Annotated in this window: 888 protein-coding genes, 10 tRNA genes, 2 pseudogenes and 3 riboswitches (1 of these 903 cut by a window edge); of the genes and pseudogenes, 437 read left to right on the top strand and 463 right to left on the bottom strand. The window is 67.4% G+C overall.

The genetic code is table 11. From position 1 onward, the window contains the following. A protein-coding gene (rnd, locus tag AC1DW4_RS04500; protein ID WP_477016027.1) for a ribonuclease D crosses the window boundary here: on the bottom strand, positions 1-212 show its 5' portion. It extends 937 nt beyond the left edge of the window; the window shows 212 of its 1149 coding nt (coding positions 1-212); the start codon lies at positions 210-212; the stop codon falls past the left edge of the window. 79 nt (positions 213-291) lie between these two features. Between rnd and purM the strand changes: the two genes are divergently transcribed. The 4 genes from purM to AC1DW4_RS04480 all read left to right on the top strand — a co-directional run bounded on the left by purM (position 292) and on the right by AC1DW4_RS04480 (position 5665). Beyond that, complete coding sequence (purM, locus tag AC1DW4_RS04495; protein WP_477016026.1) at positions 292-1323, top strand: phosphoribosylformylglycinamidine cyclo-ligase; 1032 nt, start codon at positions 292-294, stop codon at positions 1321-1323. 223 nt (positions 1324-1546) lie between these two features. Continuing rightward, positions 1547-2920, top strand: a complete 1374-nt coding sequence (locus tag AC1DW4_RS04490; RefSeq protein WP_477016025.1) for a M28 family peptidase — start codon at positions 1547-1549, stop codon at positions 2918-2920. Positions 2921-2922: 2 nt separating this feature from the next. Further along, positions 2923-3516, top strand: a complete 594-nt coding sequence (gene purN, locus AC1DW4_RS04485; RefSeq protein WP_477016024.1) for a phosphoribosylglycinamide formyltransferase — start codon at positions 2923-2925, stop codon at positions 3514-3516. Between the two features lie 88 nt (positions 3517-3604). Further along, complete coding sequence (locus AC1DW4_RS04480) at positions 3605-5665, top strand: M13 family metallopeptidase (RefSeq protein ID WP_477016023.1); 2061 nt, start codon at positions 3605-3607, stop codon at positions 5663-5665. Positions 5666-5763: 98 nt separating this feature from the next. Here the strand turns inward: AC1DW4_RS04480 and AC1DW4_RS04475 are convergent, their stop codons facing one another. Next, a complete protein-coding gene (locus AC1DW4_RS04475) occupies positions 5764-5970 on the bottom strand; it encodes a glycine zipper 2TM domain-containing protein (protein ID WP_477016022.1) in 207 nt (68 codons plus the stop codon). A 147-nt stretch (positions 5971-6117) separates the two neighbouring features. Beyond that, a complete protein-coding gene (gene ndk, locus AC1DW4_RS04470) occupies positions 6118-6537 on the bottom strand; it encodes a nucleoside-diphosphate kinase (protein ID WP_477016021.1) in 420 nt (139 codons plus the stop codon). Positions 6538-6677: 140 nt separating this feature from the next. Between ndk and AC1DW4_RS04465 the strand changes: the two genes are divergently transcribed. From AC1DW4_RS04465 to AC1DW4_RS04445, 5 genes are all read left to right on the top strand, one after another. Continuing rightward, positions 6678-8561 (top strand): ABC-F family ATP-binding cassette domain-containing protein, encoded by a 1884-nt coding sequence (locus AC1DW4_RS04465; RefSeq protein WP_477016020.1) that lies wholly within the window; start codon positions 6678-6680, stop codon positions 8559-8561. Further along, positions 8558-8809 (top strand): DUF2164 domain-containing protein, encoded by a 252-nt coding sequence (locus AC1DW4_RS04460; protein ID WP_477016019.1) that lies wholly within the window; start codon positions 8558-8560, stop codon positions 8807-8809. Before AC1DW4_RS04465 ends, AC1DW4_RS04460 begins: the two co-directional genes overlap by 4 nt. Positions 8810-8841: 32 nt before the next feature. After that, entirely contained in the window at positions 8842-9036 is a 195-nt protein-coding gene (locus tag AC1DW4_RS04455) for a DUF2093 domain-containing protein (RefSeq protein ID WP_477016018.1), read from the top strand. Beyond that, positions 9033-9896 carry a M23 family metallopeptidase gene (locus tag AC1DW4_RS04450; protein WP_477016017.1) on the top strand — a complete coding sequence of 288 codons (864 nt, stop codon included), beginning with the start codon at positions 9033-9035 and terminating at the stop codon, positions 9894-9896. The genes AC1DW4_RS04455 and AC1DW4_RS04450 overlap by 4 nt, the downstream gene beginning before the upstream one ends. An 86-nt stretch (positions 9897-9982) precedes the next feature. After that, positions 9983-10510 carry a response regulator gene (locus AC1DW4_RS04445; RefSeq protein WP_477016016.1) on the top strand — a complete coding sequence of 176 codons (528 nt, stop codon included), beginning with the start codon at positions 9983-9985 and terminating at the stop codon, positions 10508-10510. Here AC1DW4_RS04445 and AC1DW4_RS04440 read toward each other — a convergent pair. Together AC1DW4_RS04440 and AC1DW4_RS04435 are read right to left on the bottom strand one after the other, a co-directional pair. Further along, on the bottom strand, positions 10465-11415 hold the full coding sequence (locus AC1DW4_RS04440) for a lysophospholipid acyltransferase family protein (RefSeq protein WP_477016015.1): 951 nt from the start codon (positions 11413-11415) through the stop codon (positions 10465-10467). The two genes, AC1DW4_RS04445 and AC1DW4_RS04440, sit on opposite strands and share 46 nt — an antisense overlap. After that, complete coding sequence (locus tag AC1DW4_RS04435; protein ID WP_477016014.1) at positions 11405-12175, bottom strand: SDR family NAD(P)-dependent oxidoreductase; 771 nt, start codon at positions 12173-12175, stop codon at positions 11405-11407. Before AC1DW4_RS04435 ends, AC1DW4_RS04440 begins: the two co-directional genes overlap by 11 nt. 166 nt (positions 12176-12341) lie before the next feature. On the opposite strand from AC1DW4_RS04435, the gene tipF reads away from it, so the two are divergent. Next, positions 12342-13616: a flagella assembly cyclic-di-GMP phosphodiesterase TipF gene (tipF, locus tag AC1DW4_RS04430; RefSeq protein WP_477016013.1), complete on the top strand. Its 1275-nt coding sequence runs from the start codon at positions 12342-12344 to the stop codon at positions 13614-13616. Between the two features lie 177 nt (positions 13617-13793). On the opposite strand, the gene AC1DW4_RS04425 is transcribed toward tipF, so the two are convergent. The 3 genes from AC1DW4_RS04425 to lspA form a co-directional block, all read right to left on the bottom strand. Then, positions 13794-14243 (bottom strand): PaaI family thioesterase, encoded by a 450-nt coding sequence (locus tag AC1DW4_RS04425; protein WP_477016012.1) that lies wholly within the window; start codon positions 14241-14243, stop codon positions 13794-13796. Between the two features lie 67 nt (positions 14244-14310). Further along, complete coding sequence (locus AC1DW4_RS04420; RefSeq protein WP_477016011.1) at positions 14311-14877, bottom strand: DUF3035 domain-containing protein; 567 nt, start codon at positions 14875-14877, stop codon at positions 14311-14313. Positions 14878-14946: 69 nt separating this feature from the next. Next, a complete protein-coding gene (gene lspA / locus AC1DW4_RS04415; RefSeq protein WP_477016010.1) occupies positions 14947-15453 on the bottom strand; it encodes a signal peptidase II in 507 nt (168 codons plus the stop codon). A gap of 78 nt (positions 15454-15531) precedes the next feature. Between lspA and AC1DW4_RS04410 the strand changes: the two genes are divergently transcribed. The 3 genes from AC1DW4_RS04410 to AC1DW4_RS04400 are packed head-to-tail and all read left to right on the top strand — an operon-like array spanning position 15532 to position 17860. Continuing rightward, entirely contained in the window at positions 15532-16401 is an 870-nt protein-coding gene (locus tag AC1DW4_RS04410; protein WP_477016009.1) for a TIGR01459 family HAD-type hydrolase, read from the top strand. A gap of 38 nt (positions 16402-16439) precedes the next feature. Beyond that, complete coding sequence (locus AC1DW4_RS04405) at positions 16440-16895, top strand: MaoC family dehydratase (RefSeq protein ID WP_477016008.1); 456 nt, start codon at positions 16440-16442, stop codon at positions 16893-16895. A gap of 11 nt (positions 16896-16906) precedes the next feature. Beyond that, positions 16907-17860 (top strand): bifunctional riboflavin kinase/FAD synthetase, encoded by a 954-nt coding sequence (locus tag AC1DW4_RS04400; protein WP_477016007.1) that lies wholly within the window; start codon positions 16907-16909, stop codon positions 17858-17860. On the opposite strand, the gene AC1DW4_RS04395 is transcribed toward AC1DW4_RS04400, so the two are convergent. Together AC1DW4_RS04395 and AC1DW4_RS04390 are read right to left on the bottom strand one after the other, a co-directional pair. After that, positions 17832-18389 carry a DUF3828 domain-containing protein gene (locus AC1DW4_RS04395; RefSeq protein WP_477016006.1) on the bottom strand — a complete coding sequence of 186 codons (558 nt, stop codon included), beginning with the start codon at positions 18387-18389 and terminating at the stop codon, positions 17832-17834. The genes AC1DW4_RS04400 and AC1DW4_RS04395 overlap by 29 nt on opposite strands. After that, positions 18386-18949, bottom strand: a complete 564-nt coding sequence (locus AC1DW4_RS04390; RefSeq protein ID WP_477016005.1) for a DUF3828 domain-containing protein — start codon at positions 18947-18949, stop codon at positions 18386-18388. The genes AC1DW4_RS04395 and AC1DW4_RS04390 overlap by 4 nt, the downstream gene beginning before the upstream one ends. A 230-nt stretch (positions 18950-19179) precedes the next feature. On the opposite strand from AC1DW4_RS04390, the gene ileS reads away from it, so the two are divergent. Continuing rightward, complete coding sequence (ileS, locus tag AC1DW4_RS04385) at positions 19180-22104, top strand: isoleucine--tRNA ligase (RefSeq protein ID WP_477016004.1); 2925 nt, start codon at positions 19180-19182, stop codon at positions 22102-22104. A 201-nt stretch (positions 22105-22305) separates the two neighbouring features. Here the strand turns inward: ileS and AC1DW4_RS04380 are convergent, their stop codons facing one another. Continuing rightward, a complete protein-coding gene (locus tag AC1DW4_RS04380) occupies positions 22306-22968 on the bottom strand; it encodes a COQ9 family protein (RefSeq protein ID WP_477016003.1) in 663 nt (220 codons plus the stop codon). A gap of 186 nt (positions 22969-23154) precedes the next feature. On the opposite strand from AC1DW4_RS04380, the gene rpsU reads away from it, so the two are divergent. Beyond that, positions 23155-23394: a 30S ribosomal protein S21 gene (gene rpsU / locus AC1DW4_RS04375; RefSeq protein ID WP_298161710.1), complete on the top strand. Its 240-nt coding sequence runs from the start codon at positions 23155-23157 to the stop codon at positions 23392-23394. A gap of 236 nt (positions 23395-23630) precedes the next feature. Here the strand turns inward: rpsU and AC1DW4_RS04370 are convergent, their stop codons facing one another. The 6 genes from AC1DW4_RS04370 to murA form a co-directional block, all read right to left on the bottom strand. Further along, positions 23631-25016 (bottom strand): ABC transporter permease, encoded by a 1386-nt coding sequence (locus tag AC1DW4_RS04370; RefSeq protein WP_477016002.1) that lies wholly within the window; start codon positions 25014-25016, stop codon positions 23631-23633. Continuing rightward, positions 25013-25978 carry an ABC transporter ATP-binding protein gene (locus tag AC1DW4_RS04365; protein WP_477016001.1) on the bottom strand — a complete coding sequence of 322 codons (966 nt, stop codon included), beginning with the start codon at positions 25976-25978 and terminating at the stop codon, positions 25013-25015. The genes AC1DW4_RS04370 and AC1DW4_RS04365 overlap by 4 nt, the downstream gene beginning before the upstream one ends. 75 nt (positions 25979-26053) lie before the next feature. After that, entirely contained in the window at positions 26054-26683 is a 630-nt protein-coding gene (locus AC1DW4_RS04360) for a M23 family metallopeptidase (protein ID WP_477016000.1), read from the bottom strand. Positions 26684-26841: 158 nt separating this feature from the next. Beyond that, positions 26842-27306 (bottom strand): UPF0262 family protein, encoded by a 465-nt coding sequence (locus tag AC1DW4_RS04355; protein WP_477015999.1) that lies wholly within the window; start codon positions 27304-27306, stop codon positions 26842-26844. Beyond that, entirely contained in the window at positions 27303-27785 is a 483-nt protein-coding gene (locus AC1DW4_RS04350) for a DUF2948 family protein (RefSeq protein WP_477015998.1), read from the bottom strand. The genes AC1DW4_RS04355 and AC1DW4_RS04350 overlap by 4 nt, the downstream gene beginning before the upstream one ends. Next, on the bottom strand, positions 27775-29079 hold the full coding sequence (gene murA / locus AC1DW4_RS04345; RefSeq protein ID WP_477016218.1) for a UDP-N-acetylglucosamine 1-carboxyvinyltransferase: 1305 nt from the start codon (positions 29077-29079) through the stop codon (positions 27775-27777). Before murA ends, AC1DW4_RS04350 begins: the two co-directional genes overlap by 11 nt. 369 nt (positions 29080-29448) lie before the next feature. Between murA and AC1DW4_RS04340 the strand changes: the two genes are divergently transcribed. Then, positions 29449-29523, top strand: a tRNA-Thr gene (locus tag AC1DW4_RS04340). A gap of 50 nt (positions 29524-29573) precedes the next feature. On the opposite strand, the gene AC1DW4_RS04335 is transcribed toward AC1DW4_RS04340, so the two are convergent. The 5 genes from AC1DW4_RS04335 to AC1DW4_RS04315 all read right to left on the bottom strand — a co-directional run bounded on the left by AC1DW4_RS04335 (position 29574) and on the right by AC1DW4_RS04315 (position 34400). Next, positions 29574-30143, bottom strand: a complete 570-nt coding sequence (locus AC1DW4_RS04335; RefSeq protein WP_477015997.1) for a hypothetical protein — start codon at positions 30141-30143, stop codon at positions 29574-29576. A 57-nt stretch (positions 30144-30200) separates the two neighbouring features. After that, positions 30201-30686, bottom strand: a complete 486-nt coding sequence (gene msrB / locus AC1DW4_RS04330; RefSeq protein ID WP_477015996.1) for a peptide-methionine (R)-S-oxide reductase MsrB — start codon at positions 30684-30686, stop codon at positions 30201-30203. 87 nt (positions 30687-30773) lie between these two features. After that, complete coding sequence (locus tag AC1DW4_RS04325) at positions 30774-32261, bottom strand: hypothetical protein (protein ID WP_477015995.1); 1488 nt, start codon at positions 32259-32261, stop codon at positions 30774-30776. 126 nt (positions 32262-32387) lie between these two features. After that, positions 32388-33401 (bottom strand): threonine aldolase family protein, encoded by a 1014-nt coding sequence (locus AC1DW4_RS04320; RefSeq protein WP_477015994.1) that lies wholly within the window; start codon positions 33399-33401, stop codon positions 32388-32390. Between the two features lie 6 nt (positions 33402-33407). Continuing rightward, positions 33408-34400, bottom strand: a complete 993-nt coding sequence (locus tag AC1DW4_RS04315) for a mechanosensitive ion channel family protein (RefSeq protein WP_477015993.1) — start codon at positions 34398-34400, stop codon at positions 33408-33410. A gap of 114 nt (positions 34401-34514) precedes the next feature. On the opposite strand from AC1DW4_RS04315, the gene AC1DW4_RS04310 reads away from it, so the two are divergent. Further along, positions 34515-35135: a hypothetical protein gene (locus tag AC1DW4_RS04310; RefSeq protein WP_477015992.1), complete on the top strand. Its 621-nt coding sequence runs from the start codon at positions 34515-34517 to the stop codon at positions 35133-35135. Here AC1DW4_RS04310 and AC1DW4_RS04305 read toward each other — a convergent pair. From AC1DW4_RS04305 to AC1DW4_RS04290, 4 genes are all read right to left on the bottom strand, one after another. Then, positions 35132-36823, bottom strand: a complete 1692-nt coding sequence (locus AC1DW4_RS04305; protein WP_477015991.1) for a cisplatin damage response ATP-dependent DNA ligase — start codon at positions 36821-36823, stop codon at positions 35132-35134. The genes AC1DW4_RS04310 and AC1DW4_RS04305 overlap by 4 nt on opposite strands. Before the next feature lie 121 nt (positions 36824-36944). Continuing rightward, positions 36945-37424, bottom strand: a complete 480-nt coding sequence (locus tag AC1DW4_RS04300; protein ID WP_477015990.1) for an RcnB family protein — start codon at positions 37422-37424, stop codon at positions 36945-36947. Between the two features lie 95 nt (positions 37425-37519). Next, complete coding sequence (locus tag AC1DW4_RS04295; protein WP_477015989.1) at positions 37520-39337, bottom strand: ATP-binding protein; 1818 nt, start codon at positions 39335-39337, stop codon at positions 37520-37522. Positions 39338-39419: 82 nt separating this feature from the next. Continuing rightward, positions 39420-39719 carry a BolA family protein gene (locus AC1DW4_RS04290; RefSeq protein ID WP_477015988.1) on the bottom strand — a complete coding sequence of 100 codons (300 nt, stop codon included), beginning with the start codon at positions 39717-39719 and terminating at the stop codon, positions 39420-39422. A gap of 45 nt (positions 39720-39764) precedes the next feature. Here AC1DW4_RS04290 and AC1DW4_RS04285 point away from each other — a divergent pair, with 45 nt between their 5' ends. From AC1DW4_RS04285 to cobS, 4 genes are all read left to right on the top strand, one after another. Further along, positions 39765-40433, top strand: coding sequence for a J domain-containing protein (locus AC1DW4_RS04285; protein WP_477015987.1), 669 nt, complete (start codon positions 39765-39767; stop codon positions 40431-40433). 57 nt (positions 40434-40490) lie between these two features. After that, on the top strand, positions 40491-40919 hold the full coding sequence (locus tag AC1DW4_RS04280) for an organic hydroperoxide resistance protein (protein ID WP_477015986.1): 429 nt from the start codon (positions 40491-40493) through the stop codon (positions 40917-40919). A gap of 355 nt (positions 40920-41274) precedes the next feature. Further along, positions 41275-42387 (top strand): FAD-dependent oxidoreductase, encoded by a 1113-nt coding sequence (locus tag AC1DW4_RS04275; RefSeq protein WP_477015985.1) that lies wholly within the window; start codon positions 41275-41277, stop codon positions 42385-42387. A gap of 10 nt (positions 42388-42397) precedes the next feature. After that, positions 42398-43411 carry a cobaltochelatase subunit CobS gene (cobS, locus tag AC1DW4_RS04270; RefSeq protein ID WP_477015984.1) on the top strand — a complete coding sequence of 338 codons (1014 nt, stop codon included), beginning with the start codon at positions 42398-42400 and terminating at the stop codon, positions 43409-43411. A gap of 571 nt (positions 43412-43982) precedes the next feature. Here the strand turns inward: cobS and AC1DW4_RS04265 are convergent. The 9 genes from AC1DW4_RS04265 to AC1DW4_RS04225 form a co-directional block, all read right to left on the bottom strand. Further along, on the bottom strand, positions 43983-44420 hold the full coding sequence (locus AC1DW4_RS04265) for a hypothetical protein (RefSeq protein ID WP_477015983.1): 438 nt from the start codon (positions 44418-44420) through the stop codon (positions 43983-43985). A gap of 38 nt (positions 44421-44458) precedes the next feature. Then, positions 44459-47668, bottom strand: a complete 3210-nt coding sequence (locus tag AC1DW4_RS04260) for a discoidin domain-containing protein (protein WP_477015982.1) — start codon at positions 47666-47668, stop codon at positions 44459-44461. A gap of 2 nt (positions 47669-47670) precedes the next feature. Further along, complete coding sequence (locus tag AC1DW4_RS04255) at positions 47671-48486, bottom strand: carbohydrate ABC transporter permease (protein ID WP_477015981.1); 816 nt, start codon at positions 48484-48486, stop codon at positions 47671-47673. Beyond that, on the bottom strand, positions 48483-49373 hold the full coding sequence (locus tag AC1DW4_RS04250) for a carbohydrate ABC transporter permease (protein ID WP_477015980.1): 891 nt from the start codon (positions 49371-49373) through the stop codon (positions 48483-48485). The genes AC1DW4_RS04255 and AC1DW4_RS04250 overlap by 4 nt, the downstream gene beginning before the upstream one ends. Continuing rightward, on the bottom strand, positions 49370-50632 hold the full coding sequence (locus AC1DW4_RS04245) for a sugar ABC transporter substrate-binding protein (protein WP_477015979.1): 1263 nt from the start codon (positions 50630-50632) through the stop codon (positions 49370-49372). Before AC1DW4_RS04245 ends, AC1DW4_RS04250 begins: the two co-directional genes overlap by 4 nt. After that, positions 50629-52077 (bottom strand): glucoamylase family protein, encoded by a 1449-nt coding sequence (locus AC1DW4_RS04240; protein ID WP_477015978.1) that lies wholly within the window; start codon positions 52075-52077, stop codon positions 50629-50631. The genes AC1DW4_RS04245 and AC1DW4_RS04240 overlap by 4 nt, the downstream gene beginning before the upstream one ends. A gap of 99 nt (positions 52078-52176) precedes the next feature. Then, the gene (locus AC1DW4_RS04235) at positions 52177-55194 is read right to left on the bottom strand and encodes a TonB-dependent receptor (RefSeq protein ID WP_477015977.1); all 3018 of its coding nucleotides are present in this window, start codon (positions 55192-55194) and stop codon (positions 52177-52179) included. A gap of 2 nt (positions 55195-55196) precedes the next feature. Continuing rightward, on the bottom strand, positions 55197-56276 hold the full coding sequence (locus AC1DW4_RS04230) for a LacI family DNA-binding transcriptional regulator (RefSeq protein ID WP_477015976.1): 1080 nt from the start codon (positions 56274-56276) through the stop codon (positions 55197-55199). A gap of 320 nt (positions 56277-56596) precedes the next feature. After that, a complete protein-coding gene (locus AC1DW4_RS04225) occupies positions 56597-58111 on the bottom strand; it encodes a carboxylesterase/lipase family protein (protein ID WP_477015975.1) in 1515 nt (504 codons plus the stop codon). A gap of 165 nt (positions 58112-58276) precedes the next feature. On the opposite strand from AC1DW4_RS04225, the gene AC1DW4_RS04220 reads away from it, so the two are divergent. Beyond that, entirely contained in the window at positions 58277-58654 is a 378-nt protein-coding gene (locus AC1DW4_RS04220) for a response regulator (RefSeq protein WP_477016217.1), read from the top strand. Here AC1DW4_RS04220 and AC1DW4_RS04215 read toward each other — a convergent pair. The 3 genes from AC1DW4_RS04215 to fni all read right to left on the bottom strand — a co-directional run bounded on the left by AC1DW4_RS04215 (position 58626) and on the right by fni (position 64224). Next, positions 58626-60242, bottom strand: a complete 1617-nt coding sequence (locus AC1DW4_RS04215; protein WP_477015974.1) for a phytoene desaturase family protein — start codon at positions 60240-60242, stop codon at positions 58626-58628. The two genes, AC1DW4_RS04220 and AC1DW4_RS04215, sit on opposite strands and share 29 nt — an antisense overlap. A gap of 45 nt (positions 60243-60287) precedes the next feature. Then, positions 60288-62990, bottom strand: a complete 2703-nt coding sequence (locus AC1DW4_RS04210; RefSeq protein ID WP_477015973.1) for a DNA methyltransferase — start codon at positions 62988-62990, stop codon at positions 60288-60290. A gap of 205 nt (positions 62991-63195) precedes the next feature. Further along, positions 63196-64224 (bottom strand): type 2 isopentenyl-diphosphate Delta-isomerase, encoded by a 1029-nt coding sequence (fni, locus tag AC1DW4_RS04205; RefSeq protein ID WP_477015972.1) that lies wholly within the window; start codon positions 64222-64224, stop codon positions 63196-63198. A gap of 92 nt (positions 64225-64316) precedes the next feature. Here fni and AC1DW4_RS04200 point away from each other — a divergent pair, with 92 nt between their 5' ends. Together AC1DW4_RS04200 and AC1DW4_RS04195 are read left to right on the top strand one after the other, a co-directional pair. Then, the gene (locus tag AC1DW4_RS04200) at positions 64317-64814 is read left to right on the top strand and encodes a sterol desaturase family protein (protein ID WP_477016216.1); all 498 of its coding nucleotides are present in this window, start codon (positions 64317-64319) and stop codon (positions 64812-64814) included. After that, positions 64811-65560 carry a fatty acid desaturase gene (locus tag AC1DW4_RS04195; RefSeq protein ID WP_477015971.1) on the top strand — a complete coding sequence of 250 codons (750 nt, stop codon included), beginning with the start codon at positions 64811-64813 and terminating at the stop codon, positions 65558-65560. The genes AC1DW4_RS04200 and AC1DW4_RS04195 overlap by 4 nt, the downstream gene beginning before the upstream one ends. On the opposite strand, the gene AC1DW4_RS04190 is transcribed toward AC1DW4_RS04195, so the two are convergent. The 4 genes from AC1DW4_RS04190 to AC1DW4_RS04175 form a co-directional block, all read right to left on the bottom strand. Further along, on the bottom strand, positions 65532-66473 hold the full coding sequence (locus AC1DW4_RS04190) for a phytoene/squalene synthase family protein (protein WP_477015970.1): 942 nt from the start codon (positions 66471-66473) through the stop codon (positions 65532-65534). The two genes, AC1DW4_RS04195 and AC1DW4_RS04190, sit on opposite strands and share 29 nt — an antisense overlap. Next, positions 66470-67972, bottom strand: coding sequence for a phytoene desaturase (locus AC1DW4_RS04185; RefSeq protein ID WP_477015969.1), 1503 nt, complete (start codon positions 67970-67972; stop codon positions 66470-66472). Before AC1DW4_RS04185 ends, AC1DW4_RS04190 begins: the two co-directional genes overlap by 4 nt. Continuing rightward, positions 67969-69135 (bottom strand): lycopene beta-cyclase CrtY, encoded by a 1167-nt coding sequence (crtY, locus tag AC1DW4_RS04180; RefSeq protein WP_477015968.1) that lies wholly within the window; start codon positions 69133-69135, stop codon positions 67969-67971. The genes AC1DW4_RS04185 and crtY overlap by 4 nt, the downstream gene beginning before the upstream one ends. 69 nt (positions 69136-69204) lie before the next feature. Then, complete coding sequence (locus tag AC1DW4_RS04175; protein WP_477015967.1) at positions 69205-71055, bottom strand: PPC domain-containing protein; 1851 nt, start codon at positions 71053-71055, stop codon at positions 69205-69207. A gap of 102 nt (positions 71056-71157) precedes the next feature. Between AC1DW4_RS04175 and AC1DW4_RS04170 the strand changes: the two genes are divergently transcribed. The 5 genes from AC1DW4_RS04170 (at position 71158) to AC1DW4_RS04150 (ending at position 75122) form a co-directional block, all read left to right on the top strand. Then, a complete protein-coding gene (locus AC1DW4_RS04170; RefSeq protein ID WP_477015966.1) occupies positions 71158-72081 on the top strand; it encodes a bifunctional methylenetetrahydrofolate dehydrogenase/methenyltetrahydrofolate cyclohydrolase in 924 nt (307 codons plus the stop codon). A 71-nt stretch (positions 72082-72152) separates the two neighbouring features. Next, positions 72153-72830, top strand: a complete 678-nt coding sequence (locus AC1DW4_RS04165) for a LemA family protein (protein ID WP_477015965.1) — start codon at positions 72153-72155, stop codon at positions 72828-72830. Continuing rightward, positions 72827-73648: a TPM domain-containing protein gene (locus AC1DW4_RS04160; RefSeq protein WP_477015964.1), complete on the top strand. Its 822-nt coding sequence runs from the start codon at positions 72827-72829 to the stop codon at positions 73646-73648. Before AC1DW4_RS04165 ends, AC1DW4_RS04160 begins: the two co-directional genes overlap by 4 nt. Beyond that, positions 73648-74334, top strand: coding sequence for a TPM domain-containing protein (locus AC1DW4_RS04155; RefSeq protein ID WP_477015963.1), 687 nt, complete (start codon positions 73648-73650; stop codon positions 74332-74334). The genes AC1DW4_RS04160 and AC1DW4_RS04155 overlap by 1 nt, the downstream gene beginning before the upstream one ends. A 50-nt stretch (positions 74335-74384) precedes the next feature. Then, positions 74385-75122: an endonuclease/exonuclease/phosphatase family protein gene (locus AC1DW4_RS04150; RefSeq protein ID WP_477015962.1), complete on the top strand. Its 738-nt coding sequence runs from the start codon at positions 74385-74387 to the stop codon at positions 75120-75122. On the opposite strand, the gene AC1DW4_RS04145 is transcribed toward AC1DW4_RS04150, so the two are convergent. Further along, positions 75110-76579 carry a phospholipase D-like domain-containing protein gene (locus AC1DW4_RS04145; protein WP_477015961.1) on the bottom strand — a complete coding sequence of 490 codons (1470 nt, stop codon included), beginning with the start codon at positions 76577-76579 and terminating at the stop codon, positions 75110-75112. The genes AC1DW4_RS04150 and AC1DW4_RS04145 overlap by 13 nt on opposite strands. A gap of 161 nt (positions 76580-76740) precedes the next feature. On the opposite strand from AC1DW4_RS04145, the gene AC1DW4_RS04140 reads away from it, so the two are divergent. From AC1DW4_RS04140 to AC1DW4_RS04130, 3 genes are all read left to right on the top strand, one after another. After that, positions 76741-76923 carry a hypothetical protein gene (locus AC1DW4_RS04140; RefSeq protein ID WP_477015960.1) on the top strand — a complete coding sequence of 61 codons (183 nt, stop codon included), beginning with the start codon at positions 76741-76743 and terminating at the stop codon, positions 76921-76923. A 134-nt stretch (positions 76924-77057) separates the two neighbouring features. Further along, a complete protein-coding gene (locus AC1DW4_RS04135) occupies positions 77058-79625 on the top strand; it encodes a coiled-coil domain-containing protein (protein ID WP_477015959.1) in 2568 nt (855 codons plus the stop codon). A 115-nt stretch (positions 79626-79740) separates the two neighbouring features. Then, complete coding sequence (locus AC1DW4_RS04130; RefSeq protein WP_477015958.1) at positions 79741-80340, top strand: hypothetical protein; 600 nt, start codon at positions 79741-79743, stop codon at positions 80338-80340. Here AC1DW4_RS04130 and AC1DW4_RS04125 read toward each other — a convergent pair. Further along, a complete protein-coding gene (locus AC1DW4_RS04125; RefSeq protein WP_477015957.1) occupies positions 80333-81493 on the bottom strand; it encodes an MFS transporter in 1161 nt (386 codons plus the stop codon). The genes AC1DW4_RS04130 and AC1DW4_RS04125 overlap by 8 nt on opposite strands. A 49-nt stretch (positions 81494-81542) precedes the next feature. On the opposite strand from AC1DW4_RS04125, the gene AC1DW4_RS04120 reads away from it, so the two are divergent. From AC1DW4_RS04120 to AC1DW4_RS04110, 3 genes are read left to right on the top strand one after another with little or no spacing between them, the layout of a single operon-like run. Next, positions 81543-81911, top strand: a complete 369-nt coding sequence (locus AC1DW4_RS04120; protein WP_477015956.1) for a DUF423 domain-containing protein — start codon at positions 81543-81545, stop codon at positions 81909-81911. 27 nt (positions 81912-81938) lie between these two features. Beyond that, positions 81939-82913: a prolyl aminopeptidase gene (gene pip, locus AC1DW4_RS04115; protein ID WP_477015955.1), complete on the top strand. Its 975-nt coding sequence runs from the start codon at positions 81939-81941 to the stop codon at positions 82911-82913. Positions 82914-82949: 36 nt separating this feature from the next. Continuing rightward, the gene (locus tag AC1DW4_RS04110; RefSeq protein ID WP_477015954.1) at positions 82950-83405 is read left to right on the top strand and encodes a hypothetical protein; all 456 of its coding nucleotides are present in this window, start codon (positions 82950-82952) and stop codon (positions 83403-83405) included. Here AC1DW4_RS04110 and rodA read toward each other — a convergent pair whose 3' ends face one another. The 8 genes from rodA to AC1DW4_RS04070 all read right to left on the bottom strand — a co-directional run bounded on the left by rodA (position 83406) and on the right by AC1DW4_RS04070 (position 91640). Continuing rightward, positions 83406-84563, bottom strand: coding sequence for a rod shape-determining protein RodA (gene rodA, locus AC1DW4_RS04105; RefSeq protein WP_477015953.1), 1158 nt, complete (start codon positions 84561-84563; stop codon positions 83406-83408). Continuing rightward, entirely contained in the window at positions 84560-86623 is a 2064-nt protein-coding gene (gene mrdA, locus AC1DW4_RS04100) for a penicillin-binding protein 2 (RefSeq protein WP_477015952.1), read from the bottom strand. The genes rodA and mrdA overlap by 4 nt, the downstream gene beginning before the upstream one ends. Next, positions 86620-87138 (bottom strand): hypothetical protein, encoded by a 519-nt coding sequence (locus AC1DW4_RS04095; RefSeq protein ID WP_477015951.1) that lies wholly within the window; start codon positions 87136-87138, stop codon positions 86620-86622. Before AC1DW4_RS04095 ends, mrdA begins: the two co-directional genes overlap by 4 nt. Further along, on the bottom strand, positions 87135-88286 hold the full coding sequence (mreC, locus tag AC1DW4_RS04090) for a rod shape-determining protein MreC (RefSeq protein WP_477015950.1): 1152 nt from the start codon (positions 88284-88286) through the stop codon (positions 87135-87137). Before mreC ends, AC1DW4_RS04095 begins: the two co-directional genes overlap by 4 nt. A gap of 140 nt (positions 88287-88426) precedes the next feature. After that, positions 88427-89467: a rod shape-determining protein gene (locus tag AC1DW4_RS04085; RefSeq protein ID WP_013269710.1), complete on the bottom strand. Its 1041-nt coding sequence runs from the start codon at positions 89465-89467 to the stop codon at positions 88427-88429. Positions 89468-89723: 256 nt separating this feature from the next. Next, positions 89724-90170, bottom strand: coding sequence for a hemerythrin domain-containing protein (locus AC1DW4_RS04080; protein ID WP_477015949.1), 447 nt, complete (start codon positions 90168-90170; stop codon positions 89724-89726). A 74-nt stretch (positions 90171-90244) separates the two neighbouring features. Further along, positions 90245-90856, bottom strand: coding sequence for a glutathione S-transferase family protein (locus AC1DW4_RS04075; RefSeq protein ID WP_477015948.1), 612 nt, complete (start codon positions 90854-90856; stop codon positions 90245-90247). A 55-nt stretch (positions 90857-90911) separates the two neighbouring features. Further along, complete coding sequence (locus AC1DW4_RS04070) at positions 90912-91640, bottom strand: TVP38/TMEM64 family protein (RefSeq protein ID WP_477015947.1); 729 nt, start codon at positions 91638-91640, stop codon at positions 90912-90914. A 100-nt stretch (positions 91641-91740) separates the two neighbouring features. On the opposite strand from AC1DW4_RS04070, the gene AC1DW4_RS04065 reads away from it, so the two are divergent. Further along, positions 91741-92946, top strand: coding sequence for a pyridoxal phosphate-dependent aminotransferase (locus AC1DW4_RS04065; protein ID WP_477015946.1), 1206 nt, complete (start codon positions 91741-91743; stop codon positions 92944-92946). Positions 92947-93009: 63 nt separating this feature from the next. Here AC1DW4_RS04065 and AC1DW4_RS04060 read toward each other — a convergent pair whose 3' ends face one another. Further along, on the bottom strand, positions 93010-94050 hold the full coding sequence (locus tag AC1DW4_RS04060; RefSeq protein ID WP_477015945.1) for a polyprenyl synthetase family protein: 1041 nt from the start codon (positions 94048-94050) through the stop codon (positions 93010-93012). A 160-nt stretch (positions 94051-94210) separates the two neighbouring features. Here AC1DW4_RS04060 and AC1DW4_RS04055 point away from each other — a divergent pair, with 160 nt between their 5' ends. The 3 genes from AC1DW4_RS04055 to AC1DW4_RS04045 all read left to right on the top strand — a co-directional run bounded on the left by AC1DW4_RS04055 (position 94211) and on the right by AC1DW4_RS04045 (position 96994). Next, positions 94211-94939 carry a tRNA1(Val) (adenine(37)-N6)-methyltransferase gene (locus AC1DW4_RS04055; RefSeq protein ID WP_477016215.1) on the top strand — a complete coding sequence of 243 codons (729 nt, stop codon included), beginning with the start codon at positions 94211-94213 and terminating at the stop codon, positions 94937-94939. A gap of 167 nt (positions 94940-95106) precedes the next feature. Beyond that, on the top strand, positions 95107-96372 hold the full coding sequence (locus AC1DW4_RS04050; RefSeq protein ID WP_477015944.1) for a metal-dependent hydrolase family protein: 1266 nt from the start codon (positions 95107-95109) through the stop codon (positions 96370-96372). A 10-nt stretch (positions 96373-96382) separates the two neighbouring features. Then, positions 96383-96994, top strand: coding sequence for a TIGR02466 family protein (locus tag AC1DW4_RS04045; RefSeq protein WP_477015943.1), 612 nt, complete (start codon positions 96383-96385; stop codon positions 96992-96994). Between the two features lie 6 nt (positions 96995-97000). On the opposite strand, the gene AC1DW4_RS04040 is transcribed toward AC1DW4_RS04045, so the two are convergent. Genes AC1DW4_RS04040 through AC1DW4_RS04025 form a run of 4 tightly spaced genes read right to left on the bottom strand, consistent with a single transcriptional unit; the run spans position 97001 to position 99424 of the window. Next, positions 97001-97447 (bottom strand): DoxX family protein, encoded by a 447-nt coding sequence (locus tag AC1DW4_RS04040; RefSeq protein WP_477016214.1) that lies wholly within the window; start codon positions 97445-97447, stop codon positions 97001-97003. Positions 97448-97472: 25 nt separating this feature from the next. Further along, positions 97473-98231, bottom strand: a complete 759-nt coding sequence (locus tag AC1DW4_RS04035; protein ID WP_477015942.1) for an HvfC/BufC N-terminal domain-containing protein — start codon at positions 98229-98231, stop codon at positions 97473-97475. After that, positions 98224-99108 (bottom strand): MNIO family bufferin maturase, encoded by an 885-nt coding sequence (bufB, locus tag AC1DW4_RS04030; protein ID WP_477015941.1) that lies wholly within the window; start codon positions 99106-99108, stop codon positions 98224-98226. Before bufB ends, AC1DW4_RS04035 begins: the two co-directional genes overlap by 8 nt. 22 nt (positions 99109-99130) lie before the next feature. Beyond that, the gene (locus tag AC1DW4_RS04025; protein WP_477015940.1) at positions 99131-99424 is read right to left on the bottom strand and encodes a BufA1 family periplasmic bufferin-type metallophore; all 294 of its coding nucleotides are present in this window, start codon (positions 99422-99424) and stop codon (positions 99131-99133) included. Positions 99425-99582: 158 nt separating this feature from the next. Between AC1DW4_RS04025 and AC1DW4_RS04020 the strand changes: the two genes are divergently transcribed. The 3 genes from AC1DW4_RS04020 to ettA all read left to right on the top strand — a co-directional run bounded on the left by AC1DW4_RS04020 (position 99583) and on the right by ettA (position 102565). Next, on the top strand, positions 99583-100146 hold the full coding sequence (locus AC1DW4_RS04020; protein ID WP_477015939.1) for a sigma-70 family RNA polymerase sigma factor: 564 nt from the start codon (positions 99583-99585) through the stop codon (positions 100144-100146). After that, positions 100136-100777 carry an NrsF family protein gene (locus AC1DW4_RS04015; RefSeq protein ID WP_477015938.1) on the top strand — a complete coding sequence of 214 codons (642 nt, stop codon included), beginning with the start codon at positions 100136-100138 and terminating at the stop codon, positions 100775-100777. Before AC1DW4_RS04020 ends, AC1DW4_RS04015 begins: the two co-directional genes overlap by 11 nt. Positions 100778-100897: 120 nt before the next feature. Then, positions 100898-102565: an energy-dependent translational throttle protein EttA gene (ettA, locus tag AC1DW4_RS04010; protein ID WP_477015937.1), complete on the top strand. Its 1668-nt coding sequence runs from the start codon at positions 100898-100900 to the stop codon at positions 102563-102565. A gap of 69 nt (positions 102566-102634) precedes the next feature. On the opposite strand, the gene mdoH is transcribed toward ettA, so the two are convergent. From mdoH to AC1DW4_RS03990, 4 genes are all read right to left on the bottom strand, one after another. After that, on the bottom strand, positions 102635-104560 hold the full coding sequence (gene mdoH, locus AC1DW4_RS04005; RefSeq protein WP_477015936.1) for a glucans biosynthesis glucosyltransferase MdoH: 1926 nt from the start codon (positions 104558-104560) through the stop codon (positions 102635-102637). A 129-nt stretch (positions 104561-104689) separates the two neighbouring features. Then, positions 104690-105343: a DUF998 domain-containing protein gene (locus AC1DW4_RS04000; protein WP_477015935.1), complete on the bottom strand. Its 654-nt coding sequence runs from the start codon at positions 105341-105343 to the stop codon at positions 104690-104692. After that, a complete protein-coding gene (locus AC1DW4_RS03995; protein ID WP_477015934.1) occupies positions 105340-106518 on the bottom strand; it encodes an acyltransferase family protein in 1179 nt (392 codons plus the stop codon). The genes AC1DW4_RS04000 and AC1DW4_RS03995 overlap by 4 nt, the downstream gene beginning before the upstream one ends. Positions 106519-106584: 66 nt before the next feature. Next, positions 106585-107010: a protease inhibitor I42 family protein gene (locus tag AC1DW4_RS03990; protein WP_477015933.1), complete on the bottom strand. Its 426-nt coding sequence runs from the start codon at positions 107008-107010 to the stop codon at positions 106585-106587. Between the two features lie 125 nt (positions 107011-107135). Between AC1DW4_RS03990 and AC1DW4_RS03985 the strand changes: the two genes are divergently transcribed. The 6 genes from AC1DW4_RS03985 to metH all read left to right on the top strand — a co-directional run bounded on the left by AC1DW4_RS03985 (position 107136) and on the right by metH (position 114892). Next, positions 107136-108071 carry a 2-hydroxyacid dehydrogenase gene (locus AC1DW4_RS03985; RefSeq protein WP_477015932.1) on the top strand — a complete coding sequence of 312 codons (936 nt, stop codon included), beginning with the start codon at positions 107136-107138 and terminating at the stop codon, positions 108069-108071. 124 nt (positions 108072-108195) lie between these two features. After that, the gene (locus AC1DW4_RS03980; protein WP_477016213.1) at positions 108196-109008 is read left to right on the top strand and encodes a DUF6065 family protein; all 813 of its coding nucleotides are present in this window, start codon (positions 108196-108198) and stop codon (positions 109006-109008) included. A gap of 56 nt (positions 109009-109064) precedes the next feature. Continuing rightward, positions 109065-110027 carry an ArsR/SmtB family transcription factor gene (locus AC1DW4_RS03975; protein WP_477015931.1) on the top strand — a complete coding sequence of 321 codons (963 nt, stop codon included), beginning with the start codon at positions 109065-109067 and terminating at the stop codon, positions 110025-110027. After that, positions 110027-110995, top strand: a complete 969-nt coding sequence (gene metF / locus AC1DW4_RS03970) for a methylenetetrahydrofolate reductase [NAD(P)H] (protein WP_477015930.1) — start codon at positions 110027-110029, stop codon at positions 110993-110995. The genes AC1DW4_RS03975 and metF overlap by 1 nt, the downstream gene beginning before the upstream one ends. Then, positions 110992-112074, top strand: coding sequence for a homocysteine S-methyltransferase family protein (locus AC1DW4_RS03965; RefSeq protein ID WP_477015929.1), 1083 nt, complete (start codon positions 110992-110994; stop codon positions 112072-112074). The genes metF and AC1DW4_RS03965 overlap by 4 nt, the downstream gene beginning before the upstream one ends. A gap of 151 nt (positions 112075-112225) precedes the next feature. Beyond that, the gene (gene metH, locus AC1DW4_RS03960; protein WP_477015928.1) at positions 112226-114892 is read left to right on the top strand and encodes a methionine synthase; all 2667 of its coding nucleotides are present in this window, start codon (positions 112226-112228) and stop codon (positions 114890-114892) included. Here the strand turns inward: metH and AC1DW4_RS03955 are convergent. Further along, complete coding sequence (locus AC1DW4_RS03955; RefSeq protein ID WP_477015927.1) at positions 114889-115470, bottom strand: hypothetical protein; 582 nt, start codon at positions 115468-115470, stop codon at positions 114889-114891. The two genes, metH and AC1DW4_RS03955, sit on opposite strands and share 4 nt — an antisense overlap. Positions 115471-115644: 174 nt before the next feature. Next, positions 115645-118680, bottom strand: coding sequence for an outer membrane beta-barrel protein (locus AC1DW4_RS03950; protein ID WP_477015926.1), 3036 nt, complete (start codon positions 118678-118680; stop codon positions 115645-115647). A 212-nt stretch (positions 118681-118892) separates the two neighbouring features. Here AC1DW4_RS03950 and AC1DW4_RS03945 point away from each other — a divergent pair, with 212 nt between their 5' ends. After that, positions 118893-119300 (top strand): protein tyrosine phosphatase family protein, encoded by a 408-nt coding sequence (locus AC1DW4_RS03945; RefSeq protein ID WP_477015925.1) that lies wholly within the window; start codon positions 118893-118895, stop codon positions 119298-119300. Here AC1DW4_RS03945 and AC1DW4_RS03940 read toward each other — a convergent pair. After that, on the bottom strand, positions 119297-119446 hold the full coding sequence (locus AC1DW4_RS03940) for a hypothetical protein (RefSeq protein ID WP_477015924.1): 150 nt from the start codon (positions 119444-119446) through the stop codon (positions 119297-119299). The two genes, AC1DW4_RS03945 and AC1DW4_RS03940, sit on opposite strands and share 4 nt — an antisense overlap. An 81-nt stretch (positions 119447-119527) precedes the next feature. Between AC1DW4_RS03940 and AC1DW4_RS03935 the strand changes: the two genes are divergently transcribed. After that, on the top strand, positions 119528-120448 hold the full coding sequence (locus AC1DW4_RS03935; RefSeq protein ID WP_477015923.1) for an MBL fold metallo-hydrolase: 921 nt from the start codon (positions 119528-119530) through the stop codon (positions 120446-120448). On the opposite strand, the gene AC1DW4_RS03930 is transcribed toward AC1DW4_RS03935, so the two are convergent. Continuing rightward, positions 120433-121095 (bottom strand): DUF1499 domain-containing protein, encoded by a 663-nt coding sequence (locus AC1DW4_RS03930; protein WP_477015922.1) that lies wholly within the window; start codon positions 121093-121095, stop codon positions 120433-120435. The genes AC1DW4_RS03935 and AC1DW4_RS03930 overlap by 16 nt on opposite strands. 4 nt (positions 121096-121099) lie before the next feature. Continuing rightward, positions 121100-122746 (bottom strand): long-chain-fatty-acid--CoA ligase, encoded by a 1647-nt coding sequence (locus AC1DW4_RS03925; protein ID WP_477015921.1) that lies wholly within the window; start codon positions 122744-122746, stop codon positions 121100-121102. Between the two features lie 171 nt (positions 122747-122917). On the opposite strand from AC1DW4_RS03925, the gene AC1DW4_RS03920 reads away from it, so the two are divergent. From AC1DW4_RS03920 to AC1DW4_RS03910, 3 genes are read left to right on the top strand one after another with little or no spacing between them, the layout of a single operon-like run. Then, positions 122918-123505, top strand: coding sequence for a hypothetical protein (locus AC1DW4_RS03920; RefSeq protein WP_477015920.1), 588 nt, complete (start codon positions 122918-122920; stop codon positions 123503-123505). A gap of 26 nt (positions 123506-123531) precedes the next feature. Further along, positions 123532-124185, top strand: coding sequence for a uridine kinase (gene udk / locus AC1DW4_RS03915; protein ID WP_477015919.1), 654 nt, complete (start codon positions 123532-123534; stop codon positions 124183-124185). A 51-nt stretch (positions 124186-124236) separates the two neighbouring features. Further along, positions 124237-124863, top strand: coding sequence for a TetR/AcrR family transcriptional regulator C-terminal domain-containing protein (locus AC1DW4_RS03910; protein WP_477015918.1), 627 nt, complete (start codon positions 124237-124239; stop codon positions 124861-124863). 3 nt (positions 124864-124866) lie between these two features. On the opposite strand, the gene pdxH is transcribed toward AC1DW4_RS03910, so the two are convergent. Beyond that, the gene (gene pdxH, locus AC1DW4_RS03905; protein ID WP_477015917.1) at positions 124867-125541 is read right to left on the bottom strand and encodes a pyridoxamine 5'-phosphate oxidase; all 675 of its coding nucleotides are present in this window, start codon (positions 125539-125541) and stop codon (positions 124867-124869) included. A gap of 76 nt (positions 125542-125617) precedes the next feature. On the opposite strand from pdxH, the gene AC1DW4_RS03900 reads away from it, so the two are divergent. Genes AC1DW4_RS03900 through AC1DW4_RS03890 form a run of 3 tightly spaced genes read left to right on the top strand, consistent with a single transcriptional unit; the run spans position 125618 to position 127744 of the window. After that, a complete protein-coding gene (locus AC1DW4_RS03900; RefSeq protein WP_477015916.1) occupies positions 125618-126337 on the top strand; it encodes a DnaJ C-terminal domain-containing protein in 720 nt (239 codons plus the stop codon). Between the two features lie 10 nt (positions 126338-126347). Continuing rightward, a complete protein-coding gene (gene aroC / locus AC1DW4_RS03895; protein ID WP_477015915.1) occupies positions 126348-127433 on the top strand; it encodes a chorismate synthase in 1086 nt (361 codons plus the stop codon). Positions 127434-127471: 38 nt separating this feature from the next. Continuing rightward, positions 127472-127744: a hypothetical protein gene (locus tag AC1DW4_RS03890; RefSeq protein ID WP_477015914.1), complete on the top strand. Its 273-nt coding sequence runs from the start codon at positions 127472-127474 to the stop codon at positions 127742-127744. A 1-nt stretch (position 127745) separates the two neighbouring features. On the opposite strand, the gene queE is transcribed toward AC1DW4_RS03890, so the two are convergent. Further along, a complete protein-coding gene (queE, locus tag AC1DW4_RS03885; protein ID WP_477015913.1) occupies positions 127746-128381 on the bottom strand; it encodes a 7-carboxy-7-deazaguanine synthase in 636 nt (211 codons plus the stop codon). Next, entirely contained in the window at positions 128378-129094 is a 717-nt protein-coding gene (gene queC / locus AC1DW4_RS03880; RefSeq protein WP_477015912.1) for a 7-cyano-7-deazaguanine synthase QueC, read from the bottom strand. Before queC ends, queE begins: the two co-directional genes overlap by 4 nt. 201 nt (positions 129095-129295) lie before the next feature. Here queC and AC1DW4_RS03875 point away from each other — a divergent pair, with 201 nt between their 5' ends. Beyond that, positions 129296-130912 (top strand): response regulator, encoded by a 1617-nt coding sequence (locus tag AC1DW4_RS03875; protein WP_477015911.1) that lies wholly within the window; start codon positions 129296-129298, stop codon positions 130910-130912. Positions 130913-130962: 50 nt separating this feature from the next. Here AC1DW4_RS03875 and AC1DW4_RS03870 read toward each other — a convergent pair whose 3' ends face one another. Beyond that, positions 130963-131622 (bottom strand): winged helix-turn-helix transcriptional regulator, encoded by a 660-nt coding sequence (locus AC1DW4_RS03870; RefSeq protein WP_477016212.1) that lies wholly within the window; start codon positions 131620-131622, stop codon positions 130963-130965. 209 nt (positions 131623-131831) lie between these two features. On the opposite strand from AC1DW4_RS03870, the gene AC1DW4_RS03865 reads away from it, so the two are divergent. Further along, on the top strand, positions 131832-132683 hold the full coding sequence (locus tag AC1DW4_RS03865; protein WP_477015910.1) for a class I SAM-dependent methyltransferase: 852 nt from the start codon (positions 131832-131834) through the stop codon (positions 132681-132683). 34 nt (positions 132684-132717) lie between these two features. Here the strand turns inward: AC1DW4_RS03865 and AC1DW4_RS03860 are convergent, their stop codons facing one another. Further along, the gene (locus AC1DW4_RS03860; RefSeq protein ID WP_477016211.1) at positions 132718-133752 is read right to left on the bottom strand and encodes a ligase-associated DNA damage response exonuclease; all 1035 of its coding nucleotides are present in this window, start codon (positions 133750-133752) and stop codon (positions 132718-132720) included. A 62-nt stretch (positions 133753-133814) separates the two neighbouring features. On the opposite strand from AC1DW4_RS03860, the gene AC1DW4_RS03855 reads away from it, so the two are divergent. The 6 genes from AC1DW4_RS03855 (at position 133815) to AC1DW4_RS03830 (ending at position 136732) form a co-directional block, all read left to right on the top strand. Continuing rightward, the gene (locus AC1DW4_RS03855; protein WP_477015909.1) at positions 133815-134285 is read left to right on the top strand and encodes a PaaI family thioesterase; all 471 of its coding nucleotides are present in this window, start codon (positions 133815-133817) and stop codon (positions 134283-134285) included. Then, positions 134282-134689: a PaaI family thioesterase gene (locus tag AC1DW4_RS03850; RefSeq protein ID WP_477015908.1), complete on the top strand. Its 408-nt coding sequence runs from the start codon at positions 134282-134284 to the stop codon at positions 134687-134689. The genes AC1DW4_RS03855 and AC1DW4_RS03850 overlap by 4 nt, the downstream gene beginning before the upstream one ends. Before the next feature lie 51 nt (positions 134690-134740). Next, entirely contained in the window at positions 134741-135130 is a 390-nt protein-coding gene (locus AC1DW4_RS03845; protein WP_477015907.1) for a hypothetical protein, read from the top strand. 45 nt (positions 135131-135175) lie between these two features. After that, positions 135176-135526 carry a hypothetical protein gene (locus tag AC1DW4_RS03840; RefSeq protein WP_477015906.1) on the top strand — a complete coding sequence of 117 codons (351 nt, stop codon included), beginning with the start codon at positions 135176-135178 and terminating at the stop codon, positions 135524-135526. Between the two features lie 89 nt (positions 135527-135615). After that, positions 135616-136047, top strand: a complete 432-nt coding sequence (locus AC1DW4_RS03835; RefSeq protein WP_477015905.1) for a hypothetical protein — start codon at positions 135616-135618, stop codon at positions 136045-136047. Between the two features lie 49 nt (positions 136048-136096). After that, entirely contained in the window at positions 136097-136732 is a 636-nt protein-coding gene (locus tag AC1DW4_RS03830) for a S24 family peptidase (RefSeq protein WP_477015904.1), read from the top strand. A gap of 97 nt (positions 136733-136829) precedes the next feature. Here AC1DW4_RS03830 and AC1DW4_RS03825 read toward each other — a convergent pair whose 3' ends face one another. The 3 genes from AC1DW4_RS03825 to AC1DW4_RS03815 all read right to left on the bottom strand — a co-directional run bounded on the left by AC1DW4_RS03825 (position 136830) and on the right by AC1DW4_RS03815 (position 139654). Continuing rightward, complete coding sequence (locus AC1DW4_RS03825) at positions 136830-137309, bottom strand: SH3 domain-containing protein (RefSeq protein ID WP_477015903.1); 480 nt, start codon at positions 137307-137309, stop codon at positions 136830-136832. Between the two features lie 159 nt (positions 137310-137468). Continuing rightward, a complete protein-coding gene (locus tag AC1DW4_RS03820) occupies positions 137469-139139 on the bottom strand; it encodes a lysine--tRNA ligase (RefSeq protein ID WP_477015902.1) in 1671 nt (556 codons plus the stop codon). A gap of 47 nt (positions 139140-139186) precedes the next feature. Continuing rightward, a complete protein-coding gene (locus tag AC1DW4_RS03815; RefSeq protein WP_477015901.1) occupies positions 139187-139654 on the bottom strand; it encodes a hypothetical protein in 468 nt (155 codons plus the stop codon). 82 nt (positions 139655-139736) lie between these two features. Between AC1DW4_RS03815 and queA the strand changes: the two genes are divergently transcribed. From queA to AC1DW4_RS03785, 6 genes are all read left to right on the top strand, one after another. After that, complete coding sequence (queA, locus tag AC1DW4_RS03810) at positions 139737-140822, top strand: tRNA preQ1(34) S-adenosylmethionine ribosyltransferase-isomerase QueA (protein WP_477015900.1); 1086 nt, start codon at positions 139737-139739, stop codon at positions 140820-140822. A 91-nt stretch (positions 140823-140913) separates the two neighbouring features. Continuing rightward, positions 140914-142278: a DNA repair protein RadA gene (gene radA / locus AC1DW4_RS03805; RefSeq protein ID WP_477015899.1), complete on the top strand. Its 1365-nt coding sequence runs from the start codon at positions 140914-140916 to the stop codon at positions 142276-142278. A gap of 6 nt (positions 142279-142284) precedes the next feature. After that, the gene (locus AC1DW4_RS03800) at positions 142285-142878 is read left to right on the top strand and encodes a CvpA family protein (protein ID WP_477015898.1); all 594 of its coding nucleotides are present in this window, start codon (positions 142285-142287) and stop codon (positions 142876-142878) included. Between the two features lie 32 nt (positions 142879-142910). Further along, a complete protein-coding gene (purF, locus tag AC1DW4_RS03795; protein WP_477015897.1) occupies positions 142911-144425 on the top strand; it encodes an amidophosphoribosyltransferase in 1515 nt (504 codons plus the stop codon). Next, on the top strand, positions 144422-144784 hold the full coding sequence (locus tag AC1DW4_RS03790; RefSeq protein WP_477015896.1) for a VOC family protein: 363 nt from the start codon (positions 144422-144424) through the stop codon (positions 144782-144784). The genes purF and AC1DW4_RS03790 overlap by 4 nt, the downstream gene beginning before the upstream one ends. Before the next feature lie 39 nt (positions 144785-144823). Beyond that, a complete protein-coding gene (locus AC1DW4_RS03785) occupies positions 144824-145582 on the top strand; it encodes an SDR family NAD(P)-dependent oxidoreductase (protein WP_477015895.1) in 759 nt (252 codons plus the stop codon). Here the strand turns inward: AC1DW4_RS03785 and AC1DW4_RS03780 are convergent. The 3 genes from AC1DW4_RS03780 to lipA are packed head-to-tail and all read right to left on the bottom strand — an operon-like array spanning position 145579 to position 148113. Further along, the gene (locus AC1DW4_RS03780; protein WP_477015894.1) at positions 145579-146691 is read right to left on the bottom strand and encodes an NAD(P)/FAD-dependent oxidoreductase; all 1113 of its coding nucleotides are present in this window, start codon (positions 146689-146691) and stop codon (positions 145579-145581) included. The genes AC1DW4_RS03785 and AC1DW4_RS03780 overlap by 4 nt on opposite strands. Continuing rightward, positions 146688-147143, bottom strand: coding sequence for a type II toxin-antitoxin system RatA family toxin (locus AC1DW4_RS03775; RefSeq protein ID WP_477015893.1), 456 nt, complete (start codon positions 147141-147143; stop codon positions 146688-146690). The genes AC1DW4_RS03780 and AC1DW4_RS03775 overlap by 4 nt, the downstream gene beginning before the upstream one ends. Before the next feature lie 7 nt (positions 147144-147150). After that, positions 147151-148113: a lipoyl synthase gene (lipA, locus tag AC1DW4_RS03770; protein WP_477015892.1), complete on the bottom strand. Its 963-nt coding sequence runs from the start codon at positions 148111-148113 to the stop codon at positions 147151-147153. A gap of 188 nt (positions 148114-148301) precedes the next feature. Between lipA and AC1DW4_RS03765 the strand changes: the two genes are divergently transcribed. Further along, entirely contained in the window at positions 148302-149858 is a 1557-nt protein-coding gene (locus AC1DW4_RS03765; RefSeq protein WP_477015891.1) for an AMP-binding protein, read from the top strand. On the opposite strand, the gene ygiD is transcribed toward AC1DW4_RS03765, so the two are convergent. From ygiD to AC1DW4_RS03745, 4 genes are all read right to left on the bottom strand, one after another. Continuing rightward, a complete protein-coding gene (gene ygiD, locus AC1DW4_RS03760) occupies positions 149855-150610 on the bottom strand; it encodes a 4,5-DOPA-extradiol-dioxygenase (protein WP_477015890.1) in 756 nt (251 codons plus the stop codon). The genes AC1DW4_RS03765 and ygiD overlap by 4 nt on opposite strands. A 3-nt stretch (positions 150611-150613) precedes the next feature. Further along, positions 150614-151216 carry an NAD(P)H:quinone oxidoreductase gene (gene wrbA, locus AC1DW4_RS03755; RefSeq protein ID WP_477015889.1) on the bottom strand — a complete coding sequence of 201 codons (603 nt, stop codon included), beginning with the start codon at positions 151214-151216 and terminating at the stop codon, positions 150614-150616. Positions 151217-151299: 83 nt separating this feature from the next. Next, positions 151300-151761, bottom strand: coding sequence for a hypothetical protein (locus AC1DW4_RS03750; RefSeq protein ID WP_477015888.1), 462 nt, complete (start codon positions 151759-151761; stop codon positions 151300-151302). Beyond that, a complete protein-coding gene (locus tag AC1DW4_RS03745; RefSeq protein WP_477015887.1) occupies positions 151758-152663 on the bottom strand; it encodes a D-alanyl-D-alanine carboxypeptidase family protein in 906 nt (301 codons plus the stop codon). The genes AC1DW4_RS03750 and AC1DW4_RS03745 overlap by 4 nt, the downstream gene beginning before the upstream one ends. Before the next feature lie 78 nt (positions 152664-152741). Between AC1DW4_RS03745 and AC1DW4_RS03740 the strand changes: the two genes are divergently transcribed. From AC1DW4_RS03740 to AC1DW4_RS03730, 3 genes are read left to right on the top strand one after another with little or no spacing between them, the layout of a single operon-like run. Beyond that, positions 152742-154088 (top strand): MFS transporter, encoded by a 1347-nt coding sequence (locus AC1DW4_RS03740; protein ID WP_477015886.1) that lies wholly within the window; start codon positions 152742-152744, stop codon positions 154086-154088. Then, complete coding sequence (mazG, locus tag AC1DW4_RS03735) at positions 154085-154873, top strand: nucleoside triphosphate pyrophosphohydrolase (protein ID WP_477015885.1); 789 nt, start codon at positions 154085-154087, stop codon at positions 154871-154873. The genes AC1DW4_RS03740 and mazG overlap by 4 nt, the downstream gene beginning before the upstream one ends. 2 nt (positions 154874-154875) lie before the next feature. Continuing rightward, entirely contained in the window at positions 154876-155529 is a 654-nt protein-coding gene (locus AC1DW4_RS03730) for a DUF2306 domain-containing protein (RefSeq protein WP_477015884.1), read from the top strand. A gap of 4 nt (positions 155530-155533) precedes the next feature. Here AC1DW4_RS03730 and AC1DW4_RS03725 read toward each other — a convergent pair whose 3' ends face one another. Together AC1DW4_RS03725 and AC1DW4_RS03720 are read right to left on the bottom strand one after the other, a co-directional pair. Next, on the bottom strand, positions 155534-156898 hold the full coding sequence (locus AC1DW4_RS03725) for a PleD family two-component system response regulator (RefSeq protein WP_477015883.1): 1365 nt from the start codon (positions 156896-156898) through the stop codon (positions 155534-155536). Between the two features lie 4 nt (positions 156899-156902). Beyond that, positions 156903-157286, bottom strand: coding sequence for a response regulator (locus AC1DW4_RS03720; RefSeq protein ID WP_477015882.1), 384 nt, complete (start codon positions 157284-157286; stop codon positions 156903-156905). 117 nt (positions 157287-157403) lie between these two features. Here AC1DW4_RS03720 and AC1DW4_RS03715 point away from each other — a divergent pair, with 117 nt between their 5' ends. Next, positions 157404-158663, top strand: a complete 1260-nt coding sequence (locus AC1DW4_RS03715; protein ID WP_477015881.1) for a DNA polymerase IV — start codon at positions 157404-157406, stop codon at positions 158661-158663. A 23-nt stretch (positions 158664-158686) separates the two neighbouring features. Beyond that, positions 158687-159424: a polysaccharide deacetylase family protein gene (locus AC1DW4_RS03710; RefSeq protein WP_477015880.1), complete on the top strand. Its 738-nt coding sequence runs from the start codon at positions 158687-158689 to the stop codon at positions 159422-159424. A gap of 28 nt (positions 159425-159452) precedes the next feature. On the opposite strand, the gene AC1DW4_RS03705 is transcribed toward AC1DW4_RS03710, so the two are convergent. Next, entirely contained in the window at positions 159453-160379 is a 927-nt protein-coding gene (locus tag AC1DW4_RS03705; RefSeq protein ID WP_477015879.1) for a hypothetical protein, read from the bottom strand. A 99-nt stretch (positions 160380-160478) separates the two neighbouring features. Here AC1DW4_RS03705 and AC1DW4_RS03700 point away from each other — a divergent pair, with 99 nt between their 5' ends. The 4 genes from AC1DW4_RS03700 to mutL all read left to right on the top strand — a co-directional run bounded on the left by AC1DW4_RS03700 (position 160479) and on the right by mutL (position 164815). Then, positions 160479-160937 carry a RidA family protein gene (locus AC1DW4_RS03700; protein WP_477015878.1) on the top strand — a complete coding sequence of 153 codons (459 nt, stop codon included), beginning with the start codon at positions 160479-160481 and terminating at the stop codon, positions 160935-160937. Continuing rightward, on the top strand, positions 160934-162088 hold the full coding sequence (locus AC1DW4_RS03695) for a GNAT family N-acetyltransferase (protein ID WP_477015877.1): 1155 nt from the start codon (positions 160934-160936) through the stop codon (positions 162086-162088). Before AC1DW4_RS03700 ends, AC1DW4_RS03695 begins: the two co-directional genes overlap by 4 nt. A 123-nt stretch (positions 162089-162211) precedes the next feature. Next, the gene (locus AC1DW4_RS03690) at positions 162212-162916 is read left to right on the top strand and encodes a ZIP family metal transporter (protein ID WP_477015876.1); all 705 of its coding nucleotides are present in this window, start codon (positions 162212-162214) and stop codon (positions 162914-162916) included. Positions 162917-162958: 42 nt separating this feature from the next. Beyond that, positions 162959-164815, top strand: a complete 1857-nt coding sequence (gene mutL / locus AC1DW4_RS03685; protein ID WP_477015875.1) for a DNA mismatch repair endonuclease MutL — start codon at positions 162959-162961, stop codon at positions 164813-164815. Here the strand turns inward: mutL and rsmD are convergent. From rsmD to AC1DW4_RS03665, 4 genes are read right to left on the bottom strand one after another with little or no spacing between them, the layout of a single operon-like run. Next, positions 164812-165375: a 16S rRNA (guanine(966)-N(2))-methyltransferase RsmD gene (rsmD, locus tag AC1DW4_RS03680; RefSeq protein ID WP_477015874.1), complete on the bottom strand. Its 564-nt coding sequence runs from the start codon at positions 165373-165375 to the stop codon at positions 164812-164814. The two genes, mutL and rsmD, sit on opposite strands and share 4 nt — an antisense overlap. Further along, positions 165372-166004: a TMEM175 family protein gene (locus AC1DW4_RS03675; RefSeq protein WP_477015873.1), complete on the bottom strand. Its 633-nt coding sequence runs from the start codon at positions 166002-166004 to the stop codon at positions 165372-165374. Before AC1DW4_RS03675 ends, rsmD begins: the two co-directional genes overlap by 4 nt. A gap of 7 nt (positions 166005-166011) precedes the next feature. Next, entirely contained in the window at positions 166012-166665 is a 654-nt protein-coding gene (locus AC1DW4_RS03670) for a TMEM175 family protein (protein ID WP_477015872.1), read from the bottom strand. A gap of 53 nt (positions 166666-166718) precedes the next feature. After that, on the bottom strand, positions 166719-168233 hold the full coding sequence (locus tag AC1DW4_RS03665; protein WP_477015871.1) for a pseudouridine synthase: 1515 nt from the start codon (positions 168231-168233) through the stop codon (positions 166719-166721). A gap of 12 nt (positions 168234-168245) precedes the next feature. Between AC1DW4_RS03665 and tadA the strand changes: the two genes are divergently transcribed. Both tadA and AC1DW4_RS03655 read left to right on the top strand, forming a co-directional pair. Next, entirely contained in the window at positions 168246-168698 is a 453-nt protein-coding gene (gene tadA, locus AC1DW4_RS03660; protein ID WP_477015870.1) for a tRNA adenosine(34) deaminase TadA, read from the top strand. 44 nt (positions 168699-168742) lie between these two features. Beyond that, the gene (locus AC1DW4_RS03655) at positions 168743-169147 is read left to right on the top strand and encodes an MliC family protein (protein WP_477015869.1); all 405 of its coding nucleotides are present in this window, start codon (positions 168743-168745) and stop codon (positions 169145-169147) included. A gap of 3 nt (positions 169148-169150) precedes the next feature. Here the strand turns inward: AC1DW4_RS03655 and AC1DW4_RS03650 are convergent, their stop codons facing one another. From AC1DW4_RS03650 to AC1DW4_RS03640, 3 genes are read right to left on the bottom strand one after another with little or no spacing between them, the layout of a single operon-like run. Next, positions 169151-169738, bottom strand: a complete 588-nt coding sequence (locus AC1DW4_RS03650; RefSeq protein ID WP_477015868.1) for a GNAT family N-acetyltransferase — start codon at positions 169736-169738, stop codon at positions 169151-169153. After that, the gene (aroB, locus tag AC1DW4_RS03645; protein ID WP_477015867.1) at positions 169735-170841 is read right to left on the bottom strand and encodes a 3-dehydroquinate synthase; all 1107 of its coding nucleotides are present in this window, start codon (positions 170839-170841) and stop codon (positions 169735-169737) included. Before aroB ends, AC1DW4_RS03650 begins: the two co-directional genes overlap by 4 nt. Beyond that, entirely contained in the window at positions 170838-171422 is a 585-nt protein-coding gene (locus tag AC1DW4_RS03640; protein WP_477015866.1) for a shikimate kinase, read from the bottom strand. The genes aroB and AC1DW4_RS03640 overlap by 4 nt, the downstream gene beginning before the upstream one ends. Positions 171423-171505: 83 nt before the next feature. Here AC1DW4_RS03640 and AC1DW4_RS03635 point away from each other — a divergent pair, with 83 nt between their 5' ends. Both AC1DW4_RS03635 and AC1DW4_RS03630 read left to right on the top strand, forming a co-directional pair. Next, the gene (locus AC1DW4_RS03635) at positions 171506-172408 is read left to right on the top strand and encodes a tyrosine recombinase (RefSeq protein WP_477015865.1); all 903 of its coding nucleotides are present in this window, start codon (positions 171506-171508) and stop codon (positions 172406-172408) included. Positions 172409-172492: 84 nt separating this feature from the next. Further along, positions 172493-173440 (top strand): acetyl-CoA carboxylase carboxyltransferase subunit alpha, encoded by a 948-nt coding sequence (locus AC1DW4_RS03630; RefSeq protein ID WP_477015864.1) that lies wholly within the window; start codon positions 172493-172495, stop codon positions 173438-173440. Here AC1DW4_RS03630 and AC1DW4_RS03625 read toward each other — a convergent pair. Both AC1DW4_RS03625 and lipB read right to left on the bottom strand, forming a co-directional pair. Beyond that, the gene (locus AC1DW4_RS03625; RefSeq protein ID WP_477015863.1) at positions 173437-175293 is read right to left on the bottom strand and encodes an ABCB family ABC transporter ATP-binding protein/permease; all 1857 of its coding nucleotides are present in this window, start codon (positions 175291-175293) and stop codon (positions 173437-173439) included. The two genes, AC1DW4_RS03630 and AC1DW4_RS03625, sit on opposite strands and share 4 nt — an antisense overlap. 82 nt (positions 175294-175375) lie before the next feature. Next, positions 175376-176074, bottom strand: a complete 699-nt coding sequence (gene lipB, locus AC1DW4_RS03620; RefSeq protein WP_477015862.1) for a lipoyl(octanoyl) transferase LipB — start codon at positions 176072-176074, stop codon at positions 175376-175378. A 76-nt stretch (positions 176075-176150) separates the two neighbouring features. Here lipB and AC1DW4_RS03615 point away from each other — a divergent pair, with 76 nt between their 5' ends. The 9 genes from AC1DW4_RS03615 (at position 176151) to AC1DW4_RS03575 (ending at position 183115) form a co-directional block, all read left to right on the top strand. Beyond that, positions 176151-176402 carry a FliM/FliN family flagellar motor switch protein gene (locus AC1DW4_RS03615; RefSeq protein ID WP_477015861.1) on the top strand — a complete coding sequence of 84 codons (252 nt, stop codon included), beginning with the start codon at positions 176151-176153 and terminating at the stop codon, positions 176400-176402. Positions 176403-176453: 51 nt separating this feature from the next. Next, positions 176454-176538 (top strand) — tRNA-Leu (locus tag AC1DW4_RS03610). Positions 176539-176605: 67 nt separating this feature from the next. Beyond that, positions 176606-178009: a magnesium transporter gene (gene mgtE, locus AC1DW4_RS03605; protein ID WP_477015860.1), complete on the top strand. Its 1404-nt coding sequence runs from the start codon at positions 176606-176608 to the stop codon at positions 178007-178009. A 101-nt stretch (positions 178010-178110) separates the two neighbouring features. Continuing rightward, entirely contained in the window at positions 178111-179598 is a 1488-nt protein-coding gene (locus AC1DW4_RS03600) for a lysozyme (RefSeq protein ID WP_477015859.1), read from the top strand. Positions 179599-179638: 40 nt separating this feature from the next. Next, positions 179639-180808 (top strand): isovaleryl-CoA dehydrogenase, encoded by a 1170-nt coding sequence (locus AC1DW4_RS03595; protein WP_477015858.1) that lies wholly within the window; start codon positions 179639-179641, stop codon positions 180806-180808. Between the two features lie 48 nt (positions 180809-180856). Next, a complete protein-coding gene (locus AC1DW4_RS03590; protein ID WP_477015857.1) occupies positions 180857-181045 on the top strand; it encodes a DUF3008 family protein in 189 nt (62 codons plus the stop codon). 40 nt (positions 181046-181085) lie between these two features. Continuing rightward, complete coding sequence (locus tag AC1DW4_RS03585; protein WP_477015856.1) at positions 181086-181721, top strand: exopolysaccharide biosynthesis protein; 636 nt, start codon at positions 181086-181088, stop codon at positions 181719-181721. A gap of 75 nt (positions 181722-181796) precedes the next feature. Beyond that, a complete protein-coding gene (locus AC1DW4_RS03580; RefSeq protein WP_477015855.1) occupies positions 181797-182432 on the top strand; it encodes an exopolysaccharide biosynthesis protein in 636 nt (211 codons plus the stop codon). Between the two features lie 59 nt (positions 182433-182491). Continuing rightward, entirely contained in the window at positions 182492-183115 is a 624-nt protein-coding gene (locus AC1DW4_RS03575) for an exopolysaccharide biosynthesis protein (protein ID WP_477015854.1), read from the top strand. Positions 183116-183470: 355 nt separating this feature from the next. Here AC1DW4_RS03575 and AC1DW4_RS03570 read toward each other — a convergent pair whose 3' ends face one another. The 3 genes from AC1DW4_RS03570 to flbT form a co-directional block, all read right to left on the bottom strand. Next, positions 183471-184301 (bottom strand): flagellin, encoded by an 831-nt coding sequence (locus AC1DW4_RS03570; RefSeq protein ID WP_477015853.1) that lies wholly within the window; start codon positions 184299-184301, stop codon positions 183471-183473. Between the two features lie 192 nt (positions 184302-184493). Next, complete coding sequence (gene flaF / locus AC1DW4_RS03565; protein WP_477016210.1) at positions 184494-184859, bottom strand: flagellar biosynthesis regulator FlaF; 366 nt, start codon at positions 184857-184859, stop codon at positions 184494-184496. Further along, the gene (flbT, locus tag AC1DW4_RS03560) at positions 184856-185239 is read right to left on the bottom strand and encodes a flagellar biosynthesis repressor FlbT (RefSeq protein ID WP_477015852.1); all 384 of its coding nucleotides are present in this window, start codon (positions 185237-185239) and stop codon (positions 184856-184858) included. Before flbT ends, flaF begins: the two co-directional genes overlap by 4 nt. A gap of 132 nt (positions 185240-185371) precedes the next feature. Here flbT and AC1DW4_RS03555 point away from each other — a divergent pair, with 132 nt between their 5' ends. The 8 genes from AC1DW4_RS03555 (at position 185372) to AC1DW4_RS03520 (ending at position 191699) form a co-directional block, all read left to right on the top strand. Then, on the top strand, positions 185372-187180 hold the full coding sequence (locus AC1DW4_RS03555; RefSeq protein WP_477015851.1) for a tetratricopeptide repeat protein: 1809 nt from the start codon (positions 185372-185374) through the stop codon (positions 187178-187180). 35 nt (positions 187181-187215) lie between these two features. Beyond that, positions 187216-187659: a hypothetical protein gene (locus tag AC1DW4_RS03550; protein ID WP_477015850.1), complete on the top strand. Its 444-nt coding sequence runs from the start codon at positions 187216-187218 to the stop codon at positions 187657-187659. After that, positions 187656-187895, top strand: coding sequence for a hypothetical protein (locus tag AC1DW4_RS03545; protein ID WP_477015849.1), 240 nt, complete (start codon positions 187656-187658; stop codon positions 187893-187895). Before AC1DW4_RS03550 ends, AC1DW4_RS03545 begins: the two co-directional genes overlap by 4 nt. Positions 187896-187962: 67 nt before the next feature. Beyond that, positions 187963-188835, top strand: coding sequence for an AAA family ATPase (locus AC1DW4_RS03540; RefSeq protein ID WP_477015848.1), 873 nt, complete (start codon positions 187963-187965; stop codon positions 188833-188835). 110 nt (positions 188836-188945) lie between these two features. Beyond that, positions 188946-189827: a methyltransferase type 11 gene (locus tag AC1DW4_RS03535; RefSeq protein ID WP_477015847.1), complete on the top strand. Its 882-nt coding sequence runs from the start codon at positions 188946-188948 to the stop codon at positions 189825-189827. 162 nt (positions 189828-189989) lie between these two features. Further along, positions 189990-190583, top strand: a complete 594-nt coding sequence (locus tag AC1DW4_RS03530) for a YfbR-like 5'-deoxynucleotidase (RefSeq protein ID WP_477016209.1) — start codon at positions 189990-189992, stop codon at positions 190581-190583. A 3-nt stretch (positions 190584-190586) separates the two neighbouring features. Continuing rightward, positions 190587-191522: an NUDIX hydrolase gene (locus AC1DW4_RS03525; RefSeq protein ID WP_477015846.1), complete on the top strand. Its 936-nt coding sequence runs from the start codon at positions 190587-190589 to the stop codon at positions 191520-191522. An 87-nt stretch (positions 191523-191609) separates the two neighbouring features. Further along, positions 191610-191699 (top strand) — tRNA-Ser (locus AC1DW4_RS03520). A gap of 558 nt (positions 191700-192257) precedes the next feature. Here AC1DW4_RS03520 and AC1DW4_RS03515 read toward each other — a convergent pair. Then, the gene (locus tag AC1DW4_RS03515; protein WP_477015845.1) at positions 192258-194537 is read right to left on the bottom strand and encodes a TonB-dependent receptor; all 2280 of its coding nucleotides are present in this window, start codon (positions 194535-194537) and stop codon (positions 192258-192260) included. 123 nt (positions 194538-194660) lie between these two features. Here AC1DW4_RS03515 and AC1DW4_RS03510 point away from each other — a divergent pair, with 123 nt between their 5' ends. The 9 genes from AC1DW4_RS03510 (at position 194661) to AC1DW4_RS03470 (ending at position 203184) form a co-directional block, all read left to right on the top strand. Further along, entirely contained in the window at positions 194661-195569 is a 909-nt protein-coding gene (locus AC1DW4_RS03510; RefSeq protein WP_477015844.1) for a LysR family transcriptional regulator, read from the top strand. A 117-nt stretch (positions 195570-195686) separates the two neighbouring features. Further along, positions 195687-196805 (top strand): FAD-dependent oxidoreductase, encoded by a 1119-nt coding sequence (locus tag AC1DW4_RS03505; protein ID WP_477015843.1) that lies wholly within the window; start codon positions 195687-195689, stop codon positions 196803-196805. 28 nt (positions 196806-196833) lie between these two features. Beyond that, entirely contained in the window at positions 196834-197736 is a 903-nt protein-coding gene (locus AC1DW4_RS03500; protein ID WP_477015842.1) for a VOC family protein, read from the top strand. 3 nt (positions 197737-197739) lie between these two features. Beyond that, positions 197740-198900 carry an alpha/beta hydrolase family protein gene (locus AC1DW4_RS03495; RefSeq protein ID WP_477015841.1) on the top strand — a complete coding sequence of 387 codons (1161 nt, stop codon included), beginning with the start codon at positions 197740-197742 and terminating at the stop codon, positions 198898-198900. Positions 198901-198902: 2 nt separating this feature from the next. Beyond that, entirely contained in the window at positions 198903-199391 is a 489-nt protein-coding gene (locus AC1DW4_RS03490; protein ID WP_477015840.1) for a hypothetical protein, read from the top strand. An 11-nt stretch (positions 199392-199402) separates the two neighbouring features. Beyond that, entirely contained in the window at positions 199403-200182 is a 780-nt protein-coding gene (locus AC1DW4_RS03485; protein WP_477015839.1) for a cyclase family protein, read from the top strand. Between the two features lie 4 nt (positions 200183-200186). Then, on the top strand, positions 200187-201155 hold the full coding sequence (locus AC1DW4_RS03480; protein WP_477015838.1) for a fumarylacetoacetate hydrolase family protein: 969 nt from the start codon (positions 200187-200189) through the stop codon (positions 201153-201155). Between the two features lie 95 nt (positions 201156-201250). Beyond that, entirely contained in the window at positions 201251-202339 is a 1089-nt protein-coding gene (locus AC1DW4_RS03475; RefSeq protein WP_477016208.1) for a protein-glutamate methylesterase/protein-glutamine glutaminase, read from the top strand. Beyond that, positions 202336-203184: a CheR family methyltransferase gene (locus AC1DW4_RS03470; protein WP_477015837.1), complete on the top strand. Its 849-nt coding sequence runs from the start codon at positions 202336-202338 to the stop codon at positions 203182-203184. The genes AC1DW4_RS03475 and AC1DW4_RS03470 overlap by 4 nt, the downstream gene beginning before the upstream one ends. A gap of 78 nt (positions 203185-203262) precedes the next feature. On the opposite strand, the gene AC1DW4_RS03465 is transcribed toward AC1DW4_RS03470, so the two are convergent. From AC1DW4_RS03465 to AC1DW4_RS03455, 3 genes are read right to left on the bottom strand one after another with little or no spacing between them, the layout of a single operon-like run. Further along, complete coding sequence (locus tag AC1DW4_RS03465; protein ID WP_477015836.1) at positions 203263-205215, bottom strand: methyl-accepting chemotaxis protein; 1953 nt, start codon at positions 205213-205215, stop codon at positions 203263-203265. A 32-nt stretch (positions 205216-205247) separates the two neighbouring features. Continuing rightward, positions 205248-205712 (bottom strand): chemotaxis protein CheW, encoded by a 465-nt coding sequence (locus AC1DW4_RS03460; RefSeq protein ID WP_477015835.1) that lies wholly within the window; start codon positions 205710-205712, stop codon positions 205248-205250. Next, positions 205712-208606, bottom strand: a complete 2895-nt coding sequence (locus tag AC1DW4_RS03455; RefSeq protein ID WP_477015834.1) for a chemotaxis protein CheW — start codon at positions 208604-208606, stop codon at positions 205712-205714. The genes AC1DW4_RS03460 and AC1DW4_RS03455 overlap by 1 nt, the downstream gene beginning before the upstream one ends. A gap of 238 nt (positions 208607-208844) precedes the next feature. Between AC1DW4_RS03455 and AC1DW4_RS03450 the strand changes: the two genes are divergently transcribed. The 4 genes from AC1DW4_RS03450 to AC1DW4_RS03435 are packed head-to-tail and all read left to right on the top strand — an operon-like array spanning position 208845 to position 210620. Further along, on the top strand, positions 208845-209213 hold the full coding sequence (locus AC1DW4_RS03450) for a response regulator (RefSeq protein WP_477015833.1): 369 nt from the start codon (positions 208845-208847) through the stop codon (positions 209211-209213). A 1-nt stretch (position 209214) separates the two neighbouring features. Continuing rightward, positions 209215-209541, top strand: a complete 327-nt coding sequence (locus AC1DW4_RS03445; protein ID WP_477015832.1) for a hypothetical protein — start codon at positions 209215-209217, stop codon at positions 209539-209541. 30 nt (positions 209542-209571) lie between these two features. Beyond that, positions 209572-210141 (top strand): response regulator, encoded by a 570-nt coding sequence (locus tag AC1DW4_RS03440; protein WP_477015831.1) that lies wholly within the window; start codon positions 209572-209574, stop codon positions 210139-210141. Next, the gene (locus AC1DW4_RS03435; RefSeq protein ID WP_477015830.1) at positions 210138-210620 is read left to right on the top strand and encodes a hypothetical protein; all 483 of its coding nucleotides are present in this window, start codon (positions 210138-210140) and stop codon (positions 210618-210620) included. The genes AC1DW4_RS03440 and AC1DW4_RS03435 overlap by 4 nt, the downstream gene beginning before the upstream one ends. Before the next feature lie 32 nt (positions 210621-210652). Here AC1DW4_RS03435 and AC1DW4_RS03430 read toward each other — a convergent pair whose 3' ends face one another. Further along, positions 210653-211060, bottom strand: coding sequence for a BLUF domain-containing protein (locus AC1DW4_RS03430; protein WP_477015829.1), 408 nt, complete (start codon positions 211058-211060; stop codon positions 210653-210655). 457 nt (positions 211061-211517) lie between these two features. Here AC1DW4_RS03430 and AC1DW4_RS03425 point away from each other — a divergent pair, with 457 nt between their 5' ends. Beyond that, a complete protein-coding gene (locus AC1DW4_RS03425; RefSeq protein ID WP_477015828.1) occupies positions 211518-212618 on the top strand; it encodes a two-component system sensor histidine kinase NtrB in 1101 nt (366 codons plus the stop codon). Beyond that, on the top strand, positions 212615-213244 hold the full coding sequence (locus AC1DW4_RS03420; RefSeq protein ID WP_477015827.1) for a response regulator transcription factor: 630 nt from the start codon (positions 212615-212617) through the stop codon (positions 213242-213244). Before AC1DW4_RS03425 ends, AC1DW4_RS03420 begins: the two co-directional genes overlap by 4 nt. Before the next feature lie 21 nt (positions 213245-213265). Here the strand turns inward: AC1DW4_RS03420 and AC1DW4_RS03415 are convergent, their stop codons facing one another. The 6 genes from AC1DW4_RS03415 to AC1DW4_RS03390 all read right to left on the bottom strand — a co-directional run bounded on the left by AC1DW4_RS03415 (position 213266) and on the right by AC1DW4_RS03390 (position 224459). Further along, complete coding sequence (locus AC1DW4_RS03415; protein WP_477015826.1) at positions 213266-214552, bottom strand: sugar MFS transporter; 1287 nt, start codon at positions 214550-214552, stop codon at positions 213266-213268. Positions 214553-214630: 78 nt separating this feature from the next. Continuing rightward, entirely contained in the window at positions 214631-216118 is a 1488-nt protein-coding gene (locus AC1DW4_RS03410; RefSeq protein ID WP_477015825.1) for a tryptophan halogenase family protein, read from the bottom strand. Positions 216119-216180: 62 nt separating this feature from the next. After that, positions 216181-219114: a TonB-dependent receptor gene (locus AC1DW4_RS03405; RefSeq protein ID WP_477015824.1), complete on the bottom strand. Its 2934-nt coding sequence runs from the start codon at positions 219112-219114 to the stop codon at positions 216181-216183. A gap of 189 nt (positions 219115-219303) precedes the next feature. Then, positions 219304-220566, bottom strand: coding sequence for an MFS transporter (locus AC1DW4_RS03400; RefSeq protein WP_477015823.1), 1263 nt, complete (start codon positions 220564-220566; stop codon positions 219304-219306). Positions 220567-220614: 48 nt separating this feature from the next. Then, a complete protein-coding gene (locus AC1DW4_RS03395) occupies positions 220615-223107 on the bottom strand; it encodes a glycoside hydrolase family 3 protein (RefSeq protein WP_477016207.1) in 2493 nt (830 codons plus the stop codon). A gap of 290 nt (positions 223108-223397) precedes the next feature. Next, positions 223398-224459 carry a LacI family DNA-binding transcriptional regulator gene (locus AC1DW4_RS03390; protein ID WP_477015822.1) on the bottom strand — a complete coding sequence of 354 codons (1062 nt, stop codon included), beginning with the start codon at positions 224457-224459 and terminating at the stop codon, positions 223398-223400. A 389-nt stretch (positions 224460-224848) separates the two neighbouring features. On the opposite strand from AC1DW4_RS03390, the gene AC1DW4_RS03385 reads away from it, so the two are divergent. From AC1DW4_RS03385 to AC1DW4_RS03350, 8 genes are read left to right on the top strand one after another with little or no spacing between them, the layout of a single operon-like run. Further along, a complete protein-coding gene (locus tag AC1DW4_RS03385) occupies positions 224849-226483 on the top strand; it encodes a TldD/PmbA family protein (RefSeq protein ID WP_477015821.1) in 1635 nt (544 codons plus the stop codon). Between the two features lie 22 nt (positions 226484-226505). After that, on the top strand, positions 226506-227837 hold the full coding sequence (locus tag AC1DW4_RS03380; protein WP_477015820.1) for a TldD/PmbA family protein: 1332 nt from the start codon (positions 226506-226508) through the stop codon (positions 227835-227837). A 14-nt stretch (positions 227838-227851) separates the two neighbouring features. Beyond that, positions 227852-228574, top strand: a complete 723-nt coding sequence (locus AC1DW4_RS03375) for a DUF4159 domain-containing protein (RefSeq protein WP_477015819.1) — start codon at positions 227852-227854, stop codon at positions 228572-228574. A gap of 28 nt (positions 228575-228602) precedes the next feature. After that, positions 228603-229601: an AAA family ATPase gene (locus AC1DW4_RS03370; protein WP_477015818.1), complete on the top strand. Its 999-nt coding sequence runs from the start codon at positions 228603-228605 to the stop codon at positions 229599-229601. Positions 229602-229609: 8 nt separating this feature from the next. After that, positions 229610-230497, top strand: a complete 888-nt coding sequence (locus AC1DW4_RS03365; protein ID WP_477015817.1) for a DUF58 domain-containing protein — start codon at positions 229610-229612, stop codon at positions 230495-230497. Continuing rightward, positions 230494-231648, top strand: coding sequence for a BatA domain-containing protein (locus AC1DW4_RS03360; RefSeq protein ID WP_477015816.1), 1155 nt, complete (start codon positions 230494-230496; stop codon positions 231646-231648). The genes AC1DW4_RS03365 and AC1DW4_RS03360 overlap by 4 nt, the downstream gene beginning before the upstream one ends. Next, a complete protein-coding gene (locus AC1DW4_RS03355) occupies positions 231645-233816 on the top strand; it encodes a DUF4175 family protein (RefSeq protein ID WP_477015815.1) in 2172 nt (723 codons plus the stop codon). Before AC1DW4_RS03360 ends, AC1DW4_RS03355 begins: the two co-directional genes overlap by 4 nt. After that, positions 233813-235636, top strand: a complete 1824-nt coding sequence (locus AC1DW4_RS03350) for a hypothetical protein (RefSeq protein ID WP_477015814.1) — start codon at positions 233813-233815, stop codon at positions 235634-235636. Before AC1DW4_RS03355 ends, AC1DW4_RS03350 begins: the two co-directional genes overlap by 4 nt. Before the next feature lie 9 nt (positions 235637-235645). Here AC1DW4_RS03350 and AC1DW4_RS03345 read toward each other — a convergent pair whose 3' ends face one another. Further along, entirely contained in the window at positions 235646-237091 is a 1446-nt protein-coding gene (locus AC1DW4_RS03345; protein WP_477015813.1) for an amidase, read from the bottom strand. Positions 237092-237223: 132 nt separating this feature from the next. Between AC1DW4_RS03345 and AC1DW4_RS03340 the strand changes: the two genes are divergently transcribed. Together AC1DW4_RS03340 and AC1DW4_RS03335 are read left to right on the top strand one after the other, a co-directional pair. Continuing rightward, complete coding sequence (locus tag AC1DW4_RS03340; protein ID WP_477015812.1) at positions 237224-237703, top strand: hypothetical protein; 480 nt, start codon at positions 237224-237226, stop codon at positions 237701-237703. Further along, a complete protein-coding gene (locus AC1DW4_RS03335; RefSeq protein WP_477015811.1) occupies positions 237700-237978 on the top strand; it encodes a DUF7957 family protein in 279 nt (92 codons plus the stop codon). The genes AC1DW4_RS03340 and AC1DW4_RS03335 overlap by 4 nt, the downstream gene beginning before the upstream one ends. Here AC1DW4_RS03335 and AC1DW4_RS03330 read toward each other — a convergent pair. Both AC1DW4_RS03330 and mntR read right to left on the bottom strand, forming a co-directional pair. Next, positions 237971-239362 (bottom strand): Nramp family divalent metal transporter, encoded by a 1392-nt coding sequence (locus tag AC1DW4_RS03330; RefSeq protein WP_477015810.1) that lies wholly within the window; start codon positions 239360-239362, stop codon positions 237971-237973. The genes AC1DW4_RS03335 and AC1DW4_RS03330 overlap by 8 nt on opposite strands. A 73-nt stretch (positions 239363-239435) precedes the next feature. Beyond that, a complete protein-coding gene (gene mntR / locus AC1DW4_RS03325) occupies positions 239436-239870 on the bottom strand; it encodes a manganese-binding transcriptional regulator MntR (protein WP_477015809.1) in 435 nt (144 codons plus the stop codon). A gap of 319 nt (positions 239871-240189) precedes the next feature. On the opposite strand from mntR, the gene AC1DW4_RS03320 reads away from it, so the two are divergent. After that, positions 240190-241557, top strand: coding sequence for a pectate lyase family protein (locus AC1DW4_RS03320; protein WP_477015808.1), 1368 nt, complete (start codon positions 240190-240192; stop codon positions 241555-241557). Here the strand turns inward: AC1DW4_RS03320 and AC1DW4_RS03315 are convergent. The 4 genes from AC1DW4_RS03315 to AC1DW4_RS03300 are packed head-to-tail and all read right to left on the bottom strand — an operon-like array spanning position 241554 to position 246117. Next, entirely contained in the window at positions 241554-241841 is a 288-nt protein-coding gene (locus tag AC1DW4_RS03315) for a SemiSWEET family sugar transporter (RefSeq protein ID WP_477015807.1), read from the bottom strand. The two genes, AC1DW4_RS03320 and AC1DW4_RS03315, sit on opposite strands and share 4 nt — an antisense overlap. Then, positions 241838-242332, bottom strand: coding sequence for a low affinity iron permease family protein (locus AC1DW4_RS03310; protein WP_477015806.1), 495 nt, complete (start codon positions 242330-242332; stop codon positions 241838-241840). Before AC1DW4_RS03310 ends, AC1DW4_RS03315 begins: the two co-directional genes overlap by 4 nt. Positions 242333-242383: 51 nt before the next feature. After that, positions 242384-243850, bottom strand: coding sequence for an amidase (locus tag AC1DW4_RS03305; protein ID WP_477016206.1), 1467 nt, complete (start codon positions 243848-243850; stop codon positions 242384-242386). Positions 243851-243870: 20 nt separating this feature from the next. Then, positions 243871-246117 (bottom strand): S9 family peptidase, encoded by a 2247-nt coding sequence (locus AC1DW4_RS03300; protein ID WP_477015805.1) that lies wholly within the window; start codon positions 246115-246117, stop codon positions 243871-243873. Positions 246118-246384: 267 nt separating this feature from the next. Here AC1DW4_RS03300 and AC1DW4_RS03295 point away from each other — a divergent pair, with 267 nt between their 5' ends. Next, on the top strand, positions 246385-247200 hold the full coding sequence (locus AC1DW4_RS03295; RefSeq protein ID WP_477015804.1) for a ferredoxin--NADP reductase: 816 nt from the start codon (positions 246385-246387) through the stop codon (positions 247198-247200). Then, the gene (locus AC1DW4_RS03290) at positions 247190-247531 is read left to right on the top strand and encodes a chorismate mutase (RefSeq protein WP_477015803.1); all 342 of its coding nucleotides are present in this window, start codon (positions 247190-247192) and stop codon (positions 247529-247531) included. The genes AC1DW4_RS03295 and AC1DW4_RS03290 overlap by 11 nt, the downstream gene beginning before the upstream one ends. Here AC1DW4_RS03290 and AC1DW4_RS03285 read toward each other — a convergent pair. Both AC1DW4_RS03285 and AC1DW4_RS03280 read right to left on the bottom strand, forming a co-directional pair. Next, positions 247528-247881: an Hpt domain-containing protein gene (locus AC1DW4_RS03285; protein WP_477015802.1), complete on the bottom strand. Its 354-nt coding sequence runs from the start codon at positions 247879-247881 to the stop codon at positions 247528-247530. The genes AC1DW4_RS03290 and AC1DW4_RS03285 overlap by 4 nt on opposite strands. Next, positions 247881-249332, bottom strand: a complete 1452-nt coding sequence (locus AC1DW4_RS03280; RefSeq protein ID WP_477015801.1) for an amino acid permease — start codon at positions 249330-249332, stop codon at positions 247881-247883. The genes AC1DW4_RS03285 and AC1DW4_RS03280 overlap by 1 nt, the downstream gene beginning before the upstream one ends. Before the next feature lie 194 nt (positions 249333-249526). Between AC1DW4_RS03280 and AC1DW4_RS03275 the strand changes: the two genes are divergently transcribed. From AC1DW4_RS03275 to AC1DW4_RS03260, 4 genes are all read left to right on the top strand, one after another. Continuing rightward, a tRNA-Lys gene (locus AC1DW4_RS03275) sits at positions 249527-249602 on the top strand. An 87-nt stretch (positions 249603-249689) separates the two neighbouring features. Next, positions 249690-249971 (top strand): hypothetical protein, encoded by a 282-nt coding sequence (locus AC1DW4_RS03270; protein WP_477015800.1) that lies wholly within the window; start codon positions 249690-249692, stop codon positions 249969-249971. A 142-nt stretch (positions 249972-250113) separates the two neighbouring features. Further along, a complete protein-coding gene (locus AC1DW4_RS03265; protein WP_477015799.1) occupies positions 250114-251850 on the top strand; it encodes a DUF1800 domain-containing protein in 1737 nt (578 codons plus the stop codon). A gap of 10 nt (positions 251851-251860) precedes the next feature. Continuing rightward, a complete protein-coding gene (locus tag AC1DW4_RS03260; protein WP_477015798.1) occupies positions 251861-253414 on the top strand; it encodes a DUF1501 domain-containing protein in 1554 nt (517 codons plus the stop codon). 9 nt (positions 253415-253423) lie between these two features. Here the strand turns inward: AC1DW4_RS03260 and AC1DW4_RS03255 are convergent, their stop codons facing one another. The 7 genes from AC1DW4_RS03255 to AC1DW4_RS03225 all read right to left on the bottom strand — a co-directional run bounded on the left by AC1DW4_RS03255 (position 253424) and on the right by AC1DW4_RS03225 (position 259935). Next, a complete protein-coding gene (locus AC1DW4_RS03255; RefSeq protein ID WP_477015797.1) occupies positions 253424-253930 on the bottom strand; it encodes a hypothetical protein in 507 nt (168 codons plus the stop codon). Between the two features lie 13 nt (positions 253931-253943). Beyond that, complete coding sequence (locus AC1DW4_RS03250; protein ID WP_477015796.1) at positions 253944-255341, bottom strand: MBOAT family O-acyltransferase; 1398 nt, start codon at positions 255339-255341, stop codon at positions 253944-253946. A gap of 1 nt (position 255342) precedes the next feature. Then, positions 255343-256119, bottom strand: a complete 777-nt coding sequence (locus AC1DW4_RS03245; protein WP_477015795.1) for a GDSL-type esterase/lipase family protein — start codon at positions 256117-256119, stop codon at positions 255343-255345. 175 nt (positions 256120-256294) lie between these two features. Further along, a complete protein-coding gene (locus AC1DW4_RS03240; protein ID WP_477015794.1) occupies positions 256295-257176 on the bottom strand; it encodes an SGNH/GDSL hydrolase family protein in 882 nt (293 codons plus the stop codon). Positions 257177-257269: 93 nt separating this feature from the next. After that, the gene (locus AC1DW4_RS03235) at positions 257270-258385 is read right to left on the bottom strand and encodes a peptidase (protein WP_477015793.1); all 1116 of its coding nucleotides are present in this window, start codon (positions 258383-258385) and stop codon (positions 257270-257272) included. A gap of 90 nt (positions 258386-258475) precedes the next feature. Continuing rightward, complete coding sequence (locus tag AC1DW4_RS03230) at positions 258476-258886, bottom strand: DUF2177 family protein (RefSeq protein ID WP_477015792.1); 411 nt, start codon at positions 258884-258886, stop codon at positions 258476-258478. A gap of 14 nt (positions 258887-258900) precedes the next feature. Further along, positions 258901-259935: an SAM-dependent methyltransferase gene (locus AC1DW4_RS03225; RefSeq protein WP_477015791.1), complete on the bottom strand. Its 1035-nt coding sequence runs from the start codon at positions 259933-259935 to the stop codon at positions 258901-258903. A gap of 178 nt (positions 259936-260113) precedes the next feature. On the opposite strand from AC1DW4_RS03225, the gene AC1DW4_RS03220 reads away from it, so the two are divergent. From AC1DW4_RS03220 to AC1DW4_RS03195, 6 genes are all read left to right on the top strand, one after another. Beyond that, positions 260114-261475, top strand: coding sequence for an NAD(P)/FAD-dependent oxidoreductase (locus AC1DW4_RS03220; protein ID WP_477015790.1), 1362 nt, complete (start codon positions 260114-260116; stop codon positions 261473-261475). Continuing rightward, positions 261472-262293, top strand: coding sequence for a DUF1365 domain-containing protein (locus AC1DW4_RS03215; RefSeq protein WP_477015789.1), 822 nt, complete (start codon positions 261472-261474; stop codon positions 262291-262293). The genes AC1DW4_RS03220 and AC1DW4_RS03215 overlap by 4 nt, the downstream gene beginning before the upstream one ends. 88 nt (positions 262294-262381) lie before the next feature. Then, a complete protein-coding gene (locus AC1DW4_RS03210; protein WP_477015788.1) occupies positions 262382-263086 on the top strand; it encodes a CoA transferase subunit A in 705 nt (234 codons plus the stop codon). Continuing rightward, positions 263073-263486, top strand: coding sequence for a carboxymuconolactone decarboxylase family protein (locus AC1DW4_RS03205; protein WP_477015787.1), 414 nt, complete (start codon positions 263073-263075; stop codon positions 263484-263486). The genes AC1DW4_RS03210 and AC1DW4_RS03205 overlap by 14 nt, the downstream gene beginning before the upstream one ends. Then, positions 263486-264145, top strand: coding sequence for a 3-oxoacid CoA-transferase subunit B (locus AC1DW4_RS03200; protein ID WP_477015786.1), 660 nt, complete (start codon positions 263486-263488; stop codon positions 264143-264145). The genes AC1DW4_RS03205 and AC1DW4_RS03200 overlap by 1 nt, the downstream gene beginning before the upstream one ends. 48 nt (positions 264146-264193) lie before the next feature. After that, positions 264194-265195: a hypothetical protein gene (locus AC1DW4_RS03195; RefSeq protein ID WP_477015785.1), complete on the top strand. Its 1002-nt coding sequence runs from the start codon at positions 264194-264196 to the stop codon at positions 265193-265195. Here the strand turns inward: AC1DW4_RS03195 and AC1DW4_RS03190 are convergent. The 12 genes from AC1DW4_RS03190 to AC1DW4_RS03135 all read right to left on the bottom strand — a co-directional run bounded on the left by AC1DW4_RS03190 (position 265174) and on the right by AC1DW4_RS03135 (position 275495). Further along, positions 265174-265250, bottom strand: a tRNA-His gene (locus AC1DW4_RS03190). The two genes, AC1DW4_RS03195 and AC1DW4_RS03190, sit on opposite strands and share 22 nt — an antisense overlap. A 190-nt stretch (positions 265251-265440) precedes the next feature. Next, positions 265441-266148 (bottom strand): TonB family protein, encoded by a 708-nt coding sequence (locus AC1DW4_RS03185; RefSeq protein WP_477015784.1) that lies wholly within the window; start codon positions 266146-266148, stop codon positions 265441-265443. A gap of 14 nt (positions 266149-266162) precedes the next feature. Further along, on the bottom strand, positions 266163-266600 hold the full coding sequence (locus AC1DW4_RS03180) for an ExbD/TolR family protein (RefSeq protein WP_477015783.1): 438 nt from the start codon (positions 266598-266600) through the stop codon (positions 266163-266165). A 5-nt stretch (positions 266601-266605) separates the two neighbouring features. Continuing rightward, positions 266606-267493: a MotA/TolQ/ExbB proton channel family protein gene (locus tag AC1DW4_RS03175; RefSeq protein ID WP_477015782.1), complete on the bottom strand. Its 888-nt coding sequence runs from the start codon at positions 267491-267493 to the stop codon at positions 266606-266608. Between the two features lie 406 nt (positions 267494-267899). Beyond that, positions 267900-267975, bottom strand: a tRNA-Phe gene (locus tag AC1DW4_RS03170). Between the two features lie 61 nt (positions 267976-268036). Continuing rightward, positions 268037-268204 carry a DNA gyrase inhibitor YacG gene (locus AC1DW4_RS03165; protein WP_477015781.1) on the bottom strand — a complete coding sequence of 56 codons (168 nt, stop codon included), beginning with the start codon at positions 268202-268204 and terminating at the stop codon, positions 268037-268039. A gap of 5 nt (positions 268205-268209) precedes the next feature. After that, positions 268210-269238 carry a ribonuclease E/G gene (locus AC1DW4_RS03160; protein ID WP_477015780.1) on the bottom strand — a complete coding sequence of 343 codons (1029 nt, stop codon included), beginning with the start codon at positions 269236-269238 and terminating at the stop codon, positions 268210-268212. Continuing rightward, positions 269235-269858 (bottom strand): Maf family protein, encoded by a 624-nt coding sequence (locus AC1DW4_RS03155; RefSeq protein WP_477015779.1) that lies wholly within the window; start codon positions 269856-269858, stop codon positions 269235-269237. Before AC1DW4_RS03155 ends, AC1DW4_RS03160 begins: the two co-directional genes overlap by 4 nt. Beyond that, on the bottom strand, positions 269818-270039 hold the full coding sequence (gene infA, locus AC1DW4_RS03150; protein ID WP_013269122.1) for a translation initiation factor IF-1: 222 nt from the start codon (positions 270037-270039) through the stop codon (positions 269818-269820). The genes AC1DW4_RS03155 and infA overlap by 41 nt, the downstream gene beginning before the upstream one ends. Before the next feature lie 148 nt (positions 270040-270187). Then, entirely contained in the window at positions 270188-272020 is a 1833-nt protein-coding gene (locus tag AC1DW4_RS03145; RefSeq protein ID WP_477015778.1) for an autotransporter domain-containing protein, read from the bottom strand. Between the two features lie 89 nt (positions 272021-272109). Further along, on the bottom strand, positions 272110-273999 hold the full coding sequence (serA, locus tag AC1DW4_RS03140) for a phosphoglycerate dehydrogenase (protein ID WP_477015777.1): 1890 nt from the start codon (positions 273997-273999) through the stop codon (positions 272110-272112). 50 nt (positions 274000-274049) lie between these two features. After that, entirely contained in the window at positions 274050-275495 is a 1446-nt protein-coding gene (locus AC1DW4_RS03135) for an SDR family oxidoreductase (RefSeq protein ID WP_477015776.1), read from the bottom strand. 149 nt (positions 275496-275644) lie between these two features. On the opposite strand from AC1DW4_RS03135, the gene AC1DW4_RS03130 reads away from it, so the two are divergent. Further along, complete coding sequence (locus AC1DW4_RS03130; RefSeq protein WP_477015775.1) at positions 275645-276586, top strand: Hsp33 family molecular chaperone; 942 nt, start codon at positions 275645-275647, stop codon at positions 276584-276586. Here the strand turns inward: AC1DW4_RS03130 and phoB are convergent. From phoB to AC1DW4_RS03100, 6 genes are all read right to left on the bottom strand, one after another. After that, positions 276583-277272, bottom strand: coding sequence for a phosphate regulon transcriptional regulator PhoB (gene phoB, locus AC1DW4_RS03125; RefSeq protein ID WP_077355882.1), 690 nt, complete (start codon positions 277270-277272; stop codon positions 276583-276585). The two genes, AC1DW4_RS03130 and phoB, sit on opposite strands and share 4 nt — an antisense overlap. A 24-nt stretch (positions 277273-277296) precedes the next feature. Next, complete coding sequence (gene phoU / locus AC1DW4_RS03120) at positions 277297-278037, bottom strand: phosphate signaling complex protein PhoU (RefSeq protein WP_477015774.1); 741 nt, start codon at positions 278035-278037, stop codon at positions 277297-277299. Continuing rightward, positions 278037-279011, bottom strand: coding sequence for a phosphate ABC transporter ATP-binding protein PstB (gene pstB / locus AC1DW4_RS03115; protein ID WP_477015773.1), 975 nt, complete (start codon positions 279009-279011; stop codon positions 278037-278039). Before pstB ends, phoU begins: the two co-directional genes overlap by 1 nt. Positions 279012-279015: 4 nt before the next feature. Beyond that, on the bottom strand, positions 279016-280311 hold the full coding sequence (pstA, locus tag AC1DW4_RS03110) for a phosphate ABC transporter permease PstA (RefSeq protein WP_477015772.1): 1296 nt from the start codon (positions 280309-280311) through the stop codon (positions 279016-279018). Continuing rightward, positions 280304-281746, bottom strand: coding sequence for a phosphate ABC transporter permease subunit PstC (pstC, locus tag AC1DW4_RS03105; RefSeq protein WP_477015771.1), 1443 nt, complete (start codon positions 281744-281746; stop codon positions 280304-280306). The genes pstA and pstC overlap by 8 nt, the downstream gene beginning before the upstream one ends. 161 nt (positions 281747-281907) lie before the next feature. Continuing rightward, positions 281908-283287, bottom strand: coding sequence for a sensor histidine kinase (locus tag AC1DW4_RS03100; protein WP_477015770.1), 1380 nt, complete (start codon positions 283285-283287; stop codon positions 281908-281910). Positions 283288-283474: 187 nt separating this feature from the next. Here AC1DW4_RS03100 and AC1DW4_RS03095 point away from each other — a divergent pair, with 187 nt between their 5' ends. After that, complete coding sequence (locus tag AC1DW4_RS03095; RefSeq protein WP_477015769.1) at positions 283475-285748, top strand: ATP-binding protein; 2274 nt, start codon at positions 283475-283477, stop codon at positions 285746-285748. A 7-nt stretch (positions 285749-285755) separates the two neighbouring features. On the opposite strand, the gene AC1DW4_RS03090 is transcribed toward AC1DW4_RS03095, so the two are convergent. Continuing rightward, positions 285756-285965 (bottom strand): hypothetical protein, encoded by a 210-nt coding sequence (locus AC1DW4_RS03090; protein WP_477015768.1) that lies wholly within the window; start codon positions 285963-285965, stop codon positions 285756-285758. A gap of 11 nt (positions 285966-285976) precedes the next feature. Then, entirely contained in the window at positions 285977-287257 is a 1281-nt protein-coding gene (aceA, locus tag AC1DW4_RS03085) for an isocitrate lyase (protein WP_477015767.1), read from the bottom strand. A 161-nt stretch (positions 287258-287418) separates the two neighbouring features. Between aceA and AC1DW4_RS03080 the strand changes: the two genes are divergently transcribed. From AC1DW4_RS03080 to AC1DW4_RS03070, 3 genes are read left to right on the top strand one after another with little or no spacing between them, the layout of a single operon-like run. After that, entirely contained in the window at positions 287419-288846 is a 1428-nt protein-coding gene (locus AC1DW4_RS03080; protein WP_477015766.1) for a helix-turn-helix domain-containing protein, read from the top strand. A gap of 49 nt (positions 288847-288895) precedes the next feature. Continuing rightward, positions 288896-289165, top strand: a complete 270-nt coding sequence (locus AC1DW4_RS03075) for a hypothetical protein (protein ID WP_477015765.1) — start codon at positions 288896-288898, stop codon at positions 289163-289165. Continuing rightward, entirely contained in the window at positions 289162-289443 is a 282-nt protein-coding gene (locus tag AC1DW4_RS03070; RefSeq protein ID WP_477015764.1) for a type II toxin-antitoxin system RelE/ParE family toxin, read from the top strand. The genes AC1DW4_RS03075 and AC1DW4_RS03070 overlap by 4 nt, the downstream gene beginning before the upstream one ends. A gap of 56 nt (positions 289444-289499) precedes the next feature. Here the strand turns inward: AC1DW4_RS03070 and AC1DW4_RS03065 are convergent, their stop codons facing one another. Together AC1DW4_RS03065 and AC1DW4_RS03060 are read right to left on the bottom strand one after the other, a co-directional pair. Continuing rightward, positions 289500-289973 carry a hypothetical protein gene (locus AC1DW4_RS03065; protein WP_477015763.1) on the bottom strand — a complete coding sequence of 158 codons (474 nt, stop codon included), beginning with the start codon at positions 289971-289973 and terminating at the stop codon, positions 289500-289502. Positions 289974-290018: 45 nt separating this feature from the next. Next, a complete protein-coding gene (locus tag AC1DW4_RS03060; RefSeq protein WP_477015762.1) occupies positions 290019-290999 on the bottom strand; it encodes a helix-turn-helix transcriptional regulator in 981 nt (326 codons plus the stop codon). Between the two features lie 89 nt (positions 291000-291088). Between AC1DW4_RS03060 and AC1DW4_RS03055 the strand changes: the two genes are divergently transcribed. Beyond that, a complete protein-coding gene (locus AC1DW4_RS03055; RefSeq protein ID WP_477015761.1) occupies positions 291089-291325 on the top strand; it encodes a hypothetical protein in 237 nt (78 codons plus the stop codon). Between the two features lies 1 nt (position 291326). On the opposite strand, the gene AC1DW4_RS03050 is transcribed toward AC1DW4_RS03055, so the two are convergent. Beyond that, positions 291327-292427: an acyltransferase family protein gene (locus AC1DW4_RS03050; protein WP_477015760.1), complete on the bottom strand. Its 1101-nt coding sequence runs from the start codon at positions 292425-292427 to the stop codon at positions 291327-291329. A 337-nt stretch (positions 292428-292764) separates the two neighbouring features. Here AC1DW4_RS03050 and AC1DW4_RS03045 point away from each other — a divergent pair, with 337 nt between their 5' ends. Then, positions 292765-294042, top strand: a complete 1278-nt coding sequence (locus AC1DW4_RS03045) for a lytic murein transglycosylase (RefSeq protein ID WP_477015759.1) — start codon at positions 292765-292767, stop codon at positions 294040-294042. Positions 294043-294076: 34 nt separating this feature from the next. On the opposite strand, the gene cysS is transcribed toward AC1DW4_RS03045, so the two are convergent. Continuing rightward, entirely contained in the window at positions 294077-295486 is a 1410-nt protein-coding gene (gene cysS, locus AC1DW4_RS03040; protein WP_477015758.1) for a cysteine--tRNA ligase, read from the bottom strand. Positions 295487-295639: 153 nt separating this feature from the next. On the opposite strand from cysS, the gene folE reads away from it, so the two are divergent. Further along, positions 295640-296254, top strand: coding sequence for a GTP cyclohydrolase I FolE (gene folE, locus AC1DW4_RS03035; protein WP_477015757.1), 615 nt, complete (start codon positions 295640-295642; stop codon positions 296252-296254). Positions 296255-296401: 147 nt separating this feature from the next. Continuing rightward, positions 296402-296845 (top strand): biopolymer transporter ExbD, encoded by a 444-nt coding sequence (locus tag AC1DW4_RS03030; RefSeq protein WP_477015756.1) that lies wholly within the window; start codon positions 296402-296404, stop codon positions 296843-296845. Between the two features lie 64 nt (positions 296846-296909). Here the strand turns inward: AC1DW4_RS03030 and AC1DW4_RS03025 are convergent, their stop codons facing one another. The 10 genes from AC1DW4_RS03025 to guaB form a co-directional block, all read right to left on the bottom strand. Further along, a complete protein-coding gene (locus tag AC1DW4_RS03025) occupies positions 296910-298364 on the bottom strand; it encodes a mannitol dehydrogenase family protein (RefSeq protein ID WP_477015755.1) in 1455 nt (484 codons plus the stop codon). Beyond that, positions 298364-299779: a glucuronate isomerase gene (gene uxaC, locus AC1DW4_RS03020; protein WP_477015754.1), complete on the bottom strand. Its 1416-nt coding sequence runs from the start codon at positions 299777-299779 to the stop codon at positions 298364-298366. Before uxaC ends, AC1DW4_RS03025 begins: the two co-directional genes overlap by 1 nt. A gap of 41 nt (positions 299780-299820) precedes the next feature. After that, the gene (locus tag AC1DW4_RS03015; protein ID WP_477015753.1) at positions 299821-300915 is read right to left on the bottom strand and encodes a CaiB/BaiF CoA transferase family protein; all 1095 of its coding nucleotides are present in this window, start codon (positions 300913-300915) and stop codon (positions 299821-299823) included. Between the two features lie 336 nt (positions 300916-301251). Beyond that, entirely contained in the window at positions 301252-302046 is a 795-nt protein-coding gene (locus AC1DW4_RS03010; protein WP_477015752.1) for a phytanoyl-CoA dioxygenase family protein, read from the bottom strand. 231 nt (positions 302047-302277) lie between these two features. Beyond that, positions 302278-303837, bottom strand: coding sequence for a glutamine-hydrolyzing GMP synthase (gene guaA, locus AC1DW4_RS03005; protein WP_477015751.1), 1560 nt, complete (start codon positions 303835-303837; stop codon positions 302278-302280). 2 nt (positions 303838-303839) lie between these two features. Then, positions 303840-304223: a lysozyme inhibitor LprI family protein gene (locus tag AC1DW4_RS03000; protein WP_477015750.1), complete on the bottom strand. Its 384-nt coding sequence runs from the start codon at positions 304221-304223 to the stop codon at positions 303840-303842. Next, positions 304220-304879 (bottom strand): 5'-methylthioadenosine/S-adenosylhomocysteine nucleosidase, encoded by a 660-nt coding sequence (locus tag AC1DW4_RS02995; protein WP_477015749.1) that lies wholly within the window; start codon positions 304877-304879, stop codon positions 304220-304222. The genes AC1DW4_RS03000 and AC1DW4_RS02995 overlap by 4 nt, the downstream gene beginning before the upstream one ends. Beyond that, the gene (locus AC1DW4_RS02990) at positions 304876-306291 is read right to left on the bottom strand and encodes an RsmB/NOP family class I SAM-dependent RNA methyltransferase (RefSeq protein ID WP_477015748.1); all 1416 of its coding nucleotides are present in this window, start codon (positions 306289-306291) and stop codon (positions 304876-304878) included. Before AC1DW4_RS02990 ends, AC1DW4_RS02995 begins: the two co-directional genes overlap by 4 nt. Before the next feature lie 23 nt (positions 306292-306314). After that, positions 306315-306734, bottom strand: a complete 420-nt coding sequence (locus tag AC1DW4_RS02985; RefSeq protein WP_477015747.1) for an MAPEG family protein — start codon at positions 306732-306734, stop codon at positions 306315-306317. 1 nt (position 306735) lies between these two features. Beyond that, positions 306736-308193, bottom strand: a complete 1458-nt coding sequence (guaB, locus tag AC1DW4_RS02980; RefSeq protein WP_477015746.1) for an IMP dehydrogenase — start codon at positions 308191-308193, stop codon at positions 306736-306738. A 138-nt stretch (positions 308194-308331) separates the two neighbouring features. On the opposite strand from guaB, the gene AC1DW4_RS02975 reads away from it, so the two are divergent. Together AC1DW4_RS02975 and AC1DW4_RS02970 are read left to right on the top strand one after the other, a co-directional pair. Continuing rightward, complete coding sequence (locus tag AC1DW4_RS02975; RefSeq protein ID WP_477015745.1) at positions 308332-308862, top strand: DUF2061 domain-containing protein; 531 nt, start codon at positions 308332-308334, stop codon at positions 308860-308862. A 44-nt stretch (positions 308863-308906) separates the two neighbouring features. After that, entirely contained in the window at positions 308907-310457 is a 1551-nt protein-coding gene (locus tag AC1DW4_RS02970; protein ID WP_477015744.1) for a cation:proton antiporter, read from the top strand. Here the strand turns inward: AC1DW4_RS02970 and AC1DW4_RS02965 are convergent. Both AC1DW4_RS02965 and AC1DW4_RS02960 read right to left on the bottom strand, forming a co-directional pair. Further along, positions 310454-311512, bottom strand: coding sequence for a DUF2332 domain-containing protein (locus AC1DW4_RS02965; RefSeq protein WP_477015743.1), 1059 nt, complete (start codon positions 311510-311512; stop codon positions 310454-310456). The genes AC1DW4_RS02970 and AC1DW4_RS02965 overlap by 4 nt on opposite strands. Then, positions 311509-312231 carry an RlmE family RNA methyltransferase gene (locus AC1DW4_RS02960; protein ID WP_477015742.1) on the bottom strand — a complete coding sequence of 241 codons (723 nt, stop codon included), beginning with the start codon at positions 312229-312231 and terminating at the stop codon, positions 311509-311511. The genes AC1DW4_RS02965 and AC1DW4_RS02960 overlap by 4 nt, the downstream gene beginning before the upstream one ends. A 70-nt stretch (positions 312232-312301) precedes the next feature. Between AC1DW4_RS02960 and AC1DW4_RS02955 the strand changes: the two genes are divergently transcribed. After that, positions 312302-312766: a peptidylprolyl isomerase gene (locus tag AC1DW4_RS02955; RefSeq protein ID WP_477015741.1), complete on the top strand. Its 465-nt coding sequence runs from the start codon at positions 312302-312304 to the stop codon at positions 312764-312766. Positions 312767-312817: 51 nt separating this feature from the next. On the opposite strand, the gene AC1DW4_RS02950 is transcribed toward AC1DW4_RS02955, so the two are convergent. The 3 genes from AC1DW4_RS02950 to AC1DW4_RS02940 form a co-directional block, all read right to left on the bottom strand. Beyond that, positions 312818-313360 (bottom strand): hypothetical protein, encoded by a 543-nt coding sequence (locus tag AC1DW4_RS02950; RefSeq protein WP_477015740.1) that lies wholly within the window; start codon positions 313358-313360, stop codon positions 312818-312820. Positions 313361-313418: 58 nt separating this feature from the next. Next, positions 313419-314048 (bottom strand): methyltransferase family protein, encoded by a 630-nt coding sequence (locus AC1DW4_RS02945; protein WP_477015739.1) that lies wholly within the window; start codon positions 314046-314048, stop codon positions 313419-313421. An 85-nt stretch (positions 314049-314133) separates the two neighbouring features. Next, positions 314134-315096, bottom strand: a complete 963-nt coding sequence (locus tag AC1DW4_RS02940; protein WP_477015738.1) for a M20/M25/M40 family metallo-hydrolase — start codon at positions 315094-315096, stop codon at positions 314134-314136. Positions 315097-315209: 113 nt separating this feature from the next. On the opposite strand from AC1DW4_RS02940, the gene ligA reads away from it, so the two are divergent. Continuing rightward, positions 315210-317528 (top strand): NAD-dependent DNA ligase LigA, encoded by a 2319-nt coding sequence (gene ligA / locus AC1DW4_RS02935; protein ID WP_477015737.1) that lies wholly within the window; start codon positions 315210-315212, stop codon positions 317526-317528. Here ligA and AC1DW4_RS02930 read toward each other — a convergent pair. Then, entirely contained in the window at positions 317525-318652 is a 1128-nt protein-coding gene (locus tag AC1DW4_RS02930; protein ID WP_477015736.1) for a serine hydrolase, read from the bottom strand. The two genes, ligA and AC1DW4_RS02930, sit on opposite strands and share 4 nt — an antisense overlap. A 143-nt stretch (positions 318653-318795) precedes the next feature. Between AC1DW4_RS02930 and AC1DW4_RS02925 the strand changes: the two genes are divergently transcribed. Next, positions 318796-319221, top strand: coding sequence for a DUF2147 domain-containing protein (locus tag AC1DW4_RS02925; protein WP_477015735.1), 426 nt, complete (start codon positions 318796-318798; stop codon positions 319219-319221). Between the two features lie 19 nt (positions 319222-319240). Here AC1DW4_RS02925 and AC1DW4_RS02920 read toward each other — a convergent pair whose 3' ends face one another. The 6 genes from AC1DW4_RS02920 to AC1DW4_RS02895 all read right to left on the bottom strand — a co-directional run bounded on the left by AC1DW4_RS02920 (position 319241) and on the right by AC1DW4_RS02895 (position 324251). Continuing rightward, the gene (locus AC1DW4_RS02920; protein ID WP_477015734.1) at positions 319241-320230 is read right to left on the bottom strand and encodes an aldo/keto reductase; all 990 of its coding nucleotides are present in this window, start codon (positions 320228-320230) and stop codon (positions 319241-319243) included. A 63-nt stretch (positions 320231-320293) separates the two neighbouring features. Continuing rightward, a complete protein-coding gene (locus tag AC1DW4_RS02915) occupies positions 320294-320683 on the bottom strand; it encodes a type II toxin-antitoxin system VapC family toxin (RefSeq protein WP_477015733.1) in 390 nt (129 codons plus the stop codon). Beyond that, positions 320680-320934, bottom strand: a complete 255-nt coding sequence (locus AC1DW4_RS02910; protein ID WP_477015732.1) for a type II toxin-antitoxin system VapB family antitoxin — start codon at positions 320932-320934, stop codon at positions 320680-320682. Before AC1DW4_RS02910 ends, AC1DW4_RS02915 begins: the two co-directional genes overlap by 4 nt. Before the next feature lie 34 nt (positions 320935-320968). Then, the gene (locus AC1DW4_RS02905; RefSeq protein ID WP_477015731.1) at positions 320969-322780 is read right to left on the bottom strand and encodes an aminopeptidase P family protein; all 1812 of its coding nucleotides are present in this window, start codon (positions 322778-322780) and stop codon (positions 320969-320971) included. 53 nt (positions 322781-322833) lie between these two features. After that, positions 322834-323328 (bottom strand): hypothetical protein, encoded by a 495-nt coding sequence (locus AC1DW4_RS02900; RefSeq protein ID WP_477015730.1) that lies wholly within the window; start codon positions 323326-323328, stop codon positions 322834-322836. A gap of 53 nt (positions 323329-323381) precedes the next feature. Beyond that, the gene (locus tag AC1DW4_RS02895) at positions 323382-324251 is read right to left on the bottom strand and encodes a 50S ribosomal protein L11 methyltransferase (RefSeq protein ID WP_477015729.1); all 870 of its coding nucleotides are present in this window, start codon (positions 324249-324251) and stop codon (positions 323382-323384) included. 101 nt (positions 324252-324352) lie between these two features. Here AC1DW4_RS02895 and AC1DW4_RS02890 point away from each other — a divergent pair, with 101 nt between their 5' ends. Continuing rightward, positions 324353-324988, top strand: coding sequence for a hypothetical protein (locus AC1DW4_RS02890; RefSeq protein WP_477015728.1), 636 nt, complete (start codon positions 324353-324355; stop codon positions 324986-324988). Between the two features lie 72 nt (positions 324989-325060). Here AC1DW4_RS02890 and AC1DW4_RS02885 read toward each other — a convergent pair whose 3' ends face one another. The 3 genes from AC1DW4_RS02885 to AC1DW4_RS02875 form a co-directional block, all read right to left on the bottom strand. Beyond that, positions 325061-325273: a DUF3126 family protein gene (locus AC1DW4_RS02885; protein ID WP_269514203.1), complete on the bottom strand. Its 213-nt coding sequence runs from the start codon at positions 325271-325273 to the stop codon at positions 325061-325063. Between the two features lie 71 nt (positions 325274-325344). After that, the gene (cysE, locus tag AC1DW4_RS02880; RefSeq protein ID WP_477015727.1) at positions 325345-326166 is read right to left on the bottom strand and encodes a serine O-acetyltransferase; all 822 of its coding nucleotides are present in this window, start codon (positions 326164-326166) and stop codon (positions 325345-325347) included. Positions 326167-326185: 19 nt separating this feature from the next. Continuing rightward, the gene (locus AC1DW4_RS02875; RefSeq protein ID WP_477015726.1) at positions 326186-326833 is read right to left on the bottom strand and encodes an NUDIX domain-containing protein; all 648 of its coding nucleotides are present in this window, start codon (positions 326831-326833) and stop codon (positions 326186-326188) included. 46 nt (positions 326834-326879) lie between these two features. Between AC1DW4_RS02875 and AC1DW4_RS02870 the strand changes: the two genes are divergently transcribed. After that, positions 326880-327494 (top strand): nitroreductase family protein, encoded by a 615-nt coding sequence (locus tag AC1DW4_RS02870; protein WP_477015725.1) that lies wholly within the window; start codon positions 326880-326882, stop codon positions 327492-327494. Here the strand turns inward: AC1DW4_RS02870 and AC1DW4_RS02865 are convergent. Genes AC1DW4_RS02865 through queF form a run of 3 tightly spaced genes read right to left on the bottom strand, consistent with a single transcriptional unit; the run spans position 327491 to position 329519 of the window. Next, a complete protein-coding gene (locus AC1DW4_RS02865) occupies positions 327491-328207 on the bottom strand; it encodes a class I SAM-dependent methyltransferase (protein WP_477015724.1) in 717 nt (238 codons plus the stop codon). The two genes, AC1DW4_RS02870 and AC1DW4_RS02865, sit on opposite strands and share 4 nt — an antisense overlap. Next, entirely contained in the window at positions 328204-329004 is an 801-nt protein-coding gene (locus AC1DW4_RS02860; protein WP_477016205.1) for a DUF817 domain-containing protein, read from the bottom strand. The genes AC1DW4_RS02865 and AC1DW4_RS02860 overlap by 4 nt, the downstream gene beginning before the upstream one ends. Positions 329005-329057: 53 nt before the next feature. Continuing rightward, positions 329058-329519 (bottom strand): preQ(1) synthase, encoded by a 462-nt coding sequence (queF, locus tag AC1DW4_RS02855; protein WP_477015723.1) that lies wholly within the window; start codon positions 329517-329519, stop codon positions 329058-329060. 146 nt (positions 329520-329665) lie between these two features. Here queF and AC1DW4_RS02850 point away from each other — a divergent pair, with 146 nt between their 5' ends. The 4 genes from AC1DW4_RS02850 (at position 329666) to AC1DW4_RS02835 (ending at position 332652) form a co-directional block, all read left to right on the top strand. Next, on the top strand, positions 329666-330847 hold the full coding sequence (locus AC1DW4_RS02850; RefSeq protein ID WP_477015722.1) for a thiolase family protein: 1182 nt from the start codon (positions 329666-329668) through the stop codon (positions 330845-330847). Between the two features lie 4 nt (positions 330848-330851). Next, complete coding sequence (locus AC1DW4_RS02845; RefSeq protein ID WP_477015721.1) at positions 330852-331841, top strand: alpha/beta hydrolase; 990 nt, start codon at positions 330852-330854, stop codon at positions 331839-331841. Between the two features lie 65 nt (positions 331842-331906). Continuing rightward, entirely contained in the window at positions 331907-332251 is a 345-nt protein-coding gene (locus tag AC1DW4_RS02840; protein ID WP_477016204.1) for a VOC family protein, read from the top strand. Next, positions 332248-332652 carry a YkgJ family cysteine cluster protein gene (locus tag AC1DW4_RS02835; RefSeq protein WP_477015720.1) on the top strand — a complete coding sequence of 135 codons (405 nt, stop codon included), beginning with the start codon at positions 332248-332250 and terminating at the stop codon, positions 332650-332652. Before AC1DW4_RS02840 ends, AC1DW4_RS02835 begins: the two co-directional genes overlap by 4 nt. A 4-nt stretch (positions 332653-332656) precedes the next feature. On the opposite strand, the gene AC1DW4_RS02830 is transcribed toward AC1DW4_RS02835, so the two are convergent. Beyond that, on the bottom strand, positions 332657-333055 hold the full coding sequence (locus AC1DW4_RS02830) for a hypothetical protein (RefSeq protein WP_477015719.1): 399 nt from the start codon (positions 333053-333055) through the stop codon (positions 332657-332659). Between the two features lie 52 nt (positions 333056-333107). On the opposite strand from AC1DW4_RS02830, the gene AC1DW4_RS02825 reads away from it, so the two are divergent. Beyond that, complete coding sequence (locus AC1DW4_RS02825) at positions 333108-333476, top strand: hypothetical protein (protein WP_477015718.1); 369 nt, start codon at positions 333108-333110, stop codon at positions 333474-333476. A 108-nt stretch (positions 333477-333584) separates the two neighbouring features. Here the strand turns inward: AC1DW4_RS02825 and cydB are convergent, their stop codons facing one another. The 4 genes from cydB to thiE all read right to left on the bottom strand — a co-directional run bounded on the left by cydB (position 333585) and on the right by thiE (position 338616). Continuing rightward, on the bottom strand, positions 333585-334622 hold the full coding sequence (cydB, locus tag AC1DW4_RS02820; protein WP_477015717.1) for a cytochrome d ubiquinol oxidase subunit II: 1038 nt from the start codon (positions 334620-334622) through the stop codon (positions 333585-333587). Next, positions 334619-336094, bottom strand: coding sequence for a cytochrome ubiquinol oxidase subunit I (locus AC1DW4_RS02815; RefSeq protein WP_477015716.1), 1476 nt, complete (start codon positions 336092-336094; stop codon positions 334619-334621). Before AC1DW4_RS02815 ends, cydB begins: the two co-directional genes overlap by 4 nt. 132 nt (positions 336095-336226) lie before the next feature. Further along, positions 336227-337912 (bottom strand): sensor histidine kinase, encoded by a 1686-nt coding sequence (locus AC1DW4_RS02810; RefSeq protein WP_477015715.1) that lies wholly within the window; start codon positions 337910-337912, stop codon positions 336227-336229. A gap of 65 nt (positions 337913-337977) precedes the next feature. Beyond that, the gene (gene thiE / locus AC1DW4_RS02805) at positions 337978-338616 is read right to left on the bottom strand and encodes a thiamine phosphate synthase (protein ID WP_477015714.1); all 639 of its coding nucleotides are present in this window, start codon (positions 338614-338616) and stop codon (positions 337978-337980) included. Between the two features lie 120 nt (positions 338617-338736). Between thiE and AC1DW4_RS02800 the strand changes: the two genes are divergently transcribed. After that, positions 338737-338922: a (2Fe-2S)-binding protein gene (locus AC1DW4_RS02800; RefSeq protein WP_477015713.1), complete on the top strand. Its 186-nt coding sequence runs from the start codon at positions 338737-338739 to the stop codon at positions 338920-338922. 28 nt (positions 338923-338950) lie between these two features. Beyond that, a complete protein-coding gene (gene bfr, locus AC1DW4_RS02795; protein ID WP_477015712.1) occupies positions 338951-339451 on the top strand; it encodes a bacterioferritin in 501 nt (166 codons plus the stop codon). Here the strand turns inward: bfr and AC1DW4_RS02790 are convergent. Together AC1DW4_RS02790 and AC1DW4_RS02785 are read right to left on the bottom strand one after the other, a co-directional pair. Next, positions 339448-339909 carry a CPBP family glutamic-type intramembrane protease gene (locus AC1DW4_RS02790; protein WP_477015711.1) on the bottom strand — a complete coding sequence of 154 codons (462 nt, stop codon included), beginning with the start codon at positions 339907-339909 and terminating at the stop codon, positions 339448-339450. The genes bfr and AC1DW4_RS02790 overlap by 4 nt on opposite strands. A gap of 47 nt (positions 339910-339956) precedes the next feature. Continuing rightward, positions 339957-340343 carry a hypothetical protein gene (locus AC1DW4_RS02785; RefSeq protein WP_477015710.1) on the bottom strand — a complete coding sequence of 129 codons (387 nt, stop codon included), beginning with the start codon at positions 340341-340343 and terminating at the stop codon, positions 339957-339959. Positions 340344-340562: 219 nt separating this feature from the next. Here AC1DW4_RS02785 and AC1DW4_RS02780 point away from each other — a divergent pair, with 219 nt between their 5' ends. The 4 genes from AC1DW4_RS02780 to AC1DW4_RS02765 all read left to right on the top strand — a co-directional run bounded on the left by AC1DW4_RS02780 (position 340563) and on the right by AC1DW4_RS02765 (position 343752). Beyond that, positions 340563-341123 carry a tryptophan-rich sensory protein gene (locus AC1DW4_RS02780; protein ID WP_477015709.1) on the top strand — a complete coding sequence of 187 codons (561 nt, stop codon included), beginning with the start codon at positions 340563-340565 and terminating at the stop codon, positions 341121-341123. A 101-nt stretch (positions 341124-341224) separates the two neighbouring features. After that, on the top strand, positions 341225-341794 hold the full coding sequence (efp, locus tag AC1DW4_RS02775) for an elongation factor P (protein ID WP_477015708.1): 570 nt from the start codon (positions 341225-341227) through the stop codon (positions 341792-341794). A 104-nt stretch (positions 341795-341898) separates the two neighbouring features. Then, a complete protein-coding gene (locus AC1DW4_RS02770) occupies positions 341899-342702 on the top strand; it encodes an inositol monophosphatase family protein (RefSeq protein WP_477015707.1) in 804 nt (267 codons plus the stop codon). Between the two features lie 39 nt (positions 342703-342741). Then, entirely contained in the window at positions 342742-343752 is a 1011-nt protein-coding gene (locus AC1DW4_RS02765; RefSeq protein WP_477015706.1) for a glycerophosphodiester phosphodiesterase, read from the top strand. Between the two features lie 3 nt (positions 343753-343755). On the opposite strand, the gene AC1DW4_RS02760 is transcribed toward AC1DW4_RS02765, so the two are convergent. Then, a complete protein-coding gene (locus tag AC1DW4_RS02760) occupies positions 343756-345618 on the bottom strand; it encodes an ABC transporter transmembrane domain-containing protein (RefSeq protein WP_477015705.1) in 1863 nt (620 codons plus the stop codon). A 137-nt stretch (positions 345619-345755) separates the two neighbouring features. Between AC1DW4_RS02760 and rpmE the strand changes: the two genes are divergently transcribed. Both rpmE and AC1DW4_RS02750 read left to right on the top strand, forming a co-directional pair. Then, entirely contained in the window at positions 345756-345980 is a 225-nt protein-coding gene (gene rpmE / locus AC1DW4_RS02755) for a 50S ribosomal protein L31 (protein ID WP_477015704.1), read from the top strand. A 148-nt stretch (positions 345981-346128) separates the two neighbouring features. After that, the gene (locus AC1DW4_RS02750) at positions 346129-347694 is read left to right on the top strand and encodes a L,D-transpeptidase family protein (protein ID WP_477015703.1); all 1566 of its coding nucleotides are present in this window, start codon (positions 346129-346131) and stop codon (positions 347692-347694) included. A gap of 159 nt (positions 347695-347853) precedes the next feature. Here AC1DW4_RS02750 and rcdA read toward each other — a convergent pair whose 3' ends face one another. Both rcdA and AC1DW4_RS02740 read right to left on the bottom strand, forming a co-directional pair. Continuing rightward, positions 347854-348381, bottom strand: a complete 528-nt coding sequence (gene rcdA / locus AC1DW4_RS02745; RefSeq protein WP_477015702.1) for a protease adaptor protein RcdA — start codon at positions 348379-348381, stop codon at positions 347854-347856. Positions 348382-348480: 99 nt separating this feature from the next. Continuing rightward, on the bottom strand, positions 348481-348687 hold the full coding sequence (locus tag AC1DW4_RS02740; protein ID WP_477015701.1) for a DUF1192 domain-containing protein: 207 nt from the start codon (positions 348685-348687) through the stop codon (positions 348481-348483). 79 nt (positions 348688-348766) lie between these two features. Here AC1DW4_RS02740 and AC1DW4_RS02735 point away from each other — a divergent pair, with 79 nt between their 5' ends. After that, positions 348767-349753 (top strand): NAD(P)H-quinone oxidoreductase, encoded by a 987-nt coding sequence (locus AC1DW4_RS02735; protein ID WP_477015700.1) that lies wholly within the window; start codon positions 348767-348769, stop codon positions 349751-349753. Positions 349754-349784: 31 nt separating this feature from the next. Here the strand turns inward: AC1DW4_RS02735 and AC1DW4_RS02730 are convergent, their stop codons facing one another. Further along, a complete protein-coding gene (locus AC1DW4_RS02730; RefSeq protein ID WP_477015699.1) occupies positions 349785-350444 on the bottom strand; it encodes a beta/gamma crystallin-related protein in 660 nt (219 codons plus the stop codon). A 216-nt stretch (positions 350445-350660) separates the two neighbouring features. On the opposite strand from AC1DW4_RS02730, the gene AC1DW4_RS02725 reads away from it, so the two are divergent. Then, on the top strand, positions 350661-351326 hold the full coding sequence (locus AC1DW4_RS02725; RefSeq protein WP_477015698.1) for a DUF1013 domain-containing protein: 666 nt from the start codon (positions 350661-350663) through the stop codon (positions 351324-351326). A gap of 3 nt (positions 351327-351329) precedes the next feature. On the opposite strand, the gene AC1DW4_RS02720 is transcribed toward AC1DW4_RS02725, so the two are convergent. From AC1DW4_RS02720 to AC1DW4_RS02710, 3 genes are all read right to left on the bottom strand, one after another. Then, positions 351330-351866, bottom strand: a complete 537-nt coding sequence (locus AC1DW4_RS02720; protein WP_477016203.1) for a hypothetical protein — start codon at positions 351864-351866, stop codon at positions 351330-351332. Between the two features lie 183 nt (positions 351867-352049). Continuing rightward, positions 352050-352126 (bottom strand) — tRNA-Lys (locus AC1DW4_RS02715). Between the two features lie 90 nt (positions 352127-352216). Continuing rightward, positions 352217-353962, bottom strand: a complete 1746-nt coding sequence (locus AC1DW4_RS02710) for an ATP-binding protein (RefSeq protein ID WP_477015697.1) — start codon at positions 353960-353962, stop codon at positions 352217-352219. A gap of 147 nt (positions 353963-354109) precedes the next feature. Between AC1DW4_RS02710 and AC1DW4_RS02705 the strand changes: the two genes are divergently transcribed. The 3 genes from AC1DW4_RS02705 (at position 354110) to AC1DW4_RS02695 (ending at position 360500) form a co-directional block, all read left to right on the top strand. Further along, the gene (locus AC1DW4_RS02705; RefSeq protein WP_477015696.1) at positions 354110-354367 is read left to right on the top strand and encodes a hypothetical protein; all 258 of its coding nucleotides are present in this window, start codon (positions 354110-354112) and stop codon (positions 354365-354367) included. An 86-nt stretch (positions 354368-354453) separates the two neighbouring features. Further along, the gene (locus AC1DW4_RS02700; RefSeq protein WP_477015695.1) at positions 354454-356259 is read left to right on the top strand and encodes an autotransporter assembly complex protein TamA; all 1806 of its coding nucleotides are present in this window, start codon (positions 354454-354456) and stop codon (positions 356257-356259) included. After that, positions 356256-360500, top strand: coding sequence for a translocation/assembly module TamB domain-containing protein (locus tag AC1DW4_RS02695; RefSeq protein WP_477015694.1), 4245 nt, complete (start codon positions 356256-356258; stop codon positions 360498-360500). The genes AC1DW4_RS02700 and AC1DW4_RS02695 overlap by 4 nt, the downstream gene beginning before the upstream one ends. On the opposite strand, the gene AC1DW4_RS02690 is transcribed toward AC1DW4_RS02695, so the two are convergent. Then, entirely contained in the window at positions 360497-361015 is a 519-nt protein-coding gene (locus tag AC1DW4_RS02690) for a hypothetical protein (RefSeq protein WP_477015693.1), read from the bottom strand. The genes AC1DW4_RS02695 and AC1DW4_RS02690 overlap by 4 nt on opposite strands. 94 nt (positions 361016-361109) lie before the next feature. Between AC1DW4_RS02690 and AC1DW4_RS02685 the strand changes: the two genes are divergently transcribed. The 6 genes from AC1DW4_RS02685 to AC1DW4_RS02660 all read left to right on the top strand — a co-directional run bounded on the left by AC1DW4_RS02685 (position 361110) and on the right by AC1DW4_RS02660 (position 368230). Further along, complete coding sequence (locus tag AC1DW4_RS02685; RefSeq protein WP_477015692.1) at positions 361110-362360, top strand: hydrolase; 1251 nt, start codon at positions 361110-361112, stop codon at positions 362358-362360. Continuing rightward, positions 362360-363367 (top strand): arginine N-succinyltransferase, encoded by a 1008-nt coding sequence (locus AC1DW4_RS02680; protein ID WP_477015691.1) that lies wholly within the window; start codon positions 362360-362362, stop codon positions 363365-363367. Before AC1DW4_RS02685 ends, AC1DW4_RS02680 begins: the two co-directional genes overlap by 1 nt. A 7-nt stretch (positions 363368-363374) precedes the next feature. Continuing rightward, positions 363375-364841, top strand: a complete 1467-nt coding sequence (astD, locus tag AC1DW4_RS02675) for a succinylglutamate-semialdehyde dehydrogenase (protein WP_477015690.1) — start codon at positions 363375-363377, stop codon at positions 364839-364841. Between the two features lie 199 nt (positions 364842-365040). After that, complete coding sequence (gene astB, locus AC1DW4_RS02670; RefSeq protein WP_477015689.1) at positions 365041-366372, top strand: N-succinylarginine dihydrolase; 1332 nt, start codon at positions 365041-365043, stop codon at positions 366370-366372. A 4-nt stretch (positions 366373-366376) separates the two neighbouring features. After that, positions 366377-366913, top strand: coding sequence for a GNAT family N-acetyltransferase (locus AC1DW4_RS02665; RefSeq protein ID WP_477015688.1), 537 nt, complete (start codon positions 366377-366379; stop codon positions 366911-366913). A 12-nt stretch (positions 366914-366925) separates the two neighbouring features. Then, on the top strand, positions 366926-368230 hold the full coding sequence (locus AC1DW4_RS02660) for an MFS transporter (RefSeq protein ID WP_477015687.1): 1305 nt from the start codon (positions 366926-366928) through the stop codon (positions 368228-368230). A 119-nt stretch (positions 368231-368349) separates the two neighbouring features. Here the strand turns inward: AC1DW4_RS02660 and AC1DW4_RS02655 are convergent, their stop codons facing one another. From AC1DW4_RS02655 to hspQ, 3 genes are read right to left on the bottom strand one after another with little or no spacing between them, the layout of a single operon-like run. Beyond that, on the bottom strand, positions 368350-368676 hold the full coding sequence (locus AC1DW4_RS02655) for a hypothetical protein (protein WP_477015686.1): 327 nt from the start codon (positions 368674-368676) through the stop codon (positions 368350-368352). Next, positions 368673-369548 (bottom strand): phenylalanine 4-monooxygenase, encoded by an 876-nt coding sequence (phhA, locus tag AC1DW4_RS02650; RefSeq protein ID WP_477015685.1) that lies wholly within the window; start codon positions 369546-369548, stop codon positions 368673-368675. Before phhA ends, AC1DW4_RS02655 begins: the two co-directional genes overlap by 4 nt. Positions 369549-369600: 52 nt before the next feature. After that, positions 369601-369915, bottom strand: coding sequence for a heat shock protein HspQ (hspQ, locus tag AC1DW4_RS02645; RefSeq protein WP_477015684.1), 315 nt, complete (start codon positions 369913-369915; stop codon positions 369601-369603). A 148-nt stretch (positions 369916-370063) separates the two neighbouring features. Between hspQ and AC1DW4_RS02640 the strand changes: the two genes are divergently transcribed. After that, complete coding sequence (locus AC1DW4_RS02640) at positions 370064-371185, top strand: Ppx/GppA phosphatase family protein (protein ID WP_477015683.1); 1122 nt, start codon at positions 370064-370066, stop codon at positions 371183-371185. Here the strand turns inward: AC1DW4_RS02640 and AC1DW4_RS02635 are convergent. The 5 genes from AC1DW4_RS02635 to purE form a co-directional block, all read right to left on the bottom strand. Further along, positions 371152-372039 carry a peptidylprolyl isomerase gene (locus AC1DW4_RS02635; protein WP_477015682.1) on the bottom strand — a complete coding sequence of 296 codons (888 nt, stop codon included), beginning with the start codon at positions 372037-372039 and terminating at the stop codon, positions 371152-371154. The genes AC1DW4_RS02640 and AC1DW4_RS02635 overlap by 34 nt on opposite strands. Beyond that, positions 372036-372917 (bottom strand): peptidylprolyl isomerase, encoded by an 882-nt coding sequence (locus AC1DW4_RS02630; protein ID WP_477015681.1) that lies wholly within the window; start codon positions 372915-372917, stop codon positions 372036-372038. Before AC1DW4_RS02630 ends, AC1DW4_RS02635 begins: the two co-directional genes overlap by 4 nt. Before the next feature lie 9 nt (positions 372918-372926). After that, positions 372927-373409: a pantetheine-phosphate adenylyltransferase gene (gene coaD / locus AC1DW4_RS02625; protein ID WP_477015680.1), complete on the bottom strand. Its 483-nt coding sequence runs from the start codon at positions 373407-373409 to the stop codon at positions 372927-372929. Between the two features lie 68 nt (positions 373410-373477). Further along, positions 373478-374572: a 5-(carboxyamino)imidazole ribonucleotide synthase gene (locus AC1DW4_RS02620; protein WP_477015679.1), complete on the bottom strand. Its 1095-nt coding sequence runs from the start codon at positions 374570-374572 to the stop codon at positions 373478-373480. Continuing rightward, positions 374573-375064 carry a 5-(carboxyamino)imidazole ribonucleotide mutase gene (purE, locus tag AC1DW4_RS02615; RefSeq protein WP_477015678.1) on the bottom strand — a complete coding sequence of 164 codons (492 nt, stop codon included), beginning with the start codon at positions 375062-375064 and terminating at the stop codon, positions 374573-374575. A 126-nt stretch (positions 375065-375190) separates the two neighbouring features. Between purE and AC1DW4_RS02610 the strand changes: the two genes are divergently transcribed. Then, positions 375191-375766, top strand: coding sequence for a GGDEF domain-containing protein (locus tag AC1DW4_RS02610; RefSeq protein WP_477015677.1), 576 nt, complete (start codon positions 375191-375193; stop codon positions 375764-375766). Between the two features lie 168 nt (positions 375767-375934). Here AC1DW4_RS02610 and AC1DW4_RS02605 read toward each other — a convergent pair whose 3' ends face one another. Genes AC1DW4_RS02605 through AC1DW4_RS02595 form a run of 3 tightly spaced genes read right to left on the bottom strand, consistent with a single transcriptional unit; the run spans position 375935 to position 377283 of the window. After that, positions 375935-376159, bottom strand: coding sequence for a YdcH family protein (locus AC1DW4_RS02605; RefSeq protein WP_477015676.1), 225 nt, complete (start codon positions 376157-376159; stop codon positions 375935-375937). Positions 376160-376198: 39 nt separating this feature from the next. Continuing rightward, a complete protein-coding gene (locus AC1DW4_RS02600; RefSeq protein WP_477015675.1) occupies positions 376199-376666 on the bottom strand; it encodes a TIGR02444 family protein in 468 nt (155 codons plus the stop codon). After that, positions 376663-377283: a UbiX family flavin prenyltransferase gene (locus AC1DW4_RS02595; protein WP_477015674.1), complete on the bottom strand. Its 621-nt coding sequence runs from the start codon at positions 377281-377283 to the stop codon at positions 376663-376665. The genes AC1DW4_RS02600 and AC1DW4_RS02595 overlap by 4 nt, the downstream gene beginning before the upstream one ends. A gap of 126 nt (positions 377284-377409) precedes the next feature. On the opposite strand from AC1DW4_RS02595, the gene AC1DW4_RS02590 reads away from it, so the two are divergent. After that, the gene (locus tag AC1DW4_RS02590) at positions 377410-377583 is read left to right on the top strand and encodes a YdcH family protein (protein WP_013268741.1); all 174 of its coding nucleotides are present in this window, start codon (positions 377410-377412) and stop codon (positions 377581-377583) included. A 71-nt stretch (positions 377584-377654) separates the two neighbouring features. On the opposite strand, the gene tgt is transcribed toward AC1DW4_RS02590, so the two are convergent. Beyond that, positions 377655-378767 carry a tRNA guanosine(34) transglycosylase Tgt gene (gene tgt / locus AC1DW4_RS02585; RefSeq protein ID WP_477015673.1) on the bottom strand — a complete coding sequence of 371 codons (1113 nt, stop codon included), beginning with the start codon at positions 378765-378767 and terminating at the stop codon, positions 377655-377657. A gap of 224 nt (positions 378768-378991) precedes the next feature. Between tgt and AC1DW4_RS02580 the strand changes: the two genes are divergently transcribed. The 6 genes from AC1DW4_RS02580 to AC1DW4_RS02555 all read left to right on the top strand — a co-directional run bounded on the left by AC1DW4_RS02580 (position 378992) and on the right by AC1DW4_RS02555 (position 382893). After that, positions 378992-379354: an AtpZ/AtpI family protein gene (locus tag AC1DW4_RS02580; RefSeq protein WP_477015672.1), complete on the top strand. Its 363-nt coding sequence runs from the start codon at positions 378992-378994 to the stop codon at positions 379352-379354. An 8-nt stretch (positions 379355-379362) separates the two neighbouring features. Then, positions 379363-380136: a F0F1 ATP synthase subunit A gene (locus AC1DW4_RS02575; protein ID WP_477015671.1), complete on the top strand. Its 774-nt coding sequence runs from the start codon at positions 379363-379365 to the stop codon at positions 380134-380136. 57 nt (positions 380137-380193) lie between these two features. After that, positions 380194-380418, top strand: a complete 225-nt coding sequence (locus tag AC1DW4_RS02570; RefSeq protein ID WP_477015670.1) for a F0F1 ATP synthase subunit C — start codon at positions 380194-380196, stop codon at positions 380416-380418. A 77-nt stretch (positions 380419-380495) separates the two neighbouring features. Further along, the gene (locus AC1DW4_RS02565; RefSeq protein ID WP_477015669.1) at positions 380496-381095 is read left to right on the top strand and encodes a F0F1 ATP synthase subunit B family protein; all 600 of its coding nucleotides are present in this window, start codon (positions 380496-380498) and stop codon (positions 381093-381095) included. Between the two features lies 1 nt (position 381096). Continuing rightward, positions 381097-381612 carry a F0F1 ATP synthase subunit B gene (locus AC1DW4_RS02560; protein ID WP_477015668.1) on the top strand — a complete coding sequence of 172 codons (516 nt, stop codon included), beginning with the start codon at positions 381097-381099 and terminating at the stop codon, positions 381610-381612. A gap of 693 nt (positions 381613-382305) precedes the next feature. Beyond that, positions 382306-382893, top strand: a complete 588-nt coding sequence (locus AC1DW4_RS02555; protein WP_477015667.1) for a hypothetical protein — start codon at positions 382306-382308, stop codon at positions 382891-382893. Positions 382894-382921: 28 nt separating this feature from the next. Here AC1DW4_RS02555 and AC1DW4_RS02550 read toward each other — a convergent pair whose 3' ends face one another. Continuing rightward, complete coding sequence (locus tag AC1DW4_RS02550) at positions 382922-383857, bottom strand: SDR family oxidoreductase (RefSeq protein ID WP_477015666.1); 936 nt, start codon at positions 383855-383857, stop codon at positions 382922-382924. Positions 383858-383925: 68 nt separating this feature from the next. On the opposite strand from AC1DW4_RS02550, the gene AC1DW4_RS02545 reads away from it, so the two are divergent. After that, positions 383926-384534, top strand: a complete 609-nt coding sequence (locus AC1DW4_RS02545; protein ID WP_477015665.1) for a TetR/AcrR family transcriptional regulator — start codon at positions 383926-383928, stop codon at positions 384532-384534. 1 nt (position 384535) lies between these two features. On the opposite strand, the gene gcvPB is transcribed toward AC1DW4_RS02545, so the two are convergent. From gcvPB to AC1DW4_RS02510, 7 genes are all read right to left on the bottom strand, one after another. Further along, positions 384536-386119, bottom strand: a complete 1584-nt coding sequence (gene gcvPB, locus AC1DW4_RS02540) for an aminomethyl-transferring glycine dehydrogenase subunit GcvPB (RefSeq protein ID WP_477015664.1) — start codon at positions 386117-386119, stop codon at positions 384536-384538. Positions 386120-386121: 2 nt separating this feature from the next. Then, positions 386122-387468: an aminomethyl-transferring glycine dehydrogenase subunit GcvPA gene (gene gcvPA, locus AC1DW4_RS02535; protein WP_477015663.1), complete on the bottom strand. Its 1347-nt coding sequence runs from the start codon at positions 387466-387468 to the stop codon at positions 386122-386124. Positions 387469-387593: 125 nt separating this feature from the next. Next, complete coding sequence (gene gcvH, locus AC1DW4_RS02530; RefSeq protein ID WP_477015662.1) at positions 387594-387959, bottom strand: glycine cleavage system protein GcvH; 366 nt, start codon at positions 387957-387959, stop codon at positions 387594-387596. Positions 387960-387968: 9 nt separating this feature from the next. After that, a complete protein-coding gene (gene gcvT / locus AC1DW4_RS02525; RefSeq protein WP_477015661.1) occupies positions 387969-389084 on the bottom strand; it encodes a glycine cleavage system aminomethyltransferase GcvT in 1116 nt (371 codons plus the stop codon). 59 nt (positions 389085-389143) lie between these two features. Next, positions 389144-389233, bottom strand: a riboswitch (glycine riboswitch). A 4-nt stretch (positions 389234-389237) separates the two neighbouring features. Then, a riboswitch (glycine riboswitch) is annotated at positions 389238-389349 on the bottom strand. A gap of 29 nt (positions 389350-389378) precedes the next feature. Beyond that, positions 389379-390395 (bottom strand): adenosine deaminase, encoded by a 1017-nt coding sequence (locus AC1DW4_RS02520; RefSeq protein ID WP_477015660.1) that lies wholly within the window; start codon positions 390393-390395, stop codon positions 389379-389381. Between the two features lie 26 nt (positions 390396-390421). After that, entirely contained in the window at positions 390422-392224 is a 1803-nt protein-coding gene (gene argS / locus AC1DW4_RS02515; RefSeq protein WP_477015659.1) for an arginine--tRNA ligase, read from the bottom strand. Continuing rightward, positions 392221-392880, bottom strand: coding sequence for a Tat pathway signal sequence domain protein (locus AC1DW4_RS02510; protein WP_477015658.1), 660 nt, complete (start codon positions 392878-392880; stop codon positions 392221-392223). The genes argS and AC1DW4_RS02510 overlap by 4 nt, the downstream gene beginning before the upstream one ends. Positions 392881-393018: 138 nt before the next feature. Between AC1DW4_RS02510 and ispH the strand changes: the two genes are divergently transcribed. Continuing rightward, positions 393019-394002, top strand: a complete 984-nt coding sequence (ispH, locus tag AC1DW4_RS02505; protein ID WP_477015657.1) for a 4-hydroxy-3-methylbut-2-enyl diphosphate reductase — start codon at positions 393019-393021, stop codon at positions 394000-394002. A 6-nt stretch (positions 394003-394008) separates the two neighbouring features. On the opposite strand, the gene AC1DW4_RS02500 is transcribed toward ispH, so the two are convergent. The 13 genes from AC1DW4_RS02500 to murC all read right to left on the bottom strand — a co-directional run bounded on the left by AC1DW4_RS02500 (position 394009) and on the right by murC (position 412107). Beyond that, positions 394009-395991, bottom strand: coding sequence for an ATP-binding protein (locus AC1DW4_RS02500; RefSeq protein WP_477015656.1), 1983 nt, complete (start codon positions 395989-395991; stop codon positions 394009-394011). After that, on the bottom strand, positions 395991-396392 hold the full coding sequence (locus tag AC1DW4_RS02495) for a hypothetical protein (RefSeq protein ID WP_477015655.1): 402 nt from the start codon (positions 396390-396392) through the stop codon (positions 395991-395993). The genes AC1DW4_RS02500 and AC1DW4_RS02495 overlap by 1 nt, the downstream gene beginning before the upstream one ends. Further along, positions 396392-397924 (bottom strand): acyl-CoA carboxylase subunit beta, encoded by a 1533-nt coding sequence (locus AC1DW4_RS02490; protein WP_477015654.1) that lies wholly within the window; start codon positions 397922-397924, stop codon positions 396392-396394. Before AC1DW4_RS02490 ends, AC1DW4_RS02495 begins: the two co-directional genes overlap by 1 nt. A 77-nt stretch (positions 397925-398001) precedes the next feature. After that, positions 398002-398086: transfer RNA gene (locus tag AC1DW4_RS02485), tRNA-Leu, on the bottom strand. A gap of 14 nt (positions 398087-398100) precedes the next feature. Beyond that, positions 398101-399543, bottom strand: coding sequence for a M28 family peptidase (locus AC1DW4_RS02480; RefSeq protein ID WP_477015653.1), 1443 nt, complete (start codon positions 399541-399543; stop codon positions 398101-398103). 60 nt (positions 399544-399603) lie between these two features. Continuing rightward, on the bottom strand, positions 399604-400503 hold the full coding sequence (gene lpxC / locus AC1DW4_RS02475; protein WP_477015652.1) for a UDP-3-O-acyl-N-acetylglucosamine deacetylase: 900 nt from the start codon (positions 400501-400503) through the stop codon (positions 399604-399606). Between the two features lie 250 nt (positions 400504-400753). Beyond that, positions 400754-402313, bottom strand: a complete 1560-nt coding sequence (gene ftsZ, locus AC1DW4_RS02470) for a cell division protein FtsZ (protein WP_477016202.1) — start codon at positions 402311-402313, stop codon at positions 400754-400756. 263 nt (positions 402314-402576) lie between these two features. Beyond that, on the bottom strand, positions 402577-406398 hold the full coding sequence (locus AC1DW4_RS02465; protein WP_477015651.1) for a TonB-dependent receptor: 3822 nt from the start codon (positions 406396-406398) through the stop codon (positions 402577-402579). Positions 406399-406569: 171 nt separating this feature from the next. Then, positions 406570-407895 carry a cell division protein FtsA gene (gene ftsA, locus AC1DW4_RS02460; RefSeq protein WP_477015650.1) on the bottom strand — a complete coding sequence of 442 codons (1326 nt, stop codon included), beginning with the start codon at positions 407893-407895 and terminating at the stop codon, positions 406570-406572. Positions 407896-407922: 27 nt separating this feature from the next. Further along, on the bottom strand, positions 407923-408807 hold the full coding sequence (locus AC1DW4_RS02455; RefSeq protein ID WP_477015649.1) for a cell division protein FtsQ/DivIB: 885 nt from the start codon (positions 408805-408807) through the stop codon (positions 407923-407925). Beyond that, positions 408795-409745: a D-alanine--D-alanine ligase gene (locus AC1DW4_RS02450; protein ID WP_477015648.1), complete on the bottom strand. Its 951-nt coding sequence runs from the start codon at positions 409743-409745 to the stop codon at positions 408795-408797. Before AC1DW4_RS02450 ends, AC1DW4_RS02455 begins: the two co-directional genes overlap by 13 nt. Positions 409746-409762: 17 nt before the next feature. Next, positions 409763-410671 (bottom strand): UDP-N-acetylmuramate dehydrogenase, encoded by a 909-nt coding sequence (murB, locus tag AC1DW4_RS02445; RefSeq protein ID WP_477015647.1) that lies wholly within the window; start codon positions 410669-410671, stop codon positions 409763-409765. After that, positions 410668-412107, bottom strand: a complete 1440-nt coding sequence (murC, locus tag AC1DW4_RS02440; protein WP_477015646.1) for a UDP-N-acetylmuramate--L-alanine ligase — start codon at positions 412105-412107, stop codon at positions 410668-410670. Before murC ends, murB begins: the two co-directional genes overlap by 4 nt. Before the next feature lie 108 nt (positions 412108-412215). Between murC and AC1DW4_RS02435 the strand changes: the two genes are divergently transcribed. The 3 genes from AC1DW4_RS02435 (at position 412216) to AC1DW4_RS02425 (ending at position 416805) form a co-directional block, all read left to right on the top strand. Then, a complete protein-coding gene (locus AC1DW4_RS02435) occupies positions 412216-413295 on the top strand; it encodes a DNA methyltransferase (RefSeq protein WP_477015645.1) in 1080 nt (359 codons plus the stop codon). A gap of 177 nt (positions 413296-413472) precedes the next feature. After that, the gene (locus AC1DW4_RS02430) at positions 413473-414579 is read left to right on the top strand and encodes a glycosyltransferase family 4 protein (RefSeq protein WP_477015644.1); all 1107 of its coding nucleotides are present in this window, start codon (positions 413473-413475) and stop codon (positions 414577-414579) included. Positions 414580-414657: 78 nt separating this feature from the next. Next, the gene (locus AC1DW4_RS02425) at positions 414658-416805 is read left to right on the top strand and encodes an amylo-alpha-1,6-glucosidase (RefSeq protein WP_477015643.1); all 2148 of its coding nucleotides are present in this window, start codon (positions 414658-414660) and stop codon (positions 416803-416805) included. On the opposite strand, the gene mutY is transcribed toward AC1DW4_RS02425, so the two are convergent. After that, positions 416783-417817 carry an A/G-specific adenine glycosylase gene (mutY, locus tag AC1DW4_RS02420; RefSeq protein ID WP_477015642.1) on the bottom strand — a complete coding sequence of 345 codons (1035 nt, stop codon included), beginning with the start codon at positions 417815-417817 and terminating at the stop codon, positions 416783-416785. The genes AC1DW4_RS02425 and mutY overlap by 23 nt on opposite strands. Before the next feature lie 21 nt (positions 417818-417838). On the opposite strand from mutY, the gene AC1DW4_RS02415 reads away from it, so the two are divergent. The 6 genes from AC1DW4_RS02415 (at position 417839) to AC1DW4_RS02390 (ending at position 424349) form a co-directional block, all read left to right on the top strand. Continuing rightward, on the top strand, positions 417839-418396 hold the full coding sequence (locus AC1DW4_RS02415) for a DUF721 domain-containing protein (protein WP_477015641.1): 558 nt from the start codon (positions 417839-417841) through the stop codon (positions 418394-418396). A 243-nt stretch (positions 418397-418639) separates the two neighbouring features. Beyond that, complete coding sequence (locus tag AC1DW4_RS02410; protein ID WP_477015640.1) at positions 418640-419251, top strand: DsbA family protein; 612 nt, start codon at positions 418640-418642, stop codon at positions 419249-419251. A gap of 13 nt (positions 419252-419264) precedes the next feature. Next, positions 419265-419867 (top strand): thioredoxin domain-containing protein, encoded by a 603-nt coding sequence (locus AC1DW4_RS02405; RefSeq protein WP_477015639.1) that lies wholly within the window; start codon positions 419265-419267, stop codon positions 419865-419867. 4 nt (positions 419868-419871) lie between these two features. Beyond that, entirely contained in the window at positions 419872-420489 is a 618-nt protein-coding gene (locus AC1DW4_RS02400; RefSeq protein ID WP_477015638.1) for a thioredoxin domain-containing protein, read from the top strand. A gap of 9 nt (positions 420490-420498) precedes the next feature. Next, positions 420499-423936 (top strand): AAA family ATPase, encoded by a 3438-nt coding sequence (locus AC1DW4_RS02395; protein ID WP_477015637.1) that lies wholly within the window; start codon positions 420499-420501, stop codon positions 423934-423936. Beyond that, positions 423933-424349, top strand: coding sequence for a hypothetical protein (locus AC1DW4_RS02390; RefSeq protein WP_477015636.1), 417 nt, complete (start codon positions 423933-423935; stop codon positions 424347-424349). The genes AC1DW4_RS02395 and AC1DW4_RS02390 overlap by 4 nt, the downstream gene beginning before the upstream one ends. Before the next feature lie 101 nt (positions 424350-424450). Here the strand turns inward: AC1DW4_RS02390 and AC1DW4_RS02385 are convergent, their stop codons facing one another. After that, positions 424451-425596, bottom strand: a complete 1146-nt coding sequence (locus AC1DW4_RS02385; RefSeq protein WP_477015635.1) for a mechanosensitive ion channel family protein — start codon at positions 425594-425596, stop codon at positions 424451-424453. A 50-nt stretch (positions 425597-425646) separates the two neighbouring features. Then, positions 425647-427314 carry an electron transfer flavoprotein-ubiquinone oxidoreductase gene (locus AC1DW4_RS02380; protein WP_477016201.1) on the bottom strand — a complete coding sequence of 556 codons (1668 nt, stop codon included), beginning with the start codon at positions 427312-427314 and terminating at the stop codon, positions 425647-425649. Between the two features lie 195 nt (positions 427315-427509). Here AC1DW4_RS02380 and AC1DW4_RS02375 point away from each other — a divergent pair, with 195 nt between their 5' ends. After that, positions 427510-428319: a uracil-DNA glycosylase gene (locus AC1DW4_RS02375; RefSeq protein ID WP_477015634.1), complete on the top strand. Its 810-nt coding sequence runs from the start codon at positions 427510-427512 to the stop codon at positions 428317-428319. A 132-nt stretch (positions 428320-428451) separates the two neighbouring features. Continuing rightward, a complete protein-coding gene (locus AC1DW4_RS02370; protein WP_477015633.1) occupies positions 428452-430197 on the top strand; it encodes a lytic transglycosylase domain-containing protein in 1746 nt (581 codons plus the stop codon). Here AC1DW4_RS02370 and AC1DW4_RS02365 read toward each other — a convergent pair whose 3' ends face one another. Continuing rightward, complete coding sequence (locus tag AC1DW4_RS02365; protein ID WP_477015632.1) at positions 430198-430335, bottom strand: hypothetical protein; 138 nt, start codon at positions 430333-430335, stop codon at positions 430198-430200. Positions 430336-430416: 81 nt separating this feature from the next. Further along, positions 430417-431085 carry a glutathione S-transferase gene (locus tag AC1DW4_RS02360; protein WP_477015631.1) on the bottom strand — a complete coding sequence of 223 codons (669 nt, stop codon included), beginning with the start codon at positions 431083-431085 and terminating at the stop codon, positions 430417-430419. A 70-nt stretch (positions 431086-431155) separates the two neighbouring features. On the opposite strand from AC1DW4_RS02360, the gene purB reads away from it, so the two are divergent. The 3 genes from purB to AC1DW4_RS02345 all read left to right on the top strand — a co-directional run bounded on the left by purB (position 431156) and on the right by AC1DW4_RS02345 (position 433682). Continuing rightward, entirely contained in the window at positions 431156-432463 is a 1308-nt protein-coding gene (gene purB, locus AC1DW4_RS02355) for an adenylosuccinate lyase (protein WP_477015630.1), read from the top strand. Positions 432464-432482: 19 nt separating this feature from the next. Further along, entirely contained in the window at positions 432483-432956 is a 474-nt protein-coding gene (locus AC1DW4_RS02350; protein ID WP_477015629.1) for a DNA-deoxyinosine glycosylase, read from the top strand. A 105-nt stretch (positions 432957-433061) separates the two neighbouring features. After that, the gene (locus AC1DW4_RS02345; protein WP_477015628.1) at positions 433062-433682 is read left to right on the top strand and encodes a fasciclin domain-containing protein; all 621 of its coding nucleotides are present in this window, start codon (positions 433062-433064) and stop codon (positions 433680-433682) included. Positions 433683-433834: 152 nt separating this feature from the next. Here AC1DW4_RS02345 and AC1DW4_RS02340 read toward each other — a convergent pair whose 3' ends face one another. After that, entirely contained in the window at positions 433835-434158 is a 324-nt protein-coding gene (locus tag AC1DW4_RS02340) for a DUF1476 domain-containing protein (protein ID WP_477015627.1), read from the bottom strand. A 301-nt stretch (positions 434159-434459) separates the two neighbouring features. Between AC1DW4_RS02340 and purC the strand changes: the two genes are divergently transcribed. After that, on the top strand, positions 434460-435218 hold the full coding sequence (gene purC, locus AC1DW4_RS02335; RefSeq protein ID WP_041762193.1) for a phosphoribosylaminoimidazolesuccinocarboxamide synthase: 759 nt from the start codon (positions 434460-434462) through the stop codon (positions 435216-435218). Beyond that, entirely contained in the window at positions 435218-435454 is a 237-nt protein-coding gene (gene purS, locus AC1DW4_RS02330; protein WP_013268728.1) for a phosphoribosylformylglycinamidine synthase subunit PurS, read from the top strand. The genes purC and purS overlap by 1 nt, the downstream gene beginning before the upstream one ends. 4 nt (positions 435455-435458) lie before the next feature. On the opposite strand, the gene AC1DW4_RS02325 is transcribed toward purS, so the two are convergent. Further along, on the bottom strand, positions 435459-435863 hold the full coding sequence (locus AC1DW4_RS02325; RefSeq protein ID WP_477015626.1) for a hypothetical protein: 405 nt from the start codon (positions 435861-435863) through the stop codon (positions 435459-435461). 68 nt (positions 435864-435931) lie between these two features. Here AC1DW4_RS02325 and AC1DW4_RS02320 point away from each other — a divergent pair, with 68 nt between their 5' ends. Then, positions 435932-436396: a YbhB/YbcL family Raf kinase inhibitor-like protein gene (locus tag AC1DW4_RS02320; RefSeq protein ID WP_477015625.1), complete on the top strand. Its 465-nt coding sequence runs from the start codon at positions 435932-435934 to the stop codon at positions 436394-436396. Here the strand turns inward: AC1DW4_RS02320 and AC1DW4_RS02315 are convergent. Beyond that, positions 436378-437598, bottom strand: a complete 1221-nt coding sequence (locus tag AC1DW4_RS02315) for a class I SAM-dependent methyltransferase (protein ID WP_477015624.1) — start codon at positions 437596-437598, stop codon at positions 436378-436380. The two genes, AC1DW4_RS02320 and AC1DW4_RS02315, sit on opposite strands and share 19 nt — an antisense overlap. 151 nt (positions 437599-437749) lie before the next feature. Here AC1DW4_RS02315 and AC1DW4_RS02310 point away from each other — a divergent pair, with 151 nt between their 5' ends. After that, positions 437750-438337 carry a YbhB/YbcL family Raf kinase inhibitor-like protein gene (locus AC1DW4_RS02310; protein WP_477015623.1) on the top strand — a complete coding sequence of 196 codons (588 nt, stop codon included), beginning with the start codon at positions 437750-437752 and terminating at the stop codon, positions 438335-438337. 52 nt (positions 438338-438389) lie between these two features. After that, the gene (purQ, locus tag AC1DW4_RS02305) at positions 438390-439052 is read left to right on the top strand and encodes a phosphoribosylformylglycinamidine synthase subunit PurQ (protein ID WP_477015622.1); all 663 of its coding nucleotides are present in this window, start codon (positions 438390-438392) and stop codon (positions 439050-439052) included. Here purQ and AC1DW4_RS02300 read toward each other — a convergent pair. Next, positions 439049-439273, bottom strand: coding sequence for a hypothetical protein (locus AC1DW4_RS02300; protein ID WP_477015621.1), 225 nt, complete (start codon positions 439271-439273; stop codon positions 439049-439051). The two genes, purQ and AC1DW4_RS02300, sit on opposite strands and share 4 nt — an antisense overlap. A 146-nt stretch (positions 439274-439419) precedes the next feature. Between AC1DW4_RS02300 and AC1DW4_RS02295 the strand changes: the two genes are divergently transcribed. Next, positions 439420-440229, top strand: coding sequence for a hypothetical protein (locus tag AC1DW4_RS02295; RefSeq protein ID WP_477015620.1), 810 nt, complete (start codon positions 439420-439422; stop codon positions 440227-440229). A gap of 48 nt (positions 440230-440277) precedes the next feature. Then, on the top strand, positions 440278-442476 hold the full coding sequence (gene purL / locus AC1DW4_RS02290; RefSeq protein ID WP_477015619.1) for a phosphoribosylformylglycinamidine synthase subunit PurL: 2199 nt from the start codon (positions 440278-440280) through the stop codon (positions 442474-442476). 8 nt (positions 442477-442484) lie between these two features. On the opposite strand, the gene AC1DW4_RS02285 is transcribed toward purL, so the two are convergent. Further along, a complete protein-coding gene (locus AC1DW4_RS02285) occupies positions 442485-442937 on the bottom strand; it encodes a peptidase S1 (protein ID WP_477015618.1) in 453 nt (150 codons plus the stop codon). A gap of 300 nt (positions 442938-443237) precedes the next feature. On the opposite strand from AC1DW4_RS02285, the gene AC1DW4_RS02280 reads away from it, so the two are divergent. Continuing rightward, the gene (locus AC1DW4_RS02280; protein ID WP_477015617.1) at positions 443238-444800 is read left to right on the top strand and encodes an alkaline phosphatase D family protein; all 1563 of its coding nucleotides are present in this window, start codon (positions 443238-443240) and stop codon (positions 444798-444800) included. Here the strand turns inward: AC1DW4_RS02280 and AC1DW4_RS02275 are convergent. The 4 genes from AC1DW4_RS02275 to AC1DW4_RS02260 all read right to left on the bottom strand — a co-directional run bounded on the left by AC1DW4_RS02275 (position 444797) and on the right by AC1DW4_RS02260 (position 447052). Continuing rightward, on the bottom strand, positions 444797-445621 hold the full coding sequence (locus AC1DW4_RS02275) for a TIGR00282 family metallophosphoesterase (RefSeq protein ID WP_477015616.1): 825 nt from the start codon (positions 445619-445621) through the stop codon (positions 444797-444799). The genes AC1DW4_RS02280 and AC1DW4_RS02275 overlap by 4 nt on opposite strands. A 6-nt stretch (positions 445622-445627) precedes the next feature. Then, the gene (locus AC1DW4_RS02270) at positions 445628-446197 is read right to left on the bottom strand and encodes a 5-formyltetrahydrofolate cyclo-ligase (protein ID WP_477015615.1); all 570 of its coding nucleotides are present in this window, start codon (positions 446195-446197) and stop codon (positions 445628-445630) included. Positions 446198-446483: 286 nt separating this feature from the next. After that, entirely contained in the window at positions 446484-446801 is a 318-nt protein-coding gene (locus AC1DW4_RS02265; RefSeq protein ID WP_477015614.1) for a cell division protein ZapA, read from the bottom strand. Further along, positions 446801-447052, bottom strand: a complete 252-nt coding sequence (locus AC1DW4_RS02260) for a hypothetical protein (protein WP_477015613.1) — start codon at positions 447050-447052, stop codon at positions 446801-446803. The genes AC1DW4_RS02265 and AC1DW4_RS02260 overlap by 1 nt, the downstream gene beginning before the upstream one ends. A gap of 94 nt (positions 447053-447146) precedes the next feature. On the opposite strand from AC1DW4_RS02260, the gene tkt reads away from it, so the two are divergent. From tkt to AC1DW4_RS02240, 4 genes are all read left to right on the top strand, one after another. Next, the gene (tkt, locus tag AC1DW4_RS02255; protein ID WP_477015612.1) at positions 447147-449141 is read left to right on the top strand and encodes a transketolase; all 1995 of its coding nucleotides are present in this window, start codon (positions 447147-447149) and stop codon (positions 449139-449141) included. A 3-nt stretch (positions 449142-449144) separates the two neighbouring features. Then, positions 449145-449621, top strand: coding sequence for a group II truncated hemoglobin (locus AC1DW4_RS02250; RefSeq protein ID WP_477015611.1), 477 nt, complete (start codon positions 449145-449147; stop codon positions 449619-449621). After that, positions 449618-450004, top strand: a complete 387-nt coding sequence (locus AC1DW4_RS02245; RefSeq protein WP_477015610.1) for a VOC family protein — start codon at positions 449618-449620, stop codon at positions 450002-450004. Before AC1DW4_RS02250 ends, AC1DW4_RS02245 begins: the two co-directional genes overlap by 4 nt. 83 nt (positions 450005-450087) lie before the next feature. Continuing rightward, the gene (locus tag AC1DW4_RS02240) at positions 450088-450903 is read left to right on the top strand and encodes a hypothetical protein (RefSeq protein ID WP_477015609.1); all 816 of its coding nucleotides are present in this window, start codon (positions 450088-450090) and stop codon (positions 450901-450903) included. A 16-nt stretch (positions 450904-450919) separates the two neighbouring features. On the opposite strand, the gene AC1DW4_RS02235 is transcribed toward AC1DW4_RS02240, so the two are convergent. Beyond that, on the bottom strand, positions 450920-452215 hold the full coding sequence (locus AC1DW4_RS02235; protein WP_477015608.1) for a S41 family peptidase: 1296 nt from the start codon (positions 452213-452215) through the stop codon (positions 450920-450922). Between the two features lie 55 nt (positions 452216-452270). Further along, positions 452271-452933, bottom strand: a complete 663-nt coding sequence (locus tag AC1DW4_RS02230) for an EF-hand domain-containing protein (RefSeq protein WP_477015607.1) — start codon at positions 452931-452933, stop codon at positions 452271-452273. Positions 452934-453059: 126 nt separating this feature from the next. On the opposite strand from AC1DW4_RS02230, the gene AC1DW4_RS02225 reads away from it, so the two are divergent. From AC1DW4_RS02225 to rpoH, 8 genes are all read left to right on the top strand, one after another. Beyond that, positions 453060-453779 carry a response regulator gene (locus AC1DW4_RS02225; RefSeq protein WP_477015606.1) on the top strand — a complete coding sequence of 240 codons (720 nt, stop codon included), beginning with the start codon at positions 453060-453062 and terminating at the stop codon, positions 453777-453779. Beyond that, positions 453776-455347, top strand: a complete 1572-nt coding sequence (locus AC1DW4_RS02220) for an ATP-binding protein (RefSeq protein ID WP_477015605.1) — start codon at positions 453776-453778, stop codon at positions 455345-455347. The genes AC1DW4_RS02225 and AC1DW4_RS02220 overlap by 4 nt, the downstream gene beginning before the upstream one ends. Positions 455348-455425: 78 nt before the next feature. Beyond that, entirely contained in the window at positions 455426-456433 is a 1008-nt protein-coding gene (gene gap / locus AC1DW4_RS02215; protein ID WP_477015604.1) for a type I glyceraldehyde-3-phosphate dehydrogenase, read from the top strand. 189 nt (positions 456434-456622) lie between these two features. Next, positions 456623-457834, top strand: a complete 1212-nt coding sequence (locus tag AC1DW4_RS02210; protein WP_477015603.1) for a phosphoglycerate kinase — start codon at positions 456623-456625, stop codon at positions 457832-457834. Between the two features lie 78 nt (positions 457835-457912). After that, the gene (fba, locus tag AC1DW4_RS02205) at positions 457913-458998 is read left to right on the top strand and encodes a class II fructose-bisphosphate aldolase (protein WP_477015602.1); all 1086 of its coding nucleotides are present in this window, start codon (positions 457913-457915) and stop codon (positions 458996-458998) included. Beyond that, positions 458995-459774 carry a hypothetical protein gene (locus tag AC1DW4_RS02200; protein ID WP_477015601.1) on the top strand — a complete coding sequence of 260 codons (780 nt, stop codon included), beginning with the start codon at positions 458995-458997 and terminating at the stop codon, positions 459772-459774. Before fba ends, AC1DW4_RS02200 begins: the two co-directional genes overlap by 4 nt. Then, complete coding sequence (locus AC1DW4_RS02195) at positions 459771-460769, top strand: RluA family pseudouridine synthase (protein ID WP_477015600.1); 999 nt, start codon at positions 459771-459773, stop codon at positions 460767-460769. Before AC1DW4_RS02200 ends, AC1DW4_RS02195 begins: the two co-directional genes overlap by 4 nt. Before the next feature lie 290 nt (positions 460770-461059). Then, positions 461060-461947 carry an RNA polymerase sigma factor RpoH gene (rpoH, locus tag AC1DW4_RS02190; protein ID WP_477015599.1) on the top strand — a complete coding sequence of 296 codons (888 nt, stop codon included), beginning with the start codon at positions 461060-461062 and terminating at the stop codon, positions 461945-461947. Between the two features lie 53 nt (positions 461948-462000). Here rpoH and AC1DW4_RS02185 read toward each other — a convergent pair whose 3' ends face one another. From AC1DW4_RS02185 to AC1DW4_RS02150, 8 genes are all read right to left on the bottom strand, one after another. After that, complete coding sequence (locus AC1DW4_RS02185) at positions 462001-462807, bottom strand: response regulator (RefSeq protein WP_477015598.1); 807 nt, start codon at positions 462805-462807, stop codon at positions 462001-462003. A gap of 71 nt (positions 462808-462878) precedes the next feature. Beyond that, a complete protein-coding gene (locus AC1DW4_RS02180; protein WP_477015597.1) occupies positions 462879-464174 on the bottom strand; it encodes an adenylosuccinate synthase in 1296 nt (431 codons plus the stop codon). 80 nt (positions 464175-464254) lie between these two features. Next, positions 464255-465409 (bottom strand): phosphoserine transaminase, encoded by a 1155-nt coding sequence (locus tag AC1DW4_RS02175; protein WP_477015596.1) that lies wholly within the window; start codon positions 465407-465409, stop codon positions 464255-464257. Positions 465410-465411: 2 nt separating this feature from the next. After that, positions 465412-466329: a DnaJ C-terminal domain-containing protein gene (locus tag AC1DW4_RS02170; RefSeq protein WP_477015595.1), complete on the bottom strand. Its 918-nt coding sequence runs from the start codon at positions 466327-466329 to the stop codon at positions 465412-465414. A gap of 100 nt (positions 466330-466429) precedes the next feature. After that, positions 466430-470119 (bottom strand): baseplate multidomain protein megatron, encoded by a 3690-nt coding sequence (locus tag AC1DW4_RS02165; RefSeq protein ID WP_477015594.1) that lies wholly within the window; start codon positions 470117-470119, stop codon positions 466430-466432. Next, a complete protein-coding gene (locus AC1DW4_RS02160; RefSeq protein ID WP_477016200.1) occupies positions 470119-470529 on the bottom strand; it encodes an NlpC/P60 family protein in 411 nt (136 codons plus the stop codon). The genes AC1DW4_RS02165 and AC1DW4_RS02160 overlap by 1 nt, the downstream gene beginning before the upstream one ends. Positions 470530-470630: 101 nt before the next feature. Further along, the gene (locus AC1DW4_RS02155) at positions 470631-471272 is read right to left on the bottom strand and encodes a baseplate hub domain-containing protein (RefSeq protein ID WP_477015593.1); all 642 of its coding nucleotides are present in this window, start codon (positions 471270-471272) and stop codon (positions 470631-470633) included. Between the two features lies 1 nt (position 471273). Further along, complete coding sequence (locus AC1DW4_RS02150) at positions 471274-471891, bottom strand: phage distal tail protein, Rcc01695 family (RefSeq protein ID WP_477015592.1); 618 nt, start codon at positions 471889-471891, stop codon at positions 471274-471276. A gap of 89 nt (positions 471892-471980) precedes the next feature. On the opposite strand from AC1DW4_RS02150, the gene AC1DW4_RS02145 reads away from it, so the two are divergent. Beyond that, entirely contained in the window at positions 471981-472667 is a 687-nt protein-coding gene (locus AC1DW4_RS02145) for a DUF805 domain-containing protein (RefSeq protein WP_477015591.1), read from the top strand. 5 nt (positions 472668-472672) lie between these two features. On the opposite strand, the gene AC1DW4_RS02140 is transcribed toward AC1DW4_RS02145, so the two are convergent. From AC1DW4_RS02140 to AC1DW4_RS02130, 3 genes are read right to left on the bottom strand one after another with little or no spacing between them, the layout of a single operon-like run. Next, a complete protein-coding gene (locus tag AC1DW4_RS02140) occupies positions 472673-473197 on the bottom strand; it encodes a phage tail tape measure protein (RefSeq protein ID WP_477015590.1) in 525 nt (174 codons plus the stop codon). Further along, complete coding sequence (locus AC1DW4_RS02135; protein ID WP_477015589.1) at positions 473194-473382, bottom strand: phage tail assembly chaperone; 189 nt, start codon at positions 473380-473382, stop codon at positions 473194-473196. Before AC1DW4_RS02135 ends, AC1DW4_RS02140 begins: the two co-directional genes overlap by 4 nt. After that, positions 473375-473737 carry a GTA-gp10 family protein gene (locus tag AC1DW4_RS02130; RefSeq protein WP_477015588.1) on the bottom strand — a complete coding sequence of 121 codons (363 nt, stop codon included), beginning with the start codon at positions 473735-473737 and terminating at the stop codon, positions 473375-473377. The genes AC1DW4_RS02135 and AC1DW4_RS02130 overlap by 8 nt, the downstream gene beginning before the upstream one ends. A 10-nt stretch (positions 473738-473747) precedes the next feature. Here AC1DW4_RS02130 and AC1DW4_RS02125 point away from each other — a divergent pair, with 10 nt between their 5' ends. Beyond that, positions 473748-474110: a hypothetical protein gene (locus AC1DW4_RS02125; RefSeq protein WP_477015587.1), complete on the top strand. Its 363-nt coding sequence runs from the start codon at positions 473748-473750 to the stop codon at positions 474108-474110. Here the strand turns inward: AC1DW4_RS02125 and AC1DW4_RS02120 are convergent. The 5 genes from AC1DW4_RS02120 to AC1DW4_RS02100 all read right to left on the bottom strand — a co-directional run bounded on the left by AC1DW4_RS02120 (position 474107) and on the right by AC1DW4_RS02100 (position 477090). Continuing rightward, on the bottom strand, positions 474107-474517 hold the full coding sequence (locus AC1DW4_RS02120) for a phage major tail protein, TP901-1 family (RefSeq protein WP_477015586.1): 411 nt from the start codon (positions 474515-474517) through the stop codon (positions 474107-474109). The genes AC1DW4_RS02125 and AC1DW4_RS02120 overlap by 4 nt on opposite strands. Positions 474518-474672: 155 nt before the next feature. Next, positions 474673-475080, bottom strand: a complete 408-nt coding sequence (locus AC1DW4_RS02115) for a DUF3168 domain-containing protein (RefSeq protein ID WP_477015585.1) — start codon at positions 475078-475080, stop codon at positions 474673-474675. After that, the gene (locus tag AC1DW4_RS02110) at positions 475077-475379 is read right to left on the bottom strand and encodes a phage head completion protein (RefSeq protein ID WP_477015584.1); all 303 of its coding nucleotides are present in this window, start codon (positions 475377-475379) and stop codon (positions 475077-475079) included. The genes AC1DW4_RS02115 and AC1DW4_RS02110 overlap by 4 nt, the downstream gene beginning before the upstream one ends. A gap of 5 nt (positions 475380-475384) precedes the next feature. Beyond that, complete coding sequence (locus tag AC1DW4_RS02105; RefSeq protein ID WP_477015583.1) at positions 475385-475651, bottom strand: head-tail connector protein; 267 nt, start codon at positions 475649-475651, stop codon at positions 475385-475387. Between the two features lie 212 nt (positions 475652-475863). After that, the gene (locus AC1DW4_RS02100) at positions 475864-477090 is read right to left on the bottom strand and encodes a phage major capsid protein (protein WP_477015582.1); all 1227 of its coding nucleotides are present in this window, start codon (positions 477088-477090) and stop codon (positions 475864-475866) included. A gap of 179 nt (positions 477091-477269) precedes the next feature. Here AC1DW4_RS02100 and AC1DW4_RS02095 point away from each other — a divergent pair, with 179 nt between their 5' ends. Beyond that, entirely contained in the window at positions 477270-477797 is a 528-nt protein-coding gene (locus AC1DW4_RS02095; RefSeq protein WP_477015581.1) for a hypothetical protein, read from the top strand. Here the strand turns inward: AC1DW4_RS02095 and AC1DW4_RS02090 are convergent. The 3 genes and pseudogenes from AC1DW4_RS02090 to AC1DW4_RS02080 all read right to left on the bottom strand — a co-directional run bounded on the left by AC1DW4_RS02090 (position 477730) and on the right by AC1DW4_RS02080 (position 479624). Next, a pseudogene (locus AC1DW4_RS02090) lies at positions 477730-478171 on the bottom strand (HK97 family phage prohead protease). The gene AC1DW4_RS02095 and the pseudogene AC1DW4_RS02090 overlap by 68 nt on opposite strands. A 71-nt stretch (positions 478172-478242) precedes the next feature. Beyond that, positions 478243-478470 carry a hypothetical protein gene (locus tag AC1DW4_RS02085; RefSeq protein ID WP_477016199.1) on the bottom strand — a complete coding sequence of 76 codons (228 nt, stop codon included), beginning with the start codon at positions 478468-478470 and terminating at the stop codon, positions 478243-478245. Next, positions 478470-479624, bottom strand: a complete 1155-nt coding sequence (locus tag AC1DW4_RS02080; protein WP_477015580.1) for a phage portal protein — start codon at positions 479622-479624, stop codon at positions 478470-478472. The genes AC1DW4_RS02085 and AC1DW4_RS02080 overlap by 1 nt, the downstream gene beginning before the upstream one ends. 101 nt (positions 479625-479725) lie before the next feature. Here AC1DW4_RS02080 and AC1DW4_RS02075 point away from each other — a divergent pair, with 101 nt between their 5' ends. Further along, on the top strand, positions 479726-480874 hold the full coding sequence (locus AC1DW4_RS02075) for an acyltransferase family protein (protein ID WP_477015579.1): 1149 nt from the start codon (positions 479726-479728) through the stop codon (positions 480872-480874). A 22-nt stretch (positions 480875-480896) separates the two neighbouring features. Here the strand turns inward: AC1DW4_RS02075 and AC1DW4_RS02070 are convergent, their stop codons facing one another. The 7 genes from AC1DW4_RS02070 to AC1DW4_RS02040 all read right to left on the bottom strand — a co-directional run bounded on the left by AC1DW4_RS02070 (position 480897) and on the right by AC1DW4_RS02040 (position 488197). Then, the gene (locus AC1DW4_RS02070) at positions 480897-482087 is read right to left on the bottom strand and encodes a hypothetical protein (protein WP_477015578.1); all 1191 of its coding nucleotides are present in this window, start codon (positions 482085-482087) and stop codon (positions 480897-480899) included. 25 nt (positions 482088-482112) lie between these two features. Further along, a complete protein-coding gene (locus AC1DW4_RS02065; RefSeq protein ID WP_477015577.1) occupies positions 482113-482394 on the bottom strand; it encodes a spike base protein, RCAP_Rcc01079 family in 282 nt (93 codons plus the stop codon). A 22-nt stretch (positions 482395-482416) separates the two neighbouring features. Then, the gene (locus AC1DW4_RS02060; RefSeq protein ID WP_477016198.1) at positions 482417-483538 is read right to left on the bottom strand and encodes a DNA-packaging protein; all 1122 of its coding nucleotides are present in this window, start codon (positions 483536-483538) and stop codon (positions 482417-482419) included. Further along, the gene (locus AC1DW4_RS02055) at positions 483483-484010 is read right to left on the bottom strand and encodes a hypothetical protein (protein WP_477015576.1); all 528 of its coding nucleotides are present in this window, start codon (positions 484008-484010) and stop codon (positions 483483-483485) included. The genes AC1DW4_RS02060 and AC1DW4_RS02055 overlap by 56 nt, the downstream gene beginning before the upstream one ends. A gap of 125 nt (positions 484011-484135) precedes the next feature. Further along, positions 484136-484519, bottom strand: a complete 384-nt coding sequence (locus AC1DW4_RS02050) for a response regulator transcription factor (protein ID WP_477015575.1) — start codon at positions 484517-484519, stop codon at positions 484136-484138. Beyond that, positions 484516-487680, bottom strand: a complete 3165-nt coding sequence (locus AC1DW4_RS02045) for a PAS domain S-box protein (RefSeq protein WP_477015574.1) — start codon at positions 487678-487680, stop codon at positions 484516-484518. The genes AC1DW4_RS02050 and AC1DW4_RS02045 overlap by 4 nt, the downstream gene beginning before the upstream one ends. A gap of 67 nt (positions 487681-487747) precedes the next feature. Next, on the bottom strand, positions 487748-488197 hold the full coding sequence (locus tag AC1DW4_RS02040; protein WP_477015573.1) for a YcgN family cysteine cluster protein: 450 nt from the start codon (positions 488195-488197) through the stop codon (positions 487748-487750). A 78-nt stretch (positions 488198-488275) separates the two neighbouring features. Here AC1DW4_RS02040 and AC1DW4_RS02035 point away from each other — a divergent pair, with 78 nt between their 5' ends. The 10 genes from AC1DW4_RS02035 to AC1DW4_RS01990 all read left to right on the top strand — a co-directional run bounded on the left by AC1DW4_RS02035 (position 488276) and on the right by AC1DW4_RS01990 (position 497145). After that, on the top strand, positions 488276-488653 hold the full coding sequence (locus AC1DW4_RS02035; RefSeq protein WP_477015572.1) for an endonuclease domain-containing protein: 378 nt from the start codon (positions 488276-488278) through the stop codon (positions 488651-488653). An 80-nt stretch (positions 488654-488733) separates the two neighbouring features. Further along, a complete protein-coding gene (locus tag AC1DW4_RS02030; protein ID WP_477015571.1) occupies positions 488734-490557 on the top strand; it encodes an ABC-F family ATP-binding cassette domain-containing protein in 1824 nt (607 codons plus the stop codon). Between the two features lie 76 nt (positions 490558-490633). Continuing rightward, positions 490634-491200 carry a hypothetical protein gene (locus tag AC1DW4_RS02025; protein ID WP_477015570.1) on the top strand — a complete coding sequence of 189 codons (567 nt, stop codon included), beginning with the start codon at positions 490634-490636 and terminating at the stop codon, positions 491198-491200. Positions 491201-491870: 670 nt separating this feature from the next. Further along, positions 491871-492059: a type II toxin-antitoxin system HicA family toxin gene (locus AC1DW4_RS02020; protein WP_477015569.1), complete on the top strand. Its 189-nt coding sequence runs from the start codon at positions 491871-491873 to the stop codon at positions 492057-492059. Between the two features lie 4 nt (positions 492060-492063). Then, a complete protein-coding gene (locus AC1DW4_RS02015) occupies positions 492064-492456 on the top strand; it encodes a type II toxin-antitoxin system HicB family antitoxin (protein WP_477015568.1) in 393 nt (130 codons plus the stop codon). A 54-nt stretch (positions 492457-492510) separates the two neighbouring features. Beyond that, positions 492511-493545: an ABC transporter substrate-binding protein gene (locus AC1DW4_RS02010; protein ID WP_477015567.1), complete on the top strand. Its 1035-nt coding sequence runs from the start codon at positions 492511-492513 to the stop codon at positions 493543-493545. Between the two features lie 53 nt (positions 493546-493598). Beyond that, positions 493599-494357 (top strand): ABC transporter ATP-binding protein, encoded by a 759-nt coding sequence (locus tag AC1DW4_RS02005; RefSeq protein WP_477015566.1) that lies wholly within the window; start codon positions 493599-493601, stop codon positions 494355-494357. Then, complete coding sequence (locus tag AC1DW4_RS02000; RefSeq protein ID WP_477015565.1) at positions 494354-495115, top strand: ABC transporter permease; 762 nt, start codon at positions 494354-494356, stop codon at positions 495113-495115. Before AC1DW4_RS02005 ends, AC1DW4_RS02000 begins: the two co-directional genes overlap by 4 nt. Positions 495116-495190: 75 nt before the next feature. Beyond that, positions 495191-496030 carry a hypothetical protein gene (locus tag AC1DW4_RS01995; protein ID WP_477015564.1) on the top strand — a complete coding sequence of 280 codons (840 nt, stop codon included), beginning with the start codon at positions 495191-495193 and terminating at the stop codon, positions 496028-496030. Then, positions 496027-497145: a DUF2336 domain-containing protein gene (locus AC1DW4_RS01990; protein ID WP_477015563.1), complete on the top strand. Its 1119-nt coding sequence runs from the start codon at positions 496027-496029 to the stop codon at positions 497143-497145. Before AC1DW4_RS01995 ends, AC1DW4_RS01990 begins: the two co-directional genes overlap by 4 nt. Before the next feature lie 474 nt (positions 497146-497619). Here AC1DW4_RS01990 and AC1DW4_RS01985 read toward each other — a convergent pair whose 3' ends face one another. The 3 genes from AC1DW4_RS01985 to AC1DW4_RS01975 all read right to left on the bottom strand — a co-directional run bounded on the left by AC1DW4_RS01985 (position 497620) and on the right by AC1DW4_RS01975 (position 500842). Then, positions 497620-497883, bottom strand: a complete 264-nt coding sequence (locus AC1DW4_RS01985; protein WP_477015562.1) for a hypothetical protein — start codon at positions 497881-497883, stop codon at positions 497620-497622. 1805 nt (positions 497884-499688) lie between these two features. Continuing rightward, a complete protein-coding gene (locus AC1DW4_RS01980) occupies positions 499689-500456 on the bottom strand; it encodes a DUF6456 domain-containing protein (RefSeq protein ID WP_477015561.1) in 768 nt (255 codons plus the stop codon). Next, complete coding sequence (locus AC1DW4_RS01975) at positions 500453-500842, bottom strand: helix-turn-helix domain-containing protein (protein WP_477015560.1); 390 nt, start codon at positions 500840-500842, stop codon at positions 500453-500455. Before AC1DW4_RS01975 ends, AC1DW4_RS01980 begins: the two co-directional genes overlap by 4 nt. 267 nt (positions 500843-501109) lie before the next feature. Here AC1DW4_RS01975 and ctrA point away from each other — a divergent pair, with 267 nt between their 5' ends. Beyond that, positions 501110-501823 (top strand): response regulator transcription factor CtrA, encoded by a 714-nt coding sequence (gene ctrA, locus AC1DW4_RS01970; protein ID WP_477015559.1) that lies wholly within the window; start codon positions 501110-501112, stop codon positions 501821-501823. A gap of 22 nt (positions 501824-501845) precedes the next feature. On the opposite strand, the gene AC1DW4_RS01965 is transcribed toward ctrA, so the two are convergent. After that, entirely contained in the window at positions 501846-502079 is a 234-nt protein-coding gene (locus AC1DW4_RS01965; RefSeq protein ID WP_477015558.1) for a hypothetical protein, read from the bottom strand. Between the two features lie 183 nt (positions 502080-502262). Between AC1DW4_RS01965 and AC1DW4_RS01960 the strand changes: the two genes are divergently transcribed. Next, entirely contained in the window at positions 502263-503276 is a 1014-nt protein-coding gene (locus AC1DW4_RS01960; protein ID WP_477015557.1) for a hypothetical protein, read from the top strand. Positions 503277-503296: 20 nt separating this feature from the next. On the opposite strand, the gene AC1DW4_RS01955 is transcribed toward AC1DW4_RS01960, so the two are convergent. Beyond that, a complete protein-coding gene (locus tag AC1DW4_RS01955; protein WP_477015556.1) occupies positions 503297-503482 on the bottom strand; it encodes a hypothetical protein in 186 nt (61 codons plus the stop codon). Positions 503483-503718: 236 nt separating this feature from the next. On the opposite strand from AC1DW4_RS01955, the gene AC1DW4_RS01950 reads away from it, so the two are divergent. Next, entirely contained in the window at positions 503719-504159 is a 441-nt protein-coding gene (locus AC1DW4_RS01950) for an ATP-dependent Clp protease proteolytic subunit (RefSeq protein ID WP_477015555.1), read from the top strand. Here the strand turns inward: AC1DW4_RS01950 and AC1DW4_RS01945 are convergent. From AC1DW4_RS01945 to AC1DW4_RS01930, 4 genes are all read right to left on the bottom strand, one after another. Beyond that, positions 504156-505202 (bottom strand): endo-1,4-beta-xylanase, encoded by a 1047-nt coding sequence (locus AC1DW4_RS01945; RefSeq protein ID WP_477015554.1) that lies wholly within the window; start codon positions 505200-505202, stop codon positions 504156-504158. The two genes, AC1DW4_RS01950 and AC1DW4_RS01945, sit on opposite strands and share 4 nt — an antisense overlap. Before the next feature lie 161 nt (positions 505203-505363). After that, on the bottom strand, positions 505364-505774 hold the full coding sequence (locus AC1DW4_RS01940) for a flagellar export protein FliJ (RefSeq protein ID WP_477015553.1): 411 nt from the start codon (positions 505772-505774) through the stop codon (positions 505364-505366). 13 nt (positions 505775-505787) lie between these two features. Then, entirely contained in the window at positions 505788-507128 is a 1341-nt protein-coding gene (gene fliI, locus AC1DW4_RS01935) for a flagellar protein export ATPase FliI (protein WP_477015552.1), read from the bottom strand. A 50-nt stretch (positions 507129-507178) separates the two neighbouring features. After that, positions 507179-510832: a PAS domain-containing protein gene (locus AC1DW4_RS01930; protein ID WP_477015551.1), complete on the bottom strand. Its 3654-nt coding sequence runs from the start codon at positions 510830-510832 to the stop codon at positions 507179-507181. Between the two features lie 323 nt (positions 510833-511155). Between AC1DW4_RS01930 and cysK the strand changes: the two genes are divergently transcribed. The 3 genes from cysK to AC1DW4_RS01915 all read left to right on the top strand — a co-directional run bounded on the left by cysK (position 511156) and on the right by AC1DW4_RS01915 (position 514003). Continuing rightward, positions 511156-512142, top strand: a complete 987-nt coding sequence (cysK, locus tag AC1DW4_RS01925; RefSeq protein ID WP_477015550.1) for a cysteine synthase A — start codon at positions 511156-511158, stop codon at positions 512140-512142. Between the two features lie 39 nt (positions 512143-512181). Beyond that, positions 512182-513399 (top strand): DUF2336 domain-containing protein, encoded by a 1218-nt coding sequence (locus tag AC1DW4_RS01920; RefSeq protein WP_477015549.1) that lies wholly within the window; start codon positions 512182-512184, stop codon positions 513397-513399. A gap of 172 nt (positions 513400-513571) precedes the next feature. Then, positions 513572-514003, top strand: coding sequence for a Ros/MucR family transcriptional regulator (locus tag AC1DW4_RS01915; RefSeq protein WP_209323135.1), 432 nt, complete (start codon positions 513572-513574; stop codon positions 514001-514003). Between the two features lie 54 nt (positions 514004-514057). Here the strand turns inward: AC1DW4_RS01915 and AC1DW4_RS01910 are convergent, their stop codons facing one another. After that, a complete protein-coding gene (locus tag AC1DW4_RS01910; RefSeq protein ID WP_477015548.1) occupies positions 514058-514483 on the bottom strand; it encodes a SufE family protein in 426 nt (141 codons plus the stop codon). A gap of 190 nt (positions 514484-514673) precedes the next feature. Here AC1DW4_RS01910 and AC1DW4_RS01905 point away from each other — a divergent pair, with 190 nt between their 5' ends. The 3 genes from AC1DW4_RS01905 to AC1DW4_RS01895 all read left to right on the top strand — a co-directional run bounded on the left by AC1DW4_RS01905 (position 514674) and on the right by AC1DW4_RS01895 (position 518419). Then, positions 514674-516392, top strand: coding sequence for a sensor histidine kinase (locus tag AC1DW4_RS01905; RefSeq protein WP_477015547.1), 1719 nt, complete (start codon positions 514674-514676; stop codon positions 516390-516392). Positions 516393-516526: 134 nt separating this feature from the next. Then, positions 516527-516943, top strand: a complete 417-nt coding sequence (gene arr / locus AC1DW4_RS01900) for an NAD(+)--rifampin ADP-ribosyltransferase (protein ID WP_477015546.1) — start codon at positions 516527-516529, stop codon at positions 516941-516943. A 333-nt stretch (positions 516944-517276) separates the two neighbouring features. Further along, a complete protein-coding gene (locus AC1DW4_RS01895; protein WP_477015545.1) occupies positions 517277-518419 on the top strand; it encodes a glycosyltransferase in 1143 nt (380 codons plus the stop codon). Positions 518420-518445: 26 nt separating this feature from the next. Here the strand turns inward: AC1DW4_RS01895 and AC1DW4_RS01890 are convergent, their stop codons facing one another. Continuing rightward, positions 518446-518991: a polysaccharide biosynthesis/export family protein gene (locus tag AC1DW4_RS01890; protein ID WP_477015544.1), complete on the bottom strand. Its 546-nt coding sequence runs from the start codon at positions 518989-518991 to the stop codon at positions 518446-518448. Between the two features lie 223 nt (positions 518992-519214). Between AC1DW4_RS01890 and AC1DW4_RS01885 the strand changes: the two genes are divergently transcribed. From AC1DW4_RS01885 to AC1DW4_RS01845, 9 genes are all read left to right on the top strand, one after another. Next, positions 519215-520381 (top strand): transglutaminase-like cysteine peptidase, encoded by a 1167-nt coding sequence (locus AC1DW4_RS01885; protein ID WP_477015543.1) that lies wholly within the window; start codon positions 519215-519217, stop codon positions 520379-520381. Positions 520382-520504: 123 nt separating this feature from the next. Next, positions 520505-521107, top strand: a complete 603-nt coding sequence (locus AC1DW4_RS01880; RefSeq protein WP_477015542.1) for a hypothetical protein — start codon at positions 520505-520507, stop codon at positions 521105-521107. A gap of 115 nt (positions 521108-521222) precedes the next feature. Beyond that, positions 521223-521687 (top strand): hypothetical protein, encoded by a 465-nt coding sequence (locus tag AC1DW4_RS01875; RefSeq protein WP_477015541.1) that lies wholly within the window; start codon positions 521223-521225, stop codon positions 521685-521687. A gap of 4 nt (positions 521688-521691) precedes the next feature. Continuing rightward, the gene (locus AC1DW4_RS01870) at positions 521692-522987 is read left to right on the top strand and encodes an outer membrane beta-barrel protein (protein ID WP_477015540.1); all 1296 of its coding nucleotides are present in this window, start codon (positions 521692-521694) and stop codon (positions 522985-522987) included. Positions 522988-523029: 42 nt separating this feature from the next. Further along, on the top strand, positions 523030-525276 hold the full coding sequence (locus tag AC1DW4_RS01865) for a GumC family protein (protein WP_477015539.1): 2247 nt from the start codon (positions 523030-523032) through the stop codon (positions 525274-525276). Between the two features lie 84 nt (positions 525277-525360). Continuing rightward, positions 525361-526638: an O-antigen ligase family protein gene (locus AC1DW4_RS01860; protein WP_477015538.1), complete on the top strand. Its 1278-nt coding sequence runs from the start codon at positions 525361-525363 to the stop codon at positions 526636-526638. Positions 526639-526720: 82 nt separating this feature from the next. Continuing rightward, a complete protein-coding gene (locus AC1DW4_RS01855) occupies positions 526721-527902 on the top strand; it encodes a cell wall hydrolase (RefSeq protein ID WP_477015537.1) in 1182 nt (393 codons plus the stop codon). Between the two features lie 57 nt (positions 527903-527959). Beyond that, entirely contained in the window at positions 527960-528766 is an 807-nt protein-coding gene (locus tag AC1DW4_RS01850) for a metallophosphoesterase family protein (RefSeq protein ID WP_477015536.1), read from the top strand. A 49-nt stretch (positions 528767-528815) separates the two neighbouring features. Further along, on the top strand, positions 528816-529862 hold the full coding sequence (locus tag AC1DW4_RS01845; RefSeq protein ID WP_477015535.1) for an acyltransferase family protein: 1047 nt from the start codon (positions 528816-528818) through the stop codon (positions 529860-529862). Positions 529863-529901: 39 nt separating this feature from the next. On the opposite strand, the gene AC1DW4_RS01840 is transcribed toward AC1DW4_RS01845, so the two are convergent. From AC1DW4_RS01840 to AC1DW4_RS01830, 3 genes are read right to left on the bottom strand one after another with little or no spacing between them, the layout of a single operon-like run. Continuing rightward, a complete protein-coding gene (locus tag AC1DW4_RS01840; RefSeq protein ID WP_477015534.1) occupies positions 529902-530573 on the bottom strand; it encodes a hypothetical protein in 672 nt (223 codons plus the stop codon). A gap of 53 nt (positions 530574-530626) precedes the next feature. Then, positions 530627-532273 carry a peptide chain release factor 3 gene (locus AC1DW4_RS01835; RefSeq protein ID WP_477015533.1) on the bottom strand — a complete coding sequence of 549 codons (1647 nt, stop codon included), beginning with the start codon at positions 532271-532273 and terminating at the stop codon, positions 530627-530629. Between the two features lie 50 nt (positions 532274-532323). After that, positions 532324-533895 (bottom strand): tetratricopeptide repeat protein, encoded by a 1572-nt coding sequence (locus tag AC1DW4_RS01830; protein ID WP_477015532.1) that lies wholly within the window; start codon positions 533893-533895, stop codon positions 532324-532326. A 175-nt stretch (positions 533896-534070) separates the two neighbouring features. Between AC1DW4_RS01830 and AC1DW4_RS01825 the strand changes: the two genes are divergently transcribed. After that, positions 534071-534229: a hypothetical protein gene (locus tag AC1DW4_RS01825; protein ID WP_477015531.1), complete on the top strand. Its 159-nt coding sequence runs from the start codon at positions 534071-534073 to the stop codon at positions 534227-534229. 43 nt (positions 534230-534272) lie between these two features. On the opposite strand, the gene AC1DW4_RS01820 is transcribed toward AC1DW4_RS01825, so the two are convergent. Continuing rightward, entirely contained in the window at positions 534273-534653 is a 381-nt protein-coding gene (locus AC1DW4_RS01820) for a hypothetical protein (RefSeq protein WP_477015530.1), read from the bottom strand. Positions 534654-534761: 108 nt separating this feature from the next. After that, positions 534762-535094: a DUF1491 family protein gene (locus tag AC1DW4_RS01815; protein WP_477015529.1), complete on the bottom strand. Its 333-nt coding sequence runs from the start codon at positions 535092-535094 to the stop codon at positions 534762-534764. Between the two features lie 56 nt (positions 535095-535150). Here AC1DW4_RS01815 and AC1DW4_RS01810 point away from each other — a divergent pair, with 56 nt between their 5' ends. From AC1DW4_RS01810 to AC1DW4_RS01795, 4 genes are all read left to right on the top strand, one after another. Beyond that, a complete protein-coding gene (locus tag AC1DW4_RS01810; protein WP_477015528.1) occupies positions 535151-536053 on the top strand; it encodes a hypothetical protein in 903 nt (300 codons plus the stop codon). A 301-nt stretch (positions 536054-536354) separates the two neighbouring features. Further along, positions 536355-537647, top strand: coding sequence for an O-antigen ligase family protein (locus tag AC1DW4_RS01805; RefSeq protein ID WP_477015527.1), 1293 nt, complete (start codon positions 536355-536357; stop codon positions 537645-537647). A 189-nt stretch (positions 537648-537836) separates the two neighbouring features. After that, positions 537837-538790, top strand: a complete 954-nt coding sequence (locus AC1DW4_RS01800) for a glycosyltransferase (protein ID WP_477016197.1) — start codon at positions 537837-537839, stop codon at positions 538788-538790. A gap of 64 nt (positions 538791-538854) precedes the next feature. After that, positions 538855-540738, top strand: a complete 1884-nt coding sequence (locus AC1DW4_RS01795) for an acyltransferase family protein (RefSeq protein WP_477015526.1) — start codon at positions 538855-538857, stop codon at positions 540736-540738. Between the two features lie 21 nt (positions 540739-540759). Here AC1DW4_RS01795 and AC1DW4_RS01790 read toward each other — a convergent pair whose 3' ends face one another. Continuing rightward, positions 540760-541911 carry a glycosyltransferase gene (locus tag AC1DW4_RS01790; protein ID WP_477015525.1) on the bottom strand — a complete coding sequence of 384 codons (1152 nt, stop codon included), beginning with the start codon at positions 541909-541911 and terminating at the stop codon, positions 540760-540762. Positions 541912-541952: 41 nt separating this feature from the next. Here AC1DW4_RS01790 and AC1DW4_RS01785 point away from each other — a divergent pair, with 41 nt between their 5' ends. Next, positions 541953-543179: a glycosyltransferase gene (locus AC1DW4_RS01785; RefSeq protein WP_477015524.1), complete on the top strand. Its 1227-nt coding sequence runs from the start codon at positions 541953-541955 to the stop codon at positions 543177-543179. Then, complete coding sequence (locus tag AC1DW4_RS01780; protein ID WP_477015523.1) at positions 543176-544084, top strand: glycosyltransferase family protein; 909 nt, start codon at positions 543176-543178, stop codon at positions 544082-544084. The genes AC1DW4_RS01785 and AC1DW4_RS01780 overlap by 4 nt, the downstream gene beginning before the upstream one ends. Here AC1DW4_RS01780 and AC1DW4_RS01775 read toward each other — a convergent pair. Continuing rightward, complete coding sequence (locus AC1DW4_RS01775) at positions 544081-544929, bottom strand: acyltransferase (RefSeq protein ID WP_477015522.1); 849 nt, start codon at positions 544927-544929, stop codon at positions 544081-544083. The genes AC1DW4_RS01780 and AC1DW4_RS01775 overlap by 4 nt on opposite strands. A gap of 160 nt (positions 544930-545089) precedes the next feature. On the opposite strand from AC1DW4_RS01775, the gene AC1DW4_RS01770 reads away from it, so the two are divergent. From AC1DW4_RS01770 to AC1DW4_RS01755, 4 genes are read left to right on the top strand one after another with little or no spacing between them, the layout of a single operon-like run. Beyond that, complete coding sequence (locus AC1DW4_RS01770) at positions 545090-546061, top strand: hypothetical protein (protein WP_477015521.1); 972 nt, start codon at positions 545090-545092, stop codon at positions 546059-546061. A gap of 10 nt (positions 546062-546071) precedes the next feature. Continuing rightward, positions 546072-547562, top strand: coding sequence for a lipopolysaccharide biosynthesis protein (locus AC1DW4_RS01765; protein ID WP_477015520.1), 1491 nt, complete (start codon positions 546072-546074; stop codon positions 547560-547562). A gap of 5 nt (positions 547563-547567) precedes the next feature. Continuing rightward, the gene (locus tag AC1DW4_RS01760; RefSeq protein ID WP_477015519.1) at positions 547568-548752 is read left to right on the top strand and encodes a glycosyltransferase family protein; all 1185 of its coding nucleotides are present in this window, start codon (positions 547568-547570) and stop codon (positions 548750-548752) included. After that, the gene (locus tag AC1DW4_RS01755; protein ID WP_477015518.1) at positions 548749-549747 is read left to right on the top strand and encodes a glycosyltransferase family 2 protein; all 999 of its coding nucleotides are present in this window, start codon (positions 548749-548751) and stop codon (positions 549745-549747) included. Before AC1DW4_RS01760 ends, AC1DW4_RS01755 begins: the two co-directional genes overlap by 4 nt. A 3-nt stretch (positions 549748-549750) precedes the next feature. Here AC1DW4_RS01755 and AC1DW4_RS01750 read toward each other — a convergent pair whose 3' ends face one another. Together AC1DW4_RS01750 and AC1DW4_RS01745 are read right to left on the bottom strand one after the other, a co-directional pair. Beyond that, entirely contained in the window at positions 549751-550731 is a 981-nt protein-coding gene (locus AC1DW4_RS01750) for an NAD-dependent epimerase/dehydratase family protein (RefSeq protein ID WP_477015517.1), read from the bottom strand. 91 nt (positions 550732-550822) lie between these two features. Continuing rightward, entirely contained in the window at positions 550823-551458 is a 636-nt protein-coding gene (locus AC1DW4_RS01745; RefSeq protein WP_477015516.1) for a sugar transferase, read from the bottom strand. A 288-nt stretch (positions 551459-551746) separates the two neighbouring features. On the opposite strand from AC1DW4_RS01745, the gene AC1DW4_RS01740 reads away from it, so the two are divergent. The 5 genes from AC1DW4_RS01740 (at position 551747) to AC1DW4_RS01720 (ending at position 554437) form a co-directional block, all read left to right on the top strand. Beyond that, complete coding sequence (locus AC1DW4_RS01740; RefSeq protein WP_477015515.1) at positions 551747-551941, top strand: hypothetical protein; 195 nt, start codon at positions 551747-551749, stop codon at positions 551939-551941. Positions 551942-552039: 98 nt separating this feature from the next. After that, entirely contained in the window at positions 552040-552180 is a 141-nt protein-coding gene (locus AC1DW4_RS01735) for a hypothetical protein (RefSeq protein ID WP_477015514.1), read from the top strand. After that, positions 552177-552389 carry a hypervirulence associated TUDOR domain-containing protein gene (locus AC1DW4_RS01730; RefSeq protein ID WP_477015513.1) on the top strand — a complete coding sequence of 71 codons (213 nt, stop codon included), beginning with the start codon at positions 552177-552179 and terminating at the stop codon, positions 552387-552389. Before AC1DW4_RS01735 ends, AC1DW4_RS01730 begins: the two co-directional genes overlap by 4 nt. A 30-nt stretch (positions 552390-552419) precedes the next feature. After that, on the top strand, positions 552420-553523 hold the full coding sequence (locus AC1DW4_RS01725) for a DUF1176 domain-containing protein (protein ID WP_477015512.1): 1104 nt from the start codon (positions 552420-552422) through the stop codon (positions 553521-553523). Further along, positions 553520-554437 (top strand): NAD(P)/FAD-dependent oxidoreductase, encoded by a 918-nt coding sequence (locus tag AC1DW4_RS01720; protein ID WP_477015511.1) that lies wholly within the window; start codon positions 553520-553522, stop codon positions 554435-554437. Before AC1DW4_RS01725 ends, AC1DW4_RS01720 begins: the two co-directional genes overlap by 4 nt. Here the strand turns inward: AC1DW4_RS01720 and AC1DW4_RS01715 are convergent. Next, positions 554434-556263, bottom strand: a complete 1830-nt coding sequence (locus tag AC1DW4_RS01715) for a DUF885 domain-containing protein (protein ID WP_477015510.1) — start codon at positions 556261-556263, stop codon at positions 554434-554436. The two genes, AC1DW4_RS01720 and AC1DW4_RS01715, sit on opposite strands and share 4 nt — an antisense overlap. A gap of 64 nt (positions 556264-556327) precedes the next feature. After that, on the bottom strand, positions 556328-556786 hold the full coding sequence (locus AC1DW4_RS01710) for a DUF3617 domain-containing protein (RefSeq protein ID WP_477015509.1): 459 nt from the start codon (positions 556784-556786) through the stop codon (positions 556328-556330). A 250-nt stretch (positions 556787-557036) separates the two neighbouring features. Here AC1DW4_RS01710 and rpmB point away from each other — a divergent pair, with 250 nt between their 5' ends. Continuing rightward, complete coding sequence (rpmB, locus tag AC1DW4_RS01705; RefSeq protein WP_013268545.1) at positions 557037-557333, top strand: 50S ribosomal protein L28; 297 nt, start codon at positions 557037-557039, stop codon at positions 557331-557333. Positions 557334-557433: 100 nt separating this feature from the next. Beyond that, positions 557434-559122, top strand: coding sequence for a M1 family metallopeptidase (locus tag AC1DW4_RS01700; RefSeq protein WP_477015508.1), 1689 nt, complete (start codon positions 557434-557436; stop codon positions 559120-559122). 3 nt (positions 559123-559125) lie between these two features. Here AC1DW4_RS01700 and AC1DW4_RS01695 read toward each other — a convergent pair whose 3' ends face one another. The 9 genes from AC1DW4_RS01695 to AC1DW4_RS01655 form a co-directional block, all read right to left on the bottom strand. Then, the gene (locus tag AC1DW4_RS01695) at positions 559126-559926 is read right to left on the bottom strand and encodes a transglutaminase-like domain-containing protein (RefSeq protein ID WP_477015507.1); all 801 of its coding nucleotides are present in this window, start codon (positions 559924-559926) and stop codon (positions 559126-559128) included. A gap of 109 nt (positions 559927-560035) precedes the next feature. Then, the gene (locus tag AC1DW4_RS01690; protein ID WP_477015506.1) at positions 560036-561379 is read right to left on the bottom strand and encodes a sulfite reductase subunit alpha; all 1344 of its coding nucleotides are present in this window, start codon (positions 561377-561379) and stop codon (positions 560036-560038) included. Then, entirely contained in the window at positions 561376-562359 is a 984-nt protein-coding gene (locus AC1DW4_RS01685; protein ID WP_477015505.1) for an FAD:protein FMN transferase, read from the bottom strand. The genes AC1DW4_RS01690 and AC1DW4_RS01685 overlap by 4 nt, the downstream gene beginning before the upstream one ends. A gap of 86 nt (positions 562360-562445) precedes the next feature. After that, positions 562446-563282, bottom strand: a complete 837-nt coding sequence (locus tag AC1DW4_RS01680) for a DUF4198 domain-containing protein (RefSeq protein WP_477015504.1) — start codon at positions 563280-563282, stop codon at positions 562446-562448. Between the two features lie 12 nt (positions 563283-563294). Next, positions 563295-563813, bottom strand: a complete 519-nt coding sequence (locus AC1DW4_RS01675) for a DUF2271 domain-containing protein (protein ID WP_477015503.1) — start codon at positions 563811-563813, stop codon at positions 563295-563297. A gap of 12 nt (positions 563814-563825) precedes the next feature. Continuing rightward, the gene (locus tag AC1DW4_RS01670) at positions 563826-564491 is read right to left on the bottom strand and encodes a PepSY-associated TM helix domain-containing protein (protein ID WP_477015502.1); all 666 of its coding nucleotides are present in this window, start codon (positions 564489-564491) and stop codon (positions 563826-563828) included. An 81-nt stretch (positions 564492-564572) separates the two neighbouring features. Beyond that, positions 564573-565133 (bottom strand): HNH endonuclease, encoded by a 561-nt coding sequence (locus AC1DW4_RS01665; protein ID WP_477015501.1) that lies wholly within the window; start codon positions 565131-565133, stop codon positions 564573-564575. 129 nt (positions 565134-565262) lie between these two features. Next, positions 565263-565931, bottom strand: a complete 669-nt coding sequence (locus AC1DW4_RS01660) for a trimeric intracellular cation channel family protein (RefSeq protein ID WP_477015500.1) — start codon at positions 565929-565931, stop codon at positions 565263-565265. Continuing rightward, positions 565928-566617 carry a DNA-3-methyladenine glycosylase family protein gene (locus tag AC1DW4_RS01655; RefSeq protein WP_477015499.1) on the bottom strand — a complete coding sequence of 230 codons (690 nt, stop codon included), beginning with the start codon at positions 566615-566617 and terminating at the stop codon, positions 565928-565930. The genes AC1DW4_RS01660 and AC1DW4_RS01655 overlap by 4 nt, the downstream gene beginning before the upstream one ends. Positions 566618-566758: 141 nt before the next feature. Here AC1DW4_RS01655 and gluQRS point away from each other — a divergent pair, with 141 nt between their 5' ends. Further along, a complete protein-coding gene (gene gluQRS, locus AC1DW4_RS01650) occupies positions 566759-567637 on the top strand; it encodes a tRNA glutamyl-Q(34) synthetase GluQRS (protein WP_477015498.1) in 879 nt (292 codons plus the stop codon). A gap of 162 nt (positions 567638-567799) precedes the next feature. Continuing rightward, the gene (locus AC1DW4_RS01645) at positions 567800-568717 is read left to right on the top strand and encodes a DMT family transporter (RefSeq protein WP_477015497.1); all 918 of its coding nucleotides are present in this window, start codon (positions 567800-567802) and stop codon (positions 568715-568717) included. Positions 568718-568747: 30 nt separating this feature from the next. Here the strand turns inward: AC1DW4_RS01645 and AC1DW4_RS01640 are convergent, their stop codons facing one another. Next, entirely contained in the window at positions 568748-568951 is a 204-nt protein-coding gene (locus AC1DW4_RS01640; protein WP_077356590.1) for a cold-shock protein, read from the bottom strand. Between the two features lie 196 nt (positions 568952-569147). Continuing rightward, a complete protein-coding gene (locus AC1DW4_RS01635) occupies positions 569148-569921 on the bottom strand; it encodes an extensin-like domain-containing protein (protein WP_477015496.1) in 774 nt (257 codons plus the stop codon). A gap of 42 nt (positions 569922-569963) precedes the next feature. Here AC1DW4_RS01635 and ppk2 point away from each other — a divergent pair, with 42 nt between their 5' ends. The 7 genes from ppk2 to pgsA are packed head-to-tail and all read left to right on the top strand — an operon-like array spanning position 569964 to position 575033. After that, positions 569964-570710 carry a polyphosphate kinase 2 gene (gene ppk2, locus AC1DW4_RS01630; RefSeq protein WP_477015495.1) on the top strand — a complete coding sequence of 249 codons (747 nt, stop codon included), beginning with the start codon at positions 569964-569966 and terminating at the stop codon, positions 570708-570710. A gap of 32 nt (positions 570711-570742) precedes the next feature. Beyond that, a complete protein-coding gene (uvrC, locus tag AC1DW4_RS01625) occupies positions 570743-572647 on the top strand; it encodes an excinuclease ABC subunit UvrC (protein ID WP_477015494.1) in 1905 nt (634 codons plus the stop codon). 27 nt (positions 572648-572674) lie between these two features. Next, positions 572675-572983, top strand: coding sequence for a YdeI/OmpD-associated family protein (locus AC1DW4_RS01620; RefSeq protein WP_477015493.1), 309 nt, complete (start codon positions 572675-572677; stop codon positions 572981-572983). 47 nt (positions 572984-573030) lie between these two features. Further along, a complete protein-coding gene (locus AC1DW4_RS01615) occupies positions 573031-573657 on the top strand; it encodes a carbonic anhydrase (protein ID WP_477015492.1) in 627 nt (208 codons plus the stop codon). A gap of 35 nt (positions 573658-573692) precedes the next feature. Further along, complete coding sequence (locus AC1DW4_RS01610) at positions 573693-573938, top strand: type II toxin-antitoxin system Phd/YefM family antitoxin (protein ID WP_477015491.1); 246 nt, start codon at positions 573693-573695, stop codon at positions 573936-573938. After that, positions 573935-574387 (top strand): PIN domain-containing protein, encoded by a 453-nt coding sequence (locus AC1DW4_RS01605; RefSeq protein ID WP_477015490.1) that lies wholly within the window; start codon positions 573935-573937, stop codon positions 574385-574387. Before AC1DW4_RS01610 ends, AC1DW4_RS01605 begins: the two co-directional genes overlap by 4 nt. 10 nt (positions 574388-574397) lie before the next feature. Continuing rightward, positions 574398-575033, top strand: a complete 636-nt coding sequence (gene pgsA, locus AC1DW4_RS01600) for a CDP-diacylglycerol--glycerol-3-phosphate 3-phosphatidyltransferase (RefSeq protein ID WP_477015489.1) — start codon at positions 574398-574400, stop codon at positions 575031-575033. Between the two features lie 352 nt (positions 575034-575385). Here pgsA and AC1DW4_RS01595 read toward each other — a convergent pair whose 3' ends face one another. From AC1DW4_RS01595 to AC1DW4_RS01585, 3 genes are all read right to left on the bottom strand, one after another. Next, positions 575386-575925, bottom strand: coding sequence for a GNAT family N-acetyltransferase (locus AC1DW4_RS01595; RefSeq protein WP_477015488.1), 540 nt, complete (start codon positions 575923-575925; stop codon positions 575386-575388). Then, positions 575922-578045: a S46 family peptidase gene (locus AC1DW4_RS01590; RefSeq protein ID WP_477015487.1), complete on the bottom strand. Its 2124-nt coding sequence runs from the start codon at positions 578043-578045 to the stop codon at positions 575922-575924. Before AC1DW4_RS01590 ends, AC1DW4_RS01595 begins: the two co-directional genes overlap by 4 nt. A 187-nt stretch (positions 578046-578232) precedes the next feature. Beyond that, positions 578233-580317: a S46 family peptidase gene (locus AC1DW4_RS01585; protein WP_477015486.1), complete on the bottom strand. Its 2085-nt coding sequence runs from the start codon at positions 580315-580317 to the stop codon at positions 578233-578235. A gap of 179 nt (positions 580318-580496) precedes the next feature. On the opposite strand from AC1DW4_RS01585, the gene AC1DW4_RS01580 reads away from it, so the two are divergent. Genes AC1DW4_RS01580 through AC1DW4_RS01570 form a run of 3 tightly spaced genes read left to right on the top strand, consistent with a single transcriptional unit; the run spans position 580497 to position 583462 of the window. After that, on the top strand, positions 580497-581669 hold the full coding sequence (locus tag AC1DW4_RS01580) for an ABC transporter permease (protein WP_477015485.1): 1173 nt from the start codon (positions 580497-580499) through the stop codon (positions 581667-581669). Further along, positions 581666-582421: an ABC transporter ATP-binding protein gene (locus AC1DW4_RS01575; protein ID WP_477015484.1), complete on the top strand. Its 756-nt coding sequence runs from the start codon at positions 581666-581668 to the stop codon at positions 582419-582421. Before AC1DW4_RS01580 ends, AC1DW4_RS01575 begins: the two co-directional genes overlap by 4 nt. Before the next feature lie 24 nt (positions 582422-582445). Further along, positions 582446-583462, top strand: a complete 1017-nt coding sequence (locus tag AC1DW4_RS01570; protein ID WP_477015483.1) for an HlyD family secretion protein — start codon at positions 582446-582448, stop codon at positions 583460-583462. Between the two features lie 68 nt (positions 583463-583530). On the opposite strand, the gene AC1DW4_RS01565 is transcribed toward AC1DW4_RS01570, so the two are convergent. Further along, positions 583531-583683: a hypothetical protein gene (locus tag AC1DW4_RS01565; protein WP_477015482.1), complete on the bottom strand. Its 153-nt coding sequence runs from the start codon at positions 583681-583683 to the stop codon at positions 583531-583533. Between the two features lie 150 nt (positions 583684-583833). On the opposite strand from AC1DW4_RS01565, the gene AC1DW4_RS01560 reads away from it, so the two are divergent. Next, positions 583834-584049, top strand: a complete 216-nt coding sequence (locus tag AC1DW4_RS01560) for a DUF1289 domain-containing protein (protein ID WP_477015481.1) — start codon at positions 583834-583836, stop codon at positions 584047-584049. Between the two features lie 105 nt (positions 584050-584154). Then, on the top strand, positions 584155-584679 hold the full coding sequence (locus AC1DW4_RS01555) for a TIGR02281 family clan AA aspartic protease (protein WP_477015480.1): 525 nt from the start codon (positions 584155-584157) through the stop codon (positions 584677-584679). Here AC1DW4_RS01555 and AC1DW4_RS01550 read toward each other — a convergent pair. Continuing rightward, positions 584676-585356 carry a hypothetical protein gene (locus AC1DW4_RS01550; protein WP_477015479.1) on the bottom strand — a complete coding sequence of 227 codons (681 nt, stop codon included), beginning with the start codon at positions 585354-585356 and terminating at the stop codon, positions 584676-584678. The two genes, AC1DW4_RS01555 and AC1DW4_RS01550, sit on opposite strands and share 4 nt — an antisense overlap. A gap of 50 nt (positions 585357-585406) precedes the next feature. After that, a complete protein-coding gene (dusA, locus tag AC1DW4_RS01545; protein WP_477015478.1) occupies positions 585407-586429 on the bottom strand; it encodes a tRNA dihydrouridine(20/20a) synthase DusA in 1023 nt (340 codons plus the stop codon). Between the two features lie 221 nt (positions 586430-586650). Between dusA and thrC the strand changes: the two genes are divergently transcribed. Then, positions 586651-588066 (top strand): threonine synthase, encoded by a 1416-nt coding sequence (thrC, locus tag AC1DW4_RS01540; protein ID WP_477015477.1) that lies wholly within the window; start codon positions 586651-586653, stop codon positions 588064-588066. Here the strand turns inward: thrC and AC1DW4_RS01535 are convergent. The 3 genes from AC1DW4_RS01535 to AC1DW4_RS01525 form a co-directional block, all read right to left on the bottom strand. Next, positions 588055-588678 (bottom strand): hypothetical protein, encoded by a 624-nt coding sequence (locus AC1DW4_RS01535; protein WP_477015476.1) that lies wholly within the window; start codon positions 588676-588678, stop codon positions 588055-588057. The genes thrC and AC1DW4_RS01535 overlap by 12 nt on opposite strands. 299 nt (positions 588679-588977) lie before the next feature. After that, positions 588978-589928: a homoserine kinase gene (gene thrB / locus AC1DW4_RS01530; RefSeq protein ID WP_477015475.1), complete on the bottom strand. Its 951-nt coding sequence runs from the start codon at positions 589926-589928 to the stop codon at positions 588978-588980. 65 nt (positions 589929-589993) lie between these two features. After that, positions 589994-591742: an amino acid kinase family protein gene (locus AC1DW4_RS01525; RefSeq protein ID WP_477015474.1), complete on the bottom strand. Its 1749-nt coding sequence runs from the start codon at positions 591740-591742 to the stop codon at positions 589994-589996. 434 nt (positions 591743-592176) lie between these two features. Next, positions 592177-592294: riboswitch (SAM riboswitch) on the top strand. A gap of 78 nt (positions 592295-592372) precedes the next feature. Here AC1DW4_RS01525 and metX point away from each other — a divergent pair. Together metX and metB are read left to right on the top strand one after the other, a co-directional pair. Beyond that, complete coding sequence (metX, locus tag AC1DW4_RS01520) at positions 592373-593410, top strand: homoserine O-succinyltransferase MetX (protein WP_477015473.1); 1038 nt, start codon at positions 592373-592375, stop codon at positions 593408-593410. Then, a complete protein-coding gene (gene metB / locus AC1DW4_RS01515; RefSeq protein WP_477015472.1) occupies positions 593407-594600 on the top strand; it encodes a cystathionine gamma-synthase in 1194 nt (397 codons plus the stop codon). Before metX ends, metB begins: the two co-directional genes overlap by 4 nt. On the opposite strand, the gene AC1DW4_RS01510 is transcribed toward metB, so the two are convergent. The 7 genes from AC1DW4_RS01510 to AC1DW4_RS01480 form a co-directional block, all read right to left on the bottom strand. Beyond that, positions 594597-595058 (bottom strand): hypothetical protein, encoded by a 462-nt coding sequence (locus AC1DW4_RS01510; RefSeq protein WP_477015471.1) that lies wholly within the window; start codon positions 595056-595058, stop codon positions 594597-594599. The two genes, metB and AC1DW4_RS01510, sit on opposite strands and share 4 nt — an antisense overlap. Before the next feature lie 61 nt (positions 595059-595119). Further along, positions 595120-595338 carry a DUF5961 family protein gene (locus AC1DW4_RS01505; protein ID WP_477015470.1) on the bottom strand — a complete coding sequence of 73 codons (219 nt, stop codon included), beginning with the start codon at positions 595336-595338 and terminating at the stop codon, positions 595120-595122. A gap of 65 nt (positions 595339-595403) precedes the next feature. Beyond that, positions 595404-596390 carry a protein-L-isoaspartate O-methyltransferase family protein gene (locus AC1DW4_RS01500; RefSeq protein ID WP_477015469.1) on the bottom strand — a complete coding sequence of 329 codons (987 nt, stop codon included), beginning with the start codon at positions 596388-596390 and terminating at the stop codon, positions 595404-595406. After that, entirely contained in the window at positions 596387-598951 is a 2565-nt protein-coding gene (locus tag AC1DW4_RS01495; protein WP_477015468.1) for a hypothetical protein, read from the bottom strand. Before AC1DW4_RS01495 ends, AC1DW4_RS01500 begins: the two co-directional genes overlap by 4 nt. Then, the gene (locus tag AC1DW4_RS01490) at positions 598948-599823 is read right to left on the bottom strand and encodes an alpha/beta fold hydrolase (RefSeq protein WP_477015467.1); all 876 of its coding nucleotides are present in this window, start codon (positions 599821-599823) and stop codon (positions 598948-598950) included. Before AC1DW4_RS01490 ends, AC1DW4_RS01495 begins: the two co-directional genes overlap by 4 nt. A gap of 133 nt (positions 599824-599956) precedes the next feature. Continuing rightward, complete coding sequence (locus tag AC1DW4_RS01485; RefSeq protein ID WP_477015466.1) at positions 599957-600781, bottom strand: LD-carboxypeptidase; 825 nt, start codon at positions 600779-600781, stop codon at positions 599957-599959. Further along, a complete protein-coding gene (locus AC1DW4_RS01480; protein WP_477015465.1) occupies positions 600778-601098 on the bottom strand; it encodes a hypothetical protein in 321 nt (106 codons plus the stop codon). Before AC1DW4_RS01480 ends, AC1DW4_RS01485 begins: the two co-directional genes overlap by 4 nt. 85 nt (positions 601099-601183) lie before the next feature. Between AC1DW4_RS01480 and AC1DW4_RS01475 the strand changes: the two genes are divergently transcribed. Next, positions 601184-602596, top strand: a complete 1413-nt coding sequence (locus AC1DW4_RS01475) for a UDP-N-acetylmuramate--L-alanine ligase (protein ID WP_477015464.1) — start codon at positions 601184-601186, stop codon at positions 602594-602596. 5 nt (positions 602597-602601) lie between these two features. Continuing rightward, positions 602602-604635, top strand: a complete 2034-nt coding sequence (locus tag AC1DW4_RS01470) for a TonB-dependent receptor (RefSeq protein ID WP_477015463.1) — start codon at positions 602602-602604, stop codon at positions 604633-604635. A gap of 46 nt (positions 604636-604681) precedes the next feature. Here the strand turns inward: AC1DW4_RS01470 and AC1DW4_RS01465 are convergent, their stop codons facing one another. From AC1DW4_RS01465 to AC1DW4_RS01450, 4 genes are all read right to left on the bottom strand, one after another. Further along, the gene (locus tag AC1DW4_RS01465) at positions 604682-605362 is read right to left on the bottom strand and encodes a Fe2+-dependent dioxygenase (protein WP_477015462.1); all 681 of its coding nucleotides are present in this window, start codon (positions 605360-605362) and stop codon (positions 604682-604684) included. A gap of 1 nt (position 605363) precedes the next feature. Continuing rightward, complete coding sequence (locus AC1DW4_RS01460; protein WP_477015461.1) at positions 605364-607718, bottom strand: TonB-dependent receptor; 2355 nt, start codon at positions 607716-607718, stop codon at positions 605364-605366. Positions 607719-607814: 96 nt separating this feature from the next. Continuing rightward, on the bottom strand, positions 607815-610139 hold the full coding sequence (locus tag AC1DW4_RS01455; RefSeq protein ID WP_477015460.1) for a putative bifunctional diguanylate cyclase/phosphodiesterase: 2325 nt from the start codon (positions 610137-610139) through the stop codon (positions 607815-607817). Next, a complete protein-coding gene (locus AC1DW4_RS01450; RefSeq protein ID WP_477015459.1) occupies positions 610123-610743 on the bottom strand; it encodes a cupredoxin domain-containing protein in 621 nt (206 codons plus the stop codon). Before AC1DW4_RS01450 ends, AC1DW4_RS01455 begins: the two co-directional genes overlap by 17 nt. A gap of 200 nt (positions 610744-610943) precedes the next feature. Between AC1DW4_RS01450 and AC1DW4_RS01445 the strand changes: the two genes are divergently transcribed. The 22 genes from AC1DW4_RS01445 to AC1DW4_RS01340 all read left to right on the top strand — a co-directional run bounded on the left by AC1DW4_RS01445 (position 610944) and on the right by AC1DW4_RS01340 (position 633438). Further along, positions 610944-611849, top strand: coding sequence for a DUF3034 family protein (locus AC1DW4_RS01445; protein WP_477015458.1), 906 nt, complete (start codon positions 610944-610946; stop codon positions 611847-611849). Between the two features lie 3 nt (positions 611850-611852). Then, positions 611853-612401 (top strand): group I truncated hemoglobin, encoded by a 549-nt coding sequence (locus tag AC1DW4_RS01440; RefSeq protein WP_477015457.1) that lies wholly within the window; start codon positions 611853-611855, stop codon positions 612399-612401. A gap of 56 nt (positions 612402-612457) precedes the next feature. Then, complete coding sequence (locus AC1DW4_RS01435) at positions 612458-614854, top strand: FtsK/SpoIIIE family DNA translocase (RefSeq protein WP_477015456.1); 2397 nt, start codon at positions 612458-612460, stop codon at positions 614852-614854. Between the two features lie 208 nt (positions 614855-615062). Further along, on the top strand, positions 615063-615698 hold the full coding sequence (locus tag AC1DW4_RS01430) for a LolA family protein (protein WP_477015455.1): 636 nt from the start codon (positions 615063-615065) through the stop codon (positions 615696-615698). A gap of 227 nt (positions 615699-615925) precedes the next feature. Then, positions 615926-616720, top strand: coding sequence for an exodeoxyribonuclease III (gene xth / locus AC1DW4_RS01425; protein ID WP_477015454.1), 795 nt, complete (start codon positions 615926-615928; stop codon positions 616718-616720). A 176-nt stretch (positions 616721-616896) separates the two neighbouring features. Further along, positions 616897-618300 carry a circularly permuted type 2 ATP-grasp protein gene (locus tag AC1DW4_RS01420; protein WP_477015453.1) on the top strand — a complete coding sequence of 468 codons (1404 nt, stop codon included), beginning with the start codon at positions 616897-616899 and terminating at the stop codon, positions 618298-618300. Continuing rightward, entirely contained in the window at positions 618300-619238 is a 939-nt protein-coding gene (locus tag AC1DW4_RS01415; protein ID WP_477015452.1) for an alpha-E domain-containing protein, read from the top strand. Before AC1DW4_RS01420 ends, AC1DW4_RS01415 begins: the two co-directional genes overlap by 1 nt. Position 619239: 1 nt before the next feature. Next, positions 619240-620082: a transglutaminase family protein gene (locus tag AC1DW4_RS01410; protein ID WP_477015451.1), complete on the top strand. Its 843-nt coding sequence runs from the start codon at positions 619240-619242 to the stop codon at positions 620080-620082. A gap of 87 nt (positions 620083-620169) precedes the next feature. Continuing rightward, positions 620170-620946, top strand: a complete 777-nt coding sequence (locus AC1DW4_RS01405; RefSeq protein ID WP_477015450.1) for a proteasome-type protease — start codon at positions 620170-620172, stop codon at positions 620944-620946. Between the two features lie 61 nt (positions 620947-621007). Next, the gene (locus AC1DW4_RS01400) at positions 621008-621328 is read left to right on the top strand and encodes a YerC/YecD family TrpR-related protein (protein WP_477015449.1); all 321 of its coding nucleotides are present in this window, start codon (positions 621008-621010) and stop codon (positions 621326-621328) included. Between the two features lie 9 nt (positions 621329-621337). Continuing rightward, positions 621338-622219 carry an ATP phosphoribosyltransferase gene (hisG, locus tag AC1DW4_RS01395; protein WP_477015448.1) on the top strand — a complete coding sequence of 294 codons (882 nt, stop codon included), beginning with the start codon at positions 621338-621340 and terminating at the stop codon, positions 622217-622219. After that, positions 622219-623541 (top strand): histidinol dehydrogenase, encoded by a 1323-nt coding sequence (gene hisD, locus AC1DW4_RS01390; RefSeq protein WP_477015447.1) that lies wholly within the window; start codon positions 622219-622221, stop codon positions 623539-623541. The genes hisG and hisD overlap by 1 nt, the downstream gene beginning before the upstream one ends. Positions 623542-623701: 160 nt before the next feature. Then, on the top strand, positions 623702-625132 hold the full coding sequence (gene hisB / locus AC1DW4_RS01385) for an imidazoleglycerol-phosphate dehydratase HisB (protein ID WP_477015446.1): 1431 nt from the start codon (positions 623702-623704) through the stop codon (positions 625130-625132). Next, positions 625129-625731, top strand: coding sequence for an imidazole glycerol phosphate synthase subunit HisH (gene hisH, locus AC1DW4_RS01380; protein WP_477015445.1), 603 nt, complete (start codon positions 625129-625131; stop codon positions 625729-625731). Before hisB ends, hisH begins: the two co-directional genes overlap by 4 nt. Then, positions 625728-626462 (top strand): 1-(5-phosphoribosyl)-5-[(5-phosphoribosylamino)methylideneamino]imidazole-4-carboxamide isomerase, encoded by a 735-nt coding sequence (locus tag AC1DW4_RS01375; protein ID WP_477015444.1) that lies wholly within the window; start codon positions 625728-625730, stop codon positions 626460-626462. The genes hisH and AC1DW4_RS01375 overlap by 4 nt, the downstream gene beginning before the upstream one ends. Next, on the top strand, positions 626459-627226 hold the full coding sequence (hisF, locus tag AC1DW4_RS01370; RefSeq protein ID WP_477015443.1) for an imidazole glycerol phosphate synthase subunit HisF: 768 nt from the start codon (positions 626459-626461) through the stop codon (positions 627224-627226). The genes AC1DW4_RS01375 and hisF overlap by 4 nt, the downstream gene beginning before the upstream one ends. Before the next feature lie 175 nt (positions 627227-627401). Then, the gene (hisIE, locus tag AC1DW4_RS01365) at positions 627402-628028 is read left to right on the top strand and encodes a bifunctional phosphoribosyl-AMP cyclohydrolase/phosphoribosyl-ATP diphosphatase HisIE (protein ID WP_477015442.1); all 627 of its coding nucleotides are present in this window, start codon (positions 627402-627404) and stop codon (positions 628026-628028) included. Between the two features lie 38 nt (positions 628029-628066). Further along, positions 628067-629521: a glucose-6-phosphate dehydrogenase gene (gene zwf / locus AC1DW4_RS01360; protein ID WP_477015441.1), complete on the top strand. Its 1455-nt coding sequence runs from the start codon at positions 628067-628069 to the stop codon at positions 629519-629521. Further along, a complete protein-coding gene (pgl, locus tag AC1DW4_RS01355) occupies positions 629514-630215 on the top strand; it encodes a 6-phosphogluconolactonase (protein WP_477015440.1) in 702 nt (233 codons plus the stop codon). Before zwf ends, pgl begins: the two co-directional genes overlap by 8 nt. Beyond that, positions 630215-632089, top strand: a complete 1875-nt coding sequence (gene edd / locus AC1DW4_RS01350; RefSeq protein ID WP_477015439.1) for a phosphogluconate dehydratase — start codon at positions 630215-630217, stop codon at positions 632087-632089. The genes pgl and edd overlap by 1 nt, the downstream gene beginning before the upstream one ends. Further along, positions 632086-633057 carry a glucokinase gene (glk, locus tag AC1DW4_RS01345; RefSeq protein WP_477015438.1) on the top strand — a complete coding sequence of 324 codons (972 nt, stop codon included), beginning with the start codon at positions 632086-632088 and terminating at the stop codon, positions 633055-633057. Before edd ends, glk begins: the two co-directional genes overlap by 4 nt. Before the next feature lie 90 nt (positions 633058-633147). Continuing rightward, positions 633148-633438: a hypothetical protein gene (locus AC1DW4_RS01340; RefSeq protein ID WP_477015437.1), complete on the top strand. Its 291-nt coding sequence runs from the start codon at positions 633148-633150 to the stop codon at positions 633436-633438. A 61-nt stretch (positions 633439-633499) separates the two neighbouring features. Here the strand turns inward: AC1DW4_RS01340 and AC1DW4_RS01335 are convergent, their stop codons facing one another. Together AC1DW4_RS01335 and AC1DW4_RS01330 are read right to left on the bottom strand one after the other, a co-directional pair. Continuing rightward, positions 633500-634171, bottom strand: a complete 672-nt coding sequence (locus tag AC1DW4_RS01335) for a glutathione S-transferase family protein (protein ID WP_477015436.1) — start codon at positions 634169-634171, stop codon at positions 633500-633502. A 5-nt stretch (positions 634172-634176) separates the two neighbouring features. After that, a complete protein-coding gene (locus AC1DW4_RS01330) occupies positions 634177-634740 on the bottom strand; it encodes an ester cyclase (protein ID WP_477015435.1) in 564 nt (187 codons plus the stop codon). A gap of 122 nt (positions 634741-634862) precedes the next feature. Here AC1DW4_RS01330 and AC1DW4_RS01325 point away from each other — a divergent pair, with 122 nt between their 5' ends. Beyond that, the gene (locus tag AC1DW4_RS01325) at positions 634863-635438 is read left to right on the top strand and encodes a TetR/AcrR family transcriptional regulator (protein ID WP_477015434.1); all 576 of its coding nucleotides are present in this window, start codon (positions 634863-634865) and stop codon (positions 635436-635438) included. A gap of 4 nt (positions 635439-635442) precedes the next feature. On the opposite strand, the gene AC1DW4_RS01320 is transcribed toward AC1DW4_RS01325, so the two are convergent. Then, positions 635443-636249, bottom strand: a complete 807-nt coding sequence (locus AC1DW4_RS01320; protein ID WP_477015433.1) for a DUF1295 domain-containing protein — start codon at positions 636247-636249, stop codon at positions 635443-635445. A 282-nt stretch (positions 636250-636531) separates the two neighbouring features. On the opposite strand from AC1DW4_RS01320, the gene AC1DW4_RS01315 reads away from it, so the two are divergent. The 10 genes from AC1DW4_RS01315 (at position 636532) to AC1DW4_RS01270 (ending at position 643586) form a co-directional block, all read left to right on the top strand. Next, on the top strand, positions 636532-637623 hold the full coding sequence (locus tag AC1DW4_RS01315; protein ID WP_477015432.1) for a CobW family GTP-binding protein: 1092 nt from the start codon (positions 636532-636534) through the stop codon (positions 637621-637623). A 43-nt stretch (positions 637624-637666) separates the two neighbouring features. Next, the gene (locus tag AC1DW4_RS01310) at positions 637667-637936 is read left to right on the top strand and encodes an AbrB/MazE/SpoVT family DNA-binding domain-containing protein (RefSeq protein ID WP_477015431.1); all 270 of its coding nucleotides are present in this window, start codon (positions 637667-637669) and stop codon (positions 637934-637936) included. After that, positions 637906-638331, top strand: a complete 426-nt coding sequence (locus tag AC1DW4_RS01305; RefSeq protein ID WP_477015430.1) for a type II toxin-antitoxin system VapC family toxin — start codon at positions 637906-637908, stop codon at positions 638329-638331. The genes AC1DW4_RS01310 and AC1DW4_RS01305 overlap by 31 nt, the downstream gene beginning before the upstream one ends. 17 nt (positions 638332-638348) lie before the next feature. After that, complete coding sequence (locus AC1DW4_RS01300; protein WP_477015429.1) at positions 638349-639029, top strand: SDR family NAD(P)-dependent oxidoreductase; 681 nt, start codon at positions 638349-638351, stop codon at positions 639027-639029. Positions 639030-639039: 10 nt separating this feature from the next. Continuing rightward, positions 639040-640014 (top strand): WD40 repeat domain-containing protein, encoded by a 975-nt coding sequence (locus AC1DW4_RS01295; RefSeq protein WP_477015428.1) that lies wholly within the window; start codon positions 639040-639042, stop codon positions 640012-640014. Between the two features lie 55 nt (positions 640015-640069). Next, the gene (locus tag AC1DW4_RS01290) at positions 640070-640201 is read left to right on the top strand and encodes a hypothetical protein (RefSeq protein ID WP_477015427.1); all 132 of its coding nucleotides are present in this window, start codon (positions 640070-640072) and stop codon (positions 640199-640201) included. Further along, the gene (gene mtgA, locus AC1DW4_RS01285; RefSeq protein ID WP_477015426.1) at positions 640198-640902 is read left to right on the top strand and encodes a monofunctional biosynthetic peptidoglycan transglycosylase; all 705 of its coding nucleotides are present in this window, start codon (positions 640198-640200) and stop codon (positions 640900-640902) included. Before AC1DW4_RS01290 ends, mtgA begins: the two co-directional genes overlap by 4 nt. Positions 640903-641021: 119 nt before the next feature. Further along, positions 641022-642890: a TadE/TadG family type IV pilus assembly protein gene (locus AC1DW4_RS01280; protein ID WP_477015425.1), complete on the top strand. Its 1869-nt coding sequence runs from the start codon at positions 641022-641024 to the stop codon at positions 642888-642890. Then, on the top strand, positions 642887-643096 hold the full coding sequence (locus tag AC1DW4_RS01275; protein WP_477015424.1) for a flagellar hook protein FlgE: 210 nt from the start codon (positions 642887-642889) through the stop codon (positions 643094-643096). The genes AC1DW4_RS01280 and AC1DW4_RS01275 overlap by 4 nt, the downstream gene beginning before the upstream one ends. Before the next feature lie 139 nt (positions 643097-643235). Continuing rightward, positions 643236-643586 (top strand): DUF1428 domain-containing protein, encoded by a 351-nt coding sequence (locus AC1DW4_RS01270; protein WP_477015423.1) that lies wholly within the window; start codon positions 643236-643238, stop codon positions 643584-643586. A gap of 41 nt (positions 643587-643627) precedes the next feature. On the opposite strand, the gene rpoD is transcribed toward AC1DW4_RS01270, so the two are convergent. Then, positions 643628-645586, bottom strand: a complete 1959-nt coding sequence (gene rpoD, locus AC1DW4_RS01265; RefSeq protein WP_477015422.1) for an RNA polymerase sigma factor RpoD — start codon at positions 645584-645586, stop codon at positions 643628-643630. 91 nt (positions 645587-645677) lie between these two features. Further along, positions 645678-647549, bottom strand: a complete 1872-nt coding sequence (gene dnaG / locus AC1DW4_RS01260) for a DNA primase (protein WP_477015421.1) — start codon at positions 647547-647549, stop codon at positions 645678-645680. 103 nt (positions 647550-647652) lie between these two features. Here dnaG and AC1DW4_RS01255 point away from each other — a divergent pair, with 103 nt between their 5' ends. Together AC1DW4_RS01255 and AC1DW4_RS01250 are read left to right on the top strand one after the other, a co-directional pair. Then, the gene (locus AC1DW4_RS01255; RefSeq protein ID WP_477015420.1) at positions 647653-648786 is read left to right on the top strand and encodes a patatin-like phospholipase family protein; all 1134 of its coding nucleotides are present in this window, start codon (positions 647653-647655) and stop codon (positions 648784-648786) included. A 186-nt stretch (positions 648787-648972) separates the two neighbouring features. Next, positions 648973-649239 carry a hypothetical protein gene (locus AC1DW4_RS01250; protein WP_477015419.1) on the top strand — a complete coding sequence of 89 codons (267 nt, stop codon included), beginning with the start codon at positions 648973-648975 and terminating at the stop codon, positions 649237-649239. Positions 649240-649247: 8 nt separating this feature from the next. Here AC1DW4_RS01250 and AC1DW4_RS01245 read toward each other — a convergent pair whose 3' ends face one another. Genes AC1DW4_RS01245 through AC1DW4_RS01230 form a run of 4 tightly spaced genes read right to left on the bottom strand, consistent with a single transcriptional unit; the run spans position 649248 to position 653479 of the window. After that, positions 649248-650204: a hypothetical protein gene (locus AC1DW4_RS01245; RefSeq protein WP_477015418.1), complete on the bottom strand. Its 957-nt coding sequence runs from the start codon at positions 650202-650204 to the stop codon at positions 649248-649250. Between the two features lies 1 nt (position 650205). Further along, positions 650206-651363 carry a glutamine-hydrolyzing carbamoyl-phosphate synthase small subunit gene (gene carA, locus AC1DW4_RS01240; protein ID WP_477015417.1) on the bottom strand — a complete coding sequence of 386 codons (1158 nt, stop codon included), beginning with the start codon at positions 651361-651363 and terminating at the stop codon, positions 650206-650208. A 46-nt stretch (positions 651364-651409) separates the two neighbouring features. Further along, entirely contained in the window at positions 651410-652747 is a 1338-nt protein-coding gene (locus tag AC1DW4_RS01235; RefSeq protein WP_477015416.1) for an amino acid permease, read from the bottom strand. A gap of 9 nt (positions 652748-652756) precedes the next feature. Continuing rightward, entirely contained in the window at positions 652757-653479 is a 723-nt protein-coding gene (locus tag AC1DW4_RS01230) for an SDR family NAD(P)-dependent oxidoreductase (RefSeq protein WP_477015415.1), read from the bottom strand. A gap of 86 nt (positions 653480-653565) precedes the next feature. Here AC1DW4_RS01230 and AC1DW4_RS01225 point away from each other — a divergent pair, with 86 nt between their 5' ends. Further along, entirely contained in the window at positions 653566-654261 is a 696-nt protein-coding gene (locus AC1DW4_RS01225; protein WP_477015414.1) for an HAD family hydrolase, read from the top strand. Between the two features lie 64 nt (positions 654262-654325). On the opposite strand, the gene AC1DW4_RS01220 is transcribed toward AC1DW4_RS01225, so the two are convergent. Continuing rightward, positions 654326-657394 (bottom strand): TonB-dependent receptor domain-containing protein, encoded by a 3069-nt coding sequence (locus tag AC1DW4_RS01220; RefSeq protein ID WP_477015413.1) that lies wholly within the window; start codon positions 657392-657394, stop codon positions 654326-654328. Between the two features lie 458 nt (positions 657395-657852). Here AC1DW4_RS01220 and AC1DW4_RS01215 point away from each other — a divergent pair, with 458 nt between their 5' ends. The 5 genes from AC1DW4_RS01215 to AC1DW4_RS01195 all read left to right on the top strand — a co-directional run bounded on the left by AC1DW4_RS01215 (position 657853) and on the right by AC1DW4_RS01195 (position 663170). Further along, on the top strand, positions 657853-658128 hold the full coding sequence (locus AC1DW4_RS01215) for a hypothetical protein (protein WP_477015412.1): 276 nt from the start codon (positions 657853-657855) through the stop codon (positions 658126-658128). 11 nt (positions 658129-658139) lie between these two features. After that, the gene (gene carB, locus AC1DW4_RS01210) at positions 658140-661442 is read left to right on the top strand and encodes a carbamoyl-phosphate synthase large subunit (RefSeq protein WP_477015411.1); all 3303 of its coding nucleotides are present in this window, start codon (positions 658140-658142) and stop codon (positions 661440-661442) included. Between the two features lies 1 nt (position 661443). Continuing rightward, positions 661444-661743, top strand: coding sequence for a DUF1294 domain-containing protein (locus AC1DW4_RS01205; RefSeq protein WP_477015410.1), 300 nt, complete (start codon positions 661444-661446; stop codon positions 661741-661743). A 79-nt stretch (positions 661744-661822) separates the two neighbouring features. Continuing rightward, positions 661823-662302 carry a hypothetical protein gene (locus AC1DW4_RS01200; protein ID WP_477015409.1) on the top strand — a complete coding sequence of 160 codons (480 nt, stop codon included), beginning with the start codon at positions 661823-661825 and terminating at the stop codon, positions 662300-662302. A gap of 73 nt (positions 662303-662375) precedes the next feature. Beyond that, complete coding sequence (locus AC1DW4_RS01195) at positions 662376-663170, top strand: hypothetical protein (protein ID WP_477015408.1); 795 nt, start codon at positions 662376-662378, stop codon at positions 663168-663170. Positions 663171-663172: 2 nt separating this feature from the next. On the opposite strand, the gene AC1DW4_RS01190 is transcribed toward AC1DW4_RS01195, so the two are convergent. From AC1DW4_RS01190 to selD, 3 genes are read right to left on the bottom strand one after another with little or no spacing between them, the layout of a single operon-like run. Further along, on the bottom strand, positions 663173-664465 hold the full coding sequence (locus tag AC1DW4_RS01190; RefSeq protein WP_477015407.1) for a dicarboxylate/amino acid:cation symporter: 1293 nt from the start codon (positions 664463-664465) through the stop codon (positions 663173-663175). A 27-nt stretch (positions 664466-664492) separates the two neighbouring features. Then, the gene (mnmH, locus tag AC1DW4_RS01185) at positions 664493-665545 is read right to left on the bottom strand and encodes a tRNA 2-selenouridine(34) synthase MnmH (protein WP_477015406.1); all 1053 of its coding nucleotides are present in this window, start codon (positions 665543-665545) and stop codon (positions 664493-664495) included. Continuing rightward, positions 665542-666585: a selenide, water dikinase SelD gene (gene selD, locus AC1DW4_RS01180; RefSeq protein ID WP_477015405.1), complete on the bottom strand. Its 1044-nt coding sequence runs from the start codon at positions 666583-666585 to the stop codon at positions 665542-665544. The genes mnmH and selD overlap by 4 nt, the downstream gene beginning before the upstream one ends. A gap of 93 nt (positions 666586-666678) precedes the next feature. On the opposite strand from selD, the gene AC1DW4_RS01175 reads away from it, so the two are divergent. From AC1DW4_RS01175 to AC1DW4_RS01155, 5 genes are all read left to right on the top strand, one after another. Continuing rightward, positions 666679-666900, top strand: a complete 222-nt coding sequence (locus AC1DW4_RS01175) for a cysteine protease (protein ID WP_477015404.1) — start codon at positions 666679-666681, stop codon at positions 666898-666900. Positions 666901-666965: 65 nt separating this feature from the next. Then, the gene (locus tag AC1DW4_RS01170) at positions 666966-667631 is read left to right on the top strand and encodes a glutathione S-transferase family protein (RefSeq protein ID WP_477015403.1); all 666 of its coding nucleotides are present in this window, start codon (positions 666966-666968) and stop codon (positions 667629-667631) included. A gap of 53 nt (positions 667632-667684) precedes the next feature. Then, positions 667685-667903 carry a hypothetical protein gene (locus tag AC1DW4_RS01165; RefSeq protein ID WP_477015402.1) on the top strand — a complete coding sequence of 73 codons (219 nt, stop codon included), beginning with the start codon at positions 667685-667687 and terminating at the stop codon, positions 667901-667903. A 141-nt stretch (positions 667904-668044) separates the two neighbouring features. Next, the gene (gene greA / locus AC1DW4_RS01160; RefSeq protein ID WP_477015401.1) at positions 668045-668518 is read left to right on the top strand and encodes a transcription elongation factor GreA; all 474 of its coding nucleotides are present in this window, start codon (positions 668045-668047) and stop codon (positions 668516-668518) included. Beyond that, positions 668509-669501 carry a mitochondrial fission ELM1 family protein gene (locus AC1DW4_RS01155; RefSeq protein WP_477015400.1) on the top strand — a complete coding sequence of 331 codons (993 nt, stop codon included), beginning with the start codon at positions 668509-668511 and terminating at the stop codon, positions 669499-669501. The genes greA and AC1DW4_RS01155 overlap by 10 nt, the downstream gene beginning before the upstream one ends. On the opposite strand, the gene AC1DW4_RS01150 is transcribed toward AC1DW4_RS01155, so the two are convergent. Further along, on the bottom strand, positions 669498-669809 hold the full coding sequence (locus tag AC1DW4_RS01150) for a hypothetical protein (RefSeq protein ID WP_477015399.1): 312 nt from the start codon (positions 669807-669809) through the stop codon (positions 669498-669500). The genes AC1DW4_RS01155 and AC1DW4_RS01150 overlap by 4 nt on opposite strands. A gap of 64 nt (positions 669810-669873) precedes the next feature. Between AC1DW4_RS01150 and trxB the strand changes: the two genes are divergently transcribed. Then, the gene (gene trxB / locus AC1DW4_RS01145; RefSeq protein WP_477015398.1) at positions 669874-670893 is read left to right on the top strand and encodes a thioredoxin-disulfide reductase; all 1020 of its coding nucleotides are present in this window, start codon (positions 669874-669876) and stop codon (positions 670891-670893) included. Between the two features lie 4 nt (positions 670894-670897). On the opposite strand, the gene AC1DW4_RS01140 is transcribed toward trxB, so the two are convergent. The 5 genes from AC1DW4_RS01140 to AC1DW4_RS01120 all read right to left on the bottom strand — a co-directional run bounded on the left by AC1DW4_RS01140 (position 670898) and on the right by AC1DW4_RS01120 (position 675724). Next, positions 670898-671401 (bottom strand): BLUF domain-containing protein, encoded by a 504-nt coding sequence (locus AC1DW4_RS01140; RefSeq protein WP_477016196.1) that lies wholly within the window; start codon positions 671399-671401, stop codon positions 670898-670900. Positions 671402-671424: 23 nt separating this feature from the next. After that, positions 671425-671832: a response regulator gene (locus AC1DW4_RS01135; RefSeq protein WP_477015397.1), complete on the bottom strand. Its 408-nt coding sequence runs from the start codon at positions 671830-671832 to the stop codon at positions 671425-671427. Positions 671833-671904: 72 nt separating this feature from the next. Continuing rightward, a complete protein-coding gene (locus AC1DW4_RS01130; protein ID WP_477015396.1) occupies positions 671905-673848 on the bottom strand; it encodes a PAS domain-containing protein in 1944 nt (647 codons plus the stop codon). Between the two features lie 77 nt (positions 673849-673925). After that, positions 673926-675143, bottom strand: coding sequence for a cell wall hydrolase (locus AC1DW4_RS01125; protein WP_477015395.1), 1218 nt, complete (start codon positions 675141-675143; stop codon positions 673926-673928). Between the two features lie 98 nt (positions 675144-675241). Next, positions 675242-675724 (bottom strand): Dps family protein, encoded by a 483-nt coding sequence (locus tag AC1DW4_RS01120; protein WP_477015394.1) that lies wholly within the window; start codon positions 675722-675724, stop codon positions 675242-675244. Positions 675725-675899: 175 nt separating this feature from the next. On the opposite strand from AC1DW4_RS01120, the gene AC1DW4_RS01115 reads away from it, so the two are divergent. Further along, a complete protein-coding gene (locus AC1DW4_RS01115) occupies positions 675900-679178 on the top strand; it encodes a PAS domain S-box protein (protein ID WP_477015393.1) in 3279 nt (1092 codons plus the stop codon). 60 nt (positions 679179-679238) lie between these two features. Here the strand turns inward: AC1DW4_RS01115 and AC1DW4_RS01110 are convergent, their stop codons facing one another. Beyond that, positions 679239-679598, bottom strand: coding sequence for a DUF6481 family protein (locus AC1DW4_RS01110; protein WP_477015392.1), 360 nt, complete (start codon positions 679596-679598; stop codon positions 679239-679241). Between the two features lie 245 nt (positions 679599-679843). Further along, positions 679844-680026, bottom strand: a complete 183-nt coding sequence (locus AC1DW4_RS01105) for a hypothetical protein (RefSeq protein WP_477015391.1) — start codon at positions 680024-680026, stop codon at positions 679844-679846. A 515-nt stretch (positions 680027-680541) separates the two neighbouring features. Between AC1DW4_RS01105 and AC1DW4_RS01100 the strand changes: the two genes are divergently transcribed. Continuing rightward, positions 680542-681594 carry a cell wall hydrolase gene (locus tag AC1DW4_RS01100; protein WP_477015390.1) on the top strand — a complete coding sequence of 351 codons (1053 nt, stop codon included), beginning with the start codon at positions 680542-680544 and terminating at the stop codon, positions 681592-681594. Between the two features lie 12 nt (positions 681595-681606). Here the strand turns inward: AC1DW4_RS01100 and AC1DW4_RS01095 are convergent, their stop codons facing one another. Further along, on the bottom strand, positions 681607-681822 hold the full coding sequence (locus AC1DW4_RS01095) for a hypothetical protein (protein WP_477015389.1): 216 nt from the start codon (positions 681820-681822) through the stop codon (positions 681607-681609). Between the two features lie 121 nt (positions 681823-681943). Between AC1DW4_RS01095 and AC1DW4_RS01090 the strand changes: the two genes are divergently transcribed. Continuing rightward, positions 681944-683116: an acyltransferase family protein gene (locus AC1DW4_RS01090; RefSeq protein ID WP_477015388.1), complete on the top strand. Its 1173-nt coding sequence runs from the start codon at positions 681944-681946 to the stop codon at positions 683114-683116. On the opposite strand, the gene nadC is transcribed toward AC1DW4_RS01090, so the two are convergent. From nadC to nadA, 4 genes are read right to left on the bottom strand one after another with little or no spacing between them, the layout of a single operon-like run. Continuing rightward, the gene (nadC, locus tag AC1DW4_RS01085; RefSeq protein WP_477015387.1) at positions 683070-683939 is read right to left on the bottom strand and encodes a carboxylating nicotinate-nucleotide diphosphorylase; all 870 of its coding nucleotides are present in this window, start codon (positions 683937-683939) and stop codon (positions 683070-683072) included. The genes AC1DW4_RS01090 and nadC overlap by 47 nt on opposite strands. Next, positions 683936-685447, bottom strand: coding sequence for an L-aspartate oxidase (locus AC1DW4_RS01080; RefSeq protein WP_477015386.1), 1512 nt, complete (start codon positions 685445-685447; stop codon positions 683936-683938). The genes nadC and AC1DW4_RS01080 overlap by 4 nt, the downstream gene beginning before the upstream one ends. Then, positions 685444-686301, bottom strand: a complete 858-nt coding sequence (locus tag AC1DW4_RS01075) for a metalloprotease (RefSeq protein WP_477015385.1) — start codon at positions 686299-686301, stop codon at positions 685444-685446. The genes AC1DW4_RS01080 and AC1DW4_RS01075 overlap by 4 nt, the downstream gene beginning before the upstream one ends. Then, the gene (nadA, locus tag AC1DW4_RS01070; protein ID WP_477015384.1) at positions 686298-687374 is read right to left on the bottom strand and encodes a quinolinate synthase NadA; all 1077 of its coding nucleotides are present in this window, start codon (positions 687372-687374) and stop codon (positions 686298-686300) included. The genes AC1DW4_RS01075 and nadA overlap by 4 nt, the downstream gene beginning before the upstream one ends. Before the next feature lie 211 nt (positions 687375-687585). Between nadA and ilvA the strand changes: the two genes are divergently transcribed. Further along, positions 687586-689154, top strand: a complete 1569-nt coding sequence (ilvA, locus tag AC1DW4_RS01065) for a threonine ammonia-lyase, biosynthetic (protein ID WP_477015383.1) — start codon at positions 687586-687588, stop codon at positions 689152-689154. A 133-nt stretch (positions 689155-689287) separates the two neighbouring features. Here ilvA and AC1DW4_RS01060 read toward each other — a convergent pair whose 3' ends face one another. The 4 genes from AC1DW4_RS01060 to AC1DW4_RS01045 form a co-directional block, all read right to left on the bottom strand. Beyond that, positions 689288-689812, bottom strand: a complete 525-nt coding sequence (locus tag AC1DW4_RS01060; protein WP_477015382.1) for a methylated-DNA--[protein]-cysteine S-methyltransferase — start codon at positions 689810-689812, stop codon at positions 689288-689290. Continuing rightward, positions 689793-690899: a bifunctional transcriptional activator/DNA repair enzyme AdaA gene (locus tag AC1DW4_RS01055; protein ID WP_477015381.1), complete on the bottom strand. Its 1107-nt coding sequence runs from the start codon at positions 690897-690899 to the stop codon at positions 689793-689795. Before AC1DW4_RS01055 ends, AC1DW4_RS01060 begins: the two co-directional genes overlap by 20 nt. Before the next feature lie 64 nt (positions 690900-690963). Then, entirely contained in the window at positions 690964-692067 is a 1104-nt protein-coding gene (locus AC1DW4_RS01050; RefSeq protein WP_477015380.1) for a hypothetical protein, read from the bottom strand. Positions 692068-692093: 26 nt separating this feature from the next. Further along, entirely contained in the window at positions 692094-692393 is a 300-nt protein-coding gene (locus AC1DW4_RS01045) for a PadR family transcriptional regulator (RefSeq protein ID WP_477016195.1), read from the bottom strand. 156 nt (positions 692394-692549) lie between these two features. On the opposite strand from AC1DW4_RS01045, the gene AC1DW4_RS01040 reads away from it, so the two are divergent. Together AC1DW4_RS01040 and AC1DW4_RS01035 are read left to right on the top strand one after the other, a co-directional pair. Further along, a complete protein-coding gene (locus tag AC1DW4_RS01040) occupies positions 692550-692807 on the top strand; it encodes a type II toxin-antitoxin system prevent-host-death family antitoxin (RefSeq protein WP_477015379.1) in 258 nt (85 codons plus the stop codon). 3 nt (positions 692808-692810) lie between these two features. After that, positions 692811-693245 (top strand): growth inhibitor PemK, encoded by a 435-nt coding sequence (locus tag AC1DW4_RS01035; RefSeq protein WP_477015378.1) that lies wholly within the window; start codon positions 692811-692813, stop codon positions 693243-693245. Between the two features lie 9 nt (positions 693246-693254). Here AC1DW4_RS01035 and AC1DW4_RS01030 read toward each other — a convergent pair whose 3' ends face one another. Both AC1DW4_RS01030 and AC1DW4_RS01025 read right to left on the bottom strand, forming a co-directional pair. Beyond that, positions 693255-693464, bottom strand: a complete 210-nt coding sequence (locus AC1DW4_RS01030) for a helix-turn-helix transcriptional regulator (RefSeq protein WP_477015377.1) — start codon at positions 693462-693464, stop codon at positions 693255-693257. Continuing rightward, the gene (locus AC1DW4_RS01025) at positions 693457-694140 is read right to left on the bottom strand and encodes a hypothetical protein (protein ID WP_477015376.1); all 684 of its coding nucleotides are present in this window, start codon (positions 694138-694140) and stop codon (positions 693457-693459) included. The genes AC1DW4_RS01030 and AC1DW4_RS01025 overlap by 8 nt, the downstream gene beginning before the upstream one ends. 133 nt (positions 694141-694273) lie before the next feature. Between AC1DW4_RS01025 and AC1DW4_RS01020 the strand changes: the two genes are divergently transcribed. Next, positions 694274-696949 (top strand): M14 family metallopeptidase, encoded by a 2676-nt coding sequence (locus tag AC1DW4_RS01020; RefSeq protein ID WP_477015375.1) that lies wholly within the window; start codon positions 694274-694276, stop codon positions 696947-696949. A 4-nt stretch (positions 696950-696953) separates the two neighbouring features. Here AC1DW4_RS01020 and AC1DW4_RS01015 read toward each other — a convergent pair whose 3' ends face one another. After that, positions 696954-697112, bottom strand: a complete 159-nt coding sequence (locus AC1DW4_RS01015) for a hypothetical protein (protein WP_477015374.1) — start codon at positions 697110-697112, stop codon at positions 696954-696956. A gap of 96 nt (positions 697113-697208) precedes the next feature. Here AC1DW4_RS01015 and AC1DW4_RS01010 point away from each other — a divergent pair, with 96 nt between their 5' ends. From AC1DW4_RS01010 to AC1DW4_RS00995, 4 genes are all read left to right on the top strand, one after another. Next, positions 697209-698111: a hypothetical protein gene (locus AC1DW4_RS01010; RefSeq protein WP_477015373.1), complete on the top strand. Its 903-nt coding sequence runs from the start codon at positions 697209-697211 to the stop codon at positions 698109-698111. 120 nt (positions 698112-698231) lie between these two features. Further along, positions 698232-701018, top strand: coding sequence for a DNA methyltransferase (locus AC1DW4_RS01005; protein WP_477015372.1), 2787 nt, complete (start codon positions 698232-698234; stop codon positions 701016-701018). Further along, entirely contained in the window at positions 701018-701389 is a 372-nt protein-coding gene (locus AC1DW4_RS01000) for a hypothetical protein (RefSeq protein ID WP_477015371.1), read from the top strand. Before AC1DW4_RS01005 ends, AC1DW4_RS01000 begins: the two co-directional genes overlap by 1 nt. Continuing rightward, complete coding sequence (locus AC1DW4_RS00995; RefSeq protein WP_477015370.1) at positions 701386-701580, top strand: hypothetical protein; 195 nt, start codon at positions 701386-701388, stop codon at positions 701578-701580. Before AC1DW4_RS01000 ends, AC1DW4_RS00995 begins: the two co-directional genes overlap by 4 nt. 62 nt (positions 701581-701642) lie before the next feature. Here the strand turns inward: AC1DW4_RS00995 and AC1DW4_RS00990 are convergent, their stop codons facing one another. Beyond that, a complete protein-coding gene (locus AC1DW4_RS00990) occupies positions 701643-702383 on the bottom strand; it encodes an extensin-like domain-containing protein (RefSeq protein ID WP_477015369.1) in 741 nt (246 codons plus the stop codon). 116 nt (positions 702384-702499) lie between these two features. Here AC1DW4_RS00990 and uvrB point away from each other — a divergent pair, with 116 nt between their 5' ends. Further along, complete coding sequence (gene uvrB, locus AC1DW4_RS00985; protein WP_477015368.1) at positions 702500-704875, top strand: excinuclease ABC subunit UvrB; 2376 nt, start codon at positions 702500-702502, stop codon at positions 704873-704875. 51 nt (positions 704876-704926) lie between these two features. On the opposite strand, the gene AC1DW4_RS00980 is transcribed toward uvrB, so the two are convergent. The 4 genes from AC1DW4_RS00980 to AC1DW4_RS00965 all read right to left on the bottom strand — a co-directional run bounded on the left by AC1DW4_RS00980 (position 704927) and on the right by AC1DW4_RS00965 (position 708627). After that, the gene (locus AC1DW4_RS00980) at positions 704927-707401 is read right to left on the bottom strand and encodes an AAA family ATPase (protein ID WP_477015367.1); all 2475 of its coding nucleotides are present in this window, start codon (positions 707399-707401) and stop codon (positions 704927-704929) included. Beyond that, positions 707394-707618 (bottom strand): hypothetical protein, encoded by a 225-nt coding sequence (locus AC1DW4_RS00975; protein ID WP_477015366.1) that lies wholly within the window; start codon positions 707616-707618, stop codon positions 707394-707396. Before AC1DW4_RS00975 ends, AC1DW4_RS00980 begins: the two co-directional genes overlap by 8 nt. A gap of 119 nt (positions 707619-707737) precedes the next feature. Then, a complete protein-coding gene (locus AC1DW4_RS00970; RefSeq protein ID WP_477015365.1) occupies positions 707738-708013 on the bottom strand; it encodes a helix-turn-helix domain-containing protein in 276 nt (91 codons plus the stop codon). Next, positions 708010-708627: a hypothetical protein gene (locus AC1DW4_RS00965; protein ID WP_477015364.1), complete on the bottom strand. Its 618-nt coding sequence runs from the start codon at positions 708625-708627 to the stop codon at positions 708010-708012. Before AC1DW4_RS00965 ends, AC1DW4_RS00970 begins: the two co-directional genes overlap by 4 nt. Positions 708628-708844: 217 nt before the next feature. Between AC1DW4_RS00965 and AC1DW4_RS00960 the strand changes: the two genes are divergently transcribed. Beyond that, a complete protein-coding gene (locus AC1DW4_RS00960; RefSeq protein ID WP_477015363.1) occupies positions 708845-709549 on the top strand; it encodes a hypothetical protein in 705 nt (234 codons plus the stop codon). 21 nt (positions 709550-709570) lie between these two features. Here AC1DW4_RS00960 and AC1DW4_RS00955 read toward each other — a convergent pair whose 3' ends face one another. Both AC1DW4_RS00955 and AC1DW4_RS00950 read right to left on the bottom strand, forming a co-directional pair. Further along, positions 709571-710098, bottom strand: coding sequence for an FKBP-type peptidyl-prolyl cis-trans isomerase (locus tag AC1DW4_RS00955; protein ID WP_477015362.1), 528 nt, complete (start codon positions 710096-710098; stop codon positions 709571-709573). Beyond that, positions 710079-711281, bottom strand: coding sequence for a threonine ammonia-lyase (locus tag AC1DW4_RS00950; protein WP_477015361.1), 1203 nt, complete (start codon positions 711279-711281; stop codon positions 710079-710081). Before AC1DW4_RS00950 ends, AC1DW4_RS00955 begins: the two co-directional genes overlap by 20 nt. Positions 711282-711398: 117 nt before the next feature. Between AC1DW4_RS00950 and AC1DW4_RS00945 the strand changes: the two genes are divergently transcribed. From AC1DW4_RS00945 to AC1DW4_RS00935, 3 genes are all read left to right on the top strand, one after another. Then, the gene (locus AC1DW4_RS00945; protein WP_477015360.1) at positions 711399-711914 is read left to right on the top strand and encodes a hypothetical protein; all 516 of its coding nucleotides are present in this window, start codon (positions 711399-711401) and stop codon (positions 711912-711914) included. Positions 711915-711965: 51 nt separating this feature from the next. Continuing rightward, positions 711966-712514 carry a BA14K family protein gene (locus tag AC1DW4_RS00940; RefSeq protein ID WP_477015359.1) on the top strand — a complete coding sequence of 183 codons (549 nt, stop codon included), beginning with the start codon at positions 711966-711968 and terminating at the stop codon, positions 712512-712514. Between the two features lie 125 nt (positions 712515-712639). Beyond that, the gene (locus AC1DW4_RS00935; protein ID WP_477015358.1) at positions 712640-712837 is read left to right on the top strand and encodes a hypothetical protein; all 198 of its coding nucleotides are present in this window, start codon (positions 712640-712642) and stop codon (positions 712835-712837) included. Between the two features lie 49 nt (positions 712838-712886). Here AC1DW4_RS00935 and AC1DW4_RS00930 read toward each other — a convergent pair whose 3' ends face one another. From AC1DW4_RS00930 to rplU, 3 genes are all read right to left on the bottom strand, one after another. Continuing rightward, positions 712887-713420, bottom strand: coding sequence for a GNAT family N-acetyltransferase (locus AC1DW4_RS00930; RefSeq protein WP_477015357.1), 534 nt, complete (start codon positions 713418-713420; stop codon positions 712887-712889). A 165-nt stretch (positions 713421-713585) separates the two neighbouring features. Beyond that, positions 713586-713870 carry a 50S ribosomal protein L27 gene (rpmA, locus tag AC1DW4_RS00925; RefSeq protein ID WP_349312912.1) on the bottom strand — a complete coding sequence of 95 codons (285 nt, stop codon included), beginning with the start codon at positions 713868-713870 and terminating at the stop codon, positions 713586-713588. 63 nt (positions 713871-713933) lie between these two features. Continuing rightward, positions 713934-714461 carry a 50S ribosomal protein L21 gene (rplU, locus tag AC1DW4_RS00920; protein ID WP_477015356.1) on the bottom strand — a complete coding sequence of 176 codons (528 nt, stop codon included), beginning with the start codon at positions 714459-714461 and terminating at the stop codon, positions 713934-713936. Positions 714462-714664: 203 nt separating this feature from the next. Here rplU and AC1DW4_RS00915 point away from each other — a divergent pair, with 203 nt between their 5' ends. The 4 genes from AC1DW4_RS00915 to AC1DW4_RS00900 all read left to right on the top strand — a co-directional run bounded on the left by AC1DW4_RS00915 (position 714665) and on the right by AC1DW4_RS00900 (position 719300). Continuing rightward, on the top strand, positions 714665-715990 hold the full coding sequence (locus AC1DW4_RS00915; protein ID WP_477015355.1) for a class I SAM-dependent methyltransferase: 1326 nt from the start codon (positions 714665-714667) through the stop codon (positions 715988-715990). A gap of 26 nt (positions 715991-716016) precedes the next feature. Next, the gene (locus tag AC1DW4_RS00910; RefSeq protein WP_477015354.1) at positions 716017-717477 is read left to right on the top strand and encodes an alpha/beta hydrolase; all 1461 of its coding nucleotides are present in this window, start codon (positions 716017-716019) and stop codon (positions 717475-717477) included. A gap of 205 nt (positions 717478-717682) precedes the next feature. Further along, entirely contained in the window at positions 717683-718345 is a 663-nt protein-coding gene (locus AC1DW4_RS00905; protein WP_477015353.1) for a hypothetical protein, read from the top strand. 10 nt (positions 718346-718355) lie between these two features. Further along, positions 718356-719300 (top strand): cation diffusion facilitator family transporter, encoded by a 945-nt coding sequence (locus AC1DW4_RS00900; protein WP_477015352.1) that lies wholly within the window; start codon positions 718356-718358, stop codon positions 719298-719300. Positions 719301-719310: 10 nt separating this feature from the next. Here the strand turns inward: AC1DW4_RS00900 and AC1DW4_RS00895 are convergent, their stop codons facing one another. The 5 genes from AC1DW4_RS00895 to AC1DW4_RS00875 form a co-directional block, all read right to left on the bottom strand. Then, positions 719311-719670 (bottom strand): hypothetical protein, encoded by a 360-nt coding sequence (locus AC1DW4_RS00895; protein ID WP_477015351.1) that lies wholly within the window; start codon positions 719668-719670, stop codon positions 719311-719313. Positions 719671-719684: 14 nt separating this feature from the next. Then, positions 719685-720980, bottom strand: coding sequence for a homogentisate 1,2-dioxygenase (gene hmgA, locus AC1DW4_RS00890; protein WP_477015350.1), 1296 nt, complete (start codon positions 720978-720980; stop codon positions 719685-719687). Positions 720981-721178: 198 nt separating this feature from the next. Beyond that, a complete protein-coding gene (locus AC1DW4_RS00885) occupies positions 721179-722300 on the bottom strand; it encodes an acyl-CoA dehydrogenase family protein (protein WP_477015349.1) in 1122 nt (373 codons plus the stop codon). Positions 722301-722436: 136 nt separating this feature from the next. Beyond that, positions 722437-723615 carry an acyl-CoA dehydrogenase family protein gene (locus AC1DW4_RS00880; RefSeq protein ID WP_477015348.1) on the bottom strand — a complete coding sequence of 393 codons (1179 nt, stop codon included), beginning with the start codon at positions 723613-723615 and terminating at the stop codon, positions 722437-722439. Between the two features lie 71 nt (positions 723616-723686). After that, positions 723687-723941: an Lrp/AsnC family transcriptional regulator gene (locus AC1DW4_RS00875; protein ID WP_013268338.1), complete on the bottom strand. Its 255-nt coding sequence runs from the start codon at positions 723939-723941 to the stop codon at positions 723687-723689. A gap of 80 nt (positions 723942-724021) precedes the next feature. Between AC1DW4_RS00875 and AC1DW4_RS00870 the strand changes: the two genes are divergently transcribed. The 3 genes from AC1DW4_RS00870 (at position 724022) to AC1DW4_RS00860 (ending at position 727203) form a co-directional block, all read left to right on the top strand. Next, positions 724022-724855 carry an alpha/beta hydrolase gene (locus AC1DW4_RS00870; RefSeq protein ID WP_477015347.1) on the top strand — a complete coding sequence of 278 codons (834 nt, stop codon included), beginning with the start codon at positions 724022-724024 and terminating at the stop codon, positions 724853-724855. A 59-nt stretch (positions 724856-724914) separates the two neighbouring features. Further along, complete coding sequence (locus AC1DW4_RS00865; protein ID WP_477015346.1) at positions 724915-726771, top strand: monovalent cation:proton antiporter-2 (CPA2) family protein; 1857 nt, start codon at positions 724915-724917, stop codon at positions 726769-726771. A 114-nt stretch (positions 726772-726885) separates the two neighbouring features. Next, the gene (locus tag AC1DW4_RS00860) at positions 726886-727203 is read left to right on the top strand and encodes a hypothetical protein (protein WP_477015345.1); all 318 of its coding nucleotides are present in this window, start codon (positions 726886-726888) and stop codon (positions 727201-727203) included. 330 nt (positions 727204-727533) lie between these two features. Here AC1DW4_RS00860 and AC1DW4_RS00855 read toward each other — a convergent pair whose 3' ends face one another. Beyond that, positions 727534-728163, bottom strand: coding sequence for a DUF4126 domain-containing protein (locus AC1DW4_RS00855; RefSeq protein ID WP_477015344.1), 630 nt, complete (start codon positions 728161-728163; stop codon positions 727534-727536). Positions 728164-728260: 97 nt separating this feature from the next. Here AC1DW4_RS00855 and AC1DW4_RS00850 point away from each other — a divergent pair, with 97 nt between their 5' ends. After that, positions 728261-729250, top strand: coding sequence for an SDR family oxidoreductase (locus AC1DW4_RS00850; protein ID WP_477015343.1), 990 nt, complete (start codon positions 728261-728263; stop codon positions 729248-729250). A 56-nt stretch (positions 729251-729306) separates the two neighbouring features. Here AC1DW4_RS00850 and AC1DW4_RS00845 read toward each other — a convergent pair whose 3' ends face one another. The 8 genes from AC1DW4_RS00845 to AC1DW4_RS00810 form a co-directional block, all read right to left on the bottom strand. Then, entirely contained in the window at positions 729307-729579 is a 273-nt protein-coding gene (locus tag AC1DW4_RS00845; protein WP_477015342.1) for a GNAT family N-acetyltransferase, read from the bottom strand. Positions 729580-729631: 52 nt separating this feature from the next. Next, positions 729632-730024, bottom strand: a complete 393-nt coding sequence (locus tag AC1DW4_RS00840; protein ID WP_477015341.1) for a hypothetical protein — start codon at positions 730022-730024, stop codon at positions 729632-729634. Positions 730025-730034: 10 nt separating this feature from the next. Then, positions 730035-730772 (bottom strand): DUF4870 family protein, encoded by a 738-nt coding sequence (locus AC1DW4_RS00835; protein WP_477015340.1) that lies wholly within the window; start codon positions 730770-730772, stop codon positions 730035-730037. An 83-nt stretch (positions 730773-730855) separates the two neighbouring features. Continuing rightward, on the bottom strand, positions 730856-731374 hold the full coding sequence (locus AC1DW4_RS00830; protein WP_477015339.1) for a 6-pyruvoyl trahydropterin synthase family protein: 519 nt from the start codon (positions 731372-731374) through the stop codon (positions 730856-730858). Positions 731375-731447: 73 nt separating this feature from the next. Then, entirely contained in the window at positions 731448-731819 is a 372-nt protein-coding gene (gene folB / locus AC1DW4_RS00825; protein WP_477015338.1) for a dihydroneopterin aldolase, read from the bottom strand. Between the two features lie 4 nt (positions 731820-731823). Then, positions 731824-732582, bottom strand: a complete 759-nt coding sequence (locus AC1DW4_RS00820) for an SDR family oxidoreductase (protein WP_477015337.1) — start codon at positions 732580-732582, stop codon at positions 731824-731826. Then, positions 732575-732706: a hypothetical protein gene (locus AC1DW4_RS00815; RefSeq protein ID WP_477015336.1), complete on the bottom strand. Its 132-nt coding sequence runs from the start codon at positions 732704-732706 to the stop codon at positions 732575-732577. The genes AC1DW4_RS00820 and AC1DW4_RS00815 overlap by 8 nt, the downstream gene beginning before the upstream one ends. A gap of 9 nt (positions 732707-732715) precedes the next feature. Further along, positions 732716-733513: a COG4705 family protein gene (locus AC1DW4_RS00810; RefSeq protein WP_477015335.1), complete on the bottom strand. Its 798-nt coding sequence runs from the start codon at positions 733511-733513 to the stop codon at positions 732716-732718. Positions 733514-733638: 125 nt separating this feature from the next. On the opposite strand from AC1DW4_RS00810, the gene AC1DW4_RS00805 reads away from it, so the two are divergent. The 5 genes from AC1DW4_RS00805 to AC1DW4_RS00785 are packed head-to-tail and all read left to right on the top strand — an operon-like array spanning position 733639 to position 736980. Then, positions 733639-734109, top strand: a complete 471-nt coding sequence (locus AC1DW4_RS00805; RefSeq protein WP_477016194.1) for an NUDIX domain-containing protein — start codon at positions 733639-733641, stop codon at positions 734107-734109. Between the two features lie 9 nt (positions 734110-734118). After that, positions 734119-734568 (top strand): DMT family transporter, encoded by a 450-nt coding sequence (locus tag AC1DW4_RS00800; RefSeq protein ID WP_477015334.1) that lies wholly within the window; start codon positions 734119-734121, stop codon positions 734566-734568. A gap of 57 nt (positions 734569-734625) precedes the next feature. Continuing rightward, entirely contained in the window at positions 734626-735099 is a 474-nt protein-coding gene (locus AC1DW4_RS00795; RefSeq protein ID WP_477015333.1) for a YkgB family protein, read from the top strand. Between the two features lie 32 nt (positions 735100-735131). Continuing rightward, positions 735132-736151, top strand: a complete 1020-nt coding sequence (locus AC1DW4_RS00790; RefSeq protein ID WP_477015332.1) for a UbiA family prenyltransferase — start codon at positions 735132-735134, stop codon at positions 736149-736151. A 13-nt stretch (positions 736152-736164) separates the two neighbouring features. After that, a complete protein-coding gene (locus AC1DW4_RS00785) occupies positions 736165-736980 on the top strand; it encodes an RsiV family protein (protein ID WP_477015331.1) in 816 nt (271 codons plus the stop codon). 1 nt (position 736981) lies between these two features. Here the strand turns inward: AC1DW4_RS00785 and AC1DW4_RS00780 are convergent, their stop codons facing one another. The 4 genes from AC1DW4_RS00780 to AC1DW4_RS00765 all read right to left on the bottom strand — a co-directional run bounded on the left by AC1DW4_RS00780 (position 736982) and on the right by AC1DW4_RS00765 (position 739002). Next, on the bottom strand, positions 736982-737920 hold the full coding sequence (locus AC1DW4_RS00780; protein ID WP_477015330.1) for an alpha/beta fold hydrolase: 939 nt from the start codon (positions 737918-737920) through the stop codon (positions 736982-736984). 36 nt (positions 737921-737956) lie between these two features. Then, a complete protein-coding gene (locus AC1DW4_RS00775) occupies positions 737957-738154 on the bottom strand; it encodes a helix-turn-helix transcriptional regulator (protein ID WP_477015329.1) in 198 nt (65 codons plus the stop codon). Next, complete coding sequence (locus tag AC1DW4_RS00770; protein WP_477015328.1) at positions 738154-738555, bottom strand: hypothetical protein; 402 nt, start codon at positions 738553-738555, stop codon at positions 738154-738156. The genes AC1DW4_RS00775 and AC1DW4_RS00770 overlap by 1 nt, the downstream gene beginning before the upstream one ends. A 78-nt stretch (positions 738556-738633) precedes the next feature. Next, on the bottom strand, positions 738634-739002 hold the full coding sequence (locus tag AC1DW4_RS00765; protein WP_477015327.1) for a lysozyme inhibitor LprI family protein: 369 nt from the start codon (positions 739000-739002) through the stop codon (positions 738634-738636). Between the two features lie 83 nt (positions 739003-739085). Between AC1DW4_RS00765 and AC1DW4_RS00760 the strand changes: the two genes are divergently transcribed. The 8 genes from AC1DW4_RS00760 to AC1DW4_RS00725 all read left to right on the top strand — a co-directional run bounded on the left by AC1DW4_RS00760 (position 739086) and on the right by AC1DW4_RS00725 (position 746231). Then, positions 739086-740036 carry a fatty acid desaturase family protein gene (locus AC1DW4_RS00760; RefSeq protein WP_477015326.1) on the top strand — a complete coding sequence of 317 codons (951 nt, stop codon included), beginning with the start codon at positions 739086-739088 and terminating at the stop codon, positions 740034-740036. Continuing rightward, the gene (locus tag AC1DW4_RS00755) at positions 740033-740377 is read left to right on the top strand and encodes a hypothetical protein (protein ID WP_477015325.1); all 345 of its coding nucleotides are present in this window, start codon (positions 740033-740035) and stop codon (positions 740375-740377) included. Before AC1DW4_RS00760 ends, AC1DW4_RS00755 begins: the two co-directional genes overlap by 4 nt. A gap of 96 nt (positions 740378-740473) precedes the next feature. Continuing rightward, a complete protein-coding gene (locus tag AC1DW4_RS00750) occupies positions 740474-741766 on the top strand; it encodes an ABC1 kinase family protein (protein WP_477015324.1) in 1293 nt (430 codons plus the stop codon). A 32-nt stretch (positions 741767-741798) separates the two neighbouring features. Beyond that, on the top strand, positions 741799-742449 hold the full coding sequence (locus AC1DW4_RS00745; RefSeq protein WP_477015323.1) for a class I SAM-dependent methyltransferase: 651 nt from the start codon (positions 741799-741801) through the stop codon (positions 742447-742449). Positions 742450-742571: 122 nt separating this feature from the next. Further along, positions 742572-742865 carry a hypothetical protein gene (locus AC1DW4_RS00740; RefSeq protein ID WP_477015322.1) on the top strand — a complete coding sequence of 98 codons (294 nt, stop codon included), beginning with the start codon at positions 742572-742574 and terminating at the stop codon, positions 742863-742865. A gap of 67 nt (positions 742866-742932) precedes the next feature. Then, entirely contained in the window at positions 742933-743787 is an 855-nt protein-coding gene (gene ypfJ, locus AC1DW4_RS00735; RefSeq protein WP_477015321.1) for a KPN_02809 family neutral zinc metallopeptidase, read from the top strand. A 42-nt stretch (positions 743788-743829) separates the two neighbouring features. Further along, positions 743830-744969 carry a glutamate 5-kinase gene (proB, locus tag AC1DW4_RS00730; protein ID WP_477015320.1) on the top strand — a complete coding sequence of 380 codons (1140 nt, stop codon included), beginning with the start codon at positions 743830-743832 and terminating at the stop codon, positions 744967-744969. Then, positions 744969-746231 (top strand): glutamate-5-semialdehyde dehydrogenase, encoded by a 1263-nt coding sequence (locus tag AC1DW4_RS00725; protein WP_477015319.1) that lies wholly within the window; start codon positions 744969-744971, stop codon positions 746229-746231. The genes proB and AC1DW4_RS00725 overlap by 1 nt, the downstream gene beginning before the upstream one ends. A 9-nt stretch (positions 746232-746240) precedes the next feature. Here AC1DW4_RS00725 and AC1DW4_RS00720 read toward each other — a convergent pair whose 3' ends face one another. The 3 genes from AC1DW4_RS00720 to AC1DW4_RS00710 all read right to left on the bottom strand — a co-directional run bounded on the left by AC1DW4_RS00720 (position 746241) and on the right by AC1DW4_RS00710 (position 749244). Next, positions 746241-747185 carry an aspartyl protease family protein gene (locus AC1DW4_RS00720; RefSeq protein ID WP_477015318.1) on the bottom strand — a complete coding sequence of 315 codons (945 nt, stop codon included), beginning with the start codon at positions 747183-747185 and terminating at the stop codon, positions 746241-746243. A 59-nt stretch (positions 747186-747244) separates the two neighbouring features. Continuing rightward, the gene (gene amaB, locus AC1DW4_RS00715; RefSeq protein WP_477015317.1) at positions 747245-748741 is read right to left on the bottom strand and encodes an L-piperidine-6-carboxylate dehydrogenase; all 1497 of its coding nucleotides are present in this window, start codon (positions 748739-748741) and stop codon (positions 747245-747247) included. Positions 748742-748839: 98 nt separating this feature from the next. Beyond that, positions 748840-749244, bottom strand: coding sequence for a hypothetical protein (locus tag AC1DW4_RS00710; RefSeq protein ID WP_477015316.1), 405 nt, complete (start codon positions 749242-749244; stop codon positions 748840-748842). A gap of 199 nt (positions 749245-749443) precedes the next feature. Here AC1DW4_RS00710 and AC1DW4_RS00705 point away from each other — a divergent pair, with 199 nt between their 5' ends. The 3 genes from AC1DW4_RS00705 (at position 749444) to AC1DW4_RS00695 (ending at position 753075) form a co-directional block, all read left to right on the top strand. Continuing rightward, complete coding sequence (locus AC1DW4_RS00705) at positions 749444-749857, top strand: CBS domain-containing protein (RefSeq protein ID WP_477015315.1); 414 nt, start codon at positions 749444-749446, stop codon at positions 749855-749857. Between the two features lie 89 nt (positions 749858-749946). Then, a complete protein-coding gene (locus AC1DW4_RS00700) occupies positions 749947-750531 on the top strand; it encodes a hypothetical protein (protein ID WP_477015314.1) in 585 nt (194 codons plus the stop codon). Positions 750532-750696: 165 nt separating this feature from the next. Beyond that, the gene (locus AC1DW4_RS00695; protein ID WP_477015313.1) at positions 750697-753075 is read left to right on the top strand and encodes a PAS domain-containing sensor histidine kinase; all 2379 of its coding nucleotides are present in this window, start codon (positions 750697-750699) and stop codon (positions 753073-753075) included. On the opposite strand, the gene AC1DW4_RS00690 is transcribed toward AC1DW4_RS00695, so the two are convergent. From AC1DW4_RS00690 to AC1DW4_RS00610, 17 genes and pseudogenes are all read right to left on the bottom strand, one after another. Beyond that, positions 753072-753581 (bottom strand): periplasmic heavy metal sensor, encoded by a 510-nt coding sequence (locus tag AC1DW4_RS00690; RefSeq protein WP_477015312.1) that lies wholly within the window; start codon positions 753579-753581, stop codon positions 753072-753074. The two genes, AC1DW4_RS00695 and AC1DW4_RS00690, sit on opposite strands and share 4 nt — an antisense overlap. Beyond that, the gene (locus AC1DW4_RS00685) at positions 753578-754021 is read right to left on the bottom strand and encodes a hypothetical protein (protein ID WP_477015311.1); all 444 of its coding nucleotides are present in this window, start codon (positions 754019-754021) and stop codon (positions 753578-753580) included. The genes AC1DW4_RS00690 and AC1DW4_RS00685 overlap by 4 nt, the downstream gene beginning before the upstream one ends. 5 nt (positions 754022-754026) lie before the next feature. Next, positions 754027-754587 carry an RNA polymerase sigma factor gene (locus tag AC1DW4_RS00680; protein ID WP_477015310.1) on the bottom strand — a complete coding sequence of 187 codons (561 nt, stop codon included), beginning with the start codon at positions 754585-754587 and terminating at the stop codon, positions 754027-754029. Positions 754588-754647: 60 nt separating this feature from the next. Beyond that, on the bottom strand, positions 754648-755292 hold the full coding sequence (locus tag AC1DW4_RS00675) for an EF-hand domain-containing protein (protein ID WP_477015309.1): 645 nt from the start codon (positions 755290-755292) through the stop codon (positions 754648-754650). A 99-nt stretch (positions 755293-755391) separates the two neighbouring features. Beyond that, a pseudogene (gene arsC / locus AC1DW4_RS00670) lies at positions 755392-755818 on the bottom strand (arsenate reductase (glutaredoxin)). Further along, a complete protein-coding gene (locus tag AC1DW4_RS00665; RefSeq protein ID WP_477015308.1) occupies positions 755818-758709 on the bottom strand; it encodes a bifunctional [glutamine synthetase] adenylyltransferase/[glutamine synthetase]-adenylyl-L-tyrosine phosphorylase in 2892 nt (963 codons plus the stop codon). Before AC1DW4_RS00665 ends, arsC begins: the two are co-directional and overlap by 1 nt. After that, the gene (locus tag AC1DW4_RS00660) at positions 758706-760118 is read right to left on the bottom strand and encodes a sensor histidine kinase (RefSeq protein ID WP_477015307.1); all 1413 of its coding nucleotides are present in this window, start codon (positions 760116-760118) and stop codon (positions 758706-758708) included. Before AC1DW4_RS00660 ends, AC1DW4_RS00665 begins: the two co-directional genes overlap by 4 nt. A gap of 136 nt (positions 760119-760254) precedes the next feature. Next, a complete protein-coding gene (locus AC1DW4_RS00655; RefSeq protein ID WP_477015306.1) occupies positions 760255-760926 on the bottom strand; it encodes a response regulator transcription factor in 672 nt (223 codons plus the stop codon). A gap of 88 nt (positions 760927-761014) precedes the next feature. Next, on the bottom strand, positions 761015-762568 hold the full coding sequence (locus AC1DW4_RS00650; RefSeq protein ID WP_477015305.1) for a Do family serine endopeptidase: 1554 nt from the start codon (positions 762566-762568) through the stop codon (positions 761015-761017). Positions 762569-762676: 108 nt separating this feature from the next. Beyond that, entirely contained in the window at positions 762677-763186 is a 510-nt protein-coding gene (locus AC1DW4_RS00645; protein ID WP_477015304.1) for a cytochrome c-type biogenesis protein, read from the bottom strand. After that, entirely contained in the window at positions 763183-765177 is a 1995-nt protein-coding gene (locus AC1DW4_RS00640) for a heme lyase CcmF/NrfE family subunit (RefSeq protein ID WP_477015303.1), read from the bottom strand. Before AC1DW4_RS00640 ends, AC1DW4_RS00645 begins: the two co-directional genes overlap by 4 nt. Next, entirely contained in the window at positions 765174-765680 is a 507-nt protein-coding gene (gene ccmE, locus AC1DW4_RS00635) for a cytochrome c maturation protein CcmE (RefSeq protein ID WP_477015302.1), read from the bottom strand. The genes AC1DW4_RS00640 and ccmE overlap by 4 nt, the downstream gene beginning before the upstream one ends. Before the next feature lie 71 nt (positions 765681-765751). Then, positions 765752-766564, bottom strand: a complete 813-nt coding sequence (ccmI, locus tag AC1DW4_RS00630; RefSeq protein WP_477015301.1) for a c-type cytochrome biogenesis protein CcmI — start codon at positions 766562-766564, stop codon at positions 765752-765754. A 17-nt stretch (positions 766565-766581) separates the two neighbouring features. Further along, positions 766582-767970, bottom strand: coding sequence for a hypothetical protein (locus AC1DW4_RS00625; protein WP_477015300.1), 1389 nt, complete (start codon positions 767968-767970; stop codon positions 766582-766584). A gap of 80 nt (positions 767971-768050) precedes the next feature. Continuing rightward, positions 768051-769481, bottom strand: a complete 1431-nt coding sequence (locus AC1DW4_RS00620; RefSeq protein ID WP_477015299.1) for a sensor histidine kinase — start codon at positions 769479-769481, stop codon at positions 768051-768053. Beyond that, positions 769478-770158: a response regulator transcription factor gene (locus tag AC1DW4_RS00615; RefSeq protein WP_477015298.1), complete on the bottom strand. Its 681-nt coding sequence runs from the start codon at positions 770156-770158 to the stop codon at positions 769478-769480. Before AC1DW4_RS00615 ends, AC1DW4_RS00620 begins: the two co-directional genes overlap by 4 nt. A 17-nt stretch (positions 770159-770175) precedes the next feature. Next, positions 770176-770460, bottom strand: coding sequence for a hypothetical protein (locus tag AC1DW4_RS00610; protein WP_477015297.1), 285 nt, complete (start codon positions 770458-770460; stop codon positions 770176-770178). A gap of 200 nt (positions 770461-770660) precedes the next feature. On the opposite strand from AC1DW4_RS00610, the gene AC1DW4_RS00605 reads away from it, so the two are divergent. Continuing rightward, the gene (locus AC1DW4_RS00605) at positions 770661-771026 is read left to right on the top strand and encodes a hypothetical protein (RefSeq protein WP_477015296.1); all 366 of its coding nucleotides are present in this window, start codon (positions 770661-770663) and stop codon (positions 771024-771026) included. 93 nt (positions 771027-771119) lie between these two features. On the opposite strand, the gene AC1DW4_RS00600 is transcribed toward AC1DW4_RS00605, so the two are convergent. The 11 genes from AC1DW4_RS00600 to tolB form a co-directional block, all read right to left on the bottom strand. After that, positions 771120-771926, bottom strand: coding sequence for a PhzF family phenazine biosynthesis protein (locus tag AC1DW4_RS00600; protein ID WP_477015295.1), 807 nt, complete (start codon positions 771924-771926; stop codon positions 771120-771122). An 84-nt stretch (positions 771927-772010) separates the two neighbouring features. Beyond that, positions 772011-772457 carry an RcnB family protein gene (locus AC1DW4_RS00595; RefSeq protein WP_477015294.1) on the bottom strand — a complete coding sequence of 149 codons (447 nt, stop codon included), beginning with the start codon at positions 772455-772457 and terminating at the stop codon, positions 772011-772013. Positions 772458-772599: 142 nt separating this feature from the next. Next, complete coding sequence (locus AC1DW4_RS00590) at positions 772600-773172, bottom strand: nucleotidyltransferase family protein (RefSeq protein ID WP_477015293.1); 573 nt, start codon at positions 773170-773172, stop codon at positions 772600-772602. Then, on the bottom strand, positions 773169-773963 hold the full coding sequence (thiD, locus tag AC1DW4_RS00585; RefSeq protein WP_477015292.1) for a bifunctional hydroxymethylpyrimidine kinase/phosphomethylpyrimidine kinase: 795 nt from the start codon (positions 773961-773963) through the stop codon (positions 773169-773171). The genes AC1DW4_RS00590 and thiD overlap by 4 nt, the downstream gene beginning before the upstream one ends. Further along, positions 773960-774766, bottom strand: a complete 807-nt coding sequence (gene folP, locus AC1DW4_RS00580; RefSeq protein WP_477015291.1) for a dihydropteroate synthase — start codon at positions 774764-774766, stop codon at positions 773960-773962. Before folP ends, thiD begins: the two co-directional genes overlap by 4 nt. Positions 774767-774836: 70 nt before the next feature. Next, positions 774837-776780, bottom strand: a complete 1944-nt coding sequence (gene ftsH / locus AC1DW4_RS00575; protein ID WP_477015290.1) for an ATP-dependent zinc metalloprotease FtsH — start codon at positions 776778-776780, stop codon at positions 774837-774839. Between the two features lie 56 nt (positions 776781-776836). After that, entirely contained in the window at positions 776837-778147 is a 1311-nt protein-coding gene (tilS, locus tag AC1DW4_RS00570) for a tRNA lysidine(34) synthetase TilS (RefSeq protein WP_477015289.1), read from the bottom strand. Positions 778148-778167: 20 nt separating this feature from the next. Then, complete coding sequence (locus AC1DW4_RS00565) at positions 778168-779025, bottom strand: tetratricopeptide repeat protein (protein ID WP_477015288.1); 858 nt, start codon at positions 779023-779025, stop codon at positions 778168-778170. Positions 779026-779070: 45 nt separating this feature from the next. Then, positions 779071-780180: a DUF3667 domain-containing protein gene (locus AC1DW4_RS00560; RefSeq protein WP_477015287.1), complete on the bottom strand. Its 1110-nt coding sequence runs from the start codon at positions 780178-780180 to the stop codon at positions 779071-779073. Positions 780181-780433: 253 nt separating this feature from the next. Next, positions 780434-780988 (bottom strand): peptidoglycan-associated lipoprotein Pal, encoded by a 555-nt coding sequence (pal, locus tag AC1DW4_RS00555; protein ID WP_477015286.1) that lies wholly within the window; start codon positions 780986-780988, stop codon positions 780434-780436. Between the two features lie 69 nt (positions 780989-781057). Further along, positions 781058-782458, bottom strand: coding sequence for a Tol-Pal system beta propeller repeat protein TolB (gene tolB / locus AC1DW4_RS00550; RefSeq protein ID WP_477015285.1), 1401 nt, complete (start codon positions 782456-782458; stop codon positions 781058-781060). Between the two features lie 156 nt (positions 782459-782614). Between tolB and AC1DW4_RS00545 the strand changes: the two genes are divergently transcribed. Then, positions 782615-782857: a type II toxin-antitoxin system VapB family antitoxin gene (locus AC1DW4_RS00545; RefSeq protein WP_477016193.1), complete on the top strand. Its 243-nt coding sequence runs from the start codon at positions 782615-782617 to the stop codon at positions 782855-782857. After that, positions 782854-783294, top strand: coding sequence for a TA system VapC family ribonuclease toxin (locus AC1DW4_RS00540; RefSeq protein WP_477015284.1), 441 nt, complete (start codon positions 782854-782856; stop codon positions 783292-783294). Before AC1DW4_RS00545 ends, AC1DW4_RS00540 begins: the two co-directional genes overlap by 4 nt. On the opposite strand, the gene AC1DW4_RS00535 is transcribed toward AC1DW4_RS00540, so the two are convergent. The 5 genes from AC1DW4_RS00535 to ybgC form a co-directional block, all read right to left on the bottom strand. Beyond that, entirely contained in the window at positions 783291-784118 is an 828-nt protein-coding gene (locus AC1DW4_RS00535; RefSeq protein WP_477015283.1) for a hypothetical protein, read from the bottom strand. The two genes, AC1DW4_RS00540 and AC1DW4_RS00535, sit on opposite strands and share 4 nt — an antisense overlap. Before the next feature lie 2 nt (positions 784119-784120). Then, positions 784121-784576 (bottom strand): ExbD/TolR family protein, encoded by a 456-nt coding sequence (locus AC1DW4_RS00530; RefSeq protein ID WP_477015282.1) that lies wholly within the window; start codon positions 784574-784576, stop codon positions 784121-784123. A gap of 1 nt (position 784577) precedes the next feature. Beyond that, the gene (gene tolQ / locus AC1DW4_RS00525; protein ID WP_477015281.1) at positions 784578-785342 is read right to left on the bottom strand and encodes a protein TolQ; all 765 of its coding nucleotides are present in this window, start codon (positions 785340-785342) and stop codon (positions 784578-784580) included. A 92-nt stretch (positions 785343-785434) separates the two neighbouring features. Next, on the bottom strand, positions 785435-785845 hold the full coding sequence (locus AC1DW4_RS00520; protein ID WP_477015280.1) for a hypothetical protein: 411 nt from the start codon (positions 785843-785845) through the stop codon (positions 785435-785437). 88 nt (positions 785846-785933) lie between these two features. After that, positions 785934-786380: a tol-pal system-associated acyl-CoA thioesterase gene (ybgC, locus tag AC1DW4_RS00515; RefSeq protein WP_477015279.1), complete on the bottom strand. Its 447-nt coding sequence runs from the start codon at positions 786378-786380 to the stop codon at positions 785934-785936. Between the two features lie 98 nt (positions 786381-786478). Here ybgC and def point away from each other — a divergent pair, with 98 nt between their 5' ends. Then, positions 786479-787054, top strand: coding sequence for a peptide deformylase (gene def / locus AC1DW4_RS00510; protein ID WP_477015278.1), 576 nt, complete (start codon positions 786479-786481; stop codon positions 787052-787054). Continuing rightward, positions 787054-787287: a hypothetical protein gene (locus AC1DW4_RS00505; RefSeq protein WP_477015277.1), complete on the top strand. Its 234-nt coding sequence runs from the start codon at positions 787054-787056 to the stop codon at positions 787285-787287. Before def ends, AC1DW4_RS00505 begins: the two co-directional genes overlap by 1 nt. On the opposite strand, the gene AC1DW4_RS00500 is transcribed toward AC1DW4_RS00505, so the two are convergent. Further along, positions 787288-787980 (bottom strand): hypothetical protein, encoded by a 693-nt coding sequence (locus tag AC1DW4_RS00500; protein WP_477015276.1) that lies wholly within the window; start codon positions 787978-787980, stop codon positions 787288-787290. 125 nt (positions 787981-788105) lie between these two features. Between AC1DW4_RS00500 and AC1DW4_RS00495 the strand changes: the two genes are divergently transcribed. Further along, positions 788106-788777, top strand: a complete 672-nt coding sequence (locus AC1DW4_RS00495; protein ID WP_477015275.1) for a bifunctional 4-hydroxy-2-oxoglutarate aldolase/2-dehydro-3-deoxy-phosphogluconate aldolase — start codon at positions 788106-788108, stop codon at positions 788775-788777. A gap of 165 nt (positions 788778-788942) precedes the next feature. On the opposite strand, the gene AC1DW4_RS00490 is transcribed toward AC1DW4_RS00495, so the two are convergent. Both AC1DW4_RS00490 and AC1DW4_RS00485 read right to left on the bottom strand, forming a co-directional pair. Then, complete coding sequence (locus AC1DW4_RS00490; RefSeq protein ID WP_477015274.1) at positions 788943-791798, bottom strand: M16 family metallopeptidase; 2856 nt, start codon at positions 791796-791798, stop codon at positions 788943-788945. A gap of 85 nt (positions 791799-791883) precedes the next feature. Beyond that, entirely contained in the window at positions 791884-792447 is a 564-nt protein-coding gene (locus AC1DW4_RS00485) for an OmpA family protein (RefSeq protein WP_477016192.1), read from the bottom strand. Between the two features lie 264 nt (positions 792448-792711). On the opposite strand from AC1DW4_RS00485, the gene AC1DW4_RS00480 reads away from it, so the two are divergent. Then, a complete protein-coding gene (locus tag AC1DW4_RS00480) occupies positions 792712-793590 on the top strand; it encodes a hypothetical protein (protein ID WP_477015273.1) in 879 nt (292 codons plus the stop codon). Between the two features lie 3 nt (positions 793591-793593). Here AC1DW4_RS00480 and AC1DW4_RS00475 read toward each other — a convergent pair whose 3' ends face one another. Further along, positions 793594-796953, bottom strand: a complete 3360-nt coding sequence (locus AC1DW4_RS00475; RefSeq protein WP_477015272.1) for a S41 family peptidase — start codon at positions 796951-796953, stop codon at positions 793594-793596. Between the two features lie 155 nt (positions 796954-797108). Here AC1DW4_RS00475 and AC1DW4_RS00470 point away from each other — a divergent pair, with 155 nt between their 5' ends. The 3 genes from AC1DW4_RS00470 to AC1DW4_RS00460 are packed head-to-tail and all read left to right on the top strand — an operon-like array spanning position 797109 to position 800469. Continuing rightward, positions 797109-797648: a TetR/AcrR family transcriptional regulator gene (locus AC1DW4_RS00470; protein ID WP_477015271.1), complete on the top strand. Its 540-nt coding sequence runs from the start codon at positions 797109-797111 to the stop codon at positions 797646-797648. Next, a complete protein-coding gene (locus AC1DW4_RS00465) occupies positions 797645-799339 on the top strand; it encodes an MFS transporter (RefSeq protein ID WP_477015270.1) in 1695 nt (564 codons plus the stop codon). Before AC1DW4_RS00470 ends, AC1DW4_RS00465 begins: the two co-directional genes overlap by 4 nt. Before the next feature lie 17 nt (positions 799340-799356). Beyond that, on the top strand, positions 799357-800469 hold the full coding sequence (locus tag AC1DW4_RS00460; protein ID WP_477015269.1) for an HlyD family secretion protein: 1113 nt from the start codon (positions 799357-799359) through the stop codon (positions 800467-800469). A gap of 39 nt (positions 800470-800508) precedes the next feature. Here the strand turns inward: AC1DW4_RS00460 and AC1DW4_RS00455 are convergent, their stop codons facing one another. The 3 genes from AC1DW4_RS00455 to AC1DW4_RS00445 form a co-directional block, all read right to left on the bottom strand. Beyond that, complete coding sequence (locus AC1DW4_RS00455) at positions 800509-801057, bottom strand: fasciclin domain-containing protein (RefSeq protein ID WP_477015268.1); 549 nt, start codon at positions 801055-801057, stop codon at positions 800509-800511. Positions 801058-801071: 14 nt separating this feature from the next. Beyond that, positions 801072-802028 carry a hypothetical protein gene (locus AC1DW4_RS00450; protein WP_477015267.1) on the bottom strand — a complete coding sequence of 319 codons (957 nt, stop codon included), beginning with the start codon at positions 802026-802028 and terminating at the stop codon, positions 801072-801074. 71 nt (positions 802029-802099) lie between these two features. Then, positions 802100-802813 carry a hypothetical protein gene (locus AC1DW4_RS00445; RefSeq protein WP_477015266.1) on the bottom strand — a complete coding sequence of 238 codons (714 nt, stop codon included), beginning with the start codon at positions 802811-802813 and terminating at the stop codon, positions 802100-802102. 124 nt (positions 802814-802937) lie between these two features. On the opposite strand from AC1DW4_RS00445, the gene AC1DW4_RS00440 reads away from it, so the two are divergent. Both AC1DW4_RS00440 and AC1DW4_RS00435 read left to right on the top strand, forming a co-directional pair. After that, the gene (locus AC1DW4_RS00440) at positions 802938-805508 is read left to right on the top strand and encodes a TonB-dependent receptor (RefSeq protein ID WP_477015265.1); all 2571 of its coding nucleotides are present in this window, start codon (positions 802938-802940) and stop codon (positions 805506-805508) included. Positions 805509-805534: 26 nt separating this feature from the next. After that, positions 805535-807232 (top strand): alkaline phosphatase D family protein, encoded by a 1698-nt coding sequence (locus tag AC1DW4_RS00435; protein WP_477015264.1) that lies wholly within the window; start codon positions 805535-805537, stop codon positions 807230-807232. Here AC1DW4_RS00435 and AC1DW4_RS00430 read toward each other — a convergent pair. Continuing rightward, entirely contained in the window at positions 807189-807716 is a 528-nt protein-coding gene (locus AC1DW4_RS00430; RefSeq protein ID WP_477015263.1) for a hypothetical protein, read from the bottom strand. The two genes, AC1DW4_RS00435 and AC1DW4_RS00430, sit on opposite strands and share 44 nt — an antisense overlap. Positions 807717-807994: 278 nt before the next feature. Here AC1DW4_RS00430 and AC1DW4_RS00425 point away from each other — a divergent pair, with 278 nt between their 5' ends. After that, positions 807995-808927: a protein NO VEIN domain-containing protein gene (locus AC1DW4_RS00425; protein ID WP_477015262.1), complete on the top strand. Its 933-nt coding sequence runs from the start codon at positions 807995-807997 to the stop codon at positions 808925-808927. A 239-nt stretch (positions 808928-809166) separates the two neighbouring features. Here the strand turns inward: AC1DW4_RS00425 and AC1DW4_RS00420 are convergent, their stop codons facing one another. The 3 genes from AC1DW4_RS00420 to lepA are packed head-to-tail and all read right to left on the bottom strand — an operon-like array spanning position 809167 to position 812656. After that, the gene (locus AC1DW4_RS00420) at positions 809167-810018 is read right to left on the bottom strand and encodes a DUF3037 domain-containing protein (RefSeq protein ID WP_477015261.1); all 852 of its coding nucleotides are present in this window, start codon (positions 810016-810018) and stop codon (positions 809167-809169) included. Continuing rightward, the gene (locus tag AC1DW4_RS00415; RefSeq protein WP_477015260.1) at positions 810015-810806 is read right to left on the bottom strand and encodes a HipA family kinase; all 792 of its coding nucleotides are present in this window, start codon (positions 810804-810806) and stop codon (positions 810015-810017) included. The genes AC1DW4_RS00420 and AC1DW4_RS00415 overlap by 4 nt, the downstream gene beginning before the upstream one ends. A 41-nt stretch (positions 810807-810847) precedes the next feature. Next, complete coding sequence (lepA, locus tag AC1DW4_RS00410; protein WP_477015259.1) at positions 810848-812656, bottom strand: translation elongation factor 4; 1809 nt, start codon at positions 812654-812656, stop codon at positions 810848-810850. Positions 812657-812876: 220 nt separating this feature from the next. On the opposite strand from lepA, the gene AC1DW4_RS00405 reads away from it, so the two are divergent. Together AC1DW4_RS00405 and AC1DW4_RS00400 are read left to right on the top strand one after the other, a co-directional pair. Beyond that, the gene (locus AC1DW4_RS00405) at positions 812877-814028 is read left to right on the top strand and encodes an efflux RND transporter periplasmic adaptor subunit (protein ID WP_477015258.1); all 1152 of its coding nucleotides are present in this window, start codon (positions 812877-812879) and stop codon (positions 814026-814028) included. Next, positions 814025-817240, top strand: a complete 3216-nt coding sequence (locus tag AC1DW4_RS00400) for an efflux RND transporter permease subunit (protein ID WP_477015257.1) — start codon at positions 814025-814027, stop codon at positions 817238-817240. The genes AC1DW4_RS00405 and AC1DW4_RS00400 overlap by 4 nt, the downstream gene beginning before the upstream one ends. A gap of 381 nt (positions 817241-817621) precedes the next feature. On the opposite strand, the gene AC1DW4_RS00395 is transcribed toward AC1DW4_RS00400, so the two are convergent. Next, on the bottom strand, positions 817622-820249 hold the full coding sequence (locus tag AC1DW4_RS00395; protein ID WP_477015256.1) for a TonB-dependent receptor: 2628 nt from the start codon (positions 820247-820249) through the stop codon (positions 817622-817624). Positions 820250-820464: 215 nt separating this feature from the next. Continuing rightward, entirely contained in the window at positions 820465-821694 is a 1230-nt protein-coding gene (nhaA, locus tag AC1DW4_RS00390; RefSeq protein WP_477015255.1) for a Na+/H+ antiporter NhaA, read from the bottom strand. Between the two features lie 208 nt (positions 821695-821902). Between nhaA and AC1DW4_RS00385 the strand changes: the two genes are divergently transcribed. The 4 genes from AC1DW4_RS00385 (at position 821903) to AC1DW4_RS00370 (ending at position 825022) form a co-directional block, all read left to right on the top strand. Beyond that, positions 821903-823354: a protein adenylyltransferase SelO gene (locus AC1DW4_RS00385; protein WP_477015254.1), complete on the top strand. Its 1452-nt coding sequence runs from the start codon at positions 821903-821905 to the stop codon at positions 823352-823354. Between the two features lie 109 nt (positions 823355-823463). Then, positions 823464-823991 carry a DUF2975 domain-containing protein gene (locus AC1DW4_RS00380; protein WP_477015253.1) on the top strand — a complete coding sequence of 176 codons (528 nt, stop codon included), beginning with the start codon at positions 823464-823466 and terminating at the stop codon, positions 823989-823991. A gap of 14 nt (positions 823992-824005) precedes the next feature. Continuing rightward, entirely contained in the window at positions 824006-824242 is a 237-nt protein-coding gene (locus AC1DW4_RS00375) for a helix-turn-helix domain-containing protein (RefSeq protein ID WP_477015252.1), read from the top strand. 333 nt (positions 824243-824575) lie between these two features. Continuing rightward, positions 824576-825022, top strand: a complete 447-nt coding sequence (locus AC1DW4_RS00370) for a DoxX family protein (RefSeq protein ID WP_477015251.1) — start codon at positions 824576-824578, stop codon at positions 825020-825022. Here the strand turns inward: AC1DW4_RS00370 and AC1DW4_RS00365 are convergent. After that, entirely contained in the window at positions 824982-825197 is a 216-nt protein-coding gene (locus tag AC1DW4_RS00365; RefSeq protein WP_477015250.1) for a DUF2256 domain-containing protein, read from the bottom strand. The genes AC1DW4_RS00370 and AC1DW4_RS00365 overlap by 41 nt on opposite strands. Positions 825198-825278: 81 nt before the next feature. On the opposite strand from AC1DW4_RS00365, the gene AC1DW4_RS00360 reads away from it, so the two are divergent. From AC1DW4_RS00360 to AC1DW4_RS00295, 14 genes are all read left to right on the top strand, one after another. Beyond that, on the top strand, positions 825279-825761 hold the full coding sequence (locus AC1DW4_RS00360) for a MerR family transcriptional regulator (protein WP_477015249.1): 483 nt from the start codon (positions 825279-825281) through the stop codon (positions 825759-825761). A 4-nt stretch (positions 825762-825765) separates the two neighbouring features. After that, a complete protein-coding gene (locus AC1DW4_RS00355) occupies positions 825766-827547 on the top strand; it encodes an acyl-CoA dehydrogenase C-terminal domain-containing protein (RefSeq protein WP_477015248.1) in 1782 nt (593 codons plus the stop codon). Between the two features lie 3 nt (positions 827548-827550). Then, complete coding sequence (locus AC1DW4_RS00350; protein WP_477015247.1) at positions 827551-827895, top strand: hypothetical protein; 345 nt, start codon at positions 827551-827553, stop codon at positions 827893-827895. A gap of 26 nt (positions 827896-827921) precedes the next feature. After that, positions 827922-829085: an acyl-CoA dehydrogenase family protein gene (locus AC1DW4_RS00345; RefSeq protein WP_477015246.1), complete on the top strand. Its 1164-nt coding sequence runs from the start codon at positions 827922-827924 to the stop codon at positions 829083-829085. 41 nt (positions 829086-829126) lie between these two features. Beyond that, positions 829127-829354, top strand: coding sequence for a DUF433 domain-containing protein (locus AC1DW4_RS00340; RefSeq protein WP_477015245.1), 228 nt, complete (start codon positions 829127-829129; stop codon positions 829352-829354). Next, positions 829351-829683, top strand: a complete 333-nt coding sequence (locus AC1DW4_RS00335) for a DUF5615 family PIN-like protein (RefSeq protein WP_477015244.1) — start codon at positions 829351-829353, stop codon at positions 829681-829683. Before AC1DW4_RS00340 ends, AC1DW4_RS00335 begins: the two co-directional genes overlap by 4 nt. Before the next feature lie 3 nt (positions 829684-829686). Continuing rightward, positions 829687-830400, top strand: a complete 714-nt coding sequence (locus AC1DW4_RS00330) for a 16S rRNA (uracil(1498)-N(3))-methyltransferase (RefSeq protein ID WP_477015243.1) — start codon at positions 829687-829689, stop codon at positions 830398-830400. A gap of 115 nt (positions 830401-830515) precedes the next feature. Next, complete coding sequence (locus AC1DW4_RS00325; protein ID WP_477015242.1) at positions 830516-831877, top strand: glutamate--cysteine ligase; 1362 nt, start codon at positions 830516-830518, stop codon at positions 831875-831877. Between the two features lie 6 nt (positions 831878-831883). Continuing rightward, positions 831884-832162, top strand: coding sequence for a type II toxin-antitoxin system ParD family antitoxin (locus AC1DW4_RS00320; RefSeq protein ID WP_477015241.1), 279 nt, complete (start codon positions 831884-831886; stop codon positions 832160-832162). After that, a complete protein-coding gene (locus AC1DW4_RS00315; protein ID WP_477015240.1) occupies positions 832159-832461 on the top strand; it encodes a type II toxin-antitoxin system RelE/ParE family toxin in 303 nt (100 codons plus the stop codon). Before AC1DW4_RS00320 ends, AC1DW4_RS00315 begins: the two co-directional genes overlap by 4 nt. Further along, positions 832458-833207 (top strand): DUF72 domain-containing protein, encoded by a 750-nt coding sequence (locus tag AC1DW4_RS00310; protein WP_477015239.1) that lies wholly within the window; start codon positions 832458-832460, stop codon positions 833205-833207. Before AC1DW4_RS00315 ends, AC1DW4_RS00310 begins: the two co-directional genes overlap by 4 nt. 59 nt (positions 833208-833266) lie before the next feature. Further along, positions 833267-834325, top strand: coding sequence for an NAD(P)-dependent alcohol dehydrogenase (locus AC1DW4_RS00305; RefSeq protein ID WP_477015238.1), 1059 nt, complete (start codon positions 833267-833269; stop codon positions 834323-834325). Between the two features lie 88 nt (positions 834326-834413). Further along, complete coding sequence (gene phbB, locus AC1DW4_RS00300; protein WP_209321578.1) at positions 834414-835139, top strand: acetoacetyl-CoA reductase; 726 nt, start codon at positions 834414-834416, stop codon at positions 835137-835139. A gap of 54 nt (positions 835140-835193) precedes the next feature. Continuing rightward, on the top strand, positions 835194-835970 hold the full coding sequence (locus tag AC1DW4_RS00295) for a DUF4908 domain-containing protein (RefSeq protein ID WP_477015237.1): 777 nt from the start codon (positions 835194-835196) through the stop codon (positions 835968-835970). Here AC1DW4_RS00295 and gloB read toward each other — a convergent pair whose 3' ends face one another. Then, entirely contained in the window at positions 835971-836699 is a 729-nt protein-coding gene (gloB, locus tag AC1DW4_RS00290; protein ID WP_477015236.1) for a hydroxyacylglutathione hydrolase, read from the bottom strand. Positions 836700-836746: 47 nt separating this feature from the next. Here gloB and AC1DW4_RS00285 point away from each other — a divergent pair, with 47 nt between their 5' ends. The 5 genes from AC1DW4_RS00285 (at position 836747) to AC1DW4_RS00265 (ending at position 841413) form a co-directional block, all read left to right on the top strand. Next, positions 836747-837511: a methyltransferase domain-containing protein gene (locus AC1DW4_RS00285; RefSeq protein ID WP_477015235.1), complete on the top strand. Its 765-nt coding sequence runs from the start codon at positions 836747-836749 to the stop codon at positions 837509-837511. Positions 837512-837523: 12 nt separating this feature from the next. Then, on the top strand, positions 837524-838036 hold the full coding sequence (locus AC1DW4_RS00280; protein ID WP_477015234.1) for a SixA phosphatase family protein: 513 nt from the start codon (positions 837524-837526) through the stop codon (positions 838034-838036). Continuing rightward, positions 838033-838383, top strand: coding sequence for a DUF952 domain-containing protein (locus AC1DW4_RS00275; RefSeq protein ID WP_477015233.1), 351 nt, complete (start codon positions 838033-838035; stop codon positions 838381-838383). The genes AC1DW4_RS00280 and AC1DW4_RS00275 overlap by 4 nt, the downstream gene beginning before the upstream one ends. Then, positions 838380-839411, top strand: coding sequence for a quinone-dependent dihydroorotate dehydrogenase (locus AC1DW4_RS00270; protein ID WP_477015232.1), 1032 nt, complete (start codon positions 838380-838382; stop codon positions 839409-839411). Before AC1DW4_RS00275 ends, AC1DW4_RS00270 begins: the two co-directional genes overlap by 4 nt. A gap of 70 nt (positions 839412-839481) precedes the next feature. Beyond that, positions 839482-841413, top strand: coding sequence for an ATP-binding protein (locus AC1DW4_RS00265; protein ID WP_477015231.1), 1932 nt, complete (start codon positions 839482-839484; stop codon positions 841411-841413). Between the two features lie 40 nt (positions 841414-841453). Here the strand turns inward: AC1DW4_RS00265 and AC1DW4_RS00260 are convergent, their stop codons facing one another. Beyond that, complete coding sequence (locus AC1DW4_RS00260; RefSeq protein ID WP_477015230.1) at positions 841454-841939, bottom strand: redoxin family protein; 486 nt, start codon at positions 841937-841939, stop codon at positions 841454-841456. 138 nt (positions 841940-842077) lie between these two features. Between AC1DW4_RS00260 and AC1DW4_RS00255 the strand changes: the two genes are divergently transcribed. Then, entirely contained in the window at positions 842078-842647 is a 570-nt protein-coding gene (locus AC1DW4_RS00255; RefSeq protein WP_477015229.1) for a YqgE/AlgH family protein, read from the top strand. On the opposite strand, the gene AC1DW4_RS00250 is transcribed toward AC1DW4_RS00255, so the two are convergent. From AC1DW4_RS00250 to coxB, 11 genes are all read right to left on the bottom strand, one after another. Continuing rightward, entirely contained in the window at positions 842644-844290 is a 1647-nt protein-coding gene (locus tag AC1DW4_RS00250; protein ID WP_477015228.1) for a putative bifunctional diguanylate cyclase/phosphodiesterase, read from the bottom strand. The genes AC1DW4_RS00255 and AC1DW4_RS00250 overlap by 4 nt on opposite strands. A gap of 37 nt (positions 844291-844327) precedes the next feature. Next, positions 844328-844924 (bottom strand): GNAT family N-acetyltransferase, encoded by a 597-nt coding sequence (locus AC1DW4_RS00245; RefSeq protein ID WP_477015227.1) that lies wholly within the window; start codon positions 844922-844924, stop codon positions 844328-844330. A gap of 50 nt (positions 844925-844974) precedes the next feature. Continuing rightward, positions 844975-846186, bottom strand: coding sequence for a M16 family metallopeptidase (locus AC1DW4_RS00240; protein ID WP_477015226.1), 1212 nt, complete (start codon positions 846184-846186; stop codon positions 844975-844977). Positions 846187-846257: 71 nt separating this feature from the next. After that, on the bottom strand, positions 846258-847004 hold the full coding sequence (locus AC1DW4_RS00235) for an SURF1 family protein (protein WP_477015225.1): 747 nt from the start codon (positions 847002-847004) through the stop codon (positions 846258-846260). Next, on the bottom strand, positions 846997-847392 hold the full coding sequence (locus AC1DW4_RS00230) for a DUF983 domain-containing protein (protein ID WP_477015224.1): 396 nt from the start codon (positions 847390-847392) through the stop codon (positions 846997-846999). Before AC1DW4_RS00230 ends, AC1DW4_RS00235 begins: the two co-directional genes overlap by 8 nt. 8 nt (positions 847393-847400) lie before the next feature. Continuing rightward, the gene (locus AC1DW4_RS00225; protein WP_477015223.1) at positions 847401-848273 is read right to left on the bottom strand and encodes a cytochrome c oxidase subunit 3; all 873 of its coding nucleotides are present in this window, start codon (positions 848271-848273) and stop codon (positions 847401-847403) included. 60 nt (positions 848274-848333) lie between these two features. After that, a complete protein-coding gene (locus AC1DW4_RS00220) occupies positions 848334-848909 on the bottom strand; it encodes a cytochrome c oxidase assembly protein (RefSeq protein ID WP_477015222.1) in 576 nt (191 codons plus the stop codon). Further along, the gene (locus tag AC1DW4_RS00215) at positions 848909-849088 is read right to left on the bottom strand and encodes a hypothetical protein (protein WP_477015221.1); all 180 of its coding nucleotides are present in this window, start codon (positions 849086-849088) and stop codon (positions 848909-848911) included. The genes AC1DW4_RS00220 and AC1DW4_RS00215 overlap by 1 nt, the downstream gene beginning before the upstream one ends. Next, positions 849070-850056 carry a heme o synthase gene (gene cyoE, locus AC1DW4_RS00210; protein ID WP_477015220.1) on the bottom strand — a complete coding sequence of 329 codons (987 nt, stop codon included), beginning with the start codon at positions 850054-850056 and terminating at the stop codon, positions 849070-849072. Before cyoE ends, AC1DW4_RS00215 begins: the two co-directional genes overlap by 19 nt. A gap of 68 nt (positions 850057-850124) precedes the next feature. Then, the gene (gene ctaD / locus AC1DW4_RS00205; RefSeq protein WP_477015219.1) at positions 850125-851807 is read right to left on the bottom strand and encodes a cytochrome c oxidase subunit I; all 1683 of its coding nucleotides are present in this window, start codon (positions 851805-851807) and stop codon (positions 850125-850127) included. An 18-nt stretch (positions 851808-851825) separates the two neighbouring features. Beyond that, positions 851826-852812 carry a cytochrome c oxidase subunit II gene (gene coxB / locus AC1DW4_RS00200; RefSeq protein WP_477015218.1) on the bottom strand — a complete coding sequence of 329 codons (987 nt, stop codon included), beginning with the start codon at positions 852810-852812 and terminating at the stop codon, positions 851826-851828. A 260-nt stretch (positions 852813-853072) separates the two neighbouring features. Between coxB and AC1DW4_RS00195 the strand changes: the two genes are divergently transcribed. From AC1DW4_RS00195 to tldD, 4 genes are all read left to right on the top strand, one after another. Next, positions 853073-853429 carry a PadR family transcriptional regulator gene (locus AC1DW4_RS00195; RefSeq protein ID WP_477015217.1) on the top strand — a complete coding sequence of 119 codons (357 nt, stop codon included), beginning with the start codon at positions 853073-853075 and terminating at the stop codon, positions 853427-853429. Beyond that, positions 853426-854016 carry a DUF1700 domain-containing protein gene (locus AC1DW4_RS00190; protein ID WP_477015216.1) on the top strand — a complete coding sequence of 197 codons (591 nt, stop codon included), beginning with the start codon at positions 853426-853428 and terminating at the stop codon, positions 854014-854016. Before AC1DW4_RS00195 ends, AC1DW4_RS00190 begins: the two co-directional genes overlap by 4 nt. Further along, positions 854013-854801, top strand: a complete 789-nt coding sequence (locus AC1DW4_RS00185) for a GIN domain-containing protein (RefSeq protein ID WP_477015215.1) — start codon at positions 854013-854015, stop codon at positions 854799-854801. Before AC1DW4_RS00190 ends, AC1DW4_RS00185 begins: the two co-directional genes overlap by 4 nt. A 72-nt stretch (positions 854802-854873) precedes the next feature. Beyond that, on the top strand, positions 854874-856304 hold the full coding sequence (tldD, locus tag AC1DW4_RS00180; RefSeq protein ID WP_477015214.1) for a metalloprotease TldD: 1431 nt from the start codon (positions 854874-854876) through the stop codon (positions 856302-856304). A 154-nt stretch (positions 856305-856458) separates the two neighbouring features. Here tldD and AC1DW4_RS00175 read toward each other — a convergent pair whose 3' ends face one another. Further along, positions 856459-857394 (bottom strand): TraB/GumN family protein, encoded by a 936-nt coding sequence (locus tag AC1DW4_RS00175; protein WP_477015213.1) that lies wholly within the window; start codon positions 857392-857394, stop codon positions 856459-856461. Positions 857395-857516: 122 nt separating this feature from the next. Here AC1DW4_RS00175 and AC1DW4_RS00170 point away from each other — a divergent pair, with 122 nt between their 5' ends. The 3 genes from AC1DW4_RS00170 to AC1DW4_RS00160 all read left to right on the top strand — a co-directional run bounded on the left by AC1DW4_RS00170 (position 857517) and on the right by AC1DW4_RS00160 (position 862409). Beyond that, positions 857517-858041 carry a hypothetical protein gene (locus AC1DW4_RS00170; protein ID WP_477015212.1) on the top strand — a complete coding sequence of 175 codons (525 nt, stop codon included), beginning with the start codon at positions 857517-857519 and terminating at the stop codon, positions 858039-858041. 138 nt (positions 858042-858179) lie between these two features. Beyond that, complete coding sequence (locus tag AC1DW4_RS00165) at positions 858180-860234, top strand: TonB-dependent receptor plug domain-containing protein (RefSeq protein WP_477015211.1); 2055 nt, start codon at positions 858180-858182, stop codon at positions 860232-860234. Positions 860235-860357: 123 nt separating this feature from the next. Further along, a complete protein-coding gene (locus AC1DW4_RS00160) occupies positions 860358-862409 on the top strand; it encodes a TonB-dependent receptor plug domain-containing protein (protein ID WP_477015210.1) in 2052 nt (683 codons plus the stop codon). A gap of 52 nt (positions 862410-862461) precedes the next feature. On the opposite strand, the gene AC1DW4_RS00155 is transcribed toward AC1DW4_RS00160, so the two are convergent. Then, positions 862462-864402, bottom strand: a complete 1941-nt coding sequence (locus AC1DW4_RS00155) for a peptide MFS transporter (RefSeq protein ID WP_477015209.1) — start codon at positions 864400-864402, stop codon at positions 862462-862464. Between the two features lie 389 nt (positions 864403-864791). Between AC1DW4_RS00155 and AC1DW4_RS00150 the strand changes: the two genes are divergently transcribed. Then, complete coding sequence (locus tag AC1DW4_RS00150) at positions 864792-865916, top strand: N-acetyltransferase (protein ID WP_477015208.1); 1125 nt, start codon at positions 864792-864794, stop codon at positions 865914-865916. Positions 865917-865937: 21 nt separating this feature from the next. Here the strand turns inward: AC1DW4_RS00150 and mscL are convergent, their stop codons facing one another. From mscL to aroA, 7 genes are all read right to left on the bottom strand, one after another. After that, a complete protein-coding gene (mscL, locus tag AC1DW4_RS00145; protein WP_477015207.1) occupies positions 865938-866354 on the bottom strand; it encodes a large-conductance mechanosensitive channel protein MscL in 417 nt (138 codons plus the stop codon). A 16-nt stretch (positions 866355-866370) separates the two neighbouring features. Continuing rightward, entirely contained in the window at positions 866371-866661 is a 291-nt protein-coding gene (locus AC1DW4_RS00140) for an integration host factor subunit beta (RefSeq protein WP_477015206.1), read from the bottom strand. A gap of 294 nt (positions 866662-866955) precedes the next feature. After that, on the bottom strand, positions 866956-868659 hold the full coding sequence (rpsA, locus tag AC1DW4_RS00135; protein ID WP_477015205.1) for a 30S ribosomal protein S1: 1704 nt from the start codon (positions 868657-868659) through the stop codon (positions 866956-866958). Between the two features lie 157 nt (positions 868660-868816). Next, on the bottom strand, positions 868817-869467 hold the full coding sequence (gene cmk / locus AC1DW4_RS00130) for a (d)CMP kinase (protein ID WP_477015204.1): 651 nt from the start codon (positions 869465-869467) through the stop codon (positions 868817-868819). Further along, complete coding sequence (locus tag AC1DW4_RS00125) at positions 869464-869772, bottom strand: addiction module antidote protein (protein WP_477015203.1); 309 nt, start codon at positions 869770-869772, stop codon at positions 869464-869466. Before AC1DW4_RS00125 ends, cmk begins: the two co-directional genes overlap by 4 nt. Further along, a complete protein-coding gene (locus AC1DW4_RS00120; protein WP_477015202.1) occupies positions 869762-870088 on the bottom strand; it encodes a type II toxin-antitoxin system RelE/ParE family toxin in 327 nt (108 codons plus the stop codon). The genes AC1DW4_RS00125 and AC1DW4_RS00120 overlap by 11 nt, the downstream gene beginning before the upstream one ends. Positions 870089-870092: 4 nt before the next feature. Further along, complete coding sequence (aroA, locus tag AC1DW4_RS00115) at positions 870093-871424, bottom strand: 3-phosphoshikimate 1-carboxyvinyltransferase (RefSeq protein WP_477015201.1); 1332 nt, start codon at positions 871422-871424, stop codon at positions 870093-870095. 135 nt (positions 871425-871559) lie between these two features. Between aroA and AC1DW4_RS00110 the strand changes: the two genes are divergently transcribed. The 4 genes from AC1DW4_RS00110 (at position 871560) to AC1DW4_RS00095 (ending at position 873230) form a co-directional block, all read left to right on the top strand. Further along, a complete protein-coding gene (locus AC1DW4_RS00110; RefSeq protein ID WP_477015200.1) occupies positions 871560-872030 on the top strand; it encodes a TIGR02300 family protein in 471 nt (156 codons plus the stop codon). Positions 872031-872251: 221 nt separating this feature from the next. Then, positions 872252-872327: transfer RNA gene (locus AC1DW4_RS00105), tRNA-Ala, on the top strand. Positions 872328-872473: 146 nt separating this feature from the next. Further along, the gene (locus AC1DW4_RS00100; RefSeq protein WP_269514764.1) at positions 872474-872887 is read left to right on the top strand and encodes an Hsp20 family protein; all 414 of its coding nucleotides are present in this window, start codon (positions 872474-872476) and stop codon (positions 872885-872887) included. A gap of 88 nt (positions 872888-872975) precedes the next feature. Beyond that, entirely contained in the window at positions 872976-873230 is a 255-nt protein-coding gene (locus AC1DW4_RS00095) for a DUF1150 family protein (RefSeq protein WP_477015199.1), read from the top strand. 12 nt (positions 873231-873242) lie between these two features. Here the strand turns inward: AC1DW4_RS00095 and AC1DW4_RS00090 are convergent, their stop codons facing one another. The 3 genes from AC1DW4_RS00090 to rpoN all read right to left on the bottom strand — a co-directional run bounded on the left by AC1DW4_RS00090 (position 873243) and on the right by rpoN (position 876089). Continuing rightward, positions 873243-873713: a PTS sugar transporter subunit IIA gene (locus tag AC1DW4_RS00090; RefSeq protein WP_477015198.1), complete on the bottom strand. Its 471-nt coding sequence runs from the start codon at positions 873711-873713 to the stop codon at positions 873243-873245. A gap of 96 nt (positions 873714-873809) precedes the next feature. Further along, entirely contained in the window at positions 873810-874469 is a 660-nt protein-coding gene (gene hpf / locus AC1DW4_RS00085) for a ribosome hibernation-promoting factor, HPF/YfiA family (RefSeq protein ID WP_477016191.1), read from the bottom strand. Positions 874470-874586: 117 nt separating this feature from the next. Beyond that, on the bottom strand, positions 874587-876089 hold the full coding sequence (rpoN, locus tag AC1DW4_RS00080) for an RNA polymerase factor sigma-54 (protein ID WP_477015197.1): 1503 nt from the start codon (positions 876087-876089) through the stop codon (positions 874587-874589). 166 nt (positions 876090-876255) lie between these two features. Here rpoN and AC1DW4_RS00075 point away from each other — a divergent pair, with 166 nt between their 5' ends. Together AC1DW4_RS00075 and AC1DW4_RS00070 are read left to right on the top strand one after the other, a co-directional pair. Then, complete coding sequence (locus tag AC1DW4_RS00075; RefSeq protein ID WP_477015196.1) at positions 876256-876975, top strand: DUF805 domain-containing protein; 720 nt, start codon at positions 876256-876258, stop codon at positions 876973-876975. A gap of 73 nt (positions 876976-877048) precedes the next feature. Further along, entirely contained in the window at positions 877049-877624 is a 576-nt protein-coding gene (locus AC1DW4_RS00070; protein WP_477015195.1) for a manganese efflux pump MntP, read from the top strand. 62 nt (positions 877625-877686) lie between these two features. Here the strand turns inward: AC1DW4_RS00070 and AC1DW4_RS00065 are convergent, their stop codons facing one another. The 7 genes from AC1DW4_RS00065 to AC1DW4_RS00035 all read right to left on the bottom strand — a co-directional run bounded on the left by AC1DW4_RS00065 (position 877687) and on the right by AC1DW4_RS00035 (position 882542). Continuing rightward, positions 877687-879147 (bottom strand): M56 family metallopeptidase, encoded by a 1461-nt coding sequence (locus AC1DW4_RS00065; protein ID WP_477015194.1) that lies wholly within the window; start codon positions 879145-879147, stop codon positions 877687-877689. Beyond that, a complete protein-coding gene (locus AC1DW4_RS00060; protein ID WP_477015193.1) occupies positions 879128-879529 on the bottom strand; it encodes a BlaI/MecI/CopY family transcriptional regulator in 402 nt (133 codons plus the stop codon). The genes AC1DW4_RS00065 and AC1DW4_RS00060 overlap by 20 nt, the downstream gene beginning before the upstream one ends. 80 nt (positions 879530-879609) lie before the next feature. After that, positions 879610-880401 (bottom strand): LPS export ABC transporter ATP-binding protein, encoded by a 792-nt coding sequence (gene lptB / locus AC1DW4_RS00055; RefSeq protein ID WP_477015192.1) that lies wholly within the window; start codon positions 880399-880401, stop codon positions 879610-879612. Positions 880402-880425: 24 nt separating this feature from the next. Then, positions 880426-880920, bottom strand: a complete 495-nt coding sequence (locus AC1DW4_RS00050; RefSeq protein ID WP_477015191.1) for an LptA/OstA family protein — start codon at positions 880918-880920, stop codon at positions 880426-880428. Between the two features lies 1 nt (position 880921). Continuing rightward, the gene (gene lptC / locus AC1DW4_RS00045; protein ID WP_477015190.1) at positions 880922-881581 is read right to left on the bottom strand and encodes an LPS export ABC transporter periplasmic protein LptC; all 660 of its coding nucleotides are present in this window, start codon (positions 881579-881581) and stop codon (positions 880922-880924) included. Beyond that, positions 881578-882192, bottom strand: coding sequence for a ribonuclease D (locus AC1DW4_RS00040; protein WP_477015189.1), 615 nt, complete (start codon positions 882190-882192; stop codon positions 881578-881580). Before AC1DW4_RS00040 ends, lptC begins: the two co-directional genes overlap by 4 nt. Before the next feature lie 263 nt (positions 882193-882455). After that, positions 882456-882542: transfer RNA gene (locus AC1DW4_RS00035), tRNA-Leu, on the bottom strand. A gap of 201 nt (positions 882543-882743) precedes the next feature. Here AC1DW4_RS00035 and AC1DW4_RS00030 point away from each other — a divergent pair. Beyond that, positions 882744-883742: a complex I NDUFA9 subunit family protein gene (locus AC1DW4_RS00030; RefSeq protein WP_477015188.1), complete on the top strand. Its 999-nt coding sequence runs from the start codon at positions 882744-882746 to the stop codon at positions 883740-883742. Here the strand turns inward: AC1DW4_RS00030 and AC1DW4_RS00025 are convergent. Further along, entirely contained in the window at positions 883739-884680 is a 942-nt protein-coding gene (locus AC1DW4_RS00025) for an isopenicillin N synthase family dioxygenase (protein WP_477016190.1), read from the bottom strand. The genes AC1DW4_RS00030 and AC1DW4_RS00025 overlap by 4 nt on opposite strands. A 231-nt stretch (positions 884681-884911) precedes the next feature. On the opposite strand from AC1DW4_RS00025, the gene AC1DW4_RS00020 reads away from it, so the two are divergent. The 3 genes from AC1DW4_RS00020 to AC1DW4_RS00010 all read left to right on the top strand — a co-directional run bounded on the left by AC1DW4_RS00020 (position 884912) and on the right by AC1DW4_RS00010 (position 887013). Beyond that, complete coding sequence (locus tag AC1DW4_RS00020) at positions 884912-885586, top strand: YiaD family glycine zipper/OmpA-like lipoprotein (RefSeq protein ID WP_477015187.1); 675 nt, start codon at positions 884912-884914, stop codon at positions 885584-885586. A 92-nt stretch (positions 885587-885678) separates the two neighbouring features. Continuing rightward, positions 885679-885846 carry a hypothetical protein gene (locus tag AC1DW4_RS00015; RefSeq protein ID WP_477015186.1) on the top strand — a complete coding sequence of 56 codons (168 nt, stop codon included), beginning with the start codon at positions 885679-885681 and terminating at the stop codon, positions 885844-885846. A gap of 39 nt (positions 885847-885885) precedes the next feature. Beyond that, positions 885886-887013 carry a DegT/DnrJ/EryC1/StrS family aminotransferase gene (locus AC1DW4_RS00010; protein ID WP_477015185.1) on the top strand — a complete coding sequence of 376 codons (1128 nt, stop codon included), beginning with the start codon at positions 885886-885888 and terminating at the stop codon, positions 887011-887013. A gap of 6 nt (positions 887014-887019) precedes the next feature. Here the strand turns inward: AC1DW4_RS00010 and AC1DW4_RS00005 are convergent. Continuing rightward, positions 887020-887353, bottom strand: a 334-nt coding sequence (locus tag AC1DW4_RS00005; protein ID WP_477015184.1) for a capsular polysaccharide export protein, LipB/KpsS family, incomplete at its 5' end; no start/stop codon positions are given.

Here is an 887353-nt window from a genome sequence, read left to right as displayed (position 1 = left end):
TCGCGCAGGATGTCCAGGAAGGGCGTCAGATCCAGCCCCTCGGCCTGGGGATCGATGATCGCCTCGTGCGTCGGCGTCGCGGCCTGGATCAGGCACAGCTTTGGCCAGTAGGTCGTCTCTCGCATGAACTCGGTGTCGACCGCGATGAACGGGGCGTTCGCGACATCGGCACAGAACTGGACCAGCGCGTCATTGGTGGTGATCGGCGTCATTGAGATGCTATAGCGCGGCGCGACACGGTCGTGGCAAGAGCTGCGACACATTTCAGCACCCATTTCAGGTCCGTGAGCGATGAGCGACCCTAAAGACCCGCTGCCGAACGGCCTGACCTATGCCGACGCCGGCGTGGATATCGACGCCGGTGACATGCTGGTCGAACACATAAAGCCGTTGGCCAAATCAACCCGCCGACCCGGCGCGGAGGCCGCGCTGGGCGGGTTCGGAGCCTTGTTCGACCTGAAGGCGGCGGGCTTCGTCGATCCCCTGATCGTCGCCACGACCGACGGTGTCGGCACCAAACTTAAGATCGCCATCGAGACCGGCCGTCATGACGGCGTCGGCATCGATCTGGTGGCCATGTGCGTCAACGACCTGCTGGCCCAGGGTGCCGAGCCGCTGGTGTTCCTGGACTACTACGCCACCGGCAAACTGGAGATCGACGCGGCCCGTCGCGTGGTGTCGGGCATCGCCGAGGGGTGCCGCCAGGCCGGTTGCGCCCTGGTCGGCGGCGAGACGGCCGAGATGCCGGGCATGTATTCGGGCGGCGACTACGACCTGGCGGGCTTCTCCCTGGGCGGGCTGGAACGCGGCCACGCCCTGCCACGGCTGGACCTGCAGAATACCGGTGACCTGATCATCGGCCTGGCCTCGTCCGGCCCGCACTCCAACGGCTATTCGCTGATCCGCAAGGTGGTGGAACGATCCGGCCTGTCCTGGGGCGATGATGCGCCCTTTGCCAAGGACCGGTCCCTGGCCCAGGCCCTGATGGAGCCCACGCGGATCTATGTGAAGTCGGTCCTGCCGCTGATGAAGGCCGGGCTGATCAAGGGCGCGGCCCACATCACCGGCGGCGGCCTGATCGAGAACCCGCCGCGCTGCCTGCCCGAACACCTGACCGCATCGTTCGACTGGAACGCCTGGCCCGTGCCGCCGGTGTTCCAGTGGCTGGCCGAGGTCGGCGGCATCAGCGATCACGAGATGCGCCGCACCTTCAACTGCGGCGTCGGCTTCATCCTGATCGTCGCACCCGAACACGCCGAGGACGTGCTGGCCGGATTGCTGGAGGCGGGCGAGGTCGCCTTCGTCTGCGGGCAACTGGTTTAGCGGTCCGTCGACATCCGGCACGCCCTGCGACCGATCCTGACGCACCGATGTGCTAGGCGTTCCTGATTGGGTTTCGCGCCGATTCTTCGATCATCCGACTTGGAGAAGTGAGAGTCACTTTTTACGACTCCAGGACTCCCATGAAAGTTGAAATGCGCCGCTCGACCCTTCCCGCCCCCGGCAGGATACCGCTAGGTTGAGGGTGAACGACGGAGTCTACCTTATGCGCCTGATCGCCCTCGCCGCCTTGCTCGCCCTGCCCGCCGTGGCCCATGCCCAGACGCCCGCCGCGCAGGAGCAGCCGCTGCTGCATGAGGTCGTCGGTCAGGTCGATCCGGAACGCCTGCGCGCCGACATCACCGCCCTGGTCGGTTTCGGCACCCGTCACACGATGTCCGACACGGTCTCCGAAACGCGCGGTATCGGGGCCGCGCGCCGCTGGACGGAACGCCAGTTCCGGGCCATGGGCGAGGCCTGCGGCGGCTGTCTGGAAATCGCCCTGCCCGCCGACACCGTCACCGGGGCCCGCGTTCCCACCCCGACCGAGGTCGTCGACGTCCTGGCCATCCAGCGCGGCACCGGCGATCCCAACCGGGTCATCGTCATCTCCGGCCATATCGACAGCCGCGTCACCGACGTGATGAACGCCACCGCCGATGCCCCCGGCGCCAATGACGACGCATCCGGCGTCGCCGCCGTCCTGGAGGCCGCGCGGGTCCTGTCGAAACACCGTTTCGACGCCACCCTGGTCTATGCCGTCCTGTCGGGCGAGGAGCAGGGCCTGCTGGGCGGCAAGATCCTGGCCGACTACGCCAAAGCCCAGGGATGGGTGGTCGAGGCCAATCTGAACAACGACATCGTCGGCAACTCGCAAGGCCAGTCGGGTATCCGCGACACGACCCGTGTCCGCGTCTTCTCGGAGGGCACCAAGACGGTCGAGACGGCGCTCCAGACCGACCGGCGGCGCTACAACGGCGGCGAGCTCGATTCCTCGTCGCGCAACCTGGGCCGTTATGTCGATGGCATCGCCGACCGCTACCTGACCAACTTCGATGTTGAGATGGTCTATCGCACCGATCGCTTCGGTCGCGGCGGCGATCAGGTCGAGATGCTGCGCGCCGGCTTCCCCGCCGTCCGCATTTCCGAAGGCGCCGAGAACTACGACCGACAGCATCAGGACCTGCGCACCGAAAACGGTGTCGTCTATGGCGATACCCTCGAAGGCGTCGATTTCAGCTATCTGGGCCAGGTCGCGCGCCTGAACATCGCCACCATGGCGGCTTTGGCTTCTGCCCCCATGGTGCCGTCGGGCGTCACGATCGAGGGCGCTGTCAAGCCGGACACGACTCTCAGCTGGACCGCCGTGCCGGGCGCGGCGGGCTATCGCGTCTGGTGGCGGTCGACCACGGCTCCGCAATGGACCAACAGCCGCTGGGCCGGCGATGCGACCCGACTAGTCCTGCCCGGCGTGCCGATCGACGACTATTTCTTCGGCGTCTCGGCCGTGTCCGACGACGGCTATGAAAGCCCGGTCGTCTTCCCGGGACCGGCCGGTGCCTTCGTTTCCGTCGGCGATCCGCCCGCTCCGGCGAACTGATCGTGGTGCTATCGGCCGGCCGCACCCGCGTGGCCATCCTGATCTCCGGCGGCGGGTCCAACATGGCCGCCCTGATCGACGCGGCCGCTTCAGGCGATGCACCGCACGAGATCGTGCTGGTCCTGTCCAACGATCCAGAGGCCGGCGGCCTGGCGGTCGCCCGGTCCAAGGGCATCGCCGCCGTCGCCGTCGATCACCGCCTTTTCGGCAAGGACCGCACGGCCCACGAAATGGCCATCCAGGCGGAACTGGACCGCGCAAACGTCAAGGTCATCGCCCTGGCCGGATACATGCGAATCCTGACCCCCTGGCTGGTCGGGCGCTGGGCTGGCCGGATGCTGAACATCCACCCCAGCCTTCTACCCAAATACCCCGGCCTCGACACCCATGCCCGCGCCATCGCGGCGGGCGACGCCGAGGCGGGCTGCACGATCCACATCGTCACCGACGGCGTGGACGAGGGGCCGATCCTGGCCCAGAGCGCCGTCCCCATCGTGCCCGGCGACACGCCCGCCAGTCTGGCCCAGCGCGTTCTGCAGGCCGAGCATGCCCTCTACCCCCGCGCCCTGGCCGACTTCTGCCGTTCGCTGGATTAGAAGTTCGTAATCTGAGCGCTTTCGACGCGACAGATGCCAAAACCCGCGACAGTGTCCGTCCCGCCATTTCATCCGTCGGGACGATCTTATGCTGAAACTCCGCCTTCTCGCCTGCGCCGCCTCGGCCGCGCTGTTCGTCGCCCTGCCCGCCCTGGCCCAGACCGCGCCCATGGCCGTCGAAATCCCTTCCCAGGACCAGGCCGAGATCGGTGTCTTCGGTTTCGACCTGAACGGCATGGACACGTCGGTCTCGCCGGGTGCGGACTTCAACCGCTATGCAAGCGGCACCTATCTGGCCAACACCCCGATCCCGGACGACAAGACCTCATACGGCGTGTTCGACATGCTGTACGACCGGTCGCAGGCCAATCTTCGTGCCCTGGTCGATGAAAGCGCCGCCAACCCCTCGGCCAGCCCGGACGCCCAGCGCATCGGCACCCTGTACGGCGACTTCATGGACGAGGCGAAGGTCAACCAGCTCGGCGCCACGCCGCTTCAGGCAGACCTGGCCGAAGTCCGCGCTGCCGACACCCGCGAGAAGATGGCCGCCCTGATGGGCCGCACCCAGTATGGATTTGGAGCCAGCCTGTTCGGTGTGCAGACGTTCGAAGACCTGAAGAATCCCGACAAGGTCTCCGCCTACATCAATCAGGGTGGTCTCGGGATGCCCGATCGCGACTACTATCTGGAAGACAGCTTCGCGCCTCAGAAAGCCGCCTATCTGGCCTATGTCACAAAGGCGCTGGAGCTAGCGGGCTGGGACGATCCGGCGGGCAATGCCGACCGCATTCTGGCATTTGAGACCGCCATCGCCCACGAACACTGGACGCAGGTGGAAAATCGTCAAATCGACAAGCTCTACAATCCCACGACCGTGGCCGACCTTGCCACATCCGCGCCGGGTTTCGACTGGGCTGCGTGGGCGCAAGGGGCCGGGATCGCCGACATCCCCGTCGTCATCGCCTCGAACAACACCGCCTTCCCCGGGATGGCGAAGATTTTCTCAGAGACGCCGATCGAAACACTGCAAGCTTGGGAAGCATTCCATGTGATCGATCAGGCCTCGCCGTATCTGTCCCAGGCCTTCGTCGACAATCGTTTCGACTTCTATGGCAAGGCGCTGAGCGGCCAGCCCGAGAACCGCCCCCGATGGAAACGCGGTGTCACCCTGGTCGATGGCTCGCTGGGTGAATCGCTGGGTCGCGAATACGTCTCGCGCCACTTCGCAGCCGAGTCCAAGGCCCAGATGGAGGCGCTGGTCGCCAACCTGCTGGTCGCCATGCGCGGCCGCATCGAGCGTATCGACTGGATGACCCCGGCAACCAAGGAGCAGGCGCTCTACAAGCTCGACCACTTCGGCGTGAAGATCGGCTATCCCGAACAGTGGCGCAGCTATGAGGGGCTGAACCTCGTCCCCGGCGACCTGTACGGCAATGTCGAGCGGACCGCCGCCTTCGAGTGGGAATGGAATCTCGGAAAGCTCAAACGCCCCGTCGATCCGCTGGAATGGGGCATGACGCCTCAGACGGTGAACGCCTACTACAACCCGCCCCGGAACGAGATCGTGTTCCCGGCCGCCATCCTTCAGGCACCCTTCTTCGATCCACGCGCCGATTCGGCGGTGAACTACGGCGGCATCGGCGCCGTCATCGGTCATGAGATCACCCACGGCTTCGACGACCAGGGTCGCAAGACAGACGGCGACGGTGTGCTGCGCGACTGGTGGACCGCCGAGGACGCCGCCAAGTTCGAGGAACGCGCGGCGGTGCTGGGGGCTCAGTATTCGGCGCTCAGCCCCGTGGCCGGCTCCAATGTCAACGGCGACCTGACCATGGGCGAGAACATCGCTGACATGGGTGGCCTGCTGCTGGCGCTGGATGCCTATCACCTGTCGCTGAACGGCCAGCCGGCTCCGGTGCTGAACGGCCTGACGGGGGACCAGCGCGTCTTCCTGGGCTGGGCCCAGGTGTGGCGCGAGAACGCCCGCGAAGAGTCGCTACGCCAGCAGGTCACGGTTGATCCCCACTCGCCGGCCGAGTTCCGCGCCGGGGCGACGGTGCGCAACATCGACGCCTGGTACGATGCCTTCGGCGTGAAGCCCGGCGACGAACAGTACCTCGCCCCCGAGGCCCGCGCTCGCATCTGGTAGGCGGATATGAAGAAGGCCCCGGATCGCTCCGGGGCCTTCTTTATTCTATGGCGCTATCGCTCGGCTCTCAGAGCCTTGCTGCGTGAGGGCCCTCGGTATTACGGGCGGCGCGGGGTCGTAGCGGCACCGGCCACGCCACCGATCGCAGCGCCGGCGACCGTCGAGTTCGTGTTGCCACCGACCGCCTGGCCGACCACGGCACCGCCGATGGCACCGGTCGCGGCGCGTTGTTCCATGGTCGTGCCACACGCGGCCAGCAGGGCCATCGCGCCGACCAGCGGGGTCATTTTCAGGATCGTCTTCATGGGAAATCTCCGGGTTCAGGGGCGAAACGTCGCTTTACTGTGGAGCCGAAACGAAACGGCCCGCCTCCGGTTCCGGAGACGGGCCGCATATCGAAGGTCGCCAACGCTCGCGACGCTGCCGCTCGCTACCTGAGCGAACCAGGTGACTCAGCCGACGATCTGGTCGTCCGTGAAGAACTGGGTGATCTCGATGCCGGCGTTCTCGACCGAGTCAGAGCCGTGGACCGAGTTCTCGCCGATCGACAGGGCGAATTGCTTGCGGATGGTGCCGTCGGCGGCGTCCTTGGGGTTCGTCGCGCCCATGACTTCGCGGTATTTGGCGACCGCGCCGTCGGCTTCCAGAACCTGGACCACGACCGGCTCGGCGGTCATCTGGCCGACCAGTTCGCCGTAGAAGGGACGCTCGGCGTGGACTTCGTAGAATTTCTTGGCCTGGGCCTCGGTCAGGTGCACGCGGCGCTGGGCGACGATGCGCAGGCCGGCGGCCTCGATCACGGCGTTGATGGCGCCCGTAAGGTTGCGACGCGTGGCGTCGGGCTTGATGATCGAGAAGGTACGTTCGGTCATGGATAGACTTCTTGTTGGGAGATTGAAGGTCGCGGGCTTATAGACGCGGCCTCCCAGGTTTCCAACCACTCCTTCTTTGTGTCCCTAACGCTCGGCACGCGGTGCCTCGCTGCTTGAGGGACGAGGTTCTCGTCGCTGCCATGCTCCAGATCACCAACCTGACGTTCAACGCCTGGGGTCGCCAGTTTCTGGACGACGCCTCGGTCAGCCTGCCGCCGGGGTCCAAAGTGGGGCTCGTGGGACGCAACGGCATCGGCAAGTCGACCCTGTTCAAGATCATACTGGGCGAGCTGGCCGGCAATGGCGACGAGGTCTCCCTGCCCAAGACCGCCCGCATCGGCTCGGTCGATCAGGAACACCCGGCCACCCCCGTCAGCGTCATCGAGACGATCCTGGAGGCCGACACCGAACGGCACGACCTGCTCGCGCGCCTGGAAACCGCAGAGCCCGAGGAAATGGGCGAGATCTGGACCCGGCTGATCGAGATCGACGCCGACGGCGCCCCCAGCCGCGCGGCCGAAATCCTGGCCGGCCTCGGCTTCGATCACGAGAACCAGCAGCGGCCGATGTCGGAGTTCTCCGGCGGCTGGCGCATGCGCGTGGCCCTCGCTGCCGCCCTGTTCGCTCAGCCGGACATGCTGCTGCTGGACGAACCGACCAACTATCTCGACCTGGAAGGCGCGCTGTGGCTGGAGGCGCGGCTCAAGAAATACCCGGCGACAGCCCTGATCATCTCCCACGACCGCGAGATGCTGAACGAGGTCTGCACCCACATCCTTCACCTGGCGAACCGCAAGCTCGAGATCTACACCGGCAACTACGACCAGTTCGAACAGGCCCGCGCCGAGAAGGCCCGCCTGCAGCTGTCCGCCAAGGCCAAGCAGGACGCCGAACGCGCCCACCTTCAGGCCTTCGTCGACCGGTTCAAGGCCAAGGCGTCGAAAGCCGCCCAGGCGCAGTCCCGCATGAAGCGGCTGGCCAAGATGCAGCCCGTCTCGACCACGATCGAGGAACGTGTCGCCCCCTTCACCCTGCCCTCGCCGCCGCGCCCCCTGGCCCCGCCCCTGATCCGTCTGGAGCGCGCCAATGTCGGCTATGAGACGGGCCGGTCGATCCTGAAGAACCTGAACCTGCGCATGGACCTGGACGACCGTATCGGCCTGCTGGGCGTCAACGGCGCGGGCAAGTCCACCTTCGCCAAGATGATCGCCGGTGCCCTCAACGTCTCGGACGGCGAACTGCACCGCGACCGCAAGATGCGCGTGGGCTGGTTCCACCAGCATCAGATCGAGGCCATGGACCCGACCGACACGCCGCTAGAGATCATCCGCCGCGCCATGCCGGACGCGCCAGAGAGCGCCCGCCGCTCCAAGCTGGCGCAATTCGGCCTGAACTACGAGAAGCAAGAGACCACGGTCGCCAGCCTATCCGGCGGCGAGCGCGCGCGGCTGCTGTTGAACATGGTCGCCATGGAGGCCCCCCACGTCCTGATCCTGGACGAACCGACCAACCACCTGGACATCGACAGCCGCCGGGCGTTGCTCGACGCGCTGAACGACTACAACGGCGCCGTCATCCTGATCACCCACGACCGCTCCCTGATGGAGATGGTCGCGGACCGTCTGTGGCTGGCCGCCGACGGCACGGTGAAGCCGTTCGACGGCGACATGGACGACTATGCGAAGTTCGTCCTCGATCGCGCCAAGCGCGATGCCGTGAAGCCGAGCCAGGTCAAGAAGGAAGAGGTCGCCGTCGCAGCGCCCGCCGCCAAACCGCAGCAGAAGCAGAAAGGGGGTCCGTCGCCCTCAACCCTGCGCCATGCCGTGAAGAAAGCCGAGGAACGCGTCGCCGCCCTGACCGCCGAGATCGCCCGCATCGACGACGACCTGGCCAATGCCGCCGTCTCCAACCCCAAGGCGCTTGAAGGCCTGACCCGCGCCCGCGCCAAGACGCAGTCCGACCTGGACGCCGCCGAGGCCGCCTGGATGGCGGCAGAGGAGACCCTGGCCGAGTTGACCGCATGACGCCGATCGCATTTTCCAGAGAAGAGACCGCCGACCTCGCCCCGCGCCTTCAGGCGTTCCTGCGCGACGAACTGGACGTCGAGATCGGCACGCTGCAGGCCTCGATGCTGCTGGACTTCATGGCCCGCGACCTGGGCCACGCCATCTACAATCGCGGTCTCTATGACGCCCAGGCGCTGATCGCGGGCAAGGTCGAGGAACTCGCCGACGCCGTCTTCGCCCTGGAACAGCGGCGGCCAGCCCGATAGCCAGACGCCGTCCAGATCGCTAGGCTGACGTCATGAACGCTGCCCCGATCCCCGCGACCCTTCACTATGGCGATGGCGAGTTCGCCGTACTGAAGCCCGGCCCCTTCGTCCAGTGCGCGGTGTCGGGCCGTGCCATTCCGCTGGAGACCCTCCGCTATTGGTCCGCGGAACTGCAGGAGGCCTATTACGGCCCGGCCGAAGCGCTCAGCCGGTTCGTCGGCGAATGATCCCGTCGCGGCGCGGCCTGATCCTGGGCGGCGGCGCATCGATCCTCGCCACACCGGTCCTGGCCCGTCAGCAACCGTCCGACCTCGTCCTTTCCGGCAGGCTGATCCAGGGCGGCTTCGTCATGGGCCGGACCTGGCCGCGGGCCGTGATCTTCGTCAACGGCGAGGCGCTGACCACGGCGTCGACGTCCGGTGCCTTCGTCGTGGGATTCGACCGGGACGCCCCGACCTCGGTCCAGCTGGAAGCGCGGTCGCGGACCCGGTCGGCCCGACGCGCCCTGACCATCACCACGGGCACCTTCCCGACATCGCGGATCAACGGCCTGCCGCCCTCGACGGTCGAGCCGAGCGACCCGGCCCTGCTGGACCGCATCCAGCGTGAAATCGCGCTCAAGACCGAGGGGTTCGCCAGTCGGGCCGACACGGACGATTTCCGCGACGGCTTCGCCTGGCCCCTGAACAGCTATCGCGTCACCAGCCTGTGGGGATCGCAGCGCGTTCTGAACGGCACCCCGGCCCGACCTCACTATGGCATCGACCTCGCCGCGCCCGCCGGGACGCCCATTCACGCACCGGCCGACGGCCTGGTCACCTTTGCCCGATCCGGCATGCATTTCGAGGGCGGTCTCACGCTGATCGATCATGGCCAGGGGCTGATCACGGCCTACCTGCATCAATCGCGCATCGACGTGCTGCCGACCCAGCGAATCAGGCGCGGCGACGTCATCGGCGCGGTGGGGATGACGGGTCGCGCGACGGGTCCGCATCTATGCTGGCGCATGAAATGGCGTGACCGGAACTGCGATCCATCCTTGATGGTCGGACAATCCGCTCCCGAAACCGGTTACCCTGTCGCCTGACCGGCGAGCGCCATGGACCGTTACGCACTTTGGTCCTAGAGTTTGCGGTCTGATCCCCGCCGCGACGGCGTGTTCACCCCGGTCCCATGTCCGCCCTGCAATCCCTCAACATCCTGCTGGTCGATGATAACCAGCACATGCGCGCGATCACGTCGGCGATCCTGCAGTCGGCCGGCATCCGCAACATCCGCGAGGTTTCGGATGGAGCCATGGCGCTGGAAGCCCTGCGGTCGCATGCCATCGATCTGGCGATCGTTGACTTCAACATGTTCCCGCTGGACGGGGTGGAGTTCACCCGTCTGGTCCGCAACAGCGCCGACAGCCCCAACCCCTATCTGCCCATCATCATGATGACCGGGCATTCCGAGAAGTCCCGCGTCTATGAAGCGCGCGACGCCGGCGTGACCGAGTTCGTGGTCAAGCCGATCACGGCCAAGGCCGTGTTCGACCGCATCCAGGCGGTCATCATGCGTCCCCGGTCGTTCGTGAAGACCGAGGACTATTTCGGTCCCGACCGACGGCGGACCACGTCGGCGACCTACAAGGGACCCATGCGGCGATCGACCGATCAGATCGTCGAGGACTTCACCAAGTCGGGCTCCAGCGTGGCATAGACCCGGTCCGGCCATCGGCGGTGAACCCAGAACCAGTCAACCGGATTCTCGCGCACGCGATCCTCGATGAAGGTCGTGATGGCTTGCACCCCGCGCGCGATGTCGGCCTGTCGGTCGCCGGTCGAGGTCACCGCGATCGGCTCGTGCGCCGTCACCCGAAACCGCACGCCCGGCAGACGCACGACCGACATCGGCTGGATCACCGTGCCGAACCGCAGCGCCAGTCGCGTCGGACCCGGCGCGGCGTTCACCGGCTGTCCAAAGAAGGTCACCTCCGGCCCCTCGGAAAACTTCTGGTCGTTCATCAGCGCCACGCTCTCGCCGCGCCCCATGCCGGCCAGCAGTTCGCGGGCACCGTCCCCGCCCTTGGGCGCGAACAGTTTTACGCCATATCGCGCCCGCGCCGCCCGTATCTGGGCATCGACGTAGGGGTTGTTGGCGGCGCGATAGGTCACCTGCACCGGCACACCACTGGCCACCAGCACCGCCGCCATGGTCTCGATATTGGCCATGTGGCCGGACACGAAGACGACCGGCCTGCCGCTCTGCCGGATCGCCTCCAGCCGCTCGGCCCCGACGATGTCGATCCGGCCGGATGCGGGCGTCAGCTGGTCCATCACCGCCGTCTCGGCAAAGGTGCGTCCCGTCTGTTCCCACTGCTCGACGGCCAATCGCTGACGCTCGTCGGGGGCCATGTGGGGAAAGGCGATGCGCAGGTTGCGCATCACGATCCGGTGGGTGCTGACGCGCGGCCCCAGCGTCCGCAGCAGCCAGCCGCCCAGATTCGACGCGGACTCCAGCCCGATCAGCCGCATCAGGCCGATGAACCCCGCGAACGCAACGGCCTCCAGCCGCCAGCTCAGATCCTGCCCAAACCCAACCTTCTGATGGCCGTCACCAGGCAATGGTGATCCCGCCGTCCACGACCAGCGTCTGGCCCGTCATATAGGTGGAGGCCGGCGACGACAGATAGACGGCCGCGCCCGCGATCTCGTCAGGCTGGCCGATGCGCCGCAGGGGCGCCGGGTCGGTCGCGACCTTCAGGATCTCCGGGTTCTCCCACAGGTATTTTGCGAAATCGGTCTGGACCAGGCCCGGCGCTATGCAGTTGACCCGCACGTTCGACGGTCCCCACTCCACCGCCAGGTTCCGCACCAGCTGCATGTCGGCGGCCTTGGAGATGTTGTAGGCCCCGATCAGGGCGTTGCCGCGCAGACCGCCGATCGACGACACGACGGTGATGGCCCCGTCCTTGCGCGCCAGCATCTGCGGCGCGACCATCTGGATCAGCCAGTGGTTGGACACCACGTTGTTCTGCAGGATCTTGTTGAACTGATCGTCCGAGATGCCCGCCATCGGCCCGGCATAGGGATTGGACGCCGCGTTGCAGATCAGGATGTCGATCTGGCCCCAGGCCGTGTTGGTCTCGTCCACCAGCCGCTGCAGGTCTTCCTTGGACGCGATGTTGGCCGGAATGGCCATGGCGCGCCCCTCGCCGTGCTTCGCGTTGATCGCCGCCGCCACCTCGTCGCACGGCCCGGCCTTGCGCGACGAGATCACGACCCTGGCGCCGTGTTCGGCCAGTCGCTCGGCGATCGCCTTGCCGATGCCCTTGGACGAGCCGGTGATGATGGCGACCTTGCCGGTCAGATCGAACAGTTCCATGCGTATCCCCTGATATCGGCACGCTTTCTCGCGGCGAGCCTGTCTACTGGGGTCTCATCTTATCGGAAAACCGCGTCGCACTTTTCCGGATGAGTCCCTAGCTGTTTTGTCCTGATACCCTGATACTCGACCGATTCCATCCGGGAAGTCGGACAACCCCGTTCCCATGCGCGCACTGACCAACGGTTTCCTGTTCTTCGGCTACGTCTTCCTGGCGATGACGGTCGGTGCCTTCCTGTGGCGGGCGGGGCTGGGCATCGGCGCGGGCGCGGGCGGGACCCTAGGCATGCTGGGCGTGCTCGGCTCGGCCCACGCCATCTTCACCGGCATCGCCGAACGCAAGGCCCTGCGCGCCGAGATCGGCACGGTGCGTGAAGCCCACCGCCTGCTGGCCGACGCCATGGAGCAGACCCAGAGCGCGCTGGGCGACCTGGCCACCGCCATCGAGGCCGGGGCCCTGACCCGTACCGAGGAGCTGACCGGCGAAGTCCGTATGCTGGAGGACCTGATCCAGCAGATGAGCGTCTCCATCGACCAGCGCCTGAAGGTCGCCCCGATGGTCGCGCCCGACAGCCAGGAAGCGCGCCGCCACCAGCAGTCGAACCTGCTGCTGAAGACCGTCCACGACGCGCTCAGCGAAAACCGCGTCGACCTGTATCTGCAGCCCGTCGTCACCCTGCCCCAGCGCCGGACCGTCTTCTACGAGAGCTTCACCCGCCTGCGCGACCAGACCGACCGGGTCATGATGCCGGCCGAATATCTGTCCATTGCAGAAGGGGAAGGTCTGGTCCCCGCCATCGACAATCTGCTGCTGTTCCGCTGCGCCCAGATCGTGCGGCGGCTGGCGCGTCAGGACAGGAAGGTCGGCGTCTTCTGCAACGTCGCCCTGTCGTCCCTCGGCGACGAGACCTTCTTCCCGCAGTTCCTGGAGTTCCTCAGCGAGAACCGCGACCTCAAGGAAGCCCTGATCTTCGAACTGGGCCAGGCCACCTTCGACGCGCGCGGCGCGGTCGAGGCCCGCAACATGGCCAAGCTGGCCGACCTCGGCTTCCGCTTCTCGATCGACAAGGTCCAGACGCTGGACCTGGACTTCAACGACCTGCAGCGGTCGGACGTGAAGTTCGTCAAGGTCGCCGCCGACCTGCTGATCGAGCAACTGCTGGACCTGGACGGCGGTTCGCCCATCCCGTCGCTGCGCGACATCCAGGCCGCCGACTTCGCCCAGCTGACCCGCCGCTACGGCATCGAGGTCATCGCCGAGAAATGTGAGAACGAACGCCAGATCGTCGATATCCTCGAGCTCGACATCTCCATGGGCCAGGGCCACCTGTTTGGGGAGCCGAGGGCGATCAAGGAAGCCGTCCTGGCCGAGACCGACCCACCGGCGGACTTCGTGCGCTCGACGCTGATCAGCGCGGAGAAGCGGCGGCGGTTCGCTTAAGCCCTTCCCCCGCTTGTGGGGGAAAGCGGTCCGTCTTCGAGCGAAGCGAGAACAGGACCGATGGGGGAACATCCCTGTCGATGCTCGGGCGGTTCATCGAAAGCAAGACTTCCCCCATCGGCCCTGGATCGCTGCGCGATCGACGGGCCGCTTTCCCCCGGGAAGGATGGGGGAGGGCTATTTCAACTCCATCACCAGACAGGTCGACGTCGCCGTCGCATAGAGCTTGCCGTCCAGGCCCCTCAGGTCGGCCTCCGCGAACCCGGCCCGACGGCCGATCTGCACGATCCGCCCTTCGGCCTTCACCGGCACGCCCTCGGTCAGGGCGTGGTGGAAGACGGTCTTGATCTCCAGGGTCGTATAGGCCTGCCCTGCCTTCAGCATGGAATGCACCGCGCAGGCGCAGGCCGAGTCCAGCAGGGTTGCCATCCAGCCGCCGTGCACCGTGCCGATGGGGTTATAGACCGCCCGCGTCGGCGTGCCCTCGAACACCACCCGCCCCTCCTCGATCTCGATCAGGGCATAGTCGAGCGTCCTGGCGATCGGTGCCGCGTTCTCTTCGCCCTGGAACGCAAGGCGCAACTGCTCGACGCCGGACAGGTGGGTGAGCGACAGGATGCTGGTCATGGCGAACGGTCCGCTGGATGGGTCCGTTCACATTAAGGACCGACGGTGGGCTGGCAAGCCCGCCGCGTCAGAGCCCCGGCAGCTTGAACCCGCCGCTGCGGCGCGGCGCGATCACGATCTGGGACTGGGTCCCGGTCAGGGCCTGCAGGCGGGCGTTCTCGCTGGCGGCATCGATCGTCACGGCACCACTGGCAGTCTCGCTCTGCGTCGGGGCCTGGGTCGAGGCGTCGTCGCGACGCCAGAACAGGATGCGGTTGGCGAAGCTGGTTTCCTTGTGCGCCAGATCGCCGAACTCGTCATCGACGACATAGCGCGCCAGAGGATCGGCCCGGTCGGCACCGGCGGCGGTCACCAGCGCCTGCTCGCCCGGCGTGCGGGTGATGGCCTGACGCTGACCCAGCAGAATCTGGCGGGCGGCGCTTTCGGGTGCCAGTTCCTGCGGCCGGGGTTGGCCGGGCGCGGGCGGACGCAGGCCGTATTCCGGCGGCACGGTCAGGGGAGCCGAGGCCACCGTCAGGAACTCGTCCGGAACGACCTTGGTCAGGCCGATGGACTGGCGCACCGTCCCGCAGGCGGTCAGGGCGACGGCCGAAACGGCGATCAGGGACACGGTCGAAAGGCGGACGATTCTCATGGTTCGATTCGGCTCCGGCGCGACGGACGCGCCCAGGTCACACATTTGCAGGCACGAAAGAGCCGCTGATTACGCCTTTTCGTTGGCCACGCCAACGGCGACCTTCCGTTCCGAACGGATGCTGTCCAGAATCAGCAGGGCCACGCCGATGGTGATGGCGCTGTCGGCGATGTTGAAGACCCACGGAAAAACGCCCGTCCCCGAAAAATCGATGAAGTCCACGACATAGCCGAACCGGATCCTGTCGATGACATTGCCGACGGCTCCGCCGATGACCAGTCCGATGGCCGCGACCAGGGTCCGACGCTGGGCCTGCAGCGCCCACCAGGCCAGGCCCCCCGCCACGATCAGCGAGAAGATCGACAGCGCCCAACGTGCCGCTCCGCCACCGAACAGGCCGAAGCTGACACCAGTATTCTCGACGTAGGAAAAGTTCAGGATCGGCGGCGCGATCGGGACCTGGCCAACTTCCCGCAGGCTAAGGCCCGAAAGGATCCAGGCCTTCGACAGCTGGTCCAGCACGATGACGACGAGCGCAAAGCCGTAGGCGGCCCAGGCGATACGAGGGATTTTCATGCGCGTCCGGTTAGCAGGCCAAAGCGCCGCCGCCAAACCCTCCCTTCACGCATTTGCCGCGAACGGCTAGTCAGCCCTATGACCCTGCCCCACGCCCTGCCCGCCCTGTCCGCCGTCGCCGCCGATTACGACATCCTGCTGTGCGACGTCTGGGGCGTGATCCACAATGGCCGCGAGAGCTGGCCCGAGGCCTGCGAGGCCCTGACCCGGTTCAATGCCCAGGGCGGGCATGTCGTCCTGATCTCCAACTCGCCCCGTCCCGCGAGCGACGTGATCGCCCAGCTCGACGCCCTGGGCGTGCCGCGAGACAGCTGGCGAGCCTTCGTGACGTCCGGCGACGCCACGCGGATGGAGTTGTCGAAACGCGCGCCCGGCCCGGCCTGGATCATAGGTCCGGCGCGCGACGACATTCTCTACGAAGGGCTCGACCTCGTCCGCGCCCAAGGCGCGGCGGACGCCGCATTCCTGTCGGTCACCGGGATGATCGACGACGAGACCGAGACCCCGGAAGATTACCGCGTCCCGCTGAACGAAGCCGCCGCCCGCGATCTGGAACTGATCTGCGCCAATCCTGACCGCATCGTCCAGCGAGGTGACAAGATCATATACTGCGGCGGATCGCTGGCTGATCTCTATGAGTCCATGGGTGGCCGGGTGACGATGGCGGGCAAGCCCTATGGGCCCATCTATGCCCTTGCCCTGACCGAGGCGGAGCGGCTGTTGGGCCGCCCCGTCGACCGGTCGCGCGTGCTGTGCATCGGCGACGGCGTCGTCACCGACGTGCTGGGTGCCAACCGTCAGGCGCTGGATTGCCTGTTCATCGCTCAGGGGATCCACGGCGATGCCGCGCGCGGGCCCGACGGCACCCTGGATCCGACCCGTGCCGCCGCCCTGCTGACGGCCGAAACGGCCTATGCCCGCTACGCGGCCCTGGATCTGAAATGGTAGTCCTCGCCAAACCTGCAAACGCCCGCTAACACCGCCCCATGAACACCGGACCACACCCCTCGGGCGGCTATATCCTTGAAGAGCTGTCGCCGGGGATGGTGGCGATCAAGGACGTCACGGTCACCGAGGACCGCATCCTTCAGTTCGCCGAGGCGTCCGACGACTTCAACCCGGTGCATATGGACGAGGCCTTCGCCGCGAAGACCGCCTATCGTGGCCGCATCGCCCACGGCCTTCTCAGCGCCTCGTTCGGGTCGGCCGTGGTCGGCACCATCCTACCCGGTGCCGGAGCCATCTACCTCAGCCAGACCCTGTCGTTCCACAAGCCTGTGCGGATCGGCGACGTCGTCCGCGCCCAGATCACGGTCGCGGCCGTCGATCCGGAGTCGGCCCGCGTGACGCTGCGCACCGAGGGCTATGTCGGCGAGGACTGCATCATGGAGGGCGAGGCCACCGTCCGCGTCCCCCGCCGTCGCCGCCCCGCCAAGGCCTGACCGGGCCCGTCGTGTCGACACGGATCGTCACCGGCTGGCGCGACCTGTTCCCCGCCTATCGGGGGGCTGCCGCCGCGCTTGGAGCCTTCGACGGCGTCCACCGTGGCCATCAGGCGGTCATCGCCTCGGCACGCCAGGCAGCCGACCGTCTGGGCGCACCCCTCGCCGTCGTCAGTTTCGAGCCTCATCCGCGCCGCTGGTTCCAGCCCGATGCCGCGCCCTTTCGCCTGATGACCCCCGCCCAGATGGCCCGTGCGCTGGAGCCGCTGGGCGTCGAACGTCTGCATCTATTGCCCTTTGACGCAGAGATGGCCGCCATGTCCGACGCCACCTTTGCCCAGCGGGTGCTCAGTGACGGCCTGGGCCTGACCCACGCGGCCGTCGGCTTCGACTTCACCTATGGCAAGGGCCGGACGGGCTCGCCCGACGCGCTGGCCCGGGCCGGGGCGGATCTGGGCTTCAGCGTCTCGGTCACCCAGCGGATCGACGACACCGGCGGCCTCAAACTGTCGTCCAGCGCGGTGCGAGAGGCCCTGCATGCCGGGGACATGCCACGCGCCGCCGTCATCCTGGGCCGGCCCTTCGCCATCGAGGGCGAGGTGGTCCACGGCGACAAGCGCGGCCGCACCATCGGCGTGCCGACGGCCAATATCCGCCTCGGCGACTACATGCGTCCGGCCTACGGGGTCTACGCGACCCGCACCCACCTGCCCGACGGACGCATCGTCGACGGTGTCGCCAACCTGGGCATCCGCCCGATGTTCGAGATCGCCGAGCCCATGCTGGAGGTCTGGCTGCTCGACTTCGCGGGCGACCTCTATGGCCAGACGGTCGAGACGGAACTGGTCGCCCTGCTGCGCGGCGAAATGAAGTTCGACGGCCTCGACGCGTTGAAGACCCAGATCGACCTGGACGCCGCTGCCGCCAGGGCCGTGCTCAACCGCCCGCCGCCTCGATCAGTTTGATCGTGTCCTGCTTGACCGAGGCCCCTTCGGACCCGATCACGTCGTCGACCTTCCAGTTCACGCCTTCGCGAACCAGGTTCAACGTCTGGGACGTCGTCTCGCCCGCGTTGGTGAACACCACCGCCGCGGTCGCCGTGTTCGGATCGGTCTGACCGACGACGACGTTGTCCAGCGTGAAGACGCCCTGATCCTGACAGGCGCAGATCAGGTCGTAGTTCAGCGAAGGCACCTCGCCGTTCGCGATGCGGACGTCGGCTCCGATCGTGGCGTTCAACGTGCGCGAGAACAGAGGTTCGCGCCCGGGCGCGGGCGTCTCGCCTTTCGGACCCCCCGCCACATACTGGGCATAGAGCGCCCGAACGAACGCCTCCGGCCCTTCGCTTTGCGCAGCATAGACCGCCTCGCGCGTGCCTGCGACGGGGGCGGCCTCGGTCGCCGCAGCCTTGCCCTCTGCCGGAGCCTTGTCGCCGGGCGAGCAGGCCGCCAGCGTCACGCCCAGAGCGGTAAGAGAGATTAGTCCCCGCATCATTCGCCCCCGGTGCCTTCCGCCCGCAGCGCGGCGGTCGACGCGGCGACGCCCTGCTTCAACGGTGGTTCGCCGGCCAGCGAATGACCTTCGCCATAGACGATGTCGTCGACCTTCCACGTCCCGCCTTCGCGCACCAGTTTCAGCGTCTCGTTGGTCGTCTTTGCGCCATCGCCCATCGTGAAGGCCACGGCGGCGTCGGCGCTGTCGGCCCCCGTCGGAGTGACGGCCAGCGAAGTCACACGCAGCTTCTCCCAGTCCTGGCAGTCGCAGATCGGATCGGCCCCCAGATAGCCGACGCCCTGGGCTGCCTCGCCGTCCGCATCCAGCAGGGCCTGGGTGCCCGTCGACCACTGGTTCTCGGGGCCCGTCGATCCGGGCGTGTCGCTGTAGGCGGCGAACAGCGTGCGCACGAAGGCTTCGGCTCCGGCTGCGTCCTGGCCCTGCGCCGGCGCGGTCGCCGCCACATCCGTCTTTGCCGTCTCGGCCGCGCCTCGATCACAGGCCGCAACGGACAGACCCAGGACGGTCAGGGCCACCAGGGCCGACGATTGAAAACGCATGATCCACTCCCCTCGGCGCTGATCGCGCCGTTGATGGGGAGGTTAGCCGAACGCGCCGCTTTTCCCAGCCCAAAGGCCCTGATAGAACCCGACGATGGACGCGCGCCGGATCATTCCGATCGAGATTAGCCGCCCGGCGTAGCGCCGATGGGGCCATTCGCCCCCGCGCCCGCCGGGATTGCCAGCCGACCTCACCCGACGCCCCAATCAGATTGCCCGAGACCAGACGCATGGCCGACGACGCCCACACCCCCGATTCCCCGACCGGCCGCGACTATCGCGAGACCGTCTTCCTGCCCGAGACGCCCTTCCCGATGCGCGGCGGCCTGCCCCAGAAGGAACCGCTGATCCTGGAGCAGTGGGGAGACCTGTATTCGACCCTGCGCGCGCAGCGTCAGGCGCAGGGTGCCCCCCTCTACGTCCTCCACGACGGCCCGCCCTATGCCAACGGCGACATCCACATCGGCCATGCGCTGAACAAGACGCTGAAGGACTTCGTGGTCCGCAGCCGCTTCCTGCTGGGTTACGACGTCGACTTCGTACCCGGCTGGGACTGTCACGGCCTGCCGATCGAGTGGAAGATCGAGGAACAGTACCGCGCCAAGGGCCGCCGCAAGGACGAGGTCTCCAAGGCCGAGTTCCGCGCCGCCTGCCGCGAATACGCCGCCGGCTGGATCGAGGTTCAGAAGGCTCAATTCCTGCGCCTGGGCATCACCGGCGACTTCGAGAACCGCTACGCCACGATGGACTACGGCTCCGAAGCCGCCATCGTGAAGGAATTCCACAAGTTCAAGAACACGGGCCAGCTCTATCGCGGCTCCAAACCCGTCATGTGGTCCCCGGTCGAGCGCACCGCCCTGGCCGACGCCGAGATCGAGTACCACGACCACGTCTCGCCCACGATCTGGGTCAAGTTTCCGGTCATCGCCGCCACCGACGACCACCCCGACGACCTGCTGGCCTTCCGCCACCAGACGCCGTCGATCGTCATCTGGACGACCACGCCCTGGACCATCCCGGCCAACCGCGCGATCAGCTTTGGCCCCGAGATCGCCTATGGCCTGTACGAGGTCCAGTCGATGGAACAGGGGCTGGAGTTCGAGCCCTGGGCCAGACAGGGCGACCGGCTGATCCTCGCCGACAAGCTGGCCGAGGAGGTCTTCAAGGCCGCGAAGATCGCGACCTGGACGCGTCTCGATGACATCAACCCGTCGGGCCTCGTCGCCGCCCACCCGCTGGCGGAGCTCGACGACGGCTATCGGTTCAACGTGCCCCTGCTGGACGGCGACCACGTCACCGACGACGCCGGCACGGGCTTCGTCCACACCGCCCCCGGCCACGGCGCGGACGACTTCGACGTCTGGAAGGCCCACGGTCATCACGAGGTGCCCGACACCGTCGATCCCGACGGGGCCTACTACCCCTCCGTCCCCCTGTTCGCAGGCCTGAAGGTGCTGGAGACTGAGGGCAAGAAGACCGGCAAATTCGGCTCAGCCAACCCCGCCGTCATGGACAAGCTGATCGAGGCTGGCACCCTGCTGGCGCGCGGTCGCCTCGAACACTCGTACCCCCACTCGTGGCGCTCCAAGGCCCCGATCATCTTCCGCAACACGCCCCAGTGGTTCATCCGCATGGATCAGCCGCTCAAGTCGGGCGAGACGCTGCGCGAGACGGCGCTGGGCGCGATCGACCGGACCGACTTCCACCCCGCCGCCGGCAAGAACCGCATCCGTTCGATGGTCGAGGGCCGCCCCGACTGGCTGATCAGCCGCCAGCGCGCCTGGGGCACGCCGCTCGCCATGTACGTCGACAAACACACCGGCCAGCCCCTGCACGACCCCGAGGTCGACGCCCGCATCGTCGCCGCGATCGAGGAAGGCGGCGCCGACGCCTGGTACACCCGTCCCGACAGCGATTTCCTCGGCCTGCACGACCCGGCCAACTACGAGAAGATCGACGACATTCTCGACGTCTGGTTCGATTCCGGCTGCACCCACGCCTTCACGCTGGAGACCCGCGATCCGGCCCACGGCTACACCGGCGACCGCCCGTCGCACTGGCCGGCGAACCTGTATCTCGAAGGCTCGGACCAGCATCGTGGCTGGTTCCAGTCCAACCTGCTCGAAGGCTCCGGCACGCGCGGCCGCGCCCCCTATGACGCCGTCCTGACCCACGGCTTCACCCAGGACGAGAACGGGGAGAAGATGTCCAAGTCGCGGGGCAATACGACCGACCCCGCCGTCGTCATCAAGGAATCCGGCGCCGACATCCTGCGCCTGTGGGTCGCCCTGGTGGACTATGCCGAGGATCAGCGGATCGGGAAACAGATCCTCCAGACCACGGTCGATGCCTATCGCAAGCTGCGCAACACCGTCCGCTATCTGCTGGGGGCCCTGGCCGATTTCGACGAGGCCGAACGCGTCACCTACGCCGACATGCCGCCGCTGGAACGGTTCATCCTGCACCGCCTGTGGGAACTCGATCTGCAGGTGCGCGGCGCCTACGAGACCTACCGCTTCCAGGACGTCGTCCGCCCGGTGCTGGAGTTCTGCGCCGGCGACCTCTCGGCCCTCTATTTCGACATCCGCAAGGACAGCCTCTACTGCGACCGCCCCGACGCAGTGCGTCGTCGCGCGGCGCGGACGGTGATGCACGAGGTCTTCCTGCGGCTGACGGCGTGGCTCGCCCCGCTGACCCCCTTCACGATGGAGGAGGCCTGGACGACGCGGTATCCGGACGGCGGGACGAACTGCGCGCGGGTGATCCCGGAGACGCCGGCAGAGTGGCGCAACGCGGATGAGGCGGCGCGGTGGGCGAAGGTCAACACGGTGCTGGACGTCGTCACGGTCGGCCTCGAGGAAAGCCGTCGGGCCAAGGTGATCGGCGGCGCGCTCGACGCCTGGCCGACCGTCACCTTGCCGACCGATGCGTTCGCCGCCTTCGACGGCCTCGATCCCGCTGAGGTATTCCGCACCAGTGGTGCCGAGATGATCGTCTCCGGCGAAGCGATTTCGGCGACCATCAAGCCAGCCGACTTCGCCAAATGCGCCCGCTCCTGGCGCCGCGTCCCCGACGTCGGCTCCGACCCCACTTACCCCGACCTCAGCGCCCGCGATGCGGATGCCGTGCGGTGGTGGGATCGCCAGCACGGCTGATGCTCACCCTCTCCCGGCGGGAGAGGGCTTGAGCGCCTGAGAGCGTAGCGATCAGACTTGCGCGAAAGGGTGAGGGGTGGAGGAGAGACGCATCGCGTCGTGACGACGGGTGCGTACCGGCGAGAGCAACACCCCTCACCCTTTCGGCTTTGCGCATCGCTGCGCTCTGCGAGCCTCAAGCCCTCTCCCGCGGGGAGAGGGTTAGACCCTGCCGTACCGCATCCGGCTGAGGAACTCAGTCGCCCGTTTCACAGGCGCGTCCAGATCCATCCCCGCCTTCCACTTCTCGAAGGCCATGACGTTCTCGATCCGCGCACGAACGAACGCCTCCGCCCGTTCCCGCCCCTCGAACCAGCGCATGGTCAGGGCCGGGATCAATATCCCCGACAGGATCGTCCGCTTCGAATAGTGGTTCCAGTCCGTCGCCGTGTCGCCTGCCCAGCGCCACAGGTGGTCCGCGCTTTCCCACGCCAGGCTCAGCCCCAGGTCGGCATTGGTCGGCAGGGCCAGGAAGCCCGCGCATTTCTTCGTCGCCTCCAGATCGGCCGCCCCCGCCTCCATCCGCGCCGAGACGGCGGCGAAGATGCGGTCGCGGATCTTCATCGTACCGGGCTCGCCCAGCGCCTCCAGCGCCCGCGCGTCATGCCGCCGCGACAACAGGGCCGCCAGATCGCGCGGGCCGTTGGGCAGCAGCAGGTCCTGATCGCCCTGCGACAGGCCGTTCTCGGCGCAGGCGGCGCGGACCATCCGGCCGCTCCAGCCATGCGTCGGGGCCAGGCGGATTGCGGCATCCAGCACGGCCTGTTCCATCCGGTCGCCCCAGTCGCCGGGGGCTTGGTTCGAGAGGTGTGGCGCATCGGTCATGGGGGCATTGTATCCTCGTCCTGATCAACGCGCGACGGGGCGATCCGGACCGCGACGATCTGGACAGGGCACCTGCCTTGGTGTATCCGCACGCCTTCGCTCGCCGGGCTGTCGCCCGCGGGAACAGATTTTATTTGTCTGCTCGCTTCTTCATCGATGCGGCGGGCAGCCAAAGGAGAGTTCAACCTGGTACAGATTTTCGTTCGCGATAATAACGTCGATCAAGCGCTCAAAGCCCTCAAGAAGAAGATGCAACGCGAAGGCAGCTTCCGCGAAATGAAGCGCCACGTGCACTACGAGAAGCCCTCGGAGAAGCGCGCCCGCCAGAAGGCCGAGGCCGTTCGTCGCGCCCGCAAGCTGGCCCGCAAGCGCATGCAGCGCGAAGGCCTGCTGCCGCCGCCCAAGCCCCGCGTCCCGCGCGCCTAACCCGCCGCGAAGATCAGAGATTTCAAAGGCCGCTCCCGATGGGGCGGCCTTTTTCGTTGTCTCCTCCACGTCCGCCTCTTGGCGGATCGGGAGGTGGATGCGAGCCCTTGCGAGCAGACGGAGGGTTTATGCGTGCACCAAGAACACCTCCCGTCGTCGGATGACGACGTCATCCTTCCTCCATTTCGCTTTGCTGCGTGCCCCTCCCCATCCTTCGGACGGGGAGGAGAAGCCTATCAACGCTCCCCGCCGCCCATGGCCGTGGCGAAGCTCTTCCAGCTCAGCTTCACGTCCGACAGCGCTCCGGCGCGGAACGCGCGCCCCGCCAGCCAGACCATCAGCAGGGCGACGGCGAACATACCGGTCATGGTGCCGATCACCTCGATCAACGGCGGCTCCGACGGTGCCCGCGCGCTCATCAGGAAGGGCGTGAAGAACGGCACCCAAGACAGGAAGCGAATCGCGGGCGCATCGGGGTTCACCAGCGACATCTGGACGACCAGGATCGGGATCACCAGGATCATCATGATCGGTCCCATCAGGGTCTGGGCGTCGCGCGGGGTCTCGCAGAAGGCCCCGATGGCGGCGAACAGCACCGCATACATCAGGTATCCGCCGACGATATAGGCCGCGAAATAGAACAGCAGCCCGTTCGTCATCAGCACCGAGCCGACATCGGCCGCCACCCCGGGGGCCGCCGAAATCAGGCCGAAGGCACCTATTCCGCCCCACACGACCAGCACCGTCAGCGTCAGCATCGCCACGCCCAGGACCTTGCCGGTCAGGATTTCGGTCGCCGAGGCGGAGGACAGCAGGACCTCCAGGATCTTGTTGGATTTCTCCTCCATCACGCTGTTCAGCAGGATCGACGCTCCCGTGATGATCAGCGACCACAGGATGAAGCACATGGCCAGGCCGATGACGCCGGGCAGCCGGTCGCGCAGCGAGACCTCCCCCGCCCCCGCCGACTTCGGCGAGAAGACGCCGATCTCCGGCTTGAACTCGTCGGTCTGATCGACCACGGCCGCATCGATGCCCGCCGCTTCCAGAACCGCCTTGCGGTTGGCGTCTTTCAGGGCGTCGCGAACGAAGTCCTCGACCGTGTCGTCCGATGCCCGCGCCGCCCAGACCCTGGCCCCTGGCCCCTCGGCTCCCCGTGTCAGAAACACCACCGCATCGAGCCGGTCGGCCTTGGGCGTCTCGTCGGTCAGATATCGCCGCACGACCCTGTCGCGCTCCGCGCCTGGAGCTGCATTGGCCAACTCCGCCGGTACGTCGACGAACCGAAGCCTGGGCTGGCTTATCGACGCCAGGGCCCCCTGTGCCGCGCCGGGAGGCGCTCCGGCCGAGGCCGCCGCCTTTTCAGCCGCTTCCCGTGTGCGCTCGGCCCGGCGATCGGTGTCGTCCGCCAGAGCCTTTCTCACGGCATCGGCCAGCCCTGTCGCTCCGGGACCATCCTCGATCAGGGCGACGGCGCGAACCGTCTCCGCGCCCTTCAGCAAAAGCGGCAAGCCCCCGCCCAGCACCGCGAACAATGGCAGGGCCAGCAGCGACAGCCAGAAGCCCACGGTGCGGGCATAGGCCAGGTATTCCCGGCGGGCGATCAGCAGGACGCGGCTCATCGTACGATCTCCGGAGAGGTGACAGGGCGCGCGACGCTCTGATCCTGGTCCGGGTGATCCCCGGTCAGGTCGATGAAGGCGTCATGCAGCGTCGGCTCCTTCAGTTCGAAACGCCGAACGTCGAGCCCGGTCACGAACGCGGCCTTCAGCGCCTCCTGGCCATTGGCACCCGGCGCCAGCGCCGCCTTCAGCAGCCGCACGCCACCCTGCTCCGATTTCACCTCGACGCCCGTCACACCGGGCAGCCCGGCGACCGCCGCCTCGGCGATTTCGCCTTCCAGCTCCAGAAAACGGCGCGAAGTCGCCCTCGCCTCCCCCACCGTGCCGTCAAAGGCCTTGCGACCCCGCGCGACAAGCACGACCTGATCGCACAGCCGTTCGGCATGCTGCATGACATGGGTGGAGAACAGAACCGTGGCGCCGTTGGCCGCCAGATCGCGGATGACGGTCTCCAGCCCCTGCTGATTGACCGGGTCCAGCCCGCTGAACGGCTCATCCAGGATCACGAACTCAGGCCGGTGCACGACCGAGGCGATCAGCTGGACCTTCTGCGCCATCCCCTTGGACAGCTCCTTCATCTTCTTGTTGCGTGAGGCCCCCAGCCCCTGCGCCTCCAGCATCTCCCTGGCGCGCCTGCGCCCTTCTGACGCCGGCAGGCCTTTCAGCGATCCAAAGAAGGCGATCGCGTCGACGGGGGTCATCTTCTTGTAAAGACCACGCTCTTCGGGAAGGAACCCGATCCGATCCCGCACCTTGCGCCCGTCCGACGCGCCCAGAATCGAGATGGTGCCGTTGGTGGCCGACTGCAGGCCCAGGATCATCCGGATCGTGGAGGTCTTGCCCGCGCCGTTGGGGCCAAGGAAGCCGCAGATCGCGCCCTTGCGAACTTCGAAGCTCAGGTCGCGAACCGCCTGGAACTCGCCATAGCGCTTGTTGACGCCATCCAGAACCAACGCCGCCATACGCACCCCCGAGCCTGACACAGAGCAAGGGGTAGCAAAGGCGCGCGGAGCCTCAAACTGTATTCGACGTAAGGATCAGGATGCGTCGGAAACGTGCGTCGGCATGTCGGCGGCCACCTCGAAGACCTGACCCATCACCCGGGCCGGATTGACCTGCGCCCCAGCCCTGCGCACTTCGAAATGCAGATGAGGTCCGGTGGAATAGCCGGTCGATCCGACCAGACCGATCCGTTCGCGCTCGCCGATCCGATCGCCCGACGCGACGTCGATACGGCTCAGGTGGCCATAAAGGGTGGTCATACCGTTAGGATGGCGCATCTCGATGAAGTTGCCGTACCCCGCGGGATCGTGCCCGATGCGGATCACCTCGCCCTCGGCGGCCGCGAAGACGGTCGTTCCGGTCGGAGCCGCGATATCGACACCCTTGTGCATTCGCGCCCCCGGTTCGCCGCCAAGCCGCCGCATGCCGAAGCGGGAGTTGATCGCGAAGCCAGGCACCGGTTCATCGAAGGCCATCTCGCGCATGATCGGTCCGGCCGGTGCGGCGACGGCCAGGACTGGCACGGCTTCCGGAACCTCGACGTTCCCGGAGGGCGGCGCGGCCGCAGGGGCCATGGCCATCGCCAGAACGGCAACGCCGATCAGAGCGCCGGTCTGGCCGGAGTGGGTGATCAGGGAACGGACGGCGGGCGGCAGTCGACGCATGAATTCTTCAGCTCGGGCGGCGCTTTTCGAAAGCGGTGGAGCAGCGACCGGTCAAAGCCCAGACGGGCGAACGACGCTGGCGAGCCGCCGTTCTAAGACTCCGTTGGGCGACTTTTGGGCACCGGCCGTGACAGGACGCCGCACCCTGGAACCGGGCGTCAGCCGCGCCGGTAGAGCGCGCACACCAGCGTGAACAACCGCCGCGCGGTCTCGTGATCGATCTCGATCTTGCCGTCCAGCCGCGCTTTCAGCAGTTCGGCCCCTTCGTTGTGCAGACCTCGACGCCCCATGTCGACCGCCTCGATCTGGCTCGCCGACGATCCTCGCAGGGCCTCGTAGTAGCTGTCGCAGATCATTAGGTAATCCTTGAGTACGCTCTTCAGCGGCGTCAGGGACAGGGCATAGGTGCGGACGAAATCGATCCCCGCGATGTCAAAGACCAGCCGGTTGTCCTGTAGCGAAAGCTTCAGCCCATAGGGTCCGGCGTCGACCCCGTCCGGTGCGAACACGTTCTTTTCGACCAGATCGAAGATCGCCACGCGCCGTTCGTGCTCGATCTCGGCCGTGGCGGAGGGCAGGGTCGCCTCGTCCAGTTCGACGGAGGCCAGGCGCTGTTCGGTCATTTGCCGCTTCCGTCCAGATGGGTGGGCATGACCTTGGCCTGCCAGCGTTCGGACAGGTCCGCCACCACCGCGTCCAGGCATTCCACATCGACCCGCAGGTCTCCACCGCCCGCGAACATCAGGATGACCTTTCCGCTGGGTGCCTCCCCCTCAATGAAGTGGATCGCCAACAGTTCCAGCGGCGCATCGGGCAGGCGCGGCAGGCCGCGGCTCTTGACCGCTTGCACATCCCCGAACTGCATGGCCGCCCGCACCCAGGTGCCGCCGCATTCCCAGCAGAAGCGGCTAAGTTCGATCGTCAGGCGACGCGCGCCCTTCTCCCATACGATGTCAGCGGGGCGCAGGATCGAGTCCTGCAGCGCGGCGGAGATTATCGCCAGATCCTGATCGTCCTCGGCCAGAAGGCGCAGTGGGGCGTTATTGCCGCCGGCCGCCCGGATCGCCTCGCCTTCCTCCGCCGTCAAAGGTTCAGTGGTCATCACCCGGTCCTTCCACGGGCGGGCCCTTCACCCGCCGGATATCGGCCCCGCAGGCCCCGAGCTTCTCCTCGAGCCGTTCGAACCCGCGATCCAGATGATAGACGCGCCCGATGCTGGTTTCACCCTCTGCCACCAGGCCGGCGATCACCAGACTGACCGATGCGCGGAGATCGGTCGCCATGACGGGCGCGCCCTTCAGCCGCTCCACCCCGGTCACATGGGCCTCGCCCGCGTGCACCGAAATCTCTGCCCCCAGTCGCATCAGCTCGGGCGCATGCATGAACCGGTTCTCGAAGATGTTCTCGTGGATCACGCTGACGCCGTGCGCCGTCGTCATCAGGGCCATGAACTGGGCCTGCAGATCGGTGGCGAAGCCTGGATAGACTTCGGTCGCCACGTCCACCGCCTTCAGTCGGATCGCGGGATCACGCTTGACGACCACTCCATCGGCGGTCGGCGTGATCTGGACTCCGGCCTCGACGAGGCGATCCGTCAAGCTCTGGATCAGTTCGGCCCGGCCCTTGGTCAAGCGCACTTCGCCCCCCGCCATCGCCGCCGCGCAGACATAGGACCCCATCTCGATCCGGTCGGGGATGACCGACCATTCGCCGCCGTTCAGCGACGTCACGCCATCGATCACAAGGGTGTCGGTGTCGATCCCCTCGATCCGGGCCCCCATCATGACCAGGCATCGCGCCAGATCGCCGATCTCCGGCTCTCGCGCCGCCCGCTTCAGAACCGTCGTGCCGCGCGCCAGCGTCGCCGCCATCAATGTGTGCTCGGTGGCCCCGACGGAGACGAACGGAAACTCGATCTCGGCTCCTCTCAGGCCGTTCGGCGCGGTGGCCGAGACGTAGCCCTCCTCCAGCTCGATCAAGGCACCGAGGCGGGTCAGGGCGTCGATGTGCAGATCGACCGGCCGGGCCCCGATCGTGCATCCGCCGGGCAGAGAGACCTTGGCATGGCCGGTTCGCGCCAGCAGCGGCCCCAGCACATTGAAACTGGCCCGCATCTGCCGAACCAGATCATAGGGCGCGAAGGTCGATGTGATCTGTCGTGCATCGAACAGGGTCTCCTGCCCGTCGGCACCGTCGCGCTCCGTCACCGTCATGCCGAACTGCTGCAACAATCGGCCCAGGAACTTGGTATCGGCCAGGCGCGGCATATTGGTCAGCAGCAGCGGCTGTTCCGTCAGGATCGAGGCCGCCATCAGCTTGATGGCCGAGTTCTTGGCCCCGCTGACGGGAATCGAACCGTGGAGGCTGTGGCCCCCGTGAACCGTGATGCTGTCCATGACGTCCTTGAGACCGCAAGGATCAAGCATCCCGGCGAGCCGGTTATCTAGCCCGGCGCGGGCCTGTCACGAAAGGGCCGACGCTCGCTGTCGTGAAAAGTGTTCAGCTGTCCTTGCGGTCGGGGCGGGCCGTCTTTCGTCGACGCAGATTATCCCGCAGGGCTTTGGCCAGGCGATTGGCACGTTCGGTCTTGGCAGCCTGCTCCGGCGCTCTGACCAGAGCAGGGGACGAGGGAGCCGCGGTGGCGGGGGGCGTGTCGGACGGCTCGGTCATCCACACAGTCAGCACCGGGAAAACTTGCCGGGCAAGCAGAAAGAGGGCTTCCCCCCGATCCATCCAGTGGCTATACGGCCGCTTCTTCAGAACAGGCCGCCGTAGCTCAGTGGTAGAGCGCATCCTTGGTAAGGCTGAGGTCGTGGGTTCGATTCCCCCCGGCGGCACCATCTGAACGACAAAGGCCCGGTCTCTCGACCGGGCCTTTTTTCTTGCCGTTCTAAGGATTACGGCGGTCCTCGCGCGGCTCTCGGCGCTCGGTATCGCTCCCGGCGACCCTGACGCGCTCTTCGAAGAAGGGGTCGTAGGCGGTCGGGCGATGTCCGTGAAAGTCGGTCGGCCGGTAGTCACGATAGCCGAGCCCATCATAGGGGTAGCCCCCGTAGCCCCCGTAGCCCCCGTAGCCGTATCCGTTCCGGCTTTGCGAAAACCTCAGATCAAGTCGGCCATTTTCGCCGATCGGCAGCGACACGCCAACGGCGACGGCGTTGAAGTCGCCTGTACCGACCGCGCCGCTGACGAAGCCGCGCATCTTTCGATCGTCCAGAGGTCCGCGATCCGATGCGAACGGTGCGTCCGATGGCGACCTCGCGCTGATCCAGCGATCGATCTGTTGTGCGGTCGTCAGGGACTGGGTCGTCGGCGTGATCATCGATGCGTCGGGGCGCGCGTCCGTGGTGGGTGCGATCGCGCCGACCACCACCGAGTCCGCGCCGCGCGGAGCCGTCGAAACCACGCCGTCGGGATCCGATGCCAAGGCGAAGCTTGTCAGAACAAGAAGGGTCAGCATGCCGTCAACTCCGCTACTGTCGCCATCCTAACCCGGATTGAGGCGGAAGGGTGAAGATCACGCGATCCCGTCGCCACGCCCCAGGGGGTCAGGCAAGGGCCGTCCCTCTTCGACGAATTGCAGCGCGACCGAGTTGATGCAGTAGCGCAACCCCGTCGGGGGTGGCCCATCGGGGAAGACATGGCCCTGATGGCTGCCGCAGCGTGCACAGGTCGTCTCGGTTCGCGTCATGCCGTAGGAACGATCCACGATCGCCGTGACATGCGCCTCGTCGACCGGCTGGGTGAAACTGGGCCAACCGGTTCCACTCTCGAACTTGGTCGTGGCCCTGAACAGCGGCAGGCCGCATTCGCGGCAGCAGAACACGCCCGGTCGCTTTTCGCCCAGCAGCACGCCGCAGAATGGAGCCTCGGTGCCGTGTGACAGCAGCACCCGCTTCTCTTCGGCGTTGAGATCGGCCTCGAGCGCGACGCGCTGGCTTTCGCTCGGTGGTGTCAGATCGAATCCAGCGGCGGATCGTACGGGTGTCGTTGTGTCTGTCATGACGCCAAAATAGGAAGGGCCGGACAGGGGTTCCACCCCGTCCGGCCCAACTTCTGCAGGCAACCGCCGCGAGCGGTGCCATTTCGCTTACTGGAACAGAGTTCCGACCCAGGTGCGTACGGCCGTCTCGTCCGCCGGATTGCCGACATAGACCAGCCCTTGCGCCGGAATGAACGGCTGATTGTTCGGGCGCTCGCGGCTGGTCCAGGCCTTGTGGCCATAGCTCAGGTCCGAATAGTTGGACGGCAGACGGGCCACGGTGGGCTCGATGAAGATGGTGTCGGTCGCCGTCGTCGATCCGGCGATGCGGACGTTCGGCAGTTTGGACAGCAGGTCCAGCGTGTCCAGACAGCCGCCCGAGCAACCCGCATCGACCAGAACCACGACCGGACCCTGAACGGGGTTGGCGGCGCCGGTGTCGGCCACGGCGGCACGACCCGGTAGGGTGAAGGTCTGTTGGCCGGCGGCGATGGCCGCGTCGAAGGCCGCGACGATCGCCTGGGTCTGTTCGATCACCGGGCCTGCTTCCTGCACGAAGCGCGGATCGGCCTGCATCCGACCGAGGGTGTCGGCATACCACGTCCGATTACCCGCCGTGGCGCGATAGGTGATGGCACCCGCGGCCGGCTGTCGGCTGACGGTGAACTCGGGCGTCCAGATGCGATTGGCCAATCCGTAGCCTCGCGCGGTCGATGTATAGGCCGAGGCGCCCGAGGCGGCGCGCAGGTCCAGCACGAAGCCTTGCGTTCCGCGCAGGGCGGCCGCCTGGGCTTCGACCTGGGCGTTGAAGGCGTCCCACCCCGCGCTGTCGGCGAAGGAATGGACATTGAGCCACGGACGACCATTGACGGTCTCGATGCTCAGCGGCGTCGCCGTGGGCATGTAAACGGTGGCCCGATAGGCGGCCTCCAGGTCTCCGGCAGCCAGAGGGACGGGCCGCAGTTCGGTCGCGCGCGGACGACCACGCTCGCCGCGCTGGAACTCGCAGGTCGATGGGACCCCGGCGGCGAAGGGATTGTTTCGGTTCCACAACAGATACGGGGCCGAGGTCACCCGCCCGGCTTCGCTTTCCAGATTGCCCTCCCACTTGTCGAGCTTGCCGCGCGCATATTCGTCGATAGGGATAAGGTTGCAGCTGACGACGATGTCACCGATGCGTGGGGCGTTGCGCACGCCCGGTTTGACGTAGGTGACCTCATAGTGGCCGTTGCGCCAGCCCGTCGCGATGCCCGGCCAGCTGGTGCCGAAATAGGGGCCCATGCCTTCGAAAGACGGCGTGATCGCGATGTTGGAGTCACGAAAACCGGCGGCGTAGTACCGCATCAGATAAGCGTGGGCGTCGCCCGAGTTGACCTGGCCGATCCGGCCGTTCGCGTCGGTCAGGCCGGCGTCGAGCCACGCGCGGAAGCTGTCACCGGCGGCACCAGGAATGACGGCGGCCGGGTGGTTGTCGCGCAGCGCATCGTGTGCCGCTTGCAGGTCCGTCCGTGCCAGGGCGCGGAAGTCCTGCGCGGACGCGGCGCTCGCGCTCAAGGCAAGGGTGGCCGCCGCGACGGCGGTCAGAAAACGGATCATCGACAAACTCCAGGCCAGTAATCGAGGGTTCGGCTAAGGGTTAAAGCCGATCCGATGCGACCTTGCCAACCCACTACGGCGATCAGATGACGGTTCGCGTGCCGCGCGAATGGCCTGAAATCTGGATCAGAGCCCGGCGATCACCTCGAGGACTTCGTCAACGGCCTCTTGCGTCGTGGCCCAGGAGCAGACGAACCGGACCGAGCCGTCGTCGAAGCGGTAGCAGGCCCAGCCCGCATCGTTCAGTGCGGCGTGCGCCTTGACCGGCATCCGGACAAACACCGCATTGGCCTCGACCGGGTGGGCCAGGATGAAGGGCGAGCGTGTGGCGATCCCGGCCGCCAGCCGCTGGGCCATCAGGTTGGCGTGGGCGGCCCCGTCCTCCCAGGCGTTCGACTCCAGCATCCCGAGGAAGGGCGCGGCCAGGAACCGGCCCTTTGACGCCGTCTGCCCCGCCTGTTTCAGCCGATTGTCCACCCGGCGCGCCAGGGACTTGTCGAACATCACGATCGCCTCGGTGCACAGGCCGCCGGCCTTGGCCCCGCCGAACACCAGCACATCGACGCCCAGCCGCGCGATCTGGGTCAGGTCGAAGCCCGCCGCCGCCGCGTTGGCCAGCCGCGCGCCGTCCAGATGGACGCCGTATCCGCGCTCCTTAACCGGCTCGATCAGATGTCGAAGCTCCTCTTCGGTGTAGACGGTGCCGTATTCGGTGGACTGGGTCAGGCTGAGGGCCGCGGGCGGCTGTCGGTGGCCGACCTCAGCCTCGTCCAGCGCCCCTTCCAGCGCGCGCGTGTCGATCTTGCCCGACAGGCCCGGCAGGCCGATCAGGCCGACGCCCTGCCCGAAGAACCCGGGGGCACCCGTCTCGTCGGTGCAGACGTGGGCCGCATGGTGCGCCAGCACGGCCTCGTGCGGATAGGCCAGCATCGACAGGGCGATGGCGTTCGCCGCCGTGCCGGAAAAGACGAACCGGATTTCAGGATCCGCATCCAGCCGACGCCGAATCTGGTCGGCGGCGCGCGCGGTGATGTCGTCGGCCCCGTAGGCCTTGGCATAGTCTGCGTTCGCCTCGATCAGGCCACGCAGCGCGGCCGGGGCCATGCCGGCAGTATTGTCGGACCCGAAGTCGTACCGCATCTCAGCTCAGCCCTCGTCCTGGTCGGAATCGTGTCTTGATCCATCGAAGCCCGCGCTTCTGGGATCATCTCTGGAGCGGCGCAATACCGCGCCCTCCGCCACCACCGGCATCACCAGGTCGTCGTGGCCATAGGGAACCGCGACCTGATGGGGGAAGGGAATTTCGATGTCGGCGGCGTCCAGCGCCTCCTTGGCCGCTTGCAGGACGTCGGCCCGCGTCTGCCAGTAGTCGGTGGACTTGACCCAAGCATGCAGACTGATCTCCACGGCGCTGTCCAGCATGTTGGTGACGCCGGCCCACGGCGCGGGATCGGGCAGCACGGCCGCCTGCGCCGTCGCGGCCGCGACCAGCGCCTCTCGCGCCTTGTTCAGGTTCTCGCCATAGCCCACCCCGATCTGCAGCTCTATACGTCGGGTCTGCTGGCCGGACAGGTTCAGGATGACGTCGCCGAACACCTTCGAATTCGGAGCCATGATCTTCACATTATTGGCGTCCGACAGCTGGGTGAAGAACAGGTCCAGCCGCTGAACCTTGCCGACGTTGCCGCCGATATTGACCAGGTCGCCGACACGGTAGGGTCTAAGGATCAACAGCATCACGCCCGCCGCCACGTTCGACAACGTCCCCTGCAACGCCAGGCCCACGGCCAGCGAGGCCGCGCCCAGCACCGCGATGATCGAGGTCGTCTGGACACCCAGACGCTGAAGCACCGCGACGAAACCGATCAGGAAGACGACAACCCGCACCACCTGCACGGCGAAGCTGAGGACGGTCGGGTCGTGCCGGAATCCCCTAACCTTCCCCAGCGCCTTGCGCGTCGCGGAGGCGGCCCAGCGCGCCGCGAAGATCGTCGCGGCCAGGATCGCCAGGGCGATGGCCAGATTGACGGCGAAGTCCCCGATCACCTGGGTCAGCTTGGCCATCATGGCCACGTCCAGCGTCGTCACCTGCTGGCCTGCGGAAATCAGGCCGTTCAAGGGGTTGTCGGTCGAAAGCATCCGGGCGGTCTAACGCCTTGACCACGGATTGGAACCCGTCGCAGTCGAAAAACGGGCTCTCGACGCCGGGCGCGGGCCGCCTCAGACTGTCGGGATGTCGCGGAGTTCGTCGCTTTGAAGAAGTCGTCCCTGAGCGTGGGCGTGGATGTGCCCTGGGTGACCAGCTGGACTGCGGAGCCGATCCAGGGCGTACGCCCCTGCGCCTCCATCGGCGGCCGTCTGGCCCTGACACAGGCGGAGCAGGCCGGCTATGGGCGGCCCGAATATTCGAAGAACCACCTGCTGCGCCAGCGCCTATCGGTCTCCAGGATGCTGTGCCCCATGTGCGGCGAACCCACCGGACCGGACGATCGCGTGACCCAGGTCGCTCGGCGGATCCCCGCCGGTCGGCTGCGGGCCTCGGGCCGAGGGGCCGACCTGTCGTTCCGGATCGCCGACGAGCAGGTGTTGATCGATGCCGGAGCGATCGCCCCCCTGCACCGGCGATGCTCGGACCTGTCGCTGCAGCACTGCCCGCACCTGCGCGCCGAGCCGAACATCGACGTGCAGCCCTTCCCCGCCCGCTGGACCATCCTGCCGCTGCTGATCGAGGCGACGGCGCCCGCGCCCGCCGGGCACGCCCTGATCCCGGGCATGGCTGCACCCGTATCCGTGCCGGTCGTCACCTTCCTGCAGCTGTGCGGTGTGTCCGACGACGTGGACCGCGCCTGGCGCACTCGCAGAAAGGCCGCCTAGCCAACCTTCGCCAGCCGTCCGCCCCCGCCCTCGATCGCGTCCAGCAGATCCATCACCTCGGCGATCGTCGCGGCCTCTCGCGCCGGCTTGTCCCAGCGGATGCGGCCGATGCGGGGAAAACGCATCGCCACGCCGGACTTGTGCCGAGGCGACCGGTTCAGGCCTTCGAAGGCGATTTCCAGCACAAGACCGAAATCCCGTTCGGCCCGCACCGATCGAACCGGCCCGAAGCGGTCGATGGTGTGGTCGCGCACGAACTTGTCGAGCTGTTTCAGCTCCTCGTCGGTGAATCCGAAATAGGCCTTGCCCACAGGTGTCAGCGCACCCTCGGGCGTCCAGACGCCGAAGGTGAAGTCGGAATAGAAGCTGGAGCGTTTGCCGTGCCCGCGCTGAGCGTACATCAACACGCAGTCGATCGAATGCGGATCGCGCTTCCACTTGAACCACGGCCCCTTGGGCCGCCCGGCGACATAGGCGCTGTCCCAGCGTTTCAGCATTAGCCCTTCAGCCGCCGCGCCAACGGGCGGATCGGCACGCAGCAAGCCCAACGCCTCCCAGCTGTCGTAGTCGACCAGCGGTGACAGATGCAGGCGGTCACCGGTGTGCGCGGCCACCATGGCCTCCAGCCGCGCGCGCCGTTCGCGAAGGGGCAGCGAGCGCAGGTCCTCGCCGTCCAGCGCCAGCGCGTCATAGGCCACGATCGCCGCCGGATAGGCCGCCATCGTCTTGGCATCCACCGTCTTCCGGTTCAGCCGCTGCTGCAAATCTCCGAACGGCGCGACCTGCCCGTCGCGCCAGACCAGCAGTTCGCCGTCGATCGCGCCCTCGAACTTGAGCCCAGCCGTGACGTCGCCGAAACTGCCGGAAATCTCGTCGCCGGTCCTGGAATACAGCTTCACCACCCCCTGCTCACGCACGGCCTGGACCCGGATGCCGTCCCATTTCCACTCGGCGGCATAGTCGGCGGGGGCCAGACGGGCGAAGTCCACCGCCTCGTCGATCGCGACGGCCAGCATCACGGGACGGAATCGGCCGGGCGCATCAGGACTGGGTCGCTCCGCCCTGCCCTCCAGCCAGGCGAACAGATCGGCGTAGGGCGGCTCCAGCCCGTGCCAGACTTCCTCGATCTCTGAAACATCCACAGGCTCCAGCGGAATGACCGCCTCGTCGCTCTCGGGGTTGGGAGCATCCGTCACCGCCTCCGGCCGCACCATGGCGGTCGCGGTCTTGGCCAGGCGCGCCGACAGACCGACCCGCAAAGCCCCGGTGACGAGTTTCAGCAGCGCCCATCGCCCCTTGGGTGCCAGGGCATCCAGCCAGCCTTCGATCAGCCCCTGAACCTCGCTGCGCTTGGCGGTCGCCAGAGCATCGACGATCTCGCCCAGCTCGGGTTCGCGGTTGGGTCGGTGATCGGGATTGCCGGGCCAGATCAGGGCGACGGTCTCGGCCAAGTCGCCGACGTAGTCATAGGACCAGCGGAAGAGCACCGGATCCACCCGTGCCTCGACCGCCCGCCGGATCATCGCCGGCTTGGCCGCATCGAAACTGAGTTCGCCGGTCAGGGCCGCCAGTGCCCAGCCCCGGTCCGGGTCGGGCGTGACCCGCAGATAATCACGCAGCAACACCAGCTTGGCGTTCCTCGATCCCGTCAGCGACAGGCGATCCAGCAGTTCGGCGAAGGCGCGCATGAAGCCTCATCTAGGCACAGGCCCTTCCAAACGCGAAAACGCCCCGGAGGTCTCCCCCCGGGGCGCAGATCGTGTACGCCAGCCTCAAGTCGCGAGGTGCCGCGCACCGAGCGGTAGGCTCCTAGTTGAACAACCCGGCGATCACCGCGGTGATCAGACCTCCGGCGACGGCGGCCAGAACGACGTCGTTCCCGCTGCGAACATAGTGATGGCCACGGGGCGGCGCGCGCAGGCCGTAACGGCTGTAATCGTTCACGACATAGCCCTGCGAATAGTAGCTGGGCAGGCGTTGACCATAGGACCAGCTACGGACCTGATAGCCGCGCGGCGGAGCATAGCGGGGCGCGTTGTAGCGGCGCTCCGCACGCTGCCAGCGGTCATAGGCACGAGCTTGCTGGCGATAGTCCTGGCGGTCGTCGCGACGATCCTGGCGGTATTCGCGGCGGTCGTTGCGATCGTCACGGCGGTCGTCGCGGCGATCCTGACGTTGTTCCTGACGATCGTTGCGGTCGTAGCGCGACTGGGCGTCGGCGGCCGATGCGACGCCCATGGAGCCAGCGGCAACCAGGGCGGCGAGAGCGGCGGTGGTGAATTTCTTCACGGCGAATACTCCTGATGCGTCGGGGACTTCCGACTTGCACCCACCCTAGGAGTCACGCCTTGAGCCGCGTCTGAACGGCTTGTGTCAGGTCCGGTTCAGGCTGCCGCCGCCGTCTGAACACTTTCCCCATTGGCCTGCATGGCCGCCCGTCCACCGCGGACCTTCTGCATAAGTTGTGCCAGGGCCGCGAAATCGATCGGCTTGTTCAGGTAGGCGTCGGCCCCGGCGTCGAGGCCCGCCTCATGGTCTTCGTGTCGGGCGGAAGCCGACAGCACCGCGATCGGCGTCTCGCTGTTCACGCCGTCAGCCCGAATCAGGCGGGTCGCGCTCAATCCATCCATCACGGGCATGTTCACATCCATGATGATCAGGTCGAACACCTGATTAATCGCCATATCGACGGCGATCTGACCGTTCTCGGCCGAGACGGTCGCGTGACCCGCCGATCCCAGCCAGGCCTCCAGGATCATTCGGTTGACCGGGTGATCCTCTACCACCAGGACCGACAGGCTTTCGCCTTCGCCGACCTCGGCGTCGATGGCCTCCGCCTCCTGGACGGGCTGCCATTCGACCACTTCGGCCTCGACCGACAGGACGAAGGTCGATCCCTTGCCGATCGTCGATTCGACGCGGATGTCACCGCCCATGATATTGGCCATGCGACGCGCGATGGTCAGGCCCAGCCCCGTGCCGCCGAATCGGCGCGTCGAGGAGGCATCGACCTGGGTAAAGGGCTGGAACAGCCGCTCCAGATCGTCGGGCGCGATACCGGCTCCGCTGTCGGTGACCGAGAATTCGAAGGCGACCCGCTTGTCGTTGATCCGGCTCGAGCGGACCACATAGTGAATGGTGCCCGCCTCGGTGAACTTCACGGCGTTGGACAACAGGTTCTGGATCACCTGGCAGACCCGCAGCGGATCGCCCTTCACGACCGATGGCGCGTCACCTTCGAACGAGCAGACGAACTCAAGACCTTTTGCCTCCGCCTGCGCGGCGAAGGGTCCGGTCACCCGGCGATGCAGGTCCTCGAGCCCGATGTCGATCACCTCGAAGGTCATCTTGCCCGCCTCGATCTTCGTCATGTCGAGGATGTCGTTGAGCAGGTGCAGAAGGTTGTCGCCCGAGTTGCGGATGATGGACAGATATTCGCGCTGGGTCGGCTCCAGCCGGGTCGATCCCAGCAGCTGAGCCGCGCCCAGCACGCCGTTCATCGGCGTGCGAAGTTCGTGAGAAATGACCCCAAGGAAGTTGGACTTGGCCTGGTTGGCCGCATCGGCCTTGTCCCGCGCGCCCTGGAGCTCTTCGATCAGGTGCGCCTGATGTTCCTGGAACGCCTTGATCCGCTCCTCTCGCAGCATGGTCATGGTGACCAGGACGAACAGGCCGGCGGCGGTGAACGGCATGATGCTGAGAAACGGCAGAAACTCTGGCCCACCCCACAGGCTACCGAGAATGACCAGCGCCACGATGGAATAGGGCGAAGAGATCACGATGGCCTGTTTGGGCGAACTGCGAAGCTGCGAGAACACCAGCACATAGCCGCTGATCAGCAGGGCCACGGCCAGCGGATGCCCGAAACTGCTCGGCGAAAACCAGGCGAGCAGCGGCGCGGAGGCCCATGCGGCGGTGGTGACGGTCGCGACCGCCGGAAACAGCAGCCCCCAGCCTGCATCGACCCGCCCACTCATGCGTCGTTCGAACGCACCGCGCACCGAACCGGCCGCGACCGTCCCGACGAACCAGAGAACGGCCTGCAGCGTCCCGACCGTGCCCCACAGTCCGACCGCCCAGCTGGCGATGATCAGATAACGCAGATACTGGGTCTGCAGGATGGCCGTCAGCGCCTGGGCGGCTTCGCCGGCACCGCTGCGCGCGCCCTCGAGGCTTTTGCCGATATCCTCGGAGCCAACCATGCGTTTCCCGATATCCCGTGAACAGTCCCGAACGTGACGCTAGGACGAACCTTCTAAGACGAGGTGAACACTGGTTTATCCTTCACACTTCGGCCTCATCCGGCGTCAGGGCACGGATGGAAAGCGCATGCACCGGCCCGGCCAGTTCATCGGCCAGCACGCCGTTCACGGCTCGCTGACGCTGGACCCGACCTTGGCCGTAAAACGCCGGGGAGACGACTGTCAGGTTGAAGTGGCTCTCTCCGCCCGGCCGGGCGTCCATGCCCCCGTCATGGTGGTGTCCGGCATGGCGGGCGCTGTCGTCCTCGATCTCCAACCGTGTCGGCGCGAGCGCGGCCGTCAGTTTTCTGCGGATAATCGTCGCGATCGGGCCTTCGGACATGTTCGCTTCCTTGATGGTGACCAATTCGACCCTACACTGTGACCGATGCCAGCGTCATTCGAGTACAAGCCCCGCTTCAAGGACATGCGGATCAAACCGCCCAAGGCCGGCGAAGCCGAAGCCGAGGCCGATGTCCTGCGGCTGAAACCCGGCGAAAAGCCTTGCGACTGGCCCGACTGCACCAAGGCCGCAACGGCGCGCGCGCCGAAGTCCCGCGAACGGCTGAACGACTTCTACGATTTCTGCCAGCCGCATGCAGGCGAGTACAACAAGAGCTGGAACTTCTACGCCGGCATGAACGAGGCCCAGATTCGCGCGGCCAAGGAAAACGAGGCCATGACCGGTGGTCGCCCGACCTGGGAGATGAAGGCCGGAAAGAACAGCAGGGAGGCCGCCGCCTTCGCCGCCAAGATGGGCACCGCCAACACGACGGGCGCCGGCTCCTGGCGTGACAGCTATGGGCTGTTCGGACGCAAGGGCGATCAGGCAGCCCAGCACCCGACCGAGGACCGCCGCGTCGGCAAGATCGAAAAGGGGGCATTCGCCGACCTCGACCTGGAACCCGGCGCGTCCAAGGAAAAGATCAAGGCCGCCTACCACGACCTGCTGAAACGATGTCACCCCGACCACAACCAGGGCGACCGCGGGGCGGAGGCCAAGCTGGTTCGGGTCATCAAGGCCTACAAGATCCTCAAGAAGGCTGGCATCGCCTAGCGCACGGCGCGTGGACGCCTATCTGCACAGCTCCTCTTCTCGAAACGGAGCCTTCTCATGGACGTCCTCTATAAAGCCCACGCCACGGCTTCCGGCGGCGGTCGCGCCGGTGGGCGCTCCCACACCGATGACGGCAAGATCGACGTATCCCTGTCGGTGCCCAAGGCCATGGGCGGCGACGACGGCCCCGGCACCAACCCCGAACAGCTCTTCGCGACCGGCTACGCCGCCTGCTACCTCGGCGCGCTCCGTCTGGTCAGCGGTCAGGCGGGCACGCCCGTCGGCCCGGACACCAAGGTCCATTCCGGCATCGGCTTCGGCAAGAACGATCATGGCGAGGGCTTCAACATCTCGGTCGACCTGAAGATCACCGACCATGGCCTGGACAAGGCCGTCATCGACGACCTGATCCAGAAGGCGCACCAGGTCTGCCCGTACTCCAACGCCACGCGCGGGAACGTAGATGTGGCGCTGAGCGCGGAATAGTCTCCGAAAGTATTAGACGAAAGACTCTCAGAATTAATTTAGCCAGCCGCTGATGCAGTGGCTGGCTTCTTTCGTTAGTCTGAAATGGAACTTTTATGGTTCAGCTTCGCTATACATGTTCACAGCGCGAGGAGCGCTTGTCTCATGACGGATTTCGAGCACGATAGTAAGCATCTTTCAAACATCACCAACTGCAATCGAGACTTCGCGCCCGAATACGATCCGCAGGTCTTGAGCTGGTCCCGCCTGCATCAAGAGCTCGCTATTCTCGTCCGGCTGTTTCGCGGTGCCTTGGCCCGCCGGGCTTAGGCCGGGATCGACGCGGACCACGTCCACCGGCTACCCTCCCTCCATTATGTCTCTGATCGACGCCCAGGTCCTGATCGTCGGTGCCGGTCCTTCGGGACTGGCGGCGGCGCTTTTCCTGACGCGCCTCGGAGTTCGCGTGCGCGTCATCGACGCGGCCGACCAGCCGACGACGACCTCCAAGGCGCTGGCGGTCAATCCTCGCACGCTGGAACTGCTCGAACCCACCGGCGTGGCCGACCGCATCCGCGGCGCGGGCCAGCCGATCTCCGCTATCCGGTTCGCCCGCGAAGGCCGCACCACCGCGGTCGTTCGCCCCGACTGGGCCCGCATCGCTCCGGGTCGACCCATGACGATCCTTCCCCAGGCCGCGACCGAGGCCCTGCTGACCGAAGCCTTGGCCGCGCTCGACGTTCGCCCCGAACGCCGCGTCGCCCTGACCGGCTTGTCCCAGACCCCGGATGCCGTCACCGCCGTCCTTTCCACAGGCGAGACCGTGAACGCGTCGCTGTTGCTCGGCGCCGACGGCGCGCATTCCGCCGTCCGCCACGCGCTCGGGCTGGATTTCCCCGGCGACAGCTCTCCCCTGCCCTGGTCGTTGATGGACGTCGACATCGATGGCGCGCCACAGGATGAGGCCCGGATCGAGTTCCAGCGCGCCGGGCCGATCGTCGTCTTGCCCTTCTCGGGCGGCACCTTCCGGCTGATCGGCTTCGGCGACCCGCTCTTGCCGCGCCTGCCGCATATCTGGCGGGCCGGGACGGTTCACTGGAGCTCGGAGTTTCGGGTGTCGCACCGGATGGTCCCGACCATGGCGGTGGGGCGCGTCGCCCTCGCCGGCGATGCCGCCCATATTCATTCCCCGGTCGGCGGGCGCGGCATGAACCTGGGCATCGAGGACGCCTCTGTCTTCGCCGCCTGCGCCGTCGACGCGCTGAGGGGCGACCTGTCCCGCCTTTCCGACTACGCCCGGCTGCGCGGCGCGGTGGATGGCGCCTGGGTCAAAACCGCGCGGGGCATGACCGATTTCGTCCGCGACCAGTCGCTGAAGGCCCGCCTGATCAAGCGGATCGCGCCTCCGATCGCCGCGGCGCTGCCGGGATTGGTCAATCAAGCGCTTAAGCGTGGTCTGGGTCTCGACCACCCGACGGCCGTGCGATAATCGCTGGCGCATGGCCCTTTCCGACTCCCCGCTTGGCGCGACCCCCGATCCCTTGCTGACCTTCGAGCCGCACCGTCAGGTCAGCGTGCGCGAGGCGTTCGGCATCGACGCCGACATGACCGTGCCGATGTTCGACACCGTGGACAGCCATGTGCCGGAGGTCGATCCCGCCTACCGCTTCGACCCCCAGACGACGCTGGCGATCTGCGCCGGTTTCGCCCACGACCGCCGCGTGATGGTCCAGGGCTATCACGGCACCGGCAAGTCGACCCACATCGAACAGGTCGCGGCCAAGCTGAATTGGCCCCTGGTCCGCGTGAACCTGGACAGCCACGTCAGCCGCATCGACCTGGTCGGCAAGGACGCCATCGTCCTGAAGGACGGCAAGCAGATCACCGAATTCCGCGAGGGCATGCTGCCCTGGGCCATCCAGCGCCCGATCGCCCTGGTGTTCGACGAATACGACGCCGGCCGCCCCGACGTGATGTTCGTGATCCAGCGCGTGCTGGAGGCGCAAGGGAGACTGACCCTGCTGGACCAGAACCGCGTCATCCGACCCAACAAGTGGTTCCGCCTGTTCGCGACGACCAACACCATCGGCCTGGGCGACACCAGTGGCCTGTATCACGGCACCCAGCAGATCAATCAGGGTCAGATGGACCGCTGGAACATCGTCACCACCCTGAACTACCTCGACCACGACGTGGAGGCCGAGATCGTCGCCGCCAAGGCCCCCGAATGGGCCACCGCCGACGGCCGCCGTGCCATCGCCGCCATGGTCCGCGTCGCCGACATGACCCGAAATGCCTTCATGAACGGCGACATCTCCACCGTCATGTCCCCCCGCACCGTCATCACCTGGGCCCAGAACGCCACCATCTTCGGCGGCGACGTCGGCCTGGCCTTCCGCCTGACCTTCCTCAACAAGTGCGACGAGCTGGAACGGCCGACCATCGCGGAGTTCTACCAGCGCGCGTTCGGGGAGGATCTCCCCGAGGCGGCGACGCGGGTGAAGGTGGGGTGAACCAGGTTTGGAGTTCATCATGCTGATTGTCGGATTAGCTTTGTTGGCGGTATCCGTTGATGACCGCTTGCCCCGACCCACCGACAGCGATTTGCGTGCGTTGGTGGCGGCCGAGCGACCGGAGGGGCGGCTCATCTCCCTCGATTTTTCCGAGTCTGCTCGTGGCGGAGGTCGCATAGGCTGCGGCACAATCGAGGTCGATGGCACGGTTGAGCCAGTAGCGGTTATCGCAGGTTGGCAAGAAGCGCGTGCCCCAGTCATAATTGCGATGGGATCACCACCTCCGCCAACAGAACCAGCCCACTGGGACACCCGCGTCATCGGTGCCACCCGCGCTGATCATGATACAGACGGCGAAATCACGTGGTACGACCGCAGCAGCGATACGCTCCACCGTCGTATGGTTTTGAGAATCTGTCGGGAGCTCGCTCCGCCCCCCGGCGTCACTTGGGTTACGGAACTAGAGCCAAATCCAGATCCGGAACGCGCTGCCAGAGCTAGGCGATTGGCTGGTTCGGCAACGGAGCTACTATTCGGCACCCCGTCGGCTGCGTCCCAACCGAACCCGTAGTCACCGCTTCCGAAACCGCACCGCCTCCGCCGCCAGCCCGGCTCCCCAGGCGTCGCGCTCTTCCTTCGGCTCCGGCACGAACGGCGCGTCGGGCAACGTCCCGGCCACCCCGCGCATCGCCAACGCCAGAGGCTCTGCGAACACCACCAGCATCCGCAGCGGCTTCTTCTTCGCATCGGTAACGTCCCACCCTTCGGAGGCGAAGACGTCCACCTGGGCCAGCGGAGACAGGCGTTCGATTCCGTCCCAGTCTTCGGGGCGGGCGGCGTCCTCGGCCGCCTCGGCGGTCAGGCCGAACACGGCGGTCAGAACCTCGTCCACCTCAGGAAACTCGTCGCGGCGCGAGGGGTCGGCGTGGCCGGGCTTCATCAGGGCCTTGGCCTCGAGGTCGGCGACACCGGGCAGGTCGATCAGGCGGCGAAGGGGGGTCTGGGTCATGAGCCCGATCTACCCCGCCCCCGCCCGCCCGCAAAGCCTCAGCGCAGCTCGACCCGTCGCGCGCCCGCCGGGATGGCCAGGTCACGACCGGTCCATTCGGCCCCGCGTCCGTCGATCCGCACCCGCGTCGGCAGGGCCTCTCCCTCTGGCCAGGGCAGGACGAAGCCGCCCGGCGGCTGGGTCCGGCCGTCCAACGTCAGGGCCGTCGTCGCCCCCGTCCGCTTCAGCCCATAGGTCAGCGGGCCATAGGGTGTGCGCACCTCGCGCACCCCCACGCCCGTCGCGCTGTCGATCCAGCTCATCGGCAGCCCCGCCGCCAGCACCAGGACGTGGTCGGCATCGCGCTCATAGACGAACATGTCCAGCGCCGAGCGGATGTAGTCCGAGCTGATCCAGGCATGAGGCATGTCGCCGATGAAGCGCGGTTCCCGCAGGTCGCGCCCCACCACCTCGGCCCATCCGTTCCAGGCCTGAGGCCGGCGGTCGGCCAGGAAGAAATCCAGCGCCGTCATCGCCCGCTCGCGCTGACCCAGCCGGACCATGGCCCCCACGGTGCGCAGTTCGTAGGGCGTGTAGTCCTTCCAGTCCGTCCGGTTCGCGGCCCGGGCGATGAAGTTCTCCCAGTATTTCTCGAAGGTGCGGATCAGCAGCCCCTGCGGCAGCTCGGCCTGCAGCCCGCCCGGCGACAGGCCGATGGTGGTCGAGGTCGCGTCGAAGTCACCCCGATCCGCCGCGCCCGCGATCCAGTCGATCCGGTGATGGATGGCCGTGCCGGTGATGGAGGCCGTGACGTCGGCCGCGAACTCGGCCCGCGCCGCCTCGATCCGCGCCGCCGCCTCCGTCTCGCCCAGCGTCGTGGCGATGAAGGCCGCGTCGCGATACCCCAGCAGTCCCCAGAAATCGTCCCAATAGGAATAGGCCGCCCGGTCCGAATAGCCCTCGTGACTGATCGACGGCGGCAACAGGCCATACAGATGCCGCGTCTCCGGCGTCCGGTTCGCCTCGACCCGCGTCTCGGCACGGAGGCTGTCCATGTAGCGAACCGCCGCCTGCACCTGTGGCCAGACCGACCTCAGCTGCGTCGCGTCGCCGGTGTAGCGATAGGTCTCGGCGGCCAGGAAGATGAACTCGCCATGGCTGTCGTTCTCGGGCACCGGATCGGCCCCGCGACTGTCGACGCAGCACGGCACCTTCCCGTTGTCGAACACATAGGGGGCGTACCAGCGCAGATAGTCCTGGCTCAGGTCCGCGTGACCCAGCCGGTTCAGACCCTCGGCCATCATGGCCCCGTCGCGGATCCAGGAGCGGTTGTAGCTGCGGGTGCCGGGCTGAAGCGCCGGGCCCTGACGCGACATCAGCATATGCGCCAGCGAGGTCTTCATCGTGTCCTCGATCCGCTGGCCCTGGGGCGGCACGATCAGGTCGAACCGGTCCAGGTCCGCGCGCCAGCCCGCCGCGACGCGCGCTTGAATCGTGTCCATCGCCGCCTCGACCGAACCGGTCGCCGGCAGCGCCGGACGCTGGCCCGCGAGCGGGGCGACCCAGCCGACGGTCCGCGTCTCGCCGGGCGCCAGGGTCACCGTGTAGGTCATCGCCCCGGCCATCAGGCCCATGGCGTCGGACTCGACCCGGCGCGAAACGTCGTCAGTGGCATCGTTCGCGATCAGGCTCTGCGGATCGGCCCCGGCCTGAAAGGTCGACAGCCGCACATCGTCCGGCGCGACCAGCGGCCGGACGCGCAGTGCATCGTTCAAGACCATCTCCGACCCCGTCCACTGGATCTGCTGCAAGGGACTGGCCCCGCCCGGCACGGCGAGGAACTGGATCGGCCCGTTCACCTGCATCGGCCGCGCCGCCAGCGCCAGAGTCAGGGTGCGCGTGCGGCTTGAAGTGTTGGTCAGGTCGTATCGGCCATACAGCCCCGCAGCGTCGGGCGATCCCTCGGCCATCGCGGTGATCTTCAGCGTCCAGTCGTCGTGGCTCCAGGTCACCGTCGGGATCGGCAGATCGTCCTCGACCAGTCCCTGGGTGATCCGCGCATCCGCCCAGCTGACCAGTCGCCCATTGTCCAGAACGAAGGGTTCGATCGACGGCCCTCCCCGCTTCAGCTCGATCGCGCCATCCTCGGAAATCAGCCCGCTCTCGCCCCCGCCATCGACCCCGACCAGTGTCCAGTAGGGCTGCTCGCCGACGAATCCGCGCGGATACAGACCTCGCCGCGACTGCCCTGCGACGGCGGTCAGGAAGGCCGTCGCGTCCTTCCCGAACGCCAGCGGCTCGACCTGGACGTCCGATAGTCCGTATACGGATTGAACCGTGGTCGCTGTGCCAGACCCTGCCCCCATCTGGCCCGATCCATCGCGCGGGGCCAGCGGTGTCATCAGATCGAGCCGCAGCCACCGCGCACTCGCCTCCGTCGTCATCAGCCAGTCGGTGCCGCCGTCGCCGTCCTCGACCTTCACGATCTCGCGCCACTGCCGCCGGTCGGATGAGGCCAGGACGCGATAGGCCGAGGCGGCCTTGCCGTCCGCCCATCTCAACGTCAGCCCGCCGAACTCGCGCTCGTATCCCAGGTCCAGCGTCAGGCTCTGCTCGCCACCGCCTTGCGTCACCCAAGTCGTCGACGGGTCGTCATCCACACTCAGCGACGCCGTCGAGTTTCCATCTTCGCTGCTGGCCTCGGCGATCGGGCGCGGCGGCACCGATGGCTCCGGCGGCAGGGTTCGCAGCGTCAGGTCATCGATCTCGATGAAGCCCTTACCGCCCTCGCCGGCCGTGACGACGAACTCGACCCGCTCCGCGCCCCGGAACGTCCGGTCCGCCTTCGGTCCCCAGGCCCAGGCCACCTGCCGCTTCTTGATCGTGAACAGGGTCCAGCCGTCCGGGAAGTCGTAACGGGTCGTCTGACGCCAGTGGACGTTCTGGGCCGAGGCGTCGGTGAACTTGACCTCAAAGGTGTTCGTCGGCCCCTCGCCGCGCACCCAGAAGCTGATCTCGTAGTTCTCAGGCACCTCGAACGACAGGTCGCGCGACGCGAAGGCATAGCCGGACCGGCCGTTGAAATCGTAGTCCAGCCGCAGCGCGTCACCCCGATGTCCGGGCACGGACGACAGGGTCGAGGTCACGTCGGTGGAAGCGTCCGCGCTCCACGCCCCCAGGTCCTCGAATGTATCCAGTGTGCGCGACGACTGGGCATGGGCGGGCACCGCGAACAGCAGAGCGGCGATCAGCCCGAACAACACACGCATACTCAACCCTTCACGCTCCCGGCCAGCATCCCCCGGATGTAGAACCGCTGCAGCGCCAGGAACAGGATCAGCACCGGCGCGACGGTGATCACGGCCCCCGCCATCATCAGCTCGACATCCTGCACATGCTCGCGCGACAGAGCCGCCAGCGCGACCGGCAGCGTATAGTTCGATTGGTCCGTCAGGATGATCAGCGGCCACAGGAAGTCGTTCCAGCTGCCCAGAAACACGAACAGCCCCAGCGTCACCAGGATCGGCGTCAGGGTCGGCAGGACGATGCGGCGGAAGATCTGGCCCTCCGACGCGCCGTCGATCCGCGCGGCTTCCAGCATCTCGTCCGGGATCGACAGGGCATACTGGCGGATCAGGAACAGCCCGAAGATCGACGCTAGCCACGGCACCAGCGCCCCCGCATAGGTGTTCACCAGCCCCATCGACTTCAGCATCAGGAACAGCGGCAATGTGCCGATCTGCGCCGGGATGACCAGCGCCCCGATCAGCCACTGAAACAGCCGGTCGCGCCCCGCGAACCTCAGCTTGGCAAAGGCATAGCCCGCCGGAACGGTGAACAGCAGCGCCAGCCCGGTCGCCATTGTCGCCAGCGCCAGGCTGTTGACCATGTAGCGGCCCATCCCCTGGTTCACGAACAGGTCGCGGTAATGCTCCAGCGTCCAGTGGCTGGGGATCAGCGGTGGCGGAAAGTTGGCGGCTTCTCCCGTCGCCATGAAGCTGACCGACAGCATCCACAGCAGCGGGAACAGGACCAGCAGGCCGATCACGGCGACACCCACGTTCAGGACAACGTCGCGCACCTTCACGTGTGCTCTCCGCCCAGCCGACGCGACACGGCCAGCTGGATCATCGTGACCGCGAAGATGCACAGGAACAGGATGAAGGCGACGGCGCTGGCGGACCCCAGGTTCCACCATTTGAAGCCCTCTTCGTACATGAAATACAGGACCGTCACGGTCGACTGGGCCGGGCCGCCTTGCGTCATCACATAGGGCTCGGCGAACAGCTGGAAGAATCCGGCGACCGAGATGATCGACACCAGCAACAGGGTCGGCGCGATGGCCGGCAGAGTGACGTGCCGGAACCGCGCCCACGGCCCCGCCCCGTCGATGCGCGCCGCCTCGTACAGATCGTCCGGCACGGTCTGAAGCACGGCCAGGAAGATCAGCATGTTGTAGCCGAAGATTTTCCACACCACGAACAGCAGGATAGCTGGAATAGACGTCCGGGGATCGCCCAGCCAATCCACGGCGGGCAGGCCGAGCGAGGTGATCGCCCAGTTGATGACTCCGTATTTGGTGTGCAGCAGATAGTTCCAAAGGACCGCCGTCGCGACCAGCGTGGTCACGAACGGCGCGAAGAACACCACTCGCCAGAACGGCCGCCACTTCACCGTCCGCGCGTTCAGGATCACCGCCGCCCCCAGCGACATCGCGATCGACAGCGGCACCCCCAGAACACTGAATACGACCGTGTTCTTCATCGCCCCCCAGAACAGCGGGTTGGTCAGCAGCCGCTCGTATTTCTGGAGGCCCACGAACCGAAGGTTCTTGAGATCGGCCAGGGCATAGATGTCGAAGTCGGTCAGGCTGAGGAACATCGCCGACACGACCGGCACCACGAAAAAGACCGCGATGGCGATCAGTGAGGGAGCGACAAAGCCCCAGGCGGCGCGCTCTCTGGCGGCGATCATGCGGCTCGCCCCTGTTCGATCATCCAGCGGCGCTTCTCCAGCAAACGGTCGGCCCTGCGGTCGATCTCGGCCGCGGCGGCGGCGACCGTGAACTCGCCGCGCACCATCCGCTCGGCGACGATCTGCATCTCGGTGACGATCCGTTCCCACTCCGGCACCTTGGGCACGGCCTTGGCGCGGGCCAACTGACCCTTGAAGGCGGTGACATAGGGGTCGCCTGCCACCTTCGGTGCGGCCCAGGCTGACGGACGGGCGGGCAGGTCTCCGGTGATGACGTTGAACTCGGCCTGGGTCTTCGGATCGGACAGGAAGCGCACCAGCTTCCACGCCGCCTCCTGGTTCGGCGACGACTTGAACACGGCCAGCGACGAACCGCCCGGTGCCGAGGCTCCCGGCCCGGTCGGTCCCGGCACCCCGGCGGTGGTCCAGTGCGGCTGGATCTCGGGCGGCAGACGGGTCTTCATGTCGCCGATGGTCCAAGGACCGGAGAAATAGAAGCTGAAATACCCGCGACCGAACTCGGTCCAGACATTGGAAATCTGCGTCGATGACGCCAGCGGGGCCAGACCTTCGTCGAACAGGCTCTTGTAGAAACCCAGCGCCGACTGGAACGACGGGCTGCTGAAATTGCCGCGCGTATCGTCGTCGCGAAGCAACGATTGATCGCCCTGAAGACCGAAGGTCAGAAGCTGCTCGAACTCATTGACAGGCAACAGGATCGCGTAGTTTCCGTCGCCCGCCACGCGCTTCACCGCATGCATGGACGCCTTCCACGCCTCCCACGTCGTCGGCATGGCGTCATGGCCCGCCCGCGCCAACAGGTCGGTGCGATAGAAGATCAGACGCGTATCGACATACCATGGCGTGGCGACGCTGCGCCCGTTGATGGCGTTGGTCTCCAGCACAGCCGGAAACTGGTCCTGCGACAGGTCGGCGGCGAACGCCGGCGTCGACGACAGAGCCCCGATGGCGGAAAGTTCGGCCACCCAGGTGTTTCCGATCTGGCTGAGGTCCGGCATGGAGTTTCCGGCATAGGCCGTCAGCAGCTTCTGGTGGGCGGAGGTCCAGGGCAGAGGCTGAACCTCGACCTTGATGCCCGGATTGGCCGCCTCGAACGCCGGCATCATCGTCTGGACGCTGGTGCCCTCCGCGCCCATGGCCCAGAAGCTCAGCCGCGTCACGCCGTCCGACCGGCCACATCCCGACAGGGCTGCCCCCGCCCCGCCCAGCAAGCCTAGCGCGGCGCGGCGGTCGATCATGCGTCCAGCCATCCGCCAGTGAACCCGGCCTTCTGCAAGCCACGCAACAGGTTGGGCTCATCCCGCATCAGTCGCCAGATCAGTCCGGATCGGCCGTTCTCGATCATGGCCACGATTGGCCCTTGGTCGATGCCCAGATAGTCGCCGTCCACCCAGCCGATATCGGGAATGATCCGGCCGTGCTGCAGCCGCCCTTCCCGCTCGGTCAGGGTCGGGTTGAACGAATCCAGGAAACCCCACTGCGTATAGATACCCTCGCCGTACCGGGCCTTCATCGCCTTCAGGCAGGCGGTCACCTCGACGGGCGCGAAGGGGTAGCTGGCCATGGCCGCCGTCGGCGCGATCGTGCCGTCGTCCCGGTCGCCCGGACCGCGCGCGGAATAGCTGAAGAACTCCCGTTCGCGCGCGTCGATCACCTGCTTGAAGTCGCCCGGCCCGTCGCAGGCCGTCAGACCCCAGACCTCGGCTGAATAGCCGTCCCAGCCGCCGGGGTTTTCGATCGCATACTGGCGCTGGGCCTGCACCGCGCGGCGGCTGTTTTCGAAATAGTCGATATGGGTCTCGATGAGGGCCGACTGCCCGCGCATCCAGGCGTCCTGGATGCCACGGAAATCGACGTACATGTGGCTGTACTGATGCCCGAACAGGGGCGCGAACCGCAGATAGGGCTCGGTCGCACCGGGCGTGAAGCTCTGATCATAGGCCGTGGCCCATTCGTCCCAGACACTGGACGGCACCGGGTGGGTCGGGCTGCCGATCGCCATCAGCAGCACGAGCGTCCCTTCGTTGTAAACGAACCAGTCGGAGGGGATGTACCCGGTCTCCGGGTGCCAACCCATGGAGATGCGGTCGGGCCGAACGACCGCCCAGTCCCACTCGACCCGCTCATACAGCATCTTGGCCAACTGGCGGATCTCGACTTCCTCGGCATGGTGCCCGTCGAAGAAGCGGCTGGCGACCAGAACGCCGCCCAGCAACAGTGTCGTATCCACGGTCGACAGCTCTGTCTTGTCGAAGCGATGGCCCGTCTGCATGTCCAGGAAGTGATAGAAGAAGCCCTTGTAGCCTCCGACGCCCGTGGGCTCGGGTCCCTGCGGCAGGGCGGCGAAGAAGCGAAGGGTGATCACGGTCCGCTCGCGCGCCTCCGCGCGCGTCATCCATCCGCGCTCGACACCGATCGGCCAGCAGGTCAGGGCGAACCCGACAGCGGCGATGGAGCAGAAGGATTCGGCCGGCCAGCGATCCGGCGTCAGGCCGGTCGAACGGTCCGTGACATGGACGAACCAGTCGAACGTCCGCCGCTGAAGCTCCTCGACCTCGGGATCCAGCCGGTTGATCCGCCCGGCGCCTGCCGATCGTCGGCCGCTTTGCGAGAAGCTCGGCGACGCAGCTCCGGCAACCAGCCCGGCGACGGTCGATCCCATTAGAAATGTGCGTCGATCCATGGATATCCTCATACGCGGAAACGGCACCCTGGATCAGTCAGACGATGAAAAAATGGCCGCCCCCCAAACGCGGGGAGCGGCCAGTCTCAGGAGAAGACCCTAGAAGCTGAAGCGAGCGCCCAGCTGAATGGTCCGGGTCGGGAACAGCACGCTGGAGGGATTGCCGAAGTTGGGCGTGCCCTTGTCGCCGTTGAAGCCCGAGTAGTTGTCGAAGTTGAAGACGTTGATCGCATCGACGTACAGCTGGACCTCGCCCGCTTCGTAGACCTGGATGGTCTTGGTCAGACGCAGGTCCAGGTTGCGATAGGCGAAGGCGTTCGGGATCAGGAAGTTTTCCTTGTCCGGATAGGCGCCGGACGGACGGTAGTAGAACCGCGAGCCCGTGCCGTCGAACACGTTGAACGGCGTGCCCGAGCCCAGCGTCAGGATACCGGACAGCTGCAGATCGTACGGCAGGTCGACGATGCCGTTGGCGACGATCCGGTGATGCTCGTTCTGCGGAGAGTTCCGCATCGGCGAGGTGGCGACGCTGAAGCAGTCGAAGCAGAAGTTGTCGTCACCCCCGTTCTGGGTCGCGTCCTGATAGGTGTAGGCGATGTTCAGACCCCAGCCCGACTCGGCCGTGTAGTTCTTGTCCAGCTTGATGTAGACGGCCTTGAACTCACGCTCCTTGCTGTGATCGCTGACCAGATAGGTCCGATAGGGGTTGGTGCCCTGGGGCGAGCAGAACCCGCCGTTATCGCCGAAACCATCGCCGTCATTCGGTGCGTTGGGTTCACGGCAGCGGTTCAGATACTGCCAGGTGAACTCGTTTTCGCTCTTGCCATAGGCCAGGGTGAACTCGGTCTGCCAGTCTCCGAAACGTTGACGCAGGCCCAGGTTGAACTGATCGGTACGAGGCGGCTCGAAGTCGTTTTTCAGCAGGAAGGCCTCGCCCTTGGCCGGGATGGCGTTCAGGACTGGATCGAGACCCGCGGCCGTGAAGTAGCTGGCCTGCCACAGGATCGGGTCGCTGGACGACCCCGACGCCACGCCCGCCGGACGGCCGGTGGTCGAGAAGAAGGCGTTGCGGGTGAAGTCACCCCCCTTGGCCACCTCATCAAAGGCGAAGTTGAAGTTGACCCGGTCGTAGTAGCGACCCGCGCCGCCGAAGATCACCGTCTCGCGATCGCCGAAGACGTCGTAAGAGAAGCCGATCCGGGGCTGATAGGCGTCCTTGAAGCCCTCACGGTTGCTGCCGGTCGAGAAATAGTCGTTGGCGTTGAACCAGCTCGGCACATACCCGGCCGCCTTGCCGCCGTCGGTGGACGCGATCCACTGGTTCAGGCCGGTCCGAACGTCGGCGGGCGTCACGTAGTCGACGTTGTTGGCGTTGTCCTCATAATCCCAGCGGATGCCGAGGTTCAGTTCCAGCTTGTCCGTGATCTGCCAGTCGTCCTGGGCGTAGATGCCGAAGACGTTGTTATCCAGGTCGACGGTCGGGAAGCGGTTGCCCAGTTGCACCCGGTAGGGGACGGCCGGATTGCCGCTGGCGTTCGTCGCGTTGTTGGGGTTCAGGTCGTAGAAGAACTCGGGGTTCCGACCGAACTCCTTGTCCACGACATAGTTCTGGGCCGAGAATTTCACCCCCAGCTTGATCGTGTGCGAGCCATTGAAGTCGATGTCCGTGAACGTAAGGTCATCCCGGAACGTCAGGGTTTCGTCAGTGATCTGCTGGCGGCTGCCGGAGCCGCCGATGTTGATCACGGCGGTGCCGCCGAAGGGATCGTAGGCGGCGTCGAAGACCCGATAGCTGGAACCCGCCGTGTTGAAGTTCGTGGCGGTCGGGTTGTACTCGTAGTTGCGGTAATCGACCGCGGCTTCGTTGATGAAGCCGTTGCCCTGCCACTGGTAGCGCAGGTTGGCGCTCTGTGTGGTCTGTTGCAGACCCGAAGCCCGCTCGAACGAGTTGGCACCGCCGACGCTCGTGGTATCGGCCTCGTCACGATAGGTGACGCTCAGGTCGATCAGGTGGCCCTCGGCCGGCTGGAAGCTCAGCTTGCCGAAGTAGAGGTCCTCCTCGAATGGCGTCGCGAAGGTGCCGAGGTATTGCGCGAACTGGGTCTGATAGGCCGGGGTCTGCCGACCGAGGTTGACCGTGGCCGCGCGATTTTCCTGCTTGTGCTCATAGCTGCCGAAAAAGTGCAGGCGGTCCTGGATGATCGGCCCACCCAGGGCGGCTCCGTACTGCTGGACTTCCAGATCGGGCAGCTGCTGCTGGCGCCGACGCGTGAAGACGTCACGCGAAATGAAGTTCTGGTCGCGATACTGGCCGAAGATTTCCCCGTGGAACTCGTTCGTCCCGGAGCGCGTCACGGCCGTGATGATGGCCGAAGACGACTGCTCGTATTCGGCCTTGAAGTTCTGCGTGATGATGCGGAACTCGCCGATGGCGGCCTGCGGGAAGGGGTTGCCGCGGCTGTCGTCCTGACCGGCGATACCGCCGGAGATGACGTTGGACTTCAGGCTGGCCCCGTCGATGAAGGCGTTGATCGCCTCAGCGCGCTGTCCACCGGCCGAAATCGTCACTTCCTGCTCGTTCTGGGACAAGCGGACGCCGGGTGCCAGGGCCGCGAAGCTCAAGAAGTTGCGGTTGATCTGCGGCAGGGTCTGGATCTGCTGGGTCGTGATGTTGGTCGCGTTCTCCGGCGTGCGGACCTCGGCCAGGCGGCGGCCGGTCACCACGATGTCGCCGACCGCCGTGCCTTCGTCTGCTCCGGCCGCCATCTGCCCCGCGACGTCCAGGTCCAGGTTCCCCGTCTGGGCGACGCCCAGGGTCACGACGTCGGACGCCGTCTGACCGTCGCTGGTCGTCGCCGTGATCTCATAGGAACCCGGGCGAATACCGACGATCACATAGCTGCCGTCGGCATTCACGCGACCGCGATAGGTGAAGCCGGTGGACACTTCACGGGCGACGACCGTGCCGCCCGATTCCGGCGTCGCGCCGTCTGAAACGACCCCGCGCACGGTGGAGGTCGTGGCCTGGGCCGATGCGCTGCCCGCGGACAGCAAGGTCGCCATGGCCAGGGCCGAGGCGGCGCACAGGGCGCGGTTGCGAAGGGTCGTGCTGAACATTCTCACTCTCCGTTAGAGACGAGGCGGGTCGGCGCGGGTGCGCCGCCGTCGAGGGTTGAAAGCAGGGTCGAGGACTGGGCACTTCCGCAGGACTGGCGGATGACCAGGCGCGGGCGGATCGTTTCACGGGCCGTGTCGGGCTCGGCGTCGGGGAGACTGGCGGCCGCGATCAGACGAACCAGGCGCTCCATGGCGCGGCGTCCGGTCTCGGCGATGTCGATATGCAGGGTCGTCAGGGCCGGCTGCACCAAGGCCGAGATCGGAACATCGTCGAAACCGATGATGGCCACGTCCTGCGGACAGCGCAGACCCGCTTCACGCAACGCCAGCAACGCACCGACCGCCATCATGTCGTTGGCCGCGAACAGAGCGTCCGGGCGCGATCCGTCACGCAGCATCGAGGTCATTGCGACATGGCCCGACGCCTGGGTGAAATCGCCGTTCAGCACCATGGCTTCGAGCCCGGCAGCGGTCACGGCCTGGACATAGCCTGCCTGACGCTCTCTCGCCTCCTGGTTGCCGACCGGCCCTCCGATATGGCCGATGCGTCGGTGACCCAGAGATACCAGATGCTCGACGGCCGCGATCGCACCGCCCACGTTGTCCACCGCGATCGAAGGCCGCCCGGATTCGACCTCGCCGCCATTCATCAGCAACACCGGCAGACGGCTCTCCAGATTGCGGGTCAGATTGGCCGAATCCAGGTGCGGCGACAGCACGATCAAGCCATCGACCCGACCGCGCATGGAACGGATCGCGGCGGCCGCATCGGCTGCATCGTCATGCGAGCTGGAAACGATGAGATGCAGGCCGTGAGCGCGAGCGGCCACGTCCATGCCGCGAATCAACTCGGAAAAGAACTCGCCGAACAGGTCAGGCAGGATCACGCCGACCGTGTCGGTACGGCTGGTCGACAGGCTGCGGGCACCGGAATGCGGCACATACGAAAGCGCCTCGACCGCCTCCATCACCCTGGCGCGCGTGCCGTCCGTGACCGCGCCAGCGCCCGTCAGAACGCGCGAGACCGACGCCACGGACACCTGGGCGCGCTCTGCGACATCACGGATCGTGGCGGCCTTCATCGAGGGCCGACCCGTGCCGTGCGTTGACTGAAAAAAAGGCGGTACGGCCCTGACACCACGTTTCCTGAAACATCCCCGATCGTCCCGGCCAACGTTTATCGAAGGTCCGTCGATCTCGTCCTGTAAACGGTTACATGGCACACCCGGGTCTGGCCCCGCAAGTGCCGCAGTTTCGCCACACCAAAGATTTGTCGGGTCGTTGCAGGTTTGCCGCCATTTAGAGCGTGCGCCGCCGGGACGCATCGGCGGCCGCTACCCTCAGCGGGACCGACGTCACAGGCGGTTGATAACCTTCACGAATGACCGGGACCCGAAAGGTCCTACGGGCGAATTCTTCGATAGAACTGCAGGATCAGGTCGAGGCGGTCGCCGTGGGGCACAGTCTTCGCGACCGGCCCGTCATTGGTGAATTCCAGCAACAGATCGTCGATCGCTTCGGGCCATTCGATCCTACCCGGTCCGTTCGGGTCCGACCGAGCGGCGAATCCCGTCCAGTAGTCGGCCATCGCCGTCGCCGCTCGGGCGTCGCGCTCACCCAGCGGCCGTCCCACGGTCTCCAGCGTGTCGAAGACATAGGGCCGCTCGGACGCGTGGGTCGCGCCACCACTGGGCTCGGGGTTGGAATCGGGCACGACGTCGAACCGGTACATCCAGGTGGGATTTCCCGCGCCGGCATGCAGTCGGGCCAGATGGCGGGCCGGTTCGTGGAAGATCAGGTCGCTGACGACCGAGGTGTCATACCCCCCCTGCCCGCCATAGGCCTCCACCAGCGCGTCGTATTCGGCGTCGGTCATGACGTCGTCCGTCCGACCATAGGCTCCGGCATCGGACGGCCGAATCCACCAGAACTCCGCGCTGTTCGTGCCGAGAATCAGTGGCACGGGGGCCTGCCGAGCGCCCGCGAACGCGTCCACGACATCCTCGGGCACCACCTTTCCATCGACGATCAGATTGTCGGTGTAGAAGGCCGGCATGGGCGACAGCAGACGTTCGGCGGGCAGGGCACGCAGATCGTCTGCGGTCGCACCGGCAAGCTGAACCGATCGGGCGAAAGCGACGCCCAGGCTTTGCGCCGAGGGATGTCCGGGCCTGTCCTGGTCCAGCAGGGCCGACCTCTGCCGGCCCAGTCCGGACTGGACGATCGCCTTGTGGAACAGGCCACGGGCGGAGGGCGCGACCATCAGCTGGGTCACGGCGACCCCGCCGGCCGATTCGCCAAAGATCGTCACATTGCCGGCGTCGCCCCCGAACTGGCCGATGTTGTCGCGCACCCACTCCAGGGCGGCGATCTGGTCCATGACGCCATAGTTTCCTGCAGGCTCGTCGGGCAGACGGTCCACAGCCAGCGCGGGGTGGTCGAAAAAGCCCAGCCGCCCCAGCCGGTAGTTGATCGTCACCACGACGACGCCACGACGCGCCAGGTTCGAGCCGTTGTACAAGGCCGCCGTGCCGGATCCGTTGTTGTAGCCGCCGCCATGGATCCAGACCATGACCGGCAGCGGCCCGGCCGACCTTTCCGGGGTCCAGACGTTCAGCGTCAGGCAGTCCTCGCTCATCGGCAATGGCCCGACGCCCGGGTCCCCGTTCGCGGGCGGCTGGATGCAGATCGCACCGGGTCGGGTGGCGTCCCTGACGCCCGACCAGGACAGGGGGCTTACAGGCGGTCGCCAACGCAACGGCCCCACGGGCGGGATCGCATAGGGCAGGTTCTCGAACGAGGCGATACCGGCGTCGAGACGCCCCTGGGCTCGCCCTTGGGCCAAAGCGACCTGCGCGCCGGACTCGGTTGCCGAACCGCTCACCATCAGGGCCGCCATCAGGCTTTCAACGAACATTCACCGATCCTAGCAAGGTTGGGCAGGCGGACAATCATGGCGGCCGGCGCGCAACCCTATCGTCAAACCCATTTCGCGTGGACGATTTGGCAACCGCAACCATATCACGCTAAACACGGGCTGGAATTGTTGCGGAAGCGTTCGTCCGCTGATCGGGGTATGTTGATGTCTGATGCCGTGCACGGTCGCCGCATTTTGGTGGTCGAGGACGAGGCGCTGGTCGCCATGCTGCTGGAGACGATGCTGGAAGACATGGGGTTCGCTCCGGTCGGCCCGATCGGTGACATCGACACCGCGCTCGAAATCCTCAACGACGACTGCCTTCTGGATGGAGCCTTGCTGGACGTGAACGTCGCCGGCCGGGAAGTTTTTCCGGTGGCCGCGGCCCTCAAGGCCAAGGGCGTGCCCTTCGTGTTTTCGACCGGCTATGGCGAGGGCGGCCTGCCGGAGGACTGGCGTGGCCATCCGACCATCCAGAAACCGTTTACCGAAGACGCTGTGCGCGATGCCTTGTTCAAGGCGCTGCGTTTCGCCGCCGTCTGAAATCCCTGAGTATCTCCCGCGCCGCGTTGTGTCCCGGTGCCCCGGTCACCCCGCCCCCGGGATGCGCGCCTGAGCCGCAGAGGTAGAGACCGGGCACCGGCATTCGGTGATCCGCATGACCCAGCACCGGCCGCGCGCTGAACAACTGATCCAGCGTCAGGCGCCCGTGAAAGATGTCTCCGCCCACCAGACCAAAACGTCGCTCAAGGTCCAGCGGCGTCAATGCCATTCGCCCCAGGACCGATGCCCTGAACCCCGGAGCCCATTGGTCGATCGTGTCGATCATCAGGTCGGCCACGGTCTCGCGGTGATCGTCCCATGAGTGCCCCTCCGGGAGCTGCGGAGCCACATGCTGGCAGAACAGGCTGGCGACATGCGCCCCCGCGGGCGCAAGGCTGTCATCCAGTGTCGACGGGATCAGCATCTCGATGATCGGCTGTGCCGACCAGCCTGTCAGCCTGGCCTGCGCATGGGCCCGGTCCATATAGCCCAGGCTGGGGGCGACGATGATGCCGGCCGTATGGTGATCGCCCGGCTCGGGATGAGCCGAAAATCGCGGCAGCTCGGACAGGGCGACATTCATCCGGAAGGTACCGGAACCGGACCGATAACCCGCGATCCGCTCTCGAAAATCCATTGGCACGATCGCCGGATCGACCAACCGGTCGAACAACAGACGTGGATGGATGTTCGAAACAACCCTCCGCGCCCGCACGATGTCGCCGGCCTCGGTCACCGCGCCAACGGCTCTGCCCCGCTCGGTCAGCACAGTCGCTACCGGAGCATCCAGACGAATCTCGACACCCAGTTCGGCGCAGGCCGCCGCCATGGCCTGGGTGATCGCTCCCATGCCCCCGATTGCGTGGCCCCATGCCCCCTTGACCCCGTTCACCTCGCCGAACACGTGATGCAGCAGCACGTAGGCCGACCCGGGCGTATAGGGACTGGCGTAGTTGCCCACGACGCTGTCGAACCCGAACAGGGCCTTGATCGGATCGCTCTCGAACCATCCGTCCAGCCAGTCGCCGGCCGACTTGGTGAAAAGGTCCAGCACGTCTCGCCTGGCCGTCAGGTCCAGTCCGCCCAGCCGACGCGCCACCCTGCCCGCCTTCAGCATCTCGGGCAGCGTTTCCAGCCAGCCCCCTTCCCGCAGATTCGGCGGCGTTTCCAGAACAAGCGCGCGCAGCACCTCGGCGACGCCTTCCAGCCGCGCTTCATACTTCGGCAGCCGTTCGGCATCCCTGGCGGAGAATTTCGCGACCTCCCCCTGAGTGCGGTCCTGCCCCGCCGCCAGATATCGTCCGTCTTCCAGTGGCAGGAAGTTCGACATCCGCCGCTCGACCACGCGCAGCCCGTGACGCGCCAGTCCCATGTCGGCGATGACCCGGGGGTTCAGCAGGCTGACGGTGTAGCTGGCGGTCGAGTTTCGAAAACCGGGGTGAAACCCCTCCGTTACCGCCGCTCCGCCCACGACGCTCCGACGCTCCAGAACCGTGACCTTCAACCCGGCGCGAGCCAGGTAGAAGGCACACACCAGTCCGTTGTGACCGGCCCCCATGATGACGACGTCCGCGTCGCGTGCGCTCATATCCACCTCCGCGTCCCGCATACCACGGACGCGATCAAGGGCCAGTCAGCGGCCGATGCGCGGCGCGAACCAACCCGCGTCGGTTCGTTGAACCGATCCTGCGACCGCCAGGATCGACAGCGTTTCCTCGATGCGCGCTTCCGCCGCTCGCCGCCGTCGAACGTTGAAGCCGTTCATCAGCACGGACGGCTCGACTGGGCGTCCGGCGCTTCTCAATGTTCGCAACAAGACCGCGGCCATGGCTTCAGGTGTCTGCGGGAACTGGGGACGCGGAACCGCTCGACCCAGCGCCGCCTCGGTCTGGATCGGGGCCCTGGGCGCCTGGTATCGCCGTTGAAAATCGGGACGCAGGTGGCGGACAACACCGATGTCTTCTTCCCGGGCACGGGTCCGTTGCAAGGACAGCAGCGCCTGGTAAAGCGTCTGGTCGGTCATCTGGCCAGCCCACCCGTACGCGGCCTGGACAAAAGCATCGATCCGGGCGTGGAGATGCCCGATCACGCCGATGCATCCGCTTGCGAAAACCCGTTGCTGGTCTGCCGAGAGCGGATGTCCCGCCGCCTTCCGTTCCAGCAGATTGTAAATACCGGTCATGGTCAGCCCGCTGACCCGAGCCATGGCCTGGTCGCGCGTCGCCTCCAGTTCCTCCGCAAGGACAGTGAGCTCAGCATGTGCTGGATCATCCAGGTCCGGGAATGGAAAGGGGTCGAAGCAGCGGCTCTTCACATAGACGGCCGCGCCGCCGCGTTCGTTGACAACCTGGCCCAGCCGCCCTTCGCCGTTCGGGCCGCCCTTCTCCACCACGGTCATGGCGATCCGAACGGCGGCATGATCGCCGCCGCCCTTTATCCAGGGATGATCCGCGATAGCATACACAAGGCGTACAGGATCGCTGGCGTGCAGATGGCTTTCGACGACGCGTCTGGAAAAGGTCTGGGTGATGGAGTTTGTGGTGATGAAGCCGAAGCGCTTCAGCACCGTGCCCCGCTCCTTTAGTATGCAGGCGGCCCTGTCCCACCATACCGTGACCAGGTCGGCGGATCTGAACCGGCCCTGGCGTATGGCCCAGAGCCCGCCGACGTAGCCGTCGCCCAGCTCTCTGCGAAGGTCCTTGGCTCCCATGAAGGGCGGATTGCCGACGATGAACTCGGCTTCGGGCCAGGTCGCCGGTCGCGGGTTTACCAGCCGGATATCATCGCAGCTGTTGTCTTCAGCGAAAAGGCGATGCGGGCCAGGTCCTGGTCCCGTCTCCTCGCCACCCCGTGATTGAACCGCACCGGAAACACGCTCCAGGCGATCGCAATCGATGAGCGCGTCCCGGCATTCGATCGAACCCGAGTCCCGCAAAATCGGTTCGGCCGGCTTGGCATCGCCAAACGTCCGAAAATGCCATTGCAGATGGCCGATCCACAGCACCATCTGGGCGATCCAGGCGGCATAGCGGTTCTTTTCAATGCCAAGGAACTGCTCCGGCGACACCGAATGGCTTGCCATTTCGAGCAGTCCCTGCCCGTCACCCAACTCCTGCAGGGCACCGAGCACCTCGCCTTCTAACTCCTTCATCAATCGCATGGCGACGTAGAGGAAATTGCCTGTGCCGCAGGCAGGATCCAGGACGCGTTGGCTGCAGAGCTCGCGGTGAAACCTCCGGACGATCGCCCGAGCCTCTTCGCCCTGCCCTTTTTGATGCAGGCCGAGCGCAGTTCCCTCGACCGCCTCCCATTCGGTGCGCAACGGCTCCATGACGGTCGGCCCGACCAGCCGCTCGACATAGGCACGCGGGGTGTAGTGGGCTCCCAGTTCCGTGCGCTGCCGTGGGTCCAGGGCCTGTTCCAGAAGGGTCCCGAAGATAGCCGGTTCCACCAGCGCCCAATCGCGCTCGGCCGCAGCCGTCAGCGCCTCCAGTTCTGCCTCGTTGATCTGAACCGGACAGACCTCGCGGAACAGGCCGCCGTTGAAACGAAGCAGATCTTGCCTGACCGCCGCGCAGTGGCCTCCACTGTCCATATGCCTGAAGAACTCGCTTGCCGCCGTATGGAAGTTGTGGGCCTGGCCCCTGTAGTCCTTCAGCAGGCACTTCAGGAAAGCCCTGTCCTCGATCAGCCCGACGCTGTCTGCGAACATCGCAAAGATGCACTGCGTGACGAAAAGAGCGGTCTTGGAGGCGTGAGCGCTGCGCTGTCGTGCGTCCGGCGGGTCGCCCTGGGGGCCACATGGGACGCGGCTGCCAATCGAACGGACCAGCCAGGCCAGCCTCTCGGCGATGTCGGTCGTGACTTCGGCAACCCCACTGGACGGATCCAGGCTCATGGGGTCCAGCCAGACCGCCGCGAGCATGGCGCGGACCTTGGGATCGTCGAGCTGGTCCAGCGTGATCCGCTGTCGAGCGCGATCGGGAAACGGCGTATAGACCTTGCCCTGGCGATCGAAATCCGCCCACAGCTCGATCGCGCGGCCGACATCCACCACCACCAGGAAAGGTGGCCACTCGTCCAGCGCCCTTGCGTATTGCTCGGCCTCGCGCTTGGCGCTGCGCATCAGGCGCTCGGCGCGGGCCGGCCACGGTGGCCGGGCCAGGTGACCCGCTCCTGCCCGCTTGGCGGACTGTTTTGCCTCAAGGACAAAACTGCCGCGACGGTAGCAGTCGATGAAGCCAAGACTGTGTGTGCCGTCGTCATGTTCAAACCGGAAACATCGCTCGAAACAGTAGTCGAGATCGCCGGTGCGCTCCTCGTCCGGAGCGGGCACGCCGATCAGGCCGCACAGCTGAATGATGAAGGTCTGATAGTGAGCCGCTCACTTATAAGATGCGGGGACCACCGCTGGGCGAAGGGTTGAACGTTCAGGGCGCGCGGCCTTTTCTACAATCCGGGATTGCGTTAAGGATCGTTATATCTCGTTAAACGGGTAACACCAGTCACTGAATCTCCCGGTTGCAGCGACGGATGCGCGATCAGTCTTGGACCAGCTCGGCTCGGCGCAAGGCTTGCAGGTGCGCGGAGCCCGTGCAGAAGCAGGCGGTCCGCAGCTGGCGTACGACCGTCTGAAAGTGTTCGATCACCGCTTCGGTCGACACGGTCGCGGCTTGCAGGACACCTGCCGCCTGTCCGACCAGGTCGGCCCCCAGGCGAATGGCCTTGGCCGCATCGACCCCGTCGCGAATGCCGCCGGAGCCGATGATGAAGCCGTCCGGGCACGCCTCTCGCACAGACCGGACGGCGTCGGCAGTCGGGATGCCCCAGTCAGCGAAGGCCAGGGCGTGGGCCTTGTCCGCGGGATCGGTGGCCCGCTCTCCTTCGATCAAGCCCCAGTTCGCCCCGCCCGCCCCCGCGATATCGATCGCCGAGACCCCCATGGCGAACAGGCGCTGCGCCGTCCGGGCCGAAACCCCCGCACCCGTTTCCTTGACCACGACCGGAACCTCAAGCCGGCGAATGAGCGCCTCCAGCGCCGCGCCGACACCCCACCAGTCGCGGTCGCCCTCTGGTTGGCAAGCCTCCTGCAGCGGATTCAGGTGCACGATCAGGGCGTCGGCCCCGATCATGTCAATGATCCGCCGGGCCTCGTCGACGCCGAAGCCTCGCGTCAGTTGCGCCGCGCCGATGTTGGCCAGGATAGGCGTATCCGGAGCCCGGTCCCGCAGCGACTGGTTCAGTCCCGAACCGCCGCCCTCCTCCAGCGCCGCCCGCTGCGACCCCACCGCCAGGGCGATCCCCAACGCTTGCGCCGCCTCGGCAAGATGCGCGTTGATGGCCTCCGCCCGCGCCGGTCCGCCCGTCATCGAACTGATCAGTAACGGAGCCCGTAGCCGTCGCCCCAGAAAGTCGGCCCCCAGATCGATCTTGGCATGATCCAGGTCGGGCAACGCCTCGTGCACGAAACGCACCGCGTCGAAGCCGGCGTCACGGGCGTGACGTCCTCGCCCCGCCAAAACCACGTCCAGATGCTGATCCTTGCGGTCTGTGATGCTCGGCTCGGTCAAACGACACTCCAGCGGCCTCTGACAATCGATAGGCGCGACAGAGGTGATCTGTCACGCTGGCAGCGGTTCGGTCCAGAGCGTAAGCTGTGACCATGTTCGCCTTCTGGTTCACCGCCCTGACCGTGGCCGTCTTTTTCCTGATGGAAGGCGTCGCCTGGACGACGCACCGCTATGTGATGCACGGCCCGATCGGCTGGGTTTGGCACCGCGATCACCACGAACCGCATGATGGTGTGTTCGAGGTCAACGACCTGTACGGCGTCGTCGGCGCGATCGCCGGCATCGGCCTGTTCGTCCTGGCCTGGCTGACCGGCCTGTGGTGGATTCGAGCCATCGCTCTGGGGGTCACATTGTACGGCGTCGTCTATGCCTTCGTGCACGACGGGCTGGTGCACCAGCGCTGGCCGTTCCATTGGATGCCCAAAAATGGCTACGCCCGCCGTCTGGTTCAGGCGCACAAGCTGCATCATGCGGTTCAGACGCGAGAAGGGGCTGTGTCCTTCGGTTTCGTCCTGGCCCCCAACCCGCACCGGCTGAACGCCATCCTGAAGGCGCGCCGGTCCGAACGCCTTGGCGAGACCGCTCCATGAGCCGGACCCGCCAGACCGTCATCGGCCTGACCCTGGCCGTGCTGATCGTCGGCGGCTGGCTGGCGCTGCATGTCTGGGGTGTCTTCTTCCAGAGCTTGACCTGGCCCGCCATCGCCCTCGCCCCGGTCCTGATCCTGGCCCAGAGCTGGCTGGGGGCAGGCATGTTCATCGTCGCCCACGATTCCATGCATGGCTCGCTCGCGCCCGGCCGTCCCCGCCTGAACGCGGCCATCGGACAGCTGTGCGTCGGGGCCTATGCGGCCTTCTCCTATAAGGCGCTCAACGTCTGCCACCACCAGCATCACCGCGCGCCCGGCAGCGCCGACGACCCCGACTTCCACGCCGGTCGCCCAGAGGCCTTCGGTCCATGGTTCGTCGCCTTCTTCACGCGCTATTTCGGGCTGCGCGAGCTGCTGATCGTCAGCGCGGTCGTCGGCCTCTATCTGTTCGTGCTGAAAGCCCACCCGCTGAACATGATGCTGTTCTGGGGCCTGCCCGCCATTATCAGCGCGCTGCAGCTGTTCGTCTTCGGCACCTGGCTACCGCATCGGCACGAAGCCCATGGCCCGGACTTCATCGATCGCCACAATGCGAGAACATTGCCGATGCCGTGGATTTTGTCGCTGCTGACCTGCTTCCACTTCGGCCTGCACCACGAGCATCACATGTCGCCGACGACACCGTGGTGGCGTCTGCCCACCCTGAAGGCTCAGCCCCTCAGACCCGTGTCCACAGGTCCTGTCTAGGCGGCGGAGCCTTGCCGCGATCCAGCGTCTGGGTCCAGACCGCGATCAGGGCCCCGCGCCCGAACAGCCACAGCTTCATTACCCGGCCGACCGACACGCGCTGTTTCCAAACGTCCGGACCGCCACGCCGGACCTTGCGCCCGATCTCGCGATACACCCCGCGCGCCGCCGCGATGGCCATCGACGACCGGAACGGCAGGCCGCGCAAGCCGTCCCTCGCGCTGTCGTAATAGGGCTCGGCCACGGCCAGCAGACGCTGCGTCACCGCGTGCACCGTTGCCCGGTTGGCGGGATCGGCCACCGCCTCGGCCGTCGGGGCCAGACCGGCCTCGATCAGCCAGTCGGCCGGCAGATAGACCCGGCCTCCTTGCGCGTCCTCGATTACGTCGCGCGAGATATTGGTCAGCTGGAACGCCAGGCCCAGGTCCTGCGCCCGCCGCAGCACCTCGGGATCGCTCACCCCCATGACGCGCGCCATCATGACGCCGACGACCCCGGCAACGTGCCAGCAATAGGCCATGACGTCGTCCAGGGTGACATAGTCGCGGTGCTCGACGTCCATGGCGAAGCCGTCGATCATGTCCATCGCCCAGCGTTCCGGCAGGCGATGCCGGATCGCTACCCGCTGAAACGCCGCAAAGGTCGGGTCCGACATCGGTTCGCCCGTCATCGCCCGCCGCGTCATGTCATACAGACGCGCCAGCCGCCGTTGCTGCTCTTCGACCGTCAGTTCCTCGTGGCCAAAGCCGTGGTCCTGGCCGTCGATCTCGTCGTCGCAAGCCCGGCACCAGGCGTACAGCAACCACGCATCCTCGCGCACCGCCGGGTCGAACAGCCGCGAGGCCGAGCGGAAGCTCTTGGACCCCTTGGTGATCGAGGCTTTGGACGCCGCGAGGATGGCATCGGCGGTCACCGGACGGTCTGCCCCTGTTCCAGCATCAGCCCCGCCGTCGCCTTGGCGGAACCGACGACGCCCGGAATGCCCGCGCCAGGGTGGGTTCCCGCACCCACGATGTAAACGTTGGCGATCACGTCGTCGCGGTTGTGCGGCCGGAACCAGGCACTCTGCGTCAGGATCGGCTCCAGCGAGAAGGCCGACCCCAGGTGCGCGTCCAGATCGGTCTTGAAGTCCTTGGGCGTCCAGATGCGCGTCGTCACCAGGTCGCGCCGCAGGTTCGGGATGTAGCGCTCTTCCAGATAGTCGATGATCTTCTCGCGGTACTCCGGACCCTTCACGTCCCAGTCGATGTCGGCGGCCCCCAGATGCGGCACGGGCGACAGGACGTAGTGGCTGCTCATGCCCTCCGGCGCCATCGACGGATCGGTGGCGCACGGCGCGTGCAGATACAGGGAGAAGTCGTCCGGCAGCGTCGGGCCGGAGAAGATTTCGGAAATCAGCTCCCGATACCGCGCCCCGAAACAGATGGTGTGGTGCGCCAGCTGCGGCTGGGGCTGCGACGTGCCGAAATGCAGCACGAACAGCGACATCGAGAACCGCTTGGACTTCAGCGATTTCGCCTTGGATTTGCCGCGCGGCGTCCGGCCCAGCAGCTTTTCGTAGGTGCTGACCACGTCGGCGTTCGACGCCACCATGTCGGCCGGGATGACCTCGCCGCCCGCCAGGGTCACCCCTGTGGCCCGATCGCCCTCGGTTTCGATCCGCTCGACCCGGCTGTTCAGCCGGAAGTCGCCGCCCAGGTCCTGGAAGAACTTCACCAGCCCGTTGATCAGGGCGCTGGTCCCGCCCCGCGCGAACCAGACCCCGCCGCGCCGCTCCAGCGCGTGGATCAGGCCATAGACCGAGCTGGTCTTGAACGGATCGCCTCCGACCAGCAGGGTGTGGAAGCTGAAGGCCTGACGCAGGTGCGGGTCCTTGATATGGCGCGCGACCATGGTGTGGACGCTGTTCCACGCCTCAAGCCGGATCAGTTCGGGCGCCGCCTGCAGCATCGATCCGAACGACTGGAACGGCACGGCCCCCAGCTTCAGATAGCCCTCCTGATAGAGCTCCTCCGAATAGGCGTGGAATTTGTTGTAGCCCTCCACGTCGTCGGGATTGAACGCCGCGATCTGGCGCTCCATCGCTTCCTGATCGTCGTTGTAATCGAACGACGTCCCGTCCTCCCAGCACAGCCGGTAGAAGGGGTCGACCGGCATCAGGTCGACGTAGTCGCTCAGCTGCGATCCCGTGCCGTCGAACAGCTCCTTCAGACAGTCCGGATCGGTGATGACCGTCGGGCCGGCGTCGAAGGTGAAGCCCTGCTCCTTCCAGACGTAGGCCCGCCCGCCCGGCTTGTCGCGCATCTCAAGCAGGGTCGTCTGGATGCCCGCCCGCTGTAGCCGGATGGCCAGGGCGATCCCGCCGAACCCGGCCCCGATCACCACCGCGCGCTTTGCTGTCACGTCTCTCATGCTGGTCTTCCTACGCCGGTTTCGCGCAGCTGTCGCAGCGCGCGATGGATGGGCACGGGGGGTTTTCCGGTCAGGATGCGCGCCTTGTCCAGCGCCGTGCTCTGTCCTGCGTAGAAGCGCCGCACCAGGGGTTCGGACAGTCCATAGAACCGGCGCATGACACTCCAGCGATCCTTCGGCTCGGCAGCGCGGAACAGCATCCGGTCCAGCAGGCGATAGAAGGCCCGGTCCGCCCAGATCTTTTTGGAATGCCCCTCCATCAGCGACCGCAATCCGGCCGACGACAGGTCCGACGCCCCAGCGATCAGCCGCGCCGTCGCCACCGCGTCCAGCAGCGAATAGCCGGTCGTCGGATGAAACAGCGCCGCCGCCAGGCCGGCCCGCGCGATCGTCGGCTCCTCGGCCCAGAAGGCGTCGATGTCGCCGTCCAGCGCGATGGGCAGGATGCCCTCCTCCTCGTCCAGAACCGCCTCGACCGACCAGCCGCGGGACCTGACATAGGCGTCGATCCGGCCCCGGATGACGTCGCGGTCCAGCCGCGCCCCATCGACGTAATAAGTGTCCTCGACCAGCACGGTGCGTTCATCGAACGGCAGTAGGTAGACGAAGCGATAGGCGTCGCCTTGCCCCACTGTCGCGTCCATGATCGTGGGCCGCGTCAGGCCATGCGGCTGGGTCAGACGCACGGTCTGCCCCAGAAACAACTGCCAGCCCAGATCGAGGTGAGGCGTCGGGGCCGGCCCGCGCGCATCGATCACGCCCCGCGCGCTCAGCACCGTCTGGTCGGCCAGCGTCACGCCATCCGTCGACACAGCCACCGCCTCGCCCGCGATCAGCCGGTCGCCCAGCAGAGGCGAGACGGCGTCGTGCAGCCTGTCAGACGTCATGCTGTTGTAGGGGGTCGTCATCGACCGGCTCAGGCCGGGGAAATAGATTTCGTAGCCGCCGGTCCACCGATGGGGCGTAGCCGGAGCCAGCCAGGCGCGGTCCTCTGCCGAGATGTCGCCGTCGAAGAAGGACCAGGTGTGCTTGCCGCCCAGTCGACCGTCGCGCTCCACCACGGCGACGCTGAGCTCGGGCCGGTCGATGGCCAGCCGCCAGGCGATCAGACTGGATGCCAGCCCGCCGCCGACGAGGATCAGGTCATGGTCAGGACGGGCCATATCGCATCTCTAAAGCGAAAAAGGCCCCGGCGCGACCGCGCCGGGGCCTGTATCATCGTCGCGGCCGACCTATTCCCGCGGGACGATCGTCAGCGCGTAAGCCCCTTCCTGTCCCGAGGCGAAGCTGCGGGCCCGGATGACATAGTCACCGTCCTCTTCCACGCTCCACTCGATCTTTGCGTGTGTATCCGACAGGCCGTCGTCGTCAGACACCACCGATGTGAACGTCCCGCTCTCATCTTCCTTGCCGACATCCAGATAGGCGTCGAAGGCATTGGAAACCATCGTCAGACGCAGCTTCTCGCCGGCTTTCAAGGTGACCTTGTAGGCATCGTAGTAGCTGCCGTCCTCGGTAAGGGCGTCGTCTTCGGTCAGGGTGCCACGCGCCGTCGCACCCACCAGGATGCTGCCCGGCAGGGGCTGCGGACCCCGGTCAATCAGCTCCAGAGAATACAGGCCGGTCGAGTCGCTCGACAGCGGCAGGGCGCGGACAATGTAGTCGCCGTCGGCCGGCAGGATGTAGTTCAGCCGCGAATCCGTGCCTTCACCCAGACCGTCGTCGTCCTCGGCGGCGGCATAGAACTCGCCGTCCGCGGTCCCGATCTGCAGATAGGTATCGAAGTCGCCTGACCGCATGATCGCCTGAACACGGTTCCCCGCCATCCCGGTGAAGCGATAGGCGTCGTAGCCACGGTTTTCATCGTCGGTCGCGTCGCCCTCGACGATTTCGCCCTGGACGGTTTCGCCCATCGCGATCGCGGCCGGCGCAGGCAGCGGCGGGGCTTCCTCCAAGGTCAGGCTAAAGGCTCCCTCCCCTTCGCCGCTGAAGGCGCGGGCCTCCAGCGAATAGTCACCGTCCTCTGTGAAGGTGTAGGTCAGGCGCGAGTTGGTGCCCTCTCCCGCCCCGTCGTCATCAGAATCGACGGAATAGCGTCCACCGGCATCCTGGGCCTGCTCGGCGAACAGCTCCAGGAAGGTGTCGAACGAGTCCGAGCTCATCGTGGCGATGATCCGCTGACCGGTCGTGGCGTGGAAGGTATAGATCTCGGCCGCAACGCCGAAGTCGTTCTTGTGGCTGCCCAGTGTGCCTTCGACCGTGTCGCCGAACGCGATCGGATTGCGCGGCGCGGCGGGACCGGCCTCATCGACCTTGAGGGTGTAGGCTCCGTTCGTCGTGCCATCCAGCGGCGCTGCGCGCACGATGAAGTCGCCCGAACTGGGCGCCGTGAAGATCAGGTAGGAGTTCAGCCCCCCTGCCCCGGAATCGTCATTGGATGCGATCTCCTGGAAATCACCGCGCGCCGAACTGACACGCACGACCGCGTCGAAATCGTCGCTGTTCAGGCTGATCGCATAGCGCTGGCCCTCGCGAGCACGGAAGCTGTAGGCATCGTAGAGGGCATCGTCGTCGTTCACCGGGTCGGTGTCGGCGATCCGTCCATCGATTTCTTGCCCGATGCGCAGCCCGGTCGGGCGCGGGGCGCGGGGCGGTGCCGCGCGTTCGCTGACCTGCAGCGTATAATCGCCGCCTTCCAGACCGCTCAGCGTGCGCGCGCGGATCAGATAGGTCCCTGCGGCCGGCGCGACGAAGCGCATGCGCGAGTTGGTCCCCTCGCCCAGACCATCGTCGTCGGAAGCCAGTTCGACCTGTTCATCGCTGGCGTCATAGGCGGTCAGGTAGGTGTCGAAAGACTCGGCGCGCATGACCGCCTCGACCCGCTGTCCGTCGCGCAGGCGAACGGTGTAGTCGTCATAGACGAACTGCCCTTCATCCTCGCTGTCGACCTTGGCGTCTTCGGCGGTCAGCGACCCCGACACGGACTGGCCCAGACGAAGCGGCGTGGGTTCCTGGGCCATGGCCTGGCCGGCGGCAAGCAGTGCGATGGCGCTGACGGTGATGGCGAACGAAGAGCGGCGCATTTTATTTCCCCCGGGATAAGCCCGTGGCGAACATAGACGACGAAGCGCGACAACTGTAAATCGCCGCCCACCGGTCGATTCCTGACGGACGAGGAGCCAGTCATGGCGGACGACGCCACGCGCGCCACCATCATCGATGGGAAGACCTTCGCCGCCGGTCTGGTGGACCGCATATCGGCGGCGACGGCGGCGCTGATCGGCTTGCACGGCATCAAGCCAGGCCTGGCCGTGGTGATCGTCGGTGAAGATCCCGCCAGCCAGATCTACGTCCGCAACAAGGGTGAAACGACAGCCCGCGCAGGCATGCGATCCGACACCCATCGTCTGCCCGATACCGCCACACAGACCGAGCTTCTGGCGCTGGTTCAGAGCCTCAACGAGGATGCGGGCATCCACGGTATCCTGGTGCAGTTGCCTCTGCCCGCCCAGATCGATTCGGCCGCCGTCCTGGGCGCCATCGATCCCGACAAGGACGTCGACGGCTTTCACGTCGTCAATGCCGGCCGCCTGGCTGTCGGCCTGCCGGGGTTGGTTCCCTGCACGCCGTTGGGTTCCACCATGCTGCTGAAGGACCGGCTCGGCGACCTTTCCGGCTTGCACGCCGTGATCGTCGGGCGATCCAACATCGTCGGCAAGCCGATGACACAGCTTCTGCTGGCCGAGAACTGCACCGTCACCGTCGCTCACTCCCGCAGCCGTGATTTGCCCGCGTTTTGCCGCACCGCCGATATCCTGGTCGCCGCCGTCGGTCGGCCAGAGATGATCCGGGGCGACTGGATCAAGCCCGGCGCGACGGTCATCGACGTCGGCATCAACCGCGTTCCCTCGGCCGATCCGGTCAAGGCGATGGAAGGCAAGAGCCGCGTCGTGGGTGATGTCGCCTTCAACGAAGCCGTGGACGTCGCCGGGGCGATCACGCCGGTCCCCGGCGGGGTGGGTCCCATGACCATCGCCTGCCTGCTGGCCAACACCTACGTCGCCGCGTGCCGTGCGAACGGTATCGTACCATCATCTCTGGACGCTTGAAGCGATCCGGCGTTGCGGGGATAGTCGCGACTCGAGGACGGGCGGCGAACGGCCGTCGAACGGAGGGTTCCATGGTTCGCATCAATTCGCGCCTTTGCGCGGCGGCTGCGGTCGTGCTGGCTGTTCCGGCGATCTCGGCCTGCGGCTACAACACCATCCCGACCAAGCAGGAACGCGCCCAGGCCGCCTGGGCCGATGTCCAGAGCCAGTATCAGCGCCGGGCCGACCTGATCCCCAACCTCGTCGCCACGGTCCAGGGGGCCGCGATCCAGGAACGCACCACCCTGACCCAGGTCATCGAGGCCCGTGCCCGGGCCACATCGGTCCAGGTGACGCCAGAGACCCTCAGCGACCCCGCCGCTTTCCAGCAGTTCCAGGCCGCTCAGGGCCAGCTATCCAGCGCCCTGTCGCGCCTGCTCGTCACGGTCGAGGCCTATCCCCAGCTACAGGCCAACCAGGGCTTCCTGCAGTTGCAGTCGCAGCTCGAGGGCACCGAGAACCGCATCACCATCGCCCGCCGCGACTACAACGAGGCCGTGCGCGACTATAACACCAGCCTGCGCACCTTCCCGACCGTGATCTGGGCCAAGACCGCCTTCTCGGGCGAGCAGCCGATGCAGCTGTTCACGGCCAGCGCCGAGGCCCAGGCCGCACCACAGGTTCAGTTCAACCTGAACGGCGCGCCCGCCACCGCGCCGGGCGGGACCGCTCCAGCCGTGGCACCGGGCTCGACGCCCCCGACGCGGTGACCTCCATCCCGCTTCTCAGCCTGAGCCAACGTGCGGTGGCGCTTGTCGGTGCGATCCTGCTCGGCATGGTCGCGGGCACCTCTGCTTTCGCCGCCGAGCCGAACTTTCCCGCGCTTTCGGGCCGCGTCGTCGATCAGGCTCGGCTCCTGTCGCCCGAGACGGAAGCCGAGATCTCGGCCAAGCTGACGCAGCTGGAGACCGACACGGGCGATCAGTTCGTGGTCGTCACCCTGAACAGCCTGCAGGACTACGAAATCGAGGACTACGGCTATCGCCTCGGCCGGGCCTGGGGCATCGGCAGTGCGGAGAACGACAGCGGCGTCCTGCTGATCGTCGCGCCGAACGAGCGCAAGGTCAGGATCGAGGTCGGGTATGGGCTTGAGCCGGTCCTGACCGACGCCCTGTCCAATCAGATCATCCAGAACGACATCCTTCCCCCTTTCCGCGAAGGCGGCTTCCAGCGCGGCATCTCGGCTGGAGTGGACGCCGTCGTCACTCAGCTTCGACTCGATCCCGCCGAGGCCGAGGCCCGGGCCGCGGCGGCGGTCCCGACCGAGGCGGAAGCCCCCGTCTTTCCGGTTCTGATCATCGCGCTGATCTTTCTTTTCCTGTTCCTGAACCTCATGCGGGGCGCGGGCCGTCGTGGCCGACGCAGGCGCGGGGCCGACGGGCTGGGTCAGGTGGTTCTGTGGGGCGTCGCCGATGCCTTGAGCAGCGCAGCGAGCAGCCGGTCGAGCGGTTCCAGCTTCGGCGGAGGGGGCGGGTTCTCGGGCGGCGGCGGCAGCTTTGGCGGTGGCGGAGCCTCGGGCGGATGGTGATGCGCATCAAACCCGAGGAGCACGCGTCCATCGCCGCCGCGATCGCGCTGGCCGAGGCGAAGACGTCCGGCGAGATCTTCTGCGTGCTGGCCCGCCAGGTCTCGTCCTACCGTGACATCAGCCTGGCCTGGGCGGCCGCCGTGGCTCTGATCATGCCGCTTGGCTTCATTCCGCTGGGCTTCGACGCGCACTGGTTTCCGGGCTTCGGCGACACCTGGGAGGCCGGGCAGCTGGCGGCGCGAGACGTCATCGTCGGCCGCACGATCGGCGTCTATGCCGTCGTCCAGGCGGCGGTCTTCGTGTTCACCTATCTGATCCTACGCATCCCCTTTCTGACCCGCCTCGTGACACCCCGCTCGGTCCGACGCGACCGTGCCCGACAGGCCGCCATGCATCAATTTCTGGCGCACGGGCTGCACGTGACCCAGGATCGAACCGGTGTGCTGATCTTCGCCGCCCTGACCGATCGGCAGGTGGAAATCATCGCCGATGAAGGGATCCACGCCCGCGTCGATCCCGATGTCTGGGCCGAGGCCGTGACCGCCCTGACGGCCGGGCTCAGGGCCCGCCGCCCGGTCGAAGGCTTCCAGCGCGCCATCGGCCTGGCCGGCACCGTCCTGGCCGAGCACTTCCCACCCCGGCCGGGCAACCCGAACGAAGTGCCCAATCGCGTCGTCGAAATCTAGGACCAGCGACCGCATGGCCTTTGGCACCGAAATCGCCTAGCGGATCGCCCATGCGTCTGATGACCTACAACGTGCATCGCTGTGTCGGCGTCGATCGACGTCTGGATTTGGAACGGATCGTCGGTGTCATCGCCGAGCACGAACCCGATATCGTCTGCCTTCAGGAGCTCGACGTCGGCCGCGCACGCACGGGTGGTGTCGACCAGGCCCAGGTCATCGCCGATCGTCTCGCCATGTCGGTCCGCTTCCATGCCGCGATGACCGTCGAGCAGGAAGAATATGGCGACGCCATCCTGAGCCGCTGGCCGGAGCGTCTGATCCGGGTCGGAGCGTTGCCGACTGTCCGGGGCATTCCCGGCCTGGAGCCGCGCGGGGCCATCTGGGCACGGGTGCAGAAGGACGACGACCCGCCGCTCAACGTCCTCACCACGCATCTGGGTCTGGTGCCGCGCGAGCAGAGGCTCCAGGCGGCCGCCCTGGTCGGAAAGGACTGGATGGGTCACGCGGAATGCCAGGGGCCGACGATTCTGGCGGGCGATTTCAACGCCACCTCGATCACACGACCTTATCAGACCCTGACCCGTCGCCTGGCTGACTGTCAGCGCCAGATCGGTCAGCGCCCCACGATCAAGACCTTTCCCTCGGGGTTCCCCGCCATCCGCATCGACCACGTCTTCGTCAGTCCGCACATAAGGGTGACTGGCGTGCGAGCGGCCTTTTCACCCCTGGCGCGGATGGCGTCGGACCACCTGCCGCTGATCGTCGATTTCGAGGTTCAGGACGCCTGAGGCAACAACCGCTGAGAGCGATTCCGCCGCTTCCAGGGCCTGAAGGCGTCGGCGGTCGACACGGGGTCTCCGAGCTGGAACTCCGCAATCGTCCTCTGCACCATCGAAGGCTGGGTCGCGCCCAGCGGCGACATCCTCCCGGTGTCGAACGCCTCGATCGCCTTGCCCGTCGAACCCAATACGGCCTCGGCGGCCTCGAACTCATCGCCCGATGTGCCGATGAAGTGGCCGATGGTCTTGTGGCGATAGGCCTTGATTTTCGCGCGGCCGGCGTCGTCGTCGGGTGCGATCGCGACGTCGCATTCCGTATCGAATCCCAGTGAGCGGTTGTTGATGTTGGTCGAACCGATCCGCAGCAGCCGGTCGTCCACGATCGTCACCTTGGCATGGACGATGATCCGCTCGCCGCTTCTGGTGTTGGGGCTAAAGGCGAAAAAGCGGTTGTGGATATCCGCCGTTTCCAGCCGGAACAGCACCTCTGCCCGCGCGGTGTCCATGGTCATGCTGTCGAACCAGCTAGGGCTTCGTCCTGTGGAGACCAGAACCACCTCCGGCCCATCCGGCTCGGCCAGTCGTTCAGCCAGGGCCCCAGCGATCACCGGCGAGGTGAAATACTGATTCTCCATATAGATCAGCGTCCTGGCCCCGCGAATGGCGGCGAGGTGAAGTCGCTCGTTTTCGCGCACCTCGATCCGGCCGCCGTGCGCCGGTTCCGTCCGGGCGATGCCGACCGGCACGCTCTGGAAATCGACGGCGACCCCATCCGGCCAGGGATCGCTTTCGACCGGTTCGGGAACCGTCCGCTCCCAGGTCGCCTTGAACCAACGTTCGCGCGCGAGATCGCCCAGGGCCAGCGCCGCGGGGCCGCTCATGACGCACATCGTCTCGTGGCGCGGGGGCGAGATGACGCCGGACGGCTGGCACCGACGCGGGTCGTCGTCACGGTGCGCGGGCGAATCCCAGCGATCGACCGAGATGTCGCCTCCGCCACAGAAGGCCACTGAATCGTCGATGATCACGGCCTTCTGGTGATGACAGGCCCCGATCGGCCCCGGGGAGTCCAGGCGGAACTCCACCATGCGCTTTCGGAACCAGGTCTGCGCCTTGTGCGGGTAGAACCCCTGCGACGCCGCGATGAGCAGCGGCGACTTCCAGATCAGCAGACGCACATCGAGCTCCGGCCGCGTCTTGACCATCATGCGCAGGCGATGCCCGATCTCGGCCTGCCTGTCGCCTGCGCGCGTCTCCGGATCAAGCCGCGTTCTGGGGTCGAACTGCCAACCCAGCACGACGACGGAGCGTCTGGCCTTGTCCAGTGCCGACGACAAGGCGTCGAAATAGGCTTCGTTCTCCATCAGGATCGACAGCCGATCGGCCGCCTCGACCCGCCAGCACGTATCCCCAGGCACCAGGACCGCCGAAGCATCCAGGGTCGTCTCGTCGACCGCACGCTTCATGATGATAGACCCGTCCCGCATGAGCCATCCTGCCGGATCGCTGCTTTCGTCCCACCGCGGGCGATGATCGTCAATGGCACAGCTGTGCATCGGTTCCACCATCGGATTGTGACGCTCTGCGAAATCAGGCATAAGGCGAACGCACGAAGGGGAGCACGCAGGTGCAGGCGCTGATCGAGTTGCTGGCCGGTTTCATCGCGCTGCTCGTCGCGGCGGCCCTGTCCCAGTTCGGCGTCGACATCGAACGCCCCCCGCGCGCATCGCCGGAAGTCCACCGCGTGAATGACTGTGGCGAGCCTGCTGAGGCCGGCTTGATCGCGGCAGGTCGCGACCGGGATTGCTGACCCGGTGCGAGCGATTTTCGTTCGCCGCCGACTTCCTGACCCCGAAACGCTTTCGCCGTCAGGGATCAGGCTCTAGGGTTGCAGGCGCGCCTGGCACGGACCGCTGCGCGCCCGCCCAACGAGATTGACCCTTCATGAAGTCCCGCCAACGGCCGCCGCTTGTTCTGACCGATCCCGAGGCGACCCCTGCCGTCGAGACCCCGCCGGTGGACGACATCGAAATCCCAGATCACGCACCGGATCGGGACCCGCCTGCGCCCCCCGAGCGGCCGATTTCCGAACGCCGTCGTCGGCGGCTTCTGGAACAACGAGAGCGGGCCGAGGCGACCGCCGCGGAGCCTGCCCACGCGCCCGAGGCCGCTCTGTCCACGCCACCCCCGGAAACGACGGATGAAACCGCGGTGGTCACCCCTTTCGCCGTCAGTGCCGACGCCCCGCCAGCCCGCTATCAGCCGCCCGAGCCACCCGCGTCCCGCCCGCTGACGGCCGAACGCGAAGGCCAGTCCGGCACGCCCTATCTGATCGCCGGCGCGGCATCGGCCCTTTGGGTCGGTGGTGTCGCGGCCTGGGCGGCTTATGAGATTGGATCCGGTGACGTCCTGGCCGACCCGCTGCGTCTGGCTATCTACACCTTGATCGCTCTGGCCCCGGCGGGCCTCGCTCTGATGCTGGCCCATGCCGTCCGTCAGGGGAACGGCCTCGCCGCCGAGACGCGCAGGGCCCGCCAGCTGGCCGAGGCGCTGGTCGCGCCCACCGCCCTCGCCGCCCAGCAGACCGGCGATGTCCTGTCCGCCTTGCGCAACGACATCGATCAGGCCGCGCTGGCCGCCGAGCGCGCGCGCAACGACATGGCCTTGTTGCGCGAAGCCTTGTCGCTGGAAACCCACCGCCTGAACGAGGCCGCCGAAACCGCCGGTCGCACGGCCCGTCGCCTGACGGAGAACCTCGGCCGCGAACGCGAGCAGATGGCCGCGCTTGGGGGTCATCTGGACACCCAGGCCTCGGGAGTCCTGGAAGCCGTCGAGCGCCAGTCGCGCCTGATCGTCGATGCTTCGGATCTGGCCCAGACCCAGCTGCGCGAAGCCGAGACCGCCCTGGCCGCCCGGGCCGCCGATCTCGCCGCCGCCGCCGGCGAGGCTCAGGACGCCGCGCGCCTCGCATCCGACGACCTGGCCCGCCAGACCCTGCGTCTGGAGAACGCCGGCACGGGGGTCGCCGAACAGATCCTTTCGGTCGAACAGGGGCTGGGCCAGCAGCGCGCGGCCCTGGTCACCGCTGCCTACGCCCTGCGCACCGACCAGGAGGACTTCTCGGCTCAGGTCGAGAGCCAGCGGGCCCAGTTGACCGAACAGCTTTCCGCCGCGCGCGCCGCCAGCGGCGAGCTCGGCGACGTCTCGACCCGGGCGTCGGAAGGCCTGCGGGACCTTGTCGAGGCCGCGAGCGACCAGTTCCGGGCTCTGGTGGACCTGTCGCAACGAGAGGCCGACGGTTTCGACGCCGCCACCAAACTGTCGCTCGACCGGTTCGAGGCGCTCGCCGCCGAAGCGCGCGATACATTGGTCGAGGAAACCCGCCGCGCCCTGGCCGCGCTCAAGGCCACCGCCGAGGACAGTCGCATCGCCGCCGACGAGGCTGCGAGTCATGCCCAGATCCGTGCCGACCGTCTGGGCGAGGCCCTGTTCGACGCGGCCCAGAAGGCCGATCAGGCCGCCGACGCCCGTGTCGAGGGGGCTCGCCGGATCGTCGGCGAGACTGTCGATCTGGTCGACGAGGCCGGCCAGCGCGCGATCGGCAAGCTGGAATCGACCCTGTCGCGCATGACTCAGGCGCTGGCCGAGGTCGATGCCGCCATCGGCGATCTGGACGAGCGCGCCTCGCGCCTGCCGGAAGAAGCCCGGGCTCGCGCCGAAGCGGTTCGCGTGACCGTCGAAGACGGTCTTGCCGCCCTCGCCGCCGCCTCCCGCAAGGCCGCCGAGGATACCGAGGCTCTGGACGCCGGTTTCCAGGAACGCGTGCGTCGCAACTACGACATGCTCACCGAGGCCGTTCGTCTGATGGGCGTGGTTTCGGGCGAGCCTCAATCCACGCGGCGGCGCGAACCCCTGTCACCGCCACCTCTGCAGACCACTCAGGACACCCGCGCCGCGAGGCCGGAGACCGAGGCGGAACCGGAACGCGAACGCGGATTCGGGCTTAGAGGTCGATTGCGCCTGGCTCCGACAGGCAGCGAGCCCACGCGGGCCACGCCGCCGCAATCCCAGGACCGGCTGGACTGGAGCGATCTGGTCGATGATGGTCCTGGCGAACCGCCGCTGGACCTCGATACGCCGGCCATGCCCGCCGATGCCGACGCCCTTTCGGACCGGATCACGGCGGCTATCCGGCGCATGGGCGTGGATCCCAATGCCCTTCTGCCCCGCTCGCGCGTCGAGGAAGCCGCGTCAGCCCTGGCCGAACGCGATCCCGACCGGGCGCGCCAGATCGTTCGACGGGTCGCCCCCGCCGCCGTGCGCAGCGTGTCCCGGCGGGTCATGAGCGATCCGGACCTGCGGGCCGATGCAGAACGCTATGTCCGTGGCTTCGCGACCCGGCTGAACGACCAGGCGCGACAGGGGGATGGCCCGGGCGTGCTGGGAACTCTGGCCACCGATCCGGGGCGGGCCTTCATGCTGCTGGATGCAGCCATCGGCGATCTCGCCTGAGGCGGGAATCTGACATTCAGGTCGCGGCGGGGTCGCAATAGGACTTGACGATCTCCTTCGCTTACCGACACCGTCGCGCCGCTGTCACGCCGTCGTCACGCACCCAGCGGATCCCATGCTCGATACCGTCGCCGAGGCCCAACCGGACCGCAGACCCGCGATCCTCGTCTGCGTTTATGAGACCGACGATCCCGCCTGGGCGGCTCTGGAAGACATGGCGGCGGACGGCTGGAACCCTCAGACGGCGCGGGCGCGTCCGATCGGACCTGGCGACCCCGATATGCTGGCGGGCCTGTTGACGGGTCAGCTTGACGACGCCGACTGCCGCGCCGTGCTTCTGGTCGGCCGCACGCGCCGCTCCGACGGGTTTCGCGTTCAGATGCGGGCAGAGAACCGGGCGCTGATCGGCGGCTCCAAGCTGACCCGGACCGGCCCCGCCATGGCCCGCGCGACCGCACCGGTCGCCGAGATGGTCCGCGCCTTGAACGACGCCGGCTTGTCGGCCGAGGCCACCTCGGAGTCCGAAGAAGACGCCGGCAGCTACCTGCTGTACCGCATTCTGACCGCACTGCCCGACGCGGTCGATGCCCCAGCGGTGGGCCTGCTGCGCGTCCCGGCGACGACAGACACTCAAAGCCTGCGCTCCAGCATCCGCACGGCGACCGGTGCGATGGCCCGCCACCTGTCGCCCCTGCCCCGCGCCCGGCTCAGCTGACGTCCAGCGTCCGCTTCAGCCACCACCCCGCCACGAGGCCGACGGCTGCCAGCCCGGTCATGGCCAGATAGCCCAAGGTCCCGAACCGATCGTACAACGGGCCCGACGCCAGCGTCGCCAATCCGATCAGGACGCCCGCCGCGATCACGGAGTTCAACGTCTGGGCCGCCGTGTGCTGACCTGGCGGAGCCAGTCGCTCGATGATCTCCACGCCCGCCAGATAGGTGGCCGCGAACGTCAGGGCGTGAAGCGCCTGCAATGGCCACAGCGCCCACAGCGGCGGGACGAAGGCCAGAAGGGTCCACCGCGCGACAGCCGCCACGCCACCCAGCATCAGCACGGGCCACGGACCGATGCCCCGGGCGCGACGCCAAGGCTCCACGACCCACATGTAGCCGATCTCGACGACGACCGACGTGGCCCACAGCAGCCCCGTCGTCGCCTCGGTGATCCCCTGCACCTTCCAGGCGATGGCTGAGAAGCCGTAGTAGAAGGCGTGGGTCGCCTGGACCGCGCCGATCGCCAGGATGGCCGTCATGAAACCCGGGTCGGTCGCCAGCCTGGCGATCCCGGCATAGCGGTCCCGCTTGCGGCTCGGACCGGCCTCGGACACCGGCTCGGGCGGCAACAGGCTGGACGCGGTGACCGCGATCAGCGCGCCCGCGATCACGATCCACACGATGACCCAATCGACCGACGCCCGCGCCAGGATCGCGCCCATCAGCACGTTGGCCGCCACGAAGGCCGCCGATCCGCACCCTCTGGGCCAGGCAAAGGCGAACCCGTGCCGTCGCGCGGCGGACAGGTTCAGCACGTCCGTCAGGGGAATCATCGCGGCCATCGCGCTGGCCCCGACGAACCAGGCGATCCCCTGGACCCACACTCCGTGTGTCAGTCCAGCCGCCCCATAGGCCAGCGCCCCCACGGCCCCCAGGACTGCGATCGGCGTGCGGCGGCGCGTGAACCCGTCGGCCCACACCGCCAGCACCGGCCCCGTCACCAGCCGCGCCAGCATGGGCGCCGCCAGCAGCGCGCCGATCTCCGCCCCCGAAAAACCCTGGGCACGGAACCACAGCCCGGCGAACGGCAGGCTGACGCCGTTGGCACCGAAGAGCAACACATACTGAAACGCCATGCGGCGGGCTGGAATCATCGTCCATCCGATAGCAGACGCCGACGAATCCGTAGGCTACGGTCTGCACATGACATGGAATCGTCACCTCGCGGCCTTCGCTGCATTGAACGGCGCGATGGCGGTGGCGGTCGGGGCTTTCGCCGCCCACGGAGCCGGCCCGCAGATCAAGACCCTGTTTCAGACCGGTGCCGCCTATCAGCTGGCGCACGCCGTCTTGGGCGTCGCCTGCGCGATCCTGGCCCCCGGCGTCCGTCTGGCTGGCGTGGCGGGGTGGCTGGCGACGACCGGTGGCCTGATTTTCTGTCTGGCCCTGGCCTTCCTCGGCTTGCTAAGCCTCCCCGCCCTGGGGGCGGTCGCTCCCATCGGGGGCGCACTGATGATCGCCGGCTGGCTCATCCTGGCCTTCTGCGGCCTTCGCGCCGGCCCCACTGCCTGATCCTCCAGACCGAAGCAGCGACCCCGTATGGCCTTCCCCGTGACCGAGACGCCCCGACGCGAACTGTATCCCGAGCTCGAACCCTTCGCATCCGGATGGATGCAGACCGACAGCGCCCACGAAATCTATTTCGAGGAGTGCGGTAATCCGCAAGGCAAGCCGGTGCTGGTTCTGCACGGTGGCCCCGGTGGCGCGGTCAACGCGGGCATGCGCCGCTATTTCGATCCGGCCGTCTATCGCATCGTGCTGTTCGATCAGCGCGGCTGTGGCAAGTCGCGGCCCAATGCCTCGCTCGAGGACAACACCACCTGGACCCTGATCGAGGACATCGAAGCCTTGCGCGAGCGATGTGGCATCGACGCCTGGGCGGTGTTCGGCGGATCGTGGGGTTCGACCCTGTCGCTGGCCTACGCAATAACGCACCCGGAACGCGTCAAGGCGCTGATTTTGCGCGGCATCTTCCTGCTGACGAAGAAAGAGCTTCACTGGTTTTACCAGGACGGGGCCTCGATGATCTTCCCGGACGCCTGGGAGCGGTTCATCGCTCCGATCCCGGAGGATGAACGTCACGACCTGATGGGGGCCTACTACAAGCGGCTGATCGGCGACGATCGCGCCGAGCAGGAACGCTGCGCCGTCGCCTGGTCGAGCTGGGAGGGCGAAACCGTCAGCGTCGAAGGTCCGGCCGCCCGTCCCGACAAGTTCGCCGAGCCCGAGTTCGCCATCGCCTTCGCCCGCATCGAATGCTGGTATTTCATGAACGGCGGCTTCTTCCCCGAGGAGCACTGGCTGCTGAAGAATATCGGCCGAATCCGCCACATCCCCACCTGGATCGCCCAGGGCCGCTTTGACGTCGTGACGCCGATCTCGGGAGCCTGGTCCCTGCACCGCGCCTTCCCCGAAGCCAAGCTGGACATCGTCCCCGACGCCGGCCACGCCTCGTCCGAACCCGGCATCATCGACAGTCTGATCCGCGGCACGGACTGGGCGGCGACGCTCTAGCGGAACGAACCGCCACGCTCGCTCGCTTTGGGCGGCATGGTTGCCCGACTGAAAGTCTTCACCTGGTCCGACGGCTTTCACGCCTACACGGTGGCCGCATCCTCTCGTCCGAAGGCGCTTGAGGCCTGGGGCGTCGATCAGGACCTGTTCAAGACCAGCCTGGCGCAAGAGGTCTCCGATGACCCGGACAGCGCGGCGGCCCTTGCCGCTCCGGGCACCATCATCACGCGCGGGCTCGCGGTCGACATCGGCAAGACCACCCGCCGCAATCCGACGAAGCCCTCTGCCCATTCCCTAAAAGCTCGGAAACACGTCGAAGCGCTCGAGGCCCGCCTTTCCGCGCTCGACCTCGAACAGGCCGAAGCGCTCGACGCCGTCACGGCGCGCAAGGCGGCGCTGGATCGCGAGATAAGCACTCTGGATCGCGACCACGCCAAGGCCCGCCGGAAACTCGAGCAAGCCCTCAAGAAAGCCCGCGACGCCGCCCGCTGATCAGATCAGGCCGTGGCCCTTGGGCAGTTCGGCATAGCGGTGCACCCGCGTGGCCATCACCAGACCGAACCCGATCATCACCGTCAGCATCACCGTCCCGCCATAGCTCAGCAGCGGCATGGGCACGCCCACCACGGGCGCGAGCCCCATGACCATGGCCCCGTTGATCATCACATAGAGGGCGAACGTCGCCGTCACGCCCGCCGAGGCCATCCGCCCGAAATGGCTGTGCGACAGTGATGCGATCCTGAGCGCGATCAGGATGATGGCGATGTAGCAGAGCAGGATCGAGAACGAGCCGACGAAGCCGAATTCCTCCGACACCGCCGCGAAGATGAAGTCGGTCTGCTTCTCGGGCAGGAACTCCAGCTGGCTCTGGCTGCCCAGGCCGTATCCCTTGCCCAGCAGACCGCCGGACCCCAGGGCGATCTTGGACTGGGTGATGTGATATCCGGTACCCGAAGGGTCGTTCTCGGGGTTCAGGAACGTCAGCACCCGACTGCGTTGGTAGCCGTGCATGCCGAACATCACATAGAAGGGCACCGCGATCGCCGCCGGGATGGTGACCCCGGCGATGATCTTCCAGTCCAGGCCCGCCATGAACATCATGGCCGCGCCCGTCAGCCCCAGCAGCATGGCTGAGCCCAGGTCCGGCTGGTGCGCCACCAGCAGGAAGGGCGCGCCGATGATGGCGACCGGATAGATCAGCTTCCAGCTCATCCGCGCGTCCTTGGCCGACGCGCCGTGATAGTAGCGCGCGAGCGCCAGCACGACCCCGATCTTCATGATCTCCGACGGCTGCAGACGCGTGAAGCCCAGGTTCAGCCAGCGCGTCGCGCCCATCGCCGTATAGCCCAGACCCGGAATCTCGATCAGGGCCAGCATCAGCAACGCCAGGCCGTAGACGATATAGGCCGAGCCGAACCAGATCCGCATCGAGACCATCGACAGCGCCAGCATGATGGCCAGGCAGACCCCGAACCGGATCAGGTGGTTCGCCGCCCAAGGCTGCCACGATCCGCCGGCGACGGAGTACAGCATCGCCCCGCCGATCGCGGCGACCGTGCACAGCAAGGCGGCGAACCGCCAGTCGATCTCGCCCAGCTTGACCGAGAGCCGCTCGCGTTCGCCGGGACGTGTCAGGGCCGAGGCGGTCATCGGGGCTCCGAGAGATACGGGCGTGGGCCCGTGGTGGTGGTCGGCTCTGTCCGGCGCGGCGTCGCCTCGACGGGGGCGGCAGGCGCGTCCGGCTCGGGTGCCGCGCCGAAGGCCTCGTCGTCGGCCAGAGCCGCGCCCTCGGCGGCAGGCGGCAGCGGCCGTTCGATGCGGGCGCGCATCTCGGGATCCTTCAGCAGGACCGTACGCATGATCTCGCGGGCGCGCGGCGCGGCGGCGGTCGAGCCCGCCAGCCCACCATGTTCGACGATCACGGCGATGCCGTAACGCGGCGCATCGACCGGCGCGAAGGCGACGAACAGGTTGTGGTCCTTCAGCGCCCAGCCCACGCTGCGGCTGGAACGCGAGGCGACGTTGTCATAGCTGCGGACCTGGGCCGTCCCGGTCTTGCCGGCCATCTGGATGTCGCCCAGGCCCAGCTGGCTCTGGCGATAGGCGCCGCCCGTCCGGTCGTTGGCCACCGCCACCATGCCCTGGCGCACCACCTCGATATTCTCGCGCGAGAACGGCAGGTCGGGCACGGCCGCCCCGGACGGCCTGTCCACCCCGCCGACGGACTTGATCAGCCGGGGCTGCAGCGCCTTCACGCCATTGGCGATGCGCGACACCATGACGGCCAGCTGCAGGGCCGTGACGTTGACGTCCCCCTGCCCGATCGCCACCGACAGGGTCTCACCGGGATACCAGGTCCGCGAGTCCGGGTTCGGATTGTTCTTGTTGTATTCGGCCTTCCAGGCCCGGCTTGGGATCGAGCCCGTCTTCTGGTTGCCGACCCCGATGTCGAACGTCTGCATGAAGCCGATCTTGCGCGCCGCATCGTGGATGCCGTCGACCCCGGCGCGATTGCACATGTGATAGAAATAGACGTCGCAACTGTTCTTGATCGCATCGTGCATGTCCTGCGGACCGTGCCCGCTGCGGCTCCAGCACCTGAAGGTCCGGTTGCCGAACCGGTATCCGCCGCCACAGTTCACCCGCTCGGTCGGATCGACCCCGGCGTCCAGCAGCGCCAGCGAGGTCGTCAGTTTGAAGGTCGATCCGGGGTGGAAGACCCCCCCGATCGCCTTGTCCAGCAAGGGTTTGCGCTCGTAGTCCGACAGGGCGCGATACGTCGCGCTGGGCACTCCGCCGACGAACAGGTTGGGGTCGAACGACGGGGCCGATGTCATGCACAGGATGTCGCCGTTGCGCACATCCATGACGACGCAGCCGCCGCTTTCCTCGCCGAAGACTTCCAGCGCCCGGTTCTGGACGTCGGCGTCCAGGGTCAGCACGACGTCCTTGCCGGGCACCGCGGGGCGCGATCCGCCGACATCTTCGGCGACCACGCGACCGCGCGCGTCCACTTCGACCCGCGTGCCGCCCGCTTCGCCCCGAAGATCGCCGTCCAGCGCCTTCTCGATGCCTGAGCGTCCGATCCGGAAACCGGGGTTGTAGAGGATCTGCGGGACCTCTTCGCCCTTGTCCTTGATCGCCTGCACGTCGCGATCCGACACCTTGGCGACGTAGCCGATGACGTGCGCGAACGATCCGCCGAAGGGGTAGAAGCGCGCCTCGTTCATGTCGGCCATCACGCCGGGCAGTTCGGGGGCATAGATGTTGACCTTGGCGAATTCTTCCCAGGTCAGGTCGCTCTTGACCGGCACGGGGCTGAAGCGGGGCGCGGCGTTGACGTCGCGGATGATGGCGCGGCGCCGGTCGACCGTGTCGGGCAGCAGCCGCCCCAGCAGGTCCAGGGTCTGGTCCAGATCCTTGGTCTCGTCACGCACGACCAGGACGCGGAAGCTGGGTCGGTTGCCCGCGATGACCACGCCGTTCCGGTCCAGGATACGGCCGCGCGGCGGTGGCACCAGACGGAAGTTGAACTGGTTGTTGGTGGCCAGGGTGGCGTATTCCTGCGCCTGCACGACCTGCAGCTGAGCGAGGCGCACGGTCAATGCGGTCACGCCCAGGGCCGTCAGCCCGCCGACCACGAAGGTGCGACGCAGGAAAGAGCCCTGACGCTCGTTGACGTCTGAAAAAAAGATCGAAGGCTCGCTCATCGGAACCGCACGTCGCCGTCGTCGAACCGCTGGACCATCCAGTCGGCAATCGGAAAGAGCAACAGCGTCGGGGTCACCTGACCCAGCAGGGCCAGCAGGCTCGGCGCGCGCCCGGCGTCCAGCGTAACCACCAGATACGCCAGCAAGAAGGCACCGACGGTGCAGGTCGCGTACCAGACAAACAGAACCTGCGTTTCCTGCCCAGCCAGCAGGTTGCGAGATCCCAGCACCACCGCATAGACGGCCAGCAGGCACAGGGGCCACAATCCCAGCGTCCCGCCCCAGAACATGTCGAGAAAGACGCCGAGGGCGAACAGGACCGCAGGGGCGGTCATCGAGGGGCGGATCAGCGGCCAGGCGAACGCCAGCACCATCGGCAGGACCGGCTCGGGCAGCTTCAGGCCAAACAGTTCGACGGGCGTGGCCAGGATCAGGGTGGCCGCCATGGCGACCAGCGCGGGATAGATGACCCATTGCAGCGGGCCGACGACGCGAACCTGCATCGAACGTCTCACGCGCCGCCTCCTCCAGGTGGGACTGTCGTGGGTGTCGGCGTGTCCGTGGGCGGTGGCGGTGCGGGGACCTGAGCGGGGCGGCTGGTCGCCGCCGGAGGCCGCGCCGTCGCGGCCGCGCGAGCCCCAGGGATCGATGGTGCCGTGGTCGATGGTGCCGTGGTCGATTGCGCCGTGGTCTCGCCGCCGGCCGTCCGGGACCGGCGCGCCGCAGCGTCACCGATGGCCGCAGCCTCGGTCGCATTCGGGGCCGGAGCCGTTGCAAGCCCCGACAACGGCGGCGCGTTCAAGGTGTCGGGCGCCACCAACTGGCTGAAATCCTGGAACAGCATGATGCGGACGTAGTCGATGGCGCCCCGGTCGCTGAACAGTTTGACCCGCCATGACCCGTCGATCCCCCGCGCTGCCACGCCGATCGGCACGCCGCGCGGAAAGCCGCCGCCATCCCCGGACGTCAGCACCCGGTCACCGGCCTGAACGGCATTGTTCCCTCGCACAAACTCCAGCTTGGGATTGCCGGATCCGTCACCGGTCAACAGGGCGCGCGCGTCGGTACGGTCGATCAGCACCGGCGTGCGGCTGGCCACATCCGTGAGCAAAAGCATCCGGCTCACGCCGCCGGTGACCCCGACGATCCGCCCGACCAGCCCCTGCTCGTTGATAACGGGATTGCCGATCTGGATGCCCTTGTTCGATCCGGCGTCCAACAGCCGCGCATTGACGAACGGGCCACGCGATTCCGACACCGAGCGCGCCGTCGCCAGGGCGACCACCGGCTCGGTCCTCAAGCCCAGCATGGCTTCGTAACGAGCATTGACGTTCTTCAGGGCGATGGCCTGGTCGCGCCAGGGCTGGAGTTCCTCCAGCTCCTTCTTCAAGCGGCGGTTCTCGGATACCGCGAAGAAATAGCCACCGACATAATCCGAGACGGCACCCGCCCAGCGCACGGGGGCAGCGAAGACGCCGTTGACGGGCCCGGCCCCGGCGTCGAACCCTGCGCGCACAGGTCCATAGGCATCGGCCGCCGTATCATGGCGGCGATCGGCCAGGATCAGCAGAACCGATGCAATGAGGGCGACCACGACCACGACCGCGGCGGTCCACACCAGCGGCACCTTGAACTGATCGAACGGTCCGTCGCGAAACGCCACGGCCTGCCTTCCCAAAAAGAGTCAGAATCGGCGGGACGCCCCCCGCCGCTGTGCGCAGCCTATCGCAAAAAGCGAGCCACAATGAAACCGGCGAATTCGCTGCAATCACGGGGATTTGCAGCGACGCTTGCGCGCTGGACCTAGAGCGCCGAGTCGAGAACGCCCTTCATCCAGCGCGGATGCTCCAGTACGCGGCCGCACCCGATGGCCACGCACGACAGCGGATCGTCGGCGACCGAAACCGGCAGACCCGTATGATCGCGAATCTCGGCGTCCAGCCCGCGCAGCAGAGCACCGCCGCCTGTCAGCATGATGCCCTTGTCGGCGATGTCAGCGGCCAGTTCGGGCGGCGTGGCTTCCAGCGCGACCTTCACCGCGTCGATGATCTGGCTGACCGGTTCGGCCAAGGCCTCGGCGGCCTGACGTTCCGAGATGCGGACCTCGCGCGGTACCCCCTGCATCAGGTCGCGGCCCTTGACCTCGATCGACAGGCCTTCGCCGTCGGCCGGAATCCGGGCGGTACCGATGTCCTTCTTGATGCGCTCGGCGGTCGTCTCGCCGATCAAAAGGTTATGGTTGCGGCGCATGTAGCTGATAATCGAATCGTCCATCTTGTCGCCGCCGACGCGGACGGACCGCGAATAGACGATGCCCGACAGCGACAGCACGGCCACCTCGGTGGTGCCGCCGCCGATATCGACCACCATCGAGCCGGTCGGCTCGTGAATCGGCAGGCCGGCGCCGATCGCCGCGGCCATCGGCTCGTCGATCAGACCCACGCGGCGGGCCGAGGCGTTCAGGCAGCTGTCGTTGATCGCGCGACGCTCGACCGCCGTGGCGCCCGACGGCACGCAGACGATGATCTTGGGGTTCACGAAGCCCTTGCGGTTATGAACCTTGCGGATGAAGTGCTTGATCATCTCTTCGGCGACTTCGAAGTCGGCGATGACCCCGTCGCGCATGGGGCGGATGGCTTCCATGTGGCCGGGCGTGCGGCCCAGCATCTGCTTGGCCTCGATGCCCACGGCGTGGACGATCTTCCGTCCACCGACGTTTCTCAGCGCCACGACCGAGGGCTCGTTCAGGACGATCCCCTTGCCCTTCATGTAGATCAGGGTGTTGGCGGTCCCGAGGTCCATCGCGATGTCATTGGAGATGGCGCCGAAGAGGGAGAAGCTCATGGGGGTCGGTTACCGTTCGGTTGGGGCCTTCAAGGCGCTGCAAATCAACCGGCTTCGGCGACGCCCCACCCGACGCGTATCCCCACACGCGCCGAATTTCCTGATCGTCCTCGCCTGACCGGCTGTGCGCTCGTTTGCCCGCATGGACAGGCGAATACAAGCCCCGATGCCGCGCGAAGGCCCCACTGCGATCACGACCAAGTGACGGTCACGCTTGGCTTTCGCCGTTGGTGCCTGCGGACCAGTGGTTGGGGCGTCAGGCCATCCGACGTTCGTGTTCAGCGGTCGCTTGAAGATGGTCCAGCAAGGGGTAAAGCTCCTGGTTTTCGCGCTCGATCCGAATGGCCAGCGCCCCAAGAACACCTGTCGTGGCGCTCGAAAACCGATCCGGCTGTGTGCGGATCGTTTCCGCCGTCCAGTGGTCACGATAGGCGATCCAGGCCCCCAGGATGCCGCCCATGTCCGCGAAGCAATCCTCCGCCATAATCCGAACCTGCTGATCGTCGGCGGCCATCAGCGCCGGATACAGATGCTCGTCCTCATGAAGCAGATGACCGACCAGCAAGGCATCGATTGATCGCATGCAGGCCTGCGTCTGGTCGGCGATGTCGCGGGTCATCCGTGATCCCGCGAGACCATTCAGGGTGCTGGCCAAGGTTAGGATCGACGCATGCTCGCGCCTCAGTCGGGACGTCGGCTTCATCGCTGCCTCCTGGAGCCATCCGCTCCGGACTACGACAGTTTGGCAAAGGCGGCGCTAAGGATGCCTTAACGCCCTCACACGGGCGCGATGCCCTCGGCCGCCAGCACCCGCTGAACCGCGGGCCGGGCCTGCACGCGGTCCAGATGGTCGTTCAGCCTGGCAAAGCGTGCCGCATCCAGCAGCCCGGCCTGGCGGGCCCAGCGGCTGAAGACCGACAGATAGCCGTCCGCGACGGTGTAGTTCGCCCCCATGACCCAGGGCGACCCCAGCAGCGAATCCTCGACCACGCCCAGCTTGGTCAGGGTGTTTTTCCGAGCGGCCTCCTTGGCCTCGCCTTCCAGCCCGGCGAACAGCAGTTGACCCATCGCCGGGTGAACGGACGAAGCCAGATAGCCGTTGAACGCCTGCATCCGACCAAACTCGTAGCTGTCGTCGATGGGTGCCAGGTTCGCGTCCGGATAGGTCTGGGCGACATAGCCCATGATGACCAGGTTCTGGGTCAGCGGTCCGCGATCGGTCATCAGGGCCGGTGTCGAGCCGGCCGGGTTGATCGCAAGATACTCGGGCGTCTTCTGCTCGCCGGCACGAAGGTTCACGGCCTGGACCTCGTAGTCGGCACCCGCCTCCTCAAGGGCAATGTGTGAGGCCAGGGCGCAGGCACCGGGGGAATAGTAGAGCTTCAGCATTTGAACTTCTCCGTTGTCGTCAGGGTCAGATAGGCCATCGCCTCAATCGTAACAACTACTGTATCTGATCGCTGGACCGATTTTCGCGCCGTTTGACGATTTCTCGCACCGCCAGCATCAGGGCCAGCCAGACGACCGCGACCGCTGCGAGAATCGCCGAGGTCCAGATGCCGTCCCCGCGCACCGCCGACATGAACGATCCCCCGAAGAAGGCGACCAGCGCCGTCTTGGGCAGCACCCCCAGGGCGCAACCTGCCAGGAACGCCGGAAACGACGCCCGCGCCGCGCCAAAGGCCATGTTGACGACGATGAAGGGCGCAGACGGCACATTGCGGATCATGAAGCTGGCATAGAAGGCGTTCTTGCCGACGAACCGCGCCAGACGCTCGGTCGTGCGCCCGCCCAGCTTTTCGATCGCGCGCGCGGTCGGGCCTCGACCCAGCCAGTAGGTCACCCCCGCCGAAACCACCGTCGCCACCCAGCTATAGGCGAACCCCGACCAGGGTCCAAAGGCCACCACGCTGGCCGCGATCAGGATGAACTGCGGCACCCCCAGGAAGGCCGAGACGACGAAGACCACCACGACGGCCGCAAAGCCCACCGGACCGTCATTGAAGCCCTGCAGCCAGGCCTCCAGCCGCCCCTCGGCCTCCAGCCCCAGCGACGCCTTGCCGACAGCGAACAGGGCGGCGACGGCACCCAGCAGCAGCACGCTGGCCAGCAGCGCCCGCCAGCGGGCCGCTTCCATGTTCAGGATGAAATCGAGGATGCGGCGCATGGTCATCTGCGCATACCACCGCGCCGGGTCACAGGGCGAGCCTTGGCGTTTGATCCGCCTTTCGCATCTGCGTAAGACGACAGCACCGCTCTCCCGGGAACCACCGATGTCCGACCTGCAATCCGCCGCCCTCGCCCGCGTCCAGCCTTCCGCGACTCTCGCCGTGACCGCCAAGGCGCGAGAGCTGAAACGTGCCGGACGCGACGTCATCGGCCTGGGGGCCGGTGAGCCGGATTTCGACACGCCACAGAACATCAAGGACGCGGCCATTGCCGCCATCCAACGCGGCGAGACCAAATACACCGACGTCGACGGCACGCCCGAGCTGAAGGCCGCCATCGTCGCCAAGTTCGCGCGCGAGAACGGCCTGACCTATACGCCCGCCCAGATTCACGTGGCGTCGGGCGGTAAGCCGGTGATCTACAACGCCTTCGTGGCCACGCTGAACGCAGGCGACGAGGTCATCGTGCCGGCCCCGTACTGGGTCAGCTATCCCGATATGGTGCTGTTGGCGGGCGGCGAACCGGTCTTCGTCACGGGCGAGGAGTCGGACGGCTTCAAGCTGCGGCCCGAGGTGCTGGAGGCCGCGATCACGCCCCGGACGAAGTGGCTGATCCTGAACAGCCCGTCCAATCCGACCGGTGCCGCCTATACGCGCGCCGAACTGGAGGCCCTGGCCGATGTCCTGCGCCGCCATCCGCACGTCTGGGTGCTGACCGACGACATGTACGAACACCTGACCTATGGCGACTTCGAATACACTACGATCGCCCAGGTCGCGCCGGACCTCTACGACCGCACCCTGACGGTCAACGGCGTGTCCAAGGCCTACGCCATGACCGGCTGGCGCATCGGTTATGCAGGCGGCCCCAAGCCCCTGATCGACCTGATGCGAAAGGTCGCCAGCCAGACGACCTCGAACCCGTCGTCGATCAGCCAGTGGGCGGCAGTCGAGGCCCTGAACGGGACACAGGCCTTCATCGCCGAGCGCGGCGCGGCCTTCGAGAAGCGCCGCGACCTGGTCGTGTCCATGCTGAACCAGGCGACCGGCATCCGCTGCCCGAACCCGGAGGGCGCCTTCTACGTCTATCCGTCGATCGAAGGCCTGATCGGCAAGACGGCACCGGACGGCACGATCATCACCGACGACGAGGTATTCACCTCGGCCTTGCTGGAAGCCGAGGGAGTGGCCGTGGTTCAGGGCGCCGCCTTCGGGCTCAGCCCCTACTTTCGTATCAGCTACGCGACCTCCGAGAGCGTGCTGGAACAGGCGTGCCAACGGATCCAGCGGTTCTGCGCCAATCTGAAATAGGCGGTTCGGTCGCCAAATGGAGCGCGGACCTGGAGGTGCGCGCTCCGATTCTTCGACGCCTGCTCAGCTGGCGCGACTGACGGCGAAATCGGCCAGGCGTTCCAGCGCCGCGCGCCAGTCGCCCTGGGGCAGGACCTTCAGCGCGGCCTTTGCCGCGTCGGCATAGTCACCGGCGGCGTCCAGCGTAGCCGAAACCGCACCGGTGCCGACGATCAGCTCACGCGCCCGGCGGAAATCGTCATCGGTGCGCTGGTTGCCGTTGATCGTCCGATCCCAGAAGGCGTCCTCGCGGCCCCGCGTGCGGGCCACCGCCAGCAGCAACGGCAGGGTCACCTTGCCTTCGCGGAAATCGTCCCCCGCATTCTTGCCCAACGCTTCGGACGACCCGCCGTAATCCAGGGCGTCGTCGGCCAGCTGGAACGCCAGACCCAGGTTCAGCCCGTAGGACCGCAGAGCCGAGATCGTCTGTTGATCCGCGCCGACGCCCACGGCCCCGGATTCGGCGGCGGCGGCGAAGAGTTCGGCGGTCTTGGCCGAAATGATCCGCAGATAGGTTTCCTGATCGAGGTTCAGATCGTGAGCCCGCGTCAGCTGAAGCACCTCGCCCTGCGCGATGACGCTGGAGGCCTGGGCCAGGATGCCCAGGGCCCGGATCTGATCGGTCTCGACCATCAACTCGAAGGCGCGGGCGAACAGGAAGTCGCCGACCAGGACGCTCGTGGCCGATCCCCAGATCAGATGCGCCGCGACCTTGCCGCGTCGGCGCTCGGAGCCGTCCACGACATCGTCGTGCAACAGGGTCGCGGTGTGGATGAACTCGACGGAGGCGGCCAGTTTCAGCGCCGCCGTCAGGTCCGCGTCGGGCCGGTCCGCCGTGGCCGAGCGCGCCGCGGCGATGGTCAGCAGGGGCCGCAGCCTTTTTCCGCCCGCCGACACGATATGCTCGGCCAGCAGGGGGATCACAGGCACGCTGGACTGCATCCGATCCAGGATCAGCGCGTCAACCGCCGCCATGTCGACCTTGGCCAGACGGGCCAGGGCCTCGACATCGCCCCGGTCCCGGACGGGATGGGCTCGGGGCGCGGTCAAAGTGACGGCATCCAAGGGAAATCTCTCTCAAACGCGGCGTCAGGGAGGATACGCCGCTTCTTCTTCGCGCCCGCTTGCAGCAATCCGCTTCGCCGGACAATGGTGACGCCACCATGAGGGGTCAAGCCGCGTGACCGTCGCATCATCATCGCCAGAGCCCGTCCCGCCCGCCGACATGACCGAGAACGCCCTGATGGGCGGAAAGGTTCGTCTGCTGCAGGCCCGCGACGGCTATCGGGCCGGCATGGACGCCGCCCTGCTGGCGGCGGCGGTGAACGCCAGGCCGGGTGAGCGGGTGCTGGAGGCGGGCTGCGGCGTCGGGGCCGTCCTGACCCAGATCGCCGCGCGTCGGCCCGGCGTGACCCTGACCGGTGTCGAGCGCGACCCGGCGACGGCGGCCCTGGCGGTCGGGAATGCGACATTGAACGGGCTGGACGAGCGGGTCCGTATCATCCAGGGCGACGTTGCCGACGGGTTCAAGCCCCTGGGCCTGGAGCGGTTTGACTGGGCCGTCAGCAACCCGCCCTTCTTCGACGACGAGAGCGCCCTGCGCGCGCCCGCGCCGGCCAAGCGCGGGGCCTGGATCGCGGATGATGGCCTGGCCGGCTGGACCCGCTTTCTGGCGGACGGCGTTCGGGACGGCGGAGGTGTGGTGATCGTCCATCGCGCGGACCGACTGGCGGACCTGCTGACCCTGCTGGGCCAGCGCTGCGGGTCCATCGCCATCCGGCCGGTGCAGCCGTTTTCGGATCAGCCCGCCAAGCGGGTGCTGATCCAGGCCGTGCGGGGCAGCCGCGCCCCCCTGCGCCTGCTCCCTGCCCTCGTCCTGCACGACCGCAGCGGGGCCAAACACACGCCCGAGGCCGACGCCATTCTGCGCGGCGAGGCGGACCTGGTGTTCTGAACCGGCCGTCCTTGGAGACTCCAGGGGGAAAAAAGTGACTCTTACTTCTCCAATGCCGCTCCGATCGACCGCCGAGACCACTCGACTGTAGCGGATCGGGGCGTCAGAATCGGACGTGAAGGCCCGAACCGTTGCAAGGCCGACTTCGACCGCGCATCGTCGGGTCCATGCGCCTGATCCTGATCCTCGCCACTCTTCTGTTCGCCCTGCCCGTCCAGGCCCAGGAGGCGCTACTGCTGCGTCCCGACCGGGTGTTCGACGGTGTCGATCCCCGGCCTCACACTGGCTGGACGGTGCTGGTGCGCGGCAACCGGATCGAGGCGGTCGGCCCGGACGTGGCCACGCCCGCCGATGCCCGCATCGTCGACCTGCCGGGCCAGACCCTGATGCCCGGCATGATCGAGGGCCATTCGCACCTGTTCCTGCATCCCTACAATGAGACGCCATGGGACGATCAGGTGCTGCACGAGCCGCTGGCGCTGCGCACCGCCCGCGCCGTCAATCATGCCCGCGCGACCCTGATGGCGGGGTTCACCACCGTCCGCGACCTGGGCACCGAGGGGGCAGGCTATGCCGACGTCGGTCTGCGCCGTGCCATCAACGAGGGGATCGTGCCCGGCCCGCGCATGCTGGTTTCGACCCGCGCCATCGTCGCCACCGGTGCCTATGGCCCCAAGGGATTCGAACCCGGCGTCGATGTGCCTCTGGGGGCCGAGGAGGCGGACGGAAACGACCTCGTCCGCGTCGTCCGCAGCCAGATCGGTGCGGGTGCCGACATCGTCAAATTGTATGCCGACTACCGCTGGGGTCCGGGCGAACCCAGCCGTCCCACCTTCTCGCAGGCCGAAATGACCGAGGCCGTCGAGGCGGCGCATTCGGCCGGGCGTCAGGTCGCGGTCCATGCTGGCACGGCCGAGGGCATGCGCCGCGCGATCCTGGCCGGGGCAGACACCCTGGAGCACGGCGACGCGGGCACGCCCGAGATATTCCGCCTGATGGCCCAGCACGGCACGGCCTTGTGCCCCACGCTGGCGGCGACGGAATCCATCACCCGCTATCGTGGCTGGGACGGAACAGAGCCCGCGCCCGCAAATGTCCTGACCAAGCGCGCCGCCTTCGCCGCCGCCCGCGCGGCCGGGGTCGAAATCTGCATGGGGGGCGACGTCGGGGTCTATGCCCACGGCAACAATGCGTTGGAGATGGAGTTGATGGCGGCCGCCGGCATGCCGGTAGCCGACGTGCTGATCGCCGCCACGTCCGGCAATGCCACGATCTTCGACCTGAGCGACCGGGGCGCGATAACGGCCGGACTGCTGGCGGACCTCGTCGCCGTCCAGGGCGATCCGACAGCCGACATCTCCGCCGTGCGGGCGGTGCGGCTGGTCATCAAGGACGGACAGATCGTGCGCGACGACGCAGGTCCGTCGCGCTAGAGCCTGCGCCATGTCCCTGCGCCCCCTGTTCGTCACCCAGGTCTACGAGGCCTCCCTCGCCACCACGCCGGGGTTCGCCGCCTTCAACGCCGGGCTGGCCGACGCCTGCCGCATGCTGGCGATCGAGGACGGAGCCGGTCGCGCCTGGTGCAGGGCGCACGGCTATCGTGGCTATACCTCCTACGGATCACTGAACGACCTGCCGCAGCGGTTGCCCGAGTTCGCGGAGCTGAAGAAGCATCTGGACCGTCACGCCATCGCCTATGCCCGCGCCCTCAACTTCGACCTGGCCAGAAAGCCGCGTCTGGACACGATGTGGGTCAATATCCTGAAGCCCGGCGGCGCGCATTCCGGCCACATCCACCCCCACGCGTTCCTGAGCGGGACCGTCTATGTCGAGGTGCCGGACGGGGCCTCTGCGTTGAAGCTGGAGGACCCCCGCCTGCCCATGATGATGGCCCGGCCCGGCGTCGATCCCGATGCGCCCCAGTCCGAACAGCCGTTCGTCTACCTGGCCCCCCAGGCCGGCACGGTTCTGATGTGGGAAAGCTGGCTGCGGCACGAGGTGCCGATGAACGCCGCGAAATCGGACCGCATCTCGATCAGCTTCAACTACGCCTGACCGCGATCAGGGCAGTTTCAGCAGCCGATCCAGGCTGAACGCTCCGGCGCCGAATCGCACCAGGTAAAGCAGCAGGGCCGCCCACAGCAGATGCGTCGGCCAGCCCAGCGGATAGACGAAAACCTCGATCACCACCGTCATCCCCAGCAGCGCCAGGGCCGATAACCGCGTCGCCAGTCCCAGCACGATCAGGATGGGGAACAGATGTTCGGAATAGGTCGCCAGATGGGCGGCGATATCGCTGGGGACCAGGGGCACACGGTATTCCTCGGCGAACAGATAGTAGGTGCTGTCGGTGATGGTCAGCAGCCCTTCCACCTTGGTCCGCCCAGACAGAAAGAACACGGCCGCGATCGCGACCCGGACGATAAGCGTCAGCAGGTCCAGCGGCAGCAGCCGCTCGATCAGGCGGACGGACCCGACAAGGGGCGCGGCGGGTGAGGACGTCGTCATCGGGGTATCGATCATCGCGGGGCTTTCAGTGCTCGAGGCGGGTGAAGACGCCGAGGCTCAAAAGCCCGGCAAACAGACGGCTCAGGTCCGTCAGGGGATAGGCCAGACGCACGTTCGCGGCCGCCCGACCCAAGGGCAGTCCGCGACGGCAGGCGTCCAGGAACTGCCATTGGGCGTGGAGCAACCGGTGATGACGGACCTCCATTTCGGGCCGTACCACCACCAGGCCTTCGGCCACGGAGTCCCAGACAACCGGCATGGGCTCACCCTGATGCGGACGATTGGCCAGCCAGATCGAAGCCACGGTCCAGTCGAACCAGAACAGCGACACACTGGGATGCAGGATCGCCTTGGCACCGAACAGGGCGGCCGGGCTGAGCGCCGACAGTTCCGCGACATCCAGCACGGGCGCATCGGCGGCGACATGGGCGCGCGACCACGCGCGGTCGATCCGGGCGACGGCGGCCAGATAGGGTAGGTCCGCGGCGGGCGGGAACGCTTCCAGCCAGTCGGCGAACCCCTCGCCGAAATCGTCCATCATGGGGCTCGTAGGGGGCTCGGCGCGGGCGAAGATGAGCGCCGCCTCGCGGAACCACGCTTCGCCGACCAACCGGGCGACGGTCGGATAGTGAGCGGCCAGGGCATCCACCCGCGCCTTGGCCACGGTGTTGCGATAGACGGCCAGCCCCGCACGGCCCGCCTCGCCACCCCTCAGCCAGGGGTCGAGCGCATCGGGCGTCCCGGTCAGGATGGCATCCATGGCCTCGTGAAAGGGTTCAGCCAACGGACACCTCCCGGATCGCGGTCAGGACGGCATCGGCGCGACCGCGCTCCTGCATCAGGTCTTCGAAGGGGGGAATCGCATCATCGCGTTCAATCAGCGTCGGACGCGGTCCGATCCGGCCTATGGTCCGGGCATAGAGGCCCCACACGGCCGAAGATACCGGCGCGGCGTGTGTGTCGATCAGCAGGGCCGCGCCCAAATCGGGATCGGGCGCATGGCCGGCCAGGTGAATCTCGCCGATCGCCTCGGGCGGCAGGGCATCCAGATAGGCGGTGGCCGATCCACCCACGTTGTTGACGCTGATGAAGACGTTGTTGATGTCGAGCAGCAGGCCGCATCCGCTGGTCCGTGCCAACTCGCTCAGGAACTCGGGCTCGCTCATCTCATGGCCACCCAGGGCCAGGTACAGCGACGGGTTTTCGATCAGCAGCCTGCGGCCCAGCGCGTCCTGGGCACGGGACACATTGTCGATGATCCGGCTCAGCATCGGCCGGGTGCGCGGGAACGGCAGCAGATCGGGATGATAGACTTCGCCTCGCTTCGACCAGGCCAGATGCTCTGACATGACGAAGGGCTCGTAGCGCTCGGCGAGCATTTTCAATCGCGCCAGATGATCGACGTCTGGTGCCTCGTCAGCCGCCAGGGACAGCCCAACCCCGTGCAGCGACAGGGGTTTGTCCTTTCGGATCGCCTCCAGCCACGCCAGACGAGGTCCACCCTGAACCATGTAGTTCTCAGGGTGGACCTCGAACCACAGACCGGCCGCCTGACAGGACAGCGCCTGTTCGTAATGGACGGCTTTCAAGCCAAGACCCGCCGTCGGCCCCGGGGGGAAGGGGTGACGAGGATCAGGTCCGGCGGTCGGGCTGCGGGTCATCGCGCTGTTTTGGCTGGAGGGATCAGCGCGAGACGGGGGTCAGCGATCCATTGCCACGCGGCGTCTGGATCGAGGTGCAGGTGCCGGCGGCGACATTCTTCCAGGCATTGCCCTGATAGTCGCGAACGGACGTTCCGGCGCAGGTGGTGCCGGGACCGGCGGCACAGTCGTTCTTGCCGGCCAGGGCGACGCCGTAGCACTTCTCTACCGAAGGCGTGGCGCTCTGGCCGTTCGGCTGGGCGTTGGCGATGCCGACGCCGGCGACGAGGGCGGCGACGGCGGTCAGGCCGGCGACACTGGCTTGGGTGCGGGTCATGGACGTATCCTTTTGGTTGGCGCGGTCGGTGATGACCGCATGGTCCCGGCTTCGCGGCGGCCTCCGCGGCGGTTACGAGGATCGTGGAGACAATATTTTCGCTGAGCCGGGGCGAAATCAGGTAACCTTTGCGTCTCTGCGGCGAACCGGGGGCGACCGTGTCTGATCGAGAAGCTCACCTTCGCGCCCTCATGCTGCGTGGCCTTGATGGCGACGCTTCGGCTTGGCGCGTGCTGCTGACCGACCTGGGCGCGCATCTGCGACCCTTCTTCGCCCGTCGGCTTTTCGACGGGGGAGCGGATTCCGAGGACCTGGTGCAGGAAACCCTGATCGCCATCCATGCCAAGCGGACCACCTGGGACCGAAGCCAGCCGTTCACGGGCTGGGCCTATGCCATCGCGCGCCACAAACTGATCGACCACCTGCGCCGCAGGGGCCGCCGCCCGACCCACCCGCTGGACGAGGCATCGGAGTTGTTCGCCGACCATACCGTCGAGGATGGCGCGACCAGCGCGGACCTGTCGCGCTGCCTGTCCCTGCTGCCGGCCCGGCAGCGCCGCCTGATCGAGGACGTGCGGCTGAAGGGCCTGACCGTCGCGGAGGCCGCCGCCAATCACGGCTACACCCTGACCGCCGCCAAGGTCAGCATTCACCGCAGCATGAAATCCCTGAACGCCCGCTTCGCGCCCGCGTCCGCAGACGGAGGCGACCATGAAGACTGAGGACCTGATCAATGCCCTGGCCGTCGACCTGCCCCCCGCAGGCCGCCGTCAGATCGAACGACGCGTCCTGCTGTGGATGATTCCCGCTGCCCTGCTGGTGCTGGCCGGGGTGGGGCTGTGGCTCGGATTCCGCGCCGATCTGGCCACCGCCATGATCGGCCCGACCTTCTGGGCGAAGGCGGCCTATACGATCGCGCTGGCCGCCACCGGCTTCTGGCTGCTGGCCCGCCTGGGACGGCCGGGAGCGAGCGCGAAGGCACCGCTCCTGGCGCTGGGCCTGCTCGTGCTCGGCGTCCTGGCGCTTGGAGCCTACGAAATGGCGACCATGCCCATGCCCGAGCGGATGCCGGCGCTGATGGGCGACAGCGCCCGCGTCTGCGCGCCCAACATCGTGCTGCTCAGCGCCCTGGCCGCGCCCTTCGTCTTCTGGGCCGCGCGCGCCTTCGCCCCCACCCGCCCCCTGCTGGCCGGGGCGGCGGCGGGGCTGCTGACCGGGGGGCTGGCGACCACGCTCTACGGCCTGCACTGTCCCGAGCACACCGCCCCGTTCGTGGCCGTCTGGTATTCGCTGGGCATCGCCCTGGCGGCGGGGGCCGGTGCGCTGGCGGGGCGGTTCGTCTTTCGCTGGTAAGGCCGGCGCGCCTTCAAACGGCCGCGTCATCGGGATAGGTCATTTGCCACCCGGCGTGCGGGTCGCTACATCGCGCGCCTACCTCCCCATCCGATCCAGACGACAGGGCGCACGCACCTCATGGCGCAGCAATATATTTTCCAGATGCAGGGTCTGACCAAGACCTTTCCCGGCGGCCGCAAGATTTTCGAGAACATCTGGCTGAGCTTCTACAACGACGCCAAGATCGGCGTCGTGGGCGTCAATGGCTCGGGCAAGTCCACCCTGCTGAAGATCATGGCGGGGCTGGACAACGAATTCTCGGGCGAGGCCAAGGCCGCCGACGGCATCAAGCGCGGCTATCTGGAACAGGAACCTCACCTCGACGAGAGCCTGAATGTCCGCGAGAACGTCGAGGCCTGGTGCGAGGAGAAGCAGTGGGTCAACCGCTTCAACGCCATCGCCATGGAGATGGCCGAGGAATACTCCGACGAACTCATGGAGGAGATGACCGCCCTCCAGGAGAAGATCGACGCCGGCGATGTCTGGGACATCGACAGCCGCATCGAGATGGCGATGGACGCCCTGCGATGCCCGCCCGACGACTGGATGACCACCAACCTGTCGGGGGGTGAAAAGCGTCGCGTGGCCCTGGCCCGCCTGCTGCTGTCCAAGCCCGACATGCTGCTGCTGGACGAACCGACCAACCACCTTGACGCGGAATCCGTTGCCTGGTTGCAGCATCACCTGGAGGTCTTCCCCGGCTGCGTCATCCTGGTGACCCACGACCGCTACTTCCTGGACCTTGTCACCAAGTGGACGCTGGAACTCGATCGCGGCAAGGGCATCCCCTACGAGGGCAACTACTCCGGCTGGCTGGAGCAGAAGCAGAAGCGCGTGGTGCAGGAGCAGTCGGAATCCGAGGCTCGCCAGCGCGCCCTCACCCGCGAACTGGAATGGGTCCGTTCGGGCGCCAAGGCCCGTCAGGCCAAGTCCAAGGCCCGCCTGGCCGCCTATGAGCGGATGGTCACCGAACAGGAAGCCAGCCGCGGTGCCCAGACCCACGCTCACATCCAGATCCCGCCCGGCCCGCGCCTGGGCAATGTCGTGCTGGAGGTCGAGGGCCTGCAGAAATCCTATGGCGACAAGCTCCTGTTCGACAGCCTGACCTTCAAGCTGCCGCCCAACGGCATCGTCGGCGTCATCGGCCCGAACGGCGCGGGCAAATCGACCATGTTCAAGCTGATCACCGGCCAGGAAACGCCGGACGGCGGCACCATCAAGGTCGGGGAGACGGTCAAGCTGGCCTATGTCGACCAGTCGCGCGATGCGCTCGATCCCAACAAGACCATCTGGGAAGAGATCAGCGGCGGCACCGATGTGATGATGGTCGGCAAGCGCGAGATCAACACCCGCGCCTATGTCGGCTCGTTCAACTTCAAGGGCGGCGACCAGCAGAAGAAAGTCGGCCAGTTGTCGGGCGGTGAGCGCAACCGCGTCCACCTGGCCAAGACCCTGGCCACCGGCGGCAACCTGATCCTGCTCGACGAACCGACCAACGACCTGGACATCGAGACCCTGCAGAACCTCGAGGAGGCCCTGGAAGAGTTTGCCGGCTGCGCCGTGGTCATCAGCCACGACCGCTGGTTCCTGGACCGTCTGGCGACGCACATCCTGGCCTTCGAGGGCGACAGCCACGTCGAATGGTTCGAGGGCAATTTCGAGGCCTATGAAGAAGACAAGAAGCGCCGCCTGGGCACCGACGCCCTGATCCCGCACCGGATCAAGTTCCAGAAGTTCGGACGCTAAGCCTCATTCGATAAAGAGAAAGGGGGACCGAGCGGCGGCTCGGTCCCCTATTTTTGTCGTTCGCTTCGTTCAGCCGAAGGCGCGGACCGGGTCGACCTCGACCACCGGCCGCGTCGCGGGGAACAGAACCGCGGGCGACACCGCGACCGCGTCCTCGTCCGGGGTGACCATCCAGCCCTTGCGGCCGAAAGCCTCGCCCACCGCGCGGCGCGAGGTGAAGACGGCGATCGGAGCCGCGAACAGCAGCGGCAGGACGATCGGGGCGTACCAGGTCGCCAGGTCCGGCCGGACGAACAGACCCAGGGCGAAGACCAACCCGGTCACCATCTGCCAGCGCATGGACTTGAAGGCATCGGACCAGGCCAAGCCGTCTGCGCTGCGCGACTGGGCCGCCCAGCCGGCGTCGTGCCCGCTGACGATCTTGATGACGGCGATCGTGTTGGCGACCATCAGGATGGGGGCAAGGGCGGCTGACAGGGCGATCTCCAGAGCCATGCCCTTCAGGATCCGGCGCGTGCCGCCAAAGGCCTTGCGCTCGCCCGGACGGCTCAGGACCAGGGCGAAACCCATCAGCTTGGGACCCATCAGCATCACCCCGCCCAGCAGCGACGCCAGCATGAAGGGCGAGAGCTGCGGATTCAGGATGTAGAAGAAGGACGTCCAGTCCACCGGTCCCTGCAACTGCATCGCCATGCCGACGATCAGCGAGGCCAGCCAAAGCGGCGAGGACAGATAGGCCATGCAGCCCATCGCCAGTTGCAGACGGCTGATCGGGTTCAGACCCTTCGCGCCGATCAAGGCCAGGTGTTGCAGGTTGCCCTGGCACCAGCGGTGATCGCGGCGGATGAAGTCGGTCAGGGTCGGCGGGGTTTCCTCGCACGAACCGTCCAGGGCGGCGGTGACGTGCACGGCCCAGCCGGCGCGACGCAACAGGGCGGCCTCGACCACGTCATGGCTCATGATGTGACCGCCGAAGGGCTTGCGCCCCTCGAGCTCGGGCAGTCCGGCGCAGTCGGCGAAGGCGCGGGTGCGCAGGATGGCGTTGTGACCCCAATAGCTGGCCTCCGATCCCGCCCACCAGGCCAGGCCGGCGGCGGCGACGCGGCCGTACAGGCGCACGCCGAACTGCGAGACACGCGCGAACAGGGTCTGGGCCTTGATGATGGTCGGAGCGGTCTGGATCAGGCCGACGCCGGGGTTGCGCTCCATCGCATCGACCAGACGCAGCACGGTCTCGCCCGCCATGGTCGAGTCGGCGTCCAGCACGATCATGAAGTCGTAGGCACCGCCGAAGCTGCGCGTCCAGTCGGCGATGTTCCCGGCCTTGCGCTCCACGTTCTCGGAGCGACGGCGATAGTAGAGCGGGCTACCCGCATGGGCGCGCAGGGCCATGCAGGCCGACAGCTCGGCGACGGCGGCCTCGTCCCTGGTGGAATCGCTGAGCACGAACAGGTCGAAGGCTTCGGACGCCCCGAGACGGGCCAGAGATGCGTCCAGCGCGCCGAGGCGAGCCAGGGCCGCGCGGGCGTCTTCGTTGTAGAGCGGCATCAGCAGAGCTGTCCGGCGAGTCGGCAGCGGCGGGTATGGCGCGAAGTCCATGTCGTCCTGTTCGCGGCCGGTCAGCATCACCACAAGACCAGCGAATGTGCTGCAAAACCAGCAGGCGATGGCCGTGATCAGGACCGCGAAGATCGTCAGCGCCACGATCTCGAGCGGCTGAAAGCCTTCGCGAGCGCACAAGATCAGCGGAGCCATCATCGCCAGCAGCGCCACCGCGAACGTCGATCCGAACACGATGAAGCGACGGGCCAGCAAGCCCTCGGGCCGGGTTGCCATGCGCGTGGTCACCTGCCGGTCGGCATCGTTGAAACTCTGGCGCGGCATCGCAAGCGGAGCCTGATCAGGCAGCCAGCCGCTGACACCGGTGAAGGCCGAAAAGGTCTCGACCTGGTCATCCGATTGATAGACACGTGCCGTCGAGCCGTAGCCGCTCATGGAAGATCCCTTTCGGGTCGCGCCCCACCAACCGAACACGGTTGTTGCGGTGCAACATTCCCTGCACTCTCAATCACTCTTGCGCGATTTTCAATCACGGAATGGTGATCGGCTCATTTTTTTGAGTGATCAGGCGTCGCCGACCCCCGTGATCGCCGGTTTCAGCGCGCGGCGAATCAGCCACGCCGCCACCCCGACCCAGCCCACGAGCACGATGGCGAACGCGCGCTCCCAATAGCCGACATTGAAATCGTTGACGGCCCCCGGAAACACCAGGTGCTTGGTCAGGACGGTAAGCGCCGCCATGGCGACGAATGCCGCGAACAGGAAGCGTTTCAGACGAGGCAGGCCGGCTGTTTCTCGCAGGGCGAACAACAGACATGCCGGAGCGAGCTGGATCCCCAGGCCCAGATTGATGGCGAGGTGACGCGGGTCGGGCCAGGCGTAGAGGCTCGACAGAACAAGGCCGACCCCCGCCAGGGCGAACAGGGCGCAGATCAGAACGGCCGACACCGGTGCCCGGGCCAGGATGGCGACGGCCAGGCCAAACCCTATGCCCGCGAAACCTGTCATGACGCCGGCGATCAGCACCCCGGCATTGAAGATCAGGGGATAGGCCGCCGTCGCACCGCCCAGTTCGCTCAGGTACTGGCGCGCATGGTCGAAGCCGGCATAGCAGGTCGCCGCGATCAGCACCGCGGCCAGCGCCACGACCGGCGCGGCGACGCCGACGGCGAGTAGGGCGCGCGCCGCGGCCCTGTGATCGACGACAGGCAGCCTCATGCGGACTCGTCGGGTCGACCCACGGGCCCCGCACCCGCGCTCGGGTGCGTCACGGCCCTGGGCTTCAGGCCCCAGATCGGCCGGATGGGCGGGATACGCCGCACGACCTCATAGACCAGCAGGCTCCCCCCCACCGTGACGATGACCAGCGACGTGGCCTCCAGACCGGCCGGCAGATTGGCTGGACGGATGATCCAGACAGCGGCGACCAGGATGGTCTGATGCGCGAGGTAGCAGGTGAAGACCGCGTCGGTCAGATACCGCAGCAGACGACTTTCCGTCCGCCGCAGATAGAGGCTGCCGAATCCCAGAATGGATGAAATCACCACCCACTGATCGACGGCAAAGACCAGACGTCGCGGGATCCCCAGGAAGGCCCCTCCTCCTGGATGCACGGTTTGCAGCATCATGATCGGCAGGGCGACGGCAGCCAGCGCCAGACCGACCCATCGATACCGCTCCAGATCCCGCCACACCGTCTCCTGGCGCACGATCAGGAAGCCGAACAGGAAGGCCCCCAGCGACAGGGCGTGATTGTACCAGTCGTTGATCACGACGTTGGTGACGCTGAAGAACGGCAGCAGAACGAGGCGGATCACGACGAGGTAGAGCATCGGCACGGCGATGACGCGCCAGCCACCCAGCAGGTCGGTCAGACCCTTCTCCATCGCCGCCAGCAGTCGGGGCCGAATCAGCAGCAGCGCCACGACCGCGCTGTAGACCGCGATATAGACGATGAACCACAGGTGGTTCACCGGCACGCCGTCAGCGAGGCCAGTGGGGCTGAACTCGTGCCACCACCAGTTGGCCAGTCCACCCGACCAACCGCCCTTGTCCATGGCCTCGATCCACGACTGGATGGGCACCAGCACCAGGGTGCCGAACAGCAGGGGCGGGATCAGGCGTTCGGCCCTGGCCCGCGCCACCTGCCCCGCGGTTCTGCGCGCCGTCATGAAACGAAGCGCCGCCCCGGAGACGAGGAACAGCAGGGTCAGTCGCCACGGATTGGTGACCAGCACCCCCTCGCGCATCCACTCGAACGTATGGCGGCTGTGGACGTGCCAGTCATACGGCGCATAGACCAGGCCGACGTGATACAGGATCAGCAGCCCGAAAGCGGCCACCCGGATCCAGTCCAGATCGAGGCGACGGAGGGGAGCGACGGCGGGGATCACCTGGCGTCTATGATCGACCGACCCCGGCCTGTCCACGCCGCCGCTTGGCCAGGCTGTCCGGCGCGGTCAGCGGACCACGACGCGATAGGTCTCGGTCTGGGCCGGCGGCACGTCGCGCTCCCATGCGCGGCGATAGGTGAAGATCAGGGTCACCGCGCCGGGCCGCGCCGCCACGAACCGCCAGTGCGTGGTCCCACCGACGCCGACCATGCCGGGGGCGTGCGGCTCCACGACCTCGTCTCCGAACGGCGAGCCCGGCGTCAGGACGCCGCCCTGGAGTTCGGATACCTGCCACTGGTATCCCGTCGTGCTGTTGCTGTTGAGCGCCACGGCCATGGTCTGACCGACGCGGAGTTGGGTCTGTCCTTCCTTCACGCCTTCGACGACGCCCGTTGAGGAGACCGTGCCGACACCCTCTTGCGGCCACCCCTCAGCCGCGCTGCAACCGGCCAGCAGCAGCAAGGCGACGAAAGAAGCGGCGATGATGTTCATGGCGAATCCCCGTTGGGCGAACAGCCCTTGGGTTCTCAGCCTATCCGCTGAACGCCGGGTTCGGCGACCATCTTTTCCTGATCGACGACTGGTCCTGAAACACCGTCAAGCTTAAGGCCATGTCCATGCCGAATCGTCCAGCCATTCTGATCATGCAGCCCGCCCTGGGCCTGCTCACACCGTTCCTGGAAACCGCCTACCGCGTCTTTCGCCTCTGGGAGGGACCGCCATTGGAGGCCCAGGCTGAAATCCAGGCGGTCGTCGTGATCGGGGAGGCACCGCTGGACACGGTCGTGCTGGAGCATCTGCCGAATCTGAAACTGATCGCCTGTTTCACCTCCGGATACGACGGCGTCGATCTGGCGTGGTGTGCCGCGCGGGGTTTGCCGGTGACCCATGCCCCCGCCGTCAACCACGAGGACGTGGCCGATCACGCTCTGGGTCTGATCCTCGCGGCCCGCCGCCAGATCGTCGCCGGTGACCGGACACTGAAAGCCGGCGAATGGCGCATGGAGAGCCGTCTGATGACACCCTCCATGAGGGGCCAGCGGGTCGGGATCGTCGGCCTGGGCCTGATCGGCGAAGCGGTCGCGCGACGTGTGGAGGTCATGGGCTGCCGGGTGACCTGGTGGGGGCCGCGCGACAAGCCCTCGTCGTGGCCTCGCGCCGCCACACTGCTGGACCTCGCCCGGGACAGCGATGTCCTGGTGGTCGCCTGTCGGGCCGACGAGACGAACCGCGGTCTGATCTCGGCCGAGGTGCTCGCGGCGCTCGGCCCCGGCGGTCTGCTGGTCAACGTCGCGCGGGGCCAGATCGTCGATGAAGACGCGTTGATCAGCGCGCTGCGGTCCGGCGCCCTGGGCCAGGCGGCGCTGGACGTGTTCGAGGTAGAGCCCACCGAGGCCGCACGCTGGGCCGATGTACCCAATACGGTGCTGACGCCTCACATCGCCGGTGCCACGACGGAGGCGGTCCAGGGGATGCTGAGTCTGCTGATGCGCAATCTCGCCGCAGCGGTCGCGCATGAGCCATTGGTCACTCCGGTTGTGAGGGTGATCTGACACCTGTTGCGAAGGGCCGCTCGCGCGTCAGAATAAGGCAAGGCTTGATTGGGATTTGCACGTGAGCGACGTCACCGACGATATCATCCGCCGAACGGAGCGCGACGACAGCCCGGCGGGTGGTCTGACGCTGGAATGCTTCCCGATGCGCCGCGAGCCACCTCGCCTGGTCCCCGGCCGTCCCGAGCGCGACTGGATGGACGATTTCGCCGGGCGCCATCCCTATCGTTGCCTGCCCCTGACGATGGCCAACACCACGGGCTGGGAACTGCTGTGTCCGTTCGGGTTCGAAGCGGAGTGGGACGGTCGCATGGGGGCCGATTCGATCGCCATCCGGCCTGACGCGGGGGCGGAGCAGGTCGATCATTTCGTCGCCTCGCACTTCACCGAGGGCGTCCTGACCTTCCATACGGGCTGGCTGTTTCGAACGCCCCCGGGATGGGCGCTGCGGGCCTCGGGCGTGCCGAACCGGTTCAAGCACGGCATCCAGGGCCTGGAGGGTCTCACCGAGACGGACTGGCTGCCCTATCCCTTCACCATGAACTGGCGATTCACCGCGCCCGGCGTGGTGCGATTCGAGAAGGACGAGCCTTTCTGCTTCCTGCAGCCGGTCGAGCATCGCCGGATCGAAGCCTTCCGCCCGGTTCGGGCCACGATGGATCCAGATGGCGATCTGGCCCTTCAGTACCGCAAGTGGACGGAGGTCCGCACGGACTTCAACACGCGGATGGCAAACGGCGACCCGGAGACGATCAAACAGGCCTGGCAGCGGTTTTATTTCCGCGGCGAGTTCCCGGATCGTATCGCCCAGGCTCCGGCCGAGCACGTGAACAAGCGTCGCCTGGCTCCCCTGCCCGATACGCCGCCGCCCGAACCTGCACCGCCGCCAAAGGCCCATGTTGGCTTCAGGACCTGGTCCGCCATTCCCAAAGCCTGACGGGCGCGCGGATTTCCCGCTTCCAATCATATAAGGATATCCTTATATGATTTCACATGTCCCTGACGGCCGAACAGACGATCGAAGCGCTGCGAGCCGCCGGCGAACCGACCCGGCTGCGCATCCTGTCGTTGCTGGCGGGTGAGGAGCTGTCCGTGATGGAGCTGAGCCGAGTGCTGGACCAGAGCCAGCCCCGTGTCTCTCGCCACCTGAAGCTGATGACCGACGCGGGGCTGATCGAGCGTTTCCCCGACGGTGCGCGCGTCTTCTATCGCGTGTCGCACGACGTCGATGCGCGCCGCCTGACCGACACCGTTCTGGACTTGCTGGATGATGCCGAGGGCGAGGCCGACCATGCCCGCCTGAACGCCGTTCGCGACGAACGCGCCACCGCCGCCGCCGCCTATTTCGAGACCGTGGCCCCCAGCTGGGATCGCATCCGATCGCTGTATGTGTCCGAATCCGCGGTCGAAAGCGCCATCGCCCGTGCCGCCGGACCGGGGCCGTTCGACCGTGTCGTCGATCTGGGCACCGGGTCGGGCCGGATGCTCACGCTTCTGGGCTCCAGGGCTCGGACGTCGATCGGGCTGGATCTGAGCCAGAACATGCTCAACATCGCCCGCGCCAATGTGGCGAAGGCGGGACTGGACAAGGTCGAGCTGCGCCACGGCGACATCTTCGCCACCCGCCTGCCCGGCCAGTCGGCTGACCTCGTGCTGGTGCATCAGGTGCTGCACTATCTGGTCGATCCTGCCGCCGCCGTGGCCGAGGCGGGCCGTCTGGTCTCGCCGGGCGGCAAGCTGCTGATCGTCGATTTCGCCCCTCACGACCTGGAGCAGATGCGCGAGGAGCATCAGCATCGCCGTCTGGGGTTCGCCGACGAAGAGATCGGCCGCTGGCTGGCCGAGGCTGGGCTGGATGCCTCCGCCTCCATCGCTCTGCCGCCTGATACGGCGGGGCTGACCGTCACCATCTGGACCGCGACCCGTCCGGCCGTTGCCCAAAGGAGCGTTGCCTGATGGCCGCCACCGCCACATCGCTCGCGGACGCCCGCGCCCTGCTGCTGTCGCCGCTGGGCCCCGTGGCGCGCGCCGGGAACAACGGCAATCCGGTCGGAGTCTCGTTCGAGTTCTTCCCGCCCAAGTCCGACGATGCCGAAGCCAATCTGTGGAAGGCCGTGCGCCGGCTGGAGCCGCTGAATCCGGAGTTCGTGTCGGTGACCTATGGGGCCGGCGGATCGACGCGCGAGCGCACGCATCGCACCGTTCAGCGCATGCTGGCCGAGACGACGCTGAAGCCTGCCGCCCACCTGACCTGCGTCGAGGCCAGCCGCGACGAGGTCGATCAGGTCATCGAGGACTACAAGGCCATCGGCGTCGATCACATCGTGGCCCTGCGCGGTGATCCGCCCGGCTCCGCCGTCAGCGGCGGTTCCGGCATCGGCGGTGCCTATCAACCGCGCGCCGACGGATACGCCAACGCCACCGAGCTGGCCCGCGCCATCCAGCGCGTCGGCGGCTTTCAGACCTCCGTCGGCGTCTATCCCGAAAAGCATCCCGAGAGCCCCTCGATCGAGCACGACATCGACGTGCTGAAGGCCAAGATCGACGCCGGGGCCACCCGCGCGCTCAGCCAGTTCTTCTTCGACATCGACGCCTTCCTGCGGTTCCGCGACCGCATCCGGGCGGCGGGCATCACTATCCCGCTGATCCCCGGGATCATGCCGGTGTCGAACTTCGCCGGGCTGCAACGGATGAGCGCGTCGTGTGGTGCCGCCATCCCCGCCTGGCTCGCCGCCCACTTCGAGGGCCTGGACGACGATCCGGAGACCCGCAAGCTGCTGGCCGCCTCCGTCGCCGCCGAGACCTGCGCGCGATTGCAGGAGGAAGGCTTCGCCGACTTCCACTTCTACACCCTGAACCGTGCCGACCTGGTCTATGCGATCTGCCGCGTCCTGGGCGTTCGCGAACAGAAGGCCGCCGCATGACCCGCCCCCCTTCGACCCGCGCCGAACGCATCGCCGCCCTGCATCAGGCAGCGAAAGAGCGCATCCTCGTCCTCGACGGATCGTGGGGCGTGATGATCCAGCGGCGAGAATTGTCGGAAGAGGATTTCCGCGGCGACCGCTTCACGGCGCACGATGGGCAGATGAAGGGCAACAACGACATCCTGTGCATCACCCGCCCGGACGTCATCGCCGACCTGCACGACCAGTATTTCGCCGCCGGGGCCGACATCTCGGAGACCAACACCTTCTCGGCCACCGTCATCGCCCAGGACGACTACAAGCTGGAGGCCGATGCCGTCTGGGACATCAATCTGGAAGGCGCGAAACTGGCACGCGCCTCGGCCGACCGCTGGACCGAGAAGGAACCGCACAAGCCGCGCTTCGCCGCCGGCTCGATCGGCCCGCTGAACAAGATGCTGTCGATGTCGTCGGACGTGAACGATCCGGGCGCGCGGCTGGTGACCTTCGACCAGGTCTATGACGCCTATCGCCATCAGGTGAAGGCGCTGAACGAGGGCGGCGTCGACCTGTATCTGATCGAGACCATCACCGACACGCTGAACTGCAAGGCCGCGATCAAGGCCATCAAGGACCTGGAAGACGAGGGCATGGAGGCCCTGCCCATCTGGATCAGCGGCACGATCACCGACCGTTCGGGCCGCACCCTGTCGGGCCAGACGGCCGAGGCCTTCTGGAACAGCGTACGCCACGCCAAACCTTTCGCCGTCGGCTTCAACTGCGCCCTGGGCGCCGACCTGATGCGGCCCTTCATCGCCGAACTGAGCCGCGTCGCCGACACCCTGGTCGCCGCCTATCCCAACGCCGGCCTGCCCAACGCCATGGGCCAGTATGACGAGGAACCGCACCAGACCGCCCACTTCATCGAGGAATGGGCCGCGTCGGGGCTGGTGAACATCGTCGGCGGCTGCTGTGGCACGACGCCGGAACACATCCGTCATACGGCGGAGGCGGTGTCCAAACTGCCGACGCGGGAAATCCCGGAGCGGCCGGTGGCGATGCGGCTGTCGGGACTGGAACCGTTCGAGCTGGTGGCATGATGCTTTCTACCCTCCGCTCATCCCGGCGAAAGCCGGGACCCAGGTCTTTGGGCGAAGATCACCACCCAAGGCGCACCACCATCAATCCCAAGCACCGTGCCTCACGAAAGCACTGGATCCCGGCTTTCGCCGGGATGAGCGGAGTCAGTTTGTGAGACCCACCTTCATCAACGTCGGCGAACGCACCAACGTCACCGGCTCGGCCAAGTTCAAGAAGCTGATCATCGACGGCGACTACACCGCCGCCCTGACCGTCGCGCGCCAGCAGGTCGAGGCGGGCGCGTCGATCATCGACATCAACATGGACGAGGGCCTGCTGGATTCGAAGCAGGCCATGGTCACCTTCCTCAACCTGATCGCGGCCGAGCCCGACATCGCCCGCGTGCCGGTGATGATCGACAGCTCCAAATGGGAGGTCATCGAGGCGGGCCTGAAGTGCGTCCAAGGCAAGCCGATCGTCAACTCGATCTCGATGAAGGCCGGCGAGGCCGAGTTCCGCGAACAGGCGGTCAAATGCCTGCGCTACGGTGCCGCCGTCGTCGTCATGGCCTTCGACGAGGTGGGCCAGGCCGACACCGCCGCGCGCAAGATCGAGATCTGTACCCGCGCCTATCGCATCCTGGTCGACGAGGTCGGCTTCCCGCCCGAGGACATCATCTTCGACCCCAACATCTTCGCCGTGGCGACGGGGATCGAGGAACACGACAACTATGCCGTCGACTTCATCGAGGCGACGCGGGTCATCAAACAGACCCTGCCCTATGCCCGGATTTCGGGCGGCGTTTCGAACGTGTCATTCAGCTTCCGGGGCAACGAGCCGGTGCGCCGGGCGATCCACAGCGTCTTCCTGTATCACGCGATCCAGGCGGGCATGGACATGGGCATCGTCAACGCCGGCGACCTGCCGGTCTATGATACGCTGGACCCGACGCTGAGGGAGGCCGTCGAGGACGTGATCCTGAACAGGCCGCAGCGGACCAACGTCTCCAACACCGAACGGCTGGTGGACATCGCCCCCAACTACAAGGGCGACAAGGGCGTGGCGCGGGTCGTGGACCTGAAATGGCGCGACCAGCCGGTCGGCAAGCGGATCGAACACGCCCTGGTCAACGGCATCACCGAATACATCGACGCCGATACGGAAGAGGCCCGACTGTCGTTCGACCGGCCGCTGCACGTTATCGAAGGTCCGCTGATGGACGGGATGAACGTGGTCGGTGACCTGTTCGGATCGGGCAAGATGTTCCTGCCGCAGGTGGTGAAGTCGGCGCGCGTGATGAAACAGGCCGTGGCCTGGCTGGAGCCCTTCATGGAGGCCGAAAAGGCCGGCAAGCCGCGCGAACAGGCTGGCCGCATCCTGATGGCGACCGTGAAAGGCGACGTCCATGACATCGGCAAGAACATCGTCGGCGTCGTGCTGCAATGTAACAACTACGAGGTCATCGACCTGGGCGTCATGGTGCCCGCCGACCGCATCCTGGACGCAGCCGTCGAGCACAAGGTGGACATCGTCGGCCTGTCGGGCCTGATCACCCCGTCGCTGGACGAGATGGTCTTCGTCGCGCGCGAGATGCAGCGGCGGGGCTTCAATATCCCCCTGCTGATCGGCGGGGCGACCACCAGCCGGACGCATACGGCCGTCAAGATCGAGCCCGGTTATTCGGCCGGTTCGACCACCTATGTCGTCGATGCCAGCCGGGCCGTCGGCGTGGTTTCGGGCCTGCTGTCCAAGACCGAGCGGGCCAGGAACGAGGCGGCCACCCGCGACGAATACATCCGCATTCGCGAGCAGTATGCCCGGGGCCAGGAGGTCAAGGCGCGCGCCACCCTGCCCCAGGCGCGCGAGAACCGCTTCCGCCTGGATACTGCCCAGCCGATGCCCGGAAAGCCGTCCTTCATCGGCGTTCGTGCGTTTGAAAGCTGGGACCTGCAGGACCTGGCCGACCACATCGACTGGACGCCTTTCTTCGCCAGCTGGGAGCTGATCGGCCGCTATCCGCTGATCCTGGAAGATGACATCGTCGGCCAGGCGGCCAAGGACCTGTTCGCGGACGCGCAGGTCATGCTGAAGCAGATCGTCGAGGAGAAGTGGTTCACCGCCAAGGGCGTCGTCGGCTTCTGGCCCGCCAATGCCATCGGGGACGACGTGGCCGTCTTTGCCGACGAGACCCGTTCCGAAGAGATCGCCCGTTTCCACACCCTGCGCCAGCAGATCAGGAAGTCAAACGGCAAGCCGAACCTGGCTCTGTCCGACTTCGTGGCCGAGGACGGTCAGGACTACATCGGGGCCTTCGCCGTCACGACCGGCCATGGCGAGCTGGAAGCGTCGAAGCGGTTCAAGGACGCCGGCGACGACTATTCGGCCATCATGGCCGCGGCCCTGGCCGACCGCCTGGCCGAGGCCTTCGCCGAACGGCTGCACAAGGAGGTCCGGACCCAGCTGTGGGGCTATGCGCCGGACGAGGCCACCGACATCGACGATCTGATCGCCGAACAGTATCAGGGCATCCGCCCCGCCCCCGGCTATCCGGCCCAGCCCGACCATACCGAAAAGGCCACGCTTTTCCGACTGCTGCAGGCGGAAACGAATGCGGGCATGGCGCTGACCGAGAGCTTCGCCATGACCCCGCCCGCCTCGGTCTCCGGCCTGTATTTCGGCCATCCGGGCAGCCACTATTTCGGCGTCGGCAAGATCGACCGCGACCAGATCGAGGACTATGCCGCGCGCAAGGGCTGGGACGTCGAGACCGCCGAGCGCTGGCTGTCGCCGATCCTCAACTACGAACCAGGCGCGGTCGAGCGGGTCGAGGCGGCCTAGTTCGCCTTGGGCTGGCCGGTCTCGTCAAGGCCGGCTTCGTCCAGCGTCTCGGGCGGCGTCGTGATGTTCTCGCGCACCCGACGCGCGGCATGCTCGCAACGCCCCGGCAGACCGAAGAACAGCCCGAAGGCCTCGCTGCGGGCGCGTTCGTCGGTTTGGGCCATCAGCGGCGTCCATTTGGCGGCGGCCTCGGCACCGGCGGCCTCGGCGGCGGCGCGCGTGGCCGGCGTCTGCCTTGCCGCGCCGACCCGCAGCGCCTCACGGAAATCCGTGGCCTCCAGGCCGCCCAGCCGCATGATCTCGCGATCGAGATCGTCGGCCGCCGTCAGGGTCTGACCGAGGGCGATGTGCCCTTCGACCAGTGATGCGCACCAGGCCACGAGCGGATAGTCCTCGGTCGGAGCCCCGCGCGGCAGTGGCGTCGCATAGGCGATGGCCTCACGCGCATTGCGCGCCTCGACCGATTCCGTTTCCGACCGCGCCGTCACGACCGGGCCGTCCTGCGACTGGGCTGAAGCGGAGCCGGTCGCTCCGGCGAGGGTAAGCACGGCAAGAGCGGCGGCAAGGCGAAGGCGCATTGAGAGATCGTCCGAAGTTGTCCTGTCCCGTCGCCTGAAGGCAAGGGATGGTTTTTATGCGGCAGGGCGGACACGAAACCAATCCTGGTCGAACGCTTCAGCCCATCGGTGCGCCAGAATCAGAAATGCCGGCGCTTTCGCACCGGCATTTCCAGATCGACGATCGTTCCGAAGTTAGAACGAGTAGCGGACGCCCAGGTAGGCGCGCTGCGGGCGCACAAACTTGTTGGCTTCCTGGTAGGCATAGATGCCGTCGCCGGCCAGCAGTTTCGTGACGTCGGTCGCGGCCTGGTTGTTCAGGACGTTGAAGATGTCCAGGAAGAACTCGGCTTCACCGATCGGCAGGTCGGCCACATATTTGAAGCGCATGTCGAGGGTGTAGTACGACGGCGTCGACTCGCTGCCGATCAGGCCCGGCTTCAGGTAGGCGTCGGTGACGCCGCCGAAGGTGTAGGGCGTGTCGCTCGGCGCGAAGAAGCGTCCACCGACCAGAGCGGCAGGCGTGTAGAGCGCGCCGCTGTTCCAGTTGAACACACCGCTGATCTGCAGACCGAAGTCGAAGTCATACGAACCATAGGCCTTGAACTGGTCCCGGATGTTGCCGGGCTGCGGTCCGCTGGTGTTCGGCGCGCGCGGGTCGAGGAAGATCAGGTCGCCCTGGTAGTCCGCGTTGCCGTCCGAGTTCGTGTTCCCGTTGGCCGAGTTGTAGGTGTACGACATCTGGCCCTGCCAGTTGTCGGTCTTGAACTTGGTCAGGGTGATTTCGAACCCGGTGTAGTCACGCTTGCCACCGGCCAGGGTGCCGAGGACGTAGTTGGCGTTCGGCTTCGACGAATAGCCGAAGTACGAATACGGCAGGTAGAACAGCGATCCGGGGAAGGCAGCGCCGGCGGTGCCGCAGGTCGCCTGCGTGCAGGTCGGGTCCGAATACAGCGCCAGATCGTAGTCTTCGAAGATGTCACGCGTCCGGCGATGAGTGATCGAGGCCGACAGGCCGACGCTGTCGCCCAGGGTCGTCGATCCACCGATCACGAACTCGTCCGTGTAGGGGGTCTTGGTCGTGGGCGAGAACACCGAGTCCGGCACGACCGCGCCGCCGCGGGTGCGGAACGTCAGCCACTGGTTGCCGATGTAGATCTGCTCGGCGGTCACCGGGCCGGACAGGTTGCCGGCGAAGTCGGTGATGTTGGTGCGGATCGGGTCGTAGTAGCGACCGGCGAAGCCGAACACCTTGCTACGGCCGTCGCCGAAGACGTCATAGACGGTGCTCAGACGGGGCGCGATGTCCCAGTCGAAGGTGAACAGTTCCTGGCCACCCGAACCGATCTGCGTCCACTTCTCGGCGCGGGCGCCGGCGTTGATCGTCAGCTGGTTCCAGGTCCAGGTGTCCTGCAGATAGACGGCCTGACCTTCGGACTTGACCGAATAGGGCGCATCGACGGTCCGCACGGCGCGATAGGCGTTGACGTTGCCATAGGGGTTGGCGGCCGTGCTGGTGAACGAATATGCGTCCACTTCGGACGCTTCGACGGTGCCGTTCAGGTTGGTGTCGAGCACGGCCTTGGCGGCGGCGTTACCGTTGGCGGCCGTGACGATGAAGCCGCGCGCGCCGCTGTCGAACGGACGCGTGGTCCAGCCCGCGCTCGCGGTGGTGAAGTCCGCGTAGGTACGGCCCGCGAACGGCAGGGCGATCGACGTATAGGTCGCGCCGCCAGGAACGGTGTTGTTGCGCTCCAGCACGTTGTCGGTGTTGGTGTAACCCGCCTTGAAGGTGTGCGAACCCCAGCTCGTGTCCAGGTAATATTCCAGAGCGAAGCCGAACTCTTCGCGATCGCGGTGCGATTCGCTGTTCGAGCCGGCGCCACCGAGGTTGCGTTGTTCGATGGTGGCCGCGCCGCGGTAGGAGACGGTGTCGCGAACCGACTGGTCAGCCGCGACCGAAGTCACCTCACGCTCGTGGCGGGTGTAGAAGGCGCTGAAGATCAGGTCGTTCCAGGTGCGGGTATAGTCGACCTTGTAGTTGTCGCCACCCGACACGGACGCCGCATCCCGGTTGTTCAGGACCAGCGGATCGCGCGATCCCGTCGTTTCGCGGGGATCGTTGAAATAGCTGGCCGTCAGGCGATCGTCATTGGTGATCTGCCACGTCAGCTTGGCGAAGCCATACTCGGTGTCTTCGTTCACCGTCCGGCGAACGGCACCCGTGGTCGGGTTCAGAACTTCGTCTTCCTGGTTCTTCTTCTGATAGGAGCCGAAGATCCACAGACGGTCGCGCAGGATCGGTCCACCCAGGGTGAAGGCGGTGTCGTAGGTCGAGAAGCCGCCCGAAGTGGCATGCTCGTCGGTCGCCACCAGGGAGTCGTTCTGGAAGTAGTAGTTCAGCGAGCCGTGCCAGTCGTTGCTGCCCGACTTGGTGATGACGCGCGAGACCAGGCCGTTACCACCCGCGTATTCCGCCGGAATGGCCGAAACCAGGATCTGTTGTTCCTGGATGATTTCGGAGTTGAAGTTCGCGCCGGCCAGACCCGAGTTGGAGTCGGTCACATCGACGCCGTCCAGATAGTAGACGTTGTCGGTCGACTGGCCGATCGAACCGCCGATGTCGGAGTAGTTGACGCCCGAACGCGACGACGGGTTGCCGGTGTCCGAGGGCTTCACGCCGGGAACCAGCTGCAGGTAGCTCTGGTAATCGCGGCCGGTCGGCAGGGCTTCGGTGATGCCCAGCGTCAGGGTGGTGGAGATGGTGGCCGACGTCACGTCCACGGCGGCCAGCGAGGTGCCGGTCACGACGATGTCGTCGACGTTCGACGCGTTCGACGAGTCGCCGGTCAGAACGTAGCCGAGGCTGAGGTCGCGGCCGGTGACGACGGCGACGTTGCCGACGCTGAAGGACTGATAGCCCGCGGCGGACACGTCGATGGTGTAGTTGGTGGCGGGATCGAGGCCGGCCAGGCGGACGCTACCCGAAGCGTCGGTGACGCCCGTGCGAGAGACCAGGCTGCTCGGCGAACTGACGGAAACCGTGGCACCCGCCAGCGGCGCGCCGCCTTCACCGGAAACCTGGACGCGCAGCGAACCCGTCTGGGTCTGCGCCAATGCATTGGTCGGGGCCACGAGTGCGATCACCGGAACGGCGGTCAGCGCCAGCAGGGCAGCGCTTCCGATCATCGAGGTGTTCAGCAGGCGCTGGCGGATTGTCTTGAGCTTCAAGATCGTTCTCCTGAGGTGATGGCCCAGCCCTCCGCCGCGCCACCTTGTTGTCATCTCGCGTCGGTTTCGGCGCGGATTGCCCTATGGATAGGCCCGACGAACTTATGTGCGCCACAGCAATTACACCGAGGTAATGATGTCGCCGCAGGAGTGTCGCATTCAGGTCACGTTTGTGAAATGAGTGTTACATCTGGCTGACACGAGGATTCTGGATGTCCACAACCGCCAAACAGCTGTCTCCGAACGTCTGGGTCGCCCCCCAGATCGCCATCACCGATCTGCCCGCACTCGCCGCCGAGGGCGTCACCCGGATCGTCAGTCATCGACCGGACGGGGAAGATCCGGGCCAGCCCTCGGCATCGGAAATGGCCATGGCCGCGGAGGCGTCCGGACTAGCCTTTATCCACGCGCCCGTCAGCGGAATGCCCGGAGCGGGTGCCGTCGAGGCGACCGCCGAGGCCCTGCGGGACGGTGCACCCGTCCTGATGTTCTGCCGGTCCGGCACGCGGTCCACCATCGCCTGGGCCCTGGCGATGCGATCGCTGGACCGGGCGGACGCTCACAGCCTGCGAGCGGATGCGGCCGCAGCGGGCTATGATATCAGCCGATTGCCGCTCTAGCGGCTGACGGCGACACGGGCGGCGTAGGGAATCGGTTCGGGATCGCCGCACGACGCCAGCACGAGCTGCGCCGCCATCAGGCACAGCATGGCCGCCGCGATGGGCTGGAGCCGATTTGAGACAGTCAGTGCGATCGATCGGGCCAAGACAGGCGCTCCAGAACGGGTTTACGTTCTGTTAAGGCAAGGGTCGGGCCGTCCTTTCCGTACCGTTTCGGGACCAGAGTCATGACCGCGCTACAGGCCATCCCCTTCGTCCGCGCCTTCGATTTCCAGTATGGCCGGGCAGACCAGGTCTCGCCCCTGATCCAGCGCGTGATCTGCAACAATCCCGGCCCGTTCACCTTCACCGGCACGGGGACCTACATCGTGGGGCACTCCCGGCCGGGGTCGTCGGTCGCCGTGATCGACCCGGGTCCGCTGGACGATGCGCATCTGCAGGACCTTCTGAGTGCGGTCGAGGGCAGGACGGTCAGCCACGTCCTGGTGACCCATACCCACCGCGATCACTCTCCCCTCGCCCGCCCGTTCGCCGAGCGCGTCGCGTCACCGATCCTGGCCGCTCGCCCGCCCGCGCAGGACACCCATGCATCCGGACCGCTGGACGAGGAGGAGGACGCGACCTTCATCCCCGACACGGTTCTGGCGGGGGGCGAAACGATCGCCGGCGAGGGCTGGACGATGCAGGCGCTGTTCACGCCGGGTCACGCTTCCAACCACATGGCCTTCGTGCTGCAGGACGAGAATGCCCTGTTCTGCGGCGATCACGTGATGGGCTGGTCCACCACCGTCGTCGCCCCGCCGGATGGAAACATGAGCGACTACATGCGCAGCCTGGACCGGGTGATCGCGGCCGATTTCTCGACCCTGTGGCCGACGCACGGGGCTCCGGTGACCGAGCCTGCGCCCTTCCTCGCCGCCTATCGCCGGCATCGGCTGGACCGCGAGGCGCAGATCCTGGCGCGCGTCGTCGCGGGGGACCGTACCATCGCGACGATCGTGCCGATCCTCTACGCCGCCGTCGATCAGCGGTTGTGGCCCGCCGCCGGTCTGTCGGTATGGGCCCATCTGATCAAGCTGGTGGAGGACGGGCGCGTGGTGGTCGATGGCGGCGATCCCGCCTTGTCGGCGTCCTACCGACCGGCCTGAAGCGCGGCGATCAGCTTGCCGGCCAGACGGCAGGTCTCGCCCCCGTCGGCGCGGTCGTAGCGCGCGACGACCCGCACGTCGGTCCGGCCGGGCCGAATGCGGATCACAGCCTCATGCCTCAGGGCAAAGAAGGTCCCGGTCCGCTCGCCCCGGACCTGGAACAGACTGGCGTCGGTGATGCGGAACCCCGCCTGCTGCATGGCCCATCCCGCGGCCCCTTCAGCGGACTGGGTCGCTGGCGCGGACACGCCCGGACACGCGACGCTGGCACTGCCCGCATTGGCGATGGCTGGCGGGTCAGCGGGATCGGTCGTGACGTCCCCGGGACCGGCCACCGCCATGACTTGCGCGCGCCACAGGAACGCCCCCGCGATTGCGACAGCGGCGACGAGCGTCACCGAGGCGATCAGGCCCAGCCGCGCGAAATTCCTGAGCGCGCCGATCAGGGCGAACACCGCAACGGCGACCGCCACCAGGCTCAAGACCAGCGCCACCTTGAGCGTCAGGAGCTCCAGCCCGGTCTCGCGCGAGACCACCCCCGCATTGACCAGCAGAACGGCCACGAAGGCCAGCAGGGGCCCGGCCACCGTCGCGACGACCGCCGCTCGGACGGCCGTCGCGCCGCTGCTGGCCTTGCGTCCCGCCACGGCGTCAGACCCGTGCCGGCTCGACCGAGGTCGGCAGGCGATAGTCCTTCAGCTGTTCGCGCAGGGTCTTCTTGTCGATCTTGCCGGTCGCGCCCAGCGGGATGTCGTCCACGAAGACGACGTCGTCGGGCATCCACCATTTGGCGATCTTGCCGACCAGAAAATCCAGGTGCTCCTGCTTGTCCTGGCGCTCGCCGGGCTTCAGCTTGATGATCAGAACCGGGCGCTCGTCCCATTTCGGATGGGCCGCACCGATGACGGCGGCCAGCTCGACCTTGGGGTGGCCCACGGCGATGTTCTCGATCTCGATGGAGCTGATCCATTCGCCGCCGGACTTGATCACGTCCTTGGCCCGGTCGGTGATCTGCATGAATCCGTATTCGTCGATGGTCGAAACGTCGCCGGTGTCGAAGAAGCCCTCGTGATCCAGGATGTCTCCGCCCTCGTCCCTGAAATAGGCGCGGGCGATGGTCGGGCCCTTGATCATCAGCCGCCCATAGGTGACGCCGTCATGCGGCATCTCCTGCCCGGCATAGTTCTTCAGCTTCAGCTCGACGCCCAGCGGCGGCATGCCCTGCTTGATCCGCCACTTCATGCCCTCGTCGTAAGGCAGGGCCTCCAGCTCGGGCGTCAGGATCGACATGGTGCCGATCGGCGAGGTCTCGGTCATGCCCCAGCCCTGGGCGACTTCGATGCCGAACTCGTCGTGGAAGGCGCGGATCAGGCTTTCGGGCACGGCCGAGCCACCGATCAGCACCCGCTTGACGGTCGGGATGGTCAGCTTGTTCTCGCGCAGATGGGTCAGCAGCCCCTGCCAGACGGTCGGCACGGCGGCCGAGAAGGTCACCCCTTCGGACACGATCAGCTCATAGATCGACGCCCCGTCCATCTTGGCCCCCGGCATCACCAGCTTGGCCCCGGACGCCGGTCCCGCGAAGGCGATGCCCCAGGCGTTGGCGTGGAACATCGGCACGACCGGCAGGATGACTTCCTTGGGCGACGGTCCCAGCACCGTGGACTGCATGCCCAGCAGGGTGTGGATGAAGTTCGATCGGTGCGAATACAGGACCCCCTTCGGGTTCCCGGTCGTCCCCGAGGTGTAGCACAGGCCGCACGCGGTTTGTTCGTCGAAGTCGCCCCAGACGCAGTCCTCCGACACGCCGTCCAGCAGCGCCTCATAGCATTCGGCCTTGGGCAGTTTTGTCGCCGGCGTGTGGAAGGCGTCGGTCATCACCACGACCCGCTCCACGCTCGGGCAATGCGGCAGGATCGCCTCCAGCAAGGGCACGAACGTCAGGTCGACGAAGATGATCCGGTCGCCGGCATGGTTGATGATGTAGATCAGCTGTTCGGGAAACAGGCGAGGGTTCAGGGTATGGCAGACCGCGCCGATCCCCATGATGCCGTACCAGGCCTCGATGTGATTGCCGGTGTTCCAGGCCAGGGTGGCGATCCGGTCACCGACCTTGACACCCCAGTCCTTCAGGACGTTCGAGACGCGCTTGGCCCGGCCGTGGATCTGGCCATAGCTGGTCCGCACGATCGGCCCCTCGACCGAGCGGGTGACCACCTCGCGGTGACTGTGCCAATTCTTCGAATGGTCCAGGATACGATCGACCGTCAGCGGCCAGTCCTGCATCAAACCCAGCATCGCATTCCCTCATCTGCACCGGCTGTCTGCGGCGCTTGGAGGCAAGCTACGCGAGGTGACCACTGATAAGCAACGTGACGCCGGGTAAGCTGTCAGATCAGAAAACTTGAGCCCTGTGGCAAACCATGGTCTGCGCAGACACTTCACCAAGGAACACCCGGAGCCGAACCGATGACCGTCACCGCCCGCGTCGCCGTCGCCCTCGCTGCCTTGCTGGCTGCGAGCGCCTGCAATCAGGCCGAGACCCCCGCCGCCGCCGAGACCGCCGCGACCCCGGCGACCGCCCCGGCCACGGCTCCGGCCCAGACCGAAGGCGGGCTTGCCGTCGAGGGCGAGGGCCTGCGCCTGTTCTCGGCCTCCGGCAGTGCCACGCCGATCCCGTTCGGAACGCCCCAGTCAAACGTCCTGACCGCCGTCACCGCCTCGGTCGGCGGCGCGACGCCGGATGTCGCCACCAACTCGGAATGCGGCGAAGGCCCGGTGCAGTTCGCCCAGTTCTCCAATGGCCTGAAGCTGGCCTTCCAGGACGACAAGTTCGCCGGCTGGTTCCTGGACAAGGCGGGCCTCACCACCGCTGACGGCGTCGGCGTGGGCACGACCCGCGCGGCCCTGGATGATGCGCGCACGGTCGAGATCGATCCCGAGTCCACCCTGGGGGTCGAGTTCCAGGCCGGCGACCTCGGCGGCTTCCTGACGGCGGACGGTGCGGCGGGCACGGTCGAAAGCCTGTACGCCGGCACCACCTGCTTCTTCCGCTGAGCCTTGGCCGGCGGTAAGGCACCGCCATGACCATTCTGATCGCGATCACCGGCGGTTCCGGCTCGGGCAAGTCGACGCTTGCCGAAACCGTGGCCGCCGTCCTTCCTCATGGCACCGCCGTGCTGATGCGCGAGGACAGCTACTATCGCGACGCGGCTTCCCTGCCCGGTTTCGATGCCGCGACCTTCGACTTCGACGATGTCGGCGCACGCGATCACGACCTGCTGTTTGACGACCTGTCGCGGCTGAAGGCGGGCAAGCCGGTGACCGCCCCCGTCTATTCCTTCATCCACCACGGCCGCGAACCGGACGGTGAGGTCATCCCCGCCGCCCCGGTCGTGATCGTGGAGGGCACCCACGTCCTGTGCACCCCCGCCGTCGCCGACCTGTTCGACATCCGGGTGTTCGTCGACACCCCGGCGGACATCCGCTTCATCCGTCGCCTTCTGCGCGACCAGGCCGAGCGCGGCCGAACCTCGGCGTCTGTCATCGACCAGTATCTGAAAACAGTGCGCCCCGGTCATGAGCGGCTGACCGAGCCGTCGCGCACGCGGGCCGACTTCGTCATAGCCGACGCCACGGCCGCGGTGCGTCTGGATGATCCCCAGGTCATCGTGCGCCTGGCCGCGCCGCTTCTGGCCCACCCCGCACTGGCTCCACTCCTCGCCGCGCATTCGTAACCGTGTTCGGTGGGGTTTCCCAAGCTTGGCCTTGGGGCTAAGCATTTAACGATGCACTCACACAGCAACAGGATGGCGTCGGAGGCCGACGACCCTCGCCGCCAGGCCATCATTCGCGAGGCCCGCCGCCACTTCATGGCCGACGGCTATGCCGCGACCCGGATCGAGCCGATCGCGCGAGCCGCCACTGTGTCGACGGCGACCCTGTATGCCTATTTCCCGTCAAAGCAGCATCTGTTCACCGCGGTCATCCTGGATGCCTCCAACGACTTCTCGGCCCAGATGGAACGTGTCCGCGTCGCGGACGGCACGGCCGGCGACCAGTTGATCCTGTTCGCTACGGCCTATGCCGATTTCATGGGCGATCCTTTCGTGCGTTCGGTGTTTCGTCTGGTGATGGCGGAGCGCCCTCGCTTTCGCGACGTGGCCCAGCAATTCTTCGACAAGGGGCGCAGCGATTTCGGTCGCCCCTTGATGGCCGCTCTCACTCGCCTGACCGAGCGCGGCGAACTCAAGATCGACAAGCCGTCCTGGGCCGCCGGACAGTTGATGGGCATGGTCGAGCACCCCGTGTTCTTCATGCCGCTCGTCACGGGCGACGAGGTCCAGGCCGCGCGATCCAATGCGCAGATCGCGGCCGATGCGGTGGAAACCTTTCTGGCCCGCTACGGCGCCTGACGTTCAGGGCTGAAGCCGCATCCGCGTCCAGCCCTGTCCGTCTCGCGTGAACCGCAGTCGGTCGTGCAGGCGAAACGGCCGGTCGCGCCAGAACTCCACCACATCCGGGACCACGCGCCAGCCGGTCCAGTGTTCCGGTCGGGGCACGTCAGTCCCTTCGAAACGCGCGGTCTCGCGGGCGACGGCCGCCTCCAGATCTGTCCGGTCGGAAAGACGTCGCGACTGGTCGGAGGCCCAGGCCCCGATCCGGCTTTCGCGCGCCCGGCTGGCGAAATAGGCGTCGGCCTCTTCGGCGCTCACCGGCTCGACGGCGCCGCGCACGCGCACCTGGCGCCGCAGCGACTTCCAGTGGAACAGCAGCGCCGCCCGAGGCTGTGCCTGCAGCTGAAGCCCCTTGGCGCTTTCGCGGTTGGAATAGAAGGTCAGACCCCGCGAATCGAGGTCCTTCAGCAGCACCATCCGGCTGTCGGGCGCCCCGTCCGGGTCGACCGTCGAAAGGGCCATGGCGTTGGGGTCGTTCGGCTCGTGCGTCCTGGCCTGTGCCAGCCATTCGACGATCAGCCCGATCGGTTCGGCGCGCTCGAAGATCGTCTCGTCGCCGTTGGCGGCCAGGGCGGCGGCATAGTCGCGGGCATATTCCTCGCGGGTCGGGCTGGGCGGGATCACGGCGCTGGTCATGGGCGCGATATAGCAAGCGTCGCCGATCCCCGCACGGTTAACCCGTCCTTGACCATGCTGACGGCCTATTCGCCGCATGAGCCCGTCCGGACAGAGCCTGAACGAAGCCTTCGCCGTCCTGGGACTGCGCGGCCCGACGGATCAGGCTGACGTCGCGCGGGCCTTTCGCCTGGCCGTAAAGGACGCGCGGCCCGACCTGCCCCATGGTGATGCCGAGCGGTTCCGCCGCGTTATCGCCGCTTACCGCCTGATCCAGAGTCGTGGCGGCGGCCACCCTGCCCTCGCTGCCCCGGCCGCACGACCGGTGGCCCTGCCTGTCGTCGGCCTGACGCCGCTTCAGGCCATCCATGGCGGCGAGACGACGGTCCGCCTGGGGCGACGATCTCTGCGTGTCCATGCGCCCGCGGGACTGCGGACCGGCGAGCATCTCAGGCTGAAGAACGGTGCCGACGACGGATCCGACCTGTATCTGCCAGTCCTGATCCGCCCTGCCGATGGTCTGGCGGTGCTCGGCGACGACCTGCACATGCGTTGGGGAGCTTCTCCGCGCACGATGACCGATGGCGGTCGTATCGAGATCGAAACCCATGCCGGATCACGCTCGGCCTGGCTGACCCCTGGGCTACAATCGCCCGTTCGCCTGCGCCTGCGCGACCTGGGCCTGCCGGCAAGGGGTGCGCACCGGCCCGGCCACCTGTTCGTGACCCTCTTCGCAAGCGAAGACGCGCCCTCGGCGGCCGAGGATCTGCTGGCGCGTTTCACGCGGGTCTGGACGCCGGACCGGCTGGCGGCCTAATCGCGGGTTCATGTCCCACAACACCTTCGGCCATCTGTTTCGCGTGACGACCTGGGGCGAGAGCCATGGGCCCGCGATCGGCTGCGTCGTCGACGGCTGCCCGCCGATGATCCCGTTGACGGAGGCCGACCTGCAGCCCTGGCTCGACCGGCGCAAGCCGGGCGGCAGCCGCTTCGTCACCCAGAGGAAGGAAAGCGACACCGCCCGCATCCTGTCCGGCACCTTCGACGACGGCGACGGCCCGGTGACCACCGGGGCCCCCATCGCCATCCACATCGACAACGAGGACGCGCGATCAAAAGACTATGGCGAGATCGCCCGCGCCTTCCGGCCCGGCCATGCCGACATGACCTATCAGGCCAAATACGGTGTTCGCGACCATCGCGGCGGTGGCCGGTCGTCGGCGCGCGAGACCGCCAGCCGGGTCGCCGCAGGCGCCGTGGCGCGCCGCATCATGGGCGACGGTATCGTCATCCGCGCGGGCGTAGTCCAGCTGGGCCCGCACAGGATCGCGCCGGAAGCCGTTGATTTCGATGTCGTCTATGAAAATCCCCTGTTCGCCGCCGCGGCCGAAGTGGTCCCGGCCTGGGAAGCCTGGCTGGACGGCGTGCGCAAGGCCGGCTCGTCCACCGGCGCGATCGTCGCGCTGGAGGTCACTGGCATCCCCGCCGGATGGGGCGCGCCCCTGTATGGCAAGCTCGACGCCGAACTGGCCGCCGCCATGATGTCGATCAATGCGGTCAAGGGGGTCGAGATCGGGGCCGGCTTCGCCTCGGCCGAGCTGTCGGGCGAGGACAATGCCGACGAGATGCGCATCGGCCCCGACGGCGAGATCGCGTTCCTGTCCAACCACGCCGGCGGAGTGCTGGGCGGTATCTCGACCGGGCAGCCCCTCACCGCCCGGATCGCCTTCAAGCCAACCTCTTCGATCCTCACGCCTCGCCGGACCGTCACCCGCGACGGCACGGAGACCGACCTGCGCACCGTCGGCCGCCACGACCCCTGCGTCGCCCTGCGCGGTTTGCCCGTCGTCGAGGCCATGGCCGCCTGCGTCCTGGCCGACGCCATGCTCCGGCATCGCGCGCAGATCGGCTAGGTCATATTCCGTTCACCCTGTTCGGGTTAGCTGCGCCAATGTCCCAAACCTTCCGCCGCGCCACCGTCCTGTCCGCCGTCCTCGCGGGCGCGATGATGCTTCAGGGCTGCCTGGTCGGAGCTGTCGTCGGCACGGCCGGGGCGGTCGTGGGGGGCGCGGCCAAGGTCACGGGGGCCGTGGTCGGGGCAGGCGTCGATTCCGTCACCACATCGGACGAGGAAACCCGCGCCCGCCGCGAACGCGAACAGCGCGACTACGAGCGCGAGCAGCGTCGCTGCGAACAGCGCCGGGCCGCCAACCAACGCTGCTGACCTAACGGACCCCGATGTATTTGTGCGTCTGGACGCTCAGTCGCCATTTCGGGTTTCTCAGGCAGTAATCCAGCGCCGCCGCCGTGTTCGCCGCCTGATCCGGCCCATCCATCGGTTGCAGCCAGAACCGCTCGAAATCCAGCCCCTCGAACCGCTGCGGCAGGGCCAGGGGCTGCGGATACACCAGCTTCAGCTCCTGCCCCGAGGTCTGGACCACCGGCGCCGCCGCCTTGGGGCTGACGCAGACCCAGTCGATGCCCGCCGGCGCAGCGATCGTCCCATTGGTTTCCACCGCGATGTCGAACTCGCGAGCGTGCAGCGCCGCGATCAGGGCCGTGTCCAGTTGCAACAGCGGCTCTCCGCCGGTGCAGACCACCAGCCGGGGATCGCCGTCCCGTCCAATCCACAGCGAGGCGACGTGATCCGCCAGGCCCCCCGCATCCGCGAACTTCCCGCCACCGTCGCCGTCCGTTCCGACGAACTCGGTATCGCAGAATGAACAGACGGCGCTCGCCCGATCCTGTTCGCGCCCGCTCCACAGATTGCAGCCCGCGAACCTCAGGAAGACGGCCGGTCGCCCCGCTTGCCCGCCCTCGCCCTGCACCGTCAGGAAGGTTTCCTTGACCGAATAGGTCATTGACCGGCCGTCCAGGCGTCCCAGCCCGCCGCCCGCAGTTCGCACGCCGGGCATGCGCCGCATCCATAGCCCCAGGCATGCCGGTGGGCGCGATCGCCGAGGTAGCAGGTGTGCGAATCCTCCACGATCAGCTCGACCAGGGCCCCGCCGCCGATCTGATCCGCCAGCGCCCAGGTCTGCGCCTTCGTCAGCCACATCAAGGGCGTCTGGATCGGTACCGGCTTGTCCAGCCCCAGCGACAGCGCTCGCTCCATCGCGTCCATCGTCTCGCGCCGGCAGTCGGGGTAGCCCGAGAAGTCCGTCTCGCACATGCCGCCGACCAGCACCTCCAGCCCGCGCCGGTCCGCCAGCGCCGCCGCAGCGGTCAGGAAAATCAGGTTTCGCCCCGGCACGAAGGTCGTCGGCAGGCCCCGCGCGCCGACCTCGATCGCGCGGTCGGTCGTCATCGCCGTCTCGCCGATCGCGCCGAACCCGGCCAGGTCCACGACATGATCCGGCCCCAGTCGCGACGCCAGATCCGGCAACACCCCCGTTATCCCTGCGCGGACCGTCAACCGCGCCGCCATTTCCACTGCGTGCCGCTGGCCATAGTCGAAACCCACCGTCTCGACCCGCTCGAACAGTTCCAGCGCCCAGGCCAGGCAGGTCGCGCTGTCCTGCCCGCCGGAGAACAGGACCAGGGCCGAGGATGGGGAGCGTTGGGTTTCGGTCATGACGGCCCTGCGGTCGGCCAACGGCCGCGCGCATTGAAAATGGATGAAGATCTGGAAAGTCGGGGCTCGATCCTTACACCACCGGCCCGTCCCGGCAAAACCGGACCGATCCCGGCCGAAATGCGGCAGCCGGTCGCACTTAACGATTCCGAAGAGGATTATCCCCTAGATGTCCACCGGTATCACGGAGTTACGGCCAGTATGCCGACGATCGAGGTTCTTACGGAGCGCGCCGAGCCAGTCTCGCCGACGGTCCCAACCAGCGAAGTCTTCGCTCGTTTCAGGAACGAGCCGGATACGCTCGTCATACCCGTCGTCGACAACGACCGCCCGGTCGGTCTGGTGGAACGCAACGCCTTCCTGCTGAAGATCGCCGGTCCATTCGGCCACGCCCTGTATTCCGCCCGTCCCGTCTCCATGATCATGGACCCTGAGCCTGCGGTGGTCGAGGCGGGCGTGCGCATCGACGCCTTCTGCGACATCCTGCTGAAGTCCGGGCCGGGGGCTCTGATGCGCGGTTTCATCGTGACGCGCGAGGGTCGCTATCGCGGCGTCGGCACCGCCATCTCCCTGCTTCAGGCCGTGAACGACCAGCAGCGCAGCCAGAACCGGGAGCTGGAAGAACAGGCCCGAGAGCTGACGGACAGCCGCACCCAGGCCCTGGCCTCCGCCCGCGCCAAGAGCCAGTTCCTGGCCATCATGAGCCACGAGCTGCGCACCCCCATGAACGGGGTCCTCGCCGTCGCCGAGCTTCTGCGCCGCCAGCCTCTGAACGACGCGGCCCACGCCCACGTCCAGACCATCGTCGATTCCTCCGAGACCCTGCTGCGCATCCTTCAGGACGCGCTGGACCTGTCGCGCGCCGAGGCCGGCGAGCTGGAGCTGACCCCCGCCCCCACCCCGCTGCGCGCCCTGGTCGACGACGTCGAACAGATGTGGGCCCCGCGCGCGTCGCAGGACGGCGTGCGCCTGATGGTCGGCTACGAGGGCGACACCGAACTGACCGCCGATCTGGACGGCGTGCGCCTGAAGCAGGTGTTCAACAACCTGATCGGCAATGCCCTGAAGTTCGCCCGCAACGGCGTGGTCGAGGCCAGCCTGAAGGCCTGGTCCGAAAATGGTCGCGTGCACATGGAGGCCCGCGTCCGCGACGACGGCCCCGGCGTCGATGCCGACCGCGTGGACGCGATCTTCGAACCCTTCGTCCACGGCTCTGGCCCTGACGGCGCGGGCCTGGGCCTGTCGATCTGCCGCCAGATCGTCGACAACATGAACGGCCGCATCTGGGCCGAGAACAACGCCGGGCGCGGCGCGACCTTCGCCTTCGACATCACCGCCCCCCTCTCGGCCGTCGCGGTCGATCATGCATCCAACGTCTCGGCTCTGGCCGAGCTGGAGCTTCAGGCCAATCCCCACATCCTGATCGTCGACGACAACGCCACGAACCGCGTCGTCGCCCAGGCCCTGTGCGAGATGTTCGGCTGCTCGTCCGAAACCGCCGAGGACGGGCTCGAGGCGCTGGAGGCCGTCCAGGCCCGCCCGTTCGACCTGATCCTGATGGACATCAAGATGCCGCGCATGGACGGCGTCCAGGCGACCCAGGCCATCCGCGCCCTGCCCGGCCCCGAACGCCACATCCCCATCGTCGCCCTGACCGCCAACGCCGACCCGGACGACGCAAAGCACTATCTGTCCATCGGCATGGCCGCCGTCGTGGAAAAGCCCATCAAGCCGGAGCGGCTTAGGATGGCGATGAACGCCGCCCTGACGGCGGAACCGGTCGAGGTGGCGACAACCCCAGGGGTCCGCGCGGCCTAACCCGCGGCCCCGATCCGGGACGGAGTTGAGTCCACCAGAGGTCGAACCGCTCAGGCGACGCATTTCTCCAGGCTGGCGAACCGGCTGGCTCCCAGCCAGGTCTGAAAACTGCTTTCCAGCTCGCGGTTTCCCACGACGACTAGGCGGCCGTCCTCCATCGCCGCACCGATCGAGGCATAGCCCATCCAGACCTCGGTCAGGGTTCGCAGGTCGGTCGTGACGTACAGGTCGACGTCGTAGCCCGGGTCAACGGAGCACAGATCAACCTCCTTGCCCGGCTGAACCAGAAGCCACCAGTTGCGCGTCGCCGTCGGAAGGTCGCGATAGATGAACTGGATGGTGCTGCGGCGCGCAGGCAGCGGATTGGGATTGATCTTGCGCCGCATGTTCCACATGAGCAGCTTCACATCGAGGTGGGCCAGCGTCGCCTGTGTGGTGATCCAGCGATGGCCCCAATCGCCCATGGCGTCTATCACGGGCTCGACCGCAAGACCCGCGTCCGTCAGCACATACTCTTGAAGCTCCGTCCCATCGGGTGCCAGACGCCGCGATACGATGCCGGCGCTCTCAAGATCCTTCAACCTCTTGGACAGCAGGGCGGGCGACATTCTGGGCAGCCCCCGGCGCAAATCATTGAAGCGCGTGGTTCCGCTCAGCAGTTCGCTGAGAAGCATCATCGTCCAGCGGGAGCATAGCAGGTCCGACGCCATGGCCAGGGGACAGAATTGCCGATGCCCGCTCGTCGCCATCATCCTCTCCATAGCCATCCGTGGTCCGATCTAGATCCGAGGTGCGGGATCGGCCAGTTCAGATTCTATATCGGGTCGGTACAGTTCCGGAACTGGCGGAGTTCCAGTGCGATGGTCTACGGATAACAACGATCGGCGGTTCGCGCCGACTTGAACAGGGGAATTTGACGATGAGCACCGAACAGTCCGGGGCGGCAGGAAGCGCACCGATCAATCCCAACAAGATGCTGTGGGAAAAGGGCGACTTCACCCAGATCGCGGCGTCGATGCGCGAGAGCGGGGACGATCTGGTGGAAAGTCTGGGCGTCACGCCTGGAATGGATGTGCTGGACCTGGGTTGCGGCGACGGCACCACCGCTCTGCCCGCCGCCCAGCGCGGTGCCAACGTCCTCGGGGTCGATATTGCCGAAAACCTGGTCGCGGCGGGCAATATCCGCGCCTCGGCGGCGGGCATGAGAAACCTGCGCTTTCAGCAGGGCGACGCCTCGGACCTTAAGGATCTGGCCGACGACAGCTTCGATCTGGTCATCAGTATTTTCGGGGCCATGTTCGCGCCCAGGCCGCTTGATGTCGCCAAAGAGATGACGCGAGTCACGCGCAGCGGCGGCCGGATCGTCATGGGCAACTGGATTCCCGGGGATCCGACGCTGGTCGCTCAGATTCTGAAGATCAGCGCGTCCTATACGCCCCAGCCACCGGAGGGGTTCATCAGTCCGATGACGTGGGGATCTGAGGACATCGCCCGCGCGAGATTCGAGGCCGCTGGCGTTCCCACGACGAACATCGTCTGCGAACGCGAGACCTATGTCTTCCGACGGCAGGGGTCTCCAGAAGATCTGCTGCACACCTTCAAGAACTACTACGGCCCGACCATGAACGCTTTCGAAGCCGCCCATAAGGATGGTCGCGCCCACGCGTATGAAGCCGATCTGATCGGCCTGTTCCGCGAGCACAATCGGGGGGGAGCGTCGGGGACCGAAATCCCCGCGACCTTCCTGAAAGTCACGGTCCGCAAGCCCTGACGGCGTAAACGAACCGGGAACGGGGCGTCCGTCGCTAGGATGCCCCTCCCTCCCCGCCCACCTCCTCATCCTCGTCCTCATAGCCCACCAGCCGCAGGGCGCGGGCCTTGACGCCGTTGATCTCGGCCCAGCGGAGAAGGCCTTCCTCGCGGCCGTGGGTGATCCACAGCTCCTCGGGCTTCACCTCCTCGAAGGTCTGGATCAGCTCGGGCCAGTCGGCGTGGTCGCTGATGACCAGAGGCAGTTCCACGCCTCGCTGCTTGGCCCGCGCCTTGACCAGCATCCAGCCCGACGCGAACGCCGTCACCGGATCGGCGAAGCGGCGCGCCCAGCGGTCCTGGATGGCCGACGGCGGCGCGATCGCGACCTCTCCCCCCAAAGCGTCCTTCTTCAGCCCCGTCGCCGGCAGGATCGGGCCCAGGTCGACGCCCTCGCGTTCGTACAGCCGGTTCAGCCGCTCCAGCGCGCCGTGGACATAGATGGGCCGCTCCCACCCCGCCTCGCGCAACAGCCGGATCACCCGCTGCGCCTTGCCCAGGGCATAGGCCCCGACCAGGTGGGCGCGGTCGGGAAACTGGCCCAGCGACTGCACCAGCCGCCCGACCTCCTCCACGTCCGGCGGATGGGTGAAGACCGGCAGGCCGAAGGTCGCCTCCGAGATGAAGACGTGGCACGGCACCGGCTCAAACGGCAGGCAGGTCGGGTCGCGGCGGCGCTTGTAGTCGCCCGACACCACCATGGTCAGGCCCTGCCAGGTCACCACCGCCTGTGCCGAGCCCAGCACATGACCGGCGGGCACCAGCCGGATCTCGACCCCGTTGTGGGAAGCGGTCTCGCCATAGGCGACTGGCTGGCGCAGCCGGGTGAAATCCTCGCCGTATCGCTCGGCCATGATGGCCAGGGTCTGGTCGGTCGCCAGCACCGCGCCGTGGCCCGAGCGCGCGTGGTCGGCGTGGCCGTGAGTCACCACCGCACGGTCCACCGGACGGTTCGGGTCGACGTAAAAGTCGCCCGGCGGACAATACAGGCCGGCCGGCGTGGGCCTCAGCAGGTCTTCGGGACGGATCATGGAGACCATATAGGCGGCGTTCCGGGCTTGCGCGTCCATCCGCGCCCGATAAGGACGGTCCAATGAGCGATCCGTTCCTGACCGACATCCTGCCCCAGCTCGCCTCCGGCGCCGCCCATACCCATGCGCTGGGCTTCAAATACGAGGGCGTGGAGGGTGACCGCGTCCGCCTGCGCACCCCCTGGCGCGCCGATCTGGTCGGGGATCCGGAGACGGAGGTGTTCGCCGGCGGCCTGGTCACCGCCATGCTGGACCATGTCGGCGGTCTGGCCATCTGGGTGGCGCTGGGCCGGTTCGCGCCGATCGCGACGCTGGATCTGCGCGTCGATTACATGCGCGCCGCCCGACCCCGCGTGGACCTGCTGGCCGAGGCGCGCTGCTACAAGCTGACCCGCACCATCGGCTTCGTCCGCGCCTGGGCGTTCGAGGACGACCCGGCCGACCCGGTAGCGGCCGCCCAGGCCACATACGTCATCAACTCAAGCGACGCTGGCGCGACCGGCGCCAACCTGGCCCGGGGGGACGCCGCGTGACCGCCCTGCTCGACACCATCCCCTACGCCCGGTTTCTGGGTCTGCGGACCGAGCAGGACGGCGACATCCTGACGGTCGTCATGCCCTTCGCCGACCACCTGATCGGCAATCCGATGCTGCCGGCGCTGCACGGCGGTTCCACCGCCGCCATGCTGGAACTGACGGCGGTCGCGCAGGTCGCCCTGGTCTGGCCCCGGTTGCGCCTGCCCCGCCCCATCACCGTGACCACCGCCTATCTCCGATCGGGAAAGCCCCGGGACGTCCATGCCCGTGCGCGGATCTCGCGCGCGGGTCGCCGCGTCGCACATGTCCTGGCCGAGGCCTGGCAGGACGATCCCGACAGCCCCATCGCCAGTCTGACCGCGCATTTTTCGCTGGACGACAACCAGAGCTTGCCTTCCTGAATTACCCATGATTGCATCCGTGTGTGGCGACCCGCCACGGGGGAGTTAATCATGAACAGAGAAACCGTAGGCGAAACCCTGGCCGCACGGCTTTTTGCCGCCGAAGCCGCGATCGACCTGGCGCTGACCGAAACGGCCCACCTCGCCGCGCTCCTGCCGGCGGCCCGGGCTCAGGCCTATCTGTCGGCGGTGACGGGTCAGAAGGCGTTCGACGGGGCCGCGGCCTCCATCGGTGCCCTGGCCTCCGCACGCTCGCATCTGGTGGATACCCACAACACCCTTGCCGCCCTGGCCCGACGCCTGGGCCTGGAGACGCTTGCGGTCGGCCCGATGGACAAGCCAGAGGACCGCCCCCCCGTCGGCGGTGACGGGACCGGGGGCGGTGGCCTCGTGCAGCGGCTCGCTCCGTTGGTTAATGAAACACTACCGCTTACCCTCTAGACGTGTTAAGAAGTCGTTCATTGTTGTTTCATTGAGGGGCTACACATGGACAGAACTGAAGTCATCGCCAGCGTCGCGGGCGATCTCTATGCTACGGAAAAGGCCGTTGACGCCGCGCTCACCGCGTCCACGACCCTGGTTCAATCCATGATCGGTGCCCGCACCCTTCTGAAGATTTCGCCGGTCGCCGGTTCGGAGGCGCAGGCCAAGGCGATCGAAGCGATCGCCGCCCTGTCCTCGGCGCGTGAGGCGATCGTCGCCTGCCACGCCGAACTGCAACGCGCCCACCGCCGTCAGGGCTATGGCATCTACGCTGTCGGCCCGCTGAACAAGCCGGACGACTGGGAAACGCCGATCGGCAGCGAGCCCCCCGGAGCGATCCACCGCGTCGCCTGAATTCGGCGTAATCTTGCGCGGTAAAGGTTCCCCGCAGGACAGACTCGAAGCATTGTCGCCCTCGCACTGATCAGTGCGGGGGCGATTGCATGCTGGATACCCTCTACGTCAAACTGGCGCTCCTCCCGATGGTGCTGGTGGCCATCTTCGCGTTTGTCAAAGGCGACGAGGCGGAGCGCGTGGGTATGGGGACCTACCTTCTGGGGTGGCTCGCCGGGCTGCTGCTGCAGAATGACGGCCAGCTTTATCAGAACTTCCAGTGGACGATGTTCCTGCTGGACTGCGCGATGGCCGCGACATTCGCCTATGCCGTCTGGAGGTGGCGAAAGACATGGACCGTCTGGGCCCTGGCCATTCAACTTCTCGTGGTCATGAGCCACATCGTCTATCTGTTCGACGTGCGCCCACCCATGGCGGCCTTTTACACGGTGCTGAACCTGGCCAGCTACGGCATCCTTCTGACCATCGGTATCGGCACCTTCTGGGCCTGGCAGGAACGCCGGGCCGCGGGTCTGGAATAGGTCTTTATTCCTATATAAGATCGTCGCGAACCGCGACGTTGCTCAACCCATGCCCCTGTCTCATCATCGACTCTGGACGGCCATCGACGCGCTGGCGCGCCGCCAGGGATTGTCGGCGTCGGCGCTGGCGCGCAAGGCGGGACTGGATCCGACCGCCTTCAATCCGTCCAAGCGCTTTGGACCCGGCGTGCCGCCCCGACCGCGCTGGCCTTCGACCGAAAGCCTGAACCGCATTCTGGAGGTCAGCCACGCCTCGCTCGCCGAATTCGCGGCCCTGGCCGAGGATTCGGACGCTCGGGTCGCGACGGCTCCCTTGCTGGGTATGGCCCAGGCCGGATCCGACGGCTTCTTCGACGACGCCGGCCTGCCGACCGGCGATGGGTGGGACCAGACGGATCTACCCGCGCCGAAGGAAACCCTGTTCAGTCTGCTGATATCCGGCGACTCCATGGAGCCGCTCTACCGCGAGGGCGATCGCGTTCTGGTGGATCGCGAACGCACCGACGTTCGCAAGGGCGACAGGGTGGTCGTACGCATCCGGACGGGCGAAACCCTGGCCAAGGAAGTAGGGGCGATCAATGGCAAGACCGTCACCCTGACTTCGATCAATCCGGCCTATCCGCCCCGAATGATCGCGCGTGCGGACATCGACTGGGTGGCCCGCATTCTCTGGGTCAGCCAGTAGGCATGCAAAAAAGCCGCCCCTCCCGGAGCGGCTTCTTCTGCGATGCCCGACCCGCGCTCAAGCCGTGAGCGCTGGCGGGCGAACGCTTACGCCCTGGTCAATAGGGCGTGACGTAATGGGCGTTGACCCAGCCGCCACCGGCGATCTGGACCCATTCGCCCTGCGATCCGACGGCCGTGAAAGGCTGACCGGCCGACAGGCTGCCCGCCTGACGATAGCTGGTGCCCGGACCCGAACGGATGCGCAGGTTGGACGAGGCGCGGTATTGGGCACCCGACGAGCTGGCCTGGCTATTGGCCCGCGCCCGCTGCTGGTTGCAGCCGATGTACGAACCGGCGGCAGCACCGGCACCGGCGCCCGCGATGGCGCCCAGGCCGCGTTCGTTGCTGGAAATCCGGCTGCCGGCCAAGGCACCGATGGCACCGCCGATCAGGGCACCGGCGGTCTGGCGACCCCCGGGGGCGTCACAGCTGGTGATGCCGTTGGACTGCTGCGCAGACGCGGTCATCGGCGCCGCGGTGACCAGGGCCGCCAGGGCGGCGGCGGTGGCCAGGGTAGTGTTCATGATCTTCGACATGGCTCTCTCCATTCATCGAGGTTGGTCGATGTCATGCATAATGCGCCAGCCAAGCTGAAGGCTCCCCCAGCTTCACCGTTATTTTCGGTTCATGTTTGTAGGGGGCTACCGCTCGGCTCGCGGAGCCTCGCTGCTTGAGCCCGGAAGAGTTGGCCCGACCTAGTTCACCAGCTCGCCGTTGGCCCCCGCCTCGATCAGGGCGATCGTCTGCGGCAAGCCATAGATCGCCGCGAACGAGCCGAACCGCGGCCCTTGCGACGCCCCCAGCAGCACCTCGTAAAGCGCCCCGAACCAGCCCCGCAGCGGTTCGAACGCGTGTTCCTTGCCCACGGCATAGACCTCGCCCTGGATCAGTTCGCCGTCGGTCGTGTCGGCCGGCAGCGCCTTCAGCCGCGCGGCCAGATCGAGCAGCGCCGCCTTCTCCTTGTCGTCGGGCAGGCGATAGGACTTCGTCGGCTTCACGAAGTCCTCGTAGTAGTTCAGCGCCCGGTCCATCAGCCCGTCCAGCACCGGCTCGTTCTGCGGCGTCGCGTCAGGCAGATACTTGGCGAAATAGGCCCACAGCTGGCTCTTGTTCGACGCATTGGCCACGCCGACCAGGTTCAGCAGCAGGGCGAACGACACCGGCGATGCGACCTCGGGCGGCGCACCCGCATGGATCGACCAGACGGCGTTGTCGATCCGCTTCGCCGGCTCCTGCGTCCGATAGGCGTCGATGGCCCCCAGATAGTCGTCGATCGCGCGGGGAATGACATTGAAATGCAGGCTCTTGGCCGACTTGGGCGACTGGAACATGTACCAGCTCAGGCTCTCCGGCGTGCCGTAGCGCAGCCACTGCTCCATCGTCAGGCCGTTGCCCTTGGACTTGGAGATCTTCTTGCCCTCGACGTCCAGGAAGAGCTCGTAGTTGAACCCCTCCGGCGGCACGCCACCCAGCGCACGACACACCTTGGACGACTCGCGCACGCTCTCGATCAGGTCCTTGCCCGACATCTCGTAGTCGATGTCCAGCGCGGTCCAGCGCATGGCCCAGTCCGGCTTCCACTGCAGCTTCACATGGCCGCCCGTGACCGGCAGTTCGGTGCGGCCGCCCGCCGGGTCGTCGAAGACGATGGTCCCCTCCTCGACGTTACGCTCCAGCGTCGGCACCTGCAGGACGTGGCCGGTGATCGGACTGACGGGCAGGAAGGGCGAATAGGTCTCGCGCCGCTCCGGTCCCAGGGTCGGCAGCATGATCGCCTGCACCGCGTCGAACCGCTCCAGCAGCCGCAGAAGCACCGCGTCGAACCGCCCCGACCTGTAGGTCTCGGTCGAGGACATGAACTCGTAGTCGAAGCCGAAGCTGTCCAGAAACGCCCGCAGACGCGCGTTGTTGTGCGCCCCGAAGCTGTCGTGCGTCCCGAACGGATCGCGCACCCGCGTCAGCGACAGATGCAGGTCCCCGGCCAGCATCTGGGGGTTCGGCACCCCTTCGGGCACCTTCCGCAGACCGTCCATATCGTCCGAAAACGCGATCAGCCGCGTCGGCCAGTGGTCGCCGGTCAGGGCCCGAAAGGCGTTGCGCACCATCGTCGTGCGCGCCACCTCGCCGAAGGTGCCCATGTGCGGCAAGCCGGACGGGCCATAACCCGTCTCCAGCACCACGGGCTTCTGCAGGGCCTCGAACGTCGCCAGTGCCTCGTCCGCCTTGCCGGCGTCGATCAGCAGTTTCGCCGCATCCCGCTCCGCATCCGACAGACGCTTCTTCAGCACGTGGTCGAGCAGGGCTCGCGCCTGTTCAAAGGGCCAGGACTTGGCTTCGCGCGCCAGGGTTTCGAGGTTCTGCAGCATGGGCGCGGGTTTGCCGCCTGCGACAGGTCAGGTCAACGCAAAGCCTGTCAGCGGCGACCAAGCGCCCAGGCGACGACGCCCACGCCCGCCGCGACGATCAGCACATCCTCGACCAGCCCGCTCCGGGTCTGGCCGATTTCTCGCATCGCCCGCTTGCGCGCCGAAAGGGTCACGTAGGCCATCGGCACGGCCGTCCCGATCGCCAGGGCAGCTCCCTGCCGCTCCCGCCCGCGCGGGGCCAGCGCGGCGCCCGCGATGCCCGCGCTGCAGACGCGCGCCAGCAGACCCAGGAACACCGTCCGATCCGGGGCCGACTTCATCTTGTCGCCTAACAGCTCTCCCGCGCCCATCGCCAGGGCCCCCGCGGTGAACAGCGGCTTGCCGAGCAGCACCAGCCGGCCCGGCGTCTCGCGGTGAAGGACATGGGCGCCCGCCAGCGCCGCCATCGGCGTCATGGACCGGGCGCTGGCGACGGCGCCGATGAGGACGGGGGGAAGGTAATCGAGGATACGCATCCTGGGCTAATGTGCAGCCGACGTTTCGGTTCTCGCTCCGACGCTTGACCTTCGGTCGCGCAGATGGCCATTCGCGCCGACCATGAAGACCGCCGACTTCGACTTCGACCTGCCCGAGGACCGCATCGCCCTGCGGCCCGCCGATCCGCGCGACAGCGCCCGGCTGCTGGTGGTCAAGGACGGCGGCCTCGCCGACCACGTCATCTCCGACCTGCCCGACTTCCTGCGCCCCGGCGACGCCCTGGTCTTCAACGACACCCGCGTGATCCCCGCCCGCCTGTCGGGCGTCCGCACCCGCATCGGGGCCGAAGGAGAGACCCTGACCGTCGAGGTCGAGGCCACCCTCCACCACCGCGACGCCCCTGACGTCTGGTCCGCCTTCATGAAGCCGGGCAAGCGCATCAAACCCGGCGACAGGATTCGCTTCGGAGCCCAAGGCGATGCCGCCTGCGACCTCGGCCGCCTCGACGCGACGGTTCGAGACAAGCACGACGACGGCCTGATCACGCTGACGTTCGACCTCGCCGGCCCCGCGCTCGACGACGCCATCCGCGATGTCGGCGTCATGCCCCTGCCGCCCTACATCGCCGCCAAACGCCCCGAGGACGACCGCGACCGGTCGGACTACCAGACGGTCTTCGCCGAGCACGATGGCTCCGTCGCCGCGCCCACAGCGGGTCTTCACTTCACCCCGCGCCTGCTGGACGCCATCCGGGCCAAGGGTGTCACAACCCACGGCGTGACGCTGCACGTCGGGGCCGGGACCTTCCTGCCGGTCAAGGCGGACGACACTTCGGAGCACAGGATGCACTCCGAATGGGGCGAGGTGTCCTCAGAGACCGCCGGCGCCCTCAACGCGGTCCACGCGAGGGGCGGCCGCATCGTCTGCGTCGGCACCACGTCGCTGCGCCTGCTGGAGTCGGCCACGACGCCAGACGGCGAGATCCGCCCCTTCCATGGCGACACGGCCATCTTCATCACGCCCGGCTATGCTTTTCGCGCCGTCGACGTCCTGATGACCAACTTCCACCTGCCCAAATCGACCCTGTTCATGCTGGTCAGCGCCTTCGCGGGCCTCGACACCATGAGGGCCGCCTATGCTCACGCGATCGCGGATGGCTTTCGCTTCTATTCCTACGGCGACGGGTCGCTTCTGTTTCGCGGCTAAGAGCGCAGCCCGCTCCGACCCACGTCAGAATCGGACGCAGGCCCGGACCTGCCCCCTGCCCCGAACCGCGCGACTCCTGTAAGCCAACCGCATGGCCAAAGACGGTGCGATCTATGTCTGTCAGTCCTGTGGGGCGGTCCACGGCAAGTGGGCGGGGCAGTGCAATGCCTGCAACAGCTGGAACACCATCGTCGAGGAGGGCCGGTCCGCCCCGCCAGGGGCGCTGAAGCCTGCCTCCACCGCCCGGGCGCGCGGCCTGCAGTTCGAGTCGTTGCTGTCCGAGACGGCCGAGCCTGCGCGCATCATCACCGGCGTGACCGAGTTCGACCGCGTCTGCGGCGGCGGGGTGGTCCCCGGCTCGGCCATCCTGCTCAGTGGCGATCCCGGTGTCGGCAAGTCCACCCTGCTGCTGGACGTCGCCGGTCGCGCGGCGCTCGCCGGAGCGCGCGTGGCCTATATCTCGGGCGAGGAGGCGATCGAACAGATCCGCGCCCGCGCCCGGCGTATGGGTCTGGAAAAGGCCCCCGTGGCGCTAGCCTCCGCCACGGCGCTGCGCGACATCCTCGGCACCCTGAAGCGCGAAAAGTTCGACATCGTCATCGTCGATTCGATCCAGACCCTGTGGTCGGACGCGCATGAGGCCGGACCGGGCTCGGTCACCCAGGTGCGGGCCTGCGCCGGCGAACTGGTCCGCCTGGCCAAGGCCGGCGGCCCGGCCGTCGTCCTGGTCGGCCACGTCACCAAGGACGGCCAGGTCGCCGGACCCCGCGTCGTCGAACACATGGTCGATGCGGTCCTGAGCTTCGAGGGTGAGCGCGGCTATCCGTTCCGCATCCTGCGCGCCGGCAAGAACCGCTTCGGCGCCACCGACGAGATCGGCGTGTTCGAGATGGGCGATACGGGCCTGCGCGAAGTCGCCAATCCCTCCGCCCTCTTCCTCGGCGAGGGCAAGGACCGCGCGCCGGGCGCCGCCGTTTTCGCCGGGATCGAGGGGTCGCGCCCCGTCCTGGTCGAGATCCAGGCCCTGGTGTCCAAGTCCGCCTATGGCACGCCGCGCCGCGCCGTGATCGGGTGGGAGACCGGCCGGCTGGCCATGGTTCTGGCCGTGCTGGAGGCGCGATGCGGGCTCGGGTTCGGCGACCAGGACGTCTATCTGAACGTCGCCGGTGGCCTGCGCATCAACGAACCTGCCGCCGACCTGGCCGCGGCCGCCGCCCTGATTTCCTCGATCACCGACATGCCGCTGCCCCAGGGCTGCATCGTCTTCGGCGAGATCAGCCTGTCGGGCGAGGTCCGCGCGGTCGGCCGCGCCGAGGCCCGCCTGCGCGAGGCTCAGAAGCTCGGCTTCGACCAGGCCCTGTCGCCGCCCTTGGCCGTCAAGGGCGGTGGCGTCGCGATCACGGGAATCAGTCGGTTGACGGAAGCCGTCGAACGAATCTCGCAGAACAGCTATTGAGGCCGCGTGACCGGGTTCGACGCCTTCGCCATCCTTGTGATCCTCGCCTCGGCCGCCGCCGGGTGGGTGCGCGGTGGCACGCGCGAGATCATCACCCTGCTCAGCTTCGTCCTGGCCGCCTTCCTGGCCCTGGTCGCCCTGCCGCTGACTGCGCCGATCGGCCGCGCCCTGGTGAACCCGGACTGGGCGGGATCGATCTTCGCCGCCGTCGTCTCCTTCTTGATGGTCTATTTCGGCATCCGCGTGTTCGGCTCGATCCTGTCCAAGCGCGCCCAGGCGCACCCGACGCTGGGCGGTATCGACCGGCTGCTCGGCATCCTGGTCGGGGCGGGTCGCTCGCTGGTCCTGCTGGGCGCCATCCATCTGGTCATCGTCGCCGCCATGCCGGGCGAAAAAACGCCGAAATGGCTCAGCGAGGCGACCCTGCGTCCCGTCAGCGCCGGGGCCGCCCGTGCCATCCAGATCATCCTGCCCGGAATCGGTCGCGGTGCCGACGCGATCAGCCCGGTCGTAGATTCCTCCGTCCGCCGAGGATTTTCGGACGATAACGCCTTGCCCCCGACCCAATCGCAGCCTACCTCGCGCCCTGCCGCCCCCTAGTTAGATTTTCGCCTGTCATCGGAGCCCCGTCGATGCGCAGCCTGAGCCACATCATCCAGCCTCCGGTCGTGCACCGGGAGCATTTCCGCGACGCCGATGACGATCATCCGCGCCTGGAATGCGGCGTCTGCGGCGTCTGGGGGGCCCCCGCCGACGAGGCGTCCGGCATCGTCGCCCTGGGCCTGCATGCCCTGCAGCATCGTGGTCAGGAAGCCTGCGGCATCGCCTCGGTCAACCAGACCCGCTTCCACACCGAGCGTCACATGGGCCATGTGGGCGAGGCGTTCGGCGGCACCGACCTGCCCGAGCGCATGCCCGGCACGGCGGCGGTCGGCCACACCCGCTATTCCACCGCAGGCGGCAGCTTCCTGCGCAACATCCAGCCGATGTTCGCCGACCTGGATCAGGGCGGCATCGCCATCGGCCACAACGGCAACCTGACCAACTTCCATTTCCTGCGGAACCAGCTGGTCGGCGAGGGCTCGATCTTCCAGTCGACCTCGGATTCCGAAGTCATCCTGCATCTGATCGCCCGCTCACGGAAAGCCAAGATCGTCGATCGCTTCATCGATGCCCTGGCCCGGATCGAGGGCGGCTATGCCCTGGTCGCCCAGACCCGCACCAAGATGATCGGGGCCCGCGATCCGCTGGGTATCCGGCCGCTGGTCCTGGGTCAGCTCGGCGACGCCTGGGTTCTGGCGTCCGAGACCTGCGCGCTGGACACCATGGGCGCGACCTTCGTGCGTGACGTCGAGCATGGCGAGGTCATCGTGATCGACCACGAGGGCCTGCGCTCGCTGAAGCCCTTCCCGGCGCGAGCCGCCCGGCCCTGCCTGTTCGAATACGTCTACTTCAGCCGCCCCGACAGCGTCGTGAACGGCCGCTCGGTCTATGGCGTCCGGAAGCGCATGGGTGAGGGTCTGGCGCGCGAGTTTCCGATCGACGCCGACGTCGTCGTGCCGGTCCCTGACAGCGGTGTCCCCGCCGCCCTCGGCTATTCACAGGCCAGCGGCATCCCCTACGAAATGGGCATCATCCGCAGCCACTATCTGGGCCGCACCTTCATCCAGCCCAGCCAGGGCGCCCGCCAGAAGGGCGTGGCCATGAAACACAGCCCCAACCGCGCGGTGATCGAGGGCAAGCGCGTCGTCCTGATCGACGACTCCATCGTGCGCGGCACCACCTCGGTCAAGCTGGTTCGCGCCGTCCGGGCGGCGGGCGCCAAGGAGGTCCATCTTCGCTCGGCCAGCCCGCCGATCCTGTGGCCAGACTTCTACGGCATCGACATGCCGGAGCGGGACCAGCTGATCGCTGCCAACAAGACCATGGACGAGATGCGCGAACTGCTCGAGGTCGACAGCCTCGGCTTCCTGTCCGTCGATGGCCTCTACAAGGCCATGGGCGAGGCGGGCCGAAACGACACGGCCCCCCAGTTCACCGACCACTATTTCACCGGCGACTATCCGACCCGCCTGGTGGACCGCGAAATCGAGGAAGGCGGCCGCGACGCCATCGGCCGCCAGCTGTCGCTGTTGGTGACGGCGTGACCAACCGCCTTGGTTACTTCACCATCGACGTGCCCGATCTGGAAAAGGCAAAGGCCTTCTATTCGGCGCTTCTGGGGTGGGTCTTCGAGGAGGCCAACTCCCACGTCACCTATGCTCATGTGCTGTCGACCGGCGCGCCGGGCGAGGTGCCGTTCGGCCTGCGCAAGGGTGAGCGCAAGGACTTCCCCAACCTCTATATCCACGTCGCCGACATCCAGGCGATGTGCGCCCGGGTCAACGCGCTGGGCGGTCGCGCATCCATTCCCGCCCAAAGCGAAACCGGCCTGTCCGCCGTCGTCCGCGACGACCAGGGCGTCAGCCTCAGCCTGTGGCAGCCGGCCCCAGGTCTGGTCGATTAGCCGCTTGGCGCTGAGCGAACCCTCGCGCTATCAGGCCGCATGAACACCGACGCCCTTCCCCTGGATGACCGCATCGCCCTCGTCGTGGGGGCGTCGCGCGGCATCGGCTATCAGGCCGCCCTGGCGCTGGCCGTCGCGGGGGCTCATGTGGTCGCCACGGCCCGGACGCAAGGCGGCCTGGAGGAACTGGACGACGCCATCTATGCCGCTACCGGCCGTCACGCGACCCTTGTGCCGTTCGATCTGGTCGATGGCGGCGGCATCGACCGGCTGGGCGGAGCCATCTTCGGCCGCTTCGGAAAGCTGGACATCTGGGTCAATGTGGCCGCGACCCTGGGTGCTCAGGGCCTGACGCCGGTCAGTCACATCGATCCACGCGGTTTCGCCAAGATCGAGAAGACCAACTTCACCGCCACCTATCGCCTGATCCGCTCGCTGGAGCCGCTGCTGCGCGGCTCCGACGCCGCCCGCGTCATCCACCTGACCACCAGCCTGGCCCGTGATCCCAAGGCCTTCTGGGGCCTGTACGCCGCGACAAAGGCGGGCGCCGAGGCCATGATGCTGGCCTGGGGCGACGAGATCGAGAGCACCCCCATCCGTGTCAGCGTGCTGGACCCCGGCCGAATGCGAACCCAGATGCGCGCCCAGGCCTTCCCCGGCGAGGACCCGCAGACGCTGCCGCACCCGTCCGAGCTAAGCCCGTTGATCGTCGAACTGGCGCGGCCCGACCTGACGCCTCCGACGCGGGCCAGCTTCAAGGAATGGTCCGCTGGCCTGCCGACCGCGGCTCTGATCTAAGCCAGCAGCCGGTCGGCCACGGCCTCTCCGATCGCCAGCGAACTGGTCAGGCCGGGGCTCTCGATTCCGAACAGCGCCATCAGACCCGGCAGACCGTGTACCTCGACCCCGTCCAGCTGGAAGTCCGGCTGGTGCTCGCCCAGCCCATGCAGCTTCGGCCGGATGCCCGCATAGTCGGGCGTCAGCGCGCCGTCCGGCAGGCCCGGCCAGAAGCGGCGGATGTAGGTCGCGAACCCCGCGGCCTTCGCCGGATCCACGGAATAGTCCTCGGTCTCGACATACGCCAGGTCAGGCCCGAACACCGCCTGCCCGCCCAGGTCCTTACGATAGTGGGTGCCCAGCGCGCCCGCGATGGGCGGCGGATAGATCAGCCGGTCGAACGGCGCCTTGCCCGTCAGCCGGAAGTAGACGCCCTTGCCGAAATGGCCCGCCGGAATGCGGTCGGCCGGAAAGCCCTCGATCCGTACCGCCACGTCCTGCGACGACAGCCCCGGCGCGGTGACCAGCAGACGGGTGGTCAGGGTCGTGCCGCCCTCCCCGCCGGCCTTGATCCGAAATCCGCCGCCCGGCAGAGGCTCGGCCCGTTCGAACGGGGTGGAGACCACGACCGATCCGCCCGCGTCCTCGATCTCGCCCTGCAGCGACAGCATGTAGTCGTGGCTGGCGAAGATGCCGCTCTCGGGCGACAGGATGGCGGCGTGGGCGTTCAGCGCCGGCTCCATCGCCCGGGCCTGTTCGCCGCTCAGATGCTCCAGACCCTCGACGCCGTTGATCGTCGCCTGCTGAAATATGGCTTCGATCAGGCCGACCTCGTCGCCTTGCGTGGCCACGACCAGCTTGCCGCATTTGCGATGGTCGATCTTGTGGCTGTCCAGATAGGCATACAGCGCCCGCCGTCCCTCGACGCAGAATCGCGCCTTCAGCGACCCGGTCGGGTAGTAGAGCCCGCCGTGGATGACCTCGGAGTTCCGCGAGGACACGCCCTGGCCGATGTGCGGCTCCTTCTCGAGGACAAGCACGCTCAGCCCCCGCTTCGACAGCGCCCGCCCGCAGGCCAGGCCCACGGCCCCGGCCCCCACCACGACGGCGTCGAAGTCGAAGGCGGTCACGGCTTCGACCCGAACCGCCGCGCGGCCTCCGCCTCGAACGATCCGATCAGCATGGACACCGCCCGCTCGAAGTTCGCCTGGAGCGCGGCGTTCAGCAGCGGCGATTTGAAGGCGAAATCGATCATGAACTCCAGCCGCGTGCCCTTGGGGTCCTCATGGAACTCCCAGCGGTTCTTCAGGTGCCGGAACGGCCCGCGCAAAAGACCGACCTCGACCAGCGGCGCGTTTCGGTCATGCCGCACCCAGGTCGAGAACCGCTCCTTCAGGAACGAGAAGCCCACCGACGCCTCGGCATCCAGCAGGTCGACGCCCGGAGCCTCCTCGCGGCGGTTCCACACCCGCATCGAGGTCACCCACTTCACGAAACGCGGATAGGCCTCCACGTCCGCGACCAGCTCGGCGAGCTGGGCGGGGGTGTAGGGCAGATATCGGGTGACGCGATGGATGGCCAAGCGGGCGTCAGCGTCCGGTCTGGCTAAGACGCGCCGCCTTAAGCCGGGCGAAGTCGTCGCCGGCGTGGTGCGACGATCGGGTCAGAGGGCTGGCCGACACCATCAGGAAGCCCTTGGCCCGGGCGATCGCCTCATAGGCCTTGAACTCTTCCGGCGTCACGAACCGGTCGATGGCGGCGTGCTTGCGGGTGGGCTGGAGGTACTGGCCGATGGTGATGAAGTCGACGCCGGCCGACCGCATGTCGTCCATCACCTGCATGACCTCCTCCTTCGTTTCGCCCAGACCGACCATGATGCCGGACTTGGTGAACTGGTTCGGGTCGCGCTCCTTGACCTGCTGCAACAGCCGCAGGGAGTGGAAGTAGCGGGCGCCGGGCCGGATCTTCAGATACAGCCGCGGCACGGTTTCCAGGTTGTGGTTGAACACGTCGGGCTTGGCATCGATCATCACCTCGGCCGCGCCGTCCTTGCGCAGGAAATCGGGTGTCAGGATCTCGATGGTCGTGGCCGGGGCCTGCAGCCGGATCTGGCGCACGACCTCGGCGAAATGGGCCGCGCCGCCGTCCGCCACATCGTCACGATCGACCGAGGTGATGACGACGTGGTTCAGACCGAGCTGCGCGACGGCCAGTCCGACCTTGGCGGGTTCTTCCGGGTCCAGCGCCTGGGGCAGGCCCGTCTTGACGTTGCAGAAGGCGCAGGCCCGCGTGCAGGTGTCGCCCATGATCATCAGGGTGGCGTGCTTCTGGCTCCAGCACTCCCCGATGTTCGGACAGGCCGCCTCTTCGCAGACCGTGACCAGCCCCTTGGACCGGACGATCTCCTTTGTCGCATTGTACTGGCCGGAACCGGGAGCCTTGACCCTCAGCCAGTCGGGCTTGCGCAGCACCGCCGTCTCAGGCCGGTTCTGCTTTTCCGGGTGACGCAGTTCGGCGGGCGAACGCACCAGGGTGTCGATGAGGGTGACCATCGAGGCGGGCCGGGCTCCAGGGAGGACAGGCCGGTATGTCGTCTTTCCGTGCCCGGATGGCAAGTCACGCCCTGTGACGCGGCGTCCAGGCTCACGCAGCGTAACGCATCTTTTCATTGCCGCCGGGCTTAACTAGTTTGACCGCCCAGTCAGCGAGGGGGCGTCCACAAGCCTCCCGGAGGATATGCGTGCTACGGCCAGGTCTTGATCCATCCGCGGGCGAAGAGTCCCTCTTCGACGCCCTGATCGCCGCGCGCGCCCGTTACGGCGACAAGGAGATCGTGGAGGATCAGGATCGAAAGCCCCTGACCTATACCGGGCTGATCCGCGCCGCCTTCGTCCTGGGGCGCAAGATCGCGGCGATGACGCAGCCGGCCGAGCGCGTCGGCATCCTGCTGCCCGCCTCCATGGGCGTGGTCGTCACCTTCTTCGGCCTGCACGCCTTCGGTCGCGTGCCGGTCATGCTGAACTTCACGGCCGGGGAACGGAACATCAAGGCGGCGATCCAGGCCGCGGGCGTCAAGCGCATCCTGTGCGCCCGCCGCTTTGTCGAACAGGCCAAGATTGAGGACCTGATCGAGGACCTGTCCACCGTCGCCACCCTCGTCTGGCTGGACGACGTACGCGAGACCATCGGTCTGTCGGACAAGCTGTTTGGCCTGATGGCGGGCCTGATGCCCAGCCGCTTCCGGGTGGCGACGAAACCCGACGACCCCGGCGTCGTCCTGTTCACCTCCGGCAGCTTCGGCGCGCCCAAGGGCGTTCTGCTCAGCCAGAAGAACCTGGTCGCCAATGCCCGTCAGGTGGCGAGCCACATCGCGCTGGATCCCAACTGGGTGATGTTCAACCCGCTGCCGACCTTCCACTGCTTCGGCCTGACCGGCGGGGTCATCCTGCCCCTGCTGAATGGGATGAAGGCGTTCCAGTACCCCTCCCCTCTGCACGGCAAGCAGATCGTCGCGCTGCTGGCCGAGGTGAAGGCCTCGATCCTGTTCGCCACCGACACCTTCCTGAACCAGTGGGCCCGCGTCGCCTCGCCCGACGACTTCCGCACGCTGCAGTTCGTGGTCGCGGGGGCCGAGCGGGTCCGGGACGAGACGCACCACCTGTTCAACACCAAGTTCGGCGGCGTGAAACTGCTGGAAGGCTATGGCGCGACCGAGGCCGCGCCCGTGGTCGCGGTGAACCACCCCGACCGCAACCGCCCCGGCACAGTCGGTCAGCTGCTGCCGGGCATGGAGGCGCGCGTCGAGCCGGTCGAGGGCATCACCGAAGGCGGCCGACTGTATCTGCGCGGCCCCAACGTCATGGCCGGCTACATGAAGCCGGAGGATCCGACCCAGATCGAGCCGCTGGACGGAGGATGGCACGACACCGGCGACATCGTCGATCTGGACGAGGACGGCTACATCGCCATCCTGGGTCGGGTGAAGCGGTTCGCCAAGATCGGCGGCGAGATGGTTTCGCTGAGCGCCGTCGAGGGCCTGGTCCAGGCCGTCTGGCCCGACGTTCGCCACGCGGTCATCTCGGTCGCCGACAGCCGGAAGGGCGAGAAGCTGGTCCTGGTCACCGAGCGCAAGGACGCCGACGTCAAGCAGATCGCCGACTGGGCCCGCGAACACGGCGCGCCGGAGCTGGCTGTCCCCAAGAAGATCGTCAAGGTCCGCGACCTGCCCGTCCTCGGCACCGGCAAGACCGACTATGTCGCCATCCAGTCGCTGGTCGATCTGGCGGAAGCCGCCTAGCCGATCCGGACGCCCGTCATAGAGATCGACCCGCCGTCGATCACGTCATTGAAGAAGGCGACGCTATCGCCCGGCTCCTGCTGCGCGGCGACATACAGCAGCGGCAGGTAGTGTTCGTCGGTCGGGACGCTGAGCTGGGCATCCTCGGCCAGGCCGACCCAGTCGATCAGGGCGTCGTGATCGCCGCGCTCCAGCGCCGATTTGACCGCCGCGTTGAAGCTGGTCGCCCAGGGATAGGCGTCGCCGCCGTCCCGCTTCCACGTTCGCAGGTTGTGCACGAAGTCGCCACTGCCCGCGATGACGATGCCCTCGTCACGCAGCGGCTGCAGTCGTTTCGCAAGCTCATAGTGACCCCGCGCATCCAGGTCGCGGTTCAGCGACAGCTGCACGATCGGCACGTCGGCGTGCGGCCAGACGTGGGCCAGCACCGACCAGGTGCCGTGATCCAGACCCCAGGCCTCGACCGCCTGGGCTCCGGCCAGGTGAGCGACGCGTGCGGCCAGGGTCGGCGACCCCGGTGCCGGATACTGCATGGCGTGCAGTTCCGGTCCGAAGTTGCCGAAGTCGTGGATCGTCTCAGGGCGTTCCTGCGCTGTCACGCCAAGCCCGCGAGTCTCCCAATGGGCCGAGACCATGACCATGCCGGCGGGCTTGCCCAGGTCGCGACCCACGGCACGCCAGGCGTCCGCATGCGGACCGCCCAGGGCGTTCATGGGAGAACCGTGCCCGAAGAAGACCGCCGGCTGGCGCATGGATCAGGCGGTCAGTTTCTTGGCCAGCTTGGCGATGTACTCGCCCTGGTGACGGGCACCGGCCAGTTCGTTGGCGCTGGGCTGGCGCGAGCCGTCGCCGCCCGTGATGGTCGTCGCGCCATAGGGCGAGCCGCCAGAGATTTCTTCCAGCGTCATCTGGCCCTGGAAGGCATAGGGCAGTCCGGCCACGACCATGCCGTGGTGCAGCAGGGTCTGCATCAGGCCGATCAGGGTCGTCTCGTTACCGCCGTGCTGCGTCGCGGACGAGGTGAAGGCCCCGCCGACCTTGCCGACCAGCTTGCCCTGGAACCACACGCCGCCGGTCTGGTCCCAGAAGTTCCGCATCTGACCCGCCGCCGTGCCGAAGCGGGTGCCCGCGCCGACGATGATGGCGTCGTAGTTCTCCAGCTCGTTGACATTGGCCAGAGGGGCCTTCTGGTCCAGCTTGTAGTGGGACTGGATCGCCAGTTCCTCGGGCACGGTTTCCTGAACGCGGCGGATATCGACGGTCACGCCCTCGACCGAGCCCGCGCCTTCGGCCACGGCCTCGGCCATCTGCTCGATGTGGCCATAGGTCGAATGATAGAGAACCAGCACCTTGGTCATGGGTCGCTCCTGAAAAGGGTTTCGCATTTCTGCAACAACTGCAGTAGCGGATGTAGCGCGCACTTCATTCAGCGCAAGCCCTCTCAGGCCGAATTCGATACGCCGATCGGACAGACGCTCGCGTAGTGATCGGCATCAGCGGGCACCCGAAGCCCCCGCGCCGCCTTGAACCGATGCTCGATCGCCATCGCCTGCTGTTCGATGTTCAAAGCTTCCCACCCGCACAGCGCGGCCGGGTAGCCATAGGCGGAAGGGCCGTCGCCCGCCTTCAGCTTGCCAGTCAGCAGGTTCACCCCGGATTGCGCCTGCCAGACGTGGACCATCTCGTGAATCAGGACCGCCTGAAGCGACAGCGGGGCGATAGCGAAGTCCTCCGGCAGGGCGCGGCCCGGCCACAGCACCCAGTCCCGCCCGAACCAGCGACCCGGCACGACGGCGCGGTCGAACGGCCAGGGTGTGCCCATCAGCCGCACGGGGTCCAGCGCGACCGCATCGCCGAACTGGCCGCGGATCAGCCGCCGCTCACCCTCGGTGAGCGCCCTCACGGCGTGCCGTAGGACGTCGTCGGCCCGGTGTATTCCCAGTGCCACGGCTCGAAGATGTAGGGCACGAAGCCGAACCGCCCGGCGTTGCGGACCAGCCAGCGATAGGTCGGCTGCTGGGTCATGTGCAAACGGCTGGCGGGGTTGGTGGAATCGACCCCCATGCCCAGCAGTTCGCCCAAATACAGATCGACCGCCGTGCCGGTCCGGTGAGGCGAACAGGCGGCGCGGCGCAGGCCGTCACAGTTTCGTTCGGCCGCACAGCGGGCCGCGTCCGCCGCCGGATCGCGGAAGCCGGAAAAGATCTGCAGCAGTTCGGGGTCGTTCCGGACCTCGGGGACCTCGGCGCGGGCGGCGGCGACCATGCGGCGATAGGCGTCCAGCACGTCGCGACGCAGCAGGCGGGTCAGGCGGTCGGCGTGTTCCTCGGACTCGACCAGATAGCCGAGCTCCCGGATCGGCGGCGGATCCGGGCATTCGTCGCGGACGCGGGCCATGACGAACGGTCGACGCTCCTGCAGCACGCCTTTGAGCGTCAGGAAGGTCGCCTGATCGAAGACGCCCGTCGCGGTCAGGGCATAACGCGCCTGAAACCCTGCCAGGGCGGCGGCGAAGGCGGGCGTATCGGCATCGCAGTCGGTGCTGATCTCCTTTTGGAGCAACGGCACATAGGTGACCCAGCCCCATTCGGTCGTGCCGAACGGTGACCATTCGAGCGAGTATTCAGAGATGGCATTGGCGAACGCCTGCCCCGCCCACTGGTCGCGACCTGCCTGACAGGGGTCGTCGGTTTGCGCCGACGCCGCGCCGGGCCAACCCGCCAAAGCCAACACGCTGGCCCAGATCAGAATGAACACGCCCCGAAGCATGATCGGGAGGAAGCCTGACGGTTGTGGCGGACGCAAGGCCCCTCTCCTGACAGGATCAAGTCTGGCATTGTCGGTCTGCGCCGACTCAGCCTGCGGCGCGCCCAGGATCGCCGGATGCACGACGCCTCGCCCGCCCCACGCCGTTCCAATCTGGTGCTGGCCGCCTTTTCCGGTCCGTGCCTACCCTATGCGGCGATCGGCCTGCCGCTGGCGGTCAGCCTGCCCGCCTTCTACAGCCAGTATGTCGGGCTGGACCTGGCGGCGGTGGGGCTGGCGTTTCTGCTGGTCCGCTGCATCGACATCTTCTTCGATCCAGTCGTCGGCTGGGGCATGGACCGGACGAAGAGCCGGTTCGGGCCGTATCGGACCTGGCTGGCGGCGGGCACGCCGATCCTGATGCTGGCGGTGTGGTTCATCTTCTATGTGAAGCCAGGGGCCGGGTTCGGATACCTGTTCGTCTGGCTGCTCGTGCTCTACTTCGGCTTTTCGATCACCACCCTGGCGCAGCTGGCCTGGGGCGCCGTGCTGGCGCCGCAGTATGACGAGCGCAGTCGTCTGTACGGCTGGTGGCAGTCGGCCAATATCGTCGGCGTCCTGATCGCCCTGTTCATCCCGACCATCGTGCTTCAGGCCGGCTGGGGCACCTATGAGGACGGGGTGCGGGCGATGGGGCTGTTCATCCTGATCAGCCTGCCGGTCACCCTGATCGCCGCTGTCATGCTGGCTCCTGAACCCCAGGTGGCGCGAGGCGAGACCCATGGCGCGCTGAAGGCCTGGATCGCCCTGATCGTGCGGCCCGTGGTCAGGAAGGTGCTGTGGTGCGACCTGTTCCTGGGGATCGCGCCGGGAATCACCGGAGCGCTGCTGTTCTTCTATTTCGAGAGCATCAAGGGCTTCGATCGGGGCCAGAGCCAGATCTTCATGGTGCTATATTTCGTGGCCGGCCTGATCGCCGCCCCGTTCTGGAGCGGACTGGCCGTCCGGGTCGGCAAGGACCGAGCGTTGCAGATCGCCTCGATCGCGTTCGCCGTCCTGTACGGGCTGGTAGGATTTCTGCCCGCCGGGAACTTCACGGTCACGTCGATCGGCCTGTTCATCGCGGGACTGCCCTATGCGGCGGGCCTCTTGTTGACGCGAGCGATGATGGCGGACGTGGCCGACGAGGTGCGGCTGGAGACGGGCGAGGACCGGATGGGACTGCTGTTCAGCTTCCTCAGCCTGACGACCAAGCTGGGATATGCCATCAGCGTGGGCGTGCTGATCATCCTGGGCTGGGTCGGGTTCGATCAGGCGGTCGGAGCGGTCAATACGCCGATCGCCCTGATGACGCTGACCCTGCTGTTCCTGGCGGTGCCGACCGTGCTTCTGGTGCTGTCGGCGGTGGTGCTGAGGGCCTACCCGCTGACTGCCGCGCGCCATGCGGAGGTCCGGGCAGGCCTGGCTGAAAGGGATGCCGCATGACGCCCATCGACCGGCTGAAGGACGTCATGGTTCGCCTGCGCGACCCCGACGGTGGCTGCCCGTGGGACGTGGAGCAGACCTTCGCCACCATCGCCCCCTACACGATCGAGGAGGCCTATGAGGTCGCCGACGCCATCGACCGAGGCGACATGGGCGAGCTGAAGGGCGAGCTGGGCGACCTGCTGTTCCAGGTCGTCTTCCACGCCCGGATGGCCGAGGAACAGGGCCTGTTCGCCTTCGACGATGTGGCCGAGGCGATGTGCGACAAGCTGATCCGCCGCCACCCCCATGTCTTCGGAGATGAAGAGTCCAAACCCGACGGCCCGGCCCAGAAGCTGCGCTGGGAGGACATCAAGGCCGCCGAGCGGGCGGGAAAGGCCCAGCATGGCGTGCTGGACGACGTACCCTTGGGGCTGCCGGCCCTGCACCGGGCGGCGAAGCTGACGAAGCGGGCGGCGCGGGTGGGCTTCGACTGGCCCAGCACGGACGAGGTCTTCGACAAGCTGGACGAGGAGGTCGCCGAGCTGCGGGCCGAGATCGCCGCCGGCGATCTCGACAAGGCGCGCGAGGAGATGGGCGACCTGCTGTTCGTCGTCGCCAACCTGGCCCGCAAGCTGGGTGTGGAGCCCGAGGATGCGCTACGCGGCACCAACGCCAAGTTCGTCCGTCGCTTCGACTTCATCGAGGCGGAACTGGCCAGGGACGGGCGGACGCCGGAGCAGTCCGATCTGGCCGAGATGGACGGGCTGTGGGACGCGGCCAAGGCGGCGGAACGGAGGGGCTGACCATGGATCCTCACCACCTCAATGTCTGGAGCCACGTCGGCACCGGCGCCCTGGCACTGCTGATCGGTCTGGTCCCGCTGTTCAGCCGAAAGGGCGGACCGTTGCATCGGTGGTCCGGTCGGGCGACGGTGGGGCTGGGGGCCGTGGTGCTAGCCAGCGCCGTGATCGCCGATGTCTTGTTCGATCCGCCCGCGCCCCTGGTCGCGGCGACGCTGAGCGCCGGATACCAGTATCTGAGCGGGCTGCGGACCTTGGCGCTGAAGCGGGCCGGACCCGGCCTGCCCGACATTGCTCTCGCCCTGACTGGGCTTGGCCTGGTGGCACTGCTGGGCCTGCACATGGGATCGGGCAGTGCCTCGTGGCCGCCGGCGATCGGCTATGCGACCATCGGCTTCATCACCACCATCATCCTTTACGATCTGAGCCGCCACCTGTGGATCGAGCCCTGGCGTCGGCGTGTCCGGCCGCTGGACCATGGGGTCAAGATGATCGGCTTCTACTTCGCGATGCTGTCGGCCGGGTCTGGTAATCTGCTGGCGCAGTTCCAGCCCCTAAGCCAGGTTCTTCCCTCGGCGATCGGCATGCTGGCGATGATCGGGTTCGTCGTCTGGTACAGCCTGAACCCGATCGAACGAAGGGCGATGCAGGCAGCCTAAAGAGCTAAGCCGCGCGGGCGATGACCCGGTCGCGACCGCTGGCCTTGGCCTCGTACACGCCCTCATCGGCGCGCTTCAGCAGGGCGTCGGGGGTATCGCCCGCCCCGATGGACGCGGCCACGCCGATCGAAATGGTCACGGTCAGATGTTCGCGGCCGCCCATGACCCGGAAGGGCGTGGAGCCCACGTCGCGACGGATGCGCTCGGCGATGCGATGCGCGTCTTCGATCGTTGTGCCGGGCATGACCACGACGAACTCCTCGCCGCCCAGTCGGCAGGGCAGATCGACGGCGCGAACATTGGTCGCCAGACGCACGGCGAACTCCTTCAGCACCTCGTCTCCGGCATCGTGGCCGAAACCGTCGTTGACCTTCTTGAAGTGGTCGATGTCGAGGACCAGCACGGACACCGGGTCTCCACCCTGTGCGGCACGGCTGACGAAGGCCTGCAGCTGTCCGGCCATGTAGCGGCGGTTATGCAGCCCAGTGAGCGCGTCCGTGACCGCCATCTCCAGGCTGTAGTCGAGCTTTTCGCGCAGGAAGTCGGTGTATCGCTTGCGTCGGACCTGGGTCCGCGCGCGGGCAGCCAGCTCCTCGGGATCGACGGGCTTCATCAGGATGTCGTTGACGCCCAGCTCCAGCGCCTTGACCAGACGCGGCCGGTCGGCGGGATCGACAACGGCCAGAATAGGCAGATGCCGCGTCGGCTCGGCAGAGCGCACCTGAGCGATCAGACGCAGGCCGTCGAACTCGGCCGCCGCCACATTGACGATCATCAGGTCGATGGGGGTCTTGGACGCGATCAGGCCGGCGGCCGCATCCGTCTCGATCACCGGACGATGTTCGCGGATCAGTTCTTCGGCGATTCTGGCCGCCTGGCGCGCATTGTCGTCGACGATCAGGACGCGGCCGCCCGAGCCCCGCAGACGCCCGGCGCCATCGGTCGTGACACCCAACCTTCGGCCGCTTTCCTCGCGCTCGCGCAGCTCGTCCATGACCAGTTTCAGCCGGGTCAGGGAGCGGACACGGGCGAACAGCACGATATCGTCCAGCGGCTTGGTCACGAAGTCGTCGGCCCCGGCCTCCAGCCCCTTGATCCGATCCTCGCGCCCATCCAATGCCGTCACCAGGACGATGGGGATGTGGTTGGTGGCCGGGTCGGCCTTGATCCGGCGACAGGTCTCGAACCCGTCCATGCCCGGCATCATGACGTCCAGCAGGATGATGTCGGGCTTTTCCGACGCCGCCAGCCGGATGGCCGAAACCCCGTCGCTGCACGTCAGCACGTCATAGTATTCCAGCGTCAGCTTGGCCTCGAGCAGGCGGACGTTCGCCTCCACATCGTCGACCACCAGGATACGCGCGGTCATCGCCCTACCCCGCCATGACCGGAACGCCGAGGTGTTTGCGCACCGTTTCCAGGAACGGCATCACCGAGATCGGCTTGGAGATATAGGCCTCGCAGCCCCCCTGACGAATGCGCTCCTCGTCGCCCTTCATGGCGAAGGCGGTCACGGCGATGATCGGGATGTGGGCCAGTTCCTCGTCGTCCTTCAGCCATTTGGTGACTTCCAGGCCGCTGATTTCCGGCAGCTGGATATCCATCAGGATCAGGTCGGGCATGTGCTGGCGCGCCAGGGCCATCGCCTGCAGCCCCTCGCGGGTCTGAAACGTCTGATAGCCCTGGGAATCGAGCAAATCATGAAAGAGCTTCATGTTCAGCTCGTTATCCTCGACGATGAGGACTTTCTTGGACATCTTCACCCGGTCTGATCGCCTGATCTCTCACGCGGAGTGCGCTCGAGGAGTCTGGCCTTCTTGGATTGGGTTATGGCCGATCCAGTCTTAAGTTGGGGTGAAGTCGGAATCCCAAGCGTGGCCATAAACGCCATCTGTCGAGAATGCCTCTGGACCGGAGCGGACGCGGTGATGCGCTGCCCGGCCTGCGGTTCGCCGCGCGTGGTGTCCGACCCCGAGCTGTCCAGTCTGTCGATCGCCCATCTGGACTGCGACGCCTTCTATGCCTCGGTGGAGAAGCGCGACCGGCCCGAACTGCGCGACCGGCCGGTGATCGTGGGCGGCGGGACGCGCGGCGTGGTCTCGACCTGCTGTTACATCGCTCGGCTTTATGGCGTGCATTCCGCCATGCCGATGTTCAAGGCGCTGAAGGCCTGTCCCGACGCGGTTGTCATTAAGCCCAGCTTTGCCAAATACGTCCCGGAATCCGAGCGCATCTTCCGCATGGTCGGGGAACTGACGCCCCTGGTTCAGACCCTGTCGCTGGACGAGGCCTGGATCGACCTGACCGGCACCGAGCGGCTGAACGGCGGCTCCCCTGCCCTGCAACTAATCAGGCTGCAAAAGCGGATCGAGGACGAGACGGGCCTGTCGGTCTCCATCGGCCTGGCTCCCAACCGGTTCCTGGCCAAGATCGCGTCGGAGCTGGACAAGCCACGCGGGTTTTCCGTCATCGGGGCGGCGAACGCGCAGGCTCTGTTAGCTCCCAAGTCGGTCCGCATCCTGCCCGGCGTCGGGCCGGTGTTCGGAAAGACCCTGATCAGCGACGGGTTCGCCACGGTCGGCGATCTGGCCAATGCCGACGTGCGCGATCTGGTCAAACGATACGGCGAGACGGGTCTACGGCTGCACGACCTGGCCCACGCCCGCGATGCGCGATCGGTGAATCCCGAACACGACCGGCGGGGCATGAGCGCGGAAAACACCTTCAACACCGACCTGACGTCGCAGGATGACCTGGAGGGCGAGCTTTGGCCTCTGTGCGAGAAGGTGGCGTCCAAGGCCCGGCGCGACGGCGTGGCCAGCCGCGTCGTGGTGCTGAAACTGCGACGGACCGACTTCAAGATCGTCACGCGCCGGACGACGATGCCCGAGCCGGTCCAGACCGCGCGCGCCTTGTTCGCCATCGGGCGTGAACTGCTGAAGCCGGAACTGGGCCGCCCCTATCGTCTGATCGGGATCGGTCTGGCCGACATCCAGGACGCCGAAGACATGCCGCCGGCCCTGTTTGACAGCGGTGAGGCGCGCACCCTGAAGACCGAGACCACGATCGATGCTCTGCGCGCCAAATTCGGAGCCGGCGCGGTCGTGGCGGGACGGGCGTTGAAGCGTCCTTAAGGCGCGTCGGGCAGACTGCTCCCATGCCCGCCCTTCTCGACAAGATGCGTCGCCGCGCCGGTCGCTACCTGGATGTTCGTCCCGCGCCGATCAGGCCCGACCGTGGCGTCTTCAGCCTGTCGTTCGACGACATCCCCGCCAGCGCCTGGACCGAGGCGGGGCCGATTCTAGCCGAGCACGGGATCAAGGCGACCTATTACGTCTGCGGTGGTCTGGAGAGCGGCTCCAACATGGACCTGCCCCAGTTCACGACCGCGCATTTGCAGGCGCTGTGCGAGGCGGGTCACGAGGTCGGTTGCCACACATTCAGTCACGCCAATTCGCTGCGGATGTCGGCGTCCGACTATGCCGCCGATCTCGACCGCAACGCCGCCTGGGTGGCCGAGCGGCTGGACGAACACCGGATGACGACCTTCGCCTGGCCATTCGGCGATGTGGCGCGGGGGACCAAGGCCGTCGTAGCCGACCGCTTCGATCTGGCACGAGGCATCCGCGATGGTTTCAACGCCGGTTCAGCCGACCGCGCCAACCTGCAGGCCATCGGTCTGGAGAGCCGCCGCCTGCCCGGCTACGACCTGGAGGCGCTGATGGCGGAGACGGCCGAGCGGAAAGGCTGGCTGATCGCCTATGGGCACGACGTGATGGACACCCCGACGCCCTATGGCTGCACGCCGGACGACCTGGACCGGGTGATCCGGCTGGCCAATGCCGCCGGCCTGGAGATCATGCCGGTCGGGGCGGCGTGGGCGCGGATGCAGTGACCCTTCTCCCCTTGCGGGAGAAGGAAGACTAAGCCGCCTCCGACATCTCCATCGCCACCTTCCGCTGTTCCGCCCACGGGATCAGCGTGGCGCGCGGCCAGGCGACCAGCCAGGAGCTGGGGGTATATTCCCCGCTGTCGATCAGCGCCTTGCGCGTCGGCGAGGACGCGCTGGCCCGTTCCGAATGGATCGGTGCGGGACCCTGGTGGATGATGAAGGCGCCGCCCTTCAGCGGGTTCAGCCGCAGATAGGCCAGACGCGGGCTGATGGTCTCAAGCGGAGGATCGTAGAACCAGCTGGATCCGATCATCCCGGCCAGCTCGGGCCGGGTCTTGCAGATCGCGGCGGCGGTGGCCCAGGCGCGGTCCCAGCCGGCCTCGTTGAAGTCGGCCAGTTGGCGGCTTTCGGTGTGAACTTCCAGCCAGGGCTTCTTCCAGCCCTGAGCGCGCACATAGTGGATCAGCTGTCCCCAGCCATGACCCTCGCGGCCGTTCCGCACCACCTGCCCCGGCCCCATCGGCGAGGACAGGTCGATCGTCTGGGTCAGGGCCCCCGGCACGCTGAGGACCAGGGCCATGCGCACGTCCTTGGCCCAGTGATCGGCGTCATAGGGCGCGTCGCCCGCGTCCGCCGCCGTCAGGAACTCGGCCATCCTGTCGAGCCAGTAGGGATAGAGCTCCATCACCTCGCTGGGCAGGGCGGCCTGCCTGGCGCGTCCCGGCAACTCCAGCGCCCAGGTGGCGACCAGCGCGCGGCGCATCGCGTCCGTCGCGTTCTCGCCCAGAGCCCGATCGGCGGCATGGGCGGGCAGGTCGAAGTTCCAGTGCGATGCAGAGGCCACCGCCGGGTCCACGGCCTCGACCGAGGCGATGTCGACCCGCGCCCGCTCTTCGGCGGTCAGGCTGGCCCGGATGGCGCTGAACGCCGCGACTTGGGTCTGAGAGAGCGTTTCCATACAGGCAGCATGCCACACGCCGGTTGGCGAACCTTTAAGGGCTGGCGAGAGGTCGCACCCCCGCGCTAAACCGCGCGCAATCCCTATCTGGAGTCTGCCATGTCCATCGCCACCCGCCTGACCGAACTCGGCATCGACCTGCCCCAGCCCGCCGCGGCCGTGGCCAACTATGTGCCGTTCGTGCGGACCGGCAACCTGGTCCACATCTCGGGCCAGCTGTCGAACGACGCCTCGGGCGGGCTGAAGGGCACGGTGGGCGTGGACGTGACGCCGGACCAGGCGCAGGCCGGTGCCCGCCTGTGCGGCATCAACCTGCTGGCCCAGCTGAACGCGGCCCTGGACGGTGATCTCGACCGCGTCGTGCGCGTCGTGAAGCTGGGCGGCTTCGTCCAGGCGGGTCCGGGCTTCACCGCCATTCCCGCCGTCATCAACGGCTGTTCGGACCTGATGGTCGAGGTGTTCGGCGACGCCGGCCGCCACGCCCGCTCGGCCGTCGGCGTCTATCAGCTGCCGCTGGGCTTCGCCGTCGAGGTGGACGCCGTCGTGGAGGTGCGTTGAGCGCCCAGCCCGAGTTCATTCTTCAGGTCCACGACAGCATCGCCGCCATCGGCCGCGAGGCCTGGGATGCCTGCGCCGCACCGACCGGCGACCCCTTTGTCAGTTTCGACTTCCTTCACGCCTGCGAAGCCTCGAACAGCGCGGTGCCGAGCAAGGGCTGGGGCCCGCGTCATCTGACCCTGACAGGGCCGGACGACGCGGTGCTCGGATGCATGCCGCTGTATCTGAAGGGTCATAGCCAGGGCGAATACGTCTTCGATCACAGCTGGGCCGACGCCTACCAGCGGGCGGGTGGGCGCTACTATCCCAAGCTGCTGGGGGCCGTGCCCTTCACGCCCGCGACCGGCCCGCGGTTCCTGCACGCGCCCGACACCGACGCGGCGACCGTGCGCGCGGCCCTGATCCAGGGAGCACTGACGTTGACCGAGCGGCTCGGCGTGTCGTCGCTGCACGTCAACTTTTCGACCGAACCCGAATGGTCGGCCATGGGCGAGGCCGGGATGCTGCGCCGCCAGGACATGCAGTTCATCTGGCGGAACGACGGCTATGAGACCTTCGAAGCGTTCCTGGCCGCCCTGTCATCGAACCGGCGCAAGACCATCCGCCGTGAACGTCGCGACGCCAAGGCGGATCTGGACATCCGGGTGCTGACCAGATCAGACCTGACGGAGGCCCACTGGGACGCTTTCTTCGACTTCTACCAGGATACGGGTGCCCGCAAATGGGGCCGGCCCTATCTGACCCGCGCCTTCTTCTCGATGGTCGGCCAGACGATGGCCGACCGTATCGCCCTGGTCATGGCGTTCCGGGGCGATACCCCCATCGCCGGGGCGCTGAACTTCATCGGCCGCGACGCCCTGTACGGCCGTCAGTGGGGCGCGCTGGAAGAGGTGCCCTTCCTCCATTTCGAGCTCTGCTACTACCAGGCGATCGAATTCGCCATTTCGCGCGGCCTGTCGCGCGTGGAGGCGGGTGCCCAGGGCGAGCACAAGATCGCGCGCGGCTACCTGCCCAGTCCCGTCTATTCCGCTCACCACATCGCCGACATGGCCCTGAGGGTGCCGGTTGAACGCTACCTGGAGCAGGAGCGCGCGGGAGTGCAGGGCGAGATCGTGGCCATGACCGACGAATTGTCTCCCTATCGACGCTGATCGTGCCGGAGCGGCGACGTCGCCTCTGGGCGAACAGCTATACCCGCTCCCAAAACCCAAACGGCGACGGCGCGTTAGCGGACGTGGGTCGCGGCGAACGGGTCGCGCTGGGAGGATACGGCCGTGCTGACGATGCTTGTGGTGGTGGCGGTGGTGTCGGGTGCCCTGGTCGTGGGCGCGGCGTGGGGCGTGTTCTGGACCCTGCCGAAGAAGCTCGAGGGCTTCCTGATCGCTCTGGCGGGCGGAGCCCTGATCGTCTCCGCGGTGTCGGAACTGATCGAACCGGCGATCGAGGCGTCTTCGCTGTGGATTGTCACCCTGTCGGTCGCGGCCGGGGCCCTGATCTTTACCCTGGTCGACCGGTGGGTCGAGCACCGGTTCGGCACCGAAAGCGGCGGCGGGCTGCTGGCCTCGATCAGCCTGGACGGAATTCCTGAGAACCTTGCGCTGGGCGTCGCCCTGATCGGCGCGAAACCGCTCGAAGTCGCGGCCCTGGCCGGTTCGATCCTGCTGTCCAACCTGCCCGAGGCGGCCGGGGGCGCGCGGGACATGGCCGAGAAGCGGTCCAAGGTTCAGGTCATGGGCCTGTGGGCGGCGACGGCGGTGCTGCTGTCCATCGCGGCCGTAGCCGGCAATCTGTTGCTGAAGGGCGTCGGCGACGAGGTCCTGGCCATGATCCGCTGTTTCGCCGCCGGCGCGGTCGTGGCGTCCCTGGCCATCACCGTCTTCCCCAAGGCCTTTCGTGAGGACAGCTATGCCACCGGCATCGCCACGGCGCTGGGTCTGCTGCTGGCCATCGGCCTGGGGGAACTGGGCCAGGGCGGCTAGGCAAGACCCCGCGATCGCAACGGTCTATGATCGGCGAATCCCATGCCCATCCGCCGCCTCCCGCCCGAAACCGTCAACCGCATCGCCGCCGGCGAGGTGGTCGAACGCCCGGCCAGCGCCATCAAGGAGCTGGTCGAGAACGCGCTCGACGCCGGGGCGACCCGGATCGAGGTCCAGGCGGACGGCGGCGGCCTGTCACGCATCCTGATCGCAGACGACGGCCACGGCATGGAGCCGGACCAGCTGGCCCTGGCGGTGGAACGGCATGCGACGTCGAAGCTGGAGCCCGACGACGCAGGCGATGTGGACCTGCTGCGTATCCACACCCTGGGTTTCCGGGGCGAGGCCCTCCCCTCCATCGGCTCGGTCGCGCGCCTGACCATCACCAGCCGCTCGACAGGCGGCGAGGCTCATCAGATTACGGTCGAGGGCGGCGACACCCGCCCCGTCGCGCCCGCCGGCTTCCCCGGCCCGCACGGCGCCCGCGTCGAGGTGCGCGACCTGTTCTACGCCACCCCGGCGCGGCTCAAGTTCATGAAGTCGGAACGCTCCGAGGCCATGGCCATCTCGGAGGAGATCAAGCGCCAGGCCATGGCGCACGAGGGCGTCGCCTTCACCCTCGATCTGGACGGCCGCACCACCCTGCGTCTGCCCGCCGAACATCCGGGCGACGAAGGCCGGCTGAAACGTCTCGCCGCCCTTCTGGGCCGCGATTTCGAGGCCAACGCCATGCTGATCGACCAGTCGCGCGAGGGCATCCGCCTGTCGGGCTACGCCGGCCTGCCGACTTATTCGCGCGGTAACGGCGGACACCAGTATCTGTTCGTCAACGGCCGCCCGGTGCGCGACCGGCTGCTGCAAGGGGCGCTGCGCGGGGCCTATGCCGACTTCCTGGCGCGCGACCGTCACCCGGCGGCGGTGCTGTTTCTCGAGATCGATCCTCTGTTCGTCGACGTCAACGTGCACCCCGCCAAGGCCGAGGTCCGATTCCGCGATCCGGCCATGGTGCGCGGCCTGATCGTCGGGGCCTTGAGGCATTCGCTGCATGCCGCCGGGCACCGCGCCTCGACGACCGTGGCGGACAGTGTGCTGGCCGGGTTCACGGCGCACACGGGCACGTCCTTCAGCCCAACCTCGCCGACGTCGCAGAGCTTCGCGGCCAGCGGATTCAGCGGCTGGACCGGCTGGGACCGGCCGACTGCCGCCAACCAGGACATCCCGGGGCTCAGCGAGCGCAGTGCCCGCGTCGAGGCCCCGCCGCCCGGTTTCTCCGCCTGGCCCGAGCAGTCCGGCGCAGCCAACCCCGCCGACCCCATCGACCAGCCCCTGGGCGCCGCTCGCGCCCAGGTCCACGGCACCTACATCGTCGCCCAGACCCGCGACGGCATCGTCGTGGTCGATCAGCACGCCGCCCACGAACGCCTCGTCTATGAGCGGATGAAGGCCCAGATGGCCGAGGGGTCGGTCACCCGCCAGGCCCTGCTGACGCCCGAGGTGGTCGAACTGGACCCCGCCGAGGCGGATCGGGTGGTCTCGCGCGCCGACGAACTGGCGCAGCTGGGCCTGATCGTCGAACCGTTCGGCGGCGGTGCGGTTCTGGTGCGCGAAACCCCCGCCCTGCTGGGGGACACCGATGTTCAAGGCCTGATCCGCGACATCGCCGACGACCTGGCCGAACACGGCGCGGCCCTGGCCCTGTCAGAACGCCTGGGCGAGGTCTGCGGCACCATGGCCTGCCACGGCTCCGTCCGCGCCGGTCGCGTCCTGTCCGCGCCCGAGATGAACGCCCTGCTCCGCCAGATGGAGGCCACCCCGCACAGCGGCCAGTGCAACCACGGGCGCCCGACCTATGTCGAGCTCAAGCTGGCGGATCTGGAGAAGCTGTTCGGGCGGCGCTAGATCCGCCGCAGGAACAGCACCCGCGCCGCGCCATAGTCGCGCGCGTCCAGCCGCTCATAGCCGGGCGTCTCGATCTCCGGCTCGTCCGACCCGCGCTCGAACACGACCGTCGCATCGGATTTCAGCCAGTTACCCTCCAGCAGTCGCTGCAGGGATTGTTCGCCGAGCCCCTTGCCATAGGGCGGATCGAGAAACGCTACATCGAACGCCTCCCCGTCCGATCCCGGCCGCGCGCCCAGATCGATGGCGCTGCGCCGGTGCACCCGGGTCGCCCCCATGATGCCATAGGCGTCCGCGTTCTCCCGGATCGCGCCACGCGCCGCCTCGTCGGTCTCCACGAACAGGCAGAAGGCCGCGCCTCGGCTCATGGCCTCGAACCCGAGCGCGCCCGATCCGGCGAACAGGTCCATGACCCGCGTGCCCTGAAGCGGCCCGGCCCAGGCGGCGTGTTCCAGCACGTTGAAGATCGCCTGGCGCGCGCGGTCCGACGTCGGGCGCGTGCCCAGCCCCTCCGGCGCGACGATGGCGCGGCCCTTCAGCTTTCCAGAGACGATTCTCACGGGAAACGACGGTTGGCCCAGACCAAAAAGCTCGTCAGACCCACGATCACCGTAGCCAGCCCGCCGGTAAGCCAGATCGGCGCATGGATCCCCAGACCCAGCGACAGGCCGCAACTGGCCGCAGGCATGAAGGTCTGCATCAACATGGCCGCGGCCCGGCGCAAGACATGACGACGAGGGCGGAGAGCGTCGGCGACGAAAGCCGCGTATCCATAGGTCAGGCCGCTGGCCATCCCGATCAGCGCCACCAGACCGAAATAGACGGCGAACGTCTCTCCAGTGACCGGCGGCGTGTACATGAGCACCGTCACGAACGGCATCAGGGCGATTCCCGCCAGGACGAGCATGTTCAGGACGAAGACCCCGGTCGTGAAACGCACCATTCCCAGAAACAGCCGACGATGGGCGTTCCAGAAGATGGCGACGACGGCGAAACTCAGCAGGAAAGCGGCGAGCATGCCCGCGCCTTCCCTGACCAGGGTCGAAAACCGGCCGTCCCAGTCGTGGGGAGGGTGCAACTCGATCGCCAGCAGGGTGATGGCGATGGCGAACACGCCGTCGGAGAAGAACAGCAGCCGATCCAGGCTGTTGTCCTTCATGTGGCCGTGATCGTGGGTCGGTTCGGTCATTCGCACCTCATGGCATCCACTGTTTCACGCCTTGCCGGCCGGCCCAGACACGCAGCAGGCGGATGCCCGCGACGATCAGCAGGGGAATGACGAGCGCGCCCACGCCCGCTCGCCCAGCGCTCACCAGTGCCATCACCGGCAGGACGACGGTCGGGATCAGCATGACGGCGGCCACCACGACGACGGCGCGGAACGGCGGGGCCTCGGTGAACAGATGGGGTTTAACCAAGGCCGCGTAGAGCCACAGCAAGGTGTTGGACAGGCCGATCGCCGCGACCAAGCCGACATAGATCGCGAACCCGGCACCGGACGGTCCGCCCTCTGTCACCAGGCTGGACACGACAGGCACCAGGGTGATGAAGGCCAGCAAAAAGAAGTTGGCGATCGTCAGACCGATGTCGGCCGACTTGAAGCGGCCGAACATCCGGCGATGGTTGATCCAGTAGCTGGCGATGATCAGGAAGCTGACCACGAAGGCCAACAGAGGCCGCCAGGCCCCGTTCATCAGGCTTTGAAAGCCACCATCCCAGTGCTCGGGTGGGCGCAACTCCAGCGCCAGCAGCGTGATCGCGATGGCGAACACGCCATCGGACAGCATGATCAGACGCTCCAGCGCATAGTCGCGCTCGGGCTTGCCGGCCTCCAGCATTTCCATGGTCATCCGCCCGGCCCCCTCAGGTCAGCACACGACGATCCGACAGCCGCGTCCGGCCGTCAACCGCGCGGCTTGCCCCCCGTGCGGGGACCTGTGGGACGCCCGGCCCCGCCCGTGCCCGACCGGGGACCGGATGGACGGCCGGCCCCACCCCCGGCCCGCGGCTTGAACTCCCGCTTGGTGGTGTCCGCATCGCGCGCCCAGGTCGCTGATTTGGGACCGATCATCTTGTCCTCGCGCGGCTTGAAGGTCCGGGCCGGACGGTCGGTTGCGGCGGCGTCCTCACGCGGTTTCCACGGTTTCTTCGTCGCTGGGCCACGCGGGTTCGGCGGCGCGGCCTTGGCCCATCCGGCCTTCTTGGGTGGGCGATTGGCGCGCTCGGCCCCCTCGACCTGGGCGGTCGCCGCGGCACGGACGCGGCTGGGCTTTCTCGACGGGTCCGACATGGCCGAACCGGAAGCCCCCGTGACCTTGGGTGCGCCGGTGCGGCGGCCAGGGATCGGCGCCGGCGTCTCGACCGTATTGCCCTGCGGCAGGTTGTCTGGACGGATATGCTCGCCCAGCAGTTCGCGGATCACGCGCGGGCCGACCTCCTCGACCGACCCCGCCGCCAGGGTGCCCAGCTGGAACGGCCCATAGGCCAGCCGGATCAGCCGGTTGACGGTCAGGCCAACCGATTCCAGCACCTTGCGGACTTCCCGGTTCTTGCCCTCGGTGATCTGGACGCTGATCCACAGATTGGCGGCCTGCGAGCCGTCCTCCTTGGTCGTCGCCTTGTCGATGGTCGCCTCGACCGGGCCATAGCGGACGCCGTCGACGGTGACTCCGTCCTTCAGCTTGTCGAGCTCGGCCTGGGTGACCCGCCCCCGGGCGCGCGCCCGGTACTGACGCACCAGGGCCGTTTCCGGCAGCTCCAGCGCCCGGCTCAGCTCGCCGTCGTTGGTCAGAAGCAGCAGGCCTTCGGTATTGATGTCGAGGCGACCGACCGAGATGACGCGCGGCAGGCCGCTGGGCAGGGCGTCGAACACCGTCGGTCGCCCGGCAGGATCGTTGTGCGAGGTCAGCAGACCGACCGGCTTGTTGTAGCGCCAGACGCGCGTCGCCTGGGCCGCCGCGATGGGTTTGCCGTCCACGGTGATGACGTCGTCACGGGTCACCAGGGTCGCCGGCGTGTCCAGGATACGGCCGTTGACCGCCACCTTGCCCAGGCCGATCAGGCGCTCGACCTCGCGGCGCGAGGCGATGCCCGCGCGGGCCATGGCCTTGGCGATCCGTTCGCTGCGTTTCGGCTCGGCCGGCACCGCGTCCTTGCCAGAGGGTTTGCCGCCCGGCTTGCCTCCTGCGCGAGGCCCCTTGGCCTTGGGCTCGGGGCGCGCGCCCTTGTCGGCGGGGTAGGCCCGACCGCTGCCGGAGCCGCGTCCACCCTCGGGTGCCTTGGCACTGGATTGGAACAGGGCGGCGGAGGCCGAGCCGGGGCGCGCGGAGCCGCTTTTGGGGCGGTCTCCGGGCTTGTGCGCCCTCGGGGCTTGACGGGGCTGCGGCTTCTTGTCGTTGTCGTCGGTATGGCGGGCCATGATGAGCGGTTCATGCGCATGGCACTGGACCTTGCGCAAGCGGCGGCGGACGCGGGCGAGGTTCCGGTCGGGGCCGTGATCGTCGACGAGGCGTCCGGAGATGTGGTCGCCAGCGGAGCCAACGCCCCGATTTCCGGGCACGATCCGACCGCCCACGCCGAGATTCAGGCCATCCGCGCGGCCGCGGCGGCTTTGGGCAATTATCGCCTCGGCGGCCTGACGCTGTATGTGACGCTGGAACCCTGTGCCATGTGCGCGGGGGCCATCAGTCATGCGCGAATCGGCCGGGTGGTCTGGGGCGCGGACGACCCGAAGGGTGGCGCGGTCGTTCACGGACCCCGGCTGTTCGAGCAGCCGACCCTGCATTCGCGTCCCGTCATCGAGGGCGGCGTTCTGGCCGAGGACTGCGCCAAGAAGCTTCGCGCGTTCTTCCGTGCACGGCGCGCCGGAACGCGAACGGGGTGAGCCCGTTACAGCCAAGCCTGACTGTCAGCGTTGCCGGAGTTTCCATGAAGTTCGTCCTCCCCGCCGCCCTGCTCGGTCTGGCTCTGCTCGGCGGTTGCGGGCAGTCGCGCTCGGCCCCGGACAGCGCCGATGCAGTCCAGCAGCGGGCCATCGAAGCCCAAACCGCGCGTCGGCGGACCGGCGCGGAGCTGCAGGATCGGGCCCTGAACCGCGTCGTCCGCGCCGTCTATCTCTGCGACAACGGCGAGCGCCTGACGGTCGACTTCGACAATCCTCGCCAGATGGCGACGGTGCGGAACTCTCACGGGGAGGCCGCTGACCTGTTCCAGGAACGCGCCGCCGACGGCATCTGGTATCGCGCCGGTCAAACCGAGCTGCGCGGCAAGGGCATCCTGGCCACCTGGACGGCCGACGGACGCGAAGACACGCAGTGCCGGGCGATCGACTGACGATCACGCGAAGCGGGCCAGCCTTGCGTCCAAACCGGACCTGACCGTCGGCCAGTCGTCGTCAAGAATGGCGAACTGCGCGGTGTCGCGCACGCGGCCCGTCCAGGTGATCTTGTGCTTTCTCAGCACCCCTTCGTCGCGCGCACCCAGTTTGCGAATGGCGGCCTGGCTGGCGAGGTTGACGGCATCGGTGATGATTTCGACCCGAACCGCACCCGCGTCGAAGGCATGGCCCAGCAGCAGACGCTTGCAGGCCGGGTTGATCGGGCCGCCCCGCGCCTCGGGCCGATAGAAGGTCGAGCCGATTTCGCAGCGGCGATGGTCGGTCCGGATTTCATACAGGCTGGTCGTTCCGACGAGGGCACCATCGTCCTGTCGCCGCACGGCCCAGGCGATCCGGGTGCCCGCGGCCATCGCTGCCAGCGCCCCGGTCCACCAAGCCTCGAAATGGGGACCATAGGCGGCCCCCACCATGATGTCCCACGATGCGGCATCGCAGTCCAGGGCGGCCCGCAGGGGTTCTTTGAGGTCAGCCGACAATGGCTCAAGCCGGACGAACCCGTCCTCCAGCACCACGGCCTCGATCTTCACCGAGCGCCCTGCTCGCTCAGAAACACGGCCAGGTCGGAGGCATCGACGGTCTTCTCGACGAACGCGTCCCCGATTGCGCGGGCGAGGACGAGAGTCAGTTTGCCGCCCTCCGCCTTCTTGTCCCCCGCCATACGCGCGATGAGCGCTTCGGCTGTGAAGGTGCCGGCCTGCGCCAGTTCGGTCGGCAGGCCCGCCCGCGCGGTCACCCCAGTCACCCGTTCCGCATCGGCGGCCGCGCAGCGACCCAGGCGGGCCGAGTAGCGGAACGCCAGCACACAGCCCAGCGCCACCGCCTCGCCATGCGTCAGGGCGGCTTCCTCGAAGCCCAGTTCTGCCTCGATCGCGTGGCCGAAGGTGTGACCGAGGTTCAGCAGCGCGCGGCGACCGGCTTCCTTTTCGTCTTCTCCGACAATGGCCGACTTGATCTCGACCGAGCGTATGACGGCCCGGGTCAGCGCATCGGGATCGCCCGTCGCCCCGACGGCTCCCTCGCTCGCCAGCCAGTCGAAGAAGGCGGCGTCGCAGATCAATCCATGCTTCAGCACCTCCGCCCAGCCCGAACGCAGCTGCACCTCCGGCAGGGTGGCCAGCACGTCGATGTCGGCCAGCACAAGCCGCGGTTGATGGAATGCCCCAACCAGGTTCTTGCCGCGCGGCGTGTCGATCGCCGTCTTGCCGCCGACCGACGAATCCACCTGGGCCAGCAGGGTCGTCGGCACCTGGACGAAATCGATGCCGCGCATGTAGAGCGCCGCCCCCAACCCGGCCAGATCGCCGACCACCCCGCCGCCCAGCGCCACGATGACATCCTTGCGGTCCAGGCCCGCCGCCAGCAGACGGTCCATCAGCCGCTCCAGCTCGGCGAAGGATTTCGAGGCCTCGCCCGCCGGGACCGTCACGATCTCGGTCTTGACGCCGGCCGCCTCCAGCGAGGCCTTCAGCGCCGGTCCATGCAGGGTGGCCACCGTCTCGTCGCTGACGACGACGGTCCGCCCGCGCTCGAAGGGGGCGATCCGCCCGCCCGCTTCCGCCAGCAGGCCGCGCCCGACCACGACATCATAAACCAGGAAGTCGCCGCCCCCGACCCGCACCACCGTCGTCATCGCGCCGTCTCCGTCGCCCAATGGGTCTGCAGGGCCTGAAGGATCGCCTCGACCGCCTGGGCATGGGCACCCGCACCCACGTCCACGGTCACATCGGCGTTCGCATAGACGGGGTAGCGGACCTCGGCCATGGCGGTCAGGGCCTGCAAGGGATCCTTGCCGCGCAGCAGGGGCCGCGTGTCGCGCCGTTGCACGCGCGAGGCCACGACCCCGATATCGGCCCTCATCCAGACCGAGGTGGCATTGGCCTTCATCAGGGCGCGCGTCTCGGGATTCAGAACCGCGCCTCCGCCGGTGGCCAGAACGATGGCCGGGCCCTCCAGCAGACGCCGCATGACCCGCGCCTCGCCCGCCCGGAACTCCGCCTCGCCCAGTTGGGCGAAGATTTCTGACACGGTCATCCGCGCCGCCGTCTCGATCGCGTCGTCGCCGTCGACGAAGGGAAGGCCCAGGCGTTGCGCCAGCCGTCGGCCCACGGTCGATTTGCCCACGCCCATCAGCCCGACCAGGGCTATGGTGCGGTCCGGCTTGGGAATCGGCGGCTGGGCGCGGTCGTGGCTCACTGGGATAGCGGACGGCAAAAAGAGGCAGGGACTGACATGATCGGCTCGATCTCTACACCAAGCGGCGCGGTGCGCCACCGGAACACGCGGATGCGCCGTCCGTGACCACACCCCAGGTCGAGGCCTTTCTGGAGATGATGGCCGTCGAACGCGACGCCTCGCCCCACACCCTGTCCGCCTATGCGCGCGATCTGGCCGATGCGGAGGCGCACCTGGGCACATCCGGCCTGATGGCCGCGAGCGAAAGCGACATCGAGGCCTGGTTCGCCGGCCTGTCGACGCGGGGCCTGTCCGCCGCCACGGCGGCCCGCCGACGATCGGCCGTGCGCCAGTTCTATCGCTTCGCCCTGGGGGAAGGCTGGCGAAAGGACGACCCGTCCCGCCGCCTCGACGCGCCGAAACAGGGCCGCCCCCTGCCCCGCACCCTGACGCGTGACGAAGTGGTTCATTTGCTGACCGCCTCCGCCGCTCGCGATGGTGCGTCCGGGGTGCGCATGATCGCCCTGGTCGAGCTGGCCTATGCCTCTGGCCTGCGGGTGTCCGAACTCCTGGCCCTGCGCGTCGAGGCCGTGCGGCGCGATCCGGCCTATCTGATCGTGCGCGGCAAGGGCGGCAAGGAACGGCTGGCCCCCCTGAACGCATCGGCGCGGGAGGCGGTGAAGGCCTGGCTGGTCGTCCGCGACGCCGCACGCCCGAAAAAGGTGCCGGACAGCCCGTGGCTGTTTCCGTCCGGTGCCGCTTCAGGCCACCTGACCCCACGCCGGTTCGCCCAAATGTTGGATCAGGCGGCGATGGACGCCGGGATCGACCCCGCACGCGTCAGCCCCCACGTCCTGCGCCACGCCTTCGCCACCCACCTGCTGGAGGGCGGGGCCGACCTGCGCGTCGTCCAGACCCTGCTGGGCCACGCCGACATCGCCACGACGCAAATCTACACCCATGTCGCGACCGACCGCTTGACCCAGGTCGTCAACCGGCACCATCCCTTGGCGAAGGACGACTGAACCCCGCTTGCCCCCCGGCGTTGACCTCTCTAGGTTCCGCCGCCTTGCGACAGGGCGCGATCGCCCGCCCGTATCGGACGCCTCATGGCCACCCACTATCTCGAGTTTGAAAAGCCGATCGCCGATCTTGAGGCCAAGATCGAGGAGCTCGGTCTGCTGGCCGCGACCTCCGGCTCGTTCGAGACCGAGATCGAAGGCCTGAAGAAAAAGGCGGATCAGCTTCGCAGGAAGACTTATGCCGAGCTGGATCCCTGGAAGAAGACCCAGGTCGCCCGGCACCCTCAGCGTCCCCACTTCGTCGACTATCTGGACGCCCTGTTCACCGACTACGTCGAGCTGCGCGGCGACCGTCAGTTCGGGGACGATCAGGCGATCCTGGGCGGCCTCGCCCGTTTCCGGGGCCAGGCGGTGGTCGTCATGGGTCATGAGAAGGGCCACGACACCGCCACCCGTCTGACCCACAACTTCGGCATGGCCCGGCCCGAGGGCTATCGAAAGGCCGTGCGCCTGATGGACATGGCCGACCGGTTCGGCCTGCCCGTCCTGACCTTCGTCGACACGGCCGGGGCCTATCCGGGCCTGGGGGCGGAGGAGCGCGGTCAGGCCGAGGCCATTGCCCGCTCGACCGAACGGGGCCTGATCCTGAACACGCCGATGATCGCCACGGTCACGGGTGAAGGCGGATCGGGCGGGGCCATCGCGCTCGCCGCCGCCAACCGCGTGCTGATGCTGGAACACTCCATCTATTCTGTGATTTCGCCGGAGGGCGCGGCCGGTATCCTGTGGCGCGACGGCGCGCGGGCCAGGGACGCGGCCAACGCCATGAAGATCACCGGGCCGGACCTGATGACGATGAAGATCGTCGATCGAGTGATCCCGGAACCGCTGGGTGGTGCGCATGCGGACCCGGCCGCGGCGATGACATCGGTCGGTGATGCGGTTTGGGAAGAGCTGCAGGCCCTGCTGACGTTGACGCCCGCCGAATTACGCAAGCAGCGGTCGGACCGCTTCTACGCCATCGGCCGCGCCTAGGGCTCCACGTCGGCAGCGGTACGCGCGCCGCGCGTCTGCTTTTTCCACAGGGCCGCATATTCCCCACCGACGCGCGCAACCAGTTCATGGTGCGCGCCGCGTTCGACGATGCGCCCAGCCTTGAGGACGAGGATCTGTTCGGCGTCTGCGATGGTCGACAGTCGATGGGCCACGACCAGGGTGGTGCGGCCCGCCTTGGCCTTGCGCAGGGTCTTCTGGATCGCCGCCTCTGTCCGGCTGTCGAGTGCGCTGGTCGCCTCATCCAGAATCAGGATGCACGGGTCGGCCAGCAGAGCGCGGGCGATGCCCACCCGCTGGCGCTCGCCCCCCGACAGCTTCAACCCGCGCTCGCCGACGCGGGTTTCCATCCCTTCGGGCAGGCCGCGAATGAAGTCCGAAAGCTCGGCGGCCTCCGCCGCGGCCCAGATCGAAGCGTCGTCCGCATCGGGCCGGGCGAAGGCGATGTTGACGCGCAGACTGTCGTTGAACAGCGCGACGTCCTGAGGGACCAGGGCCACCGCTCGCCTCAGCGAGGCCTGGGTGACATCTCGAACGTCCGAACCATCGATGACCACACGGCCCGTCTGAGGGTCCAGCAGGCGCAGGGCCAGCTTGACGATGGTCGATTTGCCCGATCCCGATGGACCGACCAGGGCCGTGGTCGTCCCCGGTGCCACCTGGAACGACACATCCTCCAGCCCGTTGGCGCGGGCGTCATGGCGAAACGAGACGTCTTCGAACGCTAGCGAGCCGCCGCGTTGGTCGAGCGGCCGCATCAAGGCCGCAGCCCCAGGCGCGTCGGCGACTTGCGGCGACTGACGGGTCACCTTCAGCATCTCCTCCATGTCGATGAAGGACTGGCGGATTTCCCGATAGGCGAAGCCCAGGATGTTCAGCGGGGCATACAGCGAAATCATGATGAGGACAGCGGCCGTCACATCGCCCGGCCCCATCCGTCCGGCCGCGGCTTCGAACCCGGCCATGACAGCCATGACCCCCAGACCGACGTTCATGATCAGGGCCTGGACCGCGTTCAACAGCGCCAGCGAGCTGTTCGCCTTCAGCGCGGCGGCATTGTAGGCCCCCAATGCCCGGTCATAGCCGTCAGCCGCCCGGCTCTCTGCTCCGAACGACTTGACGGTCTCGTAGTTCAGAAGGGCGTCCACGACCTGACCCGCCGCCTCGGTATCGGCCGTGTTCATCGTCCGGCGATGCTCGATCCGCCAGTTGGAGATGGCAAAGGTCAGGCCGGTATAGAGAACCACCACCACCACGGCGACACCCGCGAACCGCCAGTCGTATTTGCCGCCAAGAACGGCCGCCGCCAGCGCCAGCTCCAGGACCGTCGGGGCCAGATTGAAGGCCAGGATACGCAGCAGAAAGTCGACGGATCGCGAACCGCGATCGACTGTCCGCGACAGGGCACCCGAGCGCTTGGTCTGGTGGAAATCCAGCGACAGGTTCAGGGCGTGGGCGAACGTCTCGGTCGCGGCCCGCCGCTGGGCGGCCTGACGGACCGGTGCGAAGACGACATCCGACAGCTGGGGAGCGGCCGACGAAAAGAACCGCACGATGGCCCAGCCCACGGCGAAGGCCGCGAAGCCCAGGCCAACGGAGACCCCCGCCGGCTGATCCTTGGCCAGATGATTGACCGCAGCCCCCAGGACCAAAGGGGCCAGGACGCCCAGGGCCTTGCTGGCGATGATCAGGGCGATCGACGCGAACAGCCGCAGACGCAGTTGCGGCGCGCCCGAACGGCTGACCAAGCGGATCAGGTCCAACAGAGCCGGGATCGTCTTCGGCCCATCCGCCGTTTCAAGGGCGACGCCCGCCAGTTGCGCCTTGGCCTCCATCGACCCGCCCCGTTGTCCCGATCGCTCGCCTCTTGCCATGTCTCGCATATGGACTGCGCCGCTTCGGTGCGAAAGACGCAGTTCAGGTGACGGGGCCGAACACCCTGCGGAAACTGGTCTTCAGCGCAGCGTCCGCTTCATCCATGCCAGCGACAATGCCGAGGTCCATCAGGCTGGTGACCCCATGCTCGCTGATGCCGCAGGGCACGATGCCGTCGAAATGGGTCAGGTCGGGCTCCACATTCAGGCTGATGCCGTGAAAGCTGACCCATTTGCGAACCTTCACGCCGATGGCCGCGATCTTGTCCTCGCGCGCCCACCCCGGCCCCTTCCTTTCGACCCAGACCCCGACGCGGCCCTCGCGCACGCCGGCCTCGATGCCAAACTCGGCCAGTGCCCCGATCAGCCAGGCTTCCAGCCCCCGCACGAAGCCGCGCACATCTTTTCCGCGCGCGTTAAGGTCCAGCATCACATAGGCCACGCGCTGCCCAGGCCCGTGATAGGTGAACTGTCCACCCCGCCCCGTCCGGTGCACGGGAAACCGGGCCCCATCCAGAAGGTCACTGTCCCTGGCCGACACCCCCGCGCTGTAGAGGGGCGGGTGCTCCAGCAACCAGACCCGCTCGGACGCCTCCCCCGCCGCGATGGCAGCTACGCGAACCTCCATTTCGGCGACAGCCAGGTCATACGGAACGTAGCCGGGCGCGACGACCCATTCGACGGGGCGGCCATCGGGGCGAATCAGCGGGGAAACGGCGGCGCTTAACGGCTCGGCAAGCATGATGAGACCAATGTGTCCCCGGGGGCCGCCAATGCAAGTCCAGTCGTCTGTACCCTCCAGCGTATCCGGAGAACCCTTGAGCCAGATCGAAGCCGTCGACGTCGAGCTGTCCGTCGTGCTGGGCCGTTCCGTGCTGCCCATGTCCCAGCTGCTGCGGATGGGTCGTGGCGCGGTGATCCCGCTCGACGCGTCGGAACACGACGAGGTCTGGATCCTGGCCAACAACCACCCCGTCGCGCGCGGGATGATTGAAATCCGCGACGACCGCATCGCGATCACGGTGACGCGCCCGGCCGATGTCTATGACTTCATGGCCGGCGCGGCCTGACGCCTCTTTCCTTTCCGTTCGCCTTACGGTATCGCCCCCGCTCCGATGCGAGCGGTCGTGGCGGAATTGGTAGACGCGCAGCGTTGAGGTCGCTGTGGGGCAACCCGTGGAAGTTCGAGTCTTCTCGACCGCACCATCTGACGAAACAGGATAGAACCCAGCTGCTACCAGGCTGATTCACATCGAGAGAGGGAGGCCCCCGCGTGAGCGAACGAACCGCCACTCTCGACCCTGTCGTCACCGAGGACCACGAGGCGCTGGACGAGGACTATGTCCTGACGGCGTCCTTCGTCGAAAAGGTGGTGGACGCCGCCGACGACGGCGATGGTCTGCGCCTGCGTTCCCTGCTGGAAGACCTGCATCCGGCCGACGTCGCCGACCTGATGGGCTTTCTGACGGCCGAGCACCGGGGCGTGGTCGTGCTCTGGCTGCCGCCCGAGCTTCTGGCCGAGACCCTGCCGGAGCTTGACGACGGGATCCGGGAAGAGGTGCTGGAACGGGTCGCGCCCGGCACCCTGGCGGAGGCGCTGCAGGAGCTGGATTCCGACGACGCGGCCGCCGTGGTCGAGGACCTGGAGGACGACCAGCGCGAAAAGGTCCTGGCCGCCATGCCGGCGACCGACCGTGCCGCCATCGAGAACTCGCTGGGTTATGCGGAGGACACCGCCGGCCGCCTGATGCAGCGCGAGGTCATGGCCGCGCCCCTGTTCTGGAGCGTGGGCGACACCATCGACCACGTCCGGGCCCAGGGCGAGGACCTGCCGGAGCTGTTCTTCGACATCTATGTCGTCGATCCGCACAACAAACCCGTCGGCGGCATCCCGATCAGCGGTCTGCTGCGCGCGGCGCGAACGGTCAAGCTGTCGGACCTGATGGAGCCGGTGAACGGCATCGCGGCCGACACCGACCAGGAAGAGGTCGCCTACATCTTCGAGAAATACCACCTGATCTCGGCCCCGGTGATCGATGCGGCCGGGCGGCTGGTGGGTCAGATCACCGTGGATGACATCGTCAACATCATCCAGGAGGAGAACCGCGAGGATATCCTGCGCCTGGCCGGTGTGTCGGACGAAAGTCGGGGTGCCGGCGTGTTCGGCGTGGTGCGGTCGCGCATTCCCTGGCTGGTCGTCAACCTGGGCACCGCCCTGTTCGCCTCCATGGTCATCGGCCAGTTCGAAAACGAGCTGAAGGCCCTGGTCTATCTGGCCATCCTGATGCCGGTCGTCGCCTCGATCGGCGGCAACTCCGGCACCCAGGCCCTGACCGTGGCCGTGCGGTCTCTCGCCTCGCGCGAGCTGACCTCGGCCAACGCCCCACGCATCCTGGGGCGGGAGGTGATGGTGGGCCTGTTCAACGGCGTCACCATCGGAGCCCTGCTGGCGGGGGTGGCCTGGATCTGGTTCCGCGAACCTCTGCTCTCACTGACCATCGGGCTTGCCGTGCTGATCAACCTGGTCGCAGCGTCCCTGGCGGGAACACTGGTGCCGCTGGCGCTCGACCGGCTGGACCGCGATCCGGCCGTGGCGTCACCGGTGTTCGTGACCTGGATCACAGATACTGTGGGTTTTCTCTCGTTCCTGGGCCTGGCCGGCGTGATCCTGTTGTAGGACGAGCCATTCGGCCCGCGCCTTGCTCTCTCCCCTGCGGGGCGAGCGCGCCCCGTCTCGTTTTGGGTCATCAGCCAGTGTCCGACGCCAACAGACCGACCATGAAGATTTCCCGCGAGGGCATCGTCCTGATCAAGAGCTTCGAGGGCTTCCGCCCCCGCGCGATCCGTCGCGAAGAGGGCGGCTGGATCATCGGCTATGGCCACACCCTTTCGGCGCGGGAGGGAGCCACCGTATCGGAAGCCGACGCCGAACTGCTGCTGCGCTACGATCTTCTGCCGGTCGAGAAGTCGGTGAACGCGGCCGGGTCCGCCGTCCTAAACCAGCACCAGTTCGATGCCCTGGTCAGCTTCGTCCACTCGGTGGGCGTTGATCGGTTCCAGTCCTCGGACGTCCTGTCGCATTTGGCGCAAGGAGCCGCCGGCCAGGCGGCCGACGCCATGCTGGGCTGGCCCGAACCCGCCTTGCCCCAAGCGGCTCTGCGTCGTCGTGCGGCGGAGCGCGCGCTGTTCAAGGCGGATCCGGAAGCCCCGGTGGCCGTGTCCGATCTTCTGGCCGCGCCGATCGACCTCGCGCCACCGGCCAGTTCACCGATGGCTGACCCGGACGCGGCGTCTGCGCCAGAGACGGCGTCGGAAGCCGTCGGGGCACCGACGTCCGCCGATCCTCACGATGCGGACCCGCGGACCGTCGCCGTATCCATGCTGCTCGGAGAGACCGAGGAGGTCGTTCTTCCGACCTTTGCCCCACCCCCTCCTCTGCCTGAAGCGGCTGTCGAGCGCGAGGCTACGACCGAGGCCTTCCCGGAGCCGGCCAACGACCTCAGCGGCGACCTCCCCATCGGATCGGGCACGACTTCGCCTGCCGAGGAGACGACGGACCAGGCGAAACCGGTATCCGGCAACAGCGATCCGATACCCGCCGCCGATGCGCCGGCGCTGTCCGCGCGCCTCCCAGCGGATCGCATCGCCCCCACCATCCAGCGTTACACCCCCTATGCCGGAACCATGGTCGGGCCCCTGCCCTTCCTCCAGCCTGCGCTTCATCCTGTGGTCGAGGCGGCGCCGACCTCCGCCACGGACGACACGTCGCAGCCCTCGGCGGTGATGGCGTCACCGATCCTCGTCGAAAGCCAGCCGGCGACGGAACCCTCCCCGTTCTCCGAACGGGTCGATGTCGAACCGCTGGTTCTGAGCCCGCTCGACGACGTGCCGGCGCCGACGATGACGCGCGCGCCCTGGACGCCTGCGGAGCGCGCGGATGCCGATGAGGCGACGGATGGCGGGCTGTTCGGTGAAGATCTGTCCCTGACCCAGGGCGGGGCTCCGATTCTGCGTCATGGGGAGATTGAGTTCGAAGCGCCCGCTTCGTTCGACTGGAGCGAAACGGGGGCCTTCGTCATCATGGGCGCTGTCGGACTGACGGCGTTCGGTGCCGCCATGGCCGCATTCCGCCTGGCGGCAGAGCAGTCAGGCGGCGACGAGACGACGATCATCGCCTGGGTGCTGGCCCTGATCGGGGCGGGCTGCGTCGGGGTGTCCTCGTTCAACCTCTACCGTCGCTGGGGGCTACCGGGCGGCGACAACTAGGACATTGGCGAACCGGCTCGGGCGGTGCTAGGCCGCTGCCATGAGCATTCCCAACGCCCCCCAATCGATGGAATTCGGCCTCGGTGAGACCGCCGACGCCATCCGCGAAACCACCGCCCGCTGGGCCGCCGACCGGCTGGCCCCGCTCGCCGCCGAAATCGACGAGACCAACACCTTCCGCCGCGACCTGTGGCCCGAGATGGGCGATCTGGGCCTGCACGGTATCACGGTCGAGGAGGAATGGGGGGGCCTCGGCCTCGGCTATCTGGAGCACGTCGTGGCGATGGAAGAGGTCAGTCGCGCCTCCGCCTCGATCGGCCTGTCCTACGGGGCCCACTCCAACCTGTGCGTCAACCAGATCCGTCGCTGGGGCACGCCCGAGCAGAAGCAGCGCTATCTGCCCAAGCTGATCAGCGGCGAACACGTCGGCTCCCTGGCGATGTCCGAGGCCGGCTCCGGCTCCGACGTGATCTCCATGCGGACACAGGCGCGCAAGGTCGGCGACCGCTACGTACTGAACGGCACCAAGTTCTGGATCACCAATGCCCCCTCAGCCGACACCCTGGTCGTCTATGCCAAGTCCGATCCCGAGGCAGGATCCAAAGGGGTCACCGCCTTCCTGATCGAAAAGGGCATGAAGGGCTTCAGCGTGTCGAAGAAGCTGGACAAGATGGGCATGCGCGGGTCCGACACGGCCGAGCTGGTGTTCGAGGACTGCGAAGTCCCGGAAGAGAACGTCATGGGACCGGTCGGCGGCGGCGCGGGCGTGCTGATGAGCGGCCTGGACTATGAGCGCGCCGTGCTGGCGGCCGGTCCGCTGGGCATCATGCAGGCGGCGCTGGACGTCGTGCTTCCCTACGTCCGGGATCGCAAGCAGTTCGGCAAACCGATCGGATCGTTCCAGCTGATGCAGGGCAAGATCGCCGACATGTACGTCGCCTTGAACTCGGCCCGCACCTATGTCTACGCCGTGGCCAAGGCCTGCGACGCGGGCCTGACCACCCGCTACGATGCGGCCGGCGCGATCTTGCTGGCGTCGGAGAACGCGGTGAAGGTGTCGCTGGAAGCCGTCCAGGCCCTGGGCGGCGCCGGCTATACCAAGGACTGGCCGGTCGAACGCCTGGTCCGCGATGCCAAGCTGTATGACATCGGGGCGGGGACCAACGAGATCCGCCGCTTCCTGATCGGGCGGGAGCTGCTCGGAGCGTAGGAACCCGCTCCGAGCGACGCGGTTCTCTTCTTCGGAAGGAGATAACCCATGCCCGCCAAATCCGCTGCCCAGCAGAAAGCCGCCGGAGCCGCCCTGTCGGCCAAGCGCGGCGACACGCCCAAGTCCGAACTGAAGGGCGCGTCCAAGTCGATGGTCGAGTCCATGAGCGAGAAGCAGCTCGAGGAGTTCGCCCACACCAAGCGCAAGGGCAAACCCGAACTCGTCGCCAAGGATTGAGCCGCTCGAAAGCGTCACCGCCCCGCTCTAGGGTCTTGTCATGAGCCTGACGGTGACCTCGACCGGCCGACCGATCCGCTTCTCCGATACGCTGGAGCGGCTGGGAGCGCATGGCGGCGAGAAGCTGTTCCTGGGCGAGATCGTCGAGGCGTTTGGAGAGCGGGCGTTCGGGGCCGTCATGCTGCTTTTCGCCATCGTCAACATGCTCCCCTGGCCGCCCGGCGGCACGACCCTGACCGGCGCGCCGCTTCTGTTCCTGTCGGCCGAGCTGGCTTGGGGCCGCGACACCCTGTGGCTGCCGCACTGGCTGGGCCGGGCCTCGGTCGGGCGCGAGACATTCCGCAAGTTGAGCGGCCGGCTGATGAAACCGATCCGATACAGCGAGGGGCTGTCGAAGCCACGGCTGTATTTCCTGACAGGGCGACTGGGTCAGGGACTGATCGGTCTGGCCTGCCTGATGCTGTCGGCCATCCTGGTGCTACCGGTCTTCGGGGGGAACCTGATCCCGGCCATCGCCATCGGCTTTTTCGCCCTGGGTATCATGCAGCGCGATGGCCTGGCGGTGCTGCTGGGATGGGTGACCACGGCCATTACCGTCGCGGTGCTGATTTTCGCCTGGAATCTCGTCGTCGCCGGATTCAGGCTGGGGTTCGACTGGATTGGACGGGGCTTTTGAAGATGGCGGAATGTTAAGTGGCGCAAGCCCCTCGGCGTGCCTAAATCCCAATCGACCCCGACAGAGCGCCGCCTGATGCCCGATTACGATTTTCAGAGCGATCACCGCCCTTTCTCGGCTGTGCTCGACGACATCGGGACCAAGGACGATCCCAAGCTCTATCTGGGCGAACTGATCAATGCCTTCGGAGAGCGGGGTTTCGGGGCCTTGATGGTCTTCTTCGGGCTGCTGAACGCCATCGCCTCTCCCATTCCCGGCTCGACGACCATTCTCGGCGCGCCGCTGCTGCTGATCTGTCTGCATCTGGTGATCCGCCGCGACCAGCTTTGGATGCCGGCCTGGGCGCTCAAGAGCAGTATTCCGCGCGACAGCTATCGGACCACGATCTCGAAAGTGCGCAAGCCCCTGACCCAGGTCGAACGCCTGTCCCGCCCGCGCCTCAGCGTCATGAGCAGCGAGGTTTCAGAGGTCCTCATCGGCATCGTGACCAGCCTGCTGACCGTGATCGTCATGCTGCCGATCTTTGGCGGCAACCTGTTTCCATCGCTGTTCGTGGCCCTGTTCGGTTTCGGCCTGATGCAGCGGGACGGCGTGTTGATCGCCGCCGCATGGCTGGGCGTCGTCGGGTTCGGCGTCTTTGTGTGGGCGGCATGGAACCTGATCGTCGCGGCCTTTCAGACCTCGCTGCACTGGTTTCAGCAACTGGTGTAATCGTCGGTGGCGCGGATCGACCTCCCCGCCTAAAGCTGACGTCCCCTTCTGGATGACCGATGCCCGTTTCGCAGACTCACGCCCGCACCTTTTCCGAAGTGCTCGAGGAACTGGGCCACGGCGACAACCCGAAACTGTCGCTGCACGAAGTCGTCGATCGGTTCGGCGAACGAGGCTTCGGCGCCCTGATCCTGGTGCTCGCCCTGGTGGCGATGATCCCCTGGCCGCCGGGGGGCAAGGCCCTGTTCGCCGTCGCCATCATTCTGATGGCCGTCCAGCTGACCCTGCTGCGACACGAGGTGTGGCTGCCCGCCTGGGCGGGCAAGGCGTCGGTGTCACGCGGCTTCTATCGGGGAGCCAGCGGCAAGATCATGGGCATGGTCCGTCGCTTCGAGAGCCTATCGCGGCCGCGTCTGCTGTTCATGACCGGCAAGGTCGCCGATATCCTGATCGGTATCGTGGCCGTGCTGATGGCGCTGATGATGGGCACATCCGCCCCCCTAATCGACGTCCTGCCCGATCTGGCCCTGGTGCTGTTCGGCCTGGGTCTGATGGCGCGAGACGGCGTGATCCTGATCGGAGCCTGGCTGATGGTAGCGATCAGCGTCGTTACCTACGTCCTGGCGTGGGAATCGCTGGTCGCCCTGTTCCACGGGGTGCAGCACACGCTGCACATAGGTTAGCAAAAAGGGCCGCCGGATCGCTCCGACGGCCCTCATTGTCTGACCGCGTGACGGTCGGACCTAAAACCAGGCTGAAAGGATCAGCCCCGGACCTCGTGGGAGGACCAAGTTTCGGTCACCGTACGGGTTTGGGACAATGAGATCACTTGATCACCTCCTTTCGCTGTTGAACAGGACGTCAAAGGTAGGACCGCTTCGGCCGATCCGCAAAGCCCCGATGCCGGTTTCGTGATGGCGGATGGTCGCGGCCCATAGGCCAGACACCTGCGCTCAAGCAGCGAGCGACCGCGTCGCGAGCGGTCGCGCCCCTCAAGAACGCAAAACGCCGGGGGCGCGAACCCCCGGCGTCTGACGCTTAGTTACGGAACAGGCTCAAAATGACCTGAGGCGACTGGTTGGCGATGCCCAGAGCCTGAACACCCAGTTGCTGCTTGGTCTGCAGCGACTGGAGCTTGGCGCTTTCCTTCGCCAGATCGGCGTCCACCAGATTGCCGACACCGGATTCCAGGGCGTCCGTCAGTTTCCCGACGAAGGTGCGATGGGTCTCCAGCGCCTTCGACTTGGTGCCCAGACGCGCCAGCGCGCCCGAGACCTTGTCGATGGAGGCGTTCACCAGACCCAGGGCCGTGGTGGCCAGGGTCGAGGTGCCGATGGTCGTGGTGGCCGTCACGGTGACGTTCGTCGACCCCAGGGCCAGCACCTCGGCGCCGACCGTCAGGGTCGCAGTGCCCGCCGCATTGGCCAGAGCCTGGAAGCCGGTCGCGCCGGTCTTCAGCAGGTTGATCCCGTTGAAATCGGCGTTGTTGGCAACCGTGGTGATCTGGTCGCGGATGGCCTTGAAGTCCTCGTTCAGGGCGCTCCTCGATGACGTCGACAGCGACTTGTCCGTCGCCGCCAGGGCCTTCTCCTTCAGTTGGATCAGAAGATCCGAAATGCTCTCACCGGCCGCCAGGCCCACGTCCACCGCCGATACGCCGCGGTCGAGCGAGGATTTGACCGCCCCCAGGGCGCCGATATCGGCCCGTTGACCCTGGGCGATCGCCCAGATGGCCCCGTTGTCCTTTGCGCTGGCGACCTTCTTGCCGGTGTTGATCCGGGATTGGGTCGCCGACAGTTCGACGTTGGTGGCGTTCAAGTTTTGCAGCGCGATGAGGGCGCCGAGATTCGTATTGACCGAGTTGGCCATGAGACAGTCCTTCCATTCTGGTCGGGGGAGACGGCCTTCTGGCCGTTGAACCGGTTCTGGTCCTGCGCGCGACGTCGCAAGGACCGGGCCGGAGCCATCCATCTGGAAAGATTGATTAAACTATGGGCCCGCCGTGTCGGCCCGGCAATATTTCGCCGGTCACGGTCCAGGATTGCCGAGCCGCCGCTGGCCTCAGCCGGCTGGCTGACCCTGGGGGGCCAGGCCCTGCATGATCGACCGATTGATGTCGATCAGGGCCTCGAAGTCGTCCTCGCCCCGCATGATGGCCGAGGAGTGACGGCTGACGAAAAGGCTGATCGAGATGATCTGGGCCTTGAGCGGGTTGTTCAACTGATTGTCCGAATCCGAGCAGTCGGTGGCCAGCACCGACCACAGGCGTCTGTTCCAGTCCAGCGCATCGATCCGGGTCTTGACGTCGGTGGGATCCACGGTCGCGGCGTGCATCAGCGCCCGCGTGACCTGGCCGAACAGCCGGTACTCCATTTCCCGCGGCGTCTCCGTCCGCGTGGACGTCTGTGCATAGGCTTTCAGCATCAGACGAGACTTTCCTCGTAATCCACCAGCTTACGCGCCGCCATCAGGGCCTTGTAGTATTCGCGCGCCAGGACATGTTTGGAGCAGGCGACGCAGTCGGCCATGGCGACCGGATTGCGGGTCGCGCCCATGAACTCCGACAGTCGCGTGACGAACTCGTCATAGACCTTGGGCGCGGCGCTCTCGTCCAGATACATCATCATGACGGGGAAATAGATGCGCTTGGCCGGGGTCGTGACCTCGTCCAGCTGCATGATGTCCTTCTCGCGCAGGACCGACGCCTTGTTCTGGAGGATCAGCACGCCACGACGGTCGCCGTTCTGAACGACCGCGCCGTTCAGGACAAACTTCTCTCCGGGCTTCAGCGACAGCTTCAAGGGCATGGATGGGCCTCCTTCAGCCCGTGCTCCTGACTATGCGCGGGGTGACTGACACAGGCTAAACAGCCGTGGTTAACCATGTGTTCTATGCCAGACGGTATCTGAACCTAGCTGCCCCGCCTGATCGAGTCGTCCATGACCCATGTCACCCCTTCGCCAGACGACCTGTCCCCGTCCGAACTCGCGCTCGGTCACATGCCGATCGCGCAGGGGTCCGCCGGCGATGCCGCCTCCCCTGCCTCGATCCGCCGCCTGTCCCACGCGCTCGCCGGCAAGGGTCCCAGCGTCAAATCGCAAAAGAAGGCCATCGAAATCCTGAAGACCGCCATCGCGGCGATCCGCGTCGGCGACTACGCCACGGCCACCCGACGTTGCCTGACCGTGCTTCAGACGGATGAACGGCATGGCCTGGCCTGGCACGTCCTGGCCATCGCGCGCGAAAAGGGCGGCCATTTGTCGGAGGCACTGAATGCCTATGAGGCCGCGCTGCGCATCCTGCCCGAGGACCCCGCCATCGCCCACGACCTGGCGCGGCTCGCCCAGCGCCTGGGGCATCTCGATATCGCCGAAAAGCTTCTGATGAAATTTCTGGCGGTGGAGCCTGGCCATATCGAGGGCACCAACAACCTGGCGTGCGTCCTGCGGGACCAGAAGCGCTACAGCGAGGCTGTCGATCGCTTGCGTGACCTGATCCAGATCGAACAGACCAGCCCGGTCCTGTGGAACACCCTGGGTACCGTGCTCAGCGATCAGGGGCAGATGAGCGAATCGCTGACCTTTTTCGACGAAGCACTGAGGCTGGACCCCGCCTTTGCCAAGGCCCGCTACAACCGCGCCAATGTCTTGCAACCCCTGGGGCAGGCCGACCGTGCGCTGGCCGATCTGGACGAGGCCCTGCCCGGTGCCGAGACATCCTACGAGCGGGCCATGATGCGCATGGCGCGCGCCATGACCCTGATGGGGATGGGCCGCCTGAAGGAAGGCTTCGAGGAATACGAGGTCCGGCTGGATCCCGAAATGCCCGAGGCCATGCATGTCGTCGTCGACGCGCCGCGCTGGGACCCGGCCACCGAACCCATCGTCGGTAAGCGCCTGTTGGTGGTTGGCGAGCAGGGTATCGCTGACGAGATGGTCTTCGGCGGCTGCCTGCCGGATGTGATCGAAGCCGTGGGTCCGTCCGGCAAGGTCTTCATCGCTGTCGAGGCGCGTCTGGTGGACCTGTACCAGCGCAGCTTCCCCACCGCGGTCGTCGGGGCGCACCGCGCGGTTCGGCTGGAGGGACGGTTGACGCGCTATTGCCCCTTCATGGAGCAGATCGGCGAAGACGAGGGCAAGGCCGACGCCTGGACACCTATGGCCAGCCTGTGCGCTGTCTATCGCCGGGACCTGACCGACTTCCCCTACCGTGACGGATACCTGACCCCCGACCCGATCAAGGTCGCGCGCTGGAAGGCGGAACTCGAGGCGCTCGGGCCCGGCCTGAAGGTCGGCCTGCACTGGAAGAGCCTGGTCCTGACGGGGGTGCGGGCGCGCTACTTCTCCAGCTTCGAGCGGTGGAAGCCGGTCCTGACGGCGCCGGGCTGCGTCATGGTCAACCTGCAATGCGGGGACGTGACCGAGGATCTGGCGGCGGCCGAGGCGGCAGGGGTTCGGATCTGGACGCCGCCGATGGACCTGAAGGACGATCTGGACGATCTGGCGGCCATTTCCTGCGCGCTGGACCTGGTCGTCGGACCTGGGATCGCAGGCACGAACATCGCGGCGGCGGCCGGGGCGCGGACCTGGCTGATCCACGCACCGGACGACTGGCACCTGCTGGCGACGGATCGCTATCCCTTCTATCCGCGGGTACGGACCTTCGCGACCGGCGGGTTCGACGGATGGCCGCGCGCGATAGAGGCGGTCCGGGCGGCTCTGGCAAGCGAGGTCGGGAACGCCGCCTGACGGCTGACGTTCTGCTCCTACACAGGGAGCCGGCCATGACCGACATCGACAGCGGCAGAGACGACCAGGACCAGTCCGAAGCCTTCGACGAGGACAACGTCGATGCCTCCGAGACCGGCGGCGTCACCAACGAGTTCAGGACGTTCGAAGAGATGCCGGATGTCCTGGACGTGACCTCCGCCGACGGCGATGCCGACGAGGAAGATTTCAACGAAGACGATCAGGATATCGACGACGACCTGGGTGCCGACGGCGTGGAGCCCGAAGCCGACCCGATGTATGGCGCGAATGGTGCACGCGTGAATGATCTTGACCTCGGAGCCGACGCACCCGGCGAGGGCGAGATCGAGTTGGTCTATTCCGGCCTTATGGAAGACGCGCGCGGAGCCCAGGCCAGCGCGGCTCACTGGGAGGCCAAGACCCTGTCGGACGACGATATCGAAGATCTGGGCTACGGCCCCGAAGGAGACCAACAATGACCGATGAACGCTCCGTTCCGCATGCCGCCGACGACGCTGCGCCGGGATCGCCTCGGCCGTCCGACCACGATGTAGAGGCACCTCACGCCCGTCGTGCAGAGCCGATGCGCAAGGACCACGACCAGCTTCATGAGAAGAAGAAGACAGCCGAGGATCCTCAAGAGGCCCTGATCGACGAGGGGGTGGAGGAAACCTTCCCTGCCAGCGATCCGGTGTCGGCCAAGAGGATCACCTGAGGCAAACTGATCGTTGTTAACTGGCCGTGTCATCGGCTAGGCGTGGAGTGAACCCACGGAGCAATCGATGACACGGCCGACCGACCGGTTCGAGGGCACCTCGAACTACATCGCCACCCGGGATCTGAAGATCGCGGTCAACGCCGCCGTGGCCTTGGAGCGACCCCTTCTCATCAAGGGCGAGCCCGGGACCGGCAAGACGGTCCTGGCCTATGAGATGGCCGCGGCGCTTAATGCACCCCTGATCACCTGGCATATCAAGTCCACGACCAAGGCCCACAACGGCCTCTACGAGTACGATGCCGTCAGTCGCCTGCGCGACAGCCAGCTGGGCGATCCGCGCGTGCAGGACGTCCGCAATTATCTTAAGCCCGGCAAGCTCTGGGAAGCCTTCACCAGCTCCGTTCGCCCCATCCTGCTGATCGACGAGATCGACAAGGCCGACATCGAGTTCCCCAACGACCTGCTGCAGGAACTCGACCGCATGGAGTTCTTCGTTCAGGAGACCGGCGAAACGATCCGCGCGGCCGTTCGCCCCATCGTGGTCATCACCTCGAACAACGAGAAGGAACTGCCCGACGCCTTCCTGCGCCGCTGCTTCTTCCACTACATCCGCTTCCCCGACGACGAGACCATGAAGGCGATCGTCGATGTCCACTTCCCCGGCATCAAGCCACGGCTGGTGTCAGAGGCGCTGAAAACCTTCTACGAGATCCGCGACACGCCGGGCCTGAAGAAGAAGCCCTCCACGTCAGAGCTGCTGGACTGGCTGAAGCTGCTGATGGTCGACGACGTCCAGCCCGACACCCTGCGCGAAAAATCGCCCAACAAGCTGATCCCACCCCTGCATGGCGCCCTGCTGAAGAACGAGCAGGACGTGCACCTGTTCGAGCGGCTGGCCTTCCTGAACCGTCGCGAAGGTTCACGTCCCGGCGGCTAAGCTGCCGTCATGCCGACACCGCGCGAACAGATATCGTCAGACCGGTTACCGCGATTTCACTGGATCGAATGGCGCTTATGGTCACGATAGGCGGCGAAAGGAACGTTGTTATGCGCCTGCCCCTTTTCGTCGCTCTCTGCGCGGTCTCGGCCCTGTCGGCCGGGTGCGACGGCGAGAACGGCGTTCGCATTTCCAGCAGCACCACAGAATCCGACGCCAAGGGCGTGCTCAAGGTCGTGGAAACGCTTCAGTGTCCGGAAACCCTCGGTGTGCTGACGCGCAAGGGCACTGCCCAGGCGGGCGGCACCGTCTGCAACTACTCCGGACCGCGCGGCGCCGAAGTGTCGCTGCACCTCGTCACACTCGACGACGAGCCGGTGGACACGGTCCTCTCCCGCTTCCAGACGATGCTGGCCGCGGCCATGCCCCACACCTCCGCCGAACTCCGCGCCTCTGCCGATGCCGATCGTGCGCGGGTCGCCGCCGACGCGGCCCGAGTCCGGGCCGATGCCGCTCAGGGTGAGGCCGAAAAGGCTAGCGCGGCCGCCGAGGCGACCAGAGACGAGCAGGTCACCGTTCGCGGACCCGGCATGAACATCGACACCCAGGGCGATCGGGCCAGCGTGCGCCTTCCCGGCCTGCAGGTGAACGCCGACGGCGACCGGGCCAGCGTGCGCATCGGCGGCTTCAGCATCAATGCCGACGACGCGAATGGCACCGCCGACATCAGCTCCAGCGACGATAGCGTCAGCATCCAGGCCCACGACGACGCCGCGGAAATCAGGACGCGTGCGCCGGGCGACGCGACACGCACGACCTATATGCTGACCGACAACACCCCGGCAGACGAAGGCTGGCGGCTGGTCGGCTACGAGGCCCGTGGGCCCGTCGGAGGACCGCTGGTCATCGCCACGGTGCGTGCCAAGGATCGCGACAGCGACGGCGTGTTCGACTCGGCCAAGGATCTGGTCACCCTGAACGTCGGGGAATAGTCGCCCGGCGGCGCCGAAGAGTTCCGGCTTGATCCCTGGGACGGTATGGGTCACCTGACCTGCCGTTCGCCGTTGGACCCTGCCCTTTTGGACGATCTCGCAAAGACTACGCCCGTTCGATCCCGCAAGGCCGCCGCGCACGCGCCGCGCGCCTGGCAGCGGATGCTGTCGGGTCGGCGACTGGACCTGCTGGACCCCTCGCCCTTCGACATCGAAATCGAGGACATCGCCCATGGACTGGCGCGCGTCGCGCGCTGGAACGGCCAGACGGTCGGAGAACATGCCTTTTCCGTCGCCCAGCACAGCTGCGTCGTCGAGGAAATCGCCGCCCACATCAAGCCGGGGCTCGACCCTCGCTGGCGGCTGGCCGCCCTGCTGCACGATGCCTCCGAATACGTCATCGGCGACATGATCTCGCCCTTCAAGGCGGCGCTCGGTGTCAGCTACAAAAGCTTCGAGGCCCGGCTGGAGGACGCCATCCATGTCCGGTTCGGCCTTCCGCCCAAGACACCCCTGCCCATCAAGAAGCTGATCAAGACCGCCGACAAGGCCTGCGCCTTCTTCGAGGCGACCCAGCTGGCCGGGTTCACCGAAAAGGAGGCGCTCGGCTTCTTCGGCGCGCCACCGCCGGGCTATGATCTGGTGATCGACCCCCTGCCCGCCCCCATCGCCCAGGCCCGCTACCTTGAGCGGTACAGGATCCTGGCGCAGGCGACCGGTGCGCTGCCAGGGCCTGACGCTTGGCATACGGAATAGCCGATGGCCTGGGGCGGAGAGCACGGCGTTCGCATCAGCCTGTCGGCCGTCGTCATGGCCGTGCGCGATGGCCGTCTGTGCGTCCTGACGACCGAGGACGCGGGGGGAGACCTGGCCTTGCCTTCCGGCCCCTTCGACCCGGTCCACGACCGCACCTTCGAGCGCGCGCTGCGAGCGTTCGTGACCGACCAGACCGGGTTCGGCCTGGGTTTCGTTGAGCAGCTCTACACCTTCGGCGACGCCGGCCGGGACGCACCGCGCGCGACGCCGGGCCCGGATCGGCAGCGCGAGATTTCGGTCGGCTACCTGGCCCTGACCGCCGATGCCGTCGACGTCGCCCCGCCCGGCGCGCGCTGGACGCCCGTCCTCGACCTGTTTCCATGGGAAGATCGCCGCGCCGGCGGGACGCCCGGCCCGATCCGCAATGCCCTGTCGGCATGGATCGGGACCGATGGCCGCCGGTCGTCGCGCGGCGACGCCCTGTTCGCCCTCGGTTCGTCGATCCGCTGGGACGAAGCCGCCGTATTGGATCGCTACGAGCTTCTTTACGAAGCCGGGCTGGTCGCCGAAGCGGCCCGCGACGGTCTGGACGCCGCGCCACCGGACCTGGGCGATCGCCCCATGATCTCGGACCATCGCCGGATTCTCGCCACGGGTCTGGGGCGTCTTCGCAGCAAGCTGCGCTACCGACCGGTCCTGTTCGAATTGATGCCGCAGACCTTTACCCTGTCTGGGTTGCAGGCGGCGGCGGAAGCGGTCGTCGGCCTGAACCTGCACAAGCAGAACTTCCGCCGGGGCGTCGAGCGCACGGGTCTGGTGGAACCCACCGGCCGCCTTTCGACAGGCACCGGGGGTCGTCCGGCGGAGTTGTTTCGCTTCACCGGAACCGGCGTCCAGGACGGCCAGGCCCCCGGCCTGGCCCTGCCTGCGCTGCGCTGAACAAAGGCTTCACATTCCGGCTTGCGGTACCGGTCCCGCGCCATTAGAGAAGCCCCTCGCTTTCGACCGAGCGTCCTACGGCCCCGCGGAGAGGTGGCAGAGTGGTCGAATGTACCGCACTCGAAATGCGGCGTGCCTGGAAGGGTACCGTGGGTTCGAATCCCACCCTCTCCGCCACCGGCTTTCCTCTTTCAGATCAGCTACTTAGAAGCGACAAAAGGGTACCGTGCGTTCGGGCTCCGAAACCCTGAAACTCATGCCATCGCTCTCGGACATCCCTCCCTGCCCATTCGCGCTTATCGGCCAGTATCGGAAGGATCGGCCCCGAAGGACAAAGTCTGCCTCTGGGGATGTTGATGATCAGAAGCGCGTCATGAGCTTCAGCCGCGGTCCCTGGCTTTCTGTGTTGGATCCGGGTGTCGCGCGGTATCCGGCGTCCAGCTCGACGTGGTCGCTAAGCTGGAGACACGTTCGCGTTGGACGGACGGCAACCACCGACCGAGCTATTCGGATCTGCAAGTTCAGGGCCTTGAGTCGCTCTGACCCACGGCTGCCAGGTGCACCACCTCGGCGCTCAATGCCCTGTGAAGAGGCCCACTTTGGTTCTTCGGAAGCTCTGATCTCTATTGAAACGACTGAACTGCGCGTTGGCCGGCCACAAAATGAGAGCGGGGCGCTGACGGTGCAGCGCCCCGCTCCAAGTCGGGAGATCGTCCGGTAGGGGGGCGGCGCGCCCTACATCTTCAGCGACAGGCGCAGTCCGTAGGTCCGGGGCGGGCGGATCTGGTTGTAGATCACGCCGGGCTTGGCCGGGCTCTGCGAAGAGTTGGCGAACACCAGTTCGTCCTCGATGTTGTTGATGAAGCCCGTGATCGCCAGGTTTCCTGACGGGGTTTCCCAGGTCACCCGCGCGTTCGACATCATGTACCCGTCCTGCTGGCCCTGATCGAGGTAGTCCAGCGACAGGTAGCGCGAGGACTCCAGCCGCGTGTCGGCCGCCATGATCAGGCGACCACGATCCTCGAGCTCCAGCGTCTTCACATAGCCCAGCTGCAGCGACCATTCAGGAGCGTTGACCAGAGGCCGGCCCGAGCAGTCCACGTTGTAGATCCGCGCCGTCGCGCTGGCCCCGATCAGGGTCGTCGGCGTGATCGGGCACCCGATCGCGGGAGCCGCACCCGTGGTGGAATAAGCCTGGTATTTCAGCTCGTCATAGGTGGCGTCCAGATACTGGAGGTTGGCCGAAAACTGGTCCGATGCCGTGGGCTGATAGACCATTTCCAGCTCGACCCCGGCGATGGTCGCGGCCCCCGCGTTCTCGGTCAGGTAGATGGGGCCATAGATCGGCCCACCCGGCGTCGCGGCGACCTGAACTGGTCCCAAGTGCGAGACCTGCTGATCCGTATAATCCCAAAGGAACGCCTCGGCGTTGAGCTGCAGCGTGTTGTAGAAGAAGCGGTTCTTTGACCCCAGCGTATAGGCGACCATGCTCTCGGGGGCCGAAAATCCGTCGACCACGGCCGGGAAGAGGACGCCCGATTTGAAGCCCGTGGCGATCGTCGCATAGAGCAGAGAGGCATCCCCCGCGTCGTATTCGACGCCGACCTTGTAGGTGGTCTTGCTGAAATCGACGTCGGCGGTGACGTCGGAGCGCAGGTCCAGGATGATCGGCACCAGCGGGAAAACCATGGGCACGAAGCCGACGAACGGCAGGGTGTGCGCCTCGGTGACCTGGCTCTTCTCATCCTTGGTGTAGCGCAGGCCGCCTGTTACGCGGAACCGGTCAGTCACGGCATAGGTCGCCTGGCCGAACACGGCGGTGCTATCGGTGCCCAGGTCGGACAGGACGCGCGTGCCGTTGCTGCCCTGGTCGAAGACCTGATTGGCGTCGACGGTTTCGGAGAAGACATAGGCCCCCGCGACCCAGGTCAACTGACCCACCTCGCCCGCCAGCCGGGCTTCCAGCGAGCTTTGTTCAGAGTGTTCCTCGATGTCGATCAGGAAGCTGGAGGCATAGCCACGGAAATCCAGGTCGGTCTTGCGATAGGCCGGAATGACGGTCAGCTGGGCAAATCCGAGATCGGCGTTGATGGTCGTGGAGATGCCGAAGAAGGTGTTGTTCTGGTAACCGTCATCCTTGGCGATGATCTGCGGCACAGGCGCGGTCGGAGGGCGCGCGGTATAGGCCGCGATCACGCGCGGATCGCTGGGTCCAAGACGGTTGTCCCCGTCAACCAGCGGCAGGATGGTCCCGCCCGATCCCATGCCGCCGACATCGGCATAGTCGATCGACAGGATCGCGCTGACCCGGTCGCTGAGTTCGCCACGCAGCTGGGCGCGCACCGCCCAGGTGTCCTCGTCGTCGTAGCCGTCGCTGAAATAGCCGTCGTGCTGGGCGGACTGGCCGGCCAGGCGCAGGGCGAAGCGATCGCCCAGCGGCAGGTTTACAGCACCCGAGGTCTTGAAGGCGTTGTAGTTGCCGTACTCCGTCGTCAGGTTGCCGCTGGTCTCGTTCAGTCGAGGTTTGGCGGTGATGACGTTGACGGCGCCGCCGGTGGCGTTGCGGCCATAAAGCGTCCCTTGCGGTCCCTTCAGAACCTCGAGCCGCTCGAGGTCATAGAACAGACCGGCGGGCGCCGCCGGGCGGGACAGATAGACGCCGTCCAGGTTGAAGGCGACGCCCTGCTCGGCGAAGGCGTTGGCTCCGAACGTACCGACACCCCGCAGATAGATCTGGGTGAAGGACGAGGCGGGCGCGATCTGGAGGGCGGGCACCAGACGGGTCAGGTCGGTCGCCTGGGTGATGCTCTGTTCGGTCAGGGTCTCGCCGGCGACGGCGCTGACGGCGATGGCGGCGCGCTGAAGATTTTCCTCGCGTCGCTGGGCGGTGACGACGATGTCGTCGAGGCCGGTATAATCCTGATCGGTGGGTGTCTGTTGAGCGGATTGAGCCTGGACCGAAAACGGCACGCAGGCGCACAAGATCGCTGCACCTGTCAGCAGGAATTTCTTCACGGCATCCTCCCCGGATTTATGTATCGCTGCTCTGCGGCAGATCGAGCCTCACCGTGGACAGGCCCTACCTATTTGTGAAATCATTTGTTTAGATTGGAATGAACCAATCTTGTGGATGGCTAGATGCGCTTCAAGGGTCTGGATCTGAACCTGCTGGCGGCGTTGGACGTGCTGCTGGAATGCCGAAGCGTGTCGCGGGCGGCGGACATCCTGAACCTCAGCCAACCCGCGGTCAGCGCCGCCCTGGGTCGGCTCAGGGTGTTTTTCGGCGATGAGATTCTGACCACACATGGCAAGCGGATGTATCCCACCCCCTATGCCGAGGCCCTGATGCCTCAGGTCCGCGATTTCCTGCGCGGCGTGGAGTTGATGATCTCGTCCTCGACGGAGTTCGAGCCTGCGACCAGCCATCGGGTCTTCCGGCTGATCGCCTCCGATTTCGTGACCGTGGCCACCATCGTTCCGCTGGTCGCGCGCCTGGTGGAGATCGCGCCCGATATCCGCTTGGAGATGGTGCTGCCCAACGAGCTCAGCGTCGATCAGGTGATGCAGGGCAAGGCGGACCTGTTGATCACGCCCGAGGACTTCGCCTCGCCGGAGCTCGCGACCGAGCTGCTGTTCGAGGAGAACCACGTCGTCGCCGGCTGGAGCGAAAACCCCCTGTTCCGCCGTCCCCTGACCGAGGAAGATGTGCTGGGAGCGGGTCACATCGGCGTCGCCATGGGCAATGCGCGCCTGTCGGTCTTCAGCGACAAGCATTTCGCCCTGCTGGGCAAGGACCGCCAGGTTCAGGTGACGACAGCCTCCTTCACCTCGGTGCCGTGGCTGCTGAAGGGCACGATGCGGCTTGCGATCATGCACGAACGCCTGGCCAAGGCGATGAGCGTCTATTTCCCGATCTCCTATGCGCCCCTGCCCTTCAAGGTGCCCGCGATGCGCCAGATGATGCAGTTTCACACCACGCGCCGCACCGACGTTGGCCTGGCCTGGATGCGGGATCAACTACGAGACATCTCGGTCATTCCAGCCTGACTTAACGATCGTTTTGATGGATGGATTTCCATCCAAACAATCATATTTACAGATGGCGACCCAACCCTATCGTCAACGCTCACGCTCTCGTCAGAAGAGCGGTGCGAGGGACGACCTGTGAAAGATCTGAAAGTTCTCGTCGTAGGTGGCGGCATCGGCGGCCTGACATCAGCCATCGCCCTCCGCCGCGAGGGATTCACGGTGGATGTGATCGAGCGCGATCCGACCTGGTCGGTCTATGGCGTCGGGATCATTCAGCAGGGCAATGTCATCCGCGCGATGAAGGACCTGGGCATCCTGGATGATTACATCGACGCCGGGTTCGGATTCGATCACGTCGATGTCCACATCCCGACCGGCCAGCGCGTCGCCCACATCCCGACGCCCAAGCTGGTCGAAGGCTATCCGTCCAATGTCGGCATCGGCCGAAAGGCGCTGCACAAGGTGCTGGGCGACCGGGCCAAGGCGTCCGGTGCCGACATCCGGCTGGGCGTGACGATCGCGGAGATGGCCGATGATGGCGTGGGCGTCGACGTCGTGTTCAGCGACGGCGCGACCGGCCGCTACGACCTCGTGATCGGGGCCGACGGCCTGTATTCAACCACCCGCGCCCAGATCCTGCCCGACGCGCCCGGACCGAAGTTCACCGGCCAGGCGGTCTGGCGCTACAATCTGCCGCGCACGCCCGAGGTGAACGACCTGTGCGCCTACGAAGGACCGATCGGCATCGGCCTGGTGCCCCTGTCCGACAGCCTGATGTACATGTTCGTCACGTCACCGGAGCCGGATAATCCGCGCTATCCGCGCGAGACCCTGGCCAGCGCCTTCCGCTCCAAGCTGGACCGCGCCATCTCTCCGGCCATCCTGGCGCTGAGGGACCAGATCACCGTCGATGACGAGGTGGTCTACAAGCCGCTGGAGTGGATCTTCCTGGAGGGCGACTGGCACAAGGGCCGGGTGGTGCTGCTGGGGGACGCGGTCCATGCGACCACGCCGCACCTCGGCCAGGGGGCCGGCATGGCGATAGAGGATTCGATCGTCCTGGCCCAGGAACTGGCCCGCGCCGACAGCCCGGAACAGGCCTTCACCGCCTACCGGACGCGCCGCTACGAGCGCTGCAAATACATCGTCGAGGCCTCCCGCGCGATCTGCGAGGGCCAGATCGGCACCGGCCCGATCGTCGAGAACGCCAGGGCCACGCAGGACATGTTCCGCGTCGTCGCCCAGCCCATCTGATTACCCGAGTTCAAGAAAGAGCACCCCGATGGCGAGAGTCAGCGATATTCGATACGTAGGCTACGGCGTCACCGACCTGGAGGCCGAGCGCCGCTTTTATGCCGACACCTGGGGTCTGCGGGAGGTAGGCGAAAAAGATGGCCTGATCCACTTCGCGGCGCAGGGCGACGACGAGCTCTACGTCGTCCGGCTGAGGGCCGCCGATCGGAAGCAGGTCGATATCATCGCTTTCGCCGCCGACACGCGCGCCGACGTCGATCAGCTGCATCGCAATGTGGTCGAGGCGGGCTGCAAGGTCGTGTTCGCGCCGCGCGATCTGGAGACTCTGGGCGGCGGCTACGGCTTCCGCTTCTTCAGTCCCGACGGCCTGCCGTTCGAGATTTCCAGCGACGTGGCCACCGGCGAACAGCGCACGCTCGCCCGCTGGGAAGCAATCCCGCAGAAGATCAGCCACATCGTCCTGCATTCACCCAAGCACAAGGATGCCGCCGACTTCTTCACCAACGTGCTGGGCTTCCGGGTCTCCGACTGGCTCGGCGATTTCATGGGCTTCCTGCGCTGCAACGAGTGGCACCACCGGCTGGCCGTTCTGCCCGGGCCGCCCTGCCTCAATCACGTCGCCTATGACGTCGCCAGCGTGGACGACATGATGCGAGGGATCGCGCGCCTGAAGCAGCACGAGATCGACATCAAATGGGGTCCCGGTCGCCACACGGCCGGCAATAACACCTTCAGCTATTTCGTGACGCCGGGCGGCTTCGCGGTCGAATACACCTCGGAGCTGGAAAAGGTCGACGACGACACCTGGGTCGCCCAGGTCCACGTCCCCACTCCAACCACGATGGACCAGTGGGGCATCGGCGTAGGCGGCCCGCAGACCATGCCGCACCCGGAGCCGGACGCCGGTCTGTTCCAGCCGGTCGGGGTCTGAGGGGTGGCGCTGTTCGAATACTTCCCGAACTACGTCTGGAACCTGTCGGTCGCCATCGCCCTGGAGAGCGGTGGCCAGATCGGCGAGATCGTCGATATGTGTCAGCCGCTGCTGGATGCGGCGGCCAAGGGCGAGGACGCGGGCACGCTGCGCTTCGCCGAGGAATGGACGAAAAAGGCCGACACCCTGATCGGATTGGCGGCGGAGGACGAGGCCCTGGGTCGCGCCTTCTCAGCCGGGACCAAGCTGGAGCGGGCGGCGCTGTATCTGCTGGTCGGCGAACGCATGCAGGGCCATGGGCATCCGGGCCGCGCCGAGACCTTCGCCAAGGCGCAGGACGCCTTCAAACGCGCGATGGTGCTGGGCGACACCGGCGTGGAACGTGTCGAGATCGACTACGAAGGCACCACCTTCCCCGCCCTGTTCTGCCGGGCACCCGGCGACGGGCCCAAGCCGGTCGTGATCTATTGCAACGGCCTGGATAGCTCCAAGGAGCTGCTCTACTGGTCGCATCTGCACACGGCCCTGGCGCGTCGCGGCATCTCCACCTTGCTGGTCGATCAGCCTGGCACGGGCGAGGCGCTGCGGCTGAAGACCCTGCCCGCCACGCCCCATTCCGAGCGCTGGGCCACGCCCGCGCTGGAATGGCTGTCGAGCCAACCGGATGTCGATTCCGAACGCATCGGCATGACTGGCATCTCGCTGGGTGGGCACTACGCGCCCCGCGCCGTCGCCTTCGAGCCGCGCTTTGCCGCCGGTGCCGTCTGGGGGGCAAACCACAACTGGGCCGAAGTGCAGCAGAAACGCCTGCGCCGCGAGGGCGAGAACCCCGTGCCGCACTACTGGAGCCACGTCATGTGGGTCTTCGGTGCCGCCGACATGGACGACTTCCACGCCAAGACGAAGGACATGACGCTGGACGGCGTGATGGAGAAGATCGAGGTGCCCTTCCTGGTCACCCACGGCGAGAAGGACCGCCAGATCGGTCTGGACTACGCCCATCAGAGCTTCGATCAGCTGACCAACAGTCCCAACCGTCAGCTTCGCATCTTCACCGCGCGCGAGGGCGGCGTCGAACATGTGGGGGCCGACAACATGGCCTTTGGACGCGACTTCATCGCCGACTGGTTTGCCGACACGCTCGGCGGAAGGACCAAGGCCTAACCATGACCGACCTCAACACATACATCGCGCGCGAATCCACGATCGGCTCGATCATCAATTTGGCCATCGGTTCGGCCTTCTATCTGCTGGTGTTCCGGGGTCAGACCGACCCGGCCATTTGGGGCGGCAAGGGGCTGATCGTCGACTGCCTGCCGCAGGGGTTCATGATCGGCCTGATGAGCATCATCCCCGCCATGCTCATTACTCGCAAGCGGGTCAACGCCGGCCTCGACATCCCGACCGAGATGCCGAACGGCTGGCTGCCGAAGGGCGTGTTCGCGCGCGGCGTGGTCGTCGCCCTGTGCAGCATGATCGGGCTGGTCGCGATCGCCGCCGGTCTGGCCGCCGCGACCGGCGTCCAGAGCCTGCCATTCTGGACCGGCTTCGCGCTGAAGGCCCTGCCCGGGATCGTCGTGCCGTGGATCGTCATTCCGCCCGCGATCCGCGTCGTGCTGGCACAAGGTCCCATCGCCGCGTTGGCGCGGACTTAGAGGGCCGCCCAATGACCCGTCGCTTCGTCGATCTGTCGATCTTTCTGGACAACGACACCGTCGCTGATCCCCCGTTCATGCGGCCCAGGATCACCTTCCAGACCCATGCCGAGACGGTTGCGGAGGCCCAGACCTTTTTTCCCGGCGTCAGCGCCGAACAGTTCCCCGGCGGTCAGGGGTTCGCGGCATCCGAGACCATGACCATCACGACCCACAACGGCACCCACATGGATGCGCCGTGGCACTATCACCCCACGATGAACGGCGGCGAGCGGGCCATCACCATCGACGAGGTGCCGCTGGAATGGTGCTTTCAGCCCGGTGTGAAACTGGATTTCCGACACCTGCCCGACGGCCATGTCGTGACCGCGGCTCAGGTCGAGGCCGAACTGGCCCGCATCGGCCACACGCTGAGCCCGCTGGAGATCGTGCTGGTCAACACGGCCGCGGGCGCAGCCCTGGGTACGCCCGCCTTCCTCGGGTCCGGCATCGGTATGGGCTACGAGGCGACGATGTATCTGCTGGAGCGCGGCGTGCGGGTCACCGGCACCGACGCCTGGTCCTGGGACGCCCCGTTCAGTCATACGGCCAAGCGTGTGGCCGAGACCGGCGACACCTCACTGATCTGGGAGGGGCACAAGGCGGGCCGCGACATCGGCTATTGCCACATGGAGAAGCTGGCCAACCTCGACGCCCTGCCCCCGACCGGCTTCACCGTCTCCTGTTTCCCCCACAAGGTTCGGGGCGGCTCGGCCGGATGGACCCGCGCCGTCGCCATCTTCGAGGATTGATCCGATGAAACTGGCCACTGTGAAAGACGACAGCGTCGATGGGCGTCTGGTGGTCGTTTCCGCCGATGCGACGCGCAGTCTGGCCGCCGGCGCCGCCTGGCCGACCCTGCAGTCGGCCCTGGATCAATGGGACGAGGCCGAGCCCGTCCTGCGCGCACTGGCTGACCGACTGGAAGTCGGTGAGGGAGCGTTGCTGCCGGAAAGCGACCTCCTGGCCCCCCTTCCCCGCGCCTGGCAGTGGCTCGATGGGTCTGCTTTCCGTAGCCACGGAGCGTTGATGGAGCGGCTGTTCGGCAGCCCACCGCCACCGCCCGGACGCCCTCTGATGTATCAGGGCCTGTCTCACCGCTTTCTATCCGCGACCGAGGACGTGATCCTGCCGCGCACCGAGGACGGGATCGATTTCGAGGGCGAGTTCGGGGTCATCACCGATGCCGTGCCCATGGGCGTATCCGCCGACGACGCCCACCAACACATCAAGCTGATCGTCCAGATCAACGACTGGTCGCTGCGCGTTCTGGCTCCTGTCGAGATGAAGACCGGCTTCGGCTGGATCCAGGCCAAGCCGGCGTGTTCGGCCGCACCGTTCGCCGTCACGCCCGACACGCTGGGCGATGCATGGCGCGACGGCCGGGTGCATCTCCCGCTGGTCGTCGATTGGAACGGCGAACGGTTCGGCGCACCGCAGGGCGGGCTGATGGAATTCGGTTTTCACGAACTGATCGCCCACGCGGCCTCCACGCGAGCGCTCTGTGCCGGTACGATCATCGGCTCCGGAACCGTATCGAATCCGGACTATCGCGAGGTTGGCTCCACCTGCATCGCCGAGCGCCGCGGGATCGAAATGCTCGACGAGGGGTCAGCCCGCACGGGCTACATGAAATTCGGGGACCGAGTTCGGATGGAGTGTCGACTTCCCGACGGCACCATCCTGTTCGGCTCAATCGACCAGACGGTCCAGGCCCCGTCATAACCCTAGGCCTGGGCGGAACTCTGTACGGCACGGCCCCGTGCTAGAAAATGAGGGCCCACGTAACTGACAGAATCTTTACACGCGTGTGGTTGTTTGTGTTCGTGCAGAACATCGCGAAAACAACAGAACCCCAGATCGACGTCACATCTGCGATCAGAGTCATGATCGTGGACGATTCTGCGATCGTTCGCGGGCTGATCATCCAGATGCTGGAAAAACACGGCGACATTCGGATCGTCGCTCGCGCGGCCAATGGCGAAGTCGCGGTTGCTGAACTCGGTCGCACCGAGGTCGATGTCATCGTGCTCGATCTCGAAATGCCCGTCATGGACGGCATGACCGCGCTGCCGCTGCTTCTGGCCAAGCGCCCCGGCGTCCAGATCGTCGTCGCCTCGACGCTCAGCAGACGGAACGCCAGGATCAGCCTGGAAGCTCTGCAGCAGGGGGCGGTCGATTATGTGCCCAAGCCGGAGACCGGCGGCCTGGTGAATGCCCAGGAGTTCGAGCGTGAACTGGTCTCCAAGGTCGTGGCCCTCGGTCGCCGCGGTTCTGCGCGCGCGCGCAGCCCGATGCTCGCCCCGGTCGCTGCGGTTCCTCGTCGAACATCGCCGGTCCGCCCCGGGCTCATCGCGATCGGGGGGTCCACGGGTGCGCCGCCGGTCCTCCTCCAGCTGATGGCGGGGCTCAAGGACGCGGTGACCCAGCCGATCCTGATCACCCAGCACATGCCCGCGACATTCACCGCCCTTCTGGCCGAGCAGATCGAGCGGGCCGGAGGGCGTCCGTGCGCCGAGGGCAAGGACGGCGAGCCGATCCTGCCCGGCCGCGCCTATGTCGCCCCTGGCGGATTTCACATGACGGTCGGACGAAGTGGCGTGACGCCCGTCATCCGGCTGAACCAGGACGCCCCCGAGCATTTCTGCCGTCCTGCGGTCGATCCCATGCTGCGGTCGGCGGCCGAAATCTACGGCAATCGACTGATGGCCGTGATCCTGACCGGCATGGGTGCCGATGGGGCGGAAGGCTGCCGCATCACGGCTCAGGCCGGAGGCCGGTTCGCCGTTCAGGACGAAGCCACGAGCGCGGTCTGGGGCATGCCCGGGGCCGCCGCGAAGACCGGGTTTGCAGAAGCGATCCTGCCTGCCCAGAACATTGCCAACTGGATCAAGGAGATCGCCAAGTGAGCCTCGGCGCACCCGAAGACATCGAAGCCTTCCGCCGCCTGGTGCTCGAGCGCTCGGGCCTGATCCTCAGCGCGGACAAGGACTATCTGCTGAAAAGCCGTCTGGAACCCATCGCGCGGGCGGAAGGCTTCGCCGACGTGGCGACCATGATGCGCCAGGTCCGCGTCGCGCCTGCGGCACGCGTGGCCCAACGCTGCATCGACGGCATGGCCACGCATGAGTCGTTCTTCTTCCGCGACATCACGCCCTTCGATCAGCTGCGCGACGTCATCCTGCCGGAACTCTACAGGGCGCGCGCTGCCACGAAAACGCTGCGCATCTGGAGCGCTGCCTGTTCCAGTGGCCAGGAGCCTTATTCCCTCGCCATGATGCTGCGCGAGGAACAGGCGAAGTTCGGCGACTGGAAGATCGAGATCCTGGCGACCGACTTCTCGCAACCGATCCTGGAACGCGCCCGCTCGGCCATCTACAGCGACTTCGAGGTGCGGCGCGGCCTGAGCGACCAGCGCCAGGCCCGCTGGCTGGTGCGCGAGGGCGCCGCGTTCCGCATCGCCCCCGAAATCCGCGCCATGGTCCAGTTCCGGCACCACAATCTGCTCGACGGCATGGCGACCCTGGGCAAGTTCGACCTGATCTTCTGCCGCAATGTCCTGATCTATTTCGAGCCGGCCAAGAAGGCCCACACGCTGGAAGGCATCGCCAACTGTCTGGTGTCCGATGGCTCCCTGATCCTGGGCAGTGCCGAGACCGTGGTGGGTCTTGCCGGCTCGTTCGAGCCGACGCCGGGACTGCGTGGCGTGTTCCGGACCCGCCCTGCGAATGTGAGCCAGCGCGCCGTCGCCTGACGCGCGCACTCACTGAGGCCAAAAGAAAGGGCGGCCGGGGTGACCCGGCCGCCCTTTTTCGTCCTGGATCCCGAAGACTCAGGTGTTCGCCAGCTTGTCCATTTCCAGCGTCAGCGACTCGGCCTGCTGCGCCAGCTCGCCCGAGGCGTTCAGCAGGTCGTTGGAGGCCTGACTGGTTTGCACGGCGGCCTCGGACACGTTGGCGATGCTGGTGGACACCAGCTGCGTGCCTTCCGAGACCTGGCTGACGTTGGCGGCGATCTCGCGCGTCGCGGCCGTCTGCTCCTCGACCGCGCCGGCGATGGCCGAGGCGATCTCGGCGACCTTGCGGATCGTGTCGGTGATGCCGGCGATGGCTCCGACCGAGGTCTGGGTCGCCGACTGCATGGCGTTGACCTGCGACGAGATTTCGTGGGTCGCGCGCGCCGTCTGGTCCGACAGGCTCTTGACCTCGGAGGCCACCACGGCGAACCCCTTGCCCGCCTCGCCTGCCCGCGCCGCCTCGATGGTGGCGTTGAGCGCCAGCAGCTTGGTCTGGCCGGCGATGTCGTTGATCAGGGTCACGACGTTGCCGATCTTCTGGGCGGCCTCGGCCAGGGTCTTGATCGCCTCGGAGGTCTTGTCGGCTTCCACCACCGCGTGTTGCGAGATGTTGGAGGACTCGGCCACCTGACGGGCGATCTCGCTGATGGAGGCGGTCAGCTCCTCGCCGGCCGAGGAGACAGTCTGCACATTGACCGACGTCACTTCGGCGGCCGATGCCACCGAGGCCGCCTGGCGGGTGGTTTCCTCGGCGGTCCGGGCCATGCCTTCCGCCGTGGCGCGCATCTCGGACGCAGCCGAGGCCACGATCGAGGAAATCTGCGTCACGCGTTCGGCGATGCCCTTTTGCTCGGAGATATCAGTGGCGTATTTGACCACCTTGTAGGGCTTGCCGTTCAGGTCGAGGATCGGGTTGTAGCTGGCCTGGATCCAGATCTGCTTTCCGTTGGCCCCGTGACGCCGGTATTGCCCGGCGTCATACTCGCCGCGGCCCAGCTTCTCCCAGAACATGCGGTATTCGATGCTCTGGGCCTCCGAAGGCTCGATGAACATCGAGTGATGGCGCCCGACGACCTGATCCGCGCGATAGCCCATGACGTTCAGGAAGTTGGCGTTGGCGTCCAGGATGTTGCCCGACATGTCGAACTCGATCACGGCCTGGGCCTTGTTGATCGCGGCGATCTGGCCCTCGAAGTTGGCGGTGGCCAGCTTCTGGGCAGTTACGTCCGTGGCGTATTTCACGACCTTGAACGGCTTGCCGTTCTTGTCGAGGATCGGGTTGTAGCTGGCCTGGATCCAGACCTCGCGTCCGCCGGCGGCCACACGCTTGTACTGGCCCGCGTCGAACTCGCCCCGGGCCATCTTATCCCACAGGGTCCGGTATTCGGCGCTCGCCGCGAAGGCGGGCTCCACGAACATCGAATGGTGCCGTCCCCGGATTTGGTCGATGGAGTATCCCATGGTGCCGAGGAAGTTCTCGTTGGCCTCGCGAATGGTGCCGTCCAGATCGAACTCGATGACGGCCTGGACCTTGTTGATCGCGTCCAGCATGCCCTCGCGCAGGCGATCCTGGGTGACGTTGTCCCACTCCAGCACGTTGCCGACATACTCGCCCTGAGCATCCACGACCGAGGTGATCAGAAGCGAGAACCGCAGATCGCCGACCGTGATCTCGGCGCGGTGCGGCTCGCGGCGCGGCGCGGCCATCATGCCGCGCTGGTGGGCCGGATTCTTGTGGAACTCGTCGATCGAGGTGCCGATCATGTTGTTGAAGTCGATCCGCGGGAACTGCTTCTGGAACAGGTCCCTGTGCTCCTCCATCAGGCGCTCGGTGGCCGCGTTCATATAGGTGATGTCGTAGTCGCGGTTGATGGTCATCAGCGCGACGGACGCCGCATCCATGGCGGACCGGCTGAAGGTGGCGGAGTCGAACTCCGGAACCAGGTCGAAGGCTTCGCCGATCTGTTCGGCCAGGGCGCTCTTGGGCATTTCGGGTTTCCTTCAGGCAATGCGGGAGGCGGTCAGGCCGCCAGTTGTTGGGTGGGGGAAAGCGTCAGAAAGCGCTCGACGTTCAAGACCAGCATCAGCTCGCCTTCGAGCCGATAGAGACCATCGGAAACGGCGCGCCAGTCGGCCGAGAGGGTGATCGGCGTTGGCTCCTGTTCGGCGACCGGCAACCACAGAACATCGCCGACATCGTCGACCTGCAGGGCATAGAGTTCGCCGGAGCGTTCCACGATGACACTCATGTGTGGCGCGCCTTCCTCCCGGCCTGGCATGCCCATGCGTTTTCGAATGTCGATGGCGGTCACGATCCGGCCGCGCAGGTTCAGGGACCCGGCGACCTCCGGCGGGGCCAGCGGCACGATGTCGATCCGCACCGGTGCAATCACGTCCTGGACCGACAGAACGGGTACGCCAAAAGTCTCGCCGCCCACGCGAATGGACACCAGGCCCTGGATCTGAGTGTCGTCGACGGCGGCCATCACGCGGCTCCCTGCAGGGGTTCGAGGGTCTCGCTGACGGCGGCCAGGATATCTTCGCCCTGCCCGCTGCGCGCGAAGTCCGCCAGTCCGGTCGGGGTATCCAGACGATGCGCGCCCAGCCCCAGCAAGGGCGTGGCATGCCAGGACGATGCGCGCCCGAACGCCTGGGCCATCTGACGGGCGTGAGGACTGGACGGCGAGGTATCGGCCAGGATCAGATCATAGACCGCCCCGTCGTCGTGCAGCGCCAGCGCGCGTTCGGGATCGGTCGCGACCTCCACCGTATAACCGGCCTGGGCCAGAAGCGGACCGAGAAGCAGCTGCGTGAAAGGGCTCTGGTCCACGACCAGCAGGCGCTTGGTTGGATTAGGGGCCGCCGAAACCGCTGCTGGAACCGCAACAGGAGCACTGGCGACGGACGGATTCGACCTGGGCTCGGCAGCGCGCGTATCCGCGACGCCGGCCTTGCGCCAATAGAGGTCGACGTCGATCAGCTCTGTGGCGCGACCCGCGACAATGATGCTGGCCGCGGCCCCGTCGGTCGTCCCGTCGAGTTGCGGATGAAGTGGGCCTTCGACGATGTCGACGATCTCATCGACCAGCAGACCCAGGCTGTGCTCTCCGCGTGAGAACACCAGCAGGGGTCGGCGCGCGTCGCTGTCGAACCGGACGGGCCGATCGTCGGCGCTCAGGATCGGCATCAGCGTGCCCCGGTATTGAACGACGGAGCGCCCATCCACCCATTCGACCGACTTGGCTTCCAGTTCCTCGATGCGGGCGACCTGGCCGAGCGGTGCCGCCTTCAACGAGTCGCTCGCGGCACGGAAGACCAGCAGCGGCTGGGTGACTTCGACAATGGCGGCTGCCTCGGCCTCGACAGCGTCCGCTCCGCCCACCAGGTGCGAGGCTCCCGCCTCCAGCGACATGCCCTTGAAGTCCAGGATCATGATGACCGACCCGTCCCCCAGGATGGTCGCGCCGGAATACAGCTTGAGGTGACGCAGGATCGTCGCCACCGGCTTGACCACGATCTCTTCGGTGTCGAACACCCGATCGACGATGACGCCGAAGGTGAAGGATCCGACCTTGGCCACCACGATGCAGGCATCGCTGCGCGGCGTTTCGGGGCCCGAAAGGCCCAGCATCGTCTGCAGCGAGACCAACGGCAGAAGCCGGTCGCGCAGCCTCAGCACAGAGGCCCCGTTGATGTGCTCGATCCGGCGGCCTTCGCTGCCGTTGGCGCTGACCAGTTCGACGATGCTGGCCTGGGGCATGGCGAACCGCTCGCCGCAGGACTCGACGATCAATGCCGACACGATCGAGAGCGTCAGTGGAATGCGGATGATGAAGCGGGTGCCCTGACCCTCGACCGAGGTCAGCTCGATCACGCCGCCGATCTTCTCGATATTGGTGCGCACGACGTCCATGCCGACCCCGCGCCCCGACACCGACGTCACCTGTTCGGCGGTGGAGAAGCCGGGCAGGAAGATCAGCTGCCGTGCCTCGGCATCGGTCATGGTCGCGGCCTGGGTCGGAGAGACCAGACCGTTCGCAAGGGCCTTGGCGCGGATTCGCTCCGCCGGCAGGCCGCGACCGTCGTCGGCCATCTCCACCACGATCGCTCCGCCCTCGTGCCGCGCCGACAGGCTGATGCGCCCGGCCGCGGGCTTGCCCGCGGCCAGCCGCTCCGCGGGCGTCTCCAGTCCATGATCGGCGGCGTTGCGGATCATGTGAGTGAGCGGATCCTTGATCAGCTCCAGCACCTGGCGGTCCAGTTCTGTGTCCTGGCCCGAGGTCGTCAGTTCGATCTGCTTGCCGAGGTCCGACGCCAGATCGCGCACCAGCCGGGGCAGCTTGGCCCAGGCCCCGCTGATCGGCTGCATGCGCGTGGTCATCACGCCCTCCTGCAGCTCGCTGGTGACCTGGTTCAGCCGATGCAGTGGGCCGGCGAAAGGGCTTTCCGGCGCGCCGCGCAGGGTCTGGATCAACTGATTTCGAATCAGAACCAATTCGCTGACCATCGTCATCAGGTTTTCGAGCACATCGACGCTGACGCGGATGGTCTGGCTGGCGAGGTCGGGCTCGGCGGCAGGGCGTGGCGTAGCGACCGGGGGGATTTCGGTCGTCGCGACCGGGCCCGGCGGAGCCACATCGGGCGCTGTGGCAAAGATCGCCGTGACCGCCTCCTGATCCGCCTCAAGCGCGACAAGCGCCGACTGGAAAGCCGCCGACATGCGATCAGTCTGCTCCGCCGAGAGCCGGGGAAAGGCATTGGAAAGCGCGGCCGCGAATCCACCGACGGCGGTATTGCGGGCCTCGGCCACCAGGCCGTCGCGCAGGGTCGCCTGAAGATAGTCCAGATCCACACCGGCGAACTGAGGGCCGATCTCGGCGTCGCCGATCATCTCGCCGATCGCGCATTCACAAGCGGCATCGATCGTGGCTTCGCCTCCAAGACGCTCCAGCATGGGGCGGGTGGCCAGCGCGGGACCGGGCGTCTCCGTGTTCGACGTGCCTTCGTTGGCGAAGATGGCATCCAGCCGGGCGATCAGATTGCGATCGTCACCGCCGGGCTCGGTGCCGTCGGCGGCGATCCCGTCGATGACCGACCGAACCACGTCGACGGCTTGCAGGATGGCCGAGACCGCGTCCTGGTTGACGACCAGGGTGTTGTCGCGAAACCCGCCCAGCACATTCTCAGCCGCATGGGCGACCGTCTGTAGGCGCGTCAGCCCAAGGAACCCGCTCGTGCCCTTGATCGTGTGAATCAACCGAAAGATGTCGCCCAGCAACGCAGGATCATCCGGGCTCTGCTCGAATGTCACCAACTTGCTATCCAGGGCTTCGATGCCCTCTCGTGCCTCGGCGACAAAATCCTGAATAACGTCGTCCACGGTCCTGCCCCGACGGAGCCAGGCTTGGTCCCTGGTTCTTCCCGCCGTAGTAAGGATCGAGCGGAATGGTTAACCGGACCTGAAGGATCTTGTTCAAACCGCTAGGTAGTTCTGCTTACCGCTGGATCAGACCATTCTTAAGCAAGCGTTAGCACTGAATGCCGATAGCTTCGGTGCGACAATGACTACAATCGCCGTTTCGAAAAGCTGATGGTGCCGAATGCCTGTCGATAAGTCTATGAACGTTCTGGTTGTAGACGACTACAAGTCCATGATCCGTATCGTGCGCGGGCTGCTGAACCAGCTCGGCTTCTACAACGTGGACGAAGCGCTGGATGGGCCGACGGCGCTCGCCCTCATTCGCAGCAAGACCTACGGCCTGGTGCTGTCGGACTGGAACATGCAGCCGATGACGGGGCTGGAACTGCTGAAGGAAGTGCGGGCCGAGGACCGGACCAAGACCCTCCCGTTCGTCATGGTCACCGCCGAGGCCAAGGCCGAGAACGTGGTCGCGGCACGCCAGGCCGGCGTGAACAACTACGTCATCAAGCCTTTTACCCTGGCGGTGCTCAAGCAGAAGCTCACCACGGTGCTGGGGGACCTCTGAAATGGACGTCTCGGACGCCCTGGCGGAAATCGATGCGCTGAAGGCGACGCTGGACGACGTCTGCGATGCGATCATGACCCGCGCTGAAGAGGGCGTACGCATGACGACCGCGGAGCCTGTCGACAGGGAGACGCTGGCCGACGTCTTCTCGGAAATCATCGCGCTGTGCGGCTTTCAGGATCTTGCGGGGCAGCGCCTCACCCGGCTGGGACAGGGTTTGGCGGGCCAGGACGGCGACAGCCGCCCTGACGCTCATCTGCTCAACGGGCCGGCCAACGCCGATGGGCTGGATCAGGCAGCAGCGGATGCCTTGTTCGATGGCCTGTAGTTCGATCTCGGACTGCGGGAGCCAGCGGCGGTGAGCCTGCCCGGCACGCGAGTAGGCCTCAAGGGCGTCGAGCCTCTGATCGTCGATGACAACAATCAGTCGCTGGAAGTCGTGACCGCGATCCTGATGGGTTTCGGTATCAACAAGGCCACCAAATGCAATTCTGCGGCCGAGGCCCGGGGCGTTCTGGCCAACCGGGTTTTCGATGTGGTCATCGTCGATTGTGAAATGCCGGACGAAGACGGCTTCTCGCTGGTGCGCCACATCCGGTCTGATCCCAATAGCGGCAACTTCACGGTGCCGATCCTGATGATGAGCGCTGTCACGCCGCAGTCGAAGGTTGAGGCCGGCCGGGACAACGGCGCCAACTTCACCATCGCCAAGCCGGTGTCGCCCACCACCTTGCTGGAACGGATGCTCTGGATCGCCCAGAGCCAGCGCATGTTCATCTCCGACACGGGCTATACGGGACCGGATCGCAGGTTCCACACCGTGCCCCTGCAGGACGGCGTATCCGAGCGCCGCAATGCAGATTTGGAGCTGACGGCCAAACCGGAGCGCGCGCTGTCGCAAGACGAAATCGACGGACTATTCACATGACCGAGCGCCGCGCCCCGTCCGTGGCCTTCGTGCCTCGCAACCGTCTGTCCAAGATCCTGTCGGCCATGAACCGCAAGGCCTTCGCCGAGCATGTGGAGAATGCGGAACGCGAGGTCGACCGGATCGCGCCGATCCTGGGCGAAAGCATCAACGGCGATGTCCAATCGCTGATCCGCCTTTGCAGACAGGACGAGGCGACAATATTCGGACAGTGCAGCGAAATCGGATGGCTGGCCCTGCGCATCGTCGAGAGCGCGCGCCTGGCGCGCCGACCGGAACTTGCGGAAGCGGCCAAGGGCGTCTGGGAAATGATCGAGGCTTTGTCGGTGCGCGGCGTCTGGCACACCGATGCGCTGAGGCTGCACGTGGACGCCATGCAGGCCCTGACCTCCGGCGCGCCCATCGGGCCGGAGGGACTAGCCACCATCGAGCGCGAACTGCTGAAGATGCGGGAGGCGATCGGGGCGACGACGGCCTGACGCCGGCGACGATTCTGGCGGTCAGCGCAGTCTCAAAGCGTCAGTGGCGAACTGTTGGCCAGCCCGAACAGAACCCCCACCAGCTCCAGGCCAAGCCCGTTATCCTTCAGCAGGCTCTGGGTTTCGACGCTCGCTCGGACAGGCAGTGCAGCATTGGCCATGGACCAGCCGCAGAAAAGACGACGCGACACCCGCCAGGTCCCCAGTATGCGAATTCTGTCGTGGCGTGGATCAAGTGAGATGACCTGCATCAGGTCCTCCACCTTGGCCTTGGGGCCCTCCAGCACCTGAACGTACGTGCTTCCGCACAGGGTCAACGCACCGGTCACGCCTCGGACTGCATTGTTCCGCTGGGAGACGGTCAGGATGCGAGTCAGTTCATCGCCCCGATTGTCGGATACCAATGCATGGCTTCGGTAGATCAGGCGCTGATACGGCACATTTCACCCCGCTCGACTGTTTCTGCCCGGACGGGATACGTGGCGTCCGGATGCCGATTGCGACACTAGTTGCTCGAGTTTGGAGAGGTGTTAACTAGTTGTTTCTGCCTATATTTCGTGGGCACCTCTTCAGTCATGGGAGGCCTGCCGCCCAGTTGGAGAGGCGCAACTAGGTAGTTTCGGCGACATAAGGAATGATAATCATTCCTATTCATGCCGGCTTCAGCTTTACGCCCACTTGTCCTGATTTCAACGCGCGCGAGATCAGCCTGGATTGCAGGACGAAATTCGACGTCCGAATATTGAATCTAAGTAGATTTGCGTATGCAGATTTATCGGCGTAACGTCCCCCCTGACAGCAAGCTTGGCTGTTAGAAGAGCGCAGTCAGATGTGCCGAGAACCGCCGGGCAAGGCCTCGGGGTTCGACACGACCGCCGGATCGGGGAGGCGATCAGGATGGAAGCATCGTTCGCCAAAAGCATTCTGCACGACGCACCCATGGCCGTGGTCGCGATCGATCGCGACGGCATGATCCGGAGCGCCAACCTGACTGCGGAGACCTTCTTCGGGGGTCCCCTGACCGCGCCTTCCGCCGTGCCGATTTCCCGTCTGATCGACGGCCTGAAACTCTTCGGCGACGCCGACGGCGACGCTGTGGCCAACTTCAACATCCGCAGTCGCAGCGGTGGTGAAGGTGTCCACATGCAGGCACGACGGCTGGATGGGACGCCGGTCCCTGTCGATATCCAGGCCGCCCGTTTTGCCGCCGTGGGCGAGACCTTCGTTACCCTCTTCATCCAGGACGTGACGGCCGTCATGGCGGCCGAGGCGGCGGTGCAGGAACTCCGCGTTCAGATCACCCAGAACTGGCGCCTGAATTCCCTTGGCGAGATGGCGTCGATGCTGGCTCACGAACTCAACCAACCTCTGTCAGCCATAGCGAACCATCTTTACGGCGCGCGGCTGCTGGCTCTGCGCGACGATCCCGACCTTTTGGCGATCAGAACCTCCGTCGAGGCCGCCGAGGCCCAGGCGCAGCGCGCCGGCGACACGATCCGCAGGCTAAGGGCCTTGATGTCGCGTGATACGGGCTATCACAAACCAGAGTTCATCGCCGAAGTCATTGGCGAGATCATGCCGATCCTGAACATCAGCGCGCGCGAAGTCGATGCCGAGCTGATCCTTGAGGTCGATCCCAACCATCAATCGGAGTGCGACCGCGTCCAGCTGCAACAACTGGTCGTCAACCTGGTTCGCAATGCCGTTGAGGCACCCGCGTCCGACAGATCACGGCAAGTCCGCGTCATAGGCAAATGTCTCGGATACGGCGGCTATCGCATCACCGTCGAGGACAACGGTCCCGGGATAGCGCCCGAGATGATCGACCATCTGTTCACGCCGTTGGCCAGCACAAAGTCCGAAGGCATGGGTCTGGGTCTTTCGATCTGTCGCACGATCGTCGAGGCGCATGGCGGCAAGATCGAGACGGTGAACAGCGAAATGGGGGGTGCCGCGTTTACCTTCACCCTGAACGAGCCCAGCGCGAGCAAGCCGTGAGCCAGGGATCCGTCATAGTCATCGATGACGACGAGGCGGTGCTTGAATCGATGGTCTCGCTGCTGTCGATCGAAGGTTACCGCGTGACCGGGTTTTCAGCTGCGGAGGCTTTTCTGGCCGATGCACCCGAGATGTCTACGGACTGTGTGATCACGGATGTGAGGATGCCCCGCATCGATGGCTTGAGTTTGATCGAGCGCATGCGCGACCTGGGCATGAACGCCGTTCCGGTCATCGTGGTGAGTGGCCACGCCGATGTTCCGATCGCCGTCGCAGCGATGCAACTGGGTGCCACGACGGTCCTGGAGAAGCCCTTCTCGCCCGCGCGCCTGCTGGACGCCGTCGCCCAAGCGCTCAGACAGGCCGCCGTCGCACATTCACCCATCGTTGAACCGTCACCGGAAGATAAGGCGGTTCTTGAACGTTATCTGATGCTTACGCGACGTGAGCGAGAGGTTCTGGCGCATCTCTTGAGCGGTTCCAGCAGCAAGGTCACAGCCATTGCCTTGGGGATCAGTCCAAGAACCGTAGATGTCTTCCGGGCCAACATTCTCAGGAAGATGGACGCGTCCAACATTGCCGCTGTCGCCACCTTGACCGCCAGGGCCGGCGTTCGTCACGGCTGACATCGAGCCCGGGGGGTGCCGTCAGGTCTGCGTTCGGCAAGACCGGGCGAACAGTCCGATCACGAGATAGCAGACGACGGGCACGATCAGGGCCGTACGCAGGTTGGCGGCATCGACGACCAGTCCCGTCAGGGGCGGAATGACCGCTCCGCCGACGATGGCCATGCAGATCAGCCCGGACCCTTCGGCCGCCCGCTGGCCCAGACCGGCCGACGCAAGGGTGAAGATGGTGGGGAACATGACGGCGTTGACCAGGCCGATCGACAGCAGGGCGATGCCCGAAACCGGCCCCCTGGTGAAGGCGGAAAGGGCGATCAGGAAAACGGCACCCAGAGCGACGCTCGCGAGAACCTTCCATGGCGCGATGTGGCGCATGACGAAGGCTCCCACGAAGCGACCGATCAATGCCCCGCCCCAATAGAGAGCCAGGAGTTCTCCGGCCTGCCGGGCCGGCAGGGCCAGGGTATCGGCCTGCATCTGATAGTTGGTCATCAGGCTGGCGATGGCGACCTCCGCTCCGACATAGACGAAGATCCCCAATGTTCCGAAGGCAAAGCGGGGTCGCTGAAGCAGGTTGAAGGCGCTGAGAAAGCCGATGGTCGGCGCCGCTTCCTCTGGCAGGCGGTTGCGATTCAGCCAGACGACCAGGGCCACGAGCCCCAGCGCGCCTGCGATGCCGATATAGGCATGGGTGATCACCGCCGATTCCGCGGCCCGATAGGCGATCAATGCCGCTCCGCTCAGCTCGGCGGCGCTTACGCTGGCGAGAGAACCCAGGATCAGCGTCGCGCCCACATAGGGAAACACGGTCGTGCCGAGTGAGTTGAAGGCTTGGGCGAAGGTCAAACGGCTGGGAGCCGTGCGTGGCGCGCCGAGCATCGAGATCAGGGGATTGGCGACCACCTGAACCAGGGTGACCCCGGCGGCGAGAACGAACAGCGCACCGAGAAAAGCCGCGAACAGACCCGCGCTGGCGGCTGGAATGAACAGCAGGCAGCCCACCGTCATGATCAACAGGCCGACCACCGCGCCGCGCATGTAGCCGATCTTCTGCACCAGGGCGGCGGCCGGAAGCGAGACGATGAAATAGGCGGCGAAGAAGGCCGTCTGGATCAGCATTGCCTCGAAATAGTTCAGCTCGAACAACTCCTTGAGCTTGGGCACCAGGACATCGTTCAGGCTGGTGATCCCCCCGAAGATGAAGAAAAGCCCGAACACGAACCATTGCAGGTAGCCGACCTCACCGGTGGGTCCGGCTCCCCCGGATCCGTCGAGCGTAGGGGCGGCTGTGCTGGTGCTGGCGATCATCGTTTGAATCTGGTCTTTGATGAGGAAAGAGAGAGTGTCTGAGGTGACGGTCGCGAACGGCGTCTTGATCGTGGAGTGTCATGAAGGGCGAAAGGCGTTCGCCGAGACGGCTTCGCGCTGCACCTCGGCGGCGAGCTGGTCGAACACGCCTTTGACCGCTTGCGGATCGGAGAGTTCGACCAGGGGATCGGGCTGACGGGGCCGAAGTCCCAGCCCGTGCAGGACGTAATACCAGTTGGTGTCTCGGAACAGATCGCCCTGCCGGAACTGGCACCGGCCGCTGTCGCGATACAGATCGATCCGCGCCTGCAGGCTGTCTGGCAGGGCCTGGCCGGTCACATCCCGCCAGAACGGCGTGTCGCGCCGCTCGCTGAGCGCATAGTGGGCGATGATGAAATCGCGGATCGTTTCGTACTCTTCGATCAGCGCCTCGTTGTAGGCGGCGATGTTGGCGGTATGGAACGAGCGGTCCGGAAAATGGTCCAGCAGCTTGTAGAGGCCGCTGATGATCAGGTGGATGCTGGTGGACTCCAGCGGCTCCAGAAAGCCCGACGCCAGGCCCAGGGCCACGACATTTCCCTTCCAGAAGGCGCGCCGCCGCCCGGTCACGAAGCGCAGCTGTCGCGGCGGCGCGATAAAGTCGCCCCCCACCGATTGGATCAGCTCATCCAGCGCTGCCTGGTCCTCGATGTGTTGGCTGGAATAGACGTAGCCATTGCCGACGCGGTGCTGCAACGGAATGCGCCATCGCCAGCCCGCCCCGCGCGCCTGCGACAAGGTGTAGAGCTGGGCTTCGTCCGTCAGGGCGGTGGGGCCCGCGACCGCACGGTCGCAGGGCAGCCAGCGGGTCCAGTCCTCATAGCCCGCGGCCATGGCCCCCTCGATCAGAAGGCCCCGGAACCCGGAACAGTCGATGAAGAGATCGGCCGTCAGTCGATCGCCCTCGGCGAACACCAGCGTGTCGAGCAGACCTTCCCGGCTCCGCGTCGTCTCGACGACGGTTCGTTCCAGTCTGCGAACCCCGCGTGATTCCGCGACGGCCCTCAGCGTCCTTGCAACCAGGGCCGCGTCGAAATGCAGGGCATATCGCAACCCCGCGCGAGAGGGACCCGATCGAGGATCCGGCGGGACGAACCGACCGGTCTGCGCCAAGGCGGCGGCCAGGTTGAAGTCGACGACCCCCCGGCTCTCGCCGGCGGCCTGGGCCCGCTGGAGATGGTGGTGGAAGGGTCGCCGATCGATGGTGCACCCGAACGATCCAAACGGGTGCCAATAGCCCTCGCCGACTGTCTTCCAGTCCTCGAAGCGGATGCCCAGCTTGATGGTCGCCTGGGCGTCATGGATGAAGGCCTGGCGATCGATACCGACCATGTCGAGGAAATCGAGGATCGGCGGAATGGTCGCTTCGCCCACCCCGACGATGCCGATGTCGGCGGATTCGACGACCGTGATCGTCACGGACGAACCGCGCAGGGCGTGGTTCAGGGCGACGGCGGACATCCACCCCGCCGTCCCCCCGCCGACGATGGCGATCGATCGGATCGGCCCGGCGTCAGGTCCGCGCATGGTTGCTCTCCCTGACACTGGGGCTCGGACGATGGAACGGGTCCATCATCCGCCCCGACGGTTCAACGTCCCAGGGTGAAGCGAGCGCCGATCGAGATCCGGCGCTCACCGGTGGCGTAGCGGAACGGCAGATTTTCGAACTGGAGATACCGCCCGCTGGACTCCTCGGTCAGATTGATGCCTTCCACGACGATCTTGATGTCATCGGTGACGGCATATCCGATCTGACCGTCCAGCTGCCCGTAGGCGCGCTCCCAGATCGACAGATTGTGCGCGTCGGCCCCGGCCCCGAAGCCGAAGTTCCCCTGGTAGCTCTTGTCGCGCCAGGCGTAGGACAGCCGTGCCTCGAAGCCATGGCCCTCGTAATAGCCCTGAACGTTGAAGGCGTTCTTGGCCACGCCGGGGATCGGCAGGTTCGTCTCGAAATCCGAGAAGTTCGAGCTCTCGGAGTCCGAGTAGGTGTAGTTGGCGTTGAAGCCGAAGCCGTTGTCGAAGGCATACTGTGCGGCCAGCTCGACGCCCTTGATCGTGCCGCCGTCGCCGTTGACCGGCTGGCGGAAGGTTCCGACGGTCGAGCCCGCGACCGACCCGTCGTTCACGCGTCGCGAGACGGTGTCGGTCTGGATGAAGCTGTCGACGCTCTTGTAGAAGAAGGCCGCCGACAACAGACCCTGGCTGCCGAAATAGCGCTCGTAGGCCGCGTCGAACTGGGAGGCGCGATAGGGATCCAGATCGGTGTTGCCGCCCTCGCCGTTCGTATAGATGAACCGGTTCAGATCCGGTCCCGGCGTCGAGCTGCGGGTGAAGTTGAAGGCCGACCCCTGCCCCAGCTGGAACAGGTTCTGGCGGGACACGACGCGGGCCGCCGACAGACGCACCTTGTCGGTGTCGTTGACGTCCAGCACCGCACTCGCGCTCGGCAGGACGTCTGTGTATTCGCGCTGGGTGGTGACCGCGACCGGATTGGCCAGGACGCCGTTCCAGCTGTCCGTACCGAAATAGTAGGCCCCTGAGATCGGTGTCTGGCTGGAGTCGATGCCCAGCTCGGTCTTGATGACGCGCGCGCCGGCGTTCAGGTGGAAGCGATCGTCCTCCTGGCCCACGTCGAACATGACGTAGCCCGAGGTGGTCTTTTCCTGAACTTTGAACGACTCGACCGGGTCACGGAAGAAGGTGAACGGCGTCGTGGGATAGAGCGCGCTGATCCACGCCACCGGGTCGGACATCTGGCTGCGATTCTGGACCAGAGCGTTGATGCCGCCGATGGTCAGGGTCTCGAACCGACCGGGGTTCGAGGCGGCGGTCTGATAAGGGGTGATCAGGGCCGGACTGTCACCGAACCGGCCGTCCGGCGAACATACGGGTCGTCCTGGCGTTCCCACCGGAAGTTCGCATGACTTGAAGCCGATCGCGCCGTCCTGGAAGTAGCCGAACGGCGTCCAGTCCCCCAGACCCAGAGCGTGGGCATCCAGTTCCCCCTTGCCGGCATAGCTGGCCAGATAGCGGCCGTATTCGGAATCGACGGTCCGTTCCGCATAACGCGCCCCGAAACTGATCGTCAGGCTGTCGGCATAGTCCGGCGAATATTCGAAGTCGGTCCGAACAGAGGTGTTCTCGATTTCCGTGTTCTCTCCGAACACCCAGTGGGACTTGGCGAAGACCGAGCTCGGCGTCGTGAACTGCGCGGGGTTCGCCGGGGTGAAGGTCGGATTGTCACCGTTCCGGTAGCTGTAGGTGAAGGTCGCCGGGGCCGTCGCGTTCGGGGTCAGGCCGGCGGCCGTTCCGTTGCGCACCGTGTATTGTGTATAGCGGACATCGTTGTTGCCGCTGGTGCTTTCATAGTCACCCTTCGAATAGGCGGCGCGAGCGGTAGCCCTTAGCTGCCCGCCGTTGTCCCAGGTCGCCGCGACCTGGAAGTTATCGGTGTTCGCCTCCGCGTTCTGAACGAAGGAGATGGCCTCGGCCGAGTTGGCCGTGATGGTCCCCGACTCCAGCACATCGTTGTCGCCGATGGTCAGGTTGGACGCGGCGTAGGTGGCGTTCTCGTTGGCGAACGGGAACTTGATCGACGCCTCGCTGGTCAGGATGGAGAGATCCGAATGGAACCAGTCGGCCGTCAGGGTCAGGTCGTCATTGACCTGGAAGTCGGCGTTCAGCGAATAGCCGATGCGCTCGCGTTCCTGGTCACGGACCGTGGCGTAGCGATATTCAGGCGACCAGACATTGCGCGTGCCGCCGCCTGCGACGGGCCGCGCCAGATAGGCCCAGCCCCCCCGGTTCTCACCGCCCAGGGCCTCGGTGTAGATGTCGCTCCGATCGTACGACACGGTGCCGAGCAGAGCGAAGCGGTCGCCGAACCTGTGGCCCACCACCAGCGAGCCGGTCGGATTCCAGTTGCCGCTGTCGCCGTTCACCGTGCCACGCACGTCGCCCGCGATCAGGTTGTCGCCCCGAATGGAGCGAGCCCCGCGCGTCTGCAGATCGATGATGCCGCCCAGCCCCCCTTCGAGCAGCGAGGCGTCTGGCGACTTGTAGACATCGACGCCGCCGATCAGCTCTGACGGAATGCCTTCCAGCGAGCTGTCCTGACGGATGTTCCCCTCGCCGATGCGGAAGATCTCCAGCCCGGTGACGAAGATGTCGCCGTTCAGCAAGGTGACGTTCTGATCCAGGCCGCGAATGCGCACCTTGGTCCCCTGCCCGTTTTCGCGGTCGATCTGGATACCGGCCAGACGCTGAAGGGACTCGGCGATATTCTGGTCTGGAAACTTGCCGATGTCCTCGGCCGTGATCGACTCGATGATGAGGTTGGAATCGCGCTTGGCATTCAGCGCGTCGGCGAGCGAAGCCCGAAACCCAGTGACGATGATTTCGTCGACCGCGGTTTCTTCCTGAGGCACGGCATCCTGGGCAGAAGCCGGTGCAGCCGCAAGCATTACGCCGGCGGATGCCGCCGTCATCAGCAGCGCGCGAATGCTGTGGGTGTGATGTCTCATGGTGTCCCTCCCCTTACGGATCGCGCCATGCGGAATCAGCCTCGCAAGAGGATGAATCGCAGGTGGAGCCGCACAGCGCGCTTGGCGCTTCTTCCCAAGATTGATCCGGTCATTCGTTCGCCGGTGACCTTAAAAGGCCTCATAAAGACAGCGCTGTCAATCGCCTTCGCAGAAGTTTTGTGGCGGTGGTCAGCGGACACCCCGCACCATCCCGATCACACTTCCGCCCGTGAGAGCGAACAAGGCCGCGATGAGATAAAGCGCTGGAAAACCAGAGGTCTTTTCCATCTGGAAGATGGCCAGTCCCAGCGCGGGGGCCACGATCTGGGGCAGAATGTTTGCAAGATTGATCAGGCCGAGGTCCCGGCCCGCATGTTCAGGTCGAGGTAATATTTGCGCCACCAGCGCGATATCGACGGTGGCATAGAGGCCCAGCCCCGCCCCCATCAGCCCCTGACCGAGCAAAGGCCCCGGCCAGGCCGGAAAGACGGACATCGTGACCAGGCCTGCGGCGAGCAGACACCCACTCGCGACCACGAATACCCTGCGCCGCCCGACCCGGTCGGACCAGACCCCACCCACGACGCCGGCGCAGAGAGATGTCAGCGTCCATGCGGCCAGCAGCCATCCGAACACCGTGTCGCTCCCGGCGCCGAACCGCTCCACAAGCGGGCGGGACTGCTGGACGTAGAACAGGAGGTAGAGCCCGTTCAGGGCCACGGCGACCTGAACCAGCAGTCGCGACACAAAGGCAATCTGGAAATCTCGGGCGAACAGGGCTTCGATCGAAAACCGGACGGAGGTCCCTGTCTCGCGACGGGTCTCGCGAACACCCACCAACAAGGGCAGGACCAGCAAGGCCACGACCGCGCCTATTACGATCAGGCGCACCGTCATTCCGTGCAGCAGCATGGCGATGACGAAGGCGGTGAACAGAGTGGCGATCGGTTGGGCGGTTCCCAGCAGGGCGGAGGCCAGCCCCTTCTGACGATCCGGGACCAGATCGGGCAGCAGCGCCACAAGAGGGCCGAACATGGCGTTCAGGCCGATCTGAAACAGCACCACCCCCAGGATCAGTCCGCCGCCGGTCCGCGCACTGCCGATGACTCCGTAGGCGATGAGCGTCAAAACCAGACCGAGGGCGATCCACGCGCGCCGTCGTCCCAATCGGCTCTGGGTCGAATCGCTGGCCGTTCCGAAGGCCAGGTTGGCCAGACCGCCGGCCAGACCGCCCCACAGGGCCGCCTGACTGAGCAGAACGACCCGGTCCCCGGTCGCGATCTCGTCGGCCTTCAACGGCAGCAGAAAGTTCAACAGCGGGACGAACGCGACGAATATCGCGGTCTGCGCCAGGGTCAGCGCAAGGAGCGTGGACCGGGGTACGGATGCCCCCGGATTGATCGATGCATTCGACGGCTGGTTCGGCATGGGCAGGCGGATCCGGAAGCGCAACGATCACGCCGCATCGTCAGGGTCGCCGCCCCCGCGCGCAACCACCCCTCATCCGCCGACCGGGCACACCGCGATATTATCGTGCGAGGCCAGTTCGATCTCGGCAACCGACACCGTCATCCGGGTCGCCGACGACAGCGCGAAGGGCGTATCGACCGCGCCGACATCGGTCCCCGCCGCGCGGAAACAGGAAAGGCGGACACGGATCGTCTGCCAGGCACCGATGGGGGCATCCCTCAGTATTTCGCCGAGCTCCACCCGCCCCTGCCCGACCGACAATCCCACGGGACCGACCGGAGCCGCATCGACGCGATAGCGGAAGGAGAGCGTCAGCTCGCCGTTGCTCTGACGCGACAGATCGACAGGTGGCCCACTGATGGCGGCGATCGCCTCGCCCCCGCCCGCGAACGTCAGTTGGCGTCCGCTCTCCTGGGCCAGATCGTCGACAGGCAGAACCGTCAGCAGCCCCCTCGGGCTGGCTCCCGTCCGTCCGTCGCTGGATCGGGTCTCGCCGCCAGCGTCTCGCAGACCGAGGCTCCAGGGCGGCGCAATCCGTCCATCGACCAGATAGCGATCGATCGCCCCCCCCGGGGCCACGACTTTGCTGTCTTCCGACAGGACCGGCACCGACCCGCCGTGGGCATAGGTCAGTCCATAGCCATAGGGGAACTGGGGATCATAACCCGGCTCGCCCCGGTTCAGCGGTGCGCCGGCCGCATCCCTCGGCCAGCTGAATGACAGCTTGCCGACAAAATCGTTCCGGGGGTGGCCTTCGGCGTCGCCCAAGAGCACATCGGCGACGCCCCCGCCTTCGGTCCCAGGCAGCCAAGCCGCGACAAAGGCGTCCGACGCGTTGATCTCGGGATTGGTCCACAGCGGACGTCCGGACAGGAAGACCGACACGGTGGGAATGCCTGCGGCCTTCAGCCGTCTCAGTATCTGCAGCGGGCCGGTCGGCTGGAAATCGAGCGTTTCCAGATCGCCCTGGAATTCCGCATAGGGCGTTTCGCCGAAGACGACGACGGCGACGTCCGGGCGCGCCTGATAGGATCCGTCCGGGCTCAGCTCGGCTGAACCACCGGCTTCGGTGACGGCTGCCTCCAGCCCGGCCCAGATCGATTGGCCCGTGGGAAAGTCCGCATTGGTATTGCCGGTCCCCTGCCAGGTCAGGGTCCAGCCTCCAGCGGCCTGACCGATGTCATCGGCCGTGCCCGCGACCAGGACCCTGGCACCGGCCCGAATGGGCAGGACCGATCCTTCGTTTTTCAGCAGAACAAGCGATTTGCGCACCGCTTCACGCGCGAGGGCGCGGTGCCCTGGTGCGCCCAGAAGGGCCAGATTGCCTTCGACCGGCCGCGCGTCGCTAAACAGGCCGGCCTTGACCTTGACCCGCAGAATGCGGCGCACGGCCTCGTCCAGTCGGACCATAGGGATCTCGCCCGCGCGCGCTTGGATCAGGGTGTTCTCGTAAAGCGCCCTCCAGCTGTCGGGGGCCATCAGCATGTCGATGCCGGCATTGATGGCCAGGGGGCAACTTTCGTTCGAACAGCCCGGCAGCTGTCCATGGGCATTCCAGTCAGAGACGACGAAGCCCTGGAATCCCAGGGGCCCGCGCAGGACGTCGGTAAGAATGGTCTGGTTGCCCGATAGCTTCAGCCCGTTCCAACTGGAGAAGCTGGCCATCACGGACAGGACACCCGCGTCGATCGCCGCCGAGTAGCCGCCCAGGTGTATGTCGATCAAGTCCTGCTCGCTGCCCTGATAATCGCCTTGGTCGACCCCGGCGGCAGTGCCGCCGTCCGCCAGGAAATGCTTGGCCGCGCCCGCGATATGGCCGGGCATCAAAGGCTGGCCTGGCCGTAACTCCCCTTGGAGGCCAAGGGTCATCGGACCGGCATAGGCCCGTTGGACTTCGGGGTCCTCGGCATAGCCTTCGTAGCTGCGCCCCCAGCGATCGTCGCGTGGCACCGCCAGGGTCGGCCCGAAAGTCCAGTCGGCCCCCGTGACCGCCACTTCCAGCGCGGTGACCTCTCCGATGCGGCGGATCAGATCGGGGTCGCGCGCCGCGCCCAGCCCGATATTGTGGGGGAAGATCGTCGCCCCGACGATATTGTTGTGCCCGTGCACCGCGTCGATGCCGTAGATCAACGGCACATGGGCTCCGGGCCGAGCGGCGGCGGCGACGCGAAAGGCTCTGGCCAGATCGACCCAGGCCTGAGCTCCCGCCCGCTCGTTGCCCCCCGGCGACGAGTTGCCGCCCGCCAGGATCGACCCCAGCGGATATCGGGCCAGTTGGTCCGGCGTGATCGACGAAATATCGGCCTGGATCGTCTGGCCGACCTTTTCCTCGAGCGTCATTCGCGCCAACAAAGCGTCGATGAACGCTTCCGTCTGGGGATCGGTCAGCGCGGCGGGCGAGGCCGAATGAGGCCAGAGGTCAGGATGCGCACGGGCGGCCTCGGGGACTTGAGAGGCCTCCGAACCGGCGAAAACGCTCTGTGCTGAGGCGATGCCTGAATACAGGGCCGGGACGACGGTCATGAGGGCCAGTAAGGATGCGGCTCTGCGCATGAATCGTCCTCGCACGCGGTCTCTGGAAAGGTTCGCCGCGACCGTCAGGCCGCGGCGAAAGGTCGTTCAGGAGTTGCTTCAGGAGAAATGACCGAATGGTCGGTCGATCCGGGCGGGAATCGGCAGCTCAGCGCGCGAGGCGCAGATGAGGATTGGATTTGGCAATCTTCTCGACGACGTTTCCCGAGGCCCTTTTCGACGGCTCTCCTGCACCTAGGAAAGGCTCTCTTGACAGCGCTGTCAAGTGAAGACGCTTTAAATCACGATTTGGCCGTCGGAGCGCTGGTCGATCCGCGCGCGATCAATCGATAGGGCACCACCACCGGCCCTGTCGTCTGGGCGGCGTCCAGGCGCATGCGGAGCGGTGGCGTGAGGCGTTGCGCAGCTGCCGCGGCCATTTCCGCGACGGGTTGGCGGATCGTCGTCAAGGCAGGGGTGCTGAACATCGCGCTGGGGGAATCGTCGAAGCCGGCCACCGAAAGGTCGTCTGGAACCCGCAGACCTCGTGCGACAGCCCCCTTGATCGCGCCCAGGGCCATGTCGTCGGATGCGCCGAAAACCGCGGTCACGTCAGGCACCGCATCCAGCAGGCGGGCGATACCTGAGATCCCGGCCGAAAAGGTGAAGTCGCCTTCCGTTACGGCCGCAGGCAACACCTCCAGATCGTGCGCCTTCATCGCGGCCAGAAATCCGTCGCGCCTCAGTCCGCTGGCGGCATAGGCCGCTGGCCCCCCGATGAAACCAATCCGCCGATGGCCCAGATTTATCAGATGCTCGGTCATGTCCTGCGCGGCCTGCCGCTCGTCCATGGACACAAGCACGCCGCGCTCGAGATCATGTTTCGCGCCGATGCGGGCATAGCTGATCCCGTGTTCATCCAGGATGTCCAGCACCAGCGGATGATCGGAATTCGGCGGCGTCAGAAGCACGCCTTCCGGGCGGATCGAGGACAGCAGGGCAGACAGGTCGCGCCGAAGGTGAGGAGACGCGTAGTCCACCAGCTCAACCATCAGGTGGTAGTCGACCTGACGCAGCTCCATCAGCACGCCAAGCTCCAGGCGGCTCAGATAGTCGTTGCCGCTGCCGCTGCGCCAATGCTCGATCGTCATGCCGGCATCGACAAGGGCCGCAATCACGGATGATGACGATCCGGCCAGACCTCGGGCGGACAGGCTGCGACGATAGCCCAGATCCTCCACCGCCTTGCCCACCTTGGTTCGCAGCGCATCGCTGACGTTGGGCTCGCCGTTCAGGACCCTGGAAACGGACTTGATCGACACGCCGGCTGCGGCGGCAACGTCGTAGATTGTCGATCCTGCCATTGGCCACACCCGCTCGTGTCCGTCCCCTCGGGCGGTGCCAGCCGCTGTGGCATCTTGTTTCCGTCGGATCAACCGCTGTGGAAGCCAAGCCTTTGATCGGCTCGACAGGTCCAGGCCTGGCCACGCGGATTCGCAATTTCGATGCGGAGCGCGGTCGTCCCAGCTTTTTATCAGATACGGCCTTCAGCCATGCTTTCGGGCACTCGGCCCTCAGGCCGCGCTCGCAAGACGCGCCTCCAACCTGTCATGAGTTTAATGATTCACCCGTTTGACGCGCCGTGATCGGGCGTCAAAGATGGCCGCTTCGTGACCTCGCTTGGCCTTCGTCCAGCCCGGTCGCCTGCCTTGCTCGTCGTCCGCGGGGGCGCATTGTCGGTGGAGAGAAAGCCTTGGATAGACGTTCGTTCCTCGCAGCCTGCGGCATCGGCGCCGGGGGGCTGTTGCTGCCCGGGTTCGCGGGCCGGGCCATCGCCGCCTCGCAGCTGGTCGAGACCATCGATGTCGCGGTCAAGAAGCGACTGGCCGACGCCGGTCTGAGCGCCGCGTCGGCGGCCGGAGCCAGCTACTGCGATGTGCGCGTCGGCCGCTATCTGCGCCAGTTCGTCATCACTCGCGAAGCCAACGTCCAGAACATCGTCAACACGGAATCGACCGGCACGGGCGTGCGCGTCATCGCCGACGGGGCCTGGGGCTTTGCCGCCACCAACGACATGACGCCAGAGGCCGTCGCCGACGCCGCCCGTCTGGCCACCGCCATCGCCAAGGCCAATGCCAAGAACCAGACCCAGCCGGTCCAGCTGGCCCCCACACCCGGCGTCGGCGAGGTCAGCTGGCGCACACCGATCCGCCGCAACGCCATGGAAGTGCCGATCGAGGAGAAGGTGGAACTGCTGCTGGGCGTCAACGCCGCGGCGATGGAAGCAGGCGCCAGCTTCGTCAACTCGCAGCTGTTCCTGGTCAACGAGCAGAAGTATTTCGCCAGCTCGGACGGCTCCTACATCGACCAGGACGTCCACCGCATCTGGGCCCCCCTGGGCGTGACGGTCATCGATCAGACCACCGGCAAGTTCCGCTCGCGCCAGGGCCTCTCGGCGCCCATGGGTCTGGGCTACGAATATCTGGACGGCCGGGCGGAGGACAAGCTGGAGTCCGCTCCGGGCGTGATCAGCTACGGCATGTCCTACGACATGAAGGAAGACGCGATCGCCGCCGCGCGCCAGGCCAGGGAAAAGCTGACCGCCAAGTCGGTCGAGCCGGGACAGTACGACCTGGTTCTGGACCCCGACCATCTGGGCCTGACCATCCACGAATCGGTCGGCCACCCGCTCGAGCTCGATCGGGTGCTGGGCTATGAGGCCAACTACGCCGGCACCAGTTTCGCCACCCTCGACAAGCGCGAGGCGCATTTCCAATACGGCTCCGACATCGTCAACATCGTCGCCGACAAGGTCCAGCCCGGCAGCCTGGGGGCGGTCGAATACGATGACGAGGGCGTCAAGACCAAGTCCTGGGACCTGATCAAGGACGGCAAGCTGGTCGATTACCAGGCGACCCGCGATCAGGCCCACATCCTGGGCAAGACCGCCTCTGACGGCTGTTCCTACGCCGACAGCTGGTCGACGGTTCAGTTCCAGCGCATGGCCAACATCTCGCTGAAGCCCGGCACCCAGCCCATGACCCGCAAGGACATGATCTCGAACGTCGAGAACGGCATCTACATCCTGGGTCGCGGGTCCTTCTCGATCGACCAGCAGCGCTACAACGCCCAGTTCGGCGGCACCCTGTTTTACGAGATCAAGAACGGCGAGGTCACCCGGCCGCTGGAGGACGTGGCCTACCAGATGCGCACGCCCGAGTTCTGGAACGCCTGCTCGGCCATCTGCGACCAGAGCGACTACCGCATGTTCGGTTCGTTCTTCGACGGCAAGGGCCAGCCCAGCCAGGTCTCGGCGGTCAGCCACGGATCGTCGTCCTCCCGCTTCGACAAGATCAACGTCATCAACACCGCCCGTTCGCTCGGCTGATCGGCTTTAGGGGAAAACTCAGATGAGCATCATGACGGAAGCCGAGGCCAAGACGATCCTCGACAAGGTGATCGCACTGTCGACCGCCGACGAATGCACGGCCCAGCTGGACGGCAGCATCGAAGGCAACATCCGCTTCGCCCTGAACAACGTCTCCACCAGCGGGGTCATCACCAACACCGACCTGGGCGTGCAGGTCGCGTTCGGAAAGCGCGTCGGTTCGGCCTCGATCAACGAGTTCTCCGACGACGCCCTGGCGCGGGTCGTCAAGCGCGCCGAGGACCTGGCCAAGCTGGCTCCTGAGAACCCCGAGTTCATGCCCGCCGTGGGTCCCCAGACCTATCAGGCCACCAACACCTTCAGCGCCCCCACAGCCGCCATCACCCCCGAGAACCGGGCCGAGATCGCGCGCGCCTCGATCGAGCCCTGCAAGGGCCAGAACCTCATCGCCGCCGGCTTCCTGGCCGACAGCCAGAGCTTTACCGCCTGGGCGAACTCGAAGGGTGCCTTCGGCTACCAGCGCTCGACCGACATGGATTACACCTGCACGGTGCGGACCGCCGATGGCCGTGGCTCGGGCTGGGTGGGCCGCAATCTTCAGGACGCCAGCCGCTTCAACGTCGACAACGAGATCCAGATCGCCATGCGCAAGGCCAGCGCATCGGCCGATGCTCAGGCGCTCGAACCCGGCAAGTACACCGTCATCCTGGAACCCGCCGCAGCGGCGGGGTTGCTGTCGGTCATGTTCGGCTTCTTCGACGCCCGCTCGGCGGATGAAGGCCGCAGCTTCCTGTCCAAGGCGGGGGGCGGCAACAAGATCGGCGAGCAAGTCTTTGATCCGCGCGTCAACGTCTATTCCGACCCCACCTTTGCCGAGTCCCCTGCCCTGCCCTGGGACGGCGATGGCCTGCCGCGCAGCCGGGTCAATATCGTCGAGAACGGGGTCGTGCGTAGCCTTCGCTACTCCCGCTACTGGGCGGACAAGCAGGGCGTGCCGCAGCAGGCATCGCCCGGCAACGTCATCATGGAAGGCGGCACCAAGTCGACGTCCGAGCTGGTGCGCGAGACCGAGCGCGGCGTGCTGGTCACCCGCACCTGGTACATCCGCATGGTGGACCCCCAGACGGTGTTGCTGACCGGGCTGACCCGCGACGGCACCTTCTACATCGAGAATGGCGAGCTGAAATATCCGCTGAAGAACTTCCGCTTCAACGAGTCGCCCGTCATCATGCTGAACAACATCGACGAACTGGGCCGTTCGGTCCGGGTCAAGGCCGATGAAGGTGGCACCATGATGATCCCGCCGATGCGCCTGCGCGACTTCACCTTCACGTCGCTGTCCGACGCGGTCTGATTCAGGTCAGGCGCGTGTCGAGTTCGAGTCTGACACGCGCCGATTGCCTGAAGCTGCTGCTCGGCGGTGGGCTTGGTGCCGTGCTTTCCGGACTGCCTCGCACCGCCCGCGCCCAGGCCACCTACGACTTCTGGTTCACGCGCCTGCGCTACGATTCCGGCGACTGGGACGTGGATCAACGGATGCCCGCCAACCTGCTGACGTCCCTGGTCGACTACACCAACCTGCGCGTCGATCCGGAGGAGCGGGTCATCGACCTGGCCGACCCCGCCATGTTGACGGCCCCCTTCTGCTATCTGGCGGGTCACAAACTGGTGGAGTTCAACGCGGCCGAGGCCAGGAACTTCGAACGCTATGTCCGGAACGGCGGCTTCGTCTTCGTCGACGACTGCAACCACGACATCGACGGCCTGTTCGCCACGTCGTTCGAGCGCCAGATGCGTTCGATCTTCGGCGAGGACGCCCTGAAGAAACTGCCCGACGACCACGGCATCTATCGCAGCTTTTTCCGCTTCGAGGACGGACCACCGCCGACCAGCTTCGAGCTGAATGGCTGGGGCGACGACCTGATTCACGACTATCTGAAGGGGATCCAGATCGATGGCCGCCTGGGTCTGCTCTATTCCAACAAGGACTATGGCTGCGAGTGGGATTACGACTGGCGCAACAAGCGTTTCCTCGCCGAAGACAACACCAAGTTCGCGGTCAACATCGTCATCTACGCCTTGACCGCATGACCCGCCTCTCCTCCTCCCCGGAGCCCTCATGACCACCCCGACCCAATCAGAGATCGACGCCCGCCTTGGCGAACTCGGCAAGCTCAAGGCCGCCATCGGCCAGGCCATCGTCGGCCAGACCGAGGTGGTCGAGCAGCTGCTGATCGGTCTGCTGGCCGGCGGTCACTGCCTGATCGAGGGCGTGCCGGGCCTGGGCAAGACGCTTCTGGTCCGCACCCTGGGCCAGGCGCTCGCGCTGGAGTTCCGCCGTGTCCAGTTCACCCCCGACCTGATGCCCTCCGACATCCTGGGCACCGAGGTGCTGGAGGAGGATCACGGGACCGGTCACCGGTCGTTCCGCTTCCAGCCCGGTCCGGTCTTCACCAACCTGTTCCTCGCGGACGAACTGAACCGCACCCCGCCCAAGACCCAGGCCGCCCTGCTGGAGGCCATGCAGGAACACACCGTCAGCTATGCCGGGGTGACCCACCGGCTGAACGAACCTTTCTTCGTGCTCGCAACCCAGAACCCGCTGGAACAGGCGGGCACCTATCCCCTGCCCGAGGCTCAGCTGGACCGGTTCCTGCTGAACATCCGCGTCGGCTATCCGACTGCGGATGAGGAACGCGCCATCCTCGTCCAGACGACCGGCGGTGCCGGCGGTGCGGTGCCCCAGGTCATGACGGGGGCCGATGTCGTCGCCCTGCAGGGCTGGGTGCGTCAGGTCCATGTCAGCGAGGCCCTGCTGACCTGGATCACCTCGCTGGTCCGCGCCACTCGCCCCTCGCCCGATGCGCCCAAGGCCATTCAGGACTACGTCCGTTGGGGTGCCGGACCCCGCGCGGGGCAGGCCCTGGTGCTGGCGGCCAAGGCCCGCGCACTGTTGAACGGCCGCCTCGCCGCGACGCGAGAGGACGTGATCGCCCTGGCCGCGCCCGTCCTGCGCCACCGCATCCTGCTGTCCTTCGCCGCCGAGGCTGAGCGCAAGACGGCGGATGACGTCGTAGCCGCCCTGCTGACCGCCCTGCCCCCGCCCCGGCCGGACTGACGCCGGCCATGTCGCCGCTCGACCTCCCTCCCGAACTGCGGACGCGGCTGCGCGCCCTGTCGATCATGCCGCGTCGCGCGGCGGCCCTGGCCAGCGCAGGGACGCACGACAGCCGCAATCGGGGCGGTGGCCTGGAGTTCGCCCAGTACCGGGCCTACGAGCGCGGCGACGACCTGCGCGGCATCGACTGGAAGCTGTACGCCCGGTCCGACAAATTCTTCGTCCGCGATGCCGAGCGCGAAAGCCCGATCGCGATCTGGTTCGTCCTCGACGCCAGCGCCTCGATGAGCCAGGCCGACCTGGCCCGCCCCGACTGGTCCCGCTTCGACGCCGCGCGCCGTCTGGTCGCCAGCCTGATCGAGATCGCCCTGTATCAGGGCGACCGCTTCGGCCTGATCGTGGAGGCGGCCGATGGCCCCATCGTGATCGCGCCCGGGGGCGGCGGGCGTCACCGCGACCGGCTGCTGCTGACCCTGGCTCCGATCCAGCCCGGCGGCATCGCCCGGTGGGATCGCGACGTCTCGGTCTTCGGCGAACAGATGGGACGGAACGACCTGATCCTGATCGTCAGCGATGGCTTCGACGAGGGCTGCATCGCCACCGCCGAACGCCTCGCCGCCTCCGGTCGCGATGTCGCCCTGTTCCAGGTGCTGACCGCCGACGAGCGCGACTTTCCGTTCGCCCAGGGCTACCGCTTTCACGACCCCGAGACGGGCCAGGAGGTCGTCGGTGACGGCCGCGCCTTGCGCCAGGACTTCATCACCCGCTTCGCCGCCGCCCGCGCCGCGCTGTCGGCCCGGCTGGAGGCGGGCGGCATCCGCCACGCCGAACATTTCGCCGACGAGAGCGCCGACACCCCGATCCGCACCCTGTTCCGAAGCGCGGGCCGCGCATGAACCCGGCGCTTGTGACCCCCGTCGGTCTGCTGGCCCTGCTCGCGCTGGCCATTCCCATCGTCATCCATATCGCCCGACGGACCGAGAACCGGACCATCGACTTCGCCGCCCTGCGTTGGCTCGATGCCCGGCCCAACCCGCGACGCAGCGTGACCGTGGACGAGCGCTGGCTGCTGGCGATGCGCATCCTGCTGCTGACCCTGCTGGCGCTCTGGCTGGCGAAGCCCGTGGTGTGGAACGTAGAGGACACCCGACCCGTCGTGGCTGTCGCGCCCGGTGTGGATGCCGCCACGCTCGCCTCGCTGACGGATGGTGATGACCGCCGCGTCTGGCTGGCCCCCGGCTTCCCCGCCGTCGGGGGCCCAGCCCCGCGCGCTGGTCCGAACGTCGCCAGTCTGATGCGCCAGCTAGACGCGGAGCTGTCGCCCCGGACGCCCCTGGCCATCGTCGTGCCCGCCACCCTGGACGGCGTCGATGCCGAACGGCCCCGGCTTTCGCGCCGAGTCGACTGGCGCATCGGGCCGGAGGCACGCACAGCCCGCCGCCCGGCACGGATCCCGCCGCTTGCCCTGTCCGTCCGTTACTCACCCGAGAGTCAGGAAGGCGTTCGCTATTTCCGCGCCGCCGCCACCGCGTGGACACCTGCCGACGCCCAGCCGGATTTCGAAGCCGCCACGATTGATCGACCGATCGGACGAAGCCGTCGCGCCCTCGTCTGGCTGGCTCCCGGCGCCATTCCCGACCGGATCGTGACCTGGGTCCGCGAAGGGGGCACAATCCTCACCGCCCTCGACACCATCGTCCCGGTCGAGGGCGAAACGTCACCGGTCTGGCGCGACCCAACGGGTGCCCCGCTCGCCCTCGCCGGGGCCTTGGGTCGCGGCCGCGTCGTCCGCCTGACCCGCCCGCTGGAACCCGCCTCCATCCCGGCTCTGGTCGAGGCGTCCTTCCCGGATGCCCTGCTGTCCATGCTGCGCCCGGCCCCCGCCCCGGCCCGAGTCGCGGCCTCCGCTTACGTCCCCTTGACGGGCGCAACCCCGTACGAGCAACCGCCGCTCGATCTGCGGCCGTGGCTGACCTTGCTGATCGCCGCCGCCTTCGCCGCCGAGCGATGGATGGCGACCCGTCGGCAGAGGGCGGCTCAGCCATGACCGCCGCGCCCATCCTCCTGGACCGCCAGCGCGACGCCCAGTGGCGCGCCGTGGCCGACACCCTGGCCATCGGCCTGCCCGCCGTCCTGGTGATGTCGGTGCTCGGCTGGCGAGTGTCAGGCCTCGCGGGTCTCGCCGTCCTGGCTCTGGCCGGCCTGTGCGCCCTGACGGCCCTCGCCGTGGCCCGCGCCCGGCGACTTGACCGGGACTGGCTGATCGGCGCGCTGGACGCCCGTCTGCCCAGGTTCGAGGACAGCTCGGCCCTGCTGTTCCGCGACCCCCATGATCTGCCCGGTCTGATCGGCCTGCAGCGCGCGCGCATCGAAGGCCGCGTCGACGAGGCACGCGCGGTGGATCTGCGCCCCGCCTGGTCCCGCCGTCCGATCGCCGCCAGCTGGGCCGCTGCCGTTGTCGTGACCACGGCCATCCTGGTCTGGCCGGCCTCGGACCCGACCGTCGGATCCACGACCGAAGACCAGTCCACGGCCGGCGCCGCCGGTGTCCCCACCATCACCGGAGTGCGTCTGCGGATCACGCCTCCCGCATACACCGGCTTGCCCGCCCGCGAGCAGACGGCCCTTGACGCCAGCGTGCCCGAAGGTTCCCGCGTCGAGTGGGCCGTGGGTTTCACTCCTCAGCCCGCCACGGCCAGCATCGACGCCCCTGAAGGGGCCGCGACGCCTTTGCTGCGCGACGGCACTCAGTGGACCGGCGCGCGCCTGATCGACCGTCCCACCCTTTATCGCATCGCTGCCCCTGACCTGTCTCGCCAGCGCCTGCACCGCCTCGACGCCATCGCCGACGCCGACCCCGTGGTCCAGCTGATCGAGCCGGATCGCCAGCTGCTGCTCGTCACCCCGGGCCAGGCGCGCTGGACCCCAGTGTTCGAGGTCAGCGACGACTACGGCGTGCTCCAGACCGCGACGCTCAAGATCACCGTGACCAAGGGCGACGGCGAGAATATCACCTTCGAGCAGCGATCCACGTCGCTGAGCGGCACCGGCGAGGCCCGCCGACGCCGCTTCTCCAGCACCCTCGATCTCGCCCGCGAAGGCATGGCCCCCGGCAGCGACCTGATCGTGCAGCTGGTCGTCAGCGACAATCGCAGCCCCGACCGTCACGTCGTCGAGGGCCCCAGCGTGATCCTGCGCTGGCCGACGACCCTGGGTCTGGCCGACGGCCTGGACGGCATGGCCGCGCCCGTCCTGCCCGTCTACCTGGCAAGTCAGCGCCAGATCATCATCGACATGGAGGCCCTCATCGCCGAACGGCCACGGCTGGACCCGGCCCGCTTCGCCGATCGCTCCAACGCCATCGGCAACGATCAGGCCCGGCTGCGCAACCGCTACGGCCAGTTCATGGGTGGAGAGAACGAGGCGGGCGGCTCTACCGGCGGCATCGCCCTGCCCACCAACGACGCCCCGTCCGCGCCCGCCTTGCCGACCAGCGACGCGCCCTCGGCCCCTGGCTTCGCGCGCCCCGACGACCATCCCGACCACGACGGCCATCAGGAGGGCGACACGGCCCCGACCGGTATCGGCCACGAAGAGGACGTGCTGCACGAGTTCGGCCACGCCCACGACGAGGGTGACGCGGCCACCCTTTTCGACCCGGGGACACGCTCGACCCTGGCCCAGATGCTGGACGCGATGTTCAGCTCGGAACGCGCCCTGCGTCAGGGTCGCCCCGAGGAGGCGCTGCCCTTCGCCAACGTCGCCCTGGAACTGTTGAAACAGGCACAGCAGGCGACGCGTATCTTCCTTCGCCGCACCGGCACCGACCTGCCCCCGATCGACCTGTCCCGCCGCCTGACCGGCAAGCGCGACGACATCGTGGCGGAGGATCAGCCACCGCCCGTCAGCACCCCCGCCGACACCGTCGTCGCCGATGCCTGGCGCGCCCTGGACGAACGGCCGACGCCTGGACGCACGCCCGCTCTGGCCCTGGGGGCACTGGATCGCTGGGTGCGCGAGAACCGGGGCCGGCTGGCCGATCCCCTGGCCTTGGGGGCCGCCATCGACACGGTCCGCAACGAGCCTGGCTGCCTCGATTGCCGCCGACGCCTGCGGGCCCTGTTGTGGAGCGCGCTGGACCGACCGCCTGTCGTCGTCCGCCGGCGAGAGGCCCCCGGCGCGCGCGGCCAGCGCTATCTGGACTCCCTGCGATGACGGCGGGGCCGGTCGATGTCCGCCTGTGGGTCGCGCTGATCCTGCTCGTCGCGGTGGCGGCGGGTCTGGCACGCCTCTGGCTGTGGCAACGCGCGGCCTTGCAAGCGGATAAGGCACCGCGCTGGCGGCTGCTGAGCCTCGCCGGACTTCAGGTCGTCGCGGCGGCGCTCCTCTGGTTCACCCTGTTTCCACCCGCCGCCGTGCTGCGCTCGGGCACCCTGATCGTCGCCACCGCCGGATCGCCCGCGACGATTGCGACGACGCACGGCGACGTGCTCGTGGCCCTGCCGGAAGCGGGCGAGGTCGCAGGGGCGCAGCGCGTCCCGGACCTCGCCACCGCCCTGCGACGCCACGCCTCGGCCAGCCGCCTTCGCATCGAGGGCAGCGGCCTCGTCCCGCGCGATCAGTCGCCCCTGCCCTTGCCCGTCGTTTTCGATGCGCCGCCGATCCCCAACGGCCTGATCGACCTGACCCCTCCCGCGCCCGCCGCCCCGGGAGCGTCCGTCCAGATCGGCGGACAGGTCGGCACGCTGGCTTCAGGCACGGTCGAGCTCGTCGATCCCGCCGACGCCGTCGTGGATCGTGCCCGCGTGGTCGCCAATCAGCGCTTCGTCCTGATGGCCAGCACCCGCGCGCCCGGCCTGGCCCTGTTTGATCTGCGGCTGCGCGATGCGACGGGAAGGCTGATCGAGCGGATCGCCATTCCGGTCGAGACCCTGCCACAGACCCCGCCCCGTGTCGGCGTCCTGGCCGGTGCGCCGGGGCCCGAAACCAAATACCTCCAGCGCTGGGCACAGAACGCCGGGATCGATCTCGGGATCGATATCGACCTCGGCGCCGGTATCCAGCTGGGGGACGCGCCCCTGGCCCTGAACGCGACGACGCTCAACGCCGTCGATCTGATCGTCATCGACGACCGCCGCTGGGAAGGCCTCGGCGCGGGCGGCCACGCGGCCCTGGCGGGGGCCGTCGATCGCGGCATGGGCCTGCTGCTCAGGCCGACGGGCACGCTTTCGGCCGCGACGCGGCGGGACTGGGCCAACCTTGGCCTGTCGCTGACCGGCAGTGGAGAGGTCTTGCCGCTCCAGCTCGATCCCCCCACGGATGCCACCGGCGCTCCGGGACCCGCAGCACCCAGGCCCGATGTCCTACCCGAGCTCGGCCGCCTCGACACCGCCGCCACCGGCGGCGACGCCATCACTCTGATCCGAGATCCCGAAGGCGTCCCCCTGGCCAGCTGGCGGTCGCGGGGTCGTGGCCGGGTCGGCGTGTGGACCGTCACCGACAGCTATGCCCTGGTCCTGACCGGTCGCTCCGACCGCTATGGCGAGCTGTGGAGCGCGCTGTTCAGTGACCTCGCCCGCGTGGGCGACGCCAGCCGGACGACCGTATCGGAGATCCCGCGCGCGGGCACCCGCTTCGCCGTCTGCGGGCTGGTCGGCGCGGCCAGCGTGATCGGGCCCGATGCCGTGGAGCAGCCGCTTCGCATCGATCCGGCCACCGGCGATCAGGCCTGCGCCGGCGTCTGGCCCCAGCGCAGCGGCTGGCACCTGGTGCGCGACGGGCAAGGGCGCGAGACCAACATCTTCGTCCAGCCGGCCGATGCGGCACCGTCTTTGGTCGTCGCCGCCAATCGATCCGCCACCCTGGCCCTGACGCACGCAGCCGAAGGCCCGGCGGCGGCGGCGGCTCCGATCCGGGCCGAGGGCTCACCCTGGCCCTGGTTCATCGCGCTGCTGATCGTCCTGACCGGTCTCTGGTGGCTGGAGCGCAACCGCACCGTCACCCTGCCCGTCTGGGCGCGACGCTTTCAGCGCTGACCCCCGGCCTTACGGCATCGGCGGGCGCGGCGGCCGGGGCGTGTTCTGCTCATAGGCATAGCCCAGCGACAGGATCTTGGCGTCGTCCCACTTGCCGCCGATGAAGCTCAGCCCGATCGGCATGCCCCGGTCCAGGCCCATCGGCACGGTCAGGTGCGGATAGCCCGCCACCGCCGGCAGTCGGCTGGCCGACCCCTGGCCCCGGTCATCGTCGTTGGGGTCGTTGGTCCAGGCGCGCGAGGTGCTGGGCGCGATCAGCGCCACGACCGCGTTGTCGGCCATCATCCGGTCGATGCCCTCCGGCCCCGCCTGACGCAATGCGGTCGCCCGCGCTTCCAGATAGGCCGGGTCGTCCAGCCCCTTGGTCGCCTCGGCCGTGATGAACAGCTCCTGGCCGAACAGCACGGTCTCGCGCGGCTCTGCGTTGTTGAAGGCGATCAGGTCCGCCAGCGTCCGGCTGGGCACCTGCTGCGGGTCGGTGGAGGCCAGATAGGCGTTCAGATCCGCCTTCAGCTCGGTCATCAGGGTCATCAGCTCGCCCGCGCCCACGCCCGAAGTATCCGGCGCCGTCGTGATCTCCACCAGCTCGGCCCCCTGTTCGCGCAGCGCGACCAGCGCCTGCTCGAACGTCGCCTGCGCCTCGGCCGAATAGCTGCCGACCAGATACCGGAGCACCCCCAGACGCGCGCCCTTCAACGATCCGGCGTCCAGTGCGGCACGGAAGTCGGTCCTGTGCGCATCCGCCTCGGCCGTCGCCGGGTCTGCCGGGTCGGAGCCCGCGATGGCCGTCAGCACCGTCGCCGCTGTCGCGACGTCCATGGCGATCGGACCCGCTGTGTCCTGCGAATGGCTGATCGGGACGATATGGGTGCGCGACACCATTCCGACGGTGGGCTTGAAGCCGACCACGCCATTGACCGAGGCGGGACAGGTGATCGATCCGTCCGTCTCCGACCCGATCGCTGCCGGGGCCAGGCCGATAGCCACGGCCGCCGCCGACCCGGCCGAAGACCCGCACGGGGTCCGCTCGAAGTCATAGGGATTGCGCGTCTGTCCACCCACCGCGCTCCAGCCCGAGATGGAGGCGCTGGACCGGATATTGGCCCACTCCGACAGGTTGGTCTTGCCCAGGATCACCGCGCCCGCGTCCCGCAGCCGTGCCACCAGCGGCGCGTCGCGGCCCGGCGCGTTGTCGGCCAGCGCCAGCGACCCGGCCGTCGTGGGCATGTCGCGCGTCTCGATATTGTCCTTCAGCAGGATCGGCATGCCCGCGATACCGTCTGCGGGCGTCCATTCGACCTGGCCGACGGCCGGGTTCCACAGGATCACGCTGTTGGCGGTCGCCTCGTCCCGCGCCGCCGCCGCCGAACCCCAGCTCTGTGCCGCCGCCCCGCTCGCCACGGACAGTGCCAGCACCGAGGCCGAAATGGCCCACACGATCTTCGTTCCGAACATGATGCATCCCCTGCGCCCATCGCGCCTGACGCGACCCTAGCCCGACCGTCCGGGTCCTGAACAGGTCAGCTTGCCGCACCCTTGCCAGCCCCTCCCAGCGGTGTAGCGTCGCTTTAGGGAGCGGAGGGGATCATGCAGAACCAAAACGATCGCGCGGGCTGGCGCGCGGCGATGTCGCGCTGGCTGACAGCGCCCCTGGCTCTGGTCTCGATGACCCTGACGCTGGGCCTCGCCGCCTGCGCCACGCCGACCGCGCCCGTCGTCGTGACGCCGCCCGCCGTCGTCATGATAGAGGCCTGGATCGGACCGGTGGAAGAGGTCCGCACCGACCGGGTCATGACCTTCTACCGGGCCTATGGGGGCGGAGCGAACAAGCTGGGCGCCTGGCTGTCGCCGACGCCCCCCGCATCGCGCCAGTCGGTCAGGGAAAGCATGGCCCTGCCGCCCCAGAACACGGCCGAGGTCTATTCGATCGTCACCGTGCCGGCAGGCACCCTGATGAAAGTCGGCACCGCCGCCCCCGCCTTCGACCAGCCCGGCGGCGGACGGCAGGTCCAGTTGCTGGAACTGATCCCGCCAGAGAGCTTCTCCAACCCGATTCCCCTGCCATGAACCGCGCGCACGAAGCCGCCGCCTTCGACCTGCCCGGTGGCGACCGTCTGGTGCTTTACGGTTTCTCGGCCTGCCAGACGGATCGCGGCACGATCGTCCGCCTGCGTCGCGATCGCCGCCTCTGGACCGCCCGCCCGCCCCAGAGCGATGCCGCCGATGCCTTCATTTCGCTCGAACATGACGCCACCGGCGTGATCGCCGACACCTGGCAGGGTCTTCGCGTCTGCATCGATCCGGATACCGGTGCGGTTCTGAACGCCGCCTTCGTCAAATAGGCCGGGGTGTCCTGTACCCGAACCGGACCCACAGGACGAACGCCACCATCACCGCCACGATCAGCCCCAGCCAGATCGGTCCGATCGTGCTCCACAACAGATAGATGTTCAGGGCCGCGATGACGGCGCAGATCGCATAGCCGGCGATCTGAACCGGCACCGGATTGGCGAACCTCCCCATCCGCGCCTTGGACGACGTCAGCATCATCAGCGGAAAGATAGCGAACGGCAGCTGCATCGACAACACGACCTGCGAGATCACCAGCAGCTGCACCGTGTCCCGCCCGCCCGTCGCCGACACGATCACCAGCGCCGGAACGATGGCAATCGATCGGGTGATGATCCGTCTGACCCAGGGCTTGATGCGGATCTTCAGGAACCCCTCCATGACGATCTGGCCCGCCAGGGTGCCGGTGATCGTGGACGACTGGCCCGAGGCGAGCAGCGCGGTCGCGAACAGCGTCGCCGCCGCTCCACCCAGGGCGGGCGTCAAAAGCTCGTGCGCCTGCCGCAGGTCGTCGACGACGATTCCCGCCTTGAAGAATACCGCCGCCGCCAGCACCAGGATCGCGGCGTTGACGAAGAAGGCACAGCCCAGGGCGAAGATGGTGTCGAAGGTATTGTGCCCGATCGCGGCCTTCAGGTCGGCGGCCCCTCGCCCGTGCCGGCGCGTCTGCACGATCGAGGAATGCAGATACAGATTATGCGGCATCACCGTCGCGCCCAGGATCCCCAGCGAGATCAGCAGCGCGCCGCCTCCCGGCAGGCTGGGCATCAGCGTCCCCCTCGCGACCGCCACCCAGTCCGGTTGGGCCAGGAAGATCGACCAGGCGAAACAGGCCGCGATCGTGGCGACCAGGGCGATGATGATCGCCTCCATCCACCGGAAGCCCAGGTTCATCAGCATCAGCAACAGGATCACGTCGAACCCGGTGATGACCACGCCCCAGACCAGCGGGATGCCGAACAGCAGGTTCAGCGCCACCGCCGCCCCAACCAGTTCGGCCAGGTCACAGGCGATGATGGCGATCTCGCACAGGAACCAAAGGGCGACCGATGTGGGTCTCGAAAAGTTGTCCCGACACGCCTGGGCCAGGTCCTGACCGGTCACCAGACCCAGTCGCGCGCACAGGACCTGCAGGAACATGGCCATCAGGTTTGACGCCAGGATCACCCACAACAGGGCGTACCCAAACTGGCTGCCTCCCGCCAGATCGGTGCCCCAGTTGCCTGGATCCATATAGCCGACCGCCACCAGGAACCCCGGCCCGCCGAAGGCCAGCATCCGCCGCCACCAGGGACGCGCCACCTCGCCCTCGGTCCAGACTCCGATGGAACGGTGCACCTCGGGAAGGGATCGGTCGAGATCGGCTTCTGTCGGCACGCGGGCTCCGGGAATGGAATTCAGCTTGGGCTGAATCCTTATACGCCGGAGGTCGGCGCCGGATGCATCGAATTCAACCGCCCTTGCGCAGGCGTTCGGTCATCGTCGCGAACAGGGCCAGGGTCTCGGGGCTGACGTGGTGTTCGATGCCCTCCGCGTCGGCCTCGGCGGTCTCGCCGCTGACGCCCAGCGCCGTCAGGAATTCATGCACGATCCGGTGGCGTTCGCGCGACGCCTCCGCCATGGCTTCGCCCGCCTCGGTCAGCGAGATCGAACGATAGGGCCGCGTCTCGACCAAACCGTCGCGCTGCAGTCGCTGCAGCGCCTTGGCCGCCGTGGCCGGGGCCACGCCCAGACAGTCGGCCAGGTCCGTCAGCCGCGCGGACCCGTGTTCCGCGATCAGGTCGCCGACCAGCTCGACATAGTCCTCCGCCACCTCGCTGGAACGCGCGTCACGCATCCGGCGAAAGGCGGCCGCGCGTCTGGCGGCACCGGGAACCTGGACCAACGACATCACTCCACGGGCGGCCGGGGCCGCGAAACGGCGACAGCTTTAGCCGATCCGCCTGAAATGCGAAGCCATCCTCGCTCGGACCGACCCCACCGGGCGAATAAAGAAAGGCCGGAAGCGATCGCTCGCTTCCGGCCCCAAGGCTACGTTCAGGAGAGAACGATGGTTGAATGACGCGGCGAGCGGCTGATCCTGGCCACGCTGCGCCCACCCGAAGGTTCGCAAGGCATCACCAGAATCCGACACTCGATTGACACCGGTATCATCATCGCGCGAAACAGTCGCTGACACCGGTATCAACGACGAGCCTAGCCCCATGATGCACAACGTTGCAAGGCGTATCCTGTCGACGGGATTGGGTGGGGCCGCCCTGCTGGGCATGGCTGCCTGCGCCCACGCGGGCACACGCCCGAGTTCGACGGGGGAGCCGGTCGTGGCATTCCCGGGTGCCGAGGGTGCGGGACGTGTCTCGCTCGGCGGCCGCGGTGGCGCGGTCCTGCGGGTCACGAACCTGAACGATTCCGGCCCCGGCAGCCTGCGCGCCGCCGTCGAGACCGAGGGCCCTCGTACCGTCGTCTTCGACATCGGCGGCACCATCCACCTGCTGATGCCCCTGCGCATCCGCGAGCCGCGCATCACCATCGCGGGCCAGACGGCGCCCGGCGGCGGCATCACCCTGCGCGGCCAGCCCCTGCTGATCTCGGCCGATGACGTGGTCGTCCGCTACATCCGCTCACGCCTGGGCGACGCCGACCGGGTCGAGACCGACGCCGTCACCATCGACCGGGGCGAGCGCATCATCCTGGATCATGTCTCGGCCTCCTGGTCGGTGGACGAGACCCTGTCGATCGGCAGCCGCGACCGCGTCATCGACGCCGTCACCGTCCAGTGGTCGATCATCGCCGAGAGCCTGAACCTGTCGACCCACTCCAAGGGCGATCACGGCTATGGCTCCCTCGTGCGCGGCAATCGCGGGGCGCACTTCACCTTCCACCACAACCTGTGGGCCAACCACCGCGCCCGTATGCCCCGGCCCGGCAACTATCTGACCCCCGACATCGACCCGGTCGGCGCGCGGTTCGAGTTCGTCAACAACGTCTTTTACAACTGGGGCGAAGGCCACGCGGGCTACAATGCGGACGAAGACCCCGCGACCGTCTCGACCTACGCCTTCGTGGCCAACGCCTACGAACGAGGCCCGGATTCGACCGGCGCGATCATCTTCGAGGAGCAGAGCGCGGTCGCCCACGCCTGGTTCGACGCCAACAGCATCGGCGGCGTCGTGCCTTCCGATCCGTGGGAGGCCGTCACCGGCGACGACACCCCCGGCTACCGCCTGACCGCCCTGCCCGACTGGGCCACGCCCGCGACGGATACGGCCGCTCAGGCCCGTGCGGCTGTCCTCGTCCAGGCCGGTGCCTCGAACAGGCGCGATCCCGTCGATGCCCGCATCGTCATGGGCGTGGTCGACGGCACCGGCCGCATCATCAACAGCCAGAACGACGTCGGCGGCTGGCCCGAGCTCGCCCCCGGCACGCCCTGGACCGACACCGACGCCGACGGCATGCCCGACGACTGGGAGGCCGGCCACGGCCACGACCCGCGCGTCGCCGACGGCGCGGCCGACAGCGATGGCGACGGCTACACCAATCTGGAAGACTGGTTGAACGGGCTGGTCGCCTAAGCCTCGGCCTCCTCCGGATCGCCGTCCTTGAACCGCCACTTCATGCCCAGCACCCCGATCGCCATGATCAGGGCGCAGGCGTTGGCGATCGTCACCGGCCAAGCCGTCGTCAGCACGCCATAGACGACCCACAGCACGAAGCACGTCACCGTCAGCGAATAGGTCTTCAGTGAAACGGACGACGCGTCCCGCTCCTTCCAGATCTTGATCATCTGCGGCGCGAAACTGGTGATCGAGCACAGGGCCGCGGCCGTGCCGAAGGCGGTGGCGATCCAGTCGCTCATGCCTTCGCCCTCGCACGCGGAGGCGCAGCGGGCCTGCGTTCCGCAGCCGAAGTCGCCGCCCTCGGCTGGGCCGCCTCCACATCCTCGGCTCGAACCGCAGGCTTGCCCTTGATCGGCCGCGCGGGCTTGCCCGCCTGAACGTCCAGCCCGCGCTTCTCGACCTCCTCCAGGATCTTGTCGAGTTCGCGTTCGGTCAGGTGCTCGATGCCGATGAAGCGCGCGTCGGCCTTCTTCACCGCATAGACCAGCTCGTCCAGCTTGGCCTGCATGGCCGCCCCGTCCCGGTTCTGGGTGTTCTGGATCAGGAACACCATCAGGAAGGTGATGATGGTCGTGCCGGTGTTGATGACCAGCTGCCAGGTCTCGCTGAACTTGAAGATCGGCCCGGAGACCGCCCAGATCAAGACGATCATCAGGCACCCGATGAAGGTCCACGGCTTGCCCGCGACCTTGGCGGTCAGGGTGGCGAAACGGACGAACAGCTTTTCCATGCGGCACAAACTGCACCGCTTGGCGTGGAGTTCCTAGGTCGCCGATCCGACTTAGGGCGCGTAGGGGGCCAGCAGCGGAGCCAAGGCCGGCAGGTCGTCCGCCGAGCGCGCGAAGGTCGGCGGCCGGATCGCGTGGGTCGCCTGCTCATAGGCGTAGCCCAGCGACAGGATCCGCGCGTCGTCCCACTTGGTCCCGATGAAGCTGATCCCGACCGGCAGCCCCTGCACGAAGCCCATCGGCACGGTCAGGTGCGGATACCCCGCCACCGCCGGCAGGGTGGACGCCGCCCCCAGATAGTGGTCGCCATTGACCGCATCGATCGACCAGGCCGGACCTACAGTAGGGGCAACCAGGGCGACGACGTTGTTCTCGCTCAGCATCCTGTCGATGCCCTCGACCCCTGCCAGCCTCAGGGATGTCTCGCGCGCCGCGATATACTCCGGCGTGTCCAGTCCCGTCGTCGCCTCGGCCTCGATGAAGGTCTCCTGCCCGAACAGGCCCAGCTCGCGCGGCGTCGCCTCATTGAAAGCGATGACTTCGGCCAGGGTGCGCGTCTTGACCTGCGTCGGGTCGGTGGAGGCCAGATAGGCGTTCAGGTCGGCCTTCAGCTCGTAATGCAGCACGGTGGTCTCGGCCGCGCCGATGGCGTCCATGTCGGGGCCTTCGGTGATGTCGACCAGCACCGCGCCCGCATCCCGCAACGCCTGCAGGTTCTGCTCGAACACCCGGTCCGTCCCGGCGGAATAGCCCGTCAGGAACCGCGCCACCCCGATCCGTGTCCCTCGCAGCGACTGGGCGTCCAGAGCGGCGCGGAAATCGGTCTTCCTCGCATCGGCCTCGGCCGTGGCCGGGTCGGCGGGGTCCGTTCCCGCGATGACCGACAGCACCATGGCCGCATCCTCGACCGTGCGGGTCATCGGGCCGGCCGTGTCCTGCGAATGGCTGATCGGCACGATATGGGTCCGCGACACCATGCCGACCGTGGGCTTGAAGCCGACGATGCCGTTGATCGCCGCCGGACAGGTGATCGATCCGTCCGTCTCCGTGCCGATGGCGGCCGGTGCCAGCCCCGCCGCCACCGCCGCGCCACTGCCGGACGAGGAGCCACAGGTGTTCCGGTCCAGCGCATGCGGATTGCGGACCTGTCCGCCCATGCCACTCCACCCGCTGACCGAGGCTGAGGAACGGATGTTGGCCCACTCCGACAGATTGGTCTTGCCCAGGATCACCGCCCCCGCTTCACGCAGCCGTGCCACCAGCGGGGCGTCCCGGCCGGGCGCATTACTGGCCAGCGCCATCGACCCGGCGGTCGTCGGCATGTCGGCGGTCTCGATATTGTCCTTCAGCAGGATTGGCAGGCCGGTGATCCCGTCGGCCGATGTCCAGTTCGTCTCACCCGGGCTCGACGACCAGACCAGGACGCTGTTGATGGTCTCGCGGTCCCGCTGAGCCCATTGCAGGCCATAGCCTTCGGGCTGCGCCTGGGCCTGGGCGTGGGCGACGCCGCCCAGAAGCATTGCCACCGCCGCCCCGGCGATCAGTCCTCGCGCGGAGCCCGCGACCCGATCGTCCGGTCGAAGAAGTCGAGATAGGTTCGCCATTGCTGCAGTTGCCTCTCGTTGCCACGAATCCCGTGGCGCTGGCCCGGATAGAGCATCATCTCGAACGGCACGCTGGCCCCTTGCAAGGCGTCGATCAGTCGCGTCGAGTTCTCGAACACCACATTGTCGTCGGCCATGCCGTGCATCAGCAGCAGCCGCCCGGTCAGGTTCGGGATGCGCGCCACGACGTCCGTGCCGGCATAGCCATCGGGGTTCAGCTCGGGCGTCGACATGTACCGCTCGGTATAGTGGGTGTCATAGAGCGCCCAGTTGGTCGGCGGCCCGCCGGCGGCGGCGGCGGCCAGACCCATGGCCGGTTCGGTCAGGGTGTTCAGGCTCATGAACCCGCCATAGGACCAGCCCATGATCGCCATGTGGTCGCCGTCCACATAGGGCAGCGATCTCAGATAGTTGGCGGCCAGAACCTGATCCTCGGTCTCAACGACACCCATGTGCAGGTACTGGGCGGATTCGAACTTCTGCGACCGATCGCCCTCGCCCCGGTTGTCCAGGCGGAAGACGATATACCCAGCCTCCGTCAACAGTTGACTGGTCGTCGATTGCCAGGACTTGGTCACGCCCGCACCCGTGCTCGGTCCGCCATAGACCTGCATTACGACGGGATATTTCCGCGTCGGATCGAAGCCCGGCGGCGTCTGCATGCGCCAGACCAGGGTCTCCCCGTGGCTCTCCAGCGTGCCGAATTCCGGCACCCTCAGACGCGAAACATAGGGGTAGAATGGGTGGCTCTGGTCCAGCCGGTTCTCCTCGATCCAGCGCACGCGGGTCCCGTCGATGGAATACAGCACCGACTGCGGCGGCGTGGACGGATCGGAATAGTTGCCGACATAGGCCGTGCCCGTCTGGTTGACGGAGGCGCTCCACCATCCTCCGGCCGGCGTGATCGCCACCGGCTCCTGGGCCCGGTTCAGGCTGGCCCGAAACAGCTGCTGTTCGACCGGCAGCTCTCGCCCGTCGCGCATGGAGGCGGTGAAGAAGACCGCGCCTGTTTCCTCGTCGACGCCGTTCAGCGCCTTGACCGGCCACTGGCCCGAGGTGATCGCGCGCACCTGATGCCCGTCGGCGTCATACAGATAAAGATGCCGCCAGCCGGTGTCCTCGTTCGACCAGATGAACCGGCCGTTCGACAGCGGATGGAAGTCGTTGGTCAGATCGACCCAGGTGTCCGACGTCTGGCTGATCAGGACGCGCGACGCGCCCGTCGCCGGATCGACGACCAGCAGGTCCAGCCGCTTCTGATCCCGGCTCTCGCGCTGGACGTACAGCGTCTTGCCGTCCGACGACCAGTCGACCCGGCCCAGATAGATGTCGGTGTTGGTGCCCAGGTCGACCTTGACCCGCCGCCCGGCCGCCACGTCCTGCACGTACAGATCGACCACGGCATTGGGCCGTCCGGCCCGGGGATAGCGCTGCTCGACCACGGTCGACCCACCGCCGGTGATGTCCAGGCGGGGCACCACGTCCACGCCGCTCTCGTCGGTCCGTTGCAGGGCGATGTAGCGTTCGTCGGGGCTCCACCAGTATCCGGTGTCGCGGTCCATCTCCTCCTGGGCGATGAACTCCGCCGTGGCCCAGGTGATCAGGCCTTCGCCATCTGTGGTGATGTCCGTCTCTGTGCGCGTGTCCAAGTTCTGGATCACCAGGTCCTGATCCCGCACATAGGAAACATAGGTCCCCTTGGGCGACACCTTGGCGTCGATCTCGTCGGCCGGCGTCTCGGTCAGCCGGCGGATGTCGCCGCCTTCCCGGCTGGCCAGGAAGATGTCGCCTTCCAGCGGGGCCAGGATGTAGCGGCCCTGCTCGTCCCAGGAATATTCCACCACCCCGCGCTGACTGATCCGCATCCGCTCGCGCCGGGCCTTCTCGGCCTCCGACAGTTCGCCGGCGTCGGGCACCAGGGCCCGTGCGTCGATCAGCTTGAACGGCTCGCCCGCCCCCGTCGGCGCGGCCCACAGGTCCAGCACCGAGACGTCGTCCTCCCGCGCCCGCAGGAAGGCGACCAGTTCCCCATCAGGCGACAGGCTGACCCCTTGCGCCACCGGGCCGCTCAGGCTGGGATTGGCGAACACTCGCTCCGGCGTCAGCACGGCGGGATCGGCAGTTTGAGCAAGCGCCGAACCGGCGGTCAGGGCGAGGGCGGAGACGAGAAGAACTGTGCGCATGGGCGCGGACGCTATCGACAGATTCCGTCCGCGTCACCTCCCTTGCATCGTTCCGCCCGCGACCCGATCTGACGTGCCCCGATGCTAGGGTTCGATCGGGTTGCCATACGACCTCGATCTGCACGGTCTGCACGGTGCAGACGATTTTTTTCGTCGCCGATTTAGCCGATCTGCACGGTCTGCACGGTCTGCACCATTTTTTTATCGCCACCTCTGCCATCCCCTCGACCTTCCCCGATCCGGCCCAGCGCCCTAAGACAGGCCCCGATGACCGACACCGCCCTCGCTCCGCCGCCGCCCAAGCCCTCGGCCTTCCACGAACTGGAGGTCCTGTCCGTCCAGCGCTGGACCGATGGCCTGTTCAGCTTCCGCGTCGCGCGGCCCGAGGACTTCCGCTTCCGCTCCGGCGAGTTCGTGATGATCGGCCTGCCGGGCGAAGACGGCGGCAAGCCCATCCTTCGCGCCTATTCCATCGCCAGCCCCTGCTGGGACGAGCAGCTGGAGTTCCTGTCCATCGCCGTACCCGACGGCCCCCTGACCTCGCGCCTGGTCCAGATCGAAACCGGCGACACCGTCCTGATGGGCAAGAAGCCGACCGGCACCCTGGTGCTCGACGCCCTGACCGGCGGCCAGACCCTGTGGCTGATCGGCACGGGCACGGGCCTGGCCCCCTGGCTCAGCGTCGCTCGTGATCCCGACACCTATGCCCGGTTCGGCCGCGTCATCGTCTGCCACACGGTGCGCAACGTCGCCGACCTGGCTTACCGGGACTTCTTCACCTCGGGCATCCACGACGACCCCCTGATCGGAGAGGAGGCAGCGGCCCAGCTGACCTACTATCCGACGGTCACACGCGAGGCCTTCGACACCCCCGGTCGGATCACCGACCGCATAAAGTCCGGCGCGATCTTCACCGACCTGGGCCTGCCCGAGGGCTTCTCGCCCGACCGCGACCGGGTGATGCTGTGCGGCTCGATGGCCATGATCAAGGAAACCGCCGAGCTGCTGGAGGGCTTCGGCCTGAAGGAAGGCTCCAACGCCGAACCCGGCGACTACGTCCTGGAGCGCGCCTTTGTCGGCTGAGCACAGGCCCCAGATCGTCGCCGTCGACGCCCGGACGGACCCGGCCGCCTGCACCACCATGGTCGAGGTCCGCCAGGGCGTCGACGCTCTGGACCGCGCCCTGGTCGCCCTGCTGGCCGAACGCCAGCGCTACATGGACGCCGCCGCCCGCATCAAGCCCAACCGGGACGCCGTCCACGACGAGGCCCGTATCGAGGACGTGGTGTCAAAGGTCCTGACCGCCGCCCAAGCCCACCACCTGTCGCCCGACATCGCCGAACCCGTCTGGCGCACCCTGATTGACCGCAGCATCGCCCACGAGTTCAGCGTCTACGACCGCACGCGCAGCTAGGCCCTCAGCGACCGCAGCATCAGTTCGTGCCGCCACGCCGCCACATCGGCCAGGGCCATATCCAGCTGGTCTTTGACATCGTCGAGTTTCGCTGACGCCACGTCCCTTTCAGCCGCTTCCGCCTGGGCACAGGCGGCGGCCAGCGGCCCGGCCCCGATGCCAGCCGCAGCACCCCGGATGGTGTGCACGGCGTCCTTCCAGCCCTCCTGCCCGGCATCCAGCATCGGCGACCACATCCCGGCCTGCTGGACGAACAGCCCCAGCACCTCCTCGGCCACGCTGTCGTCCCCGCCCGTCGTCCGGTCCAGGACGGCGAAGTCCACGGCCCCGGTCAGGTCCCGCCGCGACATCAGCCGGCCTGTTCGGGATGCTTGGCCAGCCGCGCGTTCCTGGACGACCACAGCAGGTAGATCACCAGCCCCGCCGCGTTCCAGTACAGGAAGTACAGCTGCGTCCGGGCCTGAAGGCTGAAGAAGAAGACCACACAGCCGATGATCGTGATGGCCCCCACCAGCCACCACAGCGGTGCCCGGAACGTCCGGGGCCGGTTCGGGTCGCGCAACCTCAGCACGATCAGGCACACACCCACCGCCGCGAACGCCGCCAGCGTCCCCGCATTGGCCAGCGACGCCAGTTCGTCCAGCCGCATCACCCCCGCCAAGGCCGCCACCACGATGGCCGTGAACACCGTCACCACCGCCGGCACGCCCCGGCTCGAGATCTTCGCCAGCGACGTCGGCAGCAAGCCGTCCCTCGCCATGCCCAGAAAGATCCGGCTCTGACCGAACAGGAAGGCCAGCAGCACCGTCGGCAGGGCGATCACGGCCGATGCCGCGATCCACTGCGCCGCCGTCCCCTGTCCCATCTCTCGCAGGATCAGCGCCAGTGGCTCCGGACTGGCCGCGAAGCTGGCCACCGGCCGGGCGCCGATAGCGGCCGCCGCGACCACCAGATACAGGACGGTGCAGATCACCATCGACCCGACGATGCCGATGGCCAGGTCGCGCTCCGGCTTCTTGGTCTCCTCCGCCGCCGTCGAGATGGCGTCGAAGCCGTAGAAGGCGAAGAAGATGATCGCCGCCGCCGCCATCACCCCGGTCTGAACGACCGGCTTGCCCGTGATCGCCTCGGCGAACGGCAGGGCGGGAGATCCGAACCCGTTGGGCATGAAGGGGGTGAAGTTGGCCGCATCGAACGCCGGCAGCGCGATGGCCACGAACCCGATCAGGGCCGCGACCTTGATGACCACCAGCACCGCGTTCAGCGTCGCGCTCTCGCGCGTACCCAGCAGCAGCAACCCCGTCACCACCCCGATGATCGCCACCGCCGGCAGGTTGACCAGCCCGCCCGCCACGTGCGGCCCCACCGTCAGCGCCGTCGGCAGGTCGATGCCCAGTCCGGTCAGGAACCCGACCGCATAACCCGACCACCCCACCGCGACGGCCGAAACGACCAGCGAATACTCCAGGATCAGCGACCAGCCCACGACCCAGGCGATCACCTCGCCAAGAACCGCGTAGGAATAGGCGTACGCGCTGCCCGCCTGGGGCATCATCGTCGACAGCTCGGCATAGGCCAGGGCCGCGCAGGCGCAGACCAGACCGGCCAGGGCGAAGCTGATCATCACCGCCGGCCCCGCCAGCCCGGCCCCGACCCCGATCAGGGTCAGGATGCCCGTCCCCACGATGGCCCCGACGCCCAGCGCCAGCAGATGCGGCCAGCTCAGCGTCGCCTTCAGGCGCGGCCCGTCCGACGCCTGATGCATCGCATCGATCGATTTTCGCCGGTTCCAGAACGCCATGCCCGCCACTCCTGCGCCCATCCTGGGCGATTCCTCGAAGATGCTAGCGGGTCACGGGACGATGACAAACGGGGTCGAAAGACCTTGCATCTGCGAGCGGTTATCTCTATCTCGCCCGTTCGCCTGCGCCGTCCCGAGACGATACACGCGAAAGTGGCACGGCGATTGCACCGTCGCTACCGATGACATGGTACGGGTGATTAGCTCAGTTGGTAGAGCAGCTGACTCTTAATCAGCGGGTCGTAGGTTCGAACCCTACATCACCCACCATCGTGCATTCTGGAACCTGATCCTGAGATCGACGGTTGTCCGGGCAGGCGGCCCAGAGTCGCGTGATGTCCAGGACAGGTTCAGACCATGAAAATCGCTCCCATTCTCGTCGTCGCCGGCCTGACGGCGTTCTCGCTTTCGGCCTGTACCCAGGCCGAGGATACGCCGGCGAACGTGCCGGAAACCCCGGCGACGATGACCGAAGGTCAAAACGAGGCGACCGGCGCGATCGAGCCCAGCGTCGGCTCGGCGGCGGAACCTGGCGCAGGGGTTCCTGACGCCTCACAGCCAGACGTCGCGCCCAATCCCGACGGCACCAACCCCGTTCCGCCTTTGCCGCGCGATCCCGAAACGACCCCTCCCGCCTGACCCTCGATCAGAGAGGACGACGGGGCCCGCGCCAGGGTGGACGACAGAAACACCCTGTTCTCACCGATTTCGTTCACGCTCCCCGATTTAAGGATTAGCATCGCCTCAACGTCGATCAACGGCGAGCCTGTCGGGGGACGTGGTGCAGGAACGAACCGGTTTCGGGTGGCTCCGCGCGCTGGCCTTGCCGGCGGTTTTGGCCATTGGTCTGGCTTCCTGCGGCGGCGGCGGAGGCGGCGGATCCAACAGCGGCGGAGGTGGTGGGGGAACGACCGTTCCGACGGCCCCTGCCCCGACCCCGGCCGAAGCAGGCCGGTTCCTGACCCAGGCGACCTTCGGCCCGACCGACGCCGAGATCGATGCCGTCATCGCCGGCGGTTACAGCGCCTGGCTGACCCAGCAGTTCGCGGCCCAGTCGTCCTCGCACCTGGTCTATCTCGACAATCGCCTGGCGCAGTTGCGACTGACCAATCCGACGGCTTCGCTCAACGCCAATCATTTCTACGAGAGCTTCTGGCTGTATTCCGCGACGGGCCAGGCTCAGCTGCGCGAGAGAATGAAGCTGGCGCTGTCAGAGATCTTCGTGATCTCCATGCTCGATCCCAACGTCGATATCCGGGGTGCGGGGTCCTACTATGACATGCTGGGGGCCAATGCGTTTGGCAACTATCGCACCCTTCTGGAACAGGTCGCCCTGCACCCGATGATGGGTGTCTACCTGACCCATCTGGCGAACCAGAAAGAGGATGCGACGACGGGCCGTAACCCCGACGAGAACTTCGCGCGCGAGGTCATGCAGTTGATGTCCCTGGGCGTTCAGGAACTGAACATGGACGGCACGGTCCGGCGCGACGCGTCGAACAACCCGATCCCCACCTACACGCCTTCCGACATCTCGAACCTGGCGCGCGTGTTCACCGGTTTCAGCTGGTATGCGGCGACGCCCACGAACTCGACCTTCTCTGGCGGAGGTCGGACGCCCGACAGCTATGTCCGGCCGATGATCCCCTATCCCCAGTATCATTCGACCTCGGCGAAGACCTTCCTGGGCACCACGATCGCACAGGGGTCGTCCGATGGCGCGGCCGACCTGAAGATCGCGCTGGACACCATTTTCAACAACGTCAACGTGCCGCCCTTCATCTGCAAGCAGTTGATCCAGCGGCTGGTGACCTCGAACCCGACGCCGGCCTACGTCAGCCGCTGCTCGACGACCTTCGTCAACAATGGGTCCGGTGTACGGGGCGACCTGGGCGCGGTGGTGCGGACCATCCTCCTGGATACCGAGGCGCGCGACATCACCGCGCTGTCGGCGACGACCTCGGGCAAGGTGCGCGAGCCCGTGATCCGGATGACCAACTGGATGCGCGCCTTCGGGGCGACGTCTGTCAGCGGCAACTATCTGCTGAACTCGACCAGCGCCAACACATCGCTCAGTCAGTCGGCCCTGGCCGCGCCCTCCGTCTTCAACTTTTTCCGCCCCGGCTACGTGCCGCCCAATACCCGGCTGGGCACCGCCAACCTGACCGCGCCGGAGTTCCAGATCGTGGATGAGGTGACGGTCGCCGGTTATGCCAACACCATGCAGGGCGCGATCGGCAACGGCATCGGCACCGGCACGGATGTCCGCTCCGCCTATACCCGCGAGATCGCGGTGGCGGCCGACGCCAATGCCCTGGCGGACCGCATGAACCGGATGCTGCTGTACGGCACCATGTCGACGGCGCTGCGGGCCCGGCTGGTCGAGAGCATCAACAGCGTCACGGTCCCGGCCGCGACCGGTGCCAATCAGGCGGCGATCGATACCGCCCTGCTCAACCGATCGAAGCTGGCGGTCTATATGACGATGGTGTCGCCCGACTATCTGGTTCAGCGGTGAGGACGGCGCGATGACCCACGGAATCCACAACCGTCGCCAGCTGCTGCGCATCGGCGGCGCGATGTCCATGCTCGGGGCCGCCAGCCCCTTCGCCGCCCAGCTGATGGCGGCCGGCAATGCCGCCAGCCAGAGCGCGCCCGACTACAAGGCCCTGGTCTGCATCTTCCTGTTCGGCGGCAACGACAGCCACAACACCGTCCTCGCCACCGATAACGACTCGTGGGGCCGCTATTTCGCGGCCCGGAACACGGGCACCGATCCCATTGCCCTGATGCCGGTGGGCACCCCGCCCACGCCCATCGGCGCGACCAACCCCGTCACGGGTCGCGTGTCGCAGGCCAATCGCCCCGAGGCCTGGGGGGGTGTGTTGCCCATCGTGCCGCGCACAGCCAATCCCATTCCCGCCGGTACGAACGCCTCGGTCCGCACCTTCGGGCTGCACCCGTTCCTGGGCCCACTCAAGACCCTGTTTGACGCCGGGCGTCTGGGCGTGGTCGCCAACGTCGGCACCCTGATCCGCCCGATCACCAAGGCCCAGTATCAGGGTCGCACGGTCGCCTTTCCGTCGAACCTGTTCTCGCACAACGATCAGCAATCGACCTGGCAGGCCGGTCAGGTGGAGGGCGCACGCGTGGGTTGGGGCGGTCGCTACGGCGATCTTCTGTCCAGCCTGAACGGGAATGGAGCGTTGTTCACCGCCATCTCCACGGCCGGAAACGCCGTGTTCCTGTCGGGTCAGAGCATCGTCCAGTATCAGATGACGACGGCGGCCCAGCCGGCCGTGGTCATCACCGGACAATCCGCCACCAGTCTGTTCGGATCGACGGTGGCACCGGGCCGAGTGCGCGAGATCATCACGGACACCTCGTCCGCCAGCCTGTTCGCCGTCGACTATGCCACCACGACCAATCGCTCCATCGGCGCAGCGACTTCGGTCAACAGCGTGTTCGCATCGTCCGTCGTGACGGGCGTCGCGACGGCTCCCGCCTATGTCAATCCGATCACGGGCGCGACCGAGACGAACTCCCTGGCCGTTCAGCTTCAAACCGTCGCCCGCATGATCGCCGCCGCCCCGACCCTGGGGGCCAAGCGACAGGTGTTCTTCGTCAGCCTGGGCGGATGGGACACTCATGACTTCCAGAACACGAGCCAGGCCAACAACCTGGCCAAGGTCGCCCATGCCATGGCCTATTTCGACAGCGCCTTGGGCAATCTGGGCGGGATCGACATGCGCCCGGCCGTGACGACCTTCACCGCCTCGGACTTCTCGCGGACCTTCACCACCAATGGCGACGGCACCGACCACGCCTGGGGCGGGCACCATTTCGTGATGGGCGGATCGGTCAGGGGGGGCGACATCTATGGTCAGTATCCGACCCTGGGCGTCGATCTCGGGACGTTCCAGAACCCTGACATGACGCGGGCGGCGCTGGTCCCGACCACCTCGGTCGATCAATATGGGGCCACCATGGGGCGGTGGATGGGAGTGTCCGAAGGCAACCTCGACACCATCTTCCCGAACCTGGCCAACTTCGGCAGCCGGGGACTCGGTTTCCTGGCCTGAGGCCGGCGCTCAGGGCCAGTTCGCGTCGCGCCCGGCCTCATAGCCGTCGCGCACGACCTGCCTGGGCTGATCGGCGCCCAGTTGGGAAATCTGCTCGACCCAGACGTCCGCCAGTCGCCGCACGGTGGTCGTGACCCAGCCCGGGGCCTGCTGGCGTGACCAGTTCTGGATCGAGACCGCATTGAAGATCAACAGGAAGACGCCGGCGATCACGATCGTCCGGCTGGCCCATCGACGGTCGCGCGCCGCCACGCCCTCGTCGTCCGGAGGCGGCCCGGGCGGAAAGGCGAACCGGCCGAGCGCGATAAGGGGGTTCAGCGGCGACGCCGCCTCGGGGTCAGCCGTGGGCAGGTCGTGAGCATCAGCCGTTTCGATCCAGTCGCTCTCAGGGTCGGCGGTGGAGGTTTCGAGATAGGGCTCGGTCCGTTCGCCCTCCAGCGGCGGAAAGGGCGAGACCGTGCTGGCGACGGGAAACGGCTCCAGCGGCGTCTCGGGATCGTCGGGGTGGTCGCTCATCGGTTCGCCTCCCTCAGAACTGGAAATAGATGAAGGGGGCCACGCCGTCAGGGCGCACCGCCTCGACCAGCAGGATGGCGGCCCCGATCAGCAGCCCCATGGTCAGGGACGGCGCCGGCTTCAGCCACGTCGCCACACCCTCCACCGCGCGCGGCGGCAGGAAATGCATGGCCAGCCCCCCGACAATCAGCACCAACAGGAACGGCGTCACCATCGTCGCCGCCGACCAGCGGCCGAGGCCTGTCAGCACCTCCATCGCCATCGGGAAGCTCTCGGCCCGGAACAGGATCCAGCCCAGGCAGACGATGTGGAAGGTGATCAGCACGCCCAGCCAGGCCGGCGGCCCCCTGCCCTTCAGGACGGACCGACCCAGTCGCTCGACCACCTGAACCCCGCCGTGCAGCGCGCCCCAGGCGACGAAGGTCCAGGCCGCCCCGTGCCACAGCCCGCCCAGCAGCATGGTGACGAAGACGTTCAGGCAGGAGCGGATCAACCCCTTCTTGCCGCCCCCCAGCGGCACATAGAGGTAGTCCCTGAGCCAGCTGGACAGGCTGATGTGCCAGCGCCGCCAGAAGTCCTGCATGGAACTGGCCCGATAGGGTTGGTCGAAGTTCCTGGGGAAGGAATAGCCCAGCAGGGCCGCGATCCCGATCGCCATGTCCGAATAGGCCGAGAAATCGCAATAGATCTGGACCGCATAGCCATAGACGGCCGCCATCAAATCCAGGGTGCCGTAGGACGACGGGTCGAAGAACACCGGATCGACGAGCCGGATCGACAGCTCGGATGCGATCACCGTCTTCTTGAACAGGCCCCAGACGATCAGCAGCAGCCCGTGCGCCGCCATCTCGCGCGTCAGCCGGGGCACACGATCGAACTGAGGCAGCAGATCGGACGCCCGCACGATGGGCCCCGCCACCAGATGCGGAAAGAAGCTCATCAGAAGCATGACGTCCAGCAGCGACTTCGCCGGCGGCGTCTTCCCGCGATGCACGTCCACGACATAGGAAATGCCCTGGAAGGTGAAGAAGGATATCCCGACCGGCAGCACCACCTGCAGCAAAGGCAGATCCCGCTCCCACCCAAACCGGGTCAACAGGTCGCCCGCCTGCTCGATGAAGAAGCCGTAGTATTTGAAGAACCCCAGGATCAGCAGATTGCCCGCGACGCCCAGCCCGACCAGCCAGGCACGACGGTCGGCGGGCCTGCGCGCGATGAGTACCGCCGCGCCCCAGTTCAGGACTGCCGATCCGATCAGCAGGCCGACGAAGCGCCAGTCCCACTGGGCATAGAAGAACCAGCTGGCCAGCAGCAGGAACAGCTTGCGACGCCCATTCTCGCGGTCCAGCGACCAGGCGGTGAAATAGACGAACAGGAAGAATATGCCGAAGGCCAGGGTCGGGAACAGCACCTCAGAATCCCTGCTGACGGTGTGCTGTCATCAGGTCGGCGAACAGCATGGATCCGATCCAGTCGCCGCCGGCACGGGTGAAATGCACATGGTCACCGCGCATCAGGGGCGCGTCCCCTTGCGTCAGGGCAAAGGCCGAACAGTCTCCCCCCATGCGGCCCTTCCAGTCCCAGAACGCGACGTGCTCGGACGCCGCCACCCTGTGCTGCACATCCCGCACCACCGACAGCATGGCCGGGGCCTGCCAGCGCTGCTCGACGTCGCCGGGACAGGTTCCGCCGCCGTCACCCCGCATGGCCTCCGGCGCGCCCAGGATCAGGATGGAGGCCGCCGGCGCAGCGCGCCTGACCCGGTCGATTTGCCCTCGCAGCGAGGCTTCATAGGCCGCCGGGTCAAGCAGGTCGTCGAATCCCTCATTGGTGCCATAGGCGATGACGACCAGATCCGGCGTACCGTCTTCGGGGGCCAGCAGCGGCTCGGTCCCGGCCATGGCGTTCAGCGTCGCCCCGACCAGACCGTGAGCCGCCAGCACGATCTCGCGGCCCTCGTACCGCCCGCGCAGCCGCCACAGCAGCGACGCCTCGATGTCGCCGCCCGCCGTGTGGCTATCGCCGAACTGCACGATACGTACAGGCCGTCCCGACTGGCTCAGCGCACGAAAGAAGGCCGCCAGAGCCTGTGACTGGCAGATCCCGTCCGAACAGGTCGCGCTGATCGGCGACGGCAGGGCGACGTAGGGGCGTTCCTGGGCGTCGGCGGTGGCTGCGGCGAGGGCCAAGCCGATTGCGATCAGCGAAAACGAGAGTCGGGAGACAGAAAAATTGACTCCAACTTCTCCAATCCAGCGTCTGAAATCGGCCGACTCACGAGGGTTCATAGCAGGCAGCCGCGCCAGAATCGGTCGTAAGGCCGCGCCTGTGGTGCATTGCGCTTCACGATCCGGTTGGGACGGATCACGTCCCGGCGGGTGGTTGGGCCACCTCGGCCGCCAGACCTGCATCGCGCTTCAACCGCGCGGCGACCGGCTCGGCGATGCGCAGATAGCCCGCCATCGACATGTGGATCCCGTCATTGGCCCGCATCAGCCGCCGACGCCCCGTACCGGTTTCCGGCAGGTAGGCATCGTAGTCGCCGTCCGCGTTCTCGGTGATGCTTTCGGTTTCGATATAGGGCACGCCCAGCGCCGCCATACGGGCGGATACCACTCCATTGATCAGCGCCATCTTGGCGTCGAAGCCGGCCCGCTTCATCTTGGGCAGGCCGACCCAATAGACCGCGATGTCCTGACCCCGCAGCATCGCCACCAGGTCATCGACGCGCTTGGCATAGGCGGCCTTCCAGCCCTCGGTGCCGAAGTCGTGGATCTCACCGTCCATGCTGATGCCCTGGGCGTCGTTGGTGCCGAACAGGATCACCGCGACGTCGACGGGCTGCTCCGCGATCTGACGCGCCGTCTTGGCCTGGATATCGACGTAGTCGTAGCGGCTGAGGCCCGTGGAGACTTCGCTGAATTTGGTGACCGTCACGCCCGGCTGGCCGCGCAGGTCACGGTACAGCGCCGTCCACAGCCCGTCGCCCATGGAGTCGCCGAAGACCCCGATGCGCAGGGCGCCCTTGGCCGCCTTTTCCTGCAGGGGCGTCAAGGTCGGCAGCATGGGGGTCGTGACCGGCAGGGCCGCGGGTTCGCTCGGACCCTGCCCAGCCGACGCATTGGCGGTCCCGCCCAGCATCAGGGTCGGGTGACGCAGCCAGGCACGGCCGTCCGGCGTCAGGACCAGCCCGATCCCGATGCCCACGACCAGCGCGGCTGTTACGGCATTGATGCCCGCCCTCACCCCGATACGCCCCCAAACGCAAACGACCCGGCATCTATAGCCGGGCCGTCCACGATGGCGCCATGGCACACGCGCCACGCACGAGGATAAAGGTTAACGCAGCTCGGTGATGAACAGCTCGGCCGAAATACTGTCGCCGCCGTAGGACCCGACCCAGATGTCATAGACACCGGAGGAAGGACGCCGGAACGTCAGCTCCGCATCGTTGCTCCCGCCGGAATCGTCGTCGCAGTACCACTGGCCGTCCGGCCCGTTGACGACCAGGGTCACGTCGCCGTTCGACGTCGCCCCGATGGTCAGCGGCAGGCTGCCGGCATCGTAGGTGATCTGGAAATCCGGAGCCGAGGCGATCTGGCCCGCGCAGCTGTCGTCCACGGTCGAGGCGTCGATGCTTCCGCCCGCCAGAACCGATACGGTGTAGGGGTCGCCGCGGAAGCCCGAGCTCAGATCGATCTCGCCATAGGCCGCTCTCGCCGAGCTGTCCGGATATCCGGCGCTTCCGTTGCGGCCGTAGTCATCGTTGCGCCCGCCGTTGTTTCGGTTGTCGTTGCCCCGACCGCCGTTGTCATAGAGCCCGCGCCCCCCGCCGTTGCGGCCGCCATTGCCCCGGTTCCGGTTTCTGTCGCGATCGCGGTCGTAATCGCCGTTGTCGCCATAGTTATTGGCGCGGCCATACTCGCTGCCCAGCTCTGTCACGAAGAGTTCTGCCGAGCCGCTGTCGCCGCCGAACGCGCCGACCCAGACGTCATAGGTGCCGGATTGCGGGCGGGAATAGGTGATCTCCGGGTCCGTATCGCCACCCGAGTCGTCGTCGCAGGTCCAGCGTCCATCGGGACCGTTGATGACCAGGGTCGTATCGACCTGGCCGTTGACGCCGAACGTGAGCGGCAGGCTGCCCGCGTCATAGGTCAGCTGGAAATCCGGCGCGCGCGCCACCATGCCCGTGCAACCGCTCGCGATGGTCGAGGCGTCGATGCTGCCGCCCGAGGTCACCGAAACCCGGTACGGATCTTCATCGAACCCGGAATCCAGATAGATCTCGCCATAGGTCGCGGTGGCACTGGCATCGACCGTGTCGCCACGGGACTGGCCATAACCATTATTGCCGTACTGGCCATAGGGCGCTGTCGCCCCGTAAGCGTAAGGATCGACCGCGCAACCCGCCAGGCCGATCACCGTCGCCCCACCCAATAGCAACCAAAGCTTCATGACCCGTCTCCCCGGACCTTCCGTCCCTGGGCGCAACAGATATCATCGCTCAGCGGATGACAATGGCCACGGTGAAGCCGTCGGAAACCGTCAGGCGCGCCCGGCCACCGTGCTCGTCGCCAGATAGCCCAGGGTCGCCGCCGCCATGGTCAGGAAGGTGCCCCAGCACAGATCGATGATGGTCAGCTTCCACTGCCATACCTGCAGCGTCGCCTGATTGGTCAGGTCATAGGTGGCATAGGCCACGAACCCCAGGGCCGCGCCGTTGATCGCCGCCCGCGTCCAGGCCCCCTCCTTCAGCGCTGGAGCGACCGCCAGGAAGACGACGCCGCCGACATAGATCAGATAGAAGGCCACCGCCGCGACCATGTCGGGCTTGGGCGTCATGATCGGACCGATCACGGGCTTGTACAGCCGGTCGGTCATGGTGGTCAGCCAGCCGAAATCGACGGCCGCCATCGCCGCGCCGGTCGCCGCATAGGCCACGATCCATTTCAGCATGCGTCAGTCTCTCTTCAGGCGGGTTTCAGGCGATAGTGGGTGACGGCCCAGGTGTTGCCGCCGTCGTTTCCGAACAGACCCGCCGTTGCCAGATAGAACCGGCGCCAGCGACGCACCCACAGCTTCGCATTCTCACGGCCATAGGTGCCCTGCATCAACTCCAGAACGCGATCCGGGTTCGCATCCATATTGGCCAGCCAGTCATTGGCCGTGCGGGCATAGTTCTCGCCATTCCAGGTCCACTGCTGCTCGACCGCGAACAGGTCGGGGAACTGTGCCATCAGGTCCTGGCTGGGCATCACGCCGCCGGTGAAGAAGTGCTGGGCGATGAAGTCGCCGTTGTCGGTGTGATCGAACCGATAGGGCGCGTCGCGGTGGGTGAAGATGTGCACGAACATCCGCCCGTCGGGCTTCAGCCAGCCCTTGGCCCGGGTCAGCAGGGCGCGCCAGTTGGCCATGTGCTCGAACATCTCGACCGAGACGATCCGGTCGTAGGTCCCGGCCGCGGGCGCATGGAAGTCGTTCATGTCGCAGGTGATGACGGTCAGATTGGTCAGGCCGCGCAGGGCCGCCTGTTCCTCGATATGACCGCGCTGGCCATGGCTGTTCGAAACCGCCGTGATCCGGCTGTTCGGATAGTGTTCCGCCATCCAGAGCGACAGCGAGCCCCAGCCGCAGCCCAGCTCCAGCACCGTCTGCCCATCTACCAGCTCGGCGTGGGCACAGCTTTCGGCCAGCGCCTTTTCCTCCGCCTGATCCAGGGTCTCGGCCCCGTCGCCGTACAGGCAGCACGAGTATTTCAGCCGCGCGCCCAGGCAGATCTTGAAGAACTCGGGCGGCAGTTCGTAGTGCTGGTCATTGGCCGCATCGGTGTGTTCGGCGATGGCTCTCACCGCCATCTGACGCGCGAATTCCGCCGAATCGTGCGGACCTTCGCGGTCCAGCTTCTTGCGAGCCTCCGTCACCAGGCTGGCGATGGCAGGGCGCGTCACGAAATCGGGGAAAGGCGCGTCCTGAAGCTGGCGGATGGCGACGTTGGTGATGTTCATGCGGCGATCCTGACATTGCGTGGGCGCTCGCGGCCCATTACGCCTGACATCAGGTGTAACGGCTCCGCTGCGGAAGACCACCCAGCTACGCGGCTTCAGGCGCGACGGATGATCTCATCCACGCTCTGGTCCGCGCCGTAGCTCCGGGCCTGACACCCGACTGCTGTCCGGAGACCCCATGAGCGCCCATCTCGTCACCTCGGCCGACCACCCCATCGCCAGGAAGCGGATCGCCGTCGTCGGGTCGGGCATCGCCGGCCTGTCCTGCGCCTGGCTGATGTCAAAGGCCCACGACGTGACCCTGTTGGAGGCCGACGACCGGATCGGCGGCCATTCGAACACCGTGGAGGCTCCCAGCCCGTCCTCCCCTGTCGCCGTGGACACGGGGTTCATCGTCTACAACGAGGATAACTATCCGAACCTGAAGGCGATGTTCGAGCACCTGTCGGTGCCGACCAAGGCCGCGCACATGTCCTTCGCCGTCAGCATGGATGACGGGGCGTTCGAATACTCCAGCCACGGCATCGCCGCCCTGTTCGCCCAGAAGCGCAACTACGCCAGCCCCAAATTCTGGGGCATGATCGGCGACCTGCTGCGGTTCCAGAAACAGGCCCCGAAGGACCTGCCGGAGATGGAGCGCACGGGCGAGACCCTGATCCAGTATCTGGACCGCAACCGCTATGGCCGCCTGTTCCGCGACGCCCACCTGCTGCCCCAGGCCGCCGCGATCTGGTCGTCGACGCTGGATCAGATGACCGGCTACCCCGCCGCGTCCTTCGTGCGGTTCTACATGAACCACAACCTGTTGACCTATGACCTGAAGCCGACCTGGCGCACGGTCGACGGGGGCAGCCGCGAATACGTTCGCCGCCTGCATGTCGCCTTCGCCGGCGAGACCGTGCTGAGCGCGGGCGTGGTCGGCGTTTCGCGCGATGCAGCAGGGGTCTCGGTTCGCTTCGCCGACGGGCGCGCCGAACGGTTCGACGACGTCGTCCTGGCGACCCACTCCGATCAGGCCCTGCGACTGCTGGATCAGTCGACCCCGGACGAGCGCCACCTGCTCGGCGCGATCCAGTACCGGCCGAACCGCGCCATCCTGCATCGCGACACGTCGCTGATGCCCAGGCGCCGCAAGGCCTGGGCCGCCTGGACGCACAAGGGCTATTCCGACCGCGCGGGCGAAGGCGGCGTCACCTACTGGATGAACGAGCTCCAGTCCCTGTCCGGCCCGCCCCTGTTCGTCAGCCTGAACCCGGCCAAGGATCCCGACCCGGCTCTGGTCCTGGGCGAATGGGATTACGAACACCCCGTATTCGACACCGCGGCCGTTCGCGCGCAATCCCGACTGTGGTCGCTACAGGGTCAGGGCGGCGTCTGGTTCGCCGGGGCCTGGTTCGGATCGGGCTTCCATGAGGACGGGCTTCAGGCGGGCCTGGCCGTCGCCGAACAGCTGGGCGGCGTGCGTCGGCCCTGGTCGGTCCAGAACGAGAGCGGCCGGATCGTGCTGGGTAGCACGGCGGCTCTGTCCGAGGCGGCGTGAGCGCACTCCGACAATCCTCCCCCGGAGCGCAGCGAACGGGGGAGGTTCAGAACGCCCTCTATGTCGGCGAGGTCGTCCACCATCGCGTCTCGGGTATCCAGCATACCCTGCGCTACCGGCTCTACATGCTGCTGCTGGACCTCGACACGGCCGAGGACGCCATCCGTCCGTTGCGCTGGCTTCGGAACGGCACCTTCGGCCTGATGACCTGGCGCGCCCGCGACCATGGCGACCGCTCGGGCACCCCCTTACGCACCCAGGTCGAGCGCCACCTGTCGGCCGCCGGCATCGACATCCAAGGCGGCCCGATCCGCCTGCTCTGCATGCCCCGCATCCTGGGCTACGGGTTCAATCCGCTGGCGGTCTATTTCTGCCATCGGCCCGACGGCACTTTGGCCGCCCTGCTCTACGAGGTGACCAACACCTTCAACGAGCGCCACTCCTACCTCGTCGCGATACCCGCCGAAGCAAAACCAGGGATCGTCCGCCAGACCACGGACAAGACCTTCTTCGTCTCGCCGTTCATGGACATGGCCCTGACCTACGACTTCACCGTCCACGCGCCGGATCAGGCCGTCTCGGTCGTCGTCGCCGTCCGCCGGGGCGACACCCCGATCCTGACCGCTTCCTTCGCCGGGACGCGACGCCCGCTCACCGACGCCGCCCTGTTCAAGGCCTGGCTCACCCACCCTCTGCTGACGTGGAAGGTCATGTTCGGCATCCACTGGGAGGCCTTGCTGGGCGTGCTGAAAGGCGCGCGCTATCGCGAACGGGGAAAGCCCCCTACCCATCCCGTGACGGTGGGCAAGGCGCGCTGATCGGGCTATCCCTTGCCCATCGGGCGTCGTCGATTTACAGACGCCCGAACGCCGCGATATTTCATCAGACGGTGAAAAAGGGGAAGCGATGCGCAAGATCTACGCCGACGCAAAGGCCGCGCTGGAGGGTCTGACCTTCGACGGCATGACCATCATGTCGGGCGGCTTCGGCCTGTGCGGCATCCCCGAGAACCTGATCGCCGCTCTGCGCGACACCGGCGTGAAGGACCTGACGGTCATCTCAAACAACGCGGGCGTGGACGGCTTCGGCCTGGGCCAGCTGCTGGAAACCCGCCAGATCGCCAAGATGATCTCGTCCTACGTCGGCGAGAACAAGGAGTTCGAGCGCCAGTATCTGGCCGGTGAGCTGCAGCTCGAGTTCAACCCGCAGGGGACGCTCGCCGAGCGCATCCGCGCGGGCGGCGCGGGCATTCCCGCCTTCTTCACCGCCACCGGCGTCGGCACCCTGGTCGCCGAGGGCAAGGAGGTCCGCACCTTCGACGGCCGCGACTACGTCATGGAGACCGGCCTGATCGCCGATCTGTCGATCGTCAAGGCCTGGAAGGCCGACGAGCGCGGCAACCTGGTGTTCCGCAAGACCGCCCGCAACTTCAACCCGATGATGGCCACGGCCGGCAAGGTGACAGTCGTCGAGGTCGAGGAGATCGTGCCGACCGGCTCGCTGGACCCCGACCACATCCACACGCCAGGCATCTACGTCGACCGACTGATCCAGGGCAGCTTCGAAAAGCGCATCGAACAGCGCACCGTGCGCCAGCATGCCGATGCCTGACGCCCGCCGCGCCGAACGCGGAGCGGCCTATATGGAGACCCTTGATCCGGGGCTCGAAGGCGCCCTGCGCAAGGGCATGGCCCCCATCGCCCCCGACTTCGCCGATATGATGGTTGAGTTCGGTTATGGCGAGATGATGAGCCGCCCTGGCCTCGACCCGCGCGGTCGCCAGCTGGTCACCATCGGTGCCCTGACGGCCTTGGGGCATCCCGTCGATCAGCTGAAGGGCCACATCAACGGAGCCCTGTCGGTCGGCGTCACGCCCGCCGAGATCGTCGAGGCGATCATGCAGGTCGCCCTCTACGCCGGCTTTCCCGCCGCCACCAACGGACTGCGCATCGCCAAGCGCGTCTTCGCCGACCGGGGCGTCAGCCCACTGCCCGCAACTGGAGAAAACTGATGCCCCGCACTCGCGAACAGCTGGCCGAACGTGCCGCCCAGGAACTGCAGGACGGCTTCTATGTGAACCTGGGTATCGGCATTCCGACCCTGGTGGCCAACTACATCCCCGACGGGATGGAGGTCACCCTGCAGTCCGAAAACGGCATGCTGGGCATGGGGCCGTTCCCCTATGACAACGAGGTCGATGCCGACCTGATCAACGCCGGCAAGCAGACCATCACCGAGATCCCCGAGAGCGCCTATTTCAGCTCCGCCGACAGTTTCGCCATGATCCGGGGCGGCCACATCAACCTGTCGATCCTGGGGGCCATGGAAGTGGCCGAGAACGGGGACATCGCCAACTGGATGATTCCCGGCAAGCTGGTCAAGGGCATGGGCGGCGCCATGGATCTGGTCGCGGGCGTTAAACGCGTCGTGGTCGTCATGGAACACGCCAACAAGCACGGACAGTCTAAGGTGCTGAAGGCCTGCACCCTGCCCCTGACCGGCACGGGCGTCGTCAGCCGCATCATCACCGACCTGGCCGTCTTCGACGTGAAGCCGGACGGAGCGGGCCTGGAGCTGATCGAACTGGCCGACGGCGTCACTCTGGACGACGTCGCCGCCAGGACCGAGGCAAGCTACACTGTTTCGCAAACCCTGAACTCTGCGCCATAGTGAAGCCGGATGCCGGACCCGTCAGAGGTCCGGGCGAGGGAGGGGTGCATGGGTCGGTCGGTCTCTGGCGGTTTTCCGGACGGTGGAGCGCCTGTGCCGGATGCCGAACACGTCGCCGCGATCCGCTACACCATCCTGGACGACCCGGACGCTTGCGCCGCCTTCGCGCAAGGCCCGTGTGAGGCCCTCACGACCATTCGGCACCATCTGGACCAGGATAGGGTCGCCTCTCCCCTGGCGTCCTGCCTGGCTTCCCTGCGACGGTTGAGGGCGGATATCGAGGGCCTCGACCTTACCGCGCTGGAGCCTCGAAAGGGGCTGCCAGGCCTGTTCGACAGCCGCGGCAAGCGTCTGAAGGCTTTCAGGGCCGCCTTCGCCATGACAGCGTCAGCGGCGACCCAGATAAGCGGTGACGTCCAACGGCATGCCAGGACGGTCACAGACCATCACGACACCCTGGCCGGCCTGTGGGACGGCACCCGGGACGCCATCATCGATCTGGATGCCCACATCGCCGCCGCCCGTGCCTGGCTGGCCGATCAGGCAGCGCACCCGACCGCATCGCCGGAAACCCGGCCGACGACCGATCCGATCGAGGACCAGGAAGAAACCGGGGCGGATGGGGTGGGACGTCCAGACCGTGCCCATGGAAGCCCCCAGGAGGCACCCTCGGCAGCCGCGCCGCTGCATCCGCTGTCCTTGCGTCTCGGCGGTCTGTTATCGCTGCGCGCGGCGGCCCTGGCTTGGCTGACCGAACTGAGGACGGTGCAGAATGCCGCCCAAGGCGTTCCCGCGCCTCTGATCCAGATCGGCGACGCCGTGGAGGCGTGGCGGTCGGAATGGTCGGACGCGCTGGGTCTTTCCGGCCGCAAGCCGAAAAAGGTGAGGCCGGACGGGCTGCGTCTGGAAACGGCGCGGCAAAGCCTGGTGGCGCGAATCACGACAGCCATAGGGGCTGGGGAGGCGGCGGCCGCGCGGCGGGACGAGCTGGCGGCGCGGGCCGACCGGACCACCCGCGGGGGCGAGGATGGTACCGCCTCTCAGGCTTGAACTGAGGACCTCCGGTTCCACAAACCGGCGCTCTAACCAACTGAGCTAAGGCGGCGCAGCGACCCTTCGTCATCCTCTGGCCGGTCAAAGATCGGACCAGGGGACGGGCAACGCGAGGGGCGTTCTCTAGCGGGACTGCGAAACGCGATCAAGGCCGCATTCCACATCCGATATCCAAGTTGAACAACGCAAAACGCCCCGGAATTTCTTCCGGGGCGCCTTGGGTGACTTGGCAGAAGGATCGCCTAGTTCGGCAGGTTGAACCGCACCGTGAAGCGAACCTGACCCCCCGTTGCCACACCGTCCACGGAGCGGGGCGACAGACGGGCGCTGCGAGCGGCGGCCACGGCGGCCCGACCGAAGCCGGCACCGGACGGCGTCTCGTTGACGATCGAGCAACCCGTGACCGAACCGTTGGCCTGGACCTGGCAGCTGAGATCGGCGCTGCCGGAGATTCCGCGTTCCAGAGCCCGGTCCGGGTACGTCGGCGAGGGCTGACGCGACCAGGTCGGGTTGGTGATCACCGGCGGGCGAACCGGAGCCGGCGGCGCGGGCGGAGGCGGAGGACCGGGGACGATCACGGGCGGCCCCGTGTATTCGACGCGGTCTTCCTTCTTCGTCGGCTCGATCGGCAGGGTGATCGGCGGCGGCGGAGCGGTCGTGTTGATGACCGGCGGACGGACCTGCAGCTTGGGCGGCGGCGGGGTGTCCGGCGGAGGCGGAGGTGGCGGCGGAGGCGGAGGTGGAGGGATCGGCTCGACGATCTCGACCTGCACCGCGTCGTCCTTGAACTCCAGCTTCTTCAGTTCGAACTTGGTCTTCTGCACCCAGAAGAGGAGGGCTGCGAACAGGATGCACACGACGCCAAGCGCGACGATCCAGACGACCGGAGACGACTTCTTGCGCGGAGCGTCGTAGCGACTGCGGTGATATTCGACGGGTGTATCTGTCATGTGATGTCCCGTCCCTAAGCCGGAGCTTTGTCTTCGCCGACGAGCGCGACGCTGTAGAAGCCCGCATCCTGCAGCGCGTTCATCGTCTGCATGAAGTCGCCATACCGCGTCTGCTGGTCCGCACGAATGTAGATGCGTTCCTTGGTCGGATCACGTTGACCGATCTGCTCACTGAGCTCGGCTCCCAGGGTCCCAAAGCTGGACTCGTGGTCGCCGATGAACACACGGCCATCCGTCTGGATCGAGATGAACACAGGCTTAGGCGGGTTTTGAGCGGGCGGCGCAAGGGCAACGGGAAGTTTCACTTCCACCGACACGGTGGCGACCGAAGACGCCACCATGAAGATGATCAGTAGAACGAGCATGATATCAACGAATGGCGTGACGTTGATATCAGCCGTTTGTTCGACGTGATACTTACCGCCGCCAGAACCTCCGAGTTTGGCGGCCATCTAGCTTAAGCTCCCTTGTCGAGCTGGCGGGAAATGCCGTTCAGCAGTTCGGCGGCGAAACCGTCCGAGCGCGTGCCGTAGGCCGAGATGCGGGTGTTGAAGTAGTTGTAGAACACCACCGCCGGGATAGCGGCGAACAGGCCGATACCGGTGGCCAGCAGAGCCTCGGCGATACCGGGGGCGACGGAGGCCAGGTTGGTGGTGTTGGATTCCACGATCCCGATGAAGGAGTTCATGATCCCGTAAACGGTACCGAACAGACCGACGAACGGGCCGGTCGATCCGACCGACGCCAGGAACTGCTGGCCACCGGAGAGACGCGAGGCCAGACCGGCCTGAACGGCGGCGACGGCCGACTGGGCGCGGAACAGGGCCGAATCGCGATGATCGCCGGTGACCGACAGACCGGCCTGACGCGACAGTTCGACTTCTTCGGTCGCGGCGGCGGCCATGTCGGCCAGCGGGTTACCGTCGTATTCGTCCGACGTGGCCACACGGCGCATGTCGGCGATCGAGCGGGCACCGCGGAACTCTTCCAGGAAGCGGTCCGTCTTGCGGTTCAGGCCACCGAACTCGAGCAGCTTGATGATGAGCAGGGTCCAGGAGAAGACCGAGGCCAGCAGCAGGCCGATCATGACGACCTTAACGACCGGCGTGGCTTCCATGAACATGGTGATCGGGGTGATCCCGCCACCACCACCGGCCGACTCTTCAGCCGGAGCGGCTGCATCAGCGGGGGGAGCGGCCGTGTCGGCGACGGGCGCGGCCGTCGTCGTGGTCGCAGCGGCGGCATCGGCGGCCGGAGCGGTCGTCGGGGCCTGGGCCAGTGCCGGCGAGCCCGCCATCAGCACGGCAGCGCCGGCCAGAGCGAGAAGAATGTTGGTCTTTTGCATGTGTCGCCAGTTCCTGCTTTTTGGTCTGACTCGTGGAACCCTGGAACCATAACGCGTCAGCACGCTGTGGCCCCTGATGAAATCGGTTGTGTCCCGCCGTCGGCCGGGATGGCCTTAACGTCGGAACGCCTTCTGTCGCGTCCGGTTGCCGCAAGGCCCCATCGGCGGGTTGGTCGGACGACCACCGAAGAAAAATTCGACGGTCATTCGGCCGCTCACGCAAAGAAAGCGGTCAAGCTCCTTTGGCGAAGCGATTACGGAGCGTCAAGGGCGCAAGGGTGCTTTTCGCCCCTGGGGCGAGCCCTGAGGGCAAATCCCCGCAATGTCGCACCACTGCTGCATTTCGCGGTTAGATTAACCAACCCCGGATCGCTCAACGGCGCTTTGCTCTGCGGGGGAAAGGCGGTGGTGCCTGGGGGCGGATTCGAACCACCGACACGCGGATTTTCAATCCGCTGCTCTACCAACTGAGCTACCCAGGCGCGCGCATCGAAATGCGGAGCGGGGTCTATAGGCGAGCCGAAACGGGGTGTCCAGCCGGGATCAGTGGTCGTTTTCCGGATCGGCGTCGGGCACGCTCTCGTCCGTGTCCGGCAGCACATAGGCCCCCACCAGCCAGCGCTGCAGGTCCACGTCCGCGCACCGTTTCGAGCAGAAGGGCTTGTAGGCCTCCACGGTCGGATGCTTACGGCAGATGGGGCAGGTGCCCATGGACGCTATCCCTGTTCGATGACGAAATGGCCGGGAGCCAAGGCGGGGTCCGGCCGAAGCGCCGCGCGGGGTCCCAACCGTTCCACGAGCGGCGCGGCCATCGCCGCCTCCTCGGGACCGCATCTGGCCGTCCAGCGCGCCACGGCCTTGTCCGAAAGCATCTCAAGCCTGAGCCGACGGGTCAGATCAATGGCGCGGGTCGCTGTGCTGGTTCGCCCCGCCCCATCCAGCAAGATCTCGTCGATCGGCCGCCGCCCCCACGGCAGGGTCAGTTGCAGCAGACCGAAGCGACTGACCGGTCCAATGGTCGAATCCGGGCCGAACGCCGCCCTCGCCAGGTCCGAAACCGAGCGACCCTCGAAGGCTGTCCCGACCAGATCGACCGCGATCAGCCCGGCCCAGGACTTGAGCCCGATGAGCCTGGCGGCCTGGTTCAGGCCCTCGCGGTTGGCGCGCTCTCGTCCCTTGCGGATATCGCGCCCGGCCAGATGGGCATGGTCGATGTCGACCGAGATCAGCGCCCGCGTGCGCTCGATCGCCAGATCGAAGGCGGCGGCCGGAAAGGCGTGGATCGTCGATAGGGCGTCCTCCTCCGCCTCAAGGCCGGCACGGATGGCATCGATCCCCGTCGTCGGCACGACGCCCGGCACCAGAACGGCCAGGGTCGATCCAACCGTGGGTCCCGCCGCCAGCAACCGGGGCGCGCCCTGCCCTGGCCCTCTGAGACGCAAGGCCGGCCCCTTGCGTTCGCGCGGCTCGGCCGTCACCTCGACCTCGACCGCCTCGCCTTCCCTCAGGGCAGCGGCGCGGGAAAGCGGCAGGAAGCCCATGGGCCCCTCGCAACCCAGATCGACGAACGCGCCTCGGAATGCAGCCTCGATCCGCGTGACCCGCCCGACCGACACGGCCCCGAGCCGATGCTGGGCCAGGTCCGATTCGCGCTGAACGAGGAGACGTTCGGCCAGGCCATCGCGCACGACGATGCCACGCACCTCGCCCGGCGTGTCGTCCAGGAAGACTTCGACGTCGCTCATCGGCGCCAGCCGGCACCCGACAGCAGGTTGACGGTCTCGGGCAGGGGCAGGCCCATCACGGCCGGGTGGCTGCCGATGATCTTCAGCACGAAGGCGGCCGCCGGCCCCTGTATGCCGTAGCCACCGGCCTTGCCGCGCCAATCGCCCCCAGCGACGTAGTCGGCGATCTCGGCGTCCGACAGCCGCTTGAAGGCGACGCGGGTATCGACGCAGCGGTGCGTGACCCTGTCTCCGCGCGCCACGGCCACCGCGGTGAAGACCCGATGATTGCGGCCGGACAGCAGACCGAGAAAGCGCCTGGCCTCGTCCGCGTCGGCGGGCTTCTCGAGAAGGCGGCGTCCAACGGCAACGACGGTGTCGGCCGCCAGCACGACGGCACCGGGCGATCGCGCCTCCACGATCTGGGCCTTTGCCCGGGCCAGGCGGACCGCGAGACGCGCCGGTGTCTCGTCCTTCAGCGGCGTTTCGTCGATGTCGGCGGGATCGATGCGATCGGGCGCGATCCCGATCAGCGCCAGCAACTCGATGCGGCGCGGGCTGGCCGAGGCCAGCACGAGTTCGGGTCGCTGCACGCGCCCCTTACTTGAAGCGGTAGGTGATGCGGCCCTTGGTGAGATCATACGGTGTCATCTCGACCAGCACCTTGTCTCCGGCCAGAACGCGGATGCGGTTCTTGCGCATCTTTCCGGCGGTGTGCGCGATGATCTCGTGGTCGTTCCCCTCGAGCAGCACGCGGAACGTGGCATTGGGCAGCAATTCGCTGACCACCCCGGGAAACTCGAGCAGTTCTTCCTTAGCCATGCGGCCTCTCGCGCCCGGTGAATACGAAGAAAGGCTCGCGCCGGGCGGAAGCGCGAGCCGAATTAGGTGGGCGCTAATGCACCAAATTGTCAGCCTCGTCGAGTTCCCCTCCCCGCCAATCGACGACGGAGAGGGGAAAAAGGCGTCGTCAGAGCGGCAGGGTGAAGGTGATTCCGCCCATGTTGCTGTCGGCGTGATCGCCGAAGCGGCCGCGATAGGACAGTTCGACCTTGACCGGACCCAGGTCACCGGACACGCCCGCCGAGGCCAGGATCTGACCACCGAACGGATCGTCGTAGCTACGGCCCAGCACCTTGGCGGTGTTCCCCGCGATGCCCACGCGGACATCGTTGGTGCTGTCGTCGACGTTGTCGCGATAGCCACCTTCGACATAGACGCCAAAGCCGCCCATCTGACCTTCGGCGCGGACCGAGGCCTCGGCCGTCACGGCGTGGACCGAACGATCCTCATACCGATAGGAGGCCGCCACACCCTGTTCCGTGTAGCCGTCGACGTTGGCGGTCACATAGCTGACGGCCGCGCGGGGCGAGATGGCGATGCCGCCCAAATCAAGCCAGACGCCGCCCTGCAGACGCGCACCGGTGCTCTGACCCCGCGTTTCGCCCCTCATGACGATCGGCGACAGCGACGAGACGCGCTCGATGTCGTTGTAGTCGTCGCTTGCAACGCCGGCAGCGGCGTTCACGAACAGATCGCCCGAGCGATAACCCGCGTAGACGTCCAGCCCGATCGACTGCAGGTCGAAACGGTTGCGACCCGATTCGACGTTGCCTTCGCGATACGTTCCGGCCAGGCCGAACCGCATCGTCTCGGTGCCGGCCTCCAGCGCGCCGCGCACGACCGCGCCGTCCGCCGTCGCGTCGGCTACGTTGGTGCGGGCATCGGTCTTGGTCTTGTCGTAGCCACCGGTCACCGAAATGCTGGTGCCCGCCGTCCAGGGACCACGGCCAGACAGGCTGTCCGTCGCGGTGGACAGGGTGTCTTCGTGATGACGGAAGGCCGTCTCGCCCTGCAGCGTGCTGCTGGAGCCGATGTCGGCATAGTAGAGGTAGTCGTTGGCCAGCGCCGCGAACAGGCGGTGACCCGCCGCCGTGGGGTGCACGCCGTCCCAGTACAGATAGGTGTCAGGCGTGGCGCAGACGGTGACGCCGTTCAGGCAAGGCGTCGTGACGTTCGTCAGGCCGAAACGTGCCGGATCCGTCGCCAGGCTGTCGCTGACCTTGGCGATGTCGAACAGGATGATGTTGGAGTTCGGCCGGGCCGCCGCGGTCGCGATCAGGCCGGTCGCGAGGGCTGAGTTGAAGGTGCTGCCAGCGTAGTCGGCCAAGGCCGAGCCCGAGGCCCCCACCAGCGGGTTGCTGGCCGAGAACTGGGGCGTCAGGCCCAGGCGCGGCAGATTGGTCACAAGGACCGTACCGGCTCCGGCACCTGCCACCGAGCTGACGATGAAGTTGATGTCGGCGGCGGCCGAGTTGGCCACGCCCGTCATGACGGTCTGGGCCGTCAGGGGGCTGGCGGCTGCGCCGGGGAAGGCCTGGAAGATGTTGTTCGCGCCACCCAGGACGCTGACCAGATCGCGCGCTCCGAACACACCACCGGCCGTGGTGTAGGTCGTCAGCTGCTGACGCATGCCCGGCGGGAAGGCCACGGTGTTGTCGGTCCGCGACCCGCCGTAGGCGTAGTTGATGCTGCCGGTCACCGGCGCGCCCGCAGCCGAGACTCCGGCCGTGAAGCCCAGCAGTTCGGTGAACACCGGCCCATTCGAGAACCGGCCCTGGAAATAGGGCGGCGAGGTCGGCTGGGTGTTGGCGGTCGCGCGATAAAGGTTGCCGTTGTCGCTCAGGCTGTCGCCGAACACGACGAGGCGGTTGTACGATTGCGCCGAGGCGGCACCCGCCATGCTCACGGATGCGGCGAGTGTCAGCGCAGCCAAGGCTGCACCGCGAAGAAGTCCTGACATTTAATCCTCCCATCGGCCTGCTGATCGCGACCGTTGGGCCCTAGTCTGCGCCGCTTTCGCCGCGACGCAAGATGCCGTCACGTCAGCTTTCAGTGCAGCAATCTGAAACGAAGCGTTCCGGCAACAGTTTTCAGCACACGGAGCGCTTGCGGGTCATAGTCTCGATCGACGTCCGTGATGACGTAGCCGGTCCGTTCGTCGGTCTTCAGATGCTGGCCCAGGATGTTCAGCCCCGCAGCCGACAGCTCGCGGTTCAGCTCGGCCATCACGCCCGGCTGGTTCCTGTGGATATGGAGGATGCGGTGACCGCCCGAGACATCGGCCAGCTGCACGTTGGGCAGGTTGACGCAGAAGGTCGTGTCCCCCCGGTTCAGATAGCCCAGCAGGCGCTCGGCGGCGAACTCGGCGATCGCCTCCTGCGCCTCCTCCGTGGACCCGCCGATGTGGGGGGTCAGGATGACGTTCTTCAGGCCGCGCAGGGGGCTGTCGAAGGGGTCTGCATTGGTGCGAGGCTCCTCGGGGAAGACATCCAGCGCCGCGCCGCCTACCCGGCCCGACCCGATCGCCTGGGAGAGGGCTCCGATATCGACGACATGGCCGCGCGACAGGTTCAGGAACAGGGTGCCCGGTCTCATGGCCTGGAACTGCGAGGCTCCGATCAGGTTGGCGTTTTCCTTGCGCCCGTCGACGTGCAGCGAGACCACGTCCGCCTCGGCCAGCAAGGCCTCCAGAGTGCGCATCCGCCGTGCATTGCCCAGCGCCAGCCGCTCGGACAGGTCGTGGAAGATGACCCGCATCCCCAGCGCCTCGGCCAGCACCGACAGCTGCGATCCGATCGCCCCATAGCCGACGATGCCCAGGGTCTTGCCCCGCAGTTCACGCGACCCGTCGGCGGACTTGTTCCATTCGCCCCGGTGCATGGCGGCCGACTTGTCGGCCACGTCGCGCATCAGGGTGATGGTCAGGCCTATGGCCAGTTCGACCACGCTGCGCGTGTTGGAATAGGGGGCATTGAACACGGCCACGCCTCGGGCGGCCGCGGCGTCCAGATCGATCTGGTTCGTGCCGATGCAGAAGGCGGCGATGGCCATCAGCCGATCCGCCTCGGCCAGCACGCGCTCGGTGACATTGGTTTTGGAGCGGATACCCAGGACATGCACGCCCCTGATCGCCGCGATCAGATCGTCCTCATCCAGCGCGCCTTTCCGGGTTTCGACCGAATAGCCGGCTTCCTCCAGTCGCTGGACGGCCGCCGGGTGGATGTTTTCCAGCAGCAACATCCGGACCCGGTTGCGAGGGTAGGACCAGCGGCCGGCCAGACCCTCCGCATGCAGCAGTTCGTCGATCGAAGTCGCCTCGGCGTCCGCCACGCCGACGACGCGTTCGCGACGCACGATTTCGGTGAAGGCGTAGAAACGATCCGCCGCGCCCGCGAGCTTGACCTCCGCGTCATTCCAGCCGTCGCCGACCATCACGACCGCGCCATCCAGCCCCAGCTGCTTGATGACGGTGGGCTTGCCGTTCTCGCGGGCCAGGGGATTGGTTTCGTCGATCCCCGTCACCCGGCCATCGGCGTCATAAGTCAGGTCGTTGCACAGGACGCGGCTGGGCGGGACGCCCAACCTTTCCGCGATGGGCCTGATGATCTCGCGGAAGCCGCCCGAAAGGATATAGATGTGGTCGACATTCTCGTTGAAGAACCGAAGGTTCCGCCGTACCGACGGTGTGCCCTCGTCAAGGATGCGGTCGGCCAGCGCTTCCACATGCTCCCGTGTCAGGGGGAGCATCGACAACCGGGATTTCAGCGCCGCCCCGAAATCGAGCTCGCCAGACATCGCGCGGTCCGTGATCGCCGCGATGTCGGAGCGGATCGCGTCCGCGCCGTCGACGCCCGTTAGCGCGATGTCCGCAAGCGCCTCGAGTGTCTCGATGCGCACCAGGGTCGAGTCGAAGTCGAAGATGAGGGTCGCAGCGGCCATGCCCCTCTTTCGCCGACCTTCGCTGTTGCAGCAACGGGTTTTGTCTGGGGTCAGAGCCCAGTGATTCTACGCACGCGACTGTCCGGGCGCTGGCTTTCCAGTGCCGCCGCGCCGATCGCGGCAGCGATGGTGGCGACCGCCAGAAGCGCTCCGCCTTCGCGCGCGTGATCCTTGGCATAGCGGCCGGCGTCGTCGGCATAGCGACGTGCCGAACGCCCGGTCTGCTCGGCATAGCGACGGGCCTCGCGCGCGTACTTGCGGCGCTGCTTGTCGGACATGGCGCGCTGGCCGCGTTTGAGCGCCTTGCGAGCCTGATGGCGGGCATCGTCACCCAGGTCGCTGACCGTGTCTCCGAATTCCCCGGCTCGTTCGGTCAGGCCGCGCGAAATGTCGTCGAACCGATGACGCAGCGCCTCGGCGTCCAGCCAGCCGCGGGGATCCAGACGGCTGCGCAGCGCGTCATACCGCGTCGGGCCCGTCCGCTGGGTCAGCAGATAGGTCGCCAGAGCGGCCGTCGCGACGATGGCGAGCGAACCTGCGGTGATGCCGGGATGCTTGCGGGCCTCGGCCAGGGCGCTGAACTGTCGAACCATGGGATAATGAACCTCTTCGTCGAGGCCGTCGTCGGAGGGCTCGTAAAGCCCGTCGTCATACGGCTGATAGGCGGAACGCCTGTCCCGCATGAGGCTAGGAGCGAACCTGGCGAAAAGTGGTTCCGCCAAGCCTGGCAGCAAGGCGTAGAAACTGGCGATCAGCCGTCCACCACCCCCGACGGTGATCTCGCGCACCGAATGCGTCGCGCACCACAGCACCGTGTCGGCCACGACGTGGGTGGCATAGACCGGCTGTGGGTTGCGCATCACGGCGCCGGTCAGGTTGCGGGCATGACGGCTGTAGGGTGTGTCCACCGCCGACGGTTTGACCAGGCTGACGGACACCGGCGCGCCCTCGCGTAGCAGTTCCATGCGGAAGGCGTTGGTGAAGCCCTTCACGGCGTGCTTGGACGCCGAATAGACGCCCTGAACCGGCAGGGGCGCATCGCCCAGCACCGAGCCGACGTTGATGATCGTCCCGCCACCCGGTTGGCCTCGCAGGTGTTCGGCGGCGACCAGCGAGCCGTTCACCACGCCCCAGTAGTTGGTCTCGAACACCCGATGCTGGTCCTCCAGGGTGGTCTCCCGGATCGGGCCATAGATCGACACGCCGGCGTTGTTCACCCAGGTATCGAAGCCGCCGAACAGCCGACGACACTTGTCCGCCGCCAAGGTCAGGGCGTCGTAATCGGCCACATCGGCGACGGCATAGGCGACCCGCCCACCCTCGCGCTGCAGTTCCTCGACCAGGGATTTCAAGTCCTGTTCGCCTCGCGCGATCAGGAAGACACAGGCCCCTGCCGCCGCCGCCCGCCGCGCTGTCGACAGACCGATGCCGGACGTCGCGCCGGTGATGACGATGGCCTGTTGGTCGAGAGCTTTCAGGATCGGTCTGGCGGACATATCGAACTTTCAGCGGCGTCTGGATCGAAAACGAGGCGGCCTCGTGGGCGGTTCCGATGGATAGCACGCCCTGCCCTACCCTTACCAAGTGGCTCGCGGTTTCCTATCTTGCCCGCTTCTCGACATTTCGCCCTGCCCAAGGACCCGCCGTGACCGATCACGAGCCCACAACCGCGTTCACCCCCGGCGACCACCCCGCCGACGATCTGGCCGCCGCCTTCCAGATCGAGGGCTGGCCTGTACGGGGTCGTCTGGTCCGGCTGGGCGAGACCATCGACACCATCCTGTCGGCCCACGCTTATCCCGAGCCGGTCGCGGCCCTGCTGGGCGAGGCGTGCGCCCTGGCGGCTCTGGTGGGTTCGGCGTTGAAATTCCAGGGTCGGCTGATCGTCCAGGCCCAGGGCGACGGCCCCGTTCGCTACGTGGTCGCGGATTATGACACCGACGGCCATCTGCGCGGCTATTGCCGGTTCGACGAGGCCGAGGTCGCCGAAGCCTCGAAAGGTTTCGTTCGCCCGGGCGCCAAGGCCCTGCTGGGTCAGGGCGTGTTCGTCATGACCCTGGATCGCGGCCCGGACTTCGAACGCACCCAGGGCATCACCCCGATCGAGGGCGAGAGCCTGTCGTTGGCGGCCGAACACTACTTCGTCCAGTCCGAACAGGTGCCGACGAAGGTGCATCTGGCCGTCGGCTCGGTCACGACCGAGACCGGCACCGCCTGGCGCGCCGGCGGGGCGCTGATCCAGCTGATCGCGGGCGACGACGCGCGCGGATCGACCGAGGAGGTCTGGGATCGCAGCCGTGCCCTGTTCCAGACCCTGGGCGACGACGAACTGATCGACCCGACCATCACGCCCGAGACCCTGCTGTTCCGCCTGTTCCACGAGGATGGCGTGCGGCTGGAGGACGCGCGCGCGCTGAAGGCCATCTGCCGCTGCTCGGCCGACCGTATCCAGTCGGTGCTGGGCTCGTTCAGTGACGCGGAACGCGCGGACATGGTCGAGCCCGACGGCAAGATTCACGTTACCTGCGAATACTGCGCCAGCGTCTACAAGCTGGACCCCGAGGCCGTGGCAGCGGAAGCCGGCTAGCCTTCCAGATCCAGCGAATAGCCCGCCGAGCGGACGGTACGGATCGGGTTGGCGCTTTCCTCGACGTTCAGGGCCTTGCGCAGGCGGCCGACGTGGACGTCGACGGTGCGGGCCTCGACGTAGACGTCGCTGCCCCACACCGCATCCAGCAACTGTTCGCGACTGAAAACCCGACCCGGGTGACGCATGAAGTGGTCCAGCAGGCGGAACTCGGTCGGGCCCAGATGGACCTCCTTGCCCGAACGGCGGACGCGGTGAGCGACGCGGTCGATGACGATGTCGCCGTGCCCGACGCGGTCGTCGGCCAGACCCGGACGGATGCGGCGCAACACCGCACGGATGCGGGCGATCAGCTCGGTCATCGAGAATGGCTTGGTCAGATAGTCATCGGCCCCGGTGTCCAGGCCGCGCACCCGGTCCGACTCCTCGCCGCGCGCCGTCAGCATGATGACCGGCAGGTTGCGCGTTTCGGGGCGGCCGCGCAGGCGACGACACACCTCGATCCCGGACACCTTTGGCAGCATCCAGTCCAGCAGGACGAGGTCCGGCTGACGCTCGTCGATCTGGACCAGGCCTTCCTCGCCATCGGCGGCGACGACGACGTCGTAGCCCTCCTTTTCGAGGTTGTACTGAAGCAGGGTCGCCAGGGCGTCCTCGTCTTCCATCACCAGGATATAGGGCTGCACTCAGGTCTCTCCGTCAGGCGATCTTCAGGCCGTGGGTGGCGGCGTGGGCAAATGCCCAGTGTCGGAATCCCAGTCGCCCGGCGATGGCGTCCAGCGCGGGCGTTCGCCGGTCATCTCGTCGCCGGTGATCTCATAGTGGATGACCTCGGCGATATTGGTCGCATGGTCTCCGATCCGTTCCAGGTTCTTGGCCATGAACAGCAGGTGCGTGCAGGCGCTGATCGTGCGCGGGTCGCCCATCATGTAGGTCAGCAGTTCGCGGAACAGGGCGTTGTAGTGCTCGTCCACCTCGTCGTCGGAGGCCCAGACGGCCATGGCCCGGTCGATCTCGGAGGCCGTATAGGCGTCCAGCACATCACGCAGCCGCATCGACACCAGCTTGCCCATCCGCTCGATCGAGCGGGTCAGGGGCTGCATCGGCTCGGTCTCGGCCAGGCTGAGAGCGCGCTTGGCGATGTTCTTGGCCAGGTCGCCGGTGCGTTCCAGATCGGTCGCCAGCTTCATGGCCGACAGGGTCTTGCGCAGGTCGGACGCCACCGGCTGGCGCAGGGCGATCAGGCGGATGGCCTTCTTTTCGATATCACGATGCATGGCGTCGAGTTTGACGTCGCGGTCCACCACGGCGCGCGCCAGGGCGATGTCGCGACGCGCCACCGACTCGACCGCGTCCGCCACCTGCGCCTCGGCCAGACCCCCCATGCGGGCGACCTCCGCCGTCAACTGGTTAAGCTCGTCACCGTAAGCCTTGACCGTATGCTGGTTCATCAGCCGAACCGTCCCGTGATGTAGTCCAGCGTGCGCCGTTCGCGGGGATTCGTGAAGATTTCCTCGGTGTTGCCATGCTCGACCAGACGACCGAGGTGGAAGAAGGCCGTCCGCTGCGACACTCGCGCGGCCTGGGCCATGGAGTGGGTCACGATGACGATGCAGTACTGCTCGCGCAGCTCGTCGATCAGTTCCTCGATCTTGGCCGTGGCGATCGGGTCCAGCGCCGAGCAGGGTTCATCCATCAGGATGACTTCGGGGCGCACGGCGATGGCGCGGGCGATGACCAGCCGCTGCTGCTGGCCACCCGACAGGCCGGTGCCCGCCGAATGCAGGCGGTCGGCGACCTCGTCCCACAGGCCGGCCTTTTTCAGCGCGCTTTCGACAATGGCGTCCATCTCGGCCTTGGATGTGGTCAGGCCATGGATGCGCGGACCATAGGCGACGTTCTCGTAGATGGTCTTGGGAAACGGGTTCGGCTTCTGGAACACCATCCCGACCTGGGCGCGCAGCAGGACGGGATCGACCGCCTTCGCATTCACGTCCTCGCTGTCCATCAGGATCTGGCCGGTCACTCTGGCGCCCTGGATGGTGTCGTTCATCCGGTTCATGCAGCGCAGGAAGGTCGACTTGCCACAGCCCGACGGACCGATGAAGGCGGTGACCGTCTTGTCCGGAATGTCGAGGCTGACATCGAACAGGGCCTGCTTGTCGCCGTAGAAGACAGACACGTCACGGGCAGCGATCTTGGTCGGGCCCGCAGGGGCGGCAGGCGACTTCACGGGCGGCACACGTCCGGCCAGGGCTCCGGCTGTCCCGGACGTGGGCGTCAGAACGGACTCGTCGCGCGAGTCATCGGTGTGCGCCGGGGTTTCCGCGGCCGGCAGGACCTGGCCACCCATCATGGGGATGTCCTTCGGATCGGCGGGTCCGCCTTCGCGACCGTCGGGTGCGCGCAAGATTTGGGATTTCATAGACTTACCACCGGCGTTCGAAGCGCCGGCGCAGCAGGATCGCGGCGGCGTTCATGACGATCATGAAGGCGAGGAGGACCAGGATGGCCGCAGCCGTCCTTTCGTGAAAAGCGCGTTCGGACGCGTTTTCCCAGATGTAGACCAGCGATGGCAGCGCGCCGGTCGGCGCGGTCACCGAATGCGGAATGCCCGGCACGAAACTGACCATGCCGATCAGCAGCAATGGCGCGGTCTCGCCCAGCGCATGGGCCATGGAGATGATCGTGCCGGTCAGGACGCCGGGCATGGCCAGCGGCAGGACGTGATGAAAAACCGTCTGGGTCCGGCTGGCCCCCATGGCCAGGGCCGCCTCCCGGATCGAGGGCGGCACGGCCTTCAGCGCCGAGCGGGTGGCGATGATGATGGTCGGCAGGGCCATCAGCGCCAGCACAAGACCACCCACCAGCGGTGAAGACCGCGGCAGGTGCGCCCAGTTGATGAACAGCGCCACGCCCAGCAGGCCGTAGACGATCGACGGAACGGCGGCCAGGTTGTTGATGTTGACCTCGATCAGGTCGGTGATGCGGCCCTTCCTCGAGAACTCCTCCAGATAGACCGCCGCCCCGACGCCCAGCGGGATGGCCAGTCCGGCCGTGACCATCAGCATCAATGCCGACCCGACCACCGCGCCCAGCACACCGGCCAGCTCGGGTTCCGTGGAATCACCATTGGTGAACAACAGGGTGTTGAAGGTGGTCGACACCGCGCCGTCGCGCTTGAGTCCGTCCAGCCAGGCCATCTGCTGGTCCGAGACCTTGCGCTGGTCGGCGGGGGTCTCTCGCGTGACCTCACCCTTGTAATACAGGTCCGCCTCGTCCGAGACGGGCGCGGTGACGGTCACGGTCTGGCCGATCAGGGCGGGGTCTTTCCTGATCATGGCCGCTGCGCGGAATTTCAGTTCCGAGGACAGCAGGGCGCGATACGCCGTCGCCTTGGATCCCCGCTCGTCATCGGTCACGCCCATCCGGGCCAGGGACTGCTGGGCGACCATCTGCTGGAAGTTGGTGCCCTGAGGATAGGCGCGGTCGATCCGGGCGGGGTCCATATAGACCGGCACCGTGATCTGGTTGGCGTAGAAGGCGGTGTGGCCCTGCTCGATGATCCGGCCCAGCAGCAGCAGCAGAAAGCCGATGGCGATGCCGATGGCCAGCAGCCCATACAGCTTGAACCGGCCCTCGCGGGCATAGCGAGCCTTCAGGCCCCGCTTCAGCAGGCTGTCGCGGGCACCGTCGGCCAGGATGTCGGATGTCGCCTCAGTCATACTGTTCCCGATAGGTCTGGACGATGCGCTGGGCGATGATGTTCAGGACCAGGGTGACCAGGAACAGTGTCAGACCCAGACCGAACGCGGCGAGCGTCTTGGGACTGTCGAACTCCTGATCGCCGGTCAGCAGGGTGACGATCTGGACGGTCACGGTGGTCACCGTATCCAGCGGGTTCAGCGTCAGCTTGGCCGCCAGACCCGCCGCCATGGTCACGATCATGGTTTCGCCGATCGCCCGCGACATCGCCAGCAGGAGCGCGCCCGCGATCCCCGGCAAGGCGGCGGGCAGCAGCACGCGCTTGACGGTCTCGGACTTGGTCGCGCCCATGGCATAGGAGCCGTCCCGCAGCGACTGGGGCACCGCATTGATGATGTCGTCCGACAGGGACGACACGAACGGGATCAGCATGATCCCCATGACCGCCCCGGCCACCAGGGCCATCTGGTTCTGGACGAGCAGCAGATACTGGCCGATGCCGTCCAGGGGTCCGCCGACCAGCAGGGCACCGACACTGTTGAAGAACTCGCGGAACGCCGGCCCCACCGTCAGGGCGGCGAAGAAGCCGTAGACCACGGTCGGCACCCCGGCCAGGATCTCCAGCAGCGGCTTGACGATCCCACGTGACAGGCTGCTCGCGTACTCCGACAGATAGATCGCCGAGAACAGTCCGATCGGCGCGGCCACAACCATGGCGATCAGCATGATCAGGAAGGTGCCGGCGAACAGCGGCACGGCCCCGAATGCGCCCGACGAACCGACCTGGTCCGCGCGGATGGCGATCTGGGGACTCCATTGCGTGCCGAACAGGAAGTCGGTGACCGGCACGGCCTGGAAGAAGCGCAAACTGTCCCACAGCAGGGAAAAGACGATGCCGACCGTGGTCAGGATGGCGACCGCTGAACAGGCGAACAACAGGCCGCCGATCCATCCCTCGACCCGGTTGCGGGCACGCAGGGACGGCCGGATCTGGCTGTAGGCGAACAAGCCGCCCATGAGGGCGGCCAGCACCGCGGCGGCGACGGCCCCGCCCACCAGGGTGTCGTGGATGCGCCCCGCCCTGGCACCCTCGGTGACCAGCGCCTGACCCAGCGCGCCGGGCCATGCCTGCAAGGCGTGTCCGCCTTCGCCCACGATACGGGCGTCGTTCATGAAGGCTTCGCGGCGGAACGGTTCCAGCGCGGTCACCACGTCAGGCGCGCCCGCGGCCACGAGATTATGTTCGATAGAACCGGAGAATATGCCGGCCGCGATCACCACGACAAGCGCGGGCACGGCGACCCAGATCAGGGCATAGTAGCCATGCTGCTGCGGACGCGAATGCGGTGCCTGGCCCTGAGGCAGCGCGCGCGCCAGGCTCTGGGCACGGTTGCGCCCGAGGCCATAGGCCAGCGCCGCCATGACGGCCAGCACGGGAAGAATGAACCAGATCATCGCGCCCCAGAACACCGCATTCCGGCGGGGTGAGCGCCAGAATCACACCCGGCCGAGGATCGGCGAGCGTCGGGGCGGAAACTGCCCTCGGATGGTCAGCGGATTACGACGACTGAATGACAGTTCTGCAACGGCGTAGGCTGGTCGCTGCTGGACAACCGTCAGGCGGTCACTCGGGCTTGCAAATGCGGAAAATAGGCGGTGAAGAGCGCCCCCTCGCCGGGCGAGCTCTCGACGATCAATCCACCTCTGTGGCGATTGACGATGTGCTTTACGATGGCCAGGCCCAGCCCCGTTCCCGGACGCTCGCCGCTTTTCTGGCCTTCGACGCGATAGAACCGCTCCGTCAGCCTCGGCAGGTGCTCGCGCGCCATCCCGGGACCATGGTCGCGCACCGTGATGGCCACATAACGAACGCCGGCCTCGCGATCCGGCGTCAACAGCGACAGCCGGGTCGCGCCGGGCATGCGGGACGCCGTCGCCTTTTCCGCGTCCAGATCGACGTCGAGACCGATTTCCACGATCGACCCTGTCGCGGAATATTTGATCGCGTTGTCGGTCAGGTTCTGGATGACCTGAAGAATTTCGTCCCGATCGCCGATGATGCGACTGCCTTCCGGGGCTGTCAGATGTATGGCCACCCCCTTGTCCTGCGAAAGCACGCTGAGCGCGTCGACGACGTCGGCGGCGGCACGGCCGAGGTCCACTCGACCCGACGGCGGAATGTGCTCGTTCAGTTCGATGCGGCTGAGTGAGAGCAGATCCGCGACCAGACGGCTCATCCGTTCGGCCTGGGCCGCCATGATATCCAGGAAACGATCACGCGCGGCCGGATCTTCGCGCGCATGCCCCTTGAGCGTCTCGATGAAGCCGCTGAGCGAGGCCAGCGGCGTGCGCAACTCGTGGCTGGCGTTGGCCAGGAAATCGACCCGCATCAGTTCCATGCGACGCACGTCGGTTTCGTCGCGCAGACCCAGCAGGGCCAGAGCCGAGCCATCCGGCGACGGTAGCGGTCGCACCCAGGCCTTCCAGTGACGCGTGCGCGAGCCGCCGGCCGCGTAGTCGATGGTGCGGCTGATGCCCCCGAAAAGGGCCTCGTCGATCGCCTCGAGGACATTCGGATCGCGCATGGCCGATACCAGCAGCATGCCTTCTCGCGGCACCCGCAACAGATCGCGCGCGGCGCGATTGGCCAGGACGATCCGGCGCCCGGCGATGTCGTCGGCCTCACCACCGCTGATGATCACGACCGGATCGTCCAGCGCCTCGAACACGGCATCCAGCAACCGCCCGTCATCGGCGTGATGGGTGGCGGGTATGTCGGCGATCGACGCGGGACCCGTCGTCGGCGAGGCACGGCTCCCGAGCCAGGTCACCAGTGCGACGATGCCCGCGCCACCGACCAGCCAGGGCGCGATGTCGGGGCGAGCGGCGGCGATCACCAGCATCACCACCACCGCGACCCCGCCGGCCGCGCCCGATGTCCACAAGCGCGACGAGGCGAGCGGGACGACGGGAGATGGGGTGTCATCGAATGGCATGGGCGACAAAGGCTCCGGAAATCGTCGGCTGTCACGGCGACCTGCAGCCTGCCTAGCATCATCCGGACACGGCGCGATGACGAACCCGGATCATCGAAACAGGGATTCGCGGGAAACAAACCGGTTTTTTTACCTATTGGCTCCAGACTGGAAGCCTGACGGGGATGACGCGCCTTTGCCTTGGATCGTGAATTGTCTGACGGTGATGCATGACTGGCGGCTGACGCTGCTGGCCGTGATCGTCTGCATCACGGGTCTGGCGACCTGCATCACACTGATCGGCATGGCCCGGCGATCGTCGCAAAGAGACCGCATCGCCTATGGAGGTCTGGCCGGCGTGGTCGGCGGGCTATCCGTCTGGGCCACCCATTTCCTGGCCATGCTGGGCTACCGGTCCGTCGAGACCCTGCATTACGTTGCCGGCGAAACACTCGCGTCGCTGGCCATCGTCATCGTCGGGATGGCTCTCGGCATCGCCCTTACGCTCAGCAACGATTCCAGACTGACGCGGGCCCTGGTGGCGCTCCTCGCGGTCTGCAGCGTCGCGGGGATGCATTTCCTGGGCATGGCCGCCATCCGGATCGATGGCGGGGTGGCGGTCTGGGACGCGAAAGTCGTGGCGACGGCGGTCACGCTCAGCGCGCTGGTGGCCCTGTGTACAGCGATCTGGGAACGCCGTGACGGATGGTGGCGGATCCCGGCCAACACGGCCTTCGCCGTCGCCAGCGTGGCCATCCTGCATTTCGGCGGGATGGCGGCATTGACCATCGCGCCTGATCCGACCGTCGCCGTCCCGGTGTCGGCGATCACCCAGACCGTCATGCTGGTCTGGGTCGTCGGCGGCGCGACCCTGGTGGTCAGCATGGCGGCCCTGGTGACGATCCTGAGCCTGTGGGGCCGTCGCAGTTCGCTGAGCCAGTTGCGCGAAGCCATCGACACCATGCCGGACGGCCTGGGCTTCTACGACGCCGACGATCGCCTGGTGATCTGGAACGCCCGCTACGCCGAAGTGAATACAGAGCTCGCCGCCGCCCTGCAGACGGGTGTCCGGTTCCGGGACATGCTTCAAATCGGCTTGGATCAGGGTCTTTATGCCGATGCGATCGGACGTGAAGCGGAATGGATCGAAGAGCGTCTCGTCGCCCGCCGCCGCCTGTCCAACAGCCTCGAACAGCAGATTTCCGGCGACCGTTGGCTGCGCGTTCAGGATCGCCGGACGGCCCTTGGCGGCATCGTCACCGTCGTCAACGACATCACCGATCTCAAGCGCGACGCCCAGGCCCTGGCTGTGGCGCGTGACGCCGCGGAGTCCGCCAACAGGGCGAAATCCGAGTTCCTGGCCAACATGAGCCACGAGATCCGCACGCCGCTGAACGGGGTCATCGGTCTGACCCAGGCGCTGGCGAAAACCGACCTTGACCACGACCAGCGTGAAATCCTGAACCTGATCCAGTCTTCGGGCGTCACGCTGCAGACCTTGCTGAGCGACATCCTGGACCTCGCCCGCGTCGAGTCGGGCCGGCTGGAGATCGCAGCGGAACCCTTCGACCTGTCGCGCGCGATCAACGAGGCCGCCCACCTGTATGGCGCACCCGCCGCAGAGAAGGGCCTGCAATTCTTTGTCGAGATCGATCCCACGGCATCAGGCTGGGTTCTGGGGGACGTCGTTCGCCTGAAGCAGGTCCTGACCAATCTGGTGTCCAACGCGGTCAAGTTCACCACGACCGGTTTCGTCAGCCTTACGGCCTCGACCGGTCACGATCGTAACGGCGCGGCCATCCTGCGCTTCACGGTCGAAGATACGGGGGTCGGTTTCGACGCAGAGGCCAAGGCACGGCTGTTCAACCGCTTCGAGCAGGCGGACGGGACGATCACACGTCGTTTCGGTGGCACGGGTCTGGGCCTGGCCATCTGCCGTCAACTGGCCGACCTGATGGGCGGAAGCCTGGATTGCGAAAGCGAGGTCGGAGGCGGCTCGGCCTTCATACTGACGCTGCCGCTTGTCACCGCCGAGGCCCCGGCGGTTCAGTCCATCGAACTCGTGGCGTCGGCCGACCCGAGCGTGCGCCGCCTGCGTGTGCTGATCGCCGACGATCACCCCACCAATCGCAAGGTCGTGGAGCTGATCCTGGGTCAGTCCCCCGTCGATCTCGTCTCGGTCGAGGACGGGGCTCAGGCCCTCGCCGCCGCCCTTTCACAGACCTTCGACCTGATCCTGATGGACATGCAGATGCCGGTGATGGACGGACTGACAGCGGTTCGAGAGATTCGCCTGCGTGAGTCGGCGGCGGGTTCACGTCGCACCCCGATCGTAATGCTGACCGCCAACGCCCTGCCCGACCATATCGCGGCGGGCCAGGCCGCCGGCGCCGACCGGCATCTGGCCAAGCCGTTCGACGCCGCCGAACTGATCGCCCTGGTCGACGAGCTGGGCGGCGAGAGCCGAGCCCTCGCCGCCTGATATCGTCTTATTCGTAGCCGTGGGCGGCTTCGTTGATCACCTGGGACGGCATGCGCGAGAAGTCGACGCTGACCGGGGTGGCGGCCTTGGCCTGGAAGGTCTTGATGACGTGTTCCAGGCGGCGGCGGACCTCCTTTTCGGATTCTGAGCCGGGGTCCAGGTCCAGGGGGGCCAGGCAGAAGTCGATGATGGCCTGGGGGCGGCTGATCGGGTCCATGGCTTAGCTCCTTATTCGGCCGCGACGAACTGCGCGGTCTCGGTGGATTCCTTCATGGCGGTCGTGGAGGACTGCCCGTTGGAAATGACGGTGGCGACCTGGTCGAAGTAGCCGGTGCCGACCTCGCGCTGGTGGCGCGTGGCGGTGTAGCCGATGGCCTCGTTGGCGAACTCGCGCTGCTGAAGCTCGGAATAGGCCGCCATGCCGCGATCCCGATAACCGTCGGCCAGCTCGAACATCGAGTTGTTCAAGGCATGGAAGCCGGCCAGGGTCACGAACTGGAACTTGTAGCCCATGGCCCCCAGCTCGCGCTGGAATTTGGCGATGGTGGCGTCGTCCAGCTTGGCCTTCCAGTTGAAGGAGGGCGAGCAGTTGTAGGCCATCAGCTTGCCCGGATACTGCTTTTGGACGGCCTCGGCGAACTTCTTGGCGTCCTCCAGCGACGGGTGGCTGGTTTCCCACCACAGCAGGTCAGCGATGGTCGCATAGGACAGGCCGCGGGCGATGCAGTGGTCCAGGCCCGTGCCTTCCTTGAGGCGGAAGAAGCCCTCGGGCGTGCGGTTTTCGCGGTCGATGAAGGGCTGGTCACGCTCGTCGATGTCGGAGGTGATCAGCTGGGCCGATTCGGCATCGGTGCGGGCGACCGTGATGGTCGGCGCGCCCATGACGTCGGCGGCCAGGCGGGCGGCGATCAGGTTGCGCTCATGGGCCTGGGTCGGGATCAGGACCTTGCCGCCCAAGTGCCCGCATTTCTTTTCGGAGGCCAGTTGGTCCTCGAAGTGGACGCCGGCGGCCCCCGCCTCGATGAAGGCCTTCATGATCTCGAAGCTGTTCAGCGGGCCGCCGAAGCCGGCCTCGGCGTCGGCCACGATGGGCACGAACCAGTCGCGCTTGGCGCCCCCTTCGGCATGTTCGATCTGGTCGGCGCGCTGCAGGGTGCGGTTGATGCGGCGGCACAGTTCCGGCGCGGCGTTGGCCGGATACAGCGACTGGTCCGGATACATGGCTCCGGCCGTGTTCGCGTCGGCCGCGACCTGCCAGCCCGACAGGTAGATGGCCTTCAGACCCGCGCGGACCATCTGCATGGCCTGGTTGCCGGTCACCGCGCCCAGGGCGTTGATGTAGGGCTCCGAATGCAGCAGCTCCCAAAGACGGTTGGCCCCGCGTTCGGCCAGGGTGTGGGTGATCGGCACCGAGCCGCGCAGCTTCAGCACATCCTGGGGCGTATAGGGGCGCTCGATGCCGTCGAAGCGGCCGGCGGGCGAAGGGACGAGATCGGCGAAGGTGGTCATGGCGCGGCTCTTGGGATCTGGGAGGACCGAGGCGAACGTCGCATCGGCCACCCCATCAAACACGAGCCTGTCACTTTTGATACAGGATGCGCGTCGCTTGCGAAGTCATCTTGTCACGATGTGACGCTTGCGTTGTTGTCATGATATGACAAGGTGGGCGGATGGACGTCTCCGCCGATCGCAAGCTGTTCCTCGGAGCCCGGGTCAAGCGGCTTAGGCGGGATCGCGGCCTGACCCAGACGGCCATGGCCGGAGACCTGGGCGTGTCGCCCAGCTATCTGAACCATATCGAGCGAAACCAGAGGCCCGTGTCGGCGCAACTGCTGCTGCGGCTGGCCGACGCCTATGACGTCGATCTGCGAACGCTGGGCCAGACCGGCGCGACGGGCGAGGCGGATCTGGCCGAGGTGCTGGCGGATCCCTTGTTCAAGGGGCTGGAGGTGCCGCGCCACGAGCTGGTGCAACTGGTCGACGACGCGCCCGGGGCGGCGGAGGCACTGGTCCGGCTGTACCGCGCCTTCGCCGAGCAGAGGGACAAGGCCCGCGCGGCCCTGATCGAGGGCGGGCAAAGCGCCGATGCGCCCTCCCCCGCCGACTGGGTGCGTGACCATGTCCAGTCCCGCGCCAACTATTTCCCCCAGCTGGACGGGCTGGGCGAGACCCTGCACGCGGCGCTGGATCCCAATATGACCGGCGAAGGGTGCGAGGCCCTGGCCCGCGTCCGGCTGGCCACGCGGCATAATCTGGCGGTCAAGGTCATGCCGGCCGAGGTCATGGTGGAATGGACCCGCCGGTTCGATCCGCACCGGCGACGACTGCTGCTGTCGGAGACTTTGGACCATTCCTCCCGCGCCTTCGCCATCGCCTATCAGCTGGCGCTGGCAGAGCATGATGCGGAGCTGAATGCGATGGCCGACGCGGCCCGGCCGCCGGATGCGACCACGCGGGCGCTGCTGAAAGTGTCGCTGACCAACACGCTCGCGGCCGCTATCCTGATGCCCTACGCCGCCTTCCAGCGGATGGCCGAGGCGACGGGGTATGACATCGCCCGGCTGCAGACCCGGTTCGCGGTGTCGTTCGAACAGGTGGCGCATCGGTTGACGACGCTGAGCCGCCCGACGGCGCGGGGCGTGCCCTTCTTCCTGATGCGGGTGGATCAGGCGGGCAATGTGTCCAAACGTTATGCCGCCGGGGCCTTTCCGTTCGCGCGGTTCGGGGGGGCCTGCCCCCGCTGGCGGCTGCATTCGGCGTTCCGCACGCCCGGGCGGCTGGTCACCCAGATCATCGAGACGCCAGACGGCCGCCGCTGGTTCACCATGGCGCGCACGGTGGATCGGCAAGGGCATGATGGATTCGGCGAGCGCTATGATCTGGCCATCGGCCTGGGGTGCGAGCTGAAGGACGCGCATCGGCTGGTCTATGCGCGCGGACTGGACCTGGCGGCACCCGACGTCACCCCCATCGGCCCCGCCTGCCGCCTGTGCCACCGCCACCCCTGCGCCGAGCGCGCCGCCCCGCCGGTGGACCGCCCCCTGGCCGTCGACGACTGGTCCAAGTCGGTCAGCCCCTATCCGTTCGGGGCGGGATGAAGAGAGGCATCGATGGCAGGCACGACCTGATCGTGATAGGCTTGGACCCATGGCAAATCTGATACTGACCCTGCCGCAGGAGACAATCGATCGACTGAAGATCGAGGCAGCCCGGGCCGGAATGGACATCGAGGATTGGGCAACCCGGCGGCTTGGGCTGTCGGAGGAAGCCGCGCCGTTCACCCGTGCGGACGACGATGCGTCAGAGGCTCTGCGGCGGCTCGCTCGATACGATGAGACCGGGGAATTCGTCGATGGCGACGAGGCCCTGAACGCCTTTGTCGCCGAGGTCGAGGCACGGGCGGCGACACGGCGTTGAGCCGAAAGATCCGATTCGAACCTGAGGCGAATGCCGACCTGAGGCGGCTTGTCGATTTTCTGGACGTCTTGTCCCCGACCGCTGCGTCCCGTGCCGCAAGCGTCATTCGCCAAGGCATCAACGATCTCAAGCAATTTCCGGACAGCGGGTCGCTGATCGCAGACCGCGTTCGCCAGAAGTCCATCCGGTTCGGCGACAGCGGCTATGTCGTGCAATATCGGGTCGATCCAGTGCACATCGTCATCGCGCGCGTCTTCCACATGCGCGAGGATCGCTGAACCCGGGCCGGCCGCCCGTTGGAGAGTTGGAGAGTTGGAGTCAGAAAAAACGACTTCTACTTCTCCAATCGCCAGTCTCGGGCACCGGCCTGGGCGAAGACGGCGGCGCGCAAGTCTTCGCTTCGCTGCCTCGCCGCTTCGGGGTCGGCGGCGTCGGCCGCTTCCCGGGCTTCACGGCGCGCACGAGTCTCCTCCTTGTAGGCCAGGTCGCACAGTGTGTGATGGACGGCCAGCCAGCGCCGGGCTTCGGCGGCGCGGCCTTTTTCGACGGCCTGAGTGAACCGCTGCCAGGCCTTGTCGCGGGACGCCGTGGCGGTCGGGGCGGGAGCGTCGGGATCAAGGGGTTCGGCATCGATGACGGGCTCGGGGTTGTCCTTTCGCAGCCAGCCCTCCCGGGCGGCCCGCGCCCAGAAGGTCGAGGCCGAAAAGCCGAAGCGACGACAGACATGGCTGCCGGTCGCGCCGTTCAGATACATGTCGCGGGCCAGGGCCCAGGCGTCATCGGGGGTGTGGGTCGCGGTGTCGGTCATGCCGAAAAGCCTGCCACGCGCCTGCGTCAGAATCGGACGTGGGGTCTAGCCCTCCAGCGCCCGTTGCGCCGCCGCCAGTTCTCCCGCCATCACCGCCTTCAGGCGCTGGGGGGACAGGATCGTGACCTGGTCCCCCCAGGTGAAGAGGTGCCAGGCCAGTTCGCGCATGCCCGACGCCCGGAACCGGACGATCACGGAGCCATCGGGCTGATCCTCCAGCGACTGCGTGGGGTGCCAGCGCCAGCCGCGCGCCTCGGCCGCGCCGGTGGGCGTGACGTGGAGGACCACGTCCTCGATCTCGTCCTGATAGATGCCGAAGGACTGGCTGGCGAAGGCGTTGAGGTCGAAGTCGGCGGGCGGCGGGGCGAAGCCGGCTTGCGCCTCCACCGCGCTCATCCGGTCCAGACGGAAGGTCTGGACCCGGCCGCTGTCCCGGTCGGCGGCGACCAGATAGTTGGCGCGACCGAACATGACCCCGCACGCCGAAACGGTGCGGCGGCGCGCCTCCGCCCCCGGCCGCGAATAGGTGAAGGCCAGCGGCGACTGGGCCAGGACGGCGGCGCGGATGGTGGCCAGCATGGTCTCGTCGGCCCCGGGGCGCGGGCCGGCCTGGACGGCGATCGTCTCGGCCCGGACCAGGGCCTCCAGATCCGGGGCCAGACGGTTCAGGGTGGTCGAGCGCATAGCGGACTTGAGCTTGCGCTCCAGCCCCTCCAGCGCCGCGGCCCGACCGGGCTCGCCCGCCGCCCGGAGCGCCTGCGCCGCGCGGGTCAGCTCGACCAGCTCGGTCGTCGTGGGGGCCTGTTCGAAGGCGGACAAACCGCCGCGGATGCGCCAGCGCTTCTGCGGCGGGTCGGACACCTCTTCGGTGGCGGGGAACAGGGCGATGACGGCGTCACGCATCCGCTCGGCGGTGCGGCGGCCGACATCCATGTCGCGCGCCATCTCGTCCAGGCTCAGCCCCTCGGCCGAGGCAGCGAGCCGCCGGGCCAGTTCGAGCACCATGGCCGCCTTGTCATGCCGCATGAGCCGCCCCCGAACGATACGTCCGATTTTGACGTATCACCCTCCTAGAAGACGATCAACAGCAACCGCCCAGACATCGGAGACTGACCATGGCCACCACATCCGCTCCCGTTTCGACTCCGGCCGCACGCATCAATGCGACCCGCTATCTGATCGTGCCGTGCGAAGCCGACGGATGCGGTGACCTGGCCATTATCTGGGATAGGCTGGAGGAACAGGTCGTCGATGTCATCGATGCCCGGGCCTCGGCTCGGTATTCGGATGAAGACGCCCTGTGGGACGAGGCGCGCGGCTTTTCGGATGAAGGCTTCCGCATGGCGGCCTGAGCTATGTGCCCTGTGGCCGGGTCCAGCGATCGATCAGGCGCTGAGCCGGGCGCTCGACCCCGTGGTGGGCGGCGATGGCCAGCAGCAGGATGACGCCGAACAGGGCCAGCGCGAACAGGTCGTTGATCCAGACCGAGCCGAAATCGATGCGCCGGCCGCCCGGCACCCATTCGATCTTTCGCGCCACGATCATCAGGACCGTCAGCACGAACATGTGGACCATGTAGATGGCGAAGGACCATCGACCCAGGGTGACAGGCGTCGGATGGTCCAGCATCCGCGACACGGCCCCCTCCTCGCCCGCGAAGACCCAGACGACAGCCAGAAAGATCAGCGTCACCGCCACCGTGAACGGCCCCGTGGCCCAACCGATAAAGACGCAGAGCGCCACGACGGCGGTGATTTCCAGCACAGTGGCGGCCAGTCCCTTCAGGCGCGGGATGCGGGTCCAGACGCCCTGCAGCAGACACCCGAGGAAGAAGCCGTAGACCGCTCTCGGCACGGCGAAGTCGTAGGTCGTGTTCATCCAGCGTCGGGCGCAGGTCAGGACGATGATGCCGCCGATCACCGCCAGCACAGCACCGATCCAGCGGAAGCGTCGGGGCGCAAGCAGCACCAGACCCGCGAAGATCAGATAGCAGGCAACCTCGGCACTCAGCGTCCATGATGGCCCGTTCCAGGTCAGGGACGGCAAGACGTGCCAGGCCTGAACCAGCAGCAGATTGGCGACGATCGCCTCCACCGACCGGTCGCGCTCGAACGGCACCGCACCGTCGATGTGGAACCACAGCCGCGCCAGTTCCAGCCCGACGAACGCCAGAAGCATCAGGACGTGCAGCGGCCAGACGCGGCCCAGACGCCGCACCATGAAACGGCCCGCGTCGCGCGGGGACTTCAGCCGCCCCGCATAGGCATGGGCAATGACGAAGCCGGACAGGACGAAGAAATAGTCGACGAACAGATAGCCGTGCTGGACCAGACCCCAGTCGCGCCAGTGGCTGGCGACCGGCATGTGGAACATGACCACCAGAATCGCACAGATGCCACGCAGGGAATCGAGCGCCTCGAAGCGGCGGGGGGTGGAGGGGGCGTTGGCTTTCACGCGGTCGTGATAGCGCTGCGGTGACTTGAGGGGTAGCGCCCATCCCGCGCTCAAGCAGGGAGGCTCCGCGAGCCGAGCGATAGCGCTCTACTTGAGAGGATGGAGGCCTGGCCTCCGAGTTGAACGGAGGGTCTACGGGTTTGCACACCCGTTGCGTCGCCCCTCCGCCACCAGGCCGTGTCCGAGAGCGATGTCACTATGCAGCCGAGACGTTGAAAGTGTCCTGACGGACACGGTTGACGCCGCGTTCACCCTCTTGCCGCAACGGTTGGCCATACTGGCGCGCTATTTGTATGGATCATGGGCGGCCGGACCGGCTGCAGACATTCGAGATTTCATGCGCTTCGACTATCGCCTCGCCCTGATCGCCTGCGTGTCCGCCTGCGCCCCCATGCTGCCGGAAGCGCCCCCCGTCGCGCCGTCCGTACCGGTTCCCGCGACCCAGCCCCCCCGGCCGACGACCCCGGCCACGACCGCCCCCGCTCAGGCCGCAGGCGTGGACCAGCCCGGGTTCGAAGGCTGGAAACAGGGTTTCCTGAACCGCAAGGGGGGGTCACGGCGCGCGCAGTACGAACAGCAGCTGGCCAACCTGACGCCGGACCCCGAGGTCATCCGCCTGGACGGCAACCAGCCGGAGTTCAGTCGCCCGGCCGGGGCCTATATCTCCAACGCCGCGTCCGCCGCGCGGATCGCCGAGGCGCGTCGCCGCATCGATGCCGTGCCGTGGGGCGTGACCCAGCGGTTCGGCGTCCCGGCCGAGATTCTGGTGTCGATCTGGGGCAATGAATCCAGCTTCGGCCAGGTGCAGGGAACCAGCGACGTGATCCGCTCGCTGGCCACCCTGGCCTATGAGGGCCGTCGCCGCGACTGGGCCGAAGGCCAGCTGAAGGACGCGCTGGACATCGTCATCGACGGCAAGCGCGAACGGTCGGGTCTCAAGGGCAGCTGGGCCGGGGCCATGGGCCAGACCCAGTTCATGCCGGACAACTATCTGAGGCTCGGCGTCGACCAGAACGGCGACGGGCGGGTCGACATCTGGGGCACGGACGCCGACGCCCTGGCCTCGGCCGCCAATCTGCTGGCCCAGGCGGGCTGGAAGCGCGGGCAGGCCTGGGGCTATGAGGTCGTTCTGCCGTCCGGTTTCGACTATTCCCTGGCGGAAGCGGACGGCCATCCCTGGAGCTACTGGGCCCAGCGCGGCGTGACCCTGGCGCATGGGGGTCAGCCCACGCCGGAGGAGGCGGCCGAGATGGGCATCGTGCTGTTGCCGCAGGGCGCGCGCGGGGCGGCCTTCCTGGCCCTGCCCAACCACTATGTGATCCGCCGCTACAACAACTCGGCCAGCTATGCCCTGGCGATCGGGCTGACGGCCGACGGGGTGGCGGGCAAGCCGGGACTGGTCGGCACCTGGCCCGACGACGGCCCGATCTCGCGCGAGCAGCGCTTCGGGGCCCAGACGGCCCTGGCGCGCATGGGATACGACCCCGGCGGCATCGACGGTGTCATCGGCTCGGGTACCCGGCGTGCCCTGAGGCAGTGGCAGATCGCGAACGGGCGCGTGGCGGATGGGTACCTGACCGCCGCGATCGCGGACGAGCTGATGCGCGGGATGTGAGTGTGATACCCCTCTCCCAGAGGGAGAGGGATATCTACTCCTTCAACCGCCAGGTCGCGCCAGTGGGGCCGTCCATGACCACGACGTTCAGCGCCGTCAGGCGATCGCGAATTCGGTCGGCCTCGGGCCAGTTCTTCTCGGCCCGGGCGGTGACCCGTTCGGCCAGCAGGGCCTCGACCTCTGTCTTCAGGGCATCGTCGGCCCCGCCCTCGAACCAGGCGTCGGGCGTGGACAGGAGGACGCCCAGGATCCGGGCCGACGCCATCAGCTCGGCCTTGGCGATGCCGACGGCCTTGTGATCGCCCGCCGTCATGGCGCGCTCGATCTCGCTGGACAGGGCGAACAGGGTGGCCATGGCGCCCGGCGTGTTCAGGTCGTCGCTGATCGCCGCCAGGAACTCCGGCGACGGCATGTCACCCAGCGCCTCGACCCCCTCGGCCCGACGCAGCGCCCCGTAGAGGCGGTCCAGGTTCTTGCGCGACTGGTCCAGCAGCCCCTGATTCCAGTCCAGCGGCTGGCGATAGTGGGCGCTCAGCAGGGCCCAGCGGACGACCTCGCCCGGTATGGTCTGAACCAGGTCGTGCAGCAAAAGGACGTTGCCGACCGACTTGGACATCTTTTCCGCATCGACGGTCAGAAAGCCGTTGTGCATCCAGTAGCGGCTGTATGCCGCGTGCGCCTGGTCGCCCTGCGCGTGGCCGTGCGCGCAGACGCCCTGGGCGATCTCGTTCTCGTGGTGGGGGAAGACCAGGTCGATGCCGCCGCCGTGGATGTCGATGGGCAGGCCCAGCACCTGTTCGATCATGGCCGAGCATTCGATGTGCCAGCCGGGTCGACCCTCGCCCCACGGCGATGGCCAGGACGGCTCGTCGGGTTTGGTCGGTTTCCACAGGACGAAGTCGTGCGGGTTCTTCTTGTAGGGGGCCACCTCCACACGCGCGCCGGCGATCATGTCGTCCAGGTTCCGGCCCGACAGCGCGCCGTAGGACGGATAGCTGGACACGTCGAACAGCACATGCCCCTCGGCGGCATAGGCGCAGCCCTGATCCACGATCTGGCCGATCTGTTTGACGATCGCCTGCATATGATCGGTGACGTGCGGGGCGATGTCGGGCGGCGTCACGTTCAGGGCCGTCATGTCGGCCAGATAGGCGGCCTCGTAACGCGCGGTGACCTCGCCGATCGGCACGCCCTCGCGGTGGGCCTTCTGGTTGATCTTGTCGTCCACGTCGGTGACGTTGCGGGCATAGACGACGGCCTCTGCCCCGTATTCGCGCCGCAGCAACCGCACCAGCACGTCGAACACCACCGGCGGCCGCGCATTGCCGATGTGGGCGAAGTCGTAGACCGTCGGCCCGCAGACATAGAGCGTCACCCGTTCCGGATCGCGCGGGACGAAGGCCCGTTTCTCGCGCTTCAGGGTGTCGTGCAGAAAAAGCGTCATTATGAAGCGGAGCCGTTCGGATTCTTGCAGGGTTGGGTCTTGCTCCCATATAGCCGTCACAGCCGGGCGAACAGCCGTGGTTACGAATAGGGAGAGCGACGCGCGTCAATCCGGGACCTTCGTTCCGGCGCTACTGGTCGCTAAAATCATCTTATGGACGCATCCGCCTCCAGGCCGACCCTCGTCGGCAACGATCACCTGACCCGTCCGACGCGGGAAGAGGCCCTGGCGGCCGTGCGCACCCTGATCGCCTGGTCGGGGGACAACCCCGACCGCGAGGGCCTGCTGGACACGCCCAAGCGGGTCGTCGACGCCTATGGCGAATGGTTCGAGGGCTACACCGCCGACCCGGCCAAGGAACTGAGCCGCACCTTCGAGGACGTGCAGGGCTATGACGACATGGTCCTGCTGCGCGACATCGAGGTCGAGAGCCACTGCGAGCACCACATGGCCCCCTTCCTGGGCAAGGCCTATGTCGCCTATCTGCCGACCGAGAAGGTCGTGGGCATCTCCAAGATCGCGCGGGTGGTGGAAATCTTCTCCAAGCGGCTGCAGACGCAGGAAACCCTGACCCAGGAGATCGCCGGCGCGCTGGAGGATCACCTGTCGCCCGCAGGCGTCGCCGTGCTGATCGACGCCGAGCACCAGTGCATGACGACGCGCGGCGTGCACCACCGCCACGTCTCGACCATCACCACGCGCTTCACCGGCCAGTTCAAGAGCGACCCGGCCCTGATCGAGCGGTTCCTCAAGCTTGCGAAGGGCTGATCTTCGCCTGATCGGCGAAAACCGGGTCGGCGGAACCGACTGACGCCCGAGACCGCTTTACAAGCCGGGCGCCAGACGCCAGAAACCGTTCGAACCGTATAGCGTCGCTCGTGGCCGTGGCCTGAGCCTGCATGGAGAAGACATCGTATGGCTGCCAAGCTCTCAGGCCCCGGTGGACAAGGTGGCAAGACCATCGCCCAGAACGCGGACATCAACGTCACGCCGTTCGTCGATATCATGCTGGTGCTGCTGATCATCTTCATGGTCGTGGCCCCGCTGGCGACCGTGTCGATCCGCCTCGACCTGCCGCCGGCGACGCCGCCGGACCCCAGCGTCGAACAGAAGGAGCCGGTCTATATCTCCATCCAGGAGAGCGGCTCGATCTTCATCGCCGACAAGCAGACGGCGATCGAGACCCTGATCCCGGACGTCTGCGCGGCCCTCGGTGGCGGCAACCCGGGCTGCAAGGAAGAACGTGTGTTCGTCCGCGCCCAGCCGGAAGTGAAATACAACCAGTTCATGGAAGTCATGAACGCGCTGCAGGAGCAGGGCTTCTACAAGGTCGGCCTGCTGAACGAAGACATCACCTGAGCCGACGCTCAACCGATCGAATCAAGGCCGCGTCTCGAAAGGGACGCGGCCTTTTTCGTTGCGCTCAGTCCAGCGCCCCGCGCACGCCCCGGGACTCGATCCGGCTCAGAGCGTCGCCGACGGCCTGCAAGAAGCGGCCGTCCTGGGCCAGCGCTCGCGGCACGATGCCCGGCAGGTCCGCGATCGCCCGCACTCGTGCAAGGGCCGAAGACGAATCGGAAAGCGCATCGGCCAGACGATCCACCAAGGGGTCGTCGACGACGTAGGCCACGCCCGTCTCGTCCACCCCGGCCTGCCAGCGGATCCACGCCGCGACGCCGAGGGCCAGCGCTTCGATCCCCTGCCCGGCGTTCAACCGGTCCGTCATCGTGGCCAGCAGGCGCTGGGGCAGCTTCTGAGAGCCGTCCATGGCGATCTGGTGCGTGCGATGCCCAAGGGCGGCATTGCGGAATCGGGCCATCAGGTCCCGTCGATAGGCGGCGACATTCAACCCCGGCGGGGGGCTAAGCGTCGTCTGCGCTTCGTCCCACAGACGCTCCACAAAGGCGGTGAAGGCGGGTTCGGCCACGACCTGGTGCACGAATGTGTGTCCCGCCAGACCGCCGAGATAGGCGATCGAGGAGTGGGCTCCATTCAGCAGCCGCAGCTTGGCGTCCTCCCACGGCGTGACATCGTCGGTCATCTGCACGCCCAGCGCCTCAAAGTTCGGGCGGGGGCCCCGGAAACGATCCTCGATGACCCATTGGGTGAAGGGTTCGGTCTTGACCATGCCGTGATCCACGACGCCCAGCCGCCTTGCCAGAGCGTCGATGTCCTCCGGGGTGGTCGCGGGCACGATCCGGTCGACCATCGTGGCCGGAAAGGCCCCTGCCCGCTTGATCCAGTCGGCCAGTTCGGGATCGGCCCGCTCTGCCATGCCCACCACCGCCGCCAGCACCCGCGCCCCATTGTGCGGAAGGTTGTCGCACGACACGACGGTGAATGGGGCCAGGCCGCGTCGCCGGCGTTCAGCCAGCGCCGCCACCAGGAAGCCCGGCGCGGTCCTGGGTGCGGTGAGATCCGCCAGATCCGCGGCGACGTCGGGATCGGTCTGGATCAGCGCGCCGGAGGCCGGATCGAGGCGGTAACCCTTCTCGGTGACCGTCAGGCTGACGATGTGGACCTCTGGAGAGGCCATCGCCTGGACCACGGCGACGGGGTCTTCCGGGGCCACCAGAACGCCCTGGATCGCTCCGATCACACGGGTCCGCTCAGTGTCGCCGTCGCGCACAAGCAGGCTGTAGAGGCCGTCCTGGGGCTGCAGCTGATCGCGGACACCGGGCGAACGCAACGACACGCCCAGCACGCCCCAACGCATGTCGCCGGACCGCAGGGCGTCGTCGAACACCACCGCCTGATGCGCCCGGTGAAACGCCCCGAGGCCCAGGTGCACGACGCCGGTGCGGACCGCCGCGCGGTCGTAGCCGGGGCGTTCGACCGGGGCCGGCAGATCGCCGAGCGTCGCCTCCGACAGCCGCATCACAGCCGATAGGCCGCCTTGACCAGGTCGTAGGCCAGGGCGCGGGCCACCTCGTGCGCCTCGTCCTCCTCCAGCCGGTGCTCGACCACCAGCCGGGCCAGATGGCCGCAGTCCATGCGGCGGGCGACGTCGTGGCGGGCCGGAATCGACAGGAAGGCCCGCGTGTCGTCGTTGAAGCCGACGGTGTTGTAGAAGCCGGCGGTCTCGGTCGCCTGCTCGCGGAAGCGGCGCATGCCCTCCGGGCTGTCGTGGAACCACCAGGGCGGCCCCAGCCTGATCGCCGGATAGTGGCCGGCCAGGGGGGCCAGCTCGCGGCTGTAGGCCGTTTCGTCCAGGGTGAAGACGATGATCGTCAAACCCGGCTCGGACCCGAACCGGTCCAGCAGCGGCTTCAGCGCGGACACATAGTCCGTCCGGGTCGGAATATCGGCGCCCTTGTCCCGACCGAAGCGGGCGAAGACCGCCGCGTTGTGATTGCGGAAGCTGCCCGGATGGATCTGCATGACCAGCCCGTCGTCCAGGCTCATGGCCGCCATTTCAGTCAGCATATGGCCCCGGAACAGCTCGGCCTCGGCCGGGGTGACGGTGCCGGCGGCGACCCTGGCGAACAGGGCGCGGATGTCGGCGTCGGGTAGGTCGGCGGTGAAGGCGGTCGGGTGGCCGTGATCCGTCGAGGTCGCACCATGATCGGCGAAGAAGGCGCGTCGGTCGCGCAGCGCGGCCAGATAGCCGTCCCAGCTCTGCGTATCCTCGCCGGTGATCTCGCCCAGCCTGCGCAGGTTGGCGTGGAAACCTTCGAAGTCCGGGTCCAGCACCGGGTCCGGACGGAAGGCGGTGACCACCCTGCCCTTCCAGCCCGAGGCCTGGATCGCCGCGTGGTGGATCAGGGGATCCAGCGGGCTCTCGGTCGTGGCGATCAGTTCGATATTGTAGCGCTCGAACAGCGCGCGGGGCCGAAAGGCCTCGGTCTTCAGGGCCGCGTCGATGACGTCATAGTAGTGGTCCGCCGTCTCGGCAGACAGGCGGACGTCGAGGCCGAAGGCCTGGGTGTAGACCCAGTCGTGCCACATCCGCGAGGGCGTGCCCCGGAACAGGTGATAGCGCTCGGCGAACCGACGCCAGATCGCGCGGGGGTCGGTCTCCACCGGCCCCCCATCCTCGCGCGGAACGCCCAGGTCTTCCAGCGGGACGCCCTGGCTGAACAGCATGCGAAAGACATAGTGGTCCGGGGTGATCAGCAGCTCGGCCGGATCGGACCAGGGCGCATTCGTCGCGAACCAGGCGGGATCGGTATGCCCATGAGGGCTGACGATCGGTAGATCCGCCACGTCCGCATGCAGGCGGCGCGCCACCGCGCGGGTGTCGGGATCGGCCGGAAACAGGCGGTCGGGGTGCAGGCGGAGCGGCTGGGGCATGGCGGCAGGCTTAACGCGACACCGGTGTCACCGTCCAGCCGTCAGCCCTGCCATCGACGCAGCGCCTCCGTCGGACTGAGAACCCCCGCCGGGGCGGTGATCGTCCCTGGCGCGCGGGAAAAGCGTGGCGCGGGCGCGGGCTGGGTCAGGCCATTGGCGGTCGCGAATGTCTCGCGCGCGAGATTGTGCGGGTGCGCGGCCGCCTCTCCAAAGCTCAGCACCGGCGACACGCAGGCGTCCACGCCGTCGAAGACCTCGGCCCAGGCGTCGCGTGGTCGCGTCAGGAAGGCCGCGGCGAACGCCGCCGTCATCTCGGGCCAGACCGACCGGTCATGCTGGGCGAACCGGTCCTGCGCGATGCCGAGCCCGTCCAGCAGCAGGGCGAAGAATTGTGGCTCCAGTGCCCCCACCGCGACATGACCGCCGTCCGCGCAGGCATAGCAGCGATAGAAGGGCGCGCTGCCGTCGATCAGATTCGAGGCCCGCCGGTCCGACCATAGACCGCTGGCGATCATGGCGTGAAACAGGCTGGACAGAACCGCCGTCCCCTCGACCATGGCGACGTCCACCGCCTGGCCCTGGCCGGTCGCGCGTGCGCTCATGACCGCCGACAGCAGGCCGACGACCGCGAACATCGCCCCTCCGCCATAGTCGCCCAGATAGTTCAGCGGCGGCACCGGCGGCCGGTCCGCCTCACCCATCGCATGCAGTGCGCCGGTCAGGGCGATATAGTTGATGTCATGCCCGGCCCGCGGTGCCAGCGGCCCCGTCTGGCCCCATCCCGTCACCCGCACGAAGGCCAGCTTCGGATTGACGGCCAGGCAGTCCTCAGGGCCCAGACCCAACCGCTCCATCACGCCAGGGCGAAAGCCCTCCATGACGGCGTCCGCGCGCGCGATGAGATCGAGCACGGACGCCCGGTCATCGGCGTCCTTCAGATCGACCTCGATATGACCCCGGTTTCGGTGAAGCACAGCGCCGCCGATGTCGTCCCAGATCTTGCTGGCGTCAGCCCTGCGTGCGACGCGAACCACGTCGCACCCCAGATCGGCCAGGATCATGCAGGCCAGGGGCACCGGTCCGATCGCGTCGCACTCGACGACGCGCAGGCCGTCGAGGGGTCCAGCCTGTGTCATTCTCCCCCGCCCCGCCTATTCCCACTCGATTATCCGCACTCATCATAAGTAGTTGAGTTTGCTAGTCAAAATATTTTACCCCTTTTGCTACGCCGCCCAGTATGCCGTCAAAAAGTCGGGCTGTTGATTTCATTGGGAAATTCTTAGCCTTCTCAGGAGTCGGCCCTCCAAGATCAATCGCTACCTATCGCCCTGTCCATCGCATTTCGGGGCCGGCGGCGCATCATCTAACATGGTCAAACAGGCAACAAGAATACCGTCACGCTCCCTCGGAGGGTGGGAATTATCGCGCATCTGAGATGCGCGATAATCCTGCTTCGCGATTGCGCTGAGCGGTTAGAGACCCAGACCGCAGGCTTGGCGAATTGCCAGCTGGACCACCGAAGGCGTCACCGCGGGGTCAAATCCCCCTCTGGGCAACAACGGGGGCTGAGCCATGAAACGTGGCTGCGTTCCGCGATGGGCTTGGGCTGCATGGACCAGAAAAGGATGGCACAGAAAGACGGTGCCGGCCAATCCGGTTGCCAGTTCAACCTTGCATTGCGCGGTCGATGCAAAGCCATCGACCGCGAGTTGCCGTAATGAGACGCCCCGTTCGCCATGAGGCAGCAATTCCCGCGCGATAATTGCGTGAGAGCCTTTGCGAATGCGCGTTGGCGCATCATCCCGTCCTACGTCCGACAACAGGAATAGCATCAGCAAGGCGCGTCCACTGCTCGTTACGTTGACGCGCCATTCCATGAAGTCGGCAGAGTCGCCAAAACTGGCATCCACATGCCAGCCATCGTCGGCCGGGGCATCCGATGACGGAAAGCGGATTGGAAATGATCCAAGGCCTCGCGGCCTAAGCCAACGGTCCACACCGACGAGTTGATCGTAGGCGCGATGAAGTTGCGGCGTGTTGGCGGCCTCGACAAATGGGGCAGAAGCCATCGATGCGACGCGGATGACCGGCTGTGTCCATTCATCCGGATCATCAGGGGACAGGCCGATCTCGTCCCACAATTCTTTCCTACATTGCTTCGCGAGGTCAGGACTGAAGGCACCTTCAAGCTTGACGAAACCATCGTCGATGAAGTTTCTCGCCTGACGATCTGTCAGGCCAATATGCTCACTATCTGGCATATACATTCTCCGTTCGGCGGCCGCATCAGCAACGCCGAAGTGATCTGAAAAAGCGCGCGCAAGCGCGCAAACGACAAAGTCGTTCAGATCAGTGGGAAGAACGTGGACTTAAACATGATCGCGCTGGTTTAGGTCAGCCTTGGCTGCCAATCAAGTGGATAGCAGACCGGACCGGTGCTTGTCGGGCCGATGCCCGCCCCGCCGAAACCACGCTATGGCCGCGGATTCTACTACCCCTCACTCCCACTCGATCGTGCCGGGCGGCTTGGACGTGACGTCGTAGACGACCCGGTTCACGCCACGGACCTCGTTCACGATGCGCGTGGCGCAGCGGCCCAGGACGTCCCAGGGAAACTCGAAGAAGTCGGCCGTCATGCCGTCGGTCGAGGTCACCGCCCGCAAGGCCAGCACCTTCTCATAGGTCCGCGCGTCGCCCATGACGCCGACGGTCTTGACCGGCAGCAACACCGCGAAGGCCTGCCAGATCTTGTCGTAGAGACCGGCCTTGCGGATTTCGTCCAGATAGATGGCGTCGGCCTGTTGCAGGGTCTCGACGGCGTCGGGGGTGATCTCGCCAGGGATGCGGATGGCCAGCCCCGGTCCCGGGAAGGGGTGACGGCCCACGAAAGCATCCGTCAGCCCCAGTTCGCGACCCAGGGCGCGGACCTCGTCCTTGAACAGCTCGCGCAGAGGTTCGACCAGCTTCAGCTTCATATAGTCGGGCAGGCCGCCGACGTTGTGGTGGCTCTTGATCACGTGGGCCTTGCCGCTGGACGAGGACACGCTCTCGATCACGTCGGGATACAGCGTCCCCTGGGCCAGGAATTCGGCCCCCTCGATCTTGCTCGCCTCACGGTCGAACACCTCGATGAAGACGCGGCCGATGATCTTGCGCTTGGTCTCGGGGTCCGACTGACCCGCCAGTTCGCCGAGAAATTCCTTCGAGGCATCAACGTGGATCAGGGGGATGTTGTAGTGCTCCCGGAACAGGGTCGTGACCTGGGTCGCCTCGTCCTTTCGCAGCAGGCCGGTGTCGACGAACACGCAGGTCAGCTGGTCGCCGATCGCCTCGTGGATCAGGACCGCGGCCACCGACGAGTCCACGCCGCCCGACAGGCCGCAGATCACCTTGGCCGACCCGACCTGTTCGCGGATCTGGGCGATCTTCTCGTCGCGATAGGCGGCCATGGTCCAGTCGCCCTTCAGCCCGGCGATGCCGTGGGTGAAGTTCTTCAGCATCTGATGGCCGCGCGGAGTGTGCATCACCTCTGGGTGGAACTGGACGCCATAGAACCGGCGCGCCTCGTCGGCGATGACGGCATAGGGCGAGCCTGACGACGACGCGACGACGTCGAAGCCGGCGGGGATGGCGACGATCTTGTCGCCGTGGCTCATCCAGACGGTCTCGTCCTCGCCGACGGGGGCCAGACCGGCCAGCAGCGGCGAGACCTTTTCAACGGTGATCTCGGCGCGGCCAAACTCGCGGGTGTGGCCGCCCTCGACCTTGCCGCCCAGTTGTTCGCACATCGTCATCTCGCCGTAGCAGATGCCCAGCACGGGCACCCCGGCCTCGAACACGCCCTGCGGCGCGCGGGGGCTGCCCTCCTCGTGGACGCTCTCGGGACCGCCCGACAGGATGATCGCGGCCGGCTTCATCGCCTCGAGCGCGGCCTGCGCCTTCGCATAGGGATGGATCTCGCAATAGACGCTGGCCTCGCGCAGGCGCCGCGCGATCAGCTGCGTCACCTGACTGCCGAAGTCGACGATGAGGACCTTCTGGTGGGCATCAACAGACACGTTCAGTTTCCTCTATTTTCAAGCCAGACCCGGCGCTCGATGGTCTCGGCGAGATAGCAGTCGGCGAAGGCGACCGCGGCGCGCGTTCCACCCCCGGCCTGCGCACGATCCACGGCGCAATAACTGTCGCGCATCTGAATCCAGGCCCGCTCCATATCGCGCAGCTGGACCCGGCCGGACGGCGCGGCGGCGTTTCGCATCCGGCGATACACCACGTTCAGCCGCTCATCCTGCCGCTGGGTTTCGGCGGTCATGCACGCCAGACGTCGTTCGGAAACCCGCCCGGCGGCCGACATGCACTGAACATAGACGCGCGTCATCTGCGCCTGGATTTCGGGATCGGCCTGGGGGAGAAAAAGGGCGGCGGCGGCGAACAGGGCGATCATGCCGCGTCCTCGGGCAGAGGCGCGGTCAGGCGTTCGAACTCTGACTTCAGCAGGTCCAGCGCCTCGGCCAGACCTTCGTCGATGACGGCCAGTGTATCGGTCCAGTCGGACAGGCCGGTCAGGTCGGCACGGCCGTCCGAGATGCCGCGCAGGCCAAGAACCGGCACGTCGAACCGGGCGGCGGCGCGGACGACGGCATAGGTCTCCATGTCCACCATGTCGGCGTCGATGGCGTCATAGGCCTCACCCGAGACGACGGAGGCCCCCGTCGCAAGCCGCGCATAGGGCTGGCCCGCCGGTCCGCTGGCCAGCGTCAGGACGGCGGGCTGATCGAGGAAGGGCGTGACACCGGGCGGAAAGCCGATCGCCGAGGCGTCCATGTCGCGGTATCCGACCTCGTCCACCCAATAGACGCGGCCGTGCTCCAGCGTCTGCGATCCGGCCGAGCCCAGGCAGATGATGACGTCCGGCAGTCTCTCCTGCTGCGCCAGTTCGCCCAGGACCGCCGTCGTCGCCACCGCCGCCTCGACCGGGCCGACGCCGGTGATCAGCGGCTTGATGCGCGCCCGCAGCGCCGGGCCGTATTCGGCCTCCGCCGCCATGACGCACAGCGCCGTCAGCGGCCCAAAACTGGAAAGTTCGAACCTGCCGCTCACGCCCGCCGCTCATACAGGGAGACGAAGAAGCCGTCGGTATCGGTCGTCGCCGGGGACATCCGCAGGCGGTGGCCATGGGCCAATCCTGCCAATGTGTCGCGCGCCGCATCGGTGATGGCGGGTGTGCTCAGCGCCTCCGCGATCGCCACCGGCGCGAACGACGGGTGATCCTCTTCGAAGGCGTCCACGGTCGCCTCGTTCTCGACCCGCAGCATCGAGCAGGTGACATAGACCAGCCGCCCGCCGGGTTTCACCAGTTTCGCTGCCCGGGCCAGGATGGCGGTCTGCAGCGAATGCATCCGGTCCACATCCTCAGGCTTCAGCCGCCAGGCGTCCTCCGGCCGACGCCGCCAGGTACCGGAGCCGGTGCAGGGCGCGTCGACGAAGACGACATCGGCGATGCCGACGATGTCCTCGACCCCGCCGCCGTTCGGCCCCAGGTGGATCAGCTCGGCCTCGACGCCTGCGCGCGCCAGACGGGGCCGGATGTTGTCCAGCCGCTTCTGCACCACGTCGCAGGCGATCAGTCGCCCCTCGGCCTGGGCGATGGTGGCGGGTTTGGATTTCGGCCTGGGCGCATCGACCCAGCCGGTCGGGGTCCAGATGCGTTCCGGTTCGGCCGGTGCAGCCTCGACGCGCGAAGCACCGACCGCCAGACCCTGCATGGCCAGGCCCAGGGTCTTGCCCCCGCCCCCGGCGCAATAGTCGACGACGGTCATGCCGGGCTCCACGCCCGCCAGCCAGCAGACGATCTGGCTACCCTCGTCCTGGATTTCGATGCGGCCTTCCTTGAAGGCGGCCAGAGCCTGCACGTTCGGCGGCGGTTCGGCGGACAGGCGCAGGCCCCAGGCCGACCAGGGCGTCCGCTCCGGCGACAGGCCCGCCTCGCGCAGTTCGGCCATGACCTCATCGACCGAGGCCTTGGCGCCGTTGACCCGCAGGTCGATGGGCGCGCGCGGGACCATCAGGCCCGCCGCTTCCTCGGCCCAGCGCTCGCCGAAGGTGTTCCTGAAATCCTCGACCACGAACTCGGGCAGGCCCGCCGCGACCCAGCCGGGCACTTCGTCGGCGGTCATGCTGATGCGCGACCGTTCCTGTTTCGACAGCGGCTTGGGGCCGTAGCCGTCGCCCGAGTGCAGCGCCTCGATCTCCTCGACCGACAGGCCGTCGATCAGGCTGAGCGCCCCGATGACCAGCGCCCGACCGTCCTCGCGCCCGCCCATGGCCCAAACCAGACGGCCGCGCGCGCGCAGGACCTTGTAGACCTGATCGGCGATGGCCCGGCGGTCCTTGGACCCGGCATAGCGGTTCTCGGTCCCCCAGGTCTTCAGCACGGCCTCGGCCGGGGCCTTGCCCGCGCTGATGCGGTCGATGATGGCGGCGGCGGAGGCGAGACGGGCGGCGGGGGTCAAATCAGGGCGTCAGTTCAGGTTGTTCAGGTGAAAAGGGCGACGAAGATGGCCACCAGGCCCCCCATCGCGATCAGCCAGACGAGGGACCGCACGAACGGCACCCCGAAGGCGTACAGCGGAATATAGATCAGTCGCGCCCAGAAGAAGGCCTGGGTTCCCCAGAAGGTCAGCGGCCCGTCCTCGCCCGTCACATGGGCGATCAGCACCGCCCCGATGAACAGCGGCAGGGTCTCCCACATGTTCGCCTGGGCGCGCTCCAGCCGCTGGGTGATGATGCCCGGCCGGGCGGGCACGCCGTCGCGCGGACCCGCGTTCCAGTCGATGCCGTTGGCCATGGTCCGCCCGGCGGCCGGCAGGAAGATCAGCACGAAGGCCAGCACCAGCGTCGCCGCCAGCATGGTCAGTTCCGGTGTCGTCACCAGCACCCAGCTATCGCCCATCATCTCACCCCTGCCTGTAGTTCGGTGCCTCGCGCGTGATCATCACGTCGTGGACATGGCTTTCGCGCAAGCCCGCGCCCGTGATGCGCACGAACCGAGCCCGGTCCTGGAACTCCGAAATCGTGGGCGCACCGACATAGCCCATGGCGGCGCGCAGCCCCCCGACCATCTGGTGCAGCACCGGCGCGATCGGCCCCTTGTAGGGGGTCTGGCCCTCGATGCCCTCGGGCACCAGCTTCTGGGTATCCTCGACTTCCTTCTGGAAATAGCGGTCGGCCGAGCCCGCGCCCATGGCCCCCACCGAGCCCATGCCGCGATAGCTCTTGTAGGACCGGCCCTGGTACAGGAACACCTCGCCCGGGCTCTCGTCGGTCCCGGCGAACATCGAACCCATCATGGCGACCGACGCCCCCGCCGCGATGGCCTTGGCCAGGTCGCCGGAATACTTGATCCCGCCGTCAGCGATGACCGGCGCGCCCGAATCCCTGGCCGCGCGCACCGCATCCATGATGGCGGTCAGCTGGGGGACACCGACACCCGCCACGATCCGCGTGGTGCAGATGCTGCCGGGGCCGATGCCCACCTTCACCGCGTCCGCGCCCGCGTCGATCAGGGCGCGCGCCGCGTCATAGGTGGCGATGTTTCCGGCGATGATCTGGACCCGATTGTTCTCGCGCTTGATGCGCTCGACGACCCGCGACACCTGGGCCGAGTGGCCGTGCGCGGTGTCGATCACCACCACGTCGCAACCGGCCTCGGCCAGCGCCATGGCGCGCTCGAACCCGGCGTCGCCGACGGTCGAGGCCGCACCGACCAGCAGCCGCCCCTGATCGTCCTTGGCCGCATGGGGATGAGCCTGGGCCTTCTCGATGTCCTTCATCGTGATCAGGCCGGTGGCACGATAGTCCTCGTCCACCACGATGACGCGCTCGATCTTGCGGGTGCGCAGCAGCGTCCGCGCCTCGTCGCGTCCGGCCCCCTCGCGCACGGTGACCAGGTCGCCCGTGGTCATCAGGTCGGCGGCGCGGGTGTTCGGATCGGTGTCGAACCGCATGTCGCGATTGGTCAGGATGCCGACCAGCTTGCCGCCCGCGTCCACGACCGGAAACCCGGAAATCTTCCTCTGGGCCACGATCTGGCGAACCTCGCCCAGCGTGGTCTCCGGCCGGATGGTCACCGGATTGATGACCATGCCGCTTTCATAGCGCTTCACGGTCCGGACCTGATCGGCCTGTTCCTGCACCGTCATGTTCCGGTGGAGGATGCCCAGACCCCCGGCCTGGGCCATGGCGATGGCCAGCCGGCTTTCGGTCACCGTGTCCATGGCGGACGAGGTCAGCGGGATGTTCAGTCGGATGTCGCGCGTCAGCCGGGTCGAGACGTCCGCCTCTGCGGGCATCACCTCGGACGGGCCGGGTTCGAGCAAAACATCGTCGAAGGTGAGCCCTTCGCGAATCTCCATGGGAGTCTCCGTTTTGCGGGCCGCCTATCCTCTTTCGCGGCTGCGAAGTCAACCGCGACGCATCCAAAGTCCGCGCTGCGCGTAAGTCTTTTCATCAGGACTTGAAACTTTCAGCCTGAGCTAACATTTTAGGCCTCGATGGTCGTTACCCTCGCCAGATCCGTCCGGAGCCTCGCGCTCAAGATCGCCTCCTACGGCGTGATGCATCTGGTCGTGGCCATGCTGGTGGCTTTCGCCATCACGCGGGACTGGCGCATGGCCCTGGCCATCGGGGTGATCGAGCCCTTCTTCCAGACCGTCGCCTATTCCTTCCACGACCGCATCTGGCACCGGATCGAGCGTCGCCATACCCGCAGTGACATCGAGGAAGCGTCGGAAGCCGTCACCGCCCGCCTGGACGTCATGAACGCCGAGGAGCAGGCCCGCGCCCATGGCCATCACGGCCACAACCATGGCCTGCCGTCGCTGAAGAAGATCGCGGTCAAGACCCTGACCTATGGCGCGATGCATTTCGTCGTCGCGGTGAGCATCGCCCTGGCCATCACCCAGGACTGGCGCGCGGCTTTGGCGATCGGCGTGGTCGAGCCTCTGGTGCAGATGGTGTTCTTCACTGTCCACGATCGCTTCTGGGCGACGCGAGAAGCCCGCCGCGCCGTGCAGCCGGCCTGACCGGCTCCGCTTGTCGCATGCGACCTGGCCTGTAGGCTGGATCGATGCACGCCTTCGAAGCCCTGCTTCTGATCCTGTTCGGCGCGATCCTGCTGTCGCTGCTGGCGCGCAGGCTGAACGCCCCCTTCCCGCCCTTCCTGGCCATCGGCGGCGCGGCCGTCGCTTTCCTGCCGTTCGCGCCGGAGCTCGATCTGGATCCCGAGCTCGTGCTGGCGCTGTTCGTCGCCCCTATCCTGCTCGATGCGGCCTTCGACAGTTCGCCGCGCGACCTGAAGCGCAACATCGTGCCGATCACCTTCCTCAGCCTCGTCGCGGTGGGCGTCACCGTCGTCGCCGTGGCCCTGACCGCGCGGGGGCTGGAGCCGGCCATGGCATGGCCGGTCGCCATCGCGCTGGGGGCCATCGTCGCGCCACCCGATGCGGCCGCCGCCACCGCCGTGCTGCGTGCCGTACCGGTGCCCCACCGGGTCCGGGTGATCCTGGAAGGCGAAAGCCTGTTCAACGACGCCAGCTCGCTGTTGACCTATCGACTGGCGGTGACGGCGGCGGTGTCCGGTCTGGCGTTCGGCTGGCCCCTGATCGCCAGTCTGGTCTGGGCGCTGGCGGGCAGTCTGGCCCTGGGGATCGGAGCGGCCTGGGTCTCTGGCCGGGTCAATGGCCGGGTGCAGGACGCGCCCATCGCCATCCTGATCCAGTTCGTGGCCACCTTTGGCGTCTGGATCGCGGCCGAGCGGCTGGGTCTGTCGGCCATCATCTCGGTCGTCGTCTATGGCCTGTCCGTCGCCCGGTTCAGCGCCCGACGCACCTCGGCCGCCGTGCGCGCGCCGTCCTATGCGGTGTGGGAGACGGTCGTCTTCGCCCTGAACGCCACCGCCTTCGCCCTTGTCGGCCTGCAGATCCGGCCGATCTGGCTCGAGCTGGAAGCCTGGCAGCAGCGGGAATATGCCGTCTTCGCCCTGATCATCCTGGGGGTCGCCATCGCCGCGCGGCTGGGTTGGGTGATGATCTACACCACCATCGTGGCCATCAAGAACCGACTGTTCGGCACCGACCTGCCCCAGGGCGAGGCGAGGCCCAGCATCGCCACGGGGCTGGTCGTCGGCTGGTCCGGCATGCGCGGGGTGGTCAGCCTGGCGACGTCCTACGCCCTGCCGGAAAGCTTTCCGCACCGCGACCTGATCCTGCTGTCCACCTTCACCGTCGTGCTGGGCACCCTGGCCATCCAGGGCCTGACGCTGGGGCCGCTGATCCGGCTGCTGAAGATCGAGGACGATGGCAAGCTGGACGGCGAGATCAAGAAGGCGCGAGAGGCCGTCGCGCTTGCCGGACTGGACCACGTCAAGGGCATCGACAGCCCCGCCGCCAGACGTCTGCGCACCGACTACGAAGGCCGTCTGAAGGCTCTGCGCGCCGCCGATCCCGAGGAAGGCCGCGTCTACACCGATCAGGACCGCCTGCTGGGCCAGGTTCTGGAGGCCAAGCGCGAGGTGCTGCACCGCCTTCGCATGTCCGGCGAAATCGGCGAGGCGGCCTATTTCCAGCTCGAGGAAGAACTGGACCGCCACGAACTGAGCCTGACGCCGGTCGAGCGCTAGACCAGCCACTCGAACCAGTTGCCGTGCGGATGCCCGCGCGCCAGGGCGACGTCATCCGCACCGGGCCAGGTTTTGAGCCTCAGCACCGGCCAGCGCTCGAAGCCCGCGCCCTCAGCCTCGTAGCTGAGCCAGGCCAACGGTGCGCTCGATGACGCCTGTGCCCCGACGGCTTCGATCCGTGCCCGGATCCGTGCCTGAACGTCCCTCGGGAAATACTGGAAGGCGATGGTGTGGACGACAACCCGGCACACGCCCGGCTCGGGCTCGAGGCCCAGGTTCGCTTCCAGCCAGTCGGCGGCATCGCCCGCCTCGATCCGCGCCGGCGCATCATGGGCAATACGCAGCGCCGCTTCCAGACGCGCTAGCCGGTCGCGCTGGTCAGCCCAGACATAAGCACTCAGCGTCTCTCGCGTCGTGGCGCGTGTCGGATCCAGCGGACGCCGATCCACACCACCGCGCCGAACGACCCGCACCTCGGCCGCCGGAGGCGATGGGCCGCGCCACTCCGGGATCAGTCTGACCGCCGACCGCTCATCGCCCGCGACGGTCCGTCCGATCTGATAGAAGTAGCGGTCCAGCTGAGTGTTCAGCCCCGCGCTGGCCCCAAGCTCGAACAGGGCGAACGGCAGCCCGAACCCGTCGGCCAAAATCAGTAATCCGGCCATCAGACCCGACGACCGGCCGATCTCATTGGTCTGCGGCGGCCCGTCAAGCCATGGCTCCAGACGGTTGCCGTGAGACACCAGCGAACCTGCCAGGATCGCCCACAGCGCTCCGTCATCGGCCGGGGCAGCGTTCGGAGGATAGGCCGCGCTAAATCCCGGATCGACCCCCGACCGCGCCAGAGCATGCAGGCCCCCTGCCAGTCTCAGCGGCAGGGCATCGCCTTCATGGGAGGGGTTACCCGACCAATCCAACACACGGGATCCGATGGCCGAGGCCCGATCCAGCCGCTCACCGACCAGACCGCAGATTCGTCCCGTGAACGGCGCGCCGGAGGCCGTGCAGATGGCTGCCTGTTTGGCGAAGGCCGCGCGGACGTCCGCTTCGCTCACCGCTTGTTCAACGCCACCAGATAGACCTCGGACGATCCTTTCCGGCTGGCGGCGGGCTTGACGTATTTCACGTCCTGGAAGGCGGCGCGCAGCTCGGCCAGCACCCGCCCGGCGTCCCCGCCCTGGAAGTTCTTAGTCACGAAATGCCCACCCGGCTTCAGTGTCCGGATGGCGAAGTCGGAGGCGATCTCGATCAGTGCGATGATCTTCAGGTGGTCGGTCTGACGGTGGCCCACGGTGTTGTGCGCCATGTCCGACAGCACCAGGTCCGGCGGGCCACCCAGGGCATCGATCAGCTGCTGGTCCACGCCCGGATCAGTGAAGTCCGCCTGGATCAGGGTCGAGCCCGGGATCGGCTCGATCGGCAACAGATCGACCCCGACCACCGCCGCCGCGCCACGATTGACGCACACCTGGACCCAGCCGCCCGGCGCGGCACCCAGGTCGATGACGCGCGAGCCCTTCTTGACCAGGTGAAACCGGTCGTCGATCTCGCTGAACTTGAACGCCGCCCGGCTGCGCCATCCCTCGGCGCGGGCCTTTTCGGACCAGGGGTCGGCCAGCTGGCGCTTGATCCACTGGATGGAGGACATCGATTTCTTGTCGGCCGTCTTGATCTGGGTGCCCATGCCGCGCCCCTGGGCCGTGCCGCCGGTCGGCGGTTTCACCATGCGGCGGCGCGCGGGCGCTTCGGGCGTGGGCTTTTCATCGTCGGTCATCGCCCCCACATAGCGCCGACGGCCCTCAGGGGCTATGACCCCCCGACTTTCCCCCCATTTGGAGCGCCCGATGGCCGACCAGACCCTGACCCTCACCCTCGAAACCGGCCCCGACACGCAAGGGGACGTCGTCATCAAGCTTCGGCCCGACCTGGCCCCCGGCCACGTGGCCCGCATCACCGAGCTGGCGAGCGAAGGCTTCTATGACGGCGTGGTCTTCCACCGCGTCATCCCCGGCTTCATGGCCCAGGGCGGCGATCCGACCGGCACGGGCACCTCGGGTTCCAAGAAGCCGAACCTGAAGGCCGAGTTCTCCAATGAGCCGCACGTCCGTGGCGTCTGCTCCATGGCCCGCACGAACCAGCCGGACACCGCGAACTCGCAGTTCTTCATCGTCTTCGACGACGCGACCTTCCTGGACGGCCAATACACCGTCTGGGGCCAGGTCATCGAAGGCATGGACCACGTCGACGCCCTGCCCAAGGGTGAGCCGCCCCGCAACCCGGGCAAGATCGTCAAGGCGACGGTCAACTAGGGCGCGTCTGTCCCGCTCATCCCGGCTTTCGCCGGGGTGAGCGGAAAGGGGTCAGTCCCCGGCGGACCAGGCGAACTTCATGCCTGTGAAGCTGCGCCCGCCGATCGTCACGGTCGCCGTCAGCGCCGGTGCCTCGCCCTCCCCCAGGTTCCGGCGCGCGGTGGACAGCGCCCCCTGGTCCAGTTGCCCCTCGAACGTGACCCGGCCATGCTCGGGGCTGGTGCCGGTCATGCGGATGCGGCCATCGCTTACGGAATAGCTGTCGGGCAGGACGCGCTCGGTCTGTTCGCCGGGGACGAGGAACTCCAGCATCACGGGCGCGAAGGTCGCGCTGCGCCGCCCGGCCTCCCAGTCCTTGAACTCGGTCTCCTGGCCGACGAACACCGTCATCAGCTGGAAATCGTCGGGCCCGACCTGGGCCCCCGGATTGTAGTAGCCCGACAGGTCGCCGGTCTGGCTGTGGGAGAAGGATCCGCTGCGGGCCGTCGTCGAAGCGGGCGCGGATCTCGCCTCCGTCTTCTGCTCGGCGGGAGACGGCGGGTCGCAGGCGCTCAGGGCCAGGCTTGCGACCGCAAAAACAATGATGTGGCGCATGGTCGCTCCCGAACAAGCCGCGACTGGACCATGCGGCGTCGTGGTCGTCCAGTCCCGGTCAGGGCAGATGGATCAGGACCGGCAGCCAACCCTGCGCTTGCGCCCAGTCGATGCTCTCGAAGATCGGAACGGCCAGCAGAAAGACCAGCCCATCGCGAATCGTCGTCAGGAAGAACTGCGGCCGAACCGTCAGCTCGATATTGTCCTGCCATTTCCCGAAATCGGGGCCGAGACGCGGCGTCCGGGCCATATAGGCGCGGTAGGGATCGCCGAATTCGGCGGTCAGCCAGGCTTCCTCCTGCCGGATGGTGAAGTGGAACACCGCCACGGCGATCAGAACGAACAGCACGCCCATGCTGAAGCTGCCCGTCTGGGCCCCCACACCGAACGCACCGAAATAGCTGAACACATACAAAGGATTGCGGCTGATCGAATAGGGGCCGGTCGATACGATCTCGGCCTTCTTGCGCCCGCCGATATACAGCGAGCACCAGGCCCGCCCGACGATACTGATGACGATGGCCCCAAGCCCGAACGCCTCGATACCCTCCGACAGCGGTTGATTCACCCAGGGCGAGGAAGACACAAAAGCCAGTCCGACGGCGGCCAGCAGGGCGATGCCCAGGACCCACTTCCGGATCAGCTGAATGCGCTGCAGGTCGAACGCATTGGTGGTCGTCACGGTCATGTCATGTCCCGGTCACTTTCCGGACGGAAACGCGAAACGGCGATGACGTGCAAGTTCTATCTTTGCGACTGAAAATCGCCTGCGGTTAGCGGTCGAGCGACTGGTCCAGCGCCCGGAAGGCGGAAACGGCCAGCTCCGTCGAACTGGCGAAGGCCGTCGGCGTGATGCGCTCGAAGTCGTCCGATGGCCGGTGGTAGTCGGGATGATCGACGACGCCCAGATACAGGAACGGCACGCCCGCCGAGAAGAATGGGCCCTGGTCCGAGGCCTGTACCCAGTTGTCCGTGCCCGTGTCCTGTGGCGTGTCCTTGCCGAAGGCCAGCGACACTGTGCCGCTCGCGGGAATGCTTTCCAGGACGGGCCGGAAGCCCGGGTTCTGATAGGTGCCGGTGACCCACAGGTGGCCGTCGGTCTCGGCTCGCGACGTCATGTCGAAGTTCAGGTTCAGGGCGATCGACGACAGCGGCACCGGCGGGGCCTGGACGAAATGCTTGGCCCCCAGAAGCCCGTGCTCCTCGCCGTCGAAGGCGACGAAGATCACGCTGTGCTCGGGCGGCGCGGCCTTCAATCGCGCGGCGATTTCCAGCATCGTCGCCACGCCCGAGGCGTTGTCGTCCGCCCCGTTGTAGATCTGGCCTTCGCTGATCCCGACATGGTCGTAGTGGGCGGTGACGACGATGTAGCGGTCCGACACCCGCGTCCCCTCGACCAGGCCCAGGATGTTGACGCCGTTGTAGGTTCTGGGTCCCTCGCGCGTCCGCCCTTGCGCGCTCCACGGCTGCAGACGTCCGACCGGCGGTGCCGCAATCCCCATCGCCTCCAGCCGCGAGACGATATAGGCCCGGGCCCGCGCTCCGCCCGCGCTGCCGGTGTCGCGCCCCTCCATGTCGTCGGCCGACAGGATGCGGACATCGGCCAGCAGCTGGTCGTAGGACGTCGTGGCCGACGCTTCCGGCGCGACGGGCGTCTCTGCCTCGTTCATCGCCGCGCAAGACGACAGCAGGATCGCGGCGGTGGTCACGGCCAGGGCACGGAACGAGAGGGACATGAGGTCTCCTGATGGATCCAGACCGGAATAGACGTCTGTTTCACGCGCGTCAGATTAACTTCCTGTCATCGCGCCGGGCTGGCGAGGTCGGCGGGCGATGCTAAACCGACCCCATGGCCCTGCCCCCCGTAGACTCCCTGACCCAATCCCAGGCCAAGGCCGAACTGGCCCGTCTCGCTGCCGAAATGGCCGCCCATGACGCCGCCTATGCCGAGGCGGCCCCCACGATCTCGGACGCCGACTACGACGCCCTGAAGGCCAGGAACCTGGCGATCGAGACGCGGTTCCCCGCCCTTGTCCGCCCCGATTCGCCGTCGCTGAAGGTCGGCGCGCCCGCCTCCAGCCAGTTCACGGAGGTGCGCCACGGCGTGCCGATGCTGTCGCTGGACAACGCCTTCGACGCGGGCGACGTGGCCGACTTCGTCGCTCGTATCCGCCGGTTCCTGAACCTGCCGACTGACGCGGTCGTCGCCTTCACCGCCGAGCCCAAGATCGACGGCCTGTCGGCCAATCTTCGCTATGAGAACGGCATTCTGGTCCAGGGGGCGACGCGCGGCGACGGGCGGGCGGGCGAGGACATCACCGCCAATCTGAAGACGCTCAAAGACATTCCGCATCGCCTGAAGGGCTCCGGCTGGCCCGCGCGGATCGAGGTGCGCGGCGAGGTCTATGCCCCCAACGACGCCTTCGCCGCCTTCAATGCCGAGGCAGAGGTGAACGGCCGGCGCACCTATGCGAACCCCCGAAACTTCGCCGCCGGATCGTTGCGCCAGATCGATCCGGGCGTCACCGCCGCCCGCCCCTTGCGCTTCTTCGCCTACGCCTGGGGCGAGACCTCGGAGCCGTTCGCCGACACGCAAGGCGACGCCCTGAAGGCGTTCGAGCGGTGGGGCTTTCCCGTCAATCCGCGCTCGGTCCGGGTCGAGGGCGCCGACGGCCTGATCGAGGTCTATCGCGGGCTGGAGACCGACCGCGCCGGTCTCGGCTATGACATCGACGGCGTGGTCTACAAGGTCGATCGGCTGGACTGGCAGGCCCGCCTGGGCTTCGTCTCGCGCAGCCCCCGCTGGGCGATCGCCCACAAGTTTCCTGCGCAACAGGCCACCACGGTGCTGGAGGGCATCGACATCCAGGTCGGCCGCACCGGCTCCCTGACCCCTGTCGCCCGACTGCACCCCGTCACGGTCGGCGGGGTCGTCGTCCGCAACGCCACCCTGCATAACGAGGACGAGATCGCCCGAAAGGACGTCCGTATCGGCGACACCGTCGTGCTGCAACGCGCGGGCGACGTCATCCCCCAGATCGTCTCGGTCGTCCTGGACAAACGCCCCGCCGACGCGATCCCCTATGCCTTCCCGACCCACTGCCCCGTCTGCGGGTCCGAGGCGGTGCGTGAGGGCGACGACGTGCGCCGCCGCTGCACGGGGGGCCTGGTCTGCGACGCTCAGCTGATCGAAAGGCTGAAGCATTTCGTCTCGCGCCGCGCCTTCGACATCGAGGGCCTCGGCGAGAAGCAGCTGATCGCCTTCCACGAACGCGGCTGGATCAGGGAACCGGCCGACATCTTCCGCCTGGCTCGCGATGCCGAAAAACTGGACAAGCTGCGGGCGGAGGACGGCTATGGCGAGACCAGCGTGAGGAACCTGGTCGCGGGCATCGACGCCCGCCGGGTCATCGCCCTGGAACGACTGATCTTCGGCCTCGGCATCCGCGACATCGGCGACCAGACCTCCCTGCTGCTGGCCCGCCATTTCGGCGACTGGAACAGCTTCCACGCCGCCGCCCTTGAGGCCGCGTCGGGCATCCCCTCGCCCGAATGGACCCGGCTGGCCGAAGGCCACGGCGTGTCCCCCCGCACCCTGTCGGTGATGGCCGCCGCCGACCTGTCGTCGGCCGATCCCTGGCCAGAGGCCCCCATCGACCAGAAGCTGGCCCTCGCCTTCCCCGGCATAGCCGCCCCCGCCCGTCGCGCCCTCGCGCCGCTGGCCGCCGACTGGCCCGCTGTCGTCGAACTGGCCCGCATCGCCCGCGAGGACGGTCCGTCGCTGACGCTCGGCGAGATCGCGGGCATCGCCGGCGTCGGCCCCGTCGCCGGCCGCGCCATCGCCGACTTCTTCCACGAGCCGCACAACCGCGCCGTCGTCGACGCCCTGCTCGCCGAGCTGACCACCGTCGTGGACGCCGAACGCCCCAAGTCCGACACCCCCGTCGCCGGCAAGACCGTCGTCTTCACAGGCAGCCTGGAACGCTTCACCCGCGACGAGGCCAAGGCGCGCGCCGAAAGCCTCGGCGCCAAGGTGTCCGGCTCGGTGTCCAAGAAGACCGACTATCTTGTCGCCGGGCCGGGGGCCGGGTCCAAGCTGGCCGAGGCGCAAAGGCTTGGCGTCGCCGTCCTGACCGAGGACGAATGGCTGGCCCTGATCGGAGGCTAACGCCCCAGAGCGGCGGCGATCTGGGGCTGCAGCTGCTGTTCCAGCGCGAGGGACAGCTGCGCCGGATCATAGCCGCGGTTCAGCGGCTCCTCCATGACGATCACGGCCCAGTAACCTCGCCCGAAGTCGATCCAGGGCGTGAAGCCGAACGCCCCCGCCGAGGAAATGATCGGGGCCGCATCGCAGGCCGCGACATAGGCCGCGCCCGCGCATTCTTTCCAGAAGCCCCAGCCATAGTGCCAGCTCAGGCGGTTGGCGCTGATCGCGTTCGGCACGGTTGCCGTGGGCCGGGCACCGACGCGGTCGGCCAGAAATCCGGCGCGATCCTTCAGGATGTCGCCCTTCAGCACGGCCCCCAGCACGCGCCCGTAATCATCCCCCGTCGAGCGCATGCCGCCGGAATAGGTCGGGTTGTCGCCTGAGCCTTGCGAGTATCGCGTCTCGCGACTGACGCCCAGCGGGTCCAGCAGGCGCTGGCGCATGATCGTATCGATCCCCTGGTTGCGCGCGTTGATCATCATCAAGGCGGCGATCTGCATGTGCTCGTTGCCATAGTTGAAGCTCTCGCCCGGCAGGGTGTCCAGGCCACCGTCGTGGATCTGCCTGACGCAGTCGCGCAGGCTGAAGCCTGCGTCGCCGATGCAACTGGCCTGCTCCGCCGTGCCGTTGAAACCCGAGGTGAAGGCGAACAGCTGCTCCAGCGTCACCCGGCTGCGCTCATCCGTCGGCTGGCGCGCCCAGAAATCAATCAGGGCCTCGGCCCGCGTCGATGGCGACAAAGTTGCGTCCTCGACCAGCAGCCAGGCGCTGAGCCCCAGCAGAAGCTTGCTGGCCGACGCGATGTACACCGGCCGGTCGGCGGCCATGGAACCCCTCTGATAGCGATAGATCGCCCCGTTCGCGTCGCCGATCACGATTGCTACATCGGGCACCGAAAAGCGATCGATGGTCGCCTTCACCGTGGAAAAGTCCGGGCTCGCGGCCGGTCCGGGGGGCGCCGGAGCCACGCCCTGGCCACCGCCCCCTCCAGAGCCGCCACAGGCGGCGACCAGGCAAAGACAGGCTAGCGCCAGGACCCCGGCGATGGACGGCCGCCGGCTGCGCTGTTTACCCGGTCCGGTCATGGTCTGGCTCGCGGCTTCGTTCTGAGTAGACATCCAAGCTTAGCCGCAGACATCGCGCCTGTCTTCCCGGGATGAAAACACACTCCGTGTCAACAAAACGCCTGATCTCGATGCATTCTGCGACGTCTTGTGGAGTACCCGAAATGATTCGCCGACTGCTGCCCCTCGCCCTCGCCGCCATGGCCCTGACCGGCGTGGCCAACGCCCAGAGCGCGGACCCGACCGGCCTTTGGCAAACCCCCACCAACGGCGGGCAAGTGCGCATCGCGCGGTGCGGCCCGGCCCTGTGCGGCACCCTGGTGACGTCGAACAATATCCGCACCAACCCGAACCTGCTGGACGAGAACAACTCCAACCGGGCGCTGCGGACGCGCCGGATTCAGGGCGTGCAAATGCTGTCCGGCTTCACCGGCGGCCCGACCGAATGGCGCGGGGGCTCGGTCTACAATCCGGCCGACGGGCGGACCTATCGCGGCACCATCACCCTGACCAACGCCAACACCCTGAACCTGCGGGGCTGCGTCATCGCCCCCCTGTGCCGCAACCAGACCTGGACGCGGGTGCGCTGACCGTGGCCGCGGCGCTGACCTAGCGGTTCAGCGCCGCTCGACCGGCGGGAGCATAGCGATCGCCGACGGCGGCGTTCTTGGGGAAGACCGCCTCGATCCGCGCCAGATCGTCTGGCGTCAGCTCGATGTCCGCCGAGGCCACGTTGTCCTCCAGCGTCTTGATCCGCCGCGTGCCCGGGATCGGCACCAGATGCTCGCCTTGTGCCAGCACCCAGGCCAGCGCCAGCTGCGCCGCCGTCACGCCCTTGTCGGTGGCGATGGCCGTCACTGCGTTCACCAGGTCGATGTTCTTCTGGAAATTCTCGCCCATGAAGCGCGGATTGGTCCGGCGGAAGTCGTTCTCCTCCAGATCGTCGATCGACTTGATGTCGCCCGACAGGAAGCCGCGCCCCAGCGGGCTGTAGGGCACGAAGCCGATGCCCAGTTCGGCGCAGGTCTTCAGGATCGCGTCCTCGGGCTCGCGCGACCACAGCGAATATTCGGTCTGCAGCGCCGTGATCGGATGGGTGGCGTGCGCCTTCCTCAGCGTCTCGGGCGCGGCCTCCGACAGGCCCAGGAACCGCACCTTGCCCTCGGTCACCAGCTCGGCCATCGCGCCCACCGTCTCCTCGATCGGCGTGTCGGGATCGACGCGGTGCAGGTAATACAGGTCGACGTGGTCGGTGTTCAGCCGCTTCAGGCTGCCCTCGATCGCACGGCGCACATTGACCGGCGACCCGTCGACCTTCAGCGCCGTGCGCTCGGCGTTGTAGCCGATGCCGAATTTGGTCGCCAGGAAGATGCGGTCCCGCTTGCCGGCGAAGGCCCGGCCCAGCAGTTCCTCGTTCGTGTAGGGGCCGTACATCTCGGCCGTGTCGAACAGGGTGACGCCCAGCTCCAGCGCGCGGTGCAGGACGCCGGTCGCGGTCGCCTCGTCCGACGGCGCGCCATAGAAGGCGCTCATCCCCATGCAGCCCAGGCCCACGGCGGAAACTTCGGGACCGTTCGGTCCGAGACGACGGGTCTTCATGGGGCGTGCTCCTGCGTGTCGTTGGAAACGCTCAGGTCGTGACCGCTGCGTCCCTCCGCAAGGTCAGACCGCCGAAACGATGTCGGTTTGCGCGAAGTCATTGCCCTTGAACAGCAACGGCTCCCCAGCCTCCTTGGCCAAGGCATAGGCGAAGCAGTCACCGAAGTTGAGGGACGCCGGATGGTTGCCCTTGCCGAACGTGCGATAGGCCGCGCGCGCCATAACCGCCTGCTCATGCGTGACGGGCACGATCTCCAACCGGGTCATCGCCATCAATCGCTCGAAGGCGAGCGCGGGAAAGTCGTTTTCAGCCTTTCGATCGATGACCATTCCGCTTTCGAAATATGTGGCGGCCGAAATTCTGGGCGTCCCGGACATCAGCTGTTCGAACAGGGCGGCACCTTCGGGCTCGTCGAAGATGATCGCGACCAATGCCGAACTATCGACGATCAACCGGGTATTCCCGTCTCGGGATCGTAGAGAAAGGCCGTCGCGTCCTCGCCGGGCTCCAGCGGTCGAAGATGCTTTCGCATCTCGACAAGCAACGCCATCACCTCTTCGCGGCTCGCCTTGGCTGGCACCTCCGGCTCCCGCGCCAGCTGCTCGCGCAAGGCATAGGTGACGACACCGGTGAGGCTATCGCCGCGTCTAGCCGCCAGTTCCTTGGCCAGCCGATGCGTTTCGGGGTTCTTGATGTTCAGCATGGTAGAACGACGTCTACCACACACCAGCCTGCTCTCAAAGCGGCGCGCACTGCCGCTCCAGCCAGCCCCGGACCTCTGCGTCCAGCAGCGGTCCGACCTTGGCCAGGGTCTCGGCGTGATAGGCGTCCACATAGGCCCGTTCGTCGGCCGTCAGCAGGTCGACGTCGATCAGCCGCCGGTCCAGCGGCGCGAAGGTCAGCTGCTCGAACCCGTGCATGGGCCGCTCCCCGCCGGGGATCGGCTGGGGCGGGGTCACCACCTGCAGGGTCTCGATGCGGATGCCCCAGTGGCCTTCGCGGTAATAGCCGGGCTCGTTGGACAGGATCATGCCGGTCAGGAGGGGTTGGGTGTTCACCGCCTTGGCGATCCGTTGAGGCCCCTCGTGGACGCCCAGATAGCTGCCGACGCCGTGGCCCGTGCCGTGGTCGTAGTCGAGGCCCGCCATCCACATCGGTGCCCGCGCCAGGGCATCAAGTTGGTGCCCCGTCGTGCCCGCCGGAAAGCGGATCACGGCCATGGCGATGTGGGCCTTCAGCACCAGGGTGAACATGCGGCGCTGGTCGGCGTCAGGGTCGCCGATCGCCATCGTCCGGGTCACGTCGGTGGTGCCGTCCAGATACTGCCCGCCGCCGTCCACCAGCAGCAGCGACCCCGGCACCATCCGACGGATCGTGCGCGTCACGGGTTTGTAATGCGGCAGGGCGGCGTTCGGCCCGACGCCCGCGATGGTGTCGAAGCTGAGGTCCTTCAGCGCGCCGGTCTCCTCGCGGAACCGCTCCAGCGCCTCGACCACGCCGCGCTCGTCCGGCAGCTCGACCTGAGCGACCGTATCGACCCAGTGCAGAAAACGCGCGAGCGCCGCTCCGTCGCGGATATGGGCCTGCCGGCTGCCCTCGATTTCGACCGCGTTCTTGGCCGCGCGAGGGATGGCGCAGGGGTCCATGCCCTTGACCACCGTCGCCCCGACCAGGGCCAGCCGATCGAAATACCAGGCGGACGACTGCGCCGGATCGATCAGCACGCGCACGCCCTTCATCCCCTCCAGCGCCTGAGGAAGCGCGTCGGGGTTCATCAGGGTCACGTCATCGCCCAGCCAGCCGGGCAGTGCGTTCGTCACCTTGGCGGGATCGAGGAACAGCATGGCCGTGCCGTTGGCCGCGATGATCGCCTGGGCCAGCGGAAGGGGCGAACGGATCACGTCGCCGCCCCGGACATTGAACAGCCAGGCGATCGACGACGGCGCGGTCAGCACGCAGGCCTCTGCCCCCGCCTCCGCGATCGCCGCCCCGATACGGGCACGCTTCGACGCACTGGTTTCGCCGGAATAGCGGTCCTCGTGCGGCACGACCGGGGCCATAGGCTGGGGAGGGCGTGCATCGGCCCAGGCCGCGTCGACGGGGTTCTGATCCACAGGCTTCAGCGTCGCACCGGCCCTGGCCGAGGCGCGTTTCAATCGGGCCAGAGCATCGGGGCTGTGCAGGCGCGGATCATAACCGATCACCGCCCCACTCGGCGCGCGCTCCAGATAGGCGGGCACTCCGCCCTCGACGAGATCGAGGATCTCGAACTGGTTCGCGTCCACCTGGGCCCGGACCTGGACGGTGTAGCGGCCATCCGCGAAGACGGCGGCCCTGTCCTTCATCACCACGCCCGCGCCTGCGGACCCGGTGAAGCCGGTCAGCCAGGCCAGCCGATCGTTGGCGGCGGGCAGATATTCGTTCTGGTGCTCGTCCTCATGCGGGACGAGGAACCCGTCCAGCCCCTGCTCGGCCATCGCGGCCCGGACAAGCGGCAGGTGCTGTGCTCCGAAGGACGGAGAGGTGGTTTCATCGAAGGTCTGGCGCATCGGATCGCCATATCATCTCCCTCCCCTCGTTGGGGAGGGAGATATGCCGGCTGTTAGGGCTGGGGCGTGGTCGTGGTCACCGTCGCGACGCCACTCGATGACGGGGTCGGTGCAGGGGTCGGCACCGGGACCTCGACGCGGCGTTCGATGACGACGGGCGGCTGGCTGGCGGCACGGGCTTGTTCAGCGCGCGCCTCGCTGGTGGCGCGGATGGCTTCGGCCTGGGCGCGGGCGGCATCCATGCGCGCCATGTCCACGCTCTGTTGAGCCCCGGTGATCTGGCTCTGCAACACCGCCTGGTCGGCCTGGGCCTGGGCGGCTGCCGCATCAGCCTGCGCCTGGGCCAGCTGGGCCTCGGTGTCATCCGTGCCGCCACGGTTGGCCAGAATCCAGAACACGGCAATCAGGACGACGGCGGCCAGACCACCCGCGATCCACCAGCCAGTGCTGGATTCCCGTCGAACGACCACGGTCTCTGTATACACCGGCTCGCTGACGACGATGCGCTCGGGCGGAATGCGGTTCGGGTCGTTGTCGTACTGGCTCACGGAAAGTCCCTCCATTGAGCCAGCGTAACGGCGGCGCTTGGTCGCGGTTCCGCTTACCCCATCCGCCTCAGCACCAGGGCGCTCCAGGCATCCCGGTGGATGCGGCGTTCCAGCCGGAAGCCGCGCGACAGATAGGCGGCCGAGACGCGCCGCTCCTGCGTCCGCAACAGGCCCGACAGAATCGCCACGCCTCCAATACGCAGGCTCATCTTGATGTCCTGCGACAGGGCGACCAGCGGCGGGGCCAGGATGTTGGCGAACACCAGGTCATAGGGCGCGCCCGCCCGAACCTTGATGTCGTTCAGGCCCGAGGCGTGGACGAACTTCGCATGGGCCTGGTTCAGCCTGGCGTTCTCGTTGGCGATGCGAACCGAGGGCGCGTCGATGTCGGTGCCGACCGCCAGGGCCGCGCCGGTCCGCGCCGCCGCGATGGCCAGCACGCCGGTGCCGCAACCGACGTCCAGCACCTTCTCGAACCGCTCGCGCTTCAGCAGTTCGTCATAGGCGACCAGGCATCCGACGGTCGTCCCGTGATGCCCGGTGCCGAACGCGGCGCCCGCGTCGATCTTCAGGTTCACGGCATTGGGCGGCACGCGTCCCTGGTCGTGCGCCCCATAGACGAAGAACCGGCCCGCCCGGACCGGCGGCAGGCCCGACAGCGACATGGCCAGCCAGTCGGCGTCGGCCAGCGGTTCGACCTTGACCGTCACACCGGGGTGCTCCGCCAGCCGCGCGGTCAGGGCCTCGACCTCCTCCTCCGATGTCGGGAAGGCGTCGATGCGCCAGACGTCGCGATCCTCGTCCTCTTCCAGGATCGAATAGGTCGCGCCTTCCAGCAGGATATCGGAATCGATGGCCTCCGCGGCGGCTTCGGCAGCAGCACGCGAGCCGCGGGCGACAATCTGGACGGGGTTGTGGGACATTTATTCAAACACCGGTATCATTGCGAATCGATACTATTGAGTTTGCGGCCGTGCTCTCCCGCATCGGTCGCGATCGTTCCAACCGAGGGGTCGGGGAATACATGGCCAAGTCACCGTCTACTGCGTCGCCGAAGGCGTCCGCCGCTTCCAAGCCTAAACCGGCGCCGAAGTCGAGCGCCGCGAAGACCGCTACCGCCGCAAAGGCAGCCGCTCCGGTCAAGACGACCGCTGCGAAACCGGCCAAGGCCCCTGCGGTTAAGACCGCTGCCGCCAAGGCTCCGGCACCCAAGACCACGGCGAAAGCCCCGGCGGCGAAGGCACCTGCGGTCAAGGCAATCGCTGCCAAGGCTCCCGCGACCAAGCCGGCCACCAAGGCCGCCGCACCGAAGGCCGCAAAGACTTCGGCCCCTGCTCCGAAGGCACCGGCTCAGAAGGCCACTGCCAAGCCCGCTCCGAAGGCGGCCGCGAAGGCTCCTGCCGCCAAGGCTGCGCCGAAGACGTCCGCTCCCAAGACGGCTGATCCGAAGGCCGCTGCGCCGAAACCCGCGGCCAAGCCGGCTGCAACGACCACCGCAGCCAAGCCCGCCGTCGCGCCTGTGCCGACCCCTGCAAGCAAGCCGGCCGTGACGCCGGCCTCGAGCGCCGCCGCCCCGGTGACACCGCCCGCGCCCAAGGCTCCCGAAGCCAAGAAGGGGTTCTTCGACAAGCTGGCCGACGCGATCTTCGGCAAGCGCTGATCGATCCTGAAATGCGAAACGCCGGGCAGTTCGCACTGCCCGGCGTCTTCATGTCTGGTCCTGAAGGGCCGATCAGTCGGCGGGCAGGTCCTCGGCCAGGATCGCCATCTCGAACATGAAGCTGCCGTCCTCGTCTTCGTCCTCGAAGACGACGCCGATGAACTCGTCGCCGACATAGACTTCGGCCGAGTCGTTCACCTTGGCCCGAGCCTTCACGATGATGCCGCCCGTGTTGAAGGTTCGCTTCAGGTGGGTCTCGATACGCTTCATGTCAGCGTCGTTCATGGCGGGCCTCGGTGGTCTGGAAATGAGCGGCGGACCCTAGAGAAGCAGCTCCCGTAAGGAAACCCCGGCCTTCAGATCACGAAGTCATAAACGATGTCGGCCAGGGTATGATCCATGGTCCGCGCGGGCGTCGCGTCGGTCGGACAGTTGACCAGCCGCGCAGGCACCCCCGCCACCGTGCAGCCTGCGGGCACGGGCTTCAGCACAACCGATCCGGACGCCACCTTGGCGTAGTCTCCGACCACGATATTGCCCAGCACCTTGGCCCCGGCACCCAGCAGGACGCCCTTGCCGATCTTGGGGTGGCGGTCGCCGCGCTCGGCCCCGGTCCCGCCCAGGGTCACGCCGTGCAGCATCGACACCTCGTCGCCGATCACCGCAGTCTCGCCGATGACGATGCCCGTGCCGTGATCGAGGAAGATGCCGGACCCGATCTGCGCGCCCGGATGGATGTCCAGCTGGAACAGCTCCGAAATCCGGCTCTGGAAATGGAAGGCCAGCGTTTCGCGCCCTTGACCCCACAGCCAGTGGGCCACGCGCCAAGCCTGCAGGGCCTGGAATCCCTTGAAGTACAGGAACGGCTGCAACAGCGACTTGATCGCCGGGTCGCGTTCCGCCACCGCCTGAAGGTCCGCCTCCGCCGAGGCGACGATGCCGGGGTCCGACCAGAAGGCGAAGGCACAGACCTCTCGCACGCTCATGGGGGCCAGCTCCGCATCGCCGATCTTGCGCGCGATCTGGAAGCTCAGGGCATTGGCCAGGTCGAGGTGCGACAGGATCGTCGCGTTCATCAGCGACCCCAGATGCGGCTCGTGACGCGCCGCCGCCTCGGCCGAGGCGCGCAGCTGGCTCCACAGGCTGTCCGGGGACGCGACCACTTCCAGCTTGTGCATCACCGGCTCCATTCGCCCATCATACCCGTGTCAGCATGGCGTGCGCCAGCCAGCCCGGCAGCAGCCCCTCTCGCGCCATATGGTAGGCGCGATACGCCGTCGCCACCGTGAAGGAATCCAGGATCGCCCCGCGCTCGATCTCCCTCAGCAGTTGGGTGAAGGGCACCCGCACGACGGTGATCACCTCGGTCGGATCGGGATCGAGTGGGACCGGGCTCAGGTCCCAGGCGATCCAGGTCAGGCCGATCTCGTCGGTGATGGAGTTCGACACCTCGATCGCCAGCGCACGCTTCCACGACCGGGCCTCCAGCCCCGCCTCCTCGGCCAGTTCGCGCATGGCACCTTGCAGCGGGTCTTCGTCGAACGGCGCGCCACCCTCCGGCATCTCCCAGGAATAGTTGGCCCGCGCGAAGCGCGCCTGCCCCACCAGGGTCACCGTGCCGTCCGTGTGGACCGGCAGCACCCCCGTCGCCACGTTCCTGAACCGCAGCACGCCGTACTTCGCCTGACGCCCGGTCGGAGCCACCGCGTCATGCTCGGTCACCTTCATCCAGGCCGTCTCGTGCACCACCGTATGACCCAGATCCTGCCAGGGGACAGGCGTGGGCAACCCCTCGGCCCAGGCTGGAACGGGGCGGTCCTCGCTGAAGGGGTCGTGGTCGCTCATGGCGTCAGCTATGGCGCGAAAGCGTGTCGTCGCCTAGCTTGAGACCATGCCTGATACCCTGCCCAGACCCGTTGAACTCGGTGCTCCCCTGCCCCTGCCGATCCGGTCGGTGGAGATGCTGGCGCGGCTGGCGACCCGCCGCTCCGCTCCGGCCCAGGCCCTGATCGAGCCCGGCCCCGGCCCGACGCAAATCCACACCCTGCTGACGTTGGCCGCCCGCTCGCCCGACCATGGCAAGCTGACGCCCTGGCGCTTCGTTGTCCTGGGCCGCCAGACCCGCGCCGAGATCGCCGAGCGCCTGGCGGTGATGGCGGTGGAAAAGGGCCTGCCCGGCAAGGCCACGGCCGTCCTGGCCAAGCTGACGGCCGCCCCGACCACGGTTCTGGTGATCTCCACGGCGGCACCGGCGTCCAAGCCCGTCTGGGAGCAGGAATTGTCGGCGGGTGCCGTCTGCATGAACCTGGAACACGCCGCGTCTGCCTTTGGGTTTTCCTCCAGCTGGATCACCGACTGGTACAGCTATGACGACGACGCCCTGCCGCTGTTCGGCGTGCGTGCCGGCGAAAAGGTCGCGGGCTTCATCCACATCGGGACAGCGGCCGAACCCCCGCTGGAGCGCGAGCGCCCCGACGTCGCGGCCCTGACCACGACCCTGCCCTAGGACTTCGCCCACTCCATCAGCATGAACCACGGCGCGCGGTCATAGTGCGCCGCCCGCACCGGGTCGCCGTCCGCATTCGCGCGGGGTTCGGCGAAGTGCGTCAGGGTCAGACCCTGATCCAGCAGCAATGTCATGTAGGTGCTCAGCGGCCGGTGGTGGTTCTGGATGCGGATGCCCTTCCAGGCGATCCACGCGGCCTTCTCCTCCAGATAATGGTCCATCGCATGGACCCGTTGCCCGTCCGACAGCGTCGCCCACCCCAGGTCGTTCGCGTCGGCTGCGGAATTGTAGCTGGCCAGATTGGCGATCAGCAGCCGACCTCCCGGGGCCAGCACCCGCGCCATCTCCGCGATCGCGGCGCGCACATCTGGAATGTCGATCAGCGACAGATAGCTGACCACCAGATCGAACGACCCATCCTCGAACCCCAGCGCCTCGGCCGCTTCGACGCGATAGTCGCCCTCGGGATCGCGCGCGCGTGCATGATCGATAAGCGCCGGGGCCGGGTCTATACCGACCGCCGTCACCCCCTCCGCCTTCAGCATCCGGCAGAACCGCCCCTCGCCACAGCCGACATCCAGCGCCCGCCGATAGGGCCGCATCCGCACCCGCTCCAGCATGGGCGCATCCATGACCCAGCGCCGCCCGAAGTCGCCCTCGTCACCCTGCGACGCGACCCAGGCATCGGCCGATTGCTGCCATCCGTCGCTCATCGCGGTTCCTCCTCCGGCCGGTGGACCAGCGATACCATCACCACCGAGATGATCATCAGCAGGAACCAGCTCCCCAGCTTGGACACCGACACCATCTGCCACCCCGCCTCCTGCCCCGGATAGGCCCAGGCCCGGCCCAGCGTGCCCAGGTTCTCCGCGAACCAGATGAACAGCGCCACCAGGAAATATCCCAGCAGCAGCGGCATCCTCAGCCGCGTCCGGTTCGCCGTGAACCAGAACAATCCTCGCCCGAACAGCAGGGCCGTCGCCGCGAACAACGCCAGCCGAATGTCCGGCAGCCAGTGGTGGGCGAAGAAGTTGACGTAGATCGCCACCGCCAGCACCCAGGTCGTCCACACCGGCGGATAGCCCCGCACCCGGATGTGAAAGATCCGCTGCACCCGCGCGATATAGCTGCCCACCGCCGCATACATGAAGCCCGAGAACAGCGGCACCGCCCCGATCCGCAGCACGGAGTCCTCCGGATAGACCCACGACCCGTGCGCCGTCTTGAACAGCTCCATGATCGTGCCCGCGATATGGAACAGCAGGATCACCCGCGCCTCGGCCCAGCTTTCCAGCTTCAAGGCCAGCATCGCGATCTGGATCAGCACCGCCCCGACCACCAGGAAGTCATACCGCGACACGGGCGCATCGTCCGGCCACAGCAGGAACGTCGCCAGGATCAATCCCAGCATCGCCCCGCCGAACAGACAGGCATAGGCCTGCTTGATCCCGAACATCAGAAAGGCGAAGGCGAACCGGCTCCACGCCGCGCTGTCGGCCCGGACCTGCAGGCCGTCTAGCTGACGACGGCCCCAGACTTCCCAGGGAAGTCGGCGCGGCGGGCTCACCCCCGCCCGCGATAGGTCGGCACGCCCTGGTCGGGCAGCCACAGCCCTTCCGGCGGGGTGCCCGTCTGCCAGAAGACGTCGATCGGGATGCCGCCGCGCGGATACCAGTAGCCGCCGATGCGCAGCCAGCGCGGCTGGAGCAGGTCTGCGATCCGCTTGCCGATGGCGACGGTGCAATCCTCGTGGAAGGCCCCGTGATTGCGGAAGGCGGTCAGGTAGAGCTTCAGCGACTTGGACTCGACCAGCCAGTCGCCCGGCGCATAGTCGATGACGATGTGCGCAAAATCCGGTTGGCCCGTGACGGGACACAGGCTGGTGAACTCCGGCGCGGTGAACCGGGCCAGATACAGGGTGTCGGGATGCGGGTTGGGCACGCGCTCCAGCACCGCCGTCTCGGGCGTCGTGGGCTGTACGGTATGCTGGCCGAGCTGGCTCAGGCCGGAAGTGTCGGTGGTCATGACGGCGGTTTAGCGCGGGCCGACCCTGCCTGTCTCCTGCCCACGCCCGGAAATGGACACCTTCGGAAAGACGCAGGGTCGCAGCGGCCCCTCGCAATCCGCGTCGCCCGGCGCTACATCCTCCGCATCGAAATCGAGAGCGTCCCATGTCCGATCCCGTCGTCATCGTCTCCTTCGCCCGCACGCCGATGGGCGGCTTCCAGGGTGCGCTCAGCGGGGTCAAGGCGACCGAACTGGGTGCCACGGCGGTCAAGGCAGCCGTCGAACGCGCCGGCCTGGATCCCGCCAGGATCGAGCAGATCTACATGGGCTGCGTCCTGCCCGCCGGGCTCGGCCAGGCCCCGGCGCGTCAGGCCGCGATCGGCGCGGGCCTGGGACAGCATGTCGAGGCCACCACCGTGAACAAGATGTGCGGATCGGGTCTTCAGGCCGTCATGATGGCGTCCGACAGCCTGGCGGCCGGCAGCGCGGACATCATCGTCGCAGGCGGCATGGAGTCGATGACCGGCGCCCCCTACCTGATGACCAAGCACCGGGGCGGTGCCCGCATCGGCCACGATGTCATCGTCGACAGCATGTACATGGATGGCCTGGAGGACGCCTATACGCCCGGCAAGCTGATGGGCAACTTCGCCGAGGACTCGGCCCAGACCTATCAATTCACGCGCGAGGCCCAGGACGCCTATGCGCTGGAAAGCCTCAGCCGCGCGCTGAAGGCCATCGAGACCGGTGCCTTCGAAGCCGAGATCACACCGGTGGAGGTCGCGGGTCGAAAGGGTACCGTCACGGTCACCCAGGACGAACAGCCCGGCAAGGCCATGCCCGAGAAGATCCCGACCCTGAAGCCCGCCTTCTCCAAGGACGGCACCATCACCGCCGCCAATGCCAGCTCCATCTCGGACGGCGCCGCCGCCCTGGTGATGACGCGCGAGAGCGTGGCCAGGGCGCTGAACCTGCCCGTCGTCGCCCGGATCGTGTCCCACGCCGCCCACGCCCACGAGCCCGGCCTGTTCACCACCGCCCCGGTGCCTGCGATGCAGAAGGCGCTGAAGAAGGCCGGCTGGTCGGTCGAGGACGTCGACCTGTGGGAGATCAACGAGGCCTTCGCCGTCGTCCCCATGATCGCCATGCAGGAAATGGGCATCGACCACGGCAAGCTGAACGTGAACGGCGGCGCGACGGCGCTCGGCCACCCCATCGGGGCGTCCGGCGCCCGCGTCCTGACCACACTGATCGCCGCGTTGCAGGCGCGCGGTCAGTCCAAAGGCATGGCGTCCCTGTGCATCGGCGGGGGCGAAGCGGTCGCCGTCGCGGTCGAGATGGCCTGACCCCATGACCCTGGATCGCCGTACCCTGCTGGGCGTAGCCGCCCTCGCCTCCGCCGCCCCGGCCCTGACACCGGTGTCCGCGTCGGCCCAGACGCCCGCCGTCGCGCCGCCTGATCCGACCGAGACCATCCACCTTTGGCCCAATGGTGCCCCGGGTGGAGAGAACGTCACCGTCACCGCCATCGTGCCCGAGCGCTCGACGAACCCGGCCTTTCACGACCGCTTCGCCCAGTTCACCACCGACCCGATCCTGACCGTCATGCGGCCGGATCGTCCCAATGGCGCGGCCATGCTGCTGATCCCCGGTGGCGGTTACAAATGGTCGGTGGTGGACAAGGAAGGTCTGGACGTCGCCCGTGTCTTCGCGGCCGTCGGCGTCACCTGTTTCGTCCTGCGTTACCGCCTGCCCGCCGACGGCTGGGCGTCCGGTCCGAACGCCCCCTTGCAGGACGCGCAGCGGGCCATGCGGCTGATCCGCGCCCACGCGGCTGACTACGGCATCGACCCGAGCCGCATCGCCAGCCTGGGTGGCTCGGCGGGTGGGCATCTGGCCGGGCTGCTGGCCGCCCGCCGCGACGCGACCTACGACGCCGTCGATGCGGCCGATAGCGTGTCCTTCCGTCCCGACCTGAACATCCTGCTCTATCCGGTCGCGACCATGGCCGATCCCTTCGTCCATGCCGGTTCGCGCGAGCAGCTGCTGGGGGCCAACCCGACGCCCGAGCAGATCGCCGCCTGGTCGCTGGAGCGGATGGACTGGACCGGCGTCGCGCCCACCATCCTGATCCACGCGGTCGATGATCCGTCCGTGCCGGTCGAGAACAGCCTGAACCTGCTGGCCACCCTGCGCGCCGCCACCGTGACGACCGAGGCCCATTTGTTCCAGGAAGGCGGCCACGGCTTCGGCATCCGCCTGATCGCCGGCAAGCCCGCCGCCGTCTGGCCAGACCTTGTCCAGGCTTTCGGCGGGCGCAATGGCTGGCTCGCGGCCTGAGGCTTTGCCAATCGGGCTCGCCCGTGGCACCCCTGACGTCGGCGGCCTTTTCAAGCGAGACGACGATGCGAAGCGACGGAAAACTCGACTATCTCGAACTGCCCGCCACGGCCCTGTCCGAGACCAAGGCCTTCTACGAAACGGCCTTTGGCTGGAGCTTCCAGGACTACGGCCCCAGCTACGCCGCGTTCAGTGAGGGTCTGGATGGCGGCTTCGATGCCGACACCGCCGATCAATCCAAGGCCCCCCTGCCGATCCTCTACGCCCACGATCTGCAGGCCATGCTGGCCAAGGTCGAGGCGGCCGGAGCCCGCATCGTCAGGCCCATCTATGCCTTCCCCGGTGGTCAACGGTTCCACTTCGTCGATCCCTCCGGCAACGAGCTCGCCGTCTGGTCCGAGGCCGGATGAAGAGCTGCGGCGAGTGCGGCCTGTGCTGCAAGCTGATGGGCGTCACCGCGCTGGAAAAGCCCGTCGGTCGCTGGTGTCGCCACTTCGGCAAGACCAGCGGCTGCGGCATCTATGACGACCGCCCCAGCGACTGTCGCGTCTTCAACTGCCTGTGGCTGCTGACCGAGGCGCTGGACGAGACCTGGAAGCCCGCCGTCAGCGGCTTCGTGCTGCACAGCGAGAATGGCGGAGCCCGCCTGATCGTCGAATGCGACGCCGCCCGCCCCCACGACTGGCGACGCGCGCCCTACGACGCTCAACTTCGCCGCTGGGCCGCCGCCGACGGTCAGGAGGTCCTGGTCTTCGCCGGCAAGCGCGGCGTCCGGCTGGGTCCGACCGACACACCGGTCCGCCGCGCCTGAAGTCTCAGCGCGCGTCCACCGACTGGCCGATCTGCTCGGCCAGCAGCCGGTCCGCTCCGTCCAGACTGGTGATCCAGACGTGGATCTCCTGCGGCGAGGTCGTCCTTGTGAACAGATGCTCCAGCGCCACGCGGCGGCCGTCCTCGTTCGCCACGATCGAGGCGCGCCCCCCCGCCTCGACCATCTCGCCGGAGTAGATCGGAAACTGCGACGCTGGTCCCGTATAGACCATCACGAACGGCTGCCCGCCCCGCCGGATCGTATAGATGTTGAAGTCCGGGCCGGGCCGGCCCGTGGTGATCGAAAACCCCGTCGGTAGGCTGACCGTGAACGGCAGGGCGGCGACTGCGCGCGCATCCAGCACCACAGGCGCGGGCGGCGGCGGCTCGACAGCTTCCGTCACGGGCGCTTCGACAGGCGCAGGCGTTGTCGTCGCAGCGGTCGGCACCGGCGCTGTGACCGGTCGTGGGGCTACGCTCGCGCCCGACGACATCGGCGCGCGGGCCGGGGACGCAGTTGAGGTCGGCGCAACTGCCGCCGTCGCCGAGGGCGCGGCAGAAGCCGGAGCCGGAGCCGGAGCTGTCGCCGGACGCGGTGCGGGCTGGGCCGTCGTTGTCCTGGTCGGTGCCGGCGTGGGTGCGACCGCCGTCGGCCTCGGCGCGGCAGTCGCCGCCGGAGGCGCGCCGTTCAGCATGCGGGTCAGGTCGCCAGCACCGGCCGCCGGCGCGGTCTGCTGGGCGATCAGAAGAAGGGATGCGAGGATATGCAACATGGCCGCGACCATCGCGCCTCAGCCGCCGAACGGCAAGCTGCGCAGCACATAGGCGACCGTCGCGACGCTGATCGACCCGGCCAGGCACAGGCCGACGAACCAGGCCAGCTTCTTCCACAGCGGCCCGGCCGCCTCGTCGCCTTCCGGCGGGGGAACGGGATCAATGATGATAGCCGGCCTCCTCGTCGATCTTGCCGCGGAACACCCAATAGACCCAGCCAGTGTAGGCCAGGATCAAAGGCACGATCGCCGCCGTCCCCACCAGCATGAAGCCCAGCGAGTTCAGCGGTGCCGCCGCCTGCCGATAGTTCAGCGCATAGGGCACGATGTAGGGCGCGAACCCCGCCGCCAGCCCCAGATAGCCGGACAGGAACACCAGCATCGCGCCGACGAACGGCCAGCGATGCGATCCCCGCATCGACATGACGAACACCAGGGCCAGGCCGGCCAGACCCAGCAGCGGAATCGGCAACAACGGAAGCAAGGCGCTCCAGTCCAGCGCGAAGCCGTCCTTCAGGTCGAAGCCCCACCGCGCCGCGACGCGCGGGTGTATCAACAGGGTCGCGATGCTGACCGCGCCCAGCAGCACCGTAACAACGATCGCGCTGATGCTCGTCCAGCGCTTGGCGTCGCCGTGCAGATTGTCCTTGGTCTTCATCATCAGCCAGGCCCCGCCCAGCAGGGCGTAACCGGCCACCAGCCCTGCCGCGACAAGCAGGGTGTAGGGCGTGAACCAGTCGAACTGTCCGCCCGCGAACCGCTCATTGCGCACCGTGACGCCCTGGATGAAGCCGCCTAGCACCAGTCCCTGCGCCACCGCCGTCAGGATCGATCCGGCCGTGAACATCTGGGTCCAGAACTTCCTGCCCCGCACCCGCGCGCGAAAGCGGAACTCGAACGCCACGCCGCGCAGCACCAGCCCCGCCAGCATCAGCAGGATCGGCAGATACAGCGCCGGCATCAGGACCGAATAGGCCAGCGGAAAGGCCGCCAGCAGCCCGCCCCCGCCCAGCACCAGCCAGGTCTCGTTGCCGTCCCAGACGGGGGCGATGGTGTTCATCATCACGTCCCGCTCCTCCTTCGACTTGGCGAAGGGAAACAGGATGCCGATGCCCAGGTCGAACCCGTCCAGCGTGACGTACAGCAGCACGGCGAACGCGATGATCCCCGCCCAGATCAGCGGAAGGTCCAGGCTCATCGATCCCTCCTCAGGTCGTCGCCGGCCTCTGGCGGCGAGGCATCGCCGCCCGCCGCGTCCTCGGCCGCATCGTCATGCGGGGCACGCGCCATCGGCGTGCCTGGCATCCGATCCGTCGGTGCACCGGGGTCAAGGTTCGCCTTCACGGGCCCCTCTGCCATCAGCCGCAGGATGAAGATGGCTCCGGCCGTGAAGACGATCGAATACACCAACAGATAGCTGATCAGCGACGTCGCCACCTGGCTCGCCACCACGGGCGAAACCGCATCCCGGGTCTTCAGCACGCCATAGACGACCCAAGGCTGCCGCCCGACCTCCGTCACCATCCATCCTGCCAGGACGGCGATGAATCCCGCAGGTCCCATGGCCACGGCGAAACGCAGGAACCACGGACTGTCGAAAAGCCGCTTCCTGAAGATCAGCACCGCGCCCCACAGGCCCAGCCCGATCATCAGCATCCCCAGACCCACCATGATCCTGAACCCGAAGAAGGGAATGAAGGACGGCGGCTGATCCTCGCGCGCCCAGCTGTCCAGTCCCTTGATGACCTCATCCTTCGGCACGCCCTGGATCAGGTTGCCGACCCCGGGAATGGACACCTCGAAATGGTTCTTCTGCGCCTCGCGGTCCGGAATGCCGAACAGGTGCAGCGGCTGGTCCGCCTTCGTTTCCCAGTATCCCTCGATCGCCGCCGTCTTGGAGGGCTGGTATTTGTGTGCGACCTCGCCCGACGCGTGACCCGCCACCAGTTGCAGCGGAGCCAGCACGGCGATCAGCCCGACGGCCATGGTCAGAGAGATGCGGCTCTCGCTCCATCCCTTGGTGGCGACACCGGCCGCGCGATCCTTCAGCAGCCGGAACGCGGACGCGGCCCCGACCACCAGTCCGGTGGTCAGGAAGGCCGCCAGCAGCATGTGGGCCAGACGCGTCGGAAAGCTCGGGTTGAAGACGACCGCGAGGTAATCGACCGCTTCGAACCGGCCGTCCGCCATGATCTGGAACCCCTGCGGAGTCTGCATCCAGCTGTTGGCCGACAGGATCCAGAAAGCGGAAATACTGGTGCCGATGGCCACGAGCACCGTGGCGGTAAAGTGCAGCTTCGGCCCGACCTTCTTCCAGCCGAACAACATGACGCCCAGGAACGAGGCCTCCAGAAAGAAGGCCGTCAGAACTTCATAGGCCAGCAGCGGCCCGATCACCCCGCCGGTCAGCCGGATGAACTCCGACCAGTTCGTGCCGAACTGATAACTGAGCACCACGCCCGACACGACGCCCATGCCGAAGCTCAGCGCGAAGATCTTCACCCAGAAAAGATACAGCGTCTTGAACGCCTCTCGCTTCGTCCACAGCCACAGCCCCTCCAGCACCGCCAGATAGGCCGCCAGCCCGATCGTGAAGGCGGGAAACAGGATGTGAAAGGCGATGGTGAAGGCGAACTGCAGGCGTGACAGCAGCAGGGCGTCGAGGTCCACGTGCGTGTTCCTAATGACCACAGAGAAAGTAGGGCTTTGCGCCCTCGGCGGTTCGAAGTCCACAGGACAACGCATCGCGCGACGGTCCGCCGCATCATTTCATCAGGTGATGATTAAAACGTCGGTCGGCCGTCAGGCCGCCGGCAACTCGATCCAGAAGGTCGCGCCCTCGCCGGGTCTGGACTCCACCCCGATCCACCCTCCCTGCAGTTCGACCAGCCGTTTGGCCAAAGCCAGGCCGATGCCGTGCCCCTCGACCGTCGATCGCTCCAGGCCCAGCCTGTTGAAGGGCTCGAACAGCTGCGCCTGTTTTTCGGGGGTCAGGCCTGGACCGCGATCCACGACCTCGATCCGGACGCCATCGTAGATCCTGCGCGCTCTCAGCAACACGCTTCCGCCGGAACTGGCGTATTTCACGGCGTTGGTCGCCAGATTGTCGATGACCTGGGCCAGCCGCTGCGAATCCGCGATGGCGATCAGGCCGTCGCCTTCGCACATGACGCTGACGGTCAGGGCGCGCGCCTCCGGCCTCAGCACCGTGGCGGCGCGAATGTCCTCCAGAATGCCCGGCACGTCGGTGGGCCGCAGCTCCACCTTCACGGCACCCGACTCGGCGCGGGCGACGTCCAGCAGGTCGTGCGACAGCGCTTCGACCTGGCGGGCTGTCTTGACCAGCATGACAGCCATCTCCGCCTGCGTCTCCGTGACGGGTCCCAGCTGTCCGCTGGACCACAGGTCGCCGATGCCGATGACGCCGCCGATGGGGCTCTTGATCTCGTGGGCGACATTGGCCAGCAGGCGCGACTTGGCGGCCGAGGCCCGTTCGGCACGCAGCTGCCCGGCCTTGGCGCGCTCCGACAGCCGGTCCCGTTCCTCCAGCAGCGAGGCGACCAGGACGATCGGGACATAGCCGAAAAGGATCGTCAGCTGGACGACGACGGCGCGCTCGGCCAATGGCGAATCCACCAGCGACGACGGGCCCAGCCCCGCCATCAGCGAACCAACGGCCGCGATCGAGACGACGACCAGCGCCGCCGTCACGCCGGGCACCCTCAGTCGCGCCGCGATCAGGATCAGGATGGGAATGACGGCAAAGCTGATGGGCAGGGCCAGCACGAAGTAGACGACGGCGCAGACGCCCGACAGAAGCGCGAACAGCCCCACCGTCTCGGCCACCCGGAGCGGGTTCAGCATCGACAATAGCTGCCGCTTCTCGAAGGCCAGAACGAAGGGCGCGATCACGGCCAGTCCCAGGGCGTGGCCGAACCACCAGGTCTGGAAGCTCATCAGAAACGGCGCGCCCCGGACGAGCGTCAGGACCGAGGCTGCGACCAGGCCGGCCGCGACAGGCGCGACCACCGCCGCGCAGAAGATGAACCGGGAGGCTCCGCTGACCGTCGCCAGGTTCAATGTCGGTGCGAAGCGGCGCGCCAGCAGAACGGCGGCCACGATCTCGACCATGTTGGCGAAGGTGAACCAGAGGGCCAGCGTCGGCGTATTGCCGGCCAGGAATTCGCCCGCCAGAACACCCAAGGCGATCAGGGCCCCGAAACTCAGGTCGAACCCAAGACCGCGACCGCTGCGCAGCCAGATCCCCACCGCCAGGCCGTTGGCCGCCCACAAGGCCGCGACCAGCCCGGCCGTCCTCGCCGTCGTGATCGCCAGGATCACCAGAACGGCGACGCCCAGCACGGTCAGCATCGGCGCCATGGGCTGGGCGAAAAGGCTCGCGGCCGTCGCCACGACCGGGCGAGCGGGCACACTGGGTGCCTCGCTGAATTCCAGATCGGTCGCGCTGATGGCGCGGACGTGGGTCATGGGACGAAAACTCGGGAGGGGCGTCGGATACCCTTCAACCACGAGCTTCCTAATATCCCCTGAAGTCAGCCCCCCTTGGCCAACAGCGCGGCGAATTCGCGGATGGCGGCCGCCTCGCCGTCGGGATGGGACCAGATCCCGGCACTGACGGCCAGGAAATCGGCTCCGGCGGCGATCAGGCCTGCGGCGTTGTCGACGGTGATGCCGCCGATGGCCACCGAGGGAATCTCCATGACCTCTTGCCAGATAGTCAGGATTTCGGGGTCGGGGCGATGCTCGGTCGCCTTGGTCGTCGTGGGGAAGAAGGCGCCGAAGGCAACGTAGTCGGCCCCCGCCTCGGCCGCCTCCATCGCCAGGTGACGGCTGTCGTGGCAGGTCGCCCCGATCATCGCCCCCTTGCCCATGATCCGCCGGGCGGAGGCGACCGAGGCGTCCGACTGCCCCACATGAACCCCGTCACAGCCCAGGACGGCCGCCAGATCCGGGCGATCGTTCAGGATGACGGCCACGCCCCGCCCCTGCGCGATCGGGGCCAGGCGCTGCACGGCCTGGGTGATCGTCGCGTCGTCGGCGGGCTTCAGTCGAATCTGCACGGCCGCGACCGGCCCGGCATCCAGCGCGGCTTCCAGGCGACTGGCGAAGGCGTCGAGGTCGTCGATGACCGGTGGCGTGATCAGATAGAGCTGGCAGCGAGGCGGTGACATGGACCGGAGGTGCGTCAACACGGACCGGCCGTCAACCGCGCGCGTCTTGCGAACGCGTTGCAATCGCCAAATCGCCTGCTATAGAGAACCAATCGCAACTGGCTGACAGGATCGCCCGCCTTGTACGTCTGCAACTGCAATGGTCTTCGCCAGCGCGACGTCGCCCGTGCCATCGAGGCGGGGGCCACCCGTCCCCGCGACGTGTTCCAGCGCAACCAGTGCAGCGCCCAGTGTGCTAAATGCGTCTGCGAGATGCGCCAGATGATTCACGACAGCCGCGAAGCCTTCGCCCTGGCCGCCGAATAGTCAGGTCCCAACCCGAAGGAGGACAGCCATGAAGGGCGATCCCGCGATCATCCGCAGCCTGAATGCGGTGCTGACCAACGAACTGACCGCCGTGAACCAGTATTTCCTGCATGCGCGCATGTTCGAAAGCTGGGGCCTGAAGCACCTGGGCCAGATCATCTACGACGAATCGATCGGCGAGATGAAACACGCCGACAAGCTGATCAAGCGCGTCCTGTTCCTGGACGGCCTGCCCAACATGCAGGACCTGCACAAGCTGAAGATCGGCGAGAACGCGATCGAATGCCTGGGCGCGGACCTTCAGCTGGAATTGGGCGGACGCGACACCCTGCTGGCCGCCGTCGCCCAGGCCGAACAGCTGTCCGACTTCGTCAGCCGCCAGATCTTCATGGAAATCCTGTCGGACACCGAGGAGCACATCGACTTCCTCGAGGCACAGTTCAAGCTGATCGAACAGCTGGGCGAGCAGAACTACCTGCAGTCCGCCATGACCGAAATCGCCCCGGACAAGAGCGCGACGGGCGGCTAGCCGTAGGCCAGCAAGCCTAGCGCCAGAACCTTGCCCATATTGAAAATCGCATGGGTCAGGGCGATCAGCGTGATCGAGCCGGATCGAAGCCAGAGCACTCCGAGAAGCAGGCCGAGGAAGGTTTGCATGAGGAACCGGGGCGCGTAATCGAAAGCGACCTGCTGAAGAACTGCCCAATCGCCGTGCAGGACCGGATCTGCCAAAGCGCCTGGAACGTGCATCAGGCCGAACGCGACGCTGGACAGGAAGACTGCCTGAAAGCGTGAACCGGTTCGGTCGAGCAGCGCCGTCAGAAGCAAGACGCGGAACATGATTTCCTCGAACGTCGCGCCCAAAATGACAGCGCCCACGGTCACGATCAGCTCGGGGATCGGAGGAATGACCGCCTTGTCCGGAGCGATCGACCAGGCGGTATAGCTCCATGCCGTTGCAAGGCCGATCGCGAGGCCCGAGATCAAGAGCAGCCTGAGCCGTCCCGGATGACTCGAACGAGACGGCCAGGTGATCAGCCCGAACTGCAGGAACGCTGCCGGTATGAGCGTCCCGGCGAGGAGATAGCTGATCTTGGCCGAGGCTGGCCCTGCCCAGCCCAGCCCAGCCTGTTGAAGACCACCGCCGCCACCAGCATCACGCCAAGCGTCGCCAGCACCATCCACAAGATCCGGTGTACCTGATGCGTGGCGTTCGGCGTCCAGTAGGTCGCGTTGCCGCCCTTAGCGACGCGCAGAGCGACAAAGGCCAACCCGAAGACGATTGCCACGATAGCGGCGAACACCGCGTGAATTTCCAGCGCGAATTCGGTCTCTATGACGCCCGGTCGCGAAACCAAGACCCACCAGGTGAGCGCCGCCAACGAAAGGGCAAGGAACTGAGATAGTCTGCGCGCGGTCATGGACGTGTCCGACAAAGCGTAGGTCAGAGATGCGGTTTTCCCGATCCCAACCTCATTTACCGGGCCAGGGGTAGCCGAGGCTAGAGCATCGTCCCTCGGCTTAGATAGCTCCAGCCAAGACACTGCGCTCCAATCATCAGACTCACCGACGATGAGACGGCCTGACCCGGAACCCGGCCGCCGTCCGCCCATTCCGCTCCTTGCTGGAGGAGCTTGGCCATGACCGATATCGAAGAGACACTGGACGACGTGCGTGAGGCGGCCGTCGATTTCCTGAACGCGGGCGAACGCAGCCCCGGCCACGTCGCGCTGGGCGTCGCGGTGACCATCGGCTTCGCCCTGCTGGCCACGGCCCTGGCGACCCGGACCGTCCCGCCCAGCCGCCGCACCCTGGCCCAGGCCCGCGACGGCGCGGCCCCGACGACCGAGCGGCCGCGCGGGGCCTTCAGCCTGGTGCTTCCGGCTGTGTTTTCCGCCACCACCCTGTCGGCCGTTCGGGTCTGGAACGCACCGTCGCGGCCGGAGCGCACCAGCGCCATGATTCTTTGGGCCGGGGCCCAGGCCATCAACGCGATCTGGATCGCCATGCGCCCCGCCAGCCGCGGCATGCAGATCGCCGCGGCCATGACCTCGGCCGGTCTCGCCGCCGCCTTCGCCCACGAAGCGCGCAAGCTGGACCCGACCGCCGGCAAGATGGCATCGCCCACCGGATCAGGCGTTCGCTTCGCCAACCTGCTGGATCGCAAGGCTGCGGAGGCCGCCCGGCCCACTGTGCACTAAACCCGCTCGGCTTGCCCTCTTCGGCGGCTTCCTCTAGGGATCGCGCCCGATTTCGCGCGCCCGTCACGGGACCGGCAGCGCCCCTCCAGACAGTGATCCCCATGGCGAAAATCAACGGCAACACCATCAAGCCCGGCATGGTGCTGGAGCACAACAAGGGCCTGTGGGTCGTCACCAAGGCCAGCCACGTCAAGCCCGGCAAGGGCGGCGCCTTCGCCAACGTCGAGGCCAAGAACCTCGAGACCGGCAACAAGCTGAACGAACGCTTCCGCTCGGAAGACAAGGTCGAGCGCGTCACGCTGGAGCAGAAGGAGTTCTCCTATCTGTACGAGCAGGGCGACGCCCTGGTGTTCATGGACGACGCCACCTACGAGCAGACCGAACTGCAAAAGGACTGGGTCGGCGAAGACCGCGTCGCCTATCTGCAGGATGGCATGAAGGTCGTCATCGAGATGCACGAGGATCGGCCCATCGGCCTGACCCTGCCCGAACAGGTCACGCTGGAAGTCGTCGAGACCGAACCCACCGTGAAGGGCCAGACCGCCTCGTCCTCCTACAAGCCCGCCAAGGCCGACAACGGCGTCCGCATCATGATCCCGCCCTATATGGGCGTGGGCGAGCGCATCGTCGTCGACACCACGACCGGCGAATACGTCCGCCGCGCGGACTGACGTCCGCAGGGAATAGGGATTAGGGAGTAGGGATTAGGGGAGTCCTTGGCCGCGCTGATCTCTCTTCCTAATCCCTAATTCCTCTTCCCTAGGCCCTCCCAACCATGGCCCTCGCCTCCGCCCTCGTTTCCGTCATCATCGACGCGGTTCGAAAGACCGCCCGTCCCATGCTGCGCGACTTCGGCGAGGTGGCGCAGCTGCAGGTGTCGAGGAAGGGCCCCGGCGACTTCGTCACGGCCGCCGACATCAAGGCCGAGGACACCCTGTTCGAACTGCTGATGAAGGCCCGCCCCGGCTATGGCTTCCTGGGCGAAGAGCGCGGCATGATCGAGGGGACCGACAAGTCCCACACCTGGGTGGTCGATCCGATCGACGGCACGACCAACTTCATGCACGCCATGCCGCATTTCGCCATCACCGTGGGCCTGCAGCGCTATGCGCCGGACGGCACCTCCGAGATCGTGGCCGGCGTCACCTACAACCCGATCATGAACGAGCTGTTCTGGGCCGAGAAGGGCAAGGGCTGCTATCTGAACGACACCCGCATCCGTGTCGCCAGCCGCCGTGACCTGTCCGAAAGCCTGATCGCCACCGGCCTGCCCTTCATCGGCAAGACGGGCCATGCCCAGTCGATCAAGGACATCCACGCCATCGGCCAGCGCGTCGCCGGCATCCGCCGCCTCGGGTCGGCGGCGCTGGATTTCGCCTGGGTCGCCTGCGGTCGCTACGACGCCTACTACGAGCGCAATCTGAAGCCCTGGGACGTGGCGGCGGGCATCCTGTTCGTCACCGAGGCCGGCGGCATCGTCACCACCATCGATCCAGACGGCGATCCCAAGACCGGCGTTTCGATCCTGGCCTCCAACCCCGAACTGCATCCGCAGCTGGGCAAGGTGCTGCGGGGCTGATTTCACGGCGGCGTCACGGGGCGCCCCTACCCTCGGCGCATGATCCGGTTCATCCTCGCGGTCCTGATGGTTTCCGCCGCCCCCGCCCTCGGCCAGACGCCGCATCCGCTGGTGATCGCCCATCGCGGGGCGTCGGGCGAACGGCCTGAGCACACGCGGGCCGCCTATGAACTGGCGATCGAACAAGGCGCCGATTTCATCGAACCGGACCTGGTCATGTCGAAGGACGGCCAGCTGGTGGTCCGGCACGAGAACGAGATTTCCGGCACCACCGATGTCGCCGACCATCCCGAGTTCGCCGCGCGACGGACGACGAAGACCATCGACGGCGTGGCGACCACGGGCTGGTTCACAGAGGACTTCACCCTGGCGGAGCTCGGCACTCTTCGGGCGCGCGAACGCCTCCCCGACCTGCGTCCCGGCAACACCGTCTTCGCCGAAGAGCCCATCCTGACATTCCAGCAGGTGATCGACATCGCCCGCGCCGGAACAGCCCTCACCGGTCGGGTGATCGGCGTCGCTTCCGAGCTGAAGCATCCGACCTACTTCGCGTCGATCGGCCTGCCGATGGAACCGCCCTTCATCGACGCCCTGACGGTGAACGACCTGATGGCGGCCGACAGCCCCATCCTGGTTCAATGCTTCGAGATCGACACTCTGCGGTCGCTCGACCGGAAGACAGATGCGCCCCTGCTCCAGCTGATGGCGGCATACGGCGGTCCGGCCGATCATCCCGAGCTGACCTATGCCGCCATGGCGATGCCCGCCGGCCTCAAGGAGATCGCCGCCTATGCGGATGCCATCGGAGTGGACACAGCGATGATCGTCCCCCGGGGCGGGTCCGGAGCCTCGGCGGCGGCGACGACACTGGTCGGGAACGCCCACGCCGCCGGTTTGACGGTCGTCGCCTGGACCTTTCGGGCCGAGGATGCCTTCCTGCCGACCGACTATCATGGCGACCTGCCGCGCTGGCTGAGGCGCTTTTACGGCCTGGGCATTGATGCGGTGTTCAGCGACTTTCCCGGCGTAGCGGTTGCCGCCCGTGATTGACGGCTACCCCTCGCGGAACTGAAGCTCGGCCAGCCGCGCGTACAGCCCACCTCTGGCCACCAGCTCGTGGTGGGTGCCGGTCTCGACCACCGCGCCGTCCTCCATGACCACGATCCGGTCGGCGCGCAGCACGGTGGCCAGGCGGTGGGCGATGACCAGGGTCGTGCGCGTCTCCATCGCCTGATCCAGAGCGGCCTGCACCAGACGTTCGTTCTCCGCATCCAGCGCGCTGGTCGCCTCGTCCAACAACAGGATCGGCGCGTCGCGAACGAGCGCCCGCGCGATGGCCAGACGCTGGCGTTGCCCGCCCGACAGGCTCTTGCCGCGTTCGCCCAGGGGCGTGGCGAACCCTTCGGGCAGGGCTTCGATGAACCCCAGCGCCTGGGCCTCTTCCGCCGCCTGACGCACCTCGGCCTCGCTGGCGGCTTCGCGGCCGAAGCGGATGTTCTCCATCGCCGAACCCGAGAACAGCGGGGCCTCCTGCGACACCCAGGCGAAACGACCGCGCACCTCGACCGGATCGGCCGCGCGCACATCCACGCCATCGACGCTGACCGCGCCCTCCTGCGGATCATAGAAGCGCAGCAACAGGCGGAACACCGTCGACTTGCCCGCGCCCGACGGCCCGACCAGGGCCACCGTCTCGCCCGGCCGCACCGTCAGGTCGAACCCCTTCAGCGCCGGCAGGTCCGGCCGTCCCGGATAGGCGAACCGCACACCCGCCATGGCGACCCGGCCCTCGGCCGGACTGGGCAGGGCCACGGGATTTGCGGGCGGTGCGATGGACGGCATGGCGCGCATCAGCTCGTCGATCCGCTCCATGGCCCCCGACGCCTTCTGCACATCGCCCCAGCTTTCGCCCAGCGCCCCCACCGCCCCGGCCGTGAAGACCGACAGCAGCACGAATTGCAGCAAGGCCCCCGGCGTCATCACGCCATTCGCCACGTCCTGCGCGCCCAGCCACAGCACGAAGGTCACCCCGCCGAAGACGACCACGATGATCACCGCCGTCATCCAGGCCCGCGCCTTCATGCGGACCAACGAAACGCCGAACGCCTCCTCCACCACCGCGCCGAACCGGTCGATGGCGCTCTGGACGCGGCCAAAGGCCTGGACCGTCTCGATGGCGTCGACGCTTTCGCCCGCGAAGCCCACGGCATTGGCGAACCGGTCTTGGGACCGCACGGTCAGTTTCCGCACCGACCGGCCGAAGATGAAGATCGGCGCGATCAGGATGGGGGCGGTCAGCAGGACCAGACCCGTCAGCTTGGGGCTGACCACGAACAGCAGGGCGATACCGCCCAGCAAGGTCAGGAAGTTGCGCAGCGCGAACGACACCGAGGTCGTCAGCAGGGTCTCCACCAGGGCGATGTCGGTGGTCAGGCGGCTGAGCACCTCGCCGGTCCGCATCTGCGCGAAGAAGGACGGATCCAGCGTCAGGATACGGTCGAACAGAGCCTTCCTCAGATCGGCCACGACCCGCTCGCCCGTCTTGGTCACATAGAAATACCGCACGGCGGTGGCGACACCCAGCGCGACGGCGTTCAGACCCAGGATCAGGAACCAGCGGTTGATGTCCTGTCCGCCGTTCTCGAACCCGTGGTCGATGGCCCCGCGCGCCGTTCCCGTCAGGGCCAGGGACGCGGCCGTCGAGCCCAGCAGCCAGAACATCGCGAACAGGGCGTTCAGCCGGTGCCGCATCAGATAGGGCCACAGACGCAGTAAGGGCCGGACACTGCGGCCCTTGGCGCGCCGCTGCTTGGCCTCGCCGATCTGTTCGACCAGGATCGCGCCCGCGCCGGGACGCCCCGCCGCCTCCGCCTGTCCTGTCAGGGAATCACGGGGAGAAGCGGCGCTGTCTGTCATAGTGAGCGCCTCTTGCCCCCAAAGGCCCCCCGGTGTAAACGCCGCCGCTCATTCCCGCCGGGCTTGCTGGCGGGTTTTCTCATTTTCACGCACCGACGGTCGGCATCGTCATCGCGTACAGAGACCGGAACACGACCATGAAGGCCGATACGCACCCCGACTACCACTTCATCACCGTCACCCTGACGAACGGCGAGACGTACCAGACGCGCTCGACGTACGGAAAAGAAGGCGACACGCTGAACCTGGATATCGATCCTTCGACGCACCCGGCCTGGACTGGCGGCAACCAGCAGATGCTGGATCGCGGCGGCCGTGTTTCGCGCTTCAACAACAAGTTCGGCGGCTTCATCAAGAAGTAAGGCCGAACTGCGGCAAAGACGACACGAAGAGCGCCGGTTTCTCGACCGGCGCTTTTTGTTTGGTCGGAACGTCGATAACATGCGCCCGTTCGATACCGGGGCGCGAACGCCGGGTTCAACGCGGCGTCGAACACAGAGCGACACGACCATGAATCGACGCGAATTGACCCTCGGCGTGGCCGCAGCGGCGGTGGCCGGCGCGGCCTCGGCCCAGACCTCCACGGCCCAGATGGCCCAGGCCAATTCGGTCAACAGCCCAACCTACGCCGCCTACAACGACCAGATCGGCCGCCTGCCCCAGGCCGTGCAGCCCGATGTGCGCGCCTTCTACGAGCTGAACGGCTGGCGCCCGGTGTGGAACGCCGATCGGCTACGCAAGTTGAACGACGCCTCCAACCGTGCCGAACGCCACGGTCTGGCCAAGTCCGACTTCGTCGACTTCGTCGGCCTGGCCGCCGATCCGGACAGCGCCGAGGTCCGCACCACCGGGGCCGCCATGGCCTATGCCAAGGTCCTGGCCAACGGACGGGTGCGGCCCGAATCGGTCGAAGACCTGTGGGAGATGCAAAAGAACGTCGTCGATCTGCCCGCCGGGCTGAACGACGCCATGGTCCAGAACAAGGTCGTCGAATGGTTCGATGGACTGGCCCCCACCGACATCGGCTACAACAATCTGTCGGCCGGCTACGTCCGCTATCGCCGCATCATCAGGAACGGCGGCTGGGCCAGGTTCCGCGCGGGCGCCGCGATCGAGCCGGGCAACAGCGACACGCGCGTGCCCATCATCATCCAGCGGCTGGTCGCCGAAGGCGATCTGTCGGAGGCCGACGGCGCGCGCCTGACCGCCCAGGGCCTGGTCTATGGCCCGGAACTCCAGACTGCCGTTCAGGGTTTCCAGGCCCGTCACGGCCTGGCTCCGGACGGCCGCATCGGCGCAGGGACCCAGAGCTCGCTTGGCGCCTCGGCCGAGGATCGCGCCCGCCAGATCGCCCTGAACCTGGAACGCCGCCGGTGGCTGAAGCGCGAGCTCAATCCAGAGCGGATCGAGGTCAACACCGCGGCCGCGATCATGGTCTACTGGAAGGACGGCCGCCCCGTTCACTCCAACCGCGTCGTCTGCGGCGCGCCGGCCACCCAGACGCCCAGCCTCGAAAAGCCGTTCGCCTCGGTCGTGGCCAATCCGCCCTGGTACGTCCCCGCCGGCATCGCGCGCCGCGAGATCCTGCCGCGCGGCCCCGGCTATCTGGCCAGCCAGAACATGTATGTCCAGAACGGTCAGGTCATCCAGCGCGCCGGGCCAACGGCCGCGCTCGGCTATGTGAAGTTCGAGCTGCGCGACAGCTACGCCATCTTCCTGCACGACACGCCGTCCAAGGCCGCGTTCAATCTGTCGACGCGTCAGCGGTCGCACGGCTGCGTCCGGGTCCAGAACGCGGTCGATTTCGCGCGTATCCTGCTGTCGCCGGACCCCACCCTGCTGTCCGAGTTCGACACGGCCCAGCAGACCCGCGAGACCCAGCGCATCCAGACCGGCCGCGAGATCACCGTGCGCCTGCTGTACTGGACCGCCTTCGTCGACGGTCAGGGCCGCGTGGCCTTCCGCGAGGACATCTATCGTCGCGATCAGAAGCTGGCCGAGGCCCTGGGCATCGCCGTCAGCCTGCCGACGGTGGTCGATGACGGCGCGCGCGTCGCCAACGACGTCGGTCCGTAGGGGTCAGCAGCGATAGTCTCTCCCTCCCCTTCATGGGGAGGGACCGCGAGCGTCAGCGAGCGCGGGTGGGGCCCGTCAGGGTGGAGCTCCGTCTTATGACTTCCCCACCCTGACCGCTTCGCGGTCTTTCCCTCCCCATAAAGGGGAGGGACAGGGATCCTAGACCCGGAACGCGGCTTCCAGCATCCCCATCTGGCTCAACACCGGATTGGCATCCGCTTCCTGCGGCGCATCCAGATACATGCGGCGATCCAGATACAGCACCCGGTCATGCAGCTTCTCGGCCCGGACCAGATATTCGACCAGGGCGATGGGGATTTCCGGGTGCGTCGGCTCGGTCTCGACCTTGCGCTCGTTCAGGCGATAGCGCGCATCGCAGGCCGCCTCGGGCGTCATGTCGCCTTCGCGCACGGCGCGTTGGACCAGCAGCCAGGACGCGATCTGCATCAGCCGCGTGGTCAGCTTCATGCTCTCGCCCGCATAGGCAAGCGCTGCCGAACGTGACAGCAGCTTGGATTCACGACGTCCGTCGCCGTCCAGATAGGCGGCGGTCTCCTCGACCAGCTCCATGCCTTCCTGAAAGGTGCGCTCGAACAGCTCGGAGCGGGCGAAATCGCGCACCTCGCCCGACCGGGACCGCACCGCCGACTGTTCCTCGTCGCTCGCCATCAACTCAACCATACTCATGAAAACGACCGACGTCCGCTGTGTCATCGGGCCGGATCGGCACCGTGGCCCATCCGTCTGCAACGGCCATGCCACGGATCGGCAACAGACGAAACGTCATCAGGAGCCGAAGTTGAACAGGGCGTCGGCGGCCGACTTCTTGGCGTTCTTTGACGCGATGGCAGCCTTTGCCCGGTCGATCTCGCCCGTCAGGGCTTCGATCCGCTCGTTCAGTTCCTCGACGGAATACAGATCCAGGTCCTCTCGCCCCAGGGCCGTCAGCATCGCCCCGCGTTGCGGCCGGGGGTCGAGATCTTCGAAAGTCACCGTCGCCTCCTTGGCCATCGCCCGAAAACGCCCCATTTGAGCGCCCGGACACGGATGATTGCAAGACGGGGAACGCCGCATGCGGGTGATCGAGATCGAGGGCGGCTCCGGACCCGCCGAGGCGCTGCGCATCGCCGAGCGCCCGGACGCGCAGGCCGGCCCCGGCGAAATCCGCATCCGCGTGAAGGCGGCGGGGGTCAACAGACCGGATCTGCTGCAACGCAAGGGGGCCTATCCGCCCCCGCCCGGTGCGTCCGACATCATGGGGCTGGAGGTTGCGGGCGAGGTCGATCAGATCGGGCACGGCGTATCGCGCTGGGTCATCGGCGACCGGGTCTGCGCGCTTCTGGGCGGCGGCGGCTATGCCGAATACGCCGTCGTCGACGCCCGCCACGCCCTGCCCGTCCCCGACGGCATGGACTGGGTGCTAGCCGCCGCCCTGCCCGAGACCCTGTTCACCGTCTTCACCAATGTGTTCGAGGGCGGACGGCTGGCTGCCGGTGAGACCCTGCTGGTCCACGGCGCCACCTCCGGCATCGGCGTCATGGCGATCCAGATGGCCAGAGCGGCGGGGGCCAGGGTCATCGCCACCTCGCGCGGATCCGCCAAGGCGAAGGCGGCCCTGGATCTGGGAGCCGACGTCAGTCTGGATGCCAGTTCGGGCGATCTGGCCAGGGGCATCGCCGATGCAGGCGGGGCCGACGTCATCCTCGACATGGTCGGCGCGGCCTATGCGGCGCTGAACCTGGACGCGCTCAAGCCCTTCGGCCGCTGGGTGGTGATCGCGACCCTGACCGGTGGCCTTTCACAGATCGAACTGGGCAAGGTCATGATGAAACAGGCGACCCTGACGGGATCGACGCTGCGTCGCCGCCCCGCCGACGAAAAAGCCCGTCTGGCCGCCGCCATAGAGGCGCGCGCCTGGCCGTGGGTCGTCTCGGGACAGGTCCGCCCGCCGATCGACGCCACCTTCCCGCTGGATCAGGCCGGTCTCGCCCACCTCAGGCTTGAGGCGGGCGAGCACGTCGGCAAGATCGTCCTGACGGTGGGCTCAAGCAGCGCGTGACCGCGTCACGCGCGTTAGGCCCGCAAAACGTCTAGTAGCGTCCGCCGCCCCGCGCCGGACGCATGGACGAGATGCGATCGTTCAGGCCCGAGTTGTTCAGGTTGCGGACATTGCCCTCGAGGATCTGGCACTGTCCCCGGAAGCCGGAGTCGGAACAGACCTCCCACGGGCCGTTCAGCTGGATCGAGCTGATCTGGTCGTTGAAATCGGTGTTGGCCAGGTTGTACTGCTCGCCCCGGAACGTCTGGAAGGCACCGCGATAGTCGCGGTCGGCGAAGACGGTGATGCTGTTGCGCCCGCCGTTGTTGCCACCGTTCCAGCCGCCGCCGCCATTACCGCCGCCATTGTTGCCGCCGCCCCAGCCACCGCCGTTGTTGCCGCCTCCGCCGGGGCGGCCGCCGCCATTGTTCTCGAACGTCCCGCGCACGTCCCCGCACATCAGCAGACCGTCGATGTTGGAGATGTCGCTGGACGAGCAACGCGCCAGCTCGATCGACGTGGACCGCGCCCGGCTGCGCGTGTCCAGGCAGTCGGCATAAAGCCTGCCCTGGTTCACATAGGCACCCGAACAGGTCTCGGCATAGCTGCCGCGTGGCGCGCCACGTGACTGGGCCTCAGCTGCATCGGGAACCGACACGAAACCGGCGGTCGCCAGGACGGCGCCAGCGGCGATGAAAGCGAGCGTCTTCATGGATCTTCCTCCTCCAGGGTGGATGCCTGACGCATCCGATATGCCAGTGTTCTCCATGCTGGATGAACCGTAGCTGTATGACACGACAGGACGTCGTTTTCTTTTCGCGCGAAACGGCATATACCGCCAACATCAAGCGCCCGGTCGAAAGGCCGGGCGCCGTCGTATCCAGAGCCCGGGATCGCCGGGCCATTTGAACACTGCGGGACCACGCCCATGACCGACATCCTGATGCCCAAGGCGACCGCCGTCTGGCTGGTGGACAACACCTCACTGACCTTCGAGCAGATCGCCGCCTTCTGTGGCCTGCACCCGCTGGAAGTGCGTGGCATCGCCGACGGCGACGTGGCCCGCGACATCCGGGGCGTCGATCCCATCACGGGCGGTCAGCTGACGCGCGAGGAGCTGGACAAGGCCCAGGCCGACGAAAACTACCGCATGACCGCCATCGTCAGCCGCCACGCCGAGCTGCTGAAGACCCACAAGCCTGCCCCGAAATACACCCCGGTCTCGCGTCGTCAGGACCGGCCGGACGCCATCATGTGGTTCGTCAAGAACCACCCCGAGGTCACCGACGCCCAGATCGCCAAGCTGCTGGGCACCACCAAGTCCACGATCGACAGCGTGCGCAACCGCACCCACTGGAACAGCCCCAACATCAAGCCGGTAGATCCGGTGACCCTGGGCCTCGTGGGCCAGCTGGTGCTGGACGACCTGATCTCCAAAGCCGCCGCCAAGAAGAACAAGGACGACGCCAAGAAGGGCGGCCCGGCCCTGGAGCCGATCGCCGCCGAGCCTGTGGAGCCGGAGTTCGTCCCCGAGGAACGCGAGCGCCGCACCGCCGAGCCGACCGCGGCATCCGTCTTCGGCAACAAGGACTGAGGTCTACTGGGCGTAGGCCGCGCTGCGCGGCCGATACCAGCTGGGGGATGCGGGCGGGGCGCAGTTCCGCTGCATCCCCAGCCCCTTCAGATAGGCGCGGCGCGACCGTCCGGCCTGAATCGCCGCCTGCACATGGCGGCTGTGCTGCTCGGCCCCCGACAGCTGCCGGATCCAGTTCCGGCCCGGAATGAAGTCGGTCACGCTATTGCGGATCGCGTCCAGCGCCGCGCGCGCCGCAGCGTCCTGCGCCCGCTCGCTCATCAGGGTCCCGTTGTCGTGCGGCGGCTCGTCGGTGTCCGGCCCCAGCGCGTCGTTCAGCCGGATGACCTCGGCCGCAATGGTCGTGCACTGGTTCAGATTGCGGGTGTCATAGGGGTTGCCTTCCGCCTGCAGCAGGACGGTGGGGATGAACTCCCGCCGTAGATTGAAGTCGTCCAGCGGTGCGGTCACCGCCGCGCCGACACCGTCGCGCACCTGGCTCGCCGCCGAGCAGCCGCTGAGAGCCACAGCTACAAGGACCGACACCACGCCACGCTTCACCAAGACCGCACTCCGAACACCAGGTGCCGAACGCTTCTACCGTGATGTCCTGAAACGCAAGACTGCGCTCAAGCAGCGAGGCTCCGCGAGCCGAGCGGTAGCGCCTCTTGACCCGTAACCGATGCGCTCAAGCAGCGAGGCTCCGCGAGCCGAGCGTTAGCGCCCCCTACAAGAAGGATGCGATGGTACGTCCTCTCGGGCTCGAACCGAGGACCCTCTGATTAAAAGTCAGATGCTCTAACCAACTGAGCTAAGGACGCGCACCGATGCGGAAACGGCGTCGCCGTTTCGCGGTTGCGCCTTCTGGTGCATCGCAGCAGCCGGGTCAAGGCCACAAGCTGCAATCTGCGTCAGGCGACGCTCAAGCTCGCCTGATCGATCTCGTTCGCCGCGCAGGCGTCGGCCAGGGTTTCGGCCAGCAGCGCCGGATCGATCGGCTTGGTCAGGAAGGCATGGACACCGGTCGCGTCCCAGGCCGCGCGATGCACGTCCATGGCGTTGGCCGTCAGGGCGATCAGCGGCGTGCGGCGGTTCAGCCCGGCAGCGCGAATCTGGGCCGACGCCTCCAGGCCGTCCATGACCGGCATCTGCATGTCCATCAGTATGGCATCGAACCGCTGTCCCGCCGCCGCCTCGACCGCCTCGGCGCCGTTCTCGACCAGTACGATGCTGCACCCGTGCGGCTCCAGCAGCAGGGTCAGGATGCGGCGGTTCACCGCGTGATCGTCCGCCGCCAGGATGACCTTGCCCGCCAGGGACGCGCTGGTCAGCGTGCGGCGCGTCGGCTCCGGGATCGCGGCCTGCGCGACCTCGACAGGCAGGACGAGGGTGAAGGTCGAGCCCGCGTCTTCCACGCTTTCGGCGGTCAGCTGGCCGCCCATGATCTCGGCCAGTCGGCGACTGATCGCCAGCCCCAGACCGGTCCCGCCGTACTTTCGGGTCGTGCCCGCGTCGACCTGCTCGAAACTGTCGAAGATGTGGGCCAGCCGGTCCGCGGGAATGCCGCAGCCGGTGTCGGCGACGGCGATGACCAGACGGCCTTCGTCCGCCCTCCAGTCGATCGAAAGGGTGATGGTTCCGTCCTGGGTGAACTTGACGGCATTGGACAGCAGATTGAACAGCATCTGCTGCAATCGCAGCGGATCGGTGCGAACGCGAAGGGGGGCCTCGTCCGAGATCCAGACCTTCAGTCGCACGCCGTTGGCGCTGGCCTTGGGTTCCCACAATCGCACCAACGAGCCGATCTTGTCGCGCAGGTCGATGTCGGACGCCTCCAGCTGCATCTTTCCCGCTTCGATCTTGGAAAAGTCGAGCACGTCGTTGAGCAGGCCGACCAGCACGTCGCCCGCATCCAGCAGCATGGAGACATGCTCGCGCTGTTCGCGATCCAGCCGCGTCCGGCGCAAAAGGTTGGCGGCCGAGATGACGGCGTTCATGGGTGTGCGGATTTCATGGCTGACCACGGCGAGGAAGTCGGACTTGGCGGCACTGGCGACCTCGGCCTTGCTGCGCTCGATCCGCGCCTCTGCGTTCGCCTCCTGCAGGGCCCTGGTGGTCATCGAACTCTGGCGCACGGCGACGATCAGATGGGTCATGTAGAGCAGGCCGCCGATGGCGATCAGCACGTCCTGGGGCTGCCGGTCCATCACGGCTCCCATGATCGGCAGGCCGAGGAAATACAGGCTGTGGGGCACGACGGCGGACAGCAGCAGCGGGCGAACGTGGTGCATGTGAAGGCTGACATGGAGCAGACCGCCCGCCACCTGCACGATGGCGAACAGCCGCCCCGCCTCGCCGCCTGCCGTCCACAGATAGGCCGATATGGCGGAATAGACGACGACGTTCAGGGTCGTGGTCGCGCACATCAGCACCCGATAGGCCCGCGACAGCGGCATGTCGGGCTCCAACCGGATCGGCCGGAAGATCACCCAGTCGATCACCTGGGTGGCGACGACCGCCGCGAACCACACCGCAGGCCACGGGCTGTGCGCCAGGAACCACGCCGTCGCGGCGATGAACACGGCCAGCCCGACCCGCGTCTTCAGTTCGCGAAAGCGAACCTGCGCGATCATCGCATAGCCGTTGGTGGTCATCATCGCCCCTCTTCGCCGAACATCATAAGGTGAGAGAAGCGAAGGATTGGTTTCCGTCAGGCCGATGCGACGTGACCTCGCAGAGACGTCGCGTTATGGAACAGGCCTGCACACAGGGCGTTTCGACGCCGAATCCCGGGGGAGATGCAAATGAAGACTTTGATGATCGTCGCGGCCGTCGGCGTCGCCGCCCTGGCCCTGTCCGCCTGCGACGAGCCGTATCAGGAGCAGGCCGAGACCGCGCCCCCGCCGATGGAGGCTCCGGTCGCGCCCGCCGCGACGGACCAGACCGCCCCGGTCGCCGACACGACAGCGCCGACCACGGCCCCTTCCACCACCCCCCTGCCCGCCGACGAGCGGTCTTCCGAACAGTCGGTCCAGCCGGAAAGCGAAACCCTGTTCTATTGAGCTGCCGCCGCAACGTCGTCGCGATTGGGTTGCATAAGCCGCGCCCGTCGGCCGCGAGGGTCGACGACCAAGGATCGAGATTGAGGTTGCGTCGTCACCGTCCCGCATTTCTGCTGCTGGCCGCCATCGCGGCGGCCTGCGGCTGGCTGGGCCACGCAGACGACGCCCGCGCCGATCCTCGCGCCCAGATCCGGGGAGATCTGCCCGGCGATCTCCGGACCCGTCTGGTTCAGGCCATCGGCGAGGTCGACGATCCGCCTGGAAATCGATTCGAGGCCCGGCGCCGCGCCCGCGCGGCGATGGAATCGGCCGAGGCCCTGCTGCGCTCGGAGGGCTACTACCAGTCGCTTCTGGAAGACATCGTCGAGGGCGATGAGACCCCCGTCGCCATCGTCAGCGTCAATCCCGGACCGCGCTTCGTTCTCGCCCCGGCCACGATCCAGTGGGTCGCGCCCGAACCGGAGCCTGAGGTCATCCAGACGGCCCAGGCCGACATCGGCCTGACTCCGGGCGATCCGGGCCGGGCCGCCGAGGTCATCGCCGCCGAGGGGCGGATCATCGCCAGCCTGACGCGCGAGGGTTATCCCGACGCCGCCACCCGGCCGCGTCGCGTGGTGGTCGATCACGCCGCCATGACGGTCCAGCCGACCTTCAACATCTCCTCCGGCGCGCTGGTGCGCCTTGACGGCGTTCGCCTGGAGACGCGCGGGCCCACCAACCCCGAATGGGTCGCCAACCTGGCACCGTGGACCCCGGGTCAGCGCTACGATCCCGAACTGGTGGGCGAGCTGGAGCGCCGGCTTCTGGAAACCGGCGTCTATGACGGCGTCGCCGTGGCCCTGACCGGCCCGGACCAGACGACGGCTGAGGGCAACCGGCCCATCGTCGTCACCCTGACCGACCGGCCCCGCAAGATCCTGGAGGCCGGTGCCACCTTCTCGACCGCCGACGGGTCGGGCGTGGAGGGGCTGTGGACGTGGTACAACCGGTTCGGGCGCGCCGACACCCTGCGATTCCAGGCCCGCATCGCCAACATCGACAGCCGCATCGGGGCCGACCTGTCCCTGCCCCACTGGCGCAGCCCCGGCCAGACCCTGGCCCTGTCGGCCGCAGTCGTGAACGAGGACACCGACGCCTATGTCCGCACGGCCGGTGTGCTGTCCGCCGACCTGCGCCAGCGTCTGGGCAAGACGTCCTGGTACAGCTACGGCGTCGGCCTGGACTTCGGCCGCTACAGCGAAAACCGCTTCGATCCGGTGACCCAGGCGCCGATCAGCCTTGACCGCGATCTGGCCATCTTCACCGGGCGCGCCAGCGCCTATATCGATCAGTCGAACGATCCGCTGAACCCGACCAACGGCTGGCGGCTGACCGTCAACATCCAGCCCACGGCCGTGGCGGGCGAGGACACCATCCTGTTCCTGCGCAGCGAGGCCCAGATCACCGGCTATCGTCCGCTGGATGGCAAGGCGAAGACCGTGGTGGCCGGACGCATGCGGCTGGGCTCGATCCTGGGCGGCAGCGAGCTCAGCGTGCCGTCCGATCGCCTGTTCTATTCCGGTGGCGGCGGCTCCGTGCGCGGCTACGAATACCAGGGCGTCGGCCCGCGCCTGCCCGACAACACCCCGCGCGGCGGCATTTCCCTGTTCGAGGTCTCGGCCGAGGTGCGGCGCGATCTGGGCAAGAATTTCGGTGCCGTCGCCTTCATCGACGCAGGGTCCATCGGCTTCGACGAAACGCCCGACTTCTCGAACCTGCGCTACGCGGTCGGGATCGGCGGCCGTTACAACCTGTCCTTCGGCCCCATCCGCGCCGACATCGCCATCCCGCTGGACAAGCGAGAGGGCGACGCCAGCTTCCAGGTCTATGTCAGCATCGGTCAGGCGTTTTGACCGATCAGACCCCCGACACACCCGAGGTCGAAACGCCCGCCAAGGCCGAGAAACGCCGCCGCACGCGGCTGCAGGCGTTCGGCTTCATCGCCGGTTTCGTGCTGGTCGGGCTGGCGGCACTGGCGCTGATCCTTGCGATCGGCGGGCGGATGTATCTTGTCTCCGGACCAGGCCGCGATCTGGTCACCAGCTTCATCGCCGGCAAGAAGATCAGCCGCTATGGCCGCATCAACGTCGAGGGTCTGTCGGGCGACCTGTTCGACGACTTCACCCTGGCGCGCGTCACCATCACCGACAAGGACGGCGTCTGGCTGGATGCCCGCAACGTCCGCGTCGACTGGGACTACTGGCCCCTGGTCACCCGCCGCTTCCACGCCACCGAGATCAGTGCTCAATCCATCAAGCTGCTGCGCCGCCCAACCTTGGATCCGCCCGACGGCAAGCCGCCCCAGCCCAGCCCCATCAGCGTCGATATCGACAAGTTCTCTGCCAACGTCGAACTGCTGGAAGGCTTCTCGAAGGAATACGGCAAGTGGCGTCTGACCGGCGACGCCCTGATCCCGCGCACAGGCAACAAGACCGCATCGCTGAACGCCTACAGCCAGAACCGGCCCGGCGATTTCCTGCGCGTCACCACCACCTTCGGCGGCAAGGTCCAGGACCTGCGCCTGAACCTGCGCGCCAGCGAAGCCCAAGGCGGCCCCCTGGCCGGGTCGTTGGGCTATTCGCCGGACCAGCCCTTCTCGGCCACGGCCCTGGTGAACGGAGAGATCGTCAGCGCCACGGTCCAGACCGGCCGGTTCGTGCCGCTGACCGTACGCGGCCGCTATGGCGTCGCGGGCTCGCGCATCTCGGGCTATTTCGACTTCAGCGGCTCGGACCTGCTGGAGCCCTTCGTCCAGCGCATCGGCCGCACGGCCCGGTTCGGCTTCGCCTCCGTCCCGACCGCCGATGACAAGAACGTCCAGGGCCTGGCCTGGCGGCTGATCGCGGACAACCTGACCTCCAGCGCGCGCGGCGTCATAGACATCAAGAACCAGACGGCCGACGACGGCGTGGCGGTGTCGGTCTCCACCGGCTCGGTGTCCCGGCTGGTGGGCACGCCCATCGGTGGCGCGGCGACCTATTCCGCGATGTTCACCGGCGGCGCCAAGGTCTGGAAGCTGGACGGCGACGTCCGCCTGTCGAACGCCGACATCGCCAGCTATGCGGCCGCCCAGGTCTCCGGTCCCCTCGACATCGCCTCGAACAACGGCCGCATAGCGCTGAGCGGCGACCTGTCCGTGGCGGGCGGGCGCAGCGCCGGTATCATCGGGGCCCTGCTGGGTGCCCAGCCGCGCTTCAAGTTCGCCGCAGTCCGCGCCAAGGACGGCGCCATCCTGCTGGAAGACATCGACGCGCGAGGTCAGGCCCTGACCCTGACCGGCTCGGGCGGACGCAACCTGCTGGGCGGTCTGGGCTTCCGGGGCCGGGCCGAGATCACCGATGTCGGCCGCATTCGCCCCGGTGCGCGCGGCACCTTCGGCGGTCCGATCCAGGCGTCGTCCGCGCGGTCCGGCGCGCCCTGGCGGCTGACGTTCGACGGCCGGGGCGCGCGTCTGGCCACGGGCATGGCCGAGCTGGATCGTCTGCTGGGAGCCACGCCCCGTCTGCAACTGGCCGGTGCCTTGAACGGTGGTCGGATCGAGATCGATCAGGGCCTGCTGACCGGCGCAGCGGGCCGCGCCAGCGCCAAGGGTCTGATCGAACCCGCCGGTCGCCTGCGGCTGGCGCTGGACTGGAATGCCCAGGGACCCTTCGGCGTCGGCCCGATCGCCATCGACGGGGCCATGACCGGCAACGGGGCCCTGACCGGCACCTTGGCCCAGCCCCGCGCCGATCTGACCGCGACTTTCGCCAGCGTCGCCGCCGGGCCGCTGACCCTGACCGACACGAACCTGATCCTGAGCTTCCGGAAGGGGACGGATGCCTCCGACGGCCGTGTCGTCCTGACCGCCGGGTCGAACTACGGCCCGGCCACGGCGTCCGGAAACTTCTTCCTTGGGGGCAATGCCCTGCGTCTGACCGACGTGGACCTGAACGCGGGCGGGATCACCGCCCAGGGCGCTCTGGCCCTGAACAACAACACCCCGTCGAGCGCCGACCTGACCTTCACCGCACGGCCCGGGGCCTTCCTGACGTCGGGCACCGCCGACGGCCGCATCCGCCTGACCGACGGACCGGGCAACGAGAGCGCCATCCTGGACGTGACCGGTCGCGACCTGCGCTTTTCCGGCTCGCCCTATGTGGTCCGCCGCATCAGCCTGGACGGACGCGGCACCCTGGACCGCCTGCCGTTCACCGTCGTCGCCGACGTCGGGGGACCGACCCCCGTCTCGTTCGACGGCACCGGCGTCTATTCGCGTCAGAACACGGCCCAGAGCGTCACCCTGTCCGGCAACGGTCGTGTGCGCGAGGTCGCCTTCGCCACCCGCAGCCCCGTCGTCATCGCCCTGGCCGGGGACGGCCGCGTGGTCCGGGTCGACATGACCGTGGGCGGCGGCGTCTTGCTGGGCGAGATGCGACAGGACGCCGACGCCGCCGTGATCCAGGCCGATCTGACCAGCGTCGAACTGGGCTCCATCGCGCCGGACCTCAGCGGCCGCGTCACGGGGCGCGTGTCCCTGCGCGGATCCGGCGACGACCTGTCGGGGTCCGCCAACGTCACCCTGGCCCAGCTGCGCAGCGTCGATGCCCCGCGCGGCCTGTCGGTGGACGGCACGGTCAACGCGACCCTGGTCAACAACACCCTGCGCATCCAGGCCAATGCGGCCGGGACCGATGCCGTGCGGGCCACCGCCGACGTCACCCTGCCGGTCGAGGCCTCGGCCGCCCCGCTACGCCTCGCCATCAACAAGACCCGCCCGATGTCGGGAGAGGTGGTGGTCAACGGACAGATCCAGCCGATTTGGGATGTCTTCTTCGGGGGCGAGCGGACCCTGGCCGGTCAGGTCGATGGACGCGCGACCCTGGGCGGCACCATGAACGCGCCGCTGATCAACGGCCGCCTGAACCTGGCCCAGGGCCGGTTCCGCGACAACGCCACGGGACTGGTGCTGAACGACGTGACCCTGGCCAGCCGGTTCGACGACACGACCGCTCTGGTCCAGACGTTCACGGCCACCGACGGCTCGGGTGGCACGGTGTCCGGCGACGGCCGCATCGGCCTGCGTCAGGGATCGGGCTCCAGCTTCGAGCTGGCCCTGACGCGCTTCCAGATTATCGACAACGATATCGCCCAGGCTCGCGCCACAGGCCCCCTGACCGTGACGCGCGGCGCCGAGGGAAATATCCAGCTGGCGGGCCAGGCGACCATCGACGAGGCCCGGATCGAGGCCAATCCTCCCGTGCCCAGCGGCGTCACCGCCATGGATGTCGTCGAGATCAACCGCCCCGGCGGCGACCCGGCCGAGACCGAAGAGGTCAAGACCCAGCGTGGCCCCCAGATCGGTCTGGACATCCGCCTGCGGTCGACCGGCAATGCCGTGCGCGTGGTCGGGCGCGGCCTGAACGTCTATATGAGCGTCAACGCCCGGGTGCGCGGGACCGTCGCCCAGCCGGTCCTGAGCGGCACGGCCCGCATCGTGCGCGGCGACTACGATTTCGCGGGCAAGCGGTTCGTGTTCGACGATCGCGGCTCCGTCGCCCTGTCCACCGATCCGACCCGCATCCGGCTGAACCTGTCGGCGGTGCGCGAGGACCCGGCCCTGACCGCCACGATCCGCGTCACCGGCACGGCCGCCCTGCCCATCATCGTCCTGACCTCGACGCCACAGCTGCCTCAGGACGAGATCCTGTCCCAGGTCCTGTTCGGCCGCTCCGCCTCGCAGCTGTCGCCGTTCGAGGCGGCGCAGCTGGCGGCGGGTGTCGCTTCGCTGGCGGGTGGGGGCGGCTTCGACGTGATCGGCAACCTGCGCGAGCTGGCCGGTCTGGACCGGCTGTCGTTCGGCGGAGAGGCCTCGGCCCTGACCGTCGCCGGGGGTCGCTACATCACCGACGACGTCTATCTGGAAATCATCGGCGGTGGCGAAGGCGGAGCCGCCGTCAACGTCGAATGGCAGGTTCGCAGGAACGTCGCCATCAGCTCGAAATTCGGTGGCCAGGGCGACGCCACCCTGTCGATCCGGTGGCGGCGTCAGTCGCGGGTGCCGGGGGCGGCCACGGGCGACGGCGACCGCCGCCCGAACCGTCGCGCCAACTAGCGCGCGCCTTCCATCTGCAGCCGATCCAGACGGCCGATGCCGCGCAGGCCCGCGATCAGCAGGATCAGCTGTACCACCATGACGACCAGCGACAGGCCGATCTGCCACATCGGCGTCGTCGGAATATTGGGCATGGCGCTGGCGATCAGAGGGGCCGCGGCCGTCGATACGATGCCGAACAGGACCAGCACCAGGAACAGGATGGCCAGCATCTTGCCCGGATTCCGCCACTGAACGAGGCCCAGGATCAGCTGAAGCACGGCCAGGCCGCCCGCCAGCCACATGCCGACCTGGGCACCCGCCGCGGCAGCGGCCGCGCCGTCGGGATTGGCCTGGTTCAGGCTGTCCACGGCCGCCTGGATCTCGCCCGGGTTGGCCAGGGTCCAGGCCACGCTGGCGACGCCGACCACCGCCCCGATGAACATGGCCACCGCACTGGCCCGTGCCGCGCCCTCGGCGTCCGCCTCGGTGGTGATCGGGCTGGTGGGGTTAAAGGCCTTGATCCAGTCGGTCATCGTTCGTCCTCCCAAAATGACAAGCAGGCTTTACACGCAGTCTCGATCCGCCGCAAGCCTTCACCTTTCGGATCGACCCGGCTAAGGTCCGGCCATGCGGATTCTCCCACAGGATCATGCCGCCCTCGACCTGGTCGGGCGGGGCGCGGCGGTCCTTATCGACCGCGCGATCGCGTGGTCGAACGTCAACTCCGGCAGCGACAACCCCGACGGCCTGAACACGATGCTGGGCCTGCTCGAGGCGGAGGCGGTCCGCCTGCCCGCCCAGGTCGCCCGGGTCCCGACCCAGGGCTTCTGCACCGTCGCCGATGACGGCGCCGTGCGCCCCCAGGCCCGCGCCGACGCGCTTCGGATCACCGCCCGCCCCGACGCGCCGATCCAGGTCGTCCTGACCGGTCACTACGACACCGTCTATCCGGCCGACAGCGGTTTTCAGTCCGTCACGACCCGCCCCGACGGTGCCCTGAACGGCCCCGGTATCGCCGACATGAAGGGCGGCATCTCGGTCATGCTGGCCGCGCTTGAAGCGTTCGAGACCCACCCCGACCGGGAACGCGTCGGCTGGACGGTCCTGCTGTCCCCGGACGAGGAGATCGGCTCCCCCGCCTCCGCCCCCCTGCTGGCAGAGCTGGGCGCGCGCGGCCACGTCGGCATGACCTATGAGCCCGCCCTGGCCGACGGGACGCTCGCCGGTGCCCGTAAGGGCAGCGGCAACTTCCACCTGATCGTCACGGGCAAGGCCGCCCACGCCGGTCGCGCCTTCCACGAGGGGGCCAATGCCGTCGCCGGGGCCGCCATCGTCGCCGCACAGCTCCACGCCCTGAACGGCCGCCGCGAGGGCGTGACGGTCAACGTCGCCCGCATCTCGGGCGGCGGCGCGCTCAACGTCGTGGCCGACAATGCCGTCGTTCGCTTCAACGTCCGTGTTCCGGACGCGCAGGCCTCGGCCTGGATCACCGACGCCATCACCGAGATCGCCTCCGATCCGCCCTTCGACGGCCTGACGCTGGAGCTCCACGGCGGCATGACCCGCGCGCCCAAGCCCATGGATGCCTCCCAGACCGCCCTGTTCGAGGCGGTGCGCGAGACGGGCGCCCTGCTGGGCCAGACCATCGCCTGGTCGCCGAGCGGCGGCGTCTGCGAAGGCAACAACCTGCACGCCGCCGGCCTGCCCAACATCGACACCCTGGGCGTCCGCGGCGGCCTGATCCATTCGGCCGAAGAGTTCGCCTGGCCCGACAGCTTCGTCGAGCGGGCGCAGCTGAGCGCCCTGATGCTGTGCAAGATCGCATCCGGCGAGATCGATGCCCAGCGCCTGAAACGTCTGCGTCTGGAGACCCTGTAGTGCTCGTCGTCCGCCCCGCCGGTCCCGCCGACCTGGATCACCTTCTGGAATTGGCCATCCTGTCCGGCCCCGGCTTCACCAGCCTGCCCGAGGACCCGGATCAACTGTCGGAGCGCCTGGACATCAGCCGCGACAGCTTCGCCGGCACCCTGGCCCCCCAGGCCCGCTGGTACACATTGATGATGGAGGAGACGGACACCGGCGACGTCGACGGCATCGCCTCGGTCAAGGCGGCGGTCGGGCTGAACCGGCCGTTCTTCTCGTTCCGCGTCGTCAACAACGCCTCGTCCTCGCCCTCGCTCGACATCAAGCTGGAGCATCAGACGCTGCAGCTGGTCAACGAATGCACCGGCTGGACGGAGGTCGGATCCCTGTTCCTGAAGGCCGACCGGCGCAAGGGCGGCGCGGGCCGTCTGCTCAGCCAATCGCGCTACATGCTGATCGGCGCCCAGCCCGACCTGTTCGCCGAGACCGTGCTGGCCGAGCTGCGCGGCGTCTTCACCCCCGACGGAGCCTGCCCCTTCTGGGACCACGTCGCGCACAAATTCTTCCCCATGCCGTTCGATCAGGCGGACATGATGACCGGCTCGACCGACAAGCAGTTCATCCTCGACCTGGCGCCGCGCCACCCGATCTACATCGAACTGCTGCCCGAACCCGCCCGCGCCGTGATCGGCAAGGTCCACCCCCAGGGCGTCGCCGCCATGGCCCTGCTGGAAAGCGAGGGCTTCCGCCCCAACGGCCTGATCGACATCTTCGATGCCGGCCCCACCGTCAGCTGCCCGCGCGACCACATCCGCACGGTCCGCGACGCCCGCCGCCTGACCGCCTCCGTCGTCAACGACGTCGAGGCGGAGCTACCGTCTTTGGTCTCCACCGACAGCGTGGGCGACTTCCGCGCGGTTCGGGCCAAGGCCGCTATCGACGGCGACACCGTGCGCCTGCCCGCCGAGGTGGCGGAGGCGTTGCGGATCAAATCCGGCGACACCGTGCGCGTAAAATCCTGAGGCACCCATGACCGACGGCAAACTCTATATCGACGGGCGCTGGACCGACGGCTCCGGCGACGGCTTCGCCTCCTTCGACCCGGCGACAGAGGCCCGCGTCTGGCGTGGCAACGAAGCCTCGACCGCCCAGGTCGGACAGGCGGTCCAGGCCGCCCGCACCGCCTTCCCCGACTGGGCCGACCGCCCCCGCGCCGACCGCATCGCGGCGATGAAACGCTATCAGGCCGCGCTGAAGGCCCGCACCCCCGCCTTCGCCGAAGCCATCAGCCGCGAGACCGGCAAGGCCCTGTGGGAGACCACCGCAGAGTTGGGCTCCATGGCGGGCAAGGTCGACATTTCCATCCGCGCCTATGACGAGCGCACCGGCGAACGCACGGCCGAGACCGCCTTTGGCCACGCCACCCTGCGCCATCGTCCGCATGGCGTCGCGGCAATCCTCGGCCCCTTCAACTTCCCCGGCCACCTGCCCAACGGCCACATCGTCCCCGCCCTGCTGGCCGGCGACACCGTGGTGTTCAAGCCGTCGGAGGAGACGCCCCACGCCGGCCAGCTGATGGCCGAATGCCTGCAGGAAGCCGACCTGCCCGCGGGCGTGTTCAACCTGGTTCAGGGCGGCCGCGACGTCGGCGCCGCCCTGCTGGATCAGCCGATCGACGCCCTGATGTTCACCGGCTCGGGCGCGGCCGGAGCCCATTTCCGCAAGAAGTTCGCCGACGATCCCCACGTCATCCTGGCGCTGGAGCTGGGCGGCAACAATCCGCTGGTCGTCTGGGACGCCGCCGACGCAGCTGCCGTCGCGGGCCTGGTGGTCCAGTCCGCCTTCGTCACCACCGGCCAGCGCTGCTCCTGCGCCCGCCGCCTGATCGTGCCCGAAGGCCCGGCCGGCGACGCCATCGTCGAGGCCGTCCACAGCCTGGTCGACCGGTTGATTTTCGCCCCCTGGAACTCGACCCCCGAACCCTACGCCGGTCCCCTGATCTCGCAACGCGCCGCCGAACAGGCCTTGGCCGCCCTGCAACAACGCATCGACATGGGCGCGAAGGTCATCCGCGCCTCCGGTCCCGTCGACAACCTGCCCGGTGCCTTCGTGAAGCCCGCCATCCTCGACGTCACCGGCATCGACGTCCCCGACGAGGAGATGTTCGCCCCCTTCCTGTCCGTCACCCGCGTCCCGACGTTCGACGCCGCGATCCAGGCTGCCAACGCCACCCGCTACGGCCTGTCCGCCGGGCTGGTCAGCGACGATCCAAAAAACTGGGACCACTTCATCCGCCGCATCCGCGCCGGCGTCGTCAACTTCAACCGCCCGACCACCGGCGCCGCCGGCGACATGCCCTTCGGCGGCCTCGGTGCCAGCGGCAACCACCGCCCCAGCGCCTACTACGCCGCCGACTACTGCGCCTATCCGGTCGCCAGCTTCGAGGCCGGCGCGGTGAAGGACATCGAGGGCGAGATCAAGGGATTGAGGGCGTGAGCGAGCTTCAGTTTCCTTCTCCCCTTGCGGGAGAAGGTGGCAGCCGAAGGCTGACGGATGAGGGGTACGAAGATGCGGATCAGGTCCGTCCCGTAGCGCTCATCGGCAGACGCCGCGTGTCACCCCTCACCCGATCGCGCCAGAACGACGGCTGCGCCGCGGTGCGCGATCTCCCTCTCCCGCAAGGGGAGAGGGGTCTGTGACCCCCGCCGTCGAAGCCAATGCCGACGGCCTGATCGGCCCGACCCACTCCTATGCCGGTCTCAGCCCCGGCAACCTCGCCTCCAGCCTGAACAAGGGCGAGGCGTCGAACCCGCGCGCCGCCGTGCTGCAGGGTCTCGACAAGATGAAGCGGCTCGCCGACCTCGGCCTGCCCCAGTTCGTCCTGCCGCCGCACGAACGCCCCGACATCCCCTTCCTCCGCTCGCTGGGTTTCACTGGCTCCGACGCCCGCGTGCTGGAACAGGCGTGGAAGGACGCCCCCAGCTTCGCCGCCGCCGCCTGCTCCGCCAGCCCGATGTGGGCCGCCAACGCCGCGACCGTGACGCCGTCCGCCGACAGCGCGGACGGCCGCGTCCACTTCACCCCGGCCAACCTGCACACCAACCTGCACCGCTCGCTGGAGCACGCCCAGACCAGGCGGTCGCTGGACGCCCTATTCCCCGATCCCGCCCGCTTCGCCGTCCACGACGCCCTGCCCGCCGTCGCCCATCTGGCCGACGAGGGCGCCGCCAACCACGTCCGCCTGTGCGCCGAACACAGCAGCCCCGGCGTCAACCTGCTGGTCTGGGGCCGTGATGCGTTCGAGGCCTGGGACGGTCCCTACCCTGCCCGTCAGACCCGTCAGGCTTCCGAGGCCATTGCCCGTCGCCACGGTGCATCGGGCACCGTCCTGGCCCAGCAGTCCCGCGCCGCCATCGCGGGCGGCACCTTCCACAACGACGTCGTCTGCGTCGGCGCGCTCGACACCCTGTTCCACCACGAGCTGGCGTTCGAGGACACCGCCGCCACCCACGCCGCCATCCGCGCGGCCGCGACCGGGTTCGAGCCCATCTTCGTCGAGGTCTCTTCCGCCGACCTGCCCCTGGCCGACGCCATCTCCAGCTATCTGTTCAACTCCATGCTGGTGCAGATTTCGGCCGAGGATCGCCTGACCCTGATCTGCCCGACCGAGACCCGGGACAACCCCCGCGCCCACGCCGTCGCCCAGGCCCTGACCGCCTCCAACGGTCCGATCGGCCGGGTCGAATACGTCGATGTGCGCCAGTCGATGCGGAACGGCGGCGGCCCCGCCTGCCTGCGCCTTCGCGTCGTCCTGACCGAGGCCGAGCTCGCCGCCAACAACCCCGCCATGCGCCTGACCGACGCGCTGCACGCCCGCCTGTCGGACTGGGCGAACCGTCACTACCGCGACACCCTGGCCCCCGCCGACCTCGCCGATCCGGCCCTGATCTTCGAGACGCGCACCGCACTGGATGAACTGACCGGCCTGCTGGGCCTGGGGTCTGGTTTCTATCCGTTCCAGCGATAGCGGCATGACCACCTTCACGCACCGTATCGCCACAGAGGCCGATATTCCCGCGCTGGTGGGGCTGATGGACCTGGCGATCTCGGGTCCGCTGTCGGCCTTTCTGACACCCGATCAGATCGCGGCCAGCCGAAGGCTGATGGGTCTCGACAGTCAGATCATCGCCGACCGGACCTATTTCATCATCGAGGCGGACGGCGCACTGGCGGCCTGCGGCGGATGGAGCCGCAGGATCACGACCTACGGCGGCGACCACACGCCCGGCCGTGTTCCCACACCCCTGACGCCCGGCGTCGATGCCGCTCGCATCCGCGCCATGTACACCCACCCGGATTTCCTGCGGCAAGGACTGGGCCGGATGATCCTGGACCTGTGCGAGCGCGCGGCGCTTGCCGACGGCTACACCTCGGTCGAACTGGTTGCCACGATGGGCGGAGAGCCGCTGTATCTCGCCGCCGGATATGTCGAGATCGAACGGTTCGAGGACGATCGCGGCGGCGCGCCGGTGCCCCTGGTGCGGATGGGCAAGTCGCTGGTGGCCTGATACCCAGACGAGATGACCGAAGCCGCCGCCATGCCCCACATCCCAATGAGTCCGGGCCGCCGCCTGCGGAACATCATCGGCGGCTCGGCCGGCAATCTGGTCGAGTGGTTCGACTGGTACGCCTATGCCGCCTTCACCCTGTATTTCGCACCGGTCTTCTTCCCCAAGGGCAGCGAGACGGCCCAACTGCTGGCCACCGCCGCCATCTTCGCCGTCGGCTTTCTGATGCGGCCGGTCGGGGCCTGGGTCATGGGGGTCTATTCGGATCGCAAGGGGCGCAAGGCCGGTCTGACCCTGTCGGTCAGCCTGATGTGCGCGGGCTCGCTGCTGATCGCCTGCACCCCGGGATACGCCACCATCGGCATCGCAGCCCCCGCCCTGCTGCTGCTGGCCCGCATGATGCAGGGCCTCAGCGTCGGCGGCGAATACGGCTCCAGCGCCACCTATCTGTCGGAGATGGCGACGCCGAACCATCGCGGCTTCTGGTCCAGCTTCCAGTACGTCACCCTGATTTCCGGCCAGCTGCTGGCCCTTATGCTGCTAATCCTGCTGCAGCGGACGCTGGGTGACGACGCCCTGTCCGCCTGGGCCTGGCGCATCCCCTTCTTCGTCGGCGCGGGGCTGGCCGTCATCGTCTTCTGGCTGCGTCGCCGCCTGGACGAGACCCATGCCTTCAAGGCCGAGGCCACCCGCGCCGCCCCGAAATCCAGCGCGCTGGAGCTGATCCGCCGTCACCCGAAGGAGGCGCTGATCGTGCTGGGCCTGACCGCCGGGGGCACGCTCGCCTTCTATACCTACACCACCTACCTGCAGAAATTCCTGACCAACACCTCGGGCTTCTCCAAGGCCCAGGCGACCGAGATCAGCGCCGCCGCCCTGTTCCTCTTCATGCTGCTGCAACCCGCCGTGGGGGCGCTGTCGGATCGGATCGGCAGGAAGCCCGTCATGATCGCCTTCGGGGTGCTGGGCCTGATCTGTACCGTGCCGATCATGAGCACCCTGGCCGTCACCACGAACCCCCTTGTCGCCTTTGCCCTCAGCCTCGCCGCCCTGGTCATTGTCAGCGGCTACACCGCCATCAACGCCGTGGTGAAGGCCGAGCTGTTTCCCGCCCATATCCGAGCCCTGGGCGTCGCCCTGCCCTACGCCATCGCGAATGCGGTGTTCGGCGGCACGGCCGAATACGTCGCCCTGTGGTTCAAGCTGGACGGCCGAGAGAGCCTGTATTTCTGGTACGTCACCGCCATGATCGGCGTGTCGCTGATCACCTACGTCCTGATGCGCGACACGAAGGCGAAGAGTTTGATCGCAGACTGACCACCGCCGTCATCCTCGGACTTGATCCGAGGATCAGACGTTGGCCGGGCTGGGTCTTGCGCCGGTCGCACGGACGGGCGGACAATCCGATCCTCGGATCAAGTCCGAGGATGACGAAATCAGGTGTTCGGCGCTTGCGCATTCGGAGGCACATCGGGCGCGGATGCCTTGGCTCCATCGTCTTCATCGGCCAGATAGACCACCCGGCACTCGCCCTCGACCGTGGTGTAGCGGCCGTTGGCGGCATCGACGAACGAGACCCGCCCGCCGTCGTCATATTCGACCTTGCCCGTCGACCGACCCCGGAAGTTCTCGGTGCCATAGGTCCAGCACGTGATGTCGGCCGGCTTGTCGCCCCAGGTCGCGGCGTTCCGCGCCCGCTTCGAGTCGGTGCAGCCCACCAGCGCCAGCGCCGACAGACCGACGGCCACGATCACTTTATTCACGCCGCGAATCTCCCGCCCTTGTCCGCATAAGCCTGGGTACCGCGCGTGATGACCCGGTCATAGGGCTGTATGGCCGTGATCCCGATGTCGCTCTGACCCTTCAGACGCTCATAGATCGGGCCGAAGTCCTCCAGCGTCGCGTCGTTCAGCGCCTCGATCGAGGGGATGACGAAATAGACCTGCTGGAAGTCGTCGATGCGATAGTCGGTCCGCATGATCCGCTCCAGGTCGAAGGCGATGCGGTTGGGTGACGGATCCTCGACCGCGAACACGCTCTCGGACGCCGACGACACGATGCCCGCGCCATAGATGCGCAGGCCGTCGCCCTGGTCCATCAGGCCGAACTCGACCGTGTACCAGTACAGGCGCGCCAGGTTCTTCAGCATGCCCAGGCTCTGCGCCCGCTGCCCGCCCTTGCCATAGGCCTGCATATAGTCGGCGAAATCGGGGTCCGTCAGCATCGGCACATGGCCGAACACGTCGTGGAAGATGTCGGGTTCCTGCAGGTAATCCAGCTGGTCCGGCTTCCTGATGAACTGGCCCGAGGGAAAGCGCCGGTTGGCCAGGTGGTCGAAGAACACCTCGTCCGGCACCAGACCCGGCACGCAGACCACCGTCCAGCCGGTCAGGGCCTTCAGCTTGGGGTTCATCAGGGCAAAGTCTGGAATGCCGCCGGTATTCAGATCCAGCGCGCTCAGCCCCTTGATGAAGGCATCGGCGGCGCGGCCGGGCAGGATTTCCATCTGGCGCGCATACAGGGTGTCCCAGGTGTCGTGCTCGACCTGGGTATAGGCCCGCCAGTTCTGGCTGATCGTCCAGTCGTCGGCCGCGCCCTCGGGCGGGCTTTGGTGAACGTGCTCGAAATCGGCCATGGCAGAACTCCCTTGGCTGCAATCTAGCGGGCGCGCGCCATGGCTCCAAGCGTCAGTGAATGGGCTGGGCTCGGGGGGCGTGATGGCCGGCCTCGTCAATGGTGAACCACTGGGCGCGATCGGCGTCATTCATCGGCGCGATGTCGGGATCGTGTTCCAGCACCGCCTCGGCGGCATAGACGAGAAAGCCTGAGTCCTCGCCCATGGCCAGCACGCGATAGAAGGGCTGGTCGCGGTGGTCGGGACCGGGCTCGTTGGCAGGTCCGGCATAGACGGCGTCGACATCGACCACGACTCCGCAAAACGATTCCTCGCGGTGACGCACGATCTGGCCGAGGCCGAATTTGGCAGTCAGGGACTGGGTCATGACCGTGTTTTACGAAAACCGGCCTGAGCAGGACGCTGTTCGACCTGTTCATCTTCGCGTCAGATAGGCTTGGCGCGGACGATCATCGGGGGTTAGGCTGTCACGGACGGGCGCCCGTCTCGGTTGCGCCCATGCGAAAGTTCGGCCCATGCCGGAACCCGACGGCGCGCCCCGGCGGCGCGACGAACGGTCCCGGGTCCAGCGGGCGTCGAGCGGGGATGCGTCGGTTCGCGACGGCCCCGTCTATGGCGCGCTTGATCTGGGGACCAACAACTGCCGCCTTCTGATCGCGCGCCCGGCGCGCGACGGCTTCCGCGTGGTCGACAGCTTCAGCCGCATCGTGAGACTCGGCGAGGGGTTGTCCCGGACCGGTCGTCTGGACGACGCCGCCATGGATCGCGCCTATGATGCCCTGGCCCTGTGCGCCGAACGTGTGGTCCGGCGCGGGGTGGATTCGAACCGGCTGATCGCGGTGGCCACCCAGGCCTGTCGGCAGGCCGAAAACGGGCCCGCCTTCGTCGAGCGGGTGCGCAAGGGCACCGGTCTGAAGCTGCGCATCATCGACCCGGTCGAGGAGGCCCGCCTGTCGGTCGAGGGGTGCCTGAACCTGTTCGATCCAGCGGCCGAGGCGGTGCTGGTCATCGACGTGGGCGGTGGCTCGACCGAGCTGTCCTGGCTGCGCAAATCTGGCAGCGAGATGAAGACGGTGGCCTGGCTGTCCGTCCCCCTCGGGGTCGTCACCCTGGCCGAGCGCCATCCGGAGCCGGAGGCGTCGGGTCACGTCTGGTATGAGGCCATGGTGGCCGATATGACCGAGGCCCTCGCCGCCGACGGTTTCGACGATCCCGAGTTTCGACGGCTTTACGAGGGCGGGCGTGGACATCTGGTCGGAACCTCGGGCGCCATCACCTCCCTGGCGGGCGTGCACCTGAACCTGCGCCGGTATCAACGCGATCTCGTGGACGGGCTGTGGATGACGCGGGCCGAGTGCGACGCGGCGGCCGACCGGCTGAAGGCCATGGGGCCACAGGGTCGTGCGGCCGAATCCTGCATAGGACCCGACCGGGCCGACCTGGTGCTGGCCGGGGCCGCGATCCTGGATGCCGTTCAGCGCGCCTGGCCCAGCGATCGGGTGCGCGTCGCCGACCGGGGTCTGCGCGAAGGTCTGCTGCTGCAGCAGATGCGACAGGCCAAGCGCCCGGTCCGTCGGCGGCGTGGACGCGGGTGCGGTCGGGCTCAGGCGGCGGGCGCGGCCGGCCCCGAGACCTGAACCGGCAGGTCGACGTCACAGATCGAGAAATCCGCGCCCCGCGCCGTCCGCACACCGTCGACCAGCGTCCGGAACGCCGCCGAGGACGCATCCATGACCTGGACCACCGGCCGCTCGGCGTCGGGCAGGTCCGAGGCGATGCGCACCCGCGTCATCCGGTCCGGATCGGCGGTGACCATCCCGTTGTCGCCGTCGCCGACCTTGATGCCCCGCACCACGTCCAGCCCCGACACCACCCGGCCCCAGATGGTGTAGCGCTTGTCCAGCGCCGGATAGGGCTGACGCATCAGGAAGAACTGGCTGTTGGCGCTGTCGTTCGCCTCGTCGCGCGCCATGCCCGCGACACCGGGGCAATAGGTGCCCCAGCCATGGACCTTGCCGTCGGCCGTCGTGGCCATCAGCGCCGTCGGCTGGGTCTGGATCGGCAGGCTGTTCAGAAAGCCCAGGGCGGCGCCGGCGGGTGCCGCGACCTCCGCGAACGGGGTCTCCGGCCCACGGCGGAAGGTGAATTCGGCCTTCAGGTCAGGATAGGGGCTCTGGCCCTCGCCCGTGCCCAGCGGATCCCCGGTCTGGGCCATGAAGCCGTCGATGACGCGGTGGAAGACGATGCCGTCGAAGAAACCGCGCCGCGCAAGCAGCCGCATGCGCTCGACATGCAGGGGGGCGGCCTCCGGCGTCATCTCGACCAGGATGCGGCCCTTGTTGGTGTCGATGACCAGCAGGTTCTCGGGCGGCACCGTGCGCCAGTCGGTCGCGACGGCCATCGGGGCCTCCGCCGCCGCGCCCATGTCCTGGGCCGAGGCGATCGAGGCGGACGCCAGCAGCGCCGTCGCCAGGGCGGACAGTTTGATCATGGCGCGGTCACCTCGGTCACGGGCTGCACGTCGCAGATGTTGAACGACGTGCCCTTGGCCGCGCGGGCCTCGGCGACATGGGCCTGGAAGGCGGCGGAGCGCGGGTCCTGCACCCGCACCGTCGGCCGTTCACCCTCCGGCAGGGCGGCGGCGGTGCGCACATGGGTCATTGTGTCGGGATTGTCCGTGACCTTGCCGTCCTCGGCCTCCGGTCCCGGCTTCAGGCGCGAGACGACGTCCAGCCCCGACACGACACGGCCAAAGACGGTGTAGTTGCCGTTCAGGGTGTCGTTGCGCGCCATCATCAGGAAGAACTGGCTGTTGGCGCTGTCCGGGCTGCCCGCCCGTGCCATGCCCAGCACTCCGGCGCAGAACAGGCCCGTCGCCGGTGTCTTGAAGTCCGCCGTCACCATCATCTGGGCATCCGGCTGGGTCACGACGGGGATCGCGTGGACGAAGCCCACCAGGCCCGTTCCCCCGCCCTCGACCGGCGCGAACCCGGCGTCCCGGCCCCGGCGGAAGCTGAATTCCGCCGGCACATTGGGCAGTTCCGATCCACCCGCGCCCGTGCCCAGCGGATCGCCCGTCTGGGCCATGAAGCCTGTCAGCACGCGATGGAACTTCAATCCGTCGTAAAAGCCCTGGTCCGCCAGGGTCCGGATGCGGGCGACATGGTTGGGGGCCAGCAGAGGATCCAGTTCGACCAGGATCCGGCCCTTGGAGGTGTCGATGACCAGCAGGTTCTCCGGCGCGACCGTGCGCCAGTCGCTGGCGGCGGGCGCGGTCTGCGCCATGACCCCGGACACGGGCGCGACAGCGGGCATCAGGACCGACAGGGCGGCGGCGACGGCGAACGGCATGATCTTCAAGCGAGGCATCCTGATCGGTTACGGTTTGACCCGCTCGCGCACGGCGGCGGCGACGGCGGGGCTGACGAAGCTGTCGATGTTGCCATCCAGCCGGGCGATCTCCTTGACCAGCCGCGAGGCGATCGCCTGGTGGCGCGGGTCGGCCATCAGGAACACGGTCTCGATGTCGTCATTGAGGCGCTGGTTCATGGCCGTCATCTGGAACTCGTATTCGAAGTCCGCGACGGCGCGCAGGCCCCGCACGATGACGTTGGCGTTCAGATGCTCTGCGAAATGCATCAGCAGGGTCGAGAACGGCTGCACGTCGATGTCGCCGCCCAGCCCCGCGACCTCGGCCCGCACCATCTCGACACGCTCGGCCGTGGTGAACAGGGGTCCCTTGTCGTCGTTCTGCGCCACGCCGATGACCAGCCGGTCCACCAGCTTCACGGCGCGTCCGATGATGTCCATATGCCCGTTGGTGACGGGATCGAAGGTGCCCGGATAGAGACCGATGCGCATGGCGATGTGTTCTCCCCGGACGGTGTGATCTAGCACTCGCCGTTCGATGCGGTCCAGATGGCGGGGCCTCAGCCCAGCGGCCGAACCCGGTTCACGTGGCCCATCTTGCGACCGGGTCGTGCGTCGGACTTGCCGTACAGATGCAGCCGCTGATCCGGCCGGGCCACGATCTTGGACCACTGATCGACCTCGTTACCCAGCAGATTGGTCATCTCCACGCGGGCATGGGCCGCCGTCGGCCCCAGCGGCCAGCCGGCGATGGCCCGGATATGCTGTTCGAACTGGTCGCAGACACAGCCGTCCTGCGTCCAGTGGCCGGTGTTGTGAACCCGGGGCGCGATCTCGTTGACCAGCAGCTTGCCGCCCCCCAGATCGAACAGCTCGATGCCGATCACGCCGACGTAGACCAGCCCGTCCAGCACGGCGGCGGCGATGGCCTTGGCGCGTCGCTCGGTCCTGGTGTCGATCTCGGCGGGGGCCTGGGTGGTCCGCAGAACACCCCCCGCGTGCCTGTTCTCGCCCAGCGGATAGACCGCCACCGACCCGTCTCGGCCCCGCGCGGCGATGATCGACAGCTCGCGGGTGAACGGTGCCTTCGCCTCCAGAATCGCGGGCCGTCCGTCCAGTGAGGCCAGCGCGGTCTCGGCCTGCTTCCGCGACTTGATCCAGACCTGGCCCTTGCCGTCGTAGCCCTCGCGTCGGGTTTTCAATAGCGCGGGCAGGCCCAGCGCCTCGATGCCCGCCACCAGATCGTCCAGCGAATCGACCGGGACGAAGTCGACCGTCGTCGCCCCGACCGCGTTCAGAAACGTCTTTTCGTCCACCCGGTCCTGGGCCACCGCCAGCGCCGTCGGGCCTGGCGCGACCAGGGCCCCGGCCTCGGCCAGCCGCTCGACCGAGGTGGCGGGCACGTTCTCGAACTCGAAGGTGACGACGTCGCAGACCCGCCCGAACACGCTCAGCGCCGTCGGATCGTCATAGGCGGCGACGATCTGGCCGCGCGAGACCCGACCTGCCGGACTGTTCTCCTCCGGGTCCAGGATGACCACGTCGAACCCCAGCCGCGACGCCGCCTGCGACAGCATCCGGCCCAGCTGGCCGCCGCCCAGGATGCCGATGGTCGATCCGGGAGCCAGTGGAGAGACGTCGGACACGGCGCTCAATCAGTCCTCGACCGTCTCGAGGACGGCCTCGGTCTGGGCTTCGAGAAAGGCCTCCAGCCGACCGCCCAGCACATCGTCCGACAACGCCAGGATCTGCGCCGCCAGGATCCCCGCGTTCTTCGCCCCCGCCTCGCCGATGGCCAGGGTCGCCACGGGCACCCCCCCCGGCATCTGGACGATGGACAACAGGCTATCGAGACCCTTCAGCGCCTTGGACTGCACCGGCACCCCCAGCACCGGCAGAGGCGTCATCGACGCCGCCATGCCCGGCAGATGCGCCGCCCCGCCCGCACCGGCGATGATGACCTTGACCCCCGCCGCCTTGGCCCCGGTCGCGAAGTCGTAAAGCCGCTTGGGCGTCCGGTGCGCCGACACGACCCGCGCGTCCCACGCCACGCCCAGCCGGTCCAGCGCCTCGGCCGCGTGCTTCATCGTCGGCCAGTCCGAGCGGCTGCCCATGATGATCGCCACCGGCGCGGTCGTCGTCGTCATGGTCGATCAGGCCCCTGGCTCCGAAAGCGGCCGGTTACAGCACGCACGTTGCGCCCGCAACTGACGGCGTTAGCTTAGGGTCGTGCCTCGCCTGTCTGAGTCGCGCCCCCGGAGCCCACGCCCCTCGTGACCGACGCCGCCGACATCGACAGCGGACTGGACCCTCAGGCCGAGATCGCCCGCCTGCGCGCCGAGGTCGAGGCCCTGCGCGCCCGCGCCGAGGCCGCCGAGGCCGCGGCCGACCACGACGTCCTGACCCCCGTCCTGAACCGCCGCGGCTTCGTGGCCGCCATGCAGCGGACCATGGCCTACTGCACCCGCTACAAGGTGCCGGCCGTCCTGCTTTATCTCGACCTGGACGGGTTCAAGGGCGTCAACGACAGCCTGGGCCACGCCGCCGGCGACGCCGCCCTGGTCCGGGTGGCCGAGCTTCTGCTCGAAAACGTGCGCGCCACCGACGCCGTCGGCCGCCTGGGCGGCGACGAGTTCGGCCTGCTGCTGCTCAACGCCGGCATCGAGGAGGGTCGCGAGAAGGCCGCCGGTCTGAAGGCCGCCCTGGAACAGGCCGACTTCCGCTACGAAGACCGGCCCGCCCCGCTCGGCGGTTCCTTCGGCGTCCGCGCCTTCACCGGCCAGACCGACGTCGAGACCTGGCTGGCCGAAGCCGACGCGGCGATGTGGGTCCGGAAGCGGGGCCGGTAAGACTTTCCTTCTCCCCTTGCGGGAGAAGGTGCCCCGCAGGGGCGGATGAGGGGTACGAAGACGCGGACGACGTCGCTGGAACGGGGCTCACGGCCCAGACCGAGTGTGTCACCCCTCATCCGACCTCGCTTCGCTCGGCCACCTTCTCCCGCAAGGGGAGAAGGATGATCACGCAATGATATCCGGCAGGATCCGGCTCTCGATCTTCACGATCTCGTCGCGCAGCAGCAGCTTCTTGCGCTTCAGCCGGGCGATCAGCAGCTGGTCGGGGATCGGCATGTGCGACAGGGCCTCGATCGAGGCGTCCAGGTCGCTGTGCTCCAGCCGCAGCAGCTTGACCTGGGCATGCAGCGCCAGTTCTTCGTCGGTCAGAAACGGTTGGTCGTCGTTCATCGGTGATCCTGCGCGCGGCGGCTTATAACGCTTCGCCGGTCACGCCGGAAGCCGTTCGGCCAGGGCGATCAGCGCCGGACGCGGCACCACCCGGCTCCATGCCCTGGCCACCGCCACCAGCCCCTCGATCGCGGGTCGCGGCGCACCGTCCGCCGTTGGAACCAGCGCCTCCAGCCCGGCCAGCAGATGCCGCTCGGCGGCCAGTTCCACGGCCTTGACCTGATCCCGCAGCGCCTCGCGGGCCGCATCGTCGATATCGGGCACAGGCAGCTTCAGCGTTCGTCGCACAGCGCGCAGGGGGGTGACCGCGACCCTGTCCCAGGCCCGCGCCGCATCGCAGGCCGCCTCGACCGTATCCGCGTCCAGCGCCCGACCCGTGATCGCGGCCCAGGCGGCCCAAAGCAACAGCGGGACGTTCTGACCGTTGGCATCCTGCAGGCTTAGGCACGCCTCAGCGACGCCATCCGCCCGATAGGCTTTCAACGCCCAATCCCAGAGATCGCTCATGCCTGATCGGCCGCCGGACCCTTCAGCCCGTCCCAGCGCCGCACCGATCCCCAGTCCAGCCCGAACAGATCCAGCGCCCGCCCCACCGACTGGTCCACGATGTCGGCGATGGTCTCGGGCCGGGCATAGAAGGCCGGCAGCGGCGGGGCGATGATCGCCCCCATCTCGGTCAGGGCCGTCATGGTCCGCAGGTGGCCCAGGTGGAACGGCGTCTCGCGCACCATCAGGACCAGCGGCCGCCGTTCCTTCAGCACCACGTCGGCCGCCCGCGTCAGCAGGGTGGAGGTCACGCCCGTGGCGATCTCACTCATCGTCCGCACTGAACAGGGCGCCACGATCATGCCCAGCGTCCGGAACGATCCCGAGGCGATGGTCGCCCCCACGTCGTTCAGCTTGTGCAGCACGCTGGCCTTGGCCGTCAGTTCGTCGGGCGTCAGGTCGGTCTCCTGCGACAGGGTCAGCAGAGCCGCGCGCGTGACGACCAGATGGCTCTCGACCCCCAGTTCGTTCAGCGCATCCAGCACCCGCGCGCCATAGATCACGCCCGATGCGCCCGAAATGCCGACGACCAATCGTTTCGGCTGGCTGTCCACGGCGACGTTCACATCATGGTCCAAATTGGGGGTCAGGCTGATCGGTGCCCGGAGGATTTTAACGGTCCGTTGACGTCACCGAACCGTGATTTCACAGATCGAAAATCCGGGCGCTCACTGTGTGGTCCCTTAGACATGGAGGCGCAAGCCATGACCATCGAAGCTCGTATCCGCGAACTGGGAAATCGTCACCGCCAGCTGGATGAGACCATCCAGCGGGAGTTCGGTCGGCCCGCCGTGGATGAGTTGCAGGTCAGGGAGCTCAAGCGAAGGAAGCTCCGCCTGAAGGAGGAAATCACCAGCCTGGAGGCCAGGGCGGGCTAGTCCCGGTCTCCACCCCAAGGTCGAACGGCCCCGGATCGCTCCGGGGCCGTTTTTCGTTGGTGAGCCGGACCTCAGTTCGACACATGCCGCGCGTGGAAATCCCGCCGCCACGCCTCGAACCGTCCATGCGCGATCGCATCGCGCATCGCCGCCGTCAGGGCCTGATAGAAGGCGATGTTGTGCCAGCTCAGCAGGGTCTTGCCGAGGATCTCGTCCGCCCGGATCAGATGGTGCAGATAGGCCTTGGAATAGGCCGACGACGCCGGGCAGTCGATCGTCGGGTCCAGCGGCGTGCGGTCCTCTGCGAACTTCGCGTTCTTCAGGTTGATCGGCCCGTCCCAGGTCCAGGCCTGGCCGTGACGCCCCGCCCGCGTCGGCAGGACGCAGTCAAACATATCGACCCCGCGCCATACCGCCTCGACCAGGTCGACGGGCTTGCCCACACCCATCAGATAGCGGGGCCGGTCGGCGGGCAGCATATCGGGCGCATAGTCCAGCACCTCGCACATCGCCGCGTGCCCCTCCCCCACCGCCAGCCCGCCGATGGCATAGCCGTCGAAGCCGATCTCCCGGAGCCTGTCCGAAGACTCACGCCGCAGGTTTTCGAACGTAGATCCCTGCTGGATGCCGAACAACCCTTGCGTCTCTCGCGTGCCGAAAGCGGCCTTGGACCGCGCGCCCCAGCGGGCGGACAGCTCCATCGCGGCGCGAGCGCGCAGCTCCTCCGCCGGCCAGGCCACGCATTCGTCCAGCTGCATGGAGATGTCGGCCCCGATCCGGTCGGCCTGGATCTCGATCGAGCGTTCGGGCGACAGGACGTGCTTGGATCCGTCGATGTGGCTGGAGAAGGTCACCGCCTCCTCCTTCACCTTGGAAATCCCCGCCAGCGACATGACCTGGAACCCGCCCGAATCGGTCAGGATCGGCTTGTCCCACCCCATGAAGGCATGCAGCCCGCCCAGACGCTCCATCCGCTCCGGTCCCGGGCGCAGCATCAGGTGATAGGTGTTGCCCAGGATGATGTCGGCCCCCGTGGCCTTCACCTGATCCACGCTCATCGCCTTGACCGTCGCGGCCGTGCCCACGGGCATGAAGGCGGGGGTCCGGATATCGCCGCGTGCCGTCGTCAGCACGCCGGTCCGGGCGCGCCCTTCCGTCGCGGTCAGGATGAAGGGAAAAGGCACGCGGGCGGCTCCTGGAAAGGCGGTGCCTATAGGCCCGGGGCGGTGGCGTGGGAAGCACGAGCGATCCGGAGCGCCAACACAGGCGTAAAATCAATGACTTAAGCTAGACCCCGCCCGCCTTGACCTTCCGCCCCCTCGCCTATAGGTTCCGCGCCGAATTCAGACCCCTGTCGGGGCCCGCATATCCATGCGCGGCCGGGCGGGATCAGAAGCCAACAAAGTCCATGTCCATGCCACCGGAATCGCGCGAAGAGGCGATCAAACGCCTTACCGAAAGCGCATCCGCTCTGGAGGCGCGCAACGCTAGGGCGGTCTCGCATGAGGCCGCGGGGCAGGCGGCGGCCGGTCAGGCGTGGCGGATCATCGCCGACCTGTTCGGTGGCGTGTTCGTGGGCCTGGCTCTGGGCTTCATCGTGGACCGGTTCTTCGCGACCGCTCCGTGGGGTCTGATCGGCGGCGTCCTTCTGGGCTTCGCTGTCTCGGTTTGGATGGCCTGGTCGACGGCGCAACGCCTGATGGCCCAGGCGAAGGCAAGCGGAGTGGAGCCGAAGTCGGTTCCCTTCGATGACGACGACGACGACAAGTAAAGGCGCCCATGGCTGATCCGCTTCACCAGTTCCAGATCGTACCGCTCGTCGACTTCGGCACGGTGACCCTGCCCGTCATCGGCGAGCAGCAGATCGCGTTCACCAACTCGCACCTGGCCATGACCATCGCCTTTGGCCTGGTCGTCCTGTTCCTTCAGCTGGTCACCGCCGGTGCCAAGGTGGTCCCCAGCCGGACCCAGGCGGCGGGCGAGACCCTGTTCGGCATGATCGACGGCATCGTCGAATCGATCATCGGCCATGACGGGAAAAAGCTGTTCCCCTTCGTCTTCACCGTCTTCACCTTCATCCTGGCCATGAACTTCATCGGCCTGTTCCTGACGTTCACGGCCACGTCGCAGATCGCCGTCACCGCCACCTTCGGCGTGCTGACCATCCTGCTGGTCCTGATCATCGGGTTCGCCAAGCACGGCCTGGGCTTCTTCAAGCTGTTCGTCCCGTCGGGCGTGCCGTGGCCGGTGCTGCCCTTCGTGATCATCATCGAGTTCGTGTCGTTCCTGCTGCGACCCGTCACCCTGACGCTTCGTCTGTTCGGCAACATGATGGGCGGCCACGTCGCGCTGAAGGTGTTCGCCGGCTTCGTCGTCGTGGGCGTCGGTGGGGCCGTCGGCTTCCTGGGCATCCCGATCGCCCTGCTGTCGATGGGCATGACCGTCGGCCTGACCGCGCTGGAGTTCCTGGTGGCCTTCCTCCAGGCCTTCGTCTTCGCCGTTCTGACCTGCATCTACCTCAACGATGTGGTCAACCTGGGCCACGGGCACTAAAGCCCCTCCGCTCAGTCTCTCTCCAACCCAACCAACCTCAGACTAGGACTTAAGATTATGGACGCAGAAGCCGCCAAGCTCATCGGTGCAGGCCTCGCAATGACCGGCATGATCGGCGCCGGTATCGGCGTCGGCAACATCTTCGGCTCGTTCCTGACGGGTGCCCTGCGCAACCCCTCGGCCGCCGGCTCGCAGATCGGCAACCTGTTCGTGGGCGCCGCCCTCGCCGAAGCCCTGGGCATCCTGTCCTTCGTGCTCGGCATCCTGCTCTACTCGGCCTAAGCGCCGCATCCGATCAGGCGCGGCGCCGGTGATCCGGCCGCCGCGCCTTTTCGACTGACTTTCAGAACAGACGGACCATGGCCGCACACACTCCAGACCTCGTTCCCGCCGCTCCGAACGCAGCCGATTCGGCTCAGGTCGGCACGGTCGAGACGACCCACGCCTCGACCGAGGCCGCGCATGAGGGTGGCGGTGGCCTGCCGCAGTTCGAGTTCCAGCACTGGTTCGGTCAGATCGTCTATCTGATCTTCCTGTTCGCCATTCTCTACTGGCTGATCGCTAAGGTCTTCGCCCCGCGCATGCGCCGCGTGTTCGACGAGCGCGAGACCACGATCGCCACCGCCGTCTCCACCGCCCGTCAGGTCCAGGCCGAGGCCGCCGGCCAGGCCCAGGCCGCCAAGGCCGAGGTCGAAAAGGCCCGCGCCGACGCCCGCGCCGCCTCCATGGCCGCCAAGGCCCGCGTCACGGACGAGGCCAACCGCCGCGCGGCCGAGGAAGAGGCCGTCGTCAGCGCCCGTATCGCCGAGGCCGAGACCGCCATCGGCAAGACCCGCGACGCCGCCATGACCAACGTCGCCGCCATCGCCGCCGACACCGCCTCCGCCATCGTCGAACGCCTGACCGGTGTGGCCCCGACCGCTGCCGAAGCCTCCGCCGCCGTCAAGGGAGCCGCCTGACATGCCCGCCTTTCTGACCGGTGAGTTCTACAACCTGTCCGAGCCCGAGCTGTGGGTCGCCATCGGCCTGCTGATCTTCATCGGCATCTGCATCTTCGTCGGCGTGCCCAAGCTGGTCGGCGGCATGCTCGACGCCAAGGCCAACAAGATCCAGGCCGAGCTGGACGAAGCCCAGCGCCTGCGCGCCGAGGCCGAGGCCCTGCTGGCCCAGATCCGCGCCGAAAAGGCCGCCGCCGACGTCCAGGCGCGCGAGATGCTCGCCGCCGCCGAGGCCGACGCCCGCATCATGGAAGCCGAGGCCAAGGTCCGCCTCGAGGAAACCCTGGCCCGCCGTCAGGCCCTGGCCGAACGCCGCATCGCCGCCGCCGAAGCCCAGGCCAGTGCCGAGGTCAAAGCCGCCGCCGCCGATGTCGCAGCAGGGGCCGCCGAAACCATCCTCGCCGCCCGCCTCGCCGCCCAGAAGACCGACCCCCTCCTCGACGCCGCCATCGGCCAGATCGGGTCGCGCCTGAACTAGCTTACGAGGGGTCGTGCCGGTTTCGCACCAGTCGACCAAGCCACGAGATCCGTCGCCAGAAAGCGGACATGGCGAACGTCCGCTATGGGTGGTTAGCGGACACCCGATTATCTCACGCCAAGGCTGCTTCAGGACGTTCGTCAGTGACTTCGCAGCGGACGTTGTCCCCCTCGTCGGTGAGCATGATGGCCCTGCCCGTGGGTAGCGAAAAATCAAACGCGATGCGTCGGTCAGCCCGGTCGATTGAGACGCGCCCAACAGATGGGCCGGCGATACGATATCGCCTCGGGTAATCGTCGGAGTCCCCGATCATCTCGGCCCCTCCAGACCCCTCCGAACTATCGGCAAAGAGATAAAGCTCGCTGTCCACATCCCGATTGCTGTCCGACGGCAGCGCGAGTTCATCGCATGCCCCCAACGTCACGTCAGCCGTGAGGCGCGGGGCACACCCGGCCAGAAGCACACCAGATGCAATCACCACAGCGTTACGGGGTTGCCTTCTCATATTCACAGACTGAGGCGATCATCGAATGTCCGCAATGGGTCGAAAGCGGACATTGGCTTGCATGCCGTAAGCGGACCTGCGCGTCACTCATGGACGCATCAGCCAAATCGGCTGAGGCATCTTGTGCAAGCCTCCACAGATCAGCCCTACGTCCGTTTCTGACGTCCCCGCATGCCAGGCTCCCATCCATGAGCCAGCCCTACCGCAAACGCTCCCCCGAGACCTGGACCGCCGCCCGTGAGGCCTATCTGGGCGGACTCACCGCCGAGGAGGTCTGCGCCCGGTTCGACCTGGGGGAATCCGCGTTCCATAAGCGCGCGCGGGCGGAGGGCTGGCGGCGGGCGGATCAGGAGGATCCGGAGCCGGAAGACATCCCGGCGGATGGGGACCTGCCCGACATCGACGACGAGGCCCTGGCCGCCTTCGCCTTTCGCCGGATGAGCGTGGAGGCGCGGCGCGGCCGGCTGAGCCGCGCCCTGGCCTGGGGCCGTCTGCGCGACATGGCTCTGCGTCAGATCGCCGACCGGGCGCGGCTGGAGGCACGGGTCGCCCATGCCGCCTCGCGCCGATCGATCGACACCCTCAACGAGATCAACGCCACGGCCCGCACGATCGTCCAGTCGGCCCGCGTCGTCGGTGCTGTCGCGGACCGGACCGCCCACGCCGCCCCTGCCCGCAAAGTGCAGGAAGTACAGGAAGTCCACCCTGTTTCGAGCCTGTCCCGCGCCGACCGCCGCCGCCAGGTCGCCCAGGCGCGCAAGACCGGCCCGCCGTGAAGCGACCGGCCTCCCGCAGGCCCCTGCCCTACCCGAACCGCACCCCCAGCATCTGTTCCGTCACATCCCACAGCCGCGCCGCCGCGGCGGTATCGAGCGCCTGCGGCTCCGCCTTGGCCGGGCCGGGCGGCCCCTTCAGCTCGTTCAGCCGCGTGGCGCCGATATAGGCCCCGCCCCGAACGCCCGGCTCCGTCGCCGCCATCAGGATCGGCAGGGCCCCGGCCGCCGCCGAATGGCTGAACAGGGGTTCGATCAGGGGCCGGAAGATCAGGCCCATCACCGCCTGGGCGACGGGCTGGCCCGACACCGGGCCATTGCGGATCAGGTCGGTGCGGGCATAGCCGGGGTGGGCCACCACGCTGGTCAGACCCCAGCCGTTCGCCGCGCTGCGTCGGTCCAGTTCCAGCCCGAACATCAGCATGGCCAGCTTGGACTGGGCATAGACGGGCCAGCCCTTGTAGCCGTGCTCGAACTGCAGGTCGTCGAAATGGATCTGGCCCCGACGGTGGGCGATGGAGGACAGCTGTACCGTCCGCGCCCGCCCTGCCTTCAGCAAGGGCAGCAGCCGCGCCGTCAGGGCGAAATGGCCCAGATAGTTGGTGGCCAACTGGGTCTCGTAACCGTCGACCGTGACCTGGCGTTTGGGCAGAGACATGACGCCCGCGTTGTTGACCAGGATGTGGATCGGTCGACCGTCCCACACCATCCGCTCGGCAAAGGCGGTGACCGAAGCCTGGTCGGCCAGATCCAGAGGTTCGAACCGCACGCTGGCCCCCGCCACGGCCCGGCGAATGCGGCGCAGTGCCTCCTCGCCCTTGGCCGGGTTGCGCGCCGCGATGATTACCTCGCCACCCTTGCGGGCCAGCTCCAGCGCGGTCTCGAACCCCGTGCCGCCGGTCGAGCCGGTGACCAGCGCCAGTTTTCCGGTCTGGTCGGGAATGTTCGCAGTGGTCCAGTGCGTCATCGGGTCTATCCTGCGGGATCTGAGGTGAGGAGAGTGTTCGGGTTGCAATATCTGCACTCGATGCAAATATGCAAGACGTGCAAGACGTGCAAGACAAGATTTCAGGGCTGAGAGAACGCAAGCGTGCCGACACGCACGCGCGCGTCCACGCCGCCGCCATGGACCTGTTCGGCAAGAAGGGGTTCGAGGCGACCACACTGGACGACATCGCGACGGCGGCGGGCGTGTCGCGCCGCAGCCTGTTCCACTATTTCGCGTCCAAGGAGGACATCGTCCTGTCGACGAAGGCGGGTCTGGGCGACCTGATCGAGGCGGCCATCGCCCGCCGTCCGGCCGACGAGCCCCTGCTGACCATGGCCGAGAACGCCCTGACGGACATGGCGTCCGACTTCCAGGGACCCGGCCCCCGCGCCCTGGCCCGCCTGATCCACGACACCCCCGCGCTGCGGGCGGGCGACCATGCCAAGTATGAGGCACTCGAAGGCCGTCTGGCCCGCGCCATGGCCGAGCGAAAGGGGCTGGCCCCGGGCGACCTTCAGGCCCGCGTCGTCGCCACCACCGCGATCGGCGTCCTGCGCATGGCGACCGAGGCCTGGCTGGCCTGCGACGACGACCGTGGCCCCGAGGTGCACGGCAAGGCGGCGTTCCTGGCCCTGCGTCGCACCCTCGCCGACTGACCTATTCGGCCGCCATGTTGTGGCCTTCGGGGGCCGTCCAGCGCAGCTTGGGCGACCGCGCCGCGCGGGTCTCGTCCAGGCGACGCAGGGGCGCATGGAAGGGCGCGCCCTTGAACCGCTCGACCTCGCCCGCCTTGGCCGCCTGGGCCAGCAGACGCAGGGCGTTGATGAACCGGTCCAGCTCGGCCTTGGATTCCGTCTCGGTCGGCTCGATCAGCATGGCCCCGTGGACGACCAGCGGGAAATACATGGTCATCGGGTGGAAGCCCTCGTCGATCATCGCCTTGGCGAAGTCGAGCGTGGTGATGTCGGTGCCCTTCAACCACTCGTCGTCGAACAGGGCCTCGTGCATGCAGGGACCGTCGGGGAAGGCGGCGCTCATCACGTCCGACAGCCGCGCCTTGATGTAGTTGGCGTTCAGCACCGCGTCCTCGGCGACCTGACGCAAGCCGTCGGAGCCGTGGCTCATCATGTAGCTCAGCGCCCGGACGAACATCCCCATCTGGCCGTTGAAGGCACACATGCGGCCGAACGCCTGCGCCGCCTCGTCCTCGGCGCGCTCGATCAGCTTGAAGCCTTCGCCGTCATTCACGACCCACGGCGCTGGTGCGAACGGAGCGAGCGCTTCCGACAGCACCACCGGACCCGCGCCCGGACCACCGCCGCCGTGCGGCGTGGAGAAGGTCTTGTGCAGGTTGATGTGCATGGCGTCGACGCCCAGGTCGCCCGGCCGCACCCGCCCGACGATGGCGTTGAAGTTGGCCCCGTCGCAATAGAAATAGGCCCCGGCTTCGTGCGTCAGCCGCGCGATCTCGACGATGTCCCGCTCGAACAGGCCGCAGGTGTTGGGATTGGTCACCATGATCGCGGCCACGTCCGGCCCGAGCTTGGACCCCAGATCGGCCACGTCCACGCGGCCATCCTCGGTCTGAGCCACCTCGACCACCGTGTATCCGACGAAGGCCGCCGTCGCCGGGTTGGTCCCGTGTGCCGAGGTCGGCACCAGAACTTTGCGGCGCTGCGCATGCTGGCCCGATGCCTCATGCGCCGCACGGATGGCCATCAGGCCGCACAGCTCGCCGTGCGCCCCCGCCTTGGGCGACATCGCCACCGCCGGCATGCCGGTCAGGGTCTTCAGCCAGTGGGCCAGCGTATCCATCAGCTCCAGCGCGCCCTGCACGGTCGAGACCGGCTGCAGCGGGTGGATGTCCGAGAACCCGGGCAAGCGGGCCATCTTCTCGTTCAGGCGCGGATTGTGCTTCATCGTGCACGACCCCAGCGGATACAGGGCCAGGTCGATGGCATGGTTCTTCTGGCTCAGCCGCACATAATGGCGCATCGCCTCGGGCTCGGAGAGACCCGGCAGGCCGATGGGATCGCGCCTGACGAGGCTGCCCAGATCGCCGCCGTCCGACGCCGGCTCCGGCAGGTCGACGCCGGTCTTCAGCCAGCCATCGGTCTCGAAGATCAGCGCCTCGTCCTGCAACAGGCCCCGCCCCCCGGTCAGGGTCGGATGCTTGTAGTCATGCTCTGGCGAGGACGGCGACGGGGCAGTCGGGCGGCCGACGGTGTTCATCGTGCTCATCTTCAGGCTTCCAGAACTTTGGTCAGCGACTTGGCAAGGATCTGGATGTCGGCATCCAGGGTCGTTTCGGTGGCTGCGATCAGCAGGACGTCGTCCATGCCCGCGCCGGGGGCCAGACGGCTGAACGGCACGCCCGCCAGGATGCGGTGGTTGGCCAGGGCGTCCACCACCTCGGCGGCCAGTCTGGGCAGGCGGATGGCGAACTCGTTGAAGAAGCGCGGCGTCAGGATCTCGACCCCCGGCACGGCGGCCAGGGCGTCCCGCGTCGCCAGCGCCTTCTCGTGGTTCAGCAGGGCCATTTTCCGCAATCCCGTCTCGCCCAGCAAACTCATGTGGATGCTGAAGGCCAGGCAGCACAGGCCGGAGTTGGTGCAGATGTTCGACGTCGCCTTGTCGCGGCGGATATGCTGCTCGCGCGTCGACAGGGTCAGGACGAAGCCCCGCTCCCCATCCGCGTCCACCGTCTCGCCGCACAGACGCCCCGGCATCTGGCGGATCAGGCTCTGCTTGCAGGCGAACAGCCCGACGTAAGGCCCGCCATAGTTCAGGGCGTTGCCGATCGACTGGCCCTCGGCAGCGACGATGTCGGCCCCCATTTCGCCCGGTGACTTCAACAGGCCCATCGACACGGCCTCGGTCACCACGACGATCAGCAGGGCTCCTGCCGCCTTGGCCGCCTCCGCGATCTTCGTCACGTCGGTGGCGGTGCCGAACACGTTGGGCGTCTGGACGACGACGCAGGCCGTGTCCTTGTCGATCGCCTCGATCACGGCGGCTTCGGCGTCGATGGCGGCGGGCAGGCTGACGGTCTCGACGCCCACGGCGTGCACCACCGTCTCGGACGCCGCGACGTAGTGGGGATGCACCCCGCCACTGAAGACCGCCTTGTTCCGGCGCGTCACCCGCGTCGCCATCAAGACGCCCTCGGCCGTCGCGGTCGAGCCGTCATAGAGCGAGGCGTTGGCCACATCCATTCCGGTCAGGTTCGCGACCTGGGTCTGGAATTCATACAGATACTGCAGCGTCCCCTGAGCGATCTCGGGCTGGTAGGGTGTGTAGCTGGTCAGGAACTCGGACCGCTGGATGATGTGGTCCACCGTCGCCGGCACATGATGACGATAGGCCCCGGCCCCGCAGAAGAACGGCACGTCCCCCGCCGCCGTGTTCTTGCCCGCCAGGGTCTTCAGCGTCCGCTCGACCTCCAGCTCGCCCATCACGCGCGGCAGATCGACGAATCCATCCCGCCGCGCCGCCTGCGGCACGTCCACGAACAGGTCGTCGATCGAGTTCACGCCGATGGCGGCGAGCATCGCCGTGCGGTCGTCGGGGGTCAGGGGCAGGTAACGCATCGATCTTCGTTCCACTCCGTCATCCTCGGACTTGATCCGAGGATCGGATGTTGTGCGGGCTGTGCGTCGATCCCGTCGCACGAGCGGTTGAAGGTCCGGCCCTCGGGTCAAGCCCGAGGGTGACGTTAAAGCGTAGCCAAAAACGCGTCGTAGGCGGCGCGGTCCATCAGGCCGTCGACCTGGCTGGCATCCGACACCTTGATCTTGGCGAACCAGCCCTCGCCTTCGGGATCGGCGTTGACGGTCTCGGGGGCCGAGGCCAATGCGGCATTGCCCTCGACCACGTCACCGGACACGGGCGCATAGACGTCCGACGCCGCCTTCACGCTTTCGACGACGGCGAAGCTGTCGCCCTTGCCGAAGGTCTTGCCGGCTTCCGGCGTCTCGACGAACACCACGTCGCCCAGCTGATCGGCGGCGTGCTTGGTTATGCCGACGGTGGCGACATCGCCGTCCAGCCGAACCCACTCGTGATCCTTGGTGAAATGCATGGTGGTCTCTCAGACTTTCGGTTTGCGGAAATAGCGTTGGGCGACGAAGGGGGTGTCGATGACCTCGGCGGCGGCGGCCTTGCCCCGCACGATGACCTTCAGCGCGGTTCCCAGCGCGGCGTGCGACGGCGGGACGTAGCCCATGGCGATGTTGCGACCCAGCGTCGGCGACGGCCCGCCCGAGGTGACCACGCCGATGACGGTCCCTTCCGCGTCGGCGATCTCCGCGCCTTCGCGAGCCGGAGCGCCTTCCTTGACGCTCAGCCCCACACGAACCCGCGACGGCTCCTCGGCCAGTTCCTTCAGGATGCGCTCGGCTCCGTTGAAGTCGGCGGCCTCCTTGCGCGACTTCGACAGGGCAAAAGTCAGGGCACCCTCGACCGGAGACGTGGTCGCATCGATGTCATGCCCGTGCAGCGGCAGGCCGGCCTCCAGCCGCAGCGAATCCCGCGCGCCCAGCCCGATCGGCTTGACCCGCGCATCCTGCAGGATCGTGTTCCACACCCGCTCCGCATCGGCGACCGGCACGGAGATCTCATAGCCATCCTCGCCCGTATAGCCCGAGCGCGAGACGAAACAGTCCACCCCGAACAGCATCAGCCGCGCGCAGTCCATGAAGCCGAACTCGGCCAGCACCGGCTCGTGCGCCTCCATCACGGCGGCCGCTTCCGGCCCCTGGATGGCGATCAACGCCCGGTCGTCGAGCACGGTGAGCGTCGCGTCGCCCGACAGATGGGCGCGCCAGAAGGCGAAATCCTCATCCTTGTTGCCCGCGTTGACGACGATGTAGAGCCCGTCGTGATCGGGCTTGCCCGCCATCAGGTCGTCGATGATCCCGCCCTGCGCGTTCAGCAGCAGGCTGTATTTCTGACGCCCGGCCTTCAGGGCCGCATAGTCGCCCGGCACGAACCGCTCGAACTGCGAAATCGCATCCGCGCCCGTCAGCTTGGCCTGCCCCATGTGCGACACGTCGAACAGACCGGCGTGCTCGCGCGTCCAGCGATGCTCGGCCAGCACGCCTTCGTACTGCACCGGCATGTCATAGCCGCCAAAGCTTACCATGCGCGCGCCCAACGCCCGGTGCGCGGCGTTCAGGACAGTCGTCTTCAGCGTGGCGTCGGTCATGCGGATCAGACTCTCAGGGTCGCGTTCTGGGGCGGAAAGCTCCGCCGTCCTCGCGCCCCCGCTGTCCATGATGCCTGAGAGATTCCACACTGAACGCAGGTTCAGCGCTTGCTCCGTCGGCGCACCCCCGAAAGGGTGACTTTCCAGCGTCCGAGTGTTCTCGCGGTCCGTTTGCCTGAGCGTTTCCGGGGCGGTTGCGCCTTCGGCTCCGGATCCGTCCGATAGTGGGGAGGCTGGACGGCCCGATCTCTCCCGCGAGAGCCAGACGACCTAGGCCCCGACTCCCGCCTCAAGTCAAGCGGAGCGGGCGACCCACGCATCGACCTCGGCGATATGACGCGCCTTTTCGGCGTCATCCAGGAATGAACCGGCGAAGCTGTTCCTGGCCATCAGCGCCAGTTGCTCGCGGGTCAGGTCCACCGCCGACGCCAGCTGGCGATAGTTCTCGTTCACATAGCCGCCGAAATAGGCGGGGTCGTCGGAGTTCAGGGTCACTCGAATCCCCTGCCTCAGCATCTCGGGCACCGGATGGTCCTTCAGGTCGTCGACGACGCACAGCTTGTGGTTCGACAGCGGACAGACCGTCAGCGTCATCCCCTCGGCCACGATCCGCCGCACGAGAGCCGGGTCCTCCATCGAGCGGTTGCCGTGATCCATCCGGTCGATGTGCAAAAGGTCCAGCGCCTCCCAGACATACTCCGGCGGCCCCTCCTCCCCAGCATGGGCGCACAGCTTCAGGCCCATGGCGTGGGCAGCAGCGAACACGCGCTCGAACTTTGACGGCGGATGGCCGACCTCCGACGAATCCAGCCCCACTCCCACGAAATGATGCAGATAGGGCCTGGCCATATCCAGCGTGGCAAACGCCTCGTCCTCGGTCAGGTGCCGCAGGAAGCTCAGGATCAGCCCGGACGTCACCCCCAGCTCGGCCCTGGCCCGGTCCATTCCCGCGATCAGCCCCTCGACCACCACGCCGAACGGAACGCCGCGATCGGTGTGGGTCTGGGGATCGAAGAAGATCTCGGCATGGCGCACATTGTCCGCCGCCGCGCGCTGGAAATAGGCGAAGGCCAGGTCCTCGAAATCCTGCCGCGTCAGCAGGACGTTGGCCCCCGCGTAATAGATATCGAGAAAATCCTGCAGGTTCGAAAAGTCATACGCCGCCCGCACCGCCTCGACGCTGTCGAACGGGATCGCGACACCGTTCCGCTTCGCCAGAGCGAACATCAGCTCCGGCTCCAGCGAGCCTTCGATATGCAGATGCAGCTCCGCCTTGGGCAGGCCGTCGATGAAGGCGTTCAGGTCGGTCATGGTCGCTCCGTAAGCCTCAGAGCAGACTACATCCGCTCCGGCGCGTCGATCCCCAGCAGGCCCAGCGCGATCACCAACTGGTCCAGCGCCGCCTTCGACAGGGTCAGCCGTGACCCCACCGTCGCCCCATCCGCCGCCGCCAGCACCGGACAGGCCGCGTAGAATTTCGAGAACGCCTGCGCCAGCCGATAGGCGTGTTCGGCGATGACATGCGGGCTGCGCTTGTCATAGGCCTCGGAGACCGCCTGATCGAAGGCGTCCAGCGTCAAGGCCAGGTCGCGTTCGGCGGGTTCGGAGATCGCCACCAGCCCGGCCTTGGCCCCCTGCTCGCCCGCCCGGCGCAGCAGGGATTTGATGCGCACGACCTGGTACAGCAGATACGGCCCGGTCTTGCCCTCGAAGCTCATGAACCGGTCCAGGTCGAAGACGTAGCTGGTGGTCCGGCTGTTCGACAGGTCGGCGAACTTCAGCGCCGCGATGGCCACCTTGTGCGCCGTGTCCTCGAACGTCGCTTCGTCCAGGTCGGCCCCCAGCTCGGCCTCGCGCAGCCGGTCGCGCGCCTTGTCGGTCGCCTGGGTGATCAGGTCGTTCAGCTTCAGCACCCCGCCCGCGCGCGTCTTGAACGGCTTGCCGTCCGTGCCGTTCATGGTGCCGAAGCCCAGATGTTCCAGCGACCCGGGCTCGGCATAGCGGGCCAGATAGGCGGCGCGGAACACCTGTTCGAAATGCTCGGCCTGCCGCTCGTCGACGACATACAGGATCAGGTCGGGATCGATCCGGTTCTTGCGGTCCAGGATCGTGGCCAGGTCGGTCGTGCCGTACATGGCCGACCCTTCCGAACTGACGACCAGCAGCGGCGGCGGGCTGGGGGCTTCCACGACCGATCCGTCGGCCAGCTTCTTCTTGCGGGTCTCGCCCGGGCGGGCGACGTGCACCACCTGGGCTCCGTCGTCCTCGACCAGTAGGGCCTTGGTCTTCAGGTCCACGACCATGCCCGCGATCAGGGGATCGGCGTCGCTCTCTCCGTTCCACAGGTCGAAATCGACGGCCAGCGTTCCGTATTCCCGCACCAGCGCCTCGCGGCTGACCGCCACGAAATGCCGCCACAGCGCCAGATACCCCGGCCGACCGCCCTGCAGTTCGGCCGTCGCCTTGCGCGCCCGGTCCCGGAACGCGGTGTCTTCCTTGGCGCGTCCAGCGGCCAGCGGATACAGCCGGTCCAGATCGGCCAGGGTCACAGGGCTTTCGGCCGGGAAGGGTCCGTCGCCCTCGGCCATGAAGGCATCGGCCAGACCCTCGTCGCCACAGGCCACGATCAGCAGCCCCATCTGGAAGCCCCAGTCGCCGAAATGGGCGTCGCCGGTCACGGCATCCCCCCGGAACCGGAACAGCCGCTTCAGGCTCTCGCCGATGATGGCGCTGCGCAGATGTCCGACGTGCATCGGCTTGGCGACGTTCGGACCGCCGAAATCGATCACCACCTTGCGGGGTTCGCCGACCGGCGAGGCCCCGGCATGGTCCGCGTCCGACGCCACCTCGGCCGCGCGCGCCGACAGGGCCGCGTCCGCGACCTTCAGATTGATGAAGCCCGGGCCCGCGACCTCGATGGCCGACAGGCGCGTATCCCCGCTCAGACGTTCGGCCACACGCGTGGCCAGGTCCCGTGGATTGGCCTTCAGCGCCTTGGCGGCCGCCAGCGCGCCGTTCGACTGGAAGTCGGCCAGATCCGGGCGATCCGAAGTCACTACACGCGCCAGCGCTGCGTCCACGCCTTCGGCGGCGAAGGCGGCCGCGACCGCTTCGCCCAGTGCGGTTCGGAGATCGGTCATTGGGCCGGAGGCGCTGCCGTGGTCGTGCCGGCGTTGATGCGGAACCGGCTGCCCGAACGGTTGAACTCGGCCATTTCAGGCGTGACCTCGAAGCCGACCAGGATCTCGAAATTGCCGCCACTGGTGGTCGCCGAGGCGCGCGGGATGACGACGGACTGTTCCTCGGTCACCGAGGCGGTCGCGGATCCGTCGAAGTTTACCGGCAGGTCGAAATACTCCTTGGCCAGAACGGCCTCGTTGCGTTCCGTCACCGCGATCCAGTAGCGATAGGTGCGCTGGTCGCCCTGGGCCATCGGGCCGCGTCCCAGGTCGAACAGGATGTTCATCTGGACCTCGATCGGGTCGTCGTTGAAATAGCGGCAACCGGCCGTCACGCCCTGGATTTCTCCGGTATAGCCAACGGCGCTGGCGCTGGTGCGCCCCCCGTCCAGCTCGACATAGCGCGCGGCGTCATACAGCACCTTCACGAACGGGCACGGCCCGGCGTTGGGCCGCGAACGCAGCGGCGCGATGCGTGGTGCCCGCGCGCCTTCCTGGTCTTCCTGATCCTGTTGCTGACTCTGGCGGTCGCGCTGGCTCTGGCTGCTCTGGGCGGAGGCGGCGCCGGCGGAGGCGAATACCGCGAGGGCGGCGAGGGCGACGGTCGCGAGACGCATGTATCGAAAATCCGGAAATCTGAACCGCTGGCGGGGAACCCGGTCAGGCTTCCTGCCTGATAGCGGCTAAAGCGAGGCGTCGCAAACCGTGACCGCCGCGCAGTGGCGATCAGGCCGCATAAGGACTAGGTTCAGGGCATGGACGCCGTTGCCCCCTCGCCCTTCGCTCCCCCGCCCGTGGCCGCGCGCCCCCTGACGGTGCGCATGGCCACGCCGCGCGGTTTCTGCGCGGGGGTGGATCGGGCCATCCAGATCGTCGAGCGCGCGATCGAGAAGTTCGGCGCGCCCGTCTATGTCCGCCACGAGATCGTCCACAACAAGCATGTCGTCGACCGGCTGAAGGGTCTGGGCGCGGTCTTCGTCAAGGAACTGGACGACTGCCCCGACGACCGACCCGTCGTCTTCTCGGCCCACGGCGTCCCCAAGTCGGTGCCCGCCACGGCCCGGGCGCGCGAGCTTCTGTTCCTGGACGCCACCTGTCCCCTGGTGTCCAAGGTCCATGTCGAGGCCGAACGGCACCATGCCCAGGGCAAGCACATCATCCTGATCGGCCACGCCGGCCACCCCGAGGTCGTCGGCACCCTGGGTCAGTTGCCCGAGGGCGCGATCAGCCTGGTCGAGACGGTCGAGGACGCGCGCGCGTTCCAGCGGCCGGGCAATCAGCCCCTGGCCTATGCGACCCAGACGACCCTGTCGTTGGACGACACGTCAGAAATCGTGGGGGTGCTCAAGAGCCGCTTCCCCGAACTGCCCGACCCGCACAAGGAAGACATCTGCTACGCCACCACCAACCGGCAGGAGGCGGTCAAGCAGCTGGCCGACGGATCCGACCTGGTGCTGGTGGTGGGCTCCAAGAACTCGTCCAACTCCGTGCGTCTTGTCGAGGTGGCCCAGCGGGCCGGGGCCCGCGACGCGCGGCTGATCGACGATGCCAGCCAGATCGACTGGGCCTGGTTCGAGGGCGTGAACACGGTCGGCGTCACCGCCGGCGCCTCCGCGCCGGAACCGCTGGTTCAGGCTGTGGTCGCGGCTCTGCAGGCACGCTTTCACGTCTCCCTGGCCGACGACCCAGGCGAGCCGGAAACCGTCACCTTCAAACTCCCCCGCGCCCTGACGGCCTGAGCGGCGTCAGGCGAACTCCACCAGCACGTCGTCGGCCGCCACCGGGTCGCCGGCCTTGGCCCCGACCGCCTTCACCACCCCGTCGCGCTCGGCCTTCAGGATGTTCTGCATCTTCATGGCCTCGATGACGGCGACGGTTTCTCCGGCCTTGACCTCCTGGCCCACCTCCACGGCGATGGAGACGACCAGGCCCGGCATCGGGGACTGGATCAGCTTGGAGGTATCCGCCGCCTGCTTCTCGGGAAGGCGGGCGAACAGCTCGGCCATGCGGGGCGTCAGGACGCGGACGCGGGCCGTCACCGGCCCGGTGCGGATGCGGAAGCCATCGGCGATCCGCGCGACCTCGGCCGTATACGGATCGTCGTCCAGCACGCCCCGGAACTGCGCCAGACCCGGATGCCAGTCGATGTCCGACAGGTGCAGGGCGCGATCCTCGCCCGCCAAGTCCAGCGTCAGCGCCTCCTCGTCGTCATAGCCGAGGGTGACGCCGTGGGCGGCCCGGTCGATCAGGACGATCCAGTCGGTGCGGTCCGACGGATCGCCGGACTGTTCGGTGATGATCTCGTTCATCGCCGCGGCCGTCGCGATCTGGATGTCGGTGCGGCGGCGGTCGGGGTCGGCCCCTTTGAAGCCGTCGGGGAACTCGTCCTTGATATAGCTGGTCGACAGGGCGCCACTGCGGAACCGGTCCTGGTCCATGACGGCCGCCAGGAAGGGCACATTGTGGCCGACGCCCTGCAGGTGCGTGTCCTCCAGCGCCCGCTTCATGCCGTCGATGGCGGCGATGCGCGTGGGGGCCCAGGTGTTCAGCTTGGCGATCATGGGATCGTAGAACATGCTGATCTCGTCGCCCTCGCGGACGCCGGAATCGTTCCGGACCAAATAGCCGTCCTGCTGGCCCTCCTCGGGCTGGTCATAGCGGACCAGACGGCCGATCGAGGGCAGGAAGCCGCGATAGGGGTCCTCGGCATAGATGCGGCTCTCGATGGCCCAGCCGTCGATCTTCAGGTCGTCCTGACCGAAGGCCATCTTCTCTCCAGCAGCCGAACGGATCATCTGTTCGACCAGATCGACGCCGGTGATCAGTTCGGTCACCGGGTGTTCGACCTGCAGCCGGGTGTTCATCTCCAGGAAGAAGAAACTGCGGTCCTGACCGGCCACGAACTCCACCGTCCCGGCCGAGTCGTAGTTCACCGCCCGCGCCAGGGCGACGGCCTGTTCGGACATGGCCTTGCGGGTCGCATCGTCCAGCAGCGGCGACGGGGCCTCCTCGATGACCTTCTGGTTCCGCCGCTGGATCGAGCATTCGCGGTCGAACAGGCTGACGATATTGCCGTGCTTGTCGCCCAGCACCTGGATCTCGATGTGGCGCGGGTCGATGATGAACTTTTCCAGGAAGACCCGGTCGTCGCCGAACGCGGTCAGCGCCTCGGCCTTCACGGCCGAGAATCCCTCGGCCATGTCGGCGTCGGAATGGGCGACGCGGATGCCCTTGCCCCCGCCCCCGGCCGAGGCCTTGATCATGACCGGATAGCCGATCTCATTGGCGATCTGGATGGCGTGTTCGTCGCTTTCGATCAGGCCCATATAGCCAGGCACGGTCGAGACACCCGCCTGGGCCGCGAACTTCTTGGAGGTGATCTTGTCGCCCATGGCCTCGATGGCGTGGGGGTTCGGCCCGATGAAGGCGATGCCCTCGGCCTCCAGCCTGCGCGCGAAGACCGGGTTTTCCGACAGGAAGCCGAAGCCCGGATGCACGGCCTCGGCGCCGCTCCGACGCACCGCCTCGACGATCTTGTCCTGCACCAGATAGCTCTCGGACGCCGCCGACGGCCCGATATGGATCGCCTCGTCCGCCATCTCGACCGCCATCGAGCCCGCGTCGGCATCGGAGTGCACGACCACGGTCGCGATGCCCATGCGCCGCGCCGTCTTGATGATCCGAACGGCGATCTCGCCCCGGTTCGCGATGAGGATTTTGGAGAACATCAGGCGTCCTTCAGGCTGAAAGCCTCCAGCCACTCGGCCAGGCTTTCGGAGTCAGTGTCGAGTGTAGCGATAAAGGCGGGCAGGAGCGCCAGAACGGCCTCGCGGTCGGCGTCGGACCAGTTCTGGAAGCGCGACGCCTCCAGCTTCTGGCGAACCACACCACCATCGGTCATCCAGCCGTAGCCATGCGGATTGCGCGCGGAGCGGCGCAGAAATTCCGGTAGCAAACGAGAGAAGATCTTGTCCGACTTGATGGTCGTCGTTGCGCGAAAGAGAATGATGTCGACGTCCTCGTCGGACCAGTCCTCAGGACACGCAGCATCCATTCGGATCAGCCGTGCGCTGTCTTCGGACCGGGCGCACGGGATCGCCGCCGGATCGATTTCGCCGACCGCTCCCATCACAGCGGAATATTATCGTGCTTCTTCCAGGGATTGGTCTGCACCTTCCCCTTCAGCGTCCGTAGCGCCCGGATCAGCCGCCGACGCGTGCCGTGGGGCATGATGACGTCGTCGATATAGCCCAGGCCCGCCGCCACGAAGGGGTTGGCGAACCGCTCCTTGTATTCGGCCTCGCGCGCCGCCAGGGCCGCCGGGTCGCCGGCTTCCTTGCGGAAGATGATCTCGACCGCGCCCTTGGCGCCCATGACCGCGATCTCGGCCGAGGGCCAGGCATAGTTGACGTCGCCGCGCAGATGTTTGGAGCTCATCACGTCATAGGCACCGCCATAGGCCTTCCTCGTGATCACCGTCAGCTTGGGCACAGTGGCCTCGGCATAGGCGAACAGCAGCTTGGCGCCGTGCTTGATCAGGGCCCCGTATTCCTGGCGCGTGCCCGGCATGAAGCCGGGCACGTCGACGAAGGTCACCAGCGGGATCGAGAAGGCATCGCAGAACCGCACGAACCGCGCGGCCTTGCGTGACGAATCGATGTCCAGCACCCCCGCCAGCACCTGGGGCTGGTTGGCGACGATGCCGATCGACTGGCCGTCCAGCCGCCCGAAGCCACAGACGATGTTCTTGGCGAAATCCGCCCCGATCTCGAAGAACTCGGCCTCGTCGACCGTCTTCAGGATCAGCTCCTTGATGTCATAGGGTTGGTTCGGATTGGCGGGGACCAGGGTGTCCAGCGAGGCCTCGTCGCGGTCGGGGTCGTCGTAGCTCTCGCGGACCGGCGGCTTCTCGCGGTTCGACAGGGGCAGGAAGCCGATCAGGCGGCGGACCTCCGACAGGGCCTCCAGATCGTTCTCGAAGGCGCCGTCGGCGACGCCGGACTTGCCCGCATGAACCCGCGCCCCGCCCAGGTCCTCGTGGCTGACGACCTCGTTGGTCACGGTGCGAACCACATCAGGGCCCGTCACGTACATGTAGGACGTGTCCTTCACCATGAAGATGAAGTCGGTGATGGCGGGCGAATAGACGTCGCCGCCCGCGCACGGCCCCATGATGACGCTGATCTGCGGGATCACGCCGCTGGCCAGGGTGTTCTGGAGGAAGATGTCGGCGTATCCGGCCAGGCTCTCGACCCCCTCCTGGATGCGCGCCCCGCCCGCGTCGAACAGGCCGATGATCGGCGCGCCATTGGTCAGGGCCATGGTCTGCAGCTTGACGATCTTGGCCGCGTGCGCGCCCGACAGCGACCCGCCGAACACGGTGAAATCCTTGGAGAAGACATAGACCAGCCTCCCGCCGATCGTGCCGCGCCCGGTGACCACGCCGTCGCCCGGCACCCGCTGATGCTCCATGCCGAACTGGTGCGAGCGATGCTCGACGAACATGTCCGTTTCTTCGAAGCTGTCTTCGTCCAGCAGGACCTCGATGCGCTCGCGGGCCGTCAGCTTGCCCTTGGCGTGTTGCGCGGCGATGCGCGCGGGCCCGCCGCCCTGACGCGCGGCCTCACGGCGGGCTTCCAGCTGTTCCACGATCGCTTTCATCTCGGTCCTCTCGTCATGGGACGGTCATAGGCGGAACGTCCGGTGGCGTCACGCGCCGGGGCTGTGCCGATCGGCAGTGGTGCGAGCGGCGGGGATCGAACCCGCATGACCGAGGTCGAGGGATTTTAAGTCCCTTGCGTCTACCAGTTTCGCCACGCTCGCGGCGTTTCGATGCGTCAGGGCGCGGGCGTCGCCGGCGCCGTGGCCCGGAAGTCCACGTCCGAATCCGCAGCCAGCCAGATCAGCCCCGCCCAGGCGGCCACGTTCTGGCTCAGCTGTTCCGGATCGATCTTGTCCAGGGTGTCGTCGGCCGTATGGTGCAGGTCGAAGTAGCGCAGGCCGTCCTGCTGCAGGCCGAACACCGGCACCCCCGCCGCCACGATCGGCCCGATGTCGGCCCCGCCCTCGGTCTCCGGCACGGCCGAACGCAGCACGCCGATCGGATACAGCACCCGGTTCGCGGCGTCGGCGAAGACCCCCGTCTGGGCACCGGCGGGCAGCTGCAGCGCATAGACCCGGTCGGCACCGAAATCGCTCTCGCCGGTGAAGACGTGGTTGGCCAGTTCTTCGGGCGACAAGCTGCGCAGATAGGCCCCGCCGCCGTTGCCTGTGTTGGTCGGCTGGGCGACCTCCTCCGATCCATACAGGATCACGCGGATGGTCCGGGCGGTGCGGCCATGGTCGGCGATGGCACGCGCGGCACCGATGGTGATGGCCCCGCCCGCTCCGTCGTCGATCGCGCCGGTGCCCAGGTCCCAGCTGTCCATGTGGGACCCCAGCACGATGACCTCCTCCGGCCGCGTCCGTCCCGGCAGGTCGCCGATCACGTTGCGCGAGGTGGTCTCATAGGTATGGGCGGTCGAGGACAGGTGCACCCGCACCGGCTGGCCGTACCCGATCAGGCGGCTGAGCTGATCCGCATCCGGCGCGCTCAGGGCGAACGCGGGCACCGGCACGACGCCGTTCACGTATCGGGTGGTGCCTGTGTGGGGCATGCGGTGCTCGTCCGACCCAGCCGAACGCATGATGAAGGCCAGCGCCCCCTTCTGGCCCGCCACGCCCGGTCCCGCGCCGCGAATCCGGGTCAAGGGGCCGTAACCCGCCCCCGACTGCATGGCGACCATCTGGCCGGCGTCGACATAGGCGATCTTGCCGGCCAGCGAGCCGTCCGGCACCGCCTGGAACGCCTCCAGCGAGGTGAAGCGCACGACCTCCGCCTCGATCCCGCCTTCGGGCGTGCCGGGCGAATGGCCCAGGGCGGCGACCACGAGACGCTGCGGATTGGGGCCGACGATGGAGGCGCTCTCCTCGCCCCGCTCCCAGCCGACCAGCGGAAACTCCTGGATCCGCACGTTCCGGAAGCCATGCTCGCGCAGATAACCGGCCGCCCATTCCGCCGCCGCCGTCTCGCGCGAGGAACCCGCCGGACGTGGTCCAAACCGGGTGGTCAGCTGCGTGACGTAATCCAGGGCGATGTTGTCGGACATGGCCGCGTCGCGCACCTGTTCGGCCGCCGCGATCGTGCGGGCGTCCTGGGCGACGGCCGGTGCCGACAGACCGCTGGACAGCGCCAGCGTCGAGATCGCGCCGAGCGTCGCGAGACGAAGGGAAACAGACATGGGAATCTCCACCAGACAGACGCAGACCCTAGCGACTGCGCACCGCGGGGAGAAGGCCGTCTAGCCGACGCGGGCCAGTTCCGGCTCCAGCACGACCTCGCGCCAGGCATACGGCGCGGCCAGCAGGGCGCGGACCAGCAGGTTGTTGACCGCGTGCCCGGCCTTGTACCCCTCGTAGCGACCCAGCAGGGGCGCGCCCAGGACGTACAGATCGCCGATGGCATCCAGCGCCTTGTGTCGGACGAACTCGCGTTCCATCCGCAGCCCACCGGGATTCAGGATCTCGTCGCCGTCGATGACGACCGCGTTCTCCAGGCTGCCGCCGCGCGCCAGGCCCGCCTGACGCAGGGCCTCGACCTCATGGGCGAAACCGAAGGTGCGGGCCGACATGATCTCGGTGCGGAACGTGTCCTCATCGACGACCACGTCGATGACCTGATTGCCGACGACCGCATTGTCGAAGTCGATCTCGAACCGCATCTCGTAGCGATCGCAGGGGTACAGGGCGGCATGCTTGTCGCCGTCGGTGACGTGGATGCGCTCCAGGATCTCGATGTAGCGGACAGGCGTGGCCTGGCGGCGGAAGCCGGCACGGTCCAGCAGCTGCACGAACGGCAGGGCCGACCCGTCCAGGATCGGCAGCTCGGGTCCATCGACCTCGACCACGACGTTGGAGATACCCAGGGCGCAGAAGGCCGCCATCAGGTGCTCGATCGTCGACAGACGCACGCCCGCCGCGTTCTCGATCATGGTGTTCAGCCGCGCATCGACCACGGCGTCGCCAGAGACGACGATGCGGTTGTCGCGGTCGGTGATGTCGGTGCGGACGAAGACGATCCCCGTCCCGGTCGGGGCCGGACGGATGGCCAGGCGCACGCGCTGGCCCGTATGCACGCCCACGCCCGCGCAGATCGCCGGGGCGACCAGGGTCCGTTCACGATGATCGTGGCGTGCGGGCAAGGCGTTCAACTCGTTCTTCGACCTGCGCCGGTGTGCAGCGCAATATCCGAAGATCGATCCCTACCGACCCGTTCCGGAAGCATAAACCAAAGTCGGGTTTCGGAATGTTACGGGCGGTGAGAAGGCAACAGGCAACAGGCAACAGGCAACAGGCAACAGGCAACAGGCGCGGCCCATAGTTGGCGCTCAGGCTGACAAGCGAAAAGGGCGGCCCATCGGACCACCCCCTTCTATTGCCTATTGCCTCGGCTCAGTTCGCCAGTCGCCTGAGAAACGAAGGGATCTCCAGATCATCCTCCGCCTGCAGGGGCTCGGGGGCGGGCTGGGCGGTGGCGCGCATCTGGGGCTGCCCGCGCTGTGGGTTCTGCTGAACCGGCGCATAGGCGGTCTGGGCACGCGGCTTCTTGCCGAACAGGCTCCAGCCCGACTTCCTGTGATCCCGGTCGTCATAGGCCGGCTCTTCGTATTCGCGCGGGGCCTGGGCGGGGGTGTCCATATAGAGATCGCCCTGATCCTGGGCCGTCGCGGACGAACGAACGGGAGCGGCTTCGAACTCCTCGACCCACGGATCCACGATGGGCTCCAGATTGCGCGGCTCTTCGGCGACGTGGATGACCGGCTCCGGCGCGCGGGCGACGGGCGGCGGGGCCTGGAAGGTCGGCACGACCGGCGCGGGCTCGGGCGCGCGATAAGCGGCCTCGGACCGGACCGGTTCGCGGTAGGCGGGTTCACGATAGGTCGGTTCCGGCGCGCGGGCGGCCGGAGCGGCGGCGACCGGCGCCGAGCGGCGCGGATCGTGGAAGGCGGTCTGCGACGGCGTGGCGGGCTCGGCGCGAACGGCACCGACCTCGTCCATGCCTGTCGCGACGACCGAGACGCGGATCTTGCCATCTAGCGCCGGATCGAAGGCCGCGCCGAAGATGATGTTGGCGTCGCCATCCACCTCGGCCGAGATGGCGTTGGCGGCTTCGTCGACCTCCAGCAGGGTCATGTCCAGACCGCCTGTGATGTTCACCAGCACGGCCTTGGCACCCTTCAGGCTGGTTTCGTCCAGCAGGGGGTTGGCGATGGCGTTCTGGGCGGCCAGCAGGGCGCGGTCGTCGCCCGAGGCCTCGCCCGTGCCCATCATCGCCTTGCCCATCTCGGACATGACCGCGCGCACGTCGGCGAAGTCCAGGTTGATCAGGCCGGGCAGGATCATCAGGTCGGTGATCGAGCGCACGCCCGAGTGCAGCACCTGGTCGGCCATGCCGAAGGCGTCGGCGAAGGTCGTGCGCTCATTGGCGACGCGGAACAGGTTCTGGTTCGGAATGACGATCAGGGTGTCGACATAGCGCTGCAGCTCGGCGATGCCCGCATCGGCCAGGCGCATGCGGTGACGCCCCTCGAAGGTGAAGGGCTTGGTCACGACGCCGACGGTCAGGATGCCGCGATCCCGCGCGCATTTGGCGATGATCGGGGCCGCGCCCGTGCCGGTGCCGCCGCCCATGCCGGCGGTGATGAAGACCATGTGCGCGCCTTCCAGGTGCGCGTGGATTTCGTCGGCGGATTCCTCGGCGGCGTTCATGCCGACCTCGGGGTGAGCACCCGCGCCCAGACCTTGCGTGATCGTCTCGCCCAGCTGGATGCGCCGGTCGGTCTTGGCGAAGGACAGGTGCTGGGCGTCGGTGTTGGCGACGACGAACTCGACCCCTTCAAGCCCGGCGTCGATCATGTTGTTCACGGCGTTGCCGCCCGCTCCGCCGACGCCGAAGACGACGATCCGGGGCTTCAGTTCCGTGGCCGTAGGCCGCACCAGCGAGAGAGACATATCCAAACCGACCTTCTGTTCCGACCCTGCCCCTTAAGGTTCCGATGCGAAGTCCCCGCAGATCCGCATTGGTTATGAGCGCATTAAGGATCACCCAACGCCCTTAAGAGAAGGTTACCGAATAGTGTGAGTCGGAGCGGGTGGGCAGAAAAGCAGAGCGTCGCCGCTGTAAAATTGCGTAGTCGGCTCCAGCGCAAGAAAAAGGGGCCGGACGATCGCTCGCCCGGCCCCGTTTCTCGAATCCGCCACAGGCGGATCCCGTCTTAGAAGGTGTAGCGCAGCGAGGCGGTCCAGCGGCGACCCAGGGTATCGACGTAGACACCGTTGTAGAGGCCATTGTCGCCCAGTTCCTGCTGGTCGAACACGTTGTCGACCACGACGCGCGCCGAGACGTTCTCGGTGATGTCGTAGCCCAGCGACAGCGTGTGCAGGGCATAGGAGTCGTAACGAACGATGTTCGTCTGCTCCAGCGTAGCCTGCGACGTCGGGCCGCCGAAGACGATCGAAGCGTCCTGGAAGTTCGTGGTCCAACGCGCGTTGAAGGGGCCACGGTTGTACAGGAAGTTCATCTGCGTCTTCCACGTCGGGTTCGACAACCCGTTCTCGTTCGCATTGGCGTCCGAGAAGTCGCCCACGCCCGAGGTCGTGTATTCCATCAGGTAGTAGATGTTGGAACGGAAGGCGAAGGTACCGAGATCGTAGTCGGTCGAGAAGACGTCCGACAGGTCCATCGAGTAGCTGAGGTTCGCGTTGATCGCCTTAACGCGGGTCGCGCCGAGGTTGAAGAACGGAAGCTCGAACCCGTTGGTGAAGTTGAACGTATTGTCGCGCTGGATGCCCGAGCAGCTGTTCACCCCGATATCGGCCGTGTTGTCCGGATAGACCGAGCTGTCATAGCAGTACTGGGCGGCCGCCGAGCCCAGGAGCGGGCCAAGCTGGTCTTCGACGGTGATTTCCAGATAGTCCGCCGACACGATCAGGTTCGGGACGAAGGACGGACGGGCCACGAACCCGAAGGTGAAGGAGTCACCCTTTTCCGGAACCAGAGTCTGGCGACCCGAGATGACACCCGTGAAGCTGGCACCGGTCACGCCGTAGCCGGCCTGACCGACGTTCAGGATGAAGGCTTCAGCCTGTGCGTCCGTGGTGATCGGCGTGATGGTGCCATTCTGGGCCTGCAGCGAACCGCCGTTTAGGCCGGCGATGCGCCGGACTTCGGCGATACAGTTCGTCCGGCGAACCGCAGGAGCCGAAGCGGCTGCGTAGTTGCCGGCGCTGCAGGGGTCGGTCGCCGTCGTGAAGAAGGCCTGGTTGCCGAGGAACAGTTCCACGATCGAGGGATTGCGGACCGACTTGGAGATGTTCCCGCGCAGCAGCAGCTGATCGTTGACTTCCCAGGTCCCGGCGAGGGTGTAGATCTCCTCGCGGTCGCCGTCGTAGGTCGGCGTGACGATGTTGCCGGCAAGGTTCCGATAACGCTCGGCCTCACCTTCCTGCTCGGTGTAGCGGATAGCCGGGTTCAGTTCCAACGACTTGACGAACGGGATGTTGAACCCCTCGCCCAGCAGCGGGATCCGCAGTTCCAGACCGTATTCGGTGGTCGTCGTCTCGGCGTTCGTGGTCGCCGAAGGGGCCGAACGCGTCCGGCCGGTGCCACCGATCACGTCGGTGGAATAGGCCAGTTCTTCCTTGCGGTATTCGCCGGTGATGGCGAACTGCAGCGGACCGGCCGGCAGGTCGAAGACCGAACCGGTCAGGGTCGCCTGGGTGAAGTTCTGCGTCGATTCGTTGTTGAAGAAGTTCCGGACGCTGACGAAGTCCTTGGCCGCTTGAGACGCACGGCCTTCGCCGAAGATGTTCAGCGGCTGACAGGCATCGACCAAGGCCTGAGTGACGGTCGGAGAGAACAGCGACTGGGTGCGGATGCCGTCCGGGCCGATCGTCGAGATCGGCTGGATGATCGCGCCTGGAATGAAGCCGGTCGCATTGTTCCCGCCGTAGCTGGCGACGTAGGAGGCGAGACCATCACGCTTGGCGCGGCAGACGACGTCCGGCCCGACCTGCACGGCATCGATGGCCATGGCATAGGCCACGTCGTTGATGGCGCTGAACTCAACGTGAGTCTCGGCCTTGCCGTAGGTGTGCGAAATGTCGAAGCCGAAGTCGCGGCCCAGCAGGTTGAAGTCACCGCTGATGCCGTTGGAGGTGCGGAAGGTCTTGTTCGTCGATTCCTGGGACAGGTCGTTGACCACGTCCTCGTTGTTCCGCGACAGGATGAAGTTGCCGGTGATGCCGGCGTTCGCGAGCGACGTACGGTTCGCGGCGGTCAGGAACGGATGGTTGACGTTGACCAGGATGCCCGCGTTTTCCGGTGTCGAGCCCCCTGCCGAGTTGGCCAGGCCGCCCGTGGAGATCGGGTTACGAACAGTCACGTCCGAATACAGGTTCTCGGTGTAGAAACGCAGGTTGTCGGTGATCTGGTAGTTGGCGATCACGTTGGCGACGTAGCGTTCCTGCTTGACGCGCAGAACAGTGGCGTCGGTGCGGTTCTGGCCGTCGCCGCCCGACTGGGTCGTGTTCGTGCCGGGAGCGGTCGGATCGGTCCTCAGATCGCCGGCCAGGTTGTAGGTCTCGATATTGCCGCTGCGGTCGAAGCGGATTGGAACCGCGCGACGCGGCAGGATGCCGGCCGTGCCGCTGGGGTTCGCGATATCCGGCTGGCCGGGGACGAAGGTGCCGATGAAATCGTTGACGTTCGTCGACGGGTTGGCGGCGTAATATTCACGCGCTGTGGGCCGATTGGCCTGAACCACGGCCAGGACCTGTGCCGTGCTGTAGGTCGCCGGGAGGCCGTAGCGGATGCGGGCGGCCGCGATCTGGGCGGCCGTCAGGCTGGTCGGCGCGAAAGCGCAAACGTCCGTAGCGCTGGTGATACAGGCGCCGAAGGGAACGTTCGGAACCAGTTGCTGGGCAACACGGTTGGCACCCGACCACTGGAATGGCGCGATCTGCGCATAGCCCGGGTTGCGGAAGACGTTGCCCGGCTGGAAGTAGGTCGAGTTGACCGTTCCGGCCGCGCCCGTCGTGTAGGTGCTGCCCGTGGGCAGGTTGGCGATGGTCGGGTTTTCAGCCGTACCGTTGGTCTGCGTGACATTGAAGATCAGCCCACCCTGCGACAGGGTGGAGGTCCGCAGGTTCGTACGGAAAACCGAAGGCAGGATGTTGTCGACGGTGGTTCCCAGGAACACGGCGGTGCCACCCGGCACGAAGGCCGGGTTGCGAATGGCACCGTTCAACGGGTTACCGGTCAGGCCGGGCTGGTTGGCACGAACTTCACGCTCGTTGGCGGTTAGATCGTCGATGAAGGAGTATTCGCCGGAAACGGCGACGTTCAGGCGGCCATCCAGGAAGTTCTGACCCCAGACGCCGTTGATCGAATAGCGGCCGGCGTCGTGGTCGTTGAACGCCTGACCACCCGTAATCTGGATTTCCGCGCCTTCGTAGTCGTCCTTGAGGACGTAGTTGACGACACCCGAAACGGCGTCCGCGCCGTAGGCGGCGGCACCGCCGACGGTCAGGATGTCGACGCGGTCGATCAGGGCGACCGGGATGGTCGAGGCATCGACCTGGGAGCCCGTTTCATTACCAGCGACGAAGATGGTGGCGGAGTTGTTCGACACGAAACGGCGGCCGTTGACCAGGGTCAGGGTGCGCGCGGTGCCGAGGTTCAGCAGGTCGATGTAGGTGACGCCCAGCGAGGCCGTCTGACCGCCGTTGGTCCCGTTCAGGCTCGCGCCACCGCCGACGAGAGGAATGTCGTTCAGGATGTCACCGGCGTTGGTGAACAAACGCTCTTCGATGTCCTTCGCGCCGACCTGGACGCCAGGAATGGTGCCGCTGGTCTCGGGACGGGCGATGCGCGAACCGGTGACGACGACTTCCTCGACCTCATCCTCGGACTGCTGGTTCGCGGGGCGCGGTGCCTGCGTCTGTGCCTGCGTCGATTGAGCGAAGGAAGGTGCGGCGATCGAAAGGATGCCCGCGAGAACGGTCGTGCCGAAAAGATACTTGCGCTTGGAAATCATAAACCTCGCCCCGTGATGGAAATTGGACGACGAGCAACTCTGGACTCGCCGCATCTGACCCCATTGCTAACAACATTCGAACGCACCGCAACCTTTGAGGCGGGGATGCGGCAACGGCAACGCAGATTTGTTACAATCGGGACACAGTCGCGTCACGGAAGAACAAGGCCTTTAAAGGTTGTCTCTCAACCAACCGGCGGCGCGGCGAATCAGATTGCCCTGATGGACGCGCGGCGCGTCCGCGGCGGTGACCTGACGCGACATCAGACGGCGGGCCGACACGGCCTCGCGCGGGCCATAGGCGGCGCGCAGCAAGACCCCTGCCGCCGAACAGAAGGCCGGTCCGGAGGCAGCGTCCGCCAGATGCGGGGCACGCTGGGGCCGACCCAGGCGGACCGGGCGATCGAAGACCCGCACCGCCAGTTCGCGCACGCCGTTCAGCTGGCTGGCACCGCCGGTCAGAACCAGGCCCGCGCCCGGGTCCATGCCGACCCCGGCCTGGCGAAGTCGGTCGCGCAGAAGCTCCAGCGTCTCCTCGACCCGAGGGGCGATGACGGTCTTCAGCATGGCGCGCGGCACGATGACGGGTCCGGCCGAGGCGTCCTCGCCCCGCGGGGGCGCCTCCAGCATCTCGCGGTCCTCGTGGGCGCCGGCCATGGCCGAGCCGTGCAGGGTCTTCAGCCGTTCGGCCCCGATCTTGGACGTGGACAGCCCGCGCGCGATGTCGGCCGTGACGTGGTCGCCGCCGACGTTCAGCGATTCGATATGAAGCAGGCTCCGTCCGCCCCACACCGCGGCTGACGTAGAGCCCCCGCCCATGTCGATGCAGACGCAGCCCAGGTCCATCTCGTCCTCTTCCAGGGCGGCCAGCGAGGACACCACGGGTGCCGCGGCTACGCCCTGCAGGTCCAGGTGGGCCAGCTCAAGGCAGTGGCTCAGCGACGCGAACGCCCCCTCGGCCATGGACACGACCAGAAGATCCAGCCCCAGCGAGCCGCCCCGCATCGAGCGCGGATCGTGCACCCCCCTGGCCCCGTCCACCGACCAGGCGATGGGCAGGACGTGGATCGGGCGGCGGTGAGGCAGGCGGATCTGGGCCAACGCCATGCCGATGGCGCGCGCCAGATCGGCGTCTCCGACCGGATTGGCCCCCAGCGAGACGCGGGCCTGGACCCGATGGCTGGCCATCTGACCGATGGCGGTGGTGACGATGACGCCTGACACGGGTGCGCCCGCCGTCCGCTCGGCGCGTTCGACGGCGTGGCCGATGGCCTGGGCCGCCTCGTCCATGTTGACGATGGAGCCCCCGCGCACGCCCTTGGACTGCACGTGGCTGGCCCCCGCGACGCGGATGGTGCGGTCGGCGTGGCGCACGCCGTCGGGCTTCATGATGAAACAGGCGACCTTGGACTGGCCCAGGTCCAGCGCGGCCACGACCGGGGCGCGCGTCGCAGCCCGACCCACGTCGACCGAGGGATCACCCTTCTTGATTGCCATCGCCCGCCGTCCCCTAATCTACTGTCGTCAGCTGCCCGGCCGCACCGCGACCTGGCCCTCCGTGCGCAGGTCGATGCGCGAAAATCCGAGCTCCAGCAGCCGCTCGCGCTGGTCCAGCGCGTCCAACTGGATCAGGGCGGCTTCCTGTCTGGTGGCGGGCAACTGGATCAGGCTGCCGTCCTTCAGCCGCAGGTCCCAGCGGCGCTCGTCCACCCGCACAAGGGCGTCGATCCGGCTCATCAGGCGCGGCCGTTCGGCCAGCAGCGGCAGGATCGCCCCGGCCGCCGTATCGGCCCCGGTGCCCACCACCAGCGGCAGGTTGGGATAACGCCCGGCGTCGGCCCCCGGGATCGCCTTGCCCTCCCCGTCCAGGACGAAGACCTGCCCGCGCGTCTGCCAGACGGCCAGACGGTCATGCTCGACCACATCGACGATCAATGTGTCGGGCAGCAGGCGTACGACGCGGGCCGACTTCACCCAGCCGACATGCTCGACATTGGTTCTCAAGGCGTCGAGATCGAGTGACGTGATCGGCTGGCCCGCCCGGACCGCCAGCGCCCTCTGGATCGCCGGCGTCGCCTCCGCCGAGGCTCCGGAAATGTGCACGCGGTTCAGCTTCAGCCCCATGCCGGTGGTGAGGCCGTCGATGCCGTGGCTGAACGACTGCCCGATCCGCTCGGCCCGCGCGCCCGTCGCCAGGACCAGAACCAGCACCGCCAGCCCCGCGCAGATCGAGATCACCACCGCCCGCGGCGTCAGGTCCAGCCGGCCCAGGGCCGCCATCTTGCCCGGCACGCCGCCCACGTTGCGGGACGCGCTCGCGCGGCCACGCCCCTGCCCTTTCGGCCCCGCGCTGCGTTTGGGAGCCGACGCGACATTCGCGCGCCGACCGCCGCGAACTACCGCGGGCATGAGGCGTCCTCCACCATCCACCGGACCAGATCTCGATACGACATCCCGACGTACGCGGCCTGCTCTGGCACCAGAGAGGTCGGCGTCATGCCGGGCTGGGTATTGACCTCCAGCAAGACGAGATCGTCCTTAACATCGTCATAACGAAAGTCGGACCGCGACACGCCCCGGCACCCCAGGGCGGCGTGCGCCTGCTCGGATTCCCTGAGCGCCGCCTCGAAAACGTGGGGCGGGAGATCAGCAGGAAGTTTGTGGACAGATCCGCCCGGCGCATATTTGGCCTCGTAGTCGTAGAACCCTTTAACCGGCGTGATGTCGGTCACGGTCAGGGCGCGCGGGCCGCCCCCCTCGGCCGTCACGGCCTCGCCGATCACGGTGACGCACAGTTCCTTGCCCGCGATATAGGGCTCGACCATCACCGTCTCGCCGTAGGTCCAGGCATCGGCCCCCGGCTCGGGACGCGGCGCATCGCCCTCGCGCACCAGATAGACGCCGACCGAAGATCCCTCGGCATTGGGCTTGATGACATAGGGGGGCGGGATGACGTGGCCCGCGGACACCGCGTGGCGGTCGAACAGTCCGCCGCCCGGCACCCTGACGCCCGCCGCGTTCAGCACGGCCTTGGTCTTGTCCTTGTCCATCGTCAGGGCCGAGGCCAGGACGCCGGAGTGGGTATAGGGGATCTGCAGCGTCTCCAGGATGCCCTGGACGCATCCGTCCTCGCCCCATTCCCCGTGCAGGGCGTTCAGGACGACGTCGGGCTTCAGCGCCGTCAGCACCTGGGCCAGATCGCGCCCGGCGTCCACGCGCGTCACGCGGGCCACCTGCCCCTCCAGGGCATCGGCGCAACAGGCTCCGGACGACAGCGATACCTCGCGCTCGGACGACAGCCCGCCCATCAGGACGGCGACGTGCAGCTCTGACAGGGGGCGGGACATAGTGCGTTCTGCGATGACTAGGGGCGGCCGATCCTCTTGATCTCCCATTCAAGGTTTACGCCGAGTTTACTTTGAACCTCGGCGCGGACGGTTTCGCCCAATCCCTCGATATCTGCGGCGGTCGCCCCGCCGGGATTGATCATGAAGTTGGAATGCAGGTCACTGAACATCGCGCCCCCGCCGGTGACCGCATGCAGCCGACCGCGCCAGCCCGCTTCGTCGACCAGCTTCCACGACGAATGGCCCGGCGGGTTCTTGAAGGTGGAGCCGCCGGTTTTCTCCCGGATAGGCTGGGTGGTTTCGCGCCGCGCGGTGATCTCGGCGATCCGGGCGGCGACCGCCTCGGGCGCGTCCGGCGTCCCGCGATAGACCGCCTCGATCCAGATGATGTCGGCTGGAGCCTGCGAATGCCGATAGGTGTAGCCGAAATCGGCGAGGGAATAGTCGATCCGCTCGCCTGCCCGCGTCAGACCCCAGGCCGACGCCAGAACATCCTTGGTCTCGGCGCCGTAGCACCCCGCATTCATCGTCAGCGCCCCGCCGATCGTTCCGGGGATGCCCGCATAGAACTCCAGCCCCGCGATCCCCGCCTTGGCCGAGGCCTTGGCGACCATGGCGTCTAGCGCGCCCGCGCCCGCCGTGATCGTCTCGCCCTCGGTCGTGACGCCGGCGAAGGCCCGCCCCGCCAGCCGGATCACAACCCCCTCGACCCCGCCGTCGCGAACGATGACGTTGGAGCCAACGCCCAGAACGGTCACCGGCACGGCCGGGTCAAGCGCCTGCAGGAACTCGGCCAGGTCGTCCGCATCGGCCGGAAGGAACAGCACGTCCGCCGCGCCTCCGACCCGGAACCAGGTGAACGGCGCCAGCGGCTCGTCGCGCAGCAGCTTGCCGCGAACCGCAGTAAGGTTGTCTCGCCACGTCATGCCGGGACCGTCAACGCCTCCAGCTGCGCCGGCAGGGCATAGGCCCAGGCGGTGATGTCCCCCGCCCCCAGCAACACGACCACGTCGCCCGCCTTCGCCTCTTCGGCGATCACGCGGGGCAGGACCGCCGCGTTCTCCAGCCCAGACACCCGCAGGTGACCGTAGCGGCGGATGCCCTCGACCAGCGCCTGCTTGTCCACGCCCTCGATCGGAGCCTCGCCCGCCGCATAGACGTCGGCGACGATGACGCTGTCGGCGTCCGAAAAGCTGGTCGAGAACTCGTCCATCAGGTCGCGCAGCCGGGTGAATCGGTGCGGCTGGACCACGGCGATGACCCGCCCTTCCGCCACCTGACGCGCGGCCTTCAGCACAGCCGCGATTTCCACCGGATGGTGGCCATAGTCGTCGACGATGCGCACGCCGTTGACCACGCCCGTCGTCGTGAACCGCCGTTTCACGCCCGCGAAGCTCGCCAGCCCGGCCCTGATCGCATCGTCCGACACGTCCAGCTCGCGCGCCACGGCGATGGCCGCCAGAGCGTTGGCGACGTTGTGCCATCCCGCCATCGGCAGATGCAGGTCCGGAATCCGCACCGGCTCTTCCAGCGCGGCGGCCCCTCGCCCCTGGATCAACACGTCGAACCGTGCGCCGTCCGGGGCCATCTCGACCTTGTCGGCCCGCACCATCGCCTGGGGGTTCATGCCGTAGGTGACGATCCGCCGGTTATCGATCGAGGCCACCAGCCGCTGCACCTCCGGGTGGTCCAGACAGACCGCCGCGAAGCCATAGAAGGGGATGTTCTCGACGAAGTCGCAGAACGCCCTACGCACCGCGTCGAAATCGCCGTAGTGATCCAGATGCTCCGGATCGATGTTGGTCACGATGGCGACCGTGGACTTCAGGCGCAGGAAGCTGCCGTCGCTCTCATCCGCCTCAACCACGATCCAGTCGCCGTCGCCGACCTTGGCGTTGGTGCCATAGGCGTTGATGATGCCGCCATTGACCACGGTGGGGTCCAGCCCGGCCGCGTCCAGCAGGGCCGCCACCATCGAGGTCGTCGTGGTCTTGCCGTGGGTGCCCCCGACCGCGATGGAGAACTGCAGCCGCATCAGCTCGGCCAGCATCTCAGCCCGGCGGACCAGGGGAATGCGCCGCTCGCGCGCCACCATCATCTCGGGGTTCGTCGCCTTGACCGCCGTGGAATAGACCACCGCCGAAACGCCTTCGCCGACATGGGCCGCGTCATGGCCGATGAAGATCTTGGCCCCCAGCGCCGCGAGCCGGTCGGTGTTCGCTGACCCCTTGGCGTCCGAGCCCTGCACGGAATAGCCGATCTTGATCATGATCTCGGCGATGCCGCTCATGCCGATCCCGCCAATGCCGACGAAATGAACGGGGCCGAGGTCGAACGGAACAGGACGAATGCGAGCGATCATCGCAGCGTCATAGCGAGGCTGTTTTCGGATTGCACGGGGGTGACGGAATCAACTCCGCCTTAACCGTAAGGATTCACAGTTCCGGCTCCACTTCCCGGGGCCGCGTTCGTGACCGATCTGAAGACCGACATCATCCATCGCGGCGACTGCCTCGAGATCCTGCGCGGCCTGCCCGACAAGTCCGTCGACATGGTCTTCGCCGACCCGCCCTATAATCTGCAGCTGGGCGGCGACCTGCTGCGGCCGGACAACTCCAAGGTCGACGCCGTCGACGACGACTGGGACAAGTTCGACAGTTTCGCCGCCTATGACGCCTTCTGCCGCGACTGGCTGAAGGAATGCCGTCGGGTGCTGAAGGACGAGGGCTCACTGTGGGTCATCGGCAGCTATCACAACATCTTCCGCCTGGGCACGGCCATCCAGGACATCGGCTACTGGGTGCTGAACGACATCGTGTGGCGGAAATCCAATCCGATGCCGAACTTCAAGGGCACCCGCTTCACCAATGCGCACGAGACCCTGATCTGGGCGGCCAAGTCGCGCGAGCAGAAGCGCTACACCTTCAACTACGACGCTCTGAAGGCGTTCAACGAAGACACCCAGATGCGATCCGACTGGACCTTTGCCCTGTGCACCGGCGAGGAGAGGATCAAGGGCGAGGACGGCAAGAAGGCCCATCCGACCCAGAAGCCCGAGGCATTGCTGCACCGGGTCATCCTGGCCGCGACCCGACCCGGCGACGTGATCCTTGATCCCTTCTTCGGCACCGGCACGACGGGCGCCGCCGCCAAGCGGCTGGGCCGTCACTACATCGGCATCGAGCGGGATCCCGAATACGCCAAGGTCGCCGAGAAGCGGATCAAGGCGGTGATCGCCGCAAAGCCCGAGGACCTGGTCGTCACCGGCTCCAAGCGCGCGGAGGTCAAGGTGCCGTTCGGGGCGCTGGTCGAGGCCGGCCTCTTGTCGCCCGGCGACGTCCTGTACTGCCCCAAGGGCGAGCGCGAGGCCCGGGTGCGCGCCGATGGTTCGCTGGTGTCGGGGGCGATGAGCGGCTCGATCCACAAGTTGGGAGCCCTTTTCGAGAACGCTCCGGCCTGCAACGGCTGGACCTACTGGCGCTTCCGCACCGACACGGGCCTGCGCTCGATCGACGCCCTGCGCGCCGAGGTTCGGGCGGGAATGCAATAAGCATCCTGGCTAAGCGGTTCATTTGATTGAGTTCGTGGCGACAATGTCGGTTCGCGAACATGGGGGGCGGGCTAAACCACCGCAATCCTTACTGAAATTCCGCGTTCCGGCGGGAACTTCGCAGTTGCAATAACATTGATGTCATCGGCCCGGCTCCGCGGGCTGGAGTTCGACATCATGAAGATCGCGCAGGTCACCCCGCTGTACGAGGCCGTCCCTCCGAAGCTGTACGGCGGCACCGAGCGCGTCGTCGCGCACCTGACGGACGCCCTGGTCGATCTGGGTCATGACGTCACCCTGTTCGCCTCGGCCGATGCGCGCACGAAGGCGCGCCTGGTGCCCGTTCGCGATCAGGCGATCCGGCTGGACCCGGCCCCGTTCAAGTCCGACCTGGCCGCCCACATGTCCATGCTGTCGGAGGTCCTGCGCCGCGCGGACGACTTCGACGTCATCCACTTCCACACCGACATGATCCACTTTCCCTTCTTCGAGAAGTGCGCCGGTAACACCCTGACGACGCTACACGGCCGCCTGGACATGAAGGATCTACCTGAAGTCTACGAACGCTGGCCGCAGTTCGGCCTGATCTCGATTTCGGACGACCAGCGTCGTCCGCTGGCCTTCGCCAACTGGAAGGCGACGGTCCATCACGGCATGCCGGCCGAGCAATACGTCTATGCGCCCAAGTCCAAAGGCTATCTCGCCTTCTTGGGTCGCATCTCGCCCGAGAAGCGTCCCGACCGCGCCATCGAGATCGCCACCAAGCTGGGCAAACGCCTGAAGATGGCCGCAAAGGTCGATGCGGCCGACCGCGTCTATTTCGAAACGAAGATCAAACCCCTGATCGACGGCAATCCGCTGATCGAGTTCATCGGCGAGATCGGCGACCACCAGAAGTCGGAGTTCCTGGGCGGGGCCGAGGCCCTGCTGTTCCCGATCGACTGGCCAGAGCCCTTCGGCCTGGTGATGATCGAGGCCATGGCCTGCGGCACCCCGGTCGTCGCTTTCAAATGCGGATCGACCACCGAGGTCATCGAGGACGGGGCGACCGGTTTCCTGGTCGACACCATGGAACAGGCGATCGCCGCCGCCGACCGCGCCCATCTGCTGGACCGCGAGGCGATCCGCGCGCGGTTCGAACTTCGCTTCTCGGCCACTGCCATGGCGCGGCGCTATCTGGATGTCTACGGCGACATGCTGGCCAAACGCCCTTACGGCGAGGTGATCCTGGACGACGTTGTCGTGCCGCTACGCGAAGACCGGAGCTTTGCCGCTTCGGCCTGAACGAAAGCGTCACTGGGCCATTTTCCCTTCGCATTCGTCCGCTAGACCACGCCCGCGAACGATGAGAAGCGAGGCTCCATGGACGACGGCTATTCGGTTCAGACAACGGCGGCCGAGAGCGCCGAGGTCGGGGGTTTGGAAAACCTCCAGGCGCTGAAGGATGCCGACACCTTTCTGGTCGCCGACAGCTGGGGCGATCTGAAGGGCGGGGCCGACGGTCTGTTCGATCATGACACGCGCATCCTGTCGCGGTTCGTCATGACGGTGGGCTTGGCGCGGCCGTCCAAGTTGAGTTCGGGCGTGTCGCGCGACAACGTTTTCTTCACGGCCCACACGACCAACCGCCCCCTGCCCCCCATGGGCGGCCGTTCCGCGCCGGCGGGCGTGCTTCACATCGAGCGGCGCCGCTTCGTCTGGGATAGGCGGATGTTCGAGCGGATCCGGATGGTCAACCACGGCATCGAGGACGTCCTTCTTCCCTTGGCCTTCGACTTCGGGGCGGACTTCGCCGACATCTTCCAGGTGCGCGGCACGCTGCGGGAAAAGCGCGGTGTGGGAGACGCCCCGACCAATGATGGCCGCCGCGTCACCTTCCGCTACACGGGGCTGGACGATGTCGTCCGCACCAGCTGCCTGGCCTTTTCCGAGCCGCCCGCCCGCCTGACCACCAACCGCGCCGAGTTCATGTTCAGCCTGCCGATGGGCAAGGAACTGGACCTCTACATCGAGTGCGGGGCCGAGGCCTGTTCGACCCCCGATCAGCCCCGCTGGCGTGAAAATGCCGTGGCCGCGCGGCTGGCGATGCGTCGCCGCCGCCGCCGCGGTGCATCGTTGAGGGGACCGCGCAGCCCGCGCTTCAACGCCTGGCTGGACCAGTCGCGGTCCGACATCGCCCTGCTGACCACCGACCTGCCGACTGGTCCCTATCCCTATGCCGGGACACCCTGGTTCTCGACGCCGTTCGGACGCGACGGGATTATCTCGGCCTGGCAGATGCTGTGGCTTGATCCGTCCCTGGCCAAGGGCGTCCTGACCTATCTGGCCGCGCGCCAGGCGACCGAGACCTCCGCCTTCCAGGACAGCCAGCCCGGCAAGATCATGCACGAGACGCGTGGCGGCGAGATGAGCGCCCTGCACGAGGTGCCGTTCGGCCTCTATTACGGCGGCGTCGATACCACCTGCCTGTTCATCGCCCTGGCCGGGGCCTACGCCAGGCGCACCGGCGACCTCGATCTGATCCGCCGGCTGTGGCCCAACCTGGTCGCGGCGACAGAGTGGATGCGCGACTATGGCGACAGCAACGGCGACGGCCTGATCGACTATCAACGTGCCGCCGAGACGGGTCTGTCCAACCAGGGCTGGAAGGATTCCGAGGATTCCATCTTCCACGCCGACGGCCGCTTCCCCAAGGGTCCGATCGCCTTGCTGGAGGTCCAGGGCTATGCCTACGCCGCCTGGCACGCGATGGCCGAACTGGGCGAGCGGCTGACCGACGGGCGGGCCAAGGCCTGGCATCTGCATGCCGAGGAGGTCCGCCAGCTGGTCGAGGAACGGTTCTGGATGGAGGACGAGCAGTTCTATGCCATCGCGCTGGACGGCGACGGCGACCCTTGCGAAGCCATCGGGTCGAACGCAGGCCATCTGCTGTTCACCGGCCTGCCGACGGCCGCCCGCGCCAAGGCGGTGTCGCGACGTCTGCTGGGGTCGGAGTTTCGATCCGGCTGGGGCATCCGGACCCTGGCGCGGGGCCAGGCGCGCTTCAATCCGATGAGCTATCACAACGGCTCGGTCTGGCCGCACGATACCTCGCTGGGCGTCGCGGGCATGGCGAATTACGGAGAGCGCGACGCCGTCGCCATGATCCTGGGCGAGATCTATGCCGCCGCCAGCCATTTCAACATGCGCCTGCCCGAGCTGTTCTGCGGCTTCGAGCGGCAGCCGGGCGAGGGGCCGATCGCCTATCCGGTCGCCTGCCTGCCCCAGGCCTGGGCGGCGGGATCGGTCTTTCTGATGCTGCAGGCCGCCCTGGGCATCACCATCGACGCCTTCAGCCGGAGGATCACCGTGAATGCCCCCACCCTGCCTCAAGGCATCGAGCGCCTGACGGTCAGCCGCCTGCAGGTCGGCGAAGCGAGCGTGGACCTGGCGTTCCGGCGCCTGGGTGATCAGGTCGTGGTCATGCCCCGGAACCGCGTCGGCGACCTCAGGATCGTGACGACGCGGTAAGGGCTTTCCTGAACACCGTGGGCAGCGCCTCCAGCGCCTCGGCCTCCGGCATCCAGAGGAAATCCCCATGCCCCTCGGCGACGCGTACCCACAGCGTCAGCGAGAAATGGGTGAAGACGTGTTCGATGGCACCGGCGTCGATCCAGTCGGCGGCGACCGGGGGCGCGGCGACCGGCTCGCCCTCGCTCCAGTCGCCGGTGGGCAGGCCGACCATGCCGCCCAGCAGACCCTTGTCCGGCCGTCGGACCAGAGCGATACGGCCCCGAGCATCACGCAGGACCCAGGCGATGCCCTGACGGTGGGGCCGTGCGGTCTTCGCCGTCTTGACGGGATAGCGCCCCGGTTCTCCCTCCGCCCTTGCCGCGCAAAATCCGCTGGTCGGGCACATCAGGCAAAGCGGTGACTTGGGGCGGCAGACCGTCGAGCCCAGGTCCATCAGCGCCTGGGCCCAGTCTCCGGGCCGATCGTCCGCGACCAGCGTCCCCGCCAGCCGCTTAAGCTCCGGTCGGGCGGCGGGCAGCGGCGTCTGGACCGCGAACAGGCGTGATACGACCCGCTCCACGTTGCCGTCCACGACATTGGCCGGCCGGTCGAAGGCGATCGCGGCCACGGCGGCGGCTGTATAGGCACCGACCCCCGGCAGGGCCAGCAGGCCGGCTTCCGTGTCCGGGAACACCCCCCCGTGATCCTTCGTCACGGCCCGCGCGCAGGCCAGCAGGTTGCGGGCACGGGCGTAGTATCCCAGCCCCGCCCAGGCGGCCATCAGGTCGCCGTCCTCCGCCGCGGCCAGGTCGGTCACCGCAGGCCATCGGTCGGTGAACCGCTCGAAATAGGGTGTCGCGTGCGGCACGGTCGTTTGCTGCAGCATGACCTCCGACAGCCAGACGCGATAGGGATCGGTGCGCTCGGCCGAGCCCGGGGGTGCGCGCCACGGCAGGGTCCGGGCATGGCTGTCGTACCAGTCCAGCAGGGCGGCGCGCAGTTCGTAGGTGTGTGAGGCGACGGCGGTCATCGGTCGCGCTATACTGACATCGTGAAGCGCGATCTGCCTACCGAAAGCGAGACCCGCGAAATCCTGTCGCGGCGACGGACCCGGCCCATGCCGCGCCCCGCGCCCCCGGTCGGCCGCTCGCTGGCCCCCTTCATCAAGGAATTGGACGCCAAGTTCGGACGCGGTGCCGGCGCGCTGGAGCCTCGCTGGCGCGAGATCGTCGGCGATCAGCTGGCCCGCGTCACCCGCCCGCAGAAGCTGACCAAGGGTCGCGCCGGGTCCGGTGGCACCCTGGAACTGCGCGTCGCAGGCCCCGCCGCCCTGTTGGTCCAGCACCAGTCGGCCGACATCCTGGCGCGTGTGAACCTGTTCCTGGGGGACGGTGCCGTGGACAAGCTGCGCATCGCGCAGGGACCCGTGAAGCCCCTTCCCGCGCCCGCCGCCTCCACCCGGGGCGCGCGCCGCCGCATCGACCCGCTGGAAGCCGCCGCCGAGGCCGAGCTTGCCCGCTCCGTCGAGGCCGCGCCGGACGCGCTCAGGGCCGCGCTGTCAGGACTTGGCCGGGCGGTCCTGTCGGACGAGACGAAACGTCGGCGATAGGGTCGGTGAGTGCCCGCTTCTGGCCGTTCAGCCATGCCCGCGTCTGACGTCCTACTCCGGCCTTGCGTCGCCTTGCCTCGCGCCTTGCGTCAGATTCCGACGGCTGGCTCTTGACCTTTTTCCGCCGCACCTGTTCTCGACAACCATAGTCGTCGTGCATCCGTGGGGAATCGCGCGATCATCCGAACAGAGTTCTTGAAGGAAGACGCCATGCGCGCCGACGGACCATTTCGATACGCTTCCATGAGCCGTCGCGCCGCCGCGACAGGGGCCGCGCTGGCTGCGATGATGGCGCTGGCAGGCTGTTCCGGAAACAGCGGCGGGGCCGTGGCCGAGGGCGATATGTCGCTGGGAGCGGCCGAGGGGGCCAAGGTCACCGTGGTCGAATACGCCTCGGTCACCTGCAGCCACTGTGCCGCCTGGCAGGAAGAGGTCTATCCCGAGTTCAAGGCCAAATACATCGACACCAACAAGATCCGCTACACCTTCCGCGAGTTCCCGACCCCGCCGGTCGAGATCGCGGCGGCCGGCTTCCTGCTGGCCCGCTGCGCCGGTGAGGACAAGTATTTCCCGGTGATCCACGAGATCATGGCCAGCCAGCGTGAATTCTTCGGCGGCACGCCGCCCCGGACCGTCCTGCTGCGCATCGCGGGCGGCGCGGGCCTCAGCGAGGATCAGTTCAAGGCCTGCGTCACGGATCGCGAGGCGACCGCAGCGCTGGACAAGCGGGTGAAGGCCGGGATCGATGCCGGCGTCAGCGGCACGCCGACATTCTTCGTAAACGGCGAGAAGGTCGCGGACAGCTCGCTGGCCGGTCTGTCGGAGAAGATCGACGCCGCCCTGGCGGCGAGTTGATCGGGTGACGGCGATGATTTCGCGTCGGCCCTTGCTGATCGGGGCCGCGTCCCTGGGTCTGGCGGGCTGCGGCGGCGGTGCCAGGGGGGCGGCGGACGGCGACATGGCCATGGGTGCCGCCGAGGGGGCCAAGGTCACCGTGGTGGAATACGCCTCGGTCACCTGCCACGTCTGCGCGGCGTGGCAGGAAGAGGTCTGGCCCCAGTTCAAGGCCAAATACGTCGACACGAACAAGGTCCGCTACGTCTTCCGCGAGTTCCCGACGCCGCCGGTCGACGTCGCCACCGCCGGATTCCTGCTGGCCCGGTGCGCGGGCGAGGACAAGTATTTCGACGTCGTCCACGAGATGCTGGCGAGCGTGAAATCATGGGACGCGGGCGTACCGCCGCGCCAGACCCTGCTGCAGATCGCCAACGGCGTGGGCATCGACCAGCAGCGCCTTCAGCAGTGCATCACGGACGAAAAGGCCATCAAGGCGCTGGAGACCCGTATTCAGGCCGGCAGCGCCAAGGGCATCACCGGAACCCCCAGCTTCTTCATCAACGACGTTGCCGTGCCCGATCGCTCGCTCTCGGGCCTGTCGACCGCGATCGACGCAGCCTTGGCCAGGGCGTGATCCGATGCTGAAAACCCTGATCCTGATCGCCGCTCTGGCCCTGACCCCAAGGGTGGCTGCAGCCCAGACCACCGCTGCGCCCCCCGCCGTGACGAGCACCGACCGTATCCTGGGTCGCGAGAACGCGCCGGTGACCGTCATCGAATACGCCTCGCTGGTCTGCTCCCACTGTGGCGAGTGGCACAAGGACGTCTATCCGGAGTTCAAGCGTCGCTTCGTCGATACCGGCCGCGTCCGATTGGTGTTCCGGGACCTTCCGACCCAACCGGCGCCGATCGCCGCGCGAGCCGCGGGGATCGCCCGCTGTGCTGCCCCGGAGCGGTTCTACGCGGTGGTCGATGCGTTCTTCGATGGCCAGGAGGCGCTGTTCGCCGGAGGGCCGGTCGCGCCGTGGTATGCCTCGGGCGTTGCCGCCAGCGGCAGGACCCAGGCCCAGATCGATGCCTGTCTGGCCAACCCTGCCACTCTGGAAGGGCTGAGAACCTCGATTACGGGGGCCACCGCGGCAGGGGTAGAGGGTACGCCGACCTTCTTCGTGAACGGGCGTCGCGTCACCGACAGTTCTCTGACCGGATTGACCGCGGCGATCACGCCTCTGCTTCCGCGCCCCCGGCGACGCTAAGGGGCGCAGGTGCAGTTTCAGCGCCTCCGGCTCGTCGGCTTCAAGTCCTTCGTCGATCCGGCCGAGGTGCAGATCGAACCCGGCCTGACGGGCGTCGTCGGACCGAACGGCTGCGGCAAGTCCAACGTGCTGGAGTCCATGCGCTGGGTCATGGGGGCCAACTCGGCCAAGGCCATGCGCGGCACCGGCATGGACGACGTGATCTTCGCAGGCGCTTCGAATCGACCGCCGCGCAACCATGCCGAAGTCCAGCTGACGATCGACAACGCCCAACGCCGGGCACCCCAGCCCTTCACCGACAGCGCCGTCATCGAGGTCAGTCGCCGCATCGACCGGGGCCAGGGATCGACCTATCGCATCAACGGCAAGGAAGTCCGGGCGCGCGACGTCCAGCTGTTGTTCGCCGACGCCTCGACCGGCGCGAACTCCCCGGCCCTGGTGCGTCAGGGGCAGATCAGCGAACTGATCGCCGCCAAGCCGCAAAACCGTCGGCGCATTCTGGAGGAGGCGGGCGGGGTCGCAGGCCTTCACACCCGCCGCCATGAGGCCGAACTGCGGCTGAAGGCGGCCGAGGCCAATCTGGAGCGTCTGGACGACATCGGGCGCGAGCTGGAGACCGCTCTGACGCGGCTAAAGCGCGAGGCGCGGCAGGCGGAGAAGTACAAGAAGATTTCCGCCGAGATCCGCGCCCTGCAGGCGGCCCTGCTGTTCGTACGCTGGAACGACGCGCGGCTGGCGGCGGAAGCGGCGGCCGAGGACCTGGCCGAAGCGGACCGAGCGGTGGCCGAGGCAGCCGGTGCGGCGGCCCGGGCCCAGACGGCGGCCCTGGCGGCGCAGGAGGGGCTTCAGCCGGCGCGGGAGGAAGACGCAGTCGCCGCCGCCCTGCTGCACCGCGCCAGTCTGGAACGCGACCGGCTGGACATGGCCGAACAACAGGCGCGGGCCGAGGTCGATCGCCTGACCGCCGAACGCCAGCGGATCGCCAACGACACCGAACGCGAAATCGCCATGGCGGGCGACGCCCAGGCCGAACTGACGCGGCTGTCGGCAGAGCTTGAGGTGCTGACGGCCGAGGTGGCGGCGGCCCCCGAACGCGGACCGGAGCTGGAGCGCGCGCTGGTCGCCGCCGAGGACGCACGCCGGGCCGCCGATGCCGAGGTCGAGCGGGTGGCGGGCACGCTGGCGGCCGTCGAGGCACGGGCCAATGCCGAGACGGCCCGCAAACGCGACGCCGAGGCGCGAGTGGCACGAGCGCGGGCCGGGCTCGACGCCGCGCGCCGTGAACGCGACGCTCTGGGTCCGCTCGAGACGCCGGAGCTGTCCCAGGCGCGCGCGGCGCTGGAGGCCGCGACGACGGCGCTGGCCGAAGCGCGTGCGGCCGTCGAAGCGGCCGAGGCGACGCGCGGCGATCTGGCCCGCGCAGAACAGGAGGCGCGAACGGCGGCGCGAGCTGCCGAGGACCGTCTCGGTCGGCTGCAGACCGAGGCGCGGGGGCTGGCATCGCTGCTGGTTTCGACACGGCGCGATCATCCGCCCGCGCTAGACAGGGTTTCGGCGCAGAAGGGCTATGAGGCCGCGCTGGCTGCGGCGCTGGGCGACGACCTGGATGCGGCGCTCGATCCGAAGGCGGCGGCGCATTGGGGCGGGGCGGAGGCGACCTCGCCCGTCTGGGGGCCAGGAATCGAACCGCTGGCGGCGAAGGTGGACGCGCCCGAGGCGCTGGCCGCCCGTCTGGCCTTCTGCGGCATCGCCGACCGGGCTGAGGCCGCGCATCTGGCCAGGGACCTGCTGCCGGGCGCGAGGCTGGTGACACGGGAGGGCGACCTTTACCGCTGGGACGGATTCGTCAGCCGGGCCGAGGCCCCCCGCCCCGCCGCCATCCGTCTGGCCCAGCGCTCGCGGCTGTCCGAGCTCGAGGCCGAGATCGACGCCGGAAAGCCGGTATTGGCGGACACCCAGGCCGGGCTGAAGACCGCGACCGAGGCCTTCAGGGTCTCCGAGGAGGCGGTGAAGACCGCGCGTCTGCAACCCTTCGCGGCCGACAAGGCGGTGACCGCCGCTCGCGACCGGGTCGAGGCCCTGGGCCGCGATCAGGCCCGACGCGAGGCGCGGGCCCAGGCGCTGGACGAGACCTTGATCCGCCAGGCGGCCGAGGTCGAGGCGGCGGAAGCGGCCCTGGCCGAGGCCGCTGCGATCGACGCGCCTTCGGAGACGCTCCAGGCGCTGAAGGATGAGTTGACGGCGGCTCGCGTCACAGCGGACACGGCGCGGGGGGCCTCTGCGGCGGCGCGGGCCGATCGCGATGCGGAAGCCCGCGAGCGCGTCGGGCGCGACCAGCGGCTGGCCTCCCTGACCCGTGAGCGCGACGGCTGGGCTAACCGCGCGAAGGACAGCGCCGCCCGTATCGTCGCGCTTGAGGCGGACGCGACCCGCATCGCCGCCCTGCTGCTTCAGGCGGAGCGCGCCCCTGAGGCCCTGGCGGCCCAGCGGTCGAAGTTGATGGACGCCCTGACCGCCGCCGAAACCCGTCGCAAGACGGCCGCCGATGCCCTGGCCGTCACGGAAGGGCTGGCCGCTGAGGCCGACCGGACGAGCCGCGCCGCAGAAGGCGCAGCTTCCGCCACCCGCGAGGCGCGCGCTGGCCTGGCCGCCCGCGCCGAGGCCGCCGCCGAACGCCTGCTCGACGCCGAGAACAACGTCCGCGAGACGGCCCAGATGTCGCCCGAAGAACTGGGCCAGAAGCTGACGGACGACGCAATCGCCCGGCCGCCGGACGCCGCCGGGGCCGAAAGCCTGCTCTATGGCCTAGAGCGCGAGCGCGAACAGCTGGGGGCCGTCAACCTGCGTGCCGAGGACGAGGCGGAGGAATACGGCGAACGGCTGAACACCATGCGGATCGAGCGGTCGGACCTGACCGGGGCCATCGCCCGGCTGCGCGACGGCATCGACGAGCTGAACGCTGAAGGCCGCGAGCGCCTGACCGCCGCCTTCGAGGTCATCAACGACAACTTCAAGAGCCTGTTCGAGGCCCTGTTCGGCGGCGGTCAAGCCGAGCTGAAGCTGGTCGAGAGCGACGATCCGCTGGAGGCCGGGCTGGAAATCTTCGCCTGCCCGCCCGGCAAGCGCCTGTCGGTCATGAGCCTGATGAGCGGCGGCGAGCAGGCCCTGACGGCGGCCGCGCTGATCTTCGCCGTCTTCCTGGCCAACCCGGCCCCCGTCTGCGTGCTCGACGAGGTGGACGCCCCGCTGGACGACGCCAACGTCGATCGCTTCTGCCGGATGCTGAACGAAATGCGGAACCGGACGGACACCCGCTTCATCGTCATCACCCACAACCCGGTGACCATGAGCCGAATGGACCGGCTGTATGGCGTGACCATGCCCGAGCGCGGCGTGTCGCAGCTCGTCAGCGTGGACCTGAAACAGGCGGAGACTTTGGTGGCATGATCCAGATGGATGCTCCCGTCAAAGCCCATGCTCTGGTTCTGACCGGGGTCGGGCGGTTCGTCGTGTTCGCAGACAGCGCCACGATCATGCGCGCGCCGGACGGGGTGCGGATGCGGTCGCTTCAAGTGGTCGAGGAAGACTTCACGGTCGGGACGACGCGGTATTGGGGCGGATGGTCGTGGTGGCGGTTCGACTGTGCGGCAGGCACGGCGGACCGACTGGACTTCGCCTCCGTCGCAGTGGGTGGTGCCGAGGGGCCCGCGACGACCGAGGGGCAACCGGCCTATCCGGCGGCTCCCGGTGGAGATGCGGCCGAACTTCTGGCGGTAGCGTGCGGGACGGCGGAGGCGAAGGTCGTGGCGACGACCGTCGAGGACGCCGTCAGGATTGGTCGCGCGGCGATGGCGGAATAGCCCTTCCCTCTCCCAGAGGGAGAGGGCTTGAGCGTCCAAGAGCGCAGCGATTGGAAACGCGAAAGGGTGAGGGGCTTGCGCTAACCGGCGAGGCACGACCCTCACCCTTTCGGCCAAGCCGCATCGCTGCGCTCTGCGGGCCTCAAGCCCCCTCCCACCGGGAGAGGGAGATTCAGGCGATCCTTCGGCAAGGCTTCCGGGCATTCATAGCGCATGAAGGCCAGCATCTTTTCCCTGATCTCGCAGCGGAGATCGAACGCCACGGGGGCACTCCGCGCGCTAGCAAGACACCGAACCTGCGCCACGCGGTCGGTAATGTCGGTGACCTGCAGATTGACCACGTCACCGTCCCAAAGCGGCGACGCGCGGCAGATGCGTTCCAGCTCGGCGCGCAGGCGGTCCATAGGGGCCTCATAGTCGACATACAGCATGGCCGTGCCGATCAGGCGCGAGGTCTCCCGCGTCCAGTTCTGGAACGGCTTTTCGATGAAATAGCTGAGCGGCAGGATCATGCGCCGCCAGTCCCACAGCTTGACCACGACATAGGTCGAGGTGATCTCCTCCACCGTGCCCCACTCCCCCTCCACGATCACCGCGTCCTCGATGCGGATGGGCTGGGCCGTGGCGATCTGTATGCCGGCGATGAGGTTCGTCAGTACCGGCTGCAGGGCCAGACCGGCGATGATGCCGACGACGCCGGCCGAGGCCAGCAGCGACACGCCCCACTGACGCACGGCACCGATCGTCATCAGCGCAAGCGCCACGGTGACCAGCCCGATCAGGATAATGGCCGCGCGTTGCAGGATCCGGGTCTGGGTAACGTGCTTTCGGGCGACCAGGTTGTCCTCGGCCGCCATGTTGAACTTGCGCATGTAGACGATGGCCCACATGTCGACCGCACCCGCGACGATCCAGCCCAGCACCAGGATGATCAGGAACAGCAGGACGGCGCGGATGCTGGCCGATGGCGCGGGGTCCAGCGGCGACACGGTGATCGAGAAGCCGATGGCGATCAGGATGATCAGGATGCGCAGCTTCTTGCGCGCCCGCTCCACCACGCCGCGCCAGAACAGGTCGCGCTTCTTCACGATCATGCGCAGGATCGAGAAGACGATCCGGTGCGCCAGCCAGCCGCCGCCGGTGAAGATGGCCACCACGACGGCGACCACGACCCATTCCGGCAGCCAGTAGAATTGCCGCCAGAGCACGGCGATGCGATGGGTCAGGTCAACGATTTCGGGGGGCATTGGGTCAGAAACGCCTTCCGCCGGAGATGGTTCGATGCGGGCCGCGCGGCCTACATGTTCGGATAGTTGGGCCCGCCGCCGCCCTCGGGGGTCGTCCAGACGATGTTCTGCGACGGATCCTTGATGTCGCAGGTTTTGCAGTGGACGCAGTTCTGGGCGTTGATCTGGAAGCGCGGATCCGACTTCGTCGCCTCGTCGGCGTAGAGCACCTCATAGACCCCGGCCGGACAGTAGAGCCGCGCGGGCTCGCCATACTTCGGCAGGTTGACGCGGATCGGCACGGACGGGTCCAGCAGCTTCAGATGCGCAGGCTGTTCCTCGGCGTGGTTGGTGTTGGAGATAAACACCGACGACAGCTTGTCGAACGACAGCTTTCCATCCGGCTTCGGATAGGCGATCGGCTTGTGCTTCGACGCCAGTTCGGTCGATTGAGCGTCGGTCTTGCCGTGCTTCTGGGTGCCGAACAGGGAGGCACCGAACAGATGGTTGGTCCACAGGTCAAACACGCCGAACGCGCCGCCCAGGGTCGTGCCAAACTTGGACAGCAGGGGCTTGGCGTTGCGCACGCCCTTCAGCTCCTTGAACACCCAGCTGGCCTCGTAGGCCGCCTGGTATTCGACCAGCTCGTCGCCCGCACGGCCCGCGATGACGGCGTCATAGGCGGCGTCGGCGGCCAGCATGCCGGTCTTCATGGCGTTGTGGCTGCCCTTGATCCGGGGCACGTTCACGAACCCGGCTGAACAGCCGATCAACGCGCCGCCCGGGAAGGCCAACTTCGGCACCGACTGCCAGCCACCCTCCGTGATCGCCCGCGCGCCGTAGGAGATGCGAGTGCCGCCCTCCAGGTGTTCGGCGATGGCCGGGTGGTGCTTGAACCGCTGGAACTCGTCGAACGGCGACAGATGCGGGTTCTTGTAGTTCAGGTGCACGACGTAGCCGATGGCCACGTAGTTGTCCCCGAAGTGGTACATGAAACTGCCGCCGCCGGTGTGCTCGTCCAGCGGCCAGCCGGTGGTGTGCTGGGCCAGCCCCGGCTGGTGCTTGTCGGCCGGAACCTGCCACAGCTCTTTCAGGCCGATGCCGTATTTCTGGGGCTCCTTGCCCTCGGCCAGCTTGTGGCGGGCGATGATGGTCTTGGCCAGCGACCCGCGCACGCCCTCGGCGATGAAGACATACTTTCCGTGCAGCTCGATTCCGGGCTGGAAATCGCCGGTCGGCTGACCGTGCTTGTCGATGCCGAAGACGCCGGCGACGACGCCCTTCACCCGGCCGCCCCCATTTGCTGGATCAGCCTCGTCCCAGACGACGTGGCTGGCGGCCATGCCGGGATAGACTTCGACACCCAGCGCTTCGGCCTGCTCGCCCAGCCAGCGCGCGACGTTGGCGAGCGAGGCGATGTAGCAGCCGTCGTTGTGCATCATGGGCGGCAGCATCGCCATGGGCAGACTGACCTGACCCATCGGCCCCAGGACCATGAACCGGTCCTTGGTCACTGGCGTCTCCAGCGGCGCGCCGCGTTCCTTCCAGTCGGGAAAAAGCTCGGTCAGGGCGCGGGGGTCGATCACAGCCCCGGACAGGATGTGGCCGCCGATCTCTGCGGATTTCTCGAGCACCGCGACGGTGATCTCCTTGCCGTCCTTCTCCGCCCGCTGCTTCAGGCGGATGGCGGCGGACAGGCCGGCGGGGCCGCCGCCGACGATGACGACGTCGTATTCCATGACCTCGCGCTCTACGCCCTGAAGGGCCTCCAGCGGCGGCAGGTTGTCGATGATGGCTTCTTGCGCAGGCGTTTCTGCGCCGCCTTCGAAGGCTTGTTCGGCCATGGGATCGGGAATCCTTGGTTTTGTCTGTGCACCCGCCTTATCGGAAGGTGACGCGAGGGCGGTCAAGGCCTATCCCTGACGCATCCGACCATGAACGCCCAGCCCCACGATACCGCTGCGATGGAAAGCCTGCTCGCGTTCTGGCGCGACGCGGGCGTGGACGCCTGTTTCGAGGACAGCCCCCAGGACCGGACGATCGTGGTGGCACCCGCCCTGAAAGCGGTCACCAAGGCAACGGCATCGGTCACCCCGGTGATCGATATGGGCGACGCGACAGCCGAGGCGCGCAGGCTGGCGAATGGCGCGGAGACGATGGAGGCCCTGGCCGAGGCGGCAGCCGCCTTCAAGGGCTGCGAACTGGTGGGGATGGGCGCGCGGGGATGCGTCTTTGGACGCGGCGATCCCCACGCGCCGATCCTCGTCATAGGCGAGGCTCCGGGCGCGGAAGAGGATGCGGCAGGCCAGCCTTTCGTGGGCCAGCCGGGCAAGCTGCTGGACAAGATGTTGGCGGCGGCCGGACTGGCCGACAAGGTGTTCATCACCAACACCGTCTTCTGGCGTCCGCCGGGCAACCGGACGCCGACACCCCAGGAACAGGCCGTCTGTGCGCCGTTCGTCGAGCGGGCCTTCTTCCTGATGAAGCCCCGCGCGGTCATGCTGCTGGGGGCCGCCGCCGCGCGATCGGTGCTGCGGACCGAGGACGGGATCATGAAGGTCCGGGGCCAGTGGAAGGAATGGCGGTTGAGCGAGGGAGATGTCTCGGCTCCGGTGATCGCGAGTTTCCATCCCGCCTTTCTGCTGCGGCAGCCCCAGGCCAAGCGGCAGGCCTGGGCCGACATGCTGGAACTGGCGGCTCGCCTGGACAGGGAGGCGGCGGACGCGGGTTCAGGCCGGACCTGACGCCGATGTGATTGATGCGGTGCGAAGATTCCGGCATAGTCCCTGCTTGACGACCGATCGCAGACCGCGCGTTTGATCCCGAATCGAGACTGAATCGTTCCGGGGGACGCGTTGCACGAGGGGGCCGCCGCCTTGATCAGTACCCGCCGCCGGGCGTTTCTCGCGCCGACGCTCGCACTCCTTTTGGCGGCCCTGTCGGCTGTGGCCACGCCGACGTTCGCCGCGACAGACAGCCTTTCCGGACCTGAAGCGACCGCATCCGATGCCGCCGACGACACCGGACCGCGCATCACCCCGACCGCCCTGTCGAACGCCGACCGCCTCAGCTACACCAACGCCTTCGATGCTCTGCGTCGCGGCGATCTGGCCACCGCCCGGGCCGCGGCCGCGGCGGCAGGCGACAGGGTGCTGGTCGGTCAGGTCGAATTCGAACGCCTGTTCCACGCCGACTATACGGCCACCTACGACGAGCTGGCGGCCTGGCTGCAGGTCTATGCCGACCTGCCCTGCGCCCAGCGGGTCTATGCCCTGGCCATGCGCCGCCGTCCGGACGGGGCCGAGGAACCTCGCCGTCCGACAGGCACCTTCTTCAGCCGCACATGGGATGCCGTCGCGGCCGGGGGCGGAAATTCCGAGGCCGATCCGGCCAAGGCGGCGCGGGTCGCACTGAACCATGACGACCTGTCCGGCGCGCTGACGCTGGGCGAACAGATCGGCGACTGGTGGACGGTGGGTCTGGCGGCCTGGCGGACCGCAGACTACTCGCGCGCCTTCGCCGCATTCGAGCGGGTCGCCAACGACCCGACGGAGGACGCCTGGACCCGCGCCGGGGCCGGTGTCTGGGCCGCGCGCGCCGCAGCGCAGTCCGGACGACAGGACCGGGTTCACGAGTTTCTGGACATCGCGGCGCGCTGGCCGGCAACCTTCTATGGGCAGATCGCCCTGCGTCAGTTGGGCGAGGAGCCGGCCGTTCTTAACGGCGGTCCCGTGCCCTATTCCGCCGTGGCCCAGACCGTCTCGGTCGCCGACGAGCCGATCGGGGTCAACCAGCGCGAACTCGACAGCTTCGTTCAGAGCGATCCGCGAGCGCGGCGGACGGTTGCCTTCTACGAAGTCGGTCGTCGCGGCGATGCCCAGGACGAACTGCGCAACGGTCTGCGCACCGCGACCGACCGGACGCGCCGTCTGTGGACGGGTCTGGCCCGCGTCATGGCCCCCAGGATCATGGGATCAAACGGCGGCGACGTCAGCCGGATCAACGCCGAGAACTATCCGATGCCGGACATCGTGCCGGACGGGGGATGGACGCTGGAACGCTCGCTGGTCTATGCGATCGCCAGGAAAGAAAGCGGTTTCAACGCCGAAGCCCGCTCGCCCGTCGGTGCCTATGGCCTGATGCAGGTGATGCCGACGACCGCCGCCGAGATGACCGGCGACCGAAGCTTTGTCGCCAGCCCCCAGCAGCTGTTCCAGCCTGCCGTCAATGTGCGTCTGGGTCAGGTCTATGTGAACCGGATGCTGGCGCGGCCGGAGTTCCAGGGCGACCTGCTGCGCGCCGTTTCCAGCTATAATGCCGGCCCAGGGCCGATGCTGGATGCCCTGCGGCGCCTGGGACCCAATGCCGACCCCCTGCTGCTGATCGAGACGATCGACGTGCCGCAGGCGCGCGAATACGTCGAGAAGGTCGTGGCGGCCTACTGGATCTATCAACGGATGACCGGGGGGCCACTGAATACCTTGGATGCCGTTGCGGCGGGCCAGACACTGATCCCGATCAGCCTGGACTATGTCGCACCGCCGCCTCAGCCGCTGGCCACGCCGAACACGTTGGAAGCCGTGCTGATCGCCTCGGCCGCTCAGCCGACGGGCACGCGCTGACTACAACAGGCTGCCGACCAGCGAGGCGCACAGGCAGCAGCCGACCAGGATGAAGATCGCATAGGTCATCAGCGTAGGCCGTCGCTGGACGACCGGCGGGGTCAGGTTCGATGTGACGGGCGACTGGGCGGACATCATGGCTTCTCGGTGAGCGTCGGACGATAACGGCGTTCCCTTAAGGCCGGGTTCGCAGGTCTCGTTAATGCAGGTGACGCTGGCTTAAGGCCGCTTCGTGACCGCCAGTTCCGCCCATTCCAGGAAATGCGGCTGCCGTAGCAGTTCGGCCACATATGTTGCCGCTGTGCCATCATCACCGAACTTGGAGAGGGCGAATTGGTAGTGGCGGAAGCGGGCGGCCACCGGCGTCAGGAAGGCGTCCGGCATCGACCATTCGCCAAACAGATAGGGCCCACCCGTGTTGAACCGGCCGCGCATCTGGCGAACGATGTCAATGAAGCGGCGCACGTCTGTGGCGACGGCATCCGACGTCGGAGTCGGCGCGCGGTCTGCCCCGACCATGGTATGGATCACCCCATTCGCGTCCGGGCCCATGCCGCACTCGCTGCGCAGGGCCATGAAGCCGGAATGCATCTCGCAGGCCACCGAGCGGGCCAGCCAGCGGGCGTGCGGGTCGGACGGCCATAGTCCGGCGTTCGGAAATATTTCCGAAGCCCAGACCGAGATGGCCATCGAATCCCAGATCGTCTCGCCCTCGACCTTCAGTACCGGCACCTTGCCGGTCGGCGAATGTTCAGCCAACAGCCGCGCCGAGTCGGGTCCGTACAGAGGGATTTCGGTCGTGGTGAACTCCGCCCCGCACCGCTTCAGCACCAGCCAGGGCCGCAGCGACCAGGTCGAGAAGGTCATGTTGCCGACGATCAGTTCCATGGTCGCATTCCCCTGCGGTTCCGCCGACTCGCCTTGACACCGTCGGCCCTGAAAGCCTTTACCCGCGCGCATGATCACGCGCTATTCCCGACCCGAAGCCGTCGCCATCTGGTCCTCCGAAACCAAATACAGGATCTGGTTCGAGATCGAGGCCCATGCCGCCACGAAGATGGCCGAGCTGGGCGTCATCCCGACCGAGGCCGCAGAGGCCATCTGGGCCAAGGGCAAGGATGCGGCGTGGGACGCAGACCGGATCGACGAGATCGAGCGGACGACCAAGCACGACGTCATCGCCTTCCTGACCCATGTGTCCGAGACGGTCGGTGAGGAGGCCCGGTTCCTGCACCAGGGGATGACATCGTCGGACGTGCTCGATACCTGCTTCGCCGTGCAGCTGGCGCGTTCCGCCGACCTCCTGATCGCGGGCACCGACAGGGTGCTGGCCGCGCTGGAAGCCCGCGCGAAGGAGCACAAATACACGCCGACCGTCGGCCGCAGTCACGGCATTCATGCAGAGCCGGTCACCTTCGGCCTGAAGCTGGCGGGCTATCACGCCGAGTTCCAGCGGGCGAAGCGCCGGCTGATCACAGCCCGGGAAGAAATCGCCACCTGCGCCATCTCCGGTGCCGTGGGCACCTTCGCCAATGTCGATCCGGCGGTGGAGGCCTACGTCGCCGAGAAGATGGGCCTGCAGGTCGAGCCCGTCTCGACCCAGGTCATCCCGCGCGATCGCCATGCGGCCTTCTTCGCGGCGCTCGGCGTGGTGGCCTCGTCGATCGAGCGGCTAGCCACCGAAATCCGGCATCTGCAGCGCACCGAGGTGCTCGAGGCCGAGGAGTTCTTCGACAAGGGCCAGAAGGGCTCGTCGGCCATGCCGCACAAGCGCAATCCGATCCTGACCGAGAACCTGACCGGCCTGGCGCGTCTGGTCCGCTCGTCGGTCGTCCCGGCGATGGAGAACGTCGCGCTGTGGCACGAGCGGGACATCAGCCACTCGTCGGTCGAGCGCGGCATCGGGCCGGACGCGACGGTCCACCTCGACTTCGCCCTGAACCGTCTTGCCGGCGTGATCGAGCGGCTGCTGGTCTATCCAGAGAACATGCAGAAGAACCTGGACAGGCTCGGCGGGCTCGTCCACTCGCAGCGCGTCCTGCTGGCCCTCACGCAACTGGGTCAGTCGCGCGAGGACAGCTATGCGGCGGTCCAGCGCAACGCCATGAAGGTCTGGCGCGGCGAGGGAAACTTCCTGGACTTCCTGAAGGAAGACCCCGAGGTCATCGTGCCCGATGCCGACCTCGAGGCGCTGTTCGACCTCGGCTACCATACCAAGCACGTCGATACGGTGTTCGCCCGGGTGTTCGGGTCCACGCCTGCCTGAGCCCGCGATCAAACGGGCCTTGGCCCCGGTCGTCGATGCCAACACGCGCCTGCTGATCCTGGGCAGTCTGCCGGGCGATGCATCGCTAGCGGCGCAGCAGTATTACGCCCATCCGCAGAATGCGTTCTGGCGGCTGGTCGGTCGTGTCGTCGGTCAGCATCTGGCGACCCTGCCCTATGAACAGCGGCTGGAGGCCTTGTGCGCGGCGGGCATCGGTCTGTGGGATGTGATCGCGGGGGGCGAACGCCGAGGCAGCCTCGACTCGGCGATCCGGAATGCCGAGGCCGCAGACCTCATCGCGCTGGTCGCCACCCTGCCGAGGCTTCGGGCCGTGGCGTTCAACGGCGGGCTGGCGGCAAGGAACGGCCGCCGGCTGCTGGGCGACCGTGCCGACTTGACCTTGATCGACCTGCCCTCCTCCAGCCCGGCCCATGCCCGCCCGTTCGAGCAGAAGGGGGCGGTCTGGGACCAGCTGGCGATCACGCTGCGGTAACCTGTCGCGCCGGAAAACGTGATCGCGAGGCATCCTTTGTGTCGCCCACCCGTCTTTATCATCGGAGCCGCGACACAAGCGGCGATCCCCTCAGGAGAAGACGCCATGAATACCCGCATTCTGACCCTTACCGTCGCCTCGGCCGCCCTGCTCGCCGTCGCAGCCTGCAACAAGCCCGCCGACACAGCCCCTGCCGCCGACGCCGCCGCGACCGATACCGCCGCGATGGCCCCCGCCACCACCGATCCGATGGTCGGCGGCGCGTCCATGAGCCCCAACGACACGATCGTGACCAACGCCGCCAAGGCGTCCAACCTGACCACCCTGGTCAGCGCCGTTCAGGCCGCCGGTCTGGCCGAGACCCTGTCGGGCACCGGTCCGTTCACGGTGTTCGCGCCCGACAACGCCGCGTTTGAAAAAATCCCGGCCGCGACCCGCGAATCGCTGATGGCCCCGGCCGGCAAGGCGGACCTGACCAAGATCCTGACCTACCACGTCGTACCGGGTCGTCTGACGGCCGCCGATCTGGCCACCCAGGCCCAGGCCAACGGCGGGACCACCGAGCTGACGACCGTGCAGGGCGCCAAGCTGAAGGTCACGGTCAATGCGGATGGATCGGTCACCCTGACCGACGCGGCGGGCGGCACGTCCAAGGTGACGCAGGCCGATGTGCTGCAATCGAACGGCGTGGTGCACGTGATCGACACGGTCGTGATGCCGGGCTGATTTTTCCGGTGAACCTTTCGCGTGGTCCCGCATTCTGAAGGGGCGCTAACACGCGAAATCGTCGGGTGAGGCTATCCCCCCAGCCCCCGACAAAGGAAGGGCCGCAGATCCCCCGCTGCGGCCCTTTTCCTTTGCCCGTTGATCAGCGCGGCTTATTCGCCGGCACGGACCTGGTCGCGGGCCATGGAGGCCAGTTCGTCCATCTTGGAGCGAATCTCGCCCTCCGAAACGGTCAGGCCGGAACCCTTGAAGTCGCCGGCGATCTTGCGGAACACGTCTTCCTCGCCCGGCTGCTCGAAGTCGGCGCGCACGACGGCCTTGGCGTAGTCCTCGGAAGACTCGGACGACAGACCCATCTTTTCGGCCGCCCACAGGCCCAGGAGCCTGTTCCGACGGGCCATGGCCCGGAATTCCTGGTCCTGATCGAGTGCGAACTTGGACTCGAAGCCCTTTTCCCGATCGTTGAAGGTCGTCATCAGTCGTCAATCGCTCCGTCGCGGGATCAAAGACAAGGCGTCCCGCGTCGGTGATCTACAGCCGCGCCCGGTGCCAAGGCAACGGATATCGGCTCGCATCTCGGTCGCCCGGGGCGGGAAGATCGGCCCTGTGACCGCAATACGCCTGTAGCCCTGCCGTTTGTGTCGCATGCCGATTTCCGTTATGGGACCCCTAACAAATCTCCGCTCAGCTCGAGGCCGGATCGCGCCGCCCAGACGTCCCTCTGGCAGCGCGATTTTCGTTTCTGGCAAGGGCCTCATCCCGTCAGGGACCACGATGATGAATTCGAAGCGCAAGAAGATCTACGAAGGCAAGGCCAAGATCCTCTACGAGGGCCCCGAGCCCGGCACCCTGATCCAGTATTTCAAGGACGACGCCACCGCCTTCAACGCCCAGAAGAAGGCCACGCTGGAAGGCAAGGGCGTCATCAACAACCGAATCAGCGAGTTCGTGATGAGCCGCCTCAACGGCATCGGCGTCACCAACCACTTCATCAAGCGGCTGAACCTGCGCGAACAGCTGATCCGCGAGGTCGAGATCATCCCGCTGGAGGTGGTGTGCAGGAACATCGTCGCCGGCTCACTGGCGACGCGCCTGGGCCAGGAAGAGGGCACGCCCCTGCCCCGTTCGATCATCGAGTTCTACTACAAGAAGGACGAGCTCAACGATCCGATGGTGACCGAAGAGCACATCACCGCGTTCAACTGGGCCAATACCCAGGAGATCGACGACATCCTGGCCACCACCGTGCGCGTGAACGACTATCTGTGCGGCATGTTCGGCGCGGTCGGCATCACCCTGGTGGACTTCAAGATCGAGTTCGGCCGGGTTTGGGAAAACGACTTCAGCCGCGTGATCCTGGCCGACGAGATCAGCCCGGATTCGTGCCGCCTGTGGGACACCGCGACCGGCGAGAAGATGGACAAGGACCGCTTCCGCCGCGACCTGGGCCAGGTGATCGAGAACTACACCGAGGTCGCGCGTCGTCTGGGGATCATGAAGGACATGCCGACCGTCATTCAAGGGGGACTGCACTGATGGCCAAGGTGAAGGTGCACGTGTTCCTGAAACCCGGCGTTCTGGACGTTCAGGGCAAGGCCGTCGAGGGCGCGCTGAAGGGCCTGGGCTGGGCCGGCGTGGCCAACGCCCGCGTCGGCAAGCTGATCGAACTGGACCTGGACGGCGTGGACGATCCCGCCGCAGAGGCGAAGAAGATGTGCGAGACCCTGCTGGCCAACACGGTGATCGAAAGCTACCGCGTCGAAGTGGCCTAAGGATTTAGGAAGCGGAGACGGTTTGCGAGCGGCGTCGCGCCTGCGATTCTAAAGCGATTATCCGTTTTCGCTGTGCTTCCGAACGGAACTCCGTACGCTCGAAAAAATGGCCATCTGGCCACAACAGCTGCTGTTGTACAGCCAGACGCTTAAGTTCCCCCAGGTCATCGACGCGCTCGTAAGCCCAGATGCGCCACCGAGGCACGAGGATCGACCAAGAGAGCCAAGCCAATACCAAGCATGGCAAAAAGGCAATCGTTCCTATTGTAAGAGCGTCATTGGCCGGCACGCCGATGAAATACCCAACGGTGCCTACAACGGGTGGCAAACCGAACATGCAGAAGAACACCGTGCCGTTCACGGTGCGTGTGCCATGTCGGACAGCTTTTTTTGGCGTCATCATCGTCATCTAGCATAGCCAAGCCGGGCGTTAATGCGTTCGAGTCACTACGTCTCACTTGGCGACAGGAGAATTTGATGACCTTCACCCTGACCTCGAACGACTTCAGGGACGGCGACACCCTGCCGGACGCGCAGGTGCAGTCGAAGGGCAACACCTCGCCGCATCTGGCATGGTCGGACGCACCCGAAGGCACCAGGTCCTTCGCCATCACCGTCTTCGATCCGGATGCGCCGACGGGGTCAGGTTTCTGGCACTGGACGGTCGCCAACATTCCCGCCGACATCAGCGAAATTCCGTCAGGCGGACCCGTGCCGTCGGGCGCGGTCGAGGGGCGGACGGACTATGGCGAGCCGGGCTTCGGCGGAGCCGCTCCGCCGCCCGGACATGGCCCGCACCGCTATGTCTTCACCGTCTTCGCCGTCGATACGGACAGGCTGGAGGTCACGCCGGAGGACTCGGGAGCAAAATACGGGTTCAATCTGCATTTCCACACCCTGGCCAAGGCGTCGATCACGGCGATCTACGAGAACCGGGGATAGCTAGACGCCGCCAGGTCCGAGACAGCGCCGATCAGGTAGTCTCGCGTCAGGGGCACGGCATCCTGGCGTTTGGTCAGTTGCAACTGGAAGACCATGTGGCCCAGGCGACGGAAGCCGACCTCGCTGGACGCCAGATAAAACTCCCACATGCGACAGAACCGTTCGTCGTACATGGCCGCTGCATCGGACCAGCGCGTGCGGAACCGTCTACGCCACGCCAGCAGCGTCTCGGCGTAGTGCAGTCGCAAGATCTCCATGTCGGTGACCCACAGGCCCGAGCGTTCGATGGCGGGCATCACCTCTGACAACGACGGAATATAGCCGCCGGGAAAGATGTGCTTGGCGATCCAGGGCTGTGTCCGACTGGGTGGGCCCCGGCGGCCGATCGAATGCACCACCGCTACGCCGTTCTCGTCCAGCAGCCGGGCGATGGTGTCGAAATAGATCTGGTAGTTCGGCACGCCGACATGTTCGAACATGCCGACCGAGACGATGCGGTCGAAGGTCTGGTCCAGATCTCGGTAATCCTGCAGCCGGAACTCGGCACGGTCGCTCATGCCCCGATCCGCCGCGCGTCGGTTGGCCAGGGCATGCTGCTCATGCGACAGGGTCACGCCGGTGACCTGTCCCCCCGCTTCGGCCAGGGTCAGGCCAAGACCACCCCAGCCGCAACCGATATCCAGCACCCGATCGCCGGAACGAAGACCCAGCTTGGTGACCAGCAACTGCTTCTTGGCCGCCTGCGCCTTCTCCAGGGAGGCGTCACGGGTCGGGAAGTAGGCGCAGGAATATTGCAGGTCCTCATCCAGAAACAGACGGTAGAAATCGACCGTCAGGTCGTAGTGGTGGGACACGTTTCTGCGCGCGTTCAGACGATCGTTCGTCTGATCCAGCCACCGCTTGAGCCGCCAGGTCGCCTCCATCGGTTTGCGGGGCCGCGAGCCCAGTTCCTGGGCCGCCAGATCGAGGAAATCGTAGATATCGCCGCCCTGGATCGTCAGACCGCCATCCATATAGGCCTCGCCCAGACCCAGTTCAGGCGCGGCCACGATCCGCCGAACCGTCTTCCAGTCGGTCAAGGTCACGATCAGTTCGGGTTCGCCCGCCGCCGCGCCGCGCACCTCTCGTCCGCCCGGAAGCCGGAACAGGATGGGACGGCTGCGGAACGTGGACTGAACCAGTTTCTCGAACACGGCGGTCACCTTTTGGCGGGGTCTGACCGGGGGGCTACGTCGCGAGGAACGGCAAAGGTGACATCGTCGATCAACCATTTCTGGCGAGGTAACGTTGGGGCGCAATCAGACGAATACGACCTTCCCGGAATGGTTCCGGGGCGCTGCCAGAGATCAGACAATGCGTATCGGCGCCCTGTTGACCCTGCTGACCGCCCTGGCCGGCGTTGGCTCTCACGAGGCTGCAACCGAGCAGGCCAGCGCTATCCCGACGGCGTCGCGGCCAGGCTCGATCATCGTCACCAGCCCGGACTTCCAGAACGGTGGCACCCTGGCGTTGGGCCATTCCTATGCGGGGCTGGGCTGTGCAGGGTCCAATCGATCGCCGGCGTTGTCCTGGAGGGCGGTGGCGGGCGCCAGGAGCTATGCCGTCACCCTGTTCGATCCGGACGCACCGGCGGGGGGATGGTGGCACTGGACCGTGGCCAATATCCCCGCTTCGACGACGTCGCTGGCACCGGGTGCCGGCGGTCAACGGGCGGTCCTTCCCCCTGGGATCGTTCAGGGTCGCAACGACTTCGGCATGAGCGCGTATGGCGGCCCGTGCCCCCCGGTCGGAGACAGACCCCATCACTACGTCTTCACGGTCTACGCTCTCGCAAGCGAAACGCTGCCGGTCGACGGATCGACGGGCGGCGCAGCCTTCACGACAGCTGCCGAAGGCTCGGCGATCGCAAAGGGCGAAATCACCGGGCTCTATGGTCGTTGAGAGACCGCCTCAGGACTGACAGCGCCCGCGAACCCTGCTACACGCCCGCGCCATGAGCGCAGCCGTCATCGTCTTCCCCGGGTCCAACTGCGACCGCGACTGCAAGGTCGCGATCGAACGCTCCACCAACGAGCGGGTCGACATGGTCTGGCATCAGGAGACGAGCCTGCCCGACGGGCTGGACCTGATCGTGCTGCCGGGCGGGTTTTCCTACGGCGACTACCTGCGCTGCGGGGCCATGGCGGCACAGTCGCCGGTGATGCAGGCTGTCAAGAAGGCAGCCGACGACGGGGTCGCGGTGCTGGGCATCTGCAACGGCTTTCAGATTCTATGCGAGGCCGGGATGCTGCCTGGCGCACTGCTGCGCAATGCCGGGCTGAAATACGTCTGCAAGCCGATCAGCCTGGAGGTCGCCAACGGCCAGACGCGGTTCACCGCTGGTTATCAGGGCCAGCGCGAGGTCGTGATGACCCAGGGCAATGGCGATGGAAACTATTTCGCCGACGCCGAAACCCTCGCCCGGGTCGAGGGCGAGGGTCAGGTCGTGTTCCGATATGTCGACAATCCCAACGGCTCGGTCGGCGACATCGCCGGCTTGCAGAACGCGCGGGGCAATGTCCTGGGGATGATGCCCCACCCGGACCGCGCCTTCGAGGCCGAACTCGGCTCAGCCGACGGCGCGACCCTGTTCCGGTCGATCTACGCGGCGGCCTAGATCGACGGATCGCCCTGAACGGCCGTGTCGCGGTCGATCGGGTCCTCGTCGCCCTCTCCGCCTTCGTCATTCTCGTCCGGCGTCACCACGCCGCCGGCGTCGCGCTGGGCGGCCAGCTCGCGCGCGCCGACGCCTAGGCCCTGTTCCATGGCGAGGTTGGCCTCGACATCGCTGGTTTCGAAATGCGGCGTTTCGGTCGGGGTCTTGGGGTCTTCGGCCATGCTCGGCTCCTGCGGTTGAGCCAGATCAACAGGGCACGAGGCGCGCGGTTCCGCCGCGACGATTCCGATGAACGAACCCGCCGTCCGCGCGTAGTGTCGGCTGCAATGCTGAAGCTGGGCTTCGGCGATCGATTCGAGATCCATCCATGTCCTCCATCGTCCGCGCCACGCCCGCCCAGAAGACCCGCCGCCTGATCGTGCTGGCCGCCACCGCCTTCGCCGTCATCGCCGGTCAGCTTCAGCAGTTCGGCAACATCGGCCAGAGCCCGGCCGAGTTCTCGGCCGACAGCGACGCGACGCTGCGGGTCGTGGGCTGGGCCTTCGCCATCTGGGGGCCGATCTATCTGGGCCTGATCGCCTATGCGATCCGCCAGGTCCTGCCTCAGACGGGCGAGAGCGAGATGATCCGCCGATTCGGCTGGCCCTCGATCCTGGCGCTGCTGGGCATCGGTGCCTGGATCATCGCCGCAGCGGTCGATGCCGAGCTAGCGACCATCGTGCTGATCTTCGGCGCTTTGAGCGTGCTCATCATCCCGCTGCTGACCAACGCCCGACTGATCCGCAGCCTGCCCCGCTGGGACCGCGACCGCTGGATGGTGGCCTGGCCGCTCGGCGCGCTGGCCGGCTGGCTGACGATCGCGTCGCCGGTCAATCTGCTGACGGTGGCCACCGGCAATGGCGACCTGCCCGCGAGCCTGGCCCCGACGGTCTGGGCGCTGATCGCCGTGGTCGGCGTCGCCGCCTTCGCCCTGTTCGTGACCTGGGTCACACGGCTGCTGGCCTATCCCCTGCCCGTGGCCTGGGGCCTGCTGGGCGTGTTGGTGGCCGAGCAGGCGAAGGGCAACGCGACGCTGGCGTTTGGCGCTCTGGCGATGTCGCTCGTCGTTCTGGGTGGCGCGCTGTGGATCACCTTGGGCCTGCGCCGTGACGTGGTGCGAGAAACCGTTACGGCCTGACCCGGCGGCGGGCTGACAGTCCGGCCGATCATCGCTAGAAGCGCGGCCATGAGCGCCCCGCAAAAGACCACCGCCGAACTCGCCGTCGAATACGGCCTGGCTCCGAACGAGTATCAGGTCATCCTGGACCGGCTGGGGCGCGAGCCGAACCAGCTGGAGCTGGGCGTCTTCTCGGTGATGTGGTCCGAGCACTGCTCCTACAAGTCCTCCAAGATCCACCTGGGCAAATTCCCGACGACCGGCCCTCGCGTGATCTGCGGGCCGGGCGAGAACGCGGGCGTCATCGACATCGACGACGGCGATGCCTGCATCTTCAAGATGGAAAGCCACAACCACCCGTCGTTCATCGAGCCCTATCAGGGCGCGGCGACGGGCGTCGGCGGCATCATGCGCGACGTCTTCACGATGGGGGCGCGACCCGTGGCCCTGCTGAATGCCCTGCGGTTCGGCGATGTCGGGCACGAGAAGACGAAGCGGCTCGTCAAGGGCGTCGTGTCCGGCATCGGCGGATACGGCAACTGCGTCGGGGTGCCGACCGTGGCGGGGGAGACCAACTTCCACGCCGGCTACAACGGCAACATCCTGGTCAACGCCATGTGCGTCGGTCTGGCGAAGGCCGACAGCATCTTCTACTCGGCCGCGCCCGGTCCGGGGATGTCGGTGGTCTATTTCGGGTCCAAGACCGGCCGAGACGGCATCCACGGCGCGACCATGGCCTCGGCCGAGTTCGACGAGGATTCCGACGAGAAGCGCCCCACCGTCCAGGTCGGCGATCCCTTCGCCGAAAAGCTGCTTATCGAGGCAACGCTGGAGCTGATGGCCTCGGGCGCGGTCGCCGCGATTCAGGACATGGGGGCGGCGGGGCTGACCTCGTCTTCGGTCGAAATGGCCGGCAAGGGCGGGGTGGGGATCGAACTCAACATGGACGCCGTTCCCCAGCGGGAAACCGGCATGTCCGCCTATGAGATGATGCTGTCTGAAAGCCAGGAGCGGATGCTGGCGGTTCTGAAGCCGGGCCGCGAGGCGGACGGCCATCGCATCTTCGAGAAGTGGGGCCTGGACGCCGCCGTCATCGGCATGACCACGGAGACCGGGCGGCTGGTGCTGAACCACCGCGGCGAAGTGGTGTGCGATGTGCCGCTGGCCCCACTGTTCGATGATGCGCCCCTCTATGACCGGCCGTGGGTCCAGCCCGCCCTGCACCCGCGCCTGTCGCCGGGGGATGTGCCTGCGCCGGACATCTGGGAGGACGCGGTGCTGAAGGTGCTGGCCTGCCCCGACATGGCGTCCAAACGCTGGATCTGGGAGCAGTACGACCGCCACGTCATGGCCGACACGCTTCAGGATTCGGCGACCGGTGCCGACGCGGGCGTGGTGCGGGTCCACGGCACGGACAAGGGCCTGGCGGTCACCTCGGACTGCACGCCGCGCTATGTCCAGAATGACCCCTACGAGGGCGGCAAGCAGTGCGTCGCCGAGGCGTGGCGCAACCTGACGGCCGTCGGATCACGCCCGATCGCCATCACCGACAACCTGAACTTCGGCAACCCGCAGCGGCCCGAGATCATGGGCCAGATCGTCCGCGCCATTGACGGCATGGCCGAGGCCTGCCGCGACCTGGACTTCCCGGTCGTGAGCGGGAATGTGTCCCTTTACAACGAGACCAATGGCGTCGCCATTCCGCCGACGCCTACCGTGGGTGCCGTCGGACTACTGCCGAACTACGATGTGGTCGCTGGCTTCTCGACGATGGCCGAGGGAGACACCCTGGTGCTGATCGGCGAGACCGTCGGTGAGCTCGGCGCATCGCTGTATCTGCGCGAGGTGCTGGGCCGCGAGGACGGGGCACCGCCGCCGGTGGATTTGAAACTCGAGCGCAAGACGGGCGACTTCATCCGCTCAGAGATCGAGGCCGGGCGGCTGACCTGCGTGCACGACCTTTCGGACGGCGGGTTGATCGGGGCGGCGGCGGACATGGCGCTGGTATCGGATACCGGCGTGGTACTGGACGCCACCAGCGCGGCCCATGCCCACGTCTTCCTGTTCGGCGAGGATCAGGCCCGCTATCTGGTCGCTGTGCCGAACCCGCAGGAGGTGCTGGCCAACGCGCGCGAGGCAGGCCTGCATGCCTCGGTCGTCGGCCATGCGAAGGGCACCTCCTTCGCCTCCACCGATCTGTTCAACATCCCGCTGGCGCACTTGCGCGAAATCCACGAGGGCTGGATGCCCTCGTGGATCGAAGGCTGACGACCGCCTTACGGCGTTTCGGTGATGTAGAGGGTGGCCGAGGCCGCATCGCCCACGGCGCCGACCCAGACGTCGTAGGAGCCGCTGGCCGGGCGGCCCCAGGTCAGCTCCGGGTTCAGGCCGTTGGTGTCGTCATTGCAGTACCAGCGGCCATCGGGACCGTTGATGATCAGGCTGGTGTCGCCGCGCGACTGGACCCGGAAGCTCAGCGGGAACGACCCGGCGGTATAGGTGAACTCATAGTCCGGGGCGTTGGCGATCATCCCCACGCAGGACCCGCCGATCGTGCGCGACGCATCGATCGACCCGCCGGAATAGATGTTCGAGGTGATCGGATCCGGCGTGAAACCGGCGTTCTTGCGCGATCCGTCGCCCGCGTTTGCACTCGGGTCCTGGGCGGCAGCGGCGCCGGCGGCGGCGAGAGCGGCCGTCATGGCCAGCATTGAGATCAGGGCACGCATGGAAGTCTCCTGGCAGGTTAAGGATTGAGCGTCGCGGTGTGCCACCGGACGGCATTCGATCAGTGGAAGAACCCGTGGGAGGCGGTGGGCAGCACACAGAGGCGCGATGGCCGACCGCAATAGTCGGTTGAAAAACAGACGTTTCTCATTGGCCCCTCCCAAGGCGAAGCAGCCTCCGCTGCCTTGCGAATAACATGACTCCGCGAGGCGCGGCCGCACAACCCTCTTATTTCTGACGGCCCTTCGACGAACCGTCACAGGTGCGCGATACTCAGTGCCGTCGATTGCGCGAGGCCCGTCATGTCGCTGTTTCTCTCTCGTCGTTCGTTGCTCGCCAGCGCCGGCCTGGGCGGTGCCGCCCTTGCCGTGGGCCGCTCTTCGCTGGCTCAGGCGGTGTTCGAGGACAATCCTTTTCAACTGGGCGTGGCGGCCGGGGGTCCGCTGCCCGACGGCTTCGTGATCTGGACACGCCTGTGCCCTCGTCCGCTGGAGCCCGATCACGGCATGCCGTCGCAGCCCATGGCCGTGACCTGGGAGGTCGCCGCCGACGCTGGTTTCGGCACCATCGTCCGCACGGGCGAGGCCATCGCCCGGCCCGAACTGGGTCACGCGGTGCACGTCGAGGTCGAGGGGCTGGAGCCCGCCCGCCCCTATTTCTATCGCTTCCGAGCGGGCAGCGAACGCAGCGGCGTCGGCCGTGCCAAGACGACGCCCCTGGTCGGGGCCCCGACCGCCCAGGTAAAGTTCGGCGTCGTCGGCTGTCAGGCGTTCGAGAGCGGCTACTATACCGCCCACCGCAAGATCGCGGCCGAGGATCTGGATTTCATCTTCTTCTACGGCGACTACATCTACGAGGGTCGCGGAAACCGCATCTACGGCACCACGACGCCCAACGAGAACCCGCGCGTCCATATCGGTGGGGAGGTCTATTCCGTCACCGACTACCGCCAGCGCTATGCCCAGTACACGATGGACGCGGACCTTCAGGCGTCGCGCCAGTCGGCGGCCTGGTTCACCGTCTATGACGACCACGAGGTCGACAACAACTGGGTCGGGGACATCGACCAGGACGGGACCGATCCGGCCGTGTTCGCCCTGCGCAAGGCCGCGGCCATGCAGGCCTTCTATGAGCACATGCCGCTTCGACGCTCGTCGTTCCCGCGCGGGTCGGCCATGCAGCTGTACCGCCGGGCGGCCTATGGCGACCTGCTGGACGTACACCTGCTGGACACGCGTCAGTTCCGCAGTGACCAGCCCTGCGGCGACCAGTACAATGCTGGCTGCGACGCCATCAACGACCGCGATGCCGAGGTGCTGGGCCAGGCGCAGCAGGCCTGGCTGTTCGATGGGCTGAACCGGTCGCAGGCGACCTGGAACACCCTGGCCCAGCAGGTCATGGTCATGGATCTGGACCGCAACCCCGGCACCGACTACGGCGTCAATCCAGACAGCTGGGCCGGTTACCGCGTGCCGCGCGCCCGTCTGCTGCAGCACATCAAGGACCGCCGGATGGACAACGTGGTCGTCCTCACCGGCGACGAGCATCAGAACTATGCCGGTGAGCTTTTCATCGACGGCCGACATCCCGAAGGCGACGCGATCGCGACCGAGTTCGTGGCCACCTCGATCAGCTCTGGCGGTGACGGCGTCGACCAGAGGCCCGACATGGCGCGCATCCAGGCGGCGAACCCGCAGCTGAAGTTCAACAACGCCCAACGCGGCTATGTCATCTGCGACGTCACCCCGGACCGCTGGCAGACCGAATTCAAGGTGCTGGACCAGATCCACGACCGGGGCGGTGTGCTCACCACGCGCGCCAAATTCGCGGTCGAAGCGGGCAAGGCCGGATTGGTCGGGGCTTAGGCGGCCTCGGGAATCGTCTGCTTCAGTCGACCGCCGACCCGGATCGGCTCGATGCGGACGGCCAGACCGGTCTTGTCGTCGGTCTCCACATAGACCCCACAGACCGTCGCGGGGCCGTGAGCGGGTGAATAGCGCCCTTGCGAGATTCGCGTCGTGAAGCGCCGTAGCGGCTCTTCCTTCTCATTGCCGATGACGCTGTCGTAGTCGCAGCAGCCGCCGGCGTCGGTCTGATAGGCCGTGCCGCCCGGCAGGATTTGCGCGTCGGCGGTCGGGACGTGGGTATGGGTGCCGACGACCAGGGACGCTCGCCCGTCGCAGAAGTGGCCCATGGCCATCTTCTCGCTGGTCGCCTCGCAGTGCATGTCGACGATGACGGCGTCGGCGACGTGGCCCAGGGGGGCGGCGTTCAGCTCGCGGTCGACGGCCCCGAACGGATCGTCGACGGCGTCCATGTGGATGCGGCCCAGCACGTTCATGACCAGAACCGTCTTGCCCGACGGCGTCTCGAACAGGTTCGCGCCTGCGCCGGGCGCGTCCATCAGCCGGGGATAGTTGGCCGGACGGATCAGGCGCGGCTCGCGCACGATATAGGTCAGGGCCTCGCGCTGGTCCCAGGAGTGGTTGCCCAGCGTCAGACAGTCCGCGCCGGCCATGAACAGTTCCTTGGCGGTGTTCTCAGTGATGCCGAAGCCGCCGGCCGCATTTTCGGCATTGACCACCACGAAGTCGAGCTTCAGCACCCGCTTCAATCCGGGCAGGTGATCACTGAGGCCGTCGCGACCGGACTTGCCGATCACATCGCCGAAGAAGGCAAGACGCATGGGGAGTTAGACCTTTCGGGCGGCGGTATAGCCGACCTCGGTCAGAACGCCATGCAGGCGGACATCGTGCGACTCCATGGGCAGGCGCTCGACCCGCTGGCCGGAATAACCGAACCCTATCCGCGTAACGTCCGGTCGGGCTTCAAACGTGCGGTCGTAGTAGCCGCCACCCTGCCCCAGCCGCCCCCCGAAATCGTCAAACGCCAGCAGCGGCGTCAGGATCAGGTCGGGATCGACGACCTCGGCCAGCGGCAGAGGCGCAGGGCAACCTACCGCGTCGTCCTCGACCGGATCGCCCGGCGACCAGCGGCGAAAAACCATCGGCGCATTGCGGTCCAGCACCACCGGCAGGCACAGGGCCCGGCCCGCAGCGATCAGGGCGTGGGCCAAACGGTCCGGATCAAGCTCAGCCCCCATGGCGCGATAGATGGCCACGAGATCACCCGATGGCAGGGAGCCAACATGCAGGACTGCACACTCGGCGGCGTCGGGGAAGGTGTGTGCCAGGCGCTTGCGATGCGCCCTCGCCTCTGCACGCAGGGCGGCCTTGCCGGTCACATCCATCGTTGCGCTCAAGCAGCGAGCGACCGCGTCGCGAGCGGTGGCGCCCTAAAGAGGGAAAAGAGGTTGGCGGCGCCGTAAGAGCCGTGAAGGACGGTTTAAATCCTCTCGAGCCTGGGTAGCCAGGTGGGCTCCGTGTACCCGACCCCACGAGGTCAGACAGGGACAGATCCCTTCGAGTGAATTAAGGCCGCGAGGATATGTTGCCTTCGACGTGAGCCACAGCATGACCCGCCGTCGATCAAGATAGGCGCGCAGGCGGCCGGCGGCAATGGCAGCCGGCGAAGATCACAGCCCCGGGTCAGAGGCTCTGGGCGATCTTCTCGATCCTGGCGGCGACGGCGTTCAGCGCCTCGGCGACACCTGTTTCGGCGGACGGGACGGCGGTCGGCAGGGCGATCTCGCCGCCCGCAGCCAGACGCGCCTCGTGCAGTTCGTCGGCCAGCACCAATGCCGCCATCAGGAACAGCCGCAAATCGCCGACATGGCCCACGTCGGCCGCGACCTGTCGGACATTGTCGTCGAACTGCTTGGCCAGGACGCGCACCCGGTCCTCCTGTCCGTCGGCACACCCCACGGCATAGGGCCGTCCGTTGATCTCCACCGTCACCGTGGCCATCAGTCGGCGCTTTCGGACAGCACAGCACGAACCGCCTCGGCGGCCTGCGCCAACGCGCGTGAGGCTTCCTGCCCGGCAGCCTCCAGCTCCGCGATACGCGTCTTGTCCGCAGCCAGCCCCGTCGAGGGCGGCATGGCGAACAGGTCGTCGTCCGACACCACTGGCGATGCCTTCAACTCGTTGATGCGACGCTCCAGCAGGGCCAGGGCCCGGTCGATGCGGTCGCGCGCGGCGGTGGTGGCGTCGGCCATCGGTCGCTTCCTCCAGATTTCGTATAGAACCCGCCCACGCCGCGCGGTAAAGCGCAGCACCCGCCTTTTCCGCCCCCAGACGAAAGATTCGCCCGTGGCCGACGCCAAAACCGCCCCTGAAAAAGCCACCGTGAAACAGATGGCCGATGCCATCCGCGTTCTGGCGATGGACGGCGTGGAAAAGGCCAACAGCGGCCACCCCGGCATGCCGATGGGCATGGCAGACGTGGCGACGGTGCTGTTCTCGAAGTTCCTGAAGTTCGATGCCAGTCGCCCGGACTGGGCCGATCGCGACCGGTTCATCCTGTCGGCGGGCCACGGCTCGATGCTGATCTATGCCCTGCTGCACCTGACGGGATACAAGGCGGCCACGGCCGAGCAACTGTCGAACTTTCGCCAATGGGGGTCGAAGACGGCGGGTCACCCCGAATACGGCCACATGCCGGGGGTGGAAACGACCACGGGTCCGCTGGGCCAGGGCCTGGCCAACTCGGTGGGGTTCGCCATGGCCGAGCGGCACCTGGCGGCCAAATACGGTGGCGACCTGGTCGATCACCGGACCTGGGTCATCGCGGGTGACGGCTGTCTGATGGAGGGGGTTTCACAGGAGGCCATCGCCCTGGCCGGGCGCTACAAGCTGAACAAGCTGACGGTGCTGTGGGACGACAACGCCATCACCATCGACGGGGCGGTGGCCCTGTCCGACGCCACCGATCAGAAGGCGCGCTTCAAGGCGGCTGGATGGGCGGTCAAGGCGATCGACGGCCACGACACCAAGGCCATCAAGTCGGCGCTGCAATGGGCGACCAAGCAGGACCGGCCGACCCTGATCGCCTGCAGGACCAAGATCGGTCGCGGTGCGGCGACCATGGAAGGCAGCCACAAGACGCACGGCGCGGCCCTCGGCGCGGCCGAGATCGCGGCCACCCGGCTGGGCCTGGCCTGGGACCACGAACCCTTCGTCATCCCCGAAGCCATCGACAGGGCCTGGAAAAAGGTCGGCAAGCGCGGTGCTAAAGACCGCAAGGCCTGGGAAGCCCGCCTCGCCGCCTCGTCGCAGGCCACCGACTTCACCCGCGCCATGGCCGGCGACCTGCCCGAGCGCGCCTTCGACGCCCTGAACGCCGGGATCGCCCAACTGGTCGTGGATCAACCGGCCCAGGCCACGCGCCAGTCCTCGGGCGCGGCGCTGGAGACTCTCTTCGGCGCGGTGCCGGAGATGATCGGCGGTTCCGCCGACCTGACCGGATCGAACAACACCTTCGTCAAGGGCACGCCGATCTTCGACGCGCCGGGATACGAGGGCCGCTACGTCAACTGGGGCATCCGCGAGTTCGGCATGGCCGCGGCCATGACCGGCATGGCGCTGCACGGCGGCGTCATACCGTACGGCGGCACCTTCATGGTGTTCTCGGACTACAGCCGCCCGGCCATCCGCATGGCGGCGCTGATGGGCGTGCGGGTCATCCACGTCCTGACGCACGACAGCATCGGCCTGGGCGAAGATGGCCCGACGCACCAGCCCGTCGAACACCTGGCGGCCCTGCGGGCGATCCCGAACCTGCTGGTCTTCCGTCCCGCCGACACGGTCGAGGCCTTCGAATGCTGGCAGATCGCCCTGCAGCACAAGACCACCCCGTCGGCCATGGCCCTGTCGCGTCAGAAGACGGCTGCGGTCCGTCTGACGGCGTCGGACGAGAACCTGTCGGCCAAGGGAGCCTATGAGCTGAAGCCCGCCTCGAGCGAGGCCAGGGTCACCCTGTTCGCCACCGGAACCGAGGTTCCCGTCGCCCTGAAGGCCGCCGCGACCCTGGAGGCCGAAGGCACGCCCACGCGCGTCGTCTCGGTCCCCTGCTTTGAACTGTTCGAGCAGCAGGACGACGCCTATCGCGCCTCGGTCATCGGCCGGGGCACGGTGCGGGTCGCGGTCGAGGCGGCGATCAAACAGGGTTGGGAGCGGTTCATCGGCGAGGACGGCGCCTTCGTCGGCATGACCGGTTTCGGAGCCTCGGCCCCGGCGGATGTGCTGTATCGCGAGTTTGGAATCACGGCCGATGCCGTGGTCGCGGCGGTCAAGGCGCGGCTCTAGGTCATGGCGGACGTTCCCAGCCTGTTCGACTGGCTGGGAGGCCGTGAGACCCTGCTTGCGCTGACGACGGAGTTCTATCGTCGGGTTGCGCTGGACGAGGTGTTGTCGCCAGTTTTCGCCCAAATGGACGCAGACCATCCGGCGCATTTGGCGGACTTCATCGGCGAGGTGCTGGGTGGGCCCGCCCTTTATGACCCTTCCGGCGACGGCCATGTCCGGATGATCGGCCACCACCTGAATCGCCATCTGGACGAGACACAGCGGCGCCGGTGGTTCGACCTGCTGCTGACCACCGCCGACGACGTTCGCCTGGCCGATGACCCGGAGTTTCGCTCGGCCTTCGTCGGCTATCTGGAGTGGGGATCGCGGTTGGCCGTCATCAACTCGCAGCCTGGCGTGCCAATGCCTGCGTCCTCGCCAATGCCCCGTTGGACCTGGGGCGCGCCGGGCGGCCCGTACGTTCACGAGGCACAACCATGAACCGCATCGGCGCGGTCAGCCTGCTGGTGCGCGACTATGACGAGGCCATCGCCTTCTATGTCGGTACGCTGGGGTTCGATCTCAGCGAGGACACAGACCTGGGGGACGGAAAGCGCTGGGTCCGGGTCACGCCGCGCGGGGGCGAGACGTCTTTGTTGCTGGCACAGGCCTCGACGGAGGCACAGAGGGCGACCATCGGAGCGCAGGCGGGCGAGCGGGTCTGGCTATTCCTGGAAACCGACGATTTCGCCCGCGATCATGCCGCCTGGATCGCCTCTGGCGTTCGCTTTCGAGAGGCACCGCGCCACGAGCCCTATGGCACGGTAGCGGTCTTCGAAGACCTTTATGGCAATGGCTGGGATCTCATCCAGCCCGCTCGCTGAGGCCGTCGATCGTCAGGTCTGGTGGGCTGTCCTCCAACCTGAAATCAAGCGAAGGTCGCGCGGAAATCGACGCGGGGTGGATCATGACGAACAAGGCAAATGGCTATGGAAGCTTGGTTTTCGTCAGCCTGGCTGCCACGCTGTTGATGTCGTGCGGGCCGGAAACGCCCGCGCAGGATGCCGCCGGCACTGACCCGCAGTCGTCGGCCAGCGTGACCTTTGTCGACACTCCTCCGCTTTCGCCGAAGGTCGCGGCGGCAGCCCGGCTGGCCGGCAGCAGTGCCCCGATCGCCGCGATCAACGCGGACCTGGCGCTGGTAGACGCTATGGGCCGGCAGGCCGCAATGGATTGCGAAGGGGGCGGCTTCACCCGGGCGGTCACCCAGCCGATGACGGGTCCCGGCTATGTGACCTACATGGTCTCGGATGAGTACGAATGTGGCGGGCCCTATCCATCCACAAGCCAGACGCCGATCACCTATGATTTGGCGACGGGCCGGCGGGTGGATTGGTCGAACGCCCTGCCCAATTGGGGGGTCACCAGCGACAGCCTGACGGACATGCCCGCAGGATCCACGGCCAGTGTCCACTCGATGGCCCTGGCCCGCTGGTACAGCGCCAGGATGCTGGCCAACCCTGACCAGGAATGGCTGGCGGATTGCCGCGACGTGTTCGACCCGCAGAGCCTGAACGATGGCGGCTTTGCCATATGGGCGGATGCTGGAAACGAAAGTCTGTCGGTCTCCCCTCAACTGCCTCATGTGGTTCAGGCCTGCGGCGAACAGGCCTCTCTGTCGGCGGAAGACCTGGTCGCCGCCGGGGTGCCCGCCGACATGATCGCGGCCCTGAAAGCAGCCGGCGAATCCCACAACTGGTTGCCGTACGTCGAGGGCGTCTGAACCGATTGCCGTCGAGTCAGAGGCTCGGCCGCCGAGCTGCGGCTCCCGCCTTCTGCATGGCCTCCGGCTGTGCCAGGGCGTGGATCGCGGCGTCGAGCGCGGGATCACGCCCGGCGCGCAGATCCTCGGTCGTGCGGACGGCCAGAATGTCCGGCTCGACACCATTCTTCTCCAGTCGGACACCTCCCGAAGTGATGTAGTCGGCCCGACTGAGCGTCAGCCGGCCCCCATCGGGCAGGGGTGTGTCCTGAGAAATCAGAACCGCCCCCGCTGTATGCTCGCCGACCACCAGGGCACGCCCCGCCTCCTGGAGCGCCGCTGGGGTCAGTTCGGCAGCGCTGCGACTGTTGGCATCGACCAGAAGGGCGACATCATTGGGGATCGGTTCGCGCAAGGGGCCGCATCCGGGCATCACCGACAGCGTGGCCGGCCTGCCGGACCTGGAAACCCGCGTCGCCCAGTCGAGGCGGGCGGGCAGGAAGCACGACAGGGTGGCGTCGGCCTCGAGCAGGAGGCCGCCTGGATTGCCGCGCAGGTCCAGGATCACGTCGGTTTCAGGCGACAGTCGCGCCAGTTGCTCTCCGATCCAACGCCCCATACCGGCCTCGAACCCCTCGGCCCGCAGGACGACGACGCCAGGGCGACTGTCATCCAGACTGAAGGCCGGGACCGGTTCCATCTCGCGCGGCGTGACGCTCACGATATGCAGGTCGCCGTGTTCATCGGTCAGATCCAACCGCAGCGCCCGACCGTCTTCCACGGCGAAGTCCACGCCCCACGACTGGCCATCGACGCTCTGCAGTCGCCACCCGGGCAGGATGCCCGCCTCTTCGGCCGGGGAGCCGGGGCGGACCGTATCGATCCGCCAGACGTCCGACGTCTCCCTGGACAGAACGACGCCCATGACGGCGCGTCGGGTTCGGGCCACCTCCTGGCGCTGGGCCATCGCGGGCGAGATGGCACCGGCGTGCTGGTCGTCCAGCAGGTCCAGCATTCGACCGATCGCCCGATAGAGCTGACGGTCGTCGGTCGCCGCCATGGCCATGGGCCGATAGATCTCGCGGGCCTGTCGCCAGTCGACCCCATGGAGGGCAGGATCGTAATACTGGCGACGCACCGTGTTCCAGACCGTGTCGAACACCCGCGCGTTCATGCGCGCACGCGCTCGCGGCATGGGAAGGGGCGAGACCACCGGATCATCGACCGCGACCTGCGCCGACGTCGAACCGGTGACGACAAGGCCGCCGGCCAGCGCGAACGCGACCGCCCAGGCTCTCAACATCGCAAGGGGGCGGCTGGCGGGGCGCGTCATCCCCACCAGCCTAGACCGGAGCGAGCCCGCGCCTCAAGCGTTCAGGCGAGAACCCTCAGTTCGCTGGTGCGGGCGGCGCGTGATGCGGCGGCGGCGGGCCGTGAGGCTCCTCGCTGTCGTCCAGGGAACCGTCGTGGTCGGCGTCCATGGACTGGAACGCCTCCCGCATCGGGGCGAGGAACTCGTCTTCCGAGATCTTGCCGTCGCCATTGGCGTCCATCGCGCCATGGCCGTCGGGTCCGCCGAAGCGCCGAATTTCGACACGACGCTCGCCCGGCCCGCCGGGACCGGGGGGTGGACCGCCTTCGGCACCGCCGTCGCGCCGGATCACGAAGACATCGGCGTCGCCGCCCTCCTCATGCCCGCGCCGGAACATCATCGGATGGCCGCCCGGCCCGCCCGGACCGCCCATGGTCATGACGCGGACGCCGGGTCCGCCCGGGCCTCCCTCGCGATGCCCCGCCGCCAGTTCCTCGGTCGTCAGGCGTCCGTCATGGTCGGCATCCATCCGATCAAACGCCAAGGCCATCGGTGCGGAGAACTCCTCGCGCGTGACCACGCCGTCGCCGTCGGAATCCAGACGACCGGGGCCGTGGCCGTCCGGTCCGCCCAGGGTGACGATACGCACCTCTGACCGCGTCTCGGGGCGGGGCGCGTCCTGCGTCAGGGCGGGCGACCCGGCGAGCGCAGCGAACAGGGCGATGGCGGCGATGGTCATGGGGACAAGTCCTCGTTTCTGATGACGCCTTTCCACCACGTCCGGTTTGCAATCGCATTTCAGCCTGCGCGCGGATTGTTGCAGCCGTGAAATGACGCGGTGCCGTTGGGATGGCATCAAGGCGACATGAGCGAGACCCCCGCCCGCATTCTCGTCGTCGATGACGACCCCGGCATCCGCGAGGTGCTGTGCGACTATCTGGGTCAGCATGGGTATCAGGCGCGCGGTGCCGCCTCGGCCGCGGAGATGGACCAGGCCCTGGCGGCCAGCCCCACGGATCTGATCGTGCTTGACCTGATGATGCCGGGCGAGGACGGATTGTCGGTGGTGCGCCGGCTGTCGGGCACCCCGCCGGTCGTCATGCTGTCGGCCATGGGCGAGGACACCGACCGGATCGTGGGGCTGGAGCTGGGCGCGGATGACTATCTGGCCAAGCCCTGCAACCCGCGCGAACTGCTGGCTCGCATCCGGGCGGTGCTGCGCCGCCCGCGTGAGGAGGATGCGCCGGCCGGAGCGGCCCTGACCTTCGAGGGCTGGACCCTGGATCTGGTGCGACGCGAGCTGACGCGCGCCGACGGCGGGTCGGTTCAGCTGTCAGCCGGGGAATTCGGTCTGTTGCGCGCCTTCGTCGAACGCCCGGGCCGAATCCTGACGCGGGACCAACTGCTTGAGGCCGCCCGCGGCACCGAGGCCGACGTGTTCGATCGGGCCATGGATGTGCAGATCAGTCGTCTGAGAAAGAAGCTCGACGACGGCTCGGGCCGCGACCTGATCACCACCATCCGGGGCGAGGGCTACCGGTTCGACGCCCGCGTGCGAAAGGTCGAGCGCGGGGGACGAGCGTGAAGAACCCGCTTTCGTCCCTGTCGGTCCTGGTACAGGTCGCGCTGCTGGCGGTCTTCGCCGTGGTGGCGACCCAGGCCGTGACCTTCGCCGTGGTCCTTCTGGCCCCGGCGCCCCGTCCTGCCGGCTTCAGCGTCGCTGCTGCCGCGGATGCCCTGCAGGGCAAGACGGCGGAGACCTCCGACGGCCGGGCGCTCCGGCGATATGTGTCCGCGCAGCCGGGCGTGACCCGGGCCGAGCCCGGACCGATCGAGAGCGGCATCACCCTTGCTCTGTCACAGAGGCTGGGTGTCCCGGCGACGGCGGTCAGGGTGCGACTGGCCCCGGAACGGTCGGAGTTCAGCATCCGACGACGGGGGCCGGGACCGCGTGGGCCGGCAGGACCACCACCGCCTCCCGGCGAACGGCGCATCGAGCGTTTCGTCTTCACCCAGGAGGCAGGCGAGGCGTCTCGCGCCGACCACGATGCCCTGATGGCCGAGGTCGGCACCGTGCTCGCACAACGGCGAGGCCCGGACATTGCGCCGGACCTGAGCGGCTCTTCGGTCCGCGTCGTCACGACCGGTGATCGCCAGATGCGCTTCAACGTGTCTGCGGATCGCCTGACCTTCGCGCCCTTCTCGGCATCCCTGCGCCTGCCGGATGGGCGCTGGGCCACGGTCGAGCCGCCGCGAGGGCTGATCGATCCCTGGCAGATGCGGCTGCTGATCGCGCTTGCCATCACCGCCCTGCTGCTGGCCCCGCTGGTCTGGCTGATGGCCCGCAGGCTGACCCGGCCGATCCGCGTGTTCGCCGAGGCCGCTGAACGCCTGGGTGCCGACCCCGACGCCGCCCCCCTGACACCCGCCGGTCCATCCGAGGTGCGCACCGCCATCACCGCCTTCAACGACATGCAGGCCTCGATCCGGGGTCACATGCGCCAGCGCACCCAGACCATCGCCGCCATCGCCCATGACCTGCGCACCCCGCTGACCCGCCTTCGCTTCCGCGCCGAACAGGCCCCGGATTCCTTGCGCGACAGGATGGCCGCCGATGTCGAGGAGATGGACGGCTTGATCGGCCAGGCCATGGCCTTCGTGCGCGGCGAGGCCCAGGCCGAACGGCGCGAGCCCTTGGATCTGGCTGCCCTGGCCGAAACCTGTGCGGACGGGTTCGCGGAAACCGGCGCGGCCGTGACCTTCGTCGGCGGCGGACCTCTACCGGTCATGGGCGACCCTGCCGCGCTGCGACGGGCCATCGGCAACCTGATCGAAAACGGCGTGAAGTTCGCAGGCTCCGCGCGCATCGAAGCGACGCGACAGGGCGACAGGGCGACGATCGTCGTATCGGACGACGGCCCCGGCCTGGCCGAAACCGAGCTGGAGACGGTGTTTGAGCCCTTCCAGCGCGGCGAACGCTCGCGCAACCGCCAGACCGGCGGCGCAGGGCTGGGGCTGGCCGTCGCGCGACAGGCGGCCCGTGCCGCCGGAGGAGAGGTCACCCTGTCGAACCAGCCGGGCGGCGGGCTGGAGGCGAAACTCTGGCTACCCCTCTCCCAGCGGGAGAGGGAAGCATTTGGTCACCCCTTGTGACGCCTGCGGGGTTGATCCCGCGCCCCTTGGGTTCCATTGAAGCGCCCAATCAAGAACACCGCTTCAGGAGACCTCCCCATGACCGTCCGCGTCGCCATCAACGGCTTCGGCCGCATCGGCCGCCTCGTGCTGCGCTCCATCGTCGAGCATGGCCGCCGCGACATCGAGGTGGTCGCGATCAACGACCTGGGGCCGGTGGCGACCAACGCTCACCTGCTGAAATACGACAGCGTCCACGGCCGTTTCCCGGGCGTCATCAGTCATGGCGACGACTGGATCGACGTGGGCCTGGGCAAGATCAAGGTGACGGCCGAGCGCGATCCCGCGAACCTGCCGCACAAGGATCTGAACGTCGACATCGCGTTCGAGTGCACGGGCATCTTCACCGCGCGCGACAAGGCCGAGGCGCACCTGAAGGCCGGCGCGAAGCGTGTCCTGATCTCGGCCCCCGGCGACAACGCCGACAAGACCATCGTCTACAAGGTCAACCACGATACCCTGACCGCCGAGGACATCATCGTCTCCAACGGCAGCTGCACCACCAACGCCCTGGCCCCCGTCGCCAAGGTCCTGCACGACCTGTTCGGGATCGAGCGCGGCTACATGACGACGATCCACTCCTACACCGGCGACCAGCCGACGCTGGATACGATGCACAAGGACCTGTACCGCGCCCGCGCCGCCGCCCTGTCGATGATCCCGACCTCGACCGGCGCCGCCAAGGCCCTGGGCCTGGTTCTGCCCGCGCTGAAGGGCAAGCTGGACGGCTCGTCGATCCGCGTCCCGACCCCGAACGTCTCGGTCGTCGACCTGAAGGTCGTCGCCGGCCGCGAGGTCACGGTCGATGAGATCAACGCCGCGCTTCAGGCCGCCGCCGACGGCCCGATGAAAGGCGTCCTGGCCACCACCGACGAGCCGCTGGTGTCGCACGACCTGAACCACATCGCGGCGTCCTCGACTGCCGCCCTGCCCCAAACCCAGGTCGTGGACGGCAAGCTGGCCCGCGTCCTGACCTGGTACGACAACGAGTGGGGCTTCGCCACGCGGATGGCCGATACCGCGCTGGTGATGGCGAAGTTGATGTGATGGCTTGAGCCCTCTCCCTAAGGGAGAGGGCTTGAGCGCCCGAGAGCGAAGCGATCGGTTTGCGCGAAAGGGTGAGGGGTTTGCCTCTCACCGGCTCGCACCGTAACCCCTCACCCTTTCGGTTTGCGGATCGCTGTCGCTCTCCGAACCTCAAGCCCTCTCCCTGTGGGAGAGGAACCGGAGACATAGATGACCTTCCGCACCCTCGACGACGCCGGTTCCCTGGTCGGCAAGACCGCCTTGGTCCGCGTGGACTTCAACGTCCCGATGGAGGCCAACTCTCCTGGAGATCGGCGGATCACCGACGACACCCGCCTGCGGGTCGCCCTGCCGACGATCCAGCGGCTGCGGGACGCCGGGGCCAAGGTCGCCCTGCTCGCCCATTTTGACCGGCCGAAGGGCAAGGTCGTCCCGTCCATGAGCCTGCGTCCCGTCGTCCAACCCCTGTCCGACCTGCTGGGGGCCCCCGTCCGCTTCGCTGAGGACTGCATCGGCCCGGACGCCGTGGCCGCGATCCGCGACCTCGACGCCGGCGGCGTGGTCCTGTTGGAGAACATCCGCTTCCACGCGGCCGAGGAAGCCAACGACCCGGTTTTCGCCACCAAGCTGGCCGACCTCGGCGACCTCTACGTCAACGACGCCTTCTCGGCCGCGCACCGCGCCCACGCCTCGACCGAGGGCATCGCTCACCACCTGCCCGCCTATGCCGGCGAGTCCATGCGCCGCGAGCTCGACGCCCTCGACGCCGCGCTCGGCAATCCGAAAAAACCGGTCATCGGCATCGTCGGTGGGGCCAAGGTCTCGACCAAGCTGGACCTGCTGAAGAACCTGGTCGGCAAGCTGGATCGCCTCGCCATCGGCGGCGGCATGGCCAACACCTTCCTGTTCGCCCAAGGCATAGACATCGGCGGGTCGCTGGCCGAACGCGACATGGCCGACACGGCGCTGGAGATCATCGCCGAGGCCAAGTCCAAGGGCTGCGAACTCCTGCTTCCCGTCGATTTCGTCGTCGCCACCGAGGTCAAGCCCGGTGCCGCCAGCCGCGTCGTCATGGCCGGCGACGCCCTGTCCGCCGACGACAAGATCCTGGACGCCGGTCCCGCCACCGTCGCCCGTCTGGTCGATGCCCTGACGGCGTCGAAGACCCTGATCTGGAATGGCCCGCTGGGCGTGTTCGAGGTGCCCCCCTTCGACACCGCCACGGTCGCGGTCGCCCATCACGCGGCGGCGCTGGCCAAGGCCGGTGTCCTGGTCGCGGTCGGCGGCGGCGGCGACACCGTCTCGGCTCTGAACCACGCCGGCGTCGTGGACGATATGACCTTCGTCAGCACCGCTGGCGGGGCCTTCCTCGAATGGATGGAGGGCAAGCCCCTGCCCGGCGTCGAGGCACTGCGCGGCTGAAACGGATGTAACACGGCGTGACTTCGAAGCTTCGTCCGGCTAAAGCCTGACGAAAATACAGCTTCAGGGGTTTCTCTCATGGCGCGCATCACGCTGCGACAGCTTCTCGACCATGCGGCCGAGAACGACTACGGCCTGCCGGCCTACAACATCAACAACATGGAACAGGGCCTGGCCATCATGGAGGCGGCCGAGGCCGTCAACGCGCCGGTCATCATCCAGGCCAGCCGCGGGGCCCGCAGCTACGCCAACGACATCGTCCTGGCCAAGCTGATCGACGCCCTGGCCGAGCTGTATCCTCACATCCCGGTCTGCATGCACCAGGATCACGGCAACGGCCCCGCGACCTGCGCCACCGCCATTCAGTACGGCTTCACCTCGGTGATGATGGACGGCAGTCTGAAGGAAGACGCCAAGACCCCCGCCGACTACGACTACAACGTCGACGTCACCCGCCGCGTGGTCGAGATGGCTCACTCTTGCGGCGTCTCGGTCGAGGGTGAACTGGGCGTTCTGGGCAGCCTCGAGACCGGCATGGGCGAGGCCGAAGACGGCCATGGCTTCGAAGGCAAGCTGGATCACGACCAGCTGCTGACCGATCCGGATCAGGCCGTCGACTTCGTCAGCCGTACCAAGGTCGATGCCCTGGCCATCGCCATGGGCACCTCGCACGGGGCCTACAAATTCAGCCGGAAACCCGACGGCGAGGTCCTGGCCATGCACGTGATCGAGGAAATCCACCGCCGCCTGCCCGACACCCACCTGGTCATGCACGGCTCGTCCAGCGTGCCGCAGGACCTGCAGGACATCATCAACCAGTACGGCGGCGAGATGCCCCAGACCTGGGGCGTGCCGGTCGAGGAAATCCAGCGCGGCATCAAGCACGGTGTGCGCAAGATCAACATCGACACCGACAACCGCATGGCCATGACCGGCGCGATCCGGAAGGTGCTGGCCGAAAAGCCCGGCGAGTTCGACCCGCGCGCCTATCTGAAGCCCGCCAAGGAGGCCATGCGCAAGCTGTGCGCCGAGCGCTTCCAGCAGTTCGGCTGCGAGGGTCAGGCCTCCAAGATCCGCCCCATGTCCACCGCCCAGATGGCCAAACGCTATGCCAAGGGCGACCTGGACCCGGTCTATGGCCGCGAACTGAAGGCCGCCTCTTGAGAACTGGCGCGGCCATTCTCGCTGTCCTCGGCTGGGCCGTCGCCACGGCGGCGATGGCCCATGACACCTTCATCGTGCCGCCCGCCACCGTGACGGCCGGACAGCCGATCGTGGTCCAGATCACCTCGTCCAGCTTCTTCCCGGAGCCGGAGACCCGCATCCGGGTCGAGCGCATGGCCCACGTCGATGCCCGCGCCGACGGTCAGCCCCTGACCTGGACCGCCGCCGCCGACGACGTCGCCATGACCTTCACCACCTCGCCTGCACCCTCGGCGGACCGAGGCGCTGTCATCTCGGTGTCCCTCGCCCCTTGGGATATCGACGTCGCGGCCGATGAGATCGACCACTACATGGACGAGATCGGTGCCCCAGCCGGCGTTCGAACAGCCGTTGCCGCCTCGGTTGCCACCAACGGCACCCTGCGCGAGACCTATACCAAGCACCTGAAGACTATCGTCTGCGCCGCCGCCTGTGCCGACAACACCGAACCGGGCACCGACACCTTCGAGTTCGTCGCCGACCCCGACGCGCCCCGCGTCTTCACCCTGTTCCTGCGCGGACAGCCCACGCCGAACCACCCGGCCTTCGTCGTTACCGAGCAGGGGGGCCGCGTCGCCCTGACCACAGACGCCGACGGCCGGATCACCCTGCCCGAAGATTTGACCGGCCTCGTCTATCTGAACGCGGTCATGCTCTCGCCACCCGCCACGCCCGACGCCCGCTTCACCAGCCAGTGGGCCAGCCTGACCTTCGACGCCCGTCTGCTGGACCAGTGACCGACACCCCCGTCGACGACGATGACGACGGCGATGTGCTTCAGGTCGTCCTCGACGCCTCGGGTGCCCGCCTCGACAAGGCCCTTGCCGACGCGATCCCGACGCTGTCGCGCGCGCGCATCCAGGCCCTGATCGCCGACGGTGCCGTCACCTTCGAGGGTGCGTCGATCGCCGGCGGTTCCGCCAAGGCCCAGGCAGGCATCTACGCGATCCTGATCCCGCCCGTGGCCCCTGCCCTGCCCCAGGCCCAGGCGATCCCTTTGACCGTCCTGTTCGAGGACGCCGACCTGATCGTCGTCGACAAGCCCGCGGGCATGGCGGCCCACCCCGCACCCGGCACCCCCGACGGCACCCTGGTCAACGCCCTGCTGTATCACTGTGGTGCCTCCCTTTCGGGCATAGGCGGCGTCGCGCGGCCCGGCATCGTCCACCGCCTGGACAAGGACACCTCGGGCGTCATGGTCGCCGCCAAGTCCGACCGCGCCCACGCCGGACTGTCGGCCCTGTTCGCCGCCCACGACATCGAACGCACATACATCGCCCTGACGCGCGGAATGCCAATGCCGCGCGAGGGTCGCATTGAAACCCTGATCGGACGGTCGCATGGGGACCGAAAGAAAATGGCTGTCCTGAAGACAGGAGGTCGGCTGGCGATCACCGACTATCGTGTCGATCGAACGTTCGGTCTTCCGCCAAAGCTCGGGGCCCCGTGTCCGGCCGCCTGCGTCGCCTGCACGCTGCACACAGGCCGCACACATCAGATCCGGGTTCATATGGCGTCGAAGGGCTCCCCCATACTGGGCGACGCCACCTATGGCTCCGGCAGCCCTGCCGCCAGCGTCCGCGCCGCCATCGAACAATCCGGCCTGACCCGCCAGGCCCTGCACGCGGCCGTCCTGGGGTTCATCCACCCCGTGACCGGCGAGCCGCTGCGTTTCGAGACACCGCTGCCCGCCGACATGGCCCGGCTGGAATCCGTCCTTGCCGCCCTCTGAAAGCCATGCGGGCGGCGTAACGAACAGCCTGCAACGCGCGAATGAGCCTCGTGAGCCTGCGCAAACGAACTCGACGTTTAGTAAGTCTTGATTAAAGACTGACTATCCGCTATACGGCTTCTCGAACGGTGCAAGTGGCGCCTGGGTCACGGTCACAGGTCTCTGTGACGATCCGCCTCTGACAAGTGCGGCAACCCATCGCTATCTGTCCGGTTGAGGGGTGAGGAGACGGTGCACATTCGGTGGCCGCCTGCGTCGAGCCTGCTCTATCTAGGTTCGGAGGGACCAAAATGGCTGCAATGAAATCACTCGCGGTGATGTCGCCTGAGCAAGGCCTGTCGCGCTATCTGACGGAAATCCGCAAGTTTCCGATGCTCACCAAGGACGAGGAGTTCATGCTGGCCAAGCGCTGGTCCGAACACCAGGACTCCGAGAGCGCCCACCGGCTGGTCACGTCCCACCTTCGCCTCGTGGCCAAGATCGCCATGGGCTATCGCGGCTACGGCCTGCCGATCGGCGAAGTGATCTCCGAGGGGAATGTCGGCCTGATGCAGGCCGTGAAGAAGTTCGATCCGGACAAGGGGTTCCGCCTGGCGACCTACGCCATGTGGTGGATCCGTGCCTCGATCCAGGAATACATCCTGCGTAGCTGGTCGCTCGTGAAGATGGGCACCACGGCCGCGCAGAAGAAGCTGTTTTTCAACCTGCGCAAGGCCAAGAGCCAGATCTCGGCCTTCGAGGAAGGCGACCTGCACCCCGAGCATCTCTCCGCCATCGCCACCAAGCTGGGTGTGTCGGAAGAAGAGGTCACCAACATGAACCGCCGCCTCGGCGGCGACGCCTCGCTGAACGCCCCGCTGCGCGTGGATGGCGAGAGCGAGTGGCAGGACTGGCTGTCGGACGACAACGCCGTGTCTCAGGAAACGGCCCTAGCCGACTCCGAGGAAAAGTCGATCCGCATGAGCCTGCTGGAAGAGGCCATGGGCGAGCTGACCGATCGCGAGAAGCACATCCTGACCGAACGTCGCCTCAAGGACGATCCGGTCACCCTGGAGGAACTCGCCGGCGAATACGGTGTGAGCCGTGAGCGTGTCCGCCAGATCGAGGTTCGCGCCTTCGAAAAGCTCCAGAAGGCCATGCGCGCCGCCGCCGAGGAACGGAACCTCGTCGACGCCTAAAGCCTCGCTCAAGCCGCGAGACGCGCGCGTCGACCCTTAGCGAAAAACCTGGTTTATCCCGCCCGGGCGAGCGTCTCGGGCGGGGCCAGGGCCAGGATCGCGCCGATCGGTCCCGCCAGACCGACCTTGGTCGGTGCACCCTGGGCCAGATAGCCTTCCAGCCCGGCCGCTGCGACCGCCAGCCGGGCGTCCGATGTCTTCATGGCCAAGGCCTTCAGGGTTTCCGCCTGCTGCTTGACCGCCCGCGCGGCCTGCATCGGATCATTATCGAATTGAGCCAGCGAGGCCGCGAGGATTCGCAGCGCCTGATCCTTGGCAGCAACCGCCGCCTGGGCCGCTGTCGCAGGCTTGTCGGCCGTCCGCTTCTGCGGCCCGGCGTATTCGCCGGAGTTGAACCGGCGCCGATCCGGCCCGACATAGCCCACAGCCTCAATCCAGTCGCGCGGCTTCAGCGCCACGTTCTCGACCCGCTTGAACAGGTCGGCGCTGGTGAAGGGCTTTCTCAGGAATTCGTGGATGCCGGCGTCGCGCGCGCCCTTGATCGAACTCGCCGTCGCATCAGCCGTCATCATGATGATCGGCACCCGGCGGCAGGCCAGGTTCGAGCGGCGGATGCGTCGCGCCAGCTGCTCGCCGTCCAGCTTGACGCCGCTACGCTCGGTGAAGATCAGGCCCGGCTCCATTTCGCGCGCATGGTCCATCACGCGATGCTCGTCGGACTCGGTCACGACCTCACGCGCGCCCAGGCTTTTCATGATGTCCAGCAGCAGGCGCGCGGACGCCAGGTTCGGGTCCGCGATCAGCACGCGCCGGACCACAGGTTCGATCCGGTTCAGGGTCTTGGCGTCGGCAGCGAACAAGGGGCACTCCTGGCTAATGGAGATGCCTAACACTGTGCCGGTTAAGGGCGCGTTGAACCGAAACCGCTGTCTCAGCCCAGGAACGGGTCCCGGATCAAGATCGTGTCGTCTCGCTCGGGGCTGGTCGACAACAGGGCCACCGGTGCCCCGATCAACTCCTCGATCCGCCTCACATATTTGATCGCATTGGCGTTCAAGTCCTTGAAGCTGCGCGCGCCCGCCGTCGTCTCGCTCCAGCCTTCCAGTTCCTCGAACACCGGCTCGGCCGCCGCCTGGGCGTGCAGACTGCTCGGCAGATAATCCAGCACCTCGTCCCCGACGCGATAGCCGACGCAGATCTTCAGCGTTTTCAATCCGTCCAGCACGTCCAGCTTGGTCAGGGCGATCCCGTCGATGCCGTTGATCGCCACCGACTGGCGCACCAAGACCGCGTCAAACCAGCCGCACCGCCGCGCCCGGCCCGTGTTCACACCGACCTCGCGCCCCACGGTCGCCAGATGCGCGCCGATTTCGTCCTTCAGCTCGCACGCGAACGGTCCCTCGCCGACGCGGGTCGTATAGGCCTTCACGATCCCCAGCACATAGCCGACCCCGCGCGGGCCGATCCCGGACCCCGCCGCCGCCTGGCCCGCCACCGTGTTTGACGAGGTGACATAGGGATAGGTGCCGTGGTCCACGTCCAGGAACGCCCCTTGCGCGCCCTCGAACAGGACCCGCTTGCCGGCCTTCTGGGCCTGGTCCAGCACCCGCCACGCCGGCTTCACATAGGGCAGGATCTTGGGCGCGATCTCCAGCAGCTGGCTCAGCAGCGCCTCCGGATCGATGGGATCGAGCCCCAGTCCGGCTCGCAGCGGATCGTGATGCGACCGCAGCCGGTCGATCTTGATCTTCAGGTCTTCGGCATTGGCCAGGTCGCAGACCCGGATCGCCCGCCGTCCCACCTTGTCCTCATAGGCCGGGCCGATGCCCCGCCCCGTCGTCCCGATCCGTGCGCCCACGGCATTGGCCGCCGCCTCCCTCGCCACGTCCAGCGCCGGATGGATGGGCAGGATCAGGCAGGCGTTGTCCGCGATGGTCAGGATGTCCGGATTGATCGACACGCCCTGCGCCTCGATCTTCTCGATCTCCCCGACCAGATGCCAGGGATCGACGACGACCCCGTTGCCGATGATCGAGGGCTTGCCCTGCACCACGCCGCTCGGCAGCAGCGCCAGCTTGTAGACCTTGCCGTCCACGACCAGCGTGTGGCCCGCGTTGTGACCGCCCTGGAACCGCACGACCATGTCGGCGCGGTTCGACAGCCAGTCGACGATCTTGCCCTTGCCCTCGTCGCCCCACTGGGCCCCGACCACCGCCACGTTCGCCAAAGGATTCGTCTCCGCTGAATGCGGTAGGGGCTATAGCGGGGGAATGCGTCGATGTCGTCCCGACCGGGACGATTAAACCGTCACAGGTCCGCGACCACCGCCTCGAACGCCCAGTCCAGCCACGGCGTCGCGGCCACCACGTCCTCGGTCTCGACCGTGCATCCGCACCACAGCCGCAGGCCCGCCGGCGCGTTCCGGTGGCTCTCGACGTCGAACGCCGCGCCCTCGGCCTCGAGCAGGCCCTTCATCCGCCTGACGAAGGCCTGCCGCCCCGCCTCGTCCAGCGCCGTCACGCGCGGATCGACGATCTTCAGGCACACCGACGTCGTGGACCGCGTCGCCGGATCGACGGCCAGGCTCTCGATCCAGTCCGTCCGCTCCACCCAGGCCTGCAGCGCCGCCGCATTGGCGTCCGTGCGCCGGATCAGTTCGCTCAGACCCCCGACGCTCTGCGCCCATTCCAGCGCGTCGATCCAGTCCTCCAGCGTCCACAGGCTGAAGGTGTTGATCATCGACCCCGTGGCCAGCGCCCGGTCGAACCCCTTGCCGTCCCGCAACCGCAGCACCTTGGGCACAGGACGCGGCGGCGCATAGGTGTCCAGCCGCTCGACTGCGCGCGGCGACAGGGCCGCCACCCCGATCCCCGCCTCGCCGCCCAGCGCCTTCTGAAAGCTGAAGGTCACTACATCCAGCCGCGAATAATCGATCGGCATGGCGAAGGCCGCCGAGGTCGCATCGCAGATCGCCAGCCCCATCCGGTCCTTCGAGATGAAGTCCGCGTTCGGCACCCGCACGCCCGACGTCGTCCCGTTCCACGGAAACACCAGGTCCTTGTCCGGATCGACGCGGCTCAAATCCGGCAACTGCCCCCACGGCGCTTCCAGAAATTCCAGGTCGTCCAGCTTCAGGTGGTCCTTCGCATCGACCGCCCACTGCTTGCCGAAGTTCTCGAACGCCATGACCTGCATCGGCCGGGCCCCGAGCATGTTCCACATGGCCGCCTCGACCGCGCCGGTATCCGATCCCGGCAGATAGGCCAGCACCCAGTCCTCGGGCACCTCCAGCACCGTCTTGGTCAGGCGCAGGCCATGGGCGAACCGCTCCACCACCTCCGGCGCGCGGATGCCCCGCCCCAACAGGTCGTGCGGCAGGCCTGCCGACGACCAGCCCGGCCGTTTCGCCGTCGGCCCGGCCGAGAACCACGGCCGCTTCGGCTTCACGCTCGGCTTGTCCACGCTCAATTCTTCCCGGGCCTGTAGGGACGGCTGTTGCGCCAGTCCTCCGCGATCCGCTGCAATATCGGATCGACGGTGTCGGGCAAGGTCACGATCAGTCGGGCCTTCAGGTCGCCGCGACGACCACCCTCATACGCCCCCTTGCCCTTCAGCCGCAGCGTCTGGCCCGAGTTCGAGCCCTTGGGCACCGTCACCGACACCGTCCCGTCCGGCGTCGGACACTCCACCTTGCCGCCCAGCACCGCATCGGGCACCGAAATAGGCAGGTCCATCGTCAAGTCGGCACCGTCCACCCTGAACACCGGATGGGGCGCGATCCTCAACTCGATGAGCGCATCGCCGGCCTCCGTCCGCCCGGGCGCGCCCTGTCCGCGCAGTCGGATCGTCTGGCCGCTCGCCGCGCCCTTGGGGATCGTCACATCCAGCGTCCGCCCGTCCGAGAACTGGATGCGACGCGTCGCCCCGCCGATGGAATCCTCCAGGCTGATCTCCAGAGTGGCGCGCACATCTTGCCCGCGCCCCATGCCACGCCCTGGCCCCCGCGCAGCACCGCCGCCGCCGAACCGCCCGAAGATCTCCTCCAGGTCGATATCCTCGAACGCCGCGCGACCTCCGGGCCCGCCCGGGCCGAAACCGCCAAAGCCTCCGCTCGAACCGCCCGGGGAACCCCCACCATAGCCGCCGCCGTACTTCTGCTGGCCGTCGGCATCGATCCGCCCGGCATCGAATGCGGCCTTCTTGTCCGGGTCGCTCAGGATGTCGAAGGCGGCCGAGGCGCGTTTGAACCGTTCTTCGGCCTTGGCGTCGCCGGGATTCTTGTCGGGGTGCAGTTCCTTGGCCAGCTTGCGGAACGCGCTCTTGATCTCGGCGGCGCTCGCCCCCCTGGACACGCCCAGTTCCTTGTAGGGATCGCCCGCCACGCCGTTCGCCGCTCCGTCAGAGAATCATCGACCGCCCCGCATCGCGCGGCGGGACGTCCTTCTGTCAGTTAGGGCATGAGCCGCGCCGCGCAATCGTTTTTCAGGCCGCCAGCCTGCAAACCGCCTCCCGGCCCCAGCCCCAGCCGGCCCCATACTGCGCCACCGCGACCTTCGCGCCCGGGCCGGCCCCTCCCGGAAAGTCCGCCGCCAGATCCGCATCGGCATAGACAGCCGACAGCCCATCGACCTCGAACACCCGCCGCTCGACGCGACCGTCCAGCACACGCACCCGAAACCGCCGCGCATCCACCTCGGCCGGCTCGATATCCCATCGGTCGCCGCCCACACGCACGCGGGGCAGCCAGCGGACCATAAGCCCGCCCTCCCCGGGTTCAGTCCGAAGGCTAGCCGGACTCCAGGGTCGATCGACGACGCCGTCGAACCGGAACGGCACTTCGGCGAACCCGCCACCGCCAGGTACCGCGCCCTCCGACCCAATCCGGGCCAGGCGATCCAGTCGCCGCTCCGACGGGTCAAGATCGAAGCGGGCTGTCCGTCCGTCCAGCACGACCACCGTCGCTCCGGCCAGGGAACCCGCCTCGGCCTCGACCTCCGTGCCCTGCCGACCTCGCAACAGGCCGCTCAGTCGCCACACCCCGGCCGCCACCAGCGTCGCCTCGCGGAACGACAGAATTTCCCACCCCGCATCGCCCCCGACCGCCAGAAGGTTGGTTGTGCCCAGCACGGCACCCTCGCTCGCCGACACCGGCGCGACGCCCTCCCAAGCGGCCACCAGACTGTTGACCTCATCCCACCGATCCACCGGCCCCATCCCCAGATCGGAGATCAGGCGTCCTACGGTCGCGGGTGACGGGACCTCGCCGCGCTGGACCAGTGCATCCGCAGACTCCCCGACATGGACCGCCATCGGTCGCCACGGATCGGCCGCCGCGATCACGACCGGCCGGGCATCCGTCTCCGCGCCCGGCAGGCCTGGCAGGTCCAGAATGCGCGCGAACGGCAGCCCCAAGGGCTCTCCCCCTTCTGACAGGCGAACCGGCCCGTCCTCCGCTCCAAGGATTTCAAAGACGCGCCGAGCCAGCCGCGCCGAGGGCGCCTCATCCAGCGACACGCTGTCGATCCGCCACGCTCCGCTTTCCCCATCGACCATGACCGTATCGCTCGGCTCCAGCCGCAACGCTTCCAGCGGCCCCAGCGCCAGCGTCAGCCGATCCGCCCCGTCCGCCCCCAGCATCCGCCTCGCCAGAGCCGTCGCCAGCCCTGGCCCGCAGACCGCCGGCAGATCGAGATCGATACCGCCGGCTCCACTGTGCTCATCGGCCCGCACCACCACCGCGCCGGTCTGATAGTCGGCCCCGTCGTCGATGAATCGCACCCGGACCGTCCGCGGCCGCGCCTCCAGCAACCGCTCTCGCACGGGCCCCGACGCCTCCTCGCCCAGCGCCAAGGTCTCGAGGGCGACCGTTGCGCCCGCCGCCTCGATCCCGACCAGCGCCACCCGCCCGTCCCGCTCGGCCCCCACCATGTCGAAGGCCCCCAGCAGCGGCTCCAGCGCATCGCGCGTCCGCATCGGCCGATCGATCACATAGCCCGCCACATGGCCCACCGGCGGCCCGACGTCGAACGCATCATCCTCCAGCCCTCCCCGCCGCAGGATCGCCGCCAGCAGATGCTTGGCCTCACCCCCCAGCCGCCCGTTCAGCCAGTGCCCGGCCCGCCACGCCCCGGCATCGGCCCAGACATCGCCCAAGGCCGGAAACGCCGGATAGGGCCGCGCGTCCCAGCACCAGGCGTCCGCCGCCCCCAGCATCGGCCCGCCATAGCTCGCGGACATGGGATTGTTCTCAATCGTTGAAAAATGCCCCAGAACTGCCTCCAGCGCCCGCCGCTGCATGCCGTCGTCCCGCGCGCCCGTCGAAAACGGCGGCAGCGAGCTCTCGGCGGACTTCGGGTCCTGAAACAGGTTCGGCGCATTGCCCCCCCGGTCCACCGCCGCACAGCCGAACTCCGTCAGCCGGATCGGCTTCATCCCCGGCACCCAGGCCGTCGGGACGGTCGACCGCACCCCGCCTGGCCGGTCGTGGTGCGCGTTGGCCCACCACCCCTTCAGGTCCTTGGCCCGAAACACCCAGTCCTCGCCATGCGCGGTATCGATAATGGGCGTCCGCACCTGCGCCGCCCGGTCCGCATCGTCGGCATAGAACCAGTCGAACCCCTCGCCGCCCGCGACCTGGGCCGCCAGATAGGCGGGATCGTCCGGGCCCGTGAACGCCTCCGCGTCCACGCCGCCGTCCCCGCTCCGCCAGTCCCCCAGCGGCGGATACCAGTCGATGCCGACATGATCGATCGCCTCGTCCGCCCACAGGGGATCCAGGTGGAACACCACATCCCCGGACCCGTCCCCCGGCCGATGCCCTGAATATTCCGACCAGTCCGCCGCATAGGACAGGGCCACGTCAGGCCCCACGATAGCCCTGCATTCCGCCGCCAGCGTCCGGTATTGCTCAACCGCCGGGTATCCGCCGGCCGCATCCCGCGTCCAGGTCAGCGCCCGCATCTCCGACCCGATCAGCAGCCCGTCGCACCCCGTCTCGGCCGCGATGCCGGCATAGTGCAGCGCCAGCCGACGCAGACCCCACCCCTCCGCCGTTCCGAACACCGACGCGACCTCGGCCTCCGCGCCCGGCCCGTCCTCGCCCTTCACCCGCCCACGCCACGGATAGCCGTCGCAGTCCATGAAGACGAAGGGATACAGCGTCACCGCCCACCCCCCCGCCTTCAGCGCCGCCACGGCCTGCCGGACACTGTCGTCCGACGGCGTCCCGCCATAGGCGGGTGCCCCTTCCACCTCCGAAATCAGGTGCGCGTCCTCGCGCCCCAGCCCCGCCACCGACCATGTCAGCGGCTCCGTCGGCTTGTCCCGCCGTTCCACGCCCGGCTTCACGACGCAGTGCCCGGCCCGCAGGTCCGTCCCGAACCAGCCGATCACCAGACTGACCCGCTTCAGGTTCGGCAGCTGCGCCGCCAGCTGATCCAGCGAGGCGATCAGATCCGTCCGCCCATCGCCCAGATGCACATTCTCGGCCCGGGTCCGCGTCAGCCCCTCGCGCCGCATGACCGGCTCGGTCGCCAGCACGAACTCCCCCGCCCCGGGGATCAGACAGACCCCCGCCAGCATCGTCTCCAGCCCCTCGCCCTCGGGCCTGCGAGACACCTCGAAGCTCAACTGCGGCAGCCGATCGCCGTATGGCCCCAGCGGCAGATCCTCGAACACCACATAGGCCGTCCCGCGATAGGCCGGCGCAGACCCCTCCACCGCCTCGATCAGCGGATCCGGCGTCTGGTCTTCGGTCCCGTGATAGACCCGCATCGCCACGCCCGTCTGGTCCATGACCTTGCCGTCAGCCCAGACCCGCCCGATTCCGTCGATCGGCCCCTCGCACAGGGCCACCGCGAAACTCAACGAATAGCCATAGTCGACCGTCTTCGGTCCACCCTTCCCGCCGCCGCTCCGGTTCTTCTGCTCCAGGAACCGCGCCGCCCAGATCACCTGCCCAGTCACCCGCGCACGCCCGAACGCACAGGCCATCGGCGCGCCTTCCGCCGTCGACTGGATCTTCAGCGTCTCCAGTCTCGGCCCGACCTGCCGCGCCGGCGACAGCGCCCCGATCAGCGCCCGGTCCGCCACGCCTCCCAGCGCCGCGCCGATCGTCCGACCGAGCCCGCCGCCGATCGCCTGTCCGATCCCGCCCAGAACCACCTGCGCCATCAGTCGTCTCCTTCACGGCGGGGCCAGCCGAACGCGGCCACCAGCCGCCGCTGCCACCACGGCCCCATCCAGCTCTCGACCACCGCCCGACCCCAATAGGCGTGGATGATCCTCGGCTCCGGCCCCTCGATCGACGACAGGATCGCGCAGTGCTTGACCATCGCCCCCTCCGCCATCCGGAACAGCAACACGTCGCCCGGCTTCATCTCGCTGATCGGCTTCTTCACCAGCCACCGTCCCGCTGCCTCAAGCAGCGTCTCGACGCCCCCTACCTCGGCCCAGTCCGGCGCATAGGCGGGCAGCGTCTCCGGCTCCTCGCCCACCACCTCGCGCCAGACCCCGCGCACCAGCCCCAGACAATCCGCCCCAGCGCCCCTGGTGCTCGCTTGATGCCGATACGGTGTGCCCAGCCAGGACCGGGCGGCCGCGACGATCCTCTCTCCCTCCCCCTCGGGGCAGGATGGCTGAGCCGAAGGCGAAGCCGGGTGGGAAGGGCGAGGCGAACGCGCCCTCACCTCTTCCTCCCATCATTCCGCCCGCCCGTCGCCGGATAGGCGGTCAGGAAGTCGTCGCCCGGAATCGCCGGAAAGCCCTGGAAGTTGATGCCGTTGCCGAACACCCCGACGCAGGTCTCCAACCGCTTGTCGCAAACCCGTCCCGCCGCAGCGACCCGACACCGCCCGTCGCCCAGAATGGCATCGCACGCCCGCCCGTAGGTTCGACCCACCACCCGCTCCAGCGCCGCCAGCGGTCCTTCGACCTCGGCGATGAACCCCGCCCCCTCGCGCCGGATCCGGGCCAATGTCCCGGCTCCCAACCGCACCCTCAGATCGGGGCGCATCCAGTCCACGCGCCACACCTCGACCCTAGCAGCGTCCCAAAGCCCCGCCGCCACATCGGCCTCGGCGATCCTGTCGTCATCCAGCACGCCGGCGACCGCCATCGTCCCGCCACTCAGGCCCACCGCCCCCTCCATCGCCCCTTGCGTCCACCCGCTTCCCGCGGCGCAGACCACGCCGTCGATGTCCAGGCCCCGGTCATGATCGGTGAACCCCATCCGCAGGCCATCCGTCCGCGTCACGATCCACGCATGGCACAGGGTCGCCGCTCCGCCCTCGATGCGGGCGACCAGTTCAGTCGGTATGTCCCTCATCTCAGATCCTGACCTCGATCAGCGGCACCGCCGCCATCCGCCCGGCGTCGAAGCTCTCCAGCGTCATCTCCAGCCGGTCCGCGTCGAACCGCACGGGCGTGTCGAACAGGAACCCCGCGCTCACCACCGCACCCTCGGCAGGAGCCGCATCCAGCGTCACCACGCCCGTCGTGAGATCGACCGCACAGGCTTCATCCGCCAGCGCCACACCGTCCAAGGCCACCGCGACCGATCCTTCCACCGGCTTGGTGATCGGTCGCGCGACATCGCCGTACCGCTTCACCAACGGAAAGGCGGTTCGCCCCCCGTCCCCGACGCCCAGCGCTTGATCGGTCGCCTGCGGTGTCCCACCCGGCGTGCAGGACGCGAAATCCGCGAAGTCCCGAAACCGAAACCCGAACAGCCGCCCCCGTCGCGCCTCGAAAAAGGCGGTCAGCTCCGCCATGTCCGCCAACGACCTCAGGTTCGCCCCGATCAGATACCGCCGGCGCCCCATCGCCCAGGGGCTGTTCCGGCGCTCATATCCGGACGCCAGCGTGACGATCTCCGTCCGCCGCTCGACCCCGCCCGTCGATCCGAACGCCAGCCGCGCGGGCAGGCGCACCTCGTGGAAGGCCATTCCCTGTCTCCTCTTTAACTTGTGGCGTCCCAGCGCCTCGTCCAATTTGCGCGCGGGCCGATTCCGGCCTGGGTGGGGGGAGCCATCGAATGCGCGGTCAGATTCTCAGTTTCGACCCGGCGGCAGGCTCGGGCCTGATCAGCGGTGACGACGGCATCCGCTATGCCTTCAACGCCGACCAGGTCACGCCGCCCTCGGCCGTGACCACCGGCCTGCGCGTCGATTTCGTCCCGGTGGCGGGCGAGGCCACCAACATCATGCTGCTGGCCGGCACCGTCGCCTCGTCCGCGCCGTCGGCCACGCCCGGCGTGCCCGTCGACACCTTCGACTTCCAGAAGGTGCTGTTCTCGTTTCAGGGTCGCATCCGCCGCCAGCATTTCTGGCTGGGCTGGCTGATCTGCCTGGGTGTCGGCGTGGTGCTCGGGTGGATTCCCTTGCTGGGCGCGCTGTTGTCGATCGCTCTGATCTGGCCGAACGTCGCGATCACGGTGAAGCGTCTTCACGACATGGGTCACAGCGGCTGGCTGGCCGTCATCCCCTGGATCGCCGGCGTCATCGGCGTCGGTGCCTTCATCGCGACCGTCGGCCTCTCGGCCCTGACCAGAGGCGACGACTGGAGTTCGAGCGACGCCGAAGTCGCATGGTCGATCATCGGCCCCAGTTTCGGCATCTTCGCCATCGTCGGTTTGATCCAGTTGGGCTTCCTGCTGTGGGTCGGCCTCGCCCAGGGTCAGCCCGGCGACAACCGCTTCGGCCCGAACCCAAAGGTTCGCTAGCGTCCCTACAGCCGTCGCGCCCCCAGCGCGGCGGCTCTCGCCAGCATCTGCGCGATCTGCGCCTCCGACCTCAACAAGGCGGGTGCCCCCCCATCGACGCTGACGTTCACCGTCACGCCGCCGCCGCCTCCGCCGCTGCTCTCGATCACGCCCGCGCCCGACGGCCGGAACACCTCGGGTCCGCGCTCTCCGACCAGATAGGCCCCGCCACCCAGCACCGCGCCGCCATCGGCCCGCGCTCCGCCGAACCCGGCCACGCCGGCCACCGCCCTGGCGATCGCCTCGCCTAGCCCGCCAGATCCGCCGACGCCCGCTCCGACCGCGCCCAGCACCGCCCGCGCCAGTTCGCCCAGCGTCACCTCGCCGTCCGCCGCCGCCCGCGCCAGCGACCGCGTCAGACTGGCCCCCGCCCGCCCGAAGGCGTCCTCGATGCTCGCCGCCGCCCGCTTCGCCGGCTCCCGCAGCGCCTCCAGCGCCGCCGCCGCCTCGGCCGCCTTGGCCGGAATGGCGTCCAGTGTCTCGTCGGTCATCGTTTCTCCTCATCCGGCCAGGCCACCATCAGCGCCTCGACCTCGCCGCGTCCCATCGGCATCACTCCCGGAGCCACGGCCGTCAGCATCCGCCATTCCTTCAGCGACAGCCGCCAGAACCCTTCCGGCGACACCCCCAGGGCCACCGCCGTCCGCAGCATCGCGCCCCAGGCCGTCTCAGCCATCGGAGGCGGCCACGAACGCCATCGCCACAGCATCTGCGGCCTCCGCCGCCGTCACCGCCGCCTGATCCAACACACCCGCGAACGCCCCCTCGCCCCCGCCCCTCAGCAAGGCCGCCAGCACCGCCATCAGGTCCCCCGCCGACAGCGTCCGCATCCGCGCGCCCATCGCCTCCACGCCCGCCACGCCCAGCGCCGTCTCCATCTCCGCCAGCGCGCCCAGCGTCAGGCACAGGCGCCGCGCCTCCCCGGCCAGCACCACCATCGCTTCGCCCCGCGCGCCATTCTCCCCCCGCTGGGGCGAGAGGGCCCTCGGGCCCGAGGGGGGCCTGTTCGAACATTCGTCGCTCTCAGGCATTCTCGTCTCCATGATGATCCGCCCCCTGACCACGCTCGCCGCCATTCTCAGCCTGGCCGCCTGCGCCACCCCGCCCGCGCCCGACACCGGCGGCTCCAGCCCGGACAGCTACGCCCTGGCCGATCACGTTCCGTCCGACGCCTCGGCCCTGGCGCGTCAGGCCGCGTCGCGTGGCGACCACCGCTTGATCGGTTTCATCGGCTTTGCCCTCGTCTTCCCCGGTGCCGACCGCGCCGCCGCCGACCGGCTCGGCTACCGCGTCATTGACGCCGGCGGCGACAACTTCCGGAACGACGAAGAACGGATGCGATCGGACCGCGCCTATGGCTTCGCCGAGCAGTGGAACATCACCATGCTGGCCGTCAGCCTCTAGATCGCGCTGAACGCCACAGCCCCGGCGCTGGCCAGGCTGATCGCGAACGTCGCCTCGCCCTCGTGGTCCCCGGCATATTCCAGCGCCGAGACCAGGAACGGCCCCTCCAGGACGCCGAAGTCCGGCACGATCAGCCGCCACGTCTTCAGCCCCTGATCGAAGAAGGCCTCGCGGATCGCCGCGTCGGACGCGGCGTCGCGAAAGATGCCCTGCCCCGACACCGCCGCCGACTTCACCCCCACCCCGCCCAGCAGCTCGCGCCACCGTCCGGCGCTGTCGGCATCCGTCGCGTCCACCGTCTTCGCATTCAGCGAAATCGTCCGCGCCCGCAGGCCCGCGACCGTCGTGAACACCCCCGGTGCCCCCTCGATCTTCAGCAGTATGTCTTTCCCGCGCTGTGCGGCCATGTCTCAATCCTCCCTTGTGAAGCGCAGCGAAACGGGGGAGGGGGACCGCGACGCGCTTGCGTCGTGGTGGAGGGGGCGACCTCAAACACGGTGCCCGCTTCCGCCCCCTCCACCATGCTGCGCATGGTCCCCCTCCCCCGCTGCGCGGGTGAGGATCAAATCTCTTCCGTCACCGCGCGCACCCGCAGCACGCCCCAGACCCGCTTCTGGTCGTTGGATCGAAAAACGTCGGCATAGGTCGCCCGCACCGACACCGTGCGGACCCCGTCCGCCTCCAGCGTCACCTCGTGCAGCGTCGCCCGCACCGCCGCCAGGACCGCCTTTGCCTCCTCCGTTCCCGGGAACCGCGAGGCGCAGCGCAGGCTCAGCGTATGCTCCACCCCGCACCCGTCCGCCGCCACCGGCCGGCTCTCGGACCGCCCGACCGCCAGCCAGGGCCACACCGCGTCGCGTGGGGCCTCGTCCCAGACCCTCGCCGGATCGCCCAGCAGCGCGCGCACCGCCCCATCCGCCCGCAGATGCGCGATCAGCGCCTTCTGCAGCGCACTCTCGTGATCCTTCATCGGCTGCGCTCCAGGTTCAGGGTCGTCCGCCCCGGCCGGTCCGGGTCCGCGTCCAGCGCCATGATCGTCCAGTCCGCCCCGCCGAACCGGACGACCCGGCCCTCGCTCAGCCTCGGGTCGGTCCGCGTCTCGGCCGTCGCTACCTCGGTGGCCGAGGTCACCCCGGCCTCCGTCGTCTGCCGACGTCTGCGTCCCTCCAGCCTCAGCCAGACCGCCCCCAGCGGTTCGAACGACACCACCCGCCCGCCATAGGGCGTCTCCGCCTCCACCGGCTCCAGCAGCTGGGCCAGCACCCGCATCCCGCTCATATCCGCACCACGCGATACGGCGCGATCCAGGCCTCCACCGGCCGGATCGACATCTCCACCTCGCCGCGTTCGTATGCGCGCAGGGCCAGCATCAGGATCGCCAGCCTCAGCGGCGCCGCCGAGGTGGACGTGAGGCTCAACCCCACCTCCCCCTCGACCCTCGCCTGGGCCGCGTCGATCAGCGTCTGGATCAGCCCATCCTCGGCGTCGTGCTCGACGCGCAGGAACAGCTTCGCCTCCGTGAGCGTCACGGGTGCGGTCATGGGAAATCTCCGATGTCAGATTGCCCCTCTCCCCTTGCGGGAGAGGGAGATCGCGCACGGCGGCGCAGCCGTCGTTCTGGCGCGATCGGGTGAGGGGTGACACCGGCTCTCTCCGGTCGTCAGCGAAACCCCTCACCCTTTCGCGCGAGACCACTCGCTTCGCTCGCGGGCGCTCAAGCCCTCTCCCGCAGGGGGAGAGGGAGGCCGTCACATCAACTCGCGCTGAACTTCATTACCTTCAGGGCATCGAAGTTCTGCACCCCGCCCCCGACCCGCTTGGTGGTGTAGAACAGCACATAGGGCTTGGCCGAATACGGGTCCCTCAGCACCCGCACGCCCGCCCGGTCCACGATCAGATACCCGCGCTGAAAGTCGCCGAACGCGATCGCGAAACTGTTCGCCGCGATGTCGGGCATCGTCTCGATCTCGGTGATCGGATACCCCAGCAGGCTCGCCGTCTCGCCCGGCCGCGTCGCCGGTGCCCAGATGTAGTTACCGTCCGCGTCCTTGAACTTGCGCACGGTCGAGACCGTCTTCCGGTTCATCACGAACCGCCCGTTCGGCCGGAACTGGGCCTTGGGCGCATAGATCAGGTCCAGCAGCTTGTCCGTCGGACTGGACGCCGAAAACGCACCCGCCGCCCCCGACGCCACATAGCCGATGTCGCCCCAGGCATGGCTCGCATCCGCCACGATCGAATAGCCCAGAAAGCCCTTGGGCTTGTTCGTCCCGTCGCCGTTGACGAAGGCCTGGGTCTCCTGCGCGGCGAAGGCGTCCTCGACCTCGCCCGCCAGCCATTCGTCCAGATCGACCAGGGCGTCGTCCAGCAGGGCCTGCGTCGCGGCCGGATTGGCGTACAGGTCCGCAGCCGGAAACTCGAGCAGAGCCAGGGTCGCCGGGTCCGTCTCCGGCCGCGCGGCCGTCTCCGCCACCCACCCGCTGGCGATGCCCGCCGTCGACACGGGCTTCTTGAAGGTGCCCGACGCCACGGTCCGCACCGTCGCGATCTCGCGCATCGGGCTGGTCGCCATCAGCCGACGCTCGATCGCCCGCTCTGTCTCGGACGGCACGACATAGCCGCCCGACGTCGGCGCCGAACTCAGCCCCGCCTTCAGCTCCAGCCCGAGCTCGCGCCCCGTCCGCACATAGCCGTTGAACGCCGCCTTCGCTTCGGGAGCCGACGCCACCACGGCCGCCTCACCCCCGATGGCTGGACGCCGGGCCTCGCTCAGCGCCCGGTCCAGACGCGCCTGCGCCTGCCCCACCGCCTGGTCGATCCGCGCCACCTTCTCCTCCAGCAGCATGTCGGCCGAGGCCTTCTTCTCGATCTCGCTCAGCCGGGCATCGTTCGCCCCTTTGAACGCCTCGAACGCCGCCATCATCTCATGCATGGCGGCGCGCGCCTCCGCCGAAGCGGACGCGGTCTTGATCTCTTTCATGGTGTTCCTTTTTGCTTCCCTCTCCCGGCGGGAGAGGGCTTGAGCGCCCGAGAGCGCAGCGATCGGACTCGCGCGAAAGGGTGAGGGGTCGCTCTTTCCGACTTCCCTGCGCTCCCACTTCGCGCCAGTCTCCCCCAGGTTCACAGGGGATCTCTGACATGCGCCTATCGACGCTTGCCGTGCTTTCTGTCCTTGGCCTGACGACCGCCGGGCCGGCGCTCGCCCAGACCCCGGCACCGGCCATCCAGTCGGCCCCGGCCCCCGCCGACGTGGCCTCCTCCGACGCCATCGTCGCGGCGCTCTACGCCGTCATCTCCGGCGACTCGGGCGTCCCCCGCGACTGGAACCGCTTTCGCGGCCTGTTCCACCCGGCGGCGAAACTCATCCCCATCGGCACCCCCGCCGACGGTCCGTCCACGGTCACCTTCATGAGCCCGGACGACTACATCGCCCGCGCCGAGCCTTTCCTGCTGCGAGGTTTCCACGAGCGTGAGGTCGCCCGCCGCGTCGAGACCTTCGGCCACCTGACCCACGTCTTTTCGACCTACGAGAGCCGCCACGCCGCCACCGACGAAGCCCCCTTCGCCCGCGGCATCAACTCGATCCAGCTCTTCAACGACGGCACCCGCTGGTGGATCGTCAGCGTATACTGGCAAAGCGAAACCCCGACGATCCCGCTGCCGGCGAGCTATCTCCCAGAGGACTGAACCGCGCCCCCGGCAGCATCGGAAACGTCACCAGCGACACCTCCCACAGCTCGACGCCCGACAGCACCCGAAGCCGCCCGTCCCGCCTGGCCTTGGCCGCGCGGAAGCCGATCGACAGTCCGTCCAGCGCGCCCGCGCTGGTCCTCGACCACCTCGTCCCACACCCCCACGACCGCGCGGCTCTCGTGCTGATGCAGCATCCGCACCCCGCCCGCCCCGGTCCGCCTCAGGCTGTCGGCGAAGGCCCCCCTGGCCACCACGTCACCGTTCAGATCCGCCACGCCCCACAGGGAGGCATAGCCGTGGATCAGAAGTGGCGAGTGGTCAGTGGCGAGTGGCGAGTGCCCTAAACCGCCCCCTGATCCGGGTGTCATCCTGTCGCGCTTGGCCTCAACCTGGACCGGTTCGCGGTCCCACTCGCCACTCGCCACGAACCACTCGTCACTCACTTCCCATCCTCCAGCCGCTTCTCGATCCGCTCGACCGCCGCCCGCGTGGCGATCCCCTGCTCCTCCAGCCGCGCCAGCCGCTCGGCGACCAGCCTCTGCTCCCCGACCCGGTCCTCCAGCGTCGCGATCCGCGCCGCCGCCCCTCCGGCCCAGACCAGCCCGCCGATCAGTTGCACCACCAGCGCGAGCGCCAGCCCTGTGGCCAGCTTCCTGATGTCGTCCATCACGCCCCCACCCCCGCCATCCGCCGACGCTCCTCGTCCGTCAGAAACGCCGCGTTCGACAGCCGCGCCCACAGCGCGTCGCGCTCGGGCTGCAGAGCCGCCACCGCGTCCAGGTCCGGCTCGATCCGCACATTCTCGAACCGCCCGCCCAGCCACCCGCTCAGCGCCCCGGCCGTCTTCCTCGCCAGCGGCACCACCGTCCCCCGCCAGAACGCCGCATTGGCCTCGCGATAGTTGGCATAGGTCGCATCCCCGGGAATCCCCAGAAGCTGCGGCGGCACCCCGAACGCCAGCGCGATCTCCCGCGCCGCCGCATGCTTGCCGGCGATGAAGTCCATGTCGGCGGGGCTCATCGACATCGGTTTCCAGTCCAGCCCGCCCTCCAGCACCATCGGCCGTCCGGCATTGCCGGCCCCGGCATGCGCCTCGCCCAGCTCGGCTTTCAGCATCGCGAACTGCGCCTCCGTCAACCGCTCTCCGTCCGCCCCCTTGAACACCAGGGCGCCACTGGGCCGGGCCGCATTGTCCAGCAGCGCCTTGTTCCAGGCCCCCGAGGCATTGTGCACATCGATGGCCGAGGCCGCCGCCTCCAGCGGCGAGAATCCGTAATGGTCATCGGTCGGGTTCCACAGCTTCAGCTGCATCACCGGCATCCAGCCGTCGGCCTTGCGCCCGATCCGCACCGAGCGCCCGCCGACCGAATACTCATAGGCGTCTGGCCACCCCGCCCGCCCCGGCACCACCTGCACTCGGTCGGGCCTCAGCGACCACAGCTCGTCCGGCTCCTCCTCTCCCACCGCCTCGACATAGGCATTCCCCGCCGTCTGCAGCGCGCCATAGACGCCCTCCAGCCACTCGGCCCCCGACTGCTCCGGGTTCGGCTTTCGCAACAGCTGGGCCACCGGATGGCCGTCGTCCCGCACGCCGTCCACGAACACCACCAGCGGCGTCGCCGCACAGGCCTCGGCGATCATCCTCACGCAGCGATAGGCCACGGCGTTCCTGGCGAACCCCTCGCGCGCCAGATTGCCGTAATCCCGTGGCGTCCACTTCGGCCGCCCGGCCCCAGTCATCGCAACCAGCGGCCCGGTGCGACTGGCCTTGATCTCGGCCACAGGGGTCCGTCGGCCGAACAGCCGTTCCTGCCAGTGCATTCTCGTTTTCCTTGTGAAGATCGATTCGTCAGCGGCCATTTCGCTGGCGCAGCATTTCAACGTTCGTTACTGGTCCGGCGGCAGCGATCGGGGGGACCGTGTTGCAACCCAAGTTATTCTTCGACGAGATCGTCGGCCTGCGCATCTACCTCGCGTTGTGGGTCGCCGTGGGCCACGCCTTGCAGATGTCGGGCTTTCTCGAACCGTCGAACCCGCTGCTGGGAATCCTGCTGAACGGCCACGCCGCGGTCGTTGTCTTCATGATCGTCAGCGGCTTTGTCATCACCAACCTGTTGCTCGTGAAGCAGGAGGGCTACGGCCGCTACATCACCCGCCGCTTCTTTCGTCTGTTTCCGGCCTACGTTTTCTGCTGCGTCGTCGGCTATTTCCTCGCCGATGACTGGGCCAGGCTGATGCCGGCCGTGTCCTGGGCCAACAGCACGGGCTGGCAGGCCTATGCGGCGTCCGTCTATGAGATCTACGACGAGGTGACCCTCAACGTCTGGCCTCACCTGGCGCTTCACGCCGTGATGCTCCACGGTGCCATCCCTGACCAGATCCTCAACCGCGCCGCGATGACCTTCCTGCCGGCGGCCTGGAGCATCTCGCTGGAGTGGCAGTTCTATCTGGTCGCGCCCCTGGTGATCGCGGCGACCCGCAAGGGCTGGCAGATCGCCGTCGTCGCCCTGGTCGCATTGGTTGCCTATGTCGCCTATACGCGCGGCCTGCTCGGTGCCTATGACATCGGATCCTCGATCGCCGGAGCGTCTCAGTATTTCCTGATCGGCATCGTCTCGCGCCTCGCCTTCACGCCCCTGACCCGCCTGTCGCTATCGCCACTCGGCATGTCCGTCCTGGCCGTGTTCGTCGCCGTCGCGCTCTGCGACGATGCCCTGCCCCTGATCGTCTGGGGCGTCTTCTACTGTTACCTGCTCTGGCACCGGAACGCCCCCCTGACCGGCCCCGTGTTCAAGGCCGTTACGACCGTGCCGATCATCCAGCTGCTGGGCGAGGCCAGCTATTCGCTCTATCTGATCCACAGGCCCGCCCAGATCGCCCTGGCGAGCCTGCTCCTGCCGTTCGCGACATCGTCGCAGTTCGCGATGCTGGCCGTCCAGCTGGGCGCTGTCCTGCTGGCATTGCCCGTCAGCATCCTGATGTATCGCTTCATCGAAAAGCCCGGCGTCAGGATCGGGCACCGTCTCGCCGGGCTTGTCCCCGAGAAGGTCGAACATCCGACGCCGCGCTAGGCTCGACACGGGGGACGCCAGCTCAAGCCGCCACGGCCATGGCCGCGACCCGCTGACGGATATAGGCGGCGTTCTTGCCATAGCCCTGCTGGCTCAGGTGGATCACGTCGAAATAGTCGCCGGTCCCCAGCAACACATTGTCGAACAGGTTGATGACCGGGGGCAAGTTCAGGTTCGCCGCCACCGTATCCGGCACCGCCAGATGCGCCGCGTCCATATAGTATCCGGACCCCGTGCTGCTTGCCTTGTGTTCCTTGACCAGCGCGACATCGCCGCCCCGGCCGACCAGCTTGGTGGCCAGCGATTGCAGGCTGGTCTGGAACGTCGCGGCCGACTGGCCCTGGTTCTGCTCGTTGACGCCGAACCCCACGGTCCACAGGTCCACGCCCGACACGGCATCCAAGGCGTTGAAAGGGCTGTAGCTGGCGGTCGTGACCAGCATGTCCGACGCCTTCCAGCTGATCGCGCCCATGTTCCACACTTCCAGCCGATAGGTGACCGTGCTCCACGGCACGATGCCGACGAGCGCGATGGCCCCACCCGTGCCGTTCCGCGCGATCTTGATGGGGGCCGTGTCGTCGTTGGCGCGGGTGACGGTGACCTTGCCCAGCGTGGTGGCGGTGCCGTTGCAGTTGACGGTCGCATAGGTCGTCGTCTGGGCCGCGTCCTGCACCACGAAGGTGCCGAAGCCCGAGCCGATGGTGTAGTAAATGTCGAACCGGTTGGCGTTGAACTCGGGCACATAGGCGAACGCCGTCGTCTGCGCGGGGTCCGCGCGATAGATCTGGCCGCCGATGCTGACCGCGCCGGGAAACGTCCAGTCGCTGCCGATAGAGGTGATGGTCGTGTCGTTGCCGTTCGTGACGATCTGGTTCGCCGCGCCCGTCGAATAAGCGTTCATGTTGCCCCAGACGGCGTCTCCCCTCGACGGCACCCCGGCAGCGGTCCACAGGGCTGCGATCTGATGAGGGGCGCTGTTCTGGCGCAGCAGGTTGGTCGTGATCGCGTTACTCCCTGCGCCGTCCCCCGTCGCGGCCTTCGCCCCGGCTCCGGCCGTCGTGCTGTCGCCGATCATGGACATGACGGCCCGGCCGCTGTTGCCGGACAGCCGCGCCAGGGCGGCGGCGAAGGTGGCAAGGCGAACGACACCGCCGTTCGTAAGCGCCAGCCCGGCGGAGGCATAGCTCAGCGGCTGACCCAGGCTCAGTCCCATGGTTAGGCCCTCCCGATCGACGCGCTCAATCGAACAGGGCGACCAGGCTCTGCGCCGTCGTCCCTGTCTGCATCACGCGGCTGCACTGGATCGGCAGATAGCCGACCGGATGGTTGGAAAAGGCCACCGCCGCCCCGCCGGGAGAGGCCACCGGCACGACCCGCACATGGCCGGCGACCCCGACATACAGCGCCTTGGCCACCGCGTTCAGGTCGGTCGTGTCGCTGGGCGTGACCGCCTCTGCCCGCCGGGCCGGAGACGCGGGCGAGGGATCGCGCGACGCATAGGCGTCGGTCGGATTGGGCATTGAAAGCCTCCTTGTTGTAAGTTCAGATCAGCCGGATGCGCGGTCCGGCGGACCGGTCCAGCAGCAGTTGCGAGACCGCCCAGACCAGGGCGTCCGCCCGGTCCGGACTGTGTCCGGGCGCTTCGCCGCCCAGCCCCATCAGTTCTTCTTCCAGGGCGTTGAAGCGGCCGCAGTGCACCACCCGCCCCTGTTCATACAGGGCGGCGACCGGCTCGGCCCGCGCCCGCTTGCCGCGCGAGGCGTGGACCAGCTTGACCTTGATTGTGCACCCTGCCTGTTCCAGCACGGTGCGGACCATGTCCCCGCCTTGATTGGCCTCGGCCACGATCTGGTCGGCACCGACCATCCCGGCGGTCTCGACCACCCGCCGGGCCCAGCCCAGCGGCGTCAGCCCCCGCACCGACCGATCCGCCAGCACATAGGCACGGCCGTCCAGCCGGCCCGCCGCGACGATCCCGCAGGCATCGCCCGTGGTCGTGATCGGCGGATCGACCGCGACGATGATCTTGTCCAGCCGATCCGGCCGCTCGCCCCGAGCCCCCGCGATATCCTCGGCCCGGAACAGGGCCCCTTCCTGCTCGACGACCAGCCCATCCATCTCCTGCGCCTCCAGCCGCGTCCCGGCATAAAGGTCGCGCAGATGAGTCAAATAGATGGGCGGCAGGTTCGCGGCGTTCGCCTGGGTCGCACCCCGGGTCGTCTCTGTCCCCGGCTCGGCCAGCAGCGTCTTCAACGCCGCGATCGGCCGGGGTGTCGTCGTCACCACCAGTTGCGGCGCCTCGCCCCGCCTCAGTCCAAATCTCAGGTTCGACAGCACCCGTCCCGGCTCGCGCCAGGCACAGAACTCGTCGGCCCACGCCGCGTGGAACTGCGGCCCCCTCAGACTGTCCGGATCCTCGGCCGAGAACGCATAGGCCACCGCCCCGCTGCCCGGCCAGACCAGCCGCTTGCGGCCCGCCTCCCAGCGGGGTCGGTCGTCGCCCTCGCCCATGGCCTTCAGGCCGGACGGGCCCTCCACCATCACCTCGCGCACGTCGTGCAGCGCCGGTCCGACCAGGGCGAAGGTGAAGGCCCCCTTCAGCGCCTTGCTATGCAGCCAGTGAGCTCCGGCAAAGGTCTTCCCGGACCCCCGGCCACCCAGCATCACCCAGGTCCGCCACGGCTCCGGCTCCGGCACCTGATGTCCCGCCAGCCGGGGCAGCGCCTTGTGCGCCTGGTTCCAGTCGCGCTGCGTCTCGAGCTGCACGGGCCACCCGCTTGGCCTCGACGATGGCTGTGTGGTTCTCCAGTCGGTCGAGCAGTTCGGCCCGATAGCGTTCGACCGTTTCGGGATCGGGTCTGTCACCGTCGTTCATCTCATCCTCTGTGCGATCGGGTTGCTGCGCGGCGGCGGCCATGATCCGCCGGGCCGCTGCCTCCACGGCCGCGACCGCGCGGGCCAGGTTGGTGATGGCGCGGATCTTTCTGTCGATCGCGGCTGGATCGTCCCGGGGGGCGTCCATCTCGGCCACCGTTTCGGTGACGTCGTCGATCATGTCACGAAAGCGTTGCAGCTTGCCTTCGACCCATGCGGCCTGAACCGCCGCCCCGTCCCGCTCATAGCCATTTCCCGCCATGCCCAAACTATAGCGGACCAGCGTCACAAGGCGCGTTCGAGGGCGCGTTAAACTGAGCGCCCCTTGATTCCAGACGGCTTTTCAGCCCGATCGCGGACAGTTCGCGTGCCGGCGGCGGACAGCGCTCAGATCAGGAGTGCCGCAGGCGCGGGGGCCAACGCCCTGCGTACCCGCTCGACCAGGGCGACCGGCCGGAAGGGCTTGGCGACATAACCGACGCATCCCAGAGCCAACGCCTCGCGCACTGTTCCAGTCTGTCCGTCTGCCGTCACCATCAGCACCGGCGGTGTTCGGGTCAGCCGCTTCATGGCCGCCATCAGGTCCAGGCCGCTCATTCGCGGCATGTGGACGTCCAGCAGCATCAGCGCGAACCGCGACCGCTTCAACAGGTCCAGGGCCGCCTCGCCGCTGGGCTCGGTGGCGACCTGAAACCCGGCCTGCGTCAGGATGACGTCCATCATCTCGCGGATGTTCGCGTCGTCATCGACGACCAGGATTGAGGGGCTCATGCGACGACCTTTCCTGCGGTGGGGGCCTGGGGCTGAAGCGCCCGCGTCATGGCCTGAACCAGGGCCGAGATTTCGATCGGCTTGCCGACGTGCCCGTCCATGCCGGCGGCGCGACACGCCTCGACCTGTTCGGGCTGGACATTGGCGGTCAGGGCCAGGATCGGCGTTTCCGCTGCGTCGCCGCCCAGGGCGCGGATGGCCAGACAGGCGTCCAGCCCGTCCATCACCGGCATGTGCACGTCCATCAGGATCAGGTCATAGTTGCCGTTCGCGGCCACCTGAACCGCCTCGGCTCCGTCGCAGACGGTGGTCAGTTCGACGCCCCATGCCTCCAGCAGGACCCGCACCAGCTCGCGGTTGGCGGCCGCGTCGTCGGCCATCAGCACTTTCAGTCCGTCGGGCAGGGCGTCCAGCTCGTCATCGGGCATGACATCCAGCGGTTCGGCCACGACCAGCGGCACCTCGAACCAGAAGGTCGATCCCCGGCCCGGCCGGCTGGTCGCCCCGATCTCGCCCCCCATCATCTCGATCAGCCGGCGACAGATCGCCAGTCCCAGCCCCGTCCCGCCATAGACCCGCGTGGTCGAAGCGTCGGCCTGGGTGAAGCGTTCGAACAGGGCGTCGATCTTCTCCGGCGCGATGCCGATCCCGCTGTCGGTGACCGCCACGCGCATCCGCTCGCCGGCCACCGCGACATCCAGCCGGATTTCCCCGGAAGCCGTGAATTTCATCGCGTTCGACAGGAAGTTCAGCGTCACCTGCCGCAACCGCCCTTCGTCCCCCATGATCGCCTCGGGCAGGGCGCTCGACATCGTGACAGCCAGCGTCAGCCCCTTGGCCTCGCACTGGGTCTCTACGATCGAGGCCGCCGCCTGCGCCATCGCGACCGGATCGAAGGCGACAGGATCCAGATCCACCGCCTCGGCCTCCAGCTTGGAATAGTCCAGGATGTCGTTGATCACGCTCAGCAGCGCTTCGCTGGACGTGGCGATGCGGTCGGCATAGCGCCGCTCCGCCTCGGGCAGCGCCTGACTGGCCTGCAGCAGCCCCGAGAAGCCGATCACGCTGGTCAGGGGTGTGCGCAGTTCGTGGGACATGTTGGCCAGGAACTCGGACTTGGCCCTGGCCCCCGCCTCCGCCACGTCCCGTGCCTCGATCAGGGCATCCTCCAGCCGCTTGGTCTCTGTGATGTCGCGCACCACATCGTGGAACTGCACCACCCGCCCGTCCCCGTCTCGGACCAGGGTCGTGCGCGCCTCCATCCAGCGAACCTCGCCAGAGGCCACGCTGGCCCGATAGACGACCCCCGGCTGGATCGTGCCCGGCGCGGCCCGGACCATCTCGCGGAACCGCGCGGCCAGGGCGGGGACATCCTCGTCCAGGATCAGATGGGTCACAGCTCGCCCGATCAGATCGACCGGCGCGATGCCCGTCGCGGCCTCGACGCTGGGCGAAATGTACTGGATCAACCCATCGACGCCATAGGTCACGATGATGTCGCTGGCCCGGTCCGCCAGCAGGCGATAGCGCGCCTCGCTGGCCTCGATCCGCGCCCGGCCGCGAACCCGCTCGGTGACATCCTGGAACACACCGAACAGAGCCGTCGTCGCGCCTGCCGCGTCCCGCTCCGGCCTGCATTGGGAATTGACGATCCGTTCCTCGCCGTCCTCGCGCACGATCCTCAGGCTGAACTCATCGGCCTCCCCGGTGGCGATCGCACGTTCGCACCAGTCCGCCACCGCCTGGCGATCATCCGGGTGGTAGCAGGCGACGGCGTCGTCCAGGCTGGGATCGAACGTCGCGCGGTCCTTTCCGTGGATCCGGTAGACCTCGTCGGACCAGGTCACATGGCCCGAGGCGACGTCCAGCCGCCAGCAGCCGACACCCGCCAGCTCCTCGGTCATGCCCAGCGTCTCGACCAGTTCGGCCTGGGCACGCTCCGCGTCCTTTCGCGCCGTCACGTCCCGGACGCAGTCGTGGAACTCAACCAGGTCGCCCTTGGCGTCCCGGATCGCGCGCGGCGTCGCCTCCAGCCACACCGTCCGACCATCGGCCGTCATCGCCTGATATTCATAGCGGGGGCTGGGTGCGTCCGGCCCGGCCCTGACATAGTCCTTCAGGATCGAACGGATTCGGGCCAGTTCGCGTTCGCACACGAAGGCGGAGCAGTCCTTGCCCAGCATCGTCTCGGGATCGCGACCCAGCACCGTCCGGACCGACGGCGAAATATAGGAAAAGCGCCCCTTGGAATCGAAGCGCGCCACGATGTCCGTGGCCGTCTCGGCCAGCAGGCGATAGCGTGCCTCGCTGGCCTCGACCTCTTCCTGCTTTTTGACCTGGTCTGTCATATCCTGAAAGACGCCGAACAGGACCACCGGACGACCCGTTTTATCGGTCTTGGTCCGAGCTCGGGTGATGACGCGGCGCACTTCACCACTCTGGCGCACCAACCGTAGTTCCAGGTTGTACCCCTCACCGGTGGCGATGGCCCTCTCGACGCAGGCCGCCAGCCCATCCCTGTCGTCGGGATGGTAGTCCGCCAGCACATCGGAATAGCTTGGATCGAAGGTCTGAGGATCGCGCCCGTGGATGCGATAGACCTCGGTCGACCATTCGACCACGCCCGTCATGAGATCGAACCGCCAGTGCCCCAGGCCGGACATTTCCTCGGCCATGGTCAGGAGCTCAAGGCGCTCTCGCTTGATGCGGCGGGCCTGGGCGTGATCGAACTGGTCGCCCGCGATTCGCGCGATCTGGATCAGAATTTCCATCTGCGATGGCGTGGGTGCCGCTCGCGGGACCACGTCCATGGCGGCGATGGCACCGATGGGCTTTCCCGATCCATCACAGATCGTCACGCCTGCGAGGAACCGCAGGTGGGGTTCGCCGACGACCAGCGGGTGCTGGCGCAGGTCCGGATCCTGGAGTGCGTCGGTGATCACCAGGGTGGCGCCCGGCCCCATCCTCACCAGTCGCTCGCTCACGCTGAGCTCTCGCGGCGTTGAGTGCTGCCCCAGACCGATCTGGGACCGAAACACGGCCAGATCGTCTTCCAGGATCGACACCAGGCCATAGGGGACGTCCAGCACCGCGCACACCATGGCCGTCAGCCGGTCGAACGACGTGGGTAGCGTCTCCGGCACGTGTTTGACGTCGCGCATGCAACCCTCGGCTAACCTACTGTTCCATCTTCGAATCATAGAACCGAAGGTTAGGTTAACGTCGCCGTCACCCCCGCTCGGCCAGCCACTCCACCGCCTCGTATTCGACCGCGTCTTCAGGCTTCTCAAGTTCGACTTCGCTGATCGTCTGTCCCCGGATCGACACGCCTGCCGTGTGCACGCTCTCCGGATCGCCCGAGATCAGGGGATGCCAGTTCGCCAGCCCCCGCCCCTCGTGCAATCGGCGATAGGCGCAACTCAGCGGCATCCACCCCAGCGCCTCGATGTTCCATGGCGTCAATTTGATGCAGTCCGGCACATGCTCCTTGCGGTTCGCATAGTCGGTGCAGGCGCATTTCTGCCCGTCGAACAGCTTGCAGTGCACCCTGGTCGGAAACACCTCGCCGGTGTCCTCGTCCTCGAACCGGATCAGGCAGCACAGCCCGCACCCGTCGCACAGGCTCTCCCACTCGGGGCGGGTCATCTGCTCCAGACGCTTGGTCTGCCAAAACGCCATTAATCCTCCACCGCGAAGCGGCGGAGGGGGACCGCGCGAAGCGTGGTGGAGGGGGCGGAAGCGTGCGAGATTTCAATCATGAGAGCGCCCGTCATTACCCAGAAACGCGCGAGAAGTCTCCGCAAGGAAATGACGCCCCCCGAAGCGGCGATGTGGCTCCGTCTCCGCCAACGCATTCCCGGCCGCCCCAACTTCCGCCGTCAGCACGCGATTGGTCCCTTCATCCTCGATTTCTATTGCTCGGCCTTGAAGCTGGCGGTTGAGATCGATGGCCAGATCCACCTCGCTGACGATAACCCCGAACGCGATGCCCGTCGGACCACATGGCTGAATGCTCAAGGCATCGAGGTCATCCGCATCCCTGCCACCACGGTCCTGCGGAATGCCGACGGAGCCGCCGAATACATCTGGCAGGCGGTTACTACCCGTCTGGCAAATCAGTCCCAAATCCCCTAGATCACGCACGCTTCCGCCCCCTCCACCACGCTTCGCGCGGTCCCCCTCCCCCGCTTCGCGGGTGAGGATTTAGGTATTCCATGGCTCCCCGCTCTTCTCCGAGACCCCCTCTCGTCGCCCTGAAGGACGTCCGTCTGCAGGACGGCCCCCGTCCCCTGTTCGACGGCGTCGATCTGTCGATCGAACCCCGCACCCGCTCGTGTCTGGTGGGCAAGAACGGCGCGGGCAAGTCGACGCTGATGAAGGTCGTCATGGGTCTGATCGAGCCCGACAGCGGCACCCGCTCGATCCAGGGCGCGGTCAAGTTCGCCTATGTGCCTCAGGAGCCGCTGATCGCCGGCGACACCCTGCTGGACTACGCCATCTCCAACGACGCCGAGCACTGGACCGCCGAGTCCTGGCTCGAGACCTTCGGCATGAACCCGCACAAGTCCACCAAGGGCCTGTCCGGCGGCGAGATCCGCCGCGCCGCCCTCGCCAAGGCCTTCGCCGAGGAGCCCGACCTGCTGCTGCTGGACGAGCCGACCAACCACATGGACATCATGGCCATCGAGTTGCTCGAGAACGAGATCATCAACGCGCGCTGCGCCGCTCTGATCGTGTCCCACGACCGCGCCTTCCTGAACCGCGTGACCCAGTCCTGTCACTGGCTGGAGGGCCGCCGCGTCCGCACCCTGAACAAGGGCTTCGACGCCTTCGACGAATGGGCTGCCAAGACGATGGAAGAGGAGGCCATCGCCTTCCAGAAGCTGACCAAGACGATCGAGCGGGAAACCGCGACCTTCTACTCCTCCATCACCGCCCGCCGCAGCCGCAACGAGGGCCGCGCCCGCAGCCTGGACGCCCTGCGCGCCGAACGCGCCGAACAGGCCCAGGATCGTCCGCGCGAGATGTATCTGGGCGTCGATTCCGGCGGCACCTCGGGCAAGCTGGTCGCCGACCTGAAGGGCGTCTCCAAGTCCTTCGGCGACCGCATGGTCATCAAGCCCTTCACCAGCCGGATCCTGCGCGGCGACCGCCTGGCCATCGTCGGCCCCAACGGCGCGGGCAAGACCACCCTGGTCAAGATCATGCTGGGCGAACTGGCTCCGACCGAGGGCACGGTCAAACTGGGAGCCAGCCTTGAGACCGTCTATCTGGACCAGTCGCGCGACGGCCTGCGCAGCGACATGAGCCTGTGGGATGCCCTGACGCCCGGCGGTGGCGACTCGATCATCGTGCGCGGCATCTCCAAGCACGTCGCCGCCTACGCCAAGGACTTCCTGTTCACCGAGGCCCAGCTGCGCCAGCCGATCTCGACCCTGTCGGGCGGCGAGCGCAACCGCCTGCTGCTGGCCCTGGCCCTGGCCAAGCCCGCCAACATGCTGGTCCTGGACGAGCCGACCAACGACCTCGACATGGACACCCTCGACAAGCTCGAGGAGCTGCTCGAGCAGTACGACGGGACCTTGATCCTGGTCAGCCACGACCGCGACTTCGTCGACCGCCTGGCCACCTCGACCATCGGCATGAACGGCCGTGGCGACATCGTCGAGACCCCCGGCGGCTGGTCCGATTTCATCCGGCAGAATCCAGGGTTTTTGAAGCCGAAGGAAGGCGCATCCGCGGCCCCCGCCGCCAAGGCCCCCGAGCCCGCGCCGCAACCAGTCGCCCCGGCGGCCAAGCCCGGCAAGCTCTCCTTCAAAGACCAGCACCGGCTGAAGGAGCTGGACGCCCTGATCCACGCCCTGCCCGACGACATCGCGGCCCACCAGAAGCGCCTGGACGACGTCAACTTCTACGCCCGCGACCCCTCCGGCTTCGCCTCCACCATGAAGGCCCTTGAGGCGGCTCAGCAGAAGCTCAACGCCGCCGAGGAGGAGTGGCTCGAGCTGGAAGCCAAGCGTGAGGCAATGGTCGGCTGACACCGTCAGGAACCGACGGCAACCGAAGCGATCCAAAGCCTGTAAATGCCGGGCCGAACACGATTTTGAGGGCAGAATGATTCGCATCGCACTTCTCGTCGGCTTTGCGGCCGTCCTCGCAACGCCGGCCTTCGCCCAGTCGGTGGAAGCAGGGTCTCGCGCCCCGACGTCGGAGCTACGCCAGGCCCGGGCCGCCGCCGAAGCGCGAACGGGTCCGCAGGCCATCCTGGAAGCGGTCGATGTCTGCCAGGCCTGGATGACGACGGCCGAGGACAACGGGCTCGATCCGTTGACGCCCTACCAGCAGGCCGTCCACGACGCCGTGGCCCAGATTTCCATGGATTTCGTCGACGTCCAGACCCATGCGGGCAACGACAATGGAGCCTATCTGGCATTGAACGGCGCGCTAGACGTCTGGATCAACGAGGGGCACGGCGGCTGTCCGCTGAACGACGGCGCCGAGGGCGGGCGCAATCTCGAACTCAACCGACTGCGGCCCGGCGTGCTGGCGCTTCTGGGCACCGAGGACTCCGGCTGGACCGCTGACGAGGACAACGTCTGGGTCCGCTATGATGGCTGGGGCCTGTACCTCGGCGAGGACACCAGCGACCCGCAGGCCTGGAGCATCGCGCTGGCGCGCTGAACGCACGCGCCATCGGTTCTTGTGCATAACCCAACCCACGACGAACAGCGGACAAATCCCGTCCGTCCACAGAACTTACGGCGGTTATGCACCGGGCCTGCCGCCATGTTGCACAGCGGCACGGAAACGACCGCTTGCCGGATCGGTCGATCGGCGCGAACCTGATTTTGCCGAGGGACACGGCGGCGCGGAAACCCAGGGAGACCGGGGTTTCAAGCGGGTCGGTCCGGCTCTTTGACCAAGGGTTCCAAGCCACTTCGGTGGACGCGGAAAGACCGGGCAGGATCAAGGCTCCCGATCTCAGCGCTTCGGTGCGGAGGTCACGGGGAACCGGATCGGGATCGATGGACGGCGCGAGGGTCAAAAGCCCGGACGGTACGCCACAGACCAGGGGCCGCCAGGATACAGCCGACCGTCGCCGGGTTCGCCCGCCGGCGCTGACGCCAGGGTCCAGAACCTCAATGGCCAAGTCCCAACCCGGACTTGGTGGGGGGACGTAAGCACCGGTTCGCCCGGACTTGCGTCCCCTCGCTCAATTCTGAAGTGGGCTATCGCTCGACGCGCGGCGTCTCGCTGCTTGAGCCCGCCCACACTCCTTCACCAGCATCTTCGCGTCCCACGCATTGGGCCAACTTGCGCGCCGCACGCGTTCGTGTGTATAAATGCGCACATGAACAGCCGTGACGTCATCAAGGCTTTGCACGCCGGCGGATGGGTCGAGGTTGCTCAGAAGGGATCGCACAAGCAGTTCCGCCATCCGACCAGACCGGGTCGCGTGACCGTTCCGCATCCCAAACGTGATTTCCCGATCGCCACCCTGCGCTCGATCGAGCGTCAGGCGCAGATCACCCTGAGGTAACGCCATGGCCCAGTTCATCGCTCTGATCCACAAGGATGCCGACAGCGACTACGGCGTCCATTTTCCCGACCTGCCGGGTCTGGCCACCGCTGGCACGACCCTGGACGAGGTCCGCGCCTTTGCCGAGGAAGCTCTGGCCCTTCATCTGGAAGGTCTGGCCGAGGATGGCGAGCCGATCCCCGAACCCAGCAGCCTGGAGACCGTCATGAACGATCCAGACAATCGGGACGGCGTGGCCATCCTCGTCCGGGCCGAGACGCGGTCGCGGGCGGTTCGGGTCAACATCACCCTGCCGGAAGACGCCTTGCGCGAGATCGACACCTATGCCGAGGCGCATGGGTTCACCCGATCGGGCTTTCTGGCACAGGCGGCCAGGAGGCTGATGCAGTCGGCCTGACCCTGCGGCGACGCTCCGCTTCCCAACCCTGCGTCCTCGCCCTAGTTTGCGGCCATGCCGTCCCGCCCGACTCATTCCGTCGTCAGCCGCCGCCTGATCCTGGCGGGGGGTGTCGCCGTCACCGCCATGGGACTGGCGTCGTGCGGAAGCTCCGAGGCACCCGTCGATGAACAGGGCCGGGTCCGCATCCGTTTCGCCACCGACTGGCGCGCCCAGGCCGAGCATGGCGGCTTCTATCAGGCCCTGGCGTCGGGGGCCTATGCGCGGCGCAACCTGAACGTCGAGATCATCCAGGGCGGCCCCGGCGTGAACGTGCCCCAGCTGCTGGCCGCAGGTGCCGTCGAGCTGGGCATGGGCTCGAACAGCTTCATCCCCCTGAACCTGGTCGCGGAGGGGGCGCCCGTGAAGGCCGTCGCCGCCTTCTTCCAGAAGGACCCCCAGGTCCTGATCGCCCATCCCGACCCAGCCCTGACCGGCATCGCCGACCTGACAGGACGGCCCTTCCTGCTGGCTGACGCCTCGATCACCGCCTTCTGGGTCTGGCTGAAGGCCAAATACGGCTTCACCGACGATCAGATCCGGAAATACAACTTCAACCCCGCCCCCTTCATCGCCGACGATAGCGCGGTCCAGCAGGGCTATCTGACCAGTGAGCCGTATACGATCGAGAAGACCGCCGGGTTCGAACCGCGCGTCTTCCTGCTGGCCGACGAGGGCTATCCCTCCTACGCCACCATGGTCCTGTCGCCGGATGGCTTCGCCCGTGACAATGCGGCGGCGCTGCGCGGCTTCATCGCCGCCTCGGCCGAGGGCTGGCGCGATTACATGCGGGGCGATCCCAAGCCCGCCGATGCGCTCATCAAGGCCGCCAATCCCGACATGACCCAGGACATCCTGGACCAGGCCCGCGCCAAGCTCAGTGAATACGGCATCGTCGATGCGGGCGACGCCGCCCTGTATGGGCTCGGGGCCATGACCGAGGAGCGCTGGAAGGCCTTCTTCGACGTCACCAGCCAGGCGGGCGTCTATCCCCCGAACCTGAACTGGCGCGACGCCTTCACCGACAACTTCCTGCCCGGCCGTGGCTAGCTCTCCGCCCCCTGGGCGGAGACAGGCCGCGTAGCGGCCAGAGGCGGGCCCGAATGGACGCCCCGAACCCGAGCGCGATCGCGCGGCTGAGCCAGGTCGTCGTCCAATACCCCGGTCGACCCGCGCTCGGGCCGCTCGACCTGAACGTCGCGTCCGGCGAAATCCTCGCCCTCGTCGGGGCTTCCGGCGCGGGCAAGTCTACCGCCCTGCGACTGCTCGCCGGATTGGAAAAGCCCGCCTCGGGCCACGTCGACAGGCCCGCCGCCACCCGCACCGCCTTCGTCTTCCAGAGCCCGACGCTGATGCCGTGGGCCGATGCCCGCACCAATGTCGCCCTGCCGCTGGAGCTCAACGGCGTCCCGCGTGCCGACGCCCATCGCCGCGCCGACGTCGCCCTGGCGTCAGTCGGCCTGGGCGACCGCACCACCGCCCGCCCGCGCCAGCTGTCCGGCGGCATGGCCATGCGCGTCTCCCTGGCCCGCGCCCTGGCGGTCGAGCCCGATCTGCTGCTGCTCGACGAGCCCTTCGCGGCGCTCGATTCCATCACCCGGCGCGGTCTGATCGAGGACCTGCACCGCATCGCCGCGACCCGCTCGATCGCCATGGTCTTCGTCACCCATGACGTGGAGGAGGCCGCCTATCTGGCCAGCCGCGTCGTCGTCCTGTCGGCCACCGACGGCCGCGCGGTCGCCGACATTCCCATGCCCGGTCCCCTGCCCCGACCCGGAGGCTGGCGCGCCGATCCGGCCTATCGCACGGCGGTGGAGACCGTCGCCGAGGCCCTGGCAACCTCCATGCGGGTCGCGGCATGAAGCGGCTGATCGACGTTCTGCCCGCCCTCCTGCTGACCGCCCTCCTGCTGGCCGGGTGGGAGGCCGCCTGCCGCCTGCTGCATGTGCCCGTCTATTTCCTGCCGCCCCCCAGCGCGGTCGCGACGGCCCTGATCCACAACGCCCCGGTCCTGGCCGGATCGGCGGCCCAGACCTTCTGGATGGCGTTCAAGGCCCTGGTCGTCGCGGTCGTCCTGGGCGGCGGCCTGGCCATCGTCGTGTCGCTGAGTTCGACCGCCGAGCGCGCCGTCGCCCCCCTGGCCGTCACGCTTCAGGTGACCCCCGTCGTCGCCATCGCGCCCCTGGTACTGATCTGGGCGGGCCTCGATCACGCCGACCGGGCCGTCACGGCGCTGGCCGCCGCCGTCGCCTTCTTTCCGGTCTTTTCCGGTGTCCTGACCGGGCTGAAGTCCGCCGACCCGGACCTGGAGCGTCTGTTCGACCTGCACGGCGCCTCGGCCCTGCAGCGCCTGTGGCGTCTGCGCCTGCCCTCGGCGCTTCCCTTCGTGCTGGAGGGCATCCGCGTCGCCGCCGGCCTGTCCATCGTGGGCGCGGTGGTGGCCGAGTTCGTGTCCGGGTCCGGCGCGACGCAAGGCCTCGCCTGGCGCCTGCTGGAGGCCGGGAACCGCCTGCGCACCCCCGACCTGCTGGCGGCCCTGTTCTGCCTCGCCGCCATGGGGCTGGCGCTGAACGCGGGCACCACCGCGATCCAGCGGCGGGTGCTGAAGGCCCTGTCCTGATCGTTTACCCCTGTTAGCGCGGGGTTAAGCCGCGCGGTCCTAGGCTTGGCCGGAACGATCCACCGGAGCCGCGCCTTGTCGACCCGCGCCATCAGACCCGCGATCCTGCTGTCGACCGCCGCCCTCGCCTGCGCGCTGGCCGGCATGGCCCAGGCCCAGACCGCCCCTGGTCCCCGCTACATGTCCTGGGCCGGACGCCCGGCCAACACCACGCCCGCCAACGTCGTCGCCGAACAGGCCCAAGCCCACAGCGGCATGATCCCGCGCCGCATCGCCCCCAGCCAGACCGTCGCGCGCCCGATGATGCAGCCGGCCCCGACGCCGCGCCCCGTCTCGAACGGCCTGACCCCCGCCAGCGCCTGGCTGGGTCCACAGCCCGTCTCCTCCTTCGCGCCCGGTTCGCCCGACCCCCTGGCCTACACCCGCGAGATGACCGCCCCGGTCCCGGTTCCCGTGATGGCACAGCCTCCGGTCCAGTCCGCCCTGCGTCAGCCCCAGCCCGACTTCCTGCCGAACCAGGGTGCCGCCGTGCCGACCGTGGCCCAGACGCCTCAGCCCGCCCCGATGGCCGCGGCCGACCCCATGGCCCCGCGCGCCGACGCCCTGATCTTCCGCCTGCGTCCGCAAGGCCCGGCCCAGCAGCCGACCGCCCAGACCGATCAGGCCGCGCCCCAGGTCTATGCCGAGGCCACGCCCCCGACGACGACCGCCCAGCCAGGCCAGCAGGGCAGCCGCTACTATTCGGTCCATCGCGACGCCGGTCACGCACCCGACCACACCCCCCTGCCCGAGGCCGTCTTCTACGACAGCGTGGCCCTGGACCTGGCCCAGCCGCCGGAAACCGAAGTGCCCCAGCGCGACGCCCAGGGCCGCCTGCGCGCGCCCGCCCGCAGCGACGATCCCGAACGCCCATGAGCGAGACCCTGACCCCTCCCGCTGTCGCCGACGACACGGGCTCGCGCCTGCCCGACCTGATCGCCCTGGCGCACGAGCCGTCCAGCGAGAAGCGCCGCGCCCTGCTGCGCGAATTGACCGACCATTTCTTCGGCGGCGCGCCCCGCTCGGCGGCCGAGGACGCCCTGTACGATTCCGTCCTGACCGACCTGACCGCCGAGATGGAGACCGCCGTCCGCGCCGAACTGTCGGCCCGGTTCGCCCTGTCGCCCGACGCCCCGCGCGGCCTTATCCGACGGCTGGCCAATGACGAGATGGCCGTGGCCGACGCCGTCCTGCGGTCCTCCACCGTCCTGACTGACGAAGACCTGCTGGGCGTCGTCCGCTCCAAGGGCCAGGGCCACCTGCGCGCCGTCTCCGAACGCGCCAGCGTGTCCGAGGCCGTGTCCGACGTCATCGTCCAGCGCGGCGACGACGAAACCCTGGGCACCCTGTTGCGCAACGACGGCGCCGTCCTGTCGCGCGCCGCGTCCGAGACCGCCGTCGAACGCGCCAAGATCAACCCGGCGCTTCATGCCGCCACGGTCGAGCGCGCCGCCCTGCCCGCCGACCTCTTGAACGACATGTATTTCGTGGTCGAGGCCCGCCTGCGTCAGCGCATTCTGGAACAGAACGCCGCCATGGACCCGGCCCTGCTGGAAAGCGCGCTCGCCGCCGGTCGCGCCCGCGTGGCCTCCGACGACGGCGCCCTGCCCGCCGACTATTCGGAATGCCTGGCCTATGTCGAGGAGCTGAAGGCCGCCAATCAGCTGACGCCGACCATGTTGGCCCGCTTCCTGCGCTCGGGGTCCAGGACCAGCTTCCTGATCGCCCTGGCCCAGCTGGCCGACGTCGATTTCCACACCGCCAGCCAGATCGTGGAGCGCCGCGAACTGGACGCCCTGTCGGTCATCTGCAAGGCCGCCGACCTGGACCGCGCCCTGTTCCTGACCTTCGCCGTCGTCATCCTGGGCTCCGAGGACAACGCCATGGGCAAGGCCCACGGCTATGCCAAACTCTATGCCGACCTGACGAAAGAGGCCGCCATGCGCACCCTGCGCTTCTGGCGCATGCGGCGGGGATCCGTCGCGGCCTGAGGCTGCGCCGAACGGACATCGCCTGAAAGCGGACCTATCGAAGGTCCGCTATGGGTGGTTAGCGGACCTTCGGCGTGCTGCGGCTTCGCCACCGCCGAACCAAAGCGCCGACTATCACCCCTGCTGCGCCACTCGGCAGTCCCAGCACCAGCGCCAGTGGTAGAAGCACGTCTGGCAAGTAAGCTACGGACCACTCTGGGCGACCACCGAAAAGATAAGTCGCGAGCGTGGGGAGCGCGAGAACGGCGATGGCGGCTAGCCACCAACCACGTTGACCAAGAAAGGCAACTATTCCAGTGCAGGCCGCAAAAGTAAGCGTCAAGGCGAGATAGGCCGCCAAATGGCCGTTGGCGACGGACGCAGGATCGATGGTGTAAACTTCCACCGGGTGACTTTAATAACCATGGGCAACGTCCGCAACGGGTCGAGAGCGGACTATAGATCGAGGGCGGCAAGCGGACGTAACCAATGCCATCAGCGACCAGAGATCGCGCTCGCTAACAGGGTGACGCCAATCCCCACAAACCACGCCCAAACCATGAAGCGAAACAGGGGAAGCAGCCTCATCCCTAGCGGCTTGAGCTGCGTTCGCTTGAAGAAACCAACATAGGCCCGCCATGAACCCTCGCCAGGCTTCACCTCGGAAACGAGAACCAAGTTGAGGATCGCAATCAACGGCACCCAAGCCAGCAGGAGCAAAACCCCCACACGCTCAATCATGTTGCCTAGGTCGGTCATGCAGGAAACATGGACGTCAGCGTCTCAGCGTACAACGTCCGCTATGGGTCGGGAGCAGACTGTCGGCTGAAGGCGGTTAGTGGACATTGCTCGACAATCGGCTGGGTAATAGCCTCGTCCTCGTGGACAGCGCATCTATCCTGAAAGCATCGTGGTCGGTAGCGATCAGCATGGCCCTATTGTCGGCCTGTCATCCTGGTCGCGACATTCAATCCGCCACCCAGTGTCCGGCCTGGCGGAACATCGACCTTTCCGCGCTCCCGACGCACTTGAACAATGATCCGAGCGACCCGCTTCTGGAAGACGTCTGGTCGTCCTGGGCGAACGAGCAGAATGGCATTGTGTGGAAAGCCGTGTCTCCAACCTCTTCCGTCCATCTGATTACGTCCCCCAGCGGGCTTTCAACCGATCCGACGGCGAGAGAAGTGGTGGGTCGGCAGTCAGCGGATGGATGGGAGATGTACGCGCGGTCAGGAACGGCGCCTGGCTGGCAGGGGCAGCGATGGACCGATTGGCGGAAGGTTCAGCTCACTGCCGGGGGCAAAGAGAGACTGACCAAAATACTTGAGGACCAGTGCCTATGGAGCGCACCCCGATTTCTCGGAGGAGAGGTCCGGCTCTTGAATGGGCGTGGTGACGCCCGGCCTGACGGCCCGTCTACTGGGTATGACGTGACAGACGGAAACCGCCGTTGGGGTGGCTGGCACTTCTCATGGTCAGTCGGCCCACCGGGACAGCTCCGCTCGCTCTTGCTGTCGGAGGCTTTCGGATCACCCGAGTGGGTAGAAGACGGCATTGGCCCCGATGGTTGGTTCGACTGGCCTGAGCCTAAGTAGTATCCGCAATGGGTCGAGAGCGGACGGTAATTTAAGGGTGGGAAGCGGACCTATTGATGATTGGCAACAAAGTTGCGGGTTGCCATGCTTGGTCTAGAGTCGCTCGATGACACAGGACGGCGTTCATCACCACCCGAGCCTTCTGCAGCGTAAGTATCACTGTCCTGTATGCGGCTACGCGTTGGACTTTGAGCCTTGGCCGGCGGGCCTTCCATCCTTTGAGATTTGTCCGTGCTGCCACACCCAATTCGGACTGGCCGATGATGAGAAGTCTTTCGAAGAACTGCGAGCCGAATGGGTGGCCCTCGGAACGCCGTGGCGCAGCGTGGTCGCGGTGCAGCCGACTGGATGGGACCCTCAACTTCAGCTGCAAGAGTTGGCCCGTAGGCAGGATCGATAACTGATCAGGGCGGCGGGATTTTGGTTTTTACCCGCTCTTCAACCAGCCTGGAAATGTCCGCTATGGGTCGAAAGCAGACTGTCCCTTACGGGTGGAAAGCGGACCCAAAGTCGCTCACGCTCGCAGGGTTCTCGAAGGGACGATTATGTTCAGACCTATCCGGTTTCTCATCGCGTCCAACAAGGCCGCGTTAGTCGGTCTGTCGCTCACACTCGCTATCGGAGTAGCGATCAGCCTGCTTCTGGTTTCCGTCCCGGAAGAGGGAACATCGACAGGCCGAGTAACGGCATTGGGTATGACTGAGGGCAAGACGGGTTCGCGTCCACTCGCCGTTGTCAGCGTGGACGGTGTAACCGCGCAGGTCCGAGTTCCGCGACACATTGAGTGCCGCGTAGGACAGCGGGTCGCGCTGGTTCGACAGCGAAGCCTATTAGGTCCGCGCTATGGCGTTGCGATACAGCCTCGCCCCTGCTTCGACTAAGGTCCGCTAAGGGTCGAGAGCGGACATCGAGCCAGTCGCCTAAAGCGGACACCCAGGCCCCCAACCCTGAGATCGGCAAAGAGCGGCGTCACCCGATCCCGTAATGCCGGGCCAGCGCCGTCAGCCCCTCCTTCAGCAACCGCTTCCCCTCGCGCCTCGGCACGCCCAGCGCGCGTTCGGCGGCCTGGATCGCACTGTCGTGGATGCAGGCCTGTTCGACGAAGGCGCGCCAGCGAGGGCCACACGCCTCCAGCGCTTCGGCCACGCGACGCCCGGCGGCGAGGGACCGGTCGCCCGGCTCCATCCGCGCGGCCGAGCCTCCGCCGGATCGCGCCCCGATACTGGCCAGCGCGTCCCACCGCATGGTCAGGGACGGGCCGGACATCGCCAGTTCCGCGTCCCGCCTCAACCGCAGGGCGGCCGCCACCTCGGCCGGAGACAGCCACGGTCGACCATCGGCGTCCTTGCGGCGGGCCAGCCAGGCGATCGGGCTTTCGCCCAGATTTGCGGACCGGGTCAGCAGCCGTCCGTCACCGTCCATCACCGATCGCTCGCCCGCGATCCGCCCGGGCGCGCCCGCGCTTGAAGGCCGAGCCGGAGCATCCACCGCCCGCGCGACCCAGCCCCCTCCGTGCCTGGCCTTCAGCCCCGGCGTCTCGACCAGGGCCAGAAAGGCCGCCTCGTCCAGCATCAGCATCGGGCGTGCGCGACGGTCGGCGGTCAAACGCAGGCCGTAACCGCCGACCGCGCTTTCGGCGAGCCAGGCACCGGGGCGTGCCAGCATCCGGCGCGCGCGCGCCACGACGGGCGCGTCCTGCGAAACGTCCTGTACTTTCTGTACTTTCTGCACTTTCATGCCGCCTCCGGCACGCCGGGCGTCCCATCTTTGGGAGTGCCATCCCCGGGCGCGCCGATGATGGCGTGGATGGCCCCCTCCAGCTCGTCCAGAAGGTCGTTCAGCTCGCGGTTCTCGCGCGCGTCCTCGATCTTGCGACAGGCGGTGGCCGTGGTCTGGCGATTGACGCCGAAGGCGTGGCCGACCCGCTCCTGCTGCCAGTCGAACGAGACATAGGCCAGATACATCGCCACGCGCCGCGCCCGCAGGGCATCGGGCGACAACCGGACATCCCGATTGATCGCTGCCACCGACACGCCGAACCGCAGCGCCACGATCTGGATCACCAGATCCGCCTTCTTGCGGTCCTCCTCGGACACCGCCACGCGATACGGGCTCCTCATCATGCCTCACTCCCCTGCCTCACCAAACATAGGAACATAGTCCTATCGTGCGTCAGAAACGGTCGCAGCAGTCGGCTGAGTGGGGCATCTTCAAAATATTTCGAATCGTTGACTCGCGGACTCTCGACGCCGATTCGCAAATCAGCCTAGATTCGCCTTCATGGGGTGCTGTTAACGGTTCTTAAGGTTTTGGCCGGTTAACTCTCGAACAAGGTTACCCGGAACTGATAGACCGGGCCATATGGTCAAGCTTTGCCTGGAGGGGCTCGAATGCGCGTTCTGCTTATCGAAGATGATCACGCGACCGCGCAGAGCATCGAACTGATGCTGAAGTCGGAAGGCTTCAACGTCTACACGACCGACCTCGGCGAAGAAGGCATCGATCTGGGCAAGATCTATGACTACGACATGATCATGCTGGACCTGAACCTGCCCGACATGAGCGGCCTGGAAGTCTTGCGTCAGCTTCGCGTGGGCAAGATCAATACCCCCGTCATGATCCTGTCGGGCTCGACCGAGATCGAGACCAAGGTCAAGACGTTCGGCGGCGGCGCCGACGACTACATGACCAAGCCCTTCCACAAGGACGAGCTGATCGCGCGCACCCACGCCGTGGTCCGCCGGTCCAAGGGCCACGCCCAGGCCATCATCCACACCGGCGAGATCGCCGTGAACCTGGACGGCAAGACGGTCGAGGTGCACGGCCACCGCGTCCACCTGACGGGCAAGGAATACCAGATGCTGGAGCTGCTCTCGCTCCGCAAGGGCACCACACTGACCAAGGAAATGTTCCTGAACCACCTGTACGGCGGCATGGACGAGCCCGAGCTGAAGATCATCGACGTCTTCATCTGCAAGCTGCGCAAGAAGCTGGCGACGGCCGCCGGCGGCAAACACTACATCGAGACCGTCTGGGGCCGCGGCTACGTCCTGCGCGACCCGTCGGAAACCGCCGCCCCCGCTCCGATCAGCGCCGCCGCCTGAAAGGCCGCGGACCGCTAGACGTTCAAACGCCCGCCGGGAAACCGGCGGGCGTTTCACTATTCGGACGCCCTATCCGTTGGGACGGCACCGCACGCGTGAAGTGATCATCGACCTTCGACGAAAGAGGGGTCTTTTCGGCCGTCACGACGACAGGCTCGAGCAGGTGGCCACTGGCCGGTGCGTCGGACAGGAATGAGAGCAACCCCGCTGCGGCAAGCAGGACGACCAGCCCGATGATGACGTCGCGTGTGCGCATGTCGAAGCGTCCAACCGATGCAAAGACCGAGCGTGCGCTGTCGGTGGTGTAGGCGACACTAAGCCCGATGGTTAAAGCCTCGAACCCACAACTCAGGGCTTCCGCCTCGCGACGTAAAGCATATCGGGCGACGCAACCTTAAGGCATCGACGGCCACCATCGGCGTTCAGTGGAGGGCGTGGCGTGGATCGGATCCGAACGGACAAGGCGGCATTCGGCGGGCTCGTTCTGTCCGCGGCGATCTTCATCTTCCTTTGCACGGCGCCAGGCATCTATGCCACCGCCGGCGTCCGGCCGTCATTGGACGCGATGCTGCTGTCGTCCTTCATCGGGGGGATCGTTTTTGCGCTCGTTTTCGCAATCGGGCACGCGTTGCTACGGAAACGGGCCAGAGGGGGCCGGTCGCTATATGCCACGCTCGGCGCGGTCAGTCTGGTGCTGGCCTATGCGTCGCGGATGGACCTCGCCAGCCTTGTCGCGGCGTTCCGTCACGGATTGGTCGCCTATTTCTTCTTTCTTCCCACCGTCGTCGGGTCCGGCCTGGGGTTCATCTACACCCTTCGCGCGGGCTGGGACGTGGTCGAGCCGGATATCGACGACATCGCCACACCTGCCAGCGCCGAGGCGGCCTCTGCTCCGGCCCTGATCGAGACGGACTCATCGGCCTATTTTGCCGGACCGGTCCGCGTGCGGACATCCCCGGGCCTGATGTTTCTGGCGGCCTTGATCGGCGGTGGCGCGCTCTTTGGGGCGCGCGCCTTACTGGGGCTGGTCGGAGAAGCGCGGATGGTCATCGACCAAGGCGCGCCCGCCGTCCTGCGTCATTCAGCCGACATGAGTCTGGCGTTCAGCGTGGAGATGATCGGCCTGACCTTCCTTGCCCTGATTCCGATCACACTGGGTCTGATTGCGGGGCATTTCGCCGCCCGTGCATTCAAGACAACCACGACAGGGGCCTACTTCCTGCTCGGGTTTGCGGCACCGCTGGTGTTGACGGTGCTCGGACCGGGTCCGTTCTTGATGGTCGGCCTCACCCTGACGTTCCCGACAGCGATCAGCCTGGCACTCTACAGACGGTTTGCAGGGCTGGAACCGATGCCCGTGGCCGAAGACGTCATCGTGACGGACCCCACGGCCCTGGTCGGCAAGGATCACGCACGCAGGCGCTACGGCCGGGTCATCCAGCAGCCGCGCTGACGTGACCTGTCGCCTGACGGTCAGGGGGCCGGAACGTCGGAGCCAGGTTTGGCCACTTCTTCAGGCGGCTGGTTCGCAGGCGGCGGGCTGGTGATCTTCCCGATCAGGGTCACGCCAGACACGGCCAGAGCCCGCGCCAGGTTCTCTCGGCGCTCGAACTCGGCCTCGGCGGCCAGGATGGCGTTCTTCTGGTCCTTGTCGATCATCGCGCCTGAGATGCGACGACGCCGCGCACCCTGCAAGCGAGGCCGTTGAAAATCGTGGTGAAAAGGTGACGCAGCCGGGAACCGCACAGGCTTCACGGCGCTGAGTGCCGACCATGACCGACCTGAAACCCGCCGACTTCGCCCGGCCCGCCATCCTGCTGGGCGGCGACGTCGACTACGCAATGTAATGGAACTTCCGCGCCCAGCTCGATCAGGCACCGGCCAGCGGTCTGATCGTGGTCGAGCTGTCGACCCTGGGCGGCGATCCCGAGGTGGCGCGGATGATGGGCGAGGATATCCGGTTCCAGTCGGACATGAGCCCGGATCGTCGCTTCGTCTTCCTGGGCAAGGCCATCGTATACTCGGCCGGTGCCACCTTCATGAGCTTCTTCGCGCCGGAAAACCGCTTCCTGACCCGGGGAACCCGGCTGATGATCCATGAGCGCAAGATGGACAAGACGCTGCAGATCAACGGGCCGCTGACGACCTGCATCGCCACGGTGAAGGCCATGCTGCACGAGCTGGAACACTCGATCCAGATCCAGCGCGAGGGGTTCGAGAACCTGATCGTCGGCTCGTCCGTCACGCTGGAGGAACTGGAACGCCGGGCCCCCGCCAACTGGTATATCGAGGCGAACGAGGCGGTGGAGCTGGGTCTGGTGTCGGCGGTGATCTAGCGCGCCTGGAACGCCGCCTCGACCGCCGCGAACATCGGGTTGGGGCGACCGGCGGCGTCGAACAGCAATGGCCGATCCTTGCCGTCGTCCCTGGCATCGCGCCTCAGCCAGCTGTCGGTGTCGCGCATGCCCCAGACGGTGAAGGCGAACCGCTGGGCGGGGGGCAGGGACACGAAGGCCTCGGTCAGCTCGGTGACCCGGGCGGTCTGTTGCTCGAACCGCCGGGCCGGGCTGCGGGTGTCGATGCGGCCTTCCGATCGCAGCGACGCGTCCAGTTCCGACACATGGATGGGCAGACCGAACTGGGCGGCCTCGTGGCAAAAGGCGCGCGTCTGGCCGGCCGGAATCTCGATGTCCAGATGCGACTGGGTGCCGATGCCGCCGATCGGCACCCCCGCCTTCAGCAGCCGCTCGACCAGCCGCAGGAAGGTCGCGCCCTTGGTCGGCAGGTTCTCCAGATTGTAGTCGTTCAGGAACAGCACCGCGTCCGGGTCGGCGATCTTCGCCTGCTCGAAAGCCCGCGCGATATAGCCCTCCTGTCCCAGGGCCTCGGACCACAAACAGGACCGCAGGCCATTGCCATCCTCGGCCACGGCTTCGTTGACCACGTCCCAGCCGGTGGCCCGACCCCGGTATCGCCCGGCGACCTCGGCGATATAGCGGTCGTACTCCCGCCGGAACCGCGCAGGGTCCAGCGACCGGAAAAACGCGCTGTCCTGCGAATACCAGATCAGGGTGGTGCCGAATAAACGCAGCTCATGCGCGGTACAGAAGTCCGCGATCCGGTCGGGCGCGTCCCAGCGGTAATCGCCGGTCTCCGACAGGATGTACTCCATCTTCATCTCCCACTCCGGCGTCAGCTGGGAGACATGCGTCAGGGCCAGATCGACCCAGGCCGGATCGTCGAACTGACCGCTCATGGCCGCCGTGCCGATGGGGAAGGGCGCGATGGATTTCAGGGGGGTGGCAGCGACGGGTGCCGCCTCGGTCGTTCCGCAGGCGGCGAGAGCGAGGGAGGAAAGCAGGACGGAGCGGCGTGACAACCCCTTCTCCCCTTGCGGGCGAAGGTGGCCCGTAGGGCCGGATGAGGGGTGACTCCCGGTCTTGCCAATGAGGGTTATCGGACGCATGATATTTGGTTCGTCGTACCCCTCATCCGACCTCGCTTCGCTCGGCCACCTTCTCCCGCAAGGGGAGAAGGAATTTAGGCGCTCCTGCGCCGCAAACCCATCTCGTCGAACGCCGCCGTCTCGCGCTTGCCGGCGGCGACGATGGCGTTCAGGCGCGTCATCTCCGCGACGTGTTCAAACTTCTTCAGCTCGGAATAGGCCCCGGTCAGGGCGTCGCGGGCCCCCTCCTCCTCGGCGTCCAAGGTGACCAGGTCGCCCTCGGCGGCGCCCTTCCTGGCCTTCCAGCCGGCCAGATAGGCGGACAGCATCATGCCGGCCTCCGCGTCCATGCGGGCGCGCTCGCGCTCGACCTCGGCCTCGGCGTCCAGCACGGCCAGACGCATCTCGGCAGACGCCTTCTTCGATGTGATCTCGGCCAGGCGCTTCTGCAGCGTCTCGACCTCGTAGTTGGAGATGCGGATCAGGGAATGGGCCCAGGCGGTCATGCGAAATCTCCGGTCACTGGATCAGACCTTGGTTCAGAATGCTTTCCAACCGGTTGAAGGAATCGGCCATCCGCGTGACGTCGTCCTTGTCCTGCCCCAGAAACGCTTCGAGCGCCGGGTTCAGGGCAATGGCGCGGTCGGTGATCGGATCGGCTCCGGACCGGTAAGCCCCGATCTTGATCAGCTCCTCCATCGAGGCATAGGCCGACAGACACTGCCGTGCCCGCCGGTTCAGCTCGCGCTCGGGCGGCGTCTGGCATCCGGGCAGGGTGCGGCTGACGGACTTCAGCACGTCGATGGCCGGGAAGCGTCCACGCTCGGCGATCTTGCGATCCATCACGATATGGCCGTCCAGGATCCCGCGCACGGCATCCGCGATCGGCTCGTCGTGGTCGCCGCCATCGACCAGCACGGTGAACAGGGCCGTGATCGGCGCCGCGGTCGTGCCGTCCGGCCGGATCGGTCCCGGTCCGGCGCGCTCCAGCAGCTTGGGCAGTTCGGAGAAGACCGTGGGGGTGTATCCCTTGGTCGTCGGCGGTTCGCCCGCCGCCAGACCGATCTCCCTCTGGGCCATGGCGAAGCGGGTGACGCTATCCATCAGGCACAGAACCTCCAGGTCCTGATCCCGGAAGTATTCGGCGATGGCCAGGGTCATATAGGCCGACTGCCGCCGTTTCAGCGCCGGCTCGTCCGAGGTCGCGACCACCACGACGGCTCGGCGAAGGCCCTCTTCGCCCAGCGTCTCCTCGATGAACTCGCGGACCTCCCGGCCCCGTTCTCCGATCAGGCCGACCACGACGACATCGCAGGTCGCCTGTTTGGCCAGCATCGACAGCAGCACCGACTTACCCACGCCCGAGCCGGCGAAAATGCCCAGCCGCTGACCCCGGCAGGTGGTGGTGAACACGTCCATCGACCGTACGCCCAGATCCAGCCGTTCCCCCACCCGCCCGCGCGAATGGGCGGCGGGCGGCGCGGCGCGTAGCGGATAGGGCGCGGGCCCCTGCGGCAGGGGCCCCTTGCCGTCGATGGGCTGTCCGAAGGCGTCGATGATCCGACCCAGCCAGGCCGTGGTCGGATAGACCGCCGCCGCCTGTCCGATGATGTGGATGTCGGCCCCCGGCGCCACGCCCTCGACCGGCCCGAACGGCATCAGCAGGGCCTTGGAATCGCGAAATCCGACGACCTCGGCGGGCAGGGGGGTGGTCCCCCGCCGCCCGATCTCGGCCCGCGCGCCGACGGCCAGACGGCTCAAGCCTCCCCGCGCCTCGATCAACAGACCGGACACACCCGCGACCTTGCCGGTGACGACCAGCGGATCGATGGCTTCGACGGCGGCGACCAGGTTGCGCATCCGTTAACCGATGCCGGATCGTGGTTAACGGGGGGTGAAGCGCGGTGCGCCTATCCCTCGATCATGTCGTGGACCTTGGCGGCCAGGTCGCCCATGACGAAGGGCTTGGTCAGGACCTCCATGCCGGGTGCCAGTAGACCGTTGCCGACCGCCGCGTTCTCCGCGTAACCGGTGATGAAAAGGACCTTCAGCTCCGGTCGGGTCACCCGCGCGGCGTCGGCCACCTGTCGTCCGTTCATCCCACCGGGCAGGCCGACGTCGGAGACCAGCAGGTCGATGCGGCGATCGCTGCGCAGGATGTCCAGACCCGACGGCCCGTCCGGGGCCTCGATGACGTTGTAGCCGGCCTCGCCCAGCACCTCGGCGACCAGCATTCGCACGGTCTCCTCGTCGTCGATGATCAGCACGGTCTCGCCATGGCCGCCTTCGGCCACAGCAGGGGGCGCGAGTTCTGCATCCACGTCCGCGCTGCCGAGATGGCGCGGCAGGTACAGGCACAGGGTCGTGCCTTTGCCGAGCTCGGAATAGATGCGGACCTGGCCGCCCGACTGGCGCACGAAGCCGTGGATCATCGACAGGCCCAGCCCCGTCCCCTGGCCCAGCGGCTTGGTGGTGAAGAAGGGGTCGAACGCCTGGGCCTGGACCTCGGGGCTCATGCCCGTGCCGGTGTCGGTGACGCACAGCGAGACGTACTGACCAGGCGTCAGGTCGCGCGCCTTGGCCGCCCGCTCGTCCAGCCATTTGTTCGACGTCTCGATGGTCAGTCGCCCGCCGTCCGGGGCCATGGCGTCGCGACCGTTGATGCACAGGTTCAGCAGGGCGTTTTCCAGCTGGGACGGATCGATCTGCGTCGCCCACAGTCCGCCCGCGCCCACCACCTCGACCTCCACGTCCGGCCCGACGCTGCGCCGGATCAGGTCTTCCATGCCGTTGATCAGACGATTCACGTCCGTCGGCTTGGGGTCCAGCGTCTGACGCCGCGAAAAGGCCAGTAGCCGCTGGGTCAGGGACGCCGCCCTCTGGGCGGATCCTTGCGCCGCATCGATGTATCGCTCCATCCCGTTCAGACGACCTTCGGAAAGGCGTTTGGACAGCAGCTCCAGCGACCCGGAAATCCCGGCCAGCAGGTTGTTGAAGTCGTGGGCGATGCCGCCGGTCAGCTGACCCACCGCCTCCATCTTCTGGGACTGGCGCAGGGCCTCTTGCGCGGTGGCCAGTCTGGCGGCCTGTTCGCGTTCCTCGGTGACGTCGCGACCCACGCCATACAGGCGTTCGCCCCCCGGTTCCGGCGACAGGGTCCAGACGAACGTACGCCACGTCCCGTCGGCCGCCAGCAGCCGATCCTCCAGCAGAACCGGCTCGCCGTCCGCCTTCATCTGCGTCAGCACGTCGCCGATGGTCTCCAGCTCGTCCGGGTGAAGGATTTCAGCATAGGGGCGCGATAACAGGGTCTGCTCGTCATAACCCAGCACCCGGGTCCACGACGGATTGACCCGCTGCAGATTGCCTTCGTAATCGACGACGGTCAGCAGATCGGGACTGAGTTCCCACAGCCGATCGCGCTCCGCCTGACTGCCGGTCAGCAGGCCCGACAGGATGTCGTTGACCCGCTCCAGTTCCTCGCCCTGGCGGCGGATGTCGTCGATGTCGCTGTTGGCACCGACCCAGCCGGTGACCGCTCCACTGGCGTCGCGCACCGGCTCGGCCTGGACGCGGAACCAGCGCCAGACGCCATCGTGGCGGCGGATGCGGAACTCGGTCTGATAGGGAGTGCCGCTTTCCAGCGACCGCCCCCACGAGGCGGCCGCCGCCGCCAGATCGTCGGGGTGCACGATCCGACCCCAGCCCTCGGCTCCGTCGATGTCACCCTCTGCCAGACCGGCATAGGCATAGACCTGGTCGTTGAACCAATACAGGTCGCCGTCCGGTCGGCTGGCCCAGACATGGTTCGGCACGGCTTGCGAGAAGGCGCGGAACTGGGCCTCGCTGTCGGCCAGGTCGGCCGAGGCCCGCGCCCGCTCGACCGCCGTGCGCACGCGCGCGGCGACGTCGGCCAGCAATTCGACGTCGCTGTCGGACCATGCCCGTGGCGTGACGTTGTTGACGAACGCCAGGGCGACGACCTTCCCCTGTTCGATCAGTGGCATGTTGATGAAGGACGACACGCCGATGCCGGCCAGGGCATCGGCCGTGTCCAGGGTGCGCGGGTCGGACCGGGTATCGGCGACGACGACAATTTCTCCGCGCGCCAGATCTTCGATGTACGACCCGAAATCGCGAAACCTCAGCGTCCCGGCGATGCTGCTCATGCCCGGCGCGTTGTAGTCGCGGGCGATGGTCACCGTCTCGGCGGCCATGTCCATGACGCCGTAACCCGCCCGCGTGACGTTCAACGCCCGTGCCAGCAGGGCGGACGACGCCGCCGCGATCTCCTCGGGATCGGTCACGTCGCGCAGGACGTCGGTCAGCTCCAGCAGAGCCGCCTGCCGCGCCTCGGTCTGTTTGCGATCGGTGATGTTGGTGAACAGGATGGCGACGCGGGCCGCAGCCGGATCGCCGATCCGCAGGGCCTCCACATCGTACCAGCGGCCCAGGACATCGGCCGGGTTTTCGAACCGCACAGGCTCTCCGGTCAGGGCGACCTTCCCGTACAGATCGAACCAGTGCTGTTCCAGCCCGGGCGCGATCTCCGACACCCATTTGCCGTTGGCGCCGTAAAGGCCCGTCATCGCCTCGAACGCGGGATTGCCCTCGACGATCATGTAGTCGACCGGCCGCATATCGGCGTCGAACTTCATCTGGATGATGCAGAAGCCGGACGTGATGGCACCGAAAAGGGTGTCGTACCGGGTCTCGGTGTCGGCCAGCGCGGCGTCGGCCTGACGCCTGTCGGTGATATCGAAGGTGACGCCCGGAAAGCGGACCGCCTTGCCGTTCTCGTCGGTGACGACGCGGCCCTCGGCGACGACCCAGCGAATGTCGCCGGAGGGCTGGATCAGTCGGTATTCCGATCGAAAGCTGCCCTTCGTCCGTACGGTGCGTGCGATTTCCTCGCCCACGCGATCGGCGTCGTCGGGATGCATGGCGGTGAAGAAGCTGGCCAGCGGCGCGCCCTCGCGCGCCAGAACCGGGTCCACGCCGTAAAGGGTGGCGAAAGCCTGGTCCGCCATGATGCGGTCTTCTTCCAGATCCCAGTCCCAGGTGCCGACGCCGCGTCCCGCCGACAGGGTCAGCTCCAGACGTTCGTTGGTCGCGGTGCGCAACCGGTCCGACTGAACGCGCGCCGTGGTTTCGACCACCGTGGCGATCACACCGCCGGGCAGACCGCTCTCGTCGGGGACCGGCCAGTAGTCCAGGTCCATCCAGACCTGCTCGGGCCGTCCGGACCGGTGCAGGGTCAGTTCCTGATCCTTGTAGGCCAGACTGCCGCCGCCCAGGCCGACGCGCATCACGTTGTCGTTGAACTCCGCCACCTCCGGCCAGCCTTCGCGGACGTTCGACCCCAGCAGTTGGGGGTGGCGGCCGCCGGCGAAGACCGAATAGGCGTCGTTATAGATCATGACGCCTTGCTGCCCCCACAGCAGGACCATGGGCACGGGTGCGGCGATCATGAGCGAGACCGTGGTCCTGAGACTCTGCGGCCAGCCGGCGATCGGACCCAGCGGCGTGGAGCCCCAGTCGAACGCTCGGATCAGCTCGGCCATCTCGCCGGACCCGCCGGGAAACGCGGTCGTCGGGGCGGAATGCGATGGTTGCCTGGTCAGTGGTCCGCTCCCCCTGGGCCGATCTGTGCCGGTCCGATCCCACCCAACGCGGTGACGCTTGAACGGTTTCACCCGAACCTTATCCGCTTCCTCGCCTGGATCGGCGATCAAATCTTGGGGCGGGCAGCAGCAATAATGCCTTGTGCGCTCGCGTGCCGAACCTATGTCATTCGCACCCGCCATATCCCCATCCCGGGCTGGCGATCTGCACGGTCTGCACGATCTGCACCCATTTTTTTCAAGCGCCGACCGGAGCCATCCCGATGTCCGACCTGCCGCCCGCCTACGACACCGCCCGCCACGCCACGCGCGGCCGTGGCAAGGTTTATGACAGCATCGTCGACACCATCGGCGACACGCCCATCGTGGGTCTGCCCCGCCTGTCTGCGGAATATCAGCCCAAGGCGCGGGTCCTGGCCAAGCTGGAGTTCTTCAATCCCATCGCCTCGGTCAAGGACCGGATCGGCGTGGCCATGGTCGAGGCGCTGGAGGCGGCGGGCAAGCTGTCCGCCGACAGCGTCCTGATCGAACCGACCAGCGGCAACACCGGCATCGCCCTGGCCTTCGTCGCCGCCGCCAAAGGCTATCGCCTGATCCTGGTGATGCCGGAATCCATGTCGATCGAGCGCAGGAAGATGCTGGCTCTGCTGGGGGCCGAACTGGTCCTGACTCCGGCCGAAAAGGGAATGAAGGGCGCCATCGCCATGGCCACCGATCTGCTGGAACGCACCCCCGGCGCCGTCAGCCCTTCCCAGTTCGAAAATCCCGCCAATCCCTCGATCCACCGGGTCACCACCGCCGAGGAAATCTGGACCGACACCGGCGGCACGGTCGATATCGTGGTCGCGGGCGTCGGAACCGGCGGGACGATCACGGGCGTGGGTCAGGGCCTGAAGGCCAAGAAGCCCTCGGTCCGCATGATCGCGGTCGAACCCACCGCCTCGCCCGTCCTCTCGGGTGGCGAACCCGGCCCGCACAAGATCCAGGGTATCGGCGCGGGATTCATTCCCGCCATCGTCGATCGCTCGGTCATCGACGGGGTGGAGCAGGTCTCCAACGAGGACAGTTTCGAAATGGCGAGGAAGGTCGCGCGCGTCGAGGGCATCCCCGTCGGGATCAGTTCCGGTGCCGCCCTGACCGCCGCCTTCCGCCTGGCCGCGCAGGACGAGAACGCCGGCAAGACCATCGTCGTCATCATTCCCAGCTTCGCGGAACGCTACCTGTCCACGGCACTGTTCGAGGGGCTGTAAGCGCGCGGTTAACCGGGCGGCGGCTAATCTGGTCGCGTCATGACCGATCCGGCACCCGCCCCTGCGCCTGACGCCTCGACACCGGTGTTCCGCGCGCGTCACGCGCTGCTGAAACGGCTGGCCGATGTCGTGTCCCTGCCCGGCAGCCGGGTGAACGCTTTCGAGCGTTCCGTGGTGGGCGACCTGCTGGTCGAGATGCTGCGGCTGGCCGCTCCGCGCGAACGCCACCGGGTGGCCCAGCGACTGGCCCCCCTGGCCGAGTTGCCCAACAGCCTGACGCGGCTGCTGCTGCGCGACGAACCCGCCATCGCGGGCTTGCTGATCGAGGGGTGCGCGTCTCTCAGCGACGCCGACCTGGTCGCCTGCGCACGCGATACCGGGATCGACCACCGCTTCCTGATGGCCAGCCGACGCGGCCTGTCCGAGGTCGTCACCGAGAGCCTGATCGCCTATGACGAGGCCCCGGTGATCGAGGCCGTCCTGCGGAACACGACCGCCCGACTGTCCCAGAGTGGCGTGGAAGAGATCGTCAGCCTCAGTCGGTCGTCGCCGGAGCTTTGCGGCCACCTGCTTCGCCGGCCCGAACTGCGGCCTTCCGGCGCCTACGTCATGTTCTGGTGGTGCGGGGCCGAGGACCGCAAGACCATCCTGCAACGGTTCGCCGTGTCGCGCGAGGTCATGCAGGAGGTCGTCGAGGACGTCTTCGCCATGGCCGCGGAGGAAGGCTGGCAGGACCCGGTGTCGCGCAAGGCCCTGCAGTTCATCGAGCGCCGCCAGCGCAACCGCGCCGCGATCGAGAAAAGCCCCTACGGCAGCCTGGAACACGCCATCGCCGAGGCCGCCAAATCGGGACTGGGTCGCGACGTGGCCGCGGAGATCGCCTATCTGGCCGGCATCAAGCCGCTGACCGGGGCCAAGATCATGGGGGACGTCGGGGGGGAGCCCCTGGCCATCCTGTGCAAGGCGACGGGTCTGTCGCGTATCGATCTGCAGAACCTGTGGCGCTCGGTGCGGCGGCCCGAGACCCGCGCGGACGGTACGGTGCATCCGGACTGGGAGCGGGTTCAGGTCACCTATGAGATGCTGGCCGTGGATCGGGCCCAGACGGTTCTGCGCTACTGGAACTGGTCGCTTTCGTCTGCTTTGTCGCCGGCCCTTCTGAAAGCGATTCGCGACGGTGACGACGAGAGCCTGGACGACTACTCGGCACCCGAACGTGCGGCGATGATGGCCCTGGCCGAAAACTTCGGCCGCTGATCCGCGTCGGGGCCGTCGCGGGGTCTATAGTCAAGACTGATCTTGTGCGATTGCTCTTCTGAAGAAGATGCGCGGTCGCATTGCTTTCGGCCTGAAAGATCAGTATTTCCCGACTCACAATCGCCAGAGTGCGACAAGTCTAGGCAGGAAAATTCTCATGGACGCGACAAGAATGGACGACCGGTCCGAGCTTCTGGAAATGACGGCGGACATCGTGTCGGCCTATGTCGGAAACAACAGCGTGTCGGCCAACGACCTGCCGTCGCTGATCTCCAATATCCATGCCGCGCTGAGCCAGGTCTCGACCGGCGTCGTCGAGGTCGAGCCCGAGGTCAAGGAACCGGCCGTGCCGATCCGCAAGTCGATCAGCCCCGATTTCCTGATCTGTCTGGAAGACGGCCGCAAGTTCAAGTCGCTGAAGCGCCACCTGCGCACCAAATACGACATGAGCCCCGAAGAATACCGCGCCAAGTGGGGTCTGCCCAAAGACTATCCGATGGTCGCGCCCAACTATGCCAAGGCCCGTTCGGACCTGGCCAAGCAGATGGGCCTGGGCCAGGGCGGCCGCAAACCCGCGCGTGCGCCAAGAGCGGCGAAGAAGTAGGCACGACAGCCGGACACGGATCAGACCCTCATCCGCTACGCGGGTGAGGGTTTTTCATATCGCTCCCATCGCCTCCTGCCGGATGCGCCCGACCATCGCGTTCAGCCCGTTGGCCCTCTGGCGCGTGAGCGCCTGCGGCAGGCCCAGGCGATCCAGCGCCGCCTTGGCGTCGAAGGCCAGGATTTCCGGCGCGGTCCGGTTTGAATACAGTCTCAGCAACAGCGCCACATTGCCCTTGGAAATCGCGCTGTCGCTGTCGGCGCGGAAGGTCAGCCGATCGCCGTCGCGCCCGCTGGCCAGCCACACCTGCGCCGCGCAGCCCGGCACCTTGTTCGTTTCGGTGCGGTCCGCCTCGGGCAGCGGCGCCAGATCCTTGCCCAGATCGATGACGTAGGCGATGCGCTGTTCCCAATCCTCCAGCACGTCGAAGTCCTCGACCAGTTCCTCGAGGGTCGCGTTTATGGCGGTCGGTGCGGTCATGGCGCGCAGATACCCTCGGCGTGGATTAAGGACAACGGGGCGGATCGTCCCCAGTCTCGCGACCACCCGTCCCCGTCATGGGTTCGCCCCACGCGGGTGCGGACTTTGGACGACTCAAGCACGAGGCTAGTGTCGGGTTCGGTGCGACTCCCCTGCCCCGCCTTTCGCCCGAAGGCCTCCGGACCCCCGTTTGACCCCACCCGCCGCCTCATCGCTGGACGACAAGGACGAGCGGGTCAAAGCCCGAGCGTCTCGACCCATCGTCACCGAGGGTTTGCCCGCTTTGGCTGCCTGGCACGGCGCGTGGACCGCCGCGATCCTGGTGTCCACGATGATCGCCATCGGGATCGGTGCCCTTGGCGGTCCTGCGGCGTTCGGCAGCCTGGCCATGCTGGTGCCCGGGCTGGCGGGGCTGGCACTGATCCGCTGGGACGGTACCGGGGAGCGTGCCCTGGTCCTGGTCGTCTGGACCATCGCGACCCTCGCCGCTGCGGTGCTGTCGGGCGGTCTCGGCGGGCCACTCGTCGGCTTCGTCATCATGCCGTTCGTCGCCGGTCTGGCGCTGGGCGGGCCAAGACACGGCGTGCGCCTGGCCCAGGGCGGTGCCCTGGGATCCGCGATCGCCGCTGGCGGTGGCCAGTTGTCGGCCTGGCTGATCGGAGCGCCGCAACCCAATATCGGCATGGCGACCGGGTCGGCCGTGCTGGCGGCGATCGCGGCCGTGCTGGCCGTCCGACTGGCCTGGCGCATTCGCGAGGCCCGACTGACGCTGGCGGAGGAAACGACCCGCCGGGTAGAGGCCCTGCTGGCCAGCCAGCCTGGCCTGACCCTGGTTCTGGAACCGTCGGGCCGTGTGCAGGGTGCCTATGGCTCCGCGCCCCCCGCGCTGAATGTCGATGCTCTGTTCGATCAGGGGTTGATCGCGGCCGTTCATGCCCCGGATCGTCGACCGGTGCTCGACGCCATGGACATGGCCCTGCGGGGACAGCCGAACCAGGTCAGTTTCGCGCCCCGACAGGCGCTGGATCGCCGGGTGGTGCTGGTCCTGCGCCGTGCGGACGACGCCGTCGGACAGCCCCGGCTGATCGCCCAGGCCTTCGACGGCACCCGCCAGTTCGCGATCGAGATCGGGCTGGAAGCCGCCCGCGCCGAGGCCGAGGCCCAGAACGCCGGCAAGACCCGGTTCCTGGCCAACATGAGCCACGAACTGCGTACGCCCCTGAACGCCGTCCTGGGGTTCAGCGACGTCATGCGCCAGCGCCTGTTCGGACCCCTGTCCCCGAAATACGCAGACTACGCCGACAGCATCCACCAGGCCGGCTCGCACCTGCTGGACTTGATCGGCGACGTGCTGGACGTGTCCAAGATCGAGGCCGAGCGCTATGAGCTCAGCCGCGAAACCTTCGACGCGCGCGAGGTGGTCTCGGCGGCCGTGGCTCTGGTTCGGGTGACGGCGACGGACAAGGGGGTCGCCCTGGCCAGCCTGCTGCCCGACGAGCCGCTGAACGTAGACGCCGACCGCCGGGCCCTGAAGCAGATCACGCTGAACCTGCTGTCCAACGCCATCAAGTTCACGCCCTCGGGCGGGTCCGTCACCCTGACGCTGGAGACCATCGGCCCTTACCTGGAACTGGTGGTGGCCGACACCGGCGTGGGCATCGCCGCCCGCGATCTCAAGCGCCTGGGCCGCCCCTTCGAACAGGCCGGCGAGGCGGACCAGAGGGCCAAGGGCACGGGTCTGGGCCTGTCGCTGGTGCGCGCCCTGGCAGAACTGCATGGAGGGCGGATGAGCATCGATTCCACCCTGGGCGAAGGCACGGCGGTGACCGTGCGACTGCCGGTGGTCGCGGTCATGAAGGCGGCACCGGAAGGCGGAGCGGAGATCATTCCGCTGAACGCCGGCACCTGACGCCGGGCGCCGCCGCCTGGCCTGTCACCAAAATGGGCGCGCGATTTTCGATTTCAAGAATTGCGCCGGGCCGATTTGTGGCGAGATTTCACAGCCCCGCCGGACGCCTTCGTCCGGCTAGACGAGGGCCATCCATGACCACCGCTGCCACATCCTTCACCCAGGCCTATTTCCATGGAACGCGGGCCGATCTGAAACCCGGCGATCATATCGTGGCCGGCCGTCCCTCCAACTTCGGCCAGCGCAAGGAGGCCGTCTGGGCCTATGTCGCCTCGACCCTGGACGCGGCCGTCTGGGGGGCCGAACTGGCGTTGGGCGATGCACCGGGCCGGATCTACGTCGTCGAACCGACCGGTCGCTTACAGGACGACCCGAACCTGACGGACAAGAAATTCCTTGGCAATCCGACGATGTCCTACCGCACGCGCGACCCACTGCGCGTCATCGGCGAGGTCGTCGGCTGGCAGGGCCATCCGGCCGAGCAACTTGCCACCATGAAGGCGCACGTGGCCGCCGCGGCCGAGGCGGGCATCGAGGCGATCGAGGACTGATTCAGTCTTCCTGGCCGGAGCCTGAATGGCGGGTGCCACCCTGGGACGGCTCGCTGGTCGTCCAGCACTCGGCAAGCGTGTTCAAGGATTGGGTCCACCGGCAGGCTACGGGCGAATTTCGCGTTCCCGGAAATCTCCAGGCCCGCGCCGATGAGCGCGAACCACGACTCTTTGATCACACCCTGCTAGGGGAACGCGCGCTTTTCGAAAGGAGGCCTGCCCCTGACCGACGCCACCCAGGTCCTGTTCATCAGCAAGCAGCGGCTGGTCGGAGCCACGAACGGGAGTTCGACCTACCTTCTGGGTCTGGCCCGGGCGGTGAGGGCGGCCGGCATGGTCCCCCATCTGGTTCAGCCCGCTCCATCCATCGCGGGTCGATGGCCCATCCTCACGCTGCGGCCCGAAATGAAGGTCTTCGAGACTCACGCCGTCAGAGGTCTCGTCAAGGTGGGCGACCGGTTTGTGGTGACGGATCCGCGCGTCTATGCAGCGACGATCTGGGCGGTGGTTTCCAGGGTTGTTCGTGGCCTGGGTGTACGCTCCGACTGGGCGCGGGATCGTCCTCTGCCCTATGCCGTGGCAATACCGTGGACGCCCGCGGATCACAGGTTCCTCGCCGCCGCCGCGAAGGGGCGCGCGCAGATCGTCATCGCCGACTACATGTTCACGATCGAGGGGCTGGATGGCCTGTCGGGCGTCCGGCCGCCGAGCGCGATCGTCATGCATGACCTTTTTCATGCGCGTTCGGGCGGGACCAGGGATTCGGTGACGTCGATCTCGCGCGACGAGGAAATCGAACGTCTGGGGAAGGCGGATGCGGTCGTGGCCATCCAGGTCGAGGAGGCCGACTTCGTCCGGCGAGCACTCCCCCACAGCCAGGTGATCGTGGCGCCCATGGCCGCTGCATCGTGCGACCATCCTCAGCCAGGCGCGGACGGTACCCTTTTGTTCGTGGGCAGCAACACAGCCCCGAACGTGGTCGGACTTGAATGGTTCTTTGAACGGGTGTGGCCCCTCGTGCGGTCCAGCCAGCCGAACCTGCGTCTTTCGATCGCTGGAACAGTGTCGAGAGCCTTTCCAAAGGGCGGCCCTCCGGGTGTCGATTTCCTGGGGCTGGTCGATGACCTGGAGCCCCTCTATCGCCGAGCCGGTCTGGTGATCTGTCCCCTGACGTTCGGTTCGGGCCTGAAGATCAAGTTGATCGAGGCCCTGGCGGCCGGCAAGGCCACCATCGCGACGCCCGTCACCCTGCAGGGCGTCGAGGCGGCTTGCGAAGGGGCCGTCGCCAGGGCGGAAACAGCGGAAGATTTCGCTGCCGCGGTTCTCCGCTATTCTGCGGATACGGAAGCCAGGCGGGCGCTCGGCGAACGCGCGCTTGACGTGGCGCGATCGACGTTCGGCGAGACGGCTTGCTACGCCGAATTCTCCAACTGGCTGCACAGCGTCGACAAAAGACCGGCCGATCCGCACGTCTGATGCCGAGGCGTGGCGCGCCTGGGAGATCAGAAAAAGCGTTCGGCGATCCGGATCGTGTCTCCAGGCGCCACGGTCGTGGTCGATGTCAGCGCAACTTCGTGCTCTTCGGCTTCTCCGGCCCGGCGGATGAAGACACGCCGTTGATCGGCGCGGTAGCTGAAGCCACCCGCCGTCGCCACGGCGTTGAAGACGGTCAGCTGGCTGGTATACGGATAGGTCCCCGGATTCCCGACCTCGCCCAGAATATAGAACGGGCGATAGTTTAGGACTTCGGTGCTGACGCGCGGCTCGTTGATGTAACCGTCTCTCAGACGGCGCGCGACCTCTTCTGAAAACTGGCCCACGGTCGATCCCGCCGCCGGCACTTCGCCAATCAGCGGCAGCGCGATGCGGCCTGCTCCGCTGACGAAATACTCTCCGGTCAGAGTGTCTTCTCCAAAGACGTTCACGCGGACCTTGTCGCCGGCGCCCAGCTGATACTCGGCGACGGAACCCTGGCCCGCCCCCACGCTCTCGGGCAGAGCCTGCGGTGACGGGGTCGACGTCGCGCAGCCCATGAGAACCAAGCTCATGAAACCCAACGCCAAAACGGTTCGCAGCAGCTGCATTTCGTATCTCCCTCGCAAGCGTAGCGCACTGGGCATGGCGTTGGAACAGGCAGGTTCCCAAAAACCCGATAACGACATCCAACGCGGTTAACGGAATACTTATAGTAAAGACTGCGATAACCAACGTAAAACACCGTAATTTCGCTAAGTAAAGCTAGGTTTCCCACGTCGATCTGGGAAACATGCTATGTCAGTCTTCAGTATTAAGCGGCTGTTTACCTTGTCCGGCGCGGTGCTCGCGATCATGGTTGCAGGGTGCGAGACCATGCCCGATGCCCGGCCGACTGGACTGATGACGCTCGGAGACGTCACGGCCGCGCCGCGCGGCTTCATCGCTCTTTGCAGGACCACCCTTCAGGCGTGCCCGGTGGATGACCAGCGGGCCTCAAGCGTGGAATGGGTGCAGGCGTCTGAGGCTGCGGATCACGCCTATTGGCTTTCGAGGGTGCGCAATGGCCGTGATGCGGGCCTTCCGGGAGCGACAACGACGCGCCGGGCAGGAAGAACGACCGGACCGAGCACCGACGCTTCAATGGACCTGGAGCGGACGACCTTCAAAGCCCTGAAGGTGTCGCACGGCGAAGACGCGGTCGCGAAGGTCTTTGCACCCGACATGTCCGACTTCCGGGTCCGGGCGGGCGCAGCCGCGCGACCATTTCATTCCGATATCTCCGGTCCTGAGGGCGTCTGGCTGATGACGCCGAGCCCGCTTCGGCCGGCCGGCAGTCTGCCGCTGGCGAGTTCGAACGCACGCGGACTGGAGGCGGGGCGCGCGGATCGTCCATTCGCCGTCGACGTCGCGCCAAAGCTGGCACTCCCGGGGTTGCGCATGACGGAATTCCATGTCGATCCGGTGCCAGACGCCGTGGCCGCGACGTCTTCCGAAGGCTCCCAGGCGCAGGCGACGAACGAACGCGCCTCGGAACGCGTTCCCGCCGCGACAAGACCGTTGAGCCGGGCGCAATGGGCTCAAGTGCAGCGCATCAATGCGCGGGTGAACGGCGGGATGCGGATGCGCACCGACCGGGCGAACTTCGGCATGGAAGACGTGTGGCAACCTGGGTCGGACGTCGTCGCGCGCTACGGAGATTGCGAGGATTTCGTGCTGCAGAAGCGTCACGACCTGGTGGCGGAAGGGTTCGGGGCCGGGCAGCTTTCGATCGCCCTCGTGCGAACCCGCTGGGGTGAAGCCCATGCTGTCCTGCTCGTGAACACGCCGGAAGGGGAATATGTGCTCGACAATCTTTCGCAGTGGATCATGCCGTGGAACCAGACCGATTACGAGTGGGTGGAGCGTCAAGCTCCCGGTGACGCCATGACTTGGGTTCGGATCGGCACGCCGGCGCGCAGCTGAGGCGACGCTCGCGGTGCAGCCGAAAGGTAAAGCTTCGGACGCCCGGAGCAGCGCCATCTGGACTCGCTGCCGGACCCCGTACACTCTTTGCGGTGGTCGTCACCGGGGGCAAATGCGTTCGTCATGAACAGGTTATCGTCGTCGCGCGCGCGGCCGGCATTCGATTATCATGCGTCGGCGGTCGCCGGCGTCGCGATCTTGAGCGTTGGCTTGGCGACCTGGATGCTGATCGGCGTTGCCTTCCCGGATCGGGTGACGGCCGGGCTGGCGGGTGGAGCAGAGGCGCGCGCAGGTGCGGTGTTGTCGTCCCAACCTCTTACCCCCGAAGACCTCGCCGTCGCGGATGACCGGTCGCGTGCAGCGCTCGCGTTCTCCCCCATGAACGGGTGGAGCTGGCTGAGATTGGCCTATATCGACAGGGCCACGCACGGGACGCTGACCGGGGCGGGCTTGAAGCACCTGCAGGCATCCTACGACGTCGCTCCCTATGGGCCGCAGGTCTCTTCGTGGCGGATAACCTTCGCCCTCGATAACTGGGCATCGCTGCCGGCCCCCTTGAAACGCGAAGTGCTCAGCGAGATCGCGGTGTCATGGCCTGTAAGAGGAACCACGATCGATGCTGCGGTTGCGAACTCGCGTTCAACGTCCGGGCGTATTGCGGCGCGAGTGGTGATCCAGCGTCTCAAGCTCGATGCGGCGCGGCGTTGGACTTCTGCCACACCTTAACAAGTTTTGAATACCGGGGGTGGCCGAACCACCAATACGGGTGCTACTGAGCAGTTGCGGGATACCTTTGCCGCAACGGGGGGGACTGAAGGTGGCATCTCGAACGAGAATCTGCGTGGCCGCGATCGCTGGTCTTCTGACCGGGGCGCTTCTCGCCGCACCCGCGAGTTTCGCGTTCGCTCAGCAGTCCGTGCCTTCGATCTCGCCGGCCGCTCAGGCGGTCCTGGACGCCGTCGCCACCGCCCAGTCGGCGATCACAAGCCAGGGTCTGACCGGAGACGAAGCGGCCGCAACGCTGGCGGCGGCCATCAATGACGCCCTGCCCGCCGACGGCTCCGCCGAAGACATCGCCGCCATTCTCGATGAGGTCGGGGCGGCCCTGACGGCGCTCTACCCTAACGGTGTCCCGGCGACCCTGAGCGCGGCCTTGTCGGCCGTTCGGGCGGATCGCGCCGAAGCGGGCGGGGCCCCCGGTGCCGGTGGTCAGGGCGCGGGTCGAGCAACCGTGCCCACGACCGCGCCGCCGCCGTCCGGTGGCGCCGGCGACGACGACGCCCTTCCTGACTACAACCCCGCGTAATCCGATGGGCAAGAACATCGGTTGGGGCGGAAGGGCGCTCATCCTGTCGTCCGCTGGTATGGGCATGGCGGCAGCGGCACAGGCGCAGACGATCACGGCGGCGCCGATCGACATGTTCGGCCGTGCCCGGAACGTCAGTGTTCTCGAACGTCCGCACCAGGAATACGAGGCGATCGGCATCCGCGCGGGCAGCTTCATGGTCTTTCCGAAGGCCGAACTGCGCGTCGAGACGAACGACAACCTTTTCGCGACCAGCGCCCAGGAGCAGTCGGACCAGCTGGGGATCCTGCGCGCCGATCTGCTGGCCCAATCCGGCTGGTCGCGGCACTCCCTGACCGCTTACGCGACACTGGAAGCCGGCCGGTACGCCGATTTCGACAGCGAAGACTACGAGACCTATTCAGCCGGAATCGACGGGCGCGCGGACATCCTGCGCACGGCTTTCGCCACGGCGGGCCTGTTCATGGGCCACTCGGTGGAACCGCGCACCAACGCCAACACACCGTCGGCCAGTGCCCGACCGATCGAATTCGATGTCTCCAAGGTCAATGCGGCGGCGTCGCGAACCTTCAATCGCCTTCGACTGAAGGTTCAGAGCGAATGGCAGGTCCTGGATTACAAGGACGGGGCGACGGCTCTCGGCGCCAACATCGATCAGGACGGGCGCGATCGCGACGTCGTGACCTACAGTGGCCGGGCCGATTACGCTGTCAGTCCGGACACCGCCTTTTTCGTGCAGGCGATCGGCAACGCTCACGACTACAGGCGCGCCTCGACGGCGCTGGTGCCTGCCCGCGATTCCAATGGCTATCAGCTGCTTGCAGGGGCCGATTTCGACATTTCCAACCTGGTCAGGGGCGAAATCGCGGTGGGTGTCGTCGGTCAGAACTTCGATGATCCCGCGTTCGAAGACACCGAAAACGTCGGCGGGCGCGCCCTGGTCGAGTATTTTCCTACTCAACTGACCACGGTGACGTTCACGGCGTCGCGCTCCGTCGAAGACTCCGCCATCACGAGCTCGGGCGGCTTCGTCTCGTCCGCTGTCGGGGTTCAAATCGACCATGAGCTGCGTCGGAATGTCATTCTGACGGCGCGTGCCGGCCTGTCTCGAGACAACTTCGACGGTATCGATCGAACCGACGATCACGTGACGGCCGGATTGGGCGCGACCTACCTGATCAACCGCAACCTCGGGATCAGCGGGTTGTATTCGGTGGCCGATCAGTCGTCTGATGGCCTCAATAACGGCACCGATTACCGTGTGAATCGTCTCGCTATCTCGCTGGTCGGTCAGTTCTAGTAAAGGGCGTGCGCGCCTGCTTAGTCGGTTCAGTTTGGACGCATGACCACATTCAACGAGCCGTCAGCATCCCTGAGCGGCGATACCGCGCGGCTGCTCAAAAGCGACAAGCCACTGGATCTGCTCCACGCGCTTGCCATCGCGCGTCGGCGTCTACCGCTGTTCGTGGCGATCGCCCTGCTGGTTTTCGTGATCGCAGTGGTGATGACGTCGCGGGCCGTCCCCCAATACACGGCGACGGCGAAGGTCATGCTGGATCGGGAAACCCATCAGGTGACCGAACAGCGCGCGGTCATCTCGGACGGAACGCTCGATACCGCCGCCGTGGACACCGAGGTCGAGGTCCTGAAGTCGCGTCAACTGGCCGAGCGCGTCGTCGAGGCTCTGAACCTGGACCAGGATCCGGCATTCAATCCCGCCTTGCAGAAGCCGACAGGCCTCGCCGCCTTCAACGCGGGTCTCAAGAAGGCGTTGGGCCAGACAGCCTCGGCCAAGCGCCAGGATGCGATGAGCGACGCCGAAAAGGCCCGGCTGCACGAGTCCGTCGTCGACCGGGTGCTTTGGGGACTGTCCGTCCGTCGCTCCGGTCTGACCTATGTGATCGACATCAGCTACACCTCGCCGGACCCTGCGAAGGCCGCGCTGATCGCCAACACCTTCGCCGATCGCTACATGCTGGAACAGCTGGAAGGCCGCTTTGACGCCACGCGTCAGGCCAATGTCTGGCTCAACGATCGGCTCAGCGAGCTTCGCGGGGAGGTCATGCAGGCCGAGGCCGCTGTCGAGCAGTATCGCGTTGCGAACAATCTGCTGAGCACCTCGGGCGCGACGCTGACCGAGCAGGAAATTTCAACCTACAACCAGCAATTGGCGACCGTGCGCGCACAGCAGGCCGAGGAAGAGGCGCGCCTGCGCACCGCGCGCGATCAGCTGGCGCGGGGATCGTCGGGCGACGACGTGGGCGAGGCGCTGGGGTCCGCGACCATCCAGCAGCTTCGGGCCCAGCGGCTTCAGATCAGCGGGCAGCTGGCAGAGGCCGAGCGGCGCTATGGCCCCCGCCACCCTCAACTTTTGCAGGCCCAGCGCGAGCTGGCCGACGTGGACGCAAGCATCCAGGCCGAGATCGGCCGGATCATTTCCAACCTGGAGGCACGTGTGCAGGTGGCGCGCGAGCGCACCGCCTCCATGAGTGGAAGCCTGGGGCGCGCCCGAGGCACCTTGGCTGCCAACAACTCGGCCTCGGTGCGGTTGAACGAGCTTCAGAGAAATGCCGATGCGGTCAAGACCCTGTACGAAAGCTACCTTGGCCGGTTCCGCGAGACGTCGTCTCAGGAAGGCCTGGAGACATCGAATGTTCGCATCGTGTCCCGCGCCAAACAGCCGACGGGGCCGAGCGCGCCGAACGTTCCGGTCAATCTGGCCATCGGTTTCATCTTTGCCATCGGCGCGGGAACGGCGGCGGTGGTTCTGGCGGAACTGTTGTCGTCCGGCCTGCTGACGGCAGAGGACATCGAAGAGCGCGTGGGCCTGCCGTCGCTCGGCACCATCCCCGACCTGCGGTCCATCGCGGAGCCGGGCGAGCGTTCGATCAAGCCCGTCGATTACGTCGTGCAAAGGCCGCTGTCGTTCTTCTCGGAGTCGATCCGTAGCCTGAAGACCGCCATGACCTACGCCAACGTCGGGTCGCGCATGAAAGTCGTCGTCGTGACGTCGGCCTTGCCGGGCGAAGGCAAATCGACGACGGCGATGTGTCTGGCGCGATCCGCCGCGCAGTCCGGCAACTCGGTTCTGCTGATCGACTGTGACCTGCGTCGACGCAATGTGAACCAGTTGCTGGGTCTGGACCCCGCCGCGGGCCTTCTGGAGGTCCTGAACGGCAACGCGTCCTTCGACGACACGGTGATCTTCGATGAGCCCTCCGGGGCCTGGATTCTGCCCCTGGCCCGGAGCGAGTTCACACCGCGCGACGTCTTCGGCTCCGCCGCCATGGATCGACTTCTGGCCGCCGCGCGGGACCGTTTCGATCTCGTTCTCCTGGATACCGCCCCGGCACTGGCCGTTTCAGATACCCGCGTCCTGGCGTCCAAGGCAGACGCTGTGATCTTCCTGACGCGGTGGCGGAAGACGCCGCTGAAGGCCACCACCTCTGCGATCCGCTTGCTGGATCAGGCCGGGGGCCGGGTCGCCGGTGTCGTGCTGAGCCAGGTCGATATGAAGCAGCAGTCGCGATACGGTTACGGCGACGCCGGCTACTACTACGGCAGCTACAAAAAATATTACGCCGGCTGACCGCGCGTGAGCGAGTCCTTGAGAGCGAGCCGCTTTGAAAGACCGGTCGCCGGGCCGCGTCCGGCCGACCGTCGGATCTGGATCTTGCTCGGCTTCACGCCCGTGGTCCTGTTCGCGTCTGCTTTCGTGTACGGCATGACGGCGCGCGGGCCGGCTCTGGTTCTCGTCGCCGTGGCCGGCATCGGTGTTCTGGTCGCGCTTTCGAACTCAGCAAATCGCGCGCGTCTGGCGCGTGTACCCCTGCTACGGGAAGGTGCGCTGTTCGCGGTCGTGATCGGGCTCGCGATCTGGTCGCTGACACCCTGGCCGCCCGGGGGCGTCGATCCGATCTGGGATATGGTCGTGGGGAGGGGCGCGGGAACCCTGAACACGTCCGATACGCGGATGGAGATCGTCAAGCTGCTGGGTCTTGCCTGTGTCTACGTGCTGGGCTGTCTTCACGGGCTCGGGCGGGATCATTTCAGGACGACCTCGAAGATCGTCGTGACGGCCGGCGCCGTGTTCGCCTTCGTCGTGGTGGTGATGTTCCTGGCGGGACTGGAGCAGGGTGCCTTTGGCCGTCGTCTGGCGGGCCCGTTCGCCAGCCCGAACGTCGCAGCCACGGTCTTTGGAGCGCTAGGTATCCTGGCGGCGTCGTGGGCCGCGGCCCGGCTGGCGCAGGTCGAGGGTGGCCACGCGGCGTGGCCCGACCGCCTGGCCAGCGCATCCATTCCAGCCGCTCTGGCCCTGACCGCCGGTCTGGCGCTGGTGCTGACGGCATCGCGGGGCGGCATCGCCGCGACACTCGTCGCGCTGCTGTTGCTGATCGTCTGGCAAGTCCTGAAAGGCCGACGGAAGGTATGGACGACCATCGTGGCGGTGGGCCTGACGCTGGTGGTCTCGGCCCTTTTCCTGATGGGCGCGGGCGACCTTCTGCTGGAGCGAATCAATCCCGCCGGCCTGCCCGCCGAGTACCGCAGCCTTCTGTTCGCGACCCACTGGGCGGCTTTTCAGCAGGCTCCATGGTTCGGCTTCGGCCTCGGCACCTTCAGCGAGCTCAACAGGCAGTTGACGACGGCGGAAAACTACCGCGCGCTGTGGGAGGTGAACGCGGCGCACAGCGTCTATCTTCAGTGGCTGGAAGAGGCGGGGATCGCGGGCGCTTCCGCCATGTTCCTGTGCGTCGCCGTTCCCATCGGGTCGCTTGTGCTGGCCTTGTTCCGCACGCGAGACAGCCGCGGTTGGCTGAGGGGCCTTCTGCTGGCCGACATCGTCATCCTGTTGCACGGTTTCACGGACTTCAGCCTTCAAGTATTCTGGGTCGCGGCGTTTTTCGCCTTCATCCTGGGTCTTCAGCGGGCTGCATCGGTGAATGCGCGATGACAGGGCGTCAGACAGGCCGATCCTGGACACCTGGGCCGCGACGCCCGTTCGCGTCCATGGGCCTTTGCGGAGCGATGACCACATGTCGCTAGATCCGCCCGTCAACCCGTCGCGACTTCGTCGGCTCCAGCTCCGTCTGATGGATGCCCGTCTGGACCTGATCGAAGGCGTGCAGGCCGTCCTGGCGGATCCCGAGCGCGTGCGCCGGGGTCTGATCGCCGCCGGCGTCTTGATCGTGATCGTGCTTCTGACGACCGTGGCGATCCTGCTGACCTGGTACGGCCGCCAGGCGGACAGTGATCCGTCCCGGCCCGTACTGGCGGCCGAAGCGCCGGCTGGTCTGCCGTCGTCACCCGTGGAATTCACCCTGACACCGGATCAGCTGCGCGCGCTCAGCGCCGATCAGGCCCGCGTGCTGAACGCCAGCCTGCCCGTCTCCCTGACGCCTGACACGCCCGCGCCGCCGTTCATCCTGTCGGCAGGCACGTTGGACTTCCAGCGGGCCGTGGATTGCCTGACCGCCGCAGTCTACTACGAGGCGGCGAACGAGACCGTCGGGGGGCAACAGGCTGTCGCCCAGGTGGTGCTGAACCGGGTGCGTCACGCGGCCTATCCGGGGACGGTCTGTGGCGTGGTGTTCCAGGGCTCCGAACGGCAGACCGGATGCCAGTTCAGCTTCACCTGCGACGGGGCCCTTGGGCGTTCGCCCGAGCAGGGACGGTGGGCCAGCGCCCGGGCAACGGCGGTGGCGGCGCTATCGGGCACGGTCTCCGCCGCCGTCGGACACGCGACCCACTACCATGCCGACTACGTCTCTCCCTACTGGGCACCGCGACTGGACAAGGTGGGCCAGATCGGGGTCCACATCTTCTACCGCTGGCGTGGGCAGTTCGGTCGGCCGGCGGCTTTCGCCAAGACCTATCGGGGGGGCGAGCCGGACGTGGCCAAGCTGAAGCCTCTGGCCGCAGCCGGTTTCGGTTTTCCGGCTCTGGCGGAGATCATCGACCTGGAGCCCGTGTCCACGGCCGCCTCCATCGATCTGGTCGCCGGCACGACGGCCATGCCGATCGTCGTCTCAACCGATATCGAGGACGGTCCCGCCGAGCCGAAACCCGATACGGCGGCCGTCGTCCAGGCTCCCACGCCCGTGGTCGTGCGTATCGAGCCGGCCGTCCCCACGACCCGCAACGGAGAGGTCACCTCTACGGTGACGGACATCCCGCGGCGACCCTCCCGTCGCCTGGCGCGACCTTCAGGTTGGTAGTCGACCGGCATCGGGGATCGGCCGTGGCGGCGCCGATCCGGCTGGGCATCTAGCGCCATGTTCGGACGCCTGCGCGCACCCAGGACGACGTCACCCACCGCCCGCGTTCCGGCGGACGTCGTCGTCTGGGCGATCGGCGACGTGCATGGACGGGCCGACCTGCTGGCTGGCCTGCTCGCGGACGTGCGTTCCGATCGTTCGCACCAGGCGGGATGCCGAACGATCGTGATCGGTCTGGGGGACTATGTGGATCGCGGGGCGAATTCGCGGGGTGTCCTGGACCAGCTTTGCGATCTTTCCGACGACCCGTCGATCGAAAGCGTGTTCCTCATGGGAAATCACGAAGAGCGGATGGAGGCCTTTCTCGAACAACCCGAGATCGGTCCGTCATGGTGCGATTATGGCGGTCGCGAAACCTTGGCGTCCTACGGCGTCGCATCGCCTGCGATGCGCGGCGATCTGCCGGGTTGGACCCAGGCGGCCGGCGACCTCGCCGCCGCCCTGCCCCCGAGACACAAGGCCTTGCTCGATGGTCAGCGCCTGTCGGCGTCGGTCGGCGACTATTTCTTCTGCCATGCGGGCGTGCGGCCGGGCGTCCCCTTGGCCGAACAGTCGGCCGACGACCTGCTGTGGATCCGTCAGCCCTTTCTGAACCATCCCAAGCCGTTCGATCAGGTGATCGTTCATGGACATACACCGGCCGACGACGTCGTCTTCACGGGCCGGCGGATCGGGGTCGATACCGGTGCCTATGCGACCAACACCCTGTCGGCCGTCCGACTGGAGGGTGAAGACCGCCAGGTGGTGCAGGCACGGGGTTCCGGCGCGACCGTCGCGGTCGAACGGCGGGCGTTGTCGGTGTGAGTAATCGTCACGGTCCGAGCCCGATCGCCGCAGCGCGGGCCGAACCCAAATGGTAGAATCGTCGCTCGTCGACACGGCTCTCCGCCCACGGAGCCAGGGCGTTCAGACCTACCTCGGCGTCCAGTACCTCCGCGCGTTCGCGGCCATCGCCGTCGTCGTCTTCCACGCCGCGCAAAGGTATGGCGTCGATCTGAGCCCGGGCGCGCGCGGCGTGGATGTGTTCTTCGTCATAAGCGGCTTCATCATGTGGACGCTGACCAGCGCGAGGCCCAGAGCGCCTGGGGCATTCCTGATCGATCGGATCAAGCGGATCGTACCCTCGTACTGGTTGGCCACCGCGGCGATCATCGTCGCGGAGCTGATAGGTGCGGTCCAGACGACCCAGAACGACATCGGCGTTGCTTCCGTGCTGAAGTCGCTCTTGTTCGTGCCCTACGTGGCGCGAGGGGCGACGGAAATCTGGCCGATCCTGCCGCCCGGCTGGACGCTGAACTACGAGATGTTCTTCTACGCCGTCTTCGCCGCCTTCCTGTTCACACCGGTTCGCGTCCGGCTCTGGGGGATGACGGCGACCTTCTTCTTCCTGATCGGCGTGGGTGCCGTTTTCAGGCCGGGCGACCCCATCCTTGCCACCTATACGAACGCTCTGATCGGCCATTTCCTGGCCGGGGTCTGGGTCGCCGAAGCCGTTCGAAGGGGCTTCACGCTTCCCTCCGCAATCGCCCCACTCGTCGTGGTGGGCGGAACCGTCGCTCTTTGCCTCATTCCCTGGCACGGGCTGCTCGTCACCCTGGCCTGCGGCCTGGCGTCGACAGCCATCGTCTTCGGCGTCGTGTCCATAGATCGTCGCGACAACACGCCGGGGTCAGGCATCGCGATGTTCGCCGGGAATGCCTCTTACTCGATCTATCTGTGGCACGGGTTTGCCGTGTCGATCGTGGCGAAGGCGACGGCTCCGTTGGGGTTGCCCATCTGGGTGACCATCGTCCTGGGGGTGGCGTGCGGCATCGGCCTGGGAATGATCGCCTTCCTGGCCGTCGAAAAGCCCATCAGAAAACGGCTCAGTCCTGCGAAAGCCGGTAGACCGCGGACCTAAAGGCCGCCATCGCAATCGACCGGCGCGTGCCGCTTCGCCTTAGGGTGCGAAGCGCGCGTTGTCCGGCACGGTGGCGGCGTCGCAATGCTTCCACTCGTCCTCTTCGACGCTGCCGTCCAGGGCCAGGCGAGCGGTGCGTTTCAGGGTGCCGGCGTCGATCACCTCATAGTTGATGGTATAGGCCCCCGCATCGCCGCCCAGCTCGGTCTGGCAGCGTTGCGCCTCGCGCCAGCTGTTGGGACCCGTCTGCATCCACTGGCCCGGCTCGCAGCCGCCGAAGTCGATGGTGAAGGAGGTCGGGGTGGCGAAGGCCAGATCGCCGTCGCCCGGCCACACCTCGGCGCAGTCCTTGTCGCCGCGCGCATAGTAGCCCAGGGCCAGGGGAATGGGCTCGGGCTCGGTCTGGCCCTCGGCCAGGGTGACGCCGGTCGCGGGCTCGTCCTCCGTCGCTTCGTTGCGGTCCGGGCCGTCGACGTCACCCAGCAGATCCTCGAGTGTGCGGGAGGGGTCGGGCTTGGGCTTGACCTGAGAGGTCGGAGCCAGCGGCGGCTGGGCATTGGGACGCGGCGTCATCACCGATTGCGCCGGGCCGGTGTTCAGGGACCGGGTCGTGGCGCTGCCCTGGTCCTGAGCCGACACGCCCGTGGCCAGGAGCAAGCCACTCGACACAAGGGCCAGGGTCAGGAGCGGGGCTGTCGATCGTCTGGTCATGGCGTCATCCCAGCATGCCGTCGCGACAGAACAATGGCACGAAACCTGACGGTTCAGCCCCGCTCCCTGGTTTTCGTGAAGGCGACCTTCGGGAACCGCTCCATGACGTAGCCGGTCTCCCAGCTGGACTTGGCCAGGAAGACCGGAGCCTGGTCGATGTCGCGGGCCATCTGGCCACGATACTTGCCCATGAAGTCCTCGACGTCGGCTTTCTCGCCGTCGATCCAGCGCGCCTCGGCATAGGGGCTGTGCTCGAAGATGACCTCCAGCCCGTATTCCTCGCCCAGGCGATCCGCCATGACCTCGAACTGCAGCTGGCCGACCGCGCCCACGATGAAGTCCGCGCCGATCTCGGGTCGGAACAGCTGGGTCACGCCTTCCTCGGCCAGACCATCCAGCGCCTTCTTCAGATGCTTGGCCTTCAGCGGATCCTTGACCCGGACGCGCTGGAGGATTTCCGGCGCAAAGTTGGGCAGGCCGGCGAAGCGGATCAGGCCGCTCTCCGACAGGCTGTCGCCCACCCGCAGCACGCCGTGGTTGGGGATGCCGATGACGTCGCCCGCGAAGGCGTCCTCGGCCAGCTCGCGATCGCTGGCGAAGAACATGATGGGGGCGTTCACCGACAACTGTTTGCCGGTGTTCTGGACCTTCAGCTTCATGCCGCGCTTGAAGCTGCCCGAGGCCATGCGGAACATGGCGATGCGGTCCCTGTGGTTGGGGTCCATATTGGCCTGGACCTTGAAGACGAAGCCGGTGACCTCGTCGGAGCCAGGCTGGATGGTCAGCTCGACCGGGGCGGGGGCGTTGCGCGTCTCGGGCGGGGCTTCCTTCCTCGCCGGCATGACCTTGGGCGGCGGGGCCCATTCTCCAATGGCGGCCAGCAGTTCGTCGATGCCGAAGTGGCGCAGGGCCGAGCCCCACAGCACCGGCGTCATGTGGCCTTCCAGGAAGGACTGCCGGTCGAAGGCGGGATAGCCGCCGGTGACCAGTTCGGCCGCGTCCATCAGCTCCTGTTGCTCGCCGGGTTCGAAATATCGGGCGGCGTCGGTCAGGGGCAGTGGATCGGGATGGCCCGCGTCCTCGACCGCGCCAGGGATCTTGCGGGCATAGGGCTGGAACCGGCCGGTCCCGACCTCGACCATGCCACGCAGTCGGTTGCCGCTCTGGGCCGGCCACCAGATGGGGGCGGGATCGAGCTGAAGCTGGGACGCGATCTGGTCCAGCAGCTCCATCGGATCGAGGGATTCGCGGTCCAGCTTGTTGATGAAGGTGATGATCGGGATGTCACGCAGGCGGCAGACCTCGAACAGCTTCAGCGTCTGCGGCTCGATGCCCTTGGCCGCGTCCAGCACCATGATGGCGCAGTCGGCGGCCGTCAGGGTGCGATAGGTGTCCTCGGAAAAGTCCTCGTGGCCCGGCGTGTCCAGCAGGTTGAACATCTTGGCCACGCCGTCCGACGTGGTGTGCTCGAACGTCATGACCGAGGCGCTGACGGAGATGCCGCGCTCCTTCTCGATCTTCATCCAGTCCGACTGGGTGCGCCGGTTCTCGCCCCGCGCCCGCACCGCCCCGGCCGCCCGGATCGCCCCGCCGGACAGCAGGATATGCTCCGTCAGCGTCGTCTTGCCGGCGTCAGGGTGCGCGATGATGGCGAAGGTCCTGCGGCGCAGGGCCTCCTCGTTCAGGGTGAGCTTGGACATGGCGGCGGGAGGTAGCGCGACCACGCCCGAAAGTCGAACCCCGCGCCGGCTCAGCGCCCGGAGGCGGGCCCGGGCTCTGGCGGTGTCTCGGGCTCCGCAGGCGGCTGGCCTTCCGGATTATCCGCATCCACGGCCGCCGCGATGGCCTCGTCGCTCAGGGGCGCCTGTCCCGCGGTCGCCTGTGCCAGAAGGGTTTGCGCGGCCTGGGCCGCCCCTCCGCCATGGGGCGCATTGGCCAGCGGTCGCAGAAGGCGCACGGCCGCCTCGGACTGTCCCGATCGCATCAGGGCGCTGGCGAGACCCAGCCGCGCGGTCGGCAGTTGTGGTGCCAGGGTATTGGCCAGTTCCCACGTCGCGACATCGTTCTCGTTGGGATAGTCGGCGGCGCCCTCGCGCGTCGAGCCCAGCAGGACGAAGGTGCGGAAGTTGGCATCGTCGACGGCGAAGGCTCGCCCCAGATATCCTCTCGCCCGCCGAAGCCGGGCGGGATCGTCCTGATCTTGCGCCTGCTGGATCTCCCGGGTCGCCATCAGCTGCAGCGCCTCGACATTGTCCGGCTGGATTTCCAGCAGGCGGGTCAGCGCGGCCTCGCCGGCCTCGGGATCGCCGAAATGCAGCTCGGCATGACCGAGCGCCAGCAGGGCGAAGGGATCGTCGGGATAGGCGGCCGCCCGTTGCCGGACGAGGACCGTGGTGGCGTCCCGTTGCTCGCGGTTCACACCCACTTTCAGCCTCTGGTTCAGCAGAAGAAGTCCATCGGCCGACGGAGGCAAGGTCGTGACGGCGATCGGGGGCGCGGGCAGATTGAAATCGTAGCGACGGGCCGGAATGCGGCCCCGGATATAGTCGCGCAACTCGTGCTCGATGTCGCCCAGCGACATGCCCGTGGCGCGTACCAGCGCCTCTGCGGGATCACCGCCGGCGCCGACGTCGTCGATATAGGCCTGCAGCTGCTGGCTGCGCTCGGGGTCGCCCATCATCCAGTGGGTCAGCACCCAGGCGACCGGATAATAGGTATCGCGCAGTTGCGGCAGACGAATTTCGCCCAGTGGCCTGGTCAGGACTTGATCCAGCGGGATCCAGACCCGATCGGCCAGCATGATCGCCCGGCCGACATTCGCCTGTCCGATTTCGACCCGCGTGCCCTCGATCTCCGTCGTCGCGAAATATTCGGCAAAGCCTTCGACCAGCCAGCTGGGATAGGCGACCGCCGAGTGCTGGAACATGAAATGGTGCGTGTATTCATGCAGCAGGGTGTCGTCGTCGCCATCGCGGATCGCCACGGCGAAGATGTCCTCGTTGCTGGGCGTATAGATGCCCACGACATCGGCTCCGATGGAGGGAAACACCGTCGCCAGGGCGCGGGGTCCTTCCACCAGATAGATGGGCAGTTTGCGCGGCGGGACCTGGTCCACCGGCACGCCCAGCCGCTGACGCAGGATCAGGTCGAAAATCTCGAGTTTGCGGACGTAGTCACGCAGTTCGCTTTCCCGCCCCTCCGAATAGACGATGAAGCGCTCGCTCTCGGCCCGGCGCCATTCGGCGCTGGCCGGCGCCGCCCAGCCCAGGGCCATGAGCCCCACGGCGACCACGGCCCATACCCTGATGAGACGAGACCTCATGTATTCCCCCCGTCGCCCGACGTCGTTTGTTTCGGGCAAGGCGATTGTGGCATCGCTCACAGGCCTGGCCAAGCCTGTGAAAAACCCCTCGTCAAAAGGGGCTTTAGGAGTCATCCTCAGTCTCGCGAGACGTCATGGACGCGAGCCTGACGCCGCAGGGAAGAAGGAAACGACCATGGCTCTGCTGGATTCAGCACACCGCGTTTCGACGGTCCGGCATGATCGGACGACGACGAAGAGCGGCATTCACCCGTCGATCTGTCTTGTTTCGGGCTTCGGCTTCATCGTGGCGGCGGCACTGTTGGTGCACGTCGTGATGGCTGCCATTCTCTAGGCGGCTTCCGCGAGCGTCGCGAGCGTGCGCGGCGTGAGATGGGTCAGGCCGCCATGCGGCCCCAGACGGCGCGGTCGGCGGCGACGGCGTCCAGACGACCCTTGCCGCTCTTGACGTTGAGCTGGGTCAGCACCGCGTCGGGCAGGGCGCAGAAGCGGGGTTCGACCAGGGCGGGATCGCAGTCGAACTCCGGCGCGGCGAACAGGGCGGCATTCACCTCGGGCGAGCGGTCGTGGATCAGCCAGGCCAGGCGCCGTGCCCGTTCAGGGTCGTTGCGATGCAGCAGCGGATCCTCGGCGAACAGCTCGCAGCCCAGCTCCATCAGATAGTCGAAGCCCAGCTTCTCGAACCGGCGCGCATCGGCCGACGTGACCGGAGAGGCCTCGTCCAGGTCGAACACCACGTCGTTCATGAGAAACAGCATAGGGAAAGCCACCCGGTCGACGCCGACGGTTCTGTCGACGACCCGACCATGCACCCGGTTGGTTTTCGGTTCGGTGTCCGAACGTCCTTAAGGATTTGCGACCGCGGCTCAGCCGTCGTCGGCAACCGTCTCGGTGATGAAATGCCGACCCTGGCGGTCCTCGATCTCGATCACCCAGAGGTCGGGATCATAGCCGCGTTGGCGGTCGATATAGCCGTCGAGGTCGCTCTCGCTGCCCGTCACCGGCTGGATCCACAGGCGATCGCCGTCCTGTCCGAAGGCCTCGCTATATAACCGCGCGGTGCGGTCCGAGGTATTGTAGGCTTTGACGATAACTGAGCCCGCGCGCGCGTCGCCCCGGCGAACCACCGTCGCACTGGCCCCTTCGATCTGGGCCCGACGGATCAGGGCGCCGACCCACAGGTCTGAGTTCAGAAGCAAATCGGTAACCCTGTCCGGCAACGGGACCGGAACGTCATGGCGCTACGGTCGGTCCCATGAGGATAGGCCGTTTCCCCCGTATCGCCAGATCAAGAGTCTGGGCCGTCGCCATCGGTGCCGTCATGGCCCTGTCGCCCGTGCTCGCCTCGGCCGAGGGTGGCGGCACCTATTACGACCGGACGTTCGTGCTGGCCGCCGACCAGAAGTGCGGCCTGTTTCGCGGGCCGATCGCCGGGGCCCTGAACGCCGCCACCCTGCAGTCTCGCGGTGCCGCCTTGAGGGGCGGCGTGGCCGAGGCGACGCTGAACGCGACCGCCGCCCGCGCCCGCTATCGCGCCGCGCGGGTCGATTGCGCCAATCCGGAACTGGCGACCGTCCGCGACCGCGTGGCCGACGCCTTCGCGGGCTGGCAGCGCATTCCACGCATGGATTTCATCGGCGACCGCGCCACTTGGACCGCCGACCGCGTCCGGCGCGAAGACGCCGCCTGGCGACTGGTCCAGCCGTCGGTGGTCGGGGCTTCGCCGGTCCGCTTCGGCCTCAGCGCCGGCCCGGCCCAGCCCGGCACGGTGTTCGGCGGCAACAGCCTGTCGGCGGTCGTATCGTTCGTCGGGCGACCCCGTCCCTATGCGGCGCGGATCGTCGTGCGCGATCCAGCCCTGGCTCCGCGCCCGTGGCTGACCGCCACCGGATCGGCGGTCCTGCCACCCGTCACGGGGCGCAAGGAAATCTGGTCCGCCGGCACACGGGCCGCGGCCGTCTCGCTTTTGGCCACGGGCCGGACACAGGGTGAGATCTGGCATTTCCCACAAGCCGGAGCGGACGCGCTGGCGGCCCTCGACCCGCGCGAACCCTTCCTGGTCGAGTTCCTGTTCCGCGACGGCAGCGCCGCCACCACGACCTTCGAGGCCGGAGACTTCGGTGCCGCGCGAGCGTTCGTCGGGCTGGGGACGGTTTAAGGAACTGTACAGCGCGAAAGGCTTCGAGCCGTCGGGTCGGCTTGGACCATGCGGATCAGCCGGATTCTCAGGTTAGTGCTTCTGGCGATGGAGCACCTGCCGCCGGTCCGCCCCGACGCCATCCACCCGGGCAACGAGACGGGTGTGTTGGGGATCGTGTTTGAAGATTTCGCGCAATGGTCGGGGACCAGGACCTATCCGTCGTCGCATGATCTGTGGAAATAGACCAAACACGGATGTTCCATCCGAACGACGGCCGGTGAGCACCTGCCCGCTCGATCCGTTCCAAGATTGAAGGCTCATGTCCCAAGTCGCCCCACGACCGTTCGCCCCAGGCGGCAGCCACGGTGGAACGGCCCCGGCCGTCTCGCCCCAGTCGCTCTTTTCCGAAATCGCGCTCACCGCGATGGTCTGCGGGTCCTTCATGGGCGGATTGGGGCCGATCGGCCCGCTGCTCGTCATGGGCGGTGCTGCCGCCCTGGTCTATCTGCACCCTCTGGCCGCTCGAAACGCGTTGAGTGCCTGGCCGCTTCTGCTCGTCGCGTCGATCTATCCGCTCTCGGCTTTGTGGTCGGATCAACCGGCCGTCAGCCTGCGATATGGACTTCAGGTCGCTACCACGATCCTCGCGATCCTGGTCGCGGCGGGCACCAGCACACCCGCGCGGTATGTGCGGGCCCTGCTGATCGGAAGCGTCATCATCCTGCTGCTGTGCGTCATCGACGGCACCAAGGGCCAGTCACAGGGGGGCAATGTCCTGGTCGGGTTCGTGGGATCCAAGAACGCCATGGGCAACCTGTGCCTTCTCATCGTGACCGCGTCGCTGACCATCATGATGACGGCGCAACAGCCTGTGATCCTTCGAAGAGCCGCGATCGCCGCCGGTCTGCTGGCTGTCTTTTTCCTGTTTCAATCATTCGCGACCGGGGCTCTGCTTTCACTGGCCATCTTCCTGGTCGTATCCTTGCTGCTGTTGGCCACCTCGCGGATGTCGACGCTGGGCAAGTTCGCGACGGCGATCCTGGTCGTGATCACTGTCCTGGTGCTGTGGTTCATCCGGCAAGACGTCGACAACTTCGGCACGTGGTTCCTGGTCGATGTGCTGGGTAAGGACACCGGTTTGACAGGGCGTGATTATCTGTGGCGGCACGCCGACGTCCTGATCGGAGACAGGCCGTTGATCGGTCACGGGTACCGCGCGATCTGGCTCGGCGGTGGATCGGAAACGATCGGATTGCTGCGCTGGGCCGATCTGGACAGCGGTCTTGGATTCAGCTTCCACAACACCTTTCGCGACGTGCTGGTCGATTTTGGGTTTCTCGGCGCTGCCGCGATCTTCGGGGGCCTGGGCATCGGGACCTTGCGTCTTCTCTACGCGGCGACCGAACGCGGGGCCGATGGATCGCTCATATTCCTGGCGACCATGGCCGTGATCGCGATCTTCCGATCCTATACCGAAACCTATCTCGGGGCCTTCTTCGACCCCATGCTGATCGTCGTCGCCGTATCCGCCTATGGTTATCTGATGAAGGCTCCGAAGTCGGAGGCCTGGATCGGAGAGCCAGCCCGGATCTTGGTCGGCACGGCGCGTTAGGGCGCCAGGCGGCCCGCAAGCTGAGGCAAATCCGACACGCGCGAGCGCCGTGAGACCCGTATATTGCTGCAGATGCGAAATCGGATATCCTGGAGTTGAGCTTGACGCTAGGTCTTCGGTGCCGGAGCTCAAGGCCCGCGCGATCCGAGTTCCACACAGAGGCTGGCGGGGAAACACTTGTCCGTTTGCGTGATCATTCCAGCGTGGAATGCGCAAGGTACCGTCGCGCGGTCCGTCGCCTCGGCCCTGTTGCAAGCTGAAGTCAGCGAGGTCGTGGTCGTCGACGACGCATCCACAGATGGGACGCGATCCGCCGCTGCGGCCGCCGATGACGGATCTGGGCGCCTGACTGTGCTGGTTCAAACGGTCAATCGGGGACCATCTGCGGCCCGAAATCTGGCGTTGGCCAGCAGTCATTCCCCGTATGTCGCCGTACTCGATGCAGACGATTACCTTCTTCCCGATCGATTCAAGCCTTTGCTTGCGGTCCCGGGATGGGACGCCATCGCCGACAACATCGCTTTCGTGGAGGAAGGTCAGCCCGATATCGAACTGGGGTTGCCCCCGACGACAACCGACGCAGACACGTCCGGCCTCACCCTCGCGGCTCTTCTGGCCGGTGGAATCTCCCGGCGCGGTCTGGCACGTTCGGAACTTGGATTTCTCAAGCCGTTGATGCGTCGGTCGTTTCTGGAGCAACACGGACTGCGGTATGATGAAGACTTGCGGCTGAGCGAGGATTTTCTGCTGTATGCCCAGATCCTGGCCGCCGGTGGCTGCTATCTGACCGTCGGTCGGTGTGGCTATGTCGCCGTCGTCCGCGAAGGGTCGCTGAGCGGTCGCCACTCGACCATGGACTTGGCCGCCTTGCTGGGCGCGCTCGATCGCTGGGCCGAGGATGCTCCGATGGCAGATCGTGAACGCGCGCTGTTCGGACGGTACCGCCGACAGGTGTCGGCCAACTACCGGCACCGGCGGCTGCTGGACGATCGCAGACAGTCAGGCCTGGCCCTCGCGCTGATGCGGGCCCTCGACGAGCCGTCCACCTTGCCGTTCGTGGCCATGCGCATCGTCAGGGACAAGCTGCCGCGACCGGCGCAGCCCAAGGAAGCGCCCTGGCCGCGGTATCTGTTGCCGGTCTGATGGGACATTTCCAGTCGCGCCTGGCCTTGGGACGTGGGCGGTCTGTGGCCAGGAAGGTCTATCCGTGAGCCACATCAAGTATCGCGCCGATATCGACGGCCTGCGCGCGCTGGCCGTCGTGCCCGTGGTCCTGTTCCACTGCGGCCTGACAGTCGTTTCGGGCGGCTACGTCGGCGTCGACGTATTCTTCGTCATTTCGGGCTTTTTGATCACCAAGGCGATTTCGAGTGACCTGAAGGACGGAAGCTTTTCCATCGCCGGTTTCTACGAGCGGCGAATACGGCGCATTCTGCCCGCGCTGATCGCGATGATCGCGGCGTCTTTCCTGGCTTCGATCCTGTTTATGGATCGAGGTGCGATCGCCGGGTTCGGCAAGTCCATGATCAGCGTCGCTCTGTTTGTGTCCAATGTCTTCTTCTGGAAGGCCTCCGGATATTTCGAGCCGTCCGCGCTCACAAAACCCTTGCTCCACACCTGGTCGCTGGCTGTGGAGGAGCAGTTCTACATCATCATGCCTGTCTTTCTTGGCGTGTGCTGGCGTTACGCGCCGAGAGTTCTGCGGCCCACGATCGCGATCGCCGCGGCAGGCTCTTTGGCGCTGTCCGTCGCGGCCATGACCGCCGCACCCACCGCGGCGTTTTTCCTGCTGCCGACACGGGCCTGGGAATTGCTCGCCGGATCGCTGCTGGCGCTCTATCCGGTGAACCCGCTGTCCCGCATCGTGCGCGAGTTGCTGGGCTTCGCGGGTCTGGCGCTCGTGCTGGCCGCTGTTCTGTTGTTCGATGAAGCCACCCCCTTCCCCGGCTACGCGGCGGCAGCGCCCGTTCTCGGCGCGGTCGCCATTCTGATGGCCGGGGGTGCCGGCGGCAGCGTGGTTTCGCGCATTCTGGCATGGAGACCGTTCGTCTTCGTGGGGCTGATATCCTATTCGCTCTATCTCGTGCACTGGCCGCTGATCGTATTCACGCGCTATGCCCTGTTGCGCGACCCGCAGGGCCTGGAGATCGTCGCGCTGGCGTTCGGGAGCGTGCTGCTGGCCACGCTCTCGTGGTGGTTCGTCGAGAAGCCTTTTCGCAGACCGCAGAACCCTGTCAGCCGCCGCCGTCTGTTCGTGGTCGCATCGCTAGCCTTGATTTCGATCGCCGCCGTCGGTTTCGGCATGTCCAGATATTCCGCATCCGGGCCGATCATGTCGTCCGACGCGAAACAGGCCACCCAGTCCGACACCTGGCTTGAGGGAAGGTGCTTCCTGATGGATCAACCGGCGGACGCCTGGGCCGAAGACGCCTGCGTCCGGACCAGCGGCGACAAGCCTCGCGTGGTCCTCTGGGGCGACTCGTTCGCGGCCCAGTACGTGCCCGGCCTCATCACCAGACAGGCCGATCTGGATCACGACGTGGTGCAGTATACCTATGCCGGGTGCCCGCCGATCCTGACCTATGAGTCCTATGCGCGGCCGGGCTGTCACGCATTTAACGCCCGTATTCTGGAGGTCGTTTCGCGATATCACGCCGATTCCGTCATCCTGGCGGCGCGGTGGGATCAATTGCGCACCCGGGGGCTGTCCGGGCTTCCGGAAACGATCCGTCGGCTTCGCGAGGCCGGGGTTACCGTCTACGTCATCGGCCAGAGCCCGATGTTCGCCTTCGATGTCTCGGTGCTGGAAAGCCGCAAGGCCGGCTTCGCCCCCGATGGCCGGATGGCGGCCTGGGTGACCACCTTCAAGACGTCTGAGTTCGACACGGTTCGTGAATCCAGCGCCGGAGCCCAGTTCATCGATCCGATGCCCGCCTTCTGCAGCCTGGACCGATGCCGTTACAGGCAGGATGGACAGATGCTGTTCTTTGACTACGGACACCTCTCCGATTTCGGCAGTCAGTATGCGGTCTCGACCTACTTTCCGATTGTGAGACGGAGTGGGCTGAGCGAGAAGCCGCGCCGTCCATAGTCTTGCTCTTCGTGCCTCAAGTCATCCCAGCCGACGGCGCAGCCAGCCTGACAGCGCGTCAATGAAGGCCGGGCGGCTGCTGCGTTCCATCTTCCAGCTCAGTATCCTTCTGGCGACCGAATGGGGTGCCAGTCCGACGCCTGCGAAAATGAGCGCGCCGACGAGCTTGCGCTTTAACTTCTGATCCAGGGCGAAAGATGCCTTGATGCCCTGGAGGCCCAGTTCCAGACGGGCGTCCTGCACATAGGGATGAGCCTCCGGGTCAAAGCACAGCGATGCCAGGCGTTCTTCCAGGTGCTGAGGGTCTTTCAAACCAGGGCTCCGCGCGACATCCAGTCCATTTCGAGCGGCATGCACGCGGAGGGCATCGTAGCGGTGCTCGTCATGAGCGATACGCCAGCGCGCGCGCCTGGCGATGTCCGCCTGGAAGCCGCTGTGGTTGGCGGTGTGCCGCCGATACCCGCCCAGGGGCCGGTCGATCGAGATGACCGTTCCGTACAGGGGCACCACGGTCGCGAGATAGCCGTCGGCCGACCGGTCAAAGGCCTGTTCCGGGATGGGCATGACCTTGTCCAGAGCGTCGCGTGCGAATGCCAGACCACTGGTCACGCTCGTCTGGTATCGGCCTCGGCGAAGAAGATCGGCGCGCACATCGGGACCGCCGAAGGGGGTCTCGTAGGGCGGATAGACGCTTCCGCTCGGTCGGTCGCCATCGATCAGCTCGAGGCGGGACTGGCCCTGCGCGACACCCTCGTCCCAGCGCGAGGCGAACACTTCGAGCGCGTCCGGATGAAGGACGTCGTCGGCATCCAGAAACAGCACACGCGAGCCACTGGACCGACGAAATCCGGCATTGGCGCTGGCCGACATGCCCGCGTTGCGGGTCTGCATGCAGGCGACGACCCGAGCGCCATAGGATTCGATCACCGCCCGCGACCCATCGGTGGAACAGTCATCGACGACAATCACCTCGACCGCCGGATAGGTTTGGGCCAGGGCGCTGTCGATCGCCGCGCGCAGGTAGCGCTCGTAGTTGAAGTTGATCACCACGATCGAGAACAGGCTGGATTCCATGGGTTCGCGACCTCGAAAATGAACGGAGCGACCGGCCGACGAATGGCCCGGGCGCCGCGATGTAACAGTGGCCTGTGAAAGTTCGGAGCGATCCTTCAAACGACTGGCCTTCGCACTGCAACATAATCAGACTGACAACCATGAGGATACTTTTCGTCACGCAGGACTTGCCGGACCCCAAGGGAGGGGGGTCTCCTCAGCGGGCGTTCCTGCATCTCGAAGCCCTGCGCCAGCTTGGCGATGTCACGATGGTTTTGCCCCAGTCGCCGGTCGCCTATCCCGAATATGGCGTGGCCGAAATTGTAGGGCGGCAAGAACCCACAATGACCGAAGAACGCAAGGCGCGTCATGAAACGGCGCGCTCCCGGGTCGGCCGCCCGCTGCGTGCGTTGCTCAGACTGAACTATGTCGATGGCCGCGCGCGCCCGCAGGATCGGCGCGCCTATCGAAAGCGACTTTCGCGTGAATACGACTTGATCCTGGCGTTTCGCCTGAGAAGCGCGATCTGGCTGGAGTCCGTTCTTGACCCAAGGTCGCTCGGTGGAGCGATGGTCCTTGATCTGGACGACATCGAATCCCGCGTCTTCGAAAGATGCCTAGCCGATGCGCCAAACGTCCTGTGGAAATGGAAGTTCGAACGTGAGCTTGCCTGGCTGAAAAGGTCAGAGCGTCGCGTCGTCAAACAGTGGGATGTCCTAAGTCTTTGTTCCCAGGCCGATTCGGACGCCTTTAAAGGTATGACAGGGTGCAGCGCCTGGGTCGTCCCTAACGCGACGCAGTTCAAACCGGCAAAGCCCGAGACAGACGATGCACCGTCGACGGTGCTCTTCGTGGGGACGTTCTCCTATTTCGCCAATGCCCAGGGGGTAGAGTGGTTCGTGAAGGACGTTTGGCCGATCGTGCGTCGCAGTCTGGGCGACACGATCCAGTTGCAACTCGTCGGCCTGCGACCCTCCGCTGAGATTCTCGCTCTGGCCCAATACCCGGGCATAACGGTCGCCGGCGATGTCCCGGATGTCGATCCCTATTACGCACGGGCAAACATCGTCATCGCTCCCATCCACACCGGCAGCGGCACACGGATCAAGCTGATCGAGGCGGCCGCCAAGGGGCGCGCCATTGTGACGACCACGCTGGGCTGTGAGGGGCTGGGTTTCGTCGACGGTGTCCATGCCGAGATCGCTGACGATCCGGAGGCGTTCGCCGAGCGCATCATTGCGCTGGCGAGCCAACCGTCCCGCCGCGCGAGGTTGGCGGCGACCGCTCACGCCCACGCCACCGAGCGGTTCTCCCGCGACGGGGTCGTCGCCGACCTGGCCGCAAAGCTGCGGGCCTTCGTCGTCGCCCAAACCGGAGATCCCCGATGAATCTGCTCTACTGCCACATGGAGAGGGGCAACTTCGGCGATGATCTCAATGCATGGTTCTGGGACCGCGTCGCGCCTGGTCTCATCGATCATCAGGGCGAGGATACCCTGTTCGGGATCGGCACGATCCTTCAATCCTACTACAGTGACCGCCTGAACCCTGGGGCTCGAAAGTTCGTCCTGGGGGCGGGCGCGGGATCGAAGGGGACACTGCCGACCCTGGATGAGGCCTGGAATGTCTATGGCGTTCGCGGCCCCATGACCGCTTCATATTTCGACCTTCCCCCGGACCGGATCGTCGGCGACCCGGCGATCATGATCGGGCGCATGACCGATCTGCTCTCCACGCAGCCGAGGGCCGGCGTCGGTTTCATGCCACACGTCTGGACGATGGAGGCCTGGAACTGGCGCCCGATCTGCGAGCGTCTGGGTATCGAATTCGTCGACCCGACCGCCGACTCCAAAGAAACGATCCGGCAGATATCGTCGCTGGAAAAGCTGCTGACCGAGGCCATGCACGGGGCCATCGTGGCCGACGCCGTGCGCACGCCCTGGATCGGAGTGGTCCTGTCGCCGCGCTTCGAGCCTTCCAAATGGTGCGACTGGGCGGGATCGCTGGGCGTGGACCTGCATTTCCATAACCTTCCCTTTCTCCGGGGCGGCGATCTTGGGGCGCTCGGTCGCGCACGGGCGACGGCGAAGACGGTGGCGTTCCAGTTCGGCGCGCCTCTGAAATTCTACGAACCTCTGCCGAGTACCCGACTGGACGTCGCTATGGCGACACGCGGGCTTGCGCGCCTGGCGACAGAGACGCCGGGCCAGCTCAGCGATCCAAGGCGACTGGCGAATCTGATGGACACGTTCGAGGAACGTCTGGACCGACTGTGCCGCGATGTGATGGGCTAGGACCGGTGCTCCGCTCCGTCGCCCTGACGACTGGAGACCGCTTCCGCCGACAAGGGCTCCCTATCCCGTATCCACCGCACGCCCCGGCGGGTGGTGCGCGCAGGCGCACCCGAGGCGACGCTGTTGGCCGGGATTTCTCCCGTCACGACGGATCGAGCCCCCACGATCGACCCTGATCCGATCACGGCCCCTTTCATGATCATGGCCCCGTGACCGATCCAGACATGATTTTCGATCGCCACGCTGTCTGGCGGGTTCAGCCACTCCCCCGTCGTGTCATCGACGACGGCGTGCAGGTCGGACGTATAGAGATGGGTATCGCGAGCGAACATGCTGTCGTCGCCTACGACGGCGGACCCTGCCCTGCCCTCCAGGATTGCGCGCAGACCATTCGAGGAACTTCCTCTGCCCCAGAGGAAGTTGGCTTTCGACGTGGACAGCCTCAGCTCGATCTCGTTCGGCCAGGAGGAGTCTCCTCCCAGACACACCAGACAGTCGTCGCCCTCGATCAGGATCGACCCGCTATAGGCCGTCGTCGGACCCATCACGACGATGTTTCCGCGCCGGCCAGGCCTGATCGTCAGCCGCATCGTCGTGGACCGCGATGCGCCCCGGCAAAGCACGAGCCAATTGCCGGCCCGGGCTCCTCGCGCGCTGACCAGAGACCGAAATGGATCGAGACACACCCAGGTGGCACCGTCGATATCCGGCGCGCTCCAGAAGGGATTGTCTCGCGCCAGATCCAGCAGAGCACGGCGAAGCCCTGCCCTGATCGCCTCGGAGGGCGCGCCACCGAACAGGCTGCGGCAACGGCGAGCAAAACGGCTGTCACGGAGCCAGGTCATCACGGAAATTTCGTAGCCTGTTCCAGCCCTGAGCCCAAATCGGCACCCGACAAGTGTGGCGCGACTCACGCAGTAGTGGCGTTCGCGAACTGTTGCGGCTGATTGTTGTGGATGACGGCCCCGGCCGCACGGTATGATTGACCAATCTGGGGAGGTGAAGGTGCAGTTTGATTATCTGATCAAAAAGATCAAGAACGCGGAGGTCTCGACCGATCCGTTCGATCATATCTACATCGAAGATTTCTTCAGCGATCCCCACTTTCAAGACATCACGCAGTCAACCGAGATAAATCTCGAGCCTGCAGCCAATGACGATGCGCTTTTCGAACGTCTTTTTGAAGCCGGCTACAAGATTATCGACTTCCCGGGCTGCGTCATCGATCGGGATCAGTATGTAAAATGGCATCGGCAACGCGCCATTGACCGGACCACGAACAGCGCATGTGAAGGTTACGGGATGACGCTGCGACTCACAGCGCCCAAGACCCCTATTATCGCTCAGTTGCACGACTTTCTCGTGGGCGACGCGTTTCAGAACGCGCTGGCCGAGAAGTTCGAAATCGCTTCGGAGGCGGTGTTTGCAGACTCGGGCATTCAAAAATATCTCGACGGGTATGAGATCAGCCCCCATCCGGACATTCGGAAAAAGGCGCTGACCTATATGGTCAATGTGAACCCCCATGCGGGGTCCGACACCCTGGAACATCACACGCATTACTTGAGGTTCCGAGAGGCATACCGCTACGTTCAGGCCTTCTGGGAAGGTAACGCCGACCAGGATCGATGCTGGGTTCCATGGGACTGGTGCGACACCGTCAAAACTCAGACGAAGAACAACAGCATCGTCATCTTTTCGCCGGGCAACAATACGATGCACGGCGTCAAGGCGAACTACGATCACTTGGCAGGCCAGAGAACCCAACTCTATGGAAACCTTTGGTATCGTGAAACCAAGGTGGCTGGGGCGCCTTCGTGGGAAGATCTGTCCTTCTCGCAACGGCAGCCGACGACGGAGCCAGGGAAGCTGAACGTCTGGGCCGAACGTCTCCGGAAGTATCAGCGGCGCCTCTCGCCCTCGAGCCGTCGGGACCGCAACGTGATCGAGGATCGTCTGAAGAGCTCTGGTTCCTAGGAACTGTGCCTTGGACGTAGAGGAAGTTCACAAGCGCGCGAAGGGGGGCGCGCTGGTCCTTCTGGGCCGTCGGGCGTTCGCGTTGACGCTCACGCTGTTGACCACCACCATCATCGCCCGGCTGGTCTCTCCCCGCGATTTCGGCCTGGCTGCGATCTCGGGGTTGGTGCTGACCCTGGCGGACATGTTCAAGGACTTTGGCCTGACGTCCGCCCTGATGCGGAAAGGCGAAGTCTCACAGCAGGAGATTTCATTCCTTTTCTGGTTCAATGCCGCCACCACGACGGCGTTGATGTTGATCATCGCGGCCCTGGCACCCGTGGTCGCCGTGTTTTTCCACGAACCCGTCGTCCTGTGGATCATCCTGGTAAGTCTGGGTGGTTTCGCGCTCAGCGGTTTTACGACCCAGCACTATGCGATGCTGAACCGGGACCTGAGGTTCAACCACATCGCCGCGATCGACATGACGATGGTCGGCATCCAGACAGTCGCGACACTCATACTGGCGTTTGCATGGCGCAACGTCTGGGCGCTGGTGATCGGTTCGTTGCTGGGTTCACTCCTGAGCAGCGTACTCACCGTCGTTCTGAGCCGCTGGCGGCCAGGTCGGCCGGCGATGATCCCGGGCGTGAAGGACCTGCTGAAGTTCGGCGCCAATACCTCGGTGTTCTCTCTGGCTGTTTTCGTATCGAACAATGCAGCGCCGTTTCTGATCGGCCATGCCCTGGGTGCCGCCTCTCTGGGACAATTCAATCGCGCACAGGCGCTGTTCCAGATGCCCGGCAAGAACCTGATCGAGCCCATCACCCAGGCGGGCCTGCCGGTCATGGCGAGACTGAGGGCCCACCCGCTCCATTATCGTGTCGCCTATCTGAAACTCGTGGAACGGCTGTGTCTGATCGTCATGCCCGGCTCGGTGCTTCTGACATGCATCGCCGTTCCGATGGTTCATGTCCTGCTGGGGGACCAGTGGAGGCAGGCGGGTTATGTCCTGGCCGCCCTGGCACCCGCGCTGGCCGGGCTGGGCTTTGCACACGCGGTCAGCGACCTGTTCATCACGCAGAACAGATCCAGCGAACTGAGAACAATCGGCATCGTCGAGATGGTCACCCGATGCGGGGCCGTCTTCATCGGCGTCAAATTTGGCCTGGTCAGCGCCGCGGCCGCCTATTCCGCATCGACGCTTCTATCGGTTCCCTTGCGGATTTTCATGGCGGGACGTGAGGGTCCAGTGGACGTCAGGGCGCAACTGGGCGCGTGTCTGCCCGCCCTGCCGATCGCCGGGGGCGTCGTCGTCGGCTGCGCGCTTCCGCTTCTGCTTGCTGTCGGGGTGGAGATGTCCAGCCTGGTCCTGACCGTCAGCATCGGTCTGGCCGGAGGCCTGGGCGCGGTGGCCGCCGCCCTTGTGTTTCGCGGATCTCGCGTCGCGGTCACCGAACAGGTCGCCGACCTGCTGGCGTGGCGAAAGCCAGCGTTGGTTCCTCCGGTGCAGACGCTGTAGCCGCGATGGCCCCGTCACCGCGATCCATTCGCCCGGCCACCCGGCCCGGCACCGGACCTGCGTCCGCGTCGCCGCGGATCGCCTATCTGGTCCCCAATGTAGCGGATCCCGCCGTCAAGCGACGATGCGAGATGCTGGTGGAAGGCGGAGCCAGGGTCCAACTCGCCGGGTTCACACGCGACGAGACCAAGGTCCCCGACGCCTGGAGCACCGAAGTTCTCGGCCGCACCCGCGACGCGGCGTTGGGACAGCGCGCCCTGGCCGTCGTCCGCGTGCTGCTGAATCCCGCCGCGCTTCGGCACCGCGTCAGCGGATGTTCGGCTGTCGTCGCCCGCAACCTCGAGATGCTCGTGCTGGCGGTCGTCGGGCTGGCCCTGACCCGCGACCGGCCGCCACTGACCTATGAGGTTCTGGACATCCATCGGGTGATGCTGGGGTCGGGCATCAAGGCCCGAGCGCTTCGGTGGCTGGAACGGCTGTTGATGCGCCGCGTCGCCAGGGTGGTGGTCAGTTCGCCGGCCTTCGACAGCGCCTACTTCGGACACTTCCACCCGTCGGGACCGCCCCGGCACCTGATCGAGAACAAGATCCTCGCGCCCCGGGGCCGGTCCGTGACGTCCTCCGCGCCACCTCCCCCCCACCCTTGGCGGATCGGCTGGTTCGGTATGCTGCGGTGTCGGAAATCCCTCGAGGTGCTGACGCGGCTGGTTCGGGAAAATCCCGGTCGCATCGAAGTGGATATTCGCGGCATCCCTTCAGGCGCGGTGTTTGGCAAGTCGTTCGAGGCCCTGGTCGCCGACGTGCCCGGCCTTCACTTTCACGGTCGCTATGGATCCGAGGACCTGGCCTCTCACTATCAGCAGGTGCATCTGGTCTGGGGCATCGACTTCTACGAAGAAGGCCTGAACTCGAGCTGGCTTTTGCCCAACCGCCTCTATGAGGGCAGCGCCTTCGGCCGACCCCTCATCGCCCTGCGCCAGGTCGAGACGGGTCGTTGGCTGGCGAGGTGGAAGGCGGGTGTGTTGATCCACGACGTCGACGCGGACCTGAACCCTTTTTTCCGGGCGCTGACCCCGGCCACTTATGCGACGCTGGAACGCCGGGCGCAGGCCGTTCCGGTCGAGGCGCTGATATCGGATGCCGCCGACTGTCGCGCGCTGGTGGCTCTGCTGATGGAGCCCGGGGCGTGACCGAACCGGTTCTGATCGTGATCCCGTGCCTGAATGAACAGGATCACCTCGCTGCGTTGATCGAATGCCAGGTGGCGGAGATGGGGCCATCGTCCCTGCTGATCGTGGTCGACGGTGGCAGCCGTGACACCAGCGTCGATATCATCGCTCATTGGACACGGCGGGATTCCCGGGTGCGGCTTCTGCCCAACCCCGCGCGGCTTCAGTCCGCGGGGATCAACGCCGCCGTCGCGGCCTTTGGAAGCGGCTACCGGTTCTTCGTGCGCCTCGACGCCCATGCAGACTATCCACCACGCTTCGTCGAGCGGCTGGTGACAACGGCGATCGAAACGCAGGCAGACTCCGTCGTCGTGCCGATGCTGAGCGTCGGGCGAACCTGCTTCCAGATCGCGGCCGCGACGGCACAGAACTCCAGGATCGGTGCCGGCGGCGCGGCGCATCGCAACGGAGGGCGCAGCGGCTGGATCGAGCATGGCCACCATGCCCTGATGCGGACCGAGGCGTTCACGCGCGTCAATGGCTACAATCCCGACTTCACCCACAATGAAGACGCCGAACTCGATGTTCGCCTGGCACGGTCCGGGGCGCGGCTCTGGCTCGAGAGCGACCTGGCCATCCACTATTTCCCGCGAAGCGATCCACGCGCCTTGTTCAGACAGTATGTGAACTATGGGCGCGGTCGAATCCGAACGATCCGGTTGCACGGGGCCGGCGTTCGTTTGCGCCAGGCCCTGCCCGCTGTCGTGGCCCCCGCAGTCCTGATCGGGCTCGTCGGCGCGGCCCTGTCAATCGCGGTCGATCCCCTGTTTCTGCTGCTGACCGGCCCGGCCTCGCTATGGATCGCCGCGACCTTGGCGGGCGGTGTGGCAGCGGCCATTCGCTCAAAGGCACCGCCCTGCGGATACGGTGCCGGGCCGGCCGCCATGATCATGCATCTTGGCTGGTCGATCGGCTTTCTGCGCGGGACCTTTGCAGCGCGATCGCCGCCGCGATGAGGCTCAGGCGCTATGGTTCCGCCCATCCCAGCCGCGCCACCATTCCACGAACCGGGGCAGACCTTCGGCAAGCCCGACCTTGGGCGCATAGCCAGTCAGGGCACTGAGCTTGGTGATGTCGGCATAGGTTGCCGTCACATCGCCGGGCTGCATCGGCCGCATGATCTTGATCGCCTCGCGACCGAGGGTGCGCTCCAAAATCTCGATCATGTCCATTAGGCCGACCGGCTTTGAATCCCCGATATTGTATATTTCATGGCCCCCGAAGGCCGGGGGTTTCTCCAGAACGCCGAGGATTCCATCGACGATATCGTCGATGTAGGTGAAATCCCGCGCCATCCGGCCCTCGCCGTACACGCTGATCGGCTCACCGCGCATGATCTTCTCGGAGAACCCGAAATAGGCCATGTCGGGTCGGCCCATCGGGCCGTAGACGGTGAAGAAGCGAAGCCCCGATTGTGGAAATCCGTACAGGGCGGCATAGCTCTGGCTGAGCAGTTCACACGACCGCTTGGTAGCGGCGTAAAGCGATACCGGCGAGACGGTCGGGTCGTCCTCCCGAAAACCCGCCCCTTCCAATGGTCTGTCCCCGTATACGGAACTGGACGACGCATAGACCAGGTGATCGATGCTCGCGTGTCGACACGCCTCCAGCATCGAAAGATGGCCCGCCAGGTTCGACCGTTCATAGGCGAAGGGATTGTCGATCGAATACCGCACACCGGCCTGGGCCGCGAGATGGATCACGCGTCTGACCGCGTGGTGGCGTACCAGATCGATCATGGCCTGCGGTTCGGCGATATCGGCCTCCACCATGCGGAAGCCGGCCCTGGACGCCAGTTGCTCCGCCCGGTGTCGTTTGAGCGCAGGATCGTAATAGGTGTTGAAGTTATCGACGCCGATCACGGCCTCGCCGTTGTTCAGCAGGCGATGGGCGACATGCATGCCGACGAAGCCCGCGGCCCCGGTGACGAGGATCGTCATCGAACTTTCCCTGAACGGACAGAACCCCGCATGGTCACTGCCGAACTATGCCTACCGTCAAATCTCGGGTCGCGCGAGCTTGCTGAGTGGCTCAGTAGACGCCTTGGCGGTTCAGGACGGCGGGAACGGTGCGCGCCAGGACCGCGAAATAGGTATAGGCGCTGGATCGACGGACGTAGGTGACGTCCAGGGCAACACGCCGCCGATAGGAGACGTCGTTGCGACCCATCACCTGCCACAGCCCGGTGATGCCAGGACGCACACGGCAATAGTGGGCGAAATATCGGCCGTAGCGATGGATCTCGCCCTCCACGATCGGACGCGGCCCGACCAGGGACATCTCGCCGCGCAGAACATTGAGCAACTGCGGCAGTTCATCCAGGCTGGATTGCCGCAGGAACCGACCCAGCGGCGTGACGCGTGGATCGTTGCGCAGCTTGTGGTCCACAGCCCATTCGGCCCTCGCCGCCGGATTGATCTCCAGGTGACGGGTCAGGCGCGTATCGGCGTCGGTCACCATGCTGCGAAACTTCAGGCACCTGAACGTCTTGCCGTGACGACCGACGCGCCGGTGACCAAAAACAGCCGGGCCGCCGTCCTGCGCCATCACCAGCATCGCCAGGACGACCAGCAGAGGGGCCAGAAACACCAGGGCGAGAATGGCGATCAGGAGATCGACGCACCGGGCCAATGCCAGGTCCGCCGGCTTGCCACCGCGGGGAAGCATCGGTTTCGCCGGGCGAACATTCCACGTCGAAGTCGAAACATCCGCGATGCTCATTCCGTCCCCACACCCCTAACGAGAAGTAAACGTTCGCACATGCACAAAAGGACTTCCAGCTTCATAGAACGTCGCTTTGGGATTCAACCGTGACTGTGGCCTTTGCGCCATCGTTCCCGTTTGCGGAGTGACCCTGATGGCCGGGCGCAGCGGTGGTAGGGATTTCGCAACCATGGCTTTCAGCGGGGCGTTAAGGCCGACAGGGTAGGACGACGACGCACTGAGGAGACGAGCATGGCCGGCACGATGCACTACAGTAAGGCCGCGCTCCGCCCGCACCTCGGCGTGTCCCGGACGGTCAGGTGCGTCCCGGATGACCGGGTCAGATGGTCGGCCCGACGCTCGATCGTCTTCGCCGTCGTCGCGACGGTCGGCCTTTGGGGCGTAATCCTTTTCGCGGGCCTGGGGATCGCCGAGGCGATGCACTGACGACGGCTGGACCGTCGATCGCCCCGCCGCGTCACAAAAAACCGTTGCGCCGTCTGCGGCCAAGCTGAACCCCGGCCTGGGATGCGTGTTCTGGCACGATGACCGAGACGCCAGACGACGACACCGAAGCCCTGATCCAGGCCTGGATCGTGACCTTTTGCGAAATGCCCGTTCTGATCGATCCAGACCTGATGCGGGCCGTCCTGAACAACAGGCCAGAGACGGGCAAGCCAGCATGACGGAAAAAACCTTCAAGGCCGGCGATCAGGTCGCGTGGGACCACAGTCAGGGCACCACGAAGGGAAAGGTCGTGCGCAAGCTGACCTCTCCCACAAAGATCAAGACGCACAAGGTTGCGGCGTCGAAGGATAATCCCGAATATCTGGTCGAGAGCACCAAGACCGGTGCCAGGGCGGCCCACAAGCCGTCGGAACTGCGCAAGGCCTGACGTCACGTCAGGGCCTTCGGTGGGGAGGCGATGATGCGGCTGACAGCCCTGGTGTTCGCCGGGTTCGCCCTGGCGGCGTGCGGTGACGGCTCCGTCGCGAGCAGCGCCGAGAGCCGACCCGGCGCGGCCGTCCATCCCAGGATCGTCCCGGCCGCGGATCAACCGGGCGAGCGCACCTTCAGAGATTGGTATGTCGTGTGCGACAACGCCAACAGCTGCGCCGCCTTCGGCCACGCGACGGAAGGGGTCGGCTGGGTTCGGGTGGCGATCGCCGCCGGGCCGGACGCCAGGCCCACGATCCTGCTGGGAGCGTGGGCGCAGGACAGCGATTTCGCCGGTCCGGTCACGGCCGGCGTAGCGGACACGAAGGTCATCGCCGCCACGGACTCCATCAGCGATGACGCCGACTATCCGGTGGTGCAGGTTCGCGCCGAGGCCGTCGATGCTCTGATCGCCGCCATGACGCAGGGGCAGTCGATGATCCTGACATCGAGGGCCGGCACCCTACCCCTGTCCCTGAATGGCGCGGCGGCGTCGCTGCTCTGGATCGACGAGCGCCAGGGGCGTCTGGGGACGACGACAGCCCTGATCCGCAAGGGCACCCGACCGTCCTCCAGCGTACCGGCGGCACCGACCGTGCCCGTGGTCACGCCCGCCGCAGCGGTGTCGCAAGGCCGCTATGGCGATCAGGAAGGCCAGACGCTGCCGGCCACCATCGAACGCATGCCCGACGTCGTCCAATGCCGCGCCGACACCGACTTCAATCCCGATCTGCAGTCGGCCATCGTCTCGGCCCGTCTGGACGCCGATACCGTGCTGTGGGGCGTGCCGTGCGGTGCGGGGGCCTACAACTTTTCCAACGCCTATTTCACGACACGACCCGACGGCAGCAATCCGCGCCGCCTGACCTTCCCCAGCACGGGCGAGCCGCTCGATCTGCTGGTCAACGCCGCCTACGATCCGGCCACGCGGGTGATCGACGCCTTCGACAAGGGCCGGGGCCTGGGCGACTGCGGAACGGCGTCCAGCTGGACCTGGACCGACCGGGGTTTCGTCTTGAAGTCCAGCAGCGGCATGGCCGACTGCAACGGCGTGGCCAGCGACTACTGGCCGACCTTCTGGGTCACCCGGTGAGCGACGCGACCACAAGCGCCGATGTCCTGATCGTCGGGGCCGGACCCGCAGGGTTGACGGCGGCGACCTATCTGGGGCGGTTCCGGCGCAGCGTCCTGGTGGCCGACGGCGGTGCCCCCCGGGCGAGCTGGATCCCCGTCAGCCACAACATGCCGGGCTTTCCCGCCGGGATCACCGGCGACGCCATCCTGGCCCGGATGCGCGAGCAGACCCTGGAATACGGCGCGGCTATCGAAGAAGGCCGGGTCGAGCGCCTGACGCGCGTCGGCGGCCTGTTCGCGGCCACGCTCAACGGGCGGACGGTCACGGCGCGGGCGGTGCTGATGGCGACAGGCGTGGTGGACAACCACCCGCACCTGCCGGGGGTGGAGCGGGCGATCGAACGCGCCCTGGTCCGCATCTGTCCGATCTGCGACGGGTTCGAGGCCACCGACCAGCGGATCGCCGTCATCGGCGACAGCGACATGGGCGTGCGCGAAGCGGCCTTCATGCGCTCCTATTCCGACCGGGTCACCCTGATTCACACCGGTGCCCCGGAGGCTCTGACGGACCGTGCGACGCTGGACAGGCTCGGCATCGATCTGGTGGAGACGGCGATCGAGAACGTCCGACTGGAAGGCGACCGCGTCACCGCCCTGTGCTGGAACGGTCAGTACAGCGCCTTCGACACCGTCTATTCCGCGCTGGGCACGGTCGCGAATGCCGACCTGCTGTCAGCCATCGGTGCACGGCTGAGCGAGGAGGACGGCCGGGTCGAGACCGATCTTCATCAGAGAACCAGCGTTCCCGGGCTGTACGCCGCAGGCGACGTGGTGCGCGGCCTCAATCAGATCGCCGTGGCCACCGCGGAGGCGGCCGTCGCCGCCACGGACATCCACAACGCCTTGCGGCGCGAGGAGGGTCTGACGGTCTAGGCCCTCTGCGCGGCGATCCATTCCGTCATGACGCGGTCCAGCACCGTCAGCGGCACGCCACCGGTGTTCATGCCGGCGTCGTGGAAGCCCTTGATGTCGAACCGGTCGCCCAGCGTCGTCTGGGCGCGGTTGCGCAGTTCGACCCACTTGTTGTGACCCAGCTTGTAGGAGCAGGCCTGGCCCGGCCAGACGCAGTAGCGTTCGATCTCGGTGGTCACCGCCGTCGGTGAATCCCCCAAGGCCGTGGTCATGAACGCGATCGCCCGCTCGCGGCTCCAGCGCTTGGCATGCATGCCGCTGTCCACCACCAGACGCGTGGCGCGGAACATGGCGGACTGGATATAGCCGATCTTGCCGATGGGGTCGGTCTCGTACATCCCCATCTCGTCGGCCAGCTGTTCGGCATACAGGGCCCAGCCCTCCGAATAGGCCGAAAAGCCGAGCACCTTCATCAACAGCGGCGTATCCGCCTTTTCCTGCGCCAGGCTGATCTGATGGTGATGGCCGGGAACCGCCTCGTGATAGGTCAGGGTCGGCAGCTGCCACCTGGGCCATTCGGCCGTGTCGCGCAGGTTGATGTAATAGGCTCCCGGCCGCGACCCATCCAGCGAAGGCGAGTTGTAGTAGCCGCCCGGCGCGCCCGCCTCGATCGCCTTGGGCACCCGCCGGATCTCCACGCCGGAGGTCGGCAGGCGGCCGAAATACTCCGGCATCCGGCGGCGCACCTCGATCACCTGGGCGTTCAGGTCCGCCAGCAGGGTTTCCTTGGCCGCGTCGGTATTGGGATACAGATACTGCGGATCGTCGCCCAGCGCCGCGATCCGTTCGCCGACCGAGCCCTGCGTCATGCCCTGCGCCCGCAACAGGACGTCGGCGCGAGCGGTCAGCTCGGCCAGCTGGTCCAGACCGATCTGGTGGATCTCGTCGCCGCTCAGCGTCGTCGTCGTGTAGCTCTTGATGCCGTAGTCATAGAAGGCCTCGCCGTTCGGCAGCCGCCAGACTCCGGCGTCATGGGTCGCACCGGCCTGGCGCGCCTTCAACTCGTCGGCCTGCCGGGCCAGGGCGGGGAAGACCGCGTCGTTGACGATGGCCTCGGCGCGGCTGCCCCAATCGCCGGCTATGCCCTTCTCGGCCGTCCGGCGGACGATGGACTGGACCAGGGTCGTCGCCGCCGCGCCCGGAGCCATCGTAGCATTCATCTGGGTCAGGGTGCGCTCGATGACGAAGTCCGGCGGCACGGCCCCGGCCGCGAAGTCGCGCTGCATCCGTTCGGTTTCCTGATCCAGCGCGGTCGCGAAGGCCGAAACGCGGCCGAGATAGGCCTCGGCGTCCTCGGCCGTCTCGATGGAGTGCTGGCTATCCAGGAAGTCGGGGATCGACTGATACGATCCCGTCAGCTGGCTGACGGTATAGGGCGAGGGTCCAAACCCGCCACCGCCATAGCCGAAGCCATAGCCCTCGATTGCGGTATCGCCGAAAAACTCCAGCGTATCGAAATAGACCGTCTCGTCGGCGTTCAGCGCGGCGCGGTCGACGGCCTTCAGGTCGGCGATATGGGCGCGGAACTTGACCTGATCGGCCTCGACCTTGGCCTGGGACCGGTCGTCCAGTTTCGCCTTCATCGCCGCGTTCGGCCCCTTGTCGAACCCGAGCTGGGTCAGCAGTTCGGGCGACGTCAGCAGCGCCTCCTGAACGATGGTGTCCATGACCGTCTTGAGCGCGGCGGACGCACTGGTCGCCGTTTGGGGAGCAGCGATCGCCTGGCCGGTCGCCATCAGGCTGGCCCCGGCGGCGGCGGTGAACATCAGGCGGCGGCGATCGATCATGACGGATGCTCCAATAGCGTTGCCGCATTGGCCACCAACCGTCGTCGTCCGACAAGCCCCTGGTTCAGAAGTACTCGGCGTTGGCCGGGCAGACGGCCGAGAGCCGGTGGGCCGTGATGCTGGCCGGCAGATAGGGCGTCCCGCGCGCCAGCTGCGCCCCGCCCGAGAAGCGGAAGCTCTCGGCCTGATAGGGGCCCCGCAGGCGGACGTTCACCCGGCGACCGCGCGGATCGGTGCAGGTGCCCTCGAACCGCGCATTGCCGTTGCCGACCTCGCGCGTCGGATAGACACAGCGCCAGCGGCGCGTGGACAGGCCGCCGAAGAAACGATTGATCTCACTGGGGCGGACGCATTTCTGTTCCGTGCTGCGAATGCCCACGGCATTGGTCGTGTATTCCCAATAGCCGGGCTGGGGCTCTGCGCTCGGGGCCTGGGCCGACGACGGCGCGGCCAGCAGCACGGCACCGGCCACGGCGGGCGCGGCGACGGCGAGGGTACGAAGGACGAAGCGAGGCAGGGTCATCGGCGATCTCTCGTTCGGGGCTGTGTCCAGGGCTGACGTATCGGCCGCAGTACCTTAAGCATTGGAAGTTGGCGATTGAACGACGCATGAACGACGGCGTCCTTGCCGGTTTCATGCCTGCCAGCCTTGACGGCGCGCGATCGGTTCCTCTATACGGCCCCCTCTCGCGCGGGGAGCCACCCCGCGCGCATTTGTTTCATGCGTCTCCCAAGCCTTCGGTGTGGACGCCGCGCTTCTTAAGGAACTGACGATGTCACGTCGTTGCGAACTCACCGGTATCGGCCCGATGGTCGGTAACCTGGTCAGCCACTCGAATGTGAAGACCAAGCGCCGGTTCCTGCCGTCGCTGAAGAAGGTCAAGCTGGCGTCCGAAGCCCTGGGTCAGTCCTATACCCTGCGCATCTCGAACGCCGCGCTGCGCACCCTGGACTTCAAGGGTGGGCTGGACCCCTTCATCGTCAAGGCTGACGACGAGAAGCTGTCGGTCGCCGCCCAGCGCATCAAGCGTCAGGTCAAGGCCAAGCTGGCCGAGCAAGCCGCCGCCTGATCGTCGGCGCATCGTGATTTCGGAAAGGGCCGGTGGAAACACCGGCCTTTTTCAATTCCACCGCACCGCGTAGGTTCGACCCTCGTCCCGAGGAGCCCCGATGCGAACCGTCCTGTCCGTTCTCGCCGCCACGATGCTGGCCACTACCGCTACCGCCCAGGACACCCCGCCCCGCGAATCGACCGCCTTCACCCTGCTGACGGACCAACCGCGCACGCCCGAGCAGGAGGCGCTGCGCATCGACCTGGCGGATCTGTCGATCAAGGTCCTGCCCGACGACAAGGCCATCGACGCCGTGGCGGAGCTGACCTTCACGGCGACGGCCCCGGTCGCCCGGCTGGTGGTCGAACTGGACACGCTGTTCGAGGTTTCGGCCGTGTCGGTCGACGGGCAGCCGGCCGAATGGACGAACCCGGAAGGGCGAATGACGGTCGCCCTGCCCCGGCCACTGGCGGCGGGCGAAACGACCACACTGCGCATCGCCTATGCCGGCAAACCGCGCGTGGCCCCCAACGCGCCGTGGGATGGCGGCTTCGTCTGGTCCACCGCTCCCACCGGAGAACCCTGGATCGCCACAGCCATCCAGGGCGAGGGTTGCGACCTGCTGTGGCCCTGTATCGACAGCCCCCTGGCCGAGCCCGCCCGCGTCGATCTGCACATCACCGTTCCGACCGGCCTGTCGGCCCCCTCGAACGGCCGGTTCCTGGGCACCCAGGACCACGGCGACGGCTGGACGACGTGGAACTGGAGCGCGGCCCACCCGAACACCTATGCCATCGCCCTCAACATCGGCCCGTATGCGGAGCTGCGCGCCGACTATCACAGCCGCTTCGGCAACACCTTCCCGATGCAGTACTGGCATCTGAAATCCGACGATCCGGCCCAGGCCGCCGCCCTGTTCGCCGAGTTCCCGCAGCAGCTGGACTTCTATGAAGCCACCGTCGGCCCTTTCCCCTTCGGTAACGAGAAGATGGGGGTGGTCGAGACCCCGCACCTGGGCATGGAGCACCAGACGATCAACGCCTATGGCAATGGCTACAAGCTGGACGGGCGGGGGTACGACTGGCTGCTGCAGCACGAGCTGTCGCACGAGTGGTTCGGCAACCAGCTGACCAATTCGAACGCCGACGACATGTGGCTGCACGAGGGGCTTGGCACATACATGCAGCCGCTCTATGCGCGATGGCTGCACGGCGACCGTTACATGCAGTCCGAACTGGCCAAGATGCAGCAGGATCTGGTCAACCGTTATCCGGTCGTCTCGGGCACGCCCAAGAGCGAGGACGAGGTCTACAAGGGCGCGACGGGGCCCGGCAACGACATCTACTGGAAGGGCGCGCTGATCGCCCATTCGCTTCGGATGCTGATCGGCGACGCGGCCTTCCACGAAGCCGTGACGACCCTGGTCTATGGTCGGCCTGACCCGGCCCCCGGCAACTTCAGCACGATCTATCGTTCGACGCCTGACTTCCTGCGCATCGTCAACACGGTCACCGGCCGGGACTATGGCTGGTTCTTCCGGGGCTACCTTTACAATGCCGCCCTGCCCGTCCTGACCCAGACGCGAGAGGGCGACACGCTCGCTCTGTCCTGGACCACCGGTGACGGCGAAGTGTTCCCGATGCCGCTCGAGGTCGAGATCGACGGCGTCGTCCAGACCGTGGCGATGACCGACGGGCGCGGATCGATCGCCGTACCGGCCGGCGCTCACGTCCTGATCGATCCGGACAACAAGGTCCTGCGTCGGCTGGATTTCGTCGAGACCTATCGCGCCCGGCCGGGACGTTAAGGCTCAGGCCGCCTTCAGGTCGTCGGCGTCGTCGGCCACCGCCGTGATCGACTGACGCACCATCTCGCAAGTCCCTTGGGTCGACAGGAAGGCGATGTCGGCCGCGTCACGCCCGCAGGCGATCCGCACCAGACCCTCGATCGGGGCCAGACCCGTCGGATCGACCAGCCACCAGCCGTTCGACAGCCACACCTCGAAGATGGCGTGGAAGTCCGGCGGGTTCAGCTGATGGGCGAAGGCGCTGACGGCGCGGGCCGGAATGCCTGACGCCCGGCACAGGGTGATGCCCATGTGGGTGAAGTCGCGGCACACCCCGGCCCGGTCGATGAAGGTGCGCGAGGCGGTCGTCTCGGAGTCCGAAACGCCCGCCTCATAGTCGATGTTCTCGGTGATCCAGCCCAGGATCGCCAGCACGCGCTCGCCACCGGAGGTCTCACCGAACTGGCGCTCGGCGAAGCGGCCGAACTGGTCCGACGGGCAATAGCGGCTGGGCCACAGATAGGTCAGGACCTCGGCCGGCAGGTCGTTCCAGTCGTGCTGGGTCGCGACCGGCGGCAGGCCCATCAGCGTGCCGTTGTCGACCAGCGCCTCATAGGTGACCGACACCTCGCCGCCCAGACGAGCGCGCAGCGTCCGCGCTCCGAAATCGACGTCCTGATCCTCATGGAAATCCTGCAACGGCTCCGAGACCAGCCGTTCCTCCAGCACTGTCTGACCCGGCCAGTGCGCGACCTGGATCTTGTAGATCGCGTCGGTGGGGGGATCGAAGCGATAGACGAGCTCGGCGCGGACGCGGATCTTCATGAAGGACCTGAAAACGAAGTGGACAATCCGGCAACGTCGCGCGGGCGCGGCCGTTCCGGGACGCGTCGTCTAGCAGATCGATCGGGTCGGGATAGGGGCGACGCCGCCGCTAATAGACGTCGCGGCGATAGCGGCCTGTCTCGAGCAGGTCGCGCAGGCCGGGCTCGCCCAGTACCTCTTCCAGCGCCGCTTGCACCCCACCGGCCATCCCTTCGAGACTGCCGCAGACATAGACGGCCGCACCGCGCCCGACCCAGTCGCGGACGGTGACGGCATTGGCCGCGATCAGGGCCTGCACATAGCGCCCATCGCCGATGTCGCGTGAAAAGGTCCGGTCCATGCGGGTGAGGACACCAGTGTCCAGCCAGCGATGGAGCTCGTCGTCATAGAAGGCGTCGTGCGCGGCCGTCCGTTCGCCGAACATCAGCCAGGTCTGGGCCCCACCCTGTTCGGCCCTGGCTTTCAAGTGAGACCGCAGCCCCGCCAGGCCCGTCCCATTGCCGATCAGGATCATCGGCGTCTCGGGCGACGGTGCGCGGAAGGCGGGGTTGGCGCGAAGGCGCATCGGTACGGTGTCGCCCAACGCCAGCCTTCCCGTCAGCCATCCCGACACCAGGCCCGGCGTCCCGTCGGATCGGCGCAAGCGGCGCACCAGCAACTCCACCCGACCGTCGGACGGCAGGGAGGCGACGGAGTATTCGCGGATCTGCGGGGCCCCCTGGATCGACGGTCCCACCAGTTCGACGATATCGCCGGCCTGCCAGTCGGCGGCCCCCGGCGGCGGCTCGAACCCCAGATGCCAGGCCTCTTCGCCCGGACTGCCGGGGTTCAGCAGGCGACGCTCGACCAGACGCCAGGGCGAATGGTCGGGCGCGGTCCAGTCAGGTGAGGCGTTCGAGCCGGTCAGCGCCGTCAGTTCCGCCTGCCACCGCCGGATCGCTGCTGTGTCACCATTGTCGACCTCGATGGCGTCGAACAGCGGGGTCGCGGCCGCCCCCTTCAGCCAGCCGTCCAGCGCCCGGCCAAAGCCACAGAAGTCCCGATAGGACCGGTCGCCCAGCGACAGCAGTCCATAGGCCAGGCCCGACAGTTCACCCGCGCCTGCGCTCGACATCGTCCGCCGCACGAACCGGGCCGTACTGTCCGGCCCATCGCCCTCCCCCGTCGTGGACGCGATGAACAGCACGCGCCCGGCGGCGATCAGGTCCGGAACATCCAGGTCGGCGAAGGAGGTCACGCGGACCGCGCGGCTCGTCGCGCCCAGATGTACGCGCGTCATCTCGGCCAGCTCGTCGCCAAATCCCGTCTGGCTGGCGACCGCGATCAGGATGTGGCCGGGCTGGACGACGACCGCAGGCTTGCGCCGCGCGCGCCAGACGATCCAGCCGGTCAGGGCCAGCCAGGCGACGACGAAGACGGCCGCCCATAGCCACCGGCCGGCGTCATGGGTCACCCTTGGTCTTCCAGCATGGCGGCGAACGCCGGGCTGACCGCCTCCACCAGACCGCCCGGCGTCCGCGTCAGGATCTGGGCCGCCAGGCCGTAGGCCTCGGCCAGCGCCATGCCGTCCGCCGCGCCCCTGACCGTCAGGGCCGTCGCCCAGGCGTCGGCCATCATGGCGCTGGCGTGAAACACGGTGACCGAGGCCACGCCATTGGTCACCGGCCGGCCGGTCCGACCCTCCAGCGTGTGGGGATACAGGGTCCCGTTCAGCTCGAACCCGCGCCGCCAGTCGCCGGACGTCGCCACGGCGATATCGACCAGGGCCGCGACCGCGCGCGGGATTGGCCCACCCGGGGGAGGTTCCAGCCCGATCCACCACGGCTGGGCATCGGGTTTGACGCCGGTGCCGCGCATCTCGCCACCGATCTCGACCAGGTGAGAGGTGACGCCCAGCGCGCTCAGGGCCTCGGACACCCGGTCCACGGCGTGGCCCTTGGCGATGCCGCCGAAATCCAGCCTCAGCCCGCCCGGCTGCATGGCCGCGCGCGCATCGCGATGCAGGCGCAGCCCCTGCCAGCCGCTGACGGCCAGGGCGGCGGCGACATCCTCATCCGTCGGCAAGGGGCTGCTGTCGGGACGTGGCCCCGGCGGCCCGAAACCCCACAGATCGACCAGGGCTCCCAGCGTCGGATCGACCGCGCCGTCGGTGTCGTCGGCCAGGTTCATGGCGGCGTCCAGCACCGACCACATCGCCTCTGACAGCGCCCACATGCCGGACGGGGCGTGGTTGAAACGCGTGATTTCACTGTCGCCCTCCCACGGGCTGAAGACGGCAATCACGGCATCCAGCTGCTCCTGGATCGCGGCCTCGACAGCCCCCTGCGTCACGTCGGGCGGTGCGACCGCGCGCACGGTCCAGGTCGTGCCCATGGTCTCGCCGCCCAGGCTCCAGATCGCGTCCCCATTCGGACGGGCCGGAGGCTGGGTCATCGGCGGTATCAGGACGCGCGTCGCCGATCGCTCGCCCGCGTCTCGCGGATCGAACGGCGGAGGCGCTCCACGCGACCCACGAAGGGTCAGGGCAGGACCTGCAACACGGCGGTGTACTGGGCCGAAGCCACCGGCGGGCTGCCGCGTGCCTCGCCCTCGCCGCGCGCGGGAGCCGACGGATCGCGCCAGCTGGTGTTGACCCAGTACATCCCGGCCTCGGGCCAGGTGATGGAGACCTTGCCGTCTGCGTCGGTCTTCAAGGTCTGCTCCTCCGGGTTGTCGCGATACTGCAGGCCGCCGCGCGCCACGATGACGTCAGCGTCGGCATAGGGCTGGCCATCCTTCAGGAACTGGAATGTGCCCGCCTCGCCCGCGACCAGGTCGTTCGGGTGGGTCACCGGCACCATCTCGATGCCGACGCCGGTCGGCGTGAACACCGTCGTGGTCGGCTCGCCCAGGGTCACGAAGGTCTCCAGCCGGTTGGCGCTGGGGGCCGAGACGACGTCGGTGGCTCCGGCCGGAATGTTGGCGGCCAGGTCGGCGGCCGGGCCGCGCCAGCGGCCGGGCGTGCCGTTCAGCATCCAGGTCGCGTTCACCCCGACCGAGCCGTTGGCGATCTTCCAGGTGCCCGGCTTGTCGATCTCGACGTCGAAGGTCGTGCGATAGGCCCCCTGCATCAGGTTGGCGGCGGTCCCCTTCGATCCATCGGGTGCGGTGATCGTCAGGCTTTCCGGGGTCAGGCGCAACGGCGCATGGTCGGCGATGAAGACCCCGTTGGACGCGCCGGCGTCGAACGAGACCCAGAAGCTCTCGCCCGACAGCACGGTGTGGGACGGCACCAACCACCCCCGGTGCGCGCTGGCCGACAGGGGCACGGCGACGGCGGCCAGCAGGGCGAGGGCAGGAAGGATGAACTTCTTCATGGCGTGGGATCCTTAGCGGCTGACGGCGACGCGCACGGCGCCCAGTTCGGAGGTTCCGGTGGCGGAGGCCGACGATGCCGCCCCGCCCCAGGTGAAGGGCACGCGCACGGTCTCGCGGCCGCCCTGTTCACGCGCCGCCTCGACGACGACATTGTATTGACCTGCTGGAAGAGCGCTGAGGCGGGCCCCCGGCACGGTCACGGTCTGGCGACCCGGCGCGCGGGTCGGGCCGGTGACGCCGTCGATGGGCAGGGTCATGGCGCGCCCCCCTTTGCGCCACCAGGTGCGGATGTCCTTTAGATACTGCTCGCCGTCGCCCTCGCCCCGCGCGGTGGCCCCGGCCTCGTACCACAGGGCGAGGGTGCGCACCGCCGTCTGGTCCGGCCGCTCGATCCACACCGCGACATAGGGCCGGTGATAGGCGGCGGTACGGATCGTCGGGACCTCGACGGTCACGCTGAGGTCGGCGGCCAGGGCCGGGGCGGCGACCGAACCGGCCGCGACGGCCATCAGGACAGGCAGGCTACGCATGGACAGAACTCGTCAGTGGATGAAGATCAGGGCGATGACGACCGGCACCGCGATGCCCAGTCCGACCAGGGGCCAGGTGGAGGCGCGGTTACGGGCGTGCAGCCACAGCAGGGTCAGGCCGGTGACGGCGAAAACCACGCAGGCGGCGGCGAAGACGTCGATGAACCAGAACCAGACCGGGCCGGTGTCGCGCCCCTTGTGCAGGTCGTTCAGATAGGCGACCCAGCCGCGCGTCGTCGTCTCGCGCACCGCCTCGCCGGTCGCCCGGTCGATGGTCAGCCAGCCGTCCGCCCCGGGACCTTTCAGCGCGACATAGATCTCGTCCGGCGCGGTCTCGGTCGGGCGACCGACGACGGGGGCCTTCAGTTCATCGGCGGCCCAGCGCGCGACGGCGTCGGGCATGGGATCGGTCGTCTCGGCCGGGAAATCCGACAGCCGCGCCAGCAGGGGCGCAGGCAGGGTCGCCGTGGTTTCGACCGTGACGGGCTCGGCCGGGATCTGGGCGGCGTGGTTCAGGGTGATGCCGGTGATGGCGAACAGCAGCATCCCGGCCAGCGACAGCCCGGCCGATATCCAGTGCCAGCGGTGAAGCTGCTTCAGCCAGAAGGCACGCGTCCCGTTCATCGAAGGGGCGCGGGCGGGTGTCGCGGCGGGCATGTCGGAGGCGGCGTCGGTCACCCTCCGCCTGTGCCACATATTGCGAATGACTTGCAAGAGCTTCTGGGGGCGGAATGTGGAACTGCGTCAGCGCGTCCGGCGTCAGGGCTCCAGCTCGATGTCCCAGTAGAGGTAGTCCAGCCAGCTCTGGTGCAGATAGTGCGGCGGGAAGCGGCGGCCGGCGTCCTGCAGCTGATAGGCATTGGGCCGATGGGGCGCGCGGCGGACCGGCATGTGGGCCTGTTGGGGCGTGCGCCCGCCCTTCTTCAGATTGCAGGGCGAACAGGCGGCGACGATATTCTCCCAGGTCGTGCGCCCGCCCCGGCTGCGCGGGATGACGTGGTCGAACGTCAGCTCGGCGGTGTCGCCGCAATACTGGCAGGTGAAGCCATCGCGCAGGAAGACGTTGAAGCGGGTGAAGGCCGGGCTGCGGTTCTGGTCGACATAGGATTTCAGCGCGATCACGCTGGGGATCGCCATCTCCATCGACGGGCTGCGCACGACCTTGTCGTAGACGGACACGACGTCCACGCGGTCCTGATAGACCGCCTTCACCGCCTCTTCCCACGGCCAAAGCGACAGGGGGTAATAGGACAGCGGGCGAAAATCGGCGTTCAGCACCAGGGCCGGATAGCCGGACGGCGGCTTGTGGAGCACCTGCATCAGGTCCTCCCGCTCACGCCGGGGTTGGTCGAGGAAATAGGACTGAAGACGTCGCTCCTTCTCTCTGGTGGGCTCAGCCTATCCCCGATTCGTGCGCGCCGCCATGACGGGCTTGCATCGGTTTCGTGACTAGCCCTTGCGCACGAAGCCTCCGGGGAAGGCGGGAAGGCTCCAACCATAGCGCAGGGCCCCGGCGCGCAGGGCGAACCCGGCAGGCGCTGCGATGGCGGCGGCGGGCCAGTTTTCCAGCCCCAGCAGACGCGCCATGACATAGACAGTGGCCGCAAGCAGGGCCGCCGACACGGTGATCTCCCGACGCAACAGGATCGACGGCTGGCCCGCCAGGATGTCGCGCACGATGCCTCCGAAACAGGCCGTCAGCGCCCCCATGACGATACAGATCAGCGGCGGCACGCCGAACGCCTCGGCCTTGGCGGCGCCCAGCACGCCATAGGCCCCCAGTCCGATCGCATCGAGCCACAGCAGCGCCCGGAACCGCCATGCCCCGGCCCCGATGATCCAGACGACCGCCGCGCTGGCCAGGCAGACGGCGATGTAGCGCCAGTCCTGCACCCAGAACACCGGCGCATCGATCAGCAGGTCGCGCAGCGTCCCGCCGCCCACACCGGTGATGGCGGCGAAAAAGCCGAAGGTGACGAGGTCGTGCTTCTCGCGCGCCGCCGCCAACGCTCCGGTGGCGGCGAATACGGCGACGCCCGAGAAATCCAGCGCGCCGAGCACCGTCTCCGGATGGGCGAGTGCGGGCGTCAGCAGGGCCGGATCGACAAGGGCCGTCATGCCGCGTTGTCCTTATCGCCTCGCGCGCGGCGCTCGGCTGCTTGAGGGCCGTCATCCAGCACGATCTCGCCCTTCTTCACGCTGGTGTACCAGGCCCAGAGCAGGTGGGTGGCCACCCCGCGCCACGGTCGCCAGATCTCGGCCCGGGCATACGCCCCCTTTGTGTCCGGCCGCGTCTCGGTCCCATCGGCCCATTTGATCGCCTCCTGCAGGGCCACGTCGCCACCCGGAAAGACATCGGTCCGCCCCTCGCACAGCAACAGGTAGGCCTCCGCCGTCCACAGGCCGACGCCCTTCAGCGACACCAGGGCCTCGATCGCCGCGGCGTCATCCAGCGTCGCCAGATGCTCCAGATCGATGGTGCCCTCCATCTGCGCCCGCGCCATCCCCTGGCCATAGGTCGCCTTCTGCCGCGACAGCCCCATGCCGCGCAGACTGTCCAGGTCATGGGCCAGCAGGTTCGCGGGCGTGATCTCGCCCAGCCCCGCCTGCAGTCGCGCCCAGACCGACGCCGCCGAGGCCACCGACACCTGCTGCTCCACGATCATGCGGAACAGGCCGACGAACCCACCCTCTCGCACCCGCCATTCGAACGGTGGCGTCTGGGCATGGGCGCGCGCCAGCGCGGGGTCGAGGCGAGCCAGGGTCTGTCGCGCGGCGGCCAGTTCATCGGGCGTGATAGGCATGCGGTCCTTGTCGACAAGCGCGGCCGTGGAACGGTAGCGTCCGGCCATGCCCAGTCTGGACGATCTCGCCCGCTCGATCACCCCCACGTCTGCCGCTCCGGACGACGGCGGCCGAAAACCGCTGGGTCTGTGCGTCACGCAATGAGCTTCGTCACCCGTTTCGCCCCCTCTCCCACCGGCCTGCTGCACCGGGGGCACGCCTGTTCGGCGCTGACGGCATGGACAGCGGCACGAGAGGCTGGCGGGCGATTCCTGCTGCGGATCGAGGACACCGACTTCACGCGGTGCCGCCCCGAATACGAGACGGCCCTGCTGGAAGACCTGACATGGCTGGGGCTGGACTGGGAAAGGCCGGTCCGGCGTCAATCCGACCACCGCGCGGCCTATGACGCAGCGCTGGAGCGGCTGCGGGGCCAGGGCGTGCTGTATCGCTGCTTTCGCACCCGAAAGGAGCTGATGGCCCTGGCGGGCGTCGCGCCCCACGCCGACGATCCTGCCGATGCCCATGCCTTTTTCGGCGGACCGCTGGACCCGGCCGAGGAGGCCGAGCGCCTGGCGGCGGGACACCCGTTCGCCTGGCGGCTGTCGCTGGCGGCCGCGCGCGAGCGACTGGGCGGCTTCGAGGCCCTGACCTGGGTCGAGGAGACGGCCACGCCCGGCGTCCGGATCGCGCGGCCGGAAGCGCTGGGCGACATGGTTCTGGGTCGCAAGGACATCGGCGCCGGATACGTCATCGCTTCCGTCGTCGACGACGCGCTGCAGGGTGTCACTCATGTCGTACGGGGCGAGGACCTGATCCCCGCGACCTCCATCCAGCGGCTGCTACAGGCCCTGCTGGACCTGCCCACACCGGTCTATCGCCATCATCCGCTGCTGCTGGGGCCTGACGGGAAACGCTACGCCAAACGGAACGGGTCGGTGACGATCATGGCGCTTCGGGAAGCGGGCGTGACCACCGAAGAGCTGAGGGCTGAGTTGGGGTTTGGCGGATTTTCCCTCTCCCGGCGGGAGAGGGCTTGAGGCTCGCAGAGCGTAGCGATGCGCCTAGCCGAAAGGGTGAGGGGCACCCCCTCGCCCCTTCGCACGATCAACCCCTCACCCTTTCGCACAAGGACGATCACTGCGTGATCGTGTGCTCAAGCCCTCTCCCGCCGGGAGAGGGAAAGGTCTAAGCGACCGCGAATGACCACCCCCGCCCCCCGCCTGATTCCGCTGCTTGTCGTGCTGGTCTCCGCCAGCATCCTGGGGCTGGCACCGATCCTGGTGCGGCTGACCGAGACGGGGCCGGCGGCGGCCGGGTTCTGGCGCTTCGCCTTCGCCCTGCCGCTGCTATTCCTGATCCTGTCACGACCCGGCGGCGAAGGCATCGCGCGGCCGTCGAAATGGATGCTGCTGGCGGGGCTGTTCTTCGCGCTGGACCTGTCGTTCTGGCACTACGGCATCGTCATGACCTCGGTCGCCAACGCCACGGTGCTGTGCAACCTGACGCCGGTGGTCGTGACCCTGATCGGCTGGCTGTTCTTCAAGGAGAGGCCCGCCCGGCTGTTCATCCTGGCGCTGGCCCTGGCCATGGGCGGGGCGTTCGCCATGGCGGCGGCGGCGGAGGGCGGACAGGGCACGAACCCGATCCTGGGCGACATTCTCTCGCTGACGGTGTCCTTCTGGTACGCGGGCTATTTCCTGATGGTGAAGCTGGCGCGGACGACGGCCGGGGCATTGCGCGTGACCTTCTGGGCCACCCTGGCCGGGTTGCCTCTGATGGGCGGAGTGGCCCTCCTGCTGGGTGAAAGCATGATCCCGGCGACAGCCGCAGGCTGGGCCGCCTGCGTGGCCATGGGGCTGATGCATGTGGCGGGTCAGGGCGGGGTCGCCTGGGCGCTGGGGCGGTTGCCCGCCTCGATCACGGCGGTGACGATCCTGATACAGCCGCTGGTCGCGGCGGGCCTGAGCTGGTTGATCTTCGGCGAGACGCTCGCCCCCGTTCAGGCCCTGGGCGGGGCGCTGGTCCTGTGCGCGATCGTGCTGGCGCAATGGTCAAGTAGAGTGGGGTCCAGCAGAACGAAAACGGGCGCGGCACCCGAAGGTCCCGCGCCCGCCTGATGGTCCTTCAGCGACCCGATCCTTGTAGGATCAGAGCAGCTTCAGATCCACGGCCGAGGTCTTGCCGCGCTGGGATTCCAGCTCGTACGAAACCTTGGCGTTTTCATCGAGGCCCGTCAGGCCAGCCTTCTGCACGGCGGTGATGTGAACGAACACATCGGCGCCGCCGCTTTCGGGCTGGATGAAGCCGAAGCCCTTCGTGGGGTTGAACCACTTGACCGTACCGGTCGCCATTGTTGCGTCTCCATAAACGCGCTTTTCCAGGCGGACGCCCTTACGAGGGGGCCCGACAACCCATCTGGACAGCTCGTTCGGTAGAAGGAGCGAAACGCAGGTTTGGACCCCACGCGAAATCCGGATTGCAGGGGTGTTTTCTCTCGGACTCAAGGTCCGGTCAACACGAATTGATTCGCCGTCCAGGCGAGCGTGGCTAACGCGGCCCCCTGACGCACAGGGATCTGGGCGCGCCGTCAAGATGCAGGTGGTTCCTGTGGGCATCGTTATAGTCAGGCGTCAGCACCGTGGAGAAGACCTGACAGGCCCCGTCGCGCAGCCGCTTCAGAAAGACCGACCCCTCCGCCCCCTGCGGTCCGTCACCCTTCCAGTCCGCCTCGACAGACACGGTCCGCCCGTCGGCCAGGGTGACCGAGGCGACATCCAGGGCATTGGCGCGGGCGTGCTCGCTTGGCCGGTCGGCGACGTCGGTCGAGCCATAGATGCGGCGGCAGGCGTAGGTGCCGTAGTTGTTCACCGCCACAGCGCGAGACCCATAGACCGCCTGAGCCGCGGGCTGCAGCACCTGGCGGTCCCAGATCACATACCGCACGGCCAGCGGACACTGCATGGTCAGGCCGCCGGGCTTCAGCGGCGTGACCGCACCGCCCGTGATCGTGACCGCGCCCCGCACCTGACAGAAGCCGCCGTCGTCGCGATCCTCGGCCCGCCGCACCTCGACCCCGGCGTCGCGCAGGGTCTGGATACAGGCATCGGTCGCGCCCTTGATCTCCTCAGGCGCGGCGGCGGGCGTGACGACGAAATCGGCGACCTTGGCCGCCGTGGCCTGACCGACGGGCCGGTTCAGATCCAGCGGCTTCCAGAACAGGTCCTGCGGCGGCGCGAACGCGTTCAACAGGGCGAAGGCGGCGCAAACACCGAGCACCGCCTCCCACATCAGGTTCCAGAAATCGGCGAAGTCGCGTTTCATGCGCGATCACCCTAACCTGTCGAAAGACACGGAGCGACCGCCATGGGCAAATCACACGACTACGACGCCGAACTGGAGGCGCTTCAGATCGAACTGGTCGCCACCCAGGCCTGGGCCATCGAAACGGGACTGAAGGTGTTGGTGGTGTTCGAAGGCCGCGATTCCGCCGGCAAGGACGGGGCCATCAAGCGGATCACGGAATACGCATCCCCGCGCCAGACCCGCGTCGTCGCCCTGCCCAAGCCGACCGAGAAGGAGGCCGGCCAGTGGTATTTCCAGCGCTACGTTCCGCACCTGCCGTCGGCGGGTGAGTTCGTCCTGTTCAACCGGTCCTGGTACAATCGGGCCGGGGTCGAGCCTGTGATGGGCTTCTGCACGCCCGAACAACATGCCCAATTCCTGGACGATGCGCCCCGCTTCGAGAAGATGCTGACGGCGTCGGGCATCATCCTGATCAAGCTGTGGCTCGACATCTCCAAGGGCGAACAGGCCAGGCGGCTGGAGGAGCGGACGACCGACCCGCTGAAACGCTTCAAGGTCTCTTCGCTGGATGCGGAGGCCCAGACGCGCTGGGACGCCTATTCGGCCGCGCGTGACACGATGCTGGCGCAGACCCACTCCAAGGCCGCGCCCTGGACGGTCATCGCCACCGACGACAAGAAGACCGCGCGCCTGAACATCATCCGCCACATCCTGCATCGGCTCGGCCGGCCGGGGCTCGAGGCGAAGAAGCCCGACAAATCCGTCGTCTTCGACGCGGATCACGCGAAGGGCAAACTGGACGCCTGACGGTTCGAACCGCGCCGCCTATATTCCCCTTGATGCCCGCCGACGCCCCGATCACCGATTCGCCGCTTCCCCTCGTCGCCGCCGAGCTGATCCGCGACGAGGCCCGGCGCGCGCCGGACAAGCCGGGCGTCTATCGCATGTATGGCGAGGACGGGACCTGCCTGTATGTCGGCAAGGCGCGCTCGATCAAGAAGCGCATCCTGCAGTATGCGCAGGGGCGGTTCCACACTCAGCGCATCGGTCTGATGGTCAGCCTGACCCGCTCGATGGAGCTGGTGGTCACAGCGTCCGAGACCGAGGCGCTGCTGCTGGAATCCAACTTCATCAAGAAGCTGAAGCCGCGCTTCAACGTCGTGCTGAGGGACGACAAGTCGTTCGCCGAGCTGATGATCCGGAAGGACCACCGCGCGCCTCAGGTTCGGAAGCATCGGGGGTCGCATACGACGCCGGGTGACTATTTCGGGCCGTTCGCCTCGACCTGGGCGGTGAACCGGACGCTGAACACGCTTCAGAAGGCCTTCCTGCTGCGGTCGTGTTCCGACAGCGTCTACGAGACCCGCACCCGCCCCTGCATGCTGCACCAGATCAAGCGCTGTTCGGCCCCCTGCACCGGGCTGATCAGCCTTGAAGACTACGGCGACCTGGTCGAGGAGGCGTCGCTGTTCCTGCGCGGCAAGTCGCGCGCCGTCATCGGCCGACTGTCCGAGGAGATGACGGCGGCGGCCGAGGCCATGGATTTCGAACAGGCCGCCCGCGTCCGCGACCGCATCCGCGCCCTGTCGGCCATCGCCATGGAGAACTCCGTCAGCGCCGACAGCGTGGCCGAGGCCGACGTCTTCGCCCTGTTCTCCGAAGGCGGCCAGGCCTGCGTGCAGGTCTTCTTCTATCGCGGTGGCCAGAACTGGGGCGGCCGCGCCTATTTTCCTCGCGTGGACCGGTCGGATACCGACGCCGAAATCCTGTCGGCCTTCCTGGGCCAGTTCTACGAGGACAAGCCGGTCCCGCGCCTGATCCTGTCCAACGTCGTCCCGTTCGAGAAGGAACTGCTGGAAGAGGCATTTTCAATGAAGGCAAAGGAGGCGGACGGCCGCCGGGTCGTCTCGCTCGAGCGGCCTCTGCGCGGGGACAAGACGTCCCTTGTCGATCACGCCCTGACCAACGCGCGCGAAGCCCTGGGCCGCAAGATGGCCGAGGGTTCGGCCCAGGGCAAAATCCTCGACGAGGTCTGCGAGGCCTTCGGTCTCGACAGTCGGCCCGAGCGGATCGAGGTCTACGACAACGCCCACATCCAGGGGACCAATGCGGTGGGCGGCATGATCGTCGCAGGGCCCGAGGGCTTCCAGAAGTCGCAGTATCGCAAGTTCAACATTCGCGGCGTCGATCTGACCCCCGGCGACGACTACGGCATGATGCGCGAGGTCATGCGTCGCCGCTTCGGCCGTCTGGTCAAGGACGAGGAGGAAGGCACCGAAGAGGTCGTCCGCCCAGACCTGCTGCTGATCGACGGCGGGGCCGGGCAACTGGCCGAGGTCCAGGCGGTGCTGGCTGACCTCGGTCTGGACGACATCCTGGCTGTCGGCGTGGCCAAGGGACCAGACCGCGACGCCGGGATGGAACGGTTCTTCGTCCCCGGCAAGCCGCCCTTCATGCTGCCGCTGAAATCGCCGGCCCTGTATTACATCCAGCGGCTGCGCGACGAGGCCCACCGTTTCGCCAACGGCGCGCACCGAACGCGCCGCTCGATGGACATCAAGAAGAACCCGCTGGACGAGATCGAGGGCGTCGGCCCGGGCCGGAAGAAGGCCCTGCTGCACGCCTTCGGCTCCGCCAAGGGCGTCGGCCGTGCCGCCATCGTCGACCTGGAAAAGGTCGAAGGCATCAATCGGGCGCTCGCCGAGCGGATTTACGGCTTCTTCCATCCGCAGGCGCAGCGCTAGGATGGCGCGACCGAAACGAGGCTTTCGATGACCGAACTCGCCCAGGGCACGGTTCACACCGTCGGGCCCGACCTGGAAGCCGCCCTGCGATCTGACCCGCAGGCGCTGACCCTCTGGCAGACGCTGACGCCGCTGGGTCGCAACGAGTTCATCTGCTGGGTCGAGGACGCCAAACAGCCCAGGACCCGCGAACGCCGCATTGGACGAACGCTTGAAGAGATGCTCGAGGGCAAGGGCCGTCCCTGCTGCTGGGCCGGCTGTATCCACCGCACCGACAAGGCCCCCAGCCGCTGGCAGCAGGCGGTGCTGATCGACGGCAAGAAACGTCCCGCCTGACGACAGCCCATCTCCACTTCGCGCCGCAGACTGCCTATACCGCAACCATGTCAGACGATTCCACCGACCCCCTGATCTCCGGCTACCGTCGCTTCCGCGCCGATCACTGGCCCGCCGCCAAGGCAGAGTATGAAGCCCTGGCCGCCGACGGCCAGACGCCGCACACCCTGATCGTGGCCTGTTCAGACAGCCGCGCCGACCCCGCCCTGATCTTCGACGCCGCGCCGGGCCAGCTGTTCGTGGTCCGCAATGTCGCCAACCTGGTCCCGCCCTATGAGCCGGACGGCCAGCTGCACGGCGTCTCGGCCGCGCTGGAGTTCGGGGTCAAGGTTCTGAAGGTCGGCCGCATCGTCGTCATGGGCCACGCCCACTGCGGCGGTGTCGCCGCCATGCGCGACGGCGCGCCCGACAGCGTCCAGGACTTCGTCGCCCCCTGGATCGCCCAGGGCACGCCCGTCGTCCGCCATGTCGCCGAAACCGTCGATCCGGCGGAGGTCGAGCAGGCGTCCGAGGAGGCCGTCGTTCGCCTGTCCCTGCGAAACCTGCGCACCTTCCCGTGGATCGCGGAGCGAGAGGCCGCCGGCACCCTGACCCTGACCGGCCTGCATTTCGGCATCGCCGAGGGCATGCTGCGCGCCCTGACTTCGGCTCCGAGGTTCGAACCCCTGGCCTGATTGCGAAAAGTAGTGAAATCCACTACTGTCAGCCTATGGAACGGTCGATCTCAGCCACGGATGCTAACCGCGAGTTTTCCCGCGTGCTCAATGAAGTCGCCAGCGGGGAAACCTACGTCGTGACGACCAGAGGCAGGCCCGTGATCAAAATGGTTCCCATTGATGGACCCGAAGCCGATCGCGTCGAGAAAAACCGCAAGCTGAAGAGGCTGCTCGATGAACTCTCCGAGCGTCCAGTCCAGAACCTTGGGCGGGTCACACGCGACGATGGATACGAGTGAAGATCGCGCTTGATACAAGCATTCTCGCCTATGCCACCGGCGTGAATGACAAGGCCAGACAGAACCGGGCCCGACGCCTGATCAGCGCGATGGACGCAACGGACATCGTGATGCCGAGCCAGGTGGCTGGCGAACTCTATAACGTCCTGCATCGCAAGGATCGTCGGTCCAGAGAAGAGGCCGCTGCTATCGTCCGCTCTTGGATCGAGGCGCTTGTTTTCACGGTTCATTCGCCAACAGCTTTTGCCGACGCATTGAACCTGGCGCGAAACCATGAGTTCCAGATCTGGGATGCCCTGGTGGTCTGCGTCGCCGCCGAAGCCGGCTGCACATTCCTGCTCTCCGAGGATATGCAGGAGGGCTTCATCTTTCGAGGGATGATCATCGCCAACCCCTTCGCCGACCCGCTGCATCCCGCGCTGGCGTCCCGCTTCAAAAATCTTGCCTGAAAGTCGCTCAGTGCCCCACACCCACCACGCCAATCCGATCCCCAACATCCTGACCGGCCTGCGGCTGGCCGCGGGGGTGGTGATGTTCCTCATCCTGGCCGGGGCTACGGGGGGCGTGCCGATCCTGTCGGCCTATCTGAGCCCCGAGGATCAGTTCGGCCTGTACCGCGCGGCCTTCTACATCTTCGTGGTCGCCGCCTCGACCGACTGGGTCGACGGATACCTGGCGCGGCGCTGGCATTCGGAGACCCGCTGGGGCGCGATCCTGGATCCGATCGCCGACAAGGTGCTGGTGACGGGGGCCATCCTGGGCGTGCTGACATCCGGCTCGGTGCCCCAGATCGCCATTCCATGCGGACTGATTCTGTTCCGCGAATTCGCCGTCTCGGCCCTGCGCGAGACCATCGCCGGTCGTGTCAGGCTGGAGGTCACCCTGCTGGCCAAGTGGAAGACGACCGTCCAACTGGTCGCCCTGGGCTGCCAGCTGTTCGCCCGCAACTGGGATGGCTTCGGCCTGGACTTCGAGTTCCTGCCCTATTTCCAGCTGTTCGCCGACAGCCTGATCTGGTTCGCCGCCATCGCGACCGTCTGGACCGGCTGGCAGTATTTCGAGACGGCTCGTCGGTCGTTGGCTGAGAAGGCCTGAAGCACAGCGGCAGGATCGCGAATGATTTCATGCACAGTCAGACCGGCATGACCGGTAGAGGCACGAAGACGAGCTCCACGGTGGCAATGATCATTGGGAAATTGGCGATTTTCCCACTTGCACCCTCTCAATCCCTTGTCTTACGCCTTGCTGCATAAAGAATCCGACGACTCGAAGAGCGATCGGATTCTACCGGACGGAGGGTCTGGATGCGCAAGCGACGCGGCAACGGCCGACCTTTTCGGCCGCACTGGCCTCGAATTATAGGATACGGCACCGGAATACTGCTGTGCCTGCTGTTCTGGGCCGGACTCGTCTACTGGCTGAACCATTAGCAGCCGAAATCCGATCGTCATCTGAACGCGGGCAGGCCTTTCTGAAGCACCACGAATTCGAGATCCTGCCGCCTGGGCAGGCCGAAACGTTCGTCACTCAGCGGAAACGGCTCGGTCTCGCCCGTCAGGGAATAGCCCCGGCGTTCGTACCAGGCGATCAACTCGGGGCGCTGGCGAATGACGGTCATACGCATCGTCCGGGCCCCGAAGCGGGTCGTGGCTTCGGTCTCTGCAGCCGCGATCATCGACCGGCCGACGCCCCCTGCCTGTCGTTCGGGCTCGACCGACAGCATGCCCAGATAGGCCGTGCCGCCACCCTCGTCGAACAGCTGGAGGCAGGCCACCATCGCGCCCTCGTCCTCGCCCACCAGCATGATCCGCGCCGGGTCGGTCAGGATCGCGGTCAGCTCCTCGACGTCCGTGCGCTGCCCGTCCAGCAGGTCGGCCTCGTTGGTCCAGCCGACCTTGGCCGTCTCGCCGCGATAGGCGCGCTCTATCAATCGGTGAAGGGCGGGCAGGTCGTCGAGCGTGCCCGCCCGCGTCGTCAGTCCGCTCAACGCGCGCCCAGCTCCGCCACCAGCCCGTCCATGCCGTAGACGTCGCGCAGGGCCACGGTCACCGCGCCCGTGGTCACGATCACGCTGCGGTTGACGTTGCGGTCATAGCCATAGGCGTTGCGCTGGCTCAGCACGGTGGAGTCGAAATTGGCCCCCACCATCTCGCCCGCCGCATTGACCACCGGTGACCCGGACGAGCCGCCGATGGTGTCGGACGACACGGTCATGTCCAGCACGGCGTCGGCCGGAATGCGGTCCTTCGCCGCCAGCAGCCTGGGCGCGACGTCGAAGGGTGCTGCCCCCGTCGCCCGGTCCCACAGGCCGGCGAACGTGGTGAAGGGTCCCCACCGCTGGCCCGGCACGTCCGATCCCTCGATCTTGCCGTAGGTCAGCCGCAGTGTACCGGTCGCATCGGGATAGACGGTGTCGCCATAGGCTTCGAACCGGGCCGTGGCCAGTCGCTCGGACGCCTGGTCGGTCGGGGCCTGCACCCGCGTCTCCCAGTCGGCACGGATGGCACGGGTCTCGTCCTGGATCGACAGCAGATACCGGATCATCGGATCGTCCGATGCCTCGATGGCGGCGAGGCCACCCTCCCACAGAGCGCGCCGCACGGCGGGGTCGGCCAGTTTGGTGCCCTCGACCAGACGCGCCGACAGCTGTTCGGGCGATTCCTGGCCCAGCAGGCCACGCACGGCGGGATGGTCGACCGTCAGCCACTCGCGCGTCTTGGACAGCCACCATTCCATCCGCACCTGTTCCAGCGCCGGATAGGTCGGCCGCTCGGCGAACAGGGCCGACTGCACCGACGACAGGCGCGCGTCACCGTATTCGGGCAGGCGCTCGGCCGAGGGCTTGGCCCGCTCCTGAGCGCCCCGCACCAGGGTCCGCGCCCATTGAAACAGTTGCGACCCACCGGCGACCGAGGTCGTGCCGACACCGGTACCGCCCTCCAGCAGCGCCATGGCGGGGTACAGCTCGCGCGCGATCGGCTGCACTTCGCTGAGCGCCCGCCATGGGTCGTTGCTGTTCAGCTGAACCGCCACGTTCCCCGGCCCGGTCGTGACACGGGCTCCACGCACCTCGACATCGGCCCCCCGGACGCGGCGCTGAAAGTCGGTTTCAGCCTCGGCGCGCGACGCCATGAAGGCCGGATCCGTCAGCGCCCGCATCCGGCCCAGACCCCGCTTGTAGGTGTTCTCCAGCCCCACGATGGGGTCCATGGCGATGAAGGCGTTCTCCTCCGACTCCTCGCTGAACCGGATCAGCCGTCCGCGCAGCTCCGACGCGATCAGCTGGTCCATCGGCAGAACCACGTCCCGCACGGTCGCCAGCTGATCCATGGTCAGCAGCCGCTGGGTCGCGCCGGGCGAACCGGACACGAAGACCGGCGTCCCCTCCACCGGCTTGGCGGCGTTCCAGGTGAAATGGGTCGGGGTCTGGGCCGGGGCGTCGTTCTCGTACAGACGGATGAAGGCCGCATCGATGGCGAAGCGCGGGAAGCTGAAGTTGTCCAGGTCCCCGCCGAAGGTCGCGGCCCGGTCCTCGGGCGCGAAGGCCAGACGGACGTCGGTGTATTTCTTGTAGGTGTAGAGCTTGAACTGTCCGCCCCGGTACAGGCTGACGACCTGGCACCGCTTGTCGGTCGCGGTGCCACAGGCCTCCTGCTCGATCCGCCCGGCCTCGGCGTCGCGCGCCTGGGTGAAGGCCTGGCCGGTCAGTCCGGCACCGACCGCGTGCATCCTCTCGGTGATGTCGGTGATGTCGGTCAGCACCTCGGCCGTGCCGCCCGGGCATTTGGCCTCTTCTTCACGATTGCGGGGCGTGAAGCCGGTCTCGGCATAGTTCCGCGCCTGGGTCGACAGGTTGGCGACGCAGGTCGCCACGCAGTGGTTGTTGGTCATGACCAGACCCTCGCCCGACACGATGCCGGCGGAACACCCGCCGAACCGCACGGAGCTGAGCCGCACCCGGTCCAGCCAGGCCTGGTCGATATGCGTTCCCAGCGTCGCATTGGCCCGCGCGATGGGGAAGTTGTCGAACGTCCACATGCCTTCCTCGGCGCGCGCCCCCGTGGCGGCGACGGTCAGGGCGGTGGTCAGGGCGAGGATCAGGCGCATGGATCAGTTCCTGTCCTTCTCCCCTTGCGGGAGAAGGTGGCAGCCAAAGGCTGACGGATGAGGGGTACGAAGACCCGGACGGGATGCGAGATCAGACAAACACCGGCGACAGCGAGTGTCACCCCTCATCCGACCTCGCTTCGCTCGGCCACCTTCTCCCACAAGGGGATAAGGAAACGGCTCGAGCCTACCGCACCCCCAGCTCTTCGAGCAGGCGGGGCTGGTTGTAGACGTTGCGCAGGGCCTCGGTGATGGCCGCCGTCGAGACCGTCACCGTGCGGTTCAGCTCGCCATCGTAGCCGAAGGCTCCGCCCAGCGAGTGGATGTTCCCGTCGAAGGCCGCGCCGATGACTTCGCCGTCGGCGTTGATCACGGGCGAACCCGAGTTGCCGCCGATGATGTCGTTGGTCGAGACGAAGTCGTAGACCGTCTCCTTGTTCACCTTGTCCTCGTTCTCCTCGAACTTGCCGGCCAGGACGAACGGCTGCGAGCCGGTCGCGCGGTCGTAGAGGCCACCCATATAGGTGAAGGCCGGAACTTCGGTGCCGCGATAGGTCCACCCCTGCACCGCACCATAGGACAGCCGCAGGGAGAAGGTCGCGTCCGGATACTGGTTCGGACCCAACACCGCGAACCGGGCCTGGGCGACCTTTTCGGCCGCGCGCGCGGTCGGCCCCGAGACGGTCGCTTCCCAGCCGGCCCGCAGCGCCTGCGCCGCATCGTCGTTCTTCAGGACCAGCTCGATCATCGGGTCGCCCGAGGCGGCCAGCTGTTCCGGTGTCATGGCCAGCAGCTCGGCCCGGCGCGCCGGATCGGCCAGTCCTGTGCCCGTGACCAGACGATGGGCCAGGGCCTCGGGGCTTTCGCGGCCCAGCAGGCGTTTGACGTCGGCATTGTCGACGGTCAGGTATTCGCGGGTCTTGGACAGCCAGAAGGTCAGATAGACCTCTTCCAGCCCCGGCGTGATCGGGACCTCGGTCGACAGCCGGCGCCCGAGGGCTGCCAGGTCGGCGTCGCTGTTGCCTGGACGACGCTCGGCGGCGGGTTTGGCGTGTTCCTTGGACGCGCGGACGATGGCCTTGGCATATTGGTAAAGCGTCGAGCCCCCGCCGGCGGAGGCTTCCAGCTGGCGATACGGCAGATACAGTTCGCTCGCCTGGGCCTGGATCCGCTCCAGATCACCCCACGGATCACCGATACGGGCGACCAGCGCCGGGTCGGCGGCGACGCCCGCACGGATACGGGCCTCCTCGTCGCGTTTCGCCTGCAGGAAGGCGGGATCGAGCAGGGCCTGTTCCTGTCCGTAGGTGGCCTTGAAGCTGTTCTCCAGACCGAAGATCGGATCGACCGCGACGCGCGCCGTTTCCGCGTCGGTGAACGACCACTGCTGCAGCCGGCCGCGCAGTTCGGACGACTGGATCAGGCTCAGGGGCTGGACCTGATCGCGCAGGCGCTCCAGCTGGCTGATGGTCAGCAGACGCGAGGTCGATCCCGGATTGCCGGCCACGAACACAGGATCGCCGACCTTGGGCGCTTCGGCGTTCCAGGTCAGGTGGTTGGGCGTCTCGACCGGCTTGCCGTCCTCATAGATGCGCAGCATGCCGACATCGAGCGCATAGCGGGGGAAGTTGAAGTTGTCCGGATCGCCGCCGAAGAAAGCCGCCTGGAACTCCGGTGCGAAGGCCAGCCGGACGTCCTCGTATTTGCGATATTTGTACAGCTTGTACTGACCGCCCCGGAAGAAGCTGATGACCTGGCAGGTCAGCTTCACGTCGTCGCCGCAGACTTCCTGCTGGATGGCCTGTGTCTCTGCCGCGCGGGCCTGGACGAAGGCCGCGCCTTCCAGCCCATTGCCGGCCGCCAGCACGCGATCGGTGACGTCGGTGATGTCGGTCAGGATCTCGGCGGTCTCGCCGGGGCACTGTTTTTCTTCCTCTCGCGTGGCCGGCATCCAGCCGTTCTTCACATAATCGTTCTGCGCGTCCGACAGGTCCTGGGCGCAGCCGACGACGCAGTGGTGGTTGGTCAGGATCAGGCCCTCGCCCGACACCAGGGACGCGGAACAGCCGTTGATGCGCACCGCCGCGTTCTGGACCCGGTCCAGCCAGGCCTGGTCGATGTGGGTGCCGTAGCGTGTGTTCACCGCCGCGATCGGAAAGTTGTCGAAGGTCCACATGCCCTCGTCGGCACGGGCTGTCGTCGGCTGGAAGCCGATGGCGGCGACGGCCAGGGCCAGGCCCGAGGTCGCGGCGCTGAGGGTACGCAGGCTCATGGATCGTCTCCCGTTCGCCGGACGGACCGGCGGCTGTCTTCTGTCGGCCGCTAGCTAGGCCCCGGCGCGGGGCGCTCGCAAGCGTGACTATACCAAGGCTGCTGTCTTACCCCGATTTAACTTGGAGCGAACCCCGCTCGGCCTCACACAGGGCGCAAGTCAGGGACCTTCGAGACACAATGTCGCTCGCGCTTTCCACGCTGCTCTATGAGTGGCGCCGCTACATGGCCGCCGTGATGGCGCTGGCGCTGTCAGGCCTGCTGGTGCTCGGAATGGCCGGCGTCTTCATCGGCATCGGCAAGGGCTTCACGGCCACGATCGAGCGATCCAGCGCCGACGTCATCATCATGCAGCCGGGGGCCAAGTCGCTGATCGGCGGACCGTCGGGCGTGCCGCGCCGCTTCATCCCCCTGGCCTACAACCATCCCGAGGTGGTCGAGGTGCAACCCCTAGACGGGGCCGGCGGAAGCTTCCAGTCGATCAAGGATGTCGACCCCACCAAGTCCGCCGCCGACCGCGCCCGCGAAGGCGCACCGAAACAGAACTTCGTCCAGGCCTCCATCATCGACACGACGCCCGGCGCGGTGACCATCCCCACCGACTACTCGCCCGAACTGGTCGAGGCCCTGCGCCAGCCCTATACCGTCGCCATCGACGAAACGGCGCTGAAGGCCCTGGGGGTCAAGCTGGGGGACAAGGCGCTTTACAACGGGCAGACCGTGACGGTCGCGGCCGTCCTGCGCGGCTATCCCAACATGATGCAGTCCACGGTCGTCATGTCTCGCGACACCCTGCGGATGGTGGGGCAGGCCGACACCGGGCCGCGCGTGGGGCCGCTGATGGTCAAGCTGCGCGACCCATCACGCGCCGCGATCGTGGCCGCCCAACTGAACCAGATGGGCAACGGACAGTGGAAGGCCTGGACCCGCCAGAGCCTGGCCGACGCCAACCAGAGCGCCATGTTCGAACAGGGGCCGCTGATCATCATCCTGGGCGGCGTCACCGTCGTCGGCATCATCATCGGCGTCGCCATCACCTGGCAGACCCTGCGCGGGGCCATTATGGCCAACATCAAGGAGTTCGCCTCGCTGAGGGCCCTGGGCGTCGGCATGGGATCGCTGCGCCGCATCGTGGTCGAGCTCAGCTTCTGGGTCGGCGTGGTCGGCGTCGCGGCCGCCGTCGGCCTGACCTGGCTGGTCGCCCTGTTCGCCGCCACCCAGGGGGTTCTGATCGCGCTTCAGCCGGCGGCCCTGATCGCCGTCGGTGGCGGGCTGATCTCCATCGCGATGGTGTCGGGCCTGCTGTCGCTCGGCGTCCTCAAGAACAGCCAGCCCGCGGACCTGCTGCGATGACCAAGCACACAACCGCCCATGGCAAGCACGGCGATTTCGCGATCGAGGCCAAGGGCCTGATCAAGCGGTTCAAGTCGGGCAAGGCCTATGTCGAGGTGCTGAAGGGCGTCGATTTCGACGCTCGGCACGGCGACCTGACCATGGTCATGGGACCGTCCGGTTCCGGCAAGTCCACCCTCATCGCCGCGCTCAGCGGGCTGCTTCGCCCCGAGCAGGGCCGCGTCGATACGCTGGACGTCGATGACCTGTGGAAGCTGTCGTCGGGCAAGATCGACAGGTTCCGCCTGGATCACTGCGGCTTCATCTTCCAGGGCTTCAACCTGTTCCCGGCCCTGACCGCCCTGCAGCAGGTCACGACCGTGCTGAAGTTCCAGGGCCTGACCTCCGACCAGGCGAAAAAACGCGCCACTCTGGCGCTGGAAGAGGTCGGCCTGGGCAAGCGACTTCACCAACGGCCGTCCGCCCTGTCCGGCGGGGAAAAGCAGCGTGTCGCCATCGCCCGCGCCCTGGCCAAGGACCCTCAGATCCTGTTCGCCGACGAACCGACGTCCGCCCTCGACGGCGAGAACGGCCAGGTGGTCATCCGCCTGCTGCGCCGCGCCGCCACCGAACACGGGGCAGCCGTGATCTGCGTGACCCACGACCCTCGCCTGGAGGAATGGGCCGACCGGGTCATCAAGATCGAGGACGGCATCATCATCTCCGACGAGCGTCGGACGCCCAATCCCAACGCCACGCTCGGCTCGCACTAGACGCCTTTTCGAGGACCCACCCGCATGCCCGCCTTCCTGAAGAACAAATGGCTCTGGATCGGCATCCTGCTGATCATCGTCATCGTCGTCGGCTTCGTGGCCCTGAAGGGCGCGGGCGCGGCCAAGAAGGCGGAAGCCGAAAAGGCCGAGGCGACCAAGGTCGAAAGTCCCTATGCCGCGATCGCCAACGGCAAGGTGGACGTCGAGGGCGGCATCATCTCCGTCGCCGCGCGTCGGGGCGGCATCATCCGCGAAGTCCTGGTCCAGGAAGGCGACCGCGTGACCGCCGGCCAGATCCTGGCCCGCCAGGAGGACGACGAAGCCCGCCTGGCCGTCCAGTCCAGCCGCGCCGCTGTCAACCAGGCCGAGAGCCAGCTGGCCGCCATCCGCGTCGACATCAACACCGCCCAGCGCGAGTACAACCGGCTTGAGCAGCTGGTCGCCACCAACTTCGTCGCCGCCCAGCGTCTGGATCAGGCCCGTGATGCCATCGCCGCCGCCCAGGCCCGGATGGGGTCGGCCGCTGCCGCCGTTCAGACCGCGCGCGCCCAATTGGCTCAGGCCCAGTACAATCAGGAGCTGACGGTCATCCGCGCCCCGACGTCGGGCCGGATCGCCCGTCGCTATGCCAACCCCGGCGCCGGTGCCTCGACCCTGAACGTCTCGGCCATGTTCGACCTGGAACCCGACGCGCCCCGCATCGCCCGCGCCGAGATCGTCGAAAGCGACATTCCGAATGTCACGGTCGGCCAGGCCGTCGAGATCACGCCCGAGGGCGATCCGACCAAGGTCTACATCGGCTCGGTGCTGCGTCGCGCGGCCGTGTTCGGGGCCAGGAAGCTGGCGTCCGACGATCCCTCGCAGCGCTCGGACGAACGGGTGGTCGAGGTCGTGGTCTCGGCCGGAGACGCGCCCCTGCTGATCGGGCAGCGGGTGCTGGTCAAGTTCATGAAGCCGGGCCAGACGGCCGGCGCGGCGCGCGCTCCCAGCGTGGGCGTCCCGGCAAGCCGCTCCATGCAGGCGGCCAACCCGGCCGCCTGATCGGCCCCGCTGACAAAAAGCGAAAGCCCCGGCCGTCGGCCGGGGCTTTCTGCATTCAGGCGCTGACTTCAGGCCTTCTTGTCGAACCGGAACGGCACGAAGTTCGAAGGATGGCTGACCACGCGATCATTCGCGCGCGGGCTTTTGGTGTTCACCAGCATCCCGCCCCACAGGGCAAAGGACATCATGGCATGTTGCAGGTTCTTGTCTCGGTCGTTCATGGTGGCGTCTCCTTTCGCTGAACGATGAAAAGAGACGCGTCGTGCTTGCAGGGGCTCTCACCCTCTTAGTCGTTTCGCGTCGATGACACCTTCGCACATGCGGCGGATAATGCAAGTTTTTAGTCCGGCTTCGGAGTATATTTCGCAAACATGTCGCTGACTGTCGCACAGCCGCCACGCCCGATCGCCACGCCCTGCATCAAGGTCTGCGTGGTGGATGGCGCCTCCAGCCTTTGCCTGGGCTGCTATCGGACCCTGGCCGAAATCGCGGAATGGAGCCGCTTGAGCGACGACCAGCGCACTGAAATCATGAGCGAACTGCCTGCGCGTCGCGACCGGATCGATCCGGCCCTGCGCGGGGCCTGAGGCGTTAACCCGCCGTCAGCCATCTCGGTTCACCGCATCCCAACGCCGGTGGTGCAGGGTATGGGTCGGCCGCAGAAGCAGCCGGTTGGCGTAGGTGTTCCCCTGGTGCGTTTCGACCTGCAATCCGCGATCGTCATGGGCATGGCGACGGTGTCCTCGCTGAGCGTCGCCTGGGTGCTGAGCCATCAGTCCCCGCGCGAGGCCGAGGCCGCGACCCTGATCGTGCCGGTCGCCGCCGCGCCGACGCCGCGCGCCGTCCCCGGACAGCCCGCCCAGATCGCCAAGAGCCCCGACGGTCACTTCTGGGCAGAGGCCGACATCGACGGCCGCGCCATCCGCGTCCTAGTCGATACGGGGGCCAGCGTCGTCGCCCTGACGCGCGACGACGCGCTTCGCCTGGGCCTGCGACTGACACCCGCCGACTTCACCCAGACAGTGGAAACGGCCTCGGGACCCGCCAGCGCCGCCACCATCGAGCTGGCCCACGTCGCCGTCGGCGGTGCGCGGGTCGAGAAGGTCCAGGCGCTGGTCGTCGAGAAGGGCCTGCCCCACTCCCTGCTGGGCATGAGCTATCTGGGGCGGCTGTCGGCCTTCGAGGCCCGACCGACGGGCCTGACGCTCAGACCCTAGAACCGAACCGTGGCGCCCAGCTGGACGACGGGGAACAGGCCCCGGTCCTTGGCGTCTTCCTGGATGTCGGCCGCCTCCTGCGCAAGACGCGCGCGGAAGGTGGGGTCGTTCGACAGGGTGCCGCCGGTCGAGTCCAGCCCGACCTGGGGCTCGTCGCTATAGGCCACGCCGACGATGCCACGCAGGCCCCAGCGCCTGTCGCGATAGAAGCTGTCGTCCCAGCCGATGCCCAGAAACGGCGCGGTGTCCGACAGCTTGACCCGGCCGCTCAGCGTGCCGACCTGGGCCGGGGTGAAGGTCGCCCCGCCGATCTCGACCGGCGCATTGGGCGTGGCGTTCAGGTCGATGGTCCGGTCGCCCACATAGACCCCGCCCGAGATCAGGAAGGCGTTGGCGAAGGGATGCAGGTCGACGAAGGCGGAGACGGTGTCGAAGTCGAACCGACCCTTGTAGTCGACGTCGCTGTAGCTCTGGTCGAACTGGACGCCCAGGGTATCCAGCCCGCCGCGCACCACGAACACCGGCCCCAGCGACAGCTGCGCCTCCACCCCGACCCCCGGCGTGCCCAGGTTCAGGGCGGCGGTGATGGGAGAGCGGCCCCTCCCCTGCGCCTCGGCCGTGCCGGCAACGGTCAGGGCTGTGGCGACGGACAGGGCGATCAGAAGGGCGCGGGTCATGCGGCACAGATGCCCAGAACAGCCTTAATGCCGGGTTTACCCTGTCGGGCTCAGGCCGCCTCCCCGACCCGCTCGCGTCGAGCCTCGGCCTCGCGCACAGCCTCGACGGCGCGTTGGACGACTTCGAGGTCCGCACCCGGCCGGATCGCCTCGACGGTCAGGATGCGGCGGAAGGCCCGCGCGCCCGGCCGCCCATGCATCAGCCCCAGCATATGCCGGGTCATGGCGTGCAGGCCCCAACCCTCAGCCAGGCGCGCCGCCAGATAGGGCTTGTAACGGTCGATGGCGGTGAACGGATCGACATCGGGGGTCTCCGCGCCGAACAGCCGCCGATCCACCTGACCCAGCAGGGCCGGCTCGTGATAGGCGACCCGACCCAGCATGACGCCGTCGAGCCGCACGCCATCGGCATCGTCCAGATGGGCCTCGGCCGCGTCGAGCGAGGCTATGCCGCCATTGATACAGATCGTCAGGTGCGGACGCTCGGCCTTCAGCCGCCGGACCAGGGCGTAGTCCAGCGGCGGCACGTCGCGGTTCTCCTTGGGCGACAGGCCGCTCAGCCAGGCCTTGCGCGCGTGGACGACGAAGGTCCTCACCCCCACCGCCGCACTGGCATCCACCGTGGCGAACAGGCTGACGGCCGGGTCCTGATCGTCCACGCCGATCCGGCATTTGACGGTCGCGGGCAGATCGACAGCCGATCGGATCGCCGCCATGCAGTCGGCGACCAGTTCCGGCTCCTTCATCAGGCAGGCTCCGAACCGGCCGGACTGGACCCGGTCGGACGGGCAACCGACGTTCAGGTTGATCTCGTCATAGCCCATGGCCGCGCCGATCCGCGCGGCCTCAGCCAACTGCTCCGGGTCCGAGCCACCCAACTGCAGCGCCACCGGATGCTCGATCGCATCGAAGCCCAGCAGCCGCTCGCGATCGCCGTGCAGCACCGCCGGGGCCGTGACCATCTCGGTATAGAGCAGCGCCCGCGTGCTCAGCGCACGGTGAAAGGCCCGGCAATGCCGGTCGGTCCAGTCCATCATGGGGGCCACCGACAGGCGGTGGGCGGGGGCAGTCATGGGCGTCATCGAGCGAAGAAAAAATGTGTGCCGACCGTGCAGACCGTGCAGATCGACCGATTGGGTAGCAAAAAAACGGTTCCGATCCGTCCGGGTCTGACCGGCGAAAGCGGCTGCATAGCACAGGGGCGCGTCAGATGCGGACGTGGGCGGTCCAAACCGCGATCGCAAGGCCACAAAAGGGGTGACGCACCCGGCCCCTCTGGCTAACCAGAACGGTGATGGCCCAGCGACCCGATACCTATGTCTCCACGCGCGGCGGCGCGCCCGCGACGGATTTCGCCGAGGCCTTGCTGCGCGGCATGGCCCCGGATGGCGGGCTGTATATGCCGTCGTCGTGGCCGACGCTGGGCGCCGAGACATGGGCCGCGGGGCGCGGCTATACCGAGATCGCCAGGGCGGCCATGGTCCCCTTCCTGGGCGATGTCCTGCCCGACGGGTCGCTGGATCGCGCGCTGGAGCGACTGACCGCCGGCTTCGCGCCGCCCGAGGTCACGCCGCTGATCCGGCTGGAGGACGGCCTGTATCTGCTGGAGCTGTTCCACGGCCCGACCGCCGCGTTCAAGGACCTGGCCATGCAGCTGGCCGCGTCGCTGGCGTCGGAGGCCCTGGCCGCGTCGGGCCAGACCCTGACCCTGGTCACCGCGACCAGCGGCGATACGGGCGCCGCCGCCGTCGCCGCCTTCGCCGACCAGCCGCGCATCCGCCTGATCGTCCTGCATCCGCATGAGCGGGTCTCGCCCGTCCAGCGCCGCCAGATGACGACGGTCAAGGCGGGCAATGTGCTGAACCTGGCCGTGCGTGGCGATTTCGACGACTGCCAGCGTCTGGTGAAGGGGCTGCTGGCCGACGAATCCTTACGCGCCCACGGCCGGTTCAGCTCGGTCAACTCGATCAACTGGGCGCGGCTGGCGGGACAGATTCCCTATTACGTCTCGGCCGTGTCACAGCTTGCGGCCATGGGCGAGACGCGGCCGCCGGTGTTCGTGGTGCCCACCGGCAATTTCGGCGACGCCTTCGCCGGGATCGCGGCGCGAAAGATGGGCCTGCCGGTCGCGGGTTTCGTCGCGGCGGTGAACACCAACGACGCCCTGGCCCGCGCCATCAACGACGGGATCTATGCGCGAAAGGCCGCCGTCGAGACGGCATCGGTCAGCATGGACGTTCAGGCGCCCTCGAACTTCGAACGACTGGTGTACGAGGCTTCGGGCCGCGACGCCGCCCTGACCGCCGGCCTGTTCGCCGACTTTGCGAGAAAGGGCGAGGTGACCGTGCCCGCCGACCTTCTGGCCGCGATCCGCGCCGAGATCAGCGCCGTCTCGGTCGACGAAGAAACCACCCGCGCCCAGATCGCCCATGCCCACGCCACCTGGGGCCAGGTGGTCTGCCCCCACACCGCCGTCGCCCTGTCGGCCGCGCGCGGCGTCGATCGATCTTTGGGGCCGGTGGTCGCCCTCGCCACCGCCCACCCCGCCAAGTTCGGCAAGGACGTCGCGCCGGTGCTCGGCTTCGACCCCGACCCGCCCAAGGTCATCCGCGACCTGGGCGACCGGGCCGAACGGTTCGAGGTGATCGGGGCGGAGGCGGCCGAGGCGCTGGCGGCAGTGCGGGGGTTCGGGGGACAACTAGCCGTCTGATGAACCTCTCGATCTGACGATCACCCCTTCGCCGAACATCTCAGCGTCTGCCCTCATCGCAGCGAAGTTATCAGAGGCAATCATACGGTCGATGTCACTCATGACCGCATCATCAATCTTAGCGAACTGCTGGTCTGAGATACTCGCCATCGCATTTTGGGCATGAGCTGCCTTTTCACGGTAGAGGTCGAGTAGTCCGGCAGGCAGCACAAACTGCCTTGGCTTAAGCACGCCTTCTCGCACATGAACTTGCGTGCCCTCGAATTTGTCGGGTCCCTCTTGGATCGTTCCGAATATTTGAAATCGACCGAGCTTTGACCAAGCGAACAAAGAGCGTCCAGAACCAACGATATCCATTGCTATCGCGCCAGTCATGAAGCGATTGATGTTCGTCGGCAGGTCTCGAACGGTCGTATCTTCAATGACATCAAATATTACGAACTGCTGCCTGAATTTTCCAGGATGCGGTAACTCCCCCAACAGGAATTTTCTCCATGTCAGCTCTGCATCGATTAACAGGGCTTTCTGTTCTTCTGTGTAGCGCGTAGCAGGGTTAAGTCCGTGACAGTGATTGAGGACGCGCCACGACACCGAGACGCAAAATTTCAGCATCCAGTCATCGTATCGAGTTTTGAGCGAGCCATTCAGCCAAGGATGAAAGACACGATTGGCAAACTCCCTCTCCCACCCGCTAAAGAGCGCTTCGCACTTCGAACACAACCAGTCCCGCTTCACTCCGTCTTGAACCCGTTTGTTTGGATTGTCCGAGTATCGGATATGGCCGGTCGCAGAGCGGTTCTTCATCGATTTGAAGACGAACGACGGCAAGACGTGGGACTGCAGAATGCGAGCCTGCTGCCGACATAGCAAACACGATGTCATGCGAACGGCCTCGTGGGAGCGAGGAGACGTCATATTCGATTCTTACCCGACTCCCGCCACCACGCCGCCCGCCTGAAGAACGCCCCCGGATCCTTGGGGGTCACCAGCTTGGTCGGGTCGTGGAAGATGCGGTCGTGCAGGCGGGTCAGGGTGAAGCGGATGGCGGCGGCCTCGCCCAGGCGCGGCAGGGCGGCGGCCTCTGGTGGGGTCAGGGGGCGGACGGTCTCGTAGCCGCGCCGGAAGGCCTCGACCGCGCCCGCGATCGGCGTGCCCGCGCCGTCGAACCCCCAGGCGCTGAGGGCGATGGCGAGGTCGTAGGCCAGCAGGTCCGTGCAGCCGAAATAGAAGTCGATGACGCCCGACACCGCCCCATCCTGAAACAGCACATTGTCGGGGAAATAGTCGGCGTGGATCGGCCCGCTTGGCAGGTCGTCCGCCCACGGATCACCGAGCCGCGCCAGGGCCGCCTCGACGCCGTCCAGAATGGCGCGATCCTCGCCCGTCGCGGCTGTCTGGCACCGATCGGCCAGGGCGCGCCAGACCGCCGGCCCGACCGGATTGGCGCGTTCGACGGAAAACCCGGCCGCCTCCAGATGCAGCCGCGCCAGCATGGCCCCGGCCGCCTCGACCTCGGCCGATGAGGGGTCGCGCAGCCAGGCTCCGGACAGCCAATCGATGACCGCCGCCGGACGCCCGTTCAGCCTTCCGACCCAGTCGCCGTCTCGGTTCCGCACCGGGCGGGGGGCGGGAAAGCTGCGCCCCGCCAGATGGTCTGTCAGGCCCAGGCAGAACGGCAGGGAGGCCGCATCGGTGCGCGCTTCGAACAGGGTCAGGACGTGGCGCGCGCCCTCGGTTTCCAGTCGATAGTTGGTGTTCTCCACCCCCTCGGCGATGGCATGCAACGACTGGAATTCTCCGAGGTCGTAGCCGCCCAGAAACGCCCGCGCCTGATCGTCCGAAACCGGAGTGAAGACGGCCACGCTATCGCTTTTCCCTGGTGCGCGCGCTCATCCGAAAACCGGCGACCACTTTTCGGGCGCGCGCACTAGTGATGCCCGAGCGACGCATGCCGCGCCCGCACGATGTCGGCCAGATCCGCCAGCACGCTCTCGGTCGTCGGCCAGCGACCCGCGCCGCGCCCCTTGCACGACCACACCCGCCCGTCCTCGCCGTATACCTTCAAGCCGTTGCGCTCCCCGTCCAGGGCCTGGAAGAACGGATCATCCAGCCCGACGTCAAGCGAAACCGACGCCTTCAGCCCGTCGCCGTCCTTGAAACAGGCCCCGATCTGGCGAACCGGCCCGGACGGTTGAAAGGCCTCCGACAGGACGGCGCAGGGCACGTCGGCCTCGGCGGGCGTCCGGCCGAACGCCTCGAAAGCGAGCAGGCGAACCTTGGCGGCGGAATCGCGGCCCTCCAGGTCCGACGACGGATCCTCTTCGGCAAAGCCCGCCACGCGCGCATCGGCCAGGGCGTCGGCGAAGTCGGCCCCGGCCTGCAGCCGGGTCAGCATGAAGTTGACCGTGCCGTTCAGCACCGCCTCGAACCCCTTGACCGGCCCGGCGGATTTTGCGGCGCGCAGGGTCTCGATCATCGGCGCGCCGCCCCCGACCGCGGCCGAATAGGCCAGGCGTGAGCCATGGGCGCGGGCGGCGTCGGCCAGACCCTGCGGGTCGCGGCTGATGGCCTGTTTGTTCGCGCTGGCGACATCGATCCCGTGTTCCAGGGCGGCACGGATCAGGTCGTGCCCGGCCCCGCCCTCGGACAGGGCCTCCAGCAGGATGTCGGGCTTGAGCGCCAGCAGGGCCTCGCGGTCCGAGGTGAACAGGTCGGCGGGAGCCTCCACGTCGCGGGGCTTGTTCGGATCACGGACCAGCACGCCGACGACCTGGAACCGGGCGTCCTTTTGCAACCGCGCCAGAAGGCCGCCGCCGACCACACCGCACCCGGCGATGGCGACCTTCAGCGGGGCGTCGGGCACGGACGGTCCGGGGGGCGCGGAGGCGTCGCCGACCACCGTGCAGTCGGCGCGACCCAGGGCGGCCACCTCGATCTCCACCAGACGCTCCTGGCCCAGATCGATGGCGTCGTGCTGGACCAGGGCCCCGCCATGGCGGCGCGCGTCGTCCCAGCTGGCGCGGCGATAGCGCAGCGGCTTGCCCGACGCGGACGCCGGATCGCGGTCGTAGAGCCCGTCCACGTCCTTCACCAGGCGGACTCGCTTCAAGCCGAGCTCGGCCGCGAGGAAGACGGCCGTCAGGTCCGACCCGCCCCGTCCCAGCAGCACGACCTTGCCGCTGGATCCCACCGCGCCGAAGCCCGGCACCACCACGACCTGATGATCCTCCAGTGCCTTCCTGAGCGCATCGCTGCGCAGCGAGACCGGATGGGCGTGCTCGGACGGGCCCTCGGCCACGATGCCCAGTTCGCGCACGGACAATGCGGCTGCGTCCAACCCGATCCGGTCGCAGGCGATGGCCACCAGGGCCGCGGCCTTCTCCTCACCCAGGGCGACATAGGCGGGCAGCAGGTCGTTCTCGTGGTCCAGCCCCAGTTCGCGCGCCTCGGCCAGCAACCGGTCGGTGTGGCCGCCGAGCGCCGAGACCACCGCGATGACCTTTCGGCCCGCGCGGACGTGGCCATAGACCTCCGACGCCACGGCGGGGGCGCAGGACCGGTCCTGGAGGATCGACGATCCGAACTTCAGCACCACCACCTCGGCGGCGGGCGCGGGTGCGGCGTTCGGTTTCTCGACGATGACGAGATGGGGGGCGAGGTGGGGGGCGTTGGGCATTGAAGGGGTCCGTTCGGGTTCTGAAATCTGGGTGATCGGGCAAAGGAAAACCCGCCTGGCCGGGGCCGGGCGGGTCTGGGTTGGCTGGGTGTCTTTCGACCTCCGCGCGCTAACCTGTTCCCGCCCGCGAGGGGCCGGTGATGGTCATACCGGTGGTGGTCGAAATGAGGGTCGCGAGCGTCACCGACCGCGCCCCGAGGGCGACGGACAGGAGCGAAACGGCGATGCGGCCGAGACGGTACACGGGCGAAACCTTGATGAAGATCGTTGATCTCAGGGTGTCGGGATGGAACGCCGCCGTCAACCCGGTTTGCGCATCTTTTTTGCGCTCACGGCGAAAGAGTGGCGCTTTTGACCTCACGCGGCTCGGGTGAAGATTCAGCGGGGTAGATTTTTTCGCTTGACCGGCGGTCTTCGCAGCCGCAACGTAATCTCACTCATCAAGACCGACCGAGGGATAGGCCCTTTGACGTCGGGGCAACCATCGGTTTCCAGCCGAACGGTGCCAACTCCTGCGAGGACGGTTTTCGAACCTTCCGCGAGAGATGAGTGGAGCGTCGACGAGGCGACGTCTCCACGATCTGTCATCGCATCCGGAGCCTTGTTGGGCGGGACGATGCAGACGACACCATGGCTTTCGACACTCAGACACTCTCCCCCACGGAACCCCTCTGTCGCCGGGTCGCGCACCTGCCCGGTCGCGGCAACGAGGCCGCCGACATCAAGGTTGCCATCCCCACCGACTTCCGCCTGGCGTCGGGCGAGCGGCTGGGCCAGCGCCAGATCGTCGGGCGGCTGCATGGTCGGGTCGGCGCGCCGCTGATCGTCGTCGCGGGCGGCATCTCGGCCGGGCGGTTCGTCCACCGGACCGAGACCAACGGCCTGGGCTGGTGGTCGGGTGCCGTGTCGATCCGGGGCCCCATCGATCTTTCGCGGTTTCAGGTCCTGGCCTTCGACTACGCCCCGGAGGCCGCCGAGGGCGCGAAACCCGTCACCATCACGACCCATGACCAGGCGCGTCTGCTGGGTCTGATCCTGGACGAACTGGGCGATCCGAAGGTCTCGGCCTTCGTGGGCTGCTCCTATGGCGGCATGATCGGCCTGGCGTTCGCCGAGCTGTTCCCCGACCGGATCGAACAGCTGGTCGTCGTCTCCGCCGCCCACCGCCCCCATCCGCAGGCCACTGCCTGGCGCGGCATCCAGCGCCGCATCCTGCAGCTGGCTCAGGCCGCCGGACGGCCGGAGGACGGCGTCGCCCTGGCCCGCGAACTGGCCATGACCACCTATCGCACCGCCGAGGAATTCGCCGACCGGTTCGAGACCACCGCCCCCGCCGAGGCGGGGCAGGCCTATCCCGTCTGCGAATATCTGACCGCGCGGGGCAAGGCCTATCGCACCCACACCACGCCCGACCGCTGGCTGTCGCTGTCGGATTCCATCGACCGCCACAGCGTCACGCCCGAGGCGATCCGGACGCCGGTGACCCTGGTCGGCTTCACCTCGGACCGGCTGGTGCCGATCGACGACATCCGCGAGCTGGCGGCCCGCCTGCCCGCCCTGTTCCGAATGGTCGAGGCCCCGTCCCTGTACGGCCACGACGCCTTTCTGAAGGAGGACGAGGCGGTCGCCGCCATCCTCCGCGCCGCCCTGAAGGATATCGAGCAATGAGCCAATCGACCGGCAAGCGCCCCCACGACGTCCGCACCACCTGCGCCCGCTCGGGCGTGGATACCGACACGGCGCACGGATCGGTCATGCCGCCGTTGTATCTGTCGTCGAACTATTCGTTCGCGGGCTTCGAGCAGAAGCGGAAATACGACTACTCCCGTTCGGGCAATCCGACCCGCGATGTGCTGGCCGAGACCTTGGCCGAGCTGGAAGGTGGGGCGGGCTGCGTGGTCACGGCGACGGGCATGGCGGCGGTCGATCTGCCCCTGACGTTGCTGGAGCCCGGCGACCTGCTGATCGCCCCGCACGACTGTTACGGCGGCACGCATCGGCTGCTGTGCGCCCGCGCCAAGAAGGGCCATTTCGAGGTGCTGTGGGTCGATCAGGGCGATCCGGTCGCGCTGGACGCTGCCCTGGCCCTGAACCCCAAACTGGTCCTGGTCGAGACGCCGTCGAACCCCCTGCTGCGGGTGGTCGACATCGCCGACATCTGCACCCGCGCCCACCGGGTCGGTGCCAAGGTGGTGGCCGACAACACCTTCCTGTCCCCGGCCCTGCAGCGGCCCATCGAGCTGGGTGCCGACATCGTCGTCCACTCCACGACCAAATACATCAACGGCCACTCGGACGTCGTGGGCGGGGCGGTGATCGCGGCCGATCCGGCGGACCATGCCGAGCTGGCCTGGTGGGCCAACTGCCTGGGCGTCACGGGCTCGCCGTTCGACGCCTATCTGACCCTGCGCGGGGTGCGGACCCTGTTCGCGCGGATCGAGCGCCAGCAGACGACGGCGGGCAAGGTCGCCGCCCTGCTGGAGGCCCACCCCGCCGTTTCGGCCGTGCATTACCCGGGACTGAAGTCCCACCCCAACCACGCCCTGGCCGCGCGCCAGCAGCAGGGGCCGGGGGCGATGCTGTCGTTCGAACTGGTCGGTGGCGTCGAGGCCGTGCGCCGGCTGGTCGAGACGCTGGACACCTTCACCCTGGCCGAGAGCCTGGGCGGCGTCGAAAGCCTGATCGCCCACCCGGCCACCATGACCCATGCCGCCATGACGCCGGAGGCGCGCGTCGTCGCCGGCATCACCGATGGCCTGCTGCGACTGTCGGTCGGACTGGAGCACGAGGACGACCTGATCGCCGACCTGGTCCAGGCGCTGGACGCCCTGGTGCTGGCGGAGGCGGCGGCCGCCTAGGGCAGAAGCAGGATCACGATCGGGATCACGGTCCCGGCCGCCAGGGCCCAGCGGGCGGCGATCTTCAGCCGCCCCTGGGTCGCGCCCATCCAGATCCCCAACAGGGTGGACACGAACAGCCCGGCCGAAACGAACACGAAGAACCATTGCAGCAGGGTCTTCGACAACGGGGTCGCTGGCTTGACCTCGGCCTTTTGTTCTCCCCCACCGTTCGGGCGAGCGCCCGCGGGTCGGGCCGGCCGGGGTGGCCGCGCAGCGAACACCTGATCCTTGTGCACTCGGCCCAGCTTTTCGATCAGGGGCGCGGGCGTATAGCCGGGATGGCTCTCCTGCAGGCGGAAGATCTGGAGGCCCCCGGTGAATGCGAACATCAGGATCGACGGCGCGATCACCATCCCCACGATATTGTGGATCTGGCGGGCCAGCAGGGTCCAGGCGATGGGACGGGCAGAGGGCATGTTCGGCATCCGGGGAGGTGACCCGGACCGTTAGCCTCGAACCGCGTGGCTCGCCAGTCCGCTAGGCGCAGGCTTCGGTCGAGCCGGCGTCCAGATGGACGACGAAGCAATGCTCCGGTCCGCCGTCCTCGGCCTGGACGATGACCCGCAATTCGTCGTCCTCGGCCCATGGGGCGTGCGCCTCGGCGAAATGCAGGGCTGCGTCCTCGAAGCTGCGGGCCTCCAGGATGTGGCAATGGCCGGTTTCGGTATGGGCGACGTAGCGGGCGGCTTGGGGCATCTGGGGCTCCTGGCGTGGCTGTCCGACCCCTGAACGCGCCAGTCGGCAAATGGATTCGCCCAACCTCAGGCGGGCTTGGCCTGGGTCTGCATCGCGCCCGTCATCGGGATGAAGAATACGCCGACGTCGCGGCGGCTGTGGACGCGGCCTTCGGCGTCCTTGGTGTAGACGTACAGCACCTGTCCCCGGCGGAACGGCTGGCCGATGGGGATTATCAGCTTGCCGCCGGGCTTCAGCTGACGGAACAGCTCGGGCGGGGCGTATTGGGCGACACAGGTCAGCATGATGGTGTCGAAACCCTCGGTCACCTCGGGCCAGCCGAAATAGCCGTCGCCGACCTTGCCGTGGACGTTTTCGTAGCCGAGGGGCGCGAAGATCTGGTCCACCGCCCGCCCGATCGGCTCGATGATCTCGATCGTATAGGCGTCGCGCACGATGCGGCTGAGCAGGGACGACTGGAAGCCCGATCCGGTGCCGATCTCCAGCGTCACATCGGTCGGCTTGGGCGCCGCCAGCTGGGTCATATAGGCCTGACCCAGATAGTCGCTGAGCACGCTGCCATGCCCGATGGCCCACGGCTTGGGGTTCGCCTCATAGGCCTGGTAGGCGGTCGAGGCCTGGGCCGCGTAGGCGTAGTGATAGAAGTCGCGCGGCACGCTTTCGAAGGCCTTCAGCACGTTCGGATCGGCGGCGCCGAACCGGCCGTCGAGGTAGGTCTTGATGCGCTCGAGAGCAGCGGGCTTCCTCGCCTGGATCTGGGTGAACTGGGCTTCGGTCAGGGTGTGGGGGCGTTTGGAGGCCTCCATCGTCGCGTTGAACCGGGCATAGGTCCAGGGCTCGCTCGGCATACGGACGGTCTGGGACACGGCCGACGCTTCGGCGGCCGCTGCCTGCGTCGGGGCATTGGCGGCGGCGCCCGATCCTCCGGCGGCCTGCGTCGGGTTCAGTCGGGCCTGGACCGACTTCATCGTGTTCTCGTCGCAGGCGGCCATGCCGGTCAGGGCCGTGCCAGCGGCGGCGGTCAACAGGGTGCGGCGGTTCAACTGGGTCATGCGGGGCTCGTCTGGCACGGACGATCAGCGTCCGGAAAGGGGTCAAGGCGGGCGGGTTCGGGTTCGGGCAGGGCGCAGAACGGATCGTCGGTCGGGGCGGGTTCGAAGATGGGCGCGACCACCGCCCTGCGCCTGGCGACCGGCAGGACCAGAAAGGCCAGGGCATACAGGCCCGCCGCCACGATCAGCAGCGACGAGAAGCCGATGTCGCGGCTCATCAGATTGGCCAGGGGCGTGGCGACGACGGAGAAGGCCCCGTTCAACCCCCAGGCCCAGGGCAGGGCCCGCCCGTCTCCGACCTGGATCAGGCCCAGAGGGAACGGCAGGCCCAGCGCCAGCGACACGGGTGCGGCCGCCAGCGCCACCAGCCCCGCCTTGATGGCCCAGGACTGATCCAGCGTCCGCATCATGAAATCCTCGGCCCCCAGCAGCATGGCGCCGATCCATGCCAGGACGACGACCAGGGCGATGGCGGAGGCGGCCTTGGGCATGGCCGCGCATTTCCCGGCGATCATGCTGCCGAGGCCTGAGAAGATCAGCATCGACGTCAGCACGATGGCGAAGGCCGAGGAGTAGTCGTTCAGATAAAAGGCCGCCCGGTCGATCAGCAGGATCTCGATGAACAGGAAGCCCAGCCCCAGCGCCGGGAAATAGAGCGCGGGCCACAGCCTCTTGGGCTCCTTCACCCCACCCGCGCGACGGCGGAACAGGGCGGGGGTCGCCAGGACCAGCAGGGCGATGACGATCGCCTGGGCCAGAACGGCCAGGTTCACCAAAGCGCCGATCTCGGCCTGGGGCAGGACCTCCAGACGGCGGATCAGGGTGCCGGGATGCTCAAGCCGCAGCGACGCATAGAAGGCCGGGCGGTCCAGGGTCGCGGGGCGGATGTGGAAGGCTCCGGATGACGGCGAGGCGCGGCCGGCCAACACCGCCGCGACCTCGTTGGCGATGGCGTCGTCCGGGCCGTCGGAGGTCATCTGGCCGCTCTCGAACGAGACGCTGGGCAGGTCGTTGAACAGCGTGCCGCGGGCGGCGGCGACGTCCATGCCGGGATACCACGACACGTCGAAAGAGCGGGCGGCGCAGAAGGCCTGAAGCGCTGTGATGTCGGCGGCCGACCACGGCGTCGGGCTGATCAGGATCCGCGCGTTCCACGCCGAGCGATAGACCATGACGTGGGCGGAGGGATCGGAGACACCCTGGCTCAGCAGGGCCTGTCGCGCGGTGGCCAGAACGCGCAGGGCGTAGACGGGGAAGTCACGGATCGAGACGGAGATCGACACCGCACCGCCCGGCTTCAGCGCGGCCAGATAGGCGTCCATCGCCTCGACGGTGAGGCCGGTGACATTGGCCGGGGCGGCATCGACGAAATCGGCGGACACATCGACGATGTCATAACTGCCTCTTCCGGCGCGCCAGGCCGCATTGATCGGCCCGCCCTCCAGCAGGCGCACGCGCGGGTCGGTGGCCAGGGCGGGTGATGGACCCAGTCCATGCAGCAGGGCGTCGCGCAGCACCGGCTCGCCCTCGACACCGTCCACATGGGCCGCGCCCAGCGTCAGCGCCTCGGCCACGCGATAGCCGCCCGACAGGCCGACCAGAAGAACCTCCGCCCCCGGACGAAGAGCATAGGGGGCCGCCGACAGGGCGCTGGGCGCATAGGCGGCTTCCACTCGCCCCGCCATGGGCAGGGAGGCGATGCGGTTGCCGTCGCGGTACAGGCCATAGGTCTTGGGTGGTCCGGCGACGCCCATCATGCCGGCGTTGTTCGACACGTCGGCGTCCACCCGCTCGGTGAAGTCGTCCAGCAGCAGATAGTGGCCGCGCGGCTGGCGGATCTCGGCGACGACGGCCGCGCCCGGGGTGTTCAGCGGCGCATAGATGGCCTTGAACTCGCTGAACGCCGGCGGGGTGCCGAGGAACAGGATCGCCTCGCCCGCCACCAGGGCCGCGCCGGCCAGACCTCCCCCCAGCCAACTGAGCCGCCCAGGCTGGAACAGGGTCGACAGCGCCAGCGGGACCAGCAGGACGGGGGCCAGCAGGAAGGGGTGGACGACGAACATCAGCCCCAGCGCCACCGCCGACCCGACCCCCGCCCCGATCAGGTCATACCCATAGACCCGGCCGATCTCCCTGGGGTTCAGCACGAAGATCAGGCTGATGTAGAGCCCGGCCAGAAAGAAGAACGGCAGCAGGGCCGCGTAGTACATCCCGATGTTGCGCACCTGATCGGGCCAGGTCGTCGGGTTCTGCAGCTGCAGGGGGTTGAAGGGGTTCTGCGTCACCCATTGATAGCCCAGCGCCGCCGCCAGGGTCATCGCACCGGGCAGGATGGCCCGCAGGATCACGCCGTGCTTCTCCACCGTGTCGCGCAGCACCGCCACGACGACGCCGGACAGGGCGAACCCGGCGAGCACGATGGAGATGATCCAGTATCCGTATTCGGACCATTTCGCGACGGCGAAGTAGCGGGTCAGGGCATTCTCGATCCCCACGACGCCGAGCGCGATCAGGAACAGGGGGATCAGGGCCGCGCGGGTGCGCGCGGTCGCGGCGGTCACTCCTTCGGCTCCGGCCCGACCTGCTGCTCGATGAAATCGATCAGCAGGCGGTTGAAGCGATCCGGCTCGTCCACGAACAGCGCATGTCCGGCATCGGGAAACACCACCATCGACGCCCGTTCGTGGGTTCGCATCAGGGTCCGCCCCTGGGCTTCCCAGCGGGGCCGGACGACATAGAGGACCGGCGTCGACCAGGAATGCACCGCCGACGCCCAGTATTCGCGCGGGGCGTCATAGGCCAGCAGGCGACGTTCGTCCTCCACCGGCATCCTCAGGGATTGCTCCGTCAGGCGCGCGCGATAGTCCGCTCCCGGATCATGGGCGAACATCGAGGCGACGAAGGCCTCACGGCGGGTTCGCCGCTCCTGCGGGCTGGGCAGCGGCGCCGGGGTGGCGGAACGCGAGCCCGACGCCACGGCGCGGGGCGCGGGTTCCTCGCCGATGGAGTTGTCGATCAGCACCATGCCCGCGATCTGCGCGCGGTTTCCCGCCTGGGCGACCCAGGACAGGCAGTCCAGAACCCCCAGCGACCAACCGACCAGGACGACGCCGCCCCGCCCCGCATGGTGGATCATCTCACCCACGTCGCGGCCCCTGCGTTCATAGGTATAGCCGAACGGCGCGACCTCGCTCTCGCCCTGCCCGCGCGGATCCAGGGCCAGGACGTGATAGCGGTCGGACAGGGCGTCGATCTGGGCCTGAAAGATCCAGGCGGGCATGGTCCATCCAGGCACGAACAGCACCGTGCGGGCCTCCGTAGGGCCCGCCTCCAGATAATGAAGACGGGCCCCGTCGGAAGTGATGAAGCTGCGGCTCTCCGCCGCCGCGACCGCATCCCCCGATACGGCCGTCGCGCTTGCGAGAACGGTCAAACCCATCACGCCGACCATGGCCGCCCGTGTCCATGCCGGCAGGGTTAGAATACCGTTACGCCCCATCGGGCTGCATCTGACCCAGAGCGCCGTTCGCTGTCGATAGAGTTCGCCGGATGCGAGAGCGAAAGGGTTAGCGCCGTGGCCCGAACGGCACGACCTTGTTGTCCGCGTCATGGGCGATGTCGGCGGGACCCAGGAAGGGAATGCCCGATCGTTCGCACCAGTATTCGACGATCTGCTCGCCGGTCATGCCGAAGTCGGGCTCGTTCGGCGTCACGTCGGTGAAGCGTCCCGCCCGGATGCCCGCCACGCGCCGGATCGATGGCGTCGAGGTCAGGTGGAACATCATCCGGTCGATGCTGTAGGCCGCCTCCGACACATCCTCGATCATCAGCACATGGTCGCTCAGGTCCGGCTCCAGCGGCGTGCCCAGCAGCTGATCCAGCACCGTCAGGTTGAAGGCCACCGCCGGGCGGGGATCATCGTGCAGCGACGGCTCCCACGACGAGGACGAACCCTTCCTCAGCCAGTTCAGCGCCCGCATGCCGGTCTCGTCGCTTCGCACCGCATCGGACGCCATCGGCCCGTGCGCCAGATGCGGAAACCCCGCCTTGTAAAGTGTTGCCAGCAACGATCCGACGTCGGAGTATCCCAGATACCGCTTGGCCCGCGCCACGTCCGTCAGCTGGGGCAGCACGTCTTGCGCGATCCGGCATGAGCCATAGCCGCCGCGCGCGAACCAGACGGCGTCGATCTGCGGATCGTTGGCGTATTCGACGAAGGCGGCGGCGCGCGTCGCGTCATCCCCGCTGAAATGGCCGGACTTCTTCAGCGACGAGGGATGGATGACCACCGCCACCTCGCGCTTGGGAAAGTTTGTCTCCATCCAGGCCTCGATGGCCAGGGCCCGGTCGCGGGCAAAGCGCGAGGAGACCGCGACGATACCGATCTTCACGGGCGGGCCTTGGAGGGGCGCAGGTATCGTGCCTGAACGTAGAGACGGCCGTAGAAGAGCGCCCAAAAGAGCAGATTGGCGTACGGCAGGTTTTCTTCCAGCGCCGCCTCCCAGGCTTCCGGCACGGCATGGACGATGTCGGCTACCCACCAGACTGCGATCAGCCCCATCACTGCATTGGACGACAGCATCAGCCGTCGAATGTATTGGGGCATCGGCGGACGCGCCTGAAGCTCGGCGTCCAGCCCATTCAGCCGAGGATCGAGGACGGCATTGAGACTACGCCCGTAGGCCGAACCGTCATCCGATAGCGACACAGCGCACGCACCCCTTGAAAGCCGAAATCAGCCTAGCCCGGCTTGTGCCTTGCGCAAAGTCCGCGTGGGTCGCTACTCACGCCGGATGAGCGAACCGACGACATATTTCTTCTGCGGCATCGGCGGGTCGGGGATGCTGCCGCTGGCCATGATCGTCCAGGCGCGCGGGACCGCGATCGAGGGATCGGACCGGGCGCTGGATCAGGGCCGGACGCCGGAGAAGTTCGACTGGCTGCGCGCCCACGGCGTGACCCTGCATCCGCAGGACGGATCGGGCATTCGCAGCCAGATGACCGTCGTCGCCACCGGCGCGGTCGAGGACACGGTGCCCGACATCGGGGCGGCGAAGCGGCTGGGCGCGACCATCGTCACCCGGCCCGAGCTGCTAAGCCGCATCTTCAACGCCGCCCCGACCTCCGTCGGGGTCGCGGGCACCAGCGGAAAGTCCACCATCACCGGCATGATCGCCTGGATCCTCAGCCAGGCCGGCCGCGACCCGACCGTCATGAACGGGGCGGTGATGCGCAACTTCGCCGACGCCGACCACCCCTTCGCCAGCGCCCTGGTCGGCGGCGCGGATCTGTTCGTGGCCGAGGTGGATGAGAGCGACGGCTCCATCGCCCGCTACGATCCGACGGTCGCGGTGGTGTCCAACATCTCGCTGGACCACAAGTCGATGGAGGAGCTGCGTGACCTGTTCGGCGGCTTCACCGGCCGCGCCCGAACGGCGGTTCTGAACCTCGACAACCCCGAGACCGCCGCCCTCGCTCAGGCGATGGTGGACGACGGCCGGGGCGATGCGGTGCTGACCTTCGCGCTCGGCAACGCGGCGGCGGACCTGTCGGCGCACGACCTGGCACCCTTGGCGACCGGCATGACCTTCGACCTGACCGAGCGGGCCAGTGGCACCCGGATTGCGGCGACCCTGAATGTCCCCGGCGCGCACAACGTCGCCAATGCCCTGGCCGCCCTGGGGGCCGTGCGGGCGCTGGGCGTTCCACTGGCGGAAGCGGTCGCGGCGCTGCAGACGTTCGCCGGGATCAAGCGACGGATGGAGGTGGTCGGCACGGCCAACGGCATCACCGTCATCGACGACTTCGCCCACAATCCCGACAAGATCGCCGCGACGATCAAGACGCTGCACGCCTTCGACGGTCGACTGCTGATCCAGTTCCAGCCGCACGGGTTCGGTCCGCTGAAGCTGATGAAGCAGGAATTCATCGACACCTTCGCCGGACTGATGCGGCCCGACGACGTGCTGCTGATGCCCGAGCCCGTCTATTACGGCGGCACGACGGACCGCAGCGTGGGGTCGGAGGACATCGCGTCGGGCGTTCGCGCGGCGGGTCGCAACGCCGAGGCCCTACCCGACCGCGCGGCCTGCGGGTCGCGGCTGTTGGAGCTGGCCCGCTCCGGCGATCGGATCATCGTCATGGGCGCGCGGGACGACACCCTGTCGCAGTTCGCGGCGGAGCTTCTGGATAGACTGCGCGCTTAGGCCGGATGCTCCAGGACGCCCCCGCACCCCTCCCCGACGTGGTCGTCACCGCCGCGCGCCTGCCCCCGGCAGCGGGCGACGCGGCGTTCTCCGTTATCCGGCTGAACCCGGGCAGGCTGGATCGCGCCACGCGGCTGGACGAGGCCCTGGCCACCGTCCCGGCCGTCAGCCTGTTCCGTCGCACCTCGAGCCTCGCCGCTAATCCGACGACCCAGGGCATATCGCTGCGCGCCATCGCGCCGTCGGGGGCCGGGCGGACGCTGGTCACGCTGGACGGCGTGCCGCTGAACGACCCGTTCGGAGGCTGGGTGATCTGGTCGCAGGTCGCGCCCGAGAGCCTGTCCGGCCTGGACATCATCCGGGGTGCGGGCGCTGGCCCCTATGGTGCCGGGGCCCTGACCGGGGTCATCGCCCTGCGCGAGCGCGAGACCGTCGGCGGCACCCTCGACCTGTCCGTTGGCGAGTACGGCGGGCGCAGACTGGCGGCAGCCACGACCTTGAGCACCGGTCGGCTGGCCCTGACCGGCACGGTCCAGCGCGAGCTGTCGGATGGCTATGTACCCGTGCGAGGCCCCCGCGCGGGGGCGGCCGACGTGCCGCTGGACCTCGCCACCCTGTCCGGTGCGATCCGGGCCGACGTGGCCCTGAACGACGCCACCGCCCTGTCGCTGCGCGCCTCGGCCTATGAGGAAGATCGCGGGGCGGGCCTCGCCGGCGCACGGTCGTCGGCGACGGGCCAGAGCTACTCCGCCACCCTGTCGCGCACCCCGTCCGCCGACCGTCTGGGCTGGCGCGCGCAGGTGTGGCGACGGACCAGCGACTTCGCCAACACCTCCGTTGCCGTCGCCCCCGACCGGGCCACGACCACCCCCGCCAACAACCAGTTCGCCACCCCGGCCGAGGGCTGGGGCGTCAACCTCGCGGTCCGTCGCACGGCCGTGCCGCTGGGAGGCGGATCGCTGGAGTGGGAGCTGGGGGCCGACGCCCGCTTCGCCGAAGGCGAGACGCGCGAGCTGTTCCGCTACATGGCCATAAACGGGGTCAGCGCCTTCACCCGCGACCGGGTGGCGGGTGGCCGGACCTCCGTCGTCGGAGCCTATGGCGAGGGGTCATGGAGCGCCGGGCCGTGGCTGGTCGCGGGCGGCTTGCGGGTCGATGGCTGGACCAGTTCGGACGGCCGCCGTCTGGAGCGGGACCGCGCCACCGGCCTTGCGACCCTCGACGAGACCGACCCCGACCGTTCGGGCGAGGTGGTCAGCGCGCGTCTGGCCGTTCGCCGCGACCTGACCGGCGGGTTCGCCGCCCGCGCCGCCGCCTATTCCGGGTTCCGGCCGGCGACCCTGAACGAGCTGCACCGCCCCTTCCGCGTCGGCAACGACCTGACCGAGGCCAACGCCGCCCTGGTGCCCGAAACCCTGCAAGGTTTGGAGACCGGGCTGTCCTGGCAGGACGGGACTACGGCTCTCGGTGCCACGGTCTTCTGGAACCGGATCGAGGACGCCATCGTCAACGTCACCATCGGCACCGGCCCCGGCACCTTTCCACGCGCCGGGTTCGTGCCCGCCGGCGGGGTGCTGCGCCAGCGCCAGAACGCGGGCACGATCGACGCCACCGGCCTGGAGCTGACGGCCGAGCACTGGATCGGGACCAACCTGTCACTGGACGCCGCCCTGTCCATCACGGATGCCGAGGTGGACGGTGGCACAGCCGCGCCCCAGCTGACGGGCCTGCGTCCCGCCCAGGCCCCGGTCTGGAGCGCCTCGGCCGGAGCCGACTGGCACGCCGCCGACCGCCTGACCCTGATCGTGCGCGCCCGCTACGAGAGCCGCCGGTTCGAGGACGACCTGAACAGCCGCGTGCTGGACGGGGCCGTCACCGCCGATGCGCGGGCGGAATGGTCGGTGCGCGAAGGCGTCGTTCTGTACGCCTCCGCCGACAATCTGTTCGACGCGGACGTCGCGGTGGCCGAGAGCGGCGACGGTGTCGAGGGCTATGGTGCACCGCGCACCCTGCGGGCGGGACTTAGCCTGAGCTGGTAGGTCGTTCAGCCCTTTCCCCGTGAAGGACGGGGGAAGGGCTATCGAGTCAGACCTCCGACCACCGTCTGAGCAGGTTGTGATAGACGCCGGTCAGTTCCAGCACGGCCTGGTCGGTCGGACCGCCCCCGACCGCCACCCTCTGGGTCGCCACGTCCAGCTGGAACAGGGTCTCGCGCGCCGCGTCGTCCTTCACCAGGCTCTGGATCCAGAAGAAGCTGGACACCCGCGCGCCCCGCGTCACCGGCGTGACCCGGTGCAGGCTCCTGGACGGATACAGGATCAGGTCGCCCGCCGGCAGCTTGACGCTCTGCGGGCCATAGACATCCTCGATGACCAGTTCTCCGCCGTCGTAGTCCTCGGGCTCCGACAGGAACAGCGTCGCCGACAGGTCCGAGCGGATGCGCAGGCCCGACGGATGCACCCGGATGGCGTTGTCGACATGGGCCGCGAACGCCTGACCGCCCTCATAGCGGTTGAACAGCGGCGGAAAGACCGTGTGCGGCAGGGCGGCGGAGACGAACATCGGGTTTGCGGCCAGGGCTTGTTCGATCAGGCCTCCGACCTCCTTCGCCGCATCGCAGCCTTCAGGCAGCTGGGCATTGTCCTTGGCCCGCGCCGACTGATGGCCCGAGGTCGCATTGCCGTCGGCCCAGGGACCGGCGTCGAGGATCGCGCGCAGGCGGACGACCTCGTCCCTGGTGAAGACCTCGGGGATGTGCAGCAGCAAATCAGAACCTCAGGTTCAGCGCCAGGGTCGCCGACCGGCCCGGCGCGACGTCGGCGTGGTGAACACCGTTGGTGCGGATGATATAGGCCTCGTCGCCCGCGTTCTGCACGTTCAGCTGCACGGATGTCCGTTCGTTGATGTCATAGGACGCGAACAGATCGACCCGGGTGTACTCCGGCGCATAGATGCGGTTGGCCCCACCACCCGCGCCGCCCTGGTTCCCGCCGAACGATGTCGAGACGTAATAGACCCCGCCGCCGACGCTCAGGGCCGGGATCAGGCGATAGGTGGTGAACAGGCTGAACGAGTGCTCCGGCGTATTGGCCAGGGGATCGCCCTGGTTCACGCCCGTATAGGCGCCACGCACCAGCTCGGACTCCATCCAGGTATAGCCGCCGAACACCTGCCACTTGTCGGTGACGTTGCCCGACGCGCCCAGCTCGATGCCCTGCACGCGCGCCTCGCCCACCTGGGCATAGACGTTCGGCTCGACCAGGATGGCGGCGTTCTCGCGCTCCAGCCGGAAGGCGGCGGCCGACAGGATCAGCTGCTGGCGGAAGAAGGTCGCCTTGGCCCCGATCTCGTAATTAGTCGTCTCTTCCGGATCGAGCACGACATTGGCCAGGTTGCCCGTCCCGGTCCCGCCCGCCGTGTTCTGGTCCCCGGCCGAGATCGTCGGCGGCGTCGAGGCGGTGGCATAGGAGGCATAGACGCTGGTGTTGCGGGTCGGCTTGAACACCAGACCGGCCTGATAGTTGGTGAACTGCCACTCGCGACGCGGGACCTCGACGACGCCGGGGGCCAGGGTGCTGCCCGCCGCCGGGACCTGCGGATTGATGGTCCAGACGCCCGCGGCCTGGGTCGCGTTCACCGTGGTGCCGTCCACCGCATACTGGTCCCAGCGCACACCCAGGTTCAGGATCAGCCGGTCGGTCAGGCTGATGCTGTCGAAGGCGGAGACCCCGATCGTCTCGGTCGTCGATCGGCTGGTGGGGCCGCGATTGACGACACCGGTCCAGGCGTCGCCCGGCGTCGGCGCATAGACGCGGGTGCAGTCACCGGCCCCGAGCGCCCCTGACGCCGTCGGATAGGCGCCGGACACCAGCGTCAGCCCCGTGGGGCAGGCCGCGCCCGAAGTCGTATAGGTCGAATAGCTGGCGTTGCGATTGACCTCGCGCGTCAGCTCCAGCGCGACGTCATAGCTGTGGCGGATGCCGCCGGTGGCGAATACGCCCGACAGGTCGGTGACGTTGGCCCAGGTCGTGACCGGGTTCCACCGCGTCTTGGTGCCCCGCTTCATCCAGTAGGTGCCGTCCGTCGCCCGCCCGACGTATCCGCCGTCGCCGGGGTTGGTGACGATGTAATCGTTCAGCGTTTCCGAGAACCGGCTGACGGTCTTCAGCACCAGGGCGTCGGAGAACCGGTGCGTGATGTCGAAGGTGAAGGCGTCGACCGTGTTGGTCAGATAGTCCCGGGCCGTCAGGCCGTAGAAGCTGCTGCGCGGCACATCCAGCACGCCTGAGTCCGTCGTCCGGACGCCGATCTTCGTGAACAGGGGGATGCCGTAGTCGGGCATCTGGTCACTGGTCAGATGGTAGTAGCTGGCCGTGGCCTGGGTGTCGGTGCCCAGGCCCGCCGCCAGCGAGATCAGCGCGCCCCATTTGTCGAAATGGACGGCGTCGCGACCCGCGACGTCGCCCTGGTTGCCCATCAGGTTGATGCGCAGGGCGGCGGTCTGTCCCAAGGCAGCGTTCCAGTCGACCGTGCCCCTCAGATAGGCATCGGTTCCGACCCCCAGCGAGACGGTGGTGAAGGGCTCCAGCCGGGGCGTCTTGGACGTCAGGTTGATCGACCCGCCGCCGGACCCACGGCCGGAATAGACCGAATCCGGCCCCTTGATGACCTCGACCTGCTCCAGGGCGAAGACCTCGCGCTGCTGGCCACCCGTGTCGCGGATGCCGTCCAGGAAGACGTTGTTCCCCGAGGCCTGCCCCCGGATGAAGGGCCGGTCGGCCAGGGGCTGGCCCCCCTCCCCCGCCCCGAAGGTGATGCCGGGCGAGGTCCGCAGCAGATCCTGCAGCGAGGTCGCGCCAGTCTGTTCGATCACTCGCTGGGGGATCACGGTGACCGCGCGCGGCGTGTCGACCAGATCGGCCACGAACTCGGGCGATCGGGGCTCCTCGCGATGACGACGGCCATTCACGTCCACGGTGGACAGGGTGGTCTGATAGGCCGGATCGCCCGGATCCGTCACGGCGTCCGGATCGCCCGCCAGGACCGGTGTCGCGCACAGCATTCCGGCGGCGGTCGATGCGGACAGAAGGGTACGAAGGGCAGAGGCGTGGGTCAGGGACACTGTGGGATCCGGTGTTGAAATGCGATTGGCTCGCAATATCAGACCGGAAGCCTGTGGCAAGGCTAATTGCGAATTCGTCGCAGTATCAGTCCAGAGTCAGGCTGCCTGAACCTGAGGGACCGCGGGCTGCACCAGCCGCTCGATCAATCCGGCCAGCGGCAGAGCCCTGGCGATCAGATACCCCTGGGCGGTGTCGCACCCCATGCCACGCAGCAGGGCCAGAGCCGTCTGGGTCTCCACTCCCTCCGCCGTGACCTTCAGGCCCAGGCTGTGGGCCAGGTCGATGGTGGACTTGACCAGCAAGGCGTCGCGCGAGCTTTCGTCCAGGGTCAGGATGAAGGCCTTGTCGATCTTCAGCTCGTCCGCGCGGATCCGCTTCAGATAGGACAGGGACGACAGCCCGGACCCATAGTCGTCGATCGAGACGCAGATTCCGGCGGCCGAGAACCGGTCGATGATCCCCAGCGCCATTTCCGGATTGTCGATGACGGCGGTCTCGGTGATCTCGAAGCACAGGTCCGCCTCCGAGCGGGCAACCTCCGCCAGCGCGAACTCCGCGAAGCTGGTGTCCGACAGCAACCGGCCCGAGATGTTGACCGACATGGTCAGGACGTGACCGGCGGCGGCCAGCGCCTTCTGATCGGCGATGGCGCGCCGCAGACCCCACTCGGTCAGAGCGCGGATCTGGCCCGTTTCCTCGGCCATGGTGATGAACAGGTCGGGCGAGACGAAGCCCCGACGGGGGTGGTTCCAGCGCATCAGGGCCTCGACCCCGGTGATCGCATTGGCGCGCAGGTCGAACTTGGGCTGATAGGCCAGCCAGACCTGCTCGCTCTCCAGTGCCCCCATCAGGTCGCTGATCAGGCTCAGGTTGCCGACCGGATCGCCATAGGCCTTGGCGTCGAAATGGGCGGCCTTCAAATGACGCTCGCGCGCCTGATCCAGGGCGATGGCCGCGCGGTCGACGATGGAGTCCACGCCCCCGGTGTCCCCCCCGGCCCTGGCGATGCCCGCCGTCAGGCCGGCGTCGACCGTGGCACCGATCAGTTTGACCGGCTCGTCGGCCACGGCGCACAGCCGCACGGCGAGATCGAGGGCTTCGGCTTCCTCGCCGGCATGCAGGATCAGGCCGACCACACCGGCGGACACGCGTGCGGCCCGCACGCCGTCGGAGGCCGACGCCAGGCGCGCACCCAGGGCGCTCAGCAACTGGCCCATGGATTCATAGCCGATGGCGTTGCGCACCACCGTGAAGCGATCCACGCCCAGCAACACGACGAAGGCGTCGGCGGACGTCGCGGCCTGACGTTCCAGCCACAGCCGATTGGGCAGGCCCGTCTCCTGGTCATGCAGGGCCATGTGGGTCAGACGCGCCTCGCGGTCGCGAATGTCGCCGGCCATGGCGTTAAAGCTCGTCGCCAGACGGCCGATCTCATCGGAGGATGACACGGCCACTTCGGCGTGCTCGCCGACCTGAAGCCTGCGGACGGCCTCATCGAGATCGGTGATCGGCCGGGTCAGGCCGCGCGACAGCAGCCAGGTGCCGCTCAGCAGCAGGGCCAGACCGGCGAGAGCGATCGCTCCAAGCGCCCAGAACATCGGAGCGAACGGCCTGAGCGCGCGCGACATGGGATAGCTGAGCGTCAGAACGGCGGGCGCTGCGGCGTCGAAGCTGGGCAGGGGCTTGGCCAGCACCATGGCGTCTCCCTCGGGCGTGCGTGCGCCGACGGGACGCCCGCGGGGCGCGGACAGGGCCTTGTCGATGGCCCCGTTCAGGGCGCTGGTCGGCCCTGCCATGTCGTGCCAGCCGGCGCTCGACGACGTCAGCACCGAGGCGGTCAGCGGAATGGCGGACAGGGTCTCCAGCTTGCGCATCTGGGCCTGGTCGAGGCGCTCCACGAACACGACCCAGCCGATCAGCACCGGAGCCAGAATTGGCGCGGAGACGGCCTGATAAGGCTGGCCGTTCAGGCTCAGCACACCGGCCTCGATCCCGCCTGCGTTCAGGCCCTGCCAAAGCGTATCGGTCGCCGCCTCGTCCAGGGCGACGCCGGCCCCGGTCGCATAGCCATCGACACCCAGGATCAGGGCACCATCAACCTTCTGGCGGGCGCGCAGGTTCTCCAGGGCCGAGCGGACGGTGGGTTCGTCATTGGTGGCGACCGCCTGGCGGAAGCCGTAGTCCTGGGCCAGGACCGACGCCCCCTGGCGCAGTTGGGACGAGCGGGATTCCCACAACTGGCCGTAAACGGCGCCCGACGCGGTGAGTTCGTCGCGAACAAGACCGCGCGCGCTGCCGGTGATCGCCGTGAAGACCGCGATCGCGACCAGCATCAGCGCGATGCCGAACAGGCCCGCGTAGAGGACCGTCATCCGGGTGCGAAGGGAGCGGAACTTCAACATGTCAGCGGACAGCGACACGGCCGGAAAAATCGCCGGTCATGGTCTGGCGGCCGGGGCCCGCGCCGATGGTCAGGGTATAGACGCTTTCGTTGCCGCGCACGTTCAACTGCGGATGCCAGACCCGCAGCGAGGCCGCGCCGGCCGGAATGGCGGGTATGGTGACATTGCCGCTGGCATCGGTCTTGCCCGCCCACGGCGTATCGACGACCCGCACGAAGGCCAGCATCTGGTCGTGGATATTGCAGCCCAGTGCGGCGGTGCCGACGGTTGTGAACACGTGGCTGCGCGTCTGGTCCTGGCCGAACAGCTCGATCTCGAACCGGTTGCCGCGCGAGAAGGAATAGACGTGGTGGCGCACCCGATCGAGATTCGGGAACGACACGGTTCCGCCGACGGGCGCGATCAGGACGTAGGGCTGGAACTGCACGTTCTGCTGCGCGACGCGCAACGGCCAGGAAAAGCGGATGGGTCCGGACGGAACGCCCGCATTGGGTCGGACGGTGACCACGGCGTCGCGCACGGGCTGGCCTGCGGCGTTACGGACGCTGACCGTCAAATCTCCGGCCACGGCTAGCGAAGGCAGAACGGCCAGGGCGAAGATCATTGACAGTAACACGCGCATGTTTGTCGCATTACCAGTGGCGGATGAACTTGCCGTAAATGGATTAAACAACCAAAGGCTGTATCATCGACGAATTCTACCTGCGTATGTCGTCGTCGTTGCTTGGTCGGGTCACTCTGACGCAAGGGTTCGTTTATCGCGGATTAACCCTGCTGCCGATAGTCCGACCCCATGCAGCCACCCCCTGCAGGAGGTTCGTCGTGGTTCGATCGCCGGTTCTGCTGGCCAGTGTGGTTCTCGGGGGGGCGCTGTGCGCCCTGCCCCTGTCGGCGTCCGCTCAGGCGTTCGACTGGGTCCCCGAAAGCCGAACGGGCGGAAAGCTGCTGCTGACCGGCGGGGTCTCGACGATCGAGGGTTCGGGCGGCGGGGGCCTCTCAACCTGGGCGACCACGACCGGATACGGCGCGGAGGACGGCATAGGCGGCAATGTGCATGCGACCTACGTCAACCTGCCCGACTATGAACTGCGATCCTGGGGCGCGGCCGTCGGCCTGTGGGACAGGGTCGAACTCTCCGTCGCCCGGCAGGCGTTCGACACCGGCGACACGGGCACGGCGCTGGGCCTGGGTCAGGGCTTCACCTTCACTCAGGACATCGTGGGCGTGAAGGTCAGGCTGACCGGGGATGCCGTCTATGGCCAGAACAGCTGGATGCCGCAGCTCGCGGTGGGCGTCCAGCACAAGTCCAACGACCAGGGCGCGATCATCGCGGCCGTCGGCGGCAGGGACGACGAGGGCACCGAGGCCTATGTCGCCGCGACCAAGCTGTTCCTGGCCCAGAGCCTGCTGGTCTCCGGCACCGTGCGCTGGACCGACGCCAACCAGACGGGCCTGCTGGGCTTCGGCGGCGACCGCAACGATGATCTGGAGCCGCAGTTCGAGGGTTCCGTCGGCTATCTGCTCAGCCCCAATCTGGTGATCGGGGCCGAATACCGGACCAAGCCGGACAATCTGGGTTTCGCCAGGGAAGACGACTGGCTGGACGTCTATGCGGCCTACGCCATCAACAAGCACCTTTCGATCACGGCCGCCTATGTCGATCTGGGCTCGATCGCCGCCTTCGAGAGCCAGCGCGGCCTCTATCTGTCGCTGCAAGCGGGATTCTGAACCATGCGCCCAACTCCCATCATGGCTGCGCTGATCACCGCCGCGCTGAGCGCCCTGTCCGCGCCCGCCTTCGCCCAGGACGCCGATGCGCCGCTGGAGCTGCCGCCCGTCGTCATGTCCACCGAGCACCCTGACGAGATCGCCGTCGATGCCTATGCCGCATCGAACGCCAACGCGGGGGCGACGCCGTTCCAGGGCACGGCCATGCTGGAGGCCTTTAACGGACAGGAGGGCATCGGCCGGATCGTCGATGCCTTCGTGGCGCGCAACGTCGCCGACCCCCGGATCTCCGATATCTTCAGGGCCTCGGACCTGGTCCGCGTCCGCCGGACGCTGAAGGAACAGTTCGCCTACATTCTGGGCGCGCCCGTCGCCTATACGGGGCGGGATATGGAAAGCAGCCATCGCACCCTCGGGCTTCAGGCCGCCGACATGGGCGCCCTGGTCGAGAACCTGCAGGCCGCCATGCGCGCCGAGGGCGTCGGCTTCCCGGCCCAGAACCGGTTTCTGGCCAAATTGGCCCCGATGAAGCCGGACGTCGTCACGAGGTAAACAGCCTCTTAACCCCGTGCCTGCGACACTGAGCGTCAGTCCGTTCGGAGCCGTCGATGTCCGCCGCCCTCGCCATCAGCCAGCGCGCCTTCATGAGCGCCCTCATCCTGTGGGACGCGCCGTTCGTGGTGCGGTTTCGCGGCGTGCTGCAGGCGCTGCTGGCGACCCTGCTTGTCGTGGCGCTGGTGTCGTGGAACCCGGCCGATCCCAGTCTGAACGCCGCCTCCTCCGCCCCCGCCACCAACTGGCTGGGCACCAGCGGCGCGATCTTCGCCGACCTGTTCATGCAAAGTCTCGGCCTGGCCGCCTGGCCCGCCGCCGCCCTGACCGTCGCGTTTGGCCTCGCCGCCGCGATCGGCGAAGCGATCCAGCAGCGCCTGAAGCCCACCCCGCTGAAGGCGCTATCGGCCACCGGCGGCGTGCTCAGCCTGTCGGCCGCGCTTTCGGCGCTGGCGGCACCCAGCGCCTGGCCGCTGGCGGCGGGCCTGGGTGGTCTCTGGGGTGACGCGGTGATCGGCCTGTTCGCCGACGGGTCCCGCGCCCTGGGCATTCCTGGCGGTGGGATCATCAGCGGCGTCCTGTTCCTGGCCTTCGGCCTGTGGGCCTGTGGCTATGCGGTCGGCCTGCGCGCCGCCGACTTCGGCGAGGCCATCGCCTGGGCGTCCGGCCTGCGCCGCTCGGCCCAGCCCACGCCCCGTCCGGCCCGCCCCCGACCGATCGCCGAGACCGACACCGCGGCACCCAGGCCCGCCCGCCGCGCTGCCCGTCTGGAACTGCCCGAGGACGAGGACGCGATCGCGCCCTTGCCGTGGGACGAACCGGTCGCCGAACCCTCCCTGCCCGCCGCGCGCACGGCTGCCGAACCCCGCGTCGCCGCGCCCAAGCCCGCCAAGACGTCGAAGAAGGCCATCGACGACGGTCAGGTCGCCTTCGACTTCGTCCGGCCCGAGGGCGACTTCGACCTGCCGCCCCTGGCCATGCTGGCCAAACCCCAGGCCCGCGTCGGCACCGTCGACGAAACCGCCCTGAAGCAGAACGCGAAGATGCTGGAAGGCGTGCTGGCCGAGTTCGGCGTCAAGGGCGTCATCGACCAGATCCGCCCCGGCCCCGTCGTCACCCTGTACGAACTGGTTCCGGCGCCTGGCGTGAAGCACGGCCGCGTCGTGGCCCTGTCGGACGACATCGCCCGCAGCATGTCGGCCCGCGCCTGTCGCATCTCGGTCGTGCCGAACCGCAACGCCATCGGCATCGAACTGCCGAACCTGAAGCGCGAGACCGTCTATCTGCGCGACCTTCTGGCCAGCGCCGAATACGGCAAGCCCGCCCACCTGCTGCCGCTGGCGCTGGGCGAGACCATCGGGGGCGAGCCCTATGTCGCCGACCTGGCGCGGATGCCCCACCTGCTGATCGCGGGCACCACCGGCTCGGGCAAGTCGGTCGGGGTCAACGCCATGATCCTGTCGATCCTGTACCGCCTCAACCCCGCCGAGTGCCGCTTCATCATGATCGACCCCAAGATGCTGGAGCTGTCGGTCTATGACGGCATCCCGCACCTGCTGGCCCCCGTCGTCACCGATCCCAAGAAGGCCGTCGTCGCCCTGAAATGGACGGTGCGCGAGATGGAGGACCGCTATCGCCGCATGTCCAAGCTCGGCGTCCGCAACGTCGCCAGCTACAACGAGCGCGCCGTCGAGGCCCAGAAGAAGGGCGAGCATTTCGAACGCACGGTCCAGACCGGCTTCGACGACCAGGGCCGCCCGGTCTACGAATCCGAGAAGATCCGCCCCGAGCCCATGCCCTATCTGGTCGTGGTCATGGACGAGATGGCCGACCTGATGCTGGTCGCCGGCAAGGACGTCGAGGGCGCGGTCCAGCGTCTGGCCCAGATGGCCCGCGCCGCCGGCATCCACCTGATCATGGCCACCCAGCGCCCCTCGGTCGACGTCATCACCGGCACCATAAAGGCCAACTTCCCGACCCGGATCAGCTTCCAGGTCACCTCCAAGATCGACAGCCGCACCATCCTGGGCGAACAGGGCGGCGAGCAACTGCTCGGCCAGGGCGACATGCTCTACATGGCCGGCGGCGGCCGCATCACCCGCCTGCACGGCCCGTTCGTGACGGACCAGGAGGTCGAGGAAGTCTGCAAACACCTGCGGTCCCAGGCCGAGCCCGACTACCTCGATCTGATCACCGACGATCCGGACGGCGACGCCGACGGGGCCATGGACGAGGGCGGGGGCGGGTCTTCGGGCGACGACCTCTACGACCGCGCCGTGGCCGTGGTCACCCGCGACCGCAAGGCCTCGACCAGCTACGTCCAGCGCCGCCTGCAGATCGGCTACAACCGCGCCGCCTCCCTGATCGAGCGGATGGAACAGGAAGGCGTCGTCAGCCAGGCCAACCACGCCGGCAAACGCGACATCCTGGCCGGCCCCCCGCCGATGGCGTGAAGAGAGGGCTTAGTGAGTAGGGCTTAGGTCTCAGCCGCTCGCCCTAAGCCCTACTCACTAAGCCCTAAGCCCTTTCCTTCGGAACCTTCCCACCTGAACAGGGCTTCATCTGGCCGCCGGAATATGGTCCAGCTGCCGTCATCGCCGCGCCGCGCCGGGCCGCCATAACGGCAGGATCAACCACCATCCCGAACGGGAGAAAGACTTCATGACCGTTTCTCGCCGCCAACTCGGCCTCGGCCTCGCCGCCATCGCTTCGCTCGCCGCCCTGCCCGCCGCCGCGCAATCGGCCCTGTCGGCCGAGGACCGCGCGACCCTGGCCACGGCCCAGACCTATCTGCAGAACCTGACCTCGGCCCAGGGCACCTTCGTGGAGACCGGCGCGGGCGGCCAGCGGCGTCAGGGTCGCTTCTATCTGCAGCGTCCGGGCAAGATGCGGTTCGAGTATACCGACCCGGCGGGCCTGCTGGTCGTTTCCGACGGCAACAACGTCAAGCGTTACGACCCCCGCCTGAACGTCTTCCGCCAGGTCCCGCTGGGGGCCACGCCGCTGTCGACCTTCCTGGCCCGCAACGTCCGTCTGGATCAGGGCGTCCGCATCGAGCGCGTCACCCGGATGCAGTCCGGGGCCTTCGCCATTACCGCGCGGGACCAGGGCCGCCCGAATGACGGGTCTGTCATCCTGGCCTTCGCCGGCAGTCCGATGCGCTTGCAGGAATGGACGATCACCGATGCGTCGGGCGCGCGCACCCGCACGCAACTGACGACCCTGACCCCTGCATCGGGTCTGGCGGCCAGCCTGTTCAGACTGACCGATCCAACGCGTCGCCCGGGTCGGAACTGACGGTTTCACGAATCCTGCACCGTGTTCGGACGATCACAGGCAAATCACTTTGCCGGTCGTTTGACTATTTCATTTAGCCGTGACACTTTGGGCACAGGACGGATTTGACCGCCCTTCGCCTTCGGACGTCATCCCCTCCCGACGGCTGCGAGAGAGAAATGAACTCCACCCCCGGCCAGCCCTGCCGGGGGTGGTTTTTTATGATCTGGATCGGCTAGACGCGGGCCATGCTTCGCGTCGCCACCTGGAACATCAACTCCGTCCGCCTGCGCATAGATCAGGTCGCGCGCTTCGTGTCGATGAGCGGCACCGACGTCCTTTGCCTGCAGGAGATCAAATGCCTGGAGGATCAATTCCCCCGTAACGCCTTCGCCGACATGGGTCTGCCGCACCTGAAAATCGCGGGCCAGAAGGGATGGCACGGCGTCGCCATCGCCAGCCGACGCCCGATCGAGCCCAGCGAGACCTTCCAGTCCTGCAAGCTGGGCCACGCCCGCTGCGTATCGGTCCGGGTCGAGGGCGTCGATATCCAGAACTTCTACATCCCCGCCGGCGGCGACGTTCCCGACCGCGATCTGAACCCCAAGTTCGATCACAAGATGGACTTCTACGAGCAGCTGACCGCCACGGTGGCCACGCAGGACCGGTCCCGACCCCTGCTGATGTGCGGCGACTTCAACATCGCGCCGTCCGAGTTCGACGTCTGGAACCATCGCTACATGTCGAAGATCGTCAGCCACACGCCGATCGAGGTCGAGACCCTGAATCGTCTTCAGGCGGCCGGGGCCTTTACCGACGTGGTGCGCGAGGCCTTCCCCGAACCGCAGAAGCTGGCAAGCTGGTGGAGCTATCGCGCCCAGGACTTCCGCAAGTCCGCGCGCGGCCTTCGCCTGGATCACATCTGGACCTCGCCCGGCCTGACCCCCGCCGTCCTGCCGGGATCGGCCACCATCCACGAGCCTGTCCGCGCATGGGAGCAGCCCAGCGACCACTGCCCGATCACGGTCGACCTCGACGTCTGAAGCCGTCACGGGGCGATTCTTCCGTCCCGCACCGCAACAAAACTGTTGCGCATCATCGCGCCGCCGGTCCACGCTCGCATCTCACCACGGCCTGATCCGGAAAAGTGTCAGCGGTTTTCCGACAAGATCAGGCCTCTGCAACAGTGCGCGCGGGAGCGACCGTCACGTTCGACGAAATGTCAGGCCACGCCGGATCGGATCAGGTTCGCCCCAGCTACCGGACCCTGGCCCGCTGGCTGGAGGCCGCGCCCGCCGACCTGCTGCAGGCCCGCTCGCGCCAGGCCGAGCTGTTCTTTCGCCGCATGGGTGTGACCTTCGCCGTCTATGGCGATGTGGAATCCAATGAACGCCTGATCCCCTTCGACGTCGTGCCCCGCATCATCGGCGCGGCCGAGTGGGAGCAGCTGGAGCGGGGTCTGAAACAGCGGGTCGGTGCCCTCAACGCCTTTCTGAAGGACATTTACGGCCCGCAGGAATGTATCCGCGCCGGCATCGTCCCGGCCGAGCTGATCTTCACCAACCCCCACTACCGGCCCGAGATGCAGGGCCGGCGGCCTCCCGGCGACATCTGGACCCACATCTGCGGCGTCGATCTGGTCCGCACGGGCGAGGACGGCTTCGTCGTGCTGGAGGACAACTGCCGCACGCCGTCCGGCGTCTCCTACATGCTGGAGAACCGCGAGATGATGATGCGGCTGTTCCCCGACCTGTTCGCCGAACACCGCATCCGCCCGGTCGAGACCTATACGGACATGTTGCTGGCCAGTCTTCGCGCCAGCGCGCCCGAGCACGCCGGGGCCGATCCCAACATCGTCGTCCTGACCCCCGGCCCCTACAACTCGGCCTATTACGAGCACAGCTTCCTGGCCGACAAGCTGGGGGTCGAGCTGGTCGAGGGGGGCGATCTGTTCGTCAACGACGACATCGTCTTCATGCGCACGACCGAGGGGCCAAGGCGCGTGGACGTCATCTATCGCCGCGTGGACGACGACTGGATCGATCCGCTGACCTTCCGGCCGGATTCGACCGTGGGCGTGCCCGGCCTGATGGCCGCCTACACCGCCGGCAACGTGACCCTGTCCAATGCGGTCGGCACCGGCGTGGCCGACGACAAGGCGGTCTATACCTACATGCCCGAGATCATCCGGTTCTTCTCCGGCGGCGATCCGATCCTGGGCAACGTCCCGACCTGGCGCTGTCGCGAGCCCGACGCGCTGAAGGAGGTTCTCGACAAGTTGCCGGAGCTGGTGGTCAAGGAGGTGGGCGGATCCGGTGGCTACGGCATGCTGGTCGGCCCCGCCTCGACCAAGGCCGAGATCGAGGATTTCAGGGCCAAGCTGATCGCCGATCCCGACGACTTCATCGCCCAGCCGACCCTGGCCCTGTCGACCGCGCCCACGCTGGACGGCGGCACCCTGTCGCCGCGCCACGTCGACCTGCGCCCGTTCGTATTGTCCAGCCCGGCCGGGGTCCGGGTCGCGCCGGGTGGCCTGACCCGCGTGGCGCTGAAGGCCGGGTCGCTGGTGGTCAACTCCAGCCAGGGCGGCGGGACCAAGGACACTTGGGTGCTGGACGACTGATGCTGAGCCGCACCGCAGAGAGCCTCTACTGGACCGGCCGCTATATGGAGCGGGCCGACTTCCTGGCGCGCATCCTGGAGGCGGCCGTGCGTCTGGCCGCCCTGCCCGCGCGCGACGGCGCGGCCGCCACCGCCTGGGCCAGCGCCATCGCCTCGGCCGGCGTATCCAAGCAGTTCGCCGCCTCGGGCCGCACGCCGTCCGAGAAATCGGTGCGCGAGTTCCTGGCCTTTTCTCCCGATAATCCGTCGTCGATCCGCGCCTGCATCACCGCGGCCCGCACCAACGCGCGCTCGGTCCGCACCGCCCTGACCATCGAACTGTGGGAGGCGATCAATGGAGCCTGGAACGGCCTGAACGAGTTCGGCGAACCGTCCAAGCGCGACGACTTCGTGCGTTATCTGGAGTGGGTGAAGGGCGTCAGCCTGGCGGTCGAGGGCGCATCCTCGCGGACCATGCTGCGAAACGACGCCTACTGGTTCCTGCGCCTGGGCGGGGCGATCGAGCGGGCCGATAACACCGCGCGCCTGCTGGATGTCAAATATCACCTGCTGCTGCCGGCGGGTGAACGGGTCGGGGGCCAGCTCGACTATTTCCAGTGGACCACCCTGCTGCGCGAGGTCTCGGCCCTGACGGCCTATCGCTGGGTCTATCGCGAGTCCGTGCGCCCCTGGCTTGTGGCGGACCTGATGGTGCTGAACCGCCAGATGCCGCGATCGCTGGCCAGCTGTCAGGGGATGATCGTCAGCTATCTGGACCGCCTGGCGACCGACTACGGCCGTCGCGGTCCCGCCCAGCGCATAGCCTCGGCGCGCCTGACACGGTTCAACGAGACCAATATCGAGGAAATCTTCCAGTCCGGCCTGCACGAATACATCCTGGCCTTCCTCAGCGAGAACAACGCCCTGGCTGCCGCCGTCCACGATCAGTACCTGGTGTAGGATGCGCATCCGGATCGACCACGAAACCCGCTATGCCTACGACCGCGCCGCGCGGTTCATCGTCCAGGTGCTGCGCCTGACGCCGCGCTCGACCGAAGGCCAGCAGGTCCGCGACTGGCGCATCGAGACCGACGTCGACGCACACCTGCGTCGCAGCGAGGACTCCTTCGGCAACATCGTCCACACCCTCTACACCGAGCGCCCAACCAACGGCCTGATGGTGCGCGTGACGGGCGAGGTCGCGACCGTCGATACCGGCGGCGTCCTGCGCGGCACGCCGGAACGCCTGTCGCCCCTGGTCTTCCTGCGCGACACCCCTCTGACGCACGCCGATGGGGCCTTGCGCGCCCTGGCGGCCGAGGTGGGCGAGGACGGCGACACCCTGACCCGCCTGCATCGGCTGATGTCCACGATCCACGGCACCGTGGCCTTCATGGTCGGATCGACCACCGTCGATCACAGCGCCGCCGACGCCTATGCCCAGCGCCAGGGCGTATGCCAGGATCACGCCCAGATCTTCATCGCGGCCGCCCGCCGCATGGGCATCCCGGCGCGGTATGTCTCTGGCCATCTGCATCGTTCCGACGGTGTCGAAAACCAGGATGCCGCCCACGCCTGGGCCGAGGCCTGGATCGAGGATCTGGGCTGGGTCGGCTTCGACGCCGCCAACGGGATTTGTCCGACCGAACACTATGTCCGTGCCGCCTGTGGCCTGGACGCCCTGGGGGCCTCGCCGATCCGCGGTACCAGCTATGGCGGCGGGCGAGAGACGATGACCGTGGCCCTGCGTGTGCGTCAGATGCAACAGACCCAGCAGCAACAGCAGAGCCAAGGCTGGTCATGAGCCGTTCAGGGGTCGTTCTGTTAATCGAATCTGTTACCGTCGCCGTTCCTGAGGGGTGGCGGTCCGGTTCGGATCGAGTCTTCTGATATGACCTACTGCGTCGGCATGATGGTGGATGAGGGGTTGGCGATGATCGCCGACACCCGCACGAACGCCGGTGTCGATAACATTTCCTCCTACAAGAAGCTGCACGTCACCCAGGTGCAGGGCGAGCGCTGCATCGCCATCGCCACCGCCGGAAACCTGTCGGTGACGCAGATGGCCCTGGCCCAGGTCGCCAAGGGCATCAAGATGCCGGGCAGCGACGAGCTGGAGACCCTGTCCACCGTCCCCAGCATGTTCCGCGCGGCCCAGCTCTGCGGCCACGCCCTGCAGCAGGTGCGCGCCGACATCTCGCCCTCGCTCGAGGCCGATGCCTCGAATCTCAGCGCCAGCATGCTGGTGGGCGGTCAGGTCAAGGGCGGTCAGCTGCGGCTGTATCTGGTCTATTCGCTCGGCAACTTCATCGAGTGCGGCGAGGACACCCCCTATCTGCAGATCGGCGAGCTGAAATACGGCAAGCCCATCCTGGACCGCGCGCTGCGCCCCGACACGCCAATGTCCGAGGCGGTCAAGCTGGGGCTGATCAGCTTCGATTCCACCATCCGCTCGAACATCGCGGTGGGGCCGCCGTTCGACATGATCGTGATCCCCCGCGACAGCCTGCACGGCGATCAGCGCCGGATCGAAGCCGACGACCCCTATTTCAAGGACCTCGGCCGTCGCTGGTCCGAGGCCCTGGCCCAGGCGCACAGGGCCATGCCGGATCCGCCATGGATGTCGGACGCCCCGCCCCTGCGCCCCACGATGACGGTGGTCGGTTAGTCGCACCCTCCCTATTCCGCCCTTGACCGTTCCACTGTTACAGCATAGTGGAACGCCCTCAATGACCGACACCCTCTCCAGCACCGCGCCCGCCAGGGCTGCCGACGACAAGGATGCGCTCTACGACGCCTTCTTGTCGCTGAAGACGCGTGAGGAATTGGACGCCTTCCTGTCGGACCTGTGCACCCCCGCCGAGGTCCGCGCCTTCGCAGAACGCTGGGCCGTCGCCCGGCTGCTGGACCAGAAGTGCAAATCCTATCGAGAGATCGCGATGGAGGCCGGGGCCAGTCCCACGACCGTCGTCCGCGTCGCGCGTTTCCTGCGCGAGATGCAGCATCAAGGCTATCGCCTGGTGCTGGACCGCCTGAACCCGAAAGCCTGAGTCCACATCATGAGTACCGTCCAGGGGCGACTTCGCATCGCCGTGCAGAAATCCGGCCGTCTGGCCGACCGCAGCCTCGATCTCGTCAGGGATGCGGGCCTACGCGTGGTGAAGGGCGCCAACGACCTGCTCTACAAGGTCGAGAACTATCCGATCGACCTGCTGCGCGTGCGCGACGACGACATCCCGACCTTCGTCGCCGACGGCGTCTGCGACCTGGGCATCGTCGGCGAGAACGTGCTGGAAGAGGGCAAGAACGGAGGCGCGAACGCGTCCGTCGTCATGCCGCTGGGCTTCGGCAAATGCACGCTGAAGCTCGCCTGCCCGCCGATGCTCGACTACGCCGGACCGGCCTCGCTGCAGGGCCTGCGCATCGCCACGTCGTATCCCAAGATCCTGCGCCGCTATCTGGATGAGCAGGGCATCGGGGCCGACATCGTCGTCATGCGCGGCGCGGTCGAGGTGGCCCCCCGGCTGAAGCTGGCCTCGGCCATCTGCGACCTCGTCTCGACCGGTGCGACGCTGGAGGCCAACGGGCTGGCGGCCAAGGAGACCGTGTTCGAAAGCCAGGCCGTCCTGATCCAGTCCCCGGTCGCGCCAGAGCCCGGCCTGTCGCACCTGCTGGAGTCGATCATCGAGCGGATGGCGGGCGTGGTCAGCTCTCAGGGCGCCAAATACGTCATGCTGAACGCGCCCCGTTCGGCGCTCGACGCCATCACCGCCATCCTGCCCGGCGCCGGTGCCCCCACCGTCATGCCCCTGATGGGTCGCGACGACGCGGTCGCCGTCCACGCGGTGTGTCAGGAAGCCGTCTTCTGGGAGACGCTGGAGAAGCTCAAGGCCGCCGGGGCATCGGCCATCCTGGTCCTGCCCATCGAGAAGATGATGTGATGAGCGCGCTCAACATCCGACGCATCGACTGGTCCAGCCTGGACGGACAGGGCTGCCTCGACGCCCTGGCCCGCCCCGCGCGCCGCAGCGAACGCGACGTCCAGGACGTCGTCAGCGGCATCTTCGAACAGGTCGCCATCTCGGGCGGCGCGGCCGTCACCCAGTTCGCCGAGCGGATCGACGGCTTCAAGCCGCGCCGCATCGCCATCACGCCAGAGGCCGTCGCCGCCGCCCGCGACGCCCTGCCCCCCGCCGACACCCGGGCTCTGCGCGTCGCCGCCGAGAACGTCCGCGTCTTCCACCAGGCGACGATCCCGGCCGACACGGCCTTCGTTGAGACCACGCCCGGCGTGAAGTCCAAGCTCGTCTGGCGGCCCATCACGGCTGCCGGCATCTACGTCCCCGGCGGCACGGCCCCCCTGTTCTCGTCCCTGCTGATGCAGGCCATCCCGGCCGAAGTCGCGGGTGTCACGACCCGCGTCGTCGTCACGCCCCCGGCCAAGGACGGCAGCGTCCACCCGGCCATGATCCTGGCCGCCGCCGAGGCGAACCTCGATGCCATCTGGCTGCTCGGCGGGGCTCAGGCCATCGCGGCCATGACACATGGTGCCGTGCTGGACGACGGCGAGATTCCCGCCTGCGACAAGCTGTTCGGGCCGGGCAACGCCTATGTCGCGGAGGCCAAGCGCTACGCCGCCGCCCTGCCCAACGGCCCCTCCGTCGACATGCCCGCCGGGCCATCCGAGCTGCTGGTCATCGCCGACCGCCACTGCGACCCCGAGATCGCCGCCGCCGACCTGCTCAGCCAGGCCGAGCACGACGCCGATGCCCAGGTCATCCTGGTCTGCGAACGCGCCGCCACCATCGACGCCATCCTGGCCGAGGTCGAGGAACAGCTGGAAACCCTGCCCCGCGCCGACATCGCCCGCGCCAGCCTGTCGGAGGCCCGCGCCATCCTGGTCGCCGATATGGCGCAGGCCTGCGAAGTCTCGAACCTCTACGGCCCCGAACACCTGGCCATCCAGGCCGAGGACGCCGAGGCCCTGGTCGCCTCCATCCGCGCCGCCGGAGCCGTTTTCGTCGGGCGCTGGGCGGCCGAGACCCTGGGCGACTACGCCGCCGGCCCAAGCCACGTCCTGCCCACCGACGGCGGAGCGCGGACGCTCGGCGGCATCACCACCGCCAGCTTCATGACCTCCATGTCGGTGCAGATGGTGACGGAAGCCGGTGCCGAACGCCTGGGTCCCATCGCCGCCCGGCTGGCCCGGCTGGAAGGCCTGGAAGCCCACGCCCGCGCCGCCGACCTGAGGAGCGTGGGATGATGTTTGACCCGACAATCCTCCCCCGTCGGGGGAGGTGGCGCGGCGCGGCTTCGCGCCGTGACGGAGGGGGCCTGCCCCAGATTCCGGCGTGCGCGGTTGGCCCCCTCCACCCCCGCGCAAGCGCGCGGCGGTCCCCCTCCCCCAATGGGGGAGGAATACAATGACTCTCCCCGCCCCCTATCCGCCGCTGGTCGCCGGTGGCGAAGGCCTCGACGCCTATCCCGGCGACACGACCGCCCTCGCCGCCCGCATGGCCCAGGTCTATGGCGTCGTCGGCCCCGACCAGGTCCTGCCCGTCCGCGGCCTGACCCACGGGCTGGAGCTGGTCTATCGCCTCGCCGCCCGCGACGGCCGGTCGGTCGAGGCTCCCGACGCCGAGCCCTATGCCGGTCTGGCCCGCATCTATCGCGCCTCTGACGGCGACCGCGCCGCCGTGGTCATCCGCGCTCTCGGTTCGCCCGAAGCCGTGGTCGAGATGGCCGAACGCGTCGCCCCCGCCCTTCTGGTCGTGGACGAGGGTCTGGTCGAGTTCGCTGATGGTGCCTCCGCCGCCACCCTGATCGATGACCACGCGAACCTGATCGTTCTGCGAAGCCTGTCCCTGGCCTATGGGCTGGCCGGGGCCCGCGTCGGCGCGGCCCTGGCCCAACCCCGGACACTGGCCCGCTTGTCCGAGGTGGTCGAGCCCTACGCCCTGCCCGAACCGCTGGTCCGGCTGGCCATGCAGGCGCTCGATCCCTCCCGCATGATCGAGACCGCCGAACGGATCGCCGCCGTCCGCCGCGAGCGCGACCGGCTGGTCCGCGAGATCGGCCGGGTCATGGTGGTGGAGACCGGCGTCGGCCCGATCCTGATGGCCCGCCCCTCGGACGTCCAGGCGACCCTGTCCGACCTTTCGAAATACGGCATCGCCGCCGACCGATCCGGCGACCGCGTCCGCCTGCCAGTCTCCATCAAGGCCGAGGTCAACGACCGGCTGTTGACCGCGCTGGGGCTGACCCCCGCCAAGTCGCGCCCCCACCGCGTCGGACAGGCTGTGCGCGACACCAAGGAGACCCGCATCGTCTGCGCCGTCGATCTGGACGCCACCGGCCCGATCCGTATCGAGACCGGCGTCGGCTTCTTCGATCACATGCTGGAACAGGTCGCGGCCCACGGCGGGTTCTCCCTGCGCCTGCAGTGCGAGGGCGACCTGCACACCGACCCGCACCACACCATCGAGGACAGCGCCATCGCCCTGGGTCAGGCCCTGAAGCAAGCGCTCGGCGAGCGGCGCGGCATCCAGCGCTATGGCTTCGTCCTGGCCATGGACGAGGCCCAGGCCAATGTCGCCATCGACCTTTCGGGCCGCCCCTATCCGGTGTTCGAGGGCACGTTCGCCACTCCCTTCATCGGCGAATACCGCACCGACCTGACCGCCCACGTCTTCCGCTCCCTGGCAGAGCACCTGGGGGCCGCGATCCAGATCTCGGTCAAGGGCGACGACGACCACCACAAGACCGAGGCCGTCTACAAGGGCTTCGGCCGCGCCCTGCGTCAGGCCATCCGCGTCGAGGGCGACGCCGTGCCCAGCACGAAGGGCGTGCTTTGACCCATACCGCCATCGTCCACCTGGGGGCCGGCAACACCGCCTCGGTCCAGTTCGCGCTGGAGCGGCTGGGTGCCGACGCCCGCATCACCTCGGACCCGGTCGAGATCGCCGAGGCCGAACGCCTGGTCTTGCCCGGCGTCGGTGCGGCCGGTTATGCCATGGAGCGGATGGCCGCTCTGGGCCTGACCGACGTCATCAAGGGCTTCGACCGCCCCCTGCTCGGCCTGTGCCTGGGCCAGCAGCTTCTGTTCGCCGAGAGCGAGGAGAACGGCGGGGCCACCATGCTGGGCTTCATCCCCGGCCGGGTCACCCGCATGCCGGTGCGCGACGACCTGCCCGTGCCGCACATGGGCTGGTCGCAGCTGCACAATCTGAAGGACGACCCGCTGCTGGCTGGCGTGGCCGAGGGCGACTACGCCTATTTCGTCCACTCCTATGTCTGTCCGGAGACGGACGCGACCATCTGCTGCGCCGACTATGGGGCCGAGGTCCCCGCCATGGTCCGTACCGGCAACCGCTGGGGCTGCCAGTTCCACCCCGAGCGGTCGGCCAAGGCCGGCGCGCGGATCCTGAAGAACTTCCTCGAGCTGCCCGCATGATCGTCTATCCCGCCATCGACCTGCGACACGGCGTCTGCGTGCGGCTGATGCATGGCCGGTTCGATCAGGTGACCGAATACGACACCGTCCCCGCCGCGCGCCTGACCGCCTTCGCCGCCGAGGGCGCGACCTGGGTCCACATCGTCGATCTGGACGGCGCCGAGGCCGGCCGCGCGGTCCAGCACGAACTGATCGGCGAACTGGCCGGAAGCCTGGCCGTCAACATCCAGTCGGGCGGCGGCGTGCGCACCCTGTCCGATGTGCGCAATCTGCTGAACGCGGGCGTCAGCCGCGTCGTCGTCGGCTCCCAGGCGGTGACCGAACCCGCCGTCGTCTCCGCCTGGCTGGCCAAGTTCGGCTACGACCGGCTGACGCTCGCCTTCGACGTCCGCGTCGGCGAGGGCGGCGTGCCCGTGCCTTCGCTGAAGGGCTGGACCGAGGCCGCCCCCATCGACCTGTGGACCGCGCTGGACCGTTATCCGCCGGGAACGCTGGAAAACGTGCTGATCACCGACGTGGGCCGCGACGGGGCGCTGACCGGCCCGAATCTGGACCTGCTGGCCGAGGTCATCCGTCGTCGTCCCGACCTGAAGGTTCAGGCCTCGGGCGGGGTCTCCTGCCTCGCCGACCTGACGGCGGCGAAAGCCATCGGCTGCGACGGGGCCATCGTCGGCCGCGCCATCTACGAGGGTCGCTTCACCGCCGCTGAGGCGATACAGGCCTGCGCATGACCGCGCGCCGTATCATCCCCTGCCTGGACGTGAAGGACGGCCGCGTCGTCAAGGGCGTGCGCTTCGAGGGCCACGTCGACATGGGCGATGCCTCCGAACTGGCCGCGCGATACCGCGACGAGGGCGCCGACGAACTGGTCTTCTACGACATCACCGCCTCGCCCGAGGGTCGGACGCTGGACTACGGATGGGTGCGAGACATCGCCCGCCTGCTGGACATCCCCTTCTGCGTCGCAGGCGGAATCCGCACGGTCGACCAGGCCGCCGCCTGCCTGGACAACGGCGCGGACAAGGTCTCGATCAACTCCCCGGCTCTCGAACGCCCCGAACTGATCACCGAGATGGCCGAGCGGCTGGGCAGCCAGTGCGTCGTCGTCGGCGTCGACAGTCGGCGCGAGGACGGCGACTATGTCGTGCACAAATACACCGGCGATCCCGACAGCCGCCGCCTAGCCGGGCGGCGCACCATGGACTGGGTGGTCGAGGCGCAAGAGCGCGGGGCGGGCGAGATCGTGCTGAACTGCATCGATCAGGACGGGGTGCGCCAGGGCTACGATACCGCCCAGCTTTCCGACGCCCGGTCGCGCCTGACCATCCCGCTGATCGCGTCTGGTGGCGCGGGGGCCAAGTCGCATTTCCTTGACGTCTTCGACCGGGCCAATGTGTCGGGAGCCCTGGCCGCCAGCGTCTTCCATTCCGGCCAGATCGCCGTGCCGGACCTGAAGGCCTTCCTCGCCGGCGCGGGCGTGGAGGTGAGGCAGTGAGTGTTCAGTGCCCTTCTCCCCTTGCGGGAGAAGGTGGCAGCCGAAGGCTGACGGATGAGGGGTACGAGGATGCAGACGCGATGATCGGGATGAACGCCAATCGGACAGACCTGGGGTCACCCCTCATCCGACCTCGCTCCGCTCGGCCACCTTCTCCCGCAAGGGGAGAAGGACAATGACATTCAACCCCACCACCCTCGACTTCGCAAAGGGCGACGGCCTGATCCCCGCCGTGGTGCAGGACGCCGACACCCTGCAGGTGCTGACGCTCGCCTACATGGACCGCGCCGCGCTGGACGAGACCATCGCGTCGGGAGAGGCCACCTTCTTCTCCCGCTCGCGCGGCGGGCGCTGGCGAAAGGGCGAGACATCCGGCAATCGGCTGCGCGTCGTCTCGATCACCCCCGACTGCGACGGCGACGCCCTGGTGCTGGCCGTCCGTCCGATGGGACCGGCCTGTCACCTGGGCACGACCAGCTGTTTCGGACCTGAGGACGCGCCGGGCCTGGGCCGTATCGCCCGTCTGGAGGCGACGATCGCCGAGCGCGCCGCGGCCGATCCCGAGACCAGCTGGACGGCCAAGCTCCTGGCCCAGGGGCCGAAACGCGTGGCCCAGAAGGTCGGCGAAGAGGGCGTGGAGACGGCCCTCGCCGGCGCCGCCGGTCCGAACGAGGAAGTCGCATCCGAGGCCGCGGATCTGATCTATCATCTGCTGGTTCTGTTACGGGCGCGTCAAATGTCGTTTCAGGACGTTCTGGACGTGTTGGCCTCACGCGCGCGACCGGCCACACACGCGGACTGACTGATCGAGGGCCTGCCCTCGCGATTTGAGGAATAGGCATGGCGGCTCTGGTCCTGTTCGGTGGTGGCGGCGATCTGGCGATGCGGATGCTGCTGCCCTCGCTCTACTTCCTCGAACACGACGGCCTGCTTCCCGAGGGCCTGAAGATCATCGGCGCGGCGCGATCCGAAGAAACGCGCGAGGAATACATCGCCAAGGTTCGCGCATCCGTCGAATCCAAGGCCGACGGCCACTGGTCGGACGCCGCTTGGTCGAAACTGGAAGCCCGGCTCGACTACCTCGCCGTCGACGCCACATCGGCCGAGAGCCTCAAACCCCTGCGCGACACGGTGGGCGACGGGTCCGTGACCTCGTTCCTGGCCGTTTCCCCGTCGCTGTATGCGAAGATCGTCACCGCCATGCGCGCCGCCGGCCTGGCCGAGCCCGAGGACCGCGTCGTGCTGGAAAAGCCGGTCGGCCGCGACCTGGAGAGCTTCCGCGCCATCGACGACGCCGTGGCCGACGCCTTCAGCGAGCAGCAGGTGTTCCGCATCGACCACTATCTGGGCAAGGAGACGGTCCAGAACCTGATCGCCCTGCGCTTCGGCAACGTCATCTTCGAACCGCTCTGGAACAACCTGTCGATCGACCACGTCCAGATCACGGTGGGGGAGACGGTCGGCGTGGGCGACCGCTGGCCCTATTACGACGAATACGGCGCGCTCAGGGACATGCTGCAGAACCACATGCTGCAGCTGCTGTGTCTGGTCGCCATGGAGCCGCCCAGCGATCTCGACCCGGACTCGGTGCGCAACGAGAAGGTCAAGGTGATCCGGTCCTTGCGCCCCATCACCGACGAGGACGCCGAGCGGGTCACCGTTCGCGGCCAGTATGTCTCCGGCACCGTCGAGGGCAAACGCGTCCCCGGCTATGACGAGGAACGCGGCTCCGACAGCGACACCGAAACCTTCGTCGCCATCCGCGCCGACATCGACAACTGGCGCTGGGCGGGCGTGCCCTTCTTCCTGCGCACCGGCAAGCGCCTGCCCGAGAAGCGCACCGAGATCGTCATCCAGTTCAAGCCGGTGCCGCATTCCATCTTCGGCCAGGACGCCCGCGACGAGGACGCCGCCAACCGCATGATCATCGAGCTGCAGCCCGAGGAAGACATCAGCCTGACGGTCATGAACAAGAAGCCGGGCCTCGATCAGCGCATGCAGCTACAGCCGATCCAGATGAGCCTGTCCTGGGGCGTGGGCGGCAAGGGCGACGCACCGCCCCGCCGCCGCATCGCCTACGAGCGGTTGCTGCTCGACGCGCTGAACGGCGATTCCACCCTGTTCGTCCGCCGCGACGAGGCGGAAAAGGCCTGGGAATGGGTCGACGGCGTGTCCCAGGCCTGGGTCGACGGCAAGGTGAAGCCTCAGCCCTACCGCGCCGGCACCTGGGGCCCCGACGCCGCCGACATGCTGATGGCGCGCACGGGCCGCGACTGGAATACACAGGATGTTTGAGACCTTCCCCTCCCTCGACGCCTGGGCCGCCACCATCGCGGGCCGGCTGGAGGAAACCCTCGCCGCCGCCGTCCTCACCGAGGGCCGCGCCCTGTTCGCCGGTCCTGGCGGATCGACGCCCTCTCCGGTCTACGCCCGTCTGGCCCAGGCCGACATCGGCTGGTCGAACATCGCCGTCACCCTGGTGGATGAACGCTATGTGCCCGAGACCAGCCCGGACTCGAACGCCCGCCTGATCCGCGACGTCCTCCTGCAAGGCCCCGCCGCCGCCGCGACCTTCATCCCGCTGTACCATGCCGAGGTCACCGTCGATCGCGCGGCCGCCAAGGCCGCGCATGCCCTGGCCGAAGCGGGTGGCCGGTTCGATGCCGTCCTGCTTGGCATGGGCGAGGATGGCCACATCTGCTCGATGTTCCCCAATTCACCGACCCTGAAGACCCTGCTGTCCCCGACCCTGAAGCCGACGGTCCTCGGCGTCCCGCATGGCCGCGACGGTGCCGCGCCCAGCCTGGAGCGGCTCTCGATTAACCTGCCCTATCTGACGTCGGCCGGCCGCGTGATCCTGGGCCTGAAAGGCGCCGCCAAGCGTTCGGTGTTCGAGCGCGAGGCCGACGGCGACCCGGCCAGCCAGCCCATCGCGGCGATGATCGCGGCGAAGGTTCCCCTCGAAGTCGTCTGGACGGAAGCGAACTGATGGCCCTTCATCCGGTCGTGGCGGAAGTCACCCAACGCATCGTCGAACGCTCGAAAGACACGCGCGCCGACTATCTCCGCCGCATGGACGCTGCCCGCAATTCCGGCGTCGGCCGCGCCAAGCTCAGCTGTGCCAACTGGGCCCACGCCTTCGCGGGCCAGACCACCGCCGACAAGCTGACGGCCATGACCGGCAAGACACCCAACGTCGGCATCGTCACCGCCTACAACGATATGCTGTCGGCGCATCAGCCGTTCGAACGGTTCCCGGAGGTCATCCGCAAAGCCACCCGCGAGGTCGGCGCGACGGCCCAGGTCGCGGGCGGCACCCCCGCCATGTGCGACGGCGTCACGCAAGGTCGCCCCGGCATGGAGCTGTCGCTGTTCAGCCGCGACGTGATCGCCATGTCGGTCGGGGTCGCCCTGACCCACGACGCCTTCGACGCCGCCATGATGCTGGGGGTCTGCGACAAGATCGTGCCGGGCCTGTTCATGGGTGCCCTGGCCTTCGGCCACCTGCCCGTCGTCTTCGCCCCCGCCGGGCCCATGCCCTCGGGCATCCCCAACGCCGAAAAGGCCCGCGTCCGCGCCGAATACGCGCAAGGCAAGGTCGGCCGCGACGTGCTGCTGGCCTCCGAGATTGGCAGCTACCATTCGCCCGGCACCTGCACCTTCTACGGCACCGCCAACTCCAACCAGATGATGATGGAGCTGGGCGGTCTGCACATGCCCTCCACCGCCTTCGTCCACCCGGAGACCGGCCTGCGCGACGCCCTGACCGCCGCCGCCGCCAAGCGCGCGGTCGAACTGGCCCAGACCGGCGAGTGTCGCATGGCCGACGTCATCGACGAGAAGTCCATCGTCAACATGATCGTCGCCCTGCTGGCCACCGGCGGATCGACCAACCACGCCATCCATCTGGTCGCCATGGCGCGGGCGGCGGGCGTGCTGATCGACTGGACCGACATGGACCAGCTGTCGTCGGTCACGCCTCTGCTGTCGCGGGTCTATCCCAACGGCTCGGCCGATGTGAACGCCTTCCAGGCGGCGGGCGGCGTGGCCTTCGTGGCGCGCGAGCTGGCCCAGGCCGGACATATCCATTCCGACGTGACCACGATCATGGGTCGCGGCATCCATCACTATTTCCAGGAACCGGCGATGATCGACGGCGAGCTGGTCTGGAAGGACGGGGTCGCCGAAAGCCTGGATCGCGACATCCTGCGCCCCGCCTCCGATCCGTTCGACACCGAGGGCGGCCTGCGTCTGGTCAAGGGCAACCTCGGTCGCGCCGTCATCAAGATCTCGGCCGTGAAGCCCCAGCACCGCATCGTCGAAGGCCCCGCCCGCGTGTTCGACGCCCAGGAAGACGTGCTGGCGGCCTTCCAGGCGGGACAGCTCGACACCGGCGGCGTCATCGTCCTGCGCTTCCAGGGTCCCAAGGCCAACGGCATGCCCGAACTGCATTCCCTGTCGCCCCTGATGAGCGTGCTTCAGGATCGCGGCGTCCCCATCGCCCTGGTCACCGACGGCCGCATGTCGGGCGCCTCCGGCAAGACCCCCGCCGCCATCCACGTCACGCCCGAGGCGCTCGAGGGTGGCCCCCTGGCCTATGTGCAGGAGGGCGACCTCGTCCGCCTGGACGCCGAGGCCGGGGTGCTCACGACCACCGCCGACCTTGCGGGCCGCGACCGCGCCCGGCCCGCCTCGGTGCAGAGCTGGGGCTATGGCCGCGAGCTGTTCGGGGCCTTCCGCTCGGTCGTCTCCGCCGCCGAACAGGGGGCCTCGGTCTGTTTCGTCGCCGAGCCGACGAGCCAGCAACCCGAAATCCGCGACGTGGCCGATCCCAATGTGCAGAACCGGGCGATAGACGCATGACCGAGTCCAGAACCCTCCTCGTCGGCGACGTCGGCGGCACCAACGCCCGCTTCGCCATCGCGCGGATGATCGACGGCCAGATCGTGCTGGACCACCACGAGAGCTTCCCGGCCGAGCAGTATCCGACCTTTCTCGGCGGGGTGAAGGCCTTCATCGACGGCTGCGAGGTCAAGCCGACCGGCGGCGTCATCGCCGTGGCCGGCCCGGTCGAGGACGGAGCCATCGACCTGACCAACTCGCCCTGGGCTGTCTCCGAGACCGAACTTCAGACCTTGGGCCTGAACCCCGTGCGCCTCATCAACGATTTCGAGGCCCTGGCCTGGGGCGCGCCGGTGATCCCGGACGAGAACCTGGAAAAGCTGGGCGGACCCGAGGCGGGTGATCCCCATGCGACGATCGCCGTGCTGGGGCCCGGCACCGGGTTCGGCGTATCGGCTCTGGTGCGCGATGCGCACGGCGGAGAGATGGCCATGCCGTCCGAGGGCGGCCACGCCTGCTTTCCGCCCGGCGATACGGTGGAGGACGAGATCCTGCGCATCCTGCGCCGCCGCTACGACCGCGTCTCGATCGAGCGCCTGATCTGCGGCCCAGGCCTTCTGAACATGCACCGCGCCCTGGCCGAGATCGACGGCCGCGAGACCCATATCGAGGACCCGGCCGAGATCACGAAATCGGCCCTGGCCGATCCGGACAGCCCGTGCGGCGCGACGCTCGCCCGCTTCTGCGCGATTCTGGGGGCCGTCGCGGGTGACATCGCCCTGACCACGGGCGCGCGCGGCGGGGTCTATATCGCGGGCGGCATCGCGCCCCGCATCCTGCCCTTCCTGAAAGCCAGCCCCTTCCGCCAGCGTTTCGAGCGCAAGGGCCGGTTCAAGGCCTATATGGCCGACATCCCGACCTGGGTGATTACGCACAAGCACGCGGCCCTGCTGGGGGCCGCCCGCGTCGCGTTTGCCGAAGCCGGATAACGCGGGTCGGAATTTATCCTCACGCGCCCGTGAACCTTCCGTGAAGTGCGGCATTTTGTTGGCTTCACTATAGGAAGGGGACTTTCCCAAATGCGTAAACTGACCATCGCCGTTGCCGCCGCCGCCCTGGCCGCCTCGCTCGCCGCTTGCGGTGAATCCGCCGCCGACAAGCAAGCCGAAGTGCAAGCGGACGCCCTGGAGCAGCAAGCCGCCGCCGCCCCGACCGAAGCTCAGGAAACCGCCCTGAACGCCGAAGCCGACCGCGTCGAGCAGCAAGCCGGCAACGCCGACGGTGGCATGACCACCGCCAACACGCCGAACACCTCGCCGTCCGCCCAGGACGGTGCCATGGCCCCCGTCACCACGCCCCCGGCCAACTAAGCCTTATCCGGCTTGAAGACGATCGGCCCCCGTCGCGAAAGCGGCGGGGGCTTTTCGTTGCCTATTCCGGCGGCAGTCCGAAGTTCGGGATCGGCGCCTCGGTCGCCTTCAGGGACGGCCGCTCGACGGCGTGCGCGAACCACGCCGACAGCACCGGCCGTTCCGCCAGCAACGCCCGCCCCGCCTCGGCCAGCGACAGGTTCTGGATCATCGGGGCCAGGGCGGCATCGGCCAGGCCGAATCCGGCCCCGCCCATGAATGGCCCGCCCGACAGGCCCACCAGTTGTTCGACCACCGTCTCGATGGTCGTCAGCGGCTCGACCGTCGCCCCCACCGCCGCCGCCAGCCGGTCGGCGTTGACCCGCCCGCCATTGGCCAGGATGTAGGCCTGGTTGAAGAACACCCCCATCACCGCCGTCGGATAGAGGTAGTGCCCGGCCGCGGCGACGACCGCCGTCGACAGCGCGTCCCGATAGGCATCGCCGCTCTTCAGCGCCGGACCCTCGAAGGCCGCATCGACATAGTCCAGGATCGCCACGGTCTCGAACAACCGCCGCCCGTTATGTTCCAGCACCGGCACCCGTCCGAACGGGCTCAGCGCCCGCCCCTCCGCCGTCGCCAGATCGGGGGGCGTCAGAGGGACATGATCATGCGCCACGCCCTTCTCGTTCAGCGCGATTCGCACGGCCCGGACATAGGGACTGAACGCCCAGCTATAGGTCTTGACGCTCATGCCGCTCACCGGTCGTAGGGCTGTTGCGCGACGGCATAGAACGGCGCGGGCAGGCCCTGCACGCCCAGCTGGACGAACGCGCGCGGCCAGTCGAACTGGTCCCAATGCTCGTACAGCTGCCCGTCGCGGACGGTCCAGGTGTCGATCACGTCGAACTCCAGCTTTTGGCCGCTCGGCGCGACGCCCAGGAAACCCTCGCCCGTCAGGGTGCCGGTCCAGGTCCAGCGGGTCACCACCCGGTCCTCGGTCGCATAGACATCGCGCAGGATGAACCGCGCGTCCGGCATCGCCTGATAGATGACAGGGATGAAGTCGATCAGCCCCTGACGACCCTCGGGCACCAGCGGATTGTGCTGGATATAGTCGGTGGCCACGATCCGGTTCAGGATCTCGATCCGCTTCGCCTGCGACCGCTCGTTCAGCATCACCTCGGAGAAGCTGCGGCCCAGCCAGGTATTGTAGGCGACCGTGCCCGGCGCGGCGGGTGGATCGGTCATCTCCTGCGCCGTCGCATGGCTGGCGGCGAGGACGAGGGCCAGGGTCGCCCCGGTGAACAGATACTTCAGCATGGTGGTCAGTCCCGATGAAAACGCCGCGATCGGCCGCGACCCGATGCAATTGTTGATCGCTCGATCAATAACAAGAGGCGGCTGGGTCTTTTTTTGATCGGGCGATCCACTATCTTGTCCTCATGAGCCGTCCCCGCGCCTTCGACATCGACGCCGCCACCGAAAAGGCGATGCAGGTCTTCTGGAAATCCGGCTATGCGGCGGCCTCGATGGCCGATCTGTATGCCGCCACGGGCCTGAAGCCCGGCAGCGTCTATGCCGCGTTCGGCGACAAGGAGCGGCTGTTCCAGCGTGCGTTCCAGGCCTATGCCGCCCATTTCCGGGCGACCTTGCCGACCGGCCTGACGGGTCTGGCGGCCATCGAGGCCTGGCTGGACGTCCAGACCGATCTGTCGGTTGCGGACCCGGAGCGAAAGGGCTGCCTGATCGTCAACACCGTCGCCGAACGCCATGCCCATTCGGCCGAGACCCATGCGATGGCGCAGGCCCGCATGGACGAAATCCGCGCCTTCTTCCGCACGGCTCTCGATCAGGCGGCCGAAGCAGGCGAGCTGTCGTCGGGCGCGGACCTCGACCTCTGGGCCGACAGCCTGACAGGGGCGGTCGTCAGCCTGATGACCCTCGGCCGCGCCGGTGCCGAGGAGCGCTCCATCCGCAACGTGGCGAAGGCGGCGCTGGCGGGCCTGCCGCGCGCCTGACCCTTCAGTCCTTCTTCGGCGGCATCGGGATGAAGGCGCTGGTCCGGCGGACGTAGTCCGCATACTGCGGCTTGGTCTTCGCCGTCGACTTCTCGGTGATGCCGATACCCGACCACTTCGTCAGGGTGAAGGTCAGGAAGACGGGGCCGAAGATCGAGGCGATCCCGACCCAGCCGGTCGCCGCCGCGATCAGCCACAGCCCCCACCACACGCAGGCGTCACCGAAATAGTTGGGGTGGCGGGTGTAGCGCCACAGGCCGGTGTCCAGCACCTTGCCCTTGTTGTCCGGATCCTTCTTGAAGGCGGACAACTGAGCGTCGCCGATGCTCTCGAAGGCGATGCCGATCACGACGATCACAGCCCCCACCCACCCGATCCAGCCGATCGGCGGCGTCGGCGACACCTGTCCCAACTGTACCGGCAAGGACGTCAGCCACGCCAGAACCCCCTGCGGCAAAAACACGAACAACAGCGCGGTCTTGCCAAAGCTCCAGCCGTGCTCGCGCTCCTGGGTCTCGACGATGTCGGTATAGCGGCCGTCCGCCCCGTGCGCCCGCCAGCGGCGCAGCAGGTGCCACGCCAGCCGGATGGCCCAGACCGCGCACAGCCACAGCAGCAGCCCCTTGCGCACCGGATCGCCGTCCGTCCGGGGAAAGGTGATCAGCGCCAGGAACAGCATGCCCAGCGGCCAGACCCCGTCGATGAAGCTGACGTCCTTCAGCCTGAGAGCCAGGGTCCACAGCCCCAGCATCACGGCCACGATCAGCACCAGGTTCAGGCCCAGCAGGCCGGCGATTTCGATCAGCGTCATGTGACCTTAACGAGCCTATCGCCCGTTCGGACGCAAGCCCGCGAATGCCGCAGCGTTGCCTCTAGCCCTTCCCCCGCCCTTCGCGGGGGAAAGCGGCCCGTCGATCGCGCAGCGATCCAGGGCCGATAGGGGAAGTCTTGTCTTGCTTGAAAGCCCGCTGAACCTCCCCCATCCGTCCTGTTCTCGCTCCGCTCGAAGACGGACGGCTTTCCCCCATGAAGAATGGGGGAAGGGCTTCGTCGCCCCCTTCCCCTTCGCACCCCGAGCCGCCATCTAGCGGCCATGACCGACACACGCATTCCCGTCACCGTCCTGACCGGCTACCTCGGCGCGGGCAAGACCACCCTGCTGAACCGCATCCTGACCGAGGACCACGGCAAGCGATACGCCGTCATCGTCAACGAGTTCGGAGAGATCGGCATCGACAACGATCTGGTCGTCGGCGCCGACGAGGACGTGTTCGAGATGAACAACGGCTGCGTCTGCTGCACGGTGCGCGGCGACCTGATCCGCGTCGTCGCCGGCCTGATGAAGCGCCAGAAGCCTGGTGCCCCCGCCTTCGACGCCATCATCGTCGAGACGACGGGTCTCGCCGACCCCGGCCCGGTCGCCCAGACCTTCTTCGTCGACGAGGACGTCAAGGCCAAGACCAAGCTCGACAGCGTCACCGCCCTGGTCGACGCCAAGCACGTCATGGCCCGGCTGGACGATTCCAGGGAAGCCCGCGAACAGGTCGCCTTCGCCGACCGCATCATCCTGAACAAGACCGACCTCGCCACGCCCGACGAACTGACCGCCGTCGAGGCCCGCCTGCGCGCCCTGAACCCGTTGGCCCCCATCACCCGCGCCGAACGCGCCAATGTGCCGCTGGATCAGGTGCTGGGCCTTCACGGTTTCGACCTGGACCGAATCCTGGACCTGCACCCCGAGTTCGCCAATCCGGCCCACGGCGAGGCCGGTCACGTCCACGACGAGCACTGCGGCCACGATCACCATGCCCATGATCACCACGACCACGAAGTACAGAAAGTACACGAAGTACACCCTGTTTCGGGCGCGCGCGGGCACAGCCACGGCGATGACATCAAGGGAATTTCCCTCAGCCTCGACCGCCCCATGAACGGGATCAAATTCACCCAGTGGCTTGATACCCTGCTGGGTCAGCAGGGTCAGAACATCCTGCGCGCCAAGGGCATCATCGACGTCCAGGGCGAAGATTGCCGTCTGGTTTTCCAGGCCGTTCACATGATCCTGGAAGGCGACCTCCAGCGCGAATGGGGCACGAACGAACGCCGCTGGTCCCGCGCCGTCTTCATCGGCCGCGACCTGGACGAGGTGGCGCTGCGGGCAGGCTTCGAGGGATGCGCGGCTTGAAAGTAAGGCAGTTTTGCCTTACTTTCTGAATGCGAGGTTTCCCATGGTCGCTTTGACGCTCACCGCCAAAAACCAGCTCACCCTTCGCAAGGAGGTGGTCAAGCATTTGGGCCTCAAGCCCGGCGACAAGGTTGAGGCGGAACTTCGTCCCGATGGCCGCGTCGAACTCGTCGCCCCCAAGGTAAAAACCGGCAAGATTTCCGACGCCTTCGGCATCATCAAGGTGAAGCCCGGCACGCCGCCCCTCACCATCGAAGAGATGAACGAGATCATCGGCGAAGGGTGGGCCGAGAGGGGGCGACGCGGACTTTGAGGATCGCGCCAGATACCAACATTCTCATACGCGTCCTCACCAACGACGATCCTGCCCAGGCGGAGGTCGGTCGCCGGTGCTTGACTGAGGCGGATGCCATCATGCTTTCGTCTCAGGCCCTTTGCGAGACGGCCTGGGTCCTCAAGCGGTTTTTCGGTGCCTCCCGAGCGGAGATCGGCGCGGCGATCCGGGCTCTGATCGGAGCCGACAACGCGGTCTTCGATGACGCCGCCGTCGGCGCGGGCCTCAGCCTCCTGGACGCCGGCGGAGACTTCGCCGACGGCGTGATCGCGGCGACCGGGATAGGCATGGGTGCCCAGGCGTTCGTCACATTCGATCAATCGGCCGTTCAACGTCTGACGGCACTCGGCATTTCCGCCCGATCGCCTCTCTAGCTCCTGGAGTTGCTCCCATGCCTTCAATCCTCATCGTCGGGGCCTCGCGTGGCCTCGGTCTAGGCCTCGTCGCCGAACACCTGAAGCGCGGCTTCGACGTCATCGCCACGATCCGCAAGACCCAGGACGAACCGGCGCTGAAGGCCCTGCCCGGTGCCGATCGCCTGACGATCCATCATCTGGACGTCACGTCGGATGCCGACATCGCCCGCATCGCCGCCGACCTTCCCAACCCCGTCGACATCGTCTTCATCAACGCCGGGATCAGCGGTCCCAAGAGCGTCACCACCGCGACCGCCGACGAGCTCAATGCCCTGATGCAGGCCAATGTCTTCGGCCCCGTTCGCCTCGCCCATGCCCTGGCCGGTCATGTGAAGGCGCAGACCGGCATCCTGGCCTTCATGTCCAGCGCCATGGGGTCGATCGGGGAGAATCAGAACGGGACGATGGAGGTCTATCGAGCCTCCAAGACGGCCCAGAACGGCTTTGCCCGTTCGCTCTACCTGACCCAGGCCAAGCATCGGGGCGTGACCGTGCTGTCGGTCCACCCCGGCTGGGTCAAGACCGACATGGGGGGCGCGAATGCCGACATCGACGTCGACACCAGCGTCTCTGGCATCGCCGACCAGCTGAAGGCCCATGCCGGATCGCAGGCCCATCTGTTCATCGACTACAGCGGACGCCAGATCGCGTGGTAGTCCGTCCGGCATGACGACCTTCTCCTTCGACGCCCAGGTCACCTCGGCGCATTTCGACTCGTCCGGCGCTGTCTTCGCCCTGGGCGACGGCTCGGTCCGGTTCGAGGACGGCGTGTTCGACGCCGTGCACGACGGCGCGGTTCTGTGCGCGACGGTCCACCCCTCGGGCGACGGCCTGGTCACCGGCGGTGACGACGGCCGCGTGATCTGGTCCAGGAAGGGCGAGGCCGGCGTCCTGGCCACCGCCAGGGGCCAATGGATCGACGCCATCGACGCCTCGACGGAGACGAAGCTGATCGGCTTTTCGTCCGGAAAGACCCTGTCGGTCATCGACGCCACCGACGCCGGCTTCCGCCGCGACTTCCAGCATGAACGCACCGTCTCGGGCGTCGCCTTCGATCCCAAGGGTCGCCGCGTCGCCACCTCGACCTATGGCGGAGCCTGCCTGTGGTTTGCCCGCATCGCGGATCAGAAGCCGACGAAGCTGATCTGGGCCGGGTCCCACACCGGCGTCGCCTTCTCGCCCGACGGTGCCTTCGTCATCACCACCATGCAGGACATGCAGCTGCACGGCTGGCGGCTGAAGGACGCCAAGAACATGCGGATGGGCGGCTATCCGTCCAAGATCCGGTCCCTGGCCTTCCTGTCCAAAGGGTCGCTTCTGGCCACATCGGGCGCACAGGGCGCGGTGCTCTGGCCCTTCACCGGTTCGAACGGCCCGATGGGACGCGAGGCGTCGGAGATCGGCTTCGACGACACCACCACCGTGACCCTGGTCGCCGCCTCCAAGCCGCACGGACGGCTGGCGGCGGGGCTGGCCGATGGCCGCGTCTGGGTGGCCGATCCGGCCGGTCAGGGCCTGAACTTCGTCAAGGCCGACAAGGGCGCCCCCATCGTCGCCCTGGCCCTCAGCCCCGACACCACCCGCGTCGCCTGGGCCGACGAGGACGGCAACGCCGGGGTGTCTGACGTGGTCATGGACTGACCTCGACAGGGGCCGCCGCCCGGGCCTATCGTTTGCCAGGGAACGAGGGGTCGGGATGCGAAATCGCAAGGGGCGCGTCGGGTCGCCGCGCATGGCTTTCGGGTGTCTGGCCGTGGTGGTGATCCTGGTCGTCGCGGTCGGAGCCTGGCTCGTGGTTTTCCTGTGGGACGTGAACCTGCCGAAATGAACGACACGCCGACCCCGCCAGCTCCGCCCCGCCGCAAGGGTCGCCCGATCCTGACGGCCCTGCTGGTGCTGGCGCTGCTGCCCTTCGGCGGAGTGGTCATTCATCGCTTCGTGCCGGTGCCCTACACCCTGCTGATGGTCCGCGAGGGGCTGGCCGGGCACGGTCTCGACTATCGCTGGACGCCACTCGGCGACATCTCCCCCAACCTCGTCGCCTCCGCCATCGCCGCCGAGGATGCCCGCTTCTGTGGCCACGGCGGCTTCGACATGGAGGCGATCGAGAAGGCGCTGAAGAACAATGAGCGCGGGCGGAAAGTTCGCGGCGGCTCCACCATCAGCCAGCAGACCGCCAAGAACGTCTTCCTGTGGCCCGGCCGCGACTGGGTCCGAAAAGGGCTGGAGGCCGGCTACACCGTCCTGATCGAGACCGGCTGGGGCAAGCGGCGGATCATGGAGGTCTATCTGAACGTCGCCGAGATGGGACCCGGCGTCTACGGCGCGGAGGCCGCCGCCCGGCACTGGTTCGGCAAGTCGGCCGCCGACCTGACCCCCCGCGAAGCCGCTCGCATCGCCGCCATCCTGCCCAGCCCACGCCGCTATGACGCCGGAACGCCCGGTCCCTATGTCCGCAGGCGGGCGTCCCGCATCCAGGCCTCCGCCCGCGTCGTTCGCAACGAGGGTCTGGCGTCCTGCGTCCTCTGATCGAACGCCGCTCGTTATCGGCGCATTAACCCTCGCCTTCACCGATCCCTTAACCGCGCCTTGGTAGATCAGGTCGATTGCGGACCCTGCGGCCCGCCACAAGATCTTTCGGGTGGGCCATGCGGATCGTGACGAGGACAGTCTCTGCGCTGAAGGCCTTCGGGCGTCGGTTCGCCGACAACCGGCGCGGCAACGTCGCCATGATGTTCGCCCTCGCCCTGCCGCCGATGATGCTGATGACGCTGGGCGGGGTGGATATCGCCCGCGTCTCGACCGTGCGGATGAACGTCCAGGACGCGCTCGACGCCGCCACCCTGGCCGCGGCTCGGTCCAACGCCGTCAGCGATGCTGACCTGAAGACGATCGGTATCGCTGCCCTGCGCGCGAACCTGGCAAACCACCCCGACATCACGCTTCGGGACGATCTGACGACCTTCAGTCTGAATTCGAGCAGCGTGGTGGTGGCTGATACGCGGGTCGATGTGAAAGCGATCGTCGCCAACATCTTCCTGCCGCCCTACGGCCAGTTCTTCGACGACAAGCTTCCAGCCAATGCCCATTCCGAGGTCAACCGCTCATCTCAGAATGTCGAGGTCTCTCTTGTGCTTGACACGACCGGCTCGATGCTGGGCACCAAGATCGCCGACCTGAAGCTGGCCGCCAAGGATCTGGTCGATATCGTCGTCCAGGACCAGCAGACCCCCTGGTATTCCAAGGTGGCGCTCGTGCCGTATTCGATGGCGGTGAACCCTGGCTCCAGCGCGGCTCTCGCAGCGCGCGGCTCCTATGTTTCGGCTCCGACCACCATCACGGCGATCACCTGGTATTCCGGCACGCCCAAGGCCGTGACCGCCGCGACCAGGGCCAGTCCTGTGGTCGTGACCGCAGCAGGGCATGGGTTCGCCAACGGGGACAAGGTGGTGATCTGGGGCCAGACCGGGATGACCCAGATCAACGGCCGGGTTTTCACAGTCGCCAACAAGACCAGCAACACCTTCCAGCTGTCTGGCGTCAACGGCAGCGCTTACAACAGCTTCACCACTGGTGGGACGCTGGTCGCCAAGTGTGCCCGCTCGGACTGCTATCCGACGGTCACTTCGGCCAGCCACGGCATCAGCGACGGCAGCTATGCCTATCTGTCGGGCATAACCGGCATGACCCAGCTGAACGGCCAGACGATCAAGACCGACCTCGTCAGCAGCAACCAGTTCCTGCTCGAAACCGTGCCCTACGGCACCTTCGGAGGCGCAGGCGAGGTGACCTGCCGTCAGGCCGGCTGCGAGTATTTCGCCTTCATCAATGCGGATGGAGATCTGACCACCCAGAAGATCAGCGACTGCGTGACGGAGCGCTCCGGGACCAACGCCTATACCGATGCGTCGCCCTCGACCACGCGGATGGGCCGGAACTACCCTTCCAGTTCCAATCCCTGCATCGCGAATGTGATCCGTCCGCTCAGCAGCGACCGCACGACCATCAAGTCGAACATCGATAGCCTAAGCGCGGGAGGATCGACGGGTGGCCACATCGGGGTCGGCTGGGGCTGGTATACTGTCTCGCCGAACTTCAACAGCCTGTGGTCATCCAGCGGTGCAGCAGGTGCCTACACGGCGGCAAACTCGGCGAACTCGACGCTGAAGGCCGTCGTCATCATGACGGATGGTGAATACAACAGCGCCTATTGCAACGGCGTCATCAGCCTGGACTCCACCAACGGCTCCGGTGCGACATCCACGCACATCAACTGCAATGCTCCGAACGGACATCCGTTCGACCAGACCCAGGCCCTCTGCGCGGCGATGAAGGCGAAAGGCATCATCGTCTATACGGTGGGCTTCCAGGTGGTCGACGACCAGCGCGCCCGTGATCTGGTCAACGGCTGCGCCACGGATGCCGCGCACGTCTTCCTGCCCAACAGCGGGGCGGACCTGCGTCAGTCCTTCCAGGCCATCGGCCACGACATCACCAACCTGCGGATCAGCCGATGATAGCGTCTTCCGTCGCCACGGCCGGCATCGCCTCGGCCGTGGCCCGGTTCGACCAGAGCGCGGCCCGCACCGCCTCAGCCCCCCTCGACGACCTCGCTGTGGAAACCGTCGAACGCATGGAGGCCAAGGCCGCCCTGTCCGCCAACGTCGCCGTGCTGCGCACCGCCGACGCCATGACTGGCACGTTGCTGGACATGATCGCCTAAAGGTTGCACCCTGATCGCACGACCCGGCGCTCAGGCAGCACGGAACCGCTTTCCGTGCGCCGGCGCTTCCTGAACCAAGACGCGCTAAAGCCGCGAGGCTGCGCGAGCAGAGCGGTAGCGCCCGCCAAGGAGAACCAACATGCCCTACGTTTCCGGCTTCCTGACGCCGGTGAAGGCTGAGGACAAGGATCGCTACATCGCCTCGGCCGCCCACGCCTGGCCCATCTTCCAGAGATACGGCTGCCTCGAACAGGTCGAGGCCTGGGGCGTAGACGTACCGCCCGGCAAGCTCACCGGTTTCGACCTGGCCGTGAAGCTGGAGCCAGGCGAGGTGGTCGTGTTTGCGTGGCTGAAATGGCCCGACAAGGCCACGGCCGACGCCTGCTTCGCCACCATGGAAACCGACCCGGCCTGGAAGGACATGGACATGCCCTTCGACGGCAAACGGATGATGTGGGGCGGCTTCGACGTCGTATTCGACGGCCGTTAGAAAAAAGGCCCGGGAGCGATCCCGGGCCTTGTTCGGTTCGATCAGCTGTCCAGGAAGCTGCGCAGCTTCCGCGACCGGCTGGGGTGTTTCAGCTTGCGCAGCGCCTTGGCCTCGATCTGGCGGATGCGTTCGCGGGTCACGCTGAACTGCTGGCCGACCTCTTCCAGCGTGTGGTCGGTGTTCATGCCGATGCCGAACCGCATGCGCAGAACCCGCTCCTCGCGCGGCGTCAGCGACGCCAGTACACGGGTCGTGGTCTCGCGCAGGTTCGACTGGATGGCCGCGTCGATGGGCAGGATCGCGTTCTTGTCCTCGATGAAGTCGCCCAGGTGGCTGTCTTCCTCGTCGCCGATCGGCGTCTCGAGGCTGATCGGTTCTTTGGCGATCTTCAGGACCTTGCGGACCTTCTCCAGCGGCATGGCCAGCTTCTCGGCCAGTTCTTCCGGGGTCGGCTCGCGGCCGATCTCGTGCAGCATCTGGCGTGATGTCCTCACGATCTTGTTGATCGTCTCGATCATGTGCACCGGGATGCGGATGGTCCGCGCCTGGTCGGCGATCGAGCGGGTGATCGCCTGACGGATCCACCAGGTGGCATAGGTCGAGAACTTGTAGCCGCGGCGGTACTCGAACTTGTCGACCGCCTTCATCAGGCCGATGTTGCCCTCCTGGATCAGGTCCAGGAACTGCAGGCCGCGGTTGGTGTATTTCTTGGCGATGGAAATCACGAGGCGCAGGTTCGCCTCGACCATTTCCTTCTTGGCCTGTCGGGCTTCGCGCTCGCCCTTCTGGACGGTCTGGACGATGCGGCGATAGTCGTCGATCGGCAGGCCCGCCTCGACCGCGACGGCCGCGACGTCCTGGCGGATCGTGGCGATCTGGGTCGCCTCGTTGTCGCTGAACTTGGTCCAGCGCACGCCCATGTCCTTCACCCGCGTGGACCAGTTGGGATCCAGCTCGGCGGTGAAATAGGCCTTCAGGAACTCGGGGCGCGAGATGCCGTAGCTGTCGGCGAGGCGCAGGAGCCGCCCCTCCAGCCCGATCAGTCGCTTGTTGATCGCGTACAGCTGCTCGACCAGGGCCTCGATGCGGTTGTTGTTCAGCTTCAGCGTCTTCAGCCGGCCCGAGATCGCGGCCGACAGGGTGTCGTAGGCCTTGCGGTCCTTGGCGCTGAGCTCCTCGCCTTTCAGGCGGCTGTCGACCAGCTTCTCCTGCAGCTTGCGGAACGCGTCGAAGTCGCCGGCGATCGCGTCCAGCGTCTCCATGACCCCGTCTCGCAGCTCGGCTTCCAGCGCCGAGATGGACATGCCACCTCCGTCGTCGAAATCCTCGTCGTCCTCGTCGCCCTCGGGCTTGTCGCCTTCCGCTTCCGAGCCGGGCTCAGGCTCAGGCTTGGGGGGGATCGGCTGGCCGGGGATCGGCGGTTGCGGCTGGTTGTGCGGCAGGGACGAGGGGTTCAGCACGCCATAGGTGGCGTCCAGATCGATGACCTCGCGCAGCAGGATGCGGTTGTTGGCCAGTTCGTCGCGCCACACCATGATGGCCTCGAACGTCAGGGCGCTTTCGCACAGGCCGCTAATCATCGCGTCGCGACCGGCCTCGATGCGCTTGGCGATGGCGATCTCGCCCTCGCGGCTCAGCAGTTCGACCGAGCCCATCTCGCGCAGATACATCCGCACGGGGTCGTCCGTGCGGTCATAGGTCGGCTTGGCGTCGCCCTCGGTGACCGAGGTTTCGGCCTTCTCGGCCAGTTCGCCACCGGTCGATTCCGCGGCGTCTTCCTCGGCCTCGACGACGTTGACGCCCATTTCGGACAACATCGCCAGGGTGTCTTCGATCGCGTCGGGCGTGACCTCTTCGGACGGCAGGACCTTGTTCAGCTCCTCCATCGTCACATAGCCGCGCGCCTTGGCCTGTTTGATGAACTTCTTGACTCCGGCGTCGGTCAGATCGAGCAGCGGCCCGTCGGTGGTGGCTTCGGGCGCTTCCTGCGTATCGCTCATTACGTCTTCTTCTCCAGCCACAGGGAGGATCAGACCCCTTGGCAAAAATGCAACATCCGTATCAAAACAGAACGCCTGGACGCGGGTTTCGTTACGAAACCGCCGCGCCGTCCCAGATCGTCCCGGTCTTGATGGCTCGTCGCAACGCATCGCGCTCCGCCTTCAGACGACTGAAGGCCGAGGCATCGAAGGCGTGATCCGCCCCCGATTTCGCTGACGCCAGCGCCGCGTCCAGACCCGCCACGCGGGTCAGGGCATCGAAGCCTTGCGACCACCGGACCCTTGCTTCGGCGAGGGGCGCATTCGCGGCCAGGAAAGGCGCGCCGGACTTCGCCGCCGCCTTCTCGACCTCGCGCACTAAAGCATCGTGTCCGGAGGACGCGAGATGGCGACGCAGGGCCGCGCTGTCAAGCGTCTGGCCCCCGAAACGAAGGCGCACAAGCTCCTGAGCAAGCCCGTCCAAGGCCGGGTCGCCAAAACCGTGCGCCGAGATCGCCTCCAGGTGGTCGTCCATCCGTTCGGGGTCTTCGATCGCGCCGTGCGCCAACGCTGCCGCGACCGGCTCGATCGACCGGTTCAGCGCCTGCATGGCCTGTGCGCCCTCGGCGGTCTGGCCCAGCTTGGGCGGCGGACCGGGACGCCAGCGGCCGCCGGTCTGCTGCGCGCGCTGAGGGGCTTGCGCCCGCGAGGGGAACAAGGCGTCGAACCGGTCGAACAACTCGCGCCGATACTGTTCGGCCAGATCCTTGTCGGCGATGGCGGCGGCGGCCGTGCGCAACCGCCCCTTTAGCCCCGCGCGGCGTTCGGGTGTGTCCAGCGGCTCGATCTCGGCCTCTCGCTTGAACAGCACCTCGGCGAAGGGGCGTGTCTCGGTCATGGCCTGGCGCAGCGCCGGAGCCCCCTTGTCGCGCAGGATGTCGTCAGGGTCCTGCCCGCCCTCCAGAAGGGCGAAGCGGAACGACCGTCCGGATTTCAACAGCGGCAGGGCCCGCTCGATGGCGCGATAGGCCGCCCTCTGCCCCGCCCCGTCGCCGTCGAAACACAGGATCGGTTCGGACGAGACGCGCCACAGCAGGGCCATCTGCTCCTCGGTCAGGGCGGTGCCCATGGGGGCCACGGCCGGCAGTCCCGCGCGCTGGCAGGCGATCACGTCCATATAGCCTTCGACCACGATCACGCTCTGGGTCGACTTCGATTCCGCGCCCAGGATGCGCCGTGCCTCGGGCAGGCCGTAAAGGGTCGCGCCCTTGTGAAACAGCGGGCTCTCGGGCCCATTCAGATACTTGGCCCGGTCGTCGGGGTTCATGGCCCGGCCACCGAAGCTGACCAGCCGCCCGCGCGCGTCCAGGATCGGGAACATCAATCGGTCGCGGAACCGATCGTAGGGCGCGCCTCCGCCCTCCGGCGCGATCAGCATGCCCATCTCGACCAGGTCGCCGGGCTTGGCACCGCGCTGGACCAGCGCGCCCTTCAGACCCTCGCGGTCATTGGGCGCATAGCCCAGTCCGAACCGCTCCCATTGATCCTCGGGCAGGCCGCGTCGTTCGAGGTATTCCCGAGCGGCCTTGCCGACCGACCGGCGCAGATTGGCCGCGAACCATTTCTGGGCCAGGTCCATCCAGTCGGACAGGCCCTGCTTCTTCTGCTCGCGCTCGGCCGCCTGGGGGTCCTCGGCCGGCAACTGCATCCCGGCTTCCGCCGCCAGTCGCTCGACGGCTTCGGGGAAACTCAACCGCTCGGTTTCCTGCAGGAAGCTGATGACGTCGCCGTGCTTGCCCGAGCTGAAGTCGTGGAAGAACCCCTTGTCGTCGTTCACGAAGAACGACGGCGACTTCTCCTTCGAGAAGGGCGACAGGCCGACCCATTCCCGTCCCTGACGCTTGAGCTTCACCGACCGGCCGATCACGTCGGACGGGCGAAGGCGGGCCTTCAGTTCTTCCAGGAAGCGGTCATCGAAACGCACGCGCAATCCTTAACGCCATTGCGGCCCCGCGCGAAGCAACCGCGACCCCAAGACGGTGGATAGCGTCATCGACCCCTGTTATGGCCGTCACGGGGGGTCAGCCATGACACGTCGTGCCGTCGCGTTCCTGGGCCTGATGTGTGCGCTGCTGGCGGGCGGCTGCCAGACAGTGACCCGCACAGCCTTCACCTATGACGACATCGCCGCCGCCAGCCCGGACATCCGGCTGGACTTCCAGCGCCCGGCGGACCGCAACCGCTATGTCGCCGAGACCAATGCCGCAGCCCTCGGGGCGCGCGATGGGCATTTCGACCTGCTGGCCCTGTCCGGCGGCGGCGCGGTCGGCGCCTACGGCGCTGGTCTTCTGGTCGGCTGGACGCAACGCGACGACCGGCCGGAGTTCGAGGTCGTCACCGGCGTTTCCACCGGGGCCATGATCGCGCCCTTCGCCTTCATCGGCAGCGAGGGTGATGCGGAACTTCAGGCCGCCTTCACAGACGGGCGTTCGGACCGGCTGTTGCAAGCGCGCTGGGCCATGTCGCTGGTCGGACCCGGCCTGTTTCGCCAGCGTCCACTTCGCGATCTTGTCGCCGCCTCGGTCACCGACGACCTGCTGGACCGCGTGGCCGCGGGCCACCGCGCCGGCCGCAGGCTGTATGTCGCCACCACCAGCCTGGACACCCAGGGTCAGGTCGTCTGGGACATGGGGGCGCTCGCCGCCTCGGACAGGCCCGACCGGCGCGAGGTCTTCATCGACATCCTGACCGCCTCGGCCAGCATTCCCGGCGTCTTTCCGCCGGTGTTCGTCTCACTGGAGCGAGACGGGCGGACGGTTCGCGAACTGCACGCCGACGGCCGGACCACCGCCAACTTCTTCATCGCCCCCGAGCGGCTGATGCTGGACCCCCGTCTTCTGGCGGATGCGCGCGGCGGACGCATCTGGATCGCCATCAATGGCCGGCCGGATGCACGGTTCAGCGTCGCTTCCTACAGCGGGGTGGGCGTCGCCGGGCGGGGCCTGGACGCCATGATGAAGGCCTCCACCCGGATGGGACTCATCGCGGCCACCCAGTTCGCCGAGCTTCGGGGTCTATCGCTATCGATTGCCATGGCCCCGGTGGGATCCGACAACAATCTGCGCTTCGATCAGGTCTGGATGCAGGGGCTTTTCGACCAGGGGCAGGCGGCGGGGCGAAGCGACGCCGCATGGGCCAACCCCCAGGACCTGCCCGATTAACCTCTTGTTAACCACACGGGCGAAAGCGTGTCTGTAAGCATCTGATTTTCGGCATATTTCCATGAGACTTCAGGAACGATCCACAGGGTTTGTGGATTAACCATGTCGAACCCTCCCAGAAGGGGAGTGTCCCCACCGCCCCGGACGCGCTGCGCGACGGGCGGCTCACTCGCGGATTTGCTCACCATGTTCATCGCCATCGTCCGACCGGCGGTGGAACCCGCAGGCCCCGACGCCGTCGCCGTCCCCGGTTCCCCCGCCATCCCCGATTTGACGCCCCGCGCCCTGCACGCGCGCCTGCTGGAGAACGCTGCCCAGCGGCGATTGCGCGGCATGGAGCGGAAGCGAGCCGATCGGCATGAGGATGCGGACTACTGGCTGCACGCGGCACCGGTGGCCGTCAGGAAGGCCTGCGCCCTGCGCGAGGAACGCAGCTTCGCCCCCCTGCCCTGACGCCTGAGCTACCGCGCCTCGGGCAGCCGCCGCGCCAGAGACTGCCTCAGCCGTTGAAGGCGTGATCCCAAAGTCTTGGGCGTCACCCGCTCGCGGGCTTCCAGACCGACGGCCCAACGGCCGCGCACGGCCTCGGCCAGCATCGGGTGCCGGTCGTGCTGGTGGACGATGGCGCTGATCGATCCGTCCGGATTGACCACCTGACCATCCCGGAATGCGAACCCGTCGGCTGCCGCCAGCCCGATGGTGGCCACCCGGCCGTAGTTGGCGCGCACCTCGGCCTCCACCAGCCCCATGTGGATCGCCATGTTGCAGGCCGCCTGATCGGCCCCGAAGCTGCCGCCCATCTCCGAGCGCGGCACGGCGGCCAGCATCAGCACGGTGCGGCAGAACCGGATCATGTCGGCGCGCGGGCCCAGGATCGTTCCGACGCAGATGGCAGGGGCCATGGCCAGGTCGGCGGCGATCGCATCCCCGGCGAGCGCCCGGAGATATTTCATGTCGAAGGCATGGTCCGCCAGCCGATCGCCCTCCAGGAACACCTCCAGCCGCTCTGGCGCGGGCTCGAACGGGGTCTTCTGGAAGATCACGTCTCGCACGTCGGTCAGAAGAACGTTGCGGATATCGCCTCGCCCGACCAGATGCGCATCCACCGCCGCGAACCGGGCCATGACCGGATGGGGTCGCCAGCCTTCGGTCTCCGGCTGGGCCAGGAACCGCACGTCGTGGTCGGCGAACAGGGCCTCGACATCGGGCCGGGCATCGGCCGCCAGGGCGATTTCCCCATCGAAGACGCTGCGCAATGACCGGACGAAGGGCGCGATGTGGTGGGCGTCATAGCCGGTGGCGTATCCGGCAACGAGGTCGGTGATGCCCACGCCAGACACAGGCTCCACCCGCGCGGACCCCAGCGCCTGGGACAGCCAGTGCAGATAGTCCGAACGGGCGCTGGGCGACGACGCCAACCTAGGCGTCCATCAGGGCCTGGAACCGGTCGAACAGATACAGGCTGTCCGTCGGCCCCGGCGAGGCCTCGGGGTGATGCTGCACGCTGAACACCGGCCGGTCCTTCAGCTGGATGCCGCAGTTGGTGCCGTCGAACAGGGACACGTGCGTCTCCACCACCGCGTCGGGCAGGCTGTCGCGATCGACGGTGAAGCCGTGGTTCATCGACACGATCTCGACCTTGCCGGTGGTCAGATCCTTGACCGGATGGTTGGCCCCGTGGTGCCCCTGATCCATCTTCACCGTCTTGCCACCGAGCGCGAGCGCCAGCATCTGATGCCCCAGGCAGATGCCGAACACCGGCTTGCCGCTATCGACCAGTTTCCGGATTTCCGGCACCGCATAGTCGCCCGTCGCCGCCGGATCGCCCGGCCCGTTCGACAGGACGATGCCGTCGGGGTTGCGTGCCAGAACCTCCTCCGCCGTCGTCGTCGCCGGCACCACGGTGATCTTCGCGCCGGTCGAGGCCAGCGCGCGCAGGATGTTGCGCTTGACGCCATAGTCCACCACCACGACCGACTTGCGGCCCTGCGTCCTGGGGTGACCTTCGGGCCATTCCCACAGCCCCTCGTCCCACTCGAACGCCTGCAGGGTCGAGGCGGGCTTGGCGAGGTCCAGGCCGACCAGACCGGGCCAGGCCCCGGCCTGCGCGACCAGCGCCTCCAGGTCGAAGTCGCCGTCTGGATCGTGGGCGATCACCGCGTGTGGAGCGCCCTTGTCCCGGATCGTCTGGGTCAGGGCGCGGGTGTCGATGCCGGACAGGCCGACGACGCCCCGCCGCTTCATCCAGGCGTCGAGCGACGCGTCCGAGCGCCAGTTGGCCGGATCGGTCGGCAGGTCGCGGAAGATCGCGCCGCGCGCCGAGGTGTCCGACCCCCCGCCCATCTGCTCGATGTCGTCGATATTCGTGCCGGTGTTGCCGACGTGGGGAAAGGTGAAGGCCAGGATCTGGCTCATGTAGGACGGGTCGGTCAGGATCTCCTGATACCCGGTCATGGCCGTGTTGAAGACGACCTCACCGAGCGCCGAGCCGGTCGCGCCGACGCCGATTCCCTGAAAGATGGTGCCGTCGGCCAGGGCCAGCACGCCGGTGCAGCCGGGAAGTAGGGTCTGGGTCATGAACCGCTCCTTACCACCGAATCCCGGCGGGCAAACGGCGGCGTTGCTACAGAGGCGACGCGGCCGGGTCAACGCGCGCCTGCGGCCCCCTGCGCACCCACAGCCACCCGACCGAGGCGACGGCGAACAGAACGATGGCCGGAACGATGTTGCCCGGGGCCGCCGCCACCACCGCCCCGATCGAGAAGACCAGCCCGACGACCGCCAGCGCTCGCCATCCCAGGGCATCGCTCGCCCGGAACAGGCTGATGCAGCACAGGGCGTACAGGCAGATGGTCAGCACCGTGCAGGCCCCGATCAGCAGGGCGAACTGTCCGGCGAGAGTCGGCTGGGACGTCATGACCACCAGCCCAGCCATGATGGCGCCGTTGATCAGCGGATTGGCCAGCGGCAGTCGTCCCGGCGTCACCGCCGATCCGAACCAGCGCGGCAGATATCCGGCCTCGCCCGCGCTCCTCGCCGTCTCCCCGCCCAGGATGGTCCAGCCGGCGATGGTGCCCAGCGCCTTGATGACCGCGCAGGCGGCCACGAAGCCGGCGACCGACGCCCCGAAGACCCGCGCCGCCAGATCGGCGAACGGGCTGGTCGAACTGGCCAACTCGCCCGCCGGGATGACCCCGAACACCGCCACACTGGCGGCGACATAGACGACCAGCGCCAGTCCGACGCCCGCCACGCTGGCCCGACCCACGTCGCGGGCCGGATCGCGCACCAGTTGCGACAGCGCCGCCGCGCTTTCCAGCCCCAGGAAGGACCAGAAAATCACCACCAGCGACGCCGGCACGCTCTGGGCAAGAGGCAGGCCCTGCGGCGACCATGAGGCGGCGAAGGTCGGTCCACTGAACGCCATCGCCCCGGCCACGATGGCCAGCACCAGCGGCAGCAGGCCGATCACCAGGGTCACAGCGCCCAGCCGGGCCGCCACGCGGGCCCCGGCCGCATAGGCCGCCGTCGTCACACCGATCAGGACGAGGTTGCACAGCATGGCCGGGATCGGCTCGGCCAGGGACGGCAGGAAGAAGGCCAGATACCCCGTCCCGGCCAGCGCCACCGCCACATTGCCCGTCAGACAGACACCCCAGTAGGCGATCGCCGTCTGATACCCCACGAACCGGCCAAGGCCTCGCCGCGTGAAGTCCGTCAGTCCGTCCGCATCAGGCTGGAACCGGCCCAGCCCCGCGAACACCGCCGCCAGGATCATCGCCCCGGCCCCGCAGATCAGCCAGCCGATCAGGCTGGACGATCCCGTCGCGGCGAGCGCGACGGGGGCCAGATAGACGCCCGATCCGATCATGTTCCCGGCCACGACCAGGGCGGCCAGGCCCCAGCCGAGTTTGCGCACCCCTTGCCGGGCCTCCAGTGGAATCGTCTCGGTCTGGCTCATGCCAAAACGCTATGCCGGAATTCGCGCGCCGTCCCATGCGAAAACGCCCCCGCTGTCGGCCGGCGTCAGCCCCTCCAGCACCGCCAGCAGTCGCATCGCCGAATGTTCGGGCGTGAACAGCTTGTCCGGCCTCACCCCGCGCTGAAAGGGCTCGCTCAGCCCGGTGTCGACCGTGCCGGGGTGCAGACCCGCCACCACCGCCTGCGGATGGGAACGCCCCAGCTCGATCGCAAGATTGGTCAGGATCATGTTCAGCGCCGCCTTGGACGCGCGATAGCTGTGCCACCCGCCCAGCCGGTTGTCGCCGATCGACCCCACACGCGCCGACAGCGCCGCGAACACCGCCCGCCGATCGCGCGGCATCAGCGGCGCGAAATGCTTGGCGACCAGAGCCGGACCGACGGCGTTGACGCGGTAGTCCCTGAGCAGGTGCTCGGCCGTCATGGCCTTGTAGGACCGTTCCGGTTCCTGCCCATGATGCAGGACGCCGGTCGCCACGAAGATCAGGGACGGGACAGACCCATGAGCCATCTGCCCAGCGGCAGCGATGATGGACCGTTCGTCCTCGAGATCGATATGTGCCCCTGCCCCCGCGGAGCGCGCGAAACGATGGACGACGTCGAAAGCGTCGCTGGCTTGCAGAGCGTCCGCGACCGCGGCCCCGATGCCGCCGGAAGCGCCGATCACCACAGCCGATGTCTTCATGTCGTTCACGTTCATTCGCGGGGACATGCAGCGGTCGTGCACGGGGCGCAACGCGACCGGTTGACCCCGCACAAGGCGCGCGCGAGATCACCTGCCACAGCCGGAGATCCCCCATGCCCATCACCACGGTCGGCCTCGATGCCGACGACACCCTCTGGCACAACGAAACGATCTTCCGCCTGACCCAGGCGCGGTTCCTGGATCTGCTGTCCACCCATGCCGACGCGGCCACGTCCGAGGCTCGGCTGGCCGAGGTCGAGCGGCGCAACCTTCGCCTTTATGGCTACGGCATCAAGGGCTTCACCCTGTCGATGATCGAGACGGCCATGGAGCTGTGCGAGGGTGATGCGCCCGCCCCCGTCGTGCGCGAAATCCTGGCCGCCGGACGCGAGATGATCGCCCACCCGGTCGAGACCCTGCCCGGCGTCGACGAGACGGTGGCTGCGCTGGCCGAAACCCATCGCCTGGTCCTGATCACCAAGGGCGACCTGCTGGATCAGGAGCGCAAGCTGGCGGCCTCGGGCCTGGGCGACCTGTTCGCCGCCGTCGAGATCGTGTCGGAGAAGGATCGCGGCACCTACGACCGCGTCTTCGCCCGTCACGGCACGGGCGCGGCCGAGGCGGTGATGGTCGGCAACTCGATGAAGTCCGACGTCCTGCCCGCGCTGGAGGCCGGAGCCTTCGCCGTGCACATCCCCTATCATGTCACCTGGGCCCACGAACTGGCGGATGCGCCTGCCGATCACGCCCGCTACGGTGCCCTCGAGGCCATCGCAGCCCTGCCCGCCTGGATCGCCGAACGCGCATAGAAAAAGGCGGCCCCCGCGCGGGGGGCCGCCTTTCCCTTCGTCATCCGGTGCTGCTCGGGGGGGATCAGCGCCAGGCGAACAGGCTGCCGAGCGATCCCAGCTTGGCGGTCGCGCCGACATAGAAATAACGACCCAGGGCGTTGACCGGATAGGATTCCGATCCCGGTGCGGGCTGCTCGTCGGTGAAGTTGTTCACGCCCGCATACAGACCCAGCCCGTCATTGACGTCATAGGCCACGCGGATGTCGTGGACTTCGCGCGCCGGGAACTGACGGTATTCCGGTGCGTAGGCGTCCGGGTTGTTGGCCAGCCCCTGACGGCTCTGACGATCCACAGCGTTGAAGTAGCTGAAGCCGTAGTTGACGGCCAACGACTTCCAGTTCCACGTCACGTCGAACGTCGCCGTATATTCCGGCGAACCCGGGCGGTTCTGCGAGTTGATCGGGTCAGCGCCCGACACCTCGGTGAACGTCAGGGTGTCCAGCAGATTGGCGACCAGAGCGAAGTTGAACGTGCCGATATCGCGCTCGATCCCGAAGTTGGCGGGGTCCAGACGGTAGTTGGCGTTCAGATCCCAGCCCGAGGTCTCGTAGCTGGCCAGGTTTCCGGGGATCTGGTCGAAACTGACGATCCGGCCCGGGTTGCCGCCCACCGTGCCCCGCTCGATCAGATCGCAGAACTGGTTCGGACGCGGCAGGTCGTAGCAGTTGTTGACGATCGTCTGGGACGAATAGGCCTGGATCGCGTCGGCAATCTCGATGTTGTAGTAGTCGAGCGACAGCGAGAAGCCGGGGATGTCGGCGGGCGTGATGACGAACCCGAACGTGTAGGTGTCGGCGCTTTCAGGATTCAGATTCGGATTGCCCTGGACGAAGCCACCGACCGATTCCGAACTCGTGTTCTGATACCCGCCGGCCCCGACCGTCAGGCCAAACGTGGCCAGATCGGCCTGGCAGTTCGCAAGACGCAGCGTCGGGTTCTCACCTTCGGTCAGATTCTCGGCCGAGCAAGGATCGGCGAAGGTGCCGAACGTCTGCTGGCGACCCTGGAACAGGTCGACGATGTTGGGCGCGCGCACGGCCCGGGCGACCGTCGCCCGGAAGGCCAGGGTGTCGTCGATATCCCAGCGTCCGTTGACGTTCCAGGTGTCGGCCCCACCGCTGGTCGAATAGTCCGAATAACGATAGGCGGCCGACAGTTCGACCGACTTGGCGAACGGCAGGTCCTTGACGATCGGCAGCGACACTTCGGTGAAGACTTCAGACACGTCGAACTCGCCCTGGGTACGAGAGGCGCGGCCGATGCCGGTCAGCGGATATTCCAGCGAGTCGGCCAGCAGCTCGATGTCCGACGGACGCGCGTCGCTGCTTTCCTTGCGATATTCGCCGCCCAGCACGAAGCCGACCGGGCCGCCCGGCAGACTGAAGAAGCCCGTCGTGTCACCCGAGATGAAGGCGTTGACGACATGCTGTTCGATCGTGGCGTCGCTGGTGTATTCGCCCGTGATCCAGTCGATCGCGGCCTGGCTGTTCTTGCCTTCGCCGAACAGGTTCAGCGGCTGGCAGCCCGAGTTTGCGCCCGGCGTGAAGGTCGCGCCGAAGGCCTCGGCCGGGAACTGGAACTGGCCGAACACGTCGCCGACCGGCACCGCCGTCGGATCGATATTGGATCGACAGACCGGCTGGCCGCCGGAGACAATCACGTCGCTGGCCGCGAAGAAGCGGTCGTTGATGATGACGTTCTTGGCCGTCTGCTCCTGATCGGCACGACCGTAGGTGTAGGACGCCTCGAAGCTGATGTTGTCGGTCAGGTCGCCCGACAGACCCACGACCCCACGCCACGTCTCGCGCGTGATGTCATAGTTCTGCGTGCCCAGATCGAAATTGTCGCGGGCCAGCAGGACCGCGCCATCCGACAGGCCCAGGCCGCCCGGGGTCAGCGAGTCGGCGCGGGCGCTCGCCGGGATGAACGGGTTGTCCAGGGGAACGAACAGTCCATACAGATAGCTGGGCTGGGCGAAGAACTGGGTCTGGCTCTGGGTGTATTTCAGCTCGGTGAAGGCGCGCAGTCCCGGCGTCAGATCGTAACGTCCCGTCAGGCTGATCGTACCGCGCTCCAGGCCGGGCAGCAGGTCGTCGTTGAAGTCGTCCAGCGGCGTGCCGCTGCCGCCGATCGCAGTGAAGCCGCCCGCATAGACGCCGTCGACGAAGGGGTCGCCATTGCCCAGGAAGCTGACACCGGAGTTGGTCGTCGCCGTGTCGAAGTTGGTATAGATCGACCCGCCGCGCGAGGTGTCGATGTAGCGGACGTTGTTGGTCAGGATCAGGTCAGTGATGCCGGGCGTCTGGGCACCACCGAACGTTTCGGGGTCGTCCGGGTTGTTGATGAAGATCCGGCGATTTCCGGAGCGGGTGTACTCCCGCTCCGAGAACTTCAGGGCCTCGTCCTTGTTGTACTCGAAGCCCAGGGTGACGTTGCCGCGTCCATCGGCGAAGTTGTCGCCCAGCAGCAGGCTGGCATAATAGTTGTCGGCGCCACCCTCGTCCGAAGTGCCGTACTGGGTGCGGAAGTCGACGCCCTCGAAGTCGTCCTTCAGGATGAAGTTCACCACGCCGGACACGCCGTCCGCGCCGTAAACGGCCGATGCGCCGCCCGTCAGGACTTCGGTCCGCTCGACCAGAGCCACCGGGATCGAGTTGACGTCGACCGAGGGGGTGCCGGGGCTGGACGACACATGACGACGCCCGTTGACCAGCACCAGCGTCCGATCCGTACCCAGGCCACGCAGGTTCAGCAGGTTCAAACCGGCCAGGCCCGGCGTCGATGTGTCGGCGCCGTCCTGCAGCGTCAGAGAACTGGAGAGCGCCGGAATGTCCGTCAGGAACTGGGTCAGGTTCGTCTGACCCGAGTTGGTGATCGTCTCGGCCGTGACCGAGGTCACCGGGTTGGCGGCGACATAGTCCTGCACCCGGATGCGCGTACCCGTCACGACGATCTCATCCAGCGACGTCGCTTCCTGTTGAGGCTGGGGGGCCGGGGCGGTCTGGGCCAGAACCGGGGTTCCGATGAGCGCGGCGGCGAGAATGCCGCCTGCGAGGGCCGAGGTGTGACGAAGGCGGGAACGGTTCATCATGGGACTGACTGGACTCCTGACAGCGGACTGAGACTGTGGATCGGGGATTGCGTGGTGGGGACCTATCGTCGCCACGGTCTAGATCGCAACACACACCGGCCGGAAGCATGTCTATTTTGAGGATTTATCACGAGATCGTGACTATTCCTGCATGAGCCACCGTTCAAATAGCGGCGTCTTAGCGAGTTATGGGACGCTTTCCGTCGCATCTCGAGGATCGCAAGCTCGACGTTCGCAGCAGCACGGTCCTCACCATTCTGTATGGAAACAGCCGTCTCACCCCGAGCCGCGCGATGGGAAGGAGACGGGTTGCACGGCGCTGCCCGTCTCTCTAAACGGGCCGCTTAACCGACAACCCGAACGCCCCCGGTCCGCGATCCTCGCTGCGCCGGCCGTTCGCGCGCGAGCGAGAGACCGCCCTGGACGACGACGCCATCCCTCACGAAGAGCGAGACGCCATGATCCGCGCATCGCTGGCGGAGCATGGCGATTCGGGAATCACGCCGCGCCACACCCTGTTCTACTTCTATGGCGAGGGTGACCACGACGACCTGAACGAGGTCGCCCGCCGCGCCGGTTTCCTGACCAAGGGCCAGGACGACGCCACCATTCTCGAGACGACGATGGCGGTCGACGAGGCGTCCTTCGCCCCCGTCAGCGCCATGATGCAATCCTGGGCCGCGGCCTTCCAGCTCGACTACGACGGCTGGGAGTGCGCGGTCGTGACGAATTAAGGGAGGCTGAGATGCCCAAACGCACGGACATCAAATCCATCCTGATCATCGGCGCGGGGCCGATCGTCATCGGCCAGGCGTGCGAGTTCGACTACTCGGGCGTCCAGGCCTGCAAGGCGCTGAAGGCCGAGGGTTACCGCGTCATCCTGGTCAACTCCAACCCGGCCACGATCATGACCGATCCGGGTCTGGCCGACGCGACCTATATCGAGCCGATCACGCCGGAGTTCGTCGAGCGGATCATCGCCCGGGAACGCCCCGACGCCCTCTTGCCCACCATGGGCGGCCAGACGGCGCTGAACACCGCCCTGGCGCTCGATGCGTCGGGCGCGCTTGAGAAATACGGCGTCGAGATGATCGGGGCCAGGGCTGAGGTCATCGACAAGGCCGAGGACCGCCAGAAATTCCGCGACGCCATGGATAAGCTGGGTCTGGAATCGCCCCGGTCAAAGGCCGCCCACACCCTGGACGAGGCCCTGGACGGCCTGGAGTTCGTCGGCCTGCCCGCCATCGTCCGCCCCAGCTTCACCCTGGCCGGCACCGGCGGCGGCATCGCCTATAACCGCGAGGAGTTCGAGGAGATCGTCCTGCGCGGCCTGGACCTGTCGCCCACGACCGAGGTGCTGATCGAAGAGAGCGTGCTGGGCTGGAAGGAGTACGAGATGGAGGTCGTCCGCGACACGGCGGACAACTGCATCATCATCTGCTCCATCGAGAACATCGACCCGATGGGCGTGCACACGGGCGACTCCATCACGGTCGCCCCCGCCCTGACGCTGACGGACAAAGAGTACCAGCGCATGCGCACGGGCTCGATCAACGTGCTGCGCGAGATCGGCGTCGAGACCGGCGGATCGAACGTCCAGTGGGCCATCAACCCGGCCGACGGCCGGATGGTCGTGATCGAGATGAACCCGCGTGTGTCGCGGTCGTCCGCCCTCGCCTCCAAGGCCACAGGCTTCCCCATCGCCAAGGTCGCGGCGCGGCTGGCGGTCGGATACACGCTGGACGAACTGACCAACGACATCACCATGGTCACCCCGGCGAGCTTCGAGCCGTCGATCGACTATGTCGTGACCAAGATCCCCCGCTTCGCCTTCGAGAAATACCCCGGCGCAGAGGCGACCCTGTCGACCTCGATGAAGTCGGTCGGCGAGGTCATGGCCATCGGCCGGACGTTCCAGGAATCCATGCAGAAGGCCCTGCGCGGGCTGGAAACCGGCCTGTCCGGCTTCGACGAGATCGAGATCGAGGGCACGGTGGACGTCGAGGATGACGCCTCCGCCCGCGCCGCCGTCGTTCGGGCGCTGGGCCAGCCCACGCCCGACCGCATCCGCGTCATCGCCCAGGCCTTCCGCCACGGCCTGTCGGTCGAGGAGGTCAACGCCGCCTGTTCCTACGAGCCGTGGTTCCTGCGCCAGATCGCCGACATCGTGCGCGAAGAGGGCCACGTTCGGGTCAAGGGCCTGCCGACCAGCGCGGCGGACTTCCGCACCCTGAAGGCCAAGGGGTTCTCCGACGCCCGTCTGGCCCAGCTGACGGGTTCGACCGAACGCGAGGTCCGTCACGCCCGTCGCGCCCTGTCCGTGCGACCTGTCTTCAAGCGCATCGACACCTGCGCCGCCGAGTTCAAATCGGCCACGGCCTACATGTATTCGACTTATGAGACCGGTGCCCTGGGCCAGGTGCCCCAATGTGAATCCGAGCCGACCGACGCGAAGAAGGCCATCATTCTCGGCGGCGGTCCCAACCGGATCGGTCAGGGGATCGAGTTCGACTACTGCTGCTGCCACGCGGCGTTCGCCTTCGCAGACATCGGCGTCGAGAGCATCATGGTCAACTGCAACCCGGAGACCGTCTCGACCGACTACGACACCTCGGACCGGCTCTATTTCGAGCCCCTGACGGCCGAGGACGTGCTGGAGCTGATCGAGGTCGAGCGGTCCAGGGGCGACCTGATCGGCGTCGTCGTCCAGTTCGGCGGCCAGACCCCGCTGAAGCTGGCCCATGCGCTGCACGAGGACGGCATCCCCATCCTGGGCACCAGTCTGGACTCCATCGACCTGGCCGAGGACCGCGAGCGGTTCCAGGTCATGCTGAACGACATCGGCCTGATGCAGCCGCCCAACGGCCTGGCGCGGTCCGCCCAGGAAGCGGCCGACAAGGCGGACGAGGTCGGCTACCCCGTCGTGCTCCGCCCCTCCTACGTGCTGGGCGGACGCGGCATGATGATCGTCCATGATCGCGAACAGCTGGACCGCTACGTCGGCGAGGCGATGCGCGTCTCGGGCGACGATCCCGTCCTGATCGACCACTATCTGAACCGCGCCACCGAGGTCGACGTCGATGCCCTGTGCGACGACGAGACGGTGTTCGTGGCGGGCGTGCTCGAACACATCGAGGAAGCCGGGGTCCACTCCGGCGACAGCGCCTGCTCCATGCCGCCCTTCTCCCTTTCGGCCGAGATCGTCGCCGAGCTGAAGCGCCAGACCGAGGCCATGGCCCGCGCCCTGAAGGTTCGCGGCCTGATGAACGTCCAGTTCGCCATCGAGGAGCCGCACAGCGACAGCCCCCGCATCTTCGTGCTGGAGGTGAACCCGCGCGCGTCCCGCACCGCGCCCTTCGTGGCCAAGACCATCGGGCAACCGGTCGCCGCCATCGCCGCCAAGGTCATGGCCGGGGTGCCGCTGTCGTCCTTCGGCCTGACCGACGTTCCCTACGACCATATCGCGGTCAAGGAAGCGGTCTTCCCCTTCGCCCGCTTCGCCGGCGTCGACACCATCCTGGGCCCGGAGATGCGTTCGACCGGCGAGGTCATGGGCCTGGACTTCAAACGGCCCGGAGAGGCCGACATGGCCCCTGCCTTCGCCCGCGCCTTCGCCAAATCCCAGATCGGCGGCGGTACGACCCTGCCCACCACCGGCTGCGCCTTCGTCTCGGTCAAGGACGCGGACAAACCCTATGTGGCGGAGGCGGTCGCCCTGCTCCTGAAACAGGGCTTCGAGGTCATCGCCACCGGCGGCACCCACGCCTATCTGGTGGAACAGGGTCTGAGCGTCGGCTACGTCAAGAAGGTGCTGGAAGGCCGCCCCAACATCGTCGATGCGATGAAGAACGGCGACGTCCAGCTGGTCATCAACACCACCGAAGGCAAGCAGTCGCTGCAGGATTCGTTCAGCCTTCGCCGGACCGCCCTGATGATGAAGATCCCCTATTACACCACTTCGGCCGGGGCCCTGGCGGCGGCGCAGGCGATCGGGGCGATTCAGGCCGACGCGCTGGACGTCCGCCCCATCCAGGATTTCGCCCACTGAGATGGCACCCAGCCGGATCGATCTGTTCCTGATCCTCCTGGCCCTGGCCAACGGACACGCCTTTCTGCGGTTCTGGATCGACAAGCGCGCGGCCGTGGCGGGCGTTCGGCGTACGCCGGAAAAGGTCCTGCTTTGGGCGGCGGTGTTCGGCGGGTTCGGGGCGTGGCTGGGTCAGCACCTGCTTCGGCACAAGACGCACAAGGAGCCGTTCCGCACCCGCCTGGGCGTGGTGATCCTGATGCATCTGGCCACGGTCGCCGGGATCGTCTGGTGGCTGCTGACGGTCCCTGATTTCGGTTAGGCGGTCGTCTTCGGTCACTTGATGACCGGCGTCAGCGGTGATTGTCTGCGCGGTGGTCGGCACTGGCGAGGGGGCAGGGATGATTGCGGCTAAGGTCATGGGCCTGTTGTTGGCGCTGTGGGGCCTCGCCCCACAGGGGCCGCCTCCGCCCGAGGTCGGCCTGGTGCGCGTCGTCGGGCCTGACGTCGATGCCGAGACCCTGCACCGCAGCGAAGGTACCCTGACCACCCTGGTCACTCGCCGCTATATCGCCCTGCGGGAGACGCCCCTGAAGGACAGTGACTTCACGCCTTGCCTGACCGAGGCAGACGGCACGCGTTCGTGCATCGAACAGACCTTGTCCCGGCTTCAGGCGCGCCCGGGCGACATCGTGGTGCTGGTCGAAGCCGCCGACGACGGCTTTCGATGGACCTGCGTGGGAAAACCGGTCGAGGCGTTCGAGCCGGACCATCAGGTCTTTCGACGCCTCTTCCGGGCCCGCACGGATGACGACCTGAACGCCGTCTTCAACCGCGCCTCGGCCTGCCTGACCTACGCCGGACATCAGAGCGGCTGGTAGATCGACGCGGGCGGAAAGGGAATTATCCGAGGGAAGGCCGAGACCGATGAAGCGAAATTCCATAATCTGGACATTGTGCGGCGCAGTCCTGGCCGGATGCGCCTCCCTGCCGTCCGCCACGTTGCCCTCCGGTCCTCCCGAGGCCATCGAGGTCGTCTACCGTCCGGACGTCATGTTCTATTCCGTAGAAAACGGCGGCCGGGGGCGGTTTCGCGTGAGCGACCGGGAAGACTACGTCTTTGAGTCCACGCCCGATACCTACGCCCGGGTCGCCGCCCTGCTCGCGCCGTTGCGAGACGGCGGGAACCCCTGCCCCAGCCAGCTGACCTCCGATCCGCCCGGTCATATCCGGTGGACCCGCGGGGATGACGTCCACGAGGTTCCACTCACCACGACGTGCAACGATCCCGCTCACATCCAGCGCTCGATCCACAGCAATCAGGCGTTCCGTTACGTCTACGATCTGGCCGAGCGGGCACCACAACCCGGCCATCCTCCCCTGCCCGCGCCGTCACAGATCAAGCTGGTCTGGATGACCTGGGGAAATGTGCGCGAGGAATGGACAATCCCGGCCGGGGGGACCGCGCATTGGCGCCAGCCGCCGGACGGCGACAAGGATTTCTCAGTCTCTGCCGCCGACTTCGAGCGCGTCCGAGCTCAGTTCCGGGCCTTTGAAGGCATGGCCTTCCGCTGCGAACGAACCGTCTATGACATGCCTTACGGCAAGGTGGTCTGGTCGCAGGACGGCCTGCCGGATCAGACGCTCGAGTTCGACCTGGGCTGTGTTACGGGCGACGCCGACGCCGTGCTGGAGAGTGTCGAGAAGGCGACGGCGGTGATGGTGCAGATGCGCGACCGGATTGGCTGATCTCAGTCCGCATCCAGTAAATCCGAAGCGCCAGACCCCTCCACGATCCGCGCCGCCGCCAGGTCGGCGGTGACGTTGCCGACGGTGCGGAAGATGTCCGGCACCACCTCGACGGCCAGCAGCAGGGGCAGAACCTGCAAGGGAATGCCCATGGCCAGGCAGATCGGGCCGATCGAGGCGAAAAAGCTGACCTGTCCGGGCAGGCCGACGGTGCCGATGCTGATGGCCAGGGCGGCGACCGATCCGGCCAGCAGCACCTGCGGGCTCAGCACCACACCGAACAGCTTGGCGCAATAGATGGCGACGGCCAGGTTGGCGACGGTCGAGGTGATGCGGAACACCGCGACCGCCAGCGGCAGGACCAGACCCGCCGTCGGGGCCGAGACCCCAAGCCGCGTCGTCGCCCGCTCCACCATCACCGGCAGGCAGGCCAGCGACGACTGGGTCGAGAACGCCACGACCTGGGCCGGGGCGACGGCCGAGGCGAACCGCCCCAGACTGATTCGTCCGAACACGACGGCGATGACATAGGTCAGGACGATCAGCCCGATCAGGCTCAGCACCACCAGGGCGATGTAATGGCCCAGCACCCCCGCCGCCCCCAGCCCGGCCCGCAGCCCCACACCCATTGCCAGGGCGAACACACCCAGCGGTGCCACGGCCAGCACCCATTGCACGATCACGATCATCGTCTGGGCCACCGCCTCGAAGAACAGGGCGACGGGCTGGCGCAGGCGCTCGGGCAGTTTCGTCGTGGCGAACCCGAACGCGATCGCGAAGACCACGATGGCCAGGATGGCGTCGTCGGCCGCGGCCTTGATCGGGTTGGAGGGGGCCAGGCCCGTCAAAAACGCCTCGAACCCGCCGCCGGTGACGTTGCCCGCAACCTCCGACGCGGCCTCGGGCGGGGCGCCGGCGATCAGGGCCTGGGCCCCCGCCGGATCGATCGGCCACAGCATATGCAGCCCCAGCGACGAGCCGACCGCCCAGACCGTGGCGACGACCAGCAGGGCGGCGAACACCAGAACGGCCTTAAGCGCCAGCCGCCCGGACGCCGCCGCATCCGCGATCGAGGCGATGCCGGTGACCAGCAGGCTGAACACCAGCGGGATGATCGTCATGCGCAACGCATTCAGCCACAGCTGACCCAGGGCATCGACGACCGCGATCGTCCCCGTCCCGCCCGGAATCCCATAGGCCTGCGCCGCCGCCCCCGCCGCCACGCCCCCGACCAGGGCGATCAGCACCCAAAGGCTGAGAGAGGTGAAGATGGCGCGCGTGCGTGATCGGGTCATGACGGTGACGCTAACCGTTTCCCTCTCCTAGAGGGAGAGGGTCTTGACGATGGCATCCGCCGCCCGATCCAGTTCGCCGTCCGACACATCGACCATCTCGACCCGCCCCAGCATTGGCCGGTCGCGCCGCGCCGACATGCGCCGATAGGCCGGGTCATAGTGTTCGGCGATCAGAGCGGCCGCAAGGGCCTCGACCTCCCCCTCTCGCGCCATGGTCTTCCACCCGGCGACCGTCTCCTTCGAATGATGCGGCGGCAGGCGACCGAGCGCCGTCTCAAGCGCCCCTGCATCCGCCGCGATGTCGGCATAGACCCGCGCCGAAAACGCGGCTCGCGCCTCAACGGGGGCCGACAGCTCGATCACCGATGCCCGACCCATCGCGGCCCACAGCGCGGGCGGGATCGTGCGCGCGCCGATCCGGCTGCTTTCGGCCTCGACCACTACCGGCCGCGCGGGATCCAGACCCTCCATCGCGGCGAACAGGCGACTTTCGAAAAGCTTCTGCGACGGCTGGGGCCGACCTTTCAGCGCCCCGAAAAGGGAGCCGCGATGGGCCGCCAGCCCTTCCAGATCGAGAACCTGAACATCCCGTTCCGCCAGCCGGGCCAGCAACGCCGTCTTGCCCGACCCGGTACCGCCGTCCAGCAGCACGACCTCCAGCCCCGAGCCGTCACCATACAGGGTTGCCTGAACGGTCCGCCGCCAGGTCATATAGCCGCCGTCCAGCACCGTGACCGGCCAGCCGATCTGGTCCATGACCGCCGCCATGGCTCCTGACCGCTGCCCGCCGCGCCAGCAATGCACCAGCGGCCGAAAGCTGCCGTCGCGATCCCTCAGCGCGCCATCCAGATGCGCCGCGATATTCCTGGCCACCTTCGCCGCCCCGATGCGCCGGGCCAGGAATTTCGACTGCTGGACATAGATCGTCCCGATCTCGGCACGCTCGGCGTCGTCCAGGACCGGCAGGTTGATGGCCCCCGGGATGTGATCCTCAGCGAATTCGGCCGGGCTGCGCACGTCGATGATCGCGTCGAAGCCGCCCCGCGCCGCCGCCGTCAGATCGGTCGTGCGCCGGATCAAACGACGCGCACCCCGGAGCCTTCGGTCATCCGCCCGACCACAGCCGCCCGGCCGAAGCCCGCCGCCCGCACCTGATCGAGAACGGCAGCGGAGGCTTCGGGCGCGACCGCGATCAGCAAGCCACCCGAGGTCTGGGGGTCGGTCAGCAGATCGCGCCGCCACCCTTCGAACCCTCCGGGCAGGGCCATGCTCGCGCCATAGCTGTCCCAGTTGCGGCCGGATGCGCCGGTGCGAACGCCGTCGGCTGCCAGCGTCTCCACGCCCTCCAGAAGCGGCACGGCGTCCGGGTCGATCTCGACCGCCAGCCCCGAGCCTCGCGCCATCTCCAGCGCATGACCCAAAAGCCCGAAGCCGGTGACGTCCGTCATGGCATGAACCGCATCGACGTCTGCCAGGTCGGCCCCGACGGCGTTCAACTGCGTCGTCGAGTGGATCATCGTCGCATACCCCGCCGCGTCGAGCCGCCCCTGCTTCAGCGCCGCGCTGAGCACGCCGACGCCCAATCCCTTGGTCAGGATCAGGACGTCGCCGACCCTCGCCCCGCGGTTGGTCCGCACCCGGTCGGGATGCACCAGCCCCAGCGCAACCAGCCCGTAGATCGGCTCGACGCTGTCGATCGAATGACCGCCCGCGACCGGGATGCCCGCCTGCCCGCACACACTGGCCCCGCCCTCCAGGATGCGCCCGATCGTCTGGGCCGACAGGACGTTGATCGGCATCCCCACCAGCGCCAGCGCCAGGATCGGCCGCCCGCCCATGGCATAGACATCCGACAGGGCATTGGTCGCCGCGATCCGGCCGAAGTCGAAGGGATCGTCCACCACCGGCATGAAGAAGTCCGTCGTCGCCACCAGAGCCTGGGTGTCGTTCAACCGCCAGACCGCCGCATCGTCGCTGGTCTCGGTCCCCACCATCAGATTGGCGAACGCCGCGCCTTGCGGCATCCCGGCCAGAATCTCCCGCAACACGCCCGGCGACAGCTTGCAGCCGCATCCGCCACCATGGGCGAGACTGGTCAGGCGGGGCTCGGGCGTGCTCATGCCCGTGGTGTGGGCGAAAGCGCGCAGGGTTTCAACGACCGTGAACCTGTGCCGCAAAGGATCGTTGTCAGGGACGAACCGAGGAGAACCCTGATGGCCCTGTCCCGTATCGCCACCGCCCTGGGCGGACTTCTGCTGTCGCAAGGTGGCCGCCGCTTCGCCGGACGCCATGCCGGGAAGCTCGCCCTAGCCACCCTGGCCTATGAGTTGTGGCAGAGCCGCCGGACCGGTGTGACACCCAACCTCAAGACCGGTCCGCGCCCGACGCAGTCCCAGACCCATCCGCGTCGTCGGTGGAGCGGACGGACCGGCTGACGCAGCCCTTGCGCTCCGCCGCGTCAACCGCGCTAGGGTGACCTCGCACGCAGCGGAGCCGTTCCATGATCGTCGTCCATCACCTGAACAACTCCCGGTCCCAGCGCGTGCTGTGGCTGCTGGAGGAGATGGGCCTGCCCTATGAGGTCAAGCGCTACGAGCGGGACGCCAAGACCATGCTGGCCCCGCCCGAGTTGCGCGCGATCCACCCGCTGGGCAAGTCGCCGGTGATCCAGGACGGCGACACCGTCGTGGCCGAGACCGGGGCCATCGTCGAATACCTGCTGGAGGCCTATCCTGGGCGAGGGCTGAAGCCCACGGTGGGGACGCCGGAGGGCCGCCGCTTTACCTATTGGCTGCACTATGCGGAGGGGTCGGCCATGACTCCTCTGCTGTTGAAGCTGGTGTTCGGAGCCTTGCCGCCGCGCTCGCCCGGGCTCGTGCGACCGTTGGTCAGGGCGATCGCGAACAAGGCCCAGACCGGTTTCATTGATCCTCAGATCGCGACCCATACAGCCTACTGGGAGGCCGAACTGGGCAAGTCGGAGTGGTTTGCCGGCCAGGCCTTCAGCGCCGCCGACATCATGATGAGCTTTCCGCTGGAGGCCGGCGCCAGCCGCGTGCCCTACGGCAGCGACAAGCCCCGTCTGAAGGCCTTCCTGAGCGCCATTCACGCACGTCCTGCCTATCAGCGCGCCCTGGAACGCGGCGGGCCTTACGCCTACGCCTGACGCGACGGGCAACCATGGCCAGTGGCGGGCGTTAACCGGTCATGCGCTTTCGAATGATCCACATCTGTGCCGCCCTGGCCGCCGCGGTCGCCCTGTTCCTGGCCTTCATCGCCATGGGCATCGCAGTCATGTCCGGTTTGGCGGCGCTGCTGGCCGCGGCCCTGGTGGCCTGGATCGTCTACCGTGTGGCCCGCAACACCCTGACCCGACAGCGGGCCAATCGCGTCGTCGTCGAAACGCCGCCCCAGGCCGTACCGCCGCCCGCGGCCTGACCCCGCCTTGAGTTTTCGGTCGGTCTGCCCTAGTTTCTTCGGCCGGTCGCGCGCGCCCAGCGATCCAGTGCATTCGCCAGAGTTCCTCTTTCAGTCCCCTCTCCGGTTTACCGGGCGACAACCCAGAAAAATCACGACCACATGGAAAAAGTGCCGATGACGGCCGAGGGCTACCGCTCCCTCGACGATCAGCTTAAGCAATTGAAGTCGGTGGAACGGCCCAGCGTGATCGCGGCCATCTCCGAGGCCCGTGAACACGGCGACCTGTCCGAAAACGCCGAGTACCACGCCGCCAAGGAGCGTCAGGGCTGGATCGAAGGATCGATCGCCGAGATCGAGGACAAGATCAGCCGCGCCCAGGTCATCGACGTCTCCAAGCTGAGCGGAGATCAGGTCAAATTCGGCGCCACGGTCACCGTGGTCGACGAGGATACCGAGGAAGAGGGCCGCTACCAGATCGTTGGCGAGCACGAGGCCGACGTGAAGCAGGGCAAGATCTCGATCTCCTCGCCCATCGCGCGCGCCATGATCTCCAAGGCGGTCGGCGACACGGTCGAGGTGAACACCCCAGGCGGCGTCAAGGCCTACGAGATCCTCAAGGTCGAGTGGAAGTAGGCTCCGGCCCTTTTCGCATCCAGGTCGTCTCCGACGGCCGCATCGGCATGGAAAATCAGGCGCGCGGCCTCGCCGAGGCGGTGGCGCGCCTCAGACCTGCTGAATTCGACGTCCGACGCGTTCGCTGGCGGCCGGCGTTCGACTGGCTGCCGGTCGGACTGAAGTCGCCGTGGATGCTCGACCAGGCCGCCGACGCGCCCTTCCCGGCGCCTGGAGAGACCTGGCCAGACCTGTGGATCGCCACCGGCCGCGCCACCCTGCCCCTGTCGCTGGCGGCCCGTCGGCTGAGCGGCGGCCGCACCTTCGTCGTCCAGACCCAGGATCCACGCATCGACCCGGCCGGATTCGATCTGGTCGTGGCTCCGGCCCACGATGGCCTGAGCGCGCCGAACGTCGCGTCCATCACGGGGTCACCGCACCGGATCACGGCGGACGCCCTCGCCGCCGCCGCCCCCCCCTTCGCCGATCGCCTGGAGCCCCTGCCCCGGCCGCGCGTGGCCGTCCTGATCGGCGGACGGTCGAAGGCTTTCGACCTGACCGAGGATCATGCCCTGGCCCTGGCCGACCGGATCGAGGCGGCCGTTCGGGCGGTCGATGGGTCGGTCCTGCTGACCTTCTCGCGCCGCACGCCGGCGGTCGCGAAATCGGCCATGACGCTTCGTCTTTCGGACCTGCCGGGCTGGATCTGGGACGGCACCGGCGCCAATCCCCTCTTTGCCTTCCTGGAGGCGGCCGATCACATCCTGGTCACCGAGGACAGCGCCAATATGGCCGCCGAAGCCGCCTCGACCGGCAAGCCGGTTCACATTCTGCCGATGATCGCGCGCAAAGCCGCCGGGAAGTTCGCCCGGCTGCATGCCGATCTGGCCGAACGCGGCGCGGCTCGCGCCTTCGACGGGACCCTCGTGCCCTGGACCTATGATCCGCTGACCGAAACGGAGCGGGCCGCCCGCGTCATCCTGGAACGGATGGCTCGGGCTTAGTCGCCCCCGCCACCGCCGCCGTCACCACCCCCGCCGTCAGAGCCTCCACCGTCGCCGTGCGACCCGTGGCCGTGACCATGGCCATCCGACCCGCCACCCATGATCAGCGGAAAGGTCGCGTCGTCTTTGCCGTCGCCTCGGTTCGAGCTGCGTTTGCGCCCGCTGGCGTCCAGGGCCACGCCGACCGCGATCCCCAGGGCGAAGCCGATGATCAGACCGATCAGGATGCTGCCGACGGCATAGCCGATCCCGGCCCCGACGGCCGCACCGATGGCGATGAACACCCCGATGTAACTGCGTCCCTGCATGCGAGCGTCCTTATCCACACCTGCGGGCATCGCGCCCGGCGGAATCAGCGACTAGATAGCACTCATGAGCTCTTCGAAAACCACCCCCACGACCGTCAGATGCGCCATCATCGGGTCCGGCCCCGCCGGCTGGACCGCCGCCATCTATGCCGCCCGCGCCAGCCTGAACCCCGTGGTCATCGCCGGCATCCAGCCCGGTGGCCAGTTGACCATCACCACCGATGTCGAGAACTACCCCGGCTTCGCCGAGGTCATCCAGGGCCCCTGGCTGATGGAACAGATGAAGGCCCAGGCGCTGCACGTCGGCACGGAGATCATCGAGGACATCGTGGTGTCCTGCGATCTGTCGCGGCGCCCTTTCCGGCTGACGCTGGACAGCGGAGCCGAAATCCTGGCCGAGACCGTCATCATCTCGACGGGAGCCCAGGCCAAGTGGCTGGGTCTGGAGTCGGAGGCGAAATACCAGGGGTTCGGCGTCAGCGCCTGCGCCACCTGCGACGGCTTCTTCTATCGCGGCAAGCAGGTCGTGGTGGTGGGCGGCGGCAACACGGCGGTCGAGGAGGCGCTGTTTCTGACGAACTTCGCCGCCAAGGTCACCGTGGTGCACAGGAAGGACGAGTTCCGCGCCGAGAAAATCCTGCAGGATCGACTGTTCGCCAATCCCAAGGTCGAGGTGGTCTGGGATCATCAGGTGGATGAAATCCTGGGCCAGAACGATGGTGTCGCCTCAAACGTCACGGGCGTCCGGCTGAAGCACGCAAAGACCGGCGAGACGCATGAGCGGGCGTGCGACGGCGTTTTCATCGCCATCGGCCACGCGCCGTCATCCGAACTGTTCCTCGGCCAGCTGGAGACGAAACAGGGTGGCTATCTGGTGGTGAAGCCGGGTACGACGGCGACCAATGTCGAAGGCTGCTATGCTGCGGGGGACGTCACCGACGACGTCTATCGCCAGGCTGTGACCGCCGCCGGAATGGGCTGTATGGCCGCGCTGGAGGCCGTCAGGTTTCTGGCCGAGGAAGATCACGCGCGCGCGCATCACCCGATCACCCACCACGAGGCGGAAAAGATCGGCGCCTGGTAGGAACTCAGCTCTTGGGCTTCGCGCCGACCGAGGCGACGGCCTGGGACGCAAGATAGTCCCGCGGTCCTCGCCCGCCTTCCAGCAAGGCATCCTGGCGCTGCACGGCCCGCGACAGGGTCGCGCCATAATCCGCCAGTCGTGCGCCCTCGTCCTGAAGCAGCAAGGCCACGATCGCGAGTTCGTCCGAGGCCAGGCGAGGGCTGACCATGTCCCAGTCGGCGAACAGACGTCGTGATGAAACCCGCCGGTCGATCACTTGCACGTCGCTGTGACGGGGATCGCGCAACAATCGCTTCAGCAGATCGTCGACGGCGGCTTCTGTCCCCTCGATGATTTGCACGAAGGTGCCGTCGACCACCGTCAGAACGCCGGTGATGCCATCGCGCGCATTCAGCGGGCGGGCTTGCGACAGGATGTCGGACATCTGAAGGGCGCTCGCCGCACCGTCTCGACTGTGGCTGCGGTAGACAAGCTGCCAGACGGCGGCCTTGTCGGAGATCTCGATCATGGGGGCCACGCGGTGCGCTTCGATCAACCGAACAGCTGAAGCTCGGGCGGCGCGTATTCGACCGGACGACCCTGGCGACGACGCAGAGCGTAATCGACTGCCGTCTGGACCGCGCGTTCGTCGGTCGGCTTGGTCAGTACACCGATCGTGCCGGCCACACCGTCGCGAACCATCCCCGGATTGGCCGTCATGAACAGAACGGTGACGCCCTTTTCCTGACCCAGCTCTCGACCCAGCTCGATTCCCGTCGGTCCATCCTGCAGATGGATATCGACCAGAGCGAGATCGATGTCGGTCTCGGCCGCGACCGTCCGCGCGGCTCGCGCGTCCGCCACGGTGCCGATGACCTCGTGACCCAGGTCCTCGAGTACGAACCGGAGTTCCATCGCGACCAGGGCCTCGTCCTCGATGATCAGGATACGCGCAGTCATGAGCCTTTTCGTTTCAAGGTCTGTAGCAGTTAAAGAGTGTCCGCTAACGAACGCACAACGTCGTTACGGGTTTCATGCGAGTTTGAGAGCGGCCCTGCGTCTTGAGAGCGCAGTGGCGGGGATGTCTGCCTCGACGACCAAACCCTCGGGCTTCCATGTTCGTTCCAGTCGTCCACCCAGTTGGCCCTCGACCGACAGGGTGGCCAGGGACGATCCGAACCCCGCGCGCTCGGGTTCACCGGCGATCAAAGGCCCCCCGACCTCCGTCCAGCACAGGATAAAACGCTCGCCCTCTGCGCGTGTGGTCAAAAGGACACGCCCGTCCTGCATCGACAAAGCCCCGTATTTCGCGGCGTTTGTGGCCAGCTCATGGAACAGCAGGGCGACAGACGTGGCCGCCTGATCGTCGAACACCGCATCCTCTCCCTCGATCAGGACGCGGGGACGGCCCGCGTTGTCGGCATAGGGCACGAACAGCGCGTTGAGGAAGGTGTGCAGCGTGGTGTTGCCGACCGTTGGCCGAGAGACTTCCGAATGTGGACGGACGAACTCGTGGGCCCTCGCCAGGGCCCCGATGCGGTTGCGCACAGCCGCTGCGAAGGCCTTGGCCTCGGGGTGCTCGCGAGCCGACAGGGCGATCAACGCCGAGATGACGGCGAAGATGTTCTTGATCCGGTGGCTCAGCTCCTGGCTGACCAGATCCTTGCCCTGCTCCAATTTTTTCAGATCGTCGATGTCGGTGCAGGTGCCGAACCAGCGGGTGATCTGACCCTCGGCGTTCCGGATGGGCGTGGCGCGCCCCAGCGTCCAGCGGTACACCCCGTCGGCGCGGCGCAGCCGGTATTCAATCTCATACGGTTCGCCCGTTTCGAGCGAGTGCCGCCAGGCCGCCCAGGCGCGCTCCTGATCCTCGGCGTGGAACATGCCATTCCAGCCCTCGCCGTCGGTCGAACCCTCCGGCACGCCCGTGTATTCGTACCAGCGGGCGTTGTAGTAGTCGTGGAAGCCGTCAGGCAGCGTCGACCAGACCATCTGCGGCAAGGAGTCGGCGATGGCGCGAAACTTCGCTTCGCTCTCGGCCAGGGCCTGGGTCGCCCTGGCCAGACTGGCGTCGGCCACCTTCTTGTCGGTGATGTCGACGGCAAGGCCCGGAAAGCGCAGCGGCGTGCCGTCCGGTGCCGCATAGACCTGACCGCGCGCCAGCAGCCAGCGTTCGGCCCCGTTGGGCTGGACGACACGGTACTCGCTGATGAAGTCGCCGGTGCCCTCGATCGCGGTCTGGATGGCCTCGGAGACCCGCGTCCGGTCGTCTGGATGGATGCAGGCCGTGAACTCGGCGATCGGCAGACCTGCGGTAGCGCGCGCGGGGTCGACGCCGAACATGCGGGCCATGCGGGTGTCGGCGACGACCTTGTCCTCCGGCACATGCCAGTCCCAGGCCCCGATGTGATCGGAGGCCGCCAGCGCGCGGCGGACCGCCTCCTCGCTACGATCTCGCTGGGTCACGGCCTGCCGCAACTCCAGCTGGACGACGACCTGACGCGCCAGAACGCTCAGGGTCTGGGTCTGAACCGGCGTCAGCCCGCCTGGACGGGCCGTCGTGTCGATCACGCACAGCGACCCCAGCGGCAGACCCGCCGAAGTGATCAGGGGAGCCCCTGCATAGAACCGGATGTTCGGCTCACCGGTGACCAGCGCATTGTCCTTGAAGCGCGGGTCGAGCGAGGCGTCCGGTACGACCATGATGTCATGGCCACGCATCGCCTGGTCGCAGAAGGACAGGCTGCGATCCGTCTCGCAGACGTCCAGACCCACCCGCGCCTTGAACCACTGAATGTCTTCCTCGACCAGGCTGACCAGGGCTATGGGCGTCTCGCAGATCGCGGAGGCCAGTCTGGCGATCTCGTCGAAGTCGCTTTCCGGCTCGGTGTGAATGACCTCGAGCGACCGCAAGGCCGCGAGACGATCCAGCTCGGTCCAGGTCTGCGGGGTCCGCGGGGTTTGGGGGTCGCTCAAACGGTATCCTTGGGGCGGCGCGAATGGCCAAGCCGTCAAATGCGTGAAACCTTGACCGGGTTGCAAGCGTGGCGGTTTCAGGGGGCGGGTTTGCCGACTTCCTCGACGTCCATCCGGGTCACGCCGGCGGGCGGGGGGGCGGTCGGCACCGGTGCGAGGGCAGGAGCCTCGAACGTCGCCAGCCGCGCATTGATGGCGGCGATCTCGTCGGCCGTCCCGGGGCGGCGACCGCCCAGGCTGGCGACGCCCACGACCCGCGTATGACCGTCGATTTCGACGGTGCGCAGATTGGCCCCGCCCTGGGCCAGCACCGCCGCGTCCTCGGCGCTCAGGTCCCCTGCCGCAGCCACCTGCGTCGATGGTGCGATCAGGCGAGGCCGCGAAAAGCGGGCTTCGTCGATGACCGGTTCGTGGCCCCCATAGCGCTGGTTGAAGGCGGCGGTCTCGCCGTAGATGCCCTTCCAGCGATAGAAGATATGCGCGCCGATCTGGGTGATCTTGGCCAGGGTGGGCGACCACCAGGGGTGGACATAGTCAGCGTGGTAGTGGGTCGCGGTGCCGACCTTGTCCGCCACATGCCCGGCCAGAGCCCGCTCGGCCACGATGCGCGCCCGATCCCAGGCCCAGCCGACCGGGGCCTGGGACAGGGCTCCGTCGCAGGTGAAGCTGAACTGGCAGCCGGTCGTGCGCTCCGCGCCTTCGAAGACCACGCCGCAGACGGTGTTGGGATAGTTGGGATCGCGCACGCGGTTCAGGATGACCTGGGCCACGGCCTCCTGGCCTTCCGTACTCTCCAGCGCGGCCTCGTAGTAGACCGCCTGTGTCAGGCACCGCATCGCCCGTCGGCGATCGGCCTCGCTGGCGGCGTTGAAGACGAAGGGCCGGGCTGCGCGCAGCGCCCCCGTGCTGGCCGGCATGGCGGCGTTCAGCCTCTGGGCCTCCAGCCCGTTCGCACCCAGTTCCAGCGACGGCTTGCCCGCCAGGGTCAGGCTTTCCCAGCCGGGCGTCAGACCCAGCTGCGCCGTGTGCCGCTCGTTGGGATCGAAGCGGATGGCCAGGGCCAGCTGCGCCGGGTCCATCCGCGCGGACAGCGCCGCCAGACCCCGCGCGGTCAGATCGCCCTCGGTCATGCGCGCCACAGCCTCGGCCGTGCGATCGGTGTCGGACCTGACCGTGGACCCGGCCGCCATCGCCACGCCCAGCGCCGCCAGGGCGGCCGGCACCGCCGCCGCATAGCGTCGGGCGCGGGTCTTCACCCGGGTCCAGTCTAGAGGTATGGCGAACGATACGGTCATCAGGGTTTCGGTTCAGGCGCGAGCGCCGCGAGGGCCGAGGGCGATAGCCTGCCTTCGCGGCGCTTTTCAGGCCGAGGATTACGGTTCCGCGAGCAGGATTATCGGCCCCCCAGGGTCGAACGCAGCATCCAGGCGAACTTCTCGTGGGCGGCCAGCCTCTGGGTCAGCAGGTCCACCGACACGTCGTCGCCGTCTTCGTCGGCGACCGCCAGGGCGGCCCGGCAGGTGGCGATGACCGTTTCGTGGTCCTTCATCAACTCCTTCAGCATCGCGGGCGCGTCCTTGTCCGGATCGCCGTCCTTGATCGACGTCAGATTCGCGAAGGCGGAGTGCGACTGCGGGGCGAACTCCCCCAGCGCGCGGATCCGCTCGGCGATCTCGTCCAGGGCGTCCCAGATGTCGCGGTACTGCTGCTCCAGCAGATTATGATAGGTGAAGAACTCAGGTCCCCGCACGTTCCAGTGATACCCGTGCGTCTTCAGATAGATGGCGAAGCTGTCGGCCAGGACCTTGCTGAGTTCCTGGGTCACATCGGTCCGTTCGGCCTTCGTCAGGCCAGTATCGATCGTGGCGGCGGTCATGCGAAATCCTTTTGTCGTCTGGCGGGCGCGAAACGTCAGTTAGGTAGTCTAGCCTCCCTCGCCAACCCGCAGGCTGCGGCAGGGTCGCGTCTGAGACCCATCGCGAACGGCCATGGAACGCGAGGCGGGTGAAAAGCGTTGCCGCAGATCGCGCCACCGCGCGAACGGGGGATTGATGAGCGTCGCTGGGGGATCGGTTCGCGGGTGGCAACCGGAGGCGGTGCTGGCGCGCTTGGCTCGCGTTCACGCACGGCCATGGTGGCAGGGCGTCCTCCTCGGCCTGGCTTTCGCCGCGGCAGGGCTGGCCATCCGCTGGGCGGGGAATGCCTTTTACGGCAACGTGACCGGCTTCATCATCCTGCTCCCGGCCGTCACTCTGGCCGCCTTGACCGGAGGACGCATCGCGGGGTTTTCCGCCACCCTCGCCTGTCTTTTCGGAGGGTGGGTCATCGCCGGCCCCAGTGCCGTCGGCGTCGGTCTTTCCTCGCCCATGGGCCGAGTGGCGACGTTCAACTTCATCATCGTCGGCGCATTCGTCACGCTCGTGGCGGCTTCCCTGCGCAAGACCCTGGCGCGGCTGGACCGGACCGTCGCCGATCTCGGCCGCAGCGAGGCCAGGTTTCGCACGGCCGTCGATGCGGTTCGCGGCATCCTCTGGACCAACACCGCCGACGGCCGGATGGAAGGTGAACAGCCGGGTTGGTCCGCCCTGACCGGCCAGACGCATGCGGACTATCGCGGCTACGGGTGGGCCGACGCCGTGCATCCCGACGATGCCGCCGCTTCGGTCGAGGCCTGGAAACGGGCCGTGGCCGCTCGCACCGTGTTCGAGTTCGAGCACCGCGTCATGACGGCGGCCGGCCTCTATCGCACCTTCGCGGTCCGGGCGGTGCCGACCCTGGACGCCTCGGGGGCTCTTCTGGAATGGGTCGGCGTCCACACCGACATCTCCGATGCCCGGGCCGCCGAGGTGGCCCTGCGCGAGAGCGAGCAGCGCTTCCGCCTGATGGCCGACACCGCGCCCTCTCCCGTCTGGCTGACCGATGCGGCCGGGGACGTCGAGTTCGTCAACGCGGCGCTTGTGACCTTCTACGGCAGGCCGGGCGAGACCTTCATGGGGCAGGCGTGGAAAGCGTCTGTCCATCCTGATGACATCGACGCCGTCAATTCCATCCAGGTCGACGCACGCACCCGCTTCGACCCTTATTCGTTCGAGGCGCGGTTCCAGCGCCATGACGGCGTCTGGCGCTGGATGCGCGTCGCGGTCAATCCGCGGATCGATGGGTCCGGCGACTTTCAGGGCTATGTCGGCCTGTCGTTCGATGTGACCGAGACCCGCAATGCGCTCGATGCCCTGGCTCGCCAGGAACGCCGCCAGCGCTTCCTGCTGGAGCTGGCCGACGGCGTTCGCGAACTGGAGGACCCCCAGGCCATCATGGATCATGTCCAGAGCATTCTGGGTCGCCTGCTGGGGGCGTCGCGGGTCGGCTACGGAGACGTGTCCGATGATCGCCAGATGGTCACGGTGCACCCGGACTGGACAGAAGGCGTGCCCAGCGCGGCCGGACAGCGGGCGCTGGCTGATTTCGGCGGCCTGATCGATCCAGAGCTGTTCCTGGGCCTGACACTGGTCGTCAGTGATACCCGGACCGATCCGCGAACCGCGCTCTCACCCGTGGCGTATGAAAGCCTCCAGATCGGCGCGTTCGTCGTCGTGCCCCTGTTCCGCAGCGGCGAGATGCGTGGCTTTCTGCAGGTTCACTCCAGAACACCTCGCGACTGGCTGGCCGAGGACATTTCCCTGATCGAAGATGTGGCCGAGCGAACCTGGTCCGACGTCGAACGCGCCCAGGCGGAGCTTGAAGTCCGCGACAGCGAAGCCCGCTTCCGGGCCGTGGCCGACACCGCGCCCGTCCTGATCTGGGTCACCAACAGCGACCGGACCCGGTCGTTCGTCAACCAGGCCTATGTCGATTACATGGGCGGCGACTACGAAACCGTCCGGACGGCCGATTGGCGAACCTATATTCATCCCGAGGATCAGGCCCGGCTGGTCACTGAATCCCTGGCCGGTGAAGCGACCGGCCAGCCCTTCGCGCTGGAAGCGCGGTATTTGCATCACAGCGGCGAATATCGCTGGCTGAGATCGTTCTCCCGGCCTCGCCTGACCCTGCATGGCGACGTCATCGGCTTTGTCGGCGTGGCCTTCGACGTCACCGACGCCCGGCGGGTCGAGCAGGATTTGAAGCGCATTAACGAACTGCTCGAGGAACGCGTGGGCGAGGCTCTGGCCGAAAAGGCGAAGGCCGAGGCCGACCTGATGCACGCCCAGCGGATGGAGGCCGTCGGTCGTCTGACCGGTGGCGTGGCCCACGACTTCAACAATCTGCTGACCGTGGTGATCGGGGCTCTGGACCTGATCCTGAAATCGCCCGACGACGCGTCGCGGCGTCAGAAGTTCGGCGAGGCCGCCCTGTCCGCAGCCCGGCGCGGCGAACGACTGACGCACCAGCTTCTGGCATTCTCGCGTCGTCAGGCGCTGCGTCCGGAGGCCATCGACCTCAATGCCCTGATCCGGGAGAGCGACCCCCTGCTGCGGCGCGCCGTGGGCGAGGCCGTCACCTACAGGCTCAAGCTGCGTCGGGGTGGGGCGCGCGTCAGCGTCGATCCGGCCCAGTTCGAAGCGGCGCTTCTGAACCTCATCGTCAACGCGCGCGACGCCGTCGGCGACAAGACCGATCCGGATGGGGGCAGCATCACCGTCCAGACCCAGGCCTGTGAGGTCGAAGCCGGGCAGGTCAACGAGCTCGCGGCCGGTCACTATGTCTGCGTCACCGTGTCGGACACGGGCGTCGGTATGGACGAGGTGACGAAGCGCCGGGTCTTCGAGCCCTTCTTCACCACCAAGTCGGTCGGCAAGGGAACGGGTCTGGGTCTCAGCCAGGTCTACGGTTTCGCGCGTCAGAGCGGCGGCGGGGTAAATATCGAATCGACACCCGGAGAGGGCACCCGGATCACCCTCTATCTTCCGCCGGTCGTGGCCGAGGAAGCGGCGACGCCGCAACCGGCGATGCCGCGAGGTGACCTTTCGGGTCGAAGCCTGCTGCTGGTCGAGGACGACATCGCTGTCGCCACCATCGCGGTCGATCTGCTGGCCGGAATGGGGCTGGAGGTCGAGGCGGTCGAGAACGGGCCTGACGCCCTGGCCGCCCTGTCCAGGAGGCGCTTCGACATCATGCTGTCCGACATCGTCATGCCGGGCGGCATGACCGGCTTCGAACTGGCCCGTCAGGCGGCAAGCCGGGATCCCAAGCTGCGCATTATTCTGACATCGGGCTATGCGGGAGACGACGTGGATGCAGCCCTGGCCGAGGCGCCCTGGCCGTTCATCCGCAAGCCCTACTCCAGCGAACAGCTTATGGTCGCGCTGGGGCGATCCACAGTGGATGCCTGATCGCGGTCACCCTAGCCGTAGCCACGCGCGGCCTTGATCCCGGACGCCTCGGATAGTGTCTTAGCGACGCGCCTTGCGGGCGGCATACCGGGCGTCGCGGGCGGCCTTCTGTTCTTCCTTGGTCAGTTGCTTGCGCTCCTTGCGGGCGGCGCGCTTCTCGGCCTCCATGGCCTCCTCGGTTTCGCGCAGCGCCGCCAGACGCGCATCTTCGCGCTCCTGCTTGATCCGCCGTTCCTCGGCCTTGGCGGCCTCGTGCTGAAGACGAAGGGCTTCCTTCTCCGCCGCACGCTTTTCGGCCAGACGGTCGAACTCGGGGTCGGTGACGGTGGGCTTGGGCTTGAACTTGGCCAGCAATGCCTTCTTGGCTTCCTGCTGGGCGGTGATGCGGTCGTTGAAGCCGGTTTGTTTCAGATCTCTCATGCGGGCGGTCGGTCGTCCTTCGGAAGTTTAGTCGTGCGTCCGGACGGCCGGACGCCACGAGTGGGATACGCAACGGCATCCGGCGGTCGGCAAACCTGAATCGGCGGCAAAAATCAAGCTCGCAGCCATCTGCCAGCCATTTTGCATACGGTTCCGGGTCCCACCGTCGCGCGGGTGCCGCACACGATTCAACGGGATATGGGCAGGCTCGCCGGATTGTCCACCCGTCGCCGTTATGGGTCGATCTAGTTCGGCTTGGTGGCCTGGCCGACCGCCGTACCCGCCGCGCCCCCAACGGCCGCGCCCACCGGACCCGCGACCACGGCTCCGGCGACTGCGCCCGTCGCGGCGCGCTGCTCGATGGTCTGACCACAGGCGGCGAGCGCCAGAGCGGAGAGGGCGAGGGAGGCGACGACAGCGATGCGCATGGGTTCGGTCCTGATGACGGGATGTGCTGCACAACGCCGAGCCGCGGCCAAGGTTCCACGCCGTTGCCCGATGTTCAGATCGGCCGCTTACACATCAGGCATCGAATACAATAGATCGGCGCTGCTAGAGTGGTCATTTTCGCAGCGGCGACTTTCGGAAGCCTTTGCTATGCATCGCGATACAGTCTTGGAGTTGAATTCACGCCGGCTTCACATGAAAGTCGGACACCTCACCTGATCGACGACCCGGCTTGCGGGACGGATGCTGCGATGCAGCACGAAGTTGCGAATCAAACACATTGGTGCCATAAACGGATGGCTTAAGGCGCTTTCTTCGACGGCCTCGCGTTCACCGAGCCTCGATTCGCAAACCGGTTCGCGGCGTAATCTCTCGCCCGGTTCTGCAGACGACCCTGGGGCAGCTTCCCGCCCTGTTGAATAGGACGACGCCTTTGATCCATCCCTCGCCCACGCGTGCGATCTCGCGCGCCGATCGTGTGGCCCGTATTCGGCCCATGACGGCAGCGGCGGTGTTCGGCGGGGTTCTGGGACTGGGGATCGGTTGCGCCTATCTGGGCGGCACCGTCGCCAAGGCGACGACGGTAAGGGCTCAGGCCGAGCGCCTGGAAGGGGCCACGTCCGCCGGCTTCACCGAAGAGGCTCTGGCCGCCGCCGCCGGGGGCCTGGATGCCAGTGCTCTGGCCATCGCCCGCCGCCACGACCCCTATACCGTCGCCGGCTCCGCCCAGCGCGACCGCCAGGCCGAGCTGCTGACCGCCCGGCTGGAACAGCTTCGCCCGCAAGGGTCCGGCAGCGATCTGCGCCGTGCCAGCCTGACCAGCCTGTCCGACGCCGCCCGCCCCTTCCACCTCGGCAATGCGTTGGATGACAGCCGCGACCTGGAATGCCTGACCCAGGCCGCCTACTACGAGGCCCGGGGCGAGGGTGCCGATGGCATGCGCGCCGTGGCTCAGGTCGTCCTGAACCGCGCCCGCCATCCGGCCTTCCCCCACAGCGTCTGTGGCGTCGTCTTCCAGGGCGCTGGCCGACGGGTGGGTTGCCAGTTCAGCTTCACGTGCGACGGCTCGATGCGGGCGCCGGTCAATCGCGTCGCCTGGAACCGGGCACGTTCGGTCGCATCGGCGGCCCTCTCGGGGTCGGTGTATGCCGGCGTCGGCAACGCGACCTTCTTCCATACAACAGGGGTCGCACCCGCCTGGCGCAACTCGTTCCTGCGCGTCAGCCAGGTCGGCAGCCACGTCTTCTACCGGTTCGGGGGTCGTTCCGGCTCCAGCAACGCCTTCGCCTACCAGACCCGCCCTTCGACCGGCGGCGAGATGCAGCGCGCCGTCTATGCCGGCATCGATCCATCGACGACCCTTCGCCAGGCCGGGGAGGCGATCGCCTACTCTGCCCTGGTGGCGCAGGAGACTCTGGCGTCGGGCCCGGCACCGGCCGCCGCCACCCCGGCCGCGACGAACCAGCCCGCGGCGGCCCCGACCCCCGCGCCCGCGACGCCGGCTTCCGCGCCGGTCGAGGTTCAGTCCCCGGCGACCCCGACCGCCTGACGGATCGCGTGCCTAGCGGTCACGCACCGTCCATCGATTGACGAAATTCTCCTTAAGGTTGCCGAACCGATTTGCGCTCTCCAGAGGGTCGCGCGCGGGTTCGGCACGTCCGGCGAGCGTGGGCCTGACCTCATTCACGTGATCGTCGACCGGCTGTCGTTCAGCCGCATCCTGGTCCATCCCCCCGGACTGCCTGAGTTTCTCGTCGGTTATCGGGACCACGGCCATGTTTTCCTCACTCGCCTACTGTCACCAGAACCCCCCTCGGCGCGGGCCGTTCCGCGCCAAGCTCTGGCATACAACTTGAACCTGTATTCGGGTCGAGTCCCGTTCCGGGACGGAGGTCGTCATGCCAAGGTCCTTCACACCGTCTGATGCCAGCCCGTCGCGACCGCCCCGGGGCGGGGCGCTCGACGCCCTGCGGTTCGCGGCCGCCCTGTTCGTGGTGATCTTCCATTTCGGCGACGAGGCGCCCGTGCCGCTGCAGTCGTTCCACCCCTTTTTGGCGCGCGGCTATCTGGCCACGGACTTCTTCCTGATCCTGTCCGGCTTCGTCCTGGCCAAGGCCTATGGGGCCGCCGTCGCCTCCGGGGCGGTGTCGCTGGGCCGCTTCTGGTCGAAACGGTTCGTCCGCTGCTACCCGACCCACCTGATCACCCTGGGACTGCTGGTGCTCATGGTCGCGGGCGGCGCGCTGCTGGGTTTCCAGTCGTCGGAGGCGCACCGGTTCGACTGGTCCGGCCTGCCCGCGCAGATCCTGCTGCTGCATGCGTTCGGCTTCGGCGGGGGTCACTGGAACATCCCCAGCTGGACCATCTCCACCCTGCTGATCTGCTATGCCGGCTTCCCGACCCTGTGGCGGCTGATGCTGAGGATCGAGCGGCCCGCGACGGCCTTGACCCTGGGCCTGCTGATCCTGCTGGTCAGCGACCTTCTGTCCATGGCTGTTCTTCACACCGAGCAGTTCAGCCTGGGTTTCCGCTGGACCTTCTTCCGGGCAGCCCCCCTGTTCCTGACCGGCCTGACCCTCGCTCGCGCCGTTCAGACCGCTCGGCTGACGCCGGTCAAGGCACGTCTTCTGGGGTTCGGCGGAGGCGGCCTTCTGCTGGCCAACGCTGTCCTGGCAGGGCCGGACGTGATCAATATCCTGGCCATCTGCGCCACCATCATGGGGTGCGGCGCGTCGCCGACCACGCGCGCCCTGCCCTTCGCCGCCTGGGGCGCGCGGGTCAGCTTCAGCCTGTTCATGGTCCACACCCTGACCGGTGCGGTGTGGTTCGATGCCGTCGAGCCGATCGCGGCGTCGCTGTATCCGGGACTGTCGACCGTGCGCTGGGAGGCGTGGGCGATGTGGAGTGGATCGCTGGTCGTCACGATCGTCACGGCCGCCCTATATTGCCGCTTCGTCGATGAGCCGATCGTCACCTGGCTGAACCAGACCCTGTTCGACCGCCGCACCGCACCGCGGCCCGAGGTCAGACCGCGTCCAGACCGATATCCAGAACCGACGCCGAATGGGTGAGCGCCCCCACCGAGATCACATCCACCCCCGTCTCTGCGATCCCGCGCACCGTCGACAGGTTCACCCCGCCTGACGCCTCCAGCACCACGCGATGACCACCGTCGCGCGTGCGCCGCACCGCCTCGGCCAGCATCGCCAGGTCGAAGTTGTCCAGCATGACGACGTCCGGCCCGTCGCCCGCCGCGACCATGCCCAGCGCCACGTCCAGCTGATCCAGCCCGTCCACCTCGACCTCGATCTTCATCAGGTGGCCGACGTGGGTCCGCGCGGCCCGCACCGCCGCTTCCACCCCGCCGCAGACGGCGATGTGGTTGTCCTTGATCAGGATCGCGTCATCCAGTCCGAAGCGATGATTGATCCCGCCGCCGCAGCGCACCGCATGCTTCTCCAGCGCCCGCAGGCCGGGTGTCGTCTTGCGCGTATCCGCAATCCGCGCCCCGGTCCCGGCCACCGCCTGCACATAGTCCCGCGTCAGGGTCGCGATCCCACAAAGGCGACCCAGCAGGTTCAGCGCCGTCCGTTCCGCCGACAGAAACGCCCGCGCATCGGCCTCGACCTCGGCCAGAACCGCCCCCGCCTCGAACGCATCCCCGTCGCGCATCCGCAGGTCGACCGACGCCTTCGGATCCATCTCCGTGACTGCCAGGCGCACGCAGTCGATCCCCGCCAGCACGCCGGGCTTCCGCGCCGCGAACACCGCCCGCATCCGGGCATCCTCAGGGATGCAGGCGGCCGCCGTGACATCCCCCGCCCGCCCCAGGTCCTCGGCCAGGGCGGCGCGCACGATCGGCAGGATCAGGGTATCGGGCACCGAAGCGATCATTCCGCCGCCATCGCCTCGATCCCGGCCCGACGCAAGCGGGTATGCCGCGCCACGGTCGCCGTGTCGGGATAGTCACTGCGATAATGCCCGCCCCGGCTCTCGTGTCGGGCAAGCGCGGCCTCGACGATCAGGCGCGCCGCGATCAGCGCCGGGGCCGCGCCGTGGGCCGCCTCCAGCCGGTCGATCAGCGCCACCTGACGCCGCAAGCCTTCACCGTCGCGCACCACGCCGCAGTCCGCGCTCATCCCGTCGCGCAGCGCCTGCATCGCCTCGACCGGCAGGTCATCGACCACCGCGCCCACCACGACCGGTCCGTCGCCCGCCGTCATCGTCGCCGCCAGCCGCCCCGTCCGTCGCCCGAAGGCTGCGGCTTCCAGCAGGGAGTTGGACGCCAGCCGATTGGCCCCATGCACCCCCGTCGCCGCGCATTCGCCGACCGCGAACAGGCCCTCCAGGCTGGTCCGTCCGTCCGGGTCGGCCGCGATCCCGCCCATGTGATAGTGCGCCGCCGCCGCCACCGGGATCGGTGTCGTGCGTGGGTCCAGGCCCGCCTTCATGCAGGCCGCGAATACCGCGGGAAACTCGCGCGGGAAATGCGAACCGATCGCCCGGGTCGCATCCAGCAGGGCACCGCGCCCCGCCGCCCGCGCCGCATGGACCGCGCGCGCCACGATGTCCCGCGCCTTCAGGTCCGCGTCGGGCGCATCGCCCAGCAGGAACCGGCCGTCCCGGTCGATCAGCCGCGCGCCCTCGCCCCGCAGCGCCTCGGTCGCCAGCGGCATGGGGTCCAGTCCGACGTCGATGGCGGTGGGGTGGAACTGTACGAACTCTGGATCCAGGATTTCGGCCCCCGCCACCCAGGCCAGCGACATGCCCTCGCCCTTCAGCGCCGTCGGCGTCGTCGTCGCCCCGAACAGACCGCCCGCGCCGCCGGTCGCCAGCACCACGGCCGACGCCAGCACCTCGACCAGGGTCCCGCCGGGATGTTCGATCACCGCGCCCCGGACCCGTCCTGTCTCGTCCTGGATCAGCGACCGCAGCCGGGCGTCTTCCCAGACCGTGATGTGGTCGGCTGCGCGCACCGCGGCGACCAGCGCCGACAGGATCGCCCGTCCCGCCCCGTCGCCGCCGACGCGTGCCACCCGCGCCATCGAATGGGCGGCCTCCAGGCTGACGGAGAACTCCCCCGCATCATCGCGATCGAACGGCGCGCCCAGCGACGCCAGCCATTCGACGGTCGAACGTCCCTCGTCGGTCAAGACCTCGGCCGCGTGATGATCCACCAGACCGGCGCCCGCCGCCTCGGTGTCTTTCAGGTGCAGGGCGGGCGCGTCGTTCTGCGACAGGGCCGCCGCCACGCCCCCCTGCGCCCAGGCACTCGACGCCGCCTCAAGCAGGGGGGCCGGGCTGATCACCAGCACAGGCCGGGGCGCCGCCGCCAGCGCGGCCGACAGGCCCGCCAGTCCCCCACCGATGATCAGTGGCCCGTCATGATTGATCCGGCTCATCGTCCGATACCGATGAATCGGGCGGCGATCCCAAGCGCCTCAGACGGAGAACCCTCGGCGATCGGAAGCAGCACGCCCAGACCCGCCGCAGCGCACGCCGCGCCAGTCAGCAGGAACAGGCCCAGCGACTTGCCCGCCTCGGGCCACGACAGGGTCTTTTCGCCCGGTCGCCACGCTCCACGCTGCAGCGATCCGAACACGGAAATGCCGAGGAAGATGGTCAGAATCCACCGCCCGGTCGACACCCCCCACCAGACCGCCAGGGCTCCAACGGCGATCAGCGCGACCTTCTCCACCATCGGATCGATCCGCGCCAGCACCGGCCCCAGGGCCTTGGACCCGTCCAGCGGCGGCGCGGGGGCCAGGTTCACCAGGTTGATCATGGCGACCACGAACGCGCCCAGCATCCACGCCTGGTCGCCGGTCAGCATCCAGACCCCGACCAGTGGCAGCACGGCCAGCAGGCCGAACGCCGGCCCCGCCAGCGCCACCAGCACCCCGTGCCACTCGCTGTCCGGGTTCCTCTGCCCGCGCGCCAAGCCGCCCAGGAAGGGGATGATGTAGATCTTGGCCGGTCCCATCCCCAGCCGGTTCATCGCCAGGACGTGGCCGTATTCGTGCACGAACAGGCCGAAGATCGCCGCCCCCGCCACGATCCAGCTGCCCGTCGAGTACCACAGGAAGGCCCCCAGCAGCAGCGTGGACGCGACCGCCCACGGCAGGCTCTGGCCCCCGTCTTTCCTGGAGCTGTCTATGGGCGGCGCGCCGGGGCTGGAGGCGGGGACGGCCCCCGTCGTCGGGGCGACCGGTGCGACCCGCCCGTCGCGCGCGCCCCAGGGACCGATGTCGCTCATATCAGCTCCACCGACACATGATGCCGCGCCTTGATCATGTCATAGCGCGCGGGCACCGACGGCGGCGGCAGGTCGATCATTCGCTGCACGGCCAGGGCGGCGGGCGCGATCATCTCGTCCGGCACCGTCACCTCGAACTGCATGTCGCGCAGGCAGTCGCGGATGTTCGTCAGGGTGATCCGCTTCATATAGGGGCACAGGTTGCACGGCCCGATGAACTGGACCTCCGGCACGTCGCCCTTGATGTTGGCGGCCATCGAGCATTCGGTGATCAGCACGACCTGACGCGGCTTCTTCGCCGTGATGTAGTCGGTCATCGCCGCCGTCGATCCGGCGAAGTCGGCCGCCGCCAGCACGTCTTCCGGGCATTCCGGGTGGGCCAGGATCTCTGCCCCCGGATAGGCCTGGCGCATCTCCTCGATGTCGGCCGCGCGGAACCGCTCATGCACGATGCAGCGGCCCTTCCAGGCGATGATGCCGACCGTCGTCTGGGCCGCCACATTGCGGGCCAGGAACTCGTCGGGGATCAGGATGACCTTGTCGACGCCCCATTCCTTCGCCGCCCACTCCACCACCTGAACCGCGTTGGCGGATGTGCAGCAGATGTCCGTCTCGGCCTTCACATCGGCCGTGGTGTTCACATAGGTGACGACCGGGATGCCGGGATAGCGTTGCTTGATCAGGCGCACGTCCGCGCCGGTGATCGCCTCGGCCAGCGAACAGCCCGCCTTCAGGTCGGGGATCAGAACGGTCTTGCCCGGCGACAGCACCTTCGACGTCTCGGCCATGAAATGCACGCCCGCCTGCACGATCACGCTGGCGCTCGACTTGGCCGCTTCCTTGGCCAGGCCCAGGCTGTCGCCGACATAGTCGCCGACCCCGTGGAAAATTTCGGGCGTCATGTAGTTGTGCGCCAGGATGACCGCGTCACGCTCCTTTTTCAGGGCGTTGATCTCGCTGATCAGCCGCGCCTGGTCCGGCCACTCCATCGGGGTGACGAAGTCCTTGACCTTGGCCCAGACGGGCGCGGTCTCCTCGGCGATCTTGCGATCCAGCTGCAGACTGACGACCAATGCGGCCTCCCGACCCTTATGCTCAAAGTTAGCATAACTGCGAGCAATATAGGCCGATGGCGGAGGGGTGCAAGGGCGGGGTCAGGGACAATAGCGCACGTCCGCTCTGGACTTCGCAGTATGGAAAACGACAGACTGACGCGAAATCCGTTCGCCGAATGAACACGCGCAGGATACTTCATTCTCTTAACAGCCGATCGAACGCCGATTCATGCAAGAAACGATCCGTCGCATTCTCACTGCGCGCGTCTATGACGTGGCCGTCCAGACGCCGCTCGACCCCCTGCCCGGCCTGACGCGCCGCCTGGGCCGGACGGTGCTGCAGAAGCGCGAGGACCTGCAGCCGATCTTCTCGTTCAAGATCCGCGGGGCCTACAACAAGATCGCGACGCTCGATGCCCTGCAACTGGCGCGCGGCGTCATCTGCGCCTCGGCCGGCAACCACGCCCAGGGCGTCGCCTTCGCCGCCCGGCATCGCGGCACCACCGCCATCATCGTCATGCCGGTCACCACCCCGCCCATCAAGGTCGCCGCCGTCCGTGCCCTGGGCGGCACCGTGATACTGCGCGGCGAGGCCTTCGACGAGGCCTTCGCAGAGGCCAGCCGCATGGCCGCCGACACCGGCGCGGTCTTCATCCACCCCTTCGACGACCCCGACGTCATCGCGGGCCAGGGCACGGTGGGGCTGGAGATCATGCGCCAGCACTCCGGTCCGATCGAGGCCGTCTTCGTCCCCATCGGCGGCGGGGGTCTCGCCGCCGGGCTCGCCGCCATCGTCAAGTTCCTGAGACCCGAAACCAGGGTCATCGGTGTCGAACCCGTCGACGCGGCCTGCATGCAGGCCGCGATCACGGCCGGTGAAGTCGTCACCCTGAACCAGGTCGGTCTGTTCTGCGACGGCGTCGCCGTGCGCCGCGCGGGCAGCGAGACCTTCCGTCTGTGCCGCGACCTGCTCGACGACATCGTCACCGTCGACAACGACGCCATCTGCGCCGCCATCAAGGACATCTTCGACGACAGCCGCGCCGTGGCCGAGCCCTCGGGCGCGCTCGCGCTTGCGGGCCTCAAGGCCTGGGCCACCGCCCATCCTGACACGGATCAGGGGGCCCTCATCGCCGTCAACTCCGGGGCCAACGTCAACTTCGACCGCCTGCGCCACATCGCCGAACGCGCCGAGATCGGCGAGGGCACCGAGGCCCTGCTGGCCGTCGCCATGTCCGACGACCGGGCCGTCTACAGCCGCTTCCTGGCCGCGCTCGACGGCCGTTCGGTCACCGAGTTCAACTACCGCTGGTCCGGCGAGGGCCGCGCTCACATCTTCGTCGGGGTCGCGCTGAAACAGGGGCCGCATGAGGCCGGCCTCAAGCAGCCGAGCGCCGCGCGCGAGGCGATAGGCCAACAAAAACGCGATCTGATCTCAACGCTCCGCTCAGGCGGCTACGAGGTCGAGGACATGAGCGACAACGAGACCGCCAAGCTCCACGTCCGCCACATGGTCGGCGGCCGCGCCACCGGCCTGCCGCACGAGCGCATCCTGCGCTTCGAGTTCCCCGAACGGCCGGGCGCCTTCCTGCGCTTCCTGAACAGCCTCAAGCCCGCCTGGGCCCTGACCCTGTTCCACTACCGTAACCACGGCGACGACGTCGGCCGCGTGCTGGCCGGGATCAGCGTCCCGCCCGCCGAACAGCCCGCCCTGACCGCCGCCCTGGCCGAACTGGGCTACCCCTACTTCGACGAAACCGACAACCCGGCAACCAAGTTGTTCCTGGAGGCGGTCTAGTTATTCCTCCCCCATTGGGGGAGGTGGCGCGACGCGCCTTCGCGTCGTGACGGAGGGGGCTCACCGCAGGCCCGGTGTCAGGGTCCAACCCCCTCCACCACTTCGTGGTCCCCCTCCCCCGACGGGGGAGGATTTACCCCACCGCGACTCCCTCGTGCGCCAGCAGCCACCGCTTGCGCTCCAGCCCGCCCGCATAGCCCGTCAGCGTCCCGTTGGCGCCGATCACCCGATGGCAGGGCACGATGACCGCGATAGGATTCTGACCGTTCGCCAGCCCCGCTGCCCGGACCGCCCTGGGTGAGCCGACCGCCGCCGCCAACTGGCCATAGCTACGCGTCTGCCCCGCCGGAATGGCTCGCAGCGCCGCCCACACCGCCGTCTGAAACGCTGTCCCCGCCGTCTTCACGGTCAGCCCGTCCAGGGCTGTCGCATTGCCCGCGAAATAGGCCTCGACCGCCTCGCGAACCCTCTCGGGTGCCCGCCCGGTTTCCAGCGTCGCCCCCGGCGCATGGCGACCCAGCAGCCGCATCATGCGCGGCTCAAAGTCCACGAAGTCCAGCGCCCGCACCGCGCCGTCCGCGTCGGTCACCAGCAGCACCTCGCCCACTGGCGTCGCGATCCGGTCCAGGGTCAGGGTTTCAGGCTGCGCGCTGTTCATCGTCGATCTCCATCAGGTCCGCGCCCGTGATCCCGGCCGATGCCAGATACAGCGCCCCATAGGCCCGCCAGGGCCGCCACCGCTCCGCCCGCCCCGCGAGCGTCGCATCATCCAATCGATCCGAGGGCGCATCCTCGCCCGCATCCACCCAGTCACCGGGCAATCGCAGCCCCGGCCGTGCCCCGACAGGCGGCCGCAGCACCGGATCGGCCGACAGGTCACGCCCGATCGCCTCCGGGTCCGCCGACAGGTCGAACACCCGCCGCACCCGCGCCAGCACGCCCGGAAGCGCCTTCAGGTCCGAAGCCTCGACGCGCACCTCCAGCCGCCCGGCCTGACCCGGCACCGCCGTCACGACCCCCGTCGCTCCGTCGATCGCGGGCTCCAGATCGCGCGACCAGACCCGGCCCTCGACCCGATCGCCGCGCGCGACCAGCGCCGCCAGCATCGCCTCCCAGTCATAGGGCGGGCGATAGCTCAGGCTCAGCTTCACGCCCCCATCCGACACACGGTCCTTGCCGCGCCGCAGCGCCGACGGAGCCCGACCATAGAGCGCGTGAAACGTCTCGTTGAACCGTCGCACCGAGCCAAAGCCAGAGGCCAGCGCCACCTGCGCCATCGACAGGTCGCTCTCCTGGATCAGGGCCTTGGCCAGCAGCACGCGCCGCGTCTGGGCCACGCTGACCGGCGCTGCGCCCAGGTGCTGGCGGAACAGACGCCTCAGCTGCCGCTCGCCCACGCCCAGCCGCCCGGCCAGGGCATCCACGTCGCCCCCGTCCAGCGCGCCCTGTTCGATCAGGCTCAGGGCCCGGCTGACGGTATTCGACGTGCCGCGCCACGCCCCCATGTCGGGGGCCGTCTCGGGCCGACAGCGCAGACAGGCCCGAAAGCCCGCCTCCTCGGCCGCCGCCGCCGTCACGACGAACATCATGTTCTCTCGCTTCGGCGTCCGCGCCGGACAGACCGGCCGGCAGTAGATCCCCGTCGTCTTCACGCATCCAAAGAAGCGCCCGTCGAACCGCGCGTCCCGCGTCAGGGCCGCGCGGTAGCAGGCCTCCTGATCCAGCATGCCGGGCTGCGTTTCCATGCCGCGAAGATGCCCCCGGTCGCCGCCGATGTCTCGCGGTTTTCGGACATCGCCGTGAGCCGTCCTAGCCCCGCGCCAGCCGCACCATGTTGGCCAGAGCCTTGTAGATCAGGCTGATCCCCGAGATGGCGATGATCCAGCTGCCGATGACGGAGGCGACATAGGCCACGCGCTCCAGGGTTCTCGGCCCATCGCTCAGGACGTTCAGACGCTCCGGGTCCAGCATGGCCAGCCCGCCCGCGACCCGCGCCTGCTCGACGCCTTCGGTCAGGGTGAACCAGTGCCCGGCCATCAGGATCGTCCAGGTCAGCCACAGCCCGGCACCCGCCAGGACGATGCCGAACACCGCCTGCAGCCGTCGACTATCGGGCGAAAAGGCGCGGAACAGCTCGGCCCCCATCTGGCAGAAGGCATAGACCAGGATGGGCGTGAACAGGGTCGTCCAGATCGGCCCGGCCGTGACGCTCACGTCGTCCACGCCGTCGAGCGAGAAGGTGGCCAGTCCCGGGAAATGCAGCGCCCCCATCCACCAGAAGGCGAAGACCAGCAGGAACACCGCCGAACCCAGCGGCTCGGCGTAAGGCGGCGTGCGCACGCCGACCGTGCGTGCGGGCCGGGCCGCATTCAGCGCCGTTCCCCACTTCGACACGTCGGCCATGCCGAACGCCGCCAGATCCTTGACCCGCCAGTCGGTCAGCCACTTGGGCCGCACCGCATAGTGTTCCATCACCGCCCCGGCGATCGTCAGCGCGCCGATCAACTGGATGCCTGCTCCAAGGAACCCGTGAAAGGCTTGAGCGATATCCTGGCCGAAGTTCGCCGATCCGCTGAGCAGCCTGATCGCCAACGTCATGCAGAACACTGTCCCAAGCACCAGCAAGCCCGCCTTCGCCCCAAACAGCCAATAGGGAAACAGCTCGGGCCCGATCAGGCTGTCGGGGCCTTTGCGATAGCGCGCCGCCACCACCAGAGGATGGCCGATCTCCCTCAGGATCGCCTCGCGCTCGTCGTCGGTCAGCGCCCGGCCCTGCTCCTCCTCGCGCGCCTCGACGCGGCTCAGGATCAGATCCTTCAGCTCGGCGATGATATCGTCGCGCTCCTCGACCGGCAGCTGGGCGGCGACGGCCTCCAGATAGCGATCGATCATGTCTTCGGTCTTGCCCGTCATGACGTGCCCCTCAAAAATCCGAAATGTCAGAGAATCTTGTCGAGCGAGGCGTTGATCGCCCGCCACTCGTCGCCCAGCCGGGCCAGCAGCTGCACGCCCAGGGGCGACAGCACATAGAAGCGCTTTTTCCGCTTCTCTTCCTCGCGCCATTCGCTGTTAAGCAGGCCGTGGCTCTCCAGCCGACGCAGCAGCGGATAGAGGGTCGATTCCTCCATCTCCAGCCCGTCGGCCGCCAGGGCCTGACGCAGCGTGTAGCCGTACCGCTCGGTCCGCAGACAGGCCAGCACCGCCAGCACCAGCGATCCGCGCCGCAGCTCCAGCCGCATCGATTCAAACAGATCGGCGTCGATGGTCACACGGCTAGCCCCTTACGTCACATAGTGTGTGACGCACAGTGTATGCCGCATACTGTGTGAGGGAGTCAAGCTGCAGGCCGCGCAGACTTAACTTGAAAAACTCGAGAAAATCGTCAATTGACTCTCATGGCCTTCACAATTTCATCCGGCGACTTCTTGAAGGCCTATGGTCGCATCAGCGACAAAGCCCTGACGGAGCCTGTGTCGATCACCAGCCACGGTCGCGAACGGCTGGTCCTGCTGTCCGCCGCCGAGTACCGCAGGCTCAAGGCCAACGACCGCCAGCCGCTCTATCCATGGGAATTGGACGATGCATCCCTCGCGGCCCTGGCAGCCTCGGAAGCTCCAGCCGATGCGCGCGCCTTCGACGCCGAGCTGGATTAGGGATTGGCGCTTCCACGGCCCTTTCCCGGCCTCGTTGTCAGCTATGCATACCTCTGGCGCGACGAAGCGTTGCGTGGCCGACAGGAAGGTCGCAAGGACCGCCCGTGCGTGATCGTGCTTTCGGTCGATGATCGCGAAGGCCAGACCGTCGTCACCGTCGCGCCCGTCACCCATTCGCCGCCGCTTCACGCCGACAGTGCCATCGAAATTTCGGCTGCCACCAAGGCTCGTCTTGGACTGGATAGCGATCGTTCGTGGATCGTGGCAGCCGACCTGAACCGCTTCGTCTGGCCCGGCGTCGATCTGCGTCCGATCCGACGCGGCTCAGGCGAGTACGCTTACGGCCTGCTGCCTGATGCCCTCTATCGACGCCTCCGGGATCGGGTTTTGGACCTCGCCACGTCCGGGCGGATTGCCCAGACGAATCGCAACGACTGACGGAACGGCTCACTCGACAAGATAGAATAGGCCCTCAACCGTCGTGCCCAGTGCCTTCGCCAGTGAGAGCGCCAGCAGGGTCGAGGGCACGAAGACGCCGTTCTCGACCGTGTTGATCGTCTTGCGCGACACCCCCGCCCGCTCGGCCAGCTCCGCCTGGGTCAGACCCGCTTCGGTCCGGATTTCCTTCAGCCGCGACCCCAGACGGGGATCACCCATCGTCGCGACCCGCCTCGCGGTCCAGCCAGGCGAAGCGGATCGCCGCCGTCGCCCCCGCCGCCGACAGCACCAGCGGCAGGGAGACGATGCCCACTTCCGGCCGCCACAGGCCCAGCCCCAGCGAGACCGTCACCCCGGCCATCATCGCCACGAAGGCCCAGGCCATGGCCCGCGCCCGCAGCACATGCGTCAGCTCATCCTCCAGGAACTTGCGCTCCTTTCGCGACTGGCCGTCCCAGCCCATCGCGATCGCCGTGGCCAGCCAGGCATAGAGCACCGGCAAGAGCAGCTGCAGATAGTCGGCCAGGTCCGCCGTCCGATCGATGATGTTGCCGACGGCGGGGATGGCCTGCACCAGGAACAGCGCCGTCAGGATCGGGAAGATCCAGAGCTGGCGCGACCGCTGGGTCTGCAGGCGCTCGCGCTTGACCGACCCGCCGGGGTCGTCGCCGATCGCCTTGGCGCCTCGGTTGATCACCATCATCGCCACGGCCACGACGATGAAGGCCACCCCGATGCCCGCCACGACGCCGAAGCTCGTCGCGACGTCGCCGTCCCTACCCCAGCCCCCCGTGAATCCGGCGGTCGCCGCCGCCACTCCGACCCCCAGGACGATCAGCCACTTGCGACCCGCCCAGGTCGAGGACGTCGTGTTTCGAGCCATAATCCGGGTCATCGACCCCTCCTGCATCTTTGTCACCTTGGGGTTACATATCACCTATGGGTTACATGGCGTCAAGGCCCGGTTTTCTTTTCACGCCGCACGTCTAGGGTGCGAGCGCTTCACTGGGGACTGATCCATGCCATCCATGCTGCGCCGCCTTGGCGGTTCCACAGGCCTCGCGCTCGGCTTGGCCCTGCTCGCTTCGATCGCTGCGCCCGTCGCGGCGCAGGCCCCGGGCGCGGTTGCCCGCACGCCACTGATCGCCGGCAGTTCCTACGATCCTTCCGTGCCGACGGTGCAGACCGTCCTCGGCTACGACAGCGGCGACTGGATCACCCGCCCGTCCGACGTCCGTCGCTATTTCGAGGCGCTGGCCGCCCAGTCCCCCGACCGGATGGTCATCGGCGATTATGGCCGTACGCACGAGGGTCGCCCCCTCTGGTGGGCCGCCGTCGGATCGCCCCGCAACATCGCCCGCCTGGACCAGATCAAGGCCAACGCCCGCGCCCTGTCCGACCCGCGCATCACCTCGCCCGCCCAGGCCCAGGCCATCATCGCCGACCAGCCCGCCGTGGTCTGGATGGCCTATTCCGTCCATGGCGACGAGATCAGCCCCGCCGACGCCGCCATGGCCGCCGCCCACCACCTGCTGGCCAGTCGCGATCCGGCGGTCCAGGCCTGGCTGGCCAACACCGTCGCGGTCTTCGTCCCGACCCAGAACCCGGACGGTCGCGACCGCTTCCTGAACAGCTACTATGCGGGCCTCGGCACCAGCCCCAATCCGGACGCCCTGTCGGTCGAGCGGGACCAGCCCTGGCCCGGCGGCCGCTACAATCACGACCTGTTCGACCTGAACCGCGACTGGTTCATCCAGACCCAGCCGGAGACGCAAGGGCATGCCGCCCTCGTCCTCGACTGGCGGCCCCAGGTCATGGTCGACAGCCACGAGATGGGCACCGACGAGAGCTTCTTCTTCCCGCCAGAGGCCCAGCCCCTGAACCCGCTGATCTTCCCGGCCACGCTGGAAAGCCGCGAGGTCATCGGCCGCAACACCGCCCGCCGCTTCGACGCGGCCGGCGTCGACTACTTCAACCGCCAGGTCTACGACGCCTTCTACCCCGGCTACGGCGATGGCTGGCCCGCCTATCTGGGCGTGGTCTCCATGACCTACGAACAGGGCTCCGCGCGCGGTCTGGCCGCCCGTCGATCTTCCGGCGAGATCCTGACCTATCGCGAGACCGTCCGGCACCACCTGATCGCCACCCTGTCGACGATCGAGGCGACCAGCGCCAACCACGACCGTCTGCTGAACAACGCCTACGCCTTCGGTCGCGACGGGGTCGAGGGCGGGCGCGGGGCCTTCATCCTTTCGGCCAATCCGTCCGATCCGGGCGAGGTCGATCGCCTCGCAGGCCTGCTGACCCGGTCCGGGCTGGAGGTCGGTCGCGCGTCCGTCGACTTCACCGCCTGCGGACAATCCTATGCCGCCGGAGCCTACGTCGTGAACCTCAGCCAGCCGCGCCGCCGCATGGCCGAGGTGCTGCTGTCGAAGGACGTCCCCGTCCCCGCCGACTTCCTGGCCGAACAGGAACGCCGTCGCGCGCGCGGCCTGGGCGACCAGATCTACGACGTCACCGCCTGGTCCCTGCCGCTGATGTTCAACGTACCCTCGGCCCGCTGCGCCAGCGCGCCGTCGGTCGCCACCACCCCGGCCGGTCGCGACCTGGTCCGCCCGGTCGCCGTCGCCGATGCCTCATCCGCCTTCGGCTATCTGGTCGAGCCGGGCTCGGCGGGCCTCAAGCTGATGGCCGCCGCCGTCCAGAGTGGCATCGCGCTCCGCTCCATGGAGCACGGCTTCACCAAGGACGGCCGCGCCTGGCCGTCGGGCACCCTGGTCATCCCGCGCGCCGGCAACCCCCTGGACCTGACCCAGACCCTGACCACCCTGGCCGCCACCACCGGGGCCCGCGTCACCGGCGTGGCCGACAGCTGGGTCTCCGACGGCCCCAGCTTCGGCTCGGGCGACGCGATCGCCGTCCGTGCGCCCCGCGTCGCCCTGGCCTGGGACGACCCGACCGATGCGTCGGCCGCCGGAGCGACCCGCTATATCGTCGAGCGCGAGTTCGGCTACCCGGTCACCGCCATCCGCACCGCCAATCTGTCCGGCGACGCCCTGTCGGCCTTCCAGGTCCTGATCCTGCCGTCGGGCGGCGGCTATGCCGACACCCTGGGCGAGGACGGCGTCACCGCCCTGCGCGAGTGGGTCCAGCGCGGCGGCACGCTCATTTCCCTCGGCCGCGCCACTCGCCTTCTGACCGCCGAGGACTCCAAGATGCTGGCCTCGCGCCGTCAGGACGCGGCGGGCGAGGAGGCTTCGGACGACGAGGCCGACGCCACCGTCATCGCCGACGACCACGACTATCAGGCCCTGGTCCTCGCCGGCGGCGGCAGCCCCGACAGTGTCGCCGGCGCCCTGCTGCAGGCCCAGGTCGATCCCGAGCACTGGCTGTCCGTCGGCTTGGCCCCGACCGTCAGCGTCCTGGTCCAGGGCGGCGACATCTACACGCCCCTGACGCGCGGCCAGGGCAACAACGTCGTGCGTTTCTCCGGCCCCGCCGACCTGGTCCAGTCCGGCCAGATCTGGGACCAGAACCGCCGCCAGCTGGCCTTCAAGCCCTTCGTCATGAGCGAGAGCCTGGGCAGCGGCCAGCTGGTCGCCTTCACCCAGGACCCGACCGTGCGCGGCTACCTCGACGGCCTGAAGCCCCTGCTCATCAACGCCATCTTCCTCGGCCCCGCGCACAGTTCGCCGCGGTGGTAGCGGCCTATTTGTGCGTCCACGGCCGGTTGGCGCCCGGGCTGACCCCCGCCGCCTGATCCTTCTGGAACTTCCCGCCCCGTGGAGGCTTCGGCCGCGCATCCAGCTTCGCCTGCTTCATCCGCAGCGCCTTCTGGGCCGGGGTCTCGTTCGCATCGTCGGTCATCCCCCACCCTAGCACGCCCCGGTGCTCCCCGACGCAACCTTAACCGCGCGACACCGTTCTCTCTGCCAGACAGGGCTAGCCCCGGAGAGACACCCCATGACATCGCTGAAGACCTTCACCGCCCTCGCGGCCGGAACCCTCGTGCTCGCCACCGCCGGTGTCGCGACCGCCCAGACCCCCTACGGTCAGGCCCAGTCGCAATACGGCCAGCCCACCACCGGCCAGCAGGTCTTCGGCCAGATCCTGCAGCAGCTTCTGGGCGGCCAGACCACCGGCACCGTCGATGCGGAATGGAGCCGTGGCCGCCGCCCGCTGGCCAGTCAGCAGGCCACCTTCAACACCCGCCTGGACGCCCAGATCCGCTCGGGCGCGATCCAGTCCTATTCCGGCGACCGCATCCGGTCCGACTATGACGCCCTGGTCCAGCTGGAGGCCTCCTATGCCCGCGACGGCCGCTTCACGACGCAGGAGCGTCAGGACCTGACCACGCGCTACGACGCCCTGACCCGCGCGCTGGATGACGGCGGCTACGGCGACGACGTCGGTGGCTATGTGTCGGTCGCCGATGGCCGCCGCGACTTCGAGGCGCGCGTCGACGCCGCCGTCGCCGCCCGCCGCCTGACCCGCACCGAGGCCACCCGCCTGCGTTCCGACTATGTCGCCCTGATCCAGGTCGAGGCCGGCTATCAGCGCGACGGCCTGACCGCCCGCGAGCGCGCCGACATCGAGACCCGTCTGGACGCCCTCGACGCCCGCGTCGGCGACACCGGCTACAACAACGGCGGCGGCTACAACCAGAGCCCCCGCGACCGCCTGACCGCCATCGAGCGCGCCCTCTACAGCCTGCCCAGCTCGCAGCAGTCCACCCTGCGCGTCCAGTTCGACGACCTCACCCGCCTCGAGGCCGCCTACAGCCGCACCCAGCCGTCCCAGGACGACCGCGCCTACCTCGACCGCCGCTTGGGCGAACTCGAAGTCCAGGCCCGCGTGCGCCGCTAGGCCGCCCACCCGCCCGCACGACCCGAACCCTCCCCCACCCGGGGGAGGGTTTTCCTTTGCCCGCCTTGCACGCCCCCCGCGAACCGGGCGAAGGTCGCCGCTTCGACGGGGACCTGATCATTGCGCCTGACTTGGAATGAGATCCGCGCGCGCGCCGCGACCTTCTCGCGCGAGTTCGCTGACGCCCACTACGAAAAGGGCCAGACCCAGACCTTCTACAACGAGTTCTTCGAGGTCTTCGGCGTCAAGGCCCGCAAGGTCGCCACCTTCGAGGAGCCGGTCAAGAAGCTGGGCGACAGACAGGGTTTCATCGACCTGTTCTGGAAGTCCAAGCTCCTGGTCGAGCACAAGTCCGCCGGCCGCGATCTGGACAAGGCGCGCCAGCAGGCGCTCGACTATTTCCCGGGTCTGAAGGACCACGAGCTTCCGCGTTACATCCTGGTCTGCGACTTCCAGACCTTCCACCTGACCGACCTCGACACGCGCGAGGAGACGCGTTTTGCCCTAGCCGACCTGCCCGCCCATGTGGAGGCGTTCGGCTTCATCGTCGGCATCGAGAAACGGGTCTTCAAGGATCAGGACCCGGTCAACATCCTGGCCGCCGAGATCATGGGCAAACTGCACGACGCGCTGAAGGCGTCGGGTTACGACGGTGCCCCGCTGGAGCGTCTGCTGGTCCGCATCCTGTTCTGCCTGTTCGCCGACGACACCGGCATCTTCGACGAACTGGGCCAACTGCAGACCTATATCGAGGACCGCACGGCCGAGGATGGCTCGGACCTCGGCTCCAAACTGTCGGAGCTCTTCCAGGTCCTGAACACGCCGGTCGAAAAGCGGCAGAGCAGCCTGGACGAAGACTTGGCCCGCTTTCCCTACATCAACGGCGACCTGTTCGCCGAACCCCTACCCATCCCGGCCTTCAATACGGCCATGCGCGACCGGTTGCTGGAGGCCTGCGGCTTCAGCTGGGAAAAGATCAGCCCCGCCATCTTCGGTGCCCTGTTCCAGTCGGTGATGAACGCCAAGGAGCGCCGCGCCAAGGGGGCCCACTACACGACCGAAAAGAACATCCTTAAGGTGATCGAACCTCTGTTCCTGGACGACCTGCGCACCGAGCTGTCGCGCATCCTGGGGCTGAAGCGCGGGCGCGAGGCGGCTCTGCGCGCCTTCCAGGAACGGCTGGCCGCCCTGAACCTGTTCGATCCCGCCTGCGGCTGCGGCAACTTCCTGATCATCGCCTATCGCGAGCTGCGCCTGCTGGAGCTGGAGGTCATCACCGCCCTCTATCCCGAGGGCCAGCGCGACCTGGAGGCCGCCGCCCTGTCCAAGGTGGACGTGGACCAGTTCTACGGCATCGAGATCGACGAGTTCCCCGCCCGCATCGCCGAGACGGCCATGTGGATGATGGACCACATTATGAATAACCGGCTCAGCCAGGCCTTCGGCCAGGTCTTCGCCCGCATCCCGCTGAGGGCCGCCCCGCATATCGTCCACGGCGACGCGCTGGAGATCGACTGGGCGACCGTGCTTGAGCCAGAGCGGTGCAGCTATGTGTTGGGGAACCCGCCGTTCATCGGCGCCAAGATTCAGTCCGACGCCCAGCGCGCCCAGGTTCGCCGCATCGCGGCTCTGGGCAAGACCGGCGGAACCCTCGACTATGTTGCCGCCTGGTTCATCAAGGCGGGCGAATACGTCCGCACGTCCCACGCCCACATCGGGTTCGTCTCGACCAACTCGATCACCCAGGGCGAGCAAGTCGCCCAGCTCTGGCCGCTGCTGTTCCAGCGCTACGGGCTGGAGATCGCCTTCGCCCACCGCACCTTCAACTGGGGGTCCGACGCGCGCGGCAAGGCTCACGTCCACGTCGTCGTGATTGGCCTAACCCGCCGCGACGACGAGCCGGGGGAGAAGCGGCTGTTCAGCTATGCCGACATCAACGGCGAGCCGGATGAGAGCCGGCATACGGCGCTGTCGCCTTACTTGTTCGATGCTTCAAGGCTAGCGGATCGGCATCTGGTCGTCCGGGAAACCGCTGCCCCTCTTATGGGGCAGCCTCGAATGATCACGGGAACGAAGCCAATCGACGGTGGGCACTACATTTTCTCCGCCGATGAACGTGCCGATTTCATAGCGAGCGAACCAGAGGCTGCTGCCTACTTGCGACCTTTCGTAGGGGGACAGGAGTTCATCAACGGAAACCCAAGATGGCTTCTTGTACTCGCAGGAGCCAACCTCGGTCAGCTTCGCTCCATGCCGGAAGTCGCAAAGCGGATACGAGCTGTTCGGGAATTGCGTGAGGCAAGCGATAGCGCTCCGACAAGAGCGATCGCCTCGACGCCAACAGCTTTTCACACGACATTTCTGCCAGATCGGCCTTATCTAGCCTTGGCGCAGGTGAGCTCGGAACGGCGGGAATATCTCCCGATTGGCTGGCTGGAGCCGCCGACCGTGCCAAGCGACAAGATCAGGCTCGTCGCTGACTGCAGTCGATGGGAGTTCGGTGTTCTTACGTCTCGCGCTCACATTGCTTGGGCAAAGGCCGTCAGTGGCAGACTCAAAAGCGACATCCAGTATTCAGCAAACCTGACCTACAACGCCTTTCCCTGGCCCACCCTCACCGACGCCGACAAGACGCGCCTCGACACCCTCGCCCAGGCGGTGCTCGACGCCCGCGCCGCTCATCCGGGCGCAACCTTGGCCGATCTCTACGATCCCGACGTCATGCCCGCCGACCTGCGAAAGACGCACCGCGCCCTCGACCTCGCCGTCGACCGCCTCTACCGCAAGGCCCCGTTCGAGAGCGACCGCGAGCGGGTCGAACACCTGTTCATGCTCTATGAACAGATGACCGCCGGCCTCCTGGCCAAGCCCGCCAAAGCCAAACGCCGCAAGAAAGCCGACGCCTGATGGCTGATGCTTCCAAGCCTCACGACCCAGTTTGGTCGATACTCAGCGTCAACTACCAAATGGCCGAACGCGAAGGCGATCCGACGGAAATGCTCGGCGTGCTGCGCCGCATGGCGGCACACCGTCCCGATGATGCCGCCTTGCAGGAATTGGTAGCGCTGCGCGCAGCAAATCTCGCGGACAGTCCGGCTGTCGTGCTGATTGAGCGTGTTCGGACGGCAGGCCGATCGCTCCGCCAGCCAGAGGGACGCGTCTATATCGAGGAGCCCGATGGTCGCCTTCGTCCCGCCGACGGCGAAGATCTTCGGCGTGCCGAGGAGCGTTTTCCTGGGTTCATCAAGAACTGGAAGTTGCCGGAGGAAGAGGGATGATGACGCAACCCGACCTGTTCGGCACGCCTACGGCCGCCGTCTATGTCGTGCCCCACGACATCGCGGTGAACACCCTGCGCAAGACCCTGGCCACCCTGACCGCCGCCAGCCGCTGGCCCTGGGACCCCGATGAAGGCCGCCCGCATGGACCGCACCGTGCCCAAGCTGCTGGCCGTCCTGCCGTCGGATGAGGCCGACCACTGGGGCGGGCTGATCGCCGCCCAGGCCGCGCGGCTGGACGCTTCGACCTAGCCTACCGACACAGCCGCCCCTGCTCCGCCTCCAGGTGCAGGTGGTCGTGGTGCACCGCGTTGTAGTCGGGGCTGAGGACCGTGCCGAAGACCTTGCAGCCGTCGTCGCGGATGCGGTGCAGGAAGCGCGCCTCGGGGCTGTCGGCGGCCCAGTCGCCGGCCACGGTGATCCGGCGACCGTCGCGCAGCCTCACGCCGCTGAAGTCCAGCGCCGCCGCCCGCGAATGGGCGCTGGCCCGCGCCGCATAGCCCGCGTCGTTCCGCACGCCCCGGCAGGCATAGACCCCCATGTGCTCGATCTGGACCACGTCCGATCCCAGCAGCTCGCGCGCCGCCGGCTCCACCGACTGCCTGCGCCACACGCTGACCGCCGCCGCCAGGGCGCAGGTCATGGTCACGTCCGACGGCGCCATCCGCGCCACCGTGCCATAGTCCGCCCCCAGCACGCCTGCGTCCGTCAGCCCGCAGGTCGCCGAGTTCACCCGGTCCGGCGTGGGGCTGAAGGTGACCCGCGCGCTCTCCAGCTCCGCCTCGCATTGCCCCAGGGTCGCCGTCGCCCGCCCCAGCCGCGCGAAGGTCCCCGCATCGATGGCCGCGTCGATTACCCCCGTGCCCGCCGGCCGATACGGCGCCTGCGGCACGCTCGGGCCGGGCGGATAGTAGGGCGTCGGCCCCGGCGCATCCGGGATCAACCGGCCACAGCCCGCCAGCAGCAGGCACAGGATCAGGACACGAAACCGCATCCCGCCTCATGCCATGATTCCCGAGCGCCGACTTGCTGCCACCCCACTGTCAGCAGCCTTTGGCCGCGACCGCGCGTTGACTGGCGACATCCGCCCTCCCGCACTAAGTTCCGTTCATGAACCGTTCCTCCACGCCCAAGGGCTCGGCCCCCGTCATCAAGAAGCCGGTCCACATCCCGAACAAGGGCGTGGCCGAGGCGCCGTCGGCCTTCATCCGCGACGGCTCGGCGCCTTTGCCCAAGGCCATGGCCAACATGCCGATGTTCGCCCCCGTCACCGGCCCGCGCCTGACGCCTGAGGAGCCGCCGGTCAACGCGGGCGAGTGGACCCCGCACCGCCCCGACCGCCCCGCCAAGTCGCTGACCGGCCGCCAGAAGCACCGCTTCCGCCTGGAGACCTCCTACACCCCCGCCGGCGACCAGCCCTCGGCCATCGCCGAACTGGTGGCCCAGGCCGATGCCGGCGACCGCGATCAGGTCCTGCTGGGCGTCACCGGCTCGGGCAAGACCTTCACCATGGCCAAGGTCATCGAGGCGACCCAGCGCCCGGCCCTGATCCTGGCCCCCAACAAGACCCTCGCTGCCCAGCTCTACAGCGAGTTCAAGGCCTTCTTCCCCGACAACGCAGTTGAATACTTTGTAAGCTACTACGATTACTACCAGCCGGAAGCCTATGTCCCTAGAACTGATACGTATATCGAGAAAGACTCGAGCATAAACGAGCAGATCGATCGCATGAGGCACTCTGCGACACGATCTATACTGGAACGTGACGATGTCATTGTTGTGGCGTCCGTGTCCTGCATCTACGGCATCGGGTCGGTGGAGACCTATACGGCCATGACCTTTGACCTGAAGGTCGGGGACCAGATCGACGAGTCCAAGCTGCGCGCCGACCTGATCGCCCTGCAGTACAAGCGCAACGACGTCGCCTTCGAGCGCGGCATGTTCAGGAAGCGCGGCGACACGGTGGAGATCTTCCCCGTCCACCTCGACGACCGGGCCTGGCGCGTCAGCCTGTTCGGCGACGAGATCGAGGCCATCGCCGAGTTCGACCCCCTGACCGGCAAGAAGACCGCCGATCTGAAGGAGGTCACCGTCTACGCCGCCAGCCACTACGTCACGCCCCGGCCCACGCTGAACCAGGCGCTCGGCGGCATCAAGGCCGAGCTGAAGGAGACGCTCGACTGGATGATCGAGAACGGCAAGCTGCTGGAGGCCCAGCGCCTGGAACAGCGCGTCCGCTTCGACCTGGAGATGATGGAGGCCACCGGCTCCTGCGCCGGCATCGAGAACTATTCCCGCTGGCTGACCGGCCGCGCGCCGGGCGAGCCGCCGCCCACCTTCTTCGAATACATCCCCGACAACGCGTTGCTGTTCGTGGACGAGAGCCACGTCACCGTGGGCCAGATCAACGGCATGTTCCGGGGCGACTACCGCCGCAAGTCGACCCTGGCGGAGTACGGCTTCCGCCTGCCCTCCTGCATCGACAACCGCCCGCTGAAGTTCGACGAATGGGAGGCGATGCGGCCACAGACGGTCCACGTCTCCGCCACCCCCGGCCCGTGGGAGATGGAACAGACCGGCGGCGTCTTCGTCGAACAGGTCATCCGCCCCACCGGCCTGATCGACCCCCCCGTCGAGATCCGCCCCGTCAGCGGCCAGACCCGCAACCAGGTCGACGACGTCATCGACGAGGTCAAGGCCGTCGCCCGCGCCGGCTACCGCTCCCTGGTCACCGTCCTGACCAAGAAGATGGCCGAGGATCTGACCGAATACATGCACGAACAGGGCGTCCGCGTCCGCTACATGCACTCCGACGTCGACACGATGGAGCGGATCGAGATCATCCGCGACCTGCGCCTGGGCACCTTCGACGTCCTGATCGGCATCAACCTGCTGCGCGAGGGCCTCGACATCCCCGAGTGCGGCCTGGTCGCCATCCTGGACGCTGACAAGGAGGGCTTCCTGCGCTCCGAGACCTCGCTGATCCAGACCATCGGCCGCGCGGCCCGCAACGTCGACGGCCGCGTCATCCTCTATGCCGACCGCGTCACCGGCTCGATGGAGCGCGCCATGGCCGAGACGAACCGCCGCCGCGAACGCCAGGAGGCCTACAACCTCGAACACGGCATCACGCCCGAGAGCGTCAAGCGCGACATCAAGGAAATCCTGAACAGCCCCTACGAGAAGGACCGCGTCCTGATCCCGACCACAGGCGTCAAGGAAGACGCCCGCCCCTTCATCGGCAACAACTTCCAGGCCACGCTGAAGGACCTGGAAGGCAAGATGCGCGAGGCCGCCTCCAACCTCGAGTTCGAGGAGGCCGGCCGCCTGCGCGACGAGATCAAGAAGCTGAAACTCCTCGACCTGGAGTTCGCCAACGAGATCATGACCGGGGCGGGGGAAGCGGTGGACAAGGCCGCGCCGAAGAAGTGGCGCGCCGAGGCGGCGGCGGAGAAGGCGGAGGCGTTCAGGAAGGGGCGGTTGTAGGGGGTGATTATAGACGGCAGGCTACGCCGAAGGCATCTCCCCCAACACGTTCTACTTCGTTGGCGAAGCACCGCCTTCAAACTGCGCCTCGCAGCTTCCGTGAGCACATACAGGCTTCTTAAAATCGTGAGGCCTTTTGAATCGTGTTCGCGCGCATTTCGGACAGGCGAAGAATGCCCTGAACGCAGTGAACTCTGCCCAGCGCGTCTGCTCGTCGCCCTTTGAACCATCGCCATAGGGGCCTTCTTGGAAATGACTGCCAAAGTTCTCGATCACCCCCTGCTGTAGGCTGGTCAGGAAGCGATTGTTCACGCCGGACACCAGCGGGATCGTAATTTTCGCGCCATTCAGGAATGTGGCGAGCGCAGCCGCCAGCTCGCTTCTCTCATAGGAGTACGCACGTTCCAGCGGGCGAATGCGCAAGCTGACTCCGAAATCACGGCAGATGGCGAGAAGCCATTCCTCCTCCGCCTGCCGCATTTCGTTGGCAGCGGAGTTACCAGCCGCCCACCGAGCTTGGATCATCGCATCGGTCACCTTCTCGTCGGAAAACCGTGGGCCATAGTCCCGATCCAGCCGAATGATGCGGGTGAACCGCCAGTCGGCCGAGACGAGTTGATCGCGCAGATAGAGATAAAACCGCTCATCGTGGGTCGTGACGATCAGTTGGAAGCCGGTGAATTCCGTCGCCAGAAGGGCGGCGATGGTTCGACGATGGTCGGAGTCGTAAGACGTGACCACATCGTCCAAAGCGAGGATCGGGGCGTTCGTGTTGAACGCCTTGATCGCCGCCAATCTGAGTGCCAGGGCCAGCGAGTGAATCTGAGAGTCGCTCAGATACCCTCCCGGCTGAACGCCTTGGCGATTTTCCGCGAAGTCGATCAGAAGATTCAGTCGCTGTTGGTTATCGTCTTCCTCGGGCGGAAGCTCCAAGCGGATTGGTGCCGCATGGTTCCCCTGTATTGCCCGGTAGATGTCGTTGATGGGCTTCTGGAGTCCATCTAGCAGTACCTGGAGCTTGCTGCGGATCTCGCCCGATACGAAGGCGCTCTGCGCTGTGAGTTCGTCAGAAAGGGCGGTCAGCTCGTTGGCCGTCCGCTCAGCTAGCTCGTGCTCGGTTTTGATCGCAATGAGGCGGTCCACCCTAGCTTTTGCCTTGGCGTAGGTGTGCGATCCCTGCTTCTTCTCGATGTCGGCAATGGCGGTGTCCAGCACCGCCATTGCCGCCAAAACTGCCGTGATTGCCGGTGCTGCATCCGGCGCAGCGGCGTCCTTCCAAGCATCAATAGCCGTGCGATAAAGCCCTAGCTGGGCACGCAAATCCTGGAACCTGTCAGGCAGCGTGATCGTTTTCAGGCCGCCGGCAAGGCGAGTATGGGCGGCAGTCAACGCTTTTGCTGCCGCCTCGTCGTTCTTCTTTGCCCCAGCATATTCCTTGAGCGACGCTAGGTGGTCGGCAATATGTTGGCGAACCCCGGCAACGCTTCCCACTGCGCTGTTTGCTAGGGGCGTAAGGCAGAGCGGGCAGTCTGTTACGACGGGCGTAGCGTCGTCCGCGAACAGCGGCTCAGCTTCCTTCCAGACAGCGGAAAACGTCGCTTCAGTCGCGGCGGCACGTTCGGCCTCGAAAGACTTCGCCGTATCGGCCTTCGCGGCGACGGCGGCGGAGAAGGTCACGATGAGGCCTTGGCCAACAGGCTGACCGGTGTCGGGATCATCGACCACCTCATGCAGCGCCGCCAAAGCGTTGCGTATCTGACGCATCCCTTCCAGGCCGAGGCGTTTCTCCTCAGCCTGAGAGCGCTCAGAGAGAGTCAGAAATGCTGGGTCGTCCTGCGCCAACACCGCAAACCGCAACGAGCCATCGAGCGGCGCGATCACGGCATCGTTGACGTAGACCAGCAGTGTCTCGGGATTCCATGTCTGGACGGCTTGGCCCGTCTCCTTGGAGAGTTGGGTATTGATGTTGGTGAAGGGTGTCTCGTCTTCCGACGCAGCCTTTATCCCTCGACGAAGGGAACGGAGGTTTCGTTGAGCGTCCACCAATGGTCCGAGTTGCAGCCAAGTCGCCACGGACTCGTATCGCTGCTCCGCCGTTTGGGATTCGACGAAGCTTCGCAGCGCGTGCCCCCTAATGATTGGATCGACTAGGAAGTGTGCTTGGACGGCTGTTGCGGCGGGCGCTCTTACCCGTTTGCCACCAACATCTCGGTTTCCTTCGCTGTCTTCTGTTCCTCGACGGAAGGCCGTGGAGACGCTCGCAGCGATCTTTCGTTCGCCAGCGAGATGGTGCGCTAGCGCCGATACGCCCGCCTTATTGTGAATGGCTCGAACGCCAAGGCGTTCGAGCGAGCCGTCCTCGGAGAATGCAAACTCCAAGGCGTCAACAATGCTCGATTTGCCGTGCCCGTTCGGCGCAAACACAGCCAGCGAACGTTGGGTGCTGAAGTCGAACGTCTTGGGATCGAGATACGCCCGGAAACCCTGCACAAGCAGGGTGCGGAGGAAATAAGGAGCATTAGTCACCCGCCACCTCCACGGGTGCTTCCGCTCGCGTCTTTGCCAAAGCAACGACGGCAGCTTTCGCCTGTGTCACGGCATCGTCGGCCACATCGGCCGCGAGAATGTGTTCAGCCAGGATCGTCGCCAGCCCGCCATCCACGCTATCGCGCTTTGCCAACTTGATCCCAATGTTCTTAAGAAACGCGTCCGGCGTTTCCGGCGGTTCTTCCTGACTGCTCATGCTGCCCTCCGGTCATCACCTCTATCACCGTGCAACAATAACGCGAATGAGAGTTCGGTGGGCGACCAGACCACTTTCACCCCCACCGTACTGGAGGAAGTGGGCACAGTGATTGCCGCCTAAACCAACTCCACCTTCAACGAATGCCCCAGCACCCGCGCCGCGCGGCTCAGGGTGTCCAGCGTCACGTTGGACGCGTTCGGGTCGAGGACGCGGTTCAGCTGCGCCCGGCTGGTGTCCATCTGCGCGGCCATGGCCGCGCGGGTGATCTTCTGGTCGGCCATCGCCTGCTGGAGCTGGAGGGCGATCACGCATCTGACCGCGCGCAGCGTGACCTCTTCGCGGATGCCGTCCTCGTCGAGGAAGTCGTCGAGGGTGGAGAACTTGGCGATCACGTCGCGGGCTTCTTGCGCGGCGCGGCCTTTCGCCGGGCCGGTTTGCGGGCACCCGCCACGACCTGACCGGCGATGTCGCCCAGGGCGTTGGACCCCAGCACGCCGCGCGCCATCCCGATGGCCGCGCCAAAGGCCGCGCCCGTGATCGGACCGACAATCGGGATCGGCATGGCGATCAGGGCCCCGACCACGGCCCCGGCTGCGGCATCCTTGGTGATGTCGTTGCGCGCCACGGCCTTGCCCAGTTCGCCCGCCTCGCGCGACACGACGGACGCCGCCCGCCCCGCTGCGTCCCTGGCGATCTTGAAGTCCAGTTCGTCGATCCTGCCGTCACCGTTCAGGTCGCTGACCGCATGGATGGCCGCATTGCCCATCCTGCCGGCCGCCTGCGCCGTGGCACCGGCCGAGCGGCCGAGCTCGCCGCCCGCCTTCGCCAGTCTCGCGCCGGTCTTGCCCGCCGCGACCCGCGTCGCGTCCATGCCGGACTGGAAGGACGATTTGGCCCCATCGCCCAGCCGCCCGGCCATCTGCCGAAGGCTGGGCGACGCGACCGGTTCGGTCTCGATAACGACCGGCGCGAGCGCCGTCTGTTCTGGTTTCGGTGTCTTTGCCATGAATTCCCCCTTACCCACAGTGGAGAGGGACGACGGCACAACGTCAAGTCATCGGCCGCGTCGGGCGGATGTCCGCATAACCACCCCCAACTGTCCGCGCTTGCCCCGATTTCCCCCGTCCTTTCAACACCCCTCCCGAAGACCACCCCCTCGAACGCGCCTTGCGATCCCCCCGTGCGATCCTGCCGCCCGCATTTTCTCATCGGGAGGGCACGCCGTGGCCTGGTCGGACGACCAAGACGATTTCAACCCGCCGCCCTATGACCCCTTCGGCCTGCTGCCCCAGCCGGAGGGCGCGCCCGCGCCCACGCCTCGCGGCGGCCACCGCTTCGTCTCCGAGACCCACTGGCGCGCCGCGCGCGACGCCTATCTGGACGGAGAGAGCGCGGCCTCGATCTCGGCGCGGTTCGGCATGGCCGAGCGGACGATCCGGGCGCGGGCGCAGGAACAGGGCTGGAGGCGCGCCGATCGGGACCCGGCGGTGCGGCCCCGCGTCGAATATACGGTCGAGGACGACGGGCAGGACGCCCTGATCGACGACACCCTGGACGAGGTTCCCCTCGACGTCCTGGTCGAACGGGCCCTGCTGCGGGTCCGGCGCGCCATCGCCGCCGACCGGGCGGTCGAGGCGGGGCGCTGGATCCGGACCCACCGCCGTCTGGCCGACATGGCCGAGGCCCAGCGCCGGGCCGAGGCCGCTGCGCAGGTGGCCGCTGCCGAGGCGGCCCGCGCCGTCGAACCCGAACGCTTCACCTCCGTCTGGGCCGCCAAGGACGCCGAGCGACGCATCCTGAAACAGCGCGAGGCCGACGCCTATGTCGCCTCCAGCGCCGTCCTCACCGAGGCCCTCTCCGCCCGCCTCGGTCCACCCGATCTGCACGGTCTGCACGGTGCCGACGAAATTTTTTCAGGGGACCCGTGACGCGGGGGCGGCGGGTCGAAACTACCCCGTCGCCAGGCCCACACCGCGACCGCCGCCCGGCACCGGGGCCACGTCCAGCAGCTTGACGCGGAACACCAGCACGGCATTGGGCGGGATGTCGCCCTGGCCCCGCTCGCCATAGCCGAGGGCGGGCGGCAGGTAGAGCATCCACTCGTCGCCGGCCTTCATCAGCTGCAGCGCTTCGGTCCAGCCGGGCACGACCTCGTCGACGTGGGTGGCGAAGGGGATGCCCTTGGCAAAGGAGCTGTCGAACACCGTGCCGTCCGTCAGCGCCCCCTCGTAGTCCACGCGGACCAGGTCGTTGCGGTCGGGGCTGGGGGCCCCCGAAGGGCCGCTGGTCAGGACCTTGTACTGCAGGCCCGTGGCCGTGGTGCGCACGCCCTCGGCGCGGGCGTTGGAGGACAGGAAGAACTCGGCGGCCTTCAGGTTCGCTTCGGCATCGGCACCGGGCGCGGCGTCGCCCCGGTTGCAGGCGGACAGGGTCAGCAGCCCGGCCAGAAAGAGAGGCCTAACCCATCCGAAGCGCATAACCCTGGTCCTTCAAAGCCTGTCCGATCTCGTCGGCGTGGGCGCTATCGCGCGTTTCGACCATGATGTCGAACTCGGCCCCCTTGGCCGGGACGTCCAGCGCCAGACGGTTGTGGACGACGTCGATGATGTTGCCGCCGACGTCGCCGATGACCCGGGCCATGGCCGACAGGATGCCCGGCCGGTCGTCGGACAGGATGCGATAGACGATCAGGCGGCGTTCGCGGACCATCTCGCGGTTCAGGACCACGGCCAGCATCCGGGCGTCGATGTTGCCGCCGCATAGAACGAGGCCGACCTTCATGCCCCGGAACCGCTCCGGCTGGGCCAGCAGGGCGGCCAGACCCCCGGCCCCGGCGCCCTCGGCCACGGTCTTTTCCAGGGTGGCGAACATGGAGACGGCGCGCTCGAAGTCCTCCTCGGCGCAGACGACGACGTCCTCGACCAGGGGGTCGGCCAGGGCGAAGGGGATGTCGCCCACGGCCTTGATGGCGATGCCCTCGGCGATGGTTGCCCCGCCGCAGACGGGCGGCAGGCCGGCCCGCCGGGCGCTGAACGAGGGATACATCGCCGCCTCGACGCCGAAGATGCGGATGTCGGGCTTCAGGGCCTTGGCCGCGATGGCACTGCCCGCGATCAGCCCGCCGCCGCCGATGGGGATGATCAGGGCGTCCAGATCCGGGGCGTCCTCCAGGAACTCCAGGCCGCAGACGCCCTGGCCCGCCACGATGCCCGCGTCGTCGAAGGCGGAGATGAAGACGAAGCCCTCGGTGTCCCGTAAGCGATGGGCCTCGGTGGTGGAGGCGGTGAAGTCCAGGCCGTGGATGACGACATTGGCCCCGTGGCCCCGGGTGCCGTCGACCTTGGTGAAGGGGGTGCCCTCGGGCATGACGATGGTGACGGGGACGCCCAGCCGACCGCCGTGATAGGCCAGGGCCTGGGCATGGTTGCCCGCGCTGGCCGCCACCACGCCGCGCCGCCGCTCGTCGGGGCTCAGCTGCAGCAGCCGGTTCAGGGCGCCGCGCTCCTTGAAGCTGCCGGTGAAGTGCAGGTTGTCGAACTTGACCCAGACCTCCGCCCCCGTGGCCAGGGACAGGCGGCGGGAGTGGCGGACGGGGGTGCGGTCGACCTGGCCGACGATGCGACGCTGAGCGGCCTGGATGTCTTCGAAGGTGACGGTCATGAACCGGTTGTGGCGCCCGGCGTCAGGTGTCGCAACCTTGACCTTATGGCTGCGTTAGGGGTCTTGTGGCGGTCGCCCGTCGGGCGATTCCGCGCGTCTGTTCAGGGGAGCTCTCCGATGTCGATTCGATCCTTCATCGCCGTGGCGGCTGTTGTAGCCGGTATAGCCGGTCTCGGAGCCTGCGCGCCCACCATGGAGCCGGGCCCGATGGGCTATGGCCCGTCCGCCGCGTTCAGGGTCGCCGACTTCGCGCCATCCGCCCGGACGGGCGACGCCGCCATCGAGGGCCGCGTCGCCTTCGGCCGCGATGGGCAGAGCTTCGATTGCACCGGCTCGGTCGCCCTCACGCCTGACACCCCCTACACCCGCCAGCGGTTCCAGACCTTGTACGGCTCGACCGAGCAGGCAGCGGTGCCCGAGGCCGTGGTGCGCGCGCGGACCGTGCCCGACCCCAATGCCGACTACCGGTCCTATGTCCGGTCCCAGACCTGCAGTGGAGGACGGTTCCGGTTCAGCAACCTGCCCGCCGGGGGCTGGTTCCTGATCACGCCAGTGAGCGCGGGCGGCGACCGTATCATCCTGATGCGCCATGTCGTTACCCGGGCGGGCTCAACGGCCAACGTCACCCTGTAAGGCTTATCCATCCATGCGGGTGCGCCCGCCACAGATCGAGGCGTCCATCCGATGAAAGCCTTCGCCCTCGCCGCCCTCGCCCTGTCCCTTGCAGGGACCGCCTCGGCCCAGAGCTGGTCGTACCCGGATCAGGCCCGCAGCTATTCGAGCTACAGCCGGTATGGCTATGACTTCAACGGCCAGGCCGACCGGCCGGGGGACTATCGCTGCGACGCCTATTGGGATCGGGGGCGCGACGACTGCGGCGCCGCCTGGCGAGACCAGCGGCGCTATTCAAGCCCGTCTTACGGTTACAGCTCAAGCTATGGCCACGGCCGCTACGCCTCCTATGAGCGCGGTCATGGCCAGGGCGGCGGCTATGTCTACCAGCCCTACAACCAGGGCACCCAGTATTACGGAGCCTACGGTCGTCCGGACCAGGTCTATCCCGGCGGCGGCTATGGCGGTCAGGTCGGCGGATACGGGGGAGGCTACGGCGGTCAGTACGCCGTATATGGCGATCGCAGCCGCTCGTCCTACTGCGCCTCCAGGTATCGGTCCTACGATCCGGGCAGCGGTTATTACCGGGCCTATTCGGGCCGTCTGGTCTTCTGCGGCTGATCGAGCACCGGTCAACCGATCACGAGACAGTGGGTAACCCGCGTTCGCCATCTTTCGGACGCAGCACGACCGCCTTAGCTGGGACAGGTCCAAGCCGGACCGGTCTCAGTTCGGGGAGCGCGTTCATGTCCCAGCACAACATCGTCGGTTCGGAAGCGTTCGACCGGTCGCCCTTCGTCATCATCCGCAGCGTTCGGACCGGCGGCATGCGTCGCCGTCAGACCCGCACGGCCTTCGCCTTCGTGGCCGGAGCCGCCGCAGCCGTCGTTGGCGGCATCGTCGCAGCCGTCGTGGCGTTTGGACCTGGGCTGGCCGGAGGTTAAAGCGTGATCCCGAAAAGCGTCAGCGGTTTTCGGGATCACGCTCCAGCCTCTAGGCCAGCCAGACCATCCGGCGTGTGTCGACCGGAGCGCCGCGCGCCTTGCTGAATTGCCGCCGGACATCGCCGGTGTAGAGGAAGCCGGCCTTTTCCAGCACGCGACCCGAGGCCGGGTTGTCGGCAAAGTGGCCGGACATCAGAGCCCGCTTGCGCCAGCGTTTGCCCGCCCAGACCAGAGCCCCTTCCAGCGCCTCGGTCGCGAAGCCGCGCCCCCAGAAGGGCCGACCGATCCAGTAGCCGATCTCTGGCGCCAGATCGGCGTCCTCGAACAGTCCGATCACCCCGACGGGTCCCAGGTCCTCGTGCTCGATCAGGAAGGTGTTGGCCCTGGCCGGGTCTTGCGCCGCCACGTCGATCACGAACGCCTCGGCGTCGTCCGGCCGATAGGGATAGGGCATGCGCAGGGTGTTGCGCACGATCGCCTCGTCATTGGCCAACCGGGCGATGGCGGGCACGTCCTGGGGTGCCGGCGCCCGCAACAGCAGACGCCGGGTCTCGACGACCGGAGAGGTTTCGATGACGCACATGTTTCCAGCCTTATTTTCGGTCCGCCTCCTTGGAGGGCTCGGGCGGACTTCGAGGCGGGAACGCAAACGGGGAGCCTGGTGATCCAGACTCCCCGCGGAAATATTTCCCTGGTCCGGATCGGCTGCTTTTCGAGGAAGCAGCGCGATCCGAAATCCGGTTTCGCGCTACTCGGCGGCGATCGCCTGGGCGTCGTCGTTCGCCGGGAGGATGGATACGTAACAGCGGCCGTTGGCTTTCTTGGTGAACTTCACCTCGCCATGCTCGAGCGCGAACAGGGTGTGGTCGCGGCCCATGCCGACATTGCTGCCGGGGTGGAAGGTCGTGCCGCGCTGACGCACCAGGATGTTACCGGCCAGCACGTTCTCGCTGCCGTATTTCTTCACGCCGAGGCGTTTGGAGTGGGAGTCGCGACCGTTACGCGACGAACCACCGGATTTCTTGTGAGCCATCTGGGCGCTCCTGCTTCCTTGTTGCGCCGGCGGCCGTTGGGCCCGCCTGAACGCGAGTACTGCTTAGGCTTCGTCGGTCGAAGCGGCGGTTTCGGTCTGGCTCGCCTTGGGGGCAGCGGCTTTCTTGGCCGGAGCCTTGGCAGGCTTGGCAGCGGCGACCGGCGCTTCGGCTTCCACCGGAGCCGTCGCCTCCACGCGCTTGGCCAGGCCACGGGCGCGCAGGTTGATCTCAGCCTTGGTCATCAGGTCGACCTTGCCGTCCCACTTGGCGGTCTCGCCGGCACCGTCGATGCCGGTGATGCGCAGGACCGATTCCATCTGGCGATGGCCGTTGGTGCGGCGATAGCCCTGACGACGGGTCTTCTTGAAGATCTTGACCTTCTCACCCTTGCGGGTCTCGATCAGAGTGGCGGCGACGGTCGCGCCTTCGATCAGGGGGGCACCCAGGGTCACGCCCTTGTCGCCACCCAGCATCAGGACCGAGCCGAGGCTCAGCACATCGCCGGCCGCGCCGTCGAGCTTTTCGACCACGATCGTGTCGCCCGGTTGGACCCGGTACTGCTTGCCGCCGGTCTTGATCACCGCGTACATCTTGAAGCCTTGGCTAACGCAAAAAAGAATGCGCCCGCCGGGAGACCCCGCGGGCGAAGAGCGGCGACATATACGGATGGTGCCCTTCGAGTCAACGCGAAAGGCAGCGGAAATGCCGTGCGGCGCTGATTTGCGGTCCTGATCTAGCCCTGATCCGACCGCCCGTGCAAAGACGGAGCGACGTTGCAGACAGAGGCCCTTCGATGACCCAGACTGAAGCCGGTGGCACGACCGACCGCCGCGTGACCGCCGCCCGACGGATCGTCGCCCACGTCGCTGAGCACCTGCAGGCCGACCTTTCGCTGCGCCTGTGGACCGGCGAGGTCCTGCCGCTGGGGCCCAATGCGCGCGACGACATCCAGATCGTGGTCGCGCGCCCGTCGGCGGTGCGCCGCCTGCTGTTGAAACCCGGCCTGATGACCGTGTTCGAGATGTTCGGGACCGGCGACGTGCGGATCGAGGGCGGCAGTCCGCTGGACGCCGCCGACCGCTGGGATCACGGCCGCGCCGTTCACCTGGCCTCCAAGCTGGACAAGGTGCTGCTGGCCAGGGAGGCCCTGCCCTTCGTCATGGGAGGATCGGACGCGGAGGCGACCGAACTGCCGGCCTGGGATTCGACGGGCAACGACGGCATCGGGGCCGAAAAAGCCGGGCGCAGCGACCAGGATTTCATCCAGTTCCACTATGACGTCGGCAACGACTTCTACGCGCTCTTCCTGGACCCGGAGATGGTCTATTCCAGCGCCTACTTCACCCGCCACGACGCGACGCTGGAGGCGGCGCAGGAAGAGAAGCTGCACCGCATCTGCAAGAAGCTGCGGCTTCAGCCGGGTCAGCGCTTGCTTGACGTCGGCTGCGGCTGGGCCGGTCTGTCGTGCTGGGCGGCGAAACACTATGGCGTCACCGTCCACGGCGTGACCCTGTCGCAGGCGCAGCTGGATTACGGTCGGGCCAAGGTGGAGCGCGAGGGTCTGTCCGACCAGATCACCCTGGAGCTGAAGGACTATCGCAACGTCGAGGGCCAGTACGACGCCATCAGCCAGGTGGAGATGTTCGAGCACGTTGGTTTCGCCAACCACGAGCGGCACTTCCTGGAGATGAAGCGGCTGCTGAAGCCCGGCGGCCTGTATTTCCACCAGGCCTCGGTGCGGCGCGGCGGCAAGGATCCGATCAAGCCGACCGACACGACCAAGGTCATCACCCGCTTCATCTTCCCCGGCGGCGAACTGGACACCATCGGCATGACGGTAACCAACCTGGGTCGGCTGGGCTTCGAGACGCTGGACGTCGAAGACATGCGCGAGCATTTCGAGCTGACGCTGAAACACTGGGAAGACCGGCTGTATGCCCGGCGCGAGGACGCCTATGCCATGGTCGGCGAGGCCCGCACCCGGCTGTGGTTGATCTATTTCGCCCTGTTCAAGAAGGGCTTCGAACGCGGATCGGTGCTGGTCTATCAGACCGTCGCACAGAAGCGCCGTCCGGGGCCGAGTGGCCTGCCGCTGGACCGCGCCAGCCTCTACGCCTGATCCGTCCACTCTCTGCCGGAGCTGTCATGCTGAAGTCCCTGCTCGCCGCCGCCCTCGCCCTGAGCGCCCTTGCGACGGCGGTACCCGCCTCGGCCGGTGAGCCGGTCTATACGGTCAAGGCCTGTCCGGCGGAGTGGCCCACGGGCGGGCGGAACGTCGAATGCGGCACCCTGACGGTGGACGAGACACGCGGCGATCCGCAGACGCGCCGCATCGATATCGCCGTGGCGCGGGTGCGGGCGTCGGCCCCCTATCGCGATGCGAATGGGCAGGCCCTGCCGCCGGTCGTGGTGTTTCATGGCGGGCCGGGCGGGTCGCTGATTTCCGGCGTCGGGCGTCGGCTCGGTTTCTATGCGGCTCAGCCGGATCGCGCAGGGCCGCTGGCGGCCATCGACCAGGACTGGATCTATTTCGACCAGCGCGGCGGGGGCCAGGACAAGCCCTCGATGGATTGCCCCGGGGCCCAGCTGACCGACGCGGGTCCGCCGTCGGACGCCGACGCGCAAAAGCTGATCGACTGCCTGAAGGGCTACGCCGACGCGGGCGTGAACCTGTCGCAATACAATGCCGCCGTGATCGCCGCCGACGTGGCGGACATGGTCGAAGCGATGGACCTGAAGCAGATCGACCTGTTCGGCGGATCCTATGGTCCGCGGATCGAGGCCGCCGTCATCACCCATGCGCCGCAGGTGGTTCGCGTGGCCGTGATGGACTCGCCCTGGCCGCCCGAGGGCAACTGGGCCGTCCATACGCCGGAGCAGGTCTCCACCGCCGTGCAGATCATCCTGGCCAAATGCGCGGCCCAGACCGATTGCGCCGCCCGACATCCCGATCTGCAGACGCGGTTCAACGCCAATGCGCGCGACTGGCTGGCCGGCCCGCAGACGGGCAAGGACGGGGCGGCGTTCACGGTCGACGATCTGGCGGCCTTCCTGATGGACACGACCTATTCGGGAACCGGGGTTCGAAACCTGCCCGCCGATCTGGAAAAGATCATCGCCGGGGACCTGTCGCCCGTCGCGGCCATCGCCGAGAACCGGACCTACTATTTCGAGGGCCAGCACATGGCGCACCTGTGCAAGGAAGAACTGCCGTTCGAGTCCAAGGCCGCCCTGGCCGCCGGAGCCGCGGGTGACCCGGTCGCCGAAACCCTGGTCCCCGGCCTGTCGCGCCTGTTCGACGTCTGCGCCGCGATCGACGTCGGCACCGCAGACCCCGTTGAGAACGCCCCGGTCCACACGACCATCCCGACCCTGTTCATCGCCGCCGAGATCGACCCCGGATGTCCCCCGCCCCTGACCCGCGCGGCCGCCGCCCACTATCAGGACAGCCAGGTCATGATCGTCACCAACGCCACCCACGGCGTCATTGGCCAGAGCCCGTGCGCCGCCCGCGCCGCCCGCGACTTCCTGCGCGATCCGACAAAGCCCGTAGACCAGTCCTGCCTGCCCGGCGCCGACACACCGCTGGTCTTCACGGAGGAATGATCCACTCTCCCTCGCCTCTTTGCGGGGGAGGGGGACCGCGACGCGCTTGCGTCGTGGTGGAGGGGGCGGCCCCAGACACGGTGATTGCTTTCGCCCCCTCCACCCCGTCGGCCAAGCGGCCTCCGCGGTCCCCCTCCCCCGTTTGCTGCGCTCCGGGTGAGGATTCTCCTCGACCGTTATAAAGTAACACGTTATACGGCGATCAATGTCGCCGTCCGCCGCCCTTGAAGAGCCGGTCCTGTTGTCGCTTCTGGGCGCCGGGTTTGCGGCCGCCTTCCTGCACGCGGCCCTGCCGACGCACTGGCTGCCCTTCGTGCTGGTCGGGCGGGCCCAGCGATGGAGCCTGGCCAAAAACCTGCTGGCGGTCGCGGCCGCCGGTCTGGCCCATATCGCCACCACGGCCGTGGTCGGCAGCTTGATCATCGCGGCGGGCATGGCGCTGGACGAGGTCGTGGCCGGGCTGCTGCCGCATCTGTCGGCGGTGCTGCTGTTCGGGTTCGGCGGTTTCTATCTGATCAAGGCCTTTGTGCGCAGGCCAGCGATGGCGGGGGGGCCGGCGCTGGATCTGGCCGAGCCCACGGTGTCGCACTCCGCAGCCTTCTGGGGGCTGGTCGCCGTCATGGCCCTGTCGCCGGGCGAGGTGCTGCTGCCCATCTATATGTCGTCGGCGCAGGAAGGGGCGATGGCGCTGGCCCTGCTGACCCTGGTGTTCGCGGTCGGCACGGTTCTGGGCATGGCGACCTTCACGACCCTGGCCCGCGCGGGGGCGTCGGTGCTGAAACTCGAGCGCTGGGCGCGGTACGAGGGGGCGATCCTGGGCGTCGCATTGATCGCGATCGGGCTTCTCGTCGTGCTGCATCAGCACTAAGGCTGGTCGCATGGCCGACCACGCGCACGATCATCACGACCATGGGCACGGCCACGGCGGGCACGGTCATGGGAGCCATGGGCATTCCCATGCCCAGGTGGACACGGGCGACTGGCGCTATGGCGTCGGCCTGGTCATCAACCTGGCCTTCGTGGCCTGCGAGTTCGGGGCCGGGCTCTTCAGCGGCTCGACGGCCCTCCTGGCCGATGCCGGGCACAACCTGTCGGACGTGCTGGGCCTGGCCATGGCGGGCGGGGCGGCGGTGCTGGCAAGGCGCGCGGCGGGCAGCCAGCTGACCTATGGCTTCGGCAAGGCGACCATCCTGGCGGCCCTGGCCAATGCGCTGCTGCTGATCTTCGCCTGCGGGGCCATCGCCTTCGAGGCGGTGCAGCGGCTGGGCAATCCGGCACCGGTCCAGTCCGGCATCATCATGATCGTGGCGGGCATCGGCTTCGTCATCAACCTGGCCACGGCGCTGCTGTTCATGCGCGACCAGCATTCGGACCTGAATGCGAGGGGCGCCTATCTGCACATGATGTCGGATGCGGCGGTGTCGGTGGGGGTGGTGATCTCGGGCGGGATCATCATGCTGACCGGCTGGTCGATCCTGGACCCGCTGGTGTCGATCGTCATCGTGGCGGTGATCCTGTGGGGGACCTGGGGGCTGCTGAAGGATTCCGTCGGCCTGGCCATGGACGCGGCCCCGGCCTCGGTCGACGTGGCGGTGGTGCGGTCGGGCCTGGCCGCGCTGCCCGGGGTCACGGCGGTGCACGACCTGCACGTCTGGGGCCTGTCCACGACCCAGACCGCCCTGACCGCGCATCTTGTGCACGACCGGGGCGACCCGCGCGCCCTGTTGGTCGAGGCCCAGACCCTGGCCCGCGACCGGTTCGGCATCGGCCACACGACGCTGCAGCTCGAGACCGACGTGATGCCCGACTGCCCGGACTGCTAGGCCCGCCTTCCTAGTCGACGCAGAGGGTCGGGCCGGCCTTGCCGTCCTCGATCGGGGTCTGGCAGCCGAACCGGTTGCTGTCGGCCTGACACACGCCCGCGACGGAAGCGCCCGGCGCGAGGGCCGAGGCATCGCCTTCGTAGCGGCAGTCGCCCTGGCACTGGTCGCCGTCGGTGCAGCGCTTGCCCGCGTCGGCATAGCGGACCACGCACTGCATCGTCTGCAGGCGGCCGACCCGCTGCATCGTCCCGTTCCGCGCGGCACAGGCGGCTGCGGCGGACTGGCCACTCGTCCCGCCATCGGGGGTCTGTCCCGCCATCGGCGTGCAGGCACTGGCCATCAGGGCAAGGGTCGCGATCCGAAGGCGCATGTGTGGTCCTTTATTCATTGGCCGATGTCGCCCTTGGCGAATCCGGTCCAGACGTCGTCGTAGTCGAGCTGCATCGTCGGGGTGGTTTGCGCCCATTCCGTGGTGCGGATCGGGAAACGCGTCTCGAACATGAAGGCCAGGGTGTTTTCCAGCTTGTGCGGTTTGAGCTCGGCCGCGACCGCCTTGTCGTAGGACGCCTGATCCGGGCCGTGGCCGCTCATGCAGTTGTGCAGCGACGCGCCGCCAGGGGCGAACCCACCCTCTTTGGCGTCATAGGCCCCGGTCACCAGCCCCATGAACTCGCTCATGACGTTCCGGTGGAACCAGGGCGGGCGGAAGGTGTCCTCGGCCACCATCCAGCGCGGCGGGAAGATGACGAAGTCGCAGTTGGCCGTGCCGGGCGTGTCCGACGGACTGGTCAGGACGGTGAAGATGGACGGGTCCGGGTGGTCGAAGCTGACCGTGTTGATCGTGTTGAACCGCGCGGTGTCCCAGCGATAGGGCGCGTTGTTGCCGTGCCAGGCGACGACGTCTAGGGGGCTATGGGCGAAGGTCGTGACCCACAGCCGCCCGGCGAACTTCTGGATGCATTCGGTCGGGCGATCCACGTCCTCGAAGGCGGCGACCGGGGTCTCGAAGTCGCGTGGATTGGCCAGGCCGTTGGAGCCGATGGGGCCGAGGTCCGGCAGGCGGAAGGGCGCGCCGTAGTTCTCGCAGACATAGCCGCGCACGGGGCCGTCGCATTCGACGCGGAAGCGGACGCCGCGCGGGATGACGACGATATGGCCGGGCTGGGCATCGATGCGGCCGAATTCGGTGACGAAGGTTTGGGCCCCCTCCTGCGGCACGATCAGCAGCTCGCCGTCGGCGTCGTAGAAGACGCGGTCCACCATCGACCGGTTGGCGGCATACAGGTGGATGCCCACCCCGACCTGCGCCTCCGCATCGCCGTTGCCGCCGTAGGTGACCAGACCCTCGACCCAGTCGGTGGCCTCGGTCGGCAGCGGCAAGGGATCCCAGCGCATGCGGTTGGGTGATGGCGGCGCGTCGTGGAACGGGCCGGAGCGGATCAGGCCCTGACCGAACGGCTGATAGGCAGGGTGCTGGGCCGAGGGGCGCAGGCGATACAGCCAGCTGCGGCGATTCTCCGACCGGGGCGCGGTGAAGGCGGTACCGGAAAGCTGCTCGGCATACAGACCCATCGGCGTCTTCTGCGGCGAGTTGCGGCCGATCGGCAGGGCACCGGACACGGCCTCGGTGGCGAAGTGGTTGCCGAAGCCGGTCAGGTAGGTCGCGCTGTGCTGCGTCATGCGTGTCGTCTCCCGGGGAGGGGTTTAGGCCGGGAAATCCTCACCCGCAACGCGGGGGAGGGGGACCGCGACGCGCTTGCGTCGTGGTGGAGGGGGCGGAAACACGCACCGTGTCTGGGGTCGCCCCCTCCACCCCCGCGCAAGTGGCGCGGCGGTCCCCCTCCCCCGTTCGCTGCGCTCCGGGTGAGGATTTAAAGCCTAATACCCCCCTGCCCTCGCCAGCTTTTCGGCATGAAACCCGGCGTCGCCCAGCAGTTCGTTCAGCACGCGGACCCGCTTCATGTAGAGGCCCACATCGTATTCGTCGGTCATGCCGACGCCGCCATGCATCTGCACGGCCTCCTGCACCGCCAGCTCGGCGACCTTGCCGGCCTTGGCCTTGGCGACGGAGACGGCGAGGTCGCACCTGTCGGCCCCCGCATCGAGGCGTTGCAGCGCGCCCAGCACGGCGGCCTTGGCCAGTTCCAGCTCGGTGAACAGATGGGCGGCGCGGTGTTGCAGGGCCTGGAACTCGCCGATCGCCTTGCCGAACTGCTTCCTGCCCCGCAGGTATTCGACGGTGGTCAGGAAGGCCTGATCCCCCGCGCCCGTCAGACAGGCGGCGGCGCAGGCGCGGCCGAGGTTCAGCGTGCCCTCCAGCGCCGCATCACCCCCGTCGACCTGTCCGATCACGGCGTCGGCGTCGACCTGGACGTCGGTCAGAACGATGCGGGCGGCGTTGTGGGCGTCGACCATGACGGTGCGTTCGATCTCGATGCCTGAGGTCTTCGGATCGACGAGGAACAGGGTGGTGCCGGTTTCCGTCTTCGCGGCGACGATCAGGGCGTCGGCGATATGGCCGTCCAGCACGAAGCCCTTGGCCCCGTTCAGCTTGAAGCCGTTGCCGCTGCGGATCGCGGTGGTGGCGATGCGCGACGGCTGGTGCTTGGGGCCTTCGTCGATGGCGAGGGACAGGATGGCCTCACCCGCCGCGATCCGGGGCAGCCAGGCGGCCTGCTGCTCGGCCGAGGCGGCGTCGATCAGGATGCGGGCGGCCAGGATGGACGAGCCAAAGAAGGGCGACGGGGTCAGGGTGCGGCCCAGCCCTTCCGCCACGATCCCCGCCTCGACCGCGCCGAGGGCAGAGCCGCCGTGCTCTTCGGGGATGATGACGCCGGCGAAGCCCATCTCGCCGAACGCCTTCCACAGGTCGCGAGAGAGGCCGTCGGCGTCCTTGGAGTCCCGTAGGTGGCGCAGGTGGGCGATGGGCGCGTTTTCGCTGAGGAAGCCGTCGGTGGCCTCCTTCAGCATGGTCTGCTCTTCGGTAAGGATCAGGGGCATCTTGTTTTTTCCACGCCGTCATCCTCGGACTTGATCCGAGGATCGGATGTTGAGCGGGCTGTGCGTCGCCTTCGTCGCACGAGCGGCGGACCGTCCGATCCTCCGATCAAGTCGGAGGATGACGGCTTTGGGGTTCTTACGCCCCCGGCAACTGCAGCAGATGCTTGGCGATGATGTTCAGTTGAACCTCGGACGTCCCGCCCTCGATCGAATTGGCCTTGGTCCGCAGCCAGTCGCGGGCGGCCGTGCCCTTTTTCGACCGATCGCTTTCCCACTCCAGCGCGTCGGAGCCGCCGGCGGCCATGGCCAGTTCGTTGCGGCGCTTGTTCAGCTCCGAGCCGTAGTATTTCAACATGGAGGCGATGGCGGGCGAGACCTGTCTGGCCTTCACCTGATCGCCGACCCGCTCCATCGACAGGCGGAAGGCGGCGACGTCGATGTCGAGGTCCGCGATCTTGGCCCGCAGCATCGGCTCGTCCAGACGGCCCGTGTCGTCGAGCCCGATGGAATCGACGGCGACATGACCGATGGGGCGGCCCATGTCGCCCATGCCGCCAATCATGGTGCGTTCGTGGGCCAGCAGCGCCTTGGCCACGTCCCAGCCCCGGTTCAGCGTGCCGACCAGGTTTTCCTTTTCCACCCGCACGTCGTCGAAGAAGGTCTCGCAGAAGGGGGACTTGCCGCTGATCAGGGTGATCGGCTTGGTCGTCACGCCGGGCGTCTGCATGTCGAACAGGACGAAGCTGATGCCCAGGTGCTTGGGGGCGTCCGGGTCGGTGCGGACCAGGCAGAAGATCCAGTCGGCCTTGTCGGCATAGCTGGTCCAGACCTTCTGGCCGTTGACGATCCAGTGGTCGCCGCGATCCTCGGCCCGGGTCTGGAGACCCGCCAAGTCGGAGCCCGCGCCGGGTTCGGAATAGCCCTGGCACCAGCGGATCTCTCCGCGCACGATTTCGGGCAGGAAACGCTTCTTCTGCGCCTCGGTGCCGAACTGCAGCAGGGCCGGGCCCAGCATCCAGATGCCGAAGGACGACAGCGGCGACTGGGCGTCGATGCGGCGCATCTCGCTGGCCAGCACCTTGGCTTCCTCGCGGCTCAGCCCTCCGCCGCCGTATTCCGTCGGCCATTCCGGCGCGGTCCAGCCGCGTTCGCCCATGACCTCCATCCAGCGCTTGTGGGCTTCTGTCTTGAAGGTGGCGTTGCGGCCGCCCCAGACGCGGTCCTCGTCGCTGTCGATGGGGCCGCGACATTCGGCCGGGCAGTTCGCCTCCAGCCAGGCGCGGGTCTCTGCGCGGAAGGTCTCCAGATCGGCCATGGTCGTCTCCCTGACGTCTTCGGGTGCGTCTCAGGCCGTCAGGCTAGCAAAGAAACTCGCCTGACGTAGCGTCACTTGGAGGGCAGGAACGGCGAGAAGGTGATGACGGTGAAGGTATCGCGGATGTGGGGTCGGGTCTGGACCGATTTCGTCACGAAGGTGCCGATGTCCATCTCCTTCGGCAGCTGGAACTTGGCCAGCAGGTCGTACTGGCCCGAGGTGGAATAGACCTCCGAGACGTTTTCCACATTGTCGACCATGTCGGCGGCGACGTCGTTGGCGTGGCCCAGCTCGCATTTGATGAAGACGAAGATGGCGGTCATCATGGCGGAGGTCCGAGGGTCGAGGGACGAGGGACGAGGGTCGTGCTTCTCCCCTACACGCGACCGGGAGGGTAAGACGAGAGATGCCCCAGGAAAATTCGACCCTCGACCCTCGACCCTCGGCCCTCGACAACGAAGCCGAATACAACAACCGCGCGGCGGTGCCCGACCACCCCGTGCTGATGGGCCGGTGGAAGGCGGCGGCGGAGGCCGCGCGCGCGGCGCATCCGCCGACGACGCTCGCCTATGGTACTGGCGAGCGTGAGGTCATGGACCTGTTCGAGGCGAAACCAGACGCGCCGATCGCGGTCTTCATCCACGGCGGCTACTGGCAGGCGCTCGACAAGGACTGGTTCAGCGGTCTGGCTCCTGCCCTCAAGGCCCACGGGATCAGCCTGGCCATCCCGTCCTATGACCTTTGCCCGACCGTGCGTCTCGGCGCGATCGTGCGGCAGATGGAAGTCGTCGCCGATCAGGTGCGGGCGCGGTCAGGGCGGCGGCCCGTGGTGTTCGGGCATTCGGCGGGCGGCCATCTGGCGGCCTGTCTGCTCAGCCAGGGGCGGGCGTCGGCGGCGGTGGCGATCTCTGGCGTGTTCGACCTGGAGCCGCTGATCCCGACCTCGATCAACACGGCGCTGCGTCTGGATGCGCCCGAGGCGGCGGCATTATCGCCCATACGATGGCCGGTTCCGAACGGCTCGACGCCGGGCGGCACGGTGCTGGACTGCGTCGTCGGCGGGGCGGAAACGTCGGAATTCATCCGCCAATCGAAAGACATGGCCGATCATTGGGGCGCACGGGGCGTCGAGACCCGTTTCGAGGCCCTGCCCGGCCTGAACCATTTCACCGTGCTTGAACCGCTGACCGATCCGGACAGCGCGCTGGTCAAGCGGATCGTGGAGCTGGCGACGGCGTAGGCCCTCGCAATCCGCGCGACCAATCGCCACTATAGAGCTTCGCAGCAGGGGCGGGCGTGATGGCGGAACCGACGGGAATGGGGCTGGGGCACGCGGTGGCGCTGCTGGCCGTGACGGTCTTCGCCGTGCCGCTGTTCAAGCGGTTCGGGTTGGGGGCGGTGCTGGGCTATCTGGCCGCCGGTCTGGTCATCGGCCCGTTCGGCGTCGGCATGATCCAGGACACGGAGAGCGTGCTGCACGTCGCCGAGCTGGGCGTCGTCATGTTCCTGTTCATCATCGGGCTGGAGATGCGGCCCGCGCGGCTGTGGAGCCTGAGGAAGGACATCTTCGGCCTGGGCGCCTTGCAGGTCGTGGTGTGCGCCAGCCTGCTGACCGCTGCGGCCATCGCCTTCGGCCTGCCCTGGTACGCCGGGCTGATCATCGGCTCAGGGTTCGCCCTGTCGTCCACCGCCATCGTCATGCAACTGCTGGAAGAGCGGAACGAGAACAACGAGAACGACGGTCAGCGGGTGGTGTCGATCCTGCTGTTCGAGGACCTGGCCATCGTGCCGCTGCTGGCCATCGTGGCGATCCTGGCCGGTCAGTTCGGGACGGCCATCGAAAACCCCCAGCCGATCTGGATGACCATCGGCTTCGCTCTGGCGGCCGTGGCGGCGGTCTATGTGATCGGGCGATGGGCGTTGAACCCGGCATTCCGGCTGCTGGCCCGGTACGGCGGACGCGAGGTGATGACGGCGGGGGCGCTTCTGGTCGTGCTCGGCGCGGCCTGGGCCATGGACCTGGGCGGTCTGTCGATGGCGATGGGCGCGTTTCTGGCCGGGGTCCTGCTGTCGGAATCTACGTTCAGAAACCAGCTGGAGGCGGATGTCGAGCCGTTCCGGGGCATCCTGCTGGGCCTGTTCTTCCTCAGCGTCGGCATGTCGCTGGACCTGACCGTCGTCGCCCGCGACTGGCCGATCGTGCTGGGCGGCGTCGCGGCCTTCATGGGGGCCAAGATGGTCGGCGTCTATTCGGTCGCCCGGTTCATGAAGGCCGGCCACCCCGAGGCGATGAAGCGCGCCGCCCTGATGGGCGAAGGGGGCGAGTTCGCCTTCGTCCTGTATGCCGCCGCCCTGGCGGCCGGGCTGTTCGACGCGCGCACGGCCGCCATCGCCTCGGCCGTGGTGATCCTGTCGATGGCGCTGACCCCCGTCAGGATGCTGATCGCCGACCGGTTGAAGTCGCGCGAGACGGTGTCCATGGAAGGCATCGAGGAGGCGCGCAACCTTCAGGAGCGCGTGCTGGTCATCGGCTTCGGCCGCTTCGCCCAGGTCGTTTGCCAGCCGCTGCTGGCGCGTGACGTGGACGTCTCGATCGTCGACATCGACGTGGACATGATCAAGGCCGCCGGGAACTTCGGCTTCAAGGTCTATTACGGCGACGGGGCGCGGCTGGACGTGCTGCGGTCCTCCGGCGCGGCGGATGCCGAGACCATCCTGGTCTGCGTCGACAAGCCCGAGACGGCGGACCGGATCGTCGAACTGGTCCAGTCCGAGTTCCCCCTGACCAAGCTGTTCGTGCGCGCCTATGACCGGGGTCATTCGCTGCGGCTGATCAAGGCGGGAGTGGAATATCACATCCGCGAGACCTTCGAGAGCGCCCTGGCGTTCAGCGAGCATGTCCTGATGGACCTGGGATTTTCCGACGAGGATGCGCGCGAGGCCGTCGAGGACGCGCGTCGTCGGGATCAGGAGCGGCTGACGCTACAAGTCGCCGGTGGCCTGCAGGCCGGCCGCGAACTGGCCCGCGGCAATGCCACGACGCCTGAACCCGCGCCCTATGTGAAGCCGCGCCGCGAAGGTCGTGCGCTGAACGACGAGGCCGAGGTGATGATGGTCGCCGAGGAGATGGAGACGCGCGAGCAGGAACAGGCCTGACCGGCCACCGGGACTGTGGCGCTTTCGGCACAGGGCGGTTCGGAAGCGTCGCCGTGCGCCCGAACGGTGAAACTTCGCCGTCGCCCGCCCGTTTTTCGATCAGGAGACTGAACGATGCCCAAGACCAGCACGACGACCAACAAGCCCGACCTTCGACTGGTGTCCGCCGAATCGGAGATCTACGACCTGATGCGCGCGCCGCAGACGACGGCCGAGCGCGTCCAGCGCCTGCAGGCCGAGGCCCGCGCCCTGGCCGTCGAACAAGTCGAAACGCTGGAGCGGTTGCTGCTTCAGGCCGCGACCATGGCCGAGGAAATCTCCAAGGGTGGCGACGCCTATCCGGTCGGCGCGCGCGAGATCGCGTCGCGTCTGGCCGAAGACCTGCCGTCCAGGGCCGGGAGCATCAAGGCCATCGTGTCGCGGGCGATCTGAACCTCGCATCCGGATCGCCGCGTTAACCGTATTCCCCTGTGAAGACCGGCGAAGGGGTCGGTGTGGAGGGGCATCCATGACATCTTCATTGGCGATCGTGCGGGCGGATCGCGACGATCCGGCGCGCGAGCCGAGTCACGGCGAGAGGGTCAGAAGCCTGCAGGCCGAGACCTTGGCGGTGACCCACGATCACATCGCCGAGCTGGCGGCGGCGGTGGAGCGGATGACAATCCTGGCCGAAGAGATCGCGATGGGGGATCGAGCTATCCCGCGACCGTTCGCGAGGTCGCGCGCCGCCTCGGCCAGGAAGCACCGGTCGCCAGCCGGACGCTACGCGCGGCTCTGGCTAGGTTCTGAATACAGGCGTTGGCGCAGCCGCTTCGCCAGGCGGAACAGCAGCACCGCCAGAACGATCATCAGCACCGGCACCAGAATCGGCAGCACGAAAGCCAGCATCACAGTCAGGAAGCTGAGTACGTCCTCGATCAGCGACAGGATCGGATTGCCGATGCCGCCGGTGGTCGCGGTCGAGGTGAGGCGCGCGCCGCCCTGCGCCGCATTGAAGGCGAAGGCGGTGGGAGCACCCACGATCAGCCCGGCGATCGCGGCCGTGGCGGGATCGAGACCTGCGAAGACGCTGCCCGCAGCGACCGCCCCGGCCACGGGCCGGGTGAAGGCTCCCAGCACGTTCAGGCCGTGATCGACGACGGGGATCTTGTCGCCCGCGAACTCCACCACCGCCGCGACGCCCAGCGCGGCGATGGCGGGCCAGTCGGCCAGCCAGTGCATCTGTTCATTCAGGTGGATGCCGAACAGGCCGAACCGTGCGGCCAGGGCCAGCATCAAGAGGGGAAGAAAAGTGCGCAGGCCCGTCGCCGACGCCAGGCCAAGACCCAGCAGGGCGGGCAGAATCCAGGTCTGCAGCGGTCCGGCGACCGAGCCCAAATCCATGCTGTTCATCCAGGCCTCCACCGCGGCCTCTCGCCGTCGTGACCATAATGCCCCGGAACCGGTCCCGGGTCCGTAGCCTTTCTGAGGTCAGCCTCAGGAGAGCCTCATGGACGACCGTTTCACCCCCGCCGCCCAAGACATCGCCGACAACGAACGCGCGATCCAGGCCGAGATCGACGCCAAGGCCAAGGAAGGCGAAGGCGGCGACCAGAAGACGAACGCAGTGCAAGCGGGCGCGCGCAGATACCCCGAGCCGCCCTTCCCGAAGCAGCACCAGACCAAGCCGGGCGACGAGGCCGCGCTGGACCCCGCTCCGATGTATGACGCGCCCTTCTGGAAGGGATCGGGCAAGCTGGAGGGGTTCGCGGCGCTGATCACAGGCGCGGATTCGGGCATCGGTCGGGGCGTGGCGGTCCTGTTCGCGCGCGAGGGGGCCGACATCGTGATCTGCCACCTGGATGAGGACGATGACGCCGCCGAAACCAAGCGCGCGGTCGAGGCCGAGGGTCGCCGCGCCATCGTCCTGAAGGGCGACGTGGCCGATCCGGCGTTCTCGAAGATGGCGGTGGACGAGACCATCAAGGCGTTCGGTCGCCTCGACGTCGTGGTGCCGAACGCGGCGTTCCAGGAGCACGTCGACGCGTTCGAGGACCTGACGTTCGAGCATTTCGACCGCACGCTGAAGACCAACCTGTATGGCTATTTCAACCTGGCCCAGGCCGCCGTCCCTCACATGAAGGCGGGCGGGGCGATCGTGATGACGGGATCGGTCACCGGCCTGTTGGGCAACAAGGATCTGCTGGACTATTCGATGACCAAGGGCGGCATCCATGCCTTCGCCCGCTCGCTGGGCACGCATCTGGCCCCGCGCGGAATCCGGGTGAACGTGGTCGCGCCCGGCCCGGTGTGGACACCCCTCAACCCCGCCGACAAGCAGGCCGAGGGCGTGTCGAAGTTTGGGGCGGACACGGTGATGAAACGCCCGGCCCAGCCTGAGGAGATCGCACCCGCCTACGTCTTCCTGGCCTCGCCCCAGATGTCGAGCTTCATCACCGGAGAGGTGCTGCCGATCATCGGGGGATATGCGGGGGGATGAGGCAGAATGTCTCCTCCCCGCTCGCCGCTTGGTGAATGGGGAGGAGACATATCATCTTACGCCAGCACGTCGCCCTGGTCGGGGTGGCGCTTGAACCACGCGACGGCGTAGCCGCAGCGGGGGATCAGTTTGGTCCCCTCGGCTCGCGCATCATCGGCCAGGTTCTGCATGAATTTTCCCGCCGCGCCCGATCCACGCAGGGCGTCCTCGGCTTCGACATGAAGGATGGCCCGGCCGCCCGAACCGTCGGCATAGTCGGCCCAGACACGGCCGCCTTCGAACGCCTGTTCGTAGCGTCGGTCGGCGGAAAGATCCTGGAAATCGGACATGGCTGCTCCTGACTGAGAGGGGAAAACCCGCGCCTGACGCGGTCGTTCCGCCTCAGGTCGGTGGGCGATCACCCAGTAGCGCCAGCAGACCCAGCACGCTCTTGACCGTGAACCAGACGCTGAGAAGGAACCACAGCGCCAGGAACAGCAGCAGGAACGGGATGCCGATCAGCACGATCGAGGCGAAGGCGCTGACGACGATCAGGACCCAGGTGGCGATGGTCCACCAGAAGACCGACCAGAACAGCGAAATCTGCGCCTCGATATGCTGGCGCGCCAGGCCGGTGGCAGTCCCACGCGCCGCATAGGCGACGACCAGTCCGACCAGGACCAGCACGTTGGCGCTGGGAATCGACAGGATATACAGGCCCCAGGCGATCAGGGCGGCGGGCTTGCCCTCGGCTTCGTGACCAGCGGCGAGGCGGGGTTGAGATGCGTCGGACATTCTGCGGCTCCTAGGCCAGGAACCAGCCGCGCGGATCGCGGACCGGCCGTCCGGCCTTCAGGGTCAGAACGCCGCTGGCCCCCCGAAGGATCATCCAGACCGCTACGATGAAGAGCACGAACACGCCCAGACCCACGGCGATCAGGATGGCTCCCAGCAGGGCCGCGACCGCCGCCGTCCACAGCGTCCGCTGCTGGTACATGAAATGACTGGCGGCGATTTGCTCGGAAGGCCCCGGGCGACCGGTGACGGCCAGCAGCGCGATCAGGACCGAGACACCCAGCGTCGGCACGGCGAACAGGATCAGGGCGTAGACGGCATACAGTCCGTTGCTGCCGGTGACTTCCTTGGGGGGAACCACGGTGCGACCGTCCATGCGGATCGAACCCGCAGCCGTCGGCGTTTCGACCGCCCAGCTGGGCAACGGGGCGGGTTGGGGCGGCGCGACCGTCGGCTCCGGCTCGCGCCAGGACGAGGTCTCGACCGGTGAAGCAGGCTGGGCTTCGGGGGCGGTGGGGACGGGTTGGCGGGGGGTCGGTTCCGGGGACGCGAACAGCTCGGGCTCAGGTTCCATCGCCGACGCGTCTGCCGCATCGGGCAAGGGGGTCGGCTCAGGCGCGGATTCGGGCGCGGGAACGACACGCGGACGGCCCTGCAGGGCGGCGGCCGAGGAAAATCCCACCAGATCGTCGTGTTCGACGGCCGGATCGGTCGGCTTGGGGGCGTCTGGATCGCCGTGTTCGGCCATCGGAATCCTCGAAGGTCAGGTGCGGCGACAATGGCGGTCCGCCCGCCCCTAGGCAAGGCATGGTGGTTGGGCCGGGCCTTATCCTACAAGTCGTTGATGCTCATGTCGGGCCGATCCATCCAGCTGCCCGCCGCCCAGGCGCGCTCCGCCGCGCTCAAATGCTCGCCGACCACGATGGTGTTGGTCGGCGTCTCCTCCAGGGCCAGCTCGACGCAAGCGTAGGGCGAGCCGTCGTCGGCCAGGATGGCGTCCAGCTTGCGCCGCAAGGCGATGGCGAAGGCCTCGGTCGTGGGATCACCCGCGAACACCATGATCTGACCCAAGCGATGCGGCTCGTGCGCCTTGAACCAGTCCAGCAACGGATCGTCCGAGCCGACCTGAAACGCATGATCCACGGCCCCGTCGATGAAACCGTGCCAGCGCTTCTTAAGCGTCTCGAACGAGGCGACGTAGTTCGAGCCGCCGAAGTCGATCGCGGCATCGGTGGCCAAGGTCACGGTGACGAACTCATTGTGCCCATGCGGCACGGCGCACCGCGACCCCGCATCCGCCAGCAGGCGGTGGGCCATGGAAAACCGGCGGGTGAAGCGAACCTGGGGCATGAGAGCGCGCTATGTGTTGCCAAAGGCGCGCGAACGCAAGGTTCAGCGGCCATTCGTCCAGTGGACGAGCCCCTCAGCGCGCGTAACGCAGCTCGCACCCGGCCCCGGCGGCGGCCTCGAGGGCACCCGGCTTGTCGACGCGCACCATGACGGCCCACACGCGCGGATCGGTCAGGCAGTCCAGCGCCAGCCGCTCGGCGAAGGTCTCGACCAGACCAACGTGGCCCTCGGACACGATGCGGCGACAGGCATTGGCGACGGTCTCGTAGTTGATCGTGTCGGCCAGGCCGTGGACCTGGACGGGCCCAAGCTCCAGCCGCACGTCGATCAGCAGGGTCTGCAGCCGGCCGTGTTCATGGTCATAGACGCCGATGCCGGCCTCCACCTTCAGACCTTCGACAAAAATGGTCAGGCCTTCTCGGCGGGGTTCTTGGACGGTGGCCACGGTTTCAGGACTCCGGCGCGATATCGGGCGTGCGCCACGCCAGGTGCTGACCCCCGTCGACGGCGATCATCTGGCCGGTCACGGATCGGGCATGGACCAGATACAGGACGGCCTCGGCGATCTGATCGGGCGAGGCTCCGTGGCGCAGCGGCACGGCGGCGGCCTCGGCTGCGAACTCCTCGTCCGACTGATGGATGGACTTCAGCGTGGGTCCGGGCCCGACGCCGTTGACGCGGACGCGCGGGGCCAGCGCCTGGGCCAGGGTGCGCGTCGCCCACCACAGGCCGTTCCGCGAAATCGCATAGGAGATGAAGCGGGGATCGGGCTTCAGCACCCGCTGGTCCAGCAGGTTGACGATGGCCGACCCGTCCGGAGCCTGGTCGGCGAAGGCCTCGGCCAGCACGACAGGGGCGCGGAGGTTCGTCTCGATGTGGGCGTCCCAGGTTTCGCGCGACAGCGACCCGACGCGGTCGTCCTCGAACACAGAGGCATTGTTGACCAGCACCGACAGCGAGCCGAGGGCGGCCGAGGCTGCGGGGATCAGGGTGCGGACGTCGGCTTCGTCGGTCAGGTCCGCGGCCACGACGGCTGCACGACGCCCCAGGGCGCGCACTTCGGCGGCGACCGCCTCGGCCTCGTCTTTCGAGTCGCGGTGATGGATGGCGACGTCATGGCCACGATGGGCCAGGGCCAGGACGATGGCGCGACCGATGCGGCGCGCGCCGCCGGTGACCAGCGCTGCCGCCAAAGGTGTGTCAGTCAACCCGGCCGAACTCGAACAGGTTCACAGCAGCGAGCACGACGACGAAACCGATGATGATGCCGAGGGCGATCATGGAACTCTCCTGTTCAGGCGGTGCGATACAGCGGCCGGTCCGCCTGTTCAAGCCGAACGATCACGCGGGTTGCGGCGTTCCGTCGCCTGCATTCCCGCCCTCGCCCGGATGACGCCCCGCGCGCTGGGGCAGCAACAGGATCAGGACCAGGATCACGACCGCCAGAACGGCCGAGGCGACGGGGCGGCTGAAGGCCAGACCGCCGTGATCGACCGGCTTGTCCAGAAAGTCGCCGACGACCGCGCCCAGCGGCCGGGTCAGGATGAAGGCGGCCCAGAACAGCAGCACCCGGTTGACCCGTGTCCACAACGCCAGCCCGGCGACGAGCGCCAGCAGGCCGCCGAAAACCACCGCCGCGCCCAGATAGCCGAGCCCGCCGGTGTCGGCCGTCCAGTCGCCCAGCGCCGTGCCCAGCGTCTGGGAAAGCGTGATTGTGACCCAGTAGAAGGCCTCGGCCCGGGGCGTGCTGACGGTGTCCGACGCGATCGACCCCAGCGTCAGCCGCCAGGCCAGCAGCGAGGCCAGGACAGCCGCCAGCAGCAGGGCCGACCCGCCGGTATAGCCGATGCCCAGCGACCGGGTGGCGAAGTCCGCCAGGGTCGTGCCCGCCGTGGTCGAGGCGATGATCGTCGCCCAGTACAGAAAGGGATGAAATCGCCTGGCCATGATCTGGGCCGCGACCAGGACGATCAGCACGGTCATGAAGATGGCCGTGCCGGTCAGATAGCCCAGCCCCATGGTCATGCTGACCGTGTCGCCGCCGGTCTCTCCCAGCGTGGTGGCGAGGATCTTGATCAGCCAGAAGCCCGCCGTGATGGCCGGGACCTTGGACAGGATTTCGCGGGTGTCAGGGTTCACGGCAGCATGCTCCGGGTTCGATGGTCAGGCTTGGTCCCCGAACACGGCTTTGTCACGGCGAATTTTCCGCTCCGACGATGCGGATGCCTTTGGCCACGGCGGCAGAGCCTGCCATGCTGGTGGACATGCCTTGGCGCGCCCGAATCGAGCCTTTCACCCGCCCTCTGTTCTTCGCCTTCTCACGGGCGACCCGGGGCATGACGCTGGGCGTGCGGGCGGTGGCGGTCGACGATCGGGGCCGCGTCATGCTGGTCAAGCACACCTACTTGGCCGGCTGGTGGCTGCCGGGCGGCGGCGTCGATCGGGGCGAGACCTGTCTGGATGCCGCCGCGCGCGAACTGTTCGAGGAGACGGGGCTGAAGGCCACCGCGCCCGGACACCTGCTGTCGCTGCATTCCAACGAGCGATTCTTTCGCGGGGACCATGTCGCGGTCTATCGGTTCGACGCCTTCACGCCCGGCGAGCTGACCCATCACGGAGAGATCGCCGAGACCGGTTGGTTCGACCCCGCCGATCTGCCCGTCGATGCCCACCGATCCACCGTCGCGCGGTTAGCCGAGATTTTCGGCGGCGCGAGCGTCGATCCGAACTGGTAGAGGCACGCCATGAACTTCGCCCCTTATCTGGCCATGCTGGCCGTCGTCCTGGCCGGCGGCGCGACCGCGCTTCAGGCCCCGACCAACGCGCGGCTGGCCTCTGCCGTGGCCAGCCCGGTCAATGCGGCCTTCATCTCTTTCGCCGTGGGTACCGCCGCGCTGGGGATCATCGCCGCCATCCTGCACACCCGGCCGGACATGGTCGCGACCAAGGCCCTGCCCGCCTATGCCTGGTTCGGCGGGCTCTATGGCGCGATCTTCGTCGTGGCGGCGGCCTGGGCGGTGCCCCGCCTGGGGGTGGCCATGACCATCACCCTGATGGTGGCGGGTCAGCTGCTGCTGAGCCTGGTGCTGGACCATTTCGGCGCCCTGGGCGTGCCGCAGAACCCGATCAGCCTGACGCGGATCGCGGGCGTCGCCCTGGTCATCGGCGGCGTGCTGCTGGTGCGGCGGGGCTGAGTCTGTAACCGTTTCCGGGCCGGGGGCGAACCGGGGCTGACCTGTCCGGAGCCCTGCATGACCACGCCATCGACCCTCGACGCCCGTCCCGCCCTTGATGCGAGGGCCGCCCTGCGCCTGGGGATCGTGCTGATCCTGCTGGTGTTCGGCTATATGAAGTTCCTGCCCTATGAGGCCGAGGGCGTGCAGGGCATCGCGGAACACTACTGGCTGTTCGGCTGGATGTATCCGCTTCTGGGCGTCCAGGGCGCGTCGAATGTGATCGGGGTGCTGGAGGTTTCGGCCGGCGTTCTGATCGCCGTCGGCGGCCGATTTCCGCTGGCGGGCCTGGTCGGCGGGCTGATGGGCACGGCGACCTTCCTGGTGACGCTGAGCTTCTTCTTCACCGCGCCGGGCATCGTCGAGCCCGGCTACAGCTTCCCGGCCCTTGGCGGGACCGGTCAGTTCCTGGCCAAGGACATCGGTCTGCTGGCCATTTGCGTGTTCCTGGCGCTCGACGCGCGGCAAAGACTGACGCAAGCGACGACCTGACGAAGCGGCGCGGGGATGCTATCGCCCATCCCATGTCCGCTCCCCTTCCCGATGCCGGTCGAAACTGGGTCGATGCCCGCGCGCCCGAGGGGCTGAAGCCCTGGCTGAAGCTGGGCCGGTTCGACCGGCCGATCGGCATCTGGCTGCTGCTGCTGCCCGGCTGGCAGGGGATCACCCTGGCCATCGCGCAATATCAACGCGCGCCAGAGCTCAGCGACCTCTGGCTGTTCATCGGCTTCGGCATCGGGGCCTGTCTGATGCGGGCGGCGGGGTGCGCGTTCAACGACATCGTCGACCGGGACATCGATGTGCAGGTGGCCCGCACGGCACAGCGACCGATCCCGTCGGGCCGGATCAGCGTGAAACAGGCCTGGGGATTTCTGGTCGCCTGCAGCCTGATCAGTCTTCTGATCCTGCTGACGTTGAACCTGACCGCGGTGCTGCTGGGCGTCGGATCGCTGGCGCTGGTGGCGGCCTATCCGTTCATGAAGCGGATTACCTGGTGGCCGCAGGCGTGGCTGGGGCTGACGTTCAACTGGGGCGCGCTGATGGGGTTCGCGGCGGCGGCGGGAATCCTTCCGTTCTTCGCCTGGGCCTATGCCAAGACGATGATGGCGACGGGCCAGTGGCCCATCTTCGACACCGTTCCAGGCGTGAACGGTTCGCTGACGGCCGCAGCCGCCCTGCTCTATCTGGGCGGGGTGTTCTGGACGCTGGGATACGACACCATCTACGCTCTGCAGGACATCGAGGACGACGCCATGGTCGGGGTGAAGTCCACGGCCCGGCGTTTGGGCAAGGACATCAGACGCGGCGTCGCGGTCTTCTACACGCTGGCGACCCTGTGCGCCGTGGCGGCGGGGGTGGCGGCCGGACTGGGTCTGGGCTTCTTCGTCGTGCTGGCGGCCTATGGCGCGCATTTCGTCTGGCAGGTGCGGACGCTGGTGCCCGAGGACGGGGCGCTGGCGCTGCGGCTGTTCAAGTCCAACCGCGAGGCCGGGCTGATCCTGCTGGCGGCGATCGCTCTGGGTGGGCTAACACTGTCGCTCTGAACCGGAGATCGTCATGACCCTCGCCATCCGCAGCCTCGTCATCAGTCTGGCCGTGGCCGGAACGCTGGCCGGGTGCAACCGCGACAAGCCGGTCGAGGCGACGCCTGCGCCGACCCCGGGAGCCGCCGTGACCCCGGCCGAGGCCGCCGCCCCGATGGCCTACGAGTCCAAGACGCCCTACGCCGAGGTCAGCCTGAAGCTGCCGATCGCCATCAAGGCCCAGCCGGACCTTCATGCGGCGCTCTATGCCCGGACTGTCGCCGACCTTCGCGAGTTCGCCGAAGGGGCCCAGGGCGATCTGTCCGAGGCCGGGACCGATGAGGGGATGCGCGCCTACGACAAGTCGATCGACATCGCATCGGGGGCCGAAACCGGAAAATTGTTCAGCCTGGCGCGTACCGATACCGAGGATACGGGCGGGGCCCACCCCAACTCATCCTTCCTGTCGATCCTGTGGGACAAGGCGCTGAAGCGCGAGATCACGGCGTCCGACCTGTTCATCAAGGGGGCCAATCTGTCGGCGCTCGACACGGCCCTGTGCGCCGCCATCAATGCCGAGAAGAAGAAGCGCGATCCGGAGGCGCAGACCGTGTCCCTGACCGGGGAGATGTGGACCTGCCCCAAGGCGGCGACCACGCCGTTCGTGCTGGCGCAAGGCGTGACGCCGGGCAAGGCGGGCGGGCTCGTGTTCCTGATCGCGCCCTATCTGGTCGGGCCCTATTCCGACGGCGCGTTCCAGATCACCGTGCCGCAGAGCGCGTTCCGCGGCCTGATCGCCCCGGCCTATGCCGACGAGTTCGGCGGCGAGCCGAAGCCCGCCGCCGCCTGAGCTACTTCAGGAACTGATCCACGATCGCGTCGAAGCGCGCAGGCTGGTCGGCCATGATGAAATGGCGGCTGCCGTCGACGGCGATCAGGGTGACGCCGGGCAGGGTCGAATACTCCTGCGTCCACAGGGCTTGCGCCATCGCGGGTGGCGGGCCGCCGTCGGCGTCGGTGGCGTAGATCGCCGTCACGGGCGTGGTCATGGCGGCCAGCCCGGGCCGGGCGTCGGTGGTCATCACGTCGGTCAAGGCGGCGGCGAGGGCATGGCGGTCGCTGGCCATCGACCATTCGACCATGGTCTGACGGATGGCCGGATCGCGGGCCAGACCTTGGGCGGCCTGGGCCTGCTGCGTGCGGAAAGTCGCGTCGTCTGCGGAAAGCATTCCGGCGGCGAACTGGGCCGCGAAGGGGCGAGCCCCCTCCACCGTCGCGCCGGGCCCGAAAATGGCGCTGTAGAACGGCAGGGCGTCGACGATCAGCAGGCGGCCGATGCTGTCCGGATGCTGCTGGGCCAGCAGCAGGCCCGACAGGCCACCCATCGAATGGCCGATGACGGCGGGATGATCCAGACCGGCTTGCGCGATGTAGCGGGCCAGCTCATCCACCTCGGGCTGGACGAAGGGACCGTCGCCGTGGATCCAGGGCTCGCCCGCGAAACCGGCGAGTTGCACCAGATGAACCCGGTGCGTGGCCGCCAGCCGGGTGGCCAGGGGCCGCCAGACCTCGCGCGAGGAGGCCAGGCCCGGGATCAGGATGACGTCGGGGCCAGCACCGATCACCTCGACCGACAGCCGGTCGGACGTGAAGGGGGTCGTCTGAACGGCCTGGGCAGGCTCGGCCTTCGCCTGGTTCTGGCCGACGGCGCAGGCGACGACGATGGCGACGATGATCGGGAACCAGGCAAGGGGGCGCCGGCACCGCGGAAGGGCGGTCTGAAAACGCATGTCGATGTCCTTCGGAGGTTGAGCCTGATCGGTGCGTCAGGCGTGGGGGTTTTCGAAGATGGTCTCGACCGGCTGGCCGAAGACGGTTGCGATCCGGTAGGCGAGGTCCAGGGACGGATCGTGCTTCTCTGTTTCCAGGGCATTCACCGCCTGGCGCGAGACGCCCAGGGCCTGGCCCAGCTGTTCCTGGGTCCAGCCGCGCGCGGTGCGCAGGTCACGCAGCGAGTTCCGCATCAGCGGCTGTCCCGCACGAAGGGCGACACCAGGCCGAACAGGCCCCAGAACAGGATGTAGACGATCCAGCCGGGCGCATGCGGCGCGCCGCCATAGCTTTCCATGAAGCCCCAGCCCGAGAACAGAGCCATGGCCAGACCGGAGGCCAGGATGAACCGCTTGGCCGTCAGGACGCGCACGAATTCGTCCGCCTCATTGATCAGCGACAGGGTGGCCCAGACCTGACCCGCGATCGGCGCGGCCACGATGATGCCCAGCGCCAGGCCAGCGGGCTTTCCGATGATCTGGTCGAACGCGCCAAAGATGGCCGCGACGTTGACGGCGACATAGCCGGCCATGAAGCAGTTGGTGCGGATGAAATACTTCTTGTGGGCCGCGTCCCACACCTTGGGCAGTTGCATGGTAGCTCTCCGATGTAAGGCCTACCTTACATCGACGTCGTATCATGTCAACCTGACTTTTGTCAGGTCAGGCTGACGTCAGAACGGGCCTTGCCTGACGACGGTCTGGAATATGGCCTCGAGCCTGCGGGTGCGCGCCTGATAGGCCTGGGCGATACAGTTGACGTTACCGCCGCAACGGCCACGTTCGCGTAACCAGGCGGTCTGACTGTCGCGCAGATCACCCCGCACGCCCATCCCCACCAGCTGAAGCACAAGGGTGTAGGTCGTGCTCATCTTCACGTCCGCGTCTTCCAATGAACGGTTGCCGCAAATGGCGACCTCGTCCGCGCGACGGGCTCGTGTGCAGTCGAAACTGGCCGCCTGCGCGCCCGGCCCGATCGGAATCAGCGTCCCCGCGCCGAGGATGCTGGAGAAAAGAAGGGCTGCGGCCAGAAGTCTGCGCATGGGTCGATCCTTTTACTGAACGTCCCGATTGGCACGGTCGTGCGACGGTTTGACGATCAGGCCACGGGGCCTAATCTGGGTCAATGGCCGCCGCCCCCCGCATCTCGCCCACCGATCTGTTCACCGCAGAGGACTGGGCTCCGTTCCGCGAGAAGTCCTCCTGGAAGGGGCCGCTTTTGGTGCTGCACGCCTGGGGCGTCATCGCCTTGGCCATGGCGGTCGGGATCTGGCAGCCGCTGCTGATCCCGCTCTGCGTCATGGTCGTAGGCACGCGTCAGCTGGGCCTGGCCATCCTGATGCACGAGGCGGCTCACGGGATGCTGGCGAAGGATCAGCGGCTGAACGATTTCATGGGTCACTGGCTGTGCGCGGTGCCGGTCGGAGCGGCATTGCCCATCTATCGCCCCTATCACCTGTCGCACCATCGGTTCGCCCAGCAGGCGGAAGATCCGGACCTGATGCTGTCGGCACCCTTTCCGGTCACGCGCGGCTCGCTGCGCCGCAAGATGATCCGCGACCTGACCGGCCAGACTTTCTTCAAGCAGCGGGTGCTGCTGCCGCTCGCCCTGCGCAAGGCCGGCACGGCCCAGCCTGAGGCCCACGACTACGACGCCGTCGTGACGGGCCAGTCGGTGCTGCCTTTCCTGCTGGTCAACGCGGGCGTTCTGATCGCGCTGACGCTGGTCGGTGTGTGGTGGGCGTATTTCGCGCTGTGGCTGCTGCCCATGGCGACCTGGTTTCCGCTGGTCACGCGGTTGAGGAACATCGCCGAACATGCCTGCGTCGAAGGGTCAGCCACCGACCCGTTCCGCGCGGCCCGAACCACACGCGCCACCTGGTGGGAGCGGGCCTTCATCGCCCCCTACTGGGTCAACTTCCATGCCGAGCACCACCTGTTCATGCACGTCCCCTGCTGGAGCCTGCCGCGCCTGCATCGGGCGATCGCCGCCCGACCGCAGGCGGCGAACATGGAGGTGGCCACGGGCTATATCGACGTCCTCAGGGCCGCCAGCAGCCGGATGCCGACCGCATGACCCGAGATGCCTTCGCCATCATCCAGGACGCGGTGACCCGATGCCAGCAGGGTCCGGTCGGCCTGTGCGCCACCTTGTCGGTCGAGGGCGACGACGATCTGTGGGTCCAGTTTGTCGACGGACAGTTGAACATGGCCTCGCGCGCCGAAGACTGGCCGGACGCCCTGGTCGCGTCGTTGGGTGGTGGCACGATCGTCGCTTTTCAGCCGCGCCAGTATCTGACCGTCGATCTGGCGATCACAAACGCGTCCGGGATCGCCCGGTGGATCGAGGCCTACTTCACCGAGGGCCTGGGCGTCGGCGACGAGGCCGCGATCGTCGCCAGGGTCGAGCTGATCTGACGCCCTGACGCACCCGGCGGTCATGCCGCATTCCGGTTCGTCTCCGCCCGGCCCATGTCTGTCCGCATGCGCCAGCCCCCATCAGAGCCCCGCGGCATGGCCGTCCCCAGCGGGAGGCTTTCGCGTCTGGCCCGTTTCGGCGGCCTCGCCTCGGGTGTCGCGGGCGGCATGCTGGCCGAGGGGGCGCGGCAGTTCAGCCAGGGCAAGCGGCCCACGGTCGGCGACCTGCTGCTGACCCCGGCCAATGCCGTGCGCGTCACCGAACAGCTGGCCCAGCTGCGCGGGGCGGCGATGAAGGTCGGTCAGCTGATCTCCATGGACGCGGGCGAGATGCTGCCGCCCGAGCTGTCCGACATCCTGGCGCGCCTGCGGGCCGACGCCCGGCCGATGCCCCAGGTGCAGCTGAGGGCCGCGCTGAACCGGCGCTGGGGGCGGGGCTGGGAGACACGGTTTCAGCGGTTCGACTTCGACCCCATCGCCGCGGCCTCCATCGGACAGGTGCACCGCGCCCTGACGCTGGACGGCGAGGACCTGGCCATCAAGGTCCAGTATCCGGGGGTCCGCAACAGCATCGACAGCGATGTGGACAATGTGGCCACCCTGCTGCGCGTTTCGGGCCTGTTGCCGCGCGAGCTGGACGTCACGCCCCTGCTCGGCGAGGCCAAGCGCCAGCTGCACGAAGAAGCGGACTACGAGCGGGAAGGCCGGTATCTGGCCCGGTTCGGAACGCTGCTGGCCGACCATCCGGACTTCGTCGTGCCCCGCCTCCACGCCGAACTGACCCGGCCCGACGTCCTGGCCATGAGCTATCTGCCCGGCGATCCGGTCGAGGGCCTGACCCGCGCGCCCCAGGCCGAACGCGACCGCGTCGCCACCGCCCTGATGACCCTGCTGCTGCGCGAGCTGTTCGAATTCGGCCTGATGCAGACCGATCCCAACTTCGCCAACTATCGCCACGACGCCACGACCGGCCGGATCGTGCTGCTGGATTTCGGGGCGACGCGGGAGATTCGGCCGGAGGTGGCCGATGAGTATCGCATCTTTCTGAAGGCGGCGCTGGACAATGATCGCGCCGGAGCGATCGAAGCGGCCCGGCGGATCGGCTTTTTCGACGAGCGGGCGCTGAACAAGGACCGCAGCGGTCTGGAGGCCATGTTCGACCTGGCCATGGCCCCGTTCCAGGCGACCGAGCCGTTCGACTTCGGCGACACGGCCGTGGTGGGTCAGTTGAGGACGCGCGGCATGACCTTCGCAGAGGACCGGGCCGTCTGGCACATCCCGCCGATCGACACCTTGTTCATCCAGAGGAAGCTGGGCGGGATCTATCTTCTGGCCAGCCGGCTGCAGGCGCGGGTCGATGTGCGCGCGATCCTGGCGCCCTGGCTCTAGCCGGACCGGGCGCGAAGGCGCACACGCTGAAGATGGCCATCGCCGATCCGTCCGCCTTCATCCTCGCCAACACCCGGCTTCAGGCCGTGCCGCACACGCCGGCGATCTCTTTGTGGCTGGCCGACGAGATCACGCCGATCTGGCGCATGACCGAGGAAGAACTGGGCGACCTGGGCCTGCCGCCGCCGTTCTGGGCCTTCGCCTGGTCGGGCGGTCAGGGGCTGGCGCGCTGGCTACTGGATACGCCACTGGAGGTAGCCGGCAAGTCGGTGCTGGATTTCGCTACCGGCTCGGGGCTGGTCGGCATCGCGGCGATGAAGGCGGGCGCGGCCAGCGTTCTGTGCGCCGACATCGATCCGTTCTGCGAGGCGGCGGTGGCGCTGAACGCAGAAGCCAACGGCGTCGAGGTCGCCTTCACCGACACGAACCTTCTGGATGCCGATCCGCCTGAAATCGACGTCATCTGCGCGGGCGACGTCTGCTATGAAAAGCCGATGACGGATCGGGTCATGGCCTGGCTCAGACAGGCCCGGCGGCAGGGATCGCGCGTGCTGATCGGCGATCCCCACCGGACCTATTTTCGCGCCGAGGGCCTGACGGTCCTGGCGGAATATCAGGTCCCGACGACGCGAGAACTGGAAGACTTCGCCATCAAGCGATGCTCCGTCTTCAGCCTGGATTAGTGCGGCGGGCACCGAGGTCGCGGCCACGCTTGGCGACGGCGGCCTTCATGCCCATGTCTTGCTTCATGAAGACGAACCTTCTCCTTCCCGCCCTCGCCCTTCTGACGGTTGCCGGAGGCACCATGGCCCAGACGCGCATTCTCGGCCCCTATTACGGAGCCTCGGTCGCCGATCAGCACCGCTATGAGACCGAGCGCCTGCGTCAGCGATCGCAGGAGCAGGCGTCGTTCGCCCGCCAGAACCAGCTCAACGCCCGCCTGACCCAGCAGGAGCTCCAGGCCGCCCGCGCGCCCGAACCCTACATCCCCCTGCAGCCACTGGTGACCCAGACGCCCGAGGCGGCCCGCCGCAACCGGGAGGCCACGGTATCGGGCGTGACCCAGATCGATGACTGGCTGTCCCGCTCGCCGCGATAGAGACGTGCATCCCTTCCCCTCCCCCTGCGTTCCGGCCTAGCTTGGGATCGGAAACTGGGAGACGGGCATGCGCTGGCAGGGTGGACAACGGGGCGGTGGCAATATCGAGGATCGGCGCGGCCTGGGTGGCGGCGCGGTCGCGGGTGGCGGGATCGGCGTCGTCGTCCTGAGCCTGATCGGCTATTTCGTCTTCGGCATCGACCCGTCCACGACCCAACAGGTCGCCAGCCAGTTCGGCGGGGCCAGCGCCAGTCAGGAAGGCAAACTGGGCCCGCCCGAAGATCAGGCCGGCCAGTTCGTCGACATCGTCGGCGGCAACATCAACCAGGTCTGGGCCTCCAAGATCGACGGCTATACGCCGCCGGACAGCATCGTCATCTATACGCAAGGCACCCAGACCGGCTGTGGCTTTGGCCAGTCGGCGATGGGGCCGTTCTATTGCCCGTCGGACAACAAGGTCTATCTGGACCTGGCCTTCTGGGAAGAGATGGAGACCCAGCTGGGCGCATCGGGCGCCGACTTCGCGCGCGCCTATGTGCTGGCGCACGAGATCGGCCACCACGTCCAGACCCTGACCGGAGCCTCTCAGCAGGTCGAGGCCGCCCAGCAACGCGCGCGCGGCGAGGCCGAGGCCAATCAGTATTCCGTGGGGCTGGAGCTTCAGGCCGACTGCTACGCCGGGGTCTGGGCCGCCAATGCCGCCTCGGTCTCGAACGGCGAAGTCGCGGTGAATCAGGCCGATCTGGAAGAGGGGGCCAAAACCGCCGCCGCGATCGGTGACGACACCCTGCAACGCCGCTCGGGCGGTCAGGTCAATCCGGACGGCTTCACCCACGGCACCTCCGCCCAGCGGGTCGATGCCCTGCGGCGTGGATACCAGTCTGGCGATCCGTCGGTCTGCGACAGCTACACCGCCGTCTGATCGCATATTGCGGTGCACGCGGCCTGAGGCCAAGGTCGCGCCGTGATCGCCTCCCCGCCTGCCACCGCCGCCGATGCCCTTCGCCACGCCCGCCGGGTCGTGGTGAAGGTCGGCTCGTCACTGGTCGTGGATGGCGCGAGCCGCGCTGCCGCCCTGCCCTGGCTGGCGGGGCTGGCCGAGGATATCGCCGCGCTTCGGGCCGGCCAGCGGTCCGTGATCGTGGTGTCATCGGGGGCCGTGGCGCTTGGGCGCGGGCGTCTGGGTCTGGAGAGGAATGCGCGCCTGGACGAGAAACAGGCGGCGGCGGCCGTGGGCCAGTCGCTGCTGATGCAGGCGTGGGAGACGGCTCTGGCCTCTCGCGGCATGACGACGGCACAGGTGCTGCTGACGCGCGACGACACCGAACGCCGCCGACGGTGGCTGAACGCGAGGGCGACGCTGGAGGCGCTGCTGAAGCTCGGCGTCGTGCCCGTGGTGAACGAGAACGACACCGTCGCGACCGAAGAAATCCGCTACGGCGACAACGACCGGCTGGCGGCCCGGACCGCTCAGCTGGCGCGGGCGGACCTGCTGATCCTGCTGTCGGACGTCGATGGTCTGTACACGGCAGATCCCCGACGGAACCCCGAGGCGACGCATCTGGACCGGATCGAGGCGCTGACGCCGGACATCCTGGCCATGGCGGGCGGAGCCAATGCCGAGGCGTCGGTCGGAACCGGCGGCATGGCCACCAAGCTGGAGGCGGCGCGGATCGCACGCCTGGCGGGGTGCGCGACCTTGATCGTATCGGGCCTGGTCGGGCGTCCGCTGTCGGCGGTGACCGAAGGCGCTCGGGCGACGCTGATCACCGCGCCGGCCAGCCCCATGCAGGCCTACAAGTCCTGGATCGCGGGGAGTCTTGAACCGGCGGGTTTGCTGGAGATCGATGCGGGCGCGGCCGATGCCCTGGCGGGGGGACGCAGCCTGCTGGCCTCGGGCGTCCGGCGAATCGAGGGGCGGTTCGACCGGGGCGACAGCGTTCGGGTGCAGAGCGCGGGCGCGTCCATCGGCGTCGGCCTGGCCGCCTATTCGGCCGACGAGATGGCCCTGATCCTGGGCCGTCATTCGGGTGAGATCGAGGCCATCGTGGGCTATAAGGGGCCGGGCGTGGCGATCCACCGCGACGATCTGGTGCTGACCTGATGAGCGATATCGAACACGAGATGCTGGCCATGGGACGCCGCGCGAGGGCGGCGGCGGCGGCCGTTCGCACTGCCCCGGCCGAGGTGCGCAGCCGCGCCTTGTCCGCAGCAGCCCGGTCTCTGCGGTCGCAGGCCGAGGCGATCTCGGCGGCCAACGAACGCGACATCGACCGGGCCAGGGCGAACGGCATGAGCGAGGCCATGCAGGACCGCCTGGCCCTGACGCCCGCGCGCATCGCCGCCATGGCGGAGGGCGTCGACGCCGTCGCGGCCTTTGCCGATCCCCTGGGGGTCGTGACCGATCGCTGGACCCGGCCGAACGGTCTGGCGTTCCAGCGGGTGCGGACGCCGCTGGGGGTGCTGGCCATCATCTACGAGAGCCGCCCCAATGTGACGGCCGACGCGGCCGCCCTGTCGATCCGGTCTGGCAATGTCGCCATCCTGCGCTGCGGATCCGACTGTCTGGAAAGCTCGCGGGCGATCCATGCGGCCATGGTCGAGGGACTGGTCGAGGCGGGGCTGCCGGTCGATGCGGTGCAGCTGGTGGATACACCCGACCGGGCGGCTGTGGGCGCGCTGCTGACGGGGCTGGAAGGCAACATCGACCTGTTGATCCCGCGCGGCGGAAAGAGCCTGGTGGCGCGGGTCCAGGCCGACGCACGGGTGCCGGTGCTGGGCCATTTGGAGGGCTTGAACCACACCTATCTGCACGCCTCGGCCGACCCGGCGATGGCGGTGGACGTGGTCGTCAACGCCAAGATGCGGCGGGTGTCCGTCTGCGGCGCGACGGAGACCCTGCTGGTCGATCGCGCGGCGGCCGAACGGCTGCTGGTGCCGGTGGCCGAGGCCCTGAGCACGGCGGGCTGCGCGATGCGGGGCGATGCCGAGGCCATGGCCCTGGTGCCCGGCATGGACGCGGCCGAAGACGCCGACTGGTCCACGGAATATCTGGCCCCCATGCTGTCGGTGCGGATCGTGGACGGGCTGGATCAGGCCATCGACCACATCGCCACCTATGGCTCGGGCCACACCGAGGCGATCGTGGCCGAGGACGCCTGGGCCGCCGCCGCCTTCCAGCAGGCGGTCGACAGCGCCATCGTGCTGTGGAACGCCTCGACCCAGTTCGCCGACGGCGGCGAGTTCGGCTTCGGCGGAGAGATCGGCATCTCGACCTCGCGGCTTCATGCACGGGGGCCGGTCGGGGCGGAACAGCTGACCAGTTTCAAATACCTGGTGACGGGCACGGGCCAGACGCGGCCCTAGCCGCCCAGTTTACCCGATCGTCAGGTCCATCGGCCGGGAGGTGTGAAGGGCCGTGCCGCCCAGGTCCAGGATCAGCCTTTGCCCCTCGAAGGCCTCCATCCCGACCAGGGCCTTGGGGAAACCCGGCAGGGCCACGTCGGCATAGATGGCGGTCTCCACGTCCCGATACAGCTGATCGCCGACGGTAACCGTCCGGGCCCGGACGAGCTGGGAGGCGATGGCTCCGCCAAGCACGATGCTGGCCCCCCGTCGCACCGGGCGGCCATCCAGCAGTCCGGCGTCCTGCGCCGTTTCTCGACCCAGGGCGATCAGGGCCGAGGCCCCGGTGTCGATCACGGCCTGGACCCGCGCGCCCTCGACCGTCACCTCGGTGGACAGGGCTCCGCGCGACTTGCCCACCGCGACCGGCAGGACATCGGTGGGCAGCATGTGATCGACCCGCGAATGAAAGCGCAGCCGACGCCCGGCCGTGTCCAGTTCAAGCACCGCCTGCCCCAGCACGTCCTGGCCCAGGATCAGTGGAGCCGACAGCCCCTCGCGCATCGCCAGGGGACCCAGGGCCAGGATAGCCGCGCGCAGGTCCGTGATGCGCATACCGCCCAGCGCGATCTGCAGCGTGGTGCCCCGCCCCATCTGGGCACCGCCCCCGACGCCATAGGCCACCAGCGGCAGATCGAAGGCACGGGTCAGGCCCAGCGCGTCGAAAAGCCCGCTGTCGATGACCGAATACTGCGCGCCGCTGTCGATCAGGGCGCGAACGGTCTGACCCGCGATGGTGACGAGCGCCGTAGGCGTCGCGGCGCGCGGCGCGTCATAGGGGACCCAGCCGCTGGTGCCGTCCGCGCCGAAGCTGACCGCCGGATCGCGCCACAGCACATTGTCGCGCAGCCACCAGGCTCCGCCCAGCCCACCGGCGAGCAGCGCGGCCCGGGTCAGGAGGTCACGACGGTTCATGGATCAACAATGGGGACGCGCGGTGCCCGCGTCGAGGCGCGGTTCTGTCGCGGATGACCTCAGACCGCGAACGTCACGCCCTGGGCCAGCGGCAGGTCGGCCGAAAAGTTCACCGTCTGGGTCTGGCGCCGCATGTAGGATTTCCACGCGTCCGAGCCGCTCTCGCGTCCACCGCCGGTGTCCTTTTCGCCCCCGAAGGCGCCGCCGATCTCTGCTCCGCTCGGGCCTATGTTGACGTTGGCGATGCCGCAGTCCGAACCCCAGGCCGACAGGAAGGCCTCGGCCTCTCGCACACTGTCGGTGAAGACGCAGCTGGACAGGCCCTGGGGCACATCGTTCTGCATCGCCACGGCATCCTCGAAATCGCTCCAGGTCAGGACATAGAGGATCGGCGCGAAGGTCTCGTGCCGGACCACCGCGCTCTGGGTCGGCATGCGGACGATGGCGGGCCGGACATAGGGGCCTTCTACCCGCGTCCCGCCGACGACGACGGTTCCACCCTCTGCCACCGCCTGGGCCAGGGCGGCGTCGAACGCCGCCGCAGCATCCTCGTCGATCAGGGGACCGACCAGGGTGCCAGGGTCGCGCGGATCGCCGATGGGCAGACTGGCATAGGCAGCGGCCAGTCTCGCGATCATGGGCTCGGCCGCGTCCTCATGCACCAGCAGGCGGCGCAAGGTCGTGCAGCGCTGGCCGCAGGTGCCGACGGCGGAAAAGGCGATGGCCCGCACCGCCATGTCCATGTCGGCAGAGGGCGTGACGATCATGGCGTTATTGCCGCCCAGCTCCAGCAGCGACCGCCCCAATCGCCCGGCGACGGTCGTCGCCACGGCCCGGCCCATCCGCGTCGATCCGGTCGCGGATACCAGGGCCACGCGCGGATCGGCCACCAGCGCCTCGCCCACGTCGCGCCCGCCGATCAGCAGCTGGATCAGGCCCTCCGGCGCGTCGCCAAACCGGGCCAGGGCTTTCCGTGCCACGGCCTGGACCGCCAAGGCCGTCAGCGGCGTCTTCTCCGACGGTTTCCAGATCACGGGATCGCCGCACACCAGGGCCAGGGCCGCATTCCAGGCCCAGACGGCGACCGGAAAGTTGAAGGCCGAGATGACCACGACCGGCCCCAGCGGCTGCCAGGTCTCGCGCATGTGATGCCCAGGGCGTTCGCTTGGCAGGGTCAGGCCATAGAGCTGACGCGACAGGCCGGTGGCGAAGTCGCAGATGTCGATCATCTCCTGCACCTCGCCCAGGCCCTCGGAGACGATCTTTCCGGCCTCCAGCGTGACGAGCAGGGCCAGGTCGTCCTTGGCCGCGCGCAGCTCCTCGCCCAGCAGCCGAACCAGCTCACCCCGGCGCGGGGCCGGCACGCGCCGCCAGGCGTCAAAGGCAGTTGTGGCGACGGACAGGGCTGTGTCGATGTCGCTCGTATCGTCGGCGCGGACCGACACGCCGATCGATCCATCGATGGGTGAGCGAGTGGGCAAGCCAGCATCGGCGAACGCCTCGTCCGGCACGCCGAGACGGGTCAGGATGGCGCGGGCATCGTTGGCGGCGGTCATGGGCAGCTCCGGTTTCGAGCCGGGGCTTAGCCTTGCGCTGCACAAAGCAAAAGGGCCGCCCCCTTTTGGAGACGGCCCCTCTGTCCGGTCATGACGGTTCAGTAGCGGTCGCGCCAGCCGCCGTCGCGGCGGTCGTCGCGCAGGGCGCGGCTGATCCGGTCCAGACGCTCTTCCAGATCGCGGCGTTCCCAGCGGCTCAGGCCATCGCGGCGATACTGCCATTCCAGGCGCTGATACTCGGTCAACTGCCAGCGCAGACCTTGGGCCTCGCGGCGGCTGATCCGGCCGGAGTAGGCGGCGCGGTCGATGCGCTGCGACAGGCGGGCCTGATCACCGTTCAGGCCGGCACCATTCCAGCCGCCGTTGTAATCCTGGCCATAGCCCCCTCCGTAGCCACCGCCGTGGTGGCCACCGTAGGATTGAGCCAGCGTCGGCGTCGCGATCGCGACCGCCGACGCCGCCAGCAGCGAAAGCAGGGCTTTCTTCGTCAGGGCGGTCGTCATGATCTTCTCTTCCTCATTCACCTGCCCTTGATTGGGCGGCGAGGACCAGAACACCACGGTGAAGCTGACACGCGTCTGAGCCGTCTGTTGTCAAACAGACAGCTAGATGAACGGCCACGCTTGTCGCCGCCCCTGTGGGGGAACGTCGCCGTGAACGGCGGGTTCTGAGGGTTCAACGCAGCAGACCCGGAGTTCCGTCGTGAAGATCAAGGATGTGATGAGCAAGGACGTGCAGGTCGCCCGGCCCGCCGATCCGATCCAGGAGGTCGCGGCACGCATGGGAGCGGGCAATTTCGGTTTCCTTCCGGTGTCGGACGGCACCACCCTGGTCGGCACCGTCACCGATCGCGACATCGCCGTGCGCGGACTGGGTCAGGGCAAGCCGGGGTCCGCTCCGGTCAGCGAAGTCATGACCACCGGCATCACGACCGTTCTGGACAGCGACGATCTGAAGGTCGCGCTCGACCTGATGGCGTCCGGCCAGATCCGCCGCCTGCCCGTGCTGGATCGTCACGGGACGCTGGTCGGCGTCGTTTCGCTGGGCGACCTGTCGGCGCGGGTGAAGGAGAAATCCGTCGGCGAGACGCTGGAGACCATCTCCAAGCCCGCCTGATCGCCTTCACCCCTGCTTCACCCTGTCTGGACACCGCGCGTCAACGGCGCGTCCGGCAGGGTGGAAAGGAACGATCGAAGGTAGCCCGTATGGCGCGTGCACAGTTTCAAAAGGGCCAGAAGGTCTGGGTCGAATGCGTCGGTGCCTGGGCGCAGATCGAGCGCGTGCAGCCCGTCTGGGCCAAGGGGTTCGAGGAACCCGTGCGCGTCACCTATGACGTCGGGCTGGGGCGGGAGTTTCAGGCCGGCGAGCTGACCCTGCCGGTCGAGGACGAGGCGGGTGCGCAGCTCGGCAGTTGGCGCCTGCTTCGGGCGCGCAACAAGTGGCAGACCGCCGAGGACGTGCCGCATCACCCCTATCCGGGCACCTATCCCGTCGTCGTGACCGACGCCGCCGACTGGGGTGGCTGGCGCGTACCGGGGGCCGAGTACGATCGCGACCCGCAAAAGATCGAGTTTCAGGGTCGCCTGATCGTGGCCGCGCCCCGACTGATGCAACTGGCGCAACGGCTGATCGACGCGGTGGCCGAAAGCCCGGACGACGCCCCGGCCGAAAGTCTGGCCTTGGCCCGTGAGGCCCGCGACATCCTGAAAGGCGTGACCCAGATCACGATGACGCCCACCGACGTGCAACAGGGCGTCGCGCCCCAGATGGCCGCCCGGGCCGCGGCCTGAGGCCTTTTTCACGCATCCGACCGGCACCCGCGGATTCACCGCCTCATCTTTCGTTAACCAGACCTCGACAGGATTCCGCGACGCAGCTTAGATTCCAGGGCGTCGTCGAGAACGCGCGCACCCGGCCCCGCCGGATCAGGCCGCGACCTGTCCGGGGAGAGCGCCTTGCGGGGCAAAGAGCGCCGCATTCAGCAGCCAGGGCGCCGTTCGGCGGACAGGCCAGACGGCCTGCCGGCCTGGGCGCGCGTGCTTGTCCTCGCCCTGACGCTGGGCCTGGCCATCTATGTCCTGATGTTCGCGCGCGAAAGCACGCGCCCCGCACGCGAGGCGGAGGCCTTGCGGGAACAGGCCCTGGTCGTCGATGCGCAGCTGGCGGCGGCGCGTCTGAATGCGGCCTTGAGCCGGGCGCAACTGGGGCTTGACGTCACCGCCGAACGCCTGGCCAGCGCGCCGGACAGGCCTCTGGACGCGGTCGAGGCCGGTCGCGCCGTGGCACCCGAGACGGCCTTTCTGGTGACCGGACCGGACGGAGCGCGGCTGGCGGCGAGTGGGGCCGCACCCGAAGACTTCGTGTCGACGACCCGAGGAATCTTGCGACAGCGCGCCGTCGGCGCGCGGACCCTGACCGCGCGCACGGCCTTGCCGCGCGGTGACCATGTGCTGATTGTCGGGTCGGACGGACAGGTGATCGGCACACCGACGACGATCGACGCTCGCCTCGGCCTGCCACGAACCGCCCTCCTGAATACGCCCAAGCCCCTGGCTGGAAAGGCCGGCAGCCAGACCGTGACCGTCGCGGGGGCCACCGTGGGAGAGAACGGGCTGGTCGCGGTCGCCTGGCACCCCCAGTCGACCGGTGCCGCCGCAGTCATCAGCGATCTGTGGCTGGTGATCGCACCGCTTGGACTGGGTGTTCTGGTGCTCGGCCTGGCCCTGCTGCAGCGCTGGCGTCAGTCCAGAGCCTCCAGAGTCTGGGCCGAAAGCGAGCACAGGTTCCGCGTGGCGGTGGAGGCGGCGCGATGCGGTGTCTGGGAATGGAACCTGGACGCGGAGACCGTGGAGGTCTCCGACTATATGGCCGCCCTGCTGGGCCTGCCCGGCGGAGGATCGGTGACCAGCACGGCCGTGATCGAGCGAATTCATCCGCGCTATCGCGATCTGGTCGAACACGCCCTGCGCCAGGCGGCGACGTTCGGGGCCTTCGAGGTGACGTTCGCCGTGCCTCTGGAGACCGGCGGGGCACGCTGGATCGACGCGCGGGGCCAGGCCCAGGGCCGCCGGGGCGACGACGGATATGGCATGATCCTGGGCGTGGCCATGGACATCACCGAGGCCCGCCGCGCCAAGGCCCAGGCCCAGGCCGCCGAGGGGCGTCTGCGCGACGGTATCGAGAGCGTATCGGACGCCTTCGTCCTGTTCGACAAACACGGTCGGCTGATCCTGTGGAACCAGGCCTTCAAGGATGCCTTCGGGTTCGCCGACGAGGCGGTGCGCAGGGGGGCGATGAAGGACGAGCTGAACCGGATCGCCGCCCTGGCGATCAAGGCCGACCGGCCCTCGCCCGAAGGTCGAGCGGGGGCCCGGGAGGTGGAACTGCACGACGGACGGGTGCTTCAGCTCTCCGAACGCTTCACCGGCGACGGCGGCACGGTCATCACCGCCGCGGACGTGACCGCTATCCGTCGCCAGGAGGTGGAGCGCCAGCGCGCCGCCGACAGCCTGCGCAAGACCGTCGATGAACTGGAGGCCAGCCAGGAAAAACTGTCCCTGCTCGCCCGCAAGTACGAGATCGCAATGACCCGGGCCGAGGCCGCCAACCAGGCCAAGTCCGAGTTCCTGGCCAACATGTCCCACGAGCTGCGCACGCCGCTGAACGCCATCAACGGCTTTTCAGAGATCATGGCCGGCGAGATGTTCGGGCCGTTGGGCCATGAGAAATACAAGGGTTATGCCCACGACATCCTGAAGTCCGGCCAGCACCTGCTGAGCCTGATCAACGACATCCTCGACATGGCCAAGATCGAGGCGGGCAAGATGACCCTGCACTACGAGCCGGTCTCCCTGACCGAGGTGTGCGAGGACGCCATCCGGCTGATGCGGGGCAAGGCGCAGGACTGCGGCCTGACCCTGGCGCTCGAGGCCCAGGACCCGCCCGAGATCGAGGCCGATTATCGCGGACTGAAACAGGTGATGCTGAACCTGATCTCCAACGCGGTGAAGTTCACGCCCGAGGGCGGCGATATCACGGTCTCCATCGTCGAGGAGGACGCCGGACGGGTGCGGATCGCCGTGGCCGACACCGGCATCGGCATCGCGGAGGCCGACCTGGCGCGTCTGGCCCAGCCCTTCGAACAGGTCGAAGGCCAGCACTCCAAGACGACGCAGGGCACTGGGCTGGGCCTGGCCCTGACCAAGTCCCTGATCGAACTGCACGGCGGCGAGATGACGATGACCAGCACGCCCGGCGAAGGCACGACCGTCAGCTTCGACATCCCGATCCAGAAGCCCGCCCAAGTCGAAAACCGCCAGGCGCGCGCGGCCTAGGTCGCGGGCGGAGCCGGGCGGCTGGCCTGATCCCGAGGGTGGCCACGACCGCCGCCACGTCCGCGAGCGTTCAGCATCTGGGCCAGCACCGCGCGATCCGCGGGCTTCAGAGTCCGAAGGATGGCGATGGCGTCCGCCTCCAGCATCTCGCGGCCTCGAACCTCGGCGGCGCGCGACTGATCCAGCAGGGCGGCGACGCGCGCGGCATCCATCGGCTCGGCCGAGGCGGCGGCGATCGCCTGACGCTTCGCGTCGCGCGAGGCCTGGAATTCCGGGCGGGCGCGCTGGGCGGCGGCGCGCAGCGCCTGACGGACCGGCTGGCGAGCCTCGGGGCTCAGATCGCTGATCAGTTCGCGGCTGGAGGGGCGGCGCTGCTGGTCCTGGCGCTGATCCGCGTGGTCCTGGCGCGACAGCACCGAATAGGCGGCCGTCGCCGCGAACAGGTTGACGCCGACCGACACGGCCAGAGCGACGCCCAGGACGATGGCCACGGTCCGCGTCTTCATCCCAGCACCGTGGTGTCGTCGAGGCTGGGCAGCAGGGCCTGCTCCAGCACCAGATCGGTCTGGCGCTCGGCTGCCATCTGGCTGCCGAGAGAGGTGCCGAACACCACCCCCGCGCAGGCGGCGGCGGCCCAGCCGACCCCGCCGATCCAGAACAGACGTTTCAGCGCGGCGGGCAGACCGGCTCGTGCTTTCAGACCCGCCGTCGCGGCGGATGCCAGCACGCGGTCCCGCAGGGCCGAGGACACGACCGGTCGGGGCGACGCATCCAGGGCGGCATCGAGCTGGCGAGCCTCGAACAGGACACGCTCTGCCAGCGCGGGATTGGCGATCGACCACGTCTGCGCCGCCTCCGCATCCCCCGCCGGCCAGCGACGCAGATCGCCGCCCCAGATATCGGCCAGGGCCTTCAGCCTCGCCTCATCCATCTCAAGTCTCCTCATGCGCGTCACGTCTCAGCACCCGGTGCCAGATCCGACAATGTCTGACGCAGGGTCCGGCGGCCCCGCGACAGAAGACTTTCCAGCGCCTCGACGCTGACCGACATCAGCCCCGCGGCCTCGATATTGCCCAGCTCCTGATAGTGACACAGCACGATAGCCTCGCGCTGACGTTCCGGCAGAGCGGCCAGGGCCCGGTTGACCCTCTGGCCCAGTTCGTCGACCAGCAGGCCCCGATCCGGCGAAGGCCCGGGGTCGGGGCGATCCGGCGGATTCTCGGTCGGCACCTCGCGTCGTTTCCGCAGCCGGTCGTAGCAAAGGTTCAGGGCCACCCGGTGTAGCCAGGTGTCGAACTTGGCCTTGCCCGGTTGCCAGCGCGGAGCCTGCTTCCAGGCCCGAAGCATCGCGTCCTGGGCGACGTCCTCGGCCTCGCCCGCGTCGCCCAGCATCCGCTGGGCCAGGGCCAGCATGCGCGGAAGCTTCCGCGCCACCATGGCCTGGATGGCCGCCGGGTCGCCCTGACCCACGCGGCGCACCAGATCCTCGTCGGGGTCGACGATCGCAGCCAATCGGTCCCTTTCCGGACAGAGCAGACGGTCGGACGCGCATCGTCGACCCCGACATAAACCCTACTCCGAAGGCGCCGTATAAGGCGACGGGGTACTGGCAGGACGATTGGCCATCCGCTCGGCGCGGCGAGCCTGGCGGTTCTGGCGCATCTCGCCCCGGGCGGCCTGACGTTCGTCGGCCGTGACATAGCCGTCACCGTCCTTGTCGAGGCGGGCGAAGGCGGCGGTCGTGCGGGCCTGGACGTCGGCGATGGCGACCGGACCACCCTCGCGTCGAGCGCCGCCGTTCAGGTCCACACCGGCGCGGGATGCGCCCATGCGATGCCCGCCCCCACGATGACCGCCGCGTCCGGCCCGCTCGCCGCGCGACCCGTGCGCCGAGACGAACTCCTCGCGGCTCAGCATGCCGTTCCCATCGGCATCGGCCGCGTCGAAGCGGGCGGACACCTGCTGGTTGCGGCGGGTGTCGATGCCCGAACGCATTTCCTCGGGCGAGACCGAGCCGTCCCGGTTGGCATCCACCGCCGTCAGGCGCGCGACGCGGCCCTGTACGAACTCGTCACGGCTGATGCGGCCGTCGGCATTGGCGTCGCCGCGAAGGGCGTGCGGCGCGCGCGGAGCCTGGGTCGTCGACTGCGCGAAGGCCGCGCCGGCCAGGATCGCCAGAACGCCCACCGCGCCCGTGGCCAGAAGGGTCTTTCTCATGGATGTCGTCTCCGAAGGGGAACGCCATTGCGCCGCCCCGTTGTTGCCCACCGTTCTTGTTCAACGGGGGCGGAGACGGAGTCCGTCGCGGCATGGCGCTCAGCGCTGCACACGCCGTCCCTCGGCATCGACGACGACCTCTCCGTCCTCCTTGGTGAAGGGCTCAAGCGCCTCGGCCGGAAGCAGGTCCAGCACCATCTCGGACGGGCGGCACAGGCGGACGCCCAGGGGCGACACAACGATCGGGCGGTTCAGCAGGACCGGATGCGCCTCGATCGCGTCCAGCAGGCGATCGTCGTCCAGATCGGGATCGCCGAGGCCCAGCTTGGTGAACACCGCCTCCTTTTCACGCAGAAACGCGCGGAGCGGCACACCGGCCCGCCGCGCCAGATCGGAGAGCATGGCGCGGCTGGGCGGAGTCTTCAGGTATTCGACGACCTGCGGCTCGATTCCCGACATGGCGGATCAGGGCCAGGGTGTTGCGGGACGTCCCGCAGGCGGGATTGTGAAGGATGACGATGTCCATCAGGTCGCGCTCCCCTCGGGCGGCGGCAGGGCTTCGTCGAATGCCTCGCGGGCCTCGGCGCGGACGCGCTCCAATCGAAGGGTCAAGGCCGCGAAATCCAGCTCGCCGGAGGCCGTGGCCAGGCGGGTCCGGAAGGTCTCGGATTCGGCCTCGATATCGGCGCGGTCGTCGAAGGCGCAGGCCAGCAGTTGCGACAGGCCCTGTTGCAAGGCCCAGGCGTCGTGCAGAGCCGGGTCCGACGACAGCTGCTCCAGCGTCGAGACGCTGAGCGGCTGGCCCTTCACCGCGGTTTGAAGCTGGCGGAACTGGCCCACGAACTCGGCGTCGACCAGACCGCCGGGCACCAGCTTCAGGTCCCAGAAGCCGGAGGCGCGGCGTTCCCGCTCCATCAGGTCGCGCATGGCCCGGACCTCGGCGGCGACGTCGATGCCGGCACGCGGTCGACGCAGGGCATCCTCGATGGCCTGGGTGACAGCCGTCCCGAACGTCGGGTCGCTGGCCCAGGCGACGCGGGCGCGGGTCAGGGCCATGAACTCCCAGGTCGCGGCCTCCTGCACATAGTAGTCGCTGAAGCCCGACAGGCGGACCGATACCGGCCCCTTGGATCCCGAGGGCCGCAGCCGCATGTCGACCTCGTACAGCCCGCCTTCGGCCGTATGGGCCGACAGGGCCGAGATCAGCCGCTGGGTGAAGCGGACGTAGAAGGTGTCGGCCGCCCAGCCCTTCGCCTCCGAAACGGCGTCGGCCGGCGCGTCATACACGGTCATCAGATCCAGATCGGACCCCGCCGTCATCTCGCCCGAGCCGGCCTTGCCCAGCGCGATGACCGCCACCGCGCCGGGGAAGGTCCCGCCCAGCCGTTCGGTCTCGGCGAGGGCGGCCGACGACAGGGTGCGAAGGACGGCGTCGGCCAGATTGGTAAAACCTCGCCCTGCGGCCTGTGGCCCCACTCGGCCCGTCAGGGTCTGCATGCCGATGCGGAAGGCCTGTTCGCGGTGCAGGCGGCGCACCGCGTTCATCGCCCCCTCGAAGTCGCCCGCCGCCTTCGCCTCCTCGTCCATCTGGTCGAACAGGCCGGTGTTGACGCCCAGTTCGGTCTCGAACCGCACGTCGAGCATGGAATCCAGTGCCGCCGGATACCGGCCCAGGGTCCGGGCCAGGCGGGGGGCGAAGGCCATGACGCCGACGATGCGCTCGAACAGCTCGGGCTGGTTCAGGAACAGGGCCTGGATCTGCACCCCCGCCGACAGGCCGCCAAAGAAGACCGAGAACCGCTTGAACGCCGCGTCCGCCGCTCCGGTCCGCGCCAGCGCTGTCAGCAGGCGCGGAGCCAGGCGGGTGAACAGCTCGCGCCCCCGAACAGAGCGGGTCGCGGAGATGCGGCCGTGGTGCCAGGCCCGGATCGTATCGGCGATGTTGGCGGGGTCGGAGAACCCCATGCGCGTCAGTGTCGCCAGGGTCTCCGGATCGTTGTCCACGCCGGTAAAGACGAGGCTGCCGAACGGCGACGACAGTTCCTCCTCTCCCTCGAACAGGGCTCCGTAGCGCTGGTTGACGCCCAGCAGCACCGCCTCGACACCCGCGTCGAAGATCGCCAGATCCCCCTCCCCCGCCAGGGCGGCAACGGCCGCGCGGCGGACGGGATCGGCGGGCAGGACGTGGGTCTGTTCGTCGTCCAGCATCTGGACCCGGTGTTCCAGTCCCCGCAGTTCGACATAGGCATCCGTCATCTCGGCGGCGACCTCGGCCGGCAGATGTCCCTTTTCGACCAGGGCCGCCAGGGCATCGACCGTGCGGGGTTTCCGCAAGGAGGCATCGCGCCCGCCCAGGATCAGCTGCTGGGTCTGGGCATAGAACTCGATCTCGCGGATGCCGCCTCGTCCCAGCTTCAGGTTCGCTCCCGCCGCCTCCAGCCCCTCGCCGGTCTTGTGCACGTGGATCTGTCGCTTGATCGACTGGATATCGAGCACGGCCTGATAGTCCAGGCTGCGCCGCCAGACGAAGGGGATCATGTCCTTCAGGAATTCGGTCGCGGCCTCGAAATCCCCGCAGATGGCGCGGGCCTTGATGAAGGCGGCGCGCTCCCAGTTCTGGCCGACGCTCTCGTAGTAATCCAGCGCCATGGGCACGGCGACGACGGGTGGCGTCGAGGACGGATCAGGGCGCAGACGCAGGTCGACGCGGAAGACGTAGCCATCGGCGGTACGCTCGCTGAGCAAGGCGGCCACGCCTTGCGCGACGCGGTTCATCGTCCCTTGCGCCTCCGTCCCCTCGGCCAGGACGGGTGCCAGCCGGTCTGGATCGAAGAACAGGCTGAGGTCTATGTCGCTGGAATAGTTCAGCTCGTGCGCGCCGTGCTTGCCCATGGCCAGACCGAACAGGCCGGGGATGGGCCCCCGCGTGTCGGCGGGGGGGGTCAGCAATTTGCCGCGCCGGCGCAGGTCTTCGGCCACGCCGGACAGGGCGGCGCGACTGGCCACGTCGGCGAAGCGGCTGAGCGCGCCCGTGACCTGATCCAGGTCCCAGACTCCGCCCAGATCGGCCAGGGCGGTCAGCAGGTGAAGCTCCGCCTTCAGGTGCCGCAGGGGTGCCCGCATGTCGTCCGCCCCGCCGGTCAGGGCGATGGTGCGGGCGATGACGTCGGCCAGGCGCGCCTCGACCGGATCGGTCAGCACCGCCTTCAGGATCGCGGGCCAGCGCCGGGCCAGACCGAACAGATAGGGCGAGGCGGCGAACACCGGGGCCATGGCGGGCCAGGCCGCGTCGAACGCCTCGGCCCATCCGCTCTCCGTCGCCAGCGGGGCCAGTCGCTCCCGCGCCCGTTCGGCCGCGATCGGATCCAGCACCGGCCCGCACGGCGCGATCCTGCGACCCAGCGGTCGGTCGCTCACGCCGCGCTCGCGGGCGGCAGGATCAGGGCAACGCGAAGGCCGGGGCCGAAGCCACCGTATTCCCCCGGTCCCTCGTCCAGCTGGATGCGGCCCATGTGCGCCTCCATCACCGCGCCGACCAGCGACAGGCCCAGACCCGACCCGGCCTCGGTGCGGCTGTTGTCCAGTCGCACGAAGCGCTCGATCACCCGTCCACGATCCGCCTCCGGCACGCCCGGCCCGGTGTCGGTGACCGAATACTCGATCTCGCCCGACGACCGACGCCGGGCACGCAGCATGACCGCGCCGCCGACCGGTGTGTATTTGATGGCGTTGTCGATGACGTTGGCCAGGGCCTGGGCCAGGAAGGGGCGCCCGCCCTCGATCATCAGCCCCGTCTCGATCTCGGCCGAGAACTCCAGCCCCTTGTCCTCGGCGGCGGGTTCGTAAAGCTCGGCCATGTCTGCTGCCAGGTCGGCGGCGTCGAACACGGCCGCATCCGGGATCCGCCCGGCCGCCGCCTGCAGCCGGGCGATGGCCAGGACCGTGTTGAAGGTCTTCAGCAGGGTGTCCGCCTCGTCCAGCGCGACGCCCAGGGCCTCGACGCCCGAGACCTTGCCGTTGTCGGCGTCGATCAGGGCGACCTCCAGCTTGGCCCGCATGCGGGTCAGGGGCGAGCGCAGGTCGTGGGCGATGGCGTCGCCCGCGTGCCGGATCGACGCCATCGACCCCTCCAGCCGGTCCAGCATGTGGTTCAGACCCCGCCCCAGCTCATCCAGCTCGTCGCCGGTCGCCTTGACGGGAACTCGCGCCTTCAGGTCCCCCTCCTCCACGGCGGTGACGACCTTGTTGAGCCGCGCCATGGAACGCTCGAGGTTTCGGCTGATCAGCAGCCCGCCGCCCAGCCCCAGCAGCAGCACCATGCCCATGGCCGCCCACAGCGCCTGCGTCAGCCGATTCAGATAGGCCTCGGTGTCGCCCAGGCTTTCGCCGACGATCAGGCTCTCGCCGCCGGACAGGCGCGACGTCACCGCGCGGACCTGGGGCCGGATCACCCGCCCCTCGGCATCGGTGTCGGTGAAGGGAAAGGTGATCCAGTCACCGTCCCTGGCTGTCGGCTCGAACGGGGTTTCGCTCAGACTACCGGTGATGAAGGCCCCGTCCTTGTCCATCAGGCGATAGACGAAGGCGCTGCGCGTCAGGGTGCGATCGATCACCGCCATGTTCAGCGCGTCGAACCCGCGACTGTCATAGATGCCGCGCAGGGCCTGCAGTTCGCCCGCCACATCGGCCTGCGCCTTGGCCTGCGCCTCCGACGCCGAGGCGATGTAGACATAGGCCAGGATCGCGCTGGCCGCCGCCGCGAACAGGGCGAGGAACAGCAGCGTCAGCCGGAAGGGCGTGCGGCGAAAGAGGGAGGGAAGTTGCATCGCTCAGTGGCGAGTGGCGAGTGGCGAGTGGCGAGGGCGGAAACGAGCAGCAGCGCACACTTGAAGCCGAGCGCAATCAGACCGTTTCGCCGGCCGCGACCACCTCACAACTCGCCACTCGCCACTCGCCACTGGCTCAGGCCTCTAGCCGATACCCCGCACCGCGGACCGTCTGAAGCATGGCGCGGTCGAAGCCCTTGTCGATCTTGGAGCGCAGGCGGCTGATGTGGACGTCGATGACGTTGGTCTGGGGGTCGAAATGGTATTCCCAGACCTTCTCCAGCAGCATGGTGCGCGTCACCGACTGGCCCGCGTGGCGCATCAGAAACTCCAGCAGTTGGAACTCGCGCGGCTGCAGGTCGATCTCGGTGGTGCCGCGATGCACCGTGCGGGCGATCAGGTTCATCTCCAGGTCGCCGACCTTCAGCACGGTCTGGACCCCGCCGGTCTCGCGACGGCGCGACAGGGCCTCGACCCGGGCGATCAGCTCGGCGAAGGCATAGGGCTTGACCAGATAGTCGTCGCCGCCCGCCTTCAGGCCCATGACGCGATCCTCGACCTCGCCCATGGCCGACAGGAACAGGACCGGGGTCTGGTCGCCGTCCTTCCTCAGGGTCTCGACCATGCCGATGCCGTCCAGACGGGGCATCATGCGGTCGACGACATAGACGTCGTAGTCGCCCTTCTGGGCCTCCAGCAGACCATAGGCGCCGTCGATGGCGTGGGACACGGTGTGCCCGCCCTCGGTCAGGCCGCGCACCATCGCCTGGGCAGCCTCGGCGTCGTCCTCGACAACCAGAATCTTCATGGCGGACCCTCCCGGAATCAAAATCGCCGCCGACGGTAGCCCATCGGCGGCGATCTTGGGAGTTACGGCTTGTTCAGGGTCGGGACGATCACTTGCTCTCGAGTTCGAGCACGAACGGCCGGTTGCCCTGCGGAATGCGGAACAGCAGCAGGACGCTGTCGCGGTTGGCGGTGCGGGCGGCCGCGATGACCTCGCGCAGTTCGGCGACCGTGGACACCGGACGACCGTTGGCCTGCATGATGACCGCGCCGGTCGGCACCTGGGCCCGTCCGGCCCGCGACGTTTCCGAGACCCCGGTCACGACCAGCCCACGCACCCCCTCGTCGATCGAGTAGCGAGAGCGCAAAGCCTCAGTGATCGGCGCGACGGTCATGCCTTCGACCACCTCGCCCGCCTGCGGCTGTACCCGGTCGGGGTTCACGCTCTGATCGTCATCGGTGCTGTTCGCCTGGGCGTTGACGTCCGCCGGGCGCGTGCCGGAGCGGACATTGATCGTCTGACGGCGACCTTCGCGCAGGACGTCCAGGCGCAGCATGTCGCCCGGTGACGCCTGTCCGACGCGTCGGGTCAGTTCCGTCGAGCTGGTGATGGGCTGCCCGTTGAGGCCGACCACGACATCGCCATCGCGCAATCCGGCCTCGGCCGCCGGTCCACCGGCCGTGACCTCGGCGATGAAGGCCCCTTCCTGATCGGCCGGCAGGCCGAGCGGCTCGCGGTATTCCTCCGGCAGGTTCTGGATCTGGACGCCCAGATAGCCGCGCTGGATGGCCTGACCGCTCCTCAGTCGGTCGGTGACCGACTTGGCGATGGAGGCCGGAATGGCGAAACCGATGCCGACCGAGCCGCCCGTGGGCGAGAAGATCGCGGAGTTGACCCCGATCACGCGGCCATAGATGTCGAACGTCGGGCCGCCCGAGTTGCCCCGGTTGATGGCGGCGTCGATCTGCAGATAGTCGGTATAGGGGGTCGTGCCGTCCCCGATGTCGCGCGCGCGGGCCGAGACGATGCCGGCCGTGGCCGTGCCACCGAGGCCAAACGGGTTGCCGACCGCGATGACCCAGTCGCCGACGCGGGGCTCGGCCGCTTCCTCGAAGCTGACAAAATTGAAGTTCGAACCCTCGACCTTGACGACAGCCAGATCGGTATCCTTGTCACGCCCGACCAGGGTGCCGGGCAGTTCGCGGCCGTCGGACAGCTTGACGGTGATCTTGGTGGCGTTTTCGACGACGTGGTTGTTCGTCACGATGAAACCGTCGGCCGAGATGAAGAAGCCGGAGCCCGCGCCCTGCGCGGTCTGGGGCTCCTGATCGTCAGGCTGCTGAGTCTCCGGGGCCTGAAAGCCGAAGCCGGGCAGGCCGGGGATGGGAATGACGCCGCCGCGCGGGCGCTCGACCGGCGTCTCCACGTCGATCTGGACCACGGCCGGCGCGACCTGTTCGAAGATGTCGGCGAAGCTGAGCGGGGCACCCTGGGGCGGCGCGAAGGCGAGGCCCGCCCCGGCCGAGGGGATCAGGCGGCCGGCGGCGGTGGGCCGTTCGGCGGCATTGGCGCCCGGCCAGTCGATCACGCCCCCGGCGGTCGCCGCGGCGGCGAAGGTCAGGCCGACGGCGGCCCCCAGGATGAATTCCTTGCGCTTCAGCATCGGTGTTCTGCGATCCTTCAATGGACCCCTCGCGGGCGTCCGTTTCGCCTTTGGATATAGGACGATGCCGGCTTTCGCCAACCATCGCTGTTCGAGGCATCTACCCGTCTAGCGCCCGTCGTGAGGCGCGGTTGCGTCAGGATCAGGGCGAACCGTTTCAGACTGGAGAAGATCGGCCAGCCGACGCTCCTCTTCAGGCGAAAGCGGTGCCGATTCCAGCGGCTTGCGGCGGGTGAACGCGATCAGCGCCAGCCCGCCCAGCACGACCAGTGCCAGAGGCCCGAACCACAGCAGCCAGGTTCCCTCGCGCACCGGCGGGGTGAACAGGATGTAGTCGCCGTACAGCTTCACCAGATCGTCGCGGACGGCCGCGTCTGTGTCGCCCGAAGCGATCTCCTCGCGAATGCGCTGGCGCATGTCCCCGGCGATGCCTGCGGGACTGTCGGCGATCGATTCATGCTGGCAGACGACGCAGCGCACGTCCTTGAACAGAGCCTGGGCGCGGGCTTCCTGGGCGGCGTCTGGCAGGGGCCGATCGGGCGCGGCGGCCGGCTCGGCGGCGAGGGCGGGGCCGGTGAGAAGGGTCAGGGCGGCAAGACCGACCAGCAGCGTCCTCATGCCGGAACCGCCTTCCTGCGCCCTCCGATGGCCAGCCGCAGCCGACGGTCGAACAGGCTGAGCAAGCCGCCCAGCGCCATGATGAACGGCCCCAGGAAGATCAGCCGCGCCCATGGATTGTAGAAAACCCGCACGGTCCAGGCGTTCTGGCCCTGAGCGCCCTGGCGGCGCTCGCCCATGACGACATAGACATCGTCCAGGCCCCGGAAATCCAGCCCGACCTCGGTCGTCGTCTGGCCGCCCGCAGGGAAGAAGCGGCGTTCGGCGATGACGGTCTCGGCGGACGGTCCGGCGCGGACGGGGGCGACCGTCAGCGCGCCCTGTTCGGCCAGATAGTTGGGTCCCTCGACGACCTGGACCTTGTCCAGCGTCACCCGCCACGGCCCTGCGGTGACCGTCTGGCCGATGGAGACGGGGGCGGCAGCCTCGACCTTGAACCCGGTTTCGATCACGGCCCCCAGCACGAAGACGCCCAGGCCGGCGTGGGCCAGCGTCATGCCCCAGGCTCCGAGCGGCAGTCCGCGCGCGCGGCGGACGACCTCGGCCAGCGGCACCTTGAACAGTCGAACCCGCTCAACGACCTCGGCCAGAGCCCCAAAAATGAGCCAGGCCCCGACGGCGAGACCGGCAGCGGTCAGGGCCTTTTTCGGCTCGAACGCCAGCCAGCCGACGAAGCCGGCGGCGATGGCGAGAGCCGCCGCGACGGCCAGACGCTGGATCGCGCCCTTCGCATCGCCCCGCTTCCAGGCCAGCAGCGGCCCGGCGGGCAGGATCACGAAGGCGACCAACATCAGCGGCGTGAAGGTCAGGGCGAAATAGGGCGGGCCGACCGAGATGGTCGCGCCGGTCGCGGCCTCCAGGATCAGGGGATACAGGGTGCCCAGCAGCACGGTGACGGCCGCCACGGTCAGGAACAGGTTGTTCAGCACCAGCGCCCCCTCGCGGCTGACCGGCGCGAACAGGCCGCCGCCCTTCAGCTGGGGCGCGCGCCAGGCGAACAGGGCGAAGGCCGATCCGGCGGTGAAGCCCAGGATGCCGAGCAGCATCATGCCGCGCTCCGGATCGACGGCGAAGGCGTGGACGGATGTCAGGACGCCGGAGCGCACCAGAAAGGCACCGAGCATGGAGAAACTGAAGGCCAGCAGCGCCAGAAACACGGTCCAGCCCGCCAGAGCCCCACGCCGCTCCGTCACCACCGCCGAGTGCAGCAGAGCCGCCCCCGCCAGCCAGGGCATGAAGGAGGCGTTCTCGACCGGGTCCCAGAACCACCAGCCGCCCCAGCCCAGTTCATAATAGGCCCAGAAGGCCCCCAGGGTGATGCCGCAGGTCAGAAAGACCCAGCTGGCCAAGGCCCAGGGCCGAACCCAGCGCCCCCAGGCGGGCCAGAAGCCGGAGAAGGCCTTGCCCTCGATCAGGGCCGCGACCGCCAGTGAAAAGGTCACCGAAAACCCGACATAGCCCAGGTAGAGCATGGGCGGATGAAAGGCCAAGGCCGGGTCCTGCAGCAGCGGGTTCAGCGACGCGCCCTGGACCGGAGCCGGGTCCAGCCGGGCGAATGGGTTCGAGGTGAAGACCGCGAAGGCCAGGAACAGGGTGCCCAGCGCGCCCTGCACGCCGACAGCCGAGGCCTTCAACCCGAACGGCAGGCCGCGCGCCCGGGTCAGGGCCGCGCCGAACACCGTCATGACCAGGCACCACAGGACCAGCGACCCCTCATGGCTGCCCCAGGCGGCGGCGACCTTGTACAGCATCGGCTTGTCGGTGTGGCTGTTGTTGGCGACGTTGGCGACGGAGAAGTCCGACGTCGCGAAGGCGAAGATCAACGCCCCGAACGCCAGCGCCACGGACCCGGCGGCGGCGATGGCGGCTCCTTCGGCCCCGCCCGCCAGCAGCGGACTGCGCCGCATGCGGCCGACGGCCGACAGGCCCATCTGCAACGCCGACAGCGCCAGGGCCAGGACCAGGCAGAAGGACCCGAACTCGACGATCATGCGGGTTTGACGCCGCCGCTGGTCATCGGGGCACCGCTGGTCGGCGTCGCTCCGCCCTCGGGTCGCCATTCGCCGTCGGCCTTCAACCGGTCGGAGACTTCCTTGGGCATGTAGCGTTCGTCGTGCTTGGCCAGGACGGTGTCTGCGTGGAAGGTGCGGTCCGGCTGGAACGACCCCTGCGCCACCACCCCCTGCCCTTCGCGGAACAGGTCGGGCAGGTCGCCGCGATAGACGACGCGGGTCGTCGCCTTGTTGTCGGTGACGGCGAAGCTGACATCCGCCCCATGCATCTGGACGCTGCCGGTCTCGACCAGTCCGCCCAGGCGGATGACGCGCCCGGTCGGGGCCTTCTGCTCGGTCACCTCGGAGGGGGAGAAAAAGAAGGTCACGCTGTCCTGCATGGCCCACAGCGACAGGCCGACGGCTAGCGCCAGCACGGGCGCGGCGGCCGCCACGACCCACAGACGACGCCGGGCCTTGGGCGATTTGGGAAGCCAGCTCATGGGTGCGGGAAACCGGTCAGATCAGGAACAGGGAGGTGCGTATAGACCCGCGCGGGCCGGGCTCCAACGGGTCATCCCGCCGCTGCCAGCTGGGCCATCAGACCGGCGCGGCGCGGGTCGGCGGGGTCGAGCACGGCGATCAGCGGACCCCACATCGCCTGCGCCCGGACCTTGTCGCCTCGCGCCAGGGCCGCCTGCCCCAGGAAGAAGCGCGCGCCCAGTTGATCCGGGTCGCGTCGGATGGCCTCGACGAAGGCGGCCTCCGCGTCCGTGCCGACCGTGCCCTCGTTCGCGCGGACCAGGCTTTCGCCCAGACGCGACCAGCTCTGGGCATCGTCGGGCTGGATCTCCAGCGCCTTCCTGAAGGCCGAGGCCGCGCCGATCGGATCCTCGGCCTGGAAGCGCGCCGCGCCCAGCATGGTCAGGGCGGTGTGGTTCCCGGGATCGCGCTTGACCGCGCGGGTCAGGACGGCCGCCATCTGGGGCGCGTCCAGCGCCTCGGGCGTAGCGGTCCATTCGTCGATCCGTCGCTCATAGGTCTGATCCGGCAGGCCCGGCGCGCCGAAGACGAAATACAGACCCAGCGCCACGGCGGCGGTGGCTGCCAGCGCCGACATGACGATGGTCCGGTCACGCGACCCGACCCGGATGACCGGCTCCGGACCCGCATCGGCCAACAGCCGCCGACCGGCCTCGGCCCGCGCGCCGACATAGGCGTCGTCGTCCAGCAGTCCGCGCTCTTTGAGGCGATCCAGCTCCGCCAGCTCGGCCGAGGCTGTGTCGGATGGCGCGGGAACGGCGGTGAGACCCTGTCGCGCGGCGGTCAGCACGAACCATCCCGCAAGCGCCGTGGCGAGCCCGGCCAGAGTCCAGAAAACGATCATGCCAGCGGCTTAGCGGATCACGCGGCGCGCGGCGAGGCCCCAGGTGTCGCGGCCAGCAGGGCGGCGCTGGCGGCGGCGGCTCGGCGACGCGCGGTCTTGGCCGGATCGGTCGCGTCGATCAGCAGCAGGAACTGGGCCAGGGTCTCGATCAGGTTCAGCGCCGCGCGGTTGTCCGGGGCCTCGCCCGCATTCACCGCCTCCACCACCAGATCGACGTAGATGGTGACCCGCTCGATCACCGCCTGCACCAGTTGATATCGCAGGGATTCGCATCCGAAGACCTGCGCCGAGCTGCGGATGGCGCCGACCAGGGTCAGCATGACGCGCGCTGTCTCGATGGCTTCCGGCCCGGCCATCTGGTCCAGGGCGGCGGCCTCGCGCGTCATGCGGCCGGTCGTCTGAACCCGGCGCGTCGGCATGACCTTGTCCAGCGCCTTGTCCGTGGATTTCAGCGTGGCCGACAGGGTGCGGTTGATGCGGGCGCGCGCTTCCCGCGCCGACTTGCCCCACGCGCCTTCGGGATCCAGCTGGAAGGTGCGATCCAGTTCGGCCAGGGTCTCGCCACACCAGGCGATGTCGGCCTTCAGGCCGGCCTCGGGGGCCGCACCGGCGCGACCGGGCTTGAAGGCGGCGATACGCGTCACCCGCGCCTCGACCTCGGCGATCAGGCGATCGACGAAGCCCGCCATCTCCGATTCCGACAGCACGCCCTCCTTGCCCGCCGCGCGCGACGAGTGGATGACCAGACGCAGCACCAGCGCGGCCTCGCCCAGGTGCGCGAACAGGATCTCCAGCAGACGCGGCCCTCCGTCCGGCGCGATCTCGGCTCCGTCGCGGATCATCAGGCGCAGCTCGGCCAGCTGGTCCTCCGTCGGCCGCAGGATCAGGGCGGGAAGGGCCGCGATGCCGCGCCGGGCCAGAATGGCCAGATCGAAACAGGCCGCGAGCTCATGCAGGCCTCGCTCACGCGCGACCGGATCGCCGCCGGCCGCCGGCCAGATGATCTCGGGTTGATCGCGGATCACGCCGGATGCGGCGATGCAGATGCGGTTGGCGATCGCGACGACCTTGGGATCGTCCTCGCGGAAACGGATGTCGTCCAGCTGGCTGAGCAGGCCGGGCTCGCGGGCGGCCGCGGCCTTCCACAGACGGGGCAGGACGGCGGCGGGGAAGGTCAGCGAGGCGACGCCGTCCGGGCGCGGGCGGAACATGGGCAGCAGGGGCGCGAAGGCCACCGCGCGACGTCGGCGGTCGGTCGTCTCGTCGGCGAGCATCCGGCTGAGGGCGCGCGCGCGTTCGCCGGGCATCTGGCCCACGGCCATGCCCAATGTCTTCAGAACGCTGTCGCCGACCCGCTCCAGCATCTGGGCGAGCACCGCGCGATGGGCGACCGAAAGTTCGGCCATCTGACCTCCGACGGGCGGGTTGAGCCCCGCCTTCGTCCCAGGGTGAACGGTCTAGGTTAAGATTCCGCGAGCGGACGGGTTCACGCCTCGGCGGCCGGCAGTTCCAAGACCGCCTTCAGCCCGCCCAGGTCGCTGGCCGCCAGCGTCAGTCGCCCGCCATAGGCGCGTGTCAGGTCCTCGACGATGGCCAGCCCCAGCCCCGAGCCCGGAGCCTCTTCGTCCAGACGGGACCCCCGTTTCATGACTTCGTCGCGCTGGTCGGCGGGAAGGCCGGGGCCGTCGTCCTCGACCACGGCGATCATCTGGCCCAGGCCGCTGCCGCCGGCCGAGACGCGGACGCGCCGGGTCGACCATTTGCAGGCGTTCTCCATCAGATTGCCCAGCACCTCCTGCAGGTCCTGGCGCTCGCCCAGGAAGGCCAGTTCGTCCGGCGCGCGCCAGTCGATCTCGACGCCCTTCGACTGGAACACCCGCTCCAGCATCACGGCCAGTTCGTCGATGACCTCGCCGACCGGCGTGCGTTCGCCCAGGCCCTGCGCACGGGCGGCGGCGCGGGCGCGGCGCAGGTGGTGATCGACCTGCCCCTTCATGATCTCGGACTGGCGGCGCACGACATTGGCGAGCGACGTCGGGTCACTTTCGGCCTCGGCCAGCATGACCGACAGCGGCGTCTTCAGGGCATGGGCCAGATTGCCGACGTGGGTCCGCTGGCGCTCCACCACCTCCTGATTGTGGTCCAGCAACCGGTTGACCTGTTCGGCCAGGGGCTGGATCTCGGTGGGATAGTCACGCGCGATCCGGGCCGCGCGCCCCTTTCGCACATCGGCGATCTCGGTCTGCAGGTCAAACAGTGGCCGCAGTCCGATCTGGACCTGCAGGAAGACCGCGATCACCAGCCCGATCCCCAGGATCAGCAGCGCGGTCCAGGTGAAGGTCGCGAACTGGCGGGTGTCCGTCTCGATATCGGACCGGTCGATCCCCGCCATGAAGACCAGGGGCTGGGCCCGCCCCGGCAGGGTCTTCATGCTGGCCGCGATCCGCAGCGGCTGACTGCCGTCGGGCAGGACGCCCGGATCGTTGTAGGTGACCAATGCGCCCAGCGATGCCTGCAGGCGCCGGGGTAATTCAGCGTCGGCATACAGGCTCTCGCCCGCCAGCGAGGGCGACCGGACCAGGACCCGCATCCGTCCGTCCGAGGTCAGCTCCGCCACCTGCCAGTATTTGCCGGACAGCCCCCGCAGCGTGCGGCCATCCTTGATTTCGGCCACCGAAACGCCCTCGGGGGCCGCGACGCTGGCGATCACGACGTCGTCGATCGTGTTGGACAGGACGTTGCCCAGGCGCCGGAACGCGCTTTCCTGATACTGGCTGGTCAGCATCCAGCCCGTCAGCATCAGGGCCAGGACGATCCAGCCCGAGGCCAGCCAGATCAGCCGCCGCGTCAGGCTGCGGCCCGGCCGGCCGAACCAGCGACCCCAGGACGGCTTGGGTGCCCCCTCGTCGGGTGTCACGCGGCCTCGGACTCGCCGGTCAGCGGCGTCAGGCGATAGCCGAGCCCGCGCACGGTCTCGATCCGGTCGGACCCCACCTTCTTGCGCAGACGGCCGATGAAGACCTCGATGGTGTTGGAATCGCGGTCGAAGTCCTGGTCGTAGAGGTGCTCGACCAGCTCGGTCCGGCTGATGACCCGGCCCTGGTGCATCATCATGTAGTGCAGCAGCCGGTATTCCAGCGACGTCAGCCGCAGGGGTTCGCCGTCGACGGTCGCCCGCGCCGCCTTTGGATCCAGCCGCAAGCCGCCGCACGATAGGGTCGCCGAGGCGATGCCCGCCGATCGCCTCAGCAGGGCCCGCAGCCGTGCCAGCAGTTCCTCGGTATGGAAGGGCTTGGTCAGATAGTCGTCGGCCCCCGCATCGAAGCCCGACACCTTGTCCGACCAGGCCCCGCGCGCCGTCAGGATCAGGACCGGCGTGGTCTTGCCGTCGCGCCGCCAGCGTTCCAGCACCGACACCCCGTCGATCTTGGGCAGACCCAGGTCCAGCACGACCACGTCATAGGGTTCGGTGTCGCCCAGGAAATGGGCTTCCTCGCCGTCGGCGGCGTGATCGACGGCATAGCCGGCATCGCCCAGCGCCATCTTCAGCTGACGCGACAGGTCGGCGTCATCCTCGACAAGCAGAACACGCATGATCGTCTCCCCTAGGCTCAGCCGGCGTCCACGGCGATGTCCATGACACGGCCGTCGCGTTCGAAGCGGAAGACATGGCTGTTTCCGCGCATGCCCATATAGCCGACGAAACGCGCGCCGCCCGCGCGACCCTGGGCGATCGACTGGGCCTCGGCCACGCTCATCTGGCGACGCTCGCGCATTTCACCCCGGTCGCCACCCCGGTCGCGGTCCCCGCGGAAGCCGCCACGATCCTGGGCGGCCGCGCTCAGAGGAGCGGCGGCGATCAGGGCGGCGATAAGGATGGCGGATACGCGGGTCATGGGTCGCTATGTGACGGATCGCCCGTGAACGGCGGCTGAACACCCAGCTTAGAGAGGTTTAACCTCAGGCGAAACTGCCCGCGAGAGACAGATGAACGGTCCCTGACGCGCGGCGTTCAGAAGCCGCTCAGCCGCGATCAGCTTTCATCAGGTCAACGCAGCCAGTCCGGTTGCGGTGATTTCAGTGACGGAGTGATCCCATGAAGAAGCTGCTCGTTCCCGCCCTCGTCCTGGCCGCCGTCTCGGCGACCGCCCTGCCTGCCGCCGCCCAGTCCTATGGTCGCCCGGTGCCGCACGCCAACGCCGGCTATGGCAACTGGCAGTCGATCAACGTGCGCCAGGCCAACCTGGATCGCCGCATCGACCAGGGTGTCCGCAACGGCGCGCTCAGCCGTCGTGAAGCGACCCGCCTGCGCGGCGAGTTCAACACCCTGCTGCGTCTGGAGGCCCGCTATCGCCAGGGTGGCCTGACCGCCTGGGAGCGTTCGGACCTCGATCGCCGCTTCGACCGCCTGTCGGCCCAGGTCCGCATCGAACGCCGCGACCGCGACAACCGTCGCGGCTGAGGCTGAAGGACCGGATGGCTGAGGTCCCTCCCGGCCGAGGCTATCCGTGGGGCGCGATCCGAAAGGGTCGCGCCCCTTTTCTTCGTCGCCGCCTCAGAGACGCAGCACACTGTCCATGACGGTCACCGCCCGACCCCGGATCAGCACGCGGTCGCCCAAGAGTTCGCATTCGAACCGCGCGCCGCGTCCCGGATAGGCTTGCAGAAACGTCAGCGTTGACCGCCCCAGCTTCTGGGCGAACAGCGGGACCAGTCCGCAGCGCGCGGAGCCCGTGGCCGGATCCTCGTCCACTCCACAGCCCGGTCCGAAGAAGCGATCGATCACATCGACATCATCCAGGTCCGACAGGGCGCAGGCGATCACCTGTCCGCGTTCCAGCGCCCCGTCGCCGAAGGCCAGGAGCGCGCGGCTGTCGGGTGTCAGCGTCCGGACCGTCTCCGCATCGGCCATGACGGCCATCAGATATCGGCTGGCCCAGACCTCGACCGGCTGGGCCCCCAGCGCCTCGGCCAGGCCCGCCGGCATCTCGACCGGCGTCAACGGATCGACCGGAAAATCCATCTCGTAGCCGTCGCCACGCCGCCTGACCGTCAGGGCGCCCGAGGCGGTGTCGAACGACACGGCATCGGCGGCGATGCCCAGCTCGGCGAACAGCACATGGGCCGCCGCCAGGGTCGCATGCCCGCACAGGGGCACCTCGGTCGCCGGGGTGAACCAGCGCAGATCGAAACGGGCGGCATCGTTGGTCCGTCGCAGGAAGGCCGTCTCGGAATGATTGTTCTCCGCCGCGAGGGCCTGCATCCACCCGTCGTCGGGCCAGGCGTCGAACGGCTCCACGACGGCGGCGGGATTGCCCATGAAGGGGCGGTCGGCGAAGGCGTCGATGGTCCACTGGCGCATCCCCGCTCTCTAGGGCGGGCGACCGGACACGACAACGCCCCGGGATCGCTCCCGGGGCGTCGCGCCTTTCGGCGATGAAAGCCCTTAGTTGAACAGGCCGGCGATCACGGCGGTGATCAGGCCCGTGGCGACGGCCGTCAGGACCACGTCATTGCCCGTGCGGACATATTCATAGCCACGCGGCGGGGCGCGCAGGCCGTAGCGGCCATAATCGCTGACCACATAGGTCCGGGCGCGATACTGGCTGGGCAGGCGCTGGCCATAGGCCCAGCTGCGCGCCTGATAGCCGCGGGGCGGGGTGTAGCGGGTGGCCGAGAAGCGGCGCGGGGCCTGCTGATACCGGCCATAGGCGGCGGGCGGCGCAGGCCGCACGGCGCGGGGCGGCGTCGGCGTTGCGCGTGGCGGGGCCGGCGCGGCGTGGGGCGGACGGTGGTCCTGGCCGCGCGCCTGGGCGGAAGCGGCCGAGGCGGCTCCCATCGAAGCGGCGGCGGTCAGGGCGGCCAGAGCGGCGGTGACGATCTTGCGGTTCATGGCGATCTCCTTTTCGATTTGAGCCATGAGACGACCTTAGGCGGCCGGGCCTGAGCCTGATCTGAGCGGCATTGAAGGGCTGAAGTTCACCCTGCGACCGACCTCCCGCCGCGACTGTTTCAGACGCGACACATGGGCCATGTCAGGGGCCGACGACCGTCAGCTCTGGCCATCTTTCGGCCGCGCGGGCGACCACGCGCGGCCAGTCCTTCGCCACCCCCCGGTTGGGATTGGGCCGCAGGATCAGGCCGAACATGTCCTCCAGCCCCAGGGGCGCGGCGACACTGATCGTGTCGTCCGCCTCCAGCCGGATGCCGACGGCGAAGGCCGGGGCCACGAATCGCTCCAGCGCTTCGTCGGTGCAGGCGATCGGATCGTAGGGCTCGCCGAAATGGGCGGGGAACCAGATCGGTACGCGGGCCTGGTTGCGGACCTCGACCGTGCTGGCGAAGGGCTCCTCGAAGGCAGCGGCGACCCGCTTGATGACGAGGTCCTCGGCGTCCCACGAGGTGTCGGGATCATAGTAGCCGACGTCGAAATCCTTGCGCCCATAACCCGCCGGTCTGACGGTCAGGGCGTTCCAGACCGACTGATAGACCGCGCCCGAAAAGATGCGCCAGTCCGGCAGGGCCTGGGCGCGCACGACCCGCAACACATGCATCAGGCCTTCGTCGGCGCGAACGATCTCGACCAGCCGCGCCTGCAGATCGCTCATCGCCCCACCCGCAGGGGCCAGCCGTGGTCCAGCGGCCCGTGTCCGCCACCCAGACCCGGCGCGCGCCGGATGGCCTCGGCGACATAGGCCCAGGCTTCCGCCACCGCGACCTCCAGCGGCCGCCCCAGCGCCAGCCCCGCCGCGATCGCGCTGGCCAGTGTGCAGCCCGTGCCGTGGGTCGAGGTCGTGTCGACCCGCTCGCCCTCCAGCAGGGTCTCGCTGACCGGGGTCATCAACAGATCGACGACCGTCGGACCGGGCACATGGCCACCCTTCATCAGGACCGCCTTCGCCCCCAGCTTCAGCAGCGCCTCGCCGGCCCGGCGCTGACCGTCCAGATCGGCGACCACGATCCCGGTCAGGGCTTCGGCCTCCGGCGCATTGGGGGTCAGCAGGCCGGCGCGCGGGATCATCAGCGCGCGCACCGCCGACACCGCATCGTCATCCAGCAGGGCCGCGCCACCCTTGGCCACCATGACCGGATCGACCACCGCGACGGCGTCTGTGCTGTCCAGAATCGCCGCGACCCGCTCCACCACCGCCACCGATCCCAGCATCCCGGTCTTGATCGCATCGGCCCCGATGTCGTCCAGCACGGCCCGCGCCTGGGCTTCGATCAGGTCCAGCGGCAATGGATGCACGCCGTGGACGCCCAGGGTGTTCTGCACCGTGATCGCGGTGATGGCGCTCGCGGCGTATCCGCCCATGGCGGTCACGGCCTTGATGTCGGCCTGGATTCCCGCCCCGCCGCCGGAATCCGACCCGGCGATGATCAGGACGCGGCCCCTCACACCACCGCTCCTTCGATCGCGGCCTGCACGGCCAGCGCCTGAACCGTCTCGCGCACGTCGTGGACCCGCACGATCGAAGCGCCCCGGCGCACCGCATCCAGGGCGATGGCCAGCGATCCCCCCAGCCGGTCCCCCGCCTCGACCGCCGACGGATCGACGTTCCTGATCATCCGCTTTCGACTGGCCCCCATCAGCACCGGATAACCGGTATCGACCAGCCGCCCCAGACCGGCGATCAGCGCCAGATTGTGCTCGATCGTCTTGCCGAAGCCGATGCCGGGATCCAGCGTGATCCGGGTCCGTGCCACACCTGCCGCCTCTGCCACCCGCGCCCGTTCGATCAGCCAGGCGGTCACCTCGGCCACCACATCATCGTAGCGCGGCTCGACCTGCATGGAGCGTGGCTCGCCCAGCATGTGCATCAGGATCACCTCGCACTCCAGATCGGCCGCGACGGACGGGCTGTCGGGCGAAAAGGTCAGCGCCGTCACGTCGTTCCAGATCGTGGCCCCCGCCGCCATGGCCGCGCGCGCAACCTCCGGCTTCATGGTGTCGATGCTGATGGGGCCATGCCAGCGAGCGTGAACGGCCTCGATTACCGGAATTGTCCGCGCGATCTCCTCGTCGACCGACACCGGCTCGGCCCCCGGTCGGGTGCTCTCGCCCCCGATGTCCAGGATGTCGGCCCCGTCGCCGATCAGCCGCATCGCCTGGGCCAGCCCCGCCTCGACCGTGTCGTGCCGCCCGCCGTCAGAGAAGCTGTCCGGCGTGACGTTGAGAATGCCCATGACGCGGGTGCGCATGCGGTGGTCCTGATTCAAACGAAAGAGGGCGCGCCTCTCGGCGCGCCCTGTTCCTTAGCCTGTTTTGCGATCAGTGAACCGTCGGATGCTGGTCAGAGGCGACGACGGTGACGCCTTCCGACACCGGCGTGACCGGCACCGAGACCGAAGGCCCGGCGTTGGGGAAGTTGTTCTCGTCGCGGTTCGGGGCCGCGCCCTTCTCCAGCAGGTCCTTGATCTCCTCGCCCGACAGGGTCTCGTATTCCAGCAGGGCCTGGGCCAGCTTCTCGAGGTCCTCGGCCTTGCGGGTCAGGATCTCTCGCGCCTCGTCCCAGCCGGACGTGACCAGCCGCTTGACCTCGGCGTCGATGGTGCGCGCCGTTTCCTCGCTGATGTTCTGGCTGCGGGCGACCGAGTGGCCCAGGAAGACTTCCTGCTCGTTCTCGCCATAGGCCACCGTGCCCAGCACGTCGGAGAAGCCCCACTGGGTCACCATGCGCTTGGCCAGCTTGGTCGCCTGCTGGATGTCGGAGGACGCGCCGGAGGTGATGTTCTCCTTGCCGAAGATGATCTCCTCGGCCACGCGGCCGCCCGCCATGATGGCGATGCGGTCGACCATCTGCTGGTATTTCATCGAATAGCGATCGCCTTCCGGCAGCTGCATGACCATGCCCAGGGCCTGTCCGCGCGGGACGATGGTCGCCTTGTGCACCGGGTCCGCCATCTTGACGTTCATGGCGACGATGGCGTGGCCACCCTCGTGATAGGCAGTCAGACGGCGTTCTTCCTCGTTCATGGCCATCGATTTGCGCTCCGCGCCCATCATGACCTTGTCCTTGGCGTCCTCGAAGTCGCGGTGGGTGACCATGCGACGGTCCTTGCGCGCCGCCATCAGGGCCGCCTCGTTGACCAGGTTGGCCAGGTCGGCACCGGAGAAGCCCGGCGTGCCGCGCGCGATGGTCTTGACGTTGACGTCGGCGGCCAGGGGCACGTCCTTCATGTGGACGCGCAGGATGCGCTCGCGGCCGGAGACGTCGGGGTTCGGCACCACGACCTGGCGGTCGAAACGGCCGGGACGCAGCAGGGCCGGGTCCAGCACGTCGGGACGGTTGGTGGCCGCGATCAGGATGATGCCTTCGTTGGCCTCGAACCCGTCCATCTCGACCAGAAGCTGGTTCAGGGTCTGCTCGCGCTCGTCGTTGCCGCCGCCCAGGCCTGCGCCCCGGTGACGACCGACGGCGTCGATCTCGTCGATGAAGATGATGCAGGGGGCGTTCTTCTTGGCCTGTTCGAACATGTCGCGCACGCGGCTGGCGCCGACGCCCACGAACATCTCGACGAAGTCCGAGCCGGAGATGGAGAAGAAGGGCACGCCCGCCTCACCGGCCACGGCACGGGCCAGCAGCGTCTTGCCGGTGCCGGGAGGGCCCACCAGCAGGGCACCCTTGGGGATCTTGCCGCCCAGACGCTGGAACTTGGCCGGGTCCTTCAGGAAGTCGACGACCTCCTGCAGTTCTTCCTTGGCCTCGTCCACGCCGGCGACGTCGTCGAAGGTCTTTCGGCCCTTATGCTCGGTCAGCAGCTTGGCCTTGGACTTGCCGAAGCCCATGGCCCCGCGCGCCCCGCCCTGCATCTGGCGCATGAAGAAGACCCAGACCCCGATCAACAGAAGAATGGGCAGAAGGCCGCCCAGAAGGGTCAGCCACATCGACTGCTTGATGGTCTTGGCGCCCACATCGACACCCGCCGCGTCCAGACGGGCAGCCAGCTGGTTGTCCGAAATCGGCACGACCGCGGTGAAGCGGTTGTCGTTCTTGTAGACGCCCGTCACCTGATCGCCAGAGATGATCACAGACTTGACCTCGCCGGCCGCGACCTGGTCGTTCAGCTGCGAATAGCTGATCGCCACCGGGCGGTTGGCCGAGGCACCGGACCCACCCGGCATGCCCATGCCGCTGTTCTGGCTAATCGCGGCGTAGACGGCCAGGAGACCCAGCAGGATCACGCCCCAGATGGCCATGTTGCGCAGGTTCATCGTTTCGATTTCCTCGTCGCCGTGTCGTTGCCGGCATGGGTTTCACGTCTTCGGAGTCAAAATAGGTCAGACGGCGGCGTTTCGCCATGGATCGTTCCGTGAAGGTCGCATTCCTGCGTCGTTTCGCCCAGAGCGAGGCTCAGGCGACGCGGCGCGAGCGCGCGGACCGTCGCCTCGCGCCATGCAAGAACCGGCGCATCCGACCCGTCCCGGATCAGGACCGGTAGGGCACCGCGTGCCCAGACAGGAGAGGTATCGACCATGGCCCGGTCGGCCTTCGACAGCCGGTTCAGGTGGCCGAGGGCGGCAGTGACGGCCCAGCCGGGGTCGTGCGTCGTGATTTCGTAACGACCGTCCCAGACGGCCGGGGCGTCGGGATCGAGGGCGACGTCGGGGGCGGGCTTGCGCTTCAGCTCGCCCGCCTCTCGGCCGATGACGACGCGGTCGGGTGAAGCGTCGATTCGCGCTCCGGCCAGGGTTGCGTTGAAGGCTTTACCGCGAGCCAGCCGATCCGCGAGGGCAGCGACCCGCTCGGTTCGAGGCAGCCGATCATGCCCGGCCGCGCACAGCAGGGTCATGGCGAGGTTTCCAGCTACCGCTACGAATCCCTCTCCCAGAGGGAGAGGGCTTGAGGCTCGCAGAGCGGAGCGATGCGCCAGCCGAAAGGGTGAGGGGTTACGATCCCAGGCGACAAGACCATGACCCCTCAACCTTTCGCGCAAGTTCGATCGCTCACGCTCTTGGACGCTCAAGCCCTCTACCGACGGGAGAGGGTGCAACGCTCTACGCGCCCTGCCCCGCCCGAACCGCGCGTTCCCCGGGTCCTCGATCCAGTCCTGCCTCCGCGCCCGCAGCCAGCGCCGCAAGTCCTCCCGCCGTTCCTCCAGCATCGGTCGCAGCAGCATCAGCCCCCGCCCCTGCGGCCAGGCCGGGCTCGGCGACCATTCGCGCAAGGCCCCCAGCGGCGTCCCCCGCGCCCGCATCCAGTCGCTCTCGGCGATGTCGTCGGCGGTGTGGGCGAACAGGACGACCTTGGCCCCCGCCTCCCGCGCGGCATCGGCGATCAGGGCATGGCGCGCGCGGCGGGCGGCGGCGGGCAGGCCGGTCGCGGGCTTGTCGCCGTCCCAACGGCATTCGACCCAGTCCGCCCCGACCGCGTGCGCGGCCTCGGCGCAGCGGCGGCTCCAGTCGGCGGCATCGGGGCTCAGGCCATGATCGACGGTGATGGCCAGCAGCTGACGCCGGGCGTCGCGCGCCCAGTCGGCCGCGATATGCAGCAGGGCCGTGGAGTCGCCGCCCCCGGACAGAGCCAGGGCGACGGGATGATCGACGTCTTGTTCCAGCCGCCCACCCAGCTGTGCCTGCACCCGCGTGGCGAGGAGGTCGGTCAGCGGCAGTTCGCCGCCCGGCCGGTGTCGGTCGCGATCTGGCGCAGGCCGGGCGTGGACGTCGCGGCATAGCGCCGGGTGTATTCGCCCAGTGCCGCGCAGGCCTGCGGATCGCGATTGGTCGCCTCCAGTCCGCGCGCCAGCTTCAGCGTGACCTCTCCGGCCCAGGGTTGCGTCGGCCAGCCCTGCAAGGCCTGGGCGTACTGCTGCACCGCGCCCGCCTGGTCGCCGCCCGCGCGGATGATGTCGCCCACGCGCCACAGGGCCTCGCGGGCTGACGGGGTGTCGGGCCAATTCGTGGTCACCGCTTCCAGCGCCGCGCGGCCGCGGGCCGGATCGGCGCTCAACAGGACCTTGGCGGCCGCCAGATCGGAGGCGGCGTCACCGGTGGGGGAGCGGGGCTGGGCCGCCTCGGCAGCCGCGGCTTCCTGAGCGGCGCGCGCCTCGGTCGCCGCGCGCTCCATCGCCTGGACCCGCCCCTCGACGTCGGCCAATCGCGTGCGCAGGGCGGCGTTGTCCCGATCGCTTTCGTCTTGCGAGAACGTCATCCGCTCCAGGTCGCCGTTCACGCGCTGAACGGTGGCCTCCAGATCGCGCAGCCGCCGATCCATCTGTCCGACACGGTCCTGGAGGGCGACGACCTCGGGGTCCGGCTCGACCAGGACGGGCTGGCCCTGGCTGTTGCGCTGGGTCAGGGCGCGCTCCAGACGGCGGACATTGCGGTCCAGCGTATCGAGGCGACGGTTGTCCCATTGGACAGCGGGCAAGGGCTGGGTCTGGGCGACCACCGCCCCGCCGACCAGCACGCAGCCGACGGTGGCAAGGGCGATATTTCGAAACGTGAGCAGGCTTTTCATGACGCTACAGCTTTCACCGATTTGGGGCCGCCGCAAGGCCGTGGCTCACCCCGTCAGGCCCAGGACGATGATCGCCAGGATGAAGAGGCACACGATCAACACGCAGAAGTTCAGCAGCACGAAGGTCCGCCACAGGGCCGACCAGATCGACAGGCCATAGGTCCCCTTCAGCTGGGCGAACACGTGCACCGGCATCGACAGGAACATCAGCAGCGCCACCGTATCGGTGAACCAGTTGCTCCAGCGCGCCAGGACCCCCATCCCCATCGTCAGGATGGCCATGAAGGTCAGCGAATACAGCACGAACACGCCGTGGTCGTACCAGGTGAACCCGCGCTTCCACGCGAACAGCAGCCAGACGAACGGGATCGACAGCGGGATCAGCAGGAAGGCGAATTTGTAGGCCGTCTGCTGGATCTTGTAGACGGCGAAGTCGGGGTTCGCGAGCTTGTGCAGGATCTTCTCCTGGGTCTTCTTGTCCCCGAATCCGATCTTGACCTTGCCGTCGTGGACCGCATCGACGACGTAGGATTGCCAGCTCCCGGGCTCCAGACCATCCGACCGGGGCCCCCTCGCCTTGGCCTCTTCCAGAGCGCGAAGGCTGGACTCGGCCCCCTCGGCGGCCGCACGTGCGCCGATCGCAACGCCGTCCGCGCCGGGATCGCTGCCGTCCGAACGTGCGTCCGCCTCGGCCTCGGCCAGAGCCGCCCGCGTTTCGGTGACCGCCGTCCGTGCATTGGCGATCCGCTGATCCAGGGACTCCTGCTGGATCGGCGGGGCGCCGCCGAAGCTCAGGGCGAAGAACATCAGGAAGACGGTGAACAGGAAGATGGCCAGGGGCGAGACGTAGCGCGTCCGCTTCCCGTGGATCCATTCGCGCGTCAGCTTGCCGGGGTTCAGCAACAGCAGCGGCAGGGTCCGCCAGATGCGGGCATCGAAATGCAGCACGCCGTGCAGCAGTTCCTCGCCCAGATGCATCAGGGTGCGGTGGACATGGGTCGGCTGGCCGCAGTTGGCGCAGAAATTGGCCGTGACCGGCTCGCCGCAATCACTGCAGGTGCCGGGATGCGCGTCACCGGAATGGCCGCTCGGCCTTTCGACCGCGCCCGCCAGCATGCCGCCGGTAATCAGACCGCCTGTCGCCTCGACATCCATGATGGCCCCCTCAGTCTGTTCGCAGTCGCAAACTGACGGTCAGGGAAGATTCAGGCAAGGGCGGAGCGAGACGTCTCCTCCCTGTTCGCCGCTTGGCGAATGGGGAGGTGGCGCGGCCCTCCTTCAGGGCCGTGACGGAGGGGTTCTTACAGCGGGTGAGGTCGTCACACGTGTCAATAGCCCCTCCACCACCCGCCAAGGGGCGGGCGGTCCCCCTCCCCATCGCCAAGCGGCGACGGGGAGGAGAGGCTACCTAGTTCGCGCCCGTGACGATCGCGGTGTGGCCATTGCGGTTCCGCGCCCAGGCGTCCTCGTTGGACCCTTGCGCGATCGGGCGTTCCTTACCGAAGCTGATGGTGTCGATGCGGCCGGCGGGCACGCCCCGGTCGATCAGATAGTTGCGGATCGATTCGGCGCGGCGGGCCCCCAGGGCCAGATTGTATTCGCGGGTGCCGCGTTCGTCGGCATTGCCCTCGATCCGGACCTGGACCTGAGGATAGCGCTGAAGCCAGGCCGCCTGGGCATCCAGACGCGGATAGGCCTCGGGGCTGACCTGATAGCTGTCCAGGTCGAAATAGACGCGGTCGCCGACGTTGACGACGAAGTCCTGTTCGGACCCCATCGCCGCCGGTCCGGTCGCGCCGCCGTCGATGCCGCCGTTGCCGGGGCCGGGATAGACCGGGTTGTTGGCCGTGGCCCCGCCGGTTCCGTCGGTCGCGCCGGTCACCGGGCGACGCGGGGTGCAGGCGGCCATGGAGACGGCGGCCAGGCCGACCAGGGCGATCTTCACGAGAGTGGACTGGGACATTCTATGGGTTCCTTCGTCGATTTGCGGCGACCCTAGCACAGGGCCGATCAGACAGGGGTTCAAGTTGGATCAGGTGGGGCAGCTGTCGGCACCACCGGTGCCCAGGTTCTGCGGCGCGCTGTCCAGCAGCGGCGACCAGGCGGGGTCGCTGCCCCGGCCCTGATAGCCCGACTGGGCGATGACCCGACCCGACAGGTCCACCATCCACAGATTGGTGTTCCCGCCCCGCGTCTGGCGCGAGAACATCAGATAGCGGCCGTTGGGGGCCCAGGACGGGCCTTCCTCGAAATAGGACCGGCTCAGCATCCGCTCGCCCGATCCGTCGACGTTCATGACGCCGATGCCGAACTGTCCGCCGCCCGACTTGGTGAAGGCGATCAGGTCGCCGCGCGGGCTCCAGGCCGGGGCCGTATAGCTGCCGCCGCCGCGACTGATCGGCCGTTGGTTCGACCCGTCCGCGTTCATCACATACAGGCGCGGCGTACCGGTCCGGTCGGAGTTGAACACGATCCGCGAGGCGTCGGGGCTGAACGACGGCGAGGTGTCGATGCCCGGATCGCTGGTCAGCCGCGACAGCTGGCGCGTGCGCAGGTTCATCACATAGACGTCGGTGTTGCCGCCCCGGATGATCGAGAACGCGACCTTCGTTCCGTCCGGCGAGTATCGCGGGGCCAGCGCCTGGCCGTCGAATTCGCCCAGGCTTTCGCGCCGCCCGGTCTGCAGGTTGTACAGGTAGATCCGGCTGTAATCCTTGCCCAGCGCCATATAAGTGATCTCGTTCGGATTGGACGAGAAGCGTGGCGTCAGGATGATCTCCGACCCGTCGGTCAGGAAGACGGGATTATAGCCGTCCTGGTCCACGATCGCGAGGCGGCTGAGGCGGTTCAGCTCGGTGCCGCTTTCGGCGACATAGATGATGCGGGTGTCGAACACGCCGGTCTCGCCGGTCATCCGGGCATAGACGACATCGGCGATCTTGTGCGCGATCCGGCGCCACTGCTCGGGCGTGGCGGTGAAGTTGTAGCTGACCAGCTGGCACTGGCGGTACGGGTCGTACAGGCGGAAGCCGAAGTCGTTGCGGCCATCCGGGCGCGGCGTCACCGACCCGTACAGCACCGCCTGGGCGCCGATCTGGGTCCACTGCGGAAAGTTCGGCGCATTGGCCAGGGTCAGGCCCGTCTCGATGAAGCTGGCCGGATTGATCGGCTCGAAGAAGCCAGAGCGGCGCAGGTCGCCGCTGAGCACCTCGGTCAGGGACGTCCCGTTCTGGCCGCTGAACGGGGCCACCGCGATCTGGAAGGGGCGCAGCACGCCCTGGTCGATCTCGACCTCGATCGGCTCCCCGGTCTGGGCGGGTTGAGCCTGCGACTGCTGGCGGCTCGGTCCGTTCGGATCCTGTGTCTGCGCCTGCGGCGAGGTCGCCAGGATGCCGATGGCCGCCACGGTGCCCAAAAGCAGGTTCAGACGCATCGATGTCTCCATTCAGGCGCAGGCGAGAGTGTCCCGGTCCTTATCGCCAGACCGTGTGACAAACGCCAGCTTGCGGGCGAATGGGGCGACTTTCGGGACGGCAATCCTTGCCGGGGTTGGTGTCAGGGATTGTCAGTCGTTGATGCGTGATGCGTGATGCGCTACATTCCTGGTATGAGAACCACCCTCACGATCGACGATGATTTGCTGGAGCGTGCGCGCGCCATCGCCGACCACGAAAATCGGTCCATCGGCGAGGTCGTGTCCGAGCGCCTCCGCAAATCGTTCGAGGCTCCCGCCTCTTCGACTGAAATGTGGAATGGCTTCCCTCAGTTGCCCCGGCGCGGTGCTGTCGTGACCATGAAGATGGTCAACTCCGCGAGGGATGACGAGGATTGATTTATCTCCTCGATGCCAACGTGCTGATCGCATTGATCGACCCCGATCACGTCCACAGCGATTATGCGAAGGCCTGGTTCGAGCGCACGGTCGATGAGGGCTGGGCCACCTGTCCGATCACGCAGCACGCCTTCATCCGGATCGCCGGTAAGCCGTCCTACCAGATGCCGGGAACGGCGGCGGACATGGCGGAAATCCTGGGCCGTGTTTGCCAGCGACCGGGTCACATTTTCTGGTCGGAGACGATCAGCCTGCTGACGTCGCCGCTGGTCGACACCACCCGACTGACCAGCCACGGCCAGGTGACGGACACCTACCTGCTCGCTCTGGCGGTACACAACGGCGGGAAGCTGGCAACGTTCGATCGGCGATTATCGACCCGCGCCATCAAAGGGGGCGATGTCGCGCTGGAGGTCATCGGAACGCAGACGAATTAGCGGTTCCGGCACGCCCGCTCCGTCACGAACACCGGCCGGAACGCCCCGCCCGGAAAGCCCTGTGGCACGTCGAACGGGGCGGTCTGGCGGATGGCGCGCAGGGCACCGTCGGCGGCGGCGCGATAGACCGTATCCGACCGGGCGTTACGCAACGTGGGCCCCGAGGTGATCCGCCCGTCGGCGGACAATGTGACGTCCATCTCGATCCGCAGGGCGTTAGCCCCGGGGATATCGCAAGGCAGGGTCCAGTTGGGATAGACCTGGTTGAAGATGGCGGTCAATTGCGGCCCGGTCGCCTGGGGCGCGCGACCCGCCCCCTGCTGCCCCGTCGCCGCGCGGGGTCCGGGGGTCGGCGCGGGACGGCGCGGCCCGGCCAGGCTGTCAAGATCCAGCGACGGTGTCTCGCGCGGCGTCGCGGCCGGGCGGGTCGGCGGCGTCGGTCGGGGCGGGGTCGGGCGGGGCGGCGTGGGTGTCGGCGGAGTCGGACGCGGCGGCGTGGGCCGGGGTGGCGTCGGACGCGGCGTCGGCGTGGGTGTCGGGCGGGGCGTAGGCGCGGGCGTCGGCGGTGTCGGGGCCGGTGGGGTCGGGGCGACCTCGGCCTCGACCGGCGCGGTGGCGGCGTCCTCGGTCACCAGCTCCTCGGACGGATTGTCGGCGGCGGCCGCCTCGACCACCTGTTCGGACACGATCGACACAGGGACCGAGGACACCATCGGTATGATGTCCTCCTCCGCCTGCGGCCAGCGCAGCAGGAACAGGGCGGCCACCCCCGCGTGCAGCAGCAGCGCGCCCAGAATCGCCGGGGAAGGGGCCCGCGCCGCCATGCTCAGCGTTCCGCCGCCGTGTCCGTGATCAGGTTCAGCTTGGTGAACCCGGCCGCCGACAGCCGCGCCATCACCCGCGCCACGGCCTGATAGGGCGCGCGCCCGTCGGCCCGCACGAAGATCGACAGATCGTCCTTGGGCGTATCGCCCGCCGCGTCCGAAACCCGTTCGATCAGGGCGTCATAGGCGGTCTCGTCGCGCGCCACGAAGATCGCGCCCTCCTGATCGATGGAAACGGTCACTGGTGGCTTGTCGGTCTCGACCGCGCTGGCCTCGGTCTTGGGCAGTTCGACCGGTACCCCGACCGTCAGCAGCGGGGCGGAGATCATGAAGATGATCAGCAGCACCAGCATCACATCCACCAGAGGCGTGACGTTGATCTCGCTCAGCGGCCGTTTGCGCGCGCGGCGTCGGCCCCGGCCGCGACCGCCGCCTCCAGCCCCGCCACCCATCGCCATCTCAGACGCTCCGGCGGTAGGCGTCGCCCGTAGGGGCCGGCGGCGGCGTCACGGGCGCGGGCGCGGCCGATCCCAACCGACGCGCCACGGCCGCCTGCAGATCATCGGCGAAGGCTTCCAGCCGCCCGGTGAACTTGCCCGCGTCGATCGAGAACTTGTTGTAGGCGATATAGGCCGGGATCGCCGCCGCCAGGCCCACGGCCGTGGCGAACAGGGCCTCTGCGATCGCCGGGGCCACGGTGGTCAGGTTGGTGTTGCCCGCCGCCGCGATCCGCCCGAAGGCGTTCATGATGCCCCAGACCGTGCCGAACAGGCCGATGAAGGGCGAGGCCGTGGCCACCACCGACAGCACGCCCAGACCCTCCTCGATCCGCTGGCCTTCGCGCGCGATCAGCGAATCCAGCGCGCGGTCGATGCGGCTGATCAGCAGGTTGCCCTGGGTGTCCGTCATCGGCCCCTTCTGGCGCGTCTCCTTCCAGTCGCCCAGGGCGATGACCAGCATGCGCGGCAGGGCGTGGGTCGGCTGCGGTCCGGCCTGGGCCGCCACGTCCTCAAGCGACCGGCCCGACGAAATCGCCTTGTCGAAGGTATCGGCCTGCTGGTTCAGTGCGGTGAAGCGGAACGCCTTGTCGATGATGATCGTCCAGGACCACACCGAGGCCACGGCCAGGCCCAGCATCACGCCCTTCACCACCCAGTCGGCGGTCATGAACAGGGTGACCGGGTTCATCATGGAGGCGTCGGTGGCCACGGCGGCAACGGTCATGCGGGAATCCTGGATCAGTCCTTCGCCCTGTCGAGCGAAGCGCGGTGGCGGTTCTATGGCAGTCTAGCGGATGCCGGACGGTTGGCGGCCGCCTATTCCTGACGAGCGGCGGTCTGTGGCTGCACCGCCACGGAGACGGGCGCGCCGACCGAGACGATCACGCCCTCATGGCCTTCCTTGGCGATGGAATAGGTCGCGGCGTCGCGCAGCAGCTGATTGATGCATTCGCGGTCGTTGGTCAGGCCTACGTCCTGGCACCCGCGCTTGGCCGCGTCGGCCCAGCCGCGCACCCGGCGCGTCGCCGCCTCGGCCCGCTTGATGGAGGCCTCGTCCTCGGCCGCCGCCTGGGCGATCAGGGCCTGACGCGCGCCCTGCTGGTACTGCAGCTCGGCCTGCCCGGCCATCTTCTGCTTCCAGACATTGTAGTAGGGACAGCCCACCAGCCCGCCCCCGACCAGCAGGAACAGCAACAGGAAGGAAACGATCACCGCGCTGCCGGTCATTTTGACGTCTGAAGACGATGACATAGATGGCTCCCCCGTTTGTCGAGGAGTCTAGCGCCGCCGCCCCGCCCGGCAAGTTACGAAACCGTCAGGCAGGGGCCAGCCACGGCCCGACCGCCTCGACCAGGGCCTTCGAAGGACGTCGGGGCCGTCCGTCCAGATGGATGCAGACCGCCGTCACCTCGGCCCGGCAAACCGCCTCACCGTCCCGCTCGATGACCTGAGAGATCATCAGCCGGGGCCCCTTCACGGTGTCATAATGGGTCCGCACGACCAAGGCGTCGTCGATGCGCGCGGGTTTGACGAAATCCAGCTTCATCTCCGCGATCACGAAGGCCATCGGGGCCTCGCCCTCCAGCAGTTGCGAATGGCCGATGCCGATCGCGCGCAGGAAGTCGGACCGCCCGCGCTCGAAATAGCGAACGTAGTTGGCGTGATAGACCACGCCCGTGAAGTCGGTGTCCTCGTAATAGACCCGCACCGGCAACAGGTGCGCGCGGCCGTCGAAGCGGCCGACGGTGGGCTGATCGTTCATGGTGGAGCCTCCGTTCGCGGTCTGAAACGCCTTCTACAGCAATCCCGGACCGCTGCGCCAAACTTGACCCTCGAGGCCCCCACGCCTACCTGACGGCCATGGCCATCCGACGCATCCTGACCATCGACAACGCCGCCGACCTGGCGATCCTGAAACAGGTGTCAAAGCCCGTGGCGGTCGTCGACGACGCCGTGCGCGCCCTGATGGATGACATGCTGGACACCATGTACGACGCGCCCGGCATCGGCCTGGCCGCCGTGCAAATCGGCGAGCTTCAGCGCGTCGTGGTCATGGACCTGGGCGACGGTGCCACCCCCGCCGATGCCGACGCGACCGAAGAGGAGGCCGAGGCGGCTCGCGTTCCCAATCCCCGCTTCTTCGTCAATCCGGAGGTCCTGTGGGCCTCGGACGAGACCTATTGCTACGAGGAAGGCTGCCTTTCGATCCCCGAATATTTCGACCAGGTCGAACGCCCGGCCCGCGTCCGCGTCGCCTACCTGGACCGCGCTGGTACCCGCATCGAGGAGGAGATCGAGGGCCTTTACGCCGTCTGTTTCCAGCACGAACTGGACCACCTGAACGGCGTCCTGTTCATCGACCACCTGTCGCGCCTGCGCCGCGACCGCGCCATGTCCAAGGTCAAGAAGACCATGCGCCTGAGGGAGGACGCCTGATGGCCCGATCTTCCTGGAAAAACGGCCGCACGCGCATCATCGATCCGTCCGGTCGTCGCCGCCTGACGCGGTCCGAAAAGATCGGCATCGGCTCGGTCGCTACCCTGGTCGGCGTCGCGGCCCTGGGCGTCATCGCGGGCGTCCTGCTGGATCGCCTGCTCGACTTCGACGACGCGCTCGACGCCGGCGGAGAGTGGGACGAGGGCGGCGGCGTGGGAACACGCTGGCAGTGATCAGACGGCCGGCAGGCCCCAGCTCGTCAGCAGGGCGATGAACCACGGCCACGATGGCGCGGCCAACATGGTCACGTGGATCAGACCCAGGCCGACCAGCGTCAGCCCCCACGGCGACACCCGGTGCCCCTTGTTGAAATCACGCACAATCAGGGCGATCAGGATGGCCTCGACCGTCCAGAAGCTGGGGTTCAGCGACCCCATCAGCCCACCCAGCGCCGGAATGTTCATCCCATACGCCCGCCCCAGCGCCGGGATCGCCGCCACGAACACCGTCGAGGCCATGAAGCGCGAGTGCAGGAACATCCGCCTGCGCCAGACGATCGCCAGGACATAGTTCACCGCGAACAGCACCAGCGACCACAGGTCGATCCACACCAGGATCAGCAGCAACCCTCGATCGAAATGCGCCGCCCCGCCGGTCGGCAGACTGTTCAGCAGAACCAGGAACGCCGTCAGCACCAGCCCCGGTGCCATGATCAGCGACGTCCGACCCAGCCAGCGATGCAGCCGTGGACGTCCATGACCGATCAGCCAGCTCTGCACGACCAGCAGCGCCATCCAGCCCACGGCGAACACGCCGTGCACGATCCTCAGCCCATCGGGCGGTCCATAGGACCCGAACGTCGTCGGCCAGAACCCGAACAGGATGACCGCGAAAGCCGCCAGAAACCAAAGGTAGAGCGTGCGCATGATGTGTCCCCCGTCTCGGCCATAACACGGGTCGTCCGCGGTCACAGTGCGTTAACTGCGGCTGTCCGCCCTTGACCTCAGCGCCGGGGCGTCCGACCACGACCCCACAAGCCCGGAGCCCCACCATGCCGCACGACCGCCTCTCTGTCCTGACCGCCTTGCAGGCCCAGGGCGTCTGCCCGGTCTTCTATCATGCGGATCCTGGGGTGGCGCTGAACGTCATCCGCGCCTGCGCCCGGGGCGGCGCGCCGGTGATCGAGTTCACCAACCGGGGCGACTTCGCCGTCGACCTGTTCGCCGACATCGCCAGGGAGATCGCCGTGACCGACCCGGACATCGTCCTGGGCATCGGCTCGGTGCTGGATGCGGGCACGGCCGCCCTGTTCCTGAACCGCGCCGCCCGCTTCGTGGTCAGCCCGGCCCTGGTCCCAGAGGTCGCCCAGGTCTGCAACCGGCGCATGGTCGCCTATTTCCCCGGCTGCGGTTCCGTGCGCGACATCACCGAGGCGCACGCCCTGGGCTGCGACATCATCAAGCTGTTCCCCGGTGCCTCGGTCGGTGGGCCGGATTTCGTCAAGGCGGTGATGGGCCCCATGCCCTGGACCAAGATCATGCCGACCGGCGGGGTCGATCCGGACGCCGCCAGCATCGCCAAATGGTTCGGCGCGGGCATCGTCGCCGCCGGCATGGGCTCCAAGCTGATCACTGACGCGGCCGTGAAGGCCGGCGACTGGGCCGGCATCGAGGCGTCGGTGCGCGGGGCGGTGGATGCTGTGAAGGCGTTTCGCGCTCAGTGATCCTTCTCCCCTTGCGGGAGAAGGTGTCCCGCAGGGGCGGATGAGGGGTACGAAGACGCAGACGAGATGATCGGAAGAGGTGCTCCTCGGTCAGACCGAGTTGCACCCCTCATCCGACCTCGCTTCGCTCGGCCACCTTCTCCCGCAAGGGGAGAAGGACGTCGGTCACAACCCCAGCGTCGGGCTCCCCAAGTCCAGATCGGCGGCGGGGATCAGCACCAGGTCCGGGTGCGCCGCGCGCATGGCGTCGATGAAGATGCGGCTGTCGCCGACCACCACGACATAGGCCTGATCGCTAGCCAGCAAGCCGGTCGCGGCCGCCATCGTGTCTGGCGTCGTGGCCGTGACCCGCTCGGCATAGGCGGCCGCCTCGTCCAGCGGCAGGCCGACGGTCACGGCCTCGGCCAGCATTCCGCCCAGGCCGCCCGTCGTCTCGATCGAGCGCGAGAAGTTGCCGGCCGCGAAGGTCTCGCGGTCGATGACCTGGGCCGCGGTGGGGGCCTCGGTCCGCACCCTGTCGAATTGGGCCAGGACGAGATCCAGCACCTCCAGCGCGCTCTCGTTCTTGGTCTGGGTCGTGGCGGTGATCAGCCCGGCCTCGGCCCGCGCGCTCAGCGACGAGTTGGCCCCGTAGCTCAGGCCCCGCTTGGCCCGCACTTCCTGGAACAGGTATCCGCCCTGTCCGCCACCCATGACCGCATTGGCCACCGCCAGCGGATAGAAGCTGGAGTCCGCCCGGTTCGGGCCGCGCACCGCCGCCGCCACCGCCGCCTGACCCGATCCGGGCAGGTCGACGACCACGATGCGAGGCGTGGTCGCCGCCCCGGCCCGGTTGGTCACCGTCGGCACCGCGCCCGCAGGTTTGACCCAGTCGCCCAGCGTCCGCTCGGCGAAGGCAAAGCCCTCTTCCGGCGTCATGCCGCCCGTCACGATCAGGGCCGCGTTGTCGGGCCGCCACCAGCGATCGTGGAAGCCCTGGATCTCCTCGCGGGTCAGGGCCCGCAGCGACGCAGGCGTCCCCGTTCCCGGCGCACCGTAGGGCGCGGCCCCATAGGCGATGCGGTTCAGCACCTGGCTGGCCAGCGGCCCGGGCTGCCGCAGCGCCACCGTCAGGGCATTGACCGTGCGGGTCCGCGAGCGTTCCAGCTCGGTCGGTGCGAAGTCCGGCTTTTCGACCACGTCCGACAGGATGTCGCCCACGACCCCGGCCGAGGCGATCGGGGCCGACACCGCCAGGGTGGAGGAGTCCGCCCCCGCTCCGCCGCCCAGATTGGCCCCGGCGCTTTCCAGCGTGCGGGCCATCTCGGTCGCGGAACGTCCGCCCGCGCCCTGCGAGGCCAAGCTGGCGGTAAAGTCGGCCAGGCCCGGACGGTCGGCCGGATCGGCGCTCGACCCGCCGCCGATGACCAGTTGGGCGTTCATGATCGGCAGGTCGGTGGAGCGCGCCACGATGACCCGCAGGCCGTTCGACAGGGTGCGTTCGGCGATCTCGGGGGCCGCCTTGGGTCTTGCCTCTCCCGGCGCAGGCGGGGCCTGACGCTGACCCTCGGGCAGCAGTTCGTTCGGGGCCTCGATGGCCGGGGGCACGGTCAAATAGGTCGGCACCGGGGCCGGGTTTTTCCAGCTGTCGGCGGCCACGTCGGCCGGGCGCTGGCTTTCGTCCAGATAGCGGATCGAGACCCGCGCGTTCTCATCCAGATATTTGCGCGCCACCCGCTGCACGTCGGCGATGGTCACCGCGCGGATCGCGGCCACGGCCTCGTCCGGCGCGCGGGGATCGTGTTCGGCCACGATGGCCTGGCCCAGCATGAAGGCCCGGCCCGAAGACGTCTCGCGCTGACGCAGGTCCGACGCCAGCAGCTCGGTCTGCGCCTCGGCCAGTTCCGCCGCCGTCACCGGCTCGTCGCGGATGCGGGCGATTTCGGCGTTCAGGGCGACCTCGGCCTCCTCCACCGTCTTGCCGGCGGCCACGGTCACCTGGGCGGTGACGACCCCGGCCTCTTCCTCCACGTTCGGCCCCATGAAGGCACTGGCCGCGACCTGCTTGTCATAGACCAGCGACTGGAACAGGCGGCTGCTCTGCCCGCGCGACAGGATCGCGCCCATCACGTCCAGGGCGGCGTTGTCGTCGCTGGTCGCATCCGGTCCGGGGAAGATGGCCGCGATGGCCGGCAGCGGTACGTTGGGCGCATAGGCCGTGACCAGACGCGGCTCCGTGCGCGGGGCCGACACGGGCCGTTCCAGCACCGGCAGAGGCCGCTCGGGGTTCTGGATCCCCGCGAAATACTGATCGACCCAGGCGTCCAGCTGGGCCGGATCGAAGTTGCCCGACACGATCATCGTCGCCGTCGACGGGCGGTAGTAGGCCTCGTGGAACGCGCGCGCGTCCTCGATCCGCGCGGTGTCCAGCTGTTCGATGGAGCCGATCACCGCCCGGCGATAGATCGACTGGTCATAGGAGTTGTCGCCGATGACGAAGACGCCCAGCCGGCCATAGGGCGGCGCATACACCCGCTGGCGCAGCTCCTCTTTCACGATCTCGCGCTCGGCGTTGAACACCGCCTCGTCCACCACCGGCCGCGCCATGCGTTCGGCGTGGGTCCACAGCATCGTCTCCAGATACTGGGGCGGCACGGTCTCGTAGTAGTTGGTGAAGTCCTGGCCGGTGGAGGCGTTGCGCGTCCCGCCCGCGTTCTCGACAATGGTCGAGATCTGGCCATAGGGCAGGTTGATCGTCTTGCGGCTCAGGATGTGTTCGAACAGGTGGGCGAACCCGCTGCGCCCTTCGGGGTCGTCCTTGCCGCCGACGTCGTACCACAGGGTCACCGTGACCGTCCCGGCGCTCGCGTCCGGCATCGCATAGACGTCCAGCCCGTTGGCCAGCTCGCGGTGCGTGAACTCCAGCGGTGGCGGGGCGATATCGGGGCTGGCCCCTTGTCCACGGGTCTGGGCGGAAGCCGCCATCGGCGCGGACGCCAGAAGCACGGCGAAGGACGAACCCAGAAGCAGCGAACGCAGCATGACGACCTCGATCAAAACGGACGGCGCGACCCTAGGCCGGTCACGCCGCCGTCTCAAAGTTACGAGGTGGTAATGTGGGCGAAGCCTAGCTCAGCACCACGATCGCCACGCGGCGGTTCTGGGCCCGACCCTCGGGCGTCGAGTTGTCCGCGACCGGCGATTCCTCTCCATACGAGATGGTCGCCATCCGGTTGAGCGCGATGCCCTGGCGGCTCAGCGAACGACGGACGGCCTCGGCCCGCGCCTCACCCAGGGCGTCGTTGTAGGATTCAGGACCGGCGGAATCGGTGTGGCCCTGGATTTCCAGATAGACGTTCTTGTTCTCGGCCTTCAGCCGCTGGGCCAGTTCGGCCAGGCGTTGCTCGGCCTCGGGCGACAGGGCGTCGCGGTCGGACGGGAACTTCACGGAATCGTCCGACAGGACGACCTCGTACATGAACTTGCCTTCGGCCAGGACCTGGGCGGCGTTGGCGCGATCCAGCGCCTGACCGGCCGTGCCCTCGACCTGGGCCACGCGCTGGTCGGTCGCATCGACGCGGCCGTCGACCACCGCGACCTGGTCGCGCACGAAGCCGCGCGTGGCGCAGCCGCTGGCCAGAAGGCCCAGCGACAGGACGACGCCGGTCATCAGGACCGGGCGGGCAAGCATATTGAAACGGGGGGTCGAGGATACGGAAAGGGTTTGCAAGAAAAGTCTCCTGAGGGGGCCGGGGCGCCAAGCCCGGACGTCGCGCGGGGATCATTGGACGGCACCAGACGGCCATCGCATGGCCCGCTTGGGGCATGATTCCGGCACCTTGACCGTAAGCTCCGTGCCCCGACACGACCCCGGCCGTGCCATCGTCCTGACGCGACCGGGTGGTCTTCAGACCGCGTCCCGGCGCCTCCCGCGTCGCCGCCGCGTGCCCCGCCCTTGCCGTCAGGTGCCGAAAATCAAACGTCGAATCCGGGCGGCGCGCCAGCCGTCGCGGCGGGCCGAAAGCGCCGTGACCGGGCCTGGGCGACCGGGGCGATCGCCAGCGTCCTGGCCCACCTGGCCCTGCTTCTGGTCCTGCTGGCGACCCGCCCGACGCCGCTGATTTTTTCGGACCCGGCACCTGAGACCGCGGTCGAGATCACTCTCGATCCCCCACCGCGTCGCGTGATCCCGCCCGAACCGGCTCCTGAGCCCGATCCCGGTTCGCCCTCCGAACCGGCGGCCGCTACGGCCGATCCGGCCCCGACACCGACGCCGCCCCGACCGACCCCGCCGCTGCCCCGGCCTCGTCCACCCCGCACCCCGCCGCTGCCCCAGCTCGAGCGGCTGGTCGCCCCTGTCGCCCCGGCAGCCCCGGCCCCCAGGGCGGTCGGTCTGACGGCGGGCCAGCTGGTCGGCGCGGCCGTGGCGGGTTCGGGGTCCGGCAATGCGTCAGGCTCCGGATCAGGCACCGGTTCCGGCTCCGGGTCCGGCCACGGCTCGGGCGGACAGTGCGACATGATCCGCCGCATCCAGGAGGCGATCCGCGAGGACCCCGACGTCGTCGCCGCCGCCACCCGCGCGCACGCCACCCTGCCGTCCGGTGCCCGCGCCCTGCTGGTCTGGAACGGCGACTGGGTCCAGACGCCGGGCGAAGCGGGACGCGGCCTCGCTGGCGTCCGTCAGGCCATCGCGCTGGAGATCGCCTTCGCCCCCGCCGCCTGCCGCCGCCAGACCGTCACCGGCCTGGTGCTGCTGACCCTGGGCGACGGCGGCCCGCGCCTGGCCTTGGGCACCGGCCGGTGGCGCTGGTCGGATCTGACCGGAGCGGGGTGAGCCCTACCGCTGCGGATAGACCGGATACGGCGGCTGATGCGGCTGTTCCGGCGGCGCGGCCTGAAGGGCCTGCATGGCGATGGCCACGGCCGCGTCCAGCTGCGGATCGGCCCCGTCGGCCACGGCGCGCGGGTCCTGATCGACCATCACGTCGGGCGCCACGCCCGCGTTCTCGACCTCCCATTGGCCTTCCGGATTGAAGAAGCCGACGTTGGGCGAGGTGACCGCGCCGCCGTCCATCAGGGGCGGCATGCCGCCGATCCCGACCAGGCCGCCCCAGGTCCGCTTGCCGACCAATGTGCCCAGCCGTTCGCGCTTGAACATCCACGGCAGGGCATCGCCGCCCGACCCCGCGACCTCGTTGGCGATCATCACCTTCGGCCCCAGGATGGCGTGGGCGGGCGTCCGGTCGATGGAGCCATAGCGCGGTGCCCACCAGCTGAGCAGATCGCGACCCAGCACCTCGATGATGTAGTCGGCCATCTGGCCGCCGCCGTTGAACCGCTCGTCGATGACCGCGCCCTCGCGGTCGCTCTGGGCGAAATAGTAGCGGTTGAAGCTGGTGAACCCGCCCTGGCCCGTGTCCGGCAGATGCACATAGGCCAGCCGCCCGCCCGACAGCCGATCGACCCGCTGGCGGTTGCCCTCGATCCAGTCGAGATAGCGCAGGCGCGTCTCGCTGGCGATCGGCTGCACAGTCACGTCGCGACCGTTGGCACCAGATGATGCGCCGAGCCTCAGCGTCACCATCCGGCCCGCCGTGCCTTCCAGCGCGGCCTGGATGTCCACATCGGCGCTGACCGCCCGGTCGTCGACCGACAGGACGCAATCACCGACCCGCGCATCGATCCCCGGCTGGGCCAGGGGCCCGACCGCGTCGGGCGAGAAGGCCGTGGGGCCATAGATCTTGGTGATGCACCAGCGCCCGTTCTGGATCGCATAGTCGGCCCCCAGCAAGCCGCCGGGCACCCGCCGCGCGGACGGGATCGTTCCGCCCGAGCCGCGCAGGTGACCGACCGACATCCCGGTCAGGGCCTCGTGGAACACATAGTTCAGGTCCGTCCGCGAAAGGATGCTGTCCGCATAGGGCTGCAGCCGCGCCTGGACCTCGGTCAGGTCCGACCCGTGGAAGTTGGGATCATAGAAATAGGCCCGCTGCATGCGGAACAGCTCGCGGTACATCTGGGCCCATTCGGCGCGCGGCTCGCTGCGGACATCCAGCTGGTCGAACGAGACGCCGCCTTCACCCGCCTTGATCGGCGCGTTGGCGGGTACGACGGCATAGGAAGGCGGGCGCGGCGGGGTGCCTGGCGCGGCCTCGCCACCGCCGGACCGGGTCGAGATAAGCATCTTCTCCCCGTCGGCCGACAGCTCGAAGCTGGCGACCCGCTGGGCCAGCACCTCGACCTTCCTGTCCTTCAGGGTGAAACGGTTCAGCGTCATGTCGGCCGGGCCCGCGGCCCCCGCCGGGCTGGACTGCTCCATGAAGAAGATCACGCCGGTCTTGCCCGCCGTCAGGTCGGAATAGGCCCGGATCGGCACCGGAAGGGCGACCGTGCGCCGCTGGATCTGGTCCAGGGTCATGCCCCCGAGGTCGATGGCCCGGGGCGGCCCCGCCCGGTTCGCGCCCGGCATGGCGTCGTCGCCGGTCGTCTGATCCCCGGCCTCGACCTCCTCCTCGTCGCTCTGGGGCGCGACGGGCGACGGGGCTGCCGCGTTCAGCGCGACGGCATAGATCGAATGCGTCGGGGTGTAGAGGTTGCTGGACATGTCCAGCCCATAGGTCTGGCCGCCCGCATTGTTGCTGGCGACGTAGTACAGGTAGTCGCCCCCGGCATCGAAGGCCGGGTCGCGCGCATCGCCCAGGTTGGACGTCAGCGGCGTCGAGGTTCCATCGGCCACCGAGTACAGGTTCAGCACCGTCAGCCGGTTCGCGCCGTTGCGCGAATAGACCAGCCACTTCGAGTCCGGAGACCAGGCCATGTCGGTCGACTGGACGGTGAAGCCGCCGTGCGCCTGGGCCGTGCCGACTTCACTCAGCCGCCCCGTCGTGGTGTCCAGCACCCAGTTGCGCAGGTGGTTGTCGGAAAACGCGATCTTCTTCGAATCCGGCGACCAGACCGGATTGGCGTAATAGGTCGGCTCGGCCGCCAGCGGGAATTTCCGCACCGCGCCCTCGCCGTTCTGCGGCGCGACGTGCAGGGCGTACAGCCCGGACTCGTCGGAGAAATAGGCCACGCTCTGCCCGTCCGGGCTCCAGGCCGGGCTGCGTTCCATGACGCCCGGCGTATTGGTCAGGTTGCGCACCGACCCCCGCGTCACCGGCGCGGTCAGGATCTCGCCCCGCGCCTCCACCGCCACCCGCGCGGCGGAGGGTGACAGGCTGACGGTCTGCACCTGGTCCGCGACATTGACGATACGGGGCCGGGCCTCGGGCATGTCGCCGGCGACATCGACGCTCAGGTTCTGCGGCTCGCCGCCCGGCACCAGGGTCGACAGCGTCCCCAGCCGGTCGAAGATCAGGGTCCGGCCATCGGTCGACAAGGACCGGATCGGCGACCCGTCGTTGGTCCAGACGCTGGCCACCGCCTGCGTCGCCGGATCATAGCTGTAGATCGAGATCGGCCCGTCGCGATCCGACAGGAAATAGATCTTGCCGCCCATCCACACCGGCGACAGATCGTTGCTGCCTTCGGCCTGTGGCACCTCGACCGTGGCCAGTCCGTCCAGCGTCGTCACCTTGATGGTCGACGCCCGCCCGCCGCGATAATTGCCCCAGGCGGTATAGCTGCCGAAGTCGAAACCGAAGGCCGGTGGGAAAGGGCTGTAGGCGATGGCGCGCCCGTCCGGAGACATCTGCCCGGTGTGCGCATAGGGCAGCGGGATCACCTCGGGCGCGCCGCCCTCCGCAGAGACCGAGAACAGCTGAGTGTAGCGGCTGGCCGCCGATCGCCCCGAGCGAAACAGGACCCGGCTGCCGTCCGGGGACCATCCAACCGCCGCGTCGTTGCCGGGGTGCCAGGTGATCCTCTTCGGCTGTCCGCCCGCCGCCGGCACCGTATAGACGTCGATGTTGCCGTCGTATTCGCCGGTGAAGGCGATGCTGCGTCCGTCGGGCGAGAAGATCGGCGCGCTCTCGATCCCCACCCCGACGGTCAGGCGCTGCGCCCGCCCGCCGCCCCGCGCCACGGTCCACAGATCGCCGCCATAGACGAAGGTGACCTGATCGGCGCTGATCGCGGGCTGCTGCAGGATTGTCGCCGGAGCGGAGGTCTGCGCCGCGGCTCCGCCGGCCAGCCCTCCCGAGATCAGCGCGCTCGATGCGAGCAACAGCGCCATCCGGCGACCCAGACCCAGAACCATATCAACCCCCAACATCAAACCCTGGCCCGATACTCCGTCAGCGGATCGACGCTGGCAAGGCACCCGTGGTGCCCGCGTCGGCGCGACGATCTCGACCACCACCCCTTGAACAAGTGGACACGCATGTCCACTTGTTGCCGATCATGATCCGTCCGTTGCGAAAAGATGCCGCCGATCGTCGAGCCGCCCTGCTCCGCGCGGCCGCCGAAGTCTTTGCCGAGGACGGCATCGACACCCCGCTGGACCGCATCGCGGAGCGCGCCGGGGTCGGGCGGGCGACCCTGTATCGCAACTTCGCCAGCCGCACCGAGATCGCCCTGGCCGTGCTGATGGACGAGGTCGATGCGCTGGGCGATCGCTTCGCCGCCCCCGAGACATCCGACGCCTTCCTCGATTTTCTGACTGCCCTTTCCGCCACGCTGGAGCGCAACGCGGCCCTGGGCGGAGTCGTTCGCGCCGCTCCCTCGCCCGATCTGCTCGACCCGCTGCGCGCCGCCCTGCGCAAGGCCGCGTCGCCATCGCTGCAGGTTTCGCAAAAGGCCGGCGTCGTGCGCGCCGATCTGGGTCCGGCCGACATTCGCATCCTGTCGGCCATGCTGGGATCGGCCCTCAACAACGCCGACCCGACCGAGCGGAACGCGATCGCCCGGCGCACGCTGAAGCTTGTCATCGACGCCGTCAGAGCCCGACCGTGAGCAGCCGCCAGAACTTCACCCTGCCGTGGGAGCAGTACGTCCAGACGCTGCAGCCGCACGAGCGGCCGATGCTGCCCGGCTCGCCCGCCACTCCGGACCACACCCTGCGCTACCGGCTGGCCTATGCCGCGATCGGCCTTCTGGTCACGGCCACCGGCGGCATCGGCTCGGCCATGGTGACCGCGAACGCCCAGCAGCTGGGTGGATCGCTGGGGGCGTCGGTGGTGGAGACGGCCTGGCTGCCGATCGTCTTCGTGATGACCAACGCCTGCATGAACCTGCTGCTGATCAAGTTCCGCCAGCAGTACGGCCTGCGCCTGTTCGCCCAGATCTTCCTGATCGCCTATGTCGTGATCGGCGTGTTCGGCTTCTTCTTCGAGACCTATACCTCGACCCTGATCGTGCGGGCCTTTGCGGGCATGGCGTCGGCCGCCCTGTCGTCGCTGGGCATCCTGTATCTGATTCAGGCCTTCCCCGCCGCGCACCGGCTGAAGGGTCTGGTCATCGGCATCGGCGCCTCCAGCCTGGCCATCCCGGCGGTACGGCTGTTCTCCAGCCATCTGGTCGAGCTCAGCGAGTGGCGCGGCTTCCATGCGTTCGAGCTGGGCCTGTCACTGCTGTCCCTGGCCGCCGTCTTCGCCCTGCGCCTGCCGCCATCGGAGAAGCTGAAGGTCTTCGACACGCTGGATTTCGTCACCTTCGCCCTGTTCGCCCCCGGCATCGCCCTGCTGTGCGCGGTCCTGGGGCTGGGCCGCATCGTCTGGTGGACCGAGGCGCCCTGGGTCGGTTGGGCTCTGGCGGGTTCGATCGTGCTCCTGACCGCCGCCCTGATCCTGGAATACAACCGCCAGACGCCGCTCATAAATCTGAAGTGGATGGCCGGCCCTGTCATCGTGCGTCTGGCGCTGGCCATCGTCGGCCTGCGCATCGTGCTGTCGGAACAGACGTCGGGCGCGGTGGGCCTGATGACGCAGCTGGGCATCGGCCAGGACCAGTTGCACGGCCTGTTCGCGGTCATCCTGATCGCCACGGCCGCCGGAACCCTGACCAGCGCCTTTACCCTGAACGTCGCCAAGCTGAACAAGCCCATCGCCATCGCGCTCGGCCTGATCGCGGTGGGGGCCTTCCTCGATGCCCACGCCACCGTCCTGACCCGCCCGGCCCAGCTGTATGTCAGCCAGGCCATGCTGGCCTTCGCCGCCGCCTTCTTCATCGGCCCGGCCCTGATGCAGGGCGTGGTTCAGGTGCTGCAGAAGGGAGCCCAGAACCTTGTCAGCTTCATCGTCATCTTCGGTATCGGCCAGAACGTCGGCGGCCTGCTGGGCTCGGCCCTGATCGGCACGCTGGAGACGGTGCGCGAGAAATACCATTCCAGCCAGCTGTCGGAATCCATCACCCTGGGTGATCCGCAGGTCGTGCTGCGCCTGCAGCAGCTGTCCGGTGCCTATGGCCGCGTGCTGACCGATCCGACTCTGCGCACCGCCGAGGGTCAGGTGTTGCTGCAGCAGCAGATCACCCAGCAGGCCCATGTGCTGGCCTACAACGATGTCTTCCTGATCATGTCCGCCTTCGCCGCGGTCGGGTGTGTCTGGTTCACCTTCAACCACCTTCGCGACCAGCTGGCCGCCCGTCGTGCCGCCCAGTCCCCCGCAGCCACCGACGCCGCCTCGGCCGTCGCCGCCGTCGAATAATCTCCAGAAGAACCGCCATGACCGACACCACCGCCCCTACCCCGACAGCCCCCGCAGCCGCTCTGGCCCCCGCCGCCCCTGCGGCGCCGCCCCCGCGGAAGCGCGTCCTGTTCACCGTCGTCCTGGCGCTCGCCGCCCTGATCGGCGTCGTGCTGGTCTTGTGGGCGTGGAAGCTGCCGCCCTTCACCTCGGGCGTTCAGAACACGGACAATGCCTATGTCCGTGGCCAGGTCACGGTCATCGCGCCCCAGGTCACCGGCTATGTCACCGCCGTGAACGTGCAGGACTTCCAGACCGTGAAGCAGGGCGACCTGATCGCCACCATCGACGACCGCATCTATCGACAGAAACTCGAACAGGCTCAGGCCGCGCTGCATGCCGCCCAGGCCCAGCTGGCCAACTCGGCCCAGACCCAGACCTCGGCCCGCGGGTCGGTGGCCCAGACCGAGGCCTCCATCGCCGGGGCCCAGGCCGCCGTCACCAAGGCCCAGGCCGATTTCGACCGCGCCCAGACCCTGTTCCGGGGCGGCTGGGTGGCCCAGGCCCAGGTCGACGTCGCCCGCTCCAGCCTGCGCGCGGCCCAGGCCCAGCTGGCCGCCGCCCGGGCTCAGCAAGGCATCGCCCAGACCGGCGTGACCACCGCGGTGGTCGGTCGCGGCGCGCTGGAAGCCCAGGTCGAAAGCGCCCAGGCCGCCGTTCACCTGGCCGAGATCGATCTGGCCAACACCCGGATCGTGGCCCCGCGCGCCGGTCGTCTGGGCGAGATCAGCGTGCGTCAGGGCCAGCAGGTCGCCGTCGGCACCCAGCTGACCGCCCTGGTGCCCGATCGCATCTGGGTCACCGCCAACTTCAAGGAAAACCAGCTGGCCGACATCCGCCCGGGCCAGCCCGCGACCCTGCGTGTCGATGCGCTGGGCGGTCGAACCCTGACCGGTCACGTCGAGCGGATCGCCCCCGCCACGGGTTCGGAGTTCAGCGTCATCCGCCCCGACAACGCCACCGGCAACTTCACCAAGGTGGCCCAGCGCGTGCCGGTCCGCATCGCCCTCGATCCCGATCAGGCCGGTCTCGATCGTCTGGCACCGGGCATGTCGGTCGTCGCGCACGTGGATACGACGGCGGGGCGCTGAGGCCCCGCCGTCGATCGGTCGTCTATCGTATCGGTCGGCCTACCCGGCCTTGACCAGAACCGCATCCACGGGCTGGACCACCCCATTGGACACCACGCTCTCGCTGCCGGTCAGATGCGCGGTCGCACCGTCCTGCGCCGTGACGACGATGACCTCTCCGTCCTTGGTGAAGGTCAGCAATCCGTCGGACATGGTGCGCATTTTCGCGCCCCCCGACCCGGCCGTGCCGATCGCGGCCAGAATGTCGGCGCGGGTCAAGGCGCCCGGCACGATGTGGGCCCGCAGCAGGGCCGCGCTCTGGGCCTTCATCGATTCGGCCGACAGATCGGCCGCCGAGGTCAGGGCGGAATTGGCGGGCGCGAACACCGTGTAGGGTCCCCTGCCTTCCAGCACGTCCTTCAGGCCGGCGTTGTCCACGACCGTCTGCAGCGTGTCCAGGTCGCCCTGGTCTCCGATCGCGGCGGCCAGGGTCTTGGAGGACGGCGCGGCGACCGTGCCGCTTTCCGCCGCCTTGTCCTTGTCGCCACCGCAGGCGGCGAGTGTGAGCACCATCAGGGGCGCGAGCGCCCAGGCTTTCGCATGTCGCATGTCTCGGTCCCCGATCAGGTCAGCAGCTGGATGGCGGCCTGCACCAGCTGCGTGGTGGGATCGACCTGATAGACGTAGCCGTCATTGTAGCGATACAGGCTCTGGGCGCTGTCGGCATACTGGTCCCGGTAACCGTAGGGCACGTTGTAGACATCATAGCCGGCGGGCATCCGCTGACCGACGCTGAACTGTTGCCCTGTCAGCAAGGCCGCGACCTGACCGATACCCTGCGTCTGCGGATCGACCCCGTACAGCACGCCGTCGGCATACCGATACTGATAGCGATCGTTCAAACCATAGTATTGGCTATAGTACTGCGGAGCCTGCTGGAACGCATACTGACCCGGCCAGGCGTTGCCCGGCGAAAGCACGCCGCCAAGGACCGGCAGATAGCCCAGGAGCCCACCCTGCGGGTTGGTGCGATACACATAGCCGTCCTGATAGCGATAGCGGTCGTCGTCGCCTCGCGTGCGCCACAGGTAGTCGTAACGGGAATAGTCGTTACGCGCTCGCTCGAGCTGGCGCGCCTGTCCCGGCGGCAGACAGCCGTTGTCCTTCTTGGCCAGACCCGGCGGGCACCCGATCAGCAGGCCCCGATCGGCGTCGCGTCGAAACGCCACGATGTTGCGATCGACCACATTGCGCTCGATCTCGCGGCGCACGTCCGGCCTCGGGTCCCGACCCCGTTCCTGACGAACCTCGCGCACCACGTTCGGGATGCGGGCTTCCACGCGGCGCTCCTCATGGCGCGGGCCGGCCTGCGCGGCTGGTCCAGGACCCCGCGCGCCCGGGCCTTCAGCCCGCGGACCCTCTCCACGGCCGTTGCCCGGTCCGCCACCACGTTCCTGATGCCCATTGCCGTGACCGTTGCCGGGGCCGCCGCCGGGTCCATGTCCGTTCTGCGCCAGCGCGGCACCGGACACGCTCATGGCCAGGACCAGCGCACTCGTCAGGGTGATATGTCGCTTCATGGGAAAAAACTCCTTGTTCAGCGACTGACAACGGCCCGGAAGCGCCACCGTTCCGACGCATGCCCACGGCGTCAGACGCGGCGCGAGCCCTCCGGCGCATCCGCGTCCCCGTCCGTCCCGCCCCCCAGTCCCCCCATGCCGCCACCCCCCATGCCGCCCCCCATTCCGCCGCCGCCGCCGCCACTCCCACCACGCCCCTCGCCGCCACCGCCTCCACGCCCGCCTGCGCCTGAAGGTCGCGTCGGTCCCTGCCGGGGGATGGCCAGCCCGGCCGGAATGGGCTCCAGGTCCAGCGCCTTCCGGATAAAGTCCCGCAGCGACACGACCAGGGCATCCGTGTGCACCGGCCGTCCCTCGACCAGCTCCACCGCCGCCTCCTGCGCCAGCCGCACCTGTTCGTCGGTGCCCAGCAAGATGATGTCCGACAGCGCCGCCTCCACCGCATCGCGGATGCGCCGCGCCCGATCCGAACCGTCGCCGCCGTCGGCCGGCGGTGCCGCCCCCTCGACGCCCGGCGCGGCCATGCCTGCCGCCTTCAGGTCGCGCATGTGCCGGGAATCGACCGCCAGATTGCCCGTGAACGACCCGCCCAGCACCTTGTAGGCCGCCATCAGGGTTTTCAGCCGCTCGTTGATCTGGCGATTGGCGCGCTGCTGGCGCTGCTGAAACGTCATCATCGTCACCAGCCGGATCCCGACCCCGATCAGGGCGACCAGCGCCAGCCCGATCACCGTCGTCAGCGCCGACTGCCACGAACTCAGATCCAGACCGCGCATCCGCCTCATCCCCTCTCCGGCGCGCCGTTATGGGCACCGTTCCGTCCACGGCCTAAACGTCATGGCCGCATCACCGCTCCGTCGTGATGACGAATCCAAGCGCCACTATGCACAGCCCGAAATGGGGGCTGACATGTTTGATCGTCTACACAAGAGATCCGTTCTGATGGGCTGCGCGGCGATCTGCGCCCTGGGCACCACGGCTCATGCCCAGTCGGTGGGCGATCAGGAAACGCGTCTGGACGAGGTCGTCGTGACCGCCCAGTTGCGGGCCCAGGACCCGATCGAGGTCCCCTTCGCCCTGACCGCCTATAACGGCGACTTCCTCGACAAGCTGGGCGTCCAGGATTTCGAGGAACTGTCCGCCTTCGTGCCCGGCCTGCTGGTCCAGAACCAGTCGCCCAACAATCCGGGCTTCCAGATCCGCGGCCTGACCTCGGACTCGACCGGTGCGGCCGACGAGCCCCGCGTGTCGATCTATCAGGACGGCGTCTCCATCGGCCGCGCGCCGGGGGCCTTCGTCGAACTGTTCGACGTCGAGCGGGTGGAGGTGGCCAAGGGTCCGCAGTCGACACTGTATGGTCGCGGTGCCCTGATCGGTGCCGTCAACGTCATCCAGAACAAGGCGGATCCCGACGCCTTCGACGCCCAGGCCCGCTTCGGTATCGGCAATCTGAACTATCTGCTGGCCGAGGGCATGGTGAACCTGCCGTTCGGCGACACCGCCGCCCTTCGCCTGGCCACGCGGCTCAAGACCCGCAACGGCTATGTCGAGAATCTGCTGGGTGGTCGCGACTACAACAGCGTCGAGACCCAGGCCTATCGCGCCTCGTTCCTGTATCAGCCGACCGACGCCCTGCGCGTCGATATCATCGGCAACTATCAGGAAGACAACCCCTCGGGCGTCAGCTTCCGCTCGATCTATTACAATGCCCAGGATCCGAACACCGGGGCGGTCCTCGGCGGCCGCGACCCGTCGGACGGCGCGGCCCTGACGCCCTCGACCACCCTGGACGGCGGACGCCGCCTGGGCATCGAGCGCAACGTCTGGGGCGTGACCGGCCTGGTCCGCTATGACCTGTCCGACAGCTTGTCGCTGAACTCCGTCAGCGCCTACCGCACTTTCGAGACGTCCGAGGCCTTCGATCCCGACGGCATCTCCCTGCCGATCCTGACCGGCATCGGCAACTCCGACGGCGAGCAGTGGAGTCAGGAGCTGCGCCTGAACTGGGACAACGGCGGGCAGTTCTCGGGCTTCGTCGGTGCGGGCTATTTCCGCGAGGAGAACCAGTCCAGCTCGCCTATCGAGATCGACGAGCGCATCGCCCTGGCCCAGCTGGCCGGCATCCTGGACGGCACGCCCGCCGCCGCCCTGCCCAACGCCCTGCCCCGTTCGGTCTATGGGTCCTCGGCCTTCCTAACGCCGCTGCTGACCGGCTTCGGCCTGCCCGCCGCCGCCATTCCCGGCATCTCGGCCAATCTGAAGCCCAGCCACACCGAAACCGCCGCGACCGATACCGAGCTCAGCTCCTACGACGTCTTCGGCGACCTGACCTGGAAACCTTCCGACCGGCTCGAGTTCGCGGCCGGCGTTCGCTACACCCGCGATGAGAAGACCACAGCGTTCGGCGCCTCGGTCCTGAACGGCCGGTCCATCGCGGGGGGCCTGCTGGCGGTCACCCAACTCTCGGCCCAGGCGCGCGCCCTCGTCGCCGTGGGTACACCGGCCGCCCTGACCCAGGCCGCCGCCCTGAACGGCGCGATCAACGCCATCGTCACCGGCCTGGCCACGCCGGGGGCCGTCAACGCCCCCGTCACCGCCGCCTTCCCCCTGTTCGGCCTGACCTTCCAGCCGACGGCCAACAACGGCGACGTGACCTCGCGCGATCTGGAGGATGACGGTCTGACCTATCGCCTCACCGGCCGCTACGCCCTGTCGAACGACGCCAGCCTGTACGCGACCTATGCCCGGGGTCGTCGCCCGGCCGTGCTGGCCGCGACCGTGCCCTCCACCCCCTACGGCGCGCCGATCTTCACCGAGGTGCCCGCCGAGACGGTCGACAGCTATGAGGTCGGGGCCAAGACGGTGCTGAATGACGGCCGCATCCGTCTGGACGGCGCGGTCTATGTCTACAGCTACGAGAACTTCCAGACGACCGAGCAGGTCGGCACACAGTTCATCACCACCAATGCCGGCGAGGCCGAGGCCTACGGCTTCGAAAGCCAGGCGTCCTGGGCCGCCACCGACTGGCTCGATCTGTTCTCGACCTACAGCTACAACCACGCCCGGTTCACCACCGGCGCGCGCGACGGCAACCGCTTCCGCCTGGCCCCCGACCACCGCTATTCGATCGGCGCGCTGGCGACCCTGCCGGTGCGCGGCGGGGCGGTCGAGGTCCAGCCGACCTACAGCTGGCAGTCCAGGGTCTTCTTCGACGACAACAACGACCGCACCTCGCTGCAGACCACCGGCTTCGTCCCCGACGTCCTGGTCGACGAGTTCCAGGACGGCTACGGTCTGCTGAACCTGCGCGTCCGCTACGTCCCGACCGACGCCAACTGGTCGATCGAGGCGTTCGGTGACAACCTGACCGACGAAAAGTTCCTGAAGGACGCGGGCAACACCGGCGACAGCCTGGGCCTGCCCACCTTCATCGCCGGCGAGCCCCGCACCTATGGCGTCAACCTGACGCTCAGCTACTGAGTTTTCCGCGTTCCGAGGATACGACCATGACCATCGACCGTCGCGGCCTTCTGGGCGGAATCGGAGCCGGCGCCGCCGTCGTCTCCGGCCCGGCCTTCGCCTCTCCCACGCGGGGCCAGGCCGCGACGGTCGCCTTCCTGCATGGGGTCGCCTCGGGAGATCCTGACGCCCATTCCGCCGTCTTCTGGACGCGCGTCACCCCCGCCGACGCCTCGGGGGCCGCCATCCCCGTGACGCTGGAGGTCGCCCGCGACGCCGATTTCTCCGACATCGTACGCACCTCTTCGGCCCTGCGCGCCGAGGCCGCCCGCGACTTCACCGTCAAGCACGACCTGGACGGCCAGGGCCTGGAGCCCGGCACCGAATATTTCTACCGCTTCAAGGCCGCCGGGGTCGTCTCCCCCGTCGGCCGCGTCCGTACCCTGCCGGTCGGCGCGACGCCCGACGTCGTCCTCGGGGTCGTATCCTGCCAGCTGTATCCCGGCGGTCTGTTCAACGCCTACGACGCCCTGTCGAAGGAACCGCGCCTGGACGCCGTCGTCCACCTGGGCGACTACATCTACGAATACGGGGCCGAGCCCGACGACTATGGCCTGTCGACCGGCGCGGCCCTGAACCGCATCCCCCAGCCCTCGCATGAGGTTCTGACGCTCGAGGACTATCGGCTGCGTCACGCCCAGTACAAGGCCGACCCGGACCTTCAGGCCGCCCATGCCCGCGCCGCCTTCATCTGCGTCTGGGACGATCACGAGGTCGCCAACGACACCTGGGCCACGGGTGCCGAGAACCACACCGACGCCACCGAGGGGCCCTTCCCGGCTCGGAAGGCCGCCGCCCTGCGCGCCTATTTCGAATGGATGCCGATCCGCGAGCCGCGCGCCCCCCTGGCCCCCGAGCACATCAACCGCAGCTTCGACTTCGGCGACCTGGCGACGCTCGCCATGGTCGAGACCCGGCTGACCGCGCGCCAGAAGCAGCTCGACTACGCCACCGACCTGCCCATCGTGGACGGCCGCCCCGACCTCGCCGCCTTCAACGCCAGGCTCAACGCGCCCGACCGCGACCTCTTGGGCGACGCCCAGCGCGACTGGATCCGCCGGACCCTGGCCGCCTCGCGCGAGGCCGGACGGCCCTGGCAGGTGCTGGGCAATCAGGTCGTCATGGCCCGCGTCGCCGGCCCCGACATCTCGAAGATCGCGTCGGAGGCCCAGGTCGAGGCCATGATCGGGACCCTGCCCGAGGGCGTGCGCGCAGGGCTCCGCCAGATGATCCAGCTGTTCAAACTCGGCGTCCCCTTCGGCCTCGACAGCTGGGACGGCTATCCCGCCGGCCGCGAGCGCCTGTACGCCGCCTTCAAGGACGCCGGGGTCCAGCCCATCGTCCTGGCCGGCGACAGCCACGCCTATTGGATCAACGACCTGAAAGACGCCTCGGGCGTCCGTCGCGCGGTCGAGTTCGGCACCAGCGCCATCTCCAGCCCCTCGCCCGGCGACGCGGTCAAGCCCCTGCCGCTCGGCCCGCTGCTGACCTCGGCCAACGACGAGGTCGTCTTCTGCGACCAGACCGCCAAGGGCTATATCCTGCTGACCCTGACGCCCGACCGCGCCGAGGCGAAGCTGCAGTCCGTCTCCACCCTCCTGGCCAAACCCTACGACGCCCGCACCCTGTCGACCTGGGTCGTCACCCGGGATGCCGAGGGCCTGACGGTGCCGGTTCCGGCCTAGAGCGGGCGCGGGGCCGAGGCACCGGAACGGGGACAGTCCGCGCCCGCGTCTCCGGTCGCGCATAGCTTTCCGCCAGCCCGGTCAGGGCCTTGGCCTCGTTCCACAGCCGCCCCTTCATCGCCCGCCCGCTGGCCAGGGTCGCCGCCAGCCCCAGCGCCGCCGCATCGCCCTCGTCATCCGGCAGGTCGACACCCGCGAACAGTCGCGCCGCCACCGCCTCCTGCGCGTTTCGCCGCGCCTCCTCCAGCTCCGCCTCGCGCGCCAGCGCCTGCCCGATCGCCTGGGCGTCGCCCCACTCCCGCTTGGTCGCCCCATGCTGGGTGCAGCGCTTGCGGATCGCATGCTCCGACACCCGCCATTTCCGCGCCAGAAACGGTGCCGTCGCCCCTTCCCGATACTCCTTCAGGATCAGCTCCCAGGTCTCGGTCGAGAGCCGATAATGGGCCGGCCGGTCGGCGGCGATGGGAGAAGCGGCAGAGGTCATGCCGCTGAGTCTAGCCGCGCTTCGGGACAAGGCGCGTTCGAGGCCTCGATTTCGCCGCCGGCCGTTGAAGCGAAACGCGAATTCGCCGCGAATGCGGACAGTTCGAGTTCTGGGACCGAACATGCGCCCCGTCTCCTCCCGGTTTGCGCCTTCGCAAATGGGGAGGGGGACCGCGAAGCGGTGGAGGGGTCGAGGAGGAGCGAAGCGCGCCACGACGAGGTGACGCGCACCTCGCCTCCCGCCTGGTCACGCCCCCTCCCCCATGCCACCCTCGCCTTGTGGCCCTGATACCCAACGAACGCACCGACTGGACGGCCGAAGAGAACGACCTGATCGTCGCCGACTATTTCGCCATGCTCGGCGCGGAACTATCCGGTGAAGACTATGTGAAGGCCCACCACGCCCGCACGCTTGATCAGCACATCGGGCGCGGCCACAAGTCTATCGAGTTCAAACACATGAACGTCTCGGCCGCCTTGGCCGAACTCGGCCTGCCGCAAATTCGCGGCTACCGCCCAATGGCCAACTACCAGCGCGCCCTCTTCCCCGCGCTGGAGCGCTATCTCGACGCCCATCCGAACGCGTGGACGCTCGGCCAAACTCTTCCCCCAGACGCTGGCCTGGGTTCGCCTAAAGGTGAGCGAACAGCGAACCCCAGCCACGGCTTCGCCGACGCGGGCACCCCCTATGTCGGACCACAGATCCAAGCCCCGGCCAATCTCAGCGAGGTCATTCCCACCGATCTGCCGCCCTCGGCCACACCGCGAAAACCCCGCCCGGACGGCCTCGTTCGCCTCGTTCGCAAATACGATCCCGCCACCCGGGACAACGCCAATCGCGCGCTCGGGCGATTGGGCGAGCAGCACGTTCTGAATCACGAGATCGCGCGTCTGGTCGCCGCCGATCGTATGGATCTCGCCAAGAAGGTCGAATGGACCGCCGATGTTCACGGTGACGGGGCCGGATACGACATTCGCAGCTTCGAGCCCGACGGCTCCGACCGGCTGATCGAGGTCAAGGCCACGCGCGGCGGCCCGACCACGGACTTCTTCCTGACCCGCACGGAGCGCGAGGTGTCGGAGGAAAGGCCTGACGCTTGGCGCCTCTACCGCCTTCACACCCTGCCCGTTACACCCCGCCTCTTCGTCCTGCCCCCGCCGCTGGAATCCTCGGTCAGGCTCGAGGCCGAGAACTGGCGGGCCGCGTTCTGATCGGAAGAGGCTCGAACCGGATAAGGTAGTGCTTCTCGGCAAACCACGCGACGAAAGCTGCAGGCCCTTCGCCGTCCCGCCAATATCGAGACAGTTCGGCATCGTCCAAGCCCGCATCGGCGGTGTCGATACACCAGTCCCGCTTCATCAGCCGGTCGACAGTCTGTATCCAGCGCGTCTTGTTCACGAACCTTCTTTCTCGTTCACGGACAAGGGCATCGACTTGGAAGCGACGTCATTTAGGCTTCGGCCCTGTCATGGGCTCGCAGTTGATCTTCAATTCGATCAACCAGCACTTCAGCTGACGACTCTTCCAGCACCTCGGGTGCGCCCGGGCTTCTCTTGAGAAGAGCTACCGCCTTTTCGTAAGCAGCCTCTAGCTGCGGGTTTGATGGCGGACCCACGATAAAATGAGGCCGGAAAAGTTCGTCCGAATCGGAGAGCGCAAGCATGTGACCCGCCCATCGGGCGGCCTTTTCTCGAATGTTGTCGCTTGAAGATAGGTCGAACGAAAGCGGCTGATAGCAGTGCCAAGCGCCGTTCTTCCACGCGTGATCAAACTCTACCTGATCTACCGACGAGCGGATGACTTTCGGCTGCAGGCGGTCAGCAATATTTCGCTCTAGAAGGAGATCACGAACCGGGCGCCAAACGTCCGCGTCCACCCGCGAGGTCTTAGCCTTCCCGTCATATTGAGCGACAAAACGACTGTAGAGCTTGTCAAGGGTCCGGCGGGGATCGTCTGTGATTCCCGACCCAACAGGACTCCAAACGAAACTCGAGTCGTCCGGGGGAAGCGCTTTCTTCGCAAAACCGGAGGCGTCATTCAGTGACGACAGCATGTCGCCGCCTTCTCTGACGCCCAGCTTCGATACTCGTCTGGATATCGACTGAAGGCCGCTCTTGAAGCTGTCTGTATCCAGCGACGGAAACATCTTTGTTAGGCGCGGCCCCAAGGTCGACCGGACCTTTGCTTCCAAAAATCCAGCCGAGCCTTGGTGCAACAAAACGCCAACGTTCGCGAACTCACCAGATAACGGATCGTGCCGGTAGCGAAGGAGAACGTATGTGTACGGCCGTCGGTCAGTCATGCGAGCACCCGACCAATCTCCACTAGACATTCGTCTATCCTATCACGAACAGCCCGAATGTGAGCGATGGCCGCCGTAACGCTTTCTCCCGCCTCCGCCCATTGCTGAGGCAAGCAAGCTTCATAGTCGGCTAGATCGCCATCAGACAGCGCCGACCACGCAGTACCGACTGCGGGGAGGTCAAATGCAGTCCCGCGCAAGCGAGCCGCAAAAACGTGGCGGTCTGGGTCCATCATCCTAGCTAGGTAACCTACTTTCCAAGGTTCGGCTCGGGGGAACAGCACCCGAACAAAAAGCGCGAGTTCGTGATCAATGAGCCGAAACTCATCTCCCTTGACGAGAAGATTTGGATTGCTCGGCTTTCGGTCAGGATTCTCGGTGAACGCATCAAACGCAAAAACTCCTAATGCCGTCTGACGACGAGCGTTCGTGAGAACGTCATCATCGGACCACTGCCTCCACCCAACGCCAGCGGCTTGAGAACCGAACGCAATTGGGTTGCTCGCCAAAAGAACTTCTCTCACGGCTACGTCATGAACGGACGCAATCCAATCCTGCGACATCTCAACCAGAATCGGCTGACAGATTGGCAATCCAACTCGACCCGCGATGCAGGCGGAAATCACCTCATGAGCAAGACCAGAAACGCTCAACTCTGGGCGGCCTGAGGGCTTGAGAAAGACCTCAATTTCATCGCCGTCGGCCGTTTCTACCGCGACCCTCAGCGGCCGGTTCCGGCCAGCTTCTGCATCGCGATCATAACGAACGGCCGTCGCGAGCTTGATCATACAACAAGGCTATTCCAAAGGTTGCAGCGCGCGCAACTTCCTCAATCGTCATCCATCTTCAGCGCGGCGATGAACGCCTCCTGCGGAATCTCGACCTTGCCGAACTGGCGCATCCGCTTCTTGCCGGCCTTCTGCTTCTCCAGCAGCTTCTTCTTCCGCGTCGCGTCGCCGCCGTAGCACTTGCTCGTCACGTCCTTGCGTAGCGCGCGGACGGTCTCGCGGGCGATGATCTTGCCGCCGATGGCGGCCTGGATCGGGATGACGAACATGTGGGGCGGGATCAGCTCCTTCATCTTCTCGACCATGCCCCGGCCGCGCGTCTCGGCCCGGCCGCGGTGGACCAGCATGGACAGGGCATCGACGGGCTCGGCGTTGACCAAGATCGACATCTTGACCAGGTCGCCGACCTTGTAGTCGGTCAGCTCGTAATCGAAGCTGGCATAGCCCTTACTGATCGACTTCAGCCGGTCGTAGAAGTCGAAGACCACCTCGTTCAGCGGCAGCTCATAGACCACCAGGGCCCGCGACCCGACGTAGGACAGCTCGATCTGCGATCCGCGCCGGTCCTGGCACAGCTTGATGACCCCACCCAGGTATTCGTCGGGCGTCAGGATGGTCGCCTTGATCCAGGGTTCGCTGATCGTCTCGATCTGCATCACGTCGGGCAGGTCGGCGGGGTTGTGCAGGTCGATCTCGGTCCCGTCGCGTAGCCCGATCTTGTAGACCACCGAGGGCGCCGTCGCGATCAGGTCCAGGTTGAACTCGCGGCTGAGGCGCTCCTGGATGATCTCCAGATGCAGCAGACCCAGGAAGCCGCAGCGGAAGCCGAAGCCCAGCGCGGCGCTGGATTCCATCTCATAGGTGAAGGAGGCGTCGTTCAGGCGCAGCTTGCCGATGGCGGCGCGCAGGTCCTCGAAATCGGCGGCGTCGACCGGGAACAGGCCGCAGAAGACCACCGACTGCACGGCCTTGAACCCTTTCAGCGGTTCGGCGGTGGGGCGTTTCTCGTCGGTGATGGTGTCGCCCACGGCGGCGTTGGCGACCTCCTTGATCTGGGCGGTAATGAAGCCGACCTCGCCCGGGCCGAGCTGATCGACGGGCGTGTTCTTGGGCAGGAAGACGCCGACGCGGTCGACCAGGTGGGTCGAGCCGGCCTGCATCATCTTGACCCTCTGCCCGGCCTTCAGCACGCCGTCGAAGACCCGCACCAGAAGGACGACGCCCAGATAGGGGTCGTACCAGGCGTCGACCAGCATCGCCTTCAGCGGGGCGTCGGGATCGCCCTTGGGCGCCGGCAGGCGGGTGACGATGGCCTCCAGCACCTCCTCGATGCCGATGCCGGACTTGGCGCTGGCCAGGACGGCGTCGCTGGCGTCGATGCCGATGACGTCCTCGATCTGCTGGCGCACCCGGTCGGGCTCCGCCGCGGGCAGGTCGATCTTGTTCAGGACCGGCACGATCTCGTGGTTGTTGTCGATGGCCTGGTAGACGTTGGCCAGGGTCTGGGCCTCGACGCCCTGACTGGCGTCCACCACCAGCAGCGACCCCTCGCACGCCGCCAGCGACCGGCTGACTTCGTAGGCGAAGTCCACATGCCCCGGCGTGTCCATCAGATTCAGCACATAGTCGCGCCCGTCCCTGGCCGTGTAGTTCAGACGCACCGTCTGCGCCTTGATCGTGATCCCCCGCTCCTTCTCGATATCCATCGAATCCAAAACCTGAGCGCTCATCTCTCGCGCGGTCAGGCCTCCGGTGAATTGAATCAGCCGGTCGGAAAGGGTCGATTTGCCGTGGTCGATGTGGGCGACTACGGAGAAATTTCGGATTCGGTCGATGGGGGGCGTCGTCATGGTGCGGCGCGGTTAGCATGGCCGGGGCGCTCACGCCAACGCGACCGATCCACCACAGGGTTGTCACGAAGATGGCGGATTACATTGGCGTAATGCAGTCGCGCCGCGTTTGAGCACGCGCGGCGAACGCGGTATGAGGCCCCGCGTCGCCGAAGCTCTGCCTGGCGGCCTTCAAAGACCCCGGCGTGCGCTTGCGCCCACTCTATCGACAGGACCTCCCGTGGCCCCCACGACGCCGACGCGCCCTCGTCTCGCTGCCCTGACCGTCGCGGCCATCGCGACGCTGGGCCTGTCCGTCGCGGCCTGCGGTGGCGGCGACAAGGAAAAGGCACCGACGGTCCAGCGCCAGTCGGTGACCGCCGCGACGGTCACCGCGACCAACCTGCCTCGCGTGGTCAATGCGTCGGGCAGCGTCTCTGCCTGGGAAGAGGTCCCTGTCGGGGCCGAGACCGGGGGCCTGGTGGCCACGGGCGTCTTCGTCGATGAGGGCACCTATGTCCGACAGGGTCAGACCCTGGTCCAGCTGAACGACGCCGTCCTGCGGGCCCAGTTGCGCCAGCAGCAGGCCCAGGTCCAGACGGCGGAGGCGAATCTGGCGCGCGACGACGCGGCCCTGGCCCGGTCGCAGGAGCTGAAGGAGCGCGGCTTCCTGAGCCAGGCCTCGCTCGACACCGCCCAGGCGAACCAGCGATCGTCGGCGGCGGGTGTGGCCCAGGCACGGGCGGCGCTCAGCCAGACGCAGACCCAGCTCAACCAGGCGACCGTGCGCGCGCCTGTCTCGGGCCTCGTTATCCGCCGCAGCGTCACGCGCGGCCAGATCGTTCAGGCGGGCTCCGAACTGTTCCGCATCGTGCGCGACGGCCGCCTGGAGCTGGATGCCCAGGTGCCCGAGACCGACCTGCCGCTGGTCCGCGCCGGCATGCCCGCCGTGGTCGTCTCCGATCAGGGCGGAGAAACCAGCGGGCGGGTGCGGATCGTGACCTCCGAAGTGGATCCCGAGACCCGCCTGGGGATCGCGCGGGTCGCTCTGACGGCCGGCTCCGGCCTGCGGCCCGGGATGTTCGCGCGCGCCAGGATCGATGCAGGCGAGGCGCCCGTGCTGACCGTGCCGTCCGACGCCGTGGTGTTCCGCGAAGGCCGCGCCGGCGTCTATGTCATCGACGCCAACTCCACCGTGAAGTTCGTGCCCGTCCAGACGGGCGAGCGATCCGGAAACCTGGTCGCGGTGACCTCGGGGCTCTCCGCCGGTCAGCGGACGGTGGTCCAGGGCGCCGGCTTTCTGGGCGAAGGCGACGCGGTGACCGTAACCACCGCCAGCGCCGCGGTCGGCACCCCCGCCAGAGCAGCCCCGGCGGCCGGAGCCGCGCGATGAATTTCGCCAACATCTCGTCCTGGTCGATCCGGAATCCCATTCCGATCGTCCTGATGTTCGTGATCCTGACGCTGGCGGGGGTCGGCAGCTACTTCAATCTGCGGACCAACAACTTTCCCGATGTCGACCTGCCCGTGGTGGCGGTCACGGTCGTTCAAGCCGGGGCGGCACCGACCGAGATGGAGACCCAGATCACCCGTCTGGTGGAGGATTCTCTCGCCGGCCTGGGGCAGGTCAAGCACATCACCTCCACCGTCAACGACAGCGTCTCGACGACATCGGTCGAGTTCCAGCTGGGCGTGAACCTGGAAAAGGCGACCAACGACGTCCGCAACGCCGTCACCGGCATCCGCCAGAACCTGCCCGCCGATGTCCAGGAACCCATCGTCCAGCGGATCGAGTTCACCGGCCAGCCTATCGCCAACTTCGTCGTCCGTGCCCCGGGAATGAGCCCCGAGGAGCTCAGCTGGTTCGTTGACAACACCGTGGCCAAGCGTCTGCTGACCGTGAAGGGCGTCAGCCAGATCCAGCGCGACGGCGGCGTCGATCGCGAGATCCGCATCAAGCTGGATCCGGCGCGGCTCGAGGCCCAGGGCATCACGGCCGCGGCGGTGTCGAACCAGTTGCGCGGCTCCAACATCAACCTGCCCGGCGGCCGGGGCGAGATCGGCGGCGAGGAACAGGCCATTCGCACGGTCGGTTCGGCCTCGTCGGTCGAGGCCCTGGCCCAGACCCTGATCCCGATCGGCACGCGCACCGTGCGGCTGGGCGACCTGGGTCAGGTGGTCGATGAATGGTCCGAGCCGCGCGGTCGCGCCCGGTTCGATGGTCAGGAAGTCGTCGGCTTCGGCGTCGTTCGGTCGATCGGCTCCAGCGAGGTCGATGTCTACGAACAGTCGAAGGCGGCCATCGCCGCGCTGGACGCCGAACGCGCCGATGTCACCATCGCCGAGGTCGCCAACACGACCTCGGACGTCATCAACAACTTCCATGCCTCGGTCGAGGCCCTGCTGCTGGGCGCGGGCCTGGCCGTGCTGGTGGTCTTCATCTTCCTGCGGGACTGGCGGGCCACGCTGATCACGGCCGTCGCCATGCCCCTGTCGTTGATCCCGACCTTCTGGGTCATGGACCTGACCAACCAGTCGCTGAACGTGGTCACCCTGCTGGCGCTGTCGCTGACCGTGGGCATCCTTGTCGATGACGCCATCGTCGAGATCGAGAACATCGTCCGGCACATCCGACAGGGCAAGCCCCCCTATCCCGCCGCGATCGAGGCCGCCGACGAGATCGGCCTGGCGGTGCTGGCCACCACCGCGACCCTGGTCGCCGTGTTCGCTCCGACCGGCTTCATGCCCGGCATCGTGGGTCAGTTCTTCAAGAGCTTCGCTATCGCGACCTGCGTCAGCGTGCTGTTCTCGCTGCTGGTCGCGCGGACCCTGACGCCCCTGATGGGGGCCTATCTGCTGAAGGCCGACCAGGGCAAGGAACACGCCGACCCCTTCTGGATGGCTCCCTATCAAAAGGCCCTGGCGTGGGCTCTGGGGTCATCGACCCGGCCGCGTACGGCGGGCACGCGGCGGAACATCGGCCAGCGGATCGGCGGTCGGTTGCTGGATCACCGCCTGTGGGTGGTCGGCATGGGCACCGTCTTCTTTTTCTTCTCGATCTTCCTGGCCACCAAGATTCCCGGCGAGTTCATTCCGGTCGAGGATGTGTCGCGCTCCAGCGTGACGGTCGAAATGGCGCCGGGCACGACGCTGGAACAGACCGATGCCGCGGTCCAGCGCATCACCCGGGAGTTGCAGAAGCGACCCGAGGTGCAGTCGATCTACTCCTCCGTTGGGTCCGCGACGACGAGCTTCGGCGGTGGCGGGAACTCGAGCGCCGGCGAGGTGCGTCGCGCCAGCCTGACCGTCAATCTGGTGCCCAAGGCGGATCGCAGCATCAGCCAGCAGAAGCTCGAGGCCGAGATGGGCCCGATCCTGCGCCAGACGCCGGGTGCCCGGATCCAGTTCGGCGGCGGCGGAGGCGGGGGCGGCAGCCTTCTGACCATCGCCCTGGTCGGCGACGACGGCGCGACGCTGGAGGCCGCGGCGGCGAATGTGGCGCGAGAGATGCGCGGCATCGACGGCCTGTCCAACGTCGTGTCATCGGCGGCCCTGGTCCGGCCCGAAATCCTGATCACGCCCAAGGCCGATGTGGCGGCGTTGACGGGCGTATCCACCCAGGACATCAGCCAGGCCGCGCGCGTTGCGACCCTGGGCGACGCCGATCAGTTGCTGCCCAAGTTCAACCTGGGCGACCGCCAGATCCCGATCCGCGTCATGCTGACCGAGGATTCGCGAGAATCGATGGGCGTGATCGAGAACCTGAAGGTGCCCACGGCATCGGGCGGGTCCGTGCCCCTGTCGGCCGTGGCCGACATCAGCTTCGGCGCGGGTCCCAACCAGATCGACCGCTACGACCGCCGGCGCGTGGCCAACATCACCGCCGAAATGCCCGGCACCACGCTTGGCGCAGCGACCACGGCCGTGAACGCCCTGCCCTCCATCAAGACCCTTCCGGACGGCGTCATGCAGGCGGCCTCGGGGGATGTGGAAAGCTTCCAGGAGCTGGGCGTCGGCTTCGCCTTCGCCATCGTGACCGGCATCCTGCTGATGTATGCGGTTCTGGTCCTGCTGTTCAAAAGCTTCCTGCACCCCATCACCATTCTGGCGGCCTTGCCGGTCTCCTTCGGCGGGGCCTTCATCGCCTTGCTGCTGACGGGCAAGTCGCTGTCGATGCCCGCTCTGATCGGCATCATCATGCTGACCGGGATCGCGGCCAAGAACTCCATCCTGCTGGTCGACTACGCCATCATCGCCATGCACGAGGGCATGAATCGCTACGACGCACTGATGGATTCGGCGCACAAGCGCGCGCGACCGATCATCATGACGACCCTGGCCATGGGGCTGGGCATGCTGCCCATCGCCCTGGCGCTGGGCGAAGGCACCGGCTTCCGCTCACCGATGGCCGTCGCGGTCATCGGCGGGCTCATCACCTCGACCGCCCTGAGCCTGCTGTTCGTGCCGGTCATCTTCAGCCTGATCGACGGGCTCAAGGTGCGGATCGAACGTCGCCTGAGCCGCATGTTCGCCGGTCAGAGGGGCGACGAGGACCTGGCCGTCGGTCCCGCCCATCCGCGTATCGACCCCGAAGTGGCGGAATAGGGCTCGACGGTCGGTCGAACGTCTGGGCGGCGGAGCCGCGACCTCGACCGGCACGGACGGCCCTGTGCGCTCACGTTCGGATCAACGGCGGAATCGCGCCGTCGTCTGACCTGCGACCGTTCCTGACGCCCCGGTGCCATAGGGTGATGCCGGGTCTTTGACCTCCGTCGCGCGCAACGGGCTCAACCCCACGCGGCGGCGTCCAACTGCACGGTCTGCACGGTCCGAGATATTTTTTCGGCGACCGTCGGCAGCACCGACTGCACGGTCTGCACGGTCGCCTGCGATTTTTTCCGCTCCCCGTGCAGGGCATCCGGCAAAGAAAAGGCCGGTCGGGGACATCCCCGACCGGCCTGGTCACCTCGGCCTGACGGCCGAAGATCAGTACTTGATGCGCAGGGTCGCGCCGTAGGTGCGCGGGGCACCCAGGAAGGCGTCGATGGTCTGGGTGTCGCGGGCCGGATCGTAGAAGGTCCCGGCGTACGGGCCGCTGGCCGTCGGCGTCGACTGGAAGCCGCTGCCTTGCAGGAAGCCATTGTAGGCGACCTGGACGTATTCTTCGTCCGTCAGGTTCTGCGCCCAGACTTCCAGCGCCCAACGCTCGTCTTCCGAGCCCAGGGTGATGCGGCCGTTCAGGGTGCCGAAGCCGTCCTGGGCCTTGAAGGGCAGCAGGTCGGACCCGGTGTTGTAGTCGGTCATGTATTTGCCCGACAGGCTGAAGCCCGCCTGCAGGCCATAGCCGATCGAACGGTTGAAGTTGATCGAGGCGACGTACGACCATTCCGGCGCGAACGACGGACGGTTGCCCGGCAGCAGTGACAGGCCGGGGAAGTTGCCCGGATTGGTCAGTTGCGAGGCGGTGAACGCACCGAACTCCGCGTCGGTGTAGGTCACGCCGCCACCCAGGGTCAGGCCTTCCAGAGGGGTGAACCACAGGAAGTCGGCGTCCACGCCGCGCGAGGTCAGCTCGGGGATCGATTCCACCACGAAGGCGGTGCCGAGGAAGGTGTTGAGCTGGAAGTTCTCGAACGTCTGATCGAAGTAGGTCGCGTTCAGCAGCATGGAGCGGTTGAACAGGGTCGTCTTCACGCCCAGCTCATAGCTATCGACGTCTTCCGAGGGGAAGAACAGCGACGAGGCCGGGTTGATCGGCAGCGGAACGGCCGTGGTCGCGACCTGCACCCGGTCCTGGTTGTAGCCGAAGCTCTTGTAGCCGCGAGCATACGACGCATAGACCAAGATCGACTCGTTCAGGCGATAAGCGGCCTTGACCGTGCCCGACAGAGTGCCGTCGTTGACGCTCTCGTTGATGCCGCGGTTGGCATAGAACGGGTTGGTCCAGGGCAGACAGAAGCGCGCCAAGAACGCCCCGCCGTTCGCCGTTCCCAGCGCGCCGACGATGGCACCTTGGTTCGCCAGTGCCGCGGCGCAGGTGAACTGGTTGTTGCCGACGTTGTTCTGCGACCCGATCAGGCGCTTCTCGTCATAGGTGTAACGCAGGCCCAGCGTCAGCTCGAAAGCATCGGTGACCTTGTAGGTGTTGTTGGTGAACAGGGCGATCGAGTCCGAACGCTGCAGGTAGCGATCGCGGAGCGACTGGCCGGCGGCGAAGGTCGGACCGGTACCGAACAGCGCGCCGCCGGTGCCGAGGCAGGTCTGGAGGCCGACCGTCGTCTGTCCTGCTGTCGTGAAGCAGGGGATGATCGACGGGCTGACCGGGATCGCACCGGCCGTCGCCGCATTCAGGGCTGCCGACAGCTGGAACGACAGGACCGGCGCGTAATCGGCGCCTTCATAGAAGCTGTCGCGGCGGTTGACGTTCTCGCGCGTAGCGAAGAAGCCGACCAGCCAGTCCAGCTTGTCCGTGGCGCCGGCCAGGCGGAACTCCTGGGTGATGTTGCGGACCGATGCCGCGAAGTCGCCGTCCGGCAGGCGGTAAGCGATGTCGGCGCCCGTGAAGTCGGCGTCCTGACCGTTTTTGGTCGACCAGTTGCGCCACGAGCTGATCGAGGTCAGCGTCGCATTCCATGCGTTGATGTCGATGTTGGCTTCCGCCGACACGCCCATGTCCTCGATCTCCTGATCGGTGACGCGGTTGGCGAAAGCGGTGCGGGAGAATGGCAGGGCACCGAAACCGGCGGCCGGCGGGCGCTGGCCCGTGCCGTTCGACAGGCCATCGACGAAGGGATAGGTCGGACCTGTGCGAACCTGAACGCCGACGCAGCAGAACTCGTCGCGGCGGGTGTAGTCGGCGATCAGGCGAACCGATGCACCGTCGTTCGGCAGGACCAGCAGCTGGCCGCGAACGGTGAAGAAGTCCTGCGTCCCGTCTTCCGTCAGGGTGCGCGGGCCGTCGCCCAGATCGACGTCATAGAAGCCTTCGCGCTCGCGGTGGGCGGCATAAAGGCGATAGGCGACCTGATCGCTGATCGGGCCGGTCACCGAGCCGGCGACGCCCCAGGCCCCGTAGTTGCCCAGCGTCAGCTCGGCGGAACCGCCCGGCGTGAACGAGGGAGCCTCGGTCAGAATGTTGATGACGCCGGCCGAGGTGTTCTTGCCGAACAGGGTCCCTTGCGGTCCCTTCAGCACTTCGATGCGGCTCAGTTCGCCCAGGTCGCCGAAGCCGACGCCGTTGCGCGAGCGATAGACGCCGTCGATCACGACGCCGACCGAGCTTTCCAGGCCGGGGTTGTCACCCACGGTGCCGACGCCGCGGATACGGGCGGTGGTCGAGGCTTCCGACGTGGTCGAGGTGACCGTCAGGCCGGGAGTCAGGATCTGCAGGTCCTTGATGTCGTGGACGCCAGCATCCTGCAGCACTTCCTGCGACAGGCTGGTGACCACGATCGGCACGTCCTGGAGGCTCTGCTCGCGCTTCTGGGCGGTGACGACGATGTCGTCTACCGACGAAGCCTGGTCCTGGGCCGAGGCGACGCCGGCCCAGCCGAAAGCGGCGGTGCCGACCACGGCCGCCGACGCGGTGCAGCGGAGGAAGTTCGTAAGACGCATGGATGGCTCCCGGCTCATGTGCCGGACACCCCCATGGGGGCGCGTCGCGGCGTTTCCTGATTCCCAGACCGCGCCCTTCTTGCGAGGCGTCGGATTCTCGAACTCGTGCGTTAGTCCAAGCCGTGTCCAGCGACAAGCGAGCGCACGCAATCACGACATGTTTCAGCCGCGTGATGGCTGTGTGTGTGACGCAAAAGCGACAGATAACGATGACCCTAGGTCAATATTCGCGCGTCGGGGTCAGTATTCGTTAAGGGGTGCGCCTTCGAATGCCGTCGACGTCTGGCCGATATCCCCAGGATCGCAGCAGCGGTCGCTGCCGAAAGCGTCGAGCCCAGGATGACGCCCAGCTTCACCTCGACCTGTTCGGGCGCGTCGATGGCTCCTGGAAATGCCAGGATCCCGATGAACAGGCTCATGGTGAACCCGACCCCACACAACAGGCTGACGCCGTAGATTTGCAACCAGGTCGACTGGGCGGGTTTCTTGCCGAGTTTCAGACGCGTCGTCAGCCAGGTCGCTCCGAAGACGCCGATCTGCTTTCCGAGGAAGAGCCCGGCCGCCACGGCCAGAACCAGCGGGGCGAACAGCTGATCGAGGGAAAGCCCCGCGAACGACACGCCGGCCTTGGCGAAGGCAAACAGCGGCAGGATCAGATAGGCGACGTAGGGGTGCAGGTCGTGCATGGCCTCTTTCAACGGGCTTTGACCATCGTCGACGCGAGGCGTGACCGGCACGATGGCGGCGAAGGCCACGGCCGACAGCGAAGTGCTGAGGCCGGCCTGGACGCTGAGCCACCACACCGCCACAAAGCCCATGACCCAGAAGGGTGCCGCGATACAGCGCCGGGCCATGACAGCGCCTGTCGCCAACAGGCCTGCCGCCCAGGCGAGCGGCACCCAGTCGATCCCCTTGCTGAACAGGACGGCGATCAGTCCGATGGCTCCGAGATCGTCGACGATGGCGAGCGTCAGCAGAAACACGCGCAAGGAGGACGGAAGGCCGCGCCCCGCGATGGCGAACACACCCAGCGCGAAGGCGATGTCGGTGGCCAGCGGCACAGGCCATCCGCTGGCCGGACCCCCCGTCAGCCGCGCGACCAGAAGATAGACCCCCGCCGGCGCGATCATGCCGCCCAACGCTGCCAGTACCGGCGTCGCCAGCTTCCTGGGATCGCTGAGTTCGCCGCGCAGGATTTCGTATTTGATCTCCAGGCCGACCACGAGGAAGAAGACCGCCATCAGGCCTTCCTTGATCCATTCGGACACGGTCAGTTCCAGCCGCAGCGGCCCGGCCTGAAACACGTGCTCGCTCTTCAACCAGGCGAAATAGGCGTCCGAAAGAGCAGAGTTGGCGACCACCAACGCCGCCAGCGCGGCCAGTCCCAACACCGCCCCGGACGCAGCCTCTGTCTTCAGGAAGTCGAGCGTGAATTTGCGCGCCACGGCGGCCTCCGATCGAGGGGTTGTTTTCCGCGGTGCCCGGTTATCGACGGACGCCAGACCGGGTTCGCCGCCTGATGCAGCGCCAGCCTGGTCGAGGACTCACCTCGACCTGATCGCTGGCTTCACAATACCCATCGGAGCCGATGGTTCAACGAAAAGCGGACCGGACACGGTTGCGGACGGACTGCGCAAACGGCATCTGGCATCGATGCCCGTCAGCCCGCTCTATCGTCCCGAACCGCGCTTCTTCGATCTGGGGTCGGAGTTCGGCGATGCGGTCCAGCCCGCCGATTTTCCAAAGGCGATCCTGCGTCATCGCAACGATCGGGCCGCCGCGACCGTGGGGCTGGACAGCCTGACGGACGACGAATGGATCGCTCACTTCGGGCGTTTCCAAGCGCTGCCCGGACAGCCCGGTCCGGTCGCGATGCGCTATCACGGGCATCAGTTCCGCCACTACAATCCCGACCTTGGCGACGGCCGGGGCTTTCTGGCGGCGCAAATGCGCGAAGCGTCTGGAACCCAGGCAGAAGGGCTCCGCGAGCCGGGCGCGACTGCCCTTCCCGCGCGGCTGCTGGATCTCGGCACCAAAGGGTCTGGAACCACCCCCTGGTCGCGTGCGGGCGATGGCCGACTGACGCTGAAAGGTGGCGTGCGCGAGGTGCTGGCCGCCGCCATGCTGGGAAGCCAGGGCGTGCCGACCAGCCGGGCGCTCAGTCTGATCGAGACGGGCGAGCCGTTGCAACGCGGCGACGAACCCTCGCCGACCCGTTCGGCCGTCCTGGTCCGGCTGCAGCATAGCCACATTCGCTTCGGCACCTTCCAGCGCGCCGCCTATTTCGAACGGGTCGATATGATCGAGACCCTGGCCGAGCACGTCCGCACCCTCTACCACCCTTCGGTGGCCCAAGGCGACGCGGCTGGCCTTCTCGCCGCGATCGTCGCAGCGTCTGCTCGGCTGACGGCGCGCTGGATCGCGGCGGGGTTCGTCCACGGCGTGCTGAACACCGACAATCTGAACGTCACGGGCGAAAGCTTCGATTACGGACCCTGGCGGTTTCTGCCCTTCTACGATCCCGGTTTCACGGCGGCCTACTTCGACAGCACAGGCCTTTATGCCTTCGCGCGTCAGCCCGAGGCCGTGTTCTGGAACCTGACCCAGCTCGCGGGAACGCTGAAGCCGGTGGCCGACGCGGCACGCCTGACCGAAGCGCTGAACGGGTTTGGCCCGGTCTATATCCGCGAACTGCGCGCCGCCTTCCTGGAGCGCCTGGGTGTCAAAAGCCTGGGCGAAGCGGCCGATCAGCGCCTGCTGGACACGACCCTGGCTTTACTCCGAAAGAAGGGCCAGGACATTCGCTGGGAGCCGCTGTTCCATGACTGGTTCGCAGGATTCTCGTCTTCGGTACGTGCCCTGTCCGGCCCGCGAGCGAAGGCATGGCAGGGCGAGGCCTTCGATGCCTTCCGCTTCGCCCTGTTCGAGCACGAACCCGACCGACCCGAGCGGCTGGAACATCCCGCGTTTTCCGCGCCCGACCCGGAGGAGATGCTGATCGACGAGGTCGAGGCCATCTGGGCCGCGATCGACTCGGCGGATGACTGGTCGCCCCTGCACCACAAGCTGTCGCGACTGGAGGCGACGCGCACAGCTCGCGTCTGATCCTTACGAAAGTTTCATATCGTTTATCAACAAGGTTCTTGATTGATAAACGATGAGGCCATATCGACTATCGACATGGCCGCAGGAACGCGGCGGGGAGGATTTCGAAATGAGATTGATCGGTCGCCGCTCAGTGGCCAGCGTGATGCGCTGGGTTCTGGGGTTTGTGAACGTCTTCGTGGCCATCGGGGCGGTTCTGGTAGGGCTGGCCTTTGTCGCCTCCGTGTTCGTGCCGGATTTTGCCGCCGGGCTGATGGACGGCTTGACCGGCGCGGATCGAGACCCGTCGCGCGCCATCATGATTTCGGAGCGCGTCACCTATGCCGCCGCCTTCATCGCATCGGCCAGCACCTGGTGGATCATCAACCGCCTGCGTCGCATCTTCCTGGCGGTGAACCAGGGTGACGCGTTCGAACCTGCCAATGTCGGTCGACTTCGGGGTGTCGGGCTCGGCCTGATCGGCGTGCAGATCGCCTCGGCCATCATCGTCCTCAATGGACCGGCGGCCGAGGGCGTGACCCAGCGGAACTACGACGCCGACCTGGGTGCCTGGCTCGGCATTCTGATCGTCTTCATGCTGGCCGAAGTCTTCCGTCAGGGAGCGACCATGCGCGACGACCAGCAGATGACGGTCTGAGGGGCGCGCAGATCATGGCCATCATTGTGCAACTGGACCAGATGCTGCTGGACCGCCGCATGTCTCTGACTGAACTCAGCGACCGGGTCGGGGTCACCATCGCCAACCTTTCGATCCTGAAAACGGGAAAGGCGCGTGCCATCCGCTTTTCCACCCTGGACGCCCTGTGTCGCGAGCTGGGCTGCCAGCCCGGACAACTGCTGGCGAACACGTCAGAACCACAGCCACAAGGTGACGGCGAGGATGCGTGACTGACAAATGCCCCGGCCCTCGCGCCGGGGCATTTTTCGTCGATCCGCATACCTCTCGGCACGCCTGTGAACGCCGCCGAAAATAAGTCATCAATTGTTGTCTACGGCTGATGACAACCCGCCCAAGCCGTGCCATACGAAGTCATCAGGTGGTGACCCCGCCGGATTACCGATCCGTATGCATACCGCCAAGGTGCCGCCACGTAGCTATGGCATAGCTTGTTCATCACATCCCGTTACGGTGGGGCTTCGAGGGCCTTGCGGAACGGTTTCATCGATCTGATCTAGTTACTGTTACCAATCCACCGTCCTCCCCGACGAAACGAAATCCAGATGTCCATCACCTTCACTCCTTCCGCTTCCGCTCGTCCGACCCTCTCGGCTGCCCAGATCCGCAATCGCGCGGCGTTCAGGAACCTGACGCTGTGGACCCTGCAGGGCTGGGTGGCGATGTTCTTCGTCGCGGCCGGCTACGCCAAGCTGACCGAGTCGATCTCCAACCTCACGGCCCTGATGAACTGGCCTGCTCTGGTCAGCGAGAACCTGGTTCGTGGGCTCGGCATCGTGGAGATCGTGCTGGCGCTCGGGATGATCGCCCCCTTGGTGTCGTGGAAGCTGGGACGCTGGCCGCTTCTGGTCTCGGCGGTCGGCTTGATCGCGCTTGAAGCCACCATGCTGGCGGTTCACGCCGTCGGTCTGGACATCGGCCTGGCCCTGACCAACGTCGCCCTTCTGGGCATTACGATCCCGGTGCTGCTGGGCCGCCGCGCCCCCCGCTAGATCGGCCGCTGAGCTTCTTCGCCGACCGGCAGCGGTCGGAGCAGACGGTGATGCTGTCCCAGTCGCGCGCCCATTTGGCGCGCCACGTGAAGGGCCGCTGACACACCACGCAGGTCTTTTCTGGCAGATCGCCCTTCCTGGGCGACAGTCCCTTGTTGACGTGTTTGCGCGACATGGATGCCGCTATCGGCGCGTGCCCACCGCTGCGTCAACCTGAAAGCTTCCCTTTACGTCCGCGTCAAGTTATGACGTCGACATGGCGACCGCAGACGACCATCGCACCTATTCGATCCGGCAGCTGTGCCGCGAGTTCGGCGCGACCGCGCGCGCGCTGCGGTTCTATGAGGACAAGGGCCTGCTGACCCCGGCCCGCAAGGGTCAGACCCGGGTCTATGACGCTCGCGACCGCGCCCGTTTGAAGCTGATCCTGCGTGGACGTCGCATCGGTTTCACCCTGACCGAGATCCAGGAGATGCTGGATCTGTACGACCGCAACGACGGCAATACCCATCAGATGGCGATCGCCCTGCGCCGCCACCGCGCCCAGATCGAGGCCCTGAAGCAGCAGCGCGAGGATCTGGACGCCGCCATCCAGATGGCCGAGGAAGCCTGCGCCGCCATGGAAGAGCGGCTGAGTGACCAGCGCCCCGACCTTCTGCCCGGTGCCGAGGAATATGCCCTGGTGCTGCGCGAACACCTCGACCATCCCCATCATCATCCGTTCAAGCTGAGAGCCTGACCCCATGGCCTACAAGGCGCCCGTCCGCGACCTGACCTTCATCCTCAACGAGGTGCTGGAGATCGACCGCTATACGAACCAGCCCGGATTCCAGGACGTGTCGTCCGACCTGGTGCAGCAGGTGCTTGAGGAAGGCGCCAAGTTCGCCGAGGAGGTCATCGCCCCGATCAACCATTCGGGCGACAAGGAAGGCTGCCATTGGGACAACGGCGTCGTCACCGGTCCCAAGGGCTACAAGGAAGCCTATCAGGCCATGGTCGAGGCCGGCTGGCCCGCCCTGTCGGCCGATCCCGCATACGGCGGTCAGGGCATGCCCGCCGTGGTCGGCATGGCGTTCGGCCAGTTCACCGCCGGCGCCTCGGCCGCCTTCTCCATGTATCCGGGCCTGACCGCAGGGGCCTATGCCGGCATCCACGCAAGTGCGTCCGATGAGCTGAAGACCAAATACCTGCCCAAGATGGCCACCGGCGAGTGGGGCGGGACCATGAACCTGACCGAGCCCCAGTGCGGCACCGACCTGGGCATGGTGCGCACCAAGGCCGTCCCGCAGCCCGACGGCACCTACAAGATCACCGGCCAGAAGATCTGGATCTCGGCCGGAGAGCACGACTTCACCGACAACATCATCCACACCGTCCTGGCGCGCGTCGAAGGCGCGCCGTCCGGGATCAAGGGCCTGTCGCTGTTCCTGGTGCCCAAGGTGCTTGTCAACGACGACGGATCCCTGGGTGAGCGCAACAGCCTTCAGTGCGCCGGGCTCGAGCACAAGATGGGCATCCACGGCAACGCGACCTGCGTCATGCAGTACGACGGCGCCACCGGCTGGCTGATCGGCGAGGAAGGCCGGGGCATGAACAACATGTTCGTGGTCATGAACGAGGCGCGCCTGGGCACCGGCCTGCAGGGTCTGGCGATCGGGTCGGCCGCCTATCAGGCCGCCCTGGAGTTCGCCAAGGACCGCATCCAGGGCCGCAGCCTGACCGGGCCGAAGAACCCGGATCAGCAGGCCGACTCGATCATGGTCCACCCCGACGTGCGCCGCATGCTTCTGGAGGCCAAGGCGTTTGTCGAAGGTGGGCAGGCCTTCGTCCTGTGGACCGCGCTGCAAGCCGACCTTGAGAAGTCCGCCGACGAGGCCACCGCGCAGAAGGCCAAGGACTACATGGGCCTGCTGACCCCGGTCCTGAAGGCCTATCTGACCGACAAGGGCTTCCATGTCGCCTCGCTGGGCATGCAGGTGCACGGCGGTTCGGGCTACACCGAGCATTTCCAGGCGTCGCAGTATCTGCGCGATGCCCGGATCACCATGATCTACGAAGGCACCAACGGCATCCAGGCGCTGGATCTGGTGGGGCGCAAGCTGCCGTCCAACGGCGGCCGCGCGATCATGAGCTGGTTCGCCGACATCGACGGCTTCGTCGCCGAGAATGGCGCCGAGGGCCCGATCAAGCCTTTCGTCGATGGCCTGGCAGACGCCAAGAAGAAGCTGCAGGAAGGCACGATGTGGCTGATGCAGAACGGCATGCAGAACCCGGACAACGCCGGTGCCGCCTCCACCGACTACCTGAACCTGTTCGGCCTGACGGCCCTGGCCTATATGTGGGCGCAGATGGCCAAGGCGGCGCAAGGCCGGATCGACGCCGGCTCGGACGATCCCTTCTATGTCACCAAGCTGCAGACCGGCCGGTATTTCGTGGAACGCATCCTGCCCGACGCGCACGGCCACTTGGTCAAGCTGAAGACGGGTGCAGAGGTCCTGATGCAGATGCCGGCGGAGGCATTTTAAGGAATGAAATTGGCCGCCGCTCTAGCAGTCGTCGCGACTCTCGCGGCATGCGGACAAGGTGGCGGCCAGGATTTCGACGCGAATGCCTGGAGAAATCAAACCGATGACCGTCCGGTTCGGACGGCAATGGTCGATGACCTGCTCCGCAGTAATATTCTGCGGGGCAAAACACGGGCTGATGTCATCGCGCTGCTGGGCGACCCCACTCAAACAGACAAATGGACCGACTGGGACCTCGTCTATTGGCTGGGTCCGGAGCGCAGTTACATCGCCGCAATAGATTCCGAGTGGCTGGTCGTGCGGCTCGCCGATGATCGCGTCGTCGAAGCCCGCCTCGTCCGCGACTGACCCCAATCAAATAGAGCTGGAACCCCATGAACGTCATCGACACCCCCTCCCCCGACTTCATGCTGGAAGAGGACATCGTCATGTTTTCCGACAGCGTCGGCAAATGGATCGACGAGCATGCGCCGCCCGAGGCCGTGCAGTCGTGGATCGCCAACTCGTCCGTCCCGCGCGAGCTGTGGAACAAGGCCGGTGAAGCGGGCCTGATGGGCCTGTCGCAGCCCGAGGAATGGGGCGGCATGGGCGGCGATTATCGTCACGAGGTCGTGCTGATGCGTCAGCTGGGCTGGAAGGGCGCGGATCATTTCGGCATCTCGCTGCACAACGCCATCGTCGCCCCCTACATCTGGCACTACGGCACCGAGGAACAGAAGGCGCGCTGGCTGCCGCGTCTGGTCACCGGCGAACTGGTCGGCGCCATCGCCATGACCGAGCCGGGCGCGGGCAGTGACCTGCAAGGGGTCAAGACCACCGCCGTGAAGTCCGGCAACGGCTATGTCATCAACGGCTCCAAGACCTTCATCACCAACGGCCAGCTGGCCAACTTCATCATCGTCGTCGCCAAGACCGACCCCTCAGCCGGGGCCAAGGGCACGTCGCTGATCGTGGTCGAGACCGACGGCGCGGAAGGCTTCGAGCGCGGTCGCAACCTCCACAAGATCGGCATGGAGGGCAACGACACCTCCGAGCTGTTCTTCAACGACGTCCATGTGCCCGCCGACAACATCATCGGTGGCGAAGAGGGTCGCGGCTTCATCCAGCTGATGCAGCAGCTGCCCCAGGAGCGGCTGAACATCGCCGTTCAGGGCATCGCCGCGGCCGAGCGCGGGCTTCAAGAGACCCTGGCCTACGTCAAACAGCGCAAGGCCTTCGGCAAGTCGGTGCTGGAGTTCCAGAACACCCAGTTCAAGCTGGCCGAGGTCAAGACCAAGCTGACCGTCGCCCGCGTCTTCGTCGACCACTGCATCGGCCTGCACCTGAAGGGCCAGCTGGATGCCGTGACCGCCTCCATGGCCAAATACTGGGTCACCGATCTGCAGGGCGAAGTCATCGACGAGATGCTCCAGCTGCACGGCGGCTATGGCTATATGAACGAATATCCGATCGCCCAGTTGTACAAGGACGCCCGGGTGCAGCGGATCTATGGCGGCACGAACGAGATCATGAAGGTGCTGATCGCGCGGTCGTTGTAGGGCGACTGGGCGCTCGTTCGGCGCTGTGATATGGTTTCGTCATGATCGACTACCGTCAGCATATCACCATCGACGCCGGTAAGCGCGGCGGACAGGCGACCGTGCGCGGCATGAGGATCACGGTCGCGGATGTGCTGAGCTGGCTGGCTGAGGGGCTGAGCCATCAGGATATTCTCGACGATTTTCCGGAGTTGAACGAAGACGACATTCGGGCCGTCCTGGCGTTCGCGGCCGACCGTCAACGCCGGACCGTGACCGCCACAGCGTGAAGCTGCTGTTCGACCAGAATCTGAGCCACCGCCTTCCGGCCGCTTTGGATCACGCTTTCCCCGGTTCCAGCCAGGTTCGGCTGCTGGGTCTGGATCGTGCCGACGACCGCGCCATTTGGACCTACGCGGCTGAAAATGACTATTGCATCGTCACTTTGGACTCGGACTTCGCGGACCTTTCCACCCTCCTCGGCGCGCCGCCGAAGGTGGTCCGACTGAAGTGTGGCAACCGCCCGACGTCCTATGTCGAGGAACTTCTGCGCGCTCACGCCTTGCGAATCCTTACGATGGCAGTCGCCGACAACATCGACCTGATCGAGATCGCTTGATCGATGATCCGCCTTTACGTTTCCCAACCCCTCTCGGCCCAAGCCGCCGTCGCTCCGACGCTGGATCAGTCGCGCTATCTGACCCAGGTCATGAGGCTGAAGCTTGGGGATGCTTTGCTGGTCTTCAACGGCCGTGAAGGCGAGTGGCGGTGCGTGATCGCCGAGGTGCTGAAGAAGGGCGTCGTCCTGCGTGCCGAGGACCGGGTCCGCCCCCAGTCCACCGGTCCCGACCTCGAACTGATCGTCGCCGTCGTCAAGAAGTCGCGTGTCGAGACCATCGTGGAGAAGGCTGCCGAACTCGGGGCCGCTCGCGTGCGGCTGGCGATCACCCAGCGCACCAATGTCGAGCACGTCCGGCTCGATCGCCTCGACGCGATCGCCATAGAGGCTGCCGAACAGACGGGGCGGCTGGACGTGCCGATGGTCGACGACCCTCAGAAGCTGTCCGCCATCCTCGACGGCTGGGATCCAGCGCGGCACCTGATGTTCTGCGACGAGACGGGTGGCGCGCCGGTCGCCACGGCGGTCACCCAGCCCGGCCCGTGGGCGATCCTGATCGGGCCGGAGGGCGGCTTCGCGCCCGAGGAGCGCGAGCGGCTGCGGTCCCTGCCCTTCACCACCGCCGTGTCCTTGGGCCCGCGCATCCTGCGGGCGGACACCGCCGCCATCGCCGCCATGACCCTGTGGCAGGCCGCCGTCGGCGACTGGAAGCGATAGCAGCGCCCACACGGAACGGCCTCAAGTCGCGAGCCGCCGCGCGGCGCGCGTCAGGCCCCTTGAGTCATGCCACAATCCCGCCCATCTACCCGCGACACCGATCAAGGCCTCCCGCATGACCGAAACCGCGCCGCTCACCTTCGACGACTTGGTCGGCGTGATGACCAGGGGCATCAAGCCCAAGTCGGAATGGCGTGTGGGGGCCGAGCACGAGAAGTTCGGCTTCGACAAGTCCACGCTGCGCCGCCCGACCTATGAGGGGCCGAACGGCATCCTGGCCATGCTGACGGGCCTGCAGCGCTTCGGCTGGTCGCCGGTCGAGGAGGCGGGCCACGTCATCGCCCTGGAGCGTAAGAACGCCGACGGCTATGCGGCCTCCATCAGCCTGGAGCCCGGCGGGCAGTTCGAACTGTCGGGCGCGCCGCTGGAGACCATCCACGACATCTGTTCCGAGACCGGCCAGCACCTGATGGAGGTGAAGATGGTCGCCGACGAGATCGGCCTCGGATTCCTGGGTGCCGGCTTCGACCCGATGTGGCGGCGCGAGGACGTGCCGGTCATGCCCAAGGGCCGCTACGACATCATGCGGTCCTACATGCCCAAGAAGGGCGGCCTGGGTCTCGACATGATGCTGCGCACCTGCACCATCCAGGCCAACCTGGACTTCGACAGCGAGGCCGACATGGTGGCCAAGTTCAGGACCTCACTGGCGCTTCAGCCGATCGGAACGGCTCTGTTCGCCTGCAGTCCGTTCACGGAGGGTCGGCCGAACGGCTTCCTGTCGGCCCGCGCCAACGTCTGGACCGACACCGATCCCGACCGCACCGGTATGCTGAACTTCGTGTTCCAGGACGGCTTCGGCTTCGAGACCTATGCCAACTATGCGCTGGACGTGCCGATGTATTTCGCCAAGCGCGGCGACCGCTACATCGACGCCTCGGGCCAGTCGTTCCGCGACTTCATGGAGCGCAAACTGCCCGCCCTGCCCGGCGAGTTGCCGACGCTGAAGGACTGGGGCGATCACCTGACAACCCTGTTCCCCGAAGTCCGCCTGAAACAGTATCTGGAGATGCGCGGATCGGACGGCGGACCGTGGAGCCGCATCTGCGCCCTGCCCGCCCTGTGGACCGGCATCTTCTACGACGCGCCGTCGCTCGCCGCTGCGTGGGACCTGTGCAAGGACTGGGACATCGAGGATCACGAGCGTCTGCGCCGCGACGTGACCCGTCTGGGCCTGCGCGCCGAGGTGGCCGGACGCTCGGTGCGCGACATCGCCGTCGATATGGTCGCCATCGCGCGCCAGGGCTTGAAGAACCGCGCGCGCTTCAGCGGCGGCATGGTCGACGAGCGCGGCTATCTGTCGGAACTGGAGGACATCGCCGATACCGGGGTGACCCCGGCCGAACGCCTGCTGGATCTCTATCATGGCGACTGGCAGGGCGACGTCAGCCGGATCTACCGCGATTTCGCTTATTGACAATCTTTGCCATCAGCAGGACGCTCGCTTATGGCCACGATGAACATTTCCCTCCCGGATCAGATGAAGGCCTGGGTCGAAGCGCAGTCCGCCGACGGCAGATATGCCAACTCCAGCGATTATGTCCGCGATCTGATCCGCCGCGAGCAGATCAACGAGGAAAAGATCGCCACCATGCAGCGCCTGATCGATGAAGGTCGGGCGTCCGGCATCAGCGAAAAGACGCCACGACAAATCTTCGAAGAGGTTCGTGCGGAGTTTGAACGGCGCAAGAGCGCAGCGTGAGCTATCGTCTTTCGGCGGACGCCGAAGCCGATTTGGCCGCGATCTTCTGGCACGGACTCGAGAGCGTCGGAGCCCCGCGAACCGAGCGTTACCTGGAAGAGTTGGAGGAGACGTTCGCTCTCCTCGCGCGCTTTCCAGAAGCAGCGCGGTTGAGAACCGAAATCGAGCCCGCCATTCGAGCCTATCCGAAGGACGCCCATATCGTGCTCTACGAGTTCGACGGGGAAGACATCGTCATCGTACGGGTGCGATCCGCCCGGGAAAACTGGGCTTCTCGCCCAATCCGAGACTTCGAATGACCCACCCCATTCATATCGGCATCGGCGGCTGGACCTATGAACCCTGGCGGGGCGTCTTCTATCCGTCCGACCTGACGCAGAAGCGCGAGCTGGAATATGCCTCGCGCGCCCTGACCTCCATCGAAATCAACGGCACCTACTATTCGACCTTCAAGCCGGACAGCTGGATGAAGTGGCGCGACGAGACGCCGGACGGGTTCGTCTTTTCGGTCAAGGCCAGCCGCTACTGCACCAACCGGAAAATCCTGGCCGACATGGGCGAGTCGATGGAACGGTTTCTGGGCCAGGGGATGACGGCGCTGGGCGACAAGTTGGGGCCGATCAACTGGCAGTTCATGGGGACCAAGAAATTCGACGCGGAGGACTTCGAGGGCTTCCTGAAGCTGCTGCCGAAGGCGCGCGACGGCGTTCGACTGCGTCACGCGCTGGAGGTCCGCAATCCGACCTTCGACACGCCCGCTTTCTTCGATCTGGCGGCGAAATATGGCGTCGCCATCGTCTATGCCGAGGACGACGAGGCGCCCGAATGGCCGCGCATCGATCAGCCCACGGCCGACTTCACCTATGCCCGGCTGATGTCCAGCCGCGACGACGAGCCGACCGGCATGACGTCGGCGGAACTGGATGGCGTGGCCGACCGCGCGCGGCGCTGGGCGGAGCGCGGCGAGGTGTTCGCCTATTTCATCGCGGGGGCCAAGGTGCGCAATCCGGCGGCGGCCCAGGCCTTGATCAAAAAGCTGGGCTGAACCGTTGCGGTATCGCGAGCCAGACATCACCTAGGCGAAGCCTTTCAAGGAGCCCCCTCATGCCCATCGCCACCCGCGCCTTCGCCGCGACCACGTCCATGGCGCCCCTGACCCCCTACAACTTTACGCGCCGCGATCCGGGTGCGGACGATGTGGCGATCGACATCAAGTTCGCGGGCATCTGCCACTCCGACCTGCACATCGTGAAGAACGACCTGGGCAACACCGTCTATCCGATCGTGCCAGGCCACGAGATCGCAGGGCTGGTTACGGCCGTCGGCGAGAACGTCACGAAGTTCAAGGTCGGCGACCGTGTCGGCGTCGGCTGCATGGTCGACAGCTGCCGGGTCTGCGGGCCCTGCAAGGCCGGCGACGAGCAATACTGCGTGCCCGGCATGACCGGCACCTATGGCGCGCCTGACAAGCACGCGGACCAGTCCGGCGAAAAGATCACCCAGGGCGGCTACTCCGACAAGATCGTGGTGGATCAAGCCTTCGTCGTCACCATCCCGGATTCCATTCCGCTGGACGCGGCGGCCCCCCTGCTGTGCGCCGGGATCACCACCTATTCGCCGCTGAAGCACTGGGGCATCAAGCCGGGCTCGAAGGTCGCTGTGATCGGCCTGGGCGGTCTGGGACACATGGCGGTCAAGCAAGCCGCGGCCATGGGCGCGGAGGTCACCGTGCTGTCGACCTCGGATCGCAAGAAGGCCGATGCCGAGCGCATGGGGGCCAAACACTTCCTGATCAACTCCGACAAGGACGCGATGAAGGCGGCGGCTGAAAAGTTCGATCTGATCATCAACACCGTCTCCGCCACCCATGAGATCGCCGGCCACCTGCAACTGCTGGCCCACGACGGCACGATGGTCATGCTGGGGCTGACCACGGAGGCCCTGCCGGTCTTCGCCATGCCGCTTCTGTGGCGTCGCCGCTCCGTCGCCGGATCGCTGATCGGCGGTATCCGCGAAACGCAGGAGATGCTGGATTTCTGCGCCGAGCACGGCCTGGCTTCCGACATCGAGGTCATCGCGCCCTCGCAGATCAACGAGGCCTATGCGCGGCTGGAGAAATCCGACGTCCGCTACCGCTTCGTCATCGACATGGCGCAGCTCTAGCGGGGTTCCCGCGCAACCCCGCGCGGGCTAGACCTGTTTGCGAAGAGGCTCCGCGTCAGATGGGGCCGTCAGGGAACAGGATACGCACATGGCTCGAGTGGCACTGGTCACGGGTGGAACCCGCGGGATCGGCAAGGCGATCGCCCAACGGCTGAAGGAGGACGGCATGGCCGTCGCCTGCGGCTATTCCGGCAACGCCGAAGCGGCGGAGGCCACGGCTCGCGAACTGGGCGTCATGGTCGTGAAGGGCAACGTCGGCTCGTATGACGACTGCGCCCGCGCTGTCGCGGATGTCGAGGCCGAGCTGGGGCCGATCGACGTGTTGATCAACAACGCCGGCATCACCCGCGACGGCTTTTTCCACAAGATGAGCGCCGACCAGTGGTCCGATGTGATCCGCGTCAACATGGACAGCGTGTTCAACATGACACGCCAAGTCATCAACGGCATGCGCGACCGGGGGTTCGGCCGTATCGTCAACATCTCCTCGATCAACGGTCAGAAGGGCCAGATCGGCCAGACGAATTATTCTGCCGCCAAGGCCGGAATGATCGGCTTCACCAAGGCCCTGGCGCTTGAAAACGCTAGGAAAGGCGTGACCGTCAACTGTATCGCGCCGGGCTATATCGACACCGAAATGGTGGGGGCGATGGATCAGAAGGTGCTGGACTCCATCATCGCGCAGATTCCAGTCGGACGCCTGGGCAAGGGCGAGGAGATCGCCGACATGGTGTCCTGGCTGTCAGGCGAGCGTGCCGGATATGTCACAGGCTGCACCCTGTCGCTGAACGGCGGTCAATACCTGGTCGGCTGACCGACGGGCTGCCCAAAATCCGCCGCGCCACCGGCGCAACCGTTGGATATGAGTTTGAAGGTCCGGGTCGATACGGCGAAAATGCCGATCGCGTCGACGATGGCGGTCGCCATCGTCGTGGCGGCCTTGTCGAGCCCTACGCTCGCCGTCGGTCAGGTGCGCGGCAACGCCCAGGCCGAGCAGAGCCGGGCCATAGGTGTCCTGCCCACTCGCCGGGGTCTTCCGGCGTCGGGGCGTTATGTCTCCGACGGGGGCGAGGCCTTCATTCTGGACGGCACCGGTGTCCTGCCGCTGTTCCGGTTCGAGCGGCGGCCCGAAACCTGGGTGCTGCGGGCTACCCCGGCACCTCGCGGCGACATCATCTATCGCAACGACGCCGGGTCGCAGATCCTGCGGGTCACGCCCGCCGGAGGGATCACCCTCTATACCACGCGAGCTCCCAATGGAGCGCCGGTCTCGCGAACCGGATCCGCCGAGCCATTGGAGCTGCCCACGTTGGGCCCGATCAGGCTGTTTACCCTGATGAACCAGCGCGGGAGCCTCGTCAGCCAGGCGTTGGGGCGGCTGGTGGTCATCAACCTGTCCGGCGAGCGATCAGAGGCCCTGATGGTCGATGCCCTGATCGTCTCGACCGAGGCCGTCATCCGCATGGCGGCCAGCCCCACCTTCCGCGCCAGCATCGCCACGCTTCGCAGCATCACGCTGGTCGAGGGCAATCGCAGCTCGGTCACCTTCACGCGCGGCGATCTGCGGGTCGTGGTCGATCCCGATGAGGGCCAGGCCGGACGCCCGTCCTCCGCTCGCATCATCCGCGCGGTATCCGGCGGCTGATCAGCCCGTAAAGCTGTCCTTGGCCGCCCTTCGCAGAGCGAACTCGGCCGCGTCGCCCGCCGTCAGGAAGGGGTTGAAGGCCCGCTCCACCGCCATGGTCGTCGGCACGGTCGGCTCGCCCCTCTCCCGCGCCGCGAAGATAGTATCCGCATGGGCGCGCACCTCGGGCCGGTCATCGACGCTCAGGGTGAACCGGGCATTGGCGGCCGTGTACTCGTGCGCGCCATACAGCACCGTCTCGTCGGGCCAGGCCAGCAGGCGGGACAGACTGTCCCACATCTGTTCGGGCGTGCCCTCGAACAGCCGCCCGCAGCCGAGCGGAAACAGGGTGTCGCCGGTGAAGGCGATGCCGTCCTCGACCGACCGGAACACCACATGACCCAGTGTGTGGCCGGGCGTGGCCGTGACGTGCAGGCGGGTCTGTCCGATCGTGACCATATCTCCTTCCTCCACCACGCGGTCCAGCGGCGCGACCTTGCGCACCTCCTCCGGACCCCAGATGTCGCAGCCGGTCTCGGCCTGAAGCCGGGCGTTGCCCTCGGTGTGATCGGGGTGCCAGTGGGTGTTGATGATCCGGTCCAGTCGGCCCCATCCCAGCGAGGCGATGCCGTCCAGGATCACCTGGGCGTCCGGCGTGTCGATCGCCGCGACCGTGCCCGTCGCCTCGTCGCGTGCCAGGAAGGCATAGTTGTCGGTGCGCGCGGCAAACAGGTGAACGGTCAAGGGCATCAGGTCGTCCTTTGTGGTCGGGGCCTCAACGCCATATAGTCCCCCGCATGCGCCGCGCCATCGAGGACCTGCGAACCTTCTACGGCGACCCCATGGGATCGCTGGTTCGCCGCCTTCTGGCCAGGCGGCTGGAGGACGCCTGGGGCGAGGCCAACGGCTGCGACGTGCTGGGCATCGGCTATGCCACCCCCTGGCTGGACGCCTTCGTCGGCGCCCGCCGGGTGATCGCCGCCATGCCGTCGGGACAGGGCGTCGAGCTGTGGCCGGCCGCCGGTCGGAACCGCACGCTGCTGGTCGACGACAAGCGGTTGCCCTTCGCCGCCGGGTCGTTCGACCGGGTGCTGCTGGTGCATGCGCTGGAAGAGGCGGACGATCCGACCCGGTTGCTGACCGAGGCGGTCCGGGCCCTGGCTCCGGCCGGTCGGATCATCCTGGCCGCCGCCGCACGGGGCGGGCTGTGGGCACGAGCCGAGGCCACGCCGTTCGGGCACGGTCGGCCCTTCACACGCGGTCAGCTCGAGCGACTGGTGCGCGCAGCCGGGCTGGAGCCTACGGCATGGTCGCAGACCCTTTATGTCCCGCCGTGGACCCCGCTGCTGGGTCTGGCCGACGGGTTCGAGCAGATCGGCCGCCGGATCGCCCCGGGGTTCGCGGGCGTAATTCTTCTGGAAGCCACGCGGCAGGCCTATGCGCGGGTCCGGCCGACCGGGGTGACCCAGCGGGTCAGGGCCGAGGCACGGGGCCTTCAGCCGCAGCCGGCCACACGCACGCCAAACGCAACCGGGCTGGATGCGGAACGCGAACCGCTTTAAGCGGCATGGGCCATGCACCGCCTGATCCTGATGCGCCATGCCAAGACCGAACGCACTGCTGCGTCCGGTCTCGATCGCGATCGCGCCCTTACCGAGCGCGGGCTCGATGACGCGGTCCTGATGGGTCGCATTCTGGCCGACAAGGGCTTGCGCCCGGACCTGGCGATCGTCTCGTCCGCCACGCGGACGCGCCAGACATGGGACGCGGTCCAGGAAGCCCTTGGCGACGTCGAGGTCCGCATAGAGCCGCGCCTCTACGATGCCTCGACCGACACCATCCGTCGGCTGGTCGAGGACGCGGAGGAACAAGCCGGATGCCTTCTGGTCATGGCGCATAATCCGGGTGTCCACACCCTCGCGCTGGAGTATCTGACGGAAAGCGCCGCTTCGCCCTCGGTTCTGGACCGGATGGCAGGGGGTTTCCCGACTGGCGCGGCCGCAATTTTCGAGGTCGATGTGGCCGGCCGCTGCGCCTACGATGGCTTCATGACGCCCAAGGCCTTCGGCGGTGGAGCGGACGAGTGAGCGATTCGTTGGCCTTCAAGATCATCGACACCGCCGAATGGCGTCGCGCCCTGGCCGAAGGAGTCTATGACGGGTCAGACGTCGATATCGCCGATGGCTTCATCCACCTGTCCACCGCAGAACAGTTGCCCGGCACGGCCGAAAAACACTACGCCGGTCGTACCGGCCTGATGTTGCTCAGCGTCGAGCTGGCGGCGCTGGGTGACACGGTCCTGTGGGAACCGTCGCGCGGCGGAGCCCTGTTTCCGCATATTCATGGACCGCTGCCGACCCGGGCGGTGACGATGGCCAGGGCCTGTTCGGTGTCGCCATCAGGCCAGTTCATCTTCGAGGACGGTGCTGCGTGATCCCCGACCTCGGCGCGGCGGCGCTGCGTCTGCTCGATCCAGAGACCGCGCACGGCCTCGCCATCGCGGCGCTGAAGCATGCGCCGCTGCCAGGAGCCCTGCCTGACGACCCGATCCTGGCCACCCGCATCGCGGGTGTGGATTTGCCGAACCCCGTCGGCCTCGCGGCGGGCCTGGACAAGAATGCGGAGGCGCTGACCGGCCTGTCGCGGCTGGGGTTCGGCTTCGTCGAATGCGGCTCGGTCACGCCACTGGCCCAGGCGGGAAACCCGAAGCCTCGCCTGTTTCGACTGACCCAGGATCGGGCGATCATCAACCGGATGGGCTTCAACAACCAGGGTCTCGACGCCTTCGCCGCTCATCTGCGCAGACGGCCGCCCGCGACGATCGTGGGGGCCAATCTGGGGGCCAACAAGGACACAGAGGATCGAGCCGCCGACTACGTGACCGGACTGCGAGCGCTGAAGGGACTGTCCGACTATTTCACCGTCAACATCTCCTCGCCCAACACTCCCGGGCTGCGCGCGCTGCAGGGTCGCGATGCGCTGGACGATCTGCTGGGCCGCGTCGCCGAGGCGAGGAGCACGCCAGCCCCCGTCTTCCTGAAGATCGCGCCGGACCTGACGGCGGCCGAGATCGCCATGATCGTGGAGGCCGCATTGGCCCACCGCATCGATGCCCTGATCGTGTCCAATACGACGCTCGACCGTCCCGACACCCTGCGCTCGCCGGATCGAGCCCAAACGGGCGGGCTGTCCGGCGAACCCCTGAAAGCCCGCGCCCTGTCCGCGCTACGTGACGCCGCCGCAGCCGCCGCCGGCCGCATTCCCCTGATCGCGGTAGGGGGCATTGCGACGGGTCAGGACGCCTGGGAGCGCATCCAGGCCGGCGCCTCCGCGCTCCAGATCTATTCGGCCCTGATCTATGAAGGGCCGGGGCTGGTGGGACGGATCAAGCGCGACCTCGCGACCCGGCTTCGGGCCGAAGGCTATTCGTCCGTCGCGCAAGCCGTCGGTCGATCGCGTTGACGGAGCGTTAGGCCCGACCTGCCATAGTCACCGGATGCGGGATCAACACCGCCAGTTTTCGGGGGTGCGCATGTCGGAGGCCAGCACGGACACGTCCAGCAACTGGGGCCCCGCGATCCGCAGCCGTCGCCGGGCCCTGCTTCAGCGTCTGGGCATGGGCGCCGCGACCGCCATGATCTTCAGCCCGATGTTCGGCTGGAAATTCAGTGCCCTCTGGGTCACCGGCTATTTCCTCATTCAACTGCTCGAAATGCTGGTGTTCGCGCCCATCACCAGCGGCCACTCCGACCGCATGGGACCCGTGCGCAGCGCGGCCGGTTGGGTCCTGCTGTTTTCCAATGCGGCGGCGTTCGGCAGCCTGTCGATCCCGCTGTGGCTGACGGGTGGCCCCATGGGTGGCGTCTGCGCCGCCATCCTGTGTGCGTCCGGCGCCATCTACGGCACGATCAACTCGCCGGGCTCGCGTGCCGTGCTGGCGGTGACGATCGTGCCGCATTTCCTTTATATGTTCGCCACCCCGTTCTGGATGTCCTGGTACGGTGGCTCGCCGTCCTTCCTCACCGCAGTCTGCGTCGCCTATTGCGTCTTCGGGGCCTACTGCCTGTCGACCTGGAAGAGCATGGACCGCGCGGCCCAGTCCGAGCGTGCGGCACGTTTGGACGCCGATCGTCGACGGGCCGAGGCCGAGGAGGCCATGGCGGGCCGCGCCGCCTTCCTGGCTGCAGTCGGCCACGACCTTCGCACCCCCATCAGCGCCATCATGACCGGTGCCGCCGAGCTCGAGCGGGGAGCCGTCGATGGCACCGCCCGGTCGCAGGCCGCGCTGATCACCGACGCCGGTATCATGATGAAGGCCCTGCTGGACGATCTGCTCGACCACGCCAAGCTGGGCGCGGGCCGGATGACCGTCGAGACGCTCGATTTCAACCTGCGCAGCCTGATCGCGCAGACCGTGATGTTCTGGCAGGGCGAGGCCCGCGCCAAGGGCCTCACCCTCCGCGTCGAGGGGGCCGCCAGCGTGCCTTCCGCCGTGCGCGGCGATCCGATGCGGCTGCGTCAGGTCCTGAACAACCTGATCTCCAACGCCATGAAGTTCACGGTCGAAGGGTCGGTCACCCTGAAGCTCAATGTCTGGGCCGAGGAACCGGCCAACTACGCCGTGTTGATCGAGGTTTCGGACACCGGCCCCGGGATGACGGCCGAGCAGCTGGACCGCCTGTTCACGCCCTTCGACCAGACCGAGGACGGGGTCAGCGCCCGTCACGGCGGCACGGGCCTGGGTCTGTCGATAAGCCGGGACCTGACCCAACTGATGGGCGGGCGTCTGACCGCCCGCAGCCGTCCAGGCGAGGGTGCCGCCTTCACCGTTTCACTGCTGTTGCCGCAGGGCGAAGCCACTGCGATCGCACCGAAGACGCTCAGCGACGAGAGCCGGGGCGACATCGTCCGCAGTCTGGCGCCGCGAATGGCGGGCAGCCGAACGGCACGCGTCGTCGTCGAGACCCCGATCGTGGAGCCGGTCGCGCCGGCGACACCGGACCCCCAGCCTGAAGCCGATGATGCCGTGGAGGACTCCGCCGACCGACCCTTGCGCGTCCTGGTCGTCGATGATCACGACATCAATCGTCGCGCCGTGGAGCTGATCCTGGCACCGCTGGGCTGCGACATCGCCACCGCCGCGGACGGCCTTTTGGCGTTGGCCCAATGCGAGGCGTCCGCCTTCGACGTCATCTTCATGGACGTGCGCATGCCGGAGCTGGACGGGCGCGAGACCACGCGTCGCCTGCGCTCAGGCGGCGGCGTCAATGCCGACGTGCCGGTGATCGCCGTGACCGCCGACACGGCCCCCGACGACATCGCCGCCTGCATGGCGGCCGGCATGACCTATTTCGTCTCCAAGCCCTTGACCCCCGCCGCCTTGCTGGGTGCGCTGAGCCATGTCCTGTCAGAGGCTCAGGACGAGGCGGCCCCGGCCGCAGCCGAGGCCGTCATCGCAGCCTGAATAGCCCGCTCTGGAGCAACGTCGCGAGCGCTGGCGTCCCTTAGATCTGCGCCAGCAGGTGTTCGGCCGAGGACACCTTGAACTCACCCCCTTGCTCGATGTTCAGCTGCTGGACGACGCCGTCCACGACCAGCATCGAATAGCGCTGCGAGCGCTCGCCCATGCCAAAGCCCCGCGCGTCCAGCGTCAGGCCCAGGGTGCGGGTGAAGTCGCCGGAACCATCGGCCAGCATGACGACGTCGTCCTCGGTCAGGCTCTGGCTCTCGGCCCAGGCCTTCATCACGAAGGCGTCGTTGACCGACAGACAGGCGATCACGTCCACGCCCTTGTCCGCCAGAGCTGACTTGTTGTCGACGAAGCCCGGCAGGTGGCGCGCCGAACAGGTCGGGGTGAAAGCGCCGGGCACGGCGAACAGCGCGACCGTCTTTCCTTTGAAGAATTCTTCGGTCTGTACCGGGCGCGGTCCATCGGCGGTCGGGGTCATCAGGACCGCGTGGGGGATGTGTTCGCCGATCTGGATCGTCATGGGCTGGCTCCGGGAGAAGGGGACGGGCGGCGCGCGCGGCACCGATGCCGTCCTCTAGGCGGGACGCGCGGCCTCGCCAAGCGACATCGTGATCCACCCCCGCTTGCGCACAGCCTGCCCGCACCCGATCATCAAGGCATGATCGGTTTCCAATCCCTGGCCGGACGGCTTCTGGTGGCCATGCCCGGCATCGGTGATCCCCGGTTCGAGCACGCGGTCATCCTGGTCTGCGCGCACGGCCCTGACCACGCCATGGGCCTGCGCATCGACAGACCCGCGCCCAGCGTGACCCTCAAAAGCGTGCTGTCCAAGCTGGACGTGGCGGCACCCGACCGCACCGCGTTGACGCCCGTCCTGGTCGGCGGCCCCGTGGAGCGAGAACGCGGCTTCGTGCTGCACACCGATGACTGGACGGTCGATGACAGCTCCTCTCCCATCGTCGAGGGCCTGGCCCTGACCGCGACGCGCGAGGCCCTCGCTGCCATGACCGATCCTATGGTCGGCCCGCGACGGTCGGTGTTGCTGCTCGGCTACGCCGGCTGGGGCGACGGGCAGTTGGAAGAGGAACTGGCCGACAACGTCTGGCTGACCGCCGACGCCGATCTGGACCTGCTGTTCGACATCGACTTCGGCACCAAATGGGCGAGGGCCCTGGCCGGGATCGGCGTCGACGCCGCCCGCCTGTCGAGCCAGAGCGGACGGGCTTAAGCCGAGCGCGCCTTCAGCGGGGCCGCTCCGTCGGACAGGCTTTCGTTCAGATAGACCTCGGCCTCCTGCGCCGGCAGGGCGGGGGCATAGCCGAAGCCCTGGCCGTAGTGGCAGCTGGCGTCCAGCAACAGCTTGGCCAGGATCGCGTTCTCCACCCCTTCGGCGACGACTTCCAGGTTCAGGTCGCGGCCCAGGTTCACGACCGATTTGACGATCTTGGCCGATCCCTCGTCCTTGTTCATCGTCAGCACGAAATACCGGTCGATCTTCAGCGTATCGAATGGCAGGCGCGCCAGATAGCTGAGCGACGAGAACCCCGTGCCGAAATCATCCAGCGCCAGCGAGGCCCCGACATCCTTCAGCTTCTGCAGGATCACGGCGGCGGACGCCGTGTCGCGCATGATGTCGCCCTCGGTGACCTCCAGCTTCAGAGCGCCGCGCGGCAGGCCGGTCTCCTTGATGACGCGGGCCACGTCCTCGACCAGGTTCGGCCGTTCGATCTCGCCGACCGACAGGTTCACCGAACAGAACAGCTTTCCGGCCATGGGGTGGCGCTGCAGCCAGTCGGCCAGTTGCCGGGCCGACTGCGTCATCATCATCAGGCCCAGATCGTTCATCAGGCCCATTTCGTCGGTCAGGCCCAGGAACTCGTCCGGCGGGACCAGGCCGCGCTTGGGGTGACGCCAGCGGGCCAGGGCCTCGAACCCCGCCACGGCCCCGGTGTTCAAGTTCACGATCGGCTGGAAGAACGGTTCAATCTCTCCGCGCACGAAGGCGTTCCGCAGGTCTGCCTCCAGCGCCAGGCGGGACAGGCTGTCGCTTTCCAGCGCCCGACCATAGACGGCGGACCCACCGCGCCCGACCTTCTTGGCCGACCCGACGGCCAGCTCGACCCGGCGCAGCAGTTCAGCGGCGTCCGGCGCATCCGGCCCGCCCTCGCAGGTCACAGAGCCGATGGACACGGTCGGATAGATATCGAAGCCCGCGACACGCAGCGGCTGCTCCAGCGCCTCGCGCAGGCGGTCGGCGGCGTTGCCGATTCCGCGCGGCAGCAGGACGGCGAATTCGTCCTCGCCAATCCGCGCGGGCGCGGCGTCGTTCGAGAAGGCGGCGGCCATGCGCGATCCAAGCGCCGAGATGACCATGTCGGTCCGCTCGTGGCCCAGGGCCTCGTTCAGCCGCCGAAGCCTGTCGATGTCGGCCACCACCAGGTCGTATTCGCCGGTCGCAGTCAGGGTTTCGGCGGCACGATTGAGAAAGGTTCGACGATCCAGCAGGCCGGTCAGGACATCCTTGTCCGACCCGGAAATCTTGGTCTCCATGGCCACCATGCCGGCGGCCCGCAGTCCGTCCTCCAGCCAGACACCGCGCCATAGACAGGTCTCGGACCCCCGCATGCGCAGGCGCACGGCGACTTCGGTGCCCTCCTCCGCCGGTTTCAGGATGCGTTCGGCCAGAGACCGATCCTGCGGCAGGGACAGGGCGATGAATGCGGCCCCCGAGCACTCGGGCGCCAGGGGCCCCAGTCCCAGAGACCGCGTCGCACCGGTGAAACGCATGGAATCGTCGGCCGGGGTCCAGATCCACAGGGCGGAATCGGCGGCGGCCAGCGCCTCGATGGCCGTGGTCGCGTCCCAGGTCATGGTTCGGGATCGCGCGTTCAAGACGGTCACTGTTCCTTCAGGCGTGGCGTCGCACCACGGGGTCGTCGCACACGAGGCCGAACAGAATATGGTCTGCCCATACCCCGTTAATTTTGAGATAAGCCCGGGCCTCGCCTTCCTTTTCGAAACCCGCTTTTTCCAGCACCCGGCGGGAGGCGAGGTTGGTCGGCAGGCAGGAGGCCTCCAACCGATGCAGGCGCGCGGACTGGAAGGCGAACCGGGTCATGGTGCGCACCGCCGCCGTGGCGACGCCCTGCCCAGCGAAGGTCTGCCCGATCCAGTAGCCGAGCGTTCCCGTCTCGGCCACGCCGCGCCGCACGTTGGACAGGGTGATCGCGCCAAACAGCGTCCGCCCCGAGGGATCGAAGATGAAGAAGGGCCAGGCGTGCCCCAGTTCCATTTCGCGCGCATAGACGCCCAGCCGGCGCCGATAGGCCGCCTTGGTCAGGTCGTCGTCGGGCCAGGAGGGCTCCCACGGCTGCAGATAGTCGCGCGAGTGCTCGCGAAGCTCCGACCAGGCCGCATAGTCGCCTGTCCGGGGCGGGCGCAGGAGCACCCCCTGCCCCTCAACCACGGGACCGGTCGCATCCGTCATCCAGTCCAGCAGGGCCATGGCGTAGACGATAGCGCATCATTGCTCCCTCTCCCAGAGGGAGAGGGAAGCTAGCTGGCCACCCGCTCCGCGAACGCCCTGCCCGCGCCCGCAGCCGCCTTCGGCCCCAAGACCGCCGTCGAGGCCAGACCTGACGCCAGCACACGCGCGCCGACCGCCTTCAGATCGTCGGCGGACACGGCTTGCAATCGCGCCACGGTGTCGTCCGACGCGACGGGCTGGCCGAACATCAGGGTCTGGGCGGCATTACGTCCCGCGCGACTGGCCGGGCTCTCGTCCGACATCCACACCCCGCCCCGCAGCACGGCCTTGGCGCGAGACAGCTCGGCGTCCGTCGGGCCCTTGTCGGTCAGGTCGCGGACCTCGTCGGCGCAGACCTGGGCGAGCTCTACTGCACGATCGGCGGCGGCGCCGGCATAGATGCCCAGCATCCCCGTGTCGTCATAGGGCTCATGATAGGCGTCGATGGCATAGGCCAGGCCGCGATCCTCTCGCGCGCTCTGGAACAGGCGCGACGCCATGCCCCCGCCCAGGATCTCGCTGAACAACCGCATCGCGGGCATGGCCGGGTCGTGAACCGGGATGGCCGGCAGCTGGAACACCAGATTGGCCTGTTCGATCTTGCGGGTCAGCGTCGCCACCCCCCCGGTGAAGACGGCCCGCTCCGGCGCATCGGCGGGCATGACGACAGCGGCGCCGAACCAGCGCTCGGCCAATGTCAGCAGCTCGGTCTCGTCCACCGCGCCGGAGACCGCCACCACCATCCGGTCGGGTGAATACAGACGCGCGCGCCAGGCCTCGATCGAGGCGCGATCGACGGGCTTCAGGCTGTCGACCGACCCCAGGATAGGCCGGCCTAGGGGCTGACCGGCGAAGGCCATGGTCTGGGCCATCTCGAAGACGTGGTCGTCGGGGGTGTCGAAGGCCTCGGCGATTTCCTGGGCCACGACATCCTTTTCGCGCTCGATCTCGGCGGGATCCAGCGTCGGGCGAAACACCAGGTCCGACAGCACCTGCATGGCCAGGCCCAGCGATCCGTCCAGCGCCCGCACCTCGAAACTGGTTCGCTCGTATCCGGTGGCGGCGTTGATCGAGCCACCCTCGGCCTCGATCCGTTCGACGATGTCTCGCGCGCCCATGTCGCCCGCGCCCTTGAAGACGAGGTGTTCCAAGAGGTGCGACCAGCCGGACCGGCTCTCGCTCTCCCACCGCGTGCCTCCGCGTACGGCGACGGTCAGGGCCAGGGTCCGCAGGCCCGGCATGGGATCGCAGACAACGCGGACGCCGTTGGACAGGGTATGGATCGTGGCGGTCAGGGAATGTTCCTTTTGCCCTATCGCCCCGCACGCGGTGCGGTGCTGCTTGAGGGCGTCTTTCTGCTTCGGCGGACGAGCACGGCCACATAGAAACCGATCAGCGCCAGCGCCAGCCCGAACCAGGTCATCGCATAGCCGAGGTGGTTGTTCGAAAAGGCCGCCGGCGGGGCCGTCGCGATCAGCGCCGGAAGCTCCGGGTTGGGCGAGCTGAGCGCATAGAGGGTGAACTCCGACGGCGTGGAGGCTCCCAGCGCAGCCGCCATTGCGGTATTGTCGCGCCCGAAGAACCGCCCTTGCGAAGGTGCCGGCACCATCGGTCCCGGCGGCGGGGTGCGGCGCAGCTCGACCACCATGGCCAGGGGCAGGGTCGAGGCCATCACGCGCGGTCGGTCGGTGACGGCATCGGGCAGGAAGCCGCGATCGAGCAGGAAGGTCTGGGTCATCCCTTCTGGCACGCAGGCCGAGACCAGACGCCGACCCGGCTCGCCGTCATGGATGGACTGCAGCTCGACGAAGGGGGCCGTCGGCAGGCCGCGACAGACGACCAGGGCCTTGCGGAACTCGGGATCGGGTGCCGTCAGAACTTCAGCCAGTGGTCCTGGCGCAAGGGCAGCGGCGGCGGCGGCCTGGTCGATCAGGCCTTCCTTCCACTTCAGCCGCTGCACCTGCCAGGTGCCGAGCGCGCAGAGGATCAACACGCAGACGGCGATGAAGGCCGTCAGCAGGATAGGAAACCGGGCGGGTGTCGTCGAAACGTCAGTCATCGCGACCCGCCTGTCCGGCCTTGTTGCGCATCTGCAGGGCGATCATGGCCCCCTTGCCCGGCCGCATCAGCCCCAGCGACAGGATCAGCACCAGCGGCAGGAAGATCACCAGATGGACCCACATCGGCGGCGACCAGGCGATCTCGACGAACAGCGCGGTGAACACCACGATGCCGCCCGCGATCTGCATCACGAAGATGGCCGCCCCGTCGCCCGTGTTCAGCGGGGTGAAATCGAAGCCGCAGACGGTGCAGGTGTCGACGACCTTCAGGAACCCCGAAAACAGCGGGCCCTTGCCGCAGTTGGGGCACCGGCAAAGCAGACCGGCGCGGATCGCATGGATCCGCGCCGGCTGGGTCGCATCGGGTCCGATGGGGCCTTCGGTCAATCCCGGCCTTAGCCGAAGATCACGTAGACGAAGGCGAACAGGAACAGCCAGACCACGTCCACGAAGTGCCAGTACCAGGCCGCCGCCTCGAAGCCGAAATGCTTCTGCGGCGTGAACTGGCCGGCCAGCAGACGTCCCAGGCAGACCGCCAGGAAGATGGTCCCCATGAGGACGTGGAAGCCATGGAAGCCCGTCGCCATGAAGAAGATGTTGCCGTAAAGCTTGGAGTTACCGGCATCGGCGTTGAAGAACTCCTGCGCGTGCAGGATGTGGTTGTATTCGTAGGCCTGGACCATCGTGAAGAAGATGCCCAGCGCCACGGTGATGATCAGACCCATGCGGGCCCCCTTGCGGTCGCCGATCTGAAGCGCGTGGTGCGCCCAGGTGACCGTCGTGCCGCTGAGCAGCAGGATGACGGTGTTCAGCAGCGGCAGCTGCCACGGGTCCAGGGTGTTGATGCCCTTGGGTGGCCACGTCGACCAGGCGGCGGCGGTGTCGGCCCAGTTCCCGATCTCGGGGATGTGAGCGCGCGCCTCGTTGAACACGGCCATCTCGAAGAACATCCAGAAGAAGGCCGCGAAGAACATGACCTCCGACGCGATGAACAGCGTCATGCCGTAACGCAGGCCGATCGACACGACCGGCGTGTGGTCGCCGCGACGGCTTTCCTTGATGACGTCCGCCCACCAGCCGAAAGCGGCATACAGGACGCCCGCCAGACCGGCGAAGAACAGCCACATCGTCCCCTCAGGCATGCCGAGAACGCCCTTCATCCAGGCGACGGCACCGACCATCATCACGGTGGTGGCGAGCGAGGCGATCAGGGGCCAGGGGCTGGGATCGACCAGGTGGTAGTCGTGGTGCGGAGAGGCGTGGGCCATGCGTCTTACGGTCTCTGAATCGTCAGATCGGGAGGATGTGTGCGGCTATAGCGTCGGCAATCAGCCTGCGCCAGTGGTGGCGGGCTTTTCGTCTTCGGCGACCGGATAGAAGGTGTAGCTGAGCGTGATTTCCTGCACGCCCCTGGTCTCGGCATCGGTCGCCAGTTCGGGGGCGACGAAATACTGCACCGGGAACTTCTTGGTCTCGCCGGCCGCGATCGTCTGATCGTCGAAGCAGAAGCACTGCAGCTTCTGGAAATAGGCTCCGGTGGTCTCGGGCACGACGTTGTAGGCCGCGCGCGCCAGGATCGGCTGGTCCGAGGTGTTGGTGACGTCGAAATAGGCCAGGCCCGTCTCGCCGATACGGACCCGCTGGGTCGTCTGTTCGGCGCGGAAGGTCATGGGCAGGTGTCGGACGTTGGTGTCGAAGCGAACCGTGACCATGCGATCCAGCACCTGATCCGGAGCGGCCTCGGCCCGGCGCACCGTGCCGTCGAAACCCGTGACCTGGCAGAACATCTTGTAGAGCGGCACGGCGGCAAAGGCCGCGCCCGTCATGGTCAGCACCAGGGCGGCGCAGACCAGGGCGATGGCATTGGCCGATTTCAACCCATTTTTCTTCGGACTTGGGCGCATCAGCGCGACCGTTCCGCCACGGCCTGCTGCTGGGCCGTGCGCTCGGCCAGATTCCGCTGCATGCGCAGGAAGGTGGTCGAGAAGATCAGCACGACGAAGGCCGCCAGACCCAGGGCGATCCACAGACTGCGCTTGTTGCGCGCGGCGAGTTGTTCGGGGGTCAGGAACACAGGCTGCATCCTCCGGTAATGCCAAAACTCTCGACCAGAAGGGCCGCGAACAGGGCCATCAGATAGAGGATCGAAAAGGCGAAAAGATTGCGGGCCGGTTTGGCCTCGGCACGCACGTCATACAATGCGGCCTCTCGCCCCACGGCTTCGGCCTTGTCGGGGGCATCGCCCGCGCGCGAGCGCCAGACCCGCACCGCCAGCGCCAGGAACATCAGCCCCCCGCCGATCGATACGGCCAGATAGACGGGTCCACCCAGGCCGGTGAAGCCCGGTGCAATGGCGATGGGGACCAGGATGAGGCTGTAGAGCAGGATCTGCAGGCGCGTGGACTTCGCGCCCCGCGCCACCGGCATCATCGGGATACCAGCCTTGGCGTAGTCGCCGGTCGAATACAGGGCCAGGGCCCAGCTGTGCGGCGGGGTCCACAGGAAGATGATCAGGAACAGCAGCCACGCCTGCCACGGGGCCGAGCCTGTCGCCGCGGCCCAGCCGATCACCGGAGGAAAGGCCCCCGCTGCGCCGCCGATGACGATGTTCTGGGGCGTCCGGCGCTTCAGCATCAGGGTGTAGAAGACGGCGTAATAGAGGATGGTCAGAAGCAGCAGCCCGGCCGCGAACCAATTAGTGTTCATCCCCAGCAGCATGACGGAAAAGATCGACAGAACGACGCCGAAGGCCATGGCGTCGTTCTTCTTCAGCCGCCCGGCCGCCACGGGCCGCCCGCGCGTGCGGCGCATCAGCGCGTCGGTGTCACCCTCCAGCGCCATGTTGAAGGCCCCGGCCGCGCCGGCACCGATGGCGATGCACAGGACCGCGATCGCTCCGACGAACGGATTGACCGACCCGGGGGCCACCACCAAGCCGGTCAGGGCGGTGAACACCACCAGCGACATCACGCGTGGCTTCAGCAGCTGGAAATAGTCTTCCGGCTGGGTGGTCGAGACGGTGGGGGTGGCGGTCACGGGTGTGTGGGTCATTTGAAAATGTGAGAGGGCCGCCTCCCGGTCAGGGAGACGGCCCTCGTCCTATCACGAACGGGACGGGTTTAGTGGCTGTCGGCCTTGACCACCGGCAGTTCGTTGAACTGGTGGTGCGGCGGAGGCGAGGACAGGGTCCATTCCAGGGTCGTCGCGCCTTCACCCCACGGGTTGGCGACACCCTTGCGACGACGGATGGCGGCCTCGGCCAGCATGACCAGGAACACCAGCACGCCCACGGCCGTGATCGCATAGCCGTAGGACGACACCATGTTCCAGAAGGCGAAGGCGTCGGGATAGTCGACGTAGCGGCGCGGCATGCCCTGCAGACCCAGGAAGTGCTGCGGGAAGAAGACGATGTTGACGCCCACGAACATGATCCAGAAGTGCGTGCACCCCAGGAACTCGTTGTACTTCACGCCGAACATCTTCTCGAACCAGTAGTAGAAGCCGGCGAAGATCGCGAACACGGCGCCCAGCGACAGGACGTAGTGGAAGTGGGCGACGACGTAATAGGTGTCATGCAGGCTGTAATCGATGCCCGCGTTGGACAGGACCACGCCGGTCACGCCGCCGACGGTGAACAGGAAGATGAAGCCGATGGCCCACAGCATGGGGGTCTTGAAGCTGACCGAACCGCCCCACATCGTGGCGATCCAGCTGAAGATCTTCACGCCCGTGGGCACCGCGATGATCATGGTCGCGGCGATGAAATAGGCGCGCAGGTTCACGCTCATGCCGACCGTGTACATGTGGTGCGCCCACACGATGAAGCCGACGAAGCCGATGGCGACCATGGCGTAGGCCATCGCGAGGTAGCCGAACACGGGCTTCTTGGAGAAGGTCGAGACGATATGGCTGATGATGCCGAAGCCCGGCAGGATCAGGATGTAGACCTCGGGGTGGCCGAAGAACCAGAACAGGTGCTGGAACATCACCGGATCGCCGCCACCGGCCGGGTCGAAGAAGCTGGTGCCGAAGTTACGGTCGGCCAGCAGCATGGTGATGGCACCGGCAAGCACGGGCAGCGAAAGCAGCAGCAGGAAGGCGGTGACCAGCACCGACCAGGCGAACAGCGGCATCCGGTGCAGGGTCATGCCCGGCGCGCGCATGTTGAAGATGGTGGTGATGAAGTTGACCGCGCCCAGGATCGAAGAGGCACCCGCGACGTGCAGCGAGAAGATCGCCAGGTCCATCGCCGGACCCTGGTGACCCACCGTCGACAGCGGCGGATAGATCGTCCAGCCGCCGCCGAAGCCGCGCCCCGGTCCGCCATCGACGAACAGCGACAGGCACAGCAGGATCCAGGCGGCGACCAGCAGCCAGAACGAAATGTTGTTCATCCGCGGGAAGGCCATGTCCGGCGCGCCGATCATGATCGGCACGAACCAGTTGCCGAACCCTCCGATCATGGCGGGCATGACCATGAAGAAGATCATGATCAGGGCGTGGGCGGTGACCACGACGTTGTAGCCGTGCTTGGACTGCTCCACGAGGCCCATCAGGGCGACGCCCGAGCCCTCGGTGAAGATCTGGATGCCCGGCTCGGCCAGTTCCCAGCGGATCAGACCCGACAGCGCGCCACCCACGATGCCCGCCATGATGGCGAACAGCAGGTACAGGGTGCCGATGTCCTTGTGGTTGGTCGACAGGAACCAGCGGGTGAAAAAGCCCGGCTTGTGGTCGTGCTCGGCGTGGGCGTCATGCCCGGGCGCGTGAGCGATGTCGTCTGCGGTGATGTCGGTGGCCATGTCTGTCTCGGGCTCGCGTTACTGGGCGGCCGGGGCGGCGGCGGGAGCCGCAGCCGTGGAAGCGGTGGAAGCGGATTCGGCGGAAGGCGCGGCGGGGTTCGGGGCCTCGGCCACGGCCGGGGTCGCGGCGTCGCCTGCCGCGGGTGCCGCCGCAGCGGCCGCCGCGGCGGCCTCGTCGGCCGCCTTGGTCATCGATCCTCCCTTGGAGGCGACCCAGGCCGCGAACTCGGCCTCGGTGACGACATTGATCTGGATCGGCATGAAGGCGTGATCGACGCCGCACAGCTCAGAGCACTGGCCATAGAAGACGCCCGTGCGCTCTGCCTTGAACCAGGTCTCGTTGACCCGGCCGGGCACGGCGTCGGTCTTCAGGCCGAAGGCCGGCAGGGCGAAGGCATGGATCACGTCGGCACCGGTCACCAGAACCCGCACGGTCTTGCCGACCGGCACGACGATCGGCTCGTCGGCGGCCAGGCGATAGGGGACGCCGCGCGCCAGCGCCTCTTCTTCGGGCAGCATGTTGGAGATGTATTCCGGCACGCCCTGGTCGGGATATTCGTAGGCCCAGTTCCACTGGTTGCCCGTCGCCTTGATGGTCAGATCGACGGGCGGCGTATCGTGATAGGCGAACAGCAGGCGGAACGAGAACAGCGAGATGCCCACCAGAATCATCACCGGCAGCACCGTCCAGATGATCTCGACGACCGTATTGTGGCTCCACTTCGCCGGAACGGGGTTGGCCTTCTCGTTGTAGCGGAACACGATCCAGCCCAGCAGGCCCAGCACCAGAACGCAGATGCCGACGATGATCGGCATCAGGATCACGTTGTGGAAGAAGATCGCCTCGTGCTTCAGCGGCGAGGCGGCCGGCTGCAGATCGATGCCGCGCGGCGTCGGCTGACCCATCAGGTCCTGCGCCCACGTCGGGGTGGCGAAGAAGACGGCGAGCGAAGCGGCACCCAGAAGGTGTCCGGTCTTGCTCAGGGCTCTCGTGCCCAGTCCCATGCGAGAGTTCCTCATATACATCTGCCAATCGAGCCGCTGAACGCAGCCCCACCCGGCCTCTGGGGAGGGACCCGGCGATTTCAAGCGCGGTCCATATCGGCTCATACCCAGCTTGCCAAGCGATACGGGCGCGTTCCGTCGCCGCATGCGGCCGATTGGTCCATTCCCGCCTCGGTTAAATCGCTGTCATGTTTCAACAGCTACCTTGCAGCGCATGATACCTTGCGATAGCCTCTGGAAATCAAAGGAGGTGTTCGGACATGCCCGAAACCATAGAGATACAGTTGAAGAAGGGGGTGCTGGGCCTGTGTGTCCTGGCCCTTCTGGCCCGTGCCGACAGCTATGCCTACGAGATCGCCAGCCGCCTGTCGGATGCGATCGACATGGGAGAAGGTACGATCTACCCGCTGATGCGCCGCATGCAGACGGACGGCCTGGTCGAGACCTATCTGGTCGAATCATCGTCGGGCCCGTCGCGCAAATACTATCGGCTCAGCTCGGCCGGCCGCGAGGCCCTGGCCGCCCAGTCCGCCGAATGGACCCATTTCACCCGCGCCGTGGATGCGATCGTCGCCAACGATCCTGCCCCTGTCGCCCCTGCTGGAGAGCCCGCATGACGCGCGCCGAATTCCTCAGCCGTTTGAAGCAGGGCCTGGTTGGCCTGCCGATGGCGACCGCCGCCGAGATCACCTCGGACTATGAAACTCACTTCGACGACGGTCTTGCGGCCGGTCGTTCGGAAGCCGAAGTCGCAGCCGCCCTGGGTGACCCTGCCCGTCTTGCGCGCGAGCTGCGGGCCGAAGCCGGCGCCCAGCGCTGGCATCAGGAAAAGAACCCGTCTGCCGCGGCCGGGGCCGTGTTCGCGGTCCTGGGCCTCGGGGCCATCGACATCCTGATCCTGCTGCCGATCCTGATGGGCGTGATCGGCACTCTGTTCGGGGTCGGCATCGCCGTCATCGCCCTGTTCGTCTCGGGCGGAGCGATCATGGTCGCAGGACCCTTCGCCGACGCGCCTGGCGGAGCCTTCGCCGCCATCCTGGCGGGTCTGGGCCTGATGGCCGGAGCCGCCTCGGCCGGAGCCCTGCTGGCCATCGTCACCATCTGGCTGGTCAACGGCATCGTCTGGTTCGCCCGCCTGCACTACCGACTGCTCAAGCCCGCGCTCGAGCCCCAAACCACCCAAGTCATGGGAGACCCCGCATGATCCGGACCCTCTTCATCATCGCCGCGGCCGGCCTCGTGCTGGCCACGGCTTCCCTCGGCGGGGCCTTTGCCCTCGGCGGACGCGACATGGCCCGCCACGGCTGGGCCTGGACCTTCCACGACGAGGACGGCGACACCGTCCGCTTTCAGCGGGCCGACGACAGCCGCAGCCCCGACGTCACCCGCCAGATCGCCTGGACCGGCGGCGACACCCTGACCGTCGATCTGTCCGCCAACGTCGACTACGTCCAGGGCGACACGGAGGGCGTCACGGTCACGGGTCCGGCCGATCTGGTCGAGAAGGTCCGCCTGGTCGACGGCCGCCTGAGCTGGGTCGCCAATGACACTGACGGCCCGAACCACGAGACGGTCGTCTTCGGCGGCAACCGAGACGGTCGCGGTATGTGGGCGCATTCGGAAGCCGTCCACATCGTCGTCACCGCGCCGAACGTGAAGACCTTCAACCTGGAGGGGTCGTCCAACCTGATGCTGCGCGACTACGATCAGGATACCCTGGCGATCGATATCTCTGGGTCGGGAGAGGTCACCGCGACCGGCCGAACACGTGCGCTTGAAGTCGATATCTCGGGCTCCGGCGACGCGGACCTGGGGTCGCTGACAACCACCGACGCCAACGTCGCCATCGCCGGATCGGGCGACGCGACGGTGGCCCCCACCGGCCGCGCCGACATCTCGATCTCCGGCTCGGGCGACGTGGACGTGACCACGCGACCCGCGACCGTCAACCAGGACATCAACGGGTCTGGCGAGGTGACCCTGGGGTGAAGCGATCAGTCTCCTCCCCATCCTTCGGACGGGGAGGAGACATTCAGCTTTGCCCTCCCTATCTTGCCTTTCATGACCGTCCACATCCCCCCGCCGCCCCTGCTCGAATCCTCCGGCGTCGATCCCTCCGATGCCCTGTCGATCCTGCAGGGTGCGCTGCACGGTGCCGACGATGGCGAGCTGTTTCTCGAACGCTCCGAATCCGAGTCCCTGGTCTTTGACGACGGTCGCCTGAAGGCCGCCGCCTATGACGCCACCGAAGGCTTCGGCCTGCGCGTCGTCGCCGGAGAGACAGCCGGTTACGCCCACGCAAACGAGATCAGCGCCGCCGCCCTTCGTCGCGCCGCCGACAGCGCGGCCCTGGCCAAGTCGGGTCATGCAGGCGTCACCTCCGAAGGCCCCCGCGCCACCAATCAGAAGCTCTATGACGCGGTCGATCCGCTCGCCTCGCCGGCCTTTTCGGACAAGATCGCCCTGTTGCAGGAGATCGACGCCTGGGCCCGCGCCCGCGATCCGCGCGTGGTCCAGGTCTCGGCCTCCATCGTCGGGGAGCGCCGCGCCATAGAGATCCTGCGCGCAGACGGCCTGACGGTGAACGACGTTCGGCCTCTGGTTCGATTGAACGTGTCCGTCACCGTGGAGAAGGACGGTCGGCGCGAGACCATGTCGTCGGGTGCCGGGGGTCGGGCCGGTTTCGAGACCTGGATTCAGCCGGAGCGCTGGCAGGCCCAGGTGGACGAGGCCCTGCGCGGTGCCCTGGTCAACCTGGAGGCCGTCGACTGCCCGGCCGGAGAGATGGACGTGGTCCTCGCCGCCGGCTGGCCTGGCGTCCTGCTGCACGAGGCCATCGGCCACGGCTTCGAGGGCGATTTCCACAGGAAGGGCTCCTCGGTCTTCTCCGGCATGATGGGCAAGCGCGTCGCCGCCCCCGGCGTGACCGTCGTCGACGACGGCTCCATCGCCGGGCGTCGCGGATCGCTCAGCGTCGATGACGAGGGCACGCCGACCTCGCGCACCGTTCTGATCGAGGACGGCATCATGGTCGGGCTGATGAACGACCGTCTGTCGGCGCGACAGCTGGGCCAGCGCGCCACCGGCAACGGGCGTCGCCAGTCCTTCGCCCACATGCCGATGCCGCGCATGACCAACACCTTCATGGAGGGTGGCTCGGCCAAGCAGGCGGACATGATCGCCTCGACGAAGCGCGGTCTCTATGCCGCCAACTTCGGCGGCGGCCAGGTGGACATCACCAACGGCAAGTTCGTCTTCCAGTGCACGGAGGCCTATCTGATCGAGGACGGCAAGATCACGGCCCCTGTGCGTGGTGCGACCCTGATCGGCGACGGGGCCACGGCCCTGACCAATGTCTCGATGATCGGCGACGACTTCGCCTTTGATCCCGGCGTCGGCGTCTGTGGCAAGTCGGGCCAGGGCGTGCCGGTCGGCATCGGCCAGCCCAGCCTCAAGATCGGTGGCCTGACGGTGGGCGGAACCGCCGTCTAGTCTGGCCTTTCGCCGGCTACGTCCGTTTCTGTCGGACCGATGATCTAGTCTGGCGGCTCGATCGAAGACGGGCCGCGAAATTGGAGAAGTTGGAGTCACTTTTTTCTTTCAGCAGACTCCCGTTTTCACCCTCGGATCGCTGCTCGACACCGGCTCAGTCCGCCTGGTCCGCTCTCCAGTCCGGGCCGCGCACCTCGAACCCCTGCGACTCCAGCCCGTCCAGCACCCCACCCGGCTCGGCCAGCAGCCGCAGGGGCGCGACCGCCAGCGTCGTGCCAGGCTGATCCAGCGCCCCGGAGATCGCCGTCAGCCACTGACCCCGGAGCTGCGGCCCGATTTCGGGATCACCCCACGGCCAGCACTGACCCAGCGCGATATCCAGCGGGTTTTCGATCACGTCGGGCACCCGCAAGGCGCGCCAGTCTTCCGCGCGATGAGCAAAGCCGTCCGGTCCATTCTCGGCCGCCACCACACCGGCGGCTATACAGGAGACATAGGCCTGCGGGGGCTGGGTGATAAGGTTGTCGACGATTTCATCCCCCCGCACCGTGCCCACCGTCTCACCCTCGATCCTGGCGCGTCGGGCGGCGCGGCGCACCACGTCCTCCGCATCGTCGCCACCGGGACGGTAGCCGGCCTTGTCTCGATTCAGGTCGAAGCCCAGCAGCACGAAGCTCTTACGCCGCCAGTCGTCGCCCTCGTCGGCCATGACGGCCTCCAGGCGCGCCTGTACCGCCGGATCGAGATAGTCCGCGCTGGTCGTCTCGCCCGGCAGGCGGCTGATCGTCCGCATCCTCCACAGCAGGCGCACGAGATCGGAGGGTGAGACGCGACCGACAGGTGGATACAGAATCCGGTCCGCCCGCGCCGTCGCCGCCTCCAGCCCGGACGGGTTCCACTCGAAGTCGCGCGGCAGGCCCCGGATGTTGCCGACGAGGATCAGCGACCGATCGCCCCGGCTGACCTCCCATATGGGCGTCTGGGACCGGCGGGCCACAACGATGATGTCATCGAGCTGATCCTCGTCCTGGCCCAGGGCGGGCACGGCCGCCCCCAACAGAAGAAGGCTCAGGGCCAGGGCACGGATCATGGAAGACGTCCTCGCGATGAACGGTCACGCTTGCAGCGCCTTGTGGCGCCAGCGTGGCGTCGGCTGACGGAACTTCGGCCACGCCGTCGTGTTTGCAAACAGGTCAGCCCTGGGAGGTCGTGATGGTTCAGGAATCTTCGGTCAGCCCTCGCGACCGCCGCCGTATGGTCGTCGTCGGCAGCATCATCGGCGCTGCCGTCGTCATAGCCGTGGGTGCGTGGACCCTGGCCCCGCGTCATGCGGCGTCAGGCGTGACCGGCCCCGGGCTGTCGATCGCCGTGGTGGCTCCGGTCGAGCCGGTGCCCGTCCCGGGCGGCATTCTGGAAGTCGGCACCCTGAACGACGGCTTTGATCGGGCCGCCCTGGATCGGCAGCCTGAAATAACCACCGCCGACTATGTGCCGGCCGATGCCTATGTCGGCGAGGACTGGCCGCCGCTGGAGCCGGTCGCCGACGTCCGGCCCATGGGCCAGCCCTATGCCCCCGTCAACGTGGCAACCGTGACGACCACCGACCCGCTCGCCGATGGGTCCCGCCTGTTCGGTTTCGACCGTCGCCGGGAGCCGGCTGTATCACAGTCCGCGGAACCCGACGTCGCAGCTATACAGTCCGAGCCAGCAAAAGGCGACGAAACCTTCTTCGAATGATCTCGATTTGTTAAATATCGGACAGGATTACCACCCTGTAATGCTGTATTCGATTTAATGCACCTGTCCGTCTTGTAACTGGAGATCGATCCACGGCACCGCCAAACCTGCCCTCACAAACGAGGGGAACCCCAGGCGATGACGAAGACGATCCTATTGGCCACCACGGCTATCCTGTTCGGTGGCGGGGTGGCTCAGGCCCAGACAGCTGCCCCCACCCCATCGGCCCAGGCTGCCGCGCCGGTGGCTGAGGCCAACCAGCAGGGCGTGCTGGTTTTCACGCCGGACTTCTTCACCGATTATCGCCCCAACACGGCGCTGGACATGGTCAGCCGCGTTCCTGGCTTCTCGACCCAGGACGGCGACGGATCGCGTGGCTTCGAAGGGGCCGTCGGCAACATCCTGATCAACGGAGCCCGACCGGCGTCCAAGAACGACAGCGGATCCTCGGTGCTCAGCCGGACCCTCGCCTCCCAGGTGGAGCGGATCGAACTGGTTCGCGGCGGCGCGCCGGGCATCGATATGCAGGGCTATTCCGTCGTGGTGAACGTGATCACCAAGAGCCAGTCCAGTCGCCAGTCGGTGCTGACCTGGAACGCCTTCCTGTTCGACGGCGGACAGGACGCCTACAACGGCACCTACCAGTTCACGGCCAAGGACGGGGACCGGACCTGGGGCTTCACCCTGTCCGACGGCGTCAGTGTCAGCGACTCCAACGGCCCCGGCCGGGTCATCCGGCGCGACCCCAACGGCGTGGTCCTGCGCGATGAGTTCTACGTCAACGACCAGCTGGGCGGCGGTCAGGCCATCCGCGGCAACTATGCCGACGCCTTTCTGGGCGGAAAGATCGATCTGACCGCCCGGATCGGCCAGAACGACTACAGCAACTTCAGCCTCCAGACCGCGCCCGGCATCCGTCGCGACAACAGCTTCAGCGACGAGGGCACGAGCGGAGAAGTCGGCGCTGTCTACACCCGCCCCGTCCGCACCGGCCTGACCAGCGAGACCCGCTTCATCCGTGAATGGAACGATTTCGACGACACCTCGGTGTCCAGCAGCGTGATCGGCGGCGTCGCCAGCCCCGAACAGCGCTTCACCTCGGTCGGCAATGCATCGGAGACTATTCTGCGTTCGCTGCTGCGCTGGGAACGCACGCCGTCGATGACCATCGAGGGTGGTGCCGAGGTGGCCTACAACATGCTGGAGACCCATCAGGCCTTTACAGTCGGTGGTGCGCCGGTGACCCTGCCCTCGGCCTCCGTCACGGTGGAGGAGACGCGCGGCGAGGCCTTCACCAAGGCGACCTGGCGCGTCCGGCCAAACCTGACGCTGGAAGGCGGTATCCGTCTGGAAGCGTCCACGATCACTCAGTCGGGGGACGCGGATCAGGAGAAGTCCTTCTACTTCGCCAAGCCACGTTTTCAGGCCACATGGACACCGATGGCCAACAATCAGGTGCGCTTCCGCCTCGAACGCGAGGTGGGCCAGCTCGACTTCGGCGATTTCGCCGCCTCTGCAGACCTGGATGAGGACAATGTCTTCGGCGGCAACGTCGATCTGGAGCCCGAGCAGCGCTGGGTCACCGAACTGGTCTACGAGCGCCGCTTCCTGGGCGACGGCATCGTCTCTCTTGGCTACCGCCACGACGAGATCACCGGCGTGATCGACCGCCTGCCGCTTCCGAACGACCTGTCGGCGACCGGCAACATCGGTGACGGGACGCTGGACCAGCTGGCCGTCAACATCTCGGTCCCTCTGGACTGGACCGGGTTCTCGGGCGGTCAGTTCACCTTCGAGAACGAATGGAACAAGACCGAGGTCACCGATCCGACGACGGGCCAGACGCGGCCCATCTCGGGCGTCCGACCGTCGCAGCCGGCCTTCACCATCAGCCAGGACATCACCAGCTGGAAGATAAACTGGGCCGCCACCTTCCTGGCGTCGCTGCGCCAGTATTCCTACGACCCCGACCAGACCTCCGGCTTCAACGGGGACGACTATTTCCAGGGGTTTGTCGAATACAAGCCGACGACCTCGATCTCGATCCGGGCCCAGGTCACGGTGTGGAACGACTTCAACGTGGAGCGCACCGTCTATGCCAGCCGGACCGGGGGGCGACCCGTCGCCTACACCGAGACCCGCGACATCGACCCCAACACCTTCTACCAGATCACGCTGAGGAAGACCTTCTGACCCCTGCGGCGGCGGCCGTGCACCGGTCGCCGTCGAACCTGACGCAGATTTAATCCCGTGTTCGTGCGGGGCGTTGTAGGCGAACCCGGCCCGCCGCTTCCGGGGGCCGGAGATGCGCGCACCATGTTGATCCGGACCCTGTTGCTCGCCACCACGACCGTCCTCGCCGTGCCCATGTCTGCGAGCGCCCAGGTTGCCGAGGCAATGCAGCCGGCGCCAGCGGCCGACCCCACGGGGCCGGGGGTGCTGATCTTCACGCCGGACTTCTTCGTCAGTTCCCGGCCGAATACGGCGCTCGACATGGTCGGCCGCCTGCCGGGCTTCGGCCTGGACAGTGGCGACAACGACACGCGCGGCTTCGCCGGCGCGGCGGGCAACGTCCTGATCGACGGGGATCGCCCCGCGACCAAGAGCGAAGGACTGGACGCCGTCCTGCGGCGCATCTCGGCCGACAGCGTGGAGCGGATCGAACTGATCCGCGGCGGAGCGCCGGGTATCGACATGCAGGGCCGCGCCGTCATCGCCAATGTCGTTCTGAGGCGCACGGTGCAGATCGAACGGGTGATCGAGGTCAACAGCTATGTCTATCCCGACGGCTACCTCGGACCGTTGCTGAAGGGGTCCTGGTCGCGGCGGGAGGGGGACGACCAGCTGGAGGCCTCGTTCAGCGCCACGTCGGATCGCACCGCCCAGACCGGCACGGGCTATCGTCGTCGGTACGACGCGGCCGGAAACCCGACCCAGGAGGCGGACCTGGATCTATGGGACCGCTACCGGAATGTTTCGGGCACGGTGGCCTGGCAGGGAAGGGTCGGTGGCGGCAAGCTGCGGATCAACGTCCTGGGCGGCCGTTTCGACACGGCCAATTCGATCGACACCCGGATCGTGTCGGGTGTCGGCAGCGATGAGCTGAGCACCGGCGACTTCAGCAGCGCCAAAGGCGAGGTCGGGGCCAACTGGTCGCGGGCGCTGGGCCAGCGCAGCGAGATCGAGCTGATCGGGCTGCAGACCTATGCGACCGAGGACAGTGCGTCGGGGTCGCGCAACGCCGGCGGCCGGTCCGACTTCGGATCCGAATCGACGGCGGGCGAGAGCATCGGCCGGGCCGTGTTGCGCTTTCGGCCGAATGACCGCTGGGCCTGGGAAGGCGGCGGCGAGGCGGCCTACAACTTTCTGGACAGCGCGACGTCTTTTGCCCAGGACGGCGTGCCGGTTCCCCTGCCGTCCGCCTCGGTCAAGGTCGAGGAACTGAGGGGCGAGGCGTTCGGCCAGGCGACCTGGCGGCCCCGTGCCGGTCTGACAGTCGAGGCCGCGCTTCGGGTCGAGGTGTCCGACATCCGCCAGTCGGGCGACAGCGACCTGTCGCGGACGTTCGTCTATCCCAAGCCGCGCCTGCAGCTGACCTGGACGCCGATCGCCGATCACCAGTTGCGATTGCGGGTCGAGCGCGAGGTGGGGCAGCTGGACTTCGGAGACTTCGTCGCCTCGGCCGATGTCGACCTGAACCAGGTCGAGGGCGGCAATCCCGAGCTCGAGCCCGAGAAGAGCTGGATCGTCGAAGGCGTGTACGAGCGCCGCTTCTGGGGCGAGGGCGTCCTGACGCTGACCGCGTCGCACCGAGAGTGGGAGGACATCGTCGACGTCATTCCCCTGTTCGGTGGTTTCGAAGCGGTGGGCAACATCGGGACGGGCACCTCGGACTTTCAGCAGGTCCAGCTGGCCTTGCCGCTGGACCGGTTCGGCCTGCCCCACGCCCGGTTCAACGGCCGCGCCAGTTGGCAGCAGTCCAGCGTGATCGATCCGCTGACCGGCGAAGCGCGCCGCTTCAGCGGCCAGCTGGCCAATGGCTGCGGCGTCAGTTTCGACCAGGATCTGCGGGACGGTCGGTGGTCATACGGGGGTCATCACGGCTGCAACACCGACGATTCGATCCAGTACCGGATCCGCGAGGTTCGCCGCGTCGAGACCGATCCGGACCTGACCTTCTTCGTCCAGTGGAAGCCCCGGCCGGAGCTGACGCTCCGGTTCGACGCAGGCAATGCCAGCGACCTGGAACGACGCCGCACCCGTTTCGTCTATTCCGGCCCGAGGGACAGTTCGCCGCTGGCCTTCCGAGAGGACCGGGGCACGCGCCAGGGTCCGTTCGTCTTCCTTCAGGCGCGCAGGACGTTCTAGGGCGAACGCGGGGCGGCGCGTGGACGCCGCCCCTTTTTCGTTCCGGGCGACATCAGCCCGGGGTCGAGGTCCGGGGCGCGGCGATGTTGCCATCCTCCTTGCCGCCGTCCGTCAGGGTCGGTCCGGGGTGGTTCGACGCGTCGTTGGCCCCGTTCGACCAGCCCTTGATGACGAAGCTGAGCAGGATGAAGACGACGCCGGCCGCGATGCCGGCCCAGCCCAGTTTCTCGAACACGCCCAGCGAGGTGCGCAACGCCAGACCGGGGTCCAGGACCTCGCCCCCCACCGTCTCGGTGCCGGCGAAGCCGGCGATGAAGCCGCCGACGAACTGGGCGATCGAGGAGGCCAGGAACCAGACCGCCATCATGAAGCTGACGACGGCGGGCAGGCTGAGCTTGGTGATCTCCGACAGGCCGACCGGCGAGACGAACAGTTCGCCCGTGGTGTGCAGCATATAGAGCAGGCCCAGCAGGATGATCGGCATCTGGAAGGCCGAGTTGGCCATGCCGGCACCCCACACCACGACCATGAAGCCCAGGCCGACCTGCACCAGGCCGAGGCCGAACTTCATCGTCGGATCGGGATCCAGCTTGCGACGGCCGAGCCCCGCCCACAGCGCCGCGAAGATCGGCGCGAAGATCAGGATGAAGCCGGCGTTGAACGACTGGGTCTGGGACGAGGTCATGGTCGTGTCGATCCAGCCCGCGCCGGGTTGCAGACCGGCTGCGGCCAGCTGTTCCGGCGTGCCGAAGGTCAGGCCGAATGCCTGCACGGCCTGCGGGAACAGGTTCAGATCGACGTTGCGATCGGCGAACAGGCTGAGTGAGCTGCCGGCCTGTTCGAACAGGGTCCAGAAAATCACCGCCCCGACGATCAGGACGACGGCCAGCATCATCCGCTGACGCTCTGCCCAGGTTTTGCAGATGGCGGCGAGGATGTAGGCGATGAAGGCCAGCGACGCGACGATCGACAGGCCCAGTGCCGTCCCGACGATGGCCCGATGCTGTATCAGGAAGAAGACGGGGATCACGCCGAGAATGCCGCCGATGTAGATGATCCACTCGCGGTTCAGCGGACCGAGCACCGGTGCCTTCAGCAGTTCAGGTCTTGGCGGTTCGGCCCGGCCCAGGAGCAGCTTCTTGCCGAGGACGAAGACCACGAAGCCTGCCGCCATACCGATCCCGGCGAGGCCGAAGCCATACTGCCAGCCGAAATTCTGTCCCAGATAGCCGCACAGGATGGCCGCCCAGAACGAGCCCAGGTTGATGCCGTAGTAGTAGAGGGTAAACCCGGAATCGCGGCGCGGATCGCCCTGTTCGTACAGCTGACCGACAATGGTGGATATGTTCGGCTTCAGGAAGCCGACGCCCATGATGATCAGCGACACCGCCAGATAGAAGACGTTCACGCCCAGCGGATCGGTGCTGGTCTGGGTTTCATAGGTTCCGGTGGGCAGGACCGCAGGAAGCGACGCCGTCGTCGGCAGGTCCTTGATGGCGATGCCGCCTCCCTCGGCACCACCGAACTTGTAGGTTTTGCCGTCGATCCGGATGCCGACTTCGCTCGCGTCGCCGCGGCCCTCTGACATGATCGAATAGGCCGCGCTGGTGGGCTTGTAGATCAGGGTCTGCGTGGAATCGCGGCCCTCCCAGGCCATCATCCCGTGACCGGCGACCAGCAGAAGCGCGCCGAAGGCGACCGCCTTCCGTGTGCCCAGGAACCGGTCCGCGAGGATGCCGCCCAACAGCGGCAGCAGATAGACGAGCGAAGTGTAGGAGCCGTAGAGCGCCGTCGCCTTGTCGTCTTCAAAGAAGAAATGCTGGGTCAGGTAGAAGACCAGCAGACCGCGCATGCCGTAGTAGGAGAAACGCTCCCACCCCTCGGCGAAGAACAGGATGATCAGGCCGCGCGGGTGGTTCTTCAGGATCTGCAGCAGCACCGGCAGGCCGGTGGCGAAAGTGATCAGCAGACCGGCCAGAATGACGATGTTCACGACGCCGCCCCCCCGGCCATCATGGTCACCGATGTGCGCGGCCGATCCGCCGCGCGCGCCCTGTTCGTCCTGATCAACGCTTCACTCCCATTCCCGCGCCCACCCTGACGCATCGTTGCGGCATAAGCAGCACGACGGGCAAGGCCGGACAAGCCTTATGGGTAACGAAAGCGTCACACGGCATCGGGCGGGGCATCGACCCCCTCGCCTGTTCTGGAGCTTGGGCCAAGAGTTGGATCGGCTTGCACACGCCGCGAGCGAGGAAAGGCCAACGCTCGTTACACAACTCTTGATCATCCTTTATTCGTCTTTGGGTTGTATGAAATGGCGTGGCTCGTGCATGCGGTCCAGATCAGGACGGGCAGCTGTCTCGCCACGGGATTATCCGGATGACCTTCTCGCTTCGCACGATCGACGACGACGACCACGAGGCGCTGAATGCCCTGCATCGCTCGGTGGGCTGGCCCCGGCGCTCGCAGGCCGGATGGCGATGGCTGGCCGACAACCCGGCGCGGCTGGAGGCCGGCGCGCCGGCGGGATGGCTGCTGGAAGCCGACGACGACGGCGAGCCGTGCGGGATGACCGGCAACTTCGTCCAGCGGTTTCACCGTGGCGACGAGACCCTGTATGGGGCGACGGGGTTTTCGATCATCGTCACGTCCCGCGCGCGCGGGCAGAGCCGACGGCTGCTGCGCACGTTCGCCGAACAGCGGGGCGTGTTCGCGCGTTACACCTTCAACGCCAATCCGACCTCAAGCCCGCTGTACAAGCGATACGGCATGGTCGCCTGGCCGCCGACGACGCACGATCTGAAGCTGTCGTGGCGGGTCGACAGCCTGGCCTGCGCGGGGGGGCGTGTGTGGCGCGAGGTCGATCGGCGCGCGCCCAGGCTGATCGATCCGACCCACGAGCGGTTGCTGAACGGGCGCCTGAGGACGGCCGAGCCCCTTTCGCTGCCGGCCGGCGTGGCGGTGGTGTCCGACCTGACCGACCGGTCGCGCTATGGAGATTTCTGGGCCGCGTTGAAAGGCGAAGGGCGGCTGATCGCGGACCGCAGCCCGGCGACGATGCGCTGGCGTCTGAGCGACCCCGACCTGACGCTGCGGCCCCTGCTGCTGGGCTTCAATGCCGGCAAGGCGATCACCGGCTTCGCCATGGCGGTGATGTCCAAGGGCAATCCGATCGAGCCGCCGATGCTGGAGGTGCTGGATCTGGTCGCCCTGAAGGACGAGCCGCGCGCTATTCCCGCCCTGATGGAGGCGCTGATCAAGAACGCCAGGACGCTGGGGGCCGCCAAGGTCCGCATCCAGACCGTCAACGACCATCTGCTGAAGCGTCTGGGGCCGCTGGCCCCGACCGCCCGGCACGAGGGCGGGTGGGGCCACTGTCACGTCCGGTTCGAGCCGGGCACATCGGGCATCGACAGCTGGGCCCCGACGCCGTTCGATGGGGATTATGGCATCTGTCTGAGGCCCGTGCCGGTGGCGGCGGTCGCCGCGCGCCGGGCGGCCTGAGGGTCGCCTGGGGGGCGGAGCCTAGGGCCTGCCGCGCTTCAGCTCGTCGCGGATTTCAGCCAGCAAGGCCTCGGATGCCGTGGGGACGTGCGGGGCCTCGGGCGCGGCGGCCTCGGCGCGCTTCAGCCTGTTGATCGCCTTGACCATCAGGAAGATGACCATGGCCACGATCAGGAACTGGATCATCGTGTTGATGAAGGCCCCATACTGAATCGCGACCAGTTCGATCTCCTCGGTGGCCGGGTTCTCGGGCCGAAGAACGAGTTGGAGGTGCGAGAAATCGACACCCCCCAGCAGAAGGCCGATCGGCGGCATGACCACCTGTTCGACCAGGCTGGTGACGATCTTTCCGAAAGACGCGCCGATGATGACGCCGACCGCAAGGTCGACGACGTTGCCGCGCGAGATGAATTCCTTGAACTCGGACACCAGACCCATCGATGTCGTCTCCAGCTCAGGCGTCGCCGCTGGCGTTCAGCCGCTCGCGCAGCTCCTTGCCGCTCTTGAAGAAGGGCACGGCCTTGGCCGGAACGTCGACGGTCTCTCCGGTGCGCGGATTGCGGCCCGCGCGCGCCGGCCGGGATCGCACCGAAAAGGCACCAAAGCCGCGCAGCTCGACCCGGCCGCCCTCGGCCATGGCCTCGGTCATGCGTCCGAGCACGACGTTCACGACGCGCTCCACCTCGGCATGGGTGAGATGGGTGTTCTCAGCCGCCAGCTTCTCGATCAGCTCAGACTTGATCATGTCCAGGCCCCCGCCCTTTCCTGCTCTGAAGAGCAAATACGGGTGCAACTTCAATCCGGTTGCGAGGGCACCCTAGCCTTCGCTCGCCGGGCGAAAAAGGGGGTTTGATCAGTTTCCGTCAGGGAATGATCGTTAAATGTCGTTAACCGTGCACGGAACAGGCCTGCCAACGAAAACGGGCGGCCGGATCACTCCGGCCGCCCGCATCGTCAGTCATCGGACGGTGGCTCGCCGTCCGACGAACGGGCCTCAAGAAGCGAGGCGCCGCGCGTCGAGCGTCAGGCCACTAGAGCATCAGTCCTGCTTGGCTTTCTCGCGCAGGGCCGCACCCAGGATGTCGCCCAGCGAGGCGCCCGAATCTGAGGATCCGAACTGTTCGATGGCTTCCTTCTCGTCGGCCATTTCGAGGGCCTTGATCGAGACGGAGATGCGGCGGGTGGCCTTGTCGATGCTCGTGATCTGGGCATCGACGCGGTCGCCGACGGCGAAACGCTCGGGGCGCTGCTCGTTCTTGTCGCGGCTGATGTCCGACTTGCGCACGAAGGAGGTGACCGGCGCGTCGTCTTCGCCGAACTTGACCTCGATGCCGCCCGACTCGATGGAGGTGACCGTCACGGTGACGGTCTGGCCCTTCTTGTAGGTGTCGCCGTCGCCGACGGGATCGCCGCCCAGCTGCTTGATGCCGAGCGAGACGCGTTCCTTCTCGACGTCGACGTCCAGGACCTTGGCCTTGACCATCTCGCCCTTGCGGTAGCGCTGGATGGCTTCCTCGCCCGAGACCGACCAGTCGAGGTCGGACAGGTGCACCATGCCGTCGATGTCGTTGTCCAGGCCGATGAACAGGCCGAATTCGGTGGCGTTCTTGACCTCGCCCTCGACGGTCGAGCCGATCGGGTTGGCGGCGACGAAGGCGTCCCACGGATTGTCCTGAGCCTGCTTGAGGCCCAGCGAGATGCGGCGCTTGGAGGCGTCGACATCCAGAACCACGACGTCGACTTCCTGCGAGGTCGAGACGATCTTGCCGGGGTGGACGTTCTTCTTGGTCCAGGACATTTCCGAGACGTGAACCAGGCCCTCGACGCCGGCTTCCAGCTCAACGAAGGCGCCGTAGTCGGTGATGTTGGTGATGCGGCCCGTGTATTTGGCGCCCGGCGGATACTTCGCTTCGACACCGTCCCACGGATCGCTTTGCAGCTGCTTCATGCCCAGGCTGATGCGCTGGGTGTCCGGGTTGATCTTGACGATCTGCACCTGGACGGTGTCGCCGACGGCGAGCACCTGCGACGGGTGGGAGACGCGCTTCCACGACATGTCGGTGACGTGCAGCAGGCCGTCGATGCCGCCCAGGTCCACGAACGCGCCGTAGTCGGTGATGTTCTTGACGACGCCGTCGCGGACTTCACCCTCTTGCAGCTGGCCGACCAGCTCGGTGCGCTGTTCGGCGCGGGCCTCTTCCAGGATCGCACGACGCGAGACGACGATGTTGCCGCGCGGGCGGTCCATCTTGAGAATCTGGAACGGCTGTTCCTTGCCCATCAGGGGTCCGACGTCGCGCACGGGGCGGATGTCGACCTGCGAACCGGGCAGGAAGGCCGAGGCGCCGCCCAGATCGACGGTGAAGCCGCCCTTGACGCGACCGACGATGGCGCCGTTGACCGGCACGCCCTCGGCGAAAACGACTTCCAGACGGGTCCAGGCCTCTTCGCGGCGAGCCTTGTCGCGGCTGATGACGGCTTCACCCAGGGCGTTCTCGACGCGCTCCAGATAGACTTCGACATTGTCGCCGACCTTGGGGACCACGGAGCCTTCGCCGATGGCGAACTCGCGCACCGAGATGCGGCCTTCGGTCTTCAGACCGACGTCGATGATCAGGATGTCCTTTTCGATGCCGACGACGCGGCCGTGAACGACCTGGCCTTCGCCGAGATCGCGGCCTTGCAGTTGTTCGTCGAGCAGCGCCGAAAAGTCGTCGCGCGTGGGGTTGAGGGTATCAGACATGAAGCGGATGCGTTTCCGATGGGGCTATGGCGCACGGCCGGACGGCCCTGCGCGAGGTTGGATTTGAGATGGGTCGTCGGTGTTCGCAGCGAGGTTCGGTCGAACCAGAGCGCCCGCGGAAGCCGAGGATGGGAGCGTTGGATTTGCGATCGGGACCCTAGAGCCCATGCCTCGCGCGCGCCGCCTCGACGATACGGCGGGCCGCATCGAAGGCGCTCTCTATATCCATATCGGTCGTGTCCAGCAAGACGGCGTCGTCGGCCTGCATCATGGGGGCCGAGCCGCGACCCGCGTCGCGCTCATCCCTGCGCTGAATGTCGGCCAGCATGGCTTCGAAGGCGATCGTATCCCCTCGTCCGGTCAGCTGGAGCCAGCGTCGGCGCGCGCGCGTCTCCGGCGTCGCGGTGATGAACAGTTTGGCGGGCGCGTCCGGCGCGATCACGGTGCCGATGTCGCGGCCGTCCAGCACACCGCCGCCCGGCTGGCGGGCGAACGCCTGCTGCAGGTCGAGAAGGGCCGCGCGTACGCCGGGATGCCCCGCGACCTGGCTGGCCGCCTCGCCCGCCTCGCCGGTCGTCAGGGCCGGATCGTCCGACACGCGTTCGGCATCCAGCGCGCGCGCAGCCGCCTCGGCCGCCTGCTCGTCCCCCAGATCACCGCCGCTGGACAGAACATCCAGCCCGACGGCGCGGTACAACAGGCCCGTGTCCAGGAACGGCAGGCCATAGTGGGCGGCCAGGCGCGAGGCGATGGTGCCCTTTCCGGACGCGGCGGGTCCGTCGACGGCGATGATGAAGGGGGTGGTCAAGCGGCGGGCTTCATGCGGACGGGGGCCAGGCGCAGGCCAAGGGCCTGCATCACCTTGAAGATGGTGGCGAGTTCAGGACGCCCCTCCGCGCTGAGCGCACGGTACAGGGCCGTGCGAGACAGCTCGGCGTCCTCCGCCATCTTCGTCATGCCCTTGGCGCGGGCGACCGTGCCCAGGGCGTTCGTGATTATGCCGGGATCACCGTATTCGGCGGCGTCCTCGAACGAGGCGACCAGGTATTCCTCGACATCCTCGGGCGACTGGATGAAGTCGGCGGCGTCCCAGGGCCGGGTCTCAATCGTCATGGTTCATCGCCTCCAATATCGTCTGGGCCCGGCGAATATCCCGCGCCTGGCCATCCTTGGCGCCACCGCACAACAGCACGACCCAGGCTGAATTCCGCCGCCCCAAATAGACCCGATAGCCGGGCCCATAGTGGATACGGAGTTCGCTGACACCCGCACCGACCGACTTCACGTCACCCCAATGGCCAGCCGCGAGGCGATCGATCCGGGCCGAAATCCTCATCGCGCCATTGCGATCCCGCAAAGCATCGAGCCACGCGGCGAAGACGGCCGTACGCTCGATCTGGACGGGCCGACTGTCGTCTATAGGCGACATTTCGTCAAGCCCCGACGTCGCCGCCCAGCCCGCGCATCATCTCGACGAAGCCTGGAAAACTGGTGGCGATCATGTCGGGTTCGTCGACGCTCACGGCCCGCTCAGCCGCCAGGCCCAGCACCAGGTGGCTCATGGCGATGCGGTGGTCGTGGGCGGTGTGGACCGTCGCGCCGCCGGGCACAGCCCCTCCGGTGACGATGAAGCCCTCGGGCTCCTCCTCCACCGCCACGCCGCAGGCGCGCAGACCGTCGACCATCAGGCGGATCCGGTCGCTTTCCTTGACCCGCATTTCGCCGACGCCGCGCATGACCGTGATGCCAGAAGCGAAGGCGGCGGTGGCGGCCAGGATCGGGTATTCGTCGATCATCGAGGCGGCGCGGCCTTCCGGGACAACGACCCCTTTCAACGCTGAGTGCCGCGCGGTGATGTCTCCGACGTCCTCTCCGCCCGAGACGCGACGGTTGGCGATGGTCAGGTCGGCGCCCATCTCGATCCAGGTATCGAACAGGCCGGTGCGCAGGGGGTTCAGCATCACGCCTTCGACCGTGACCTCAGATCCCGGGACGATCAGCCCGGCCGCGAGCGGGAAAGCCGCCGACGACGGATCGCCGGGCACGGAGACGACGGTCCCGATCAGGGCCTGGCCTCCCCGAAGGCGGATCACCCAGCCCTCGCCGCCAGATACAGGAATGGCCTCGACATCGACGGTCGCGCCGAAGGCCCGCAGCATCCGTTCGGTATGATCGCGGCTCTTCTCCGGCTCGGTGATGGAGGTGACGCCGTCGGCGTTCAGCCCGGCCAGCAGAATGGCGGACTTTACCTGGGCCGAGGCGACGGTCTGGACGTGATCGATGGCGTTCAGCGTCCCGCCGGTCAGGGTCGCGGGCAGCAGACCCGACCTGCCGCTCCAGTCGAACCTCGCGCCCATGCGGGTCAGATGATCCGTCACACGGCCCATGGGGCGGCCGCGAAGGGAGGCGTCGCCATCGAACGTCGCCGAGATCGGATAGCCGGCCGCCGCCCCCATCAGCAGGCGCACGCCCGTCCCGGCATTGCCGCAGTCGATCACGCCCGCCGGGGTCTGGAACGCGCCGCGCCCGGTCACCCGCCAGCGTCCGCCGCCGAGTTTCTCGACCGTCGCCCCGAAAGCCTCGGCCGCACGCGCGGTGGCCAGGACGTCGTCGCCTTCCAGCAGACCGTCGACCTCGGTCACGCCGGTGGCCATGGCCCCCAGGATCATCGCGCGGTGAGACATGGACTTGTCGCCCGGCGCCCGCACGGTTCCTCTCAAGGAATGGCCGGGGCGCGCGGTCAGATGAGAGGCGTTGGAGGCCACGAAAGGCTCCATGGATGTCGGTGTGGGAGAAAGCGGGCATGGCCACGCCAAAGACGGCTTTTGACAGCGGCCCCCCATGGTGGCAAGGGACGCGGCCGAAATCCCCTCCTCTCCATCCAAAGGTCTCCATCACCCGTGGCCGATCCCAAACTTGGCGCCAAGCAGGTCTGTCCGAACTGCCAGGCCAAATTCTACGACCTCCAGCGCCGTCCGGCGCACTGCCCGAAGTGCGACACCGAGTTCGATCCCGAGGAAGCCATCAAGCTGCGCAGCCGTCGCGGCCGTCCGGGTGGCTATGCCGCCGACGACGCAGAGGATCAGGTCGTCGAGAAGAAGGCGACCGACGACGAGGATGAAGAAGACGAGGCCGTGGTCACGCCCGAGATCGACCAGGAAGGCCACGAGCCGATCCTGACGCCCGACGACGAGGACGACGACACCGCTGACGCGGCCGACGCCCCCGGCATGGGCGCTGCCGACGGCGACGACGACGACGATGTTCTGGCCGACGACGACGACGACGATTCCGTGCCCTTCATCGAGGACGAGGACGACGACGCCTTCGACGGCGACGTCGTCAAGGGCGGCAAGGACGACGATCTCTAGGACGGTTTGCCACGCGGTCGCGCGGCTTGAGGCCGGGCAGGTTGGTCGGCCTATCGCCCTTCGGGCGACTTGAGGCCGGTTGAATTCGGCCGGTCTCAAGCGCGCGAAACCTCTGCGAAAATAAAAGGCGGAACCGGGTTGATCTGCAAATCGACCCGACATAGGTTCCGCCGCCTCGCCGGGGGCCACACCAGACCCGGCGTTCTGGACCGCGAGGTTCCGGGGCTTTAGCTCAGCTGGTAGAGCGCTTGCATGGCATGCAAGAGGTCAGCGGTTCGACTCCGCTAAGCTCCACCAACGAGGGCCGTCCGGGCAGCCGGGCGGCCCTCGCCAATTCCGGCTCCGGCTTGATGCGGCCGGGTGGCTTCCCATATGAATTCCGACGCCGGGCCTCGCCGATCGCGGGGGGCCGGGCGTGGTCGCTTGTTCGAGGACTGATGACGATGACCACCCGACCCGTGCTGTTCGACAGCCCGTTCCTGCTGGGTTTCGACCAGACGCGCGCCCTGATCGACCGGGCCGCGAAGGCGGCGGCGGAAAGCTATCCCCCCTATAATGTCGAGCAGCTGGGCGAGAGCGCGGTCCGCATTTCGCTGGCAGTCGCCGGGTTCGCGCCCGACGACCTGGCCATCACGCTGGAAGGCCGCCAGCTGACCATCGCCGGCAAGCGAGAGCCGGGTCCGGATCAGGCCTTCCTGCACCGGGGCATCGCCGCCCGGGGGTTCGTGCGCAGTTTCGTCCTGGCCGACGGGTTGGAAGTCGAGGGCGCGCAGTTGGAACACGGCCTGCTGCATGTCGATCTGAAACGGCCCGAGCAGGCCCAGACGGTCCGGCGCATCCCGATCAGCGTCGGCTGATCCCACCCACGATTTCGTGACGCTTCGACGCGGCGGCGAACCGGCCGCGCGATGGGGCGTTCCCCACTCTGAAAAGGAGGCGGTCTTGATGACGCCGATGATGACAAAGGAAGATTTCGCCGGACTGGGAGCGCCAGACCTGGTCTATGTGCGCGAGATCAGCGCCGCCGATGTGCTCGCCGACACCCCGATCGCGGAAGCCAAGGGGCTGATGATCGATCCGGACCAGACGCTTTATGCCGTCCACAGCGCTGACGGCGAGCGGCTGGCCGTGATGCTGGACCGCGATACCGCGTTCGCGGCCGCCGTCGCGCATGAACTGGCACCCGTCTCGGTGCACTAGCCTTCTAGACTGTCAGGCTGCGGTCGCGGGAAGACGGGCGTCGCGCACGAACAATGCATGGATCGCATCCACCGTGCGCGCCTGCCGCAGCTGCTCGCGCATCTCGGACGACCGCAGGGCGCGCGATGCGGCCGCCAGTGCGCGCAGATGCTCCGTGCCGCTGCTGGGGGGCGCGAACAGGGCGAGCATCAGGTCCACCGGACGATCATCGACGGCGTTGTAGCCGACCGGGGTATCGAGACGCACGAACACCGCGCGCACGCTGTCCAGATCCTTGAGGCGGGCGTGGGGGATCGCAACGCCCGAACCCAGACCGGTCGATCCCAGCGCCTCGCGCTCCATGAGGGCGTCGAAAATCTTCGATTCCTCAATGCCCATGCATTGGGCGGCCACGCTAGCCACGGTTTGCAGGGCCTGACGCTTGGAGGACGCGCCGCCTTTCAGAACGATACCGTCCCGGATCAGCAGTTCACCGATATCCATGATCGTGGCGACTCATACTGGAGTTTGGCAAAACCCACCGAGTCGGCGGGTCCGGGGCGCGCGCCGTCTAGACGGTTCGCGCCCCTTTGGAAAGGCTTATGCGCCAGAACCGTTTACAGTTCCGTGTCCATTCAAGGACGCGGTGCGCTCAGGGTCGATCCAGCCCACATTTCCGTCCGGGCGGCGATAAACCACCGACAGTCCACCATGCGCCGCATTGCGGAACAGGACGACCGGATAGCCCGTCATGTCCAGTTCCAGCACCGCGCGTCCGACCGTGATGGTCCGGATTTCCGAAACGCTTTCCGCGATCACCATGCCCACGGGCGGTGGGCCGTCCTGATCGGTGTCTCCGAAGGTGTCGTCCTCCACCGTGTCGGGATCGCGCAGGACGATGCTGCGGGCGACCTCTCGGGCCGCCATCTCGGTCTTCTCGGGCGACAGGCCCTTGGGGCCGATGTGGTGATCCTTCAGCCGGCGCTTGTAGCGGCGCACGCGCTTTTCCAGCTTTTCGAGGCTGTCGGTGAACGCGGCATGGGCATCGCCACCCAGGCCGGTCGTCACCAGGGCCTGTCCGGAGGCGAGGCGGACCCAACAGTCCACCTTGAAGCCATGGCCGTCCTTGGACACCACGACCTCGGCGTTTTCACCGCCGCGTTCGAAGTATTTTCCGACGCCCTCTTCGAGTTCCTGGGAGATGCGCGAGCCTAACGCTTCGCCTACATCCACGTGCTTGCCGCTCACTTGCACTTGCATGAGGGTAGAACGCGACCGGGCGGCAAAGGTGTCAACGGCGAACACCGATTTCACGGTAACGCTTCCGCGATTGAGCGCGGGCAGCAAGCCGCCGCGCCGCAAGCGCCGGCCCTCCGGTCAGCCCGTCTTCAGCAGCCGGCGGCGCTCGACCGACGAGGGAATGCGCAGCGCTTCCCGATACTTGGCCACGGTGCGGCGAGCGATGTCGATGCCCGCCTCCTTCAGGATCTCGACGATCCGGTCGTCACTGAGAACATCGCCGACCGTGCCTTCGTGGTCGATCATCGACTTGATCCGGTGACGGACGGCTTCGGCCGAATGGGTCGCGCCGCCGTCGGTGGCCTGGATGGCGGCGGTGAAGAAGAACTTCAGCTCGAACACCCCGCGCGGGGTCGAGACGTATTTGTTCGAGGTGACGCGGCTGACGGTGCTCTCGTGCATGCCGATGGCGTCGGCGACGGTCCTCAGGTTCAGGGGACGCAGGAACTCGACGCCGAAGGCCAGGAAGGCGTCCTGCTGGCGCACGATCTCGGAGCCGACCTTCAGGATGGTCTTCGCCCGCTGGTCCAGCGACTTGACGAGCCAGTTGGCCTGGGCCGCGCAATCGGCGACGAAGGCCTTTTCAGTCTCCGAGCGGGCGGCGGCCGAGACGGTGGCGTGATAGCGTTTGTCGACCAGCAGGCGCGGCAGTGTGTCGGTGTTCAGCTCCACCCGCCAGCCGCCGGCCGGGTCGGGGCGGACGTGGACGTCGGGGATCACGGTCTGGGCGACTTCGCCGGCGAAGCCCGCGCCGGGGCGAGGCGTCAGGGCCTTCAGCTCCGAGATCATCTCGGCCATGTCCTCCGCATCGACGCCGCAGGCCGCGCGCAGGGCGACCAGGTTTCGGCGGGCCAGGAGTTCCAGATTGTCCAGCATGATCGCCATCGCCGGGTCGAAGCGGTTGCGCTCGATCAGCTGCAGCTTCAGGCATTCCGGCACCGAGCGAGCCATGACGCCGGTGGGTTCGAACCCCTGGCAGATCGCCAACACCGCCTCGACACGGGCGAGGTCGCAGCCCAGCCGGTCGGCGATCTCGGCCAGTTCGCCGCGCAGGTAGCCGCCGTCGTCGACCCCGTCGATCAGGCTGAGCGCGATGGCATGGTCGGTGGTCGAGAAGCCCGCCGTTGAGGCCTGGGCCTGCAGATGTTCCCACAGGGTGGGGTCGTGGCGGTCGGGACGTTCGCCGCCATCGCCGTCGTTGAACGAGCCGCCCTTGCCCGCCGCCGACCAGTCGGACAGGCCGGGCTGTTCGGCCGCCTCGTCCGACAGCCGATCCGAGGTGCGTTCGCCCGGCGTGGCATCGCCATAGACGTCGTCCTCGCGCGCATCGACGGTCGAGGAGCGGTCGGGGGCCTCGGCGTCGGAGAAGCTGAGTTCGCTGGTGTCGGTGGGGGCCTCGCGGCCTTCGTCGGGCGTGCCCTCGGCTTCCTCGCGCTGGAGCAGCGGATTCTTTTCCAGCTCGGCGTCGACGTATTCGTCCAGTTCCTGGTTCGACAGCTGCAGCAGCTTGATGGCCTGCTGCAGCTGGGGCGTGATGACCAGCCCCTGCCCCTGGCGAACCTCCAGCCTCTGACCGATCACCGCGCCACCCCCGATGCGCCGGACCGACGTGGCCCGGAACTTGCTGTCAGGATGAAGGCGAGCGGTTAACGGCGGCTTTCGATGGCCCGCTTAACCACCCTTGTTCGCCGGGGCTTCATGGCGGGCGTGCGACGCTGCGGGATCGAACGACCGCGACGAGCGCGAAATGACCCTGTTCCGCCCCCTGCTCCGCTATGCCGACTTCAAGGGTCGCGCGAGCCGGGGCGAGTTCTGGCTGTTCTCCCTGTCCCAAGGCGTCTGGTACGCCTTCCTGAGCGGACTGGCGGTCAGTGCGATGAGCCAGGGCGACACCGCCAGGGCGTCGCCGGGCGTGCTGATCGCGGCCGGACTGATCGCTGTCAGCGTCTTTGGACTGATCGTTCCGAACTATTCGGTGCTGGTTCGACGGCTGCACGACACAGGGCGGGGGGCGGTGTGGCTGCTTCTGCTGGCACCCAGTATCGCCAGCGCCTCTCTGACCCTGGCCACGGTGGGGACGGCGGTCGGCTCCGTGGGTCTGGGGGCCAGCCGCGAGGTCTTCGTGGGCACGATGCTGGCGGGGCTTGGCACGGCCGGAATGCTGGGCCTGGCCGGTATGCTGGGGCAGATGGTGATGGGGGTGCTGATCCTGCTGCCCGGCACGCGGGGCGAGAACCGGTTCGGCCCGGACCCCCGCGATCCGACGGCACGGTATGGCAGCGACAGCGGTGGGACCGTCTATGACGACGCCCGGCTGGAGGCCCTGTTCGCCGAGGCGAAGCGGGCGAACGGCGAGCCGGAAACCGTCGGTCGGCCCGCGATTGAACCGCACGCGCCGGCCCGGGCGGGCTGGTCAGCGGGCCATGGCGCGACGGCCACGCCGGTGTTCGGACGACGCGGCAGCTGAGACCGGCGCCCCCGACGTTTTTCCATCGGTTCAGTCTGGCCTAACAAGGGATGCGATCGCTAAGGCCCGCCGCATGACCCCCGGCACCATCGCGATCCTGTCCCTGAGCATGTCCACCGACGCCTTCGCGGCGGCGGTCGGGCGCGGCGCGTCGCGCCGGCCGTCATGGCAGGGGGCGGTCAAGGCCGGGATGGTGTTCGGCGTCGTCGAGGCGATCACGCCGCTGATCGGCTGGACGCTGGGCCTCATCGCCGCCGGGCTGGTGCAGCAGGTGGATCACTGGATCGCCTTTGGCCTGCTGGCCCTCGTCGGCGGCAAGATGATCTGGGAAGCCTGCAAGCCCGCGTCGGCACAAGGCGTGAAGGATGGGCCTTCGCCGGTCGGGCCATGGGCGCTGGTGGCCACCGCCATCGGCACCAGCATAGACGCAGCGGCGGTCGGGGTGGGGCTGGCCTTTCTGGGGGTCAACATCTGGATCATCGCGGCCTGCATCGGCCTGACGACCTTTGTCCTGACCACGATCGGCATGCTGATCGGGCGCGCGTTAGGTGTCCGCTTCGGCAAGGTGGCGGAGCTGATCGGCGGGCTGGCCCTGATCGGGGTAGGAACCGCGATCCTGGTCGAGCACCTGGGGCTGATCGCCCGGTAGCGGGTAGGCCGAAAACGGGATGACGACGCTCGATCTTGCCGCGCCGCCATCCCCGGTCGTCGTCAGCCCTTTCTGAAGCGGATGGTGAAACGGACGATACCCCCAGGCTGACCGCCCGGCTGTGGCGCGAGCTTCGCCTGCTCCGCGGCGGCGATCGCGGCAGTTCCGAACCCGATACCTGCCGGAGTCTCATCGATCACCGAGCAACCAGAGACGGTGCCGACAGCGGAGACCGTGCATGACAGATCGACCTCAGCTTCCGTGGTATCTCCAGCTTGACTGGGCCATTGCGGAGCGGGAGGGCTCGCCCAGGTCGGATTGGTTATCGCGCGGGGCTCGATCGCCCGATCCTGGGTCAGCGGCACCGACCGAGACGGAGCGCCGGTGCCGGCCGCTTCGGCTTTTGTGGCCGAACCGGGAATCCGCGCGGCAGGCATCGGCATTGCCTGGTCCGGGGAACTGACGGCAGGGCTTACGGCTCGGGTGACGGCGGTAACGCCGACGGCCATGGTGACACTCTGACCTTGGGCGGCGACGGCGAGCGAGCCGGTGCAGGCCAAGGTGGCGATCGCGACACAGGAGGCCACCGTGACAGACCGCGTCCGCAGACCTGCCGGAGGCGCTTGGTTCAGGATGGCATTCAAACGCTTCATGGCGAATATCCTCTTGCTGCTGGTGAAAGTCAGGGCGGGTTGAAAGGATCGCGGTGGCTGTGCCCGCAGCGCCTCGACAAGGGCGCGTGCATAGACGCGCCGATCCGCTTCACCGCCGCTCGAGAGCACCAGGGCGTCGCAGGCTTCTTCCCGAGCGGCCGCGCGGCGATCCCGGATCGCCCGGATCGCGGGATTGATGGCGAAGACGATCGACAGGATTTCCTCGATCCAAAGCGAGCGGTGATCGGCGCGTGCCATATGCGCCAACTCATGGGCGCCGATCATCCGTGTAGCGGGCGCGTGGGGTTGGGCCGCCAACGCATCCGGCAACAACAGAAGGGGTCGCGCGAAGCCAGTCAACAACGGGCCAGTGGCATCCGCCACGATCCTGACGCGCGGCACCGAAAACCCGAACGTGTAGGCCGCTTGCTCGACGACAGCGACCAAAGGCGCTCCGGCCGGGCGGGAGCCGCGGACCACGCACCTCAGGCGCGCCACCCGGACAGCCAGCGACACGCCCTTGATCGACGAGGTCAGGACAGCGAGCGCCAGAAGCCCCGTTGCCAAGGCCCCGCCATCGAACCAGGAGGCCAGTCCCGCCGCGTCCGCGTTCGCCTGCAAGGACAGGCTCAGAAACGGGAGGGTCGCCACGCCGGCCGGAGCCGCGCTCGACACGGGCATCAGGATTGACAGACCAACAACAGCGGGCGGGATGACAGTGGCATAAAGGGCCATGCCCCAAACGCGCTCCCTTATCTCCGAATCCCGCACATGACATTCGATGGCCAGTCCGATCAGCCATGCCGCGCCCCCCACGAGGGATGACAGGACCAGGGATGCCGCGATCAACTCACTGACCGTCACGATCACCTCCGTCCGCCTCTTCGGCCGCGCCCAAGAGCGCCTCCAGCTCCGCGACTTCAGACTCGTTCAGCAGCTGGCTGCCCGAAAAGGTCGCCGCCGGAAGAGCACGATCCATATCGAGCAGGGCCGAAAATCGCTTCGTCAGGCCGCTGACGATCGTCATTTTCGACTGGGCGTTCTGATAAACGGCCATCCCGTGAACCTCTTGGCGCACCACGAGGCCCTTGGTTCTCATCCGTTCCAGCACAGTGCGCGTGGTCGACAGGCTCCAGTCGAGCGGTCCGGAAACACGGTCGTGAACCTCGCGCGCGGAAAGCCGTCCACTGCGCCAGAAGCATTTGAGGATTTCCAGCTCAGTATCGCTGGGTTGCGGGTCGGACTGCGACATGGGACATCCTCGTTCAGAGGAACGCTACATGTGTAGCGTGCATATGTCAAACGTCGCCAATCGCCGCGTCGTGTCGCGGGTCAGCCGTAGAGGTCGCCCAGGTAGACGCGGCGGACTTCGGGGTCGTGCACGATCTCGTCCGCCGTGCCTTCGAAGAGGACGGCTCCGTTCGAGATGATCGAGGCGCGGTCGATGATGTCCAGCGTCTCGCGCACATTGTGGTCGGTGATGAGGACGCCGATCCCCTCGCCCGCCAGATAGCGGATGACCTGGCGGATGTCGGCGATGGCCAGGGGGTCGATGCCGGCGAAGGGTTCGTCCAGCAGCATGAAGCTGGGCTTGCCGGCCAGGGATCGGGCGATCTCGACCCGGCGACGCTCGCCGCCCGACAGGCCGGTGGCGGGGGCGTGGCGCAGGTGCTGGATGTTGAGTTCCTCCAGCAGGCGGGTGGTCTCGACCTCGATGGCGCGGCCGGTCTCGCGCAGCTCGACCACGGCCTTGACGTTGTCCTCGACCGTCATGCCGCGAAAGATCGAGGCTTCCTGGGCCAGATAGCCCAGGCCCATGCGCGAGCGCTGGTACATCGGCTGGGCCGTGATGTCCTCGCCATCCAGCCAGATGGTGCCGCTGTCGGGCGGGATCAGGCCGGTGATCATGTAAAAACAGGTCGTCTTGCCGGCCCCGTTGGGTCCCAGCAGACCCGCCACCTCGCCCCGCTGCACCGTCAGGGAGACGTCGGCCACGACCTGACGCGCGCCGAACGCGCGGGCGATGTTCTGGACCCGCAAGCCCCGCGCCGGCACCTGGGCGGGCACGGGCGTCGCGGACGGGCGGTCGTCCAGGTTGAGGGCGGAAAGTTCCTTGCGGGCCATGCGGGTGCGTCGCCGAGCCGAGGCTCAGTTCGACCCTTCGGGATAGAAGACGCCGCGCACGCGACCGGCGTTGGAACCCGCCCCGCCCCCCTGGATCTGGGCCTGGCCGGTATCGACGTTGTAGGTCAGGCTGCCGCCGGTCAGGACGTTCTGGCCCTGGGTCAGGATGACGTCGCCGGTCACGGTCACCGTGGCGTTGGCGACGGTATAGACGGCGCGGTCGCCGCGGATCGTCTCATTGGGCGTAACGTAATAGACGTCGCCCGTGGCTTCGATGCGGGTAAGGCCGCCCGAGGCATCGCGCGCGCCCTCGATGGCATTGGCGCGAAGGCGGTTCTGACCCTGCTGGATTTCGGCCCGACCCCGCAGGGAAATGCCGGTGTTGGTGATGTCGCCCGAGTCCGCACCGAACCCGATGGGCGCGTTCGAGGCATTGGGCCGGGTCTGGGCCACCGCCATGCCGCCGAGGCCCAAGGCGGTGACGGCCGCGCCGATCGCGAGAATGCTGGTCGTCTTCATGTCATCCACCGGAAGAAGGGCTGATCGTGCCCTGCACCTTGTTGTCGCCAGAACCCCTGAACACGACCCGTTCGCCCTGTTCATAGATGGCATAGGACGTTGCCCGGATGGTTCCAAGAGGGCCGCTGCCCTGCACGCCCTTGTCGCCCGTCACCACGCCGGTCGCCGTATCGACCACGGCCTCGGGCGTCGTCAGGGTGAACCCGGAGCCGCCGTCGGAAATCCGGACGTTCGGGCCGATGGTGACAGTGCGCCCCGTCTCGTTATAGATGCCGGCGTCGGCGGTCAGTTCGGTGATCTTGGTCCCCCCAAGGTTCAGACGCAGCAGTGGGCCGTTCAGGCGGAACCGCCCGGTCGCCGGATCGCGCACGGCCCCCTGCGCGCCGATGACGAAGCTGCGCCCTTGCGCGTCCTGACCGTGGAACATGGGCTTTTCGAGGGTGATCTCCTTCGATTCGCTGGCATTGCGCTCGACGCCCGACATCACGGTACGGAACACCGTCCAGGTCAGGGCCCCGCCCGCCAGGACCACGATCAGGATCGGCAGCAGGCGGCGATACAGCTGAACCCGGCGCGAGCGCGCGCGCCAGCGCGTGGCCTCGGCGGCCAGCCGGGCTTCGTCGGCGCTTCTGCGATCGTCTGCGGGGGCCGGTTCGGTCATGTGTGGGCGAAGATGTCCATCTCGTCCCAGCCGCGCAGGTCCAGGCGGGCGCGCGTCGGCAGGAAGTCGAAACAGGCCTTGGCCAGCGCCATTCGGCCCTCGCGCACCAGCATCTCGTTCAGGCGGCGCATGATGACGTGCAGGTACAGGACGTCGGAGGCGGCATAGTCCAGCTGGGCTTGGGAAAGCTCGGCCGCACCCCAGTCGGACGACTGCTGGGCCTTCGACAGGTCGATGCCCGCCATCTCGCGCGCGACATCCTTCAGGCCGTGTCGGTCCGTGTAGGTGCGGGCCAGTTTCGAGGCGATCTTGGTGCAATAGACGGGCCCGGTCTCGACCCCCAGGTGCAGTTCGACCATCGCGATGTCGAAGCGGCCGAAGTGGAAAATCTTCAGCACGTCGCGGTCGGCCATCAGTCGCTTCAGGTTGGGGCAGTCGTAGCCGGGGCGCGACAGCCGCACGACGTGGGCGTCGCCGTCGCCCGCCGACAGCTGGACCACGCACAGCGGGTCGCGACGAAACCGAAGCCCCATGGTCTCGGAATCGACGGCGACCTCGTGGCCGAGATCGAGGTCGTCGGGCAGGTCGCCCTCATGCAGATAAACGGTCATGGGGTGGCTTTAGCTTAGCGAGGAGCGTGAGGCGAGGGTCGAGCCCTTCCCCCATTCTTCATGGGGGAAAGCGGTCCGGCGCTGGCGGAGCCAGCCAGGACCGATGGGGGAAGTCCTGTCTTGCTTTGCAGAGGGACGATCAAGTTCCCCCATCCGTCCTGGTCTCGCTTCGCTCGAAGACGGACGGCTTTCCCCCGCAAAGCGCGGGGGAAGGGCTTGAACCAAAACGGCGCCGCATCTTGCGATGCGACGCCGTTCGAAACTGGTGCCCAGGAGAGGACTCGAACCTCCACGACATTTCTATCACTGGCACCTGAAGCCAGCGCGTCTACCAATTCCGCCACCTGGGCCCCGTTCGAATGCGACAAGACTGTCGTGTTCGACCGGAAGGCGCGGACCCTTAAGGCAGTGCCCCCGTGCGGTCAACACGGTTTTGGAGGCTTTCGGAGCCCCTGCGCCAAGCGTCCGCGTTGCGACCCGGCCGCCCATCGTCTATCCCCGCGCCACAAGGCCCGCGCGGGCTTTTCCAAGACCTTTCAGGATCGCTCCCCATGTCCGAATTCTCTCCCGGTCTGGTCACCGTTTTCGGCGGGTCCGGCTTCGTCGGGACCCAGGCCGTCCGCGCCCTGGCCAGGCGCGGCTGGCGGGTGCGGGTGGCGGTCCGGAAACCGCATTTGGCGCAGGACCTGCGCATCCTGGGTGACGTGGGCCAGATCCAGCCCGTCCGCTGCGACATCACAAAGCCCGCCGACGTGGCCGCCGCGCTGAAGGGGGCCGACGCCGCCGTCAACCTGGTCGGCCTGCTGTTCGAAGCCCCCGGGCGCGGCTTTGACGCCGCCCATGTGCAGGGCACCCGCAATATCGCCGAAGCCTGCGAGGCCGCGGGCGTCGTCCGGTTCGTGCACGTCTCCGCCATCGGGGCCGACGTGAACTCCGAGGCCGACTATGGCCGTTCCAAGGGCGAGGCCGAAGCGGCGGCGCGCGCGGTCAAGCCGGACACGGTGATCCTGAGGCCCTCCATCGTGTTCGGGACCGGCGACGGCTTCCTGAACCGGTTCGCGCAGATGGCGGGCACCGCGCCCGCCCTGCCCCTGATCGGTGGTGGCAAGACGAAATTCCAGCCGGTCTGGGTCGGCGACGTGGCCGAGGCCATCGCGCGCGGCGTGACCCGGATCGACGCGGCGGGCCGCACCTTCGAGCTGGGCGGACCCGAGGTCTGGTCGTTCAAGGACATCCTGAAATACATCCTGCGCGAGACCGGCAAGTCGCGCCTTCTGGCCCCCCTGCCCGTCTTCGTGGCGGCGACCATGGGTCGGGCGATGCAGCTGTCCAGCCTGGTCGGCATTCCGCCCGTGCTGACGCGCGACCAGGTGCTGATGCTCAAGGTCGACAACGTGGTCTCACCCGGCACCGAGGGCTTGGCGGCCCTGGGCATCGAGCCGACGGGGCTGGAGGCGATCGCCCCGTCCTACCTCTGGCGCTATCGCCGGGGCGGGCAGTTCGCCCGGAACCCGGCTGCGGCACGCGAAGAGACCGCTGAACCCGTCTAGAGCAGCCGGATTTCCTTCAGCCGCTCGGTCAGGAAGTCCTCGGCCATGATCGACTTGCCGGCATAGCGGTCCGGGTTCTCGGGCGTGATCGTGGACGGCAGGGTCTCGATCACGAAGTCCGGGTTGAAGTGCAGGAAGAACGGCGTCGAATAGCGGGCGAAGCTGGCGCGCTCGGGGGCCGGATTGACCACCCGGTGGCTGGTCGAAGGCAGGACGTGGTTTGTCAGCCGCTGCAGCATGTCGCCGATGTTGACCACCAGGGCTCCCGGCGGGGGCGCGACCTCCAGCCACTCGCCGTCCGCGTCCTTCAGCTGCAGACCAGCTTCCTCGGCCCCCAGCAGAAGCGTGATGACGTTGATGTCCTCGTGCGCGCCGGCCCGGACGCCCGATGCCCCGGCGGGCACGGGCGGATAGTGCAGCATCCGCAGCACCGAGTTGCCCAGCTCGACCTTGTCCTCGAAATAGTCGTCGCCGAGGTCCATGTAGCGGGCGATGGCCTTCAGGATGCGGCGGCCCAGGGCATCGAGAGCCTCGAACATGCCGTACAGGTGATCCCGGAACCCAGGCACCTCGGTCGGCCAAAGGTTGGCGCGCATGTAGCGGCCATAGGCGTGGCCGGCGGGCAGTTCGCGGCCCGTATGCCAGAACTCCTTCAGATCGACCGCCTTGGCGTCCTTGGCCGCCTCGGTGCCGAACGGCGTCAGGCCGCGCGCCCCGCCCGTGCCCGGCTGGTGATAGGCGCGCTTGACGTCTTCGGGCAGGGCGAAGAAGGCCTTGGCGTCGGCGATGGCGGCCTCGATCACCCCCTCGTCCAGCCCGTGATCGGACACGACGGCGAATCCGTACCGCTTGAACGAGGTGCCCAGAGCGTCGCTGAATCCCTGGAAATCGGCGTCGTAGCGAGACATCGATACCGGGATGATGCCCCGGGGGGACAGGGTCTCAGTCGGCTGATGGAGGGTGGTCGTCACGGCATGGCCTTTCGAAGAGCGGTCGATCCGCGCGCCGTTTCCGGAACGCGGGTCGGTTCTTACATCCTGTCCGGCGAAATTGGCAGTTCAGGGTCGCGATGCGGCGTTTCGTCGGTCTTGTTCATGCCCCGGTCAGGTCGGAACCTTCACCATAAGGTCGCGTTCACACGGCACTGGATTCCAGAAGGAAGAAATATAATGCGCACCAATCTGATCGTCACGAGCCTGGGCGTCGTCGCCATGCTGGGGGCCTCGGCCTGCACCACCATGGACCCGTACAGCTCCACGCCCCAGCGCAACAACACCGCTACAGGGGCCATCGCCGGAGCCTTGGGCGGCGCGGTGCTGGGCTATCTGACCAACACCTCGAACGGCGAGCAGGGCCGTCGCAACGCCCTGATCGGCGCGGGCGTGGGCGCCCTGGGTGGGGCGGCCGTCGGAAGCTATATGGATCGCCAGCAACGCGCGCTGGAAGCCGAGCTGTCGGGCACCGGCGTCGGCGTGGCGCGCCAGGGCGACAACCTGGTCCTGCGCATGCCCTCGGACGTCACCTTCGCGGTGAACCAGTCCAACATCGAGCCGCGCTTCGACGCCGTTCTGTCCGATGTGGCCGGGGTGCTGCAGGAGTATGACCGGTCGGTCGTCGATATCGTCGGCCACACCGACTCCTCGGGCGGGGACGCGATCAACCAGCCCCTGTCGGAGCGCCGCGCCCTGGCGGTCGCCGATGCCCTGATCGCCCGCGGCGTGCTGCGCGAACGCCTGTATGTCGCGGGCCAATCGTCGCGCGTGCCCGTCGCGTCGAACGCCACCCCCGAGGGCCGGGCCCAGAACCGTCGCGTCGAGATCCTGATCCGCCCCTTCACGGGCTGATTTCGACCCACGACGTTGAAAACACACGGGTCCGTGACTTGCGTCGCGGACCCGTTCGTGGTCCCTGATGTCTGACGACTCGGGGGAGCCACATGGACCAGAACGGCGATTTCGGCACGGGCGCGCGGATGATCGCCGCCGCCTTGGTGTCCGCCGTCGTGACCGCGACCCTGGTCATCGCCATCGGCCAGTCGATCCTCGAGCGTAGGCCGGTCGCTGCGGCGGCGTCACAGCCCCTGCTGATCCGCACCGCCGGCTGAGCGCTTGCGGGAATCAGGGTGTCGGCGTCTGCTGACGCCGTGACACGTATCGCCCTCTCCGCACCCGACCTGGCACCCGACGACCGGGCTAGACTGATCCAGACCTTCGACGAGGGCTGGGTGTCCTCGGCCGGCCCGGTGGTCGAGGAATTCGAGCGCGCCTTCGCAGACACCGTCGGACTGGCCCATGCGACGGCGACATCGTCCGGCACGGCCGCCCTGCATCTGGCGCTGCACATGCTGGACCTGAAGCCCGGCGATGCCGTCATCGCCCCGACCCTGACCTTCATCGGGGGCGTGGCCCCCATCGTCCATGCGGGGGCGCGGCCGATCTTCGTGGATTGCTCGCCGGGCGACTGGAACCTCGACCCGGCGCTGCTGGATGCCGCCTTCGAGCGGGCCCGCGCTGAGGGCCTGACGGTCCGTGCCATCGTGCCCGCGGATCTTTATGGCCAATGCTGCGACATCGCCGCGATCCGCGCCATCGCCGACGAACGCCAAGTGCCGGTGATCCTGGACTCGGCCGAGGCGGTCGGTGCCTTGATCGGAAAGCGACACGCCGGGCACGATGCCTCGGCCGCCGCCTTTTCCTTCAATGGCAACAAGATCATCACGACCGGTGGCGGCGGCATGCTGGCCTCGGACGATGCGGCCTTGATCGCCCGGGCGAAGTCGCTGGCGGCGGCCGCGCGGGTCCCGGCGGTCCACTACGAACACGCCGAGGTCGGCTTCAACTCCCGGATGCTCAGCCTGTCGGCGGCGCTGGGACTGTCGCAGTTGCCGACTCTCGACGCGAAGGTGGCGCGTCGCCGGGCGATCTTCGACCACTACCGACACCGCCTCGGCGGCCGTCGCGGCCTGGCGTTCGCGCCCGAGGCCCCGGGCCGGCGCCACACCCGCTGGCTCACGGCCATGGTGCTGGACCCCGCGATCACGAGAGTCGGCGCCGAACGCCTGCGTCTGGCGTTGGCTGAAACCGACATCGAGGCGCGGCCGGTGTGGAAGCCAATGCATTTGCAGCCGGTCTTCCGCGATGCGCCCATCGTCCAGACCGGCGTGGCCGAGACGCTGTTCGCCCACGGCCTGTGCCTGCCGTCAGGCAGTGCCCTGACCGAGGCCGACATCGACCGGGTGTGCGACGTCATCGAGGCGACGCTGGACGCCTGACGTCTTTTAGCCTGCGGTCGCGAACCTGTCGGCGATGGCTTTTGCGGTTGGGTTGAGGGCTTTTGGTTCGTGGTAGTTTCCGTTGACCTGGGTGCGGTCGATGACGTGGGCGCGGAAGCGGGTGAACAGGTCGGGGTCGGGGGTCTGTGGGTCGGTCCAGAAGGCGTCGATGGATTGCTGGTCGGTCAGGCCGTCGAAGTCGAAGAAGGCCTCGCCCAGGACCTTGACCGGGGTCTTGAAGCCCAGGGCCGACAGGGCGGCGGATGAGTTGTTGACCACCATGCCGTTGGAGGCGCGGCACAGCTGGGCCAGGTTGCCGCCGTCGATGAAGTCGACCCGG

The sequence above is a fragment of the Brevundimonas sp. P2_A6 genome (genome assembly GCF_056404975.1).
This window is presented reverse-complemented; position numbering and strand designations above follow the sequence as displayed.

What these genes read in the sequence shown, in the direction of transcription:
- AC1DW4_RS03415 (WP_477015826.1), bottom strand. Translation starts at nt 214,552, where the DNA reads ATGATCGCCAGCACCAGCACAGCCGCCCCTACGCTCGACGGATCCGGG.
- purC (WP_041762193.1), top strand. Translation starts at nt 434,460, where the DNA reads ATGAATTCGAAGCGCAAGAAGATCTACGAAGGCAAGGCCAAGATCCTC.
- uxaC (WP_477015754.1), bottom strand. Translation starts at nt 299,779, where the DNA reads ATGCCCCAGCCGCTCCGCCTGCACCCCGACCGCCTGTTTCCGGCCGAT.
- AC1DW4_RS02950 (WP_477015740.1), bottom strand. Translation starts at nt 313,360, where the DNA reads ATGCGCCACATCATTGTTTTTGCGGTCGCAAGCCTGGCCCTGAGCGCC.
- AC1DW4_RS03725 (WP_477015883.1), bottom strand. Translation starts at nt 156,898, where the DNA reads ATGACCGCGCGTATCCTGGTGGTCGACGATGTGGAGGCGAACGTCCGC.
- AC1DW4_RS03320 (WP_477015808.1), top strand. Translation starts at nt 240,190, where the DNA reads ATGATGCACAACGTTGCAAGGCGTATCCTGTCGACGGGATTGGGTGGG.
- AC1DW4_RS04315 (WP_477015993.1), bottom strand. Translation starts at nt 34,400, where the DNA reads ATGCTTTCGACCGACAACCCCTTGAACGGCCTGATTTCCGCAGGCCAG.
- AC1DW4_RS02405 (WP_477015639.1), top strand. Translation starts at nt 419,265, where the DNA reads ATGATTTCGCGTCGGCCCTTGCTGATCGGGGCCGCGTCCCTGGGTCTG.
- AC1DW4_RS01040 (WP_477015379.1), top strand. Translation starts at nt 692,550, where the DNA reads ATGGCCTTCACAATTTCATCCGGCGACTTCTTGAAGGCCTATGGTCGC.
- AC1DW4_RS00420 (WP_477015261.1), bottom strand. Translation starts at nt 810,018, where the DNA reads ATGACTGACCGACGGCCGTACACATACGTTCTCCTTCGCTACCGGCAC.
- AC1DW4_RS02605 (WP_477015676.1), bottom strand. Translation starts at nt 376,159, where the DNA reads ATGAACGACGACCAACCGTTTCTGACCGACGAAGAACTGGCGCTGCAT.
- AC1DW4_RS01450 (WP_477015459.1), bottom strand. Translation starts at nt 610,743, where the DNA reads ATGCGCGTGTTACTGTCAATGATCTTCGCCCTGGCCGTTCTGCCTTCG.
- AC1DW4_RS04280 (WP_477015986.1), top strand. Translation starts at nt 40,491, where the DNA reads ATGGACGTCCTCTATAAAGCCCACGCCACGGCTTCCGGCGGCGGTCGC.
- AC1DW4_RS02055 (WP_477015576.1), bottom strand. Translation starts at nt 484,010, where the DNA reads ATGGCGGGAAATGGCTATGAGCGGGACGGGGCGGCGGTTCAGGCCGCA.
- AC1DW4_RS00775 (WP_477015329.1), bottom strand. Translation starts at nt 738,154, where the DNA reads ATGCGGAACTCGCTGCGTGACCTGCGCACCGCGCGCGGCTGGACCCAG.
- AC1DW4_RS00600 (WP_477015295.1), bottom strand. Translation starts at nt 771,926, where the DNA reads ATGCGCCAGTGGACCATCGACGCCTTCGCCGACCGCCCCTTCATGGGC.
- AC1DW4_RS00710 (WP_477015316.1), bottom strand. Translation starts at nt 749,244, where the DNA reads ATGACGACCGCCCTGACGAAGAAAGCCCTGCTTTCGCTGCTGGCGGCG.
- AC1DW4_RS01060 (WP_477015382.1), bottom strand. Translation starts at nt 689,812, where the DNA reads ATGAACAGCGCGCAGCCTGAAACCCTGACCCTGGACCGGATCGCGACG.
- AC1DW4_RS03710 (WP_477015880.1), top strand. Translation starts at nt 158,687, where the DNA reads ATGCCCGCCCTTCTCGACAAGATGCGTCGCCGCGCCGGTCGCTACCTG.
- AC1DW4_RS04360 (WP_477016000.1), bottom strand. Translation starts at nt 26,683, where the DNA reads ATGCGTCGACTGCCGCCCGCCGTCCGTTCCCTGATCACCCACTCCGGC.
- AC1DW4_RS02890 (WP_477015728.1), top strand. Translation starts at nt 324,353, where the DNA reads ATGGCCAAGTCACCGTCTACTGCGTCGCCGAAGGCGTCCGCCGCTTCC.
- AC1DW4_RS01920 (WP_477015549.1), top strand. Translation starts at nt 512,182, where the DNA reads ATGACCGATCCGGCACCCGCCCCTGCGCCTGACGCCTCGACACCGGTG.
- AC1DW4_RS01375 (WP_477015444.1), top strand. Translation starts at nt 625,728, where the DNA reads ATGATCGTCTATCCCGCCATCGACCTGCGACACGGCGTCTGCGTGCGG.
- AC1DW4_RS03665 (WP_477015871.1), bottom strand. Translation starts at nt 168,233, where the DNA reads ATGGCCCGCCATACCGACGACAACGACAAGAAGCCGCAGCCCCGTCAA.
- AC1DW4_RS03355 (WP_477015815.1), top strand. Translation starts at nt 231,645, where the DNA reads ATGACCGCCGCGCCCATCCTCCTGGACCGCCAGCGCGACGCCCAGTGG.
- AC1DW4_RS02850 (WP_477015722.1), top strand. Translation starts at nt 329,666, where the DNA reads ATGTCCGATCCCGTCGTCATCGTCTCCTTCGCCCGCACGCCGATGGGC.
- purE (WP_477015678.1), bottom strand. Translation starts at nt 375,064, where the DNA reads ATGACGACGACGACCGCGCCGGTGGCGATCATCATGGGCAGCCGCTCG.
- AC1DW4_RS02765 (WP_477015706.1), top strand. Translation starts at nt 342,742, where the DNA reads ATGATCCGGTTCATCCTCGCGGTCCTGATGGTTTCCGCCGCCCCCGCC.
- AC1DW4_RS01430 (WP_477015455.1), top strand. Translation starts at nt 615,063, where the DNA reads ATGACCGTTTCTCGCCGCCAACTCGGCCTCGGCCTCGCCGCCATCGCT.
- AC1DW4_RS00075 (WP_477015196.1), top strand. Translation starts at nt 876,256, where the DNA reads ATGACCCTGTTCCGCCCCCTGCTCCGCTATGCCGACTTCAAGGGTCGC.
- AC1DW4_RS01420 (WP_477015453.1), top strand. Translation starts at nt 616,897, where the DNA reads ATGTCAGGCCACGCCGGATCGGATCAGGTTCGCCCCAGCTACCGGACC.
- AC1DW4_RS00675 (WP_477015309.1), bottom strand. Translation starts at nt 755,292, where the DNA reads ATGAGAAAGACCCTTCTGGCCACGGGCGCGGTGGGCGTTCTGGCGATC.
- AC1DW4_RS00745 (WP_477015323.1), top strand. Translation starts at nt 741,799, where the DNA reads ATGGCCATCGCCGATCCGTCCGCCTTCATCCTCGCCAACACCCGGCTT.
- uvrC (WP_477015494.1), top strand. Translation starts at nt 570,743, where the DNA reads ATGCCCGCCGACGCCCCGATCACCGATTCGCCGCTTCCCCTCGTCGCC.
- AC1DW4_RS01050 (WP_477015380.1), bottom strand. Translation starts at nt 692,067, where the DNA reads ATGACGGGCAAGACCGAAGACATGATCGATCGCTATCTGGAGGCCGTC.
- AC1DW4_RS04040 (WP_477016214.1), bottom strand. Translation starts at nt 97,447, where the DNA reads ATGACGACGTCCTCACCCGCCGCGCCCCTTGTCGGGTCCGTCCGCCTG.
- AC1DW4_RS02280 (WP_477015617.1), top strand. Translation starts at nt 443,238, where the DNA reads ATGTCGCTGTTTCTCTCTCGTCGTTCGTTGCTCGCCAGCGCCGGCCTG.
- AC1DW4_RS00280 (WP_477015234.1), top strand. Translation starts at nt 837,524, where the DNA reads ATGCACCGCCTGATCCTGATGCGCCATGCCAAGACCGAACGCACTGCT.
- AC1DW4_RS01760 (WP_477015519.1), top strand. Translation starts at nt 547,568, where the DNA reads ATGGCCCCGTCACCGCGATCCATTCGCCCGGCCACCCGGCCCGGCACC.
- AC1DW4_RS01255 (WP_477015420.1), top strand. Translation starts at nt 647,653, where the DNA reads ATGACACGTCGTGCCGTCGCGTTCCTGGGCCTGATGTGTGCGCTGCTG.
- queE (WP_477015913.1), bottom strand. Translation starts at nt 128,381, where the DNA reads ATGACCTATTCGGTCAAGGAAACCTTCCTGACGGTGCAGGGCGAGGGC.
- AC1DW4_RS03445 (WP_477015832.1), top strand. Translation starts at nt 209,215, where the DNA reads ATGGACGTCTCGGACGCCCTGGCGGAAATCGATGCGCTGAAGGCGACG.
- AC1DW4_RS01895 (WP_477015545.1), top strand. Translation starts at nt 517,277, where the DNA reads ATGGTCCCCCATCTGGTTCAGCCCGCTCCATCCATCGCGGGTCGATGG.
- AC1DW4_RS03550 (WP_477015850.1), top strand. Translation starts at nt 187,216, where the DNA reads ATGACCGACATCGACAGCGGCAGAGACGACCAGGACCAGTCCGAAGCC.
- AC1DW4_RS03910 (WP_477015918.1), top strand. Translation starts at nt 124,237, where the DNA reads ATGCACTCACACAGCAACAGGATGGCGTCGGAGGCCGACGACCCTCGC.
- AC1DW4_RS01560 (WP_477015481.1), top strand. Translation starts at nt 583,834, where the DNA reads ATGTCGCTGACTGTCGCACAGCCGCCACGCCCGATCGCCACGCCCTGC.
- AC1DW4_RS04195 (WP_477015971.1), top strand. Translation starts at nt 64,811, where the DNA reads ATGAGCCGGACCCGCCAGACCGTCATCGGCCTGACCCTGGCCGTGCTG.
- AC1DW4_RS03410 (WP_477015825.1), bottom strand. Translation starts at nt 216,118, where the DNA reads ATGCGCGGACCTGACGCCGGGCCGATCCGATCGATCGCCATCGTCGGC.
- serA (WP_477015777.1), bottom strand. Translation starts at nt 273,999, where the DNA reads ATGGCCGCTGCGACCCTCATCTTCGACTTCGACTCGACCCTGGTGCGC.
- AC1DW4_RS02780 (WP_477015709.1), top strand. Translation starts at nt 340,563, where the DNA reads ATGACCGATATCGAAGAGACACTGGACGACGTGCGTGAGGCGGCCGTC.
- AC1DW4_RS01645 (WP_477015497.1), top strand. Translation starts at nt 567,800, where the DNA reads ATGACCACCCCCGCCCCCCGCCTGATTCCGCTGCTTGTCGTGCTGGTC.
- purM (WP_477016026.1), top strand. Translation starts at nt 292, where the DNA reads ATGAGCGACCCTAAAGACCCGCTGCCGAACGGCCTGACCTATGCCGAC.
- AC1DW4_RS01535 (WP_477015476.1), bottom strand. Translation starts at nt 588,678, where the DNA reads ATGCTGAAATTTTGCGTCTCGGTGTCGTGGCGCGTCCTCAATCACTGT.
- AC1DW4_RS04220 (WP_477016217.1), top strand. Translation starts at nt 58,277, where the DNA reads ATGTCTGATGCCGTGCACGGTCGCCGCATTTTGGTGGTCGAGGACGAG.
- rpoD (WP_477015422.1), bottom strand. Translation starts at nt 645,586, where the DNA reads ATGAGCGATACGCAGGAAGCGCCCGAAGCCACCACCGACGGGCCGCTG.
- AC1DW4_RS00760 (WP_477015326.1), top strand. Translation starts at nt 739,086, where the DNA reads ATGGCCGCCGCCCCCCGCATCTCGCCCACCGATCTGTTCACCGCAGAG.
- AC1DW4_RS02490 (WP_477015654.1), bottom strand. Translation starts at nt 397,924, where the DNA reads ATGAAAGCGATCGTGGAACAGCTGGAAGCCCGCCGTGAGGCCGCGCGT.
- queA (WP_477015900.1), top strand. Translation starts at nt 139,737, where the DNA reads ATGAAGACCGCCGACTTCGACTTCGACCTGCCCGAGGACCGCATCGCC.
- AC1DW4_RS00260 (WP_477015230.1), bottom strand. Translation starts at nt 841,939, where the DNA reads ATGACGATCCAGATCGGCGAACACATCCCCCACGCGGTCCTGATGACC.
- AC1DW4_RS01020 (WP_477015375.1), top strand. Translation starts at nt 694,274, where the DNA reads ATGCTGCGCCGCCTTGGCGGTTCCACAGGCCTCGCGCTCGGCTTGGCC.
- AC1DW4_RS02400 (WP_477015638.1), top strand. Translation starts at nt 419,872, where the DNA reads ATGCTGAAAACCCTGATCCTGATCGCCGCTCTGGCCCTGACCCCAAGG.
- AC1DW4_RS02550 (WP_477015666.1), bottom strand. Translation starts at nt 383,857, where the DNA reads ATGACGCACTGGACCACTGCGAACATTCCCGACCAGACCGGAAAACTG.
- AC1DW4_RS01620 (WP_477015493.1), top strand. Translation starts at nt 572,675, where the DNA reads ATGACCGAACTCGCCCAGGGCACGGTTCACACCGTCGGGCCCGACCTG.
- AC1DW4_RS00700 (WP_477015314.1), top strand. Translation starts at nt 749,947, where the DNA reads ATGGCGCGTGCACAGTTTCAAAAGGGCCAGAAGGTCTGGGTCGAATGC.
- AC1DW4_RS03460 (WP_477015835.1), bottom strand. Translation starts at nt 205,712, where the DNA reads ATGGCCGCCGTCGACGACACTCAGATCCAGGGCCTGGTGTCCATTCGC.
- AC1DW4_RS01100 (WP_477015390.1), top strand. Translation starts at nt 680,542, where the DNA reads ATGACGGCAGCGGCGGTGTTCGGCGGGGTTCTGGGACTGGGGATCGGT.
- AC1DW4_RS04025 (WP_477015940.1), bottom strand. Translation starts at nt 99,424, where the DNA reads ATGACCCGCACCCAAGCCAGTGTCGCCGGCCTGACCGCCGTCGCCGCC.
- ccmI (WP_477015301.1), bottom strand. Translation starts at nt 766,564, where the DNA reads ATGATCGTTTTCTGGACTCTGGCCGGGCTCGCCACGGCGCTTGCGGGA.
- AC1DW4_RS01910 (WP_477015548.1), bottom strand. Translation starts at nt 514,483, where the DNA reads ATGACCGCACCGACCGCCATAAACGCGACCCTCGAGGAACTGGTCGAG.
- AC1DW4_RS00305 (WP_477015238.1), top strand. Translation starts at nt 833,267, where the DNA reads ATGCCCATCGCCACCCGCGCCTTCGCCGCGACCACGTCCATGGCGCCC.
- AC1DW4_RS01955 (WP_477015556.1), bottom strand. Translation starts at nt 503,482, where the DNA reads ATGATCGACAAGGACCAGAAGAACGCCATCCTGGCCGCCGAGGCCGAG.
- AC1DW4_RS02430 (WP_477015644.1), top strand. Translation starts at nt 413,473, where the DNA reads ATGAAGATCGCGCAGGTCACCCCGCTGTACGAGGCCGTCCCTCCGAAG.
- AC1DW4_RS01660 (WP_477015500.1), bottom strand. Translation starts at nt 565,931, where the DNA reads ATGACGGCCCTTGTCGATCCGGCCCTGCTGACGCCCGCACTCGCCCAT.
- ftsH (WP_477015290.1), bottom strand. Translation starts at nt 776,780, where the DNA reads ATGAACCTGCGCAACATGGCCATCTGGGGCGTGATCCTGCTGGGTCTC.
- carB (WP_477015411.1), top strand. Translation starts at nt 658,140, where the DNA reads ATGCCCAAACGCACGGACATCAAATCCATCCTGATCATCGGCGCGGGG.
- folP (WP_477015291.1), bottom strand. Translation starts at nt 774,766, where the DNA reads ATGCGCACCCGCGTCATGGGCATTCTCAACGTCACGCCGGACAGCTTC.
- AC1DW4_RS00150 (WP_477015208.1), top strand. Translation starts at nt 864,792, where the DNA reads ATGACCTTCTCGCTTCGCACGATCGACGACGACGACCACGAGGCGCTG.
- AC1DW4_RS01820 (WP_477015530.1), bottom strand. Translation starts at nt 534,653, where the DNA reads ATGCTGTTTCTCATGAACGACGTGGTGTTCGACCTGGACGAGGCCTCT.
- AC1DW4_RS00345 (WP_477015246.1), top strand. Translation starts at nt 827,922, where the DNA reads ATGAACGTCATCGACACCCCCTCCCCCGACTTCATGCTGGAAGAGGAC.
- AC1DW4_RS02895 (WP_477015729.1), bottom strand. Translation starts at nt 324,251, where the DNA reads ATGTCCCACAACCCCGTCCAGATTGTCGCCCGCGGCTCGCGTGCTGCT.
- AC1DW4_RS00050 (WP_477015191.1), bottom strand. Translation starts at nt 880,920, where the DNA reads ATGAAGACGACCAGCATTCTCGCGATCGGCGCGGCCGTCACCGCCTTG.
- AC1DW4_RS01340 (WP_477015437.1), top strand. Translation starts at nt 633,148, where the DNA reads ATGCGTAAACTGACCATCGCCGTTGCCGCCGCCGCCCTGGCCGCCTCG.
- AC1DW4_RS04425 (WP_477016012.1), bottom strand. Translation starts at nt 14,243, where the DNA reads ATGACCAGCATCCTGTCGCTCACCCACCTGTCCGGCGTCGAGCAGTTG.
- AC1DW4_RS01655 (WP_477015499.1), bottom strand. Translation starts at nt 566,617, where the DNA reads ATGCCTATCACGCCCGATGAACTGGCCGCCGCGCGACAGACCCTGGCT.
- msrB (WP_477015996.1), bottom strand. Translation starts at nt 30,686, where the DNA reads ATGACAGACACAACGACACCCGTACGATCCGCCGCTGGATTCGATCTG.
- AC1DW4_RS02235 (WP_477015608.1), bottom strand. Translation starts at nt 452,215, where the DNA reads ATGACGCGCCCCGCCAGCCGCCCCCTTGCGATGTTGAGAGCCTGGGCG.
- AC1DW4_RS00750 (WP_477015324.1), top strand. Translation starts at nt 740,474, where the DNA reads ATGGCCGTCCCCAGCGGGAGGCTTTCGCGTCTGGCCCGTTTCGGCGGC.
- hisF (WP_477015443.1), top strand. Translation starts at nt 626,459, where the DNA reads ATGACCGCGCGCCGTATCATCCCCTGCCTGGACGTGAAGGACGGCCGC.
- AC1DW4_RS02025 (WP_477015570.1), top strand. Translation starts at nt 490,634, where the DNA reads ATGATTCGCATCGCACTTCTCGTCGGCTTTGCGGCCGTCCTCGCAACG.
- AC1DW4_RS02465 (WP_477015651.1), bottom strand. Translation starts at nt 406,398, where the DNA reads ATGATTTCCAAGCGCAAGTATCTTTTCGGCACGACCGTTCTCGCGGGC.
- AC1DW4_RS03890 (WP_477015914.1), top strand. Translation starts at nt 127,472, where the DNA reads ATGTCCCAAACCTTCCGCCGCGCCACCGTCCTGTCCGCCGTCCTCGCG.
- AC1DW4_RS00020 (WP_477015187.1), top strand. Translation starts at nt 884,912, where the DNA reads ATGCGCACCAATCTGATCGTCACGAGCCTGGGCGTCGTCGCCATGCTG.
- AC1DW4_RS01715 (WP_477015510.1), bottom strand. Translation starts at nt 556,263, where the DNA reads ATGATCGATCGCCGCCGCCTGATGTTCACCGCCGCCGCCGGGGCCAGC.
- AC1DW4_RS00950 (WP_477015361.1), bottom strand. Translation starts at nt 711,281, where the DNA reads ATGACCGTCACCTTCGAAGACATCCAGGCCGCTCAGCGTCGCATCGTC.
- AC1DW4_RS00100 (WP_269514764.1), top strand. Translation starts at nt 872,474, where the DNA reads ATGACCACCCGACCCGTGCTGTTCGACAGCCCGTTCCTGCTGGGTTTC.
- AC1DW4_RS04130 (WP_477015958.1), top strand. Translation starts at nt 79,741, where the DNA reads ATGCTCGATACCGTCGCCGAGGCCCAACCGGACCGCAGACCCGCGATC.
- purB (WP_477015630.1), top strand. Translation starts at nt 431,156, where the DNA reads ATGATCACGCGCTATTCCCGACCCGAAGCCGTCGCCATCTGGTCCTCC.
- AC1DW4_RS04380 (WP_477016003.1), bottom strand. Translation starts at nt 22,968, where the DNA reads ATGACCGATGCGCCACACCTCTCGAACCAAGCCCCCGGCGACTGGGGC.
- AC1DW4_RS00415 (WP_477015260.1), bottom strand. Translation starts at nt 810,806, where the DNA reads ATGATCAAGCTCGCGACGGCCGTTCGTTATGATCGCGATGCAGAAGCT.
- AC1DW4_RS01635 (WP_477015496.1), bottom strand. Translation starts at nt 569,921, where the DNA reads ATGAAACGCGACTTCGCCGATTTCTGGAACCTGATGTGGGAGGCGGTG.
- AC1DW4_RS00780 (WP_477015330.1), bottom strand. Translation starts at nt 737,920, where the DNA reads ATGCGTTTTCAGACCGCCCTTCCGCGGTGCCGGCGCCCCCTTGCCTGG.
- AC1DW4_RS00190 (WP_477015216.1), top strand. Translation starts at nt 853,426, where the DNA reads ATGACGCGCGCCGAATTCCTCAGCCGTTTGAAGCAGGGCCTGGTTGGC.
- AC1DW4_RS01470 (WP_477015463.1), top strand. Translation starts at nt 602,602, where the DNA reads ATGCTCCAGGACGCCCCCGCACCCCTCCCCGACGTGGTCGTCACCGCC.
- uvrB (WP_477015368.1), top strand. Translation starts at nt 702,500, where the DNA reads ATGAACCGTTCCTCCACGCCCAAGGGCTCGGCCCCCGTCATCAAGAAG.
- AC1DW4_RS02385 (WP_477015635.1), bottom strand. Translation starts at nt 425,596, where the DNA reads ATGCCCCCCGAAATCGTTGACCTGACCCATCGCATCGCCGTGCTCTGG.
- AC1DW4_RS00220 (WP_477015222.1), bottom strand. Translation starts at nt 848,909, where the DNA reads ATGCGCCCAAGTCCGAAGAAAAATGGGTTGAAATCGGCCAATGCCATC.
- AC1DW4_RS00640 (WP_477015303.1), bottom strand. Translation starts at nt 765,177, where the DNA reads ATGATCGTCGAGTTCGGGTCCTTCTGCCTGGTCCTGGCCCTGGCGCTG.
- purL (WP_477015619.1), top strand. Translation starts at nt 440,278, where the DNA reads ATGAGCGCCCCGCAAAAGACCACCGCCGAACTCGCCGTCGAATACGGC.
- argS (WP_477015659.1), bottom strand. Translation starts at nt 392,224, where the DNA reads ATGACCGATCTCCGAACCGCACTGGGCGAAGCGGTCGCGGCCGCCTTC.
- AC1DW4_RS01510 (WP_477015471.1), bottom strand. Translation starts at nt 595,058, where the DNA reads ATGCCCTCTGCCCGTCCCATCGCCTGGACCCTGCTGGCCCGCCAGATC.
- lptB (WP_477015192.1), bottom strand. Translation starts at nt 880,401, where the DNA reads ATGGCCCGCAAGGAACTTTCCGCCCTCAACCTGGACGACCGCCCGTCC.
- AC1DW4_RS01030 (WP_477015377.1), bottom strand. Translation starts at nt 693,464, where the DNA reads ATGGGTGATCCCCGTCTGGGGTCGCGGCTGAAGGAAATCCGGACCGAA.
- AC1DW4_RS03675 (WP_477015873.1), bottom strand. Translation starts at nt 166,004, where the DNA reads ATGACCGAACCGACCCACGATCACGGCCACATGAAGGACAACAGCCTG.
- AC1DW4_RS02810 (WP_477015715.1), bottom strand. Translation starts at nt 337,912, where the DNA reads ATGACCCACGTCCGCGCCATCAGCGCGACCGATCTGGAATTCAGCGAG.
- edd (WP_477015439.1), top strand. Translation starts at nt 630,215, where the DNA reads ATGGCCCTTCATCCGGTCGTGGCGGAAGTCACCCAACGCATCGTCGAA.
- AC1DW4_RS02275 (WP_477015616.1), bottom strand. Translation starts at nt 445,621, where the DNA reads ATGCGTCTTGCCTTCTTCGGCGATGTGATCGGCAAGTCCGGTCGCGAC.
- AC1DW4_RS02565 (WP_477015669.1), top strand. Translation starts at nt 380,496, where the DNA reads ATGGCCGCACACACTCCAGACCTCGTTCCCGCCGCTCCGAACGCAGCC.
- AC1DW4_RS02105 (WP_477015583.1), bottom strand. Translation starts at nt 475,651, where the DNA reads ATGACCGCACCCGTGACGCTCACGGAGGCGAAGCTGTTCCTGCGCGTC.
- AC1DW4_RS03075 (WP_477015765.1), top strand. Translation starts at nt 288,896, where the DNA reads ATGGCAAATCTGATACTGACCCTGCCGCAGGAGACAATCGATCGACTG.
- AC1DW4_RS02545 (WP_477015665.1), top strand. Translation starts at nt 383,926, where the DNA reads ATGCAAGACGTGCAAGACGTGCAAGACAAGATTTCAGGGCTGAGAGAA.
- ligA (WP_477015737.1), top strand. Translation starts at nt 315,210, where the DNA reads ATGGCCCTGCCCCCCGTAGACTCCCTGACCCAATCCCAGGCCAAGGCC.
- ndk (WP_477016021.1), bottom strand. Translation starts at nt 6,537, where the DNA reads ATGACCGAACGTACCTTCTCGATCATCAAGCCCGACGCCACGCGTCGC.
- AC1DW4_RS03260 (WP_477015798.1), top strand. Translation starts at nt 251,861, where the DNA reads ATGACCCACGGAATCCACAACCGTCGCCAGCTGCTGCGCATCGGCGGC.
- AC1DW4_RS01175 (WP_477015404.1), top strand. Translation starts at nt 666,679, where the DNA reads ATGGCCCTGTCCCGTATCGCCACCGCCCTGGGCGGACTTCTGCTGTCG.
- AC1DW4_RS03835 (WP_477015905.1), top strand. Translation starts at nt 135,616, where the DNA reads ATGCTGGATACCCTCTACGTCAAACTGGCGCTCCTCCCGATGGTGCTG.
- AC1DW4_RS02285 (WP_477015618.1), bottom strand. Translation starts at nt 442,937, where the DNA reads ATGCGTGCCCTGATCTCAATGCTGGCCATGACGGCCGCTCTCGCCGCC.
- AC1DW4_RS04465 (WP_477016020.1), top strand. Translation starts at nt 6,678, where the DNA reads ATGCTCCAGATCACCAACCTGACGTTCAACGCCTGGGGTCGCCAGTTT.
- trxB (WP_477015398.1), top strand. Translation starts at nt 669,874, where the DNA reads ATGAGCTCTTCGAAAACCACCCCCACGACCGTCAGATGCGCCATCATC.
- AC1DW4_RS00865 (WP_477015346.1), top strand. Translation starts at nt 724,915, where the DNA reads ATGGCGGAACCGACGGGAATGGGGCTGGGGCACGCGGTGGCGCTGCTG.
- AC1DW4_RS00495 (WP_477015275.1), top strand. Translation starts at nt 788,106, where the DNA reads ATGCCGCACGACCGCCTCTCTGTCCTGACCGCCTTGCAGGCCCAGGGC.
- coaD (WP_477015680.1), bottom strand. Translation starts at nt 373,409, where the DNA reads ATGCGCATCGGTCTCTATCCGGGCACCTTCGATCCCGTCACCAACGGG.
- AC1DW4_RS03465 (WP_477015836.1), bottom strand. Translation starts at nt 205,215, where the DNA reads ATGCCCAAGAGCGCCCTGGCCGAACAGATCGGCGAAGCCTTCGACCTG.
- AC1DW4_RS00175 (WP_477015213.1), bottom strand. Translation starts at nt 857,394, where the DNA reads ATGATCCGTGCCCTGGCCCTGAGCCTTCTTCTGTTGGGGGCGGCCGTG.
- AC1DW4_RS00475 (WP_477015272.1), bottom strand. Translation starts at nt 796,953, where the DNA reads ATGGTTCTGGGTCTGGGTCGCCGGATGGCGCTGTTGCTCGCATCGAGC.
- AC1DW4_RS00040 (WP_477015189.1), bottom strand. Translation starts at nt 882,192, where the DNA reads ATGACCGTTTATCTGCATGAGGGCGACCTGCCCGACGACCTCGATCTC.
- AC1DW4_RS01295 (WP_477015428.1), top strand. Translation starts at nt 639,040, where the DNA reads ATGACGACCTTCTCCTTCGACGCCCAGGTCACCTCGGCGCATTTCGAC.
- AC1DW4_RS03200 (WP_477015786.1), top strand. Translation starts at nt 263,486, where the DNA reads ATGCCCCGCACTCGCGAACAGCTGGCCGAACGTGCCGCCCAGGAACTG.
- AC1DW4_RS01440 (WP_477015457.1), top strand. Translation starts at nt 611,853, where the DNA reads ATGCGCCCAACTCCCATCATGGCTGCGCTGATCACCGCCGCGCTGAGC.
- AC1DW4_RS01610 (WP_477015491.1), top strand. Translation starts at nt 573,693, where the DNA reads ATGGAACGGTCGATCTCAGCCACGGATGCTAACCGCGAGTTTTCCCGC.
- AC1DW4_RS04365 (WP_477016001.1), bottom strand. Translation starts at nt 25,978, where the DNA reads ATGGCGGCGTTGGTTCTGGATGGCGTCAACAAGCGCTATGGCGAGTTC.
- AC1DW4_RS02925 (WP_477015735.1), top strand. Translation starts at nt 318,796, where the DNA reads ATGATTCGCCGACTGCTGCCCCTCGCCCTCGCCGCCATGGCCCTGACC.
- AC1DW4_RS00430 (WP_477015263.1), bottom strand. Translation starts at nt 807,716, where the DNA reads ATGACCTCTGCCGCTTCTCCCATCGCCGCCGACCGGCCGGCCCATTAT.
- AC1DW4_RS01525 (WP_477015474.1), bottom strand. Translation starts at nt 591,742, where the DNA reads ATGCCCAACGCCCCCCACCTCGCCCCCCATCTCGTCATCGTCGAGAAA.
- AC1DW4_RS00860 (WP_477015345.1), top strand. Translation starts at nt 726,886, where the DNA reads ATGCCCAAGACCAGCACGACGACCAACAAGCCCGACCTTCGACTGGTG.
- AC1DW4_RS03540 (WP_477015848.1), top strand. Translation starts at nt 187,963, where the DNA reads ATGACACGGCCGACCGACCGGTTCGAGGGCACCTCGAACTACATCGCC.
- AC1DW4_RS03360 (WP_477015816.1), top strand. Translation starts at nt 230,494, where the DNA reads ATGAACCCGGCGCTTGTGACCCCCGTCGGTCTGCTGGCCCTGCTCGCG.
- AC1DW4_RS01405 (WP_477015450.1), top strand. Translation starts at nt 620,170, where the DNA reads ATGACCTACTGCGTCGGCATGATGGTGGATGAGGGGTTGGCGATGATC.
- AC1DW4_RS00660 (WP_477015307.1), bottom strand. Translation starts at nt 760,118, where the DNA reads ATGCAACTTCCCTCCCTCTTTCGCCGCACGCCCTTCCGGCTGACGCTG.
- AC1DW4_RS02045 (WP_477015574.1), bottom strand. Translation starts at nt 487,680, where the DNA reads ATGCGCGACGTCAAACACGTGCCGGAGACGCTACCCACGTCGTTCGAC.
- AC1DW4_RS03210 (WP_477015788.1), top strand. Translation starts at nt 262,382, where the DNA reads ATGCGCAAGATCTACGCCGACGCAAAGGCCGCGCTGGAGGGTCTGACC.
- AC1DW4_RS02245 (WP_477015610.1), top strand. Translation starts at nt 449,618, where the DNA reads ATGAACCGCATCGGCGCGGTCAGCCTGCTGGTGCGCGACTATGACGAG.
- AC1DW4_RS00975 (WP_477015366.1), bottom strand. Translation starts at nt 707,618, where the DNA reads ATGAGCAGTCAGGAAGAACCGCCGGAAACGCCGGACGCGTTTCTTAAG.
- tolB (WP_477015285.1), bottom strand. Translation starts at nt 782,458, where the DNA reads ATGCGTCTGAACCTGCTTTTGGGCACCGTGGCGGCCATCGGCATCCTG.
- AC1DW4_RS02250 (WP_477015611.1), top strand. Translation starts at nt 449,145, where the DNA reads ATGGCGGACGTTCCCAGCCTGTTCGACTGGCTGGGAGGCCGTGAGACC.
- AC1DW4_RS00905 (WP_477015353.1), top strand. Translation starts at nt 717,683, where the DNA reads ATGTCGCCGTCCGCCGCCCTTGAAGAGCCGGTCCTGTTGTCGCTTCTG.
- AC1DW4_RS01980 (WP_477015561.1), bottom strand. Translation starts at nt 500,456, where the DNA reads ATGAAAGTGCAGAAAGTACAGAAAGTACAGGACGTTTCGCAGGACGCG.
- AC1DW4_RS04015 (WP_477015938.1), top strand. Translation starts at nt 100,136, where the DNA reads ATGAAGACTGAGGACCTGATCAATGCCCTGGCCGTCGACCTGCCCCCC.
- AC1DW4_RS01725 (WP_477015512.1), top strand. Translation starts at nt 552,420, where the DNA reads ATGATGCGGCTGACAGCCCTGGTGTTCGCCGGGTTCGCCCTGGCGGCG.
- AC1DW4_RS03990 (WP_477015933.1), bottom strand. Translation starts at nt 107,010, where the DNA reads ATGAACATCATCGCCGCTTCTTTCGTCGCCTTGCTGCTGCTGGCCGGT.
- AC1DW4_RS00545 (WP_477016193.1), top strand. Translation starts at nt 782,615, where the DNA reads ATGCGCTACATTCCTGGTATGAGAACCACCCTCACGATCGACGATGAT.
- AC1DW4_RS03985 (WP_477015932.1), top strand. Translation starts at nt 107,136, where the DNA reads ATGCCGAATCGTCCAGCCATTCTGATCATGCAGCCCGCCCTGGGCCTG.
- AC1DW4_RS00505 (WP_477015277.1), top strand. Translation starts at nt 787,054, where the DNA reads ATGGCCCGATCTTCCTGGAAAAACGGCCGCACGCGCATCATCGATCCG.
- AC1DW4_RS02210 (WP_477015603.1), top strand. Translation starts at nt 456,623, where the DNA reads ATGACCTTCCGCACCCTCGACGACGCCGGTTCCCTGGTCGGCAAGACC.
- AC1DW4_RS02060 (WP_477016198.1), bottom strand. Translation starts at nt 483,538, where the DNA reads ATGCTGGGTGGCCGGGGGTCCGGGAAGACCTTTGCCGGAGCTCACTGG.
- bfr (WP_477015712.1), top strand. Translation starts at nt 338,951, where the DNA reads ATGAAGGGCGATCCCGCGATCATCCGCAGCCTGAATGCGGTGCTGACC.
- fba (WP_477015602.1), top strand. Translation starts at nt 457,913, where the DNA reads ATGGCGCGCATCACGCTGCGACAGCTTCTCGACCATGCGGCCGAGAAC.
- AC1DW4_RS03205 (WP_477015787.1), top strand. Translation starts at nt 263,073, where the DNA reads ATGCCGATGCCTGACGCCCGCCGCGCCGAACGCGGAGCGGCCTATATG.
- carA (WP_477015417.1), bottom strand. Translation starts at nt 651,363, where the DNA reads ATGACCCAGACCCTACTTCCCGGCTGCACCGGCGTGCTGGCCCTGGCC.
- AC1DW4_RS03740 (WP_477015886.1), top strand. Translation starts at nt 152,742, where the DNA reads ATGCACGACGCCTCGCCCGCCCCACGCCGTTCCAATCTGGTGCTGGCC.
- AC1DW4_RS00625 (WP_477015300.1), bottom strand. Translation starts at nt 767,970, where the DNA reads ATGGCCGAACTTTCGGTCGCCCATCGCGCGGTGCTCGCCCAGATGCTG.
- AC1DW4_RS00945 (WP_477015360.1), top strand. Translation starts at nt 711,399, where the DNA reads ATGTCGATTCGATCCTTCATCGCCGTGGCGGCTGTTGTAGCCGGTATA.
- AC1DW4_RS01500 (WP_477015469.1), bottom strand. Translation starts at nt 596,390, where the DNA reads ATGACCCAGTTGAACCGCCGCACCCTGTTGACCGCCGCCGCTGGCACG.
- rodA (WP_477015953.1), bottom strand. Translation starts at nt 84,563, where the DNA reads ATGACCGCCTCGGCCCTGACACGTCCCGGCGAACGCGAGCGGCTCTCG.
- hisIE (WP_477015442.1), top strand. Translation starts at nt 627,402, where the DNA reads ATGACATTCAACCCCACCACCCTCGACTTCGCAAAGGGCGACGGCCTG.
- ctrA (WP_477015559.1), top strand. Translation starts at nt 501,110, where the DNA reads ATGCGCGTTCTGCTTATCGAAGATGATCACGCGACCGCGCAGAGCATC.
- AC1DW4_RS02325 (WP_477015626.1), bottom strand. Translation starts at nt 435,863, where the DNA reads ATGACGATGATGACGCCAAAAAAAGCTGTCCGACATGGCACACGCACC.
- AC1DW4_RS03575 (WP_477015854.1), top strand. Translation starts at nt 182,492, where the DNA reads ATGCCCGTTTCGCAGACTCACGCCCGCACCTTTTCCGAAGTGCTCGAG.
- AC1DW4_RS01080 (WP_477015386.1), bottom strand. Translation starts at nt 685,447, where the DNA reads ATGAGCCGGATCAATCATGACGGGCCACTGATCATCGGTGGGGGACTG.
- AC1DW4_RS03160 (WP_477015780.1), bottom strand. Translation starts at nt 269,238, where the DNA reads ATGAGCGACGTCGAAGTCTTCCTGGACGACACGCCGGGCGAGGTGCGT.
- AC1DW4_RS01250 (WP_477015419.1), top strand. Translation starts at nt 648,973, where the DNA reads ATGTTCATCGCCATCGTCCGACCGGCGGTGGAACCCGCAGGCCCCGAC.
- AC1DW4_RS01550 (WP_477015479.1), bottom strand. Translation starts at nt 585,356, where the DNA reads ATGACCCGCGCCCTTCTGATCGCCCTGTCCGTCGCCACAGCCCTGACC.
- AC1DW4_RS00250 (WP_477015228.1), bottom strand. Translation starts at nt 844,290, where the DNA reads ATGACCTGGGACGCGACCACGGCCATCGAGGCGCTGGCCGCCGCCGAT.
- AC1DW4_RS04065 (WP_477015946.1), top strand. Translation starts at nt 91,741, where the DNA reads ATGTCCGACCTGCAATCCGCCGCCCTCGCCCGCGTCCAGCCTTCCGCG.
- AC1DW4_RS03845 (WP_477015907.1), top strand. Translation starts at nt 134,741, where the DNA reads ATGAACAGAGAAACCGTAGGCGAAACCCTGGCCGCACGGCTTTTTGCC.
- AC1DW4_RS02070 (WP_477015578.1), bottom strand. Translation starts at nt 482,087, where the DNA reads ATGGGACTGAGCCTGGGTCAGCCGCTGAGCTATGCCTCCGCCGGGCTG.
- AC1DW4_RS04045 (WP_477015943.1), top strand. Translation starts at nt 96,383, where the DNA reads ATGTCCCTGCGCCCCCTGTTCGTCACCCAGGTCTACGAGGCCTCCCTC.
- AC1DW4_RS00330 (WP_477015243.1), top strand. Translation starts at nt 829,687, where the DNA reads ATGATCCGCCTTTACGTTTCCCAACCCCTCTCGGCCCAAGCCGCCGTC.
- AC1DW4_RS00340 (WP_477015245.1), top strand. Translation starts at nt 829,127, where the DNA reads ATGATCGACTACCGTCAGCATATCACCATCGACGCCGGTAAGCGCGGC.
- AC1DW4_RS04295 (WP_477015989.1), bottom strand. Translation starts at nt 39,337, where the DNA reads ATGGTTGGCTCCGAGGATATCGGCAAAAGCCTCGAGGGCGCGCGCAGC.
- AC1DW4_RS04460 (WP_477016019.1), top strand. Translation starts at nt 8,558, where the DNA reads ATGACGCCGATCGCATTTTCCAGAGAAGAGACCGCCGACCTCGCCCCG.
- thrC (WP_477015477.1), top strand. Translation starts at nt 586,651, where the DNA reads ATGGCCCAGCGACCCGATACCTATGTCTCCACGCGCGGCGGCGCGCCC.
- AC1DW4_RS00805 (WP_477016194.1), top strand. Translation starts at nt 733,639, where the DNA reads ATGCCTTGGCGCGCCCGAATCGAGCCTTTCACCCGCCCTCTGTTCTTC.
- AC1DW4_RS04290 (WP_477015988.1), bottom strand. Translation starts at nt 39,719, where the DNA reads ATGTCCGAAGGCCCGATCGCGACGATTATCCGCAGAAAACTGACGGCC.
- murA (WP_477016218.1), bottom strand. Translation starts at nt 29,079, where the DNA reads ATGGACAGCATCACGGTTCACGGGGGCCACAGCCTCCACGGTTCGATT.
- AC1DW4_RS00785 (WP_477015331.1), top strand. Translation starts at nt 736,165, where the DNA reads ATGACCCTCGCCATCCGCAGCCTCGTCATCAGTCTGGCCGTGGCCGGA.
- AC1DW4_RS03705 (WP_477015879.1), bottom strand. Translation starts at nt 160,379, where the DNA reads ATGGAAACGCTCTCTCAGACCCAAGTCGCGGCGTTCAGCGCCATCCGG.
- AC1DW4_RS00835 (WP_477015340.1), bottom strand. Translation starts at nt 730,772, where the DNA reads ATGGCCGAACACGGCGATCCAGACGCCCCCAAGCCGACCGATCCGGCC.
- ftsZ (WP_477016202.1), bottom strand. Translation starts at nt 402,313, where the DNA reads ATGTCTCTCTCGCTGGTGCGGCCTACGGCCACGGAACTGAAGCCCCGG.
- AC1DW4_RS01045 (WP_477016195.1), bottom strand. Translation starts at nt 692,393, where the DNA reads ATGCGGCTGGAGCTGCGGCGCGGATCGCTGGTGCTGGCGGTGCTGGCC.
- AC1DW4_RS03335 (WP_477015811.1), top strand. Translation starts at nt 237,700, where the DNA reads ATGAACCGCGCGCACGAAGCCGCCGCCTTCGACCTGCCCGGTGGCGAC.
- AC1DW4_RS01890 (WP_477015544.1), bottom strand. Translation starts at nt 518,991, where the DNA reads ATGAGCTTGGTTCTCATGGGCTGCGCGACGTCGACCCCGTCACCGCAG.
- AC1DW4_RS00940 (WP_477015359.1), top strand. Translation starts at nt 711,966, where the DNA reads ATGAAAGCCTTCGCCCTCGCCGCCCTCGCCCTGTCCCTTGCAGGGACC.
- AC1DW4_RS01205 (WP_477015410.1), top strand. Translation starts at nt 661,444, where the DNA reads ATGGCACCCAGCCGGATCGATCTGTTCCTGATCCTCCTGGCCCTGGCC.
- AC1DW4_RS02130 (WP_477015588.1), bottom strand. Translation starts at nt 473,737, where the DNA reads ATGCCTGAGAGCGACGAATGTTCGAACAGGCCCCCCTCGGGCCCGAGG.
- AC1DW4_RS01300 (WP_477015429.1), top strand. Translation starts at nt 638,349, where the DNA reads ATGCCTTCAATCCTCATCGTCGGGGCCTCGCGTGGCCTCGGTCTAGGC.
- AC1DW4_RS04450 (WP_477016017.1), top strand. Translation starts at nt 9,033, where the DNA reads ATGATCCCGTCGCGGCGCGGCCTGATCCTGGGCGGCGGCGCATCGATC.
- greA (WP_477015401.1), top strand. Translation starts at nt 668,045, where the DNA reads ATGGAAAAAGTGCCGATGACGGCCGAGGGCTACCGCTCCCTCGACGAT.
- AC1DW4_RS03545 (WP_477015849.1), top strand. Translation starts at nt 187,656, where the DNA reads ATGACCGATGAACGCTCCGTTCCGCATGCCGCCGACGACGCTGCGCCG.
- AC1DW4_RS01170 (WP_477015403.1), top strand. Translation starts at nt 666,966, where the DNA reads ATGATCGTCGTCCATCACCTGAACAACTCCCGGTCCCAGCGCGTGCTG.
- AC1DW4_RS01880 (WP_477015542.1), top strand. Translation starts at nt 520,505, where the DNA reads ATGAACAGGTTATCGTCGTCGCGCGCGCGGCCGGCATTCGATTATCAT.
- AC1DW4_RS00880 (WP_477015348.1), bottom strand. Translation starts at nt 723,615, where the DNA reads ATGGCCGATCTGGAGACCTTCCGCGCAGAGACCCGCGCCTGGCTGGAG.
- AC1DW4_RS01215 (WP_477015412.1), top strand. Translation starts at nt 657,853, where the DNA reads ATGATCCGCGCATCGCTGGCGGAGCATGGCGATTCGGGAATCACGCCG.
- thiE (WP_477015714.1), bottom strand. Translation starts at nt 338,616, where the DNA reads ATGTCACCGCCTCGCTGCCAGCTCTATCTGATCACGCCACCGGTCATC.
- AC1DW4_RS00935 (WP_477015358.1), top strand. Translation starts at nt 712,640, where the DNA reads ATGTCCCAGCACAACATCGTCGGTTCGGAAGCGTTCGACCGGTCGCCC.
- AC1DW4_RS01565 (WP_477015482.1), bottom strand. Translation starts at nt 583,683, where the DNA reads ATGAACGACCGAGACAAGAACCTGCAACATGCCATGATGTCCTTTGCC.
- AC1DW4_RS03435 (WP_477015830.1), top strand. Translation starts at nt 210,138, where the DNA reads ATGACCGAGCGCCGCGCCCCGTCCGTGGCCTTCGTGCCTCGCAACCGT.
- AC1DW4_RS02225 (WP_477015606.1), top strand. Translation starts at nt 453,060, where the DNA reads ATGAGCGAGACCCCCGCCCGCATTCTCGTCGTCGATGACGACCCCGGC.
- AC1DW4_RS04355 (WP_477015999.1), bottom strand. Translation starts at nt 27,306, where the DNA reads ATGACCGAACAGCGCCTGGCCTCCGTCGAACTGGACGAGGCGACCCTG.
- gloB (WP_477015236.1), bottom strand. Translation starts at nt 836,699, where the DNA reads ATGCCCTTGACCGTTCACCTGTTTGCCGCGCGCACCGACAACTATGCC.
- AC1DW4_RS01805 (WP_477015527.1), top strand. Translation starts at nt 536,355, where the DNA reads ATGTCCCAAGTCGCCCCACGACCGTTCGCCCCAGGCGGCAGCCACGGT.
- AC1DW4_RS03510 (WP_477015844.1), top strand. Translation starts at nt 194,661, where the DNA reads ATGCGCTTCAAGGGTCTGGATCTGAACCTGCTGGCGGCGTTGGACGTG.
- AC1DW4_RS02410 (WP_477015640.1), top strand. Translation starts at nt 418,640, where the DNA reads ATGAGCCGTCGCGCCGCCGCGACAGGGGCCGCGCTGGCTGCGATGATG.
- AC1DW4_RS04080 (WP_477015949.1), bottom strand. Translation starts at nt 90,170, where the DNA reads ATGAAGCCGACGTCCCGACTGAGGCGCGAGCATGCGTCGATCCTAACC.
- AC1DW4_RS00740 (WP_477015322.1), top strand. Translation starts at nt 742,572, where the DNA reads ATGGCCCAGACGCGCATTCTCGGCCCCTATTACGGAGCCTCGGTCGCC.
- lepA (WP_477015259.1), bottom strand. Translation starts at nt 812,656, where the DNA reads ATGACGACGCCCCCCATCGACCGAATCCGAAATTTCTCCGTAGTCGCC.
- AC1DW4_RS03380 (WP_477015820.1), top strand. Translation starts at nt 226,506, where the DNA reads ATGAGCATCATGACGGAAGCCGAGGCCAAGACGATCCTCGACAAGGTG.
- AC1DW4_RS00535 (WP_477015283.1), bottom strand. Translation starts at nt 784,118, where the DNA reads ATGGCGGCGCGGGCCCCTTCCCCGGCGATTCTGGGCGCGCTGCTGCTG.
- AC1DW4_RS03840 (WP_477015906.1), top strand. Translation starts at nt 135,176, where the DNA reads ATGGACAGAACTGAAGTCATCGCCAGCGTCGCGGGCGATCTCTATGCT.
- AC1DW4_RS03195 (WP_477015785.1), top strand. Translation starts at nt 264,194, where the DNA reads ATGGGTCGGTCGGTCTCTGGCGGTTTTCCGGACGGTGGAGCGCCTGTG.
- AC1DW4_RS02730 (WP_477015699.1), bottom strand. Translation starts at nt 350,444, where the DNA reads ATGAAGACGCTCGCTTTCATCGCCGCTGGCGCCGTCCTGGCGACCGCC.
- AC1DW4_RS01855 (WP_477015537.1), top strand. Translation starts at nt 526,721, where the DNA reads ATGTCGCTAGATCCGCCCGTCAACCCGTCGCGACTTCGTCGGCTCCAG.
- AC1DW4_RS03010 (WP_477015752.1), bottom strand. Translation starts at nt 302,046, where the DNA reads ATGTATATGCCAGATAGTGAGCATATTGGCCTGACAGATCGTCAGGCG.
- AC1DW4_RS01125 (WP_477015395.1), bottom strand. Translation starts at nt 675,143, where the DNA reads ATGACCGTATCGTTCGCCATACCTCTAGACTGGACCCGGGTGAAGACC.
- purF (WP_477015897.1), top strand. Translation starts at nt 142,911, where the DNA reads ATGCGCAGCCTGAGCCACATCATCCAGCCTCCGGTCGTGCACCGGGAG.
- cysK (WP_477015550.1), top strand. Translation starts at nt 511,156, where the DNA reads ATGTCCGACCTGCCGCCCGCCTACGACACCGCCCGCCACGCCACGCGC.
- AC1DW4_RS03055 (WP_477015761.1), top strand. Translation starts at nt 291,089, where the DNA reads ATGGCCACCACATCCGCTCCCGTTTCGACTCCGGCCGCACGCATCAAT.
- flbT (WP_477015852.1), bottom strand. Translation starts at nt 185,239, where the DNA reads ATGCCCTTGAAGCTGTCGCTGAAGCCCGGAGAGAAGTTTGTCCTGAAC.
- AC1DW4_RS02320 (WP_477015625.1), top strand. Translation starts at nt 435,932, where the DNA reads ATGACCTTCACCCTGACCTCGAACGACTTCAGGGACGGCGACACCCTG.
- AC1DW4_RS01775 (WP_477015522.1), bottom strand. Translation starts at nt 544,929, where the DNA reads ATGACCTGGCTCCGTGACAGCCGTTTTGCTCGCCGTTGCCGCAGCCTG.
- AC1DW4_RS03830 (WP_477015904.1), top strand. Translation starts at nt 136,097, where the DNA reads ATGCCCCTGTCTCATCATCGACTCTGGACGGCCATCGACGCGCTGGCG.
- AC1DW4_RS00380 (WP_477015253.1), top strand. Translation starts at nt 823,464, where the DNA reads ATGAGATTGATCGGTCGCCGCTCAGTGGCCAGCGTGATGCGCTGGGTT.
- AC1DW4_RS02770 (WP_477015707.1), top strand. Translation starts at nt 341,899, where the DNA reads ATGGCCCTCGCCTCCGCCCTCGTTTCCGTCATCATCGACGCGGTTCGA.
- AC1DW4_RS03870 (WP_477016212.1), bottom strand. Translation starts at nt 131,622, where the DNA reads ATGGCGTCGGACCTGCTATGCTCCCGCTGGACGATGATGCTTCTCAGC.
- astD (WP_477015690.1), top strand. Translation starts at nt 363,375, where the DNA reads ATGACCGACGGCAAACTCTATATCGACGGGCGCTGGACCGACGGCTCC.
- AC1DW4_RS00645 (WP_477015304.1), bottom strand. Translation starts at nt 763,186, where the DNA reads ATGAGGACGCTGCTGGTCGGTCTTGCCGCCCTGACCCTTCTCACCGGC.
- ileS (WP_477016004.1), top strand. Translation starts at nt 19,180, where the DNA reads ATGGCCGACGACGCCCACACCCCCGATTCCCCGACCGGCCGCGACTAT.
- AC1DW4_RS01415 (WP_477015452.1), top strand. Translation starts at nt 618,300, where the DNA reads ATGCTGAGCCGCACCGCAGAGAGCCTCTACTGGACCGGCCGCTATATG.
- AC1DW4_RS03630 (WP_477015864.1), top strand. Translation starts at nt 172,493, where the DNA reads ATGGCCACCCACTATCTCGAGTTTGAAAAGCCGATCGCCGATCTTGAG.
- AC1DW4_RS03925 (WP_477015921.1), bottom strand. Translation starts at nt 122,746, where the DNA reads ATGCTGGGTTTGATGCAGGACTGGCCGCTGACGGTCGATCGTATCCTG.
- AC1DW4_RS02560 (WP_477015668.1), top strand. Translation starts at nt 381,097, where the DNA reads ATGCCCGCCTTTCTGACCGGTGAGTTCTACAACCTGTCCGAGCCCGAG.
- AC1DW4_RS03235 (WP_477015793.1), bottom strand. Translation starts at nt 258,385, where the DNA reads ATGAAGCTTTGGTTGCTATTGGGTGGGGCGACGGTGATCGGCCTGGCG.
- ccmE (WP_477015302.1), bottom strand. Translation starts at nt 765,680, where the DNA reads ATGAGCTGGCTTCCCAAATCGCCCAAGGCCCGGCGTCGTCTGTGGGTC.
- AC1DW4_RS00955 (WP_477015362.1), bottom strand. Translation starts at nt 710,098, where the DNA reads ATGCGCTTCGGATGGGTTAGGCCTCTCTTTCTGGCCGGGCTGCTGACC.
- AC1DW4_RS00450 (WP_477015267.1), bottom strand. Translation starts at nt 802,028, where the DNA reads ATGAAGCGACATATCACCCTGACGAGTGCGCTGGTCCTGGCCATGAGC.
- AC1DW4_RS02480 (WP_477015653.1), bottom strand. Translation starts at nt 399,543, where the DNA reads ATGTCTGTTTCCCTTCGTCTCGCGACGCTCGGCGCGATCTCGACGCTG.
- AC1DW4_RS02920 (WP_477015734.1), bottom strand. Translation starts at nt 320,230, where the DNA reads ATGAAGACCCGTCGTCTCGGACCGAACGGTCCCGAAGTTTCCGCCGTG.
- lspA (WP_477016010.1), bottom strand. Translation starts at nt 15,453, where the DNA reads ATGAAAATCCCTCGTATCGCCTGGGCCGCCTACGGCTTTGCGCTCGTC.
- AC1DW4_RS03230 (WP_477015792.1), bottom strand. Translation starts at nt 258,886, where the DNA reads ATGCTGAAATGGATCGTGGCCTATGCGGCGACCGGCGCGGCGATGGCG.
- AC1DW4_RS02725 (WP_477015698.1), top strand. Translation starts at nt 350,661, where the DNA reads ATGACCGACATCCTGATGCCCAAGGCGACCGCCGTCTGGCTGGTGGAC.
- AC1DW4_RS01025 (WP_477015376.1), bottom strand. Translation starts at nt 694,140, where the DNA reads ATGACCCGGATTATGGCTCGAAACACGACGTCCTCGACCTGGGCGGGT.
- aroC (WP_477015915.1), top strand. Translation starts at nt 126,348, where the DNA reads ATGTCCCACAACACCTTCGGCCATCTGTTTCGCGTGACGACCTGGGGC.
- AC1DW4_RS00720 (WP_477015318.1), bottom strand. Translation starts at nt 747,185, where the DNA reads ATGAACCGTCGTGACCTCCTGACCCGGGCCGCGCTGCTCGCCGGTGGG.
- aroB (WP_477015867.1), bottom strand. Translation starts at nt 170,841, where the DNA reads ATGACGACGGTGGTGCGGGTCGGGGGCGGCGACTTCCTGGTTTATGAT.
- AC1DW4_RS01810 (WP_477015528.1), top strand. Translation starts at nt 535,151, where the DNA reads ATGAGGATAGGCCGTTTCCCCCGTATCGCCAGATCAAGAGTCTGGGCC.
- AC1DW4_RS02375 (WP_477015634.1), top strand. Translation starts at nt 427,510, where the DNA reads ATGAACGCCCAGCCCCACGATACCGCTGCGATGGAAAGCCTGCTCGCG.
- AC1DW4_RS02555 (WP_477015667.1), top strand. Translation starts at nt 382,306, where the DNA reads ATGAGCCAGCCCTACCGCAAACGCTCCCCCGAGACCTGGACCGCCGCC.
- AC1DW4_RS04070 (WP_477015947.1), bottom strand. Translation starts at nt 91,640, where the DNA reads ATGACCATGCGCCGCATCCTCGATTTCATCCTGAACATGGAAGCGGCC.
- AC1DW4_RS00765 (WP_477015327.1), bottom strand. Translation starts at nt 739,002, where the DNA reads ATGCGCAGACTTCTGGCCGCAGCCCTTCTTTTCTCCAGCATCCTCGGC.
- phhA (WP_477015685.1), bottom strand. Translation starts at nt 369,548, where the DNA reads ATGGCCGATTTCGAGCACGTTCACCAAAGCCCGCCCGAGGGCGCGGCC.
- AC1DW4_RS03220 (WP_477015790.1), top strand. Translation starts at nt 260,114, where the DNA reads ATGAGCGCCCATCTCGTCACCTCGGCCGACCACCCCATCGCCAGGAAG.
- AC1DW4_RS04075 (WP_477015948.1), bottom strand. Translation starts at nt 90,856, where the DNA reads ATGCTGAAGCTCTACTATTCCCCCGGTGCCTGCGCCCTGGCCTCACAC.
- AC1DW4_RS03045 (WP_477015759.1), top strand. Translation starts at nt 292,765, where the DNA reads ATGCGCTTCGACTATCGCCTCGCCCTGATCGCCTGCGTGTCCGCCTGC.
- AC1DW4_RS03955 (WP_477015927.1), bottom strand. Translation starts at nt 115,470, where the DNA reads ATGCGCCTTCGCCTTGCCGCCGCTCTTGCCGTGCTTACCCTCGCCGGA.
- AC1DW4_RS00565 (WP_477015288.1), bottom strand. Translation starts at nt 779,025, where the DNA reads ATGAAAAGCCTGCTCACGTTTCGAAATATCGCCCTTGCCACCGTCGGC.
- AC1DW4_RS03280 (WP_477015801.1), bottom strand. Translation starts at nt 249,332, where the DNA reads ATGGCGTTCTGGAACCGGCGAAAATCGATCGATGCGATGCATCAGGCG.
- AC1DW4_RS00455 (WP_477015268.1), bottom strand. Translation starts at nt 801,057, where the DNA reads ATGCGACATGCGAAAGCCTGGGCGCTCGCGCCCCTGATGGTGCTCACA.
- AC1DW4_RS01585 (WP_477015486.1), bottom strand. Translation starts at nt 580,317, where the DNA reads ATGAGCCTGCGTACCCTCAGCGCCGCGACCTCGGGCCTGGCCCTGGCC.
- AC1DW4_RS02705 (WP_477015696.1), top strand. Translation starts at nt 354,110, where the DNA reads ATGAAGACTTTGATGATCGTCGCGGCCGTCGGCGTCGCCGCCCTGGCC.
- AC1DW4_RS00255 (WP_477015229.1), top strand. Translation starts at nt 842,078, where the DNA reads ATGATCGGTTTCCAATCCCTGGCCGGACGGCTTCTGGTGGCCATGCCC.
- AC1DW4_RS02710 (WP_477015697.1), bottom strand. Translation starts at nt 353,962, where the DNA reads ATGATGACCACCAACGGCTATGCGATGATCGCGCAGGTTCGCTTTCGC.
- gap (WP_477015604.1), top strand. Translation starts at nt 455,426, where the DNA reads ATGACCGTCCGCGTCGCCATCAACGGCTTCGGCCGCATCGGCCGCCTC.
- AC1DW4_RS00140 (WP_477015206.1), bottom strand. Translation starts at nt 866,661, where the DNA reads ATGATCAAGTCTGAGCTGATCGAGAAGCTGGCGGCTGAGAACACCCAT.
- AC1DW4_RS01325 (WP_477015434.1), top strand. Translation starts at nt 634,863, where the DNA reads ATGAGCCGTCCCCGCGCCTTCGACATCGACGCCGCCACCGAAAAGGCG.
- AC1DW4_RS01785 (WP_477015524.1), top strand. Translation starts at nt 541,953, where the DNA reads ATGAGGATACTTTTCGTCACGCAGGACTTGCCGGACCCCAAGGGAGGG.
- AC1DW4_RS03065 (WP_477015763.1), bottom strand. Translation starts at nt 289,973, where the DNA reads ATGACCGACACCGCGACCCACACCCCCGATGACGCCTGGGCCCTGGCC.
- AC1DW4_RS03490 (WP_477015840.1), top strand. Translation starts at nt 198,903, where the DNA reads ATGACCGACCTCAACACATACATCGCGCGCGAATCCACGATCGGCTCG.
- AC1DW4_RS02630 (WP_477015681.1), bottom strand. Translation starts at nt 372,917, where the DNA reads ATGCCTCGCTTGAAGATCATGCCGTTCGCCGTCGCCGCCGCCCTGTCG.
- AC1DW4_RS01675 (WP_477015503.1), bottom strand. Translation starts at nt 563,813, where the DNA reads ATGCGTAGCCTGCCTGTCCTGATGGCCGTCGCGGCCGGTTCGGTCGCC.
- AC1DW4_RS02165 (WP_477015594.1), bottom strand. Translation starts at nt 470,119, where the DNA reads ATGGCGCAGGTGGTTCTGGGCGGGATCGGACAGGCGATCGGCGGCGGG.
- AC1DW4_RS00855 (WP_477015344.1), bottom strand. Translation starts at nt 728,163, where the DNA reads ATGAACAGCATGGATTTGGGCTCGGTCGCCGGACCGCTGCAGACCTGG.
- mrdA (WP_477015952.1), bottom strand. Translation starts at nt 86,623, where the DNA reads ATGAGCGAGCCTTCGATCTTTTTTTCAGACGTCAACGAGCGTCAGGGC.
- lptC (WP_477015190.1), bottom strand. Translation starts at nt 881,581, where the DNA reads ATGACCGAACCGGCCCCCGCAGACGATCGCAGAAGCGCCGACGAAGCC.
- AC1DW4_RS01400 (WP_477015449.1), top strand. Translation starts at nt 621,008, where the DNA reads ATGACCGACACCCTCTCCAGCACCGCGCCCGCCAGGGCTGCCGACGAC.
- AC1DW4_RS03315 (WP_477015807.1), bottom strand. Translation starts at nt 241,841, where the DNA reads ATGAGCGACTGGATCGCCACCGCCTTCGGCACGGCCGCGGCCCTGTGC.
- AC1DW4_RS02930 (WP_477015736.1), bottom strand. Translation starts at nt 318,652, where the DNA reads ATGACCGGACCGGGTAAACAGCGCAGCCGGCGGCCGTCCATCGCCGGG.
- AC1DW4_RS01435 (WP_477015456.1), top strand. Translation starts at nt 612,458, where the DNA reads ATGTCCGCCGCCCTCGCCATCAGCCAGCGCGCCTTCATGAGCGCCCTC.
- AC1DW4_RS02940 (WP_477015738.1), bottom strand. Translation starts at nt 315,096, where the DNA reads ATGTCCCTCTCGTTCCGTGCCCTGGCCGTGACCACCGCCGCGATCCTG.
- AC1DW4_RS03975 (WP_477015931.1), top strand. Translation starts at nt 109,065, where the DNA reads ATGTCCCTGACGGCCGAACAGACGATCGAAGCGCTGCGAGCCGCCGGC.
- pgl (WP_477015440.1), top strand. Translation starts at nt 629,514, where the DNA reads ATGTTTGAGACCTTCCCCTCCCTCGACGCCTGGGCCGCCACCATCGCG.
- AC1DW4_RS00215 (WP_477015221.1), bottom strand. Translation starts at nt 849,088, where the DNA reads ATGCAGCCTGTGTTCCTGACCCCCGAACAACTCGCCGCGCGCAACAAG.
- tipF (WP_477016013.1), top strand. Translation starts at nt 12,342, where the DNA reads ATGCGCGCACTGACCAACGGTTTCCTGTTCTTCGGCTACGTCTTCCTG.
- AC1DW4_RS02845 (WP_477015721.1), top strand. Translation starts at nt 330,852, where the DNA reads ATGACCCTGGATCGCCGTACCCTGCTGGGCGTAGCCGCCCTCGCCTCC.
- AC1DW4_RS01090 (WP_477015388.1), top strand. Translation starts at nt 681,944, where the DNA reads ATGCCAAGGTCCTTCACACCGTCTGATGCCAGCCCGTCGCGACCGCCC.
- AC1DW4_RS00365 (WP_477015250.1), bottom strand. Translation starts at nt 825,197, where the DNA reads ATGTCGCGCAAACACGTCAACAAGGGACTGTCGCCCAGGAAGGGCGAT.
- coxB (WP_477015218.1), bottom strand. Translation starts at nt 852,812, where the DNA reads ATGGGACTGGGCACGAGAGCCCTGAGCAAGACCGGACACCTTCTGGGT.
- AC1DW4_RS02110 (WP_477015584.1), bottom strand. Translation starts at nt 475,379, where the DNA reads ATGCGGGTGCTGGCCCAGCTGCTGGAGCCGGTGGAGGCGGAGACGCCC.
- AC1DW4_RS01570 (WP_477015483.1), top strand. Translation starts at nt 582,446, where the DNA reads ATGCCCGCCTTCCTGAAGAACAAATGGCTCTGGATCGGCATCCTGCTG.
- AC1DW4_RS02345 (WP_477015628.1), top strand. Translation starts at nt 433,062, where the DNA reads ATGAATACCCGCATTCTGACCCTTACCGTCGCCTCGGCCGCCCTGCTC.
- AC1DW4_RS01975 (WP_477015560.1), bottom strand. Translation starts at nt 500,842, where the DNA reads ATGATGAGGAGCCCGTATCGCGTGGCGGTGTCCGAGGAGGACCGCAAG.
- AC1DW4_RS00560 (WP_477015287.1), bottom strand. Translation starts at nt 780,180, where the DNA reads ATGGATGTCGAGGCGACAGGCGGTCTGATTACCGGCGGCATGCTGGCG.
- AC1DW4_RS01120 (WP_477015394.1), bottom strand. Translation starts at nt 675,724, where the DNA reads ATGACCGCCGCCACGATCGATACTGGCCTGACGAAGGCCGAACGGACC.
- AC1DW4_RS03305 (WP_477016206.1), bottom strand. Translation starts at nt 243,850, where the DNA reads ATGCTTCTGGGCGGCGTCGCCCACGCCCAGGCCCAGGCGCAGCCCGAA.
- AC1DW4_RS02685 (WP_477015692.1), top strand. Translation starts at nt 361,110, where the DNA reads ATGCGGATTCTCCCACAGGATCATGCCGCCCTCGACCTGGTCGGGCGG.
- AC1DW4_RS04135 (WP_477015959.1), top strand. Translation starts at nt 77,058, where the DNA reads ATGAAGTCCCGCCAACGGCCGCCGCTTGTTCTGACCGATCCCGAGGCG.
- AC1DW4_RS00870 (WP_477015347.1), top strand. Translation starts at nt 724,022, where the DNA reads ATGCCCCAGGAAAATTCGACCCTCGACCCTCGACCCTCGGCCCTCGAC.
- dusA (WP_477015478.1), bottom strand. Translation starts at nt 586,429, where the DNA reads ATGACTGCCCCCGCCCACCGCCTGTCGGTGGCCCCCATGATGGACTGG.
- AC1DW4_RS02035 (WP_477015572.1), top strand. Translation starts at nt 488,276, where the DNA reads ATGAGAGCGCCCGTCATTACCCAGAAACGCGCGAGAAGTCTCCGCAAG.
- mscL (WP_477015207.1), bottom strand. Translation starts at nt 866,354, where the DNA reads ATGGGTCTGGTGTCCGAGTTCAAGGAATTCATCTCGCGCGGCAACGTC.
- AC1DW4_RS03030 (WP_477015756.1), top strand. Translation starts at nt 296,402, where the DNA reads ATGGCTGCCAAGCTCTCAGGCCCCGGTGGACAAGGTGGCAAGACCATC.
- AC1DW4_RS02360 (WP_477015631.1), bottom strand. Translation starts at nt 431,085, where the DNA reads ATGGAACTGATCGTCGGCAACATGACCTTCTCGACCTGGTCGCTGCGG.
- AC1DW4_RS03145 (WP_477015778.1), bottom strand. Translation starts at nt 272,020, where the DNA reads ATGTCAGGACTTCTTCGCGGTGCAGCCTTGGCTGCGCTGACACTCGCC.
- cyoE (WP_477015220.1), bottom strand. Translation starts at nt 850,056, where the DNA reads ATGACCCACACACCCGTGACCGCCACCCCCACCGTCTCGACCACCCAG.
- hisG (WP_477015448.1), top strand. Translation starts at nt 621,338, where the DNA reads ATGAGTACCGTCCAGGGGCGACTTCGCATCGCCGTGCAGAAATCCGGC.
- mdoH (WP_477015936.1), bottom strand. Translation starts at nt 104,560, where the DNA reads ATGAGCGGCTACGGCTCGACGGCACGTGTCTATCAATCGGATGACCAG.
- AC1DW4_RS02310 (WP_477015623.1), top strand. Translation starts at nt 437,750, where the DNA reads ATGCGTATCGGCGCCCTGTTGACCCTGCTGACCGCCCTGGCCGGCGTT.
- AC1DW4_RS01710 (WP_477015509.1), bottom strand. Translation starts at nt 556,786, where the DNA reads ATGACCCTGCCTCGCTTCGTCCTTCGTACCCTCGCCGTCGCCGCGCCC.
- AC1DW4_RS00095 (WP_477015199.1), top strand. Translation starts at nt 872,976, where the DNA reads ATGACGCCGATGATGACAAAGGAAGATTTCGCCGGACTGGGAGCGCCA.
- AC1DW4_RS04285 (WP_477015987.1), top strand. Translation starts at nt 39,765, where the DNA reads ATGCCAGCGTCATTCGAGTACAAGCCCCGCTTCAAGGACATGCGGATC.
- AC1DW4_RS00590 (WP_477015293.1), bottom strand. Translation starts at nt 773,172, where the DNA reads ATGAGCGATCTGCAGGCGCGGCTGGTCGAGATCGTTCGCGCCGACGAA.
- AC1DW4_RS01220 (WP_477015413.1), bottom strand. Translation starts at nt 657,394, where the DNA reads ATGATGAACCGTTCCCGCCTTCGTCACACCTCGGCCCTCGCAGGCGGC.
- AC1DW4_RS02580 (WP_477015672.1), top strand. Translation starts at nt 378,992, where the DNA reads ATGTCCATGCCACCGGAATCGCGCGAAGAGGCGATCAAACGCCTTACC.
- AC1DW4_RS03580 (WP_477015855.1), top strand. Translation starts at nt 181,797, where the DNA reads ATGCCCGATTACGATTTTCAGAGCGATCACCGCCCTTTCTCGGCTGTG.
- AC1DW4_RS04215 (WP_477015974.1), bottom strand. Translation starts at nt 60,242, where the DNA reads ATGAGCGCACGCGACGCGGACGTCGTCATCATGGGGGCCGGTCACAAC.
- ctaD (WP_477015219.1), bottom strand. Translation starts at nt 851,807, where the DNA reads ATGGCCACCGACATCACCGCAGACGACATCGCTCACGCGCCCGGGCAT.
- rpmB (WP_013268545.1), top strand. Translation starts at nt 557,037, where the DNA reads ATGTCACGTCGTTGCGAACTCACCGGTATCGGCCCGATGGTCGGTAAC.
- AC1DW4_RS02450 (WP_477015648.1), bottom strand. Translation starts at nt 409,745, where the DNA reads ATGTCCCGCCCCCTGTCAGAGCTGCACGTCGCCGTCCTGATGGGCGGG.
- AC1DW4_RS01015 (WP_477015374.1), bottom strand. Translation starts at nt 697,112, where the DNA reads ATGACCGACGATGCGAACGAGACCCCGGCCCAGAAGGCGCTGCGGATG.
- AC1DW4_RS00240 (WP_477015226.1), bottom strand. Translation starts at nt 846,186, where the DNA reads ATGCCGGGCCTGCGGACCCTGGCCCTGACCGTCGCCGTACGCGGAGGC.
- AC1DW4_RS00160 (WP_477015210.1), top strand. Translation starts at nt 860,358, where the DNA reads ATGTTGATCCGGACCCTGTTGCTCGCCACCACGACCGTCCTCGCCGTG.
- AC1DW4_RS02425 (WP_477015643.1), top strand. Translation starts at nt 414,658, where the DNA reads ATGGACGACGGCTATTCGGTTCAGACAACGGCGGCCGAGAGCGCCGAG.
- AC1DW4_RS01190 (WP_477015407.1), bottom strand. Translation starts at nt 664,465, where the DNA reads ATGACCCGATCACGCACGCGCGCCATCTTCACCTCTCTCAGCCTTTGG.
- gcvH (WP_477015662.1), bottom strand. Translation starts at nt 387,959, where the DNA reads ATGCATTTCACCAAGGATCACGAGTGGGTTCGGCTGGACGGCGATGTC.
- AC1DW4_RS01110 (WP_477015392.1), bottom strand. Translation starts at nt 679,598, where the DNA reads ATGAGAGATCTGAAACAAACCGGCTTCAACGACCGCATCACCGCCCAG.
- AC1DW4_RS03590 (WP_477015857.1), top strand. Translation starts at nt 180,857, where the DNA reads ATGCCCGCCAAATCCGCTGCCCAGCAGAAAGCCGCCGGAGCCGCCCTG.
- AC1DW4_RS01940 (WP_477015553.1), bottom strand. Translation starts at nt 505,774, where the DNA reads ATGACCGCCTGGGCCCATTCCCTGATCCGCATCTCCAACTACGAGGTC.
- murB (WP_477015647.1), bottom strand. Translation starts at nt 410,671, where the DNA reads ATGACGTGGCGAGACAACCTTACTGCGGTTCGCGGCAAGCTGCTGCGC.
- AC1DW4_RS00610 (WP_477015297.1), bottom strand. Translation starts at nt 770,460, where the DNA reads ATGACCCGCGTATCCGCCATCCTTATCGCCGCCCTGATCGCCGCCGCT.
- AC1DW4_RS03285 (WP_477015802.1), bottom strand. Translation starts at nt 247,881, where the DNA reads ATGTCGCGGCGGGACCTGACCGGGGCCGTGGACTTCGCCGTCCTGGAC.
- AC1DW4_RS04165 (WP_477015965.1), top strand. Translation starts at nt 72,153, where the DNA reads ATGGTTCGCATCAATTCGCGCCTTTGCGCGGCGGCTGCGGTCGTGCTG.
- AC1DW4_RS00850 (WP_477015343.1), top strand. Translation starts at nt 728,261, where the DNA reads ATGGACGACCGTTTCACCCCCGCCGCCCAAGACATCGCCGACAACGAA.
- AC1DW4_RS03025 (WP_477015755.1), bottom strand. Translation starts at nt 298,364, where the DNA reads ATGCGGCTGTCGGAGGCGACGCTCGGCGATCTGCCGGCCCCGGTCGAA.
- AC1DW4_RS03945 (WP_477015925.1), top strand. Translation starts at nt 118,893, where the DNA reads ATGTCCACAACCGCCAAACAGCTGTCTCCGAACGTCTGGGTCGCCCCC.
- AC1DW4_RS02340 (WP_477015627.1), bottom strand. Translation starts at nt 434,158, where the DNA reads ATGACGACCTTCAACGATCGGGAAAAGGGCTTCGAGTCCAAGTTCGCA.
- ppk2 (WP_477015495.1), top strand. Translation starts at nt 569,964, where the DNA reads ATGGGCAAATCACACGACTACGACGCCGAACTGGAGGCGCTTCAGATC.
- AC1DW4_RS00500 (WP_477015276.1), bottom strand. Translation starts at nt 787,980, where the DNA reads ATGCGCACGCTCTACCTTTGGTTTCTGGCGGCTTTCGCGGTCATCCTG.
- AC1DW4_RS02000 (WP_477015565.1), top strand. Translation starts at nt 494,354, where the DNA reads ATGAAGCGGCTGATCGACGTTCTGCCCGCCCTCCTGCTGACCGCCCTC.
- AC1DW4_RS03180 (WP_477015783.1), bottom strand. Translation starts at nt 266,600, where the DNA reads ATGGCCGCCAAACTCGGAGGTTCTGGCGGCGGTAAGTATCACGTCGAA.
- AC1DW4_RS01730 (WP_477015513.1), top strand. Translation starts at nt 552,177, where the DNA reads ATGACGGAAAAAACCTTCAAGGCCGGCGATCAGGTCGCGTGGGACCAC.
- AC1DW4_RS02005 (WP_477015566.1), top strand. Translation starts at nt 493,599, where the DNA reads ATGGACGCCCCGAACCCGAGCGCGATCGCGCGGCTGAGCCAGGTCGTC.
- cysE (WP_477015727.1), bottom strand. Translation starts at nt 326,166, where the DNA reads ATGCACAAGCTGGAAGTGGTCGCGTCCCCGGACAGCCTGTGGAGCCAG.
- AC1DW4_RS02040 (WP_477015573.1), bottom strand. Translation starts at nt 488,197, where the DNA reads ATGGCGTTTTGGCAGACCAAGCGTCTGGAGCAGATGACCCGCCCCGAG.
- AC1DW4_RS02785 (WP_477015710.1), bottom strand. Translation starts at nt 340,343, where the DNA reads ATGACCGCGCGCAGACTATCTCAGTTCCTTGCCCTTTCGTTGGCGGCG.
- AC1DW4_RS04175 (WP_477015967.1), bottom strand. Translation starts at nt 71,055, where the DNA reads ATGCGCCGCTCTTCGTTCGCCATCACCGTCAGCGCCATCGCACTGCTT.
- AC1DW4_RS01320 (WP_477015433.1), bottom strand. Translation starts at nt 636,249, where the DNA reads ATGACGCTGATCGAAATCGCCGGCCTGCTGGGCCTGAACCTGGTGCTG.
- AC1DW4_RS03865 (WP_477015910.1), top strand. Translation starts at nt 131,832, where the DNA reads ATGAGCACCGAACAGTCCGGGGCGGCAGGAAGCGCACCGATCAATCCC.
- AC1DW4_RS04150 (WP_477015962.1), top strand. Translation starts at nt 74,385, where the DNA reads ATGCGTCTGATGACCTACAACGTGCATCGCTGTGTCGGCGTCGATCGA.
- AC1DW4_RS02145 (WP_477015591.1), top strand. Translation starts at nt 471,981, where the DNA reads ATGCGCGGTCAGATTCTCAGTTTCGACCCGGCGGCAGGCTCGGGCCTG.
- AC1DW4_RS02010 (WP_477015567.1), top strand. Translation starts at nt 492,511, where the DNA reads ATGCCGTCCCGCCCGACTCATTCCGTCGTCAGCCGCCGCCTGATCCTG.
- AC1DW4_RS04240 (WP_477015978.1), bottom strand. Translation starts at nt 52,077, where the DNA reads ATGGATCGACGCACATTTCTAATGGGATCGACCGTCGCCGGGCTGGTT.
- AC1DW4_RS03405 (WP_477015824.1), bottom strand. Translation starts at nt 219,114, where the DNA reads ATGAGACATCACACCCACAGCATTCGCGCGCTGCTGATGACGGCGGCA.
- AC1DW4_RS01590 (WP_477015487.1), bottom strand. Translation starts at nt 578,045, where the DNA reads ATGCGCCTGATCCTCGCCCTGACCACCGCCCTGACCGTCGCCGCCACG.
- AC1DW4_RS00165 (WP_477015211.1), top strand. Translation starts at nt 858,180, where the DNA reads ATGACGAAGACGATCCTATTGGCCACCACGGCTATCCTGTTCGGTGGC.
- AC1DW4_RS02115 (WP_477015585.1), bottom strand. Translation starts at nt 475,080, where the DNA reads ATGAAGGATCACGAGAGTGCGCTGCAGAAGGCGCTGATCGCGCATCTG.
- AC1DW4_RS02600 (WP_477015675.1), bottom strand. Translation starts at nt 376,666, where the DNA reads ATGAGCGATCTCTGGGATTGGGCGTTGAAAGCCTATCGGGCGGATGGC.
- AC1DW4_RS03155 (WP_477015779.1), bottom strand. Translation starts at nt 269,858, where the DNA reads ATGATCTCACCAAGGGCCGCATCACCTACCGCTTCAAGTAAGGGGCGC.
- AC1DW4_RS02390 (WP_477015636.1), top strand. Translation starts at nt 423,933, where the DNA reads ATGATCCAGATGGATGCTCCCGTCAAAGCCCATGCTCTGGTTCTGACC.
- AC1DW4_RS01135 (WP_477015397.1), bottom strand. Translation starts at nt 671,832, where the DNA reads ATGACTGCGCGTATCCTGATCATCGAGGACGAGGCCCTGGTCGCGATG.
- hisD (WP_477015447.1), top strand. Translation starts at nt 622,219, where the DNA reads ATGAGCGCGCTCAACATCCGACGCATCGACTGGTCCAGCCTGGACGGA.
- AC1DW4_RS00605 (WP_477015296.1), top strand. Translation starts at nt 770,661, where the DNA reads ATGAAGAAGCTGCTCGTTCCCGCCCTCGTCCTGGCCGCCGTCTCGGCG.
- wrbA (WP_477015889.1), bottom strand. Translation starts at nt 151,216, where the DNA reads ATGACCAAGGTGCTGGTTCTCTATCATTCGACCTATGGCCACATCGAG.
- AC1DW4_RS03340 (WP_477015812.1), top strand. Translation starts at nt 237,224, where the DNA reads ATGCAGAACCAAAACGATCGCGCGGGCTGGCGCGCGGCGATGTCGCGC.
- AC1DW4_RS04125 (WP_477015957.1), bottom strand. Translation starts at nt 81,493, where the DNA reads ATGATTCCAGCCCGCCGCATGGCGTTTCAGTATGTGTTGCTCTTCGGT.
- AC1DW4_RS00060 (WP_477015193.1), bottom strand. Translation starts at nt 879,529, where the DNA reads ATGTCGCAGTCCGACCCGCAACCCAGCGATACTGAGCTGGAAATCCTC.
- AC1DW4_RS02960 (WP_477015742.1), bottom strand. Translation starts at nt 312,231, where the DNA reads ATGACCGACGATGAAAAGCCCACGCCCGAAGCGCCCGCGCGCCGCCGC.
- AC1DW4_RS00530 (WP_477015282.1), bottom strand. Translation starts at nt 784,576, where the DNA reads ATGGCGATGGGTGGCGGGGCTGGAGGCGGCGGTCGCGGCCGGGGCCGA.
- ispH (WP_477015657.1), top strand. Translation starts at nt 393,019, where the DNA reads ATGGACGCCGTTGCCCCCTCGCCCTTCGCTCCCCCGCCCGTGGCCGCG.
- AC1DW4_RS02260 (WP_477015613.1), bottom strand. Translation starts at nt 447,052, where the DNA reads ATGGCCGACGCCACCACCGCCGCGCGCGACCGCATCGACCGGGCCCTG.
- AC1DW4_RS03135 (WP_477015776.1), bottom strand. Translation starts at nt 275,495, where the DNA reads ATGTCCGCCAGACCGATCCTGAAAGCTCTCGACCAACAGGCCATCGTC.
- AC1DW4_RS00485 (WP_477016192.1), bottom strand. Translation starts at nt 792,447, where the DNA reads ATGCTTGCCCGCCCGGTCCTGATGACCGGCGTCGTCCTGTCGCTGGGC.
- guaB (WP_477015746.1), bottom strand. Translation starts at nt 308,193, where the DNA reads ATGGAGATTCGCGAAGGGCTCACCTTCGACGATGTTTTGCTCGAACCC.
- AC1DW4_RS01825 (WP_477015531.1), top strand. Translation starts at nt 534,071, where the DNA reads ATGGCTCTGCTGGATTCAGCACACCGCGTTTCGACGGTCCGGCATGAT.
- AC1DW4_RS03015 (WP_477015753.1), bottom strand. Translation starts at nt 300,915, where the DNA reads ATGACACAGGCTGGACCCCTCGACGGCCTGCGCGTCGTCGAGTGCGAC.
- AC1DW4_RS00690 (WP_477015312.1), bottom strand. Translation starts at nt 753,581, where the DNA reads ATGAAGACGCGGACCGTGGCCATCGTCCTGGGCGTCGCTCTGGCCGTG.
- lipA (WP_477015892.1), bottom strand. Translation starts at nt 148,113, where the DNA reads ATGGTCACCCTCATCGACACCCTGGTGCGTTCGCCCGCCGAACTGCGT.
- AC1DW4_RS02065 (WP_477015577.1), bottom strand. Translation starts at nt 482,394, where the DNA reads ATGCCCAATCCGACCGACGCCTATGCGTCGCGCGATCCCTCGCCCGCG.
- AC1DW4_RS03080 (WP_477015766.1), top strand. Translation starts at nt 287,419, where the DNA reads ATGGACGTCTCCGCCGATCGCAAGCTGTTCCTCGGAGCCCGGGTCAAG.
- rplU (WP_477015356.1), bottom strand. Translation starts at nt 714,461, where the DNA reads ATGTACGCGGTGATCAAGACCGGCGGCAAGCAGTACCGGGTCCAACCG.
- AC1DW4_RS02265 (WP_477015614.1), bottom strand. Translation starts at nt 446,801, where the DNA reads ATGGCCACGGTGACGGTGGAGATCAACGGACGGCCCTATGCCGTGGGG.
- AC1DW4_RS02135 (WP_477015589.1), bottom strand. Translation starts at nt 473,382, where the DNA reads ATGGCTGAGACGGCCTGGGGCGCGATGCTGCGGACGGCGGTGGCCCTG.
- tolQ (WP_477015281.1), bottom strand. Translation starts at nt 785,342, where the DNA reads ATGACCGTTGCCGCCGTGGCCACCGACGCCTCCATGATGAACCCGGTC.
- AC1DW4_RS02050 (WP_477015575.1), bottom strand. Translation starts at nt 484,519, where the DNA reads ATGAGCCCCTCAATCCTGGTCGTCGATGACGACGCGAACATCCGCGAG.
- AC1DW4_RS02100 (WP_477015582.1), bottom strand. Translation starts at nt 477,090, where the DNA reads ATGAAAGAGATCAAGACCGCGTCCGCTTCGGCGGAGGCGCGCGCCGCC.
- AC1DW4_RS01280 (WP_477015425.1), top strand. Translation starts at nt 641,022, where the DNA reads ATGCGGATCGTGACGAGGACAGTCTCTGCGCTGAAGGCCTTCGGGCGT.
- AC1DW4_RS01310 (WP_477015431.1), top strand. Translation starts at nt 637,667, where the DNA reads ATGGTCGCTTTGACGCTCACCGCCAAAAACCAGCTCACCCTTCGCAAG.
- AC1DW4_RS03090 (WP_477015768.1), bottom strand. Translation starts at nt 285,965, where the DNA reads ATGGACCCGATCAGCCGCCCCCAGGCCATCATCGACTTCTGCCTGGCC.
- AC1DW4_RS00195 (WP_477015217.1), top strand. Translation starts at nt 853,073, where the DNA reads ATGCCCGAAACCATAGAGATACAGTTGAAGAAGGGGGTGCTGGGCCTG.
- ypfJ (WP_477015321.1), top strand. Translation starts at nt 742,933, where the DNA reads ATGCGCTGGCAGGGTGGACAACGGGGCGGTGGCAATATCGAGGATCGG.
- AC1DW4_RS04235 (WP_477015977.1), bottom strand. Translation starts at nt 55,194, where the DNA reads ATGTTCAGCACGACCCTTCGCAACCGCGCCCTGTGCGCCGCCTCGGCC.
- bufB (WP_477015941.1), bottom strand. Translation starts at nt 99,108, where the DNA reads ATGACCCGCAGCCCGACCGCCGGACCTGATCCTCGTCACCCCTTCCCC.
- AC1DW4_RS03255 (WP_477015797.1), bottom strand. Translation starts at nt 253,930, where the DNA reads ATGAGCGACCACCCCGACGATCCCGAGACGCCGCTGGAGCCGTTTCCC.
- cysS (WP_477015758.1), bottom strand. Translation starts at nt 295,486, where the DNA reads ATGACGCTTTTTCTGCACGACACCCTGAAGCGCGAGAAACGGGCCTTC.
- AC1DW4_RS02590 (WP_013268741.1), top strand. Translation starts at nt 377,410, where the DNA reads ATGACCATCGAAGCTCGTATCCGCGAACTGGGAAATCGTCACCGCCAG.
- AC1DW4_RS04250 (WP_477015980.1), bottom strand. Translation starts at nt 49,373, where the DNA reads ATGATCGCCGCCAGAGAGCGCGCCGCCTGGGGCTTTGTCGCTCCCTCA.
- AC1DW4_RS01915 (WP_209323135.1), top strand. Translation starts at nt 513,572, where the DNA reads ATGGACGACCGGTCCGAGCTTCTGGAAATGACGGCGGACATCGTGTCG.
- AC1DW4_RS01750 (WP_477015517.1), bottom strand. Translation starts at nt 550,731, where the DNA reads ATGACGATCCTCGTCACCGGGGCCGCGGGCTTCGTCGGCATGCATGTC.
- AC1DW4_RS01580 (WP_477015485.1), top strand. Translation starts at nt 580,497, where the DNA reads ATGTCGCTCGCGCTTTCCACGCTGCTCTATGAGTGGCGCCGCTACATG.
- AC1DW4_RS03100 (WP_477015770.1), bottom strand. Translation starts at nt 283,287, where the DNA reads ATGCCATTCGATGACACCCCATCTCCCGTCGTCCCGCTCGCCTCGTCG.
- purQ (WP_477015622.1), top strand. Translation starts at nt 438,390, where the DNA reads ATGAGCGCAGCCGTCATCGTCTTCCCCGGGTCCAACTGCGACCGCGAC.
- AC1DW4_RS04490 (WP_477016025.1), top strand. Translation starts at nt 1,547, where the DNA reads ATGCGCCTGATCGCCCTCGCCGCCTTGCTCGCCCTGCCCGCCGTGGCC.
- metB (WP_477015472.1), top strand. Translation starts at nt 593,407, where the DNA reads ATGAGCCAATCGACCGGCAAGCGCCCCCACGACGTCCGCACCACCTGC.
- AC1DW4_RS00770 (WP_477015328.1), bottom strand. Translation starts at nt 738,555, where the DNA reads ATGCAACTGCCCAAGGTGTGGGACGCGGCCCACAAGAAGTATTTCATC.
- AC1DW4_RS03350 (WP_477015814.1), top strand. Translation starts at nt 233,813, where the DNA reads ATGACGGCGGGGCCGGTCGATGTCCGCCTGTGGGTCGCGCTGATCCTG.
- AC1DW4_RS04085 (WP_013269710.1), bottom strand. Translation starts at nt 89,467, where the DNA reads ATGAGCTTCTCCCTCTTCGGCGCCATCTCCAATGACATCGCGATGGAC.
- AC1DW4_RS02905 (WP_477015731.1), bottom strand. Translation starts at nt 322,780, where the DNA reads ATGCGCCAGACCTTCGATGAAACCACCTCTCCGTCCTTCGGAGCACAG.
- AC1DW4_RS00070 (WP_477015195.1), top strand. Translation starts at nt 877,049, where the DNA reads ATGACCCCCGGCACCATCGCGATCCTGTCCCTGAGCATGTCCACCGAC.
- AC1DW4_RS02080 (WP_477015580.1), bottom strand. Translation starts at nt 479,624, where the DNA reads ATGCACTGGCAGGAACGGCTGTTCGGCCGACGGACCCCTGTGGCCGAG.
- cydB (WP_477015717.1), bottom strand. Translation starts at nt 334,622, where the DNA reads ATGAGCCTGGACCTTCCGCTGATCTGGGCGGGGATCATCGCGTTCGCC.
- AC1DW4_RS01640 (WP_077356590.1), bottom strand. Translation starts at nt 568,951, where the DNA reads ATGGCGACCGGTACGGTCAAGTGGTTCAACCCCACGAAGGGCTTCGGC.
- AC1DW4_RS00910 (WP_477015354.1), top strand. Translation starts at nt 716,017, where the DNA reads ATGCTGAAGTCCCTGCTCGCCGCCGCCCTCGCCCTGAGCGCCCTTGCG.
- AC1DW4_RS01685 (WP_477015505.1), bottom strand. Translation starts at nt 562,359, where the DNA reads ATGACCCAGCCTCCGGCCCGTCCGAATGGGGACGCGATCTGGAGCCTG.
- AC1DW4_RS02510 (WP_477015658.1), bottom strand. Translation starts at nt 392,880, where the DNA reads ATGCGTCTCGCGACCGTCGCCCTCGCCGCCCTCGCGGTATTCGCCTCC.
- mtgA (WP_477015426.1), top strand. Translation starts at nt 640,198, where the DNA reads ATGAACGACACGCCGACCCCGCCAGCTCCGCCCCGCCGCAAGGGTCGC.
- pal (WP_477015286.1), bottom strand. Translation starts at nt 780,988, where the DNA reads ATGTCCCAGTCCACTCTCGTGAAGATCGCCCTGGTCGGCCTGGCCGCC.
- AC1DW4_RS04420 (WP_477016011.1), bottom strand. Translation starts at nt 14,877, where the DNA reads ATGAGAATCGTCCGCCTTTCGACCGTGTCCCTGATCGCCGTTTCGGCC.
- AC1DW4_RS00125 (WP_477015203.1), bottom strand. Translation starts at nt 869,772, where the DNA reads ATGACGATTGAGACCCGGCCCTGGGACGCCGCCGACTTCATCCAGTCG.
- pdxH (WP_477015917.1), bottom strand. Translation starts at nt 125,541, where the DNA reads ATGACCAGCGCCGTGATCCCGCCCAGCCCGACCCGCGAGGAATATGCC.
- AC1DW4_RS04410 (WP_477016009.1), top strand. Translation starts at nt 15,532, where the DNA reads ATGACCCTGCCCCACGCCCTGCCCGCCCTGTCCGCCGTCGCCGCCGAT.
- AC1DW4_RS01275 (WP_477015424.1), top strand. Translation starts at nt 642,887, where the DNA reads ATGATAGCGTCTTCCGTCGCCACGGCCGGCATCGCCTCGGCCGTGGCC.
- AC1DW4_RS01095 (WP_477015389.1), bottom strand. Translation starts at nt 681,822, where the DNA reads ATGGCCGTGGTCCCGATAACCGACGAGAAACTCAGGCAGTCCGGGGGG.
- AC1DW4_RS01615 (WP_477015492.1), top strand. Translation starts at nt 573,031, where the DNA reads ATGTCAGACGATTCCACCGACCCCCTGATCTCCGGCTACCGTCGCTTC.
- AC1DW4_RS00395 (WP_477015256.1), bottom strand. Translation starts at nt 820,249, where the DNA reads ATGCGTCTTACGAACTTCCTCCGCTGCACCGCGTCGGCGGCCGTGGTC.
- AC1DW4_RS00875 (WP_013268338.1), bottom strand. Translation starts at nt 723,941, where the DNA reads ATGATGACCGCCATCTTCGTCTTCATCAAATGCGAGCTGGGCCACGCC.
- AC1DW4_RS01075 (WP_477015385.1), bottom strand. Translation starts at nt 686,301, where the DNA reads ATGAGCGACATCGGTCCCTGGGGCGCGCGCGACGGGCGGGTCGCACCG.
- AC1DW4_RS04225 (WP_477015975.1), bottom strand. Translation starts at nt 58,111, where the DNA reads ATGTTCGTTGAAAGCCTGATGGCGGCCCTGATGGTGAGCGGTTCGGCA.
- AC1DW4_RS01680 (WP_477015504.1), bottom strand. Translation starts at nt 563,282, where the DNA reads ATGAAGAAGTTCATCCTTCCTGCCCTCGCCCTGCTGGCCGCCGTCGCC.
- tldD (WP_477015214.1), top strand. Translation starts at nt 854,874, where the DNA reads ATGACCGTCCACATCCCCCCGCCGCCCCTGCTCGAATCCTCCGGCGTC.
- AC1DW4_RS03270 (WP_477015800.1), top strand. Translation starts at nt 249,690, where the DNA reads ATGAAAATCGCTCCCATTCTCGTCGTCGCCGGCCTGACGGCGTTCTCG.
- AC1DW4_RS01745 (WP_477015516.1), bottom strand. Translation starts at nt 551,458, where the DNA reads ATGCTTCCCCGCGGTGGCAAGCCGGCGGACCTGGCATTGGCCCGGTGC.
- AC1DW4_RS03060 (WP_477015762.1), bottom strand. Translation starts at nt 290,999, where the DNA reads ATGCGGCATGACAAGGCGGCCATGGTGCTCGAACTGGCCCGGCGGCTC.
- AC1DW4_RS01930 (WP_477015551.1), bottom strand. Translation starts at nt 510,832, where the DNA reads ATGGCCGAGCTGATCCGAGCGTTCGACTGGGGCTCCACGCCGCTGGGT.
- crtY (WP_477015968.1), bottom strand. Translation starts at nt 69,135, where the DNA reads ATGGCCCGTCCTGACCATGACCTGATCCTCGTCGGCGGCGGGCTGGCA.
- arr (WP_477015546.1), top strand. Translation starts at nt 516,527, where the DNA reads ATGACCACCGCTGCCACATCCTTCACCCAGGCCTATTTCCATGGAACG.
- AC1DW4_RS01150 (WP_477015399.1), bottom strand. Translation starts at nt 669,809, where the DNA reads ATGCAGGGACGCAGTTACATCGGGGTGTTCATCGCCATCGGTGCGGCC.
- AC1DW4_RS04475 (WP_477016022.1), bottom strand. Translation starts at nt 5,970, where the DNA reads ATGAAGACGATCCTGAAAATGACCCCGCTGGTCGGCGCGATGGCCCTG.
- AC1DW4_RS03480 (WP_477015838.1), top strand. Translation starts at nt 200,187, where the DNA reads ATGAAACTGGCCACTGTGAAAGACGACAGCGTCGATGGGCGTCTGGTG.
- AC1DW4_RS04455 (WP_477016018.1), top strand. Translation starts at nt 8,842, where the DNA reads ATGAACGCTGCCCCGATCCCCGCGACCCTTCACTATGGCGATGGCGAG.
- gluQRS (WP_477015498.1), top strand. Translation starts at nt 566,759, where the DNA reads ATGAGCTTCGTCACCCGTTTCGCCCCCTCTCCCACCGGCCTGCTGCAC.
- AC1DW4_RS03965 (WP_477015929.1), top strand. Translation starts at nt 110,992, where the DNA reads ATGACCCGCCCCCCTTCGACCCGCGCCGAACGCATCGCCGCCCTGCAT.
- udk (WP_477015919.1), top strand. Translation starts at nt 123,532, where the DNA reads ATGACCATTCTGATCGCGATCACCGGCGGTTCCGGCTCGGGCAAGTCG.
- AC1DW4_RS03920 (WP_477015920.1), top strand. Translation starts at nt 122,918, where the DNA reads ATGACCGTCACCGCCCGCGTCGCCGTCGCCCTCGCTGCCTTGCTGGCT.
- AC1DW4_RS03875 (WP_477015911.1), top strand. Translation starts at nt 129,296, where the DNA reads ATGCCGACGATCGAGGTTCTTACGGAGCGCGCCGAGCCAGTCTCGCCG.
- AC1DW4_RS00840 (WP_477015341.1), bottom strand. Translation starts at nt 730,024, where the DNA reads ATGTCCGACGCATCTCAACCCCGCCTCGCCGCTGGTCACGAAGCCGAG.
- AC1DW4_RS03585 (WP_477015856.1), top strand. Translation starts at nt 181,086, where the DNA reads ATGAGCCTGACGGTGACCTCGACCGGCCGACCGATCCGCTTCTCCGAT.
- AC1DW4_RS00235 (WP_477015225.1), bottom strand. Translation starts at nt 847,004, where the DNA reads ATGACTGACGTTTCGACGACACCCGCCCGGTTTCCTATCCTGCTGACG.
- AC1DW4_RS00325 (WP_477015242.1), top strand. Translation starts at nt 830,516, where the DNA reads ATGACCGAAACCGCGCCGCTCACCTTCGACGACTTGGTCGGCGTGATG.
- gcvT (WP_477015661.1), bottom strand. Translation starts at nt 389,084, where the DNA reads ATGACCGACGCCACGCTGAAGACGACTGTCCTGAACGCCGCGCACCGG.
- AC1DW4_RS03365 (WP_477015817.1), top strand. Translation starts at nt 229,610, where the DNA reads ATGTCGCCGCTCGACCTCCCTCCCGAACTGCGGACGCGGCTGCGCGCC.
- AC1DW4_RS00385 (WP_477015254.1), top strand. Translation starts at nt 821,903, where the DNA reads ATGCCCGTCAGCCCGCTCTATCGTCCCGAACCGCGCTTCTTCGATCTG.
- AC1DW4_RS00435 (WP_477015264.1), top strand. Translation starts at nt 805,535, where the DNA reads ATGACCATCGACCGTCGCGGCCTTCTGGGCGGAATCGGAGCCGGCGCC.
- AC1DW4_RS01330 (WP_477015435.1), bottom strand. Translation starts at nt 634,740, where the DNA reads ATGCTGAAGTATCTGTTCACCGGGGCGACCCTGGCCCTCGTCCTCGCC.
- AC1DW4_RS03390 (WP_477015822.1), bottom strand. Translation starts at nt 224,459, where the DNA reads ATGGCAGGATCGACAATCTACGACGTTGCCGCCGCAGCCGGCGTGTCG.
- AC1DW4_RS04265 (WP_477015983.1), bottom strand. Translation starts at nt 44,420, where the DNA reads ATGACCCAGACCCCCCTTCGCCGCCTGATCGACCTGCCCGGTGTCGCC.
- AC1DW4_RS04335 (WP_477015997.1), bottom strand. Translation starts at nt 30,143, where the DNA reads ATGCTGACCCTTCTTGTTCTGACAAGCTTCGCCTTGGCATCGGATCCC.
- AC1DW4_RS04145 (WP_477015961.1), bottom strand. Translation starts at nt 76,579, where the DNA reads ATGAAGCGTGCGGTCGACGAGACGACCCTGGATGCTTCGGCGGTCCTG.
- AC1DW4_RS04305 (WP_477015991.1), bottom strand. Translation starts at nt 36,823, where the DNA reads ATGCGCGCCTTCGCCGAACTGCTGGATCGCCTGTCGCTGACGGGATCG.
- AC1DW4_RS01990 (WP_477015563.1), top strand. Translation starts at nt 496,027, where the DNA reads ATGAGCGAGACCCTGACCCCTCCCGCTGTCGCCGACGACACGGGCTCG.
- metF (WP_477015930.1), top strand. Translation starts at nt 110,027, where the DNA reads ATGGCCGCCACCGCCACATCGCTCGCGGACGCCCGCGCCCTGCTGCTG.
- AC1DW4_RS02380 (WP_477016201.1), bottom strand. Translation starts at nt 427,314, where the DNA reads ATGGAATACGACGTCGTCATCGTCGGCGGCGGCCCCGCCGGCCTGTCC.
- AC1DW4_RS01575 (WP_477015484.1), top strand. Translation starts at nt 581,666, where the DNA reads ATGACCAAGCACACAACCGCCCATGGCAAGCACGGCGATTTCGCGATC.
- AC1DW4_RS01140 (WP_477016196.1), bottom strand. Translation starts at nt 671,401, where the DNA reads ATGATCGAGATCTCCGACAAGGCCGCCGTCTGGCAGCTTGTCTACCGC.
- AC1DW4_RS02365 (WP_477015632.1), bottom strand. Translation starts at nt 430,335, where the DNA reads ATGATGTCCGCCCAGTCGCCCGTCACATCGAACCTGACCCCGCCGGTC.
- AC1DW4_RS00990 (WP_477015369.1), bottom strand. Translation starts at nt 702,383, where the DNA reads ATGCGGTTTCGTGTCCTGATCCTGTGCCTGCTGCTGGCGGGCTGTGGC.
- nadC (WP_477015387.1), bottom strand. Translation starts at nt 683,939, where the DNA reads ATGATCGCTTCGGTGCCCGATACCCTGATCCTGCCGATCGTGCGCGCC.
- AC1DW4_RS00595 (WP_477015294.1), bottom strand. Translation starts at nt 772,457, where the DNA reads ATGAACCGCAAGATCGTCACCGCCGCTCTGGCCGCCCTGACCGCCGCC.
- AC1DW4_RS04320 (WP_477015994.1), bottom strand. Translation starts at nt 33,401, where the DNA reads ATGCGGTACGACTTCGGGTCCGACAATACTGCCGGCATGGCCCCGGCC.
- AC1DW4_RS03595 (WP_477015858.1), top strand. Translation starts at nt 179,639, where the DNA reads ATGAGCATTCCCAACGCCCCCCAATCGATGGAATTCGGCCTCGGTGAG.
- AC1DW4_RS04185 (WP_477015969.1), bottom strand. Translation starts at nt 67,972, where the DNA reads ATGAGAGACGTGACAGCAAAGCGCGCGGTGGTGATCGGGGCCGGGTTC.
- AC1DW4_RS01270 (WP_477015423.1), top strand. Translation starts at nt 643,236, where the DNA reads ATGCCCTACGTTTCCGGCTTCCTGACGCCGGTGAAGGCTGAGGACAAG.
- AC1DW4_RS02085 (WP_477016199.1), bottom strand. Translation starts at nt 478,470, where the DNA reads ATGGACGACATCAGGAAGCTGGCCACAGGGCTGGCGCTCGCGCTGGTG.
- AC1DW4_RS01105 (WP_477015391.1), bottom strand. Translation starts at nt 680,026, where the DNA reads ATGCGCATCGCTGTCGTCGCCTCCCTCGCCCTCTCCGCTCTGGCGCTC.
- AC1DW4_RS01700 (WP_477015508.1), top strand. Translation starts at nt 557,434, where the DNA reads ATGCGAACCGTCCTGTCCGTTCTCGCCGCCACGATGCTGGCCACTACC.
- ftsA (WP_477015650.1), bottom strand. Translation starts at nt 407,895, where the DNA reads ATGGCAATCAAGAAGGGTGATCCCTCGGTCGACGTGGGTCGGGCTGCG.
- AC1DW4_RS01200 (WP_477015409.1), top strand. Translation starts at nt 661,823, where the DNA reads ATGATTGCGGCTAAGGTCATGGGCCTGTTGTTGGCGCTGTGGGGCCTC.
- cobS (WP_477015984.1), top strand. Translation starts at nt 42,398, where the DNA reads ATGGCCCTTTCCGACTCCCCGCTTGGCGCGACCCCCGATCCCTTGCTG.
- AC1DW4_RS02985 (WP_477015747.1), bottom strand. Translation starts at nt 306,734, where the DNA reads ATGATGGGCGATAGCTGGGTGCTGGTGACGACACCGGAACTGACCATG.
- AC1DW4_RS02240 (WP_477015609.1), top strand. Translation starts at nt 450,088, where the DNA reads ATGACGAACAAGGCAAATGGCTATGGAAGCTTGGTTTTCGTCAGCCTG.
- mutY (WP_477015642.1), bottom strand. Translation starts at nt 417,817, where the DNA reads ATGACCGCCGTCGCCTCACACACCTACGAACTGCGCGCCGCCCTGCTG.
- AC1DW4_RS03555 (WP_477015851.1), top strand. Translation starts at nt 185,372, where the DNA reads ATGACCCATGTCACCCCTTCGCCAGACGACCTGTCCCCGTCCGAACTC.
- infA (WP_013269122.1), bottom strand. Translation starts at nt 270,039, where the DNA reads ATGGCTAAGGAAGAACTGCTCGAGTTTCCCGGGGTGGTCAGCGAATTG.
- zwf (WP_477015441.1), top strand. Translation starts at nt 628,067, where the DNA reads ATGGCGGCTCTGGTCCTGTTCGGTGGTGGCGGCGATCTGGCGATGCGG.
- ybgC (WP_477015279.1), bottom strand. Translation starts at nt 786,380, where the DNA reads ATGAACGATCAGCCCACCGTCGGCCGCTTCGACGGCCGCGCGCACCTG.
- AC1DW4_RS04050 (WP_477015944.1), top strand. Translation starts at nt 95,107, where the DNA reads ATGCGCCTGATCCTGATCCTCGCCACTCTTCTGTTCGCCCTGCCCGTC.
- AC1DW4_RS03700 (WP_477015878.1), top strand. Translation starts at nt 160,479, where the DNA reads ATGTCCATCGCCACCCGCCTGACCGAACTCGGCATCGACCTGCCCCAG.
- AC1DW4_RS00170 (WP_477015212.1), top strand. Translation starts at nt 857,517, where the DNA reads ATGGTTCAGGAATCTTCGGTCAGCCCTCGCGACCGCCGCCGTATGGTC.
- amaB (WP_477015317.1), bottom strand. Translation starts at nt 748,741, where the DNA reads ATGACCGCCGCCAACGATGCCCGCGCCATCCTGACCCGTCTCGGCGTG.
- aceA (WP_477015767.1), bottom strand. Translation starts at nt 287,257, where the DNA reads ATGACCACCTTCGCCGATCTCGTCCCTTCGCCCGCCGGCCGCTTCGAC.
- AC1DW4_RS04000 (WP_477015935.1), bottom strand. Translation starts at nt 105,343, where the DNA reads ATGAGGCTGCCTGTCGTCGATCACAGGGCCGCGGCGCGCGCCCTACTC.
- AC1DW4_RS00310 (WP_477015239.1), top strand. Translation starts at nt 832,458, where the DNA reads ATGACCCACCCCATTCATATCGGCATCGGCGGCTGGACCTATGAACCC.
- AC1DW4_RS02500 (WP_477015656.1), bottom strand. Translation starts at nt 395,991, where the DNA reads ATGTTCTCCAAAATCCTCATCGCGAACCGGGGCGAGATCGCCGTTCGG.
- AC1DW4_RS04370 (WP_477016002.1), bottom strand. Translation starts at nt 25,016, where the DNA reads ATGAGCCGCGTCCTGCTGATCGCCCGCCGGGAATACCTGGCCTATGCC.
- AC1DW4_RS02690 (WP_477015693.1), bottom strand. Translation starts at nt 361,015, where the DNA reads ATGACCGACTGGATCAAGGCCTTTAACCCCACCAGCCCGATCACCACC.
- AC1DW4_RS03855 (WP_477015909.1), top strand. Translation starts at nt 133,815, where the DNA reads ATGAGCGATCCGTTCCTGACCGACATCCTGCCCCAGCTCGCCTCCGGC.
- AC1DW4_RS02455 (WP_477015649.1), bottom strand. Translation starts at nt 408,807, where the DNA reads ATGCCCGCGGTAGTTCGCGGCGGTCGGCGCGCGAATGTCGCGTCGGCT.
- AC1DW4_RS02665 (WP_477015688.1), top strand. Translation starts at nt 366,377, where the DNA reads ATGACCACCTTCACGCACCGTATCGCCACAGAGGCCGATATTCCCGCG.
- AC1DW4_RS02660 (WP_477015687.1), top strand. Translation starts at nt 366,926, where the DNA reads ATGACCGAAGCCGCCGCCATGCCCCACATCCCAATGAGTCCGGGCCGC.
- AC1DW4_RS01865 (WP_477015539.1), top strand. Translation starts at nt 523,030, where the DNA reads ATGACCACATTCAACGAGCCGTCAGCATCCCTGAGCGGCGATACCGCG.
- AC1DW4_RS00355 (WP_477015248.1), top strand. Translation starts at nt 825,766, where the DNA reads ATGGCCTACAAGGCGCCCGTCCGCGACCTGACCTTCATCCTCAACGAG.
- AC1DW4_RS01735 (WP_477015514.1), top strand. Translation starts at nt 552,040, where the DNA reads ATGACCGAGACGCCAGACGACGACACCGAAGCCCTGATCCAGGCCTGG.
- AC1DW4_RS04390 (WP_477016005.1), bottom strand. Translation starts at nt 18,949, where the DNA reads ATGCGTTTTCAATCGTCGGCCCTGGTGGCCCTGACCGTCCTGGGTCTG.
- AC1DW4_RS01010 (WP_477015373.1), top strand. Translation starts at nt 697,209, where the DNA reads ATGACATCGCTGAAGACCTTCACCGCCCTCGCGGCCGGAACCCTCGTG.
- AC1DW4_RS03395 (WP_477016207.1), bottom strand. Translation starts at nt 223,107, where the DNA reads ATGACCGTCGTCCCGGCCCTGTATTCAGGCATCGCCTCAGCACAGAGC.
- AC1DW4_RS03185 (WP_477015784.1), bottom strand. Translation starts at nt 266,148, where the DNA reads ATGACAGATACACCCGTCGAATATCACCGCAGTCGCTACGACGCTCCG.
- ettA (WP_477015937.1), top strand. Translation starts at nt 100,898, where the DNA reads ATGGCGCAGCAATATATTTTCCAGATGCAGGGTCTGACCAAGACCTTT.
- AC1DW4_RS02015 (WP_477015568.1), top strand. Translation starts at nt 492,064, where the DNA reads ATGGCCCAGTTCATCGCTCTGATCCACAAGGATGCCGACAGCGACTAC.
- AC1DW4_RS04275 (WP_477015985.1), top strand. Translation starts at nt 41,275, where the DNA reads ATGTCTCTGATCGACGCCCAGGTCCTGATCGTCGGTGCCGGTCCTTCG.
- AC1DW4_RS00225 (WP_477015223.1), bottom strand. Translation starts at nt 848,273, where the DNA reads ATGGCCCACGCCTCTCCGCACCACGACTACCACCTGGTCGATCCCAGC.
- AC1DW4_RS00350 (WP_477015247.1), top strand. Translation starts at nt 827,551, where the DNA reads ATGAAATTGGCCGCCGCTCTAGCAGTCGTCGCGACTCTCGCGGCATGC.
- AC1DW4_RS01235 (WP_477015416.1), bottom strand. Translation starts at nt 652,747, where the DNA reads ATGAGCCAGACCGAGACGATTCCACTGGAGGCCCGGCAAGGGGTGCGC.
- pip (WP_477015955.1), top strand. Translation starts at nt 81,939, where the DNA reads ATGGCCTTCCCCGTGACCGAGACGCCCCGACGCGAACTGTATCCCGAG.
- AC1DW4_RS00490 (WP_477015274.1), bottom strand. Translation starts at nt 791,798, where the DNA reads ATGCTGCGTTCGCTGCTTCTGGGTTCGTCCTTCGCCGTGCTTCTGGCG.
- AC1DW4_RS01055 (WP_477015381.1), bottom strand. Translation starts at nt 690,899, where the DNA reads ATGGAAACGCAGCCCGGCATGCTGGATCAGGAGGCCTGCTACCGCGCG.
- AC1DW4_RS02750 (WP_477015703.1), top strand. Translation starts at nt 346,129, where the DNA reads ATGAATCGACGCGAATTGACCCTCGGCGTGGCCGCAGCGGCGGTGGCC.
- mutL (WP_477015875.1), top strand. Translation starts at nt 162,959, where the DNA reads ATGCCCATCCGCCGCCTCCCGCCCGAAACCGTCAACCGCATCGCCGCC.
- AC1DW4_RS00895 (WP_477015351.1), bottom strand. Translation starts at nt 719,670, where the DNA reads ATGCGCCTTCGGATCGCGACCCTTGCCCTGATGGCCAGTGCCTGCACG.
- AC1DW4_RS00790 (WP_477015332.1), top strand. Translation starts at nt 735,132, where the DNA reads ATGTCCGCTCCCCTTCCCGATGCCGGTCGAAACTGGGTCGATGCCCGC.
- AC1DW4_RS03000 (WP_477015750.1), bottom strand. Translation starts at nt 304,223, where the DNA reads ATGATCGCCCTGTTCGCCGCCGCCGCCCTTTTTCTCCCCCAGGCCGAT.
- hspQ (WP_477015684.1), bottom strand. Translation starts at nt 369,915, where the DNA reads ATGACCCAGTCCCTGACTGCCAAATTCGGCCTCGGCCAGATCGTGCGT.
- AC1DW4_RS02120 (WP_477015586.1), bottom strand. Translation starts at nt 474,517, where the DNA reads ATGGCCGCACAGCGCGGGAAAGACATACTGCTGAAGATCGAGGGGGCA.
- ygiD (WP_477015890.1), bottom strand. Translation starts at nt 150,610, where the DNA reads ATGCGCCAGCCGGCGGTCTTCTTCGGGCACGGTTCTCCCATGAACGCC.
- AC1DW4_RS03655 (WP_477015869.1), top strand. Translation starts at nt 168,743, where the DNA reads ATGAAGTTCGTCCTCCCCGCCGCCCTGCTCGGTCTGGCTCTGCTCGGC.
- AC1DW4_RS04445 (WP_477016016.1), top strand. Translation starts at nt 9,983, where the DNA reads ATGTCCGCCCTGCAATCCCTCAACATCCTGCTGGTCGATGATAACCAG.
- AC1DW4_RS03820 (WP_477015902.1), bottom strand. Translation starts at nt 139,139, where the DNA reads ATGCTGCAGAACCTCGAAACCCTGGCGCGCGAAGCCAAGTCCTGGCCC.
- AC1DW4_RS02030 (WP_477015571.1), top strand. Translation starts at nt 488,734, where the DNA reads ATGGCTCCCCGCTCTTCTCCGAGACCCCCTCTCGTCGCCCTGAAGGAC.
- AC1DW4_RS03625 (WP_477015863.1), bottom strand. Translation starts at nt 175,293, where the DNA reads ATGGAGGCCAAGGCGCAACTGGCGGGCGTCGCCCTTGAAACGGCGGAT.
- lipB (WP_477015862.1), bottom strand. Translation starts at nt 176,074, where the DNA reads ATGCTTGCCGAGCCGTTAAGCGCCGCCGTTTCCCCGCTGATTCGCCCC.
- AC1DW4_RS01830 (WP_477015532.1), bottom strand. Translation starts at nt 533,895, where the DNA reads ATGAGGTCTCGTCTCATCAGGGTATGGGCCGTGGTCGCCGTGGGGCTC.
- AC1DW4_RS04350 (WP_477015998.1), bottom strand. Translation starts at nt 27,785, where the DNA reads ATGACCACTGAACCTTTGACGGCGGAGGAAGGCGAGGCGATCCGGGCG.
- selD (WP_477015405.1), bottom strand. Translation starts at nt 666,585, where the DNA reads ATGAGCACGCCCGAGCCCCGCCTGACCAGTCTCGCCCATGGTGGCGGA.
- folE (WP_477015757.1), top strand. Translation starts at nt 295,640, where the DNA reads ATGGACGCATCCGCCTCCAGGCCGACCCTCGTCGGCAACGATCACCTG.
- AC1DW4_RS01475 (WP_477015464.1), top strand. Translation starts at nt 601,184, where the DNA reads ATGAGCGAACCGACGACATATTTCTTCTGCGGCATCGGCGGGTCGGGG.
- AC1DW4_RS03485 (WP_477015839.1), top strand. Translation starts at nt 199,403, where the DNA reads ATGACCCGTCGCTTCGTCGATCTGTCGATCTTTCTGGACAACGACACC.
- murC (WP_477015646.1), bottom strand. Translation starts at nt 412,107, where the DNA reads ATGATCGCTCGCATTCGTCCTGTTCCGTTCGACCTCGGCCCCGTTCAT.
- AC1DW4_RS02875 (WP_477015726.1), bottom strand. Translation starts at nt 326,833, where the DNA reads ATGAGCGACCACGACCCCTTCAGCGAGGACCGCCCCGTTCCAGCCTGG.
- AC1DW4_RS00830 (WP_477015339.1), bottom strand. Translation starts at nt 731,374, where the DNA reads ATGCCCCAGGTTCGCTTCACCCGCCGGTTTTCCATGGCCCACCGCCTG.
- AC1DW4_RS00015 (WP_477015186.1), top strand. Translation starts at nt 885,679, where the DNA reads ATGGACCAGAACGGCGATTTCGGCACGGGCGCGCGGATGATCGCCGCC.
- rpmA (WP_349312912.1), bottom strand. Translation starts at nt 713,870, where the DNA reads ATGGCTCACAAGAAATCCGGTGGTTCGTCGCGTAACGGTCGCGACTCC.
- AC1DW4_RS00360 (WP_477015249.1), top strand. Translation starts at nt 825,279, where the DNA reads ATGGCGACCGCAGACGACCATCGCACCTATTCGATCCGGCAGCTGTGC.
- AC1DW4_RS00285 (WP_477015235.1), top strand. Translation starts at nt 836,747, where the DNA reads ATGCGCCGCGCCATCGAGGACCTGCGAACCTTCTACGGCGACCCCATG.
- AC1DW4_RS00685 (WP_477015311.1), bottom strand. Translation starts at nt 754,021, where the DNA reads ATGAGGAGACTTGAGATGGATGAGGCGAGGCTGAAGGCCCTGGCCGAT.
- AC1DW4_RS02885 (WP_269514203.1), bottom strand. Translation starts at nt 325,273, where the DNA reads ATGAACGACGCTGACATGAAGCGTATCGAGACCCACCTGAAGCGAACC.
- AC1DW4_RS01885 (WP_477015543.1), top strand. Translation starts at nt 519,215, where the DNA reads ATGTCAGTCTTCAGTATTAAGCGGCTGTTTACCTTGTCCGGCGCGGTG.
- AC1DW4_RS00965 (WP_477015364.1), bottom strand. Translation starts at nt 708,627, where the DNA reads ATGGCAAAGACACCGAAACCAGAACAGACGGCGCTCGCGCCGGTCGTT.
- rpsA (WP_477015205.1), bottom strand. Translation starts at nt 868,659, where the DNA reads ATGTCTGATACCCTCAACCCCACGCGCGACGACTTTTCGGCGCTGCTC.
- purS (WP_013268728.1), top strand. Translation starts at nt 435,218, where the DNA reads ATGGCCAAGGTGAAGGTGCACGTGTTCCTGAAACCCGGCGTTCTGGAC.
- AC1DW4_RS02835 (WP_477015720.1), top strand. Translation starts at nt 332,248, where the DNA reads ATGAAGAGCTGCGGCGAGTGCGGCCTGTGCTGCAAGCTGATGGGCGTC.
- AC1DW4_RS01985 (WP_477015562.1), bottom strand. Translation starts at nt 497,883, where the DNA reads ATGACCGACCTAGGCAACATGATTGAGCGTGTGGGGGTTTTGCTCCTG.
- AC1DW4_RS04435 (WP_477016014.1), bottom strand. Translation starts at nt 12,175, where the DNA reads ATGGAACTGTTCGATCTGACCGGCAAGGTCGCCATCATCACCGGCTCG.
- AC1DW4_RS02575 (WP_477015671.1), top strand. Translation starts at nt 379,363, where the DNA reads ATGGCTGATCCGCTTCACCAGTTCCAGATCGTACCGCTCGTCGACTTC.
- AC1DW4_RS00030 (WP_477015188.1), top strand. Translation starts at nt 882,744, where the DNA reads ATGTCCGAATTCTCTCCCGGTCTGGTCACCGTTTTCGGCGGGTCCGGC.
- gcvPA (WP_477015663.1), bottom strand. Translation starts at nt 387,468, where the DNA reads ATGCGTTACCTGCCCCTGACCCCCGACGACCGCACGGCGATGCTCGCC.
- AC1DW4_RS01740 (WP_477015515.1), top strand. Translation starts at nt 551,747, where the DNA reads ATGGCCGGCACGATGCACTACAGTAAGGCCGCGCTCCGCCCGCACCTC.
- phoU (WP_477015774.1), bottom strand. Translation starts at nt 278,037, where the DNA reads ATGAACCAGCATACGGTCAAGGCTTACGGTGACGAGCTTAACCAGTTG.
- AC1DW4_RS00245 (WP_477015227.1), bottom strand. Translation starts at nt 844,924, where the DNA reads ATGGCCCTGCTGGACTGGATGACGGATGCGACCGGTCCCGTGGTTGAG.
- AC1DW4_RS01225 (WP_477015414.1), top strand. Translation starts at nt 653,566, where the DNA reads ATGCCCATCACCACGGTCGGCCTCGATGCCGACGACACCCTCTGGCAC.
- AC1DW4_RS00460 (WP_477015269.1), top strand. Translation starts at nt 799,357, where the DNA reads ATGACCGACACCACCGCCCCTACCCCGACAGCCCCCGCAGCCGCTCTG.
- pstB (WP_477015773.1), bottom strand. Translation starts at nt 279,011, where the DNA reads ATGAAATCCCAAATCTTGCGCGCACCCGACGGTCGCGAAGGCGGACCC.
- AC1DW4_RS00440 (WP_477015265.1), top strand. Translation starts at nt 802,938, where the DNA reads ATGTTTGATCGTCTACACAAGAGATCCGTTCTGATGGGCTGCGCGGCG.
- hisB (WP_477015446.1), top strand. Translation starts at nt 623,702, where the DNA reads ATGACTCTCCCCGCCCCCTATCCGCCGCTGGTCGCCGGTGGCGAAGGC.
- def (WP_477015278.1), top strand. Translation starts at nt 786,479, where the DNA reads ATGGCCATCCGACGCATCCTGACCATCGACAACGCCGCCGACCTGGCG.
- AC1DW4_RS02955 (WP_477015741.1), top strand. Translation starts at nt 312,302, where the DNA reads ATGGCCGACCAGACCCTGACCCTCACCCTCGAAACCGGCCCCGACACG.
- AC1DW4_RS03165 (WP_477015781.1), bottom strand. Translation starts at nt 268,204, where the DNA reads ATGGGCACCTGCCCCATCTGCCGTAAGCATCCGACCGTGGAGGCCTAC.
- AC1DW4_RS04230 (WP_477015976.1), bottom strand. Translation starts at nt 56,276, where the DNA reads ATGAAGGCCGCCACGATCCGTGATGTCGCAGAGCGCGCCCAGGTGTCC.
- AC1DW4_RS03500 (WP_477015842.1), top strand. Translation starts at nt 196,834, where the DNA reads ATGGCGAGAGTCAGCGATATTCGATACGTAGGCTACGGCGTCACCGAC.
- AC1DW4_RS03535 (WP_477015847.1), top strand. Translation starts at nt 188,946, where the DNA reads ATGCGCCTGCCCCTTTTCGTCGCTCTCTGCGCGGTCTCGGCCCTGTCG.
- rpoH (WP_477015599.1), top strand. Translation starts at nt 461,060, where the DNA reads ATGGCTGCAATGAAATCACTCGCGGTGATGTCGCCTGAGCAAGGCCTG.
- AC1DW4_RS00755 (WP_477015325.1), top strand. Translation starts at nt 740,033, where the DNA reads ATGACCCGAGATGCCTTCGCCATCATCCAGGACGCGGTGACCCGATGC.
- AC1DW4_RS03450 (WP_477015833.1), top strand. Translation starts at nt 208,845, where the DNA reads ATGAACGTTCTGGTTGTAGACGACTACAAGTCCATGATCCGTATCGTG.
- AC1DW4_RS02020 (WP_477015569.1), top strand. Translation starts at nt 491,871, where the DNA reads ATGAACAGCCGTGACGTCATCAAGGCTTTGCACGCCGGCGGATGGGTC.
- hmgA (WP_477015350.1), bottom strand. Translation starts at nt 720,980, where the DNA reads ATGACGCAGCACAGCGCGACCTACCTGACCGGCTTCGGCAACCACTTC.
- rcdA (WP_477015702.1), bottom strand. Translation starts at nt 348,381, where the DNA reads ATGAGTATGGTTGAGTTGATGGCGAGCGACGAGGAACAGTCGGCGGTG.
- AC1DW4_RS00655 (WP_477015306.1), bottom strand. Translation starts at nt 760,926, where the DNA reads ATGAAGATTCTGGTTGTCGAGGACGACGCCGAGGCTGCCCAGGCGATG.
- AC1DW4_RS02945 (WP_477015739.1), bottom strand. Translation starts at nt 314,048, where the DNA reads ATGACCGTGACGACCACCAATGCGTTCGACCTGCAGCGCATTCAGCTG.
- AC1DW4_RS03860 (WP_477016211.1), bottom strand. Translation starts at nt 133,752, where the DNA reads ATGATCCGTCCCGAAGACCTGCTGAGGCCCACGCCGGCCGGCCTGTAT.
- AC1DW4_RS04200 (WP_477016216.1), top strand. Translation starts at nt 64,317, where the DNA reads ATGTTCGCCTTCTGGTTCACCGCCCTGACCGTGGCCGTCTTTTTCCTG.
- AC1DW4_RS02970 (WP_477015744.1), top strand. Translation starts at nt 308,907, where the DNA reads ATGCACGCCTTCGAAGCCCTGCTTCTGATCCTGTTCGGCGCGATCCTG.
- glk (WP_477015438.1), top strand. Translation starts at nt 632,086, where the DNA reads ATGACCGAGTCCAGAACCCTCCTCGTCGGCGACGTCGGCGGCACCAAC.
- AC1DW4_RS00120 (WP_477015202.1), bottom strand. Translation starts at nt 870,088, where the DNA reads ATGTCGCCTATAGACGACAGTCGGCCCGTCCAGATCGAGCGTACGGCC.
- AC1DW4_RS01840 (WP_477015534.1), bottom strand. Translation starts at nt 530,573, where the DNA reads ATGACCAGACGATCGACAGCCCCGCTCCTGACCCTGGCCCTTGTGTCG.
- AC1DW4_RS03175 (WP_477015782.1), bottom strand. Translation starts at nt 267,493, where the DNA reads ATGCAAAAGACCAACATTCTTCTCGCTCTGGCCGGCGCTGCCGTGCTG.
- metX (WP_477015473.1), top strand. Translation starts at nt 592,373, where the DNA reads ATGGCTTTCGACACTCAGACACTCTCCCCCACGGAACCCCTCTGTCGC.
- hpf (WP_477016191.1), bottom strand. Translation starts at nt 874,469, where the DNA reads ATGCAAGTGCAAGTGAGCGGCAAGCACGTGGATGTAGGCGAAGCGTTA.
- AC1DW4_RS03370 (WP_477015818.1), top strand. Translation starts at nt 228,603, where the DNA reads ATGACCACCCCGACCCAATCAGAGATCGACGCCCGCCTTGGCGAACTC.
- AC1DW4_RS04325 (WP_477015995.1), bottom strand. Translation starts at nt 32,261, where the DNA reads ATGATCCGTTTTCTGACCGCCGTCGCGGCGGCCACCCTTGCCTTGAGC.
- AC1DW4_RS03570 (WP_477015853.1), bottom strand. Translation starts at nt 184,301, where the DNA reads ATGGCCAACTCGGTCAATACGAATCTCGGCGCCCTCATCGCGCTGCAA.
- AC1DW4_RS03295 (WP_477015804.1), top strand. Translation starts at nt 246,385, where the DNA reads ATGACCGACACCGCCCTCGCTCCGCCGCCGCCCAAGCCCTCGGCCTTC.
- xth (WP_477015454.1), top strand. Translation starts at nt 615,926, where the DNA reads ATGCTTCGCGTCGCCACCTGGAACATCAACTCCGTCCGCCTGCGCATA.
- AC1DW4_RS00265 (WP_477015231.1), top strand. Translation starts at nt 839,482, where the DNA reads ATGTCGGAGGCCAGCACGGACACGTCCAGCAACTGGGGCCCCGCGATC.
- AC1DW4_RS01870 (WP_477015540.1), top strand. Translation starts at nt 521,692, where the DNA reads ATGGGCAAGAACATCGGTTGGGGCGGAAGGGCGCTCATCCTGTCGTCC.
- AC1DW4_RS04120 (WP_477015956.1), top strand. Translation starts at nt 81,543, where the DNA reads ATGACATGGAATCGTCACCTCGCGGCCTTCGCTGCATTGAACGGCGCG.
- AC1DW4_RS00900 (WP_477015352.1), top strand. Translation starts at nt 718,356, where the DNA reads ATGGCCGACCACGCGCACGATCATCACGACCATGGGCACGGCCACGGC.
- pstA (WP_477015772.1), bottom strand. Translation starts at nt 280,311, where the DNA reads ATGACTGAGGCGACATCCGACATCCTGGCCGACGGTGCCCGCGACAGC.
- AC1DW4_RS00725 (WP_477015319.1), top strand. Translation starts at nt 744,969, where the DNA reads ATGAGCGATATCGAACACGAGATGCTGGCCATGGGACGCCGCGCGAGG.
- AC1DW4_RS00650 (WP_477015305.1), bottom strand. Translation starts at nt 762,568, where the DNA reads ATGCTGAAGCGCAAGGAATTCATCCTGGGGGCCGCCGTCGGCCTGACC.
- AC1DW4_RS03730 (WP_477015884.1), top strand. Translation starts at nt 154,876, where the DNA reads ATGGATCCTCACCACCTCAATGTCTGGAGCCACGTCGGCACCGGCGCC.
- AC1DW4_RS01000 (WP_477015371.1), top strand. Translation starts at nt 701,018, where the DNA reads ATGGCTGATGCTTCCAAGCCTCACGACCCAGTTTGGTCGATACTCAGC.
- AC1DW4_RS03425 (WP_477015828.1), top strand. Translation starts at nt 211,518, where the DNA reads ATGGAAGCATCGTTCGCCAAAAGCATTCTGCACGACGCACCCATGGCC.
- AC1DW4_RS02910 (WP_477015732.1), bottom strand. Translation starts at nt 320,934, where the DNA reads ATGCTGAACATCAAGAACCCCGAAACGCATCGGCTGGCCAAGGAACTG.
- AC1DW4_RS01115 (WP_477015393.1), top strand. Translation starts at nt 675,900, where the DNA reads ATGAGCGTCGCTGGGGGATCGGTTCGCGGGTGGCAACCGGAGGCGGTG.
- AC1DW4_RS03310 (WP_477015806.1), bottom strand. Translation starts at nt 242,332, where the DNA reads ATGGAAAAGCTGTTCGTCCGTTTCGCCACCCTGACCGCCAAGGTCGCG.
- AC1DW4_RS03525 (WP_477015846.1), top strand. Translation starts at nt 190,587, where the DNA reads ATGGCCTGGGGCGGAGAGCACGGCGTTCGCATCAGCCTGTCGGCCGTC.
- AC1DW4_RS00915 (WP_477015355.1), top strand. Translation starts at nt 714,665, where the DNA reads ATGACCCAGACTGAAGCCGGTGGCACGACCGACCGCCGCGTGACCGCC.
- AC1DW4_RS04405 (WP_477016008.1), top strand. Translation starts at nt 16,440, where the DNA reads ATGAACACCGGACCACACCCCTCGGGCGGCTATATCCTTGAAGAGCTG.
- AC1DW4_RS00885 (WP_477015349.1), bottom strand. Translation starts at nt 722,300, where the DNA reads ATGCCCCTGATCCTTACCGAAGAGCAGACCATGCTGAAGGAGGCCACC.
- AC1DW4_RS02840 (WP_477016204.1), top strand. Translation starts at nt 331,907, where the DNA reads ATGCGAAGCGACGGAAAACTCGACTATCTCGAACTGCCCGCCACGGCC.
- AC1DW4_RS02300 (WP_477015621.1), bottom strand. Translation starts at nt 439,273, where the DNA reads ATGGCCGAAGACCCCAAGACCCCGACCGAAACGCCGCATTTCGAAACC.
- AC1DW4_RS00615 (WP_477015298.1), bottom strand. Translation starts at nt 770,158, where the DNA reads ATGCGTGTTCTGCTTGTCGAGGATGACGCCGACCTGTCGCGTCAGCTG.
- AC1DW4_RS00800 (WP_477015334.1), top strand. Translation starts at nt 734,119, where the DNA reads ATGAACTTCGCCCCTTATCTGGCCATGCTGGCCGTCGTCCTGGCCGGC.
- AC1DW4_RS03815 (WP_477015901.1), bottom strand. Translation starts at nt 139,654, where the DNA reads ATGCGTATCCTCGATTACCTTCCCCCCGTCCTCATCGGCGCCGTCGCC.
- AC1DW4_RS00090 (WP_477015198.1), bottom strand. Translation starts at nt 873,713, where the DNA reads ATGGATATCGGTGAACTGCTGATCCGGGACGGTATCGTTCTGAAAGGC.
- AC1DW4_RS04480 (WP_477016023.1), top strand. Translation starts at nt 3,605, where the DNA reads ATGCTGAAACTCCGCCTTCTCGCCTGCGCCGCCTCGGCCGCGCTGTTC.
- AC1DW4_RS01165 (WP_477015402.1), top strand. Translation starts at nt 667,685, where the DNA reads ATGATCCACATCTGTGCCGCCCTGGCCGCCGCGGTCGCCCTGTTCCTG.
- AC1DW4_RS01845 (WP_477015535.1), top strand. Translation starts at nt 528,816, where the DNA reads ATGGTAGAATCGTCGCTCGTCGACACGGCTCTCCGCCCACGGAGCCAG.
- AC1DW4_RS03300 (WP_477015805.1), bottom strand. Translation starts at nt 246,117, where the DNA reads ATGCGCACAGTTCTTCTCGTCTCCGCCCTCGCCCTGACCGCCGGTTCG.
- AC1DW4_RS00375 (WP_477015252.1), top strand. Translation starts at nt 824,006, where the DNA reads ATGGCCATCATTGTGCAACTGGACCAGATGCTGCTGGACCGCCGCATG.
- AC1DW4_RS01410 (WP_477015451.1), top strand. Translation starts at nt 619,240, where the DNA reads ATGCGCATCCGGATCGACCACGAAACCCGCTATGCCTACGACCGCGCC.
- AC1DW4_RS02870 (WP_477015725.1), top strand. Translation starts at nt 326,880, where the DNA reads ATGCCTGATACCCTGCCCAGACCCGTTGAACTCGGTGCTCCCCTGCCC.
- AC1DW4_RS02150 (WP_477015592.1), bottom strand. Translation starts at nt 471,891, where the DNA reads ATGGCCTTCCACGAGGTGCGCCTGCCCGCGCGGCTGGCGTTCGGATCG.
- AC1DW4_RS01665 (WP_477015501.1), bottom strand. Translation starts at nt 565,133, where the DNA reads ATGCAGGTGCTCCACAAGCCGCCGTCCGGCTATCCGGCCCTGGTGCTG.
- AC1DW4_RS04245 (WP_477015979.1), bottom strand. Translation starts at nt 50,632, where the DNA reads ATGATCGACCGCCGCGCCGCGCTAGGCTTGCTGGGCGGGGCGGGGGCA.
- gcvPB (WP_477015664.1), bottom strand. Translation starts at nt 386,119, where the DNA reads ATGAGCACGATGAACACCGTCGGCCGCCCGACTGCCCCGTCGCCGTCC.
- AC1DW4_RS02295 (WP_477015620.1), top strand. Translation starts at nt 439,420, where the DNA reads ATGTCCTCCATCGTCCGCGCCACGCCCGCCCAGAAGACCCGCCGCCTG.
- AC1DW4_RS01315 (WP_477015432.1), top strand. Translation starts at nt 636,532, where the DNA reads ATGACCGACACACGCATTCCCGTCACCGTCCTGACCGGCTACCTCGGC.
- AC1DW4_RS04395 (WP_477016006.1), bottom strand. Translation starts at nt 18,389, where the DNA reads ATGATGCGGGGACTAATCTCTCTTACCGCTCTGGGCGTGACGCTGGCG.
- AC1DW4_RS02125 (WP_477015587.1), top strand. Translation starts at nt 473,748, where the DNA reads ATGATGATCCGCCCCCTGACCACGCTCGCCGCCATTCTCAGCCTGGCC.
- AC1DW4_RS03670 (WP_477015872.1), bottom strand. Translation starts at nt 166,665, where the DNA reads ATGACCATGGAAATGCTGGAGGCCGGCAAGCCCGAGCGCGACTATGCG.
- AC1DW4_RS02635 (WP_477015682.1), bottom strand. Translation starts at nt 372,039, where the DNA reads ATGATCAAACTGTCCGCCCTGGCGACGGCGCTGCTGGCGTCCGCCTCG.
- queF (WP_477015723.1), bottom strand. Translation starts at nt 329,519, where the DNA reads ATGACCACCGACACTTCCGGCCTGAGCCAGCTCGGCCAGCATACCGTA.
- pstC (WP_477015771.1), bottom strand. Translation starts at nt 281,746, where the DNA reads ATGATCTGGTTCATTCTTCCCGTGCTGGCCGTCATGGCGGCGCTGGCC.
- ilvA (WP_477015383.1), top strand. Translation starts at nt 687,586, where the DNA reads ATGCAAGAAACGATCCGTCGCATTCTCACTGCGCGCGTCTATGACGTG.
- AC1DW4_RS02570 (WP_477015670.1), top strand. Translation starts at nt 380,194, where the DNA reads ATGGACGCAGAAGCCGCCAAGCTCATCGGTGCAGGCCTCGCAATGACC.
- AC1DW4_RS03825 (WP_477015903.1), bottom strand. Translation starts at nt 137,309, where the DNA reads ATGTCGAAGATCATGAACACTACCCTGGCCACCGCCGCCGCCCTGGCG.
- AC1DW4_RS01290 (WP_477015427.1), top strand. Translation starts at nt 640,070, where the DNA reads ATGCGAAATCGCAAGGGGCGCGTCGGGTCGCCGCGCATGGCTTTCGGG.
- AC1DW4_RS03785 (WP_477015895.1), top strand. Translation starts at nt 144,824, where the DNA reads ATGAACACCGACGCCCTTCCCCTGGATGACCGCATCGCCCTCGTCGTG.
- AC1DW4_RS01505 (WP_477015470.1), bottom strand. Translation starts at nt 595,338, where the DNA reads ATGCCCCAAGCCGCCCGCTACGTCGCCCATACCGAAACCGGCCATTGC.
- efp (WP_477015708.1), top strand. Translation starts at nt 341,225, where the DNA reads ATGGCGAAAATCAACGGCAACACCATCAAGCCCGGCATGGTGCTGGAG.
- AC1DW4_RS00795 (WP_477015333.1), top strand. Translation starts at nt 734,626, where the DNA reads ATGACCACGCCATCGACCCTCGACGCCCGTCCCGCCCTTGATGCGAGG.
- AC1DW4_RS01835 (WP_477015533.1), bottom strand. Translation starts at nt 532,273, where the DNA reads ATGTCCAAGCTCACCCTGAACGAGGAGGCCCTGCGCCGCAGGACCTTC.
- phbB (WP_209321578.1), top strand. Translation starts at nt 834,414, where the DNA reads ATGGCTCGAGTGGCACTGGTCACGGGTGGAACCCGCGGGATCGGCAAG.
- AC1DW4_RS00445 (WP_477015266.1), bottom strand. Translation starts at nt 802,813, where the DNA reads ATGAGGCGGATGCGCGGTCTGGATCTGAGTTCGTGGCAGTCGGCGCTG.
- AC1DW4_RS00930 (WP_477015357.1), bottom strand. Translation starts at nt 713,420, where the DNA reads ATGTGCGTCATCGAAACCTCTCCGGTCGTCGAGACCCGGCGTCTGCTG.
- AC1DW4_RS02975 (WP_477015745.1), top strand. Translation starts at nt 308,332, where the DNA reads ATGGTCGTTACCCTCGCCAGATCCGTCCGGAGCCTCGCGCTCAAGATC.
- AC1DW4_RS03935 (WP_477015923.1), top strand. Translation starts at nt 119,528, where the DNA reads ATGACCGCGCTACAGGCCATCCCCTTCGTCCGCGCCTTCGATTTCCAG.
- rpmE (WP_477015704.1), top strand. Translation starts at nt 345,756, where the DNA reads ATGAAGGCCGATACGCACCCCGACTACCACTTCATCACCGTCACCCTG.
- AC1DW4_RS02640 (WP_477015683.1), top strand. Translation starts at nt 370,064, where the DNA reads ATGCCGGAACCCGACGGCGCGCCCCGGCGGCGCGACGAACGGTCCCGG.
- AC1DW4_RS03720 (WP_477015882.1), bottom strand. Translation starts at nt 157,286, where the DNA reads ATGTCCAAGAAAGTCCTCATCGTCGAGGATAACGAGCTGAACATGAAG.
- mazG (WP_477015885.1), top strand. Translation starts at nt 154,085, where the DNA reads ATGACGCCCATCGACCGGCTGAAGGACGTCATGGTTCGCCTGCGCGAC.
- AC1DW4_RS00995 (WP_477015370.1), top strand. Translation starts at nt 701,386, where the DNA reads ATGATGACGCAACCCGACCTGTTCGGCACGCCTACGGCCGCCGTCTAT.
- tadA (WP_477015870.1), top strand. Translation starts at nt 168,246, where the DNA reads ATGCGCATGGCACTGGACCTTGCGCAAGCGGCGGCGGACGCGGGCGAG.
- AC1DW4_RS02760 (WP_477015705.1), bottom strand. Translation starts at nt 345,618, where the DNA reads ATGACAGACAGCGCCGCTTCTCCCCGTGATTCCCTGACAGGACAGGCG.
- queC (WP_477015912.1), bottom strand. Translation starts at nt 129,094, where the DNA reads ATGACCGAAACCCAACGCTCCCCATCCTCGGCCCTGGTCCTGTTCTCC.
- AC1DW4_RS02520 (WP_477015660.1), bottom strand. Translation starts at nt 390,395, where the DNA reads ATGACCGACCTGAACGCCTTCATCGACGGCCTGCCCAAGGCGGAGCTG.
- AC1DW4_RS01965 (WP_477015558.1), bottom strand. Translation starts at nt 502,079, where the DNA reads ATGCGCACACGCGACGTCATCATCGGGCTGGTCGTCCTGCTTGCCGCA.
- AC1DW4_RS04155 (WP_477015963.1), top strand. Translation starts at nt 73,648, where the DNA reads ATGCGCATCAAACCCGAGGAGCACGCGTCCATCGCCGCCGCGATCGCG.
- AC1DW4_RS04055 (WP_477016215.1), top strand. Translation starts at nt 94,211, where the DNA reads ATGACCGAGAACGCCCTGATGGGCGGAAAGGTTCGTCTGCTGCAGGCC.
- radA (WP_477015899.1), top strand. Translation starts at nt 140,914, where the DNA reads ATGGCCAAAGACGGTGCGATCTATGTCTGTCAGTCCTGTGGGGCGGTC.
- AC1DW4_RS03530 (WP_477016209.1), top strand. Translation starts at nt 189,990, where the DNA reads ATGCTGTCGGGTCGGCGACTGGACCTGCTGGACCCCTCGCCCTTCGAC.
- AC1DW4_RS01850 (WP_477015536.1), top strand. Translation starts at nt 527,960, where the DNA reads ATGTTCGGACGCCTGCGCGCACCCAGGACGACGTCACCCACCGCCCGC.
- AC1DW4_RS03345 (WP_477015813.1), bottom strand. Translation starts at nt 237,091, where the DNA reads ATGTTCGGAACGAAGATCGTGTGGGCCATTTCGGCCTCGGTGCTGGCA.
- AC1DW4_RS02495 (WP_477015655.1), bottom strand. Translation starts at nt 396,392, where the DNA reads ATGGGAGCGGTCGGCGAAATCGATCCGGCGGCGATCCCGTGCGCCCGG.
- fliI (WP_477015552.1), bottom strand. Translation starts at nt 507,128, where the DNA reads ATGCGCAACCTGGTCGCCGCCGTCGAAGCCATCGATCCGCTGGTCGTC.
- AC1DW4_RS04170 (WP_477015966.1), top strand. Translation starts at nt 71,158, where the DNA reads ATGGCGGACGACGCCACGCGCGCCACCATCATCGATGGGAAGACCTTC.
- AC1DW4_RS00370 (WP_477015251.1), top strand. Translation starts at nt 824,576, where the DNA reads ATGTCCATCACCTTCACTCCTTCCGCTTCCGCTCGTCCGACCCTCTCG.
- AC1DW4_RS00185 (WP_477015215.1), top strand. Translation starts at nt 854,013, where the DNA reads ATGATCCGGACCCTCTTCATCATCGCCGCGGCCGGCCTCGTGCTGGCC.
- AC1DW4_RS01230 (WP_477015415.1), bottom strand. Translation starts at nt 653,479, where the DNA reads ATGTCCCCGCGAATGAACGTGAACGACATGAAGACATCGGCTGTGGTG.
- AC1DW4_RS03600 (WP_477015859.1), top strand. Translation starts at nt 178,111, where the DNA reads ATGAAGATTTCCCGCGAGGGCATCGTCCTGATCAAGAGCTTCGAGGGC.
- AC1DW4_RS03900 (WP_477015916.1), top strand. Translation starts at nt 125,618, where the DNA reads ATGAGCCCGTCCGGACAGAGCCTGAACGAAGCCTTCGCCGTCCTGGGA.
- AC1DW4_RS02865 (WP_477015724.1), bottom strand. Translation starts at nt 328,207, where the DNA reads ATGAGCGACGGATGGCAGCAATCGGCCGATGCCTGGGTCGCGTCGCAG.
- AC1DW4_RS01695 (WP_477015507.1), bottom strand. Translation starts at nt 559,926, where the DNA reads ATGAAGATCCGCGTCCGCGCCGAGCTCGTCTATCGCTTCGATCCCCCC.
- AC1DW4_RS02735 (WP_477015700.1), top strand. Translation starts at nt 348,767, where the DNA reads ATGCGGGTGATCGAGATCGAGGGCGGCTCCGGACCCGCCGAGGCGCTG.
- AC1DW4_RS02155 (WP_477015593.1), bottom strand. Translation starts at nt 471,272, where the DNA reads ATGAGGGACATACCGACTGAACTGGTCGCCCGCATCGAGGGCGGAGCG.
- AC1DW4_RS04260 (WP_477015982.1), bottom strand. Translation starts at nt 47,668, where the DNA reads ATGCGTGTGTTGTTCGGGCTGATCGCCGCTCTGCTGTTCGCGGTGCCC.
- AC1DW4_RS00520 (WP_477015280.1), bottom strand. Translation starts at nt 785,845, where the DNA reads ATGACCGGCAGCGCGGTGATCGTTTCCTTCCTGTTGCTGTTCCTGCTG.
- AC1DW4_RS02140 (WP_477015590.1), bottom strand. Translation starts at nt 473,197, where the DNA reads ATGACCGACGAGACACTGGACGCCATTCCGGCCAAGGCGGCCGAGGCG.
- AC1DW4_RS01780 (WP_477015523.1), top strand. Translation starts at nt 543,176, where the DNA reads ATGAATCTGCTCTACTGCCACATGGAGAGGGGCAACTTCGGCGATGAT.
- AC1DW4_RS02230 (WP_477015607.1), bottom strand. Translation starts at nt 452,933, where the DNA reads ATGACCATCGCCGCCATCGCCCTGTTCGCTGCGCTCGCCGGGTCGCCC.
- AC1DW4_RS00845 (WP_477015342.1), bottom strand. Translation starts at nt 729,579, where the DNA reads ATGTCCGATTTCCAGGATCTTTCCGCCGACCGACGCTACGAACAGGCG.
- AC1DW4_RS03225 (WP_477015791.1), bottom strand. Translation starts at nt 259,935, where the DNA reads ATGAACATCACCAACGTCGCCATCCGCCAGCTTCAGGACGCGCCTTTC.
- AC1DW4_RS01335 (WP_477015436.1), bottom strand. Translation starts at nt 634,171, where the DNA reads ATGAGCGTCAAGACCTATAGCTGGGCGTTCAGTCCCTATGTCCGGGCC.
- AC1DW4_RS00400 (WP_477015257.1), top strand. Translation starts at nt 814,025, where the DNA reads ATGAATTTCGCCAACATCTCGTCCTGGTCGATCCGGAATCCCATTCCG.
- AC1DW4_RS04110 (WP_477015954.1), top strand. Translation starts at nt 82,950, where the DNA reads ATGGTTGCCCGACTGAAAGTCTTCACCTGGTCCGACGGCTTTCACGCC.